This is a genomic window from Moritella sp. 28 (assembly GCF_018219435.1).
Lineage (GTDB): Bacteria > Pseudomonadota > Gammaproteobacteria > Enterobacterales > Moritellaceae > Moritella.
The window spans coordinates 115,344-1,038,089 of sequence record NZ_CP056121.1 but is presented as its reverse complement, the minus strand read 5'-3'; the positions used below and the strand labels follow the sequence as shown (position 1 = coordinate 1,038,089).

The 922,746-nt window shown below is 40.3% G+C and carries 800 protein-coding genes, 26 tRNA genes, 13 rRNA genes, 2 other RNA genes, 3 pseudogenes and 1 riboswitch (2 of these 845 running past the window's edge); of the genes and pseudogenes, 305 read left to right on the top strand and 539 right to left on the bottom strand.

Annotation, left to right across the window (positions count from 1 at the left end; all coding sequences use genetic code 11):
• From cyoE to HWV02_RS04725, 3 genes are all read left to right on the top strand, one after another.
• Positions 1 to 295 carry the 3' end of a heme o synthase gene (gene cyoE / locus HWV02_RS04735; RefSeq protein ID WP_211678741.1) on the top strand. Its footprint begins 602 nt before the window's first position, so the window shows 295 of its 897 coding nt (coding positions 603-897); its start codon lies off the left edge, out of view; it ends in the stop codon at positions 293 to 295.
• Positions 296 to 645: 350 nt separating this feature from the next.
• Positions 646 to 2,037, top strand: coding sequence for an L-serine ammonia-lyase (locus HWV02_RS04730; RefSeq protein WP_211678740.1), 1,392 nt, complete (start codon positions 646 to 648; stop codon positions 2,035 to 2,037).
• 340 nt (positions 2,038 to 2,377) lie between these two features.
• On the top strand, positions 2,378 to 3,982 hold the full coding sequence (locus HWV02_RS04725; protein WP_211689832.1) for a wax ester/triacylglycerol synthase family O-acyltransferase: 1,605 nt from the start codon (positions 2,378 to 2,380) through the stop codon (positions 3,980 to 3,982).
• A gap of 49 nt (positions 3,983 to 4,031) precedes the next feature.
• Here HWV02_RS04725 and cysB read toward each other — a convergent pair whose 3' ends face one another.
• Positions 4,032 to 5,006 carry an HTH-type transcriptional regulator CysB gene (gene cysB / locus HWV02_RS04720; RefSeq protein ID WP_211674297.1) on the bottom strand — a complete coding sequence of 325 codons (975 nt, stop codon included), beginning with the start codon at positions 5,004 to 5,006 and terminating at the stop codon, positions 4,032 to 4,034.
• Positions 5,007 to 5,110: 104 nt separating this feature from the next.
• Here cysB and HWV02_RS04715 point away from each other — a divergent pair, with 104 nt between their 5' ends.
• On the top strand, positions 5,111 to 5,848 hold the full coding sequence (locus HWV02_RS04715) for a sensor histidine kinase KdpD (protein WP_211689831.1): 738 nt from the start codon (positions 5,111 to 5,113) through the stop codon (positions 5,846 to 5,848).
• Between the two features lie 56 nt (positions 5,849 to 5,904).
• The gene (locus HWV02_RS04710) at positions 5,905 to 6,678 is read left to right on the top strand and encodes a DNA repair protein (protein ID WP_211678737.1); all 774 of its coding nucleotides are present in this window, start codon (positions 5,905 to 5,907) and stop codon (positions 6,676 to 6,678) included.
• A gap of 86 nt (positions 6,679 to 6,764) precedes the next feature.
• Here the strand turns inward: HWV02_RS04710 and HWV02_RS04705 are convergent, their stop codons facing one another.
• The 23 genes from HWV02_RS04705 to HWV02_RS04595 all read right to left on the bottom strand — a co-directional run bounded on the left by HWV02_RS04705 (position 6,765) and on the right by HWV02_RS04595 (position 31,112).
• Complete coding sequence (locus HWV02_RS04705) at positions 6,765 to 8,048, bottom strand: CinA family nicotinamide mononucleotide deamidase-related protein (protein WP_211678736.1); 1,284 nt, start codon at positions 8,046 to 8,048, stop codon at positions 6,765 to 6,767.
• The gene (locus HWV02_RS04700; protein WP_255550597.1) at positions 8,048 to 9,238 is read right to left on the bottom strand and encodes a Bcr/CflA family multidrug efflux MFS transporter; all 1,191 of its coding nucleotides are present in this window, start codon (positions 9,236 to 9,238) and stop codon (positions 8,048 to 8,050) included. The genes HWV02_RS04705 and HWV02_RS04700 overlap by 1 nt, the downstream gene beginning before the upstream one ends.
• A gap of 112 nt (positions 9,239 to 9,350) precedes the next feature.
• Entirely contained in the window at positions 9,351 to 11,462 is a 2,112-nt protein-coding gene (locus HWV02_RS04695; RefSeq protein ID WP_211689830.1) for a 6-hydroxymethylpterin diphosphokinase MptE-like protein, read from the bottom strand.
• A gap of 9 nt (positions 11,463 to 11,471) precedes the next feature.
• A complete protein-coding gene (locus HWV02_RS04690) occupies positions 11,472 to 11,789 on the bottom strand; it encodes a hypothetical protein (RefSeq protein ID WP_211689829.1) in 318 nt (105 codons plus the stop codon).
• Between the two features lie 2 nt (positions 11,790 to 11,791).
• Positions 11,792 to 12,214, bottom strand: coding sequence for a flagellar export chaperone FliS (gene fliS / locus HWV02_RS04685; protein WP_211678718.1), 423 nt, complete (start codon positions 12,212 to 12,214; stop codon positions 11,792 to 11,794).
• Between the two features lie 48 nt (positions 12,215 to 12,262).
• On the bottom strand, positions 12,263 to 13,657 hold the full coding sequence (gene fliD, locus HWV02_RS04680; RefSeq protein ID WP_211678716.1) for a flagellar filament capping protein FliD: 1,395 nt from the start codon (positions 13,655 to 13,657) through the stop codon (positions 12,263 to 12,265).
• A 90-nt stretch (positions 13,658 to 13,747) separates the two neighbouring features.
• Positions 13,748 to 14,161 (bottom strand): flagellar protein FlaG, encoded by a 414-nt coding sequence (locus tag HWV02_RS04675; protein WP_211678714.1) that lies wholly within the window; start codon positions 14,159 to 14,161, stop codon positions 13,748 to 13,750.
• Positions 14,162 to 14,220: 59 nt separating this feature from the next.
• Entirely contained in the window at positions 14,221 to 15,042 is an 822-nt protein-coding gene (locus tag HWV02_RS04670) for a flagellin (RefSeq protein WP_211678712.1), read from the bottom strand.
• A gap of 371 nt (positions 15,043 to 15,413) precedes the next feature.
• Positions 15,414 to 16,241 carry a flagellin gene (locus HWV02_RS04665; protein ID WP_211678710.1) on the bottom strand — a complete coding sequence of 276 codons (828 nt, stop codon included), beginning with the start codon at positions 16,239 to 16,241 and terminating at the stop codon, positions 15,414 to 15,416.
• 467 nt (positions 16,242 to 16,708) lie between these two features.
• Positions 16,709 to 17,533 carry a flagellin gene (locus HWV02_RS04660; RefSeq protein WP_211678709.1) on the bottom strand — a complete coding sequence of 275 codons (825 nt, stop codon included), beginning with the start codon at positions 17,531 to 17,533 and terminating at the stop codon, positions 16,709 to 16,711.
• A gap of 115 nt (positions 17,534 to 17,648) precedes the next feature.
• Positions 17,649 to 18,887: a flagellar hook-associated protein FlgL gene (gene flgL / locus HWV02_RS04655; protein WP_211689828.1), complete on the bottom strand. Its 1,239-nt coding sequence runs from the start codon at positions 18,885 to 18,887 to the stop codon at positions 17,649 to 17,651.
• A gap of 5 nt (positions 18,888 to 18,892) precedes the next feature.
• Positions 18,893 to 20,872, bottom strand: coding sequence for a flagellar basal body rod C-terminal domain-containing protein (locus HWV02_RS04650; protein WP_211689827.1), 1,980 nt, complete (start codon positions 20,870 to 20,872; stop codon positions 18,893 to 18,895).
• A gap of 99 nt (positions 20,873 to 20,971) precedes the next feature.
• Positions 20,972 to 21,955 (bottom strand): flagellar assembly peptidoglycan hydrolase FlgJ, encoded by a 984-nt coding sequence (flgJ, locus tag HWV02_RS04645; protein WP_211689826.1) that lies wholly within the window; start codon positions 21,953 to 21,955, stop codon positions 20,972 to 20,974.
• Positions 21,956 to 22,251: 296 nt separating this feature from the next.
• Positions 22,252 to 23,385, bottom strand: a complete 1,134-nt coding sequence (locus HWV02_RS04640; protein ID WP_211689825.1) for a flagellar basal body P-ring protein FlgI — start codon at positions 23,383 to 23,385, stop codon at positions 22,252 to 22,254.
• A gap of 141 nt (positions 23,386 to 23,526) precedes the next feature.
• Positions 23,527 to 24,282 (bottom strand): flagellar basal body L-ring protein FlgH, encoded by a 756-nt coding sequence (locus HWV02_RS04635; protein WP_211678699.1) that lies wholly within the window; start codon positions 24,280 to 24,282, stop codon positions 23,527 to 23,529.
• Positions 24,283 to 24,329: 47 nt separating this feature from the next.
• On the bottom strand, positions 24,330 to 25,118 hold the full coding sequence (gene flgG, locus HWV02_RS04630) for a flagellar basal-body rod protein FlgG (RefSeq protein ID WP_211678698.1): 789 nt from the start codon (positions 25,116 to 25,118) through the stop codon (positions 24,330 to 24,332).
• Positions 25,119 to 25,168: 50 nt separating this feature from the next.
• Complete coding sequence (gene flgF / locus HWV02_RS04625; RefSeq protein ID WP_211678696.1) at positions 25,169 to 25,912, bottom strand: flagellar basal-body rod protein FlgF; 744 nt, start codon at positions 25,910 to 25,912, stop codon at positions 25,169 to 25,171.
• A 186-nt stretch (positions 25,913 to 26,098) separates the two neighbouring features.
• Complete coding sequence (gene flgE / locus HWV02_RS04620; RefSeq protein ID WP_211689824.1) at positions 26,099 to 27,406, bottom strand: flagellar hook protein FlgE; 1,308 nt, start codon at positions 27,404 to 27,406, stop codon at positions 26,099 to 26,101.
• 21 nt (positions 27,407 to 27,427) lie between these two features.
• Entirely contained in the window at positions 27,428 to 28,138 is a 711-nt protein-coding gene (locus HWV02_RS04615; protein WP_211678692.1) for a flagellar hook assembly protein FlgD, read from the bottom strand.
• 16 nt (positions 28,139 to 28,154) lie between these two features.
• Positions 28,155 to 28,574, bottom strand: a complete 420-nt coding sequence (gene flgC, locus HWV02_RS04610) for a flagellar basal body rod protein FlgC (protein ID WP_045111470.1) — start codon at positions 28,572 to 28,574, stop codon at positions 28,155 to 28,157.
• Between the two features lie 2 nt (positions 28,575 to 28,576).
• Complete coding sequence (gene flgB / locus HWV02_RS04605) at positions 28,577 to 28,972, bottom strand: flagellar basal body rod protein FlgB (RefSeq protein WP_211678688.1); 396 nt, start codon at positions 28,970 to 28,972, stop codon at positions 28,577 to 28,579.
• Positions 28,973 to 29,297: 325 nt separating this feature from the next.
• The gene (locus tag HWV02_RS04600) at positions 29,298 to 30,122 is read right to left on the bottom strand and encodes a protein-glutamate O-methyltransferase CheR (RefSeq protein ID WP_211678686.1); all 825 of its coding nucleotides are present in this window, start codon (positions 30,120 to 30,122) and stop codon (positions 29,298 to 29,300) included.
• A 54-nt stretch (positions 30,123 to 30,176) separates the two neighbouring features.
• The gene (locus HWV02_RS04595; RefSeq protein WP_211689823.1) at positions 30,177 to 31,112 is read right to left on the bottom strand and encodes a chemotaxis protein CheV; all 936 of its coding nucleotides are present in this window, start codon (positions 31,110 to 31,112) and stop codon (positions 30,177 to 30,179) included.
• A gap of 165 nt (positions 31,113 to 31,277) precedes the next feature.
• Between HWV02_RS04595 and flgA the strand changes: the two genes are divergently transcribed.
• The 3 genes from flgA (at position 31,278) to HWV02_RS04580 (ending at position 32,814) form a co-directional block, all read left to right on the top strand.
• Positions 31,278 to 31,979 carry a flagellar basal body P-ring formation chaperone FlgA gene (flgA, locus tag HWV02_RS04590; RefSeq protein ID WP_211678683.1) on the top strand — a complete coding sequence of 234 codons (702 nt, stop codon included), beginning with the start codon at positions 31,278 to 31,280 and terminating at the stop codon, positions 31,977 to 31,979.
• A gap of 73 nt (positions 31,980 to 32,052) precedes the next feature.
• Positions 32,053 to 32,367: a flagellar biosynthesis anti-sigma factor FlgM gene (gene flgM / locus HWV02_RS04585; RefSeq protein ID WP_211689822.1), complete on the top strand. Its 315-nt coding sequence runs from the start codon at positions 32,053 to 32,055 to the stop codon at positions 32,365 to 32,367.
• Between the two features lie 18 nt (positions 32,368 to 32,385).
• Positions 32,386 to 32,814, top strand: a complete 429-nt coding sequence (locus tag HWV02_RS04580; RefSeq protein ID WP_211689821.1) for a flagella synthesis protein FlgN — start codon at positions 32,386 to 32,388, stop codon at positions 32,812 to 32,814.
• A 26-nt stretch (positions 32,815 to 32,840) separates the two neighbouring features.
• On the opposite strand, the gene HWV02_RS04575 is transcribed toward HWV02_RS04580, so the two are convergent.
• Positions 32,841 to 34,208, bottom strand: a complete 1,368-nt coding sequence (locus tag HWV02_RS04575) for an L-serine ammonia-lyase (protein WP_211689820.1) — start codon at positions 34,206 to 34,208, stop codon at positions 32,841 to 32,843.
• Between the two features lie 369 nt (positions 34,209 to 34,577).
• Between HWV02_RS04575 and HWV02_RS04570 the strand changes: the two genes are divergently transcribed.
• Both HWV02_RS04570 and pyk read left to right on the top strand, forming a co-directional pair.
• Positions 34,578 to 35,426, top strand: a complete 849-nt coding sequence (locus HWV02_RS04570; RefSeq protein WP_019440856.1) for a MurR/RpiR family transcriptional regulator — start codon at positions 34,578 to 34,580, stop codon at positions 35,424 to 35,426.
• Between the two features lie 179 nt (positions 35,427 to 35,605).
• Entirely contained in the window at positions 35,606 to 37,042 is a 1,437-nt protein-coding gene (pyk, locus tag HWV02_RS04565; protein ID WP_211689819.1) for a pyruvate kinase, read from the top strand.
• Between the two features lie 156 nt (positions 37,043 to 37,198).
• Here pyk and HWV02_RS04560 read toward each other — a convergent pair whose 3' ends face one another.
• From HWV02_RS04560 to HWV02_RS04550, 3 genes are all read right to left on the bottom strand, one after another.
• Positions 37,199 to 39,487, bottom strand: coding sequence for an acyl-CoA dehydrogenase (locus HWV02_RS04560; protein ID WP_211678675.1), 2,289 nt, complete (start codon positions 39,485 to 39,487; stop codon positions 37,199 to 37,201).
• Positions 39,488 to 39,572: 85 nt separating this feature from the next.
• Positions 39,573 to 40,220: a TetR/AcrR family transcriptional regulator gene (locus HWV02_RS04555; RefSeq protein ID WP_211678673.1), complete on the bottom strand. Its 648-nt coding sequence runs from the start codon at positions 40,218 to 40,220 to the stop codon at positions 39,573 to 39,575.
• A 305-nt stretch (positions 40,221 to 40,525) separates the two neighbouring features.
• The gene (locus HWV02_RS04550) at positions 40,526 to 42,034 is read right to left on the bottom strand and encodes a fumarate hydratase (protein WP_211674268.1); all 1,509 of its coding nucleotides are present in this window, start codon (positions 42,032 to 42,034) and stop codon (positions 40,526 to 40,528) included.
• A 296-nt stretch (positions 42,035 to 42,330) separates the two neighbouring features.
• On the opposite strand from HWV02_RS04550, the gene pabB reads away from it, so the two are divergent.
• Positions 42,331 to 43,725 (top strand): aminodeoxychorismate synthase component I, encoded by a 1,395-nt coding sequence (gene pabB / locus HWV02_RS04545; RefSeq protein ID WP_211689818.1) that lies wholly within the window; start codon positions 42,331 to 42,333, stop codon positions 43,723 to 43,725.
• A 319-nt stretch (positions 43,726 to 44,044) separates the two neighbouring features.
• Positions 44,045 to 44,119 (top strand) — tRNA-Gly (locus tag HWV02_RS04540).
• A gap of 431 nt (positions 44,120 to 44,550) precedes the next feature.
• Here the strand turns inward: HWV02_RS04540 and HWV02_RS04535 are convergent.
• Positions 44,551 to 47,439 (bottom strand): RHS repeat domain-containing protein, encoded by a 2,889-nt coding sequence (locus HWV02_RS04535; RefSeq protein ID WP_211689817.1) that lies wholly within the window; start codon positions 47,437 to 47,439, stop codon positions 44,551 to 44,553.
• 684 nt (positions 47,440 to 48,123) lie between these two features.
• Between HWV02_RS04535 and HWV02_RS04530 the strand changes: the two genes are divergently transcribed.
• Positions 48,124 to 48,693, top strand: a complete 570-nt coding sequence (locus tag HWV02_RS04530) for a CoA pyrophosphatase (RefSeq protein WP_211689816.1) — start codon at positions 48,124 to 48,126, stop codon at positions 48,691 to 48,693.
• Positions 48,694 to 48,733: 40 nt separating this feature from the next.
• Here HWV02_RS04530 and hemF read toward each other — a convergent pair whose 3' ends face one another.
• The 3 genes from hemF to HWV02_RS04515 form a co-directional block, all read right to left on the bottom strand.
• Positions 48,734 to 49,636: an oxygen-dependent coproporphyrinogen oxidase gene (hemF, locus tag HWV02_RS04525; RefSeq protein ID WP_211678648.1), complete on the bottom strand. Its 903-nt coding sequence runs from the start codon at positions 49,634 to 49,636 to the stop codon at positions 48,734 to 48,736.
• A 152-nt stretch (positions 49,637 to 49,788) separates the two neighbouring features.
• Positions 49,789 to 50,553, bottom strand: coding sequence for a ParA family protein (locus HWV02_RS04520; protein WP_211678646.1), 765 nt, complete (start codon positions 50,551 to 50,553; stop codon positions 49,789 to 49,791).
• Positions 50,554 to 50,587: 34 nt separating this feature from the next.
• On the bottom strand, positions 50,588 to 51,367 hold the full coding sequence (locus HWV02_RS04515) for a DeoR/GlpR family transcriptional regulator (protein WP_211674263.1): 780 nt from the start codon (positions 51,365 to 51,367) through the stop codon (positions 50,588 to 50,590).
• A gap of 234 nt (positions 51,368 to 51,601) precedes the next feature.
• Here HWV02_RS04515 and HWV02_RS04510 point away from each other — a divergent pair, with 234 nt between their 5' ends.
• The 4 genes from HWV02_RS04510 to HWV02_RS04495 all read left to right on the top strand — a co-directional run bounded on the left by HWV02_RS04510 (position 51,602) and on the right by HWV02_RS04495 (position 55,464).
• Positions 51,602 to 51,877 (top strand): hypothetical protein, encoded by a 276-nt coding sequence (locus HWV02_RS04510; protein ID WP_211674262.1) that lies wholly within the window; start codon positions 51,602 to 51,604, stop codon positions 51,875 to 51,877.
• A 126-nt stretch (positions 51,878 to 52,003) separates the two neighbouring features.
• On the top strand, positions 52,004 to 52,981 hold the full coding sequence (locus HWV02_RS04505) for a DUF2333 family protein (protein WP_211678644.1): 978 nt from the start codon (positions 52,004 to 52,006) through the stop codon (positions 52,979 to 52,981).
• A gap of 131 nt (positions 52,982 to 53,112) precedes the next feature.
• Positions 53,113 to 53,937, top strand: coding sequence for an SDR family oxidoreductase (locus HWV02_RS04500; protein WP_211689815.1), 825 nt, complete (start codon positions 53,113 to 53,115; stop codon positions 53,935 to 53,937).
• A 36-nt stretch (positions 53,938 to 53,973) separates the two neighbouring features.
• Positions 53,974 to 55,464: a carboxypeptidase M32 gene (locus HWV02_RS04495; RefSeq protein ID WP_211689814.1), complete on the top strand. Its 1,491-nt coding sequence runs from the start codon at positions 53,974 to 53,976 to the stop codon at positions 55,462 to 55,464.
• 179 nt (positions 55,465 to 55,643) lie between these two features.
• Here HWV02_RS04495 and HWV02_RS04490 read toward each other — a convergent pair whose 3' ends face one another.
• Both HWV02_RS04490 and HWV02_RS04485 read right to left on the bottom strand, forming a co-directional pair.
• Positions 55,644 to 55,841 (bottom strand): hypothetical protein, encoded by a 198-nt coding sequence (locus HWV02_RS04490; protein WP_211689813.1) that lies wholly within the window; start codon positions 55,839 to 55,841, stop codon positions 55,644 to 55,646.
• A gap of 30 nt (positions 55,842 to 55,871) precedes the next feature.
• Positions 55,872 to 56,645 carry an MBL fold metallo-hydrolase gene (locus HWV02_RS04485; RefSeq protein WP_211689812.1) on the bottom strand — a complete coding sequence of 258 codons (774 nt, stop codon included), beginning with the start codon at positions 56,643 to 56,645 and terminating at the stop codon, positions 55,872 to 55,874.
• 147 nt (positions 56,646 to 56,792) lie between these two features.
• Here HWV02_RS04485 and HWV02_RS04480 point away from each other — a divergent pair, with 147 nt between their 5' ends.
• Entirely contained in the window at positions 56,793 to 57,755 is a 963-nt protein-coding gene (locus tag HWV02_RS04480; protein WP_211689811.1) for a GlxA family transcriptional regulator, read from the top strand.
• On the opposite strand, the gene HWV02_RS04475 is transcribed toward HWV02_RS04480, so the two are convergent.
• Both HWV02_RS04475 and HWV02_RS22975 read right to left on the bottom strand, forming a co-directional pair.
• Positions 57,711 to 58,610, bottom strand: coding sequence for an AraC family transcriptional regulator (locus HWV02_RS04475; protein WP_211689810.1), 900 nt, complete (start codon positions 58,608 to 58,610; stop codon positions 57,711 to 57,713). The two genes, HWV02_RS04480 and HWV02_RS04475, sit on opposite strands and share 45 nt — an antisense overlap.
• A 505-nt stretch (positions 58,611 to 59,115) precedes the next feature.
• Entirely contained in the window at positions 59,116 to 59,310 is a 195-nt protein-coding gene (locus tag HWV02_RS22975; protein ID WP_370629440.1) for a hypothetical protein, read from the bottom strand.
• A gap of 181 nt (positions 59,311 to 59,491) precedes the next feature.
• Between HWV02_RS22975 and norR the strand changes: the two genes are divergently transcribed.
• Positions 59,492 to 61,033 carry a nitric oxide reductase transcriptional regulator NorR gene (gene norR / locus HWV02_RS04465; RefSeq protein WP_211689809.1) on the top strand — a complete coding sequence of 514 codons (1,542 nt, stop codon included), beginning with the start codon at positions 59,492 to 59,494 and terminating at the stop codon, positions 61,031 to 61,033.
• Positions 61,034 to 61,135: 102 nt separating this feature from the next.
• Here the strand turns inward: norR and HWV02_RS04460 are convergent, their stop codons facing one another.
• Together HWV02_RS04460 and HWV02_RS04455 are read right to left on the bottom strand one after the other, a co-directional pair.
• Positions 61,136 to 64,264, bottom strand: coding sequence for an Ig-like domain-containing protein (locus HWV02_RS04460; protein WP_211689808.1), 3,129 nt, complete (start codon positions 64,262 to 64,264; stop codon positions 61,136 to 61,138).
• Positions 64,265 to 64,273: 9 nt separating this feature from the next.
• Entirely contained in the window at positions 64,274 to 65,578 is a 1,305-nt protein-coding gene (locus tag HWV02_RS04455) for an OmpP1/FadL family transporter (protein ID WP_255550596.1), read from the bottom strand.
• Positions 65,579 to 66,407: 829 nt separating this feature from the next.
• Here HWV02_RS04455 and HWV02_RS22970 point away from each other — a divergent pair.
• A complete protein-coding gene (locus HWV02_RS22970; RefSeq protein ID WP_211678633.1) occupies positions 66,408 to 66,758 on the top strand; it encodes a helix-turn-helix domain-containing protein in 351 nt (116 codons plus the stop codon).
• Positions 66,730 to 67,500, top strand: a complete 771-nt coding sequence (locus HWV02_RS04445) for an EAL domain-containing protein (protein WP_211689806.1) — start codon at positions 66,730 to 66,732, stop codon at positions 67,498 to 67,500. Before HWV02_RS22970 ends, HWV02_RS04445 begins: the two co-directional genes overlap by 29 nt.
• Before the next feature lie 255 nt (positions 67,501 to 67,755).
• Here the strand turns inward: HWV02_RS04445 and HWV02_RS04440 are convergent, their stop codons facing one another.
• From HWV02_RS04440 to HWV02_RS04425, 4 genes are all read right to left on the bottom strand, one after another.
• Positions 67,756 to 68,541 (bottom strand): EAL domain-containing protein, encoded by a 786-nt coding sequence (locus tag HWV02_RS04440; RefSeq protein WP_211678629.1) that lies wholly within the window; start codon positions 68,539 to 68,541, stop codon positions 67,756 to 67,758.
• Positions 68,542 to 68,971: 430 nt separating this feature from the next.
• The gene (locus HWV02_RS04435; RefSeq protein ID WP_211689805.1) at positions 68,972 to 69,328 is read right to left on the bottom strand and encodes a winged helix-turn-helix domain-containing protein; all 357 of its coding nucleotides are present in this window, start codon (positions 69,326 to 69,328) and stop codon (positions 68,972 to 68,974) included.
• A gap of 267 nt (positions 69,329 to 69,595) precedes the next feature.
• A complete protein-coding gene (locus HWV02_RS04430) occupies positions 69,596 to 70,471 on the bottom strand; it encodes an XRE family transcriptional regulator (RefSeq protein ID WP_211689804.1) in 876 nt (291 codons plus the stop codon).
• Positions 70,472 to 70,653: 182 nt separating this feature from the next.
• A complete protein-coding gene (locus HWV02_RS04425; protein ID WP_255550595.1) occupies positions 70,654 to 71,682 on the bottom strand; it encodes a hypothetical protein in 1,029 nt (342 codons plus the stop codon).
• A 324-nt stretch (positions 71,683 to 72,006) separates the two neighbouring features.
• On the opposite strand from HWV02_RS04425, the gene HWV02_RS04420 reads away from it, so the two are divergent.
• On the top strand, positions 72,007 to 72,771 hold the full coding sequence (locus HWV02_RS04420; RefSeq protein WP_211678625.1) for an OmpA family protein: 765 nt from the start codon (positions 72,007 to 72,009) through the stop codon (positions 72,769 to 72,771).
• A gap of 245 nt (positions 72,772 to 73,016) precedes the next feature.
• On the top strand, positions 73,017 to 73,448 hold the full coding sequence (locus tag HWV02_RS04415) for a universal stress protein (RefSeq protein WP_211678624.1): 432 nt from the start codon (positions 73,017 to 73,019) through the stop codon (positions 73,446 to 73,448).
• 358 nt (positions 73,449 to 73,806) lie between these two features.
• Here the strand turns inward: HWV02_RS04415 and HWV02_RS04410 are convergent, their stop codons facing one another.
• Complete coding sequence (locus HWV02_RS04410) at positions 73,807 to 74,811, bottom strand: hydrolase (protein ID WP_211689802.1); 1,005 nt, start codon at positions 74,809 to 74,811, stop codon at positions 73,807 to 73,809.
• A gap of 195 nt (positions 74,812 to 75,006) precedes the next feature.
• Between HWV02_RS04410 and HWV02_RS04405 the strand changes: the two genes are divergently transcribed.
• The 5 genes from HWV02_RS04405 to HWV02_RS04385 all read left to right on the top strand — a co-directional run bounded on the left by HWV02_RS04405 (position 75,007) and on the right by HWV02_RS04385 (position 78,369).
• Complete coding sequence (locus HWV02_RS04405) at positions 75,007 to 75,501, top strand: DUF2947 domain-containing protein (RefSeq protein ID WP_211674244.1); 495 nt, start codon at positions 75,007 to 75,009, stop codon at positions 75,499 to 75,501.
• A gap of 9 nt (positions 75,502 to 75,510) precedes the next feature.
• Positions 75,511 to 75,978 (top strand): YchJ family protein, encoded by a 468-nt coding sequence (locus HWV02_RS04400; protein WP_211678622.1) that lies wholly within the window; start codon positions 75,511 to 75,513, stop codon positions 75,976 to 75,978.
• A 101-nt stretch (positions 75,979 to 76,079) separates the two neighbouring features.
• On the top strand, positions 76,080 to 76,913 hold the full coding sequence (gene purU / locus HWV02_RS04395; RefSeq protein ID WP_211678621.1) for a formyltetrahydrofolate deformylase: 834 nt from the start codon (positions 76,080 to 76,082) through the stop codon (positions 76,911 to 76,913).
• A gap of 136 nt (positions 76,914 to 77,049) precedes the next feature.
• Positions 77,050 to 77,490: a hypothetical protein gene (locus tag HWV02_RS04390; RefSeq protein ID WP_211678620.1), complete on the top strand. Its 441-nt coding sequence runs from the start codon at positions 77,050 to 77,052 to the stop codon at positions 77,488 to 77,490.
• Positions 77,491 to 77,652: 162 nt separating this feature from the next.
• Positions 77,653 to 78,369 (top strand): DUF3581 family protein, encoded by a 717-nt coding sequence (locus HWV02_RS04385; RefSeq protein WP_211678619.1) that lies wholly within the window; start codon positions 77,653 to 77,655, stop codon positions 78,367 to 78,369.
• Positions 78,370 to 78,373: 4 nt separating this feature from the next.
• On the opposite strand, the gene HWV02_RS04380 is transcribed toward HWV02_RS04385, so the two are convergent.
• On the bottom strand, positions 78,374 to 78,847 hold the full coding sequence (locus HWV02_RS04380; RefSeq protein WP_211674239.1) for an Lrp/AsnC family transcriptional regulator: 474 nt from the start codon (positions 78,845 to 78,847) through the stop codon (positions 78,374 to 78,376).
• Positions 78,848 to 79,425: 578 nt separating this feature from the next.
• On the opposite strand from HWV02_RS04380, the gene HWV02_RS04375 reads away from it, so the two are divergent.
• Positions 79,426 to 80,526 carry a ketoacyl-ACP synthase III gene (locus HWV02_RS04375; RefSeq protein ID WP_211678618.1) on the top strand — a complete coding sequence of 367 codons (1,101 nt, stop codon included), beginning with the start codon at positions 79,426 to 79,428 and terminating at the stop codon, positions 80,524 to 80,526.
• Between the two features lie 139 nt (positions 80,527 to 80,665).
• Here the strand turns inward: HWV02_RS04375 and HWV02_RS04370 are convergent, their stop codons facing one another.
• The 4 genes from HWV02_RS04370 to HWV02_RS04355 form a co-directional block, all read right to left on the bottom strand.
• Positions 80,666 to 80,932, bottom strand: coding sequence for a hypothetical protein (locus HWV02_RS04370; RefSeq protein ID WP_211689801.1), 267 nt, complete (start codon positions 80,930 to 80,932; stop codon positions 80,666 to 80,668).
• Between the two features lie 54 nt (positions 80,933 to 80,986).
• A complete protein-coding gene (gene cls, locus HWV02_RS04365; protein WP_211689800.1) occupies positions 80,987 to 82,459 on the bottom strand; it encodes a cardiolipin synthase in 1,473 nt (490 codons plus the stop codon).
• A complete protein-coding gene (arcB, locus tag HWV02_RS04360) occupies positions 82,452 to 84,800 on the bottom strand; it encodes an aerobic respiration two-component sensor histidine kinase ArcB (protein WP_211689799.1) in 2,349 nt (782 codons plus the stop codon). The genes cls and arcB overlap by 8 nt, the downstream gene beginning before the upstream one ends.
• Positions 84,801 to 84,869: 69 nt before the next feature.
• Positions 84,870 to 86,732: a sensor domain-containing diguanylate cyclase gene (locus tag HWV02_RS04355; protein ID WP_211689798.1), complete on the bottom strand. Its 1,863-nt coding sequence runs from the start codon at positions 86,730 to 86,732 to the stop codon at positions 84,870 to 84,872.
• 522 nt (positions 86,733 to 87,254) lie between these two features.
• Between HWV02_RS04355 and gltB the strand changes: the two genes are divergently transcribed.
• The 7 genes from gltB to HWV02_RS04320 all read left to right on the top strand — a co-directional run bounded on the left by gltB (position 87,255) and on the right by HWV02_RS04320 (position 98,760).
• Positions 87,255 to 91,718: a glutamate synthase large subunit gene (gltB, locus tag HWV02_RS04350; protein ID WP_211689797.1), complete on the top strand. Its 4,464-nt coding sequence runs from the start codon at positions 87,255 to 87,257 to the stop codon at positions 91,716 to 91,718.
• 8 nt (positions 91,719 to 91,726) lie between these two features.
• A complete protein-coding gene (locus tag HWV02_RS04345; RefSeq protein WP_211678612.1) occupies positions 91,727 to 93,139 on the top strand; it encodes an FAD-dependent oxidoreductase in 1,413 nt (470 codons plus the stop codon).
• A 220-nt stretch (positions 93,140 to 93,359) separates the two neighbouring features.
• Positions 93,360 to 94,556 carry a YdiY family protein gene (locus tag HWV02_RS04340; protein WP_255550594.1) on the top strand — a complete coding sequence of 399 codons (1,197 nt, stop codon included), beginning with the start codon at positions 93,360 to 93,362 and terminating at the stop codon, positions 94,554 to 94,556.
• A gap of 74 nt (positions 94,557 to 94,630) precedes the next feature.
• Complete coding sequence (gene mtnN / locus HWV02_RS04335; protein WP_211678610.1) at positions 94,631 to 95,326, top strand: 5'-methylthioadenosine/S-adenosylhomocysteine nucleosidase; 696 nt, start codon at positions 94,631 to 94,633, stop codon at positions 95,324 to 95,326.
• Positions 95,327 to 95,339: 13 nt separating this feature from the next.
• Positions 95,340 to 96,266: a cobalamin biosynthesis protein gene (locus HWV02_RS04330; protein ID WP_255547062.1), complete on the top strand. Its 927-nt coding sequence runs from the start codon at positions 95,340 to 95,342 to the stop codon at positions 96,264 to 96,266.
• Between the two features lie 42 nt (positions 96,267 to 96,308).
• Positions 96,309 to 97,160 (top strand): cobalamin-binding protein, encoded by an 852-nt coding sequence (locus tag HWV02_RS04325; RefSeq protein ID WP_211689795.1) that lies wholly within the window; start codon positions 96,309 to 96,311, stop codon positions 97,158 to 97,160.
• A gap of 163 nt (positions 97,161 to 97,323) precedes the next feature.
• A complete protein-coding gene (locus HWV02_RS04320; protein WP_211678607.1) occupies positions 97,324 to 98,760 on the top strand; it encodes a polysaccharide export protein in 1,437 nt (478 codons plus the stop codon).
• On the opposite strand, the gene HWV02_RS04315 is transcribed toward HWV02_RS04320, so the two are convergent.
• The 7 genes from HWV02_RS04315 to HWV02_RS04285 all read right to left on the bottom strand — a co-directional run bounded on the left by HWV02_RS04315 (position 98,700) and on the right by HWV02_RS04285 (position 109,217).
• Complete coding sequence (locus HWV02_RS04315) at positions 98,700 to 99,668, bottom strand: hypothetical protein (RefSeq protein ID WP_211689794.1); 969 nt, start codon at positions 99,666 to 99,668, stop codon at positions 98,700 to 98,702. The genes HWV02_RS04320 and HWV02_RS04315 overlap by 61 nt on opposite strands.
• Before the next feature lie 418 nt (positions 99,669 to 100,086).
• Entirely contained in the window at positions 100,087 to 101,532 is a 1,446-nt protein-coding gene (locus HWV02_RS04310; protein ID WP_211689793.1) for a methyl-accepting chemotaxis protein, read from the bottom strand.
• A 114-nt stretch (positions 101,533 to 101,646) separates the two neighbouring features.
• Positions 101,647 to 103,245 (bottom strand): ABC transporter ATP-binding protein, encoded by a 1,599-nt coding sequence (locus HWV02_RS04305; protein ID WP_211689792.1) that lies wholly within the window; start codon positions 103,243 to 103,245, stop codon positions 101,647 to 101,649.
• Positions 103,245 to 104,267: an ABC transporter permease gene (locus HWV02_RS04300; RefSeq protein ID WP_304610891.1), complete on the bottom strand. Its 1,023-nt coding sequence runs from the start codon at positions 104,265 to 104,267 to the stop codon at positions 103,245 to 103,247. The genes HWV02_RS04305 and HWV02_RS04300 overlap by 1 nt, the downstream gene beginning before the upstream one ends.
• 26 nt (positions 104,268 to 104,293) lie before the next feature.
• On the bottom strand, positions 104,294 to 105,385 hold the full coding sequence (locus HWV02_RS04295; RefSeq protein ID WP_211678602.1) for a microcin C ABC transporter permease YejB: 1,092 nt from the start codon (positions 105,383 to 105,385) through the stop codon (positions 104,294 to 104,296).
• A 4-nt stretch (positions 105,386 to 105,389) separates the two neighbouring features.
• A complete protein-coding gene (locus HWV02_RS04290) occupies positions 105,390 to 107,204 on the bottom strand; it encodes an extracellular solute-binding protein (RefSeq protein WP_211689790.1) in 1,815 nt (604 codons plus the stop codon).
• 168 nt (positions 107,205 to 107,372) lie between these two features.
• Positions 107,373 to 109,217, bottom strand: a complete 1,845-nt coding sequence (locus HWV02_RS04285; protein ID WP_255550593.1) for a bifunctional diguanylate cyclase/phosphodiesterase — start codon at positions 109,215 to 109,217, stop codon at positions 107,373 to 107,375.
• Positions 109,218 to 109,468: 251 nt separating this feature from the next.
• On the opposite strand from HWV02_RS04285, the gene hpf (HWV02_RS04280) reads away from it, so the two are divergent.
• Positions 109,469 to 109,855 (top strand): ribosome hibernation-promoting factor, HPF/YfiA family, encoded by a 387-nt coding sequence (gene hpf / locus HWV02_RS04280; RefSeq protein WP_211678599.1) that lies wholly within the window; start codon positions 109,469 to 109,471, stop codon positions 109,853 to 109,855.
• A gap of 212 nt (positions 109,856 to 110,067) precedes the next feature.
• Positions 110,068 to 111,234, top strand: a complete 1,167-nt coding sequence (locus HWV02_RS04275; RefSeq protein WP_211689788.1) for a chorismate mutase — start codon at positions 110,068 to 110,070, stop codon at positions 111,232 to 111,234.
• A gap of 108 nt (positions 111,235 to 111,342) precedes the next feature.
• Here HWV02_RS04275 and tyrA read toward each other — a convergent pair whose 3' ends face one another.
• Both tyrA and HWV02_RS04265 read right to left on the bottom strand, forming a co-directional pair.
• Complete coding sequence (gene tyrA, locus HWV02_RS04270) at positions 111,343 to 112,476, bottom strand: bifunctional chorismate mutase/prephenate dehydrogenase (RefSeq protein ID WP_211689787.1); 1,134 nt, start codon at positions 112,474 to 112,476, stop codon at positions 111,343 to 111,345.
• A 61-nt stretch (positions 112,477 to 112,537) separates the two neighbouring features.
• Positions 112,538 to 113,605 carry a 3-deoxy-7-phosphoheptulonate synthase gene (locus HWV02_RS04265; protein WP_211674220.1) on the bottom strand — a complete coding sequence of 356 codons (1,068 nt, stop codon included), beginning with the start codon at positions 113,603 to 113,605 and terminating at the stop codon, positions 112,538 to 112,540.
• 286 nt (positions 113,606 to 113,891) lie between these two features.
• On the opposite strand from HWV02_RS04265, the gene tal reads away from it, so the two are divergent.
• Entirely contained in the window at positions 113,892 to 114,839 is a 948-nt protein-coding gene (gene tal / locus HWV02_RS04260; RefSeq protein ID WP_211678596.1) for a transaldolase, read from the top strand.
• A gap of 99 nt (positions 114,840 to 114,938) precedes the next feature.
• On the opposite strand, the gene HWV02_RS04255 is transcribed toward tal, so the two are convergent.
• On the bottom strand, positions 114,939 to 115,619 hold the full coding sequence (locus tag HWV02_RS04255) for a TIGR01621 family pseudouridine synthase (RefSeq protein ID WP_067039690.1): 681 nt from the start codon (positions 115,617 to 115,619) through the stop codon (positions 114,939 to 114,941).
• A gap of 267 nt (positions 115,620 to 115,886) precedes the next feature.
• Between HWV02_RS04255 and HWV02_RS04250 the strand changes: the two genes are divergently transcribed.
• The 3 genes from HWV02_RS04250 to HWV02_RS04240 are packed head-to-tail and all read left to right on the top strand — an operon-like array spanning position 115,887 to position 117,151.
• A complete protein-coding gene (locus HWV02_RS04250; protein WP_249185537.1) occupies positions 115,887 to 116,123 on the top strand; it encodes a SelT/SelW/SelH family protein in 237 nt (78 codons plus the stop codon).
• Between the two features lie 3 nt (positions 116,124 to 116,126).
• Positions 116,127 to 116,831, top strand: coding sequence for a M15 family metallopeptidase (locus tag HWV02_RS04245; RefSeq protein ID WP_211678594.1), 705 nt, complete (start codon positions 116,127 to 116,129; stop codon positions 116,829 to 116,831).
• 59 nt (positions 116,832 to 116,890) lie between these two features.
• Complete coding sequence (locus HWV02_RS04240; RefSeq protein WP_211678593.1) at positions 116,891 to 117,151, top strand: DUF2897 family protein; 261 nt, start codon at positions 116,891 to 116,893, stop codon at positions 117,149 to 117,151.
• Positions 117,152 to 117,269: 118 nt separating this feature from the next.
• On the opposite strand, the gene bamC is transcribed toward HWV02_RS04240, so the two are convergent.
• On the bottom strand, positions 117,270 to 118,394 hold the full coding sequence (gene bamC, locus HWV02_RS04235) for an outer membrane protein assembly factor BamC (RefSeq protein ID WP_211689786.1): 1,125 nt from the start codon (positions 118,392 to 118,394) through the stop codon (positions 117,270 to 117,272).
• Between the two features lie 27 nt (positions 118,395 to 118,421).
• Entirely contained in the window at positions 118,422 to 119,300 is an 879-nt protein-coding gene (gene dapA, locus HWV02_RS04230; RefSeq protein WP_211689785.1) for a 4-hydroxy-tetrahydrodipicolinate synthase, read from the bottom strand.
• A gap of 189 nt (positions 119,301 to 119,489) precedes the next feature.
• On the opposite strand from dapA (HWV02_RS04230), the gene HWV02_RS04225 reads away from it, so the two are divergent.
• Positions 119,490 to 120,029, top strand: a complete 540-nt coding sequence (locus HWV02_RS04225) for a glycine cleavage system protein R (protein WP_211689784.1) — start codon at positions 119,490 to 119,492, stop codon at positions 120,027 to 120,029.
• A 69-nt stretch (positions 120,030 to 120,098) separates the two neighbouring features.
• On the opposite strand, the gene HWV02_RS04220 is transcribed toward HWV02_RS04225, so the two are convergent.
• From HWV02_RS04220 to HWV02_RS04205, 4 genes are all read right to left on the bottom strand, one after another.
• Complete coding sequence (locus tag HWV02_RS04220) at positions 120,099 to 120,665, bottom strand: PepSY domain-containing protein (protein WP_255550592.1); 567 nt, start codon at positions 120,663 to 120,665, stop codon at positions 120,099 to 120,101.
• A 372-nt stretch (positions 120,666 to 121,037) separates the two neighbouring features.
• Positions 121,038 to 123,575: a M9 family metallopeptidase gene (locus tag HWV02_RS04215; protein WP_211689783.1), complete on the bottom strand. Its 2,538-nt coding sequence runs from the start codon at positions 123,573 to 123,575 to the stop codon at positions 121,038 to 121,040.
• 400 nt (positions 123,576 to 123,975) lie between these two features.
• On the bottom strand, positions 123,976 to 125,073 hold the full coding sequence (locus HWV02_RS04210; RefSeq protein ID WP_211689782.1) for an RNA-guided endonuclease TnpB family protein: 1,098 nt from the start codon (positions 125,071 to 125,073) through the stop codon (positions 123,976 to 123,978).
• A 152-nt stretch (positions 125,074 to 125,225) separates the two neighbouring features.
• Positions 125,226 to 125,708 (bottom strand): DUF6314 family protein, encoded by a 483-nt coding sequence (locus HWV02_RS04205; protein ID WP_211689781.1) that lies wholly within the window; start codon positions 125,706 to 125,708, stop codon positions 125,226 to 125,228.
• Positions 125,709 to 125,842: 134 nt separating this feature from the next.
• Between HWV02_RS04205 and bcp the strand changes: the two genes are divergently transcribed.
• From bcp to HWV02_RS04190, 3 genes are all read left to right on the top strand, one after another.
• Entirely contained in the window at positions 125,843 to 126,352 is a 510-nt protein-coding gene (gene bcp, locus HWV02_RS04200) for a thioredoxin-dependent thiol peroxidase (RefSeq protein ID WP_211689780.1), read from the top strand.
• A 714-nt stretch (positions 126,353 to 127,066) separates the two neighbouring features.
• Positions 127,067 to 129,016, top strand: coding sequence for a discoidin domain-containing protein (locus HWV02_RS04195; RefSeq protein ID WP_211689779.1), 1,950 nt, complete (start codon positions 127,067 to 127,069; stop codon positions 129,014 to 129,016).
• 290 nt (positions 129,017 to 129,306) lie between these two features.
• Positions 129,307 to 129,705: a hypothetical protein gene (locus HWV02_RS04190; protein WP_211678586.1), complete on the top strand. Its 399-nt coding sequence runs from the start codon at positions 129,307 to 129,309 to the stop codon at positions 129,703 to 129,705.
• Between the two features lie 10 nt (positions 129,706 to 129,715).
• On the opposite strand, the gene HWV02_RS04185 is transcribed toward HWV02_RS04190, so the two are convergent.
• From HWV02_RS04185 to HWV02_RS04170, 4 genes are all read right to left on the bottom strand, one after another.
• On the bottom strand, positions 129,716 to 129,988 hold the full coding sequence (locus HWV02_RS04185; RefSeq protein WP_211678585.1) for a hypothetical protein: 273 nt from the start codon (positions 129,986 to 129,988) through the stop codon (positions 129,716 to 129,718).
• A gap of 227 nt (positions 129,989 to 130,215) precedes the next feature.
• Positions 130,216 to 131,277, bottom strand: coding sequence for an AI-2E family transporter (locus HWV02_RS04180; RefSeq protein WP_211678584.1), 1,062 nt, complete (start codon positions 131,275 to 131,277; stop codon positions 130,216 to 130,218).
• A 14-nt stretch (positions 131,278 to 131,291) separates the two neighbouring features.
• Entirely contained in the window at positions 131,292 to 131,549 is a 258-nt protein-coding gene (locus tag HWV02_RS04175) for a sulfurtransferase TusA family protein (RefSeq protein ID WP_211678583.1), read from the bottom strand.
• Positions 131,550 to 131,742: 193 nt separating this feature from the next.
• Positions 131,743 to 132,717 carry a porin gene (locus tag HWV02_RS04170; protein ID WP_211678582.1) on the bottom strand — a complete coding sequence of 325 codons (975 nt, stop codon included), beginning with the start codon at positions 132,715 to 132,717 and terminating at the stop codon, positions 131,743 to 131,745.
• Between the two features lie 211 nt (positions 132,718 to 132,928).
• Between HWV02_RS04170 and HWV02_RS04165 the strand changes: the two genes are divergently transcribed.
• From HWV02_RS04165 to HWV02_RS04160, 3 genes are all read left to right on the top strand, one after another.
• Entirely contained in the window at positions 132,929 to 133,315 is a 387-nt protein-coding gene (locus HWV02_RS04165; protein WP_211678581.1) for a DUF423 domain-containing protein, read from the top strand.
• Between the two features lie 156 nt (positions 133,316 to 133,471).
• A complete protein-coding gene (locus HWV02_RS22735; RefSeq protein WP_221343602.1) occupies positions 133,472 to 133,627 on the top strand; it encodes a DUF5993 family protein in 156 nt (51 codons plus the stop codon).
• An 8-nt stretch (positions 133,628 to 133,635) separates the two neighbouring features.
• The gene (locus tag HWV02_RS04160) at positions 133,636 to 134,184 is read left to right on the top strand and encodes a disulfide bond formation protein B (protein WP_211674198.1); all 549 of its coding nucleotides are present in this window, start codon (positions 133,636 to 133,638) and stop codon (positions 134,182 to 134,184) included.
• Between the two features lie 39 nt (positions 134,185 to 134,223).
• On the opposite strand, the gene erpA is transcribed toward HWV02_RS04160, so the two are convergent.
• Positions 134,224 to 134,556, bottom strand: coding sequence for an iron-sulfur cluster insertion protein ErpA (gene erpA / locus HWV02_RS04155; protein ID WP_211680003.1), 333 nt, complete (start codon positions 134,554 to 134,556; stop codon positions 134,224 to 134,226).
• A 205-nt stretch (positions 134,557 to 134,761) separates the two neighbouring features.
• Positions 134,762 to 135,457: a DUF6776 family protein gene (locus HWV02_RS04150; protein WP_211689778.1), complete on the bottom strand. Its 696-nt coding sequence runs from the start codon at positions 135,455 to 135,457 to the stop codon at positions 134,762 to 134,764.
• 213 nt (positions 135,458 to 135,670) lie between these two features.
• On the opposite strand from HWV02_RS04150, the gene hemL reads away from it, so the two are divergent.
• Together hemL and HWV02_RS04140 are read left to right on the top strand one after the other, a co-directional pair.
• On the top strand, positions 135,671 to 136,954 hold the full coding sequence (gene hemL, locus HWV02_RS04145; protein WP_211678579.1) for a glutamate-1-semialdehyde 2,1-aminomutase: 1,284 nt from the start codon (positions 135,671 to 135,673) through the stop codon (positions 136,952 to 136,954).
• 383 nt (positions 136,955 to 137,337) lie between these two features.
• On the top strand, positions 137,338 to 138,012 hold the full coding sequence (locus tag HWV02_RS04140; RefSeq protein WP_211678578.1) for a TIGR04219 family outer membrane beta-barrel protein: 675 nt from the start codon (positions 137,338 to 137,340) through the stop codon (positions 138,010 to 138,012).
• 98 nt (positions 138,013 to 138,110) lie between these two features.
• Here the strand turns inward: HWV02_RS04140 and HWV02_RS04135 are convergent, their stop codons facing one another.
• Positions 138,111 to 139,019 (bottom strand): LysR family transcriptional regulator, encoded by a 909-nt coding sequence (locus HWV02_RS04135; RefSeq protein ID WP_211689777.1) that lies wholly within the window; start codon positions 139,017 to 139,019, stop codon positions 138,111 to 138,113.
• 136 nt (positions 139,020 to 139,155) lie between these two features.
• On the opposite strand from HWV02_RS04135, the gene HWV02_RS04130 reads away from it, so the two are divergent.
• Entirely contained in the window at positions 139,156 to 139,581 is a 426-nt protein-coding gene (locus HWV02_RS04130) for a PACE efflux transporter (protein WP_211678576.1), read from the top strand.
• Between the two features lie 72 nt (positions 139,582 to 139,653).
• Here the strand turns inward: HWV02_RS04130 and mrcB are convergent, their stop codons facing one another.
• From mrcB to HWV02_RS04115, 3 genes are all read right to left on the bottom strand, one after another.
• Positions 139,654 to 141,885, bottom strand: a complete 2,232-nt coding sequence (gene mrcB / locus HWV02_RS04125) for a penicillin-binding protein 1B (protein ID WP_211689776.1) — start codon at positions 141,883 to 141,885, stop codon at positions 139,654 to 139,656.
• A gap of 133 nt (positions 141,886 to 142,018) precedes the next feature.
• On the bottom strand, positions 142,019 to 142,657 hold the full coding sequence (locus tag HWV02_RS04120) for a LysE family translocator (protein ID WP_211678574.1): 639 nt from the start codon (positions 142,655 to 142,657) through the stop codon (positions 142,019 to 142,021).
• Positions 142,658 to 142,667: 10 nt separating this feature from the next.
• Positions 142,668 to 143,168, bottom strand: a complete 501-nt coding sequence (locus HWV02_RS04115) for a GNAT family N-acetyltransferase (RefSeq protein WP_211689775.1) — start codon at positions 143,166 to 143,168, stop codon at positions 142,668 to 142,670.
• Between the two features lie 172 nt (positions 143,169 to 143,340).
• Between HWV02_RS04115 and arfB the strand changes: the two genes are divergently transcribed.
• Complete coding sequence (arfB, locus tag HWV02_RS04110) at positions 143,341 to 143,754, top strand: alternative ribosome rescue aminoacyl-tRNA hydrolase ArfB (protein ID WP_211689774.1); 414 nt, start codon at positions 143,341 to 143,343, stop codon at positions 143,752 to 143,754.
• On the opposite strand, the gene HWV02_RS04105 is transcribed toward arfB, so the two are convergent.
• The gene (locus HWV02_RS04105) at positions 143,744 to 145,168 is read right to left on the bottom strand and encodes a peptidoglycan DD-metalloendopeptidase family protein (RefSeq protein ID WP_211678572.1); all 1,425 of its coding nucleotides are present in this window, start codon (positions 145,166 to 145,168) and stop codon (positions 143,744 to 143,746) included. The genes arfB and HWV02_RS04105 overlap by 11 nt on opposite strands.
• A 137-nt stretch (positions 145,169 to 145,305) precedes the next feature.
• Complete coding sequence (locus HWV02_RS04100; RefSeq protein WP_211678571.1) at positions 145,306 to 145,596, bottom strand: DUF1294 domain-containing protein; 291 nt, start codon at positions 145,594 to 145,596, stop codon at positions 145,306 to 145,308.
• 569 nt (positions 145,597 to 146,165) lie between these two features.
• On the opposite strand from HWV02_RS04100, the gene HWV02_RS22765 reads away from it, so the two are divergent.
• Entirely contained in the window at positions 146,166 to 146,330 is a 165-nt protein-coding gene (locus HWV02_RS22765) for a hypothetical protein (protein ID WP_255550591.1), read from the top strand.
• A gap of 128 nt (positions 146,331 to 146,458) precedes the next feature.
• Here HWV02_RS22765 and HWV02_RS04090 read toward each other — a convergent pair whose 3' ends face one another.
• The 4 genes from HWV02_RS04090 to hrpB form a co-directional block, all read right to left on the bottom strand.
• The gene (locus HWV02_RS04090) at positions 146,459 to 147,934 is read right to left on the bottom strand and encodes an EAL domain-containing protein (RefSeq protein WP_211689773.1); all 1,476 of its coding nucleotides are present in this window, start codon (positions 147,932 to 147,934) and stop codon (positions 146,459 to 146,461) included.
• Positions 147,935 to 148,456: 522 nt separating this feature from the next.
• Positions 148,457 to 148,621 carry a hypothetical protein gene (locus tag HWV02_RS04085; RefSeq protein ID WP_211689772.1) on the bottom strand — a complete coding sequence of 55 codons (165 nt, stop codon included), beginning with the start codon at positions 148,619 to 148,621 and terminating at the stop codon, positions 148,457 to 148,459.
• Positions 148,622 to 148,897: 276 nt separating this feature from the next.
• On the bottom strand, positions 148,898 to 149,848 hold the full coding sequence (gene rlmF, locus HWV02_RS04080; protein WP_211689771.1) for a 23S rRNA (adenine(1618)-N(6))-methyltransferase RlmF: 951 nt from the start codon (positions 149,846 to 149,848) through the stop codon (positions 148,898 to 148,900).
• Between the two features lie 75 nt (positions 149,849 to 149,923).
• Complete coding sequence (gene hrpB / locus HWV02_RS04075; protein WP_211689770.1) at positions 149,924 to 152,419, bottom strand: ATP-dependent helicase HrpB; 2,496 nt, start codon at positions 152,417 to 152,419, stop codon at positions 149,924 to 149,926.
• 113 nt (positions 152,420 to 152,532) lie between these two features.
• Between hrpB and HWV02_RS04070 the strand changes: the two genes are divergently transcribed.
• From HWV02_RS04070 to panD, 9 genes are all read left to right on the top strand, one after another.
• The gene (locus HWV02_RS04070; protein ID WP_211689769.1) at positions 152,533 to 153,792 is read left to right on the top strand and encodes a sugar fermentation stimulation protein; all 1,260 of its coding nucleotides are present in this window, start codon (positions 152,533 to 152,535) and stop codon (positions 153,790 to 153,792) included.
• A gap of 112 nt (positions 153,793 to 153,904) precedes the next feature.
• Positions 153,905 to 154,612, top strand: coding sequence for a DNA/RNA nuclease SfsA (gene sfsA, locus HWV02_RS04065; protein WP_211678567.1), 708 nt, complete (start codon positions 153,905 to 153,907; stop codon positions 154,610 to 154,612).
• Positions 154,613 to 154,766: 154 nt separating this feature from the next.
• The gene (gene dksA / locus HWV02_RS04060; RefSeq protein WP_211678566.1) at positions 154,767 to 155,210 is read left to right on the top strand and encodes an RNA polymerase-binding protein DksA; all 444 of its coding nucleotides are present in this window, start codon (positions 154,767 to 154,769) and stop codon (positions 155,208 to 155,210) included.
• Positions 155,211 to 155,294: 84 nt separating this feature from the next.
• Positions 155,295 to 156,173 carry a tRNA glutamyl-Q(34) synthetase GluQRS gene (gluQRS, locus tag HWV02_RS04055; protein ID WP_211689768.1) on the top strand — a complete coding sequence of 293 codons (879 nt, stop codon included), beginning with the start codon at positions 155,295 to 155,297 and terminating at the stop codon, positions 156,171 to 156,173.
• A gap of 181 nt (positions 156,174 to 156,354) precedes the next feature.
• Positions 156,355 to 157,815 carry a polynucleotide adenylyltransferase PcnB gene (gene pcnB, locus HWV02_RS04050; RefSeq protein ID WP_211689767.1) on the top strand — a complete coding sequence of 487 codons (1,461 nt, stop codon included), beginning with the start codon at positions 156,355 to 156,357 and terminating at the stop codon, positions 157,813 to 157,815.
• A gap of 4 nt (positions 157,816 to 157,819) precedes the next feature.
• Entirely contained in the window at positions 157,820 to 158,347 is a 528-nt protein-coding gene (folK, locus tag HWV02_RS04045) for a 2-amino-4-hydroxy-6-hydroxymethyldihydropteridine diphosphokinase (RefSeq protein ID WP_370629418.1), read from the top strand.
• Positions 158,348 to 158,365: 18 nt separating this feature from the next.
• Complete coding sequence (gene panB, locus HWV02_RS04040; protein WP_211689765.1) at positions 158,366 to 159,160, top strand: 3-methyl-2-oxobutanoate hydroxymethyltransferase; 795 nt, start codon at positions 158,366 to 158,368, stop codon at positions 159,158 to 159,160.
• Between the two features lie 104 nt (positions 159,161 to 159,264).
• Positions 159,265 to 160,116 carry a pantoate--beta-alanine ligase gene (gene panC, locus HWV02_RS04035; RefSeq protein ID WP_211689764.1) on the top strand — a complete coding sequence of 284 codons (852 nt, stop codon included), beginning with the start codon at positions 159,265 to 159,267 and terminating at the stop codon, positions 160,114 to 160,116.
• 175 nt (positions 160,117 to 160,291) lie between these two features.
• Complete coding sequence (gene panD, locus HWV02_RS04030; RefSeq protein WP_045111597.1) at positions 160,292 to 160,672, top strand: aspartate 1-decarboxylase; 381 nt, start codon at positions 160,292 to 160,294, stop codon at positions 160,670 to 160,672.
• 158 nt (positions 160,673 to 160,830) lie between these two features.
• Here panD and tkt read toward each other — a convergent pair whose 3' ends face one another.
• Complete coding sequence (tkt, locus tag HWV02_RS04025) at positions 160,831 to 162,819, bottom strand: transketolase (RefSeq protein ID WP_045111598.1); 1,989 nt, start codon at positions 162,817 to 162,819, stop codon at positions 160,831 to 160,833.
• Positions 162,820 to 163,282: 463 nt separating this feature from the next.
• Between tkt and clcA the strand changes: the two genes are divergently transcribed.
• Positions 163,283 to 164,692, top strand: a complete 1,410-nt coding sequence (clcA, locus tag HWV02_RS04020; RefSeq protein WP_211689763.1) for a H(+)/Cl(-) exchange transporter ClcA — start codon at positions 163,283 to 163,285, stop codon at positions 164,690 to 164,692.
• 76 nt (positions 164,693 to 164,768) lie between these two features.
• On the opposite strand, the gene HWV02_RS04015 is transcribed toward clcA, so the two are convergent.
• Entirely contained in the window at positions 164,769 to 165,371 is a 603-nt protein-coding gene (locus HWV02_RS04015) for a YfaZ family outer membrane protein (RefSeq protein WP_249185436.1), read from the bottom strand.
• A gap of 250 nt (positions 165,372 to 165,621) precedes the next feature.
• On the opposite strand from HWV02_RS04015, the gene metK reads away from it, so the two are divergent.
• The 4 genes from metK to HWV02_RS03995 all read left to right on the top strand — a co-directional run bounded on the left by metK (position 165,622) and on the right by HWV02_RS03995 (position 168,730).
• Positions 165,622 to 166,773, top strand: a complete 1,152-nt coding sequence (gene metK, locus HWV02_RS04010) for a methionine adenosyltransferase (RefSeq protein ID WP_211678560.1) — start codon at positions 165,622 to 165,624, stop codon at positions 166,771 to 166,773.
• Between the two features lie 96 nt (positions 166,774 to 166,869).
• The gene (locus HWV02_RS04005) at positions 166,870 to 167,403 is read left to right on the top strand and encodes a SprT family zinc-dependent metalloprotease (RefSeq protein WP_211678559.1); all 534 of its coding nucleotides are present in this window, start codon (positions 166,870 to 166,872) and stop codon (positions 167,401 to 167,403) included.
• Positions 167,404 to 167,528: 125 nt separating this feature from the next.
• Positions 167,529 to 167,759 carry a hypothetical protein gene (locus tag HWV02_RS04000; protein ID WP_211689762.1) on the top strand — a complete coding sequence of 77 codons (231 nt, stop codon included), beginning with the start codon at positions 167,529 to 167,531 and terminating at the stop codon, positions 167,757 to 167,759.
• 212 nt (positions 167,760 to 167,971) lie between these two features.
• Positions 167,972 to 168,730: an endonuclease I family protein gene (locus HWV02_RS03995; RefSeq protein ID WP_211689761.1), complete on the top strand. Its 759-nt coding sequence runs from the start codon at positions 167,972 to 167,974 to the stop codon at positions 168,728 to 168,730.
• A 6-nt stretch (positions 168,731 to 168,736) separates the two neighbouring features.
• On the opposite strand, the gene HWV02_RS03990 is transcribed toward HWV02_RS03995, so the two are convergent.
• The gene (locus tag HWV02_RS03990; RefSeq protein ID WP_211689760.1) at positions 168,737 to 169,663 is read right to left on the bottom strand and encodes a LysR family transcriptional regulator; all 927 of its coding nucleotides are present in this window, start codon (positions 169,661 to 169,663) and stop codon (positions 168,737 to 168,739) included.
• Between the two features lie 108 nt (positions 169,664 to 169,771).
• Here HWV02_RS03990 and HWV02_RS03985 point away from each other — a divergent pair, with 108 nt between their 5' ends.
• The gene (locus tag HWV02_RS03985) at positions 169,772 to 170,380 is read left to right on the top strand and encodes a LysE family translocator (RefSeq protein WP_211689759.1); all 609 of its coding nucleotides are present in this window, start codon (positions 169,772 to 169,774) and stop codon (positions 170,378 to 170,380) included.
• Between the two features lie 64 nt (positions 170,381 to 170,444).
• Here HWV02_RS03985 and HWV02_RS03980 read toward each other — a convergent pair whose 3' ends face one another.
• Positions 170,445 to 170,870: a GNAT family N-acetyltransferase gene (locus HWV02_RS03980; protein WP_211689758.1), complete on the bottom strand. Its 426-nt coding sequence runs from the start codon at positions 170,868 to 170,870 to the stop codon at positions 170,445 to 170,447.
• Between the two features lie 191 nt (positions 170,871 to 171,061).
• Between HWV02_RS03980 and HWV02_RS03975 the strand changes: the two genes are divergently transcribed.
• Positions 171,062 to 171,991 carry a DMT family transporter gene (locus HWV02_RS03975; protein WP_211689757.1) on the top strand — a complete coding sequence of 310 codons (930 nt, stop codon included), beginning with the start codon at positions 171,062 to 171,064 and terminating at the stop codon, positions 171,989 to 171,991.
• A 58-nt stretch (positions 171,992 to 172,049) separates the two neighbouring features.
• Positions 172,050 to 173,339, top strand: coding sequence for an alpha/beta fold hydrolase (locus tag HWV02_RS03970; protein ID WP_211689756.1), 1,290 nt, complete (start codon positions 172,050 to 172,052; stop codon positions 173,337 to 173,339).
• Positions 173,340 to 173,388: 49 nt separating this feature from the next.
• Here the strand turns inward: HWV02_RS03970 and dsdC are convergent, their stop codons facing one another.
• Positions 173,389 to 174,321 (bottom strand): DNA-binding transcriptional regulator DsdC, encoded by a 933-nt coding sequence (gene dsdC, locus HWV02_RS03965; protein ID WP_211689755.1) that lies wholly within the window; start codon positions 174,319 to 174,321, stop codon positions 173,389 to 173,391.
• Between the two features lie 164 nt (positions 174,322 to 174,485).
• Positions 174,486 to 175,814, bottom strand: coding sequence for a D-serine ammonia-lyase (dsdA, locus tag HWV02_RS03960; RefSeq protein ID WP_211690527.1), 1,329 nt, complete (start codon positions 175,812 to 175,814; stop codon positions 174,486 to 174,488).
• A 325-nt stretch (positions 175,815 to 176,139) separates the two neighbouring features.
• Here dsdA and rsmE point away from each other — a divergent pair, with 325 nt between their 5' ends.
• From rsmE to HWV02_RS03930, 6 genes are all read left to right on the top strand, one after another.
• The gene (rsmE, locus tag HWV02_RS03955; RefSeq protein WP_211674165.1) at positions 176,140 to 176,871 is read left to right on the top strand and encodes a 16S rRNA (uracil(1498)-N(3))-methyltransferase; all 732 of its coding nucleotides are present in this window, start codon (positions 176,140 to 176,142) and stop codon (positions 176,869 to 176,871) included.
• A 10-nt stretch (positions 176,872 to 176,881) separates the two neighbouring features.
• Positions 176,882 to 177,835: a glutathione synthase gene (gene gshB / locus HWV02_RS03950; protein WP_211689754.1), complete on the top strand. Its 954-nt coding sequence runs from the start codon at positions 176,882 to 176,884 to the stop codon at positions 177,833 to 177,835.
• A 119-nt stretch (positions 177,836 to 177,954) separates the two neighbouring features.
• Positions 177,955 to 178,536 carry a YqgE/AlgH family protein gene (locus HWV02_RS03945; protein ID WP_211678548.1) on the top strand — a complete coding sequence of 194 codons (582 nt, stop codon included), beginning with the start codon at positions 177,955 to 177,957 and terminating at the stop codon, positions 178,534 to 178,536.
• A gap of 25 nt (positions 178,537 to 178,561) precedes the next feature.
• Positions 178,562 to 179,008: a Holliday junction resolvase RuvX gene (gene ruvX / locus HWV02_RS03940; RefSeq protein WP_211678547.1), complete on the top strand. Its 447-nt coding sequence runs from the start codon at positions 178,562 to 178,564 to the stop codon at positions 179,006 to 179,008.
• A 77-nt stretch (positions 179,009 to 179,085) separates the two neighbouring features.
• Positions 179,086 to 179,610, top strand: a complete 525-nt coding sequence (locus tag HWV02_RS03935) for a DUF2937 family protein (protein ID WP_211678546.1) — start codon at positions 179,086 to 179,088, stop codon at positions 179,608 to 179,610.
• Positions 179,611 to 179,643: 33 nt separating this feature from the next.
• The gene (locus HWV02_RS03930; protein ID WP_211678545.1) at positions 179,644 to 180,297 is read left to right on the top strand and encodes a short chain dehydrogenase; all 654 of its coding nucleotides are present in this window, start codon (positions 179,644 to 179,646) and stop codon (positions 180,295 to 180,297) included.
• Here the strand turns inward: HWV02_RS03930 and HWV02_RS03925 are convergent.
• On the bottom strand, positions 180,294 to 181,268 hold the full coding sequence (locus HWV02_RS03925; RefSeq protein WP_211678544.1) for a LysR family transcriptional regulator: 975 nt from the start codon (positions 181,266 to 181,268) through the stop codon (positions 180,294 to 180,296). The two genes, HWV02_RS03930 and HWV02_RS03925, sit on opposite strands and share 4 nt — an antisense overlap.
• Before the next feature lie 291 nt (positions 181,269 to 181,559).
• Between HWV02_RS03925 and HWV02_RS03920 the strand changes: the two genes are divergently transcribed.
• Positions 181,560 to 183,155 carry an isocitrate lyase gene (locus tag HWV02_RS03920; RefSeq protein ID WP_211678543.1) on the top strand — a complete coding sequence of 532 codons (1,596 nt, stop codon included), beginning with the start codon at positions 181,560 to 181,562 and terminating at the stop codon, positions 183,153 to 183,155.
• 126 nt (positions 183,156 to 183,281) lie between these two features.
• Here HWV02_RS03920 and HWV02_RS03915 read toward each other — a convergent pair whose 3' ends face one another.
• The gene (locus HWV02_RS03915) at positions 183,282 to 184,406 is read right to left on the bottom strand and encodes a hypothetical protein (RefSeq protein WP_255550590.1); all 1,125 of its coding nucleotides are present in this window, start codon (positions 184,404 to 184,406) and stop codon (positions 183,282 to 183,284) included.
• A gap of 423 nt (positions 184,407 to 184,829) precedes the next feature.
• On the opposite strand from HWV02_RS03915, the gene HWV02_RS03910 reads away from it, so the two are divergent.
• Entirely contained in the window at positions 184,830 to 185,708 is an 879-nt protein-coding gene (locus tag HWV02_RS03910) for a DMT family transporter (protein WP_211678541.1), read from the top strand.
• A 77-nt stretch (positions 185,709 to 185,785) separates the two neighbouring features.
• Here the strand turns inward: HWV02_RS03910 and HWV02_RS03905 are convergent, their stop codons facing one another.
• Together HWV02_RS03905 and HWV02_RS03900 are read right to left on the bottom strand one after the other, a co-directional pair.
• Positions 185,786 to 186,121: a hypothetical protein gene (locus HWV02_RS03905; RefSeq protein WP_211678540.1), complete on the bottom strand. Its 336-nt coding sequence runs from the start codon at positions 186,119 to 186,121 to the stop codon at positions 185,786 to 185,788.
• Positions 186,118 to 186,441: a hypothetical protein gene (locus HWV02_RS03900; protein ID WP_211689752.1), complete on the bottom strand. Its 324-nt coding sequence runs from the start codon at positions 186,439 to 186,441 to the stop codon at positions 186,118 to 186,120. Before HWV02_RS03900 ends, HWV02_RS03905 begins: the two co-directional genes overlap by 4 nt.
• A 399-nt stretch (positions 186,442 to 186,840) precedes the next feature.
• Here HWV02_RS03900 and HWV02_RS03895 point away from each other — a divergent pair, with 399 nt between their 5' ends.
• A complete protein-coding gene (locus HWV02_RS03895) occupies positions 186,841 to 187,734 on the top strand; it encodes a DMT family transporter (protein ID WP_211689751.1) in 894 nt (297 codons plus the stop codon).
• 229 nt (positions 187,735 to 187,963) lie between these two features.
• On the opposite strand, the gene metC is transcribed toward HWV02_RS03895, so the two are convergent.
• Both metC and HWV02_RS03885 read right to left on the bottom strand, forming a co-directional pair.
• On the bottom strand, positions 187,964 to 189,148 hold the full coding sequence (metC, locus tag HWV02_RS03890; RefSeq protein WP_211689750.1) for a cystathionine beta-lyase: 1,185 nt from the start codon (positions 189,146 to 189,148) through the stop codon (positions 187,964 to 187,966).
• Between the two features lie 202 nt (positions 189,149 to 189,350).
• Positions 189,351 to 190,721 carry a sodium:alanine symporter family protein gene (locus HWV02_RS03885; protein ID WP_211678536.1) on the bottom strand — a complete coding sequence of 457 codons (1,371 nt, stop codon included), beginning with the start codon at positions 190,719 to 190,721 and terminating at the stop codon, positions 189,351 to 189,353.
• A 398-nt stretch (positions 190,722 to 191,119) separates the two neighbouring features.
• Between HWV02_RS03885 and HWV02_RS03880 the strand changes: the two genes are divergently transcribed.
• The 3 genes from HWV02_RS03880 to HWV02_RS03870 all read left to right on the top strand — a co-directional run bounded on the left by HWV02_RS03880 (position 191,120) and on the right by HWV02_RS03870 (position 195,235).
• Positions 191,120 to 192,820 (top strand): methyl-accepting chemotaxis protein, encoded by a 1,701-nt coding sequence (locus tag HWV02_RS03880; RefSeq protein WP_211678535.1) that lies wholly within the window; start codon positions 191,120 to 191,122, stop codon positions 192,818 to 192,820.
• A 104-nt stretch (positions 192,821 to 192,924) separates the two neighbouring features.
• Positions 192,925 to 194,448 (top strand): nodulation protein NfeD, encoded by a 1,524-nt coding sequence (locus HWV02_RS03875; RefSeq protein ID WP_211689749.1) that lies wholly within the window; start codon positions 192,925 to 192,927, stop codon positions 194,446 to 194,448.
• Complete coding sequence (locus HWV02_RS03870; protein WP_211689748.1) at positions 194,429 to 195,235, top strand: slipin family protein; 807 nt, start codon at positions 194,429 to 194,431, stop codon at positions 195,233 to 195,235. Before HWV02_RS03875 ends, HWV02_RS03870 begins: the two co-directional genes overlap by 20 nt.
• A gap of 223 nt (positions 195,236 to 195,458) precedes the next feature.
• Here the strand turns inward: HWV02_RS03870 and HWV02_RS03865 are convergent, their stop codons facing one another.
• From HWV02_RS03865 to HWV02_RS03835, 7 genes are all read right to left on the bottom strand, one after another.
• Positions 195,459 to 197,054 carry an isocitrate lyase gene (locus HWV02_RS03865; protein WP_211678531.1) on the bottom strand — a complete coding sequence of 532 codons (1,596 nt, stop codon included), beginning with the start codon at positions 197,052 to 197,054 and terminating at the stop codon, positions 195,459 to 195,461.
• Between the two features lie 84 nt (positions 197,055 to 197,138).
• Positions 197,139 to 198,755, bottom strand: coding sequence for a malate synthase A (gene aceB, locus HWV02_RS03860; protein ID WP_211678530.1), 1,617 nt, complete (start codon positions 198,753 to 198,755; stop codon positions 197,139 to 197,141).
• 248 nt (positions 198,756 to 199,003) lie between these two features.
• Complete coding sequence (locus tag HWV02_RS03855) at positions 199,004 to 199,912, bottom strand: alpha/beta fold hydrolase (RefSeq protein WP_211689747.1); 909 nt, start codon at positions 199,910 to 199,912, stop codon at positions 199,004 to 199,006.
• Positions 199,913 to 200,110: 198 nt separating this feature from the next.
• Entirely contained in the window at positions 200,111 to 200,818 is a 708-nt protein-coding gene (gene phoU, locus HWV02_RS03850) for a phosphate signaling complex protein PhoU (protein ID WP_211678528.1), read from the bottom strand.
• A 74-nt stretch (positions 200,819 to 200,892) separates the two neighbouring features.
• Positions 200,893 to 201,711 (bottom strand): phosphate ABC transporter ATP-binding protein PstB, encoded by an 819-nt coding sequence (pstB, locus tag HWV02_RS03845; RefSeq protein ID WP_211678527.1) that lies wholly within the window; start codon positions 201,709 to 201,711, stop codon positions 200,893 to 200,895.
• 121 nt (positions 201,712 to 201,832) lie between these two features.
• Complete coding sequence (gene pstA, locus HWV02_RS03840) at positions 201,833 to 203,479, bottom strand: phosphate ABC transporter permease PstA (protein ID WP_211678526.1); 1,647 nt, start codon at positions 203,477 to 203,479, stop codon at positions 201,833 to 201,835.
• A gap of 26 nt (positions 203,480 to 203,505) precedes the next feature.
• Positions 203,506 to 205,716: an ABC transporter permease subunit gene (locus HWV02_RS03835; protein ID WP_211689746.1), complete on the bottom strand. Its 2,211-nt coding sequence runs from the start codon at positions 205,714 to 205,716 to the stop codon at positions 203,506 to 203,508.
• A gap of 241 nt (positions 205,717 to 205,957) precedes the next feature.
• On the opposite strand from HWV02_RS03835, the gene HWV02_RS03830 reads away from it, so the two are divergent.
• Entirely contained in the window at positions 205,958 to 206,461 is a 504-nt protein-coding gene (locus HWV02_RS03830; protein ID WP_211678524.1) for a glycine cleavage system protein R, read from the top strand.
• Positions 206,462 to 206,615: 154 nt separating this feature from the next.
• Here the strand turns inward: HWV02_RS03830 and HWV02_RS03825 are convergent, their stop codons facing one another.
• The 4 genes from HWV02_RS03825 to phoB form a co-directional block, all read right to left on the bottom strand.
• Complete coding sequence (locus tag HWV02_RS03825; protein ID WP_211678523.1) at positions 206,616 to 208,076, bottom strand: NarK family nitrate/nitrite MFS transporter; 1,461 nt, start codon at positions 208,074 to 208,076, stop codon at positions 206,616 to 206,618.
• Between the two features lie 323 nt (positions 208,077 to 208,399).
• Entirely contained in the window at positions 208,400 to 209,377 is a 978-nt protein-coding gene (locus tag HWV02_RS03820; RefSeq protein ID WP_211678522.1) for a PstS family phosphate ABC transporter substrate-binding protein, read from the bottom strand.
• A 315-nt stretch (positions 209,378 to 209,692) separates the two neighbouring features.
• Positions 209,693 to 210,991, bottom strand: a complete 1,299-nt coding sequence (gene phoR, locus HWV02_RS03815) for a phosphate regulon sensor histidine kinase PhoR (protein ID WP_211678521.1) — start codon at positions 210,989 to 210,991, stop codon at positions 209,693 to 209,695.
• Between the two features lie 22 nt (positions 210,992 to 211,013).
• Positions 211,014 to 211,700: a phosphate regulon transcriptional regulator PhoB gene (phoB, locus tag HWV02_RS03810; RefSeq protein WP_211678520.1), complete on the bottom strand. Its 687-nt coding sequence runs from the start codon at positions 211,698 to 211,700 to the stop codon at positions 211,014 to 211,016.
• A 399-nt stretch (positions 211,701 to 212,099) separates the two neighbouring features.
• Here phoB and rdgC point away from each other — a divergent pair, with 399 nt between their 5' ends.
• The 4 genes from rdgC to HWV02_RS03790 all read left to right on the top strand — a co-directional run bounded on the left by rdgC (position 212,100) and on the right by HWV02_RS03790 (position 216,437).
• Positions 212,100 to 213,017: a recombination-associated protein RdgC gene (gene rdgC / locus HWV02_RS03805; RefSeq protein WP_211678519.1), complete on the top strand. Its 918-nt coding sequence runs from the start codon at positions 212,100 to 212,102 to the stop codon at positions 213,015 to 213,017.
• A 345-nt stretch (positions 213,018 to 213,362) separates the two neighbouring features.
• Positions 213,363 to 214,520, top strand: coding sequence for a Na/Pi cotransporter family protein (locus HWV02_RS03800; protein WP_211678518.1), 1,158 nt, complete (start codon positions 213,363 to 213,365; stop codon positions 214,518 to 214,520).
• Positions 214,521 to 214,777: 257 nt separating this feature from the next.
• Positions 214,778 to 216,148 carry a tRNA 5-hydroxyuridine modification protein YegQ gene (yegQ, locus tag HWV02_RS03795; RefSeq protein ID WP_211689745.1) on the top strand — a complete coding sequence of 457 codons (1,371 nt, stop codon included), beginning with the start codon at positions 214,778 to 214,780 and terminating at the stop codon, positions 216,146 to 216,148.
• A 25-nt stretch (positions 216,149 to 216,173) separates the two neighbouring features.
• Positions 216,174 to 216,437, top strand: coding sequence for a YfhL family 4Fe-4S dicluster ferredoxin (locus HWV02_RS03790; protein ID WP_067041447.1), 264 nt, complete (start codon positions 216,174 to 216,176; stop codon positions 216,435 to 216,437).
• Positions 216,438 to 216,516: 79 nt separating this feature from the next.
• On the opposite strand, the gene rimJ is transcribed toward HWV02_RS03790, so the two are convergent.
• From rimJ to HWV02_RS03775, 3 genes are all read right to left on the bottom strand, one after another.
• Entirely contained in the window at positions 216,517 to 217,113 is a 597-nt protein-coding gene (rimJ, locus tag HWV02_RS03785; RefSeq protein WP_211689744.1) for a ribosomal protein S5-alanine N-acetyltransferase, read from the bottom strand.
• Positions 217,114 to 217,125: 12 nt separating this feature from the next.
• Entirely contained in the window at positions 217,126 to 217,713 is a 588-nt protein-coding gene (locus HWV02_RS03780) for an NAD(P)H-dependent oxidoreductase (RefSeq protein ID WP_211678515.1), read from the bottom strand.
• Positions 217,714 to 217,986: 273 nt separating this feature from the next.
• The gene (locus tag HWV02_RS03775) at positions 217,987 to 218,514 is read right to left on the bottom strand and encodes an SCP2 domain-containing protein (protein ID WP_211678514.1); all 528 of its coding nucleotides are present in this window, start codon (positions 218,512 to 218,514) and stop codon (positions 217,987 to 217,989) included.
• A gap of 173 nt (positions 218,515 to 218,687) precedes the next feature.
• On the opposite strand from HWV02_RS03775, the gene HWV02_RS03770 reads away from it, so the two are divergent.
• Together HWV02_RS03770 and HWV02_RS03765 are read left to right on the top strand one after the other, a co-directional pair.
• Positions 218,688 to 219,683 carry a peptidase U32 family protein gene (locus tag HWV02_RS03770; RefSeq protein WP_211674129.1) on the top strand — a complete coding sequence of 332 codons (996 nt, stop codon included), beginning with the start codon at positions 218,688 to 218,690 and terminating at the stop codon, positions 219,681 to 219,683.
• Positions 219,684 to 219,703: 20 nt separating this feature from the next.
• Positions 219,704 to 220,585, top strand: coding sequence for a U32 family peptidase (locus tag HWV02_RS03765; protein ID WP_211689743.1), 882 nt, complete (start codon positions 219,704 to 219,706; stop codon positions 220,583 to 220,585).
• Positions 220,586 to 220,649: 64 nt separating this feature from the next.
• Here HWV02_RS03765 and nlpI read toward each other — a convergent pair whose 3' ends face one another.
• The 15 genes from nlpI to rlmE all read right to left on the bottom strand — a co-directional run bounded on the left by nlpI (position 220,650) and on the right by rlmE (position 237,035).
• The gene (gene nlpI, locus HWV02_RS03760; protein ID WP_211678512.1) at positions 220,650 to 221,540 is read right to left on the bottom strand and encodes a lipoprotein NlpI; all 891 of its coding nucleotides are present in this window, start codon (positions 221,538 to 221,540) and stop codon (positions 220,650 to 220,652) included.
• Positions 221,541 to 221,622: 82 nt separating this feature from the next.
• Positions 221,623 to 223,740 carry a polyribonucleotide nucleotidyltransferase gene (gene pnp, locus HWV02_RS03755; RefSeq protein WP_211678511.1) on the bottom strand — a complete coding sequence of 706 codons (2,118 nt, stop codon included), beginning with the start codon at positions 223,738 to 223,740 and terminating at the stop codon, positions 221,623 to 221,625.
• A 211-nt stretch (positions 223,741 to 223,951) separates the two neighbouring features.
• Positions 223,952 to 224,221 carry a 30S ribosomal protein S15 gene (gene rpsO / locus HWV02_RS03750; RefSeq protein ID WP_045111670.1) on the bottom strand — a complete coding sequence of 90 codons (270 nt, stop codon included), beginning with the start codon at positions 224,219 to 224,221 and terminating at the stop codon, positions 223,952 to 223,954.
• 217 nt (positions 224,222 to 224,438) lie between these two features.
• Complete coding sequence (truB, locus tag HWV02_RS03745; protein WP_211678510.1) at positions 224,439 to 225,404, bottom strand: tRNA pseudouridine(55) synthase TruB; 966 nt, start codon at positions 225,402 to 225,404, stop codon at positions 224,439 to 224,441.
• 2 nt (positions 225,405 to 225,406) lie between these two features.
• Positions 225,407 to 225,832, bottom strand: a complete 426-nt coding sequence (rbfA, locus tag HWV02_RS03740) for a 30S ribosome-binding factor RbfA (RefSeq protein ID WP_075477186.1) — start codon at positions 225,830 to 225,832, stop codon at positions 225,407 to 225,409.
• 76 nt (positions 225,833 to 225,908) lie between these two features.
• Positions 225,909 to 228,602 carry a translation initiation factor IF-2 gene (infB, locus tag HWV02_RS03735; protein WP_211689742.1) on the bottom strand — a complete coding sequence of 898 codons (2,694 nt, stop codon included), beginning with the start codon at positions 228,600 to 228,602 and terminating at the stop codon, positions 225,909 to 225,911.
• 26 nt (positions 228,603 to 228,628) lie between these two features.
• Positions 228,629 to 230,128: a transcription termination factor NusA gene (gene nusA, locus HWV02_RS03730; protein WP_211678508.1), complete on the bottom strand. Its 1,500-nt coding sequence runs from the start codon at positions 230,126 to 230,128 to the stop codon at positions 228,629 to 228,631.
• Between the two features lie 14 nt (positions 230,129 to 230,142).
• Entirely contained in the window at positions 230,143 to 230,601 is a 459-nt protein-coding gene (gene rimP, locus HWV02_RS03725) for a ribosome maturation factor RimP (protein ID WP_211674122.1), read from the bottom strand.
• A 239-nt stretch (positions 230,602 to 230,840) separates the two neighbouring features.
• Positions 230,841 to 230,917 (bottom strand) — tRNA-Met (locus HWV02_RS03720).
• 217 nt (positions 230,918 to 231,134) lie between these two features.
• A tRNA-Leu gene (locus HWV02_RS03715) sits at positions 231,135 to 231,221 on the bottom strand.
• Positions 231,222 to 231,228: 7 nt separating this feature from the next.
• Complete coding sequence (gene secG, locus HWV02_RS03710) at positions 231,229 to 231,549, bottom strand: preprotein translocase subunit SecG (protein ID WP_211678507.1); 321 nt, start codon at positions 231,547 to 231,549, stop codon at positions 231,229 to 231,231.
• Positions 231,550 to 231,798: 249 nt separating this feature from the next.
• A complete protein-coding gene (glmM, locus tag HWV02_RS03705) occupies positions 231,799 to 233,133 on the bottom strand; it encodes a phosphoglucosamine mutase (RefSeq protein ID WP_211678506.1) in 1,335 nt (444 codons plus the stop codon).
• A gap of 102 nt (positions 233,134 to 233,235) precedes the next feature.
• Positions 233,236 to 234,087: a dihydropteroate synthase gene (folP, locus tag HWV02_RS03700; protein WP_211678505.1), complete on the bottom strand. Its 852-nt coding sequence runs from the start codon at positions 234,085 to 234,087 to the stop codon at positions 233,236 to 233,238.
• A 94-nt stretch (positions 234,088 to 234,181) separates the two neighbouring features.
• Entirely contained in the window at positions 234,182 to 236,095 is a 1,914-nt protein-coding gene (gene ftsH, locus HWV02_RS03695) for an ATP-dependent zinc metalloprotease FtsH (protein WP_211678504.1), read from the bottom strand.
• A gap of 295 nt (positions 236,096 to 236,390) precedes the next feature.
• The gene (gene rlmE, locus HWV02_RS03690; RefSeq protein ID WP_211678503.1) at positions 236,391 to 237,035 is read right to left on the bottom strand and encodes a 23S rRNA (uridine(2552)-2'-O)-methyltransferase RlmE; all 645 of its coding nucleotides are present in this window, start codon (positions 237,033 to 237,035) and stop codon (positions 236,391 to 236,393) included.
• Between the two features lie 114 nt (positions 237,036 to 237,149).
• Here rlmE and yhbY point away from each other — a divergent pair, with 114 nt between their 5' ends.
• Positions 237,150 to 237,446, top strand: a complete 297-nt coding sequence (yhbY, locus tag HWV02_RS03685) for a ribosome assembly RNA-binding protein YhbY (protein WP_211674116.1) — start codon at positions 237,150 to 237,152, stop codon at positions 237,444 to 237,446.
• A 115-nt stretch (positions 237,447 to 237,561) separates the two neighbouring features.
• On the opposite strand, the gene greA is transcribed toward yhbY, so the two are convergent.
• Complete coding sequence (gene greA, locus HWV02_RS03680; protein ID WP_211674115.1) at positions 237,562 to 238,041, bottom strand: transcription elongation factor GreA; 480 nt, start codon at positions 238,039 to 238,041, stop codon at positions 237,562 to 237,564.
• An 873-nt stretch (positions 238,042 to 238,914) separates the two neighbouring features.
• Here greA and HWV02_RS03675 point away from each other — a divergent pair.
• Positions 238,915 to 239,538, top strand: a complete 624-nt coding sequence (locus tag HWV02_RS03675) for a trimeric intracellular cation channel family protein (protein ID WP_211678502.1) — start codon at positions 238,915 to 238,917, stop codon at positions 239,536 to 239,538.
• Between the two features lie 78 nt (positions 239,539 to 239,616).
• Here HWV02_RS03675 and tyrS read toward each other — a convergent pair whose 3' ends face one another.
• Complete coding sequence (tyrS, locus tag HWV02_RS03670; protein ID WP_211674114.1) at positions 239,617 to 240,813, bottom strand: tyrosine--tRNA ligase; 1,197 nt, start codon at positions 240,811 to 240,813, stop codon at positions 239,617 to 239,619.
• Between the two features lie 181 nt (positions 240,814 to 240,994).
• Between tyrS and HWV02_RS03665 the strand changes: the two genes are divergently transcribed.
• Together HWV02_RS03665 and HWV02_RS03660 are read left to right on the top strand one after the other, a co-directional pair.
• Positions 240,995 to 242,293 (top strand): peptidoglycan DD-metalloendopeptidase family protein, encoded by a 1,299-nt coding sequence (locus tag HWV02_RS03665; RefSeq protein WP_211678501.1) that lies wholly within the window; start codon positions 240,995 to 240,997, stop codon positions 242,291 to 242,293.
• Positions 242,294 to 242,322: 29 nt separating this feature from the next.
• Positions 242,323 to 243,468, top strand: a complete 1,146-nt coding sequence (locus HWV02_RS03660) for an anhydro-N-acetylmuramic acid kinase (RefSeq protein WP_211689741.1) — start codon at positions 242,323 to 242,325, stop codon at positions 243,466 to 243,468.
• A gap of 95 nt (positions 243,469 to 243,563) precedes the next feature.
• Here HWV02_RS03660 and grpE read toward each other — a convergent pair whose 3' ends face one another.
• Positions 243,564 to 244,220: a nucleotide exchange factor GrpE gene (gene grpE / locus HWV02_RS03655; RefSeq protein WP_211678499.1), complete on the bottom strand. Its 657-nt coding sequence runs from the start codon at positions 244,218 to 244,220 to the stop codon at positions 243,564 to 243,566.
• A 260-nt stretch (positions 244,221 to 244,480) separates the two neighbouring features.
• On the opposite strand from grpE, the gene nadK reads away from it, so the two are divergent.
• From nadK to bamE, 3 genes are all read left to right on the top strand, one after another.
• Positions 244,481 to 245,362, top strand: a complete 882-nt coding sequence (nadK, locus tag HWV02_RS03650; protein WP_211678498.1) for an NAD(+) kinase — start codon at positions 244,481 to 244,483, stop codon at positions 245,360 to 245,362.
• Between the two features lie 175 nt (positions 245,363 to 245,537).
• A complete protein-coding gene (gene recN, locus HWV02_RS03645; RefSeq protein WP_211689740.1) occupies positions 245,538 to 247,199 on the top strand; it encodes a DNA repair protein RecN in 1,662 nt (553 codons plus the stop codon).
• 153 nt (positions 247,200 to 247,352) lie between these two features.
• Positions 247,353 to 247,709: an outer membrane protein assembly factor BamE gene (gene bamE, locus HWV02_RS03640; protein ID WP_211678496.1), complete on the top strand. Its 357-nt coding sequence runs from the start codon at positions 247,353 to 247,355 to the stop codon at positions 247,707 to 247,709.
• Between the two features lie 67 nt (positions 247,710 to 247,776).
• Here bamE and HWV02_RS03635 read toward each other — a convergent pair whose 3' ends face one another.
• Positions 247,777 to 248,106 carry an RnfH family protein gene (locus tag HWV02_RS03635; protein WP_211678495.1) on the bottom strand — a complete coding sequence of 110 codons (330 nt, stop codon included), beginning with the start codon at positions 248,104 to 248,106 and terminating at the stop codon, positions 247,777 to 247,779.
• On the bottom strand, positions 248,087 to 248,530 hold the full coding sequence (locus tag HWV02_RS03630; protein ID WP_211674106.1) for an SRPBCC family protein: 444 nt from the start codon (positions 248,528 to 248,530) through the stop codon (positions 248,087 to 248,089). The genes HWV02_RS03635 and HWV02_RS03630 overlap by 20 nt, the downstream gene beginning before the upstream one ends.
• Positions 248,531 to 248,751: 221 nt before the next feature.
• Between HWV02_RS03630 and smpB the strand changes: the two genes are divergently transcribed.
• The 5 genes from smpB to HWV02_RS03605 all read left to right on the top strand — a co-directional run bounded on the left by smpB (position 248,752) and on the right by HWV02_RS03605 (position 250,844).
• Complete coding sequence (gene smpB, locus HWV02_RS03625) at positions 248,752 to 249,231, top strand: SsrA-binding protein SmpB (RefSeq protein WP_211674105.1); 480 nt, start codon at positions 248,752 to 248,754, stop codon at positions 249,229 to 249,231.
• Positions 249,232 to 249,272: 41 nt separating this feature from the next.
• Positions 249,273 to 249,631: a transfer-messenger RNA gene (ssrA, locus tag HWV02_RS03620) on the top strand.
• A 137-nt stretch (positions 249,632 to 249,768) separates the two neighbouring features.
• Positions 249,769 to 249,957, top strand: coding sequence for a hypothetical protein (locus tag HWV02_RS03615; RefSeq protein WP_211689739.1), 189 nt, complete (start codon positions 249,769 to 249,771; stop codon positions 249,955 to 249,957).
• A 62-nt stretch (positions 249,958 to 250,019) separates the two neighbouring features.
• Positions 250,020 to 250,370 (top strand): hypothetical protein, encoded by a 351-nt coding sequence (locus HWV02_RS03610; protein ID WP_211689738.1) that lies wholly within the window; start codon positions 250,020 to 250,022, stop codon positions 250,368 to 250,370.
• A 12-nt stretch (positions 250,371 to 250,382) separates the two neighbouring features.
• Complete coding sequence (locus tag HWV02_RS03605) at positions 250,383 to 250,844, top strand: type II secretion system protein (RefSeq protein ID WP_211689737.1); 462 nt, start codon at positions 250,383 to 250,385, stop codon at positions 250,842 to 250,844.
• Positions 250,845 to 250,961: 117 nt separating this feature from the next.
• On the opposite strand, the gene HWV02_RS03600 is transcribed toward HWV02_RS03605, so the two are convergent.
• The 9 genes from HWV02_RS03600 to HWV02_RS03560 form a co-directional block, all read right to left on the bottom strand.
• The gene (locus HWV02_RS03600) at positions 250,962 to 252,044 is read right to left on the bottom strand and encodes a fatty acid desaturase (RefSeq protein ID WP_211678491.1); all 1,083 of its coding nucleotides are present in this window, start codon (positions 252,042 to 252,044) and stop codon (positions 250,962 to 250,964) included.
• Positions 252,045 to 252,066: 22 nt separating this feature from the next.
• The gene (locus HWV02_RS03595) at positions 252,067 to 252,564 is read right to left on the bottom strand and encodes a PaaI family thioesterase (protein WP_211678490.1); all 498 of its coding nucleotides are present in this window, start codon (positions 252,562 to 252,564) and stop codon (positions 252,067 to 252,069) included.
• 2 nt (positions 252,565 to 252,566) lie between these two features.
• A complete protein-coding gene (locus HWV02_RS03590) occupies positions 252,567 to 253,529 on the bottom strand; it encodes a YheT family hydrolase (RefSeq protein ID WP_211689736.1) in 963 nt (320 codons plus the stop codon).
• Positions 253,519 to 254,379, bottom strand: a complete 861-nt coding sequence (locus HWV02_RS03585; RefSeq protein WP_211689735.1) for a fatty acid desaturase — start codon at positions 254,377 to 254,379, stop codon at positions 253,519 to 253,521. Before HWV02_RS03585 ends, HWV02_RS03590 begins: the two co-directional genes overlap by 11 nt.
• 12 nt (positions 254,380 to 254,391) lie before the next feature.
• Positions 254,392 to 256,035 (bottom strand): lipoxygenase family protein, encoded by a 1,644-nt coding sequence (locus HWV02_RS03580; protein ID WP_211689734.1) that lies wholly within the window; start codon positions 256,033 to 256,035, stop codon positions 254,392 to 254,394.
• Position 256,036: 1 nt separating this feature from the next.
• Complete coding sequence (locus HWV02_RS03575) at positions 256,037 to 257,488, bottom strand: cytochrome P450 (RefSeq protein WP_211689733.1); 1,452 nt, start codon at positions 257,486 to 257,488, stop codon at positions 256,037 to 256,039.
• 403 nt (positions 257,489 to 257,891) lie between these two features.
• Positions 257,892 to 258,188, bottom strand: coding sequence for a hypothetical protein (locus tag HWV02_RS03570; protein ID WP_211689732.1), 297 nt, complete (start codon positions 258,186 to 258,188; stop codon positions 257,892 to 257,894).
• Between the two features lie 167 nt (positions 258,189 to 258,355).
• Positions 258,356 to 261,115, bottom strand: coding sequence for an immune inhibitor A domain-containing protein (locus tag HWV02_RS03565; protein WP_211689731.1), 2,760 nt, complete (start codon positions 261,113 to 261,115; stop codon positions 258,356 to 258,358).
• A 112-nt stretch (positions 261,116 to 261,227) separates the two neighbouring features.
• Positions 261,228 to 261,566, bottom strand: a complete 339-nt coding sequence (locus HWV02_RS03560) for a hypothetical protein (protein WP_211678486.1) — start codon at positions 261,564 to 261,566, stop codon at positions 261,228 to 261,230.
• Positions 261,567 to 262,676: 1,110 nt separating this feature from the next.
• Here HWV02_RS03560 and HWV02_RS03555 point away from each other — a divergent pair.
• Positions 262,677 to 263,786, top strand: coding sequence for an FAD-dependent monooxygenase (locus HWV02_RS03555; RefSeq protein WP_211689730.1), 1,110 nt, complete (start codon positions 262,677 to 262,679; stop codon positions 263,784 to 263,786).
• Between the two features lie 59 nt (positions 263,787 to 263,845).
• Here HWV02_RS03555 and HWV02_RS03550 read toward each other — a convergent pair whose 3' ends face one another.
• The 8 genes from HWV02_RS03550 to HWV02_RS03515 form a co-directional block, all read right to left on the bottom strand.
• Complete coding sequence (locus HWV02_RS03550; protein WP_211689729.1) at positions 263,846 to 264,850, bottom strand: substrate-binding domain-containing protein; 1,005 nt, start codon at positions 264,848 to 264,850, stop codon at positions 263,846 to 263,848.
• 51 nt (positions 264,851 to 264,901) lie between these two features.
• On the bottom strand, positions 264,902 to 265,822 hold the full coding sequence (rbsK, locus tag HWV02_RS03545) for a ribokinase (RefSeq protein ID WP_211689728.1): 921 nt from the start codon (positions 265,820 to 265,822) through the stop codon (positions 264,902 to 264,904).
• 177 nt (positions 265,823 to 265,999) lie between these two features.
• Positions 266,000 to 266,881, bottom strand: coding sequence for a ribose ABC transporter substrate-binding protein RbsB (gene rbsB, locus HWV02_RS03540; RefSeq protein ID WP_211689727.1), 882 nt, complete (start codon positions 266,879 to 266,881; stop codon positions 266,000 to 266,002).
• 126 nt (positions 266,882 to 267,007) lie between these two features.
• Entirely contained in the window at positions 267,008 to 267,967 is a 960-nt protein-coding gene (gene rbsC / locus HWV02_RS03535) for a ribose ABC transporter permease (RefSeq protein WP_211678481.1), read from the bottom strand.
• A gap of 53 nt (positions 267,968 to 268,020) precedes the next feature.
• The gene (rbsA, locus tag HWV02_RS03530; RefSeq protein ID WP_211678480.1) at positions 268,021 to 269,526 is read right to left on the bottom strand and encodes a ribose ABC transporter ATP-binding protein RbsA; all 1,506 of its coding nucleotides are present in this window, start codon (positions 269,524 to 269,526) and stop codon (positions 268,021 to 268,023) included.
• Positions 269,527 to 269,593: 67 nt separating this feature from the next.
• Entirely contained in the window at positions 269,594 to 270,013 is a 420-nt protein-coding gene (rbsD, locus tag HWV02_RS03525; RefSeq protein ID WP_211678479.1) for a D-ribose pyranase, read from the bottom strand.
• Positions 270,014 to 270,340: 327 nt separating this feature from the next.
• Entirely contained in the window at positions 270,341 to 271,207 is an 867-nt protein-coding gene (locus HWV02_RS03520; protein ID WP_211689726.1) for an outer membrane protein OmpK, read from the bottom strand.
• Positions 271,208 to 271,539: 332 nt separating this feature from the next.
• Entirely contained in the window at positions 271,540 to 272,364 is an 825-nt protein-coding gene (locus tag HWV02_RS03515) for an outer membrane protein OmpK (RefSeq protein WP_211690526.1), read from the bottom strand.
• A gap of 756 nt (positions 272,365 to 273,120) precedes the next feature.
• On the opposite strand from HWV02_RS03515, the gene HWV02_RS03510 reads away from it, so the two are divergent.
• Positions 273,121 to 276,345: an ExeM/NucH family extracellular endonuclease gene (locus tag HWV02_RS03510; RefSeq protein WP_211689725.1), complete on the top strand. Its 3,225-nt coding sequence runs from the start codon at positions 273,121 to 273,123 to the stop codon at positions 276,343 to 276,345.
• A gap of 153 nt (positions 276,346 to 276,498) precedes the next feature.
• Positions 276,499 to 277,392, top strand: a complete 894-nt coding sequence (locus tag HWV02_RS03505; RefSeq protein WP_211689724.1) for an endonuclease I family protein — start codon at positions 276,499 to 276,501, stop codon at positions 277,390 to 277,392.
• A 166-nt stretch (positions 277,393 to 277,558) separates the two neighbouring features.
• Here HWV02_RS03505 and ushA read toward each other — a convergent pair whose 3' ends face one another.
• The 7 genes from ushA to HWV02_RS03470 form a co-directional block, all read right to left on the bottom strand.
• The gene (ushA, locus tag HWV02_RS03500; protein ID WP_211689723.1) at positions 277,559 to 279,208 is read right to left on the bottom strand and encodes a bifunctional UDP-sugar hydrolase/5'-nucleotidase UshA; all 1,650 of its coding nucleotides are present in this window, start codon (positions 279,206 to 279,208) and stop codon (positions 277,559 to 277,561) included.
• A gap of 98 nt (positions 279,209 to 279,306) precedes the next feature.
• Positions 279,307 to 280,323, bottom strand: coding sequence for a porin (locus tag HWV02_RS03495; protein ID WP_211689722.1), 1,017 nt, complete (start codon positions 280,321 to 280,323; stop codon positions 279,307 to 279,309).
• A gap of 376 nt (positions 280,324 to 280,699) precedes the next feature.
• Positions 280,700 to 281,722 carry a murein tripeptide/oligopeptide ABC transporter ATP binding protein OppF gene (gene oppF / locus HWV02_RS03490; RefSeq protein WP_211689721.1) on the bottom strand — a complete coding sequence of 341 codons (1,023 nt, stop codon included), beginning with the start codon at positions 281,720 to 281,722 and terminating at the stop codon, positions 280,700 to 280,702.
• Positions 281,716 to 282,681: an ABC transporter ATP-binding protein gene (locus HWV02_RS03485; protein WP_211678469.1), complete on the bottom strand. Its 966-nt coding sequence runs from the start codon at positions 282,679 to 282,681 to the stop codon at positions 281,716 to 281,718. The genes oppF and HWV02_RS03485 overlap by 7 nt, the downstream gene beginning before the upstream one ends.
• Before the next feature lie 122 nt (positions 282,682 to 282,803).
• A complete protein-coding gene (gene oppC, locus HWV02_RS03480) occupies positions 282,804 to 283,706 on the bottom strand; it encodes an oligopeptide ABC transporter permease OppC (protein ID WP_211674085.1) in 903 nt (300 codons plus the stop codon).
• A gap of 10 nt (positions 283,707 to 283,716) precedes the next feature.
• Positions 283,717 to 284,637 (bottom strand): oligopeptide ABC transporter permease OppB, encoded by a 921-nt coding sequence (gene oppB / locus HWV02_RS03475; protein WP_211679994.1) that lies wholly within the window; start codon positions 284,635 to 284,637, stop codon positions 283,717 to 283,719.
• An 80-nt stretch (positions 284,638 to 284,717) separates the two neighbouring features.
• Positions 284,718 to 286,349, bottom strand: a complete 1,632-nt coding sequence (locus tag HWV02_RS03470; protein ID WP_211678468.1) for an ABC transporter substrate-binding protein — start codon at positions 286,347 to 286,349, stop codon at positions 284,718 to 284,720.
• A 459-nt stretch (positions 286,350 to 286,808) separates the two neighbouring features.
• Here HWV02_RS03470 and HWV02_RS03465 point away from each other — a divergent pair, with 459 nt between their 5' ends.
• Both HWV02_RS03465 and HWV02_RS03460 read left to right on the top strand, forming a co-directional pair.
• On the top strand, positions 286,809 to 287,870 hold the full coding sequence (locus tag HWV02_RS03465; protein ID WP_211689720.1) for a triacylglycerol lipase: 1,062 nt from the start codon (positions 286,809 to 286,811) through the stop codon (positions 287,868 to 287,870).
• A 118-nt stretch (positions 287,871 to 287,988) separates the two neighbouring features.
• The gene (locus HWV02_RS03460) at positions 287,989 to 288,930 is read left to right on the top strand and encodes a lipase secretion chaperone (RefSeq protein WP_211678466.1); all 942 of its coding nucleotides are present in this window, start codon (positions 287,989 to 287,991) and stop codon (positions 288,928 to 288,930) included.
• Between the two features lie 17 nt (positions 288,931 to 288,947).
• Here HWV02_RS03460 and HWV02_RS03455 read toward each other — a convergent pair whose 3' ends face one another.
• Positions 288,948 to 289,865 (bottom strand): flagellar motor protein MotB, encoded by a 918-nt coding sequence (locus HWV02_RS03455; protein WP_211674083.1) that lies wholly within the window; start codon positions 289,863 to 289,865, stop codon positions 288,948 to 288,950.
• Between the two features lie 41 nt (positions 289,866 to 289,906).
• Positions 289,907 to 290,671: a flagellar motor protein PomA gene (gene pomA / locus HWV02_RS03450; protein ID WP_211678464.1), complete on the bottom strand. Its 765-nt coding sequence runs from the start codon at positions 290,669 to 290,671 to the stop codon at positions 289,907 to 289,909.
• Between the two features lie 184 nt (positions 290,672 to 290,855).
• Here pomA and xseB point away from each other — a divergent pair, with 184 nt between their 5' ends.
• From xseB to dxs, 3 genes are read left to right on the top strand one after another with little or no spacing between them, the layout of a single operon-like run.
• Positions 290,856 to 291,101 (top strand): exodeoxyribonuclease VII small subunit, encoded by a 246-nt coding sequence (gene xseB, locus HWV02_RS03445; protein WP_067041278.1) that lies wholly within the window; start codon positions 290,856 to 290,858, stop codon positions 291,099 to 291,101.
• Positions 291,102 to 291,104: 3 nt separating this feature from the next.
• Positions 291,105 to 291,995 (top strand): (2E,6E)-farnesyl diphosphate synthase, encoded by an 891-nt coding sequence (gene ispA, locus HWV02_RS03440; RefSeq protein ID WP_211678462.1) that lies wholly within the window; start codon positions 291,105 to 291,107, stop codon positions 291,993 to 291,995.
• 33 nt (positions 291,996 to 292,028) lie between these two features.
• Positions 292,029 to 293,894 carry a 1-deoxy-D-xylulose-5-phosphate synthase gene (dxs, locus tag HWV02_RS03435; RefSeq protein ID WP_211689719.1) on the top strand — a complete coding sequence of 622 codons (1,866 nt, stop codon included), beginning with the start codon at positions 292,029 to 292,031 and terminating at the stop codon, positions 293,892 to 293,894.
• A gap of 77 nt (positions 293,895 to 293,971) precedes the next feature.
• On the opposite strand, the gene HWV02_RS03430 is transcribed toward dxs, so the two are convergent.
• The 11 genes from HWV02_RS03430 to glyA form a co-directional block, all read right to left on the bottom strand.
• Positions 293,972 to 294,475 (bottom strand): phosphatidylglycerophosphatase A, encoded by a 504-nt coding sequence (locus HWV02_RS03430; protein WP_211674079.1) that lies wholly within the window; start codon positions 294,473 to 294,475, stop codon positions 293,972 to 293,974.
• Positions 294,472 to 295,539 carry a thiamine-phosphate kinase gene (thiL, locus tag HWV02_RS03425; RefSeq protein ID WP_211689718.1) on the bottom strand — a complete coding sequence of 356 codons (1,068 nt, stop codon included), beginning with the start codon at positions 295,537 to 295,539 and terminating at the stop codon, positions 294,472 to 294,474. The genes HWV02_RS03430 and thiL overlap by 4 nt, the downstream gene beginning before the upstream one ends.
• A 180-nt stretch (positions 295,540 to 295,719) precedes the next feature.
• Positions 295,720 to 296,142, bottom strand: a complete 423-nt coding sequence (gene nusB, locus HWV02_RS03420; protein WP_211674077.1) for a transcription antitermination factor NusB — start codon at positions 296,140 to 296,142, stop codon at positions 295,720 to 295,722.
• Complete coding sequence (ribE, locus tag HWV02_RS03415) at positions 296,139 to 296,624, bottom strand: 6,7-dimethyl-8-ribityllumazine synthase (protein ID WP_211674076.1); 486 nt, start codon at positions 296,622 to 296,624, stop codon at positions 296,139 to 296,141. Before ribE ends, nusB begins: the two co-directional genes overlap by 4 nt.
• 132 nt (positions 296,625 to 296,756) lie before the next feature.
• Positions 296,757 to 297,866, bottom strand: a complete 1,110-nt coding sequence (ribBA, locus tag HWV02_RS03410) for a bifunctional 3,4-dihydroxy-2-butanone-4-phosphate synthase/GTP cyclohydrolase II (RefSeq protein WP_211678459.1) — start codon at positions 297,864 to 297,866, stop codon at positions 296,757 to 296,759.
• A 48-nt stretch (positions 297,867 to 297,914) separates the two neighbouring features.
• The gene (locus HWV02_RS03405; RefSeq protein WP_006031694.1) at positions 297,915 to 298,580 is read right to left on the bottom strand and encodes a riboflavin synthase; all 666 of its coding nucleotides are present in this window, start codon (positions 298,578 to 298,580) and stop codon (positions 297,915 to 297,917) included.
• Positions 298,580 to 299,929 carry a bifunctional diaminohydroxyphosphoribosylaminopyrimidine deaminase/5-amino-6-(5-phosphoribosylamino)uracil reductase RibD gene (gene ribD, locus HWV02_RS03400; protein ID WP_255550589.1) on the bottom strand — a complete coding sequence of 450 codons (1,350 nt, stop codon included), beginning with the start codon at positions 299,927 to 299,929 and terminating at the stop codon, positions 298,580 to 298,582. The genes HWV02_RS03405 and ribD overlap by 1 nt, the downstream gene beginning before the upstream one ends.
• Positions 299,901 to 300,350, bottom strand: a complete 450-nt coding sequence (nrdR, locus tag HWV02_RS03395) for a transcriptional regulator NrdR (protein ID WP_067041250.1) — start codon at positions 300,348 to 300,350, stop codon at positions 299,901 to 299,903. The genes ribD and nrdR overlap by 29 nt, the downstream gene beginning before the upstream one ends.
• Before the next feature lie 174 nt (positions 300,351 to 300,524).
• The gene (locus HWV02_RS03390; RefSeq protein WP_255550588.1) at positions 300,525 to 301,895 is read right to left on the bottom strand and encodes a DUF4124 domain-containing protein; all 1,371 of its coding nucleotides are present in this window, start codon (positions 301,893 to 301,895) and stop codon (positions 300,525 to 300,527) included.
• 272 nt (positions 301,896 to 302,167) lie between these two features.
• Entirely contained in the window at positions 302,168 to 302,461 is a 294-nt protein-coding gene (locus HWV02_RS03385) for a hypothetical protein (protein ID WP_255547042.1), read from the bottom strand.
• A 278-nt stretch (positions 302,462 to 302,739) separates the two neighbouring features.
• Entirely contained in the window at positions 302,740 to 303,993 is a 1,254-nt protein-coding gene (glyA, locus tag HWV02_RS03380) for a serine hydroxymethyltransferase (RefSeq protein ID WP_211678457.1), read from the bottom strand.
• 225 nt (positions 303,994 to 304,218) lie between these two features.
• Here glyA and torD point away from each other — a divergent pair, with 225 nt between their 5' ends.
• Positions 304,219 to 304,872, top strand: coding sequence for a molecular chaperone TorD (gene torD / locus HWV02_RS03375; protein WP_211678456.1), 654 nt, complete (start codon positions 304,219 to 304,221; stop codon positions 304,870 to 304,872).
• Positions 304,873 to 304,944: 72 nt separating this feature from the next.
• Here the strand turns inward: torD and galU (HWV02_RS03370) are convergent, their stop codons facing one another.
• From galU (HWV02_RS03370) to HWV02_RS03360, 3 genes are all read right to left on the bottom strand, one after another.
• The gene (galU, locus tag HWV02_RS03370; protein ID WP_211678455.1) at positions 304,945 to 305,841 is read right to left on the bottom strand and encodes a UTP--glucose-1-phosphate uridylyltransferase GalU; all 897 of its coding nucleotides are present in this window, start codon (positions 305,839 to 305,841) and stop codon (positions 304,945 to 304,947) included.
• Between the two features lie 54 nt (positions 305,842 to 305,895).
• Entirely contained in the window at positions 305,896 to 306,903 is a 1,008-nt protein-coding gene (locus tag HWV02_RS03365) for an NAD-dependent epimerase (protein ID WP_211689716.1), read from the bottom strand.
• 67 nt (positions 306,904 to 306,970) lie between these two features.
• The gene (locus tag HWV02_RS03360) at positions 306,971 to 308,137 is read right to left on the bottom strand and encodes a nucleotide sugar dehydrogenase (RefSeq protein ID WP_211689715.1); all 1,167 of its coding nucleotides are present in this window, start codon (positions 308,135 to 308,137) and stop codon (positions 306,971 to 306,973) included.
• 232 nt (positions 308,138 to 308,369) lie between these two features.
• Between HWV02_RS03360 and HWV02_RS03355 the strand changes: the two genes are divergently transcribed.
• On the top strand, positions 308,370 to 309,437 hold the full coding sequence (locus HWV02_RS03355; RefSeq protein WP_211689714.1) for a polysialyltransferase family glycosyltransferase: 1,068 nt from the start codon (positions 308,370 to 308,372) through the stop codon (positions 309,435 to 309,437).
• An 82-nt stretch (positions 309,438 to 309,519) separates the two neighbouring features.
• Here the strand turns inward: HWV02_RS03355 and pseI are convergent, their stop codons facing one another.
• The 12 genes from pseI to HWV02_RS03295 form a co-directional block, all read right to left on the bottom strand.
• Positions 309,520 to 310,569 carry a pseudaminic acid synthase gene (gene pseI, locus HWV02_RS03350; RefSeq protein WP_211689713.1) on the bottom strand — a complete coding sequence of 350 codons (1,050 nt, stop codon included), beginning with the start codon at positions 310,567 to 310,569 and terminating at the stop codon, positions 309,520 to 309,522.
• A gap of 22 nt (positions 310,570 to 310,591) precedes the next feature.
• Positions 310,592 to 312,109 carry a UDP-2,4-diacetamido-2,4,6-trideoxy-beta-L-altropyranose hydrolase gene (pseG, locus tag HWV02_RS03345; RefSeq protein ID WP_211689712.1) on the bottom strand — a complete coding sequence of 506 codons (1,518 nt, stop codon included), beginning with the start codon at positions 312,107 to 312,109 and terminating at the stop codon, positions 310,592 to 310,594.
• A gap of 61 nt (positions 312,110 to 312,170) precedes the next feature.
• Positions 312,171 to 313,457 (bottom strand): aminotransferase class III-fold pyridoxal phosphate-dependent enzyme, encoded by a 1,287-nt coding sequence (locus tag HWV02_RS03340; RefSeq protein WP_211689711.1) that lies wholly within the window; start codon positions 313,455 to 313,457, stop codon positions 312,171 to 312,173.
• Between the two features lie 28 nt (positions 313,458 to 313,485).
• The gene (locus HWV02_RS03335) at positions 313,486 to 314,220 is read right to left on the bottom strand and encodes a cytidylyltransferase domain-containing protein (RefSeq protein WP_211678448.1); all 735 of its coding nucleotides are present in this window, start codon (positions 314,218 to 314,220) and stop codon (positions 313,486 to 313,488) included.
• A gap of 4 nt (positions 314,221 to 314,224) precedes the next feature.
• Positions 314,225 to 315,109, bottom strand: a complete 885-nt coding sequence (locus HWV02_RS03330; RefSeq protein WP_211678447.1) for an aldo/keto reductase — start codon at positions 315,107 to 315,109, stop codon at positions 314,225 to 314,227.
• Positions 315,110 to 315,231: 122 nt separating this feature from the next.
• Positions 315,232 to 316,392 (bottom strand): UDP-4-amino-4,6-dideoxy-N-acetyl-beta-L-altrosamine transaminase, encoded by a 1,161-nt coding sequence (gene pseC / locus HWV02_RS03325; RefSeq protein WP_211689710.1) that lies wholly within the window; start codon positions 316,390 to 316,392, stop codon positions 315,232 to 315,234.
• 7 nt (positions 316,393 to 316,399) lie between these two features.
• Positions 316,400 to 317,413, bottom strand: a complete 1,014-nt coding sequence (pseB, locus tag HWV02_RS03320; protein WP_211678445.1) for a UDP-N-acetylglucosamine 4,6-dehydratase (inverting) — start codon at positions 317,411 to 317,413, stop codon at positions 316,400 to 316,402.
• A gap of 162 nt (positions 317,414 to 317,575) precedes the next feature.
• Positions 317,576 to 318,604: a FemAB family protein gene (locus tag HWV02_RS03315; protein ID WP_211689709.1), complete on the bottom strand. Its 1,029-nt coding sequence runs from the start codon at positions 318,602 to 318,604 to the stop codon at positions 317,576 to 317,578.
• Between the two features lie 190 nt (positions 318,605 to 318,794).
• Positions 318,795 to 319,496 (bottom strand): pseudaminic acid cytidylyltransferase, encoded by a 702-nt coding sequence (gene pseF, locus HWV02_RS03310; RefSeq protein ID WP_211678443.1) that lies wholly within the window; start codon positions 319,494 to 319,496, stop codon positions 318,795 to 318,797.
• A 155-nt stretch (positions 319,497 to 319,651) separates the two neighbouring features.
• Entirely contained in the window at positions 319,652 to 320,581 is a 930-nt protein-coding gene (locus tag HWV02_RS03305; RefSeq protein WP_211678442.1) for a GNAT family N-acetyltransferase, read from the bottom strand.
• Positions 320,582 to 320,616: 35 nt separating this feature from the next.
• Positions 320,617 to 321,903, bottom strand: coding sequence for a DUF4910 domain-containing protein (locus HWV02_RS03300; protein ID WP_211678441.1), 1,287 nt, complete (start codon positions 321,901 to 321,903; stop codon positions 320,617 to 320,619).
• Entirely contained in the window at positions 321,896 to 322,681 is a 786-nt protein-coding gene (locus HWV02_RS03295; RefSeq protein WP_211689708.1) for an AAC(3) family N-acetyltransferase, read from the bottom strand. The genes HWV02_RS03300 and HWV02_RS03295 overlap by 8 nt, the downstream gene beginning before the upstream one ends.
• Before the next feature lie 249 nt (positions 322,682 to 322,930).
• Between HWV02_RS03295 and HWV02_RS03290 the strand changes: the two genes are divergently transcribed.
• Positions 322,931 to 324,184 carry an O-antigen ligase gene (locus tag HWV02_RS03290; RefSeq protein ID WP_211689707.1) on the top strand — a complete coding sequence of 418 codons (1,254 nt, stop codon included), beginning with the start codon at positions 322,931 to 322,933 and terminating at the stop codon, positions 324,182 to 324,184.
• A 211-nt stretch (positions 324,185 to 324,395) separates the two neighbouring features.
• On the opposite strand, the gene HWV02_RS03285 is transcribed toward HWV02_RS03290, so the two are convergent.
• From HWV02_RS03285 to hpt, 37 genes and pseudogenes are all read right to left on the bottom strand, one after another.
• Positions 324,396 to 326,336, bottom strand: coding sequence for an acyltransferase family protein (locus tag HWV02_RS03285; RefSeq protein WP_211678438.1), 1,941 nt, complete (start codon positions 326,334 to 326,336; stop codon positions 324,396 to 324,398).
• 115 nt (positions 326,337 to 326,451) lie between these two features.
• Positions 326,452 to 327,876, bottom strand: a complete 1,425-nt coding sequence (locus HWV02_RS03280; protein ID WP_211689706.1) for an MBL fold metallo-hydrolase RNA specificity domain-containing protein — start codon at positions 327,874 to 327,876, stop codon at positions 326,452 to 326,454.
• A gap of 67 nt (positions 327,877 to 327,943) precedes the next feature.
• Positions 327,944 to 328,381 carry a hypothetical protein gene (locus HWV02_RS03275; RefSeq protein ID WP_211689705.1) on the bottom strand — a complete coding sequence of 146 codons (438 nt, stop codon included), beginning with the start codon at positions 328,379 to 328,381 and terminating at the stop codon, positions 327,944 to 327,946.
• 34 nt (positions 328,382 to 328,415) lie between these two features.
• Entirely contained in the window at positions 328,416 to 329,378 is a 963-nt protein-coding gene (locus HWV02_RS03270; RefSeq protein ID WP_211689704.1) for a DHH family phosphoesterase, read from the bottom strand.
• 112 nt (positions 329,379 to 329,490) lie between these two features.
• Positions 329,491 to 330,915, bottom strand: a complete 1,425-nt coding sequence (cysN, locus tag HWV02_RS03265; protein ID WP_211689703.1) for a sulfate adenylyltransferase subunit CysN — start codon at positions 330,913 to 330,915, stop codon at positions 329,491 to 329,493.
• 12 nt (positions 330,916 to 330,927) lie between these two features.
• The gene (cysC, locus tag HWV02_RS03260; RefSeq protein ID WP_211689702.1) at positions 330,928 to 331,557 is read right to left on the bottom strand and encodes an adenylyl-sulfate kinase; all 630 of its coding nucleotides are present in this window, start codon (positions 331,555 to 331,557) and stop codon (positions 330,928 to 330,930) included.
• A gap of 48 nt (positions 331,558 to 331,605) precedes the next feature.
• Positions 331,606 to 332,520, bottom strand: coding sequence for a sulfate adenylyltransferase subunit CysD (gene cysD / locus HWV02_RS03255; protein ID WP_211678430.1), 915 nt, complete (start codon positions 332,518 to 332,520; stop codon positions 331,606 to 331,608).
• 83 nt (positions 332,521 to 332,603) lie between these two features.
• Complete coding sequence (locus HWV02_RS03250; RefSeq protein ID WP_211689701.1) at positions 332,604 to 334,319, bottom strand: SLC13 family permease; 1,716 nt, start codon at positions 334,317 to 334,319, stop codon at positions 332,604 to 332,606.
• A 227-nt stretch (positions 334,320 to 334,546) separates the two neighbouring features.
• Positions 334,547 to 334,713 (bottom strand): annotated as a pseudogene (locus tag HWV02_RS03245) (MBL fold metallo-hydrolase); the annotation flags it as partial.
• Between the two features lie 144 nt (positions 334,714 to 334,857).
• Positions 334,858 to 335,871, bottom strand: a complete 1,014-nt coding sequence (gene galE, locus HWV02_RS03240; RefSeq protein ID WP_211689699.1) for a UDP-glucose 4-epimerase GalE — start codon at positions 335,869 to 335,871, stop codon at positions 334,858 to 334,860.
• 56 nt (positions 335,872 to 335,927) lie between these two features.
• Complete coding sequence (gene wecA, locus HWV02_RS03235; RefSeq protein ID WP_211689698.1) at positions 335,928 to 336,995, bottom strand: UDP-N-acetylglucosamine--undecaprenyl-phosphate N-acetylglucosaminephosphotransferase; 1,068 nt, start codon at positions 336,993 to 336,995, stop codon at positions 335,928 to 335,930.
• A gap of 177 nt (positions 336,996 to 337,172) precedes the next feature.
• Positions 337,173 to 338,045, bottom strand: a complete 873-nt coding sequence (gene galU / locus HWV02_RS03230; protein ID WP_211689697.1) for a UTP--glucose-1-phosphate uridylyltransferase GalU — start codon at positions 338,043 to 338,045, stop codon at positions 337,173 to 337,175.
• Positions 338,046 to 338,082: 37 nt separating this feature from the next.
• Positions 338,083 to 339,017, bottom strand: a pseudogene (locus HWV02_RS03225) (IS1595 family transposase).
• 91 nt (positions 339,018 to 339,108) lie between these two features.
• Positions 339,109 to 340,182 (bottom strand): acyltransferase, encoded by a 1,074-nt coding sequence (locus HWV02_RS03220; RefSeq protein ID WP_211689696.1) that lies wholly within the window; start codon positions 340,180 to 340,182, stop codon positions 339,109 to 339,111.
• A 257-nt stretch (positions 340,183 to 340,439) separates the two neighbouring features.
• Positions 340,440 to 340,740 (bottom strand): annotated as a pseudogene (locus tag HWV02_RS22760) (transposase); the annotation flags it as partial.
• Positions 340,741 to 340,752: 12 nt separating this feature from the next.
• A protein-coding gene (locus HWV02_RS03205) for an IS3 family transposase (protein ID WP_211689694.1) occupies positions 340,753 to 341,888 on the bottom strand; the annotation gives its coding sequence in 2 pieces (ribosomal slippage) (positions 340,753 to 341,672 and positions 341,672 to 341,888; 1,137 coding nt in all).
• A gap of 92 nt (positions 341,889 to 341,980) precedes the next feature.
• Positions 341,981 to 342,982 carry a hypothetical protein gene (locus HWV02_RS03200; RefSeq protein WP_211689693.1) on the bottom strand — a complete coding sequence of 334 codons (1,002 nt, stop codon included), beginning with the start codon at positions 342,980 to 342,982 and terminating at the stop codon, positions 341,981 to 341,983.
• Positions 342,983 to 343,089: 107 nt separating this feature from the next.
• Positions 343,090 to 343,266: a hypothetical protein gene (locus tag HWV02_RS03195; RefSeq protein ID WP_211689692.1), complete on the bottom strand. Its 177-nt coding sequence runs from the start codon at positions 343,264 to 343,266 to the stop codon at positions 343,090 to 343,092.
• Positions 343,267 to 344,793, bottom strand: coding sequence for a hypothetical protein (locus HWV02_RS03190; RefSeq protein ID WP_211689691.1), 1,527 nt, complete (start codon positions 344,791 to 344,793; stop codon positions 343,267 to 343,269). It abuts the gene before it with no gap.
• On the bottom strand, positions 344,783 to 346,000 hold the full coding sequence (locus HWV02_RS03185) for a glycosyltransferase family 4 protein (protein WP_211689690.1): 1,218 nt from the start codon (positions 345,998 to 346,000) through the stop codon (positions 344,783 to 344,785). The genes HWV02_RS03190 and HWV02_RS03185 overlap by 11 nt, the downstream gene beginning before the upstream one ends.
• Positions 345,997 to 346,914, bottom strand: coding sequence for a hypothetical protein (locus HWV02_RS03180; RefSeq protein ID WP_211689689.1), 918 nt, complete (start codon positions 346,912 to 346,914; stop codon positions 345,997 to 345,999). Before HWV02_RS03180 ends, HWV02_RS03185 begins: the two co-directional genes overlap by 4 nt.
• 16 nt (positions 346,915 to 346,930) lie before the next feature.
• Complete coding sequence (locus HWV02_RS03175) at positions 346,931 to 348,055, bottom strand: EpsG family protein (RefSeq protein ID WP_211689688.1); 1,125 nt, start codon at positions 348,053 to 348,055, stop codon at positions 346,931 to 346,933.
• A gap of 35 nt (positions 348,056 to 348,090) precedes the next feature.
• Positions 348,091 to 348,999 carry a glycosyltransferase family 2 protein gene (locus HWV02_RS03170; protein WP_211689687.1) on the bottom strand — a complete coding sequence of 303 codons (909 nt, stop codon included), beginning with the start codon at positions 348,997 to 348,999 and terminating at the stop codon, positions 348,091 to 348,093.
• 3 nt (positions 349,000 to 349,002) lie between these two features.
• A complete protein-coding gene (locus HWV02_RS03165) occupies positions 349,003 to 349,824 on the bottom strand; it encodes a glycosyltransferase family A protein (protein ID WP_211689686.1) in 822 nt (273 codons plus the stop codon).
• On the bottom strand, positions 349,809 to 350,363 hold the full coding sequence (locus tag HWV02_RS03160) for a DapH/DapD/GlmU-related protein (RefSeq protein WP_211689685.1): 555 nt from the start codon (positions 350,361 to 350,363) through the stop codon (positions 349,809 to 349,811). The genes HWV02_RS03165 and HWV02_RS03160 overlap by 16 nt, the downstream gene beginning before the upstream one ends.
• 214 nt (positions 350,364 to 350,577) lie before the next feature.
• Positions 350,578 to 351,870, bottom strand: coding sequence for a nucleotide sugar dehydrogenase (locus HWV02_RS03155; RefSeq protein ID WP_211689684.1), 1,293 nt, complete (start codon positions 351,868 to 351,870; stop codon positions 350,578 to 350,580).
• A gap of 519 nt (positions 351,871 to 352,389) precedes the next feature.
• Positions 352,390 to 353,229, bottom strand: a complete 840-nt coding sequence (locus HWV02_RS03150) for an NAD(P)-dependent oxidoreductase (RefSeq protein ID WP_211689683.1) — start codon at positions 353,227 to 353,229, stop codon at positions 352,390 to 352,392.
• The gene (gene rfbC / locus HWV02_RS03145; RefSeq protein WP_211689682.1) at positions 353,229 to 353,786 is read right to left on the bottom strand and encodes a dTDP-4-dehydrorhamnose 3,5-epimerase; all 558 of its coding nucleotides are present in this window, start codon (positions 353,784 to 353,786) and stop codon (positions 353,229 to 353,231) included. Before rfbC (HWV02_RS03145) ends, HWV02_RS03150 begins: the two co-directional genes overlap by 1 nt.
• Positions 353,786 to 354,685, bottom strand: coding sequence for a glucose-1-phosphate thymidylyltransferase RfbA (rfbA, locus tag HWV02_RS03140; RefSeq protein ID WP_211689681.1), 900 nt, complete (start codon positions 354,683 to 354,685; stop codon positions 353,786 to 353,788). The genes rfbC (HWV02_RS03145) and rfbA (HWV02_RS03140) overlap by 1 nt, the downstream gene beginning before the upstream one ends.
• Entirely contained in the window at positions 354,685 to 355,761 is a 1,077-nt protein-coding gene (gene rfbB / locus HWV02_RS03135) for a dTDP-glucose 4,6-dehydratase (RefSeq protein WP_211689680.1), read from the bottom strand. The genes rfbA (HWV02_RS03140) and rfbB (HWV02_RS03135) overlap by 1 nt, the downstream gene beginning before the upstream one ends.
• A gap of 215 nt (positions 355,762 to 355,976) precedes the next feature.
• Positions 355,977 to 358,166, bottom strand: a complete 2,190-nt coding sequence (locus tag HWV02_RS03130; RefSeq protein WP_211689679.1) for a polysaccharide biosynthesis tyrosine autokinase — start codon at positions 358,164 to 358,166, stop codon at positions 355,977 to 355,979.
• A 148-nt stretch (positions 358,167 to 358,314) separates the two neighbouring features.
• Positions 358,315 to 358,746, bottom strand: coding sequence for a protein tyrosine phosphatase (locus HWV02_RS03125; protein WP_211689678.1), 432 nt, complete (start codon positions 358,744 to 358,746; stop codon positions 358,315 to 358,317).
• Positions 358,746 to 359,909: a polysaccharide export protein gene (locus HWV02_RS03120; protein ID WP_211689677.1), complete on the bottom strand. Its 1,164-nt coding sequence runs from the start codon at positions 359,907 to 359,909 to the stop codon at positions 358,746 to 358,748. The genes HWV02_RS03125 and HWV02_RS03120 overlap by 1 nt, the downstream gene beginning before the upstream one ends.
• Positions 359,910 to 360,628: 719 nt before the next feature.
• Entirely contained in the window at positions 360,629 to 361,330 is a 702-nt protein-coding gene (locus HWV02_RS03115; protein ID WP_211678413.1) for a tRNA (guanosine(46)-N(7))-methyltransferase TrmB, read from the bottom strand.
• Positions 361,331 to 361,410: 80 nt separating this feature from the next.
• Positions 361,411 to 362,181: an ABC transporter permease gene (locus HWV02_RS03110; protein ID WP_211689676.1), complete on the bottom strand. Its 771-nt coding sequence runs from the start codon at positions 362,179 to 362,181 to the stop codon at positions 361,411 to 361,413.
• Positions 362,182 to 362,212: 31 nt separating this feature from the next.
• On the bottom strand, positions 362,213 to 363,160 hold the full coding sequence (locus tag HWV02_RS03105) for an ABC transporter ATP-binding protein (RefSeq protein WP_211689675.1): 948 nt from the start codon (positions 363,158 to 363,160) through the stop codon (positions 362,213 to 362,215).
• A 202-nt stretch (positions 363,161 to 363,362) separates the two neighbouring features.
• Positions 363,363 to 363,896: a hypoxanthine phosphoribosyltransferase gene (gene hpt / locus HWV02_RS03100; protein ID WP_211674028.1), complete on the bottom strand. Its 534-nt coding sequence runs from the start codon at positions 363,894 to 363,896 to the stop codon at positions 363,363 to 363,365.
• 316 nt (positions 363,897 to 364,212) lie between these two features.
• Here hpt and HWV02_RS03095 point away from each other — a divergent pair, with 316 nt between their 5' ends.
• A complete protein-coding gene (locus HWV02_RS03095; RefSeq protein ID WP_211678410.1) occupies positions 364,213 to 364,842 on the top strand; it encodes a TetR/AcrR family transcriptional regulator in 630 nt (209 codons plus the stop codon).
• Positions 364,843 to 364,899: 57 nt separating this feature from the next.
• Here the strand turns inward: HWV02_RS03095 and HWV02_RS03090 are convergent, their stop codons facing one another.
• Genes HWV02_RS03090 through HWV02_RS03080 form a run of 3 tightly spaced genes read right to left on the bottom strand, consistent with a single transcriptional unit; the run spans position 364,900 to position 367,755 of the window.
• Positions 364,900 to 365,523, bottom strand: coding sequence for a flavin prenyltransferase UbiX (locus HWV02_RS03090; protein WP_211674026.1), 624 nt, complete (start codon positions 365,521 to 365,523; stop codon positions 364,900 to 364,902).
• Positions 365,524 to 365,579: 56 nt separating this feature from the next.
• The gene (gene mpl, locus HWV02_RS03085) at positions 365,580 to 367,046 is read right to left on the bottom strand and encodes a UDP-N-acetylmuramate:L-alanyl-gamma-D-glutamyl-meso-diaminopimelate ligase (protein WP_211689674.1); all 1,467 of its coding nucleotides are present in this window, start codon (positions 367,044 to 367,046) and stop codon (positions 365,580 to 365,582) included.
• A gap of 4 nt (positions 367,047 to 367,050) precedes the next feature.
• On the bottom strand, positions 367,051 to 367,755 hold the full coding sequence (locus HWV02_RS03080) for an AhpA/YtjB family protein (protein WP_211689673.1): 705 nt from the start codon (positions 367,753 to 367,755) through the stop codon (positions 367,051 to 367,053).
• Positions 367,756 to 367,857: 102 nt separating this feature from the next.
• Here HWV02_RS03080 and serB point away from each other — a divergent pair, with 102 nt between their 5' ends.
• Positions 367,858 to 369,009 carry a phosphoserine phosphatase SerB gene (gene serB / locus HWV02_RS03075; protein ID WP_211689672.1) on the top strand — a complete coding sequence of 384 codons (1,152 nt, stop codon included), beginning with the start codon at positions 367,858 to 367,860 and terminating at the stop codon, positions 369,007 to 369,009.
• A gap of 89 nt (positions 369,010 to 369,098) precedes the next feature.
• Here serB and HWV02_RS03070 read toward each other — a convergent pair whose 3' ends face one another.
• The 5 genes from HWV02_RS03070 to HWV02_RS03050 form a co-directional block, all read right to left on the bottom strand.
• Positions 369,099 to 371,459 (bottom strand): PilZ domain-containing protein, encoded by a 2,361-nt coding sequence (locus HWV02_RS03070; RefSeq protein ID WP_211689671.1) that lies wholly within the window; start codon positions 371,457 to 371,459, stop codon positions 369,099 to 369,101.
• A gap of 228 nt (positions 371,460 to 371,687) precedes the next feature.
• A complete protein-coding gene (locus HWV02_RS03065; RefSeq protein WP_211689670.1) occupies positions 371,688 to 373,319 on the bottom strand; it encodes a GGDEF domain-containing protein in 1,632 nt (543 codons plus the stop codon).
• A 267-nt stretch (positions 373,320 to 373,586) separates the two neighbouring features.
• Complete coding sequence (gene ettA, locus HWV02_RS03060) at positions 373,587 to 375,257, bottom strand: energy-dependent translational throttle protein EttA (protein ID WP_211675647.1); 1,671 nt, start codon at positions 375,255 to 375,257, stop codon at positions 373,587 to 373,589.
• A gap of 172 nt (positions 375,258 to 375,429) precedes the next feature.
• Positions 375,430 to 375,978: a sugar transferase gene (locus tag HWV02_RS03055; protein WP_211678404.1), complete on the bottom strand. Its 549-nt coding sequence runs from the start codon at positions 375,976 to 375,978 to the stop codon at positions 375,430 to 375,432.
• A 138-nt stretch (positions 375,979 to 376,116) separates the two neighbouring features.
• Positions 376,117 to 377,070: an SDR family oxidoreductase gene (locus HWV02_RS03050; RefSeq protein ID WP_211689669.1), complete on the bottom strand. Its 954-nt coding sequence runs from the start codon at positions 377,068 to 377,070 to the stop codon at positions 376,117 to 376,119.
• A 178-nt stretch (positions 377,071 to 377,248) separates the two neighbouring features.
• Between HWV02_RS03050 and HWV02_RS03045 the strand changes: the two genes are divergently transcribed.
• Positions 377,249 to 379,132: a nucleoside-diphosphate sugar epimerase/dehydratase gene (locus tag HWV02_RS03045; protein ID WP_211689668.1), complete on the top strand. Its 1,884-nt coding sequence runs from the start codon at positions 377,249 to 377,251 to the stop codon at positions 379,130 to 379,132.
• Entirely contained in the window at positions 379,129 to 379,890 is a 762-nt protein-coding gene (locus tag HWV02_RS03040; RefSeq protein WP_211689667.1) for a glycosyltransferase family 2 protein, read from the top strand. The genes HWV02_RS03045 and HWV02_RS03040 overlap by 4 nt, the downstream gene beginning before the upstream one ends.
• A gap of 306 nt (positions 379,891 to 380,196) precedes the next feature.
• On the opposite strand, the gene HWV02_RS03035 is transcribed toward HWV02_RS03040, so the two are convergent.
• The 19 genes from HWV02_RS03035 to HWV02_RS02945 form a co-directional block, all read right to left on the bottom strand.
• Entirely contained in the window at positions 380,197 to 381,144 is a 948-nt protein-coding gene (locus HWV02_RS03035) for a glycosyltransferase family 2 protein (protein ID WP_211689666.1), read from the bottom strand.
• 522 nt (positions 381,145 to 381,666) lie between these two features.
• Positions 381,667 to 382,722 carry an acyltransferase gene (locus HWV02_RS03030; RefSeq protein ID WP_211689665.1) on the bottom strand — a complete coding sequence of 352 codons (1,056 nt, stop codon included), beginning with the start codon at positions 382,720 to 382,722 and terminating at the stop codon, positions 381,667 to 381,669.
• Positions 382,723 to 382,819: 97 nt separating this feature from the next.
• On the bottom strand, positions 382,820 to 383,632 hold the full coding sequence (locus tag HWV02_RS03025; RefSeq protein ID WP_211689664.1) for an NAD(P)-dependent oxidoreductase: 813 nt from the start codon (positions 383,630 to 383,632) through the stop codon (positions 382,820 to 382,822).
• Position 383,633: 1 nt separating this feature from the next.
• Positions 383,634 to 385,508 (bottom strand): rhamnan synthesis F family protein, encoded by a 1,875-nt coding sequence (locus HWV02_RS03020; protein ID WP_211689663.1) that lies wholly within the window; start codon positions 385,506 to 385,508, stop codon positions 383,634 to 383,636.
• Complete coding sequence (locus HWV02_RS03015; protein ID WP_211689662.1) at positions 385,505 to 387,367, bottom strand: rhamnan synthesis F family protein; 1,863 nt, start codon at positions 387,365 to 387,367, stop codon at positions 385,505 to 385,507. Before HWV02_RS03015 ends, HWV02_RS03020 begins: the two co-directional genes overlap by 4 nt.
• A 67-nt stretch (positions 387,368 to 387,434) precedes the next feature.
• The gene (locus HWV02_RS03010) at positions 387,435 to 388,505 is read right to left on the bottom strand and encodes a sulfotransferase domain-containing protein (RefSeq protein WP_211689661.1); all 1,071 of its coding nucleotides are present in this window, start codon (positions 388,503 to 388,505) and stop codon (positions 387,435 to 387,437) included.
• Entirely contained in the window at positions 388,505 to 389,881 is a 1,377-nt protein-coding gene (locus HWV02_RS03005; protein WP_211689660.1) for an ABC transporter ATP-binding protein, read from the bottom strand. Before HWV02_RS03005 ends, HWV02_RS03010 begins: the two co-directional genes overlap by 1 nt.
• Positions 389,871 to 390,695, bottom strand: coding sequence for an ABC transporter permease (locus HWV02_RS03000; protein ID WP_211689659.1), 825 nt, complete (start codon positions 390,693 to 390,695; stop codon positions 389,871 to 389,873). The genes HWV02_RS03005 and HWV02_RS03000 overlap by 11 nt, the downstream gene beginning before the upstream one ends.
• The gene (gene rfbC / locus HWV02_RS02995) at positions 390,695 to 391,240 is read right to left on the bottom strand and encodes a dTDP-4-dehydrorhamnose 3,5-epimerase (protein WP_211689658.1); all 546 of its coding nucleotides are present in this window, start codon (positions 391,238 to 391,240) and stop codon (positions 390,695 to 390,697) included. Before rfbC (HWV02_RS02995) ends, HWV02_RS03000 begins: the two co-directional genes overlap by 1 nt.
• Position 391,241: 1 nt before the next feature.
• Positions 391,242 to 392,120 carry a dTDP-4-dehydrorhamnose reductase gene (gene rfbD, locus HWV02_RS02990; protein WP_211689657.1) on the bottom strand — a complete coding sequence of 293 codons (879 nt, stop codon included), beginning with the start codon at positions 392,118 to 392,120 and terminating at the stop codon, positions 391,242 to 391,244.
• 16 nt (positions 392,121 to 392,136) lie between these two features.
• Entirely contained in the window at positions 392,137 to 393,000 is an 864-nt protein-coding gene (rfbA, locus tag HWV02_RS02985; RefSeq protein ID WP_211689656.1) for a glucose-1-phosphate thymidylyltransferase RfbA, read from the bottom strand.
• Complete coding sequence (rfbB, locus tag HWV02_RS02980; protein ID WP_211689655.1) at positions 393,001 to 394,080, bottom strand: dTDP-glucose 4,6-dehydratase; 1,080 nt, start codon at positions 394,078 to 394,080, stop codon at positions 393,001 to 393,003.
• Between the two features lie 460 nt (positions 394,081 to 394,540).
• Positions 394,541 to 395,254: a purine-nucleoside phosphorylase gene (gene deoD, locus HWV02_RS02975; RefSeq protein WP_211674017.1), complete on the bottom strand. Its 714-nt coding sequence runs from the start codon at positions 395,252 to 395,254 to the stop codon at positions 394,541 to 394,543.
• A 100-nt stretch (positions 395,255 to 395,354) separates the two neighbouring features.
• A complete protein-coding gene (locus HWV02_RS02970) occupies positions 395,355 to 396,569 on the bottom strand; it encodes a phosphopentomutase (RefSeq protein ID WP_211690523.1) in 1,215 nt (404 codons plus the stop codon).
• A 75-nt stretch (positions 396,570 to 396,644) separates the two neighbouring features.
• Entirely contained in the window at positions 396,645 to 397,976 is a 1,332-nt protein-coding gene (deoA, locus tag HWV02_RS02965; protein WP_211678388.1) for a thymidine phosphorylase, read from the bottom strand.
• A 191-nt stretch (positions 397,977 to 398,167) separates the two neighbouring features.
• Complete coding sequence (gene deoC / locus HWV02_RS02960; protein ID WP_211678387.1) at positions 398,168 to 398,956, bottom strand: deoxyribose-phosphate aldolase; 789 nt, start codon at positions 398,954 to 398,956, stop codon at positions 398,168 to 398,170.
• Between the two features lie 662 nt (positions 398,957 to 399,618).
• Positions 399,619 to 400,842 carry a NupC/NupG family nucleoside CNT transporter gene (locus HWV02_RS02955; protein WP_211689654.1) on the bottom strand — a complete coding sequence of 408 codons (1,224 nt, stop codon included), beginning with the start codon at positions 400,840 to 400,842 and terminating at the stop codon, positions 399,619 to 399,621.
• Between the two features lie 657 nt (positions 400,843 to 401,499).
• Positions 401,500 to 402,723: a NupC/NupG family nucleoside CNT transporter gene (locus HWV02_RS02950; RefSeq protein WP_211689653.1), complete on the bottom strand. Its 1,224-nt coding sequence runs from the start codon at positions 402,721 to 402,723 to the stop codon at positions 401,500 to 401,502.
• A gap of 219 nt (positions 402,724 to 402,942) precedes the next feature.
• Positions 402,943 to 403,710: a TatD family hydrolase gene (locus HWV02_RS02945; RefSeq protein WP_211689652.1), complete on the bottom strand. Its 768-nt coding sequence runs from the start codon at positions 403,708 to 403,710 to the stop codon at positions 402,943 to 402,945.
• 121 nt (positions 403,711 to 403,831) lie between these two features.
• Between HWV02_RS02945 and HWV02_RS02940 the strand changes: the two genes are divergently transcribed.
• A complete protein-coding gene (locus tag HWV02_RS02940) occupies positions 403,832 to 404,863 on the top strand; it encodes a GGDEF domain-containing protein (RefSeq protein WP_211689651.1) in 1,032 nt (343 codons plus the stop codon).
• A gap of 80 nt (positions 404,864 to 404,943) precedes the next feature.
• Here the strand turns inward: HWV02_RS02940 and HWV02_RS02935 are convergent, their stop codons facing one another.
• The 4 genes from HWV02_RS02935 to dauA form a co-directional block, all read right to left on the bottom strand.
• Positions 404,944 to 407,010, bottom strand: a complete 2,067-nt coding sequence (locus HWV02_RS02935; protein ID WP_211679979.1) for a S9 family peptidase — start codon at positions 407,008 to 407,010, stop codon at positions 404,944 to 404,946.
• A gap of 170 nt (positions 407,011 to 407,180) precedes the next feature.
• Positions 407,181 to 409,037, bottom strand: coding sequence for a DEAD/DEAH box helicase (locus HWV02_RS02930; protein ID WP_211678383.1), 1,857 nt, complete (start codon positions 409,035 to 409,037; stop codon positions 407,181 to 407,183).
• A gap of 343 nt (positions 409,038 to 409,380) precedes the next feature.
• Positions 409,381 to 410,967, bottom strand: a complete 1,587-nt coding sequence (prfC, locus tag HWV02_RS02925) for a peptide chain release factor 3 (RefSeq protein ID WP_211678382.1) — start codon at positions 410,965 to 410,967, stop codon at positions 409,381 to 409,383.
• Positions 410,968 to 411,047: 80 nt separating this feature from the next.
• The gene (dauA, locus tag HWV02_RS02920) at positions 411,048 to 412,772 is read right to left on the bottom strand and encodes a C4-dicarboxylic acid transporter DauA (protein WP_211689650.1); all 1,725 of its coding nucleotides are present in this window, start codon (positions 412,770 to 412,772) and stop codon (positions 411,048 to 411,050) included.
• Positions 412,773 to 413,090: 318 nt separating this feature from the next.
• Between dauA and HWV02_RS02915 the strand changes: the two genes are divergently transcribed.
• Positions 413,091 to 414,008, top strand: a complete 918-nt coding sequence (locus HWV02_RS02915; protein ID WP_211679976.1) for a manganese-dependent inorganic pyrophosphatase — start codon at positions 413,091 to 413,093, stop codon at positions 414,006 to 414,008.
• A gap of 94 nt (positions 414,009 to 414,102) precedes the next feature.
• On the opposite strand, the gene HWV02_RS02910 is transcribed toward HWV02_RS02915, so the two are convergent.
• The 9 genes from HWV02_RS02910 to HWV02_RS02870 all read right to left on the bottom strand — a co-directional run bounded on the left by HWV02_RS02910 (position 414,103) and on the right by HWV02_RS02870 (position 422,370).
• The gene (locus HWV02_RS02910; RefSeq protein WP_211689649.1) at positions 414,103 to 415,890 is read right to left on the bottom strand and encodes a long-chain fatty acid--CoA ligase; all 1,788 of its coding nucleotides are present in this window, start codon (positions 415,888 to 415,890) and stop codon (positions 414,103 to 414,105) included.
• A gap of 155 nt (positions 415,891 to 416,045) precedes the next feature.
• Positions 416,046 to 416,486, bottom strand: coding sequence for a ribosomal protein S18-alanine N-acetyltransferase (gene rimI / locus HWV02_RS02905; RefSeq protein WP_211689648.1), 441 nt, complete (start codon positions 416,484 to 416,486; stop codon positions 416,046 to 416,048).
• A gap of 11 nt (positions 416,487 to 416,497) precedes the next feature.
• Positions 416,498 to 416,899, bottom strand: coding sequence for a DNA polymerase III subunit psi (locus HWV02_RS02900; RefSeq protein ID WP_211678378.1), 402 nt, complete (start codon positions 416,897 to 416,899; stop codon positions 416,498 to 416,500).
• 34 nt (positions 416,900 to 416,933) lie between these two features.
• Positions 416,934 to 417,009, bottom strand: a tRNA-Trp gene (locus HWV02_RS02895).
• A gap of 77 nt (positions 417,010 to 417,086) precedes the next feature.
• A tRNA-Trp gene (locus HWV02_RS02890) sits at positions 417,087 to 417,162 on the bottom strand.
• 71 nt (positions 417,163 to 417,233) lie between these two features.
• Positions 417,234 to 417,349: ribosomal RNA gene (rrf, locus tag HWV02_RS02885) — 5S ribosomal RNA — on the bottom strand.
• 140 nt (positions 417,350 to 417,489) lie between these two features.
• A 23S ribosomal RNA gene (locus HWV02_RS02880) occupies positions 417,490 to 420,380 on the bottom strand.
• Positions 420,381 to 420,630: 250 nt separating this feature from the next.
• A tRNA-Glu gene (locus tag HWV02_RS02875) sits at positions 420,631 to 420,706 on the bottom strand.
• Positions 420,707 to 420,825: 119 nt separating this feature from the next.
• Positions 420,826 to 422,370: ribosomal RNA gene (locus tag HWV02_RS02870) — 16S ribosomal RNA — on the bottom strand.
• Together the 16S, 23S and 5S rRNA genes with 3 tRNA genes alongside form the textbook arrangement of a ribosomal RNA operon.
• Before the next feature lie 559 nt (positions 422,371 to 422,929).
• Here HWV02_RS02870 and rapA point away from each other — a divergent pair.
• From rapA to HWV02_RS02855, 3 genes are all read left to right on the top strand, one after another.
• Positions 422,930 to 425,842 (top strand): RNA polymerase-associated protein RapA, encoded by a 2,913-nt coding sequence (rapA, locus tag HWV02_RS02865; protein WP_211689647.1) that lies wholly within the window; start codon positions 422,930 to 422,932, stop codon positions 425,840 to 425,842.
• Positions 425,843 to 425,972: 130 nt separating this feature from the next.
• The gene (locus HWV02_RS02860) at positions 425,973 to 426,662 is read left to right on the top strand and encodes a pseudouridine synthase (RefSeq protein WP_211689646.1); all 690 of its coding nucleotides are present in this window, start codon (positions 425,973 to 425,975) and stop codon (positions 426,660 to 426,662) included.
• A gap of 27 nt (positions 426,663 to 426,689) precedes the next feature.
• The gene (locus tag HWV02_RS02855) at positions 426,690 to 427,505 is read left to right on the top strand and encodes a DUF3530 family protein (protein WP_211678375.1); all 816 of its coding nucleotides are present in this window, start codon (positions 426,690 to 426,692) and stop codon (positions 427,503 to 427,505) included.
• Here HWV02_RS02855 and djlA read toward each other — a convergent pair.
• Complete coding sequence (gene djlA, locus HWV02_RS02850) at positions 427,502 to 428,293, bottom strand: co-chaperone DjlA (protein ID WP_211674002.1); 792 nt, start codon at positions 428,291 to 428,293, stop codon at positions 427,502 to 427,504. The two genes, HWV02_RS02855 and djlA, sit on opposite strands and share 4 nt — an antisense overlap.
• 190 nt (positions 428,294 to 428,483) lie before the next feature.
• On the opposite strand from djlA, the gene lptD reads away from it, so the two are divergent.
• From lptD to putP, 7 genes are all read left to right on the top strand, one after another.
• Positions 428,484 to 430,916, top strand: coding sequence for an LPS assembly protein LptD (lptD, locus tag HWV02_RS02845; RefSeq protein WP_255550587.1), 2,433 nt, complete (start codon positions 428,484 to 428,486; stop codon positions 430,914 to 430,916).
• 252 nt (positions 430,917 to 431,168) lie between these two features.
• Complete coding sequence (gene surA / locus HWV02_RS02840) at positions 431,169 to 432,467, top strand: peptidylprolyl isomerase SurA (protein ID WP_211689644.1); 1,299 nt, start codon at positions 431,169 to 431,171, stop codon at positions 432,465 to 432,467.
• A 12-nt stretch (positions 432,468 to 432,479) separates the two neighbouring features.
• On the top strand, positions 432,480 to 433,463 hold the full coding sequence (pdxA, locus tag HWV02_RS02835; protein WP_211678372.1) for a 4-hydroxythreonine-4-phosphate dehydrogenase PdxA: 984 nt from the start codon (positions 432,480 to 432,482) through the stop codon (positions 433,461 to 433,463).
• On the top strand, positions 433,460 to 434,278 hold the full coding sequence (gene rsmA, locus HWV02_RS02830; RefSeq protein ID WP_211678371.1) for a 16S rRNA (adenine(1518)-N(6)/adenine(1519)-N(6))-dimethyltransferase RsmA: 819 nt from the start codon (positions 433,460 to 433,462) through the stop codon (positions 434,276 to 434,278). Before pdxA ends, rsmA begins: the two co-directional genes overlap by 4 nt.
• A 14-nt stretch (positions 434,279 to 434,292) precedes the next feature.
• Positions 434,293 to 434,670: an ApaG domain gene (locus HWV02_RS02825; RefSeq protein WP_211678370.1), complete on the top strand. Its 378-nt coding sequence runs from the start codon at positions 434,293 to 434,295 to the stop codon at positions 434,668 to 434,670.
• Between the two features lie 59 nt (positions 434,671 to 434,729).
• Positions 434,730 to 435,554 (top strand): symmetrical bis(5'-nucleosyl)-tetraphosphatase, encoded by an 825-nt coding sequence (locus HWV02_RS02820; RefSeq protein WP_211689643.1) that lies wholly within the window; start codon positions 434,730 to 434,732, stop codon positions 435,552 to 435,554.
• A 209-nt stretch (positions 435,555 to 435,763) separates the two neighbouring features.
• On the top strand, positions 435,764 to 437,254 hold the full coding sequence (gene putP, locus HWV02_RS02815; protein ID WP_211678368.1) for a sodium/proline symporter PutP: 1,491 nt from the start codon (positions 435,764 to 435,766) through the stop codon (positions 437,252 to 437,254).
• A 125-nt stretch (positions 437,255 to 437,379) separates the two neighbouring features.
• Here the strand turns inward: putP and folA are convergent, their stop codons facing one another.
• The 4 genes from folA to HWV02_RS02795 form a co-directional block, all read right to left on the bottom strand.
• A complete protein-coding gene (gene folA / locus HWV02_RS02810; protein ID WP_211678367.1) occupies positions 437,380 to 437,868 on the bottom strand; it encodes a type 3 dihydrofolate reductase in 489 nt (162 codons plus the stop codon).
• A 63-nt stretch (positions 437,869 to 437,931) separates the two neighbouring features.
• Positions 437,932 to 438,720, bottom strand: a complete 789-nt coding sequence (locus HWV02_RS02805; RefSeq protein ID WP_211689642.1) for a heme ABC transporter ATP-binding protein — start codon at positions 438,718 to 438,720, stop codon at positions 437,932 to 437,934.
• Between the two features lie 4 nt (positions 438,721 to 438,724).
• Positions 438,725 to 439,777 carry an iron ABC transporter permease gene (locus HWV02_RS02800; RefSeq protein WP_211673992.1) on the bottom strand — a complete coding sequence of 351 codons (1,053 nt, stop codon included), beginning with the start codon at positions 439,775 to 439,777 and terminating at the stop codon, positions 438,725 to 438,727.
• A gap of 12 nt (positions 439,778 to 439,789) precedes the next feature.
• Complete coding sequence (locus HWV02_RS02795; protein WP_211689641.1) at positions 439,790 to 440,641, bottom strand: hemin ABC transporter substrate-binding protein; 852 nt, start codon at positions 440,639 to 440,641, stop codon at positions 439,790 to 439,792.
• Positions 440,642 to 440,857: 216 nt separating this feature from the next.
• Between HWV02_RS02795 and hutX the strand changes: the two genes are divergently transcribed.
• Positions 440,858 to 441,394 (top strand): heme utilization cystosolic carrier protein HutX, encoded by a 537-nt coding sequence (gene hutX / locus HWV02_RS02790; RefSeq protein ID WP_211678363.1) that lies wholly within the window; start codon positions 440,858 to 440,860, stop codon positions 441,392 to 441,394.
• 27 nt (positions 441,395 to 441,421) lie between these two features.
• Entirely contained in the window at positions 441,422 to 441,958 is a 537-nt protein-coding gene (gene hutZ, locus HWV02_RS02785; RefSeq protein ID WP_255547030.1) for a heme utilization protein HutZ, read from the top strand.
• A gap of 111 nt (positions 441,959 to 442,069) precedes the next feature.
• Here the strand turns inward: hutZ and tilS are convergent, their stop codons facing one another.
• The 18 genes from tilS to rpsB all read right to left on the bottom strand — a co-directional run bounded on the left by tilS (position 442,070) and on the right by rpsB (position 463,070).
• On the bottom strand, positions 442,070 to 443,395 hold the full coding sequence (gene tilS, locus HWV02_RS02780) for a tRNA lysidine(34) synthetase TilS (protein WP_255550586.1): 1,326 nt from the start codon (positions 443,393 to 443,395) through the stop codon (positions 442,070 to 442,072).
• A 203-nt stretch (positions 443,396 to 443,598) separates the two neighbouring features.
• On the bottom strand, positions 443,599 to 444,549 hold the full coding sequence (accA, locus tag HWV02_RS02775; protein WP_211678362.1) for an acetyl-CoA carboxylase carboxyl transferase subunit alpha: 951 nt from the start codon (positions 444,547 to 444,549) through the stop codon (positions 443,599 to 443,601).
• A 66-nt stretch (positions 444,550 to 444,615) separates the two neighbouring features.
• Entirely contained in the window at positions 444,616 to 448,095 is a 3,480-nt protein-coding gene (gene dnaE, locus HWV02_RS02770) for a DNA polymerase III subunit alpha (protein ID WP_211678361.1), read from the bottom strand.
• A 76-nt stretch (positions 448,096 to 448,171) separates the two neighbouring features.
• Positions 448,172 to 448,771, bottom strand: coding sequence for a ribonuclease HII (gene rnhB, locus HWV02_RS02765; RefSeq protein ID WP_211689640.1), 600 nt, complete (start codon positions 448,769 to 448,771; stop codon positions 448,172 to 448,174).
• 1 nt (position 448,772) lies between these two features.
• Positions 448,773 to 449,996, bottom strand: coding sequence for a lipid-A-disaccharide synthase (lpxB, locus tag HWV02_RS02760; RefSeq protein ID WP_255547027.1), 1,224 nt, complete (start codon positions 449,994 to 449,996; stop codon positions 448,773 to 448,775).
• A gap of 25 nt (positions 449,997 to 450,021) precedes the next feature.
• Positions 450,022 to 450,792 carry an acyl-ACP--UDP-N-acetylglucosamine O-acyltransferase gene (gene lpxA / locus HWV02_RS02755; protein ID WP_211678359.1) on the bottom strand — a complete coding sequence of 257 codons (771 nt, stop codon included), beginning with the start codon at positions 450,790 to 450,792 and terminating at the stop codon, positions 450,022 to 450,024.
• Complete coding sequence (gene fabZ, locus HWV02_RS02750) at positions 450,792 to 451,208, bottom strand: 3-hydroxyacyl-ACP dehydratase FabZ (protein ID WP_370629427.1); 417 nt, start codon at positions 451,206 to 451,208, stop codon at positions 450,792 to 450,794. The genes lpxA and fabZ overlap by 1 nt, the downstream gene beginning before the upstream one ends.
• A 78-nt stretch (positions 451,209 to 451,286) precedes the next feature.
• On the bottom strand, positions 451,287 to 452,297 hold the full coding sequence (lpxD, locus tag HWV02_RS02745) for a UDP-3-O-(3-hydroxymyristoyl)glucosamine N-acyltransferase (RefSeq protein WP_211689639.1): 1,011 nt from the start codon (positions 452,295 to 452,297) through the stop codon (positions 451,287 to 451,289).
• Positions 452,298 to 452,415: 118 nt separating this feature from the next.
• Positions 452,416 to 452,913 (bottom strand): OmpH family outer membrane protein, encoded by a 498-nt coding sequence (locus tag HWV02_RS02740; RefSeq protein WP_211689638.1) that lies wholly within the window; start codon positions 452,911 to 452,913, stop codon positions 452,416 to 452,418.
• Positions 452,914 to 452,989: 76 nt separating this feature from the next.
• Positions 452,990 to 455,440 carry an outer membrane protein assembly factor BamA gene (gene bamA, locus HWV02_RS02735; RefSeq protein ID WP_211689637.1) on the bottom strand — a complete coding sequence of 817 codons (2,451 nt, stop codon included), beginning with the start codon at positions 455,438 to 455,440 and terminating at the stop codon, positions 452,990 to 452,992.
• Between the two features lie 35 nt (positions 455,441 to 455,475).
• A complete protein-coding gene (rseP, locus tag HWV02_RS02730; protein WP_211678354.1) occupies positions 455,476 to 456,831 on the bottom strand; it encodes a sigma E protease regulator RseP in 1,356 nt (451 codons plus the stop codon).
• Positions 456,828 to 458,024 (bottom strand): 1-deoxy-D-xylulose-5-phosphate reductoisomerase, encoded by a 1,197-nt coding sequence (gene ispC / locus HWV02_RS02725; RefSeq protein ID WP_211678353.1) that lies wholly within the window; start codon positions 458,022 to 458,024, stop codon positions 456,828 to 456,830. The genes rseP and ispC overlap by 4 nt, the downstream gene beginning before the upstream one ends.
• 12 nt (positions 458,025 to 458,036) lie before the next feature.
• A complete protein-coding gene (locus tag HWV02_RS02720) occupies positions 458,037 to 458,933 on the bottom strand; it encodes a phosphatidate cytidylyltransferase (protein ID WP_211689635.1) in 897 nt (298 codons plus the stop codon).
• A gap of 58 nt (positions 458,934 to 458,991) precedes the next feature.
• Positions 458,992 to 459,762: a polyprenyl diphosphate synthase gene (gene uppS / locus HWV02_RS02715; RefSeq protein ID WP_211689633.1), complete on the bottom strand. Its 771-nt coding sequence runs from the start codon at positions 459,760 to 459,762 to the stop codon at positions 458,992 to 458,994.
• Between the two features lie 65 nt (positions 459,763 to 459,827).
• The gene (frr, locus tag HWV02_RS02710; protein ID WP_211678350.1) at positions 459,828 to 460,385 is read right to left on the bottom strand and encodes a ribosome recycling factor; all 558 of its coding nucleotides are present in this window, start codon (positions 460,383 to 460,385) and stop codon (positions 459,828 to 459,830) included.
• A 153-nt stretch (positions 460,386 to 460,538) separates the two neighbouring features.
• The gene (gene pyrH / locus HWV02_RS02705; RefSeq protein ID WP_211678349.1) at positions 460,539 to 461,276 is read right to left on the bottom strand and encodes a UMP kinase; all 738 of its coding nucleotides are present in this window, start codon (positions 461,274 to 461,276) and stop codon (positions 460,539 to 460,541) included.
• A 77-nt stretch (positions 461,277 to 461,353) separates the two neighbouring features.
• A complete protein-coding gene (gene tsf, locus HWV02_RS02700) occupies positions 461,354 to 462,232 on the bottom strand; it encodes a translation elongation factor Ts (RefSeq protein WP_211678348.1) in 879 nt (292 codons plus the stop codon).
• Positions 462,233 to 462,341: 109 nt separating this feature from the next.
• Positions 462,342 to 463,070 carry a 30S ribosomal protein S2 gene (gene rpsB, locus HWV02_RS02695; RefSeq protein ID WP_211678347.1) on the bottom strand — a complete coding sequence of 243 codons (729 nt, stop codon included), beginning with the start codon at positions 463,068 to 463,070 and terminating at the stop codon, positions 462,342 to 462,344.
• A gap of 484 nt (positions 463,071 to 463,554) precedes the next feature.
• Here rpsB and map point away from each other — a divergent pair, with 484 nt between their 5' ends.
• The 3 genes from map to dapD all read left to right on the top strand — a co-directional run bounded on the left by map (position 463,555) and on the right by dapD (position 468,294).
• On the top strand, positions 463,555 to 464,394 hold the full coding sequence (gene map, locus HWV02_RS02690) for a type I methionyl aminopeptidase (RefSeq protein ID WP_211678346.1): 840 nt from the start codon (positions 463,555 to 463,557) through the stop codon (positions 464,392 to 464,394).
• Positions 464,395 to 464,483: 89 nt separating this feature from the next.
• Positions 464,484 to 467,099 (top strand): bifunctional uridylyltransferase/uridylyl-removing protein GlnD, encoded by a 2,616-nt coding sequence (gene glnD, locus HWV02_RS02685; RefSeq protein WP_211678345.1) that lies wholly within the window; start codon positions 464,484 to 464,486, stop codon positions 467,097 to 467,099.
• Between the two features lie 163 nt (positions 467,100 to 467,262).
• Positions 467,263 to 468,294: a 2,3,4,5-tetrahydropyridine-2,6-dicarboxylate N-succinyltransferase gene (dapD, locus tag HWV02_RS02680; RefSeq protein ID WP_211673971.1), complete on the top strand. Its 1,032-nt coding sequence runs from the start codon at positions 467,263 to 467,265 to the stop codon at positions 468,292 to 468,294.
• A gap of 60 nt (positions 468,295 to 468,354) precedes the next feature.
• Here the strand turns inward: dapD and ptsG are convergent, their stop codons facing one another.
• From ptsG to HWV02_RS02665, 3 genes are all read right to left on the bottom strand, one after another.
• The gene (ptsG, locus tag HWV02_RS02675) at positions 468,355 to 469,782 is read right to left on the bottom strand and encodes a PTS glucose transporter subunit IIBC (protein ID WP_211673970.1); all 1,428 of its coding nucleotides are present in this window, start codon (positions 469,780 to 469,782) and stop codon (positions 468,355 to 468,357) included.
• Between the two features lie 439 nt (positions 469,783 to 470,221).
• Positions 470,222 to 470,977, bottom strand: coding sequence for a tRNA pseudouridine(65) synthase TruC (gene truC, locus HWV02_RS02670; protein ID WP_211689631.1), 756 nt, complete (start codon positions 470,975 to 470,977; stop codon positions 470,222 to 470,224).
• Positions 470,978 to 471,004: 27 nt separating this feature from the next.
• Entirely contained in the window at positions 471,005 to 471,331 is a 327-nt protein-coding gene (locus HWV02_RS02665; protein WP_211689629.1) for a YqcC family protein, read from the bottom strand.
• Between the two features lie 148 nt (positions 471,332 to 471,479).
• Here HWV02_RS02665 and HWV02_RS02660 point away from each other — a divergent pair, with 148 nt between their 5' ends.
• The 5 genes from HWV02_RS02660 (at position 471,480) to HWV02_RS02640 (ending at position 474,435) form a co-directional block, all read left to right on the top strand.
• Positions 471,480 to 472,535 carry a DUF3549 family protein gene (locus HWV02_RS02660; RefSeq protein WP_211678341.1) on the top strand — a complete coding sequence of 352 codons (1,056 nt, stop codon included), beginning with the start codon at positions 471,480 to 471,482 and terminating at the stop codon, positions 472,533 to 472,535.
• 51 nt (positions 472,536 to 472,586) lie between these two features.
• On the top strand, positions 472,587 to 472,883 hold the full coding sequence (locus HWV02_RS02655) for a DUF3301 domain-containing protein (protein ID WP_211678340.1): 297 nt from the start codon (positions 472,587 to 472,589) through the stop codon (positions 472,881 to 472,883).
• A gap of 64 nt (positions 472,884 to 472,947) precedes the next feature.
• The gene (locus tag HWV02_RS02650; RefSeq protein ID WP_211675630.1) at positions 472,948 to 473,175 is read left to right on the top strand and encodes a DUF2789 domain-containing protein; all 228 of its coding nucleotides are present in this window, start codon (positions 472,948 to 472,950) and stop codon (positions 473,173 to 473,175) included.
• A gap of 73 nt (positions 473,176 to 473,248) precedes the next feature.
• Positions 473,249 to 473,578, top strand: coding sequence for a DNA-binding protein (locus HWV02_RS02645; protein WP_211689627.1), 330 nt, complete (start codon positions 473,249 to 473,251; stop codon positions 473,576 to 473,578).
• A gap of 89 nt (positions 473,579 to 473,667) precedes the next feature.
• Entirely contained in the window at positions 473,668 to 474,435 is a 768-nt protein-coding gene (locus tag HWV02_RS02640; protein ID WP_211673964.1) for a Zn-ribbon-containing protein, read from the top strand.
• 77 nt (positions 474,436 to 474,512) lie between these two features.
• On the opposite strand, the gene syd is transcribed toward HWV02_RS02640, so the two are convergent.
• A complete protein-coding gene (gene syd, locus HWV02_RS02635; protein ID WP_211678338.1) occupies positions 474,513 to 475,082 on the bottom strand; it encodes a SecY-interacting protein in 570 nt (189 codons plus the stop codon).
• Positions 475,083 to 475,245: 163 nt separating this feature from the next.
• On the opposite strand from syd, the gene queF reads away from it, so the two are divergent.
• The 7 genes from queF (at position 475,246) to HWV02_RS02600 (ending at position 484,364) form a co-directional block, all read left to right on the top strand.
• Complete coding sequence (gene queF / locus HWV02_RS02630; RefSeq protein WP_255547025.1) at positions 475,246 to 476,100, top strand: NADPH-dependent 7-cyano-7-deazaguanine reductase QueF; 855 nt, start codon at positions 475,246 to 475,248, stop codon at positions 476,098 to 476,100.
• Positions 476,101 to 476,263: 163 nt separating this feature from the next.
• Positions 476,264 to 478,546, top strand: a complete 2,283-nt coding sequence (locus HWV02_RS02625; RefSeq protein ID WP_255550585.1) for a lipopolysaccharide assembly protein LapB — start codon at positions 476,264 to 476,266, stop codon at positions 478,544 to 478,546.
• A gap of 90 nt (positions 478,547 to 478,636) precedes the next feature.
• Positions 478,637 to 480,157: a diguanylate cyclase gene (locus HWV02_RS02620; RefSeq protein WP_211689625.1), complete on the top strand. Its 1,521-nt coding sequence runs from the start codon at positions 478,637 to 478,639 to the stop codon at positions 480,155 to 480,157.
• Positions 480,158 to 480,255: 98 nt separating this feature from the next.
• Positions 480,256 to 481,617, top strand: coding sequence for a nucleotide 5'-monophosphate nucleosidase PpnN (ppnN, locus tag HWV02_RS02615; RefSeq protein ID WP_211678336.1), 1,362 nt, complete (start codon positions 480,256 to 480,258; stop codon positions 481,615 to 481,617).
• Positions 481,618 to 481,635: 18 nt separating this feature from the next.
• Positions 481,636 to 482,415 carry a flap endonuclease Xni gene (xni, locus tag HWV02_RS02610; protein ID WP_211678335.1) on the top strand — a complete coding sequence of 260 codons (780 nt, stop codon included), beginning with the start codon at positions 481,636 to 481,638 and terminating at the stop codon, positions 482,413 to 482,415.
• A gap of 230 nt (positions 482,416 to 482,645) precedes the next feature.
• Positions 482,646 to 483,653 (top strand): isocitrate dehydrogenase, encoded by a 1,008-nt coding sequence (locus HWV02_RS02605; protein ID WP_211678334.1) that lies wholly within the window; start codon positions 482,646 to 482,648, stop codon positions 483,651 to 483,653.
• Positions 483,654 to 483,860: 207 nt separating this feature from the next.
• Positions 483,861 to 484,364, top strand: a complete 504-nt coding sequence (locus tag HWV02_RS02600) for a hypothetical protein (RefSeq protein ID WP_211678333.1) — start codon at positions 483,861 to 483,863, stop codon at positions 484,362 to 484,364.
• Positions 484,365 to 484,462: 98 nt separating this feature from the next.
• On the opposite strand, the gene rlmM is transcribed toward HWV02_RS02600, so the two are convergent.
• The 8 genes from rlmM to hemA form a co-directional block, all read right to left on the bottom strand.
• The gene (rlmM, locus tag HWV02_RS02595) at positions 484,463 to 485,599 is read right to left on the bottom strand and encodes a 23S rRNA (cytidine(2498)-2'-O)-methyltransferase RlmM (protein ID WP_211678332.1); all 1,137 of its coding nucleotides are present in this window, start codon (positions 485,597 to 485,599) and stop codon (positions 484,463 to 484,465) included.
• Between the two features lie 199 nt (positions 485,600 to 485,798).
• A complete protein-coding gene (locus HWV02_RS02590; RefSeq protein ID WP_211678331.1) occupies positions 485,799 to 486,707 on the bottom strand; it encodes a transcriptional regulator GcvA in 909 nt (302 codons plus the stop codon).
• 317 nt (positions 486,708 to 487,024) lie between these two features.
• Entirely contained in the window at positions 487,025 to 487,879 is an 855-nt protein-coding gene (gene kdsA, locus HWV02_RS02585; protein ID WP_211673954.1) for a 3-deoxy-8-phosphooctulonate synthase, read from the bottom strand.
• Positions 487,880 to 487,918: 39 nt separating this feature from the next.
• Complete coding sequence (locus tag HWV02_RS02580) at positions 487,919 to 488,827, bottom strand: SirB1 family protein (RefSeq protein WP_255547023.1); 909 nt, start codon at positions 488,825 to 488,827, stop codon at positions 487,919 to 487,921.
• On the bottom strand, positions 488,827 to 489,201 hold the full coding sequence (locus tag HWV02_RS02575) for a SirB2 family protein (RefSeq protein WP_211678330.1): 375 nt from the start codon (positions 489,199 to 489,201) through the stop codon (positions 488,827 to 488,829). The genes HWV02_RS02580 and HWV02_RS02575 overlap by 1 nt, the downstream gene beginning before the upstream one ends.
• A 2-nt stretch (positions 489,202 to 489,203) precedes the next feature.
• Complete coding sequence (gene prmC / locus HWV02_RS02570) at positions 489,204 to 490,043, bottom strand: peptide chain release factor N(5)-glutamine methyltransferase (protein ID WP_211678329.1); 840 nt, start codon at positions 490,041 to 490,043, stop codon at positions 489,204 to 489,206.
• Between the two features lie 14 nt (positions 490,044 to 490,057).
• On the bottom strand, positions 490,058 to 491,146 hold the full coding sequence (gene prfA / locus HWV02_RS02565; RefSeq protein ID WP_211678328.1) for a peptide chain release factor 1: 1,089 nt from the start codon (positions 491,144 to 491,146) through the stop codon (positions 490,058 to 490,060).
• A 250-nt stretch (positions 491,147 to 491,396) separates the two neighbouring features.
• Complete coding sequence (gene hemA / locus HWV02_RS02560; RefSeq protein ID WP_211689623.1) at positions 491,397 to 492,647, bottom strand: glutamyl-tRNA reductase; 1,251 nt, start codon at positions 492,645 to 492,647, stop codon at positions 491,397 to 491,399.
• A gap of 233 nt (positions 492,648 to 492,880) precedes the next feature.
• Between hemA and lolB the strand changes: the two genes are divergently transcribed.
• From lolB to HWV02_RS02485, 15 genes are all read left to right on the top strand, one after another.
• Complete coding sequence (lolB, locus tag HWV02_RS02555) at positions 492,881 to 493,408, top strand: lipoprotein insertase outer membrane protein LolB (RefSeq protein ID WP_255547022.1); 528 nt, start codon at positions 492,881 to 492,883, stop codon at positions 493,406 to 493,408.
• Positions 493,392 to 494,249, top strand: coding sequence for a 4-(cytidine 5'-diphospho)-2-C-methyl-D-erythritol kinase (gene ispE, locus HWV02_RS02550; RefSeq protein WP_211689620.1), 858 nt, complete (start codon positions 493,392 to 493,394; stop codon positions 494,247 to 494,249). Before lolB ends, ispE begins: the two co-directional genes overlap by 17 nt.
• 178 nt (positions 494,250 to 494,427) lie before the next feature.
• Positions 494,428 to 495,372, top strand: coding sequence for a ribose-phosphate pyrophosphokinase (locus HWV02_RS02545; RefSeq protein WP_211689618.1), 945 nt, complete (start codon positions 494,428 to 494,430; stop codon positions 495,370 to 495,372).
• Positions 495,373 to 495,620: 248 nt separating this feature from the next.
• On the top strand, positions 495,621 to 496,211 hold the full coding sequence (gene pth / locus HWV02_RS02540; protein WP_067045405.1) for an aminoacyl-tRNA hydrolase: 591 nt from the start codon (positions 495,621 to 495,623) through the stop codon (positions 496,209 to 496,211).
• Between the two features lie 89 nt (positions 496,212 to 496,300).
• Positions 496,301 to 497,392 carry a redox-regulated ATPase YchF gene (ychF, locus tag HWV02_RS02535; protein WP_211678323.1) on the top strand — a complete coding sequence of 364 codons (1,092 nt, stop codon included), beginning with the start codon at positions 496,301 to 496,303 and terminating at the stop codon, positions 497,390 to 497,392.
• Positions 497,393 to 497,775: 383 nt separating this feature from the next.
• A tRNA-Met gene (locus HWV02_RS02530) sits at positions 497,776 to 497,852 on the top strand.
• Between the two features lie 16 nt (positions 497,853 to 497,868).
• Positions 497,869 to 497,943 (top strand) — tRNA-Gln (locus tag HWV02_RS02525).
• Positions 497,944 to 498,045: 102 nt separating this feature from the next.
• Positions 498,046 to 498,130, top strand: a tRNA-Leu gene (locus HWV02_RS02520).
• A gap of 34 nt (positions 498,131 to 498,164) precedes the next feature.
• Positions 498,165 to 498,239: transfer RNA gene (locus tag HWV02_RS02515), tRNA-Gln, on the top strand.
• Between the two features lie 96 nt (positions 498,240 to 498,335).
• Positions 498,336 to 498,420: transfer RNA gene (locus HWV02_RS02510), tRNA-Leu, on the top strand.
• 34 nt (positions 498,421 to 498,454) lie between these two features.
• Positions 498,455 to 498,529 (top strand) — tRNA-Gln (locus HWV02_RS02505).
• 47 nt (positions 498,530 to 498,576) lie between these two features.
• Positions 498,577 to 498,653 (top strand) — tRNA-Met (locus tag HWV02_RS02500).
• Positions 498,654 to 498,676: 23 nt separating this feature from the next.
• A tRNA-Leu gene (locus HWV02_RS02495) sits at positions 498,677 to 498,761 on the top strand.
• Positions 498,762 to 498,802: 41 nt separating this feature from the next.
• A tRNA-Gln gene (locus HWV02_RS02490) sits at positions 498,803 to 498,877 on the top strand.
• Positions 498,878 to 499,295: 418 nt separating this feature from the next.
• Complete coding sequence (locus tag HWV02_RS02485; RefSeq protein WP_211678322.1) at positions 499,296 to 500,906, top strand: methyl-accepting chemotaxis protein; 1,611 nt, start codon at positions 499,296 to 499,298, stop codon at positions 500,904 to 500,906.
• A 10-nt stretch (positions 500,907 to 500,916) separates the two neighbouring features.
• On the opposite strand, the gene HWV02_RS02480 is transcribed toward HWV02_RS02485, so the two are convergent.
• Positions 500,917 to 502,089 carry an FAD-dependent oxidoreductase gene (locus HWV02_RS02480; protein WP_211678321.1) on the bottom strand — a complete coding sequence of 391 codons (1,173 nt, stop codon included), beginning with the start codon at positions 502,087 to 502,089 and terminating at the stop codon, positions 500,917 to 500,919.
• Positions 502,090 to 502,313: 224 nt separating this feature from the next.
• Here HWV02_RS02480 and miaB point away from each other — a divergent pair, with 224 nt between their 5' ends.
• From miaB to lnt, 5 genes are read left to right on the top strand one after another with little or no spacing between them, the layout of a single operon-like run.
• Positions 502,314 to 503,741, top strand: coding sequence for a tRNA (N6-isopentenyl adenosine(37)-C2)-methylthiotransferase MiaB (gene miaB, locus HWV02_RS02475; RefSeq protein ID WP_211689616.1), 1,428 nt, complete (start codon positions 502,314 to 502,316; stop codon positions 503,739 to 503,741).
• Positions 503,742 to 503,772: 31 nt separating this feature from the next.
• On the top strand, positions 503,773 to 504,804 hold the full coding sequence (locus HWV02_RS02470) for a PhoH family protein (RefSeq protein WP_255550584.1): 1,032 nt from the start codon (positions 503,773 to 503,775) through the stop codon (positions 504,802 to 504,804).
• A complete protein-coding gene (gene ybeY, locus HWV02_RS02465; protein WP_211673940.1) occupies positions 504,801 to 505,262 on the top strand; it encodes an rRNA maturation RNase YbeY in 462 nt (153 codons plus the stop codon). Before HWV02_RS02470 ends, ybeY begins: the two co-directional genes overlap by 4 nt.
• Before the next feature lie 42 nt (positions 505,263 to 505,304).
• A complete protein-coding gene (corC, locus tag HWV02_RS02460) occupies positions 505,305 to 506,189 on the top strand; it encodes a CNNM family magnesium/cobalt transport protein CorC (protein WP_211673939.1) in 885 nt (294 codons plus the stop codon).
• Between the two features lie 57 nt (positions 506,190 to 506,246).
• Positions 506,247 to 507,791 carry an apolipoprotein N-acyltransferase gene (gene lnt / locus HWV02_RS02455; protein ID WP_370629426.1) on the top strand — a complete coding sequence of 515 codons (1,545 nt, stop codon included), beginning with the start codon at positions 506,247 to 506,249 and terminating at the stop codon, positions 507,789 to 507,791.
• A 98-nt stretch (positions 507,792 to 507,889) separates the two neighbouring features.
• On the opposite strand, the gene HWV02_RS02450 is transcribed toward lnt, so the two are convergent.
• Entirely contained in the window at positions 507,890 to 508,264 is a 375-nt protein-coding gene (locus HWV02_RS02450; RefSeq protein WP_255547021.1) for a SirB2 family protein, read from the bottom strand.
• Positions 508,265 to 508,443: 179 nt separating this feature from the next.
• On the opposite strand from HWV02_RS02450, the gene HWV02_RS02445 reads away from it, so the two are divergent.
• Positions 508,444 to 509,073, top strand: coding sequence for an MBL fold metallo-hydrolase (locus HWV02_RS02445; protein ID WP_211678318.1), 630 nt, complete (start codon positions 508,444 to 508,446; stop codon positions 509,071 to 509,073).
• A gap of 319 nt (positions 509,074 to 509,392) precedes the next feature.
• Here the strand turns inward: HWV02_RS02445 and HWV02_RS02440 are convergent.
• The 4 genes from HWV02_RS02440 to HWV02_RS02425 all read right to left on the bottom strand — a co-directional run bounded on the left by HWV02_RS02440 (position 509,393) and on the right by HWV02_RS02425 (position 514,536).
• Positions 509,393 to 509,469, bottom strand: a tRNA-Asp gene (locus HWV02_RS02440).
• A gap of 84 nt (positions 509,470 to 509,553) precedes the next feature.
• A 5S ribosomal RNA gene (gene rrf / locus HWV02_RS02435) occupies positions 509,554 to 509,669 on the bottom strand.
• A 140-nt stretch (positions 509,670 to 509,809) separates the two neighbouring features.
• Positions 509,810 to 512,700, bottom strand: a 23S ribosomal RNA gene (locus HWV02_RS02430).
• 291 nt (positions 512,701 to 512,991) lie between these two features.
• Positions 512,992 to 514,536 (bottom strand): 16S ribosomal RNA (locus HWV02_RS02425).
• Positions 514,537 to 515,069: 533 nt separating this feature from the next.
• Between HWV02_RS02425 and HWV02_RS02420 the strand changes: the two genes are divergently transcribed.
• Entirely contained in the window at positions 515,070 to 517,004 is a 1,935-nt protein-coding gene (locus HWV02_RS02420; protein ID WP_255550663.1) for a methyl-accepting chemotaxis protein, read from the top strand.
• A gap of 8 nt (positions 517,005 to 517,012) precedes the next feature.
• Here the strand turns inward: HWV02_RS02420 and HWV02_RS02415 are convergent, their stop codons facing one another.
• Entirely contained in the window at positions 517,013 to 517,561 is a 549-nt protein-coding gene (locus HWV02_RS02415) for a DUF924 family protein (RefSeq protein ID WP_255550583.1), read from the bottom strand.
• A gap of 466 nt (positions 517,562 to 518,027) precedes the next feature.
• Here HWV02_RS02415 and nhaD point away from each other — a divergent pair, with 466 nt between their 5' ends.
• The gene (nhaD, locus tag HWV02_RS02410; RefSeq protein WP_211689612.1) at positions 518,028 to 519,275 is read left to right on the top strand and encodes a sodium:proton antiporter NhaD; all 1,248 of its coding nucleotides are present in this window, start codon (positions 518,028 to 518,030) and stop codon (positions 519,273 to 519,275) included.
• Between the two features lie 52 nt (positions 519,276 to 519,327).
• Here nhaD and HWV02_RS02405 read toward each other — a convergent pair whose 3' ends face one another.
• Together HWV02_RS02405 and HWV02_RS02400 are read right to left on the bottom strand one after the other, a co-directional pair.
• The gene (locus HWV02_RS02405; RefSeq protein ID WP_211689610.1) at positions 519,328 to 520,551 is read right to left on the bottom strand and encodes an HlyD family secretion protein; all 1,224 of its coding nucleotides are present in this window, start codon (positions 520,549 to 520,551) and stop codon (positions 519,328 to 519,330) included.
• Positions 520,545 to 520,838 (bottom strand): MFS transporter, encoded by a 294-nt coding sequence (locus HWV02_RS02400; RefSeq protein ID WP_211675619.1) that lies wholly within the window; start codon positions 520,836 to 520,838, stop codon positions 520,545 to 520,547. The genes HWV02_RS02405 and HWV02_RS02400 overlap by 7 nt, the downstream gene beginning before the upstream one ends.
• 244 nt (positions 520,839 to 521,082) lie before the next feature.
• Between HWV02_RS02400 and HWV02_RS02395 the strand changes: the two genes are divergently transcribed.
• A complete protein-coding gene (locus HWV02_RS02395) occupies positions 521,083 to 522,285 on the top strand; it encodes a histidine kinase (RefSeq protein WP_211689608.1) in 1,203 nt (400 codons plus the stop codon).
• On the top strand, positions 522,278 to 522,871 hold the full coding sequence (locus HWV02_RS02390) for a response regulator transcription factor (protein WP_211689606.1): 594 nt from the start codon (positions 522,278 to 522,280) through the stop codon (positions 522,869 to 522,871). The genes HWV02_RS02395 and HWV02_RS02390 overlap by 8 nt, the downstream gene beginning before the upstream one ends.
• A gap of 745 nt (positions 522,872 to 523,616) precedes the next feature.
• Here the strand turns inward: HWV02_RS02390 and HWV02_RS02385 are convergent.
• From HWV02_RS02385 to rluD, 5 genes are all read right to left on the bottom strand, one after another.
• Complete coding sequence (locus tag HWV02_RS02385; protein WP_211676417.1) at positions 523,617 to 524,714, bottom strand: RNA-guided endonuclease TnpB family protein; 1,098 nt, start codon at positions 524,712 to 524,714, stop codon at positions 523,617 to 523,619.
• 301 nt (positions 524,715 to 525,015) lie between these two features.
• Positions 525,016 to 526,455, bottom strand: coding sequence for a sodium:alanine symporter family protein (locus HWV02_RS02380; RefSeq protein ID WP_255550582.1), 1,440 nt, complete (start codon positions 526,453 to 526,455; stop codon positions 525,016 to 525,018).
• A gap of 124 nt (positions 526,456 to 526,579) precedes the next feature.
• Positions 526,580 to 526,675: riboswitch (glycine riboswitch) on the bottom strand.
• Between the two features lie 269 nt (positions 526,676 to 526,944).
• Entirely contained in the window at positions 526,945 to 529,518 is a 2,574-nt protein-coding gene (gene clpB / locus HWV02_RS02375) for an ATP-dependent chaperone ClpB (protein ID WP_211678312.1), read from the bottom strand.
• A gap of 98 nt (positions 529,519 to 529,616) precedes the next feature.
• Positions 529,617 to 530,372 (bottom strand): peptidoglycan editing factor PgeF, encoded by a 756-nt coding sequence (gene pgeF, locus HWV02_RS02370; RefSeq protein WP_211679954.1) that lies wholly within the window; start codon positions 530,370 to 530,372, stop codon positions 529,617 to 529,619.
• Positions 530,373 to 530,378: 6 nt separating this feature from the next.
• Positions 530,379 to 531,359: a 23S rRNA pseudouridine(1911/1915/1917) synthase RluD gene (rluD, locus tag HWV02_RS02365; RefSeq protein WP_211678311.1), complete on the bottom strand. Its 981-nt coding sequence runs from the start codon at positions 531,357 to 531,359 to the stop codon at positions 530,379 to 530,381.
• A 137-nt stretch (positions 531,360 to 531,496) separates the two neighbouring features.
• Between rluD and bamD the strand changes: the two genes are divergently transcribed.
• Entirely contained in the window at positions 531,497 to 532,234 is a 738-nt protein-coding gene (bamD, locus tag HWV02_RS02360; protein WP_045111887.1) for an outer membrane protein assembly factor BamD, read from the top strand.
• Between the two features lie 132 nt (positions 532,235 to 532,366).
• Here the strand turns inward: bamD and hemE are convergent, their stop codons facing one another.
• Positions 532,367 to 533,431 carry a uroporphyrinogen decarboxylase gene (gene hemE / locus HWV02_RS02355; protein WP_211673930.1) on the bottom strand — a complete coding sequence of 355 codons (1,065 nt, stop codon included), beginning with the start codon at positions 533,429 to 533,431 and terminating at the stop codon, positions 532,367 to 532,369.
• A gap of 504 nt (positions 533,432 to 533,935) precedes the next feature.
• Here hemE and rsd point away from each other — a divergent pair.
• Positions 533,936 to 534,424: a sigma D regulator gene (gene rsd / locus HWV02_RS02350; protein WP_211678310.1), complete on the top strand. Its 489-nt coding sequence runs from the start codon at positions 533,936 to 533,938 to the stop codon at positions 534,422 to 534,424.
• A gap of 120 nt (positions 534,425 to 534,544) precedes the next feature.
• On the opposite strand, the gene fkpA is transcribed toward rsd, so the two are convergent.
• Positions 534,545 to 535,300: an FKBP-type peptidyl-prolyl cis-trans isomerase gene (fkpA, locus tag HWV02_RS02345; RefSeq protein WP_211689604.1), complete on the bottom strand. Its 756-nt coding sequence runs from the start codon at positions 535,298 to 535,300 to the stop codon at positions 534,545 to 534,547.
• A gap of 253 nt (positions 535,301 to 535,553) precedes the next feature.
• On the opposite strand from fkpA, the gene HWV02_RS02340 reads away from it, so the two are divergent.
• The gene (locus HWV02_RS02340) at positions 535,554 to 535,775 is read left to right on the top strand and encodes a SlyX family protein (RefSeq protein ID WP_045111891.1); all 222 of its coding nucleotides are present in this window, start codon (positions 535,554 to 535,556) and stop codon (positions 535,773 to 535,775) included.
• 164 nt (positions 535,776 to 535,939) lie between these two features.
• Here HWV02_RS02340 and slyD read toward each other — a convergent pair whose 3' ends face one another.
• Both slyD and HWV02_RS02330 read right to left on the bottom strand, forming a co-directional pair.
• Positions 535,940 to 536,512 carry a peptidylprolyl isomerase gene (slyD, locus tag HWV02_RS02335; protein WP_211673927.1) on the bottom strand — a complete coding sequence of 191 codons (573 nt, stop codon included), beginning with the start codon at positions 536,510 to 536,512 and terminating at the stop codon, positions 535,940 to 535,942.
• A 51-nt stretch (positions 536,513 to 536,563) separates the two neighbouring features.
• Positions 536,564 to 536,767, bottom strand: coding sequence for a YheV family putative zinc ribbon protein (locus HWV02_RS02330; RefSeq protein ID WP_045111893.1), 204 nt, complete (start codon positions 536,765 to 536,767; stop codon positions 536,564 to 536,566).
• 189 nt (positions 536,768 to 536,956) lie between these two features.
• Between HWV02_RS02330 and HWV02_RS02325 the strand changes: the two genes are divergently transcribed.
• Positions 536,957 to 538,870, top strand: a complete 1,914-nt coding sequence (locus HWV02_RS02325) for an ABC transporter ATP-binding protein (protein ID WP_211678308.1) — start codon at positions 536,957 to 536,959, stop codon at positions 538,868 to 538,870.
• Between the two features lie 46 nt (positions 538,871 to 538,916).
• Here HWV02_RS02325 and HWV02_RS02320 read toward each other — a convergent pair whose 3' ends face one another.
• From HWV02_RS02320 to HWV02_RS02285, 8 genes are all read right to left on the bottom strand, one after another.
• Complete coding sequence (locus tag HWV02_RS02320; protein WP_211689603.1) at positions 538,917 to 539,957, bottom strand: oxidoreductase; 1,041 nt, start codon at positions 539,955 to 539,957, stop codon at positions 538,917 to 538,919.
• A 187-nt stretch (positions 539,958 to 540,144) separates the two neighbouring features.
• Entirely contained in the window at positions 540,145 to 540,504 is a 360-nt protein-coding gene (locus HWV02_RS02315; RefSeq protein ID WP_211678306.1) for a nuclear transport factor 2 family protein, read from the bottom strand.
• 147 nt (positions 540,505 to 540,651) lie between these two features.
• Complete coding sequence (locus HWV02_RS02310; protein WP_211689601.1) at positions 540,652 to 542,001, bottom strand: hypothetical protein; 1,350 nt, start codon at positions 541,999 to 542,001, stop codon at positions 540,652 to 540,654.
• Positions 541,988 to 542,692 carry an energy transducer TonB gene (locus HWV02_RS02305; protein ID WP_211678304.1) on the bottom strand — a complete coding sequence of 235 codons (705 nt, stop codon included), beginning with the start codon at positions 542,690 to 542,692 and terminating at the stop codon, positions 541,988 to 541,990. The genes HWV02_RS02310 and HWV02_RS02305 overlap by 14 nt, the downstream gene beginning before the upstream one ends.
• Positions 542,664 to 543,065, bottom strand: a complete 402-nt coding sequence (locus HWV02_RS02300) for a biopolymer transporter ExbD (RefSeq protein WP_211678303.1) — start codon at positions 543,063 to 543,065, stop codon at positions 542,664 to 542,666. Before HWV02_RS02300 ends, HWV02_RS02305 begins: the two co-directional genes overlap by 29 nt.
• Positions 543,066 to 543,572, bottom strand: a complete 507-nt coding sequence (locus tag HWV02_RS02295; protein ID WP_211678302.1) for a MotA/TolQ/ExbB proton channel family protein — start codon at positions 543,570 to 543,572, stop codon at positions 543,066 to 543,068.
• 2 nt (positions 543,573 to 543,574) lie between these two features.
• Positions 543,575 to 545,011 carry a MotA/TolQ/ExbB proton channel family protein gene (locus tag HWV02_RS02290; protein ID WP_211689599.1) on the bottom strand — a complete coding sequence of 479 codons (1,437 nt, stop codon included), beginning with the start codon at positions 545,009 to 545,011 and terminating at the stop codon, positions 543,575 to 543,577.
• On the bottom strand, positions 545,011 to 545,826 hold the full coding sequence (locus tag HWV02_RS02285; protein ID WP_211678300.1) for a DUF3450 domain-containing protein: 816 nt from the start codon (positions 545,824 to 545,826) through the stop codon (positions 545,011 to 545,013). Before HWV02_RS02285 ends, HWV02_RS02290 begins: the two co-directional genes overlap by 1 nt.
• 162 nt (positions 545,827 to 545,988) lie before the next feature.
• On the opposite strand from HWV02_RS02285, the gene HWV02_RS02280 reads away from it, so the two are divergent.
• On the top strand, positions 545,989 to 546,216 hold the full coding sequence (locus tag HWV02_RS02280) for a YheU family protein (RefSeq protein WP_211673917.1): 228 nt from the start codon (positions 545,989 to 545,991) through the stop codon (positions 546,214 to 546,216).
• Between the two features lie 86 nt (positions 546,217 to 546,302).
• Complete coding sequence (locus tag HWV02_RS02275) at positions 546,303 to 547,172, top strand: phosphoribulokinase (protein WP_211673916.1); 870 nt, start codon at positions 546,303 to 546,305, stop codon at positions 547,170 to 547,172.
• 102 nt (positions 547,173 to 547,274) lie between these two features.
• Here HWV02_RS02275 and HWV02_RS02270 read toward each other — a convergent pair whose 3' ends face one another.
• Both HWV02_RS02270 and HWV02_RS02265 read right to left on the bottom strand, forming a co-directional pair.
• Positions 547,275 to 548,174 (bottom strand): lysine exporter LysO family protein, encoded by a 900-nt coding sequence (locus HWV02_RS02270; protein ID WP_211678299.1) that lies wholly within the window; start codon positions 548,172 to 548,174, stop codon positions 547,275 to 547,277.
• Between the two features lie 23 nt (positions 548,175 to 548,197).
• On the bottom strand, positions 548,198 to 549,133 hold the full coding sequence (locus HWV02_RS02265; RefSeq protein WP_211673914.1) for a bifunctional precorrin-2 dehydrogenase/sirohydrochlorin ferrochelatase: 936 nt from the start codon (positions 549,131 to 549,133) through the stop codon (positions 548,198 to 548,200).
• Between the two features lie 196 nt (positions 549,134 to 549,329).
• On the opposite strand from HWV02_RS02265, the gene HWV02_RS02260 reads away from it, so the two are divergent.
• Positions 549,330 to 549,917: a super-infection exclusion protein B gene (locus HWV02_RS02260; protein ID WP_211673913.1), complete on the top strand. Its 588-nt coding sequence runs from the start codon at positions 549,330 to 549,332 to the stop codon at positions 549,915 to 549,917.
• 246 nt (positions 549,918 to 550,163) lie between these two features.
• Positions 550,164 to 550,772, top strand: coding sequence for a GTP cyclohydrolase II (gene ribA / locus HWV02_RS02255; protein ID WP_211678298.1), 609 nt, complete (start codon positions 550,164 to 550,166; stop codon positions 550,770 to 550,772).
• A 133-nt stretch (positions 550,773 to 550,905) separates the two neighbouring features.
• On the opposite strand, the gene HWV02_RS02250 is transcribed toward ribA, so the two are convergent.
• The 6 genes from HWV02_RS02250 to HWV02_RS02225 form a co-directional block, all read right to left on the bottom strand.
• On the bottom strand, positions 550,906 to 551,370 hold the full coding sequence (locus HWV02_RS02250) for a methylglyoxal synthase (RefSeq protein ID WP_211673911.1): 465 nt from the start codon (positions 551,368 to 551,370) through the stop codon (positions 550,906 to 550,908).
• 171 nt (positions 551,371 to 551,541) lie between these two features.
• Positions 551,542 to 552,279 (bottom strand): aldehyde dehydrogenase family protein, encoded by a 738-nt coding sequence (locus HWV02_RS02245; RefSeq protein WP_211673910.1) that lies wholly within the window; start codon positions 552,277 to 552,279, stop codon positions 551,542 to 551,544.
• 31 nt (positions 552,280 to 552,310) lie between these two features.
• Positions 552,311 to 555,427 (bottom strand): bifunctional proline dehydrogenase/L-glutamate gamma-semialdehyde dehydrogenase PutA, encoded by a 3,117-nt coding sequence (gene putA, locus HWV02_RS02240; RefSeq protein ID WP_211678297.1) that lies wholly within the window; start codon positions 555,425 to 555,427, stop codon positions 552,311 to 552,313.
• Between the two features lie 185 nt (positions 555,428 to 555,612).
• A complete protein-coding gene (locus HWV02_RS02235; protein WP_211673908.1) occupies positions 555,613 to 556,065 on the bottom strand; it encodes a YbaN family protein in 453 nt (150 codons plus the stop codon).
• Positions 556,066 to 556,205: 140 nt separating this feature from the next.
• On the bottom strand, positions 556,206 to 556,820 hold the full coding sequence (locus tag HWV02_RS02230; RefSeq protein ID WP_211678296.1) for a trimeric intracellular cation channel family protein: 615 nt from the start codon (positions 556,818 to 556,820) through the stop codon (positions 556,206 to 556,208).
• Positions 556,821 to 557,100: 280 nt separating this feature from the next.
• Positions 557,101 to 557,679 (bottom strand): cache domain-containing protein, encoded by a 579-nt coding sequence (locus HWV02_RS02225; protein ID WP_211673906.1) that lies wholly within the window; start codon positions 557,677 to 557,679, stop codon positions 557,101 to 557,103.
• Between the two features lie 309 nt (positions 557,680 to 557,988).
• Between HWV02_RS02225 and HWV02_RS02220 the strand changes: the two genes are divergently transcribed.
• Genes HWV02_RS02220 through HWV02_RS02195 form a run of 6 tightly spaced genes read left to right on the top strand, consistent with a single transcriptional unit; the run spans position 557,989 to position 563,308 of the window.
• Complete coding sequence (locus tag HWV02_RS02220; protein WP_211673905.1) at positions 557,989 to 559,038, top strand: ABC transporter substrate-binding protein; 1,050 nt, start codon at positions 557,989 to 557,991, stop codon at positions 559,036 to 559,038.
• A gap of 29 nt (positions 559,039 to 559,067) precedes the next feature.
• On the top strand, positions 559,068 to 559,937 hold the full coding sequence (locus HWV02_RS02215; RefSeq protein ID WP_211689597.1) for an alkaline phosphatase family protein: 870 nt from the start codon (positions 559,068 to 559,070) through the stop codon (positions 559,935 to 559,937).
• A 4-nt stretch (positions 559,938 to 559,941) separates the two neighbouring features.
• On the top strand, positions 559,942 to 560,835 hold the full coding sequence (locus HWV02_RS02210; RefSeq protein ID WP_211673903.1) for an ABC transporter permease subunit: 894 nt from the start codon (positions 559,942 to 559,944) through the stop codon (positions 560,833 to 560,835).
• Positions 560,822 to 561,613: an ABC transporter permease gene (locus HWV02_RS02205; protein WP_211689595.1), complete on the top strand. Its 792-nt coding sequence runs from the start codon at positions 560,822 to 560,824 to the stop codon at positions 561,611 to 561,613. The genes HWV02_RS02210 and HWV02_RS02205 overlap by 14 nt, the downstream gene beginning before the upstream one ends.
• A complete protein-coding gene (locus tag HWV02_RS02200) occupies positions 561,610 to 562,626 on the top strand; it encodes an ABC transporter ATP-binding protein (RefSeq protein ID WP_211678294.1) in 1,017 nt (338 codons plus the stop codon). The genes HWV02_RS02205 and HWV02_RS02200 overlap by 4 nt, the downstream gene beginning before the upstream one ends.
• A gap of 13 nt (positions 562,627 to 562,639) precedes the next feature.
• On the top strand, positions 562,640 to 563,308 hold the full coding sequence (locus tag HWV02_RS02195) for an HAD family phosphatase (protein ID WP_211678293.1): 669 nt from the start codon (positions 562,640 to 562,642) through the stop codon (positions 563,306 to 563,308).
• A 133-nt stretch (positions 563,309 to 563,441) separates the two neighbouring features.
• Here the strand turns inward: HWV02_RS02195 and HWV02_RS02190 are convergent, their stop codons facing one another.
• Together HWV02_RS02190 and HWV02_RS02185 are read right to left on the bottom strand one after the other, a co-directional pair.
• Positions 563,442 to 564,548 (bottom strand): acyl-CoA desaturase, encoded by a 1,107-nt coding sequence (locus HWV02_RS02190; RefSeq protein ID WP_211689593.1) that lies wholly within the window; start codon positions 564,546 to 564,548, stop codon positions 563,442 to 563,444.
• 10 nt (positions 564,549 to 564,558) lie between these two features.
• The gene (locus HWV02_RS02185) at positions 564,559 to 565,683 is read right to left on the bottom strand and encodes a flavin reductase family protein (RefSeq protein WP_211678291.1); all 1,125 of its coding nucleotides are present in this window, start codon (positions 565,681 to 565,683) and stop codon (positions 564,559 to 564,561) included.
• 409 nt (positions 565,684 to 566,092) lie between these two features.
• Here HWV02_RS02185 and HWV02_RS02180 point away from each other — a divergent pair, with 409 nt between their 5' ends.
• From HWV02_RS02180 to HWV02_RS02145, 8 genes are all read left to right on the top strand, one after another.
• On the top strand, positions 566,093 to 566,446 hold the full coding sequence (locus tag HWV02_RS02180; protein WP_211689591.1) for a multidrug efflux SMR transporter: 354 nt from the start codon (positions 566,093 to 566,095) through the stop codon (positions 566,444 to 566,446).
• Positions 566,447 to 566,568: 122 nt separating this feature from the next.
• A complete protein-coding gene (locus HWV02_RS02175) occupies positions 566,569 to 567,471 on the top strand; it encodes a LysR substrate-binding domain-containing protein (protein WP_211678289.1) in 903 nt (300 codons plus the stop codon).
• 117 nt (positions 567,472 to 567,588) lie between these two features.
• Positions 567,589 to 568,473: a carbohydrate ABC transporter permease gene (locus HWV02_RS02170; RefSeq protein WP_211678288.1), complete on the top strand. Its 885-nt coding sequence runs from the start codon at positions 567,589 to 567,591 to the stop codon at positions 568,471 to 568,473.
• An 11-nt stretch (positions 568,474 to 568,484) separates the two neighbouring features.
• A complete protein-coding gene (locus HWV02_RS02165) occupies positions 568,485 to 569,423 on the top strand; it encodes a carbohydrate ABC transporter permease (RefSeq protein ID WP_211678287.1) in 939 nt (312 codons plus the stop codon).
• A gap of 6 nt (positions 569,424 to 569,429) precedes the next feature.
• Positions 569,430 to 570,710, top strand: a complete 1,281-nt coding sequence (locus HWV02_RS02160) for an extracellular solute-binding protein (protein WP_211678286.1) — start codon at positions 569,430 to 569,432, stop codon at positions 570,708 to 570,710.
• 69 nt (positions 570,711 to 570,779) lie between these two features.
• Positions 570,780 to 572,258 (top strand): CehA/McbA family metallohydrolase, encoded by a 1,479-nt coding sequence (locus HWV02_RS02155; RefSeq protein ID WP_211689590.1) that lies wholly within the window; start codon positions 570,780 to 570,782, stop codon positions 572,256 to 572,258.
• Positions 572,248 to 572,985 carry an HAD family hydrolase gene (locus tag HWV02_RS02150; RefSeq protein WP_211689588.1) on the top strand — a complete coding sequence of 246 codons (738 nt, stop codon included), beginning with the start codon at positions 572,248 to 572,250 and terminating at the stop codon, positions 572,983 to 572,985. The genes HWV02_RS02155 and HWV02_RS02150 overlap by 11 nt, the downstream gene beginning before the upstream one ends.
• 64 nt (positions 572,986 to 573,049) lie before the next feature.
• On the top strand, positions 573,050 to 574,189 hold the full coding sequence (locus tag HWV02_RS02145) for an ABC transporter ATP-binding protein (protein ID WP_211689587.1): 1,140 nt from the start codon (positions 573,050 to 573,052) through the stop codon (positions 574,187 to 574,189).
• Between the two features lie 126 nt (positions 574,190 to 574,315).
• Here the strand turns inward: HWV02_RS02145 and HWV02_RS02140 are convergent, their stop codons facing one another.
• Positions 574,316 to 575,128, bottom strand: a complete 813-nt coding sequence (locus tag HWV02_RS02140; protein WP_211689585.1) for a TauD/TfdA family dioxygenase — start codon at positions 575,126 to 575,128, stop codon at positions 574,316 to 574,318.
• A 2-nt stretch (positions 575,129 to 575,130) separates the two neighbouring features.
• Positions 575,131 to 576,300: a hypothetical protein gene (locus HWV02_RS02135; protein ID WP_211678281.1), complete on the bottom strand. Its 1,170-nt coding sequence runs from the start codon at positions 576,298 to 576,300 to the stop codon at positions 575,131 to 575,133.
• A gap of 258 nt (positions 576,301 to 576,558) precedes the next feature.
• On the opposite strand from HWV02_RS02135, the gene HWV02_RS02130 reads away from it, so the two are divergent.
• A complete protein-coding gene (locus HWV02_RS02130; protein ID WP_211678280.1) occupies positions 576,559 to 576,945 on the top strand; it encodes a diacylglycerol kinase in 387 nt (128 codons plus the stop codon).
• Between the two features lie 105 nt (positions 576,946 to 577,050).
• On the opposite strand, the gene HWV02_RS02125 is transcribed toward HWV02_RS02130, so the two are convergent.
• The 6 genes from HWV02_RS02125 to HWV02_RS02100 all read right to left on the bottom strand — a co-directional run bounded on the left by HWV02_RS02125 (position 577,051) and on the right by HWV02_RS02100 (position 586,177).
• A complete protein-coding gene (locus HWV02_RS02125) occupies positions 577,051 to 578,658 on the bottom strand; it encodes a trypsin-like serine protease (protein ID WP_211689584.1) in 1,608 nt (535 codons plus the stop codon).
• A gap of 169 nt (positions 578,659 to 578,827) precedes the next feature.
• Positions 578,828 to 581,146, bottom strand: a complete 2,319-nt coding sequence (locus tag HWV02_RS02120; RefSeq protein WP_211689582.1) for a bifunctional diguanylate cyclase/phosphodiesterase — start codon at positions 581,144 to 581,146, stop codon at positions 578,828 to 578,830.
• Positions 581,146 to 582,021 (bottom strand): transporter substrate-binding domain-containing protein, encoded by an 876-nt coding sequence (locus tag HWV02_RS02115; RefSeq protein ID WP_255547013.1) that lies wholly within the window; start codon positions 582,019 to 582,021, stop codon positions 581,146 to 581,148. Before HWV02_RS02115 ends, HWV02_RS02120 begins: the two co-directional genes overlap by 1 nt.
• Before the next feature lie 122 nt (positions 582,022 to 582,143).
• Entirely contained in the window at positions 582,144 to 583,553 is a 1,410-nt protein-coding gene (locus HWV02_RS02110; RefSeq protein ID WP_211689581.1) for an aminotransferase class V-fold PLP-dependent enzyme, read from the bottom strand.
• A gap of 245 nt (positions 583,554 to 583,798) precedes the next feature.
• Entirely contained in the window at positions 583,799 to 585,586 is a 1,788-nt protein-coding gene (locus tag HWV02_RS02105) for a hypothetical protein (protein WP_211689579.1), read from the bottom strand.
• 243 nt (positions 585,587 to 585,829) lie between these two features.
• Positions 585,830 to 586,177 (bottom strand): helix-turn-helix domain-containing protein, encoded by a 348-nt coding sequence (locus HWV02_RS02100; RefSeq protein ID WP_211678274.1) that lies wholly within the window; start codon positions 586,175 to 586,177, stop codon positions 585,830 to 585,832.
• A gap of 102 nt (positions 586,178 to 586,279) precedes the next feature.
• Here HWV02_RS02100 and HWV02_RS02095 point away from each other — a divergent pair, with 102 nt between their 5' ends.
• From HWV02_RS02095 to HWV02_RS02075, 5 genes are all read left to right on the top strand, one after another.
• Positions 586,280 to 587,047, top strand: coding sequence for an SDR family NAD(P)-dependent oxidoreductase (locus HWV02_RS02095; protein WP_211689577.1), 768 nt, complete (start codon positions 586,280 to 586,282; stop codon positions 587,045 to 587,047).
• Between the two features lie 138 nt (positions 587,048 to 587,185).
• Entirely contained in the window at positions 587,186 to 587,602 is a 417-nt protein-coding gene (locus tag HWV02_RS02090; protein WP_211673879.1) for a MarR family winged helix-turn-helix transcriptional regulator, read from the top strand.
• Between the two features lie 636 nt (positions 587,603 to 588,238).
• Complete coding sequence (locus HWV02_RS02085) at positions 588,239 to 589,729, top strand: SulP family inorganic anion transporter (RefSeq protein ID WP_211678272.1); 1,491 nt, start codon at positions 588,239 to 588,241, stop codon at positions 589,727 to 589,729.
• A gap of 10 nt (positions 589,730 to 589,739) precedes the next feature.
• Positions 589,740 to 590,591 carry a universal stress protein gene (locus HWV02_RS02080; RefSeq protein ID WP_211689575.1) on the top strand — a complete coding sequence of 284 codons (852 nt, stop codon included), beginning with the start codon at positions 589,740 to 589,742 and terminating at the stop codon, positions 590,589 to 590,591.
• A 171-nt stretch (positions 590,592 to 590,762) separates the two neighbouring features.
• Positions 590,763 to 591,389: a class I SAM-dependent methyltransferase gene (locus HWV02_RS02075; protein ID WP_211689573.1), complete on the top strand. Its 627-nt coding sequence runs from the start codon at positions 590,763 to 590,765 to the stop codon at positions 591,387 to 591,389.
• 119 nt (positions 591,390 to 591,508) lie between these two features.
• Here HWV02_RS02075 and ykgO read toward each other — a convergent pair whose 3' ends face one another.
• The 3 genes from ykgO to HWV02_RS02060 all read right to left on the bottom strand — a co-directional run bounded on the left by ykgO (position 591,509) and on the right by HWV02_RS02060 (position 592,751).
• Complete coding sequence (gene ykgO / locus HWV02_RS02070; protein ID WP_006030112.1) at positions 591,509 to 591,652, bottom strand: type B 50S ribosomal protein L36; 144 nt, start codon at positions 591,650 to 591,652, stop codon at positions 591,509 to 591,511.
• 1 nt (position 591,653) lies between these two features.
• Positions 591,654 to 591,914, bottom strand: coding sequence for a type B 50S ribosomal protein L31 (locus HWV02_RS02065; protein ID WP_211678269.1), 261 nt, complete (start codon positions 591,912 to 591,914; stop codon positions 591,654 to 591,656).
• Positions 591,915 to 592,124: 210 nt separating this feature from the next.
• Entirely contained in the window at positions 592,125 to 592,751 is a 627-nt protein-coding gene (locus HWV02_RS02060) for a hypothetical protein (RefSeq protein ID WP_211689571.1), read from the bottom strand.
• A gap of 553 nt (positions 592,752 to 593,304) precedes the next feature.
• On the opposite strand from HWV02_RS02060, the gene HWV02_RS02055 reads away from it, so the two are divergent.
• Positions 593,305 to 595,776: a plasma-membrane proton-efflux P-type ATPase gene (locus HWV02_RS02055; protein WP_211678267.1), complete on the top strand. Its 2,472-nt coding sequence runs from the start codon at positions 593,305 to 593,307 to the stop codon at positions 595,774 to 595,776.
• Between the two features lie 194 nt (positions 595,777 to 595,970).
• Here the strand turns inward: HWV02_RS02055 and HWV02_RS02050 are convergent, their stop codons facing one another.
• The 4 genes from HWV02_RS02050 to HWV02_RS02035 form a co-directional block, all read right to left on the bottom strand.
• The gene (locus HWV02_RS02050; RefSeq protein ID WP_211689570.1) at positions 595,971 to 596,522 is read right to left on the bottom strand and encodes a cytochrome b; all 552 of its coding nucleotides are present in this window, start codon (positions 596,520 to 596,522) and stop codon (positions 595,971 to 595,973) included.
• 363 nt (positions 596,523 to 596,885) lie between these two features.
• Complete coding sequence (locus HWV02_RS02045; RefSeq protein ID WP_211689568.1) at positions 596,886 to 598,250, bottom strand: endonuclease/exonuclease/phosphatase family protein; 1,365 nt, start codon at positions 598,248 to 598,250, stop codon at positions 596,886 to 596,888.
• Positions 598,251 to 598,689: 439 nt separating this feature from the next.
• Positions 598,690 to 600,321, bottom strand: a complete 1,632-nt coding sequence (locus HWV02_RS02040; RefSeq protein WP_211689567.1) for an endonuclease — start codon at positions 600,319 to 600,321, stop codon at positions 598,690 to 598,692.
• 545 nt (positions 600,322 to 600,866) lie between these two features.
• Positions 600,867 to 600,951: transfer RNA gene (locus HWV02_RS02035), tRNA-Leu, on the bottom strand.
• Positions 600,952 to 601,220: 269 nt separating this feature from the next.
• Between HWV02_RS02035 and HWV02_RS02030 the strand changes: the two genes are divergently transcribed.
• Positions 601,221 to 601,778, top strand: a complete 558-nt coding sequence (locus tag HWV02_RS02030) for an RDD family protein (RefSeq protein ID WP_211678259.1) — start codon at positions 601,221 to 601,223, stop codon at positions 601,776 to 601,778.
• 119 nt (positions 601,779 to 601,897) lie between these two features.
• Here HWV02_RS02030 and lptG read toward each other — a convergent pair whose 3' ends face one another.
• The gene (gene lptG / locus HWV02_RS02025; protein ID WP_211678258.1) at positions 601,898 to 602,965 is read right to left on the bottom strand and encodes an LPS export ABC transporter permease LptG; all 1,068 of its coding nucleotides are present in this window, start codon (positions 602,963 to 602,965) and stop codon (positions 601,898 to 601,900) included.
• Positions 602,962 to 604,077 (bottom strand): LPS export ABC transporter permease LptF, encoded by a 1,116-nt coding sequence (gene lptF / locus HWV02_RS02020; RefSeq protein WP_211678257.1) that lies wholly within the window; start codon positions 604,075 to 604,077, stop codon positions 602,962 to 602,964. Before lptF ends, lptG begins: the two co-directional genes overlap by 4 nt.
• Before the next feature lie 194 nt (positions 604,078 to 604,271).
• Here lptF and pepA point away from each other — a divergent pair, with 194 nt between their 5' ends.
• The 5 genes from pepA (at position 604,272) to HWV02_RS01995 (ending at position 612,197) form a co-directional block, all read left to right on the top strand.
• Positions 604,272 to 605,795 (top strand): leucyl aminopeptidase, encoded by a 1,524-nt coding sequence (gene pepA, locus HWV02_RS02015; protein WP_211673851.1) that lies wholly within the window; start codon positions 604,272 to 604,274, stop codon positions 605,793 to 605,795.
• A 219-nt stretch (positions 605,796 to 606,014) separates the two neighbouring features.
• Complete coding sequence (locus HWV02_RS02010; RefSeq protein WP_211678256.1) at positions 606,015 to 606,335, top strand: EthD family reductase; 321 nt, start codon at positions 606,015 to 606,017, stop codon at positions 606,333 to 606,335.
• A gap of 169 nt (positions 606,336 to 606,504) precedes the next feature.
• Positions 606,505 to 606,948, top strand: a complete 444-nt coding sequence (locus HWV02_RS02005) for a DNA polymerase III subunit chi (RefSeq protein WP_045111972.1) — start codon at positions 606,505 to 606,507, stop codon at positions 606,946 to 606,948.
• Between the two features lie 33 nt (positions 606,949 to 606,981).
• The gene (locus HWV02_RS02000; protein ID WP_211678255.1) at positions 606,982 to 609,843 is read left to right on the top strand and encodes a valine--tRNA ligase; all 2,862 of its coding nucleotides are present in this window, start codon (positions 606,982 to 606,984) and stop codon (positions 609,841 to 609,843) included.
• 236 nt (positions 609,844 to 610,079) lie between these two features.
• Positions 610,080 to 612,197, top strand: a complete 2,118-nt coding sequence (locus HWV02_RS01995; protein WP_211678254.1) for a bifunctional diguanylate cyclase/phosphodiesterase — start codon at positions 610,080 to 610,082, stop codon at positions 612,195 to 612,197.
• Between the two features lie 8 nt (positions 612,198 to 612,205).
• Here HWV02_RS01995 and rraB read toward each other — a convergent pair whose 3' ends face one another.
• Complete coding sequence (rraB, locus tag HWV02_RS01990) at positions 612,206 to 612,568, bottom strand: ribonuclease E inhibitor RraB (RefSeq protein ID WP_045111975.1); 363 nt, start codon at positions 612,566 to 612,568, stop codon at positions 612,206 to 612,208.
• Positions 612,569 to 612,917: 349 nt separating this feature from the next.
• On the opposite strand from rraB, the gene mrdA reads away from it, so the two are divergent.
• Entirely contained in the window at positions 612,918 to 614,846 is a 1,929-nt protein-coding gene (gene mrdA / locus HWV02_RS01985; RefSeq protein WP_255550581.1) for a penicillin-binding protein 2, read from the top strand.
• Positions 614,847 to 614,928: 82 nt separating this feature from the next.
• Here the strand turns inward: mrdA and HWV02_RS01980 are convergent, their stop codons facing one another.
• From HWV02_RS01980 to dusA, 6 genes are all read right to left on the bottom strand, one after another.
• Positions 614,929 to 615,342 (bottom strand): phosphate ABC transporter substrate-binding protein, encoded by a 414-nt coding sequence (locus HWV02_RS01980; RefSeq protein ID WP_211678253.1) that lies wholly within the window; start codon positions 615,340 to 615,342, stop codon positions 614,929 to 614,931.
• Between the two features lie 11 nt (positions 615,343 to 615,353).
• On the bottom strand, positions 615,354 to 616,586 hold the full coding sequence (locus HWV02_RS01975; protein ID WP_211689563.1) for a hypothetical protein: 1,233 nt from the start codon (positions 616,584 to 616,586) through the stop codon (positions 615,354 to 615,356).
• 281 nt (positions 616,587 to 616,867) lie between these two features.
• Positions 616,868 to 617,281: a substrate-binding domain-containing protein gene (locus HWV02_RS01970; protein ID WP_211678251.1), complete on the bottom strand. Its 414-nt coding sequence runs from the start codon at positions 617,279 to 617,281 to the stop codon at positions 616,868 to 616,870.
• A gap of 11 nt (positions 617,282 to 617,292) precedes the next feature.
• Positions 617,293 to 618,477 (bottom strand): porin, encoded by a 1,185-nt coding sequence (locus HWV02_RS01965; RefSeq protein WP_211678250.1) that lies wholly within the window; start codon positions 618,475 to 618,477, stop codon positions 617,293 to 617,295.
• A gap of 476 nt (positions 618,478 to 618,953) precedes the next feature.
• Positions 618,954 to 620,573, bottom strand: a complete 1,620-nt coding sequence (locus HWV02_RS01960) for a methyl-accepting chemotaxis protein (RefSeq protein ID WP_211689562.1) — start codon at positions 620,571 to 620,573, stop codon at positions 618,954 to 618,956.
• Positions 620,574 to 620,886: 313 nt separating this feature from the next.
• Positions 620,887 to 621,879 carry a tRNA dihydrouridine(20/20a) synthase DusA gene (gene dusA / locus HWV02_RS01955; protein WP_211689561.1) on the bottom strand — a complete coding sequence of 331 codons (993 nt, stop codon included), beginning with the start codon at positions 621,877 to 621,879 and terminating at the stop codon, positions 620,887 to 620,889.
• Between the two features lie 394 nt (positions 621,880 to 622,273).
• On the opposite strand from dusA, the gene zur reads away from it, so the two are divergent.
• Both zur and HWV02_RS01945 read left to right on the top strand, forming a co-directional pair.
• Entirely contained in the window at positions 622,274 to 622,714 is a 441-nt protein-coding gene (zur, locus tag HWV02_RS01950; RefSeq protein ID WP_249185416.1) for a zinc uptake transcriptional repressor Zur, read from the top strand.
• 24 nt (positions 622,715 to 622,738) lie between these two features.
• Positions 622,739 to 623,203: a chemotaxis protein CheX gene (locus HWV02_RS01945; protein ID WP_067046139.1), complete on the top strand. Its 465-nt coding sequence runs from the start codon at positions 622,739 to 622,741 to the stop codon at positions 623,201 to 623,203.
• 106 nt (positions 623,204 to 623,309) lie between these two features.
• On the opposite strand, the gene HWV02_RS01940 is transcribed toward HWV02_RS01945, so the two are convergent.
• The 8 genes from HWV02_RS01940 to HWV02_RS01905 all read right to left on the bottom strand — a co-directional run bounded on the left by HWV02_RS01940 (position 623,310) and on the right by HWV02_RS01905 (position 630,677).
• The gene (locus HWV02_RS01940; RefSeq protein WP_211678247.1) at positions 623,310 to 623,912 is read right to left on the bottom strand and encodes a peroxiredoxin C; all 603 of its coding nucleotides are present in this window, start codon (positions 623,910 to 623,912) and stop codon (positions 623,310 to 623,312) included.
• Positions 623,913 to 624,142: 230 nt separating this feature from the next.
• Positions 624,143 to 624,511, bottom strand: coding sequence for a DUF4440 domain-containing protein (locus HWV02_RS01935; protein WP_211678246.1), 369 nt, complete (start codon positions 624,509 to 624,511; stop codon positions 624,143 to 624,145).
• A 32-nt stretch (positions 624,512 to 624,543) separates the two neighbouring features.
• Positions 624,544 to 625,431 carry a radical SAM protein gene (locus tag HWV02_RS01930; protein ID WP_211689560.1) on the bottom strand — a complete coding sequence of 296 codons (888 nt, stop codon included), beginning with the start codon at positions 625,429 to 625,431 and terminating at the stop codon, positions 624,544 to 624,546.
• 97 nt (positions 625,432 to 625,528) lie between these two features.
• Entirely contained in the window at positions 625,529 to 626,179 is a 651-nt protein-coding gene (locus HWV02_RS01925) for a TetR/AcrR family transcriptional regulator (protein ID WP_211678244.1), read from the bottom strand.
• Between the two features lie 345 nt (positions 626,180 to 626,524).
• Complete coding sequence (alr, locus tag HWV02_RS01920) at positions 626,525 to 627,598, bottom strand: alanine racemase (protein ID WP_211678243.1); 1,074 nt, start codon at positions 627,596 to 627,598, stop codon at positions 626,525 to 626,527.
• Between the two features lie 9 nt (positions 627,599 to 627,607).
• A complete protein-coding gene (dnaB, locus tag HWV02_RS01915; protein WP_211673833.1) occupies positions 627,608 to 629,035 on the bottom strand; it encodes a replicative DNA helicase in 1,428 nt (475 codons plus the stop codon).
• Positions 629,036 to 629,216: 181 nt separating this feature from the next.
• Positions 629,217 to 629,531, bottom strand: coding sequence for a cytochrome c (locus tag HWV02_RS01910; RefSeq protein ID WP_211690515.1), 315 nt, complete (start codon positions 629,529 to 629,531; stop codon positions 629,217 to 629,219).
• Positions 629,532 to 629,648: 117 nt separating this feature from the next.
• Positions 629,649 to 630,677, bottom strand: coding sequence for an AraC family transcriptional regulator (locus HWV02_RS01905; protein ID WP_211689559.1), 1,029 nt, complete (start codon positions 630,675 to 630,677; stop codon positions 629,649 to 629,651).
• Between the two features lie 173 nt (positions 630,678 to 630,850).
• On the opposite strand from HWV02_RS01905, the gene HWV02_RS01900 reads away from it, so the two are divergent.
• The 3 genes from HWV02_RS01900 to HWV02_RS01890 are packed head-to-tail and all read left to right on the top strand — an operon-like array spanning position 630,851 to position 635,849.
• Positions 630,851 to 632,524 carry an FAD-binding oxidoreductase gene (locus tag HWV02_RS01900; RefSeq protein ID WP_211689557.1) on the top strand — a complete coding sequence of 558 codons (1,674 nt, stop codon included), beginning with the start codon at positions 630,851 to 630,853 and terminating at the stop codon, positions 632,522 to 632,524.
• Between the two features lie 8 nt (positions 632,525 to 632,532).
• Entirely contained in the window at positions 632,533 to 634,221 is a 1,689-nt protein-coding gene (locus tag HWV02_RS01895) for a glycerol-3-phosphate dehydrogenase/oxidase (protein WP_211689556.1), read from the top strand.
• Between the two features lie 20 nt (positions 634,222 to 634,241).
• Positions 634,242 to 635,849, top strand: a complete 1,608-nt coding sequence (locus HWV02_RS01890; RefSeq protein ID WP_211689554.1) for an FGGY-family carbohydrate kinase — start codon at positions 634,242 to 634,244, stop codon at positions 635,847 to 635,849.
• An 83-nt stretch (positions 635,850 to 635,932) separates the two neighbouring features.
• Here HWV02_RS01890 and rplI read toward each other — a convergent pair whose 3' ends face one another.
• The 4 genes from rplI to HWV02_RS01870 all read right to left on the bottom strand — a co-directional run bounded on the left by rplI (position 635,933) and on the right by HWV02_RS01870 (position 637,796).
• A complete protein-coding gene (gene rplI / locus HWV02_RS01885; RefSeq protein WP_211673828.1) occupies positions 635,933 to 636,385 on the bottom strand; it encodes a 50S ribosomal protein L9 in 453 nt (150 codons plus the stop codon).
• A 48-nt stretch (positions 636,386 to 636,433) separates the two neighbouring features.
• Positions 636,434 to 636,661: a 30S ribosomal protein S18 gene (gene rpsR, locus HWV02_RS01880; protein WP_006030173.1), complete on the bottom strand. Its 228-nt coding sequence runs from the start codon at positions 636,659 to 636,661 to the stop codon at positions 636,434 to 636,436.
• Positions 636,662 to 636,743: 82 nt separating this feature from the next.
• Positions 636,744 to 637,112: a 30S ribosomal protein S6 gene (gene rpsF / locus HWV02_RS01875; RefSeq protein ID WP_211678238.1), complete on the bottom strand. Its 369-nt coding sequence runs from the start codon at positions 637,110 to 637,112 to the stop codon at positions 636,744 to 636,746.
• A 207-nt stretch (positions 637,113 to 637,319) separates the two neighbouring features.
• Entirely contained in the window at positions 637,320 to 637,796 is a 477-nt protein-coding gene (locus HWV02_RS01870) for a GNAT family N-acetyltransferase (protein ID WP_211678237.1), read from the bottom strand.
• Positions 637,797 to 637,969: 173 nt separating this feature from the next.
• Here HWV02_RS01870 and HWV02_RS01865 point away from each other — a divergent pair, with 173 nt between their 5' ends.
• A complete protein-coding gene (locus HWV02_RS01865; RefSeq protein WP_211678236.1) occupies positions 637,970 to 638,536 on the top strand; it encodes an RDD family protein in 567 nt (188 codons plus the stop codon).
• 201 nt (positions 638,537 to 638,737) lie between these two features.
• Here HWV02_RS01865 and rlmB read toward each other — a convergent pair whose 3' ends face one another.
• From rlmB to artP, 8 genes are all read right to left on the bottom strand, one after another.
• Positions 638,738 to 639,490: a 23S rRNA (guanosine(2251)-2'-O)-methyltransferase RlmB gene (gene rlmB, locus HWV02_RS01860; RefSeq protein WP_045111999.1), complete on the bottom strand. Its 753-nt coding sequence runs from the start codon at positions 639,488 to 639,490 to the stop codon at positions 638,738 to 638,740.
• Positions 639,491 to 639,525: 35 nt separating this feature from the next.
• Positions 639,526 to 642,045, bottom strand: coding sequence for a ribonuclease R (gene rnr, locus HWV02_RS01855; RefSeq protein ID WP_211678235.1), 2,520 nt, complete (start codon positions 642,043 to 642,045; stop codon positions 639,526 to 639,528).
• A gap of 184 nt (positions 642,046 to 642,229) precedes the next feature.
• Positions 642,230 to 643,036, bottom strand: a complete 807-nt coding sequence (locus HWV02_RS01850) for a tetratricopeptide repeat protein (RefSeq protein WP_211689553.1) — start codon at positions 643,034 to 643,036, stop codon at positions 642,230 to 642,232.
• 155 nt (positions 643,037 to 643,191) lie between these two features.
• Positions 643,192 to 644,130 carry a malate dehydrogenase gene (mdh, locus tag HWV02_RS01845; protein ID WP_211678233.1) on the bottom strand — a complete coding sequence of 313 codons (939 nt, stop codon included), beginning with the start codon at positions 644,128 to 644,130 and terminating at the stop codon, positions 643,192 to 643,194.
• Positions 644,131 to 644,381: 251 nt separating this feature from the next.
• Positions 644,382 to 645,047, bottom strand: a complete 666-nt coding sequence (gene artM / locus HWV02_RS01840; protein WP_211678232.1) for an arginine ABC transporter permease ArtM — start codon at positions 645,045 to 645,047, stop codon at positions 644,382 to 644,384.
• Positions 645,044 to 645,718, bottom strand: a complete 675-nt coding sequence (artQ, locus tag HWV02_RS01835; protein WP_211673822.1) for an arginine ABC transporter permease ArtQ — start codon at positions 645,716 to 645,718, stop codon at positions 645,044 to 645,046. The genes artM and artQ overlap by 4 nt, the downstream gene beginning before the upstream one ends.
• 135 nt (positions 645,719 to 645,853) lie before the next feature.
• Positions 645,854 to 646,597, bottom strand: a complete 744-nt coding sequence (locus HWV02_RS01830) for a transporter substrate-binding domain-containing protein (RefSeq protein WP_211689552.1) — start codon at positions 646,595 to 646,597, stop codon at positions 645,854 to 645,856.
• Positions 646,598 to 646,614: 17 nt separating this feature from the next.
• Positions 646,615 to 647,355 (bottom strand): arginine ABC transporter ATP-binding protein ArtP, encoded by a 741-nt coding sequence (gene artP / locus HWV02_RS01825; protein WP_211689550.1) that lies wholly within the window; start codon positions 647,353 to 647,355, stop codon positions 646,615 to 646,617.
• A gap of 323 nt (positions 647,356 to 647,678) precedes the next feature.
• Here artP and argR point away from each other — a divergent pair, with 323 nt between their 5' ends.
• Positions 647,679 to 648,140, top strand: a complete 462-nt coding sequence (gene argR, locus HWV02_RS01820) for a transcriptional regulator ArgR (protein WP_211678229.1) — start codon at positions 647,679 to 647,681, stop codon at positions 648,138 to 648,140.
• 62 nt (positions 648,141 to 648,202) lie between these two features.
• Here the strand turns inward: argR and HWV02_RS01815 are convergent, their stop codons facing one another.
• From HWV02_RS01815 to nudF, 7 genes are all read right to left on the bottom strand, one after another.
• Entirely contained in the window at positions 648,203 to 649,273 is a 1,071-nt protein-coding gene (locus HWV02_RS01815) for an ABC transporter ATP-binding protein (protein ID WP_211689548.1), read from the bottom strand.
• Complete coding sequence (locus tag HWV02_RS01810) at positions 649,273 to 650,904, bottom strand: iron ABC transporter permease (RefSeq protein ID WP_211689546.1); 1,632 nt, start codon at positions 650,902 to 650,904, stop codon at positions 649,273 to 649,275. Before HWV02_RS01810 ends, HWV02_RS01815 begins: the two co-directional genes overlap by 1 nt.
• A gap of 148 nt (positions 650,905 to 651,052) precedes the next feature.
• A complete protein-coding gene (locus HWV02_RS01805; protein WP_211678226.1) occupies positions 651,053 to 652,072 on the bottom strand; it encodes a Fe(3+) ABC transporter substrate-binding protein in 1,020 nt (339 codons plus the stop codon).
• Positions 652,073 to 652,246: 174 nt separating this feature from the next.
• The gene (gene parE / locus HWV02_RS01800; RefSeq protein ID WP_211689545.1) at positions 652,247 to 654,136 is read right to left on the bottom strand and encodes a DNA topoisomerase IV subunit B; all 1,890 of its coding nucleotides are present in this window, start codon (positions 654,134 to 654,136) and stop codon (positions 652,247 to 652,249) included.
• Between the two features lie 21 nt (positions 654,137 to 654,157).
• On the bottom strand, positions 654,158 to 654,745 hold the full coding sequence (gene yqiA, locus HWV02_RS01795) for an esterase YqiA (protein ID WP_211678224.1): 588 nt from the start codon (positions 654,743 to 654,745) through the stop codon (positions 654,158 to 654,160).
• A 26-nt stretch (positions 654,746 to 654,771) separates the two neighbouring features.
• On the bottom strand, positions 654,772 to 655,596 hold the full coding sequence (gene cpdA / locus HWV02_RS01790; protein WP_211689544.1) for a 3',5'-cyclic-AMP phosphodiesterase: 825 nt from the start codon (positions 655,594 to 655,596) through the stop codon (positions 654,772 to 654,774).
• 245 nt (positions 655,597 to 655,841) lie between these two features.
• Complete coding sequence (gene nudF / locus HWV02_RS01785) at positions 655,842 to 656,477, bottom strand: ADP-ribose diphosphatase (RefSeq protein WP_211678222.1); 636 nt, start codon at positions 656,475 to 656,477, stop codon at positions 655,842 to 655,844.
• A 281-nt stretch (positions 656,478 to 656,758) separates the two neighbouring features.
• Between nudF and HWV02_RS01780 the strand changes: the two genes are divergently transcribed.
• Entirely contained in the window at positions 656,759 to 658,096 is a 1,338-nt protein-coding gene (locus HWV02_RS01780) for a TolC family outer membrane protein (protein WP_211678221.1), read from the top strand.
• A gap of 155 nt (positions 658,097 to 658,251) precedes the next feature.
• A complete protein-coding gene (gene lpxL / locus HWV02_RS01775; protein WP_211678220.1) occupies positions 658,252 to 659,208 on the top strand; it encodes an LpxL/LpxP family Kdo(2)-lipid IV(A) lauroyl/palmitoleoyl acyltransferase in 957 nt (318 codons plus the stop codon).
• A gap of 81 nt (positions 659,209 to 659,289) precedes the next feature.
• Here lpxL and glnE read toward each other — a convergent pair whose 3' ends face one another.
• Positions 659,290 to 662,154, bottom strand: a complete 2,865-nt coding sequence (glnE, locus tag HWV02_RS01770; RefSeq protein ID WP_211678219.1) for a bifunctional [glutamate--ammonia ligase]-adenylyl-L-tyrosine phosphorylase/[glutamate--ammonia-ligase] adenylyltransferase — start codon at positions 662,152 to 662,154, stop codon at positions 659,290 to 659,292.
• A 178-nt stretch (positions 662,155 to 662,332) separates the two neighbouring features.
• Here glnE and HWV02_RS01765 point away from each other — a divergent pair, with 178 nt between their 5' ends.
• From HWV02_RS01765 to HWV02_RS01745, 5 genes are all read left to right on the top strand, one after another.
• On the top strand, positions 662,333 to 663,229 hold the full coding sequence (locus HWV02_RS01765) for a DUF350 domain-containing protein (protein WP_211678218.1): 897 nt from the start codon (positions 662,333 to 662,335) through the stop codon (positions 663,227 to 663,229).
• 153 nt (positions 663,230 to 663,382) lie between these two features.
• On the top strand, positions 663,383 to 663,796 hold the full coding sequence (locus HWV02_RS01760; protein ID WP_211678217.1) for a YjfI family protein: 414 nt from the start codon (positions 663,383 to 663,385) through the stop codon (positions 663,794 to 663,796).
• A 23-nt stretch (positions 663,797 to 663,819) separates the two neighbouring features.
• On the top strand, positions 663,820 to 664,512 hold the full coding sequence (locus HWV02_RS01755; RefSeq protein ID WP_211678216.1) for a PspA/IM30 family protein: 693 nt from the start codon (positions 663,820 to 663,822) through the stop codon (positions 664,510 to 664,512).
• A 124-nt stretch (positions 664,513 to 664,636) separates the two neighbouring features.
• Entirely contained in the window at positions 664,637 to 665,281 is a 645-nt protein-coding gene (locus tag HWV02_RS01750; protein ID WP_255550580.1) for a hypothetical protein, read from the top strand.
• A 23-nt stretch (positions 665,282 to 665,304) separates the two neighbouring features.
• Positions 665,305 to 665,625 carry a hypothetical protein gene (locus HWV02_RS01745; protein ID WP_045112025.1) on the top strand — a complete coding sequence of 107 codons (321 nt, stop codon included), beginning with the start codon at positions 665,305 to 665,307 and terminating at the stop codon, positions 665,623 to 665,625.
• Between the two features lie 67 nt (positions 665,626 to 665,692).
• On the opposite strand, the gene HWV02_RS01740 is transcribed toward HWV02_RS01745, so the two are convergent.
• Positions 665,693 to 667,186, bottom strand: a complete 1,494-nt coding sequence (locus HWV02_RS01740; protein ID WP_211678214.1) for an inorganic triphosphatase — start codon at positions 667,184 to 667,186, stop codon at positions 665,693 to 665,695.
• 276 nt (positions 667,187 to 667,462) lie between these two features.
• Between HWV02_RS01740 and HWV02_RS01735 the strand changes: the two genes are divergently transcribed.
• From HWV02_RS01735 to HWV02_RS01725, 3 genes are all read left to right on the top strand, one after another.
• Positions 667,463 to 668,143: a TIGR00153 family protein gene (locus HWV02_RS01735; RefSeq protein WP_211678213.1), complete on the top strand. Its 681-nt coding sequence runs from the start codon at positions 667,463 to 667,465 to the stop codon at positions 668,141 to 668,143.
• Between the two features lie 23 nt (positions 668,144 to 668,166).
• Complete coding sequence (locus HWV02_RS01730; protein WP_211678212.1) at positions 668,167 to 669,441, top strand: inorganic phosphate transporter; 1,275 nt, start codon at positions 668,167 to 668,169, stop codon at positions 669,439 to 669,441.
• Between the two features lie 159 nt (positions 669,442 to 669,600).
• The gene (locus HWV02_RS01725) at positions 669,601 to 670,248 is read left to right on the top strand and encodes a TIGR04211 family SH3 domain-containing protein (RefSeq protein WP_211689542.1); all 648 of its coding nucleotides are present in this window, start codon (positions 669,601 to 669,603) and stop codon (positions 670,246 to 670,248) included.
• Between the two features lie 155 nt (positions 670,249 to 670,403).
• Here the strand turns inward: HWV02_RS01725 and yaaA are convergent, their stop codons facing one another.
• The 3 genes from yaaA to HWV02_RS01710 form a co-directional block, all read right to left on the bottom strand.
• A complete protein-coding gene (gene yaaA / locus HWV02_RS01720; protein WP_211678210.1) occupies positions 670,404 to 671,183 on the bottom strand; it encodes a peroxide stress protein YaaA in 780 nt (259 codons plus the stop codon).
• Positions 671,184 to 671,246: 63 nt separating this feature from the next.
• The gene (locus HWV02_RS01715) at positions 671,247 to 672,362 is read right to left on the bottom strand and encodes a PilT/PilU family type 4a pilus ATPase (RefSeq protein WP_304610881.1); all 1,116 of its coding nucleotides are present in this window, start codon (positions 672,360 to 672,362) and stop codon (positions 671,247 to 671,249) included.
• Between the two features lie 11 nt (positions 672,363 to 672,373).
• Positions 672,374 to 673,408, bottom strand: coding sequence for a type IV pilus twitching motility protein PilT (locus tag HWV02_RS01710; RefSeq protein WP_211678209.1), 1,035 nt, complete (start codon positions 673,406 to 673,408; stop codon positions 672,374 to 672,376).
• Between the two features lie 30 nt (positions 673,409 to 673,438).
• On the opposite strand from HWV02_RS01710, the gene HWV02_RS01705 reads away from it, so the two are divergent.
• The 6 genes from HWV02_RS01705 to hemW all read left to right on the top strand — a co-directional run bounded on the left by HWV02_RS01705 (position 673,439) and on the right by hemW (position 678,099).
• The gene (locus tag HWV02_RS01705; protein ID WP_211689541.1) at positions 673,439 to 674,134 is read left to right on the top strand and encodes a YggS family pyridoxal phosphate-dependent enzyme; all 696 of its coding nucleotides are present in this window, start codon (positions 673,439 to 673,441) and stop codon (positions 674,132 to 674,134) included.
• A 56-nt stretch (positions 674,135 to 674,190) separates the two neighbouring features.
• Positions 674,191 to 675,018, top strand: a complete 828-nt coding sequence (gene proC, locus HWV02_RS01700; protein ID WP_211689540.1) for a pyrroline-5-carboxylate reductase — start codon at positions 674,191 to 674,193, stop codon at positions 675,016 to 675,018.
• Between the two features lie 52 nt (positions 675,019 to 675,070).
• Entirely contained in the window at positions 675,071 to 675,616 is a 546-nt protein-coding gene (locus HWV02_RS01695) for a YggT family protein (RefSeq protein WP_211689539.1), read from the top strand.
• A 117-nt stretch (positions 675,617 to 675,733) separates the two neighbouring features.
• Positions 675,734 to 676,162, top strand: coding sequence for a DUF4426 domain-containing protein (locus HWV02_RS01690; protein WP_211678205.1), 429 nt, complete (start codon positions 675,734 to 675,736; stop codon positions 676,160 to 676,162).
• A gap of 135 nt (positions 676,163 to 676,297) precedes the next feature.
• Positions 676,298 to 676,912: an XTP/dITP diphosphatase gene (locus tag HWV02_RS01685; RefSeq protein ID WP_211689538.1), complete on the top strand. Its 615-nt coding sequence runs from the start codon at positions 676,298 to 676,300 to the stop codon at positions 676,910 to 676,912.
• A 50-nt stretch (positions 676,913 to 676,962) separates the two neighbouring features.
• A complete protein-coding gene (gene hemW / locus HWV02_RS01680; protein ID WP_211675605.1) occupies positions 676,963 to 678,099 on the top strand; it encodes a radical SAM family heme chaperone HemW in 1,137 nt (378 codons plus the stop codon).
• Positions 678,100 to 678,284: 185 nt separating this feature from the next.
• On the opposite strand, the gene glsB is transcribed toward hemW, so the two are convergent.
• The 3 genes from glsB to trmB all read right to left on the bottom strand — a co-directional run bounded on the left by glsB (position 678,285) and on the right by trmB (position 680,441).
• Positions 678,285 to 679,202, bottom strand: a complete 918-nt coding sequence (glsB, locus tag HWV02_RS01675; protein ID WP_211673795.1) for a glutaminase B — start codon at positions 679,200 to 679,202, stop codon at positions 678,285 to 678,287.
• Between the two features lie 162 nt (positions 679,203 to 679,364).
• Positions 679,365 to 679,703, bottom strand: coding sequence for a YggL family protein (locus tag HWV02_RS01670; RefSeq protein WP_211673794.1), 339 nt, complete (start codon positions 679,701 to 679,703; stop codon positions 679,365 to 679,367).
• Positions 679,704 to 679,715: 12 nt separating this feature from the next.
• On the bottom strand, positions 679,716 to 680,441 hold the full coding sequence (gene trmB / locus HWV02_RS01665; RefSeq protein WP_211689536.1) for a tRNA (guanosine(46)-N7)-methyltransferase TrmB: 726 nt from the start codon (positions 680,439 to 680,441) through the stop codon (positions 679,716 to 679,718).
• 151 nt (positions 680,442 to 680,592) lie between these two features.
• Between trmB and mutY the strand changes: the two genes are divergently transcribed.
• The 11 genes from mutY (at position 680,593) to HWV02_RS01610 (ending at position 684,092) form a co-directional block, all read left to right on the top strand.
• Positions 680,593 to 681,666: an A/G-specific adenine glycosylase gene (gene mutY / locus HWV02_RS01660; protein ID WP_211689534.1), complete on the top strand. Its 1,074-nt coding sequence runs from the start codon at positions 680,593 to 680,595 to the stop codon at positions 681,664 to 681,666.
• A 1-nt stretch (position 681,667) separates the two neighbouring features.
• On the top strand, positions 681,668 to 681,937 hold the full coding sequence (locus tag HWV02_RS01655; protein ID WP_067045706.1) for an oxidative damage protection protein: 270 nt from the start codon (positions 681,668 to 681,670) through the stop codon (positions 681,935 to 681,937).
• Between the two features lie 64 nt (positions 681,938 to 682,001).
• Positions 682,002 to 683,159 (top strand): murein transglycosylase domain-containing protein, encoded by a 1,158-nt coding sequence (locus HWV02_RS01650; protein ID WP_211689532.1) that lies wholly within the window; start codon positions 682,002 to 682,004, stop codon positions 683,157 to 683,159.
• Positions 683,160 to 683,284: 125 nt separating this feature from the next.
• Positions 683,285 to 683,360, top strand: a tRNA-Phe gene (locus tag HWV02_RS01645).
• Positions 683,361 to 683,438: 78 nt separating this feature from the next.
• Positions 683,439 to 683,514: transfer RNA gene (locus HWV02_RS01640), tRNA-Thr, on the top strand.
• A gap of 3 nt (positions 683,515 to 683,517) precedes the next feature.
• A tRNA-Phe gene (locus HWV02_RS01635) sits at positions 683,518 to 683,593 on the top strand.
• A gap of 57 nt (positions 683,594 to 683,650) precedes the next feature.
• Positions 683,651 to 683,726, top strand: a tRNA-Thr gene (locus HWV02_RS01630).
• A gap of 3 nt (positions 683,727 to 683,729) precedes the next feature.
• Positions 683,730 to 683,805: transfer RNA gene (locus tag HWV02_RS01625), tRNA-Phe, on the top strand.
• 50 nt (positions 683,806 to 683,855) lie between these two features.
• Positions 683,856 to 683,931: transfer RNA gene (locus HWV02_RS01620), tRNA-Thr, on the top strand.
• Positions 683,932 to 683,934: 3 nt separating this feature from the next.
• Positions 683,935 to 684,010 (top strand) — tRNA-Phe (locus HWV02_RS01615).
• 6 nt (positions 684,011 to 684,016) lie between these two features.
• Positions 684,017 to 684,092 (top strand) — tRNA-Asn (locus HWV02_RS01610).
• 221 nt (positions 684,093 to 684,313) lie between these two features.
• On the opposite strand, the gene HWV02_RS01605 is transcribed toward HWV02_RS01610, so the two are convergent.
• Entirely contained in the window at positions 684,314 to 684,958 is a 645-nt protein-coding gene (locus HWV02_RS01605) for an OmpA family protein (protein ID WP_211678201.1), read from the bottom strand.
• Positions 684,959 to 685,225: 267 nt separating this feature from the next.
• Between HWV02_RS01605 and HWV02_RS01600 the strand changes: the two genes are divergently transcribed.
• The gene (locus HWV02_RS01600; protein WP_211689531.1) at positions 685,226 to 686,017 is read left to right on the top strand and encodes a RelA/SpoT domain-containing protein; all 792 of its coding nucleotides are present in this window, start codon (positions 685,226 to 685,228) and stop codon (positions 686,015 to 686,017) included.
• 99 nt (positions 686,018 to 686,116) lie between these two features.
• Here the strand turns inward: HWV02_RS01600 and HWV02_RS01595 are convergent, their stop codons facing one another.
• The 4 genes from HWV02_RS01595 to HWV02_RS01580 all read right to left on the bottom strand — a co-directional run bounded on the left by HWV02_RS01595 (position 686,117) and on the right by HWV02_RS01580 (position 692,006).
• On the bottom strand, positions 686,117 to 686,455 hold the full coding sequence (locus tag HWV02_RS01595; protein WP_211678200.1) for a hypothetical protein: 339 nt from the start codon (positions 686,453 to 686,455) through the stop codon (positions 686,117 to 686,119).
• Positions 686,456 to 686,562: 107 nt separating this feature from the next.
• Positions 686,563 to 687,426, bottom strand: a complete 864-nt coding sequence (gene rpoH, locus HWV02_RS01590; protein WP_211678199.1) for an RNA polymerase sigma factor RpoH — start codon at positions 687,424 to 687,426, stop codon at positions 686,563 to 686,565.
• Between the two features lie 452 nt (positions 687,427 to 687,878).
• The gene (locus HWV02_RS01585; RefSeq protein WP_211678198.1) at positions 687,879 to 689,780 is read right to left on the bottom strand and encodes a DmsC/YnfH family molybdoenzyme membrane anchor subunit; all 1,902 of its coding nucleotides are present in this window, start codon (positions 689,778 to 689,780) and stop codon (positions 687,879 to 687,881) included.
• A gap of 36 nt (positions 689,781 to 689,816) precedes the next feature.
• Positions 689,817 to 692,006 carry a molybdopterin oxidoreductase family protein gene (locus HWV02_RS01580; RefSeq protein ID WP_211689530.1) on the bottom strand — a complete coding sequence of 730 codons (2,190 nt, stop codon included), beginning with the start codon at positions 692,004 to 692,006 and terminating at the stop codon, positions 689,817 to 689,819.
• A 397-nt stretch (positions 692,007 to 692,403) separates the two neighbouring features.
• Between HWV02_RS01580 and cobA the strand changes: the two genes are divergently transcribed.
• The 6 genes from cobA (at position 692,404) to HWV02_RS01550 (ending at position 699,550) form a co-directional block, all read left to right on the top strand.
• Positions 692,404 to 693,222 carry a uroporphyrinogen-III C-methyltransferase gene (gene cobA / locus HWV02_RS01575; RefSeq protein WP_211678196.1) on the top strand — a complete coding sequence of 273 codons (819 nt, stop codon included), beginning with the start codon at positions 692,404 to 692,406 and terminating at the stop codon, positions 693,220 to 693,222.
• Between the two features lie 11 nt (positions 693,223 to 693,233).
• Positions 693,234 to 695,768, top strand: a complete 2,535-nt coding sequence (gene nirB, locus HWV02_RS01570; RefSeq protein WP_211678195.1) for a nitrite reductase large subunit NirB — start codon at positions 693,234 to 693,236, stop codon at positions 695,766 to 695,768.
• A 107-nt stretch (positions 695,769 to 695,875) separates the two neighbouring features.
• A complete protein-coding gene (nirD, locus tag HWV02_RS01565) occupies positions 695,876 to 696,202 on the top strand; it encodes a nitrite reductase small subunit NirD (protein WP_211678194.1) in 327 nt (108 codons plus the stop codon).
• Between the two features lie 25 nt (positions 696,203 to 696,227).
• A complete protein-coding gene (locus HWV02_RS01560) occupies positions 696,228 to 697,967 on the top strand; it encodes a bifunctional protein-serine/threonine kinase/phosphatase (RefSeq protein WP_211678193.1) in 1,740 nt (579 codons plus the stop codon).
• 271 nt (positions 697,968 to 698,238) lie between these two features.
• Positions 698,239 to 698,847 (top strand): MarC family protein, encoded by a 609-nt coding sequence (locus HWV02_RS01555; protein WP_211689529.1) that lies wholly within the window; start codon positions 698,239 to 698,241, stop codon positions 698,845 to 698,847.
• A 67-nt stretch (positions 698,848 to 698,914) separates the two neighbouring features.
• The gene (locus HWV02_RS01550; protein WP_211678191.1) at positions 698,915 to 699,550 is read left to right on the top strand and encodes a bifunctional 4-hydroxy-2-oxoglutarate aldolase/2-dehydro-3-deoxy-phosphogluconate aldolase; all 636 of its coding nucleotides are present in this window, start codon (positions 698,915 to 698,917) and stop codon (positions 699,548 to 699,550) included.
• An 88-nt stretch (positions 699,551 to 699,638) separates the two neighbouring features.
• On the opposite strand, the gene trpS is transcribed toward HWV02_RS01550, so the two are convergent.
• The 12 genes from trpS to pilM (HWV02_RS01490) all read right to left on the bottom strand — a co-directional run bounded on the left by trpS (position 699,639) and on the right by pilM (HWV02_RS01490) (position 711,391).
• Positions 699,639 to 700,640, bottom strand: coding sequence for a tryptophan--tRNA ligase (gene trpS / locus HWV02_RS01545; protein WP_211678190.1), 1,002 nt, complete (start codon positions 700,638 to 700,640; stop codon positions 699,639 to 699,641).
• A gap of 92 nt (positions 700,641 to 700,732) precedes the next feature.
• The gene (locus tag HWV02_RS01540; protein ID WP_211678189.1) at positions 700,733 to 701,404 is read right to left on the bottom strand and encodes a phosphoglycolate phosphatase; all 672 of its coding nucleotides are present in this window, start codon (positions 701,402 to 701,404) and stop codon (positions 700,733 to 700,735) included.
• Positions 701,397 to 702,071, bottom strand: coding sequence for a ribulose-phosphate 3-epimerase (gene rpe / locus HWV02_RS01535; protein WP_211673776.1), 675 nt, complete (start codon positions 702,069 to 702,071; stop codon positions 701,397 to 701,399). The genes HWV02_RS01540 and rpe overlap by 8 nt, the downstream gene beginning before the upstream one ends.
• 148 nt (positions 702,072 to 702,219) lie before the next feature.
• The gene (locus HWV02_RS01530) at positions 702,220 to 703,032 is read right to left on the bottom strand and encodes a Dam family site-specific DNA-(adenine-N6)-methyltransferase (RefSeq protein WP_211678188.1); all 813 of its coding nucleotides are present in this window, start codon (positions 703,030 to 703,032) and stop codon (positions 702,220 to 702,222) included.
• A 69-nt stretch (positions 703,033 to 703,101) separates the two neighbouring features.
• A complete protein-coding gene (locus tag HWV02_RS01525) occupies positions 703,102 to 704,589 on the bottom strand; it encodes an AAA family ATPase (RefSeq protein WP_211689528.1) in 1,488 nt (495 codons plus the stop codon).
• Positions 704,567 to 705,676 (bottom strand): 3-dehydroquinate synthase, encoded by a 1,110-nt coding sequence (gene aroB, locus HWV02_RS01520; RefSeq protein WP_211678186.1) that lies wholly within the window; start codon positions 705,674 to 705,676, stop codon positions 704,567 to 704,569. The genes HWV02_RS01525 and aroB overlap by 23 nt, the downstream gene beginning before the upstream one ends.
• Before the next feature lie 10 nt (positions 705,677 to 705,686).
• Complete coding sequence (gene aroK, locus HWV02_RS01515; protein ID WP_211673772.1) at positions 705,687 to 706,202, bottom strand: shikimate kinase AroK; 516 nt, start codon at positions 706,200 to 706,202, stop codon at positions 705,687 to 705,689.
• Between the two features lie 212 nt (positions 706,203 to 706,414).
• Positions 706,415 to 708,679 (bottom strand): type IV pilus secretin PilQ, encoded by a 2,265-nt coding sequence (locus HWV02_RS01510; protein WP_211689526.1) that lies wholly within the window; start codon positions 708,677 to 708,679, stop codon positions 706,415 to 706,417.
• Between the two features lie 21 nt (positions 708,680 to 708,700).
• The gene (locus HWV02_RS01505) at positions 708,701 to 709,228 is read right to left on the bottom strand and encodes a pilus assembly protein PilP (RefSeq protein WP_211689524.1); all 528 of its coding nucleotides are present in this window, start codon (positions 709,226 to 709,228) and stop codon (positions 708,701 to 708,703) included.
• Complete coding sequence (locus HWV02_RS01500) at positions 709,225 to 709,803, bottom strand: type 4a pilus biogenesis protein PilO (protein ID WP_211678183.1); 579 nt, start codon at positions 709,801 to 709,803, stop codon at positions 709,225 to 709,227. The genes HWV02_RS01505 and HWV02_RS01500 overlap by 4 nt, the downstream gene beginning before the upstream one ends.
• Positions 709,800 to 710,360, bottom strand: coding sequence for a PilN domain-containing protein (locus HWV02_RS01495; RefSeq protein WP_211678182.1), 561 nt, complete (start codon positions 710,358 to 710,360; stop codon positions 709,800 to 709,802). The genes HWV02_RS01500 and HWV02_RS01495 overlap by 4 nt, the downstream gene beginning before the upstream one ends.
• Positions 710,360 to 711,391 (bottom strand): type IV pilus assembly protein PilM, encoded by a 1,032-nt coding sequence (gene pilM, locus HWV02_RS01490; protein ID WP_255550662.1) that lies wholly within the window; start codon positions 711,389 to 711,391, stop codon positions 710,360 to 710,362. The genes HWV02_RS01495 and pilM (HWV02_RS01490) overlap by 1 nt, the downstream gene beginning before the upstream one ends.
• A 190-nt stretch (positions 711,392 to 711,581) precedes the next feature.
• On the opposite strand from pilM (HWV02_RS01490), the gene HWV02_RS01485 reads away from it, so the two are divergent.
• Positions 711,582 to 714,155, top strand: coding sequence for a penicillin-binding protein 1A (locus HWV02_RS01485; RefSeq protein ID WP_211678180.1), 2,574 nt, complete (start codon positions 711,582 to 711,584; stop codon positions 714,153 to 714,155).
• A 108-nt stretch (positions 714,156 to 714,263) separates the two neighbouring features.
• On the opposite strand, the gene oxyR is transcribed toward HWV02_RS01485, so the two are convergent.
• Positions 714,264 to 715,160 (bottom strand): DNA-binding transcriptional regulator OxyR, encoded by an 897-nt coding sequence (gene oxyR / locus HWV02_RS01480; RefSeq protein ID WP_211673765.1) that lies wholly within the window; start codon positions 715,158 to 715,160, stop codon positions 714,264 to 714,266.
• Positions 715,161 to 715,458: 298 nt separating this feature from the next.
• On the opposite strand from oxyR, the gene HWV02_RS01475 reads away from it, so the two are divergent.
• Both HWV02_RS01475 and HWV02_RS01470 read left to right on the top strand, forming a co-directional pair.
• A complete protein-coding gene (locus HWV02_RS01475; protein WP_211689521.1) occupies positions 715,459 to 717,060 on the top strand; it encodes a DUF1566 domain-containing protein in 1,602 nt (533 codons plus the stop codon).
• An 11-nt stretch (positions 717,061 to 717,071) separates the two neighbouring features.
• On the top strand, positions 717,072 to 717,647 hold the full coding sequence (locus tag HWV02_RS01470) for a DUF1566 domain-containing protein (protein ID WP_211678178.1): 576 nt from the start codon (positions 717,072 to 717,074) through the stop codon (positions 717,645 to 717,647).
• A 78-nt stretch (positions 717,648 to 717,725) separates the two neighbouring features.
• On the opposite strand, the gene dapA (HWV02_RS01465) is transcribed toward HWV02_RS01470, so the two are convergent.
• Complete coding sequence (gene dapA / locus HWV02_RS01465; protein ID WP_211678177.1) at positions 717,726 to 718,643, bottom strand: 4-hydroxy-tetrahydrodipicolinate synthase; 918 nt, start codon at positions 718,641 to 718,643, stop codon at positions 717,726 to 717,728.
• A 397-nt stretch (positions 718,644 to 719,040) separates the two neighbouring features.
• On the opposite strand from dapA (HWV02_RS01465), the gene rsmC reads away from it, so the two are divergent.
• Positions 719,041 to 720,075 carry a 16S rRNA (guanine(1207)-N(2))-methyltransferase RsmC gene (rsmC, locus tag HWV02_RS01460; protein ID WP_211678176.1) on the top strand — a complete coding sequence of 345 codons (1,035 nt, stop codon included), beginning with the start codon at positions 719,041 to 719,043 and terminating at the stop codon, positions 720,073 to 720,075.
• A gap of 159 nt (positions 720,076 to 720,234) precedes the next feature.
• Here the strand turns inward: rsmC and HWV02_RS01455 are convergent, their stop codons facing one another.
• On the bottom strand, positions 720,235 to 720,954 hold the full coding sequence (locus HWV02_RS01455; protein WP_211678175.1) for a 1-acylglycerol-3-phosphate O-acyltransferase: 720 nt from the start codon (positions 720,952 to 720,954) through the stop codon (positions 720,235 to 720,237).
• A gap of 59 nt (positions 720,955 to 721,013) precedes the next feature.
• On the bottom strand, positions 721,014 to 723,278 hold the full coding sequence (gene parC / locus HWV02_RS01450) for a DNA topoisomerase IV subunit A (RefSeq protein ID WP_211678174.1): 2,265 nt from the start codon (positions 723,276 to 723,278) through the stop codon (positions 721,014 to 721,016).
• Between the two features lie 249 nt (positions 723,279 to 723,527).
• On the opposite strand from parC, the gene HWV02_RS01445 reads away from it, so the two are divergent.
• Entirely contained in the window at positions 723,528 to 724,127 is a 600-nt protein-coding gene (locus tag HWV02_RS01445; protein WP_211689519.1) for a LysM-like peptidoglycan-binding domain-containing protein, read from the top strand.
• A gap of 110 nt (positions 724,128 to 724,237) precedes the next feature.
• On the opposite strand, the gene ftsX is transcribed toward HWV02_RS01445, so the two are convergent.
• The 3 genes from ftsX to ftsY form a co-directional block, all read right to left on the bottom strand.
• Positions 724,238 to 725,197: a permease-like cell division protein FtsX gene (gene ftsX, locus HWV02_RS01440; protein WP_211678172.1), complete on the bottom strand. Its 960-nt coding sequence runs from the start codon at positions 725,195 to 725,197 to the stop codon at positions 724,238 to 724,240.
• A 1-nt stretch (position 725,198) separates the two neighbouring features.
• Positions 725,199 to 725,870: a cell division ATP-binding protein FtsE gene (ftsE, locus tag HWV02_RS01435; RefSeq protein WP_045112086.1), complete on the bottom strand. Its 672-nt coding sequence runs from the start codon at positions 725,868 to 725,870 to the stop codon at positions 725,199 to 725,201.
• A 148-nt stretch (positions 725,871 to 726,018) separates the two neighbouring features.
• On the bottom strand, positions 726,019 to 727,479 hold the full coding sequence (gene ftsY / locus HWV02_RS01430) for a signal recognition particle-docking protein FtsY (RefSeq protein WP_255550579.1): 1,461 nt from the start codon (positions 727,477 to 727,479) through the stop codon (positions 726,019 to 726,021).
• A 173-nt stretch (positions 727,480 to 727,652) separates the two neighbouring features.
• Here ftsY and rsmD point away from each other — a divergent pair, with 173 nt between their 5' ends.
• A complete protein-coding gene (gene rsmD, locus HWV02_RS01425) occupies positions 727,653 to 728,246 on the top strand; it encodes a 16S rRNA (guanine(966)-N(2))-methyltransferase RsmD (RefSeq protein ID WP_211678170.1) in 594 nt (197 codons plus the stop codon).
• Between the two features lie 34 nt (positions 728,247 to 728,280).
• On the opposite strand, the gene HWV02_RS01420 is transcribed toward rsmD, so the two are convergent.
• A complete protein-coding gene (locus HWV02_RS01420; protein ID WP_211689518.1) occupies positions 728,281 to 729,195 on the bottom strand; it encodes a helix-turn-helix transcriptional regulator in 915 nt (304 codons plus the stop codon).
• Between the two features lie 167 nt (positions 729,196 to 729,362).
• On the opposite strand from HWV02_RS01420, the gene HWV02_RS01415 reads away from it, so the two are divergent.
• Positions 729,363 to 730,271 carry a DMT family transporter gene (locus tag HWV02_RS01415; protein WP_211678168.1) on the top strand — a complete coding sequence of 303 codons (909 nt, stop codon included), beginning with the start codon at positions 729,363 to 729,365 and terminating at the stop codon, positions 730,269 to 730,271.
• 91 nt (positions 730,272 to 730,362) lie between these two features.
• On the opposite strand, the gene metH is transcribed toward HWV02_RS01415, so the two are convergent.
• Positions 730,363 to 734,082, bottom strand: a complete 3,720-nt coding sequence (metH, locus tag HWV02_RS01410) for a methionine synthase (RefSeq protein ID WP_211689516.1) — start codon at positions 734,080 to 734,082, stop codon at positions 730,363 to 730,365.
• An 82-nt stretch (positions 734,083 to 734,164) separates the two neighbouring features.
• Entirely contained in the window at positions 734,165 to 735,076 is a 912-nt protein-coding gene (metA, locus tag HWV02_RS01405) for a homoserine O-succinyltransferase (protein WP_211678166.1), read from the bottom strand.
• A 252-nt stretch (positions 735,077 to 735,328) separates the two neighbouring features.
• Between metA and HWV02_RS01400 the strand changes: the two genes are divergently transcribed.
• A complete protein-coding gene (locus HWV02_RS01400) occupies positions 735,329 to 735,946 on the top strand; it encodes a trimeric intracellular cation channel family protein (protein WP_211689514.1) in 618 nt (205 codons plus the stop codon).
• Here the strand turns inward: HWV02_RS01400 and HWV02_RS01395 are convergent.
• The 9 genes from HWV02_RS01395 to ampD all read right to left on the bottom strand — a co-directional run bounded on the left by HWV02_RS01395 (position 735,943) and on the right by ampD (position 750,545).
• Positions 735,943 to 736,314, bottom strand: a complete 372-nt coding sequence (locus tag HWV02_RS01395) for a YacL family protein (protein WP_211673749.1) — start codon at positions 736,312 to 736,314, stop codon at positions 735,943 to 735,945. The two genes, HWV02_RS01400 and HWV02_RS01395, sit on opposite strands and share 4 nt — an antisense overlap.
• 168 nt (positions 736,315 to 736,482) lie before the next feature.
• Positions 736,483 to 739,062: a bifunctional aconitate hydratase 2/2-methylisocitrate dehydratase gene (gene acnB, locus HWV02_RS01390; RefSeq protein WP_211678164.1), complete on the bottom strand. Its 2,580-nt coding sequence runs from the start codon at positions 739,060 to 739,062 to the stop codon at positions 736,483 to 736,485.
• A gap of 277 nt (positions 739,063 to 739,339) precedes the next feature.
• A complete protein-coding gene (locus HWV02_RS01385) occupies positions 739,340 to 741,646 on the bottom strand; it encodes a patatin-like phospholipase family protein (protein WP_211689513.1) in 2,307 nt (768 codons plus the stop codon).
• Between the two features lie 167 nt (positions 741,647 to 741,813).
• Complete coding sequence (lpdA, locus tag HWV02_RS01380) at positions 741,814 to 743,244, bottom strand: dihydrolipoyl dehydrogenase (RefSeq protein WP_211678162.1); 1,431 nt, start codon at positions 743,242 to 743,244, stop codon at positions 741,814 to 741,816.
• A 244-nt stretch (positions 743,245 to 743,488) separates the two neighbouring features.
• Positions 743,489 to 745,066, bottom strand: coding sequence for a pyruvate dehydrogenase complex dihydrolipoyllysine-residue acetyltransferase (aceF, locus tag HWV02_RS01375; protein ID WP_211678161.1), 1,578 nt, complete (start codon positions 745,064 to 745,066; stop codon positions 743,489 to 743,491).
• 10 nt (positions 745,067 to 745,076) lie between these two features.
• Positions 745,077 to 747,737, bottom strand: a complete 2,661-nt coding sequence (gene aceE, locus HWV02_RS01370) for a pyruvate dehydrogenase (acetyl-transferring), homodimeric type (protein ID WP_211678160.1) — start codon at positions 747,735 to 747,737, stop codon at positions 745,077 to 745,079.
• An 85-nt stretch (positions 747,738 to 747,822) separates the two neighbouring features.
• Positions 747,823 to 748,584 (bottom strand): pyruvate dehydrogenase complex transcriptional repressor PdhR, encoded by a 762-nt coding sequence (pdhR, locus tag HWV02_RS01365; protein ID WP_211689512.1) that lies wholly within the window; start codon positions 748,582 to 748,584, stop codon positions 747,823 to 747,825.
• Positions 748,585 to 749,122: 538 nt separating this feature from the next.
• Positions 749,123 to 749,971, bottom strand: coding sequence for a beta-lactamase regulator AmpE (gene ampE, locus HWV02_RS01360; protein WP_211689511.1), 849 nt, complete (start codon positions 749,969 to 749,971; stop codon positions 749,123 to 749,125).
• A gap of 1 nt (position 749,972) precedes the next feature.
• Positions 749,973 to 750,545: a 1,6-anhydro-N-acetylmuramyl-L-alanine amidase AmpD gene (gene ampD / locus HWV02_RS01355; RefSeq protein ID WP_211689510.1), complete on the bottom strand. Its 573-nt coding sequence runs from the start codon at positions 750,543 to 750,545 to the stop codon at positions 749,973 to 749,975.
• 144 nt (positions 750,546 to 750,689) lie between these two features.
• On the opposite strand from ampD, the gene HWV02_RS01350 reads away from it, so the two are divergent.
• The 8 genes from HWV02_RS01350 (at position 750,690) to yacG (ending at position 757,779) form a co-directional block, all read left to right on the top strand.
• The gene (locus HWV02_RS01350; RefSeq protein WP_211678156.1) at positions 750,690 to 751,196 is read left to right on the top strand and encodes a TIGR02281 family clan AA aspartic protease; all 507 of its coding nucleotides are present in this window, start codon (positions 750,690 to 750,692) and stop codon (positions 751,194 to 751,196) included.
• A 24-nt stretch (positions 751,197 to 751,220) separates the two neighbouring features.
• A complete protein-coding gene (nadC, locus tag HWV02_RS01345) occupies positions 751,221 to 752,063 on the top strand; it encodes a carboxylating nicotinate-nucleotide diphosphorylase (RefSeq protein WP_211673739.1) in 843 nt (280 codons plus the stop codon).
• Positions 752,064 to 752,453: 390 nt separating this feature from the next.
• Positions 752,454 to 752,888, top strand: a complete 435-nt coding sequence (locus HWV02_RS22955) for a prepilin-type N-terminal cleavage/methylation domain-containing protein (protein ID WP_211678155.1) — start codon at positions 752,454 to 752,456, stop codon at positions 752,886 to 752,888.
• A gap of 9 nt (positions 752,889 to 752,897) precedes the next feature.
• On the top strand, positions 752,898 to 754,601 hold the full coding sequence (gene pilB / locus HWV02_RS01335) for a type IV-A pilus assembly ATPase PilB (RefSeq protein WP_211689509.1): 1,704 nt from the start codon (positions 752,898 to 752,900) through the stop codon (positions 754,599 to 754,601).
• A gap of 85 nt (positions 754,602 to 754,686) precedes the next feature.
• On the top strand, positions 754,687 to 755,937 hold the full coding sequence (locus HWV02_RS01330) for a type II secretion system F family protein (protein WP_211689508.1): 1,251 nt from the start codon (positions 754,687 to 754,689) through the stop codon (positions 755,935 to 755,937).
• A 119-nt stretch (positions 755,938 to 756,056) separates the two neighbouring features.
• On the top strand, positions 756,057 to 756,944 hold the full coding sequence (locus HWV02_RS01325) for an A24 family peptidase (RefSeq protein WP_211678152.1): 888 nt from the start codon (positions 756,057 to 756,059) through the stop codon (positions 756,942 to 756,944).
• 11 nt (positions 756,945 to 756,955) lie between these two features.
• Positions 756,956 to 757,561: a dephospho-CoA kinase gene (coaE, locus tag HWV02_RS01320; protein WP_211689507.1), complete on the top strand. Its 606-nt coding sequence runs from the start codon at positions 756,956 to 756,958 to the stop codon at positions 757,559 to 757,561.
• A 26-nt stretch (positions 757,562 to 757,587) separates the two neighbouring features.
• Positions 757,588 to 757,779: a DNA gyrase inhibitor YacG gene (gene yacG / locus HWV02_RS01315; protein WP_211675603.1), complete on the top strand. Its 192-nt coding sequence runs from the start codon at positions 757,588 to 757,590 to the stop codon at positions 757,777 to 757,779.
• A gap of 22 nt (positions 757,780 to 757,801) precedes the next feature.
• On the opposite strand, the gene mutT is transcribed toward yacG, so the two are convergent.
• The 20 genes from mutT to rsmI all read right to left on the bottom strand — a co-directional run bounded on the left by mutT (position 757,802) and on the right by rsmI (position 781,036).
• Positions 757,802 to 758,194, bottom strand: a complete 393-nt coding sequence (mutT, locus tag HWV02_RS01310; RefSeq protein WP_211679944.1) for an 8-oxo-dGTP diphosphatase MutT — start codon at positions 758,192 to 758,194, stop codon at positions 757,802 to 757,804.
• A gap of 119 nt (positions 758,195 to 758,313) precedes the next feature.
• Positions 758,314 to 761,031: a preprotein translocase subunit SecA gene (gene secA / locus HWV02_RS01305; RefSeq protein ID WP_211678150.1), complete on the bottom strand. Its 2,718-nt coding sequence runs from the start codon at positions 761,029 to 761,031 to the stop codon at positions 758,314 to 758,316.
• 46 nt (positions 761,032 to 761,077) lie between these two features.
• Entirely contained in the window at positions 761,078 to 761,992 is a 915-nt protein-coding gene (locus HWV02_RS01300) for a M23 family metallopeptidase (protein ID WP_211678149.1), read from the bottom strand.
• Positions 761,993 to 762,118: 126 nt separating this feature from the next.
• Positions 762,119 to 763,042 (bottom strand): UDP-3-O-acyl-N-acetylglucosamine deacetylase, encoded by a 924-nt coding sequence (lpxC, locus tag HWV02_RS01295; protein ID WP_211678148.1) that lies wholly within the window; start codon positions 763,040 to 763,042, stop codon positions 762,119 to 762,121.
• Positions 763,043 to 763,210: 168 nt separating this feature from the next.
• Entirely contained in the window at positions 763,211 to 764,392 is a 1,182-nt protein-coding gene (gene ftsZ, locus HWV02_RS01290; RefSeq protein WP_211689506.1) for a cell division protein FtsZ, read from the bottom strand.
• Between the two features lie 29 nt (positions 764,393 to 764,421).
• The gene (ftsA, locus tag HWV02_RS01285) at positions 764,422 to 765,669 is read right to left on the bottom strand and encodes a cell division protein FtsA (protein WP_211678146.1); all 1,248 of its coding nucleotides are present in this window, start codon (positions 765,667 to 765,669) and stop codon (positions 764,422 to 764,424) included.
• Between the two features lie 5 nt (positions 765,670 to 765,674).
• Positions 765,675 to 766,493 carry a cell division protein FtsQ/DivIB gene (locus HWV02_RS01280; RefSeq protein WP_211678145.1) on the bottom strand — a complete coding sequence of 273 codons (819 nt, stop codon included), beginning with the start codon at positions 766,491 to 766,493 and terminating at the stop codon, positions 765,675 to 765,677.
• 15 nt (positions 766,494 to 766,508) lie between these two features.
• Complete coding sequence (locus tag HWV02_RS01275; protein WP_211678144.1) at positions 766,509 to 767,447, bottom strand: D-alanine--D-alanine ligase; 939 nt, start codon at positions 767,445 to 767,447, stop codon at positions 766,509 to 766,511.
• Complete coding sequence (gene murC, locus HWV02_RS01270) at positions 767,435 to 768,895, bottom strand: UDP-N-acetylmuramate--L-alanine ligase (protein ID WP_211679941.1); 1,461 nt, start codon at positions 768,893 to 768,895, stop codon at positions 767,435 to 767,437. Before murC ends, HWV02_RS01275 begins: the two co-directional genes overlap by 13 nt.
• 9 nt (positions 768,896 to 768,904) lie before the next feature.
• Positions 768,905 to 769,963: an undecaprenyldiphospho-muramoylpentapeptide beta-N-acetylglucosaminyltransferase gene (gene murG / locus HWV02_RS01265; RefSeq protein WP_211678143.1), complete on the bottom strand. Its 1,059-nt coding sequence runs from the start codon at positions 769,961 to 769,963 to the stop codon at positions 768,905 to 768,907.
• A gap of 68 nt (positions 769,964 to 770,031) precedes the next feature.
• Positions 770,032 to 771,213: a cell division protein FtsW gene (gene ftsW, locus HWV02_RS01260; RefSeq protein ID WP_211678142.1), complete on the bottom strand. Its 1,182-nt coding sequence runs from the start codon at positions 771,211 to 771,213 to the stop codon at positions 770,032 to 770,034.
• Positions 771,213 to 772,553 (bottom strand): UDP-N-acetylmuramoyl-L-alanine--D-glutamate ligase, encoded by a 1,341-nt coding sequence (murD, locus tag HWV02_RS01255; RefSeq protein ID WP_211689505.1) that lies wholly within the window; start codon positions 772,551 to 772,553, stop codon positions 771,213 to 771,215. The genes ftsW and murD overlap by 1 nt, the downstream gene beginning before the upstream one ends.
• A complete protein-coding gene (gene mraY, locus HWV02_RS01250; protein WP_211678140.1) occupies positions 772,553 to 773,635 on the bottom strand; it encodes a phospho-N-acetylmuramoyl-pentapeptide-transferase in 1,083 nt (360 codons plus the stop codon). The genes murD and mraY overlap by 1 nt, the downstream gene beginning before the upstream one ends.
• Positions 773,629 to 775,065, bottom strand: coding sequence for a UDP-N-acetylmuramoyl-tripeptide--D-alanyl-D-alanine ligase (gene murF / locus HWV02_RS01245; protein ID WP_211678139.1), 1,437 nt, complete (start codon positions 775,063 to 775,065; stop codon positions 773,629 to 773,631). Before murF ends, mraY begins: the two co-directional genes overlap by 7 nt.
• Positions 775,065 to 776,540, bottom strand: coding sequence for a UDP-N-acetylmuramoyl-L-alanyl-D-glutamate--2,6-diaminopimelate ligase (murE, locus tag HWV02_RS01240; protein ID WP_255550577.1), 1,476 nt, complete (start codon positions 776,538 to 776,540; stop codon positions 775,065 to 775,067). The genes murF and murE overlap by 1 nt, the downstream gene beginning before the upstream one ends.
• A gap of 87 nt (positions 776,541 to 776,627) precedes the next feature.
• The gene (locus tag HWV02_RS01235; protein ID WP_211678137.1) at positions 776,628 to 778,355 is read right to left on the bottom strand and encodes a penicillin-binding protein 2; all 1,728 of its coding nucleotides are present in this window, start codon (positions 778,353 to 778,355) and stop codon (positions 776,628 to 776,630) included.
• Positions 778,352 to 778,630 (bottom strand): cell division protein FtsL, encoded by a 279-nt coding sequence (gene ftsL, locus HWV02_RS01230; protein ID WP_255546999.1) that lies wholly within the window; start codon positions 778,628 to 778,630, stop codon positions 778,352 to 778,354. Before ftsL ends, HWV02_RS01235 begins: the two co-directional genes overlap by 4 nt.
• 37 nt (positions 778,631 to 778,667) lie before the next feature.
• Positions 778,668 to 779,609 (bottom strand): 16S rRNA (cytosine(1402)-N(4))-methyltransferase RsmH, encoded by a 942-nt coding sequence (gene rsmH / locus HWV02_RS01225; protein ID WP_211678135.1) that lies wholly within the window; start codon positions 779,607 to 779,609, stop codon positions 778,668 to 778,670.
• Between the two features lie 168 nt (positions 779,610 to 779,777).
• Positions 779,778 to 780,153, bottom strand: an RNA gene (rnpB, locus tag HWV02_RS01220) — RNase P RNA component class A.
• Between the two features lie 43 nt (positions 780,154 to 780,196).
• Entirely contained in the window at positions 780,197 to 781,036 is an 840-nt protein-coding gene (rsmI, locus tag HWV02_RS01215; RefSeq protein ID WP_211678134.1) for a 16S rRNA (cytidine(1402)-2'-O)-methyltransferase, read from the bottom strand.
• 84 nt (positions 781,037 to 781,120) lie between these two features.
• On the opposite strand from rsmI, the gene HWV02_RS01210 reads away from it, so the two are divergent.
• The 4 genes from HWV02_RS01210 to HWV02_RS01195 are packed head-to-tail and all read left to right on the top strand — an operon-like array spanning position 781,121 to position 784,524.
• Complete coding sequence (locus tag HWV02_RS01210; RefSeq protein WP_211689503.1) at positions 781,121 to 782,995, top strand: penicillin-binding protein activator; 1,875 nt, start codon at positions 781,121 to 781,123, stop codon at positions 782,993 to 782,995.
• Complete coding sequence (locus HWV02_RS01205; RefSeq protein WP_211678132.1) at positions 782,958 to 783,365, top strand: YraN family protein; 408 nt, start codon at positions 782,958 to 782,960, stop codon at positions 783,363 to 783,365. The genes HWV02_RS01210 and HWV02_RS01205 overlap by 38 nt, the downstream gene beginning before the upstream one ends.
• An 11-nt stretch (positions 783,366 to 783,376) precedes the next feature.
• Positions 783,377 to 783,973 (top strand): SIS domain-containing protein, encoded by a 597-nt coding sequence (locus HWV02_RS01200; protein ID WP_211673714.1) that lies wholly within the window; start codon positions 783,377 to 783,379, stop codon positions 783,971 to 783,973.
• Positions 783,970 to 784,524, top strand: coding sequence for a BON domain-containing protein (locus HWV02_RS01195; protein ID WP_255546998.1), 555 nt, complete (start codon positions 783,970 to 783,972; stop codon positions 784,522 to 784,524). The genes HWV02_RS01200 and HWV02_RS01195 overlap by 4 nt, the downstream gene beginning before the upstream one ends.
• A gap of 101 nt (positions 784,525 to 784,625) precedes the next feature.
• Here HWV02_RS01195 and sspB read toward each other — a convergent pair whose 3' ends face one another.
• The 9 genes from sspB to zapE all read right to left on the bottom strand — a co-directional run bounded on the left by sspB (position 784,626) and on the right by zapE (position 792,239).
• On the bottom strand, positions 784,626 to 785,117 hold the full coding sequence (gene sspB, locus HWV02_RS01190) for a ClpXP protease specificity-enhancing factor (protein ID WP_211678131.1): 492 nt from the start codon (positions 785,115 to 785,117) through the stop codon (positions 784,626 to 784,628).
• A 3-nt stretch (positions 785,118 to 785,120) separates the two neighbouring features.
• Positions 785,121 to 785,756 carry a stringent starvation protein SspA gene (gene sspA / locus HWV02_RS01185; protein ID WP_006032937.1) on the bottom strand — a complete coding sequence of 212 codons (636 nt, stop codon included), beginning with the start codon at positions 785,754 to 785,756 and terminating at the stop codon, positions 785,121 to 785,123.
• 113 nt (positions 785,757 to 785,869) lie between these two features.
• A complete protein-coding gene (locus HWV02_RS01180) occupies positions 785,870 to 786,670 on the bottom strand; it encodes a cytochrome c1 (RefSeq protein WP_211678130.1) in 801 nt (266 codons plus the stop codon).
• Entirely contained in the window at positions 786,670 to 787,884 is a 1,215-nt protein-coding gene (locus tag HWV02_RS01175; protein ID WP_211673711.1) for a cytochrome bc complex cytochrome b subunit, read from the bottom strand. The genes HWV02_RS01180 and HWV02_RS01175 overlap by 1 nt, the downstream gene beginning before the upstream one ends.
• Complete coding sequence (gene petA, locus HWV02_RS01170; protein ID WP_211673710.1) at positions 787,884 to 788,474, bottom strand: ubiquinol-cytochrome c reductase iron-sulfur subunit; 591 nt, start codon at positions 788,472 to 788,474, stop codon at positions 787,884 to 787,886. The genes HWV02_RS01175 and petA overlap by 1 nt, the downstream gene beginning before the upstream one ends.
• A gap of 381 nt (positions 788,475 to 788,855) precedes the next feature.
• Positions 788,856 to 789,248 carry a 30S ribosomal protein S9 gene (gene rpsI, locus HWV02_RS01165; protein ID WP_211678129.1) on the bottom strand — a complete coding sequence of 131 codons (393 nt, stop codon included), beginning with the start codon at positions 789,246 to 789,248 and terminating at the stop codon, positions 788,856 to 788,858.
• Positions 789,249 to 789,266: 18 nt separating this feature from the next.
• Positions 789,267 to 789,695 carry a 50S ribosomal protein L13 gene (gene rplM, locus HWV02_RS01160; protein WP_067045873.1) on the bottom strand — a complete coding sequence of 143 codons (429 nt, stop codon included), beginning with the start codon at positions 789,693 to 789,695 and terminating at the stop codon, positions 789,267 to 789,269.
• A 247-nt stretch (positions 789,696 to 789,942) separates the two neighbouring features.
• On the bottom strand, positions 789,943 to 790,875 hold the full coding sequence (gene coaA / locus HWV02_RS01155) for a type I pantothenate kinase (protein ID WP_211678128.1): 933 nt from the start codon (positions 790,873 to 790,875) through the stop codon (positions 789,943 to 789,945).
• A 251-nt stretch (positions 790,876 to 791,126) separates the two neighbouring features.
• Entirely contained in the window at positions 791,127 to 792,239 is a 1,113-nt protein-coding gene (gene zapE, locus HWV02_RS01150) for a cell division protein ZapE (protein ID WP_211678127.1), read from the bottom strand.
• 179 nt (positions 792,240 to 792,418) lie between these two features.
• Between zapE and HWV02_RS01145 the strand changes: the two genes are divergently transcribed.
• From HWV02_RS01145 to degS, 3 genes are all read left to right on the top strand, one after another.
• On the top strand, positions 792,419 to 792,790 hold the full coding sequence (locus HWV02_RS01145; protein ID WP_211678126.1) for a YhcB family protein: 372 nt from the start codon (positions 792,419 to 792,421) through the stop codon (positions 792,788 to 792,790).
• 67 nt (positions 792,791 to 792,857) lie between these two features.
• Entirely contained in the window at positions 792,858 to 794,219 is a 1,362-nt protein-coding gene (locus HWV02_RS01140) for a Do family serine endopeptidase (protein WP_211689502.1), read from the top strand.
• A 97-nt stretch (positions 794,220 to 794,316) separates the two neighbouring features.
• Complete coding sequence (gene degS / locus HWV02_RS01135) at positions 794,317 to 795,402, top strand: outer membrane-stress sensor serine endopeptidase DegS (RefSeq protein WP_255546997.1); 1,086 nt, start codon at positions 794,317 to 794,319, stop codon at positions 795,400 to 795,402.
• A gap of 70 nt (positions 795,403 to 795,472) precedes the next feature.
• Here the strand turns inward: degS and murA are convergent, their stop codons facing one another.
• Together murA and HWV02_RS01125 are read right to left on the bottom strand one after the other, a co-directional pair.
• Positions 795,473 to 796,735: a UDP-N-acetylglucosamine 1-carboxyvinyltransferase gene (murA, locus tag HWV02_RS01130; protein WP_211678124.1), complete on the bottom strand. Its 1,263-nt coding sequence runs from the start codon at positions 796,733 to 796,735 to the stop codon at positions 795,473 to 795,475.
• A gap of 11 nt (positions 796,736 to 796,746) precedes the next feature.
• A complete protein-coding gene (locus HWV02_RS01125; RefSeq protein ID WP_211673702.1) occupies positions 796,747 to 797,004 on the bottom strand; it encodes a BolA family protein in 258 nt (85 codons plus the stop codon).
• Between the two features lie 325 nt (positions 797,005 to 797,329).
• Here HWV02_RS01125 and HWV02_RS01120 point away from each other — a divergent pair, with 325 nt between their 5' ends.
• From HWV02_RS01120 to mgtE, 10 genes are all read left to right on the top strand, one after another.
• Positions 797,330 to 798,298, top strand: a complete 969-nt coding sequence (locus HWV02_RS01120; protein ID WP_211678123.1) for a calcium/sodium antiporter — start codon at positions 797,330 to 797,332, stop codon at positions 798,296 to 798,298.
• A gap of 47 nt (positions 798,299 to 798,345) precedes the next feature.
• Positions 798,346 to 799,317 carry a KpsF/GutQ family sugar-phosphate isomerase gene (locus tag HWV02_RS01115; RefSeq protein ID WP_211678122.1) on the top strand — a complete coding sequence of 324 codons (972 nt, stop codon included), beginning with the start codon at positions 798,346 to 798,348 and terminating at the stop codon, positions 799,315 to 799,317.
• Between the two features lies 1 nt (position 799,318).
• On the top strand, positions 799,319 to 799,867 hold the full coding sequence (gene kdsC / locus HWV02_RS01110; protein WP_211678121.1) for a 3-deoxy-manno-octulosonate-8-phosphatase KdsC: 549 nt from the start codon (positions 799,319 to 799,321) through the stop codon (positions 799,865 to 799,867).
• Entirely contained in the window at positions 799,864 to 800,424 is a 561-nt protein-coding gene (gene lptC / locus HWV02_RS01105; protein ID WP_211678120.1) for an LPS export ABC transporter periplasmic protein LptC, read from the top strand. The genes kdsC and lptC overlap by 4 nt, the downstream gene beginning before the upstream one ends.
• A gap of 22 nt (positions 800,425 to 800,446) precedes the next feature.
• On the top strand, positions 800,447 to 800,908 hold the full coding sequence (gene lptA / locus HWV02_RS01100) for a lipopolysaccharide transport periplasmic protein LptA (protein ID WP_255546996.1): 462 nt from the start codon (positions 800,447 to 800,449) through the stop codon (positions 800,906 to 800,908).
• 15 nt (positions 800,909 to 800,923) lie between these two features.
• On the top strand, positions 800,924 to 801,649 hold the full coding sequence (gene lptB / locus HWV02_RS01095; protein ID WP_045112149.1) for an LPS export ABC transporter ATP-binding protein: 726 nt from the start codon (positions 800,924 to 800,926) through the stop codon (positions 801,647 to 801,649).
• A 49-nt stretch (positions 801,650 to 801,698) separates the two neighbouring features.
• Positions 801,699 to 803,216: an RNA polymerase factor sigma-54 gene (locus HWV02_RS01090; RefSeq protein ID WP_211689501.1), complete on the top strand. Its 1,518-nt coding sequence runs from the start codon at positions 801,699 to 801,701 to the stop codon at positions 803,214 to 803,216.
• Positions 803,217 to 803,247: 31 nt separating this feature from the next.
• Positions 803,248 to 803,535: a ribosome hibernation promoting factor gene (gene hpf, locus HWV02_RS01085; RefSeq protein ID WP_067045899.1), complete on the top strand. Its 288-nt coding sequence runs from the start codon at positions 803,248 to 803,250 to the stop codon at positions 803,533 to 803,535.
• A 142-nt stretch (positions 803,536 to 803,677) separates the two neighbouring features.
• Positions 803,678 to 804,541 carry an RNase adapter RapZ gene (gene rapZ / locus HWV02_RS01080; protein ID WP_211678117.1) on the top strand — a complete coding sequence of 288 codons (864 nt, stop codon included), beginning with the start codon at positions 803,678 to 803,680 and terminating at the stop codon, positions 804,539 to 804,541.
• A 149-nt stretch (positions 804,542 to 804,690) separates the two neighbouring features.
• On the top strand, positions 804,691 to 806,049 hold the full coding sequence (mgtE, locus tag HWV02_RS01075; RefSeq protein ID WP_211678116.1) for a magnesium transporter: 1,359 nt from the start codon (positions 804,691 to 804,693) through the stop codon (positions 806,047 to 806,049).
• 103 nt (positions 806,050 to 806,152) lie between these two features.
• Here mgtE and pmbA read toward each other — a convergent pair whose 3' ends face one another.
• Positions 806,153 to 807,493: a metalloprotease PmbA gene (gene pmbA / locus HWV02_RS01070; protein WP_211673693.1), complete on the bottom strand. Its 1,341-nt coding sequence runs from the start codon at positions 807,491 to 807,493 to the stop codon at positions 806,153 to 806,155.
• A 125-nt stretch (positions 807,494 to 807,618) separates the two neighbouring features.
• On the opposite strand from pmbA, the gene yjgA reads away from it, so the two are divergent.
• Positions 807,619 to 808,170, top strand: a complete 552-nt coding sequence (gene yjgA / locus HWV02_RS01065) for a ribosome biogenesis factor YjgA (protein WP_211689499.1) — start codon at positions 807,619 to 807,621, stop codon at positions 808,168 to 808,170.
• A gap of 120 nt (positions 808,171 to 808,290) precedes the next feature.
• Here yjgA and tldD read toward each other — a convergent pair whose 3' ends face one another.
• The 27 genes from tldD to HWV02_RS00930 all read right to left on the bottom strand — a co-directional run bounded on the left by tldD (position 808,291) and on the right by HWV02_RS00930 (position 841,797).
• Entirely contained in the window at positions 808,291 to 809,739 is a 1,449-nt protein-coding gene (gene tldD, locus HWV02_RS01060; RefSeq protein WP_211678114.1) for a metalloprotease TldD, read from the bottom strand.
• A gap of 8 nt (positions 809,740 to 809,747) precedes the next feature.
• Entirely contained in the window at positions 809,748 to 810,620 is an 873-nt protein-coding gene (locus HWV02_RS01055) for a carbon-nitrogen hydrolase family protein (protein ID WP_211689497.1), read from the bottom strand.
• Positions 810,620 to 814,522, bottom strand: coding sequence for a YhdP family protein (locus HWV02_RS01050; RefSeq protein ID WP_211689495.1), 3,903 nt, complete (start codon positions 814,520 to 814,522; stop codon positions 810,620 to 810,622). The genes HWV02_RS01055 and HWV02_RS01050 overlap by 1 nt, the downstream gene beginning before the upstream one ends.
• Position 814,523: 1 nt before the next feature.
• On the bottom strand, positions 814,524 to 815,999 hold the full coding sequence (gene rng / locus HWV02_RS01045) for a ribonuclease G (protein ID WP_211673689.1): 1,476 nt from the start codon (positions 815,997 to 815,999) through the stop codon (positions 814,524 to 814,526).
• Between the two features lie 5 nt (positions 816,000 to 816,004).
• Positions 816,005 to 816,634: a nucleoside triphosphate pyrophosphatase gene (locus HWV02_RS01040; protein WP_211689493.1), complete on the bottom strand. Its 630-nt coding sequence runs from the start codon at positions 816,632 to 816,634 to the stop codon at positions 816,005 to 816,007.
• Positions 816,635 to 816,672: 38 nt separating this feature from the next.
• Positions 816,673 to 817,155, bottom strand: a complete 483-nt coding sequence (gene mreD / locus HWV02_RS01035) for a rod shape-determining protein MreD (RefSeq protein ID WP_211673687.1) — start codon at positions 817,153 to 817,155, stop codon at positions 816,673 to 816,675.
• The gene (gene mreC, locus HWV02_RS01030) at positions 817,152 to 818,048 is read right to left on the bottom strand and encodes a rod shape-determining protein MreC (protein WP_211689491.1); all 897 of its coding nucleotides are present in this window, start codon (positions 818,046 to 818,048) and stop codon (positions 817,152 to 817,154) included. The genes mreD and mreC overlap by 4 nt, the downstream gene beginning before the upstream one ends.
• A gap of 60 nt (positions 818,049 to 818,108) precedes the next feature.
• The gene (locus tag HWV02_RS01025) at positions 818,109 to 819,149 is read right to left on the bottom strand and encodes a rod shape-determining protein (RefSeq protein WP_211673685.1); all 1,041 of its coding nucleotides are present in this window, start codon (positions 819,147 to 819,149) and stop codon (positions 818,109 to 818,111) included.
• Between the two features lie 101 nt (positions 819,150 to 819,250).
• Entirely contained in the window at positions 819,251 to 822,496 is a 3,246-nt protein-coding gene (locus tag HWV02_RS01020; protein WP_211689490.1) for a DUF6701 domain-containing protein, read from the bottom strand.
• The gene (locus tag HWV02_RS01015; protein ID WP_255550576.1) at positions 822,493 to 822,906 is read right to left on the bottom strand and encodes a PilX N-terminal domain-containing pilus assembly protein; all 414 of its coding nucleotides are present in this window, start codon (positions 822,904 to 822,906) and stop codon (positions 822,493 to 822,495) included. Before HWV02_RS01015 ends, HWV02_RS01020 begins: the two co-directional genes overlap by 4 nt.
• Before the next feature lie 33 nt (positions 822,907 to 822,939).
• Positions 822,940 to 823,761, bottom strand: a complete 822-nt coding sequence (locus HWV02_RS01010) for a prepilin-type N-terminal cleavage/methylation domain-containing protein (protein WP_211689488.1) — start codon at positions 823,759 to 823,761, stop codon at positions 822,940 to 822,942.
• On the bottom strand, positions 823,761 to 824,327 hold the full coding sequence (locus HWV02_RS01005) for a prepilin-type N-terminal cleavage/methylation domain-containing protein (protein WP_211689486.1): 567 nt from the start codon (positions 824,325 to 824,327) through the stop codon (positions 823,761 to 823,763). Before HWV02_RS01005 ends, HWV02_RS01010 begins: the two co-directional genes overlap by 1 nt.
• Entirely contained in the window at positions 824,317 to 824,826 is a 510-nt protein-coding gene (locus tag HWV02_RS01000; protein ID WP_211689485.1) for a prepilin-type N-terminal cleavage/methylation domain-containing protein, read from the bottom strand. Before HWV02_RS01000 ends, HWV02_RS01005 begins: the two co-directional genes overlap by 11 nt.
• 181 nt (positions 824,827 to 825,007) lie before the next feature.
• Positions 825,008 to 825,481: a type II secretion system protein gene (locus HWV02_RS22950; protein WP_211689483.1), complete on the bottom strand. Its 474-nt coding sequence runs from the start codon at positions 825,479 to 825,481 to the stop codon at positions 825,008 to 825,010.
• 250 nt (positions 825,482 to 825,731) lie between these two features.
• Complete coding sequence (locus HWV02_RS00990; protein WP_211678104.1) at positions 825,732 to 826,946, bottom strand: type II secretion system F family protein; 1,215 nt, start codon at positions 826,944 to 826,946, stop codon at positions 825,732 to 825,734.
• Positions 826,947 to 827,012: 66 nt separating this feature from the next.
• Positions 827,013 to 828,923 (bottom strand): GspE/PulE family protein, encoded by a 1,911-nt coding sequence (locus HWV02_RS00985; protein ID WP_211689481.1) that lies wholly within the window; start codon positions 828,921 to 828,923, stop codon positions 827,013 to 827,015.
• Complete coding sequence (locus HWV02_RS00980) at positions 828,923 to 830,068, bottom strand: lipopolysaccharide assembly protein LapB (protein WP_211689479.1); 1,146 nt, start codon at positions 830,066 to 830,068, stop codon at positions 828,923 to 828,925. The genes HWV02_RS00985 and HWV02_RS00980 overlap by 1 nt, the downstream gene beginning before the upstream one ends.
• Positions 830,065 to 830,961 carry an ExeA family protein gene (locus tag HWV02_RS00975; RefSeq protein WP_211689478.1) on the bottom strand — a complete coding sequence of 299 codons (897 nt, stop codon included), beginning with the start codon at positions 830,959 to 830,961 and terminating at the stop codon, positions 830,065 to 830,067. Before HWV02_RS00975 ends, HWV02_RS00980 begins: the two co-directional genes overlap by 4 nt.
• The gene (mshL, locus tag HWV02_RS00970) at positions 830,961 to 832,592 is read right to left on the bottom strand and encodes a pilus (MSHA type) biogenesis protein MshL (protein WP_211689476.1); all 1,632 of its coding nucleotides are present in this window, start codon (positions 832,590 to 832,592) and stop codon (positions 830,961 to 830,963) included. The genes HWV02_RS00975 and mshL overlap by 1 nt, the downstream gene beginning before the upstream one ends.
• Positions 832,593 to 832,607: 15 nt before the next feature.
• Entirely contained in the window at positions 832,608 to 832,952 is a 345-nt protein-coding gene (locus tag HWV02_RS00965; RefSeq protein WP_211673675.1) for an MSHA biogenesis protein MshK, read from the bottom strand.
• Positions 832,945 to 833,748: a glucose-6-phosphate isomerase gene (locus HWV02_RS00960; protein ID WP_211689473.1), complete on the bottom strand. Its 804-nt coding sequence runs from the start codon at positions 833,746 to 833,748 to the stop codon at positions 832,945 to 832,947. Before HWV02_RS00960 ends, HWV02_RS00965 begins: the two co-directional genes overlap by 8 nt.
• A complete protein-coding gene (locus HWV02_RS00955) occupies positions 833,745 to 834,344 on the bottom strand; it encodes a PilN domain-containing protein (protein ID WP_211678098.1) in 600 nt (199 codons plus the stop codon). The genes HWV02_RS00960 and HWV02_RS00955 overlap by 4 nt, the downstream gene beginning before the upstream one ends.
• Positions 834,344 to 835,237: a type IV pilus biogenesis protein PilM gene (gene pilM / locus HWV02_RS00950; RefSeq protein WP_211673672.1), complete on the bottom strand. Its 894-nt coding sequence runs from the start codon at positions 835,235 to 835,237 to the stop codon at positions 834,344 to 834,346. The genes HWV02_RS00955 and pilM (HWV02_RS00950) overlap by 1 nt, the downstream gene beginning before the upstream one ends.
• 151 nt (positions 835,238 to 835,388) lie before the next feature.
• A complete protein-coding gene (locus tag HWV02_RS00945; protein WP_211678097.1) occupies positions 835,389 to 837,302 on the bottom strand; it encodes an EAL domain-containing protein in 1,914 nt (637 codons plus the stop codon).
• Positions 837,303 to 837,581: 279 nt separating this feature from the next.
• Positions 837,582 to 839,396: a hypothetical protein gene (locus tag HWV02_RS00940; RefSeq protein ID WP_211689471.1), complete on the bottom strand. Its 1,815-nt coding sequence runs from the start codon at positions 839,394 to 839,396 to the stop codon at positions 837,582 to 837,584.
• Positions 839,397 to 839,801: 405 nt separating this feature from the next.
• Positions 839,802 to 840,422, bottom strand: a complete 621-nt coding sequence (gene ssb / locus HWV02_RS00935) for a single-stranded DNA-binding protein (protein WP_211678095.1) — start codon at positions 840,420 to 840,422, stop codon at positions 839,802 to 839,804.
• Position 840,423: 1 nt separating this feature from the next.
• The gene (locus tag HWV02_RS00930; RefSeq protein ID WP_211678094.1) at positions 840,424 to 841,797 is read right to left on the bottom strand and encodes an MFS transporter; all 1,374 of its coding nucleotides are present in this window, start codon (positions 841,795 to 841,797) and stop codon (positions 840,424 to 840,426) included.
• A gap of 512 nt (positions 841,798 to 842,309) precedes the next feature.
• Between HWV02_RS00930 and HWV02_RS00925 the strand changes: the two genes are divergently transcribed.
• The 6 genes from HWV02_RS00925 to HWV02_RS00900 all read left to right on the top strand — a co-directional run bounded on the left by HWV02_RS00925 (position 842,310) and on the right by HWV02_RS00900 (position 851,784).
• Positions 842,310 to 842,948 carry a LuxR C-terminal-related transcriptional regulator gene (locus tag HWV02_RS00925; RefSeq protein ID WP_211673668.1) on the top strand — a complete coding sequence of 213 codons (639 nt, stop codon included), beginning with the start codon at positions 842,310 to 842,312 and terminating at the stop codon, positions 842,946 to 842,948.
• A 229-nt stretch (positions 842,949 to 843,177) separates the two neighbouring features.
• Positions 843,178 to 845,361 carry a polysaccharide biosynthesis tyrosine autokinase gene (locus HWV02_RS00920; RefSeq protein ID WP_211678093.1) on the top strand — a complete coding sequence of 728 codons (2,184 nt, stop codon included), beginning with the start codon at positions 843,178 to 843,180 and terminating at the stop codon, positions 845,359 to 845,361.
• An 85-nt stretch (positions 845,362 to 845,446) separates the two neighbouring features.
• Positions 845,447 to 846,574 carry an outer membrane beta-barrel protein gene (locus HWV02_RS00915; protein WP_255550575.1) on the top strand — a complete coding sequence of 376 codons (1,128 nt, stop codon included), beginning with the start codon at positions 845,447 to 845,449 and terminating at the stop codon, positions 846,572 to 846,574.
• Between the two features lie 18 nt (positions 846,575 to 846,592).
• Positions 846,593 to 847,132 (top strand): polysaccharide biosynthesis/export family protein, encoded by a 540-nt coding sequence (locus tag HWV02_RS00910; RefSeq protein WP_211678091.1) that lies wholly within the window; start codon positions 846,593 to 846,595, stop codon positions 847,130 to 847,132.
• A gap of 64 nt (positions 847,133 to 847,196) precedes the next feature.
• Entirely contained in the window at positions 847,197 to 850,046 is a 2,850-nt protein-coding gene (gene uvrA, locus HWV02_RS00905) for an excinuclease ABC subunit UvrA (RefSeq protein ID WP_211689470.1), read from the top strand.
• A gap of 28 nt (positions 850,047 to 850,074) precedes the next feature.
• Complete coding sequence (locus tag HWV02_RS00900; protein ID WP_211678089.1) at positions 850,075 to 851,784, top strand: PglL family O-oligosaccharyltransferase; 1,710 nt, start codon at positions 850,075 to 850,077, stop codon at positions 851,782 to 851,784.
• Between the two features lie 133 nt (positions 851,785 to 851,917).
• Here HWV02_RS00900 and HWV02_RS00895 read toward each other — a convergent pair whose 3' ends face one another.
• The 5 genes from HWV02_RS00895 to bioH form a co-directional block, all read right to left on the bottom strand.
• Positions 851,918 to 853,036 carry an alanine--glyoxylate aminotransferase family protein gene (locus HWV02_RS00895; protein WP_211678088.1) on the bottom strand — a complete coding sequence of 373 codons (1,119 nt, stop codon included), beginning with the start codon at positions 853,034 to 853,036 and terminating at the stop codon, positions 851,918 to 851,920.
• 195 nt (positions 853,037 to 853,231) lie between these two features.
• Positions 853,232 to 853,825 (bottom strand): YhgN family NAAT transporter, encoded by a 594-nt coding sequence (locus HWV02_RS00890; RefSeq protein ID WP_211675592.1) that lies wholly within the window; start codon positions 853,823 to 853,825, stop codon positions 853,232 to 853,234.
• A gap of 292 nt (positions 853,826 to 854,117) precedes the next feature.
• Positions 854,118 to 854,702: a DUF4202 domain-containing protein gene (locus HWV02_RS00885; protein ID WP_211678087.1), complete on the bottom strand. Its 585-nt coding sequence runs from the start codon at positions 854,700 to 854,702 to the stop codon at positions 854,118 to 854,120.
• An 85-nt stretch (positions 854,703 to 854,787) separates the two neighbouring features.
• Positions 854,788 to 855,510 (bottom strand): hypothetical protein, encoded by a 723-nt coding sequence (locus HWV02_RS00880; protein ID WP_211678086.1) that lies wholly within the window; start codon positions 855,508 to 855,510, stop codon positions 854,788 to 854,790.
• A 146-nt stretch (positions 855,511 to 855,656) separates the two neighbouring features.
• The gene (gene bioH / locus HWV02_RS00875) at positions 855,657 to 856,493 is read right to left on the bottom strand and encodes a pimeloyl-ACP methyl ester esterase BioH (protein ID WP_211689468.1); all 837 of its coding nucleotides are present in this window, start codon (positions 856,491 to 856,493) and stop codon (positions 855,657 to 855,659) included.
• Between the two features lie 65 nt (positions 856,494 to 856,558).
• Between bioH and HWV02_RS00870 the strand changes: the two genes are divergently transcribed.
• Together HWV02_RS00870 and nfuA are read left to right on the top strand one after the other, a co-directional pair.
• Positions 856,559 to 857,275, top strand: a complete 717-nt coding sequence (locus tag HWV02_RS00870; RefSeq protein WP_211689466.1) for a ComF family protein — start codon at positions 856,559 to 856,561, stop codon at positions 857,273 to 857,275.
• Positions 857,276 to 857,346: 71 nt separating this feature from the next.
• Positions 857,347 to 857,925, top strand: coding sequence for a Fe-S biogenesis protein NfuA (gene nfuA / locus HWV02_RS00865; RefSeq protein WP_211673657.1), 579 nt, complete (start codon positions 857,347 to 857,349; stop codon positions 857,923 to 857,925).
• An 88-nt stretch (positions 857,926 to 858,013) separates the two neighbouring features.
• Here nfuA and gpsA read toward each other — a convergent pair whose 3' ends face one another.
• The 3 genes from gpsA to HWV02_RS00850 all read right to left on the bottom strand — a co-directional run bounded on the left by gpsA (position 858,014) and on the right by HWV02_RS00850 (position 860,000).
• Entirely contained in the window at positions 858,014 to 859,021 is a 1,008-nt protein-coding gene (gene gpsA / locus HWV02_RS00860; protein WP_211678083.1) for an NAD(P)H-dependent glycerol-3-phosphate dehydrogenase, read from the bottom strand.
• Between the two features lie 3 nt (positions 859,022 to 859,024).
• Positions 859,025 to 859,504, bottom strand: a complete 480-nt coding sequence (secB, locus tag HWV02_RS00855) for a protein-export chaperone SecB (RefSeq protein ID WP_211678082.1) — start codon at positions 859,502 to 859,504, stop codon at positions 859,025 to 859,027.
• A gap of 67 nt (positions 859,505 to 859,571) precedes the next feature.
• Positions 859,572 to 860,000 carry a rhodanese-like domain-containing protein gene (locus HWV02_RS00850; protein ID WP_211678081.1) on the bottom strand — a complete coding sequence of 143 codons (429 nt, stop codon included), beginning with the start codon at positions 859,998 to 860,000 and terminating at the stop codon, positions 859,572 to 859,574.
• A 312-nt stretch (positions 860,001 to 860,312) separates the two neighbouring features.
• Here HWV02_RS00850 and gpmM point away from each other — a divergent pair, with 312 nt between their 5' ends.
• Both gpmM and HWV02_RS00840 read left to right on the top strand, forming a co-directional pair.
• Positions 860,313 to 861,845 carry a 2,3-bisphosphoglycerate-independent phosphoglycerate mutase gene (gpmM, locus tag HWV02_RS00845; RefSeq protein ID WP_211678080.1) on the top strand — a complete coding sequence of 511 codons (1,533 nt, stop codon included), beginning with the start codon at positions 860,313 to 860,315 and terminating at the stop codon, positions 861,843 to 861,845.
• A gap of 29 nt (positions 861,846 to 861,874) precedes the next feature.
• A complete protein-coding gene (locus HWV02_RS00840; RefSeq protein WP_211678079.1) occupies positions 861,875 to 863,032 on the top strand; it encodes a murein hydrolase activator EnvC in 1,158 nt (385 codons plus the stop codon).
• A gap of 4 nt (positions 863,033 to 863,036) precedes the next feature.
• Here the strand turns inward: HWV02_RS00840 and HWV02_RS00835 are convergent, their stop codons facing one another.
• Positions 863,037 to 863,291 carry a YkgJ family cysteine cluster protein gene (locus tag HWV02_RS00835; protein ID WP_045112200.1) on the bottom strand — a complete coding sequence of 85 codons (255 nt, stop codon included), beginning with the start codon at positions 863,289 to 863,291 and terminating at the stop codon, positions 863,037 to 863,039.
• 66 nt (positions 863,292 to 863,357) lie between these two features.
• Between HWV02_RS00835 and HWV02_RS00830 the strand changes: the two genes are divergently transcribed.
• Entirely contained in the window at positions 863,358 to 863,774 is a 417-nt protein-coding gene (locus HWV02_RS00830) for an acetyl-CoA sensor PanZ family protein (protein ID WP_211689464.1), read from the top strand.
• Between the two features lie 80 nt (positions 863,775 to 863,854).
• On the opposite strand, the gene rrf (HWV02_RS00825) is transcribed toward HWV02_RS00830, so the two are convergent.
• The 38 genes from rrf (HWV02_RS00825) to argC all read right to left on the bottom strand — a co-directional run bounded on the left by rrf (HWV02_RS00825) (position 863,855) and on the right by argC (position 889,807).
• Positions 863,855 to 863,970: ribosomal RNA gene (rrf, locus tag HWV02_RS00825) — 5S ribosomal RNA — on the bottom strand.
• 95 nt (positions 863,971 to 864,065) lie between these two features.
• Positions 864,066 to 864,181, bottom strand: a 5S ribosomal RNA gene (gene rrf, locus HWV02_RS00820).
• Positions 864,182 to 864,307: 126 nt separating this feature from the next.
• Positions 864,308 to 867,199 (bottom strand): 23S ribosomal RNA (locus tag HWV02_RS00815).
• A 248-nt stretch (positions 867,200 to 867,447) separates the two neighbouring features.
• Positions 867,448 to 867,523, bottom strand: a tRNA-Glu gene (locus HWV02_RS00810).
• Positions 867,524 to 867,642: 119 nt separating this feature from the next.
• A 16S ribosomal RNA gene (locus tag HWV02_RS00805) occupies positions 867,643 to 869,187 on the bottom strand.
• Positions 869,188 to 869,816: 629 nt separating this feature from the next.
• Positions 869,817 to 870,200: a 50S ribosomal protein L17 gene (gene rplQ / locus HWV02_RS00800; protein ID WP_019442281.1), complete on the bottom strand. Its 384-nt coding sequence runs from the start codon at positions 870,198 to 870,200 to the stop codon at positions 869,817 to 869,819.
• Positions 870,201 to 870,240: 40 nt separating this feature from the next.
• Positions 870,241 to 871,227, bottom strand: a complete 987-nt coding sequence (rpoA, locus tag HWV02_RS00795; protein WP_045112202.1) for a DNA-directed RNA polymerase subunit alpha — start codon at positions 871,225 to 871,227, stop codon at positions 870,241 to 870,243.
• Between the two features lie 26 nt (positions 871,228 to 871,253).
• Positions 871,254 to 871,874 (bottom strand): 30S ribosomal protein S4, encoded by a 621-nt coding sequence (gene rpsD, locus HWV02_RS00790; protein WP_045112203.1) that lies wholly within the window; start codon positions 871,872 to 871,874, stop codon positions 871,254 to 871,256.
• Between the two features lie 27 nt (positions 871,875 to 871,901).
• Positions 871,902 to 872,291, bottom strand: coding sequence for a 30S ribosomal protein S11 (gene rpsK, locus HWV02_RS00785; protein WP_017223604.1), 390 nt, complete (start codon positions 872,289 to 872,291; stop codon positions 871,902 to 871,904).
• Between the two features lie 13 nt (positions 872,292 to 872,304).
• Complete coding sequence (gene rpsM / locus HWV02_RS00780; protein ID WP_045112204.1) at positions 872,305 to 872,661, bottom strand: 30S ribosomal protein S13; 357 nt, start codon at positions 872,659 to 872,661, stop codon at positions 872,305 to 872,307.
• A gap of 134 nt (positions 872,662 to 872,795) precedes the next feature.
• Positions 872,796 to 872,909, bottom strand: a complete 114-nt coding sequence (rpmJ, locus tag HWV02_RS00775; protein ID WP_011770886.1) for a 50S ribosomal protein L36 — start codon at positions 872,907 to 872,909, stop codon at positions 872,796 to 872,798.
• 40 nt (positions 872,910 to 872,949) lie between these two features.
• Entirely contained in the window at positions 872,950 to 874,275 is a 1,326-nt protein-coding gene (secY, locus tag HWV02_RS00770; RefSeq protein WP_211673648.1) for a preprotein translocase subunit SecY, read from the bottom strand.
• 5 nt (positions 874,276 to 874,280) lie between these two features.
• Entirely contained in the window at positions 874,281 to 874,715 is a 435-nt protein-coding gene (rplO, locus tag HWV02_RS00765) for a 50S ribosomal protein L15 (RefSeq protein WP_045112207.1), read from the bottom strand.
• Positions 874,715 to 874,894, bottom strand: coding sequence for a 50S ribosomal protein L30 (gene rpmD / locus HWV02_RS00760; RefSeq protein WP_045112208.1), 180 nt, complete (start codon positions 874,892 to 874,894; stop codon positions 874,715 to 874,717). Before rpmD ends, rplO begins: the two co-directional genes overlap by 1 nt.
• Positions 874,895 to 874,900: 6 nt before the next feature.
• Complete coding sequence (gene rpsE, locus HWV02_RS00755) at positions 874,901 to 875,401, bottom strand: 30S ribosomal protein S5 (RefSeq protein WP_067046255.1); 501 nt, start codon at positions 875,399 to 875,401, stop codon at positions 874,901 to 874,903.
• Between the two features lie 14 nt (positions 875,402 to 875,415).
• Positions 875,416 to 875,766: a 50S ribosomal protein L18 gene (gene rplR / locus HWV02_RS00750; protein ID WP_019442274.1), complete on the bottom strand. Its 351-nt coding sequence runs from the start codon at positions 875,764 to 875,766 to the stop codon at positions 875,416 to 875,418.
• 9 nt (positions 875,767 to 875,775) lie between these two features.
• Positions 875,776 to 876,309 carry a 50S ribosomal protein L6 gene (gene rplF, locus HWV02_RS00745; protein ID WP_211678077.1) on the bottom strand — a complete coding sequence of 178 codons (534 nt, stop codon included), beginning with the start codon at positions 876,307 to 876,309 and terminating at the stop codon, positions 875,776 to 875,778.
• Positions 876,310 to 876,319: 10 nt separating this feature from the next.
• A complete protein-coding gene (gene rpsH / locus HWV02_RS00740) occupies positions 876,320 to 876,712 on the bottom strand; it encodes a 30S ribosomal protein S8 (RefSeq protein WP_045112211.1) in 393 nt (130 codons plus the stop codon).
• 26 nt (positions 876,713 to 876,738) lie between these two features.
• Complete coding sequence (rpsN, locus tag HWV02_RS00735) at positions 876,739 to 877,044, bottom strand: 30S ribosomal protein S14 (RefSeq protein WP_045112212.1); 306 nt, start codon at positions 877,042 to 877,044, stop codon at positions 876,739 to 876,741.
• Between the two features lie 9 nt (positions 877,045 to 877,053).
• Positions 877,054 to 877,593: a 50S ribosomal protein L5 gene (gene rplE, locus HWV02_RS00730; protein ID WP_211673646.1), complete on the bottom strand. Its 540-nt coding sequence runs from the start codon at positions 877,591 to 877,593 to the stop codon at positions 877,054 to 877,056.
• 12 nt (positions 877,594 to 877,605) lie between these two features.
• Entirely contained in the window at positions 877,606 to 877,917 is a 312-nt protein-coding gene (rplX, locus tag HWV02_RS00725) for a 50S ribosomal protein L24 (RefSeq protein WP_101060770.1), read from the bottom strand.
• 10 nt (positions 877,918 to 877,927) lie between these two features.
• Complete coding sequence (gene rplN, locus HWV02_RS00720; protein ID WP_211673645.1) at positions 877,928 to 878,296, bottom strand: 50S ribosomal protein L14; 369 nt, start codon at positions 878,294 to 878,296, stop codon at positions 877,928 to 877,930.
• 177 nt (positions 878,297 to 878,473) lie between these two features.
• Entirely contained in the window at positions 878,474 to 878,719 is a 246-nt protein-coding gene (gene rpsQ / locus HWV02_RS00715) for a 30S ribosomal protein S17 (protein WP_017223593.1), read from the bottom strand.
• Between the two features lies 1 nt (position 878,720).
• Positions 878,721 to 878,912: a 50S ribosomal protein L29 gene (gene rpmC, locus HWV02_RS00710; protein WP_006034643.1), complete on the bottom strand. Its 192-nt coding sequence runs from the start codon at positions 878,910 to 878,912 to the stop codon at positions 878,721 to 878,723.
• On the bottom strand, positions 878,912 to 879,322 hold the full coding sequence (gene rplP, locus HWV02_RS00705) for a 50S ribosomal protein L16 (protein ID WP_019442267.1): 411 nt from the start codon (positions 879,320 to 879,322) through the stop codon (positions 878,912 to 878,914). The genes rpmC and rplP overlap by 1 nt, the downstream gene beginning before the upstream one ends.
• Before the next feature lie 11 nt (positions 879,323 to 879,333).
• Complete coding sequence (rpsC, locus tag HWV02_RS00700) at positions 879,334 to 880,038, bottom strand: 30S ribosomal protein S3 (protein ID WP_019442266.1); 705 nt, start codon at positions 880,036 to 880,038, stop codon at positions 879,334 to 879,336.
• 17 nt (positions 880,039 to 880,055) lie between these two features.
• Positions 880,056 to 880,388 carry a 50S ribosomal protein L22 gene (rplV, locus tag HWV02_RS00695; RefSeq protein WP_045112216.1) on the bottom strand — a complete coding sequence of 111 codons (333 nt, stop codon included), beginning with the start codon at positions 880,386 to 880,388 and terminating at the stop codon, positions 880,056 to 880,058.
• 10 nt (positions 880,389 to 880,398) lie between these two features.
• Positions 880,399 to 880,677: a 30S ribosomal protein S19 gene (gene rpsS / locus HWV02_RS00690; RefSeq protein WP_019442264.1), complete on the bottom strand. Its 279-nt coding sequence runs from the start codon at positions 880,675 to 880,677 to the stop codon at positions 880,399 to 880,401.
• A gap of 18 nt (positions 880,678 to 880,695) precedes the next feature.
• Positions 880,696 to 881,523: a 50S ribosomal protein L2 gene (gene rplB, locus HWV02_RS00685; protein WP_211673644.1), complete on the bottom strand. Its 828-nt coding sequence runs from the start codon at positions 881,521 to 881,523 to the stop codon at positions 880,696 to 880,698.
• 18 nt (positions 881,524 to 881,541) lie between these two features.
• The gene (gene rplW, locus HWV02_RS00680) at positions 881,542 to 881,841 is read right to left on the bottom strand and encodes a 50S ribosomal protein L23 (protein ID WP_019442262.1); all 300 of its coding nucleotides are present in this window, start codon (positions 881,839 to 881,841) and stop codon (positions 881,542 to 881,544) included.
• Positions 881,838 to 882,443, bottom strand: a complete 606-nt coding sequence (gene rplD, locus HWV02_RS00675; protein ID WP_211678076.1) for a 50S ribosomal protein L4 — start codon at positions 882,441 to 882,443, stop codon at positions 881,838 to 881,840. Before rplD ends, rplW begins: the two co-directional genes overlap by 4 nt.
• Positions 882,444 to 882,458: 15 nt before the next feature.
• The gene (rplC, locus tag HWV02_RS00670; protein WP_211679930.1) at positions 882,459 to 883,097 is read right to left on the bottom strand and encodes a 50S ribosomal protein L3; all 639 of its coding nucleotides are present in this window, start codon (positions 883,095 to 883,097) and stop codon (positions 882,459 to 882,461) included.
• 35 nt (positions 883,098 to 883,132) lie between these two features.
• Positions 883,133 to 883,444 (bottom strand): 30S ribosomal protein S10, encoded by a 312-nt coding sequence (rpsJ, locus tag HWV02_RS00665; RefSeq protein ID WP_017223583.1) that lies wholly within the window; start codon positions 883,442 to 883,444, stop codon positions 883,133 to 883,135.
• Positions 883,445 to 883,875: 431 nt separating this feature from the next.
• Positions 883,876 to 885,765: an argininosuccinate lyase gene (argH, locus tag HWV02_RS00660; protein ID WP_211689462.1), complete on the bottom strand. Its 1,890-nt coding sequence runs from the start codon at positions 885,763 to 885,765 to the stop codon at positions 883,876 to 883,878.
• Positions 885,766 to 885,848: 83 nt separating this feature from the next.
• The gene (locus HWV02_RS00655; RefSeq protein WP_211678074.1) at positions 885,849 to 887,057 is read right to left on the bottom strand and encodes an argininosuccinate synthase; all 1,209 of its coding nucleotides are present in this window, start codon (positions 887,055 to 887,057) and stop codon (positions 885,849 to 885,851) included.
• Positions 887,058 to 887,076: 19 nt separating this feature from the next.
• Positions 887,077 to 887,982 (bottom strand): ornithine carbamoyltransferase, encoded by a 906-nt coding sequence (locus HWV02_RS00650; protein WP_211678073.1) that lies wholly within the window; start codon positions 887,980 to 887,982, stop codon positions 887,077 to 887,079.
• Positions 887,983 to 888,008: 26 nt separating this feature from the next.
• Positions 888,009 to 888,785 (bottom strand): acetylglutamate kinase, encoded by a 777-nt coding sequence (gene argB / locus HWV02_RS00645; protein ID WP_211689460.1) that lies wholly within the window; start codon positions 888,783 to 888,785, stop codon positions 888,009 to 888,011.
• Positions 888,786 to 888,796: 11 nt separating this feature from the next.
• The gene (gene argC / locus HWV02_RS00640; RefSeq protein WP_211689458.1) at positions 888,797 to 889,807 is read right to left on the bottom strand and encodes an N-acetyl-gamma-glutamyl-phosphate reductase; all 1,011 of its coding nucleotides are present in this window, start codon (positions 889,805 to 889,807) and stop codon (positions 888,797 to 888,799) included.
• Between the two features lie 242 nt (positions 889,808 to 890,049).
• Between argC and argE the strand changes: the two genes are divergently transcribed.
• Positions 890,050 to 891,198 carry an acetylornithine deacetylase gene (gene argE, locus HWV02_RS00635; protein ID WP_211678070.1) on the top strand — a complete coding sequence of 383 codons (1,149 nt, stop codon included), beginning with the start codon at positions 890,050 to 890,052 and terminating at the stop codon, positions 891,196 to 891,198.
• 158 nt (positions 891,199 to 891,356) lie between these two features.
• The gene (ppc, locus tag HWV02_RS00630; protein WP_211689457.1) at positions 891,357 to 893,987 is read left to right on the top strand and encodes a phosphoenolpyruvate carboxylase; all 2,631 of its coding nucleotides are present in this window, start codon (positions 891,357 to 891,359) and stop codon (positions 893,985 to 893,987) included.
• Between the two features lie 98 nt (positions 893,988 to 894,085).
• Here the strand turns inward: ppc and metF are convergent, their stop codons facing one another.
• Positions 894,086 to 894,973: a methylenetetrahydrofolate reductase gene (metF, locus tag HWV02_RS00625; RefSeq protein ID WP_211678068.1), complete on the bottom strand. Its 888-nt coding sequence runs from the start codon at positions 894,971 to 894,973 to the stop codon at positions 894,086 to 894,088.
• 143 nt (positions 894,974 to 895,116) lie between these two features.
• The gene (locus HWV02_RS00620) at positions 895,117 to 897,540 is read right to left on the bottom strand and encodes a bifunctional aspartate kinase/homoserine dehydrogenase II (protein WP_211678067.1); all 2,424 of its coding nucleotides are present in this window, start codon (positions 897,538 to 897,540) and stop codon (positions 895,117 to 895,119) included.
• 176 nt (positions 897,541 to 897,716) lie between these two features.
• Between HWV02_RS00620 and metJ the strand changes: the two genes are divergently transcribed.
• On the top strand, positions 897,717 to 898,043 hold the full coding sequence (metJ, locus tag HWV02_RS00615) for a met regulon transcriptional regulator MetJ (protein WP_211678066.1): 327 nt from the start codon (positions 897,717 to 897,719) through the stop codon (positions 898,041 to 898,043).
• 153 nt (positions 898,044 to 898,196) lie between these two features.
• Here the strand turns inward: metJ and HWV02_RS00610 are convergent, their stop codons facing one another.
• From HWV02_RS00610 to rpmE, 5 genes are all read right to left on the bottom strand, one after another.
• A complete protein-coding gene (locus tag HWV02_RS00610; protein WP_211678065.1) occupies positions 898,197 to 898,766 on the bottom strand; it encodes an RNA-binding S4 domain-containing protein in 570 nt (189 codons plus the stop codon).
• 207 nt (positions 898,767 to 898,973) lie between these two features.
• Positions 898,974 to 899,462 carry a hypothetical protein gene (locus tag HWV02_RS00605; protein WP_211689455.1) on the bottom strand — a complete coding sequence of 163 codons (489 nt, stop codon included), beginning with the start codon at positions 899,460 to 899,462 and terminating at the stop codon, positions 898,974 to 898,976.
• Positions 899,463 to 899,469: 7 nt separating this feature from the next.
• On the bottom strand, positions 899,470 to 902,700 hold the full coding sequence (locus tag HWV02_RS00600; RefSeq protein ID WP_211689453.1) for an Ig-like domain-containing protein: 3,231 nt from the start codon (positions 902,698 to 902,700) through the stop codon (positions 899,470 to 899,472).
• Positions 902,701 to 902,991: 291 nt separating this feature from the next.
• Positions 902,992 to 904,233, bottom strand: coding sequence for a malic enzyme-like NAD(P)-binding protein (locus HWV02_RS00595; RefSeq protein ID WP_211678064.1), 1,242 nt, complete (start codon positions 904,231 to 904,233; stop codon positions 902,992 to 902,994).
• Positions 904,234 to 904,639: 406 nt separating this feature from the next.
• A complete protein-coding gene (rpmE, locus tag HWV02_RS00590; protein WP_211673631.1) occupies positions 904,640 to 904,852 on the bottom strand; it encodes a 50S ribosomal protein L31 in 213 nt (70 codons plus the stop codon).
• Positions 904,853 to 905,083: 231 nt separating this feature from the next.
• On the opposite strand from rpmE, the gene priA reads away from it, so the two are divergent.
• From priA to HWV02_RS00550, 8 genes are all read left to right on the top strand, one after another.
• Positions 905,084 to 907,285 carry a primosomal protein N' gene (gene priA, locus HWV02_RS00585; RefSeq protein WP_211689451.1) on the top strand — a complete coding sequence of 734 codons (2,202 nt, stop codon included), beginning with the start codon at positions 905,084 to 905,086 and terminating at the stop codon, positions 907,283 to 907,285.
• A 98-nt stretch (positions 907,286 to 907,383) separates the two neighbouring features.
• Positions 907,384 to 909,138, top strand: a complete 1,755-nt coding sequence (gene argS / locus HWV02_RS00580) for an arginine--tRNA ligase (RefSeq protein ID WP_211678062.1) — start codon at positions 907,384 to 907,386, stop codon at positions 909,136 to 909,138.
• Positions 909,139 to 909,141: 3 nt separating this feature from the next.
• Positions 909,142 to 909,684, top strand: a complete 543-nt coding sequence (locus HWV02_RS00575; RefSeq protein ID WP_211678061.1) for an SPOR domain-containing protein — start codon at positions 909,142 to 909,144, stop codon at positions 909,682 to 909,684.
• A gap of 144 nt (positions 909,685 to 909,828) precedes the next feature.
• Positions 909,829 to 910,353, top strand: coding sequence for an ATP-dependent protease subunit HslV (hslV, locus tag HWV02_RS00570; RefSeq protein ID WP_211678060.1), 525 nt, complete (start codon positions 909,829 to 909,831; stop codon positions 910,351 to 910,353).
• 27 nt (positions 910,354 to 910,380) lie between these two features.
• On the top strand, positions 910,381 to 911,712 hold the full coding sequence (hslU, locus tag HWV02_RS00565) for an ATP-dependent protease ATPase subunit HslU (RefSeq protein ID WP_211678059.1): 1,332 nt from the start codon (positions 910,381 to 910,383) through the stop codon (positions 911,710 to 911,712).
• A gap of 428 nt (positions 911,713 to 912,140) precedes the next feature.
• Positions 912,141 to 913,166: an alpha/beta fold hydrolase gene (locus HWV02_RS00560; RefSeq protein ID WP_211678058.1), complete on the top strand. Its 1,026-nt coding sequence runs from the start codon at positions 912,141 to 912,143 to the stop codon at positions 913,164 to 913,166.
• A 64-nt stretch (positions 913,167 to 913,230) separates the two neighbouring features.
• A complete protein-coding gene (locus HWV02_RS00555) occupies positions 913,231 to 914,022 on the top strand; it encodes a Cof-type HAD-IIB family hydrolase (protein WP_211678057.1) in 792 nt (263 codons plus the stop codon).
• Positions 914,023 to 914,269: 247 nt separating this feature from the next.
• The gene (locus HWV02_RS00550; protein WP_211678056.1) at positions 914,270 to 915,313 is read left to right on the top strand and encodes a zinc-binding dehydrogenase; all 1,044 of its coding nucleotides are present in this window, start codon (positions 914,270 to 914,272) and stop codon (positions 915,311 to 915,313) included.
• Positions 915,314 to 915,399: 86 nt separating this feature from the next.
• Here the strand turns inward: HWV02_RS00550 and HWV02_RS00545 are convergent, their stop codons facing one another.
• Positions 915,400 to 916,590 carry an NAD(P)/FAD-dependent oxidoreductase gene (locus tag HWV02_RS00545; protein ID WP_211678045.1) on the bottom strand — a complete coding sequence of 397 codons (1,191 nt, stop codon included), beginning with the start codon at positions 916,588 to 916,590 and terminating at the stop codon, positions 915,400 to 915,402.
• A gap of 102 nt (positions 916,591 to 916,692) precedes the next feature.
• Positions 916,693 to 917,088 (bottom strand): phnA protein, encoded by a 396-nt coding sequence (locus HWV02_RS00540; RefSeq protein WP_211678044.1) that lies wholly within the window; start codon positions 917,086 to 917,088, stop codon positions 916,693 to 916,695.
• Between the two features lie 177 nt (positions 917,089 to 917,265).
• Between HWV02_RS00540 and HWV02_RS00535 the strand changes: the two genes are divergently transcribed.
• A complete protein-coding gene (locus HWV02_RS00535; protein ID WP_211678043.1) occupies positions 917,266 to 918,387 on the top strand; it encodes a phosphoserine transaminase in 1,122 nt (373 codons plus the stop codon).
• Between the two features lie 129 nt (positions 918,388 to 918,516).
• Here HWV02_RS00535 and rrf (HWV02_RS00530) read toward each other — a convergent pair.
• From rrf (HWV02_RS00530) to HWV02_RS00520, 3 genes are all read right to left on the bottom strand, one after another.
• Positions 918,517 to 918,632, bottom strand: a 5S ribosomal RNA gene (gene rrf, locus HWV02_RS00530).
• 141 nt (positions 918,633 to 918,773) lie between these two features.
• A 23S ribosomal RNA gene (locus HWV02_RS00525) occupies positions 918,774 to 921,664 on the bottom strand.
• Positions 921,665 to 921,955: 291 nt separating this feature from the next.
• Positions 921,956 to 922,746, bottom strand: a 16S ribosomal RNA gene (locus HWV02_RS00520) (it continues 754 nt past the right edge of the window).

Genomic DNA, 922,746 nt, shown 5'->3' with positions numbered 1-922,746 from the left:
GGCCAAGATACCTATGTTGCCCGTTACTCACGGCGCTGAGTACACTAAGACTCTGATATTGCTTTATACACTGCTATTACTCCCTGTAACCTGGCTACCTTGGCTCACCCAGTTAAGTGGTCTACTCTATTTAACTGGTTCTACTATCCTAGGGATAAGTTTTATTTATTACGCTTATCGCTTAAAATTCAGCCCTACGCGTAAAACTGCATTCCAAACATTTAAATTCTCAATCATACATTTAATGATGTTATTTATATTATTATTAGTTGATCACTGGATTATTAATTATTAACAGAAAAACACCCCAGCCACACTAAGCCATTAATTATTAAAGGTAATAATGACCACATAAATTAAGGTCATTATTACCTTGGCACTCGAAATATCTTCACTAAATAAATAAAGCAAAACTTTACACTGCAATTATGAAACATAATGAATTGTTATATGGGATCAATCTCTAAATAACAGTACGGACTGCTATATTGACAGTTGTGTTTTCCAATTAAAGCGCTATGATAACGACCTAAAAATTTGAGAGATTAAAAAAAAGTTTAGTCTCTATTATTCTGCCTAACAAGAGTCTGTTAGCGCGCTATTTATTTAAGCTTATATAACTTAAGCATCTGCTGAGGAATTACTATGATCAGTGTATTCGATATCTACAAAATTGGTATTGGTCCATCTAGTTCTCATACTGTTGGTCCAATGAAAGCTGCCAAACAATTTATCGACGACCTACGAGCGACAGGGAAGATCCGCGAAGTCACTCAAATCACAGTGGATGTGCATGGTTCATTATCGTTGACTGGTAAAGGTCACCACACTGATATTGCTATTATCATGGGTTTAGCAGGTAACTTACCTGAAACTGTTGATATTGATGCGATCCCAGAGTTTATACACCGTGTTGAACAAACACGTCGTTTACCAATCGGTCTACACTGCCATACTGTTGATTTTCCCGCTTCAGCTATGAACTTTATTGATGAACCGCTTGCACTACATGAAAACGGTTTGAGTATTCATGCTTACATCGATGGAGAAGTTTCGTTCACAAAAACGTATTACTCTACTGGTGGCGGTTTCATCGTTGACGAAGAAAACTTCGGTTTAACACAAGGTGAAACGGCAGACGTTAAATACCCATTTACCAACGCCGCTGAATTAGTCGCACACTGTAACGAAAATGCATTATCTATCAGTGCATTAATGTTAGAAAATGAGCGTTCTTTCCGCAGTGAAAATGAAACATATCAATCGTTTTCTAACATTTGGACTGCAATGTCTGAATCTATTGAACGCGGTTGTAAAACAGAAGGTTTACTTGCTGGTCCATTACGTGTGCCACGTCGTGCTGCCGCGCTTAAACGCCAACTAGAAGCCAGTGATGGTTTTAACACTGATCCAATGACTATCATTGATTGGGTTAACATGTTTGCACTGTCTGTTAGTGAAGAGAATGCAGCCGGAGGTCGAGTAGTAACAGCTCCAACCAATGGCGCAGCGGGTATCATCCCAGCTGTATTAGCTTATTACAATAAGTTTATTCGTCCGCTAACGCGCGAAGAACAGACTAAGTTTTACCTTGCTTCAGGTGCTATCGGTATCCTATACAAAACGAATGCATCAATCTCTGGCGCAGAGGTTGGTTGCCAAGGTGAAGTGGGCGTATCCTGCTCAATGGCAGCAGCTGGTCTTGCTGAATTAATGGGTGCAAGTCCTTCACAAGTCTGCCAAGCGGCTGAAATCGGCATGGAGCATAACTTAGGTCTAACTTGTGATCCTGTTGGTGGCCAAGTACAAGTACCTTGTATCGAGCGTAACGCAATTGCAGCTGTAAAAGCGATTAACGCTTCACGTATGGCAATGCGTCGTACCAGTGAGCCTTGCGTATCGTTAGACAAAGTTATCGAAACTATGTACGAAACAGGTAAAGACATGAATGCTAAATACCGTGAAACTTCACAAGGTGGTTTAGCAATTAAAGTATTAAATGTAGGCGACATCAAAAAAGCCCACACTTGTACTTAATCTGACACTAACCTAAATAAGCATAGATTATTTAGGTGTAGATAAAGTAAAAGCCAGAATGTGCTCGTCACTATTCTGGCTTTTTTATACGACAAAGAAAGTAACCACAGACCACCTCATAACAGGCATTATGCTTCCCTCACCCCTTTGATTACGCATTTCTTTTAATACTCAGCAGCCTATGGCATAAACACTCATACTTTTAGGTGTAAATAGCAGTGATTAGCATCTAGACTAATGACTTTACTCTTTAATTATTTTCTACTCATTAGGTCACTTATTCTATTAAAATCGCACGACGTAGCTAGCTGTCCGCTCTGCAAAAATGAGGGAAATATTAATGAAAGCGCTCACTCTACCCGATATGGGTTTCCTATATTGCGAAACGGTATCGCGGCCAAACCATGTAGCTGCAATGCAAGTTTTTGATATTCCGAATGACTATCAAGGCGATTACGGTACAGACCTATATCAACAACTGATGCTATTCACGCAAATAGAAAAACCTTTTAATTACAAACTATATACAGCTTACTCGGGCATGATGTACTGGCAAGAGGATGATAATATAGACCTTAATTATCACGTTCGCCGCGTTCGCTTACCTCAACCGGGGACACGAGAGCAACTCATTGAATACATAGAACACGCCCACTCAAATCTGCTCGATCGTAACCGTCCATTATGGGAAGTACATTTAATTTCAGGTCTCGCTAACAATCAATTTGCGGTTTACCTAAAAATGCATCACGCTTTCACTGATGGTGCTAAAGGTAACCAAATAATGCTTAGCTATTTATCACAACAAGCCGAAGGCCCATTACAAGCATTTTGGAGCCTAAAAGGCTTTGAAGGCAAGCAACCTAATCCTGAAATCAAAGCGGGTTTAGTGCATAAATTGAGACAAAACAGCGTTTTATTAACAAAACAAGTACGTGCAATACCCTCGATTATTGGACTTGGATCTCGGTTGTTATTACAAGCTGTCAACGTTTATAAAACCAGTATACCAACGCCATTTACAGCTCCCAAAACGCCATTTTCAGTCAGTCCTAAACGTGCTCGCCGCGCCGCAACCAGCGTACTCCCACTTTCACGAGTGAAGAACATAAGCAAAATAGCCGGAACGACGATCAATGATGTCGTGGTGTGTATTTGTGATATTGCATTACATCGTTATTTATCCGACCTTAATTATAAGCTTAAGCAGCCGCTAACAGCACAAATCCCGGTGAACCTTAGGGCACCGAACGACACCATATCAAACAACCGCATTGCAATTACTATGGTGGAATTAGGTCACAGCAATACAGTACCACTCGCTCGATTAATGGCAATTAAAGAGTCTTGTAATAAATTAAAGGAAGAAGCAAGATCATTATCAGATGAAGCGCTAACGAGTTACACACTGGCAAGTCAGGGGTTAGCGGTAATCAGTGAGCTACTGAAACTCGATGATGTGTTACCACCAGTCGGTAATGTGCTAATCTCAAATGTGCCAGGTCCGCGTAAGCCCATGTATATGATGGGTGCAAAAATGCAAGAGTGCTTCCCGTTATCAGCATTACCACCTGGCATGTCACTGAATATAACACTGTACAGTTACATGAATAACCTCAATGTGGGTTTAATCGCATGTCGAACAAATCTGCCTGATCTGACGAAATTATCCGGCTATATCGAAGATGCATTTACAGAGTTAGAACAAGTCGTGATGAGTAGTGCTATCGATATTGTTAGCGAGCAAATCACACGGCTTACCCATGATGATAGTCTGTCACAAAGTATGCATGCGTTAATTAGTGTGATTAACGATAATGCTTGCTCTTCCGTCGTACGGGGTTCTGCGAAGAAAGAAGTGGGAAAAATAAAAAGTAATCATAAAAGTACAGCCAAAAAGAAGCCAAAAAAGGTAACTAAACAGGCTGAAAATACCCTCGGCTAAGTACACAGTGTTAGCCGAGTGAATACTATTTCGTTATCTAGTTATCTAGTTACCTCGTTGATAGCTGGATATCTTTAAACATCTCATCAATCTCTTCTGCTGTTTTTAGCATAATCGCTTTATCAACAATATCTCGCGTTAAATGCGGTGCAAATCGTTCCATAAAATCATACATGTAAGTACGTAAGAACGTCCCTTTACGGAAACCAATTTTAGTCGTACTCGAGGTAAATAAATGACTTGCATCGATGCGAACTAAATCATCATCAATTTCGTCATCAAATGCCATTGTCGCCAAAACACCGACACCAATGCCCAATTTCACGTATGTTTTAATCACGTCAGCATCGGTTGCGGTAAAGACAATTTTAGGCTCTAAGCCCGCTTCATCAAACGCACAATCTAATTCTGAACGACCAGTAAAACCAAATACATAAGTCACCAATGAATATTTTGCGATATCTTCAACCGTGATCTTACCAACTTTCGTTAATGGGTGACCCGGTTTAACAATAATTGAACGGTTCCAGTGATAGCAAGGCAGCATTACCAGGTCGCTGTATAAATGCAATGCTTCAGTGGCGATAGCAAAGTCAGCAGTACCTTTAGAAACTGAATCACTGATTTGTGCAGGCGTACCTTGATGCATATTTAGTGATACATCAGGGTAACGTTCAATAAAGCCTTTAATTACTTTTGGTAATGCATAACGCGCTTGGGTATGCGTAGTCGAGATATTTAACGTACCTTTAGAGGGGTGCGTATGTTGACTAGCAACAGCTTTAATACTCTCAACTTTGCCTAGGATATCAGCAGCAATACGAATAATATCTTTACCAGCAGGTGTCACTTTAGTGAGGTGCTTGCCGCTACGCTCGAAGATCTGTACACCGAGTTCATCTTCTAACATACGAACTTGTTTACTAATGCCTGGTTGCGAAGTATAAAGACTTTCTGCTGTCGCAGACACATTCAAATTGTGATTTAGGACTTCAACTATGTATCTAAATTGCTGTAACTTCATTCGTGATGTGCTCTATATACCAAATAATTAATTGTATTCTAACAAAACAATAGCAGAATACTGTTATTTCTTCTTAATAATATATCCTAGGGGTCATTACTTTTATGCCGAACAACAATATGATGACCCCTTTAAACGATAACATTAAACCAAGTAAAGACACAGTTGATTATGCGTTGATCCTAACATCTGCGGTACATGATATGAAAAATTCATTGTGCCTCTTATTACAATCAATTGAATCGATGTCTGCAGATATAACCCCCTCGCAAGATGACCGTAAACATGGCGCTAAACTCGCTGATTTACACTATGAAGTATTACGTCTTAATAGCGGCTTAATCCAAGTACTTTCTTTATACCGTGATGAACATGATCAGCTACCATTAAACATTGCCGAATGCTTTATTTCAGATTATTTCAATGAATTTCGCATTCAAAATCAGATGTATAGTGACAGTCATAATATTGAAATTAATATTAACATCGATATCGATCTCGCTTGGTATTGTGATCACAATTTAATTAGTTACTTATTATCAGATGTATTCATCAATGCATTACGCTACAGTAAAGGACAAATCCTCGTAACGGCGAATGTCGTCAATAAAAAGCTTGTGATCGAAATTGCCGATAACGGCGATGGCTACCCTGACAGCATGCTCCAAGCACAGCACTGTGCAATGGGCGAGTTAAGTTGTAAGCAAGGGCGTACTGGATTAGGCTTGTATTTTGCTCGATTAATTGCTGGCGCGCATATAATTAAAGGGGAAATAGGACATATCGCGCTAACAAATGGTGGTAGTCTTGGTGGGGGTATCTTCACGTTAACACTACCTTAACTAAAGTATTTATAGTAACATCTTATATACCGCAGCAAAATTAGGTCTATTATACAATGAAGTTCACTCTTATGATTATCGCGATTGCTGTCCTACTATTTTTGGTGATCGGTTATAACATCATCTTACAGTACAAGCGTAAAGCTGAAACCGAAAAACGCCAGATAATCATAAAACACAGACAAATCATTGAAGAAGCTGAAGAACTGCTGCTAAACTCAACATCACTACCTTACAGTAAAGTACTTACGTTAGTGCTACATAGCCGTATGCATGACTCACTTACAGCGACATTACAAATGGACCCTTCCCTACCACAAGTCCGTCAACGCTTAGTGAATGTTAAAGCGCAAATGGCCCAATTAAAAGATGCACCAGCACAGACTGAAAACAAAATGTTTCGCTCTCCGAATTCAGATAGAGAAGCGATTATATTATTACAACAAATTAAAAAAATTCGCGCAGTATTACGTGTCGAGCATGCAAAAAGCAAACTTAATACCCAAACATTTGTGATTGAAGATCGTAAACTTGAACTGATGCAACTGAACGTCAACATTGATAATTTATTGAAGCGGGCTTATGAAGCACGGGCAACGAGCCAATTTGGTTCTTGTAAGCAATTACTCCGTAAGGGTATAGATACCTTAAATAATATTAATGATAAAAATGAATCCCTTATCAATAAACACCAAACGCTCACCTCTTTACTTAATGAGGTGAACGAACAACTTACTCAAGCTTCATCAGATGATTTAAAAGATCGCCAAGACAAAGAAAACGAAAAGAATGAATTAGACCTGCTGTTTCAACCAAAACAGAAATGGTAACAAGTACAGAAGAAAGAGTAGAATAAAAACGCGTTGTGATTGCTTAATCTATGCTACTATCACAACGCTATTACAGTATTAAAAGACTAGTTCTTCACCTTATCCTGTTCAGCTCGACGCTCTATTGAGCCAAATTCTGCCGCTAAACTTAATCCCAACAACTCTCTTCTCAACATATCTAAAGCTACGTATAACGCCACCGTTCTGATCCCCTGTCGACTCCATCGCGGGATAAATAACAATTGACTGTAAGTGTGTGTCTTACTCGCCAGAGCAAACGCAACCGTGCCGACTGGTTTTTCTTCGCTACCGCCACCTGGACCAGCAATACCGGACACTGCAATACCAAAGTCAACCCCCGCATTCAGCATCGCGCCTTCAGCCATCTCGGCAGCAACCTCTATTGAAACAGCTCCGTGGTTAGCTATCGTCGTTTTATCAACATTGACTAAGCGACTCTTAGATTCGTTACTATAAGTCACATGACTCGAATCGAGGTAACCAGAGCTACCCGCGACAGCAATTAATTCACTCGCGATAAGTCCACCAGTACAAGATTCCGCAAGCGATAATGTTTGCCCTTTTTCGAGTATTATATTTTGCAAGTATTGTGCAAACGAATAATCCCCTTCGAACAGCACAAACTCACCAAGCTCTGCAAGTACTCGCTCTCTAGCCTTCGCTAAATCAGCTTGGACTATCGATAATAATTTCACTTCAACAGTCGGAAAATCAACGCGAAAGCCCAACGTAATTGACTGGGGAAGTGACAATGCGGCTAAGCGCTCATTCAACACTGATTCCGAGATACCAAATGTTTTAATCTTGATTAAAGTAGGTATTTTTACTGGCGTAAAACGTTGTTGGATATCGGGTAGTATTTGCTCGGTAACCATGTGTTTGAATTCACTTGGCACCCCAGGGGTAAAGTAAAAACGAGCACGATTAAATTGAAAACTAAAACCACATGCAGTGCCAACAGGATTATCAACCACTTCGCTACCTTGTGGCAACCAAGCTTGTTTTTCATCACTCACAGACAAAGTACGATTAGATTTGGCATATTTAGCCACTAAATGAGCGAACCACTCTTGAGAAAATGTTAATGGTACGCCCATCGCTTTCGCCGCGGCTTCAGCACTTAAATCATCTGATGTTGGACCTAAGCCACCATTCATGATCACCACATCAGCACGAAGGCTTGTTTCCGTAATAATATCAATGAGCGATTCAAGATCATCCGCAACCGTATGACGGCGCGTAAACTCACGACCTTGATGAAAAAAAGATTGTGATATCCATGCCGCATTGGTATCGACAATTTGACCTGATAATACTTCGTCGCCAGTACTAATAAATTCAATCCGCATTAACTGTCCTTATTATTTGCTCTACCCGTCAGTATAAAATAACTGAGGAAAGATAATATACCACAACCACTAATCACCATGATCATAGGCAATGGTGTTCCATCATGTAAGATGCTGATAATTAAACCTGCTATAGCACCAAACCCAAATCGGATCGTCGCAGACAACGCTGAAGCGGTCCCCGATATATGAGGGAATTCGGCTAATACTCCCGTCATCACATTCGAACCGATTAAACTAATCAATGATATATAAGCCACGGTCGAAATTACCAGACCAACTAAGCCAAATGTAAGGTTTACATTTATCACCCAAAATAATACCGAGATCACCGCACTAATAATAATACCCGCGCGTAATATTTGTTGATAACCATAACGCATCACAATCTTGGCATTCATCCATGTCACGACCATCATACCGAGAATATTACAGGCAAAAAGGTAACCATAACTTTGTGCATCAATATCAAAATAATCGATATAAACAAATGGTGACGCAGTTAAAAAGGCAAACATACCAGACACATTAAACGCGCCACACAGCATTAAACCAAGCACTTTACGGTTACATAAAATCAGCCAATAATTACGAAATACCTGCGGTAAATTAAACGCGACCCGACGTTCTTTCGGTAATGTTTCTTTAATACCGATAGCACTCACCACAATACATAAGACAGTAATAATCCCGAGCAGCACAAATATGCTGTGCCAGCTAAACCACGCTAATAGCTGAGCACCAATTAACGGAGCAACTAACGGCGCTAATGTCATTGATAATACAACATAAGACATCATTTTCGAAAACAATGAACCAGAGAATAGATCACGCAGCAGTGAGCTAACCACCACTGATGCAGCACCGCCACCTATTGCTTGCAATAACCGTAACCACTTAAATTGTTCGATTGAATCACCGTAAACAATGCCAATACTGGCAATTAAATAAGTGATTAGTCCACAGATAAGCACAGGTTTACGCCCATAACTATCAGCCAGTGGGCCATAAAAAAGCTGACCAATTGCAAAACCTAGTAGATAGGTACTAAGGGTTGTTTGAATAATCTCAATAGAGACATTAAAATCGCTCGCAATACTTGGCATCGCGGGCAGGTACATATCAACAGCAAGGGGCGTTAATGCGGATAATAGTGCAAGGAAAGGGATTAAAAAATACGTTTTCATCATAAGCCAAACTGTTTGAATGGCTTATGATTATACCTAAGTAATAGTAATATGCAGTTTTATCCCTCGACTTTATATCACTTATCGAAATAAAACCAACGTAAACTAACGTCTGCTATTTCCAAATATCTGAAATATCCGTTTTATCGACTTCGAATAGTTCTCGCTTATATTTCACCTTCGCTTCTTCAAGGTAGTTAATATAAATATCGATGCCCTGCTGATAATAAACTAAGCCTTGATCAGCGTCAGCAGGTAGCAACAACATTTTAATGAGTGCTGCATGACAATGCTGTAGCGTACCGTTTAATAACTCAACCAAGAACGCATGTTTCGTCTTAAGTTGACCATTTAATAACATAAACTGTTGCTGTAGTTGCTCTAATGCATCATAACGGCTAGTAACTGGTGATTTAATTATCGCGATCATGTCATCAACAAAATGAGCAAATATATCCTGCTCTAATATCGCGCTGTACTGCTTAGCTAACACTTTCGTATCTGCAGAATAATGAGTCAGCATACGGTCAACAAATTCAGTTTTATCAAACACTTCATCTGTCAATACAACATCGCCTTGAAAAGTTGGAATGGCATTTTCAATCTTGATACCAGTGCCAAGGTTGTAGCATTGAACATCAGGATAAAAGTCTAATAATTCGCCCATACCTTTGGCAGACATTTGGAAAATCATTGTCGTTTCAACTTCTTCAACATGATTACCGGGTGAGACAAAACCAGATAGTTTTTTCTTATCGAATAATAACTTATCTTCTCCAGACTCATGGTAATAAATACTTTTTTTACTGTGATGCGCATCACCAGAAAAGCCAAGATCAATGCCAAACAAATAAATGTTTTTAAAACCCATTCGCGTGAAATAAGATAAGGCTAAATTAGACACCGTAGGATTAGCGAAGACCAATTGCGTTAAATTATCACTGTCACAGCCTAACTCTGAATTCAGAATTATTTCAGTTGAGGGCTCTTGTAATTTTAACCCCATCAAGCTGCGATCAAATAAATTGAGCACATCAGGTGTCACAGTGTTTAGCGTTAAGAGTGGAATTGATCTTAAATAGGCATCATCAGCAACCGATTTTAAAACCGTATAGGTAGCCTTAGTACGCTCCATCTCTAAATGGAAGTCTGGGGTAATACCATATTGCTGCAAAGCACGAATGGTCGTCCCCCCGCTAACAAGTAATACCTTGTCTCGATTTTCTCGAATATAATCGATGTGCTCATCAAGTGAGGGACCGTTCCCTAATATAAACACAGATCGTGTTGCACATTCCGGTAATGGCTCTACTTTCGCTAACAAAGGTACATGACTATTTAAAGTATGATACTGATGTGCCAGCGCCATTAAGCTATCATCAAAAAAGCCTAAACCGAACGCGACATGGAAATTTTTCTGATTGAACTTTTCTAACGCGCTATTTGTTTGCTCTGTTTGGTAATGCTGATAACAAAAACTAAATGTCGAATCATAACGACCTTTAGTCATTAACTGATACGAAATGTCATTAAAAAAGACATCTTCATCTGCCCCGAGGCATAAATGTAAACTGCTGCCACTATCATCCAAACGTTGTAGAATATCAGCCCAATCTAGCGTAAATAAACTCGCATAGAAAAAATCATTCTCTGGTTCATAAATATATAACCGTTTCACACTGTGCTTGCTGAGCATTTCAGGTAAGAAATAGCCCAAACCTAAGCCGAAACACACCATCATATTAACCGCTTCAGGCAACACAAATTCTTCTTTATGTTTGCTATTAATCCCCTTTAATGCCCTAATAAATTGATTAAGATATTTCACATGGATGAAATCACCAGCACTCTCGATTTCTTCCGAAAAATCAATACGAGCCAATTGAGGATTAACACGAAACTGCTCAAAATCAATCAAACTATCATGAAAATAATCTTCACCTAATACCACGTTATTATCCACATCAACCAAATGTAATGCGTCATCAACCCTCGTTAATTCAAATTTAGTTGGTTGATAATTGACAAAAGATTGGTAAATATCGGGAATGTACTGCTCAAACGCACGCATATTCGTCTGGTATAAAGCGATAGGGTCTGCGCTAGGTTGTTCTTTAGCATTAATCGCATCGATGGCATGAGCCAAGCTCACCTGCTTTTTACGCTGTTGCTGTTGTACTTCTAGCGCAGCAATGTGTGCGGCAATATCGTGATTTAAATGGTCCATAATAACAACCTAAAATTGTTTAATAGTAAGATAGCGATTAATTGATTTAGCACTACGCTTAGTGATAGCTTGCTGTGATTCAAGGGCTAATTTCGATTTTTTTAATGATGCGATTTGCGTTTGGTCATCCGCCATTAACTGAGTAAGAAAAGCATGGGTATTAAGAGATTGAGCAGGGTTTGAACGCATTACTAACTGCTCAATTAAAACCTGACGTTGGATTAATAGTTGATCACATTCAGCCAACAGCTCTTCTATAATTGCTTGCTTTGCTTGCGCGGAGATAGCCGATATTTTCGCCATTAATTCAACGTCAGTCGCATTCATTATTAAGCACCGCTAGCTTGCTTGCGCATCGATTCCGCTTTTTCTTTTTCCGCTTGAGGAATGTTTAACCATGCATCTTTAATCGGTGTGACTAATTCTGTGATTTCATCTAGCGGTTCGACTGAACGCTCTAATGACGCATCATTTAAACGCACTTGTATATAACGATAAAGCGCATCAAAATTTTCACCAATCTCGGGATGAATCTTATGGTTAATACCATCGATCAGACCAGATGTAATATTAATTGATTTATTAATAGATTTGGCTTTACCTTCAATATCTTTACGTAAAATACAGCCTTTTGTTACCGCTACAGAATCTAATAACCCCTGTAACAGCATAAAAATCACTTGGTGGTTATCAGCAGTAGAAATACCACTTTCTCGGCTGACTTGCTGATAACGTCTTATATTAGCTCTCATGTTTTTTACCTAACTATTGATTTATTTAAATACCAAAAAATAATATGATTAACCTAATACACTACGAATATAATCACCGGTCGCATTATAACGTGACACCGTATTATCTAAAGCGGTATATTTCTTCCGTAATGTATCTTCAAATGATGTAATGTGGCGGTCCAATTTATCGCGATCATCATCAATACCACGTAAATTATCATTCAGCATATTTTCCTGCTGATAAATCATCCCCCGATTTCCCAAATTGTTTTCCAACACGCTATTCACTTGTGCCGCAATACCATTATTCCCTGCAAAAAGTTTGCCAAGATCATCTAATGAGTTATTTACTGCATCATTTAAGCGTTGGGTACCAGACTTAGACCCATGCATACCAAACGGATTAACAGCTAACAACCCACCTTCTTCTAACGAAATACCTGCGCCGTATAAGGTGTTTAGTTTCTTATTGGCATCATTAACCACGCCGCCAGTAATACTCTGCAGTTGCTGTTTGATACTTCGTGCGCTTGAGTCATACTTCAAGACACCCGTCTCAGGGTGGGTCAATACATTGATACTCTCCATCAAGGTATTATAACCATCTACAAAGCCGTAAATGAGTTCTTGCACCGCAGCGTGGTCTGTCGACGTTGAAAAATTGGCAGGCTCGTTCAGTTTAGTCAAACTATTGGCAGTAATAGTGACGCCTGATACCGCATGATTAAAGACATTAGTATCTTTGGTTATAGTATTTCCATCCACCGTAATAATCGCATCGGTAGCAGGGTGGCCACCCATACTGGATGAAATAATACTCAAGCTCGAATCTGAGGTGAAAACGGCTAAATCATTTGCTTTACCGCTTTTTTCTGAGGTATAGACAATTTTAGCCCCCAGATCAGAGCTAATTACATTGGCACTAATACCGTAATTGTCAGGCGCATCGTTAATCTTCTTTTGAATGTTTTGTAAGGTATCTGTGATATTAACATTCACTTGGAAAGTATCTTTACCTGCGTCAAAGTACAGCATGCCCTGCCCAGGTTTGGTTTCTCGATCAGGTAAAAAATCAGACTCTAATCGCGCACCCTGTGCAAGTTGTTTCACTTCAACATCAAATGCACCTTTTGGTACCACACCTTTCGTTTTAATAGTAATAGGCAACGCAGCGCTATCAACACCGTTACCGGCAGTGGTTTGCTCAACATTTCGGCCTTGATAATTAATATTAGTTTTACTTTGATAAAAAGAGTCCAGATTACCCAATTGGCCAGTAATGGTCTTAAAGTCGGCCAAGCCCGCTTTCAAAGTGCCAATACCAGATAACTCCGTTGTAAGGTCGGTTTCTTTCTTGTTTAAGCGTGTTTCTTTTGGCGTTTTTTCAGCAGTTACAAATGTTGAAATGATCGTTTCCAGATCTAAACCTGAACCTGAACCTGCCATCGTAATACCGGCCATGTGTATCCTTAATTTTCATCAATAGTAATGCGATAGGCAAATAATTGCCTATCGCATTAAACATCCGACTATTTTATCTCGCTGTATTAATCAAACCATCTCATCAAATAAGAGACCTGAACTAGCTGATATATTGTCTTGAAATTGTTCAATGTTAGCGACCATCTTTAAAACAGCTTCTGATGGTAGTTCTTTCAGTGTTTCACCACTTTCAGGATCAACAATTTTAACTACCATACGGCCAGTATCACCATGAACACTAAAGTTTAGCTTCTTACTATTAACATCAAAATGAGCTTGTAGCGTATCCTTTGCTTCAAGCAATTTTTGTTCCAAATTTATATCATTCGCTATTTTGGGTTCAGATAATGAATTTTCGATCGGTAAAACTTGTTCGATTGGTGAAATTAAAACGGCAGGATTCGTTATGACAGGTTCTTTTGTCACAACAGGGTCAGGATTAAAACGAATGCTCTTATGATCCATATTATTATCAATGGACATGGTAACCCCCAAAGACCAAAATGCCCTGCAAGGTGCAGGGCAAATATAAACCTAAACGATTAAAGCAGTGATAGCGCTACTTGTGAGGCTTGATTGGCTTGGCTTAACATCGAACTTGCCGCCTGTTGCTGTACTTGAGTTTGTGCAAGTTTAGCTGATTCAGCAGCAAAATCAGTATCAACAATACGTGATTTAGACGCTGATACATTTTCAGAAATATTGCTGATGTTACGAATCGTTGATGAAAAACGGTTTTGTTTCGCACCTAGGTCAGCACGTGTACCCGTTACAGTTTCAAGCGCTGCATCGAGAGCCGTAATTGCTGATTGTGCGCCTGCAGCAGATGAAACATTCGTTGTAGTACTACCCACAGCCAACGCTGTCGCATCCATACTTGTTGTCATTTTTAGTGTAATGGTTTGGTTCGCATCAGCACCAACTTGAATCTCACGATTGAATTTACCATCAAGTAACTTTTCACCACCAAACGTTGTATCCGTTGATACACGCGTGATTTCAGTTTGTAATTCATTGAATTCTGATTGCAATGCATTACGATCAGCTTGAGAGTTTGAACCATTCGAAGATTGAATTGAAATTACACGCATACGTTGTAACATGTTCGTTGTTTCATCTAGCGCACCTTCCGCGGTTTGCGCCATTGAAATACCGTCATTTGCATTTCGAGATGCTTGGTTTAAACCATTGACTTGTGACTCTAAACGAGAACCGATTTGTAAACCAGCAGCATCATCAGCAGCGCTATTGATACGCTTACCAGATGATAAACGTTGGAAAGAAGTTTGTAATTCGTTGGTAGCACTACCTAAATGACGTTGTGAATTTAAAGATGCTACATTGGTATTTACATAAACAGCCATATTCGTCTCCTAAAAGAAATCCTGTAAAGGACTGCTGTGTATATAAAATACAGCCCTTATTAATAATCAGTTATTTGTATCGTCATGAAAGTTATCGACAATAAAAATACATCCTTTAGAGTTATTTTTAATTTTTATTTAATTTATTTCCAATTCAGTTCTAAACTTGAACAGATATCCACATTTAACCGTTTAATTTCAACCGATTACAGCAACCACTCAAAAATGTTTAATAATTGTTAATCAACTCAATCTAATGTTACAAAAAAGGGGGCGGGGTAAATTAAAAATTGAAAAGGAAATTTCCAAGAATAGAAATGTATTATTTTGGCCCTTTCGAGCCAAATAATAGGCTATTAGCCTTGCAACGATTAACCTTGCAATAATGACATGGCTACTTGCGATTGCTGATTCGCTTGGCTAAGCATGGTACTTGCAGCTTGTTGCGATACTTGATTTTGAGCCAGTTTTGCTGATTCAGCGGCAAAATCGGCATCCATAATACGTGACTTAGACGCAGACACATTTTCCGAAATATTAGTTAAATTACGGATCGTTGATGAGAAACGGTTTTGCTTGGCACCCAGATCACCACGGATGTCCGTCACCGTTGCAATTGCGGTATCTAGATTATCAATAGCCGTTTGCGCATTTAAAGGGTTTAAAATATCAGATGTCGCAGTACCAATACCTAAGCCGAGCGCATTCATGTTCGTCGATATTTTTACAGTAATGACTTGATTCGCATCGGGACCAATTTGGAAATCTTGATTAAACGTCGAATTTAATAAATTCATACCACCAAACGTTGTATCCGCAGCCACGCGATTAATTTCTTCTTGCAACTGACCATATTCATTATCCAGTGCAACACGGTCTGCGGCACTATTTGAGCCATTCGCAGACTGAATTGATAATACTCGCATACGTTGTAGCATATTGGTGGTTTCGTCTAGTGCACCTTCCGCTGTTTGCGCAAGAGATATGCCATCATTGGCATTACGTGCAGCTTGATTTAAGCCATTAACTTGAGACTCTAAGCGAGAACCAATCTGTAGTCCTGCCGCATCATCTGCAGCGGAGTTAATACGCTTACCAGAAGATAGGCGCTCAAATGATGTTTGTAACGCATTTGTAGAGTTCGTCAAATTACGTTGTGAATTTAAAGATGCTACATTTGTATTTACATATAAGGCCACGGTATCTTCCTTTTTGCTTGTTTCAAATTAAATAAATGTTATGTATCTTAGATAAAGCAATCAACATGCCAAATACATTTAAAATGAAAACAAAGTTATAACACACTGTTTTTAACTACAATTAAACTGTACCCTCATTTTTTATCGTGTGTATATTAATAATTAATAAACCCTAAGAACCATCAAGACAAAATTTTGCCGTCATATTGCCAGTTGCGAATGTTCAACAACAAATAAATGTCAGTTATATTTTTGATGACAAAAATGACACTACCAGTACAAGTAAACAATGATTTTAAAGATAAGATTTAATATCGGAATGATTAAAATTCGATGTAATAAAAGAGAGTAGAGAGTAGGAAGATAAAATACTTTTACCTATGCGCTTAAATAGGACTATAACGATAAGGATATAGGTAAAAGCAATATATTAGGCGGCCCCAAAGGGGCCAGAGGGAGCCCCCCTCTTAGCCTAATAACGACATAGCAACTTGAGATTGCTGATTAGCTTGACTTAGCATTGTGCTTGCAGCTTGCTGAGAAACTTGATTTTGCGCTAGTTTCGCAGATTCAGCAGCAAAGTCTGCATCCATAATACGAGATTTAGATGACGATACATTCTCAGAGATATTTGATAAGTTACGAATTGTTGATGAGAAACGGTTTTGTTTCGCACCCAGATCACCTCGTATATCTGTTACCGACGCAATCGCCGTGTCCAAACTTTCGATAGCCTTTTGAGCATCCACCACAGTAAGTACATTAGACGCAGCAGTACCAACACCTAAACCGAGTGAGTTCATGTTTGTAGTAATTTTAACATTGATGACTTGGTTAGCATCAGCACCAACTTGAAAGTCATTATTAAATGATGAATCAAGTAACGTCTCGCCACCAAACGTTGTATCTTTTGCTACACGATCAATTTCATTTTGTAGCTGACCAAATTCTTTATTAAGTGCAGTACGGTCTGCATCACTGTTTGAGCCATTGGCAGATTGGATTGAAAGCACACGCATACGTTGTAACATATTCGTTGTTTCATCTAACGCACCTTCAGCAGTTTGTGCCATTGAAATACCGTCATTGGCATTTCGAGCGCCTTGGTTTAAACCGTTTACTTGCGCTTCCAAACGAGAACCAATTTGTAATCCCGCAGCATCATCAGCAGCCGAATTAACTCGTTTACCAGATGATAAACGTTCAAACGATGTTTGTAGTGCATTCGTCGAATTAGTTAAATTACGTTGTGAGTTTAAAGACGCAACGTTAGTGTTTACATATATAGCCATTCGTTTTCCCTCTGTGTTTAACGTGATTAAGCAGCGACATAATTCTATGTAAGTCGTGCTTAAGTTCCAGTCTATAAATTATTTATGTATTTAAAATAGCAAGTTGTGTGCCAACCTATGACACGGAGTTAAATAAACTTAAGTTATTGATTTTATTAAATGACTTATAACTCATCTCAAGAATGTTTTGCTCTTTCGTTAAGTCAGTCATTGCCGCGGCAAGATCTGCCTCGGTAAGAATTGCCATCGCTTCCTGATTAATAACCTTAAACGATTCATTTGACTCTGTTACACGTGTAATCGTGTTATTACGACCACCAAGCGTTGACATAGTAGACATCACTGAATTTTTAGCATTTTCAATACCAATTTGTGCATCCGCCATCCGCTCTCGAAATTCGGTATTTGATAATGAAGTATCCGTTAGTGCCGTTTTTAATGACTCGAGTGTGTTCAAAATATTGACATTATTCGGTGGCTCTAAAGATATATCGACACTACCCGGTGAAGCCCCTTGCGCCGTAATGTTGACACCATTAAAACGAATTCCCTTTTCTGAAGTGAAATTACCACTTTGAAGCACACTATTAGTACTATCTAAGATCTCAAAAGTATCACTTTTACCGGGAAGTAACGGCGCTATAACATTAAGCTTAAAGGTATTGTTTGCTGGGTTACTATGATCATAATTCTTGCCGTGGAAATTATCATATTCCCCTTGGTCTACGACTTCAGTCGTCACGGTCATGATATTACCGGTAAGATTACTGCTATTCGCGGTTAACCGAGCTGGGGCAGATTCAAACACTCGCTTGCCATTATCGCTCCCCTTAATATAGACATTGGTCGCGATTTGAATATCATTATCTTGTTCATTACCACGATAAGTATATTCTCCCGTTTGATCATCTTTGACATACGCTTGTAGATGCGACGCAGTACCAGAAAAAATAAAATCGCCACTGGCATTTTTACTATTTACTAAACTGAATACTTCTTTTTGTACTTGGTCTATTTCTAACGAAATGGCATATCTATCTTGCGAATCAACGGAACCATTAAGCGCACGAACCGAAAGCACCCGTCCACGTTCCATCGCAATATGTAAGTTATTGAGTGTTGACTCTTCTAAGCCTAATGTACTTTTCAGCATCAACCCATTGGTTTGGTATTGGGTATTTTTTTTGATTTCATCATTCAGGTAACTCGATTTCGCTATTTCAGCTGGTGCATCACCCGAAGTACGAAACTTTTCTTGAGAGGTGACTTGCGAATGTGCCGTATTCAAGCGCTTTTGTGTTTGCGACATGTCTTGCATCGAGCGAGAAAATATTTGGTTATTGGTTAATCGCATCTTAGTTACCTCGCTGCATTCAGAATGGTATCGAATATTTTTTGGGAAATACTCACCACTTGTGCGGATGCATTGTAAGCCTGTTCATATCGCACCATATTTGCAGCCTCTTCATCAAGATTAACTCCAGACACACTTTCAATCCAATTACGGCTTTGCACTAATTTCGCTTCATTTGCAGCTGAATCAACGCGTGCGGCACGGGTTTTATTACCAACCGTTGAGATCATGGTTGAAATACCCTCCGCAAACGTCATCTGGTTTTCACCATTGTTTTTATGATTTTTACGTAATTTGGCGTCATTTTCTAAGCCCGCTAGTTTTAAACCATTACTGTTATCTGCAATGGCGTCACGGTTGTAAGCTAATGTGAAAATTTCGCCAGGATTTGGTTTACCATCCATTTTAATTTCATAACCCACGCCCGGATTTAAAGGTGGAATAGCATTAGCAAATAAATCCTGTCCATTCAATGCGCCAGAACTGGTGGCCATATAACTGCCATTACCATCATAAATATCAAAATCACCGCTGTTATTCACCGAGATCTGTTGTGGTGCCGTGATATTTAAATCGTTATTTGTAAAAGAGAGAGTTGAATCCGATATCTCCGTAACGGAAATTCGGCTCATTGTCGTATTAGTCGGCCCTGTCTTTGCTCGCAAGATCGAGGCTAACGCAATATCTTCAGGCTGAGAACGTGTTACGTCATAATCGTTAAGATTAAATAACGTTGGGCTCATTAAAAATTTATCACCGTTTTGAAAGCCACCCGCAGCTGCAGAAAAATCAATTTCAAAACCATGATCAGTGACTTCGACAGGTCCTGGGTAAGCACCATTAATCGCCAGCGGATTCGCACTGCGCTCACCATTTTTAATTTCATAAACATCGAAACTCATCGAGCTGGTCATCGATACTTGATATTGACTGGTTGTTAACGAACTCCCCTCGCCAGCGATTAGTTGAGTTGTGATCACATGCGCAGGATTAGAGTTACCTGAATAATGTTTTGCTTGTGTTGACGGTACTGTGTATATCTCTTTACCCATTTTGCCATTCAAGTCTAAGCCCATTCTGTTTTGAGTGTTCACAGCATCAGCAATACCAAGGCTTAATTGGCCTATCTCTCGTAACGATGAATTAATGGTTTTATCGCGGAATTCTATCAATGCGCCAATACGTCCACCAAGCTCAATATCTTGTAGCGGCATGGTATTTTTATCAATTTTTAAGACCAGCTCCATATTGCTGGGATCGGGATCACCACCAACCGCTTGGAACTGACTTACACTGTTTTGCATCACTAACGGTTGCCCGTTCAGCAAATTAATTGAAACGCTTTTGTTGTCATTCACAATCGTTGATATGTCGAGTTCTTTTGCCAGCGCTTCGATCGTAACATCACGCTGATCAAGTAACGTGCCAGAAGCACCTCGTGAGGTATTTTCCGCAATCATCACCTGCTTATTAAACCCTTCGACTTCTTTAATCAAAGAGTTAAGTAACGCTGGTTTCTCTATAAGTTCACTGTTTACTGTTCTTGCTTGATTATTTAACTGCTCACCAACATTACGGAAACCGGCAGCCAACGTTTGCGCATCGGCAATCACTAATTGACGATTTGAAATCGACGTTGGATCATCATTGGCAGTATGAAAAGATTCAAATAATTGCGAAACACCTGAGCTCATATTATTAGATTCATCAGAAAGGACTTGGTCTGTACGCGTGATTTCAGCAAGCAATTTTTCTTTATTACTAAAAGCACTGCTATCAATTAATAATTCAGCTTGCGCAAATTTATTAACTTCACGACCAGTAACAGAACGAGCAAGGCCCATGTTATCTGTTTGTGAGTTATGCAGGGTGCGCTGACGGCTATATCCATCCGTATTAACATTCGAAATGTTATTACCTGTGGTATTAAGCATTTGCTGGTGACCTAAAACACCAGACGTGCCTATTTGTAATAAATTTGCCATCAGATTACTGCTCCAACCATCAGATCATCACTCCAAAATAGATTATCTGTATTTCTTTATATTCAGTTATAACTTATTCAGTTACTCAACTAAGCAAGGCTATTTAAATGCATCATGTTTCATGACGTTTTGTATTTTCGCTGCATAGTTAGGATCTGTTGCATAACCCGCATTCTGTAAACCATTCAAGAACTGTGCCGAGTCTGCAGAATTACGTAATGCCTCACTGTAACGATCGCCTGATTGCAAGAAATCAGCAAAATCATTAAAGCTCGACTGAAAGTTTTGGTAACTTCTAAATTGATGTTTTTCACGTTTAGCCACACCGTCGGTAAACTCTAGGGTATCCACACTTGCTGTCGGACCTTCCCAACGTTTATCTGCTTTAATATTGAATAAGTTGTATGAGCTATCACCTTTATTATCAGTCGATACCTTCTTGCCCCAGCCCGTTTCTAACGCTGCTTGAGCAAGTAATACATCCGGAGAGACATTTAAGCGCTTAGCCACCGAGTCCGCAAAAGGCGCTAATGCAACAACGAACTCTTCAGGGCTGTTGAATTGTACCTGGCTAGGCTTTTCAGCCGTGGGTAATGTAGTATTCGCTTGCTTCCCATCAGCAATAGGACTCCGCTCTTTGTCAATAGTCGGGACTGTAGCAGCGTCTTTATCTTCTATTAACCCTTTATCTACAGCCTTAGTGGCTTGTAAGTTTTGCAATGGGTTACTATCCCCTTGCAGTGACGAGGCTGGCATATAATTGCCGCCATTATTCGACAACTGCTTAACGATAACATCCGCTAAACCCATACTGCCTGATTGGCTCATATCCGCTGCCATTTGCTTATCTTGCATATCACGATAAAACTGGGTGTAGTTGTTATTCATTGGACTTTCGGTTTCAAATGCAGTATTCGCGTCACGCATGCTTTTCATCAGCATATTGGTAAACAAAGACTCAAACTGCTTTGCGACTTCTTTCAATGCAGCTTCATCATTATTCAGCGCGCTTTTACGCAAAGAATCCAGATTATGTGTATCTAAGACGTTACTGCTTACATTTGTTTTAAATGAATTATCCATACCCAGCCCGTTACTATTTTCGATAGTTATTATTTTCGATAGTTATTATTTGTCAGTTATTCGAATTACTGACTTAATGATTGAAAGCTACTGCCATTTATCCGGCACTGTTCAAAGCAATATAATCAATGACTTAAAATTAAAAAATGTATTAACTTCAACCTTTATACATAACACTGCAATTCTTAAACCAACTCTGATAATAGAATGAAATAGATACAAAAAAGCGCTATAGCCAATCACTGGTTATAGCGCTCATAAAATAAATCATAGCGTGCTTAATTAGCTTCACGCCATTAAATGATAATTAGCTGCCCATCTAATGCACCCGCATCTTTAAGCGCTTCTAAAATTGACATTAAATCACCCGGCGCGATACCAACCTGATTGACCGCGCGGATCAAATCATCAAGTGTCGCACCTGCATCAAGTTTAAACATACGTGCATCTTCTTGAGTCACATTAATGGTCGACTTATTAGTAACCACAGTTTCACCATTGGCGAAAGCGTTGGGTTGTGAGACGTCTTGGGTTTCATCAATGGTTACCGTTAATCCACCATGAGTAATTGCAGCTGGTTTTAGCCTGACGTTTTGACCAATAACAATAGTACCGGTACGTGAGTTAACAATAATTTTAGCTGATTCATCCGCCATTTTTAATTCAAGATTTTCTAATGTCGCTAAATAAGCAACACGTTGGGAAATATCACGAGGAGCAAGTACCCGCACTGACGTCGCGTCCATTGGATAAGCTGTATTAGGACCGACAAGATTATTAATTGAGTCAGCAAGACGTTTCGCGTTAGAAAAATCGCCACGGTGTAAATTAAATGTGAGAAAATCACCATCGCCAAATGGATTCGCGACTTCCTTTTCAACAATAGCGCCACTGCTGATACGACCGACGGTAGGCGTATTAATTATCACCTTTGAACCATCTTTCCCCTCGACGCCAAGGCCACCTACAACAAGACTACCTTGTGCTAACGCATACACTTGTCCATCAGCACCTTTCAGGAAGGTCTGCAATAATAAACCACCGCGTAAACTTTTCGCTTCACCGATTGCAGCAACCGTGACATCAATCGTTTGACCAGGTTTCGTGAATGCGGGTAATACCGCACTCACCGCAACGGCCGCGACATTTTTAATTTTAACTTTCGCGCCTTCAGGCATGGTGATACCAAAATTATTCAACATAGTTTTAAAACTTTGCGCTGAAAACGCATTACTTTTTTCACCTGTACCTGGTAAACCGACCACTAAACCATAACCGATTAATTGGTTATCACGAACCCCTTGCACAGAACTTATATCTTTAATTCGCGCTGCATGTGCAGTATTGATCGTAACAACAAAAAAGCTTAACAAGACAATGCTCATGCCGAATAAGAAATGTAGTCGTTTAATCCGAGTTGATAGTTTCATCTAAATAACCTGTGCTATAAGAATTGTCATTATTTTGGTTTATACAGCTTACTGCCAAAATTATGACAACCGCGAAATAATGGGCGTTATAGAGCTAAAAGCAATTGTCATACCAAGATGTTATTTACAGATTGGCTCAGATTAAAAAGGCCATTTATTACCATTCAGGAATTTAGTTGCCCAGCCTTGTACTTGCGCTTCCCCCAAATCATCAATTGCGCCATATTGAATACGCGCATTCGCGATCAAAGAAGAATTCACTTTATTATCAGCGTCGACATCTTGTGGGCGTAATAAGCCAGTAAGACGAATATACTCACTCCCATTATTCAGCATGAGCCACTTCTCACCACGAATAACTAAGTTATTATTAGGTAACACACGCACGACGGTAACAGAGATATTACCTTCTAAACTGTTGCTCTGATCGGCAGAACCATTTCCAGAAAAAGAACTCGTTTGATTTAAACTACCTTCAATCGTATAACCGCTAATAGTCACCTCGTCACCGCCAAGCTTGATAGGGTCTAATTCAAACGAGTTATCTTTACCTAGGTTTGAGCTAGCTTTCTTTTTAGCACTAGTTGACTCTGTCAATGTAACAGTAATGATGTCACCGACACGACGTGCTTTAATATCCGAGAAAATATTATTATTGTATTGTGGATTAAATAACGATCCCGTTACTTTCGCTTGTACAGGGTTATCATCGGGTACAATCGGTGCATAATCAGGTGAGTCTTGCTGTGGCGTGTCGTTCACATCAGCTGGTTCTTCCACATCTTCGGTTTTGGTCGAGTCTGTATTTTTAGCGACCATGTTATCTTTTACTTTAACCAAAGACGAGCAACCAGCTAGCTGGATAAAAACAAACAAAGCAAGGATAAGATTACGCATTATATTTCTCGATGTTATTAATGAATGTTTAACGACTAACCGTTAAATTATAACTGTTGATTGGTATAACTTAACATTTCATCAACCGCTGAGATTACTTTTGAATTCATCTCATATACACGTTGGCTTTCAATCAGATTTACTAATTCTTCCGTCACGTTTACATTCGATGTTTCAATCGCACCTTGCACTAATTTACCCAGACCTTCATTACTTGGAAGACCTTGTACTGGATCACCACTCGCACCTGTTTGAATATACATGTTTTGTCCAATTGGCTGTAAACCACCTGGGTTAACAAAGTCTGAAATATTAATCTGGCCAACGGTTTGATTGTTTGTCTGACCCGGTAAACTTACCGAGACTTCGCCATCTTCCGAAACGGTAACAGTTTGTGCATCTGCAGGTATTTGGATCTGCGGCTGCAATGGATAACCCGTGCCAGGTGTCACGATAATCCCTTCATCATTTAAAGTGAATTGACCGTTACGAGTATATGACGTAGTACCATCAGGCATTTCCACCTCGAAAAAACCACGACCACTGACCATTAAATCCAGCGAGTTATCAGTCGTTAACATATTACCTTGAGAATGATCTTTTTGGGTCGCAACAACCCGAGCACCCGAACCAACCATTAAGCCAGACGGTAGTTTGGTATTTTGCGATGATTGACCACCCGGTTGATTTACCGCTTGGTACAATAAATCTTCAAAGATAGCGCGTTCTTTCTTAAAACCAACCGTGCTGGCATTGGCTAAGTTATTTGAAATGGTTGAGATATTCGTTTGCTGTGCTTCTAAACCGGTTTTACTTATCCATAATGCAGGATTCATAACACTTTCCTCATCTAATTTATACTTTATGTAAACTCATCAACGAACAATTAATTCACTCGTAATAGTGAGTCTGATGCTTTGTCATTTTCTTCTGCTGTTTTCATCATTTTTATCTGCATTTCAAATTGACGTTGCAAATTAATCATTCCTGTGAGTTCACTAACAGCACTAACATTACTGGTTTCTAACGCGCCACCTGCTACTTGGACATTTACATCAACGGCGGCGGGAGTACCATCCGCTTGTCGAAACATACCATCATAGCCTTTCACTAAATTTCGAACATCGGGATTAACCAGTTTCAATTGGTCTACTTCTTCCAAGGCATTTGCCGGTGCCCCCTGAGGACGAATCTCGATACGACCATCAGCATGGATTTTTATTTGTTCCACAGGTGTTGGAATAATAATAGGACCACCTTCACCAAGTACTGGGCGCCCTGATGATGTCAATAATTCACCAGTAGGACTCATGTGTAAGCTACCACTGCGGGTATAACTTTCCTTGTTCTTATCATCCAGCACACTTAACCAACCATCACCTTGGATCGCAACATCGAGTGCATTACCCGTTTGTTGTAGTCCTCCAGCAGTAAAATCCTGCCCCGGACTTTCGGTAATAGCAAATACACGGGTTGGTAGGCCTTCACCAAACGCTTGCATTGAACGCGCTTGTTCAAAATCAGCCTTAAAACCATGTGTATTCACATTGGCGATATTATTGGCACGAACAGCCAATGCATTCATATTTTCTTTGGCACCCGACATAGAGATATAAAGCATATTGTCCATTCGTCAATCCTCTGTCACTTTTCGTTGAAATCGTTAATTACCCGTCTAATATCAGTAATAAAGCAATTAAAGTGCCAAAATTAAAAAGCCACCCTAAATAGGATGGCTTTTTATCAATAATCTATCTTTTCGATAAATTATATGTCGAATAATTCCGCTTGCTATATGGCTTACTCGCCCGTTACATTAACGGATCTGTAATACTGTATCTTGTAATTTCGAGTTAACCTCTAACGTTCTTGAATTGGCTTGGTAGTTACGTTGTGCCGTAATTAAGTTAACAAGTTCACTGGTCAAGTTTACATTAGACTGTTCTAGTGCCGATGAATTAATTTTACCAAAGGTACCTGAGTTGGCTTCGCCAGCAATCGCATTGCCCGAAAGTTGTGATGCACGCCAGCCCGTATCCCCCGTCTGACTCAAGCCTTGTTCATTGGCAAACTTAGCCATCGCAATCATACCCAACTTGTCATTACGACCATTACTGTAGCTCGCCGCAACCATACCATCCGGGCCAATATCAATCCCCGTTAATCGACCCACAGTCGCCCCGTCTTGCTCAAGCTTAGAAACTTCAAATGCAGACGCAAACTGAGTCGGGTTATTGATATTAAGTTTAATCGTCTGAGTGGTATCCGCACCATTAGTTAAAATAGCGCCTAGTGGCAAGGTCTCTGCGATCGCAGGGAGTTGCTGTTGCAATAGTCCTGATGAATCAAACGTCATTCGCATCGCGGTCGGTTTTATTGGTGTTCCCGGAGCCGATGCAACAGCCTGACCACCAACAATATTAAGAGGTTGATCATCCACATAGTTAAACTCTAACCAAGAGTTTGCTGGTGCCCCCGCAGAGCCATCTTTTACGTAATAAGTTGATAAGGTATGTGATTCACCTAACGAATCATAAATAGAAACAGACGTCGCAGAGGTATAAGTGCCACTGTCTGCGGGATCAAATTTCAATGGGTCTAATCCTGGTGATGTCGCCGGCAAATTCATCGTCATATCAACATTGCGCGTTGACTCAGGCACACCTGCTGTATCCGGGATTTGTAGCGGTTTGGTTGACGCCATACTCACCGCTTTTGGTGATCCATCGTCATTGACGTCATAAACTTGCAGATAATTACCCGCTGAATTAGTCACAAAACTATTTGCATCAAGCTTAAAGGCACCTGCACGCGTATAATTACGGTCCATAGACTCAAGTCCATCAGACATAACGAAGAAACCATTACCGTTAATCGCCAAATCAAGTGAGTTATCGGTAAAGTTCAAACTACCTTGTTGGAACTGCTGTGCAACATGAGCCGTTGCCACACCGTTACCAACAGACGTTTTTGCATTTGAGAAAATCGATGTTGCATAAACATCACCAAACTCGGCGCGAGACTCTTTAAAACCCGTGGTGTTAACGTTAGCAATATTATTTGCCGTTGTATTAAGGTCTTTCTGAGCAGCGTTAATCCCACTCAAGGCGATGTTAAATGACATAAGATTTCCTTATTCAATAAATTAGTAAGTTTTAGCTGCAACTTCTGTTGCTTCGCTCAGAGGAAGACTACCCATACCTTTCAAGTTCAGCATAATACCGTTACCTGTATTACCAATATTAACACTTTCGACATGCTGGAAACTTGAGATTTTAAGGTCTTGTGCATTGCCGTCTATCGATGCAGATGCTTTTAAGCGGTAACTTCCTTCCGCCACTTTCTTGCCGTTCATGTCTGTACCATCCCAATTAAAGGCAATAGCACCACTTTTTTGTTCACCCATATCGAGCACTTTAACAACTTCACCAACTTGATTGGCAATTTGTAAACGCAAATTTGGTGCGCTCTGTGGTAATTCAATACGACCAGATACATCCTCACCTCCAGACAAAAATGCTGACGATGCAGGGGCCAATACTTTAGTACCGACCAGACTCGATGCCTGCAGCGCTTGGTTTGAGCTCATGATCGTATTTAGCTGCTCAAACTTGCTATCCATATTAGAAATACCATCAGCAGTAGTAAATGACGCCATTTGCGCCACCATGTCTGAGTTTTCTACCGGTTTGAACGGATCTTGATAAGCCAATTCTTGTGTAAGTAACGAGAAAAAGTCTTCTTGACCTAGCTCTTTGCGGGTAGTTTCTGCCGCTTGCTCTGCCGCATCTTTTTTTTCTGCTTTAAACTGACTGCTGAAGTCAGCTATATTATTACTGTTATTAATTGTCGTCACAGCCAAATACCCTCTATTAACCTTGACCTAACGTTAATGTCTTATTCAACATTTGTTTAGCAGAATCAGCTATTTGCACGTTAGTTTGGTATGAACGAGATGCGCTAATCATGTTTGCCATCTCTTCCATTACGTTTACATTCGGACGATATACATAGCCATTTTCGTCAGCTAATGGATGATTTGGATTAAATTCATTAACTAATGGCGCATCACTTTCTACAATCCCTGCAACATTCACGCCAACTGCTTCATTTTGCGCAGCATTAGCTTGATCAAATTGTGCTTGGAAAATAGGATAACGCGCTTTATAGGTCTCACCGGCGCTACTACTCACACTATTCGCGTTAGCAAGGTTACTCGCGGTTGTATTTAAACGAACCGATTGTGCACTCATTGCCGAACCGGCAACGTCAAAGACTCGAAATAAACTCATAATTATTGTCCTTTAATTGCCTTGCGCATAGTTTGAATTTTACTGCTTAAAAATGACAGTGATGCCTGATATTCCATGCTGTTTTGCATAAAGCTAGCACGCTCAGTTTGTACATCAACTGTATTACCGTCACCAGTATCGGGTTGATTCGGAATTCTATATTGAAGATCAGACGCCATATCCCTGCCGCCTGATATATGACGTTCACTGGTTTTTGATAAGTTAAAACTGCTGCCCTGGGTCGCACTAGCAAGTGCATCCTTAAAGCTTAAGTCTTTCGCTTTAAACCCTGGCGTGTCTGCATTAGCAATATTACTGGCTAATACCTCTGCACGACGCTCTCTTACGCCAACAGAATATTGGTGTATACCCAATGCATTATCAAAATTAATAGCCATGAACGCCTCCTATAACATTTATATCGTAATCAATCGCAGGATAATTACGATGATACAAATGATGAAAGCAACATATGTGCCAAAATAGGTAATTAGAGATTCGCTTTATTTAACCCATAAATCAAAAAATAAATAACAACCTTAAAATCAGTACCTTAAGCTTGTATCAAGGTGGTTTTTATGAACGTTATAATTTAAAGGCATGAGGGAAATACAGGAGGCTATCTAAAGATAAACTGTTAAATCAATTTTTTGACGGTTTATGGCGATCAATTATAGCCAATAAACGAACATCCATGTTCAAGCCGTAACCGTTACAAATAAACTATTTTAACCTATAGACTATCCCTGGGTTACAACGGACCATTTCAAACTTATCCGTTAACCCAGTCAAGGATTCTGATGCGCCTAAGAAGAGGTACCCACCCGGCTTTAATGATCCTGCAAATTGATTAAGGATCTGACTTTTAATCTTTGGGGAAAAGTAAATCAGTACATTACGACAAAAAATAATATCGAACTTACCGAGCAAAGCATAGCTTTCCAATAAATTGATTTCACGAAATGTCGTTAACTGCTGCACGTCACGATTCACCTGCATTTTATCATCAGGTAGTGTCGTGAAAAACTGACGCTTACGTTCAGGAGACAGGCCCCTGCCAAGAGCCAAGCGATCATAAACACCATCTTTACAATGCTTAATCATAGTTGGGGATATATCCGTACCGACAATTTGTACATTAGGCTTCACTAAACGCTTAATCTTTTCTTGCGTTTCAATCGCAGACATTGCTATTGAAAACGGTTCTTGTCCAGATGAAGAGGCGGCAGACCAGATCTTAATTGGCTGACCTTTATTCATAAATTCAGGCAAGATCTGAGCCTGTAAATACTCAAACGGGTAAACATCACGAAACCACAACGTTTCATTAGTGGTCATCGCATCAATAACATCATTACGTAAATCACGCGCTAACATAGTCATCGATTTTTGTACTAGTTCAGTTAAACTCGTCATTTTATGCTTTGCCAATAGTGGCAATAAGCGACTTTTAACTAAATATTGTTTATTTTGCCCTAATACAATACCACACTGAATTTCAAGAAATTCACTAAAACGGGTATAAACTTCATTTGACAATGTTTGCACTATTTTTTACTCAACTTTCTATATGAAAATACATTTATTCAATACAACTATTCCCTAGCTAGGGTCTGCTGCTTTTAATGCTTTTAAAACCGCACCCGCAAGTTCATCGGGATTAAATTTTGCGATAAAATCGTTTGCGCCAACTTTAGTTACCATCGCCTGATTAAACACACCACTTAACGACGTATGTAAAATAATATATAAACCATTCAATGATTGATCATTTCTCACTTCTGCAGTGAGTGTATAACCATCCATTTCTGGCATCTCAATATCTGAGATCATCAACGCGATTTGGTCGGTAATTGGGCCATTGGCAGCCATTTCACGAAGTTTATTTAACCCGTCTCGACCATCTTTAGCTAATACAATCTTAAAGCCAAGGTCAGAGACTGCCTTCTTAATCTGATTACGTGCAACACTTGAATCATCTACAACAAGAATCACTTTCTCTATTTCTTTCGTATCAATTTGTGTTGCCGTTTCAAGTATTCCTTCACTAACTTCCATTTTCACTGGCGCCACTTCATGCAGGATTTTCTCCACATCTAAGACTTCAACAAGTTCTTTATCAACTTCTGTCACAGCCGTTAAATAGCTAAATCGACCTGTACCTTTTGGCGGGGGTAAAATAGCTTCCCAGTTAATGTTGATAATACGTTCAACACTCGAGACTAAAAAGCCCTGTACTGAACGATTATATTCAGAAATAATGATGAATGCCTTACTTAGATCCTCAATTGGACGACCACCAGTGGCTAAGCTTAAATCAATCACAGAGATCGTTTTTCCACGTATATGAGCAACGCCACGCACTACACTATGAAGCTTAGGCAGAGTCGTTAATGGCGGACATTGTAATACTTCTTTTACTTTAAATACATTGATACCAAAACGCTGACGCCCGTTTAAACGGAACATAAGTAATTCTAGACGGTTTTGTCCGACCAACTGTGTCCGTTGATTGACCGTATCGAGTAATCCTGCCATTATTCATCCTTAGGTAAATGTTGCTTATTTTCAACATGGCTTAAATATTGCTTACCACTGTATTATTCATTTATATTTGTTGTTTACAGTATAAAACAGTCAAAAGTTTGGCTCTTAAATCACTTTATACGTAACCGTTAATCTTATATCGGCTTAGAAACCTAAATGCTTAAATATATTTTTTCATTGTTGTTTTTCTATTGTTTTAGTTTGGTGAGTTATTTACCACTTGCGAACGCAACAACAGATCAACATCATGTTATTGAAGAGTTTGCAGAATCTTTTATCAAAGCGCAACTACCTAGCTCTCAGAATGAAAGAGTAAGTATAGAAGTAACAAAAATTGACCGCAGAATAACAGTAACTCAGTGTGAAGGTAATATGTCTGCAGAGTTAGTTGGTAATAAAAGCTTACAACGCTCCGCGACAGTAAGAATACGTTGCAAGCGTGCTGATGGCTGGCAACTCTACGTACCAATAAAGATTATTCGACTAGTACCCGTGGTGGTTAGCAATCGACCTTTATCAAAAGGTAGCCGATTAACGAAAAACAATACTAAAATAGAATATATGAACCGTTTATTATTACGCTCAGGTTATATTTCGGATTTGACTTTTGTTAATAGAGCACGCTTAAAGAGACCACTCTCGGCTGAACAAATGATCTCAACACGAGATATATGTCTTGTGTGTAAAGGTGAAAGCGTTACAATTACCAGTTCAGTGGGCAATCTAACCGTAAAAACTGATGGTGTAGCATTGGCTAACGGTATTTTGGGTGAAAAAATCAAGGTGCGTAATAGTAAATCGAAACGAACTGTTTCGGGTATTGTCCAAGCAGCAGGTATTATCCAAATAAACTATTAAATTTTGCTAAAGTTTTATTGTCATAAGTCGATAATCTTTTAGTACACCTGTTTACAATTCAATAGGTAGAAAAATGGCCATAAATTTAACCAATTTAAATAACCGTAGTCACCAGCTAGATCAAGCAAGAAGTGCGCAGCAAAAAACCAGTGTTCAAAATGGTAATCCGGCTCAAACTTCACCGCAACGTATAGCACAAGGCGACTCTGTTAACATTACATCACAAGCCAAAAGTTTGACCGCTATGGAACATGATTTAGCTCAAGGTACACCTGTTAACACATCGAAAGTCGAAAGTTTGAAAAAGGCCATTGCTGATGGTAGCTATCAAGTTGATGCGAATAAATTAGCAAAGAATATGTCTAACTTCGAATCTTTACTTGCATAACCGAGTACCGTAACAGAGATGACAATAAAAGCATTGCCCGAATTACTCGTTTTACAGGTATCTTATGTAGAACAATTACTGGCTCTACTGACAGCTGAAAAATCAGCGTTAGAGTCACGCGACGTCACGGCACTAGAAAAGCTCAGTCAAGATAAGCAACAAAAAATAACCCAAATTGCCGAACTCGATGTCAAAATCAACCAGCACCCTGATGTTGCAGAATTACTCTCTACCTACTTATCTCAAAAACAACAAATTGAAACAGAACTCACTCAATGCCAAGAATTGAATGACGTTAACGGTAAGTTGATTGAACTCAATCTGCGTAATTGCAAACGATTAACTGATACCATCATCCGTAGTCGCTCACGTAATAATATTACCTATGATAAGTTAGGCCGTACTCGCGGATCATCTTCGAGCCTAGGTTTAACATTCAAATCCTGAACCAGCGCCTTACTCTTATATTTGAGTTAACAAACCGTCACATTAATTGCTAAACCGCCTTTCGATGTCTCTTTATATTTATTCTTCATATCATCCCCTGTGGCTTTCATTGTTTTAATCACCTGATCAAGCGATACCTTATGGTCTCCAGCTCCCATACGCGCCATACGTGATGCATTAATCGCTTTCACCGCACCAATGGCATTACGTTCAATACAAGGAATCTGAACCAAACCAGCAATCGGATCACAAGTCAGCCCCAAGTTATGCTCCATGCCGATTTCGGCGGCGTGCTCGATTTGCTCTAGTGTCCCGCCTCTTATTGCCGTCAAGCCTGCAGCGGCCATAGAGCAAGCAACACCGACCTCGCCCTGGCACCCCACTTCAGCGCCAGAAATAGAGGCATTTTTCTTATATAAAGTCCCAATTGCGGCACAGGTTAATAGGTAAATTTTTATTTTATCTTCTGTTAACGGGCTAACGAACTGATCATAAAAATACATCACGGCAGGAATAATACCGGCAGCACCATTGGTCGGCGCCGTAACAACACGTCCACCAGCCGCATTTTCTTCATTCACGGCCATCGCATACATATTAACAAAGTCCATGCCGTGAAACGTATCATCTTTGGCATCTGGCGCCTGTAATCGCTGGTATAACCCAGGTGCACGGCGGCGAACCTTTAAACCTCCGGGTAAAATGCCTTCTTTACGACAACCTCGATGGATACAATCAACCATGATGCTATGCAACTGTAATAGCTTTTTGTTGATGACATCATCGGGATTTAATTGGCGCTCATTTTCATACATCAGCTTGGCAATAGATAACCCGTGTAATCGACAAATAGAGAGGAGTTCATCAGCACTATCAAATTTATATTTTGGCGGTATCTTGGCATTCTCTTCCAATGGCTGTTCGATGTGATCATGGTCGAGAATAAAACCACCGCCAATTGAATAATACGTCTTACTCAATACAATATTATCTTGGCTTAAGGCTGTTATCGTCATCCCATTACTGTGATAAGACAAGGTTTTACGCTGGTGCAGTATGATGTTTTCAGCACGCGTAAAAGGCACAAATCCAATCTCGTTCAAGTCAATGCCTTGTTGTGCCTCTATTTTCGTTAATATTGCGGGCACCAGCTCAGAGTCGATCTTGTCTGGTTCATAACCTGCTAACCCCAAAATAACCGCGACATCACTGCCATGACCAACACCCGTCTGTCCTAACGAACCAAAGAGTGCAGCGTTAATACCTAAAATAGGTTCACTATTATCGAGTGCTTTAAGCTGTTGTAAGAAATCAAATGCTGCGCGCATAGGACCTACAGTGTGTGAGCTCGATGGCCCAATACCAATACTAAACATATCAAAGGTACTGATCATAAAATACTCCCTGATTAATGAATATTTCTTACTGTAGGTATAGCACATGATTGTTTGTGCAATTTTATTACTATTTTGAAAACATATTACGACTATAACTAGTTATAAACCTACATAGATTTTGCTTGTAAATTCGTCATTATCACGATGTTTATGCTGTTTAAGCTACTTTAACCATAATAAAGTCACAAAAATCTGTGGAACGATGCTAAACATAAGTAAAAAATGTAATAATAGTTCGACTTACTTCATATTTTTTACATAATTCACGTAATAAATATCCATCAAGGCTTATAATGCTGCTATAGATTCGCATTTACCTTCATTACTTTATCATGCGCCCATTGCGGAGCTTGCCAGGGAAATATCATGAGTATGCTCGAAAAAATAATCCAAAATTTAGAAATATTCAGTAAATCTGAAAAAAAGGTTGCTGATGTTATTCTAGAATCTCCGCAATCAGCTATTCACTCAAGTATTGCGACACTTGCCAAAGTTGCAGATGTAAGTGAACCGACAGTTAACCGTTTTTGCCGTCGTCTAGATACCAAAGGTTACCCTGATTTTAAATTACATTTAGCACAAAGTTTGGCTAACGGTACCCCGTACGTAAACAGAAACGTAGAAGCAAACGATGGTCCTGAGGTTTACACGCAAAAGATCTTTGAAACGACTATCGCTCACTTAGACTCAGCAAAAAATAGCTTAGATCCAGAAGTGATTAATAAAGCGGTTGATCTACTTATTCAATCGAAACAAATTTCATTCTTTGGCTTAGGTGCTTCTGCATCGGTTGCCCGTGACGCTGAAAATAAATTCTTCCGTTTCAACGTACCCGTCATTTGTTTTGATGACATTATGATGCAACGCATGAGTGTAATTAACAGTACTGAAGACTCTGTAGTGGTATTGTTCTCACATACAGGCCGTACTAAAAGTATGGTTGATGTGGCGAAACTCGCACGTGAAAATGATGCAATCGTGATTGGTATCACAGCACAGGACTCACCACTAGCAGAATACTCGAATCTGGTTATTTCACTTGATGTAATGGAAGATACTGACGTATATATGCCTATGGCATCACGTGTCGCGCAATTGGTACTGGTTGATGTACTGGCGACTGGTTTCACATTACGCCGCGGTGATAAATTCCGTGAGAACTTGAAGAAAGTAAAATCCGCAATCAAGGATTCACGCTTTAACAAAATAGATTAATCTCAAAATGGCCGCTGATATGTGGCCATTTTTATTTCCCCTATCACTTTTTTACTTATTTTTGTCACCAAACGGTAATCAAGCCTTTGCATACTAATACGATTTAAGATCACCTTTTGTCTGACAGTATTTAAATAACATACTTTAAAATATCATCTCATTATTCATATGGAGTCATTATGTTACGTCGTACTAAAATTGTAACCACCTTAGGTCCAGCAACAGATCGCGATAATAATCTAGAAAAAATTATTCTTGCTGGTGCCAATATGGTACGTATGAACTTTTCTCACGGTAACGCCGAAGACCACATCAAGCGTGCCGAAGACGTTCGTGAAATTGCTAAAAAACACAATAAACACGTGGCTATTTTAGGTGACTTACAAGGACCTAAGATCCGCGTATCTAAATTTACAGATGGTAAAATTCACTTAAACCTAGGTGATAAATTCTGCTTAGATGCAACATTTGATAAAACTGCGGGTAATAACGAATGCGTTAGTATCGATTATCCAGAGCTAGCAAATGATGTTTTCGCGGGTGATGTACTGCTACTTGACGATGGCCGTGTACAATTAAAAGTAACCGAAATTAAAGGTCAGCAGATCCACACAGAAGTGACGGTAGCGGGCCCATTATCAAATAACAAAGGTATCAACAAGCAAGGTGGTGGTTTATCGGCTGAGGCGCTTACTGACAAAGATAAAGCAGATATCCTTACCGCAGCTAAAATTGACGTCGACTTTATTGCGGTTTCTTTCCCGCGTAACGGCAATGATATCAATTATGCGCGTGAACTTGTTCGTGCTGCAGGCTCTAATGCGAAAATCTGCGCCAAAGTTGAGCGTGCAGAGACTGTAGCAACAAAAGAAAGCATGATAGATATCATTCTAGCATCTGACGCAATTATGGTTGCACGTGGCGATCTAGGCGTTGAGATTGGTGATGCGGCACTTGTGGGTGTACAAAAATCACTGATCCACTTATCACGTAAATATAACCGTGTTGTGATCACCGCAACACAAATGATGGAATCAATGATCAATAGCCCAATGCCAACGCGTGCAGAAGTGATGGACGTGGCAAATGCGGTTCTTGATGGTACGGATGCGGTCATGCTATCTGCAGAAACAGCGGCCGGTGACTTCCCTGTAGAAACAGTGAAAGCAATGGCTGAAGTATGTTTAGGTGCAGAAACACACCCAAGTATGAATGTCTCAAACCACCGTATCGAGTATACATTCGATTCAGTTGAAGAAACCATTGCGATGTCGACGATGTATGCGGCGAATCACTTAAAAGGTGTAAAGGCTATTGTTGCATTGAGTGAGTCAGGTACTACGCCATTATTGATGTCACGTATTAGCTCTGGCTTACCGATCTTCTGCTTATCTCCACATCAAAAAACATTGAATGCGACAGCCCTTTACCGTGGTGTAACCCCACTACTATTTAACACGGAAGGCTTATCTCAGGAACGTATCATAGAAGGTACTTACGCGGTACTTAAAGAAACAGGTCAGGTGCAACCTGGTGATATTATCTTGTTCACATTAGGCGATAAAATGGATACAGTAGGTTCAACCAACACCAGTAAAATCCTAAAAATAAAATAACTGTATTCCTGTACTCAATGAGCCCAGCACTAATAAAAGGTTAAGCGTCGTTTTATAATAATGCTTAACCTTGTAGAAAAGAATACAGACATAAAAAAACCGAGACTACTATAAGATAGCAGTCTCGGTTTTTTTCATGAGTGGCTCAGTTAAAACTTAAGCTACTTTATCGTCTTTTATTACTTTTGAAATTCCCGCAAACTCTTCTGGAGTGAATGAGTCAACGTTAATCGCAGCAAAACGTAGTTTATCAGCAGCAAGTAATTCGTCTGCTTCAACTTGTGTAATGATACCTTTTTCAACAGCAAGTGGCGCTGCAACGTTTACAGCTAACTTACGTGGTATTGTACCTTTAGATGCAGCAATTGCGATTTTCTTCTCAATTGGCTGAACTTTGTACATCGCTTGGAACGCAGCTTCCATATCGAACATTGCCGTGTTTGCATCTTTCTCGTCACCAACATAACAAAGGTGTGTTAGACGGTCACGCGCTTCGCTTGGTTTAAGCAGTACTTCACAAATTTCTTTTGCAATATCATCTGCAGGCATTTTGTAGCTGATGCCGAATGGGAATACCACAACTTTAAGTGTGTTTGCAATCGCTTTGTTACCGAAGTTTTGGAAGAAACCAGAAAATGCTTTACCAATTTCAAACAAGTTACGTTCGATAGCCCAAGACAGCATAGGTAAATCTTCAGCTTGACGACCTTGCTCTTCAAAATGTTTCAACGTTGCAGATGCAAGGTACAAGTTACTTAGTACATCACCTAAACGTGCTGAAATCATTTCACGACGTTTCAAGTCACCACCAAGCACAAGCATAGATACATCAGCACACAATGCTAATGCTTTACTCATACGCGTAAGTTGCTTGTAGTATTTCTTCGTTGGACCCGATACAGGCGCAGAGTTTAACATGCCGCCAGTCAGACCTTGGCCTAATGCACCAAAGAAATTTTTCGTACCAAAGGCAATATGCTTAAACAATAATTCGTCAAATTGCGCTAATGCTTCTTTTTCATTTGGATTGGCAGCCGCTTGTAATTCACCGAGTACATATGGGTGACAACGTGTTGCACCTTGACCAAAGATCATTAGGTTACGCGTAAGGATATTTGCACCCTCAACCGTAATAGCTACCGGAATACCCCAATAAGCGCTGGCTAAATAGTTCTTAGGACCACACTGAATACCGCTACCTGCTTGTATATCAAGTGCATCATCAATAACAGTACGCGCCATTTCAGTCATGTGGTATTTAGAGATTGCCGTAACAATCGCAGGACTTTGACCAAGATCTAGTGCACCAGTTGTAAATTTACGCGCTGCTTCAAGTTGGTAAGTTAGGCCACCAATACGAGCCAGAGACTCTTGCACACCTTCAAATTTACCAATTGATAAACCAAACTGTTTACGTACATATGAATAAGCACCCGTCATACGCGCAGTTAAATGGCCACAAGCACTGCCTAGAGCGGGTAAAGAAATACCACGACCAGCAGATAGACATTCAACCAACATACGCCAGCCTTTACCAACCATTGGTGCGCCACCGATAACCCAATCCATAGGAATGAATACATCGTCACCATAAGTGGTACCATTCATGAACGCCAGACCCATTGGGTAGTGACGGTCGCCAATTTCAACACCTTCGTGTGACGTTGGGATTAATGCACATGTAATACCGATATCAACGTTGTCACCCAGTAGACCATCAGGATCTTGCAGTTTAAATGCCAGGCCAAGTACAGTTGCAACAGGTGCTAACGTAATATAACGCTTACTCCACGATACGCGGATACCAAGCGTTTCTTTACCTTCAAATTCTTCTTTAACTACGCGCCCCATATCTGGAATACCACCAGCATCAGAGCCCGCTTCAGGACCAGTCAGTGCGAAACATGGTACTTCAGTACCATTTGCTAGACCTGGTAACCAACGATCTTTTTCTGCTTGTGTACCGTAATGTGCAAGTAATTCGCCCGGACCTAATGAGTTAGGAACCATTACTGTTACAGCCGTAGATAAACTACGTGTAGCAATCGTTGTTACAATCGTTGAGTTAGCGTAAGAAGAGAATGCTTTACCGCCGTATTCTTTTGGAATGATAAGCGCAAAGAAGCCGTTTGATTTAATGAAATCCCAAACTGGTTTTGGTAAATCACGATCTTCATGAACGATTTTATAATCATCCAGCATCGACATTAATGTTTTAAGTTCGTTATCAATGAAGCTTTGCTCATCTTTAGTTAACTTAGGCGTTGGGTAGCTAAGCATTTTATTCCAATCAGGATTACCTGCGAATAAATCACCATCCCACCACACACTACCAGATTCCATTGCTTCCTGCTCTGTTTGTGAAAGCGGTGGCAAGATGTTCTTAAACACTTTAAATAATGGTGCTGTGATATTATTCTTTCTAAACTCACTCATTGCGCTCATAACGATTTCCTTTTGTTTCACTATTTTGATGCTGTATTTACAACTTTGGATCTGAATTCACAACATCCAAATAGCTAAATTGCATCTACATGCTTGTAGTTTCTGTTGAGGTGTTCATTCCAGATGCCAAATAAGGGATCACTTTACGAATTAGTCCCTCGACATCAATATCTTGGTTAAAATCTGCTTTCGCAATATCCATCAATGCGCCGCTTGAGCCCATCGTAAATACTGCTGTACCCAGGGTAAAATGTAATCGCCAAAAGAGCTCTTGCGATGACAACGCTGGGTTCGCTTTCAATAAAGCCTTAGTTATGTTGGCTAAGACTTCACCGTAATGCGTTGTGGTGTACCAACGTAAATGCCCTTGCTCATCAGTATAACTTCGACCAAGCAACTGCATAAAAATCACGGTACCATTTTTACTTTGTTGCTCTAACGCTAATAGCGGATCAACAAAACAGTTAAACACATCTAACAACGATGGTTTTTCAGCTTGTGCACATAAGGCGGTTAACTTCTCATTCAGTAGGGGCATGAAGAGTTCGAGATGTCGGGCGATAACCGCCTGAATCAATTCTTTCTTAGAACCAAAATGATAATTAACCGATGCCAAATTCACACTTGCTCGTGTAGTTATCAAGCGTAAAGAAGTATCTGAAAACCCATGTTCAGCGAACAAACTTTCGGCTGCATCGAGAATGCGAGTTTTTGTATCCAACTTACTAACCATAATTAACCCTTTTTAAACGAACGTTTTAAAATTACGTTCTGACGGACTAAATGTCAATACAATGTAAACAAATGTTTGAAACAAATGTATTGAACTTGTCCTAGTTCGCATTTTTATACGTATACAAAATTAAAAATACTCACTAATAGGTAGCTACAGTAAGGGTTTTAAAGATAAACACGAGCGCCGATATTTATCTTCTATTCCCTAAAAATAGCACAGTTAAAATGAATAAAGCGCCAACCTAAGTTGCCGCTTTATGCATATTCAAACAATTTTTAAAACACTAATGCGTTATTTTCGTGTTATTCATTAAGTTTTATTTTCCAAATAGCTGGACCTTCGACATGTGCAGATACACCATTGGTATCCACTGCAACTGTCATCGGCATATCAACAACATCAAATTCGTAAATCGCTTCCATACCTAAGTCTTCAAACGCGACAACACGTGACTTCTTAATCGCTTTTGATACCAGGTATGCAGCGCCACCAACAGCCATCAAATAAACGGCTTTATGCTTCTTGATACTTTCAACAGTTGCAGGACCACGTTCTGATTTACCGATCATGCCTAATAAACCCGTCTGTTCTAACATAGTATCGGTAAACTTATCCATACGTGTTGCAGTTGTTGGACCAGCAGGACCGACGACTTCATCACCCACAGCGTCAACCGGACCAACGTAATAGATAAAGCGGTTAGTAAAGTCTACCCCTTCTGGCAAGCCCTCACCTTTATCTAACATATCTTTAATACGTTTATGCGCCGCATCACGACCTGTTAAAATCTTACCTGATAATAGAACCGTTTCGCCGGTTTTCCATTCGAGTACTGACTCAGGTTTAATATCATTAACATTAACACGACGAACGCTATCACTTACTTCCCAAGTCACTTCAGGCCAATCTTCTAATTTCGGTACATGCAATTCTGCAGGTCCTGAACCATCAAGGATAAAGTGAGTATGGCGTGTCGCTGCACAGTTCGGGATCATAACGACAGGCTTTGATGCTGCATGAGTTGGGCAAGATTTAATCTTAATATCCAATACCGTCGCCATTCCGCCTAAACCTTGCGCGCCGATACCTAGCTTATTTACACGGTCAAAAATGTCTAAACGCATTTTTTCATCCGTTGTTTCCGCACCTCGCGCCATCAACTCGTGGATATCAACCGGTTCCATTAATGATTCTTTAGCCATAACTGCTGCTTTTTCAGCAGTACCACCAATGCCTATACCTAACATACCCGGTGGACACCAACCAGCGCCCATCGTAGGTACAGTTTTTTCAACCCAAGCTGCAACGTCATCAGACGGGTTTAACATCACCATCTTACTTTTATTTTCAGAACCGCCGCCTTTCGCTGCGATCATTACTTCAACTTTCGCGCCAGGTACCATTTCGACATGCACTACGCCTGGTGTATTATCTTTGGTATTTTTACGTGCGCCAGCAGGATCTGCGACAATTGAAGCGCGGAGTGGATTACCTTCAAATCCATAACCACGACGAATCCCTTCATCAACCATTTCTTGCACTGTTTGATCAGTTTCCCACTGCACATTCATGCCGATTTTAACGAAACAAGTCACAATGCCAGTGTCTTGACAAATTGGACGCTTACCTTCCGCAGACATACGTGAATTAATGAGGATTTGTGCAATCGCATCTTTAGCAGCTTGGCTTTCTTCTGCATTGTAGGCTTTTTCCATTGCTTGGATAAAATCAAGCGGATGGTAATATGAAATGTATTGTAGCGAATCTGCAATACTGTCGATAAAGTCCGCTTTACGGATAACTGTACTCATGGTCAACTCCCTTTTGCTTACTCACAGTGCTAACTAATTATTATATTTATCATGTTCAAAGCCATGGATCGGCCTCAAAATAGCTAGCAATAAGATATCTAGTTCTAATTTTGCCTCTATCATACCTTTGCTGATCACTTCTCTCCACTAAAAACTATGCTTAATCTATACGAAATAACAACAGCGACACAACTTTATAGCAACACCGAATTCAGTTTATATCACCTTAGAGCCAAGATTAATCAGACGATTTATGATAATCTGCGCGCATCAAAATTGAGGGATATGCTGTACCGATGAAAACACTTGTAATAAAACCAATCGCCTTTCCTAGCAATGGCATTCACTCACTTTTTTCCCCGCTAAGTACCGCCCCTTGGTCAATTTTACTCGAGTCAGGTTCTGTAGATCACATTGATAGTCGTTTCCACATTATTGTGGCGGATCCGATTGCCACCCTCGTCACAGAAGGTACCCAAACAACCATTAATCAGGCCAGTGGTAAAACCGTCACCACCGAAGATTCATTTTCAGTATTACAAACCCTAAACCAGCAACTTATTGGCGACATAGCCCCGCATAAACTGGATGTTGATTTACCTTTCATTGCCGGTGCGCTGGGTTATTTTGGTTATGACTTAGGCAGAAATATTGAGAAAATTGACAACCTTGCTAATGACGATCTGAACTTCCCAGATATGGCGGTTGGTTTATATGATTGGGCGATTGTCGTTGATATAAAGCAACAACAGGCATGGCAAATACAATTTAGTGACAATGCTGAGCAGGCTTGGCAAGATCGTTATGATTGGTTAGTGCAACAAGGTGTAGCTAAACAATTATCAGCCAAAACAACTGCAACAACGTTTAAATTAAAAAACAGCTGGTCCTCTAATATGTCAGAGCAGGCTTACCATCAAAAATTTGATCAAATCCAGCAATATCTACGATCGGGTGATTGTTATCAAATTAATTTAGCCCAACGCTTTAACAATCAATATCAAGGCGATGAATGGCAAGCATACTGCACCTTAAGTCAACATAATAAAGCCCCCTTCTCAGCATTTATGCGCCTCGAAGATAAAGCGATATTGTCTATTTCACCAGAGCGTTTTATTCAAGTCAAAGAAACGCAGATTGAGACAAAACCAATTAAAGGCACCCGTCCACGCAGTCAAGACCCGAGCATTGATCATGCAAATGCACTGGCATTGCAAAGTGCAGAGAAGGACCGTGCTGAAAATTTAATGATTGTCGACTTATTACGTAATGATATTGGTAAAATTGCGGTACCAGGTTCGGTTCGAGTTCCTAAATTATTTGATGTCGAGAGTTTTCCCGCGGTCCATCATTTAGTAAGCACGGTCATAGGTCAGATGCCCGCAGACAAACAACCAAGTGAATTATTACGTGCATGCTTCCCTGGTGGTTCAATCACTGGCGCGCCAAAAATAAGAGCAATGCAAATTATTGAAGAGTTAGAGCCCCATCGCCGTTCATTGTATTGCGGTAGCATCGGTTATTTATCGGCACATGGGCATATGGATACCAGTATTACTATCCGCACTCTATTGTGTGATAGCGGTGAGATATATTGTTGGGCTGGCGGTGGTATTGTCGCAGACTCGGTAGGCGAAGAGGAATATCAAGAAACATTCGATAAATTAGCAAAAATATTACCTATACTTTAGCTGATTAATGGTAACGCATTGAGAAACAATTAAATCATTGTTTTTCAATGTTTAATAAAAACGTATAGCAGTAACACTCCAGCACTGGGTTATAAAGTATTTAATTCACGTCTTGTGATTACCTAGGAAACTGACGGAGTAATTAGCAAAGGAGTTAGCCCTACAGCGTGATAAGAGAATTTTTGTCGCAATTGATATAATTGAGCGAAATACTGTATAAAAAAAAGAATGTATTGGGCATTTGTTGTTCTCCAGTTACTAAGAAAACGATGGGGGACTAGACAATGCCATGATATTTATGAGAATATAATTAAAATTAGCGTGCATCGTATAATGGCAATTACCTCAGCCTTCCAAGCTGATGATGCGGGTTCGATTCCCGCTGCACGCTCCAATTCTAAAGCGCTCGTCATTCTTAAATCTCCAATTTCTTATTTAGACCTTAAATAACATACATAACGATGATCGTGCCTAGTAATAATTATCAGCGACTCTCACCATCAATAATAAGATATGAGGGGGAAGAGTTCTTAGAACATAGAAAATACCTTAATTGTGTCATGATTGAAAGTGACACAAGTTTACTAAAATTAACTATTCCACGCAAAGACGCGTAGAGCCGATAAACGTTCACTCAGTAAAAAGCCCCCAAACGTTCCGCTCAAAAGCGGGCAATAGAGCAACTGAGGGCTATAAATCCTGTGTTAGTTAACCCCGATAAATTCAAGCCAAGTTCATCAACTCAGTGACAGATAAATTGATTTGTCGCCGTTTGTTACATATATTTATTAAATACCAAAAGCGACAATTATGCCTCAGTAGATGCTATTTTCTTGCAGGGAATCGCTCCCGAGCCTTTGATGAACGGATATCTTGTTGCTGCGAACCAGGCAATCTACGATAGTGATGTTCTGAGGACATTGTTACGCCACCACCATGATAACCAGCAACATTCGGATTAGCGAATCCCACCTTACTCAGTGCATTACTCAGACTTTGCGCAAATGGTTCCGCCGTCACCGTGGATGGAGAGTTGCTATCGTAATCAGGCTTGGCTGCAGCAGCCAAATCCTTGGACTTGAACGATTTTGGATCCCGAGTATCAGCACTGTAGCAGGAGACGGCACGGATATCGCTGAATTTTTTATCGAGCCCACCATTACTCAGTTGTTCAGCTAGGCCAGATGCATCCATCATCCCAATCTTACAATCTTCATCAGCCGCGAGCATATTCAGACCCGGTCCACCATGTCCTATAATGTACAACTTATGCTTCTTGTTCTTCAGTTTAGTCAATTCCTTTCCTCCCTCATTACTGAGGATCTCCATGCGCTTGAATATATCGGCCTGACGCAGAAAATTTTTACCATCTAAAATTGCTTTATCGTAGTCCGCCGCCCCCATTGCTTTGCGAATTTGATCCACACTCATCTTACTAGCGGCCTGCATGTCCTGAACTTCTTGAGGAAACTGATTACCTTTCTTAGTAAAATAACTTATTTTCTGCTGCCGAGATGCCTCAATTTCTGACTTATCTTTGTTATTGGCGGCTATCAGCGGGTACAACTTCTTGCCCTTTTTATCTCGGGACAAATTTCTCCCCATAGCTTGAGATATAATATCTTCCGAGGCGAAAGATGCATACATAACCCCGTTCACAGATGCTCTCCCATCCACATCCCTCAATGTAACCGGATTATTCCTTACCATGCGGTACAGGTTTAAGCCATCTATCGTCCAAGCCGGGTCAGGGTTTAACCAACGGCCCATCCATGACGCATAATAACGGTAACCGTAGTAATACAGTCCCGTTGCGTCGCGCTCTTGACCCGAATAACGAACCGTTTTGTATTTGGCTTCAGCGTCACTTTTCGCTGACCACACCGCTGTGCCACCAAACGGGTAGTATTCTTCTTGGCTAATAATCTCCGCATCCTGATTCAACTCAAGATTACTGCTGCCCAAATGATTATCTAAACTATAACGTAACTGGTTATTCGGAATATCTTTTTCATTAGCTGGCTTACCTGCCTCCCAATGTTGCAGTCTTACCTGCGCACGCCCTGCCTGCCCCAGTGTCAAAACATGCAAGTCTTCCGTCACCGTATCGACTGACTTCGCTGTATTGTATTTACGGCGGAGCTCTAATCCTGGCAAGTAAATAACTTGCTCTTGCTTTTTGTCATCCAGTTTCAAGGTCTTGCGAATACGCTGCCCCTGCACCGTGTATTGATAGTGCTCCTGCTGCTGACCTGTAATGACCACTTGCTTTAACTGGTCTCGTCGACCCCAGACTAAATTTTTACTGCCCTCAAGCTGCTTGAGGTTACCATGAACATCAAAGTAACCGTCAACATCACCCCGGGTGATGGTTGGTTGAATATTCTGCTTTATTACTCGGTTACTACGCTCAGAGACAACCATTTTTGTGGTATAACCTTTGGCACTGCTCGGAATATGCTGAACTTGTTCTAGATTACCGCCGCGGTCATAGCCATAGGTACGGCTGTAGTTACGCAGTTGGTGACTGTCGCTAGGAAGTGGGATATTCGGTGTCGGTAGTGAAGAGCTTTGCGCGTTATCTGTGGCATTTTCTCGGCCTGAAGCCTTAGTAAGTTGGTACAGGGCATCGTATTCATAAGCATTGGTTGCAGACACTTTTTGGTTCTTATAGAACCGAGTCGCACTCGCTTGGTCTGCTATCGCTAAGATATTACCGACAGGGTCATAACTGTAACGTAAATCCTGTAGTGGTGAAGCATCATTCTCACGCGTCGTTTTCACCTCATTCAGACGTGATGTTTTTTCATCATAGCTATATTCAGTTACAACACCATTACCGGCGACTTCTCTCACCTTCTGACCACGTGCGTTGTATTCGAAGCCAGAGACAATACACTGTTCGTTTTTCCCATTCTGCTTTAAATAGCTGGCTGTAAGACTACCTGTAATATCATACTCACTACGCTGTACGTTGCCCTTAGCGTCCTGTTGCGTCAGCAACATTCCCAAAGCATTATAGGTCCATGCTGTAGTGTATCCATCATCACTAGCGAGTAAAATTTGCCATGCAGCGTCATTGTCACCTTGCCAGTCACTGTCAGCCGTTTCTGATGGTAATAACTGTCTGGTTTCTGATAATGGCTGACCCGTTAGACTGGTACTGTTAATTTCCTGTAGTCCGGCGTTGTCGTAATGGCGCACCAATTGTCCGATAAGGTTCTTGCCAGCTGTATCATCATCAATACTGTCGTTATAGACAAAACGTTCCGTTATTTTCGCAGTCTCACCATTCACTTGTTCAGTGATGGCTGTAGGACGGTGTAAGACCTCATCATATTCAAAGCGGCGCAGGGTTTTTCCATCCCATTCCAGATGTGGAGCACCTGTAATATCAGTAAGCGTGATACGAGAGCCAGCATCGATACTGTCAACCCCCAGTGGCTGACCTGCTAGCCCTGTTTTGTACGTAAGGTTAGCCTGAACAGGCGCCGTGTCACCTTGCTCCTGCAGGAGATTAAAGAAGCGCGGGTCAATACTGGTGTGCAGGTGACCGGCAGCATTATAAGTGTGTCTGGTAATGCGGGTATCTAACTCATCGCCTATCTTGGCGCGATTAAATTGAATTTCTCGCACGGTTAAGCCGCAGTTATCCAGTACGCTAATGGTCGGTGTGCCCTTGCAGAGCTGACCGATGTCGTCTTCATTCATCATCTATTAATACCTTTTTATTATGGATTGGATGGTGTTTTTATTTTTTCAATTCTATCCTCGGACGCGTGAGAACAACTCATGAGGTAAGGAGAAGTCCGCCAAATATAAAATAGTGACACATTAAACCAAGCAACAAAACACTTCTCTCATTTTTGGAGGTATTTTAAGGTAAATTCAGCAACATACGCCCTGTGTAACATAAAGATGATAATGCGTAGTGCCATTGTAGGTCCTGGGTTTGGGGAACTACAAACTCGATTGAAAGCTGTTGTAATTTTTATGCGGAATTACATAATCAGTAACAAAAAAAGTGCTTATTGCTACGCAATAATGACTTACATCACCGCCCTAAAGGACAGTTTTTTCGTCAAAGGTGATAAAAATGCAATAAGAAAATCCAGCCAAAAGCAGAGATGAAATAGTTCAGATATTGGAAGCTGCAATTAACTCATAACAGGAAACCTCAACTTAGTATCTTTAATTGTACTTAGCTTTTATTGAATTTATCAACCCTCGCGCCCCACCTACTGCGCTAATTATTAATGATTGAGCAATATAGCCTATACTTTAAATGAGGTATCCAGTATTTTAGTTAATGAACATAATAAATCAGTGAATAAACTAAAGTACATTATTTCAAGATTATAGTACTTCATTTCAACTTAATGAGTTGCAAGGACGCGTATGGATATTAATTCTTTAACTTCACGTTTTGTACTGTCGCCTAGCAGTAAATCGGTGAGTAAATTATCCAAAATATTTACGCCTGCGGCCGTGCTATTTCCTATTGTCGAACGAGAGCAAGAACTAAATCTAATTCTAACTCGTCGTGCGTCACATCTGCGCCACCACAGTGGTCAAATAGCGCTGCCAGGCGGTAAAACAGAAAAAACTGATAGTTCATCCATCGCCACCGCATTACGTGAAACCCATGAAGAAATTGGTATTCCAGCCAATAAAATTACTATTTTGGGAACACTGCCTAGTCGACCAACGATTAGTCTCTATTATGTCACCCCAGTCGTTGCCTTGATCGACAGTGATTACCAATCCAAGATTGATCCCAATGAAGTCGATGAAATTTTTGAAGTGCCGTTATCTTTCCTGCTCGATGATGAAAATCATATTATCGAAAAGAGTTTATTTAAAGGTAAGTACCGTGAAGTGACTTTTATGCCTTGGGGTAAATATCCGATATGGGGAACAACAGCGGCAATAATTAAAGATTTTTCGAAACACATTCGTTCGAATTGAACGTTAAAACCACGCCGTGAAGCGTGATCCTAAATAAAAACTATAGCCAAGTCCGAGGTTCTGAAACAACATCAACTAACGCTTGTTGCGCTTCATTCTGCGGTTCTAGATCATCATAGTGCCAACTGGCAAGCGGAGGCATAGACATCAAAATAGACTTCGTTCTCCCCTTGCTTTGCAGACCAAAAATAGTGCCACGGTCAACAATCAAATTAAATTCCGCATAACGGGTGCGACGGAATAATTGGAACTCGCGTTCTTGTTCTGTATACGGCTGATTTTTGCGTTTAGCAATAATTGGCGCATAAGCTTGTGTATAACCCTTAGCAACAGATTCAATAAAGCTTAAACTTTTCTCAATGTCCCACTGATTCAGATCATCATAAATAATACCACCAATACCACGATATTCTTCACGGTGTGGCATATAGAAATATTCATCTGCATCTTGTTTAAACTGTGGGTACAGCTCATCACCAAATGGAGCGACAGCATCACGCGCCACGGTATGAAAATGACGAGCATCATCTGCGTACAAATGAATTGGCGTTAGATCAAAACCACCTCCCAACCACCAATGCTGTTGACCGTCATTATCAGTCACCATAAACATGCGTACATTGGCGTGACTTGTCGGTGCATGCGGGTTACGTGGATGAACCACTACCGACACGCCCATCGCTTGATATGACATACCTGTAAATTGCGGACGTTTAGCCGATGCAGCCGCCGGTAATTTATCACCGCTTACCATCGAAAAGTTTACACCCGCGCTTTCATATACTTCACCGTCGCGTAATACACAACTAGTGCCCTGACCAAGATGACTAGTCCAATGATCAGCGATAAACTCGCCGTTGGTTTCTTCAGCCTGAAAAGCCGTGATAATTGATTGTTGGATATTACGAAAAAATGATTCTAGGTCATTAATACTAACTGACATAACTACCTTGCTTATCACTTAAACAGCAAACATTGAGGCCGAATGCTATCTAAAAATATGATTAATAAAAATACACTCACACAGATGAGTATGAAAAGAAATCCAATTGCTTTAGCTTAAGGTTCATCCCTCAGCCAAAGCAATTGGAAATATTATGCAGAGATCTCAGCGTAGAGATCGCAAAATTGCAGTGTCACTTTATGCTTAGGCGCACAATTGATCAAGGGCTGAGAAATATTATGTGATTCTTTTACTTTCACGGAGCTGTGGATCAGGGTATTTAAAATCGGTAAATTTTCCGATCTTAATTCTGCAACCAGTTTTTTTGGTAAACTAGCTTGCCCTTGGTACTGGTTAACCACAATCCCTTCTACCCGTAATTTATCATTATGATCTTGTCGTGTTTCTTCAATATTGGCTAATAAACTATATAAACCACGACGTGAGAAATCATCACAATCGAAGGGAATTAAACAAGTATCCGCGGCAATCAAGGCCGACAAACTATAAAAGTTAAATGCTGGCGGTGTATCGATATAAATTTCATCGTAATCACGCCTTAATTTCACCATAGCATCACGCAATTTATAGATTTTATGTCGTTGTTCTAATTTAACAATCAATTCACCAAGCAATTCTGACGCTGGCATAATGGCAAGATTAGAAAATGCCGTCTGCGCGATAAAGTCATGATAAGGTCGCCCTTTCATAATAATATTTAATGTCTGCTCAAAAAACTCAGCAGCACTAAAATCAACCTTATAATCATTTCCTAATAAATAGGCACTGGTATTACATTGACTATCTAAATCGATAATAAGCGTACGCTTGCCTTCTGATGCAGCGATAGCAGCCAAATTACTACAGATCGTAGATTTACCTACGCCACCTTTTTGATTAAAAACAACACGGATCACGAGACACTCCCTTCTCTAATTATTATTTAATAGTTTAACTCTCTAACGTTGACTTACAGACTATCGACTCGACCTGGTGTAACAGCAATAACTTCGCAAGTTCTTCTGGCGGTTCTATATCAGTAAATAGTTTATTAACTTGATTCACATTACCAATGTTAACCATAGCATTACGACCGAATTTTGTGTGGTCAACAGGTAAAAATACCTCTTGTGAACATTCGATGATAGCTTGTGTCACGCGCACTTCTTGATAATCGAAGTCGAGTAATGAACCATCCATATCTAAACCACTTATAGTTACAATACCGAAATCCATTCTAAATTGCTTAATAAAGTCGACAGTTGCTTCACCAACAACACCTGCGTCTTTGTTACGCACTTCACCACCAGCCACAATCACTCTAAAATCAGGTTTCTGCATCAAAATCGTCGCAACATTCAGGTTGTTGGTCACAATTCGTAAATTAGTATGGGTAAGTAATGCGTGCGCTAAGGCTTCCGATGTGGTGCCGATATCAATAAATAACGATGAACCATCAGGAATTCGCTCCGCCATCGCTTGTGCTATTTTCATTTTACCTTTAGCTGTTTTTTGTTTACGGTTAACGTATGAATCATTAACCACACTGCTTTCTAATAATGAAGCACCACCATGATGACGGCGAACCAAGTTTCTTTCAGCTAATTCATTTAAATCTCGGCGGATTGTTTGCGGGCTGACTGAAAAATGTTCAACTAAGACTTCAGTACTAACAAACCCTTCTTCTTTAACCAGCGAAATTATTTTTTGATGACGTGTATTTTGTCTCACATCTTTCTCCCTGCTACCCCTAATGTAATTATCGAAAGGGAGTTAAAATTTACACTTAGTTTATATCATATTTACACCCGTAAACCTGAAAAATAGCGTCAATAAACAAAGTTTAACCTCATTTTGAGATATACTAATGGCTGAACATCAATAATTTCAAGTTGCCATCAACAAGTTCAACATTGCAAGCAACGTCTATATTCAAGTAACTAAAATACAATGAGACTATAATAAATGGCTTCAGATCCCGATAAATTACTTAACAAGCATCCCGGATTAACCCATTCAGAACTCCAAAAAGTCACTTCTCATGTACAAAGAGAAAAAGACGAATGGTACCTCAATACAGTCATGATAGAAGGCCACAGCGTACCTTTCAAATTTAAACGCAAAAAGCCTTATAGATCATTAACCGGTGTATACGTCAATCTGACTTACTACCCTGAGGTCGAAGACGTCGCAGGATTCAAAATAGAAATTATGCATGTGGTCAGAATTAAAAAAACATAAGGTGTTTTTATGTAAGTATTGGTATGTATTTTTTTATATTGTGATTAGGCTTGTTGCAAGCATTTCAGCGAGTTACACTAGAGTAAATATTACTAAACTTAATGTATGATTCGAGGGAACGACCAGATGAGTAAATCTAAAATCATTGCAGGTATTGCAGCTGTCGGTATTATCTTTTATGCAACGGCCATTTATTGGAGCATTGAACCAGATAATTTCAGTCCAACACAAATCACGGAAGAGTTAACTAAAAACAATACTGATATTGCGGTAGGTTCTTACACCACCGCCACGCTGATTAAAACACTTCAAACATTAGATGACAAAAATGGCGGTTACCTCAGTAATTCAATATTACCACCTGCAGTTTTGATGGATAACATGCCATCATGGGAATATGGATTATTAGAGCAATCGCGTGATCTGATGTTAGTATTACGTCGTGACTTAAGCCGCTCACAAACGCAGTCAACTGAAAATAAAGACCTACAAAAAGCACACGGTTCGTTAAACGTTGGACATAAACGTTTATTCCCAACGAATGCCAATTCTGAATACAAAAAGACAATCGTTGAACTTCAAAAATACCTAGATAAATTAAATGATTCGCAATCACAAAATGCACAATTTTATGCGCGTGCAGATAACCTTGCTGAATGGTTTAAACAAGTAGAAAAGCGTCTTGGTTCATTATCACAACGTTTAAGTGCGTCAGTTGGTCAATACCGTATCAATACTGATTTATCGGGTGATCTTGGCGCTGAGCAATCCACACTCACAGAGTCAGGTTCTACCGTTAAAACACCATGGTTAGAAATCGATAATGTATTCTGGGAAGCACGTGGCTCTTCTTGGGCACTATATCACTATTTAAAAGCAGCACGTATTGACTTTAAAGGTGTACTCGAAAAGAAAAATGCCTTAGCAAGTGTTGATCAAATCATCCTTGAACTAGAAGCATCACTTCAGCCTGTAAACAGCCCTATGATTCTAAACGGCGCTGGTTTTGGGATGTTTGCTAACCACTCTCTGGTAATGGCAAACTACCTTTCTCGTGCTAATGCAGCCGTAATTGACCTACGCAGATTACTAGAACAAGGTTAATAACGAACTTTGAGTATCATTAAGCCTGTAACAGTGTTACGGGCTTTTTTGTGTCTGAGATTCATGACAAACTACAGATTCATAAACCATTTATTATGCGTTAAGCACAACGCAACGTGGAGATATCAGCAATGCAAACAGTATTAATTACCGGCGCTTCAACAGGGATCGGTTATGACGCTGCTGTCACCCTGAAAGCGGCAGGTTATCGTGTTTTTGCAACGGCGAGAAAGACGCAAGACGTGACGAGGTTAATTGCTCAAGGTTTTGAAAGTGTGCAACTGGACTTAAGTTCTACAGCCTCTATTACTGCTGCGGTCGCACATATAATCCAACTCACCGATGGCAAGATTGATGTGCTGTTTAATAACGGCGCTTATGGTCAACCTGGCGCTGTCGAAGATTTACCAACAGATGCGTTGCGTGTTCAATTTGAAACCAATGTCTTTGGCTGGCACGAGCTAACCACACAAATTATCCCATTAATGCGCGCCAATGGCCGCGGCCGCATTATTCAAAATAGCTCAGTTCTAGGTTTAGTGACGATGAAATATCGCGGGGCATACAACGCAAGTAAATTTGCGCTAGAAGGACTAACAGACACGTTAAGACTGGAGTTATTAGATTCCCCAATCAAGGTATCACTTATTGAACCCGGCCCTATTGTAAGCCAATTTAGAGCCAATGCATTGTCAGCCTTTCAAGCCAATATTGATATCGAAAATAGTATCCACAGTGCTGATTACCAACAACAAATTAGTCGGTTGGGTAAAAAAGACGTCAGCAACCAGTTTACTCTAGGCCCAGAAGCCGTCACCAAAGCACTTATTCATGCTATCGAAAGCAAAAATCCGAAAGTCCGTTATTACGTAACCTTTCCAACCTATTTATTTGCCTTGTTAAAACGTATTTTACCCTTTAGAGTATTAGATAAAATATTAGCTAAATCAGGCTAACATTCCCCTATTAATAGACTCAACCTTGGAGTTAACATGACAACTAGTTCAGCATATGAAGAGTTATCTAAGCACTTTAAAAAGATACATAACCTAAGCCACTTATCTTCTATTTGTGGTTGGGATCAAGCTGCTATGATGCCAGCAGGCGGTAATGAAGCACGCTCTGAAGCAATGGCCGAACTAGCCGTCATGATCCACCAGCAAAGTACCGCACCACAACTTGCCGGCTTAATTAACCAAGCACAAGCTGAAAACCTGTCAAGTGAGCAACAAGCCAGCTTGGCAGAGATCGACCGTAGCTGGCAGCAAGCTAACGTTGTACCGGAAGAACTTGTCTCGGCAAAATCGTTAGCAGGCTCTAAATGTGAACACGCTTGGCGTACCCAGCGTAAAGAAAATGATTGGGCAGGTTTTGCTAAAAATTTAAAAACAGTCGTTGAGCTGTCACGTGAAGAAGCCAGTATTCGCGGTCAAGCAAACAACTGTAGTAACTACGATGCCTTGATGGATTTGTACGAACCGGGCATGACTAGCGCCCAACTGGATCCTATTTTTAATGACGTTAAATCATGGTTACCAGAATTAACGCTCGCTGCCCAGGAAAAACAACGCAGTGACAATGTCATTATGCCAACAGGACATTTCCCGATTGCATCTCAGCAACAGCTGGGATTAAAAACCATGCAGATCCTCGGCTTTGATTTTAACCATGGTCGTCTTGATGTATCAACTCATCCATTCTGCGGTGGTGTATCTTCAGATGTACGCATAACAACGCGATACGAAGAAGATGACTTTACCCAGAGTTTGATGGGCGTTGTCCATGAAACGGGCCACGCACGTTATGAGCAAGGTCTACCAAAAGCATTGAACCATCTACCAGTAGGCCAAGCGCGTTCGATGGGTATTCATGAAAGCCAAAGCCTGTTATTTGAAATGCAATTAGGTCGTAGTAAAGAGTTTTTAACCTTACTGACACCAGAAATACAGAAGGCTTTTTCAGGTACAGATAAGGCTATTTATAACCCGCTTAATCTAAGTCAGTGCTACACACGAGTGAAGCCAGATTTTATCCGTGTTGATGCAGATGAAGTCACTTATCCTGCACATGTGATGTTACGTTATGAAATCGAACAAGCACTGATGAATGGTGATATTGAAGTGGATGATATTCCAGAATTATGGGCCCTTAAAATGCAGCAATATCTTGGTGTTGATACCAAGGGTAATTACCGTAATGGCTGTATGCAAGATGTGCATTGGACAGATGGCAGCTTTGGTTACTTCCCATCTTATACCCTTGGCGCTATGTATGCTGCACAGTTTATGGCGACCATCAAACAACAGATGGATGTACCAGCAATCATTACCAGCGGGGATTTATCACCTATCTTTAACTGGCTGAAAACCAATATTTGGAGTAAAGGTAGTTTATTCACTACAGATGAATTGGTTAAAGCGGCAACTGGCGAAACGTTGAATGCAGGGTATTTTCAAGAACACTTGAGAAGCCGTTACCTTTAGGAATTTACATAAATTAAGGCGGGGTCTATTTTTGAACATAAATGCGTTAGAGCTTCAGCCCTAACGCATGGTAATAAGTGTAAATGATCACCTATTTGATTAGCTCCGCAGTATCTAAAGTTTAGAAAAATTTAGTTGATTTTCCATCCTCTATCGTTAAAACATGAGTGACGCTAGCTTTAAAAGTATTCCCCGTAGCTCGGTTTGTGCCAACATAATACCCTGTCATAACCACTTTGTTGTCTGCGCCAGGCAGCTCCTTCTATACGATAATTATGGATATAGCGTGGTAAAGCAGAAAAGATATTTTCTTCAATTTCATCCTCACCCTCGGCGAAATGCTTGTAGGCAGTCTTAATAATTTCAATGTTTGTCATAGCTGAACGCTCCTATGCCTTTTTCAGAATTTAAAGCTCAATCAATTCACCATCGCCTGGTACTAAAACGTGCTTAACAAGATGATTTTCAACAATAAAACTGTTCAACTCTGAACGAGTTAAGGCTGCGTGATTTACTGTTTCCATATGAGTGGCGATAATCTTCGCATTAGGCAGCGCTTTGTGCATGGTCAGCACATCTTGCTTACCCATGATCAGAGGGCCTAAACCAGGTGCTTGCGCATCACCAGTATTCAAAATCACTATCTCAGGGGCGTGATCAGCAATCACCTTTTCAACATGTTCATTCCACAAAGTATCACCCGCCAAATATATAGTCAGCTCTTGTCTGTGTTGAAACACCACACCACTAACCTCACCCAGAACATGACCAATGACTTCCATCGTTTGATCAGAGCCATGCTGACCTGAAGTTTTGATTAGTTCGATGCCATCACCAAAAGTAAACTCTCCAAGCACCTCAACATTATAGAAGCCGCTGCTTTGAATCATTTCTTGCTCTGCCTTGTCTTGAGCGAGAATCAGAGTCTGCTTTGGAATACTTTTGATTGCATACTCATCCCAATGATCTGGATGAGCATGTGTCACAATCACAGCATCAATATCTTCTATAATTTCTTCTATGCTCATAGGAAGCTCTACAGTTGGCCAAAAAAGGTGACTATTTAGCGTGCCTTCAAGCCCAGGGTAGGTTCCTTTTGGAGCAAACAGTGGGTCAATCAAAAAGCGCTTCCCTGCAAACTCTATAATTGCGGTAGCGTTACGGATTTGGTGGAATTTCATAATTTTTCTCTTCTGTTGTCTGTTTTGTTAGGCCTATTATCAGGATTTTCATAATTTCCTACCACTGTCCTAAATGACAATTAAAATATGAACTGGGCCAAAAAATAGAGTAAGCTTAAATTAGTCTAAATAAATGGGAAATCACACATGACATTGAACCGTTCACTGCCCAAATTGTCTATTCTGGTATTCGACAAATTCAGTCCTTTCCACCTATCTGTTCCGATAATGGTATTTAATGGTGAGGTTCATGAGAAGCAAAGGTTTGAGACAATAATCGTTGCAGGGGAGTCTGGGCGCATTACTTCTGAAATAGGAATGGAGATTACGCCTAGCGCTGGATTAGATGCTTTAAAAGATTCAGACCTTATTATCGTCCCCTATTGGAGAAATCGTCACGAAAAACCTAATCAAGAGCTATTAGATACCCTACTCAAAGCCTACGATAATGGTGCAACTATTGTAGGCCTATGTTTGGGTGGATATGTACTCGGCTATGCAGGATTACTCGAACATCGTAGTGCGGCAATGCACTGGGAGTTTGAAGAGCACTTTTCTAATAGTTTTCCAACAATGAAGATGGACAACAACGCACTCTACGTTGAGGACGACCGAATTATTACTTCTGCGGGGATTGCTGCGAATATTGATTGTTGTTTGTATGTCCTACGCAAATTCTATGGTAGCAAGCTTACCAACCAAATTGCGAGACGTATGGTCGTGCCTCCTCATCGAGAGGGTGGACAAGCTCAATATATTGAACGCCCCGTACCTAGAGATACCTCTGATTCTCGAATCAATGCACTGCTGGATAAGATCAGACAAGACCTTACAATCACTTATTCTATCGATGAACTGGCCGAATCAGTATTGATGACAAGGCGAACTTTTACCCGAAAGTTCAACAACTCAACTGGGATGTCCGTAGGAAAATGGTTAACAACTGAAAGACTCCACCAAGCACAAGAGCTACTTGAAACATCCGGTCTCTCGATTGAGATGGTATCCGAGAAGGCTGGTTTTAGCTCTGTATTTGTATTTCGAGATCAGTTTAAGAAAGCCTTTTCAGTCACCCCAAAAGAGTGGCGAAAAACTTTTTTTTTCAACTAACAGTTTCAATGCTTTTCGGTAGCTATTTGGGGTCACGTGCTTATAGGCTTTAAACTGGCGATTAAAGTTGGCTTGATTAAAATAACCTACTTTTTCCATGATTATATTTATTGGTAATTGAGTGTTAACGAGCAGTTCACAGGCAACGTTTAACCTAATTTTCATCAAGTGTTGTGAAAAACTTTCTTTATAATGTTTGAAGAAAAATCGTCTAATCGTACTCTCGCTAACATATAAATGGCGCGCTAAGTCCGCTTGATAAATAGGACGCTGAAAATTTTTAAGAAGAAACGTTTCTGCCTTTCTAAGCTTATTTTCAACGTGATTATCCGGATCACCTTGAGCTGTCTTTCTCAATAACAATGGCGTTTGCTGTTCATCATCAATTAAAAGCGAAAAAACACGCATTAAAGTTGCTAATTGCTCAACGGGATTGAGCAATAACACGTCATCTAGCAACAAGAAAACTTGTTCTGCAGTCGTCTGTGAAAACTGTATGCCTTTTTGCGCTTCGCTTAAAACAGAACGTAATGGTTTGAGTTCGCTGCAGCAATAAATTAACTGTTCGATCCATTCTTTTTTAAACCATAACACGTGCGTTTCACAACGCTGCGATATCGGCAGTTTATCAGAGCAAAATGCATGTGGGATACTTGGCGCTAATAATACCATGTGATTATGATCGATATCGCTGCAATAGTTTCCAATAAGACTTAGCCCATTAAAATTGCGGTGTATGGCAATTTCATATTCTTCATGTTGGTGCCAATCAAATTTTTTTACCTCTTCCAATACTTTCTTATACCGCCAAGACACTCCAATACGTTGCGGCACCTTCTCAATATATTCTTTCATATGCTTGTCCTATAGAACAATAATACTGATTAGTACTAATAAGTAATAATAACGTAACTAATGAGCGAATAGTATTGCTATGTGGATGGGTAACACTCATGTGCTGTCGCCAACAGAGTAAACTTGAAAGTAAGTGAACGACTCAACTGGAGATAATAATATGAATGCTTTAATAAACAGAATTAATCAACTAATTATCGAAAACCGTAGTGAATGGATTGGACTAATCACCTATGGATACGGTATTGACAGTAATGATGCTCTCAAGTATTACGGATACACATCAATAGAAGATTATAGCCAAGACTTGATAAAATACTTTTCTAATAAACAGCACTGATTTAATCGAACAAGCAACAGGGTGATTGCTCCCGCCTGTTGCTTTCAATTTTAAATTATTTAACAATCGTCTTATACTATTTTAACCACCTAGTGTTGCAGTCATTCCCGAGGTAGTCAATTCTACTTGCCAACGCGCATCCTCCGCAGTGGTATTTCCACTTAATTAAATCGGATATAGCGGCGTTGTAACTTTGACTAACATCGCAGGAAAAATTACATTCGTCGCGGTATTCGTTAGCGTTTTTGCTAACGCATTAGCACTGAGTATTTCTGTTTTAAATTCAGTACCGTGAAAATCACGCACTTCCCAATCACGCTGTCCAACCCAAGAAATATTATTTTTTACATGAATAGCCATATTGTATTCCAATTAAAGAGTTAACGAATTTATATTACCTCTAAATTGCAGGTACCAAAACAAATCTAACACGTTGATTTCAAAGGGGATATCAAGATATCGCTGTCATGATGACTATCTTTACATATTGTCATTATGACTATAGACTGTCGATAAGACAGTATTCAATATGGCTGACATTATGCAAACTAGCACTAAAGACCTTATCCATATCGCCTTAGATTTAACAACCAATATCTCTAGTCAGGATCGTTTCGAACGCCTACTTACAACAATGCGTAGACTATTCAAGTGTGATGCATCTGCGCTATTAGAGTTTAAGGGACTGCATTTCAAACCCTTAGCAATTAATGGCCTTAATGCTGACGTATTGGGCAGACAATTCAATATCAGTGAACACCCTAGATTAGAAGCCATTGCCAGAGCTGGTGATGTGGTCAGGTTTCCTGCAGACAGTTCTCTACCCGATCCTTATGACGCCCTGATTACCTCACATGAAGGTAATTTGCATGTACATGCCTGTGTCGGATTACCCTTGATGGCAAATCAACGCCTGATTGGTGCCCTTACCCTCGATAGCTTTAATCCCCATCAGTTTGATAACTTCAGCAATAATGAACTACGTACGGTGAGTGCGCTTGCAGCCGCGACACTTAATATTGCATTATTGATGGATAAACTGGAAAAAGCGGCAGGCGATATGACAGAATCAGATCCCGCCAAACATCAACCCCAAAGTAACACTGAAATTATTGGTCAATCCGCGCAGATCCAAGCCTTAAAAAAAGAAATAAGCGTGGTTGCGAGCACCGATATGACCGCCTTGATCTTGGGAGAAACAGGAGTTGGTAAAGAATTAGTTGCCACCGCAATCCACCAGCAATCTTCTCGAGCCGACAAACCTCTGATATACCTTAACTGCGCAGCTTTACCAGAATCTATTGCAGAAAGTGAACTATTTGGACATGTAAAAGGCGCATTTACCGGTGCGATAAGTAACCGCAGTGGTAAGTTTGAATTAGCAGATAAAGGCACCCTATTTCTTGATGAAATTGGTGAGTTAACCCTGACTTTACAAGCAAAGCTATTACGGGTATTGCAGTATGGTGACTTACAACGTATTGGTGATGACCGAAACTTAAAAGTCGATACGCGTATCATAGCGGCAACCAACAAAGATTTAAAAGAAGAAGTACTTGCAGGTCGTTTTAGAGCAGATCTTTATCATCGCCTTAGCGTATTTCCCATTACAGTATCACCGCTGCGCGAACGTGGCGAAGACATTATATTATTGGCTGGTTTTTTCATTGAACGCTGTCGCAGCAAACTGCAATTAAGCCACCTTAGCTTAAGCTCCACCTGCCAAGCTATACTGATGAATTATCCATGGCCAGGTAATATCAGAGAACTTGAACACAGTGTTAATCGTGCAGCGATCCTCGCCAAAGCAGAAGCTACAGATGAATACGTAATACTGCAGCCCTCGCATTTTAAGCTTGAGCATGCACTCGTTGAAGTAACTGATATGATTGAGCAGCCGACAATGTCCGCCGCCAACATACCCGTCGATAATTTACGTGACGCGACCGAGCAATTTCAACGACAGTTAATCAATAACGCCCTTAAACAAAATAACAATAACTGGGCTGCAACTGCACGCCAGCTTTCTGTCGATGTTGGTAACCTGCACCGATTAGCTAAGCGGATTGAATTGAAACAATAACAATTTAAAGAGTAAAATTGCAAAAGTAAAAAGGCCGCACATTTATATTAATAAAGATGTGCGGCCTTTGTTTTATTCACTTTACCTAACTGATATAGATAACTATTTCATCGGTTGTGATATTTGCTGTAATGACATATCACCCGGTGCAATAGCCAGCGTCATCCTCGCAATTCCACTTTCTGAATTAAACCCACTAAGGTTTAGAACAACATCCAATTTTATCTGTTCTAAATTGCTTAACTCAATATTCATACGGCCATCATCTAAAAATGTTAGCGGCCCTTGTAGATGAACATTTTCCAAAGGATAACTGTGCAGGTTATGTGTAACTAAACCACCTAATACACTCATAAATGGATTATCCATATAGATATCTAAATCAATTTTGAAATTAAGTCTGTTCTCTTCTTCATTCCAAATAATATAACCCGTTGGAACTTCTGTTTTACCATTCACAACCGAATACTTAGGACGCATAATCATAGTGCCAGTTGGTACTTCAGATTCAATAAGACCAATGTTAAAGAAACCAAGCATGGCTGCAACGTTTACATTTGAAGATATCAATTGCTCAGCATGGACTTTCACTGGAATTCGGTTATTTTCAACATCGTATTCACCTACTTCCGTCGGCATAAAACCACTAATATGAGTTTTAGCATAATCATCACTGCAAGTTTGATCTAACTCACAACCTACAGTAGCTCTAATTAATGCACCACCAGTCTCTAATAGAGATAATTTAGCAAAATTACCACTGACAACTTCTTCCTTTATCTCATCCCAACGGTAATCACGGTTGGTATCGGTTGTTGGCATCATTAATGGGTTAAACACTAAGTTATCAGCAGGCGCAGCGCGAAATGGCATTAACATATCTGGACCGCCAAGATCTTCATGGCTATCAGGCTTTAACAAGGTTGTTTGTAAAGGATAACCTTGCGCACTACACAATACCTCACCCGTTGAACAATCAACGCTACCTTTGGTTTCACCTTCCGCAGAAATTAAAGAATAACGATATACGTTGGAACCTTGATCCTGCCAGTTATCGCTTGGCGAGAAAGTTAATATTTTATTCTCATAATTAAGCACTCCAGGTACAGTTTCGATACAGTTACCAGACCCATTAGGTTCAACAATTTCGACACGGAACGAACCGGTATTACATGCTTCACCTAGACGTATACTAGCTTCATCCATCTGCTGACTGAACGCTACAAAAATACCGCGGTCTTCTTGTAGGCTAAATATATTTAACTTTTGATCTGTCGTTAAACCACCAGCACAACGACCCGCAATATCAAGGCCTAAATCAGTATCTTCAAAGGCGCATGAATAACCCGGCACCATACCTTCGACCATGGGTGCTGTATAGCGAGCCGTAACCTCGTCATGTTCTTCAAATTCTGTCCCCTGCTCTTTATTTGGAGTAGAAAAACTTTGCATTACATAGGTACTATTACCCGCCAGATCTTTAATTACACCATTGACGGTATAATCCGTTAAAGGGATTAAATTCTCTGTAGGGTCAATAATAATGGAAGCCCCATCCTGTGAAATAAATGTTTCCACAGTACTACCATTTTCATCTTTAAGAATAAGATTCTGTAATGATGCTAAATCTAGCGGTTCGTTATAGGTAATTGTTACATTGTCACCTAAACTAAAATGAGCTGTGTTCACATTAGGGTAAGTGGAATGAAATACCGGAGAGAGAGCATCAAAAGCGGCGGGCGGGGTCTCAACTTCAGTATACGACTCCATATGGAATGAGACTTGCGCATGTGCATTATCAACACCTAAAATTTTCAAATCAATTTCACTGATAGCATCAATGATCATCGTTGGACCTTCCGTTCTGACGGCCCCCATCAATTCAAGATGCATAATATTCTGGCTTAATCCGCCATTAGCTTTACCATTAAGCTTGCCATTTTCAAGATAACCATCGGTGGTCATCGCGACATCCATAAATAGATGTAATTGTTTTGGCGCATACTTATTATCTGAACTGGTATTATTAATTAAATAACCCGTCGCATCAGAAATATTAGTCATGCGAATATTACCGGTATCGAAACCCGTTGGAAATTCCCCCCCCACTTTAACCGTCAGGTTAGAACTATTTAAAATAGAACCTTTACGGATTACAAGGGGTGCAGACTCATCGAAATTACCCAAATTAGCGAGTTCAGTAATTAGATCAGAATCAACATAAGTGGTGTCATTAGTACCAATCAATACTGATTTAATGGTTACCGCATTAATGAGTTCACCAGAATAAGGTGACTCCTGATAACCATTATTCAAGGTCACATTCATTGGTTTAAATGCATGGTCGCCCGAATCTAATACCGTAAATGTTTTTTCTAGACCCGCAAAGCTATTCCCTACCTTATCTTTAACATCACTACTGACGATTAATTCATACGTCGCATCAGCATCAAGATCAACCGTAGGATCGAATGTGATATAACGGCCTTTGGCAATTAAATCACCGGAAACTTGCTCTGTCGAACCGATTTTTTGGAATTTAAATGAGTCACCAGTGATCAAGGTTTTAATATCAATTTCGTTGGTCATGCGGAGACGTAATGATGTAAACGTCGTAAAGGGCAAGTCATCCGTTGGATAAAAACCGTTAGTATCCAATGCAAAATTAGCTGAATCTTTACCTAATCGAGTCGTGAACGTCAATGGATCTTGCACCGTTCTTTCTACGGTTAATTCTTTATTACCCTCAGCTTCATTAATCAAGCCTATTTCATAAATAACGGTATACTGTTCGCCCGTTTTAAGTGCGCGTTTTGGCTTAAATGCCAAACCATTCGCTTTTGGGTTTTCAGGATCTGTCGCAAAACTACCTTCAGTCACTTCGACCGAGGCCACTTCAACCACATTACCATTACTGTCTATTAAGCTAAAATCTTGTGTCGAAAAGCTATCTAATGGATGAGAAAATGATAACAGTACAGAGGTATTAACCGCGACATCACCTTGACCATTCGATGGGTATGAATAGAATTCATGTGCATCAAATAAACTTTTAGCACGACGTTTTGCTAATTCATCCCGGCTTTCTTCTGCCGTTAAAATTGGTTCTTTCACTTTTTCATTATCTTGTGGTTCAAGTCCACAACCAGCAAGCATGACGGCCGAGGCAACGAGGCCCCCCTTCACAAAAGAGCTAAAAAAAGAATTTAAACGAAAGTTAACTGTTTTCATAAAGCCCCCTTAAAATTTAGTCGCGAATGAAAGTGAAATAGTTGACACTGTGCCTTCTAACTCAACTGAAGAAGTGTTTGCATTATCATGATGTGAGATAGTGTGGTCTGTTGGATCAAGTACTTGTAGTTGATACGCAAAATCAATCTGCCAAGGATAAGCCGTTAAACTAGTACCTTTATGGAAATAAGAAAAACCAGCACCAACCACTAATTTGTCGGCGCTTAAATAATTCACATCCAACGTTGCTTCATCTGTATCTAGCGGGGATTTTTCATAACTGGCACCCGCCATTAATTTAAATGTATCGTTAAAATTTAGCTCGATACCTGCGCGTGGAATAATGATATCTTCAAAGCCAACACTCGCTTGATCCTTTACTGTGTCTTCTAACATCAAGTCATTCAAACCTGACCAATTTTGCTGCTCAGCACTGAACGCTAAACTGACTATTCCTGCTTTAATACGTACACCTGCAGAAATAATGTCTGGCTGGTATGCATCATATGTTAATAGATTGATGGGTAAATCGGATACCGTTTGGGTTATTGTTGCGGCCGCTTTAATATTTGCTTGACCGTAACTTTCACCACGAAAAGCGGCTGCAAACGCAATACCATTACCCGCACAACTCTTATCACTGCCACATGCCATGCGTCCTAAATCCAAGGTAATTCCTGCAATAGGGGTAATAGCAGGCTCAGCTGCAACCGCGACACGTTCATTACCTGACGCGGTACCATCCAACTCACTTTCTAGACTCATATCAGCATCAGCATGCAATGATACTTGCGCACCACCACCAATGGTTAAGCCAGGCATAATTTGAATTGAACCCGATGCAGCAACAAATAATGGCTTCTCACCATAATTGACTAACTGACCAGTCTCTGATGTTGCCGAACTAAACGCCATCATTTCAGTACCATAATTTTCGATACCAGCAATCAGACCAAAATAAATGGGGTAAGAAAAATTAAAAAGATTGGTTATATTAACATTCATACCCGAGAGTATCGGCTGCGTTGCTTCATCAAATATTTGATCGCCAGCAGTAATGTCCGGAGTGGCTGATAATAAACCAACATACATCTCGCCTTGATCCGTCACAGCGAGTGCTGATGGATTGTAATATGCCGCTGATGACTGTGAATTAAATAAAGAAAAAGACTGTGCAGAAGCAATATCAACAGGTGATAAGCCAAACGTTGTACCTAAGTTACCTAAACTCGCTTGAGCGGTACCTGCTGTCAGTGCTAATGCCACGGATACAGAAAGTAGAGAGATATTGTTAGAAATTGTCTTCTTAGTCATTGTTGCTAACTCCATTTAGCGAAACTAAAATAAGTATCCTCTAGTGGCTCCAGCCACAACAACGGAATACAGTCAAATGGTTGAACATGCCCGAATGGACACGTTGTCATTTTTCTAACTGCAAATGTACATTGATTAGCCTATAAAATGTCAGTGCCTAACTCGTGTTATTCAGTTATTCAGCGTGTAATCAGGAATAAGTACTAATTCAGCTCCCATGCTCACTGTTTTATACACTGGTACTCATATACACCCTCCTGCATATGAATCTAAATTTCTTAATAAAATAATCATTACATTTTTTAAATTGGTATTTAATTAATAAAATATAACTCTAGTATTTAGCGGGTATCAGCAATGTTTAAAAAAAATTGCAATAAATGCAGTAACTGTAATGTCTGCACCTTCATACCCTTAGGGTGTGCACGTTAATGCTTAGTGCACTACGGATAATCGATTCCTTACAATAATAAGCTCTCACTACTAACTCCTATCTATACAACTTAATTAATTATTAATTAATTAAACAAAACCACTTAATAAATAACCACAGGCGGACATGTAAACAACCATATGTAAACACGCAAGTAAGTAAATGGATATACGTAAACATGTAAACAATCATACGTAAATACGTGAAAAAAACGTGTGTAAGTATGTGAATACGTGAATGCTTAAACATTTATATGTACGCATGTTCACTATTACTTATCAATAAACATCGTTATTTAATAAAAATATAATTATTTAGTAATGATTATTCTTTTAATTTCTATAAAATGATCCTAAATAACATGACAGGGTGTCTTGCACACCTATAAGGATAATTATGAACTATTGTGAAACGGTGACTACAAGGTGTATGCAGATTGGTAATGTCGAACTAAACCTACGTTCAGGTTTGTATTGTGACGTCGACAATAAGTTAGATATATCAACATATAAAAAACTAGGTAAAAGAGAATTATTATTACTCGACTTTTTACTTAAAAGCCCTGCCAATATAATAGAAAAAGAGTTAATCGTAAAAGCAGTCTGGTCTAACCGAATAGTGACCGATAGTTCATTAAATGTAACGGTTCATAATTTAAGACAATTTATAAAGTCTGTATCAAGCAATATTATAATAAAAAACTTTTCAGGAGTCGGTTATGTCTTATATAAAAATACAGAATCATAACTCTGTTACCATAAAAAACATTAATAACAATTCCTCTGCAGATTTTACTTTACTTGCTCAATCAATTATCAACCCAAAAAACAAGCAGGTATTTGCACTAGAAGTAACAACCAGTTTCAATCACAACTCTAAAAAAAATATCAACACAGAAGAATTTTTTAAAACTATATCAGATGACTTTGTAAAAGAGTTAATTCTAATACAAATTGAAGAATTAAATATGTGTGAATACAAATTAAATTCGGAACGAATTATAGCATCAATAAATTGTCCATTCAGTTTATTATCTGACAGTGTATTTGTTAAAGAAGTAGTTTCTTTAAGTAAAGTTCGATTTGCATTTGAAATCTGTAACTTTAAAAGTAACACAATAACCGACAGTGCAAAGAGATCGATTCGTATACTAAAATCACAAGGTCATGAGCTATGGTTGGATAACTTTATGTCTGAAGAAATACCTATTGATGCATTGCATGTATTACGTTGGGATAGAGTTAAAATTGATAGAACATTTATTTATAAACATATGAATAATCATTCAATCGTTTCAGCTTTATATCATTTTGTATCTAAAAATTCATTTAAGAATTTGATCTTTGAAGGAATCGAATCTGATTACCAGCACGATCAAATTGCAAAGCTGGATTGTCTTTGCCAAGGGTTTCTCTATTGTAAACCTTTCAGCTTAGAAAACATCCAGGGCCAACAATTTGAAGCACACCTCGCTTACCAATATGGGTAGGAGCAAATTCTAACGTGATGAAAACCTATATAGCAATATGACTATAAAACCCAGCCAAAATCACTATCATCAATTTACTTAACTATCACTCTAATCTGCACTTCATACTCATTGTTTTACATATTAGAACTCATCGGATTAACCAGTATATGAGTACAACTTCCTCATCATTATTTGCGACCAATGGAGTTAATCTTTTGAATAAAATACTGAACGTAATCTAATCGAAAGACATTATTCCATTCGTTAATTATATCAATGAAATACAGCTCCCTTTACCAAAACACAGGGGGAAACACATTCTGGCTTATGAAAGAAAAATCCTTGAAAATAATCAACACCCAATGATAACAATACTTTGTGATCATCTTGTAATTCAACCCCCTCAACTAACACTTTTGAGCCATATCCTTTAAATGCATCAATAAGAGCTTTAAAGTTTATATAAGAGCCACTTGCCTTATGAGATAGAAAGAAATCTCGACTAATTTTTACGATTTCAGGGTGACACATCTTATAACGTTCAAAATCAGACGCTTCATCACCGTAGTCATCAAGTGCTAGAATGTAACCATATTCCGATATCAACTTTGCACCACGAGCCAACTTACCTTCACAAACAGCACTGCTCTCTGTCACTTCAGCGACAACATTAGTTAAAGGAATATCAAACTCTTTAAGCATCTTATTTACATTCACAATAATTCGAGGGAAGTCAGATAAGCGTTCAAAAAAATCTGGCGTCAAATTGAGAAATATTTTATGATATTTTTTAAAAAATTTAGATGAGCGATAACTACATAAATGTAAACGATTAATTAAAAATAATAAATCTTGTGATTCATCATTATTTTTCAAAATCGAAAAAAATACATCAGGTCGAACTACTAGCCCACTATCTCTTAAACATATTCGAGCTAAAGCTTCATACCCAATAATATTCCCATCAACATCTACAATCGCTTGAAAAGCACTTCTAATAATATAATGATGAAATATCAGGCAGTATGCTTCCTTTACATCACAAAAATAAATTTTCATCACAACCTCTTCGAGATATATAGTCGGCGCTATCAATACGATTAATTACCATCATAAAACATAACATCAATATTAAATAAAGTTAATTATAACCTTATTTAATATCCATAATCATAATAAATCTACATTTAACAAACTTATAATTATTTAATAATAAAACAATAAATGGCCATATTATTTCACGTAAAATAAATCTGTAATTTATAAATTACAATACGTATAAGCACATAAGAGATAACTCTATAATTACTAATTTACTTAATTAGACTTCAGACTTTGAATTTAAAATTAATAATATTTAAATTATTAATTTATTAAATTAGAATATTAAGTAATGTACGTCACAGATTAATAACCTCCATGAAATGATAGTTATCAATCTAGTTTCACTGAATATTGAAGGTATATTGAAGGTATATTGAAGATATATTTAGCTAAGAGTATTACTGTATAAACCATAGCCATAACCACTTACATTGACTAAACTGTAGTGATTATTTTCATCATATTTATCAAGTAGTTTCCTTAAGTTGAATATTGCAACATTTAAAGAACTTTCTGTTACAACACGATCTTTCCAGACTGAATCAATCAAGGTCATTTTACTCACAACATCGTTCTCATTATGAAGTAGAATATTTAAGGCATTTAGTTCTCTTTTACCCACACGTTCAATTTTAAAATTTGGTTTTTGGTGCTTTATCAACCCACTGTTGAGGTTGATGTTAATATAACCAATATTAACTTCATTCTTTGCAATATTAACTTCATTCTTTGATATATACATTATTCGAACAACCTCCACTTTTAATTTAACTACTTTAGGGTTAGCGACAAGCTAGTAAAGACATTACCTTATAAATTAGATAAGTAAAATTTAAATTACCATTTCGGGCGTCTGTTTCCGCCATTTTTCATTTTATATTGAAATCCTATTCCATTCGAATAGTCTATATGAAGAGACATTTCTTCATATAATAAATCCATTATAAACATACACCTAAGTGTTTACGTTACTATTTCCATGACTATACAAAACAGTTATATCATATAACTAATTAATAGTATCAAGCTCATGAACAATTACGGATACAGATAGATATATTTGATTGACCGTTCGGCTCGGTAAGCGATTTAAATTATCCAGCATTACCTTTAATTCGGTAGGAGTCATACCTATCCACTGTGGAAGATCACAGCAGCCTGTGACCAACCAACTCATATCAGCATCTAAAATGGAACATAATGCAGGAAATTGCATAATTGTTGGTAAGGACTTTCCTTTTCCCCAGTTGTAGACTGTTTTTTCAGAAACGCCACAAAATAATGAGATGCCTTTATTTGATAACCCTAATTCCAATTTTCGTATATTAAAGCGACCACTAAAAGTTAGATTTTCTTGCACCTCATGTTTAACTTCTTCCACATGATGAAATGGACTATTTGTCGTTACTCTATTCATAAAACACTTAAATTTATGTACTTTATGCGTTGGCTCTTTATCCACAAAGCAATTAAAATTGTGCTTTTTATGGGCGCTATTATTGATACTAAAATGTAATGTCATCGCCATTTCAAACACACTACGGAGAACGTCGCCACGTTTTTCAATAGCTAAATTGACATTACGAATAGAAACAAGAAAATCAAAAAAACCAATAGGAAACTCATCAACCCATTGGTATTTATCCATACGTCCTGTAACCAACCAAGAGATCTGTGAGTGAAGGATAAAACAAAGGGATGGAATATATCTTAACTCTGGTATGCTCTTGCTTTTACACCAGTTATAAACTGTGCGTTCCGTCACATTACAGCATTTCGCAATGTCATAATGACTACAGCCCACATCCCGGCATCTTAATGCAATCCTTGCTCCTATTGTTAAATGCTCAGCCAGAGTATGAAGTACTTTATTATTTTTTTTCATGAGGAGATAAATGACCAAAATATATGGATTAAACTAACTTCACATGATAATAGTGTAATTAAACTAAAAGTATTGTAAGCAAATTTAAGCCCGTATAATAAAGTGTAAGCAAGTGTAAGGTAACGCAAGCACCTCTATCGAGGTAAATCAATTACCAATACTTTTATTAAAAAATACTGTTATTAAAAAAAAGAAAAGGGTGTTGGTAATATCGCTCTAGCTCCTACCTTCTTTACCGCATCAACCCGCTGAATAAAATCATCGATATTGGTCATCCGCACACCTTTAACCGGTTTATTCTGATTATCAAAACTGTTGTTATCAAAGAAGTCTTCCCAGTGCCCTAGCACAATTGTATTTGGCTGTGTCTGTTGCAAAATAGCCTCGGGATAATCATCCACTTGATGAAATGCAGCAACACATAAAATGGCCATATCGACCGCTTTAGTATCATTCATCACAGGCATTAACCCGTCCGGAGAGTTGCTTGCCGCATCTTGATAATGGATACGATAGGCTGGCTGCTGTTGACTATCTAAAAAGTCGATGACATAGGCATAGGTTTGCCCCTCCTTCCAACCATAAGCAGTACTGGGTAATTCCGTTAATGCGTCTTCATAGGTACCAGACATCACTTTAATACCCATGAAATGTGGTGCATGATCTGATTTTATAGGCATAAAACGAATGGTGTTATTACGGTTATATATCCACCTACCCGGTTGTTCACCTTCTGCAGCATAATCCGTAATATCAAATAAACGCTCATCAGCGATAACGGCAGTAACAATATTCGTCATCGTCGTTGAACCAACAGCGGTTGTCGTCGGCATATGCTGTTGCATAATATAAGGCACATCCATCAAATGATCATAGTGCGCGTGACCGACTAAAATAAATTCGGCTTGCTTTGCCTCTACAGGTAATAATTCATCAATGAGAGCATAGTCTGATTCAATCGGTAATGGCAAAGACACATTAATTAAGCCCGGATTGGTAAACGAAGGTGCAGTCATAATGCTATCGTAGCCATATTGAAATAAGTACCCCCCGACACCGAGATATTGGATATCGAGCTTTTTATCGCCACTGACTAACGGTTGCTCATTTATATTTCGAAACGATAAATTATCATGTAGCAATAAATCATCCACAGACGTAGCACAACCAGATAGCAACCCCGCCATAACGCTGCTGAAAAAAACTTTCAATGTATAACCCTCCATAGCACCATCCAATAATGACCTGACCCCTTAAATATAACTTCATTAAAATAACAAATAACGCGATATCGAAAACAGTTAATGCGCGTTTAATCTCACACAGATATCAAAATAGTACTTTGTATTGACGTTAATCTAATTCTTTTCGCACATGTATAGTTAAAGTAACTTGGGTATAACCCTTTCGAACATTGTCATTTTTCGTCATTATTGATACCTAACTTGTCATTTTGTTGGCAGTAAAAAGCCTTTATTGGTTGCTTTAATAGAGTCATAGCTTGTTAAGCAGTCTTAATCAAAAGGAAACTGACCATGAAAAAATCGACCTTCGCAAAAACATTACTTATTACGTCAATGGCATTCACGAGCATCTCAGCAAATGCTGCAGAACAAGAACCTCTAACAGCATGGGAAAAAGCAGGTGTATTTTCATCCACCATAATCGTCGGCACCATTGCAGGTGGTCCAATTGGCTTAGTACTCGGTGTTGCAGCCGGAGATTGGATTAATAATACCTGGGACAAATCAATTGAATCTGATCAGCTTATTTCAGAAAACCAACAGATAACAGAGAATCTATTGGCAAGTGAATTGCAGAATAATCAGCTGCAGCAAGATGTATTAATTTTGGACCAACAGATCCAGAAAATAGCAGAAACAGACGAGTTAAACCAACAATTGGTATTGGATGCATTACAGTTAGACCTACTCTTTGCGGTCAATCAAAGCGTGATTGATATAACGAATCAAGCACGGTTAACACAAATAGCAGATTACTTAATAGAAAACCCAACAATAAGCATCGTTCTATCTGGTCACGCGGACCCAAGCGGACAAGAAGAACTGAACATTAATTTAGCACAGCAAAGAGCAGTAGCAGTTCATGATCAGCTTATCTCGTTAGGGGTAAACGAGAGCAATATCCAAGTACACTCTTTTGGTGCAGAATTAGCCAGTTCTGATCTAGGAGATCTTATTCAATATCCACGAGATCGCAAAGTGAGTATCGAATTTATCGATAACCTAAAAAACAATTTACATGATAGTGCTGCAGATGAAATGGCCATGCAATTCTAACAGTCCAATAATAGTCAGCTCCTTACAATGAGGGCTAGTAATGATTAGCTAGCCCATTACTCTTTTCAAACTTAAATGCACTTGTTTTATACTGAAATATTCTTGTCCTATACTGAAATGGTCATCGCAAAATATTTAAGTGATATTTTATGATCTAAGTAACAGTTTACTAGCCCCAAGTGAGTATATTTAATAGTGTATTTCACGACTATTTCGTTAGTCCCATCTTAACTAGGAGCCTCATCATGACCATTAACAATATTCTTTGCCCAACCGACTTTTCAGATATAGCGAATAAAGCAATAAGCTATGCGGCAGAAATGGCATTAAAATATGATGCTACCTTGCATTTAGTCAGTGTGATTAATGAGATCCATGGCTTTGATAGCTTTCAGGTTCTTGCCATCACCCCAAATGATATTCACGAACACATGCTAAAGATAACGCAAGAAAAACTCGATGAATTAACCATTGATATTAAGCCAAGCATACCGCTACATACTGCTGTATTAGAGGGACACCCAGCAACGGAGATTACGCAAGCTGCTGTTGATTTTGATTGTGATATGATCGTTATAGCAAGTCATGGTCGTACTGGATTAGAGCATATCCTAATTGGCAGTGTCGCAGAATCTGTGACTCGCCATTCTCACTGCCCTGTCTTAATCGTGAAATAAAATAAACATGAACCCCATTAACTCAGATAATTTAATGGGGATTTTGATTAACTTAAATAACAACCTTACCTGCGATGATAGCTAAACGCGCTGCAGAAATAAGCGGCGCAGTGCCCGTTGCTACTTTTGTCGATAGTCGTTTGTAAATTGATGGGTAATTATTTGAAGTCAGGAACAAAGTTTGCCAATGTGTTGTAAGAAAATGCAGGAATAATCAATCGTCGCTGCCGTTTCCATTTATCACAGTAACTAGAAAATACACCATGAACCCCCAAATCTTCAAGCAGCCACGCTAAGCGCTCTAATAGTGTTACAAAAAGTCGCAACCATTAAAAATAGGTGAATTAAATAGGGTTAACTATTTGGAATTGCTATTTTTATCTTTAGTAAATTCACTAAACCAATTGGGTATTCGTTCTTCCAGCCAATATTTTGGATTTAAAATTGAGCCATATACAAAACCGACGTGCCCGCCATAGCGACTTAATTCGAATAATATATTTGCCGACATATCTTTTAGCTCTGGGATCACTTTTTTAGTTAAAAATGGATCATCTTCGGCATGAATAAATAATGTAGGCGTTTGGATCTTGTGTAAAAACTGCAAACTGCTGCATTGTCGATAATAATCCAGAGCATCTTTAAAACCATGTAGCGGCGCTGTCACACGATCATCAAATTCAACAAACGTATTTAATTTTTTGACTTGCTTGGTCGTCAAATTCAACGCTGTGCACATATCCAAATGTTCGAATTTACGTACTACACTGGCCTGCAGACGTTTAATCAATCGTCGTTGGTACGCTTTAGAAAAACCTTTTTTAATCCGCTCTGCACTTTCAGCTAACAATAATGGTGCAGATACAACAGATGCTGCTAATAATTGAGATTGCTTACCTGTTTGCGCCAAATAATGCGTTAACACACTACCTCCGAGCGAATACCCGACAGCAAATAACGGAGCATGAGGGTAGCGCTTAGCAATCAAACCAATGACATAACTTGCATCGCTTGTATCACCAGAATGATAAGCCCGTAATAAACGATTTGATTCTTCACTACAACCACGAAAGTGCATGACTAAACCAATCCAGCCAGCCGCACTGACCGCATGCATGATCCCTTTGACATAAGGCGACTCCACAGAGCCTTCAAGACCATGAAAAATAATAACAATCGGTTTATTACTTTCTACTGTTGGTAGAGCAGTCCAAGCAAGATCAAGAAAATCACCATCTTCAAGTTCTAATCTTTCACTAATTGTCGGAAACGTCAGATTTCGGCGGCTAATCGTCGGCAGCATTGTTTGTAAATGCGCATTACGAATCCACCACTGCGGCTGAAATTGGCTCGGTTGAAACATCTTTAAGTACCTTAAGTTAACCAATTGGTTGTTTAAACAACGCCTTGCATTTTATTGGATATTTTATAATAACACCACTAGGATATTTTATAATAACACTACACTCGTTTAATTGGGGTCCGCTTAGTAATTGATACCACCAAGGTTAATAATGTTGTAAACTGGAAATAATTTTACTTATAACCAGTGTCATTAATGAATTATATAGAACTTGAATCTTATTCTCGAAAATGGATATTTAATCATTCGTCGTTACCAGTTAATGCGGATGATTTAGCTAATATCAAGCCCTTTAGCAAAGCAAGGGCCGGTCAATTATGGAGCCAACTTATTAGCTCGCAATGTAACTTTACCGATCAGTTCAGTAAAGGCGACTGGCCACACGACCAAAATACTTGGTTGCAAGAAGTCGACTGGCAGCAAGCTTGGGACAATGATGATAGTAATGAATTACCTGAAGAAGTGCTCGCGCATTTAACTTGGGATGATAACAGTAAAGTTTATTTTTGTTATGAACGCTTTAATATGATTGAAACAAATTGGGGCACATTTAAACGTAACTGGAAAAACTTTTTGTTCTATGATGACGGTGCATTATTAATCTCGGCGAAACGTAAAGAAGCCCTTTCATTTAAAGAGAGCGGTACCGTATTAATTGGTACTCGGTCTCCTATCCAGCAAGCGAAATAAAGCGCCATTATGCATACTTCTTGTAGCTGTGGTTTAGCAATGCCCTTTAAAGATTGCTGCGGTAAATACATTTATGGTACCGCGATACCAGCAACCGCAGAGCAACTGATGCGTTCACGCTACAGTGCTTATGTAAACAATATCCCCGTTTTTTTAATGGCAACGCATCACCCTGACTTTATTGGCGATTTAAATGAAGACTTGATTGCAGAAACAGCCGAACATACCCAGTGGCTACGGTTAGAAATAATGATGAGCCAAGGTGATGAAGAAAGCGAAACAGGCATTGTCGAGTTCAAGGCGTGGTTTCAAGAAGGTGAAGAAGAAGCGTGTTTGCATGAACGCTCCAACTTCGTATTTCAAGACCAGCAGTGGTTTTATACCAATGGCGAATTAAACCCAGCGCCCCTAAAACAAGGCCGCAATGATCCTTGCTTATGTGGCAGTGGTAAAAAATATAAGAAGTGCTGTGGCTAGCCGTCATTGCTAAATACAATCAATATGGCTAACAGGCATACTAGAAATGAGTATTTCATTTAGTCATATAATATTAAACATCAAATAAAGTAGTAGATATTATGGAAAAGAAAATATTACTGGCCGATTGTCCCGATCAAAAAGGACTTATCTCGAAGATCACCAACATATGTTATAAACATCAGCTCAATATTGTCAATAACACCGAGTTTGTCGATAACACCCACAATCGATTTTTTATGCGTACCGAACTCGAAGGGATATTCAACGATGAAACCTTACTTGTCGACCTAGATAGCGCACTACCAACGGGGTCACGCCGTAAGCTCGTTTCTGCGGGTCGTAAACGTATCGTTATTTTAGTCACCAAAGAAGCGCATTGCCTTGGCGACATTTTAATGAAGAATTATTACGGCGGTTTGGATGTTGAGATCGCTGCTGTTGTAGGTAATTACGATAACCTTGCTGAATTAACAGAAAAATTTGATGTGCCTTATCACACAGTTTCTCATCTCGATATCACCCGAGAGGAACATGAACAACGTATCATTGACACAGTATCAAAATACCAGCCTGATTATGTGATTTTAGCTAAATACATGCGTATTCTAACGCCTAATTTTGTGGCTGCATTTGAAAACAAAATCATCAATATCCATCATTCATTTTTACCGGCTTTTATTGGCGCACAGCCATACAAACAAGCGTTCGAACGTGGTGTGAAAATTATTGGTGCAACAGCCCACTATGTAACAAACAACTTAGATGAAGGACCGATTATTTTACAAGACGTCATTCATGTAGATCATAAATACAGCGCCGAAGATATGGCGCGATCAGGCAAAGATGTAGAAAAATCAGTACTCAGTAAAGCATTACGTCTAGTGCTTGAAGAGCGCGTATTTATTTATGAAAACCGAACGGTGGTATTCTAGCTCACTTTCGATTCCATAAACTAGGGATGGATCCATAAATTATTTTGGGTCCATCCCGGCCTCCTTTCAGATATCCCTTTACAGCAATCACTAAATTGTTAATATTAATAGCTTATTCATCATTTAATGGCTCATTATGTTAACAATTATCTTTACGGCCTTACTCAGTAGCATCTTAACTGCACTTGCTTTTTTATATGTATTCAATAACGTAATTAAGCCCTATTTAGCCACACAAATCACCTTAATAAAAACAGAAGCAGAAGCTACGATCAGTCAAGCATCACCCCAAATAAGTAAAGACATTGCGGACGCTATCGAAGCCAAAATTGCAGAAATACAACCTGAATTAGAAGCGCATATAAAACAAGAATTAGATCAAATTATTGATGAGTTCTTACCCCAACTCAGTAAAGAAGTTGAAGATGGTGTCGATAATTCCTTTAAAAAGTTTATTCCGACCATGATGGGCTCAGCTGCAGCAATGCCGGCAGAAACGATTCTCAAAACGAGCTCGACATTACTCAGTACCGGTATTGGCATCTTACGAAGTGTCACTCCAGATATTAAAAAGTAGTCATTTTCAGTCATCATTGAATGATGCGGTCATTCATTGAGTCAAGAGTCTCATCACGTGATCCAGTTTGCATTTAAAAACGTCATATTTGCAACTGGATCGACCTGCCTATAAACAAAAGTAATGTAAACTGGATTTTTCATTACCGTAGTTTAATTAAATATGTTTCTAAACGAATTCTATTCTCAAAAAGACAGCTATTTTCGCTTTACTCAACAACAAGCTAGTCGATTTGCTAAAACTGTAGCTAACGATTATAACAAGATCCATGATGTGGATAATAAGCGCTTTTGTGTACCAGGTGATTTACTTTTTGCTGTTTCTTTGGCTAAGTTCGGCTTATCAGAAACGATGAAGATTAATTTTACCGGGATGGTAAAAAATGACGTAGATCTGCAATTTTCACCACTATTAAACAATAAAACAGCGATAGTGAATGCTGATGAACAGGCATTTATGGAGTTAGAGCTCGGCGGAAACACATCTTATGATGAAGAAATTATCAGTAAGATCATTAAAGAGTATGTGCAATTTTCAGGAAAGAATTTTCCTGACATAATGGTGCCGCTCATGCGCAGCGAAAATCTCATGTTTAACCCTGCTCGTGCATTAATTATGTATAAATGCATGCAAATAAACCTAACACGTGTCGACGTTAAAAGTATTGCGCTGAAGTTTGATGAAGCGATCATCAGCGTACAGGGTAAGCGTGCAACCGTCACCTTTAAATTTGATTTCTACGAAGGTGACGAAAAAGTAGGTACTGGCCAAAAAGAAATGCTATTAAGCGGCTTGATCCAATATGAAGAATCTGTAATGGATGGTGTCATTGCCGATTATCAAGCTGCAAAAACCAAGTACCTTTCTGCAGCAAGCTAGTCACCTATTTAATGTGGTCGAGCGGTAATACCGTTCGACTTAAAACATTACGTAACATAAAGCTCGATCTCACGCCCGTTACTCCTTTAATCCCCGTTAGTTTTCCTAACAGTAGCTCTTGGTAATGTTCCATATCTGGCACAATAACCTTTAATTGAAAATCAGCATCACTACCGGTAATAATACAGCACTCCATCACATCAGGAATAGCGGCGATCTCAGTTTCAAAATTCTCAAAGCGTTCAGGTGTATGTCGATCCATACTAATATGGATATAAGCCGTCAACTTTAAACCAAGTTTAGCTTGGTTAAGCAAGGTGACATGTTTATCAATTAAGCCTAACTCTTCTAAATGCTTCACACGTCGGGAACAAGGCGACGCTGACAAGCCAATTTTATCCGCTAATTCTAAATTACTGATCCGGCCATTTTCTTGTATTAAATTAAGAATTAACTTATCTGTTCTGTCTAATTTCATTTTCATCACCCTATTTCATCTTTTTACTTGTTTTGTATTACCTCTAAATTAAAAATAGAGACTACAAATAGCGCACGATAATACACCTAGGGTTAATTATTGCCAATTATCATTATTACTACAAATGTAATTGCTAAAAAACTCACTATTAGTGCAAACATCGCAACCACATTCCCCATCAACCTCGCTATACTAAACCCAGTTAAAGATAACGCCACAGCTGATTAGCAGACACCTTAACCCAGGTCGATGCGGTGATAGAAGTACCCTTCTTGCGACCAATCAGGCACAACTCCTTATCCAGGATAATCTTCACCACAAGTGACCGGCAATATTAACGCAAAAATAGGCATCCTAAACGGTGCCTTTTTTGTATCTAATTTTGACCTCTATTAGACCTTCAATGACAATTTAGCTACCACTTTCAAAGACTAGCCTCTATAATTGACAAAGTAATTTCAATTTCAATAACAGTCATTTCGCTATACCGCGTATAATAAAGCACTTTATCATTTCGTATTACGTACATTTCGCGACTCAGTCTGTATTAGCCAGTCACAAAACACAGGTAAATTTCAATGCATTATGCAAACATCACCGGTTGGGGTAAATGCCTACCTCCCGCAACGCTAACAAATCATGATCTCAGTACTTTCCTCGAGACTAATGACGAATGGATCCAATCACGCACAGGCATGCAAGAACGCCGTATCTCACATGTAAGTACATCAGAATTGGCCTATGTGGCTGCGTGCCAAGCTATTGCAGCTGCGGGTATTGATGCATCAGAGCTTGACGGTATTTTCTTTGCGACTTGTACTGCCGACTGCACACTGCCAAGTGCTGCATCAAAAGTACAAGCCAAGTTAGGCGCGACCAACGCAGCTGTATTTGATATGAATGCTGCGTGTACAGGTTTTGTTTATGGCTTAAGTACGGCAAATGCATTTATCCAAAGTGGTCAAATGAACAAAGTTTTAGTGATTGGTGCTGAACGTATCAGTTATTTCCTTGACTGGACAGAACGCAGCACCGCAGTACTGTTCGGTGACGGTGCTGGTGCCGTAATTCTAGAATCAAGTACTGAGAAGCAGGGTATTTTAAGTAATAAAATTGGCTGTGATGGCGATGCAGGCCATATTCTATCGGTTCCTAACTTTGGTACTGACAGAGCCCGTTTCAAGAATGTTGATGGTCTATTTGACTTCAATTTCGAGGGTAAAGAAATCTTTAAACGCGCCGTAACACGCATGGGTGAAGCATCTGCAATTGCGCTTGAAAAAGCACAAATGACACCAGAGGACGTTGATTTTATTATTCCTCACCAAGCTAACTTACGTATCATTGATTTCTTAGCGAAACGCATGGGCGCAAGTAAAGAAAAAGTCATGGTTAACGTGCACAAGTACGGTAACACGTCGTCTGCGACTGTACCGATTGCGCTTTGTGAAGCATTAGAAGAAGGCCGTATTAAGGCAGGTGATAATGTGCTACTTGCTGCATTTGGTGGTGGTCTAACTTGGGGTGCTACGATGATAAAATGGGGTGAACGAGTCACGCCTGTCGCAACATCAGAAGCGGCTCTACCTGAGTACAATGGTACCGCTTTGGATCTAATCCAAGATGCAATTAAAGGCTGCCAGGATGCTAAATTAGCCCGTGAATCACAAACCGATTGATATATAGCTAGCGCGTTGATGAATTAACTTATTAACTTGTTAAAAGAACAAAAAGCCAAGTGGATGAAAATCATACGCTTGGCTTTTTATATTGATGATATATAGTCAAACGACTTACATTCATATCTCTAGATTCGAGCTACTTACACTCACCTTCTGAATAACCACTAATGCTAGTATCTGCACATGCACCACACGCGTTACCGAATGTTTTCAATTCACCCGACGCAGTTGTACCACATACTGCGCGGTAATCCATCGTACACATTTGTGGACGTTCATCAGGGCAGCTATGACTGTAACTTGGTAATATAGGTAATGGTTTTGCTGTTTCAGCCGTGATCTCAGTGTTACTACACGCTGCGAGGCCAAATACCGTTAACGACAATAAAATAATTTTTTTCATTTTTATACCTGCTAATCGTTTATTATTGCTGCTTATTTATATCTACATTTATATCTACAATAGTGGATTAAATAAATAAAATAGGCTTTCCAAAAACCGTTGTACTCGACTTCGTTGTCGCCACTCGGTTAAACAAATTTTATGTGAGTGTGCTATATAAGATAGCTGTAATTGATAAAGTTCGGCAATAAAAGGGGATTGATCTATAAGTAATGTGACCTCAAAATTGAGCCAAAAACTACGCTTATCCAAGTTAACCGTCCCCACCAAACATAATTCATTATCCACAAGAATACTTTTGGTATGCAGCAGCCCATCCTGATATTGGTATATTTCAACACCGCAAGCTAACAATTCATCAAAAAAACCTTTACATGCATAATCCACCATACGAGAGTCATTTTTTTCTGGCAGAATAATTTGTACCTTAACACCACGCGCACTGGCAGTTTTAAGTGCCGCCTGTAACGCTTCATCAGGCACAAAGTAAGGCGTTGTTAGAATTAATGATTTTTGTGCTGAATAAATTGCTGAAACCAACACTTGATGAATATTATCATAATCAAAATAAGGACCTGATGGAATCACTTGTACTTGGCTGTTCTCTTCAAAGACCGAGCTTTCCTTGTACTTAGAAATAGTGGTATTAACTAAACTTTCTCCAGTTTCCATTTCCCAGTCCCATTCAAGTAATGAACCAGTAATAGGAATAATCGGCCCTTGCATACGGATCATAATATCAACCCACTCACCCACGCCGGCATTTTGTTTAAATACTTGAGGATCGATCAAGTTCATGCTCCCGGTGTAACCAACATTACTATCAATAGCAATGAGCTTGCGGTGCATACGTAAATCTTGACGATGGAAGAATATCCGCATTGGCCCTACAGGTAACACCTCGACAAGGTGGATACCTGCTTGCTTAAAGCATTTAGGCCAATGGCTTTTGAAGAACGCAGAGCTACCAACAGAGTCGAGCATGACCCGACAATCAACACCGCGTTTTGCGGCATTAATCAATGCTAACGCCACCAGATCAGCTTTACCACCAAGCGCCCATATATAAAACTCTATATACACGACGTTAATGGCACTATTAATGTCAGCCGTTATCTGCTCAAGAATACAGTGAGGACTGGTTAATAACGTCAATTTATTGCCTCTTACGCTAGGCATTTGAAAACGACTATAAATCAGTTCACGCAACGGAGTAACCAAGGCGCTGGTATGACTGCCTTTTTTAACTCGATAGGGTGCTGCGCACTGGTTAATTCGTTGCGTAAAAGGCCCTAACATCGCCTCCGCTCTTTGTACTCTTTTTTTGCCTAAATACAACTCACCAAAAATAACATACACAATAACGCCAGCAAACGGTAACGTGTAAATAACAGCTAACCACGCCAACGAAATACTCGCAGATCGCCGTTTAGTAATAACCCGAAATGACACTAATATAATGATTACTGCATGCAAAAAAACGAGCAACAAAGTAATAAAATTAGTGAACGAATCCCAGCTATACATTTTTATTTTCAATCCAGTTTTTCAAACGTTTCACATCATGCAGGTATTCGGTATTAATTTGTTCAACCCAATCATCGATATTCTCCCACCATGTAGGCTGCTCTGGTGATTGTGCTAATTGTGATACCTGCTGTATACGTACTAATCCAATCGAACCTGCCGCGCCTTTGATCTTATGTGCTTCATCAACAATCGCATCTTGGTCTCTGGCGGTTAAATTCGAGTTCAATATTGCTAAATAATGAGGCATTGTTTGTTCAAATAAACAAACACTTTGTAATAAAAGCTCCTTACCTAATGTATCAAGATATTGTTGTAATAAATCAACATCAAGATACTCTTCGAGCATTTCTCGCTCATCAGCGAGGGCGGCAGGTGCATAGTTAACCTTCGGCTTTTTACCTTGTTCGACACTGTGCAGTAAACGCGTGATCACGCCAGTCACTGCGTTAATAGACAGCGGTTTACTTATTGCGTCGTCCATACCTTTTTCAATGTATTCTTGACGATTGTTGATCACATTTGCAGTGAGCGCGATAACTGGAGGTAACTCCAACGCGGTATTTTCCCGTAATATTTTAATAATTTCAAATCCAGAAATATCAGGTAAATTAATATCAAGAAAAATTAAATCGTAGGTATTTTTTTCCGCCATTTGGATCGCACTACGACCATCGACAGCAACTTCAACAGTATGACCTAATTTATTTAATATCGCCGTACATACAGTAACATTCAGCTCGATATCTTCGACAAGTAATATCAACAGTTTAGTTTGCTCACTTTCAACAACCGAACTACTTTGTAAACTGTCCACCCCATCCACATCAAATTCAATCGTAAAACAAGCACCTTGACCTAGCTCACTGCTCACCCAAATATCGCCGCCCATCGCCGTCATGAGGCTTTTTGCGACAGACAATCCAATACCCGTTCCGGTTGCCCGTTTACTTCCCTGTTCCTGATAATACATCGCAAATATTTTATCTTGGCCTTCTGCCGAAATACCAATACCGGTATCCTCAACCTCAAAGGTCAAACCAATTTTATTATCTGCTTCCTCACTGGTAAACACCCGAATGCTCACTTCACCCGAATCGGTAAACTTCACCGCATTAGACACCAAGTTCCACAATACTTGACGCAATCGAGTGCCGTCAGCATTAATAAAGTCTGGGATATCACCAAATACATCAAACTCTAAAACCAAGCCTTTTTGCTCGGCTTGAAGCAGGGCTAGCGTTTTTATATCATTCAGAAAACTTCTAAATTCAATCGGTTGATTTACGATTTCAAACTTACGACGATCAAATTTGTCCAAATCAATAATATCATTAAAGATATTACCCATAGTTTGGGCACTAACATAGATCGTATTTAAATGCTGACGTTGCTCATCGTTAAGTGAACCATCAAGTAAAATCCGGCTTAAACCAACAACACCATTTAAAGGGGTACGTAATTCATGGCTAATGGTCGAAATAAATGTGGTTTTGTCGCGGCTGGCTTTCTCTAGCGCATCTTGGTATTTCTTACGTTCGGTAATATCGCGGCCATAACCAAGTACGCCGATATATTCATTTCGTTGCCCAAAAAAGGGCACTTTCCGCAATTCAAAGCAGGCCTTGTGACCATCAGGATATGTTAACCATTGTTCATAGGTTTCTGGTAATTGAGTGCTCAATACGGCTTTATCTGTTGCCGCGAACTTAGCCGCAATCTCAGTATCAAAAGCATCAAACGGCGTCAAACCAATAAGCTCTTTTTCAACTTTACCCGTTAACGCTTCCATCGATAAATTACAGCCAGAAAACTGCCCACGCTCATTACTGTAATAAACGAGATCGGGAGAACTATCAATGAATGACCGCACTAATGCCGAGCGTTCTTCGACAACTAATTGTGCTTGTTCACGCTGAAATACTTCATTCTCTAAGTCTTTGAAGGCTTGGTTTCTATCTGCTTCTGCTTTTTTACGTTCTTCAAACTCATCATTAAGTTCAATTAGATTAACTTGTAATTCTTGCTGAAGCTGCAAGTCTCGAGCGCGCACTTCTTGCAGTTTGTACACCATTTTACTCAGGCGTTTGCGCGAGTCCTCAAGTTGTTGCACGACAATCGAAAGGAAGAATACCACCCAAGGCGTCACGACACTCGCAAATAAAATTGCGGCATATAAATCGTCAAGTTTAACTTCTCCACGTAGGATATAATTAATACTTGCTTGTATCGTAATAGAAAAGAAAATAACCGTGGCGGCAGAAAAAATACTAAACCGAATAACACCTAACTTAGTAAGCATATCAACATAATATTGAGCCCAAGCTCTGATTTTCATCATGGTTTATCCATATAAAATTATCTAGAATATCCATAATATACGACAGGTTATACGCAAACCATAGAAAAATTAAGGTTTTAATAAATCAAAATCTAATTCCTGTATGTCATTATCATGGCTTAACTCTTGATACACCGAATACTGATTTCGTCCATTTTCCTTCGCGATATATAATGCCTTATCCGCATTTTCAAGTAATTGTACTTCCGAACTTTCAGATACTGGGCACATAGTTGCAATACCGATACTCAGTGTGACATGTTTTGCCGCTTTAGAATAAGCATGCTCAATACCTAAACCTTCAACAGCAGTAATGATCTTACTGGCAAGGCGAGTTGCCCCCTCTTCATCGGTATTAGGCAAAATAACAGCAAACTCTTCACCACCATAACGCGCGACTAAATCAGCCCCACGGTGTACTTGGTCATTCATCGCTTGAGCTAATTCAGTCAATACAATATCGCCCATTGGATGACCGTAATTATCATTATATAACTTGAAACAATCGACATCGCAGAACAATAAAGACATCTGTTTCACTTCTCGATGATGAGTTGACCAATAATGCTGTAGTTTATTATCAAAGGTGCGTCGATTCGCCACTTTTGTCAGAGCATCCGTTGAACTCAGTTCATCGAATTTCTCAATGGCTTGCTCAAGATCATGCTCAATACGCTTACGTTCAGTTAAATCTCGATAGATAATTAAAATACCACTTTCACCGTTAGTATTATTTACATAGCGCTGCTTACATATTTCATACCAACGCGGGTTTTGCTCTGATAGATGCAACAACTCTTCATAGCGAACAGATTTACCATCCAGTAATAATTGGTTTTCTTGCTCAAACAGCCACGATCTTTTATCAATACTAATCAAGTTTTCTCTATCCATGCCAATCAAATCCGCATGTTTAACACCAACGACTTCACAATACCCTTCGTTCGCACCCACAAATTTTCCATTGCAATTCATAAACGCAACGGGATCGGGTGTCGCATTAATGACTGAGTTTAATAAGCTATTATTACGGCTAAGCTCAGCTTCTATACGTAAGTGTTCACTATTCTCATTAAGTAATCGCTCATTCAGTTCCATCACTTCCGTTCGGTCATTAGATACAGTTAAGATAGCGACCACTTTTTTGTGTTCATCATACAAAGGGGATTTAATGGTTTGTAATAACATATTATTATCATCGACTGTGCTCCATTCTTCATATTTTTCAACTTTACCCGTGAGGACCGTTTTCTCATAAGAATGAATTTGAGCCAGCTTGGAGGCGCTATAAAAATCGTGTTCAAAATGGCCATTCACTTGATCTATTGATTGGTCGAATTGAGCTGCCCATGATGGTGAACAATTAAGAATTAATCCATCTAAGGTTTTAATATGAATAAAAGCCGAATTGGAGAGAAATAAGCTATTAATGATTTGACCATCCATATCCCAAGGCGAAATAGCAGAAGAGTTTGTACCAATATGATCGATCTGGCACAACCAAGCCCGGCGACGTTGATATTTGATTTGTACCGCGCTAAAGCGTAACGTCTTTTTTAGCTGCTTAATATGGAAAACATCATTAGTGACCGTAGTCTCATCAACTCGGTGGGATAAACGCTCGAAGCAACATTGTGCAATAATATTACTGGTATTATTCTCTTGATCGAAGATAGTCGCGATTGCAGAATTAGAATAAAGTATCGTGCCTTTTTTAATATCAAGAACAAGAGTGGGCGTTGCAGAAAAGGTCAATAATGATTGGCAAGTCGTGAGTTTTCGCAATAGCGTTAAAATAACAAGGATGCTTATCAATAAGGCAGTGACAACCAACCAAAACGTCATACCGACCAACGTACTTGTTGAAAGTCCAGTAATATCCTGCCACCAACTGAATATTTCAGTTATAAAAAATCGATAATTTAAATCCATATTTTACCTAAGATCCATCTCACACAGGTAAACCATACAACACCAAAATTAGATCTCTGTAAAGAAGTTATAATTAAAACTACAGCGACCGCCCACTTTTGTTTTTAATACTTTAGTACCAAGCAGCATAAACCAAATAAATCAGTACATTACGATTAAACAGTAAGATAAATACTCAGTGACAAGATTAAAAACTATGAAAACAGAGGTAAAAAATTACACAATGTCATATTGCCAAAATAAAAACCCATTTATTAAGTAATCATCAGTATTTTGGCTAGTTTATTATCCAATATCAAAACAAATGGACCATTTACATGAAAAGGTGATAAGTAGCTCAGAATACATTTTTAGATTGACCTAAGTATTAATTCTGGTAAATTTGGCAGGTTAGCCAATTTTCGGCTTTTGGAAACTTTAACGATTTATCTATTTTTTTATGTATTTTGTACCCGTGAGTAGAAGCTCTATTGGGTGTACATAGTTTAGAATTTAGTAAATTGAATGCAAGGGAGAAGTGCAATGTCAGTCTATGACCCGTCGCTGGAAAAAGACAACTGTGGTTTTGGTTTAATTGCCCATCAAGAAGGTGAAGCTAGTCACAAGTTAGTTCGCGTCGCGATTTCATCATTAGACCGTATGCAACATAGGGGCGGTATTGCGGCAGATGGAAAAACAGGAGATGGCTGTGGTTTGCTAATGCAAAAGCCTGACGGGTTTTTCCGTGCTATTGCGGCAGAAAATGATTGGAATCTCGGAAGTAACTACGCCGTTGGTATGATGTTCTTAAATCAAGACACGGATAAATCAGCAGCAGCAAAACAAATCATTAAAGAAGAACTCGAGCGCGAAACGCTGAATGTTGTTGGCTGGCGTGAAGTCCCTCTTGATACGAGCGTACTCGGTGAAATTGCAATGTCATCATTGCCACAAATTCAACAAATCTTTATCAATGCTCCCGCTGGTTGGGCACCTAAAGATATCGAGCGTCGTTTATATTTAACTAAACGTCGTATCGAAAAACGCATTACAGATGATAGCGATTTCTATATTGCCAGCTTGTCAAACCTAGTCACGATCTACAAAGGTTTGTGTATGGCGGGTGATCTGCCGAAGTTCTTCTTAGACCTTGCCGATCTTCGTATGCAATCTGCAATTTGTTTATTCCACCAACGATTCTCAACAAATACATCGCCAAAATGGCCGTTAGCACAACCATTCCGCTTTATGGCGCACAATGGTGAAATTAACACGATCGAAGGTAACCGAGAATGGGCTCGCGCACGGAGTTATAAATTTAGCTCGCCATTACTCCCTGATATGCACGACGCTGCACCGTTTGTTAATACCAAAGGTTCAGATTCATCATCAATGGATAACATGCTCGAACTCTTCTTAGCCGGTGGTATGGATATTTTCCGCGCTTTCCGTCTATTAGTGCCGCCAGCATGGCAGAATCATCCCAATATGGATGATGATCTACGAGCATTCTATGATTTTAACTCAATGCATATGGAACCTTGGGATGGCCCAGCGGGTATCGTACTAAGTGATGGTCGTTATGCAGCTTGTGGGCTAGACCGTAATGGTTTACGTCCAGCACGTTATGTACGCACAACAGATGGCTTCATAACCGTGGCCTCTGAAGTCGGTATATGGGATTACACTGCTGATGAAGTTATCGAAAAAGGCCGTGTAGGCCCAGGCGAATTATTAGTTATCGATACTGAAACAGGGAAATTATGGACCTCTTGGGACATTGACCAAGAATTAAAAGGCCGTAATCCTTACCGTGAATGGTTAACTAATAATTCAACGAGACTGACACCATTTGAAGTATTACCAAAAGAAGCAATTGGTATGCGAACTTTTAATGATGAACAATTAGCAACATATCAAAAACAATTTGATTATAGTAGAGAAGAGCTCGATCAGATTATTCGTGTTCTAGGTGAAAATGCGCAAGAAGCGACAGGCTCTATGGGTGATGACACTCCGATGGCTGTACTTTCAACTAAAACACGTTCGCTGTATGACTACTTCCGCCAAAAGTTCGCGCAAGTAACCAACCCGCCAATCGATCCATTACGTGAAAACCATGTCATGTCATTGGCAACTTGCATCGGTCGTGAGCACAATGTATTTAATGAAACAGATGGTCATGCGCACCGCGTACTATTTAATTCACCAATACTACTATTCTCAGATTTCAAGCAAGTCACAGAATTAAGTAACGAGTTCTATAAAACAGCAAAAATTAACCTCTGCTTTAACGGTCAAAATGAGACCTTAGGACGCGCGGTTGCACGTATTACTGCAGAAGCAGTTGAACTTGCTACTTCAGGCGCAGTGCTATTAGTACTAACAGACCGTACGTTAGCGAAAAATCAGCTACCTATTCCAGCAGCAATGGCTGTTGGTGCAGTACAAACAGCCTTGGTTGACGCTAACTTACGCTGTGATACCAATATTGTTGTAGAAACAGCAAGTGCCCGTGATCCGCATCATTTCGCCGTATTACTTGGTTTTGGTGCAACGGCTGTTTACCCATATCTTGCTTATGAATCACTGCGTAAACTAGTTGAAATAGAGACCATCCCACAAGATATTGCAAAGACATTATTAAACTACCGTAATGGTATTAATAAAGGCCTGTACAAGATCATGTCGAAAATGGGTATTTCTACCATTGCCAGTTACCGTTGCTCACAACTGTTTGAAGCCGTAGGTTTAGCCGATGAAGTTATCGAGTTATGCTTTAAAGGCACAAGCAGCCGTATCAAAGGCGCTGACTTTAGCGATTTCCATATCGACCAACAGAAACTCAGTAAATTAGCATGGACAAAACGTAAACCGACCTCACAAGGCGGTCTACTGAAATATGTTCACGGTGGTGAATACCATGCTTATAATCCCGATGTTGTCAGTACATTACAAACAGCAGTACAAAGCGGTAAATATGAAGACTACAAGCAGTATTCAACAGAAGTAAATGAGCGCCCTATTGCAACCTTGCGTGATATGTTACAGCTGAAAAAATCAGAAAACCCAATTGCGATTGATGATGTTGAACATGAAGATAATCTGTATAAACGTTTTGATACCGCAGCAATGTCAATCGGTGCATTAAGCCCTGAAGCACATGAAGCACTTGCTATTGCGATGAACACCTTAGGTGGTAACTCTAACTCGGGTGAAGGCGGTGAAGACCCACGTCGTTTTGGTACTTTAAAAGTATCTAAAATTAAACAAATCGCGTCTGGCCGCTTTGGTGTAACACCGCATTACTTAATGAATGCAGAAATCATTCAAATTAAAGTAGCACAAGGTGCAAAACCAGGTGAAGGAGGCCAATTACCGGGACATAAAGTAACAACTGAAATTGCTAAACTACGTAATTCAGTACCCGGAGTCACCCTTATTTCACCACCACCGCATCATGATATTTATTCAATTGAAGATTTATCACAGCTGATTTTTGATATTAAACAGATCAACCCATCTGCATTAGTATCCGTTAAATTAGTATCTGAACCAGGTGTTGGTACGATTGCGACAGGTGTTGCAAAAGCGTATGCCGATTTAATTACCATTTCAGGTTATGACGGCGGTACAGCTGCAAGTCCGATTACCTCTGTTAAATATGCAGGTAGCCCTTGGGAGCTTGGCTTGGCAGAAACACAACAAGCATTAGTTGAAAATGGCTTACGTCATCGTATCCGCTTACAAGTCGATGGTGGCCTAAAAACCGGTCTCGATGTTGTTAAAGGTGCGATTCTTGGTGCCGAAAGCTTTGGCTTTGGTACAGGACCAATGGTGGCCTTAGGTTGTAAATTCCTGCGAATTTGTCACCTAAACAACTGCGCGACAGGTGTTGCAACACAAGACGACAAATTACGTCAAGATCACTTCCATGGTCTACCGGAAATGGTCATGAACTACTTCAAGTTTATTGCTCAAGAAACCCGTGAAATAATGGCATCACTTGGCGTAACTCAGTTAACCGATTTAATTGGTCGTACTGATTTATTAGTGCAGCTAGACGGGCTCACTGATAAGCAACGTAAAATTGATTTATCTGGTATTACCTATAAACCAAAGCCAAAAGAAGGCTTAGGTATATATTGCCAAGCAACCAACGAACCGTATGATAAAGCAGAGCTTAACGAAGCTTTAATTGCGCATTACTTAGAATCAATCACTGAAAAATCAGGGTTATCAAGTAGCTTCCCAATTAAAAATACCGATCGTTCAGTTGGTGCCCGTCTGTCTGGTGAAATTGCAAAACAACATGGTAACCAAGGTATGGCATCGGATCCTATCACAGTAAACTTTACAGGTACTGCCGGTCAAAGTTTTGGTGTATGGAATGCTGGCGGATTAAACCTTAATCTGACTGGCGATGCCAACGATTACGTAGGCAAAGGCATGACAGGTGGGCGTATTGTTATTCGCCCAGAACCTGGTTCAGCGTTTAAAACACACGAAGCGGTTATCGCAGGTAATACTTGTCTATATGGCGCATCAGGTGGCGAATTATACGCAGCAGGCTTAGCTGGCGAACGTTTCGCGGTACGTAACTCTGGTGCAAATGCTGTAATCGAAGGTATTGGTGACAACGGTTGTGAATACATGACGGGTGGTATTGTGACAGTCCTAGGTGATACGGGTGTTAACTTTGGTGCTGGTATGACAGGTGGTTTTGCTTATATTTATGACCTAAGTGGTCAATTAGCAAGTAAACTTAACAATGAACTAGTGGAGCAACATGCAGTAACGGATTACCCAATGCACGTTGAACACCTTCGCGGTATTATCATTGAACACCTTGCTCAAACATGTAGTCAACATGCGCAAGACCTGCTTAATGAATTCGATACGGTGATAAGAAAATTCTTTATTATCAAGCCTAAATCAGCTGATATGAACGCATTACTTGGCCATAAATCACGCTCTGCAGCAGAGCTACGTGTCCAGGCTCAATAGGAGGGATCATGAGTAATAATGTATTTCAATTTGTCGATGTACAACGCATTGATCCAGATAAAAAAGCGTTAAAGATCCGTAAAGTGGACTTTATCGAAATTTATAAACCGTTTACAGCGAACCAAGCAAAAATGCAAGCGGGTCGTTGTTTAGAATGTGGTAACCCATACTGTGAGTGGAAATGCCCTGTACATAACTACATTCCAAACTGGCTAAAATTGGTTGAAGAAGGTCGTATTATTGAAGCTGCAGAGCTTTGTCATGAAACCAACAGCTTACCTGAAGTTTGTGGTCGAGTTTGCCCACAAGATCGTTTATGCGAAGGTTCTTGTACACTAAATACAGATTTCGGTGCGGTTACTATTGGTAATGTTGAAAAATACATTACCGACGAAGCCTTTAAGATGGGCTGGCGCCCAGACATGTCTAAGGTTGTTCGCAATGATAAAAAAGTGGCTATTATCGGTGCGGGTCCAGCTGGTCTTGCCACTGCAGATATCTTAGTGCGTAATGGTGTAACACCCGTCGTTTATGACCGTAACCCAGAAATCGGTGGTCTATTAACGTTTGGTATTCCAGCATTTAAGCTTGATAAAAGTGTAATGACTCATCGCCGTGAAGTATTCACAGAAATGGGTATCGAATTTTGCCTTAACACTGAAATTGGTAAAGATATTCAATTCAGTCAATTAGTGGCAGAGTATGATGCTGTATTTGTTGGTGTTGGTACGTATAAATACATCAATGGTGGTTTTGACAACGGGGCTGCACAAGGTGTTTATGACGCCCTACCTTACCTGATTGCAAATACGAATAATGAACTCGGCTTTGAAAAAAGTGCTGATGAATTTATCAATTTAAAAGGTAAAACGGTCGTTGTCCTTGGTGGTGGTGATACGGCGATGGACTGTGTTCGAACTGCGGTTCGTCAAGGTGCTAAAAACGTTTATTGTGCTTATCGCCGAGACGAAATAAGCATGCCAGGTTCTAAGCGCGAAGTTAAAAATGCCAAAGAAGAAGGCGTTAAATTCTTATGGAATTTACAACCACTTGATATTGAAGTTGTTGGCGATAAAACCACAGGCGTTAAAATGGTGAAAACCCGTTTAGGTAAGCCAGATGAAAAAGGTCGTCGTCGTGCCGAACAAGTGATTGGTTCTGAGCACGTGCTAAAAGCCGATGCGGTTATTCAAGCATTTGGTTTCCAACCAAATCCGGCACAATGGTTATTGGATGAAGGTGTAACAACAAATAGCTGGAATGGCATTATTGCACCAGAACAAAGCGACTTCCCATTCCAAACCGCAAATCCGAAAATCTTTGCTGGCGGAGATGCTGTTCGAGGGTCAGATTTAGTCGTAACAGCGATTGATGAAGGTCGCCGTGCTGCCGAGGCAATACTCGACTACTTAGACGTTTAAAGATTAAAGAGTTAAACGCTTGAAATTACATATCTAATTAAAAACGCTAGCATTATTAATGTTGGCGTTTTTTTATTCTTTATTTTAAGCTATAAAAATCGACAATATATTTAATTATAGACTGATTTTTTATATTATATCCGTCACCTTAAAGACATCAATGGCTTAATATTAGGTAATAATGAATTCGCTTAACGCCCTCAGAACAACGAAATTAAAGTTGATTAGACTCAGAATCGCTTTCACTTTTTTAAGTATGCTAGTTAGCGTACCGAGCTTTGCTGCGCAAGAGATAATTTTAGGCGATTATATTAAAACAGAATCCCCCCTCCCTGTTACCGAGCCGACGAGCATTGAGACCAATATCTCCGTGAATACAGACGCGGTTACCACCACTGAAAATAGTCAAGAAATCATCCTCGCGGATAGCTTAGGTACAGATGAAGACTGGGTCTGGTTAAAATCGGGAGAATTCTTAATTGGGAAAATTGAAGATCTCTATAATGACAAACTTGCTTTTGATAGCGATGACCTCGGCGATTTAAAAATTAAATGGAAAGACATTAGCCGTATTAATAGCCGCCAATTATTTACCATTTTAACCGTTAACGGGAGGGTTATCACAGGTACGATTGCACTTGAAAATGGTGTAATGACGATCAGTAACAATCGTCAACATAAAATTAATCAAAAAGACCTTATGACCCTGATCGCAGGCCCCGAAACCGGTACCAATATCTGGAAAGGTAAGGTAGCCTTAGGGGCAAACCTAAGCTCTGGTAATACCAATAAACTAGAATATAATACCAATGTTGAGTTTTCTCGTCACACCACAACATCACGAATTAAAACCTCATATACCGCGATCATTGGCGAGACCAATAATGTGCAAACCGATGAGAGCCATCGTTTCCTAATGACCTACGATGTTTATAGTGATAAAGATCTTTTTTTCCGACCAATTGATTTAAACTTATATCGCGATCCGCTACAAAATGTAAACAGCCAGATCGATCTCGGTATGGGTATCGGTTATCAATTTATTGACGACGGCGAGCAAGAGTTGGAAATGAACTTAGGTCCTTCTTATTTATATACGAAATATGAACATACTGATGCAGAACTCAATAAAAGTGATGCCAGCCTCGCTCTATCCTTCGGTCTCGATTATGAACGTGAAATACATGACAAGATTGATTTGGAATTAAGTTATAAATTGATGGCAACAGAATCTGACCTTGGTGGACTCCGACAAAATACGAAATTAAACTTTGATATTGAGCTCACTGATGTACTTGATTTCGAAATTACATTTCTCTGGGTCCGAATCAATAATCCCCCACCCGATATTGATGGCTCTCCATTAGAAAAAAATGACTTTCGACTTACGTTTGGCTTAGGTGTTTCTTTTAATTAATACCTTGGTGACCAATTCATACCGCAACAAAACTGTGCTAGCATTACATTTTTCGAGATAGATTAGAGACAACGATGAAAATTGGTATTATTGGTGCAATGGAGCAGGAAGTTGAGATCCTGCGCGAACAACTAGAAAACGTAACAACATTTACTCAAGCTGGCTGTGAATACTATAGCGGATCACTTGCAGGTCATGATGTAATTTTAAGTAAATCAGGTATTGGTAAAGTTGCTGCAGCTGTAGCGACAACATTACTGCTTGAACATTACAAACCTGATTACATTATCAATACCGGTTCCGCAGGCGGTTACGATAAAACGCTTAAAATTGGTGATGTAGTGATCTCAAGTGAAGTGCGTCACCACGACGTTGACTTAACTGTGTTTGGTTACGAAATAGGTCAATGTGCACAAAAACCTGCTGCTTATATCCCTGAGCCACGTCTTGTTGAAGCCGCTAAAAAAGCGATCTCAGCAGACAGCGACATTAAAACTATCGAAGGTTTAATTTGCACTGGTGATAGCTTCATGGCTGATCCGAAAAAAGTAGAAGAAGCACGTACTAACTTCCCTACAATGGCAGCAGTAGAAATGGAAGCAGCAGCAATTGCGCAAACATGTCACCAGTTTGACGTACCTTTTGTTGTGATCCGTTCATTATCAGATATTGCAGGTAAAGAATCTCCAACATCATTTGAAGAATACCTGGTTGTTGCCGCGAAGAACTCATCAGCAATGGTAGTAAACATGTTACACGAGTTAAAATAACATGAACTTGGTCATGGATTGGACCAGTTTGCAGTCAGTGTTTATATTGCTGACTGCAGTCGTCATCGCACGCTTACCACTCTGCCCACCTCACTTTCACCCTACGCAACTTTTAAACCTATTCTTTAACGCCATTGCGGATAAAGTAAATAATGCACAACGCAGCCACCAGCAACAATATATTGCAGGTAACCTTGCGCTCATCACCATGCTTGGATTTATCTTAATTATCGCAGCCGTCATTCAATTTATTGTGATTGAACCCATCTTATTTGAGTTCGTACTATTACTGTGTTTATTGCAATGGGAAAAAATAAATTTACCTGAAATTGATTTAGGTAACCTCGAAAAACAAACTATCATAAGCCAAATACAGCCTCGGACATTACGCGATTTAGACCCGTTATCCTTGCTCGGTTTGCATAAAGCCAGTATTGAAAACCTGTGTCTACGTAATAGCTATCAGTGGTTTGCCGTTATATTTTGGTATATCAGCGTTGGTATCTGGGCCGCGATTATTTATCGTGTAATTCAACTAATGGCACATAACTGGAATAGTAAACTAGCCGTTAATCGTCATTTTGGCCGCCCTGCAGCATTCTTACTACACTTACTTTCAGCGCCTAATCATATCATTCTCGGATGCACATTACGCAGCTTACAACGTGCGACAAGTCCGTTAGCAAATTTAAACAAACAGGCAAAGAAATGGCATCACTTTAGCAGCGGCTTTTTATTATCAAGTTTTGCCTATAGTCTCGCAATTCAATTAGGTGGCCCACGAAAATACCAAGGTACAATGTACCGGTTTAGTCAGCTTGGTCATACCGAACCCGCACAGCGCGATGATATCAACCGAGCACAACAAAAACTGACGTGGGCATTACTCGTCTGGTTAATTTTTATCAGCGCGATCTATCTGCTTATTTCAATTAGATAGTCTTACGATAGTCAATTTTACTTTCCAACATCATGAGAACTTATGTCTTTTTACGCACGGCTCATTACGCTAGTTATCATCCCACTTGTCGTATTATCATTACCGGTTCAAGCATTACCTTTACCAGAACAAGAAAAGTACCCACAGCGTATCGTATCGCTCTCACCACATACTACAGAGCTGGTTTTTGCCGCCGGTGCTGGTGATAGGCTGATCGGTGTCAGTGCTTACTCTGATTATCCTGAAGAGGCCAAAGCATTGCCCATTGTCGCTAGCTCGCAACAAATAAATATCGAAACGATACTCGCGCTTGAGCCCGATATGATTATTTACTGGCAACAAGGCAATTCAGCGGCCGATATCAACCAACTCAAAAAATTTGGGATCCCCGTCTATGCATCAAAAACGGGGGGATTAGCCGATGTTGCCACACAAATACAAAATCTTGGTGAAGTCTTTGGTACACAAGCGATTGCTAACCCAGTCAGCAATAGATACCTTAAAGCCTTAGATCAACTACGTGAAGATTATAAGAATAATCCCAAACAAGATCTGTTTTATCAAGTGTGGGCAACGCCATTAATGACAGTAGCCAGTGATCCTTGGTTACAAGAACAATTCGCCCTGTGTGGGTTTAATAATGTATTCAGTGACAGTCCTGTTCCCTATCCAGTGATCAACATTGAGCAAGTACTCGTGAAACAACCCGCGGTGATCATCGCAGGTACAGTCAACGACAGTGAATTACAACAGTGGCAAACTTGGAAAAGCATCCCTGCGGTTAAAGATGGTAATATATTTAGAATTAATCCAGATGTATCTCACCGTTTTTCTCCCCGCGTACTGACAGGAATAAAAACACTCTGTGATATAGCGCTTCAAGCGAAAAAATAATCCAAAATAAGCATGAATATTGCCATAATTCAAACAGCTAACTAAAATAGTAACAATACCAACTTTGGTATTGTTACTATTTTAATTCTTATCGATGGCAATCACTTATGGCACTGTTTACAACATTATTAATTGCACCATATCAACTAATAGCAAGCAACAGATGAGTGCGTGGGCATGGTTATATCGATTTTATGATATTTTCTGGCGTAAACGAATTTACTTGCTGATCCCAATATTAACTATGCCCCTGATTGGCTATCAAGTTGGCCGTAGTATTCCAGATAGCTATCACTCTCATACCACCATTTTACTGCAAGAACGCAACCTGCTAAATCCGTTCTTAGCCGAATTATCACTGCCCCTTAATATTCAGTCTCGATTTAAAACCATTAATATTCTCGCTAAACGTAAGTCAGTATTATTAGAGGTAGCAAGCCAAGTTGGGTTAATTAAATCAAGTGATTCAACAGAACAGCAGCAAGCAATCGTTGAGAAAATAAAAGCGTCATTAACGCTATTTCTCACGGGGACAGACTTAGTCACTATTGAAATGGTATGGCCGGATCCACAACAATTAAGCGTGATACTCGACGTGGTCAGTAATCAATTTATTTTACGATTAACTAAGCCCAACCAAGATGTCGCATTAAACAGTAAAATTTTTCTTGCTGAGCAACTAAAGCAACAACATAAAGTATTATTACGAGCTGAAAAATCCCTTTTTGACTATAAATTTAAACATGCCGACATCATTCCTGAGTTATATGCTGCCAGAGAGTCGGAACAGATTCACATCACAAGTACGATGAAAGATAAAGAGCAAGCATTAGCCTTGCTACAATCTAAGTTAACGCTATTAACAAAGAAACTAATCCTAACCAATCCCGCAGCTCAGTTTATTGATAATAAAATGAGACAGCTCGAAACATTAAAAATCCAACAATTAGCACATTACACAAAACAACACTCGCAAGTTAAGTCAACAAACCGACAGATATCTCGTCTACAAGAGCAAAGACAAGAACTCCAATCTAAAATACAAAACCAGCAAGCGCTAGATTTACTGTTAAACCGTATTACGCGACTTACACATCAAGCATTAACAACCCAGGTAACACCGTTATTACTGAATGAACTAGATGATTATGAGTACTATAGAAACACCATCATGAAAATAAAGTTAGAATTGAAAACATTAGAAAAGCAGCATGCATATTTCCAAAAAAATCAAAATAAGTATTCAATTGTTGAACAAGAGTTACTACAATTACAACGTAATTTCACGACAACAAACACGTTTTATCAGAATCTACTCACGCGCTATGAAATGGTATCAATTAGTTATGATCTCAGCGAATTTGAGTCGACAAATACAGTTAAAATAATTACACCGCCTTTCATTCCCGAACAAACGATAAATTTATCCCTGCCAATTTATATTTTGTTGGGATTATTACTCGGAATAATACAGGGGATAGCGATTAGCTTAACCCTGTCGATAACGCAAGATACCTTATGGCATGAAAGTCGAATAGCTCACGTAACGGGTTTAAAAACCATTACACGTCTCCCTTTAATTTCATCATCAGGTCGATAAGTGATCTGTAAAATCGTTTTACCTTTTCCTAACGGATCTTCAGATATAACAATGTGTGGTATCGCCATATACTTAGGGCTATATCCTTCAAATGGTAATTTATCTTTCACCAAAAGAACAAAATTACCAAAACCTATACTTTCATAATCAGGATAATAAGACTGATAAAATTCAAGTACAGAAGCAGCACTTGCATCCACACTATAACTGGCTAATGGTAAACTTTCTATACGATTAAGATGCAAACCTTCTGGGACAAAATTTTGTAATGCTGCGCCGTCATAAACAGGTAAGAAATGGGGTGGTAATCGGAAGTTTTTATCTTTATTTTCCATTTTATCCTGTCTGTCTTTATCAACAGCATCCGTTTTTTTAGTCTGATGGTTCTCTAAAGACGCCTCATCCGAGCCCTGAAGAATGCCTTCGTTATACAGATCTAATAATGCCTGTTGAAATACCCGCTTAATGACGTCAAATATAATCACATCGGGCTGTTTAGCGGCAATAGCATCCATCTCAGTGGCGATAGTTTTAACCCGAGGTGAATTAACAAACTGCCTATAATGACGGAGATCATTACATTGACGACAAAAATTAGTCAGTAAATCCGCGGTGGTAATTGTAATCACATCTCCCTGTATATATTCAGGAAAGATAAATAAAGATTCGAGGTTCAAACCATTACTTGAAAAGAGTTCCAAATAATAGGCTTCAGTGCTATTCGCAATATCGCTGTTATTAAGGCATAACTGATTATTAACGATGGGCTGTGATAATATTTCATCCAGATAAATTGGTTTATTTTGTAAATAAGGTGACGTAAGTTTTACTAAAATAGCACAATTATTCGCTATCGCTAATGCCGGTAATAATGCTGTCATCATCACGATTATTTTAAGCAACTGCATTTGATATCCTTATCTTGCAATTATTTCAAACATGATCAAATTAGAGAAAACATCCATTTCAACTCTAAACTTATCGCTTTGTTAGTCGGTTTAATTTAACAGTAATTCACACTAATCTTAACGATCAAGGTCACTATATTAACAATCATTAAAAATAAACGCCTTAAAATGCATTATCAATAGTTGCATATTAAAATTAATACGCTATATTAAAATTAGAAAATCGAAACAGCCGACCACTTTATTGGTCAAGCAGGTGTGATACATCGTATTTGGCTTTTCAATGCCGGCGTGCTTGGTTATCTCACTCTAACTTAGGGTTAGCGCTTTAGAAAAACAGCATTCAGAATTACAAAAAAGCTCACTACTAGCAGTGAGCTTTTTTGTGTTTGTAGACTAATATCAATAACGAATATCGCTAATGACTGTTTACCATAGCAACAAGCCGTATAGACATACCGCTTAATTCATCACTGACTTGCAGCAGCTCAGCAATACTCTTATTCATCGCTTTTACGCTCAACTCATTCGTCTTAGTGACCAATGTTACTTTTTCACTTGCAGACAATACACCCGTAATATTTTCATTAGTATTCACAGCATTGCTTGTCACACATGTAATTTGACCACTCATATTAGTTACCGCATCAATAATTTCAGCGAATGTTTCAGCATTCGTTTCAACGGCTTCATAACCATTGTTTACATCGGATGAACTTTTTTCAATTAGCAGCTTAATTTCATTGGCTGATTCCGTACTGCGTTTTGATAGATTACGCACTTCATCTGCCACAACCGCAAATCCACGGCCAAGTTCGCCCGCTCTCGCGGCTTCAATCGCGGCATTGAGTGCAAGTAAATTAGTTTGATTTGCGATGTCGGTGATCACCATTATTGCCTTTTCAATCGCGTCATTACTCTCTTTAATATCAGACATAGAAGTAATCGTAGCAGTCATCGCCACCGAACTATTGTCAGCTTGATCTTCAACACGTTGCGAATCATTACTTACCGTTTGAATAATGTCACTGGCATCACCAACGAGTAATGCTGTATGCTGCAGTAATTCATTAATATGCCCAGTTGCTGATACTTGCTCTCCAACACCATCATCAATGTCTTTTGCGTATTTCGACATTTCTGTTAAATGGCTGGTTAAGTCATTTGATGTCTGTACCAATTGAATAACAGTCTCACTCACTTGATTAAATAATTGCTGTAATTCTTCACGACTTTGCTCCGCAGCATGAGAGGCTGATTCGGCCGCTTCAAGCGCCGTATTATTACTAGTAATGGCCTTGTCACGTAACTTACTGTTGTAGTGGTTAGCGAACCAAATAGCCAAAGGTGGTAAAAGCAAAGCAGAATAATGCTCAACCTTGGCATCTTTGGCCGATAAAACCAATTGTGGTAGTTCATAACCCGTATAATCCATCACCACCATCACCACATAAACGGAGAGCATGATCAGCGACCAGAAAAAACCTGATTTCGCATTAATTAATAAATAAGCAAAAATCGTCATAGCAGCAACCCACATAATTGAATGAGAAGCAGCCCCGCCAGTTTGAAACATCAGATTGGATAAATGAATCATGCCACCAAACAGCATGACGTTACCCGCAACAATAGGATTAACAGCCAGTTTAACTAAGCTAATACTACCTAAGAAGCCGATCAGCATAATAACCGACGTCGTCACGAGCGCTGCCACCTCTAAATTGTTCCATTTGATCGCGCTATAGCCACCAACAATCATCCCGACTAAAGCAAAGGTGATCACGCCCATGCTTTTAATTTTATCATCGTCAGTCTGTTGTTCACGCAGCAGAAACTGGTAAAAGTGGCTTAAAAATGATGACATCTATAATCCTTTATTTAAATAACATAGAGTATGGGCATGGAGCATTTAAGAAACTAACATGCTTCATACTCTAACGCCATTCTACTATTACTAAAGTGTTACATTTGAAGGCGTTTAGTTAAAATACATCGCTGCCGACAATAATGCTTGCGTATAAGCATGTTGCGGTTGATTGAAGACCGATTCTGTTTCACCTTCTTCAACAACCTTACCCGCTTTCAACACTAATATACGATGACTCACAGCCCGTACAACACTTAAATCATGGGTGATAAATATATAACTTAATTGATGCTGCTGCTGTAATTGACACAATAAATCTAAGATCTGTTTTTGTACCGTCCGATCTAATGCAGATGTAGGCTCATCTAAAATTAATATTTTTGGCTTTAGTACTAAGGCACGTGCGATAGCAATACGTTGACGTTGTCCTCCCGAAAATTGATGCGGATAACGCGCTAAGGCATCCGCAGGTAGCGCAACATCAACTAAGGCTTGCTTAACCGCTATTTCTATTTCAGCATCGCTGTGCTTACCCTGCACCTCTAAACCCTCACTGATAATCTGACGTACCGACATACGCGGGCTTAAGCTACCAAACGGATCTTGAAAGACGATTTGTAACGACTGACGATAAACGCGCATAGCGGTCAAATTTAGTCTTTGCAGATTAGTACCATTAAAATAAATATCTCCTTCACTCTCAATCAACCTCAATAAACCGAGTACCAAGGTGCTTTTACCAGAACCACTTTCCCCAACAATACCAAGCGTTTCACCTTCATTTAATTGCAACGAGACACCGTCAACGGCTTTAACATGATCGTAAGTACGCTGCCAAAGCCCTTTTTTTAGTGGAAACCAAACTTTGAAATCTTTGATCTGTAATAACGGTTTTGTAGATATCAACGTAGGCATGTCACGTTGTGGTTCAGCATCCAACAAGGTTTTGGTATAAGTATGCCGAGGGTCTGAAAAAATACGTTCAACAGCACCCGTCTCCACAATTCTCCCCTGTTTCATCACTGCCACGTCATCGGCCAAATGTTTAACGATATTCAGATCATGGGTGATCATTAATATTGCCATTCCCAATTTAGCTTGTAATGATTTTAGCAATTCCAAAATTTGTAATTGCACAGTAACATCGAGCGCGGTTGTCGGCTCATCTGCAATCAATAAATCTGGTTCATTCGCTAACGCCATGGCAATCATCACACGTTGACGCTGACCGCCCGATAATTCATGCGGATAAGCGTCTAATCGTTTTTTGGGTTCAGGTATCGCGACTAAATCGAGTAATTCAAGACAACGTAACTGGGCTGATTTTTTATTGAGTCCCTGATGTAAGAAGAGTATTTCTGATATCTGTTTTTCAATGGTATGCAAAGGATTAAGCGAGGTCATTGGTTCTTGGAAGATCATACTGGCCATATTACCACGTAGCGATTGCATCACAGCCCGGTCTTTGCCTATGACTTCTTTACCCATCAACTTAATACTGCCCGCGGGATAGCTCGCCGCAGGAAACGGTAATAACTGCAGAATAGATAATGCAGTCACTGATTTACCTGAACCACTTTCACCCACCAGCGCAAATGTTTTACCTTTCTCAATATTAAACGAGACGTGCTCAACGACTTGTTGTTGACCAAAACTAATCGATAAATCATTGACTTCAAGTACCAGCGGTTTCGCTTCAGCGTTATTCATCACGCTCCCTTACGAGGATCAAACGCATCACGCGCCGCCTCTCCAATAAAGACTAATAACACCAAAATTACCGACATAGACACAAACGCAGTAATCCCCAACCAAGGCGCTTGTAAATTATTTTTACCTTGCTTAATTAACTCACCTAACGAAGGTGACCCTACTTCTAAACCAAAACCAAGAAAATCTAACGAGGTTAATGTGGTCAATGCACCTGTGAAGATAAACGGCATAAAAGTCATCGTAGCCACCATGGCATTAGGCAGAATATGTTTAAACATAATCGCACGGTGAGATTGCCCCAGCGCTTTCGCTGCAATGACATATTCGAGATGACGACCACGTAAAAATTCGGCTCGAACCACATCTACCAATGCCATCCAGCTAAATAGCAGCATAATACCCAACAACCACCAAAAATTAGGTTGCACTAAACTGGCTAAAATAATTAACAAGAACAGCATAGGCAAGCCTGACCAGATCTCGATAAAACGCTGGCCATAAAGATCTATACGACCACCAAAGTAGCCTTGTGTCGCGCCCACGGCTACACCTATGATAGTGCTAAATATGGTCAGAGTAATCGCAAACAACACTGATATACGAAAGCCATAAATAAGGCGCGCTAATACATCACGACTTTGATCATCGGTGCCTAATAAATTTTGACTGTCCGGCGCAGATGGTGCGGGTACCGTTAAATTGTAATTAAACGTATCATAGCTAAACCGGATCAAAGGCCACCACATTTCTCCTTGTTCTAAAATAATCTCTTGAATATATTCATCACGATAATCTGCGGGAATATCGAGTTCACCACCAAATTCCAACTCGCTATAATTATATAAAATAGGTAAGTAATAACTTTCTTTATAGCGTACTAATAACGGCTTATCATTCGCAATAATATCGGCACATAAGCTCAATAAGAATAACCCACTGAACAACCATAGCGACCAATAACCACGTTTATTATGTTTAAAGGTTTGCCAACGATTTAGATTCATCGGATTTTGTTTAATGCGATGCCACGTTGCGATCCAGCCCATTATGATTGCGCCTCAAAATTAATTCGTGGGTCAATCAGCATATAAGTAACATCACTGATTAACTTAATAATCAGTCCCATTAGCGTAAAAATATACAAGGTACCAAACACCACCGGATAATCACGATTAATCACCGACTCAAAACCCAATAACCCAAGTCCATCTAACGAGAAAATAATTTCAATCATCAAGGATCCTGTAAAAAAAATACTGATCAGCGCTGCCGGTAATCCAGCTATAACTAATAACATCGCATTGCGAAATACATGTCCGTATAAGACCTTATTTTCGGTCAATCCTTTGGCTCTCGCCGTGACCACATATTGCTTATTAATTTCATCTAAAAATGTATTCTTGGTCAGCAAGGTTAAGGTCGCAAAACTGCTGATCACTGAGGCCACAATAGGTAAGGTTAAATGCCAGAAATAATCTTTAATTTGCTCGAAGGTCGTTAATTCATCGAAGTTAGCAGAAGTGAGCCCACGTAAAGGGAACCAATCAAAATAGCTGCCCCCCGCAAATACCACAATCAGTAATAGCGCAAACAAAAAGTTAGGTATCGCGAAACCAATCACCACTGCACTCGAACTCCACACATCAAATAATGAGCCGTGTGAGATGGCTTTCTTTATCCCCAAAGGTATCGAAATAAGATACACCAAGATCGTGGTCCACAAGCCTAATGAAATAGACACAGGTAACTTATCCAATACGAGATCAATAACAGAGCTATCGCGAAAAAAACTATCGCCAAAATCAAATCGTAAATAACTTTTAAGCATCAACCAATAGCGTTCATACAAAGGCTTATCAAATCCATATAACCGTTCTAACTCTTTTATATATTCAGGATCAATACCTTGTGCGCCACGATACTGATTACCACTATCATGATTTAAATTAACTTTCACTTCACCCTGACTATTACCGTCAACACGACTGGTTGCTGACGATTCTATTCCTTGTAATTTAGCTAACGACTGCTCAACAGGTCCACCCGGCGCCGCTTGGATGATAATAAAATTAAGAGTGATAATACCCAACAGTGTCGGGATCATTAACAAACAACGACGCAGTATATAGATCCACATTTACCTAGTTCCCTTTACTGCTAGCGCTGTCTTTTTGCCACCAGCTATCAATGGCTAAACCATACTTAGGTAACTGTGTCGGACGCTGTATTTGCTGCCAATATGCTACGCGGTAACTGCTAATGTGCCATTGTGGGATCACCAAATTTTTCCACAATAAAACCCGATCAAGCGCTTTCGTCGCAGTAATCAAACTGTCACGGTCAGCGGCATTAATTACCTTAGCCACCAACGCATCAACAACCGGATCTTGTAAGCCAATACGATTGAGCGTACCAGGTACATTGGCAAACTCGCTGCCCCACATACTTAACTGTTCATTACCTGGAGAGAGGCTTTGTGCTTGTATCAAGGTATAGATATCAAAATCAAAATTATTCAATCGATTCACATACTGCGACACATCAACAATACGGATCTCAGAGGCGACACCGATACGTTGTAAATTTTTACGAAATGGCTGAATAATACGTTCAAATGATGGGCTATAAACCAAAAACTCCAAACTTAATTGTTTACCGCTAGCATCCACCATTTTACCTGATTTCAACGTCCAGCCTGCTTGCTTTAACAAGCGAATAGCTTGACGTTGTTGCCTGCGTACACGACCATCGCCTTTGGTTTTATCCAGTGTATACATTTGGGTGAATAACTCTGTAGGTAATTGTGCTTTAAAAGGCGTCAGCAGGGCCAACTCGTCCCCTTCAGGGATACCCCTTGCTGCGAGTTCTGAATTACTAAAAAAACTATCCGAGCGCTTATACGCACCATAAAATAACGTTCTATTTGTCCATTCAAAATCAAACATTAAGCCTAATGCTTTACGTACATTGGGATCTTTAAATTTGTCTTTACGTAAATTAAACCAAAATGCCTGCATACCTTGTGGATTATGATGTTTGATCTCTTCCTTGATAATGTTACCAGAAGTAAATTGCTTACCTTGATAACCCGTAGCCCACTGTTTAGAGATATTCTCAGCTCTAAAATCAACGTCACCGGCTTTAAATGCTTCAAAAGCAATACTGCCATCTTTGTAATAATCAAAAATAATATGTTTAAAGTTATAACGGCCGCGATTTACGGGTAAGTCTTTCGCCCAATAATTATCATTACGTAGATATTCAATACTACGACCCGCATCAAATGCCTTCATCGTATAAGGCCCAGAACCGAGTGGTACATTAAATGTCGCTTTCGCAAAATCTTTACCTTGCCAGTCTTTCTCAGAAAACACAGGTAGTTTTGCCAATATTAAGGCTAACTCTTTATTCTTGCTGTCTTTTAAATTAAATTTAATAACGGATTTACTTTCGATTTCAACACTGGTGACGTCTTTGTATTGCGCGCGTAATTGCGGGACACCTTTCTCTATCAATATATCAAAGGTAAATTTCACATCCGCTGCGGTTAACTCAGACCCATCAGAAAATCGAGCCTTGGGGTTTAAATGAAAACGAACCCAACTACGATCTTCTGGCACTTCGATGTATTCAGCCACCAGACCATATAAAGTAAATGCTTCATCGCTGCTTTGCAGCATCAAGGTATCAAATAAATATCCGGTACCACTCCCCGAGACGCCTTTAACAATATAACCATTAAAGTTATCAAAACTGCCCATAGCAGCACGTCGTAACGTACCTTCGCGTGGCGCCGTTAAGTTAACATAATCGAAATGGGTAAAGTCTTTACCGTAAGCAGGCTCGCCATGCATTGCAATTGCAGAGCGTAGAGACGCGATCGTAACAGCGGTAGCGGCTTGAGTCGATAATGAAAAGATAAGAAATAATAATGCAGCACTAAACGATTTATTCATGGCTAGATCCCTTTGCCCGATAAAAGTAGTCATTCAATTTACTTACTAAAATAATAGCATTTAACTGTAACTAACAAGTATATAGATGCGAAAGAGACAAAAATGTTCACCTTATATCCATATTTATTACATTAGGGTTATAACCTACACGTTGTAAATGACACCAAGCTATCCTTGCAGGCGTCGAACATAAAGTGCAAGGTTTTCGCCAGTGAGTGGCTTACTCGCATAAAAACCTTGATAAAAACTGCATTGCTGGCGTTGTAAAAATTCAAGCTGCTGGCGGCTTTCAACCCCTTCAGCAGTCACATTAAAGCCCATGTGTTTTGCCATCGCCAATACGGCTTCCACAATCGCCATATCGGACACGTTATAAGGTATGCCTTGGATAAATGAGCGATCAATTTTCAGCTCATTCGCTGGCAAACGTTTTAAGTAACTTAACGACGAATAACCCACACCAAAATCATCCACAGCAAAGCTCACGCCAATATTTTTCAAATCGGTCATTTTACGGATAGCGTCTTCTGCATGTTCAATAACCACAGACTCGGTGATCTCTAAGTTGAGTTGCATCGGATCCATACCAGTCTCATCCAATACCGTCAATACTGAATCAACAAAGTTATTATCATGAAATTGTCGGGTGCTCACGTTCACAGATAATTGCGGTACATTAACGCCTTGTAATTGCCATTCAACAAATTGACCACACGCAGCCTGTAGTACCCATATACCGATATCAATAATAAGATCGGTTTCCTCGGCAATCGGAATAAATTCGGCAGGAGATATTTGCTGTTTACCGCCTAAATGCCAACGCACTAACGCTTCAACACCAATAATCTCGCCACTTTGCACCATATGTTGTGGTTGATAATGCAAAAACAATTCATTCTTATCAATCGCACTTTTCAGGCAATTGTAAATATGCAAACGCTTATCTGCTTTACGCTGCATTTTCACATCAAAGAAAGTGACATTTTTGCGGCCATTTGATTTAGCCTGATACATTGCCGTATCCGCTTGCTTTAACAAATCAGCTGTTTCTTGGTCTTTACTTGGAAATAGCGTTACACCAATACTGGCTCCGATATACAAAGCTTGCCCCTTATATAAATAAGGTTGGGAAATGCGCTCGATTAATTGCTCAGCGAATAGATTGGCGTGTTGTTCGGCATGCATTGGATTTTCAGACAAATCAGGTAACAAGATGACAAACTCATCCCCTCCTAAGCGAGAAATTAAATCTTGATCTCGTTGTATTTCTCTTAATCGCTGAGCTACTTCGACTAATATTTCATCTCCAACGGCATGACCTAGCGAATCATTAATGGCTTTAAAATAATCCAAATCAATAAATAATAATGCACCAATGACCTGATTATTGATTGCAGCTTCATAATGCATATCAATTTTTTGATTAAGTAAGCGACGATTAGCTAATCCTGTTAGCGCATCAAAAAAGGCTAAACTGTGGAATTGTAGTTGCGATTGACTCGCCGTTTCGACCGATAATGCACACTGTAATTCGTTATCCATTAACCGTAAATTACGTTGTACTAAAGTAGCAATCGATTGACAAAAAGAGGTGATTAACGTTGACGTACCATCGCGTACTTGCAAGCCTTTAAAATTAATTACACCAATTAATTCATCGCCTTTAAACAAGGGGGAAACCAAATCAACCAAACTAAATTCATCACCATTATCAATCACCTGGGTAACTATTAAGCCGTTATTAAGTTGTGAAGCCTCAGCGATAGTGAATCCTGTATCAAGGTCGAGTATTGATATATGGCGTGGTAATAATAGCATCACGCCAGCAAAAACGTCCGTAAATAAATGGATGTTTACATCGACAATGTTTAATGTTTTTTGAGTTTCCTTAACAAGGTTATCGACAAATAAAATAAACTCATCGTGACCACACCAATCTATGACACTTAACTGTAATAACACGTGGTCAAGATGTGTAGCATCTGCAACAAGCTCATCACGTAAAGTCGTCATATTACATTTATTAATCATAATATTGATATCAGTAATTATTTAATTTTATTGTCAATAGGACTAGGCATAATGCCTAAGCATGAAGTAGAAAACAACGAATTTAACATAAATGCTTATAAATGCTTAATACGTCACACTTTTAAGGGCTTTCAAAAACTAAATTATTAAATGTGATCCAGATCACTTTATTTAAACCTGAAAGTCGTATTCTGAAGTTGAACCAATTAAGGGTATTACACAAGGAGATGTCTATGACATTTGAAATAACCAGTAAAGAAATTAAAGTTACGGCTCCTATGCACGAAAAACTTGCGATGAAATATGCGAAGTTAGAACGCTTCAATATTCCAATGATTAATCCGCACGTAACGATTACGAAAGACAAGAATAACGTTAAAAAAATTGAGGCTAGCATTCATCTTCCTCAAGGCCAATTACTCGCAGTTTCTGAAGGAGAAGATCTTTACGCTGCTATTACGATTTTAGGCCAAAAGCTAGAGCGTCAATTAAATAAATACAGCGAGAAACACTCCGCGCATAAAAGCGGTAAAGAGCAGTGTCGCGCAGGTGTAATTAGCGGTGAAGAACTCCCTGTTGAAAAAATTTCTGACGATGAGTTAGAGCTCGCAGAATATTAGCACAAAGACCAAAATTTCCTGATTCTCTCTTTATTAGAGGAACAACAAATAAGCGCAGCATAGGACTGCGCTTTTTTATTTCTGTAGTTTGCTCCAGACTCCTTGACTTTGCCCCGCTAGATAAATAAATTAAACAATCAATTATAAATAAATGTGCACTATTAGGCATCTATCCAAATAACCTTATAGAGTACGCACAAGGATCCTATTTCATGGCAGACCTCAACGATATTAGAACTCGCATTACCACGCTTGATAATAATTTATTAAAACTATTATCCGAACGCAGAGAATTAGCCATTGAAGTGGCAAAAAGCAAGCAATCGACGAGTAAACCAGTACGCGATCAAGATCGTGAACAACAACTACTAGTGCGTTTAATTAATCAAGGTCGTGCACTTGGTCTAGATAGCAATTACATCATGAACATTTACCATACAGTTCTTGAAGATTCAGTACTATTACAACAAGCCTTTTTACAAGAAATTAAAAATCCAAATGCCGCTGTATCGGTAGCACGCGTTGCTTTCTTGGGTGATAAAGGTTCTTACTCGAATCTTGCTTGTAAAAAATACTTTGCACGTCAAGACGACCGTTTAGTTGAATTAGGCTTCCCGACATTCCAACAAATCATCACAGCTGTAGAAAAAGGTCAAGCTGACTACGGCATGCTACCTATTGAAAATACCTCTTCAGGCAGCATTAATGATGTTTACGATCTATTACAACACACAACATTATCGATTATTGGTGAACTAACACAGCCAATTGAACACAGTTTAATCACTACTTGTGATACTGACTTGTCAAAAATTGAAACCATCTATGCCCATCCACAACCGTTTGCGCAGTGTTCATTGTTTTTAAGTGCACACCCACATATTAAAATTGAATTTGTGGACAGCTCATCAGCTGCAATGGCAAAAGTAAAAGAGCTTAACAGCGAAAATGTCGCTGCAATTGGCAGTATTACCGGTGGTGAATTGTACGGTTTACAACCTATTCGCACCGGTTTAGCAAATCAAACTGAAAACTACAGCCGCTTTATTGTTGTGGCACGCAAGCCCGTTGATGTTGCGGTACAAATACCAGCAAAAACCACCTTCACAATGTCTACAGGCCAACAAGCGGGTTGCTTAGTAGAAGCCTTGTTAGTATTACGCGAGCAAAACGTCAATATGACGAAATTAGAATCACGCCCTATCCAAGGTAACCCTTGGGAGGAAATGTTCTATATTGATGTCGCAGCTAATTTACAATCCGAAAAAATGCAAAATGTAATTAAACAACTTACCCGTATTACCAACCAGCTAAAAGTATTAGGCTGTTATCCGAGTGAAGATGTTACCGCTACAGATGTACCTGAAGAACTACTATAGTTTTATAAGTTCATGATTGTAATTTAAATGGCACATAAAAAAAGAGCATCATCGAGATGCTCTTTTTATTTGCCTTCAAAAAGATTAATTAAACTATTACGTCATTATCTACCCAAAGAACTGACGGTTATCGTTTGCTTGTAACAATAGGTTGCGGCTTTCTTGCAAGAATTGCGTTGAATAATCACCAAACCAATCTGATACCATTTCGAACGAACGGATGAAGCCCTCTTTATCATTACGCTCTAACATCTCGGCAGCTTGCATGAAACGCTCTGCATAACGGCGGATCATCGCCACATTATTCTCTGACGCTAAAATAATGTCTGCATATAACGTTGGGTCCTGTGCAAACAGACGCCCTACCATAGCTAATTCTAAACGATAAATTGGCGAACTCAGGTCCAGTAATTGCTGTAAATCTGGATTTTCTTCTGCCAAATGTGCGCCATATACAAACGTTGTAAAATGACGTAAGGCTTGGATCAAAGTCATCGCTTCATCATGTTGCTTCGAATCAACATCATAAATACGCGCGCCCCAGATCTGCATTTGCTCTAACAGCCACTGGTATTGATCTTTACCACGGCCATCACAACACACAATAACTTGCTTCGCCAAATTACCAACATCAGGGCCAAACATCGGATGTAAACCGACAACAGGGCCTTCATGCACATTCAGCATCGATTGCAACGGCTTATTCTTGATACTGGTGAGATCAGCCAATACACAACCTTTGGGTAAACGGCCTAACTTCGCAATAATAGTTTCTGTTAGATTAATGGGTACCGAGACAACCACAAGCCCTGCATTGGCAAATAAAGTGTCAGCATTATCCCAATCACCTTGCTCAAGAATATCAACCTGATAACCAGACAGACGGAACATACGCACAAACAGCATACCCAACTTACCCGCACCACCGATAACCACAATACGTCCCAAATCGGGTTTTACGGTTTTGAAACCTGAGTCTTTTTCAGATGCATACGACTCACGCATAACACGGCGTAATACATCTTCAATCAGATCTCCAGGCACACCTTTTTCTTCCGCTTCTTCACGTCGTTTTTCCAACATAGCGGTTTCACGTTCAGGTACATAAATAGGTAAGCCATGCTCACTTTTTATTTCACCGACTTCAGCCACTAACGCTAATCGTTGCGCTAATAAGTCAACCAACTGCTGGTCAACATCATCTATTTTATCTCTTAACTTACCTAACGGATCTAGTTCCACTGACCATGCACCTCATGACGTCCTTGTCGTACTATTTACTTAGATATGTACGACCTACAGACTATGTTCTTTTAGCTAAACAGCCACTTAATTCAATTGCTGTTTCACGTAATAATGTATCTGTCGTATCCCAGTCGATACATGCATCCGTCACCGAGACACCGTATACCATATCCTCAATCGGTTGTTCTGACGATTGATTACCACCCTTTAAGTGACTTTCAATCATGACACCGATAATCGACTTATTGCCTTCTTGGATCTGGTGAATCACATTTTTAGCCACTAATGGCTGTAATTCGTGGTTTTTATTTGAGTTAGCGTGACTGCAATCAACCATCAAGCTTGGGCGTAAACCCGCTTTGACCATGTCTTGCTCTGCTAATGCAACAGCAACTGAATCATAATTTGGTTGCTTACCACCACGTAAGATCACGTGACCATCAGGATTCCCCTGAGTTTGGAGTAATGCAACTTGACCGTCTTGATTAATACCCATAAAACGATGTGAATGTGACGCAGACTTCATTGCATTAATTGCGGTTGATAAGCTGCCATCAGTACCATTTTTAAAACCAACAGGCATTGAAAGGCCTGAAGCCATTTCACGGTGAGTTTGTGACTCAGTAGTACGTGCACCAATCGCAGACCAAGAAAATAGCTCAGCAAGGTATTGTGGACTAATCGGATCAAGTGCTTCTGTTGCTGTTGGGATCTCCATTTCAGCAAGCGTAATTAATAATTTACGCGCATTGATTAAACCCGTTTCAACATCAAATGAACCATCCATGTGTGGGTCATTAATTGCGCCTTTCCAGCCAACTGTTGTACGTGGTTTTTCAAAGTACACCCGCATCACGATATACAGCTGATCGCCTAATTCGTCATGCAGAGCTTTTAATTTGTGAGCATATTCTAACGCAGCTTTATCATCATGAATTGAGCAAGGACCACACACCACGAGTAAACGTTTATCTTTACCAGCGATAATATTAACAATCGTTTCACGAGCCGTTTGTATATAGCCAAGGGCATGATTCGAAATAGGTAATTTAACTTTTAACTCGGAAGGCGTCATCAATACTTGTTCAGAACAAATATGCACATTATTTAAAGTATCTTTTTCCATTACGTTGCTCATATATCCTATTTATTATATACAAATAACATACCGTAGCAGAATGTGATTGCAAGTAATATTTTTGTATACAAAACGTGATGAAAGCCTACATACTTTCGAATGAAGGTTGTGCTAAGATACAACTCAGAAATTACCGCTATTTCATTAAAGCTAAGATTCCCAAGCAGTCAGGTTTGCAGCAGTCTAGTTTTATAGTATTGACATTATAATCAATATTAATGATAGTGACGTAAGCCCTTACACCGATCAATAATATAATTGTGGAAATAAAATAATGAGTAACCAGTTAGAACAGCTAAGTAAATTAACCACTATTGTTGCAGATACAGGCGATGTGGACGCAATTAAATTATACAAGCCTCAAGATGCGACGACAAATCCATCACTTATCTTAAAAGCAGCTGCATTACCGGCTTATCAACCATTAGTAGCACAAGCAATTGCTTACGCTAAAGAAAATGCAACGCCAGAAACACAAGTAGCGCTTGCATGTGACAAACTTGCTGTATTAATTGGTAAAGAGATCTTAACGACAATTCCAGGTCGTATCTCGACAGAAGTTGACGCGCGTCTTTCTTATGACACTGAAGCAAGTGTGAAACAAGCGTTATTACTGATCGAATTATATAAAGCAGTAGGTATTGAAAAAGAAAACATCCTGATCAAATTAGCGTCGACTTGGGAAGGTATCCGCGCAGCAGAACAACTTGAAGCAATGGGCATCAACTGTAACTTAACGTTACTATTCTCTTTCGCACAAGCGCAAGCATGTGCTGAAGCAGGCGTATTCCTAATCTCTCCTTTCGTTGGCCGTATCATGGATTGGCACAAAGCGAAAACGGGCGAAACATATGAAGGCGCTAACGATCCAGGTGTTATCTCGGTAAGCACTATTTACAACTACTACAAAGCATCGGGTTATAACACGGTTGTTATGGGCGCAAGCTTCCGTAACACAGGTGAGATCCTAGCCCTTGCTGGTTGTGATCGTCTAACAATTGCACCACAGCTATTAGAAGAACTACAAAACTCTTCAGAGCCTGTAACACAAGCTCTATTCTCAGAAGTTGAACAAGTCGCACCAAAAGCGAAACTAACTGAAGCAGCATTCCGTTGGGATCACAGCCAAGATCCAATGGCAGTTGAAAAACTAGCTGAAGGTATTCGTAACTTCGCTATTGATCAAAACAAACTAGAAGCGATGATTGCTGACTTATTCTAATTTGAATACGCTTTTTAATTGCTAACAAAAACGGCCAACGCATTACTCGATAAAGAGTACTACGTTGGCCGTTTTTTATTTAGTCAGTCTAAAAAGTGATTATACTTTTGGCCAAGCTAATGTCTCAGGCTGTGCATAAGCAACTAATGCTTCTTTACATGCAGCAGTCTCAAACTCTTTACCACTGAATTCGTCAGCAACAAAACTAAAGTCTTCACCATCAAGGGTAAACTGTAAGCAATAAGCGTGTAAGTAAGCACGATCGTATTTCCAAGCATCAGCACTTTGATACAGCGGGTCACCGCAAATAGGGCTGCCTAGGCTGTTTAATGCAACGCGTAACTGGTGCGTCTTACCTGTGTGTGGTTTTAATACCACTAAACGCTTGCCATCACCGATGCTTTGCGTGAAGAACTGCGTAACAGCAGGGCTAGTTAGCGTTTTAGTTAAACGCCACATGCTGCGACGTGAACGTTCCATATCGCCTTTCACTAAACCTTGTTTTTTCTTTGGCTTGCTATCGATAACACCCAAGTAATATTTTTGGATTTCGTGCAATTCAAATAACTTCGCTAATTTAGCAGCCGCTTCTGATGATTTAGCCAGTAACAACAACCCTGATGTCACTTTGTCTAGACGGTGTACTGGAAAAACTAATCTGCCAATATCCTTTCTGACGATAGAACAAATACCATCAACGCCGTCTTCATCATGAAAACCAATGCCCGCTGCTTTGTTGATAACCAAGAAATCGTTATTCTGAAATAAAATGCTATACATTAAAAAAACCGATGCTGAAAATGAGGCCGAAGTGTACCCTAAATAAGCAATATACCCAAGCTACTTAAAGATGCACAACCAGCAAACCGGATGAAGAGTATATTCAAAGCATCAAATAACTTGGGTATAAAAATCATATCCACCAGCAACTATTGACGTTAAGATAAGTAATAGCGCTAGGATAAGTAGCATTAATAAAAGAGGAACTTACTTGTGTCAGAGATCAAAGCTGAAATTGATATTTACTATTGCCGACAGTGTAACTGGATGTTGCGCTCTACCTGGCTTACACAAGAACTCCTGCATACTTTTGGTGAAGAAATAAGTAAAATAAGCTTACACCCGGACACAGGCGGTCGCTTTGAGATCCATTGCAACCAGCAACTGATTTGGGAACGTAAACAAGACGGCGGTTTCCCCGAAGCCAAAGTATTAAAACAACGAGTTCGTGATATTATCGCCCCAGAACGCGACCTCGGCCACAATGACCGAACGGTAATATAGTCAATGACAACATCAATAGTTTCCCCCCCATTGACTGAACTTGAATTAACAGGGCAAGTAGAAAGTCATGTGATTGAACTACCGTCACAACCTAATCTTATTCACCAGCAAGTATTAGCTGCATTTCAACAGTTACAAGCGCGGGCAAAACACGCTGGATTCAATCTCGATGTAGTATCGAGTTTTCGCTCTTTTGAACAACAACTGCATATTTGGAATAATAAATTTAGTGGCCTAAGACCCATTCTGGATAATGACAGTCAGCCATTAGATCCAACTATACTTAGTGAAGAAGAAAAAGTATTCGCTATATTACGTTGGTCGATGCTACCCGGCGCAAGTCGCCATCATTGGGGTACTGAAATAGATGTGTGTGACTACAGCGCGTTACCTCAGGGTTATCAATTACAACTGGTCCCACAAGAATATGACGAAGGGGGCTATTTAGCGTCGCTTTCTGCTTGGCTAGATGACAATATTGCCGACTGTGGTTTCTATCGCCCCTATCGACAAGACCTCGGCGGCGTATCACGCGAGCCTTGGCATTTAAGTTACTTACCCATAGCAGTAGAAGCACAAAAAGAATACACATTAGCGCTAGTCATCGACACTATCCGCAATGCGGACATTCATGGTAAAACAGCTATTTTAACGAATATAGAACGTATTTATACCCAGTACATAAGTAACGTTTCAGCACCTAATTAATATCGAGCAACAGTGCTCAATTACGATTAGATAACGCTCGCATAACAACAGGAGGATTTATGGTTTGGCTCATTATTCTAGTGGCCTTAGGTTTTATTATAGGGTCGATCATGGCGTTAAAATATACCGCAAACATGAAAATGAAGATACCAGAAGAAATTGAACACCAATTTAACAAAAGCTTACACCTTGATGCTGGTGAAAATGCCAAAGCATTGGCGGATGATGAAGACGAGCAGCAAGAATATAACAATGAATACCGTAACGAATACGATAAAAAACCAATGCCAGATAACGACAAGAAAGACACAGACAAATAACATTCAATAACTGCTATGTCACGATTACCTATAACAACATCGTAATAAAAAGGGCCTATGTACTGATACATAGGCCCTTTTTTATTCAATGACTAACACGCAAGGTGTGTAAGTGCGATTATTCAGCCGCTTTCTCGGCACGTAATACATCTGCCGCGTCTTTCAAACTAATAAATAATTGGCTCATCACTTCAGCTGACAAAGGTTGCTTATCGTCACCAAAGAAAGCAATTGAAGTATGCCCATTAATTTCACCGACTTGAATGCGGTAATCATCTTCCGCTAATGTCACGCGTGTGATCTTATTGTCAATCCAATAATCATCAGTTTGTTCGTCAAAGCTTATTAACATCGTGGCTGCCAGTTTATCTTCATCTTCAACCGTCATCCCTACTTTGTTTAATACCATTGGTAATAATTTCCAAGCATCATCAAACGGAATATTCAATGTAATAACAGGGTGTTTCTGATCAACAAAATCAATTTTAAGTTTCGATGCTTTTTGTTGTTCAGTTTCTTTGTTTTTACCCTCAATACGATCAATTTCGTAATAGATATTAAGTAGGTTTAACATTTGAACAGCAAAACGACGGCTATCGCCTTTACTTAATACATTATCAACCTTAGTTCCATCTAAACGTTCTTCATGGTCAATCAAGTCCACTTGCAGACCCACAGTACGTTTATTTACTCCCGTTAATAGCGTGAACTTATAACGTTGCTTTAATTCGTATTCAGATACTTCTCTAAATTCATCAAAGGTATCGTAGTTAATTAACCAATCCGTTTCTAGTGTATGATTCACGTCATCGAGTTTAGCAATAGCGACTTTTTTATCGGCTAAGAAATTCGCTAACAATGTCCAGACCTGCGCAGAAATATCATCTTGTGAACTACGGCTATTAAACCAAACCGTGACATTTTCACTGCCTTCTTGAACACGTACTAATGGTGACAACGCCAATATTTGTACCGGAGAACGCACATCAACAGCCTTACCCATAGGGTAATCTTCAGTCCCTTCGGCTAATTCAGGCACATCAAAACGCTGTGTATACAAAGGCGCATCAAGTCCGTCTGCAATCACCAATTCTGGTTTGACTGTTTGATTTAAATATTCAAATTCTTGATTTGCTTGACGTCTTGTATCTGTTCCTGAACAAGCACTGACTAAAATAGCACACGCGATAACGCTATAACGCTTCGCGGTAGTCAAGCGGTGACCTGTTAATGACATAGTCATAGTATTAATATTCCCTAATTCAAAAATTTATGCGTCCACTGCAAGCGCGAGTGCCGCACTCACTTGAGCATGATATTGCTGATCTAATTCAATTAATGGTAACCGTAAATTAGCCGTTGTCGTCAAAGATAACTGTTTACACGCCCATTTTACCGGGATTGGGTTAGCTTCGACAAATAAATCTTGGTGTAAACGCATTAATTTATTATTAATTTCAGTCGCTTCTTCGCGCAGTCCCGCTAATGCAAACCCGCACATACGGCTCATGGCATCCGCGGCCACATTACTGGTAACAGAAATAACCCCGTTACCACCTTGCAACATAAACTCACAGCCCGTTGCATCATCCCCACTATATAGTAAAAAATCATCCGGTAGGAAAGGCTTAAGCTGAGTCAAACGCATTAAATCACCGGTAGCATCTTTGATACCTATAATAGCATTAAGTTCCGCTAATCTAATCACGATCTCATCACCAATGTCACAACCTGTACGACTCGGTACATTATACAAAATCTGAGGTAAATCACAGGCTTCAGTTATCGCTTTGTAATGCTGGTATAAGCCTTCTTGAGTTGGCTTATTATAATAAGGCGTGACACAAAGTCCCGCAGTTACGCCTAGTTTGTGTAACTCTTGACTTAATGTAATGGCGTTTCGGGTACTGTTTGACCCTGAACCAGCAATAATAGCGATACGACCTTGCGCCATGTCCAGTACTTCTTTTACCACGGAAAGGTGCTCATCTTGGGTGAATGTGCACGACTCGCCAGTGGTACCTAACACTGCAAGCGCTGAAGTATTGCTCTGGATATGATATTCAACTAAACCTTGTAAAGAGCAAAGATCGACGTCTCCGTTGTCGAGCATAGGAGTAATAAGTGCGACGATATTACCTGTTAACATATTGGCCTTGTGATAACTAACTATAAAACACGTGGCATAGTAATAGTACCAGTCGGTTGCCGCAAGCATATTTTGGCTATATGCATGACAACATCAATATGCTGGTTGATAAGCTTACGGATTGTTGCATCTTGAAGTTGCTTGGGTATATCATGCACTACTTGTTTACTTTAATTTATCAGGAAGAAAATGACGCAAAATTTAGTTATCACCGCCCTTGGCAGCAACAGTCCCGGTATCGTACATAAACTGATTGGACACGTAAGTAATTGCGGCTGTAATATCGTTGATAGCAAATTGGCTATTTTTGGTAATGAATTTACCTTAATGATGCTTCTGTCTGGCGAATGGAATGCCATGATCCAACTTGAATCAAGCTTGCCATTAAAGAGCCAAGAACTCGATTTAATCACCATGATGAAACGCACCGAGCATCACGAACCGATTAGTTACGCTTATACCATTGAAGTAGAAGTGACAATCCCTGATTCAACAGGTCTTATCGAACAGTTCACCTTATTCTTTACCAAGAATAATCTTAATTTAGCGGGATTACGCTCAGAAGTATTAAGCAGTGATAAAAGTTCGGACGTGTTAAAAGCTAATTTCACTTTAAATACTACGCATGGCTGCGATCTTGTGCAATTAGAAGCCGAACTTGCAAGTCTTTGCCAGTATTTAGATGCCGATTATCAATTCATTGTTGAAAGTAAAACAACAACATCTTAAACAAAAAACGCGGTTAATCGCCAATATACTAACCGCGCCTAATCTTATTATCTCAGACAGTACAACATATTAATTCATCGATGATGACAAGTTTAGACTCACGTCCCTTACTTCCAACTTCTTACGATTTTTACGTCTCAATATATACGGCATTAAGAACATATATATCCCGGTTATCCACAGCATCAGTAAAATCACTGCAGCAGGTAAAAATAGCCATAATTTAGCATGTTCATGAAAAAATGAGCCATCGTGTAACGATTCAATTAAATCTGAACGTCGATATTCCACTTGCAATATCTTACCGCTGATATTATCAATTTGGATTTCAACTTTGTTTTTAGCCTTTACTTTCACAATCCCTTTAGAAGGTCTAACATCCATACGACTTACGTTTTTCCAGCTCTGAATCTCAGCTTCAGGTACCGTGCTAGCGATATCTAATATTTGTTGAAAAGATAATTGTGGCACTTTGCCCTCCCCTTTCATGCTCGCGGGTTGAACCCAAGTGAATTCTTTTTTTACTTGCAGTAATAATCCACTAATCAGCACAACCAATATAGGCAGCGCGATAATTGCCGCTCCCCAATAGTGCGTTTTACGGTTGACCCGTTTCCAATTTACTTTTTTCATCATACTTCCTTGTCATCGAATTTAGGCCCAAAATGCCAAACAACAAGAAGTGTAGTGATAATCATTGCTATTTACAACTATAAGATAGGTATTATGAAAGACTAGTAGACACCACCACTTAAATAGATAAATCTACACAATTCGAACCCTCCAAAATAAACAACTACCAAGTCCAGTTTAAATTTGAACATCAACTAATACATACTCTCAATACGAAATTTAGGCCTGATTATTTTATCCGCTAAAAAACTATTTCTTAAACCAGCCTAACCTTTAACTCCCAATTTATTATTCGTACGGCTAAAAAGATTCAAAATATGTTTATGATTCCTCTTCATTAAGCGAGGAATCATAAACATAAAAATTCAGACTATGCTAATAGGTTGAAACCTTTACTCTCACATTTCTGTATGCTTCCGCGGCATCTAAAGTGAGATATGCCCAGCCTTTACTGGCATGCACTGTAATTTCTTCACGATTACCACTATTGGTTGAGAATTGTTGATAGCTATCTTTTGATGCCCAAGTAACGCCACTATAATAAAGATTTACATCACCTTCACCACCTTCAGTACTAAAAAACAACGTCGAATCATCTTCGACATAGTAAGCAAAGTACTCAGTATCTTCAGAGGTAACACAAACTGCTTGACCTGCCGTTAACGTGCCGTCAGCATCTTCGCTAGCGCTACAGGTGTTATTCGGTAACTGAGGTGCGATATTACTAACCAATAGTTTTATGTGGGAAAAATCGACTTCTCCTTTGACCGTCAAGTATACCCAACCCGCAGACACATCCGCTCTGATCAGCTCATAATTCCCTTGCTGTACTGACGATAAAGTATAATTGGTATCAGTTGCCCATGAGCTGTCATTAAAATAAAGATCAGCATTACCACTGCCACCCTGCGTAGACAAATACAGGGTGCCAGCTTCTTCTACATAAAAGTAATAATAAGCTAAATCAGTACCAGACAGACCACAGATAGGTGTATTAAGACTTAAAGCACCATTCGCTTGTTCAGGAGTAATACACGCGCCTATGCTATTACCACCATTATTGTTATTACCACCGCTATTACTATTGCCAACTTCCGTCAACCAATAACTAAAATCTGAATTATAAATGTCACCAATAGATAACATATAACTGGCGTAGTTACTGAAGTTACCTTGCCGTAATTCATTCAAAATATTGTTAACTTCCGCAGCATGTTTTTCAAACATATAACGAACGGCTAGATAACCACCACGGTAAACTCTTTCCTGACCACTGTTGTAATCATTCATAAATAATTCATTTAATTGATAATTATTGTTCTTACCAACTTCAATTGCATCACTATTATCATCACCGTGTGATATGTACTCCGCAAGGCCTTCAATCCACCAGATAGTCGATTCTTTTGTTGAGTCGTTAAAATCACCTTTAATATTGTAGCGCCCATCAAGATAATGAACATACTCATGCTTAAGGTTCCAAACTTCAAAGCGCTCAGTGATCCAATCCGCTTCATAGGCAATAAAACGTGCTTGATTATTAGCAGCAGAAGGGTCACCCTCCAGATACATGCCACCGTTATCAGTACTAATACCAAAAATAGTACCCGCGTACTGTTTATAATTAGCAGAATCATTAAAGATCACGACTTCCAGAGTCGAATTATGATCATCCGTCACTGGTTGATAACCCGTATTAAGTTTTGCGTGGAAGTAAATCTCTTCCTTCGCCATTTGTTCACACGATTGCTCCAACTCACTCTGAATCATAGACTGAGCACGGATCTGAATTGTCGGACTACATGTATAACTTATAGGAAGGACTTCTTGCTCTAATTGTTTTTCATAACCACAGATATTGTATTCTTCACAATTACTGTAATAGTCCACCATTTCTGCAGCTGCTAACCAGATACCGGTTCCCCGACCACTCATACTATAATCACGAAGTAATTCAAGTAAGTAAGGTTTTACCTTATTTTGTACTGAAGGCGCATAGTTAAGCATACGCCCCAGCTCTTTCGCTGCATTGTTGATTAAATACTCATTATCTGTACCGATAAGATAATCCTGCTTATCAATAAACACTTTGAGGGCATCAACAATACTATTATCTTTTGCAAGATGTTCAGAAAAATCATCTGCCCATTGGCCTCGCCATAGGATAGTAAATACCGAGTTAACCGACGCACTCATATTGCGTGAATCATTCCAGCTATTATCAAAACGTGCCAGCATATCTTTCACAATATAAATAAAATCGGCATTGTGACCAGAACTATCCACCAACGTTAATACTTCAGAAAGCACTCTGCCGTGTTCATCTGTTACATCAATAAAATGTTCATTTTTGAAAAATTCATCTAATGCGTTCAAAGACGACTGCTTCATCTCATCGGAGTAATCACCGACAGCATCTCGTTGATAATATTGAACGTAGTAACCTGCCCTTAAGAACATCACTAAATTAAGAATGTTATTATCGTTATTGCCCTTGTAACAGCTACTCGCTGAACGGAAAGAATTCATAATTGTGAGCATATTATTTTCATTAAAAATATTGGCTGCATCGGAGTCAGTTACAGAAAATTGTTTATTAATACAGTCGCTGGAAATCCCAGTCACGTAATCGCTCAAACTCCTGCCTGTTCGGCTGCTAAATTCAGTTACGGAACAACTTTCATTAATATTTGGTATTGCTGCATCCGACAACATAGTAAACCGCTTTAGGCGAGGATAGGTTGTCAGCTCAGGTAATGTCATTGGGGGACGTTCGGTTACATTCTGCATCTGTGACAACGGTGGATGCTGAGTATTGACTATAGATAATTGGCTTTTTGATGCTATACCGCCTGCCTGAGCAAATCCGATAGCCATCAAACCTACAACAATTAACAAGAAATATTTTTTCATTACAAACTCCATTTACAATGCTGTTAATTAAAAATAAAAAACCTTATAAATACAAAACCTTATTATTAATACATTGTTATTTAGTGATGCGGTAGCGGTAAAATGCATCTCATAAAGAGCTCATACCACTTTGGAGGTGTAATTGTAATTGGATTGGATTGGATTTTTTAGTTCATGAAACCTAACAAGTAGTTACATTACAAATAGAGTATGTTTTAAACACATAGTTATAGATCTAAACATTGAAGCTCCCCTACCTCGCTTCGCGCCCGACAAGTCGGGGAAGGAAGGGGATTCTTGTCGTCAACGGCTTAAGCATTGCAATATTAAATTGCGTTAGTCTTCCAAAACCTCTTACAAAGCGTTTAACGTGTCGGTACTACCTACCGCCACAAATGACTTAAGCGGCTAGCCTTAACCCTTCTCTGTGGATATTGATAGCCGCATTTTCGTCCCTGTCGTGTACTGCTCCGCACTTGCAAGTCCAATTTCTAATCTTTAAAGACCACTTGCCAGAATACAGCAACCCGCACTCATTGCACATTTTACTTGACGGAAACCACTGGCTAATAGCTGATACTTTACGCCCGTACCAATCCGCTTTATATTCTAATTGTCTTACTATTTCACCGAAATTAGCATCGTGGATATGTTTAGATAGCTTACGGTTCTTAACCATATTTTTGACCTTCAACGACTCGATGCCTATCACTTGGTTTTCGTTTATAAGTGTCGACGTCATTTTATGGGTAAAGTCTTTACGGCAATTGGCTATCTTTTCGTGAATCTTAGCAAGGGCCAATTTTTGTTTATTGAAGTTATTAGAGCCTTTCTTCTTTTTGGCTAATTTGCGTGATGCCTTGGCGAGTTTCTTCGCGTATTTATTGGTTAATCGTGGGTTATTGAACTTTGTTCCATCCGAACAAATCGCTAAGTCTTTAATACCGACATCAACACCGACGGTCTTGTTCACGACTGGTAGCTGCTTAACATCTTCTTTTACAAGCATTGATACAAAATATTTACCTGATTTTGTCTTCGATACCGTTAATGAACTGGGTGTGCCAGTAAATGTACGTGACCATTTAATCTTTAATGCTTGCTTCATCTTGGCGAGTGTTAACGATTGCTTGTCCGCGCTCCATTTGAAGCCGTTACTCATATAGCTAGCAGATTGATTACCGTGTTTATGTTTAAACTTAGGGTAACCAAAACCTGATTTAAAAAATGACTTAAAGCCTTTATCGAGATGCTTTAGTGATTGTTGCAATGGCACGCTAGAAACAGCTTTCAACCATGAAAAGTTGGGATTCTTTTTAAGCTGAGTGAGGTTTTTACTCCAATCGTTATAATTGGTTTTATTACCCAATTCGTATTGCGCTTTAGAGAAGCCAAGCGCTGAATTGTAAGCGAAACGAACACAACCAAATGTATGAGCAAGTATTGTTACCTGCTCATTGTTTGGGTAGAACCTGTATTTATACGCAATAAGTTTCAATTTTCAGCACCTTACATAACTGTATTTATATACAGCACTAAGTTCTAAACGTAGACTCTATGTGAAAATATGTCAATATTAATAACAAAACAAAGTGCTTATTGCTACGCAATAATGACTTACATCACCGCCCTAAAGGACAGTGTTTTTCGTCAAAGGTGATAAATATAATCTAAAACTTCACACTTCTTAGGCCCCTGAATACGCCACTGCATCACAAGACTGTCTGGGGATAATGCAAACGAGGCATCGTAATTATCTGCCGCGCATTGATGTGACTGACGCGTGACTAATTCACCTTGCCCATTTTCAATAATATCAAACAAAAATACCGGTTTATCCCAGCCAAATCGTAAATGGGTTAACCGAATATAGTCGCCCTCGAATTGCCACAAATATTGATTGTGCATGGGTACTTTACGATCGGCTGATACGTAATAATCGCCACGCTCGATAGTTTCAACAATGGCACCCGATTCAGGCTTGCTCGGTTCTGTTTCACCACTACTGCGGCGTTTAATTAAGCCCTGCCCTTCACCTTGCCAACCCGTAACGGATTCATTGTCAGCGTTAACTTTAAAACTAAACCGGTTCAAACGATTAAGCAGAGTCCACAATTGCGTCAATGTTTGCACTGTTACCTCATTAAATAATATTTATCACTGTTTTATTAATACGCTAATGTCGATTGCCAATAGCCCCTTGTCGAGATGCAAAAACTACCGCACAATAGCCACATACGATTTATTCATAGTTAGGACTCATATTCATGCAAACTTTAAAGTCTGGTGATAAAGCACCATCGTTTACTCTGCTCAACCAACATAATGAAAGCATTTCTCTTGATTCATTCGCAGGCAAAAAAGTCCTAGCTTATTTCTATCCAAAAGCAATGACACCGGGTTGCACAACACAAGCGCAAAAGATACGTGATCATATCACAGCATTAACGGCGTTAAATGTAGAAGTCGTTGGCATTAGTCCAGATGAAGTGGTTCGCCTAACTAAATTCAGTGTTCGTGATGAATTAAACTTTAGTCTACTTTCAGATCCAGACCATGCAGTCGCAGACGAGTTCGGCATCTGGGGCCTGAAAAAGTTCATGGGTAAAGAATTTGATGGTATTCACCGTCTGTCTTTCTTAATCGATGAACAAGGTGTTATTGAACATGTATTCACTTCAGCATCGCTAAAAGCTGTGCCATTAGAAGGTGACTACAGCAAATTTAAGACTAAAGACCATCACCAAGTAGTATTGGATTATTTAGCCGCTAAATAATCGGTTAATGACATGCCTACCATTTGTAGAACTATAAAAGACCTCCTGTAAGGAGGTCTTTTATTTACAGTTTCAATACAAATAAACCAAATACTATATTAAGACTTAGGATTTAGCGCTTCTATAACACCGCTAGAATCACCGCCGAAATTCTGAACCCCCAAGTAACCACTGAGCCATCTTCTTTTATTGCCGCAAAAGCCCAATCATTAGAGAAAATAGATTTCACATTAGTTAACTCTACATTAGACAATCATTGAGGAAGTGATGAGTAATACCATAATCGCGCCCTTTATTCAGTTCGATTACAGTAAACTAACAATGAAATAAGCTTACGCTTGCCTTTCAATATTCTGAAAATGTGAAATACCTTGCCATTATAAAAATTGAAATGTGATTTATATAGATTTAGATAAATAGCTAAAAATATCAACACTGCTACGTAAACCCTTGTAGTGTAAAACTTTATATTTCACTTAGTTATAATTTAACACGAATTAAATTTCTAATTTTTATGTCTACGGCTTATATAAGTGAAGAGGTATTTCACGCTGTTAGGTACTACTGAAGTGACACAAATCACAAACCAACGGAAAGGAATCTCTATTTTAGTGAATTAGAAGTAATACACAAACACATCCAATAATAGGTACTACCATATGAATACATGACGATATAAACGTCACTAATTTGTATCATAAAAAAGGGAATTTAATGATGAGAAAATTTGAAGTCGGAACTCTGTTACTGACCTTACCACTCTTCTGTTTTGATGCCTTAGCTAACTCAGCCAATAAGCTTGATGTTGCAGGAGAAATAAACACCCAAGTTATTGACTCAGTAAGCTTTAAGACATTATCTAATCGTGAAATTTTTACTGCCCGAAACGGATATAAATTTTCAGACATTACAGTCGAGATTATTACCGACACTACAATTCATCCGACTCCATTTTTGCGTATTAACAACTCAACGCCGCGTAGTTTAACGCAATTAGCTATGCTTATTAATGATACGCCTAGATCCATTTCACAAACTATTTTACCGTTTCATTCGATCGATGTTGCACTCGACGAACTAAGCCAAACTGATGTAGTGGTTTTTCTAGACCCTGTGACTTTGTATCAACCAAATGTGTCTAGATATACGGATGATGCTACCGATGAAGATATTTACAGCTATACCTTGATGCAAACGGGTTTAAGAACAATTTACAGTAAAAAACAAACTAAACACGATTATTTTGGTTACTTCAAATACATCCGTGGTGAGGCACCTGAATCCGCTTATGATAAATGGCGTAGAGTCGTGACAACCGAGGAACAATTAGAATATAGGGTTAACCAATCAGGGTCCGCTGGGGTTGCGAGTAATACCTGGCTATCAATCAACTGGCCTTTACCTAGGTTTAATGCCGATAGAAGTCAAATTGGCGTATACCGTATTCTTTCTCACGAGCGCGCACACTCCAATGGTTTTAGTCATAGCAGTGGTATGGCTTATGGCTGGGATGACTATGTACAGAACTATGTGATTGACTTAAGAGCCAATAACGAAATAGTTAATGATGTTATGCCACTCGAAGATGCCAAAGTGTATTGGTATTATAATGAGGGGAAATTTAAAGCTTACTCACATGACATTATCTACACCCTTGAAAATATTGATCTAATTTATACAAATAGCATAGTAAGAAGTGCCACAATAAATAATGACGAAATTAATATAGATTTGCTGCCACACATCGATTTTAATAAAAAAGTACTGCTCAGTGCGGATATACAGGATGAGGACCAGTTGATTAGCTATATTTTACCTACTGGTTTAACTAACTTAGCATTGCACAAGCCAGTAACCGCTTCATCTCAAGCTGAAACTAACAGACCCGCCAGCTATTTAACCGACGGTAAGATGTCAGAACATACGGCAACAAGTAAGGGGCGAGATCAATGGCTAGAAGTCGATTTAGAAACCGCCACCAATATCGGGTCTGTTGTTCTATATAATAGATCATATAAAAGTAGCAGGGCGAAGGGCGTTACTTTATCATTACTCGATGAAAATAAAATAGAAGTGTGGAAATCATTACCGTTAGTAAACCAATCCCAATGGGTGTTTAATTCCACGATTAGTGGTTTCAATGGCAATGATGCTAGATATATAAAAATAAATAATACTAACAAGCATTTAACTTTTATGGAGTTAGCGGTTTATAAAGAAGACACCCTGCCAGGCACACTTCCTGAACAGCCTCCTTTACCAGCGGCACCTATCAATGTAGCATTGAATACAACCGTTACAGCTTCATCTATTTATAGTAAAGGCAGGCCAACCAGTAACTTAGTCGATGGTAAAACGAATACGATGGCAGTCACTCAAAATCAAGGTCTGCAATGGCTCGAAATTGATTTAGAAACAGAACAAAACCTAGGCGCGATCGTGTTAGAAAATCGACATAATGGGTATCAATACAGAACTATCGGCGCTTCACTGTCTGTATTAGATCAAGATAGAAATGAAATATGGTCAACCATATTAGATGATAGTCCAAGGTGGTTTTTTGATTCAGATACAGGCTTTAGTGCAGTTAACGCGAGATATATACGTCTAGAGCAGACAGATCAATATATTAATGTTGGTGAAATTAGAGCCTATTTGCAATAACAATATTATAAGTATCCACCTGCTAGCGATAACTTACAGTGATGAGACCGTAAACTTAGCCTTAGATTAAAAGGTTAAGTTTACTCATCAACCAGCCCACTTAGAAAAATAATCTTTATTCCTTGCCCTAAATTAAAATACCCATAGAATCAGCTGTATATTTTTAATTAACAATTAACAATTAACAATTAACAATTAACAATACATAACAGGAATGCACACGTTTTCAAGTCTATCTTGATAAATAGGGCTTCCTATAATACAAATACTATATTTCAGGAGAAGTCTGCGTGTTTAAATTTCTACTTCCAGTTTTAATATTGATATCTTGGTTCGCTCAAGCTGAAGACAACGAGGCTCTAACAGTTGACCGTGCAGTATCACAAAATATCCAACTCGCTTTCCCAAACGATTATAATGTTGACCCCAAAATAGGTGACTTCGAAATCGTTAACTATATACTCATGAGTAATGACGCTGGCGAACGCTGGGCTGTAATTACACTCACTAATTTATCATCCGGTAATCGAGAGTTTAATAATGAGCACTTAATCGCTTTATTTGCTGACGGTAGCCGCATGAGCCCACTTCAATATAAATTAAACTTTAGAGGTCGAGAAACTCAGTCAATTACAGTCTCATTTGGAGAACATAAATTTCCAATATTGAGTATTTCCTCAAGAAATTAAATATAAAAACCTAATCAACTAATCCATTACGCTTCAAGCCACGCCTGACATTTTTGCACAATTTACCAACGCGGTTTAATTCATCAAATGTCGGGGCTGTGCCCTGCTTAACTTGGTCTTCCCAATAGCAAAGTTCACTATCGACTAATTCTAATAATTTTTTCGGACAGCCTTCGCAAGAGTCACCACAAATACTGGCCTCTGGTGCATAGAAAGGAAAAACGCCACGCACTTCTTCAATAAGATTTATCATTGCTAGAGAGAGATTAGGTTTTTGACTCATAATTTTTACTCATAAAGAGACCGACTCAGAACAATAAGGGAAGTTTTAACTGAGAATATCGTGATTTTGGAGGCGTGATTATAGCGCCTCACCTCACAAGACAATTTGATATTAGTCACTTCTAGGAGGGAAACTCAATAACCACTATTAACCGCATATCAACCGAAACGTCAAGAAAAGAGTAAACCAGTCAATAGCCCTTTAAACGCTATTGACTGGTTATAATATTAAACTTCTGCAGCGATTCGTTTAGGCCACGCGTTAAATACAGCTTTCACTAAGGTCGCTAATGGGATAGCAAAAAACACGCCCCAGAACCCCCACAAACCACCAAATAATAATACCGACATAATAATCGCGATAGGGTGTAGGTTCACCGCTTCAGAGAACAATATTGGCACTAACAAATTGCCATCAAGAGCCTGAACAACCCCATAAGCAATCATCATATAAGTGAATTCGGGCGTTAATCCCCACTGGAATAAACCCACGACTATCACTGGAACGGTCACCACGGCAGCACCAATGTAAGGAATTAATACCGAGAAACCAACCAATACAGCGAGCAGCGCCGCATATTGTAAATCGGTAAAGAAGAACACCAACCAAGTGCTAAAACCAACAATGATAATTTCAAATACTTTACCACGAATATAATTGGCAATTTGACCATTCATTTCGGTCCAAACTTCCATCGCCAGCCGACGATTCTGCGGCAATATTTTCACTAAACTGTTCACCAAAACACGCTTATCTTTAAGCATAAAGAACACTAATAGCGGTACTAAAATTGAGTAAATCAAGATCGCGGCAAGATCAAATAACGACGCAAAAGAAGCGCTAACAATCGCTTCACCAGACCCGACGATATGTTCCTGCAAAGTCAGTAACGCCGCTTTGATTAATTCTTCGTTAAATACATCAGGATTTTCTTTCGGCAACATCAGTAAAAATTCCTGACCTTCCTTAAGCATCGTTGGCATCGCTTTAACCAGATTCACACCTTGATGCCATACAGTTGGTACCAAGCCCAATGTGAGCATCACCATCATGGTGACAAATAACATTAGAATGATCACCGTGGCCCAGGTTCTGGATAACCCTAAACGCATTAACTGCATTAATGGCCAATCCAGTAAATAAGCTAACACAACAGCGACTAAGAAAGGTGTAATTAACCCGCCAATAAAATAAATAACCGAAAAGCCAAATACTAACAGGAGAAATAAAGTAACGGCATGCGGGTCAGAAAAACGTTCCTGATACCAACGAGATACGACAGAGATCATAAATTATTATTGCCTTAAAATTGAGTATTGTGCTGTGTTAGGGATAAATGCGGCGTTAGCTTCGTCACCTTAATACGTAACATTAATGGCGAGTTTTCTAACTCAGCGACGTCTTGACCAATACTGATTAAAAATTTAGGTATATCTTGACGAGAACCAGGATCGGTCAGTAATACGATGATTTCGGTGCCAAGCTCAGCTTGCTTTAACCATAGCTTCACTTTAATAAGTGGTAAAGGGCAAGCGTGGCGACTTAAGTCCAATTGCTGCATTATCTTTACCTACCTTACCTAAAAGGCCAAACTAGAAATTTGCAGCCATTATCAACTGTTTTCAAGCTATACACAACCAGCTTACGCTTTGAATATGAACTAGATAGAAAACTGAATACAAAAAAGCGGTTAACCCGAAGGTTAGCCGCTTTTGCGCATTCAACAATCTAATTTAGCGAGGCTAATTTAACAATTAGAAGCTGTAACGTGCAGCTAGGTGGAAATCGTCATCCATACCTTTAATGCCATTAATTCGGTATTCTGCAACAGTACGGAAGCTTTTGTTGAAGTCATAACGGACACCGAATACGAGGTCATCAACAGAGTCTGCTTTAGCCGATGATTTTGTGTCTTCAGTTTCTTGTGCATTATACAAAATTTGCGCACGTAATTGTTTATTTATCTTGTATTCAGCCGTTAGTTCGTAACCAGTATGGTCTTCACCTTCAGCTAAGAATTCAGAACCTTGAGAGTACGTAGCAGCTAATTTAACAGGACCCGTATTATAGCTAGCACCCACTAAGAAGATTGATGCGTCATAATCATCAGTTGGTGAACTCGCGTTATAACCAGCTGCCAATGTCAGACCAAAATCAAGTTTATATGCCGCAGCTAAACCGTATGCAGCATCACTTTTAGCATCATCTTGGTTATCATCAAGGCGGTATGACGCATCTAATTGTAGTTCGCCAAATTTGTTGCTGTATTTTAATAGGCTGTTGTCACGGTTTGTACCATCGTGGTCTTTACCTACGCCCAGATTGCCACCATATGCATTGCTATAAGCCGTATCAGTAATGTCTGATACTAATGTAACCGCACCATATTGACGACCGAAGCTGAATGCACCGACGTCACTCTTAAGACCAATATACGCTAAGCGGGTTTTCGTTTTTTCTTGTTTCTCGCCATCCGCGAGATCCCACTGTAGTTCATAACGACCAAATGCCGATAGTGAGTCAGAAATGTCTGATTTTAATTTAGCGCCAATACGGATGTAAGAATCATTACCATAATTAGCATTTTTGTCTTCACCGCTAAAGTCATGACCTGCATAAGCACGACCGTAGACGTTAACTGATTGACCGTTATCCTTATAAACTTCAGCTGCGCCAACAGTTGATGCGAATAAGCTTGGTAATACAAGTGCAAATAATGCTTTTTTCATTTTGAATTCCATCCCATTAAAAAATATAAAAATTTTGTTGAGTAGTTACTTTAAATTTAAGTTAATTCTAAGGATGAAATATGACAAAGATATGTGATAAACATGAATGAAAAATGTAAGATAAATGACAGCTTTATTACGCATTACAACAACGTAAGTATTACGTATTACAACAAATTAAGTTTTTCTACTTATCAAAGGTAACCACACCATGCAGAACAACAGGCTCAAGTATTTCCTTATCATCAGCTCACTATTAATGTTTACCAATATTCTTGTGGGTACATTAGGTGCGCATCTATGGCACTCTCAACTGGTATTGAATAACGGTGTTGCCAATTTTGCGACGGCGAGAGACTATTTATTTATTCATACTTTAAGCCTGTTATTTTTGGCTTTATTGGATAATAAGTTTGTCGCGGGACGATTTAATTGGATCGCAGGACTACAACTTATAAGTATTATTACGTTCAGTGGCAGTTTAATCTTGTATGCATTAACGGGTGAGAAATGGCTAAGTAGTATCACGCCTTTCGGTGGCAGCGGCCTGATGTTGTCTTGGTTATTATTGGTTTGGCGCGCATTCAAGATTAAATAATTAATACTGTCGCTTCGTGAGCACGTAGATTCTTCACAAATATGATAGTTGATGCACACAACCCAACCGCCTAGCACACTTTAATGTTGAAAACTTTGACCTGAGCGAGTATATTCAACAAAAGTTATTCAAAAACACATTTTAAGGTAATTAATTATGATGGCATTAATCTTTGCCCTATACCTAGTGAGCATGCTGTTCGCATTAAAAGGGAAACGGGTATGGTCATTCTATGGATTTATATTTTCATTGCTCGTGAGCGCATTTTGGTTTTCACATCATGCAACTGACACGCTACAAATTTTACTTTAGGATCAATAATGACTAATAATCTATCTCGCCAGTTAAATGCCCTTGGTGCTATTGCATTGTCATTAGTACTTGGATTTGCATTTTATTCACAAATTGCAGAAAACATACTAGCTTGCCCTCTTTGTTTATTGCAACGTGTTGGCTTTATCGCTGTGTTATTCGGCTTATTATGTAATATAATTTTTGGCCCTCGAATGATACATTATAGCGCTATGCTTGCAGGTGCACTTTTAGGTGCAGCAGTCGCATTACGTCAAGTATCCCTACACGTAATTCCTGGTACACCACACTATGGTGCACCTTTCTTAGGCATACATTTTTATACTTGGGCATTTATTACTTTTGCTGTAATCATAGCTGGAACCGCTATAATGATGGCTTTCTCTGCTCAATATGAAAAAGTTAAATACGTACCTTTTTCAATGCAGACTGGTATAGCTAAAATAGCTATTATCGCAGTAATCCTCATAACAGCATCAAATATGCTAAATGCATTCGCCGAATGTGGTCCATACGAATGCCCAGGTGACCCTGTAAGTTACTGGCTATTCAGATAATAAAAAAGGGACTTAGGTCCCTTTTTTATTATCTAAATTTTAGATTGAGAAACTAGAACCACAACCACACGTTGTTGTTGCGTTCGGGTTGTTTACGAGGAAACGTGAACCTTCTAAGCCATCAATATAATCAACCGTACCGTCAACCAAATATTGTAGACTCATTGAGTCTACAACCATAGTCACACTGTTCTTTTCGATAACCGTATCACCAGGGTTGATCTTTTCATCAAAGGTAAAACCGTAAGAGAAACCAGAACATCCACCACCTGTAACGTATACGCGTAATTTAAGTGCTAAGTTTTCTTCTTCAGTGATCAATTCTTTTACTCTCGCTGCCGCTGCATCACTAAAGTGAATTGGCAAGGCCATATCGTCTGCACTTGCTTCCACTTCGACAGGTGTAACAGCTTGTTCAACAATATTATTATCAGCCTGAGTTGCACCAACGTCTGTAAATAGTTCCATATCTGCTCTCACTTAAACTCGATTTATACGTTCAATTATCTAATACCTGACTAATTCCGTCAACTATCGTTTCTTAATGCATTATACCTAGCGCTGTAATGCTAGGTGATTACCCAGAGATAGAGTCACTGGTTTGTAATACCGCACTCCAGTCAAAACTTTGTTTTAAGTTAACGCCAGAATTCCAACGATTACCCTTTACCTTACCCACAAATGCAACGCGCTCGGGTACAAACCCCAACGGAAACCTAATGGATCCTTCCACCACTTGGAAATAACGAAATGAGAAACTTAATTTTTGTTGTTTTTTATCCACTAATTCATTCCAACGGTACTCCACTGGTTCCCCATCTAGGCTACCGTAAAAAATTAAATCGGCAGAGGCTTTAATGTGGCGCTTTTTCTTTTGTACCTGCATTAATACAAGCTGCATAAAGTAATAATCTTCGCTGACTTCCGGAATAAATGTCAGGCTTTCTAATTTCACGCCATTAATGACGTCTTCCGGCGCCATGATTCGTCGATAAAAAACTAACTCACGCTTTAACTCAGCATTTTCATTAAATAGAATACGTTGCTGCTCGGTTAGTTGGTCCACTAATATTTGCGAGGTCTGTAGTTCAACTTCAACTTGTGCTTTGATCTTACTCGTTTCCGCTAAGTCACTACTGAGTCGTAAAATTTCATCATCTTTCATGATTATGTTTGCTGCTGACTCCATGCCTTTTAAATAAGAAAAGCCATAACCTAATAATATAGCAAGCGCTAATAATACGATGTAACGTGGTTTAATAATCTTAAACATGTCAGCCTTTTTCGTGATGAAGCATAAAAATAAAGCGCCATTTTAACGATTATACTGACGAAAACAAAGGCAACTTAAGTGCAAGTCGCTAAAAATGTAAAAAAGCTACGCTTAAACCCCTGAACAGGTATAATAACTCCCTAAAATATTTCTACTATTTTTCTTACTATTTCTTACTATATTGTCTCTGACTGTAGATAAAAAGGATTTCAGATGTCTAAATCAAGCCAACTTTTCACGCAAGCTCAAGCTATTATTCCTGGTGGCGTTAACTCACCAGTGCGCGCATTCAATGGCGTTGGTGGTAGCCCACTCTTTATTCAACGTGCCGAAGGCGCGCGTATCTATGATGTAGACGGCAATGCCTATATTGATTATGTAGGTTCGTGGGGGCCGATGATTTTGGGTCATAACCATCCAGCAATCAAATCTGCTGTATTAGCGGCGGTTGAAAACGGATTAAGTTTTGGTGCACCAACCGAAATCGAAGTGATCATGGCACAGAAAGTACAAGCGATGGTGCCTTCTATGGCACAAATACGCATGGTTAGTTCAGGTACAGAAGCAACAATGAGTGCAATTCGCCTAGCGCGTGGTTACACAAATCGTGACAAAATCTTAAAATTTGAAGGTTGCTACCACGGCCATGCTGACTCACTACTGGTTAAAGCAGGTTCTGGCGCATTAACCTTAGGTCAACCAAGCTCACCAGGTATTCCAGCTGATTTTGCTAAGCATACACTGACAGCAACGTTCAATGATTTAGCATCGGTTGAATCACTATTCTCTGAATACCCAGAAGACATCTCTTGTATCATTGTAGAACCTGTTGCGGGTAACATGAACTGCATTCCACCACAAGCAGGTTTCCTACAAGGACTGCGTAGCATTTGTGATAAATACAATGCAGTGCTTATCTTTGATGAAGTAATGACAGGTTTCCGTGTTGCAACGGGCTGTGCACAAGCACACTACCAAGTAGAACCAGACCTAACGACATTAGGTAAAGTAATCGGCGGCGGCATGCCAGTTGGCGCGTTTGGCGGTAAACTTGAGATCATGCAACATATTGCCCCAACTGGTCCGGTATACCAAGCGGGTACATTGTCGGGTAACCCAATTGCAATGGCGGCAGGTCTTGCTGCATTAACCGAAATTGATAAGCCAGAAGTAGCTGCGCAATTAAGTGCTAGCACCAAACAATTAGCTGAAGGCCTAAAAGCGGCAGCTGCACGTCAAAACATCGCATTGGCTGTAAACTACGTTGGCGGTATGTTTGGTTTCTTCTTTACTGACCAAGCTGAAATCACTGGTTTTGAAGCTGTATGCAAGTGTGATGCTGAACGCTTCAAGAAATTTTTCCACTTAATGTTAGCAGAAGGTGTTTACCTTGCACCATCTTCATTTGAAGCCGGTTTCTTATCAACTGCGCATACCAGTGCCGATATTGAAGCAACAATTGAAGCGGCTGAACGTTGTTTTGCTAAACTAGCGTAACAATTCCGAACCTAAAAGCATGATAAAAGTACCATTTTTATCATTTTGTTAAGCCCTATTTTTAGGGCTTTTTTGTGTCTTTTTTTTACCAAGTAAAAGTACCAGCCAAAAACAAGTTAAGCTACTTTGGTTTAAATAACATAAATAGGTCATTAAACATGATAATTTAACTGTAAAATGTATAATAGCCTCCAAAAACAACTGCATGCAAACGGCTTTGTAAAGATTAATATTAGCGCTAAACTTTTTCCCCCACAGGCCGAAAGTATTAACTGCCAGTTAATAGTGTTAGGAAATAACTAGGTTTTGGCTAATACTTATTGACTAGGGACGCTTGCTGTTACTGTTGCGCGACAAATTACATAGATGAACATGGACTCATTATGAAAAAACAACTACTTGCACTAACTCTTCTTACCGGTTTTTCGAACGGCGCAGCTGCTGATATGCTTGGCACCTATTTTGGTGCTGACGTATGGCAATCAGGCGTTGACGGAACGATTACATATAAAAATAACTCTGCAGTTACTAGTTATGAAGATACTTACAACTACCGTATGTATGTGAAATTTGAACATCCAATTCCACTCATTCCAAATGCTGCAGTTAGTTTCTCAAATGTAGATGTTGAAGGTTCTTCAGCGGGTGAAAACATTAACCTTAAAACGATTGATTTCACTCTGTACTATGAATTCTTAGACAATGACATTGTGTCGCTAGATGCAGGTCTAACATGGCGTCAACTGGACGGTTCTTTCGAAAGTGGTTCGACGAAGGCGTCATTCTCAGGTCCATTACCTATGGGTTATGCTTACGCTGAAGTTGGCTTACCTATGTTCCCACTGAAAGCCTTTGCAATGGTGAATGCGATTGGTATTACAGGTGATGTTTACGGTGATGCTGAAGTAGGTTTATCTTTCATGCTAAACCCAGGTTATGTACTTGATTGGTCTATCCGTGCTGGTTACCGTATCCAACAACTTGATTTTAATGTTGATGACGTGAAAGCTGATGCAACCGTTGACGGTGTATTTGTTGGTTTTGAAGGTCACTTCTAAGTCGATTTAATACGACTGACAAACCCAGATAGATAACAAGGCGAAGTCTTTCTCTCTTACTCATCATAGTAATAGAAAGAGACCTCGCTTTTTATTATCTATGACGCCCTTAATTCCCAATGTTCATCAACAAAACAATAGCGCTGTAATAAATCAGTTACACTTGCTAATACAGGGCCAGAAGAACGACTTCGAGAGACTAAACATCCAATAGGTGTTAGCCAACCGCTGTACTCATGCGCAACAGGTAAAGAGACTATTTTCCCTTGTTGAATATTTTTCTTTACGAGTAACTCAGGTACATTTGCCCATCCAATACCATTATGCACTAGCTCTACAAGGGTTTGATGCGTATTTGCATACCAAATCATAGCGCTGATACCGTAACTAAACCAAAGCTCTTTTTGTTTAGCACTTCGATGTACGCATTGGCGATACCTTTTTAAATCAGAATCTTGCACTATAGGTAGCCTTGTCAATTCGTGATTTGGTGATGCGATCGTCAGAAATCGAGCTTGACCAAGCAGAAAGAAATCCATATCGACCTTCAATTCACTATCGGCATAGACAATACCCACTTGTGCTTTACCTTTTTGAACCAATTCTTCGACATCAAAGGTAGACGTCGTTATTATATCGAAATTAGTGATGGGAAATTGATCTGCAAGAGGGGTCAGTATTTGTAACAACTCACTATTCATTAAACTTTCATCTACCGCAATCACCAGCTCATGCTCATATTCTTTCGTTAAAGACTCAACTTTTTGGTCAAAATATTTCTGTTGGTGCAGTATTGATTTCGCAATCGGCAGTAGTGCCTTTCCGTTTTCAGTTAACACAGGTATATTCTTTTCACGATTGAACAATTCTTGATTAATTGTTATTTCTAAATTAGCAATCGCTTGGCTTACGCCTGACTGAGCACGTTTCAGTTTACGTGCCGCAGCCGAAAAAGACCCCTGTTCACATACTGTGACAAAAACGTTTAGTTGTTCAAAGCTGTACATAGTTACTCAATAACTGAAAATATTTGATTTAAGCTATCACTATTCGTGATGGCTGTTAACTTTTTTTATCTCTCTATCCTGTCATAATCGCCACTTCTATATATGTTAATAAGTATTTTAATAAGAGAGGTAGTTCATGGGAACGATAGAAAGAATCAGTCAAGCGGTGTTATTTGAAGTACTGGCTGTCACATTATCGATCATAGGTTTAGTCTTGTTCACAGATCATGATATTGGCTCATTATCAGAGACAATGATAGTTATCGCCAGCATCGCCATGGTCTGGAACTATTTATTCAATCGGTCTTTTGATCATTTTGTAAAGGGAAGCAAAGCTAAACGCTCATTCTCGTTGCGTATTGTTCACGTCATTTTATTTGAAGCAGGTTTATTATTTTTCACTATACCCGTTATGGCTTATATTTTAGACGTCAGCTTGTGGCAAGCCTTCGTCATGGATTTAGGCGTGACTATTTTTATTACTATCTATGCGTTTATGTTTAACTTGATTTACGATCACGCTAGAGTTTTTGTATTACAAAATAGAGTGGTAAATGCTTAAGCTTGGTTGCTGAATATGCAATTGGGCAGCCTAACATTGCCTCTAAATCATTGAGACTAGAGGCTACGAACGCTAATTCACCACTAAGCTATCTGCACTACGTAGTTTCATATAATCACCAAATACAGTTAATGCTCCACTCGAGCCAGTCAAGGTTGAGGTTTTATTATCATCACGTCCCACCCAAACAGTGACCACGTCACGATTATCTAAACCGACAAACCAACTGTCACGTAACTTATCCGTCGAACCGGTTTTACCTGCAAAGTTAATACCTGGAAATTGCCAGCGTAACCGTCGAGCAGTGCCTTTTTTCGCCACCAGCGTCATATTATAAATAGTCAGGTCTGTATCTTTACTAGCAAAACGGCGCTGACCTTTCAGGCTTTGCTGATAGACTAAATCACCGTCTTCATCGACCACCGCGACCAGACTTGTTAATTTATGATATTCCCCCGCTGTAGCAATCGTTTGATACATTTGTGATACTTGGAATGGTGACATATTTAATGCCCCCAATAGCATCGATGGATAGTGATTATCCACTTTCTCAACGCCTAGACGTTTTAAACTTTTAATTACATTATCCACACCCAGAGCCATGCCTAAATTAACAGTAGGTACGTTAAGCGATTGCATTAAGGCTTGGTATAACGGGACTTCTCCACGGTATTTACGATCATAATTTTTTGGCTGCCAGTTATTACCGTACTGGTTATTTAATCGCAGCGGTTTATCTTCTAGCGGTGAATTAAGATCATAACCCTTTTCAAATGCAGTTAAATAAATCGCGGGTTTCACCACAGAACCAATCGAACGAGAAGCATCCAGCGCACGGTTAAAACCGGCATATTGCGTGTTGCGGCCACCAACAATTGCGGTAACCCGACCATATTGACGGTCGGTCACCACCATGGCGGTTTCTAATCCGGAAATATTCCGTGCCTTTTCCAATCGAGGCAGACTTTCTGTGATAGCGGTTTCTGCCGCCCGTTGTGCAAGCGGGTCCAAACTGGTAAATATTTTTAACCCCGATTGATCATAAAGCGCATCACCAAACGTGGTTTTTAATTCACGGCGTAATAACGATAAAAACGCAGGTGCTTTCGTGGTACTCATGTGCCCACGCGGAATAATACCCAGCGGTCTCTTAATCGCGGCACGATATTCAGCGGTACTGATCTTGCCATTTTTGGATAATAAACGAATGATCATATCACGACGTTCAAGTGCACGTTCGGGGTAGCGCCACGGATCATAAAACGACGGTCCTTTAACAACGGCAACCAAAAACGCCATTTGGTCTATGCTCAATTCCGGTACTGGTCTGCCAAAATAAAAGTAGCTAGCTAAACCAAAACCATATACACCATCACTGTAGTTTTGACCTAAATAAACCTCGTTAAGGTAGCCGCTTAATACCACATCCTTACTTAAACGATAGTTAATCAATATTGCCATGTACGCTTCGTTAAATTTACGCCAATAACTGCGCTGACGGGTTAAGAAAAAGTTTTTAACTAACTGCTGAGTTAGCGTACTCCCTCCCTGTACAGTTCGTCCTGCATTCATATTGGCAAACACAGCACGGATAATAGCAACAGGCGATACGCCGCTATGATGGTAAAAGTTTCGATCTTCCACCAATAATAAGGTATCAATTAATAATTGTGGGTAATCTTGTAATTCAACCAAGATACGATCTTCTTGGTTCGGAGCTTGCAGTGTATCAAGCAGCATAGGATCAAGATTAACTGAATTAAGATATTTACCGGTTTTCTGATCACGAATACTGACTAAGCGGTTATCAGCAAAGGTAAGAAACAACGCTTTATTAGGTTCAGTTCCATCAAGATAAGTAAAACTTCGACGCAGTAATTCGACTTTAGTCGCCGATATTGAGAATTGCCCGGCAGTACGTGGTTTTGTTACTTTTAAATAATTGAGTAAAACCAGTTCTTCGACCAATTTATCATGTGGTAAAAACATCCCTGGTTTTAGTTCTAAACTGCGTGCGTATATTTGCGCAGGGGTCTTCCAGATAGGGCCAGAAAATCGCGTTTGGATCTTACTGTCTAAATACATACCATAAAGAATAAAAAGAGCCGAAAAAGCCAAACTAAATTTAAACAGGAAAATGGCAATACTGCGAGTCCAAGTGCGACTTGTTACCTTTTTCGTTTTTCGCTTAGTGATTTTTTTTGCGGTAGATTTATTCGCTGATTTTCTTGCCGCTGCTTTTGCTGGTGTTTTTCGTTTGTTGACAGTTTTTTTTGTGTCATCACTTACGGGACGTTTAGCCAATGGAAAGGGTCCTAGAAATTGCATTAAATACAGTCTAATACGATTAGATAAAATAGCGTAAAAAAGAATCGTTAGTTTACCCTGTTCGCTCCCCCGAACTCAACTCTTACAGAAGGGTATTTTAACTACCTGATTATGTAGCAGCGAGTTTGATCCCAAGCCCCACAAAAACAGCGCCAACCGTCCGATTAAGCCACAGCGTAAAACTTTGGTTACCTTTTACTTTTTTGGTTAAACGATGGGCAACAAAGATATAACCGAGTTCCACCACAAATGCACCAATCACCACAATCAAACCCAATAACAATAATTGCGTTGAGATCGAACCATGCCCTTCACGCACAAACTGTGGTAAAAAAGCCATAAAAAAGATCGCAGCCTTGGGGTTGAGGACATCGATTAATACCCCTTGTTTGAATATTTTCCAATGCGACATTAGCGATGATGAGTCACCATCAGTATGGCCAGTGGCCGTTAATTCAATACCACCAGATGCAGTGAATGCCTGCCAAGCCAAATAAATAAGATAACCCACTCCAATGATTTTAATGAGCATAAAAGCATAAGCGGAAGAAACGATAATCGCAGATAAACCTAATGCTGCGGCAGCTACATGCACCAAAGCACCAGAACAAGCCCCAGCAGCGGCAACAACGCCCGTTTTACGACCATGGCTAACCGTCTTAGTCAGTACAAATATCAGGTCCGGTCCCGGTGTCATATTTAGTGCTAATGATGCGGTGAGAAACATTGCCCAATAACCAATATCCATCTGATCTTCCTTAATCCAAATTAACTGCCTTTACCATATATAATTCATTTTCAGCAAGGCCGTCAATCATCCCTTGTGGCTTTGATATTAATTGCTTAAAACCATTGTTTTTATAAAATACTATCGCGCTTTTATTGGCTACCATGACGGTTAATTCTAGTTGTTTTAATTTAGACAGACGTGCCCACGCTTCGACATGTGCCAATAATTTTCCGCCGAGCCCCAAACAGATGCTCGCTTGCTGAATACCAATAACCAAAGATGCGGTCTGACTATCACCACTAATATAGCCTGTTATGCCTATCGCAAAACCGATCAGTTTATGATTATCTCGTTCTATTACATAAAGCACTTGGGTTGCTGAATTGATAAATAACGCCAGGTGCTCGCTGAGTTCAGTTGCACTATTTTTCTCACCCATGGCCATAAACGGCGTTTCGTTATTCAGTTGCGAAAATAACGCTGATAACGCGTGAGCATCCGTCACTTTGACTGGTCGAATGATTTCCATAAATATTCTCTAACCGAGGTGCAAATAATAGCGTGTGGTAATTGAAAATTAACAATAGCCACAAACTCGCGTATCATAGGTGTATCTAAAACCAGACGCTAGCAGTTACTCATCAATAACACAGCATCTGTCTGCCCAATATTGTACTGTAATATAACACCAAGGTTTATCAATGGTTTTCATCTCTAGCAATGTATCAATTCCCGATTCAGAAATTGATATTCAAGCCATCCGCGCACAAGGCGCCGGTGGTCAAAACGTCAATAAAGTATCAACAGCGATCCATTTACGTTTTGATATTAAGGCGTCTTCACTACCCGTATTTTATAAAGAGAGGTTATTAGCGTTAAGCGATCATCGCATTACCAAAGATGGTGTGATCATCATTAAATCTCAAGAATCGCGTAGTCAGGATTATAACAAACAGGTAGCATTTGAACGTTTAGTTGAATTGATTAAGCAAGCGACCGTGATCCAAAAGGCACGTCGTGCTACCAAGCCGAGTCGCAATGCCAAAAAGAAACGTATGGACACTAAAACTCAGCGTGGTAAAACCAAAAATATGCGCGGTAAAGTTAGCTTTTAGCTTGCTCCCAAGCTGCATGATAGCCATTTAACGCCAGTTTAAATGCCGCTTGTTGACGTTTATCAATTGCCGACGCAATAGGAATGTCCGCAGTCATCGCATTAACAGCACGGCCACGCATGTGTAGCTCGTAATGTAAATGAGGTCCAGTAACACGGCCACTATTACCCGATAACGCAATTTTTTGTCCACGTTTTATTCGTTGACCTTTTCTCACCAGTGCCTTACTTAAGTGTAAAAAACGAGTACGGAATGTTTGACCATTTGATATTTCAATATACAGTCCTGCATACTTATGATTAACCACTCGCGACACAATACCATCACCCGTTGCATACACAGAGGTACCAATTGGCGTCGCAAAATCGGTACCGTTATGCGGACGTAATAAACCTGTCACGGGGTGTACACGCCTTGGATTGAAGCTTGATGATATACGATACTTACTGCTAACAGGGCGACGCACAAAAGCGCGTTCAATACTCAGACCTGCTTCGTCATAATAACTACCTTCATACAAATAGGCACTAATGTCACGATTACGATTATTAATACTTACCGCATCAATACGATTTTCACCTGTGAGTTGATCTCCAATATATTGACGAGACACTAAGACTTTAAAGGTATCTCCGCTGCGTAAATCTCGACTAAAATTAATTTTATCTTTTAATAACGTCGCAATGAATTGTGCTTCAAATAACGATAGTCCAGCTTGCTTTGCTGAACCAGAAAAGCTATTTTCAACGGTACCTATGTAACTATGGTCTCGCCATTCACCGTCAACATTTATCTCTTCAAACTCGAAACCGCTCTCACCTAAACGCTTATAAACGACTTGATGACCAAGACTTACTTGTAATTCCAAGCGCGTTAATTCGCCCTCAAACTCGGTGAATGCTAAGGTTTGTCCGGGTTTAATACTATCTAACGCCAGAACATTTAAGTCCACTTCCAATATTTGATATAAACTCGTTTGACTTAAATCTAACTGCTCAAAAATAGCCCCTAAAGTGTCACCCTTTTGGATCACGTAGTTAATGGTTTTTGGGTACGACTTTGCAAGATCCTCAGCGATTTCTGCAACGGCCGATTCAGTAATAGTCGCGTTAGCAGCGCTTGCTTCGTAAAGTGGTGAACGAGGATCATCAGTAAGTAACGAGTCCGCAGGCATCGCAGTCGCAGCGGGATCAAGTAATACTGCTTGTGGCGATGATTCAGATGGTAACTCAGCTATTTTGTCTTTCGATACATCCGAAATATCAGCGGTAACAGAATTAGCACTGACGCTGATATCATTACTGTCATCGACTTTATCTGTCACTGGTAATAACGCGACAATGAAAAGTAATACACTTGTTAATAACACCCACGTTAGCACTAACTGTAATTTATTTTTTTTAATTGACGACATTTAATGAATACCCAGTCTTCGTTCAAAATAGTAGTAATTAGCATAATAAGGCCGAAATGGTATAACACAACAAAACAAAGGCATAGTATAGATAACGTAAATATGTGTAAATCAGGCAAAAGTTTTAGTATCTAAAACTAACCAACAATCACATAACTCGGATCAATTTGAAAAATTACGAATACAATTAATACATTACCAGCAACCGTTAACCAAAAAATACGTTTGAAACTGATTTTACTTTTTTTATGAGAAAACAATTTTTGGCCGACGAGCGCACCAGGCCAACCTCCGAACAGCGCCAACAAGTGCAATGTACGCTCTGGTGTACGCCATCCCTGCCGTTTAGCCGCCCATTTATCTTTGCCATATACCAATAGGGTAATGATGCTCAATATTAAATAGCTGTAACCTAACCATACCAACATGCCACTATCCCTTTAAATTTAAACTAATTCTGTTGTCGACACTATTTCAGATATAAAAACGGTAAACGCGATGCTTACCGTATTAATCTACTTAAATATAATCCGTTCTACAAGTTCCGATGCATATTGATCATCCCCTATCTCACGACGAACTCTCACGAGCGACAGAAAGGATTGGGGGTCAAAGCTAAGATGACTTAATTATAAGTACATGAAAATATTTGATGTTCAACATTCGTCAAGTTTATGTCTACCTGGTAGTTTTCTTGTTCATCAAAACTAATATAGTTTTGGCATATTATTTCCATCCCCCCCCAATAAGTAAATCTTACTTCAACGTTCTTTATTCCAGTAAGTGAACTATTGCTCGTAAACGTATTAGGACCGTAAGTCTTAGAAGCATGGGGATTGAGGTAATCACAGCCATCACTGCTACCGTTTAAATCTTTATACAACGTTGAATTATTTACACTAACATCAGCGATTTCTGATATAAGAATCTTGCAAAAGAAGTGCTAGAACGTCTTTAACTTATAAAAGTGTATTTATTAATATGAGCAAATTACGAGGTGCTTCATCACTTAGCCGTAGAAGACAAAAAGAAAGAACAACAAGAAATAGAACAGCCAAAAAATAAAATCACAACCGTAGCAACGAAGCGAAATGTGACAACCGGAGCTAAACCGGTATCGATTAGGTTAAGTGAAAATAACCAAGCAGATCTAAATCTATAACTTCAAAGCTTAGAACTCGAGATGGATAAAAAGGTAACCGCAGCCAAACTTGTTCGCGGGATGATTCACATGCGCGATGACATAGGTAAAGAGGCCTTAACAAGTGGACAGTTGGGATGTAGGTCCCACTAAACTCTAGCCCCCCCCTCAACATTAAGTTTGTCATAAGGTACAGGCTTAGAAAAATAATAACCTTGTAATAAGTCGACCCCTTTCTCTGATAAGAAATCGACCTGAGTCTGAGTCTCGACTCCTTCGGCGATTATTGTTAATTCTAGGGATTTTGCCATATCAATGATGGCATTGAGGACGTTAATTTTTAAATCCTCTCGCCCAATTATATCAATGAACATTTTATCTATTTTAATGCTATCAATATTAAAATGAAGAAAGTAGTTGAATCCACCATAACCTGTGCCAGTATCGTCTAGCTTAATTTGATAGCCATCTGATTGCAGCCTTCCTAGGTTACGCTTAGCTGCTTCTTCATCGTTAAATTTTTGTCGCTCTGTTATCTCGAACGCCGCAATAAACCCTTGATATCCCGCAAAGGTTAGTAGTAATTTATCAACAAAATCATCATTTTCAATTTGTGATGCGGTGAGATTAAAAGCACAAAAAAAATTAAGAGGTAACTGAGCGCTTCCGCTGTGGTGGTTAAAATCGTCTTTGGCTTTGTTAATCATTCCTAATGTCATATCATCTATCACTCCCAATTTCTCAGCTGTATGAATAAACGTATTAGGCGCGAGTATTGCCCCTGAGTTATCTTGCCAACGCATTAAAGCTTCAACGCCCTTCACCTTTCCTTCAGGGGTAACAATTGGTTGATAAAAGGGGATGAATTGCTGTTTTTTCGCAGCTTGAATCAATAGTGCTTCAACACTCAGGCTTCTGTTGCGATATAATTTATATGTGAATAAAAGCAAACTAAACATCACGCAGTACATTAAAAAATAAAACCAGAAATATTTGTCATTAACCTGCTTTTTTAGTGTATTAGACACGTGGAGGTAGCCTCTAGCTTGCCCATAATCATGCACAATAATAAACCATGTTGAATCCAGTGGAACGGGAGCCGCCTCACCTACAAGCTTAATCTGATATGATATGCATGACTCACAATAAAAGTGGAGATAATCTACCAACCTGATCTTATTGATAAAAACAACGAAATTATTGCTAACCCCATCGATCATAACTGCAATTTCTTCTTGGCCTGTAGATTCTGAAAAATAACGAAATAAAGGATATGTCGTTGGTTGTAGTTCAATTGGATGAGACAATATACCGTTGCTTGTACACAAGGTTTGCTTATTAAGCACCAACCCTACGAATCGAAGTTCAGGCTCCTCATGCTCAATTTTGTGTAAAATATGACGAACATTATCAGAGCAGGTGTTAGGTAATACCAAAGCCGAAAGGTAGGATTTTTCATGAATATAGTTGTGTTCCACTCTAGCTATGTATTGTTTAGAATCTAGTTTCATCCAAAACTGAACGACAGAAAGGGAAAGCCAAGATGCTGACAGTAGTGTTAAAGCAAAGCCAGCACTGGCAATAAATATAAATCTGATAATGTTGGGTAAGTAGTGAGTGGTCATTTCCTCTACCTTTTAGAATGGATGACAAAAGTGTAACGCTTTGTTGGGGAAGGATGGTTTAATCAATCATTTATATACTACTTTTTATATTAAACAATACTTCTGAATATAGACCAAAACAAGAACTTGAAGCGAGTAACCTAAAAGCAGCACTACACAACCATCCTGCAAATCAAATTAACACCCAAGAAGCGCCTGATAAAAAAGCAAATGAACAACAAAAACAAAACCAACAACACAACGATTGGCAAGCAGAAATAGCTGAAAACTTAATATCAAACGGTGGAGAGGAATATTATTAATCGTGCCAATCAACGCCCCCATAATACATATTTACCTGAATTAAAAAAATATTGGAACGCGACCACTTAACATTAACGGCTAAAGCATGGAGCAACATATGACAACACCAAATATAGAATTACACGAATTTGATTATGAAATCGCGTACCACGAAATGCGCAATATGGCAGCTTTAGTTCTAATGTGATAGCGGGGAAATAAATGATGGCTTAATTACGCTTAATCCAGAGTGCGACAAAGCAGATTTATTGTTGCATCAAGAAAATGGAGGTATTTTATCGCCTGGTGTAATGTCACACAACTCGTTAACGTTTTAACCTGTGTTACGTTTTGTTTCGAGAGTTCATAAAGAAAATTAATCTGTTGCTGTTGTGAAGTATTCATACTGAATCTCCCCAGTTTGCTACAGAACCTAAAAATAAGATGGAAAATAAAATGCCTTTAAATGATATTAGAAAAAGGGAGTTAGCTCAAAAAACACAGAGTGATGACTCTCATGATATGAGTATGGAATGATTAGCAAATACAGTTGCATGCTCTAAGCACGCAACGGTAAATATCATCGGATATATTTTGAGATTCTTAGACATCCCGTATGTTAAACAGCCGTTTACTCATAGATCTAGCAATATTTTTAAACGGTACCTTCTGCCATTACTGTTACCATTGATCCCCAGCCCACTGTTGTTGTTCATCAGTATCCATAAAGCTCCACGCTAATATACGACTGACTTTTTGACCTTGCGACATAGGGATCACGCGGATTTGTTTTGCACCTAACGTGTGTAAATGTTGTTCAAGCTCTTCGATATGCTCACCCTTTGAGATAAGACTTGTGAACCAACATACTTGTTCAGCGAAATCTTTACTTTCTTTCGCCATGTCTTTAACAAAGCGTAATTCGCCACCTTCACACCAAAGCTCAGTGTTCTGACCACCGAAATTCAACTTCGTGGTATTGGCTGGCGCAGCCTTACCTTTGTGCAGGTTGTTAATCTTACGCTCAGTACCTGCTGCCGCATCTTCCATTGATGCATGGAACGGCGGATTACAAACTGTCACCGCATATTTGTCGTTATATTTGATGACGCCTTTAAAGGTACTACCTGGCGTTTTTTTCAATACAATCTTAATCGCTTTATTTAAGCTTGGGTTTGCTTGCACGATCACATTCGCTGTTTTTGCTGCTACCGTATCAATATCAGTACCCACAAAACCCCAGCCATAGCTGCGATGACCAAGAATAGGATAAATACAGTTAGCGCCAGTACCAATGTCTAACGCTTTAACACGCTTACCTGTTGGTACGTCACCATTATTCATTTCTGCCAGTAGATCGGCAATATAGTGAATGTAATCCGCACGTCCAGGGATTGGCGGACATAAATAACCTGTTGGAATCTGCCAATTTGGTACTTGGTAAAAATGGGCCAATAATGCACTGTTCAAGCAAACGACGGCTTTATCATCACTAAAATCGACCGTTTCTTCTCCACGAGGATTTAGCGTTATGTACGCTTTTAACGCTGGGTATGTTTTAACTAAGGCTGTTAAATCATAACGTCCCTGATGTGGATTACGGGGATGCAATGTAGCGATTTTTTTAGTCATGATAAATCTTCTTTTATTTGTCTGAAACGAACTCTGCGAGATAATAGCAGATTACGAATAACTATTGCTGCTTTCCTACATATGTTTTTTAACACGTCGTGTCGGCATCGCTTCCAAAGGATTATCTGGCCAATAATGTTTCGGATACCGGCCTTTCATTTCTTTTTTAACCTCGGCATAACTGCCACTCCAAAAGCCCAATAAATCTTGAGTAATTTGTAACGGACGCATCGCTGGTGACAGTAATTCAATGACAATAGGCACCCGACCATTGGCAACGGCAGGTTTATTGGCTTGACCAAACATCTCTTGAATACGCACAGGTAAACTCGGTGCACTGTTATCGTTATAACGCAATTTTATTTTCGATCCAGTCGGCACGGTAAAATGAGTGGGTAACTCTTTATCCAAACGCTGCTGTAGCGACCACTCCAAACGTGATAACAACGCCTCTGTTAACGGTATTTTTTTCATCTGCGCAGGCCCAGTTACGCCTGTTAAGTACGGCAGTAACCAGTTTTCTAGATCGTCAATTAAGGCTTCATCACTGTAATCAACAAAACCCACTTCCGCTAACCATAAATGCGCACAACGTAATCGGGTGAGCAATGCTTTACTTTGATCATTCCAAGGTAATACCGATAACCCGGTTTTGCGGATACCGGTCAGTACTGCCGTTTGTTTTTGTGCTGGCGTTATATCAGTTAATACTTGGCGAGATAATACCAACTTACCTAAACATTGACGCTGCTCGGCAATCAATTTTTGGGCTTTTAAATCCCATTGTACAAATGCTTGTGGCTTAAATAATTGCGGTAACCAAGTTTGTAACTCCGCTAAATCAACTTCACAAGCGTTATACACCATGGCATCGGCGCCTTGTTCGGTTAATGACAGGTCAGCGACAACGCATAATTCGGCACTGGCTAAACTGGCATCCGTCATCAATTTAACCCCGAGTCCGTTGCTTAACATATAACGCACGTCTTGCCCTCGTCCTGTATTATCACGACGCTGTGCGATACGGTCTGGATACGCTAACGCTAATAATAACCCGGCATAAGCATTCGTGTTTCGACACTGACTGCTGCTTCCCACAAAGCTAAAACGTTGTGCCCATTGCAGTGCTTGACGTTGTGCTTGTTTAAATTGCCCCGATGCCATTTGTTGCAATGCAAAATCCAAATCAAGTGGTAAGCGTTCACTGCCTTCAAGTAATGCGATTAATCTACAGGCTAACCAACTAATACCCGGCAGTTCACTTTCCCACACTTTTGCCGTCAACAGCATATGTGCTAACCGTGGTGACATACCAAATTCAGCCAATGCTTGGCCATGTTGACTGCAACTCCCCGCATCTAGAGCGCCAAGTTCGGTTAATAACGATTCAGCATATTGCACATTTGCCAATGAAGGCTGATCGAGTAATGACAGTTCCGTAAAGCTATTGACCCCCCATACCTTAAGTTCTAAGCAGGTTGAAGTTAAATCAGCGGCAATAATTTCTGGTTCGATTTGAGCATCTAAGCGGCTGTGATCTTCTTCACGCCATAAACGATAACAATGCCCTGCTTGTAAACGCCCCGCACGCCCTGCTCGCTGAGTTGCTGATGCTTGGCTTATGCGTCTGGTCTGCAATCTGCTGACCCCCGAGCGTGGGGAGAAGCTAACTCGGCGCTCAAGGCCAGAATCAATCACCACCGAAATACCTTCAATGGTTAATGAGGTTTCGGCTATATTGGTTGCCAATACAATCTTGCGTTGCCCTGCGGCGATAGGATTAATTGCTGCCTGTTGCTGCTGTTGCGTTAATTGACCATATAAGGGCAGTACTTGTAGATTCGCATTAACTAATTCTTGTAACTGTTGCTGGCAACGTTTAATTTCACTCACCCCAGGCAAAAATACCAGAATATTACCGCCCTGCTGCTGTAGCGCTAATTTAACCGTTGCGGTTATCGCGCCCGGCAACGCTTGTTTAATCGTACTACGCTGTAAGTTCATCGGGTGATAACTATAAGAAACAGGGAAACAACGCCCTTCTGCCGTCAATAGTTTCGCCTCTGGCAACATTTTCTGTAGCCCTTCGCTGTCGAGCGTTGCCGACATCACTAATAGATTTAAATCATCGCGTAAGCCTTGTTGCACTTCGAGCGCAAATGCTAAACCGATATCAGCATTGAGTGAGCGTTCGTGAAATTCATCAAATATAATGAGATCATAATCGCGGAGTTCCGGGTCTTGCTGGATCATCCTAGTTAAGATCCCTTCAGTTACCACTTCCAACCGTGTTGATTTCGACACTTTAGTATCACCACGCATACGATAACCAACATCTTCTCCGACTTTTTGTTGTAACTTAGAGGCCATAAATATAGCAATATTACGCGCAGCAAGACGCCTTGGTTCTAACATTAAAATTCGACCACTGAAGATATTCTCTTGCAGTAATTTAAGTGGTAATAAGGTTGATTTACCAGCACCTGGTGGTGCTTGCAAGATAACTTGATTAGATGATTTTAAGGCCGTAAATAAATCGGGTAATACGGTAGTGATCGGTAACGCTGCCACAAAGGCCTCTCAGAATAAAATAAATTAATCAGTAATCGTTCGATTTTACCCTAAAAACACCATTCATTAAATTTAAGTCTATTATTTATAAGCAATAGCAAAAGGAATTTACTATGCGCCTATCTACGTCACTTTTTTTATCCTTATTATTCACTCTCAGTTATAACCATACCGCAATGGCTCACATTGGCTTTTGGTCGGAAACATATACCATTACCCATCAACTCACCAATGGCGAAAGTATTGCCAGTGCCAAACAAATTATGCAAGAAAAAGCCCGTATCAAAGCTAGCTTTAATGTACGTAATTATCAATTCATGAATAAGCCCGTCAATCTGACTAACTACAAACAATACGTACCTATTATTCAAGCCACTTATATGAAAATCACGCCACAAAACAAACCGCAGATAGTCAAAGATAAAGATGTATATAAAGGTCAGATATTTGTAGTGCAGCAAATACGGGCAACATTCGATGAGCATTACATTGGCCAAAGCATCGCCACATTACGTAACAGTCCCAAGGTAGAAAAAAATCTGATCACCCTAGATAACGAATTCGATAATAATTTAAAAAATTTAGGTGAGATCAAATTAGCCATTGCTGAACAACAAATATCAACGCAGCAAAGCGCACGATTAATACGCCAACAAGACCATCAAATCATGCAGCTTACATCGGTACTTGATGATGTAAAACGCCTGTTTTCAGCTCACGGTCATAGCCCGCAATTCAATCTAACCCAGTTATTAAAAGTACGGGACAGTATTGACGCAGAAGTCATTGACCCGATTCTCAATACCAAAGTACGAACACGCATCATCAATGTTGAAGAACTGGATAATGGCGATGTTAAAGTCCAAGTGCAAGTTGGCTGGACTCTCCCTATACACCATATGCGTATATTACATAAATATGTGCGTTCTGCCGATGCAACAGCCCCCGGTGGCAGCTCTACGTATTTAAAACTGTCCCGGTTTTATAACGAAAAAGAGCGTGCACCGTCGATACTGTCAGCTAACATCTATAATTACCTTGCCAGTCAAAAAATCTATTTTGATATTTCAATTGGTAGTCAGCATCAAATGTTAGGAGTGCTGTATCCTAATGGGGGGGATCTGATGAACAACTGTAATAACCCACTCGCTCGCGATGCTGACAGCCCAGATAAAACCTCGATATGTATTGTCGAGCAAGTATTTAACGACCAACAGATTTTATCACAGCCCAATATCGCTAACCCGCTTACATTCACCCTCAATGCCAATGAGATTAATGGCCAACTGACCGTCAATGTAAAACAAATATGGCAAAAACCTGCGAGTGAAGAAGACAAACAGTGGCGACGAGATCTATCTAAGTTCAACTAATTATCTTTCGACTGCGATAGGCAACCATGATGTTGTAGCCCTCTGGTTACCTATGGCTTTCTTTTCCAAAAATTATTATGCTCTAGGCTGTTTTCCAACTAATGAGCTGATTATGCATTATCCGACGCCCTTACAGTCCGCCACGTTAATTAAACGCTACAAGCGATTTTTAGCCGATGTCATTCTTGAAAATGGTGAAGAAGTTACTATTCACTGTGCTAATACCGGAGCAATGACAGGCTGTGGTGACCCAGGCGATACCATCTGGTACTCAACCTCAGATAATCCAAAACGTAAATATTCACGCTCTTGGGAGCTTACCGAAAAGGCCAATGGCGATTTGATTTGTATCAATACAGCCAGAGCCAACCAATTAGCCAAAGAAGCAATTCAATCGGCTGCTATATCACAGCTAACGGGCTACGAAAATCTGACCACCGAAGTAAAATACGGTAATGAAAATAGCCGGATTGATATTTTACTCGATGATACTAAACGCGGTAAATGCTATATCGAAGTGAAGAGTGCCAGCTTATTAGAGAATGGCTGTGGTTATTTTCCCGATACTGTCAGTGTCCGAGGACAAAAACACTTAAGAGAGCTGATGACTGTAAAGAAAAACGGACACCGAGCGGTATTATTATTTGTAATTCAGCACACCGGAATTAAGGCGCTAAAACCTGCTAAACACTTAGATAAAGACTATAGTAATCTTGTTAAGCAGGCAATTTACCAAGGAGTTGAAGTATTTGCATACGCGAGTACAATAGAAAAACACGAAATTACGTTGATAGAACAAATTTCATTCAACTGTGACTAATGTCACAGCAAAACTAACCCGAAAGAGGGTGTTGGTGAACAATTTACCAGTTTAGTTTGCGCAGTTTGTGTGTTTCTGGTATTTATACCGCCCATAAATATTGCTTAGCAGTGCTCTGTAATATTATGGCGTAATGCGGACTAGGAGAGATAGCATGCCTGAAGCGAAAAAATTACTCGGTGTTTTAGCCATCGCAGGTGTTGAAGCTTACCAAGAACAGCCTGGTGAAGAATACATGGGCGAGAAGCAACGCGAACACTTTAAAAACATTTTAAGTGCTTGGCGAAATGAACTACGTGAAGAAGTTGATCGCACAGTGGTTCATATGAAGGATGAAGCGTCAAACTTCCCAGATCCTGTAGATCGAGCAGCCCAGGAAGAAGAATTTAGCTTAGAACTTCGAGCACGTGATCGTGAACGTAAACTGATCAAAAAAATCGAAAAAACACTTCAATTAATTGAAAATGATGAATTCGGTTTTTGCGACACTTGTGGTATCGAAATTGGTATCCGTCGTTTAGAAGCACGACCAACTGCAGACCAATGTATTGACTGCAAAACGCTTGCTGAAATTAAAGAAAAGCAAATGGTTGGCTAATCAGTTTTCAACTGACATTATTTTATTGAGGGCTTATTAGCCCTCTTTCTATTTGTAGCCTTTTTTATTTAAAGAACCCTATTTATGTCTAATAGCTATGTAGGACGCTTTGCGCCCTCACCTTCAGGACCATTACATTTTGGTTCCCTGATCGCTGCTGTTGGCAGCTATTTACAAGCAAAATCTAACCAAGGTACTTGGTTAGTACGCATTGAAGATCTCGATCCCCCTAGAGAAATTACAGGGGCAGCAGCGAATATCTTAACAACACTCGATGCCTTTGGTTTACATTGGGATGGTGATGTTATCTATCAAAGCCAGCGCACTTCTGCTTATCAAGAAGCCATTGCCCAGCTTAACCAGCAAGGTTTAACTTACTACTGTCATTGCACCCGCAAACAGATCCAAGCACAAGGGGCCTTTTATCAAGGACACTGTAAGCACAAACAGCTTACTGCAGATAATGCCGCCTTGCGGGTAACGACAACAGTGCCAGTTAATCATTTTATGGATGAGTTACATGGTAAAATAGATATCGAGAAAGCACTCGCTGCAGAAGACTTTATTATTCATCGTAAAGATGGCTTTTTTGCTTATAATCTTGCCGTGGTCGTGGATGATATTTACCAAGGTATAACCCAAGTGGTGCGCGGCGCTGATTTAATTGAACCAACAGGGCGACAATTATACCTGTTTGAACAATTTTCCCAGCCAGCACCATCATATTTACATTTGCCTTTAGTCAGTAATGCCGATGGCTCTAAATTGAGTAAACAGAATCATGCGCCCGGCTTAGATATCAGTCAGGCTAAAGCCCTCTTAATTGATGCATTCCGATTCTTAGCGCTACCCGTGTGTAACGAGCTTCAAGATCTATCTGTACCCCACCTATTACAATGGGGTGCAGAACATTGGTCCGTCAAAAACCTACCCAGACAGAAATCAATCGTATTAAGCCAATAAGGCAAGATTAATACTAAATTTCGTCAACAATCTTTGTCATTTTATCAATGCAGCGCTATTATATGGCGGCATAAATAATTCAACCTATTTTACTATTAATTCGAGGTGTACCATTTTCACTCAAATCACTAAATTCTGTAAAAATATACTAAGCAGAAAACAGATAGATCAAACATCAGATGTGAAAGAAGCGGCCTCTGAAACAGCGTCAAAGACACGCAAAGATCGTGATGCACAGAGTAAAAAAACACCTGAAGATACTCATTCTAATACGGCTGTTGTGCCAGTAGTACAACAAGATGTACAGCATTTGGGATTAAATGAACTGAAACTGGAGAAGGGTCAACACCCTATAAACCATAACTTAATTAGTGAAAACGCCCTAAAAGTACTCTATCGTTTACACAAGTCGGGCTATCAAGCTTACCTTGTCGGTGGTGGTGTGCGTGATATTTTTATTGGTCAAGAGCCAAAAGATTTTGATATCGCGACCAATGCCGAGCCAGAACAAATCAAAAAATTATTCCATAACTGCCGTTTAGTTGGCCGTCGCTTTCGTCTTGCCCACATCTTATTTGGCCGTGACATGATCGAAGTTGCAACCTTCCGTGGTCATCACGTAGAAGAAAAAGAAAAAGAACAAAATCAACAAACATCAAAGCAGTCTGATGGTGGCATGTTGTTACGTGATAACGTCTACGGCACCATCAGTGAAGATGCTGAACGTCGTGACTTTACCGTTAATGCACTTTACTACAACATTGCCGACCGTGCTGTTTATGACTTTGCTGGCGGCCTTGCCGATTTACAAAGTAAACAACTACGTTTAATTGGTGATCCAGAGACTCGTTACCGTGAAGATCCAGTACGTATGTTACGTGCAGTGCGTTTTTCCGCAAAACTAGATATGCAGATCAGCCCAGATGCAGCGGAACCAATTAAACGCATGGCGAACTTACTACAAAGTATTCCCGCAGCCCGTTTATTTGAAGAAACATTAAAACTATTCTTAAATGGTCAGGGTTTAACAACTTATAAATTAATGAAAGAGCATGGCTTATTCCAACCATTGTTCCCGCTGGTTAGCAAATATCAAAACGAAGACGGTTCAAGTAACTGTGATAAATTCATCCAAATTGCGTTAGAGAATACAGACCGTCGCATTAATGCTGGTAAGCGTGTAACGCCCGCTTATTTATATGCCGCAATGTTATGGTATCCACTGGAAGCGATGGCTGAAGAACGCGTTATTGACAGTGGTCTTAACTACAGCGATGCTTTGTTATTAGCAATGAATGACGCGCTGGATTCCCAAATTAAGAGTATTGCAATTCCACGTCGCTTTACTTCAACAATCCGTGATATTTGGCATTTACAAGGCCGTTTACCACGCCGCCAAGGCAAACGTGCAGAAAAAGCCTTCGAACACTTAAAATTCCGTGCAGGTTTTGATTTCTTAGAAATGCGCGCAGAAATCCAAGGTGGCGACTTAGTCGAAGTAACTCAATGGTGGCGCGATTACCAAACTGCGAATGCCACTGGCCGTCAGAACTTAATTAAAGAATTAAATGCACCAGTTGGTAAAAAAACACGTCCTCGTCGCGCTAAAAAGAAAAAACCTGTGAGCGACAGTGATGCTTAATAGTATGTCAACTCTAAAAAAACATGATATTAACAAGCAAGACTATACCCGCTGTTATATCGCGATCGGCAGTAATCTTTCCGATCCAGTAGCGCAAGCCAAAGAAGCGATAACAACGCTAGAAGCACTAACGGAAAGTCGTTTTATTTCGGTATCATCCCTGTATGCAAGTAAGCCAATGGGACCACAAGAACAACCTGATTATATTAATGCGGTTGCCTGTGTCGACACCCGTTTAGCGCCAATTGAATTACTTGATGCGCTACAGCAGATTGAAAATGAGCAAGGCCGTGTACGTAAAGAACATTGGGGAGCAAGAACCCTCGATTTAGATATCTTACTATACGGTGATTACATCATGAGTACACCCCGTTTAACCGTGCCGCATTACGGCATGAAAGAGCGTGAATTTGTACTCTACCCATTAGCAGAAATAGCACCACAATTACAATTACCTTGTGGTCAGGTATTGTCAGACTTACTTAAGGCCTGTCCGCGTAATGACTTAGCTATTTATCAAAACATAGAGTAATGTGAAGAAGGATTTATAATGAGTAAAGTTACCGTATCTAAACTGCTTAAAATGAAACAAGCAGGACAAAAGTTTGCCAGTATCACCGCTTATGATGCGAGTTTTTCTGCATTATTTGACGAAGCCGGAGTGCCAGTATTATTAGTTGGCGATTCGATGGGCATGGTACTGCAAGGCCACAATGATACGCTACCTGTTACTGTTACAGATATTGCTTATCATACCCGCTGTGTACGTGCAGGCGCGACCAACTCACTGGTTATCGCAGATATGCCATTTATGAGTTATGCCACCAAAGAACAGACCTTGACCAATGCGACAGCCCTCATGCAAGCGGGTGCAAACATGGTTAAAGTTGAAGGTGGTGAATGGTTAGTTGAGAGTGTTGCGGCACTGACAGAACGTGGAATCCCTGTGTGCGGTCATCTTGGCTTAACACCACAATCAGTCCACGTTTTTGGCGGTTTTAAAGTACAAGGCCGAGCACAAGATAAAGCGGATGAAATGGTCGAACATGCACTTTCATTACAAGCTGCAGGCATCCAACTATTAGTTGTAGAGTGTATCCCTGCACCGTTAGCAAAACGTATTTCTGAAGCCTTAACTATCCCTGTCATTGGTATTGGCGCGGGTCGCGATACAGATGGTCAAATCTTAGTAATGCATGATGCATTCGGTATTTCGAAAGGCTTTGTACCTAAATTTTCAAAGAACTTTTTAGCTGAAACAGGCGATATGCGTAACGCGATCATCGCTTATATCGACGAAGTTGCCGCACAGACTTTTCCTGCCGATGAGCACATGTTCTCATAATTCACATGAACTCTTAAATTGATAAAGGGGCTATAAGCAAATAGTTAAGATTTGCACGCCCCCTTTTTCAACATTCCCTACCAATTTTATTAGGTAATTAATATATGGATATTATTGCAAATATTGATGTTCTTAAAGAGCAGGTTATCGCTTGGCGTCGTCTTGGTCTATCCACCGCATTTGTGCCGACTATGGGTAACTTACATGATGGTCATTTAGCCCTTGTTAAAGAAGCGCAAAAATACGCAGACCGTGTTGTAGTCAGTATATTTGTTAATCCAATGCAGTTTAACCAAGCTGCCGATTTAGCCGCTTATCCTCGTACATTAGACCAAGATTGCCGCGCATTACAAAGTGTTGATACCGATTTAGTATTTACGCCGACACCTGAACTCATATACCCACACGGCTTAGCATCACAAACGTTCATTCAAGTACCAGGTATTTCTGAAGTACTTGAAGGCGCGCATCGTCCGGGTCATTTCAACGGTGTATCGACGATAGTGGCTAAACTATTTAATTTAGTACAACCTGATGTGGCTTTATTTGGTGAAAAAGATTTCCAACAATTAGCGTTAATTCGTCATATGGTCGACGATCTTGCAATGCCGATTCAAATTGTTGGCGTACCGACTGTACGTGAAGAGTCAGGCTTGGCGATGAGCTCTCGTAATGGTCTGTTAACTGCTGAAGAACGTATTGTTGCACCACTCTTAGCCGATGTAATGCAGACAATTGCAGATCAAGTTTCTGTTGATGAACAAGCAAACAAAGCATTAGTCACGCAAGCCACCGCACAGCTTAATGCAGCTGGTTTTAAGACCGACGCGATTGATATAGTTGATGCCGATACTTTAGCTAGTCTCACTACAAACAGTCAGCAAGCCGTTGTTTTAATGGCTGCATTCTTAGGAAAGGCACGTTTAATCGATAATAAAGTGATTAAATTACGCTAACGATTAGCGCAATTTTACCTAACAACTAGTACAATTGCGCTAATTAAACAAATACGCTACTATGGACGCCGGTACATATTTTGTACGGTATATATGTATACCTAAGTGACTCCAAGATGAACAATCGACACCTTGGGTATATTCATAAACTATTAATGGAATGGGTTTTAGAACAATGCAAACCACAATGCTAAAAGGTAAATTACACCAAGCGCGTGTAACACATGCAGAATTAAACTACGAAGGTTCATGCGCAATCGATCAAGATATGCTTGATGCGTCAGGGATCCTAGAGTATGAAGCAATCGATATCTATAACATTGATAATGGTGAGCGCTTTTCGACTTACGCTATCGCTGGTGAACGCGGTTCGAAAATCATTTCAGTGAACGGCGCAGCAGCACGTAAAGCAGCTGTCGGTGATCGCATCATTATCTGTGCATACGTACGTATGGACAATGAAGAAGCGAAACAACACAAACCTTCGCTTGTTTATCTTGATCAAGTTAATGACATCGTTCGTACAAGTAGCGATATTCCAGTACAGGTTGCCTAGTTCGCAAACCGATACGGAATAGTGAAAAACCAGCGTCATGCTGGTTTTTTTGTGTCTATAATTTAGTCCCAATCACAACAAATAAAAAAGAGCACCTAAGCGCTCTTTTTTCGTTACTCTAATTAAAAGTAGTGTGCCAGCTGCACACGGTATTTAAATTAAAGTGCTTCTGCAGCTGCAACTACGTTTGCAACAGTAAAACCGAACATTTCAAACAGTTGCTCAGCAGGTGCTGATTCACCGAATGTAGTCATACCGATAATAGTACCGTTAAAACCAGTGTATTTGTGCCAGAAGTCAGCGATACCCGCTTCAACAGCAACACGTTTAACAACGTCAGACGGTAGAACAGATTCACGGTATGCAGCATCTTGCTTATCAAATACGTCTGTAGCAGGCATAGATACAACACGTACCTTACGACCTTTTGCAGTAAGTTCTGCAGCCGCTTTAGTACAAAGTTCAACTTCAGAACCTGTAGAGATAAGAATAAGTTCTGGTTTACCATCACAATCTACTAGCGTGTAACCACCTTTAGCAACGTTAGCTAACTGTGCATCAGTACGCGGCATAGGTGTTAGACCTTGGCGACTGAAGATTAATGCTGTAGGACCATCTTTACGTTCAATTGCGTGTTTCCAAGCAACTGCTGATTCAACAGAATCACATGGACGCCATGCGCTCATATTAGGCGTCATACGTAAGCTTGCAACTTGTTCTACTGGTTGGTGAGTTGGACCATCTTCACCTAAGCCAATTGAATCATGTGTGTAAACTTGGATGTTTTGCACTTTCATCAATGCAGCCATACGCATTGCATTACGCGCATATTCCATGAACATTAAGAATGTAGCACCGTAAGCCGTGAAGCCACCGTGTAAAGACATACCATTAATGATTGCCGTCATACCGAACTCACGTACACCGTAATGCAGGTAGTTACCTGACGCATCATCTGCAGTGATTGCTTTAGTACCTGACCACATCGTTAAGTTAGATGGCGCTAAATCAGCAGAACCACCAAGTAACTCAGGTAACATTGCGCCGAATTCTTCAATACAGTTTTGTGATGCTTTACGTGTTGCTACTTTTGCAGAATCAGCTTGTAGCTGTTTGATGTAGTCAGACGTTTTAGCTTCCCAATCAGCTGGTAACTCGCCAGAAGTACGACGTGCGTATTCTGCAGCTAGTTCAGGGTATGCAGCTTCATATGCAGCAAATTTTTCATTCCATTCAGCTTCAGCTTGTGCGCCAGCTTCATTAGCATCCCATTCAGAATAGATATCTGCAGGAATTTCGAATGCAGGGTGTTTCCAACCTAATTTTTCACGTGTAGCAATAATTTCTGCGTCACCTAGAGGAGCACCATGACAGTCATGCGTACCTTCTTTGTTTGGTGAACCGAAACCGATCACTGTTTTACAACAGATAAGGCTTGGACGTGATGTTTCAGCTTTAGATGCTTCGATTGCCGCTTGGATTTCATCACTGTTATGACCATCAACAGAAATAACATGCCAGCCATAAGCTTCAAAACGTTTCACTGTATCGTCAGTGAACCAGCCATCAACTTCACCGTCAATTGAAATACCATTGTCATCCCAGAACGCAACTAGTTTACCTAGCCCTAATGTGCCAGCAAGTGAACATGCTTCATGTGAGATACCTTCCATTAGACAGCCATCGCCTAAGAAAGAATAAGTGAAGTGATCAACAATTTCATGTTCTGGTTTGTTGAACTGCGCTGCTAATGTTTTTTCAGCAATTGCCATACCAACAGCGTTAGTAATACCTTGGCCTAGTGGACCAGTTGTCGTCTCAATGCCAGGCGCGTAACCGTATTCTGGGTGACCAGGTGTTTTTGAATGTAATTGACGGAAGTTTTTCAATTCTTCAATTGGTAATGCATAGCCTGTTAGGTGTAGCAGTGAGTAAATAAGCATTGAGCCATGACCGTTTGAAAGAATAAATCGATCACGGTCAACCCAGTTTGGATTTGCTGGGTTGTGGTTAAGGTTCTTACGCCATAATACTTCGGCAATATCTGCCATGCCCATTGGTGCGCCTGGATGGCCTGAATTTGCTTGTTGAACTGCGTCCATACTTAGGGCACGAATCGCGTTCGCTAGCTCTTGACGAGATGGCATAGTTTGCTCCTGCTGAGATTAATTTAAAATACTTTTAAGCTGTTATATTGTCATAAAATTATCTTATGTATAACAAGTTTTTTTAGTTTATTTAGATTTATCGAATTTTAGGTTCAGGTCGGGGTATTAACGTTCTAGACAAACCCCAGTCACCTTCGAATGAAAGCATGTTAACACTCAAATGAATTTTACACTGTAGTTTTATTCACAAGAATGTGAGCCTTGTACATAAATAATAATTTTTAATCGGAATTATTTTTATGATACCTAACTAAAAAGAAATACTATCGGAGCTGTTTATTCGTTATACTGTTTCTGCATTCATTCTCCACAACGAACTTAGCATAAAACGATCAGACAATGATCATAAATAACGCAACTTATGCCGTTATGTATTGCTAATGGTTATTACTCGACACGAGCTTATTTGCACTCTTTTCACAGTATCAGACGGCACATGAGAATGGCAAAATCACCTAATTTAAAATTTTTTAAAACTGCACTGCGTAAACACCGTACAAGCCCAAAATTACTTTCTGCCAAACACGACTACATTGTGCTACCTATTATATCTGCACTTGTAGGCGGGATGACAGGCTTAATCATTGCATTATTTGAAGCAGCAGTACTATGGACTGACGCCCAGCGATTACAAATATTTAATCCTTTAGCATTGCCACCAAGCCTCAATATATTGTTAATCATGATACTCAGTGGCGCCATGGTTGGTTTTTCATTTTGGCTCACATTACGCTTCGCCCCCGAAGCATCAGGCAGTGGTATTACCCATATCGAAGGTGCGCTTGATGGTATGTATGGCATTCGCTGGCGTCGCTTATTGCCGGTTAAATTTATCGCAGGTACATTAGCTATTGGCTCAGGTATGATTTTTGGTCGTGCAGGTCCATCGATTCAAATCGGTGGCACGATTGGGCGTATGTTTGCAGATACAGCAAAGCGTTATACCAACGCTACTCATATCCTTGTTGCTGCAGGTGCCGCGGCTGGACTAGCAGCCGCATTTAATGCACCACTTGCCGGAATTTTATTTGTTATCGAAGAAATGCGTCCACACTTTCGCTACAATATGACATCGATAAAATGTGTGACTCTCGCAGCAGCTGTTGCCACTATTGTCATGCGTGCTTTTCATGGTCAAGAAGCCGTTATGCCTGTCATGCATTTTGATGTGCCACCGCTTACATCACTTTGGCTATTTCTTTTATTAGGATCCATTTTTGGTGTTATTGGCGTGTACTTCAACCGTTGGATTATAAACAGTACAAAATTATTAAAACGTAAACAGAATAATAAAATGCACCGTATTATTCTTACCGGTGTATTCTTTGGTAGCCTGTTCGCCCTATTACAATCATTCGAACCTGACATGGCTGGTAACGGCAGAGATTTAATGGTTAGGATGATTCAAGAACCAAGTACTTGGGCTATTTTAGTCGGCTTATTTGTTATCCGCCTATTCGGTACTATCGCTTGTTTTGCTTCGGGCGCACCTGGTGGTGTATTTACCCCGATGTTAACGCTAGGCACTTTATTTGGTCTTGCTTATGGCGTTATTGCAGCCGAGCTATTTCCCAGCTTCGTAGCAGAACCAACGGTATACGCAATAGCTGGGATGGGCGCATTATTTGCCGCGACAGTGAGAGCGCCAGTGACAGGTATTGTATTAGTGGTTGAAATGACGGATAGCTATGAATTGATTCTGCCTTTACTCATCACTTGTCTTGGCGCTACGCTTGTCGCACAAGCTCTTGGTGGTAAGCCTCTTTATGCCGAATTATTAAAACTATCGTTACCTAAAGAACCCACTGTAGAAGATAACGAGATAACAACAACACGCCCTACTACAACTTAATGCCATATTTTAGCTAGAAACAAAAAAGCACCCTACTAGGTGCTTTTTTCGTGATATTTACAAAGCCTCTAACGGCTTAGAATATCCATTTCAAACCAAATAGAAAGTCACTTGTTAGACGTTCTTCCGGCATATTTTTATACTCAACCGTTGTATGATTATACTCAGCAAAGAGACTTGCTGTTGGCATTAACTCGTAGTTAGCACGAAAGACCCACTGCGTGTAATTTTCAGTGTCACCAAATGCAAGGATTTCAGGGCTGAAATGGAATTTAGCTTCTACACTAAACTCTTGAGTTAAACGTAAGCCACCTAAACCGCCAAATGCTAATGCATAACCATCACCATTATCGTTATCCATTCTTACGGCTTTCGCGCCAAGTTCAAAGAATGTTGAACCAACATCTTGAAATGCATAAAGGCCCGTATCTGCGGTATAACCATTGTCGATAGTCTGTAGGAAGTCACCTTTTAGCTTTAGCGCTTCTTTCATTTCAAGATCATAGCCCAAAATAATATTATCGTTATTGAAGGCAAGTGAGATGTTTGATGCTGAACTGCTAAAGCTAGCCAGTAACCCGGCAGTGATAACTAATGATTTTTTCAATGACACTTTATTATTCCCAATGGCAAGAGTGGTAGTTACATTTAATGATAGTGATCGAATAATTTCTCTCATTGAAAAAATCCCGTCACTTCATACTTTTAATACTTTCGTCCTATGCTACTTCATATTGACTATTTATTACATATATATACAAAAATTCTCTTTAAATAGTACTTTTAAACATATTTGCAAAATTAATATGATCCAAGGACTATCTTAATACAGGCAAACTAGTTTAGAATAGCCGTCTAGATGTTAAAACTTCTACACATATGAACGTACATTACGTCGGTTGTGTTTAAATTAAGAGAGAATTAAAACTATGGCTAAACACTTGTTTACCTCTGAGTCAGTATCAGAAGGTCACCCTGATAAAATTGCAGACCAAATCTCCGATGCTGTACTTGATGCAATCATCGCTCAAGACCCAAAAGCACGCGTAGCCTGCGAGACTTATGTTAAAACAGGTATGGTTATGGTTGGTGGTGAAGTAACGACTGACGCTTGGGTTGATATCGAAGAAATCACCCGTAAAACAGTACGTGAAATCGGTTACATCAACTCAGAAATGGGTTTTGACGCCGACTCTTGTGCCGTATTAAACACAATTGGTAAACAATCTCCAGACATCAACCAAGGTGTTGACCGTGATGATCCACTAGAGCAAGGCGCTGGTGACCAAGGTTTAATGTTTGGTTATGCAAACAATGAAACTGAAGAATTAATGCCAGCTCCGATTACGTATTCACACAAGCTGGTTAAACGCCAAGCTGAAGTACGTAAAAGTGGTACGCTTCCTTGGTTACGCCCAGATGCAAAAAGCCAAATCACATTTGCTTATGATGATGGCAAAATTGTTGGTATCGATGCAGTTGTGCTTTCAACTCAACACTCTGAAGATATCAAACAAGCAGATTTAGTAGAAGCTGTGATGGAAACAATCATCAAGCCAGTACTACCCGAGCAATGGTTAACTAAAGAAACTAAATTCTTCATTAACCCAACTGGTCGTTTCGTTATCGGTGGTCCAGTAGGTGACTGTGGTTTAACAGGCCGTAAAATCATCGTTGATACATACGGCGGTATGGCGCGTCACGGTGGTGGTGCATTCTCTGGTAAAGATCCATCAAAAGTTGACCGTAGTGCAGCATACGCAGCACGTTATGTAGCTAAAAATATCGTAGCAGCAGGTCTTGCTGACCGTTGTGAAATACAAGTTTCTTACGCGATCGGTGTTGCAGAACCAACGTCAATCTCTGTTGAAACATTCGGTACAGGTAAAGTAAGCGAAGAACTACTTGTTAAACTTGTTCGTGAACATTTCGAATTACGTCCACACGGTTTAATCGAAATGTTAGATCTTAAGCGCCCTATTTATCAAAATACAGCTGCTTATGGTCACTTCGGTCGTAGAGAATTCTCTTGGGAAGCAACAGACAAAGCTGAAATCCTACGTGATGCAGCAGGTCTTTAGTCAACATTAGTTTTTAGCTAACGGTTGATTATAAAGAGGCGCTTTTGGTAACATAACCAGAGCGCCTTTTTTATAAATGATTTTGTAGATAATACTATGCTTAATGATTTACTCCTGCAACAAAATGTCAGCTCACATACCGTAGAACAATTAGTTTTAGATAAAATAGAAACCTGCTATCAACAAGCTGAGTTAAAGTTAAATAAAACATTCCCCCGACCAAGCATTAATTTCAAACAACGTGGTAAAGCAGCAGGTAGCGCTCGATTACAAATTAATGAATTACGTTTTAACTCTATCTTGTTACAAGAAAACCAACAGCATTTCATCGCACACACAGTGCCACATGAAGTTGCACACCTATTGGTTTATCAAATTTATGGGCGCACTAAACCCCACGGTAAAGAATGGCAACAAATCATGAATCAAATATTTGATCTCGCAGCCAAAACTACGCACCAATATGATGTTTCAACTGTGAAAGGCAAAACTTTTACCTATGCTTGTCACTGTACAGAACACTTATTAACAATTCGTCGCCATAATAAGATAGTCCGTGATAGCGTCAAATATATTTGTCGTTCTTGCAAACAAAGTTTAATCATAAAACATTTAATAACAATGGATTAACTTAAAACTGTAGATGTGACAACTTGTTTGATAATTATCTAAAAAATTAACGTATATAGGTGTATTTATCTAAATTCATCAGATAAAATAACTCAATACATACCATTGTGATAGGGAACTAGGTTATGACTCAAACGTTAGATACTGCAAGATCTACCGATTATGAAATGGAAAAACTGATAGCTGCAGTTTTAAAGCGTAACAAAAATCAAGCGGAACAAATCGCCCGAACTCTTGATCTGAGTGCTTTATCTATCTCTCAACGTATTTTCATGGCAAAGTCCGGTGTGTTAAAAGAAAAAATGCTTACGGATTCAGATATCGCAGTACGTTACGCCGCTTCTCGCGCAGAATAACCACTTAGATGCCTAGAGAGCAGTTGCTATCTTCTGCTCTTTTTTATATCTAAACCCCCTCTCTAGTTCAACAGTCAAACTTCTTTATATTACACTCACCTCTAACAATATTATTCATAGTCAACACTCCGTTAATTAAGATTATTTTACTATTCTATCGTCTATTCTAAGTTGTGCTACAATGCTGAATTATTACATTGGAGCAGTCTGTAATGTTAAAACAATTCGGTACTATAGTTATATCAACCACCTTATTATTCCCTTCTTTTTCTAATGCTTCGAACGATGGAAATCAAACAAATCAATCCTTTAGTAAAGCCAAAAAAATGCTTGAACGGCAGGTATATACCGATGTACCTAGACTGACGATCTATTGCCAGGCTGATTTCAATAGCAAAAAGAAGATCACCGACCATAATGGTTTTACATCACAAAAACATGTGAAACGCCAGGCAAAAATTGAATGGGAACACGTCGTCCCAGCGGAGAACTTTGGCCGTAATTTCAGTGAATGGCTAGAAGGTAATAGTGCGTGTGTGAATAGTAAAGGTAAGAGCTTTAAGGGTCGTCGCTGCGCCGAAAAAGTAAATATAGCTTACCGTTATATGCAGGCGGATATGTACAACTTGTATCCCGCGATTGGCGCTGTTAATGCACTACGCAGTAATTACAATTTTGCTTCACAAGTAACAACGGAAAAGAATCAATTCGGCAGCTGCCCAATCAAAATAAAAAATAAAACGGTACAGCCGCCTGATTATGCCAAAGGCCAGATTGCCCGCGCTTACTTATATATGGAAGCCGCTTATCCAGTCTACAACATAGGTAGACAAAAACGTGAACTGCAAGCATGGGATAAGCAATACCCTGTTACAGCCACTGAATGTCAACGTACGCAACTTATTGAGAGCTTGCAAGGTAATGAAAATCGCGTTGTTAAATCAGCCTGTTTAGAACGTGGTATTTGGTAACCTGATTTATTGATTTGGCACACAGGCAGCAAGATTCAGTTGTAACCAATCAATGAAGTTTCGCTGTAAAACATCAGACTGGCCATCTTTCCCTAACAGAGTATTGCCTTGTTCTAATAAAGTGTCACCTTGGCTTAATAACATATAGTAATGACCTGAACGTTTAAAGCCAAACGGCGCGACTAAATTACCACGTTGCAAATCATCCATGACTAAGGGGTATGAGCCTATTGCCGCCCCTAAGTTATCAACCACCGCTTGTAAACAGAAATAGAAATGTGCGAATGTTTGTTCGCTTTTCACCTTCAGACTTTGTACTTTAAGAGATGATACAGCGCTACCTTGTAACCAATTATCCCAAGCCTGCGGCCGAGTCTGGCTATGTAATAATTTAATCTTACCAGCGTCATTCTGTACCTGTTGCCAATATTCAGGAGAAAAGACAGGGCCAACCCACTCTTCAACTAAGGGGGTCTGTTGGTAGTCATGCAATAGTGGAAAGTCATCTCGTCGTATCGCCAACGACAAACCATTACTGCCGAGTATCACAGGACCACCAGCTGTTGATAATCGTACATCGGCATCGACATTCTCTTGATAAAAATCACTCAAACGAGGCATTAACCAACGCATTGTTAATGTTGGCTCACACGATACCTCTAAGTGTGTATGCGTAACTTGAGTAACATGCTGAACACCCGCTTCCAAGGCATTAAATGCTTGCTCTGTATATCCAGATAATAGTTTACCAGCAGGCGTTAATTTCACATTTCGCCCTTCACGATAAAACAGATTTATCGCTAAGTGCGTTTCTAATGTTTTAATCTGCTTACTCACCGCACCATGGGTAATACACAGCTTGTTAGCAGCTTTACTATAACTTTCGAGCGCTGCTGCCACATGAAAAACATGGAATGCTTTTAAATGCCTCATTGGTGATTTTTTCTCACATATAAATTGAAATCTATTCGATTATAGCGAAGCTGTAATTCAGCTACAATGAACACCTATCAATAATTATGAATCATAAATGGAATCGTTATGGAAATATTTAGCCTGGCTATATTAGGCATATTAATCGTTATCAGTCCGGGGGCTGACTTTGTTTTAGTGTTAAAAACCAGTATTAATGATGGGCGTAAAGCCGGTATTTTTACCGCGCTAGGTCTTAGCCTCGCAATCTGCGTGCACATCAGTTATTCAATGTTTGGTATTAGCTATTTAATCTCACAGAATGAATTTCTATATAACATGATCCGCTACGCAGGTGCAGGTTATTTAATCTACCTTGGTATCAAAGGTATTTACTCGGCAAACAGTCCATTAAATACCACTTCGGCAGAACAACGTAAAAATAAAAATTGGCAATATCTAGCTCAAGGCTTTCTGTGTAATGTCTTAAACCCTAAAACAATGTTGTTTTTCTTAAGTGTGTTTAGCCAAGTCATCTCACCAGACTCAAATGACAATACCTACGCCTTCATCTACGGTTTTTATATGATTGCCCTACATGGAATATGGTTTGCCATCGTCGCGATATTATTTACTTCAGCGGCATTACAGACACGATTATTACGTGTTAGAAAACGATTGAATCAAGTATGTGGGATTGGGCTTGTGAGTTTTGGCGCATTACTCGCACTGAAGTAATCGCAAATAAATAATATTAGCCTCGACTACAGGACTGAGGCTATTTTATTCAGAGCTAACAATTTTATTCATACAAATACGGCGTATGCAGTTCCATGTAAACCTCTGGCGCAGCTAGCGCTGTAAAACCAAATTTTTGATATAAACCATGGGCGTCACTGGTGGCTAACACCATGCGTCTGAGTCCCTGTAAATCAGGGTGTTCTAATATAGTCGCCATGAGTAATTTACTTAATCCTTTACCTTGATGCGACTCGAGTACAAACACGTCAGATAAATAGGCAAAGGTTGCTTTATCTGTGATCATCCGCGCAAACCCCACTTGTTCACCACTTTGGGTAAACACACCAAAGCATAATGAGTTTTCTAGCGAACGCTGCAACGTGGCCATCGGAATTCCTTTCGCCCAATATGACTCTGAAATAAATCCGTGTATGACATCTACATCCATATCTGCAAAATTAGCACTTATTTTATAATCTTCATCCATGGTTCTTACTCCCCTTCACTGTATCAATAAATAACTGCTCGCATACTTAAATCATATTTCATCAGTGTTATCCACTTGATAATAATGAATTTAACATCATTAACTCTCTATTTTTTAATATAAGATGAAGGCTAGGTCAAGAAGTATCAATTAAGTGGTATTAAGCTGTCATCGTTTATTGGAGAAGGGATATGTTCCAAAGTTTTGAGAAATATAATTTGAGTCATCACGCTTTATTTAAATATAAAGAAATAATAATATTTTGTATTATCTCATCTGTGTCATCTATTTTAATGGCCGAAGCAGTTAAAACTGTCAACCCTGTAACCTCGACATTTATTACCTTTAGCCTCACAGCATTAATATTCATCCTGTTAAATATCAATAGTTTCCGACAAATTATAATGGCAAGCTTTCAACAACGACTAACCCTGTTACAGATAAACCTCACTACATTGGCAAATACCTTACTCGCATTTGTTGGGATGACTTATGTTTCTCCTTTAGTTTATGGCATTATCTTTTTTGGCTGTCTGCCATTTTTTAATAACGCATTACAGTGGCGATTATTTGCAAATAATAAATCCAGTTATACCTTTAATTTAGTATCCTGCTTAAGTGCCATTTTTATCGCTGGCTACATATCAGATCAAACAATGATAGCGAACACTCAAGGTATTAGTTATGCGTTAATATCATGCTTTTCTGCAGCACTATACATGCTCCGTTCAGAATACTTTCATCGAAAAACAGGATTAACACCCTCGCAAATTTTATCGGTGCGATTTTACCTCGTGATCTTAATTTGTGGGGGCTATGCTTTACTGCAACCCAATACATTAATACTTAACAGCAACGAATGGTTAATGCTATCCGGAGCAGCTATCACAGGTAGTGTTATTCCATTATTTCTAATGCAAGTCGCTATAAAAAAATTAGGAGCGGCTGTCACAGCGCAATTCATGCCATCTATTCCTGTACTTTGTATGACATTTTTAACGGCATTAGGCATCGCACAATTTTCAGGATTAGAAATCCTTGCGATTGTTTCGTTTTCAATGCTACTCATCGCCCAAATACGCTACAAAGTACATAAACGACATGTCGCTGCTAATGCATAACGCTAATTTAAGGTTACAATACCCTATATCATTACCTTATTGCGAACAAAGGACTGCCATGAAAATTGATCTCACATTAAGCGGCTTAGTTGCACAAAAGCATACATTCACCTTGCCACTTGATTACAACAAGCCTGACGGTGACACAATTGACGTATTTGTACGTGAACTTGTTGCTCCAGATAAACAAGATCAAGACCTGCCCTATTTGGTCTATTTTCAAGGTGGTCCAGGGTTTGGTGCGGTACGTCCGATGGCAAATGGCGGCTGGATCAAGCGCGCATTACAAGAATACCGCGTATTATTACTCGATCAGCGTGGCACAGGGCTATCTTCACCAATCAGTTCGGTAAGTCTTAATCACTTAACTGCCAGTGAACAAGCGGACTACCTAAGTCATTTACGTGCAGATAATATTGTCCGTGATGCCGAAGCAATCCGAGCACAATTATCACCGTTTAATACTTGGAGCATCATCGGCCAAAGTTTTGGTGGCTTCTGTGTATTACGTTATTTAACCGCTGCGCCAGAAGGATTAACACAAGCTTTCATCACTGGTGGATTACCATCACTGACACGCCCTGCCGATGAGGTGTATCAAGCCACCTATAAACGCGTACAGGCGAAAAATAACGACTTCTTTACACGCTTTAGCGATGCGCAAGACCTTGTAGCTGCATTAGCAACACACATTACCGAGCACGATACTTACCTTGCGACAGGTGAAAAGCTAACAGTTGAAATGCTACAACTACTTGGCGTTAACCTAGGTATGGAAGAAGGCCCTGAAGCGGTTTATTACCTACTTGAACAAGCGCTTATCACTACGCAAAAAGGCACCCAAGTTAATCCTTTATTTTTAGCACAGTTCTGTCAGTTCCTTGATTACAATACCAACCCAATTTTTGCCTTACTGCATGAGTCTATCTATTGCCAGCAACAAGCATCAAACTGGGCTGCCCATCGCGTTCGTGCAGACTATGCTGAATTTAATTATCAAGCAGGCCAGCCCTTCTTATTCACTGGTGAAATGATTTATCCGTGGATGTTCGAGCAATTTAATAACTTGAAACCATTGCAAGAAGCGGCGCAACAGTTAGCTGAAAAAGAGGATTGGTCAGATCTTTACGATCTAGAGGTACTTAAAAACAACCAAGTACCGGTTGCGGCTGCAATTTATAGCGAAGATATGTATGTCGACATGCAATACAGTCTGGAAACGGTCGCCCGCGTGAACCACCTTAAATACTGGTTAACCTCAGAGTTCGAGCACAATGGTATTCGTATGGATGGTGACAAGGTGTTGAGTAAACTTATCGACTTAAATAAGGGTGTTACTCTCCGCTAATAACAGCATTGATACCACTTCTGTCTATTGGTCATATTACAAAAATCGGTTACTGCTCAGCCTGCTGCAGTAACCAGTCTAATAACACCTTCACTCTCGGGTTAGGTGTAATATTTGCGCTATATACGGCATGATATTGATATGTTGCAGGACTAATTAGTGCCGGAAAGGGTGCAATTAATTCACCACTACGTAAATGTTTATCTACCAGTCGTTTACGCCCGATTGCCAGCCCAGCATGATTAATAGCAGCAACCATCGCCAGATCTGAACGGTCAAAACTCAAACCGCGATTATAATTCACTTCAGGTATCTGATGACGTTCAGTCCATTCTAACCATTCCGCATTGTAAGCAGCTTGTGGCCATGCCTTGCAATCATGTAATAAGCTGCAGTTGCGAATATTTTCTGGCTTATCAATAAGGTCGTGTAACTCGGCATAAGCAGGAGAACAGACGGGCGTAACCTCCTCTGACATCAATTCGATATTCGATAATCCAGGAAAGGGACCTGATGTATAATAAAGAGCCACATCGATAAATTGAGTATGAAAATTAATATCATCATTACCGGTAAGAATATCCAACTGAATAGCCGGATATTGGCGATGAAAATCATGTATCCGAGGCACTAGCCAACACAGTGAAATAGAAGGGCGGGCGTAAATTGTCAAACGACCTGATAACTCATTGCTGCGAATATCATTTAACTCTTCATCCAGTGAGTTAAACAGTCGCTCGCAACTACGGCATAACCTCGCGCCCTCCCCCGTCAATTTCAACTGTTTATGCAAACGATGAAACAGCTTAAAGCCGAGTTCTTGTTCCAGCTTGGCAATACGATGACTGACCGCGCTGGGAGTAAGAAAAAGCACCTCAGCCGCTTGCGTGAATGAACCGTACTGCGCAGCTTTGACAAAGGTATCTAGATTAGCTAATTGGCTACCGCTAAATTGTTTATGACTGCCGAATGTTAATTCCATAACTTAATACCCAAACTCCTTCAAAATGCTATATCAGAGACTCGCTGGGATATCAAAACAAGGCACAATATGCAGATAATGGTATTCCATTTTAAAATATCATTTTCAAATATTGTAACGCAGTACAGTTATTCGAGCGAGCCTCCCGTAGCGCAAGCGAAGAATCAATGTTTAGATTGCTGTAAGTAGGCTGTCATTTCCTGCTCTGGCACCATTCCGCCGCCAGTTGCCCACACCAAATGCGTTGCATTCGCCAAACTATCACTAAGTTGCATCCGCTCAAGATAATCAGAGTTGGTGACCACATGCATAATACCCGGCATACCAGCCAACGCAGAAGGTTCAAGCTTAAGCTGCTCAGTATCATGGAGCATCCCTAGTAACTGATACATGTCAGCATCTGTTAACGTAATATAGCCATCTAACATCCGCTCCATTGCTTTACCAATAAAACCCGAAGCACGTCCAACAGCAAGGCCGTCAGCTGCCGTGATATTATCAATACCGAGATCTTGAACCGAGATCTGGTCATGCAGTCCAGTATAAACACCAAGTAGCATACACGGCGAATGCGTCGGTTCGGCAAATATACAATGTACACTGTCGCCAAAAGCCAGCTTAAGACCAAAAGCAACGCCGCCTGGGCCACCACCCACACCACAAGGCAGATAAACAAAGAGCGGATGCTCGGCATCAACAATGATATTTTGCTCAATAAACTGCTGCTTTAACCGCTCTCCGGCAACCGCATAACCCAAGAACAACGACGTAGAGTTTTCATCATCAACAAAATGACAGAACGGATCTTGTAACGCTTCTTCACGTCCGCGTTCGACCGCTATACTGTAGTCAGATTCATATTCAATCACATTGACGCCATGACTTCGCAGGCGGTCCTTTTTCCACTGCCGCGCATCCGCAGACATGTGCACACTGACCTGAAACCCGAGACTGGCACCTATAATGCCAATAGATAAACCTAAGTTTCCGGTTGAGCCAACAGCAATTTTATACTGGCTGAAAAATACCTTAAATTGTGCTGAATTAATTTTACTATAGTCATCTTCTAAACGAAGTAGACCAGCTGAAATTGCCAGTTTTTCGGCATGTTGCAGAATCTCATAAATGCCACCCCTCGCTTTAATTGACCCCGATATCGGTAATTGAGAGTCTAACTTGATCATCATCCGACCTGGTAATGATGTCTGATAGTAATTGCCCAGCGCCGCTTGCATCGCCGGAATCGTCCGCACCGGTGATTCAATAATACCGTTACTCTGTTGTGTTTCAGGAAATGCCTGACAAAAGAAAGGCGCAAAACGCAGTAGACGTTCACTCGCGTCCTGTACATCCACAGCAGTTAAGCCAACATATGGTAAGGCTTCTTCATAACTCGTCACTTTGGGATTAAACCAACTCAGAGGTTTAAGATTTATCAGCGATTCCAACAATGGAAATTCATTTATTAATTGTATGTTCCGAGTCTTATTCATCATATGCCTTAACTAAACAGTAAAATAAATAGTAAAACACTATCCGTAACAGTGCCAATATAGGACCTTAAAGCTGTCACTTGCACGCTTCAATAACTTATTCGTTTCAAGATAATGAGTATGCATCGACCGTGCTTAAACGAACAAAGGATCAATTTTTAACCTTAGGATGAATCTGACGATGCCAGTAATGAGACCAAGATCACCTTGGCTTATTACCGCACCAAACAACTTTTTTATTTCTTAGCAGATAAATTTCATCAGCAAATTAAAAAAGTGGGTATAATCATTTTATTAACTACATATTTAAATAAAGGTACACAGCATGCGTCATCCTCGCATCTTCGAATCCGGCGAACTAATCGTGGGTTCTAGCTTTGAATTATCACCAGACGGCGCAGGCCACGTTGGTCGTGTGTTACGTATGACTACAGGTGACACGCTAACTTTATTTAACGGTAAAGGTGGCCAATACCAAGCCACAATTGAACAAACCACGAAAAAATCAGTGACAGTTCAGATTGACGAATTCCAAGATATTAACAGTGAATCACCACTTAAGATCCACCTTGGTCAAGCGATCTCACGCGGTGATAAAATGGATTTCACGATCCAAAAATCTGTCGAGTTGGGTGTAACAACTATCACGCCACTCTTTAGTGAACGTTGTGGTGTTAAACTCTCTGGTGAACGTTTAGAGAAAAAAATACAGCAATGGCAAAAAATTGTCATTTCTGCGTGCGAACAAAGTGGCCGTAATTACGTACCGCAAGTACTAGCACCAAAACAGTTAAAAGACTGGGCGGCAGAAGAAACAACAGAACTCAAATTGAACCTGCACCCACGCGCAAAATACAGCATTAATACCTTACCCGAGCCTAAAAATGGCGTGCGTTTGTTAATTGGTCCTGAAGGCGGTTTATCTGCGGATGAAATTAGCATGACAGAACAATTTAACTTTGAAGAAACGTTATTAGGTCCTCGAGTATTACGAACAGAAACAGCAGCATTAACGGCGATCACCGCATTACAATGCCGCTTTGGCGATTTAGGATAGGATAAAGAATATGACAATTAAACTTGGCATCGTGATGGATCCAATTGCAGACATCAACATTAAAAAAGATTCTAGCTTTGCAATGTTAATGGAAGCGCAAAACCGTGGTTACGAACTTTTCTACATGGAAATGCAAGATCTGTTTATGCTTGAAGGCCGTGCATATGCTGCGTCCCGTTCATTGAAAGTACAACAAGATCCAGCTAATTGGTACGAGTTAGGTGAAGAAACAAATCACCTATTATCCGATCTTGATGTGGTATTAATGCGTAAAGATCCTCCGTTCGATACTGAATTCGTTTACGCAACTTACATGCTTGAGCGTGCTGAAGACGAAGGCACATTAATCGTTAACAAACCGCAAAGTCTACGTGATGCCAATGAAAAACTATACACAGCATGGTTTAGCGAATTCACGCCAACAACATTAGTAACACGTCGTAAAGACAAATTACGTGCATTCCATAAAGAACACAAAGATGTGATCTTAAAACCGCTTGATGGTATGGGTGGCGCATCAATCTTCCGTCTTAACGAACAAGATAAAAACGTCAGCGTGATCATCGAAACACTGACTGAACATGAAACACGTTACTGCATGGCACAAAAATTTATTCCTGATATTAAAGATGGCGACAAACGTATCTTAGTTATTGATGGCGAACCGGTACCATATTGCCTAGCCCGTATCCCAGCAAGTGGTGAAACGCGCGGTAATATCGCAGCTGGCGGTCGTGGTGTTGCACGCCCATTATCAGAAAGTGATTGGAAGATTGCCAAAACATTAGGGCCTAAATTAAAAGAAAAAGGCTTAATTTTTGTTGGTCTAGACGTGATTGGTGACAAGCTTACTGAAATCAATGTAACAAGCCCAACTTGTATCCGCGAAATCGAAGCAGCCTATGACGTAAGCATCACAGGTATGTTGATGGATGCGATTGAAGCACGTTTAAAGAAAAATTAATTTACCTGCCCACGCGTAAATGAAGAATAAAATAAATCATAGCTTATAATCAATTTAACCAATTAAGCTATGATTTTCTGCCATAATAACATTCACAGCTAACAATAAAAGATAGGCCTATGGACTCTTTGCAAGATCACTTCCTTATCGCGATGCCGAGCATGAAAGATGGTATTTTCGAACGCTCTGTTATCTATATTTGTGAACATAACAACGAAGGTGCGATGGGGATCATCATCAACCTTCCCGTCAATATTTCTGTCGACGAGTTATTATCACAAACAGTCGAAGCTGATCTAGACGATGAGACAGCCTCCCCTGCCGAGCCTAAAACAGTCATCGATGATCTGGTATTTAAAGGGGGTCCTGTATCTGAAGACCGTGGTTTTGTATTGCATACAGCCTATCCTGGTTTTAGCTCGAGCTTACAAATCAATGATGAATTAATGATCACCTCATCATTAGATGTATTAGCAACACTTGGCACTAAAAAACAACCCGAAAATTATATTGTTGCGTTAGGCTATTCAGGCTGGACGAAAGGGCAGTTAGAACAAGAAATTGCCGACAACAGTTGGTTAACTATTAACGCTGACGAAAATATTTTATTTAAAGTGCCTGTGCATAAACGTTGGGAACAGGCCGTGCAAAAAATAGGTATCGACGTCAGCCAATTATCGAGTCAGGTAGGTCATTCTTAATATTAAGAGCCCTACGGAGGAAAATATGAGTAATGCAGAAAACGGAAAAAGAACCCTGCTTGGTTTTGATTTCGGAACAAAAAGTATTGGTATCGCTGTTGGTCAAGAAATCACCGGAACAGCGCGGCCACTTGTGGCTTTTAAAGCCAATGATGGCATCCCAGACTGGGATTTAATTGAACAACAGATTAAAGAGTGGCAGCCCGATCTTGTGATCGTAGGTAAACCTCTCAACATGGATGGTACCGAGCAAGACATCACCAAACGTGCGATTAAATTTGCCAATCGTTTAACAGGCCGTTTTAATGTTAAAACAGAAATGCATGACGAACGTCTAACGACAAAAGATGCCAAAGCACGTTTGTTTGAAGAAGGTGGTTTTAAAGCCCTGCAAAAAGGCGCCATTGACAGTGCGTCAGCGATGGTGATCTTAGAAGGGTGGATGGAATCGCAATATGGCGCAGAGTTATAACGGTAAATAGCTATAATTTGTAAGCACGACTCTGTAGAGATTAACAGAGTCTAATCATCGCAAAGGACGCGCGCAATATGACGTTTATTCATGGTTTACTACAACGCTTATTATTTACCATTGGCGTCATGTTATTTATGCAGTTTCCGCAATTTATTGATCAATACAGCCAGCAACTTTCCGGTTATTACCTTGCCCAACAAAACCAGCTACAACAATTTCAATTAATTGCCGATACCAACTTTAATGGTCAGCTCGATACACTCATTGCCGATTTTAAATCCAGCCCTTCAGCGGCTGTTCAGCAAGTTGGTAAGCAAGTGCTCACATTACAGCAATCATTACCTGAATTAGCGACCGACTTGGTGACCCTTACAGAAGGTAGTTATATAAATAAGCTCACTTATTTTGTTACTCGCATCGACAGTAAATTAGCTGAAAATACCTTATCGCTTTTCACACCAGGCATACCATTAAGCCAAGCGGCAATAGTAACAGGGTTAGTTGGCGGGATAACGCTAAACGTATTTTGGCTATTCAGTTTAAAACTATTAACGCTAATGTTTACCCGCTTTTATATTCTCGGTAATAAACCTACTTAGCAGTGTTGTAGAACTATAGATTAAGGAATTATCATGAAAAATGTCATTATCGTCGGCGCGACAGGGGCAACAGGCAGCCAATTAATGCAGCAGTTACTCAATGATATGGCGGTTGAGAATATCTATGTCGTACATTATCGACCGACACCGTTCGAGCATCAAAATAAAGTGACGGAAATCATTATCGATTTAGCTAATTTTAATGATTTGTCTATTAATGTGGACATTGACAGTGCTTATTGTTGCCTCGGTACAACACGTAAAAAAGCGGGTTCATTAGCCGCATTTAGGCAAGTAGATAAAGACTATATTGTTAACTTTGGCACTTGGGTAGCAAATAATACTAAAGCACAATTACATGTCATTAGCGCTATCGGTGCCAATGCTAAGTCTGCAAGTAGTTATTTACAAACTAAAGGTGAGGCAGAGCTGTTATTACGTCAGTTACCACTCTCAGCCCTATATCTTTATCAACCGACCCTATTACACGGTAAACGTGATGAGTTTAGATTAATGGAAGCTATTGCTTATTACCCACTGGCCGTATTATCCCTCTTTCCCATGACCCTGTTAAAGCAACAAAAGCCGATAAGCATCTCCCAACTTGCTAATGCGATGTACCAATTAAGCCAGCAAGTAACAAGTGGCCATCACGTAATCAGTAGCTTAGAGATCCAGCAATATTAATCGCGCCTATTCGTTATCAGCGCCGACTCATTATCAGCACGCAGTTCCGTTGCCGCTTCAAGCACCAGCTGGCGGAACCAAATGTGGCTAGCGTCATGATGCAGTAACGGACTCCAGATCATTTTCAATTCAATATTAGGGATCGGGAATGGTGGTTCAAGTAAAGTATAATTACTGTTACTTTTATGAATGAGCGCAGCCTGAGTCGGTAATGTCGCGATGAGCTCATCTTGCAACGCCAGTTGCATCGCAACATTATAATTACGCGTGAATACTGTAATATCACGTTTCTTACCTAAACGATTAAGTGCTTCATCTACCCAACCTAACTTTTGTACATCATGTGGATTCATCCCGACACCGACGCCAAAACCAGTCTTAGATACCCATACATGTTTTGATGCTAAATAGTGATTCAAATTAAATTTATTTACGATCGGATTATCCGCATTCATCATGCAAGTAAATGAATCATGCCATAAGGTTTTTTGATAAAACGATTGCGGTAATTCATCAAACCGGTTAATCGCCATATCAATCTTGCCTTCCTCGACATCATGGAAGGTCACGTCAGAGGGGGTCATAATATCCACGGTCATATTGGGAGCCACTTTACTTAGCTTACTCAGTAAACGTGGGATCAAGGTTGATTCGGCATAATCACTGGCCATAATACGAAAAACCCGATGACTATTTTGATCAAACTCTTTTTCTTCTTGTAAGGCTTCTTCTAGTTCCAGCAATAATTTTCTGATCACAGGGGCTAATTTACGTGCTTTTTCAGTCGGAGTCATACCGCCAGAGGTACGCACTAAAACAGGATCGTCAAGCAGAGTACGTAATCGACGCAAGCCATTACTCATTGCTGGCTGGGTAATATTAAGCATACTTGCAGCACGAGTTACGTTTTTTTCACGCAACAAAACATCGAAGTAAATCAATAAATTAAGATCGATACCTGATATATTCATAAAATAAATACCCACAACAATAAAAGTAATAAAACAATGCTAACTCAATGGCATAGCAACTTACATTAAAGAAAATTCAATCATATTGAACAACTATAACCAGAATACACCATAAATAAGATAAATTAACAGTCATATATATTCACAGTGTGAATGCTGACTATAGAAAATATAAACTAACTAAATATTAATTGAGCGTTTAATATTAACTCATCAAAACGCAAACGAATAAAAGGCTTTAATCGCTGCGTTTCAATTTAATAATCACTTGATCACTGTAAAGGATTTGCTATGTCAACATACAACAATGATATCGATTCAGTTTCTACGTTAAAAGCTGAACAAGGTTCTAAATGGGCTGCTATTAACCCTGAATATACAGCGCGTATGCGTGCTCAAAACCGTTTCAAAACGGGCCTTGAAATTGCACAATACACAGCTGATATTATGCGCGCTGATATGGAAAACTACGATAATGATTCTTCATTGTACACGCAATCTTTAGGTTGCTGGCATGGTTTTATCGGTCAACAAAAAATGATCTCTATCAAGAAGCATTTTGAAAACAATACTGACCGTCGTTACCTTTACCTATCTGGTTGGATGGTTGCAGCACTGCGCTCTGAGTTTGGTCCACTGCCTGACCAATCAATGCATGAAAAAACATCTGTTGCAGCATTAATTGAAGAACTATACACCTTCCTTCGCCAAGCTGACGCACGCGAATTAGGTGGTTTATTCCGCGAACTAGACGCAGCAAGAGATGCAGGTGACTCAGCTAAAGTTGCTGAAACACAAGACAAGATTGACAATCACGTGACTCACGTTGTGCCAATCATTGCTGATATCGATGCTGGTTTTGGTAACGCAGAAGCAACTTACCTACTTGCTAAAAAAATGATTGAAGCCGGTGCATGTTGTATCCAAATCGAAAACCAAGTATCTGATGAAAAACAATGTGGTCACCAAGACGGTAAAGTAACCGTGCCACACGAAGATTTCCTTGCGAAAATCAATGCCGTTCGTTACGCATTCCTAGAGCTAGGTATCGATAATGGTGTGATTGTTGCGCGTACTGACTCACTCGGTGCAGGTCTAACAAAACAAATCGCTGTAACGAATGAACCAGGTGACCTTGGTGATCAATATAATTCGTTCCTTGATTGTGATGAGATCTCAGAAGCAGAGCTAGGCAATGGCGATGTTATTCTTAAGAAAGACGGTAAATTATTACGTCCTAAACGTCTACCAAGTAACTTATTCCAATTTAAACAAGGTACAGGTGAAGCACGTTGCGTACTTGACTGCATCACGTCTCTACAAGGCGGTGCTGACTTATTATGGATTGAAACTGAGAAACCACACGTTGGTCAAATCGGCGCAATGGTTGATGAGATCCGTAAAGTGGTACCAAATGCAAAACTTGTTTACAACAATTCGCCATCATTCAACTGGACACTAAACTTCCGCCAGCAAATATTTGATATCTTGCTTGAAGAAGGTAAAGACGTTTCAGCTTATGATCGCGCAGATCTAATGAACGAGAAATACGATAGCACGGAATTAGCAATTCAGGCTGATGAGAAGATCCGTACATTCCAAGCTGATTCAGCACGTGAAGCCGGTATCTTCCACCACCTAATCACGCTACCAACTTACCATACAGCGGCGCTATCAACTGATAACTTAGCAAAAGAATACTTCGGTGATGAGGGCATGCTGGGCTACGTTAAAGGTGTTCAACGTAAAGAGATCCGTCAATCGATTGCTTGTGTTAAGCACCAAAACATGGCTGGTTCTGATATGGGCGATGACCATAAAGAATACTTTGCCGGTGATGCAGCACTGAAAGCAGGCGGTAAAGATAACACGATGAACCAGTTCTAATTTAGAACTTCATTAGAAATCTTCTTATCAGTTAAATAAGAATATGAGTTAATATGAAAAAACCAGCTTCGGCTGGTTTTTGCGTTTTAGCGATAAGCTAATAATCTTGGGTTGAGGCGACCAAGTTTATTTATCTTTCAGCAGTAATATACGCGCTTCAAAATAATCAGGGAAGGTACGATAAGTATTAATATAGTCATCCCAGTTTTTGAAGTAGCCACCGAGATAATCCAGCTGATATTGGTTGTTTTCAAAAGCTCCGCCCGTATCCGCTAATACCGTTAATCGACTTTCTCCATTGTGAGTGAGCATGATCAGTTTACCTAATCCTAGGTGTGCTAGATCACCAGCAACAGTCACCAAAGGGTACACCGGGATCTTATAACTGGCATCTTTACCATAACCCATCACCGAATCGGTTTTCTTAAAATACCAATAACGTCTTTGCTGTTCTTTTTTCAAGTTACGTTGATAACCGATGCCATTATTACGATGGACATTAAAAAACTGATTGGTAACGCCATTATCATGGTCGGCGGCAATATCGACTTTTACTGTACCCTGCATTAATGAATCTTCTAGGTCATAACGCGACAACCACACCATAGGCTCTGCTAAATTATCTTTATCTAAAATACCCGTTAACACATCTTGTTTAGTCAGTTTATGGCGAGTTAAATTCTGGTCAGCATTGCCCTGCTCTAGTGTTAACCCTTTTTCATCATTTGGTAGCGCATATAACGCATAAGGGGTTTCAGCTGTTTTTTTGGCACTGCCTTTCGCGAGTTTAATATAATATTTGGTCAGTAAAATTTGATCATCAGGGATATTTTTCAACAGCGGTTTATTTTTGGCAAAGCCCTGCGCTTGTTTTTTATCTGGCATCCAACGGATCACATCAAAGTGCTGAGCTATAAATTCAGCATCCATCAGACGGCTCGGGGATCCAGATAGTTCATCCTCTTGCTGCACTTGGCAAATAAAATTAAGGGTGCGCTTTACTCTTTCTAAATCGCCACCAAATTGCGCAGTCATGCCTGCGGTAATAATACCAGGGTCGTAATCTTCACCTAGGGCAAGATAATCAGCCGTGCCTTTAGCCACACTGCAGAGCTCGGCGGTCGATGGCGTCACCATTTTACCAATCGCAGGCTCGACTTCTAACTGATAAATAGGATTTGTAGCCACATTAGCAACCGTGTTAAAGGCCACCAGTAGGGTAAAAGGTAATAAAGTACTCAATTTCATCATTTTAACGATCTCGATATTCGAAGATAAACAGCTAATATTAATCATAACAACGACAAATATACCAGTACTCTCGAGTTATATACCCAAGTTAGTTCAAGATGCTATATCAGAGACATTGCAACGCTGTGCTGTTATTCCTGCTCGCCTCCCGTAGGGCAAGCCGAAAGAATGAATCTTCGGCGTTATGAAGTCTTGATTTAGAATAACTAAATCCTCAACGTCATGCCTTAAATATCCTCTCCTTTCGGTTTACTGATTGTGCATCTTGAAGTAGCTTGGGTATGAGTGCTCATTTATTACTCTGACGTAAAGCAAACAGGCAAGTTTTAAACACAAGTCTGTCATGTCAATACAGCAAAATATAAACTCTAGTTACTATGTTCGGCAATAATTCTACTTACATCTATTAATTAAGGTAAAGGAATGCATTTTTTAATCATTACAAATTTAGTATGGGCTTTTTCGTTTAGCCTTATCGGGGTTTATCTAGCGGGTCAGGTTGATGCTTGGTTCTCGGTATTATTCCGTATTGGTTTAGCCATGTTGGTATTCATCCCATTCTTAAAGCTAGGTAATTTATCACGTAGTACGATTGTAAAAGTCATGGCTATTGGTGCTTGCCAACTGGGTATTATGTACGGATTTTATTATCAATCATTCCTACTCTTATCAGTGCCTGAGGTATTACTGTTTACCGTATTTACCCCGATTTACGTGACCTTAATTGATGACCTATTACATTCTCGTTTCAACCCTTGGTATTTAGGTACTGCGATCATTGCAGTATTGGGGGCGGTGGTAATTAAATACGCCGGTATTAACGAAGGTTTCGTGGTTGGCTTCCTTGTTGTACAAGGCGCGAATATTGCCATGGCGATTGGTCAAGTGGCTTATAAAAAGCTATCTGAAAATGAATTAAAAGATGTTAAACATAGCGAAGTGTTCGGCCTATTCTATATTGGTGCCTTTCTTGTTGCCTGCATCGCATTTATGTTACTGGGTAGCACAGAAAAAATGCCAACAACGACAACGCAATGGGGTGTATTAACTTACCTCGGTATTATCGCGTCGGGCTTAGGTTACTTCATGTGGAATAAAGGCGCATGTTTGGTGAATGCAGGGACATTAGCCGCCATGAATAACGTGCTCGTACCGCTAGGCTTGTTGGTTAACCTGGTGATTTGGAACCGTGATGCGGACTTAGTCAAATTGGCGTTAGGCGGCGGGATTATTTTGCTATCACTGATATTTAATGAAACAGTAGTTAAACAAAAAATAAAACAAAAAGCGTTAGCGCAATAAGCTAACATTTTTAATTAAATATTCTAGGTGATTTCTGTATACAGATGATATCACCTAGAATATTAATGCAAGGGGATTTAATCTGTATTTTCAGCAATAAGCTTATCACCATTGACCAAATACAATATGTCTCCGTCCCACGCAGAATATAGAGCCTTATCACTGACATCAAAAAACGCCGTCCCGGTATAAACAAAGCTACCCTCATACCAGATATCACCACTCTCATAGAACACAGTTCCAAAATACCCACCATTTAATAACTTAACCGCAGTGTAAACTCCACCGTCAGGTCCACCAACCCATATTGCAGAGTCAGATACATTACCGGGGCGAACTTCAGGCTCATAACTGGTAACCGGCTCACAGGCTAGAAGAAATATAGAAAAAAAAGTAATAATTAACCATTTCATCGAAAGAACTCCCCAACATTTTCAATCACTAATTTATTACTCTCTGGATAAAAATCAAGATCTCGATAATCATCACGAAACTCACCAATATAGGAATTTGGTCGAGGGTCGATCATCCAAGGCGTATCTTTACCCGCTGCTTCGACAAGCCTTTTAGCGAAATGAATACAACTATTTGAAGTTAAATCATACTCTTTACGCCCTGGACTATTGTTCATCGCTTTTTGAACTATCACTCTTTGGTTTAATTTTTCAAACACAGATACAGCTTCTATAAAGACACCTTTAATTCTGGAGCCTTTACCTGCAACTTTACTCACTTTACTTAATACAGGAATAAGAGATTTAAGTTCAACGCCATCTGCACCTAGCTTAACATCTGGGACAGGAACCCTACGGACTACACCTTTTTTCTCCGGATAATCATATCGTCCATACTCATAGTATTTGGTTAAACCAGAAACTCCATTGACGATTAATATACCTGCGTGCCCAAGACCTGAAAATTTTTGACTAGATTTTGGAATAGTAAAATTATCACTTGATAATTTATCTTAACGTATATGCAGGTAGTGCTAAACATTAAAAAAGTACTAAAGTTATTATTACTTAATAGATATGTTCATGATTTTAAAATACACCGTTACTATCTGTAATATAGCGCGTAGGTCAGCTATTTTTTCTGCTACAATCGCCTTTTTATACGCAAGCAGATCGCCATGTATTTTTTACTCCCTCTATTCACAGTTATTATTTGGTCAGGTAATTCCATTGTCAATGTTTTGTCGGCCAACGTTATCTCGCCCGAAACCATCTCCTTCTATCGTTGGTTTATAGCCTTAATTACACTTACACCTTTTTTAATCAAACCGGTATGGAAAAAACGCCAAGCGATTAAACCCTATTTAACTAAATTAGCATTATTGGCATTATTGGGCATGGCGATTAACCAATCTCTCGCCTACTTTGCTGCGGCGACAACGACAGCAACACATATGACGCTGATTTTTGCCTTGGTACCGTTATTAAGCTTAATGTTTAGTGTGCCACTACTCGGGATTTCATTGACTAAAAAAGCATTGCTCGGCGCGGCTATTTCGATGACGGGTTTAGTGTATATGTTAAGCCATGGTCAAATTAGTAGCTTACTGTCTGAAGGGATTAATATCGGCGATACTTACATGCTAATTGCAGCCTGTAGCTACGCTCTATACGGGGTTCTACTCAAACGCTGGCGTTTACCGTTTAACAACTGGATTGCGCTGTATGTACAAATGGTATTTGCGGTCATTATCTTACTGCCTATACTCGCATATAACGGCCAAGTGGGCCTGAGCAGTGAATCGTTACCACTGGTATTATATGCCGCGATCCCAACATCGATATTAGCCACTTGGTTATGGATGCAGAGTATTCATTATCTTGGTGCCGATAAAAGCGCTATGTTCATGAATTTATTGCCGGTATTTACTGCAATTATGGCGACCCTCATTCTCAATGAACAACTATCAAGTGAGCAGTTCATCGGTGGTACTTTGGTATTAGCAGGGGTCAGTATGACGCAGTTTAAATCAAGAAATACTGTAAAAAAGGGCGTAACGGTTCAGTCTTAATGCTGAATTGAACGGACTGACATTTTAAATCGCATGGAAGCGAACTGTATTATCGATAATAGTATTCTCAAGTTGAAGCTCCCTCGCTTCGCGCCCGACAAGTCGGGGGAAGAAAGGGGATTCTTGTTGTCGACGGCTTAAGCATTGCAAGAATAATAGCCTTAAGCCTCTTTAAGAGTCTTTAAGCGCCTTGATTTAAATATCATTGATTATTGAAACGTAACGCGATTTAAAGTCGAGTAAAACCAGCCTCTAAATCAGCAATCAAATCTTCAACATCTTCCAAACCGATATGTAAACGTACCAATGTACCCGTGAAATCTACATCGCCAGCAGGACGGATGCGGTTAAGTTCAGACGCTTGGTTCGCTAAGATTAATGACTCATAACCGCCCCACGAATACGCCATACTGAAATGCACAAAGTTATCTAAATAATTCGCCAGCTGCTCTTTGCTCAGTTGCTCTTTAAGAATGAATGAGAATAAGCCATTACAACCCTTAAAATCACGTTTGTAGAACTCGTGCCCTTTACAGCTTGGTAATGCAGGATGATTAACACGTTCGACTTCTGGACGGGTACTTAACCAATTCGCTACTTTGATACTTGCCGCTTCATGCTGCTTTAAACGAATACCCATAGTACGTAAACCACGGCTCGCCATGTACGCTGTATCAGCATCAACCATTTGACCCATTAAGTATGACTGTTCACGTAATTGTGCCCAGCAACGTTCATTGGCAACAGCTGTACCTAGCATGTAATCAGAATGACCAATGATGTATTTTGTACCAGCTTGAATTGAAATATCAATATCGTGTTCAAAGGCTTTAAATAACACACCCGCAGCCCAGGTATTATCTATCATGATAATCACCTCTGGATTTTCCGCACGAACCGCTTTTACGATCGCAGGAATGTCTTGTACTTCCATGGTAATTGAACTTGGTGACTCTAGAAATACCACACTGGTATTCGCCTGCATTAATTCTGCAATACCTTCGCCTAACATAGGATCATAATATGTTGTCGCTACGTTCATTTTAGCTAACATGACATTACAAAAATCTTGCGTGGGTTCATAGGCAGCACTGGTCATTAAAATATGATCACCTGCGTTCACAAATGACAGAATAGAATTAGTGACAGCGGCTGCGCCACAAGGGTAAAGCGCACAACCTTCGCCACCTTCAAGTTCGGTCATCGCTTGTTGTAATGAGAAGTGAGTTTGAGTACCACGGCGGCCGTAAAACAATTCACCCTCAGCACGTTTTGCTGTTGCTGCTTTTTTAGCTTTAACTGAATCAAATACAATTGATGATGCGCGCTGAACAACGGGGTTCACTGCACCGTGTGAAAATTTTTTATCGCGTCCTGCCGAGACAAGCTGTGTCGCTAATTTATTTGAACTCATATTAATGTCTTTCCCTGCTCATTCTTATTTTTATAAAACGACTATCTATAAAAACACATTAGCGAAAGATAGAGTGACAGGCAATGAATAATATTCGTTGCGGCAGGATAAAAACAAAACCCCGGCCCAATATCCCAAAGGAAATCAAACCAGGGTTTAATCGTACATGTTAGTGATAGCTCTCTGAAGAGACTGTTACTACTTACGATTCTTTAGCAGCTTCGCCTTGCTTGGCAAAATACTCTTTCGTTAGCTTAAATACCACAGGGCTAAGTAGCGCGAGTGCGATCAAGTTAGGCAATGCCATCATTGCATTCAATGTATCAGCAAGTAGCCAAACAAAGCTCAGTGAACTTGTTGCACCAATTGGCACTGCAATGATCCACAAGATTCGGAATGGTACAATTGCTTTCACACCAAATAGATATTGCACACATTTCTCGCTGTAGAAACTCCAGCCAAGGATAGTCGTGAAAGCAAATACTGATAGCGCAATCGCTACAATGTAGTTACCCACACCAGGTAATGCACTTGCAAACGCAGCAGATGTTAATGCTGCGCCCGTATCGCCCGATGTCCAAGCGCCAGTAACTACTATCGCAAGACCCGTAATAGTACAAACGATAAGAGTATCAATAAAGGTACCTAACATAGCGATAAGACCCTGCTTAACCGGATCATTGGTTTGTGCAGCAGCATGCGCAATTGGTGCACTACCTAAACCCGCTTCGTTAGAGAACACGCCACGAGCGACACCAAAACGAATTGCAGCCCAGACAGCAGCACCAGCAAAACCACCTTGTGCAGCGACTGGTGTAAATGCACTTTCAATGATTAAGGCAAATGCAGCAGGAATTTCACTCACGTTCATGATCAGTACTACACAACCAGCACCAATATAGAAAATAGCCATTAACGGTACTAATTTACCCGCCACATCAGCGATACGCTTAACACCGCCCATCAGTACTAAACCAACCAGTACCATCATCACTAAACCAGAGGCCATTGGTGGGATACCAAAACTACTTGATAAAGCATCAGCAACTGAATTTGATTGCACTGTGTTACCAATACCAAAACCAGCAATTGAACCAAAGATAGCAAACGCAGTACCGAGCCAAGCCCATTTACTGCTTAAACCATTTTTGATGTAATACATTGGTCCACCAACGTGGTTACCATTATCATCAGTTTCACGATATTTAACTGCACATACTGCTTCTGCATACTTGGTTGCCATACCCACTAACGCAGTACACCACATCCAAAATAACGCACCCGGTCCACCTAAAAAGATAGCCGTTGCCACACCCGCAATATTACCTGTGCCAATCGTGGCAGAAAGTGATGTCATTAACGCATTAAATGGCGTGATTTCACCTTTTCCTTTGTCACCTGACGTAGTCGAACGTCCAGCCCAAAGTAACTTAAAACCAGTCCCTAACTTTAAAATAGGCATTAATTTCAACCCTAAAGATAGGAATAATCCTATCCCAAGGATCATGACGAGCATAGGTACACCCCATACCACACTATTTACCGCAGAAATAAACTCTGTTAAAGCTTCCATCAACATCCCTTCCTTAAGACTAACGATAATGTAAAACACACATTATCAGGTTATATACCCAACAAACAAATAACCATAATACCCACAACTGGTTAACATGCAACCAAATGTAGTACAGTAAAATAACAATGTATTATATTTAAAATGAAATAAGTACAACTGGAAGGCCATGAATTAATTCGCAATATTCATAAAAATCAGTCTTAACACCCTACAGAACAGGCTTCAACAAAAACAACACCCTGTGACATATAGGCCATCAACAATCTAGATAAAACAGTTAAAAAACAAAAAACAAACACTTAGTTAACAATTTGAACATGTAAATATATAAAAATAGATAAAAAGCTGACTTAATGAGATAGACAGTCATCTTTAATGGATTATAAGGTTAGGTCATGGATAATTTGAAAATGCAGAATAAATTACTACTTATTGCGATAGTTCCTATGGTTATTTCCTTGCTCGCTACATTAGCAATAATTTCTAATTTACAGACTAGCGCAGTAACAAGCATGATCCATGATCATGAATTGCTGCTACGAACAGAACGTCAAAAACAGATCAGTGATGCAGTAAAAATAACGCAAAAAATAGTGCTACGAGAAATAACTAACGCCACAGCGCAGAATAAAACCCAACAACAAATATTAGCTAACGTACGAGATATCCTTAAACACGCGCGTTATGGTGACAACAACCTTAGCTACTTTTTCATTTACGACAGTAAAGGGATCAATATCGCTGATGCAAGTAACGAAAAAAATCAAGGACAAAACCGATATTCACTGAAAGATAAAAACGGCGTTTTACTTATTCAAGAATTAATCAAAACCAGTCGGTCAGGTGGTGGGTTTGTTGAGTATGTATATCCTAAGCCAGGCACTGATACATTACAGCCTAAGTTAAGTTATGCTGCACCTATTACAGGCACAGATTGGTTTATTGGTACTGGTGTATATGTAGATGATATTGCCAATGATTTAACTATTTTTAGCCATTCTGCATGGCAACAATTTTATACACAAATAAAATTAGCAATTACGAGCGCTATCATACTCGTCATACTAACCAGTTTATTCATGCTGTGGATTGCGAAACGTCTGGCAAAACCAATTAATGACATGCTCAATACGCTCAATGATATTGCAGATGGTGAAGGTGATTTAACCCGTCGATTAGATATCAAAGGAAGTGACGAAATAGCCTTACTTGGTGGTGCATTTAATCGTTTCACCGCTAAATTACAAAATATCATCAGCGCCATGGCAGATGTCACCCATCAAGTATCAGACTCTGCCAATAACCTCAGCCAACAAACTCAAAAGACCACGGAACAACTGACGATCCATAATAATGAAACAGATCAGGTGGTCACGGCGGTTACCGAAATGAATGCAACAGCAAATGATGTGGCAGAAAACGTGATTCAAGTCGCCGATGCAACACAAATGGCGACGCAAGATTCTTTATTAGCACAAGAAAATGTCAGAACGTCTAGCACGGCCATCACAACTTTGGTTGATAACGTTGAGCAAGCTAGCGGGTACATGAGTTCCCTACATGAACAATCGCAAAAAATTGATCACGTATTACAAGTTATCGGTGCGATTGCCGATCAAACCAATTTACTCGCTCTCAATGCTGCGATTGAAGCAGCCAGAGCCGGGGAACAAGGGCGAGGTTTTGCCGTTGTCGCAGATGAAGTCCGCAGCTTAGCAAGTCGGACTCAAGAAAGTACATTAGAAATCAAGGTAATGCTCGATGGTTTACACCAATTTGTTGCCCAAGCCGTGAGCGCCATGAAAACCAGTCAAGAGACCAGTGTCCACGCGATTCAATCATCAACCCAAATCAGCGGTAGTTTATCCGCTGTCACCGATGCTGTTGATGCCATTAATCAAATGACAAACCATATTGCTACAGCCGCCACAGAACAAAGTTCGGTAACCGATGAAATTAATCGTAACATGGTTAATATCCGTGATGTGGTCGCGCAACTGCTGGCATCAAGCCATGAAACAACACAAGTATCTACCGGCTTATCTTCCGCAGGAGAACAATTAGAAACATTACTCAGCCAATTCAAACTCACATAAAATGCATACAGCAAGAATATGTGTATTGCTATTAATTAAGGTAAAGACGCAGGTATGGTATTCATGAGCTAAAATAGAGTTAATATGATTGTGGGATATTATCTATGTATTACTGGCTCATAAGCATATTACTGCTCTACAGTAGTATGCTAAATGCTAACTTAGCTGAACCTTCAGGTGCTACCACCAATGAAAATAGCATTCCTGTGCCGGTATTAACAATCAAAGGCGCAATTGGTCCCGCAGTTAGCCATTACCTTACCAGCGAAATTAGCCGTGCAAATAACCATAAAAATGCTGAAACGAGTGATAATGGTCATTCGACACCACCGTTAATCATCATTACCATCGATACCCCAGGGGGCTTAGTCTCGAGCTTGCGGGATATTAACCAGGCGATATTAAACTCAAATGTTCCCATCGCCTGTTTAGTGCATCCACCAGGGGCTAGAGCCGCCAGTGCTGGGACTTATATTCTCTATGCCTGCCATATAGCAGCAATGGCAACCACTACGACATTAGGAGCTGCAACTCCAGTCAGCATAGGTAACCCTTTACCTACAGGAGATAAGAAACCGGCAAACCCTTACCAACCAGCAACCGAGCCAACGCCTAATACAAAACCTGACTCCAAATCAGATTCACCGAACTCCGATACCAAAGAACAACAGCCCTCCCCCACGCTATCTGATTCACCACAAGTGACAGAAAAAAGTGCCATGGAAAAGAAAGTGCTCAATGATGCGGTTGCCTATATTCGTTCATTAGCACAACTGCGTGAGCGTAATGTCGAATGGGCTGAATTAGCCGTGACAGAAGCGGCAACCTTAACGGCGGTCGAAGCTCTGGATAAAAACGTGATTAATTTGTTAGCGCAATCACCACAGCATCTCTTGCAAAAACTTGACGGCCAATACGTCACCATCAAACAACAGCAAAGACTGCTAACATTAACTAACAGTCCACTGGAACTACGCCAACCCAATTGGCGCAGTAACTTTATTGGTACGATCACCGACCCTAATATCGCTTATATTCTGATGCTAATTGGGGTGTATGGCATCTTACTCGAATTTTATAGTCCCGGCGTTGGGATCGCAGGCGTGACCGGTTCAATTTCCTTGTTTATAGCACTGTACGCCTTCCAGCTGCTACCTATTGATTATGTCGGATTAGGTCTCTTATTACTGGGGATTACCTTACTCGTTGCAGAATCTATGTCACCCAGTTTTGGTATTTTGGGGCTCGGCGGTATTATTGCTTTTACACTCGGGTCGATATTTTTGTTTGATAGCGACCTACCGCAATTTCAAGTGTCGCTACAACTTATAGCTGCCGTCACCGTGCTTTCATTACTGTTTTTTATCTTCATATTTAGCTATCTTTGGGATATGCGGAAAAACAAAGTGGTCAGTGGTAAAGAAGCATTAATTGGCTCGGAAGTGACCATAGAAATGGGGTTTATTGGCCAGGGACATATAAATGTAAACGGTGAACGTTGGTCGGCTTATTGCCCACATCAATTAAGCGCTGGACAAATAGTACAAATAGATGGCATTGATGGTTTAACGCTAATCCTATTGCCAATCTCTGAATCGGAGGTTAACGATGCAAGCAATCCTCAATAGCGGTATGTTATTTACTGGCGCAATTATATTTTTATTGCTCCTGTTAATCATCAGCATGTTTCGGATCTTACGTGAATACGAACGTGGGGTTATCTTTTTCCTTGGCCGTTTTGAAAAAGTAAAAGGGCCAGGCTTGATCATTGTCATCCCAATAGTGCAACAAATGGTACGGGTCGATTTACGTACCGTGGTCATGGATGTGCCGAGTCAGGATGTTATCAGTAGAGATAATGTATCGGTACGGGTTAATGCCGTCATTTACTTTCGGGTAATTGATTCACAAAAAGCAATTATCAATGTCGAAAATTTTCTGCAAGCCACTTCGCAATTGGCACAAACCACATTACGTTCGGTATTGGGTCAACATGAACTCGATGAAATGCTAGCCAACAGAGAAATGCTCAATGTCGATATTCAAGCGATCTTAGATTCACGTACCGATGGTTGGGGGATCAAGGTATCTAATGTGGAAATAAAGCACATTGATTTAAACGAAAGCATGATCAGAGCAATCGCACGTCAAGCAGAAGCAGAAAGAACACGACGGGCAAAAGTTATTCATGCTTCGGGGGAAATGGAAGCCTCTGACAAATTAGTCCAAGCTGCAGCTAAACTAGCCCAAGAACCAAATGCGATCCTACTGCGTTACCTTCAAACGCTAACCGAAATCGCCAGTGAGAAAAACTCCACTATCTTATTTCCGATGCCGACAGAATTACTTGCTAATTTAATGCCCAGTAAAACAGATAAAGCTGATAGTAAAACAGAGAGTAATAATAACGAGTAAATAGAAGGCGCCCTTGTTACGACTCATTACAACATGGATCCGACGTGGTGGTTCCTGCTACATTTATTTGGTGATTGTCACTTTCATTGTTGATGTCTTTAGTCACCTCAACTCAAAGATTGTTAGCTTATCGCTAAAACGCAAAAACCAGCCGAAGCTGGTTTTTTCATATTAACTCATATTCTTATTTAACTGATAAGAAGATTTCTAATGAAGTTCTAAATTAGAACTGGTTCATCGTGTTATCTTTACCGCCTGCTTTCAGTGCTGCATCACCGGCAAAGTATTCTTTATGGTCATCGCCCATATCAGAACCAGCCATGTTTTGGTGCTTAACACAAGCAATCGATTGACGGATCTCTTTACGTTGAACACCTTTAACGTAGCCCAGCATGCCCTCATCACCGAAGTATTCTTTTGCTAAGTTATCAGTTGATAGCGCCGCTGTATGGTAAGTTGGTAGCGTGATTAGGTGGTGGAAGATACCGGCTTCACGTGCTGAATCAGCTTGGAATGTACGGATCTTCTCATCAGCCTGAATTGCTAATTCCGTGCTATCGTATTTCTCGTTCATTAGATCTGCGCGATCATAAGCTGAAACGTCTTTACCTTCTTCAAGCAAGATATCAAATATTTGCTGGCGGAAGTTTAGTGTCCAGTTGAATGATGGCGAATTGTTGTAAACAAGTTTTGCATTTGGTACCACTTTACGGATCTCATCAACCATTGCGCCGATTTGACCAACGTGTGGTTTCTCAGTTTCAATCCATAATAAGTCAGCACCGCCTTGTAGAGACGTGATGCAGTCAAGTACGCAACGTGCTTCACCTGTACCTTGTTTAAATTGGAATAAGTTACTTGGTAGACGTTTAGGACGTAATAATTTACCGTCTTTCTTAAGAATAACATCGCCATTGCCTAGCTCTGCTTCTGAGATCTCATCACAATCAAGGAACGAATTATATTGATCACCAAGGTCACCTGGTTCATTCGTTACAGCGATTTGTTTTGTTAGACCTGCACCGAGTGAGTCAGTACGCGCAACAATCACACCATTATCGATACCTAGCTCTAGGAATGCGTAACGAACGGCATTGATTTTCGCAAGGAAATCTTCGTGTGGCACGGTTACTTTACCGTCTTGGTGACCACATTGTTTTTCATCAGATACTTGGTTTTCGATTTGGATACAACATGCACCGGCTTCAATCATTTTTTTAGCAAGTAGGTAAGTTGCTTCTGCGTTACCAAAACCAGCATCGATATCAGCAATGATTGGCACAACGTGAGTCACGTGATTGTCAATCTTGTCTTGTGTTTCAGCAACTTTAGCTGAGTCACCTGCATCTCTTGCTGCGTCTAGTTCGCGGAATAAACCACCTAATTCGCGTGCGTCAGCTTGGCGAAGGAAGGTGTATAGTTCTTCAATTAATGCTGCAACAGATGTTTTTTCATGCATTGATTGGTCAGGCAGTGGACCAAACTCAGAGCGCAGTGCTGCAACCATCCAACCAGATAAATAAAGGTAACGACGATCAGTATTGTTTTCAAAATGCTTCTTGATAGAGATCATTTTTTGTTGACCGATAAAACCATGCCAGCAACCTAAAGATTGCGTGTACAATGAAGAATCATTATCGTAGTTTTCCATATCAGCGCGCATAATATCAGCTGTGTATTGCGCAACTTCTAAGCCAGTTTTAAAACGATTCTGAGCACGCATACGCGCTGTATATTCAGGGCTAATTGCAGCCCATTTAGAGCCTTGTTCAGCTATTAATGTTGAAACTGCATCGATATCATTTTTGTATATAGACATTTTTATTCCTTTAATAATTATTTTAATACTTGATACAACAAGAACATGGCGAGATAACCTAACCTCGCCCTATTCCAAAAATTTCTAATCTAAGAAATCATAACCAGGCAGCGTTAAAAACTCAGCAAGGTGATCGCTGACTGTTAATTCTTCAAACAATTTAGACGCTTCACCAAAACGACCTTGCTCGTAAGCTTCAACGCCAATTTCTTCATCACGAATGACCACAAGTTCTTCTTGTAATAATTGGCAGAATAATTCTTTTGTTACAACTTTACCGTTGCTTAGTGTTTTACCGTGTTGGATCCACTGCCAAATTGACGCTCGTGAGATTTCAGCGGTTGCCGCATCTTCCATTAGACCGTAGATAGGCACACAACCATTACCCGAAATCCATGCTTCCATGTAACGAACACCAATACGGATATTTAAACGCATACCCGTTTCAGTTCGCTCACCAGCACAAGGTTCAAGTAGCTCAGCAGCCGTTACCGGTGCATCGTCTTCACGTAAAACGTTAATTTGGTTAGCATTACCTGCACCGATATATTCGTTCATCACACCCATTGCAGTATCTGCTAAACCAGGGTGAGCAACCCAAGTACCGTCATGACCATTTTTTGCTTCTAGGGTCTTATCTGCGGTTACTTTAGCTAATACTTTATCGTTTTCTTCGGCTGTTTTGGCTGGAATAAATGCAGCCATACCGCCCATTGCAAGAGCGCCACGTTTATGACATGTTTTGATTAATAAACGTGAATAAGCACTAAGGAAAGATTTGTCCATCGTTACAGAATGACGATCTGGTAATACACGATCTGCATGTTTACGCAGTGTTTTAATATAGCTAAAGATATAATCCCAACGACCACAGTTAAGCGCAACAATGTGCTCTTTCATGCTATATAGAATTTCTTCCATTTCAAATACTGCCGGGATAGTTTCTATTAGCAGTGTCGCCTTAATTGTACCGCGAGCTAAATTTACTTTGTCTTCTGCATAACTAAATACTTCACTCCACCATTTTGATTCATGGTGACTTTGTAGTTTAGGTACGTAGAAATATGGGCCAGCGCCTTTTGCTAATAACGTTTCATAGTTATTAGAAAAATACAGGGCAAAATCAACCAAACAACCCGGTACAGTTTTACCATTAAAAGTAATATGTTTTTCTGGTAAATGTAGGCCTCGTACACGGCAAATGAGTGTCGCAGGATCATCATCTAAAGAGTAGTGTTTACCGTTCGCAGGGTTAGTATATTCAATCGTACCATTTACTGCATCACGTAAGTTAACTTGACCGTCTAGTACACCGCCCCATGTTGGCGCGAATGAATCTTCAAAATCAGCCATGAACACTTTAACACGTGCGTTTAGTGCATTAATCACCATCTTACGGTCAACTGGACCAGTAATTTCGACACGACGGTCTTGAAGTTTTGCAGGGATACCTTGAATCTTCCAATCGCTTTCGCGAATATGAGCAGTTTCAGGTAAAAAATCAGGGAGTTCACCAGCATCCATACGTGCTTGTTTTTTTACACGCTGGTTAAGTAACTCATCAACTTGAGGAGCGAACTTTTCGACTAACTCAGTCAACAAAGCAACTGCTTCAGGATTTAGGATCTGTTGTTGTTCTTGATTGATTTCCCCATGGAAAACCAGAGAACCTGTTTCATTAGACTGGGTATTGGCAGTCATAGTTTCACTCCGTTGAAATATATGTATTGGCCACAATTCATCATCTGTAAGTCACGGAAGAATAATCTCCCATTGTTTTAAACGTCTGTACGAATTGCTCTCTCAACCTACACATTGCAACAACTTCGCAATAAATGCAACATATTTCACATTAATGACACAGTGTCAAATTGCTATGTTTCGCTTTCCTAAAAATCAAATAAATTTGAAGTGAAACGAACTTTCAAATGAAGCTTGAGACCGGTTTATTATACCGCTATTTTTGATGTAACCCAATTCGTTACATCATCAAATACCTCACTGGAGTTAGATTCATTTAACATCTCATGGCGACCACCTGAATAAAGTTTACACTGCACTTCACTACAGCCATTGTTAGTAATATGTTGCTCTAATGCTAATACTCCCTTACCCTGTAAACCAACTGGATCCTTATCACCACTAAAAATATATATTGGCAATTTATTTGGGATTTTTGCTATTTCTGACTTTTGGCTAATGCTAATTAATCCTGACATGAAATCCAGCCAGAATTGTGGAGTACACGGAAAACCACAATAGCTATCATTAATATATTTATCCACTTGCACAGGATCACGGCTTAGCCAATCTGATGTTGTTCGCACAGGCTTAAGCTTACTATTGAAAGAACCAAATGATAGAAAATCTAAGAAACTACTTGGTGATCTAGCACCAATACGCATTTTTTCAATTTTACTCGCTATGCTTACCAGCTTATACATGGTTGGGCTTTGGTAATTAGAGCCACTTAGTATTAAACCCTTCAGCTTATTACCGTGTAAAATAGCATATTGCTGAGCTATGAAAGAGCCCATACTGTGACCAAATAATACTAAGGGGACAGCATGACGCTTAGCAACATCATCAATGATAAGATCTAAATCATTGATCACTTTATGCCAACCCCCCTCATCTGCATAATGGCCTAATACTGGAGCATCGTCACCATGACCACGATGATTCGCACCATAAACCGCAATACCAGCAGCGTTACAAGCTAGCGCAAACGCTTCATACCTTTCTATATGCTCGGCCATGCCGTGGCTTAACACCATAACGTAACGGATCTCTTGCTCAGGTAACCAAGCAAACAATTTTATTTCTCGGCCATCGGCAGCCATCAGCACAGAACGCATTACTATAATCCTTTAGTGAAAAACAAGCTCAAGTTAATGGCTGATATAGTCGCATGCTGGTTAGAGTTGTAAAGTAAAATGAAGTTAAACATGAGGTAATAGCGGAGCTTATACTCAATCAAAAAAACAAAAAAACCTTGTTTATCAATCAATAAACAAGGCTAATAATGACTAACTTAGGCATGCAATTTAAGTTTATTATTTTTCCAGTAAGTCTTTTACTTCATCATGATTAATATGACGAATATCTTTACCTTTAACAAAGTAAATGATGTATTCAGAGATGTTCTGACAACGGTCTCCAACACGCTCGAGTGCACGCGCGCACCACAGTACATTCAACACTTGTGGGATTGAACGTGGGTCTTCCATCATGTACGTCATTAGCTCACGGATGATACTTTCATATTCTCGGTCAACTTTAACATCTTCTTGATACACCTTAAACGCAGCATCAACATCCATACGCGCAAATGCATCAAGTACATCATGCAGCATTTTGACTGTATGGCGCCCCATATTTTCCATGCTAACGAGCGGTGGCGATTTTTTATTACGGTTTTCAATCACAGTACGTGCAATACGGTCTGCAACATCACCAATACGTTCTAAATCAGTAATGGTTTTAATAATAGCCATCACCAAACGTAAATCACTTGCCGCAGGTTGACGCTTAGCAATAATACGGGTGCAAGCTTCATCAATAGCAACTTCCATTGAATTAACGCTTTTATCGGTATCAATGATCTTGTTCGCCATATCTAAATCTTGTGACGATAATACTTCGATTGCTGAATTTAGTTGCTCTTCAACCAAACCACCCATCACCATCACTTGATTACGAATGCTTTCTAATTCTGCATTAAATTGACCGGAAATATGACGGCCTAATGTTAAATTATCCATGTATTGTCCTTTGCGTGTCATGACGCTAATTCTTTATTAAATCCAAACTCTTTATCAACTAAAAAAGAGCTAAATTAACCGTATTTACCCGTAATATAATCTTCTGTTTGCTTCTTCGCTGGTGTGGTAAATAAGGTATTAGTATCTGAATATTCGACCAACTTACCCATGTACATGAAAGCAGTATGATCAGATACACGTGCCGCTTGTTGCATGTTATGCGTAACGATAACGACAGTGAATTTTTTCTTCAGTTCAGTGATGAGCTCTTCAATCACTAATGTCGAGATAGGATCCAGTGCTGACGTTGGTTCATCCAGTAATAAAATTTCTGGTTCAATCGCAATGGCACGGGCAATAACTAAACGTTGTTGCTGACCACCGGATAAGCCAAACGCATTATCGTGTAGACGGTCTTTTACTTCATCCCAGATCGCTGCACCACGTAATGAAGATTCAGCCGCTTCGTCTAAACGACGTTTGTCGTTGATGCCTTGTAAACGTAAACCATAAACTACATTTTCATAGATCGATTTAGGAAATGGATTTGGACGCTGGAACACCATACCGACATTACGACGTAGTGTTGCTACATCTACATCACGATCATAAATATTTTTGTCATGTAAATTGATATCACCTTTAATGTGGCAGATATCAACTAAATCATTCATGCGGTTAATACAACGTAATAGTGTTGATTTACCACAACCCGACGGGCCAATGAAAGCGGTGACTTGTTTTTTCGGTATTTTCATACTTACATCAAACAGTGCCTGTTTGTCGCCATAAAATAAGTCTAAATTTTTAATTTCTAATGCTGTATCTGCTGGTGATAAATTATTAACATCTAGGTTTACAACATCAGTAACATTTGAACTCATATCAATCATTTTTTTTCCTATTGAAGCAGCCACTTGAGCAGCCGCTTTCCATATCTGTGTCTATAACCTGACAGGTCTTGTCTTTAACCTAGCAGGTCTAAATCTATAAGCTAACGTAACAGCTAGAGGTCTATAGTTCTAGATTTTTGAATTTTTCACGTAAATGGTTACGCACGCCAATTGCCGTTAAATTTAACCCGATAATAACGGTTACTAACAAGAACGACGTTGCATAAACTAATGGTCTTGCCGCTTCTACGTTTGGACTTTGGAAACCAACATCATAAATATGGAAGCCTAAGTGCATGAACTTACGTTCAACGTGAATATACGGGAAGTTCATATCAACCGGTAATGTCGGAGCAAGTTTAACTACACCCACCAGCATCAATGGTGCTACTTCACCCGCAGCACGGGCAACAGCCAGAATAAGACCCGTCATAATTGCTGGGCTTGCCATTGGCACGATAATACGCCATAGCGTTTCAAACTTCGTTGCACCCAGTGCTAGCGACCCCTGACGTAATGATGTTGGAATACGCGATAAGCCTTCTTCCGTTGATACAATCACAACAGGTAACGTTAAAATAGCCAGTGTTAATGCCGACCATAATACACCTGGTGAACCAAATACCGGAGACGGTGATGATTCAGGGTAGAACAATTCATCAATTGAACCACCTAACATGTAAACAAAGAAACCCAGACCAAATACACCGTATACGATTGACGGTACACCAGCGAGGTTAATCACCGCAATACGAATCATTTTCGTCAAGCCATTTTTCGGGGCATATTCATGTAGGTAAATCGCTGCAACCACACCTAATGGCGTCACAATAACAGCCATCAGCATCACCATAAAGATAGTACCAAAGATAGCAGGGAATACGCCACCTTCCGTATTTGCTTCACGTGGGTCACTTGTTACGAAGCTACCCATGTTACCAAACCAATGCATGATTTTACTCACAATACCCATGTCGTTCGGGTATGTCACTTCAAGTACATTAGATAATGGAATGCGAACTTCTTCACCACGCATGTCTTTGACAATAACAGCATCACGGTTAGCTTGGTCACGATAACTAAATAATTGCGCTTCATAAATTTGATATTCAGCACGCAATCCCTCAGAGATCTTGCTATATTTCGTTTCAATCTCGCTAGTCAGCTCGTCTTTTAATTCATAACTGCGTAATTTTAAGCGAATACGCTCTAATTCATAGTTAACCGAACTAATTTCACCCTTCTGTAGACTTTGCGCTTTATCGTTTAGTTCAACAGCACGCTTAATCAGAACTTCTAATTGCGCCGCAGAGGTTAAGGATTTCTTCACCCCATTTTCTTCGATAGCAACTGGGTAACCATAAAAGTTACCATTCGTAAAACGTTCAATCACAGCCAGGGCAGCGGGTGTTGATTGTTCCGTAATTGCCGGACCAAGTAACCAGCTGAAATCAAGATCTACATATTCACGGTTACCGGTTTTCACCAAGATACGCTCTACCGTCTCTAACGTTGGGTCAATTTTGACACCAGCTTCAAGCAAGCGTTGAATTGGCACAAATTCACGATCATAGATCTCACCAATAACAACGCGGTTAGAACCATCTTCAAGCTGTACATTAAATTCATGTATCGCACTTGGCCAGAAGTAAGTCAAACCACGCCATGCGATCAACATCAACAAACCAAGAACTGCAATCAAACTTATACTTACAGCACCACCTGTCATCCATATCCAAGGCGATCCTGAGCGAAACCAATTTTTCATTTTAATATCCTATTACAAGCCTTAGATTAAATCGCGCTGTATTTTTCACGTAAACGCTGTCTCACGTATTCCGCAATAGTGTTGAATACAAACGTCAGAATAAAGAGTACGAATGCCGCTAAGAACAGTACGCGGTAATGCGAGCTACCCACTTCTGATTCCGGCATTTCGACTGCAATGTTGGCAGCCAATGTTCTCATACCAGAGAAGATATTAAAGTCCATTACAGGCGTATTACCGGTTGCCATTAATACAATCATTGTTTCGCCAACCGCACGGCCTAAGCCCATCATGACTGCCGAGAAAATACCTGGACTTGCAGTGAGTAACACAACTTTAACCAGTGTCTGCCAACTTGTCGCACCCAATGCCAATGAGCCTTGCGTTAAATGCTTTGGCACACTGAAAATAGCATCTTCAGCAATAGAGAAGATAGTTGGAATAACTGCAAAGCCCATCGCAATACCAACAATCAAAGAGTTACGTTGGTCGAAACCAAAGATATCATTGATATAAGCACGTGCGTCACCATCAAAGATCAAGTCTTCTACAAGCGGACTAACCGATACTGAGAAGTAACCAACAAGTAATAACACAGGCAACAGGATGATAACGTGTGCACCTTGTGGGACACGATTAACAAATGATTGTGGTAAGAAATGCCAAATAGCCGCCACCATCACAGCCGAAAATGGCAAGAGCACCGCGATCATCATCACACCGGGCAAATTCATTTCAACAAACGGTGCTAACCATAAACCAGCAAGGAAACCAAGGATTACCGTTGGTAGTGCTTCCATGATTTCAACCGTTGGTTTAATTACTTTACGTAAACCAGAGTTCATGAAGTAAGCAGTATAAATAGCACCTGCTACCGCGATTGGCACCGCAAATAACATCGCATAAAATGCGGCTTTAATGGTACCAAATGTGATTGGCACTAAGCTTAGTTTCGGTTCAAAGTCATCAGATGCCGAGGTCGACTGCCAAATATAGTCTGGTTCCGAATAGCCTTCATACCAAACTTCTTGCCACAATGCACTCCATGTCACTTCAGGATGCTCATTGGTTAGCTTATAAAAGCCGATACCCTGTTCTGATTCAACTAAGAAAGCGTTTGCACGAGGAGAAATTGCAATATGCTGAAGTGAACCCATACCAAGATCTTGGTGTAATAGTTTAGTTTCACCTGTGGCGTGAAAAATGGTAAGGCTATTATCCACCCCAACCGTCATGAAACCTTTACGAGAATATTCAGTGGTAATATCAATGACACTTGATTGCGCATCAAACTGACGAATTTTAGTGAACTTACGCTCGCCATCTTTAGCCACTTCAAACCATTGACTCACCACACCGTTATCATTCGCGACCAGTAATGAACTTGCGCCAGTTAATAATGCAACGTGGGTCACGTTTTGTTGTTTTTCATTAATATCTAACACTTCAACAATCGAAATATCATCGGTATCACGAATATCATAGATAGACAGTTTGTTACCACTACGCATGAAGATAAAGCGGAAATTTGGTGTTAACAATACTTGTTCAACATCCATCGGCATTGAAGGCAGCTCAATTGTCTCGCTGCTCCATTCCAATTCTTCCGTCATGAAGTTTTCTTCTGCAGTATAACGTAGCAATATACCGCGGTTATCCGCCGTCACCGCAACGATAGCCGCATCTTCACCTTCAACTTCAATTGCAATATGTTTTAATGCTTGCCCTTGGCTGTCAACTTCAATTTGTTGCTCACCAAATGGGAAATTAACTTGTGGTGTGATAAGACGCTTATCACCAGGATAGGTGACATCGAAATCAGCTTCCGCAACTAACGCCTTACCATCATTAAAACCAAATACAACGATAGGTGATGTTGGCCCTGTTTGACCAAATGACGTCGCCGGCTGTGGTAATGCATATTGCATCAACTCAACGTTGGGATCTAAAGTGTTAAAGAAGTTAATGCCTAAATCACTATAACGGTAGGCAATTTCATTTTGCTCTTCCATCGCTAATGCATAAGTATTACCAGCAAAAGATTGACTGTATTGTGCTTTAGATTCTATTTTCGCCGATTCAAAAACCGGATAAACCACATACAGTAGGTAGCAAAATATTAGCAGCAGTGTCATCAGTACAACACCTCCGCCCATTTTAATACCATATTCTGCGAGTTTATCTTTAATTAGACGTTTACGGGAGCCCGCAATCGTTAAAGAAAACTGTTCAGCCATCTCTTCCTCGTATTTAGCTGTAATTAATCACAACGCGATTATATGTAATATTTATGACAGTTATATGACATCACTCAACAACGTTAAATATATTCCACTTTAGCTGGTCTAAGCACTGATATTTATATACCAGTGCTATATTTATGCACGTTATTTGCATATAGTATGGCGCATCATATTAAGTGATGAAAGTAGCTAAAACAAAACGTTTTACACCGGATTTTTTATATAGGGCTTAGAAATGCTTAAACAACTTATCGTAACGCTTATTGGTGATGATAAATCAGGTCTCATAAACAACTTATCACGTGTCGTCGCCGAACATAAGGGAAACTGGTTAGCAAGTAACATGAGTGAGCTAGCAGGACAATTTGCAGGTATCTTACAAATTTCAGTAGAAGATGAATATTACCGCGATCTATGTGAAGCATTGAGCCTGATCCCAGGCCTAACCATAAGTTTCGCCGAAGGTAAAAATCAAAGTATTTGGCAGAAATCACCCTGCCTTATCATCCAAGATAACGACCGTCCGGGAATTATCAACGAAGTATCTAAGATATTAACGCAGCACGGTATTGAATTAAAAGCGATAACAACACACAGCAAAGATCTGTGGCAGTCTGATAACAATCGTTTTTATGCCAAACTTAAGCTAGCGCTGCCTGATACCCTAGACCATGATATGCTCAGTGGTGACTTAGCAAAAATATCGCCAACCTTGATTGCTGAAATGACCGAAGCTTAGGTATATAGGCGGGTTAATAGATAAGTAGACAAACAGGTAAACAAATCATTATATAAAAATGGCGCCATTACCAACTATGATAATGACGCCGCACTCAATACTGTCACACTTTATTCATAAAAATATCCAATGATATTCTTATCATTAAGACTATTTATGACACATTAATTAACGTCACTTTACCGTCTTCATCTACCTCTGCAATATGCCCTTTTGGCTCTTCCATTAATAACAAAGCAATAAAGCCGACTATCGCCGTGATTGAAATCGCATAAAAGAATACTTGTGTCGATACGATTGAATACAGTGTTAAATAAAATACAGCCCCTACATTCCCATAAGCACCAGTCATTCCCGCAATTTGCCCCGTTAAACGACGCTTAATTAATGGTACCGCAGCAAATACAGCACCCTCGCCAGCTTGCACGAAGAATGAACATGCCATTGCGGTTGCGATAGCAAGCGGTAATGACCACGCAGCCGTAATTTGTGACATCGCATAATAACCAACGGCTAAACCAGCAGTTAAGATCAATAATGTCTTCTTACGACCAAAGCGGTCACTGATCCAACCGCCACCGGGACGTGACATTAGATTCATAAAGGCGTAAGACGCTGCAACCATACCTGCTTCCGTCATTCCTAGTCCGAATGTTTCTGCAAAAAATAGCGGCAACATGGAAACAACCGCTAACTCAGAACCAAACGTAGAAAAGTACAAAACGTTAAGTACAGCGACTTGCTTAAACTTATAACGTTCAATTTCAGGCACTTCTTTAACAAAAACATCGCTATTTACTTGGTATGTTTTCCAGCAATCAAGTACATAAAGAACACCTAAACCAACATAAATAGAGTGGGTGATAGTTTCTGTGAACATACCGATTTGTAACAACTTCCACGCTAATAAGCCAAGCGTCAGGTACATAGGTAGTTTCATGATCAGCAGTAAATAAAAATCACCTTTGCTGGTCACTTCCATTGCTCCGCCTTTTTTAGGGCGGAAATAAGTTGCACCTTTAGGTGTATCAGTAACATTAAAGTAATACACAATACTGAATAACAAACTCATTAAACCTGTGATGGCAATCGCATAGCGCCAGCCATCTTCACCACCAAACAATAATGCAATTGTCGGTAGTGTGAATGCAGCAGCAGCCGAACCAAAGTTACCCCAACCACCATAAATACCTTCCGCGGTACCTAACTCATTGGCAGGAAACCATTCACTAACAATACGGATACCAACTACAAAACCAGCACCAATCAGCCCCATCATAAAACGCGCTATTGCTAACTGTTCAAAGGTCGTCGCCATTGCAAACATAAAGCAGGGAATAGAACAGACAGCTAATAATGTAGAGTAAACAATCCGAGGTCCGTATTTATCGGTTAGCATACCTATAATCACTCGAGCAGGAATGGTTAAGGCTACATTTAAGATCAGCAGAGTTTTAACTTCTTCAGTGGTTAAACCTAAACTGTCTTTAATCGCTAACATTAGTGGTGCTGCATTAAACCAAACCACAAAAGTAATAAAAAATGCCATCCACGATAAGTGTAAAGTTTTCATTTTCCCTGAAAAAGACAATATATTAAATTTTTCTTGTCCCATAAAAATTCCCTCTAAGATATAAAAACAAAGTTTAAAAAATTTTATCTTATCTAGAACAAAGCAATACTAAGGCCAACTTAATAAAAGCCAACTTAAACACTACTTATCAATGACTTACAACCAACAAACATCAAAACCATAGACCTGGGGTTGAATATTTGCACCAACATGGTGACTAAATGTGAGCAATGTATCATTTTGAGAGCAATTTCCCCAAGCTTGCACATACAGTAAACAAGGCTACGACCTCATTTTATTTTATGCCAGAAAGCAAAAAGCCCGCTAAATAGCGAGCTTTAATCATTTAACCTAAGTAAGTCGTATTACAGTGTAATACCTGCTTTCTTAAGGTCTTTTGATGTAACTGAGTTAGGTAATGGGATATAGCCATCTTTAGCTACGATCTTCTGACCTTGTTTCGATAATATCAGTTTTAAGAACTCCGTTTGCATTGGAGATAATGCTTTGTTCGGGATCTTATTGATGTAAACGTATAGGTAACGAGACAATGGGTATTTACCTGATGCAGCGTTATCTAACGATGCTTCGATGTAGTTAGTACCTTTTTTCGCTAGTGGTACTGCACGAACACCTGATGTTTTATAACCGATACCTGAGTAACCGATTGCATTAAGTGATGATGATACAGACTGTACAACAGATGCTGAACCAGGTTGCTCATTCACGTTATTTTTGAAGTCACCTTTACACAATGCTTTCTTCTTAAAGTAACCGTAAGTACCCGATACTGAGTTACGACCAAATAATTGGATATCACGCTCAGCCCAAGAACCTTCTAGTCCTAATTCACCCCAACGTTCAACACGCTTCGCTTCACCACATTTTAGTGTGCTTGAGAAAATCGCATCTACATCGGCAATGTTTAAACCTTTAATTGGGTTATCTTTGTGTACGAATACCGCAAGTGCATCGATAGCAACTCGAATTGCTGTAGGCTTGTAACCGTAACGTTTTTCAAACGCTTCGACTTCTTTAGACTTCATTTTACGGCTCATTGGACCGAACTGTGAAGTACCTTCTGTTAGTGCAGGTGGCGCAGTAGAAGAGCCAGCCGCTTGGATTTGTACGTTAACACTTGGGTAAATATGTTTGAATTCTTCAGCCCACAACGTCATCATGTTTGCTAATGTATCAGAACCAACTGTAGATAGGTTACCTGAGATACCACTTACTTTTTGATACTCTGGTAATTTAGGGTCTAGTCCTGCTGCAAATACGCTTTGTGAAGCGATTGCTGTCATTGATATCCCTAATGCTACAACAATTTGTTTAATATTCATTTTACTTCTCCAAGTATAATTTTTTATTTTGTGTCTATGACTACAGGGTATATAAGCTTTGTATTTAGTGTCCACGACTACAAGTAATATAAGCTTGTATCTTGTATCTTGTACCTCGTTTCTGTGAATACAAGTATTCAATAAACTGATGACAATAATATGAATGAAACATGACGGTTTGATGACAGCGCACGATTTATTACAAATAAACCTCTGCTAATTACCCATACAGTATAAATTTATCGCTAAAAAAAAGCCCATCGCATAGTGGATGGGCTTAGTTATTGAATAATACTAGTCACAATCGCGGTAACGTTAGTGGCGTTTTACATACGTCACTAACGGTAAGGTGAAGCTAAAGCAACTGCCTTTGCTCACTTTGCTATTAATTTCTAACACACTGTCATGATTGCTTAAAACATGCTTCACAATTGATAAACCAATACCAGAGCCACCAGAATCACGTGAACGCGCATCATCAACACGATAAAAACGCTCAGTTAAATGATGTACATGCTCGGCAGAAATACCATCGCCATTATCGGTCACACTTAATGAACCACCAGCGGCTGTATGCTTCCATTCAACCACCACTTTGCCGTCCGTAGGCGTATAGCGTACCGCATTGTAGATCAAATTAGATACCGCACTGCGCAATTGTGATTCATCACCCAATGCAAACAGGCCGTTTTCAATGTGGAACTCTACATTTAAGGCTTTATCCGCACCTAAAATCAATACCTCTTGTTCTAACATCGACAGCATAAACGGAATATCAACTTGCTTTTCAAAGTCGACAGCCTGTGCAGCTTCAATACGAGACAAGGCTAATAACTGGTTCACCAACGAATCCATACGCGCCGTTTGTTCAGACATGACTTTATGCGCACGAGCAAACATTTTATCCGATTCATCAGGCTCAAGCATTTCCAGATAACCCTTTAATACGGTTAACGGTGTACGTAACTCATGAGAAACATTGCCCATAAAATTACGTCTGACTTGTTCTAGTTGACGCAGTTCAGTGACATCACGAGCCACCAGCATCGATTGATCATCGGTATACGTCATTACGCGAATTTCTAACGTCTTGGCATTATGCACTGGCGAAGTGATCTCTAACGGTTCTCGGTAATCTTTCGAATTTAAATATTGAATGAAATCCGGAGTACGGATCAAATTACCAATATGTTGATGCGCATCATCTGGCCATTTCAAGCCAATCATTTGTTGCGCTAATTTATTACACCACATAATGGAATAATCAGTATCTAACGCAACAACGGCATCCGGTAAGGCTTCAGCACCTTCACGAAAACGCCGAATAACCATGCGCAATTCCTTACGCTTACGTTTATGTCGACGCTGCAAACGATAGATGCCATTAAAAATGGATTCCCAGCTACCTTTACCTTCAGGCGGCGTCGCCGTGCGCGCAACCCATAACCACTGATGTAATATGTATTGGCTACGATATAACCAAACAACATGTACGGCAGTGGCGATGAGTAAACTCAATGTAATATTATCAATAACTAAACCAACAAGAAAAAACGGGATATACCAATAAAGCAGTCGCCATAAGCCACCGACAAAAACGTTCGTCTTATTCATATTGAAACTTCAACTCTCATGATTAACGTATCGAGAAGCGATAACCTGCACCACGCACTGTTTGTACATATTTATCATGTTCACTCGGTGTTAATGCTTTTCGCAGACGACGGATATGTACATCAACCGTGCGGTCTTCAACGTATACATTCATGCCCCAAACATTATCTAATAACTGCTCTCGGCTATACACACGTTCTGGGTGTGTCATAAAAAAGTGCAATAATTTAAATTCAGTCGGACCGATTTCAATCACAGAATCACCAGCAGAAACGCGATGAGCAACAGGATCAAGCTGTAACCCACTAATATCAATAACTGCATCTTGAGTCATTGGCGCAACACGACGCATTACCGCATTTAGCCGTGCAATCAATTCTTTTGGTGAGAATGGTTTCGTGATGTAATCATCAGCCCCCACTTCTAAACCTTTAACCTTATCTTCCTCTTCACCACGTGCCGTTAACATCACGACCGGAATAGTGGATAAATGCGGTTGAGACTTTAAGTGCTTAATATATTTAATGCCGCTACCACCAGGTAACATCCAATCTAATAAGATTAAATTAGGATAAGGTTCGACAAGCCGATCTACCGCCTCGTTATAATCCCCAGCTTCAACAACATCAAATCCTTTTTGTTCTAATGCAAAACACAGCATTTCACGGATCGCAAGTTCATCTTCAACTACTAAAATTCGCTTAGACACTTTAAATATCCTTTACTATTCTTCCCTTAATAACCGTCACCGGTCAGTAAAAGATTTATATTTTAATGATGAAAGAACCACTTATCTTTCGACTTTAACTGAAAGTTATTATCAGCTCAATATGTTTCAGTATTATTACATTGATGAATTCTTTATTAAAAAGTCGAATTTCACACCTAACAAATGTAATGAATATCACATAAATATAGCATTTAATTAAAACACTGATTTTAATAATTAAAAGTGACGATTCAATTGAATACTTTATACACCAGATGGCAATGAAAGTGTGGAATTAAGATCTTGATTGATGCATGTTTAGCCACTAGGCAAACTTGTATTTCCAACATCCTTGAGTATACTGGTTATCCAAACAGTTGATACCAAGGTCCTGCTATAATGTGGTTTAAAAACTTACTAATTTATCGTTTCACTCGTCCATTTGAACTAGATATTGAACAACTTGAAACCAAGTTAGCTGATTTCCCTTTTACCCCTTGTGGTAGCCAAGATTTATCTAAGTTCGGTTGGATAAAACCACTGGGTAAGTCAGGTCAGGCTTTAACGCATGGTATTTCAGATAACATTCTGATTTGTGCGAAGAAAGAAGACAGAGTATTACCAGCGTCTGTTGTTAAAGACATGCTACAAGAAAAAGTCGACACGATTGAAGCAGAACAAGGCCGAGGCCTAAAGAAAAAAGAAAAAGATGCATTAAAAGAAGATATCGTCCATCAACTACTCCCACGTGCATTCCCACGTAGCAGCCAAACATTTGCTTGGATTTGTCCGTCACAAAAATTATTAGTCGTTGATGCATCAAGCGCTAAAAAAGCCGAAGACCTCATCGCTTTATTACGTAAGTGTGTCGGTAGCCTACCTGTTGTGCCAGTTGCTTTAACGACGCCAGCAGATGTAACGATGACAGAATGGTTAAATAACGGCAGTGCTGCACCGGGTTTTGAACTGGGTGATGAAGCTGAATTACGTTCTGCACTTGAACATGGCGGTATCATCCGTTGTAAAGAACAAGACTTAACCAGTGACGAGATCCAACACCACCTTAACGCAGATAAGTTAGTGACTAAATTAGCCTTAGATTGGAGTGAATCACTGTCTTTCTTACTTGGCGAAGACATGTCAGTAAAACGTCTTAAATTCAGTGACCTCATCAGAGAACAAAACGATGATGTGGCAACCGATGATTACGCAGCAAAATTTGATGCCGACTTTGCCTTGATGACCGGTGAGTTAATGCGCTTCATTCCAGACCTAATCACTGCCCTTGGTGGTGAGGAAGCAACTACAGCTAAGTAAAGCCTCATTAACGCAGCATGTACCTCTTTATATGCTGCGTATTTCCAATTATCGCCTTTAATACCTCCAATTTCACATGACAGTTTTGTCACAAACCCACATTTTTGTACATAAAAACAGCGAAAAAACGCCTTATTTACCGAACACTCGTCTCTCCAGAAATACACAACCAAAATAAATACTACAAACTTAATGATTTAAAACAATAACTTGACCTTGCGAGCTAGGGTTTTGTGACATTTTAAACTCACTGTAATATTACTGTCATACAAGTTTGTTTTAATCCTTCTCGTCAACTAACTGAAACAAATCTGTCATTCGATACAGATAAAACGGTACCTAGAGATGAAAAACAACAACGAAGCAATTGAATTGAACCCAAGCACAATGCAAAAAGTATTAAGCTGGGTAAGTGTAGCCGCATTGGTATACTTCGTATTGGTAGCAGTATCTACAGTAAGTGGAGGCTTTAAAATGTTCTCTGGCGGTAGCGCTGGTGCAGAACAAATATTCGCTTTCGCAACTAACCCATTCGTCGCTTTATTATTAGGTATCCTAGTAACAGCGTTAGTACAATCTTCAAGTACAGTAACATCAGTAATCGTTGGCCTAGTAGCCGGTGGCTTACCAATCTCAATCGCAATCCCGATGGTGATGGGTGCGAACATGGGTACGACAATCACGAACACTTTCGTGAGCATGGGTCATATCCGCGACAAACAAGAGTTCCAGCGTGCATTTAGTGCTGCAACCGTACATGACTTCTTTAACCTACTTGCAGTAGCTATCTTCCTACCGCTGGAAATTGCATTTGGTATCCTTGAGAAAATGGCTACCTTCCTAGCAGATTTCTTTGTTGGCGGCAGCAGCTTAAGCATTAAAGAATTCAACTTCATTAAACCGTTAACAAAACCTGCGGTAAACCAAATTAAAGAACTTGCTGGTTCATTACCTGTAGAAAGCAACACTGCAGGTCTAGTCATGGTATTCATCGGTATCTTCATGATTGGTTTCTCGGTAACCTTCCTAGGTAAAGTATTAAAATCAGTAATGGTTGGTCGTGCTAAAGCAGTACTACACGGTGCAATCGGTCGTGGTCCAGTAAGCGGTATCTTATCTGGTACAGCGGTTACAGTAATGGTGCAGTCTTCATCTACAACGACAAGCCTAATGATTCCACTAGCGGGTAGCGGTGTATTTACTACACGTCAAATCTTCCCATTCACACTAGGTGCAAACATAGGTACAACAATCACTGCATTACTTGCAGCAACATCAATCAGTGGTGATGCAGCGCAAGTAGCAATGACGATTGCATTGGTACATGTTATGTTCAACGTATTCGCTGTCGCACTTATCTACGGTATCCCGGCACTACGTGAGATTCCAATTAAATGTGCAGAAGCATTAGCACGTCAAGGTACTGAAAATAAATTCATCGCTTTTGGTTATGTCATTGGTGCTTTCTTCGCACTACCTGGCCTGATGATTATTTTTAACTAATATGACAAACAACTGATGGCTGTAAACAATTAGCCATCAATATAAAAAGCTCAGACTTGTTCTGAGCTTTTTTGTTTCCGATTTTGACATTACAACTTTACCAACCTTCCCTTGCAAATATCCTCGACGCCTCTCAATACGATCAAATAAAACATGATCCAGATCAACACTGAAACATTGTTCAACGCGTACAATCGCGAACCTTGATGCCCTTAGGGTATTCCCTGACTTGAACTCAGACAACAATTGAGGTTGAAATGTTTACTCCAGAATTACTTTCCCCAGCAGGTTCACTAAAGAACATGCGTTATGCTTTCGCTTACGGTGCAGATGCTGTTTACGCTGGCCAACCACGCTATAGCCTACGTGTTCGTAACAATGAATTTAGCTTAGAAAACCTAGAAATTGGTATCAATGAAGCTCACGCACTTGGTAAACAATTCTATGTGGTTTGTAATATCCAACCTCATAACTCAAAGTTAAAAACCTTCATCCGTGATTTAACACCGATCATCGCCATGAAACCAGACGCGATCATCATGTCTGATCCAGGTCTGATAATGATGGTACGTGAAGCTTTCCCTGATATGGTTATTCACCTATCAGTACAAGCAAATGCTGTAAACTGGGCTACCGTTAAGTTCTGGTATACCCAAGGTATTAAGCGTGTCATTTTATCTCGTGAACTATCACTAGATGAAATTGAAGATATTCGTTTCCACTGCCCTGATATGGAGATCGAAGTATTTGTACACGGCGCACTGTGTATGGCTTATTCAGGCCGTTGTTTATTGTCTGGTTACATTAACAAGCGCGATCCCAATCAAGGTTCATGCACAAATTCATGTCGTTGGAAATACGATGCACATGATGCTACCGAAAATGAAACCGGTGATATTGTAGCAACAGAACCAGAGATCTATATACCAGAAACTGATTCACCAGAGCCAACTTTAGGCGAAGGTAAACCGACTGACCAAATTTTCTTATTACAAGAACAAGGTCGCCCAAATGAGTATATGCCTGCATTTGAAGATGAGCATGGTACTTACATCATGAATTCAAAGGATCTACGTGCTATCCAACACGTTGAGCGTCTCACTAAAATGGGCGTACATTCATTAAAAATTGAAGGTCGTACTAAGTCATTCTATTACTGTGCACGTACAGCACAAGTATATAAACAAGCGATTAACGATGCTGTTGCAGGCCGAGACTTTGATCCGTCTTTACTGCGTTCACTAGAGCACCTTGCGCACCGCGGTTACACTGAAGGTTTTTTAAGTCGTCATACTCACGATGCATACCAAAACTACGATTACGGTTATTCAATCAGTGAAACACAACAGTTTGTGGGTGAATTCAATGGTCGTAACGATAAAGGCCTTGCTGAAGTGATTGTGAAAAACAAATTCTTAGTGGGTGATTCTCTTGAACTAATGACGCCACAAGGTAACCTGACCTTCAAACTAGAAGAATTAGAAAACCGTAAAGGCGAAGCAATGGAATACGCGCCAGGTTCTGGTCACATTGTTTATTTACCTGTTCCAGAAGAAGTCACACTGGATCACGCACTATTAATGCGTAATTTTAATAACAGTGAAGATACACGTAACCCGCATAAATAATCCATCAGGATAGAAGCAAAACCTTATGGCATTATTAATTAATGATAAGTGTATTAACTGTGATATGTGCGATCCGGAATGTCCGAATGGCGCAATTACATTTGGCGCGAAGATTTATGAAATCGACCCACTATTATGCACAGAATGCGTAGGTCATTATGATAAACCGACCTGTAAAACAGTTTGCCCGATTAACTGCATTATTACTGACCCGGATTACGTAGAAAAAGAGGAAGTATTATGGGAAAAATTTGTCATGATCCAAGAAGCGACAAAAGCAGCACGTTAACCATCGTATGCGATACCCAATAAGATAAATACGAAAACGGCGAGTGAATAACTCGCCGTTTTTATTTGTCAGTATCGACTTATAACTTATTACCACTTTGTTCTGTTCTTTCTCGCGCTAACCAGTCTTCTTTAAGCAGCGCGGTTAATATATGGTCTTGCCAACTTCCAGCAATTTTAAGATATTTTCGAGCATACCCTTCACGTTCAAAACCAAGCCGCTGTAATAACGCGCCACTGCGCTCATTTTCTGGTATGTAATTAGCCATCACGCGATTAAGTCCCACATTTTCAAACATGAACTCCAGACAACGCTGTAAAAATTCAACCATCAAACCCTGCCCTTCATAACACTTTGCGATTGAGTAACCGAGGTAACAGGATTTAAACACGCCTTGAATAATATTACTAAAGTTAGCAACCGCAACGATTTCGGATTTATCAGGCGTCATAGCAATAAAGTTTACTGCGCTCGCATCATCAAACTCTGCATGTATTTGCTTGATACGAAGCTGCCACCAACGTAACGTATAATAAGCGTCACTACGAATCGGTTCCCAAGGTGTTAAATGCATCTGATTACGAACATAATATTGACGCAGCATTTCGCTGTCGTTCGCCACCGCAACGCGGATGTCTAAACGCTTAGTTACAAATTTGGGAAATTTTGATGACATCCAACACCTCAGCTAACACTTAGCAAGATGCAACCTTGTTGAAGAAGATAATAAACCACCATTATCAACCAGCTGTTTCATCAAGCCTAAATTAGCCAGTATACGTTCTACTAAAGGAGTTTCAAATGGATAATAAGCTTCTTTACAATTATTAACCGACTCAATCGTCGCCACAATAAAATGTTCCAAAATCAAACAAGTACGATTTTTACGGAAATTGGCCATCCACAGCTCAGTGGACGAATACGCGCCACGGCAATTACTACCAACACGCAATACCGTTCCCGGTAATAAAGGTAAATTATCGTGTTCACAAAAAGCATAAAAATTATCTAGGCTTTCTTCTTCCCACTCTGGACTGACGATGATAATGGCGTCTGCAGCCCGCATTAATTGTGCAGAGACCTGCCACTCTTCTTGCCAATCCGCAATTTCATTTTTTATCGCCTTATCCCAAATAGGCAAGGTTACTTTTACAAAATCTAATAAACTCACTTTACTGAATAATTGCGACTGCTCGGCTAATTGCAATACTGATTGTGCAACCTTAATGGTTGTCGACCTGTTTCGGGTGCTGCCACTTATAACAACTAGTCTCACTTTATGCTCCTTGCATCAAAGATATTCACTACTAAATCACTTCCATATCCATATGGAATTAATATTAATCTATTGATGATATGGGGGAAGAGTAAGCGGGGTCTATAGTGATAGCTCAAAGCAATACTATAACCATACTAAGGCATGACCACAGAAGATCATAAATGACGAATATAAAGCGAATACCCACTTCGCTGCTATTATACTTATAAATATATGATGGGTATTCTCGATGCAGTGTTAGTTAAAATCGGCAAGCCGGATTTCCAAGGTTCAAGTGGTCACGTTGGCTTTTACTGTACTGCTGAATTCAGGCTCAACCAAACCTTGCTGAATAAAATCAGCTAAATAAGTCAACAATGTTGTTACTGGTTTTGGTAACTCATCAAGATCAAAACTATCGAGCATATTTTTGACTTCGAGACCCAACTCTGTATCACCTTCAATTTTTAGACGGCGTTGGAAAAACAGTGTGTCAGGATCTTCTTTACGTGCGGTAATTAATACTAACTCATTTAAATTACCTTTAAAGCTAACGTCAACTGATTCTGCTTTTGGCGCAATAATAAGTTTATTATCTTTACAACTGATAAACCAATTAATGCCTAAATCAGTGATCTCAACCTGCAGCCATTTTTGTTCAAGAAACTCAAATTCATCATCCTCTAGCCCTTCAGAAAATACCCGATTAAACACTTGTGAGAGTACTTTCTCTTGCAGTGAAAAAGGTAATATTTTAGCTGGTATCGCTAATAGCCCAGGTACAGTATGTACCAATTTACGATGTAGAGTATGTAGCATCAGAATATGCTCCTTGAATAAAAATAGTATTTTAGCGTGCCATCAGCGACCATATCCTAAGCAAAGTCAATTTAAAGTAGATTAATTCAGATAATCCTGCCCTAAATCAAATCCAATAAAACATCGATGCCTTACAATTTTTCTCAAGATTCATCGTTCAAGATACTATAACAATGGAATTACTCTGCCCTGCTGGTAATTTACCGGCATTAAAAACAGCGGTTGATAATGGCGCTGATGCTGTTTATATCGGCTTTAAAGACGATACCAATGCCCGTCATTTCGCTGGTTTGAACTTTACTGATAAAAAACTAGATAAAGCGGTCGATTATATTCGCAGTCATGATCGGCATTTACACGTGGCCATCAATACCTTTGCTCACCCAGGAAAATTAGAACGTTGGGAACGCGCCGTTGATCGTTGCGCTGACATGGGGGTAGATGCCGCTATTATCTCTGATGTAGCTGTACTTGACTACGCAACCAAAAAATACCCAGATTTAGAGTTACACCTATCCGTGCAAGCATCAGCAACAAATGTGGAAGCCATTAATTTTTATACCAATAATTTTAATGTCAGTCGGGTAGTATTACCCCGCGTATTATCTATTCATCAAGTAAAACAATTGGCCCGTAATACCGATGTTGAACTCGAAGTATTTGCCTTTGGTAGTTTATGCATCATGGCCGAAGGTCGTTGCTACCTATCATCTTATTTAACTGGCGAATCACCAAATACAGTCGGTGCTTGTTCGCCAGCAAAATATGTACGCTGGCAAGAAACCGAAAAAGGCCTAGAGTCACGCTTAAATGGCGTACTTATTGACCGCTACCAACCCGATGAAAAAACCGGCTACCCGACACTTTGTAAGGGCCGTTTTAATGTCGACGGCAAAGTGTTTCATGCACTAGAAGAGCCAACCAGCTTGAATACCCTTGCGTTAATACCAGAACTTGCACAAGCAAATATTTCAGCTGTGAAAATTGAAGGACGCCAACGCAGCCCCGCTTATACAGAGCAAGTAACCCGCGTATGGCGTGCCGCTATCGATCGTTACAAACAAAATCCAGATAAGTATCAGGTTGAAGCCGCTTGGAATAAACAGCTCGATCAGCTCTCTGAAGGTACCAGCACCACCCTTGGCGCTTATCACAGAGACTGGCAATAATAGGCATTAGTGAGAATTATATGAAATACGCATTAGGACCAATTTTATATTATTGGCCAAAACAACAAGTCGAAGATTTTTATGCTGCCGCGGTGAATTCACAGGCAGATATTATTTATCTTGGTGAAACAGTTTGCAGCAAACGCCGCGAATTAAAACCAAAAGACTGGTTAGGATTAGCCAAAGAAATTGCCGATTCAGGTAAGCAAGTGGTGATCTCAACCATGGCGCTATTAGAAGCACCATCAGAAGTTAATATTCTCCGTAAATACTGTGAAAATGGTAATTTTATTGTTGAAGCTAATGACTTTGGCGCAATCAACTTATTAGCCGAAGCAAAAACGCCCTTTGTTTGTGGCCATGCGCTTAATGTCTATAATGCTCAAGTGCTACAGTTATTAGTCAATAAAGGCATGCAGCGTTGGGTTATGCCTGTTGAGTTGTCGCGAGACTGGCTAGTGCAACTGCAAGAGGACAGCAAACTGCTGAATATCCGTGATCAATTTGAAATCGAAGTATTCGCCCATGGTCATTTACCACTGGCCTACTCTGCACGCTGTTTTACCGCTCGCTCAGAAAACAGAGCAAAAGATGATTGCGAACTTTGCTGTATCCACCACGCGAATGGCAAACCCGTCTATAGCCAAGACAATAAAGAACTGTTTACCATTAATGGCATTCAAACCATGTCAGGTTACAAATATAATCTGTTAAATGATGTGGCAAGCATGCACGATTTGGTGGATGTAGTGCGTGTGAGTCCGCTAGGAGATTCTGCATTCCAAACACTAGCTCAGTTTAAACAAGCTGCGGAACAAGATATTAAATTCGACTTGCAACTAGATCGCGAATGTAATGGTTATTGGCACCAAATAGCAGGATTGGAGACCGTGAGTTCATAACCACATCCTAGACCCAGCCCCCCTTTTGACTTCAAAGGGGTAGCTGGGAGGACATTAGATCTTCTTAGCGGTTACTTGCTAATCTTGCCAGTTCTAAACGTGCATAACCATGCTCGATAAATTCATACACATTATTACTTAATGCTAATTTGAAATAGCTTTCTGCTGCACTCTTGTCATTCATTAACAACTTGTATTTACCCAAATAAAAGTACGCTTCCGTTAAACGATGTGCCAATGTTTGGTTATAAGTTCGTTCGTGCTTATCCAGTCCATCAAGTAATTTATCCAACAATTGAGTTTCATTTATCGCTTGCGTATAGAGCGCGACGATATTCCATGACCAGCTATCATCAATGTGTTGGTCATAACGTGATTTAACTGATTTTAACGCTTGTTCTGCATTAATGTGATATTCAGGGTAATACAACCACAACGTTCTAAATGGGTCGTTAGGTGCTTCATCGTAAGCACTGATAAGGTCATCTACAGCTAATGTATAACGTTCGCCATAATACAACGCGATGCCACGATTAAGTAATACGTAATTATTTTCAGGCTCTAATTCCGCGATTGAATCATAGGCATCAAACGCTTCATCAAATTGCTCGGTCTGCGTCATATACAAACCAATAAAATTATAAGCAGGCACAAAGTTTGGCTGTAATGTTAATGCACGCTGAAAGTCAGCATGAGCCAGTGAACGTAACCCCATGCTATCAGCAAGTAAACCACGCTCATAAAAATAACGAGCTTGACGAGCCCGATCATCTTTAGCATCAAGAATAAGTTGGCTATAACGCATTAGCATAATTTCGGTTTGATAATTAACTTGTAGTGGTTCAGCGAGAATTAATTCAGAAGGCGTGCGGTCATCAGCCGAAAAAGACCCCGATAATGAACTACAACCAGAAAGTAAGGCTGCAGTAATAAATAAACTAAGACATCGTTTCATAATTAAACCACTTATTTTTGCAGATATAAAAAAGGAGCGTATCAACGCTCCTTAAAATAATCAATCTAAATATAACAACAAGTTATTCGCTAACTGGTTGCTCAGCAGGCGCTGCAGGAGCGTCCATTGCTTCTTTAATACTTAAACGGATACGACCTTGACGGTCTACTTCTAGAACTTTAACTTTAACTACTTGTTCTACAGACAGGTGATCTGCAACTTTGTTCACACGTTCTTGCGTAATTTGCGAGATATGAACTAAGCCATCTTTACCAGGTAAGATGTTAACAAATGCGCCGAAGTCAGCTAGACGTACAACTTTACCTTCGTAGATTTGACCAACTTCAACTTCAGCTGTTAGTTGGTGAATACGTTCGATTGCTGCTTGTGCTTGTTCGCCACTTGTCGCTGCAATTTTCACTGTACCATCATCTTCGATTTCAATCGTAGTACCAGTTTCTTCAGTAAGAGCACGGATTGTTGCGCCACCTTTACCGATGATGTCTTTGATCTTGTCCGTGTTGATTTTGATTGTATGAATACGCGGAGCGAATTCAGATACGTCATCACGGTTAGTTGCGATAGCTTGATCCATAACACTTAAGATGTGTAGACGTGCAGCTTTTGCTTGTACAAGCGCTTTCTGCATGATCTCTTTAGTGATACCTTCAATTTTGATATCCATCTGTAGTGCAGTGATACCACCATTTGAACCAGCAACTTTAAAGTCCATGTCACCTAAGTGATCTTCATCACCAAGAATGTCTGAAAGAACTACGCTACGGTCACCATCAAGCACTAGGCCCATTGCGATACCCGCAACAGAAGCCTTGATTGGCACACCTGCGTCCATAAGTGCTAACGAAGTACCACATACAGAAGCCATTGAGCTTGAACCGTTAGATTCAGTAATTTCAGATACAACACGTACAGTGTACGGGAATTCATCTGCAGTAGGCATAACCGCTAAAACACCACGTTTCGCTAGACGACCGTGACCGATTTCACGACGTTTAGGCGAACCTACCATACCAGTTTCACCAACACAGTAAGGAGGGAAGTTGTAGTGCATTAGGAAACGGTCAACTGTTTCGCCAGTTAGACTGTCAATACGTTGTGCATCACGTTCTGTGCCTAATGTTGCAGTTACTAACGATTGAGTTTCACCACGTGTGAATAGTGAGCTACCGTGTGTACGTGGTAGAACGCCAGTCATTACGCTTAGCGCACGGATCATTTCTGGATCACGACCATCAATACGAGGTTCGCCATCAAGAATACGGTTACGTACGATGTTCTTTTCTAAAGAACTCAGTAAATCACCTGCTTCACGCGTGTTTAGCTCTTCGTTTTCTTCTTGAAGTTTAGCGATTACTGCTGACTTGATGCCACCAACTTTAGCGTAACGTTCAGTTTTTTCTTGGATTTGGTATGCTTCAGCAAGGTCGCCTGATGCTAGTTCTGCGATTTTCGCTTTAAGCTCAGTGTTTACTACTGGTGCAGTCCATTCCCATTTTGGTGTATTAACTTCTGCTGCAAATTCTTTAATTGCTTCAACAACAACTTGCATTTGCTCGTGGCCGTACATTACCGCGCCAAGCATTTGTTCTTCGCTAAGAATTTCAGCTTCAGACTCAACCATAAGTACTGCATTTTCAGTACCTGCAACAACAAGGTCTAGTTGGCTTTCTGCTAACTCAGATGTTGATGGGTTAAGAATGTATTCGTCATTTTGGAAACCGATACGTGCAGCACCAATTGGGCCATTGAATGGCATACCAGAGATACTTAATGCAGCTGAAACACCGATTAATGCAACCAAATCAGGTTGAATTTCAGGGTTAACAGATACAACAGTAGCAACTACTTGTACTTCATTTTTGAAGCCAGCAGGAAATAGTGGACGGATTGGACGGTCGATAAGGCGACAGGTTAAAGTCTCGCCTTCACTTGGACGGCCTTCACGTTTGAAGAAGCCACCAGGGATCTTACCTGCAGCGTAAGTACGTTCTTGGTAGTTCACTGTTAGCGGGAAGAAATCACGACCAGCTTCAGCTTGTTTTTTACCAACAACACTTACTAAAACAGAAGTATCACCGATGCTTGCCATTACAGCTGCTGTTGCTTGACGTGCAATAACACCTGTCTCTAATGTAACTGTATGTTCACCATACTTAAACGATTTTACGATAGGATTCACTCTTTGTCCTTAATCTTTAATGTCTCTTTAATTTCGTCGCTAAGTATACTGCATAAAAAAATTAAAGGGCAATGTAAGTATTGGAAATAGTGAAATAAGTTGAAAAATAATTCTAAGTAGGAATAATTTGAAGGGAAATTTAAAAACAAAAAGGAGCCAATTGGCTCCTTTTTTATAATTTGTTGCCCGTAGACGTCAAATTAATTGTCGATTAACGACGTAGACCTAGACGTGCGATAAGATCTGCATAACGTGCATTCTCAGTACGTTTTAGGTAGTCAAGAAGTTTACGACGGCTAGCAACCATACGTAATAGACCACGACGGCTGTGGTGATCGTGGATGTGCTTCTTGAAGTGACCTTGAAGGTGGTTGATTTGTGCAGTTAGTAGTGCAACTTGAACTTCAGTTGAACCAGTGTCGCCTTCTTGGCGTGCGAAATCTGCAACGATAGCTGCTTTAGCTTCAGCGTTTAGTGACATAGTGGAGTCTCCAATATAGATAAATAGCTTATAGCCGACCACTCGTTCAGCTATAAGAAGAACCGCGGAGTATACAGAGGTCAGTGTATTCCTGCAATCATTTTCACTGATCAATTTACAAACGAATATGACGCATAAAAAGTCGTATAAAAAAGGCACTATTACTCACGTAACAATGCCTTTTATCTCACCCATGACTCATATCTGAATAATGGATTTATTTTGGTTCGCGAGCCTGTGTTTCGTAATTAACGATACGTTTAGGAGCGACCCTACCTTGGTCATCGATACTACCAACGCCAATGAAAGTACGCTCACCACCAACCGTCATACGCACTAAGCCTGATTCAGGAGTATTAGGTACAACAACGGGTTGCCCGTGTAATACAAAATCACCTGTCTCTGTGCTCATGTTCGCTTCCGGTAAATGACTTACCGCTGAATCAAGTGGTAGTAATAATGGATCAAGCACATCTTTCGGCTCAACACCGTCTGCATTAGCTTGCTCTACCATCTCTTCCAGCTTTTCAAACGTAATCATTCGGTCTGCTGGATAAGCGCTAACACCGATACGACGTAGCATACTCACGTGTGCACCGCAGCCCAATAGCTCACCCAAATCATCAACGATAGTACGGATATAAGTCCCCTTACTCACGTGGATTTCTAGATTAACTTCATCATTTTCATAACTTAATAATTTAAGTTCAAAAACGGTAATAGGACGTGCAGGACGATCGATAAAGATGCCTTGACGCGCATACCAGTACAAGGGTTTACCTTCGTGCTTTAATGCCGAAAACATTGAAGGCACTTGCTCTGTGTTACCACGGAAAGTATCAAGTGCAATCAATAATTCAGCATCGCTTACGCTAACAGCTCGTGTTTGCACGACTTCACCATCAGAGTCTGATGTGTCCGTACGTTCACCCAGCTTTGCAGTTACTAAGTAACGCTTATCTGAATCAAGTAAGAATTGTGAAAACTTCGTTGCTTCACCAAAGCATAACGGTAACATACCAGTAGCCAATGGATCTAAGGCACCAGTGTGACCCGCTTTAGCAGCAAAGAAAATCTTCTTTACACGCTGTAATGCATCGTTTGAGCTTATGCCTGTCGGTTTATCCAACAAGAATACACCGTGTACATCACGGCCGTTCCATCGACGACGACGTCCAGACATGACTAAGACTCTCCTTCAGGAGCGTCTTTTTCATCTGCCGTAGTGCCATAATCATCTTGCAGTTTTTTATCTTTAGCACGTACTTCAGTTACAAGACTTGAAAGACGCATACCTTCAACGAGTGTATTGTCATAAATAAAACGTAGTTCAGGTACAATTCGTAACTTCATTGCACTGCCAACTAACGAGCGGATATAACCACTTGCCGTTTCTAATGCTGCAACGCCTTCTTTGATACGTTCTTCATCATTATCAATGTTAAAGAAAGTAACATACACTTTTGCGTAAGAAAGGTCACGTGACAGATCAATACTTGATACAGTTACCATACCAACACGTGGGTCTTTAACTTCACGTTGTAAAATACGCGCAATTTCTTGTTGTAGTTGCTGTGCAACTCGACGAGAACGACTGAATTCTTTTGCCATTTTTAAATTCCTCTAAAGGAAAATGGGGACCTAAGGCCCCCATAAAGTTATTTTAATCGAACCGAGCTATTAACCGTTACAGAGAACGTTTAATTTCAACAGTTTCGAATACTTCAATTTGGTCACCAACGCGAACATCGTTGTAGTTCTTAACGCCGATACCACATTCCATACCCATACGAACTTCTTGTACGTCATCTTTAAAGCGACGTAGTGATTCAAGTTCACCTTCGTAGATAACAATGTTATCACGTAGTACACGGATTGGAGCGCTACGTTTGATGATGCCTTCAGTAACCATACAACCAGCAATTGCGCCGATTTTAGGTGATTTGAATACATCACGAACTTCAGCAAGACCAATGATTTCTTGACGGAATTCAGGCGCAAGCAGACCGCTCATCGCTTGTTTAACTTCATCAATCAAGTCATAGATAACGCTGTAGTAACGTAAATCAACACTTTCGTTGCTTACAACTTCACGCGCTTTTGCGTCAGCACGTACGTTGAAACCAAGTACGATAGCGTTCGATGCAGCAGCAAGTGTTACGTCAGTTTCAGTAATACCACCAACGCCACGTCCGATAATTGCAACTTTAACTTCATCAGTTGAAAGTTTAACCAACGAATCACAAAGTGCTTCAAGTGAACCTTGAACATCTGCTTTAAGGACGATATTCAATTCAGAAACTTCACCTGCTTCCATGTTAGCAAACATGTTATCAAGTTTAGATTTCTGTTGACGAGCCAGCTTAACGTCACGGAATTTACCTTGACGGTAAAGAGCAACTTCACGTGCTTTCTTATCATCACGTACTACAGTCGCTTCATCACCCGCTTTAGGTACACCTGAAAGACCTAAGATCTCAACTGGAATAGAAGGACCCGCACATTCGATTGGCTGACCATTTTCATCACGCATTGCACGAACACGGCCATATTCAAGACCACAAAGTACGATATCGCCACGCTTCAATTGACCTTGTTGTACAAGTACTGTAGCAACAGGACCACGACCTTTATCAAGACGTGATTCGATTACAACACCTGCAGCAGGACCTGTAGCAACGGCTTCAAGTTCTAAGATGTCAGATTGTAGTAAGATACCTTCAAGTAGCTCATCAATACCCATGCCAGCTTTAGCTGATACGTGTACAAACATGTTTTCGCCACCCCAGTCTTCTGGAATTACGTCATGTTGTGCAAGTTCGTTTTTAACACGATCCGGATCAGCACCTTCTTTATCCATTTTGTTCACTGCAATGATCAGTGGAACACCCGCTGCTTTCGCATGGTGGATAGCTTCAACAGTCTGTGGCATAACACCATCATCTGCCGCAACAACAAGCACAACGATATCTGTCGCTTGAGCACCACGAGCACGCATAGACGTAAACGCCGCGTGTCCAGGAGTATCAAGGAAAGAGATCATACCGTTTTCAGTTTCAACGTGGTAAGCACCGATATGCTGAGTAATACCACCGGCTTCACCGTCTGCAACTTTAGCGCGACGGATATAATCTAGAAGTGATGTTTTACCGTGGTCTACGTGACCCATGATAGTAACAACTGGTGCACGAGTAACTTTAGTACCTTCACCTTGTGCTTCAGCTAATACAGCTTCTTCAAGTGCATTTTCTTTAACCAAGATAACTTTATGGCCCATTTCTTCTGCGATTAGTTGTGCAGTTTCTTGGTCAAGTACTTGGTTAATAGTAACCATAGAACCTTGCTTCATCATATACTTGATGATTTCAGTCGCTTTGATCGCCATTTTCTGTGCTAGTTCGCTAACACTGACCGTTTCACCGATGCGAACATCACGTTCAACTTTAGCAACAGGCTTATTAAAACCTTGTTGCATAGCTTCTGGTGCGTTAACCGATTTACCTTGATGACGGCTATAACGGTTATCAGGTTTACGACCTTTCGCTTTACGTGCTTTACCTTTACCTTTAGGCGCTGGTTTTGCAACTTCTGCTGGTGCCGCAGGTTTTTTCTTACGAACACCCTTTTCTGAACGTGCATCTGCATCATCTTCTGCAGCTTGTGCATGAGTTGATGTTGTTACATGGTAATCTGCAGATTTCTCTTTCTTTTCACGTTCAGCATCTTCTGAAGCCCAACGTGCTGAATTCTCTTCTGCTAGTTTACGTGCTTCTTCAGTTTTTTGTTGAGCTTCCAGCTCAGCTTTACGAGTGGCTTCCTGCTCTTGCTTCTGCTTCAACGCTTCCGCTTCGCGCTTCGCCATATCATCTGCCTCTTTTGATTTAGTATTTTTCTGTTGTGTTTCACGTTTTGCTGCTTCTGCAGCAGCACGTTTTACTTTTGCTTCTGCGTCAGCTTTTACTTTTGCTTCAGCATCAGCGATTGCTTTTGCCTCTGCTTGTGCTTTCGCTTCTGCCTGAGCTTTCAGTTCAGCCGCTTCTTGCGCCGCTTTTTCTTCTGCTAATTTCGCTTCATCTTCAGCTGTAGTACGTTTAACGTAAGTACGTTTTTTACGTACTTCTACTGCAACTGATTTTTGCTTACCGCCACCGCTTGCGACGCTAAGCGTGCTTTTGGTTTTGCGCTGTAATGTTAAGCGACTAGGTTCAGCCGTATCACTACCATGTTGCTCACTTAAGTGCACCAGTAGTGTCTGCTTTTCACCTTCCGTTACCGTACTGTCGTTCGCTTTTGCTATGCCAGCATCAGAGAATTGTTGTACTAGGCGATCAACAGTAGTACCGATATCTTCGGCCAATTTTGTAATTGATACATCTGCCATGTAGTTCGATCCCTCTCTTCGCGTTATTATTCGCTATCACTGAACCAACAAATATTACGTGCAGCCATAATTAATTCACCCGCACGTTCATCCGTTAACTCTTCAACTTCACTTAAATCATCGATGCCTTGTTCTGCTAGTTCTTCCAGAGTTGTTACTCCGATACTTGCAAATACGTAAGCAAGGTGCTTTTCTAAGCCTTCAAGCGCTAATAAGTCTGCACTTGGTTCAGCACCTTCTAGTGATTCTTCTGCAGCGAGTGCAGATATCGTTAGTGCATTTTTAGCACGAGAACGTAATTCATCAACTAGATCTTCATCAAAACCCTCGATTTGTAAGAATTCGTTTACAGGAACGTAAGCGATTTCTTCTAATGACGAGAAGCCTTCTCCGATCAGTAGTTCAGCCATATCTTCATCGATATCTAATTTATCAGTGAAGATTGTCATCAGACGATCGTTTTCTTTTTGATGTTTTTCATTCGCGTCAGCAACTGTCATTACATTTAGTTCCCAACCAGTCAGTTGTGATGCTAAACGTACGTTTTGACCGTTACGGCCAATTGCTTGCGCTAGGTTATCTTGTTCAACAGCAATATCCATTGAATGCTGATCTTCATCAACAATAATAGAAGCAACTTCAGCAGGAGCCATTGCGTTGATAACAAACTGAGCAGGGTTATCATCCCAAAGGATAATATCAACACGCTCGCCGTTTAATTCACTTGATACAGCTTGTACACGTGCGCCACGCATACCAACACAAGCACCAACAGGATCGATACGTTTGTCGTTCGATTTAACCGCAATTTTAGCACGAGAGCCTGGATCACGAGCAGCTGCTTTTAGTTCAAGCATCTCTTCGTTGAATTCTGGCACTTCTACGCGGAATAATTCGATTAGCATTTCGTTACAAGCACGGCTAATAAATAACTGTGTGCCACGCGCTTCAGGTTTTACTTCTTTCAGTAAACCTTTAATACGGTCGCCAGTACGGAATGATTCACGTGGTAACATCTCATCACGGAACATTACTGCTTCAGCATTGTTACCCAGATCTAATACGACTGTTTCACGGTTAGCACGTTTTACTAAACCAGTGATTAGCTCACCTTCATGTTTAGCGTATTGCTGAACGATTAAATCACGTTCTGCTTCACGTACTTTTTGAATGATCACTTGTTTAGCTGTTTGCGTTGTTACACGGTCAAACACAACTGAATCAATTATATCTTCAATGTAACCACCAACCTCGATAGTTTCATCGTCATATTTAGCTGCATCCAGAGTAATTTCTGCGAAAGGATTCTCTAGAGGTTCACCTTTATCATCAATTACAAGCCAGCGACGAAACGTCTCGAAATTACCAGTTTTACGATCAATTTCAACACGAACTTCGATTTCGCCTTCATATCTTTTTTTAGTTGCTGTTGCTAGTGCAATTTCCAGTGCTTCGAAAATTTTCTCACGAGGTAGTGCTTTCTCGTTAGAAACTGCATCAACAACTAACAGAATTTCTTTATTCATTCCCGAACGCCTCGTTAGTCAAATTTTGGAACAATATTTGCTTTTTGAATATTTGCGTGCGCAAAGACTTCGTCTTTGCCATCAATTGTCACAGTGATCATCTCACCATCAACACTTTTGATTACGCCTTTAAATTTACGACGACCATTCACAGCCATACGTAATAATGCTTTAATTTCAGAACCACAGTACTCTTGGTAGTGTGACACTTTAAATAATGGACGTTCCATACCAGGTGAAGATACTTCTAAGAAGTACTCTGTACTGATTGGATCTTCAACATCCATGATAGCGCTAACTTGGTGACTTACTTTCGAGCAATCGTCAACAAAAATACCGTTTTCATGATCGATATAAACAAGTAATGTTGAGTGTTTACCCGCTCGTGTAAACTCAATACCAATAAGTTCAAAACCTAACATTTCAACTGTTGGTTCTAACAATTCAGTTAGTGTTTGTTCTAAACTCGCCAAAACAACCCCCTAAAAACAAAAAAAGGGCATATGCCCGTAATTTAAAAAATAAAAAGCCCCGACTATAAGGCGGGGCTTCTTACTACTAGACCTTGTATGCCACTTTCGCAGCGCTTATTAAATAAATAATAAGCAAGAAGCCAATAGTATTACGTAAATTACATTTACCAGAGATAAAATTAAATTTAAGTAATGCTATTTGCACACTGTTGACTAGCCTTATCAACAGGTATAAGAAATGGTTGCGGGAGCCGGATTTGAACCAACGACCTTCGGGTTATGAGCCCGACGAGCTACCAAACTGCTCCATCCCGCGACAACAATCTTACTGCGCTGATTATAGGCTATTGCTACTATAATAAGCAAGGCCAAATTCACTTAAATAGTGAAACTGCTTAACGGCAGTAATCAATAGACCTAAATTATTTTTAAATAAAGCGTATATACGAATTAAAATAACCGCTTAGCTCTATCTTTTATTAAAATCCAGGCAAAAAAAAACCTTAGTATCAGCTACTAAGGTTTTTCTTATTTGGTGCCGTGGGCGGGACTTGAACCCGCACGTCCTTTCGGACACCAGCCCCTCAAGCTGGCGTGTCTACCAATTTCACCACCACGGCTTATTCTTTATTGAGGTATGTCGCTATTGCTTACTGGCGCTACTGGCACATCACTTGTGATTGCAGGTTTCTCTGCATCTAAAATCACATCAGTCTTAGATTGTGTAGATAAGTTACCTAACGTTAGGCTTAACGCAAAAAACACAATTGCAAGCACTGCTGTTGCGCGAGTTAAAAAGTTACCTGAACCGCTAGCACCAAATACTGTATTTGAGCCACCTGAACCAAAGCTAGCACCCATATCAGCGCCTTTGCCCTGCTGCATTAGAACGAATCCAATGATTGCAAGTGCAACAATTAAGTAAATAACAATAATAACTTCGTACATTTTAATACCTAAATCTCAAAAGGTTTAATATAGCTTTATCGAACATCCTTACCCGAGGTAAGGGACACTTAAATCATACACAGTCACTTTGTAACTAAATAACATTAAGTGGTAAAGCGGAGGAGATATTATCTAACCTCCACCTTAGTTGCAAGCTGATTATTAAAAAAACAATGAATAAAAGGCTTTAGCACAAAACAACACCAGTTGCCGTATACAAATAAGCCTCAAACTACCCTTCACGCGAGTTTAAAACGTGGCTTTTACGGCATCTGCAATTTTATTGGCAAGCGCTAATACATGCGTTTCATCTTCACCTTCGACCATCACACGGATAAGTGGCTCAGTACCTGATTTACGTAACAATACACGACCACGATCAGCAAGTTCTTGTTCAACATCTGCTACCGACTGTTGTACTGACTCCGCTAATAGTGGATCTGAATCACCACTAAAACGAACATTCACTAATACTTGTGGGAATTTACTCATACCAGAGCGTAATTCTTTCAGCGTTAATCCACTATTAACCAGTGCAGCTAATACTAATAGGCTTGATACAATGCCGTCGCCTGTTGTGGTGTGATCCAGAGAAATAATATGGCCTGAATTTTCACCACCTATACGCCAACCTTTTTCAAGCATCATTTCAACCACATAGCGATCGCCAACCGCACTACGTGCAAATGGAACACCCAGAGACTTAAGCGCTAGCTCTAAGCCCATATTCGCCATTAATGTACCAACGACACCACCTTTTAATACGCCATTACGCAGTGCATCACGTGCAATAATGTAAAGAACTTCATCACCATCAATCACATAGCCAGTATGATCAACCATCATCAGACGATCGCCATCACCATCATAAGCGACACCTAAATCAGCTTTTTCAGCAAGTACACGTGCAGCCAATGCTTCAGGCGCCGTTGCCCCACAACCATCATTAATGTTCAAACCATTTGGCTCGACACCGATTGTAATGATCTCTGCGCCTAACTCTCTAAATACGTTTGGTGCGATATGGTAAGTTGCACCATGGGCACAATCCAACACAATTTTCAGCCCCTTTAAACTTGCGCGAGGCGGGAATGTACCTTTACAATATTCAATATAACGACCCGCTGCGTCATCAATACGTACTGCTTTACCTAATTCAGCTGATTCAACGCAGGTTAATTCTTTGTCTAATTGCGCTTCAATCGCTAGTTCAACGTCATCCGGTAGCTTAGTACCGTTTGCAGAGAAGAACTTAATACCGTTATCGTGGTATGGATTGTGTGATGCACTGATCACAATACCCGCTTCAGCACGGAATGTACGCGTTAAATAAGCAACCGCCGGCGTCGGCATTGGTCCCATAAACGCGACGTCAAGCCCTGCAGCAGATAAACCCGCTTCTAAAGCACATTCCAACATATAACCAGAAATACGGGTATCTTTACCGATGAGGACTTTTCTTGTCCCTTGCTTTGCAAGTACCTTACCTGCAGCCCAGCCCAATTTAAGTGCAAACTCAGGTGTGATTGGTGCTACACCTACAAGACCTCGAATACCATCGGTACCAAAATACTTTCTTGACATATTTAATCCCTAATATTTTTATTTTTGGTCCAGCGATACACTTAACCATATTCTATTTTTAAAATGAAAAACTATATACTGTATATAGCGTTCGTTATTTTATTAGCGCACACGATGTTTTTTGAGCTGAGCGACAATCGCTAAAGTATCAGCAGTCTCTCGTACATCATGCACACGAAATATATGGGCACCATCTGTAGCGGCACTATTTGCACACGCAAGACTGCCAGCTAAACGCTGAGACTCATCACATTGCAATAAATTACCTATCATCGACTTTCGTGAAACACCAATCAAAATGGGTAAATCAAATTGATGAAATAGCGGTGTATCAGCGAGTAATTGATAATTCTGTTCTAGCGTTTTACCAAAACCAAAGCCCGGGTCGAGAATAATATTTTCACGCTTAATGCCTGCATTAATACAGTCACCGATTCGCTGTTGTAAAAACGCGATCACTTCTGCCGTTACATCTTGATAAGATGGTGCATCTTGCATTGTACTTGGCTGGCCTTGCATGTGCATAATACACACAGGCACAGCAAGTTCTGCCGCAGCTTGTAGTGCACCTTCTTGCTGCAGTGCTCTCACATCATTAATAATGTGCGCACCCGCAGCAATGGCTTCACGCATCACTTGTGCCTTACTGGTATCGATAGAAATAACCACATCTAGATTTGTTGATATGCGTCTAATAATAGGAATAACACGGGCAAGCTCTTCTTCTAAGCTAACAGCACTGGCGCCAGGACGCGTAGATTCACCGCCAATATCAATGATCTTAGCGCCATCAGCGACCATTTGTTGTGCTTGTTTAAAGGCTGCATCTAAAGTGTGATACTGACCGCCATCAGAAAATGAGTCAGGTGTGACATTTAAAATGCCCATGACTACTGGTTTACTTAGATCGAGTATTTTAACACGACTGCTATTGGTCTCTAAGTTTAACTGCATTATCATCCTATCCCTAAAAAAAAACCCCGAGTTACGCTCGAGGTTTATTCTATCATGAATTAATAGCTATAAAGTAATACTGAGTAAGCGAGGCTTATTCTGTATCTTTTTTATTGCTATCTTCTTCATTATCTATTTTAGTTTCTTTTTTAGCATCTTTAGTACTGTCGCTATCAATAGTACCGTAGCTTTCGCCCCAGTCCGCTGGAGCGCGAACTTCAACACGTGCCATTAGATCATCAATTTGCTTGGCATCAATGGTTTCATACTTCATCAATGCATCTTTCATTGAATGAAGAATATCCATATTGTCCGTTAACAGCTGATGCGAACGTTTATAGTTACTTTCAACCAAATAACGAATTTCATCATCAATCAGTTTTGCGGTCTCATCAGACATACTTGCAGCCTGTGTACCACCACCACCAAGGAAGATTTCACCTTGCTCATCAGCAAACTTCATCGGACCTAATTTTTCAGATAGACCCCATTGCGTTACCATTTTACGAGAAATATCTGTAGCACGTTCAATATCATTGGATGCGCCCGTTGATACACTGTCTTTACCAAAGATGATTTCTTCAGCAATACGACCACCGTAAAGGCTTGAGATCATGCTTTCTAAATGACGTTTTGAATGACTAACACGATCTTGCTCAGGTAAGTACATAGTGACACCTAGTGCGCGACCACGTGGAATGATACTTACTTTATAAACTGGATCATGATCCGGTACTAAGCGACCAACGATTGCGTGACCAGCTTCATGGTACGCTGTCATCGTTTTCTCTTCTTCGCTCATTAACATGCTCTTACGTTCAGCACCCATTAAGATCTTATCTTTAGCTTTTTCAAACTCAGCCATTGATACTGTACGTTTATTACTACGAGCTGCAAATAGTGCTGCTTCGTTAACAAGGTTAGCAAGTTCAGCACCTGAGAAACCTGGGGTACCACGTGCAATAAGTACAGTTTCAACATCATCACTAATTGGCACTTTACGCATATGCACTTTTAAGATCTGTTCACGACCACGGATATCAGGAAGACCAACCGTTACCTGACGATCAAAACGGCCTGGACGTAATAGCGCAGGATCAAGTACGTCTGGACGGTTCGTCGCAGCAATAACAATGATACCTTCATTACCTTCAAAGCCATCCATTTCAACTAGCATTTGGTTAAGCGTTTGCTCACGTTCATCGTGACCGCCACCCATGCCAGAACCACGTTTGCGGCCTACAGCATCGATTTCATCGATAAAGATGATACAAGGTGATGATTTTTTCGCTTGTTCAAACATGTCACGCACACGAGATGCACCCACACCCACAAACATTTCAACGAAATCAGAACCTGAAATAGTGAAAAATGGTACTTTTGCTTCACCAGCAATAGCCTTAGCAAGTAATGTTTTACCTGTACCTGGTGAACCAACCAATAAGATACCGGTTGGGATTTTACCACCCAATTTCTGGAAGCGACTTGGGTCTTTTAAGTAATCAACCAATTCAGCAACTTCTTCTTTTGCTTCATCACAGCCTGCAACATCAGCAAACGTCGTTTTAATTTGGTCTTCACTCATTAAGCGTGCTTTACTTTTGCCAAATGACATAGCACCTTTACCGCCGCCACCTTGCATTTGACGCATGAAGAATACCCAAACACCGATCAGTAATAGCATTGGGAACCAAGAGATGAAGATAGAAGTCAATAAACTTGCTTCCTCTTCAGGCTCACCAAATACTTTAACGTTATTGTTTAGCAGATCATTTAATAGCTGTGGATCTTCCGCTGGTAAGAAAGTAACGAATTTCTGTCCACCTTGGCTAACACCACGGATAGTACGTCCGTTGATCTTAACTTCGTTAACTTGTTTATTTCTAACTTGTTGTACAAATGAACTGTAATCTAACTGATTACTTGAACTCTCATTTGGTCCGAAACTCTGAAATACTGACATTAATACGACTGCAATAACCAGCCATAAAATCAGATTTTTTGCCATATCACTCAAAATCTAGCCTCTCCGGGTCTTAAGTTCCCTGAAAAAAAACAGTTGATACACTCAATATATTCTAAATATAGACAGTTTAACAACAACTTACATTTTAAATTTTAATCCTGTGGTCCTTACAATTAAAATGCAAGGCTGCAGAACCCTTTAGATATTCTCTACTGTCTACTCAAATATATCAAGACTTGGCTATTTATTAACATAATTAAATGTTAATTGATGACAAATCTTGATTTAATTCTTCAATAGCAGCAGTGATATTACTTTTGTCACAGGTCACAATAATTTAGCCTTTATAACCTGTCGCAACAATGAAAACTTCGCGTGAACGAGCACGTGATGAATCCGGTTTTCTGGTTTTAACTACAGTAAACATACTACGTACATCTTTCATGAATTGCTCAAAGCCTTCACCTTGAAATACTTTAACCGCAAAACTGCCATTTGGTTTAAGCACTTCACGACACATTTCGAGAGCAAGTTCAACCAAGTACATTGCAGCGGGCTGATCGACACCGATATTGCCACTCATATTTGGTGCCATATCAGAAATAACTACATCAATCTGACCATCACCGACTTTAGCTAGTAATGCTGATAATACTTTTTCATCTCGGAAATCACCTTGCAAGAAATCGACGCCTGCAATTGGATCCATAGCTAAAATATCACAAGCAATAACACGACCTCTATCACCTAATTGTTTAACCGCATATTGTGACCAACCACCTGGAGCTGCACCAAGGTCAACAATATTCATACCCGGTTTTAATAATTTATCTTTTGCTTGAATTTCTTCAAGCTTAAAAGTTGCACGTGAACGCAACCCTTGCTTCTTCGCATCTTTCACATATTTATCGTTGTGATGCTCTTGCAGCCAATTCTTTGAACTGCCCTTTTGGGTACTTTTTTTCTTCGGTGTCGGGGTCATCTGAAAGCCTGTTAATAATATTTTTTTAAACCATTACCATAATGGCATGGTATTAAGATGAAGATGAAGCTAAAATTACTCTTTTTCAACCCTAAGTAATAAGAAATTTAAAATATGGCATTAAGCAACAAACAAAAGCAACACCTAAAAGGTTTAGCACATTCATTAAAACCTGTCATCTTACTAGGCCAACACGGCTTAACAGAAGGTGTAATGGCTGAAATTGAAGTAGCGCTAGCACATCATGAATTAATCAAAATTAAAGTTGCGTCAGAAGACCGTGACCAAAAAGCATTAGTAATGGATACCATTGTAAAAGAAGCTAACGCAGAAAAAGTACAAAGTATTGGCCATACACTGGTTATTTATCGTACAAGTGATGAAAAGAAAATCATACTGCCAAAAAAATAATAGCTTTATGAGTATCCAGCTGGGCAAGGAATCCCAGCTCGACTATACCCAGTGTTAAAACTGGGTCACAGTACACCGTAATTCGTATCTGTATTTTCATGAAGTGTGTCGATAGTTAGATATATTCTACCGATACAATTTCAAATTCAATCGCGCCGCCCGGCGTCGTCACAACCGCAACATCATCGACACTTTTGCCTACTAAACCACGCGCAATTGGTGAATTAATTGAAATACGATTTTGTTTAATATTCGCTTCATCATCACCCACTAGGTTGTAAGTTATTTCCTCTTCCGTTTCAGTGTTATAAATTGTCACTGTACAACCAAAGATAACACGACCATTGTTTGCCATTTTTGTTACATCAATAATTTGGCAATTTGATAACTTGCCTTCAATATCTTGAATACGGCCTTCACAAAACCCTTGCTCTTCACGTGCCGCATGGTATTCCGCATTTTCTTTTAAATCGCCGTGTTCACGCGCTTCAGCAATTGAATTCACAATTTCAGGACGGCGAACAGTTTTAAGACGTTCGAGCTCTTCACGTAAATTATCTGCACCACGTGCAGTCATTGGGATAATATTACTCATAATACTTTTATAACCTTTTAATCAATTCATTATCATGACATTACTGAGTTTTACAGCGCCGACAATGTTTACAATCACAATGCCCCTATTGTAATACGAATATGACGATACTTCACCTTATTCAAACCATTAAACACATTAAATCTGGTTATTGAGACCTTTGATTGCTCATTAATAACCAGCTTTAAAATTCGACTTAACACGCTATTTTACGCACATTTCACCCAACACAAGTGAAGTCATGATCGTAACAACTAAAACTAAACTTTTGCATACAAATTAAAATACTCAACAACAAAAATATCATGAATCACAACAGTCAGCACGGATAAAAAGATTAAGACTCACACTAATCAGCACTTCAACATCATCGAGAGCCCAAAGTATTAAAAGTTACACTTTTCTCATAAATAGCTAGCCAAACGAATAAAATATGTGCATAATGTACTCAATCCATTAACACCAAGGACATTATCATGAAAGAATTTATAGCCGTTTTTACTGTTTTAACCACTTTAGCCATCACAAGTGGTGCTTTACCATCAATCGCTAGCCTATAGTTTAAAATACCAAAAACAGCATGGAAAAGTTTATTGTTTTATAACGCTTGATTATAAATAGACGAAAACTTCTCTATGCTGTTTTTTTTATGCCTACATATAACCCTCTTTTACTCACTTCCCTCTAAATTTCATCTGAAAGATAATATTCAGAATCGCATCATTAATAATTCAAATTTTATTTATATTAGCAACTTTATTTGTTAGAACTTCGATATAGCTAAAAGAAATCGTTTTCTCTATCCGTATACTCTGCTCTTCTTAATTATGGACAAATATATAGAAAGGATTAATAAGTTTACTGATGATGAACATGGATATGATTTATTTACTCGATTTAGCGGGTACCGCCGTTTTTGCAATATCAGGCGTACAAGTTGCAGGGCAGATGCGCATGGACCCATTTGGCGCTACAGTATTGGCTGCCGTAACCGCGATTGGAGGTGGTACAATACGTGATGCTATTTTAGATGTAGGCCCTGCATTCTGGGTGCACGACCCCGTTTACCTCACCGTTATTATTCTGACGTCTATGTTAACCATTTTGTTTGCTAACCGTAATCATCGCATGCCGCCAATATTATTACCCCTTGCGGATGCAGTAGGCTTAGCCTTATTTACCGTACTGGGTACGCAGAAAGCTTTGGCTTATGGCGCACCGGGGATGACCGCGGTAGTTATGGGTGTGATCACCGGTGTTGCAGGAGGTATTATTAGAGACTTGTTAGCCAGTCGCGTACCGATGGTATTACAAAAAGATATTTATGCGACTGCATCTGTCTTGGGAGGCCTAGTTTATACTGGCGCACTACTCATTGGCATAACTGAAGATTTAGCGATGTTACTCGCCATGACAGGGGTATTTACACTCCGAATGGCCGCAGTGCATTGGCATTTAAGATTACCTATCTTTGTTTTAAAACACCACCGCTCGTAAATTACATTCGCTAACAGCCTAAAACTAAAAAGCCCGTTATGACAATTATCATAACGGGCTTAAATTATTTATCAGCAGTTAGCCAAGTGTAATACGTGCAAACTTACGTTTACCAACTTGGTATACGGCTGTACCCGCAGTCGGCACAAGACGTGTATCTTCTACTTTTTCGCCATCAATCTTAACAGCACCCTGCTTGATCATACGCATCGCTTCCGATGTCCCTGATACTAAACCAGCACCTTTTAATAAGTTAGCAATTGCGATTGCATCACTTACTGCAAAATCAAACTCTGGCATTTCATCTGGGATCGCATTTTTTGAAAAACGCTGCGTGAAATCATTATGTGCGCTTTCTGCTGCCGCTTCATCGTGAAAACGGGCAATGATTTCTTTTGCTAATGAAATTTTAACATCACGTGGGTTAACAGCATCTGCCGCGATATCAGCTTTGAACTTTTCAATTTCAGCTAATGGACGGAATGATAATAATTCGAAGTAGTTCCACATCAACTCATCAGTGATAGACATGATCTTACCGAACATCTCATTCGGTGCATCTGTTACACCAATATAGTTGTTCGCTGATTTAGACATTTTTTTCACGCCATCAAGACCAACAAGCAGTGGCATCATGATGACCGTTTGTGGCTTCTGACCTTCTGCTTTTTGTAATTCACGACCCATTAATAGGTTGAATTTTTGATCTGTACCGCCAAGCTCAACATCCGATTGCAGCGCAACTGAATCATAACCTTGTAATAATGGGTACATAAATTCGTGGATCGCGATACCTTGATTTGACGCATAGCGTTTTTTGAAGTCATCACGCTCTAGCATACGTGCAACTGTTTGTTGCGACGCCAAACGGATCATGCCCGCAGCACCTAATTCGTTTAACCACGTAGAGTTAAATTCAATGCGTGTTTTTGACTCATCTAAAATTTTGAATACTTGATCTGTATACGTTTTCGCATTAACAAGTACATCTTCACGTGTTAGTGGTGGACGTGTCGAATTTTTACCTGACGGGTCACCCACGGTTGCAGTGAAGTCACCAATCAAGAAGATAACTTCATGACCAAGGTCTTGAAATTGACGTAACTTGTTTAAGATAACAGTATGGCCTAAATGTAGATCAGCACCTGTTGGATCAGCACCTAATTTAATTCTTAGCGGACGACCTTCTTTCAGTTTTGCTACTAATTCTTCTTCAACTAGGATTTCTTCTGTACCACGTTTGATTTCACGTAACGCATCATTGATTTGCGTCATAATATTAAGCTCCACACTTATTACCTAAATATAATAACTCTATACTACTGGATAGCATCACAATTGAAAACCATTGCACTGAGGCAATACCGTTAATTTGGTGATAATTTTTTTGCACAGACCTTAGTATTTGTTAGAATATGTACCTTCTTTTAAAATTGCCACAAGGTTGTGCTTTCATATGTCATTCGGTAACCGTTTTAAGCAATTACCAAAACTGCACCGAACCTTCATTCTAATTATCTTTGGTTTGATCATTACACTGCTGTTACTCCCAGTCTCCACCAGCGCACCACTATCATCAGATGCAGACTCTTTTTATATATACCAAGTTGGTGATCGTTACAGTTTAAAATTACCTCGCATCACCTCGGCAGAAAATAAGCCGGTTAAATCACGATTAACCAGTGAGGAAATTATTGTTCGCGCGGGTGATAACCTATCGTTAATTGGTCAACGTAGCCATTTATCGACAAAAACCATCTATGAAATAGACAAATTGTCATCGGCTAAACGCTTACGCAGTATCTATCCAGGACAAAAACTAACCATCACAACGAATAATGATGGCCAATTTGTTGAGCTTATTTACCCTTACAGCGCCACCGAATCGTTACACATTAATAAAACAGCTGATGGTTACACAACTAACACCCTTAAAAACAAAATAGAAGTCAGAGAAACATTCACGCGTGCAGAGATCACCAGTAACTTCTGGAATGCAGGTGTTAAAGGTAAAATGCCAGCAAAACAAATCATGAACTTAGCCACAATATTTGGTTGGGATATCGATTTCGCCCTCGACATTCGAGCGGGCGACAGTTTTGCAGTGATTTATGAAGAACAATATATTGATGGTGATTTTGTTTCTACAGGTAATATCCTTGCCGCAGAGTTCATCAACCAAGGTGATAAATTTCAAGCGGTACGCCATAAAGATGGCAGCTACTATACCCCGTCAGGACGCTCTATGCGTAAAGCCTTCTTACGCGCTCCGGTAAACTTTAAATATATCAGCTCTAGTTTTAACCGTAATCGCCGTCATCCAGTAACAGGTAGAGTACGTGCGCATAATGGTATTGATTACGCAGCTAGAACAGGTACCCCTATTGTATCTGCAGGTGATGGTAAAGTTATCGCATCTGCTTATAATCGCTTTAACGGTAATTACGTCTTTATTAAACATAACGCTAATATTGTCACTAAATACCTGCACATGAATAAGCGTAGTGTCAAACAAGGACAGCGGGTTAAACAGAATCAAAAAATTGGTACGGTTGGTGCGACGGGTCGCGTAACGGGCCCCCATTTACATTATGAATTCTTAGTGAATGGTAAGCACAAAAATCCAAAAACAGTGTCACTACCAAAAGCAGAGTCATTACGCGGTAGTGAAAAGACCAAGTTTGTCTCCGAAGCGAAGGGCATCATAGAGCAATTGGAAAATAATGCGAAATTATACAGTCTAATCGCACAATAAAGATAAACGGCTGATTTTAGGGAGCGACAATGCCAAACAAACGTGAGTTATATATCGGACTGATGTCTGGAACCAGCATTGATGGTATTGATGCTGCCTTAGTCGCATTTGAGCATGGCAAGTGCCAACTTATTGCCCAGCACTTACAAGCTATGCCTGCGAAGCTAACGGCTCAACTGCATCAATTGTGTCGTCCTAACGGCAATGAAATAAGCACACTTGCCACCATCGAGCAACCGCTTGCTGAAACCTTTGCGCTTGCTTGTGATCAATTGCTGGCTAAAACACAGTATACCGCCAAAGACATCACAGCTATTGGTTCTCATGGTCAAACGGTACGTCACCACCCCGAGCATGGCTTCACCTTACAAATCGGAGATGCTAATATTCTTGCCGCCTTGACCAATATTGATACCGTCGCTGACTTTAGACGCAAAGATATGGCCCTTGGTGGTCAAGGTGCGCCCTTAGTCCCTGCTTTCCATCAGGCTGTATTTCAACACCAGAGTATCAATCGCGCCATTGTTAACATCGGTGGTTTAGCCAATATAACCTACTTGCCAAGCTTGCAGCAGAATAAATCCATTATTGGCTATGATACTGGTCCGGGGAATACCCTACTCGACGCCTGGTTTACTGCTAAAAATAACAGCCTAAAAAGCTACGATGAAGATGGCCAATGGGCAAAATCAGGGGTTGTTATTGAGTCTTTACTAACTTCATTATTAAAGCATGAATTTTTTGCGCTAATCCCCCCCAAAAGTACGGGTCGAGAATTATTTAATTTAGCTTGGCTACAAGGCTATTTAGACATTTTAGCGGTCCCTTATTCAAATGCTGATGTCCAACGAACATTAACTCGCTTTACTGCAGTCTCGGTTGCGAATGAAGTCAATAAATTAATGCTTAGCAATAATGATGGGGATATAAATGGTGAGGTGTATATTTGTGGTGGTGGCGCGGCCAATCCATTGTTAATGGCAGACTTAGCACAATTATTACCAGTTACACCTGTAATGACAACCACAGAAATAGGCATTGATCCTGATTGGGTTGAAGCGATTGCGTTTGCTTGGTTAGCGAAGCAACATATCCATAAACAGCCGGGTAATTTACCTGCGGTCACAGGCGCAAGCCGCTTAGCAATTTTGGGGGCTTTTTATCCCGCAGGTTAAGACCATGACATCACGATAGTAACGAACATAAAAAGATGATAAAAAAATAGAGCCAAACGGCTCTATTTTTATTCGATTCTTACTTATATCGACAATTAAGCTTGCGTATCAATTGTTGGAGTTGGTGTTGCTACCGCTTTTGAGATCATCACCATTGCAGGTCGGATTAGACGACCATTTAGTTCATAACCTTTTTGCATCACAGTAATCACTGTATTTGGTTCAACATCAGCACTTTCGATCATGCTCATTGCCTGATGTAACTCAGGGTTGAATTTTTCACCTTCAGGATTAACAGATTTAACACCAAATTTTTCTAATGCAGATTCCAGTGATTTAGCTGTTAGTTCAATACCTTCAATCAACGGTAGTAATGCTTCATTTGCTTTATCAGCATGTAACAGACCACGTTCCATGTTATCAATAACAGGCAGTAATTCATTAGCAAACTTTTCTAGCGCGAATTTCTTTGCTTTATCAACATCAATCGCAGCACGGCGACGAATGTTATCAGCATCAGCTTTCGCACGTAATGCAGTATCTTTAAATTCAGCTGCTGATGCAGTTGCTTTCGCTAGTTCAGCTTCTAATGCAGCGATGCGTGCTACAGACTCATCAACTTCCACAGTCGCTTCTTCAACAGCAACCTCTTCAACTGTAACATCTTCAACTACAGGCTGTGCTTCAGTTTCTGTTACTAATTGCTCTTCAACTTTCTTTTCAGCCTGTACTTTTTGCTTTTCGCTGCTCATTACTTTCTCCGACATTCGATTCAGCATACTCTATAATTAGTACGCTATATTACAATTAATGGTTTATACAGAAATATAATGGGGATCCTAACACGAGATTCAAGTCAAATTCATCCCTAGTTACACCCTACAGTAAAAATAGTTCTAAATAACACACTATAAATTATTAATTAAGCGACATTTAGATCGCGTTTATACTTTGAATCTTGAAGTGGCTTAAGTATATACTGACCCCATACTTACTTAGTGGAATCAAGGCAATGAAGAGAGAATTCAAAACCATCGGGTTAATCGGAAAACCCAAACACCCAGAAACAACCAAAACCCTTATTGCCCTGCACAATTTTTTAACCGAACACCAATACAAGGTTATTGTTGATAGTCGTGTATCTCAAGACCTAGGCATGGATAATATCGTATCACGGCCACTGATGGACCTAGGTGAAGAAGCGGATCTTGCCATTGTGGTTGGTGGTGACGGCAACATGCTTGGTGCTGGTCGCGTATTATCCCGTTTTGATATTGCCGTTATCGGGGTTAACCGGGGTAATTTAGGTTTCCTGACCGATCTTGATCCTGAAGCTTTTGATGACCATTTATTGGGCGTACTTAAAGGCGAGTATATCTCGGAAAAGCGTATTTTATTAAACACATCTATTTATCGCTACGGGATGTTAAAAGCCACCAACTTGGCCTTTAATGAAACAATCTTACACCCAGGTAAGATCCCCGCGATGATTGAATTTGAAGTCTACATTGATGATAGCTTTATGCTGAGCCAACGTGCCGATGGCCTATTAGTCTCAACACCTACAGGCTCAACAGCTTATTCGTTATCTGCCGGTGGTCCAATCCTATCTCCAAGTCTAGAAGCAATCACCTTAATGGCGATGTTCCCTCATACACTATCAAGCCGCCCTATTGTCATCAACGCCAATAGCACGATTAAATTAGTTGTTTCGCCAAATAATGAAGAAAATATGATGGTCAGTTGTGATGGCCACGTCCATATTGGCGTGCTTCCTGGTGATGAAATTATCATCAAACGAGATAAAAACCATCTCAATTTGATCCACCCGAAAAGCTATGATTACTTTAATGTTTTACGTGAAAAATTAGGCTGGGGAAGCAAATTATTTTAGTCTGAACGCAGCGCTATAAAGGCTTATCCCATGTTAAGCCTATCCTTTCACGTCCCTGTATCTTGATCACAAATTGAAAATAAAACCCTCAACTAAAAGCAAAGTATTTACACTTATGGGTCAGTGTATATATACTGTATATAAAACCAGCCTGATAAAATAAACAGGGTACAGTATGCTAACGCAACTCACTATTCATAATTTTGCTATCGTTAAATTTTTAGAACTTGAACTAAAGTCAGGCATGACAACCGTAACTGGTGAAACAGGTGCAGGCAAATCCATAGCCATTGATGCGCTTGGTCTTGCTTTAGGTTCTCGTGCTGATGCCAGTACAGTTAGGCCCGGCGAGAAAAAAGCTGAAATCAGCGCCATTTTTACCGTAGAAGAAAGCTCCCTCGCCTACAAATGGCTAGCAGAGCACGAATTAAATAATGAAGATGAATGTATCCTGCGCCGTGTTATCACTGCAGAAGGCCGCTCTAAAGGCTATATCAACGGTGTCCCCGTCCCATTGCAACAACTTAAAGCACTGTCTCAATTTTTGGTTCAGGTACATGGACAACATGCACATCAAACTTTATTAAAACCAGAAATCCAATTGGCGATCCTCGATGGTTATGCCAGCCATACAAAATTACAGACGAGCGTCCGTGATAGTTACCGAAATTGGCATAATTTAGCGGATGAAGAAAAGAAACTAATACAAAACCAGCAACAACGGGCAGCCAGACAACAGCTATTACAATATCAAGTATCAGAGCTTGACGAGTTTGCCTTAGCCGATGGTGAATATAGCCAGATTGAAGCTGAACATAAACTTTTAGCCAACAGCACTGAATTAGTCCAAGAGTGTATGACGAGTTTAGACACACTGTATGAGAATGAAGACAATACCATCTGCAGCATGTTGCAAATGGTAACTCAGCGTTTAGAAAACTTGCTAGACATGGATCCAAAATTAAAGTCAATCACAGATACCTTGCAAGAAGCTGTTGTATTAGCCGAAGAAGCCGGTAATGAACTTCGCAGTTACACAGATAATCTTGACCGCGACCCTGAACAATTTGAGTACCTTGATGAACGTTTAGGTAAGGCCTTAGAGCTCGCACGTAAACACCAAGTACCCGCAGATCAGCTCGCAACACATCATCAAATGCTAAAATCTGAATTAGACAATATTGCCGGTGACGATGAACGAATTGAGAGTATCAAGCTAGAGCTACAAGAATCTGAAGCTAAGTATCATCAACAATCAACAAAACTATCATCAAGTCGTCAAAAATACGCAAAGCAGTTAAACAAACTGATCACGGCAAGCATGCATGAACTGAGTATGGAAAATGGTTGTTTTGAAATAACCCTTGAAAGCAGTGAACATAAAACACCAAATCCACAAGGTTTGGATGATATTAATTTCTTAGTTTCAACGAACCCAGGGCAACCATTACAAGCACTGGGTAAAGTGGCATCAGGTGGTGAGTTATCACGTATAAGCTTAGCAATCCAAGTGATCACAGCGCAGAAAATATCAACACCAACGTTAATCTTTGATGAAGTAGATGTGGGCATCTCAGGGCAAACCGCCTCTATTGTTGGCAAACTATTACGTCAATTAGGCAATAAAACCCAAGTCATGTGCGTGACTCATTTACCGCAAGTCGCATCCAAAGGTCATCAACAAATGTTTGTGAGTAAAACCACCGATGGTAAAACTACCGAAACCTGCATGAAGCCCTTAAGCCAAGAAAAACGTATTGAAGAGTTAGCGCGTTTACTTGGAGGAGACAAGATCACCGCATCGACGTTAAGTAATGCCGAAGAAATGTTAATTTAACCCCCCACATTAAAGACAATGCGGGAACTAATTCCTGCTTTTGTCTTCTAATTGGCTTAACCCTAAGTAAACCGACTAAATACATCGATTTACTTCACTCGCCAGCCGAGTTACTATTTACCTATCTATATGGACTTAATTAGTAAAATACTTATGCGCTTAAAACACTTACTTATTGCAGGCTTGGCCATCTTCAGTTTATCGGGCTGTTCAATTCTTGAAAAACTAGTTTATAAAATTGATATTCCACAAGGTAATTATGTCGAAGATGATCAAGTAGACAAATTACGTGTTGATATGACGAAAGAACAAGTTACTTTTGTACTTGGTAGTCCAATGTTGGTTGATTCATTTGACCGTGATGTGTGGAATTACTTATATCGCTTCAAAACAGGGCGTGGCGAAGTAACAAGTAAGCAACTGGTATTAACCTTTGAAAGTGATAAACTGAAAACGGTGGTTGGTGATTATCCACTAAACCCTAACTTTTCAACGCCACTTGATAGATAAATTAAGAACAAGAAATGATTGATAATATAAATCACAACCTAAATTGAGTTGTGATTTATATTATTCTCTATCTTATTTTTTGGCCTGTTTTTTCGTGAATCCGCCCATCTTCTTTGGCTTTTTCAGCACGGCGCTTACGCATCTCTTTAGGGTCGGCAGTTAATGGCCTATATATTTCAACACGTTCACCATCTTCAACCACAGTATCCAATTTGATTAAGCGACTATAGATACCTAATTTATTTTTGTTCAGCTCAATCTCAGGATATTTGACTAATATACCCGATGCTTCAATCGCTTGTTGGGCAGTCGAACCTTGCTCCAAACTTACCGTAAAAGTAATTTGTTCTTTCGGTAATGCATAAATAACTTCTACCTTAATTTTGGTCGACACCATAAACCTCTTTTGCACGCTCTGTAAAAGATTGCACCATGTTATTAACTAAATCAGAGAAAATACGCCCAAACGCCACTTCCACTAATTTACTGCTGAATACAAAATCTAGATCTAAAGTTACTTTACATGCGGTTTCATCTAACGCTTTAAACGTCCAACCACCTGTAAGCTTTTTAAACGGCCCATCAACGAGATCCATTTTTACTTCTTGCCCAGGTATTAGCGTATTCTTAGTGGTAAATGTTTTGCTAATACCGGCTCTGGCAACGTCAACTGCTGCTGTCATTTGATTATCATGCTCATCTAAAATGCGTGTACCAGTACAACCTGGTAAAAAATCTGGGTATGCATTCACATCGTTTACTAAATTAAACATTTGGTCAGCGCTATACATTAACAGTGCGCTGCGTGTTATCCGTGGCATACGTGTTCCTATATTGAAAACAACAATCAAAAAATTAAATCGCTTACTAATGGCTCAATCTCTCTCTGCCAGTAGTAATAAGTAGCCAACTTTAGCATTTATCTGCATAAAATTCATTTGTTATTCCGTGCAAAGTAAGACTAGTACTAGGATAAAATTCGATTTTGTTATAAGATTTATAACATTAAATTCCGTCAATGATGGGTGCATAAAGATAAATTATGGCTAAGAAAAAACCAAAAAAAAGCGAAAACACCATCGCGAGAAATAAAACGGCTAGTTTCGAATATAAAATCGAAGATCGCTTGGAAGCAGGATTAGAACTCCAAGGTTGGGAAGTTAAATCATTACGCGCCGGTAAAGTAAACATTACCGAAAGTTATGTGTTTATTAAAAACGGTGAAGCATTTATGTCTGGTGCGCAGATCATGCCACTCGACGCCGCGTCGACACACGTAGTTTGCAACCCGACACGTATTCGTAAGTTATTATTAAACAAGCGTGAATTAGAAGTACTAGCAAGTAAAGTAGACCGTCAGGGTTATACTATTGTTGCAACATCAATGTACTGGAAGCAAGCTTGGGTCAAAATCAACATAGGTCTTGCTAAAGGTAAGAAAGAGCACGATAAACGTTCAGATGTGAAAGATCGTGAATGGAAAATAGACAAAGAACGAATGATGAAACACAAAGTTCGTTAATGTGTTGCAATTCTACACTATTAGCGTAGAATTTTAGTTCTGGGGTCGATTTAGGATTCGACGAGATTCACGAAACCCTAGGTGCATGTCGAGGGGCGGTTGGCCTCGTAAAAAGCCGCACTGTTATAGTTGCAAACGACTCTAACTACTCTCTAGCAGCTTAGGCTAGCTAGCCATCATTTAGAACCCTGCCCGAGGGTCTCTAATATTGTATGGTCATTAAATATCGGGATCGCGTGGACTCTTCGCTCGTAGAGAAAGCGCTAAACTCAATCGAGCACGCTTTTGTTCGGCCTGTCACTCGGCTTAATAAAAAGTTAAATTAATAGAGATGACTAAACATGTAGTACCGCGGATGTAGGTTTTTCGGACGGGGGTTCAACTCCCCCCGACTCCACCAAACGCAAGTTAGAACGGCACCCTCCTAAGTGTCGCAGCCCATTGAATGGTTTGATTCAATGGGCTTTTCTTTATCTAAAATTCAGAAAAAGCTTATAAAACACAGTTTTTTTTAGTAAGTAAATCAATGGAGTGGTTATGAATAAGATAGTTTTAATGATTTGTCTGTGCGTGTCACTTCAAGGTTGTAGCAGTTTCGGTGGTGGTTCAGCATCTGAATTTCCATCGGTATTAGGTGGAAAGGCTGAAGAAAAAGAGAAAAGTCCTCTCCTTGGTATTACACAATTCATGTCAGTAATGTCACTGCTAAAAACCCAAGTAGAATAAGTTTAGCGGATACAGTAATTCATAACACGTTGCTGTTTATAGCAATGGTGCATGAGGTAATAATGAAACATTTAAAATTAATCATCTTTCTTTGTATGTTAAATCAAGGTTGTAGCTTCCATTCTAACCTGCCAATGAACCAGCCAGTAAACCTACCAATGAACCAACCAATGAGTCAGATTCAAGCGTTAGCGCCTGCAACAGTTGAAGATGCCATAGAAGATCAACCAATTAGCGTTGACGGGTTAGGCTCACAGCAAATAGATCCAAGTGATATCGTTTATGACGACGGTAAGAAACTAGAAGAACCTAAAAAAGAAGCAGTGCCAGTGCAAAAAGATGCTAATGGCGATATTAAAAATATGTCTGATACCAGCGACTTTATGCCAAAACCAAAGTCTTATTGGATGTAATCAATAAATAAAATGAGAAACCAAGGTTTTACACTACTCGAATTAGTGATCGCTATTATTGTATTAGGCATATTAGCCGCAGCTGCTGTGCCTAAATTTATAAATATACAAGACGATGCTAAAAATGCATCACTGCATGCAGCAAGTGCGGCATTAAATAGCGCGGCTAATCTCGTTCACTACAGAGCTCAGTTAGACGGTGTCAATAAACTAGAAAAAAGTACTGTTAAGATTAATGGCGAAGTCGTTAATCTTTTTTATGCATATCCTTCTGGCACGCCTGAAGATATAAATAAAATCGTAAGCCTAGAAGGATTTAAAGTTCGTCTTGGTAGAAGCATTGGGGCAACTATCATCAGCCTTGAAGACTCAAGTGATACTGGTGATGCCTGTATTAAATATTGGCAGGCAAGTTCCAATAGTGCTTTTAAGATTGACGAAGGAACATTGATACCAACTGGCGAATGTTTATAAATAATATAGGCGCGTAAAATGAGTCTATGTCCCACAAAGCATGGACGCATACTCTTAACAACAAACAGATTTAGCACCAAGGCTTCATCAATCAAGCAACCCTTCTTACCACCCCAATTAGCTTTTAACGTTATGAGGGCTCTCTGATGTAGCATTACTTTCTAAGCTACTATGCTTGGCTGAATGATAACTAAAGCGGTGTTGGTTGTTTTTCACTTTTCCGAAAAAAGTATAGTTCCACAAATTTTTTGCATACGAAAAAAGGGTTGCCTCGCTAGCCGTATTAACCAACAAAGGGAGATTTTTCCTAAAGACTTTAGTCGCGGGGGCTAATCGATAGTGAGGGATATTAGGATAGAAGTGATGAACTTGATGTAAGTTGATGTGGTGGCAGAAAATGTTCCACCATGAGATGTTACGGTCAATAGTTGTTAAGCTACCTTTCAACGGTGTCCACTCTTTATCAGAATGCCAAACCAATTTCTCATCATTATGCTGTAAGAAAGTGATAATGATAAAATAGTATGAATAAACTTGCAGGGGAATAACATAATACAAAAGTACGTTCACTGCGCCATATTGAAATGACAGCACGGCCAAAAATAGGAACATACACATAACAGCAAAGAGTGACGTTTTCATTTTACTCTTTCGGCTTTTAAACAAAGGGTCAGTGTAAGAATAATGATTGATTCCATGTCTTGAAATCCCAACCAAATAGCACCAATAGGCAAAACCACTTAGTGCCAAGAGTGCACTGGCTTTACGGCTTACTTTACTGCCTTCTCGAACCGGGCCATATCCTTCATCTTTATCAATATGCCCACAATACCTATGGTGGTTTCTATGAGTAAATTTCCATTGTTCATACGGTAGTAACAAAAACGAGTGTACTAATAGACCAACACCATCGTTGATTAGTCTATTTTTAGAAAATGCTTTATGACCACAGTCGTGTCCCAATAAGAAAAATCCCCAAAAACACTTACCTTGAAGAAAGAAATAACTTAACCAAGCTATTTCAAAAAATGGAGAAGAAAGGGATTCAAAATAATAAATTGCGACCAAGAGCAACACTAAAGATAATGCTAAATTAACTAAAAAATAACTGATAGAAGTTAGCGTATTACATTCAAAATACTTCTTTGGCATTGCGCGCCGAATATCTTGTAGAGTTACTTGTTCTTGCTTGCTATCCATAAAATTAAATCCCGATGTACTGTTAACTTAGTATCAAACAAGTTACTGATGCTGTCGCTAATAACTTCCCTGAAGCGTCTAGTAAGCGTCCTTCACCCACTGCTGTTTTTCTACCAGTGTGAATTGCATTACCTTCACAAATAACTAAGCCTGTTTCGATCGTAATTGGTCGAATAAAGTTTACTTTTAGATCGATAGTGCTAAACCCTACTCCCTGCGGCAAAGTGGTATGAATTGCGCAGCTTATACAAGAATCTAATAGTGTAGAAAATACACCGCCATGTACTCCACCAATAGTGTTGTAGTGATATTCTTCTGCGTTAAATTCAAAGCGCATATAACCCTTATCTACGTCACAATTATCGACCCCCATCAAGCTCATAATTGGTGGCATAGGAAGATCACCATCAGCTATGCTTTTTAAATAGTCGTAACCACTCATTTTCATTGCGCTTTTAGCCCCAATCATAGGATCTGCCCAATCAAATGTTCTTGTTCTGTTTTCAATGATGTTTTTCATATTCACATTCCTTTGTTGTTTAAATATTTAATCGTCGTTTCTTCGGACCAATATCTTCCCTTAGATTTAGGAAGTACGAAGCCCACATGTCCGCCATATCGAGGCATTAAAAGCGATAAGTTCGGATTATTTTTAACTTCATTGGTTGGGTAACACTCCTTTCCTAAGAATGGGTCGTCTTGTGCCGTAACCAATAAAACTTTCTGTTGTATATTTTTTAAATACTTTTTACAGCTACAGCTTTCCCAGTAATCATTTGCATCCTTAAAACCATGCAGTGGAGCGGTATACATATCGTCATACTGCTGGAAATTTCCAACTTGCTTGAAGTTGTCTATATTTATTAGTTCTGGATACTGAGCATGTTTTCTACTTAAAATCTTCTCAAAGCTTTTTAAAAAATGGCGCATAAAAAATTTGTTCTTAAACCTTCCCAATTCCATTGCACTACTTTTTAAATCGCATGGAGTAGAAAAACAAACCGCCTTTTTTATGCTTAAAGGAACTTCGGCATGCTTCTTTCCTAAGTAAAGTAAATTAATATTCGCACCTAAACTGAAGCCTATAAGTGACATTACCTTATATAGGCTCTTACCTTCGATATGTTGAATTACATCTTCAAGATCATCAATAGATCCGCCATGATATAAAACAGGCTTGATGTTACTTTTATCACCACTACCGCGATAATTCCAAGCTATTACATCCCAACCATCTTCATAAAGTGCTTGAACCATACCAAGAATATATGGCCTTTTATTGTGTCCACCTAAACCATGGGAAACGAGTGCGACTTTATCACTTCCTTGTTTATACCAATCGTATTCGAGTACGTCACCGTCTCTTGTATGGACAATATTACAAGTATGCTCAATGCTACGTTCTGATGTTCTAAATAGGCTTGGATAAATACTACTTAGATATCCATTTCTAAATAAAAAAGACGGAGTGTAATCATGATGCATCTGAGATCCCTCTTGATTTATCTAACTCGAACGCAGGAAAAACGCGTTCTTGAATTAAGTGCTCAGGAATCTTATCTTTTATACTTTCATGATAGTTAGGTAGTAACGACCAGTGTAAGTTTGGCCTTATATGATGAGCTGTGTGATACCCAAGATTTGTAAACCAAAAGTTGTATAGTGGGCTAATAATGCTTCTCGATGCTTTATAAGGATCTGATGATCTCAAACCTGAATGATGCGGGTAAGTCAGCCAAAATGTATACAAGGACATAACTAGCGGAGGAATGATGAAAACAAATATTAATGCCAAAGGACTATATAAAAACAACACGAAGTAAATCGTATAGTTTTGTAAACGGTAGGTCATATACTTCTTATAGACTTTCTCATGCTTTTGCCCATTTTCCTTTACTCGCTTTAATGTTGTTTTAGCAAGATGAATGGTGTACTCGAAACGGTTCATTTTACTGCCGTCAGTTCTGGTCCAATTTGATTCATCAATAGAAACATCATCTTGTAATGGGTATTGATTCATATAATTCAGATGATGACCGTGATTATGGTGCAATTTCCATGCGTAATGATTTATCCACACCTGTAAACTCAAGATTCTGTTAACGTAGCCATTGAGCCACTTTGAGTTTGACATAGATATATGAGCATGATGGTGACTGTATGCAACGGAAAAAGTCAGAAATGGCATCGACAGTAAAGAAAATACCATCAACTCCCAGAGCCCAGTCAGGTTTATGAATGCATAGAGTTGAATAGCAAACATTATGCTAACCAAAACAAGGGGAAACACATCAGATTTATAGATATAAAATTTTTCTGCTTTCGAATTATTCATCAGTGTTATCCTTTAACTATTTAAACTGTTAGCCAATCTGGAAGGTAGGAATGCTACGTAAGACTTATATCTGTAGCCATTTCGTTTATTGATTACTCCCTCTGCCTGATTTAGCTCAAACTGGAATTCTTTAACGACTTCCCAAACCTTGGGGTTAGTAAAATCATACTTTCTGTACTCCCCTAACTTATTGTGGTAAACCCTTGAAGTATAATAAATGAAGTTCATTTGTTTTAAGAGTTGTCTAAGTGGAGGTAGAGCTTCAAATAGATTAGGCTGGTCTGTCATTGGCATATCCACATCAAATATATCTGAATAGGCTGAAGTCGCCATATTTACAGGGCTTCCCATAAAGTCCCATTGGGTATAATTGACACTGGAATGAAATACGGCTGACAGATAAATAATATGGGTCAAAACCCAATTCAACTCACTAATAGTATGTACATTCTCGGGAAAGCCCTTTACGTTTCCTTTATCCTTTGCGTTAAGTTCAGCAACCCACGCTTGCAGCTCGTAGTCAGCTTCAACGTCTTTGTCTGTAGTGTAATAGAGTGACAGGTAAGAACGAACATAGCGGCTTAGGATGTCATTAATAAGTCTTGCATCATCCCTGAATGGATACTCTTCCAACTCCTCCATTCCTCGGTTTTTGATATCTTGGGTCAACGTGGATTTATCAAATGACCAATGCTGATAAGCTTTAAGAGATAAGGCTTTAAGGCCGTCTATAGTAAGTGCGAAAAGGTTTTCACCGTAGCCTTTAGGTTTAAATAACTCTCTTCTACCAAACTCATTGATAGCTAATGAATATTGGAGATGTGGCTTTAACAACTGATACACGGGGTGCTTTGCAGAAAGCTGTCTATTAGTTGCAATTGGAAATGGCTCAATCACTAGATGTGAATTTACCAGGTGAGATACAAATTGATTATGTTGTGCATCAGCTACTTGACAGTACCATTTTGCGCACTGCCATTGCTCACCATCATTTTTAGTAATGATTTGGTTGGATCCCGGATCCTGCGTCAGTTGGATCAGTATAGGTGTAAGGTGCGACTTGCCCGAGACTTTATTTTTCTCTAAATAAAATAAAATGATCGGTGCATGAACCACTTTTTTGCTATTTAAATAAGATCCTCGCTGTAAATTATGTAATATTGAATAATTTGCAATATATAGGAGCCCTCTTTCAATTAGACTTCCTGTATTTAAAGACTCCCCTGTTAAGTTACTTAGCATCCCGTCCGGCAAAGATAGTACCTCGGGTAACTTTTCTTCAACTCTTGAGATAACAACAGGATTTACGCCAGACAACCTTTGCCAAGCGAAATCTTTGTCACTAATTTGAGGCGCCAATCTAGTCGGCTCAGATATAAATTTGAATACCTTTAAATAATCTTCTTGATTTCGCGCAGGCTTTATCCAATTGGCAAATTTATTAGCATAGTCATTTAGCACCAGTGTTACGAGTGGCTTTGATCTTCTATATAAGTACAGTAGGTCAAATTTTTCAGAGGAAGGTAGCTTCGCAGACTCTACCATAGGGGGCAGTGACTTATTTACTCTATATCGATACTTCCGCTGTTTCTTGGCCAATTCACCTTTTCTAATATTCGGTGAGACATCATATTGTGGTAATGAAGAAGGTAACAATTTAAACCTCACTAACTAAATGCTTAGAAATATCAATAGCCAAGCCATCGCTTGGGATAATGATTCCTGCGAAGTACTCATTGTCAATTTGGCTACTATTACTAGGCAAAATTGAGTGAAAATTAAGTTTTTGCATAAGCTCGACGATAACCACTTTGGTTATCAGTTGCGTCAATCCCATACCTACACAAATCCTATCGCCAGAACCAAAGGGGAGATAAGAGTGCTCTGTAGGCTTGGTATTGAATCTTTCAGGCATGAAATCATTTGGGTTTTTCCATAAATTTGCATCCCTGTGAGTTACCCAACTAGAAATAAAGATCTGAGTTTTTTCAGGTAATGAGCCAAATGGGAGCTTTATGGTTCTTCCTGGGAGCACTTCCCTAAAAAATGCTGGGACTATCGGATAAAGCCTTAAAGTCTCTTTTATAACCATGTCAAGATACTCAAGCTTATCTAAGTCAGAATCGGAATAACCCTGTGGGTGTTCAGTTACAAATTCATCAATGCTGCGCTGTAGTTTTTGATAGACGTCTTTATGTGCAGACAATAGCTGGATTACAAAGCTAATTGTAGCCGCGACATTACGCGTACCTGCATAAAACGATGTACTAATCTCGTCTCGTAGGAGGGTAAAATTATCACGATTTGTGATCTTCAATTCACTCAACCATTGTGGCAAATTTGTTGGCTTGTTTGACTGTTCTTTATCACTTCGTTCGTATTTGTTCAGTGCTTTTTCTACATATCGTTTCCACCCTTTGATTCGCTTTTTCAATAACAAATTTGGTAGGGACAAAGGAGTTGCTCCCCTTCTATGCATATCTTCCATTTGAGTTAGGTAACAAGCAAATAAATCCTTGGTTCCCTCTTGGTCCAAGAGAAGATGAGAGAATATATTGAAAGAAAGCTGAGTCATTTCATCAAAAAGCAAAATTTCTTTTTTTCTATCTGTAGGATTCAACAATATCGCATGACAAGATGTGAGTTGTTTTATCGTCACTACGGCATTACTAAACAAGGTGTTGATATCAGAATGTGAAAACGGGTGAGCCTTTCTTTTATCATGCCACTCAGAGCCATTTGCAAAAAATACGCTACTAAGAAAGTATTTTCCAGCAGCATGCTTAGGCGAGTTTTTATATATATCGATAGAATTTTCAACGATTAATTTTATATCTTCAGGTTGTGTAACTAGAATAGCTGGTTTATTAAACAACCAGAAACTCACGTTATCACCATATTGATGGTGGTAGTTTTGCAAAACTTTGTAAGGAGGCTTCATAATAAAGTCTTTCAAATTACCTATTGGCCAAACAGGAGTGGGTCCATGAATTTTTGGAAGAAGCCTTTCTATCCTTTTTGCTATATCTTGTTTTTTAAAAATAGATGACATGAGAAAGGAAAGTTGGCTGTTTAACACCCTGTTTTGATCACTTTGAATTCGACGCATACTGCTAAATCCGTCCTTGAAATATTGTTATTTACTTTAAGCTATTAGTATTCTTTCTGTGGTTACCAATTAAACTCTCATTTCACCGTAAGCTATTTTAGTTTTTAAGCTTTTGAAATAATGCGAGTTTTAATTTTTCGTTCATAATGGCGTCCTAATAAATATTAAATTTTAGCTGCTTGAGTCGCTATCAATCGACCGCAAAAAAGTAACAAAACAATTACAATTGCGCTACATAATTAACAATAAAGAGGTGTAAACGTGATCTGAGTAGCTATTTTGGGGTAACAATGTGATTTGTTGGGTTAATATACAGCCTTACGTACTGCACATAACCTATACCAATGAAGAAATAGAAGTAAGGTTTTCGCAACTTAAACAGTATCTTTAGATACAAGAGTTGCTAATGGTAGTCCACTCCTCCCATCTGCTTAGACTTAATTCCAGTTAACTTTCCGCCCTCAAATGTTAACTTCACTTCAAATTCACCACCCACAGACGCATTCAAAATATAACGATTATATGAAATTCGTTTGAATGACTTTTCGTTATTAATTATTTCCACTACTTCTGAATGTGTCATGCCATTGTTACTAATCAACAGCTCACTACCACTAACACGAAAAAAATCTTTTGCATAAGAGAGTGATGAAAATGAAATTGATATGATAAAAAATATCCATAGAAATTTTGACTGCACGAACTCGTCCTTAAGTTAGCTAAATTGAGTTGGTACATTAACAGGAAAAACAGAGAGGATAAATTAGCATTTCATATAGTAAATATATGTTCGTATTACATTTACTTGAGAGGTTTAAGAAACTAAAAAGCGCCCCAAGAGGGCGCTTTGATTCATTTTTATGACATTTATATTTTAACGTTAATAACCTTGCTGACAACAGCACCATCATTATCAATTACCTTCAATGTCACAACATGGTGACCGTATGAAGGAAACATTGCCGTAATAAGGCGACCACGCTTAGTCTTACCGTTCGGTAATTGCCATTCGGTATCAACAATACGACCATCACTGTCAGTGCTCGTTGACCATAATGTTACTAGACGACCTAAGTGAATATATTTCGCACCAACTTCAGGTTCAACATTTGGAGCAACAACATTAATAGTTTCCGATACAGTAGCTGTTTCGCCATCATTATCAGTTACCATCAGGGTTACCGTGTAGCTTCCGCTTTCAGTATACTTCCATACCGGAGAAATTTCATTGCTGATCTGACCGTTGCCAAAATCCCATAGATAACTATCAATTTTACCATCGCTATCAGTACTTCTATTTGTAGTTGTTACTTCAAGTCCATCAACAACAAGGTCAAATATAGCTTGAGGTGCAACATTCGGTGTCTCTGAATAAGAAACTTTGAGTACGCCGTATTCGTTGTTATCTGCCTGATTTAGTACATCGATAACGAGACCATATTCTGTCACAATACGCCCTGAATCTGGCGCTTCTGGTAAACTGTAGTCTTGACTATCAGCAAAATGACCATTGGCAGCAAGATTACTATCTTCCAATACATTGCCATCACGAGCAGTCAAACTAAATTCAGTTTGATCATGTAACGAAAAAGCGGCATCACGAACTTGAAAACGAGTTTGTGCCGGAAGACCAGTATCCGCCCATAATAGCGCGTTCTGATCAGCATCTAAAATACCAAGCCAACCTTGACCAGGATGTTTACCTACCGCGTTATCCTTAAATGAATCATCAACGTACCAAATAATCAGTCCAGGTTCGAAAGTCACTAGTTGACCCATACGTTTAATATTGTTTAAGCCTTCATCAACGTCGTTATGACTACGCCATTGCAGTAAATAATAGTGGTTAGACTCGTAGAAACCTGTGTTGCTCTTGAAGCCATCAAGAGTAAATGTCGACGTTGATTCTGCATCATCAATCAGCGTACGGTCACCATCACTAATCAGAGCAATGTTATCAAGGAATAGTCCTTTCATTGCTAGGCCACCATCCGTGATGTAATCAAAACCAAGCGTAACAGTTTGCCCAGCGTAATCCGACAGATCAAATTCAGCATCGATCCAACCATCAGATTCACCACCAATCGCTGGCGCTAAACCAGTATTAAGCGGATCATCTAGAGTAGTAATATTACCAGAGATTGGTTTACCGTTAATCAGCACACGTGCAAAGTCATAATCCTTTTCTATTTGATACCAAGCTTTAAATACCAGTTTAACGGCATCTGCCGCTGGAATATCTAAGCTTCTGCTCATCGAATTGTTCAGACTGTCACCCTGTTCGGAATGGAACTGAGCAGTCCCTTCGAACGGTTTTAATCCTTCACTTTTCTTCATCGGTAAGTCAATGCGTACCATGTTAGGGCGATCGTTATCTGTAGTTTGGAACAAGGTAAAGAATAAATCTTTCTCCTTTAGCTCTTCAATAGACAATCGTTCGTCATTGATCCAGCGGCCACCAATTGCGTTTTGCAAGAAGGTTTTGGCCCATGAACTGAATGCTGTCGGTTGAGTGCCACCAATTTTACCAGCCCAACTACCAGAAGACATGATTGACCAGTAAGAAACAGGTTCGCCAGCGCCAGTATACTGAGTATCATACTCATCAGGCAGGCCTAAATCGTGACCATATTCGTGCGCACAAACCCCTGCTGCAGCGTCTATTGGCTGCATCGTATAATCAAACGCTGCATAGTTACCATTGAATTGTTCCGGTACAGAACTCGTCGTTCCTTCAAGCACATATGGCTGACCCAGATTAAAGCGGTGTGACCAAATCGCATCAGGACCCAGTACACCACCACCCGCTTCTTCGCCAACAGAGGCATGGAATACCATGAGATGATCGATAACACCATCAGGTTCACGGAAGTTACCGTCACCGTCAAAGTCATAACGATCTTCGATATCATAATCGGCCAGATTCACACTCGGATCTTTAGCGAGCTGTGCCAGGGCCTCGCGCACTAACGCTTGTGCATTTTTGTCATTGTCGGTCGTTTCAGAGTTACCACCGTAATACGCAGCATTCTTTTCTGCTCGATACCAGCCTGTAGCTTGACCAGAAACACTATAACTATCTCCAGATTCTTGCTCATAATATTGACGCATAGAGATTAAGTTATTGCCTTTCGGGCCAGTGTAGCCTGTATCTGAGAATAACAGGGTCTGATAATGTTCTGGTGGATAGCTAGGATAAAGCATCGAAGTATGCTCTTCAGTCAGCTTGTTATCATCCCATGGAAGGTCGGGGAAATCGACTAAAAGAGCCAACACTTTATCGGTACGCTTATTCGTAACTTCCAGTGCAAAGACACTCGATTTTTTCAATCCCTGTTGTTTCTCGATAACATTAATAATGCGACTTTGGTGATGTTTGGCTTGTTTACCAAATTGAGCATCACCACTAAATCCATGTTTTATTTTATTATCTAAGTAACTTTTTACTGCATCAGACCTTTCCTGTAATGACGCTGAATCATCAAGTAATCCCCTGCGAACCAGCATTTCGGCCAACTTATCCTCATTAACGACCCCCAAGTCTACTGGTGTTTTTGCATGTACAGCATTGACACCAAGTAAGCTGATGATCGCGGTTGCAACCAGTGTATGTTTGAGTTTTTTCATTATATTTCCTTGTTATTATTTTCCATTTTAATATCACTACACTCCGCAGAACCTATTCATGAGGATTCAGCAAACATGTTGATTGAATCCTTATGAGCATTCTCAATCGGGATTATTCAGGCGGTAGAATGCAGGCATTTTCTTTATTAGAATTTTCAGGTTCCGAATTAGGCATTACTGCGTGTAAGTCGTTAGCAGTATTGATGTTAGGAGCATCACTGTCGGGATACACCAAATGCTTTCGATTACTCGGTTTATTCATGCTGCTATGCCGCTGTTTACGCTGTAAATATATTGTCAAAGCCTTTTGTTGCTGTTCGCGGTTAAGGCCTTCGCAAATGACACCTCTGGCTATCAAGGCACCGAGTAACCTTTCATTTTCATCCGCAGGAACAGAAGCAAACACCAAGTGACTAATAAGCGACATCGCCAAACAAAAGACTATTTTCATTTAACCACCCTTTATTTGTAAATTATTTGTAAAGATACTGTTAAGTTATTACCCATGTTTTTTTTTTGCAAAATAAATAAACTAAACTTGAGAGGTATTCCATAAGTAATAGATATGATTCGTGCGCACGTCACACTTTAAGTATTTTCATAGCTATGATTCATAACACTGCAATCATAAACACGCCCTAAAACGATTAATAATTAACCACTTAATATATATTCATAGGCGATATCATCTATCGGAAATATAAATTTCTCAGCTTGGGCTTCATCAGTCAGATCATGGGATATTTAAAATAAGAGGGAGGAGAAGTAATAATGGCGGATATGACTAGATTTTAACTATTCAACCAGATAACAAACGAGTTAATGATAGATTGGGTTACACTAAATTAAACTCTTATAATGATATTTATTCCTGTATTGACACATACTCTAATGCTTGTGAATATTAATATTCAAAGGTTACATTATGAAAATGTTTGCTATCTATTATATTGGTGTGTATTTTTCAAACGTCAGCAATGCTGTCGTTCGATGAAAGCATAAAAGCAGGAGCAGGAGCTTATAACAGAGTGTATGAATAAGGATGATTAAATTTAAATGGGGTGCAAGAAAGGGGGGGGGGATCAGTCATTGATAAAATTAAGTCTGAGCTTCTATATAAATACAGTTGAGTTTAAAAAAATAAAAGTCCATTCAGCTCAAAACATGGACTTATTTATGTCAATATGACCTTCATAAACGGCCTCTAAGTTCGTTGTTATTATCGAACTTATATTCGATAATAATTAACCCGCTTTAAGCTTGAACACATTACCGCAGTGATTACATTTATAAATACTGCTATATAATAATTTTTCAAACCAATTTCGATTCACTCTCTTCACTATCGCGTTTTCACAACACTTCATCTTTAATCCTCTTTCCCAAATGCACCTATACAACCTGACTATAAAACCATCTCTTTGATCCTTTAATTTTAAACATAATTAACTAGAATAAAAATTCAAATATTCAAAGACTTACTTATTATGTTACATTTAACAATAGGACAGATAGTCATATTAAATGCAATAAAGTGCACTTGAAAACAACGGAGAAGTTAATGGACAAAACAGACCTGAAAGTAGCGATTGTAGGAGCAGGATTAAATGGCCTTGCCCTTGCATTATCCCTACGAACCTTTGGCATTGAAGCAAGTATTTATGAAAAAGCAGATAAACCACGAGTCGATGGAACAGGTATTATCATGTGGCCAGAAGGCATGCAAATCTTGGCCGCACTGACCGATGCCGAAAAAGTTAAAGCTGCAGGTAACAATGTTGACCTTGTAACGACATTAACTGCGACATCAGAAATGATTAACCAATTATCGGTGCAAGCAATAGACAGTAATGTTAACGCCCCTATCGGCCTATTTCACCGTCGCGATCTCTATCAACTGCTATTAGACGCTTACGGGGAAGATAACATCCAGACAGGTCAACACTGCAGCGTTGAAAACGAAGTCATCCTCATTAATGGTAAGCCACTTATTGCCGATGTGATCGTAGGTGCAGATGGTTTATTTTCTAACGTTCGTCAGTTTGTCGCACCAGAAGTAAATATACGCCAACCGGGTGTGTACTGCTGTCGTGGGATTGTTGACTTTAACACTCCTGAGATCAGTGATGAAGAATGTTACGTCTTTGCGGGCATGCAATCTCGAATTGTGACCTATACTTATGACCGAGGTAATAATTCTAAATATTGGTTTGCAGCATGTCCAGTAGCGGAAGGTGAAACGCTTAATAAAGCGTGTATTTTAGAACAATTTGCCCACTACCCACCCTTTCTACTTAAGATGATAAAAAGCACACCTGAATCACAAATTATGCCATCGCCTTTAGCAGATATTGCCCCATTTTCACAATGGAGTCGAGACAACGCGGTGCTACTAGGAGACTCATGCTGTTCAGTATTACCAACCATGGGAATAGGCTTTAGCTTAGGTATTGAAAATGCCTATATTCTCGCGCAAAGTCTAGCGGCTAACTTTAATCATATCCCACATGCACTACAGCGTTATCAGCATCGCGCGCAACAACGCTCACACGATTTGCAAAATATTACGCATCGATTGAGCCAACTGACTTATACCGAAGCGTTTAACCCAGCTGAAGTACAATCGCTGTATCAGCAATTTATAGCAGTAAACAGTCACTCCGTATTTTAACTTTAGATGTAAAAAAGCCTATTGAAATTCCACATCAATAGGCGCTCTTCTAACCTTAACTAATTTAATGCTTTAACACTATCACGTTCGACTAAAGTCGGTTCTAATTCAATAATCTGATTACTTTCAATCTTTGACTTAATTTGTTCCAGCAACATATCGACCGCTTTTTGTCCTAAGCGATGTTTCGGCTGGTGAATCGTCGTTAGTGAGGGGGTAATGTATTTAGCGAGTTTAATATCATCGTAACCGATAATAGACAAATCTTCCGGTACTGAAATACCCTTTTTACTGGCGCTATTGATCACACTCATCGCCATCATATCGTTACAAACAAATAATGCAGAGGGTAATGGGCCGTTAGCAACCATTTCGGCAAACGCTTTTTCACCGCCTTCGCATTCAAAGTCACCCGCTGTAATCCATTTCGGATTAATGGCTAAGCCCGCTTCTTCCATGGCTTGAGTAAACCCAGCAAAACGCTGCTGTGCGGTTAATTTATCTAATACACCAGTAATACAACCGATCTCGGTATGACCTTTAGCAATAAGATGTTGTGTAGCCATATAACCACCGCGATGAGAGTTATCTTGGATCTTATCGCAAGGAAAATTGGTTGGGCCCCAATCCATCACGACTGTCGGTACTGGTTTGTGACGTTCAAATAGATTAAAACCTTGGCTTTCAACTTCACTACACATCAACATTAAACCATCGACACGCTTTTGTAATAAGATATCAAGATTAGCATGCATACGTGTAACATCACCTTCGGTATTACACAGAATTAAATTATAACCATGCTCATAGCAACGACGTTCAACACCTTTCAATACTTCACCAAAAAACGGATTGGTCGAGGTCGTTACCAGCATGCCAAATGTTTTGGTACTTTGGACTTTAAGACTACGCGCCAATGCCGACGGTGCATAACGTAACTCTTCAACAGCCGTTCGCACTCGCGCAGACACATCGTCACTGACATAGCGTGTATTATTTAATACATGACTCACTGTTGACGTTGATACACCTGCATGTCTTGCTACGTCTTTAATTGTTGCCATTAGCTAATTTTGTCCATCATCTTGTATTATGAAAGTAAAGTATTGTTCGCGTTAACCTTGTAACGCTAAAAAAGCATCAACATCCGACTTAGTTGGTATCGATGTTTGTGCACCGACACGCGTCACTGAAATTGCAGCCGCAGCATGAGCAAAACGAATCGCATCATCCAATACTAAGCCCGCTTGCAGTCCTGCTAACAAACCGCCATTAAAAGTATCACCTGCAGCCGTGGTATCTACAGCATCAACACGGAAACCTTTAACTTGTTTACCCTTGCCTTCTCGACTGATCCACACACCTTGGCTACCTAAAGTGATCATTACCTCAGCAATGCCTTTATTATGTAATACATCCGCAGCCACTTGCGCCGATACCATATCGATCACTTTAATGCCCGTTAATAATTCCGCTTCGGTTTCATTTGGGGTGATCAAATCAATAACCGATAATAACTCATCGTTTAATGGCTGTGCAGGAGCCGGGTTTAATACGACACGTGTACCCACTTTTTTTGCTATTTTAGCGGCTTGAATAATAGTTGCAATCGGCGTTTCTAATTGCATCAATAATGTATCAGCTTGCGCAATTAACTCGCGATGTGGGTTAAGTCGTTCTGGGCTTAAGCAAGCATTCGCTTCTGCCGAAATACAAATACTGTTTTCACCGGTTGCCGCTACTTGGATCATCGCGATCCCAGTCGGTGTATCTTGTTCCACCATCACAGCTTGGGTATTGATACCATCACGATCAAACTCGTTGATCATATTACGGCCAAAACTATCATCACCAACACAGGCAATAAATGCAATATCGGCACCTAAACGTGCGGCGGCAACGGCTTGATTCGCCCCTTTACCACCTGGGATCACGGCATAACTATGGCCAAGTAAAGTTTCGCCTGGACGCGGAAAAGTAGCCACTTGTAAAACATGATCAGCGTTAACGCTACCTAACACAACTAATTTATTCATAAAGAAGCCTTAATACTTTGTAACTGATGAGAATAAAACATGACTTAATTGCACTATCTTAATAAGACGCTCTTAATAAAACTAAACTATCCACAGATGCGATTAAGTCATATTTTTCAATATTGAATTGATAGGAGTAAAGGGAATAACGGTTAACGTTATTCCCTTTTGGTCATTTTATGACTTAGTGATCACTTTTAACGGTACAGCGATGCTCTTCTCTACAGACTGACCTTTAAGTATTTTATCAGCAGTTACAACACCAAGAGCACCAATTAACGCAGGTTGTTGTGCAATTGTCGCACCTAAGATACCGCGATTAACGGCAGCAATACCGTCTTTAGTGCCATCAAAACCAACGATTAATACGTCTTTACCTGATGCTTGAACGGCACGTAATGCACCTAATGCCATTTCATCATTTTGCGCGAATACAGCTTGTACGTCTGAGTTAGCAGCAAGCATGTTTTCCATTACGTTAAGGCCTTTAGTACGATCAAAGTCAGCGGGTTGGCTACCTAGCAAATTCATTTTATTTTTATCAACCGCTTGCATGAAGCCTTGACCACGTTCACGTGCCGCAGATGTACCAGCGATGCCTTCTAGTTGGATAACTTTTGCATTAGCGCCAATCGTATCATTTATATATTGACCGGCCATTTCGCCACCAGCAACGTTATCAGAAGCAATGTGGCTCACCACTTTACCACGACTCGCACCACGGTCTAATGTGATAACTGGAATATTAGAACGGTTAGCCATACGGATCGCATTCGATACTGCGTCTGAATCCGTTGGGTTAATTAAGATCGCTTTTACGCCACGTACAGTCAGGTCTTCAACGTTCGATAATTCTTTGCTTGGATCGTTCTGTGAATCCAGCACAATTAACTTATAACCTAATGTTTTTGCTTTCGCTTCCGCACCTTCTTTCATTGTTACAAAGAAAGGGTTATTTAACGTCGACACCACCATTGCAATCGTATCTTGCGCCATTACCGTTGCACTGAAAGATGCTGAAACTACAGCAGCAGAGATCAAGGTTGCTAATTTTTTCATTACATATACCTTCTTTTACGTTAATTCTGCTGCCTCAGATAGGGTATTGAGGTTCACAGGTTATGTATTACGACTCTTTTATCGTACTTTTATTGTTATTATTGTTATTCTTCTGTTTCTTATTTCTTATTTCTTTTTCGTTTCAACTAATACTGCAAGTAAGATCACTACAGCTTTAGCAATCATCTGGAAGTATGAAGATACATCCAATAGATTTAATGCATTATTTAGGAAGCCGATAATTAATGCTCCGATCAGCGTACCCATAATACGACCTTTACCACCAGCAAGACTGGTGCCGCCGACGACTACAGCTGCAATCGCATCTAATTCATAACCCATACCAGCGGTAGGTTGTGCAGATGATAAACGTGATGTCACAATCAAACCAGCTAATGCAGCCAGTGCACCACAGATGGCATAAACACCCATCTTCACTTTATCTACGTTAATACCTGATAGACGTGTCGCTGCTTCGTTGCCACCAAGAGCATAAACATAACGACCAAAACGCGTATGATTAAGTAAGTACCATGCCGAAGCAAATACCATCACCATTAACCAGATTGGTACAGGCACACCTAATAAATAACCCGTACCGATCCATGAAAAACTATCGGCAACATCAGTAAAACCGGTTGAGATTGGACGACCGTCGGTATATACCATGGTTACACCACGCAATAATGTCATGGTCACCAGCGTCGCAATAAAGGCTTGCACCTTACCGATGGCAATAATCATACCGCTCATCGCACCTAATGCTGCACCTGCAAATAATGCCACAGGAACGGCTATCATCACTGATACTTCCATTGCTATTAATGACGCTGCAAAGGCACCACACAGGGCTAATACTGAGCCAACACCTAAGTCAATACCGCCAGTTAAGATCACTAAGGTCATACCCACAGCGATGATCGCGCTCACCGATGTTTGACGTAATATGTTTAAAATATTCCCCACAGTGAAAAAGTGAGGGTTTAAGAAAGACACCACCACAATCAACAAAATTAAAGCGATTAATGATTTTTGTTCAAACAACCATTCTTTAGTGAAAAATTTTCTGGTTAAAGTTTTCGTCATAACATCACCGTTCACATTGTTACTGGAATTTGTATTAACTGCTTGGTTCTGGCTCATAGCCCTGCCTCATTCATTTTTTTTCCAACGGCACACGCCATTAGTTTTTCTTGGTTAGCATGTTCAGCCATAAACTCACCGCTGATGCGGCCTTCGTGCATCACTAAAATTCGGTCACTCATGCCCAATACTTCTGGCATTTCTGACGACACGAGAATGATACTCATGCCTTCGACTTTAAATTGATTGATTAACTCGTAGATCTCTTTTTTAGCGCCGACATCAACACCGCGGGTAGGCTCATCTAAAATAAGTACTTTAGGGCGGGTAATTAAACCTTTGGCTATCGCCACTTTCTGCTGGTTACCACCAGATAAGTTACCAATAATCTGATCGCGGCTTGGGGTTTTAACATTAAACTGACGCATGAAGTCTTCTACTGCAGTCGCTTCTTTCGCGTGATCTAATTGCAGGCCTTGTGACAGTTGGTCTAATGCGCACAAGGTCATATTTTCTTTTACCGACAAACCAAGAACTAGCCCATCACCTTTACGATCTTCAGAAATATAGGCTATACCATTAGCCAAGCCGTCGCGTGGGGTTACTGGACTAACAACCTTACCGTCTAAAATCACATCACCCGAATCACGTGGTAATGCCCCGTAAATGGCTTTCATTAATTCAGTACGGCCAGCGCCCATTAAGCCCGAGATACCTAATATTTCACCATGGTCTAATTTGAAACTAACGTCACGTACGCCTGGTGCCACAATATTTTCAACTTCCATGCATGTTGTGCCATGTATTGCGCCGATACGTGGATAGATCTCGTCTAAACGACGACCCACCATTTTCTCAATCAGACTATCTTCGTCAATATCAGTCACCGCTATTTCGTCAATAAATTTACCATCACGCAATACAGTAATATCATCACAAATCTCGAAAATCTCTTTTAAACGATGAGAAATATAAACAATGCCGCAGCCTTCATTACGCAGTTCATTAATCACGCTGAATAATGATTTAGTTTCGCTCTCCGTCAAGGCATCGGTCGGTTCATCCATCACGATAACTTGGGATTGAAATGACAGCGCTTTGGCAATTTCGACCATTTGCTGCTCACCTAAACTTAGCTCACCCAATAATTGACGCGAACTGTGTTTGACGTTTAAGCGTAGTAATAAGGCATCGGCATCGCGATACATCTCAGCCCATTTAATACCGCCAAACGCATTGGTTTTTTCGCGGCCTAAATAGATATTTTCAGCAATCGTTAACTCAGGGATCAAGTTTAATTCTTGGTGAATTATACTAATGCCCACTTCTTGAGAATGACGCGGGCCATTAAAGCTAACATCACTACCTTGGTAGTTAATACTACCTTTATCCATGTGATAGATACCGGTTAATACCTTCATCAACGTCGACTTACCGGCACCATTTTCGCCCAGTAATGCCATTACCTTACCTGGGTATACATTCAAACAAGCATTATCTAGCGCTTTCACACCAGGAAATGATTTTTCGATACCACTGAGTTTTAAAATTGCTTGCGTCATGTCAGTTCCTACTTTATTCCGCATAAATCGCTATTCTTACGTGTCGTACAATCACTGCTGAGCGAGATTAAAACACCACGCCAGATTGGAAGATCACATTAGCATAAGGTGTACATTCACCCGTGCGTACAACGGCTTTGCTATGGTGTGTTCGTTGCTTAAATGCTTCGTGGTCAATATAAGTGATTGTAATTATTTTATTGGTGAGTTGTTCCTCATTGGCAATCACATCAAGTAAGGCCGTGTGTAACTCAGGGCTAACCGTAGCAAACTCTTCTGCAAGTACGATGCCTTCAATTTGCATTTCGCCGAGTATCGCTTTAACGGTCGCGATGAATGTTGGTACACCCGGAATCAACGCAAGATCGATACGCAGTGTTGAGTCTGGAACAGGTAAACCAGCATCACAAATGGTGATCTCGTTAGTATGTCCAAGCGTCGCAACTAAATAAGATAAGTCTGCGTTGATAAGTGCATTTTTCTTCATGGTTCACGCCTTACAAGGTGAAAATAGCTAAATATAAGTCTTCGATTAAATGGATATTAACGCTATCGAAACGATTGCGCAAACGTTTCGATAGCGTTGAATATAGTTAAAAATGAGGATAATTCTAGTATTTAAGTATAAAAATGCGAGTTAGATCGAAGAACGAGTTGAATTTCTTTCATCTGAAATGGAGGTGTTATTTTTACGAAGAAAATCACTTATATCGAAAGTAATAGAGCAAATTAAATGGAGTGAAAAATAAAATAGAACCGATAAAATAAAGACACTACTTTAATAAAATAAACGCTCAAATTTTAACCATCAACATTAAAATTTATAAATAGCAGCAAAATAATGGGCAAAACCAGACGAGTCTAAAGCAGTTAGACCCCCACCATCTTCAATGGTGTAGACGTCATTGTATATTTTCACCCCATAACCTAATGCGTAGCGTTCAGAGTGCCAGTAAATACCATTAAACATCACGCCGCCATGGGTAGTCTTAGGCACGTCAAGATCCTTTACAGCATCCGCACCAAATTGATAATCAACATAACCCTGATAAGCAATAAAACTGCCATTGCCAAAAGTCACAAATGGCTTAAACCAATTCATTGAAAACTGATAACCGTTCCAATCTTTCGTATTTAGATCATACAAACCATATAGGTTTATGCCCACCGTACCAAACCAAGCTACCGAGACATCAATACCTAAGCCCCAAAATGAATTATTAACATCACCAATTATCGTTTTACCATCGTTATCAACGCCTGTAATTCCACCACCAGCCCAATTAAATAACGTGGCAACGTAAACCTCTTGCACAGGTCCAAACGATAAGTCTTCGCCCGTCATAGCATCGAGTGAAAAACGTGGCGATAATTTCATGAATATCTTACTTTTATCATTCGTTTTGTCTGAATCTCTAGAGTCTGTATTCGCTAAATTAAACACGTCTACGTAACCGTATAAATCAACAATGCCAGAACGACCGCCAAACTCCACTTCAAGGTAATCATGGTCTAAATTGTCTTCAACACTCGGCTTTTCGCTAATGGCATACATCATATTAAACTGTATCCATCTATAGTCTTTCTTATGTAGCCCATCACTATAATCTGCAGCAACAGTGGTATTCGAAAAAATCATTAACGCTGCAATCAATGATAATAATTTATAGATATTGTTCATCAGTCAAATCCATGATAATGGTATATAAACGTTGAGTATCAATAAATTCAGTGCAGCTAAATCTAAGTTTATTGAACTAAATACAATAGACACATAATTATAGACCAAGCGCTATAAACAGCCTTTATTAGCTTATTAATTAGCAATCATGAATTATATTATTACTGTAAAAGAATAAAATAAAGTTGAAAATAAATTATACAGAAGAGGTCATTACAGAGGGGTTTATAAGCAGTCAATAAATCATAGAAAATTAATGGCGTAACATGTGGAGGCACGCTAACCGTGACTCCACAAACTTATTCTAAAATTAGGTTTTTAAAATAAGGGTCTTAGAATTTGTAAGATGCAGCTAAGTAATGTGCAAAGCCTGAAGATTCTAATCCACCAAATGCTACACCATCTTCAAGTGTATAAACGTCGTTATACGCTTTTACGCCGTAACCCACAGAGTAACGCTCTGAGTGCCAGTAGATACCATTGAACATAACACCACCACTGCTAACATGGTTTGCATCTGTATCAGCACCAAATTGGTAATCAATGTAACCTTGGTAAGAGATAAAGCTACCATTATCAAAGTTAACGAACGGTTTGAACCAGTTCATCGAGAATTGGTAACCATTCCAATCTTTAGCGTTAACATCGTATAAACCATAAAGGTTCATACCTACTTTACCTAACCAAGGCACCATCACATCAGAACCTAGACCAAAGAATGCATTGTTAACATCACTACCAATCGCACCACCACCCCAGTTAAATAAAGTAGCAACATATACTTCTTGTACAGGGCCGAAAGACAAATCTTGACCAGTTATAGCATCAAGTGAAAAACGTGGAGCAAGTTTCATAAACATCTTGCTTGCGCCATCATTTTTATCTGAGCCACTAGAATTTTTATTCGTTAGATTGAATACGTCAACATAACCGTATAGATCAACAACCCCAGAACGGCCGCCAAATTCCATTTCTAGATAATCATGTTTTAGATTATCTTTAGCACTTGGTTTTTCACCAACAGCATACATTAAGTTGAATTGTGACCATTGGTAATCATTCTTGTGAATATCATCAGAATAATCAGCCGCGAACGCGTTGCAAGAGATAGCAGCAAGCGTAGTTGCAGCTAATGCTATATTTTTAACATTTTTCATCATTACTTCCATTTTATGGTGCACAACTCTGTATGAGTCAGCGCTATTTTTATGGCGCGAGTGTATCGAGATTTATAAAAAGTTCAATAAATCTATAACAAACACAGTCGTGAATGTGAAAAAATGTGATCGATAGCATAATTAACTAAATTAGCCGCAACCGATAAACGTTTAGACTACGTATAAATTGGTATTAAGTAAGTTATTGTTGATAAAAGGGTTTTTAAACATCTGTTTTATCAACAGAAATGAGCGTTATATAAGCGATTGATTTTAAATACATCTTAATTTAAATCCAAACTAACTGTCTATTTTTATCATGTACGAGAAACAACCAACTAAAGAATAAAATAAACAAGTCTAAACATACTCCAATCTAAGCATTAAAAAGTATAAGTCACACATCAGATTATCATGCATTAAAAATGTTTGATTCATGTTTCATTTTCGTTATTAAAAATGATAAAGCAATAGCTCTAAATCACAATTTAAGGATTTTACTTGTCACGAACCTATCTATTTTAAACATTGATGTATAGTTTATTTCCCTATATTAAGCACTGATAACAATAGGATTAGTTGGAATATAGGTAATAATAAAGATTTCCGTATTCGTAGCATGATGAGTTCAGCTACCCACATAATCCATTACCTAAATAACGGTTTTACTCTGCAGTTTCACCACCAGCACGATTGTGTTCAGTCCCTAACGAGGCATACATAAGCCTTAACATAATAATGTCTAACTTAGGATAAATGATGAAAAAGAAAATATTAACGTTTGCCATTGGTAGTGTTCTCTCAGGCGGTGTACAAGCCGCATTAACAGATATTTTAATTACTGAGTATGTAGAAGGTGGTGGCTACAATAAAGCGCTTGAGCTGACTAATCTCGGTGATACCGACTATGCGTTTCCTGCCAACATAGGAATTAGTAAGCAAGGGGATGGCAAGACTGATGGTTGGGGGACTTTATTTGATCTTGAAGGAACCATAATTACAGCTGGTAACACATTTGTTTTAGTTGAAAAAAACAGTCGTTCTCAAGTTATAAGGGATGCGATTACGGCCAATGGTGGTACCCCAGTCCTTGCAACGGCAAGTTTTGCTAATGGTAACGATGCCCTAGCTCTTGCTGATATTACAGATCCTAAAAATCCAGTATTAATTGATGTAGTTGGCGTTGTTGATAGCAGTCAAAACTGGGGGAAAGATCTCACACTACGCCGTCGTTTGTTAGAGGGCGATAATACGCCAGTACAAAAAGTAGCTTACGACCCTAAAGAATGGTTAGAACTAAATAAAGATGACTACACAGGTCTTGCTATCGCGGATCTCGCACCTGCTCCGGTTAAATTCACCTGTACAGAAGATAATATAAAAACGACCATTGAAGACATTCAAGGCGATAGTTGGAAATCACCACTTATTGCTAAAGGTAAATACGAATCGACAGACAGTATTTATGTTGAAGCGATAGTCACTGCAGTCACTAGCCTACCGAGAGTGGGTCTATACCTTCAACAAACAGGCTCTAACCCACTCCGCTCAGCGGGTATTTTTGTCGAAACGAATGTGGCGACAACTGATCTTATCGGCAAGACCGTTTGTTTAAGCAGTAAAGTGTATGAAGATTATGGTTTTACTAAACTGAAAACAAGTAGCTTTAAAATTATTGATACAGATACAGCGGTACCGGAAGCCGTTGAAATTAAAATCCTAGATACTGACGTTAATGATAAAGGAGATTTTGATTTCCAAAAAACACTTGAGCGTTATGAAGGCATGTTAGTTCGCTTACCAGCCGACATGGATGCAAACCTAGATGGTGAGCAAACCATGCGCATATCAAGAACGTTCTCTCGTGATTATGGAGCAAGAAGGGACAACATCTCTCTTGCTTATAAACGCCCGAACATGCAGCCTAACCAAGAACATGTCGCTGGCAGTGCTGAAGCAAAAGCTCAGATAGCAGAAAATAAAAACTACCGAATGATATTGGAAAGTAACGAAAAAGTAGAGAATGACGGAAGTATTCCTTATTACCCTACATTCCTCGATAACCCCAATGTTAATTACATTCGCGTTAATGACAGTGTCGTGGGTATTGAAGGTATATTAAGCCATAGCTATGGTAACTTTAGTCTTACCGTGACCAATGAAGTAACGGTGGATACCTTCAAGCACACGACTCCAAGAACAGACAAGCCATCATTAAACACAGACACTGTTGATCGCGAATTCCCTATTACTATTGCAACTCAAAATGTACTTAATTTATTTAACTCGCCTGTCGGTGGGGATAAAAACCCAACAGGGCAAAACCGTGGCGCCCTATCACAAGCTGAATATGATCGACAATTAGCTAAAATCACGGCAGCCATACTTGCATTAGATACCGATATCGTCGGTTTAATGGAAATTGAAAATAATGGTTTTGGTGATAATGGTGCGCTGAAAGCCTTAGTAGAAAGTATTAATAGCGATATTACCGATACTAAAAATCATTATGTTTTCGTTGGTATAGACAGCAATAACGATGGGAAGTTAAATAACGAAGATACCATTGGTACAGATGCGATTACAACAGGACTGCTGTACCGCCCAAGTAAAGTCACTTTGGATAGCTCTGGTATCATCCAAATGCCACAGCAACATGCTCCGGCAATCGTGAATGAAGAAGGCAAAGAAATTGAAAGTGGAGATAATTATCAACGTGATACTCTCGCTGCAACATTTATTGTTAATCAAACAGGTAAAAAACTAAATATTGCTGTTAATCACTTTAAATCAAAAGGCTCAACTTGTTGGGAAGATGTTGAGAGTGGCAAAAAAGTCGATAATGATCTACAAGGTTCCTGTGAAAATTTCCGTGTCGCTGCCGCTTATCAACTTGGCACTGAATTCGGTAAACTTAAAGGTGACAGTGTCATTCTAGGTGACTTAAACGCTTACGGTTCTGAAGACCCACTATTAGTATTAACTCAAAATCTTACAAAAAAAGTACTTACAACAGCACGCAATACCTATATCGGCGGCGATAAAGACACCCTAGGTACACCACAATTCAATCCAGAAGGAATACCGTTTACAGTTGATAGATCATTTAACTACGTAAATATTGTAGATAAAATGGATAAAGTGAAGGGTAAAACAGGTTGGAGCTATTCATACAATGATGAAATTGGTTCACTGGATCATATGCTCGTTAATGCGTCACTTGAAGCGCGTGTAATTGATGCGGGTGATTGGCACATCAACAGTACCGAGTCTACTTATTTCCAATATAATAAAGAGGGTAAATACGGCCCTGTAATCAGTGATGCTGCATATGATGCATATAATGGTGGAGAAGCAACACCATTCCGTTCATCAGATCACGATCCTGCGTTCATGTCACTTCGCTATAAGTATGGTGAAGCCGATGTAGGTCAAGCGGTGGTATTACCTATTATTGATAATACGATTAACCTAACATACGCGGTTCCTGAAGGTATAGAAACGAAAAAAGGTGATATTACGACAGTTACACTAACACCTAAAGCGAGTGTTAAAACTCTCGTAGGGATAGCCGTACAAGGAGATACTCTACGCTTTGTACTAGAGAGTGGCAATCAAACTACTGTGCCAATGGAGCTCAAGGGCATTCAGTCTGGCGATTACACCATAAAAATACAACTACACCGAGTTAAAGGTGTACATGAAGTTGCGCTACCAAATTCAGATGTAAGCATGGATGTCACAGTAGCACAGTCTGCTTTACCTGAAGTAGGCATTGCTCCACCTACAGCACCAACTACACCAACTACACCAACTACACCAACTATACCAACTATACCAACTACACCAACTACACCAACTATACCAACTACACCAACTACACCAACTACACCTGAAAATCAAAAATCAGGTGGTTCATTTGGTATCTTCGGTATCGTTTCATTACTCGGTTTTAGTCTCTTACGTCGTAAAGCTAAATAACGACAGCTAGCTTATGCGTTATCTATTAACGCATAAGCTAAAATGAGAGCTAATCGACATATATTATTCACATTCCGCAGTTATCATAAACAACCAACTATTAATATTTTTCAATAACTTAAATTCATTAACGACGAAGGTATAAGGCTAACGATGAATAAATCTTTACTCCTCTTTGCAGTATTCGCGACGATAAGCTCAGGTTCCGTACTTGCCAGTCCCAATATCTGTACTAATTGTCCAGTATTAAACAAAGTTAAAGACATCACAAACTATGCCCCTGGTACTTATTATGCCAACTCTCAAGCGGCATACGGTGGTGATCTCGCTACATTCAGAAAAGCCATCATTTCTGATATATCCAAAGGCCAAAAACAACTAAGTTATGGTGAAGTTTGGACTGCATTAACGCATACCGATGAAGATCCCCAAAATTCTGATAATGTTATTTTACTTTATAAAGGTAATTCAATTCCTAAAAACCACAATGGCTCAGGTGCAGCTAGCGCGAATCAGGATTATTGGAATCGGGAGCATACTTGGCCTAAAAGTCACGGTTTCCCAAAGAAATCTCAGCAAGGTTATACCGATATCCACCACCTCCGCCCTGCCGATATTTCGATGAATAGTGCTCGCGGTAACAAAGACTTTCATAACGGCGGAACGCCAGTAGCTGAAGACAATAGAAACCTAAGCACTAAGTATACTTGGGAGCCTAGAGACGAAGTGAAAGGAGACATAGCTCGGATGATGTTTTATATGGATGTCCGTTATGATAAGAATACAGGGATAAATATGCCTAACTTAATTTTAGTTGACGCAATAAACACGAATCCGACCAGCGGTAAGAATTTACCTAAACTGGGCAAGTTGTGTACCCTCATAGAGTGGCATTTTCAATATCCCGTCAATGATTTTGAGCGAGCACGTAACAATGCGATTTATGAATACCAAGGTAACCGTAATCCATTCATTGATAATCCAGAATGGGTAGATACTATCTATGAAGGGAGATGTAGTGAAAGTAAGGTATCAAATCAAACTTAAACCGAAGAAAGGTATTGTAATTTCATCAGTACGATAGAGATATTTAACACCATAATTCACGCTGACTAATAGATGCATAATTAAAAAGCCATGACGGTTTATCGCCATGGCTTTTATTTTACATCTTTGTATAAACTTTGCTATTTAGCAATGCTACATACTTATATCAATTATAAACCATGTCATTTTTTGGTTCAAAATCAGCGACATTAATCGGTGAATTTGCTTCGATATACTCTTTTAGTACTTCCGCATCCACATAACCAGTGTTTACAAACGATGCATGCTCCATGATTTTCGGATAACCGTCACCGCCGGCTGCGTTGAACGATGGGATAGTGAAGCGGTATAACTTGCTCATATCCATTGCTTTACCGCCAATCTTCACATCTGAAACTTGACCGTTTGCAACTGTCATCGAAATACCAGCGAACTGTGCAAATGCACCAGAGTCTTTCATCTTAGTGGCGACTACATTTAAGTAATCCATCACTTCAGCGCCTGACATCTCTACATAAGTAAGTATATTGCCAAATGGCTGTACGGTTAATACGTCTTTATATGTGATTACACCGGCCTCAATTGACGCACGTACACCACCTGAATTCATGATACCGAAATCTGCTTTTGCACGCTCCATATGTGCTGTTGCAATCAAACGACCAAGGTTTGTTTGGTTGTTACGCACAACGTCACGATCACCTTGTAGTAGGCCATTAGACTGACCAATTTTGATACCTAATGCTGCTTGGCCTTTTTCCTGAAACGGTTGGAGTGTTGCGAAAACAGCTGGATCTTGGGCTATCTCATCTTGGATTAATACTCGTTTTTTCTTACCATCCACTTTGATTTTTTTCTTTAAATTAACTGGAATAAGATTGTATGACTGTAATGTAAACTCACCATTTTTAAAAGTATAATCCGCACGACCTACATATTTTCCCCATTCATGTGCTTGAACGATATCAGTTCCATTTTGCACGTCAGGTGTACAATCTTGCCCTGGTTTGAATTTCGCGTATTCAGCGCCTTCCATACACAAAGGTTCTTGTGAGTGGCCACCCACGATCATATCTAAATCACCTTCGTTCAAGTAGCGAGCCAGCTGCACATCACCCGGTGCATTGGAACCATTGTCACCGTTAAGGTAATGGCCCATGTGCGTTGCTGCAATGATCACATCTGGGTTTTCAGTTTCTTTCAATTCAGCGATGATGGCTTTGGCTTCCACTTTTGGATCACGGAATTCCAATTCGCTAATAAATTCAGGATTACCAATCTTTGCTGTATCTTCGGTCGTTAGGCCAATAACGGCAATTTTGATACCCTCTTTATTAAAGATCTTGTAAGCATCAAACATGCGCTTGCCATCTTTATAGATGTTCGCAGAGATGAATGGGAAGTTTGCCCAACCTTCTTGTTTCGCGAGTACGTCAAGCGGGTTATCAAATTCATGATTACCTAATGTCATCGCATCGTAACCGATCATGTTCATACCAATGAAATCTGGTTCAGCATCTTGTAGATCTGATTCAGGTACGCCGGTATTAATATCACCACCAGATAACAAGAGTACAGAACCGCCTTCGGCTTTAACCTCTGCACGGATGTTATTGACCAGTGTGGCACGTGCAGCCATACCGCGTTCACCGTACTTATTCTGCCAGAAATTACCGTGGTTATCATTGGTGTGTAAGATGGTGATATTGTATTCTTTATCTTGCTTCCATTCATGCTTAGGCTGTTGGTCTGTTGTAGCGCAACCCGCTGCAATAGCCATTGTTAAAGCAGAGAGCGCTATATTTTTAAGTTTCATAGAGTTGTCCGATTAGTCAGGGATGTTAGAAAAATAAAGCCTCTATTGAAAATAAGAGACCTTATATTAAATAAGACTATTGAATTAGATAAATAGTCTTAGAACCAGTAGTAAGCTTTAACGTAACCTAGCGCACCACTTTCACCATTCTTAAGAACATCACCAATTGAAACTTCAGCTGCAAGTTTAACGTTTTTAGCATATTTATATTCGCCACCTACAACAACCCATTCTGATTTGTAATCTTCCTTAGATGCTTTAACATTATCTAAATCTTCGTAGTTTACACTACCTAAAAGACTTAGTTTTTCAGTCAATTTATATTTAGCACCTATGTTAGCACCTACGATGTTTTTTTCTGAGTTTTTATCTTTATTGAAATTTTTGGTTTGATCCCAAACTAAACCAGAAATGGTTAAATCGCCTAGTTTAACTTGAGAGTGTAAAGAATAAATTTCAGTTTCATCACCCGACTCTGCACCAGCAAGAATAGTAAAGTCATCGCCAAAATAACCAATATAGCCGTTGGTGACCTGACCATATAATGAATCAGTTTCGTATGAATATTTTTGAGGCTTGTTATTGTTATCAACTTTACCATCCCAGCCCTCTAACGAGTGAGAAATTCCGACTTTAATATTACCAAATTGACCTTGGTACTTGAGCGTATTATCTTGGTCACCAGCTTCAGAAATACCAGCACCTAATTCATTTGTTACATCACCAAATGCATCATAGTGATCATACGCAGTGTCAGTACGACCAAATTCAATAGATTGTTTAGAGGCAAGTTTGTAACCAACATACGCTTTATCAACGACAAGGCGAATATTATTATCCTTGGTCCAGTCTTGACGTTCTGCATCAAGTTCAAATTTTGCGTAGAAGTCGCCAGTTGTTCCTTTAGCGCCTAGGGTCATAAATGAATCATCGACGTAGGTAGAGTCAGGACCGAATGGAGTCTTATCGGTATCAGAGATTAAAGTACCACCGATTTCCATTCCCCCATAAACTTTAAGATTGTCGCCATTTTCACTTTTATAAATAGTTGCCGCGCTTGCAGCGCCTACAGATAAGATTGAGGCCAGAGTTAGAGCTAGAGTTGAATATTTCATTATTAATTTCCTAATATTTATTATTTATTATTTATTATTTATTATTTATTATTTATTTTTATTATTATTATTTTTCTATGCAAAACTATATAAATAACGCTCTTGATACAAGCTGTAACTTTTTGATTTTTGATGGTGACGTCATATTTCTATATCATATATTTAAATAAACCTATCAAATGCAATACTGTGATATCTATGGAGTTTTCCTCTGTTAGTTAAGATATAATCTGTGCTTTTATTTTTCGACAAAAACGAGACACATAGTCACGTACCGGCAGATTTTAACTCAAAAAAATACCAGTCAGTTATTCACTGGCTGGTATTAAATATTATGACTATTTTATTTTGTACTTAGACCTTTATAACAAAGAAATTAAGCAACCATTAAACAAGACACTGAGTGTTCTTCATCACCGATTAACTGAGGTTTAGCCTTGGCACAACTTGCTTTCGCCACAGGGCAACGAGTACGGAATACACAGCCTGATGGCGGGTTTAACGGTGAAGGTAAATCACCTTCCAGCATTTCAATTTTTTTATTACGTTCAAGTACCGGATCGGGGATCGGCACTGCCGACATCAACGCTTTGGTGTACGGATGCTTCGGCTCAGCAAACAAGGCTTTTGACTCACCCAGTTCTACTGCATTACCAAGATACATCACCAGTACGCGATCAGAGATATGTTTTACAATCGATAAATCATGGGCAATGAAGATCAAACTTAAGCCCAGTTCTTTCTGTAATGATTGTAATAAATTCACTACCTGCGCTTGAATTGATACATCTAACGCTGATACTGGTTCATCACAAATGATCATCTTGGGTTTTAAAATAAGTGCACGGGCAATACCAATACGCTGACACTGACCACCCGAGAACTCATGTGGATAACGATTGATTACATTTGGCAGTAAACCTACCTTGGTCATCATGTCCTTCACCTGCTCTTTCACTTCCACTTTAGATAACTGTGGGAAGAAAGTTCGTAGCGGCTCAGCAATAATATCGCCCACCGTCATACGCGGGTTTAGCGAGGCTAATGGGTCTTGGAAGATCATTTGAATTTCTTTACGCTTTTCACGCATTTCTTCGTGTGGTAACCGGGTAAGATCCTGACCTAACCAAACTACGTTACCGGCAGCCGCTGGCACGAGTCCAATTAAGGCGCGGGCAAACGTCGATTTACCACAACCTGACTCCCCGACTACACCCAGTGTTTCACCTTCGTATAACTTGATGCTGACACCATCAACGGCTTTAAGCTTGCTTGGTGGTGCCCAAGGCCATAGCGACTTCGACGGAATATCAAATTGCACCTTCAAGTCATTCACTTCTAATAGTAACTTTTTCTCTACGGCTACTAAACCTTTCTTGGCTATATCAGTCATTACCATGTCCCCTGGTCTGAGAAGCAGGCACGTAAACGGTCGCCAGCAAACGGGATTAATTGTGGTTGTTCTTGTTGACAGTTTTCTTGTGCTCGATGGCAACGATCTTGGTATGCACAACCTTTTGGTAATGATAACAAGTTAGGTGGATTGCCCGGAATAGTCGGTAAAATATCACCTTCGGTATCTAAACGCGGGATCGACTTAAGTAGTCCTTCAGTGTAAGGGTGACTTGGCGTATAGAAGATATCGTTCACCTTGCCATACTCCATGGTACGACCAGCATACATCACCAATACCTTGTCACAACTACCGGCAACTACCCCTAAATCATGAGTGATCATAATAATCGCAGTATTAAACTTATCTTTTAATTCATTCAACAGCTGCATGATCTGCGCTTGAATGGTTACATCCAATGCGGTTGTTGGTTCATCTGCAATAAGCAGTTTAGGACGACATAGCAATGCCATTGCGATCATCACACGCTGACGCATACCACCCGAGAATTCATGTGGGTACATATTAATACGAACACGAGCTTCAGGGATCTTCACCGCTTCTAACATAAATACCGATTCTTCAAAGGCTTCTTTTTTACTCATGCCTTTATGTAAAATCAGCACTTCCATCATTTGCTGACTCACCTTCATATAAGGGTTGAGTGAAGTCATCGGGTCTTGAAAGATCATCGCGATTTGTTCTGCTCGAACATGGTTTAGTTCTTTCTCTGGTAAATTTAAGATCTCTTTACCTTCAAACTTAGCACTACCAGAAATAATACCGTTTTTCGCTAACAATCCCATGATCGCAAATACGGTTTGTGATTTACCTGAACCTGACTCGCCTACAATGCCCAGTGTTTCACCAGGGTTGAGGGCAAAATTTAAATCATTAACTGCGGTTACGGTCCCATCTTGGGTCGTAAATTCAACGCGCAGATCAGTAACATCTAATAAACTCATGTGACATCCTTAATCTTGTTCTAGCTCTACATCTAACTGTGTAATAAGCAAACTATCCTCACGTTAGAATGACTTAAATTAATTCAGCGCTTGCTCGCTCTTTAAGTCATTCTATTTAGTAACTATCTGTCTTTTGGATCCAGCGCATCACGCAGACCATCACCAACATAGTTAAAGCAAAATAACGTTAACACCATAAATGCTGCTGGGAATGCTAATTGCCAAATCGCTATTTCCATTGTTTGTGCACCTTCTTGTAATAAGGCACCCCAACTGGTCATTGGTTCTTGCACACCAAGACCAAGGAAACTTAAGAATGATTCCGTTAAAATCATGCTTGGGATCAACAGCGTTGAGTACACGGCCACAATACCCAATACATTAGGCACAATATGACGGGTAATAATGCCCCATTGACTCACGCCACATACACGCGCGGCTTCGATAAACTCTTTATTGCGTAAACTTAAGGTTTGACCACGGACAATACGCGCCATGTCTAGCCAAGCAATCGCACCAATCGCTACAAAAATTAAGATAATATCGCGACCAAAAAACGTCACTAATACAATGACCAAGAACATGAATGGAATTGCATAAAGGATCTCAAGGATACGCATCATCACACGGTCGGTTGTACCGCCGATAAAGCCAGATGCAGCACCGTACAATGTGCCGATAAGCACAGCAACGAATGCCCCCATCACACCTACCATCATCGAAATACGACCACCGATAAAGGTACGTACAAGCAGGTCACGCCCTAAACTGTCGGTGCCAAACCAATGCTCTGCCGAAGGAGCCTGATGCAGTGCATACCAATCAGTATCGTCAAATGCATACTGGCTGAGCATAGGTACAAAAATAACTGACAAGGTGATCAGAAACAAAATACATAAGCTGATCATTGCCGCTTTATTACGCATAAAACGAATGCGGGCATCTTGCCACAAACTGCGGCCTTCAATTTCTAAATTTGTCGAGAAGTTTGTTAACGCTTCTACTTTGTCTGTTTTAGATAACATATCTAGTCCCTTAGTAGCGAATTTTCGGATCGATATAAGCAAGCAAAATATCAACAACGGCATTAAATAAGATGAATAAAAAACCAATCAAAATGGTAATACCCATCACTAGGGAATAATCACGGTTAAACGCGGCGTTAACAAACAACTTACCAATACCCGGTAAACCAAAAATGGTTTCAATCACTACCGAGCCAGTAATAATGCCCACGAATGCAGGACCCATGTAGGAAACAACCGGTAACATCGCCGGTTTTAAGGCATGTTTAATAACGATATGTGGATAACTTAATCCTTTCGAACGCGCAGTTCGAATAAAGTTACTATTCATCACTTCAATCATACTGCCACGAGTAATACGGGCAAAAGTGGCAACATATAACATCGACATACCCAATACAGGTAATACCATGTATTTCAGCGAGCCATCTAACCAACCACCCGCTGGAAACCAGCCAAGATCAATAGAAAAAAGATAAATAAGGCCCGGTGCGAGTACAAAGGAAGGCATAACAACCCCGATCATCGCCGTTGACATAATACTGTAATCTAACCACGTATTTTGTCGTAATGCTGCAATCGTACCGACGAAAACACCAAATATAAGTGCAAATACAAAAGCGAAGGCACCGATTTTAGCTGATACAGGTAATGCCGAAGCAACCAGTTCATTAACGGTAAAATCTTTGTATTTAAAAGAAGGACCAAGGTCACCTTGAATCACATTCGTTAAATAAGTGGTGTATTGCTCCAACACAGGTTTATCAAGGCCGTACTTAGCGTTAATATTTGCCATTACTTGTGGCGGAAGCGTTCTTTCACTTGAAAATGGGCTGCCAGGTGCGAAACGCATAAGGAAAAAAGAGACTGTGATCAATACCAGCATAGTCGGTATTGCTTCTAGAATTCGCTTTAAGATGAATTTAAGCATAATCAACTCAACTTTTGATAATATAAATATGAGAAAAGACTGCATGCGTTATTCCGCATGCAGTTTAATATGGAAAACGATTACTCTGCGATGATGTACATATCTTTAGAATAAAGTTGGTCTTGTGCGTTGTTTTCTGCGTAACCACCCACATGAGGGTTAACAAGGCGAGCTGTAACATACTGATATATAGGAGCAATTGGCATATCTTTAGTCAGTAGTGCTTCTTGAGCATAATATAACTCTTGACGTTTTGCTTCAGAAGTTGCTTGTACAGCTAATTTAGTTAGCTTATCGTATTCAGCACTCTGATAGTGAATACCGCCAGTCGTATTGCTGCCTTCCATTAATGAAGTAAATGTAGATGCTTCGTTATAGTCGCCACACCAACCAGCACGAGACGCTTCAAAGTCCCCCTGCTTCTTGGTTTCTAGGTACGTTTTCCACTCCTGATTTTCAAGCTCTACAGATACACCTAAGTTTTTCTTCCACATTGACGCGATTGCTACCGCAATTTTTTTGTGGTTTTCTGAAGTGTTATACAGCAAGCTGAATTTTAGTGGGTTTGACTTGTTGTAACCCGCTTCAGCAAGTAACGATTTGGCTTTTTCATTACGTTCTTTCTGAGATAGTTTACCGTAAGCAGGCATCTCTGGGTTGAAGTCAGCAACGATTTCAGGGGTTAAGAAATAAGCAGGTTTTTGGCCTTGACCCAGAATAGCGTTAGCGATGATGTTACGATCAATAGAGTAAGAAATCGCTTTACGTACACGAACATCGTTGAATGGTGGTTTATGTGTATTGAAATTGTAGTAATAAGTACACAAGTTACCTTTGATCGCTACCGATTCTGCATGCTCTTTCTTCAATCGACGGAAATGTTCGTTTGGTAGCTCATAAGTGAAATCGATTTCACCTGATAGGAAGCGATTCATTTCAGAAACTTGGTTTTCAATCGGTAAGTAAGTTACTTTATTTAATACTGTGTTCGCGTTATCCCAGTAATTCTCATTACGAACGAGTACTAGACGTTCGTTCACAACCCAATCTTTAACTACGAATGCGCCGTTACCGACGAAATTTTCAGGTTTAGTCCATTTATCACCGAATTTTTCAACTGTTGCTTTATGCACAGGTTTCATCGTCGTGTGAGCCATCATCTTCACGAAATAAGGGACTGGACTTGCGAGTGTTACTTCAAATGTGTAATCATCGATTGCTTTAACACCTAAAGTAGACTTGTCTTTTTTGCCTGCAATAATATCTGAAGCATTTATCATGGTTGTCATATCTAGATACCATGAGTAAGGTGACGCCGTTAAAGGATCAACTGCGCGTTGGAAGCTATATACAAAATCATCAGCCGTTACAGCATCGCCATTCGACCATTTAGCATCCTTACGTAGGTAGAAAGTAAACACTTTATTATCTTTAGTCTCCCAGCGTTCAGCCACACCCGGAACGGTAATACCATCTGCATCTTGGTTTACAAGACCTTCAAGTAAATCACGAAGTACGTGCGCTTCAGGGACACCTTCGACTTTTTGTGGATCTAAAGAGGCAACTTCCGTGCCGTTACCACGAACTAACTCTTGTTTCGCTGCTAGTTTTACGCCAGCAGGTACTTCCGCGGCCGTTGCTGTAAGCGAAGTAGCAGCAAATGCTAGACCCGCGGTTAATAAAAGTGATTGAGTGATTTTATTTTTTAACATGTACAAACTCCAGTACGACAATTACATCCATGACCTTTATAACTTGTTTAATATTTCAATTTTTGTTGAATTAAAATATCAAACATCTCTAAAGGAGTAATCTTCACAGTAGCAATAAATTCAGTTAATTGCTATTAATTCCAAACTATCATCAATCGACAACCGTTAATACCTGTAATTCGATAATTATTCAGATTAAGCATCTAAATGTGACATTAATATACTTAATTACTCCTTATTCGAACATATGCTCCACAATCCATCAGTATTAATACTTATGACTGACAAATAATCAGCTCAACCAACAGCTAAAACAGACATTTATGTGAGAGGATTCACGCTTTCGCTTTGTTTCGAAATCGAGCACCAACAAGTGTTGACACATTTTTAAATGAACTTATATGCTCACATGACCAAGCAAGACAACCTGTCTCGTTAGGTTTTTATAAGGATCAAAAAATGAAATGGAACTTCAAAAATATAGCCCTTGCTACCGCTATTTCCAGCACAATGTTAATCACAACTCAAGCCAATGCAGGTTGGTTTGATAAACCCGAACCAACTTTTGCTAAAACCCAATATCCGATTGTGATGGTAGGCGGCGCGTTTTCATTTGATAGTGCCATAGGCATTGATTATTGGTATGGCATTACCGACGCACTGCGTGAACAAGGTGCCGAGGTATATGTCACAAACCTGTCAAGTGCCGAGCTTAACGAGGTACGTGGCGAAGAATTGGTTTATGATATCGAGCAAATTTTAGCATTAACTGGCGCTGAAAAAGTCAATCTTATCGCTCACAGTCAAGGCGCCCTCGCCTCACGCTTTGCCGCCAATGACGAACGTCTTACAGATCGTATTGCGTCAGTATCCACATCCCATGCGATGAATAAAGGTACCCATTTCTCAGATGGATTCAGAGAAGCATTTGAAGAAGGCAGCATGATTGAGAAGCTAGGTGTCCCCCTGATTAACTTTGTATTTAATACCCTCGAGTTATTGTCTGCAAAAGACGATGCAGCTGACGGTGATTACGATAGCCCTGAGCGTGGCGGTCAAGACCTATTACGTCTTGCGCAGGCGACAGATCGAGAGCAAGTTGCACAGTATGCAGCAACGTTTACCGACATGGCGGTGATGCCAACCCAAGACTGCATGACAATTAATAATGGTGAACAGGGTGAGGCAGACCCAAGCTTCTACGGTCAGACAGAATCTAACGGTATTAAGTACTTCTCTTGGGGCGGTAATCAATACAGCACCAACTTACTTGATCCGCTCGACTCAATGTTAGTACCTATATTTGGTCTATTTGTACCTGAATACAAAGACGAAGGTGGCTTCCAATGGGACGGACTAGTACCAGTATGTGGTCAAGCGATTGGTCAAGTCATCAAACTCGATTATAACGCCAATCACTTTGATGCAATTAATCAATTAATGGGACTCGGTAGCTGGAAATTAAATATCCCAGCAATCTACACGAAACATGCCAATATGCTTGCGCAGCAAGGCTTGTAGTATTTGCGTATTAAGCAATTAAATCAAAATAGAAATAAAGCAATCGAATAACGCGACATGAATGTTCACAGACCAAAGCTTAAAATAGCGCGGTTTTGGTCTTTATCAGGATGATAGAATGCAAAACATCAACAAATCTGCGGCCATTATCAGTCTATTTATTATCAGTGGTACGAGTATTTATTTATATAGTGATAATACGAGTAACACAGACATCACGCCACCACATACAATAACAATGAAAGAGAACGTCGTAGTCGAAGCAAAAACAAGCTTCGCATCATCGATTATCTTACGTAATAAAATGACTCTCAATCAAAAAAACAATAACACAAGCACCACAAGTGCGGTTTCTTTCGCTCAGATTAACATGCCAAAGTCATTGAAAAATACCGATCCAAGCAGTTTACTTCACATAAATAATGATAATCAGCTTATTTTAAATCATGATATTAAAGTATTATTTGATTATTTTTTCAGTTCAGAAGGTGACTTAACCTCTCCCGAACTACTGACCAGTATGCAACAATATATCTTACAAGTTTATCCACAACCTGCTGCACAGCAAGCGTTAGCATTATTAGATAAGTACGTCGATTACAAGCAACAGATGCAAGATTTCCATGCGCAGAACTCAGCACTGCAAGATTTGCCCGAACTAGATACTTTGACCAAGAGCAATACCTTACAAACAGTTGAAGCCTTAATGCAAGATCGCCAGGATATGCGCGAAAAAATATTTTCCATTGCAGAAACAGATGCCATGTTTGGTCAGGAAATTAATTACGATCAATACATGCTAACAGTCGCAAAGCTCGATGCTGATTTGTCCCCGACTGAACGTCAGCAACAAATCGAACAAACCGCTCAACAATATTTAACGGAAGCACAACAAGAGGCACGAAAACAAACCTTTATACTGCAAAATACACCGGCTAACTTTCGTATTGACGATCGTGGCGAATGCCAAGGAAACAATCAAGACTTCACCCAACAGCAAGTGATCGCGTTATGCAACTTAGCCCGTAAAAGACTTGCACGTACGGAGTCAAACAGCTAACAAATAAAGTACGAAGACTACTTGTTAGTAATCACACTGAGTGGCTCTGAGAGTTTCGCTTTACCTTGCATAATACTAATTTCTACACGGCGGTTACGACGTAATTCACTTTCTTTATCCGTCAATGGTTGGGTATCAGCCATGCCCTGCACGATCAAGCGGTTCTCATTGAACTCTTTAACCTTTAACATTTCATGTGCCACAGAAACAGCACGCTGGCTCGACAAATCCCATTTAGAACGATAAAGCTCAGAATGTAACTTTTCTTTACCTGTATGTCCGGCAACCGTAATCATCCCTGGTATCGTTGCTAATAGCTGCGCGACCTTTTGGATCACGGGACGAAAGCGTGGTTGTAAAAAGGCTGAACCAGCTGGAAATGAACCCTTTTCATTAATACGAATGATGATTTGCTGCCCCAAATTTTCAACCTCAACACCACCACTATCGACTTCTTCTTTTAAGGCTTCTGCGAGAGCCTTGACTAGCTCACTGGTATCTTCCGTTACTTCGACATTTTCAGTTGGCGTATTATCACGGGTCGACGTTTCTGGTGATTTACCACCATTACTTTCTTCTTCGCGTTTGTTCTTACCACCCGCGTTTTGATCTTCGCCATCTTTGAAGTCTAACTCTGCTTCACTATTATCAATGGTGTGCTGCATAATGGTTTCAATCGGCGTGGGGTCCGGTCGACCAGGGCGAAATTCCTGTGCAATCACCGTTGTACCCTTGGGGATATTCTTTACATCAATTTGATTTTGTACACCAAAAGCAAACTGCATTGACCCGGCAATCTGCTTAAATTTCACTACATCCATCTCTGAAAATGACAATAGTAATACAAAGAAGCACATTAACAGGCTCATTAAATCGGCAAAGGTACCCATCCACGCAGGGAGACCAGGGGGTGGGCAATCACATTCATCAGACATACGTTATCTCTCTACTTATTTAGCTGTCATCATGGTGTAAACTAAACGTCAGTATCCGCCACTTCTCGTTTTGATGAATGGAGGTAATTCTTTAATAAGCTTTCGATAACCCGCGGATTGCGTCCTTCTTGAATACCTAAAATTGCATCCATAATCAGGGTATTATTCAGCATTTCTTCTTCTGAACGTAATTTCAATTTCCCCGCTATCGGGATGGCAACCATATTCGCAAAAACCGCGCCGTATAACGTTGTTAGTAAAGCAACAGCCATTGCAGGACCAATCGATTTAGGATCATCCATGTTTGATAACATCGCCACCAGACCGATCAGGGTACCAATCATTCCCATCGCAGGAGCAACTTCACCGATCATACTAAATACATGAATTCCGGCTTTATGACGAGCAGTGGTCAGTTTAATGTCTTTTTGCAATGTCTGACTAACAACAGTTGCATCGTGACCATCCACTAATAAGTCGATGCCTTTTTGCATAAATTCATTTTTTACTTCTGCTTCTTCAAGCGCTAAAAACCCACCTTTACGCGCTGCGTCCGCCATTTCAACCGCTTGTTCGATTAACTCTTCAGGCTTATCAATTTTAAACATGAATGCTTTTACGGCAATTTTTGCTGCGGCTAAAAACTGGCCAAAATTAAAATGCATTAATACGACAAAGAGTGAACCAACAAATACAATCAATATCGATTGCGTATCAACAAACGTACTTATATCGCCACCCAGCACCATTGCCATCACTACAAACGCAAACGAGCCGACTAATCCTATTAAAGTTGCTAAATCCACAACATTCCCCATCCCAAGCAAATTATCATCATATTTATAGCGAGTGTATTCTTGATCTATATCGGCAAGCAAATTAAATTCTTAAGTAATCTTATCCTGCTTATTACTGGCATCGCACAGTTAAGCTGTCTATACCTTATTAACTTGGGTATAATACCCGAGTATATTATCAGAGGGACACCCGATGGCGGTAAAAAAACCAGAAAATATGACGTTCGAGGCGTCTATCACAGAGCTAGAGACAATTGTGAACAGTCTAGAGCAAGGTGATTGTGAGCTTGATAATGCGTTAAAGCAATTTGAACGTGGTATTAGTTTAACACGCGCGAGCTCACAGAAACTTCAGCATGCTGAACAGCAAGTAGCCATATTACTCGCCGACGGTGACCAGCAAACGCTTTCTCCCTTCAATTCTGACAGTAGTAATTAAATAGTGCAGCTTTCAACTTCGATAACCCAATATCAGGGTCGTATCAATGACTATTTGCAACAGCAAATAAACTTGCTACCAACACATGACACCCAACTTGCAGCCGCGATGGAATATGGTCTGTTACAAGGCGGTAAACGTGTTCGCCCAGTGATCGTATATGCCGTCGGCGAAATGCTAGGCGTAAACCTTAGCGACCTTGATGGTCCAGCCGCCGCAATCGAATCAATTCATGCATACTCATTAATTCATGATGATTTACCCGCGATGGACGATGATGATTTGCGCCGTGGTCAACCGACTTGCCATATTAAATTCGACCATGCTACCGCTATCTTAGCCGGTGATGCACTGCAACCTTTTGCTTTTGAATTATTACTTGATTGCGCACTGGCACCTGCAGCCGAAAAAAATCGTTTGGCTATGTTGAAATCGCTAACCCAAGCAAGTGGCTATAGCGGTATGTGTGGTGGTCAAGCAATGGATCTCGCCGCGACTGATAAACAAATCTCACTGGCACAACTAGAAGCTATCCACAATAATAAAACGGGTGCACTCATTAATTGTGCAGCAAAACTGGGTTGCCTCGCATCACCACATTGCTCGGTTGAATTATTAGCTGCGCTGGATAAATGGTCCAATGCTATTGGTTTAGCATTCCAAGTACAAGATGACATTCTCGATATAACCAGTGATACTGAAACGCTCGGTAAACCTCAAGGTTCAGATGTTGAATTAAATAAATCAACATACCCTGCATTACTCGGTTTAGCTGGGGCACAAGAAAAAGCCCAAGCACTGTATCAACAAGCGATGTTCGCCTTAGAAACAATTCCGCATGATACGACCGTTCTCGCTTTATTTACGCAGTACATCATCGAGCGAAATAAGTAACAGATTCTAACAAAGTATAAAATTATAAACATTATGAGCTTAGATATTTCGAATTACCCTACATTAGCATTAGCAGACATCCCAGAAGAGTTACGTCAATTACCAGCGGATCGTCTGGATGACTTATGTGATGAACTGCGCAGCTATTTGCTACACACTGTCGGTATAAGTGGCGGTCACTTTGCTTCAGGCTTAGGTGTCGTAGAATTAACCGTTGCCCTGCATTATGTCTACAATACCCCATTCGACAAATTATTATGGGATGTAGGTCATCAAGCCTACCCACACAAAATTTTAACGGGTCGTCGTGACCGTATGTCAACGATCCGCCAAAAAGGGGGGCTACATCCATTCCCTTGGCGTGATGAAAGTGAATACGACCATCTCAATGTTGGTCACTCATCAACCTCAATCAGCGCGGCTCTCGGTCTTGCTGTTGCTGCAGATCAAGAAGATAAAAACCGTAAAACAGTCGCCATTATTGGTGATGGCGCCATTACCGGTGGTATGGCATTTGAAGCGTTAAACCATGCAGGCCATATCGACAAAGACGTACTGGTTATTTTAAATGATAACGATATGTCTATTTCAGAAAATGTCGGTGCGGTAAACAAACACTTAGCAAAATTATTGTCTGGTGTTGCTTACTCAAACTTCCGTGAAAACGGTAAGAGAGTACTTTCAGGTATTCCACCAATTAAAGAGCTTGCCCGTCGCGCCGAAGAACATTTAAAAGGCATGGTGGTACCGAGCACATTATTTGAAGAATTCGGATTTAACTATATTGGTCCGATTGATGGTCATGATGTGAATGGCTTGGTTGAAACACTGCGTAATATGCGTAGTCTTAAAGGCCCACAATTCTTACACGTAATCACCAAAAAAGGGAAAGGTTACGCGCCTGCCGAGCAAGATCAGCTCGGTTACCATGCCGTGCCTAAATTCAATCCAGAAGAAGATACATTGCCAGTCGCAGCCGCATCAAAGCCTACTTTCTCAAAGGTATTTGGTAATTGGTTATGTGACGTTGCAGCAACAGATAACAAGCTCGCAGCTGTAACACCGGCAATGGGTGCTGGCTCGGGTATGATCAAGTTCTCTGAGACTTATCCAAAGCAATATTTTGATGTCGCAATTGCCGAACAACACTGTGTGACTTTCGCAGCAGGTCTCGCGATTGGTGGTCATAAACCTGTGGTTGCTATCTATTCTACATTTTTACAACGTGGTTATGATCAGCTGATTCACGATGTGGCCATTCAGGATATTCCAGTATTATTTGCCATTGACCGTGCAGGTCTAGTCGGTGCCGATGGTCAAACACACCAAGGTGCGTTTGATATTAGCTTTATGCGCTGTATTCCTAAAATGGTGATCATGACGCCAAGTGACGAAAATGAATGTCGTCAAATGCTGCATACGGGCTACCAGTATAATGGTCCTGCAGCCGTACGTTACCCTCGTGGCAGCGGTACTGGCATTGACGTTGAGCAAGCATTTACTGAATTTGAAATAGGTAAAGGTATCGTTCGTCGTCAAGGCGAAAAAGTGGCAATTTTATGTTTCGGTACGTTAATGCATAATGCGATGCCAGCGGCTGAACGTTTAAATGCGACCGTTGTTGATATGCGCTTTGCCAAACCATTGGATGAAGTACTGTTAGCAGAGATGGCGAATAGCCATGATATCTTAGTCACAGTTGAAGATGGCGCGATCATGGGTGGCGCTGGCTCTGGTGTGAATGAATACCTAATGGCGAATAAGTTAATGACACCAACATTAAACTTAGGTCTGCCAGATAAGTTTATTCACCAAGGTACTCAAGATGAGATCTACGCTGAATTAGGCCTAGACGATCTTGGTATTGAAGCAAGTATTAAGGCGTTTATCGCGCTTTAATTCTAGCGAACGATGACAACTTGATAGCTAATAAAAAGGCGCTACTCGATTCACATCAAGTAGCGCCTTTTTGAATTTTATAGCGTAATGTAATAAATAAGCTGAACGCTCGCTAAGGCAAACACACCGGCCAGTACATCATCAACCATAATACCAAAACCACCATCAGTATTTCTATCTAGCCAACCAATCGGTCCTGGTTTCACAATATCAAAAAATCGAAATAGCGCAAAACCGAGAATAACCCAAACCCAGCCTTGTGGGGCCGCAATCATAGTAATGCCATAACCGGCGATTTCATCCCAAACGATGGCGCCATGATCGTGTACGCCCATCGCTTTACTGGCACTTGCACAAATATATACACCAATCACAGACGCCAACGCGACAATGCCGATATATTGCCATAAGCCCAACTCTAAGACGCTGGTCATCAGCAAATACAAAGGGATAGCAACAAGCGTTCCCATCGTACCAGGCGCTTTAGGAAATAAACCACTACCAAAACCAACAGCAGCGAGATGCACTGGGTTAGCGTAGTTTAATTTTTGTAATTCTGGCGATAAAAAATCTTTTTTCATTGGAAGTGATCCCATCCTTGCAAAGCTAACGTGGTTAATTGCTTGTCGTTAAAATAGTTAATTTGTGGTTCTCGTTGTTTCTGTTGCTCTATTTGTTTAAGTTGATCAGCCGAAACACTGGCTATTTCACCAATATGCGTAAATGGTAAATCATGCTCAGCCATCACTTTTTCTAGTTGTGCTCTATTCTCTGGCGATACTGTAAATAATAATTCATAATCATCACCACCAGCAAGTGCATACTGCGGCCATAACGCGTTACTTACATAAGTTTGCAATGCTGTTGATAAAGGTAACGCAGTTAGCTCAATATTTGCCGTCAGATTAGTACCACAAGCACGACTAGAGGCATTAAGTATATGTTTCAAGTCTGACGCCAAGCCATCAGACAGATCAATACAGCTGCTTGCAACATCAACCAGCGCTTGACCCGTACTGACTCTTGCGGTCGGACGTTGATGACGAGCAATCAAAAAACCTTTCTCGGAGTCCGTTAATACTACTTCATTGGTATTTTCAGAGATAGCGTTATCGGGGTTATTCGCATCGATAAGTAATTTTAAGCCTGCGGCTGCATCTCCAATCGAGCCACTGCAATAAATTAAATCACCAGCTTTGGCACCGTGCCTCGGTAACGCTTTACCTTGATCAACAAAACCTTGTAAAGTAAGCGTCAACGTCATATTGCCTTTCGTAGTATCACCACCAATCAAACTCACACCATAACGATGTAATTGTTGATGTAAACAATCACTGAAAACCGTTAACCACTCACAATCATAATTTGGTAAAGTGAGCGCCAATGAAGCCCACGCAGGTTGCCCCCCCATCGCGGCAATATCACTGATGTTCACTGCAACCAGTTTGTGCGCCACATCCGCAGGGTTCGCATCGCAAAGAAAATGAATACCACTGACCATGGTATCTGTGGTCACGACTAACTGTTTGCCCGCTGGCACAGACAAGATCGCACAATCATCACCGATTCCAGTGATCACATCGTCACGTGAAACCGATTTATTCGTAAAATATTGTCCAATTAAATCAAACTCGCCTGTCGCCATAGTACTGCTGTATCCATTATGATACCCAAGCGGCTTGGGTATAGGTTGCAATTAATCTTGTTATTGTACTTTTAATTAAGGCCTAATTGTATTTTTAATTAATGTCTAGAGTGTGAATTTTAGGCATAAAAAAAGCCAGCAACCTGTGCTAGCTTTTTTGCATTGAAGAAAATAATTTAATTATTTTTTCAAACGTAATTGCAATTTACTTACAATTTTATCTAATACGCCGTTAACGAATTTGTGGCTATCTTCAGCACCAAAATCTTTCGCTAATTCGATAGATTCATTGATCACAACTTTATAAGGTACATCTTGACGCTTTAGTAGCTCAAATGTAGAAAGACGTAAAATCGCTTTCTCAACCAAGTCTAAATCATCCATAGGACGAGATAGGAATGGGCTCATCAACTCATCAAGTTCAGCATGATTTAAGCTTACGCCTAATACCAATTCACGGAAGTAAACTGCATCAGTGTCACTAAAATCTTGATCTGTTACAAATTGGTGTTCAATATTTGCAACAGTTTCTTGCGTCATTTGCCATTGATAAATTGCTTGTGTGGCAAACTGACGTGCCTTACTACGTTCCGAAGGTTTCATTTTTTCTCCAATAATACATCAACTTGATGCAAAACATTCACCATTTCAAGTGCACTTAGAGCAGCCTCCGACCCTTTATTACCAGCCTTGGTACCAGCACGCTCAATTGCTTGCTCAATTGTATCTGTTGTTAACACACCAAATGCAACAGGAACATCATAGTCCATTGCAACTTGAGCAAGACCTTTATTACATTCGCCAGCTACGAATTCAAAATGTGGTGTACCACCACGAATTACCGTACCTAAAGCAATAATTGCATCAAACTGTTTTGTCGCAGCTACACGCTGAGTAACAAGCGGTAATTCTACAGCGCCAGGAACACGCACAATAGTGATGTTGTCTTCGCTAACTTGGCCAAAACGTTTTAGTGAATCGACAGCACCCGCTAACAAACTTTCATTGATGAAGCTGTTAAAACGAGAGATTACAATTGCAATTTTTGCTTCTGGAGCAGGAACATTTCCTTCGATAACTTTCATGTGTACAAATCCTATATCACGGCGCGTAATTTTACGGCCAATTTTAATTATTATGAATCGGCTGACGAAAGGGCTCGGATTGTACCAAGCTTTCGCCAGCAAGCAAACTTATTCTACGCCTATCTCTAAAACTTATTTAGAGATATATTCGACAACTTCTAGGCCAAAGCCAGATAGTGAATGGTAACGTTTGTCTGAGCTTAATAGCTTCATCTTAGACACGCCCATATCAGCTAAAATTTGAGAGCCTACACCGACACGGCGTGAAGTACCCTGCCATTTTGCTTTTGGCTGTGTTTCGCCTTTATCTTCTTGAGCAAACTGTTTCACTTTTTCAATGATATCGTTAGAGTTTTCTTCATTGCCTAAGATAACCATTACACCACCATCACGACCGATACGTGCCATCGCATCCGCTAATGACCATGAGATTTGACTCGCACGGTCGGTATGCAAAATATCTGTCATGGTATTTTGTACATGCACACGTACTAATGTTGGCTGTTGGGCAACAACATCACCTTTACGTAGTGCATAGTGAACTTGATTATCAATAGTGTCACGGTAAGTCACTAAATCAAAATCACCGTGTTCGGTTGGTAGTTTACATTCCGCGACACGTTCAATGGTGGTTTCATTACTGTTACGGTACTCAATTAAATCAGCCACAGTGCCCAATTTAAGGCCGTGTTTTTCTGCGAAGATTTCTAGATCAGGACGACGCGCCATTTCACCGTCATCTTTTAGGATCTCAACAATAACACCAGCAGGCTCACAACCAGCTAGACGTGCAAGGTCACAACCCGCTTCAGTATGACCTGCACGTGTTAGTACACCGCCGTCTTGTGCTGCAAGTGGGAAAATATGCCCTGGCATAACAATATCAGCCGGTTTCGCATCGCCAGCAACCGCAGATAATACAGTGACCGCACGGTCAGTAGCAGAGATACCAGTAGTCACGCCTTCAGCCGCTTCAATCGACACTGTGAAATTAGTTGAGAATTGTGCCGTATTATCTTGAACCATCAGAGGTAATTGCAGTTTTTCTACACGCGCTTTGGTTAACGTTAGACAAATTAAACCGCGACCGTGTGTCGCCATAAAGTTAATCGCTTCTGGCGTTACTTTGTCAGCGGCCATGATCAGATCACCTTCATTCTCGCGATCTTCATCATCCATCAAGATAACCATTTTACCTTGGCGGATGTCTTCAATAATATCTTCAATACGACTTAGTGCCATGCTCATAGCCCTTTTATAACAATTAAAAACTGATCGTGAATAGATGTTTTACTTTAAAAACCCATTACTCGCAAGAAAATCCATAGTGATGCCCTGCTCAGGAGTACTTGATTCAGCGGCTTTATCACCTAGCATGATGCGTTCTAAATAACGGGCAATAACATCTACTTCTAGGTTAACTTTACGACCGACTACATAACTTTCTATCGTTGTTTCTAATGCAGTATGCGGTACGATCGTCAATTTGAATTTAGCGCCGTCAATTTCATTAATAGTTAAACTGATACCATCAATTGTAATTGAGCCTTTTTCAGCGATATAACGGGCTAATTCGTTCGGTGCTTGTAACCAATACTCAGTCGCACGACCAAGTTTACTGATCTTAACAATCTCAGCAACACCATCGACATGACCACTGACTAAGTGACCACCAAGACGCGTGCTTAAAGTTAACGCTTTTTCTAAGTTTACCTTATCACCAATACGGTAATGCGCAAAACCAGAGCGTTTAATCGTTTCTAATGACACATCTGCGCGGTAACCATTGCCGAGTAATTCAACAACAGTAAGGCATACGCCATTCGTCGCGATACTATCACCGAGTTTTACGTCACTTAAATCAAGATCACCACTATCAACAGTGATGCTCACATCGGCCCCTTTTGGGGTTAAACCAGTGAGTGTACCCACGGTTTCAATAATTCCTGTAAACATTAGTATTCCGGTTTTGCTGTAATTCGAAGATCGTCCCCGATCTGCGTGATATCGGTAAAGCTAAATGTAGGCACTTGCGCCATTTCAGTTAGCTCGCTTAATACTGCGAGTCCTCTGGCACTATCACCCATGAGTTTAGGTGCCAGATAAATAATTATCTCATCCACCAGCTTATTTTCAAGTAATGCGCCAGCCAGTGTCGCGCCTGCTTCAACCCACAGGTCATTAATATCCTGCTGGGCTAATACGGTCATTAACTGTTTTAGATCTATGTTATGGTGACTATCTTGCTCAATTTCAATTCGCGATACCGATTCATTCACTAATAACTGCTCGACAGCTGGATTTTCAGTCGCACCATTGACTATATTTTTAACACCATTAACTAATAGTATCTGACCGGGCTGTGAAAATAGCTTCAACTCACTATTTATTTTAGCAAGGTGTGTATCTAGTCGCCGATGATTATCCAGTACCACTCGTATTGGCTGACGTAGCTGTGGTTCTAATAACTCATCATGAGACAAAGACTTGTCTACTTGAATTAGTGGCTTATCTGTTTTAATTCGTGGATAGTCGGCTTGGCTTGCACCTAACTCACTATAACGCACATTAAGTGAAGCATCGTCCATAATAACCGTGCTGGCCGTCGATAAAATTGCACTGGCTTGTGCGCGGTATACTTGCACATCAGACCGTGCAGCAGGACCGGTGATCCATTTGCTCTCACCGTTTTTCAATGCTGTACGTCCGTCTAAGCTTGCCGCCATTTTTAAACGCACAAACGGACGTTGTTCCTGCATCCGTAAGATAAAACCAGGATTCAACGCATGCGCTTGCGTTGATAATAAACCGATCCGTACTTTAATGCCCGCCGCGATAAGGATCGCAATGCCATTACCTGCTACTTTCGGATTGGGATCGACCATAGCAATAACGACTTCATTTACGTTCGCATTAACCAAGGCTGCTGCGCAAGGGGGGGTACGACCATAATGACTACATGGTTCAAGCGTCACATAACAAGTGGCCCCCTGGGCATCATCACCTGCGATATTTAAAGCATGGATTTCAGCGTGAGCCTCGCCCGCACGTAAATGAAAACCTTCACCGATGACTTTGCCAGCTTTAACAAGCACACAGCCAACATTTGGATTCGGTGCCGTGGTAAAACGGCCTTTTTGTGCAAGTGCGAGCGCACGTTGCATATGCAAATGGTCAGTATCATTGAACTGACTAATGGATACAATTTCTTCCAATAGTAGATCTAGCTCGGCACGTGATTTGTTTGGCATAATCAATGAGGACTCAGATAACGGATTATTTGTCGAGCTTGGCGATTTCTTCATTAAATTCTTTTACATCTTCAAAAGAACGATAAACAGAAGCGAACCGTACATAAGCAACTTTATCGAGCTTTTTCAATACGTCCATCACCAGTTCACCCAAAAAGCTTGATTCGATTTCACGCTCACCAGTAGCTCTTAAACTCGATTTTATTTGATTAATACCAAGTTCAATCTGCTCTGCGGCAACCGGACGTTTTTCTAGCGCACGATAAATACCATTAACGAGTTTATCTTCGTTAAAAGGTTCACGTGTATCATCCGTTTTAATGATACGTGGCATCACTAATTCTGCAGTTTCAAAGGTAGTAAAACGTTCATGACATTTCGCACACTCACGGCGGCGACGCACCTGATGGCCTTCAGCCACAAGACGAGAATCGATAACTTTAGTTTCAGTCGCAGAACAAAATGGACAGAACATAAACAATCCTATTGAATAATATTATTCTGAGTCTATCGTTAAATAGCAGGCGGGTACAGAAAAGTGAAGGTAATTTCGTGGAATTAATAAATAAGTTAACAGATTGTTGAATAATCAGTCGGTTTTCAATCACTCTTTTAATGAGATAAAAACCGACCAATATTTTAGGATTGCTTATTCTGCACTGCGATTTACGTCATTGACAAACTGACTTGATACATCAATACCTTGTCTATCGAGTTGGCTCATTCCGGCCCGTGATAAGGGTAAGCGCGCATTGTGATTATAGCTTAGTCGACTTAACATTAACGCGGAATTAACCTGTTTTTCTGAAGGTTGTTTCACGTCATTCGATTTATGATCCCGACTGCTTATTTCACTTTCGATCGCTTTAATTTGATCTGCGCTCTGCGTTAATTCTTTATTTTTCTCTGCCGCGCGGCCCTCTCCCTTCGCACGAGTAACCGACTCAGACTTAGCCAATTCAGCCACTGGGGTAATATCAGAACCAAGTTTCGCTCGGAATAACTTTTTATTAATCTCAGCTAAGAATTGATTCTGCATTTGTTCAGGTGTGACCTGCAACTTGTTATTACGACTTGATTCACTTTTGCTCACGACGAACACTGGTTCATCAATTGTTAGTTCTTTATCATTACGGTTTAACTTTTTGTTAATACCCGCTAAAAATATATTACTCGCTTTTGATTTTTTCTTGCGCTTAATCTTCGCTATCGAACGAGATTCTACAACAGGTGATAATGTATCAATTTGATCAACTAATGGTTCATCAACGGCAACCATAACTGAAGACACCACACTAGCGTCGACAGGCTCTAAGGTATATGTTGGTGCTGGAGACTTAAGTAAAGGTTTAGCATTAACAACGACGATAGGCCCAGAACTTGGAGATACTTGAACAATTTCCGGTACATGTTGACGCTTTAATTTGTGCTGAATTTCAGCTAGGAATCTACTATGCTGTTGCTTTGCTTCAGTATTTTCAACAACGGTTGAATTTTTCGCTGTTGTGGATGCAAACTGTGTCGATGCAATTGCCTGTACATCATTGGTTTTTATCACTGCAGTACCATAAACACGCTTATGGACCCCTGCCATGAAGCTATTTCTAGGTAATTTATTCTTCGGTTTTATATGATGGTCTTCAATAATATTATTGGCCACAACAAGCAATTTTTCTTTTTCAAGCGCTTCTTTTTTCGCAATAGCGAGTGCACGTTGCTGCGCTTGCTGACGTAAAAGCTGTTGTTCAATTAAGACCAACTGAGGGTCAGTGCGCGTCAGAACCTTTTCAACTTGGCGTTCGACGTTCGCATGAGCAATAATATCTTCAAGCCCATCCAATAAGTTACTATTTTGGGTGGCTGATAAATCGTTTACGATATCATTCATTTCGACTGGCTTACGACTAGCGCGACTCTGTGCCGCATTTTTTTCCACAATCTGACGTGGAAACTGACTATAATGCATTGCACCATCGGTATCGCGCCAACTATATACTTTAGCAAATGTAGAATAGCTCATTGAACCACATACTAACGCTAATATTAACCGCTTATAATTTCTTATTGAATTCAGCATCATCCTTTATACCTCACTCTATTTATCGCCAAATTTGAGAATGCTATCTCAAGTGTTTATTCAGCTATTTATGTCACTATTCATCTATAACCACCGAACCGAACCGAACCGAACCGAAAACAAATGTTGCAAATATGTTAACATTTACAAGTGTAATTTAAAACTCCCTCATTCATTTTAATCTCGTAGGCTTCACAATTAAGAGATAAGAAATACTAACTACAATTAAATATAAGTGTATTCAATATGCGGTTAGCATCAGAGTAACGATTAGTTAGCTCTGCATTTTTACCATACTTACCACAATGTTCCTGCGCCATATCAACCACCTCTATCGTCTCAAATTGACCGAGTTGATATTCATAAGAAGCACCGTTTTCAGTTTTAGTTAATACATCAACTGAGCTACAGCCAATCATCGCAACAGCAAATGCTGCAATGCTTATCCTTTTACATATTTGCTCGGGTGTTTTTTTTACTGCATTTTTTAATAGAGGTTTATTCATCATATTTCCCATCCTTGGTCTATGAAACTGGATTAACCTGTTCGCTAACTGGCGCTCTATGACAGCTGATCATATGATCCTGAATCAATAATAAAGCATGGAAATAGTATGATTTAAGGTATTAGCTGGTATTGGAGGTGATAAGGGTATAAATGTTTAGGTATAAAAAAACCGTAAATGACACTTAAACCTTGATTCAAGTTAAGTGTCATTTACGGTTAACAAATTAATCGAATGTTTATAGACCCTGAGGTCTACACACCCAATTATTTGTGTACAGACTATTTATATACAGGGAATTCAGCACATAGCGCTTGTACGTTAGCACGTACCGTTGCAGCTACATCTTCATTACCGATGTTATCTAATACGTCGCACATCCAGCCAGCCAGTTCGCCAGCTTTATCTGCAGGGATACCACGGCGAGCCAGTGCAGGCGTACCGATACGTAGACCAGATGTAACAAATGGTGAACGTGGATCGTTTGGTACCGAGTTTTTGTTTACTGTGATATGTGCATTACCCAGTGCAGCATCTGCATCTTTACCTGAGTATTCTTTGCCAATCAGATCAACTAAGAATAGGTGATTTTCAGTACCGTTAGAAACGATCTTGAAACCACGTTCTTGTAATACTGCAACCATGCTTTTCGCACAATCAAGTACATTTTGTTGGTAAACCGCAAATTCAGGTTCCATCGCTTCTTTAAATGCAACCGCTTTAGCAGCGATAACGTGCATTAAAGGACCACCTTGACCACCAGGGAAAATTGCTGAGTTTAATTTTTTCTCAATCACTTCGTCTGCTTGCGCAAGGATCAGGCCACCACGTGGTCCACCTAATGTTTTATGCGTCGTTGTTGTAACAACGTGTGCATGTTTCATTGGATTTGGATATAGATCAGCTGCAACTAAACCTGCAACGTGTGCCATATCAACGAATAGGAAAGCACCTACTTTATCAGCGATTTCACGGAATTTAGCCCAATCAACAACACCTGAGTACGCAGAGAAACCAGCAACAATCATTTTTGGTTGATGTTCAATTGCTAACGCTTCAACTTCAGCATAATCTAGCTCGCCCGTTTCAGGATTAATACCGTACTGAACTGAGTTATAGATTTTACCCGAGAAGCTTACGCTTGCACCGTGTGTTAAATGACCACCATGAGCAAGGCTCATGCCTAGTACAGTATCACCTGGTTTAACTAATGCCATGTAAACTGCAGCATTTGCTTGTGAACCAGAGTGTGGTTGTACATTCGCGTAATCAGCACCAAACAATTGCTTAGCACGTTCGATTGCTAAAGACTCAGCAATATCAACATACTCACAACCGCCATAGTAGCGTTTGCCAGGGTAGCCTTCTGCATACTTATTTGTAAGCTGAGAGCCTTGAGCTTCCATTACGCGTGGGCTTGTATAGTTCTCTGAAGCAATAAGCTCGATATGATCTTCCTGACGAGTTACTTCTTGTGTCATTGCTGCCCATAATTCTGCATCATAGTCAGCTATATTCATATCACGTGTAAACATCCGTTTTCTCCTGATTGAGATAATACAAGTTGGTTTGTAAACTAAATTTCGGCCACATTGTAACGCGACTAATACCAAGTTCCTACAATAAAGACTTGAGAAAATTTCAATTTTGCGTGAAAAGACTGCATTTTAATTTAACTTTGATCAAAACTGACTCCTCGGTTAAATTTATTCGCTATAATACTACGCAATTACAGCACTCATACCCATTTGGAGAACACAATGGATGAACTAACCCAATTATGCCAAACCCGTTCAGAGATCTACTGGTGGCTTTCAAGCACACTTGCAACTGAATTATCTGATGAGCAACTGGGTCAATACCAGTCAGCTGAAGTCCAAAGTTTCTTGCAAGGCTTAGCAGCAACACCCGCGTTAACCGTTTCAGTTGAAAAGCTAATCAGTTCATTAGCGGCAGCAAACCTACGTAACGACGCACGTTTAGAGTTATGTGCCGACTACGCACAAGTATTTTTAGGTAACAGTAAATCATCTGCGCCCCCGTATGAGTCTGTGTTCACTAGTGAAGAAGGTCACTTGATGCAAGAAGCGTATCAAAAAATGATTACGCTACTCGATAAGCACAACATCAATATCAGTGATAAATACAGCGAGCCAGCCGATCATATTGCGATTCAATTAGACTTCATGGGTAACTTGATCTTAAAAACCTTAGATTCGGAATCAGAAGCGCAGATCCGCGCTAACTTCGCAATGCAGCACGACTTTTTACAAACGCACTTACTTAACTGGTTAGGCGATTTTGAAATTAAGGTTAAAGACTGTGACAAATTTGGGTTTTATGCGGCGGTAGTAGAATTACTATTAGCATTCGCACAGCTAGATTCAGATTGGTTAGAAACTGAATTAGATTAATCTCTATTTAGATACAACAAAGGGCAGTAAACTGCCCTTTGTTTCATCACATTATAATTTCAAACTCACGTGTTATTTCAAGCCACTAATAAATGCTTGTAAATCAGCGCCTACTTCAGGGTGACGTAAGCCATACTCAATGAATGCTTTCATGTAACCTAATTTTGAACCACAATCATGTAACTTGCCGCTAATGTGGAAAGCTTCAACGGTTTGTAACTTCATTAAATCATCAATCGCATCAGTTAACTGAATTTCATCGCCTGCACCAGGTGCAGTGCGGGCAAGCAGATCCCAGATCGCCGCAGGTAATACATAACGCCCTGCAACAGCAAGATTTGACGGCGCTTTATCTTGTGCTGGTTTTTCAATCACCGCAGTCATCTTAGTTGATTCACCTGCGCTAAGCTCAACACCACCACAATCAGCAACACCGTAACCAGACACTAAGTGCATTGGTACAGGTTCTACCATGATCTGACTAAAACCGGTTTCATCAAAGCGCTGCATCATGCTAGCTAAGTTTTCAGTTTTTAGATCTGCACTCACTTCATCCATCAGAACGTCAGGTAATACTACCGCAAACGGTTCATCACCAATAATCGGTTTCGCGCACAATACTGCATGCCCTAACCCTTTCGCTACACCTTGACGGATATGCATGATCGTCACACCTTTTGGTGCAATGGCTTGTACTTCCGCTAATAATTGACGCTTAACACGGTGCTCTAACGTCGATTCTAATTCAAATGAAGTATCAAAATGGTTCTCGATGGCATTTTTAGAGGCGTGCGTAACTAGCACAATCTCGGTAATACCTGCAGCTGCGCATTCATTTACTATGTATTGAATAAGTGGCTTATCAGCTACTGGTAGCATCTCTTTTGGGATTGCTTTGGTTGCAGGTAACATGCGTGTACCTAAGCCTGCAACAGGAATGACCGCTTTCGTTATTTTGGTTTGCTTCAAAGTATTATCCTTTTTGTACTTAATCTACGGTATTTTTCATATAAATAGTGTAGTTTACACGTTATAAAAATCGCGATACCAATCGACAAAAGCTTTCACGCCTTCTTGTACTTTTACTTTCGATGTGTAGCCTGTGACCTCAAATAAATCCTGAGTATCGGCATACGTCGCATAAACATCACCCGGCTGCATTGGCATAAAGTTTTTCTTGGCTTTTATGCCTAAAGAATCTTCTAGCGCTTCAATGTAATCCATTAATTTAACCGGGCTACCATGGCCAATATTGTAAACACGATAAGGCGCACTACTGGTAGCAGGGCTACCCGTTTCAACTTTCCAGTCCGCATCCGGTGTAGGTATTACATCTTGAATTTGTAATACGCCAGCAACGATATCATCAATGTAAGTAAAATCACGTAACATATCGCCATTGTTATACACATCAATGGTTTCACCAGCAATAATTGCCTTGGTAAACTTGAATAACGCCATATCCGGGCGACCCCAAGGACCATACACAGTAAAGAAACGCAAGCCAGTTGTTGGTACGCCATATAAATGTGAATAGGTATGCGCCATTAATTCATTGGATTTTTTTGATGCCGCGTAAAGTGAAATTGGATGGTCAACACTATCACTGGTACTAAACGGGATTTTGTTATTTAAACCATAAACCGAACTTGATGATGCATAAACCAAATGCTTCACTTTATTGTTACGGCAACCTTCTAATACGGTTAAAAAGCCCGTTAAATTGCTATCTGCATACGCCATTGGATTGTCAATGGAATAGCGCACACCCGCTTGAGCGGCAAGGTGGATCACGCGATCAAATTGATGTTCAGCAAACAACGTCGCAACACCGTCACGATCGGCAAGATCGAGCTCAATAAAAGTAAATGACTCAGATTTTTTAGCGTTAACTAAACGAGCAAACTTTAAATTCACATCGTAATAATCATTTAGATTATCAACACCAATAACCTGATGGCCTTGTTGACATAATAGTTCTGCACAGCGCGAACCAATAAATCCAGCTGCGCCTGTAATTAAATATTTCATTTTTTTTTCACTTTTTAACTTTTTAACTTTTTAACTTGCAATTTTACTGATTCTAATCGAGACCAATCTAATCATTACCAAATAGGTCACGAGTATAGACTTTATCCGCAACATCAAGTAATTCGTCCGCTAAACGGTTCGATACTATGACATCAGCAAGGGCTTTAAATTCATTCAGGTCCGTCAGTACAGGTGACTTAAAGAATTCGCTTTCGGTGAATACTGGTTCATACACGACAACTTTAATACCCTTCGCTTTAATTCGCTTCATGATGCCTTGAATCGATGAAGCACGAAAATTATCCGAGCCAGATTTCATGATCAAACGGTAAACACCAACCACTTGCGGATTTCTTGCAATAATAGCATCGGCGATGTGATCTTTACGTGTCGAATTAGCATCAACAATGGCACTGATTAAACTGTTTGGTACATTTTCATAGTTAGCACGTAATTGCTTGGTATCTTTTGGTAAGCAGTAGCCACCATAGCCAAATGACGGATTATTATAATGACTACCAATACGCGGGTCTAAACCTACGCCTTGTATGATCTGACGGGTATCTAAACCGTGGGTTTCGGCATAACTATCCAGTTCATTGAAATAAGCCACTCGCATCGCAAGGTAAGTATTTGAGAATAGTTTAACCGCTTCCGCTTCGGTAGAATCCGTAAACAACACATCGATGTCAGTTTTAACCGCACCTTGCATTAACAGATCAGCAAATACTTGTGCACGCTCAGACTTTTCACCAACAATAATACGTGAAGGGTGTAAGTTATCGTACAAGGCACTGCCTTCACGTAAAAACTCAGGTGAGAACAAGATATTATCGCAGCCAAGGCGCTGTTTGATTTCTTTGGTATAACCAACCGGTACCGTGGATTTAATCACCATTACCGCATTTGGGTTAATCACCATCACATCTTTAATTACCGCCTCTACTGATTTGGTATTAAAATAGTTATTTACCACATCATAATCAGTCGGCGTTGCGATAATCACATAATCAGCACTCTCATAGGCAAGTTTCTTGTCAGTTGTTGCGGTAAGATTAAGCGCTTTATTGGCGAGAAAATCTTCAATCTCGGTATCGGAAATCGGTGATTTTTTAGCATTAATAAGATTAACTTTTTCAGCAATAATATCTAACGCTATCACGCGGTTGTGCTGTGCGAGTAACACGGCATTTGATAAACCAACGTAACCTGTACCTGCAATGGTAATGTTCATGGTGCAACCTGATTAGGGGGGAAAAATATATTCCTGTATTCTAACAGTAAAATAATAATTATAGCCAAAGAACATCAATTTGTTTGAGGTAACGATTCAATATTAATTCTAAAACTCCCTATTCCTGTGCTGATAAACAATATGTTATTATTCGATTCATTCTTTAGTTTCTATTGAATAATACTTTGATACCCACGTAATCATATTTAGCTAAATCAACCAAGGTAGTGTTATGAACTTATACGTATGTTCAACTTTACGGCATCTTCTTTTTTCATTATTAAAAGCATTCTCACAGCCTGATAAAAAAAGTCACATTTTTATGATCTCGGATCAACAAAATATTGATGCAGCCAATTTCGATCTAAGTAGCCTGCCCGCGAATATTGAAGTTCACTTTATCCAGCGCCATAGCATTAGAGCGACACTGTATAAAGGTATTTTTGGCAAGTTGCTCAAATTAATGGCAATAAGAAATTTTAAATCTTCATCTGCAATACGTGAACATGTTCACCATGCGTTGTTCAGAAAAACGCTAGGAATCGATATACCACAATCGCCTGAAAATGAGCTATTTCTTTATAATGAAAGAAATAAAATGTCACGCTTATTTCGTTTAGCATTTGCAGAGTATTCCATCATCGAAGAAGGTGTCGGCAACTACATTGGAATAAAGCTGAAAAAATCAGAAAAGATCATTGATTTTATCTTCAAGATAAAGCGCCAACACCGACACTTTGGTGATGACCCTCGCTGTAAAAATATCTACTTACTAACGCCAAGTAAAGGCCCTAAAGCACTGCTGCATAAAATTAAACCGATTAACTTTGTTAATGATAAAATCATCACCCAATATGGCTACAAGTTCTTCAAGTATGACGCGCAACACAATTACACCTTCATCATTGCAACTCAGCCTCATGTTATTGAAGAGTTTGACTTGATCGTATACCAAAAATTTATACAAACATTAAATAAAAAAGGTATTCCATATGCGATCAAAGTTCATCCACGCGAAGATATTGAGTATTATAAACAAGCATTTCCAGGCGTCACGCTAATTGAAAGCAAAATACCCTTAGAGCTAATCATTTTTGGTGCAGAAGATAAATGTCGAATACTCTCGATTTGCACATCCGCTGGTACCGGATTTGAAAAATATTGCACGAGACTAAACTTGATTAAAGATGATGAATTGGAATCATTATATGAAATTTTTGATGATTTAATGAAAGATACGAGTTTAATAGACAAACGTATTAAGCATTTATTTTCGGACGATCCAATCCTCGGAGTATAAGATTAATCGTTAATATTGGTAGCGAATAGCGTAAAATCAAGAATGACATTGAATCACCCTTTGCTAACGCTACCAATTAAATTTATTTTATAACATCAAATGTTAAAGCTGTTCCTCTCGGAATTAAACACTTCGCTTTTTTACCTAAGATTACATCATAATGCTTTGGTGCTAAGCCAAATCCAGGACGAATACTCTTTACATTTTCAGCCGTCAACGTTTCTCCTGCTGCGATATCTTTTACCACATACAACGAACGTCTAAACTTCACATTGCCTTGTTCAGCTTCAGTTCTCTCGTAATTTACCTTACCCATCGCTTGCCAAGCTACCTTCGTATCCGTGCATAATTCTGCAAGCTCTTTCGGTTCTAGAGAAAAACTATCGTCAGCACCACCGCCGCTACGATCTAGAGTAACGTGTTTTTCAATCAGACATGCGCCTAAAGCAACCGAGGCAACAGCAGTAGCATTCTCTATCGTGTGATCAGATAAACCAGAAAGCACATTAAAACGAGTCGCGATATCCGCGATTGTTCTTAAATTATATTGATCTGCTGGCGCAGGATAACCGCTCACACAATGTAGTACGACTAATTCTTCACAGCCATTCTCTCGTGCTGTCGTAATAGCCTCTTCTATCTCAACTTTATTCGCCATACCTGTTGAGATAATCATTGGCTTACCCGTTTGCGCTACGCGCTTGATCAAAGGTAAATCGATAACTTCGAACGAAGCAATTTTATAAGCTGGCGCATCGAGATCTTCAAGTAGGTCAACCGCTGTAAAATCAAAAGGGGAACTAAAAATAGTAATGTCCAGTTCCTTTGCTTTTTCAAATAAAGGTTTATGCCAAGCCCATGGCATATGTGCGCCTTTATATAACTCATATAAAGTTTGGCCATCCCACAGCCCACCCTTAATTTGAAATTCATCCGAATCACAATCCATGGTAATTGTTTCATGGGTATAGGTTTGCAGTTTTATCGCATCCGCGCCAGCTTTCTTGGCTTCTTCCATAATTCGAAATGCACGGTCGATGTCACCGTTATGATTAGCTGAAAGTTCAGCAATAATATAGGGCGGATAATCAGGTCCAATTTTACGGCCATCTATTGTGATATATGATTTCATAGTAGTCTCAAATATAATGTTTTTAAAACAATGGGGGGCGAATAAAAGTATCACGTGAAAGACGTTGATAACTCGCCGAAGTAAATAGTTTTTGAGAGGCCAAATTGGCCTCTAATACCGTTGCATGTATTGTGATATTCGGGTGTATGCAGTCAATATAAGCGAGAGCTCGTTTCGCTATACCTTTACTATAAAAAGCAGGATCAATAAAGATGGAGATGAGGTACTCTCCAGGTCTAATGCGGTCAAGTCTAACAACACCAACCCTTGCTTGCTCCAAAGGACACTCAAGAAGATAAAAGTAGTCTTGATAACACGTCAACTTTTTCTTCATCCAACTTTGATGCTCATTCCAAGTCGGAGCCGCTGAATTTAAAGCGTACTTTCTCGTTTCAGACAGGCACTGCCATTCATATACCTTTTCAATATCAGAACTGCTTGCGCGGCGTATTTCCAAGCTAGCAAGATCATTATCAAACAACATCTGAATTTGATGTAACACCCTTTGCAACCCCAACCCATCGCACAATGCCAAATTGGTACCACGAAATGAATTCCATTTAGTAAGCAAGGTTAGATAAGCGCTAAGTAACTCTGATGATAAAGCGGTGATATTAACTCTAATCGCCGCTTCACAAGCAACCAAGTTCTGACTAATCGTATTTTGATTTTCGGCTAAAGGAACAATGATACTTGGAATGCCAAGACACGCACGCTCCCAAGATGTCGTTCCAGGTGCTCCAATAGCAATACTATGTTCAAGCATCAACTCCGCCATGTTTTCGACAAAATCAATATGCTGAATCCAATCCTGATTCTCAACACAAAATGCTTTAACCTGCTCATAATTAGGCGCTTTAGGCCCAAGCAATACCGTAACACAAGGTTTTGGCAAGGGATGCAGCGCTAACGCCTCTAGTACTTTTAGCGTAGCGTTAGGTTGATCAATCCCCCCCATTGAAATTAACACCTTTGGTTCAGCAGGTAGTAAATCGTTATCTAACGCTTGTTCACGGTAACGTGAAAAAAATGGATTCAATAAAGCAAATTCACAACCAGTCAGTATTTTCGCAGATTGATTTTTTTCTTGATACTCATCGACGACACGCATTAACGTTTGATCTAAAATCAAATCCGCATCATGCGTACGAACCAGATCATCAATCACAAATACTTTACAACCCAGTCGCTGTTTCACCCACGTTTGCCATTCTTGGTTTAAAGCATAGTGATCCACAATGAGCAAATCCGCATTACAGACTTGCTTGCATAAACTTTGTGCATCATCTAACCAAGGCACTTGTAACCAAGCTTGGTAATCGCCGCTATTTCTAGGTTCAATAAGCGTTTGAGCTTGAATCAACTCATCGACATGAAAGCCTTTATTACGTACAAATTGAATCAAGTCACCCGCTTGTGGACGACAAGCAAAACTAACCTTGTGCCCTTGTAATACAAGAGCCTGTGCAAGTACTAAGCAACGCATTACGTGACCACTACCGATGTGAATTGAAGCATCGGCGCGAATAACAATTTTCATTAAATTACCTTATCTTATTGGGTCTGCAGAAGAAGTCTGAATCTCGACTTAAAGCAACCAACTAACGAACCTTAAATAATGGCACTAAAGGTTCACATTCCAAGCGTGTTAGTAAATCTTTGTTTACCAGTGCTGTTTTCAAAATTGGTAATACTTGTTTATAGCAATTCATCAATGCATCGATATCTGCACGACTATGTGAATAACTGATATTATGCGTACCTAATGTCAATATGCCACGTTTCAACATTTCTTGCATAAACAATGTTTTGATCTCATAACTGCTGTTTTCAGCTGTGTCCGAAATCAGCAAGAATGACCACGAAGGATGTCCGGCTGTCGATAAAAAATGTTCGCACTCTAATTCTTTAATTAATGCATTTAGTTCATCTAAGAGATACTCACCAGTAGCCAATAACACAGCCGGTACATTAAGCTTATCAACCTTATCCAATACCACTTTTGCAGCCGCTAAGGACGCAGTTTCGCCACCAAACGTCCCCGAGAAGAAGATATCTTCCATCAAATCCATAATTTCAGCTTTACCAACAACCGCTGATAATGGGAAACCATTCGCAAGCCCTTTACCAAAGGTTGCTAAATCAGGAGTCACACCAAAGTATTCTTGAGCACCACCTTTAGCAAACCGACAACCGGTAATGGTTTCATCAAAAATAAATACAGCCCCTGCTTCTTTCGCTACCTGCTGTACAGCCTGTAAATAATCCGCTTCCGGATACGTCACATTCATCGGTTCCATAATAATAGCCGCGATCTTTCCGTCGTGAGCCTTCACCAGCGCAGTCAGAGAGTCGATATCATTATATTTAAATACTTTGGTTAAATCCTTAGTTGACTCTGGCACACCTAAGCTTCGTGTCGTAGAACCAATATACCAATCTTGCCAGCCATGGTAACCACAGACTAGTATCAGTTCTCTGTTGGTATAAGCACGTGCTAAACGGATCGCGGCAGAGGTGGCATCACTGCCGTTTTTGCCAAATCGCACCTTTTCAGCACAAGGTATCATCTCAACCAGCTGCTCAGCGACTTCCATCTCTAACCTATGTGGCAACGAAAAACTCACCCCCGTCTTGATTTGATCACATACCGCGTTGGTAACATCTTCGTCAGCATAGCCAATCGACACACATAATAATGCGCTCATAAAATCGAGATATTCATTACCATCAACATCCCATACCCTAGAGCCTGCGCCTTTTTCTAAAAATAGAGGTGCAGCACCGACCGGGAATTGAACCGTGCTCTTAGAAAATGTTTGTGAAGCCAAAGGGATTGTTTGTAACGCTCTTTCAAGCATTTGCTCTGATATTTTATAACGTGTCATTCTATGATTCCTGTAATATGGCTCGCGACTAAGGGTTTATAAAACCTTCATTACGCTGAATATTTGTATTTATCTCTTGAAGTTCAGGTTTTTCTGCGAGTAATTTATAAATCGCATTAGCATCAAAATATTGCTCTTTAGCACCTAATATTTCATAGACTTGCGTTACAAACTCAAAATCTTGAGGTTCGTCAACTGTCCAACGATAACTTGAGTTATCAACATCAGAAATATATGCGCCCTTAATCAATCTTGGGTTATTGCGGATATAAGGGGTCACATGCTCTAAATCCACTTTAAACTTCGCATTTAGCCAAGCATCTTTTAAAGCAGAAAAACTCATTACTTCAACATCAAGTCCATCTGGAAATGTTTCGGGATCGACATTCGAGGTATAATCATTTTTATCGGCGATATGTTTCGCAATCACCGCATCTATAATTTCGGCATCCGAAAGTGGACAATCTCCCGTTAATCGCACGACAACATCTGCATTAGCCTGTAACGCTGCCTGATAAAAACGATCGAGCACATTATCCAGATCACCTGCAAAATACGCGACTCCGATTGAAGAGCATAACTGCGTAAGACCGACATCGCTCTCTTGGTTTGAGGTAGCAACAACCAATTCATCGATCAGTTTACTTCGTAATGTTCTCTCAATTTGCCGCTGCAGCATAGGCTTACCAAGAATGGGCTTCAATACTTTATTTGGCAGCCGACGAGAACTGCATCGAGCTTGTAAGATCGCGACTACTTTCATCGTATCACTTCCATAATGACGGGTTAATTAACTGTTCAGAAGATGAAGCAAGACAACTTAAATCAAGCTTATTTTTAAACTGCGGTTCACTCAACAATTTTTGTACATAGTTGGATGCATCCGTAATTTCTATTAATTGTTGTCGATTAAGACAACCAACGACACCGTAATCCATACATTCATTATTACTTAAATACAATAATGCTAACTGTAGCGGGGTCAACGACAACGCTTTGGCCAAATCAAAGTAACGCGTTAATTCGGGCTTAAATTGTTGTAGGTAAGTGGGCAGCTGATTATTTTCACTTAATAACAGTCCCTGCAAAAACAATGATCTGACATGGACTTCAACGCCTTGACGCTTAGCTTCATCCAATAACCCTGACTGTTGAAAACGTTGATCTAAACAATTAGCCGGAATTTGAATGATATCCAAGTCATGCATCGCAAGCGCTGATTCAAGTGCGTCGGGGCTATAAAAAGAAGCCCCTATATGCGCAATTTTTTGTTCACTTTTAAGTTCTGAAAGTATCTCAAAGCTTTGCTTAGATTCTTTACTGAGCACATCTTGTTGATCATGAAATAAAATAGCGTGTAATTTACTGGTCTGCAATCGACTTAATGATTCATCAACGGACTTACGAATGTCCAAGGCATGTGTTTTTGAAGAGGGTATCTTAGAAATAAGATTAAACTCATTACGTTTGTGACAAAGCTTACCAAGCACAGTCTCACTGTCGCCATATGCAGCCGCCGTATCCAACAGATGGATACCAGCATGACTGGCGACTTGTAGAATATGTTGCGCTTCTATCGTACTGACTTTACCACTTTCATTAGTGATACCATAATCCAGACCAAACTGAACCGTACCTAAGATTAAATTCATGATGTTTACTTAGTGTTATATTTAGCGGAGTGAATAAAACGATAACAATTAACAGAACAAAGAGGGGAATGGACCTCCCCTCTCAATAGAATATGCACGCTTATAGAATTAACGTGACAATGCTAAGTAATTATTTTTGTAATCGAGTCTACAACTTGCTGCTGCTGAAGCGTCGTCATATGGTGATAAAGAGGAATACTAATCGCTTGCGTATAATAATCCTCGGCTTCAGGGAACTGTCCTTTACTAAAACCTAAGTCCTGATAATAAGGCTGTAAATGCACGGGTATATAATGCAGATTAACCCCAATTCCCGCCTCTCTAAGCGCAGTAAATACCTCAAGATGCGACAACTTTATTTCATCAAGCTTTAATCGGACCACATACAGGTGCCGACCCGAATAAGATGCGTTTATCTGCTTAGGTAATATTAAAGGCAGGCCTTGCAATAACGTATCATAACCTGCGGCAAGTTGATTTCGTTTCGCAACAAAATCATCTAACCGAGTCATTTGACTTACACCTAACGCGGCTTGCATCTCTGTCATCCGGTAATTATAACCCAGCTCAATTTGCTGATAATACCAGCCACCATGTGTAGGTTCAGTCATTAACTCAGGATCACGAGTAATACCATGGCTACGTAACAAGGCCATTTTATCTGCTAGTTGCGTATTATTGGTAGTCGCAGCACCACCCTCTGCTGTCGTGACAATTTTGACAGGGTGAAAACTAAATACCGTAATATCACTGTATTCACAGTTACCAATAGGTTGATCTTGATAACGACCACCAATCGCATGCGAAGCATCTTCAATAATAGCAAACCCATATTCTTGACCCAGGCTGTGGATCGCTTGCATTTCACAAGGTTGACCGCATAGGTGCACAGGGATCACGACCTTAGGTAAAGGCAAGTTATGTGCTTTCGCATATGCGAGCTTGTCTGCTAATTTTTCAGGGCTAAGATTGTATGTCTCTGCATCAACATCAACAAAATCAATATCAGCACCACAATAAAGCGCGCAATTTGATGACGCAACAAAGGTGACTGGTGTTGTCCATACCACATCGCCCTTACCAACCCCAAGCGCTAAGCAAGCAAGATGCAATGCTGATGTTGCAGAATTAGTCGCCAGTGCATGACTTGCACCAGTGGCATTCTTAATCGCACTTTCAAATAACGGAACCTGTGGTCCTTGCGTCAAAAAATCAGACTTTAATACATTAATAACAGCATCAATATCATGCTGTGTAATCTCTTGCTTACCGTATGGAATCATAGGTTACTCACACTTCAAAATTAGCATCAACATGCTCTTTAATTAACGCTCGTAAGCTCTCAACCGTTTCCCACTCTGTATTCGTACCCGAAGTGTATTTAAATCCGAAGGGTACTTTTTTAGCCTTATGATGAGAAAGGTAATCCTGCTCAGCATAAGTAAATGATACCGAAGGTAAAATAGCGTAATAAGGACCAAGATCTATCGTATTTAAAGAATCGGTATCAGTCAGCATCTCTTCATGTAACTTCTCGCCTGGTCGAATACCAACAATGCGTTGCTTACATTCAGGTGCAATCGCTTCTGCAACATCAAGGATCTTGTATGAAGGGATTTTCGGAATGAATATTTCGCCACCAAGGTGATTACCCAGTGCAAACATAACTAAATTTACACCATCTTGTAACGAAATATTAAAACGTGTCATTTCTTCATGGGTAATCGGTAATACACCGTCTTTTTTCTTATCCATAAAGAATGGGATCACAGAACCACGCGAGCCCATCACGTTACCATAACGAACAACACTAAAACGGATGTCTTTAGAACCACGTATGTTATTTGCTGCAGCAAAAAGCTTATCTGACGTTAGTTTCGTCGCACCGTATAAATTGATCGGTGCACAAGCTTTATCTGTAGAAAGCGCAACGACATCATTGACACCACAAGCCAGCGCAGCGTGAATAACGTTTTCAGCACCATCGACATTAGTACGGATACATTCTGTCGGGTTATATTCTGCCGTATCTACTTGTTTAATGGCGGCAGCATGAATAATAACATCAACACCTTCACAAGCTTGCGTTAAGCGTGCTTTGTCTCGCACATCACCAATAAAGAAACGTAGTTGAGGATAATCAAAATCTGGATACTGCTGTTTAATGACTGATTGTTTTAGCTCATCACGAGAATAGATGATGATTTTTTTTACATCTGGATAACGAGCTAAAATAGTTTCGATAAACTTTTTACCAAATGACCCTGTGCCACCAGTAATAAGAACTGATTTATTATTAAGCATTATTTCACCATCTTTTATTTAAATTATAATCATTTAAAATGACTGCGTTAAAACGCCAAAAAACAATGGCGTTTAAACATGATATTCTGATTTGAACCGCGTTTATGGCGGTTATTATATTCTTCTCGAGCATAAAAATACAGTCGACAAGTTAAATGTTAATTAAGCCTGTTCACTAAAGATAAATGCAGGGTACATATGGGTTGCAAACCCTTCTTTAAAGTAACCGATTTGAACTTCTTTATCTGTCGGTGTATTACGATCGTGCGGATAAGGTCGTTGTCCAATGCAATACGTCGTCAACCCTTGCGATTTCATATACTCAATCGCTTTATACTGCACTGCATGGCCCAAAGGTTGATCAAACAGTTCCCGTTTATAAACACCAACACCATATAGCCCCTGCCGTTGATTAATTCGGAAATAGCCACCGCCGACAAGTATCCCCTCATCATCCCTTAGGGTAATAAGAAAACCTTTGCCAGATATTAGAGAAGCATGTAGCTCGTCCCAAGTCGACTTAGGTCGAGTTTCACGCCCAGCAACAGCAATATGTAGCAGCCTGAACTCTTCAAAAACATCAGCACAACTATCTGCGAAAATATCAATATTCCAGCTGCGTAATCCCTTGCTAACCAAAGGTCGAAAACTTTTTCTAAAGCCACCTTTTATAAGGTCTAAATCACGGTTAAGATCGACATACAAAAAATGCGTCACATCAAACAGCTTATATTTATCTTGTAATGACTTATACCAAAGTGAGCAGCCATCACTGAGCATGTTATATTTAAGTGTGCAAGTAGCTGTTTTCGCTGTTTTAATTTCAGTTAAGATTAAATGGGCTGAGTTAACTACCTTTTTTGCAACCTTTTCCGCCAAGTTAGGTAACAGCAGTGGCGGTAAGACTTCTGAACCATTACTACCGATCCGGCTTTTACCCTCGGACTGAGAAATACTCAGTGGCCATACTGCGACAGGTTTGCCACTCGCAAAAAAAACCATTGCCTGCTGTTGGAATTCAAGAACTGAAGAAAAATATAAGTGATGATAATCTACTGCAGCAAGATCATAATCAACATCATAATTTTTCACCGCAGATAATACTACATCCCAATCATCGCGAGAATCACCAATGTGTTTAACCGTTAACCCACTGTTTTTTATCAATTCTTTAATACTATCAAAATTCATATATTATCTAACCCAATCAAGCATGAATAACTAAACATTTCTCTTCTTTGACAATAGCATACACCGAAACAATAGCCAAAATGGCTAGCATTATAGCATTGTTAAAGCAGAAGTTAGCCATAATAATAAGATCTTCATGCTTTTTAAAATAATGATTAAAGTGTTAAGAATGAATCAGGCTAACCACGTTTTAGTTCACATCAACCGTTTCATTACGTCGCAATAACTCATACAAAAACGAAGCCTTATTCCAATCATCAATCGTGTCGATATCTTGTACCTGAGATGCATTCAAAATTATAGGCTTAGCATTACATGAAAAAATAGGTTTACCCGTAGAAAAGGAGTCATAGGTTCCCCAATAAAATTGTCCTGCGTCATGATACGCTGATTCAAGATCCTGAGAACGCGTATTAAAATGTTCCGGTTGAAACATTTCGACCCTGCCAGTCTGATTTAGACGAAATGCACGTTGAATAGGGTAACTAAATTCAGTGGCACTGAAGCAGTAATCCAAACGTTCAGCTGTTAACATTTTAAGACCCTTAGCTAAGCTTTTCGGCGTAACAAAAGGGGCGGTAGCATACAAGCAGCAAATTAATGCAGTATCTTCTAATGCTAATGTCGTTATAGCATGCTGTATAACTTCAATCGTTGTCGCATAATCATCCGAGATACATGCTGGGCGTAAAAAAGGGACTTCAGCACCGTACTGTAAAGCAATGTTGGCGATCTCTTGATTGTCGGTAGAAACAATAACCCGCTCAAAACACTTACTTGCCAAGGCTGCCTCTATTGAGTACGCGATTATTGGCTTACCACAAAATAACTTAATATTTTTTTGCGGGATTCTTTTACTATCGCCACGAGCTGGGATGATAGCTATATTCATACTCAAATATCCTTTTTATACGCCAACCAAGTACAGTATTAATACACGCTGCTAATATTGAAAACGCCAAAATACCGACACCAAACATTATTAGTACAAGAATTATACCTTTCAGTAAAAATAAACTAGCTCTATCATATACAGCCAGACTTATACTACACTACCGACGATATCTCTTTTGGAAGCAAGATATCAGCCTCACCATGAATACAAAGAAGATCTCGATGTAAGACCTTCGTACTTAAAGTAAGCTTACGGCCTATCTGGGACAGTACCTGAATGGTTACCTCGACCTCAGCGCCCACTTGAATCGGTTTTATAAAGTACAAAGTTTGACTTAAATAAATCGTTCCTTCTCCAAAAGGAGGGGCTGAAAACATACCAGAAAACAAACTTCCTACTAGCATGCCATGACAAATCCGACCTTTAAATCCATATGTTTGCGCTAACTTGTCATTAAAGTGTATGGCATTTTTATCTTTACTCGCATCAGAAAAAAAATTCACCATTTCATCTGTAATTAAAACTGTTTTAGTCACAGAGTTAGGGATATCTCTCGTTACATTATCTTGCTCTGATTTTATTTTAAATCGCCAATTTTTTTCCAGTATTGCTAAACAGTAAATATCATGCCAGTCATTCATCCCCTGATATGCCTGTTTTTTAATACCTTCGATATTGAAACCAGCTCTTCGGTGACGTAATACATCTGCAGAATTGAATCCCAGAATTTCACACTCTAAACGTCTTATATTAAGCACGTTGAATGCATATTCAAGTGCAGCAGTCACTATGCTGCACTCATCGTCACTCGTATTATTATCGCCCGTAAAAATGTCCCATGAAGCCGAGCCTTGTTCTCCGGTGTAATTCGAAAATACGATAAGCCCGACAGGGTTATCTTCAATCTCAGCAACGATTAAACAAAACCCCTTATCCATCAGAACAGAATCCCACCAGTGTTGATGCTCCACTGAACTGGTTTCATTATAAAGATGCTTATTATCTCTAACTTCGCAGCGATTACGCCACTTTAGCGCGACTTGTAAATCTGTCGACTGCATTGTTCTTAATCTGCAAGTCATAAATATCCTCTATATTAGTGCTTCCCTATGAACGATTAAATATCCACTATTTCCAAAACACCTTCAGTCTTAAGTTTTTCAATCGTATCTTTTAGTTCCCAAAGAGGGACTCCAATTATCTCCGCGATGTCAAGATTACTCAACATACCATCTGCATACGCTAAAAAGTTCATCATATCTTCGACTTGCGCACTAGTATCTTTAGTACTGATAGTTGGATACAAGCCTCTTTTTCCTAGCTGTGGCTCACAAAGTACTGTAGGGCGCAGCACTTCATTGTGTTCAATGCATTCAATTGATTTTTTCAATACTTCAAAGCCACCAAATAAACCTGCTGGCGTAACGAGATTTAAATCATCTAACGAGGTATGGTATTCAGGATAACAGCCATATTTTGTTCGCATAACTGAACAAACAGGAAGATCGATTCCAGGACTACAGTATTGACGTTCGTCGCTGCCCCGTTCCAAATAACTATAAGTAATATATTCAGGTTGTGATTGCTTTAATACGTGTAGCGCAACACGATCTGACAATGTATTGCCCTTTCGAGAAGGTAGATACGAATAAGCGCGGTCATCTCCGATACAGGTAATATTGAAGCCCGCTATCACCTTCTTTTTCATTTCTTTATAATGTTGGCTTAAATATGTGATAGAACCAATTGTTTCAGGAATAATCGCTATACGGTATGTATATTTACGATTTTCAAGTTGAGATAGCCATTTGGCAATAAATGTAGTTACAACTGGTCCGGAAAGCTCATTATTTGCCATTGAAGGGTGACACAGATAACTTGATAAAAATATTTCTTTATCCGATGACCCAGGAATAATTAACTCACCATAAGTAAGAGAACCATTTTTTAGTTCACTATCAATAAATACGTGATATTCACCTGGTTCAAGTAAATCTCGCTCTTGCTGCGAAATACAAAATCCCCAACGCTCCTTATAATATGATGTAATATAAGGAATCGCATTGGGCTGTTCTGGCAGTGAGTAAAGATGATCCTGTAATTCATCTAGCGTGACAACATTGTTAACCGGAGTCGAGTAGCCTAAAACATGTAAATTTGAATTTTTAAATTCGCAGATCTTTTTACCGCTAGGAGTTATTATATAAGCATCTTTAATATTCCATTCTTTTGGTACTTCCCAATCAAAACACTTGGTGCCTGTTGGAACCTCAACGGCCTTTAAATTTGGTATATGTTCAGACAACATAGCCAATGACTGGCGAAAACCATTACCAGTAATACTACGGCAGATTGGGAACATTTCACTGCACAATTCGTGCATTTCAGTACCTAAATTAGACATTACTTTCTCCATCTATACGATATAAAATATTTTCAGCTTTACCCGTTTTAATAATATCTGAAACAAATGTATACATATCTCGAGCTGAAATAGTTCTTAAACCGCACCCGTCATTAGGTCTGCAACCAGAATATAACCCCTCTTCCCACATAAGCTCACCAGCTGGGTCAACATGCGTTAATACACCTTTTTCTATATTACGTACAAATAAGCTGTATGTTTTAGATTTTGTGTTCCCGAGTATATCAGTATAAGCGCCTGTGAATTCCTTATGATATCGATAATCGACGTTGTGCATTTCTTCTACGTGATGGTAAAAGGTCATGCTGTTCTGTTCCGGTAAATCTAAAACTGCAATCCGCCCATTCATTTCTCGAAGCTTAGCAAATGGTGAATCACTACCGTATCCACTCACATTATCAGTAGTCACAAATTCTTCAGCACGTCGTCCAATAACTGCAAATGAATAAATTGGATGTGCGGTCCTTAATGCTCCGGGATATAACCTCGCAGCCTCGGTAAGAGCCCCCATATGAGAAGGGGTACTTTCTATATCAAAAGCAACGCCATCTGCAAAATCAAAGTTAAATAGTGGTATTACTAATGTACCAGATGGACCAATAGCATCTAAAAAAGACTGGAGAATATCTTGCGGGCTTAATTTCACCCCTAACTTTAAGTGACGTTTAAAAAGACGCTTAATACTACTGTGGACCAATAGAACATCTCCATCTTGAACACCTGCTAATTTCCACTCATTCGCTAATATTTTTATCACTTTATGCTCCAAGATTTTGTGAACTAAATAGCCTATAACATGAATATAATTATATCATTTTAAATAAATACTTAAACCAATTGATTATAGATCTAAAGTACATTTCGATTAATGGCTAGGTAGCTTAAGGATATCAGAATATGGTTAAAATCGGTTTACTCACAACTAGAATTATGTGGTAAAATAACGCTTTAAAAAATCGCTAACTAATACTGATTTGGTTCTCCAACAACGGCTAAGCTTAAAACCATGAATACAACCTTAAATAAATCACAATCAAAATGGATCACTACATCTACAATAGGAGTGATACTCTGTGCTTTACTTCTTTTTCTATATCCTAAGGGATATATTCTTGGTACGGTAATCTTACTCGTCATCTCTATTACAGCTGGATTTTATAAAAAGTTAACTTGGCATAAAAACTTAACGTTATTAGCAATAACGATTATCATTTTCACTATTCCGCATATTATCAGCCTAATACAAGCAAGCGGGGATATTTCCAGTGTAAAAAAAGCAGCCAGAGGCATACCATTACTGCTTGCTGGTGCGTTCTTGATCCGTTTTAAACCAAAACAGCAATTTGTTTATGCTAGCTTCTCCTTAAGCCTTATCATTGCTTTTATAATCATGGTTAACGAACAAATGACAGGATTTAACCGTGCTAACTATGCCGGATTTAATATAAATCCATTAATGATTGCTATTGTTGCCGTAATGTCTTTTACTTTACCCAATATTCATACCAACAATATCAAGCTTCGTATTTTAACTTATAGTGGATTAATCTTGGGCGCTACCACTATAATAATGTCAGAATCTAAGGGCGCGTTTCTAGCCCTTTTGACTGTTCTCTTAATTTTCTTGTGCATGCCATCTAATCTTAAACGAGTGTCGAAAAAGGCATATGCAGGTATTATCTGCCTACTAGTGCTCGGTTCCATCGCAGTAATGTCTATCGGCACCAATAATCCACTTGTCTCCCGAGTCTCTGATGCTTCACGCAATTTCATCACTCATATTGAGAATCCAAATTCAGACGAGAAAGAATCCTCAACTTCGATTCGTTTAGAACTATGGAAAGGAGCATTAGTCTTATTATCTGAAAAGCCCATTTTTGGTTACGGTACCTTTCCAGCACACAAACGAATGGGCGAGTTATATGATGAAGGCTACTTAGCTAAATATATGGGTAAGTATACACAAACACATTTCCATTCAATGTATTTTCAAGCGCTTGGCAATCGAGGTCTTTTTGGGTTATCCACAGTAATACTATTATTACTAATCCCTGGCTATATTCTGCTTAAGCATAAATTAATCAATCCGACTTATTCACTCAGTGGTTTACTTGTAATCATCAGCTATATAGTCACCGGCATTGCCGATGTGTCGCTTTCAAGTACCTCTGCTTCCAGCACTTATTTTGTATTAATTCTACTTTGTGTATCACAAGTATCTGCCTACAAAGTTGAAGCTCACCCAGCTAAAGCAAAGTGATTCTTGTCGTCAACGGTTTAAGCATTGTGATATAAATCACTTTAGACTTCTAAAACCTCTTACAAGCATTTAATGTGTCGGTACTACCTACCGGCACAAGTTATTTCAGCTGCTATCCTTAACCCTTAATTGTGAATATACCAAGTTCTAAACGTAACTCTATGTGTAAATATGTCAAAGTGATAAAGCACGATGAGCGAATGATAATATATTAAAATATTATCGTATCTGTTAATTGCGGTAATAAATACATCGCGCCGGACTCAGATAGATGATCCTCATCCAAGTAGTATGAAACAGAATCACTACCAACCATGCAAGATCCGGCATTACAGAAGCTATCCGTTGGGTCGATAATCGTTAGCAAATAATCATCACTTACAGCCAATTGTTTAAATACCTGATTGACGCGTTTCTGCAATGCATTATGATCTCGAACTGAAATGCTGTTTTGAGCCAATGATAATAACGGATTATCCTGTGAATAGGCGGTGTAATATAACTTTTCAGGTCGCTGCTTCTGCTGTGGTATTTGTAATATTACCCAAGGGCTCACACCAATACCATTATAACGTTTTATCGTCTGCTCAACGCCTGCTTTAAAAGTTTCAAAAGAACTATTTTGATCTTTACTCCCCACCTTTTGAGGGCTTAAATAAACCATTTTTCCCATACCGTTATAACCAAAATCAGTGTAATAAGTCCATCTCGCCGATAAAATCACGCGATTTATGCCATTCTCTTTCACATAACTAAATAGTTTATTATTGAGTGTAAAGCAGCTTTTTTTATCTTGATCAGAACGCTGAGGATAAACACCTAACAAAGGGGGGCAGCCAGAAAAACCAACATATTGCCCTTTTAGTTGATACAAATTTGCTAACGCATTAAAAGCTGGTAATTGTGAATACATATGTGAATCCCCCATAACAATGAAACTTGTATCAGGCGCATTGCCATCCCCTAAATTACATAACCATGTTTTACTCGTTAATGTATCTTCTTTATCAAAACAATCAGCTGGGGTTCTATAAATAGATTTCTTGACGCTATCGGGAATAGAAAAATGCATCTGATTCGATAAATATTGACTACTTATTGAAGAGAACGTAATACTAACAATACCTATGTATAATAAAGTGAACAGTACCTTTGATCGTTTATTCTTAGCAGCACGCTTCTCTATCAACCTATAAGATAACCAGCCCATTAGTATGGATGCGCAGATACCTGACATCATATGTAATAGCGAAAATTCGAAATTATAACTCAATGCAACAGATATTGGCCAATGCCACAAGTAAGTAGAATAGGAGGTGCGACCTAAAAATTGTATAACCGTATTATTACTTAATTGGTTATTATCCTTATTTGCCATAATAACAGCCATCGTGCCTAACACCGGTACCGCCGCAAGATAACCCGGCCACATGCTAGTGCTATCTAACAGAATGTAACTGCCGATGATCATGGTAATACCGATTCGGAATAGCCATGTCTGCGAGTGTGTAGATAATTTTATTGGGTATAAAAAGGCTACACCGCCTAACAACATTTCCCATGCTCGTGTCGGTAATAAATAAAAGGCCGCGTTTGGCCAATACCAAGACACATAAATACAGGCGACGAAACCAACCACGCTACATGCCAAAATAACGCGAGGAATAAGGGCGTTTTTGACAAGCCGCTTAACCATTAATAGCAGTAATGGATAAACAATATAAAATTGCCACTCAACCGATAACGACCAAGTATGTAGCAACCATTTTTGATCTGCGTCGACATCAAAATATCCGCTTTCTTGCCAATACCTTATATTAGATAAAAAATTTAAACTCTTATGTATATGTTTAGTCAGTACTTGAAAATCTGGCGGAATAACAAACGTCCAACCAAATAATAACAGCGCACAACACAATATCAACAAAGGCGGAATTATACGTTTAGCACGCGCGAGATAAAACACAGGTAACGAGAATGTATTGTTCGTTAATCCACGAAAAATAATATTCGTCATTAAAAAACCAGATATAACGAAAAAAACATCTACGCCAGCAAATCCACCGGGTAACATATTAGCGTTAAAGTGATACAAAATAACGCCGATTACAGCGATCGCTCTTAAGCCATTAATGTCTCTACGGAAAAACATATAAAAAAACTGCCTGTTCGTCTTTCATGAAAAATTCAAAATTATAACATAGATATCAACTCTGCCTAGGGCCGTCTTCATACAACGTGAATGCTTTAAATATGAAGCTGTATAACTACTTGTTCGGCCGTACCACCCGCGCACCCGGCACCAGTTGCCCAAGTTTTTCCGCGAACACCGTTTTCGCCCTTTCATCACCATGCACAATACGTATCTCTTGCGGCTTATGTTTCATGTGTTTTACAAAGTTAAGTAGGTCTTGCTGGTCTGCATGGGCAGAATAACCACTAATGGTATGGATACCGGCATTAATGTGTATGTGCTTCCCGTTAAGCTCAACATAGCCACCCCTTGGTCCATATTGTTGGATATCTCGACCTGGGGTTCCCTGGGCTTGATAACCCACAAAAATCACATCGGCTGTGGCATCAGGTAAAAATTGCGTAAGGTAATTAACGATACGGCCACCGCTGCACATACCACTGGCTGCAATGACAATAGCTGGTTTATTACTCCTAGCCAGATACTTAACGACAGTTAGGTGATCTTGATGACTGTCGATAGTATAAAGCTGCTCAAAATTAAGTGGATGGCGACCTTGTTTTAATTTTCCTAACGCCTCTTTATCCCACAAGGCTTTAAAGTCGCGGTATTTACTGGTGAAGTTTGCTGCCATTGGCGAATCGACGATTATTTCAATATGTTTCCATAAACTCGTCTCTGGGGCGCTGTGAATAAATTGTTCGATTTCGTAGAGTAATTCTTGGGTGCGGCCAATACTGAATGCGGGGATCAAGACCACACCATTATCACTCACCGCATGTTCAATGACGGCTTGTAACTTTTGGCTACGTTGATTACGGTGTTCGTGCCTTTTATCACCATAGGTACTTTCAATAATTAAGGTATCGGCGCGGTATGGCGATCGGGGGGATGATAATAATGGACTGTAGGAAGCGCCGAGATCACCGGAAAATACAACACGGTGACGGCGAATGGGTTTATCGGTGGCGAGTTCGATTTCGACATAGGCAGAACCTAGGATATGTCCAGCTGGACAAAAACGGATCTTTTGGCGTTGATAGCAGGTTTCATCTTCCCCTATATCCTCTTTGGGTATTTTAAGTACGTCAATGGCGCGCCACTTTTGATAGGGTACAGGAATAAGCTGTTTTTGTAATAATGAAAGGCAAGCTTGGATGAGTTTTTTATCGCGGGTAACGCCGACTTTAAGGGCGTCTTCGATAACAAGGGGAAGGAGTGCTGCAGTTGCTTCAGTCGCGTAAATAGGGCCTGTGAACCCTACGGCTAATAAGTAAGGAATGCGACCGACATGATCGATATGGCAGTGCGTGATGATAAGCGCTTTAACGGTGCGCACATTAAAGTCGATAGCGTGTTGGTCTTTGCTATTGTTACCTGCGGCTTCAGAACCTTGAAATAAACCACAGTCGATCAGCACTGAATTATAGTCATTCATATACAGCTGATGACAAGATCCGGTCACACCATTGACCGCACCGTGATGTAAAATACGCATTGTTCCGTCCTTGGAAGCAGATGAATAAACCATTAGTTTAAAGTGATATCCTAAAGAAAGTAATAGGTCAACATACTGATTTAAGTACTGGTTTAAGTACTGGCTTAAGTACTGGTTTAGTTGTTATTTTAGAATAAAGTGACGCTCCGTTATCACATATTAATTTGAAGTCTGGTGCTTGTTGATTCGTAGACATTAATTGAATAATACAAGAAAAAGAACCATTAATATCAAGTTGCGGCTTAAATTCAAGCTGCCAATACAAAGCCCAGCGGGATACCTGTTCTGGTTCGACGCAGTAACCTAGATTCGCCGTGACAGGAAAATCAAAATTAATGTGCTCAAGTTCAATACTTAAGTTATCAATAAAGCACTGATAAAACTCAAGGCTTAGCGATTTCCCCTGCTCATGCCGCTCTATGCTTTGTTGATTATAATACTGGTAATGCTTGCTTATCACGTCAATAAGTATTTGTGTTTGCTTTACTACAAGGTTGTTATTCATAACTGCACTTATTTTATTAAATCCAAACACTTTATCAAAAGTGCTTATACTGCTGTATCAATACGTCAACAAACTGGTTGATTTCATGCACAGGTAATCGATTAATACCTGCTGCGGCTTTACGGCCACCACCAGTTGCAAATTGCACGCATACTTCATCTGCGCCAGAGCGATTATTTAGAGGTGCGCGCACACTCACCATATAGCTGCCATCGGTATTTAAAGTTAGTACCGCATGGGCTTTATCAGGATGACAATTCGCCAATTCATTGCCAAATACGCCACTGATACGTCTTGCCCAAGCTTCGCAAGGTAACAGGTATATTTCGCAAACCTCGTTATTAATATATGGTGCTAGTTTAGCCACATTTTGATGGTCAGCTTGGTATCCACGTCGCAGAATATAAAAGGCTGAGTCGTTATCAGCTTCAACGTCAAATGGATTAGTATATTGCAATAATGCTTGATACAACTCAGCAGGATTAAAGTGTAAATCAGCTAATGATGCTCCATAACCGTTATAGTTGATTAACGTCCCTAATTCACATAAGAATTCACGTTGCGGCGTTGTCATCCCTTCCTGCAATGCTAGTTCATCAGCGGCACTAACTAAGTTATCACCATAAGCAGCGGCTATCGCCCACTCAATGTATTTGTTATCAAGTAAGCCATTAATCAATAAACTCGTGCATACTTCAGGCGCCGTATCCACTAATACCGTTAGCTTTTCAGAAACGGGGACGTCACCTGTGCGATGATGATCGCAATAGAACACATCAATGTCATTCGCTAATATTGCGTTCAGTGCCTCGGTATTTTTTTCCATCGAAATATCAAGCGCGACAACTGACTTGGCTTGCGCAATATCAACATGTTTAAGCAAGCTATTGTCACGTTTAACCCCGCTGACCAATTTCGCTTTTTTCGGCTCGTTTAAGCGTAATTGTATTAACGCAATGATGCCGTCTGCATCACCGTTAAAAACATCATAATTCATACCAGTCCTTGTTAGGTGCACATATCACCTAGCATTAGCAAACCTACAACTTAAATAAAAAGGCCAAGATTAAATAAATTTTAGCCTTTTTATTACCAGCTAACAGCGTTAATTATACTTTTGTGCAACCCCATTCAGGGAAGTGTTTACGCACATAGGCATTTAACTCTTTTTCAGCTTCAGAATAACGACGTACTGCATTATCCACGTCTGAAGAAGCGTCTTCAGAGTAGATGTGATTAACCATACCAGCACCAACAGTGACGTTAGTATGACGATCAATCACCACAAACGCGCCCGTTTGCGGCAACGCTTGATAATTATCAACAACCACTTTTTCAGCTAAGTTAATCGTCACTGATGCAATTTCATTCAGTGCAAGCGCGTCACTATTCTCTACATATTGCTGTAATGTATTAACATCCACTTTATGATCGATAGTTGATACTTTGCCCGCCGACGACTTAGTCGCAAATTTAAACGTATAGTCTTTATGAGTACGTAACGGATTTTCATCCATCCATACAATGTGCGCATCAAATTTATTGGTTGTGCTTGGTTCTAGGCCTTTATGCACTAACATATCGCCACGAGAAACATCAATCTCGTCTTCAAGTGTGATAGTGATCGCTTGACCCGGTTGGGCACTTTCAAGCTCGCCATCAAAGGTATAAATTGATTTTATTGTTGATGATTTACCTGAAGGTAATGCAGTAACTTCATCGCCGACTTGCACCAGACCAGACGCTAACGTACCACAGAAGCCACGGAAATCTAAGTTTGGACGATTAACGTATTGCACAGGGAAACGCATATGCACAAGATCTTTATCTTGGTCAATTTTCACTGTTTCCAACAACTTCATTAATGTGGCACCAGGGTACCAATCCATAGCTTCACTTGGGTTAACAACGTTATCACCATTAAGCGCTGAAATCGGCACAAAACGAATATCATCAATGTTAAAGTTAGTCGCCATTTCACGATAATCAGCTTTAATCTGCTGGTAAACCTCTTGGCTATAATCCACTAGATCCATTTTGTTGATCGCAACAATAATGTGTTTAATACCCAACAAACTACAGATATAACTGTGACGACGTGTTTGCGTTTGAATACCGCGACGTGCATCTACCATCACAATCGCTAAATCACACGTCGATGCCCCCGTCACCATGTTACGCGTATACTGTTCATGTCCTGGGGTATCGCCAATAATAAACTTACGTTTATCCGTTGAGAAATAGCGGTAAGCAACATCAATCGTGATGCCTTGTTCACGCTCAGATTGTAAACCATCAACCAACAAAGCTAAATCAAAATCGCCATCTGTCGTATTGAATTTCTTAGAATCTTTTTCAATTGCCGCCATTTGATCTTCATAGATCAGCTTGCTATCAAACAGCAAACGGCCAATTAAGGTCGACTTGCCATCATCGACACTACCACAGGTTAGAAAACGTAATAGATCTTTATTTTCATGTACTTTTAAATACGCTTCGATATCCGTTGCGATCAATTCAGAACTATGAGACATAATCCGATATCCTTAAATATATTCTTTTTTAATTAATGCGCTAACAATCTGTTCAGCACACTCTTCAATTGATTGGTTTACCGTCGCAACATGAATATCGGCATTAATTGGCGCTTGATATTCAGAATCAATGCCAGTGAAATGCTTGATCTCACCCGCACGTGCTTTTTTATACAGCCCTTTTGGATCGCGCTGCTCACAGATCGCCAACGGGGTATCAATAAAGACTTCTAAAAATTGGCCATCAGCCAATAACTCCCGAACTTGTCGTCGGTCTGCAATAAATGGCGAAATAAAAGCCGTTAATACAATCGAACCCGCATCAACAAACAGCTTAGCCACTTCACCAATACGACGGATGTTTTCAACACGATCGGTATCACTGAAGCCTAAATCTTTATTTAAGCCATGGCGAACGTTATCACCATCTAATAAATAACTGTGTTTACCTAAACTCAATAATTTGCTTTCAACTGCATTCGCGACCGTGGACTTACCCGAGCCACTCAGGCCTGTAAACCACAATACCACAGGTTTTTGATTCTTCTGTTTTATACGATCATCATGCGTCACAGTAGCATTATGCCAAACTACATCATTACTGACCGAGTCATTATCTTTGTTTACATAAGGAGAATTCATACATCAATCCCTCGCTTTATACAGGTCACGCTATTAACTTCCATAGGATTAAAAGTAACCTTCACGCTTTTTCTTTTCCATCGACCCAGAGCTATCATGATCGATAGCACGACCTTGACGCTCAGAGGTCGTGGTTAGCAACATTTCTTGGATAATCTCTGGTAATGTCGTCGCTTCAGACTCAACAGCACCAGTTAATGGGTAACAACCGAGCGTACGGAAGCGCACCATTTTGTGTTCGATGACTTCACCTTCTTTCAGCTTCATACGCTCATCATCAACCATGATCAACATACCGTCGCGTTCAACAACAGGGCGTAGTTTAGACAAATACAGTTCTGGGATCTCAATACTTTCTAAATAGATGTACTGCCAGATATCCAGTTCAGTCCAATTTGATAATGGGAACACACGAATACTCTCGCCTTTGTTCACTTTCCCGTTATAAATATTCCACAACTCAGGTCGTTGATTTTTTGGATCCCAGCGATGATGTTCGTCACGGAAAGAATACACGCGTTCTTTGGCACGTGATTTCTCTTCATCACGACGTGCGCCACCAAACGCGGCATCAAAACCATGCATATCTAACGCTTGCTTTAAGCCTTGCGTTTTCATGATATCAGTATGTTTCGCACTGCCATGTACAAATGGGTCAATGCCCATCGCAACGCCTTCCGGATTCTTATGCACGATGAGGTCCATGCCTACTTTTTTCGCCATGTAGTCACGGAATTCGATCATTTCTTTAAATTTCCATGTGGTATCAACATGCATTAAAGAAAAAGGGGGTATACCTGGCGCAAACGCTTTTTTCGCCAGATGTAACATCACCGACGAATCTTTACCGACAGAGTAAAGCATGACCGGATTATCAAATTCAGCCACTACTTCACGCATAATGTGAATAGATTCAGCTTCTAACTGTTTTAGGTGCGTCAGGCGCTCTGGAGAAATACTCATATAACTTCATCCTGTCATTACAATATTGTTGTTTAACAATTAACTTTAAAAACTATTAATTTTAAAACTATTAACTTATTAAACTATAAACCAAATACAGCGATGATAGCACTGATGGCTACCACCCCATAAACTAAACTAATCGGTAAACCAATCTTAATAAAATCTTTTAACTGATAGTGTCCTGCATTAAATACCATCAAGTTGGTTTGATAACCATAGGGGCTAATAAAACTGGCACTGGCGCCAAACGCAACAGCCATTACAAACGCCATGGGATTAGCGTCTAAGCTGTTCGCCAACCCAAACGCAATTGGGAACAATAATGCAGCAGCGGCATTATTAGTGACTAACTCTGTCAACCACCAGGTTAATAGATAAACGACAATCAATGCCCACAACGGCGATAAACCATGCTCAAAGAAGCTGTTAATGTGCCCGAGGTACAGCATTAAACCACTATTTGTTAACGCATGAGAGAGTAATAATGCCGAGGAAATAATAACCCACAAGTTAGCCGGAAGACGCCGAATAACTTCACTGCTATTTAGACACCCTGTGAGTAGTAATACTCCGAACAATAATACCAAACCTTTAAATAACGGCACTAATCCGATAGCAGATAATAAGATGGTACCAAAGAATCCCAGCACCACCAGCCATTCTTTATGACCAGACAACATAATATCTGGCTCAACACCACTTAATATAATAAAGTTCTTATTAATATTTTTGCGATGTTTAAAATCATCGCCCACCGCGAGTACCAAATTATCACCGGCTTGGATATTTGCATCACCGAGTTTGCCTGAAACAGGCTCTCCATCACGCTTAATCGCCACCACAGCGGCATCAAATAAAGCCCGGAAACCTGAATTTCTTAAGGTTTGGTTTAATAACATGCTTTCTGGTCGTACTATGACTTCGGTTAAATTATCTAACGGTAAACCATTTTCATGTGCAAACAGTGACAGACCATCAAAATGATTAAGCTGCATGACTTTTGCAACATCACCACTAAAAATAAGTCGGTCATGCACGCGAATCACTTCGGTTGGTACTACCGGACTTAATAATTGATCATCACGTAATATTTCGACTAAGAATAAGGATTCTAAATGCCGCAAACCATTTTGATCGATGGATTTACCAATTAATGACGATCCTTGCTGTACCTTAGTATCAATTAAGTATTGCTTTACATCTTCGACTTCAACCTCGTGTTCGGGTAACCAAGGACACAGTAGAAACAATGTAAAACCACAGGCGAGAACCACACACATACCCACAAGAGTAAAATCGAAAAAGGCTAATGCAGGTAAGCCAGCTTCAATAGCTAAGCTATTAACGATCAGATTCGTAGAAGTACCGACTAGCGTTAATGTGCCGCCTAAAATAGCGGCATAAGACAACGGCAGCAATAACTTGCTGGCAGCATGATGAGGGTTATTCCGGATCGGGGCTAACATAGTCGACACGACAGCCGTATTATTTAAGAATGCCGAGGATAAGACCGTAAAGCCGAATAATCTTAGCCAGGTGGCGGTATAGCTCTCTTTAATGATTAAAGTAGCAACAATACGTAATAAACGGGTTTTCTCTAACGCGAGCGAACACAGCATCAGCAATATTAAGGTTAACAGCCCTTCATTCGCAACACTGGCAACTAACTGCGCAGAGGTAACAAAAGAACCACCATACAATAACAACAGCGTAATACCAAAAACATAAGCAGGCCGGCTCTGAAATCGAATTAAACCGACAATCGTTAAAACAAAAATAGAAAAAACAAATAACATTAATGATACCTTAACGAGCACGCCAAGTACGGATCTTAGCGGTAATCACCCATACTTTTGATAATAACAATTGATAGATAAAGAAACAAACTAAGAACAGGCAGATACCAAAGGCCGCGTATGCGATCGTACAGATCGAACATAATATCTGCGGATTATTTAAACCTACACGTTGGAAGATATGGCGTAAAGCTCGTGGGTAACGCCAATTTTAAAGGTGTATTGATAACAAGGGGAGGAATGCGACCGACATGATCGATATGGCAGTGGTGATGATAAGCGTTGTAACGGTGCGCACATTAAAGTCGAACTGCACTGAATTATAATCATTCATATACAGCTGATGACAAGATCCGGTCACACCATTGACCGCACCGTGATGTAAAATACGCATTGTTCCGTCCTTGGAAAGTCATTTAAACGATAAATAGAGCTATCAATTTAGAAATAATAGAACTATTAGTTTAAAGATAGATTCCAAGGAAGGTAATAGGTCAATGCGCTTATTTAAGTACGGCTTTAGCGCTTAAATAATACTTTACAGCTTATAGCCATCGGGGTTATTTGATTGCCAGCGCCAGGTATCAGTCGTCATATCGCTAATACTACGTTGTGCTTTCCAGCCTAATTCGCGCTCGGCAAGATCGGTTGCAGCATAACATTGGGCAATATCACCTTCACGACGTGGAGATATTTGATAAGCGACTGTTTTACCCGAAGCTTGTTCAAAGGCTTTCACCATTTCTAATACGCTGTAACCCTGACCTGTGCCTAGGTTATACGTCACTAAGCCTGGGTTAGTCATTAGCTTGTCTAAAGCTTTTAAATGCCCTAATGCTAAATCAACCACGTGGATATAATCACGTACGCCAGTACCATCGACCGTTGCATAGTCATCACCAAACACGCTTAACTTCGCCAGTTTACCCACGGCAACTTGCGAGATATATGGCATTAGGTTGTTAGGGATGTCATTTGGATCTTCACCAATCAAACCACTGTCGTGTGAACCCACTGGATTAAAGTAACGTAAGCGGGCAATATTCCAACTGTTATCAGACTTATACAAGTCGGCAAGTATCTCTTCGACCATTAACTTAGAACGGCCATAAGGGTTTGTTGCAGATGTAGGGAAGCTTTCATCAATCGGCACCGATACCGGATCGCCATAAACCGTTGCCGACGAGCTAAACACAAAATTCTTCACATTATGTTCACCCATCACTTCTAAAATATTAACTGTCGCAGCAATGTTATTACGATAATACGTTAACGGGATCTGATTTGACTCCCCTACCGCTTTTAAGCCAGCAAAGTGGATAACAGCGTTAATATCATGCGTTGTAAAGATACGGTTTAGTAACTCACTATCAAGTACATCACCACAGTAGAACTTAACGGTTTTACCCGTGATCGTTTTTACACGGCTTAATGACTCTTCACTTGAATTACAGAGATTATCAATTACAACCACATCTTGATTGCTGTTCAGTAGTTCTAACACAGTGTGGCTACCGATGTAACCCGCACCGCCTGTTACTAAAATTGTCATGATATGTTCCCAAAATATATACTTGTGTGATTGCTATACATATATCTGCATAATCGTTATAAATTATCTATTGTATCTCTACCTGCACGCCAAGCACGGATCTTAGCAGTTATCACCCATACTTTGGATAATAGCAATTGATAGATAAAGAAGCACACTAAGAACAACACCAGCATGATCCATTCTGGTATATTAACAATTTCAGCATAGATACCAAATGCAGCATAAGCGATAGCAATTGCACAGATGGCACATAATATTTGCGTATTGTTTAAACCCAAGCGTTGGAAGATATGGTGTAAATGCTCGCGGTCTGGTTTAAACGGTGAGTCACCACGACGGATACGACGGATCATGATTGCAGCCATGTCCATTAACGGTACTGCAATTAACCACAATGCAGTGACAGGACGTAATGGCGTGCCACCTTGCTGTGAGGATAATAATAGGAACCAGATCACAGTGAAGCCGATTAACATGCTGCCAGCATCACCCATAAAGACTTTACGTTCACGTCCTAATAAGCCGAGGTTGAATAGCACATAAGGTAAGATGATAACAATAAGCACAAGGCATAAATAGGCGAGATTACTTTGTCCGTCAACGCTAAGAACAAAACCTAAACCACCCAAGGTTACCATAGATAACCCACCCAGCAGGCCATCAATACCATCAACCATGTTAAAGGCATTAATTGCCCCAACAACCGCAATTACAGTAACAAAATAACCCACAAACCCTAAGCTAATATCACCAAAACCAAGCATATTACCCAAGGTATGTAACTGAATATCAGCAATCGACATCATCGCTATTGATAAACCGCCTTGCACAACAAAGCGAATCTTAAAGCTCAGGTCATATTTATCATCCAATGCACCAACCAGCGTAAGGATAAAAATTGAAACCATAAATAAATAGTGATTGGGCAGTAAATCAGGGTGATTAAACAAAAAAGACATGAAGGAAATACAGATAGTAATGCCACCAACCAGAGGGATCGCACCATTATGATGTTTTCGTTCATTTGGTTTATCAACTAAACCTATTCCTTTGGCTATTTTACGCATAGTAAATAGCGTAACTAAAGAAAAAAAGAAAACAAAACCGAGTTCTATGAACATGTTTATTATGACCTTGATTAGTTTTAAATATAGAGAGTAAATTTGCTCGGTAATATACCGAAGTACAAGTAAGCATTAGAGGTGTTTAATAGGCAATAAACAGAGTGTGGTTAGCAGACAATGAATCAGAACTGGGTAATACCAGTCCAGCTCCGATTTAAACTAAACGGGAAATAATTAAGTAACGTTCTTTTCAGTTTTTGCTTTATCTAATTCCGCTTTATCGTCTTTTAAATACACGTTGTCGTAGCAATAATTGATCGCATCGATATAACCTTCTACCGAACCACAATCAAAACGCTTACCTTTAAATTTGTAGGCAATAACACAACCTTCTTGTGCTTGTTTTAACAGTGCATCAGTAATTTGGATCTCGCCACCTTTACCCGGTGCCGTATTTTCGATAAATTCAAAAATATCCGGCGTTAAAATATAACGACCGATAATAGCCAGATTACTCGGTTCTGTACCTGGGGCTGGTTTTTCTACCATGTTAGTGACACGGAATAGATCTTCTCGGATCTCATCACCAGCAATAACACCGTATTTATGGGTTTCACCTGCAGGTACTTCTTCAACTGCAACAATAGAACAACGGAACTGGTTGTATAAAGCAACCATCTGCTCTAATACGCCTTTTTCTTCGTTCACACACAAGTCATCAGCAAGTACAACTGCGAATGGTTCATCACCGACTAATTCACGGCCTGTTAATATGGCATGGCCTAAACCTTTCATTTCACGTTGGCGAATATAAGTAAATTGCGCCGCATCGATAATACTGCGAATATCATCTAACAACTCTTCTTTGTTAGTGCCTTGAATTTGATCTTCAAGTTCGTAGTTTTTATCAAAGTGATCCATTAGCGAGTGCTTACCACGACCAGTAACAATACACATAGCAGTCATACCTGCACTGATTGCTTCTTCAACGCCGTATTCAATTAATGGCTTGTTGACCACGGGCATCATTTCTTTTGGCATTGATTTAGTTGCAGGTAGAAAACGAGTTCCATAACCAGCAGCAGGGAATAGACATTTTTTAATCATTAATACTTCCAAAAATTTAAGTTATATAATTTTCTGATTACCACCGAACTTCAGCCAACTTAAGTAAACGTTGAGGCATCAGTGCTGTTCGAATACTTGATACTATTAACTGCTCAAGCATATTTTTAAATTAAACCGTCGATTAAACTTAAAACAGAATTCTGCCAGATATCGAGGTAAATGCTTTTAATTAATCGCATAATAAGTAGCGTGCATTGAGTTTTTTACATTGCTAATCATTATATTAATCCATTTAAAGTAAGGCCCCCTGAACACTATCTGGACCACCGCCAGTTACGATTGAAAGATGTAGTATCTTGGCATCTATAACTGCACGGAAGCAGGCTAGACCATCAGAAATAACAATCGACTTTGGTGTGAAATGAGACTTAGCCCAACGCGTTATTTCTACTTTATTAAATCCATTTACAGCACTAAAACGCATACCAACCAGATGATCTTCATCATTGATGGATACAGCTGCAGTTTCCCTTTGGCGCCCTAGCCTCTAACACCACGTCTTACGCCACCCCGGTAAGCATCATCTATCTGGACATAATCAACTAATGGTATTTCATCATCTCGCTCTTTCATCGCTTGCATTAGCTTTTGCTTTAACCGCCAAGTAGCGTTATACGAAAAACCAAGTAATCTTGATAGTTCAAGCGCTGAGATACCGTTCTTTTCTTGCGTTATAAAGTATATTGCAAGAAACCACGTTGTTAATGGCAACTTAGAATGAGCGAAAAGCGTTCCTGATATCAATGTCGTTTGAAAATGACATTTATTGCATTGATAAAGCGCTCTTGATTTCAGTTTACAGCACTTGTCGTGGTCACAATAAGGGCAGCGATAACCCATCGGCCAGCGCATATCAAATAAGTTGTTTTGACACTGAGTTTCAGACCCATATTTTTCAATAAATTGATTAATCGATATCCCTTTTTGAAACTGAAATTTATTGAACTGAATCTCATTACTACACTAATTTAAGTAGTTTACGAGGGCTGAGCATTAGTGGTAATCAGATATAATCTGACCAGATCACAAGAGGTCATTACATTCATCGGTAAATAACTCTGATAAGAAAATTATTCCAATATATTATTTTTATCATTGCTACTTTCAATTTAGGCTCTAACTTTAATATTAAATATGATACTAACGTAATAATAAAAATTGAAACCAATGGTGTTAGATATGGATTCATATAATTTAAATTCAACAATTTAACTGTTGATGCAACCATCATATTTTCATGTATCAAATATAATGGGTAACTAACCAAACCAAAAAAAACAAAAAACTTACTAGTAAAAATAACTTTTATTCTATGTGAATAGAAAGAATAACAAAAAAAACAGAGTATACAAATCATGAATACCAATTTAGATATATCATTGTATGCAAATGATAGATTACAAAAAATAACTATAACCATCATTAGGTGGTCAGCTTTATTTACTCTTCCATTGATTTTCTCATAAATAAAACAACCAATAAAAAACCAACCATAATTAGAGAAACCTATTACATTCACAACCTTACTTACACTGACATCTATTCCGGTTAATTTATTTATAACAACAAATATATAACTAATAGAAAAAGCGATAAAAATTGATTTCAGTATAAAACGTCGCCCAAATACAAAGTATATTACACAAGAAAAAACATAAAACATCATTTCAACATAAATAGACCAGAATGCGCCCTCCAAAGAGATTATTTTCATTCCTAATATTTTAGATACAATCTCCGGATGTATAAAAATCAAACCTGGAATTAAATCTGTAATTCCAGGTATCCCAGCAGGCCTTTCACTAAAGAAACTAGCCGTCACAAAAACAAGTAGTGACGATATAAGCATAATAGGAAATAACCTGATCCACCTCTTTCTCATAAAATCTAGAATTCCATCACTTTTATCTAAGGACATAAAAATAACAAAGCCTGAAATCATAAAAAACAATTGAACCCCAAGAAAGCCATATTGAAATATAAAGATATTTTTTGTTTCTGATACGAAACTTAAATAAGAAGGCCACCTTGCATAAGCATGAAAAAACACAACCAATAAAATTGCAAAACCTCTTATGCCATCTAGATGCTCTATTCTTTTTTTACTATTAACCACAGGGATATACCTATTAAAAGTGTTTTTGATTCACACCGAGTTCCTGAAATCTAGGTAGAAATTGAGGTGTCGGTACGGAGTTGTTGACTGAAGACGAGTACAAAAAACATCGGTCTAAAAGTATCGCAGGTAACTTGTCAGCTTGTTTCCTAATTCAGTATTTCCAGTTCTATAACTTTATTCATTATTTTTCTACTTCTTTCTTTAGGATACTCACCATCCCAACATCCTTTATCACATCTTGGCGTTTTCTAAGCACCATGATTTCGCACCTTCCATTCACCTTCACCGTAAACTTTCAAGCCTGTTGAATCAATGACTAACTCTACTGGCCCTTTACTTGGTTGCCGGAATGCAACGTTCACCGTCTGAGACCATTTACTGATGCAGTAATCCGGAGATTTCAATTCAACATCCATCAGCTCGAAGAACGAAGAACGAATTAATAAAGCCTTCTAAATCTCTAAGAAGCAAGCCAAGTATACCTTTGAGCATCAATACTGTTTCAATGGCTGAATCGCTGTAAGTATTACTCCGTCCTCGCAGCCCTGAAAGTGTGGTGTGAAGTGGTCAACTAATTTTGGCCACGGTTTTGTATTCTAACCAGTATCTGCGTTCTGATTCGTTTGGAGTTAGACCACCGTTATATTGATGCGGCCTAACCTGGCTATAATATCCTGTAATGTAATTCGTAATAGCTCGTTTTGCTTCATCAAAATTGGAATAACCTTTTGTTGGCATCCATTCTGTTTTAAAGCTTCTGAAGAAGCGTTCCATTGGACTATTATCCCAACAATTCCCACGTCGACTCATGCTTTGTTTTATCTGATAGCGCCACAACTTTTGACGAAACTGTCTGCTTGTATAATGGCAACCTTGATCTGAGTGGTACATTACACCTTTGGGCTTGCCTCGGGATTCAAATGCCATTGCTAGTGCTTTACTCGTCAAGTTGCTATCAGGTGAGTGAGATATAGCCCACCCAATTGGTTTCCTTGCAAATAAATCCATCACTATCGCAAGGTAACACCAACGATTGCCTGACCATATGTATGTCACATCTCCGCACCAAACTTGGTTTGGTGATGTAACAGCAAATTGACGGTTTAATGTATTTGGTATTGCTAAGTGTTCTTTGCTCGCTCTTTTGTAAGCATGTTTAGGTTGCTGGCAGCTCACTAAATTCAATTTTTTCATAAAGTTATCAGCTCGATATCGACTCAACGGAAAACCTCTTGTCGTGACAATATCTGCAATCGTTCTAGCGCCAGCTGAACCTTGACTTTCACTGTGTGCTTTACGTATTTCAGCAATGATTTTTACGTCTTTTACTGGCGTTCTTTTATCGCGCTGTAACCAGTATTTATAACTACTTCGGTGAATCCCAAACACGTTACAAAGAGCTGTAACAGCATGGCTCGTCTTAAGTTTCTCGACTAGCGAGAATTGTTCAGGGAGTCTGACATTAAGAGAGCGGTAGCCTTTTTTAGTATGGTATTGTGCTCTTCCATACGAGCCAATTGCTTTTTCAATTCGCGAATTTCAATTTGCTCAGGCGTCATTGGAGTTGCTTTAGGTGTGATACCTTTACGTTCTGTTTTTAGCTGACGAACCCACTTATCCATGGTGGATTTACCCACATTCATAGCCTCGGCTGCTTCAAGCTTAAATTCAGCACTGAAAGTTCTTCTTATTTTCTTGGTCATGGTGTCACCTAAAGTTTGATGAGGTGTATTATAACACCTCTAGTTAGGTGGCCAAAATCACTCTACCACTTCACAGATAGAATTAAACCACATCAGTCGTCATCTTTGAGTAGAATATAGAGCCACTGAGACAAGGAGTATTTCAGGTATACATCTTCAGGTAACTCCCTAATAGGCTTACGTAGAAAAGTAAGATTCAAGTTTGGCTTTTCTCGATCCATGACTAAAATATTATCAGGGTGAAAAAAATCGAAACTTTTAACACTTTCATTAGTCGTCACCAATTTCTTTTTGGCACCAAGAGATTCGATTGTCCTCATGGTTAGGCCTTTTTGAGAAGGATGTTGAACATCTAAAATAGCATTTGCTGAATTCATAATGTCAAGATTATCCGAGTGTTTTAATGGAGAGAACGAAACATCGTTTACATCTACACACCGAAAACGACGATCAAATATTCTCCGAACATAAAAATATATTTTATTAGGCACATATATAAAAACAAAAACATTTAATGATTCTGCCAACGCTTGGCGTTCAATTTCCTTTATGAAATTGTATCGGTCGCTATGTAAGGTCCCTATAAATACAATATCGTATTTTGTTTTTTCAGCCAAGGCGTTAGAATCATCTTTGATGAAAAAAAGAGATAAAAATTCCATCCCTTCTGTCTTCCTAGCATCCTCAATATCAAAACTATATGCGCGATCCATAAATCTAATTAGTTTACGAGCATACTTTTTATTATTAAAAGAATCCCACATGTACAAGACTAACTTTACATTAGTCGAACTCTTAAGGTATTTTAAAAACCAAATTGGTACAGATTCAGGATTTATTACAAGAAGGGTGTCAATATCTCGAAGCAAAAAGCTCTTAAATATCTTATAGTAGTAAAAAAATATCATGGGATATACTAACCACCTAAAACCCATCCTTAAAGAAAACTTCATTAGAAATGAATTAGAGGGGCGCTCATCGAAAATTACAACTTCTGCACCTTCTTCGATAATACCGTTCTCAATTATATCCTGATAATCAAAAAACCTAGGACACAAGACCCCAATTTTTTTACCTTTTAAATATTCACTCACTTAAAGAAACCTTTTGATTCTAATTCACGCCAACATTCTTCATATCTACTATGAAAAACTTCCTGTTTACTAACCTGATCAAAAACCTTACTAACCCTTATGAAAAATCAACTTTTGGTAGAAATCCGGTATTTTCCAGCTTTCAATATATCAATAAAGTTGTGACGAATATCTTCTACTCGAAAACGCTCTGAAATATTAAAGTCATTATGATGTACTGTAAGCCATTCTTTGGATACAGTAGGAACATCAGTAACACCTGCAATTAAAATTTCATCTAACATTTAATTCACTTTTGAAAAACGAAATAATTTTATAGCTAAATCGTACAATTCTCGGTTCCCCTTCGTTTTATAATTCAAAACAAAATAGAAAAAACTAACTCCAAAAACAACAATAAAGCACTTTTTAAGCAGTGAATAGACATCGCTGACGACAGGAAAGTAATTTTGAAAAATAAAACCCAATGAAGTTATAATTAATAAATTCACCAAAACTCTCCCATACATAAAAAAATATGTCCTTAACCTTTTATCAAAAGAACGTCTATATAAGACATAAGGTTCCCACCAAAAATTAGTAAGAAGATTAGAGAAAATAGTTCCTAAAATTACACTTTTAAGCCCCCAATCAAGGGAAATAAAAAAATACAAGGATATAAATAAGTTGAATAAAGATTCAAATATTGATTTATATCGTAGTTCCCAATTTACCCCAAGAGCATCGATACAAATAATACTAGGTCTTCTCATTAAAATTAGAAATAAGCTAACCGAAAGCAAGATCGGAATTTCTACAGGAAGAACATATTTCTCACCTAGCCAAACGCTCACCACATCATTCAGACAAAATAGCAGACCGGATGTAGCAAGCGTTACAAAATATGAAAAAATTCGAAAAATACGCTCAAAATAACCTAAAACTAGGTGATTTCCACCGGATGCTTGGGCAGTACCAATTGAGCCAGATAACGGATATATTAATTGAGTTAGAAAGCCATTAAGCAGCGAAAAAATTAAGCCATAACTACTATAAAGACCTAAAACTACAGAACCTGAGAAAATAGAAATTAAGATATTATCTGTGCCAGTTACAATTATGGAACCCAAACGATGATATACCCCCCCTTTTAAATTTTTAAAAATTCTAGCAAGTGTGCTTTCCTCTATTTCGCTAGGAGGAGTTGAAATAATTAAAGGGGCTTGGCGCAACATCGCAAAACGCAGTATAAGAGCAGTTCCGATGTTCACGAATAACGTTACAATCAAGAAAAAAAGATAATTTTCAAAATAAATAATTGAAGACAGCTGAAAAACAGCTTTAACAGCTAAGAAAATAATTCTAATAGATGACTCGATATAATTCATCCGAAGAGCTAAGGCAAGCACTTTATATTCAGCGTATATATATGTCGATGCACCAGCCAACACATAAACAGTAAAGTACTGATAATGCTGATAACTAAGCTCGATATCGGTTATATATTGAATAAAAATAGATGATACAGCCCCAAACACCAATATTAAAATTATCACATATCGATAAAATTTCGACAACAATAACAAAATAGCTCTTACTGTACCGAAATCTTGATCTTTAAGTGGTTTATACAGTGCAAATGTCATTGCCGAGCCAAGACCTAGTTCAGCAAAAGAAAGAATAAAAAATATACTAGCAAAAAGTGAATCTAGCCCCAGTAGTTCGACACCAAAAAATTGTATAAAATAAGCTCGGACGATAATTGAACATAAGGCTGAAAAAACGAATGCGGCACCATTAGCACCGCTATTAAGGATTGATTTACTTCTCACTTTCAATTTCTTTTAGTAACTGTTCAAATCTATTTGAATAGTCGTTAACATCGAACCACTGAACATGACCCAGCGCATTTTTTGCAAGTAGTTTTCCTTTTTCTGAATTAGACAACAATCCTTCAATCGCGGTGGCGAGACCATTAATTAAAGCCTCTCCCCCCCCCATACGTGATGCTAACAAACCACAGTCATTAGGTACTAACTCAGGAACACCTCCTGAATCAGTAGCCACTAAAGGTCTTCCTGACACCATACTCTCCAATACAACAAGGGGGCATGGGTCATCCCAAACAGAAGGCACAACTAAGACATCAGATAACTGCTGTAAATTTGGAATGTTTTTGTGATCAACATATCCTGTAAAAACAACCGAATTTTTCGATTTATTAGCTTCTACTTCTAAATTAGACATAAATTGGCTCTTACGGTTATCACTAAACCAAGCAGAACCAGCTATTAGTAAAACTATATTTGATGCCTGAATGCGATTAAAAGCTTTTACTAGTTCCAAAACTCCTTTAGTTTTGTCTAATCTACCGACGAACAAAATTATTCTTGCATTCTCATTAATTGAGTATTGAGACCTAATATTACGATTTTGCTCTGATGACAGTTGCTTCGAAAACTTACTAATATCAACACAATTGTACAAAACCTTAACGCACTGACTTTTTACTGATGGTATGCTTTCAACCCGTCCCTTTATATATTTACTAACAGTGAATATATAATCGACGGAACTAACTATTTCTTTAGAGAAGGGAGTTGCTGCATTTAACTTGTCATTGTGTAAATGCAGTACGATCTTTGCTTTAGTTTTGTTCCTAAGAGCAAGAGCATACTCTGGTTGATTTTCTACAATAACGTAATCAAAATCAGATTTAGCCAACAACTTAGACACTTCCATAACATAAAGGTTGGCAAACGATCTGCTTATTCCAAAAAATTTCAAAAATCTACCACCGACACCAGAAATCTTTTTTCTTAAGTATCCATGTTTTGCATAAATATAACGTCCATTAATATTTTCATTCGATTTGTCTTTCAATAATTCATCTTCTACAGACATGACGGTATAAGAGACATATCTATTATTAGCTTGTAAGCTACTCTCGACCAATTGCTGGATAAGGGTTTCGACAGCGCCCCCCCTAACAGCCGGTACAGGTAAAATATCCGGTGAAACAATAAGAACCTTAATCATACTTCCCTCTCAAAAAATTCAATGCCTGACATATTGTAATACGATAATATTGATTTAAGTTGAATATCATTCCTGCCACAGAGTACATTCTGTTCTGAAAGTGTTTCCCCCTGCGTTTGCTGAACTGAAAATAATGTTTTTGAATATGGACGTACTTTGACTACAGGGGTTCCAGCTCGATATCCCATAACCTTAAGCCAAAGGTCATCAGCATAAAAACAGAGGGTTTTGAATACTTCTGAGTACAAAACCTCATCATGCAAAGATCCTGGAGGATATAAAACACCACCAACTCCAACAGCCATTAAAGTATGGGAAGGTCCAGTGATGCCGGGGGATGCAAATTTCCAATTTAAATATGGCGCGACTACATTTTTATCTAATTTAATCGAATGTGCTCTATAACAAGAAATACAATTAGGATATAAATTATAGTTTTCCAAAAGACCCTCAAGCATATTTTCTGGATAAAAAACATCGTCATCTACAGTTACAACTACTGCATTAGGCCATAGTTTAAAAGTACCAAAGTACTTCTTATGAGAACGAAGGTCTTCACAATATCGAACCTCAAGTCCAAGCTCAATAAACATTTTTAAATTAGAAGGGAGGGAATCATCATTGAATTCATCTTCTGCTAACCATAATATTATACGAGTTGGTGCATAAGACTGTCTAAATAATGATTCTAAACACCAATGTAGTTGATAAACACGTTCACCAAAAGATGTTAGTGAAATAATTATTTGTTCATTGTTGCTCAAGGGTTGTTTTTTCAAATCAATTCTAGATTTATTTAAGGAAAACCAAGCAGGTATAACATATCTAGCTAAAAGTATAATTATGGCATTATAAAACCTTGCCCCTCTAATTACCCCATCAGGCAAGAGAAACGACATTAAAAATTTAATCATATTTCATTCCAACTTTTTATAACGATTTAGATTGATCTTTCCATCGACTCGTTAGCCTCACATCAATCTTATCTTGTACATTATCATAGGTGTTACCTTGAACATATTCGATAAAATAATTAGTATACGGAAAATATTTCATGCTATCTCGTTCTCTAAAATATTCAACCCCCTTTATTAATGAAATAAAGTGAATAAAAACATAGAAAACAAAAAACATATAACGAAAAATATTTTTTCGATACATGTCAAATATTAAGGATATATAAACTACATAAAAGATAATAAAATAATGATTAAATCTATAAAATATCAATAAAAAGAATTGTAGAATATAACAAATTAAGAATAAAAAACCGAGCCCTCTTAACAAAGAAATAACGGGTTCATTTGTTCTATGGTTACGTAATAAATAAAAAGGGAGTGCATAAATAATAGTTTTTGCTATATTAAAGGGACTTGCATCGATGCCTTCGAAGTAGGTAGAACCAAGATAAAAAGCATAATCTTTAAACATAGGGATAACAACAGCCAATCGCATTAGTGCATCAAACATTGGAGATAATATCGCACCAAGTAACGTAACAACAACAACCATTCTAAAGTTTATGTGTTTTAATATAAATGGTAACAAAAATAATACAAGCATGGATTGGTGAAATAAAGATCCCAACAAAACTGAAAAATAAAATTTTAAATTTTCTCTGTTTAATAAGTATCGAAAAGCAAAAATAAAAATAATTACAGCTTGTAGTTGTCTAATAGCCGGTTCAAAAAAATTTCCTAACAAGTGTGTCTGGAAAAGTATCAAGACAACAAATATTGGTTTTACTGAATAATTAAAAACAAATCGAAGAATTACAAATAAATTAAATGAAAGAATAAAAAATTTAAAAAACTCGAAATTCAAACCAAAAGTTTTTGCTATCAAAACTAAAGCTGTGTATCCGAACTCGATCCCCCTTGTATCATAAGGAGAAAATTCATATGAAGATTGATACGAAGTCCAATCAATACCATTTGTATATGAAAGAGTTAAAAAAAATGAAAGGCTAAAAAATAATATGATAAACAGGTAACGGTCAGCTTTAATAAAAAGAAGTGCTACAAGATAACCATACATTGCAATATATGGAGTCATATGAATTCACTATATATTATAAAAATAAATCATAATTAACGACGGCATAAAAATATATGATAAGAAACAGCAACAAAATCTCGTTGAGGAAAACCATATCTAAGACTTTTTATCAACCAACGAATTGACAAAAGCAAGTTATTTTTAGAATACGATCTCGCTAACGCCAAGCAATGCTTATACTTAATGTGATGTTGTTGTTTTATATTAAAAAATTCAAAATAACTTTTTTGAATTTCATAAATTGCATTCAACCCACCTAACTGTTTTTCATTAGATTTGTTCCCATCAAAAATACTACCTTCATTATGGATATTAACTTTAACTAAGGAATCACACATCGATTGAAATGAATACCCTGCTTCAATTAATTTAACACTCAAGTACCACTCTTGACCTTTAGCTATGATAGGAAACCCTCCATTCTTGACTAATATTTCTTTAGGAATAAAGAATGTAGGTGTACCAAGAATCTTTTCTGAAACCGCAGAAAAGAGCAAATGATCATATTCAACAGAAGATTTTGTAGTTCGAACTATTTTTCCATTTTTCGCAACATCTATTTGACCATTAATAAATCCATTATCATCCGGAAATTTATCCTGATAGAATTTTAATTGTGTCTCTAATTTAGAGACATAGTATTCATCATCATCATCGAGAAAAGTTATGTATCGACCCTCTGCATTTCTAATTCCTGTATTTCGAGCTTCAGACCCTCCTAAATTTTTTTCGTGGGCAACATAACGTACATTAGTATTATCCAAAAATTTAATTATAGATTGATAAGTAGACTCTTGGTCGAGAGAGCCCATTCCATTATCATCAACAACTATAATTTCGAAATTTTTATAGCTTTGATTTAAAATGCTTGTTAATGCTCTAGGTAGCATTTCTGAACGGGAAAAAGTAGGAACAATTACGCTTATTAAATCACTTGACACTTTTTATATCCTTGTTTTTAATATTCTTCTAATATATTTCAATCTATAGTATGCATGAAGAAAATAGAACATACTTTTTCCAATTATTTTTTTATCTAGAAAATATTTAAGGTTAGTTAACTGCGACTCATGCATTTTTTCAAGATTAGCAGTTAGTCCACTAACACCAAACCCTAGTTTACCTCCATCGTAAATAACTAATTTTTCCGGATGATAATAATAATTATAATATGAACAAACTTCGACAAAAAACCTTCCGTCTTCGCCATATCTCAATTTTTCATCAAAACCACCAATTTCATCAAACAAATATTTTTTGAAAATTATAGTTGAAGTTTGAGGGAACATTTTTAACAGAACTTCAGATGATTTAACTCGCGTTAATTTATCGAACTTTTTATAAAGTAAATTAACTGGATTATCATTAATTTCATTACCTAAAAGATCTATATGGGTTTCCTTTGAAATAATTGCATATTGAAATTCAAGTTTATGAGGCAACCATTCATCATCAGCATCTAACAACGCGATCCAATCAAATTCAGATATCTTTATACCAAAATTTCTAGCACTAGCAGCACCACCATTTTCTTTTTTGATAACTCTAACATTAATGTTAATTCCCTTCGATATATAGGATTCTACTTTCGCGTATGAAGCATCTGTTGAGCCATCATCCACGACGATCACTTCACCTATCAAATCAATTGCAGTTTGAGACGCTACCGATTCAAGAGACCGAATAATAGTTGAACTCGAATTAAACATTGGTATAATAATTGAAAATTTATATTTCTTTCTTAACAATTCTAAACTCGTTCCCAATTTCCTGTTTCCTCGTTATATAGTTTTATAATTTTAGCTGGAGCGCCAACAATGACACAACGATCAGGAAAATGTCCTCTCACCACTGAATTAGCTCCAACGATACATTGTCGACCAAGTTTTGTCCCGGCTTGAATTGCAACTCCATATCCTATAAAACAATTTTCCCCAATGAAAGTATCCTTAATAATGAATTTTTGATTCATTATGTGCTCATCTATATCAGTATAATTGTGATCGATGTTGGTAATGAAGACATTTCCTGAGATTGTTGTTTTACTTGCAATTTCAACGATGCCCTCTGCAGAGGTTATGTGAAAATTCTGACCGATAGCTACATCATCTTCTATAATTATTTTCCCACTATAATGCGATTCGAGCCTTAATCCAGGAAAAATTCGAACCTTACTACCTAACGTAGTATTTTTTGAATTTTCGATGTAAAGAGGAGGACCAATATAGCAGAGGTTTCCTATTCGATTAAATATAGCTCGATAAGCTAAAGCTCTAATCGCCCAAAAAATTTTCACAATTTTCACAACTTATACCCTTAAAATGATAATGACCCAGCTGTTTATAAAACTTATATAGCGAGGAAAAATAATATTATGAAACTATTAAGTTACAACTCCTTGAATATTAAGATAACTATGGCTCAATATATTACGGGGTTATTCATGGTTTTACTCTACAGACAAAAAAGGCCATAACTGCGTACGGCCTGAATACTATTTTCTCAGGATGATTAAGACATCACAAACGCCAGTCGCTATCAGTAACAGGCATGATATTTTTCAAATCAAAAATAAGAGTATTTTCAATACCAAACTTTTTGATTTCACTCGCGCCCATTTCAATAAATTCATCATGTGCAACTGCTATTATAATTGCATTATAGATTCCGAGCTCTGGCTCATCGACCAAATATTGAGAGCAAGAATCTTGATACTTTTCTTTATTAATCCATGGATCGTAAATTGAAATATTTGCACCAAACTCCGCCAATTTATTTACTACTTCTGGTACTTTTGAATTTCTTGTATCTGGGCAATTCTCTTTAAAAGTCGAACCTAACACCAATATCTCTGAATTCAAAATCAATTTACCCTTTAAACTAAAGGTCTTCAAAATTTGATTGAATATGTAATCAGCCATAGTGTCATTAAGTTTTCGGCCAGCCATGATCAATTCAGGCGTATAACCAATACTCTTTGACTTGTGAACTAAGTAATATGGGTCAACACCAATACAGTGCCCACCAACTAGTCCTGGTTTAAATGGTAAGAAATTCCACTTTGTACCAGCAGCTTTTAGAACCTCATTAGTATCAATATTCAATGCATGAAATAAAACTGACAATTCATTCATTAGAGCTATGTTTACATCTCTTTGGGTATTTTCGATAACTTTAGCAGCTTCAGCAACCTGTATTGAAGGAGCTAAGTATGTTCCAGCCTTAATAATTGCTTTATATAAATGGTCGACAACAATTCCACTTTCATTTGTTGAACCCGAAGTAACTTTCATTATAGAGGTTAAATCATTATTTTTGTCACCAGGATTTATTCTCTCTGGACTATAACCGCAAAAAAAATCTTTATTGAACTTCAAACCTGAATATTGCTCTAAAATGGGAACACAATCTTCTTCTGTTGCTCCAGGGTAAACTGTAGACTCAAAAATTACAATATTACCTTTTGAGAGGTGCATAGCTATTGATTTAGACGCACTTCTTAATGCCGTTAAATCTGGTGTATAATGTCCATCTACAGGCGTAGGTACTGTTACGATATAAAAATCACAATCAGCTAACTCTTTCAGCTCACCTGTTAAAGTTAATTGTTTAGCAGCAACTAAATCGTCTTTACTAGTTTCAAGGTTGGCATCAAAGCCAGTTTTTAACTCTTCAATTCTTGATGTCACCACATCAAACCCAATTGTTTTATACTTTTTCCCAAATTCAACGGCTAAAGGTAACCCAACATACCCAAGTCCAATTATCCCGATATTAATATTACCATTATCGATATCTATTACTTGTTTCATTTCAATGCCCATAAATTATTTAACGTTAATTTCAAAATCATTTTTCATAAACTACATTTCATTTATATAATAAATAGCGAGGTTAAGTTATGAATAAGCTAATACACTGTGGACTTAATTGTTTTCTATTCGCTTGTTTAATGCGACAAGCCCCAACTAAAAACGACGAAAACGCCTAACAGTAAAGAATTGCAATAATTACTCTTTCACGTTTCAACTAATTAAAACTGTTCTTTCAGGCTCTTCAGCTCTATTTCTGAAAAACAAAAGGGCAGGGTCACCGCATGAACGAATGTAGATCATACTTTTGTGTTCCCGCTCACCTAGAAAAAATATAAATCGAGAAGTTTTGGGTTTATGCATTACCTAATATGTGATTTTGATCTATTCGTGCGGTCGCCCTGCACAAAAGGGGGATCCAAACGCAGGTAAAGCAAGTCGACTAAAAACATAATTAAGATAATACTCACCACTTAATACTTGTAATTTATACTCTATATAATTACAAGTATTCAATATTTAATTTACTTCTTGAGTAACAGTCTTATCTAAATGAATTTTATAATTTTCAATCATATCTCTTAAATCTAATAATACAGACCGAGGCTTAAAATTAAATTTACTTTTAACTTCATCGATATTTGTTATTGGAAATTTTTCATTGTTATTAACAATATGCCAATTAACACTACATCCTGTTTCTTCAATCAAAACCTTAGCAATTTGCTCTGCTGAAACATTTTCCCCTGAGGCTAAATTAATAATTGTTGTATTTTTTTCATTTATATCAATTAGGCTTAATGTAGTATTAACAAGATCATGTACTGATATATAATCTTTTGAGTAATCTCTGTTTACATACATATCAACGACTCCATTATTAATGGCATTTCTTGTTATCGCGGGTAAAAACAATGGACTATTCAGTGCTAAACCATAAACATTACTAGGACGAATGATTAAGCAGTCACGTTGACTTTTTAAACACATCTCTTCTGATACTAATTTGGTTAAGTTAAACAGTCGTCTATTATCATTTGAACAAACCGTTAAATCATCCGATTCTTTACTACCATTTTGGTTCATATATACACGTGATGATGAGATATAAACCATTTTTTTAAATGTAGACTTTCGTAATAATTCACTTAATAATAATGTATTTGCATTTAATACGTTAAAAGGATTTTTTTGGCAATCGCCATATCCAGCACAGTAAATCACGATACCTAAATTTTTTTCAAAAATAGATTCATCACCTCTTTCGGGTAAACAGACCTCATGTCCCTTATTTTTTAATTGATGAACAAATTCTGAACCAATAAATCCCTTCCCACCAAAAACAGTATATAAACTCATTAATCCCAACCTTCTACTAATTTATCTCTAATTTCACAAAACTTAGGTTGCGATAGATCTTTACCTGATAATTCAGGATTTGTAATGGGCCATTCAATACCAATATCGCTATCATTCCAAATTAAACCTGACTCGTCATTAGGATCATAGTAATCAGTGCATTTATACTGGAAATCAGCAGTGTCAGTCAACACACAAAAACCGTGAGCAAAACCAGGAGGTACATAAAATTGTAATTTATTCTCGCCTGACAAAATAACTGACTCATATTGTCCAAATGTATTTGAGTTTGGTCTTAGGTCTACAGCTACATCAAATACCTCTCCATCGGTAACAGTAACTAACTTCCCTTGCGGCTTTGTTTTCTGAAAATGAAGCCCTCTTAAAACATCTTTAGTCGAACGAGAACGGTTATCTTGAACAAAGTCAAGCTCAATACCAGCGATTGCCTTATATCGTTCAGATTGATATGTTTCCATAAAAAAACCACGCTCATCACCAAATATTTTAGGTTCAATAATAATGCAATCTTTTAATTTTGTTCGAATAACTTTCATTATTTATTAACCTTTAATGAATTGTTCAATACCTTATTATTTAATAACGATATTAAATATTGGCCATACTCATTTTTCGCCATAGGTAAAGCAAGCTCACTAAGTTGAGTATCTGTTAACCAACCTTGAGACCATGAAATTTCTTCTAAGCATGCAACCTTAAGCCCTTGAATATTCTCAATAGTTTGAACAAATGATGACGCTTCATGCAAACTTTCATGAGTACCTGTATCTAACCACGCGAAGCCCCGCCCTAGTAACTCAACATTCAAAGACTCATTCTCAAGATACATTTGGTTAATGCTTGTGATTTCTAACTCACCTCGACTTGAAGGTTTAACTTCTTTTGCAAATTCAACAACTCGACTATCATAAAAATATAATCCCGTCACTGCCCAATTTGATTTTGCCGTTAATGGTTTTTCTTCTAACGAAACAGCTTTAAAATTAGGATCAAACTCCACAACACCAAAGCGTTCGGGGTCTTTGACATGATAGCCAAATACCGTCGCACCATGTTTTTGTTCAGATGCTTTACGCAATATTTTAGAGAACGCTTGGCCATAAAATATATTGTCGCCTAGGACTAGACAACAGCTGTCACCATCAATAAATTGTTCACCAATAATAAATGCTTGAGCTAGACCATCTGGCGATGGCTGAATTGCATATTCTAAATTAATACCCAAATCCGAGCCGTCTCCTAAAAGGCGCTTGAAACTTTCATTATCTTCGGGTGTTGTAATAATTAAAATATCTTTAATACCAGCAAGCATAAGCGTTGATAAAGGGTAATAAATCATGGGTTTATCATAAACGGGTAATAGCTGTTTTGATACACCGCGTGTAATTGGATATAATCTAGTACCAGAGCCACCGGCTAAAACAATACCTTTCATTATTTATTTCCTTTTAAATCAGTGCCTAAACGCTCTATACTATACGAACCATCTAACACGCTACGCCACCATTTTTTGTTTTTCAAATACCATTCGACAGTAGTTCTCATACCAGATTCAAATGTTTCCTCAGGTGTCCAACCAAGTTCACGCTCAATCTTTGACGCATCAATTGCGTAACGAACATCATGCCCAGGGCGGTCTGTTACGTAAGTAGTTAAATCTTGATAATTAGTTATACCATGAGGTTTATTTGGTACTAACTCTTCAAGTAAAGTGCAAATGGTTTTCACAACATCAATGTTTGCTTTCTCGTTATGACCACCAATATTGTAGGTTTCACCGACCTCACCTTCAGTCACCACTTTATATAAAGCACGGGCATGATCTTCAACAAATAACCAGTCACGGATCTGCATGCCATTACCATAAACAGGCAGAGGTTTCCCCTCTACTGCATTTAAAATAACTAATGGGATCAGTTTCTCAGGAAAATGGTAAGGGCCGTAGTTATTAGAGCAATTAGTTACCAAAGTTGGTAGGCCATAGGTTCGCTGCCAAGCGCGAACTAAATGATCACTTGATGCTTTTGATGCTGAATAAGGGCTACTGGGCTCATATGACGTTGTTTCGGTAAATAAGTCATCAGTTCCTTCTAAATCACCGTAGACTTCATCAGTAGAGATATGGTGGAAGCGAAATGCATCCTTACGAATTTTTTCAAGCTTATTCCAGTAAGAGCGTGTCGCTTCCAGTAACGTATACGTACCAACAATGTTGGTTTCAATAAATGCTGCGGGACCATCAATTGAACGGTCTACATGCGACTCTGCTGCCAAGTGCATGACGGCATCAGGCTGATATTCCGAAAATACTCTGTCAAGATCTTCACGGCTGCAAATATCGACTTGTTCAAACGCGTAGCGATCACTGTCTTTAATATCAACTAATGACTCTAAGTTGCCAGCATAGGTTAACTTATCTACATTGATGATACTGTCGTTGGTATTTTTGATAACATGACGAATAACAGCTGAACCGATAAAACCAGCACCGCCAGTAACGAGGATTTTCATACTTTTCTCTTGTATTAAATTCTAAAATTAACTCACGAAAGCGAGTATATAAATGAAGGTTAACTGATATTATTCATGTTTATATCTCAGCGATGTTTATACCACTGAGACATACTTTATCTATTTTGAGACATTCCATGTCGGGCAATCACTTGTACAGCCTAGAGATTACGGGTTTTTAGTAACAGGCCCCAATAGGTCTTGTCTTTCATAAACTAAGCCTTATCACTCTCATAGCTATAGTTATAATAACCATACCCATAAGATGCACTCGCCTTCTTCTCTACCGCATTCAAAATAAAGCCTTTCACTTCAATTCCCGCCATTTCAAAACGATGACGTGCGACTTCAATTTCTTTCACGGTATTTTGACCAAAACGACCAACCATTAAAGTTGTACCCGCTAACGCACCTACAATGCTTGGATCTGTGACTGCCAGTACCGGCGGAGTATCAATCAACACTAGGTCATATTCACTTGACGCCCATGTCACAAAATCAACAAAGCGTGGATGCATTAACAGTTCAGACGGATTTGGTGGGATTTGACCACGGGTAATAATATCGAGGTTTTCAATACTCGATGATTTAATGACATCTTTAGTGTCTAATTTACCCGACAGCATTTCTGATAAGCCGCGTTCCCATTCTAGGTTGAAGTGACGTTGTAAATAGCCCTTACGCATATCGCCATCAACTAACAATACTTTTTGACCAGTTTTCGCAATTACAGCAGCAAAGTTAGCTGATACAAATGACTTACCAATACCAGGTGCAGGGCCCGAGATCATCACTACGTTATTCTTCGCTTCCATCATGGCAAAATGCATGCTGGTACGCAGGCCACGTAATGCTTCAATGGATAAATCTGCAGGGTTTGATTCTGCTAGTAATGTTTCGTGTAACTCAAAGTTCTTTTTACGTTTATTATGTTTAAGCTTAACGTCCATTTCTGATTGCCAATCTGACATTGGGATGCTGGCATAAACCGGTAAACCTAAGGCTTCAACTTCATCCGGGTTTTCAACGCCTTTATGCAGCGCAGCACGAACAAGCACAATAGCTACAGAAAGCATGCCACCCAATAAGGTTGCTAATACCACAATCAGTGATTTTTTCGGTTTCACTGCTTTGCTATACGCTTGTGCAGTATCAAGAATACGCACATTACCAACCGTACCGGCTTTTAAAATATTCAGTTCTTGCACCTTGTTTAACAACTGAATATAAATCTGCTGGTTTACTTCAACATCACGCTTCATGCGTAATACGTCACGCTGAGTTTTTGGTAATTGTTGAACTTGCTCGTTAAGATGTTTTTGTTTAGCTAGCAAGACTTGGCGTTTATCTAATAACGATTTATACGCCGGATGGTCCTTGGTAAAACGTTGGCTAATATCACTTTCTTTAAACGTTAATTCATTTAACTGCGATTCTAACTCAACCATTACCTTTAACGTTGACTGGGCTTCTAAGCCTAAATCTATTGATTCGTTGTCTTGTCGAAAGCGGTTTAGGGTATCTTCAGCCGCGGTTAACTCTGTTTTAATTTTTGGTAGGTGACCTTGTAAAAAGGCTAAGCTTTTTTCTGCTTCAGCCGAGTTCCGTTGTACATTTTGTAAGAAGTAGTTTTGGCTTACATCATTCAGAATATCTTCGATTAAGGCTTTATCTTCGCCACTGAAAGATAATTGTAAAATACCAGTTTGTTTACCGCGTTCACTCACCGATAAATTCTGTTGTAACCATTGAATTGCATCAAGTTGCGATTGTTTAGCAACGGTGAACTCATCAGCATTGTTACCCACTAACGCTTGCACAAACAAACGATAATCATTGTTTTGCGCTAATTCACCCACAATACCAGATAACACCTTACGTCCGTCATCGTTATATAATGAATAAGCGCCTTTGCTAGCGTCATCAATGATCAAACTAAATGCAGGCGCAGCATAACGTGGAATGTCAAAACGACTGATCCGAATGTCATTCTGTTGCCCACTCATACGTGCGAAGCCTTTACCAATAACAGGCAGGTATTTAGGCGCAGCAAGCGTGGTTAAATTGAGTTTTTCAACAGTTTTGCTTAAGATCATACGTGACTTAATGATCTCAACTTCGGTCGTCGCAGAAGACTCACTCGAAAACATATCCCCCATGTCACCAACAAGGGCAGACATACCACCGCTTTTTTGTTCCACTTGGATTAATGCATCGGCTTTATATACTGGCGTTGCTAATAACGCATAGCCAACACCAAATACAGCAAAAATAAAGGTAACCGCGACAATACTCCATCGCGCGTCCAGTAATATGCCGAATAACTTGCCTAAATCGATTTCGTCGGCGTCACTACTTGATGACGACTGCGACTTGTTTGTTTGATTGAGTGTATTGCTGCTCATAATAGTAATCAAATTCCAATGTTTAAATTTAAGCGCTAAATAGCTTGCGTAATAAGTAGGTTAAGTAGTCATAGTCGTTCGACATAGGGGCTACTTAACAGCTTTAACTTAGCTTATATTAACCTAACAGTTATTAACCTAACTGCTATTAACCTAACTTTTTGGCCCATGCTTTTGCAGAAGCTTCAATTAGGTTGTAAGCATGATCAAACGCTTCTTTACTTTGGCGGTACGGGTCCGGGATATCTTGCTTTTGTAACCATTGACTGAATAACATGGTTTTACCACGCGCTTCAGGGGCAATGTTAGTCACCGCATTAATATGGCCTTGCTCCATCACTAAGATCAAATCAAATTCACGGCACAATGCCGAGGTAAGTTGGCGACCTTGATGACCCACTAAACTGATGCCGTTTTCTTCTGCTACCTGACAAGCCAGTTTATCTGCAGGCTTACCGACAAGCGCACCAACGCCTGCCGAAGCAATATGTTTATTCGGCAATAGCGACTTAAGCAAATACTCGCCCGATGGTGAGCGGCAAATATTACCCACGCACACCACTAAAATATTATTAAACATTACCAAGCTCTCACGTTATTGATGCTTTCAGTTAGCTGATTAAAGCCTGTTACTGTCGGTAATATCTGACCAATCACACGGTTCCAGCGGGTAATTGGGGCAGCTGTCACATAGACAATATCATAAGGTTTTAATTCAAATTCAGTGCCAATAACCAGCGCGGCTGCATTCGTTATGTCTAATTGATAAATATCTGCAATGATATTGCTGTCAGTATCTGTCTTAGTGTCTGATTCAGCACTACGATTCGCACGCACCACAAAGATACCGGTAGCATCTGCAGCCAATTGATTAATACCACCGACATTACTTAATGCCTCCGTCAGACTCATGCCTGCACGATCAATTTTTAATAGTTTAGGTTCGTTCACTTCACCCATGACAAACACTTTTTGTGCATCATTACGTGGTACGTGCACAATATCACCCGGCATTAATAAACGGTTCTGGGTTAAATCACCGCGTTGCATTAAGGCATGCAAAGACAGTTTTTTCTCAACACCTTGACGCGTTAACGTGACATTACGCCAATCTGCATCGGCCGCTAAACCACCAGCGTGGTTGACTGCATCTAATAATGTTAGCGGTACATTGCTAATAAATTGCTGGCCGGGTTTGTTCACTTCACCTGTTATGTAGGTTTTTTTAGAGCGGAACGCGGCTACGTTAACGTCGACTTGCGGCGTTTCAATGAACTTGGCTAATTTCTCCGTTAGCATGGCGCGAACTTCAACGACTGTTTTACCTGCAACAGCCACAAAACCAATGTAAGGGTAGAAAATAGTACCGTCGGCATGTACCCAGTTACCCGATTCACTCGCGCTACGGTAAGAGCCAGCAGGAATGGTTAATTCTGGATGGTCCCAAATCGTTACATTTAAAATATCACCCGCACCAATACGGTATTCGTAGGCGGCTAATTTGGCATCTAATTCAGGATTAATTTGCGCACTCAAACGGGGTGCTTTATACCTTGCCATTTTGTCTGCTGTTAATGGATATAGATTAACACGTTCTAAAATATCAACGGTTTCTGAACTATCATCATTGGCACTTTCAGATGCCTGCTTATCGTCTACATTTAAGTAAGTGCCAGGTACAGTACAACCGGCTAAAATGACAGGTAAAGCAACAGCTAGCAGCAATTTTTTATAATGCTTCATATGATCCAATATTTATTTTAAATAAAGCGGGATTATACCGCTATGATGGGAGAATAACTAAAACTAATAAAGTAACGCCAATTACGTCACACTTTTAGATATATTGTTCTAACTTTATGTAATCTGTATCAAGTACGCATGTTGCGCCAAGGTTACAAGTGAGTTACATTGGGGTTGTGTGATTTGTGACATCTGTAATGAAATGTTGATAAATTCTAAAAATGCTTAGTCAAACACACATTATTTATAAAAAATCACGCTACCGCCCGAAGGTTGCAGCACCTCAACGCTGATAAGTAACTAAATTAGTTGATATTTAAATAGTATAAATTTATTGGCATCTATTTATCGATACCTATTAATAATCCATATCTTCAATTTACACGCTTAAAATCGATGCGATTCTCGCATATTCCCCTATTTACAGCAAGCACTCGCCTACTCAATATGGAATAAAAAGTCACACTGTAATATTAATTTAATTCTTATATCAATTAGTTATGAACTTAATAAAAAATATTCAAAAATAATATATAAATGTGATGGGACTAGCAATATTAAACTAATAACCATCACTAAGTATTAAAGTTTAAGTCATCCTAACACTGTAATAAATATAATTAGAAATCGCGACTAAGGTTAAAAACCTTACATAGAATACAAAATACAAGCCACAAATATTGTAAGCGGTTGTAAGAACACATAATCTACCAATTAAATTACAGTTTAGCGATTAACTGCCAAGACGTTTGCCCACTCGCCCAATACTTACGCTCAAATGGTGTGGTGGCTTCTATTGCTTTGTACGTCTGCAAGTCACTTTTTACATTCGCCAGTGATAAAGCATGCTGAAACTCTTGTAAATATAATTGCCAGTTGCTACGCAGCTCTAATTCACCACCTAACGCTAAGATTGACGGGAAGACCGCCGCACCATGCCAGCGTCGTTGTAAATGTTTGGCTTTTGGCCATGGATTTGGATACAAGATATAGTGTTTATGTAACTGCCAGCCTGCATCCACGGCTAAACGCCATAGATCGTTTAAATCCACCTGAAATAAATGATATACCTGCCCATCGATTTGATGCGCATGACGATGCTGTTCGTTACGGTCTAAACGGTCTGCCGATTTGTCCATACCAAATACCAAACAGTCAGGGTGCAGCTGCGCAATCTTCGCAGTGCTTTCACCAACGCCACAGCAAGAATCAAAAATAATCGGGCGTGGGTCTGCGGCTACAATAGCTTGCATCTGTTCAAACGCTTCAACGGTATGCTGACGGTATGGCTTACGGAATTTGTGCTTAAGGTGTTTTAATACAACTTCATCTAGGTGCTCGTTTAAGCCCGTTTGGTTAGTTGTGATCTCTCGAGAGTTACCCATCGAATCGTCTTGTGTTGTTTGCTGCTGAGTATTCATTTGCTTTACCGATTTGTTAATACGAGTGATAACCCCCTCCCTTTACCAAGCCGAGGATTAGGGAGGGAGTATTTTTATTGTTAACTTCTTAAACCAACACCTTTACTGATCAAGCGATATACCAATGCATAAAGCACAGCAATAAAACCAAGGATGACAGTAAATGAATAAAATAATGGAATGTTTTCGATGCCTAAGAAACCATTACGGAATGCGCTGACCATATAAATGATGGGATTAGCGTGTGAAATAGTTTCCCATACCGGTGGTAACAGTGACGTTGAATAAAACACACCACCTAAATAGGTTAATGGCGTTAATACAAACGTAGGGATAATCGAGATATCGTCAAAACTTTTTGCAAAGATAGCATTTAACAACCCTGCTAACGAAAACAAGATAGCGGTGAGTAATAACGTGCTCACGATCACTAATATACTATGAATTTGCAGTGGTACAAAAAACAGCGACACACAAGTCACAATAAAGCCAACGAGTAAGCCACGCGTAACACCGCCACCGACATAACCGGCGATAATGATATAAGTGGGTACCGGTGATACTAATAACTCTTCAATATTGCCTTGAAACTTGGCGCTGTAAAACGACGACGCCACATTTGAGTAAGAGTTGGTGATCACCGACATCATGATCAAGCCAGGAACAATAAACGCCATGTAGCTAAACCCTTCCATCTGGCCGACACGAGAGCCAATCAGGTTGCCGAAGATGACAAAGTATAACGACATGGTAATGGCTGGCGGTACTAAGGTTTGCACCCAAATACGCGTAAAGCGGGTGATCTCTTTATTCAGAATACTGTTAAACGCGATTAAATAATTTTTTTTCATTTTAACTCACTTATTCAAGTGTCTGTGCAAACTAATGGGCTTGCACTTGTCTACCCTGCTCGACTATATCCATGAATAATGCTTCGAGACGGTTTTCTTTATTACGAATCCCCTGAACTTGAATGTTCATTGCCGCCAATTGCGCGAATAACGAATTTAAACCGCGATTTTTAGCTACATCCACTTCTAAGGTATGATCATCTAATAATCGACAGCTATAACCGTCTAATTCAGGTTTGATTAATTTGCTGTTTATATCAAATCGACTCTTTAGATCAAGTAAATAGGACTCACTATTTAATTGTGATAACAGGGCTTTCATTGAGGTATCCTCAATTAACAAACCTTTGTCAATAATGCCGATATTACGGCACAGCATTTCTGCTTCTTCTAAATAATGCGTGGTAAGAATAATCGTAATACCCTGCTCGTTCTTACGCTGCAAAAATTCCCACATGGTACGACGTAATTCAATATCAACACCGGCCGTTGGTTCATCTAAAATAAGCAGCTCTGGATCATGCACTAATGCACGCGCGATCATTAATCGACGTTTCATACCACCAGATAAATTACGCGCCGCTTCATGGCGTTTGTCCCATAATTCCAGTTGTTTTAATAATGCTTCACAACGCACTAACGCTTCTTTACGCGGTACACCATAATAACCCGCTTGATTGACGATAATATTTTCAATCTTTTCAAACGGATTAAAATTAAATTCTTGTGGTACTAAGCCAATCTTACTCTTGGCCGCTTCAAGATCTGTATCAATATCAAAACCGAAGATCTTAACTTGTCCGGCGGTTTTATTTACCAATGAGCTCATCACGCCGATAGTCGTCGACTTACCCGCACCGTTAGGCCCTAACAGTGCATAAAAATCACCTTTGGCTACGGTAAGGTTTATATTTTTGACCGCTTGAACTCCGCCAGAATACGTCTTCTGGAGCCCTTTTATTTCAAGTGCTAACGTCATGAGATGAACAAACCTAGTGAAGAATGGGAGATGAATTATACTGGAATGGTGTAGAAATGCGAGGATGGAGTAGAGACTCCAGCTTAAACTCGCCATGAAAGACTGAAGTCTACCAAAGGCAATAATAAAAACGGGTCGTTTAAAGTAAGATCAGCTATTGCGGCTGAACGGCTTTAAACGACTCGAACAGATTAAGTAAAACTTAACCTTCTAACGGTACAACTTTACCTACGTAAGGTAAGTTACGGTATTTTTGACCGTAATCGATACCATAACCAACCACGAACTCGTCAGGGATCTCAAAACCAACCCAATCAACCGGTACCGTTACTTCACGACGAGACGGTTTGTCTAATAGTGTCGTAATAGTGATTGATTTAGGATCACGCAGTTCTAACATCGTTTTGATTTTGCTCAGTGTGAAACCAGTATCAATGATGTCTTCAACGATAAGTACATCTTTACCTTTAATGTCGCTATCTAAGTCTTTTAAGATACGTACATCACGGTTACTTTCCATTGAATTACCGTAGCTTGATGCTGTCATGAAGTCTAACTCAATCGGTAAATTAATATGACGACACAGATCCGACATATAAATAACTGAACCACGTAATAAGCAAACAATGATTAGCGTTTCAGTATCTTTATAATGCGTTTCAATTTGTGCCGCTAACTCTTTTACTTTGGCTTGCACGTCAGCTTCAGTGATCATCACTTCAACAGTGTGTTTCATGGTAATTTCTCCAAACGATCCCAGCACCACCAGCAAATAACCGATAAATACCGCTCTCTAAAAATGTATGTCTAAAATATACAACCTCAAAAATAACGATTCTCAACGTTGATATCTAAAAATTGCGCACAGTTTAACAGCCTAATGGCAATAGTCGAAATAATTTCATTAAAAACCACTGAGATTGTGATGATTAAATACGAGTTATTATCACTAAGAAACGAGATTAGTTGCACGTCACGGTTGAACTCGGTGTAGGCCTAATGATAACATTAACAATAAATTAACATTTGATTATTATACTTGGATGCAACATATGGAAATGCCTGCAGTAACCAGACGGCGTACCCGTCTCTCTCCCGAAGCTCGTCGCGAACAATTAATGCAGTGTGCGATAGAAGTATTCTCTAAACGCGGTCTTGGCCGTGCTGGTCACGCAGAAATAGCAGAGTTAGCACAGGTGTCCGTCGCCACTGTATTTAACTATTTCAGCAGCAGAGAACAACTGGTAGACAGTGTATTAATACAAATTGAAGACTTCTTTAGCCACATGGTACGTAAGAACTTTATTGACCTTGCAGGGCAACCAAGTAAAAGCGCGCACCAAGCCATTCATGACTATTTAGCCGATTTTGTTGACGCCGCCATCAATAATCCACAGTTCACTTACATTTGGTTAGAATGGAGTTCCTCTATTCGAGAAGATACTTGGCCGCGTTATCTGGCGCTACTCGATAACAACATCGCCATTATCAGCAACAAGATAGAACCTGCTATCGCATCGGGTGAAATAAATACCTATTTAACCACCACTGAATTTGCCCGCAGTCTATCCAACCAAGGTTATATGATCTTACAATTAGTGAATCAACCTCAAGCCATGGATAAAAAAAGGATTATTGAGTTTTTAGAAAAGTATGTAACGTCAGCATTAGCGAAAGCTTAACGCGAGCACGAATTCCCCCTCCCCTTACGGTCAAGGGAGGGGATCGATATCTAACGCTTAACGTCCCCATCCCGCATAAATAGACTGGTCAACGTCCAAGTGGTCAAGAATACGTGCGACCATCAAATCAATAAGATCATCAAGCGTTTTTGGTTTTCGGTAAAAACCCGGTGCGGCAGGCATGATGGTGACCCCAAGGCGTGACAACTTCAGCATATTTTCTAAATGGATCGGTGATAGCGGTGTTTCACGCGGGATCAATACCAGTTGACCACGTTCTTTTAATACCACATCAGCAGCACGGTGTAATAAGTTAGTCGACATGCCTTGCGCCACGGCAGCAACGGTCCCCATACTACACGGACAAATAACCATTTGTTTTGGTGCACCTGAACCAGAGGCAACTGGCGAGAACCAATCTTTATTGCTTGGCACCAATAACTGCCCTGCTTTCGCTTGATATTTATCGGTTAAAAACAGCTGTAATGCTTTATTGTCTGCTGGCCATTTTTCATCAGTTTCGGTTGCCATGACTACTTTAGCCGCATCCGACATCAGTAAATGTACTTGTACATCTGCCGCTAATAATAATTCCAATAAACGTATAGCATATTGTGAGCCTGACGCACCACTAACCCCTAAGGTAATGCGTTTGCTAAATTCAGCCGTTTTAGTTTGCATGGTAGTCATCGCCTTTCTTCATATATTTCATCATTTTCAAGTGTTCATTTGTCTAATTATGATTTAACTTCTAATTTAGCTAACAATTTATCATGAATACCCGCAAAGCCACCATTACTCATAATTAGTACATGGCAAGGACCTGCCTGTGCTTTCGCCCGCGTTGTGATCTCAGCGATCAACCCATCAATGTACTGATGAATAGCTGCTTTATGACGATTATCTATACCTGACGCATTGATCGCCCCCGAACCATGAGTAGCACATAGCTCATCAGCAACCGGTTGTAGATTCCAATCTAAACCTTCGGGTTGATATAACAACACATCATCAGCCTGCATTAATGATTGTGCTAATGCTTGTTGATGCGTGCCCATGCGCATGGTGTTTGAACGCGGCTCTAATACGGCAATGATTCGTTCACTACCGACAGCAGCGCGTAATCCTGCTAATGTCGTGGCGATCGCCGTCGGGTGGTGCGCAAAATCATCATAAACGCGGATACCCTGCACTTCACCTTTAATTTCCATGCGGCGTTTCGGGGTTTTAAACGCCCCTAGTCCTGCAATGGCTTGGTTTAACTCAACGCCTGCATAATGCGCAGCTGCGATCGCCATCATGCCATTTTGTAAATTATGATCGCCAATCAAGTTCCACTTAACCACACCAGCTAACTCACCTTGGCAGTAAACTTCAAATTGGCTGGCATCTTCACGTAATTTCTTCGCTTGCCAATGGCTGCCTTCAGCGCCTAATGCTTTATTTTCAGACCCCTGAGTTTTATTCTCTAAACATAAAGATTGCACAGGCGTCCAGCAACCTTGTTGTATCACGTCATCCAATGCTGGTACATTCTCTGGCATTAAGATCAGGCCATTACTAGGGACGGTTCTGACTACGTGATGAAATTGACGTTGGATCGCCGCTAAGTCAGGAAAAATATCGGCATGGTCATATTCAAGGTTATTCATGATCAGCGTATTTGGTTGGTAATGTACAAACTTAGAACGTTTATCGAAAAAGGCGGTATCGTATTCATCCGCTTCAATGACAAAGAAATAGCCACCACCTAAGCGTGCTGATTCAGTGAAGTTCTGTGGTACGCCGCCAATTAAGAAACCCGGTTCGAGTCCCGCATATTCTAAGATCCATGCAACCATAGCCGCTGTAGTCGTTTTACCATGGGTCCCCGAAGCTGCAATCACATAACGGTGTTGTAATAAATGTTCAGACAGCCACTGTGGCCCTGAAGTATAAGCGAGCTTTCGGTCTAACATGTATTCGACACAAGGATTTCCACGTGACATAGCATTACCTACAATCACCATGTCTGGCGCAGGATCAAGCTGACTCGGGTCGTAACCTTCGATAAGCTCGATACCTTGATCTTCTAGTTGGGTGCTCATTGGCGGGTACACATTGGCATCTGAGCCCGTGACTTTATAACCTAGCTGTTTAGCCAGTACTGCAATACCACCCATGAACGTGCCACAAATACCCAGAATATGTATATGTTTAGACATTTGATTACCCTTTTGAACGAAACTTATGATGAACGCGGTTGATCGTCACACCGATCATGACACCAAACAGCAATAACAATAAAAACAAGATTAAAATAGACTTAGTGGCGTCAAACTGGAAAATAGTGAAGGTTTTAAGCATTTGTTGATAACTAAAATGCAACTGTAAAAAACCCACAGGTTTGTTGTCTGCCAATATCGGTTTGAGATAAACACGCACCCCCTTGGGTGCTATATATTGTTTTTTAGCCAGTAATTCGGCCATATAGTCTTCTTGAGAAGAACTTAATAACTTACCATCTTCAGCAAAAATATGCAGGCTAGTGACATACTGATTTTCGCTGACTTCATCCACCAGCTGTTGTAGCTGTTTTTTACTGTTAACGCGGGTATTAAGATCGCTAGACTCACGGGTAACAATCAAGTTAGCCGCCATTTTTGTCGGATAATCCAGTAATGAATGCACCAACATATCAACCTGGTGATAGCGAGAGGCCGTGACATTGTTATATAACGAGATCGCAATAAAAATGAAGAGTGAGCTAAGACTTAACGCAATCAATAATGAAGTTTGACGCTTTAAGAACTTATTACGGCCATTAGATTTACCATCTTGATTATACTTGCTCGTCTGGTTTGTCGCTAAATGTGGCTCATGCGGAACCAGCTCTGTATTTACAGGATTGTCATTATTCTTACCTTTAACCACAACGAGCTCCTTTCTGAATACCGTAATTACGAATCGCAATTTTAAGTCGAATACGTTATCTTTGCTAGCAGTAACCTATCGATTACAAGGATTAGTAGCAAAATGACTCAACTCGCTGAGACTTTATTTAGTAATACTCCGCCAATAGCATGGCCACAATTGTTAACCTTGCAAAGCACTGAAATAAAACATGTCACTTATTGTCAGGGTCAATTTAATATTTCGGCGCAAGAACTGCCAACAAATAGTAGTAATAACAGTAGTCACTATTATCTCACTTTAATCGCACCAAGTATAACAAGTGACGCGCTGCTAAACCTACTGTCAGCATTGAGTCAACTGCAGCTGTCAATGCAAGACTCTGGCGATATTATCCTATATCCACCAGCGAACTATGCATTAAACAATAACGCATTAAACAATAACGCATTAACCGACACGCAACGCGCAGCACCAGCCAATCAAGGTGACATTATTGTTTTAGGCTTTACCACGTTATCAGATGAACTACAGCTGCAATTTAAAGATACGTTAGCAAGCTGGCGTAATGATTACCATGTTGATTATGCATTAAGCCAGACACTACCGAGTTTAAAGCAACCTGGGGTGGTATTAATGGATATGGATTCAACGACGATTCAAATTGAATGTATCGATGAAATAGCCAAACTTGCAGGCGTCGGTGAACAAGTCGCAGCCGTAACGGCAAGCGCCATGAATGGTGAATTAGATTTTTCTGAAAGCCTACGTTCGCGCGTAGCGACGCTAACCAACTGTCCGGAAGCCGTATTAACTCAAGTTGCCGATGCCATGCCGCTAATGCCCGGTTTAGAGTTATTGATTGCCACCTTGCACCAAGCAAACTGGAAAGTAGCAATCGCGTCAGGCGGTTTTACTTACTTTGCTAAGCGTCTACAAGATGATTTAGGATTTGATGCTGTTTATGCCAATGAACTCGAAATCGTCGATGGCATCTTAACGGGTCAGATTATTGGCGATATTGTTGATGCTCAGGTGAAAGCCGATACCCTGCAAGCACTCGCACAGGAATATCAGATTGCTCCGCAGCAAACAGTCGCGATTGGTGATGGCGCTAATGATTTAATCATGTTGAAAAGTGCGGCTCTCGGTGTGGCTATTCATGCTAAACCTATTGTTCAACAGCAAGCGCAAGTGGCATTAAATCATCATGATCTGGAAGGGTTAGTCGGACTGCTACACGCAGCGAACTGTGTGGACGCGAGCTGGTCGTAACCTAATCTAAAGCAAATAGGCGTCCACGTTAGCGGTTTTTACGTGGACTCTATTAATCAATAGACGAACAACAAATAGATCAGTGCTCATTAACGCATGCGGCGTAGGCCGAGTCTATATAACAACTCATCAGACACATCAATCAGATCCACCACTCCACGTACACGCCATAATTCGTCTTCAAGCTTTTGTGCTCTGTGTATCGCATAATGGCTAACGTAGTTAAGTTCTTTTTCAATGTATTCCATATCCGGCCGCCCAGTACGAGACAGCATCACTTGGATCGCAAAGAAAGCGCCTTTTTGTAAACTATGGGTAATGAACTGACGGCGTTCATGCTCATCACTAAAATCTTTTTCAAATCGCGTTGTGACTACCGAATCACTGGTTGCGATCGTAATATAAAGCACCTGCTGCCAAGGGCGATAAGTGGGTTCTAACCCGGCTAATGCATCATCGAAAACCTGTTTAATATTATTATCTGATAACAGAGGGTACAGATTGTAGCGGGATTCAGCTTGCCCAAAATATTCAAACAGCGGTGCTAAACTATTTTCGTTCGGGCTAATGCCTATCCTGTCCATCTGGTAACTCGTGTTTACCTTATGAATATACAAGGGCATGGTCGCTAAATGCTGACAATACATATTTCGTAATACCGCGGTGACACCTGGTGATTGCGTTGGCTCTGGAGTACTTTTTAACTTGCCTTTATTGCTACTGATCAACAAACTAAAGAACTTACAGCCAATATGTGCCTCTTTATCACCGACAATCTGCAAGTGTAGAATTGTTTTCGCTTTATTACAGCCAACAACACTGTAAGGTAAATTGACAAGCGCTACTTTCTTCGACAGTTTTTGTAACATCGGCAGTTCAAGGTAAACGCGATGACCGATCTGCACATCCAACGGCGATTCTAATTCGATCTGTAATCCTTCAGTCGAAAAATCATTACTCCAACCTTTGATACTACGTTCGGTATGATTCACTACAATCGCCGTTTTGTAACTGAATCGGGCTTCTTTACGTAGTTGTACAAATTTAAACTGGGCTAATATCGCGCGTTGATCCGCAGCCGGTAAACGATATTGATGCAGCAGGTTAAAATCACTGCTGTGCTGCGCATACGCTTTATAATCATTCAGAATATTTTCATTGGTAATATCTTGCAGCAACCCAACCCAACGAATATCTTGTAATGCCGCGAGCATTGTCGACCCTATCGGCTGTTGGTGACATTCTGCTTCCAGTAAATGTTTCTTTTCATCAAATGCTGACGGGTATAATGAAAATTTAAATGCTCTGAAATTAGGTCGTTGACAAGCAAAAGACAAAAACAAGGCTTTCAAACCTGACTTAGCCAAACTAATCGCGTCGGCTGCGTAAAAGTACAGGCGCCCATTCTGCGTATAATAAAAACTGTAAATGGTCGTTTCGATACTTTCCTTGGTCTGTAATAGTCCTTGCATCCAATCTGTCTGCCAACATGCTTCAAGCTGACTTTTAGATTCTTCATTGATCCAATAATCGTATACACCACGATTATTTTCATTCAATAACAAATGACTTAATACAGGCTGTTCATCACCCGAGATATACAGAGGTAAGCCTGACATTCGTGGTAAAAAGAACTGTTCATACCCTTTTACAACAACATTCTCTTCTTGATAACGGACGTTAACTTTGTATTTACTTTTATTTTGCGCGATCAATTTACTGATAAAGGTATCTAATTCATTATTTTCGTCAATCCGCATTAAACGTAAATAATCAAACTTCTCTTCTTCATCGATGCCCATGAGTTTATAAGCAAAAAAATCACGTAATAAATGGTTAGCATATTCTTGACGTAAGCTCGAAAAGTTCACATTCACTAAACTGCCTGTCACAATGGCGTGATTTTTATTCACTTTAACTTTAATGCCACTGGTGGATAAATCAGAGGTCATGGCATCAATAACACGGTCGCCAAACCGAATTTTTATCGCTGAACTGTAGTGCATACGCTCTTCGTCACGCACAAAATAAGACGCATATTGAATCGGTTCGACCGCAAATTTAGCCGCGGGTTCAACCTTTATAACATTGCGCTCATTTACTGGTTTACTGCGTTCACGTTGATGAAAAGCCAATACTTCTTCATAAATACCCAGCGTATAATTACCTTGGTGCTGAGCTAACAATGTTTCTAAAAACTTAATTTCGACCGGATTAATGTGATGTAAAATACCATCATACTCATACGCTACCGCGCCACTATCACCACGTTGACGAAAATCGAGGATCCGTCGTGTGGGCGCAGAAAGGCGATTGACCTCCATCTTGATCAAAAAACGTTTACTGTTCGTTTCACCTTCAGTCAACTGTGCGAACAAAAGACTAAAATCAGGTTCATGATACAAGGTCGTTAATTTTTTAATTATGTCGGTGTAATGAGATAATTCCATGCTGGCGATCACTGCTTAAATTGGAAAATGAATACAACTATTACGGCTAGACACTTACGACTAAAATAAGTACAGCTAAAATAAGCGACGGTTAAATACATCAGTATGAGATGACATAGAAAACACGACCATCGTTATTTACAGGAAAAATCTGCACGTTACTACTAAGTACACGTACAAAGCGTCAAGTAATAGATAATAACGTGAAACAAGCAAAATAAGTGCCACTTAACAGACTATTTGCTTTCTTTTTTGATGATGCTCACTTTTTATTTCGTACATCTGGTTATCAGCACCTGTTAATAGCTCATCAGCACTCATATCGTGGTGATAAACGCTATAACCAATACTAATGCCGATAGATACATTACACACAGATAAGGCAAATGATTGCAATAAAGTACGTTCGATTTGTTCACTTAGCTGACCAGCATAACGGAGATTCGAATTTGGCAATAAAACGACAAACTCATCTCCACCTAACCGCGTTAATAATTCGCCTGGCCCGCCAAGTAAACGAGACATACGCTGCGCAGCGGCAATAAGTAGTTCATCTCCTGCCGCATGCCCATAGCGGTCGTTGACTAGCTTAAAACGATCCAGATCCATGAACAATAATACCGGGGTGATCTTACCTTTTTGAGCCAGCGGCAGAATATGTTCAAGGGTCTCCATCAGCTGCGCTCGGTTTGCTAACCCAGTTAAGTTATCATGCATGGCGGCATACCGAACCTGCTGCTCGGCACGCCTTCTTTCCAGTACTTCGCGTTTTAATCTTTGGTTGATGATTAACAAATAAAATAACCACAAACCATTAAATAATAACGCCGCGACAATAACCTTGACCCAAACGCCCCATACTTGCCAGTCTATTTTGGCGCGAGGCGGCGTATAAATAAATTGGCTAAAATCACTGCTTTGTGAAATAAAATCAAGATCGATCAGTTGCTGTTGAATATCGACAAGATGCTGACGATTGATATACCCCAAGGGCACAAAATCAGGCAGAATATAATCCCGCATAATGATTAGCTGATATTTAAATTGATTACGTAATTCATCCAAAGCAGCCGACGGTAACGGTTGATTCAACGCCACCAATACATCCAGCGTTTCTTCGGTATGTGTTAATGCGTATTCCCATCCTTGTAGTACCGCCGTCCGTACTGCAGCAACACGTTCGGGGTTTAAGCTTGCTTCTGTTACGCTGGTAAATAAAAAACCACTGTAAAAATCGATACCGTAATTTTTCGGTGTGAAAATAACCGGTTCCACCCCTTGACGTACAGCGTTATAGGGGCCGCTGGTTAAATTAATGCTAAGGGCGTCAAATTGATTGTTCACTAACGTCGTAATATCACGTGCGACCGAAGGGGATAAGATATTAATTGAATGAATATGCTGTTTACGTAATAAACTGAGCACTTCAATATCTTTAAATTCAGGTAATAATAGCACCCGTTTATCATTTAAATCGGCTAACTTATTCATACCTTTGTCTTTTAATACTAATAAAGCACTCGGAGAATGTTGAAATATGACGGCTATGGCAACGAGTGCCCGGCCATTGGCTTTTGCAATTAATACATCCGCATTCGTCACCCCGTATTCGGCCTCTCCTTGATCGACAGCTTTGCTGATTGATTGACGAGAACGCATCGAAATTAAGTCCGCATTAAGGCCCTGTGCACTAAAAAATCCCTTATGCTGCGCCATATAGTAACCCGCAGATTGAACTATCGACGTAGGCGGCAATAAAATACGGACATGCTCGGTTTTATATTCAGCTCGCACTGTAAAAGCGCTAATACTGAAAGATAAGGAGAGAGAGATAAAAATAGCATATCTAATTAAAGTCACAGGGAATAAAAAAATCCATTGTCTATATTGTGTTGTCATTCTGCCAAGTTGTTAAATCGAAATCAAAATTTCATCACAAACACTTAACGAACAACAACTTATTTACCATTCTAAATCAGAGCAATAACCACACCTCATCGCAATTTAAAGATAAAGGCGTTATACGTAGTGAATAAAACAAGCAAAAAAAAGCCCGTAATATCATAATTACAGGCTTTTACTCTTAATTCACATTTGTCGTTATTTAGTCAAATAATGACGGCAAAATTAACTAATGCGTTTGTATTTAATACGGTGTGGTTGTGCCGCTTCTGGCCCTAAGGTTTTCTTCAACCATGCTTCGTAATCTGTGTAGTTACCTTCGTAGAAGTTCACTTTACCTTCATCACGGTAATCTAGGATATGCGTCGCAATACGATCAAGGAACCAACGGTCATGGGAAATAACCATCGCACAACCAGGGAACTCGAGAATAGCTTCTTCAAGAGCACGTAGTGTCTCGATATCCAAGTCATTGGTTGGCTCATCCAGTAGGATCACGTTACCGCCAGACTGTAAAAGCTTAGCAAGGTGTAAACGACCACGTTCACCACCAGACAGCTGACCAACACGTTTTTGCTGATCAGTACCTTTGAAGTTAAAACGACTACAGTAAGCACGTGATGACATTTCAGTATTACCAACTTTGATAATATCTAAACCATCTGACAGTTCCTGCCATACAGTATTATCACCGTTCATGTGATCACGGAACTGATCTACACTTGCTAGTTTTACTGATTCACCCACTGAAACCGAACCAGAGTCTGGAGACTCGCTGCCATCTAGCATTTTGAATAATGTTGACTTACCAGCACCATTGGGACCGATAATACCAACAATTGCGCCTTTTGGCATAGAGAATGACAAGTTATCAATTAATACACGACCGTCATACGCTTTACCTAGATTTTCAACGTCAATGACTTTGTCACCTAAACGCTCACCCGGTGGGATGAACAGTTCATTGGTTTCGTTACGACGTTGATAATCTGATTGATTAAGCTCTTCAAAACGTGCCATACGCGCTTTACTTTTCGCTTGACGACCTTTTGGATTTGAACGAACCCATTCAAGTTCTTTTTCAATCGATTTTTTGCGTGCACTTTCTTGCGATGCTTCTTGTTCTAGACGCGCATCTTTCTGCTCTAACCAAGAAGAGTAGTTACCTTCCCATGGAATACCTTCACCACGGTCAAGCTCTAAGATCCAACCGGCTACATTATCAAGGAAATATCTATCATGCGTGATCGCAACAACAGTACCTTCATAATCATGTAGGAAACGCTCTAACCAAGCTACAGATTCAGCATCCAAGTGGTTGGTTGGTTCGTCTAGTAATAACATGTCTGGTTTTTCTAATAACAAACGACAGATAGCAACACGGCGACGTTCACCACCCGATAGGACTTTAATTTTAGTGTCCCATTCAGGTAAACGTAATGCATCTGCAGCACGCTCTAGTTGGTTTTCGATGTTGTGACCATCGTGCGCTTGAATGATAGATTCAAACTTTTCTTGTTTCTTCGCTAACTTATCAAAATCCGCATCTGGTTCGGCATAATCAGCATAAACTTGGTCAAGACCTGCCATTGCATCTTTAAGTTCTGAAATCGCTTCTTCAACGACTTCACGTACTGTTTTTTCTAGATCCAGTACAGGTTCTTGCGGTAAGTAACCAATTTTAGTACCAGCTAATGGACGCGCTTCACCTTCGAAGTCTTGATCTACGCCAGCCATAATACGTAATAAGCTTGATTTACCAGAGCCATTTAGACCCAATACGCCAATTTTAGCGCCAGGGTAAAAACTAAGCGAGATGTCTTTAAGGATTTGACGCTTCGGTGGCACAATTTTGCCAACACGGTGCATCGAATAGATAAACTGAGGACCAGCCATTATGTTCTCTTTTAACAAGGAATAAGGAATGTGGGATAAGTTTAAACCTTGGATGCAGTTGATACAAGAAAAAGAGCTATGCGAGCCTGAGCATACTTAATGACATCAATGGCCGTTACGATAAAAATCCCAAAATAACGTCTCTGGGATTTAAACAATATATAAATGAAGGCTATTTGACAGCATCACCCGAACCGCTGCCTGTCGCTGTCATGATGATATACTTGAAGTAGTCTTTGACGGTTAAGGTATCAATCATTTGTTTATCTGTTTTAGCAAGTAATTGCGGGGTAGACATATCGATATTTTGCACCTGAGCTAGGCCAGTCACCCCAGGCAGCACATCGTAAACGCCTAATGCATCACGTGCTTTAATTAACGCTTCTTGATTAAACAAATTCGGGCGTGGGCCAACTAAACTCATCTCACCTTTTACAACATTAATTAATTGAGGCAATTCATCAATTTTTGTTTTACGTAAAAAACTACCCAGCTTAGTGACGGAGCTAGCACTCACTAAATGAGTCGCTACCGACTTTGTTTCAACAGGCATAGTACGGAATTTAATTAACGTAAATGGTCTTTTATTTTTACCTACTCGAGTTTGCAGAAATACGGGAGAGCCAGTATCAAAATAACCAACAATATATACAACTAATAATACTGGCCATAAAAAAAGAAGACCAAAAAATGCAAATAAAAAATCTAATACTCTAATCACAACAATGTCCTACAAAAAATACACAAACTCCAGAATGTACTTATGATTCACATTCTAGAATGACGGTGAAGTATACAACCCAAAAACAAAGAGCTGAACACCTTATAATTATAAAAACGAGGAACTAAATATTTGAACCTACGTTTCAGATCCAACAAAACTATCGACAGTTTGCTTAATGCCTTCTTCAAAAGAAATAGGAGGCATCCAGTTTAATTCCTGTTTAGTATCACTAATATCCACTTGCAAACTTCCACAAATACGTTGCGCAATTTTCGGTTTTCCGACTAATTTTGCAACAAACTGAATCCATGACATCGGAATAGGTAACAAACGAGGTGACTTTCTCGTCGCGAATGAAATTGCATTTAATAACTGAGTCGTTGACACATCATGATCATCAGAAACCAAAAACGTACGATTCACCGCATTACGATGAATGACAGTCGTTACTATAAGATCGACCAAGTTATCAATAAAAACTAAACTACGTTTATTATTGATAGCCCCTAAAGGTAAAGGAACCCCCTTTGTAACCCAAGACATCATTGATTGAAAGTTTGCTTTAACGCCAGGGCCATAAACCAATGGGGGACGAATTATCACGACCTCTAAACCAGTCTCTTCTGCGATTATCCTTAATCCGACCTCTGCATCAAATTTGCTCTTACCATAAGGGTCTATTGGAGGCTGGTTAACTTTAACTGAAAAAGGGTCACCGACATCAGTAAATTCACCGTTAACTTTAATCGAACTCAAAAAAACGAATCGCTTTACACCCGAATCAGCAGCTTGACGCGCTAAGTGTAGAGTCCCTAAAGTATTAACTTCGTTATAAGCAACTAACGCCTCAGCATCAGACTCTTTCATTTGATGAACACGAGCTGCGCAATGAATTATGCAATCCACGCCATTTAATGCATGAGACCAATCCGTAGAAGAATCAATAAAAGGTACCATGACCTCTTTAACAACCTCCCCTCGCACTGTACCTTTTCTGACTTGAGCCAAGCAGTCCCACCCTTTAGCAGCGCCGATTTCTAGAACGCGCTGACCAACAAAACCCGTACTTCCAGTCACTAAAACTTTCATCGCACCCTCAATAGTATTTATACTAGCTTCTATAAATATGCTTATTATTCACACTTATTCCGATAAAACTAGCTATACAAACTAAAGAAAACTAGAATAGTGCCGACTATATTAAAATATCGCATTTAAAAAGCGAAGAGCAAGTTACTCTAAATCTATCAAAGAGCTGCATTTAAGCATGTTTATACCAATTCAAAAACTACTTAACACCGAACGAAAAAACAAACGAATTATCACCCTAATATACGATATGTTTGCAGTTACGTTCTCTCTCTATATAGCGGTAGTGATTCGGCTAGGTGTAACCGCTTTCGAAATTAACCTCGAGGAAATAGCTAGCTTACTCATAACACTTATCACCACTATTACTGTATTTGTAAAGTTAGGCATGTATAGAGCGGTTCTTAGGTATATGATGCTACCAGCAATCGGAAATATATTTTTTGCAGTATTCATATCCGCAATTACCCTCTCCATCAGCGGTTTTTTCTTGCACTCATTTATCCCGAGAAGCGTCCCTTTTATTTATGCTGGCCTAGCAATTATAACATTGGGTGGCCCCCGCATTCTAATTAGAACATTCTATTATCACTACTATAAACGCCAAAAACCAAATGTTTTTATTTACGGGGCTGGAGCAACAGGTCGCAATCTTGCTTATGCACTGATTCAAGGCGAAGATTTCCACCCTGTCGCTATTTTAGATGATGATAAAAATAAGATTGGCCAAGTCGTTTATGGATTAAAAGTACACCACAGTTCAGAATTTAAGCAGTTACAATCTCTCTATTCACCTGAAAAATTATTACTTGCAATAAACAACATTAATAAAGGCAAACGATTACGTTTAGTAGAACAGTTATCACATTGGCCGATAGAGGTGCTATCAGTACCCTCTATTGAAGACATAGCAGCTGGTAAAGCACATGCAACAGAAATACGAGATTTAGACGTTGCAGATTTACTGGGTCGTGCGCCCATTGCTCCTAACCATGAATTATTGTCGAAAAATATAACAAACCAACACGTGATGGTAACGGGTGCTGGCGGTTCTATTGGTTCTGAATTATGTCGTCAAGTTCTAGCTCAAAAGCCAAAAACTTTATTAATGTTCGAGCTCAATGAATACAACCTTTACAAAATTAATCAAGAGCTCGAAGGTATAAAAGAACACTTGCACATGGAAACTCAGCTTGTGCCAGCTCTTGGGTCAGTACAACGTCAAAATCGTGTTGAAAAACTAATGCAAGCCTACAGTATTAATACCGTTTATCATGCTGCAGCTTATAAACACGTACCACTAGTTGAAGACAACATTGTTGAAGGTATCCGCAATAATGTCTTTGGTACCTTAGCCGTAGCGCAAGCGGCTATAAAATGCAAAGTGGCTAACTTTACGCTAATCTCTACCGACAAAGCCGTACGCCCCACCAATATCATGGGTGCAAGTAAACGTATGGCAGAACTAGTACTACAAGCATTGGCAGAAACAGAGAGCCATACAACGCTCACCATGGTGCGCTTTGGCAATGTACTTGATTCATCAGGCTCTGTTGTGCCGCTATTCAAAAAACAAATTCGCAAAGGCGGTCCAGTTACCGTTACTCACCCGGATATTATTCGCTATTTCATGTTAATACCAGAAGCCGCACAACTGGTTATTCAAGCCGGAGCAATGGGAAAAAATGGTCAAGTATTCGTACTGGATATGGGCGAGCCCGTAAAAATTCTCGATTTAGCCAAACGCATGATTCATTTAATGGGCATGAAAGAACGCATTAACGCCGAAGGTGAAAAAGAAAGTGGCGATATAGAGATTAGATTCACAGGTTTGAGACCTGGTGAGAAACTTTATGAAGAGCTATTGATTGGTGCGCACGTTGAGGGCACAAGTCATTCGAAAATAATGACAGCACAAGAAGATAAGCTGCATTGGGAAGATATGGAAAACTTAATAAATCAACTGGATACTTGTTGTCACAACTTTGATGTGGATTGTATACGACGCATCTTGCTTGATGCGCCTACGGGCTATAAACCAACAGGAGAACAGCTGCAATGACACTGTATATCTCAGTGGTAAATCATAACCACGACAAAATGATTTGTGAAAATCCAACCTTGAGGGAACTAGCTTCCGAGCATAAAGTAATTCTAAAATCAAACACCCCCTCAACTGAAGAATTAAAAGAGTACTGTAAGAAAGCTGATATAATTTTGCTCCAAGGTTCAGATAAAAAAGGGTTTGGAGCCAATAATAATGAAGTATTCAAATATGCTGAAACTACATTAAATATGAGTAACAACGATCACTTTCTAGTCCTTAACCCTGATGTAGAGGTAACAAATGAGAATATCAACTTACTATTAAGTCAAGTTGCTAAAGATAATACTAAGATCTCAACAATTAATTTATTTAAAAATAAAGAAATGACAGAATATGATAACTCAATTCGTCAATTTCCAACCCTAATGAACCCAATAAAAACATTAGCTGGAATTAAAAGAACCGATCATTACAATAAATCAATTATTTATAAACCAACAGTGATTGATTGGGCTGCGGGATCATTCTTATTATTTAAGTTTGAAGTATATAAAGAACTGAACGGCTTCGATGAGCAATATTTTATGTATTTTGAAGATGTTGATATTTGCAGACGTTCTTTCAACAAGGGGGATTTCATTATCTACTACCCTCATTACAAAGCAATTCATACAGCACAAATGACAAACAGAAAAATTTTGTCTGTTAATTTTTTACACTACTTATTTAGTACTGTTAAGTATTTCATAAAAAATAACAAACATAATAAATAATTACTATATGTAGCTAGACTATTTCAAGAGTCTCATGATAACTAAAAATATCTATGTAGTAGTACAGTGAATTTAGCCACCTAACTTAGAGGTGTTATAATGTACCTTATCAAACTTTAAGTGATTCCCTGAACAATTATCGCTAGTCGAGACACTTAGACGAGCTATACCTACAGCGCTTTATAGCGTGTTTAGGGTACATAGAAATATTACAAAAATTGGTTATTACGTGATAAAAGAACACATCTAAAAGGCATTGAGCTCGCTGCGGGGGTCCGTAAGGCACGAACGAGAGTGGAGCCCTAATTAGTTTTGGTGTTCAATCGATACATTATGCTCACCTTTGTTTACTTTAGCTAGTTCACCCCTTATATCACACGGGTGTTTATGATATTTCGCTACGAAATGTATTAAACTCCGTTTGAAGAAACCACAATATTTATAATTGAAAGTATATTCTAGCTGCAGATTACTAGGGACATATTTGAACAACTTTAGAAGTGCTAAGTGCTGTTTCTGTAAACGATAAAACACCTCCAAATATTGACTTGGATTTTTAACGATTTTTAGTATGTTTTTTCTTTTTGATGATGCACCTACCTCATTCATATCATGCTGCCGATATTTTATTAATGATTCATTAATAAATGATACTTTCCCATAATACTTTGCAAGTAATGCTAACCACCAGTCATGCATTAAAATATCATCGATATTTATAACAGAGAGACTCTGAGTCAGAAGTTCACAAAGACTTCTATTAATACAGCAAGTTGCACCTTGAACAGCATTCTTATAAAGAATAGAGTCATCAAAGAAAACTTTGTCAGAGAGGCCTTGATACCTAAAGAAACTATCAGATATGACATTTCCCTGCTCATCAATGACTTGCGAGTCAGTGTACCAAAGCTGAGGTTCACGGGTAAGAACGACTGCCTCTTGAAACTTAGCTATTTTATTTTCGACCCAAATATCATCTTGATCACTTAAGAACAAAAAATCAGATGTATTGAATTTTATACCGTGTAAAAAATTTTTAGCCGCTCCTTTGCCTGGTCCCTTAACTATCTCATAATCACTATATTTATTCGTATCAAACGCTTTTATACACTCATTTATTGTTAAAGAATCCTTACTATCATCTGATAAGTAAATCATCTCTGGTTTTATTTTTTGGTTTAAGATGCTATCTATCTGTTCTTGTATATAACTAACGCCATTATACGTACAAATCAACACACTATAACTAAACATTGACTTCCTTTTTAGCTAGAAAATAATCGAATTACACCGAACTTCAACTAGTTCAAGTAAACATTGGGCATCGGAGCAGTCTTCACTCTGTCACTATCAGTCGTTCAAACATATTTTAAACATAGATTAAAATTAAGGCTGAACTCCCTAAGGTATAGCATCTAGACACTTTCAAGTGTGCGCAACAGGCTGAGCCATCTTACATGATAATAGCCTTCAGTGTAAGAGCACTCTTCATTAACACGGAAAGCTCATGAAGAACCCAGTTAGCTAAAGCTTGCGAGAACAAGTAAAATATAGCTTTCATTCATCGCACGCCTCACTCTTTTTCGTATATACTCGCTTAGGGGTTTTTAATTCCTCAGCAAATTTACACTCATTTGTCAGAGCTCTGCACAACCAATCTATATGCCTTTTTGATATTTCCTTTATGCTTCCCCCTCATAACAATACAAATTTAAATAAAGTTAAGGCGGGGGAAATTGGTGCTAATCAGAAATACACAATAAAAACAGTCAGAAACTAAGTTGTTAATGTTTTATTCGAAACTTTCTTATCAAAATACGTATTTGCAAAATTAATAATTGGCTTTTCAATAAATTGATAACTAATTTTAGCCAAAACCATTGCAATGATAAGCCATGAAAATAATAGCAAGGTCAAAAATATTCTATTATCTGGGATTATGTCTAATTTTTGAGATATATAAAATAGCGCAGCAAAAATAAATTGATGCCAAATATATAATGAATATGAATAATTCCCAACATTTTGAAGTTTTTTTGAAAAAATAATATTTTCTTTTTCAAGACCGATAAGACCATACATTAATAGCGCAGATGATATTCCGAAAGTGAGTCTCCAATTAATACCCCACGGTACATCCGCAAATTTCGCATGTAATACTATCGCCACAACAAAGGATAGAATGCCAGCAATGGTAAAGAAGTAAGGAAAGTGTATTCTATTTTTTAAATATAAAAAACAAAGTAAGCCACCCATTGAAAAATCGACTAAAAGTCCACTAGAAAAAAGTAAACTTACATATCCACTATAAATTTGATTATAGGTAATAAGAAAAACAATCAACTGAAATGATGCAATTAATGCACACCCTTTCCAAAAGCTTTTCAATCCAAGCATTAGAATCACACTTAGGATTACATAAAAATATAATTCATAATGTAGCGTCCAAGCAACCATAACTTTATAATTGGTTTCTTTTAAAAGAAAAAACAAATTAAAATTTGATTCTTTTGGTAACCACTCAGGCGATAAATATAAAACACCTGAAAACATAGACGCAGTAATAAATACAATCCAATACAGCGGATAAACTCTTATTAATCGTTTCAGAAAAAAAGTTTTAACACTTTTTTCATTTTTATGTGTACTATATGCAGAAAGTGATACAACAAATCCAGATATAACAAAAAATATATCGACCCCAATAGGGCCCACCCAGCCATAAAGCATATGTGGTGTACCGATAGATACAGATGGGTGTGTTGATAACAAATGGATTAAAACGACCATTAATGCAGCTAAACCACGTAATGCTTGGATATTATATAGCATCAAACTAATTCCTAAAATTTCATTGTTAATTTATAAAAAGCTCATTCTAAATAATTTAACTTTAAGATAAATATTCAAATTCCGTATCATCAATGGATTATCTTTTTACTCCCCAAACAGCCATTGAGTCATAAGGTCTTTCAGGAAAAACGTTGAATTCAGGTTCAATATCTAAATTATTCTTTTCAATAAACTCCACTACGGCCGTACGGAGGCTTTTAGGTTTACCACTACAACAGTTGTAAATACCAACAGCATTTGACTCTAGTGAAGTGGATATTTGTAACGCTAGTTCTTTTATATCAATAAAATCATAAAGCATTTCACCACTGTTTAATGGGAATTTTTTCTTCCCTTCTTCACTTGCCTTTAAAATTTTGGTGAAAATAGAACTACTATATTTATCATCACCGGTAATATAATAGAATCTTAACCACTGTAAATTTAAACCATTCTTGGTCGAATGCTCAACTAACGATTGGCGTAAAAAATTCTTAGCAATGCCGTAAGGATTAAGCGGATTACATGGGGTGTCCGCATCAATTGGACCGACATGATAGCCGACCTCATGCATTGTTCCTGCAACTGAAATATGTTTTACGCCTGAAGAATATACAGAAGTAATGAAGTTGTAGTGTTTTATTACATTTTGAATATGGCAGGGGTCTTGATGATTAAAACCAGCTTGCCACGCTAAATGTAATAGTGCATCACAATCTCTAAATTCCTTTTCTATTTCAGAATTATCCATTTTAAGCAAGTCGTAACGAATAACTTCTGCACCTTCGAGGTAAGGATGTACGTCTTCACCTGGAAAAAGTATAGATACAACCTGATGATTACGCTTTATTAACTCCCTTACAACATTTCGTCCAATGTACCCATTGGCTCCAGTCACTGCGATTTTCATTTTACTTTCCTAAAATAGATAAATATATACGAACCAAAACTTTGTATGGTCTAACTAATTTCATTGCAAAATCACGGTGATTTATGACTAAATGAGATTTTAGCAAACGAACCATTTTCCACTGTAAAGAAAGATGGTGTTCAGCTCCTAGAAGTTGACTTTGTAGCATATTAGCTTGTTCTTGGACTAGGCCATTTGGCAAATTAGACATTATACGCTGTGCCTTATACTCCAATTTTGTATAGTTATATTCAGCCATATCTGCCGACATAACATTAAAACATTTATAACCTGAATCATGAGCAACGTATATCAATAAACGTTCAATGATATGTGATAATGAGCCATCATTATGCCCAGGTTCTTTGTTGAATTCTTCCCATTTCCAGTTTTCATTAAAAAGTCGTTTTAGTGCATTTGGTCTAAACCAAAACATTGTACCGTATGCGGCAAATGGGGAGAAATCATCAAATGGAATTTTAACATCTAATCTTTTTGCAATCTGTTCAGCACCAAACTTATTTGTAAACCAAGAATGTCCAAGCGTTGGATAGCCGCCTATATGTACCATCGGCGGCGCTAAAAACCCTATTTTTTCATCACTATCAATGAAATTAATTAGTTTTGAAGTATAAGCCCTGTCATAAACTAAATTATCATACATTTGTTTTTTAAAATGCAATGATTGATTAAGATTGTTTTGTGGTGATTTCTTAGAGTGTAATCTACAAATTAAATCATAGTTACCATCCAAAATAACGTCTCTACAAGTAATTAATAAAGCACTTATATCACGTCCTCGATTATATTCAACGACTCTGACTTCAAATTTAGAAAAATGACTATCTGAATGATTCAAAAAATCTTCAATAAATATTTTATTCTCTTTTGATGCAGTTGTTATATATAGATCATATTGGTTTGGAATATTTTCAACTTGTTCAAGCATTTCCGCAATCATATCAGGGTAATAGACATGAGCTAAAACAGCTATTTTCAAATCATCTCTAGTTTTCTGCTCTGAGCTAGAATCAAATATTTTCAATAGTGATAAATTAGTTGCTAGATCTTTTGGTTTTGTAGTTCTTAATAAATTATTATATATTAATTCTGGGTCATAATCGGATATGTCTTTGACCAGATTAAGTGTTTCTCTTAAATCAATAGCATTTCTATCTATCCATAATGGATCATGGAAAAACGGGCGCCGTTTTATGATAGGACAACGATGTTTTATCGTAGCATTTATATCTATAAATGCAGGGTAATCAGAAAGATATTCATCTGAATTGCAGTAAACATCATATGTATAGCCTTTTTTAGAGAAATACTCAGTAAACTTAGACTCATGATTCAATATTGAATCCTGGTATGAGTTAATCATTGGCATTTTATTCCAATAATCTTTAAAATCTATTGAGTGAAGTAACTTACTCTTAACCGCAATGAAATGTGATTGGATATGCCGAGGAAGTACACCTGTGCCAGTAAAAGGATTAGGAACGACTTCTTTATGATCTGTGATGCCCCAAAAATCAAAATCATTTTCATCTGACCATTGAAACATTTCATCAAACGGAAAAATGGGGCCGAAAAAAGTATAATTTAAGAATATAGCTTCATCGTATTCCTTTATCTCAGCACCGACGTATTCCAGCCCATCTTTATAGCCCCACACATCAAAGCCGATATTATCTCTTAATAAGATATCATCAACAATTAAATTCAGTTTTCGCTTCGATTTATCATTGATTTCGGAGTTTGATATAAAGATAATTTTATCAACAAATTTATTTAGCTTTTCCAATTTATAGAAAATATAATCATCGATAATACCATTTTTGTCATAAAACAAATAAAAGGCTATTTTTTTCATTTTGATAATTTTTCACATATAATTCTACGAATACGACGTAGAGGTCCGGTAATTTTCCATGACCATGAATTAAGATGGTCATGATACTGAAGTTTTAACAACTGAATTTCATTATCTTTAGATTTCAGATCATCATGAATACTTTCATTTAGCTTAAATTGAGACAGTTGGTAATGAATGTCTGAATTTGACAATTCAGACATTATTTTTTGATATTTATATTCAAGCTTCCCATATGTTTTAGATATGGAATCCATTGTACTTACGTTATAACCAAGATAACCAGAGTCTAAAGCCGTATAAACTAAGAGTAGCTCTAAAACATGTGCAAGTGAGCCGTCTACATTGTCAGATTCTTCATCAAAATCAGTCCATTTCCAGTCATGCTCGAACAATTTCAATAATGAATTTGGTCTAAACCAAAACATTGCCCCGTATGACGCATGTGGTGTATTTTCATCAAATTTAATTTTAAGTCCCAAATTTAGGGCCACATTTTCAGCTTTTTCTTTATTAGAAAACCAACTATGCCCCATAGTTGAAAAGCCAAAGTGAACTAGGTCAGGCGTAAGAATACCTACTTGCTCATTATCCTGAAGAAAGTTAATTAAGTTTGTAACATAGCCTTTAGAATTTAAAATATTACCATACATGTGACGTTTAAAATAATCAGAATGATTTTTTCCGTTTGGGTGTGATGTCTTACTATGAAGTCTGCATATATAATCATAGCCCTTATCAATAACAACATCCTTACAAGTAATCAATAAAGAGGACATATCTCCACCACGGTTTTCTTCAACAACCCTGACATCAAGTAGCCCATTATGTTCATGAAATAAGTTAGTAAGTATTTCTTTGTCTTTTTCTGATGAGGTCGTAATGAAAAGATCAAAATCAGTGGGGATATGGCTTATTTGATCTTTAATTTCATTAGCCAAGTCAGTATAGAAAATATGTGCTACGACTGCAATTTTAGGATTGTTTTTTATAGTTTTTTCAGCGACATCAGGAAACACCTTATGGTGTTGAGCATTCGTTAATAAGTATCGAGGCTCAGTGCTTCTCACTATATTTTTCCAAATTAAATTTAAATCATACTCACTACTGCCCTCAATATAATCTAATGCCTCTTTCAGATCTATACAATGTGCATCTAGAAATAGTGGATCATGGAAAAATAGTCTTCTTTTTAGAACTGGACATCTATTTTTTAATGTATCTTTGACTTCAACAAATGTCGGATAATTGGAAGCATAATCGTCTGAATTACAATAAACGCTATAATTAAATCCTTTTGATTCAAAATAATCGGTGAATCTTGACTCATGCTGTAATACTGAATCTACGTAAGTATTTATCATTGGCATTTTTTTCCAATACACTTTAAATTCTTCGCGTTGAAACATGCTTTTTCTAATAGCAATAAAGTGAGATTGAATATGTCGTGGCAATGTGCCTTGCCCGGTAAATGGATTTGGAGTCATGGCTTTATGGTCACTGATTCCCCAGAAATCAACCTCGGCATTTTCAGACCATTCAAACATCTCTTCAAATGGATATATAGGACCATAAAATGTATAATTCATTAGAATCACTTCATCATAACTATTTAAACGGTCTTCACCATATACCTCCATTGCTTCCTTATAGCCCCAAACATCAAAGCCTATATTTTCACGGCAATAAACTATATCCGCAACGGTTTCCAATTTTCTTCTATTTATCTTATTCAACGAAGAATTTGAAACAACAAATATGGTTGCAACTGATTTTTTCAATTCGTTTAATTTATTAATAACGTAGTCATCAACAATACCATCATCATCGTAAAAGAGATAAAAAGCAATTCTATTCATATAACATTCTCATGTATTTTATTTTATTTTATTTATATTTTACAAATATAAACTGGAGGCGTATAAACTACTTCACATTAGTAAACTTACAAATTTCTGTCATTAGGAATTCGTTACGCACAGTAATTTTTTCTAACTCATTAGCCTTATCAGTAACGTTATTCTGTAATGTAATAACGTCTTTCTTTAACAAGATTATTTCTTTATTTTTTAATTCTGATGACTTAGCATGAGCATCTTTATTTTTTTTATTAATATAATTAACTTGATCAACTAACGTTAGCATTTCAATATTACATTCAAATTCTTCTTTTATTTTATTTAACCTTTTTGACATACTGCAAGTTAGATTCGAATTATTATTCGAAATATCCCTAAGTAAGTCATAAAAATCATTAACTAACCTATCAGAAAAATTGATAACCTTCTCATTATCTGAATGATTCAAAGATCTATTTATGAAAGTGTTACAGTATTCATTTAATTCATCATCATTGATGTCATAATTAAATTTTCCCGCCATATGCTCAATAATATCTTTTGGGTTTTCAAGTATTCGCTCATATTCAATTATATAAATATCAGAGGGCTCATCGAATACAGATACAACACTAATCAGATAAGATATCCACAATTTATAAACATACTGTTTTTTTGTTTCAATTGCAGAGACCATTGTATTTTCAAGGCGTTTAAATGAATTAGCAACGTCGTTAGGATCTCTTAATGCAATAATATACTTGCAATTTATTTTATTTTTTTTTATTACATAATCCCAAAAAACAAATAGTTTAGTTATTCGCGGTTCTTTTAGTGCAAACAATTTATTATCACTCATTTTTGACATGAGTAATGCTGTCGCATCTTTATAGAATTCTTCTAAATCATTTTCACTAAAATCTGTTAGTCTTATAGGTCTTAAACTCGACCAAGTCAAATCAAGATGCATAAGAATTTTTTCATTTAATAAAAGAATATCTGAGTCTTCCCAAAAACCAGTTGGGTTGACTTTTTTATGCTCTTCCAACAAATTACAGCCAAAACTTGCATTCACTGAAGATAGTGATTTTGTAATTGCACTCGTACCACTTCGTTGCACTCCAAGTACAATCACCATGTTTTTATTAACAAATGACATTAGTTAATACCTTTTATTTTTGCAAAACAATTAAAGTCAACTATGCATGTAGATGTTAATTCCTCTTCAGGTTGAACTTTAAAAATAGCTACATCTATTGAACGATCAATATATGTTTCATAATCATTAACTATGCCTAATACACCAGAATTAAGAAAGTACGTATCAGGATTTAAATTACAATCAAATAAAAATTCTACAGTTAATTTTGTACCACAAGTAACTTGCTTTATCGCACTGTTTTTTGGTGCCGATATACCGCCACCAAGCTCAATGCCTTTTACCGTTTTGATTAACATACCAAAACGCACACTATCTATGTCTTTATCAAAAAGAACATCGTATTTATATTTATACTTTCGACCTCGAACCAAATGATTAACCTGCTGGCCATCTAGGGTTTCTATACTAGGGTTTGAAATGTGTGCGCCGTGACTGACATGCTTTGTTATATTTTGAGATATTAGATTTGGATCATAGAATTCTTTGACGTCAAGAATATAATTTATCGATGATGCCGATTCATCTTTAGATTCGGTTTGAACAACGTCATTTGATTTAATGTTTAAATCATCATTTCTAATTTCGTCTCTAATTTTTTCTTGTAATTGATGTGGTGCATAGATTAACTTTTGGTATGCATTAACAATATGTTTTGCTTTTCCAATTGCAATGCATTCACCACTGTCCATTAAAACAGCTCTATCGCAAAGTTCGACAACAGCAGGGCCTGAGTGCGAAACAAAAATAATTGTTGCACCTTTATTTTTAATTTCTTCTATTTTAGAAAAGCATTTCCGTTGGAAGAGTTCATCTCCAACAGCAAGAGCTTCATCGATAATTAAAATTTCTGGTTCAATATTTATTGCTACAGCAAAAGCTAAACGAACCATCATACCGCTCGAGTAAGATTTTACTGGTTCATCAATGAAACTCCCAATATCCGCAAATGCAACGATATCATCATATTTTTCATCTGTTTCTTTTCTGCTTAAGCCCATAATAGATGCATTTAAATAAACATTTTCTCGACCTGTAAATTCAAAATTGAAACCAGATCCAAGTTCAAGAAGTGCAGCGATTCGACCATGAACATTAACATTGCCATGACTTGGTGTTAAGATACCAGTAATAATTTGTAAAATTGTTGATTTACCAGAACCATTCTTACCGACAATACCAATTGTCTCACCCTTTTTTACATTAAAGCTAACGTTCTTGACGGCATGAAATTCTTTATGCAACGAAATTGGCATTGCTCCAGAAATTCTTCTTAATCTATTTATTAATGGTTGTTTTAATCTATCGATTGCATTTTCATAAACAAAAAATGTTTTTGAAACATTATTAACACTTATCGCAACATCAGATAACATCTGCAAATGCCTTTTTAGTTTTTGAAAAAATATAGTAGCCAAAGATATTAAATAATATTGCTATTGGTAAGTAAAAAATAAATATACTTTCATCTGGTAATTGACCATAAAATGCAACACTTCGCAATGCTTCAATGGGTAAAGTCAAAGGGTTTATATATGCAAAATAAAGGTAATTACTTGGAAGTGAGGATAATGGATAAAACACAGGAGATAAAAACATTAATGCGGTAGAAATCAACCCTGTTACTTGGCCGACATCTTTAACAAATACTCCTATTGCCGATAATAGATAGCTAAAACCATTTAATAAAAGTATTAATGGTAATATTACCAATGGCATTAATAAAATGGTTAAAGGTGGAATTCCAAAAAAAATAATATAAACAATAACCCAAACTAAGAAACTAACGAGAAAATTAAATAGTGAACTCAACAGCGAAACTACTGGTAGAATTTCTAATGGAAACACTACCTTTTTCACATAATTCACGTTAGAAGTTATTATACTGGGGGCTCTATTAATACATTCGGAAAATAAGCTAAATACCATTAACCCACAAAACAGTAAGAGTGCAAATTGCCCAGGCTGTTGATTATCTTGTCCAGCATGCCATTTTACTTGTAAAATATCACCAAAGACAAAACTATAAACAGCAAGCATCATCAGCGGCGTTAAAAAAGACCAAAAAACCCCAAGAATGGAACCTTTATACCTTGTGATGATCTCCCGTTTTGTCAGTGACTTAGTCAATTCAATCTTTTTTCCAAAACGCTCACTTATTTTAAAACCAAAGAATTGATAGTTTAACATTAGAAGACCTCTGAATTATTCAATAATATTCCTTTCTTATCTTTTTCAGAAAGTAAAGGTTGTTGATTTTCTGCTATAGGCCAATCAATTCCAATTGCAGGATCATTCCAAAGTAGAGAGTGTTCACTAGATGGATCATAGTAATTTGTACATTTATATACAAATTCAGCTTCATCACTTAATACATAGAAACCATGAGCAAACCCTTCTGGTACCCATAGTTGACGCTTATTCTCGGCCGATAATACTTCACCAACCCATTCACCAAAAGTATCTGAATCTTTACGTAAATCTACAGCCACATCAAATACAGCACCAGAGACAACTCTAACTAACTTCCCTTGTGTGTTATTAGTTTGATAATGCAATCCACGTAATATTCCCTTTTTTGACTTAGAATGATTGTCTTGTACAAATTTTCTGTTTGCTACCATTTCAGCAAACCGTTCTTCATTCCAAGTTTCCACAAAGAAACCACGTTCATCCCCGAAAACTTTAGGTTCAATAATTTTTACATCAGGTATTTTTGTATTAATAATTTTCATTTTATTTCTCTATAATACGTTTGATTACTTCTTTCACTTGATCTTTCCAATTAAACATTTCAAAAGAAAATGTATTAATTAACTTTTGGCAATCAAGTCTAGAGTTTTGGGGACGTTTAGCTACCGTTTTATAATCTTCGGATAAAATCGGAATCACCTTAACATTTGTGTTTTTTATTTCATTTATATTATTTACTATTTCCTGTGCAAATTCATACCAACTGGCATCTGGGTAATCACTGTAATTATAAGTCCCCCAAGATCCGTTTTCATTTATCATATTTATATTATTTATAAGATGAATGATAAAAATAGATAAACTATAACAACTAGTTGGTGCTCCTAATTGATCAGAGACAACACATATTTTATCTTTACTATGGCTTAATTTATAAATTGTTTTTAAAAAATTATTATCATACTCACTAAACAACCATGAGGTTCGAATAATAATGTATTTATCACATTCTGATTCTATGTACCTTTCTGCTTGTAATTTAGTTTTACCATAAGCAGTTTTAGGATTAAGACTTTCTGTTTCTTTATAAAAACCGATCATTTCACCGGAATATACATAATCAGTAGAAATATGAATCAAAACAACATCATTGTCACTACAATATTTAGCTATATTTTTAGCCCCTATACTATTGACTAAATAAGCGGAATCATATTCAGATTCCGCTTTATCAACAGACGTATAAGCAGCTGTATTAATAATAATATCAGGTTTCAGTCCCTCCAAAATTTTATTTATGGAGAGAACACTAGTAACATTTAATTTTTCTTTATTAAGAAAATGATAATTATGTTTGCCATCAGTATGATTATATATCTCTCTTGAAAGTTGACCACCACCACCAGTAATTACAATATTCATTGTATAAATCCCAGCATTATTCAATAAGTCGTTTCAAATATTGTCCATAGTCATTTTTCATCATAGGCTTAGCTAGGTTGATTAATTGTTCATCTGTTAACCAGCCACTACGCCATGAAATCTCTTCAAGGCAAGCAACTTTAAGTCCTTGAACATGCTCAATTGTTTGTACGAATGAAGAAGCTTCATGTAAGCTTTCATGTGTACCAGTGTCTAACCAAGCAAAACCGCGTCCTAGCAACTCGACATTTAGCGATTTATCTTCAAGATACATTTGATTAATAGAAGTTATTTCAAGTTCTCCACGCTCTGATGGTTCTACTTTTTTTGCAAATTCTACAACACGATTATCATAAAAATATAAACCTGTGACAGCGTAATTAGATTTCGGTTTTAAAGGTTTTTCTTCAATAGATAACGCACGCATGTTTTCATCAAAATTAACAACACCAAAACGTTCTGGGTCTTTCACTTGATAACCGAATACTGTAGCACCAGATGCCTTACTAGCTGCACTTTTCAATGTTTTACTAAATGACTGGCCATAGAAAATATTATCGCCTAACACTAAGCAAACATTATCGTCACCAATAAATTCTTCACCAATAATAAATGCTTGAGCTAACCCATCCGGAGATGGCTGAATTGCATACTCGATATTAATCCCGAAGTCTGAACCATCACCCAATAACCGACGAAAGCCCTCATTATCTTCAGGTGTGGTGATTATTAAAATATCTTTGATTCCCGCTAACATAAGTGTTGATAACGGATAAAAGATCATCGGTTTATCATAAATTGGTAATAATTGCTTCGATACACCACGAGTCAACGGATAAAGACGAGTACCTGAACCACCAGCTAAAACAATACCTTTCATTTATTCTTCCTCACTGTTTTGTGTTGAGCCTAGACGTTCAAAACTGTATGAACCATCAAGAACACGACTCCACCATTCTTTATTATTTAAATACCATTCAACCGTTTTACGAATACCTGATTCAAATGTTTCTGTCGGTTTCCAGCCCAATTCACGTTCAATTTTCGAAGCGTCAATAGCATAACGGACATCATGTCCAGGTCGGTCAGTTACGTACGTAATTAAATCTTGATATTGAACCACACCAGCGGGTTTATTAGGCACTAATTCATCAAGTAAAGTACAAATAGTTTTAACTACTTCAATATTAGCTTTTTCATTATGACCGCCAATATTATAGGTTTCGCCTATTTCGCCTTTAGTCACAACAGCATATAGTGCACGAGCATGATCTTCGACATATAACCAATCACGAATTTGCATACCGTTACCGTAGACAGGTAATGCCTTTCCATCCAATGCATTTAATATCATTAATGGGATTAGTTTTTCAGGAAAATGGAAAGGACCATAGTTATTTGAACAATTTGTAACGACAGTCGGAAAACCATAAGTTCGTAGCCACGCACGTACTAAGTGATCGCTTGACGCTTTAGAAGCTGAATATGGGCTTGATGGTTCATAAGACGTTGTTTCAGTAAACAGATCATCGGTACCCTCAAGATCACCATACACTTCATCTGTCGAAATGTGATGAAAACGGAATGCTTCTTTACGAGAAATATCTAACTGATTCCAGTATTGACGAGCAGCTTCAAGCATCGTATAAGTACCAATAATATTGGTTTCAATAAACTCCGCAGGACCATCTATTGAGCGATCAACATGACTTTCTGCTGCTAAATGCATTACAAGGTCAGGCTGGTGCTCTGCAAATATACTGTCAAGAGTTAAACGATCGCAGATGTCAGCTTGAACAAATACATAACGCTCATTATTTTGGACGCATTTTAAAGATTCTAAATTACCTGCATAGGTCAATTTATCCAAGTTAATAACACTATCATTCGTATTCTCAATGATATGTCGAACAACAGCAGAACCTATAAATCCTGCTCCACCTGTAACCAGTATTTTCACACTTAACTCCTATTAAAACTTAGCTTTATATAAAGTCGACCTAATTTATAAGTCAAACGGCCTACCTAAAACAGAGTGAAAGAACTAAATATAATAAAGATCTTAACTCTGTAATTATTTGATATTATGATATTCAACGATGTAAAATCACAACTAACAGATTCATAACATCCCTAAAAAACAGGCATTAATAACACTATATTTATAATGATTTTAAACACGCTACCGCCCTAAGGTTGCAGTACCCCAAGACTGATAAGTCATCTAATTTTAAAATTATATAGTATAAAAACGCCGCTATAATCGCATAAAATTCTATATTCGGCAACCTATCCATTAAGCTATAGCTAAATACCGATTAAAACAAAGAAGCGGTCTATTAAGTATAATATAGCCGCCTGCAATTACAAAAATGCCCACCAATTTGCATTAGCGGGCATTGTTCAACAATAAGTATATATTAATCTTCGATTAGCACAGACTCTAATGCCATGATGATCATGTCATTGAACGTTAATTGACGTTCTTCTGCCGTTGTAACTTCACCAGTACGGATGTGATCAGATACAGTGCAGATACAGATAGCATTTGCGCCGAACTCAGCTGCTACGCCGTATAGACCAGCCGCTTCCATTTCTACACCTAATATTCCCAATTTTTCCATTGTATCAAATGACTCAGGCTTTGGTGTGTAGAATAGATCAGCAGTGAAAATGTTACCTACCTTCGCATCAATATTACATGCTTTAGCTGCACGTGTTACTTTACTTAATAATTCCCATGATGCGATGGCTGCAAAATCATAGCCATCAAAACGTGCGCGATTGACCCCAGAATCAGTCGATGCACCCATACCGATCACAACATCACGTACTTTAACATCAGTGCTAATCGCACCACAGCTACCAATACGGATCAGATTTTTAACACCGAATTCTGTAATTAACTCTTTTGCATAGATAGAGCAAGACGGAACGCCCATTCCAGAAGCCATAACAGAAATACGTTTACCTTTGTAAGTACCAGTGAACCCGAGCATGTTACGCACGTCATTCACTTGCTTAATATCTTCTAAAAATGTTTCTGCGATGTATTTAGCGCGTAGTGGATCACCTGGGAATAATACCGTTTCAGCGAAATCACCTTTTTCTGCATTAATATGTGGAGTTGCCATTATAGTTACCTTCTTTGTTTTAGTTATACTCAGCATTCTTAACTAAGTACTTTATTTATAAAAATGGGTTTGTAAAAATAGTATTTATAAACATTGTTATTTATAAAAAGCTTTTACCGTATTCAAGCTTTGGTAAACCGTGATACGCCGCAATTGACTGACCAATATCAGCAAATGTGTCACGTAAACCCAGCGGACCTTTTGGTACATTTTGACCATAAAAGATGACTGGAATATGTTCACGCGTATGATCTGTTCCCGGAGCTGTTGGATCACAACCGTGATCGGCAGTTAATACCACAATATCGTCTTCGCCGAGGATCTCAAGTAACTCAGGTAAACGCGTATCGAAATACTCTAGTCCTTTTGCATAACCAGCAACATCTCGACGATGTCCCCATGATGAGTCAAAATCGACAAAGTTAGTAAACACGATAGTTTGATCACTCGCTTGCTTTACTTGCTCTAACGTCAGATCAAATAAAGCTTCAAGACCAGTGCCTTTAACTTTTTTAGTAATGCCTTGCTGTGCGTAAATATCTGCAATTTTACCGACACTCACGACTTCACCACCCGACTCAGCCATACGGTCAAGTAAGGTTGGCGCTGGCGGTAACAGTGAATAATCACGACGATTACCAGTACGTGCGAAATCACTCTTATCAGCCCCAATAAATGGACGCGCAATAACACGGCCAATGTTGTACGGTTCTAATAACTCACGTGCTAATTCACATAATTTAAGTAAACGTTCAAGACCAAAGGTCTCCTCATGACATGCAATTTGGAATACACTGTCTGCCGAGGTATAGAAAATTGGTTTACCCGATGCCATGTGCTCAGCACCCAACAGATCTAAGATCTCTGTACCTGAAGAATGGCAGTTACCTAAATAACCCGGTAAGTCTGCTTGCTCCACTAACTGATCCAGTAATTCTTGTGGGAAGCTGTTTTCGATATCCGAGAAATAACCCCAATCAAACAACACAGGTACACCTGCGATCTCCCAGTGGCCACTTGGCGTGTCTTTACCACTTGAGATCTCTTGTGCGTAACCGTATGCACCAATAACCTCTGCGCTTTCATCTAAGCCTGCAGGAAATGAACCCACACTATCACCGCAAGCATGCGCAAGACCTAATTTGGTTAAATTAGGGATATGTAATTGGCCTTCACGACCCTCATCCGCTTTTCCTTCGGCACACCATTGAGCTATGTGACCAAACGTGTTGCTGCCTACATCACCAAATTTATCAGCATCGGCAGAAGCACCAATACCCAATGAGTCCAACATTAATATAATTGTACGTTTCATCATTATGACCTATTTTTATTATCTATTTTTATTATCTATTTTTAACTATGCTCTACATTAAACATTAACCAATTGTTAAACATCTGAAAGTCTAATTTGTTGATAAACATCAGCACTTGCAGCAGGCTGTATGTCACCGATATGAATCGATTTCAAGATTTCTGCTTGTGCAGCTTCAAACTGTGCGTCACTACGAGCATGCACCATAGCAACTGGTGTTTGTGCATCGAGTTGTTGACCCAGCGCTGCAATATCAGATAAGCCAACAGCATAATCGATTTGATCTGTCGCCACACGACGACCACCACCCATAGCAACAACCGCCATGCCGAAACCACGAGTATCCATCTCAGTTAAATAGCCACTTTGTGCTGCATATACTGGACGAAAAATTTCGGTTTTTGGTAAGTGTAGGTCATAGTTGTCAACAAAATCAGTTGGACCGCCTAAACCTGAAACCATAGTGCCAAATAATTCTGCCGCTTTGCCGTTATCTAATACTGCTTGTAATTTATTACGTGCGTCATCAACGTCGATTGCTAGACTTGCTGACAATAACATTTCCACACAAAGTGCCATTGTTACAGCGAATAAACGTGGGTTACGGTATTCGCCCGTTAAGAAACGTACTGCTTCACGTACTTCAACTGCATTACCGGCACTACTTGCTAATACTTGGTTCATATCTGTAATCAGTGCAGCAGTTTTACAGCCCGCACCGTTCGCTACAGATACAATGCTTTTTGCTAGTGCAACAGACTCCTCATGCGTAGGCATGAAAGCGCCACTACCCGATTTAACATCCATCACTAATGCATCAAGACCAGCAGCCAGTTTCTTCGATAATATAGAAGCCGTGATCAGCGAAATAGATTCGACTGTTGCAGTAATATCACGTACACCATAAAAACGTTTATCGGCAGGCGCTAAGTTTGCAGATTGACCAACAATCGCCACACCACTGTCTTTTACAACTTGGCGAAATTGCGTATTATCAACTGTTGTTTGGTAACCAGGGATCGCATCTAATTTATCTAATGTACCGCCGGTATGACCTAAACCACGGCCAGAAATCATCGGAACAAAACCACCACAAGCCGCAACCATAGGACCAAGCATCAGTGAAATAACATCACCAACGCCACCAGTTGAATGCTTATCAACGATTGGACCATTAAGTTGCATTGTATTCCAACTTAGTACGTCACCTGAATCTCGCATTGCAGATGTGATCGCGATACGCTCGTCCATATTCATGTCATTAAAATAAGTCGCCATCGCAAATGCGCCTATTTGTCCTTCCGAGATACTATTATCAGCAATACCATTAACAAAATATTCAATTTCAGCACAACTTAGTACTTCGCCATTACGTTTACGACGAATAATCTCTTGCGGTATAAACATAACTACCTATTCCTTAAATAAGAAAAAGCTACTCCTTAAAATGGGAAGAGCTTAGTTAAATACAGAAAGTTAGGATCGAATAAGCACGTGTTATATTGATTACCCATGTCAGAAATAACTCACATTTGGTCTTAATCAATGCAACACACTTTATTTGGGGATATTACTTTATCGAACCCAGAACGAGATAGTTAGTAACCGCTGCTATCAGCTGCTTTCTCTACTGATGAGAGCTCTGCTAACTCAAGCTCAGCTAATAAGTTAGCAAGCAGGCTTGAAGCACCGAAGCGGAACTTGGCTGGAGATACCCAGTCTTGACCTAGAATTGATTCTGCTAATGCAAGGTATTCACCTGCTTGCTCAGCATTTTTAACACCACCCGCGGGTTTGAAACCAACATCGGTGTTTTTCTCACTGATCACAGTAAGCATGATCTTCGCGAATTCGAGTGTTGCATTCACAGGCACTTTGCCTGTTGATGTTTTAATGAAGTCTGCACCCGCATCAATCGAGATCTCACTCGCTTGACGAATCAGAGCTTCAGTTTTAAGTTCGCCAGTCTCAACGATAACTTTAAGTTGTACGTTAGCAGGACAAGCTGCTTTACATGCTTTAACAAGCTCAAAGCCAACGTCCGCATTTCCGGCCATTAGTGCGCGGTATGGGAATACTACGTCAACTTCATCAGCGCCGTATGCTACAGCCGCTTTCGTTTCAGCAACTGCAATAGCAACATCATCGTTACCATGTGGGAAATTAGTTACCGTTGCTATTTTTACCGTTTCAGCACCTATTGCATTCAATGTTTTACGCGCGATAGGAACAAAACGAGGATAAATACAAACAGCAGCCGTATTGCCCGCCGCGCTTTTTGCTTTGTGACACAGTTCAATTACTTTTGCATCTGTATCATCATCATTAAGCGTCGTTAAGTCCATCATGTTTAATGCACGTTGCGCCGCAACTTTAAAGTTACTCATATTAAGTCTCCAAACTTATTTAAATTTTATAAAAACAGTGAAACCAGAGCAATTACACTAATTGCTGACTGCAGCTACTCAAGGATGACTTTAATAAAGAAGTGTTTACCTTAAGCTAATGGCTTAAAGTAAATAGATGACGTATAACGATTAATATTTTCTATCAATATAAGTATTAATATATGTATTAATCTAACTATCGACATAACTATCTTTAAGATAAATATCCATGAAGAATAACTATGCGGACTTGGTTCCGTGAAGACTTGATATGACTATCAATTAATATCCCTATAACCGCGCTAATACAGCTTCTCCAACCTTTAATTAAGGTAAAAAAAACAAGCTATATTGAACGAAAAACACCAAAAGTACATCATGTACGATCAGTTAAATTACATTACTAAATCTACGCTAAGTGACAAAGAAATCAAGAAATAAATGCCATCATAACCGACCTACTTCTCACTACGAGCAAATAAACGACAATAAAACAATATATTAAATGTATGGCTATGTAAGCTCGTTATTTTATCGAATAATGAATTATTACATTGCTGGTTTTTCAGGCAAAAAAATACCCTCAAACCGTTAATCAATACAGTTTGAGGGTATATATTCGTTATCCCCTGCTATAAAAACAGAGGAAGAGCGAGGTTATATTAAGTGAGGAATAGACCCGCTAATGCTGCACTCATTAAGTTAGCGAGAGAAGCTGCAAGTACCGCTTTTAGACCCATGCTTGCAATGTCTGCACGGCGTGTTGGTGCTAAGCTACCTAAACCACCAAGTAAGATGGCGATAGATGAGAAGTTAGCAAAACCACATAATGCAAATGAGATGATGATTTGTGTATGATCAGATAGCTCGTTGTTTTTAATGTAGTTAACGAAATCTAGGAAAGCAACAAATTCATTCACTACCAGTTTTTGACCGATGAAGCTACCAGCAGCAATCGCTTCGTTCCATGGCACACCAATAACGAATGCAAGTGGAGAGAAGATCCAACCCAAGATCATTTGGATTGTTAGTTCTGGCATATCGAACCAAGCACCGATACCACCTGTGATACCGTTTGCTAATGCAATTAGACCAACGAATGCAATTAACATTGCACCAACGTTAAGCGCAAGCATCATACCTGAAGATGCACCTGCAGCTGCAGCGTCTAGTACGTTAGCTGGTTTTTCATCTTCGCTATCATCGAGATCATCAAGTGTAATTTTTGGTGTTTCTGTTTCTGGTTTAATGATTTTAGCCATTAATAGACCACCCGGAGCCGCCATGAATGACGCAGCAACCAAGTACTCAATCTTAATACCAAGACCCGCATAACCCGCTAGTACTGAACCAGCGATAGAAGCAAGACCACCAACCATTACCGCAAATAGCTCTGATTTAGTCATTGATTTAATGAACGGACGCACGACAAGTGGCGCTTCAGTTTGACCAACAAAGATATTTGCAGTTGCAGAAAGTGATTCTGAACGACTGGTACCTAATAACTTCTGTAAGCCACCACCAATAAAGTTAATTACCACGCTCATTACACCTATATAGTATAAAACAGCGATTAGTGATGAGAAGAAAACGATTACTGGTAATACGTTAAACGCAAAGATGAAACCAAGTTTGAATTTCGCTAAGTCACCAAATAAGAATTGAATACCTTCATTACCATAAGCAATTACGTTTGCTACACCAGTAGAGAGACCTTGTAGTAACTCTTTGCCCGGAGGAAAATATAAAATAAAGGCACCAACGGCAACCTGGATAGCAAATGCGCCACCCACAGTGCGAAGGTTAATTGCTTTTCTGTTATCAGATAACAGAACCGCTAGACCGAGTAGGACAAATACGCCTACAATACCCATTACAAAATTCATCAGGAATAATCTCCAAATTTATTGAAATTTTTATAAACCAATAGTGAAATCGCAGTAATTAAAATTAATTACTGGCGGTAGCTATTCTGGAATAATTCAAATAAAGAAATGCTTAACCGAAGATTAAAACCTAAGGTAAATCGATGACGTATAAGTGATCCATACTTATCTTGTAATAAGCACAAATCGGACTATCGACATAACTATCTTTAAGATAAATATCCATTAAGAATAACTATGCGGACTTGGTTCCGTGAAGACTTGATATAATGATCAATAAACATCCGTATAACCGCGCTAATACAATTGCCTATCACCTAGATCTAAAGTGTAAATAGTCAGTTATATTAAACGAAGCATACCAAAAGTACTTCATGTACGTTCAGCTAAAACTACTCATTTGAGGTTACTCTCAGTACTGATAAAATCAAGCGATAGATCCCCTCAGAATCGACCTATATCTCACTATGAGAAAATACATATAGCACAATCTACATACGTGTCTAAGTGTCTCATTTATATACTGTTTGGTTATGATTTAGTGATGAACATTTGATTTATACAGACAAAAAAATGCCCCCAAACTGTGACTTAAACAATTTGGGGGCATTTCTATTTTATAGCCGTCATCAATACAGCTTATAAATTATCAGTACATTAAACTAAGAATAGACCCGCTAATGCAGCACTCATTAAGTTAGCTAAAGAAGCAGCAAGTACTGCTTTCAGGCCCATGCTTGCAATGTCTGCACGGCGTGTTGGTGCTAAGCTACCTAAACCACCAAGTAAGATGGCGATAGATGAGAAGTTAGCAAAACCACATAATGCAAATGAGATGATTATTTGTGTATGATCAGATAGCTCGTTGTTTTTAATGTAGTTAACGAAATCTAGGAAAGCAACAAATTCATTCACTACCAGTTTTTGACCGATGAAGCTACCAGCAGCAATCGCTTCGTTCCATGGCACACCAATAACGAATGCAAGTGGAGAGAAGATCCAACCCAAGATCATTTGGATTGTTAATTCTGGCATATCGAACCAAGCACCGATACCACCTGTGATACCGTTTGCTAATGCAATTAGACCAACGAATGCAATTAACATTGCACCAACGTTAAGCGCAAGCATCATACCTGAAGATGCACCTGCAGCTGCAGCGTCTAGTACGTTAGCTGGTTTTTCATCTTCGCTATCATCGAGATCATCAAGTGTAATTTTTGGTGTTTCTGTTTCTGGTTTAATGATTTTAGCCATTAATAGACCACCCGGAGCCGCCATGAATGACGCAGCAACCAAGTACTCAATCTTAATACCAAGACCCGCATAACCCGCTAGTACTGAACCAGCGATAGAAGCAAGACCACCAACCATTACCGCAAATAGCTCTGATTTAGTCATTGATTTAATGAACGGACGCACGACAAGTGGCGCTTCAGTTTGACCAACAAAGATATTTGCAGTTGCAGAAAGTGATTCTGAACGACTGGTACCTAATAACTTCTGTAAGCCACCACCAATAAAGTTAATTACCACGCTCATTACACCTATATAGTATAAAACAGCGATTAGTGATGAGAAGAAAACGATTACTGGTAATACGTTAAACGCAAAGATGAAACCAAGTTTGAATTTCGCTAAGTCACCAAATAAGAATTGAATACCTTCATTACCATAAGCAATTACGTTTGCTACACCAGTAGAGAGACCTTGTAGTAACTCTTTGCCCGGAGGAAAATATAAAATAAAGGCACCAACGGCAACCTGGATAGCAAATGCGCCACCCACAGTGCGAAGGTTAATTGCTTTTCTGTTATCAGATAACAGAACCGCTAGACCGAGTAGGACAAATACGCCTACAATACCCATTACAAAATTCATCAGGAATAATCTCCAAGTTTCGCTTCAGAAGTGTTTTTGTTTATTTACGTCATAACCAAAATAGTCAATTAAATTGTAATTAATAGTAAATTTACAATTTAATCATTGATTATAACAATTGGCGAGATTATAACTGTTATTAGCCACTTGTTAAGTGCTTGAGATCAGACCTCTCAAAATAGTTTCAAAAAAGTTGGTTTTTTTTCAAAAAGGGCGTTTTCACGACAAAAATAGCTCAACAAATGAACTAAAGCTAGCTTTAGCAATTAATTCTTCCGTCTCTCGCCGTAGTTTTGTAAGTGTTTGTAACACTTCTGTAATGTTAGCCGGCTCATTTCGCTGCCCTTGATAACCCAATATAGGCATATCTGGCGAGTCCGTTTCTAACAATAACGAGGTTAACGGCAATTCACTGACCGCTTGCCTGGTTTTTATTGCTCTTGGATATGTAATCACCCCACCAATACCTAATTTAAACCCAAGTTTTATATATTGCATCCCCAATTGACTGCTACCACTAAAGCCATGGAGTACGCCACCACGTGGTAACTTCACCAGTTGTAATAACTGAATCAATTCGTTGTGTGCTTTACGGCAATGTAAAATAACCGGCAAATCATAATGTTTAGCGAGCAATAGTTGTTGCTTACAAATCTGCAATTGTTGTTCGAACGGAAAACCGACCGCTTTATCAAGCCCAAACTCGCCGACAGCAACAATTCCCTTTTCTGCCGCTAAATGTGCACCAAGCAATTGCAAATGGCTATAATCAAAATCGGCCAGAAAATACGGGTGAATACCTAACGCTGGATAAACCCCCTCATGCTGGTTGGCTAGGGCCAATACTGCCTGCCAATTTTTAGCGCCAGTACCAGGTACTAAAAAATGTCTCACGCCCTTATCTCTCGCGCGATCTAATACCGCCATCAAGTCGGTATTAAAATCCACAAAGTCTAAATGGCAATGGCTATCGATGAGTTCTATCACTAAATACGTCGCCTTTTTGATTATTCACCCAAACAGTGAAATAAAGAGATAGTGTAACTTGTTGCATAATTTGATTTAATAGCAAGGTTATCATTAATTAAGCACCTTTATGGAACCATGCATGTCTAAAAAACTATTTGCTCTATCTGCTCAATATTTAAAAAAAGCCATGCCGCTGATGATCCAGTATCAAATCCCAACAACACCAACAAACTACGCGCTGTGGTATCACTATGTTTCAGATAATAATAGTGCATTACAAAAACATCTCGATGATAAAATTGCCCAACACGGTACTTGTACCCCTGCGGCGAGTGAAGAACTGTATCAACGCTTTATTGTTGATAAGCGTGAGCAAGAAATTACTCAATTACGTACCGAACTTGATTCGATGACCAATGAATTAAGCAGCTCACTGCACGATACACTCAATGATACCAATGAATTTGATCGGATGTTGAATAAATGTTTGAACGAATTATCAAGTGTTGAAGAAGATGGCTTTTCGATTGAGAAAACATTATCCGCGGTACGGGAACTGGTAAAAGAATCTCACGATGTACGTTCATCAACGCGTCATTTCAAAAGCCAATTACACGAAGCACAAGCTGAGATTGCACAGTTACGTGAAACATTATTAGAAACACAGCATGATGCCATGCATGATAGCTTAACTGGCCTACTCAACCGCCGGATATTTAGTAAAGAGATTGAAACCTTTTGCAGTAACCCAAGTTTAAACCGCACTTTTTCAATCTTAATGGTCGATATTGATAACTTCAAAACCTTTAATGATGATTTTGGCCACCAACTCGGAGATCAAGTATTAAAAGCCATTGCGAAACGTATCTCAGATAGCTGTCAAGAAGGTGAACAAGTATTCCGTTATGGTGGCGAAGAATTTGTGCTGATCTTCCCAAACAAAAACTTTACTATTGCTCGTCAAAATGCGGAATCAATTCGCCGTGCCATTGAACGCCTAAGCATTCGTGATAAGCGCTCTGGTAAAGTCGTTGATAACATTACCGTATCAATTGGTGTAAGTGAAAATAAACCCCGAGATACCAGCCATGATATTTTGACCCGCGCGGATCTGCAATTGTATGAAGCAAAACGTCTTGGTCGCAATCGAGTAATGCCCTTACCACGCTAGCGACATATCCTGATTTGATTATTAAGAGCAAGTATCCTAGCCAACAAGATATAGCTTAGATAACTTGCCCTTTATTTATTTTACAGCGCTGTACACTTAGCTAAATCAAGCATGAAAGCATATTCTTTAGCGGTATCATGGTAATGCTGGAAACGTCCTGATTTACCGCCGTGCCCGGTCTCCATATCCGTATGTAATAACAATACATTCGCATCTGTTTTTAATTCACGCAATTTCGCAACCCACTTTGCCGGTTCCCAATATTGCACTTGTGAATCATGTAATCCGGTCGTTACCAATAAGTTAGGATAAGCCTGTGCTGTCACTTGATCATAAGGACTGTATGACAGCATATAATGATAAAACTCAGCGTCGTTCGGATTACCCCACTCGTCATACTCACCTGTTGTCAATGGAATAGATTCATCAAGCATGGTACTCACGACATCAACAAATGGAACAGCAGCAACCACACCATGATATAACTCCGGCGCAATATTAATCACAGTCCCCATCAATAGACCACCTGCAGAGCCACCCATAGCATAAACACGTTTAGGGTCGGCATAACCTTGTTCGACTAAACCCTTGGTTACAGCTGTGAAATCCGTAAAGGTATTCATTTTATTGAGTAGCTTACCATCTTCATACCAATGACGGCCTAATTCTTCACCACCACGAATATGTGCAATGGCATAAACAAAACCACGATCAAGTAGCGTTAATAGCGAGGCACTAAAGTAAGGGTCGATACTCGAACCATAAGAACCATAAGCATATTGCAATATTGGATTAACATTACTCTTCGAAAACAGTGCTGTTTTATATACTAAGGACACCGGGATCTTAACGCCATCTTCAGCAACAATCCAAACGCGTTCACTCTGGTAATCTTGCGCACAGAAATCACCAACAACGGTTTGCTGTTTTAATATTTCGCGTTCTCCACTATCAAGATTTAACTGATACGTTGAGGTTGGTGTTGTTAAACTCGAGTAGCCATAACGCAATTTGTCGGTATCAGGATCTGGATTTGTGCCAAGCCATGCCGTATAGGTTGGATCGTCAAATTTAATGATGATATCGGTCTTTGTCTGCCAATTAATTTGTCTTAAAAACGTTAAACCTTGCTCACGCTCTTCAACAACTAGCCAATCTCGGAATAGTTCATAACTTTCTAATAGCACATCATCACGTGCAGGAATAATGGTTTGCCATTGCTGAGTATCTGCCACCGTCGTCAAGGTCGCGGACATCAAAGCGAAATTCTTACCTGTTTTATTACTGCGAATGTAAAACTGCTGGCGGTAATGATCGACACTATATTCATGACCTCGTTCACGCCCACGCAGTAACGTAAATGCCTCAGTCGGATTATCTGCTGATAACACATGAACTTCACTTGTCATGGTGCTACTTAGCGACAACATGATGTAATCATCAGAAGTCGATTTGTAGATATCCGTATAGAAAGTATCATCTGATTCTTCATATACCAGCACATCTGCACTAATGTCAGTACCGAGTTGATGACGATAAACTTGATAAGGTAATAACGTCGTCGGATGTTTTTTTACATAGAATAGCGTTTTACTGTCATTTGCCCACACCACAGATTCGATATCTTCAATTTCTTCTGGGTATGCTTCACCGGTATCAAGATTAAGGAAACGTAAACGATATTGGCGTCGACTAACCGTATCTTCAGAAAAAGCTAATACCTGATGATTTGGACTTATCGCTAGTTCACCTAGCTGATAATACTGATGATCTTTAGCACGTTCATTAGCATCAAGTAATACCAGCCATTCGGCATCGGTATTATCCTTGCGCCAGCTATACACTGGATATTCCTTACCTTTCGAAAAACAGGTTTGATACCAATAGCCTTTCTTCAAATAAGGCACTGATGCATCTTCTTGTTTTACCCGCGCAACCATCTCATCATAAAGTTCTGTTTGTAATGAAGCTAATGGCGATAAAACCGCTTTCGTATAGTCATTTTCTTGTTCTAAATAGTTTAAAACTTGTTTGTTTTTACGTTCATCGTCACGTAACCAAAAATAGTCGTCTTGACGAGTATGCTGATGAATTGTCATTGAGTGCGCTTGCTTCATCGCAACTGGCGCAGTGGTAGAGAGATCCATTTTCACAAGAAAAAATCCTATAAATTAACTGAAAGAGTGTTACTTATCTATTAATGCATAAGTACTAATTACATTAAATATTTATGTAATATGATGAGTACTAATATCCCAGATGCAAAAAAGGAGCGCAAGCGCTCCTTTTCATATATTTAACTATTAACTAGCTAAAATTAGTCACGACGTGGACGACGTGGACGACGTTCACCACCGTTAGACTCACGACGTTCGCCACCGTTAGAATCACGGCGTTGGCCACGATGACCATCACGTGCAGGACGATCGTTATCACGTGGTGGACGGCTACGTTCTTGACGACCTTCTGCTGCAACACCTTCAAGTTTGCTCATGCGTAATGCTTTGTTACAAACATAAACTTGTTGTAGTTGTTGTAACTGCTCGCTTGGCATACCTTTTGGTAATTCAATTGTTGAGTAGTCATCATGTAGACGGATACCACCGATGTTACGGCTGTTGATATTCGCTTCATTAGCAATAGCGCCAACAATATTCTTAACTTGAACACCATCTGCACGACCAACTTCAATACGGAAAACTTCCATTTCTGCAGCTGGACGACGTTCAGGACGGTCACCACGTTCAGGACGGTCACCACGATCACGGCGGTCGCCACGGTCGTTGCGATCACGGCCACGATCACCACGGTCATCATCACGGAAGCTACGTTCACGACGCGGTGCTTCTGGTGGTAATACTAATGGTTTTTCTTTCTGAGCCATGAATAATAACGCAGATGCAAGATCTAATTCGCTTAGTTCTAACTCTTCAGAAAGTTGACCAACTAAGTTTTTGTAGAAATCTAGGTTTTCTTCACTAGAAGAAAGTGTAGATAACTGATCACGGAATGATGCAATACGTTTTTTCGTCACATCATCACGTGAAGGTAGATCCATCATAGTTAATGGCTGACGTGTAGCACGTTCGATCGCTTTTAATAAACGACGTTCGCGTGGTGCAGCAAATAGGATTGCAGTACCTTTACGTCCAGCACGGCCTGTACGACCAATACGGTGAACGTATGATTCTGTATCCGTTGGGATATCGTAGTTAACTACTAGGTCAATACGAGGAACGTCAAGACCACGTGCAGCAACATCAGTCGCGATTACGATATCTAATTGGCCATTTTTCAAACGGCTTACAGTGCGCTCACGCATTGCTTGGTTTAAATCACCGTTTAGTGCCGCAGCAGAGTAACCGCGAGCTTCTAATTTCTCAGCAAGTTCAACAGTCATTGTCTTAGTACGAGCAAAGATGATCACACCATCGTAGTCTTCAGTTTCAAGAATACGTGTTAGGCCGTCAAGTTTTGCTTGTAAACCACCAATGATTAAACATTTTTGTTCAATGTTTTCAACAGTTGATGTTTTAGCTGCAATTTTAACTGATTTTGGTTCAGTCATAAAACGTTTCGTAATACGACGAATTTCTTCAGGCATAGTTGCAGAGAATAACGCCATTTGACGCTTCTCAGGTGTTTTAGACAGAATTGATTCTACATCATCAATAAAGCCCATGCGTAGCATTTCATCTGCTTCATCAAGTACTAGTGCTTTAATACCAGAAAGATCAAGCGTACCACGGTTAATGTGATCTATCACACGGCCAGGAGTACCAACAATCACTTGTGGGTTGCGTTTCAGTGCTTTTAACTGAATCGGGTAGCTTTGACCACCGTAGATAGGTAGCACATGGAATCCACGCATATGACGTGAGTATGCTTGGAATGCTTCAGCAACTTGAATCGCTAACTCACGAGTTGGTGCTAATACCAATATCTGTGGTTTAGTCAGTGACGTATCAACACGACTCAATAATGGTAATGCAAACGCAGCTGTTTTACCCGTACCAGTCTGTGCCATACCTAGCACATCACCACCATCCTGTAGTAACGGAATACATTCAGCTTGAATTGGTGAAGGTGTTTCATAACCTAGATCATTCAACGCTTTTAAAATTGGTTCAGGTAAATTTAAATCAGTAAATTGTACGGGTGATGTATCAGACATTCACGGGCCTCAGGTAGACGGGTCTTTGAATAAAGCTATATCAATTATAGCTCCACATGTTGTATTTCGTGCGCAAAATTAGTGGTCTTTTGCTCAAACTCTCTTAACGAGCGAAGCCACATAAAAAGGCTGACGTAGTGTACATCATTTTTTAAAAAAAATCCGGATATATGCGAGCTAAATCACACAAAATTAAAAAATACTCAAAAACAAAAAAAGTTTTTCTATAAATCAATCACTTAAAACTTGCGAATGAAAGGCTATTACAATCATAAATTATAACAAAAAAAAGCCTCACCTCTTTAGAGGTAAGGCTTTATGCTTATTTAACTAAGTTATATAATTAGTGTTCACGCGTCTCACGGAATACAACATCTGGATAACGTTCTTGTGCTAGACGTAAATTAACCATAGTCGGGGCAATATACGTTAAGTTATCACCACCATCTAATGCAATATTGTCCCACGCTTTCTTCTTGAATTCTTCTAGCTTGCGCGGGTCTTTACAATCAACCCAGCGTGCTGTCGCAACGCTGATGCCTTCATAGATAGCATCTACTTTATATTCGGTGCGTAAACGATGAACCACCACGTCAAACTGCAGCACACCAACCGCACCCACGATTAAATCGTTTGAGCGTTGTGGACGGAAAACCTGTACAGCACCTTCTTCAGATAGCTGGATCAGACCTTTTTGCAATTGCTTTTGCTTTAGTGGATCTTTTAAACGAATACGGCGGAACATTTCTGGCGCAAAGTTAGGAATACCGGTGAATTTGAGTAATTCACCTTGGGTAAATGTATCACCAATTTGGATCGTACCATGATTATGTAGACCAATAATATCACCAGGGTATGCTTCTTCAGTTTGAGTACGATCACCCGCCATGAAGGTTACCGCATCAGAAATGCTGACGTCTTTATTTAAACGCACATGCTTCATCTTCATGCCTTTGCTATATTTGCCAGAGCAAACACGCATGAAAGCAATTCGGTCACGGTGTTTTGGGTCCATGTTTGCTTGGATCTTAAAGACGAAACCAGAGAAGTTTTCATCATCTGGTTCAACAGTTCGTGCATCTGTTATACGCGGTTGCGGCTTTGGTGCCCACTCAGCTAAACCATCAAGTACATGATCAACACCAAAGTTACCGAGTGCAGTACCAAAATATACTGGTGTTAATTCGCCAGCCATGAATAGCTCATAATCAAATTTATTCGCAGCAGCTTCAACAAGTTCCATTTCTTCACGTAATTGCTCAGCGTAATCGCCAATTGCGTCGTCAAGTTCAGGGTTATTAATACCTTTAATCACACGACTGTCTTGGATCATATGACCCTGACCGATGTTATATATGATCACTTCGTCACGTAAAATATGATAAACACCTTTTAGTTCTTTACCCATGCCGATCGGCCAAGTAATGGGTGCACATGCAATTTTTAATACTTCTTCAACTTCATCCATCAAATCAATTGGATCGCGAATATCACGGTCAATTTTATTCATGAAGGTAATAATTGGCGTATCACGTAGGCGTGTTACTTCCATCAATTTAACAGTACGTGCTTCTACACCTTTTGCCGAATCAATGACCATTAGACATGAGTCAACCGCAGTTAAGGTACGGTAGGTATCTTCCGAGAAATCTTCATGTCCAGGGGTATCAAGTAAATTAATGAGGTGGTCATGATATGGGAACTGCATTACTGACGTTGTTACCGAGATACCACGTTCTTTTTCCATTTCCATCCAGTCAGACTTAGCATGCTGACCCGATTTCTTACCTTTCACAGTACCGGCTTTTTGTAATGCGTTTCCGAATAACAATACTTTTTCAGTGATTGTTGTTTTACCAGCATCGGGATGCGAGATAATCGCAAAAGTACGTCTTTTCGACACCTCTTGCTCAATAAGGCTATTTGACATGAATGAGTCTTCTCATTGGGTTAAATCTAATGAGCGCTATTTTCGCTGAAATTGCGATGAGACACAAGGAAGACCTGCAATTAATAGTTCGCTATATCACGTAATGCTTCATGTAATGTCGGGCTAAAAGAAGTCACACCACCAATAGGCTGCACGCCTGCTCTCGCCAAGGTTTTTAAGGGTTGGAATTGCAGATCACAAAATATAACTTGAGTATTGTAGATCTTACACTGATTAATAAATTGATCCATTGCAGCGAGTCCGCCAGCATCAAGTAACGGTACAGCCTCAAGGTAAAGTACTAGACCATCAACGTCTGTAGTTTTAACTGCCAATTCAGAAAACACGCGATCCGCTGCAGCAAAAAATAACGGCCCATTGATTTTAAATACGCGCCAACCGGCTGGAATATCAGCCGCTACGATGCGTTTATTATTGGTAATATCAGTTACTTTAACCATTTCAGCTATTTCTTTCATGAACAATACGGCCGCCAACAAAATACCCGCAGTAATAGCCAAAACCATATCGAACAAGATGGTAAACGAAAAACAAATAGCAAAAACCCAAAGATCACTTTTCGGCGCAGTCTTTAATAAATGTAACACTTTGCCCGCTTCACTCATATTCCAAGCGACAACTAATAATAACACCGCCATCGAAGGCATAGGTAAATAAGCGAATAATGGTGCAAATAACACTAAACTCGCCAACACAACTAAACCATGGATAACGGCTGATATCGGTGTTTGCGCGCCGGCTTTAACATTAGCAGCAGAACGTGCAATAGCCGCTGTTGCGGTAATACCACCAAAAAAAGGCACCACGATATTACCAATACCTTGGCCCAGTAATTCACTATTAGCACTATGACGTTTACCTGTCATGCCATCAAGTACCACAGCACACAATAATGATTCAATTGCCCCTAACATGGCAATAGCAAACGCAGCAGGTAATAAATCAGACAGTAACGTCCAACTTAATACTAACGCTTGACCATTAACTCCGGCTTGTAACCAAGGCCAGTCGAAAGTAGGTAAGTAAGGGGGGATCCCTGCACCTTGACTGCCATCAGGCAATAAGTAATGAAAACGACTACCAATAGTCGCAATTTCCATCCCCATATTATTTAATACAAGTGCGAATAAACTGCCAAAAATAACGGCAGGTAGATGTGCTGGGATAACTGTTTTAAATTTTGGCCAAATTAGCATTATAACAAGCGTAAATATGGCGACCGTAAAACTGGGTAAGTGTAACTCAGGTAATGCACTCACTGATGATGCAAGTTTATCCCAATCGTGATCAGGCAAACTCTCAATCGGTAGACCCAAAATATCGTTGAACTGTAATGTCGCAATCACGACCGCGATACCAGCAGTAAAACCTAAGGTCACCGCTTCTGGAATATATTCAATAAAGCGGCCAAGACGCAATATCGCCATGATCACCAAGATCAATCCAGACATTATCGTCGCCAATAACAAGCCTCCAAAACCATATTGCTGGACAATCGGATACAAGATAACAACAAAAGCAGCCGTTGGACCAGAAATGCTGTAACGACTTCCACCTGATATTGCAATCACAATACCACCAATAATCGCGGTATAAAGGCCATATTGAGGTGCAACACCGCAGGCAATCGCAAGTGCCATTGCTAAGGGAATGGCAATAATACCAACGGTAATACCCGCTAATAAATCTTTTCCGAATTTAGTCGAGTTATAACCATTACGGTTAATCGACTCACGTAAAGCATGTGCAATACGTAACGAAAAAAGATGAGCCCTTTGTTGCATTCTATATGCCTTAAACTGTTAGTTAGATCACGCAATTATAATCTTCTTTGCAGCAGATACAATCAAGGCTACATCATTTGGCAACAAAAAAGTTGTTTGCTTGATTCATATCAGAATTACCGACTAATTACCTTAATTTGTTGTAATGCTCACATTAAAAATCCAATGTTATACTTAAGTAATGAATAATAAACGGTCAATAGCGATCTCTAACTGAGCTAAATAATGCTGTGATTTAGCAGATTAGGTTGCACAGCTTAACCGAGATCACTATTATGTTCGTTAATCCATAAACCTATAATTAATTTGGAAGCAATGATGTTAGTACTAGGACACACAAACCCTGATTGTGACAGCTTAGCAGGCTCAATCTCTCTATCTGCATTTTTAACAAAACGCGATGGCAAAACAGTAACACCAATCATGCAAGGCGAACCAAATGCAGAAGGTCTTTTCTTGCTTGAACAAGCAGGACTAGCGTGCCCTGAAATTCGAACATCAATCGCAGATGAAGAAGTTTGGATCATTGATTACTCAGATTTTAACCAAGCTCCAAAAGATGCACGCCAAGCTAAAATTCGCGGTATCGTTGATCATCACAAGCTAGGTGACTTCGAAACAGATGAACCACTTGAAGCATGGATCTGGCCTTGCGGTTGTTCAAACACGATTGTTTACAACATGTATAAGATCCATAACATCGAAATAGACCAAAAAGTGGCAGTGATGATGTTAGGTGCAATCTTAAGTGACACTGTTCATTTCAACTCACCTACATGTACGCAAATCGATATCGATGCAGCACACGAGATTGCAAAAATTGCAGGTATTGATGATATTGATGCATTCGTTACAGCACAATTCGCAGCGAAATCCGATATTGCAGCAATTCCTTCTGAAGAACTCATTTTACGTGACCTTAAAGTTTATACCATTGGCGAAAAAGACTTCTCAATTGCACAAATAGAAATCACCAATGTTGACTCTGCACTAGCACGTAAAGAAGAACTACAAGCTGAGCTCGTTAAATATAAAGCAGAACACGGTTACCACACTGCATTAGTATTACTGACTGATATTACCAACCTAAACTCTATCGCGTTAATCGAAAGTGAAGAAGGTGAGTTAGTAGCAGAAACGCTAGGTGGTACATTCGTCGGTGAACTTATCGACCTACCAAATGTTGTAAGCCGTAAAAAACAAGTATTACCACCATTACAGACTAAATTTAAGTAAGTCTTAATCGACCACTTATTACCTCTAATAAAAAACTGTAAATGTGAATGTAAAAAGGGAGCTAATTAGCTCCCTTTTCTATACGTACAAACAATTATTTTTTATCGCTTTTATACATGTCATCAATGTCTTTCTTATATTCACTTTCAATCACTTTACGACGTAATTTCAGTGTTGGGGTTATCTCACCTTTTTTCATACAAAATTCACGACTAAGTAGTTTGAATTTTTTTACTTTTTCAAAGTTAGCTAACTCACTTTGTAAATTTTGCACTCGTTTCTCAAACATAGTCACAATATGACTATGGCGTAATAGCTCCGCTTTACTTGAGAATTGCAGGTTAATCGAGTTTGCATATTCTTCTAAGGCTTCGAATGATGGCACGATTAACGCGCTAACAAAATGGCGAGAATCTGCAACAATCGCAACCTGATCAATAAAGTGGTCTTTACTTAAGGTACCTTCAACCAACTGCGGTGCAATATATTTTCCATTCGATGTTTTCATTAACTCTTTAATACGCTCGGTCATCACGACTTCACCATTAGCTAATATTTTACCCGCATCACCGGTTTTCAACCAACCATCAATAAAGTTCTTTTCAGTTTCCTCAGGCATTTTGTAATAGCCCTTCATGACCGTATCACCACGCACTAATATTTCGTTATCATCACCGATTTTCACTTCCATATCTGGCAGTGGTAGACCAATGGAACCAAAATCATACCCGGTACCACGATGGCAGCATACTGTCGCAGTTGTCTCAGTCATACCGTAGCCAGCTTGCAGTTCAATACCGATGGATTGGAAAAATATATTTATGTCAGGATCAACTTTCGCACCGCCACAAGGTAAAAAACGTGTGTTACCACCGAAAATACCGCGCAATTTAGAAAAAATAAGCTTATCAGCGAGTTTATACTGAATCGATAATAATGATGATGGCTGCTGATTGCTTTGAATAAGCTTGAAATGTGCTAAAGCAACGTTAGTCGCCCAGCCAAACAACTCTTTTTTCACTGGGGATGCTGATTCTAATCGACTATGAATGGTACTGTATATTTTTTCATATAAACGCGGTACAGCGACAAACAGCGTAGGCTTAACTTCTGCGATAACATCAATAATCAGTTTTGGATTTTCGAGATGCACATTTTGCGCACCACAATGCATCAGGTAAAAAGACCAACTACGCTCAAGCACATGGCTTAATGGTAAGAACGCAATTGAGGTATCGATTCCCGAAACATCAATCATTTGATCATGACTACTGAAAGCGGCTGCAAAGTTAGTGTAATCTAACATCACACCTTTTGGCTGCCCTGTCGTACCTGACGTATAAATAAGGGTAACTAAGTCATCCATACTCGTATCAGTCAGTCGCTGTTCAAACTCAGCGTCAGCGGCTCCATCACCTTGCTGAATAAATTCAGAGAAGTACATAGCATTCGATGCGCCTCTTAAATCGATTGTATCCGTCAGTGCAACAACCAGCTTTAAGTCATTGCTTATTAACAGCTCAAGCGCTTTATCAAACTGTTCTTGTCCGCCAACGAATAAATAATCGATATCTGCATTATTAATAATATAGCGCGTTTGCTCTGTGGTATTGGTTGGATAAATAGGAACCGTCACACAACGCGCAGCTAGAATACCTAAATCGGCAAAGCTCCACTCAGGGCGATTGTTTGCAAAGATACCGACTTTGGTTTGAACGTCACAACCAAGAAATAGTAATGCTTTCGCAACGCGGTCTGAGTTATCCAGTAGCGCAGACCAAGTAATATCTTTCCATTCACCATTTTCTTGAAAGCGAATTGCCGTTGTTGCTTTACGTGCAGCAAATTTAGATCTAAAACTGTTTACTAAGTGTTGGCTCATTAGTTACTCTGATTATCCATAAATAGCATTAACGATCATCCATAAATAGAATTAACGCATAATATGTCACGGATAGTAATCATTAATCAGGAATAAGTATATAAGCAATTGCCTTCCTCAATGACAAAAACACGAAAGAATCACCCTGTCTTGTTTTAGACAATGTAGCACATCATAATGGCATCTTCTCTACCCGTTGCCGCAGGATAATAGCCAAAACGACGATCAACTTCATTAAAACCAATATTTAAATACAACTGATAAGCTGCATGGTTCGACTCACGAACTTCTAACCATAATTGAAACAGAGCTTGCTGTTGACATTGTTGGATAAGATGATTAATAAGTAGCTTTCCGTAACCCTTGCCTTGATGTGCAGGGGCTACCGCAATATTGAGCAAACTTCCTTCTCCAGCTACTTGACTCGCGAAGTAATAACCTAAAATTTGCTCATCTTTTATCAATAAGAAATTAAAGTATCGAGCGCCGAAATTACTGGCTAAGACTTTATCCGACCAAGGAAATGCATGGCTCGCAGTTTCAATTTGTTGGATTAAAGGTAAATGTTCAGGTGTTAGTGGAATGATTTTTGGCATTAAAAGACTCGTTATTGCATATAACTGACGATTTGTTGCCAAAGCTGCTTTTTCGCTTGAGCAGAATGCAACAGTACATCTAAATGAGGTGATGATAGTTGCTGTTTTGCAGCAAGATCTGATTGTTTACAACCGATAGTCCAAATCCATTTCGGAGTTTGGTAATAATACTTTAACTCATCTTCAGTAATGATATGGCTTTGATTGAGTTCAAGCTGTAATGTACGCAAGACTTGTTTGATAAATTGACTGTGCGGTGTAAGTTTATCATTGGCGATAATCAGAATTTGGCAATGCTTAGGTAATGGCTTTTTTTCGGCCTGGCTAGCAAGATGAGGAAATTGTTCAGGCTTATGACATTGCCATAATGTGATACCCATTTGCTGCAAGTAATAACGTGAAAAATTACTCATTGGATAACCATATCTGAAGATTTACAGAAGAAAGTGGCAGGGGTGGAGAGATTCGAACTCCCATCACGCGGATTTGGAATCCGCTGCTCTGCCGTTGGAGCTACACCCCTACAAGATGAACAGGATTATAACTTAATTTATCATTAAAGTTAAATCTGTTTCTTTGATTTGATAGTAATTATAAAATTGGCAGGGGTGGAGAGATTCGAACTCCCATCACGCGGATTTGGAATCCGCTGCTCTGCCGTTGGAGCTACACCCCTAAAACTGTCTGTTTAAGACTACGTCATAAACAATATTTACTCAGACTAGGTCTAAATAAATAGTAATTGGCGCTTGGCGATGCCCTACTCTCACATGGGGAAGCCCCACACTACCATCGGCGTTATTACGTTTCACTACTGAGTTCGGAATGGGATCAGGTGGTACCGCAACACTATGGTCACCAAGCAAATTTGGTTTGCTTTCAAGTTGTATCTTTAAAATCTGAAAAGCTATAAATAAAGAAGTCTTTAAAACCTATCTTTCGATAAATAGTAGTGTTCAATCAATTCTTAAGTCGTATTTCAATTAATCATACTTCAGTTTGTATGGTTAAGCCTCACGGGTAATTAGTACAAGTTAGCTCAATGCCTCACAGCACTTACACACCTTGCCTATCAACGTTGTAGTCTCCAACGGCCCTTCAGGGGACTTAAAGTCCCAGTGAGAACTCATCTCGAGGCCTGCTTCCCGCTTAGATGCTTTCAGCGGTTATCAGTTCCGAACTTAGCTACCGGGCAATGCTATTGGCATAACAACCCGAACACCAGTGGTTCGTCCACTCCGGTCCTCTCGTACTAGGAGCAGCTCCTCTCAATTCTCAAACGCCCACGGCAGATAGGGACCGAACTGTCTCACGACGTTCTAAACCCAGCTCGCGTACCACTTTAAATGGCGAACAGCCATACCCTTGGGACCAACTTCAGCCCCAGGATGTGATGAGCCGACATCGAGGTGCCAAACACCGCCGTCGATATGAACTCTTGGGCGGTATCAGCCTGTTATCCCCGGAGTACCTTTTATCCGTTGAGCGATGGCCCTTCCATTCAGAACCACCGGATCACTAAGACCTACTTTCGTACCTGCTCGACGTGTCTGTCTCGCAGTTAAGCTGGCTTATGCCTTTGCACTAACCACATGATGTCCAACCATGTTTAGCCAACCTTCGTGCTCCTCCGTTACTCTTTGGGAGGAGACCGCCCCAGTCAAACTACCCACCAGACACTGTCCGCAACCCCGATAAGGGGCCTACGTTAGAACATCAAACGTACAAGGGTGGTATTTCAAGGTTGACTCCACATCATCTAGCGACAATGCTTCAACGTCTCCCACCTATCCTACACATGTAGGTTCAATGTTCAGTGCCAAGCTATAGTAAAGGTTCACGGGGTCTTTCCGTCTAGCCGCGGGTACACTGCATCTTAACAGCGATTTCAATTTCACTGAGTCTCGGGTGGAGACAGCGTGGCCATCATTACGCCATTCGTGCAGGTCGGAACTTACCCGACAAGGAATTTCGCTACCTTAGGACCGTTATAGTTACGGCCGCCGTTTACCGGGGCTTCGATCATGAGCTTCGACCTAAGTCTAACCCAATCAATTAACCTTCCGGCACCGGGCAGGCGTCACACCGTATACGTCATCTTTCGATTTTGCACAGTGCTGTGTTTTTAATAAACAGTTGCAGCCACCATTTCTCTGCGACCGACAATAGCTTACGGAGCAAGTCCTTCACCATCATCGGCGTACCTTCTCCCGAAGTTACGGTACCATTTTGCCTAGTTCCTTCACCCGAGTTCTCTCAAGCGCCTTAGTATTCTCTACCTAACCACCTGTGTCGGTTTGGGGTACGATTCTCTTATATCTGAAGCTTAGAGGTTTTTCCTGGAAGCCGGGTATCAACTACTTCATCTCCGTAGAGACTCGTCATCAGCTCTCAGCCTAATGTGCGCCCGGATTTACCTAAGCACACAGCCTACAACCTTAAACATGGACAACCATCGCCATGCTAGCCTAACCTTCTCCGTCACCCCATCGCAATATAAGTGAGTACAGGAATATTAACCTGTTTCCCATCGACTACGCCTTTCGGCCTCGCCTTAGGGGTCGACTCACCCTGCCCCGATTAACGTTGGACAGGAACCCTTGGTCTTTCGGCGTGGAGGTTTTTCACCCCCATTATCGTTACTCATGTCAACATTCGCACTTCTGATACCTCCAGCAAGCTTCTCAACTCACCTTCGACGGCTTACAGAACGCTCCTCTACCATGCAAGAACAAGTCTTGCATCCGTAGCTTCGGTGGTATGTTTAGCCCCGTTAAATCTTCCGCGCAGACCGACTCGACCAGTGAGCTATTACGCTTTCTTTAAAAGATGGCTGCTTCTAAGCCAACTTCCTGGCTGTCTGAGCCTTTCCACATCGTTTCCCACTTAACATACACTTTGGGACCTTAGCTGACGGTCTGGGTTGTTTCCCTTTCCACGACGGACGTTAGCACCCGCCGTGTGTCTCCCGCGATTGAACTTATTGGTATTCGGAGTTTGCAAAGGGTTGGTAAGTCGGGATGACCCCCTAGCCTTAACAGTGCTCTACCCCCAATAGTTAGACGCGAGGCGCTACCTAAATAGCTTTCGAGGAGAACCAGCTATCTCCCGGTTTGATTGGCCTTTCACCCCCAGCCACAAGTCATCCGCTAATTTTTCAACATTAGTCGGTTCGGTCCTCCAGTTGATGTTACTCAACCTTCAACCTGCCCATGGCTAGATCACCGGGTTTCGGGTCTAATCCCAGCAACTATTCGCGCAGTTAACACTCGGTTTCCCTACGGCTCCGCTATTCGCTTAACCTTGCTACTGAAATTAAGTCGTTGACCCATTATACAAAAGGTACGCAGTCACAGAACAAGTCTGCTCCCACTGCTTGTACGTATACGGTTTCAGGTTCTATTTCACTCCCCTCACAGGGGTTCTTTTCGCCTTTCCCTCACGGTACTGGTTCACTATCGGTCAGTCAGTAGTATTTAGCCTTGGAAGATGGTCCTCCCATATTCAAACAGCATATCACGTGTGCCGTCCTACTCGATTTCACAGTAAGGTCGTTTTCATGTACGGGACTATCACCCTGTATCGTGAAACTTTCCAGAATCTTCCACTAACTTCCAAACTGCTTAAGGGCTAGACCCCGTTCGCTCGCCGCTACTAAGGGTATCTCTATTGATTTCTTTTCCTCGGGGTACTTAGATGTTTCAGTTCTCCCGGTTCGCTTCGTAACGCTATGTATTCACGTTACGATACTCTACAAAGTAGAGTGGGTTCCCCCATTCGGAAATCTGTGGATTAACGCTTTTTATCAACTCCCCACAGCTTAACGCAGATTAACACGTCCTTCATCGCCTCTGACTGCCTAGGCATCCACCGTATACGCTTAGTCACTTAACCATACAATCTAAAGTCGACCGTACAATTGAAATAACTAGGTATTATCTAGTTTTTTTCGCCTCAAGAATACTCAAGAACACTATATTGTTATTACCGAAGTAATAACGTGTTTTAAGAACTTCTTTATTTATTCAGCTTTCCAAATTTTTAAAGAGCAATTTGCTAAAAAGCAAAGATAAGCATTAAACTGCTTAGCTTTGATTTTTAATCAGAAAGAAAAAATACTCCATCTTCCTTTACAGAAGAAAGATGGTATCCCGTACGAGATTTGAACTCGTGTTACCGCCGTGAAAGGGCGGTGTCCTAGGCCTCTAGACGAACGGGACACTATTTACTTTCTACGTTTGGATTTCATCCCAAACGTTGTCTTATTTTCATAAGACTGTCTTTAACGTTTCTATTCAAGCAATTTGTGTGGGCACTTACAAAAATTAACAACTTTACGTAAGGAGGTGATCCAGCCCCAGGTTCCCCTAGGGCTACCTTGTTACGACTTCACCCCAGTCATGAACCACACCGTGGTCATCGCCCTCCCGAAGGTTAAGCTAATGACTTCTGGTGCAGCCCACTCCCATGGTGTGACGGGCGGTGTGTACAAGGCCCGGGAACGTATTCACCGTGACATTCTGATTCACGATTACTAGCGATTCCGACTTCATGGGGTCGAGTTGCAGACCCCAATCCGGACTACGACGCACTTTATGGGATTCGCTTACCATTGCTGGTTTGCAGCCCTTTGTATGCGCCATTGTAGCACGTGTGTAGCCCTACTCGTAAGGGCCATGATGACTTGACGTCGTCCCCACCTTCCTCCGGTTTATCACCGGCAGTCTCCTTAGAGTTCCCACCATTACGTGCTGGCAAATAAGGATAAGGGTTGCGCTCGTTGCGGGACTTAACCCAACATTTCACAACACGAGCTGACGACAGCCATGCAGCACCTGTCTCATAGTTCCCGAAGGCACCAATCCATCTCTGGAAAGTTCTATGGATGTCAAGAGTAGGTAAGGTTCTTCGCGTTGCATCGAATTAAACCACATGCTCCACCGCTTGTGCGGGCCCCCGTCAATTCATTTGAGTTTTAACCTTGCGGCCGTACTCCCCAGGCGGTCTACTTAATGCGTTAGCTTAAGAGCCCAGTTCTCAAGGAACCAAACTCCGAGTAGACATCGTTTACGGCGTGGACTACCGGGGTATCTAATCCCGTTTGCTACCCACGCTTTCGCATCTGAGCGTCAGTTACTTGCCAGGTGGCCGCCTTCGCCACTGGTATTCCTTCAGATCTCTACGCATTTCACCGCTACACCTGAAATTCTACCACCCTCTCAAGAACTCTAGTTTGCCAGTTCGAAATGCAGTTCCCAGGTTGAGCCCGGGGCTTTCACATCTCGCTTAACAAACCGCCTGCATGCGCTTTACGCCCAGTAATTCCGATTAACGCTTGCACCCTCCGTATTACCGCGGCTGCTGGCACGGAGTTAGCCGGTGCTTCTTCTGCGAGTAACGTCACAGCAGTAGAGTATTAATCTACTGCCTTTCCTCCTCGCTGAAAGTACTTTACAACCCTAAGGCCTTCTTCATACACGCGGTATGGCTGCATCAGGGTTTCCCCCATTGTGCAATATTCCCCACTGCTGCCTCCCGTAGGAGTCTGGACCGTGTCTCAGTTCCAGTGTGGCTGATCATCCTCTCAGACCAGCTAGGGATCGTCGCCTTGGTGAGCTCTTACCTCACCAACAAGCTAATCCCACTTGGGCTCATCTAGTCGCGAGAGCTTTCAAGAAGAGGCCCCCTTTCACCCGTAGGTCGTATGCGGTATTAGCAGTCGTTTCCAACTGTTGTCCCCCTCGACTAGGCAGATTCCCAAGCATTACTCACCCGTCCGCCGCTCGACGCCAGAATAGCAAGCTATTCTTCGTTTCCGCTCGACTTGCATGTGTTAAGCCTACCGCCAGCGTTCAATCTGAGCCATGATCAAACTCTTCAATTAAAAGTTTTTTGACTAATCAACAATGTTGATTAAGTCGGCTCAATGAATTCTGTACTTCAACAACAAACCGAGGTTTGTTGTTTATAAAACCAAATCTTTCGATTTAATTTAATGTTCACAATTACATTGATATAATTTTTGGTCATTATATCTCTGCAAGTGCTCACACAGATTGCTTGAATAAATTGTTAAAGAACATACTGAGCGGCTGTTGCCGTGTCAGTGGGATGCATTATAGATAATGGTGCTCCATTGGCAAGTGATTTTATAAATTTCGTTCCATTTTAAAGATAAACCTTAAAAACCGAACACAATTCAAACAAAACAAATTAAAAACAAGCAATAGTTCACCTAGCTATGCTCTTTTCGACAAATCATTCACGTCATTATCATGATTTAGAGGGTTACTTATTCAATTTTTATATTTTATTTACTTATATAGGTAGAATTTACTTACTGGGTCAATTTAAACTATTATTTAATTTGTCTTTAATACGTGACCTAACTCTCTGGTTTAGGTAACATGCGCCCTTTTTACGGTTTTGGAGTTTGAATATACATGCCCTTCCAACTTGGTCAGCGCTGGATCAGCGATACGGAATCAGAATTAGGATTAGGAACAATAGTTGCCATAGAAGGCAGAATGTTAACGCTATTATTTCCTGCAAGTGGTGAGAACCGTTTATATGCTCGTAACGAAGCGCCGATCACTCGAGTCATGTTTAATGTCGGTGATCAGGTACTCTCTCATGAAGACTGGAGCTTAACCGTTACTGAAGTAACAGAAAGCTCAGGTATCATTACTTATGTCGGTATTCATCAAGACTCCGGTGAAGAAGTTTCTTTACGTGAAACATTCCTGAACAATTTTATCAAATTTAATAAACCACAAGATCGCCTATTTGCAGGCCAAATTGATCGAATGGATCGATTTGTATTACGCCATCAAACATTACAGCATCAGTTTTCTCAACAACAATCTCTATTAAATGGCATTCAAGGTCCACGTGTAAGTCTGATCCCACATCAATTACATATTGCAACCGAAGTGGGTCAACGTCATGCTCCTCGAGTTTTACTTGCCGATGAAGTGGGTTTAGGTAAAACCATTGAAGCAGGTTTGATCATCCACCAACAGCTGACTGCTGGCCTTGCCAGTCGTGTGTTAATTCTGGTACCAGAAACATTACAACACCAATGGTTAGTGGAAATGATGCGTCGTTTCAATCTTCACTTTAGTATCTTTGATGAAGAGCGTTGCATCGAATCGCTCGCAGAAGCAGATAACCCATTCGAAACTGAACAGCTGATATTGTGTAGTCTGGACTTCTTACGTAAAAAGCGTCGTCGTTTTGAGCAAGCCGTGGGGGCAGATTGGGATTTACTGGTTGTTGATGAAGCCCATCACCTTAAATGGAGCGAAACAGAACCAAGTCGTGAATATCAAGTTGTCGAATCATTGGCACAAAAGTCTCCAGGCGTATTACTACTCACAGCAACCCCGGACCAACTAGGTCACGAAAGTCACTTTGCACGTTTACGTTTATTAGATCCAAACCGTTTCTATGATTATGCCGCATTCGTTGCTGAAGAAAATAGTTATTCCGTTATTGCGCAAACAGCACAAGAACTATTAGATTCACCAATCGTTTCTCCCGAAACAGCAACATCATTAACTAAACTATTAAGTGAAGTTGATATATCAGACAAGCTGACTTTAATTCAAGCATCACCAGATTCAGATGAAGCACAGCAGGCGAAACAATCAATCATCAGTCAATTATTGGATCGCCATGGCACAGGTCGTCTATTATTCCGTAATACGCGCTCTGCAATCAAAGGTTTCCCGACTCGCCACTATCAGCCAATTCCTTTAGCACTACCAGACCAATATAAAACGTCATTAAAAGTCGCACAAATGATGAACGGCTCAGCAAGTTATGCGGAAGCTGCGCGTCGTGGTCTATACCCAGAAGAAATATTTTTAGAATTCGAAGGCAAAGACGCATCTTGGTGTAGCTTTGACCCACGTGTTGAATGGTTACAAAACTTCTTACTTGCCAATAAAAATGAAAAAGTATTAGTCATTGCAGCTAATGCCGAAACAGCTATGTCAATCGAAGAATCACTGCGAGTAAGTGAAGGCATTCGTGGAACAGTATTCCATGAAGGTATGTCTATTATCGAGCGTGATAAAGCAGGCGCTTACTTCGCTCAAGAAGATGCAGGCGCACAAGTTCTACTTTGTTCTGAAATTGGTTCTGAAGGTCGTAACTTCCAATTTGCACAACACCTCGTATTATTCGATTTACCATTAAACCCAGATTTACTTGAGCAACGTATTGGTCGTTTAGATCGTATCGGTCAGAAAAATAACATCAGTATTCACGTTCCTTTCTTTAGCAATACCGCACAGGATGTATTACAAAACTGGTATCAAAATGGCCTAAATGCGTTTGAGCATACTTGTCCTATCGGTGGCGATATTTTTGCAGAAGTAAAAGATGAATTACTGACTCAGCTAGCCGCAAAAGAAATTGATGTTGCAGCAACGGATGCATTGATCACTGATACACGTAGTCAATACGATGTATTAAAAGCAAAAATGGAAAGTGGTCGAGATCGTTTACTGGAACTAAACTCTAACGGCTTGGGTAAATCAGACGATATTATCACGCAATTAAAAGCCAATGATGATAGTCCTACGCTCCCTATTTTTGCGATACGATTATTCGATGTTATTGGTATAAACCAAGAAGATCGTGGCGAGAATATGCTGATATTAAAACCGACAGATCAAATGTTAGTACCAAGCTTGCCACATCTATCTGAAGACGGCATTACAGTTACCTTCGATCGTGAAACCGCATTATCGCGTGATGATGTGCATTTTCTTACTTGGGAACACCCATTAATACGCGCATGCATTGAATTAATCATGACGTCTGACACAGGTTCAACTGCTGTTTCACTATTAAAAAATCCAGCCCTACCTGCTGGCACTATTTTATTAGAGCTACTTTATGTAGTAGAAACCTCGGCACCACCTTATTGTCAAATTAATCGTTTCTTACCCGCAACGCCAATACGTCTGCTGCTCGATAAGAATTGTAACAATTTGGCATTAAAAGTAGACTTTGATAGTTTCAATCGTCAGCTTAATGCGATTAATCGCCATATTGCGACCAAACTAGTTTCAGCATCACAAACTATTATTCACGACCTTATTGGTAAATCAACAGTGGTCGCTGAAGATCAAAAGCAAGCAATCACCAACGCAGCACTGGCAACAATGCAGCAAAACATGAGTGTCGAGCTTGAACGTCTACAAGCATTACAAAAGATTAACCCTAATGTACGTGATGAAGAACTGGCCTTTATTGAAAAACAAACCGCAGAACTCACTACACACATTAATAATGCTCAGCTTAAACTAGATGCGGTACGCTTTATTGTCGTTACACCGAACTAAATAAGGCATATTATAATGACGAGCAACAAAGGTGCTAATTTCGGTTAGCCCTTTGTTATTACTTTATATTATTAACAAACGGTAATTTAAAACTTACCTTCTAAATTATTCACGATATTGTATATACCCTATGCCCGATTTTATTTATGCTCCGCCGCAACACCCTCGATTAGATATTGTTTATCAAGACGATGCCATTATTGTATTAAATAAGCCGAGTGGATTACTAAGCGTACCAGGGCGATTACCCGAACATACCGACAGTATTGCGAGTCGGGTACAAGAATTATTTCCCGCAGCGACAATTGTGCACCGTTTAGACATGTGTACTTCCGGTGTGATTTTAATGGCATTGACTAAATCCGCGCAGAGCCACATCAGCAGACAATTTCAACAACGCTCAACTGCAAAGTATTACTATGCTCGTTTAGAAGGTATCCCAACTGCTGAGTCTGGCAGCATTGATTTACCATTACGCTGTGATTGGCCAAATAGACCAAGGCAACTTGTTGATTTCGAGGAGGGTAAACCAGCACTCACGCATTGGCAGGTGATTGCAAAACAACAAGAACATGGCGATAACAATCAACAAGCCAGCGCCACAGTATTACTCAAACCTGTGACAGGCCGCTCTCACCAACTACGTGTACATATGTTAGCATTAGGCACTCCTATCTTGGGTGATGAGCTATATGCATCGGAAAAAGGTATTGCCAGTGCAGTGCATTTACAACTGCATGCCGCGATGTTAGAAATTGAACATCCCCTAACATCAAAAAAAATTACATTTAAGGTCAAACCACCTTTTCCAATTGATTAGTATGACTATTTACTTTAGGAATGATGAATGCTTAAGGCGCTTGTATTATTACTTTTATCCACTTTGTCGCTACAAATATACGCTGAAGAGAATAATGCTGAAGAGAGTAAAGACAAAAATGAGACCAATAAGCCGACAATCGCCTTCCCAATTTCTCAGCAACGCGTGTTTGATCAAGACTTAACTAAATACAGTAATGCAAGCGAAGTGGCTTGGTTAGGTGATAAAGAAAATCGATTTTTTACTTTATGGCTTGAACAAACGACAGCAAAAGTTACAGGTACAAGTTGGATTTTTTCCGATACCTATACCTCAGCTAATAACCCCAACATTATCCAAACTCTGCGCTATCAGCTCAATGATAAAGGATTACATACCTATTCTATATCGCCATTAAGTCAAACCTTAACATCAGAGCAAGCCGAGCAACGTTTACAAGCGCAATTACGCATCTTACAAGACAAAATAGTGAGCCAAAAAAGTAAGCGATTACTAATCTTACAAGGCGCTAATTGCCAGGCAATGGTAAACGTATTGATTAAAAACAAAGATATTTACGTCGATGCGATTGTGTTACTTAGTGTACATAGCCCCACCCCAGCGTTAGCATCTCAACTAATTAGCCAAATGCACCAACTAAAAGTACCTATTTTAGATTTGTATGCGCAAACAGATAGCTTAGCGATAATTAATCAAGCAAAATTAAGACAGATAGCAGAAAAGCGTATTAACACAGATAAGTACAGACAAACTGAAGTGATAGGCTTACAGGGACAAGTTGAGACTCAAATCGCAACCAGCCAAATAATTTATGGCTGGTTGGTTAAACTCGGCTGGTATTAGCGCATTTTTCTCGATTCTTTTACTACGTCATAAGCACCTTGGATATCTTGGGCTTTCTCTTTAGCAATAATCATCATTTCTTCTGGCAAACCTTTCGATACCAATTTATCCGGATGATGTTCATTCATTAATTTACGATAAGCACGCTTAATTACTTTGTCGTCATCCTCAGCACTCACACCTAATTGCTGATAGGCGTTAGTTAATGCTTCTTCACGGCTTACTTTACTGCCATGGCGGTGCGAACGTAATTCCGCTTCCATCATGCGTAATAAATTATCCATGTCCTGAGTCGTCACACCCAAGATCGCACCGATACGATGAAGGATATCACGCTCTGCTGTGGACAATTCAAGATCGGCAAAAGCAGCCTGAATTTGTATCTCCAGGAACATTTTAATCAGATCTCGACGTAACACACTTACACGGCGAAAATCTCGAACCGTTTGCTCTAACGGGAAATCAGCTTCCTTACCCTGATTGAATGATACTTGAGCTGCACGACGAGTTTCGCCTGTCAGTTTCATTCGGTCCATTAACTGCGTAGCGACATGAATTTCAGCTTCGGTAACGTGACCGTCCGCTTTTGCCATGTGCCCCATCACCGAAAATGAGGTATGTAAGAAAATATCCTGACGCTTATGCGCAGCAGGCCGAGTATCAATACCGAGTCGAGGTCCAAACTGGCGCTTTAATATAGAGCCAACCCAGATCATAAAAATCGCACCAAAAAATCCGCCGAATTTAATACCGATCGCGGATAGTAAAATGTAAAACAACATATTCATAAAAGTAGCTACCAAGCAAAAATGACATATATTTATATAAGCGCTGTATTATGACTGTTTAAAATGTAACAAATCAATCAATCTCATCATCTTTTTGCAGGTTTACGGGATAAAACCAGCCATTAAATGGTCTATCGCTGTAATATGGATTATTATATCCAACTATTTATTAATTTTAATGAAATTATCGATGACAAAATGGATTGTTAAAATGCGCCTTTTTACCTTATTTTCAACACTCAGCGGTGTCGTATTCTCAGCTAGCGCAGCTACAATTATCACCAATGAAGATGGTATTTCAACTATCATTGATGACGTCACAGCTTCGTCCGAATTAGCTGAGCTAAGCTTGTTTAAACAATGCTACCCTTATGTGCCTGCGATAAAGCCTCCAATTACAGATACTAAAGCCGCTAACGAGATCCAGCTATTATCAGATGATGCGAAAGTAATCCAAGGTAACAAAGCTATTTTTACCGGTGATGTGAACTTTACTCAAGGTAATCGAGAATTATCCGCTGATGAAATCATTTTGTATCAGTTAACCAATATCTTAACCGCCGAAGGTAATGTTGTATTAGAAGGCAGTACGGCGACAATGAATGGTCGCTCATTGAAAGCAAACTTAGACACCAAAGATGCCGAGCTAACACAGGTAGATTATTTACTACATGGTCAAGCCGCTAATGGTAAAGCTAAAAAAGTTTATGTTACTAATAGTGGCGACAATATTTTAATGCAGCGCTCGACTTATACCCAATGTCCCTATGGAGATAATAGCTGGGTGTTACGTGCATCTTCTATTGACATCGATAATACAGATGAAGTTGCTGAAGCTTATAACGCAACGTTGTATTTTAAAGAAGTTCCCGTTTTCTATATGCCATATTTTACTTATCCAACGACAAATAAGCGTAGAACAGGTTTATTATTCCCATCATATGATGATTCATTAGGAAATGGTATTACCCTCTCTCAGCCATTCTATTGGAATATAGCGCCAAACTATGACATGACAATAACACCAACTTATATGAAGAAGCGTGGTGTCCAATTAACCACTAAATTTCGTTATTTAGTCGCTGAGCAAAGTGGTAATATTAATGTTGAATATCTTGGTGATGATAAAAAAGTCCAAGCCGCCAATGATAAAAAGACTGATGATAACAAAAAAAATACTGATCGCGTCCTCTACCATTGGGATCAGAACGGTAATTTAAATGACCATTTAAACTTCAACGCTAGCTATACACACGTCAATGATGACGACTATTTTACTGACCTTGATACGACAGTAGGTTCTCGAGACAGCAATACACTACTTAGAACTGCAGCCTTGACTTATAATACAGATATGACGTCATCACAATTTGAAGTCCGTGATTTTCAAATTTTAAGTGATGCTGTAACACCACATAAAGTATTGCCGAAGATCGCTTTTACCGGTTACCAACAATTCGATAATAATCCGATTGAGCTGTCCGTTTATAGTGAAATGACTAATTTTTCACACTCTAACAGTCAAGTATACAGCGGTATCAGAACCCACATAGAGCCAGGCATTAGTTTCCCTTATGAGCGCCCAGCAGGTTTTGCGGTTGCCGAATTTAAACTACCTATGACTTACTACTCTCAAACATTTAACGAGTCCGATAATGGCAATTTTAAGAATGGCTATAAAGGTAAATTAGACGAAGAAGTTGTTCGTGTAATACCAACAACTAGATTACACGCAGGTTTAAATTTTGAGCGTTCGACATCTTGGTTTAGTAATCAATTAACTCAGACTTTGGAGCCGCAAGTCCAATACTTATATATTCCATATAAAAACCAAGACAACATTGGTATTTACGATTCATCGACTATTCAACAAGACTTTATAGGCTTATACCGTGATCGTACTTATATTGGTTATGACCGTATTGCCGATACAAATCAATTTACAATTGGTTTAACAAGCCGTGTATTCGATAAAATAGGCAGTGAAAGGTTCCGCTTTGCGCTTGGTCAAATCGTTTACTTTGGTGATACTCAAGTTGGTATATCTCCAGAGGCGAAGACGAAGACAGATAACACTGACGTGACGACATCAAGTATCGTAATGGAAACAGATGTTAAGATTAACGATAATTTATTCTTTAATAACAGTATTGAATATGCTCACGAAGATAATCTAGTACGTCGTGCAGACGCCGCGATTGAATATCGCTTTGACCGTGGTCAACGGGTACAATTCAACTACCGTTATATTGAAGATACCGCATCTATACTGGAAAATCCAAATCGCGCAGTTAATTCGACAATCAACCAAGTTGGTTCAAAATATATCTTACCAATCAATAATCAGTGGGACATGGGTGCAAGTTATTACTACGATGTTGAAAATAAAATAACCCAAGACGCTTTTGTCGGTATTAAATATGAATCATGCTGTTGGGCAATTCGTCTTGATTATAGCTATCGCCTGAAATCACACAATATTAGTACTGGCAAAACAGAGTTTGATCAGGGTCCATCGCTGATGTTCGAGCTAAAAGGTTTGGGCGGTATGGGGGGTAATATTAATAGTATAGGAGCTGAAAGTTTATTTACATACGGTCAACCGTTCCAATTACGTAAATAGTGTGGTTTATAAAATTTTAGACATACACCTTAGGCATGATAACGGTGGTAATTAACCCGCCGTTATCAGTCAAAAAGGGATTTACAGCTTATGACGATTGCATTGAAAGCCTGACAAGGTATACTTCCGCTTACTTTTTCACCTCGGTTTTCAGCGAATTAGACAATCCTCATACTTTCCCGTGGTAAAAATTGATAGTTTTCAGCCTACTGCTGTCTCAGTTATAGTCGATATTGAATAGGAATTAATAAAGTGATTAAAAAAGTAATTAAGACTCTATTATCCGGGGTCATAGTTGTAGCGAGCTGGCAAGCTCAGGCCGAGCTAACTAAGCTCGATGAAGTGATTGCAATTGTGAATGAAGAAGTTATTTTAGCGAGTGATGTCAACGCATTAACAAGCTCGGTAACGAAACGAGCAACAAAAGCAGGCCAAACTTTACCGTCGCAAGAGGTACTGACCCAGCAAGCGTTAGATAAACTCATCATTGATAGCCTACAGTTACAAATGGCAAAGAAAATGGGCATGCGTATTAGTAATGCTCAGCTCGATGATACGTTAAACAACATTGCGAAAGATAATAACCAAACCGTTGAACAGCTGCGTGAAAGTATCCTTGCTGACGGTGGTAATTTTAACGACTATAAAGAAGAATTACGCATTCAGTTATTAACCAATGAAGTGCAGCGTATGCAAATGCGTCGTCGTATCACCATTTCGGATCAAGACGTTGATAACCTACTTGCGATCATCAACGAACAGGGACAGAAAAATATACAATATCGTGTAAGCCATATCATGCTACGTGTCCCTAACGACGCTGATAGCGCGACGATGGAAGCATTACAAACTAAAATTGCCGATATACAAACACAGCTAAATGCAGGCGAAGTATTCTCAAGTCTCGCTTTAGCCGTCTCTGCAGGTCCAAAAGCACTTGATGGTGGCGATTGGGGCTGGATGAATATCAATGAAATGCCGACTCTATTCGCAGAAGCAGTGACCAATGCCAAAAAAGGAGACATCATAGGTCCTATCCGCAGTGGCGCTGGATTACATATCATCAAAATTACCGATATGCGTGGCGTAGAAACGGTAATGACAAAAGAAGTCAATGCACGTCATATTCTGGTGAAACCATCAGTAATCTTAAGCGACGACAAAGCGAAATCATTATTAAATGATTATTTAGCCCGAATTAAATCAGGTGATGCGGACTTTACTGAACTAGCGAAAGCCTATTCAGATGACACAGGCTCTGCCCTCAAAGGCGGTGAATTGGGCTGGGCAGATCCAAATATCTATGTACCTGCATTTAAATTAGCGCTAAAAGACTTGAAGAAAGGTGAAATTAGCCCTGCATTTCGTTCTAGCCATGGCTGGCACATAGTACAACTACTTGATAGACGTACACAAGATACGACAGATAAAGCAAATCGCCAAAAAGCATGGCAATTGTTGTATAATCGTCGTGCAGCGGAAGAAAGCCAAGCTTGGTTAAATGAATTAAAACAAGAAGCTTATATTCGTATTTTAGATAATGAATCGTAAACAGGTGAAAATGTGACTCATCGAATAGCAATAACTCCAGGTGAGCCCGCTGGTATTGGTCCAGATCTTGTACTGGAATTAACGAAGCAAGACTGGCCAGTAGAGCTCGTACTTTGCGCAGATCCAGAACTCATTTTATCTCGAGCAAAAATACTGGGGAAAACGATTGAATTAATCGAATATAACCCAAGTATACCAGCACAACCACAACGTGCTGGCACCCTAACTATCGCACCAATGAAAATGGCTGCACCTGCAGAACCAGGTAAGCTTAATGAGACGAATGGCCGCTACGTATTAGATACTCTGCAATTCGCATGTGAAAAAAACATGTCTGCAGAGTTTAACGCTGTCGTAACAGGACCTGTAAATAAAGGCATTATTAATAAAGCGGGTGTGTCTTTTAGTGGTCACACTGAGTTTTTTGCGCAGCAATCAGAAACCGCGGATGTGGTAATGCTACTTGCAACAACTGGATTACGAGTGGCATTAGTCACCACACATATTCCACTCGCGTATGTCGCAAAAGCGATAACAGAAGAGCGATTAAGTAATATTATTCGCATCCTTCACGCTGAAATGAAAACTAAATTTGGTATTGAACGACCAAAAATTTATGTATGTGGACTTAATCCACATGCAGGCGAAGATGGACATCTAGGTCGCGAAGAAATTGAAATAATTTCTCCGACGTTAATGAAACTTCGCGATGAGGGTATGGATTTGACAGGCCCCCTCCCTGCAGATACCTTGTTCCAGCCTAAGTATCTTAACGATGCTGACGTTGTATTAGCAATGTATCATGACCAAGGATTACCGGTATTAAAATCGGTTGGTTTTGGCAGCTCAGTAAATATTACCCTGGGCTTACCTTTTATCCGTACATCAGTTGATCACGGTACTGCAATTGAACTTGCAGGTACTGGAACAGCCGACGCCGGCAGTATGTTTACAGCAGTAAACCAAGCAATAGAAATGGTAGAGAAACACGCATGAACGACAAGGTCCATTTAGGTCACACCGCGAAAAAACGTTTTGGTCAAAACTTCTTACATGATGCCTATGTAATTGGTCAAATTGTTGCATCGATTAATCCGCAAAAAGGTGAAAACCTAATTGAAATTGGTCCAGGTTTAGGCGCCTTAACCGAGCCTGTAGCAGCTTGTCTCGATAAGATGACAGTTGTAGAGCTGGATAGAGATCTTGCTGAACGCCTAGAGCAACACCCGGTACTATCTAAAAAGTTAGACATTAACCAAGCAGACGCAATGCGTTTTGATTTTAATCAGTTAATCAAACCGAATATGAAAATGCGTATTTTTGGTAATTTACCTTACAATATTTCAACGCCGTTGATGTTCCACTTATTTGAATTCCATGAAGATATCCAAGATATGCACTTCATGTTACAAAAAGAAGTTGTACAACGTTTAGCCGCTAACCATAACACTAAAAGTTATGGCCGCTTAACAGTCATGACGCAATACTACTGTAATGTAACACCAGTACTTGAAGTGGGTCCTGAAGCATTTAGACCTGCACCAAAAGTCGATTCAGCGGTAGTTCGTTTAGAGCCACATGCTGTATTACCGCATCCCGCGAAAAGCTTAAAAGTACTTAACCACGTAGTGACAAGTGCCTTTAACCAACGTCGTAAAACAATTCGTAATAGCTTGAAAAAAGTGATTTCGGTTGATGACATTGAAGCGCTAGGAATTAACGTTTCTCTACGCCCTGAAAACTTAACGCTTGAAAACTATGTTACGATTGCAAATTTCGTAACCGATAATCCAATGCAAGCAGCGGATTAAGACAGTTCGTATCAATGGTAAGTATCGCTGATTCATTCACTCTTACCATTGACACCGAATATATCGAAGAAGTATCTGTACCAGCACAACACAGGTACTTCTTTACTTATACCATTACTTTAACCAATCCATTAAGCCAGTCTGTTAACTTATCAAATATCCAGCTATTACTCACTGACGGCGACGGCACAGTTTCCGAATTAAACAACCCATTTCAAGATAATGATTATCTTATCTCTTCACAACAAGATTTTTGCTATAGCAATGATATAATTACCCATTCTCCATTGAGTATCGTTCAGGGAAAGATAGAATTACAACTCAGTGCCAGTGAATTAGTGGTGATCACTATCGAACCATTTCGTCTTGTCACACCAAATCTTTTACACTAATCAATTAAACGCGTTAACGCACATACTTCATCACGCTCAGCTAGAAAGGTAATTTATACATGGCAACTTATTTTGTTGGTGATATTCAAGGTTGTTTCGACGATCTGCAACATTTGTTACAGCAAGTTAATTTCGATCCACGCCAAGATAAACTTTGGTTAACAGGGGATCTTGTTGCCCGAGGACCAAAATCATTAGAAACACTGCGTTTTGTTAAACAGCTCGGTTCTGCTGCTGTCACCGTACTTGGTAATCATGATTTACATTTACTCGCTATTGACGCAGGGTTAGCTAAGCTAAACCCTAAGGATAAAACGCAGGCGATCTTTGCAGCAGAAGACAAAGATGAATTGCTATTATGGCTACGTCAGCAACCACTACTTGCATATCATGATGCCTTCAATATTATCATGGTACATGCCGGTATCAGTCCACAATGGACCCAGCAACAAGCAAAACGCTATGCAGAAGAGGTTAGTATACAATTGCGTGGCGATGATTACTTGGCATTACTCGCAAACATGTACGGTGCCCAACCTGATTATTGGCGAGAAGATCTACAAAGTTTCGATCGCTTGCGATTTATTATTAATGCCTTTACCCGAATGCGTTTTTGCGCACCGAATGGACAGCTAGAGTTTCACAACAAGCATTCACCAACGACAAATAATAATATGCAGCATATACCTTGGTATGAAGTCACGGGTTCACACCTTGAGGGCGCCCATGTTATTTTTGGTCATTGGGCTGCATTAGAAGGAAATTGCAGCCATAAAAATGCGACAACACTTGATACTGGCTGCGTATGGGGAAACAGCTTAACTATGTTACGCTGGGAAGATAAGGCAGTTTTTTCCGTTCCATGCCTAACTCATGCGACATAATTGACTAGAATAAGATTAAATAATACGCGGGTTATCACAGTGTTGCTTTAATGTTAAGTAATAACATAACTGTTCGTATATACTGCACCCTAATTTTAGCCAAACCACATCAATATTATCGCGAACAAGTATATTGACGTGGTTTGGTTGAGTTTAGCTATAAAAATAAAAAGTAAAAAATAACGACTTTACAACTAAGGCTTATATACATGATTGAAAATAATTTCATTATTACAGCTACATTCCTTGTTTACCTTGCTGTTATGCTTGGTATCGGTGTGTATGCTTATCGACAAACCAAGAGCTCAACAGACTATTTTTTAGGTGGCCGTAATTTAGGTCCTTGGCCTGCGGCTCTATCTGCAGGTGCTTCAGACATGAGCGGCTGGTTGCTACTTGGCTTACCGGGTTATGCGTATGCCGCCGGTATGGAAGCGATCTGGTTAGCAGGTGGTTTATTAATTGGTACTTGGCTTAACTGGTTGATCTGTGCGAAACGTTTACGTACCTACAGTATCGTAACTAAGTCAATCACCTTACCAGAATTCCTATCACGTCGTTTTAAAGACAACTCAAAGGCCATTCAAATTTGTTCAGCATTCTTTATCCTAATGTTCTTCTTGTTCTATACAAGCGCAGGATTAGTGGCTGGCGGTAAATTATTTGAAACAGTATTTGGTCTAGATTATCAAATCGCAGTTGTACTCGGTACGGTATGTGTAGTTTCTTATACGCTATTCGGTGGTTTCCTTGCTGTATCTTGGACTGATTTAGTACAAGGCCTGTTGATGTCAGCGGCACTATTAATCGTGCCTCTCAGCGCGATGGACGGTAGCTTTAGCGATCTAGCATCTGCCATGAACGACATTAATCCGGAACTACTGACAATATGGCAAAACAGCAAAGGTGAAGACCTGAGCGCAATTGCAATCATTTCATTAGTTGCTTGGGGCCTAGGTTATTTCGGTCAACCACATATTCTTGCGCGTTTCAAAGCAACACGTAGTAATAAAGACCTTGTTAAAGCACGTCATATTGCGGTTGTTTGGACTTTATTGTCTATGTTTGGTGCAATGTTAGTAGGTCTAGTGGGTCTGGTGTATACGAATACGAACAATATCACTATCGCTGACGCTGAAACGATCTTCATGTTATTAGTGAACAGCATCTTTCACCCTGTTGTTGCTGGTATTCTACTTGCTGCGATCTTAGCTGCAATCATGAGTACTGCTGATTCACAACTACTTGTATCATCATCAGCACTGGCTGAAGATTTCTACAAACAGTTAATTCGTCCACAAGCAACAAGTGAAGAGCTTGTTACTGTTGGTCGCTTTGGTGTGGTTGGTCTGTCTATCATTGCATTGTTGCTTGCCCTTAACCCTGACAGCTCAGTACTTGGCTTAGTATCTTACGCATGGGCTGGTTTTGGTGCTGCATTTGGTCCAGCATTAATCATCTCGCTATACTGGCGTGGTATGACGCGTAACGGTGCGCTTGCAGGTATTATTGTTGGTGCAGTTACAGTTGTTGTGTGGAAACAATTAAGTGGCGGTATTTTTGACCTCTATGAAATCGTACCAGGTATCATCCTTGCTTCTCTCGCGATTGTTATCATTTCACTGATTGGTAAACAAGAAGACGAAAGTATCCACGCTCAATTCGACGAATTCGAATCTAGCTTAGATACAATGGCGTAATAGCCACCAGCACGAACTAAGTTAATAGTAAAAATTAACGATAAAAAAATGCCGCGCTATCACTAGCGCGGCATTTTATTTTTTAGTCTAGTTCACTCTGCGTCATTCTATTCGTCAGCTAATAGCTACTTCACTCGTTCAAGTAAACTAAAGCGGTAATCGTGCGGATTTTTATCATCTGCCGCATAGTACTCGTGTTCAATTTCTTGCCAATTGTACTGCTCATAATCAGGGAACCAAGTATCCCCTTCTGTTGTTAATTCAATATGGGTCAAATACAAACGGTCAGCGGCGGCTAAGCATTGGTTGTAAATCGTCGCCCCGCCAATGATCATCAACTCTTCCACATCACCAGCTGCCACGACTGCATCATCTAGCGTAGCAACAACAGTAACGCCTTCTGGCTTATAATCTGTTTGTCGACTTAATACGATGTTTAAACGCCCCGGTAATGGGCGACCAATTGATTCAAAGGTATTACGCCCCATCACGATAGGTTTACCTAGCGTCGCACGTTTAAACAGTTGTAACTCAGCAGGTAAATGCCACGGCATCTTATTATCTAAACCAATCACGCGGTTATTCGCCAGTGCGGCGATCATTGAAACAATCACAACAACTCCTTAATCAAACAATAGGTTTGTTACGGTACACCAGCATATCCACGATCACCAGAATTACATCACAATCGGGTGCGAAAAATCAGAATTGTTAATAACGGTGCTTTCATAGCCATAAACATCACGGATATTATCAGTGGTCACCACCTGCTCAGGGCTGCCATTGGCGCAGATATTACCTTCTTTCAATAAGATAATCCGGTCAGCATACTTAGCCGCCAAATTAAGATCATGTAATACCGCAATAACCGCCACCCCTGTCTGCGCTAGATGCTTGGCGCTCTTTAATAATTGATGTTGATAATTTATATCCAACGCTGCTGTTGGCTCATCTAATAATAGTAACTGCGGTTTGTTCTTATTGCCCACCGCTAATTGCAACAGCACTCGCGCAAAATGCACGCGCTGCTTTTCACCACCCGATAATGTTGGATAAGATCGGATTCTTAAATGATCAATTTCTTGTTCAGTTAGAACAATATCGGCGAGATCTTTTACTTTAGCTTGGCTACAGTCGGCCTGTAAGCCACCCATCATCACCACATCAATCACTTGAAATGCAAAACTTAAACTGGCACTTTGCGGCAATACCGCCAACGTCTTCGCAATCTCACTCATGCTAATGCTGTTACGTACTTCACCGTTTAAGAATATTGCCCCCGAGGTAGGTTTCAGCTCTCCGGTGATGGCTTTAAACAATGAGCTTTTACCTGCACCATTAGGGCCGAGAACAGCCAAAAACTCCCCTTCCTCTAACGTCAAATTGAGATCATTAAAAATACATTTACCGGCAATATGATAGTTTAGCTGCTGGCAATGCAGTACCGGTTTTGTCGTGTTTGACATCAAACTATATTCCTAATTTAGAGCGTTGTTGGAGTAATAAGATAATAAAGAAAGGACTGCCTAATAACGCAGTTATAATACCTACAGGTACTTCACTTGGAGCCATGACGGTACGCGCTAAAATATCGGCAAGTAATAATAACAACGCACCTAACATCGCAGATAATGGTAATAAACGCTGATGGTTCGGCCCCACTAACAAGCGAACTAGATGTGGAATAATCAAACCAATAAACCCAATCATACCTGCGATTGATACCGCAACCCCGAGCCCGATGGCACAGCAAAATATTAACCGACGTTTTATACGTACAATATCGATACCAAGATGTACCGCTTCCGCATCCCCCAATAATAAAATATTCAATGCTTTCGCTGATGACATAAACACCACCAGCAAAAATACCAGGGTGATACTACTGATAGTAATACTGATCCAATTACTGCCCGCCATTGAGCCCATTTGCCACAAACTCAAATCACGCAGACTTTGATCATCGGCAATATACGTGAGCATGCCCATTCCCGCGCCAGCGATCGCACTGATTGCTACACCCGCAAGTAACATCACCACCACAGAACTGCCTTGGCTACTCGTCCCTAATTTGTAGACTAATAAACAAACCGCTAAAGCAAAGGTAAATGCAAAAAAAGACACCGTACTCAATTGTAACCAATCAGGTAAATCAACCATCAAATCAGCAAAAATAACAATACCTAAACCCGCCCCCAGTGCAGCACCACTGCTGACCCCAATAATACCAGGATCAGCTAACGGGTTACGAAACACACCTTGCATCACCGCACCAGTTAATCCCAATATACCGCCAATAGATAAACAGAGTAGCGTGCGAGGAAAGCGAATATGACTCACCACAATGGCGTTTTGAGTGCTTACTGGCGATTGCCAATTAACCCAATTAACCAATAATGCTTTAATACTGTCAGCAAACGAGATCGCCATTGGTCCCACAGAAACAGATAACACCACCATAGAAGCAAGACAAAATAAAATAAAACTCGGTAACAACAATGGCCAACGGCTATTAACAAACATATATGCCCTTACTTAATCTAAATCTGCTGATAACTGAGGGTATATCTTACGCTGTAACTGCTTTGCTTGTTCGACACTACTCAGTCCCAGACCACCGATTAGCGCACTGCCATCAATGACATAAATCGCTTTATTACGACCTGCAGGTGTTTGTGCTAATAATGGCATTGCCGCAATTAAGGTATCGATATCTTGATACTTTTTCCAATGACGGCCACTGACTAAAATACTTTCTGGGGCCATCGCTAAGAACGCTTCTGCTGATAATGCTTGGTAAGAATTAAGCTCTGCCGCAGGGTTAACCGCGCCTGCTAATGTCATCACCGAATGCGCAGTTGTATTACTACCAGCCGCAGTATAGGTACCTTTATCATTTAGCAGTAAAAACAGCATTTTTTTCGCAGTTTTAATTTTCCGTTGATTAGCTTCTAATTGATTAATATCGCGTTCAAGCTTGGTAATCAATTGTTTGGCCTGTAATTTTCTATCTAATTTATCACCAAGTAAGGTAATCGTATCAAGTAGGTTTGTCGTTGTTGTTTCTGTCGGTAACACCATCACTTCAACACCACTTTGTGATAACAAGTCAAGCGTTGATTGTGGGCCCATCTCACTACTACCAATCAGTGTATCTGGTGCTAATGATAATAATCCTTCAGCAGACAATTGACGGTGGTAACCAACGACAGGTAATTTGAATACGGCCGGGTAGCGACTAGTCAAATCGACAGCAACCAAATCATCTTGTTTATCCAAAGCAATCAATAACTCGGTAACACCCGCGCCAGCACTAATGATACGTTCCCCGGCAACACTACCGAATGACAATAATAAACAACAAACGCCAATCCAAACCTTATGCATCTTAATTCCAACCCAATGTTAATATAATATTTTTCATAGTTAAGTAAAAATAGATATTTCATCTAAAATAAAGTCATTAAATTTAACTCGTACTTGCCCAACAGTGTAAATAACAAACCCCGCCAATGCAAATGCGAATTGGTTGCATTATCATTACATCTATATTAATCTGCAACTATTACGATAACGATGAGTCGTTTAAAAAGGCTAAAGAGTATGCAAGAAAATACTACCCATAATGACATTCGTCAGTTGATGGCTGACCAACCTCGATTAAGGAGCATTGAAGTTGCGCTCGAACTTAATTGCAGTGAATTACAGGTGATCCAAGCATTGCCAGAGCAAGAAGTGAATATGCTGCCAGCAGAACAAGCACAACGCTTATTATCTAATATTGCAGACTGGGGGAAAGTAACTTGTATTATTGAAGTATCTGGTTTTGTATTTGAAGTAAAAGCGCCTTTCCCGAAAGGAAGAAATGCTTACGGCTATTACAATTTATCGCATGATAATGACGGCTTACAGGGCCACTTAAAACTTGATAATGTATCTGCGATCGCTCTACTCACACGTAAGGTACGTGGAAAATTAAGCTATTACGTGCAGTTCTTTGACCATAAGGGTAACAGTGTATTTAAAATTTATCTTGGCCGTAACAAAGACGGCGAAGTGAACCCAGAACAAATAGCACGTTTTCATGCACTATCAACGCAAACAGTAAGTGACGAAACTATCGCTATCGTTACTAATTAAATATAAATAACGGACACGAAGGTCATTATGATAAATAAAAAAGAACGCTTAGAAAATCGCTTACAACCAAAGATTGCAGAGTTTAGAGAAGAGCGTCAAACTTTAATTTTATCAACATTAAGCGCAGACGGATTTCCACATATCAGCTATGCACCATTTGTTCGTTTAGAAGATGGCTATTACATCTTAATCAGTGAAGTTGCTGAACATACGCAAAACTTATTGGTTAATAAGAATCTGTCCTTTATGCTGTTGGAAGATGAACAAAATTCGAAACAAATTTTTGCTCGTCACCGTCTTACATACAAAGCGAATGCCGAAGTCATTGCCCGTGAAAGCGAATCTTGGTCACAAGCAATCCCTGCACTAGAAACTCGTTTTGGTGAAATAATCACTAATTTAAGTGGTTTAAGTGATTTCCGTCTCTTCCGTATCGAACCACAGACAGGTCGTTACGTAAAAGGCTTTGGTCAAGCTTATACCGTTAACGGTAATGACGATATTGACTTCGTGCACCTGGAACAAGGTCATCAACAAGTCAAAGAAAAAGTTGAAGCTGGATAACCAATTCAATAAAAGATAGGAATAAAAGCAGGTGGGGTTTATTCATCTGCTTTTCTGTAACTGACTCAACTCAGCTTATTCCATACTCTCATGATATACTGTCATTACACGCTATTGTTCACGAGTGACATGCCAATATAAGCCTTCTTGCGCTTCATAACCCTTGCACACCCAAAGCCCGACCGCACAAACCAGTTCTTCGCCATAATAGATTAATGGGATACGATCGCGTAGCCAAGGTGCTACCTGATACTCTTGATATAACTTTTTAATACTACGCGAGCCAATACGCCCAACAGGATGACACTTCCCCTCACCGCGGAAACGAATGGTCACCTTTTCATGTTCGAGTGGCGCTTTCAAACAAATCGTACTGGCACCTTCATCAATTGTATTACCGGTATCAACGCCACGCTTATCTTGTATCGAGTCTTGTAGATACAAGAAGCCGATATTGTCTGGTAACACAATACGTTGAGGTTTAGTATGCCTAAGCCCTATCACTACGTCTTTTAGCTCAGCGTATTTCTGCTGATTATAAAGGACACCTTGATAACGGCGAAACTCACCTGCCTGCCAACTTAATTGTGGATTGGCATCATCAGACGCGTTCACTACCTCTAACCATAATTTATCTAAATGGTGACGGCTTGGCATAGGTAGTCGTTGAGTATCAAGCCAAAAACGAATGACATTGTTACGGCGAATTTTTGATAGTTTATCTAATTCAACAATCTTTAGCCCAGCTAAACTATGCTCACAAGTAACAAGATCCATTTGCGCAATCTCATCCGCTAACGCTTGTTGCTCTGCACAGAGTTCTGCGCTGCGGTGGACAGCATGCGCTATACCTGGCCAACGCTGTTTTAAACTGGGGATAATTTGATGGCGCAAGAAGTTACGATCATAGCTCTGGTCATTATTGCTTTCGTCTTCGACCCAATATAATTTTGCTTGGCTGGCATAATCTACCAACATTTGTTGCGAATGAGTCAGTAAAGGACGGACTATTTGGCAGTTTGCTTGTAATGAAAAAGGCATCTGCGCAGCCATTGCCGACAAGCCTTTTACACCAGCACCACGCTTAAGCTGCAACAAAAATGTTTCAAGCTGATCATCAAGATGCTGTCCAAGTAATAATAATGAACCATCATTGAGATACTTTGCTATCGCTTGATAGCGGGCGGTGCGCGCTTGTGCTTCCAAGCTTTCTCGACTGCCAAGATTAAGCACGACCTTTTCAGCGATAAAGTTAATCCCTAACGCCGCAGCAGTTTGCTGACAATGCGTTAACCAAGCATCCGCATTGTCACTTAAACCGTGATGAACATGCACGGCAAGGTAATCATGCTGAGAATATAATTGCTGATAACGGGCAAGTAAATGTAATAACACATGGGAATCAAGACCACCGCTATAAGCAAGTACAATCTGCATAGGCTTTGTCGTTAACGATTGTAACGAGTGCTGAAATGTTGAAAAGAGATCGACGTTAGTAACCACAGGTATCATCACAGTTAGAATAGACCAGAACAGTATATACCGAAAAGTGGTAGATATAAAAAAACCGCTGATAAAGCTATTAGCGGTTTAATCAATATTATTCGATTATCTTTATAACAATCTAGCGTTATAGCGGCTTACATGCCAAATGACATTAGACGCTCATAACGTTGTTCTAGCAATGTCTCATGCCCAAGCGGTCTAAGCTCAGCAAGATCCGCTTTAATACACTCTTTCAAGTTAGCTGCCATTAAAGCCATATCTCGATGTGCGCCACCGAGTGGTTCTGAGATAACGGTATTAATCAAATCTAAGCTCTTAAGTCGATCAGCAGTGATCCCCATTGCTTCAGCAGCTAAAGGTGCTTTATCAGCTGACTTCCATAAGATTGACGCACAACCTTCAGGAGAGATCACCGAATAAGTGCTGTATTGCAGCATGTTAACACGATCACCAACACCAATCGCTAATGCACCACCCGAACCACCTTCACCGATCACAGTACAAATAACCGGAACTGTAAGCTCAGCCATTTCTTTCAAATTACGTGCAATCGCTTCACTTTGACCACGTTCTTCAGCACCAACCCCAGGGTAAGCACCTGGAGTATCAATAAAGGTAATGATAGGCATCTTGAATTTTTCTGCCATTTTCATTAAACGTAACGCTTTACGGTAACCTTCTGGACGCGGCATACCAAAGTTGCGTTTTAATTTTTCCTTGGTATCACGGCCTTTTTGCTGACCAATGATCATTACAGGCATACCATCTAAACGCGCTGTACCACCAACAATCGCTTTATCATCGGCAAATGCGCGATCACCAGCAAGTTCATCAAAATCGGTAAATACATGCTCGATATAATCAAGGGTATAAGGACGCTGTGGATGACGAGCCATCTTAGCGACATCCCAAGGTTTCAGACTACTGAATATCTTTGTTGTTAGTTCTGCATTCTTCTTTTCTAAACGAGAGATCTCATCTTGTAGATCAACATCATCAGAATTGTTAGTCACAAGTTTTAATTCATCGATTTGAGCCTGCAATTCTGCAATCGGCTGTTCAAAATCTAAAAAATTTATGGCCATGAGGCGCTGCTTCCTTATCTAATATTATTACTAATGGCTAATGACGACAACCTTGTAACGTCAGCACTAATCAAATTCAAGATCAACATTTCCCGACCCTAACATCAGCTCTAATCCATATAAAAGCTCATCAGTGGGCGATACTCGCCATTCGACACCTAAAGTTAATTTAGCCCTCGCGTCGGCGCGTTGATAATATATATTTATGGGACAAGTACCCGCACGATAAGGTTCAAGTGTATCCATAAACTTACCCATAAACGTATCATTCATTTTGTCTGCATTTAACTGCAATGTGAGGCCACGCGCATAACGCTCTCGCGCAGCTTCAATATCCATAACTTCTCTGGCGGTCATCTTATACCCACCATTGAAATCGTCAAAGCTGACCTCTCCAGTAATAACTAAAATACGATCTTTAGCTATATATTCTTCATAACGTTCAAACGCTTCTGAGAAGAACATCACACTTAAGCGGCCACTTTTATCATCAATCTCTAAGATCCCCATGCGGGTACCTTTCTTCGTCACTTTAACTTGTGCAGAAATAACTAAACCAACCGCTGTCACAACTTTACCACGTTCGGTCGGTTTTACATCTTTCAAGCGATTACTTGAATAACGTTTAACTTCTTTAATATACTGATTAATTGGATGGCCAGTAAGATAAAGACCTAAGGTTTCTCGCTCACCTTCTAGCCATACTTTATCAGGCCACTCAGGAACATCAGCAAACTTACTTTCAACTTCTTCCGGTTCAGTGGTTAAAATACCAAACAAGTCACTTTGACCATGTGCTTCGGCTATCGCATGTTGCGCTGCCGCTTTCATGGCTTCAGGTAATGTCGCATGCAAGGCCGCGCGATGAGGACCTAATTTATCTAATGCGCCGGCGTAAATGAGCTTTTCCATAATACGTTTATTGATCTTTTTCAAATCAACACGATTACAGAAATCAAACAGATCAGAGAACTCACCACCACTTTCACGGGCGGCAATAATTGCATCAATAGGTCCTTCACCTACACCTTTAATTGCACCGATACCATAAATAATGGTCTGGTCTTCATCGACATTAAACTTAAATAAACCTTTGTTTACATCAGGCGGTAACAAGGTTAGTCCCATGCGTTCCACTTCATCAACCAAGGTGACCACTTTCTCGGTATTATCCATATCAGCAGACATTACAGCCGCCATGAAGTAAGAAGGGTAATGAGTCTTCATCCACAGCGTTTGATATGATACCAGTGCATAAGCCGCGGAATGCGATTTATTGAAACCATAACCCGCGAACTTTTCTACCAGATCGAAGATCTTCATCGACAGGTCACCGTCGACACCGTTATTTATCGCGCCTTCTTTAAAAGTACCACGTTGTTTTTCCATCTCTTCTGGTTTTTTCTTACCCATAGCACGACGTAACATGTCGGCGCCACCGAGGGTATAACCAGATAAGACTTGGGCAATCTGCATTACTTGTTCTTGATACAAGATAATGCCGTAGGTCGGATCAAGGATTTCTTTCAACGATTCATGTTGATATTGAGCATCTGGGTAAGATACTTCTTCTCGACCATGCTTACGGTCAATAAAGTTATCTACCATGCCTGATTGCAATGGACCGGGACGGAACAAGGCCACCAATGCGATCATATCTTCAAAGCTATCGGGTTTTAGGCGACGGATCAGATCCTTCATACCACGAGATTCTAACTGGAATACCGCGGTCGTTTCTGAGCGCTGTAATAAGTCAAAACACCTTTTATCGGTAATATCAATCGACTCAATACGGATCGCTTCTTTGCCTTGCTTCACGAGATGCGGATTCGCCATATCCAGTGCCCACTGAATAATGGTTAAGGTTCGTAGACCCAAGAAGTCGAATTTAACCAGTCCAGCTTCTTCCACATCGTTCTTGTCAAACTGGGTAACTGGGTTATTACCTTCATCGTCACAATACAAGGGCGCAAAATCAGTAATCACTGTTGGTGAAATAACAACACCACCCGCATGTTTACCGGCGTTACGTGTGACACCTTCCAGAATACGTGCCATATCAACCAATGCACGTACTTCTTCATCAGCTTGATACATTTCATCTAAACGTGGCTCAACCTCCCACGCTTTGGTTAAGGTCATCCCTGGGTCACCTGGAATTAACTTAGAAATACGATCAACAAAACCAAACGGATGACCTAGTACACGACCAACGTCACGAATAACCGCTTTTGCCGCCATCGTACCAAAGGTAATAATCTGACTTACCGCATCGCGATTATACAATTCGGCCACGTGGTCAATCACCTCGTCACGACGATCCATACAGAAATCGACGTCGAAATCGGGCATGGAAACACGTTCTGGATTTAAGAAACGTTCGAACAGTAATTCGTATTCCAGTGGATCAAGATCGGTAATTTTCAATGCATAAGCGACTAATGAACCAGCACCGGACCCTCGACCAGGTCCAACTGGAATATTGTTGTCCTTACTCCATTGGATGAACTCCATCACGATCAGAAAGTAACCCGGAAAACCCATGTCGTTAATTACTTTTAATTCAACATCGAGGCGGTCTTCATACGCTGGACGCTGACGTTCACGCTCTTCGGGATCGGGAAATAAGAAATCAAGACGTTCAACTAGGCCATCTTCAGATACTTTGACTAAGAAATCTTCTGTCGACAACTCACCCGTTGGGAAGTTAGGTAAGAAATATTCTCCTAAGCGTACAGTCGCATTACAACGTTTTGCAATTTCAACTGAGTTAGCCAGCGCTTCTGGAATATCAGCAAATAACTCACACATTTCGTCTTCACTGCGTAAGTACTGTTCTTTACTGTATAGCCTAGGGCGACGCTTGTCTTCTAACGTATAACCATCATGAATCGACACTCGTATTTCATGGGCATCAAATTCATCTTCATGTAAGAACACCACATCATTGGTGGCAACAACAGGTAACTGATACTGGGTGGCAAAATCGACAGCCATGTGCAGATAAGCTTCTTCATCCTGGCGTCCGGTACGGATCAGTTCAAGATAATAGCTATCAGGAAAATGGGTTTGATAAAATTGTAAACACTGCAGTGCAAGTACATCATTACCTTTTAATAGGGCTTTACCTATATCACCATTACGCGCGCCAGATAATAAGATGACGCCTTCGGCATGCTCAGCTAACCAAGCTTTATCAATAATAGCTCGACCATCAACATGACCACGACTATAAGCTTTAGAAATCAACACCGTGATGTTGTTATAACCTTTATTATCTTTGGCTAAGGCGGTTAGTTTAAATTGCTCATCTGGGTATTCTTCACTTTGCACCCAAAAGTCAGCACCAAGAATGGGTTTAACCCCTGCCCTTTGCATCGCACCATAGAATTTAACCAATGCACACATATTAGTTTGATCGGTTAATGCGATCGCCGGCATATTGAGTTCTTGTAAACGGGGTGCTAGACGTTTCATACGTACTAAGCTATCCACCATTGAGAATTCAGAGTGTAAATGCAGGTGAATAAAACGAGGTTCTGCCATAATTAAGACTTTCTGCTAATTGAGAGTAGATAAAATTAAAAACAATAACGGTAAAGTGGCGCGAAGCCACCAGACTTTATTTTAATAAACCTAACGCACGTTGCACAGGTTTAAAACTTTTTCGGTATTCTTCTGTTGGTCCAAGTTCCGCTAACTTTTCCATGTGTGCTTTGGTTGGATAACCCTTATGTTGCGCAAAACCATATTCAGGGTAACGTTCATGCAGTTCATCCATTTCAGCATCACGTACTACTTTTGCCAAGATCGACGCTGCACTTATTTCTGCCACGCGCAAATCGCCTTTCACAATGGCTTCTGCAGTCATCGGTAATGCAGGGCAACGATTACCATCAATAAACACATGATCTGGTTGCAGAGCAAGTCCTGCAACCGCTCGCTGCATTGCGACCATAGTTGCTTGTAAGATATTGAGTTCATCAATCTCACTTGGGCTGCAACGACCAATGCTCCACGCTAATGCTTTTGCTTTAATCTCAGGAAAGAGCAATTGGCGCTTCTTGTCACTTAATTTCTTTGAATCGGTTAGCCCCACAATAGGATTGTTAGGATCTAATATCACCGCAGCAGTAACAACATCACCGACTAATGGGCCGCGACCCACTTCGTCAACACCAGCAACAAGTTTCCCCTCAGGGTAAATTATTTCATCATACATATTATTCACCTGTCTTTTCTAGCGTTGTACTATTTTTATCATTATTTTGTTCACGATCATCAGGGGCTATAATCGACTCGTGATCATTAATCAATTCAAGCACGGCATCCGCGGCTTGTTTATCCGCATTACAACGGATCTGTTGATGTAGTTCGGTAAAGTGTGCAATCAGTTTAGCATTGTCTGTTTCTAATAGTTTAGCCATTTCGTCAGCCAATATCTCGGGTTGACAATCATCTTGTAAACGCTCGGCGACAATTTCTTTTTTTGCTAACAAGTTTGGTAATGACACAAATGGGGCTTTCATCAAACGCAGCATGATCTTATACGTCATCGGCTTAACACGATAACCAACCACCATCGCACGCTTCATCAACATAGTTTCGAGCGCTGCAGTACCTGATGCCAATAATACAGCATCCGCAACAGCCATTGCTTCACGTGCATGGCCATCGAGAACAATAACCTCAAGCTCAGGTGCAACTTCTTGCTTAATTGCTAAAAATTGTGCTTTACGCTCCTCATTCACCATTGGCACGACGAACTGTAAATCACTGAATCGCTGCTTTAATAATATCGCAGTTTCTAAAAAGCTTGCTGACAGCAACCCGACTTCGCCTGCACGACTACCTGGTAAAATAGCTACGTAACGTTGCTTAGGATCGAGTTTTAACTGGGTAATAGCAGCCTGTTTATCCGCACCTTCCAATGGAATAGAATCGGCCATAGTATGCCCAACAAAACGGCAAGGCACATCATATTCATCATAAAATGCTTTTTCAAATGGCAGAAAGGCGAGCACCATATCCACGGCTTTTTTAATTTTGAACACGCGTTTTTGACGCCATGCCCAAACTGAAGGACTGACATAATGTACGGTTTTTATACCGCTCGCTTTTAATTTTAATTCGATGGGAATATTAAAATCGGGCGCATCAACACCAATAAAGAGATCAGGCGGATTTTGTTTAAAATGGGCAAGTACTTCTCGCTTGACTTTAAACAGCCGAGGGAGACGGCCAAGTACTTCGACAAGACCAAATACAGATAATTCTTCCATTTCGAATAAGGTGTTAAAACCAAGCGCTTGCATGCGAGGTCCAGCAATACCCTCGAAAATGGCATCAGGATGACGAGATTTAATTTCTTTGATCAGGGCGGCAGCTAAAATATCGCCGGATACTTCCCCGGCGATAATACCAATACGTAATGGTTTCGTTGTCATTGTAAGCTATCTATGAAGAATACGATTAACGAATAATACCACGTTCATTGATTTTTAAAAATTCTGTAAACAAAGCAACGCTCGGTTGTTCTTTTGCACTTGCTTCTAATGCAGCTAAGGCTTCATCAAGGGTATTGCCTTGACGATATAATACACGGTAAGCACGCTTAACCGCTTTAATCGCGTCAGCATCAAAACCGCGGCGCTTTAGACCTTCAGAATTGATACCAAAAGGCTTAGCGTGATGACCCGATGCCATTACATACGGTGGAATATCTTTAATGATAACCGAACCACCGGCAATAAAGGCATGAGAACCAACTTTACCATATTGGTGGATCGCAGCATGACCACCAAAGATCACAAAATCACCAATGTGTACGTGACCAGCTAATGTCGCGTTGTTAGCAAAAATACAGTTATCACCGATGATCACATCATGCGCAACATGCGCGTTCACCATAAACAAGCTATTGCTACCAATTTTGGTTAAGCCTTGATCTTGTACAGTTCCACGGTGAATGGTAACGCCTTCACGGAACACGTTATTATCACCAATCTCAAGACGCGTGTTTTCACCTGCGTATTTAAGGTCTTGGCACTCTTCACCAATTGAACCAAATTGGAAAAAGCGATTGCCTTTACCAATTTTACAAGGGCCATTGATAACAACATGAGAAGCGATCACACAATCATCACCAATCTCAACGTTTTCGCCAATGGTAGTCCAAGGACCAATTTTTACATTGTTACCAATTTTTGCGCTCTCATGCACAATAGCTGTTTCATGGATCACTATTTTGCCTCTCGTCTTGCACACATGATTTCAGCTTCACATACAACGTCACCATCGACTTTTGCGATTGCAACAAAGCGGCCAATTCCACGGCGTTCTTTAATTAATTCAATATGCAGATGTAATACATCACCCGGTACTACAGGTTGACGAAAACGCGCTTTATCAATACCGGCAAAATAATACAGCTCATTATCGCTAGGGCCACCAGATGACTTATAACCTAGAAGACCAGATGCTTGCGCTAATGCTTCTAAAATTAATACACCAGGGAAAATAGGCTGTTTTGGGAAATGCCCCGTAAATTGAGGTTCATTTACCGATACATTTTTAACTGCATGTAAGGATTTACCCGCTTCAAAATCGAGTACTCTATCAACAAGTAAAAATGGGTACCTATGTGGCAATAATTCCATAATTTCTTGTATTTCAATTCTATTTAGTTGTTCACTCAAAATTTTATTCCTGTCACAACGAAAGCTTATTCCGTTTTTCTAACTTGATTTTTCTAATTTAGATAAGCGTTTGTGCATATCATCAATTTTCATTACACGGGCAGTTTGACGACGCCATTCACGGTTGGCTTGTGCTGGAATGCCTGATGAATAAAGACCCGCTTTATCAATCGGACGCATTACCATCGACATACCTGTAATATTAACATTATCGGTTATTTCCATATGACCATTGATAACACTACCACCACCAATCATGCATTGTTTACCTAGTTTTAAGCTTCCTGCTAACAGAGTACCACCCGAAATAGCCGTATTTTCACCTATTTCAACATTATGACCGACTTGACATTGATTATCTAAAATAACACCATCAGCAATAATGGTATTATCTAACGCGCCACGATCAACCGTTGTACACGCACCGATCTCAACACGGTCACCAATAATAACACGACCCAATTGTGGGATCTTAATCCACTTACCAGCATCATTGGCATAACCGAAACCATCGGCACCAATCACAGCACCACTTTGGAACAAGCAATCACTGCCAATTTCGATGTCATGATAAATAGTAACATTTGCCCACAATTTAGTGCTCTGACCAATTCGGGTATTTTTACCAATAAAACAGCCCGCACCAATTATCACGTTATCCGCGAGTGATACGCCTGTTTCAATAACCGCGTTAGCACCAATAGCGACATGGTCACCTAATACGACATCATCAGCAATCACCGCACTCGGGGCAATATCTGTTGCTGGAGCAGGTGTGGTATCAAGTAACTGCGCAGCTAATGCAAAACCAACATACGGATTTTTCATAACTAATGCATTGGTATTACACGCGGCAAGATCATCCGGTTTAAGAATCACAGCGGACGCCTCAACAGTAGCTAATTGAGCGCTGTATTTGCTATCACTTAAAAACGTGATACTACCTGACTGTGCATTTATCATCGAATTAATTGCATTAATCTCGATGCTGCCATCGCCGTGTAGTTCAGCTTGAATTGCAGTTGCAATTTGTTGTAACGTCATTGCCATGTGAAACCTTATCTATAAAAAATCTTATGCTATTTTACTACATTTTTTGGGCCGTTAAATATAGTGACTTACTTAATGTTGTAAAATATAGTTACTTACTTAATGTTGTAAAATATAGTTACTTACTTAATTCTTGAATTATTTTGTCAGAGATATCTAATTTTGGATCGGCAAATAGCACAGCTTGATTGGTAACTACAAGATCATAGCCATCACGCTTAGATACAGTCTCAATTGCATTTTGTAATAACGCTAACAATTTGTTATTTTCTTCTTGGCCGCGACGCTGTTGGTCTTCTTTAAACGCTCTACCTTTTAATTTCAGTTGCGCATCTAATTCTTCTAACTTACGGACCAGTTTCGTTTGCTCATCTTGTGTCATTAATGCCGCATCACGTTGACGCTTTTCATTTAATCCAACTAATTCTTTCTGCAATTTATTCAGCTCAACGGCACGTGTTTGAAACTCTTCATTCAAACGCTTACCAATCGCTTCACGTTGCGGTAATTGTTGTAAGACCTTACCCGCATCAACAACAGCATAACCCGCTGCACTTGCAGTAAATGATGCACCAAGAGCCAGTGCTAATGCCGTTGCTTTAATTAATTTTTTCATTTTAGTTCCTAGTGAAGTTTCAACTTAAAGCGTACTTTCAGTGCTGAAGGTACGCATTTAATTAATATGAGTTAACTTAGAAAGTTGTACCTATATTAAAGGTAAATACTTGAGTTTTATCACCGTCATATTTTTTCAGCGGTTTTGCTAATGAGAATACTAACGGGCCCATTGGAGACAGCCACTGCAAGCTAACACCCGCAGAAGCTCGTATACGCGTAGGGTCTGAATAGTCACCATAGTATTTACAACTGCCAAGACAAGTCTGTGATTCATATACTGATGAATCAAATTCAGTATCCCATACCGAACCAGCATCAACAAATGCCGTTGTACGTACTAAGTTGGCATATTCTTCACTTAAGAATGGCGTAGGGAAAATCAGTTCCAAACTCCCGGTTGCTAATGCATTACCACCAATAGAAGAATCTGTTGCTACATAGCCATTATCGCCGCTACCTGGTTTAGGTGTGGTCTGTATACCTTTTGGACTGATGGTATTACTGTTGAAGCCACGCACAGAGTAGAAGCCACCTGCATAATAATTTTGATAAAATGGTAACACATGATCATCGCTTTCTGATGTCTGACCATAACCATTACCGTAAGCAACACGGCCACGCATTAATACTGACCAGCGGTGGTTTGTTGATAGCGGTACATAATATTTGTTATCAAAACTCATTTTAAAATACTGTACATCCGAACCTGGTACTGTCATTGTAAAGTTGGCTTTTTGCTCTGACCCCGATGTTGCAAACACACCGCGGTTTAAGGTGCGACGACGCCAAGACGCTGACACATCAAAACCTTGGAATACCACGAAGCCGCCATCTTCATCGACATCTTTTTCATAGATGTCCCAAAATTTCTTAGTTTGCGCATAGGTCGTGGTTTTCGAAATTTTATTCCACTCATAACCTAAGCTAAAGCTTAAGGTATTATTTTCATTAACTGGGAAACCTAAGCTGCCAGAGATACCATAGGTACGGTTGTTATAATCAACAATATTCGCTTCCTTTGCTTCAAAATCAGTAGCATAAATTTTACCACCAAAACTCACGCCATCGACAGTGAAGTAAGGGTCAGTATAGTTTAAGCTCACCTGTTTCGAGTAATCATTAGTACTAAAATTAATACCGGCCTTGTTACCTGTACCAAAGAAATTGTCCTGCTGAATCCCCATATTTAAACTTACGCCAGATTCAGAACCATAGCCAATACCCGCATTAAACGAACCCGCAGCCTGTTCTTTCACTTGCACATTAACATCAACCACATCCATTTCACCTGGTACACGTACCGTATTGGTGTTTACGGTTTCGAAGAAACCAAGCTGATTTAGACGGGTTTTAGAACGGTCAATTAAACGATTCGATAACCAAGTACCTTCCATCTGACGCATTTCACGACGTAGTACTTCATCTTTAGTGACATCGTTACCCGAAAAGTTAATACGGCGCACATAGATACGAGGGCCCGGTTCGACGGCAATCGTTAGATTAACCGTATGGTCTTCATCATTGATTTCTGGATAAGTTGATACTTTTGGATAGGCATAACCAAAACGGCTTAAATAACGACTTAGACTTTCTTCCGTTGCAGTGACACTCGCACCACTGTATAAGTCGCCAGAGTTAAGCGCTAATAAACCGCGTAACTCTTCTTCTTTGTCTAATAAGTTACCTGTTAGGCTAATATTACCAAGTTTATATTGCTCACCTTCATCAAGTTTAAGGGTAATATAAATACCTTGCTTATCTGGCGTCATTGATACTTGCGTTGATTCCGTCTTAAAACGAATATAACCATTATCCACATAGTGACTACGCAGTTTCTCTAAATCACCCGCCAGCAGTTGTTTTTGATACTGCTGGTCAGCCATAACGTTCCACCACGGCGTATAATCGCTCAGCTCAAACAGATTTTTTAGATCTGCCGTTGAGTAGACTTTATTACCTAAGATATTAAGCTGCTTAATTTCTGCTGATTTGCCTTCAACAAAACTGAATTTAATATCAATACGGTTACGTGGTAACGGGGTAAGAATGGTATTAATTTTCGCACTGTAACGACCAGCACCATAATAGAACTCTTGTAGTCCCTGCTCTACTGAACGAATAATAGTACGATCGATAGGCTCACCGACACGAATACCAGATGAACTAAGACTTTCTTTTAACTGCTCTTCTGGAATCGCTTCATTACCAACAAACTCAATACTACTGATCGTGGGCAATTCAGTGACTTTAAAGACAAGCGTCGAACCGTCGCGGTACAGTTCGATATCATCAAAATTACCTGATGCATATAATTTTTTCACCGCGAGAGCCGTATCACTACGACTAATGCTATCCCCTTCACGTAGTGGAATATTCAACAATGCAGCACCTAATGTCACGCGCTGTAAGCCTTCGACTTGAATATCTTTAACAATGAAGCTACCAGAAGCGGCTATCGCTGTCGTACTTGTAAATAAGCAAGCACTTGAAAATAGTACGCCAGCTAAATATTTATTAATTATCATTCTGATTAAATAATCCCTAAATGCAATTCAATGACTTATAAACGAGCAAAATCATTAAATAAGGCAAGTCCCGTTAATAGCATAATTATGACTGAACCAACTTTGAAACCGACTTCTTGGATCTTTTCAGATACAGGTCGACCTGTGATAAGTTCAAATGTGTAAAATACCAAATGACCACCATCTAGTACAGGAAGTGGCATTAAATTCATTAAACCAAGATTAACACTAATCAAGGCGAGGAAACCCAAGAAGTAAACTAAACCATAGTCAGCACTGGCTCCAGCACTTTTAGCAATGGAAATTGGTCCACTTAAATTGTTTAGTGAAATATCACCAGTCACTAAACGGCCAATCATCTTAAACGTTAGCGCAGTCAATTGCCAAGTACGCTCAACAGACTGCTGTACTGAATCTAGAATACCATATTGAATATCAACAAGATAATCTTCAGGATAACTCGCGACAACTGGAGCAACGCCTAGATAGCCTTTTAATACTCCATCCGCATCAGCTTTACCTTTTGGTATCACGTTTAATTCTAGCTGCTGACCATTTCGAAGTATGGTTACAGCTAACATTTTATCAGGGCTGCTTTGAATCTTTTCGACCAACATTAACCAGTTATCAATAGGTTGTTGTGCGACTGCAATAATTTTATCACCAGCAAGTAGACCACCTCTCTCACCAGCACTACCTTTCATGACTTGAGCTAATTCTTGACTCACAACTGGTTGATAAGGAGTCAAACCAACGCTTTTTATCGGTGATTCGCGCTCAGGATCAAATGTCCAATCCCGTAAATCTATTTGACGAGACACGGTGTAGTTAGTGTCCTCAAGATATAACTGAACAGCCATCGATGGCTCACCCATGTGCTCAATTATTTTAAGGCTAACATCATTCCAATCTTTTACTTCTTGGCCATCAATCGCGGTTATAATAGCCTTGTCAGTAACACCCGCTTGTGCCATCACCGAATGAGGAGCAACCTCACCAATCACAGGTTTCACACTCGGCACACCGATCATGAACATAAACCAAAATGCAACAATGGCTAATGCAAAGTTTGCTAAAGGCCCAGCGGCAACAATTGCTATTCTGGCTAGTACAGGTTTACGATTAAATGATTGAGATTTTAATGCTTCAGGTACGTCATCAACACGCTCGTCGAGCATTTTAACGAAACCACCGAGCGGGATCATGGCAATCACATATTCAGTGCCGTCTTTACCCGTACGCATCCACAAGGTTTTACCAAAACCAATCGAAAAGCGTAATACTTTAACGCCGCATCGACGTGCCACCCAGAAGTGACCAAACTCATGTATTGCAACCAAAATACCTAGGGCAATAATAAATGCACCTAAATTCCATAAAGACGATATCATTTTGTTACTCTGTTAATTGTTTGCAGTGCTGCAGCTCGAGCCATCTCATCAATATCAATCAAGGCATCAATATTGTTGGGTGCAGAGATAGTCATCGCGTCTAATACTGTTTCGTTTACACGCGCAATATCAGTGAAACCAATCTGGCCAGTTAAGAAAGCGTCTACCGCGATTTCATTCGCAGCATTTAGCGTCGTTGTCGCAGCTTGACCTTGATAGCAAGCATCAATAGCTAATTTCAAGCAAGGGTAACGCGCATAATCAGGTTTTAAAAACGTTAATTCACCCATGTCGAAAAAGTCTAATGGTTTAACACCAGAAGGAACACGCTGTGGATAAGCCATTGCATGGGCAATTGGCGTACACATATCCGGTTTACCCATCTGTGCCACGACCGAACCATCGGTATATTGTACCATCGAGTGGATCACCGACTGCGGATGAATCACCACTTGAATTTGTGCTTCATCGGCATTAAATAGCCATTTAGCTTCAATATATTCCAAGCCTTTATTCATCATAGTGGCTGAATCAACTGAAATTTTCTGTCCCATTGACCAATTAGGGTGTGCACAGGCTTGTGCTGGCGTTACTGCTGACAAATCAGCAATATCAGTATAACGGAATGGACCACCTGAACCAGTTAATAAGATCTTACTGATACCCTCAGCAACCAGGTCACAAAAACCCAGATTAGTTTGTACAGCAGTTGGCATAGCTTGAAAAATAGCATTATGCTCACTATCTATTGGCAATAATTCAGCACCGCTGGCTTTTACTTCTTGCATAAATAAAGCGCCAGACATCACTAACGCTTCTTTATTTGCTAGCAGTATCCGTTTACCCGCGCGAACTGCAGCCAAGGTTGGCATAAGGCCAGCTGCACCGACAATAGCAGCCATCACCATGTCTGCATCATCAAGCGCGGCAACTTGGCATAATGCATCCATTCCAGAAAGCACTTCCGTAGAGCAATTAAGTGATTTAAGTTGTTGCGCTAACTGACCTGCTGCTACGTCATTAAGCATAACGGCGTAGCAAGGTTTAAACTCTAAGCATTGCACCAGCATCTCAGTAACATTACTATTAGCAGTTAGAGCCTGTACCCGAAAGCGCTCAGGATTTTGACGAATAACTGCAAGGGTACTTTTACCGATCGAGCCCGTTGCACCCAGTATCGTTAATCCAATCACAATAACGCTCCCTTAAAACCAAACTAAATAAATAACAGCAAATACCGGTAATGCCGCAGTTAAACTATCAATCCGATCAAGGATACCACCGTGACCAGGTAATAATGTACCACTGTCTTTTACACCCGCTTCACGTTTGAACATACTCTCGTTAAGGTCACCTAATGTTGATGAAATTGACGTTACAAAGCACGTGAACAGAACTACGACAAGCTTAGAGCCATCAAGTTCCCCTGAAGGGGATACTGTCATCACAACGGCAGCAATTAACGCAATAATCATTGATACTGCAACGCCACCCAGAAAACCTTCACGCGTTTTACCAGGGCTAACTTTTGGTGCTAGTTTATTCTTACCGAATTTTTTACCGGTAAAGTAAGCACCCGAATCCGCGCCCCACACTAAGAACATCACTAGCATCACTAACCATGAACCTGACATCTGGTCATGCGCATAATCATAAGAGCGTAGTGCTAACATAGCCCAGAAAAAAGGCACTAGCGTAACGATACCAAACACAACTTTGACAAGTGTATTTTTAGTCCATACTTTAGCGCTATTTGGATACGTCAAAACTAATCCAGCACAAATTAACCACCACACAGCACCGACAGTTAAAATACCTTTGACTAATGGTACTAAAACAATTTCACCATTAGTAACTTGCCAAATATTACGAACATCAGGTGGAATAACTAATAATGATGCACCAAGAATAAGGGAATATCCGACAATCAAGGCATTGGGTAATTTACTATTATTCTTATCAACCAATACAGCCCATTCTTTTGTTGCTAAGATAAAAACACCCGCAATTGCAAGCGCATACCATTGCAGGGGTAACAAAAAAATAGCGGCAAGCGCTAATGGCGCTAAAATTAACGCGGTCGTAATTCGTTGCTTAAGCAAAGTTGTTCTCCTATTGAAAAGTACTCAGCATGAGATCTAAGTACTTACTTATATGTGTTTATTGCTGCTTTGTTAAAATAGCTCTGACTTGTTCGCCAGTACCGCCAAAACGACGCTCTCGGTTTACAAAGCTAAAGATGGCATCTTCAAAGGCGTCATGATCAAAATCAGGCCATAATATATCAGTGAAATACAATTCCGCGTAAGCTAATTGCCACAACAGAAAATTACTGATTCGGTGATCACCGCCAGTACGGATCATCAGATCCACGGCAGGTTGGTCAGCCATTTCGACATGTTGACCTAGCATTTTATCATCAATTTGATCGAGACTAATTGCACCACTTTTAACAGCGGTAGCGATTTTCTTAGCTGCATGAGCAATATCTGATTGGCCACCGTAATTGGCTGCAATATTAAGGGTTAACTTGGTGTTATTCATGGTTAACGCTTGAGCTTCAGCGATCTTGGTTTGAATGGCAGGACTAAAAGCAGATATATCGCCGATGATGTTTAGACGGATTTTATTCTTATGTAGTTTTTTAACTTCTCGGCTTAACACTGTCATGAATAATTTCATCAACATGTTAACTTCAGCTTCAGGTCGACGCCAATTTTCACTGCTAAAAGCAAATAACGTAAGTGATTCAACTCCAATAGCTAATGCACTAGTCACAACTTGGCGGACAGACTTTACACCTTCATGGTGCCCCTTAATGCGTATTTTGCCACGCTGCTCAGCCCAACGCCCATTGCCATCCATGATGATCGCAACGTGCTTAGGTTTCGAGTCATTAACTAACGCTTCGAGTTCGCTGGTGTTTACCATTATTTCTATCCATCAAAAATTAAAACGCCGCGTCAAAACACGGCGTTTTAAGCATGCAAAATAAATTACACTTCCATTAAGTCTTTTTCTTTATCTGCTAATACAGAATCAACTTGCTTGATATATGTATCAGTCAGTTTTTGAATCTCATCTTGTGCACGACGATCGTCATCTTCACCGATTTCTTTTTCTTTTAATAGTGCTTTAATATCACCATTCGCATCACGACGGATATTACGGATCGCAACACGGCCTTGTTCAGCATCTGCACGCACAACTTTGATTAGACTCTTACGACGCTCTTCAGTTAGTGCTGGTAATGGAATACGGATATTCGTACCTGCAGACTGTGGGTTAAGGCCTAAATCAGACATCATGATAGCTTTTTCTACCGCTTGCACCATAGTTGCATCAAATACAGTAATGCTTAGTGTACGTGAATCTTCAGTACCAACATTACCAATTTGGTTTAGTGGAGTGTTAGCGCCATAGTAAGAAACCGTAATACCGTTTAGGATACTTGGGTGTGCACGGCCAGTTCGAACTTTAGATAGTTGACCTTTCAATGCTTCGATACTTTTGCTCATACGAGTCTGAGCGTCATCTTTAATTTCGTTGATCACAACGTCTTCCTTAAATTTGTCGAGCAGTGCTTAACACTGTCTTATCTATGAGAATTTACTTACTTAGTGTAAATCAATTCAATTTAGAGGTCTTGTCATAATCCCTCTAAACTTTAAACTATTGTATTTATTTACTGAATTTGAGATCCAGTTTTATTTCTTTGCTGCATTTGAAATCAATGTGCCTTCAGCTTCACCCATAATAACACGACGTAGAGCACCTGGCTTAGTCATGTTAAATACACGCATAGGTAAATTATGGTCTCTAGCCAAAGTAAACGCCGATAAATCCATGATCTTAAGCTCTTTTTCTACAACTTCACGATATTCAAGATTAGAGTAAAATTCAGCATCAGGGTTTTTCACTGGATCTTCAGAGTATACACCGTCAACTTTTGTTGCTTTCAATACAATGTCAGCTTCAATTTCAATACCACGTAAACACGCAGCAGAATCAGTTGTACAGAATGGGTTACCTGTACCCGCCGAAAAAATAACGACTCGACCAGTTTTTAATAAGCTAATTGCTTCAGCCCAGTTATAGCTGTCACATACGCCACGTAATTCAATTGCAGACATTAAACGAGCATTCACATAAGCACGGTGAAGTGCATCACGCATTGCTAAGCCATTCATCACAGTCGCTAACATGCCCATGTGATCGCCCACTACACGGTTCATACCCGCTTCAGCCAGACCTGCTCCACGGAATAGGTTTCCGCCACCAATAACCAAACCAACTTGAACACCTAACTCAACAATTTCTTTGATTTCTTGTGCCATGCGATCTAGAACTTTAGGGTCAATACCAAAATTCTCCTCTCCCATCAGCGCTTCACCGCTAAGCTTTAATAAAATACGACGATATGCAGGTTTCGGGTTGGTAGTCATAATGATCTCTTTATCCTAATTGTGGAAAAACCGCAGCCTAAGCCGCGGTCTGTATTAAATCTTAAGCAATAATGAAATTATGCTTTTTTCGCTGCTGCTACTGTAGCTGCAACTTCAGCGGCGAAATCATCTTCCGCTTTCTCGATACCTTCACCCACTTCGATGCGGATAAATGTTTCAACGTCTGCGCCTTCTTCTTTAAGAAGTTGACCAACAGTTTTTGAAGGGTCCATGATGAAAGCTTGACCAGTAAGGCTAACTTCACCAGTAAATTTCTTCATACGACCAGCAACCATTTTCTCAGCGATTTCTTGTGGTTTGCCACTGTTCACTGCGATATCGATTTGAATTGCTTTTTCTTTTTCAACAACTTCAGCTGGTACATTTTCAGGTTTAACAAACTCTGGCTTAGCTGCTGCTACGTGCATAGCAATTTTCTTAGCTAATTCAGCGTCACCGCCTTTAAGTGATGTAACAACACCGATAGTACCACTGTGTACATATTCAGCTAGGTTTTCACCTTTAACAACTAAAACACGACGTACGTTGATGTTTTCACCGATTTTAGCAATCAGGTTAGCACGTGCTTCTTCAACTGTTAATTCAGCATCGAATTTAGCAGCTAGAAGTGCTTCAGCCGTGTTGAATTCACCAGCAAGTGCAACGTTTGCAACTTGATCAGCAAATGCTAGGAAGCTTGCATCTTTAGCAACGAAGTCTGTTTCAGAGTTAATTTCAACAAGAATCGCAACACCGTTGCCAATTTTAGTTTTGATAACACCTTCAGCAGCAATACGACCTGCTTTTTTAGCCGCTTTTACAGCGCCTGATTTACGCATGTTTTCGATTGCTAGTTCCATGTCGCCTTCAGCAGCAACAAGCGCTTTTTTACAATCCATCATGCCTGCAGCTGTACGTTCGCGCAGTTCTTTAACCATTGCAGCAGTAATTGCCATGGGTAATTTCCTCAATTTCTTATACGAAAAAAAACAGGAGCCATACGGCTCCTGTTAACTAAATAGTGCACTTAGTTAATAAGAGCATCGATCAAATCGAAAAGCTTTATTATTTAGCTTCTTCGATGAAATCGCTTTCAGCTTGTGCAGCGATGTCTTGATTACGGCCTTCGTTTACACTTGCAGCTACTGCGCCAGCGTAAAGTTTGATAGCACGGATCGCATCATCGTTACCAGGTACAACATAATCGATGTTGTCTGGGTTTGAGTTAGTATCAACGATAGCTACTACTGGGATACCTAGGTTGTTAGCTTCTTTAATAGCGATGTGCTCATGGTCAGCATCGATAATGAAAAGAACATCTGGTAAACCGCCCATAGTTTTAATACCACCAAGGCTTTTCTCTAGTTTGATCATTTCACGTGTGTTCATTAGAGCTTCTTTCTTAGTAAGTTGCTCGAATGTACCGTCTTGTGATTGTGCTTCTAGAGTAGTAAGACGTTTGATTGATTGACGAACTGTTTTCCAGTTAGTCAACATACCGCCTAACCAGCGATGATCAACGTAGAACTGGTCACATGAAAGTGCAGCTTCTTTGATTGTTTCACCAGCAGCTTTTTTAGTACCAACAAAAAGAACTTTACCTTTTTTGTCTGCAACGTTCTTGATAAAACCAAGTGCGTCGTTGAACATAGGAACAGTTTGCTCTAGGTTGATGATATGTACTTTACTACGAGCACCGAAGATGAATTGCTTCATCTTAGGGTTCCAGTAACGAGTTTGGTGACCGAAATGAACACCGGCTTGTAGCATATCGCGCATTGATACTGTAGACATTTTAAATTCCTTAAATTTGTATGGGGTTAGGCCTCCACACATCCCATTTTTTCGACCTTTATTTCTAACTAAAAGCGAGCAAAAGCAAGCAATCAACAAACAAAATAAAAGCACCCCGACAAATGTGACGATGTGTGTGTGATTTATATAAAATTTATGTGTATGAGATCTAGCAAATAACCAGTTACAGACATTTACTAAATTCATTGCGCGCTTTATATCATATTTAGATAAATAGCACAAATTTTGTGGCGTCTTTTTTGCGGTTGTTCCAGTAAATAAATACACCGAATAACCTTTAATCTAGCGGCTTAGTCGGATATTTATCGGCATTAAATTAATTATTTATTTATCGCTGAATACCTATAAATAGCAGGCGCTTAAATAGAGTCCTCAATCCACAAAAAAAATTTAGGCTTCTTACTCTCATTAGCGTTACAATAATAGCTATAAAACAAAAAACCTACATATTAAAGAGTGAAAAATGAGCGTAATCATTAAAACTGAAGATCAAATCGAAAAAATGCGCGTTGCGGGTCGATTAGCAGCACAAGTACTAGAAATGATAGAACCGTTTGTAGTTGCCGGGGTGACTACTCAGGAGTTAAATGATCGTTGCCATGAATTCACTTTAGCAAACAACGCATTATCTGCACCACTGTTCTACCCAAGTTACGATGAAAATGATGACACAGCATTTCCAAAGTCGATCTGCACATCAATTAACAGCGTTGTTTGTCACGGTGTGCCAGATGACCGCCCGTTAGAAGATGGCGACATCGTTAACCTTGATATTACCGTCATTAAAGATGGCTTACACGGCGATACATCCAAAATGTTTCTCGTTGGTGACGTTTCACCACGTGATAAGCAGTTATGTCGTATTGCGCAAGAAGCATTATACGAAGGTTTACGTCAAGTTAAACCAGGTACGCGTTTAAGTCGTATTGGTGAGATCATTGAGAAAAAAATCAAGACTCATAATAAAGCGAACCCAACACGTAAATACTCAATCGTAGAAGAATACTGTGGTCACGGTATTGGTGAAAAATTCCATGAAGAGCCACAGGTATTACATTACAAATCACGCTTCAACGAAAGCAACCAAAACCTAGTGCTTAAAGAAGGCATGTGTTTCACGATTGAACCTATGATCAACGCGGGTAAAAAGCACAATGAAGTCGCCGATGACCATTGGACAGTGTTAACCAAAGACAACAAAAACTCAGCGCAATGGGAACATACGATTGTTGTAACCAAAGACGGTTGTGAAATTATGACATTACGTGATGAAGAAACTATTCCGCGTATCTTAAAAAACTAAAAAATAGATAACGCTAATGTTATATTAGCTAACATGGGATCAGCGCCCTGCTGCTCCCATCTCTCTATCGAACTCCAGGAAGGCGTCGTATGGATCCAACTCAATATGCACCCGCATTACTCTTAGATGAAGAGTTAACACTTCGTCATTGTAAATCACACATGCAAGAGTTTCAGGCTTGGCTTGAACAACGATTTTTTGATGGTGATGATATTATTGCGTTAGTATCTTGCCGCGCAGAATACATGGATCAGTTACTCAATCGCCTTTGGCAAAAATTTGGTTTGGCAAAACAGTCTGAATTCGCTTTGGTTGCCGTTGGAGGGTATGGACGTGGTGAATTACACCCTAAATCAGACATTGATTTACTTATTACAACAACCTTGCCATTAACCACAGAACAAGAGCAGGCGATATCACTCTTCATCACTATGTTATGGGATTTACGCTTAGAGGTTGGCCACAGTGTTCGCACCATTAATGAATGTTTAGAACAAGGTTTAGCTGATATCACTATTGCGACTAATTTATTAGAGTCGCGCTTGATCACCGGTTCTGAAGACACTTACGCACAGTTACAAGACATTATTGACCCTGAAACTTTTTGGCCAAGCCAAGATTTTTTCCAAGCCAAGCATGAAGAACAACTCGCTCGTCACCACCAATTTAAAGGTTCATCTTATAACTTAGAACCGGATCTAAAGAGCAGTCCTGGAGGCTTGCGCGATTTACAGACTATTCTGTGGATCACTCGTCGTCATTTTGGCTCAAATAGTTTCTTCGAATTAACTAATCACGGGTTTTTAACCAAAGGTGAATACCACGAGCTTGAAGATTGCCAAAATTTCTTATGGCGAGTGCGCTTTGCGCTGCACCTAGGTTTAAAACGCTGTGATAACCGCCTATTATTCGACAGACAAACCACGGTCGCCGAAGCACTCGGTTACCGTGGTGAAGGTAATCAAGCTGTCGAAACCATGATGAAACAGTTTTATCAGACTATCCGCCGGGTCACCGAGCTAAATGAAATGCTGTTGCAGCTATTTAATCAAGCGATTCTCGGGCATGTGGGGATGGATGTGCGTAATATTACCGCAGACTTTCAACTCCGTGGTAGTTTAATTGATACCACCAGCACCGACCTATTTACGCGTCGTCCGAGTGCTATTATCGAATTGTTTTATCATATTGCGGATAACGAACACATCACTGGTATTTATGCGAGCACCATACGTGAATTACGTGACGCCAGACGTAAGCTCACGACTTGGTTAGAAGATATTCCCGAGTGTCGTGAACAGTTAATGCAGTTATTTAAACATCCCAACGCGTGCGGCTTAGCAATCACATTAATGCACAAACATGGGGTTATTGCAGCCTATATTCCGCAATGGAGTCGCATCCTCGGCCAAATGCAGTTTGATTTATTTCATAACTATACTGTGGATGAACATACCCACCGTTTAGTGAAGATCATTAACTCTTACAAATGGGACAAGACCAAAGAAACCCATCCATTGTGCTGTGAGATATTCCCACGTTTAGAAAAACCGGAATTATTGATCATTGCGGCCATTTTCCACGACATAGGGAAAGGCCAAAAGGGCAATCATTCTGAAATCGGTGCTATAGACGTCCGCGCATTCTGTAAGAAACACGGGATAAATAAGGCCGACCGAAAAATGGTGTCTCGATTAGTCAAATACCATCTATTAATGTCCGTAACCGCACAACGCCGTGATATTCACGATCCAGAAATCATTACCGAGTTCGCTCGAACCATTGGTGATCAAGAACATTTAAATTACCTTTACTGCCTTACTGTCGCTGATATTTGCGCGACGAATGACAGCTTATGGAATAATTGGAAAGGTTCACTGCTACGTGAATTGTATTTCTTAACTCAACAAGCATTACGCCGAGGTTTAGAAAATCCACTCGATGCAAAATTCAGAATTAGAAATAATAAAGATACTGCGTTGGCCTTCTTGGAAAATAGCCGTTTTAGCACTGAACAGATCCAAGCATTGTGGACCACATTTCGTTCCGAGTATTTTTTACGTAATGATCCCAGCCAGATCTGTTGGCATACAACAGGTATTCTCAATCACGAAGATCCCACTCAACCACTGGTACTGATCAGTCAAAATAGTACCCGCGGCGGTAATGAAGTGTTTATTTATGCCAAAGACAATAAGCATTTGTTCGCTTCAGCTGTATCTACATTAGGGAATAAAAACTTAAACATTCATGATGCGAAAATCACCTCAAGCCGTAATGGTTATGTACTCGATAGTTTCGTGATCTTGGATCAAACCGGTGATACCCTCGCCACGGATCGTGTTTATGCATTACAAGCAGCATTAGAGACGGTATTAAAGACAGGTAAAGCGCCTGTATTAAGAAAACAGCGTATTCCACGACAAATTAAACAGTTTTCAGTAAAAACCAAAGTAACGTTCTTAGCAACCAAGAAAAAGCGTACCTTTGTCGAAATCATCACCTTAGATACCCCAGGGCTACTAGCCCGCATCAGTGCTATTTTGAGCTCAGAAAATATTATTCTACATAACGCCAAAATTTCAACTATTGGTGAGCGCGCAGAAGATTTCTTCATTATTTCGGGTAATAACAATCAGCCGCTATCACCAGAACAGCAAGCGGAATTACGCCATAATTTGATTACCGCATTGGCTGATAGCTAATTGCTCTGAAAATAACAATGGTAATTTTCTTTGAAACAATAAAGATAAATGTGATAGAACTAACGGTAATATTGTAATAAATAAAAAATAAATAGAAAAAATACTCAGATCCGGCGTGATGTATGAATATCACGCCCTTATTCTAAACGGAGATTTCTCAGCTATGGCCACTTTTTCACTCGCTTTCGGTAGTACTACTAAAAATACTGCAGGTAAAATTATCGAAGCTTTTTTCCCTAATCCTCTGCTAAACCCAAGTGACAAACTGGTTGCCGACATTAGTGAAATAGTTAATTACTCAGGTCAAAATCAAGTCATTGAAGTAACGCCAGCACACGCAACACAACTTGCAACTGCATTCGCCGCAAATGATGATGCCGCTAATGCTAAATTTGCAACAGCCGCAGCGAACAGCAAACAACCACTTGTACTTGTTATACTTGCTACGGATGAAAAACCCACATCTGTTGCAGAAGGTTATCTGAAGCTACAACTGATTTCACATCGCCTAGTTAAACCACATGGAACGGTACTTGACGGTATCTTTGGTCTATTGCATAACATCGCATGGACTAACCAAGGCCCTATCGATTTACCTGAGCTTGCAGAGCGTCAAATTGAAGCACGTCTTGCAGGTGAAGTATTGACCGTGAGCTGTGTTGATAAATTCCCTAAAATGACAGATTATGTGGTACCTACAGGTGTACGTATTGCGCATACTGCGCGTGTGCGTTTAGGTGCTCACGTTGGTGAAGGCACAACTATCATGCATGAAGGCTTTGTTAACTTTAACGCTGGCACAGAGGGTGTAAGCATGATTGAAGGTCGTATATCTGGGGGTGTTATAGTTGGTAACGGTTCTGACATCGGTGGCGGCGCATCTATCATGGGGACATTAAGTGGCGGTGGCCAATTAGTTATCTCGATGGGCGAAAATTGCTTACTTGGCGCAAACGCTGGTTTAGGTATACCACTCGGTAACCGCTGTACCATTGAAGCAGGCTTATACATTACAGCTGGTTCTAAAGTTCAAATGCTAGATGCAAGTAACCAAGCTGTAGAAGTAGTTAAAGCACGTGATTTAGCCGGTAAAGATGACTTGTTATTCCGTCGTAATTCAATCTCAGGCACGATTGAATGTTTAACCAATAAATCAGCGGTTGAACTAAACGCAGAGCTACATTCAAACAACTAGTTTTTAGATTCACAAAAAAGCCACTGCAAGTGCAGTGGCTTAACTCAATCTAGTGAGTCATTATAGCGTGTTGATATAGTCTTCCATATCAGTACGTAGATTATCAGACTTAGTACCGAAGATAGCTTGAATGCCACTACCTGCGACAACTACCGCTTTAGCACCAAGTTGTTTTAGCTTGTCTTGATTAACATTATCAACCGAATTAACGCTTACTCGTAGTCGAGTAATACAGGCATCTAAGTTAGTGATGTTATCTTTACCACCGAATGCCGCAACTAATTCAGCCGCCATTTCATCTGTAGATACCGCAACTGCAGCAACCTCATCGTCATCCTCGCGACCTGGTGTTTTCAAGTCCAGCATACGGATCACTGTACGGAATACGATATAATAGATAATCGCATAAATAACGCCTAGACCGACTAACAGCAGCATATTTTCAGCGTGAGGAGCTTGTACTACAAAATCAATAAAACCGTTCGAGAAGGTATGACCGTGAACAATACCCAAAGAGTTCGTTAATACATACGCAAGGCCTGCAAGTAAAGCATGGATTGCATAAAGTACAGGAGCAATAAATAAGAATGCAAATTCAATTGGTTCAGTAATACCCGTTAAGAATGACGTCAACGCAGCAGATGCCATAATACCCATGACTTTAGCGCGATTTTCAGGTTTCGCAGAATGCGCAATCGCAATTGCCGCAGCTGGCAAACCAAACATTTTAAATAAATAACCACCAGCAAGTTGACCAAAACCATTACCCGCAGCACGTGTTGCATCATCAGCAGTTAGGAAACACGTCATAATACCATGCACAACTTCACCAGCATTATTGGTACAAGTACCCGCTTCATAGAAAAATGGTACATTCCAAATATGGTGTAAACCAAATGGGATCAGCGCACGTTCAACAACACCGTAGATACCAAACGCCAATGTAGGATTTTGATGGGCTGCCCAGTCTGAGAAAGTGCTGATCACCGCACCAATTGGTGGCCAAACAACAGAAAGTAACGCTCCAAGCGCAATGGCACAGAAACCCGTGATGATTGGCACAGCACGCTTACCGGCAAAGAAGCCCAAGTATTCAGGCAATTGGATCCGATAGAAACGGTTAAATGCCCAACCAGCTAAGCCACCAACAAAGATACCACCAAGTACACCAGTGTTAATACTTTCAACGCCCATCACTGTCGACATTACGTTTAACGTGGCGGTCATGATACCGTAGCCAACAATAGCAGAAAGGCCTGCAACACCATCATTTTTGGTAAAACCTAAGGCAACACCAACGGCAAATAGCAACGCCATCTGACCAAATACCGAGCCACCAGCTTGCTCCATTAATTGTGAAACAACTTCAGGTAAAAAACTAAAGTTGGCCGCACCAACACCTAATAAAATACCTGCAACCGGTAACACCGATACAGGTAACATTAATGACTTACCTACTTTCTGTAGATTTGCAAACGCGTTACTCATCTCTCACTCCTAATAGTGAACAAACTAAATATTACTGCAACAGCGAGCTGAGACAGTTGAAATTTGTTGAGGATGCATGGCTAGCTTCCTTTGTTGCGTTAACTATAGCCTGCCAAAAACAATAGTCATAACAATTACCGGATCGACAGTTTAGATTTGAATAGCCACTCACAATGGTACAAAACGGTACAATTGGGCGTACTTTTTAATGACGGCGTCAGTACATAAACAACCAAGATGATTGCATAGACGGCTTTTGCTTTAGGAAATGCGTTACAAAGCTGTAATTTAGCCTGGAACACAGTAAAAGAATGGGTGTTGGCGTATTCGTGAAGATTAATGAAATAAAAAATAACCGATGATGATATCAGTTTTACAGATAAACTTACGTAACAAAGTGTAGCCTAAGTTTATCTGTACGTTAACAATCGAAAAAACGCTATTGTTCTGCTGTTTTCGGTAAATAATTACTTTCTTGTGCGGGCCAACCAAATTGCTCGAATAAGCCTAATACTTCTTCACCAACGGCGGCTTCGATATGTACAGGCTGCTCTGTAATTGGGTGAATAAAAGATAATGATTTTGCAATAAGTAACAGACGTGACAACTCAAAGTGTTCACGATAAAACACATTGTGACGACCATCACCGTGGGTAGTATCGCCCACTATTGGGTGGAATAAATGCTTCATATGACGACGCAATTGGTGTTTACGACCTGTTTGAGGTTCAAGTTCCATTAAGCAATAACGACTCGTCGGGTGGTTTTTACTTATCGCATACGGAATTTCCACCTGATGCAAAGGTTTATAATGCGTTACAGCCTCTTGTGCTTCTTTATCTTGCGTTGCTTGCTTATCCGCAATCTTATCGAGTTCTACTTTCAGGGCGTAATCTAATGTCCCCGCTTCATTTATCCAACCACGTACCACAGCAAGGTAACGTTTAGTTAACTCATGAGCCTGAAATATCTCGCTCATCTGTCTTGCTACTTCGCTTGATAATGCAAATAACAATACGCCTGATGTGGGTCTATCTAAACGATGTACAGTATAAACATGCTGACCAATCTGATCACGTACCATTTGCATAGCAAACTGAGTTTCATGACTGTCTAACCAACTGCGATGAACTAACAAACCTGCTGGTTTATCAATCGCGACCAAGTATTCATCTTGATATAAAATATCTAACATTATGCTTTATTACCTAACTAGCTTTATTTAGCTATTTTTATTTAACAACTGATCAAACGATAAGATCAGGGCCAACAACTCTCGCGTATCCGCAGGTACTGCTTTAAAGGCTTCTTCCGCCATCGGGTGGATTGCCATTTTATTTGGTAATGGCATTTGCATCACCACCAGTTGTTCCATTTTCACTAAAAAAATAAACTGCAACCAATCTGTAAAAGGCATGGTATCAACACAAAATGGCGTCGTACTCGCGAAGGCTTCCGCACTTGGTGTAACATCATTCCATAAAGCCTTGCTTTTCAATTCAGCTTCAATCGCCACTAATAACTGCTGAGCCTGCAGATAGATCGTCATAATATTATCTCACGAAACAAATTTAGCGGCATTATACGCCAGCCACGACCAGATACAAAAGCGCATCGTAATCCAATTCGCATCTTGATAAGGTTTGCGTATAATACTCCGATACTTAAGCTCCACTTTTAACTTGGACATATTGAACATGGCAAATATGCATACCCTCAACACGCTATCCGAATTTCTGTTACAAGCAAAGACTCAGTTCCGCGTGTATGACATGGGTCGTAAGATCAGCAAAATTTCTACCGACGACTTTATGCAATTTGAATCCGCACAGCAAGCTTACCCGGCACCACTACAACGCCATGCTCAATTTGCTATTACCTTCTGGAACAAAAATGAGAATAATCAGCACTATATCTGGTTTCTTAAGTTCCCACTTGATGAGCAAGGTCTACTTATCCAAGGTACACGTAACTCCTTCCTCAACATGGTTGTTGACTCGCTTGGTCTGATGTTAGAAAAAAAACCCAGTGAAGAAGAACAAGAACACCTAGCCACCAACCCATACGTATTCAAACCAAGCACAGATAAAGTGGCTATGTTAAACGCGGTCATCAACCGTGATTTTATTCGCCCAGAAAGTAAATACTACCCAGCTGCGCACAACTATTTTGCCAATAAACTTGGTTTTGACCAATGGCAAGATGTCGGTGTACAAGGTATTTGTGATATCGCCACACGTTTAAACCGCGATAATAATGCTGAGCACCTTGCTGCTGCATTACCAAAACTGCCAACTGAACCTTTATATTCACTTTGTCTGGCGCTTGAGCATGAAGCTTTGCCAACAGTATTAAGTGAAGCCTTAGCTAAATTAATAAACCAAGAAGTAGCACAAGAGAAACCAGACGATGTACGCTTATCAATGCTGATACGTGCATTATCAAGCGCTCCAGCACAAGGCCTACGTACCGCACTCTACCCTGCGCTATTTAAACATAACGATATTAGCCAAACGATTGTCGCGTTAGCGGGTCGTTGCTGGCACGATTTTAATGACGACGCACAGCTATTGGCGTTCTTTGAAGCCGCGGTAAAACAGCAACAAGGCGAAGAACTGTTTATCTACCTATTCTCTGATTTAGTTGCAATACCAAGTCTACGTAATAAAGTATTAGCCATGCTGCGTAATCCTGAGCGCAGTAATACGCTTGGTAGTGCTATCGGATTGCTGTTTCGTCAAAAACGCAGCTAATAATTAGCGTAATACCAAATAAGACAGTCGTCATTACGGAGTAGATTGAATATGGGAAGTTTGTTAGCCATTGTTGTTGGGTTTATCGGGGTAGTGATCTTTATACACCTGCGTAAACAAGCAGAGTTAGCCAATGCATTGATTAAACAGTATTGTGAGCAGCAACAATTACAGTGGCTAGCAACAGCACAAGCGGGGATTTCCTGGTTTCCACATAAAGGAAGCTTATTCCGTTATAAGTTTAATTTTGACTTTAGCAGCAACGGCGAAAACGCGTATCAAGGAACATTGATCATGGCTGGGCCAAGGGTTTTACACTTTGTCGTCCCCCCTTATGCAATAGATTAACCGTGATAAACTAACGCTGTTGCTCATCTCTGGCTATACTGAAAAAAAACACAGGAGCCAGATGATGTTTTTAGCCACGCAAACCTTAGAAATGCTATTTGCGCAACTCGGATTAGAAAATGATGAGTTGAGCATGAAACGCTTTATTCATCAGCATAAATTACAATCCGGTGTATTATTATTTGAAGCGCCATTTTGGAACGATTCGCAAGCGATGTTTCTCAAAGAAGCCATTTACGAAGATGCCGACTGGGCTGAAGTGATTGATCATCTTGATGCTATGCTGCGTTGATAATCAAACCTAGAGGTCTCATTTGCCATTGTTACGCTAATCACACAATCAGAGATACGGAAGAAGGAATACCATGAGCCTACAACACATTGTCGATGCCGCAAACCAGCTTGCTCTCGAAGGAAAGAAGCCCTCAATGGCACTGATTAAATCACGACTCACACAACCAGCAAACATGCGCGATATTATTGAGACTCTAAAAACATGGCGCTTTGATCCGAATGCAGTCGTCCCACCAAAAAGTACGCCTGCATCTACGAGTATAGATGTAGCAGATCCAACCGCTGCGCTGATTGCAACCGCGATCGCATCGGTACGCGAAGAGATTACACCACTACGCCAGGAAGTGAGCGAACTAAAAGCTGAAATAGCCGCACTGAAAAAAGCGCTATTAACGCAATAACGCCATTACACCATTACACCTGCCACACGCTACTGACTATTGTTATTTATAAATAACACAATACCAGTAGCCGTCATTGAGAGAATACCTTGTTTACTGCAGAACTCACTTTTGAATGTTACCAAGACACCACTATTGATGCTGTCGATAGTGCGATTACCCAACTTATTGACGCCTTACGCTACAACGGCCAAATACTTGGTCGAGAATTTCCAACCAGTATGGATGACGGCCTCTTTACCACCCGTGTCGTCTGTCCTGAAGAAGAAAGCCTACACCCAAGACATCATTCCAGCATTGTTGAAAGACGCTTACAAGCCTTAAGTGAGGCGGGTTTACTCGCGCCTAAGATCCGTCTGACAGGCATGGATTTACATTCAGATAATACTGATCCTTGTCAGCAACCTGAATGGCAAGTGTTATATACCCATTATCTCAGTACTTGCTCACCTTTACGTTGCGGAGAACATCTCGCCCCTATCCCACTATATAAGTTACCAACACCAGCGATAGGTGATCACCAAGCGTTGTTACGTTGGCAAGTCGATTGGAGTTCAACAGATGAACTGCAAATGCACGGCACCACATTAAAACAAGCCTGTAGTGAAACCTTGACGGATATGAAGAGCCCGTTAAATAATGCTGGATGGCAACTCGCTAAAGATATTGAGCAACAAACGAATATCCCAACCTATTATTATCTTTATCATTTAGCGGATGCAGCAGAACAAGAAGATCAAGCACAAACGCGTCCTTGCCCAAGCTGTGGCGGTGAATGGCAATTGGAAGTTCCATTACACGGTATCTTTGATTTTAAATGTGAGCCTTGCCGTTTATTATCCAATTTACCTTGGTAGCAGCTAACAAAACATAAGATTGCCAAGAAACAGCGCGAGTTAATACTTGCGCTGTTTAATAAAAATGAAACAGCGGTTTACTGTTCGAGTAAGACAGGTGTTAATTGACCAATAAACGTCGCTAGGTCTGGCGCTAATACTTCAGAAATGCCTTTCCCCAGCACTTCACGCACGACTTCACCACTGACGTTATCTAGTGCAATGATCTGCATGTCATCCGCGCAACTAGCAATAAACAGCGTCGGCGGCTGTTTTAGGGTTTTCTTCATCATTAAATGCGCGATCGTATTTTCTTGTAAACGCTCAAAGTCATCGGTACTCCATACTTGTACCAATTCAATGATCTCATCATTAAAACGTGCAGGCATATGGTCACTGAAATAAGCGCCAAAAAAATCGGCGATCTGCGAGTCAAGCTCGATACTTAACGCCGACTCAATATTACTAAATGATGTTATCTCATCACGTTTTACTGGCAACCAAGCTTTATTACCCGCAAGCAATTGAGGATTATTTGAATCCGCAATAAAGCACGGAGAATCCCACTCTGGATCAAACGCCTGTTGTGGTAAATAATCTTGTGTTTGCCAAAGTTGTTCACAGCGCGCATAAAAAGCAATCAATGCATCGGTTACAGCTGCAGTCATTATATTCCCCATAAAAATGATTAAATCTGCTATAGCATATCACTACGCAGTAAAATTTATTACAATCTCGCCACTGATAAGTAAATTAACTATACCCAAACTACCTGAATATGCACCTTGAGGGAGCTTGGCTATATTACGCGCTAACCGATGAGAATAAACCATGACAATTATAAACCGTTACCAAGATTCAACTGCACTGGATAAATTAAACCTAGGGCAAAAAACGGAATACATATCTCAATACCAACCTAGCTTGTTGCAACCAGTGCCAAGACAATTAAATCGCGATGATCTTGCATTATCCGATCAATTGCCTTTCACGGGTTGCGACTTATGGAATTTATATGAGCTGTCTTGGTTAAATAGCAAAGGTAAGCCAATCGTAGCGGTTGCAGAAGTTAAAGTTTGTGCTACATCAGTAAACTTAATCGAATCAAAATCATTCAAACTCTACTTAAACAGCTTTAACCAAACCCGTTTTAGCTCTACAGCAGAAGTAACCGAAACACTACAACGCGACTTAGGAGCCTGTGCACAAGGCCCTATTGAAGTGGTTATGTTTGATGATTTAGATAAAGCGCCAAGTCAAATCACACAAATAACAGGTACATGTATTGATCATCTGGACATTGATGTTGATGATTATGAATTTAATGCCGACTTACTCAACGCCGCAGCAGACAACAATGGTGTTGTTAACGAAGTTGTTTACAGCCATTTATTAAAATCAAATTGCCTCGTGACCAATCAACCCGATTGGGGCAGTGTTTATATTGCTTATCAAGGAAATAAAATCGACCAGGAAGCTTTATTACGCTATTTAATCTCATTCCGTCAGCATAATGAGTTTCATGAGCAATGCGTAGAACGTATTTTTACGGACATTATGCACTTTTGCAAACCAGAGCAATTAACTGTATATGCACGCTATACCCGCAGAGGTGGGCTGGACATAAACCCATTTAGAACCAATTGTAATGCTAAAATAGATAATATTCGCTTAATCCGCCAATAACATGCCCGAGACTGGGTATTTTTTAAATATCCAGTCATTAACAAAGCGAGTAAAATAGTTTAGTATTTGAAGGCTGTAATCAATATTATAAAATCTTCTATCACTATAAGATTACAGCACCAACCTCACTCAGGTGGAGGCCTGAATTAGCAAAGGAAAGCTAATGTTAATAAGGACATGTGATCATAAGAATGTGATAGCTGCCTTTCTATTCGATATCAAACACATGATTTTACGTTTTGTTTATGCTCTTGTATTTTTTCTCTTTAGCACTACTGCAGCTGCCAGTTTATTTGATCAGCTGATCTTACCGAATGAACTCAAGCGCAGTCAGTCTGTGCAATACAGCCAACCTTATCAATGTATTCAAATTATTGATGAATTTTTGCAAACACAAAAACAAGACATCATTACTGAAGTCTCTCGTATGAGTAAAATCAGAGAAAAATCGGTAACGCCTTCAGATCTTGCGCTCATCAAACAACAAAAAGCGCTCTGCTATTTCTATGCAAATAATATCGATCAAGCCGTTGTTACGCTCGATAAAATGCTCGCTGAAAAATCGAATTCCGTACCACTGCATTTAAAACAACAAAGTTTATTAATCAAAAGCCACATTCTAGCACAATCTAATACGCTCGCTAATTTCCAACTTGCACAAGAAACTATTAACAAAGTCATCGATAGCATGAATGACAATACTTATAATCCGACTGCTAATGGCTCTTTTGCACTCAAGATTATTTCCGGTGAGATTGCGTTAAAACTCAATAATTACGAAGAATCAATGCAACTATTTCGCGAAGCTGAACAATATGGCGTCCAAACCCCACTCACGAACAATGCGGCTTGGGCAGCTTACGCAATTGGGTATAATTACCAACAGCAAAATAAATTAACCTTAGCGATTAATTTTTATAACAAAGCCCAACAAAAACTACTTGATAACCAAGATACCCTCAATGGCCTGCTAACTAAAAAAATGAGCCAAGCCTATATCGCCCAAGACAACTTTAAATTAGCGATCAGCTTTGCCAATCAATCTGCCCAGTACTATCAAAATCTGGGCAACAAATTACAACTCTCCGATTCTTTATTAGCACTTGCCAGTATGCATCGTAAAATTAAAGAATATAACTTATCGCTCGTTTATTATTTTAACGCTCTCGATTTACTGAAGGTGTATGATAAGAAAGACAAATTAAACGCAGTCTATTTCGAAGTGGGTAAAACTTACTTACAAATGGGCAACTATAGTTTAGCCGAGCAATATTTATCGAATGCAGAGCAGTTGTTTCACAGTAATGGTCAAACAGCTTTATTACTTGAATCACTCGTACATCTCGCTAATTTAGCGATTCAACAACAACATTACGACACCGCATTAATACGTTTAAATAAAGCATTATCGATCGCCGGTAAACTAAACAATAGTAAACAATTTGAAACCGTCTATCTGTATCTTGCGACAGCCTATGAAGAAACAGATCAATACGAGAAGGCACTCGATAGCTATAAGCAATTTATACGTTATAACAAGCTCTCTCATTTTGAAGCAAAAAAAGCATTTCCCGTATCGAATCAGCACAAAGAAAATAATGAAATAAAATCGCAAAAGATAAACCAATTACAAGCACAAGTACTCAAGCTAAGACAATCAAAACATAACTTGGTTATTAATGTTTTCTTACTTGCTTCAATTATGCTAATTATTCTTTATTTGTACTACATCAATACGCAAAAAATGAAATTACAAAAACAAGATGTTGAGCAGTTAGAGAATAACTACAATATTCATTCAAATACAGGCTTGAATAACATCCACAGTCTGAATCAATATATTCCGACACCACTGCAAGAAGCACGATTTTATTCTGATTGGGAATATTCAGATAAGCAAAACAGTGTGCATAGCTGCGCAATCATTAGTCTCGATTTTTTACTGCCTTTACGTCAAAAATTCAGCCTTTCACTCGTAAATAAAATAGAAACGGAATTAGGCACATATTTAAAACATCAACTACATGATTCAGAACGCTTATTTCAGTTGAACGACACGCAATTATTGTTAGTTAAGAAAGTAAACAAAAATTACGATCCTGCCATTATTGCCGACCGAATCTTAGACTGGTTCGAGCAATTTGATTGCCAGCTTAATTTTGACAAAGATATTTCGATTGGAATGGTTTCTCACCCCTTCTTATTTAAATACCCAACGGCAATAGACAGTAAAAAACTGTTAAATATTGCTACCTTAGCTTTATCAGGAGCAATCCAGTTAAGTCGCAAACATAAGCGAAATAGTTGGGTTAAATTAAGTGCCCTGACCTATACACAGCCGGCATTCTTCCATGGGGATATCTGGAATCGCTCAAAACAAGCCATTGAAAAAGGCTTAGTAAAAGTCACCTCATCAACAGACAAAAATGATATTAATTGGCTGTAAGCTTACATTTTAACACCAAACTATTTTATAGATGTATATATAGTGGTAAGCTAATCTTCATCTTTGATTTAACTTATGTGAAAAGTATTCATGCAGACATCACAAGATTCGCACTCAGCAACACAGCAAAGTGATGCCAGCGGGTACGCAAAAATTAACACTGCCATGTTATTAGCATTTATTAATCGTTTACTGGGTGCCACGCGAGGTATCGATACCGAGCTAAACATTGAAGTAAGTAAGCTAAAATCAATTCTTGAACGCAGTGCGTCTGACAATGATCTTATCACTCAAATCAAACAGGTTGAGCGTCAAGTGATGCTACAACCGCATATCTTATCCGATACCTTAAAAATTGGTGATAGCGCTACAATTCAAGCCACTAAATCATTGATTAATTTGTTACAGGACGATCCAAAACTCACCGCCGAGTTGCAATTACTATTAGCAGAACCCAAAGTTACCGCTGTGGCGGCATTGCAAACGAAAGTGCAATCACTTTTCTGCATTTACCACAGTGCAATCAAAAACTTACAAATGCATCGTAGTAATAATGGCGGTGTAACGGCAACCGCGCACAAAAAAATATGTGACGATTTGCAACGCTTAATCAATGAACTTGATTTTGCCGGTGGGTTTGGCTCAAATCTTCAAAAAATCCGTCAACGTTTATTGCAAGGTGTCGAGAGCCATGAACTCGTTGATATCTGTTTGCAGATCATCAATAATATTATCGAAGGCGCACGTGAAGAACGCTTAGCATCGAAGACGTTTTTACATGCGATTGTCGAAGAACTCAATAATATCGCTTATAAGTTTGATAACTCATTCATTGATAGTAGTAAAATAAGTAAAAAACAGATGAGTTTGTTGGAAAACCTCAAAGAGCGAATTGATATTTTAGACTTAGATATCAGTACCTGTGAAAACTTAGAAGAAACGAAGTTACACGTGCAACAAGGGCTTGAGATCATCTCAAGTAGTATTCAACAACAAGAACAATTACTACAAGAAAAAGTCCGATTAGAACAACAAATAAAAGCAGTTCAGGATCAACTCGAGCAACTCAAAAAAGAAACATTACTGCATACACAACGCCTAGAAGCACAACAGCATAAGCTATACCTTGACTCTTTAACGCAAGTATACAATCGCACTGCATTAGACGAACGCTTTAAACTTGAGTTTAAACGTTGGCTGCGTTATCAAACCAACACCACAATCGCGATTATCGACATCGATCACTTTAAAAATATCAATGATACCTTTGGTCATATTGCGGGAGACAAAGCCCTTAAAATAGTCGCTAGAGCCTTACAAAAATCGATTAAGAGTAAAGATTTTATCGCCCGTTTTGGTGGTGAAGAATTTGTCGTATTACTTGCCGACTTAGAACCACATGAAATACAAGCAATTTTAGATAACCTGCGCAAGACAATTAAAAATATACCATTTAGATTTAAAGGCGAACAAATCTCAATAACAATCTCAATTGGTGCAACTCAATTTGCACCAGAAGACAATGAAACCGTTGAGCCTTTCGAGCGAGCGGATAAAGCCTTGTATCAAGCAAAAAGCTCAGGACGAGATAAAGTTATCATTAGCAACTAAACTTAATGAGACCTGCGGTAATAAGTACGTCCATATTCATTTTTTATCAATCGGTTATACGTGCTTAATGCCAGCTTATCTGACATGGAGTTTAGCTTATGATCACGCACATTAAACCCGTTGGCAGTATGGACTTGCTTTCACAGCTTGAAGTCGACCGACTACAACAAACAGCCACCAGTGATTTATATTTATTATTCCGAAATTGTTCACTAGCCGTATTAAACTCAGGCTCTCGTACTGATTCCAGTAGTGAAATTTTGAAAGCATTCCGCAGCTTTGATATCAGTGTTGGACAACGTGAACGCGGCGTAAAGCTCGAACTGCATAACGCCCCAGAACAAGCGTTTGTCGATGGTGAGATTATTCGAGGTATTCAAGAACACCTATTTTCAGTATTACGCGATATTCTTTATGTTAATAGTTATATAGAGCAAGAACCCGTCCCCAAAAAAGAATTATCTTCATTTTTAACTAACCAAGTATTCTCCATTTTACGTAATGCGCGCGTGATAAAATCAGATTCAGATCCTAACATGGTCGTTTGCTGGGGAGGGCACTCCATCCGCTCACCGGAATACGAATATGCTAAAGCCGTTGGTCATGAATTAGGCTTACGCGAGATAAACATTTGCACGGGTTGCGGACCTGGCGCAATGGAAGGTCCAATGAAAGGGGCAACAGTTGGCCATGCGAAGCAGCGCGTAAAACAACGCCGCTATCTTGGTTTAACCGAACCCAGTATTATCGCCGCCGAACCACCTAACCCCATCGTTAATGAACTCGTCATTTTACCGGACATTGAAAAACGTTTAGAAGCCTTTGTACGCCTGTCTCACGGTATTATTATTTTCCCCGGCGGTGCAGGTACCGCCGAAGAACTGTTATATTTACTGGGTATCATGATGCACCCAGAAAATAAACGACAGCCGTTGCCGATTGTACTTACCGGGCCTAAGGAAAGCGAAGACTACTTTACCACCATTGATGAATTTGTCGGTTTAACCCTTGGCTTTGAAGCGCAAAAATACTATCAGATTATTATTGATGATGCCGCAAGTGCAGCACAAATAATGAAACAAGCCTTGCATAAAACCTATGAATATCGCCGTGCCATTGGTGATGCTTATTCATATAACTGGAGCTTAAAAATAGAATTAGATTTTCAAATGCCATTTATCCCAAGCCACCAGCATATGGCGGCATTAAATCTCAACCTTGATCAAGCCCCTGAAGTATTAGCAATGAACCTGCGAAAAGCCTTTTCCGGTATCGTCGCGGGTAATGTTAAAGACTCAGGGATCAAATCAATTGAAAAAAATGGTCCATTTAAATTGCAAGGCGACCCCAAATTAATGCAATTAATGGACAATTTATTAAAAAACTTCATAAAACAGAATAGAATGAAGCTTCCAGGTAGTAAGTATGAACCTTGCTATGAAATAATAAAGACCAATTAACTTTGATGAAATACGGATATGGCCCAAAATCACTTATTAATTATCGATGCGTTAAACCTGATCCGTCGAGTTCATGCAGTACAACTAAATCAAAGTAATGATCCGGTTGCGCAAATAAGCGCAACGCGCGAAACCATTAAGCAAGCAGTTCGAAAGTTATTAGCGATCACGGCTCCGACGCATGTCGTCGCGGTCTTTGATGCTGAGCAAACAGGCTGGCGCCATGAGGTCTACCCCGATTACAAAGCGAATCGTAAACCAATGCCTGAAAGCTTGCAGCAAGCACTCAATTTAATCCAAGATGACCTATGGGATTTGAACGTAGACTCTTTATTAACAGAACAAGATGAAGCGGATGACCTGATTGCAACACTCGCTATCAAAATGTCAGCGCAACAGCAACAAGTCACCATTATTTCGACCGATAAGGGTTACTGCCAACTGTTAAACCCTTACATTCAAATTCGTGATTACTTTAACAAACGCTGGTTAGACCAAAACTTTATTGACGATAAATTTGGTGTGCAGCCACAGCAGCTTGTCGACTACTGGGCCTTAACAGGGATCAGTGGTAGTCATCTCGCTGGCGTTGCAGGAATTGGACCTAAAACAGCCACCCAGTTATTAACACAGCATGTTACTTTAGACGCGATTTATGCCAGTGAAGAGCTAAAACCCAAACTTCGCGAAAAACTTGATACACATAAAGAAATGGCTTATATCACCCAGCAGCTAGCGCAGCTCAAAATTGATATTCCATTAGGGTTTAATTTAAAAGATTTACGGTATCAGCCTTAATCATAAAAATGACGCTTAGAGTAACAAGTCGAGTATTCGCACTAAGCGTTAATAGTACAAAAAAAGTGAAACTCTAGATCTACGTCTAACAAATGGCATTCCTACAAAGTTAAACGCTTTATTTACTAAAATAACAGCAGTAACTACATTAACAATCAAGTAATACTTTGTTACCATACGGCAACAAAACATTTTCATTTGAAAGTACGCTAATTAAATAAGGAATATGTATGACACAAAGAAGAATTACAGTGATCCCGGGTGATGGCATTGGTCCGGATATTATTGAGTCTGCAATTCAAATTTTAGATAAGGCTGGCTGTAATTTCGCATATGACTTTGCTGATGCTGGTCTTGCTGCACTACAAACTTCAAGTGAACTGCTGCCAAAAGCAACATTAGATTTAATTGAACAGAACAAGATAGCATTAAAAGGTCCGTTAACAACACCTGTTGGCGCAGGCTTTACGTCAATCAATGTATCATTGCGTAAGCATTTTAATTTATACGCTAACTTGCGCCCAGTAGTCTCTTTTAAAGGTACACGTAGTCGCTACGAAAATATCGATATTATTACTGTGCGTGAAAATACGGAAGGTATGTACTCTGGCGCTGGCCAAATGATTGCCGATGATGGTAGCGAAGCTGAAGCGAAAAGTATCATCACACGTGCCGGTGCAGAACGTATTTGTGTGGCCGCATATGAACTAGCAAAATCAGAAAACCGTAAAAAAGTAACGGCTATCCATAAAGCCAATATTTTGAAAACAACATCAGGTCTATTTCTAGAAGTAGCACGTGAAGTAGCCAAACGTTACCCTGAAATCGAATCAGAAGAAATGATCGTTGATGCAGCATGCATGAACCTAGTTATGTACCCTGAACGTTTCGATGTGATCGTGACTACGAACTTATTTGGTGATATTTTATCTGACTTATGTGCAGGTCTCGTTGGTGGTCTTGGTATGGCTCCGGGCGCAAATATCGGTGAAGATATCGCTATTTTCGAAGCTGTTCACGGTAGTGCACCTGACATTGCAGGTAAAAACCTAGCAAACCCGACATCCGTAATACTTGCCTCTATCCAGATGCTAGAACATCTAGAAATGAAAACAGAAGCAGATAATATTCGTAACGCAGTACGCGATGTCATTGAGTCTGGTGATAGAACAACGCGTGATCTGGGTGGTACGCATGGTACGACAGACTTTACCCAAGCAATTTTAGAGCGTTTATAAGCACCATTATTAAATACAATTAGTTAGCTATACTCAAACTAATTAATTGATTCAGTTGCTTAGCATCACAGATGTTAAGTAACTGATAACCTCTTACACCTCCGCATATAGCGCTCTATACACGCTTCAGAGAGTAATTAAACCCACAACTAGTAATTTGTCGATACCAAGCTATAGTTAAGGTCTCATCAGCAGCTTTGGTGATATATGGCATATAATAACCTTTTGATCATATTCTCAATAAGTTTATTCAGCGAGATCGCTCTTGCGACAGAAGATCAGTTAAGATCCTATATACCAGAGCGGCATTTTTCTAACCGCTATAGTCAAACCGAATTAATGGCAACAGCAGCCCTGAGCCCAAAATTTGAGATTAAACAGTCGCTGTTTGTTATCAAACAAAGCAAAAATAAGCGTAAACATACCGCGCGACTACAACTGCTTAATATGTGGATAGATCCCGATATTACTCGCCTCTTTATCCCCAGGCTCAAAGATATTGGCAAGCTAAGCTTACACTTGCATTACAGCTTAAAACGCAGTCCTTATCTATTGTTTGATTACGAGCGCGTCACTATCAAAACAAAAGTTAAATCAAGCGGCATTCTACAGCACGAGGCCTATTATAATATGAATATCGAGGGGGCGATCATTGGGATTAAAGTACGTGGCAAGGATCCACTATTATATTTTAGTTATCGTTTTAAATAACAAAGCCATTAAATAAACCACAGATATGGTATTTAATGGCTTGGAATATAAGAGGACACACTGGATGTATCCCCTCCTTCTTATTTTATTACTCTATACTATTTGTCTTCAGGAATGAAATGTGCCCAAGCAACATGCACAGTCACTTCATCACGATCATGATAAAGGTGCTTAGCTTGAATAACAAAACGATCGTCAAGTTGCTTATCTAAAATAGCTAAACAATCTTCCAATGTATGGTAACGGCGTTTTAATGGCAGTTTAAGGTTAAAGATTGCTTCTTTACACCATGCATTTAATAACCATTTACACATTAGACGAGCAACACGCTCTGGTTTCTCAATCATGTCACATACCAGCATATCAACTGGTGGGTTCTCAGGAACCTTGATCTTATTACCGTTTAATTTACGGTTGGTCCACGCAATCGTCGTTTTAGCAGGCTCATATTTAAAGCCGTCTTCTTCGAAGTGCTTAACTTGACCGGTTTCCATAAGGCTATCCGCCATTGCACCGTTATCAATAGCAACAACAAACATGCTTCGTTGTACTAACTGATACGTCCAACCACCAGGACAAGCACCTAAGTCAACCGCACGCATAGCTCCACCGATACGTTTATCCCACTGATCGGCTGGGATGAATGCATGGAATGCTTCTTCTAGTTTCAATGTCGAGCGACTTGGTGCTTTCGAAGGAAACTTAAGACGCATAATACCCATAGGTAATGGCGAGTTATTAAAGCTATATGAGTAACCAATATAAACACTGGTATTCGTAATGAAAAACACGTGCAGTACTGGACGGTTTTTATTTTCTTTTGGTAATAAGTGATTGCCTTTACGTAACGATTGGCGAAGTGGCACCGTATACTTACGGCAAAATTTAGAGAGCTCTTTACCTTCGTTAGTATCAGGCATTTCAACACGTAGCTCACCCATGGCTTCGATACCGTCACAGGCAGCAACCACAGGGTTTACACGGTCGTAAAGCGGCATATCATCAACACGTGCGTGTAATGCGATCATTTGACGTGCAAAGATCAATGATGAAAGTGGTAATTTTTTCGCTATTGAATCCACATCTTCAGCAGAGTGACATTCAAACACAACATAACCCGAATTCAGCGTTACTTTAGCAAAACCATACGCCTCCATGGCAGTCGCTCGTGCTTGAATTTCAGCGGCACATTCTTTTTCATAACCAGGGCGGCAATATAATAAAATACCATTCATTTTCTAATAACCTCATTTTCGTCATCAACATGGCTGACGATATACACTCAGTATAGATACAATACCAAGATTCAAAATTCATAAAGTATACACAAACCAGTACAGAATACGGGGTATCTTGAACTGGTTTGCATACAAAAGCCGCACAGTCTAAACCCTTGACGATATAACACCAAGGATTTAGTGACTTCGTGATGAATTAATTCTCCACAAACTCTTGCTGTTCTTCCTCTACTAAAGACAGCATCCAATCACGGAATGCCACAATTTTACCAAGTTCATCTTGCTCTTCACGGCAAACAACGTAATACGCGCTTTTACTCACTAAGACATCAGTAAAAGGACGCACAAGACGACCGGCATCAATTTCTGGCTGTGCTAACACACTGTGTCCCAACGCGACGCCTTGACCATGTATTGCCGCTTGTAATACCATCGAAGTATGACTAAAAATAGGCCCTTGATTAACATTAACACCGATAATATTGCCTTGCTTAAACCAAGCTGTCCAATCACGACGAGACGTATCATGCAATAACGTGTGCAGTTTTAAATCATCCGGCGTTCTGAGTGGTTTAACGCCATTCAGTAATAGTGGAGAACACACAGGTACTAAATACTCGGTATGTAATTTCTGCGCATGTAAATCTTTCCACTTTCCTCGACCATAATAAATCGCGACATCCACATCATCAGTCAGTGATCCATCATCCATATCAACCGCTTTAATGCGGACATCAATATCTGGATAGAGTTCTGAAAACAAAGATAAACGCGGTACTAACCACTGAATCGCAAAACTAGGCTGTAAACTAACCGTCAATGAGCCTTTTGCACCTCTAGCTAATAAACGTTCTGTCGCATCAATGAGTGAAGTGAAAGTATCTTTAATATCCAAAAAATAACTTTGCCCTTCTTCCGTTAAAAATAACGCACGGTTTTGGCGACGAAACAATTTAATGCCTAAATACTCCTCTAGCGCTTTAATTTGATGGCTTACAGCCGCTTGCGTCACATAAAGCTCTTCAGATGCACGGGTAAAACTAGAATGTCGAGCTGCGGCTTCGAAAACACGTAGCGAATTTAATGGCGGAAGTCTGCGTGACATAGTGTCGTCCAGTTAGATAAGAAAAACTAATGCGAAACATTATAATTTGTCAATTGTAAGAATACTAGAAAATAACTATAGTGCGCGTATGTATATAGGACATAATACTTATTTTTACTAATTTTCGTTAATTAGTATTATTTATATAAGTTAGTCTTTGTTATGTAATGTTGTGTTTGTTTGCTTAAACTTTTTGGTTTAGGCCTTTAAGTAGAGATTACTTATTTCAAACCTTTGATAATATGCTTAATACACTTGTATTATCAGTCAAAGGTTTTTAGCGCTGTATGATTACAGCGCTTTTTTTATGCCTGAAATTAATCGATATCAATCGCAGTAAAACTCTTTATTAGATCATCAATCGCTTTTGCTTGTGTTAAAAACGCTTCTAACGTAGCAAAAGGCAACGCTGAAGGACCATCACAACGCGCTTGTGCTGGATTCTCATGCGCTTCAATGAAGAGACCCGCAATCCCCGTCGCTAAGCCTGCATAGCTTAATTCAGGTACTTGCTTACGACGACCACCCGACGCAGCACTACCCGCATCACGCTGTTGTGTTGCATGGGTACTGTCTAGAATGATTGGTGTACCCTGAGTAAGCTCTTTCATTACACCAAATGCTAGCGGATCAACGACCAGGTTATCGTAACCATGGCAATGACCACGTTCACATAAAATAACTTGATCATTACCACATTCAGCAAACTTATCAACGATATTGCCCACTTGATGCGGAGACATAAATTGTGGTTTTTTAATATTAATAACAGCGCCCGTAGCCGCCATTGTTTGCACTAAGTCCGTTTGACGTGCAAGAAAAGCAGGGAGTTGGATCACATCAACAACATCAGCCACTGGTTGACACTGTGCTTCAGTATGCACGTCGGTAATGATCGGCACATTAAACTCAGCTTTCACACGTTGAAAGATGTTTAAACCTTTTTCCATGCCTACACCACGGAAAGAATGGATACTAGAGCGGTTGGCTTTATCAAATGACGCTTTAAATACAAAAGGAATACCCAGTTTATCCGTCACTGTTTTATATGCTTCTACAGCGCGTAGAGTCGACAGTTCGTCTTCTAATACATTGATGCCACCAAATAACACAAATGGTAGATCGTTGGCACAAACAATATCATTACCAATTTTTACTATTTTTGCATTCATAATTATTACCTTAAAGGGTCCATTTTATATCAGTTAATTTTAATGAATCGTATCATCAGTCGCAGCAAGTTCATCTATTTGTGCTTTTAAAACTCTTGTGATCGGATCGTCTGGACATTGTTCAATAAAATAAGCAAAATCTTCACTGGCTAATTTTTTACAATCAAGTTGTTGTAACAAAAATCCGCGGTCTCTAATTTCATAAGGTTCATCAGGATCGATCTCTAAAATGAGGTCAATACAGCGTAATGCATACGAGAAATGTTCATCACGAATTAACGCCGCTTTTAATACCTGTAATAAACGCAAGTAATGCATTTCGTTCGTAGCTTCGAATAAATCATCATCAGATAACAGAGCATGATTACCTTCGATACCACGTAACAATACCTGGAGTTTATGACGACTCAATGCCTGTCCATCAGCTGGATTAACATAAATCCCGTCTTGTTTACTACCGAAACGTAGCACAAATTGGCCAGGGAATAAGATCCCAACCACATCCACTTCAAAATGTTCGGCAAAGTACATAAATACAGTGCCTAGTGACAGCGGCACACCATTACGACTGCTAATGACTTTATGTAATAATACACTGTCGAGTTCTAGCCACTTACGCCAATCGCCGGCAAAACCAAGTTGCTGATAAAACAAATACAATAACTGGTCACGTTTCTCAACATCACAGGTAAAGCCTTGCATATCAACTTCGATAAGTTCAATGAGCTCATCCAATTCAATAATCGCCTCTTCGAGTAACGGTTTCTCCGTTATTTCCTCAATGGCTGATAATGTTGCGAGCATGACGTTATCAATCATCAGCACTTCTTCTGCAAGCTCATCATCGTATTCTTCTAGTTGTTCACTATCAATAGCGTGGTTATCTACTGCTATATCTTCTGCCAGTTCTGTTTCTGTCAGCGCTGCATTTGCATCTAATTCCATCATTACCTCAGCAAATATGCTTCGCCATTAACGGCTAACGAGTACACATAAAATAACCAGCCGATACTACCGGCAAACGCAAAACAGCGGAAAAATAGATTCTTACCTTGCTGTAATGACATAAACATCATGAAGGTGATGGCCAGTGTCGACATTAATTTTTCTGTCATGACCGTTTCAACAAACGGGGCACGACCTGAAACCATACACACTAACGCAATCATCATCACAGTGATCATATCTATCACCTTACGTGATTTGATAAAACCTGTATGCTCAAGATACGGTGATTGCTTTACTGTGAAGGCAAAATTTACAAAATACATCAGCACACTTAATAACAGCGTCACGATGTGCAGCGGAATAACAATATCCATGATTAAACTTCTTTTCGTTGTCCGACAGTAATACGATCGTTATTACCATAATCTTTATGCGTAACAACCTGATGATAATTGGATGCGGTAAATAGTGCGCGTACCGCTGCACCTTGTTCAAAGCCATGTTCAACTAACAACCAGCCATCCGCGGTTAAAAACTGATAACCTTCACGAATAATGTGCTTTAAGTCAGCCAATCCATCATCAGCAGCAACTAACGCAGTTAACGGCTCAAAACGCACATCACCCATAGCCAGATGTGGATCATGTTCTTCGATATAAGGTGGATTACTGACTATTACATCAAAACGTTGATTGGCTTGTAAAGGTTCAAACCAACTACCTTGCAATACCGCAATATCAAAACCACAGCGTTTGGCATTACGACGTGCTAATGCTGCCGCGCCTTGCTGATATTCAATTGCGGTCACTGTCGCTTGTGGTGATTCTGATGCTAAGGCCAGTGCGATAGCGCCCGTACCTGTCCCTAAATCTAATACTTGGCAAGCTTGATTCGGCATGCAAACAAGTGCTTGTTCGACTAAGATTTCGGTATCAGGTCTTGGAATTAACGTATCAGGAGACACTTCTAATTCTAAGGACCAAAACTCACGATAACCAAGAATATGAGCGACAGGTTCACCCGCCTGACGACGCGTGATAAGAGCAGTAAAACGACGAATAATATCATCATCCATTACCTTATCATCCCAAGTGAAAAGATAACTGCGATCTTTATCGAGTAGGAAGCAAAGGATAACGTCGGCATCAAGCTTCGGGCTTTCGCTGTCAGTGAGCTGTTTGACAGCCCACTGCAATAATTGTGCAATTGTTTTCACAGTACTCGACACACCTAATCTGCTTCAGCAAGCGCCGCTAACAGATCCGCTTGATGTTCTTGAATGATTGGTTGGATCAATACGTCTAGCTCACCTTCCATCACTTCATTTAGACGGTAAAGTGTTAGATTGATACGGTGATCACTAACGCGACCTTGTGGGTAGTTATAAGTACGAATACGTTCAGAACGATCACCACTTGCCACTAGGCTACGACGGGTACTTTCTTCTTCAAGACGCACAACTTCATCAGCAGCCGCTTGAATTCGCGCTTGTAGAATAGACATCGCACGTGCACGGTTTTTATGCTGTGAACGTTCGTCTTGGCACTCAACCACAGTCCCCGTAGGAATGTGAGTAATACGGATCGCTGAATCGGTTTTATTTACGTGCTGACCACCAGCACCAGATGCACGGAACGTATCAACTTTAAGATCTGCTGTGTTAATACTAATTGCTTCTGACTCTGGGATCTCAGGCATAACAACCACTGTACAAGCTGAGGTATGGATACGACCTTGTGATTCAGTTTCTGGTACACGCTGTACACGGTGACCACCAGACTCAAACTTCATGGTGCCGAATACTGCGTCGCCTTCCATCTTAACGATAACTTCTTTGTAACCGCCTTGATCACTGTTGCTTAAGTTCATGATTGATAAACGCCAGCCTTTTTTCTCAGCATACTTACAGTACATACGGTAAAGGTCGCCCGCAAAGATTGCGGCTTCGTCACCACCTGCACCAGCACGGATCTCTAAGAAACAGTTATTGCTGTCATTTGGGTCACGTGGTAACAACAAGACTTCTAACTCATCACTGACACGCGCAACCGTTGCTTTACTTTCTTTGTATTCTTCAACAGCCATTTCACGCATGTCAGGATCATCGTCCTTTAACATCTCTTCTGCTGATTCAAAATCTTCTTTTGCGTCTTGGTATTCTTTAAAACAAGCAACTAACTCTTCTAATTGCGCGTATTCTTTTGTTAGTGCACGGTAACGGTCTTGATCACTGATGATCTCTGGCTCACCTAATAGTGCTTGAACTTCTTCATGGCGTTCGATTAGGGCTTCTAATTTTGTAATGATCGATGCTTTCATCTTTACTCTCGTATTACCGTTAAATAGATCACCGAAGTCTTATAGGCTGCTTCAGTAATTGAATATGGATTATTTCTTTGTTGTGATCGGCAAGGATACCTATATGTAAGGAAATAGTCGATTGCTTTCCGATAATTTACTATTGATATACCGAATATATGCCAAAACAGTTTGAAATAGAGTAACCAGTTGCTAATGAATTTCAATTATCAGCAATGGCAATATCTATTTTATTTTAGGGACGTGGTAACTAATCAAGACCAATGACACGACGCACTAATAATAGCTCGTCATCTTGATTACGCTTGCCTGCACTCACGAGTGCTTGCGTCGGCGCATGGATAAGTTTGTTGGTTAACTTATTAGCTAACTCTGTTAATACACGTTCGTTGTCAGTACCATTTTGCAGCGCGGCTATCGCTCTTTCAAGTAGCAGTTCTTTTTCAGCCATTGCCGCATTTCGGTATTCTTTAATAGAATCAACACTTGATAAGGAAGCAGCCCATTCAGCAAACAGCTGTGTTTCTTCAGTAATGATCTGCTCTGCTTGCTCTGCAGCATCTTGACGCGCTTCTTTATTCTGCTCAATGATGCCCTGCAGGTCATCGACAGTGTATAAATATGCATTACCTAACTCGCCGACTTCTTCTTCAATATCCCGAGGCACAGCAATATCAACCAAGAAAATAGGCTTTTGCTTGCGTAGTTTTAATGCACTTTCAATCATCCCTTTACCGATAATAGGTAATGGGCTTGCCGTCGAACTGATAACAATATCCGCATTATGTAAATGCTGAGGGATCTCTTCTAGGGTCATGGTGCTGGCACCAAACTTGTCACCCAGCACTTCCGCACGGGATAAAGTACGGTTAGCCACCATCATCTCACAGACATTTTGATCCGAAAGGTGCGTCGCAACCAGATCTATGGTTTCACCCGCCCCAATCAGTAACACACGCGTTTTAGATAAATCATCAAAGATATGTTTACTTAAACTCACAGCCGCAAAAGCCACGGAGACAGCATTAGCACCGATTTCAGTTTCGGTACGCACGCGCTTAGCGGCTGTAAACGTTTTTTGAAATAGTTTATCTAGAGTTTGAGCAACAGAATTTAACTGTTTCGCTTTCGCAAAGGCTTGTTTTATCTGCCCTAAAATTTGCGGTTCACCTAATACCAGTGAATCTAAGCCGCCAGCCACTCGCATGAGATGGCGTACCGCATCGGTATCGTAATGGCGATAAGTACATGTTGCTAATTCATCAATTTTCACCTGATGAAAATCAACTAACCACTGCGTAACGCGTTCGGGCTCTCCTTGCTCAATTTTGCAATATATCTCGGTACGATTACAAGTTGAAACAATCACTACTTCCGACGCGATACCCTCAGCCGTAATGCTGGCGAACGCCTCTTCAATATTGTCAGGTGAAAAAGCAACCTTTTCACGTAATGATACAGGTGCCGTATTATGATTTATACCTAGTGCTAACAGAGTCATGTATTACTTACTGTGGATAGTTGTAAAACAAATAGGAGCTTATTCTACGCAAAAAGTATGTATTTTTAAAGTGACAAAACCAAGCATATCTGTTTTTATAACCCCATGCTTGCTCTTTATCATCATTACTTTATTTTTTTGAGTATCTTATGACATTTCAGCGTTCTATTTACATTTTTATTATTAGTATATTACTCAGTGCCTGTAGTAGTACAACACGGATACAACCCCCGGTGGGTAACCCACAACAATTATGGCAGCAACACCAAGTTCAATTACAAAGTATTCGGACTTGGCAACTGCAAGGACAAATTGCTTTTATTAGTCCTGATTCACGTAATTCAGCTACCTTAAACTGGCAACAATATGACCATGATTTCAAGATTAATCTAACGGGGCCATTTGGTATTCATGTACTTACGATTAAGCGCAGTGATAATATCTCCACGCTGATTTTAAATGATGACAGTCAATACCAAGGCCGCAACACTCAAACACTGGTCAACCGACTCAGTCCAATCCCAATTCCCGTGAATGAATTACGTGCTTGGATCATTGGAGACCCATTAACTGACGATGTTCAACTCGATAATTATGGTCGTGTAACCCAAGCTAACCATCCACTCGGTTGGCACATCAGTTATACTCACTATCAATTAATCGATAATATTTGGTTACCTAAAAATATCGTTATCAAAAAAGATGACATACGTATAAAAATTACGACTCGAAACTGGAATTTAAATGCAACAAAATACTAGCCATTGGTCAGCACCCGCAAAACTGAATCTATTCCTATATATTAATGGCCGTCGCCCCGATGGTTATCATGAATTACAAACTTTATTTCAATTTGTTGATATCGGGGATGAGCTAACTATTACCCCAAACCTCACTGATAGCATCACGATTACGCCTGAGATCCCAAGTATTCCTGTTACCGACAATATCATCTATCAAGCCGCTATGGCGCTTAAAGCGCACTCAGTGCTGCCATTGGGTGCTGATATTCAACTAACCAAAAACCTACCAATGGGCGGGGGCCTTGGTGGCGGTTCTTCAGATGCTGCAACCACCTTAGTTGCATTAAATCAACTTTGGCTGTTACACCTCGATGAGGATCAATTAGCCGAAATTGGCGTTAAGCTCGGTGCGGATGTACCAGTGTTTGTCCGTGGTCATGCCGCATTTGCTGAAGGAATAGGTGAGCAACTTACCTCTATTGAGGTGGATGAGAACTATTATCTTATTGTCGTACCTGACACTCAGGTCAATACGGCAAAATTATTTGCTGATCCAGAATTAATACGTGATACGCCAAAACGCCCGCTGCATCAGTTATTACAAGACGAATGGCGAAATGACTTTGAACCAACTGTGAAAAAACGTCATCCTGAGGTTGCAAAAGCATTGGAGTGGTTGCTAAAATATGCGCCATCTCGACTGACAGGCTCCGGTTGTTGTGTTTTTTCTGAGTTTAAAACTAAGTCTGATGCATTAACAGTATTAGCGAAAGCGCCTAAAAGCATGCAAATTTATATCGCGAAGAGCTTAAATAAATCACCGCTATTACGTGATTTAGAAAACGCGACTATTGCATGATTGAAAAATACGGCGCAATAATAATGAACACAAGAAAATAAATACGATACCAGAATCTTAGCTATTAAGTTGTTACCAAGTTTTAAGAGATTAACGCTGGGGATCTCTACTAGGCAGTTCGCTGACTAGGAGTATAATTATATCCCAGCCAAATACATCGATTACCTGAGGTTACACCGTGCCCGACATGAAGCTCTTTGCTGGTAACGCTACACCAGAACTTGCACAGAAAGTTGCAGACCGCCTTTTCATTCAACTTGGCAAAGCCAAAGTTGGTCGCTTTAGCGATGGTGAAATTAGTGTTGAAATTGAAGAAAATGTACGTGGTGGAGATATCTTCATCCTACAATCTACTTGTGCACCAACGAACGACAACCTAATGGAATTGATCGTTATGGTTGATGCGATGCGTCGTGCATCAGCGGGTCGTATTACTGCTGTTATTCCTTATTTTGGTTATGCTCGTCAAGATCGTCGTGTACGTTCTTCTCGCGTGCCAATTACAGCAAAAGTTGTAGCCGATTTCCTTTCAAGTGTTGGTGTTGATCGTGTATTAACGGTTGATCTACACGCAGAACAGATCCAAGGCTTCTTCGATGTGCCTGTTGATAATGTATTTGGTACGCCAGTATTATTAGAAGACATGCAAGAAAAGAATCTTGAAAATCCAGTTATCGTATCTCCAGATATCGGTGGTGTGGTACGAGCACGTGCTAACGCTAAATTACTTGATGAAGCTGACCTTGCGATTATCGACAAACGTCGTCCAAAAGCAAACGTAGCACAAGTAATGCACATTATTGGTGATGTGAAAGACCGTGATTGTATCTTGGTTGATGACATGATCGACACTGGCGGTACATTATGTGCAGCAGCAACAGCCCTAAAGAAAAATGGCGCGAAACGTGTATTTGCTTACGCTACTCACCCAGTATTCTCAGGTAACGCTGTAGATAATCTACGTGATTCTTGCATTGATGAAATAGTGGTAACAGACTCAATTCCACTTTCTCCAGAAGTAGCTGCATTACCAAACGTACGCGTATTGAGCCTTAGCCCTATGCTAGCTGAATCAATCCGTCGCGTTAGCAACGAAGAATCTATTTCGGCAATGTTTAAATAATTAAATTAACCCATAATTTAATTTAGGCAATGCAATAAAAACCGAGTTTGGTATTACCAGGCTCGGTTTTTTGTCTATCTAACGCAGCGAATACTTTAAGTCATAAGCGCACTATCATTCAACTTGATGGACACGTCAGTTGAGCTTTGCACTGACACAAGGTAAAATAGCGCGTTTTTTATCCAATGAGTAAGGGTCGACTGACTCTAATACGCATTAAGCCACATTACAGTAATAATAGGTATACCATGAGCAACGACATTCGTTTAATTGTCGGCCTGGCTAATCCAGGACAAGAATACAGCCGCACCCGTCATAATGCCGGAGCTTGGTTTATTAACGAATTAGCAAAATGGCACAACACGCAATTACGTGAAGAAGCTAAATATTTTGGTTATACAGCAAGAATAGCGATTGCCGGCCAAGATGTGCGACTATTAATCCCGACCACATTCATGAATCTAAGTGGTAAGTCCGTTTCAGCATTAGCTAAATTTTATCGTATTGATGTAACACAAATCTTAGTTGTTCATGATGAACTCGATTTACCACCTGGTGTGGCTAAATTTAAGCAAGGCGGTAGCCATGGTGGCCATAATGGTCTGAAAGACATTATTAGCAAGATGGCGAACAGCAAAGAATTCTACCGTTTACGTATTGGCATTGGTCACCCAGGCCATAAAGACAAAGTAACCGGTTACGTACTTGGCAAAGCACAAGCCAAAGAACAAGAACAAATGGATGCAGCGATTGATGAAGCAGTACGCTGTATCGATATTTTAGCTAAAGACGGCATGACCAAAGCGATGAGTCGTTTACATACGTTTAAAGCGCAATGATTAATAAAAAAAGAAATAATTCAACACACACAGGTAAATAATTTAACTGTGTGAACCAATTTTAGTACATAGCAAAGAAGGTAAAAATCATGGGTTTTAAATGCGGTATCGTAGGCTTACCAAACGTAGGTAAATCAACACTATTTAATGCATTAACACAAGCTGGTATCGAAGCTGCCAATTTCCCATTCTGCACAATCGAGCCGAATACGGGTGTTGTGCCTGTACCAGATAAGCGTTTAGATGCACTATCTGCAATCGTAAACCCAGAGCGTATATTACCAACTACAATGGAATTTGTTGATATCGCAGGCTTAGTAGCTGGCGCATCAAAAGGTGAAGGTCTAGGTAACAAATTCCTAGCAAATATCCGTGAAACAGATGCAATTGGTCACGTTGTACGTTGTTTTGAAAATGAAAACATCATTCACGTGAACAACAAAATTTCACCATTAGATGACATCGAAATCATTAACACTGAACTTGCACTAGCCGATCTAGACAGCTGTGAACGCGCACTGCTACGTTTAGCGAAAAAAGCCAAAGGCGGCGATAAAGACGCTAAATTTGAAGTGCCAGTTGTTGAAAAGATCATCGCTCACCTTGCTGAAGGTGAAATGATCCGCTCTTTAGAACTAACTAAAGAAGAAGTTGCAGCGATTGACTACATGAATTTCTTAACGCTAAAACCAACTATGTATATTGCTAACGTTGATGAAGATGGCTTTGAAGATAACGCGCATTTAGATGCAGTACGAGCACTGGCAGCAGCAGAAAATGCTGTAGTAGTCGCTATCTGTGCATCAATGGAAGCTGACATTGCGGAACTTGAAGACGAAGAGCGTGCAGAATTCATGGAAGACATGGGTATTGAAGAACCAGGTCTTAACCGTGTAATTCGTGCAGGTTACGAACTACTAACGCTACAGACTTATTTCACTGCGGGTGTTAAAGAAGTACGTGCATGGACTATCCCTGTGAACGCTACAGCGCCACAAGCAGCCGGTAAAATCCATACAGACTTCGAAAAAGGTTTCATCCGTGCAGAAGTAATACCTTATGCTGCTTTCATCGAAAACAAAGGTGAAGCTGGCGCTAAGACCGCAGGTCAATGGCGTCTAGAAGGTAAAGACTACATCGTTAAAGATGGTGATGTTGTACATTTCCGTTTCAACGTATAACTTTACCTAAGCTAAAAACCTTTAGTTATATCTAAAAATATACTTAAAGTAGCACAACCAAACGCTGGCAATTGCCAGCGTTTTTTTATTTCTATTCATCTCAGTAGCTTTATTTTCATCACACAGCCACACATTGATTGAAATAACTAAATACAGAAACATCGTTCAATAATTAAAGATTCACTTTACTAGCTTAAAACCATCAACAATTGCAGTTTTGCTACAAATAGCATAGAGTGACAACAGGATTCGTACAGAATTTCAACAGGCGTAGTTAAAAACGTTTTTTAACTAAAAAATAGTTGACGAACTTGGCTGTAATTAGCATAATGCGCCCCGTTCCAACGAAACAGTTAACTGCTAGTCGGAATGAGATTTAAGATGGCCATGTAGCTCAGCTGGTTAGAGCACAGCACTCATAATGCTGGGGTCACAGGTTCAAGTCCCGTCATGGCCACCATCTTAATTCGAATTGTAGGGATATCGCCAAGCGGTAAGGCACCGGGTTTTGATCTCGGGATTCTGAGGTTCAAATCCTCATATCCCTGCCATTATATAAACGATTGGCTATTTAGCGGATTGTTAAATTTATAAACACTGTTTCTCATTAATTTGATTAACACTACCAAGTTTATAAATATAAAGAATATTGTGCGGAAGTGGCGGAATTGGTAGACGCGCTAGATTTAGGTTCTAGTATCGCAAGGTGTGAGAGTTCAAGTCTCTCCTTCCGCACCATGCTTTAACATGACATTGTCATGAAACAGATTGTAGGGATATCGCCAAGCGGTAAGGCACCGGGTTTTGATCTCGGGATTCTGAGGTTCAAATCCTCATATCCCTGCCATATACCAACACAGACTTAGGTCAGTGTTAACTTTATAAGGTTTATTGAACTCTAACCATTCAATACTACCAACCTTGTAAAGATAAAGAATATTGTGCGGAAGTGGCGGAATTGGTAGACGCGCTAGATTTAGGTTCTAGTATCGCAAGGTGTGAGAGTTCAAGTCTCTCCTTCCGCACCATGCTTTAACATGACATTGTCATGAAACAGATTGTAGGGATATCGCCAAGCGGTAAGGCACCGGGTTTTGATCTCGGGATTCTGAGGTTCAAATCCTCATATCCCTGCCACTTTATTTTGCACGTATTTATACGGACAAAATGAAAAAAGTAAGAATGGCCATGTAGCTCAGCTGGTTAGAGCACAGCACTCATAATGCTGGGGTCACAGGTTCAAGTCCCGTCATGGCCACCATTCTTATTTTAAAATAAAACATTGCGGAAGTGGCGGAATTGGTAGACGCGCTAGATTTAGGTTCTAGTATCGCAAGGTGTGAGAGTTCAAGTCTCTCCTTCCGCACCATGTTTTATAAAACAATACAGCCCAGCTGTAGAAAGAATTGTAGGGATATCGCCAAGCGGTAAGGCACCGGGTTTTGATCTCGGGATTCTGAGGTTCAAATCCTCATATCCCTGCCACTTCTTTCCAACTATCACTCCCCCACTAATACCTCTTCTAATTTCTAATTTCTAATTTCTAATTTCTAATTTCTAATTTCTAATTTCTAATTTCTAATTTCTAATTTCTAATTTCTAATTTCTAATTTCTAATTTCTAATTTCTAATTTCTAATTTCAGCATTTTAAATACGCATGTAATTCACTATGCAAACTTTAATACCTTAATTTCCTCTCTCGCTTATTCATCCCCTTATATTCTACTTAATTTACTTATTTTTAACATTTAAGTCTAATAAAATACCTCTTTTGGTCGATATCACATATGTACCAGTATTATTTTGTTACGATTAACCCTACTTATTACAGTTGAATTAAAATACCAATGGCTATCATTAAGTGTTTGATCTCCCTTGGTTGGTTTCTGATGGGAAAAAACAATGTTACAAAACTTATCTATAACTAGAAAAATAAACCTCGCGTTAAGTACCCTTTTTATCCTGATACTCGCGATCTCGGCATTATCACAGAGCAAGCAAGAGACAGCACTGGTTTTATCTATTTTAGAGCAACAGGCGCATGAACAAGCTGATACTTATTTTGACAGTTTAAATACCATGATGCTCACTGGCAGTATTGGGCAACGTGAAACCTTACGTCACAAAATGCTAGAGAACGATAACATTACCGATATTCGCGTAGTCAGAGCCGATAAGGTTAATCAACTTTATGGTCTAGGACTAGGGAGCGAACAAATCAAAGACGATTTTGACCGCCGTGCACTTGCAGGCGAAGAGATCACCCAAGTCATTAGCACTCTCCAAGGTGAAACCTTATTGATAACAAAGCCCCTTATCGCATCAAAAGATTACCGCGGTACTGATTGTACAGCTTGTCATAATGCGCAAGAAGGTGATGTACTAGGTGCGGTTAGATTAGAATACTCCTTAAATAACTTTTACCAGCAAGTGCAACAAAATATTTTACGGTCAAGCGCTATCTTAGCCGTGGTATTATTTGCGGGATTGTTACTGACGTTGTTTATTATTCGTAACATCATCCTAAAACCAATCAGTGACCTGACTGACAGTATGGAATTAGCTAGTGACACCCAAGATGTGACAACATTAATTGAAGTAAAAAATCATGACGAAATAGGCCGTATGGTCACCGCCTTTAACTACATGATGAGTAATTTTCATTACAGCCTTACTCATGTACTTAATACAGCAGAGAAATTAGAAGACATTTCGACAAAACTAAGTACAGCATCAACACAAACCTACAATTCCGCCAACCAACAAAAACAAGAAGCCGCGACAATCAGCACCAGTATCATCAATATGCAAACACAAGTTGAAGATATTAAAGCGAAAGCAAATATGACCACCCTAGCATCAACACAAGCAGCATTACAAACCGATAAGGGCAATGCATTAGCGAGTGCAACAATTGATGAAATCAGTACACTGACAACACAACTCGACCACGTTGTCGATAAGATGCATCAGCTCGGCGAGCAGACCCACAATGTGACTAAAATATTAGGTGTGATCAACTCCATTTCAGAGCAAACGAATTTATTGGCGCTCAACGCAGCCATCGAAGCCGCTCGAGCAGGTGAAAGTGGCCGAGGATTTGCTGTAGTTGCAGAAGAGGTACGCGCATTGGCCATTAAAACCAATAATTCAACCAAAGAAATACAAACTATTGTTAGCTCATTGATTGAAACATCAAACAGTTCATTTTCAGCGATGGATACCGCCAAAGTAACCGCGGCAGAAGGCGCGATAAAAGTATCGCAGTTAGCGAACATGTTAAATGAAATTGCACGAGAAATGCAGGAGATTAATCAGTTGAATAATTCGGTTGCCGAATCATCGATAACACAGCAAGAGTTAACCACAAATATTCAACACAACATTGAAACTATCGCAGTCCACTCCGATGAAACAACGCTAGTAGCAACACATGCAAGCAGTATCAGCCAAGAACTATTAAACTACTCGACCGAACTACTCACGAAAGTGAAAGAATTTAAGTTAAGCTAAGGCGATGTAATTAACTTAACCCTATCGCATAACGTAGCGCCTGACGCTTTAAGGGTCCGGCGCGCTGTGCAACAGCAAGTCCAACGTTACGCAGTATCTTCGCTGGTGCAGAATTATTACTAAATACAGAATAAAACAGATCCATACTCGTCTGCATTAACAAATTATCAGGCTTTCTGCTACGTTGATATTGTGCGAGTAAGGCTTCACAGTCCCAAGCTTCACCTTCTATCACTGCGCTTCTAATTAACTCACATAACACATTCACATCTTTAAAACCGATATTAACGCCCTGTCCTGCCAATGGATTAATCGTATGTGCCGCATCACCCAGTAACACCACTCGACCTTTATAATATTGCTGGGCATGACGTCGTGTCAGGGGGAATGAACCATGGTTAGTGATCTCAAATCCACCAATCAGATCGGGAAAATGTTGTTGTACTTCCACTTTAAGTTCAGCATTAGACAGTTTACTTAAATAGTTGATGTGCGCGGTTTGATGATACCAAACCAACGATGCTTTATGCCCGGGTAACGGTAATAATGCCATTGGTCCCGTTGGTGAAAACTCCTGCCAAGTAACGTCTTGCTGCGATTGTTCAGTATCAATATTAATTAACATGCAGTTTTGGCGATAATCCCAACTGCTAATACCTATATTACTTTGCTGACGAATAATTGAGTTAGCACCATCGGCGGCAAGCACCAACTTAGCACGTAGTTTAGCGCCAGAGGTTAACGTAATTTCAGCATATTCACTGTTTTGCTCAAGTGTGGCAACTTTCTCAGGACACATCAACTGTACATTACTGTGACGTTTCATTGCTTCGAGTAAGCCTAATTGGATCACCCGGTTTTCAATGATGTAACCTAACTTGTCGTAACCAATATCGTTAGCATGGAATTTGATTTCGCAGCCACCTTGATCCCACGTTTCTAAACGACGATAAGGGCAAAGACGCATTTCTCTGATATTGGACCAAGCACCTGTCGCAACAAGCAGTTGCTGAGAGGCCAGACTGATCGCCGATACACGCAGATCCATCGGTTGCTCAAATGAAAAAGCGGGCGGCGCTTGCGCTTCAATTACCGCAATTTTAAGTCCCGAAGGTGCGAGTAGATTAGCGGTACTTGCACCAACCATTCCACCACCAACAATAATTACATCAAATTCCTGCATCGTGCTTCCTGAACCGTTTAAGGCTAAATTCTTATCTGAATCAGAATTCTACCAAGCTTTACGTCGAAATGATTGCTTTGTACTACGAAAATTACAGTAAATTTATGCATAGAAGCGATGATAACGTCTAGTCAACAGACTATTAAGGCAGTAGAATACGCGATCTTCTGTGTGTTCTCACACAACCCGAATATAGCAACAAATAATAAAGAGCAACGTGGATAATGAGTAAAAAACTGCACATTAAAACCTGGGGCTGCCAGATGAACGAATACGATTCATCAAAAATGGCAGATTTGTTAAATGCCGAGAATGGTTTTGAACTGACTGATAACCCAGAGGAAGCGGATGTTCTTCTATTAAATACCTGTTCTATCAGAGAAAAAGCGCAAGAAAAAGTATTTCACCAACTGGGTCGCTGGAAAAAGCTAAAGAAACGCAATCCGAAATTAGTGATTGGTGTTGGTGGCTGCGTAGCATCACAAGAAGGTGCAGAGATTCAAAAACGTGCACCCATTGTAAATCTGGTATTTGGTCCGCAGACTTTACACCGCTTACCAGAAATGATCACACATGCACAAGCCGGTAAAAAAGGCCTTGTTGATGTCAGCTTCCCTGAAATCGAAAAGTTTGATCGTTTACCAGAGCCGCGTGCCGAAGGAGTATCAGCATTCGTGTCTATCATGGAAGGCTGTTCAAAATACTGTACATTCTGCGTTGTACCATATACCCGTGGTGAAGAAGTAAGCCGTCCTCTTGATGATATCTTGTATGAGATTGCGCAACTAGCAGAGCAAGGAGTACGTGAAGTAAACCTACTTGGTCAGAATGCTAATGCTTACCGTGGTGATATGCATGAAGGTGACATGTGCTCATTCGCAGACTTATTACGTTATGTCGCTGCTATTGATGGTATCGATCGTATCCGTTATACCACCAGTCACCCTATTGAGTTCACAAGCGATATTATTGAAGTATATAAAGATACACCTGAAGTTGTGTCCCACTTACACCTTCCGGTACAGTCAGGTTCAGATCGTATCTTAACCTTGATGAAACGTGCGCACACAGCGTTAGAATATAAATCATTGATCCGAAAATTACGTAAAGCTCGTCCTGGTTTAGTGATGAGTTCAGACTTCATTATCGGTTTTCCAGGTGAAAGCCAACAAGATTTCGCAGATACAATGAAACTAATTGAAGACATTGAATACGATATTAGCTTCAGCTTCATCTACAGTGCGCGTCCTGGAACACCTGCTGCAGATTTACCAGATGACGTCTCGCTAGAAGAGAAAAAACAACGTTTAAGTATTTTACAAACACGTATTAGCCAAATGTCACAAAAAATTGGCCGTAATATGGTAAATACAACGCAGCGTATTCTAGTTGAAGGTCCATCGAAGAAAAATATTATGGAACTGACTGGCCGTACCGAAAACAACCGTGTTGTTAACTTCGAAGGCTCGCCAGATCTAATCGGTACGTTTGTAGATGTAGACATTGTGGATGTATTCCCTAACTCTATCCGCGGTGTATTCATCCGTGGCGAAAATGAGATGGGTCTACGTTGTGCCGTCAAACCAAGCGAAATTTTGGCGCGAGCTACCAATCAACCTAATGAGCTAGGTGTTGCTAAGTTCAACCCATAAGAGATAGACTAAGAGCCATTAATGACCTTTAATGGCTCTGCCTAATGAGATGATTTTGAATAAAAATACGACAACGCTCGATATATTTTTAGAACCCGCAGACGGTGCGCGAGTCGCTCATTTATGTGGCCCATTTGATGACAATCTAAAACAACTTGAACGTCGTTTAGAAGTTGAAATTACTTATCAAAACAATCAATTCCATATTACCGGCAATCCGGTTAATGCGCACAGCTGTATGGATATTCTTCGTAACCTTTATGTTGAGACGCAACCTGTTAAAGGCCAAGTAATCGACATTGAGCCAGAGACAATTCATCTTGCGATACAAGCATCTCGATTGCTCGAACCAGAGCCTAAGCAAACCGTAGCTAGTTTTAACACTGTGATTAAAACTAAACGAGGCCTAATTAAGCCGCGTGGTGACAATCAAGCCAATTACATTGCCAATATTTTAACCCACGATATAACCTTTGGTATTGGTCCTGCCGGTACAGGAAAAACCTATTTAGCCGTTGCGGCAGCTGTCGATGCCTTAGAGCGACAAGAAGTCCGTCGTATTTTATTAACACGCCCTGCAGTTGAAGCCGGTGAAAAGTTAGGTTTTCTACCCGGTGACTTAAGCCAAAAAGTTGATCCTTATTTACGCCCACTCTATGATGCGTTATTTGAGATGCTTGGCTTTGAAAAAGTGGAACGTTTAATTGAGCGCAATGTCATAGAAGTTGCACCACTTGCATACATGCGTGGCCGTACATTAAATGATGCGTTTATTATTTTAGATGAAAGTCAGAACACTACTATTGAACAAATGAAAATGTTTTTAACCCGTATTGGTTTTAATTCCAAAGCGGTGATTACTGGTGATATTACACAAGTTGATTTACCGAAACACATCACATCAGGCTTACGCCATGCTATGGATGTACTTGAGCCAGTAAAAGAAATCAGTTTTAATGTTTTTATATCCAATGATGTCGTTCGTCATCCTGTTGTTGCAAAAATTGTCGATGCTTATGAACACTTTGAAAATAGCATTGCCCGTAAGGATAAAGACCAATGAATACTACGCTAGATTTACAAATTGCGACTGAAGATGAAAAGCAATTACCAACCGAGGCACAATTAACAACTTGGCTCAATGCGGTCATTAAACGTTTTCAAGAGAGTGCTGAAGTAACGATTCGCATTGTTGATAACGAAGAAAGCCAACAATTGAATAACGATTACCGTGGCAAAGACAAACCAACCAATGTACTTTCGTTTCCATTCGAAGTACCTGAAGGCATTGAATTAGACCTGCTTGGTGATTTAATTATCTGCAAACAAGTTGTTGAACACGAAGCACAAGAGCAACAAAAACCCCTGACCGCACATTGGGCGCACATGGTTATTCATGGTACTTTACATTTACTCGGCTATGATCATATTATCGATGAAGAAGCAGAAGAGATGGAAGGTCTAGAAACCGAAATCATGCTAGAGCTAGAATTTGAAGACCCCTATATTACTGAAAAGTAATATTAATACCATTAACGTTACATAACTTAGGTACAACAAACTATGAACGGCGACAAACCTCACTCGACAAACGGTTCATCAAAAAAAGGTTTTTTTGACAAATTTTCTCAATTATTCCAAGGTGAGCCGAGAAACAGAGAAGAGCTTGTAGAAGTTATTCAAGATGCAGAAAATCGCGAACTGATCGATCAAGACACAAAGGATATGATTGAAGGTGTGCTCGAAGTTTCAGGACTAAAAGTACGCGACATCATGATCCCACGCTCACAGATAATTACTATCGATAAGAGCCAAAAAGTAGAAGAGTTTTTACCTATCATGATTGACTCTGCGCACTCGCGCTTCCCTGTCGTCAATGAAGATAAAGATCATATCGAAGGGATCTTGTTAGCCAAAGATCTGCTTAAATTTGTGTTTAGTGGCGCGCCAGATAGCTTTGAGCTGTCTTCTATTTTACGCCCAGCAGTTGTTGTACCAGAAAGTAAACGTGTTGATAAACTCCTTAAAGAGTTTCGTTCTGAACGCTATCATATGGCCGTAGTGGTTGATGAATTTGGTGGTGTATCAGGTCTTGTTACCATTGAGGATATTCTTGAAGAGATCGTTGGTGAAATTGAAGACGAATTCGATGAAGATGAATCAGCACAAGAAGACATCCGCCGTATTAATAAAAGCGTATTCTCAGTGCAAGCATTAACACCAGTTGATGACTTTAATGACTACTTCGCATCAGACTTTAGCGATGATGAAGTTGATACAATTGGCGGTATGATTGCCCATGCATTTGGTCATTTACCAGAGCAAGGTGAGATCATCACAGTTGACGACTTCCAATTTAAAGTCATTTCAGCTGACCGCCGTCGTATCATCCAATTACAAGTGAAAGTACCTGAAGCACAACAGAATCGCTTAGCTGAATCAGCTTAACCGTCTCAGTGGCAGGTTACTCCACTTGTCGCTGTAAATTGCTCAAAGGAATAACCTATCAAATCACTGATTCATAAAATAGGTGCGCCACTCGCTGGCGCACTTAGCGTCTTTGCTTTTGCACCGTTTGATTACAGCATTAGCTTATACGTTTCATTATTTTTCCTACTCTTTATCATTGACAATAAATCAGCAAAACACGCCGCTGGATATGGCTTTCTGTGGGGGCTTGGATTCTTTGTCGCTGGTCTCCACTGGATTTCAGTGAGTATCTTAGATTTTGGTGGTTTACCTGTACCTGTCGCATGGTTATTGGTTCTGCTATTGTGTGCTTACCTTGCCATTTACCCCGCGCTTTGTGCTTATCTCGTTAATCGATTTAGCACACATTCAGCCTCGGTACGCTACTTTATTGCCTTTCCTGCAATCTGGCTAATCACAGATTGGTTACGCGGTTGGGTGATGACTGGTTTCCCTTGGTTAGAAATTGGTTATAGTCAGATGAATACCCCGTTGGTTAACTACGCGCCAATTCTCGGTGTGGAAGGGATTACGGTCGCTGTTTGCTTCATCACCGCCAGTTTGTATTATGTTTATCGTGAACGTAAATTCATCATGCCTGCCGCCGTTATATCCCTTATCGTATTGTCGGCAATGGCCTTACAAGGCCGACAATGGACAACACCTGAAGCTGTAAAATCAATCGCACTAGTGCAAGGTAATACCGATCAAGATGAGAAGTGGCTACCAGAAAAGCGTGCTGATATTCTCAATGAATACTTAAAACTAAGTTTAGAGAATACCGATGCAGATATTATTATTTGGCCAGAATCTGCCATCCCAGCATTGGAATTCCAGGTGAAAAGCTATTTGGATTATGTATCAGAATTAATGCGCGAAACGAATACTACCCTTATCACTGGTATCATTAACTACCAACGTGTTGATAATATTGATGAGTATTACAATGCTGTGATAGTACTCGGTCAACCTGAACAGCATGACGGTCATTCCCCTGTTAATGACCGTTATTACAAAAACAAATTATTACCCATTGGTGAATTCGTACCGTTTGAAGATCTGTTAAGACCGATTGCGCCCTTATTTAATTTACCTATGTCATCATTTCAACGTGGTGGTGAAGAACAGTTAAATCTATCAGCAAGTAACGTGCATATTGCCACTGCAATTTGCTATGAAATAGCCTTTAACCAGACCCTAGTACACACTGTAACGCCTGATACAGGCTTTATTTTAACTGTGAGTAACGATGCCTGGTTTGGTACCTCGATAGGTCCAGCTCAGCATTTAGAGATCGCGAGAATGCGTGCATTTGAATTCCAGCGTCCGGTTATCCGCAGTACTAATACAGGTATCACGGCTATTTACGATGCACAAGGTCAAGAAGTGGGCCGTATAGCTCAATTCGAAAAAGCCGTATTACGTGCACAAGTAACGCCTTATCAAGGGATGACCCCTTTTAACCGTTATGGTAATACACCCTTATTGATACTGGCCTTTATGTTATTCGCAGGTGTAATAAGTCATCATTTATTGACGAAGAAAAGCAAAACGAAAAATCAGCTCAACGTCTCCTTATAAATAAATCGCGTAAATGACTAAGTAAAAATGGCACTCTAGAGTGCCATTTTGTCATTCAATATCTCCGTATGAGTCGTCGATCACGATAACACTAGTATTTATATAAACAACGCAACTTTAGTTTTCGCAATATAAAAAATAGTCACAAAAAATACCATAGTAACTGCAATACAGACCTGACGTACTTTTAAGTTCATCTGAGGCTTAAACGCTAACATCGCAAATCCAACGTAAACAAATAACAGCACAAACTTTTCAGTTACCCAAGCGTCAACAAATGGGTATTGATTGATAGTCACACATAACGCGAAACCAGATAAAATAAGCACAAGGTTAAGTACTTTATGGATCTTAAATAAAATTACATTGTTAATATATTCAGAACCTTTGATCGCCCAAAATGTCCGTAATGCAAAACTTAGCAGGCTAATCAACAGTAAAGCCAAATGCACTTTCAGTAATAATGGATACATAATAATTCCGTTAATAGAATAGAAATAAGAATGGCTATGATAACCATCAATATAAAATCTGTTTTGACACAGATCATCAAGTAACAATAGCGTAACAATTTAGACCGTATACTCTTGTCCTACAAATCGGTAAACTAGCGCAACTATATATACGACTATCTAGCCAAGAGAGATAAGCAATGCAAGTTAAAGTCATTCCAGTAACACCTTTTGAACAAAACTGCAGTCTGTTAATCTGCCCTGAAACCAATAAAGCCGCTATTGTTGATCCCGGTGGTGACATTGAAAAGATTATTAGCCAAGTAAAGCAACATGGTGTAGAGGTAGAGAAGATCTTTCTAACACATGCTCATATTGATCACGTTGGCGGCACTGAAGCACTTGCTGCAGCATTAAAGGTATCTATTGAAGGTCCACATATTGCGGATAAATTTTGGTTAGACAAACTACCAATGCAAGGTCAGATGTTTGGCTTTCCAGAAGTTCCACCGTTTGAACCACAACGTTGGTTAGAGCACGGTGATATTATTGCATTTGGTAATCAAGAATTAACTGCTCTGCATACCCCAGGTCATACACCCGGGCACGTGGTATTTAATCACGTAACAACAAAACAAGTAATTGTTGGTGATGTATTATTCAATGGCTCTATCGGTCGAACTGATTTCCCACAAGGTTGCTTTAATACCTTGATGACCGCGATCAAAGGCCAATTATGGACATTGCCAGAAGAAACCGTATTCTTCCCAGGTCATGGACCAACATCAACAATCGGTCACGAAAAAAGAACCAATCCGCACGTAAGATAACGTGTATTAAGGAATGGTTTTAGCCCAAGTATTATAGAAAAATACTTGGGCTTTTTTGTACTCTGAATTTCAGGCACAAAAAAAGCCTCTATTTCTAACAAAAAGTTTTCGATTCAGGCTTTCGTTGTTGTTGGCAAAGAGAAAGCGGACGGTTTTCTACAAACACAACCCGCGAAGCCTTCGGCAGCGGGACAGGCCGCCTTTTTTAGGTAAACAGTCTAACCAACTGAACGACCACTCCGAACAATCTGAATTTTTGTATCCTGAATTTCAGGCACAAAAAAAGCCTGAATCTTTCGATTCAGGCTTTCGTTGTTGTTGGCGGAGTGGACGGGACTCGAACCCGCGACCCCCGGCGTGACAGGCCGGTATTCTAACCAACTGAACTACCACTCCGCACAATCTGTGCTAATGTTTCCATCAGTCTATTCTTTATACAAGGTATAAAACCTTGATTGTAGTCTTTCGACTCAATTTGGCGCTTGGCGATGCCCTACTCTCACATGGGGAAGCCCCACACTACCATCGGCGTTATTACGTTTCACTACTGAGTTCGGAATGGGATCAGGTGGTACCGCAACACTATGGTCACCAAGCAAATTTGGTTTGCTTTCAAGTTGTATCTTTAAAATCTGAAAAGCTATAAATAAAGAAGTCTTTAAAACCTATCTTTCGATAAATAGTAGTGTTCAATCAATTCTTAAGTCGTATTTCAATTAATCATACTTTAATTTGTATGGTTAAGCCTCACGGGTAATTAGTACAAGTTAGCTCAATGCCTCACAGCACTTACACACCTTGCCTATCAACGTTGTAGTCTCCAACGGCCCTTCAGGGGACTTAAAGTCCCAGTGAGAACTCATCTCGAGGCCTGCTTCCCGCTTAGATGCTTTCAGCGGTTATCAGTTCCGAACTTAGCTACCGGGCAATGCTATTGGCATAACAACCCGAACACCAGTGGTTCGTCCACTCCGGTCCTCTCGTACTAGGAGCAGCTCCTCTCAATTCTCAAACGCCCACGGCAGATAGGGACCGAACTGTCTCACGACGTTCTAAACCCAGCTCGCGTACCACTTTAAATGGCGAACAGCCATACCCTTGGGACCAACTTCAGCCCCAGGATGTGATGAGCCGACATCGAGGTGCCAAACACCGCCGTCGATATGAACTCTTGGGCGGTATCAGCCTGTTATCCCCGGAGTACCTTTTATCCGTTGAGCGATGGCCCTTCCATTCAGAACCACCGGATCACTAAGACCTACTTTCGTACCTGCTCGACGTGTCTGTCTCGCAGTTAAGCTGGCTTATGCCTTTGCACTAACCACATGATGTCCAACCATGTTTAGCCAACCTTCGTGCTCCTCCGTTACTCTTTGGGAGGAGACCGCCCCAGTCAAACTACCCACCAGACACTGTCCGCAACCCCGATAAGGGGCCTACGTTAGAACATCAAACGTACAAGGGTGGTATTTCAAGGTTGACTCCACATCATCTAGCGACAATGCTTCAACGTCTCCCACCTATCCTACACATGTAGGTTCAATGTTCAGTGCCAAGCTATAGTAAAGGTTCACGGGGTCTTTCCGTCTAGCCGCGGGTACACTGCATCTTAACAGCGATTTCAATTTCACTGAGTCTCGGGTGGAGACAGCGTGGCCATCATTACGCCATTCGTGCAGGTCGGAACTTACCCGACAAGGAATTTCGCTACCTTAGGACCGTTATAGTTACGGCCGCCGTTTACCGGGGCTTCGATCATGAGCTTCGACCTAAGTCTAACCCAATCAATTAACCTTCCGGCACCGGGCAGGCGTCACACCGTATACGTCATCTTTCGATTTTGCACAGTGCTGTGTTTTTAATAAACAGTTGCAGCCACCATTTCTCTGCGACCGACAATAGCTTACGGAGCAAGTCCTTCACCATCATCGGCGTACCTTCTCCCGAAGTTACGGTACCATTTTGCCTAGTTCCTTCACCCGAGTTCTCTCAAGCGCCTTAGTATTCTCTACCTAACCACCTGTGTCGGTTTGGGGTACGATTCTCTTATATCTGAAGCTTAGAGGTTTTTCCTGGAAGCCGGGTATCAACTACTTCATCTCCGTAGAGACTCGTCATCAGCTCTCAGCCTAATGTGCGCCCGGATTTACCTAAGCACACAGCCTACAACCTTAAACATGGACAACCATCGCCATGCTAGCCTAACCTTCTCCGTCACCCCATCGCAATATAAGTGAGTACAGGAATATTAACCTGTTTCCCATCGACTACGCCTTTCGGCCTCGCCTTAGGGGTCGACTCACCCTGCCCCGATTAACGTTGGACAGGAACCCTTGGTCTTTCGGCGTGGAGGTTTTTCACCCCCATTATCGTTACTCATGTCAACATTCGCACTTCTGATACCTCCAGCAAGCTTCTCAACTCACCTTCGACGGCTTACAGAACGCTCCTCTACCATGCAAGAACAAGTCTTGCATCCGTAGCTTCGGTGGTATGTTTAGCCCCGTTAAATCTTCCGCGCAGACCGACTCGACCAGTGAGCTATTACGCTTTCTTTAAAAGATGGCTGCTTCTAAGCCAACTTCCTGGCTGTCTGAGCCTTTCCACATCGTTTCCCACTTAACATACACTTTGGGACCTTAGCTGACGGTCTGGGTTGTTTCCCTTTCCACGACGGACGTTAGCACCCGCCGTGTGTCTCCCGCGATTGAACTTATTGGTATTCGGAGTTTGCAAAGGGTTGGTAAGTCGGGATGACCCCCTAGCCTTAACAGTGCTCTACCCCCAATAGTTAGACGCGAGGCGCTACCTAAATAGCTTTCGAGGAGAACCAGCTATCTCCCGGTTTGATTGGCCTTTCACCCCCAGCCACAAGTCATCCGCTAATTTTTCAACATTAGTCGGTTCGGTCCTCCAGTTGATGTTACTCAACCTTCAACCTGCCCATGGCTAGATCACCGGGTTTCGGGTCTAATCCCAGCAACTATTCGCGCAGTTAACACTCGGTTTCCCTACGGCTCCGCTATTCGCTTAACCTTGCTACTGAAATTAAGTCGTTGACCCATTATACAAAAGGTACGCAGTCACAGAACAAGTCTGCTCCCACTGCTTGTACGTATACGGTTTCAGGTTCTATTTCACTCCCCTCACAGGGGTTCTTTTCGCCTTTCCCTCACGGTACTGGTTCACTATCGGTCAGTCAGTAGTATTTAGCCTTGGAAGATGGTCCTCCCATATTCAAACAGCATATCACGTGTGCCGTCCTACTCGATTTCACAGTAAGGTCGTTTTCATGTACGGGACTATCACCCTGTATCGTGAAACTTTCCAGAATCTTCCACTAACTTCCAAACTGCTTAAGGGCTAGACCCCGTTCGCTCGCCGCTACTAAGGGTATCTCTATTGATTTCTTTTCCTCGGGGTACTTAGATGTTTCAGTTCTCCCGGTTCGCTTCGTAACGCTATGTATTCACGTTACGATACTCTACAAAGTAGAGTGGGTTCCCCCATTCGGAAATCTGTGGATTAACGCTTTTTATCAACTCCCCACAGCTTAACGCAGATTAACACGTCCTTCATCGCCTCTGACTGCCTAGGCATCCACCGTATACGCTTAGTCACTTAACCATACAATCTAAAGTCGACCGTACAATTGAAATAACTAGGTATTATCTAGTTTTTTTCGCCTCAAGAATACTCAAGAACACTATATTGTTATTACCGAAGTAATAACGTGTTTTAAGAACTTCTTTATTTATTCAGCTTTCCAAATTTTTAAAGAGCAATTTGCTAAAAAGCAAAGATAAACAAGCGATTGCTTATCTTTGCTTACTAGCGTCTTACTATTAGTAAGACATACTATTCAACTTTCTATTCAAGCAATTTGTGTGGGCACTTACAAAAATTAACAACTTTACGTAAGGAGGTGATCCAGCCCCAGGTTCCCCTAGGGCTACCTTGTTACGACTTCACCCCAGTCATGAACCACACCGTGGTCATCGCCCTCCCGAAGGTTAAGCTAATGACTTCTGGTGCAGCCCACTCCCATGGTGTGACGGGCGGTGTGTACAAGGCCCGGGAACGTATTCACCGTGACATTCTGATTCACGATTACTAGCGATTCCGACTTCATGGGGTCGAGTTGCAGACCCCAATCCGGACTACGACGCACTTTATGGGATTCGCTTACCATTGCTGGTTTGCAGCCCTTTGTATGCGCCATTGTAGCACGTGTGTAGCCCTACTCGTAAGGGCCATGATGACTTGACGTCGTCCCCACCTTCCTCCGGTTTATCACCGGCAGTCTCCTTAGAGTTCCCACCATTACGTGCTGGCAAATAAGGATAAGGGTTGCGCTCGTTGCGGGACTTAACCCAACATTTCACAACACGAGCTGACGACAGCCATGCAGCACCTGTCTCATAGTTCCCGAAGGCACCAATTCATCTCTGAAAAGTTCTATGGATGTCAAGAGTAGGTAAGGTTCTTCGCGTTGCATCGAATTAAACCACATGCTCCACCGCTTGTGCGGGCCCCCGTCAATTCATTTGAGTTTTAACCTTGCGGCCGTACTCCCCAGGCGGTCTACTTAATGCGTTAGCTTAAGAGCCCAGTTCTCAAGGAACCAAACTCCGAGTAGACATCGTTTACGGCGTGGACTACCGGGGTATCTAATCCCGTTTGCTACCCACGCTTTCGCATCTGAGCGTCAGTTACTTGCCAGGTGGCCGCCTTCGCCACTGGTATTCCTTCAGATCTCTACGCATTTCACCGCTACACCTGAAATTCTACCACCCTCTCAAGAACTCTAGTTTGCCAGTTCGAAATGCAGTTCCCAGGTTGAGCCCGGGGCTTTCACATCTCGCTTAACAAACCGCCTGCATGCGCTTTACGCCCAGTAATTCCGATTAACGCTTGCACCCTCCGTATTACCGCGGCTGCTGGCACGGAGTTAGCCGGTGCTTCTTCTGCGAGTAACGTCACAGCAGTAGAGTATTAATCTACTGCCTTTCCTCCTCGCTGAAAGTACTTTACAACCCTAAGGCCTTCTTCATACACGCGGTATGGCTGCATCAGGGTTTCCCCCATTGTGCAATATTCCCCACTGCTGCCTCCCGTAGGAGTCTGGACCGTGTCTCAGTTCCAGTGTGGCTGATCATCCTCTCAGACCAGCTAGGGATCGTCGCCTTGGTGAGCTCTTACCTCACCAACAAGCTAATCCCACTTGGGCTCATCTAGTCGCGAGAGCTTTCAAGAAGAGGCCCCCTTTCACCCGTAGGTCGTATGCGGTATTAGCAGTCGTTTCCAACTGTTGTCCCCCTCGACTAGGCAGATTCCCAAGCATTACTCACCCGTCCGCCGCTCGACGCCAGAATAGCAAGCTATTCTTCGTTTCCGCTCGACTTGCATGTGTTAAGCCTACCGCCAGCGTTCAATCTGAGCCATGATCAAACTCTTCAATTAAAAGTTTTTTGACTAATCAACGATGTTGATTAAGTCGGCTCAATGAATTCTGTACTTCAACAACAAACCGAGGTTTGTTGTTTATAAAACCAAATCTTTCGATTTAATTTAATGTTCACAATTACATTGATATAATTTTTGGTCATTATATCTCTGCAAGTGCTCACACAGATTGCTTGAATAAATTGTTAAAGAACATACTGAGCGGCTGTTGCCGTGTCAGTGGGGTGGATTATAGACAACAGGGTTCCATTGGCAAGTGATTTACTAAGTTTTATGAAACTTTCACTTGATTAGACTAAAAAACACTCAAAACGTAACATTTAAAGACTTTTCAGTCGTGAACAATGACAAAAATAGTCTTATTATAGAAAATCGTCGCTGCTAACAGCGAGCTCAGCATAATATAATGGTAGAAATAGTCACTAATCTATGTAATTACTCTAAACATAGATAAACAAAACAATATTCATATAACTGTCATCTTTCGCTTTTAGACTGCAATGTATCAACATAGATAGCTTATCAGGATGATGACCTTGCATATCACGACTCTTTCTCGAATCAGTTCCCTTACTTTAATCTGTCTTTCACTCTTAATGACCTATACTCTTTACGGTAGCCACCAGCAGCTTAATCGTCTTGATCACCAAAATTCGATGTTTGCGCAAATGAAAGAACAAGTCACTATTAAACTAAACCACTCAATCTCAGATTACTTACAACAAGGTAATACTGCCGATTTACAACAGGCCGAACAAATTATCAGTCAGTTAATCACTTCAATTAAGCAATTGGCCAGTGCCATTGATACCTCTGCATTAAGCAAAGAACTCCATCAATTTGCAGGCCTTGTTGAAGGTCCTTTACGTTCATCGGGTAAATTTGCCTCTGATCATTTTCAGCTACTGAATTTTAACGAAAAAGAACTCGCGGACAATTTATCGCTATTAAAGCGCCAATTATTAGAAAATAAGATACCGTTACGTCAACAAGACCTCATCCTCATCAGTGATATTCAGGCTAGCCTCGCGCATTTAACCAACCAACGCCAGCGCTACTTTAATCAGTTACAAACATCACAATGGCAAGAGTTGTTGATCGTAGTAAAAGAAACCGCTCTACTGATTAGTGAACTGTCCCAACTACGCCATTATGACTCCAGCACTGAACTAACGATTGAAGATGATAACTTCTTAAATGAGGAGGAAGATGAAGAAACTATATCAATTGTTGATGTTACCAATGAACTAAATAGCCTTATTAGCCGTTATCCAAAAGAACTATTGAATACTAAAACAGTCCTTTCTGAACAAACAGATAACCAACAACTCGTTTTAACGGCAATCAGTAATATTCAAGCCGCTATCTTAGCGCTAGAGAAACCAGTTAATGACTATGCCAGCACACAAAGACAGAACACCTATTTATACCTTGCTATGATCGCACTCAGTTTGATCTTATTTGGTATTAGTCTGTTTTACTCTCAGAAATATTGGGTCGTAAAACCGTTAATTAAACTAGATAAAGCCCTCGCCTCTCTAGTTGAAAGCAATACCCGTGAACGCCTGGCCTTTGCCGATAATAAAAGTGAAATAGGTTTAATCGCCTTACACTTTAATCAGCTACTTGATAACGTTAAACAAGAGCAAGTAGCTAAACTCAATCAAGTAGAGCAAGTGACTCATGCGTTAAATTCGCTGCAAGATGATTTCCAATCCATTAGCCAATACTCACAAGCAAGCAGTGGTACCATTGGTGATATAAGCAGTGGCGTCTCAGCAGTGAATGAATTAGCACAGAAAATCGATACCGAAACCCAGTCAGTGCATGACTTAACCCAGCAGACGAATCAAAAAATGCATAAAGCAGCGAGTCAGATTATCGATTTCAGCTTGGCGACTCAGCAGACACAGCAAGCCGGAACTGACAGCTTAAAAGCCATTAAAGCCTTAAATACCAACATGGAAAATGTCGAAACTATTGTAGCTTCCATTCATAATATCGCCGGTCAAACCAATTTATTAGCGCTCAACGCGGCAATTGAAGCTGCACGGGCTGGAGAGAAAGGACGTGGTTTTGCAGTCGTCGCCGACGAGGTACGTAATTTGTCAAAAAAAACCCAACAAGCACTGGAACAAATCAGCAGTTTTCTCACTCAATTAAATAATTCGAGCACATCACTCGAACATGAAATTGTTCATATCGCACAGCGCTGCCAACAACAGTTGGATAATGCGCAGGACATGCACAAACAAATTAATAGCGTCATTCAGCAATCTGAACAGTCACAACAAAACGCGGCAAATAGTCGTCATAATACTCATCAACAAGTCAGCTATATTAGCGTCGTAAATGATCAAATGCAGGCGCTGAAAAATCACAGTGAAGACACCCGCAATAAAACCCTGTCAGCACAGCAACAGGTATCGACACAAGTTCAGCAGATATTAAGTATCTTTACCTAAACTAGACATTAAAAACTTGAACCAGGGGTATCGAGAAACGCCAGTTCTTCGGTTGTCGATTCTCGGCCTAAAATATTATTACGATGAGGATAGCGGCCAAACTGTTCAATAATCGCTTGGTGTTGCAATTCAAATTCAAGGTTAGTTTGAATATCATTACCTTGATATAAAAATACCGCTTGTTGATGGATCACTGATGATTCGCTATGCATAAAAGGCAAATAAAGAAAGCTGCATTGCAGCTGCGAGAGTTCTTTATCTGCACCATTCGCGATCGCTTCTTGGGCAAGCGCTAACGCCATATTGTCATAGATAAATGCACGCGACGTATCACGGTACATATTGCGCGAAAATTGATCCAAAATGATAATTTCTGCTAACCGTCCTTCAGCACTTCGGCGCCAATGAAATAATTCACCTGCAATAGCGCGTTTATGCAATTCACTAAATCGAGTTATAATCATCCGATCAAACTCAATGTCCTTAACCCACCATTTGGCTGGATTAACCTCTTCAAACCAAAACTTAATCACTTCTTTATACATAGTTAAACCCATCTCCAATGATCCCACCAATTGAGTATAGGTTAACGCGAATCACTGAGCCCACTTGATAACGACACCGAGGTCTCAGTTCTCACATTTACGTGCAGTTTTATTCTATATTTCTAGCGCATGATACAATTTAGGCCTAAAGGCTCTATATCATGCACAGAACAAGTAGAACGAATAATCACAATATTCAGAACATAATCATAATATTCAGAACATAATCATAAGTGGCAATAGCGACATATTTACAGATGGTCGTTTATAAGCCTAATTCGTTATACCAAAGTGATTTATCACTACGATCTACGTGTAACTTCAGCATACTAATTAACCTACAGAAAATAAACATCCTATTTATATCTCATAACTTAACATTTTAAGGATTAACTTGATGTAGGTTAATTTTTTAGGATTGAGTTAATATAGGGTCTCACTCTCGTTTCTATAACACCAATACTTTTTGGAATCCCTTATGCTGTACACATTGTTAATATCACTTGCCATACTTGCATTATTGAGTATCGTATTTGAAGAAATCACTCATATCAATAAAGCAAAAACAACCTTGTTCTTAGGCTGTATCTCTTGGATTATACTTTTCATGGCCGCGGGAGATCCAAACCATGAAAAAATAATTGAAGCGCGATTAAATGAAAACCTATTAGAGATAGCCACACTTTGGTTATTTCTAATGTCGACAATGACTTTTGTGGCTTATTTAAATGCGAAAGGCATGATTCAAATAATTGTTCAAAAATTATTTCCACAACGTGTATCTGTGCGAATGTTAATGCTGCAAGTTGCGTTATTTTCATTATTTTTATCTGCTATATGCGATAACGTGACGGCAACACTTGTCTCTTTAGGCTTGCTCACCACCTTCAAATTAAACAGCCAAATGAAACAGCGTATGGCGGTATTAATCATCTTTGCGGTGAATTCAGGGGGCGTATCTCTCATCACTGGTGATGTAACAACTTTGATGATATTTCTTGGTGGCCATGTATCAATGTCTGAACTATTGATGCTTTTTATTCCTGCAGCAATAAGTGTCATGTTACTTACAGTATTATTGTCCCTAAACGTGAAAGGTGAGGTATCTACAACTCCAATACAGCGTGATATTCAGAGAATCGATATTATAATTGCACTCATCTTCTTTTCAACAATTGTAATGACGATGCTACTTAATATTTTATTTGGCGTTCCCCCTGTACTTACTTTCTTGACAGGCCTTTCCATTATGTTTCTTGTTGGGCATATGGCCCGCAGTAATAAAGAAGAACTTAGAATGCTCGAGTATATTCGTCAAGTCGAATTTGACACGTTACTCTTTTTCCTTGGAATATTATTATTAGTTGGAATGCTAAAAGAAATTGGCACGCTAGATCTACTAACGCAAGCCTATATCCAGTTTAGCCCTAGTCTTTCTAATTTTGTAACAGGTATAGGTTCTGCACTACTAGATAATGTACCTTTAACCGCTGCATTATTAAAAGCAAACCCTTCATTAACAACACCAGATTGGCTTGGATTAACTTACTCCGTTGGTGTGGGCGGATCACTACTCGTGATAGGCTCTGCTTCTGGTATTATTGCGATGAGTAAAGTGAAAGAACTCACTTTTGTTAGTTACTTAAAATATGTACCAGCACTCTTTTTGTCTTATACCTGTGGGTATGCATTAACACTACTTTTTGCTCATTACCTTTATAGTTAAGTTAAGCTAAGTTATGTTTATAAAAAGGCGTCAATGACGCCTTTTATTATATTTACATGGTGTAGAAATAGTATATTTGTGATTTCATCCGAATAATAATACCGCGAATAACATCTAAGAAACCAAGAAAACCAATGGGTTTCACACCACTGATCCAGGCTAAACCAACAGCGCCAACGGGAATGTCATAATCCTCGGTCTCAATCAGTTTTAGACGCACAAAATGATGTTTATTCATTAAATTCTGTCCCGTGGTAACTCGAACCGAGGTTTCTCTTGCCAGCAATGAACCTTGCGCTTCGCCTGTCGCTTCTATAATCCCTTCTACTTCCGCAGCAAAAATATGACCTGGGTAAACCGCAGACGCAAACTCTGCACCTTGGCCAACTTTGATATTGCGAATGGCTTGGTGGTTAACACGCATTAGTACGTATTTTTCTTTGGTATACATTTGAATACGCGGCATCGCACCTATGTATTGACCTTCACGAATAATAAAATTTGTTAAATAACCATCGGCTGGCGCATACACACGGGTATTTTCTAAATTCCACAGTGCTTGTGCGTACACTGCGGTTTGATTGGCTAAATCAGCTTTACGACTATTCACAGCATGTTTGGATTTGATAGTATTAAGCTGGGCTTGTTGTGCACTTAGTAGTAATTTTTCAGCTTGAGATTGCAACACTGTCAATTTAGCTTCCGCAACTTGTACCGCAGTTTTCTGCTCATCTAACTTACTTTCAGTGATGGTAAATGCAGCCACTTTGTTTTGATCAATATAGCGCTGCAATGTCGTCTTCTTCCAATTCATATCGACGTCTATTTCAGCTTGTTGATCGAGGTTGATCTTTATCTCTTTATTCGAGATCGCGTATTTAGATTCATTAATACGCACATCATCTAATGACGATGTTAACGCAACTTCAGCACTCTTCACTTGCGCAGCAGACTTATTCAGTGCGATCTGATAAACCTGATCTTCAAGTTCATAAATAAGCTGACCTTTGGTGACTGTTTGATTCGGTTTAACATAGATCGTTTTAATGTTGCCGGTCACCTGCGTTGAACCAGGGCGTAACTGAATATGTGGCGACTGCACTAATGAACCACCCGACAAATCCATTGGTGTATAAGTAATTAAACCAACCCAGACGAATAACAACCACGCGGATCCACCTATATAGGCAAAGCTCTTAGAATATTTATTCCATGGCATACCAATTAACCGTAATAGATAAATAAGGAATGCCCAGACAGCTAACCCTTCTAGCATGCGTTATTCCCCTCTGACTTCCAAATATCTCGTACTTTTGCAATGGCTTGTTCTGCATCGACAAACGCAATAATCACCGCAAGTACCCACACCCAATGCCAAATAAACCCGACCCAAGTTAATGTCGTGATCAAGGTTAATTGTTGATGGCTATTTTTATGCGCCTGATGAATAGGCACCTCATGAAACTTCCAAAAACCAATTCCTGCTGCAGCCACCGTTCCGATAAGCACAACAGCAGCAACAATATGTAACCCCGTATCAAAGCCAGTGCCCACAAAAGGCATAGATATTAAACTCACAGGTTAATTCCTTAATTAGCTAGTTTAGTACCTACAAATTAGGCCTAAAGTAAATAGCAATAATGAGATCGATTATATTCGGGAAAGGAAGTGAAAAGGTACTCGTAGAATTGCTAGGTTTACACATATCAACTATTTTTTTATAGCCAAATCGCACGTAGAAAGCCCATAATATATTACTGAAATGACACAAATGACATCTAGCTTAAACGTAATGAGGACGCTGCATATGCGGGAGCTGCCCAACATAAATGAGACTGACTTAAGTATCGAACAATTTACCTTTGAGGTTTCCAATTGGTTACTGGAAAACGATACCATCGACTTACTGACTGCGATTGAGTCTTCGCTAACTGCTTTTTTGCCTTACATCCAAGTTCAACGCATGTCGTTGGTTCGTTTAACGCCAGATAATCGCTTTGAAGGCGCACTTGCTGTTGCGGCTCCTGGTTACAACCCGGTTTCTTTACCGGCACAGGGACTCTACTCACCTTATCTGGAGCAGATAAGTAAAGGCGAACTCATTATTGCAGAAGGTAATCTGCTCGATATTATCAATCATGATGAATTGCTGCTCAAAAAGATGGAAGGCATTATTTCTCATATTGTAGTGCCCTTTCGTGTGCGTGGTCGTATTTGGGGTGGTATTACTGCTAGCCGCTATATCGAGCCGGTGCATTGGCATGAAGACGCCATCACAGGGATCCGAAGTTTTGGCCAGATCCTCGCATGCACTTACGAGCGTTACGCCTATTGGGAAAAGCTGCAGCATAAAAATGAGAAGCTCGAGCTATTATCTCACCATCTAATGGATAGCCAAGAAACCGAGCGTCGACTGTTATCTCGTGAATTACATGATAATTTCTCGCAACGCATGGCACTATTAACCATTAAAGCATCATCGCTTTCGCAGACCTTGACTGTCGACAGTGATAAACAATCCGCAAATGCACTACACCACGAGATCCAAAATTTGGCTAAAGATATGCAAGCCTTATCACGATCGTTACACCCTGCGATCTTAGAAGATCTCGGTTTAATCACCGCATTAAAAGCGGAATGTCGGCGCATATCCACAATCAAAAATATTGATATGCAAACTTTATTCGACCCTATTCCGACGCTTAATAAAGAACTATCTCTCAACCTTTACCGCATATTACAAGAAACATTAAACAACGTTACCAAGCATGCGCAAGCGTCTGCTGTATTTGTATTGATGCAGTACAATGAAGGTAATCTTCACTTTCAAATTATCGACGACGGAATTGGTTGCAACCTGGATTTAAACCAAGCAAGAGGCAGTATCGGATTAATCAGCATTCAAGAACGCGCGCAATTATTTAACGGTACAGCGGCGTTCACCTCTCCAGAAGATGGCGGCTTTATCGTTGATATTATGATCCCGACCTTAAAGGAATATTATGAGTAATATAGTTTTAGCCGATGATCATCTGATTGTAGCGCAAGGCATCGCCAGTATTTTACAACCTGAGCATCAGATTTTAGCCATTGCCAAAGATGGCTTAGAATTGATCGAACTGGTCAAACAGCATCAGCCGGATTTAGTAATTACCGATATTAGTATGCCAGACATGACCGGGATTGCAGCTATTGCAGCGTTAAAGCGGATTAATAAAACCGTGAAAATAATTTGTCTCACGATGCATGACGAACAAGAATATGCCGAAAGTGCAATGTCTGCAGGCGCAAAAGGTTATGTACTCAAGCATGAAGCGAGCGAGAGCTTAATCGAAGCAGTTAACCAAGTATTGGCGGGAAATGAATATATCTCGACCTCTATTTCAGTAAATACCGATAGACCAAAATTATCATCTCGTCAAATCAGCGTATTACGTCTATTAGCTCAGGGGAAATCTGCACGCCAAGTCGCAGATGAACTGTTTATTTCACCGCGCACTGTCGAATTTCATAAGTATTCGATCATGAAATTAATCAATGCAAAAACCAGTGCCGAGTTAATCCAATATGCACTTAATCATGGGTTAATGGATTAAATCAACACCACGAAGAGCACATAGCTAAAAATAACAAACAAAAAACCAGCACTTATCTGTTGGTTTTTTTATGTCTGTAAATCATCATTTCAATTACTTAGCCCAGCCGTGTAATTAAATTACAATAACGTACTTTAATTACGTAATTTAACTACAAAAATAAGCGATGTAAGTAAATAAAAATCAACACGACTTAAATCAACAACTTAAATGCAAATTAAAAACATACATTGTTGCAACATTACCATCACTTACCTTTATTCACTAGCCACAACGCTAATAATAAGCCGGTTCTTTAATGGAATGTGACAATCCTCTCGATATAGTTCTTCATTGTTATGCTGACCACATGCGTATAGCACAGCCTTTTTTATTAGCGCCATAGTTTGTTAACTTTAGTACAACAAGACAAGATCACAAAAAAGATCGCTCGGAAGCAGATGGGAAAAGTAGATATTGCCACTGGGAGCAATTTATTCTTTAGCTGCATAAGCATATGAGGAAAGAGCCTATTTGCGTTTTGGACTTATTATCTCGAGAAGAATTTAAAAAGCATGTAAATATTGTAGATTATCAAAGAGGTGGAGGATGGGGTCGTATTCTTTACTGTGTTGAAGCTCACCCAGCTAAAGCAAGGTGATTCTTGTCGTCAACGGTTTAAGCATTGTGATATTAAATCACTTTAGACTTCTAAAACCTCTTACAAGCATTTAATGTGTCGGTACTACCTACCGCCACAAATTATTTAAGCTGTTATCCTCAACCCTTCATTGTGAATATTGATAGCAGCGTTATGATCTCTGTCATGAGTTGCACCACACGAACAAGACCAGTTTCTTATCGCTAATGACCACTCACCTGAATACAGCGAGCCACATTCATTACACATCTTTGACGATGGGAACCACTGGCTAATAGCTGATACTTTACGCCCGTACCAATCCGCTTTATATTCTAATTGCCTTACTATTTCACCGAAATTAGCATCGTGGATATGTTTAGATAGCTTACGGTTCTTAACCATATTTTTGACTTTCAATGACTCGATCCCTATCACTTGGTTTTCGTTTATAAGTGTCGTCGTCATTTTATGGGTAAAGTCTTTACGGCAATTTGCTATCTTTTCGTGAATCTTAGCAAGGGTCAATTTTTGTTTATTGAAGTTGTTAGAGCCTTTTTTCATTTTGGCTAATCTGCGTGATGCCTTGGCGAGTTTTTTCGCGTATTTATTGGTTAATCGTGGATTATTGAACTTTGTTCCGTCCGAACAAATCGCTAAGTCTTTAATACCGACATCAACACCGACGGTCTTATTCACGACTGGTAGCTGCTTAACATCTTCTTTTACAAGCATTGATACAAAATATTTACCTGATGTTGTCTTTGATACCGTTAATGAGCTGGGTGTACCAGTAAACGGCCGTGACCATTTAATCTTTAATGCTTGCTTCATTTTGGCGAGTATTAGTAATTGCTTGTCCGCGCTCCATTTGAAGCCGTTACTCATATAGCTAGCAGATTGATTACCGTGTTTATGTTTAAACTTAGGATAACCAAAACCTGATTTAAAAAATGACTTAAAGCCTTTATCGAGATGCTTTAGTGATTGTTGCAATGGCACGCTAGAAACAGCTTTCAACCATGAAAAGTTGGGATTCTTTTTAAGCTGAGTGAGGTTTTTACTCCAATCGTTATAATTGGTTTTATTACCCAATTCGTATTGCGCTTTAGAGAAGCCAAGCGCTGAATTGTAAGCGAAACGAACACAACCAAATGTATGAGCAAGTATTGTTACCTGCTCATTGTTTGGGTAGAACCTGTATTTATACGCAATAAGTTTCAATTTTCAGCACCTTACATGACTGTATATATATACAGCACTAAGTTCTAAACTTAGACTCTATGTGCAAATATGTCAATATTAGTAACAAAAAAAAGTGCTTATTGCTACGCAATAATGACTTACATCACCGCCCTAAAGGACAGTGTTTTTCGTCAAAGGTGATAAAATGATTTTTTAATACTTATCGTATGATACTGTCGATAGATATGGTTAGGCAGAATCTGCGTGTTTTTATTATGAAGGCATTAATTAAATGAGAGAAACGATAAACAATGTCTATTTATCGCCTCTCAACATCTATTTATGCGGTTTGTTGATTCGCACTTAATTGATCAAAGAATAATCGAGTTTCGGCAATCACCACATGACGTAAACCAATCAAACCAATTAAGTTCGGGATCGCCATTAAGCCATTCACAATATCGGCCAAGATCCAAATCAGATCCAACTGTAAGAATGCGCCACCAGCGACCAACAAAATATAGAAATACTTGTAAGGTTTAATACCTTTCTGACCAAACAGATATTGCACACAACGTTCGCCATAGTAGTTCCAACCGAGAATAGTGGTAAAGGCGAAAAATACGAGCCCTAAAGTAATAACGTATTGACCAATTAACGGTGATAAACCTTGTTCAAATGCGAGCGTTGTCATCGCAGCGCCGGATGTTTCACCACTCCATACCCCAGTTAACACCAATGTGAGACCTGTCATGGTACAAATAATGATGGTATCGAAGAAGGTACCTGTCATTGAAATCAGCCCCTGCTTCACACAGGAATCTGTTTTTGCTGCCGCAGCTGCAATCGGTGCACTGCCTAAACCGGACTCATTAGAAAACACACCACGCGCCACACCACTTTGAATAGCCAACATCACAGTCGCGCCTAAGAAACCACCAGTTGCCGCTGTTGGCGTAAAGGCACTGCTGATAACTAAGCCAATTGCATCAGGCACCGCTTCGATATTAAATAATAGAACCAACAACGATGCGAATACATAACATACCGCCATAAATGGCACAGTACGTTGAGCAATAGCTGAAATAGAGCGAATACCGCCTAAAGTCACCATAGCGACTAATACCGTCAGTATCCCCGCCGATAACCACACCGGAATATTAAACGAGATTTGAACAGCATCAGTAATAGCATTCACTTGTGGGAAAGTACCAATACCAAAACACGCCACACCAATACCAAACAAGGCAAAGGCTTTCGCTAGCCAACGACTACCCAAGCCATGTTCAAGATAATACATAGGACCGCCCGCCATTTGTCCATTGTCATCAACAACACGGTATTTCACCGCCAATAAACATTCCGCATACTTGGTTGCCATACCAAAAAAAGCCGCCATCCACATCCAAAATAATGCTCCGGGGCCACCCATTTTAATCGCAGTGGCTACACCGACAATATTACCGGTACCGATAGTGGCAGAAAGTGCGGTACATAATGCTGCAAAGCTACTGATATCCCCCTGCTTTTTGTTATGTAGATCGCTGTCGTCTTTATCACCTGAAAACAGGTACTTTAGCGCTAAGGGTAATTTGGTGATTTGTAAAAAACCTAAACGCAAAGTGAGATACATTCCGGTGCCGACCAAAAGTAATAATAATGGCGGACCCCAAATAAATTGATCAATGCTTTGCAGAGTATTTTGTAGGGTTTCTAATAAAGAAGCTGGTATTGGTTGTAGTAAAGAAAATTGTAGTACTGCTAATTCTAAATAGTGCATTAAAAATCATTCCTCGAGAATGTGAATCTGAGGAGGATGTAATTATTCAAGATGGGTAAACGAAGCAAAAAAACCACGGCAAAAGCCACAGCAAAAGCAGACGTGAAAGTACGCAAAAAAAATAATCCTATCCTCTGTCCTTTGTACCTGAGAGTTTCAACGACATTGTCGCTTTGCTCCTTCGGCGTCCAATTGAATGGATCTCTCCAGAGGCTCGTCCAGTAACAGTCCATGCTTTTTCTTGCGAAATAAAGCGCCTGAAAGATTTACTTCTTCGGCGGGCACATTGGCCACTCTCCTGCTACCTTCATCCGAACTTAGTGTGGATATACTGCAGTATCAAACACTGCAGGCTGATAAATATTAACACGGATAACTTCAACAAAAACAAATATAGTAGTTTGAATGATTAACAATTAATCTTTAGGCAGAAAAAAGCCCTGTTAATCAGGGCTACTTTAATTATGCATTATTTATGGTCATTCACGATTATTGACTAACGCTTAACTCATCATCAACTACACTTATCTTAATCGATTTACCAGGTACTACCTCTCCCGCTAAAATAGCATTGGCTAAGCGATTTTCAACCTGCTTTTGCAATACGCGCTTTAGCGGCCGAGCACCAAATAAGGGATCGAACCCGGCGTCAGCTAATTTTGCTAATGCACCAGGAGTAATCGACAAACTATAACCCAGCTGTTTTAATCGCGCCTCTAATGACTTCAACTGAATCGCAGCGATCTTCTCAATGTGATTACGCCCTAACGGGTGAAACACCACAGTATCATCAATACGGTTGATAAACTCAGGACGGAAGCTCTGCCCAAGTAACTCTAATAGGCGTAATTTCACCGTATCATAATCATGTTTACCGTATTCTTCTTGAATAATATCCGAGCCTAAATTAGACGTCATAATAATAACCGTATTACGGAAATCAACAGTACGTCCCTGCCCATCCGTTAAACGACCATCATCCAATACTTGTAATAGAATATTAAAAATATCCGGATGGGCTTTTTCAATTTCATCCAGCAAGATCACTGAATAAGGTTTCCGACGTACCGCTTCCGTCAGGTAACCCCCTTCTTCATAACCGACATAACCCGGAGGCGCACCGATTAATCGCGCAACTGAATGTTTTTCCATAAACTCAGACATGTCAATACGGATCATGGCTTGGTCTGAATCAAAGATAAAATCGGCTAAGGCTTTGCATACTTCGGTTTTACCGACACCCGTAGGCCCCATGAATAAAAAAGATCCCATCGGACGGTTTGGATCAGCCAACCCAGCACGGCTACGTCGTATCGCATTGGATACCACGCTAATCGCTTCGGTCTGACCAATCACCCGCTGATGTAAGTTATCTTCCATCGCAAGCAGTTTTTCTTTTTCGCCTTCCAGCATCCGGTTAACCGGGATCCCTGTCCAACGCGATAGAATGTCAGCAATTTCGGCTTCACCAACCTTATGCTTTAGCAAGGTCATATCTTGCATTTCGGCTTGGGCAGCTAAATCCAATTGCTTTTCTAACATAGGAATAGTGCCGTATTGCAGCTCTGACATTTTATTTAAATCGCTAGCGCGTCTGGCCATATCCAATTCAACACGGGCTTTATCTAACGCTGATTTTATGTGTTTAGTACCAGAAAGCGCTGCTTTTTCAGTCCGCCAGATCTCATCGAGATCGTTAAATTTATCCTGCTTCTCAGTCAATTCTTCCGCAATCGTCGATAAACGTTTAATACTGGCTGAATCATCTTCTTTTTCCAGCGCCTGCTGCTCAATTTTAAGTTGGATAATACGACGTTCTAACTTATCCAAGGATTCTGGTTTTGAATCCATCTGTAAACGAATAGACGATGCCGCTTCATCAATCAAATCAATTGCTTTATCAGGTAATTGACGATCGGAAATATAACGATGAGATAAGGTCGCCGCCGCCACAATCGCCGGATCAGTAATATCAACATTGTGATGTAGTTCATAACGTGATTTTAAACCACGTAAGATGGCAATGGTGTCTTCAACACTTGGCTCTTCAATCAGTACTTTTTGAAAGCGACGTTCAAGCGCCGCATCCTTTTCAATGTATTGACGATATTCATCCAAAGTGGTCGCACCCATACAATGTAATTCACCACGGGCTAATGCTGGTTTAAGCATATTACCAGCATCCATCGCGCCATCACCTTTACCAGCGCCAATCATGGTATGTAGTTCATCAATAAACAGAATAGTTTGGCCTTCGGTTTGCGCCAGCTCTTTGATCACTGACTTTAACCGCTCTTCAAATTCACCACGATATTTGGCACCCGCAATCAACGCGCCCATATCCAGAGATAGCACACGTTTATTCTTTAGCCCTTCCGGCACTTCACCATTTACAATTCGCTGTGCTAAACCTTCCGCAATCGCGGTTTTACCCACCCCAGGTTCACCAATTAATACTGGATTATTTTTAGTGCGGCGTTGTAATACTTGGATAGCACGACGGATCTCGTCATCACGGCCAATCACAGGATCCAGCTTACCGACTTCGGCACGTTCAGTTAGATCTAAGGTATATTTTGTTAAAGCTTCACGTTGTTCTTCTGCGCCTTGGTTATCCACTTTGTCACCACCACGGATCACATCAATTGCATCTTCAATACTTTTACGTGTACCACCCGATTTTCGTAATAATTGCCCTAACCGCCCTTTATCTTCAACTGCCGCAAGCACAAACATCTCGGAAGAAATAAATTTATCTTTACGTTTTTGGGCATATTTATCGCACAAGTTTAATAACATGTTTAATGCAGACGATAGTTGAATATCACCTTGGGTACCTTGCACCTGTGGTAAGCGATCAAGTTCGTCATTCAGCTGCCAGCGCAGTGAATTGGCATCAATGCCTGCGGCTGTCAATAATGGGCGAATGGAGCTATGGTCTTGGTTTAATAACGCGATCATCAAGTGTATAGGGTCGATAAATTGATTATCTTTACCCAGAGCAAGTGACTGCGCATCAGAAATAGCCATTTGGAATTTAGTGGTAAGTTGATCTAAGCGCATAACAATCTCCTATCAGTCGTGGCTATAATTATAGTCGTTTAATTGGCTGGGAATATTTAGCAAGGCACTAAAACCCATAATTATTATTTGGGGATTATTTATTGAGATTCAAGGTAAATCAAACTTGCCTGGCGACCCGTTTGGTTATCTCGTCGATATGAATAGAATAAATCAATTTCGCGGTAAGTACAGTGGTCACCACCGTAAATGTCAACCGCATTAACCGTTAACGCTTGTAGACGTTGACGCGCTAATAAATATAAATCCGCTAACCATTTATCACCATCGGCAATAAACGCGCGGCTTGCTTTTGGATCATGTGCAATAAAGGCATCACGTACTTCACTGCCTACTTGAAAATATGCTTGGCTGATTGCTGGACCTAACCACACTAATAGTTCATTTGGTGTAGCAGTAAGCTTCGCAATAGTATTTTCAATAATACCATCGAGTAAACCACGCCAACCAGCATGAATAGCAGCAACTTGCGTACCCGCTTTATCGCAAATTAATAGCGGTAAACAGTCTGCCGTCATCACTAAACAAACTTGCCCCGTCATCTGTGTTACAGACGCATCAGCAGCAGGAAGTTGATTCGTATTGTGGGATTGCCCCACTAAACTAACAACCTCGGTACTGTGGGTTTGATTCAACCAATATGGCTGCTGCGGTAAACGAGCAGCGGTCATTAACAACTGCCGATTTTGCCACACCAACTGACTGTCATCTTGCACATGCAAACCTAAATTTAGTCCTGCATAGGGCACATGACTAACCCCACCCTCACGAGTAGTGCTTAGCGCCTTTATATTATCCGGCGCGGGCCAGTTTGGTTGAATAAAACGAGGCATAATCAATGATTAACTGATGAAATCATCAATCATGTTTAACGCAGTATCTTCACGTAGGATATGAATTAATGTATTCATATCAGACGGACGTTCTGCGCGCCACATCATCATTTCCCCTGTTACTGGGTGCTCTAATTTCAACATGCGAGCGTGTAGCGCTTGGCGGCCGAAACCACGTAGTGCTAAGACTAATGTATCAGTTGCATTACCCGGTGGCTTTGGACGACCAGCATACACAGTATCACCAACGATAGGATGCATAATATGAGTCATGTGCACACGGATTTGGTGAGTACGACCTGATTCAAGACGCAGTCTTAATAACGTATGTGCACGGTATTTTTCAGCAACACGGTAATGTGTTTTTGCTGGCTTACCCAGTGGACGAACAGCCATTTGCGTACGTTTAGTTGCGTGACGACCGATTGGCTCATCAACAAAGCCACCCGCAGTCATAGTACCTGATACAACAGCTTCATATTCACGCGTAATACGACGAGCCTGTAGTGCAGTTACTAAATGCGTTTGTGCTGGAATTGTTTTCGCAATAACCATCAAACCCGTTGTGTCTTTATCTAGACGGTGAACAATACCAGCACGTGGCACGTCAATAATGTCTGGATAATGGAATAGTAGTGCATTAAGCACTGTACCATCAGGGTTACCTGCACCTGGATGCACAACAAAACCAGCTGGTTTGTTGATAACAAGAATGTCATCGTCTTCATACACGATATTAAGTGGCAGATCTTGTGGCTCGTAACGAACTTCTTCGTCAACTTCAGCGTTTAAGATAATTTTATCGCCGAATTGCATTTTTTCACGTGCTTTAACGACAACTTTGCCATTTAAGTTAACAAATCCTGCAAGAATCCATTCTTTCAGACGTGAACGAGAATAATCTTGGAACATCTCGGCTAAAACTTGGTCTAAACGTTGACCGACTTGGTGTTCTGCAACGACTGCAGAAAGTTCTATATGTTGGCTCATAGGTAGCAGGGACCCTCTTCGGTCCTAATTTTCAGTATAATTACAGGATTCAGGCTATTTTAGCCTTTTATTTTGCTGTAGCATATTGGCTACGTAACTATTTTTCGCATTAAGCAATTTGGAATTTATCCAACCTAATGAAAAAATCAATAAAATTAGCAATAAGTCTATCGCTCGCACTGGTTGTGGCAACAGGTTGTTCTTCAAAATCAGAACCGACTGTACCGGATAAACCAGCCATCGAGCTATACAGCATCGCTCAACAATCGTTACAAGCGGGTAATTTTGTTTCCGCTATTGAAACGCTTGAAGCGCTTGATACACGTTATCCATTTGGCCCGCACACTGTACAAGTGCAGTTAGACTTGATCTATGCTTACTACAAGAATAGTGACACAGCACAGGCATTGGCCAATATAGATCGTTTTATTCGCTTAAATCCAAGCCATAAAGACATAGACTATGTCTACTATATGCGTGGACTTACCAATATGGGCGCGGATTATAACCTATTTCATGACCTATTTAATATAGATCGTTCAGATCGAGACCCAAGTTATGCAAATGCAGCCTTCAATGACTTCACGCGCCTGATCAAACGCTACCCAGAAAGTGAGTATGTGGCTGATGCGCAAAAGCGTGCGATTGCAATTAAAAGTCGCCTCGCACGTTATGAATTGTCGGCAGCTGAATATTACATGAAACGTAAAGCCTACATAGCGGCGATCCAGCGTGCACAGTATATTATCGATAATTTTGCAGATACAGAGTCACGAACTGGCGCATTAAAAGTAATGATTAAAGCGTACGACATTTTAGAACAGCCAACGCTTAAAGCTAACGCCGAAAAGATCTTAGCAGTTAACGCGGATTAATGATCTACGCACCTCGCTAACGATTATTAAGGCTAAAAATAAAATATAAAAAAACGGCGTCTATGTAAATAGACGCCGTTTTTGTTTTCGATTACCGTATGCAAGTAATCGCCAGTTCACACAAATTGTAGCTTACTTGTGGTATTGCTTACTCAATTCGCCAACCGCTTCGATGAATACACCTGCTTTTTCAGGTTCAACATCTAAATGGATACCGTGACCTAAGTTCATCACGTGACCATTGCCTGTACCAAAACCAGATAAGATCGTGCTTACTTCTTCACGAATACGTTCTGGTGATGCATAAAGCATTGAAGGGTCCATATTACCTTGCAGTGCAACCTTATCACCAACACGGGCTTTAGCTTCTGCAATATCAATTGTCCAATCCAGACCAATCGCATCACAACCTGTTGCTACGATCTGCTCGATCCATTGACCACCGTTCTTAGTGAACAGCGTAACAGGCACTTTACGGCCATCGTTAAAACGCGTTAAGCCATCAACAATTTTGTGCATGTACTGCAGTGAGAAATCTTTGTAATCTCGTGGCGATAATACGCCGCCCCAAGTATCAAATACCATCACAGACTGTGCGCCCGCCGCAATTTGTGCGTTAAGGTAAGTGATCACTGAATCCGCTAACTTATCTAATAATAAGTGTAGCGTTTGTGGTTCAGCAAATGCCATTTTCTTAATTTTAGTGAACGTTTTAGTACCGCTACCTTCAACCATATAAGTAGCTAACGTCCACGGGCTACCAGAAAAGCCAATTAACGGTACTGAACCATTAAGGTTTTTACGAATAGTACGCACCGCGTTCATTACATATTGTAATTCGCCTTCGGGATCTGGAATACCGATCTTATCAACATCAGCTTTACACGTAATAGGTCGCTCAAATTTAGGACCTTCACCTTCTGAGAAATACAGACCTAAACCCATCGCATCAGGAATGGTTAAGATATCTGAAAACAGAATAGCCGCATCAAGTGGAAAACGGCGTAATGGTTGTAACGTTACTTCACAAGCAAGTTCTGCATTCTTACACAGCGACATAAAGTCACCAGCTTCAGCACGCGTTGCTTTGTATTCTGGTAAATAACGGCCTGCTTGGCGCATCATCCATACTGGTGTTTGGTCTACCGATTCTTTGGCTAACGCACGTAAATAACGATCATTCTTTAACTCGCTCATATCCTTTCCTGAATTGCGGCTCTAATATGGCGTGATTGTAACATTATTCAACAATTGACAAAATATATGACGCCATTTTCACCGTTAATTTAACAACAAGTTGATCATAACAGGGGATTAACGCCAAAATATAAAAAAATAGGCCAAGATTACTGACTGAGCGAAGAAAAAAACAACAGCTTTAAATCGCCTATAACGGCTTACTCATCTATGTTTCAATTAGCGCAATTAATTTACGCAATTAGTACTAATAGAATCAGAGACCTTAATCACAATTAATTAACAAGCTCTCGATACAAAACCAAAAAGCAGTCATAACAAAGGCTTATATGCTATGATTAGACATACAACAGTTTAAAATCAGTAATCGTCCTTTAGTAGATAAATCTATTACTGTGGTGCTAATTAATCAGGTTTGACCAGATAAAATAGTGTTGACGTTTTACGGTAAAAAATTTAGTAATAGGAAACCTTATTTTTTTAAGGGTACATGGAGTAAGTCATATGTTAACCAAATTAGAACAAGCGCAACAAGCTTGGGGCGGCACGCACAACGCCATCGATCATTGGCTAGAAGAGCGACAAGAACTGATTGTCGATTATTGCAAACTCGAAGGCTTACCCCCATTTGAAAAAACCGCCACATTACCCAGCAAAGATGAACTGCAAGCCTTTTGCCAAATATTAATTGATTATTTATCTACGGGTCATTTTGAAGTTTATGACCAAATCGTATCTCAATGTGCAGAATACAGCGTAAAAAGCCTTGCCCTCGCACAAAAAATACAACCTAAGATAGTGTTAACCACAGAAGCATTACTTGAATTCAATGATAAATACGCCGAAGCAAATCAAGATGACGACACTCTCCTCCTATCTTTAGATGAAGATATGTCAAAAATCGGAGAGCTATTAGAACAACGCTTTGAGTTAGAAGATAAATTGCTGTTTACCCTAGCGACTTATCACCGCGAAGTTGTCGACGCAGAATAAGTTCTGTTCATTTGATTTAACTCCAGCCAATAAAAAACCCATTCACATCGTCAGATATGAATGGGTTTTTATTTAACAGCAGCAACCTAAAAATAGAAAACTGCATTGTTAATATTAGTTTTATTGCTTATCTTGACCAGCAATTTCTAATAATTCAACTTCAAATACTAATGTTGAATTTGGTGGAATGTCAGCACCCGCACCTTGTGCGCCATAACCTAATTCAGATGGGATGTATAATTTATACTTACTACCCACGTTCATTAGCGCTACACCTTCAGTCCAACCAGGGATCACACGATTAAGTGCAAATGTTGCTGGTTCGCCACGTTCAACAGAGCTATCAAAAACGTTACCATTTAATAATGAGCCAGTGTAATGCACTGTTACCGTATCATTTGGTGTTGCTTTCTTGCCTGTACCCGCTGCTAGCACTTCATATTGAAGACCAGATTCAGTCGTGGTGATACCTTCTTTTTTGCCATTTTCAGCAAAGAAGTTTTTTGCATCCACTTCTGCTTTTTCGCTTTCTATACGTGCAGCTTCAGTTGATAGCGTATTCATTTTCTCGTCATACGCTTTTAATACAGTCTGTAATTCTTCATCAGATAACTGCGTGGATTCGTTTAACGCATCAGTAATACCTTGAACGATGATTTCCTTATCTAATGGTGCACCTAGCTCTTCTTGACGCTTAAGGGGTGCTACCAAGTTACGTGCAACGATTGAACCGATTGCATAAGCCGCTTGTTGATCTTCAGTGTATGCTTTAATGTCTGTTACTTTTTCTGCTGGAGCTTCTTGTGCTTCTTGACCACATGCCGCTAACAGAGATACTGCTGAAGCGAGTACCGTTACTTTAAAAAATTTTTTCATCGAAATACCTAATTAAAATAATGCAGTGTAATTCCACAACTACGTTCTAAGTTACTTATACCTAATAACTACTTAGTATTATCATAACTATTTGATGCTTCCATACAAGATATTAACAACTATAAATGTAAAAAATGATAAATCATCCAACTTTACTTAATTTTACATCCTATCTAGCCTAGTATTTCAGCTCAAATAAATCGACATTACATGTTAAACTTAGTTCATAAAATTACAGCCATAGCGGAAAAACATGGAAATTCAGCAATTAGAAGAACGTGTTTGTGACTTAGAGATGAAACTAAGTTTTCAAGACGACACTATCGAACAATTAAATAATGCCATTATTGATCAGCAAAAAATACTTGAAGATCAAAAAGTACAGCTGACTTTTTTAATTAGTCGTATAAAAACAATGCAAGTGGGCAGTGGATTAGCAAGCGAAGCAGATGAGACACCACCACCGCATTATTGATACGTGAATGGCTGTGGTTGCTGAGAGCAAAAATAGCAGATTATTTATTATAAATAATAAAATGCCAGTCACAGTAACTGGCATTTTGCTTTTAATTAAACCGAAATTTAATTGTTATTATGGGTCATCGATAATCAATAACCGACCCCCAAGACCACTAACGACTAGTGACCGCCGCAGCAACCGTCTTTTTTCTCTTCTTTTGGTTCTTCAGAACCACAACAGCCGCCTTCATGATCATGGTCGTGTCCGTGGTCATGACCACAGCCGCCAGCGCCATGAATATGACCATGCTCTAGTTCTTCTTCAGTTGCTTCACGAATACCGATAACTTCACCGTTAAATTGCAGTGTACGACCCGCAAATGGGTGGTTAGCATCAACAACGATAATGTCGTCTTCAACAGCCGTTACGATAACAGTACGGTGACCAGCATCAGTGTCAGCACTGAATGCCATACCCGGTTCAACGCCTTCAACACCCTCGAATAACTCAGCAGGTACTTCTTGAACAAGTTCTGGATCATAGATGCCGTAGCCTTGTTCTGGCTGGATAGTTACGTCAAATTCGTTACCTACTGCTAGGCCTTCTAATTCAGCTTCAAGACCAGGAACAAGGTAACCAGAACCCATTAAGAATTCCAGTGGTTGTGAATCACGCGTATCATCGATAAGCTCGCCTTTATCGTCTGTTACTGCGAAGTGTAGTACTACTACTGAGTTTGCTTCAATAAACATATCTATTCTCTTCATTCCTGATTAACTATATATGGTTGTCTTTAAACAAGGCTATTGCTTAAAAACACCAATCATTTGTTCAAAATCGCGGGTGGCGGTACTCACCTCTCCATCGGCTTGCGCTTGGGTATAGCCACAACTGACACATTCAATTGTTTCTACCCCATTAACTTGAAATAGCTGGATCACATCTATTTCATTGCACGTCGGGCATTTAGCGCCGGCGACAAAGCGTTTTTTCTTCCGTTCAACCACTGCAACCTCCCAGTCATTTACGATGTAAGTTAACTTAAATCATCAGCGTATCCTTGCTGATAATTGGTCTATTACCACCGTTTAACTATAAGTGTACTTTATTCTTAGTACAAATTTCAAAGTTTAACATTTTAAACTGCGCATAAATCCGCTAAAATTGCCGCAATTATAGTTACTAATAGCCCTCATATGATCATAGCTAGCGATATTGAACTTCTGCGTGGCGGCAAGCCGCTTATTACGAATACCAGTGCCAAAATCAATCCAGGTCAAAAGGTTGGTTTAGTCGGTAAGAATGGTTGTGGTAAATCCAGCCTATTCGCCCTTATTCGCCATGAAATTAGTTTGGATAACGGTAGCCTAACCTATCCAAGCAGCTGGCAAGTCTCGAGTGTGAAACAGGAAACGCCCGCGCTTGATCGTAGTGCCCATGATTATGTGCTGGATGGCGACACTGAATTCCGTCAATTAGAAGCTGGTCTTGCACAAGCTGAAGCAGCGGATAACGGTAATAAAATTGCAGAGTTCCACGGCAAGCTAGATGCGATTGGTGCTTACAGCATTAACGCCCGTTGCTCTGAACTGTTATCGGGTTTAGGGTTTACAGAAGACAAACAACAACTACCAGTACAGAGTTTCTCGGGTGGTTGGCGTATGCGTTTAAACTTAGCACAGGCACTGCTATGTCGTTCTGACTTATTGCTACTTGATGAGCCAACCAACCACTTGGATTTAGATGCGGTTATTTGGTTAGAAAAATGGTTAAAACAGTACGATGGTACATTAATGCTGATCTCACATGATCGTGATTTCCTCGATGCCATTATTACTAAGATCATTCACGTTGAAGACCAAAAACTAAACGAATACACAGGTGATTACACCTCGTTCGAAAAACAACGTGCCGAGAAACTATCACAACAGCAATCTATGTTTGAAAAGCAACAGCGTGAAGTTGCTCACATGCAAAGCTATATCGATCGTTTCCGCTACAAAGCATCAAAAGCTAAACAAGCACAGAGTCGTATTAAAGCGATGGAGCGTATGGAGCTTATTTCTGCGGCCAATGCCGATTCACAGTTTAGCTTTAGTTTCTTAAAGCCCGAGGCCCTGCCACTACCGTTGTTAACAATGGAAGACGTATGTGCAGGTTATGGCGAAACCTTAATTCTAGATAACATTAAATTGAATCTCGTCCCGGGCAGTCGTATTGGTCTACTCGGTCGTAACGGCGCGGGTAAATCAACACTGATTAAATTATTGTCTGCTGAAATGGAGCCGATTAGAGGCACACTCGAAGTTAACCCTAATTCAAAAGTAGGTTACTTTGCCCAGCACCAATTAGAATTTTTACGCTTAGACGATACGCCACTGCAACACATGGTTCGTCTAGCACCAGACAAAACAGAATTAGAGCTACGTAAATACTTAGGTGGTTTTGGTTTCATCGGTGAAAAAGCGTTAGATATTGTGCGCCCATTCTCGGGTGGTGAAAAAGCACGGTTAGTATTAGCGCTGATCGTATGGCAAAAACCAAATCTATTGCTGCTTGATGAACCAACCAACCACTTGGATTTAGAAATGCGTCACGCGCTGTCAGTCGCCCTGCAAGGCTTCGAAGGCGCAATGGTTGTAGTATCGCATGATCGTCACTTATTACGCTCTACGACCGATGAACTGTATTTGGTACACGATAAGCAGGTATTACCCTTTGATGGTGATCTCGATGATTACCATCGCTGGTTAAGCGAACAACAAAAAGTTGAGAAACAAGCTACACAAGTAGTGAATACAGGCGTCAACAGTGCACAAGCAAAGAAAGATCAAAAGCGTAAAGCCGCTGAACTGCGTAAGTTGACACAGCCAGTACGCAAGCAAATCGAAAAACTAGACAAACAGCTAGAAACCTTAGGCGACAAGTTGACTGCCGTTGAAGCACAACTCAGTGAAACCAGTATTTATGAAGATCAAAACAAAGCCAAGCTAAAAACCGCATTAGGCGAGCAAGCGAAATTTGTTGTGGCGATTGAAGACGCTGAGACCACTTGGATGGACTTGAACGAACAGCTTGAAGAGATGATTGAAGAAAGCGAACACGCTTAACCTATGTAGTAAGTAGAGGCAGATGTTATACCTGCCTCTACTGTCATTACAACGTCACTGATAAAGTCTTACCTAAGCGGCTACTTTCCATAGCTAGTTCAATTAATTTAATATTCAACAACGCTTCTTCTGCTGTTACCGGTGGTTTGGTCTTTAATCGAATCGCATTAGCCATTGTAAGAAAATACTGCTGATAACAACCACGCTCCGTTGTTATTATCTCAGCATCATCAGCGCTATATAGACAACCGTATTGTTCAGCGGTTTCATCAGCCCAGCATGCATCGACAGGTAATACACCCGCAACTAAACGCGCTTCTTGTGGATCTAATCCATATTTTTCATAACTACCTTTCGACCCCTTAACGCTGAAACGTTTATTTGGACCAGCACTGAATAGATCTGCATGCAGGGTTGTCACTTGATTAGGGTAATGCAGTACAAGATTAAAATAATCTACGTTCGTTGAACCCTCTCGCATTATTAAACATTGAGCGGTGATCGCATCTGGCACACCAAACAATGCCAACGCTTGATCAAGCAGATGTGGGCCTAAATCAAATAAAATACCGCCACCATTAGCTGCTTGTTCGCGCCAGCGTTGACGTACTGCAGGCCGGAAACGGTCAAAATGAGATTCAAAACTCTTCAGTTCCCCAATACGATCGTCTTCAATTAATTTTTTAACGGTAAGGAAATCACCATCCCAACGACGATTATGATAAACACTCAGAACAAGCCCTTTCTCGACGGATAATTTGATTAATGCTTCACCATCAGCAATATTGGTGACAAAGGGTTTTTCGAGAACAACATGTTTGTTATTTTCTAAGGCCTGTTTTGCTAAACAAAAATGCACATCATTCGGCGCAGTAATAATAACAAGTTCGGCATCAGAGTTCGTAAGAAGATCATCGGCTGTCGTATAATGAGCTACGGTAGGAAAATCAGTAACAACCGCATCACGCTGGCTACTGCTAATCGCAACTAACTCAAAGTCAGGCAAGCTAGTAATAAAGGGGATATGGAAAGTTTTTGCAGAAAACCCATAGCCGATAACGGCTGTTTTAATCGGTGCTAAAGCCATAGTTATTAACTCTTTATTTATGAAGTAACGGTACGTGTACATCGAATCAAATCGTAATTTAATGTATGTCTATTTGCACGATAAAGTTACACGTGATACCTAAATAAAAAAGTTATAGCAAGAATGTACAGCGGAACTAATCCTATGATAACAAGCCCCGCTTTAAATTATAATGTCTCTCAATGGTTCAAAATAGGCGTTTCCATTGTTCGGTATCGACGAACCACCTTTCTTCATAAATTTTGTCGCCTTCAAATCTGAATAAGACGGATAATGCAGAGAATTCTATCTTATTTGATTTCCACTCAACGATTGAGACAACTTCATTTTTTCCTTCAATCTGACGAAGTTCTGTGATCTCGAAACCAGGTGGAAGTAAGCCTCCCAGCTGGTCTAGCACAGTACGAAACGTCGTCAGCCCTCTCACAATATTCTCCTGTCCCGGCATTATGAATGTAATATCATCCGTGTAATCAGCGACTAAGGTATCAAAATCACCTGCGTCAACGGCATCCCAACCACGCTGTACTATATTAGATAGTTTCATTACGGTTGCCTTCTATATATTTTAATCATTTAACTATAGAAGGTATTTAATCATACTGCTCTAGGCTTTATCAGATAAACAATCTACAAAGGTCGACATACCCAGCATATGCAACTACTTCATCATCACTAAATATGAAATTATGATTTACAACTGTGCTAACCAGCCTTTACTGTAACCTTGATATTGCTTGGTCTGTAATAGCTGTAAATTATCTTTCGCTTGTGCTTTTTTACCTTGTTCAATCTGACTGACGGCTAATAAAAAACGCCATTTGTCAGCCATGAGTAAGGTCTTTTTATCATCGCCCTTAACACCATGAACCAGCAAAGCTGCATACGCTAATTCCGCTTCTGACCAACGTGCTTCTAAATACAATAACTGCGCTTGCTGTTGGTCATGTTTGGCTAACTTAATACCTGCGTCAGCAGCCTGTGCTAAAACAATAAGTGCCATGCTGCGTTCACGCGCCATTAACCACGCATTACTCAAGCCTTTAAAATAAGCGCTATCTTGCTGCAATAATTTATTTTCAGATCCTTCTAAATACACAGCTGCGGCCAATCGAGGCTGTTGTTGCTGTAGATATAGCGAAGCTAATATGCGATAACCTTGAGCGGTGAGAAAACCTCTATTACGGGTGATCGCCAATGTCGATAACGCGGATTTATTCTGCTCTAAAGTCAGGTAGCTATACGCTAATCGTTCCCAATAATCTTTTGCATTAGGGAAGTCCACGACCGCAATTTTAAGGTACTTATTAAGCTGTTTGTCCTGATCTAAACGCTGTAACAAAGCTAATAACAATTGCAGGTAAGATTCATTTTTGGGTACTAATTGATAAGCACGTTTTGATGGCGTAAGGGCGGCTGTTAGCTTGTCTTGTAAATAATAGGCTTGCGCTAATAATGCGGCATTACTGGCTTGTTTGGTTGTAGTAATTTTATATTTGGCGCGTTGTTTGTCATCAAGTTTGTCCACCAGCATAAACCAAGCATTAAGGTGCTTTGCGACCACGCTCCACGACTTAGTTGCTCGTCCTTTCGTCGTAACAGCGTCTGCTGCTAATGATGCGGCTAACTGCGCAGCCAGTTGTTGGAATGTCAGTTGTTGCTCAAGTTCGAGCGATAAACCTAATAACTGATTCACCACCTGGTAGCCTTGCTGATAATCTTCCTGCATGAACAGAACTTGCAGCTGTAAATTACTGGCCAGTAATTGACGTTCTATCGAGTGTTCACGCTGCTGCTGGTAAAAATCAGTGATATCTTTAATCAAAATATTGTTAGATTGAACCTTGGCTTTACTTTGCTTATCGTCTTGTGCAGACATTTTAGTAAAGGCTGTTGTTAAGCTAATATAACGACTATATACCGACGCGGGGACTTGCTTCGCGTTTGCGTTAGTCATTGAAAGCAATAACAATAAAAACATCAAGCATAACGAAGTACCAGATAGCAAGGCTGAACAATGCTGTTTCACTCTAATTAAGTTCAAAACCCATTCTCCATTTTTTCCACACCTTAGTACCGATAGGGGCTTTTTCAAACTCCCAACGACGCACCGATTTACGCGATGTTTTAGCAAAGTAACCACGTGGTTTTTCTTCGATAACCTTAATCTCTTCTGCACGACCATCATCATTAATCAAGATATGTAACACCACATACCCTTCAATCCTGAGGCGTTTGGCTTTATACGGATATTGCGGTTCAGTTTTACGTAATATTTTTGCAAAACCAATTTCAGGTTTACCAGTAGTCGCTTGTACTGCAGTCGCCACTACAATGGGCGTGACCTCGGCTTGGGGTTGAATATAACTCGTGACATCAACAAATTGTGGTGAGACATCAAAAGTCGGCACCGCTAACGCTGGTAAGGTTATATTACTGTTTAAATTAATGTTCTGCACATCGAAACTCGGCTGTATCGATTGTGGCAGTGCGACCATATCTTGCTGTGGTTTCGGCTCTGGGATCACCTCTAACTCAGGAGTAATATCCTGCTCTTCCACATTCGAATCAGTGAACTGACGAAAGTTAATCGTGATCGGATCGTTCACTGGCGCTTTATTCCCGCCAATAGTGAGAGAATAAATTAATGCCGCTAAACTAATATTAACCAGTACTGCCAGTACAAGCGCGATTAAACGAAAGCGTTTACTGCCCCGCTGTTGCAACTGCAACATTGTCCACCCCAGCTAATCTAATTTGATCTAATACTTCAATTAAACGACCGGTATCAACCGTGCGATCGGCATTCAACATCACTGAAGTATGATCACCACTACTCAAGGTCTTTACTCGGCTACGCAATTTGCGGATATCAACGGGTTCGCCTTCAATCCAAACGCCATTTTCAGCATCGATAGACACAACTAAACTCACAGACCCTTGCAGATCATTCGTCGCGCCATCGGGACGTTGAATATCAATCGCATTCATTTTATTAAACGATGCAGTCACTAAAAAAAAGATAAGTAAAATAAACACCATATCAATCATAGGTGTTAAATCGACAGTGAGCGTGTCACTATTATTTCGGCTAAATCGCGTTCTCATTTATATCCCTTTAACAACTAATTTTTGGGCCAGATCTAAGGTCAATAAATTCGCCCGTTTGTTCAAACTGTGACAAAAAAACAAACCAGATAACCCCGTGACCAGCCCCGCTAACGTAGTTAATAATGCTTGGGCAATCCCACTGTTAAATAACTCCGATACACCGAGACTGTCAGACAACACGGCAAAATTATCAATCATGCCATCGACTGTGCCCAGTAACCCTAATAAGGGTAAAACCCCGGTTAAGGTTTTAATAAAAATAAGCTTACGAGTGAGCCGACTTTGTAATTCAGAAATAAAACCATCGCGCACCGCGACTGCCAGTAAATGAGATTGGCCTTGCCATTGCACCCATTCACCTTGGTAGTGTTGAGACAATGCAGGATATTGCAATCCATACTGTAAATAGCAGCGGGCAATCGTCCACCACATCACCACAGACAACAACATAATAACCCAAAAGATCACCGATGCATTGCTAAGAAAATCCATAAACCCAGACATACTTACACGTTACCTATCGCTTGCTGCTGATGAGTCATTACTCGAGGCTCTGCTTCATTGGCATATAAGCTGAGACGCTGTTGACGTTGCGCTAATAAACCTGCACTTTGATGTTCTATCACATGTAAGATACTGTCACTTTTACTCATTAATAAACTGTGTAATAACATCAGTGGTACAGCGGCAATCAAACCAAACTTAGTGGTTAACAAAGCTTGAGAAATACCACTTGATAGCACTTGTGGATCGCTGTTGCCATAAGCGGTAATGGCTTGAAATGTTTCAATCATCCCCGCCACAGTACCTAATAACCCGAGCAGTGGTGCGATAGTCGCCAGTACAGCGATCGATCCTAATCCTTTACGACATTCAGGTAATTCAGCCAAAATCGCTTCATCAAGAAAACGCGCTAATTCATCAGTATTACTGTGTTCGTGACGCTCGGCAACACCGATGATACGGCCGAGTGAGTTATTCGTCAGTTTATCTAATTGTTGTTTTTGTAATTCTATTTTCTTCGCTTCGCGCGTCAGAACCAACAGTCGGAATAAACCGATTATCATACCGATAATACCCACAGCGACAATAATGCCACCGACAACACCCGCGTCAGAGAATATCTGCCACCACGCGCTAGTCTGTGCTGCACGTGCTAATAATGCACCATCGGATGGATCAATCAGCGTACTAACAAAACCTTCAGACGGTTGTGAAAATGCAGCAATACGTGCCGCCATATCCGTTGTGGTTGGCGTTAATAATTGATAACTTTCACTGCCAGCTTGGTATAACAATGGACCCTGTGCTGTAAACGCGGTGAAACCTGCGATTTGCGTAACAGCTAAGGTTTTTTTACTACCATCGGCCATAGTCACTAACATATCCGCAGTCGTCACTTTACTGCTCGCGACCATTTGTTCGGTAAACAATAACCATAAGTGTTTAATAGCAACCAGATCCGGTTCGTAGTTTGCTTCACTGTACGGAGACAGTTGTGTTGCACGTCCTGGCAGTGTTGCACTTAATGGACTTTTATTTAATTGACCACGTAGGTCCTGACTGGCACGGCGGAATTCACTGAACACTTTATCCAGATCAGACTTTTCACTATTGGCCAATTTTTGTTTGGCTAAAATCAGTTTGTTATTGCCAGCAATCGTATTTTGTAACTGAGTCATTTTTTGTTGTAACGCTTGGTTACGCTTAGCTTGTTTCGCTAAATTGGCTTTTTGCGTCGCTAAATTACTTTTAAAACGCGTTAACGCTTCATTATCTATTTTGGTTTCTGCCACATTACTTTGCTGAACTTGCTTTAGCAGGTCATCCAGTGGTGTGGCGTTGACGTTGAACATCAACAAACTAGTGGCAATAATAACGGCGTTACAACGTGTAGACAGAGTACTAAGCACAACCCTAAGTAGAGAGATAGTTATAGTCATTATAGCGCCTCCTGCTGTTGCGTCACTGGAACCGTGTGCGCCTTTAATAAAGATGTTTCTAATAAAGGCAGTGCTAATAACGTCGGTACGGTTTTGTTATCAGCGACGTCATAAGCTTGCTTAACTCTGGCTAACCAGCTGGCTGGTAATGTTAACCAAGTACGGCTGCTGTTATCCCAATAGCCTGCATTGTTATGATCTGGCGTCAGGTAATATAAAGCCACCCGACCAACGCGGATAAGCTGTACGGTTTTGTCCGCATCGCTTAATGGCAATTGTGCTTGCCATGTTTCGATGGTGTCGCCATATTCAGTTTCGATTTGGTAAGCTTCGAGTATTCGGCGATATTTATCCGCAACACTGATATTAGGGTTATTTAATAAACGATTGAGTTCAGCTAAACGTAATTGACGTTCTTGCCATAAGAAAGGGATATCTTGTTCGACAAACAGGGCCAGTACTTGCACCATTTCTTGCATTAACGGGGTCAGTTCCATCCGCGTTTCACGGACATTCGCCATGTTCTTTTCTAAACCGATTAATAATTGCTGCTGTTGCGAGACCTGCTTGTCTAACTGTGCTGTATAAGCGGTCAATACTGCATTTTCACGTAACAAAGCGCGGTATTCACTGACTGTTTCACTGGTTTTGTCATCGAGATCAGCAATATTCTCCTGAGTACGTTGTGCTTGCGCCTGTGATTGCTGCTTGCTATCAATAATATTATCAAGCTCGCTCGTTGCGGGTGCGGCCTGAGCAGGCATCATTAATGTACCTGCAAGTAACCCAATTGACCAAATTGCTGAATAGTTCATGTTATTCCACTACGACTAAATATGAAGTAAGAGTTAGAGAATTATAAATAGAAAAATCTAAATGAGAATCATTGTATTTAAGATGACTGTATTTAGCAAACAATTAGAATAAATATGTTAATATTAGGCGAATTATTGGTAGATACAACGTAGAGCTCAATTATGATTATTCCATATCAACAAATAGATAAGAATACGCTAAATACATTAATCGAACATTTCGTACTACGAGAAGGTACTGATTATGGCCCTCTCGAGATGTCAATGTCAGAAAAAGTATGTCAAGTAACCAAACAACTTGAAAGCGGTGATGTGGTCATCGTTTACTCTGAATTACATGATAGCGTGAACATCCTAGCCAAGAGCGAAGTTCTTAAAAATCCACAATAATCGTGCAAATTTTATACTTGATCTGAAAGCATTAACCTCGTATAACATAGCTCTATTTCCTTAAATTCAACTAGTTGGTCGATCAAATGTCAGCAAAACATCCTATCATTGCTGTGACAGGTTCATCAGGCGCTGGTACATCTACCACTAGCTTGGCCTTTGCACACATGTTCCAGCAAGAAAACATCAAAGCGTCTTTTATCGAAGGCGACAGTTTTCATCGTTATACCCGTCCCGAAATGGATGTGGCAATCCGCAAAGCCCGTGAACAAGGTCGGCATATCAGCTATTTTGGCCCTGAGGCCAATGATTTTGAGTTACTGGAAAGCTTTTTTCAAGACTATGGGCGTGAGGGCAGCGGTAAATACCGTCGTTACCTGCACTCGTTTGACGAAGCCGTGCCGTATAACTTAATGCCGGGTACATTTACCCCTTGGCAAGATATCGAAACGGGGACTGATCTTTTATTCTATGAAGGTCTACACGGCGGGGTAGCAACCAAAAACAATGACGTAGCTAAACATGTTGACCTGTTGATCGGCATGGTGCCAATCGTCAACTTGGAGTGGATCCAAAAATTAGTCCGAGACACTGAAGATCGTGGTCACTCTCGTGAAGCGGTAACAGATTCTATCGTGCGCTCAATGGACGATTACATTAACTTTATTACTCCACAGTTTTCACGCACCCACATTAACTTTCAGCGTGTGCCGTTAGTCGATACCTCAAACCCATTTAGTGCGACAACGATCCCAACCTTGGATGAAAGTTTGGTGGTGATCCGTTTCCAAAGCGTAAAGAATGTCGATTTCCCTTATTTGCTAACCATGATCGATGGCTCGTTTATTTCTGGTATCAATACCTTGGTTGTACCTGGCGGAAAAATGGCACTGGCGATGGAGCTTATCTGTGCGCCATTAATTCGTCAGCTATTAGTTGAAGGTAAAATTAGCTAATTCAAAAATTAATTTGTTCAGTGATTAAATACAAAAAGGGAGACGCTGACTAACAGCATCTCCCTTTTGTTTATCTGGGCTTATTAGCCTAAATGTCCGTGATTAAAGCGCCAAAAACACGCTAATAAATAGCGGTGATGACAGGCTTAAAATAAAACCACTAACAATGGCAAGCGGTACATAACCATTTCCACCTGATTTTTGGATCATTGGCAAGGTAAAGTCCATTGCCGTCGCCCCCGCATAACCAATTGCAGTGGATGGGTATAAACGAATCAATGATGGAATGATTAAAATAGCCACCAGCTCACGGCCTAAATCAATAATAAACGCCGCACCACCAAATACTGGCGATAAGCCATCTGTAATCAAAATACCCGATAACGAATACCAACCGAAACCCGATGCCAAGGCCAAACCATTCGTTAACGGTATCTCGAGTAACAAGGCTGCAGCCAACCCACCAACCCAAGAACTCAGTATCATCACTACCGCAATTTTGATACCCCAAGTATTAAGTAAAATTTCGCGTAATTGCATTCCACTATTACGTAATTGACAACCGATAAACAGTAACAGCAATACCAATGCGCCTTCACTGATTGCATCAATCTCAATCAGTTCTGAAGAAACAAATAAACCCAATATAAAACCAGCAGCAATAACACAAATTAACTGTAGTGATTCTAAAATAAGATGCCATTTACTTAATGACTCCCCTTCTCCCGCTATCGTTTTCGTTAAACGTTTATCCAGTCCCCACAATGCCATTAAGTTCGCGATTGACACACAACTGAGCACCGTAAAACTGTATAATCCGATATTCTGGATATTTTGCGAAAAATTATCCAGATGCGATAAGCTAATTCCCATCAAAAACAAGATCACGTAGATCATTTTATTGGTGCAAACATTAATCCAATGAATATGTTTAGCTTGTTTTAATTCGACAAGATAGCCCAGTACCAAGGGTATGATAACAATGAGAAAACCTGAATACATCTTAAAATCAGTCCTACAAATAATTAAGCGATAACACTAACCGCGTTGAGCTCTGTGGTTAATAAATCAAACTGTGTATTATTATTAATTAACAAACAAACACGCTCACCTTGCTGCTTACGCACTTGCGCTTGCACAACAAAATCATCACTCAGTACAGGATAGCGTTCGGCATCTCGACGGCATAGTTCAACAAAGTCAGCAATATGGTCATCACTGTCCTCGTCGTATAAAATAACATCCGCTTGCTGCATTAAACGCAAGGCTCTTAAACGTAATAAGTCCGTTTCGTCAGGCAGTTGGATTAAATAAATATCACCGTCAACGTCGGTATTTGGCGTGTTTAATTGTAAATCAAACTCTTGTTGTAGTTGCACGGTATCAGTGGCTAGTGTCACGGCTTTAGAGCTGAAAAAACGTTCCCAAAAACGACGTCTTTCTGTCACGCTACTAAACTGTTGCTTGACCCGCTCACGTTGCTCTCCGGCAAATGTACCCAGTTGACCCAGAGTTTCAGGTAATAAGGCTTCAAGTTTCTCACGTAAATAGCGGATCAGTACAGGCGAAGTCCCACCACTTGAGATGGCAATTTGTAATGGCGAGCGGTCGATAATCGAAGGGGTAATGAATTCACACAGTTCAGGTTGATCAGCCACATTGACTAATAAGTTACGTTCACAACAATCTTGCCATACTTGTTTATTAAGCAAAGTATCATCCGTTGTTACCCATACCATCACATAATCAAGGAGATAGTTGCAGTTATAGCCGTCAATAATCACTGTTATTTTGGCATTATCACGATAGCGTTGCAGCGTATCGTTTAAACGTGGGGATAACACAGTTACCTTGGCACCGGCACTCAACAACAAGTCAACTTTTCGACTTGCGACTTCTCCGCCGCCAACAACCAGCACGTTTTTATTATTTACATCCATAAAAATTGGCAAATACTGCATGTGACATCCATTTAAAAGTGCATAAACAGCCGTTAGTATACGGTGCAACCTGCTGATAGTCATCAACATCACGACCATTGAAAATAATTAATTTAGTGGCACAGAAAATGCTTGTATTTGAATCTAAGAAGAATTACATAAATAATGTCATACGTCAGACAATTTTTTGACAGCAGTTATTAGTAGAGGCTTGATCATGCATGAACTGAAGCAGTATATTCAAAATTACAAACAGATAAACATTACCACCACTTGGTTACTGCTTGCTGCAGCATTAGTATTATTACTGCCAACCACTGCACTATCGGTGTCTGGGTTAGAACAATGGGTGACGGAATACCGTGGTTACATCTCTATTATTGTCATTTCAGGCATTGCTTATTTTATCGCGCTGTTACTTGTTCAAGCTGGCCAATCAGTGCTTGAGAAACAAAGTGAAACAGATATGATGAAGAAAATAACCAAAATGGTTAAAATAATGAATACCTCCGAGCAAGCAGTGATCCGCGAATTCATTTTTCAAAAGAAAGATATTATTTCACTACCTTTAGAAGTCGCTTCTGTTGCCAATTTAATCGAACACTGCATTTTAGTACCCGCCCTAAACAGTCAAGAAATCATCGGTACGGGCAGCAAAATCAAACTGTGTATCAATATTAAGGCCCGTGCTTTACTCGATCACAAAGCATTAGGTTTTCCAGCAGGAAAAATGACCGAACAACAAGCACAAGCCCTTAAAGCAGCACGACCTGCATTTGCAAAAGAGTTTTACGTACGCCACTAATATTAATCCTGATGCAAACCCAACCAGTCTCTAATCATGATCTTACACAGCAAAGTACATAACTTAGTGTACTTTGCATTGATAAAGTACATAACTTTGTATACTTTGTATTGATACCGAATAATAATTATCCCGTCTTTTTACAATTCTCTATTCAGATTACCACCATAAACGAGTAAACTAGCCCAAAGTAATTCTATTTGACGTTCATCGCTAATCATAGCGCTGGATAGTAAGAGGTAATCCGTGTCAATTAAATTTATCGCATCTTCAAAACTACCTACACCTTTTGGTACTTTCACAATGCACGGCTTCGAAGACTCAGAGACAGGCAAAGAACATGTGGCGCTAACTTATGGTGAGTTAGCTAAAGATGGAGTCATACTAGGACGTATCCATTCAGAATGTTTAACGGGTGACGCCTTGTTTAGTTTGCGCTGTGATTGTGGCTTCCAGCTTGAAACCGCAATGAAAAATATCACCGAAGCAGGTTCTGGTTTTATTCTGTATTTACGTCAAGAAGGTCGTGGTATTGGTCTATTAAACAAGATCCGTGCCTATAATTTACAAGACTCTGGTGCCAATACAGTTGAAGCAAATGAAAAGTTAGGCTTTGCTGCCGATTTACGTAATTATGCCATGTGTAAACCTATGTTAGATCACCTTGGTGTTAATAAAGTAAAGTTAATGACCAACAACCCGAAAAAATTAGCGGCGATGGAAGAATACGGCGTGAATATAGTGGCTCGTCAGCCATTACAAGTGGGTAAGAATATGCACAATGAACATTATTTGAAAACCAAAGCCGACAAGCTTGGCCATATGATGACTGAAGAGCATTTCAAAGAAGATTAAGACAAGCCAAATCTATAAATAATAACAGCAGCCACTCGCTGCTGTTATTACTTTTCACACAGCTTCTAGCTCCAGAAATAAACTCACTCCGAAATAACAACTCGAAGCCAAAGCACTAAACTAAAGTCTTAAATTAAAGCTCGCCAGTACGCTCCGCTAAATAACCTTCGTAATCAGGCACAGCATGTTCGTATTTACTACTAGTATGAATCGAGTCAATAATGAAATCAGCCGTTGCAGGATTGGTCGCAACTGGAATATTCCATACTGCGGCTAAACGTAATAATGCTTTTACATCCGGATCATGCGGTACAGCGTTCATTGGATCCCAGAAAAAGATCATCATATCAATCTCCCCTTCGGCAATCAGTGCACCAAGCTGTTGATCACCGCCCATAGGACCGCTCAACAGTGCTTTAACGGGTAGCTCAACATGTTTAGTTAATAAGGTGGCAGTCGTGCCAGTACCGAATAAATGGTGCTTTTGGAGAATATCAGCACGTGCTTTTGACCAAGCAATCAAATCTGATTTCATGTGATCATGGGCTACAAGCGCGATACGTTTGTTAGCTGCCATACAACGGGTAATTTTTTGCATCAGTGACCTACTTTTAATTTACAAATGATAACTTAAGATACAAGTTTACAAATGATAACTCAGAACAATAAGACTGATGATACTACTAAATAAACGGACTTACACTGATAGGAGTCCCATATCAGGCACTCAAATGCGTACCTGATATGATTATTCATATTATGCTAACGATTAATGGTCGCCGCCACCGAGTTCTAGCAAGATTGCATTACCACCCACAGCAGTAATATTAATGGTACGTGTACGCTCGGTAATAAAGCGTAAGATAAAGTGATCATCTGTGACGTAAGCCAATGCACTGCCACTCACTTCAGCCACTAACTGCGCCAATAAACCATCTCGAGCAGACAAAGTACGGTTAATCGTTTGCGCGGTTTTTTCATCCCCTGTAAACGCAACACCAGCTACTTTTGAAGATTCAATCAGTGCTGTTAACTGAGTTTCCTCAGCGCCCTGTACGACAAGTTCTGGAATACCCGCAGCGTGCAGTGTATTAAGTAACACAAATTGCAATGCTTGCTGCGCTTGCGGTAATGCCAATACCAAAGTATTACCCGCTAATAACGCCGCACTCACATGACCCACAATGGCATTAATGCTGCAACTTTGCTCGGAGTCTGTTGCTGCGACAATAAATAAACCACGCCCGGCACTGTAAAGTTCGTTCACTTCACCTGTTGGCCCAGGCATTAATTTTTCATCGCCCAATAACGTAATTGCTTGGTGTTTTTGATATTTAGCCATTTCACCCGCAAGTTTACCTAATGCGGCTTCTTGGCTAATGATCTCAACCCATTTTGCAATCAACTCAGCACGGGCAATGACACCCAGCTCATTCCAGCTCTGCCACGCACAAAGGCCGGTTTCAATCAGATGCTGCGTCTGAACTAATTTTTTTTCTACAACCATGGTTTAACTCCTTAATTTACAATGACGCAGCTTAAGCGCTAACAACTTGCTTAGTGAAACGATATAGATAATGTGGACCACCCGCTTTTGGACCCGTACCAGATAAACCTTGACCACCGAATGGCTGTACACCAACAACAGCACCAACTTGGTCACGGTTAATGTAACAGTTACCCACTCTTATTTGGCGTTCGATATCAGTATAAGTACGTTCATTACGACTGTGGATCCCCATCGTTAAACCAAAGCCTGTTGCATTAATCTCAGCAATCACATTGTTTAAATCAGCGGCTTTATAACGCACGATATGTAAAATAGGACCGAACTGTTCGTTCTCTAGTTGATTAATGCTGTTAATTTCAAATGCGATTGGCGCAATAAAGTCACCAAAGTTACATTCGTCAGTCAGACTTACTTCACCGACTAGTTTGCTTGTCGCACGCATTTTATCAATGTGCGCTTGCAGTTTGTTCTTAGCAAGTAAATCAATCACCGGACCCACATCGGTATGATGATGTTGCGGTAGACCAATATGTAGCTCTTGCATTGCACCTTGGATCAAGCTAGTAATGCGGTCAGCAATATCTTCTTGCACAAACAATACACGTAGTGCTGAACAACGTTGACCCGCAGAAGCAAACGCAGAGCGCATCACATCACGAACCACTTGTTCTGGTAGTGCTGTACTGTCGACGATCATGGTATTTTGACCACCCGTTTCAGCAATCAGCGTCGCTACGTTAGTATCACGCTTAGCTAATGCACGGTTAATGACTTGCGCCGTTTCTGTTGAACCTGTGAATACTACACCAGCGATACGCTCGTCAGATGTCAGCAGAGAACCAACCGCAGCACCACCACCAGGCAATAAGTGCACAGCTTCTTTAGGCAGACCTGCTTCTAACATTAATTCCATGGTACGCGCCGCAATCAAACTGGTTTGTTCTGCTGGTTTAGCGATAACAGTATTACCCGCCACCAATGCAGCCGCAACTTGACCAAGGAAAATAGCGAGTGGGAAGTTCCAAGGACTGATACAAACAAACACACCTTGTCCCTGACGTGTTACTTGTTGAGCAATACCATCAAAACGTACTTGGTTTTTTGCTACCGAGAAGTTTTCAATGGCTTGCATTGCGTAGTAACGACAGAAATCAACCGCTTCACGCACTTCATCTAAGCTGTCGTGAATCGTTTTACCGGCTTCTTTATGACATAACGCCACTAATTCAGCTAAGTTCGCTTCCAGTAAATCAGCTATTTTATTTAAACATGCTGCACGTTCAGCCACCGGAACGGCTGACCATGTTGGGAAATAATCCGCAGCGGTATCTAACGCTGTTGTGACTTCTGCTGGTGTTGACCACAATACTTGGCCAACGTGGATACGGCGGTCGTAAGGGGCGCTTACAGGTTTCGCATTGTCTAATTCCGTCGTGATCACTTGACCATTAACCACAGGGGCAGCTTGCCATGTTTTTTGCATTTGCAAGCTAAGCTCAGTATTAAACGGCGTAACTTCACTAATAATATCAACATTAATGTTGCATGAATTTTTACGTCCAGCAAAGATCTTACTCGGTAACGGGATCAAGCTGTTATGTAGTGTCGGACGGCTGTCGAGGGTATCAACCGGATGCTCAGTTAACTCTGCAATAGGGCAATCAGCATCAACCAAACGGTGTACAAACGAGCTGTTTGCACCATTTTCTAATAAACGGCGAACCAAGTATGGCAACAAATCTTTATGGCTACCCACTGGTGCGTAGATACGTACATCAACACCATAGATTTCTAATGCGTGGTTATATAGCGCATCCCCCATGCCGTGTAAACGTTGGAATTCATATTCTTGATGCTCAGCCATCGTCGCAATTGCTGACACAGTGTGCGCATTGTGGCTCGCAAATTGTGGATAGATACAACCACGAATCTGCTCACTTAACAAGAAACGTGCACACGCTAAATAGGCAACGTCTGTTGCTTCTTTCCGAGTATAAACAGGGTAAGCATCATAACCATTTTGTTGTGATAATTTAAGTTCAGTATCCCAATAAGCACCTTTCACTAAACGTAGTGGGATCACATCGCCCTGCTCTTTTGCTAATGCGGCGAGCCAAATTAATGTCGGTAGTGCACGCTTAGAGTAAGCTTGCACTACGATACCGAATTTACCCCAACCTTGCAGTCTTGGGTGACGGTACAGTTTTTCAAATAATGCGAGTGATAATTCTAAACGGTCCGCTTCTTCCGCATCGATAGTAATACCCACATCCAAATCACGCGCACGCAGCAGTAATTCTAATACTGTATCGTGCATTTCAGTCATCACACGTGCTTCGTTAGCTACTTCATAACGCGGGTGCAATGCAGATAGTTTAATTGATACTGTTGGTGCAGCCGTTTTGTCATTGCCATATTTATTGCTACCAACCGATTCTACGGCTTTAATGTAATCATTAAAATATTTCTTAGCATCTGCGGTTGTTAATGCCGACTCACCTAACATATCAAATGAATAAGTGAAGCCTTTATCACGCGATGGACGGCCATTTTTTTGTGCTTCAGCAATGTTACGACCCAATACAAATTGGTGTCCCATGATCTTCATGGCTTGATTCATCGCTTGGCGAATAATAGGTTCGGATACTTTATTCACTAATCGGCTAATGGTACTGCTCGCCGACTTAGTGTCTTTGCGATCCATGCTGACCACTTTACCTGTCAGTAATAGTCCCCAAGTGGATGCATTCACAAATGTAGAATCCGAATTTTTTAGATGTGATTTCCAATCTGCGACGCTTAATTTGTCACGGATTAATGCATCTGCCGTTGCCGCATCCGGAATACGCATCAATGCTTCTGCAAGACACATCAACAAGATACCTTCTTTGGTATCTAGGCTGTACTCCAGTAACAAGGCATCAATCATTTGGATGGCTTGTTTATCAGCGCGCACGCGTTCAATTAACACAGTTGCATTGGTGGTGATCTGAGATTTTTCTTCTGCAGATGGGCGTGCCATTGGTAACAATTCTGCTAACCATTTTGACTCATCAACCATATACAAAGGAGATATTAACTGCCAAAGTTCATCCAATGGACGGTCGATAAACGACGGAGAAAGTGCATCTAACGCTTTAAACATACCAGGGTCCTCTTAACTTACAAAATTTAATGCTGCAAGAGTGTTACATTAAAGATACAAAAATAGTATGAGTTAGTTATCAGATCTAGAAATAAAATGCGTTTTATATAAAATAATGAGTATTTCACTTCAGTTTATGCGGAAATTTCAGCCCAAATGCCATATAAAAATCATAACACTGGTGATTACGGCAGTCGTTGCAAGGATAGAAGGTGGCGACTAACAAGACAAGCCGTGACTAATAAGAATATTTTCACCGCCCAGATAGGGGCAAAATATATCGCTAATAGCATCGCAATCCACATACTGAAAAGTGAACTCAATAGCTGTTTTTTACTGATGCCTTTACGCAATAAATAATTGGTTAAGTACGGCCCTAGATAGCGATGGTTAAACAACCACAACTGTAACTTTCGTGAAGAACGACTAAAACACGCCGCCGCTAACAATAAAAATGGCACTGTCGGTAATAAAGGTAGAAATATACCCAGCACACCAAGCGTAACAGCAAGGCAGCCAGCACACAGCAATAATGCCCGCCATGGCTGCGAGACTAAAAAGTTTTCAGCAACTATTGGTTCACTAACCATATCGCCCGACTCAATTGCAGTTGGCTTTGTCGAAGGTTTATTCATCATCGTTTCTTGTCACCATTTTTAATCCGCATTATCACCACTATATGTTATATCCAAGTTACTTCAAAATACTAGTTTGGGTATACACCCATTCATTACAATCATTTACTATTACGACAATACCTCATCATTAATCAATACGGTTATTTTAATAATAGAAATGCAGGAAAACGGATCTGTTTTACCACGATATACAAACGCATAGAGACGATTAATACCATACACGTCAACGCAGCCAATGTTATATTGACTTGCAAGTGAACCAATAATATATACAGGCAACAGCCTAAAATAACCGGGCTTGCGTACAGTTCGGTATTATTAAACAAGGTTTGGCGGTGAGCCAGAATATCCCGTAATACACCACCAAAGATCGCAGTGACGATGCCCATTGATACCGAAACATAAGCCGCGTAACCAGCACTGTATAATTGTTGGGTGACTAATATCGAGAATAGCGATACACCGATAGTATCAAACATAATAATGAGTTTGTTGAGGCTATTCTTACGGATATGGGTAATGCTGAAAAAACCGATAATAGCACTCGACAACGCGGTCCAAAAATAACTGGGATCGCGGATCCAAAATATCATATCAACTGACAAAATAAGATCACGTAATGTGCCGCCGCCTAATGCCGTGATCCAACCTAGCATCATGATGCTAACAATATCTTTACCACGATTAGACTCGACCAATACCCCACTGAGCGCAAACGCAATAATACATATCATTTCTAGGCTATAGACCAACATTTGCAACTCCTTGTCGCACTAAACTTGCTACTTGAATATATATACCCAAACTACCTCAGTATGCGTCTTGAGGTGGCTTGGATATATACCAAGCTAGCAGTCTACCCAGTGACTTCATTCGTTGGCAACCATAACGGCAACTATTTTTGTCAAATTGCGCGATTTGTTCATCCTGGCAATCATCGATTCTAATGGCCAAAACAACAAAACCCCAGCAGGCTGGGGTTTTGTAATAACAAGATATATGAAGTAGCTTGGACCTAAAACAAAAATGCCGAGACTAGTATGAGGTCAGCATCTTGAGAATCGACTCATCAACATCATTAATATACATACCCTCACCATAGATCCAACCCCAAGGAGCAAAATACTCAGAGTAGGAAATTTTTTCCTGCTCTTCATGTGAAACTTTAGAATAAGCATAATAATGAGAATAACCCCCATTCGCTCTCGTTATCGCTTCGGTATGTAAAAGCTGATAGAGCTTTACACCTTTAATATCCTTGATCTCTTTGACATTCTGGTTACGCAACACAGAACGGTTAATGGATTCAAGTAAGAGATAATCATCCCTAAACACAAAAATGTAATTATCATTGTCTTTATTGATTTGATGTATTTTCTTAATAGCCTGCGATTGAGCGTCTAATAATTCTAATTTACCATCAAGATATAGCTGATAATAATCGTTAATAATTGAACTAATGGAATTAATGCGGGGTACTAATGCACATCGACGCTGATCGATGACATTATTTCGAATATATAAAAAATAATTGATATTGAATGCAATGAATAGCACAGATAGACTGCCTGCTATTAATAATAATTTTTTTTCTAGTGATATTTTTTTTAACATTAATAAACTTAATGAACATCCACATCCTTATTAGTTCAACCTTTTGCTACGACTGATTTTCTCAATCATACAGCACAACAATATAAATCTAAACAATAATCAAACGAAAGGTTATACCTGCCGCTAAACTGTTGAATAGCAGAGTATTATTCTAAGTAAAGCCATTAATATTTAAAATACCAGCCTATTAAAGTAACTATTTATTGTCGCCGCAGTGTCATAAAACTGTCATAAAAAACAACAATAGCTGTCACAAAATAGACATAATATAACGGCGAACTCACTCACCTGTCTAGGAAGATAGAGATAATGAAAACGTTGCTAACCAGTACTACATTAATCGCAAGTTTGATGACAACGGCCGTTAATGCCAGTGACAATCTTGATTCAATTATTGTCGCTGCAAAAAAAGAAGGCGCTGTATACAGTGTCGGCATGCCAGATAGCTGGGCGAACTGGAAAGATACTTGGGTTGATCTAAAGAATATCTATGGCTTAAAACACCAAGATACTGATATGAGTTCAGCACAAGAAGTTGCAAAATTTGCAGCCGAAAAACACAATGCAACCGCAGATATCGGTGATGTCGGCTTTGCTTTTGCGCGTATAGCAGTGAAACAAGGCGTAACACAAACGTATAAACCAAGCACATGGGATAGCATACCCAACTGGGCTAAAGATAAAGATGGTCACTGGGCACTTGCTTATACTGGCACCATCTCATTTATCTCGAATAATAACTTAGTAAAAAACCCGCCTAAATCATGGGACGATATCTTAAAAGGTGATTACAGAGTCACAGTCGGTGACGTAGGCGTTGCATCACAAGCAAATAATGCAGTCCTGGCTGCTGCATTTGCCCTAGGTGGTAGTGAAAAAAATCTGAAACCTGCGATTAAATTTTTCGCCGAATTAGCAAAGCAAGGTCGCTTATCATTTAATAACCCTGTAGTCGCTAATCTTGAAAAAGGCGAAGTTGAAGTCGGTATCCTTTGGGACTTTAATGCGCTGAGCTATCGCGATAAAATTGATCGTAGCCGTTTCACGGTATCGATTCCACAAGATGGTTCCGTTATCTCTGGTTACACGACCATCATTAATAAATATGCCAAAAATCCAAATGCAGCAAAACTTGCGCGTGAATACATCTTCAGTGATCGAGGCCAAATCAATTTAGCTGAAGGCTACGCACGTCCAATTCGTAACAATGTGAGTTTACCAGCGTCAATCCAAGCGAAACTATTACCCGATGAGCAATACACCAATGTTCACCCAGTAACAGACTTTAAGGCTTGGGGAAAAAGCGCGCGTAAATTACCACGTCAGTGGCAAGAAAACGTACTGCTCCATGTTAAATAGCAAAAACCATATAAAACAACGAGAATTCAATGAACAATAAAGTCATACTTGTTGTTCTCGATGGTCTTAATCATCAAGTAGCCCATGAGTGCATGGGTTACTTGAATGCATTAATCGAACAAGATCGAGCGACACTTTATCCGATTATCAGCGAGCTACCATCAATGTCGCGCCCGCTGTATGAATGTTTATTAACAGGCGTTACACCAGCACAAAGTGGCATAGTAAATAATGATATTGTTCGTCTATCCCGCCATAGCAGTGTATTTAGTTTAGCTAAACAAGCCTCTCTCACCACTGCAGCTGCCGCTTACCATTGGATGAGCGAGCTATATAACATCGCACCTTACAATGCCGTGCGCGATCGCTTTACCCAAGACCCAAGTTTGAATATTCAACATGGTTGCTTCTATCATCTGGATCATTACCCTGATGAAATGTTGTTTTTGGACGCAGAAAATCTACGCCAACAGCACCAGCCTGATTTCTTGCTAATCCACCCGATGAACATCGATGATGCGGGGCATAAATTTGGACTGGACTCGAGCCAATACCGTAATTCAGCGCGTCGCGCAGATATAATTTTGTCTAACTATGTGGATGTTTGGTTACAAGCGGGCTACCAGATCATGATCACCAGTGATCATGGCATGAACAATGATAAATCACATGGCGGCATCTTACCTGAAGAACGCGCAGTGCCTTTGTTTGTGATCGGTGAACATTTTAGCCACCAGCCTACGACAATGAAACAAACAGATATTTGCGGCAATGTTTGCCAATTATTGGGATTAACCGACCATGACAAATCCTACAATCAGGATCTATTAATAAAAAAACCTGAGCGAGTAATCAAACAATCGAGCTCGATTAATCAAACAGTCCAAGAGTGTAAATAAGTCTATGAACACTGCTTCTGTCCCAGTTACACAAGTAACAACCACAAAGCCAAACCATAAGCGTTTGGCATTAACGAAGTTCAAGCCTGCATTAATCTTACTGCCGTTTGCACTGTTATTTTTTATGTTCCAAATAGCCCCAATGTTATGGGTACTGGTCAACAGTTTCATTTATGAAGAAACGTTCAGCTTCGAGAATTACCTGGAAATCTTTGATTCTGCGTTTATCTTACAAGGGTTTACTAATAGTCTCTGGTTATCCATTACGTCTAGCTTAGTCGCGATTATCATTGCTGCGTGCTTCGTATCATCACTGCGCCGCTTTGATTCTTGGTTACGTGATTGGATCATTTCGTTTACCAATATGACAGCTAACTTTAGCGGTGTGCCTCTGGCCTTCGCTTTTATTATCATTCTCGGTTTTAACGGGGCGCTGACATTATTACTGAAAAAATACGGTATTATTGACGACTTTAATTTATATGGTCAATGGGGACTGCTGGCCCTTTATATCTATTTTCAAGTACCGCTCGCCGTGCTGCTACTCTACCCTGCATTTGATGCATTGAGCGACGATTGGCAAGCGGCATCCGCATTACTGGGCGCTAAAACATGGCAATTCTGGCGTTACATCGCCCTACCAGTACTTTCACCAGCATTATTGGGGACCTTTATTATTTTGATTGCCAATGCAATGGGAGCATATGCCAGTGTTTATGCGCTAACGTCTGGTAACTACAATGTCATCACCGTACGTATTGCCAGTTTAGTGTCGGGCGATATTTTTCTAGAACCGAATCTAGCTGCCGCCATTTCGGTCTTACTCATCTTATTGCTGGCGTTTATTACCATCATTAACCAAATGCTTATTGGCCGGAGTTATCATGCAAAACGCTAATTCTTCGTCGTTTCATAAATTGATTGTCTATGGCACAGTGACGTTATTATTCATCCCTATCCTTGCGACGTTTATTTATTCTATTTCCTCTAGTTGGGGGGCTACGATTTTACCCGATGGTTTGACTTTCGATTGGTATAGTCAGTTATGGCAAGATCCGCGCTTTATTGCCGCATTTGGTCGCTCACTGTTTATCTGTATTAGCGCCTTAATATTAAGCAGTGTATTGATCATTCCAGCCATCTTTGTGGTGTTTTACTATTTCCCTAAGTTAAACGGGCTGATGAATGTACTGATCTTATTACCCTTTGCTGTACCGCCAGTGGTATCGTCGGTAGGTTTACTGCAAATATATGCTGATAGTTCAATACAAATTGTCGGTACGCCGTGGATCTTGATTGGTACTTATTTCACTATTGCGCTGCCATTTATGTATCGCGCTATCGCTAACAGCTTTGAAGCGATTAATTTGGCAGACCTAATGGATGCCGCACACTTACTTGGTGCGAGTACAACACAAGCATTCTTTATGGTTGTTTTACCTAATTTGAAGAAAGGGCTATTTGCCTCACTGTTTTTATCTTTCTCGTTCTTATTAGGTGAATTCGTATTTTCGAATATTCTGGTGGGGACACGTTATGAAACCCTGCAAATATATTTATATAACATGCGTCAAACCAGTGGTCACTTCACCTCCGCGTTAGTGATGACTTACTTTGCCTTTATTTTTCTTTTCACTTGGTTGGCTAGCCGTATTAACCGAGGAGCTCCATCATGAGTTTTGTTACTGTAAAAAACCTACAAAAAAGCTTTGGTAGTAATACCGTATTTTCAGATATTAACTTCAATATCAAGCAAGGTGAATTTGTTACCTTACTCGGCCCCAGTGGTTGTGGTAAATCAACCTTGTTACGCAGTCTTGCAGGTCTAAATAACGTCGACGCTGGTGAAATATGGGTTGGTGAGCAGAATATTACCCATTTAGCCCCACAAAAAAGAGACATCGGCATGGTGTTTCAATCTTATGCTTTATTCCCGAATATGACGGTAGCAAATAACATCGCCTTCGGTTTAAAAATGAAGAAACTGAGCAAAGATGAAATAAACAAGCAAGTGGCACGAGTGATTGAACTAGTCGAGCTAAAAGGCAAAGAACACCAGCATCCACATCAACTATCAGGTGGTCAAAAGCAGCGTGTCGCGCTGGCAAGAGCATTAGTAGTACAACCAAAAATATTGCTACTTGATGAGCCACTTTCGGCGTTGGATGCCCGTATCCGTAAACATTTACGTCAACAAATTTGTGACATTCAAAAAGAGCTTAACCTCACAACCGTCTTTGTTACCCACGATCAAGAAGAAGCTATGACCATGTCTGATCGTATCTTTTTGATGAATGAAGGGGCGATAGTACAACAAGGCAGTGCCGAGCAAATATACACCCAACCACACAATGAATTTGTAGCCGGGTTCATGGGGAATTATAATTTATTGTCTGCGCAACAGGCGCAAGATGTACTTAATATGAAAATTAATGGCAAACTGGCGATTCGCCCAGAATCAATTTATGTCCGCGAAGCGGGTCGTGATTATGGTGAACATATTTCTGAACCGACTCAGGGCATCATTAAAAACCACCAATTATTGGGCAATGTAATCCGCTATCAAGTGGCTGTGAAAGGCTGTGATATTACCGTCGATTTACTCAATCGTTCATCAGAGCGACTATTCGAGACGGGCTCACAACTCGAGTTACTGTTTAATTTAAATGAATTACAACAAGTAGGTTAAGGGAGTGAATACCATGAGCCAACCATTATATATTTTTGACCTGGATGAAACCCTCATTGGTGCTGATAGCGCGATATTATGGCATCAATTTTTGGTGACCAAAGGGATAATTACCGACCCTGGTTTTTTAGAAGAAGACCAACGTTTAATGGCGTTGTATTCAGCTGGCGAACTTGATATGCCTGAATACCTTAATTTTTCGATAGCGCCCCTTGCACAGCTTCCTAAAGAAGAAGTCGATAGATTAGTTGATGAATGTGTAGAGAAGCACATTATGCCAACGGTATTTCCGCAAGCACTACAATTGTTAACACAGCTTAAGCAGGACAATATTACCACGGTATTGATCTCGGCGACGGTCAGCTTCATTGTTAAAAAAGTAGCCAAACGACTCGGTATCCCCCATGCGATGGGCATAGATCTGTTAGTTGAAAATGGCTGTTATTCGGCGAATATTATGGGTGTACCCAGTTACCGAGAAGGTAAAGTCACACGCTTAGAATCCTGGTTGGCAGAGCAAAGCGAGAGCTTTACTGATACTTATTTTTATACTGATTCAATTAACGATCTGCCTTTATGTTTATTCAGTCAATACCCGCATGTTGTTAACCCATGCCCACAATTAGCTCGTTATGCTGAAACACAACACTGGCCGAAATTAACTTGGTCACCGTTAACTTAGAATCATTAACTGAGACATAAAAACGAGCTTAGTCACAGCACAAGCCTTCATAAATAGCGAACAAAAAAGCCTGACGATTCACACAGTCAGGCTTTTTCGTATTTATTACCATTTAACTAGGCATTAATAAGCGTTAAAAACGAGGGTAAAGAGCCGCGTTCTTACCCGTGACTTTACCTACTGGGAATGAGAAGTAAATAACGCGTCGTACTACCGATGCGTACTGACTAAAGAAACTCCCCGTATTATAAGCAACCCCATATTTAGCCGCAATTACTTGCACTTCTTTCGACATAGCCACATAACGATGTGCTGGCACTTCAGGAAATAAATGGTGTTCTACCTGACAGCTCAAGTGGCCCGTTAAAATATGGAACCATCTAGGCCCTGTTAAGTTTGCCGAGCCTAAAATCTGACGATAATACCAATGGCCACGAGATTCATCCTCACATTCTTTTTCCGTGAAAGTATATACTTCGGTAGGAAAGTGTCCGCAGAAAATAATCGTTGAAGTCCAAAAGTTACGCAGTAAATTAGCACATAGGTTACCTAATAGTACCATCACAAAAAACGGTCCGGCTAAGATTGGAAAGATAACGTAATCTTTTAAAATTTGGCGTGTTGATTTGCTGTAAAATATTTTCTTTAATTGCTCGATATCAACATGTGACGCACGACCTTCTTTTCTTTTACCAAAGAATACTCGCTCGCCCGCCATTTCATGGAATGCGATACCCCATTGAAATAACGTACTTAACACAAGGTACGTACCAAATTGCCATAAGTTACGTAAACGCCAAGAAAAATCATCACTTAAACGTAATAACCCGTAACCGAAATCACGGTCTTTACCGATAATATTGGTATAAGTATGGTGTTCATAATTATGAACACGCTTCCACGATTCTGAACTACACGCATTATCCCATTCAAATGTTTGTGAGTTAAGCGTCGGATCATTCATCCAATCATATTGACCATGCAATACGTTATGACCAATTTCCATATTATCTAAAATCTTCGACGCGCTTAATAACAGCACACCGACACCCCAGAAGTATAAAGACATAAAGCCCAGTACGAGACAGATACGCCCAGAGATTTCTAGCGTACGTTGTAGGCGTACAATCTTTTTAATATAACGTTCATCGGCACTACCCACTTGCTTCATGGCACTTGCTTTCACACCATCAAGATCTATCGCCAGTTGCTCTAACTGCTCTTCATTTAACTTTGCCATTACGCTCTCCCTATAAATTAATAACGACGTCAGTCACTGGCACACTGATACAAGCTTGAATATCTTCTTCGCCAGTATCTGAATATGTTTTAGTCTGGCTGTTATAAACCACACCACTTACTTTCTTACACTTACACTCTTGGCAAATACCAATACGACAACCATATTTCGCGGGGACATAATTATCCTCGGCAATGGTTAATAGTGTTTGCTGATTGTCTTCATTCACAACTATGTCTTTACTGGTAGTCGCAAATGAAATCTTACGCGCGACATTTAAATCGACATGACTGAAACTGGCGAGACCAAATTGCTCAAGGTACAATGCATTCTGAGGAAGTCCCATCTCGAGTAATAATGCTTGCGTGCTATCCATCATGCTATTGGGACCACAGATATATACATCACAGCGCGCTAAGTCTGTTGTAACCGCCTTGATATGCGTTTGAGAACAATGGCCATCACGTTCACTCTGTAATAACGTCAGCGTAAAGTTAGCGTGTTCAACCTCTAGCAATACAAGGCTTTCTCTCAGCGCATGCTGATTAGCTCGAGCATAATAAAGCAGGGTAAAATTGATCGTCGGGTTATTCACGACATGTGATAACAGCAAGCTGTGAAAAGGGGTAATACCGCTGCCACCAGCAATGAATATTACCTCTTTCCTTGTTTGAACATTTCGGTTTTGTGGTACCGCTGTATTTAATACAAAGGCACCTTTGGCAGGAGAAATACCGAATAGATCTCCTTTTTCGACAGCACTTTCCAACCAAGGCGTGATCCGCCCTTCAAATTGCTTCTTAATTGTTAAAGTGATGGTTTTATCTTGCTGTAACTGCGATACAGGCGAAGAAATGGTAAAAGGGCGTTTAACATAACTGCCATTTTTCTTTACTTGCAACTCAACATATTGACCAGCCTTAAATGAAAAAGGTTGTTCGTTCACCTTGCCTGATATCGCTAATGTTAATGAATACATGTCATTATTTTCAGTCTTGATTCCCACGACGCTTGCCGCGTGCATATCACCCATAACTACCGCAATTGGCTTGGTTGAAAATGGGGCGAAGTAAGCCTTGAATGTATCGTTATTAAATAACGTTAGCGACAATTTATTGGTTAGTTCATTAAGCATATAGCACTCTCCCTAAAAGTTAAACAGAGCTTACAGGTGTACACTAGAATGATCTATCAGTATTTGAAAAACATTCTAACTTTAAACGATATTAATTTAACCAAGTAAAAACAACGACTTATTACGTGACAGGTAGTTACAAAACAGAAAAAGATATGAACAAGTGTTAACTAAGTTCATTTACAATTACATTTGCATTACAGTTTTATATGATAATCATGAAAAAAAACCTGTGGTTAAAATAAACAAAATGATCAAAAGTATATAAAAAACGAATTAACCAGTGAAAACTACCCCCTTAATTTAAGTGATATTCAACATCATTAAATCTAATTCTTACACGCTAAATTTTGTCATCTTCTTCAGGTATTGTCCGCAGCCACTAACCCTGAAGACGATGGTAAATACTATGCTAAAAATGCTCGCAACTATGCCCCCGAATTTACTGCTACTACTTGCGATTATTTTTGAAGTGATTGCCACATCCCTGCTACCAAAAACCCAACAGTTTAGTCAGCCATTCATGAGTGTGATCGTGCTTATCTGCTATGCATTGGCATTTTTCTTACTGTCTATTACCATCAAATCAGTGCCGATTGGTGTGGCTTACGCGATTTGGTGTGGCGCAGGAATTGTGCTTGTGACCATAATTAGTTGGTTATGGTATGGCCAACAACTCGATTGGATAGCCATTATAGGGATAAGCTTAATCTTACTTGGAAGTGTCATAATTAACATGTTTTCTACTACAATAAGCCACTGATTAAGGTGATTACATTAAATAAAGTCAGAGTTAATAGTAATATTAATTTCACATTACAGGCTTTTTTAATATTACTGTCATACAAATCCATTACTTTAACCATTTATTTGTTAAGGCAATGTATGCTTCCTCCACAACGTGCACTTTTGGCTTTCGAAGCCGTATCTCGGTTAGGCTCGATTGGTGCTGCATCACGTGAACTCCACGTAACGCAAGCGGCGGTCAGCCAACAGCTAAAAAGCCTTGAACAATTTCTCAATTGCACTTTATTTATTCGTAATCAACGTGGCGTAACCTTAACCCAAGCTGCGCAGCAGTATCTGCCAGTTGTAGCCGGATCATTGCAACATCTAAAGCTGCAAACACAAATATTATTCGGAGCACAACAATCCGATGTACTACGTATTAAGGCCAACACCTCTATTGGTCATAATTGGTTAATCCCCAAACTGGCTGATTTCAGTAACAAGTTTTCTTTCATTAAATTAGATTTGACCTTAGTCGATTGGCCATCACGCCAACCTTGCAGTGAAGCGGATGTTGAGATCACCAATGGTTTTATTGACAGCGAGGACACCCAAGTCGAACGCCTATGCCAAGAGCAATGGTTGATGGTATGCAGTCCCGCATTCCAACAGCAGCATCTTGATGCACTAGCCAACAAAGATATTTCGCAACTGCCCGCTATTCAAGTTAAGGGTTATGAAGAAAGTTGGATGCAATGGCTGTGTCATCATGATATCGCGCCCGAGCCACCAAATATTCAACTCGAAATAAGTAATTCACTTCATGGTTTAGAAGCCGCGAAGCAAGGTATTGGCTTAATGCTGGTGCGCTCGCTAGTGGCAAAAAAAGCGCTCACGTCAGGTGAGCTCGTCTTAGCACTGAATGGCAGTATGCCGTCCGATTCAGGGCACTACGTCATCACTGCCAATAAACGCAGCGCCAAAGTTAATTTCTTTTGCGATTGGCTACACCAACAAGATATCGATAGCGCGATGCAGGCTATTTTTTCTAATGCATAATCGATTTAAGCATCACATTTTCTTATGCTTGACGATGGAAAATATGATGATGACACAACCAAATTTGTCACAGTGCCAACCTATGATGTTCACATACAGTTAAGGAAAAGCTTTATTATGAAGATTAAATCGAACGCACTATCGGAAAAACTAAAGGTACTGTTATTTATCGCACCTTTATTGATCCCGCTATTCGCCTTTTGGATTGTGCCATTTGGCTGGAGCATCTATATCAGCTTTACTGACTGGGATTATATCTCGCCAGAATATAGCTATGTAGGTTTAGAAAACTATCAATACATGTTTGAAGATAGTTACTTTATGGATGCATTAAATAATACCTTTGTGTTTGCGCTGGGAGTGGTGATTCCAACGGTAGTGTTAGGGTTGGCGTTTGCTTTATTACTGCATAAAAATTTCCGTGGTAGCCAACTTTACCGTGCGGTTATCTTCTCACCTTGGATCACACCAACCGTCGCTGTATCAATCGTCTGGTCATGGGTATTCGAAACTAAATCAGGGCTAGCAAACTTACTGCTGGGTAAATTAGGGTTTGAGCCTATCCCTTGGTTAGAAAGCGGTGATACAGCCATGATAGTGGTGATTATCGTTACCGTGTGGCAAGCCGTTGGTTGGACTATGTTATTTTTCATCAGTGCGTTAAACAAGATCCCTGAATCACTCTATGAAGCCTCATTAATTGATGGTTGTAGCCCATGGACACGTTTTATAAAGATCACCCTACCGTTAATTTCGCCAACCACTTTCTTTCTAATCATTGTCAACATGATCAACGCGGTACAAGCATTTGATCAATTCCAGATCCTAACGCAAGGCGGTCCAAGTGGCAGCACCCGTACCTTGTTATATCTATTCTATCAACAAGCATTTGAACAATACGATATGGGCCCTGCGGCGGCAACCTCATTAATCATTTTACTGATCACGGGTGTCTTAACACTGGTTAACACCGAGATGGGTAAACGTTGGATATATTACTAAGGAAAAGACGGATGACAACTCGATCCATCGATTTACCTCTGGCTAACGACCAAACAGGTAAACATAAAAAGACCATAGCAGTACAAGTATCAACGGCAAACATACCGGCTAAAGCAGTATTAAAACCCACGGGTTTGGCACTGCTAAAACATGGCTTCTTAACCATTTCTGGTTTAATCATGGTTTTCCCATTTGTTTGGATGTTATCAGGTTCGATGAAGTCTAATGATGAAATATTCAGTAACCCACTTAATATTTTACCAGAGCAATTTCGTTGGGAAACATTTGTTGAAACATTTAACAGTGCTCCCTTTGGCTTGTACATCATGAACAGTTTTACGGTGGCGTTATTCACCACACTGATCGTGATGATTAACTCGGCAATGTTTGCATATGCCATTACCCAGTTCAAATTTAAATCACAAACCGCACTCTATTTTGTGGTCATGGCTTGTTATATGTTGCCGGGGGCTGTGACGTATATCCCGTCGTATATCACCTTGGCGAATATGGGGTTACTCGATAGTCATACCGGGTTGATTATCTCTAATGCCGCGAGTGTGTTCGGTGTATTTTATCTACGCCAAGTATTTTTAAAAGTGCATCCATCACTGATTGAAGCGGCGCGGATCGATGGAGCTGGAGAAGTTAAAATTCTCTGGGCGATCGTGCTACCACAGTGCAAAGCAGCCTTAGCTACCTTGTTCTTGATTACCTTTATTACTAACTACAACAGCTATATGTGGCCAAGTCTATTAATCACGTCGCAAGACCTTAACTTGATTGCGACGGGTATTAGACAATTTTTTATTGCCGAAGGTAACTACGGCTTAAATTGGTCACAGATCATGGCAGCAAGTACCATCGCTGTACTACCGCTGTTGATTTTATTCATTATTTGTCAAAAAACAATTTTGTCCGGCATTGCCGATAACGGTGTAAAAGAGTAAATAAATATGAAACTGAAAACATTAGCAATTGTATGTTCTAGCTACGCAATGGGAGCAGTCGCTTTCGCCAGCAGCGCAATGGCGAAAACCGAAGTGGACTTTTGGTATTCTGGTGGCACAAAACCACAACAATTAATGACTACGCTGATCGCTGAATTTAATAGCAGTCAGGATGAATATGTGATTAAAAGTGCCTTGCAAGGCAACTACGACGAAACCTACCAGAAGCTACAAGCAGGTATGGCGTCAAAAACAGCACCTGAATTTGTATTACTTTATTCTAGTCAAGCACAAATGATGGCAAAACGTAATTTGGTTCGTGATATCCGTCCTTATATGGACAGCACATTCAATTTTAATGATTTTCTTGGCGCCTTCCGTCAACAAGTGACAGCACCAGATGGCCTAGTTTATGGCTTACCCGCTTACGGCACGACCCAGATATTCTACTACAACAAACGAGTACTGGCTGAGCACGGCTTTACTGAAAAAGACCTGAGTACTTGGCAAGGTGTCGCAAAAGTGTCTGCAGCAGTAAGTAAAAAAGACGCCAAAGGCAACACCACTTTTTATGGCTGGGAGCCAATGTGGGGTGAAGATAACTTAATCGATGCGGCGTACTCTAACGGCGGCAAAGTGATCAGTGATGACGGGAAAACTATTTTAATTAACTCTCCAGAATGGATAACAGTATGGGATAGTTTCCGTCAATGGATCCATGAAGATGAAACGATGCGTATTCATCACGGTGGTCAAGGTTGGGAATACTGGTACAAAACCATTGATGACGTGATGAAAGATCGTGCATTAGGCTATACCGGCTCATCAGGCGATCAAGGAGATCTTGATTTCACTAAACTTGGCGCTACCACGCAACCAGGTTGGGGTAATAACCCTGCGGCACCACAAGCTGGCGCAGTGAGTTTTGTCATGCCAAAAGGCACAAATGATAAAGCATCAAAAGGCGCATTTGAGTTCATGAAATATTATACCAATGCTGAAAATACGGCACGTTGGTCAATGCTAACAGGTTATATTCCAGCTCGAGAAAGTGTCAAACAAGTCCCTGCATATCAAGATTATACGGCGAAAAATCCACAAGCATTAATTCCGTTAAAACAAGCTAGTTTTGCCAGTCAAAACTTTTTTGACCCAACGAAAGGCAAGATAACTGATGCGCTATCGATTGCTGCAGATCAGATTTTAATCGAAAACATACCAGCCGAAAAAGCATTAAAACAAGCAGCTAAACGTGCACAACGTGCATTAGATCGTGCTAATCGTTAAGCATGAGAAAACGGGTGATGAGTGCGCAGCATTCATCACCAGTACAACTAATAGCAACAAGGATTTACCATGTTGAATTTTACTGGTGAGTTGGTCTTTGGCCATCGCGTTTTGAATTTTAATGTTAACGCCAATATTAACACCCTCACCCTTACTGCAACGACAGTAAAGAAAGGCTTTTTATATGCCTATCTGTATGACAGTAAGCAACAGTTACGTGCAAATTTGTTATTTGAGAAAGCCAACAAAACTTTAATTTTGACATCGAAATCGGCTTCACTTGGTGGTATTTCAGGTCATTTACCTCCTGGCGATTGGCAACTACATTTGTATAATCTTGAAGGTGAAACCAGAACGCCAAAAGCCATGCGCTATGCGATTGATGTTGAATTAAGTGAGCATATTAACCCCGAATATAGCAGTCATGAGAAATTGTTAGCAACGCAAACGCATGCTTGTTTGATTGCCGATAAAAACGCTCCGCTTGATCACAGCATTCATTTTGATTACAACCACAGTAAAAATAATAACGCCGCTTGGTATCGTGGTGATTTACATGCCCATACGCAATTATCAGATGGGAATAATACCCTCGCCGCAGCAACGCAAATAGCCCAGCAACAAGCGCTCGATTTCTTTTTTCTCACCGAGCACAATATTTGTCACCCTGCGCTGCCCATGTGTGAACATACATTAATATTACCTGCGATTGAGGTCACCACAGACCAAGGTCATTTTAATGTGCTCGGCCCGCGCCGCACCCTTAATATGTTTAATGCCACTTATTCCAGCGCGGCCTTGATTGAACAGGGGCTTAGCCTGGTTGCACAAGATGAAGGTAATATCAGTATTAATCACCCAGCGATGAAACCTTGGCACTGGCATTACGAAAATATCGCACTAAAAAAAGTAAATACCTTTGAGGTCTGCTGTGACCCTACATGGTCAACATCACCCAAAGCCACTGAAGATGCACTAATCCTATTAACGTACATATGGAACAGCGGCCATCGTATCGCTGCCGTTGGTGGCAGTGACTCACACTTAGAACCCCATGAACGCAACGCCAATGCGACAGAACCATCTGTCTATGGTGATCCAAGTACATTTGTCTATGCCGATACCTTATCGGGTAACGGTATTTTACAAGGCCTACGCCAAGGTAATGTTTATCTAGAGCGCCAATGTGGGTTGGTTTTTCAACTTAATTCTGGTGCAGTCTTACCAGGTCAAGATGTCGGCACAAATATAGTCGATTATCGCCTGGCTGTGACAGATACCAGCACGAGCTATTATGCAGAATGTATCGCTGACGGCAATGTGATAAAACGCATTAAACTCACGACCAAAAATATCCATTTTCAAGTGGATATGAGCACATATGCCTGGCTACGTATTGATATTCGCCGAGGTCAATTAGATAACCTTACAGCGTCTGAGTTTGAGGGCGTCATAAACCCGATTTATAACGGTACACAAGCCATCTTTAGCCAGCCTTTAGTTGGTACTTGGGGCGAACTAATGGAGTTAATAAATAATGGAAATTAAAGGTTTACTGTTCGATAAAGACGGAACGTTACTGGAGTTTCATCAAATGTGGTTACACGTCGCGCAAGGCGCAGCGGGAGACACATTAGCGGTCTACGCAGCTGAGAATAATCATGACGTTGATAACGTCGCATTATTAGCGGCAATAGGGGTACACGGTGCTGATGTTGATAATCATGGTTTACTTGCATCAAATCCCGTCGAAGATACGGCTGACGCTTGGTATCAATTATTACAGCTAAGCAGTGATAAGGCTCAGTTCAGCTACACGGTAAAACAGCTGTTCAATAAACAAGTTGAAGATAACCCAGCGCTGATCCAAGCATTACCCGGTATTAAAGCAAAGCTGCTTAACCTAAAACAACAAGGCTTTAAACTCGGCATCGCCACTGCAGATACAAAAGACGCCACTATCTACAGTTTAATACAGGCTAAGTTACACGACCTATTCGACTTTGTTGGTTATTCCGATGGTGATATTGCCCCCAAGCCAGCACCCGCGTTATTGAATGCTTTTTGTGGACACTGCGATTTAGTACCACAACAAGTGATCATGTTTGGCGATACCGTTTCTGATATGAAATTTGGCCGTAATGCAGGCGCGAGCACCATTGGTGTTTTAACTGGCACTGCAACCGAAGATGAACTACGGCCTTACGCTGATAAAGTTCTGTATTCAGTTGCCGACTTTAATACCGACTTATTAATGACGATTGCTCACAGTTAATCTCGACGAATAACTAATAACTAATAACTAATAACTAATAACTAATAATTAATACGGAAATCACATGGCTGAAGTAATACTACGTCAAGTAGAGAAAATTTATCCAAATGGGTTTAAAGCCGTTCATGGTATCGACCTCACTATTAATGAAGGTGAGTTTATGGTGTTTGTTGGCCCTTCTGGTTGTGCTAAATCCACCACATTGCGCATGATTGCAGGGTTAGAAAACATCAGCAATGGCGAGATCATGATTGGTAACAAGTGTGTAAATCATTTACCGCCCAAAGACCGTGGCATTTCAATGGTATTTCAAAATTACGCGTTATACCCGCATATGTCTGTTTATGAGAATATGGCCTTTGGTTTAAAACAACAAAAAATCAATAAACGCGAAATAGAACGCCGCATTAGTGATGCAGCAGAAACATTAGAAATTACCCACCTACTCGACAATAAACCCGGTGAAATGTCGGGAGGGCAACGTCAACGAGTAGCGCTAGGTCGAGCAATGGTACGTAAACCGGATGTATTTTTATTTGACGAACCGCTGTCAAATTTGGATGCTAAATTACGCGTTTCCACCCGCATTAGTATCGCCCAGTTACACCAGGATTTGAAAGCCGAAGGTCAAAATGCAACGATGATTTACGTGACCCATGATCAAGTCGAAGCCATGACGCTCGGTGATCGTATTTGCGTGCTGGACCAAGGTCAAATCATGCAAGTTGATACGCCTATGAACTTGTATCATTATCCAGCCAATAAGTTTGTTGCTGGCTTTATTGGTTCTCCCGCGATGAACTTGATCCACGCGACACTTTCTCAAGAAAATAACCTTACGTATGTGCAATTAGATAACGGTTCACAATTCGTATTACCAGTGGATAAAGCCGAAAAAGTAGCACATAAAATAGGTCAAAAAGTGTGGTTGGGACTGCGGCCTGAACACATATCAGTGATAACACCTTCAAAAGAAAATATATCAGAGCCACAACAAAATGTTGAACTGACTTACATTAAAGTCGTGGAATCGATGGGCAATGAAGTTTATCTTTACTGTGTATTAGGACAAGAGCAGATTATTTCTCGCTGTCATTTCGACCCAAAGAACAATATTCAACATAGTGAAAGTCACTATATGCATTTCGATATGACGCACTGCCATTTATTCGATGTCGATAGTGAATTAGCATTGCTTAATTAGAGTTGAGTTAACTGTACTTTTGTTAATATGCAATAAAATATAGGTTATAAAAAAAGAGAAATACAAATAATGTATTTCTCTTTTTATCTTTTAAATTTCTGTTTATTCAACATCATAATAAGACAGCTACAAGACTGTCACACGATGTAATTTACGCGGGCTATCGGCATAATCAATGACCGCATAATGCTGAGTACTACGGTTGTCCCAAATCGCCAATGAATTTGACTGCCACTTAAAACGAACCTGATATTCGGGCTGTCTTGCCATCGTAAATAATTTAGCTAATAACATATTACTGTCATCACGGTTCATTCCAATTATATAGCGGGTGAACTGCTCGTTAATAAATAATATTTCTTCATTAGTATCAGGATTACGCGTTATCACAGGGTGTGATACAGGCGGATTTTGTGCCGATACTGCAATCACCTCTTTTTGCCAGTCCTCGGTGATCTCACTTGCTTCTATACCATCAAAGGCAAATAACGCATGCATAGCAGATAGCTCTCGCAGCAATACTTTATCTTGTTCAGGTAAATCCCGAAATACAGCGCTCATCGAACACCACAAGGTATCACCACCATAGGCTGGCACATGCTGAGCGTGAAGGATAGAAGCTTTAGAAGGTTGCTGTCGCCAAGTTAAATCCGTATGCCAAAAACTTTCTAATGGTGGTTTACCACTCACGGTTTCAATAACACTGACTTGTGGCGCTTGCTCTACATGAGGAAAAAAAGGATGTATAGGCTCTAACTCCCCAAAGCGCGCAGCAATGATTAAATGTTGTTGCGGTGAAAACACTTGATCACGGAAAAAAATTACTTGGTGAGTAAACCAAGCTTGATAAACTGTTTCAAAGACCGTGTCATTACAATTGACAAGATCAACATGGTGGATCAAAGCACCAATGTTGGGAGTAAGTAACTCAATCCTCACTATTATTCTTCACCAGTCTTGATAATAGCTATATTAGTCGCAACTTGGCTATGCTTTTCAACGTCTATAGTGGCGTCAGCTGCAACAATATCTAAGTCCGAAATCGTCTCATTTATTGCTAAGTTATCGCTCTCTGTCAGCGCCGCGTTCACCTTTTCTGTTAAGGCAATAATTAACTGTGCTTGCTCATCATTAAGAGATTGTTGCTGCTCCAACTTATTATGTAGTGCATCATTAAAATATGTAATTTGTTCAACATAGGTGAGGCTCGAAATATCTTCTGAAAATAAATTAAATGCCGCAGTTGATAGTGCATCGCGATAACGTAACGCGATCTTTTCACTTTCAGAATGATTGATACTATTGATCCACTTCACTTCAGTTGTTACGCTATTGGCGCGACGTAAATCGTTCTCAACTTTAGCCACGATATTTTCGATGATATTTTTGTTTCGCGTAGAAAACATAATTGCATCATTTAACTGTTGCACGCTCTGTTGTATTTTCGCATACGTTTGCGGGATCAGGTTTTGATCCATTTTTTTCATTTTCTTTACCAATGGCGTGTAATAATTACTTTTAACAATTCGGATTTCGAGCTGTAATAAACGTGCTTGCACTGTCGAACTGCGTTTTTCATAACCGTCAGTTGAGCCATCATCTTCAATATCAGCAATTAAATCGGCCGTACTTTCGTTAATGTCATTTAACGAATTTTGCCATTGACCATGAACTTGTGGTGACAAATATTCAATGTCAGCTAACTGCTGTGCTAAAAATACCGATACCAGCTGTTTAATACGTACGGCTTTATCTAGTGCTTCTTGCGCTTCTTCAATTTTATCGATTACTTTACTTTCCGAAGGACCACCAAAAAAACCTTGATCATTGGGATCAAATCTAGCGACCAGCGTACGCATTGCTCGAACATCGGAATTTACATCTCTCCAGCTGTCGGGAGCAAAATAAACATAGTTCTGCTCTTTTGCCGCTTGATATTGCTGCTCAATATGTTCAGCGAGCCCTTTGACTTTTATTATCGCTAGCGCAGACTCATCCATGACTTCGACATCATTGGTATTATGAACATTTTGTTGCGTTGATTCCGTCGACGCACAACCTGATAATTCAGCAGCCGATATAATGATCGCCGCAAACAGGGTTTTATTCATTTAGTTCATCCAATACTTTATGTTGTCAAAACCTCAATACTACCGAACACGCAGCAAGGTAACAATACAAAAACATTAAATGTGTGCCAGTGATACAATTTAACCACTATTCCCTTATTATTCCCTTACATATCTCTTATAGCCTCTTATAGCCTCTTACAGCCTCTTACATATCTCTACAGCCTTTTACAACATGTCTCCCTACCATTGTGTTCTAATTTAGATAATTATTTCAATTAGATGAAAATGGATGAATAAATGAATAAGACTGATGTGATAAGCAAGGCTGGAAAGCCCGGATATACAGGATTAACGCGAATTATCAAAGCCACCGGATATTCATGGCAAGGCTTACGAGCTGCATTCAAATACGAGTCGGCAATTAGACAAGAATTGCTCTTACTGATCATTTTCACGCCTATTGCCCTGTTATTAGACGTAAGCCATGTTGATAAAATACTGCTCGTTGCATCATTAGTACTCGTGCTTATTGTTGAGTTATTAAATTCGGCCATTGAAGCGGTTGTTGATCGCATCGGCACAGAACATCACGAATTAAGTGGTCGCGCTAAAGACATAGGCTCAGCAGCCGTGTTTGTTAGCTTGTGCTTAGCAATATTCATTTGGTTTATGATAGTGATGTAATAACAATGAAGAGATACATTAATGAGATATAGGTAGATATGCCAAGAGTTGTTTGTTGTAATTGATGGCCCAATTGGGGCCATCAATTACGGCTAACTGAATAGTTTATACTAGCCGCCTTCTAACTAACGCTAACATACCTAAAGCAAGTAAAGTAATCCAATTAATAGCGCCGCCACTACCAGCAGAACTTCTATTAGTCGCATTACCATCAGGTCTAGTAGACTCTCCTGTAGACTCGCTAAATGCCGAGTGAGTTAAATTACTGATAGTAATTCGGTCATCGCCATACGAATTATATGAAGATTTTCTATACTCAAACACAACTGTATTATTATCTCTAGGTAAACCTATAGTAAACTCATCAGCCTTAACACCACTCTCTCTGTCATGTAACTGGCCATTAACATATACGTTAAAATAATTATTGGATTGTAGAGTTACGATATTGGCATTGAAAGATAACTCCCCAGCAGCTAATCCCGTAATCGCTAATTGCGCGAACTCATTGTAACCCAACACTGGAGATTCAATTGAGCTACCATTGTTAAACCATGAGTTTTTAGAAGAATATATACCACTGTTCGCAACAGAAACCATATTACTAACATCAGTAGGCGCAGTTTCAATACCGAGATATGATACCTTTAGATCGAGGTTAGGTGCTTGCAAAAGATCTGTAAGCATACTGACCGATACCTCTCCAAAACTTTCTCTGGCATTGTAATTAATCGTAACCGCACAGCTATCATTAGCAGCTATCACGTTACAAGTATTCGTTGTTATTGAAGCATCATAGGGCAGCACCTGAATTCCTGACGTTCTAATCATTTGTGCTGTATTATTTTGGATAGTGAAAGTATGCGAATTAGCACCTAAATGCTTAGCCCCCACAAACTCTGACTGACGGTAACTGAATCCTTGCATTTTTCCTGCAATCCAATCTGAGAAATGGCTTACATTAGCATAAACACCATAATTTCCGGCTTCTGCACACCCATAACCCCAACTCACAATACCAAGTTGTTCATAACCATTAGCACTGGCAACAACGATTGGCCCACCACTGTCACCCTGACAAGAATCATAACCACCATTAACATACCCGGCACAAAATGCATTATCTTTTGATCCGACATCATCTGGACATAGCGCTTGTTCGACTAGCGGTACATCAACTTGGTATAGCTCATTATCAAATTTTATGTTATCTGGCCTTGGGTCTTGATCTCCCCACCCCATCACAGTTAACATTTTACCTACTGCTAGGTTGTTACGTAAACTCCTATCAGCCAAATTAACGGCTGTATAGTTTACCTCGCGCTCAAGTTCTAAAATAGCAATGTCATTACCATCCGATGCATCAGGGTAGTTTTCGTGAACATAAACTTCTTTAACACTATATCTATGTGCAGCAACATCACTCTGAGTTAGATCTGAAATACCAATAACGGCATCAAGATCTTGCCCTTCTTTGCTGTCGACACAATGCGCAGCAGTTAATATATAGCGCCCACCTAAAAAGCTAGCCCCACAAAACTGGCCGCTATATACATCCCTATTTTTAGAGACTAAAGCCACCATAAATGGCCAGCTTCCACTGCCACTTTTTTCTCCATTAATAATTTTTGGATCCATGTTTTCTGCAGCATGAACCTGACTTAGCGATAGGGGCGCTAAAATTAACAATAAAAGTATTTTATTTAAATGCATTACCTAGTCCTTGGCTTATCCATTAACCATTGATTATATTAATAATTTCCGATAATACATTAGATTAGTGAAAATACTCTAACGAAACAGCAATATTTCAACCTAGACAGTAAACAAACATGTATATATATGATTATCATCTCGTTTTATGATAGAAGCTGACCTTTGATTATCTACACCAATCCTCTTTATATTGATGTAATAACGCTTCAAACTCTTTAGCGGGCACTGGTTTACTGTAAAAATAACCTTGGCCATATTCACAATGCATTGACCTCAAATAATCCGCATGCCATTGGTCTTCAATTCCCTCTGCAACCACCTTTAAGTTAAGTGCTTTCGCCATCGCAATGATCGCATTGACCAGCTCACGATCAGAGTCACTTTCATGCATATTTTGCAAAAAAGCGCGGTCTATTTTTAATTTATCAAAGGGGAATTTTTGTAAATAACTCAGTGCCGAATAACCCGTACCAAAATCATCAATCGAGAGCTGCATGCCCATTGCTTGCAGTTTATTAAGTAAGGAGACTACTTCGTCGTTGTGATTGAACAGCAAGCTTTCGGTGATCTCAATATCCAATTTATGCGCAGGTAAACCAGATTGCATTAATCCAGCGTTGATTTGCTCGAACAGCTTATCGCAATGTCTAAATTGCACACTCGAAAAGTTAATGGCGATATGTAACGGCCTGATCTTTTGCCATTCAGCAGCCTGCATACAAGCTTTATTTATCGCAAATTCACCGAGTAAGTGTATTAAGCCATTTTTCTCGGCTAAAGGAATAAATTCATCCGGTGATATAAAACCAAACTCGGTATCATGCCAACGCATCAAGGCTTCAGCACCAATAATTTGGTTGGATGCTAACTCAATAATCGGCTGATAGTAAATTTCGAGCTCATCGCGCGCAAGCGCTTGACGTAATCGGCCATCGAGATCTAACGTACGCTGTAAATCAGCACTCATTGCCGCATTATAAAAACTGAAGGCATTACGCCCATCTTGTTTGGCTCGATACATGGCAGTATCGGCACTGGCAAGTAACTGTTGCACATTATTACCGTCTTGAGGGTATACCGACATACCGATGCTGGTAGAGATAAACAACTCTTGGTTTTTCCAAATAAAAGGATCATCAAATAACGACAATACCCTAGCCGCTAAGTATGTTGCCGAATCCAAATTGTTCAGTTCGGGAATAACTAATAAGAATTCATCGCCACCTAAACGGGCGAGAACGTCGGTATCACGTATAGAATCCAGTAATCTTGCGGTACTCTGCATCAAGACCTGATCGCCAGCAGAATGCCCCAAGGTATCATTGATCTGTTTAAAATTATCAAGATCAATAAACATGACTAATACGTTAGTATTCGATCTTTTTGCTCTTACTAATTCTTGCTCCAAGCGGTCATTACCACAATTTCTATTGGGTAACCCAGTCAACGCATCATGCGAGGCTTGATAAGCCAACTCTTGCTCTGAAGCCTTTCTTTTTTCAACCTCTTCAATTAACAATTGGTTTTGAGTCGATAAGATCCGTCGTTGTTTATGACTTTCTTCAAATTTGGTTCTTAAAATAACATTTGCGTTATTAATCATGAATGTATAGAAAAGCCCAAATACAACGGGCACGGCAAGAAAAGACAGACCAGCGATAAACCAACCCGAAGTGAAAATATCTTTTTCATTGACAGGTTCAAACCAACTTCTTAATTTAAAGGGTGTATTCTCAATCTCCATTTCAAAAAAAATGTTATTGGCGAGTTCATTTTTCTCATCCGATTGTGGTTCCGTTGTTAATGAATCCCAGATAAAAATATCACCATCAGCCGTAATTAAATCCATGCGGCTTCGACTATCGACATGTTCCTGTGCCGTCAACTGTGAAACGATCACTTCCCTGTTCAAATCAGCAACCAAAAAAGCGACCGGTTTACCTGCGAAACCAACACGCTTAACTAGTTGAATATAAGGATATTTATCATCTTCTTTAACCACGCGAATAGTCAAACTCTGTTCGCGAATATGTGGCATATTCACCCTATCGAACCTAGTACCTTGGTTTTTTGCGGTATCCGCAATAACAGTGCCATCATAACCAACAAGCACCAAACGCTGATAAACCGATTGCTGATTTATTTCAGTATTATAGATGAGGCGGTTCAGTTCCCTATTAAGGTTGAATAAACTCGCTCCTAAGCCATATTGCATCGACATACCTGATGCCAAATTCGCAAAGTAGGTCAACATTGATTTATCACTAGAAAGATTCGTTAACTCATCATTCGTCACATTGAAAAAATATTCCAACATACTGGTGTAACTTTGCACCTTCAGATTAAGTTCTCGTTGCTGTGATTCTTTCAATCGTGTCTGTCCAACATTGGTAACTGCCAAAATCGACACTAAATACGCCGCGAGTAATACCGCCGCAATAATAATTAAGCGGCTACTGGATAATTTACGCTTCAACTTTTTCATCACACTAACTTATGATTATTATTAAAATAATCGCCATAAAAATAAGACACGGATGGGTAGTGTTTCTCAACTAATTGCAGATAAGTCCCGTCTTTTTTTATATCATCTAAATATTGATTAAATGCTTTACGCAACGCTGGCGAATTCTTTCTAAAGACTGCCCCCATTCTTTGTTCTTGTGACACAGGCCCTATCACTTTTATTTCACCGGGCCACTTTTCGAGTGCAATTAAGGTATCAGCAACATCAAGTAAGGTACTTTCAGCATCTTTATTCAGGATCGCCGGCACCATTTCATTCAAACGGCGTTCGGTAGCGGGCAATATAATATTGGCACCCGTGCTATAAAGATTATATAAATTAGGGTCTAAGCAAGAATGTTCCATCGCTAACACATCTCTGCCATTGATCAGCTGCTTCACTTTTTTAATGTCTTTATCAATCGAGTTGGTTGGGTTAATAGGTTGCAGGTCTGAATCCGCACGAGCCACCAGCCATACTGCAGAGGGGAAATAATCATTTGAGAAATCGGCGAGTTCAGTACGCCAATCTAAAATAGTGACGCCATTGGCAATGATATCGCCTTCGACTGCGCACTCGTCACCAAATATTGTTTGATTGTTTTTAAATTGCGCATGCTGACCAGTTAATTTACCTATCGCGTTATTCCACTTCGCTGGCACATATTGGTACTCAACACCCAATGATTCTGCAAAACCTTTCACCAGTTCCACATCCAACCCGCTTAACAATTCAAAATCGTCTTTCTTGATATAAGACACAAAATTTGCGTAAGGTACGCCAATATGACGTAATACACCTTGTTTTTTTATATCTTGTAAATCAATAGCCAAGACACCTTGGCTAAAAATCATGGCTGACCCTATAAACAAAATATTCTTTATCGTATTCTTAAATTTTGTAACTCTCATCGACATACTCTATCTTATCGGCTCTAATTTAAAGAGAGCGCCCAGTTCGACTGAGCGCCTAAGTATTAAGCCATGCGTTTGTATAGTTTCTTAATCACGTTAACTAAACCTCTCACATCTTTTTCATCGTGGAAAAGATGCGTAGAAATTCTTAATGCATACGTGTTAGCGCTATCTTCTTTATACAATTTAAAGTTGGTTGTACGAATGATGTAGCCATAGTGATTACGTAACCGATCTCTAAATTCAGTCAGTCGCTCACCTTCTTCTAGCTCAAATGGATTGAATGTTGTTAAACCACTCGCTAGCGCTTCAACGTTTGGAGAGAATATATAGGCATTAGGCAACGCCTCGGCCAATAATGATTTGCACAATGCGCTTAAATCTAACACACGTTTTTCAATACGTGCTCGACCAATGTCATCCCACATTTTACAGCTATCAACCAAGGCTTGTTTCGCAGGGTAATTATCATTACCTATGTACTGCATTTGATAACAAAGGTAATCAGCATGTGATAATGATGAATTAATAATCCAAAGCGGATTAACACGGTCACTCCAGTATTCATTTAAACGCCGTGCATTATCACGCACATATAAAATGCCTGTCGCACCTGGTCCACATTGCCATTTATGACCAGACCCCACATAGAAATCACAATCCATATCGTGAAAATCCAAATCAAGCATACCGATCGAATGCGCGCCATCAACGAGTGTTGGAACGGCATATTGCGTTGCTAATTCACAAATACGTTTTGCTGGCAGCTTTGTACCTGTTTTGTAGGTAATATGAGAGAACACAATCAGACGAACATTCGGGTTTTTATTCAATGCAGTTCGGAATGCTTCAACATAATCCTCTTCTGTCACCGTTTCAAAGCCAGTGTAAACAGGAAGCTGAACTTCCACTATTTTCACTCCGAAACGCTGTTTAGCAATCTTCATTGCTGTTGTCGCTGCCATATGCTCATGGTGCGTAGTCAGAATAACATCACCTTCTTCAAAGTGAAGACCGTTGATAATAGAACATATACCATCAGTGGTATTACGGCTCAACACAATCTCATGGGCTTCAGCGCCAAATCCCGGCGCTACATCAGCGACCATCTCTGACATATATGGCCAAGAGCCAAAACGTGCATCCATATCCCATGGGTATTTCGCCACGGCTTTATTATTGTCATTAAATCCTGCCAGTACATGCCTTGGCATTGAGCCTGTTGTACCCACATTCATGTAGGTTGTTCTTTTATCTAACACAAACTGTTTCTGAACGTTCTTCCAAAACTTTCTGTTATGTCTATTATGTGTATTATGTGTATGGGGCAACCAATCAGGATCTAGTTCTGATGCACTCGCTGTATCTGCAAGTACTGAGCCACCAAGCCCTACAACCGCCACACTAGCCACTGTACTTTTAAGAAATTTACGACGATTAAGGCTTTTAGGCCCTTGTTCTATATTGTTCATCTACTTAATTCCTTGTTAAACATTAATACAGACATAGTTAATAATGTTTATTATAAGTATTATTAACAAAATTTCGTGCTATGTTATTCGAAAATATAGATATGTTAAATCATCGAGATCAAATTATTGTTGTTTATTCACAAGCGGTTAAGATTCAGGCAGTTCATTTATTTCAGGTGAAAGTTGGCGATTGGAAATGACAAAGCCCCAACACAGGTGAGGCTTTTTCATTATTTTAAATGGTATTAAACCCTAGCCCCTACCGGTGGCTGTATTGCGAGTAATCCTTTCGTTCTACGTATTGCTTTTCGACCTCGAGATTGTTTATTTAGATGCGACTTATTAACGGCAACCGATTGGCTTAAAACCTGAGAACTACGCATTATGCCCTCCTCGGCTTTCTCCATGCCGTGATCACTATTCATCTCAACCGAACGCATGTAAGCACCATCAAGCTCAACGCCTCGAGATAAATCATCATGATAAGTTCCATTAGAAAAGTTCACATCGACCGGAATTCGCCAAAGCTCTTCTGCCATTTTTCTATAATCTTCTTCTAAAGAATTTAATGACATAAGCGCATGCTCGCTACAGCGTATAATTGCGACTGTATTTAAATTTCTATCTAGTTTTTCATTTTTGCGCATCTGGTATTTTTTTGTTGTCAGGTGATGAGCAAAACCATCCCATAAGATCACTTTAAGAGCAACAGGGTTAACGGTTGCGCCCAATTCTGTTGAAGCCCCTATTCCCGCGGTCGCACCTGAAGCAATTTTAAATTTGATATCTCCAGACGTTCGAACCGATGCTTCAATTTCAGCTGTTATACCGATCCCTGCCGACACAGTTCCTGAAACCTTCACAGATGCTGCATTGATTCCTCGCGCTTTAAAGGTAACGTTACTCGAGCCTGTAGCTTTTAGTCCCGCAAAGGCACTTGCCCCCAACTTACCGACAATTATTTCATCTTTTCCATAAATGTTATTTGAGTTCAGCGTAGCTGAAGCAGAGGCCTTTACCTCTGCACCAACAAACAGTTCAGCTTCATTGGTCATTGCCATAATCTGACCCACTGTAAGCTCATGCTTAACGGTAATCTTTGCCCCAACCATTGCTGCAAGTTCTGCATTTACACCTAAATCAATACCAGGTATTAATTGCATGGCATCAGAAAAACCGCTCTTATTCGTGGTCTTTTTTACTTCGTCAATTTTAGCACTAGCACTTGCGTAACTCACGTCGTTTATCTTAGCGCTAGCACTGACTTTGGCCTTAAAATCACTACCAATTAATGCGTTTGTAGTTATTTTATTACGCATTATATTAGCAAAGTCCCACTCTTTAATTACTTCAACTTTCAAACCAGCAAAAAGCTCAAGATTTGCATCAGCAGATAAGCTATTACTCTTTGCTTCTGCAGTCGCTTTAGGTGAGGCTGTAGCCTGAAATACACTCTGACGACATTTATAGTCATTCAGAATTGTCCATACCTGCTCGCTGAACTGACTTCGCTCATTATAGGCTTTTGCTAAAGAGGATATCTGAGCGTCAAGAATCTGAACCTGTAGACGACCTAACTCACCTTGGACAATAATATTCGGTTTCATCATTTCAGCTAAACGTTGCTTCTGAAAAATAAAATTAAAAAACGTCCGATTAACACATTTATCTCGAATCGCTTCATGCGGAGTTCGACTCGGTCTAACCACTTTAACCTGTTTAGGGAAATGACGTACAACAGAAGAAACAAGACATTGCCAAGTCGGGTCTTCAGTAATCGCTGATACACCATATTCATATGCACTACTGCTCCCCTTGTGGTGTCGGTATTTCATTTCTTCAAGTAATGAGTAAACACCATCAATCCCTCTTTGTAGAGCAGGAAGCGCCCTAATTGCATTTTTTTTTCCGTACGAATTTTGTAATCTGTCTAACCATTTATTAAATTCGTTCGAGCATACACCGACCTTACCTAAGTGGTTGTAGATAATACTCAGATCTAATTCTAGGTGGGGCTGACTTTGAAGTGGCATATTAGCGATTCCTATTATATTGCCCATGGGGTATCGAGCTAGGAATAAAAACGTAACATATTATTTATTCTATTTCTGATATTAGGCCCCTTTCCTTACAACGTCTTACACCCTCTTACAACAAACGTAGTTTTATTGAACTTTACAATGACAAATCACAGATAGGTATTTTATAAAAGCATCGAATACTTAGAGTCCGTTGAGGTTTGGTGGGGGTGGCTAAGCCAAATTCATCAAGCGTCATCAAGCGTCATATTGGTCGTCAATTTCATCCTGCAAAGCGTCGAGCTGTGCCAAAATCCCAAGGAATTTCTTACCAAACTCAGTCACATGATACTCTACTCGAGGAGGTAATTCGTTGTAGACAACTTTATCTAAAATACCAAATTCAACATTTCGTTTTAAACATTGATTCAATACTTTGGTGCTTAAGCCCTCTACGTTACGTACCATTTCACCTGGTCGATTAATGTCATGAGCCAGTAACTGATAGACAGTCAATGACCATTTGCAGCCATAAATACTTTCGACCATTCTTGCGCTATTTTCCGGCGCAGTTTTTCTTACAAATATTTTTCCGTTATTATTCATAAAGATGTACCAATAAGTACCTAGGTAACCAATTTGTACTTACTATTTAATAAGTGAATTAACACCTAAGATTACCACATACAAGATCTTAGGAGAAAGAAAATGACATTTACTCAATCAGGTATCGCACTTATCATTGGTGGCACAAGTGGCATGGGATTTGAAACCGCAAAACAACTTGCAGCTCAAAATGTTCCTGTCGCCATTGTTGGTAACAATATCGACAAACTAGACGCAGCTGTTTCAGAGCTTAGCCAAATAGGTGACGTGACAGGCATTCAATTAAACCTCTATGACAACGACAGTGTCGCGCAATTTATTGACAATATCACCGAGCAGGATAAGAACATCGGTTACCTTGTTAATGCCGCGGGTTACTTTAATCCAAAACCGTTTATCGAGCATACCGAGCAAGACTATGACCTTTACCATGAATTAAACAAAGCGACATTTAAGATCACGCAGGCTGTGGCTAAAAAAATGATCATCAGTGGTGGTGGTAACGTGGTTAATATCGGTTCGATGTGGGGTAAGCAAGCCATTAAAGCCACACCTTCTTCTGCCTACTCGATGGCAAAAGCAGGACTACACGCTTTAACTCAACATATGGCAATGGAACTGGCCGAACATAATATTCGCGTCAATGCAGTATCGCCTGCAGTAGTAAAAACACCAATATATGAGACATTTATCAGTCCTGAAGATATGGATGCGACATTAGCAAGTTTTAACGCATTCCACCCAATCGGTCGTGTAGGTACACCAGAAGATATTGCCAACAGTATTTGTTTCTTACTGTCTGATCAATCAAGCTGGGTAACAGGTGCAATCTGGGATGTCGATGGAGGTGTTATTGCAGGTCGTAATTAAGGTTTAACTTATATTCGCGCCATGCCTGATACAACAAAGCCCCAGCATATACTGAGGCTTTGTCATTTAAATAACATATTTACTTTAAAGCTATACACGGTATATAATAAGCCTACCTTATTATATACTGCTTGAATCATGATACATTCTAAATTTGGATTTCTTAGCTATGAAATCAGTCACATCATTAGACAACGTTTTAACAAACAAGCCGAAAGTATGGGCATTACACATTCTCAGTGGCGAGCATTGGTTCACCTTTCTGAAAATGAAAATTGTCGACAAATTGATTTAGCAGATATTTTAAACGTGAAACCAATTACCCTAGCAAGACAAATTGATTTGCTAGAAGAGTTGAGTTTAGTCAAGCGAGTAAATGATAAGGAAGATAGACGAGTATTTCGTTTAAAATTAACGACAAAAGCTAAGCCTATTATTAAAGAACTGTGGAATATTGCAGACGCCATTGAAAATGAAATTTGCAATATGCTTTCTGATGAAGAGAAAGAGATACTTTCTAAACTACTCATCACGATAAAGAAACAGATCAACTAATACGCTTATTAATTTAAACCAAAGGTACAGTGATGACTCCGCCATAACCATACGCCCCCCATTGTTTAATCAATTTATATAACTTTATCTACATAAAGTTAGGCCCTTGCACGCCATCTATATGACTTTCTCTACATAAAGTTAGGTTTTTGCACGCCGAAAAATCATTATAAATTGCATTTTATCAGACACATAGAGCATATCGATACACGATAATTTGCTCATTGTAATGACCCCTACATTCCTGAAATACTTTGAACTGATCAATCGATCCTCGCATTAAGCGTGGTAAAAGACATCGTTTATTCGGCTTTCTCGTACTTGCTATCTATGCAGTTATACGGACGTATACGGCAGAGAGAATTTTGAATTTCTGATCTTAAAGCTAGATTAGCTAAGACGATACAGTTCATTTAAAGCAGGAATTTCCAGCATGGCACTATTGCCAGCGCTATTTATCGTTTAAAAGCACAATAAATTGAGTCTATCTTGCAGGCAAGGATGTCGTCCTTTCCGCAGCCATTAGCTGTGAATGAAATAGCATAATAACACTCGATTTAATGGCTAATTAAAACAGAATACCCGTGCATAATCACATTATTTTCGTGATTAATATATGTATAAAAAAGGATAAGTATGATTTTTTCATCAACAAAACAAGACTGGTTTGGAAATGTTCGAGGAGATATTTTAGCCGGTATTGTTGTCGCCCTGGCACTTATACCAGAGGCTATCGCGTTTTCTATTATTGCAGGTGTAGACCCTAAAGTCGGTCTGTACGCCTCATTCTGTATTGCGACAATTGTTGCTTTTACAGGTGGTCGACCGGGCATGATTTCGGCAGCAACAGGGGCTATGGCTTTACTCATGGTCACATTAGTGAAAGAACATGGGCTAGAATATTTACTTGCAGTAACCTTATTAACTGGCCTAATTCAAGTGTTCGCTGGTTATATCAAATTGGGCAGCTTAATGCGATTTGTCTCCCGTTCTGTGGTGACTGGTTTTGTAAATGCCCTTGCTATTTTAATTTTTATAGCCCAATTACCCGAGTTAACGAATGTCACTTGGCATGTCTACGCAATGACAGTCGGCGGACTAGGCGTTATCTATTTATTCCCTTACATTCCAGTGATAGGGAAAAAAATTCCTTCTCCTTTAGTCTGTATCGTAGTACTTACCGTTTTATCGCAGGTTATGGGGTTAGATATTAGAACAGTTGGCGATATGGGTGAACTTCCAGATGCTTTGCCTATTTTCTTATGGCCAGATGTACCGTTAACGTTAGAAACGCTGTGGATAATTTTACCTTACGCAATAGGTTTGTCAGTTGTTGGACTTTTAGAGTCGATGATGACAGCAACGATCGTCGATGACTTAACTGATACGAAAAGTGATCGAAATCGAGAATGTAAAGCACAAGGTCTTGCAAATATAGGCGCTGGTTTAATGGGTGGTATGGCTGGTTGCGCCATGATCGGTCAATCAATCATTAATATTAAATCGGGTGGACAAGGTCGCCTATCAAGTTTAGCTGCCGGGGTATTCCTGCTTATTATGGTGGTTTTCTTGGGAGACTGGCTTAAACAAATCCCGATGGCAGCCTTGGTTGCAGTCATGATCATGGTAGCGATTGGTACGTTTTCTTGGAGCTCAATTAAAGATATAAAATCACATCCGCTATCAACCAACATTGTCATGATTGCTACCGTGATCACTGTTGTTGGAACACATAATTTAGCTATTGGCGTATTTGTCGGTGTATTACTTTCAGCGCTATTTTTTGCTAATAAAATCAGTCGCTTTATGGTTGTGAAAAATACAAAGGTAGGAAAAAAAGCACCTACTTATCAGGTAACAGGTCAGATATTTTTTGCTTCTGCGAATAAATTTATTGATGCATTCGACTTTAAAGACGTCACCAGTAAAGTCACCATCGACCTATCGCACGCTCACTTTTGGGATATTAGCGCGGTTGGGGCATTGGATAAAGTTGTAATTAAGTTTAGACGAGAGGGAGCAGACGTTAATATTATCGGTATGAGCGAAGCAACAGCGACCGTGATAGATAAATTTGCAATTCATAATGATCCCGCAGCCGTTGAAAAAATGATGGCAGGTCACTAAGGAGAAGGTAATGAACAAAATAATAGCATGTATTGATGGTTCTGCTTTAGCAAAAGCAGTATGTGAGACTGCAATTTGGGCATCAAATCGCTTGAGTAACGGTATTCTCTTTCTTCATACAATCGAAAAGCAACAACAACATGGTGCAGATGACTTAACGGGTTCTATTGGTTTAGGTGCTCGCTCAGCATTGCTTAATAAAATGGCAGAACTTGATGAGCAGCGTGGCAAAATTGAAATTCAGCTGGGAAATGACATGTTAGATGCAGCTGTAAATAGAGCTAACTCAGCAGGTCTTACAAACATCGAGCATAAACAACAACATGGCGATTTTGTTGATGCATTAGTTGCCTTAGAGGCAGATGCGCGCTTAATGGTTGTCGGACGATCTGGGGATGGACATCAAGGCGATTTTAAAGCGCTTGGTTATCATATTGAAACTCTTATTCGTCAGGTCCACACTTCGATCATTATTGCACCAAAAGATTTTACCGAACCGACTAACTTCATGTTGGCTTATGATGGGCGTGAAACAGCAGATAAAGTAGTACAACGCATCATTCAAGGCGGGTTACTCAAAGGGCTTACATGTCATTTAGTCACCATTAAAAACAGTGAAGACGCGCACAAGGAAAAATTTGAGCAAGCCCAAGAACTGCTTAAGCAAGAAGGTTTTAAAGTCATTAGTTCTTATATTGAAGGCGATATTTCCTCTTCACTAATGAACTACAAAAAAGAGCATGATATTCAGCTTGTGGCGATGGGTGCATTTTCTCATTCTAAGGTGAGGAGCTTTTTCCTTGGTAGTAATACCATGCGTATGATTGAAAATTGTCGAGTGCCACTTATTGTACTGAGATAATCAATAATAATCTGCGTTAAATTAGCAGATTATTACTCTTATTATATACGCTTATCAGCTAAATCCTTAGTTGATAAGCTTTTCTAGCCGCAGACATAGGGAACATCTGCATAGCCCATAACAAATGGGTTAAAGACTTCTTTACTAAATCATTATAATTTAAGGGCAACTATGAGAAATCGTGAAATGTTCCATTGGACACAAGAGGCGTATCTATACATCGACTTAATGTGTAAGCGTGAGTTCGTGCGAGGATTTAGAGCTATTGACGCCGAGCAGTCCTTAGAAGAACTTAAAATTTTAGATGCAGGTTGCGGAACGGGGGCGCTTACCAGAGAGTTACGGGAGCATTTCGAACCGAGATCTATTTTTGGCTGCGACATTGAGAAGCAAAGCATTGACGAATGTAAAAATCAAAATCCGCACATTCATTATTTTGTCCACGACTTGCTTAAACCAATGCAAACAGGCATTAAATTCGATCTCGTGATATTTTCGACCGCTATAGCACAATTTTCAGAAGCCGAACAATTAAAGGTAATCAATAACGTAAAAGATCAATTAAACGAGGGTGGGTTTATTTGGATAACAGACATAAATGACGACGCCACAGCTAACCTTTTTAATCATTTAAGCGCCAATTATCAGGTTGTTTATAAAAACAAATACAGTAAACATCTATTTAATAAGTTCTTTATTTTTCCGCTAGCAAAACATTTACCGATCTCTTTATTACGTATAATTGACAACCTCAGCATAGGCTCCAATATACTCACTCAAATAATTATAAAAACTTGAACTAGATATGGAAAGTAGGAGTTTTAAGACTTAGCGCCAGATACAACAAATCCCCAACATGTGTTGAGGCTTTGTCATTTAGCTATGGTCAGATTACTTAACGACAGTGGTATTAAAGCTTAAGCGCGTTTTTTCGTTCCGCCCTGAACAGCTTTAAATCTGGGGTTGGCTTTGCAAATAACATAAACACGACCACGACGTTTCACAATCTGGCAATCCGGGTGCCTCTGCTTAGCACTTTTAAGTGAGCTTAAAACCTTCATATTAAACCTCCTTTTGGCTCTTTAATCCACCAAATCGGCGGTTAAACTGTGCCACACGACCATCACTATGGATCGTTTTTTGTTTGCCCGTATAAAAAGGATGCGATTCGCTTGACACATCCAGCGGCACATAAGGATATGTTGTGCCGTCAATTTCTACCGTTCTATTCGTTTTCAACGTTGAACCGACTATAAAATATTTATCTGCTGCTATATCGTGAAAAGCGACTTTTTGATAATCCGGGTGTATACCTTGTTTCATTATTACCTCAAACGTTATGTTATAACATAACACTCAGTCTACTCGATTATTAATGAGAATCAATAACAATTAGAATTAATCTGAATTTACTGCTATTAAATTAGTATTGGAGATATTTTTTAGGGATTTGAATAAAGGGAGAGTATCGTAAGATTTTGATTGTACCAACAATAACAAACCCAAACTAACGTTGAGGCTTTGTTATTTTAATTAAAATCTAACTTTAATATTCGCACCAGCGTAAGTACTATCAAACTTATCATTAAACCCTGCAGTATAAAAAGCACCAACGCCAATATTTTTGGTCACATAATATGATAGCTTCGTTGTCACGAGTGTTGTTATTAATGAGTGCGAAGAAGAATCAGATATAATAACTTGTGTCACGCCTTCAAATTTATCGGTAAAGCCATACCTGAGCCCAAGATGAGCACCTATGTCATAATTATCATAGCTATAATCAGTATCTGTGTCAGCACCTTCTAGCGCTAACCAGTCAAACTCAACTTCACCACCAAGTACAACGTCGATTTTTTCAGCCAGTGCAACCCGATACAATAACCCCATGTTTAAGCTTATAATTTTTGCTAAATCATTTATTTCTTCACCTGAAAATGAATACTTCATTATCACTTTTTCATTAAGCATTAATTCACTACCGATAGAAATAACTTTCATATTATCCTTATTACCATCGGATTTATAAGTTTTATGGCCGACTTCGACTTCTGCAAAGTTATAGTTAACAGGTGTATTGTAAGCCCTATAATCAAGATTCAAATCTGCATTAGCAACATTTGAAACCAATAATGCACTTAAGAATGATATCTTTTTCATAGAGTCCTGCTTGATGTTATGTATATTTATAAGTTAGAGACGTTAGCGAATAAAATTGAAGAAGCCAAACTACCACCAAATGGCATAAAAGACAATAAATTACATTTAAATCAACACCATATAGGAACGAAAAATAACTACCTACGACAAAATAGCGCTGAGATCTTTAGCATTAATAAACCCATCGAATTACCCATAGCAACCCCAAAGGACAGAACTTGGGCCGTAAAATCCTAGAATCCAGCGAACCAAAAACCATGCTAATACAGCCAGTTACAACCACCAGAAAAATTAACAATCCTCAAAGTGAAGGAGCTGGTTGATTAAAATACTAATTAATACAAAAAACAATAAGTTTATTGATAACGTCTCGTAACAAGAGTAAGGTGGTTTCACTTGAAACACCCGCGCAAGCCAAAGTGAAAGGCAGTGACAATATTTTATATTATATAAAAAGAAGTAAAACGAGCAATTATAAAATGGATAACAATCAATACGGAAGATAAAAACAGTCAATTGCATGTAATTAAAACTTTATGACACAGGCAAACCTATGAGTGACAAAGAAAGTGAAATTATAGACTTAAAAGTCAAATTAAAAGAGCATGGTACATCTAAAGATGGGTTAACAAATAAAGAGGCCACAGAGCGACTCGCAAAATTCGGGCGAAATGCGATCGAAGAAAAAGAAGAAAGTCGTTGGAAAGTTTTACTTGCCGGATTTTGGGGGCCAATCCCTTGGATGGTTGAAGCTGCTGCAATTCTATCCGCGATCATTCAGCATTGGTCTGATTTCGCTATTATTTCATTCATGCTACTTCTGAATGTATTTATTGAATTCATGCAACACGGTAAAGCACAAAGTGCGCTTGCAGCATTAAAAAATTCAATGGCTTTAGAATCGCGTGTAATGCGTGACGGGAAATGGATAGATATCGAAGCCGCAGAACTTGTTCCCGGTGATATTGTTCAAATCGAAAACGGTGATATTATCCCTGCCGATTTGATCACATTGGAAGGCCAATACGTTAGTGTCGACCAAGCAGCATTAACAGGCGAATCACTTCCTGTAATGCGCCATCCAGGCGAAGAGATTTACTCCGGTACTATTGTAAAACAAGGTAGTATGGTATGTATCGTTGATAAAACTGGCGGTAATACATTTTTTGGTAGAACCGCTACACTCGTTAGCTCTGCAGGTAACGAATCACACTTCCAAAACTCTGTAATGGCTATTGGTAGGTTCCTCATTTATGGTTCTTTAATTCTTGCTGCTACAATCATCTTCAAAGAATTAGTGATAAATAATAAATCACCGCTTGATGTAATAGAGATGGTATTAATTCTGATCGTGGCTTCAATTCCGGTTGCTATGCCAGCTGTATTATCAGTAACAATGGCTCTCGGTGCATTTATGCTATCGAAGAAAAAAGCGATTGTAACTAAGCTATCTGCAATTGAAGAAATGGCTTCTGTGGATATTCTTTGTTCAGATAAAACAGGTACATTAACGCTGAATGAATTAACGTTAACATCGCCTGTATTATTTAATGCTAAAAACGAATCAGAACTTACTTTAATTGCTTCTCAAGCGTGTAACTTTAACAGTTCAGACGCAATTGAAAACGTCATCATGGATGCGGTAGGTAAAGAAGAAATAGCTAAAATTAAACAGCTTGATTTTACGCCTTTTGATCCAACAAGAAAGCGTACTGAAGCACTTATCGATTCTGGCGAGGGTCAATACAGAGTACTAAAAGGGGCACCACAAATAATCATCGATTTATGTGATATGTCCGATGAAGAACGAACTAAAGCATTAGGTAATGTAGATGAATTAGCAAGTCGTGGATTACGCGGCCTAGGTGTGGCTCGTAGTTATCCTGAAAACCCAGAGAAATTTGTATTAGTCGGTATACTTTCGTTATACGATCCACCGCGTCATGATACAAAGCACACAGTTGATGAAGCCCGTGCTCGTGGTATCGATGTTCGAATGGTCACTGGTGATGACTTGGCTATTGGTAAAGAAATTTCAAGACAACTTGATCTTAGTACTAATATGCTCGCTGCTTCAGACCTTTTCCATGGTGAACTATCAGAAAACGAAATTAATGAAAAAATTGAAAACGCAGGTGGTTTCGCACGTGTTTTCCCTGAGCATAAATACGAAATTGTAAAACGTCTACAAGACATGGGTCACGTTGTCGCAATGACAGGTGATGGGGTCAACGATGCGCCAGCATTAAAACAAGCAGATATCGGTATCGCTGTTGACGGTGCAACTGATGCCGCACGTGGTGCAGCGGATTTAATCTTAACGTTACCAGGTTTGTCCGTAATTATTGATGCTGTAGAAGAATCTAGAAAAATCTTCCAAAAAATTATCTCTTACGTGAAATACCGCGTAGCGATGACAATTAACATCATGTTGTTCGTGACACTGTCTGTATTGTTCTTGGATTTCTCACCACTGAGCGCTGTAATGATTGTATTACTTGCTTTGTTTGATGATCTTCCTATCATGACAATTGCCTATGATAACGCAGGTGTCGAGCGCTTCCCCGTCAAATGGAATCTCAAGCGTGTTCTCACATTATCGTCAATTCTTGGTGTTGTGTCTGTTGCTCAAAACTTTGGACTAATGGCTATTGCACAACAATTATATTCAACTTCAGCGCCGATTCAAACAATGTTGTTCTTACAACTCGTTATCGCTGGTCACCTACTACTATTCGTTGTTCGTAGTAAAAACCATTTCTGGGCTAAACCACGTCCATCAAAACCGCTACTAATTGCAACTTTTGGCACACAGATCCTTGCAGTTATCATCGCTAAAGTGGGCTTCCTAATGGCACCAATAAGCTGGGAAGCAATTGGTATTGTTGTTGTCTACGGTATTGTATGGATGTTTATTCTTGATCTATTCAAAGCAGTATTTGAAAAATCAGCTGACAAAAAAGAAAAACATGCTGCTTATACTGAAAACCTAAAGGCACCACGTAAAGAAGTATTAATTAACTAAATGAAACACAGTTAATTCACTCTACATCGAGTTAATATATTTATATTAACTCGATGCTCTACTTTTAGTTGCAGCTATTTAAACTGACATCATCACTACAACACCCTACACTTCCCACAATAACCAATAACGAAATAATCACGTTATAGCCTTCACTATTAATACGTCTATCAAATTACATATACCAACTCAAGCTACTTCTTAAACCAGAACATGCGTTTCAGCGTGCTGTCTTTATCAATATAATGATGTTTCAAGGCCCCGACGACATGCATAACAATAGCAAAAATAATTATCGGCATTAAGGTGCTATGTATATAACTACCTATACTCACAACGCTTTCATTTAACACCATCGGCTTTTCAGTTACCGGATCAATACTGCCTGCTATCAACTCTAATCCAAAAACAGATAAACCATGACCACCGCCTACTGACATCATCAAACCTGATATAGGAAAGAGCAGTGTTGAGATAATCAAAACCCAATGAATCACCTTTGCTGCAATATGTTCAATCGCCTTGCCTCCAGCAACCTCTGATGGCCAACCCACCCTAATACGCCAAACGATACGGATAAAGGCAATAAATAAAACTAAAAAACCCAACGACTTATGAATATTATACAAAGAGTAGGCTTTATTTTCGGTCATATAGATACCAACTATGATCAATCCGATCATGGCGACAGCAACAATTATATGCAATAAACGTGTTACGGTTGATAGTTCTTGATCTGGTTTCATCAGCTTAATTCTCTCTCTTAAATTTACACCCAAGTTTACAAATTAATCTGGTTAAACTAGGGTTTAAAAGGCAAAGCAAGGACATAACAAGCTAAAACTAATCTTAGTCGATATATTTGCGATAGGATAGGTAAGCTAGGTTATAACAATAGTATTCACGATTCGAAGGTTAAGTGTATAGAGAGAAATAGTTAAGTTTATTGGCGCGATTTTAGGACTAAGTTTAGGGATATTAATTAAGAAAATGCAGGTAACTTATTTTGGGAATAAATAGGATTGTGCTAGATGCAACAAAGCCTGATAATTTCTATAAAAATAGCAACACACCTTAAATGTATTGCTATTTTTCGCTGACTGCTACAATTATTGCAGTTTAGCTTTAATCCAAATCATACGGTGATCTGAAGAAACGGATTTACTGTCACCATATTGACCAAGACGAGCATCATTGAATAACTTACGTCCCTCCTCGTAAGATGCAGACCAATAAACACCAGCGTCAATAACATTCAAGTTTGCAGAAGGTATAGCGTAATCAACTGCAAGTCCGAATGTTGAAGATATACGGTTCGGTTTTGGATGACTAAGCCTTTTATCTGTTGCATGCTCTGATGCACCATAGCTAGTTGGATACAATTCACCATTCATCACACTCTGGTTTACTAAAGGATCATCATGAAGTGTTTGCATCACATCACTCTCTCCGTCTCCAGCTACTGGGTCAAGATTTTGATCACCCATAATAACGAATTTAGCATCGTCGGCTAACCCTCCATTCTGACCAGCATCGTCGTAGAAGAAGTCTTTACCTTGAATATATTGATTCCAAAACTTAACTTCAGCAGCATTTTGAGATTTATTTTTACCTGGATCGAATACTGGAGGCGTGGGGTGAGACATTAGAAGGTGTATAACTTCATCACCGTTAGCTGTTGGAATAATAATTGGAGCATCTACATGGTTCTTAGAAGAAAGGCGAACCTCCTCCCACTCTTCAGAATAATACCATTTATCGCCGCAGTTCATGCCATTAGGGATAGCCTGTGAACCGTCACAAATAGTGATCGTTGGAATTTTTTCACCTGCAAGATCTTTCCATTTGAACGTCTGGAAAGTACGTGTATTCTCAGAATCAATCTTATACTGAGACATCAGCGCGAACGCATATTGACCATGATACATACCAAACCCCCAAGCATCACCGGGGCCTCCAATGTGACCATCATTGTTTAGGTCGAGACCGCTAGATAGGCCAGTGTTTGTTGAATATGACTCAAAATATGGGAATGTAATTGGATCAAGATTAGCTTCCCCACCAGCACCATCGATACTTTGGGCTATAGATAAGTAATTATCTTGAAAGCCAATGAGTGCTGATTTATCTTCACCAATACCATCATTATTGTACTCAGCCATCATAAGCACACTAGGACGATTCTTCTGGATAACAGCAGCAACATTACGAATTTGGATAACGTTTTCTGCAGTTGCTTTATCAGCATCCGCAATTGAGCCGTCCAAGTAAGCAGTAACTAGTTCTTTTTGTTTTGCGGGTGTAACTTGCATCTCAGCGACAAGAGCTTCGAATGAATCACGATCAAATGAAAGATTATATGCTGCGATTTTCACTTCTATTGGTTGTACGGGAGTATCTATATATTTTGTATTAACACAACCCGAAAGAATAACGGAACTAACAACTAAAGCTAATGTAGAAAGAGTTTTCATCTGAATTACGTACCATTTAGAATAATTTAACCAATAATACATAAGCCAATACAAAAAATGCAATCTAAATCTAATCTATTGAATTAATTGCACAATTAAATAAAACCAATTCCAAAAGACAAGAATAGGACTGTAAAGTACCGGATATAGACAGGGGCTAATTTTCTAGGGGTTATAACGTAATTTTATTAGGGAGTATTTCAGGGATACTAATTAAGGGAAGAGATTCTAGTTTTTGATTGTGCTAGATACAACAAAGCCCCAACTTTCGTTGAGGCTCTATTACTTAAATATGGTGCCCGAGGGCGGACTTGAACCGTCACTCCTTCCGGAAGAGGATTTTGAAAGTTAACACTAGAAGAAAAGCCATTATCCTATGCTATTTGTGCCATTGAAAATAGAACTCACACACGCTGACAGATAGCGAACATAAATATTACTACAGCCCCCAAATAAGGTTTACAAACTCAGGGTGATCTACAAACGGATTTCTATTTTCTTGAAAATCAAATACTGCTTTATTTCGTGTGATTTCTTTTTGACTCACAGGATCGTTTTGATGCCAGCGTTTCAGCATATTCAATAACCAAGGTTCAAATACGCTCGTATTTGTACCGTTTAACACCGCGTTCGCACTGCTACTATTACCTTCCCAGTTCGCAATTTCATTTTCATAACGCGTGGCCATATAGAAATATGCACGAGCAAAGTCCCCTTTAAATTCATCAATAGGTTCAAATACAGTACCTGAATAGCCTAAATCAGTACGAGTAGAGCCCACTTTAGACCCATTACTTGATGTATACGTCGCATTACCTACTTCACCAAATGGCCAGTTACTTCGCTTTGAATTAACAAAACCATCCGTTGCAAAAAGATGGTGTCCATCTGAGTTCATCGGTTCAACTTTACCGCCAAACCAGCTTTTAGGAAATGAATGCTCACGATTATAGCAACCGCCTTCTTGCTTATATTGACCACATTGATCAGTCACTTTAGTAAAATTAATATTATCATTAGCACCTGGATTTTCGGAGTACATATCTAAAATTGAACCATCTTTTTCATAAATGGTATCTATATCAGCAACTTTGAGCAAGTCCCAAATACGGCTATAGCCCTGTCCATTATGGTGACGAATTATATTATAGAGTGCTGTTTTAAGTGGATAACCTGTAAGTCCTTCCGCTTGTTTATAATAAGATCCAAGCACTGGCGGCTCAGGCGGTAATGTTGGACTCGTATCACCAATTTTGAAACTCACTGATTTTATTTTTTGGAACTGACCACCAGAAAAAAGCGCTTCATTATTCGCAATGACACTGAAAGAACCATTACCTGAGGTACAACAGATCCCATCGCCATATGAATCACTGATCTCAAATATGTAATCGCCATCAACTAAGCACATAGCTTTAGTATTGGTCGTATCATTAGTGTAACCAGAACCAGAAAAAACGACATCACTCGCGCTACTCTTTAACACCCAGCTAGTTTCAGAAGCATAACTGTCTGTAACCAAAGTGAGTGTAGCCATCGTATTACTACACTTCTCGGTTGGCGTTGTTGGTATCGTCGCCGTATTTGTCGGTTGAAAATTATCTAAATAAACCACTTCCGAACCATCAAAGCCTGATTGATCATAAAATCGAACACCGACAACAATATTTTTACTTGTAGTTGCAGTATAACTATAACTGATATTTTGCCATTGATTGGTTTTAGTCGGGACGCTGTAATCACGATAACCATCTACATATAAACGTGCTTTTATCTTACCTTCAGTGTGATAGATAGAAGCAGTAAAGTCATAAGTATGACCCTTTAACACACTTACGGATTGTAAAAAATCAGTATTACTTTGAGTCCCAGTGTTGACGATTATCTTTGCCGACGTTGTCCCCGTGGTAATCTGTTCTGATGAAGCTGATACACTTAAACCACTGTCGATAGTAGACCAACCTGTAGGAGTATTTTCGTTCCAGAGCTCAAAGTCACCATTATCTACTTGAGCATATACACTTTGTGAAGCAAGTAACATTGCCACAATATTAAAGTACATATATTTCATAATCTTACCTTGTTTTGATTTAGGTAAGTAATATATACATACCGCCTAAAAATAAAAACGACATGTATCGCAGATTCGTTAACTTCAGGATTTATCATTGATCTTGGCACTCAATCAACCACATTGATTACGTCTAACATGTTTATGGTTTTTCTTGTAGAACCCAGTTAGAAATAACGCAGCAACATTCAGCATCAATAAATTCACCTAATTACGCATATCAATCCCAAAGAGTCGATAATGGACAGGGTCAGGACCGGAATTACACCCAACCTACTCCCATGCTAATACTGTCACTGATGACCACCAGCAAAACTAACAATCCTCAAAGTACAGGGCAGCCTTGGATCTAGTGAGATTGCCTTACGCACAGATTCTGCATGCGAAAGTACCGGATATGGACAGGAGTAAGTTTTCTAGGGTAATAACGTGAGTTTATTAGAGAGTATTTTTAGGGATATAACGTAAGGAAAGATGGCTTAAGCTTTTGATTGTGCCAGAAACAACAAAGCCCCAGCGTTAGCTGAGGCTCTATTACTTAAATATGGTGCCCGAGGGCGGACTTGAACCGCCACTCCTTTCGGAAGAGGATTTTGAATCCACCGCGTCTACCGATTTCACCACTCGGGCATAGGTCAACATTATACATAGCAAACGATGCCAAGCAAGTCGTTTCTCATGTTCGTAAAACAACTGTTCAAAATTAGAGCAAAGTGCTGTGTTAAGTCATGATTTTATACGCCAACGAACACTTAACATCTTAAATATCAGCACAGTTAGCTTTGCACTATGGCTATTGATATCCACCAGCACTAACTATTTAGCACGACTAAGACTCACTTTTTTTGCTACACTGTTTCCACTTTCGAGATAACCCTGAAGACATGGCTGGATTCATAATGGCGAAGAAAAACAAACTCAGAAAACCAAAACACACACCTAAAATTGAAACAGGTGAAACGGCATCCATTGCCACTTTTGGCCCGCGTATTGGTGCGCTTGTGTATGACGCACTTATTGTTATTGGTATCGCTGCGATTGCCAGTGCAATAGGACTTGGTATTGCAGAAGCATTAATTGCATCTGGCATCGTAGATATCGCTGGCCGTTATGTAGATAGCGCGGCATATGTAGGCAGCCAAATTTGGTTTGCGATATTAGTATGGGGTTCAGTAGCAGGATTCTATTTGTGGTTTTGGACACACGGCGGTCAAACAGTTGGTATGCGCGCGTGGCGTTTACGCGTACAAAATACCGATGGCAGCGCAATTAGCTTAACCCAAGCGCTTATTCGTCTAGCAACTGCAGCATGTGGTTTAGGTAACTTACAAGTACCGTTTGATATGAAAAACAGAGCGTTTCAAGATCACTGGTCGAATTGTAATGTATTACGTTTAAGTAAAGAGCAAAACGGTTCATTACTGCGTTATGCCGACAAGCTAGAAAAGAAAAAATAGTTGATTTAGCAATACTTAGCGCCTAACGCTAAGCCGAAACAAAAATGGCAACCAATTGGTTGCCATTTTTACATTCATCTCTAAATATATTCTATCTACAGTAGGGTGAAATCGTCACGTTAACCATGTTTCCTTAACTGCACAACCGCAATCAAGGTAAAGATGGCACTGGGGACCACCGCCCCAAGAAACGGAGGAAACGAATACACCAAACTAATCGGGCCAAAAGTTTCACTGGCGAGGTAGAAAGTAAAACCAGCAACCACCCCCATCAAAATACGCGCGCCCATGGTTACCGTTCGCAATGGTCCAAATACAAACGACAAAGCCAGTAAGACCATGACTCCAATCGATATCGGTTGGAATATTTTCCGCCAGAAGGCTAGCTCATAACTTCCTGCGTCCTGCTTATTACTGTCTAAATAAGTAATATAAGAGTACAAGCCTGATATTGATAAATCCTCAGGATCAATCGTTACCACATCTAACTTTTCTGGTGTCAGCGTAGAATCCCAACGCAATGCAGGCAGTGTTGTCACAGTAATACTATCACTCTCGAAATGCGTAATACTAATATCTGTTAGTGCCCAGTGTTTGTCTGTATAAATAGCTTTACGAGCCAGGGTCGTTTTAACTAAACGCTGACTTTCTGAGAATTCATAAATCGTTACATTATGTAATTCACTGCCATTATTCACTTCACCAATATTAATAAAGTTATCTTTGTCTTTCGCCCAAACCCCTTTTTGAGCCCGAATAATGGATTGCCCAGACATAGCCTCACCACGCAACTGAGCAGCTTTTAGTTCGGTATAAGGCGCAACATATTCGCCCATCAACATCACCACAACCATCATTGGTATAGCAGTTTTCATTGCTGAAAGTACAATTTTAAAACGTGACTGACCAGCAGCTTGAATCACCACCAATTCAGACGAACTTGCGAGTGCTCCTAGACCAATCAACGCACCTAATAATGCAGCCATCGGAAAAAAAATTGTAATTTCGCGTGGCATTTTCAGCATCACATACATTAACGCTTCAAATAAACCGTATGTTCCCTCACCGACTGCTCGTAATTGTTCGACGTATTTAATCACCGCAGATAAGCCAACGAGGGTAAACAAACAGATCATAGTGGCAAATAAAATAGCCTTACCAATATAGATATCTAAAATTTTAATCACTGCTTATTTCCTCGGGAAAAACGCATTTTCACTTTATACACTAAATGATGATACCAAGAATAATTGGCTAAATTAAACGAAATAGCCAAAGCGAGCACCCCTGAATGAACAAGCCAGAAGCCGATTGATAACGGTAATTTGTCATCCAATATCGAAGAACGCGCTGCACTCAATAACATGAAATAAGTTAAAAACATTAATAACGCAGGGAATAGTTTCGCGTAACGTCCCTGCCTAGGGTTAACCATAGCTAAAGGTACAACCAATAACGTCAGCAGTGGAATTGATACTACTTGGGCAATACGCCATTGCAGTTCCACCTTGTGTTCGAATTCAGTTGAATTCCATAATTCAGACGTTGGTAACGCTTTCGTTCTACGACCACGCTCACGAACATCTTGTTCTTGAATAAATACGCGGTAAGTACTGAAATCAACAATACGGAAATCACGTTGTGATAATTCACCTTCATAACGTAGACCTTGGCTTAGCTTCAACCATTGTGAGCCATTTTCGTCAGACTCCACGTTACCTTTATCAGCTAATACAATGGAAGGACGCTCGCCTTCCTCCGAGGGTGATTTTGCAATAAATATTTTACGCATCGCTTTTTTGCTATCATAAGATTCAACATAGACCACAGCGCGACCACCATCAAGCGATTCAAAACGCCCCTGCTTCAATGTCGCTAAGCCGACATCAGCATCTATATTCTCGCGTAATTTCACGCGACCTTCTTCCGCTGTAGGCGCATAAACAAACGCATTAAAAGCCACCAGACCAATCGTTACTGATGATAATAATAACGACGACATTAGTATCCGACTCGGGGTATACCCACAGGCAGTTAAGATCACCATTTCACTTTCAGCGTACAACCGCCCATGCGCAAACAAAATACCAATGAATAAACTCACAGGTAAAATTAATGTGCCTAACGCTGGCATGGTATACAACAACATCTCTATCACTAAATTAGCAGGTAAAGCACCTGTCATTACCTTTGAGAGCAGTGCAACAAACTGCTGGCTCACAAAGATAAGTGATAAGATGAATAAAACAGCAATTTGTGATTTCACTGTCTCAGCAAATAAATATCGGAAAATTATCACTTAAAACCTATATTAGACTAATGTTTTGTATGAAATGCAGCTCATAATTAGGTAAACTCAGCTACAAATGCAGTTTAAATAGTTAACTGCACACCCATTTTATCTGAAAATGTTAGTTTTTAATTAACTAAATACGTATAACCCCCTATTATGTTATAAATATTTGATTTTGTCTTTAGGAAACCGGAGAGTCCATGGAGTTCAATGTAAAAAGTGGTAGCCCTGAGAAACAACGCAGCGCTTGTGTTGTTGTCGGAGTATTTGAACCACGTCGTTTATCACCTGCAGCAGAACAACTAGATAAGATTAGTGACGGCTATTTAAGTTCCCTACTACGTCGCGGTGATATCGAAGGTAAACCTGGTCAAGTATTGTTGCTTCATCATGTACCCAATGTACTGAGCGAACGTGTATTATTAGTTGGCTGTGGTAAAGAACGCGAGCTAGATGAGCGCCAGTACAAGCAAATTATCACCAAAACAATGAATACCTTGAACGAAACTGGTTCTATGGAAGCCGTTTGTTTCTTACCTGAGCTAAACGTTAAAGGCCGCGATACTTACTGGAAGATCCGCTTTGCCGTTGAAACAGCACGCGATAGTCGCTACCGTTTCGATCAGCTAAAAAGCAATAAAGAAGAAACCCGTCGTCCATTACGCAAAATGGTATTCAACGTTACTTCGCGTCGAGATTTACCAACAAGTGAAAAAGCCATTGCTCACGGTCTAGCTGTAGCAAGTGGTATGCGTCTATGTAAAGACGTAGCAAACATGCCGCCAAACATCTGTAATCCCGTTTACCTTGCTAATCAAGCACGCCAACTTGCTGATGACAGTGACAAGATCACAACACAGATTTTAGGTGAGCCTGAAATGAAAGAGTTAAAAATGGACTCTTACCTTGCAGTATCACAAGGTTCAGCTAATGAAGCTAAGATGTCGATTATTAATTATAAAGGTAATCCAGATCCTGACGCAAAACCGATTGTGCTGATTGGTAAAGGTCTGACATTCGATTCAGGTGGTATTTCATTAAAACCAGGCTTAGGCATGGACGAAATGAAATATGATATGGGTGGTGCTGCAGGCGTACTTGGTGCGATGAAGTCACTTGCTAAGCTAAATTTACCACTTAACGTTATAGGTATTCTAGCGGGTTGTGAAAACATGCCGGGTAGCAATGCTTACCGTCCAGGTGACATCCTTACAACCATGTCAGGACAAACCGTTGAAGTACTTAATACCGATGCTGAAGGTCGTTTAGTATTATGTGACGTATTAACCTATGTTGAACGTTTTGATCCAGAACTTGTTATTGACGTCGCGACCTTAACGGGTGCGTGTGTTGTTGCACTTGGTCATCACATCACAGGTTTACTGTCTACGCATAACCCACTGGCACATGAATTATTAAATGCGTCTGATCAAGCCGCAGATAAAGCATGGCGTTTACCAATTACTGACGACTTCCAAGAACAAATTGAAAGTCCATTTGCTGATTTAGCGAACATTGGAGGCCCTGGTGGCGGTACGATCACTGCAGCCTGTTTCTTATCACGCTTTACTAAAAAGTATCACTGGGCGCATCTAGACATCGCTGGTACTGCTTGGGTAAGTGGTAAAAATAAAGGCTCAACGGGTCGTCCTGTACCAATGTTGACCCAGTTCTTGCTTAACCGTACAGAACGAAATGAAGTGCAACAAGCTGACGAAGCTTAATTAATTTCATATCATCAATATCCAAAGGGTCGCTGTAGCGGCCTTTTTTATTCGACTACTTATCTAAAACCCCACCTTATTAATCAACTTTAGTATGAAAAAATACTGAATTAAGGGTTTCTAAAATGGCTGTCACATAAAATTAGCGTATGGTAATAATCACACAAAAAGTATAACGATTTATACTAATACCATTAATAAGGATATTAAGGTTACATCATGATAAACATCGCTAGTATTTATGAAAAAATGGACAAGTACCACTTCGATTTTGAGTATTACCTTAATATCCATATACCAATGTCGATTGAGATATTATCAAATGCAGAAGGGTTTAAAGGCGTAAAAGTGGAACGCGGTATCGATATATCTAACACTATCGACTCAACTTATGTCGCAATGTGCCATTACTATTTCGATACCTTAGAAAATTTCATGGCTGCCTTTATTCCTCACGCCGAAAAATTACAAGATAATGTAAGACACTATACTAACATCGAACCAACAATTCAGATCAACGAGGTTGAGTTCGCCCTCTAACATCTCCCTCAACACAAGGAACAGACTTGGTTTAGTATTAATTCCCGCAAATAACACAAAACACAGTATTCCCGCCGACAACTCTATTTTTCATCACTACCCTTTGTGATACTATGTGCTGTTATACTTATAATTGGTAAATGACTCAGTCATTGGCGCAAAACTACAGATGAAAAAAGTCACTTTTTATATTATGCAAGAATCTAAAAATGGCGTTGCGGCGAGTATGCCCCAGCACCATGAACTTGCCTGTAAACTAGCTGGTGAGTTTTATCAGCAAGGACAACGCGTCTATATTCACACCAACGATGAATCGGCAGCCAATCAGGTTGACGAATACCTTTGGCAATTAGATGCGAGCAGTTTTGTACCACATAATTTACAAGGTGAAGGTCCACGTAATGGCGCGCCCGTTGAAATCGGTTTTCAACCGCCCCGTCATCGCTATCAGGTACTAATCAACCTGCACGACCAGACACCGCAATTTGCAGTCAACTTTAATCAGATTATCGATTTTGTACCGCATCAAGACGGGCTAAAACAACAAGCTCGAGAGCGTTACAAACATTATCGTCAAACAGGGTTACAACTGTTAACTGTGAACGCCGAATAATCAATCAACCATTGAGAATTAGAAAGCAGACCTATGGAAAAAATATACAATCCCCAAGCCATTGAGCAATCGCTTTACCAAAACTGGGAAGAGCAAGGTTACTTCAAGCCAAACGGCGATCTAACAAAAGATGCATACAGCATCATGATCCCACCGCCAAATGTTACTGGTAGCCTGCACATGGGTCATGCCTTCCAACAAACAATTATGGATGCGCTGACTCGTTATAAGCGCATGCAAGGTAACAATACGTTATGGCAAGTGGGTACCGATCACGCCGGTATCGCAACACAAATGGTTGTTGAACGTAAGATTGCAGCTGAAGAAGGTAAAACACGCCACGATTATGGCCGTGATGCATTCATCGACAAGATCTGGGATTGGAAAAACGAATCAGGCGGTAATATCACTCGTCAAATGCGTCGTTTAGGCACATCTGTAGATTGGGATCGCGAACGTTTTACGATGGATGACGGTCTGTCTGAAGCAGTAAAAGAAGTATTCGTACGTTTATTTAAAGAAGATCTAATTTACCGTGGCAAGCGCCTAGTAAACTGGGATCCAAAATTCCACACTGCCATTTCTGATCTAGAAGTAGAGAGCAAAGAAAAACAAGGCAGCATGTGGTACTTCCGCTATCCATTAGCAGACGGCGAAACAACTGCTGACGGTAAAGATTACATCGTTGTCGCAACCACACGTCCAGAAACAATGCTAGGTGACTCTGCGGTCGCAGTACACCCGAAAGACGAACGCTATGCAGCGCTTGTAGGCAAAGAAATTATTCTTCCTATCGTTGGCCGCCGCATCAAAATTGTTGCTGATGATTATGCTGACATGGAAAAAGGCACGGGTTGTGTAAAAATTACACCTGCTCATGACTTTAACGATTACGAAGTTGGTAAACGTAACAACTTAGTCATGTTCAACATCCTAACTGAAAATGCTGATATTCGTGAAGAAGCGGAAATCATCAACTCAGACGGCACAGAAAATACTGAACTAACCTTCACTATCCCTGCTGAATACCAAGGCATGGAGCGTTTTGCTGCTCGTAAAGCAATAGTTGCTAAGTTTGAAGAACTTGCCCTACTAGAAAAAATTGAACCACATACACTACAAGTACCTTACGGCGATCGTAGTGGCGTTGTGATTGAGCCACTACTAACAGACCAATGGTATGTAAGTGTTGGCCCAATGGCGAAAGTAGCAACTGACGCAGTAAAAGAGGGCGAAATTCAATTCGTACCAAAACAATACGAAAACATGTACTTCTCGTGGATGAACGACGTACAAGATTGGTGTATTTCACGTCAGCTTTGGTGGGGTCATCGTATTCCAGCTTGGTATGATAACGAAGGTAATGTATTCGTTGGTCGTGATGAAGCTGAAGTACGTGCAGAAAACAACTTAGGTCCAGAGATTGCATTACGTCAAGACGACGATGTACTCGATACTTGGTTCTCATCTGCGCTTTGGACATTCTCAACGCAAGGCTGGCCACAGCAAACGCAAGATCTTAAAGTGTTCCACCCAAGTGATGTACTGGTAACAGGTTTCGACATCATCTTCTTCTGGGTTGCACGTATGATCATGATGACCATGCACTTCATCAAAGATGAAAACGGCAAGCCACAAGTACCATTCAAAACGGTTTATGTAACTGGTTTAGTACGTGATGAAGCTGGCGATAAAATGTCAAAATCAAAAGGTAACGTACTTGATCCACTAGACATGATCGACGGTATCGACCTTGAGTCGCTAGTACAAAAACGTACTGGTAACATGATGCAGCCACAACTTGCTAAGAAAATTGAAAAAGCAACGCGTAAAGAATTTGAAGGCGGCATTGAAGCTCACGGTACTGACGCACTACGTTTCACATTAGCAGCAATGGCATCGACTGGTCGTGACATTAACTGGGATATGAAGCGCCTTGACGGTTACCGTAACTTCTGTAACAAACTATGGAACGCAAGCCGTTACGTATTAATGAACACAGAAGAACATGATTGCGGCCAAAATGGCGGCGACATGGAATTCAGCCTAGCGGATCGTTGGATCCAAGGTCAATTCCAAGAAACCATCAAGACATACCGTGAAGCAGTTGATACTTACCGTCTCGATCTTGCTGCAAACATTGCTTACGAATTCACTTGGAACCAATTCTGTGATTGGTACTTAGAATTAACTAAGCCTGTATTCGCACACGGTACAGAAGCACAACTGCGTGCTACGCGTCATACGCTAGTAACAATCCTAGAAGAGTTACAACGTTTAATGCACCCTATCATGCCATTCATCACTGAAGAGATTTGGCAGCGTGTTGCACCACTTGCTGGTAAGCACACCGAAGGCGCAACAATCATGCTACAGGCATTCCCTGAATATGATGCGGCTAAAGTTGATGCACAATCAATGCAAGATCTTGAGTGGGTGAAACAATTCATTATCGCTATCCGTAACATCCGCGGCGAAATGGACATTAGCCCAAGCAAGCCAATCTCGATTTTGCTTAAAAATGTAGGCACTGAAGAACAACGTCGCCTAGACGAAAACCAACAGTTCCTTAGCTCACTAGCAAAACTAGAAGCAATCACATTACTTAACGAAAATGAAGAAGCACCAATCTCAGCAACATCACTATTAGGCAACATGGAAATCTTAATTCCAATGGCAGGCCTAATCGATAAAGATGCTGAAATTGCGCGTATCAACAAGCAAATGGAAAAAGTACAAAAAGACTTAGACCGTGTTGCAGGCAAACTAAACAACGAAAAATTCGTTGGTAAAGCGCCAGAAGCTGTTATCGCGAAAGAACGTGAGAAACAAGCGGAGTTTGAAAATACGATTGCTAAATTTAAAGCACAAAAAGCACGAATTGAATCGATCTAGTCGTTAAAATCGTACTTACCTATAAAGGGAGGGTTGAGTAATCAACCCTCCCTTTATTGTTTTTAAATACAACTAAATACTAAATCAACGTCACAATTATTTCTTCATATCTTGTAAAAACATTTCCATATCAGCACTTACGATGTAACATCTTTATTCGTAACAGTGTGTTGTTGTTATGGAAAACAACACCGCTTAACTATACATGTCGACACCAAGGAATGGAGTGATAGGTTATGGGCAGCAAGGAACCGCTAAATCACATATTAATTGCCGCTATTCAGCATTTACCCATAGGTATATTCTGGAAAGACATACATGGCCAATATCTCGGTTGCAATAAGCACTGCCTAGAATTATTCGATCTGCCTTCTGAACAGTTTATTATTGGGAAAACCGATGTTCAGCTAAAACCGGCATTCCAAGAAAAAAAACTTCCCAACGACGAGCTCTATCAAACCGACCAACAGGCGTTAAAATACGGCCGTAGTGTCATTGCAAAAAAAATGACCATGGAAACCATATACGGCGATGGTCAATATGAAATAACCAAGATCCCCCTTAAAAACAAAGCAGGTAAAATCACTGGTTTACTTGGCATTGCCGTGGATATCTCCAGTAAATGTCGCTCCGAGCAGAAGCTACAAGAAAAAACTGCATTACTGAATTCTATTTTTGATGCCCTTCCTGATTTCGTCATATACAAAGACATGCAAGGGCGAGTAATCGAATGCAACCGTACCGCGCTTAAATTCGCCAACAAGAAAAAATCCGATGTGATTGGTAAAACCATTGCACAATTATTGCCTGAAACAACAGCTAAATTAAGTCTCGATTATGATATCCAGCTCAAATCAAATTATAAAAGTGCCAACTACAAGATGGAGTTCACGCTCGAAGGCCGAGACATATACGTGGATGTACATAAGCACCCAGTCATTAAGAATAATGAATTAGTCGGGACGGTCAGCATATCTCGCGACCTTAAAGAACGCCGTATTACCTTACAAAAAATTGATAGATTAACAAAACACGACCAACTAACAAACCTATTAAACCGCGCCACATTCCTGAAAAAAATAGATAAAATAAAACCAGATTCTAAGTGGGGTATGCTACTCATCGATATCAAAAAGATGGGGTATATAAACAGCCATCACGGCACCGACATTGGGGATCAAGTAATTTTTTATGTCGGCGAGACAATTAAAAAAATAGCACCTGAACATGCTTACTTAGCGCGAATTCAAGGTGATCGATTTTCGATTCTCAGTGATCAAGCCAGTTCCCCCCAACAACTTGATAATTTATGCAATACATTAACGAATAAGCTTAACAAAAAAATTGCTATTCAAGGACATGTGATAGATCTGGCTATTTGTATTGGCGCAGCCAATTACCCCGATAGTATTAAAAATACCAAACACCTGCTGACTTGCAGTGAGCAAGCCTTACAGCGCTCACGTAAACATCTTGGGCAAAGTTACAGTTTATTTGATCCCGCCTTAGAAGCCCATGCCGAAGCAGAGAGGCGACTGACAGAAGACTTAAAATACGCCATACAGAAGAAGAACATCGACTTATATTACCAACCCATTATTGATAGTAAAACAAAAGTAGTATTGGGTGTTGAAGCGCTTGCGCGTTGGCATCACCCTGAACAAGGGCTTATTATGCCGATTAAATTCATTGCGCTAGCCGAAAAAAATAACTTAATTGGACAGCTTGGTGAAGTCGTATTAGAAAAAGCCTGTCAGCAATTAGCCCAATGGCGCGCCCACGATATCGATATCTTTATGGCCGTCAATTTGTCACCGATTCAATTTAATGATCCACAGCTCATCAATAAAATTAAACACTGTATCGACTATTACCAGATACCAGCACACCGACTCGAAATAGAAGTCACTGAAAGCGCCTTAATGGAATCAAACAAGACCGCAGACCAAATGCTAGAAGAATTAATAAAACTTGGCGTGCGTCTTTCTATTGATGATTTTGGCACAGGTTATTGTTCATTGTCTTATCTAAAAAATATGCCTGCACATAAAATAAAAATAGATAAATCCTTCGTCGATGAATTAGAAATCGATAAAACGACAACAGCAATAACACGCTCTGTGATCAGCTTAGCAAGAGAATTAAACATTACCGTAACAGCAGAAGGGATCGAAGAGCAATCACAAATGGAATGGCTACAAGCACAACAATGTGATCAACTTCAGGGGTATTTATTTAGTCGCCCGTTACCGAGCGACAAATTTTGTCTATGGTACAAAAAACATCATGCCACACACAATAATATGACTTATCTACAACACACAGAAACAACGCTGTCTATGCCAGTACTATAATGTAAGTGCTATGAGGCGTCTTCTTCGAAGTAAGTACCCCAACCATCATAAGTAACGTCTTGTTCGATAGACATTTTAAGTAACGCTTCGATATCACGCGTGATCGTATCGATATCAAGTTCAGTTTCAACAATACAATCGAATGCGAATACTGTTTGTCCGTCTTCAAGTTCAACTTCTTCTGGGTCTGATACATCGTAGCCCAGTTTAAATGCTGCAATAGCGGCTTTTTCTAACTGTGCAAAATCATCCCCAGCAAAGTGATGCTCAATTGAATACACAGCATCAGGATCACTGCCATCTTCTAATAAGTTATCAATGATCTCTTCAGCTTCGACTTTCAGCTCGGCAAATTCTTTTTCAAAATCCACTAGGTTAATCTCTTTAGTTATGATGTATGAAAGAATACTCTGGTTTTAATATTCATGCCATTAAATTATACCCAAAAAAAAATGCCAAACATAGGACTAGATAACACGGCAGCATTAAAATCAAGGTCATAATGCCGTAGGATAAATACTGGTAATAGTACCGCGATAGCGTAGCTTGAGAGAATTGTTACAACTCTTTCATATCTGTCTCGGCACTTAATTAAAACAATATTGTCTACATCTCAGATTGATATTGTGTCACATTACCCAAATACAGACATAAATGATTTGGTGTATTGTATAATGCATTAGAGCTAGAGATAGAGAAAGAAAAAGAGAAAGAGTTATTGTGATAAAAAAACGCATTGAAATCCCAAACCATCAAGCAGAATTAGCACTTTTTTCACGTAGGACAGCAGCTTCTTTTTTTATGATACTGCTAATGACTGCTGCTCTCTTAGTGAATTTATATCATTTACAAGTCTCTGGTTATCAAAGGTATACTGGTCGCGCGAATAACAACCGAATTAAGATTGTGCCAATAGCGCCCAACAGAGGGCTCATTTACGATCGTAACGGTGTGCTGTTAGCGAAGAATGTGCCTATTTATTCTCTTGAAATCATACCTGAAAAAATAAAGGATATAGAATCGACCTTAATTAAATTAAAAAATCTGCTTGGGTTAAGTGATAACGATATCATCGAATTTAAACAATCGATGAAGCAAACAAGGCACTTTAAATCCGTTACGTTTACAGCTCAGTTAACAGAAAAACAAGTGGCAATGTTTACCGTTCATCAACATCAATTTCCTGGCGTGTTCGTTGATGCTTTTCTTGAACGCTATTATCCGTATAAAGAAAATTTAACGCATATTTTGGGCTACGTAGCAAAAATTAATGATCGGGATATAAATCGATTAAAGCAACAACATAAATATAAGCAATATAAAGCGACGAGAACAATCGGTAAATTGGGTATTGAACGGTCTTATGAAGAGATTCTTCATGGCCAATCAGGCTTTGCTAAAGTCGAAGTTAATAGTCAAGGCAGAGTAATACGGACATTAGAAACAGTACCGCCAATTCCGGGTAAAGATATAAAACTGAATATAGACATTAACCTGCAGCTATATGCAAATAAATTACTTACCGAGAAAAAAATTGACCCTGCAACAGGAAAATCAATTCTGAAGCATAAACGTGGTGCCTTGGTGGTATTAGATCCGAGAGATGATTCGATTCTCGCGATGGTATCAAGTCCAAGCTATGATCCAAATTGGTTTGTTCATGGTATTTCATCTGCAAGGTATAAAGCCCTTTTATCTGATCCCGATAAACCTTTATTCAATCGCGTTACGTTAGGCGCTTACTCACCCGGTTCAACTGCTAAACCTATGATTGCAGCAGCAGCCTTAACCGAAGGGGTCATTACACCAGGCACAACAAGAAATGACTCTGGTTGGTGGCGGATCCCCAATACTAAGAGTCGAAAATGGCGTGATGATGTGCGCGGGGGTTTTGGTGAGGTTAATATTTACAAAGCGATAGAGAAATCGGTGAACACCTACTTTTACCCAATCGCCTTTGATATGGGCATTGACCGATTATCGGTCTGGATGAATAAATTTGGCTATGGTCTACCCTCAGGGATTGATATTAAAGAAGATAGCCGCGCTAATATGCCGACCAGAGAATGGAAACGCGTTCATTACCATCAATCTTGGTATCAAGGTGATACTATCCCGATTGGCATTGGGCAAGGCTATTGGACGGCAACACCATTACAAATTGCAAAAGCGACATCCGTTATAGCCAATAAAGGCTTGGTACATAGACCCCATATCGTCAGAAGTATTGTTGAAAACGATGTTGAAACCGATGTTGCATTCAACGATTTTTCTAAAATGGGCAGTGTAAAACAAGAAACATGGAATATTGTGCAGGAAGGGATGCGACGTGTACTTGTGACAGGTACTGGTCGGCAAGCGTTTAGTCATATTTCATATGACGCAGCGGGGAAATCAGGCACAAGTCAGGTATTTGGTCTTGATCATGGAGAGAATTATAATGCCGAGGAATTAACTGAGCGTTTGAGAGACCATGCATTATTTACTGCATTTGCGCCACTAAAATCACCTAAAGTATTAGTTACCGCGGTTTTAGAAAATGGCGGCTGGGGCAGACGCGCGGCGCCAATGGTCAGAAAAATAATGGATTATGTGTTAATTAAACCGACACTGGATCCGCAATCGACACTTGGGCATAAGGCAAGTTAAATGAAAAAACCTCCGTATTAAGCGGAGGTTTTATCGTAAAAATATGCCAAACCGATAATTTAGCAATAACAGTACACTGATATTACGGTGTAAAGACCACTTTTACTGAGTCATCGACTTCTGACGAATCGATATAAGCAATTGCATTAGCATGTGATGCAACTTGGCTTTTGATCAGTGCTGATGAACCAATTGTCTTCGGCGGTTTACCTTTACCAGTAAATATTAAGCGTGACCAATAAGCTTGTAACTGTGAATCACTCTTACCAGTAACACTGTCGTGAAATTCACCGCGGATAAAACTACCTGCCGCTTGCTCAATCACTTCAGCTTTTGCGCCGTTTGGTAATTTTTTAGACTTACCCAAATATAATTTAGATACTTGTGATTTCGATAACGAGTCAGGGCCTGTTGGGTTAGCAATAACCACAACACCCGCTTGTGCTACACCAGATATCAATGCTGCTGTTAAGGCAACTTTAGCTAATAATTTCATCAGAGCTCTCCTTAAAATACTGCATCAAATGAAACTGTATAAACGATAGTGTCATCGAACTCATTAAGTGGTGACTGACCAGCTTTAAGGTTTGTGATTTGATGATGGCTATTTGCTTCTAAACCACCACTGCTATCACCAAAATCGCCAGCATAAGTAACATCAAGTTTTAATGCTAGGTTCGAGCTAATATCATAACGTGTACCTATGCTATAAGTCGTACGTTCCCAATTTAGTGATGCACTACCAACCGGGTCTAATGCTCTATCTGAATCATCGGTCGTTTTCAAATAAGAATAATTAACATAAGGGGTAAACGCATCAATACGATATCCTAACGTGATATAAGCAGATTCAGTATCAGAATAACCGCCTTCAACTTTAGACATTGTATATTCAGAAATAGCTAAAAATGAGCCATTATCGTAGCTAATACCAACACCAGTAAATTGAGCTTTGTCATCTTCAAAGCTTTGTAATGAAGATAAATCTCCTCCCTTAATCTTGCCAGATTTCAATTTACTTTGGAAATAAGTACCACGGAATACCCACTCTTCATAAGAAAGCGTCGCAGAAAAACCGAGCGTATTATCAAATTTAACATCCACACCTAATGGGTTATGCTCAGCATCATCGGTATCATGACCATAACTCGTCTGTAATGATAAACTTGCATCACCTAGGTCAGTATCATAAATAATATCGATACCATCATATGAACTTACTGGTACAATAGAGTAAACATCTGCCGGTGGATTAGCCCAAGGTTGTGCATAGCCCACTTCTAGATAATCAGAATACATGTACAGAGGTACGCGTAAGCGACCGATACGCGTAGTGAAACCATTATCAAATTCATGGCTTAAAAAAGCCCACTCCATCTCAGGTGTCCAGTCATCCACACCACGAGAAACAAGTTGACCCACAATTTGAGTTTGCTCTGTTAGCGCAAAAGTACCTTGTAAACCAAGCTTGCTGCCTAATGAGAAATTAGGATCCGAAGTGTAACCTTCTACACCAGGACGGTTTCCGTAACCCGCATCATTATTCGCAACACCCATTTGGCCAGTGAAGAAACCATTAATAGACATGCGGTCAGATAACGAATCATAAGAACCCGCCTCTTGTAAGATCGCAAGTTCTTGTTCGAGCTGGGCAAGACGCTGTGCATCCGTTGTTGCCGCTATCGCAAATTGCGAAGCACAGGCAACGGCCAGCGGTAGCATTATAAATACTTTTTTCATCAAAACACTCCGTGTATTAAACATTTCATCCATATGGAATTTATCAGCTAGTCACCGTAAAACATATAAACTTACTATTAATCAATTCATTAGTATGACGGGATTGTTAATGGTTATCGAGTTTACTTGCGTGACATAGATCACACTGAGACAAGTTGTGATGAAATCATCAGTATTTAGGTTGAACTTATTGCAATTGACTTCTAAGGACAGCCAGAATCAGATAAAAAAATACCGTGCATAAAGCACGGTATTTAAAAATAAAACATGAAATAAAGACGTTAAAGTTTGAATAGCACTTTAACAGAACTATCAACGTCAGCTTCATCAATATAACCAATCGCCGCAGAATTCGCTGCAACCTGATTTTTGATTAATGATGCCGAACCTAATGCTTTAGGCGGCTTACCTTTACCAGTAAACACAAGACGTGACCAATACGCTTGTAATTGAGATTCACTCTTGCCTGTTACCGCAGCATGAAATGCTTGACGCTCAGCACTGCCATTAGCACGCTCGAACACTTTAACTTTCTCACCATTCGGTAACCTTTTAGACTTACCTAAATACAGCTTAGAAATCTGTGATTTAGATAATGTATCAGGACCTGACGGATTAACAATAACAACCAATCCCGCTTGTGCAACACCAGAAAATAACGCTGTCGTAAGTACGATTTTAGCTAATAATTTCACTTTTACTTTCCTTAAAATACAGCGTCAAAAGAAACGGTATAAACGATAGTGTCATCGAATTCTTTCGTATTCGCATACGTTTTAGAATCAATGTTTGATGTTAACGCACCGCTCGTACCACCAAAATCACCCGCATAGGTTACATCTAGTTTTAATGCTAAATTAGCGCTAATATCATAACGCGTTCCGGCACTATAAGTCGTACGCTGCCAATTAAGTAACGCCATATCAGGAGGACTTCCTACACGCTTCTCATCATCCGTTGTTTTCAAATAAGAATAACTCACATACGGAGTGAAAGCCTCGAGGCGGTAACCTAGAGTAATATAAGCAGACTCAGTGTCCGCATACGTACCTTCTACTTTTGATATAGTATATTCTGAAATAGCAACTAACGAACCGTTGTCATAGCTAATACCGGCACCAACAAACTGAGCTTTATTCTTTTCGAATGCACCAAGTAAAGGCAATCCTGTATCTTTCGAATTTAAATCGGTTTGGAAATAAGTCCCGCGGAATACCCACTCCTCGTAACTCAAGGTTGCAGATAAACCAGCAATATCGCTGAAATCTACATCTTTTCCTACTGAATTATCTTCGCCCGATGAGCTGTCATTACCGTAACTTACTTGCAGCGCCAGTGTCGTATCACCCACATCGCGTTGATACGTAACATCAACACCATTAAATGAGCTAATAGGTGCAATGGTATAAACATCAGCAGGAGGTGTAGCCCAAGGTTGTGCATAGCCCACTTCTAAAAAGTCAGAATACATATATAGCGGTAAACGTAAACGACCCACACGCGCCAAGAAGCCGTTATCAAAATCGTGACTTAAAAAAGCCCATTCCATTTCAGGCGTCCAATCATCAGAGCCACGACCAACAATTTGAGCCACGACTTGGGTTTGATCTGAAATCGAAAATGTACCTTGCAGACCCAATTTACTACCGTCAGCAAAGTTTGGGTTAGTAGTGGCACTTTCAAAACCAGCATCATTATTAGCGGCAACCATTTTACCGGTAAAGAAGCCATTAATAGACATACGTTCGGCTAATGAATCATACTCATTTTGTTCTTGTAACATCGCAAGCTTTTGTTCAACTTGCGCTAGGCGCTCTGCATCCGTCGCTGCATGAGCAAATTGCGTTGCACAAACGACAGCCAGTGGTAACAACGTAAATACTTTTTTCATCCATCTATCCTAGGTATATAACGAATATAAATGACTTACCCACCCCATAATAAAAATGTATAAAGATGAATATAGCCATTTCAAACAATAACTTACACCAAGGTAACAGAGAACACAGGAGCGGTGACACCCGCTTACAAAAATGCTGGATAATCACTCTAAACATATGCTATACGCATATAAAACAAACAGGAAGTTAACGGGATAGCACTAGATGAGTCGAGTAATTGAACGCGACCTAGCTACTCTGCGGAGGCATAGACATAGGCATAGGCATAGGCATAGGTATTAGGTATAGAATTGCGCAACTGAAATACAAGCAGCTAAAGATAGTTCTCGGTGGTGTTCTGTAATAGGGTTGATCTAATTGTTGATACTGTTTTTGATAAAACGTTTGAGCCGTTGATAGCAATTTGCTTGCTCATAAAATTTCTCTCCTTAGAAATTTCGTGTAACAAGCAAATTGTAGTTACTCACTACACACTAAATTGATTTGTAGCTTGCCTTAAATGTTGTGTTGCAACCTCGATAGCACGTGTTATGTCGTCAAGCACCACGGTATCTTGAGATACTTGCGTTGCTATCGCATGGGTTTCATCAATATAACCATTTATCAATTTGCTGGTTTGCGCTTGCTCTTCTGTCGCCGACGCAATTTGCTCGTTGACGACGTTAATCGCGTCAACTTTACCCGAGATACTGCTAAGCGAGTCACTCGCACTCGATGATTGCTCTACGCCCATCTCCGCTTTACTCATCCCACGTTGCATCGCTTCCACAGCACCTCGTGAAGCACGTTGCAACTCTTCCAGTACTTGTTGGATCTCTTGGGTTGAGTCTTGTGTACGAGAGGCTAAAGTTCGAACTTCATCAGCAACGACAGCAAAACCACGTCCTTGTTCGCCCGCACGCGCCGCTTCAATGGCTGCATTTAATGCTAACAGATTGGTCTGATCGGCGATACCACGGATAGTATCGAGAATAACACCTACATTGCTCGTATGAGAGTCTAATTCATCAATCACTTTTGATGCTGTTTTTACCTCATTAGCTAGGTCATGTATGGCTTCAATAGTCTTCTCGACAACCACTGTTCCAGTCTCCGCTTCCTTGTTTGCACTATTTGCTTCCAAAGAAGCATTAGATGCATAATCAGCAATATGCCTGACAGTATCAAACATTTCGTTCATCGAGCGAGAGACCTGATCAATCGACTTACTTTGCTCTTGAATTCGAGATTTAGACGTGCAGCTTGATGTCGCTAATTGCGTCGACACTTGTGATAACGAATCAATAGATTGGATAGTTTCGGAGATACTGCCATGCAGCTTATTCAGGAACTGATTAAACCAATGCACTAGGTCACCAATTTCATCTTTATTGGTGTAATCAATACGTATTGTCAGATCACCATCACCTTGTGCGATCTCTTTTAAAGAATCAGATACTTTACGAATGCTACCCGTAATAGACACAGTCAACCAATAACACACTGCAAGCACTAAAATAATAACGCCAACACCCAATAAAATACCTTTATTACGGCTTCTATCTGAGCTTTCTAATGAGGTATCAATTAACGCGGTAAAGTCAGATTGGCTGTCTTGTTTAAATTGATCCAGCTCCGCCAATAATTTTTCTAATTTAAGACTATTACTCTCTGCTAATACAGATAAACTATCAATAGAAATCGTGCCACTAATCAATCCATTAGCCAAATATTTAGCTGATTTGTAATATTCAGCAGCTTCATTTTTAATTAATAATAATTCACGATTTTTGTCGGGATGGATCGAATTAATTAGATCTAGTTGTGCAATCAGATCAACATAAACATCGTCTGCACTCAGCAGCATATCTTCATCGCCAATCGTGACCGATGTTTCAATTGCTTGCGTTAATTCAGCAATTTTACTGTTACTAATCGTGGCGGCTTCAAGTACTGGATAATAAATAGCAGACAGTTGTGATAAACGTTCTTTGTTTTCTTTTACAACGAGGATATTCGCGAAAAGATAAGTTAAAAAACTAACGACAACAACCGCCGAAAGAATGCCGATTTTATGCTTGATTTTTAGTTGGGTTGATAGTCCCATTTAATACCTCTGTAGCGTTTACAAGTTAGTTTGATAGTATTATTACAATCCCGTCCCTCTGATCTAACTTATAGATCGGACAACGTCCTTAAAATCCTAATAGCTTATCGGCCTCATAATCAAAATCATGACCATTTTTTGGATCTTTATCTTATTAAACCATTCGCATTAGTGTTTTCATACTACCTGAATAAACTAGCCCAAACGAGAGGCATTAGTTAATAAATAACCAGCACTTACAAATCATACAAAAAAGCCTATTATATAAATGATAATAGGCTTTTTAACTCTTTAATCTTTTTAAATCAATAGATTATACTTTTGGAACTAACTTGAGCGCAGCTTCAACAACATCAACACCAGCGCCTTTTTTATGTCCTTGTTCACTCAAGTAACGTTTCCACGCTCTCGCACCAGGCTGACCAAGGAATAACCCCAGTATATGACGATAAATATGCGTTAGGCTCCCGCCATTACGAATATGATTATCAATATACGGTAGCATCATTTCAGCATAATCATGACGACTATAAGTCGACTTCTCAGCACCGTAAACAAGTTCATCGACTTGGCTCAATAAATAAGGATTATGGTACGCTTCACGCCCCATCATCACACCATCAATATGCGTAAGGTGCGATTCTGTCTCTGCTAACGTTTTAACGCCACCGTTAATCGCAATAAACAATCCCGGAAAATCCTGCTTAATATCGTAAACACGTTGATAATTAAGTTCTGGGATCTCACGGTTTTCTTTCGGGCTTAAGCCACTTAACCAAGCTTTACGGGCATGCAACGTAAAATCCTTACAACCCGTTGCCGCGACTGTATCAATAAATGTTTGTAAAAATTCATACGAATCTTGCTCGTCAATACCAATACGAGTTTTAACGGTAATTGGAATATCTACCACGTCTTGCATTGCTTTAACACAATCCGCCACCAGCATAGGTTCCGCCATTAGACAGGCACCAAATTTACCACTTTGAACGCGATCAGACGGACAACCCACGTTCAGATTAATTTCGTCATAACCACGTTCTTGTGCCAGTTTCGCGCTTTGCGCCAAATCTAACGGATTACTGCCACCTAACTGCAAAGACACAGGGTGCTCTTCTTGGTTATAGGCCAGATAATCACCTCGACCGTGAATGATTGCACCGGTTGTCACCATTTCAGTATACAGTAAGGTGTTTTTGGTCAGTAGGCGATGAAAGTAACGACAATGACGGTCTGTCCAATCCAACATAGGGGCAATCGAAAAACGTCCAGGGGCATGAACACTTGTGGTAACTGGCTTTGTCATTGCTTTATCTCTTATCTCGGTGCGCATCGCGCTAAATTACGTTAAATTGCTTTTAAATTCGTGCAGCAGCGTGGCAACTACGACGAAAAACAAGGGGGCGATCATACACCTTGCGCGCTTCACTTTCAAAAATAAAGATCTTGTTCAACGATGGCACCACACCACAAACTCGCTTTAGCTTAAAGCAGCGCGAGTGCTCTGATAAAAACAGTACCTTTCACGACTCAATTATAAACTTAGCCACCACTAATTTATGAATACGTTAACCAACCCAACGAAATACACTGAAAACCACTATAAAGATCGCTTGCTTTGCTATTTTTAGTATATTGCAATTAGAAAAGCCCTCCTAGTGTGTTAGCATTATCCTTTCTCAGCTACTTGAATGATCCCTATGACAGATTCAGCGAACAATTTACTCTACAGAGCACAACAACTCTGTATTACCCGTGCCGTTCGCTTCACCCCAATTAGGCAGCAAATTTTTCTGTTAATGGCACAGCACAACGCCATGATTAGTGCTTATGATCTGCTTGCTCAATTGCAGCTGTTAGAACCAAACGCAAAACCACCGACCGTCTATCGCGCACTCGATTTTCTACTCGAAGAAGGTTTTATTCATAAGATAGAATCGAGTAATGCATTTATTCTGTGCCCACATTTTGGTGAAAAACACCCTTCTCAACTACTTTTATGTAAGAGTTGTGGTGGTGTTATTGAATTACACAATGCAGAAATAGAAGAGTTACTACAATCACTTGCCGATGAGCATGGTTTTGCAATTACGACTAAGACAGTCGAAGCACACGGTATCTGTGCTGATTGCCGTGAATAATTAAATTTTCAGGAACAACAAACTATGCGTGTAGAGTTTATCAATCCATTTATCTCATCTTTATTAAATGTATTAAATACCATGGCACAAGTGGAATTAACACCCGGTAAGCCAAGACTCAAAAAAGATGACAAAGCCAAAGGTGATATTACTGGCATCATGGGAATGATGTCAACGCAAGCAAAAGGCTCATTTTCACTTACCTTTGATGAGTCATTAGCCTTAGCGATTATGAATAATATGCTGGGTGAGAAACCCGCTAAAATTGACGCTGAAGTCATTGATATGGTAGGTGAGATCACCAACATGGTAACAGGTGGTGCAAAGCGTATTTTAGCTGATAAAGGCTTTGATTTTGATATGTCGACACCGATTGTGGTGTCAGGTAAAGGACATACAGTTACTCACAAAGCAGAAGGGCCTAAATTGTTGCTGCCACTAACCAGTGCATTCGGTAGTGCGTCTATTGAGATATGCTTTGATAGCTAATTCAACTTAAACGTTATTAAAAAAATCATTCAATACTAAAAAGCCAATCTCACTGAGATTGGCTTTTTTATTAGACTTAATTTTTACTTAATACGTTAAGTGAAAATTATAGGCCTTTAGCATTTTTGCTTAGGTATTTAGCAACGCCTTCAGGTGATGCTTCCATAGCTTCTTTACCAGCTTCCCATTGTGCAGGACAAACTTCACCGTTTTTCTCGTGGAAGTTTAGTGCATCAACCATACGTAGCATTTCATCGATGTTACGGCCTAATGGAAGATCGTTAACAACTTGGTGACGAACAACGCCGTTTGTGTCGATTAGGAAAGAACCACGGAAAGCCACACCAGCTTCTGGATGTTCAACACCATATGCTTGACAAATATCGTGTTTAACGTCTGCTACTAGTGGGTATTTAACTGGACCGATACCGCCATCTTCAACAGAAGTGTTACGCCATGCGTTGTGGCTGAATTGTGAATCGATTGAAACACCGATAACTTCAACACCACGTTTTTGGAAATCTTCTAGACGGTGATCAAAAGCGATTAGCTCTGATGGGCAAACAAATGTGAAATCAAGTGGATAGAAAAATACAACCGCTGATTTACCTTTAGTGAATTCAGCAAAGTTAAAGCTATCAACGATTTCGCCGTTACCTAGTACTGCTGCAGCTGTAAAGTCTGGTGCTTGACGTCCTACTAAAACCATTTTAATCTCCTAAATTAATTAAATATTTGCTTATTTTACGGCATAATTTTTACATTAAATATAATCTTAAACCAATTGCTTTAGACAATCATTTTGATAGGTAAAAACTATCAAACACTTGGTGATTATAAGATAAACATTATTGAAATATAACCATAGCACCGCACTTTCTAGTTGTCATCTTGTGTAGCCGATTTTTGTTAAGGCTGTGATAATAACAGCGCTTAGTGTTAAAATGGTTTACACGGGGTTCCTTGATGGAATATTATTTTCCATCCTGTAAGATTTTTTTTCCAAATAGAAGTACGGAGAGAGTAAGTTTTCTTATCATTACCATAGTCCATCCAGCCTTTGTAGCATAGCTGAACAACATCTGTGGATATTTCCCTGAATTCAAAAGACTGACTTCCAGTAGTGACTCTTAACCCAGTTTCCCTTGTAATCACATCAAGTACTTCTAATTTATTAAACTTAACGCCTCTTCCCGATAGTACAATAAATTCATCATCAATAAACGGGGTTAATTTCTCAACTTCATTATTCATTACGTGTTTATGCAAACTTTTTTCACTAATGATAATCTGGTCCTTTAAAGACATCGTTTTTCCTTTTACGGTGAGAAAGATAGAAATTATAACCCACGCTGCCATTCTTTACGTAAATGGCTCTGCTCAGGGGTTTCAATAGCACCACATATCTGTGCTAGTAATCTGCTTTTATCTTGCCCCAGAACCCCTTTTAAAGACAAGTAGTTAGAGGCGTGGTCAGACCTGAATACGGTATTCTTAAGTTCCAAGTTTTCTAACAACATTTGCATTTCCAAAAACAAGCCCTGCTGATCAGGTAATTGGAAACCATTAACAAAGTTTTGGGAAAATTTAGCTTGCCCTAATGGAAAAGACACCACTAACGTCGATAAATAGTCTGGCTGTGCAGCATTCATTAAGCGCGCAGAGTTTAATGCATGCTGCTCGGTAAACTCAGTACCACCCAGACCATTAAGTATCATCACTGAAGTTTTAATACCCGCACCTTTCAGCTTGTAGAGAGCATCAAGTTGCGAATCATAAGTCTCCCCTTTCTCTACTAATGCGAGAACCTCATCATCACCACTTTCACAACCAACATAAACAATGCCCAAGCCTAAATTACATAACTCATAAAGCTCTGCTAATGATTTGCTTTTAATATTACGTGGTAAGCAATATGCACTGACTCTTTGCACATCTGGCATGTGTTTACGAATAAGTAACAAGATCTCTTTTAATCGTTTAAACGGTAATGTCATGGCATCACCATCAGCCAGGAAAACACGCTGATGTTTTTGCCCGCTAGCAACGACACTCAAAATTTCGGCTTCGATATCAGCTATCTTTTTAGCCCTAAATTTTTTCTGAGGTTGCGTATACATATCGCAAAAAGTGCAGTTATTCCAAGAGCAACCATTTGCGACTTGTAAGATCAATGATCGCCATTCACTCGGCGGACGAAACACAGGTTCAACATAAGAGATAGGCATGTAGAAATTCCATTATTTAATAATCAGCATCCGCTGCTAATTTAGGAAGGTTTCTAGCAGTAACTAAATTATTCAGTACCGCTAGTTTATTCGGTTATTATGCAGGGCTTGAACTTGGATTTTCTTTAAGGTCATAACCAGCAAGGTGGGCATAATGAGTCAAGTATACCGTCGCTAACACTTTTGCTTCGCGCACATATTGATTTGCCAATTCAGGTTCTTGCACTGCCAAGCGTAAAATAGAACCTACAGTACGTGGTAGGATAACCGAGATCATTTTAACTTGCTCGCTACTGATATCATCAGAAACAATACTCGCCATTTGATTTTGAATGACAGTAGAGTGAAAATCGAGTGCTGACTGATCAATACTTTTCAGCTCTGGCAGTGAATCAACGCCCGACCAAACGGCCATGTAACCCGGTTCGTTACGGTAAAACTCAGCGTATGTCTCAATGACTAGCTCAATACGTTCTTCAAGCGGCAAATCATTTGGCACCGCAGAGAAGCGTAATTGCAGCGCTTGTAAATGACGCTCAGCTAGCGCTCGGATAATCGATGCTTTGTTCGGAAAATAACGATATAACGATGTTCTTGTTAAACCCGATGCCTTAGCAATATCTGAAGGCGTCGCATTAGCAATACCAATCTCATCAAATAAAGCTGCTGCTGAATCAATAATTTGCTTTACTCTTTCAAGGCTTCTTTCTTGTCTAGGTAGATTTCTTTGTATCGTATTATCTGTCATATGCCGCCCCTTACTGCTATACAAACTAAATGATAAAGGTGAAATTAAATAAGTTTAGTCGTAGCCACTAGTCACATAAATCAATTTTATATTTATTAGTGAATTCGGAAATAAAACAATAAGTTACTTTAAATATTAAAATCCCTGTCAAACCCACATAGAGCTCGAACTCTAGTTAATCATAACGTAATTAATGAGTAAATTGCAGGTGAAATACTCATATTTCAGTTTACTTAAATGTATTTTAATTCATGACGCTATGTTATCTATAACATAATACCTTGATATAGTTTAACTTTCGTTGGTCGCAGCAATAAAAATGAGGGCATCACAGTCAACTAATTTTTATAAATATTTAAGTGTAACCCGTTGCGTAAGCTTAGTAACAAGTTCATATGCAATGGTTCCTATGTGTTCGGCCACTAATTCTGCTGGTAAACCTGCGCCCCACATAATCACTTTATCACCTACTTTATCTTGGCATTCGGCGCCTAAATTTACCGTTAACATATCCATCGAAACACGGCCAACAATCGGCACGATACGGCCATTAATTAATACCGGAGTTCCTTCTGGCGCCATGCGTGGGTAGCCATCACCGTAACCCACAGCAACAACGCCTAAGCGTGTATCTTCTGACGCACTCCAGATACCACCATAGCCCGTTGTTTCACCTTTTTTAATATTGTGTACTGCAATTAAATCTGTGGTTAAGGTCATCACCGGCTTTAAATCATGCTCTACCGCTGTCGCGCCGATCATAGGTGATACACCATACAGCATGATACCTGGACGGATCCATTCTCGGCGTGCAGCAGGCCAAGCTAACAGACCTGCAGAGTTAGCAATTGAGTGCTCACCTTCTTCACCAACAACTAACTCATCAAATAAATCAATTTGGCGTTGGGTGATAGTTGGGTCGGCTTCGTCAGCACAACTAAAATGCGTCATCAACCGTGCTGGTTGCACTACATTAGGGTTATTCTTCAAGCGCTCAATCGCACGTTTACAGTTGTCAGGACGTATACCCAAACGATGCATACCGGTATCCATTTTCAACCAAACATGGATAGGCGCATCTAAATCTGCTTGTTCTAATTCATCAAGTTGTTGTTCGATATGTACCGATGTTTGGATATTATTCGCCACCAAGATCGGTAGTTCATCAGTCGAGAAGAAACCTTCCAGTAATAAGATCGGTTTTACAATACCACCACTGCGCAGGGTTAAAGCTTCTTCAACACGAGCCACCGCAAATGCATCGACATCAGTAAGCGCAGATGCGACTGCAAGTAGACCATGGCCATAAGCATTCGCCTTCACAACAGCCATTATTTTACTATTCGGGGCAATATATTTTATTTGTTGAACGTTATGCTGCAATGACTGCAAGCATATTTCAGCCGTTGCTGAACGCATAGTTATTCCTTAATAATCATCATCATAAGCAGGGCCGGTAAAGTTATCAAAGCGTGAGAATTCACCGTTAAAGGTCAGTCTGACTTTACCAATCGGGCCATTACGTTGTTTGCCGATAATGATTTCGGCAGTGCCTTTATCAGGTGAATCGTCGTTATAAACCTCATCACGATAAATAAACATAATTAAATCGGCATCCTGCTCAATAGAGCCTGATTCACGAAGATCCGAGTTAACCGGACGCTTATCAGCACGTTGCTCCAACGAGCGGTTCAACTGAGATAAGGCAATCACAGGACATTTAAGTTCCTTAGCAAGGGACTTCAATGAACGCGATATTTCAGCGATCTCCAAGGTTCTGTTTTCGCTTAATGCAGGTACGCGCATTAATTGTAGGTAGTCAATCATGATCATACTGATGCCACCATGATCACGAGCAATACGGCGAGAGCGCGAACGAACCTCGGTAGGGGTCAAACCAGAACTATCATCGATATACATCTTACCCTGCTCTAGCATACTCTTCATGGTCGCAGATAAACGCGCCCAATCATCATCATCTAATTGACCAGTACGTACTTTGGTTTGGTTAATTTTACCCAGTGACGCGAGCATACGCATCATAATCTGTTCTGCAGGCATCTCCAGTGAAAAAATAACCGCAGGTTTATCTTCATTTAGTGCCGCGTGTTCACATAAATTCATCGCAAAAGTCGTTTTGCCCATGGATGGACGCGCTGCGACAATAATTAAATCAGATGGTTGGAATCCTGTCGTCATGCCATCAAGGTCGTTATACCCAGATGCAACACCTGTCACACCGTCATGCGGGGTTTGATAAAGTTCTTCGATTTTATCAACGGTTTCTTGCAGAACGCTTTCTAAGTTCTTCGGGCCTTGGCCTTCGCTCTGTCTTGATTCTGCAATTTGGAATACTTTGCTTTCAGCTAAATCAAGTAGGTCGGTACTTTTACGCCCTTGCGGCTCATAACCTGATTCACTGATATCGCTGGCAACCGCAATAAGTTCACGTATCACTGCGCGCTCACGCACAATGTTAGCATAAGCAGTAATGTTCGACGCACTTGGGGTATTTTTAACAATATCACCCAGATACGCAAAGCCACCTGCATCATCAAGCAGTTCTTCGTTATCTAGCCATTCAGAAACGGTAATAATATCCAGTGGGATATGCTGATCCACCAGCTTTGCCATTCCTTCGAATATAAGTTGATGTGGGCGACTGTAAAAATCTTTTGCTACAATAAATTCGGTTACACGATCCCAAGCTTCATTATCAATGAATAAGCCACCTAAAACCGATTGCTCAGCCTCAAACGAATGCGGCGGCACTTTTAGCGCATCAACAGCACTGTCTTTTTTATTTTTGTCTTTTGAAAACTGATTTTGAAACTGGTTTTGACGTTTTTCGGCCATGCTAGCACTCACGAAATTTAGTGTGATTAACCATTATCCTAAAAATATCCCTGTAGGGGAAATGAAATAACCAGAGAAGTGGTAAAAATTTATATGAAGGAATCGTTTGTTGGTTTTTTGGTTAATAAAAAAGCCTCACAATGAGGCTTATGTACTTAGCAGCGTAGGGATTAACTCAATACTATTTAAGGCTTGAGAAGTACGCTGCTACGTTATTAATATCAGCATCAGATAATGCAGCAGCTTGACCGGCCATCACAGGTGCCATACCGCCAGTACGCTGACCCCCTTTATATGCTTTCAATGCATTAACTAAATACATTTCTTTCTGACCAGCTAGATTTGGGTACATAGGAATAGCAGAAATACCTGACGCACCATGACAAGCTGCACACACTACTGCTTTGGCTTTACCAGCAGCAACATCACCCGCAGCCATAGACAAAGAAGGAACTAAACATGCTAACGCAACAATCATTGTTGTAATTTTTTTCATCATATACTCACTAATTGCATCCTGCTGTGAAGCAGCATAAGGTTAATTTTATTCTTTTTGCAAAATATTAGACCTCATACTCGAAAAATGAAAGCATTGCGTAGAAAAATGGCTTATTTAACCTAATTTCTGTGAACTACATTCTCTATAAACACTCGGAGTTTGCCCTGTCCAACGCTTAAAACTACGAAAAAAAGATCGTGTTTCACTAAATCCTAGTTGCATAGCAATATCATCCACCGCCAGCTGTGTTTCAATTAAATACTGCTGAGCCAGTGATAAACGCGCCTCATCCAATAATTTCTGATAATTGGTTTGCTCTTGCTGCAATTTCCGCTGCAGCGTTCTTTCACTCATGTTTAACTGCCCAGCGACCATATCTTTGCGAGTAATGCCCTTCGATAATAAAATACGAATAATATCTTTAACTTGGACACTAAAACTATGCGTGTCGCCAAGGGCCGAAACTTGTACCGAGGCATGCATCTCAAGTGTTTTCAATAGGTTACAATCTGGTTGCCGTAACGGGATATCAAGGTATTCACGCGGTAAAATAAGACTATTACTTGATTGTGAAAATAGTACCGGACAAGAAAATACCTGCTGATAGTGATGCATAAGTTCTGGCGCTGGCGCTACGCGTTGCAGATGTACTTCCAAAGGTCCTAAATCTTTCCCTGACAACCAACGGACATAAGCAAGCCAAGAAGCAAATACATTATCGACCATTTGCTCTCGCACATCTTCAAAGGTATAGGCACAATGCCAATTGATACATAGCTGCTTAGATTGATAGTTTATTGATGTCACGCCCATGTCGCCCACCAACTTTTCATAAGGCTGAATACGCTCAAGCGCTTGTTCAAGCGTCGCACACGTCATCGTGATATAACCCAGAACACTGTACGAGCTTGGCTCAACAAAGGCACCACTTTTCAATCCGAATAAGGGGTCATCAGTGGCAATAATAAGGTTGGCCAAAAATGCCTGTAATTGCTCACCAGTGATACGCTCACTTTCTTGGGCAAGCGTGGCTACTGTAATATTACTGCGTGACAATAACGCTGGTACATCGATATCCAACGTTTCCACATAACGTAAATACTGTTTTATTACTGGCACTGATACTGAACCTAGCCCTACCATAACTGAATCATCCTTATTCAATACGTATTTATGAGTATAACGAGCTTTACCCTGAGGTATTGTGAGTTAGTCCTAATTTGATACTTATCTTGGCTTAATACGACAATGCTATCAACCGCCCTTTACATCTAAACTAGATAACATACCGTAATATTACAGAGGAAGATGAGATTATGAAACGTTGGAATGGTTGGGGCGATGAAGCCAATAAATTAGATTTACCGAGTACTGCTGATGATTTTTTACTTTCAAAAGTCGGGGCAACAACACCACTCGTCGATGCGCAAATTGAAGATGTAATAAAACAAGTACCAGCCTCCCGGTTGCCCCATCACCCGTTATTTAATCTCGATCCTGAAGTACGTATTCGTCACGCTCGAGGGCAGAGTTTACCGGACTGGTTAGCCATGCGCAGTGGTGATTTTGAATATTTCCCGGATGGCGTCGCCTTTCCAGAAAATAGTGATGATTTAGTCGAGCTTCTCCACGTTTGTCAACAACACAATATTCTCGTCATCCCCTATGGTGGTGGCACCAGTGTCGCTGGTCACATCAATCCATTTGCATCAGAACACGCTATTTTAACCGTCGATATGGGGCGTATGAACCGACTCATCGCACTCGATACCGAAAGCCAGCTCGCCACATTTGGTGCAGGTACACCGGGACCACAAGTCGAAGCACAGCTACGTGCGCAAGGTTATACCTTAGGGCACTTCCCACAATCTTTCGAACTTTCGACCATTGGCGGCTGGGTAGTCACGCGATCGAGTGGTCAACAGTCTTTACGTTATGGCCGCATTGAGGAGCTGTTTGCCGGTGGTGAAGTCATCACACCAGTTGGTCGATTAAATATTCCAACTTTCCCCGCTTCGGCAGCAGGCCCTGATATTAAAGCGTTGTTGATGGGGTCAGAAGGCCGTATTGGTATCTTATCCGAAGTCAAAGTCCGGGTGCGTAAACTCGCAGCACAAGAGAACTTTTATGTGACCTTCTTCCCAAGCTGGCAGCAAGCCAAAGAAGCAGCCAAAACACTTGTCCAGTCCGATATACAACTGTCTATGCTGCGTTTAAGCAATGCTATCGAGACCGAAACCCAACTTGCCTTAGCCGGACATGAAAAACAAATCGCCTTACTCGAAAAAGCCCTCGTTGTATTTGGGGCAAAAGAAGGTAAATGCATGATGACATTTGGCTTAACAGGGACCAAGTTCCAATGTCGCAACGCATTAAAACAACTAAAAAAGATCACCAAAGCGTACCAAGGCTTATACACAGGGTCGTTCATGGGTAATAAATGGGCTGAAAAACGATTTACCATGCCCTACTTCCGCGAAGCGTTATGGCAAAAAGGCTATGTCGTAGATACCCTAGAAACAGCAACGGACTGGCATAACGTCGATAATCTATTAACCAAAATAGAAACCAATCTACGCACAGTATTAAATCAAGATCCAACCGCTGGCTCACCGCAAATGCACGTGTTTACTCATTTATCTCACTTTTACCAACAAGGCTCTAGTATTTACACCACCTATATTTTCAAAGCAGGTGACAACTACCAGCAAACCCTAGCCCAATGGGCAAAGTTAAAACACACAACCTCAGAGATTATCGTTAACAACCAAGGCACCATTAGCCATCAGCATGGCGTCGGTAAAGATCACCAACCTTACTTAACTACAGAGAAAGGAGAATTGACGATCAAAGCCATTCAGTCTTTGTGCGACACATTTGATCCACAGCAGATAATGAATCCACATTGCCTCATTGCATCAGAACCAGCATCAACACAGAATCTACAATCAAGCGGTGATAGCACGCAACATCAAGAACAGGTCAGCTAGGAGGTAATATGAGCCATATATTAACCAGCTTGAGTCGTAAGCAGCGTCTCTCTCAGATCCAACAAAGTGCTGATAATACCGTTTGGGATATGATCGTTGTTGGTGGGGGCATCACGGGGGCTGGCATATTGTTAAGCGCCAGCCAGGCAGGCCTGAAAGTATTATTAGTTGAGCAACAAGATTTTGCTTGGGGGGCATCCAGCAAGTCTTCGAAAATGGTACACGGCGGTCTGCGTTATCTTGGTAGTGGTCAATATAATATGACCAAAGATGCCGTGACTGAACGTGAAAAATTGCTTAACGAGTTACCCGGTTTAGTGAACCCATTGCAATTTTTGATGGGTCATTATAAATCTCAATTTCCTGGCCCCTTTGTGTTTAATAGCTTGCTGACCATCTATGATTGGATTGGTGGGAAACGTAATCACAGTTATATTAATCACGGTATTGGTGATTTTCATGTGCCGGGGATTGAGCAGAAAAAATTACAGGGTGCGACACAGTTTGCCGATGCGGTCACTGACGATGCTCGTTTGGTCATGCGGGTATTACAAGAAGCGCAAGAACTTGGTGGCCGTGCCATCAATTATCTCAGCGCAGAGCATCTCATTAAAACCGCCGATAAAGTCACCGGCATTAAAGTGTCTGATCAGGTATCTGGACAAGTATTTAGCTTAAAAGCCAACGTTGTGGTCAATGCGACGGGCCCTTGGACAGACAAATTACGCCAGCAACTGCAAGCCAAAAAAGCCATTAGGCCATTGCGAGGTAGTCATTTAATTATCCCAAGCTGGCGATTACCACTCGCCTATTCGGTTAGCTACTTCCACCCCGAAGACAAGCGTCCTATCTTTGCTTTCCCTTGGGAGAATAGCACTGTGATTGGGACCACGGATCTTGATCATGACACCGATTTAGATCAACAACCTTGCATTAGCCAAAGTGAGGTTGATTATTTGCTTACCGGGATCAACAAGCAGTTTCCGCAAGCTAATATTAGCGAAGACGATGTGATATCTACCTACGCCGGGATCCGCCCAGTAGTCAGTAATAGTACAAATAGCAGTGCCGATACCAGAGGTAAGGTAAAAGATACCAAACCGTCAGATGAAAAACGTGAACATACGATCTGGAATGAACAAGGCTTGATCAGTGTCGCAGGTGGTAAGCTCACCACCTTCAGGTTGATCGCTCTCGATGTATTAAAGGTCGCACAGCATTACTTGCCAGATATAAATATCATCGAGTTACAAGCAGCTAAACTATTTAAACCTATCACAGCTAAGCCAGTCGATAGTATCTTGAACCCGCAGCAAATACAGCGTTTAAAAAGTCACTATGGTAAGCATTATAGCCATCTGATCAATAACGCCAGTCACGGTGAGCTCAAGTTGGTTGGTAGCACAAATACATTTTTTGCTGAACTAAAGTGGATATTACAGCACGAAATGGTGATTCATCTCGATGACCTATTGCTACGTCGTTGTCGCATCGGGTTATTACTGCCAAAAGGTGGAGAGCAGTTATTCGTGCAATTACAACCTCTTTGCAAAGCAGCGTTGCACTGGAATGAAGCACAATGGCAACACGAAGTCGGTCGCTATCAAGCCATCATTCAACGTTACTATAGTTTGCCAAAACATAGCCATTGTTTACCAAAACATAATGATAGCTCACCTCACGTAGCGGCAAGCTAGCTCAGTCGGAGATAATTTACATGGATAGTCTTACTCCAACATCATCACCATTAGCATCGGAGCAGCAACGCTATTTGTTGAGTATTGATAATGGAACCCAAAGTGTTCGCGCACTACTTTTTGATAACCAAGGCAATTTGATCGCCAAAGGACAACAAGTGATCACTCCTTATTTTTCAGCGCAACCTGGTTGGGCAGAACAGGATCCTGATTACTACTGGCTAGCCGTCAAGCAGGCCTGTGACTTACTTTGGCAAGATCTTAAAAAATACCCGGCGATCGATAAACAGCATATTGTTGGTATGTCGATCACGACCCAACGTGGTACCGTGATCAATCTTGATGCTGAAGGCAAAGCATTACGGCCGGCGATCATCTGGTTAGATCAACGTCATGCGCAACAAGAAAGCATTCAATGGCCTTGGAACTGGTTATTTAAAATTGCCTGTGTCGAAGATATTATCCAGCGTTTTCAAGAAAAGTCACAAGCGATTTGGATCCGTCAAAATCAACCCGAGATATGGCGTGATACATCCAAATACCTACTGTTATCAGGATTTTTAAATTATAAGTTCACCGATAACCTGGTTGATTCTATTGGTAGCCAAGTTGGTTATATCCCGTTTGATTATAAAAAGCTGGCTTGGTTAAAAAAATCGGATTGGCGTTGGGATATGTTAGCGATAGACCCGAAAATGTTACCTAAGCTGGTCGAACCTGGAGAGCTTGTCGGTCATGTTACCGACGATGCCGCGGCCTATACGGGTATTCCAGCTGGATTACCCGTGATAGCCTCGGCATCAGACAAAGCTTGCGAAATTATCGGCTCTGGTGGTAACCGCCCTAACATCGCGTGTTTAAGTTATGGCACTACCGCAACGATTAACATCACCACAGACAAATATGTGGAAGCCACGCCACATTTACCGCCATTTCCTTCCGCGATACCGCGTCACTATTCTTCGGAGGTCATGATTTATCGTGGTTTTTGGCTAATCAGTTGGTTTAAAAAAGAGTTTGGTTTACGGGAACAGCATCTCGCTGATGCTGAAGGTATCGCACCAGAAGTATTATTCGATCGCTTAGTCGCAGAAATTCCAGCCGGTTCTATGGGACTGATGTTACAACCCTATTGGACACCTGGCGCACGCGATCCCGGACCTGAAGCCAAAGGCGGTATTATTGGTTTTGGTGATGTACATACCCGTACCCATATCTATCGTGCGATATTAGAAGGACTTGCCTATTCATTACGAGAAGGTAAAGAACGTATCAGCAAACGTAACAAGGTCAAAATAACCACATTACGGGTATCAGGAGGCGGTTCTCAAAGTGATGTGGCGATGCAGTTAACGGCCAATATTTTTAATATGCCAGCAGAGCGCCCACATACATTCGAAACATCGGGATTAGGGGCTGCGATTGTTACTGCAGTTGGGCTCGGTGTTTATGCCGACTTTGATCAGGCAATTTCAGGAATGACACGAGTAAATAAAGTCTTTCAGCCGCAGCCAGAGATCGTGGCGACTTATGATGCACTTTATAACCAAGTCTATTTGAAAATGTATACACAATTACAGCCGTTATACCAATCGATTCGTACCATCACTGGCTACCCGAAATTGTGATGCCCTCAGATTACAGGCATAAAAAAAAGCCATGGTATACACCATGGCTTTATACTGAGATTAATCTAAAGTTAAACTTTAAATTAAGCTTCAGCTACAACTTCTAAGTTCACTGTAGCGAATACTTCGCTGTGTACTTGAATGCTGATTTCGAACGCACCAAGAGTACGTAAAGCGCCTTCAGGAAGACGAACTTCACTTTTAGCAACTTCAACACCAGCAGCAACGATCGCATCAGCGATGTCACGAGTACCGATAGAACCGAAAATCTTACCTTCGTCACCAGCTTTAGTTGCAATTACAACAGCTTCTAGAGCGTTGATTGTTGCAGCTTTAGCTTCAGCAGTTGCTTTAACAGCAGCTACGTTAGCTTCTAGTTCAGCACGACGTGCTTCGAAAGATTCAACGTTTGCTTTAGTTGCTAGAACCGCTTTACCTTTCGGTAAAAGGAAGTTACGAGCATAACCAGCTTTAACGTTAACAGTCTCGCCTAATTTACCTAATTTAGCGATCTTGTCTAATAAAATTACTTTCATTACCTTTCCTCAAAAATATAGAGTTAGTCTTGACGACCAAACAATAGCTTACTTATGTAAGTCAGTGTATGGAAGTAGAGACAAGTAACGTGCGCGTTTAATCGCACGACCAAGTTGACGTTGGTACTTAGCACGTGTGCCAGTAATACGACTTGGTACAATTTTACCGCTTTCAGTTACGTAGTTTTTTAACGTAGCGATATCTTTATAATCAATCTCCGTAACACCTTCAGAAGTGAAACGACAGAATTTACGACGACGGAAAAAACGTGCCATAATTAAAATCTCCTAAAATCTTCTCAAATAATTGGATAACTAAATGCTATCCAACAAACAAATACCTATAGCTAAAACGCTATTATTTAGCAGCTGGTGCTTCAGTAGCAGCAGGCGCTTCACGGCGTTCTTCTTTAGCTTTAGCCATTGGAGAAGCTTCAGTAACTACACCTTTAGTACGTAGGATCATGTTGCGGATCACTGCGTCGTTAAAGCGGAAGTTATTTTCTAGCTCATCAATAACATCTTGGCCAGCTTCAATGTTCATAAGAACATAGTGAGCTTTATGAAGTTTGTTGATTGGGTATGCTAATTGGCGACGACCCCAGTCTTCTAGACGGTGGATAGTACCATTTGCTTCAGTGATTACAGCGCTGTAACGCTCGATCATGCCTGAAACTTGTTCACTTTGATCTGGGTGAACCATAAATACGATTTCGTAATGACGCATCGTAAGCTCCTCACGGGTTTAATCAGCCTCGGCTCTGGCTTAGTCGGTCCATCGAGGCAAGGAACGTATAAAAAATTGACTAATTTTGAGACCGCGAATTATATAGCGTCACTCCCCATAATACAACTCGACAATGAAGATAATCGAAAATAGTTACATTAATACTTAAAGTAACTTGGGTATCGTGCATGCTATTAGTCTTGTTTGTTATGATCTTTTAAAATGCTCAGAATTCGCTTGCCAGCGCATACCAACATGGGGAATTCCATCTTCCAAATATTCTGCCGTCACAGTAGCAAACTCATAACCTTGATAATAATGCTGTAAATGAGCCTGTGCAGAAAGGTATACATCTTGATCAGGCCATGTTGATTTGGCCACACTCATTCCGCGTTCAAGCAACTGATGACCAAGACCCTGTCCACGGGCTGACGCAGCAGTCACAACACGACCAATCGCCACATCAGGGTAACTAACTCCCGCCGCTAAAATACGCAGATAAGCAAGTAACTCACCTTTCATACTATAATGCAGAATATGACGCGTATCAGGATGCATATCTAAACCATCAATATCTTGATAAGCGCAATCTTGCTCGACAACAAAGATAGCTGCGCGTAATTGCAATACATCATAGAGTTGCAAACTGGACAACTCACTAAACCGATAACACATCCAAGTCATAATCAATCCCATATACTAAAATTAAAATCACCTAACATAATAACAATATTATTTACGCTGTGAATTAAAATTTGAATTTGTAAATAAGTGCGAGTAAATCTTGATTATTACGCTAAGGATTGATTATCATCTATGTCTGAATTCCAGTTAACTAACTAATTTATAGAAGTCATATGCAACCTGAACCTTCGTCATCACGTCAATATGTTGAACTTGCTACGTTAGCTCAACGCTTTCAAGCAGCAATATTAGATAAAGTCATTTTTCCGACTGTAATGTTAGTCCCGTTTATTCTCGGTTTTGATTTACTTAATTTAAGTGCCGGTATCGATGAAAACTTTACGATTTCCTTTGCCACTCAAGTCAAAGTATCTTTACTTGAGATTGTGTTATTCATGGCGTTAAACAGTTACCTACTTAAAGAATATGGTCAAACCCTAGGTAAACGCATTGTTGGTATTGCGGTAGTGGGTGAAAATGGCCAACGCCTCAGCTTACAAGACATCATCCTCAAGCGTTACCTGCCATTTTGGATTGTCGCTTACCTACCATTTTTTGGCTTTGTAATTACGATCAGTAATTTCTTGGCTATTTTTAGAGGTGATCAACGCCGCTGCCTACATGATGAGTTAGCAAAAACATTAGTAGTGAAGATGCCAAGAGGCCGTAAAATTGCGAGTAGCGAAGCGCATATCGATAGTGACGGTAAAAGTGAAGCCTCAGACGTAATGGATGCTTAATCGTGAGCGAATTAAGCTAAGTAGTGCCATCACGCTGTAAACTATAGTCAGTAAAAACTTTAGTTCATAAACAAGAGTTAATAAAAAAGCGTCCATTGATTGGACGCTTTTTTTATATCAACTCATTGTTGTAAAACCGATTGGTTAAACCGATTTACTAAGCCTATTTACTAGACCTATTTACCAAACAAGCGCGTAGGATTATTTAGCCTGACGTTGACGTACAACTTCAAACAAACAGATACCAGTAGCTACTGATACGTTCAAGCTTGAAACACTACCCGCCATTGGGATGCTAATTAGTTCATCACAATGCTCACGCGTTAGACGACGCAGACCTTTCTCTTCCGCACCCATCGCAATAGCTAATGGACCCGTTAGTTTAGGCTGGTATAAATCTTGTGTTGCTTCGCCCGCAGTACCCACAATCCAGATACGGCGTTCTTGTAACTCACGCATAGTACGTGCAAGATTTGTCACCGCAATCAGTGGCACTGTTTCTGCTGCGCCACAGGCTACTTTACGAACCACTGATGTCAGTTGTACTGACTTATCTTTAGGCACGATAACAGCATGGACACCTGCCGCATCAGCACTACGTAAACAAGCACCTAGATTATGCGGGTCAGTAACGCCATCAAGAATCAATAATAATGGCTGTTCTTCTTTTTCTTCAATACGATTAAGTAACGTATCGAGATCAGATTCATTTAGTTTTTTACCTTCTTTAACGCGCGCTAATACACCGTTATGACGGCCGCCGTCACACTTCTTATCAAGTGTGTTACGGTTAACCAATTGCACTGCAATACCAATATCATTTAATTCTGCTATTAATGGTGTTAGACGATCATCTTCACGTCCTTTTAATGCATATACTTCAATGAAGCGCTCTGGTTCATGCTCCAATAATGATTTAACTGCATGAATACCGAAAATTAGTTCACTGCTCATTGTATCTCTCTACCTTGTTACTATTATTACCATTGCTATTTATTGGCTTTTTTCTTTGAACGTTCAGCTCTGCCCGGGCGTGATTTAGCCTTGGCTTTTACTTTCTTCTTTGCTGGTTTAGTCTTGCCTTTCGGTTTAACTGCATCAACTGGTGATGTGCCTTTTTCAACAGCATCGCCTGTTTGAGGCTGTAGCTTGGCAGCAACGCGTGCTTTATCAGCCGCACTTACCACTACATCACTATTAGTTTTTAACTTTAATTTAGTCTTTTTGTTCGGCTTCGCTTTTGCGCCTTCAGGTTTACGTTTACCAGAAAATTCTGCTGGTTTACGTTTACTGCGACGGCTGTGTGTTACTGCACCCGCTAGCTCAAGATCAATCTTCTTATCGTTCATGTTGATCGCTAAGACTTTCACCTCAACTTGATCACCAATACGATATTCAACACCGCTTGATTCTCCACGTAGCGTTTGACGACTACCATCGAAATTATAGTAATCACCACGTAAACTAGACACGTGCACTAAGCCATCGATGTTAAGGTTTTTGATTCGAACAAAGAAACCAAAACCTGTTACAGCTGCAATCACACCTTCGAATGTATCACCAAGATGATCTTGCATGTATTCACACTTCAAGAAATCTGATACATCACGCGTTGCATCATCGGCACGACGCTCTGTTAATGAGCAATGCTCTCCGAGTGTCTCAACATCCGACACTTGGTAGCAATAACCACCAGTGCTAGTCCAGCGCTTCGTTAAGGGTTTACCTTCTTTAACTGCCGCTTGGTTAGCAATTTCAAACTTGATCGCACGGTGTAATACTAAATCAGGATAACGACGAATTGGTGACGTAAAGTGACCATACGCAGTTAATGCTAAACCAAAGTGACCATTATTTTCTGCTTGATATACTGCCTGTTTCATTGAGCGTAGCAGCATTGTTTGGATAAGTTCTTTATCAGGACGATCTTGAATTCGACTAATCAAATCAGCGTAATCTAGCGGTGTTGGTTTCAAACCACCCTTTAACTCTAGACCCGTCTCACTTAAGAAGCTTCTGAAGTTAACCAGTTTTTCTTCACCCGGAGTATCGTGCACACGTAATAATGCCGCAGCTTTATGCTTGCTAACAAAACGTGCCGATGCAACGTTCGCTAAAATCATGCATTCTTCAATTAACTTATGCGCATCGTTACGTACAACCGGTACGATCTTGTCAATTTTACGATGTTCATTAAATACGAAACGTGTTTCTAACGTTTCAAATTCAATGGCTCCACGTTCAGAACGTGCTTTTTTCAACACGTTATACATGTTATGTAATTCGTGAAGGTGTGGCACTACCGCTTGGTATTCATCACGCAGTTCTGTATCACCATCAAGAATATTAGCTACTTTGGTATAGGTTAAGCGAGCATGTGAATTCATCACAGCTTCATAAAATTTATAACCCGACAAACGACCGGCATCAGAAATGGTCATTTCACAAACCATACATAAACGATCAACATGTGGATTCAGCGAGCATAAACCATTCGATAATACTTCTGGCAGCATAGGGACAACTTGCTCAGGGAAGTAAACCGAGTTACCACGGCCTTGTGCTTCTAAGTCTAAATCTGAATTAGTTTGCACATATGAACTTACGTCAGCAATTGCTACCCATAAACGCCAGCCACCGCTTTTTTTACGTTCACAGAATACAGCATCATCGAAATCTCGCGCATCTTCGCCATCAATAGTTAACAACGGTAGATCACGTAAATCAACACGATTTAGTTTTGCATCTTCAGGGACTTCTGGTGACAGTTTTGCCATATCATCAAGAATATGTTCTGGCCATACATGCGGAATATCATGCGTACGGATCGCCACTTGAATCTCCATACCTGGTGCCATATTTTCACCCAGTATTTCGATCACTTTACCTAACGCAGGTAAGTTATAAGTTGGACGTTTTACAATTTCTGTCACAACCATTTGACCAGCACGAGCACCAAGACGTTCTTCATCACTAATACGTACTTCTTGTTTAATACGACTGTCATCTGGACGTACAAAGGCAATACCTTTTTCCAGATAAACACGACCAACAAGTTGCAGTGGTTCAGCATCTAATAAACGTACGAAACGTGCTTCTTTACGGCCTTTAAACTCTTCTTTTACAGGTTGTGCAAGAATACGATCGCCATGGAATAACGTCGACATTTGACGGATAGAGATAAATAAATCTTTACCACCATCATCAGGACGGAAAAAGCCAAAACCATCGCGGTGGCCCAATACCTGACCTTCCAGCAAATCTAAGCGTTCAGGTAATGCATAAGTTCTGTTTCGACAAAAAACCAGCTGTCCATCGCGCTCCATCGCACGTAAGCGACGACGTAAAGCTTCTTCGTGCTCTTCACCTTGTAATTTTAATCCAGCAAATACTTGCTCACGATTAATCGGCTTATCTAAGCTACGAAGATAATCAAGAATGAATTCTCGACTAGGAATAGGATTATTATATTTTTCCTGCTCACGCGAGTGGAAAGGGTCTTTACTCATAGAAAGTCCAAATTGGAAGGAATAAACGGTCAGATTATATACCCAAACTACCCTAGGATACAGTTTTGTACCATAAGTAAGTCGGTATACAAGAAGGATAGTGCCAAATGAGCACAGGATCGAATCGGATCTAACTCTAATTGACTATTCAGTTAGCTTTAATGAGGTACTTAACTCGTCATACTTACTGATATTTAGCGGCATGTTTTGCTGCTGTAACCACACGTTCAGGCATTAAGTTTTCTAATTGCGCTAATAATAGGGTTAATTTTTTGTGCATCTTAACATCAGCCGTCACAGTATTATACAAATAACTGTATGCCATTTGATAATCATAAGGACTGCCGTAGCCTTGAATTAATAGCTCCGCCCATTGTATTTTCGCCGGTAAAAAACCTAATTTAGCTGATTGTTCAAATAGCGGTACAGCACGCTCGATATCTTGCTGCACAAATTTCCCTTGAACATAGTAACGCCCCAGTTGTTCCAATGCTCGAGGTTGGCCCTGTCTTGCTGCTGCACGCATATAATAAATACCAAGTTCGGCATTTTTATCAACACACACTCCCCAGGCTAACATATCACCCCATAGAAATTGATAAGTCGGTAGCCTCACTAATTCAGCACGCGCTTTAATATCATCAACAAGTTGGCACTCATCTGCACGTACCCGCTTAAGGTGGGTATTTTCCGCAATTAATTGATTAAGTTCATCATCACTATATAGCTCAATCGCGCTGGGGAATTCAGTGAATGTGGGGGCTGCTTTAGCTGCTTTAGCTGCTTTTTCCGCCTCGACTGCACGTTCGCCACGGTCTGTAATACGTTGCTCTTTTTCACCGACAGGTTTGCTGAATGCGACGGTCTTGGCACTCGTTTCTGCAAATACTGGCATTGCAGCAGCCAAAAACACACTCGTCGCCATGACTAATAATACCGTTTTCACATAATGACAAATTGTCGTTAACCTAGCTGTCGGTGTTATAAGCATATCAATCAACCTAAAAGATAATTTTCAGCGAAAAAACTACTGTGGTAATAGTTATATCGACCGACGTGTCGTTTTCTTAAATAAAAAAGCCCAAGTTAAAAATAACTTGGGCTTCAATTCTCATCATCTTTGACCTAACAGGCTAGATGTAATGATTAACCAGCAACGAATTCTTCACCTAATGTGATGTTCGCTTTTAGTTCTTCTAGCATTGCATCGCGTGCGTTCGTTTCAAATTCGCTTAAGTCACCGTATGCTAATACTTCTTCAACGCCGTTCTTGCCTAGTAGTACAGGTTGTGCGAAGAATGTTGCGTGCTCAGAACCACCGTCAACATAAGTACATTCAACGATACCTTTTTCGCCTTGTAATGCGCGAACAAGAGAAAGACCGAAACGTGCAGCTGCTTGACCCATAGAAAGTGTCGCAGAACCGCCACCCGCTTTAGCTTCAACAACTTCAGTACCAGCGTTTTGAATACGTGGTGTTAGCGTCGCAATTTCTTCAGCTGTAAATTCAACGCCTTTAACTTGAGAAAGTAGCGGAAGAATAGTAACACCTGAGTGACCACCGATAACCGGTACTTCAACGTCAGCAAGTGAAATGCCTTTAAGCTCACTTACGAAAGTTTCAGAACGGATAACATCCAGCGTCGTAATACCGAATAGTTTACGCTTGTCGTAAACACCCGCTTGCTTAAGTACTTCAGCAGCGATTGGCACAGTTGTGTTAACTGGGTTAGTAATAATACCGATACATGCGTTTGGACATACTTCAGCACATTTAGCGGCTAAATTTTTGATAATGCCAGCATTGATATTGAATAGATCTGAACGGTCCATGCCTGGCTTACGAGCAACACCCGCAGAGATAAGTACCACGTCAGCACCAACAAGTGCATCTGTAGGATCTGTACCAGCAAAACCAGCAATAGTAACGTCTGTAGGGATATGGCTTAAATCAACAGCAACACCTGGAGTTACTGGTGCGATATCATAGAGTGATAGATCTGAACCAGCAGGTAGTTGAGTTTTCAAAAGTAGGGCTAAAGCTTGACCGATACCACCAGCAGCACCTAATACAGCGACTTTCATAGACGTCTCCATTATCTTAATTGTTTATGTAGAATACAATATTCACAAATTCCTTTAATCACAGCTACCTTACTGCAACATTGACTAAAAAACAATTAACAACACGAATATGCACGGTAAATAAATGAATTACGTATGGGTTTTAAGAGTTTCGCTTTCTATCATTAGCGATTCACTTTCAGGTGAAATAATACAATTTACTCACTGATATCGCTATCAATAACGATATCAGTGAGTAAGAAATTCAGAAATTAAGATTGGAACGCGAGGGCTTTTTTCTCTAACTGTTTAAAGATCAATACCAAGATACCATTCATGCCTAAGTAGATAATACCCGCAGCAGAAAAGGCCATTAATGCATCATAGGTTTGACCATTGATTTGATTGGCATAACCCATCACATCCATAATCGTAATCGAACTTGCTAATGATGTACCTTTGAGTACCAAAATCACTTCATTAGAATAAGACGGTAATACCCGGCGTATCGCATGTGGCACGATAACCGCCAGTGTCTGCCTGCGGTTCATGCCGAGGGCTTTACATGCATCCCATTCACCACGTGGTACAGATTCAATAGCACCTTTAAAGAGTAACGATGAATAGGCAGCCGTATTAAACGATAACGCAATAATGGCGCAGATTTTAGCCTGACGCAGGTAATCCCATAAGAAGCTGTCTTTGATCCACTCAAACTGTGATGGACCACTGTATACCAAAAATATTTGAATCAATAACGGGGTACCGGTAAAGACCAAAATAATAGACCGTGATAATAAGTTTAATCCTGGGATCTTATTGATCATCGCCAGCGTTAACAACGCCGCTATCATAGACCCAAACAATAAGCTGTAAAAGGTAATTTCAAGGGTAGTACTCAAACCGTCAAATAATAACCAGAAGTGATCTAACGTCATTTTGCTACTCCAGCATCAAAACGGTTAATGTAACTATCAAGGTGCTTTAACAACCATTGACTAATCAAAGTGATAATCAGATAAATCGCAGCTGCGGCCACCAAAAAGGTAAAAGGCTTATAAGTACTACCTGATAATAAATCAGCTTGTTTCATTAAGTCCGTCACACCAATCAAAGAGACTAACGCGGTATCTTTTAGCAGTACCATCCACTGATTGCCTAAACCCGGCAATGCTAAACGCCATGCTTGCGGTAAGGTAATACGCAGAAAACAACGCACAGGTCCCATACCAAGCGCTTGTGCAGCTTGTTGTTGACCTTTCGGTACCGATTGAATAGCCGCACGTAATGTTTGCGATGCATAAGACGCAAAAATTAGCGACAGTGCCACCACACCACTCCAGAACGGACTGATGTCATAAAACTCATCGGTTAATAGAAATAGGATATGCGTGCCACCGAAGAAAATGAAAAATACGATCAATATCTCAGGTAAACCACGTAATACAGTAACAAATAAGCTAATCGGCTTGGCAATAAGTGGGTTCTTTTGCATTTCTGCAACACAGAATAAAATAGCGAGAACCAAGCCAACCAACAATGATGTTAGCGCGAGGCCAAGGGTGATTTTTGTTGCATCCAATAATAATTGAAGCTGCAAAAGATCCATAAAAACTCCGGACGTAAAAACAAAAAATGCCCCTAAAAGGCACTTTAAAATAAATTATCTCGTTATCACAATAACGGGGCTATTATGCCCTAATATTACAATGTAACTCAGGTCGAGATTAAACACTGTTATCTATTATTTAGCAAAGTATTTTGCGTAAATCTTATCGTAGATGCCGTTCGCTTTAATCGTTTGTAAACCTTTGTTCAATTTAGCTAATAATTCAGTATTACCTTTACGTACTGCGATAGCAAAACCAGCACCAAAGTATTTCGCATCAGTCACGGCTTTACCGACTGTTTCGTAGTTACCACCGCTGTGCTTCGTTAACCAATCGTGCGCCACTGCAGAGTCTGCAAATACACCATTGACACGACCATTTTTAAGGTCTAAAAATGCTTTTTGGTATGATGGGAAGTTAAGTAGCAATACCTTTTCATCTGCGTAAGTATCTATCATGTAAGCTTGGTGTGATGTACCATTTTGTACACCCACTGCTTTACCTGCTAAATCAGAAACAATATTATATTTGCCTTTTTCAGCCACTAGTACCGCTGAATTTTCATAATATACATCAGAAAAATCAACTTGCTTTTGACGTGCAGGCGTTACGTCCATTGCTGCAATTGCCGCATCATAACGACGGAACTTTAGGCTTGGGATCAAACTATCAAATGACTGGTTAGCAAAACTACACTCCGCTTTTAATTCAGTACAAACTGCGCGGGCGATATCAATATCAAAACCTTGGAATTCGTTGTTTTCATCCATCATTTCAAACGGAGGATACGTCGCTTCAGTAACAAATTTTATTTGTTCTGCCGCTGTGACTTGTGCCGCAGTAGAAGTTAGAATTAATGCTGTGAGTAATTTTTTCATTTGGTACGACCTTATTCCTAATGTTTTAAATAATTTGTAAACTGTGGCGTTTGTGGTTGCTGAAAGTGCTCAGCCCCCCCAAATTCAACAATTTCACCGCTTTCAAGATAACAAACCTGACTAGCGACTTTACGCGCGAAGTCCACTTCGTGCGTAACAACAACCTGCGTAATACCTGTGATGGCTAATGATGTAATGATTTCAGCCACTTGATTAGTTACCTCTGGATCTAACGCCGCAGTCGGTTCATCAAATAACAATACTTCTGGTTTCATCATTAAAGCACGTGCAATCGCGACACGTTGCTGTTGACCACCTGATAAGGCCAATGGAAATACATCGGCTTTATCAGTTAGCTGTAATTGCTCAAGGATCTTCATGGCCTCTTTACGAGCGTGTTGTTTTGTTTGCTTTAAAATCTTAACGGGTGCTTCAATTAAGTTATCCATCACAGACATATGCGGCCATAGGTTGTATTGTTGAAATACCATGCCTACTTTCTGTCTCAACATCTGGCTACGTTTAGCTAATTGCTTATCATTAAGTTTACCTGAAAAATCAAATATTTCACCAGCAATACTGATAGTGCCATTATCTGGCGTATCAAGTAAGTTAAGCACGCGCAATAGAGAACTCTTGCCAGCACCACTTGGACCAAGTAGCACTAAGGTCTCGCCTTTCGCACATTTAAGGTCGATGTTTTGTAATACATCAAGTTGACCCCAAGATTTACAGATGTTTTTTAGTTCGATGCTCATAATGATAACTGAATATAATTGCACTAGATGCGAATATAGTAACCGAATAAACTTCAATATCAACATAAATATTCACTTTAATTTGGTTTTTATGCACCAGGGCCACATTAACCAAATAAACTAGATAAAATATACCCTGCTGGTATCATATGCATAATTATTCAGTTCATCGCTAACCTAATCCATTTACTCATTGCATTAATAACTTAGTAGCAAACTTTATAAATGAACGATAAAATTAATGACGGTATCATTATATAACCACATTGATTTTAAGATTAGCAACTTGAATTATAGATGAATCAACTGACATGGTAACAAGTATGAGTGAAAAACAAGATCAGTTAGTAAAAGCATTTAAAGGATTATTAAAAGAGGAGCACCTGGGTTCACAAGGTGACATCGTTGATGCGCTTAAAGAACAAGGTTTTGACAGCGTGAACCAATCGAAAGTATCAAGAATGCTCAGTAAGTTTGGCGCAGTACGCACACGCAATGCCAAGGATGAAATGGTTTATTGCCTACCTGCGGAGTTAGGTGTCCCAACGATTAGCAGCCAGTTAAAAAGCTTAGTATTAGATATTTCCCATAATGAATGTCTTATTGTGATCCAAACAAGCCCAGGCTCGGCACAATTAATCGCTCGTTTATTAGATTCATTAGGGCGTACAGAAGGAATTTTGGGGACGATAGCAGGCGATGACACTATTTTCATTACCCCAACTAGCACCACTATTATTGCAGAAGTAGATAGTGCAGTAAAAGAGTTGTTTGAGTATCTGTAATAAGCGTATTAATGTTTGGCGCAGCGACGATTCGCACGCCAAACATTATTTTAGTTAATCACTTAATCTAGCTCAAATAATACTAAATCATGGCTTTCTACAGCCACATTAACCATATCACCAACAGTCATGGGCTGCTGCATGGATACAGATAATTCCAACTCGTTCTCAGTCAACATGCTTGTGGCTATACCAATCGTACAATGAGTCGTTATACCTAAAAATTGTTGTTGGGTGATCGTCGCAATTCCCTGCTCTGCGATAACTAATTTTAATTGTTGTGGTCTTAATGCTAACAGTTTTTGTTCACCAACCGCCGCTGTTAATTTTTGCTCACTGCTAATAACACCTAATACTGTATTTACACTGTACTCATCTACGACCACTGCATCTAAATAGTTAACCTTACCTAAGAAGTCCGCGACAAAGCGTGTCGCAGGTTGGTTATATAGCTCACTTGGTGTCCCTAGCTGCTCAATCTTGCCTTGATTAAAAACCGCTAAACGATCAGCAAAAGCAAACGCTTCTTCTTTACTGTGAGTAACAAAAATAGCGCTCATGTTGTAGGATTTAAGCAAACCTCGCATCTCTTCAATTAAATGATGACGAACCTGGCTATCAATATTAGAAAAGGGTTCGTCCAATAATAACAACTCTGGCGAACTTGCTAACGCCCGGGCAATTGCAACGCGTTGTTGCTGACCACCCGATAGCTGGTGCGGATAACGATCGGAGAATTCACTTAAGTTAACGAGATTAAGCATATAATCCAGTTTCTCTTGTTGTTTAGTTTTACTCTGTTTATGCAAACTAAACAGCACATTGTCAGTCACTGTCAAATGTGGAAATAAAGCGTAATCCTGAAAGATCATACCGACATTACGCTTTTCTGGTGCCAGGTTTAATCGGCCATTATCAACGACATTACCGTTAATTTCGATGCGACCTTGCGTGGGTGGTAATAAGCCCGCGATCAATTTTAACGTCGTCGTTTTACCACAACCACTTGGGCCTAATAAACACAGAATTTCGTTTTTACCTAAACTCAGATCAAGCCCCATTAAAATATCGACGCCAGCATAACTACAATGCAGATCAGAAATACGTAAAGCAGGTGAAGAAGATAGTGTCATCAGTGCTGTTGCTCCAAAGAACGGTTCAAGAAAATAAGCGGAATTAATCCAACTAACACAATCACAATGGCCGCTAATGCAGCCTGCTCTAACATTTCATCAGAAGCAAACTGAAATACGTAAGTCGCTAGCGTTTCATAGTTAAATGGACGTAATAACAAAGCCGTTGGCAACTCTTTCATTGATTCAATGAAGACTAACAAAAATGCTGCCAATACACCTTTCCGGATCAAGGGAATATGAATTTTACGGATCATACTATGTGGGCGGTGTCCCAGCGTGCGCGTGACCATATCTAGTGACGGCGATATTTTATCAATACTGCTTTCAATAGAACCCACCGCGATCGCTGAAAAACGAATAAGATAAGCAAAGATAAGCGCAAAACTAGTGCCAGTAAAGACCAGACCCGGTGTCCAGTCCCACAACAATTCAGTCATATCATTTAATAAAAAGTCGGCGGACGTTAACGGAATAATAATACCAATAGCTAATACAGTACCGGGTAATGCATAACCCATGGTGCTGATGCGTGCAGGAATAGTCGCATATTTAGAACCGACTAAACGACGGTATAAACCCAATAATATTGCACAAAGAACCGCTAAACCAGCTACGATAACCGCAAGAATTAAGCTGTTTGCACTGTATTGAAAGAACTCCTCAGTCCAAGATTCAGCAAAGTAATGCCATGCATAATTAACTAATACCGCAAACGGTAATAAGAAACCAGCAAACACCAACAACCAGCACCAAACCATCGCCAACAACTTGGCACAGCCCGTTAACTGATAACGCACCTCTTGCTCATGCAGCATGCTTTTTTGAAATACTTGTTGTTTACGACGTGCAAAACGCTCTAAACCGACAAACAATAAGATCACCGATAACGTCATCACCGATAATTGTGCGGCAGCCGTTAAACTACCGTGACCAATCCAAGTATCATAAACCGCAGTGGTTAACGTATTTACCGCGAAATAATTCACCGTAGCAAAATCAGCAACAGTCTCCATCGCGATCAGCGATAAACCAACAGCAATTGCAGGACGCGCAAGGGGTAATGACACACGAATACAGCTCGATAGTGCTGAACTGCCGAGTACACGGCTTGCTTGGATAAGGCTAGTTGACTGCTCCAAAAATGAAGTTCGCGCTAATAAATAGAGATAAGGGTATAGTACCAGCGCTAATACAGTGGCAGCTCCGGGTATCGTTCGGATATCAAAGAACCAATAATCACTGGCACTCTGCCAGTCAAACACAGCGCGTAAGGCAATTTGTACCGGACCTGCATAATCAAACATATCAGTATAAATATAGGCCACAATATAAGCAGGCATAGCCATTGGTAACATCAATGCCCATTGTAAAACTTTACGTCCAGGAAAATTACACATGGCGATCAGCCAAGCAGCTGGTAAGGCAATAATACTACTGATTAAACAAACGAGAAAAACAAGGATGAAGGTATTTTGAACGTAGTCGAGAAGAACTGTATCTACAAGGTGTTGAAAAACATCTGCACTGGGGCCAATTGCCTGATAAAACAACGCGGCAATAGGTAGCGCTAACATAATCGCAATAAACCAACTACTAGAATGCCAAGAAAAGGCTAACTTATGATTCATGAACGGAAAAATAACTCCTGTTTAGATACGCGAAAAGGCTGGTCAGTTACTAAGTAACTATACCAACCTTTAAATCAGTCCGTTAACAGCCTATTCAGGCCGTAACATTAACTGTTAACCCCATGTAATATAGGGTCTATACGCTATTTTACAAGTCGAATTTAACTTCATCAAGTAGTCTTAGTGCAGCTTTACGATGTTTTGCAATCTCTGCTACAGGCATGTAGTCAGCATTGAACTCACCCCAAGATGAAACTAGTTCAGATGCTTTGGTGCCCGCTTTAACTGGATACTCCATGTTCACTTCAGCATACATTTGTTGTGCTTTTGCACCAGATAGGTATTCCATCAGTTTAACCGCGTTACCTTTATTCGGTGCGTATTTAGCTAATACCATACCTGAAACGTTTACGTGCGCGCCGTGGTTTTTTTGGTTAGGGAAGTTAATGTTAACAGATTCAGCCCAAGCAACTTGTTTTGGATCTTTCAACATTTTGCCTAAGTAGTAGCTATTACCAAGAGCAACGGTACAAACGCCTTCTTTAATCGCTTTAACTTGTGCACGGTCGTTACCTTGTGGTTTACGTGCAAGGTTAGCTTTAACACCTTCTAACCATACTTTTGCTTCAGCTTCACCGTGATGTGAGATCATCGATGAGATAAGTGCTACGTTGTATGGGTGTTTACCTGAACGAGTACAGATTTGACCTTTATATTTAGGGTCTGCAAGTTCTTCATAAGTGATGTTAGCAACGTCACCATAGGCTTCACGTGAAGTGTAAATATTACGTACACGTGTCGTTAGTGCAAACCATTCGCCATCTGGATCACGGTATTGCGCAGGAATGTTATCTTTTAATACGTCGCTTGATACTGACTGAGTAACACCGCTCTCAACAGCTTCAACTAAACGGCTGATATCAGTTGTTAGTAATAAGTCGGCTTTTGATAAACGACCTTCACGTTTCATTCTATCTGCAAGTCCTTTCTTCGCAAATACAATGTTCACCTTCACACCAGTATCTTTAGTGTATTGTTCAAGGATCGGATTAAGCAAATTAGCTTGGCGATTTGAATAAATATTAACTTCTTCACCAGCAAAAGCAGTAGCGCTCATTAGTGACGTTGTTAATGCCAAAGCAGATAAACCAAATATTCCCTTTTTCATCCTTTACCTCTAAATACGAATTGTTTACATTATGAATGGAGTCTATAAGAATATAAAAAGATTCACAAGTGTAAATGATAATAACTCTCAAAAAGAGGTAGGGGATACATGGCTGCGAGGACTGCAACCATGTTGTGGTTCGTAATAAGGATTCACTTATATGTTAATCACGGCCTAGCTATCGCTGAGCATGTCACCTTTATCTTCTAACCAAGTACGGCGATCCGCAGAACGTTTTTTGGCAAGCAGCATATCCATCATCGCCAGTGTTTCATCTGCGTTATCAATCGTTAAACGGACCAAACGACGAGTATTAGGGTCCATAGTGGTTTCCCGCAATTGTAGCGGATTCATTTCACCCAGTCCTTTAAAGCGTTGTACGTTGATTTTACCGCGTTTCTTCTCGGCTTCAATACGGTCGATGATGCCATTTTTCTCGGATTCATCTAATGCATAAAAGACTTCTTTACCAATATCGATACGATATAACGGCGGCATTGCGACAAACGCATGTCCGGCTTCAACCATAGCTCTAAAGTGTTTATAGAACAAAGCGCATAGTAAAGTCGCAATGTGTAGACCATCGGAATCGGCATCGGCTAAGATGCAGATTTTTCCATAGCGTAAACCAGAAATATCATCCGAGTCGGGGTCAATACCCAGCGCCACCGAAATATCATGCACCTCTTGTGAAGCCAATACTTGCGCAGAATCGACTTCCCACGTATTTAAGATTTTACCACGCAATGGCATTACCGCTTGGAATTCACGATCTCGGGCTTGTTTCGCAGAACCACCAGCAGAGTCACCTTCTACTAAGAATAGTTCAGAGCGCATAGGGTCTTGACCCGAACAATCGGTTAATTTACCCGGTAATGCAGGTCCACTGGTCACGCGCTTACGCGCCACTTTCTTACTGGCTTTTAAACGCTTCTGGGCATTATTAATACATAAATCAGCCAATAATTCAGCCAGGTCGGTATTTGAGTTTAACCATAATGAAAACGAATCTTTAACCACACCAGAAACAAATGCAGCACACTGACGTGATGACAAACGTTCTTTGGTTTGTCCGGCAAATTGTGGGTCTTGCATTTTAACCGACAAGATATAAGAACAACGATCCCAAATATCATCAGGCGTTAACTTCACCCCACGTGGCAATAAGTTACGGAATTCACAGAACTCACGCATGGCATCGAGTAAACCTTGGCGTAAGCCATTCACGTGGGTACCGCCAAGCGCAGTTGGAATCAAGTTAACATAACTTTCGGTAACCGATTCACCACCTTCAGGTAGCCAAATAACCGCCCAATCAGCCGCTTCATTATTGGCAGAAAAACTGCCGACAAACGGCACTTCGGGTAATGTTGCCCATCCCTGTAACGATTCCATTAAATAGTCTTGCAGGCCTTTTTCGAAGCACCATACATGTTTTTCTTTATTTACTTTATCGTCAAATTTAATGTTTAAACCGGGACACAATACCGCTTTCGCACGTAAGTTATGCATCAAACGCTTAGACGAAAAATTACCCGAATCAAAATAACTCGCATCTGGCCAGAAATGTACTTTAGTACCGGTATTACGGATACCAATGGTGCCAATCACTTCGAGTTCAGACACTTTATCGCCATGCTCAAACGCGATTTGATAAATTTGGCCACCACGTCTAATGGTAATTTCTACACGTTTAGACAACGCATTTACAACCGAAATACCAACGCCGTGTAGACCACCAGAAAATTGATAGCTATCGTTCGAAAATTTACCACCGGCATGTAACTTAGATAAAATCAGTTCAACACCACTTACACCTTCCACTGGGTGAATATCCACTGGCATACCACGACCGTCATCACTCACTTCTAGCGACTGGTCGGCATGTAAAGTAACCGTAATGTTCTGAGCATGACCCGCTAACGCTTCATCGACACTATTATCGATAACTTCTTGGCCAAGGTGATTAGGACGTACAGTATCAGTATACATTCCGGGTCTGCGACGTACTGGTTCGAGACCATTTAGGACTTCAATCGAGCCCGCATTATATTCTTGTGTCATGAGTTTCTTTTGTGCTGTTCGTTACATCGGTTTGAATGCAAGAAAGGTTAAAATATCGCTAAGATAGCGTTCAAATCCAATAAAAGCATGATCGCCACCCTGCTCTACCGTCAATCTCGCCATTTCGTATTTTGTTGTTGCTTGGTTATAGTCTAACACTTCATCATCGGTCTGTAATAGTGCCCAGATAGTTTCTGGGTGAACTAATGCCAGACAATCCAATGCCCGTAGCTCATCAATGTGTTGCTCAGCTAAATTAAATTTAACTTGGGTATAAGGGTTCGTATTTTCCCCTAAATAGTCCACCAGCAATTCATAAGGCTTTACAGCGGGATTAATAATCACCGCTGGGCAATTAAATTGTTGATTCACTTTAGTCGCATAATACCCGCCGAGTGAACTGCCGACTACCCCAAGCTGATGCATTGGGTAACGTGCAATAAGTTGTTCTATCTGTAGCCAAGCATCTTGAGGATAAGGTGAAAGATTCGGTATTTCAATTGTAATATCAGGGTGGTGCAATGCAAGATAGTCTGCCATTTGCTGTGCTTTAACCGATTTTGGTGAACTATTAAAACCGTGCAAATAGAGTAGTAGCGTGGAAGCCATTTGTTCATTTACCTCTAGCAGTATTGTTAGTAACCTTTAGACTCTAGATCGGGATTAAAATCATGATTAGACAAACGCCAAACCTGACTGTTAATAGTACCATCACTGTGTAGTTGTAAATAACGCCAGCCAGGCGCTCGCGCATCAAGAGTAAACTCATCACAATGTGGTTTAAATTGGAAACAAGTCGACGGAGACGCCATAAAGTGAATACCATCATAAGTCTGGTCTAACTGCTGGTGCACATGACCAAATAACACATGCCGTGCTTTAGGGTGTTTTGCTAACACCGCTAAAAACGCCTCTGGATTACGCAAAATATGCTGATCTAACCATTTACAACCCACAGGATAAGTATTGTGATGTAATACCACCAATGCATATTTATCAGGATGTAAGCTCAGTCGCTCGTCAAGTAATTCAAGTTGTTCAGGCGATAAATAACCCGACGGAGAACCCGTTAATTGCGAATCTAATAAAATAATCTGCCAATCACCAACAACTTTATATTTATCCGACAGGACACCTTCAGATTTTAATGCACCGGCCATGAGTGGAATATTGTCATGATTACCAGGTAACCAATAACAAGGTTTATCTAAACGTTTAATATGCTGAGCAAAGTATTGATAAGAAGCTATACTGTTATCTTGGGAAATATCGCCCGTGGCAAGCACAGCATCAAACGGTTGTTGATTCTGCAAAATAGCATCGATAACATGGCTAAAGCTCTGCTGTGTTTTAACGCCAAGAAGATCCTTCTCAGCCGTTGCAAACAAATGAGTATCCGTCACTTGTAATAAATTAATGACGTTATGCTTTGCTGTTAATTTAGAAATGTCCGCGCCCACAATAATCTTTAACCCTTATCCTTTATCTGTTATTTGTTGCCTAGTAATGTCGAATAATAACTACACTGACTTGTAACCACATATCAGCGAGTCAGATTGAAAGATCCTTAAGACTATTAAAGAATACCTAATAGGACTTAATAAATCTGCTGTCCAGCACACACTTCCACGATTTCGGATTAGAAACCAGTAACATCATGAGAGATTCAAACAACTTAGCCTAAAGGGTATAAAGCATTGTAGCCCTAGAGCCAAGACTTTTGCAATGTTTCAAAATTCAATTGTAACCACTGGATACCAATAATAGTCGTCGCGTTATTTATTCGCCCTGTTTGCACCATATTATAAGCAGTTTCTCGGCTCACCACGTGCACTCGAATATCTTCACCTTCGCACGCTAAACCATGAACGCCTTCAGCAGTACTGCTATCGACCTCGCCCACATATAGATCTATCGCCTCACTGGTGCCACCAGGACTGGCGAAGAACTGCATAATAAAATCACAACGGCCAACGGTTAAACCCGCTTCTTCTTCGGCTTCGCGTTTAACCACCTCTGCAGAGTCTTCACCTTGCTTATCTATCATACCAGCCACTAACTCCAGTAACCAAGGTTGCGTACTGGATTCAATCGCAGGGATGCGAATCTGTTCTATTAATACCACTTCATCGCTCACCGCATCATAAGGTATGACTGCAGCAGCGTTACCACGTTCAAAAACTTCTCGCGTAATTTCACCACTCCAATCACCCGAAAACAACCTATGTTTAAAGGTATAGGTGTTTATTTTAAAAAAACCGTTAAAAACCTGCTGCTTGTTTATAATCTCAATATCCGTAACATCATACTCGGATTTTATTTCTAACTTTCGACTTTTCATTTACATATCCTAAAATATACTGATAATGACAAGTTACGGTGAATACCATGTTGGCAACTAGGGTTTAGGCACTATACCTAGTAAATATACTAATAATACCATATCGGCATTGATTCAACGTTTAAAACTCGAGCTTCGAGATAACACCTAGTATAAAATTAAAAACATCCGATTAATCTAGCTATCTCTATTTGGATAATTATTAGTTTGACTAAGCAGTTATCATTATTTATTGTTATGCGAGTTCATAACGGCAACTATTTACACTAAGGTAACCACCAATGAAGTTTAATAAGATTCTTCTAGCCTGCGGTCTGGCATTTTTTGCAAACTCAGCAAGTGCAGATAATTTACAACAAATATTTGAACAAGCCCTGACCAAAGATCCACTATATTTAGAAGCGCAAGCAAATCGCGATGCAGCACTAGAAAGAATTACTGAACAAGAAGCAGCAAACTTACCACAAATTGGTTTAAATGCTGACCTTGGTTACACAATGACAAGCGATTATCGAACTAATACAACCTCTAATGGTAACGCGTTAACGAGTACGGTTGGTCTTCGTTTGACCCAGTCATTATATGAAGAAAGTAATTTCATTAATGTTAGTCAAGCCGCTAAACAAGCAGAGCAAAGTGAACTTGCCGTTCAAGCTGAGCTGCAAAGTCTTATCTTGCGCGTATCGAATGCTTACTTTAATGTATTAAGAGCCAACGATACCTTAGAATTTTCTAACCGTAATAAAGACGCGGTAGAACGTCAACTAGAACAAACGACCCAACGTTACAATGTGGGTCTAACCGACAAAACTGACGTATTAGAAGCACAATCAAGCTTCGATTTATCAGTAGCAGAAGTAATTAACGCTGAAAATACTCTCGCCAACAGCTACGAGTCATTAACCGAAATAACCGGTTTAACGCATACTAATATTTCACCACTGAATACTGCGCGTTTTAGCCCAACAGCACCAAATGGCCAGCGTGATAATTGGTTAGATACTGCCAACAACCAAAATTTATCAATCCAGATCCAACGTATTGCTAAGCAAATTGCAGAAGGTAATGTCGATCTAGCTAACTCTGCAGATAACATGTCATTGAACTTAGTCGCAAATGCCGGTTCTAAATATACGGATTATGGCAATGATAATAACAGTGGAACAGACGCTGAAAATATCGTTTCATCAGGTAATGTGGGCATCGAATTTAGCATGCCGCTATACACAGGTGGCGCTGTCACTTCAACAGAAAAACAAGCCGTTTATAAAGTAACAGCCAGCCAAGAACAATTAACCAAAGCAAGCCGTGAAGTACAAACCAAAATTAGAACTTATTATAACAACGTGACGGCCGCGTTAAGTTCTATCAAGGCCTATGAGCAAACGGTTAAATCATCTGAAAGTGCATTAGAAGCAACTCAAGCAGGCTTTGGGGTAGGTACACGTACGATTATTGACGTGTTAAATGCAACTAAAGGTTTATATCAATCGAAGCAATCATTATCCGGTTCACGTTATAACTACATCATTAGTATGTTACAGTTAAAACAAGCCGCTGGAACCTTGAACGCTGAAGATGTGAATTTAGTTAATGCTGGGTTAAAAGCAAAATACTAAGTTAGAATGTAATACAGAATAATAAGGCGACCCACCAGAGTCGTCTTTTTTATATCTAAAATCGCATATACCAGCTCAACATGCATCTATTCACATTTAATTATCAATCACTTATAAATGCAAATAGAGTTAACTCGTATTAATGAGAATTTTTCATGACAGATAAAATTAAAACCGATAAGCCGATAGTCACCAAAGAAAACACGAAATTCAAACTCAGTTTTTTACATCCCAAACACTGGCCATTATTGTTCGCAGCTACTTTTTTATGGCTTATTTCTTTATTACCGAATAAGGCGCAAAGTATATTTGGTCGTGCTTTAGGCCATTTGGTTGCTAAAATATTACCCCGTCGTTTAAAAATAGCACAACAAAATCTTGCCTTAAGTTTCCCAGAAAAATCTGACAGCGAAATTAAAGTCCTAGCAAAAGAGAATTTTAAATATACTGGTTTAGCGGTTGTTGATACTGCCAATGCTTGGTTCTGGCCAGATTGGCGTATTAAGCAGAATATGGTTGTCGAAGGTCAGGAGCACATAGATCAAGCAAAGGCTGACGGTAACGGTATGCTAATACTCGGAGGTCACTTTTTATCACTGGAAATGTCGGCACGTATTTTTGGTTTATTACGACCAACCTATGCAATCTATCGCCCGAATAAAAACCCATTGATGGAATACTTACAATGCCGTGGTCGCACACTCTCAAATAAAGGTTTGCTTGACCGCCGAGATATCAAAGGCATGTTACGTGTACTCGATGAAGGTGAGCCATTATGGTATGCGCCGGATCATGATTATGGTCCTCGTCGAAGCGTATTTGTACCATTTTTTGCGGTTGAAAAAGCCTGCACCATTACTGGCACCACGCTTTTCGCCTCAGGTAATAATACGAAAACCTACCCTGCGTCTTCTAGTCGCTTTCCAGATGGTCGTTATAAGTTAACCATTCGCGCATCATTAGAGAACTTCCCAACGGGCGACGAAGTTAAAGATGCCACGATCTGCAATAAAGAATGTGAAAAATCTATTTTAGAGCAAGTACCACAATACATGTGGCTGCATCGTCGCTTTAAAACGCGTCCGGAAGGTGAGCCGAGCTTGTATAAATAATTGGTTACATAACAAAATAAACAAATAAAATCCTATTGATAAAACACTGTAATATAAGTATCAATAGGATTTTTTATTTAACTACAGTGCAAACAACTGTTGCCAGTAATCAGTAACAACTTTACGTTGTACAACAAATTCACTATTCGCAACAACACCTTTCTTGCCTAATAAATTAAGTCGATGGATTTCATCACGCATTTGGCAATAGCTTGCGGTTAAGCTAGTTCCCAACTCCTCAGTAATGAGTCCTTCAGATACGCAACGACTAATAATACGGACATTATCAGGCCAGAGTTGGATTTTCGGCATCTGCGCAGCATAATTCAATACAATATACTGCATCATGAATTCGATATCGGTAATGCCGCCCTCTGACTGCTTTATATCAAACTGATCAGCATTGGTTTTTAACAAATGCTCACGCATTTTCAAACGCATTTCGACCACTTGTTTTTTCAGTTCTGTGGTATCACGAGGTTTGGCTATAATACTACGTTTAACCTCAGTGAAACGACTTTGAATCAACTTATCGCCATAGACGATACGGGTACGCACTAACGATTGATGCTCCCAGGTCCACGCTTCTTTACATTGATAATCCAAGAATCGAGATACCGGACAAGCAAGTACTCCAGAGCTACCCGATGGGCGTAAACGCATATCTACGTCATACAAAATGCCAGTGTTAGTACGCGTACTAAAGATATGAATAATACGTTGTGCTAATCGTAAATAAAATTGACGGCTATCGATCTCTTTTGCACCGTTGGTCACGCCTGCGGCTTCACAATTATGAATAAACACCAGATCTAAGTCCGAACCATAACCTAACTCGATACCACCAAGCTTGCCATAGGCGACAACAGCAAACCCTTTTTCACCGCTTTCAACCACATTGTGGGGAACGCCATGTTTCTCTTCTAATTGTTGCCAAGCTAGATTGACCACATTATCAATCACGGCCTCCGCCAACCATGTTAGATGGTCACTCACCTTCATTAAAGCTAACTCACCACCAATATCCGCAGCCGCAATACGTAACAATTGAGTCTGTTTATATTGGCGTAGCGCTTCTAATTGCTGTTCGTGATCTTCTTCAGGAATACGCAGCATAAATTGGCGCAACTCACTACGATATTCATGCAATGGCGTTGGGTGATACAGGTGCGATGGCACCAACAGCTCATCTAATAGTATCGGGTGACTCGACAGCTGTTTTGCCACCATCGAACTTGCCCCACACAAGCGTAATAACTGTGTTAATGCTAAGTCATTCTCGGCTAACAATTCTAAATAAGCAGTACGGTTTAAAATTTTGCATAACAAGGCAATAATACGCGGTAATAACGCAACAGGATCATCCGATTTTAAGATCGAAAATAACAGTTTAGGTAATAATTTTTCAATCGTTTGTCGACCCCTAGGACCTACTGTTTTGCGTTCGTAATCAGTTTTAAAATGATTTAAATCTCGAACAAAATTCTGCGCATCTTGTTCTAACAAACCATATTCTGCAAGCAACGTTATTGCTTCGTCTGTTGAGAGCTCTAAATGCCATAAATCTAACGCAGGTTGTGATTCTTCATTATCATCGTCGTCGCCACCAATCACCTGACTGAACTCACGATGAATATTCGCCATTACTTGATTGATATAAATATAAAAGCTATTCCAGTCAGCATAACCTAACACGCTGATTAAACGGCTACGATCCAATTCTGATTGCGGTAACGTTTGGGTTTGCGCATCATTAATTTGTTGCAGAATATTTTCTACTTGGCGTAAACAACAATAACTTTCGGTGAGCACGGTATAGCTTTCTGCTGATATTTCACCCAGCGACTGCAAGACTTTAAGCGTCGCTAACAACGACTTAATTTGTAATATCGGCTCTCGCCCTCCTCGAATAAGTTGGAAAGTTTGTGCCACGAACTCCACTTCACGAATCCCACCACTACCCAGCTTAATATTGTCTTTCAAACCTTTACGACGCACTTCGGCTTTAATCATAGCCTTCATATTACGCAGGGCATCAATCGCACTAAAATCGACATAACGACGATAGATAAACGGGCGTAGCATTTTTTCCAATTCGACTCTGGTTTCTGCATTACCACCCAAAGCACGGGCTTTCACCATGGCATAGCGTTCCCAATCTCGGCCTTGGTTTTGGTAATATTCTTCAAATGCGTTAAAGCTCATGACTAAAGGGCCTGAATCACCAAACGGACGCAAACGCATATCCACGCGGTAAGCAAAACCATCGGCGGTGACTTGATGTAATGCCGCAATTAACCGTTGACCTAAACGTTGGAAGAATTTCTGATTCACAACAGTACGTCCCGCACCAACAGTTTCACCCGTTTCTGGATACGTAAAAATAAGATCAATATCAGATGAGAAATTGAGTTCACCGCCGCCTAATTTCCCCATAGCTAATATGACCAACTGCTGCTTAATGCCCTCGTGATTAACGGGTGTACCTTGCTCTTTACATTGCAGTTGATATAACCACTCTAGAGCACCTTCAATTAAACAGTCAGCAAGGTGAGAAGTATGGGTTAAACTTTCACTCAGCGTTGCAACTTGTAATAACTCTCGCCACGCGATAATACACATATGAAAACGGCGAAATTGACGAATAGTACGCAGTAATGCAGGTTCAGAATCACAGGCCGCAAGCTGAGTGGCTAATTGCGCTTCCACCAGCGCTGTGCGTGATGATTGAGTGAGTAAGCCTGATTGCCAAATATCACGTAATAGATCGGTATTATTAATACAACTTTCAGCAATAAAATCACTTAACGAAAAAACCCGCTGGCTTTGAGCTATCTGCTCTGCGGACAACAGGGTTAAATCACTCTTGTTACGCTCGCACCAACGTTGCCAATAAACCCGACCAGTATCCGCTAATACATCAACAATTTGACCTTCAGTACTCATAAACGACATCCATATAATTAGGCTTGTGATCCAATTAATTCAACAATTTATATTAAGAATAGAGATATAGACACACCATGTCTTACATGCTATTACTTACCGATATAAATTAACCTAGTAAATTTATCATTAGTAGGGGAATTATGGCAGCTAAAATCGTAAAAGAAGGTAACCTTTAATGTCTGTTTTTGAAACGCTCTTATCGTCGGATCTGTTACTATTTTTAATTGTTGACCTCATAATCGCTCTCGCCCTACTCTCTGCAATGCGGTTTTTCACCGGTGCCCTAGATAACATAGATACCACCGATGAATTAGCCAAGCGGGACAATTTTGCTTTTGGTATTAGTTTAGCTGGAGCCATCCTTGGCTTAGGTATCGTACTTTCTGGAGCCATCACAGGCGAAAAAGCCGCTACCCTACCAATCGAAATATTAGGCATGAGCCTGTACGGCTTAGCAGGACTGGTATTAATTAAACTTGGCCGTTGGATCCATGATCGAGTATCGCTCAATCAACTCGATAAAAATACTGAAATAGCGCAGCGTAATGTTGCGGTAGCGATTGTAGATGCCTGCGCCTCAATTGCCACCGCAATCATTATTCGTTCAACATTAATCTGGGCTGAAGGGTTAGAAGTCATCACCTTTATCGCTATATTTAGCGGTTTCTTGATCTCCCAAACACTAATGTTACTCATGACCCGCTACCGTGAGCACCGTTATTCACGTGGTAATCTTGGTACCACCATGCAACAAGCCTTTACCGACAATAATATTGCCGTTGCCGTGCGCCACGGGGGTTACCTGATTGGTGTCGCGATAGCAGTGACGATAGCCAGTAACTATATTTATTACGATACCGCCAATCTCATGACCACCTTAGGTTCTTGGATGCTGTTTAGCTTGGTCATGCTAACGGCTTTTACTATTCTCGCTATCATAGCTAAAAAATTAATTCTTAATGGCGTGGATATTAATAAAGAAGTTGACCTACAAAATAACATAGGTGTCGCGACAATGGACATGGCAATCAACCTCTCTATTGCCTTGATCCTCACAGCGTTATTAATTTAATCTCGACAATGAACTTTACGGTCACTTATCGGACAAAATAAGATACCGCGAATATATAAAATACAATAAATAAGTTTCACGCCACTTGACATATTATGTCTAGGGGCTTAAAGTTAATCTCACTTAGACATAATATGTCAAAAAAGGAACAAGATGAACATACATAATATTGCAAATTATCTTAATGATCTTGGCGACAAGTCTGACACAGGCTATAAATTTGACTGTACACCAATTCCCGGTGATGTTGATGTACTACGTGTCGACGTTGAAGGTCGTGAAGAAATTCCAATTTTTGTTTCTGTCACTGATGAGCAAGTTCTTTGTATTGCTTATCTATGGGGCGAAAACGAAGTTAAAACAGAAAAACGTGTCGAAATGCTAGAAGCGATGTTAGAACTTAACATCCCAATGCCGTTGTCATCATTCGCTAAAATTGATGATATGTATGTGGTATACGGCGCATTATCAGTACAATCAACTATTGCTGATGTAGAGCATGAACTCGTAGTATTAAGTGATAACAGTCTCGAAGTAATTACTGAATTATCAGATTATTTAGTTTAACCCCTACTTCTGAGGAGAAGTTTATGAGCATTTTTAAGAAGATTATGACCGCGATCCGTGGTGGCGCCCGTGAAGTAGGTGAAGGCATCGTTGATGCCAACTCAATGCGTATCTTTGAACAAGAAATTCGTGACGCCCAAACCCATTTAACCAATGCTAAACGTAATTTAACGGATGTAATGGCAAAACAAATGCAATCAGGCCGTGAGCTAGAGCGTGTAAAAGCCAACTTAACTGAACACGAAGGTTATGCTGTACAAGCATTAAATGCCGGTAACGAAGCCCTAGCATTAGAAGTAGCTGAAAAGATTGCCCAGCTAGAGCAACAAGTTATCGAACAACAGCAAAATTTAGATAGCTTCACGAGCAGCGCTGCAAAGCTAAAAGATTTAGTCAAGAAAAGTGAGCGTCAATTGGCAGAGCATCAGCGCCAATTAACAATGGTGAAGACTACAGATAGCGTGCAAAAAGCAACATCAGCTATCACTGACAACTTTAGTGCAAGTAATTCAAAACTACTCAGTGCGAAAGATTCGTTAGAACGCATTAAGCAAAAACAGCAAGACTTTGATGATCGTATGCTTGCAGCTGATGAGCTACAAGCTGAAGGCAGCGACCAATCATTAAAAGCAAAACTTGCGGAAGCGGGTATTGGCCAGCAGCAAAGTAACGCTAATTCGGTACTAGATCGCTTAAAAGCCAAGCAAAATAGCTAAGTTTAACGACTAATCGATTAGTGAAATAAGCCCCAATAGGAGCAGTCATCGTGATAACACGTGCTGTTCCTATTTGTCATTCTGCTATATCTTAATATGCCAATAGCTTAATACTTTAGGATCCATGATGAGTTTCTTCAAAAATTTATTTAAAAAATCTGCACCAGAAAGCCCAGCCCGCGAACTCAACCACGTCAGTAAGTTAATTATTGGTGATATCATCGAGTTTAGTGACAGCTTTACTTTACCGACTGAAGTACGCCGACAAAAATTTGAAGTTATTGCAATTGAGACACTTGAATTTGAGCACCAACATTACCCGCGCTTTAAGCTACAAGGCGAGCAACAAACCTATGTTTGGTTATCATTACCTGGCTACGACCAGAACAATTTCCAGTTAAGCTTAGAGCTTACTCGCGAAGAAGTCTCACAATTATTTGATTTAGAATTATTTAGTGACGTATTCGAAGAAGGCTTTACCGAGTTAAGTACTGAACAACCGGTATCGTTAGGAGACTGGCACGCTGACCGTTATTACCAGCAAGATATCGCCACCGTTGGTTATCACCATAGAACAGACTTCAGAACAGCAGCACCTTCACAATATGCCGATGAAAACCCAGGTCAGCAATTTGAGTTTTATCATTTACATGATGCCAAAGAAAGTAAGTTAATCGATATAATGGTACTTAATAACGGCGACACTGACGTGTACTTGACCGTACAGCTTGGTAATGACAGTATTACAGGATACTGGCCAATAGCATAAACACAGTACAAGGCAGATTGAAGATGGTTAAATCACGTGAATTACCGGAAAGATGGCAATCATCACAAAAAGCGATGAAAGCAGTGCAAGTCGCATTCGATATGGATGAAAAAATCCAATACAAGATCCGGAAAGCAGCATTAGATAATAATTTAAGCCCGTCAGAACAGATCCGGGATATTCTCGGTTTAACTATTAATAAACGACCAAAAAGGCCTCGTTTAACCGTATCTTTAAATAACCAAGACTATATCGAGCTGGCTGAAAAATATGGTTTACAACCAGAGCAACAGTTAGAAATTAAGAAATTAGTCATTGAAGATCTTGTCAGGTTTTCAAATTAATAGCACGATTATATAGCGAACAAATGAGTAACAATCAGTGACATTGGCAGCCACTGATTGTATATTTTTATCCTTCCAACCAATACGGCCGCATCGTTAATGCTTGATGGCGAGTTTGCTCTAATGCATCCAATAACGAACATTGTTTACGCACTAACACCTTTTCGATTTGTTTAGCAATTGCTTCCGGCTGTTGTTTTGCAACCCCCATGAGTATCTGCAATACCGCTAAATCATCAATACCCTGTAATATATCCTGCCAAGGTAAGCGGAATTTATCACGCTTCTCTGTTGAATAATGGTGGCTAAAACAATGCCCGATTAATAAATTTTGCTTCAATTTCGCATGTAATAGTAAGTACGCATCGGCATCGAGTTGTGGCGCAGACAATGACGAGTCCAGTACGCTCTGCCAACTGGCTTCTAAATGCGTATTAGCAAACGCAAGAACATTGGCACTATCAAGCTTTACGCTGCTTAAACCTTGGTTCAGTAACTGGCTAACGGATAACATAATGCTGGCGTATCTTGATGTATTAAATAGCGTTTCAATGTCCGTAAAATCAATATAACTCTGTTGTAATGCCTGTAATTCCTTGGTAATACGTTTATATTCAGGGAACTTACGAATAAACTGTCTATTATTGGTCATCGCTTGCTTTAACTGTGACGCACTACCTACCGCCGATAACTGCTGCTGTAACCAAACCAATTCTGTTTGCTTTAGCGCGATTTCAGGCAGTATATGTGCATAACTGAGTAGCGTTTGTTGGATCAACGCTACCGCAGACACAACTTCAACCAAGGCATTAATATTTTGGGTTTCTAAATACTGTTGCTCATGATGTTGCCAATGTGCATAACTTTGAGTCAATGTCGTTAAAAATATATCCCCTAAGTTTTCAGTTTCTAATACTGGCATTTTTAGCGCCAACGGTTTAATTTTAGGCGTATATAAACCTGCAAGTTGATAACCTCGTTTAGCTTTACTGACATTACCCAAACGTACATTACCCAGTTGCGTGATCTGCTGCGCTAACGAAAATAGATCAGCAATATCGCCGCATACTAATTCCAATTCAATTTCACAAATCGGATAGCTTTGTTCGCCACTGCGCGCCATGCCCTGATCGAAAACCACTTCGATTTCCGCTTCATTCGGCAGCTTGACATGCCACATAGTACGTTCAAAATCAGTGGTGAATAAATCCACTAGATCCATTTGTAACTGATCAACGTCGGTATTTTCGGGCCAAATTTCAGTCGGGAAATCACCTAAAGTCGGAAAATCGCCTTGTAATGGTAAATTATATTCTGGACGCTGATGTAATCCACCACGGACAATACCTGCGGTCTTAATGGTTTGCTCAGCAAAATTTAAACTTTTACGTGTGCGCAAACCAAAATCAAACTGACGAAATTGGGATGTCGTTGTATCAAAATAAGTATTAGATAAAGGCTTAACAGCCTGCTCGATTATCACATAGTCCGCTAATAACACGACTAATTGGGATTTAACCTGTGGTTTAGCAACAAATTTTATTTCAACTTCCGTACTCATCCGGCCTCGCTAGACTCATAAACGATAAAAATAATGTCAGATACAACAGAATATCTAACACTTTAAAGTATAAAATTTACCAATTATTTTAAAACCTGTCTAAGGTTAAATCTTTAATTTGCGAATAAGATTTCCTATAAAAACAAAAATATATTGATTTTGGTCTCATTCAATCACTAATAAGGCAATTTTTATATTGCAAACTCGTGAGAGTGGTTTAACATTCCCGACATCTTCAAAAGTGTCAACTTATTGTCACATACATGGATTATGGCTATGCCAGTAAATACAATTTTAGGACTTTTTGCTAAGTCTCCGATTACCCCGTTACAAGAACACATCACGAAAGTGCATGAGACTTGTGAATTACTTGTGCCATTTTTTGCTGCGACTACGCAACAAGATTGGAATAAAGCGGAAACTATCCGCCAACAGATCTCACAATGTGAACGAGATGCTGATGTATTAAAACGTGAAATCCGCTTAAAGCTACCACGCGGTATCTTTATGCCTGTCGATCGTACCGATATGTTAGACCTACTGACTCAGCAAGATAAGATCGCTAATCGTGCGAAAGATATTGCTGGTCGTGTCATCGGTCGGAATCTACAACTGCCAGTAGAAATCGCTGATGATTTCACGCGGTACCTAAAACGTTGTATTGATGCAACCGCGCAGGCTAAAAAAGCCATTAATGAACTCGATGAGTTACTAGAAACAGGCTTTAAAGGTCGTGAAGTTGATCTTGTTGAAAATATGATCAACGAACTCGATTGTATCGAAGATGATACTGATTCAATGCAAATCGTACTTCGTCAAAAACTGCGTAAAATTGAAAGTGACTACAATCCAATTGATGTTATGTTCCTTTACAAAATCTTAGAATGGGTTGGCGGATTAGCGGACCAAGCTGAAACTGTTGGCGCACGTCTCGAACTAATGCTAGCGCGTAATTAAGATCACTAATAGGTATATAAATAATGGAAATCATTCAAGCATACGGTCCTTATCTACTGTTTATGGCGGCTGCTTTTGGCCTTTATATGGCATGGGGCATTGGTGCCAATGACGTAGCAAATGCGATGGGGACCTCTGTCGGTACCAAATCACTAACCGTAAAACAAGCGATCTTTATCGCTATCATTTTTGAATTTGCTGGGGCTTATTTAGCCGGTGGAGAAGTAACCGATACCGTTCGTAAAGGTATTGTTGACCTTGCTGTATTTAAAGAGCAAGGCCGCCCAGATGCATTAGCATTTGGTATGATCGCCGCACTACTCGCAGCAGGCACCTGGTTAATGATCGCATCAATTTTTGGCTGGCCGGTATCAACAACTCACTCAATCGTGGGTGCTATTGTTGGTTTTGCACTAGTCAGCGTGGGGCCTGAAGCCGTACAGTGGGGTAAGGCAGGTGGTATCGTAGGCAGCTGGGTTGTCACACCAATACTCTCTGGGCTCATCGCTTACGTCACTTTTATGAGTATTCAGAAACTCATATTTGATACCAAAGATCCACTTGCTAATGCTAAACGTTACGTGCCTTTCTATATGGCTTTAACAACATTTGTTATTGCAATGGTTACAATTAAAAAAGGTCTAAAACATGTAGGCTTACATTTAACTACAACTGAAGCTTTAGTTGCTTCGACAGTAGTCAGTCTACTGGTTGCTATTGCTGGCGCCATTTACATCAGCAAACAAAATTACAGCCCAAGCAATGACAAAGACATGCATTTCTCAAATGTAGAAAAAGTGTTTGGTATCTTAATGATCATTACTGCTTGTGCAATGGCATTTGCCCACGGCTCTAACGATGTAGCCAATGCGATTGGTCCATTAGCTGCGGTTGTATCAATTGTACAAAACGGCGGCCAAATTGCTGAAAAAGCAGCGCTAGCGTGGTGGATTTTACCACTCGGTGGTTTTGGCATCGTAGTTGGTCTAGCAACAATGGGTCATAAGGTGATGTCTACTATCGGTACTGGTATTACAGAATTAACACCAAGCCGTGGTTTTGCAGCGCAGCTAGCGACAGCGACAACGGTAGTTATTGCCTCAGGTTCAGGTTTACCTATCTCGACAACACAAACACTCGTAGGGGCTGTGCTAGGCGTAGGTATGGCTCGTGGTATTGCGGCACTGAATCTCAATGTAGTCAGAACGATCGTAGTATCTTGGGTTGTCACACTGCCAGCGGGTGCCATACTCGCAATTATCTTCTACAAGATTTTAGAGGCGATCTTTGTCCTGTAATTGATTATAGAATTATGAAAAAGCCATCAATTTTTTGATGGCTTTTTTTTTAATCCACTAAATTTCTATTTTATGGTGGGAAAACATCATCTGAGGCTTGTCGAAATTCGATTTTATATTTATTATGCCTATCAGAATATTTCGTCTACAGGACAACTTGTGAAGATTAAACAACTCATTTTAGCATCATTGTTAACACTCGTTAGCTTATCGAGTATGGCAAAAGAAACACGTTATATTAGCGATGACGTGTCTATATTTATGCATTCAGGTCCGGGCACTCAGTATCGTATTATTGGTACGATAAAAGCCGGTGAAGCTGTAACCTACTTACAAACCGATGCAAATGCTAATTTTGCACAGATCACCACCAGCAAAAACAAAACAGCTTGGATTGACGGTAAATCACTTTCTCGCCAGGTAAGTTTAAAAGTACGTACACCAAAGCTACAAGCTGAACTGGAAAAAACCAAAGACGCGTTGGCAAAGATAAACAATAAAAACTCGGCGGCAATGGCAGAGTTAACAAATGCGAACCGTGATGAGCTCGTCAGTAAAGAAGCTGATATTGCAACACAAACTAACAATATTGCGTCATTAACCGCTGAAAATACCGCGTTAACGGCAGAAGCGGTACGTTTACGTGAAGAGAATGAACAATTATCAGCACGCCTAGATACCAAAGAAGAAGATGCGCAACATCGTTTCATCATTTTAGGTGCATTAATTCTTGCTGCGGGCTTAATTGCTGGGTTAATCATCCCATCAATCAGCTTCCGTCGAAAGAAAAATAACGGCTGGGACTAATTCGGTAAGTTGCCTGACGCGGTACTCAGTCTGATGCACGAACTACACCGCTAATTGCCAGATACAAAAAAGGATATTCATATGAATATCCTTTTTTATTAACGCTAATTTATAACCATGACCGAAATTAAATATGGTTATATTATGCTATCTCGTTATTTAAAGATTTCATCACGCTTAAACACCAATTCAATATCCGTTGATTCGGCATCACAATAGTAATAACCATCAGTATCAAACGCCGTTAACTGTGATACATCAGTTAATTGATTCTCAATAATGTACCGCGCCATTAAGCCACGTGCTTTTTTAGCATAAAAACTAATGATCTTGAATTTACCCGCTTTGCAGTCTTTAAATACTGGTGTAATCACCTGTCCTTTTAAGCGCTTCTTTTGCACCGCTTTAAAGTACTCATTTGACGCTAAGTTAATTAACACTTTATCGCCTTGTGCAGCGAGCGTTTCATTGACTTTATCTGTGATGATATCGCCCCAGAACTGATACAAGTTAGTACCACGTCCATTGGCAAGCTTAGTGCCCATTTCTAAGCGGTATGCTTTAATCAGATCAAGCGGTCGTAACAAACCATATAAACCAGATAAAATACGGAAATGTTGCTGCGCAAACGCCATATCAACATCACTAAAAGTTTCTGCGTCTAAACCCGTATAAACATCACCTTTAAAGGCAAATACAGCTTGTTTAGCGTTGTCGGGTGTAAACTCTGCTGACCATTCAGTAAAGCGGGCAACATTTAGTCCAGCCAACTTATCACTAATTTTCATTAATGAAGACAAATCCATTGGCGTTAATTGACGACAAACATCAATCAATTCTGCCGAATGTACAGTTAAGTCAGCTTGGCTATACTGCTCAGTTATAGACGGCGTCTCAAAATCGAGTGTTTTAGCCGGTGATACCACGATTAACATAACTCTTCCTTACTTTTCTTAAACTGATGTTTATTATATTGCGATGAATTTTATAGCCCGTCATTACAAAGCTTCAATCGTCACCCCGTCAAGCATACTATCACTGCCTGCTTGGCCTTGATTTAACTTAATCATTAAGCGTAAATCATTTGGCGAGTCAGCATGATGTAAAGCCTCGGTATAACTAATCATATTGGTATTATAAAGTGCTAGTAACGCTTGATCGAAGGTTTGCATTCCCAGCTCGCCCGATTTTGTCATCACTTCTTTAATTTTATGCAGTTCATTTTTGCGGATCAATTCACTGACCAAAGGTGTATTCAATAAAATTTCAAATGCACCACGCCGGCTTGAACCACCTTGTACTGGGATTAATTGCTGCGCCACAATGGCTTTTAAATTTAGTGACAAATCATATAACAACTGAGCATGCTTTTCTTTTGGTACTAAGTGCAAAATACGATCGATAGCCTGATTGGCATTAGTTGCATGCAGCGTTGCCATACATAAATGCCCCGTTTCCGCAAACGCCAAGGCAAACTCCATCGTTTCTTGCGAGCGGATTTCACCAATCAAGATCACATCTGGCGCTTGACGTAATGAGCTCTTCAGCGCATCTTCAAAAGACTCGGTATCAATTCCTACTTCACGCTGAGTAACAATACAACTACCATGTTCATGGACAAACTCAATCGGATCTTCAATCGTTAAGATATGACCTGATGAGTTTTGGTTACGATAACCCACCATGGCTGCTTGCGTGGTTGATTTACCAGAACCCGTCGCCCCAACAACCAACACTAAACCACGCTTCTCTAGCGCTGTGTGTTTTAATATTGGTGGCAAGTGTAACTCATCCATTGCAGGTATATCGGTTTCAATACGACGGATCACCATGCCCGCTTTTTCTAATTGCCAAAATGCGCTGACACGGAAACGACCAATATCCGGCATGAAAATACCGAAATTAGATTCTTTGGTACGGCAAAAAGAAGCATATTCATCCTCAGACATGGCTTCTTTCACCAATGCTAATGATTGCTCAGCCGTTAATTTATGTTCCGAGAGCGCACGTAATGAGCCATGTACTTTCACTGTGGGTGCAATACCCGCCGAAATATACATGTCAGAACCAGTAAGCTTTTTCATCGCACTAAAGAGTTGTGGTAGCATCCCCATGTTATTAATCCTTAAAAACTTTGTTGATCAACAGCTCGAATGCGCGCTTCTTCGCTCGTGACAATACCCATATTAACCAATTCACGTAACGACTGATCTAATGTTTGCATGCCATGCATCATACCCGTTTGGATCACGGAATACATCTGCGCAACTTTATCCTCACGGATCAAATTACGAATAGCTGGTGTACCAAGCATGATTTCATGTGCCGCAACTCGACCGCCACCGGTACGTTTTAATAATGTCTGGGAAATTACCGCACGTAATGATTCCGACAGCATCGAACGAACCATATCCTTCTCTTGCCCTGGGAATACATCAACAATACGGTCAATGGTTTTTGCTGCCGAGGTAGTATGCAAAGTACCAAAGACCAAATGCCCCGTTTCAGCGGCGGTTAATGCCAAACGGATGGTTTCTAAATCACGCATTTCACCGACCAAAATAATATCGGGATCTTCACGTAATGCAGACCGTAATGCGGCATTAAAGCTCTTGGTATCCCGAAATACTTCACGCTGATTAATTAAGCTTTTTTTATTTTGATGTACAAATTCAATCGGATCTTCGATTGTCAGAATATGTTTATGCTGATGCTCGTTAATATGATCAACCATCGCAGCCAGTGTCGTTGACTTACCAGATCCCGTTGGTCCGGTCACTAATACTAAACCACGTGGCAGTTCCACCAAATCATGGAAAATATCTGGCACACTTAATTCTGCCATGCTTTTAATTTCACTTGGAATAGTACGAAACGTTGCGGCTGGACCACGATGTTGATTAAATGCATTCACACGAAAACGAGCAACGTTATTAATTTCAAAAGAAAAATCGACTTCCAAATGTTCTTCATAGTCTTTACGCTGTTTATCATCCATAATGTCATAAATTAGCGCATGTACTTGTTTTGCGTCAAAAGCAGGTAAATTGATTTTACGTACATCACCGTCCACACGAATCATCGGAGGAACACCCGAAGAAAGGTGTAGATCTGATGCGTTATGCTTTACACTAAATGTAAGTAACTCTGTAACATCCATATTCTTTTTAACCTCATTGCAAGTAACATTATGAATAGTATATCAACACGATTACAACAGGTTCTAACTCAAATTGAAAATGCGGCAAGCACATCTTGCAAAAAAAGGTGTGAAATTAGCCTGCTTGCAGTAAGTAAAACCAAACCCGTCGAACAAGTGATGGCAGTTTACGCACTCGGACAACGTAAATTTGGTGAAAACTACCTGCAAGAGGCCATAGAAAAAATTACTCATCTACAGCAAGACAGTAATTATGACGATATCGAATGGCATTTTATTGGTCCAATTCAATCGAATAAGACGCGTCCAATTGCTGAGCATTTTGATTGGGTTCAAAGTATCGACCGTTTAAAAGTGGCGCAACGACTCAATGATCAACGTCCAGCAGAGATGGAAAAATTAAACGTTTGTATTCAAATTAATATCAGTGCCGAAGACAGCAAGTCTGGTGCTGATTTGCAACAAGCACGACAGTTAGCGGAACAAGTCGCTAATTTACCAAACTTGGTATTACGCGGGATCATGGCGATTCCAGAAAAAACCGATGATCTCGATAAGCTTAAATCACAATTTAACCAGCTTGAATCGTTGTATTTATCACTTCAGCACCAATATAACCAAATAGACACTTTATCAATGGGTATGACCAACGATATGGAACTTGCGATTGCGCAAGGTAGTAACATGGTACGTGTTGGCACAGCCATTTTTGGCGCACGCGGCTGATCACTCCGTTTTATGGAATTAAACAGTAACGAGCAAGTATAAGGAATTAAACTGTAATGATCATGAATAAAAAAATCGCCTTTATTGGTGCAGGGAATATGGCAAGCAGCCTTATCGGCGGTATGATCACAGATGGTTATCCTGCAGAGTTAATTTATGCAGCAAGTCCGACACGCACTCGATTAGATGTATTAGCAGAAAAATTTTCGATTAATACCACGCAAGACAATCACGCTGCAGTGGCCGCGGCAGATATCATTATCCTGGCGGTAAAACCGCAATTAATGGCGGATGTTTGCTCTCACCTTGCAGAACAAAGTGCCAATTACCGAGGTAAATTATTTGTCTCTGTGGCAGCCGGCGTAACGGTCGAGCGTTTACAAAGTTTATTAGCTGACAATCAACCGATTGTACGGTCGATGCCAAATACACCAGCCTTAGTACAAAAAGGCATGACGGGTTTGTTCCCATCACCAGAAGTATCTGATAACGATATCAAAACCATAGACCAGGTCATGATGGCTGTAGGTAAAACCTGCTGGGTAGATAATGAAGCTGATTTAAATACCATTATTGCCGCAACAGGCAGTTCTCCAGCTTATTTTTTCCTATTCATGGAAGCAATGCAAGAAAGCATTATCGGCATGGGATTCAGCCAGCAACAAGCAAGAGAATTAGTCCAGCAAGCGGCGGCAGGTTCGGCCGAATTAGTCATTCAAAATCCACACATTGATTTAGCCACATTACGCAAAAATGTCACCTCTAAAGGTGGTACGACAGCTGAAGCAATTCGTACTTTTGAAGAACAAAACCTACGCGGAACTGTCAATAAAGCAATGCAAGCAGCTGTTTCTCGCGCTGAAGAAATGCAAAAACTATTTTAACGATTAACCAACGAACAATTAACTCACAACCAATTAACTTGAAGGGTAATTTATGAACGCGGCTAACTTTTTGGTCAGTATCTTATTTGAAACATACATTCTTATCATACTACTACGTGTATGGTTACAAATGGCCCGAGCTGATTTTTACAATCCAATGAGCCAATTTATTGTTAAAGCCACACAACCTGTTGTCGGACCATTACGTCGCGTAATCCCAAGCTTAGGAGGCTTAGATCTCGCTTCAGTAATATTTGCTTATGCAGTAGCCTGTGCGATGATTTACACCTTATTCGGTCTACAAACGGGTGCTGTAGCGCCTATCCAAGATGTATTAATCTTAGCTGCTATCAAACTTGTTAAGCAATGCTTCAGCTTAGTATTCTACGTATTAATCTTACGTGCTATTTTAAGCTGGGTTAGCCAAGGCAACAGTCCTGTTGAAAACGTGCTGTCACAGCTAAGTGAGCCAATTTTAGCGCCAATTCGTCGTTTTATACCAGCAATTGGTGGTCTTGACTTATCAATGCTAGTTGCTATTTTAGGTCTACAATTTTTACAAATTTTAATTGGTGATCTCACCGGTCTACCGTTCTAAATAAAACCAATATCAATGCAGGGAAAAGCCTTGCATTGATATTTATCCATTCAAGTTAGCTATACTATTTATATCCTATACATATCCTATTTGCTCAAATTTAATTTCGGAGCCAACATGCCAGCATTATTTAAATCTTTATTACTCTCTATAACCTTACTCGTCTCTGCGGCAGCCAATGCAGAACAAATGCAAAAACTTGGCAATTGGGATGTGCATTACATTGCTTTCCCAAGCACATTTTTAACCTCTGACATCGCATTGGATTATGATATAGACCGTAGTAACTACTTAGGTATTATCAATATTTCAGTGCTTGATAGCGATACCCTAAAAGCGCAGGCGGTGACAATGACAGTGACGGCACGTAATTTACTCGGTAATATCCGCGAATTAGAGGTGCGTGAAATACGTGAACAAGACGCGATTTACTACATTGCGGAAGTACCACATCGTAACGAAGAAACTTACCGTATCAAGGTGACATTAACCAGCGGAAACCAAACACAAGAACTAAAATTCCAGCAAAAATTTTATGTGGATTAGGCTTTATCAGTGTTCGGTGATCCTGTATAACCTGATTTCAATGTGATATGCCCATTTTAAATTCACTTACTCTTTTTTAATAAATAACTCTCTTTTTAATAAATCATTCTCTTTTAACAGATAATAAGGCGCACCATGTCTAAAGTTGTTCTCGCTACTGGTAATCTAGGTAAAGTTCGTGAAATGTCAGCACTGCTTGCTGAATTTGGTCTGGAAGTACTGCCACAAAGTAATTTCAATATTATCGACGCTGATGAGACCGGCACCACCTTTATTGAAAATGCCATCATCAAAGCGAAACACGCGGCTGCATTAACTGGCCTACCAGCTATCGCAGATGATTCAGGTCTAGCTGTTGATGCGTTGCAAGGCGTACCGGGGATTTACTCTGCACGTTATGCCGGTGTTGATGCCAGTGATCGCGATAACTTGCTTAAACTATTAGATGCTCTTAAAGGTGTTCCAACGGCGCAACGTACTGCACGCTTCCATTGTGTATTGGTCTACATGACCCATGCTGAAGATCCGACGCCGTTAGTCTGTCACGGCAGCTGGGATGGCGTTATTACTGAACAACCAAGTGGTGAAGATGGTTTTGGTTACGATCCTATTTTCTTTGTTGAATCGGAAGGCTGCACATCAGCAGAACTGACTAAACAACGTAAAAGTGAACTGAGCCATCGCGGCCAAGCGTTAACCAAGTTGTTAGCGGCAATGCATGAACAACAAACCCGATTAGCTGTAAAATAATGACCGATACCATGATGACGACTACAACCAATACAGTAACAACACTGCCAATGCGACTACCGCCGTTGAGTTTATATGTGCATATTCCTTGGTGTGTTCAAAAGTGTCCGTATTGTGATTTCAACTCACATACCCAGAAGGGAAAGATCCCGGAAGACGAATATATTCAAGACTTGCTAGCGGATCTGCGCTGTGAGTTACCCCGCGTATTCCAGCGTTCTTTGCACTCGATTTTTATTGGCGGCGGTACACCGAGCTTGATCAGTTCAGAAGGGATTGCCAAAATACTTAACGGTATTGAAGCTATGATCCCGTTTAGCGAAAATATTGAGATCACCATGGAAGCGAATCCAGGTACGGTTGAAGCTGATCGTTTTCACGGTTATGTAGCCGCGGGGATAAATCGAATTTCAATAGGTGTGCAAAGTTTGCAAGCCGAAAAACTCAATCTATTGGGTCGGATTCACGATCCAGATGAAGCGATCCGCGCTGCCAACATTGCTACCGAATCAGCGCTAAACTCATTCAATTTGGACCTGATGCATGGCCTACCACATCAAGATCTGAATGATGCCTTATATGACTTAAATAAAGCGGTCGAATTAGCGCCTTATCATCTGTCTTGGTATCAATTAACCATTGAGCAAAACACCCAGTTTTACTCTAAACCACCAACCTTGCCCGACGAAGATATCCTCTGGGATATTTTTGAACAAGGTCATGCGTTGCTAAGTGAAGCCGGTTATGAGCAATATGAAATATCAGGCTATGCGAAAGCTGGAAAGCAGTGCCAGCACAATTTAAACTATTGGCGTTTTGGTGATTATATCGGCATTGGCTGTGGTGCTCACGGTAAGCTTACGGAACCAGAAACAGGTCAGATAGTCCGCCGCAGTAAAGTAAAGCATCCACGCGGTTATATGGACGCTGACAAAGCCTTTTTAGACAATGAACATGTTGTAGCTCAAGACGAACTGCCCTTTGAGTTCTTCATGAATCGCTTTCGCTTAATCGAAGCAACACCCAAGCAGGACTTTTGTGACTTTACTGGATTACCACTATCCACGATTAGTGAGCAGATTAATGCCGCGGTGAAGAAAGGTTTACTGACTGAAACCGAAACCCATTGGCAAGTGACCAAACTTGGCCATCGTTATCTAAACAGCTTATTCGATCTGTTTATTTAATTGGCTATTAGCCTTTGCGGTAATCCTCGCAGCAGTAGAAATCACATGTAGTACCTAGAAAATAAAAAGGGGTGCAATAATTAATTATTGCGCCCCTTTTACTATTTTTAATCACTTAGATTTAACTACTTTTTTTCAATCACCGAATTCAATAAATAACAGCCACCCACGAGCAACCGTGATCGTTAGAAAATAGAATGACCAAAACGCTCACTAAACAATTCTAACAATGCTGTACCCGCTAATGAATTACCCGATTCATTCAGTTCTGGCGACCACACACAAACCGATAATTTCCCAGGAATAACAGCAGCAATACCACCGCCAACCCCACTTTTTGCAGGCATACCAACCCGGAAAGCAAAGTCACCAGATTCATCATATAAACCACATGTCGCCAGTAACGCATTTAAGCGGCGAGTACAACGCTCACTAACCAAGCTCTTGTTGCGATGACAAGGTATACCTTTTTTCGCTAAAAATGAAAATGCCGTGGCCAATTCCACGCAATTCATATTAATCGCACAATAGCTAAAATAGCTCTGTAATACCGTTTCGACATGATTACTAAAGTTGCCGTGTGATTTCATCAAATAAGCAATAGCGGCATTACGTGCCATGTGTTCAAATTCAGAATCTGCTACGTCATAATCAATATAGATATCAGTCGAGTTGGCCAGTTTCCGGAGTAATTCCAACATCCGTTGTTTCGGTGCAGAAAGGCGACTTTGCAACATATCAGCCACCACCAATGCGCCAGCATTAATAAACGGATTACGCGGTTTTCCTTTTTCAAACTCTAATTGAATAAGTGAATTATATGCTTGCCCAGAAGGTTCACGCCCAACCCTTGTCCATAACTCATCTTCAGAAAAACGCGTTAATGCCGCAGTCAATGCAAATACTTTCGAAATACTTTGAATTGAAAAACGTATATCTGCATCACCCGCTGTAAATACATCACCGTTAGCCATACACACAGCAATTCCCAATTGATTGGGATTCACATTGGCCAATGCAGGTATATAATCGGCAACATGGCCTTCGCCAATTAACGGGCGTATTTCGTCGAGCAGTTCTTCTAAAGATGCGTTAGAGAGCATAGATAACCTATTTTAAATGCAGTGTTCGATGTGCTGTAGATAAGCGGGAACAAAATGAAAGAAAAGGGAAATTGTCTGTGCGTAGAAATAAGACAACAAATAACCGACCGTTTAAGGAGATATATCTGAAAAACAGTCGGTTTTAGTGGCTAGTAAATGGGCTTATTCGCCTTCTTCACCATACCACAAATCAAATAATGGGCTAACAATTAGGTTTTTAACACCTTTTGCTTCTAACCAAGTTTTCACTTCTTCACGTTGCTCTTCAGTACATTTACCGTGGGTCTCAGTACAAATCATACCATCCCATTGTAAATTTCCGTCTGCAGCAAACGCCAGTTTGTTTGGATCGATAACTTCAGCAATGAAACCATCTAAGATAGCGTCAACCTGCTCTTCAGTTGTACCCTCTGGGAAATCCCAAGAAAGATCAAAACCTAGCTCTTGGAATTCATCTACACGTAGTTTCTTACGTAGACGACGATTACGATTTTTAGCCATTATTACCTCGAATTACTTAGTACGTTTATAAATAATATCCCAAACGCCGTGCCCTAAACGGTGACCACGTTGTTCGAATTTAGTTAATGGACGCCAATCTGGACGTGGCACAAAATGCCCTTCTGTTGCGGTATTTTCATAACCGGGTGCAGCAGCCATTATTTCAATCATATGCTCGGCATAGTTTTCCCAGTCCGTCGCCATATGGAAGATACCACCTAAGCTAAGTTTTTGGCGAATACTTTCTGCAAATTCTGCTTGTACAATTCGACGTTTGTGATGGCGCTTCTTATGCCAAGGATCAGGGAAGAATAGCTGCATGCCACCTAGACCATTGTCAGGGATACAATCCGCTAGAACTTCAACAGCATCATGGCAGAATACACGTAGATTCGTTACTCCACGTTCACCGGCAGCCATCAAACATGCACCTACACCTGGAGAATGAACTTCGATACCAATAAAGTTTTTCTCTGGTGAATTAGCTGCCATCTCAACTAAAGATGCGCCCATACCAAAACCGATTTCTAGTGTTACTGGGTGGTCGTTACCGAAAACCTCATTGAAATCGAGCATGCCCATGTCATGATCTAGACCCATAGTCGGCCAAAAATCTTTCATAGCGGCTTCCTGGCCTTTAGTTAAACGTCCTTCACGTAAAACAAAACTTCTCACTTTACGGATACGTTTACCGTCTTCTGTTAATTCAGGTTCTGCTATTCTTTTATGTTCAGTCATTTTTTATCCAGTCGCCGTTATGACAGTTTCATCGCCATAAACATTATAAATTTATCTATTAATTCGGGCATTATCCAAAGATAGCTGAATTTGGCAAGTTTTGTGTGGCATAATTTCACCCTAAACTCCCCACATTTGCTAAAAATACCCGATGAAATCGCCATTAGAGAATAATAAAGACACATTTGCTCCACGGGCACTTGCTTGGTTTAAAGACTTTGGTCGTAAAGATCTGCCTTGGCAGCAATACCACGAACCTTACCCTACTTGGTTAAGTGAAGTGATGTTACAACAAACCCAAGTCAGCACTGTGATCCCTTATTTCACCACTTTTATGGAAAAGTTTCCCACAGTTACCGATTTGGCTAATGCGCACATAGATGAGGTATTACATTTATGGACAGGGCTCGGTTATTACGCTCGAGGCCGTAATTTACATAAAGCGGCACAATTGATCCGCGATGAATATCAAGGCCAGTTCCCAACCGAATTTGAACAAGTATTAGCATTACCCGGTGTCGGGCGTTCAACCGCGGGCGCAATTTTGTCATTATCGTTAGATCAACCACACCCTATATTAGACGGCAACGTAAAACGCGTTTTAACACGTTGGGGTGCCATTGAAGGTTGGTATGGCAAGAAGGCTGTTGAAAATACGCTGTGGGCACTATCAGAAGAACTGACACCGCAACAACAAACCGCTAATTATAATCAGGTGATGATGGATCTGGGCGCGACAGTGTGCACCCGTAGTCGACCTGATTGTGATATTTGCCCAGTGAATGAAGATTGTAAAGCACATGCTATGGGTACACCAACAGCATTCCCAACCCCTAAACCTAAAAAAACAACCCCAGCCAGAACCGTGCAAATGTTATTACTAAAACAAGGTTCTACACTGTGTTTACAGCAGCGCCCACCGGCAGGTATTTGGGGGGGATTATGGTGTTTCCCTGAACGCGATGACAATTTATCGCTGGAAGAACAGCTAGCACAATTTGGTATTAGTGAGTTTACTAGCCAAGAGTTGCCTGGATTTAGACACACTTTCAGTCACTTCCATCTTGATATCAGCCCATTGTTAGTAAAAATAAATGCCACAACAAGTACGCAAATAATGGAACCTCAAGGGACTCTTTGGTATAACATAGAGCAACCGGCAACTGTGGGATTAGCAGCTGCAACTAAAAAATTATTAACATCTCAAGCATTGAGAGAGGCATAACATGGCTAGAATGGTTTTCTGCACACGCTTACAAAAAGAAGCGGAAGGTTTACGTTTTCAAATTTACCCAGGTGAAGTAGGCAAGCGTATTTTTGATCATATTTGCCAAGAAGCATGGTCAGAATGGCAGCAAAAACAAACCATGCTGTTGAATGAAAAAAAATTAAACATGATGGATGAAAATGATCGCGCATTTCTAGAACAAGAGATGATCAAATACCTGTTTGAAGGTGAAGACGTAATCATTGACGGTTTTACCCCAAAAGCCTAATCCAATTGCCTAGCGTGATACTCTAGCGCTAGGCAAGTTTTAATCCAGAGAACAGTTTATCCACATGGCTATATTCCGTATTCTATTAATCGCTATCAGTTGCAGTGTATTAACCGCCTGCTCGATGAGTGACTATCAACATTCCGTCGAACTCGCCAGTCTTAATAACGCATCACAAGCGTTAGAGCGCCTATCTTATCAACAAGCTGATTACCGCGCTAAAACAGAAAGAGCCGACGAAAAAGACAATACCGCACTTAGAACCTTAAAAGACAATTATCGTCAGCAAGTTATCGAACTTTGGGGTGATACTAAGCACTCGTTTTCGACGAATTATCGCTATATCAAATATACCAACAATTACCACAGCCGCTCAATTATCGATTTTCAACAAGGTAGCGTCCGTGTCGAGACACTCGCGCAACCAAATAGTCAGCAATACCTTAAACAGGCAATTGAATACACGCTACTTGCCCCTGAACGCCCTAAATACACAGATTTCTACTCCAGCTACAGCTCTGAAATTAAAGGAAAGCCCTTTCTTTACCTACAAGTTAAAGACAATGAGGGGAAATCAATAAAATGGCATTGGCGCGCCTCTCATTATGCTAACTATCTTATTAAGCATAATCGTAAGCAAATAACGATGAATGGTCGCTCGGTAGACGCCGTAACGTTTACGTTAACCGCTAACCATACCAGAGTGCGCATGCAGCGCTACCAAGCCCAGATTAAGCAATCAGCGCAACACTATGGCATTGATAGCAACATAGTCACCGCCATGATCCAAGTCGATAGCTTGTTTAACCCCTACGCATTAAATCGCAATGGCCGTATTGGCCTAATGCAGATATCAAGTTCAATTGGCAGGGATGTATTTCATCAACAAAAGAAATATCCTTTTAAGCCACAACCAAACTGGTTATTTAATAACAATAACAATCTAGATATCGGCATTAGTTATTTAAATCTATTAGATAAACAGTATCTTAAAAATATTAGCAACCCAAAATCTCGCTACTATGCCACGCTAGCAAGTTATATTGCTGGACCTCAAAATATGCTGCAAACCTTCTCGAAGAACAAAAACGAAGCACTAAGTATAATAAATGGCTTATCTTCTTATGAGGTTTACCAAAGTTTCACTAATGCGCAGTCTCGCGCTGAAATAAAAAACTATGTGTACGAGGTAAACCGTCATTTTCGTCAACTTAGCCGTTAAACGTCAACAAAACACACGTATTGATGATTAATCAGACAGCACATAGGGTTAACGCATATTATTTTCACTAAACAGGGTGAAACAGTTGACGGATCGGCCTAAATTCTATTTAATAGCGCTCCATTGCCCGAATAGCTCAGTCGGTAGAGCAGAGGATTGAAAATCCTCGTGTCCCTGGTTCAATTCCGGGTTCGGGCACCAAAATTTGGAAAGAATAAAAAAGTGTAATATTGACTTGTTTTTTAAAATGAAGATGATATTATGCGACACGCATTTAGTGCCGACTTAGCTCAGTAGGTAGAGCAACTGACTTGTAATCAGTAGGTCGCCAGTTCGACTCCGGCAGTCGGCACCATTTGCCCGAATAGCTCAGTCGGTAGAGCAGAGGATTGAAAATCCTCGTGTCCCTGGTTCAATTCCGGGTTCGGGCACCATATTTAAAAGGTAGAGATATTTCATTAATAGGTATCTTTATTTAAAACGCATTTAGTGCCGACTTAGCTCAGTAGGTAGAGCAACTGACTTGTAATCAGTAGGTCGCCAGTTCGACTCCGGCAGTCGGCACCATTTGCCCGAATAGCTCAGTCGGTAGAGCAGAGGATTGAAAATCCTCGTGTCCCTGGTTCAATTCCGGGTTCGGGCACCATATTAATAAATAAAGATATATACCACTATCTTTATGAAAAAGCATTTAGTGCCGACTTAGCTCAGTAGGTAGAGCAACTGACTTGTAATCAGTAGGTCGCCAGTTCGACTCCGGCAGTCGGCACCATTTGCCCGAATAGCTCAGTCGGTAGAGCAGAGGATTGAAAATCCTCGTGTCCCTGGTTCAATTCCGGGTTCGGGCACCAAATAATTCCCCTTTAGTTCAGTTGGTAGAACGGTGGACTGTTAATCCATATGTCGCTAGTTCAAGTCTAGCAAGGGGAGCCAATTAAAAAGACCCAGTTATTTATATAACTGGGTCTTTTTTTATCCAAAATTTAGTCCTGCCTCGTATTTTAATTTAATAATCCTGATATGAATACTACTCCTGCATTAGCTAAGCGCTTTAATCTATCAATACAAAAAACCGAACACTTGGTTCGGCTTATGATACAACCAACAACAATCAATATGACGTCAGCTCGTAACTCTGTATGTTTTGAAACTAATTAACTCGCAGTAATAGTAATTTCTACACGACGGTTCGCAGCACGACCATCTTTTGTTTTATTTGACACAATAGGACGACGTTCACCATAACCACGCGTAGATAAACGACCTGATTTAATACCACGTTTATTAAGGTATTCACTCACTGATTCAGCACGCTCCTCAGAGAGTGTTAAATTCGACTCAGCACTGCCTATACTATCCGTATGACCAACAATACGTAGTGATGACTTAGGATACTCATTCAGAATTTTAGCAACGCTGTTTAAGCTTGAGTGAATATCGTCACTTAAGTTATAACCCGCGGTTTTAAAACCAATACCCTTAGCCATAATCAACTGCAGTTCGTTTTCACCAACACGCTTAACTTGCACACCAGACCCCGTCAGCTCTTGGCGTAATGCTTCTTCTTGACGATCAAAATAGTAACCAATACCGCCACCGATTGCAGCACCACCAACGGCCCCATATATCGCTGCATTTTTCTTGCCCGTTGCAGCACCGATTAATGCACCTGCAATTGCACCACCAATGGCAGACTTCGTTGCGGTATTCGTTTCGTCTTCACCTGTTGTCGCATTTTGACGAGCGCAGCCAGAAAGAGCAGCAACAATCATTACTGCAGTTATTGTTTTTTTCATCATTGAATAAGCCTTAATTATAGAAACGATATTTGGGTATGAGTGTTCGCGAACACGCTAACTTAAATAAAATACAAGCGCTCCGTCATATTTACTAGTTAATAAACGGATTCCATGTGAATAAGTGATATCACTCTCACTATTCGCCAAGCTTCGTCACTTCTTACACAGCTTTACACTGCCTCACCTTGAATTGTGACTGGGCGCACTCATCTATTACTAAGTATCAGCATACAATGATGCAAATGCTTTTTCTCAAAAAGGATACCTATGTATAGCTTTCTCAGAACATCATTAATTTTAGTATTAATGCTAGCAGGTAAAGCGCCGCTTGAAGCCGCGACCATGCTTAGCCTTAGTCAAACCTCTAATAACGGCAGTGCAACTAACCGAGTTCGCACACAAATAAGCAAAGACTTAGCCGGACTTTATCAATTGTCTGATATTAGCAGCAGCAATATCATGCAACCTTACAGCGATTTTGACTCACTTTATTCATTAGCTGAATCAGCACAAGATGAATTAGCGACCCTAACTCAACAAATCGCATTAATGTCACAGACAAGTGCTGTGATTCCTGCAATCAAAAGTATTGAAAGAGCAAAAGCTAAAATTGCCAACAAACATGATGGCGCAGTAGAGAAAATTACCGATTTAGCCCGTAGCTCGCTTGTAGCCAAAAACAGCCATGGATTACTCAGTGCTTATGAATTACTTGAACAAGAAACCGATATCATCCAAGTGAAAAACCGTTTTAACAGTCCAAAACAAAATGGTTACCGTGATATAAATTTATTAGTACGATTACCAAAAACACAGATGATAGTAGAAGTGCAGTTACATGTAGATCGTATTGAAGCAATTAAGAATGGTCCTGAACATGACAATTACGCCAAGATCCAAGAAATCAACCATAATGCCAAACAGCAGCAACGTGAAATATCTGAAATTGAGTTATTTAAAGTTGCGCAGTTAAAAGAAGAATCGAGCAATTTATACCAAGTGGCTTGGCAACAACAGTTAATGGTTGAACTAAAGACTAGCTTTAAACAGATGGCATAATGCTTATTAACATATCAGAGTTAGCATGTCTTAGTTACAAATGGCCCAATCATAACACTCATGATTGGGCCAACTCTCTTCTAAACTTAACGCGAGGGTTTATGCATAACCCCACTTCCAGTTAAATCGAATTTGATCTTGCAACCCAAAACGTGTCATTAACCAAGGTACCATAGGCATCACTTTAAAATGCGCACTTTTCTTCAGGACACTTTTACCTGTGCGGAAGAAGGTAACCTCTTCACCGCTATTTAAGAGTCGCACAACAATCCTTTTTTGCTTGCCTTCTTCCGGTATTACAACTTGTGCTAGGTTATATTCATGTGTCATTCCAGACCCGTTATAAACCAAAATAATTTGATCTTCAGTTAACTTATTACGCTCTAAGTAACTTTTAAGCTCACTACCCTGAAAACCAAATAAGGGATCTCTATTCATGTTTCTTTCCATCTATAATCAAATACAATTAAACGTTTATTTATTTTCTTGCCAAAAAAAATGAGGTCTCCATTGGAGACCTCATTTTTAACAATTCTGTGTGCTCGTTATTCTGCAATAAACTCTCGCAGTTTTTTCATTGCATTTTTTTCTAACTGACGTACACGTTCTGCAGAAACACCATAACGATTAGCTAAGTGTTGCAGTGTTGCTTTGTCTTCCGCTAACCAACGAGATTTAACGATATCTTGACTACGGTCATCTAATTCAGAAATTGCGTTAGTTAAACGCTGAGATGCACTTTCATCCCAGTTTTCACGTTCAACTTGTTGTGCAACATCCGAAGCGTTATCTTCTAAATACTGAGCTGGCGAAAAACTCATTGAACCTGAATCTTTATCGCTATCATCATCAGCATACAGATCAAATGCTTGATCTGAGTAAGACATTCTTGATTCCATTTCAACTACATCTTTAGTCGAAACGCCAAGGGTCTCAGCAACGGTTTGCACTTCAGCATTGGTAAACCAGCCTAAGCGTTTTTTTGATTTACGTAGATTAAAGAATAGTTTACGTTGCGCTTTAGTCGTCGCAACTTTCACTACTCGCCAATTACGCAGTACAAATTCATGAATTTCCGCTTTCACCCAATGTACAGCAAAAGACACCAGTCTTACGCCAACAGCAGGATTAAATCGTTTTACAGCCTTCATTAAGCCGATATTACCTTCCTGGATAAGATCCGCTTGAGAAAGGCCATAACCTGCGTAACCACGAGCAACGTGAACAACAAAGCGCAAATGCGACATGATTAACTGACGTGCAGCATCGACATCACCTTCATTCTGCAAGCGTTCGCCTAGTTCCTTTTCTTGTTCAGCAGTCAACATTGGAATACTATTCACACCTTGGATATAGGCTTCAATGCTCCCCTGAGGAACTAATGCCATACTTTGCATATCTTTGCTCATCAACAACTCTCCCGTTATTACACATTAATCCGCGAGATCTTATCACGACTAATGCTTATCGACAAATTCGATAATCCGCGTAACCCCACAAATAAAATATATAATATTGACTATTTAATATTTAAAATTCAGCTTGCTGATAAATAACTAAAAAAACAGTTACCTTATCGATGGCTGTATTATTTATGTACAATCTAGTTTAACCCTAGATTATCAAAGCTCTAGTTTAATTACAGAAAATTACAATAGCATGACAAATTAAAATAAATCAATCGGCTAATGCTAATACTTTAGTATGACTTTAACTTATCGATAAGATTCAATACTTCGCTAAACGTCTCTAAATTAGTATTCTTTTCAAAATAAAAAGAGCAGCAAGCGCTGCCCTCATCACACCTTCCTACAATTTATTCCAAGTCAGATACCATGTACTACAAGCCAAATACAGTCTATTAGTGTAAGTCAGGTATAACACCAACTTGTGGCATATCTGCTAAACCAACATCACGCGCATGCTGCTCAAAGCCTTTATTTTTCCAGAAAAATGCACCTGGCATTGTGGTCGGAATAACAAGTACATAAAACAGCGCTCGGCTTACAGTTGACGCTAATGCAATTGATGCAATTGGCAATAACCATAACAGGCTTAACAAACCTGATGGCGCGAATAGTGCCAGTAAAGTTACTACAAAGATATTAATGGCAACAGTAAGATTACGTAATTTATACGTTTTACCAAATGTTGTGCATTGTACATAATGCGAAGCTGCACCTTCCCCCTGCTCTACATTGAGATGTTTCGCATGTGAATAAAGGCCAAACGCTTCAATCACTAAACCCGTGATTGCAATAGGTGCTAACTCAGTCAGTAATGGATAAAGCTCAGCGCCACCGATCACAGCGACGAATGCCGTTAATAGCGTGCCAAGTGCGATTGCAGAACCAACAAACGAACAAGCAGTTTGCCAATGATCCCAGAACGGACGCGCCTTAATACGATAACTGCGGTACATGTAGTACAAGCCTCCCGTGGTACCCACTAACGCCAGTGCACCAAAGAGTGACGCTACATAAGTAAAGAAGTGCATATCAAAGAACCATGCTACACCTTGGAAGAAAGTAAATGCCCCCATGAACCCAAAGAATAAGGCCACGCCTAAGCCCTCTCGACTGACAGGAGAGTGTGCTAAGTTGTTAAAGCCACGATAAAAGCGCTTAGGTTTACCAAGATGAAGTGTCGACATTAATAAGCCGATAGCTTGCATCGCCATTAATATAACCAGCAATGATAAACCCGCGCCTGATTCTGAAAATCCAGTTAAGCTTTCAATACCCAGTAATGGGCCAAGGAAAATAAGCGCAAATGCGCCCATCGCAGCTTGTGAAAAAAGTGTGAATATCACCAATGGGTTTTCACGTGAACTCAAGCGTCCCAGATTCCACGATTGCTCTTTACCGTCTTTTTCATCCACAACAGAGCGGAATGACCCATCATCTTGTTTATGGTATTTAAGTGGCATGTTATCAGTACGCGTCATTTCACGCTGAGTACTGGTGGTCTGCTGGAAACGAATATTCGGATTGGTAATACTGGGATCAGGAAAGCCCGGAATAGATGTTTTCGCCTGAATACGGTTCTCAGGTGTATTTTCCACCACACCAAAGTTAAGTGCATTACCGAGACATGCAGAGACACACGCCGGTTTTAACCCGACTTCCAAACGGTCTACACACATATTACATTTTGTTACCTGACCTTTAATTGGATCAAGTTGTGGGGCATTATATGGACAAACCCAAGTACAATAACCACAGCCAAAACAAGTATCAGGGTCTTGTAACACAGCTCCGTATTCAACGTGTTTGGTATAAGCTTTGGTCGGACAACCTTTTAGACAAACCGGATCATCACAATGGTTACACGCCATTGAAATATTAATACGTTTGTAATCCGGATAGCTACCACTCTCGACATAACCAACACTACGGAAGGCAATATGTGCAGGGTTGTCATTTTTTTCACTACACGCGGCCTCACAAGCATGACAACCAATACAGTTATCCGCAGTAAAGTGGAAAGCATGCTGTTTATTACGATTAGGGTTATCACCTACCGCTTTATTTTCATTAATATTCATTGAACGACCAACGGGTAGCTTCCCTTCGGTACGTTCGATTAAGTCAATTTTTTTACCGTATGTATTAACATCAAATATTTCTACATCTGATAATTTTGCGTAATGTTGCTCACCAACACGTTGTTCAAAGATAGGCGTACCATCTTTAACAACCGGTTTTTCTGCCGCACCTATTTGATCAAGGCGGTCTCTAAACTGTTCTAATTTATCTAACATAATTTATCCCTCTTATGTTATCGCGTTGCGCTTAACTTAGTACGTACGTCGTTCGCGGTTCATTTTAGCCGCCAGTTTCTGGTCTACATGTTCAATACGAATTGAACTCTGCTTAAATGCAGGCTGACGAGAATGCGGATCAAGTAGACCTAACGACAAGCGATTAACACAATCATGGAAATGGAATGGAATAAATACCGCGTTTGGTGCGACGCGCTGCGTTAATTGCACCATGACCACCGCATCACCACGACGCGAAGCCAAACGTACATAACTTTGATGTTTGATACCAAGCTTAGCTGCAGCGTCTGGATTCATTTCCATATACGGCGTTGGGCTATATTTGTTGAGATTACCCATTTTACCGGTACGCGTACGGGTATGAAAATGTTCAACCACACGGCCACTGTTTAACCAGAATGGGTATTCATCGCAGGGGTGTTCATTATTATCAATCCAAGGCAGTGGAATAAGATTCGCTTTACCCGTAGGGGTTGGGAACACGCCATCACTATATAAACGCGGATTACCAGTATTGCTTTCATCTCCTTCACGGAAGGGCCATTGAATACCACGTGCTTTTTCAATCTTTTCGTAAGTCATACCGGAAATATCAAGATTACGCCCAGCGCCTTTGGACAACGCTTTCATTTCTTCAAATGCTTCTTCAGTCGTCACAGGAAAAGTGATTTTTTGACCATTTTCAAAACGTTTAGATAATTCAGAGAAGATCCAAAAGTCAGATTTAGAGTTACCTTTTGGTGCTTGCACATTACTCACGCGGTTAACGCGGCGCTCGGTATTGGTGAATACCCCCTCTTTTTCTGCCCATACCGCTGCAGGTAAAAACATGTGTGCATATTGGGTGGTTTCTACGTCTTGATACGCATCCTGCACCACTAAGAAATCTAACTTCTCTAATGTTTTACGAATACGCGAGGTATTAGGCATCGACGTCATTGGGTTGGTAGCCACCAGCCATAGGCCTTTAATTTGACCCGTTTCAATAGCAGGGAAAATATCGGTTTGTGCTAAACCACGTTTTTTCGGGAAGAATTCAGGGTCGATGCCCCAAAAATCAGCAATATCGTTACGGTCCTTTTCCTTCTCTAGTAAACGATAACCTGGTAGGCCCGAACAAGAAGACCACTCACGAGTGCCCATTGCATTACATTGGCCTGTAATAGACAAACTAGTACCACCGGGCACTCCAATGTTACCAGTAATAAGAGATAATGAATTACAACCCGTGATAGCATCACTACCGTGAGTACTTTGATTAAGCCCCATCGTCCAGATACTCATTGCACGACCCGCTTTGGCAAATAAACGGGCTACATGACGAATAGTATCTTCATCAATACCACATATTTTAGCTGCTGACGTTGGGTCAAAATCTTCGACGCATGCTCTTAACTCTTCAATGCCATTCGTGTATTTTTCAATATAGTCTTTATCTTCTAGACCTTCTTTTAAGATCACGTGCATTAATGAATTTTGTAATACGATATCGGTACCAGGACTAATGGGTAAATGAATATCAGCAAACTGTGCAAGCATAGTGACACGTGGATCAACCACGATAAGCGGGAAGTTACGTTGTTCTTTGGCTTCTTTTAAACGCCAATAAATAACCGGGTGCTGCTCTGGTAGGTTAGAACCCCAGGCAATAAGGCAATCGGTGTGTGAGAAATCATCGTAACAACCGGGAGGCCCATCCGAACCAAATGAACGTTTATAACCCGATACGGCGGAGGCCATACATAAAGTTGTATTACCATCGTAATTGTTCGTGCCTATACAGCCTCGCGCTAATTTACCTAAAGTATAAAACTCTTCGGTTAACAACTGCCCAGTAGAAACAATCGCAAATGAGTCTTTACCGTATTGCGCTTGAATCGCTTTAATTTTATCGCCCATGGTATCGAGCGCACTGTCCCAACTCGTTTCTTTATACTGCTCATGAATGTGATCACGCACAAGCGGATTATTACCTCGGCCCGCCGCGTCAAATAATTCATGCTCAAAGATACCTTTAATACACAATTTACCTCTGTTGACATCAGCATCAGCAACGCCTCGACTCGCAACTGCATTCCCTTGCTCATTCATACCGATCTCGATAGAACAACCTGTAGAACAATACCCACACGTTGTATATTTCCATTCTTTTACCTGCTTATCCGCAATACGAATAGGCTTTTGATCCTTGCGTCCGAAAATCATAAGACGTCTCCATTGAATTGCTCAACACATTGTTTATTGTTTTTATAACTTTGTTATAAGTACAGGTGAGCAATAACTAAGCCACCTTACTTTAATTCACCATAAAAAGGATGATGTTCTTCTTTAACTGCATAAACACAGAGTTCTTCCTGTCATTTACCCACACGTTCCACCATTTTAACGACATCTGTTCTCAACAACTCCAACTTAACTGCACCATGGCTGTGCGTGAATGAAAAAACTGGTGCAACATCACAGTACTTAATCATCTAAAAACCCTTATATAAAACAAGGCATATAAACAAAACCTTAAATATCAACAACTAACGACCAGCCTACAGAGTTGGCATTGTCTTTGCGTTAGTAAGTACAGAGCAGTACTACAGGGATGTGAGTCATGACAGTTGAATTAATTACCAAAGCGCAATCAAAAAATAACAACACGCTAGGTCAAGTGGCATTAGTAGGAGCAGGTCCGGGGGATCCAGAGTTACTCACACTAAAAGCATTAAAAGCAATTGAGAATGCCGACCTGATCTTGTTTGATAACTTGGTTAGCCACGAAATTAGAGCGTTATTTCCAACCCATACCAAAGCTATTTATGTGGGTAAGAAAAAAGCAGACCATTGTATTCCACAAGATCAGTTGAATTTATTCATGGTCGATAAAGCTAAACAAGGTCTGAATATTTGTCGTCTAAAAGGCGGTGACCCGTTTGTATTTGGCCGCGGTAGTGAAGAACAACTTGTGCTCCATGCCCACGATATAAAAACAACCGTCGTGCCCGGCGTAACAGCGGCATCAGGTTGTACCGCCTACGCAGGGATCCCGTTAACCCACAGAGGTTTATCAACAGGCTGTACCTTTATCACTGGACACCTAAAAGATGGCCAGCTAGACCTAAATTGGTCGCAGCTTGCACACCTTGAACACACCTTAGTGTTCTATATGGGACTCGGTAAATTAGCTGAAATCTCAGCGCAACTTATCAGTCATGGTTTAGCCAGTGATACACCTGCAGCCTTGATAGAAAACGGCTCGACACCACAACAAAGAGAATTTGTTGGCACAGTAGCTACATTGCCAACACTCGCGATTGAACACCAATTACAAAGCCCTAGCCTGATCGTGATCGGTAAAGTTGTCTCTCTTGCAGAGCAACTGAGCTGGAGAGATCTAGAGCAAGCGGCAACAAATCAAGAATTAAGCGCATAACGGAGCATGTCATGAAAAGAATTATAGTTGTCGGTAACGGCATGGTAGGTCACCATTTCATTGACCAATTTATTCAGCAAGAAAAGATGGGTGAAGTGCAAATTACCACATTTAGTGAAGAATCTCGCCTTGCTTATGATCGTGTTCAATTAAGTGCTTATTTCAGCGGTAAAACAGCTGATGACTTAATGATGACATCGCCAGAATACTATGACGACAATGGCGTTCAGTACTTTGTAAACGATAAAGTTGTTGGTATTGATAAAGCCGCTAAAACAGTAACAACAGCACAAGGTCGTGTCGAAAATTACGACAAATTAGTACTCGCGACAGGTTCATATCCGTTCGTGCCGCCAATTCCAGGTAAAGACCAAGACCATTGTCTTGTTTACCGTACAATTAACGATCTTGAAGACATCACTGCATCGGCAAAAGAAAGTAAAGTGGGTGTGGTTATCGGTGGTGGTCTACTGGGTCTTGAAGCTGCAAATGCAATCAAACAATTAGGTTTAGAAACCCATGTTGTTGAATTCGCACCTCGCCTAATGGCAGTGCAAGTTGACGATGGTGGCGGCAAAATTCTTCGTGACAAAATTGAAGCGTTAGGCGTAAACGTACACACAGAAAAAAATACCAAAGAAATTGTTAAAGGTGAAACGTGTCGCTACCGCATGAACTTTGCTGACGGTTCTCACGTTGAAACCGATATGATCATCTTCTCTGCTGGTATACGCCCGCAAGATGAACTAGCGCGTTCTTTCGACCTACAATTAGGCGAACGTGGTGGTATTCAAATTAATGATCAATGTTTAACCTCTGACGAAAGTATTTTCGCGATTGGCGAATGTGCGTTATGGCAAGGGCGTATCTTTGGTCTTGTGGCTCCGGGTTACCAAATGGCGAAAGTCGCTGTAGACCAAATTGTTGGTGCAGGTAATCTTGCGTTCACTGGTGCAGATATGAGTACCAAGTTGAAACTGCTTGGTGTTGACGTCGCCAGTATCGGTGATGCGCATGGCAATGCCGAAGGCGCACAAAATTATGTATTCACCAATGAAGCAGACCAAGTTTACAAAAAGCTGGTGATCAGCGAATGTGGTAAGAAACTGCTTGGCGCGGTCATGGTTGGTGAAGCGGAAGATTACGGTACTTGGTTACAAATTTATTTAAACGACATGGATATTCCAGGAGCACCTGAGAATATGTTAGTCCCACCAGCAGAAGGTGGTGCAGTCACGATGGGGATTGATGCTCTCCCTGATTCAGCCGTTATCTGTTCATGTCTTGATGTCACTAAAGGTCAAATATGTGCTGCAGTACAGGATGGCGCAACCAACCTCGGTGATATCAAATCTATCACTAAAGCCTGTACTGGTTGTGGTGGTTGTAACGCATTAGCAACTCAGGTTCTTAACGCTGAACTGGAAAACATGGGGGTGGAAGTTAATACCGACCTTTGTGAGCATTTCCCGTACTCACGTGCCGAACTGGCTGACATAGTGCGCGTTAAACGTATCAAAACGTTCGAAGCATTAATCACCGAGTTTGGTTCTGGCCATGGTTGTGAAGTTTGTCGTCCAACAGTAGCTAATATTCTAGCTTCATTCTGGAATGACTATATCTTAGAAGACGATCATCTTGGTCTACAGGATGTAAACGACGTTTACTTAGGTAACATGCAAAAAGACGGTACTTACTCTATCGTACCGCGTATTGCCGGTGGTGAAATCACCCCTGATAAATTAATTGTATTAGGTCAAATTGCCAAAGAATATAACCTCTATACAAAAATTACCGGTGGTCAGCGTATTGATTTATTCGGTGCACAACTTCACGAATTACCTGAAATTTGGAAATGGTTAGTCGATGAAGGTTTTGAAACTGGTCATGCCTACGGTAAATCCGTACGTACGGTTAAATCATGTGTTGGTAGTACTTGGTGTCGTTACGGCGTAAAGGACAGTGTTGGTTTAGCGATCGACATCGAAAACCGTTATAAAGGTTTACGCTCTCCCCACAAACTTAAATTTGCGGTATCAGGTTGTACACGTGAGTGTGCCGAAGCACAAAGTAAAGATATTGGTATCATCGCGACAGAAGGCGGTTGGGGTCTATATGTCTGTGGTAACGGTGGTATGCGCCCTCGTCATGCAGACTTATTTGCAACTGACCTCGATACTGAAACACTGTACAAATATGTTGACCGCGTATTGATGTTCTATATACGCACAGCAGACCGCCTACAACGTACATCAGTTTGGTTAGAAAATCTTGAAGGTGGATTAGATTACCTTAAAGAAGTGGTTATTAACGACAAACTTGGTCTTGCCGCAGAGCTCGAAAGTGAAATGGAAGCGAATATTGGTAACTACCAATGTGAGTGGAAAACAACGATTGAAAGCCCTGAAAAACTTATCCGCTTTAAACACTTCATTAACTCTGAAGAAAAAGACAATGCGGTTCAGTTTGTTGAAGTTCGTGACCAGATCCGCCCTGCGACACCTGCAGAACGTGAAGGTCTCATCGAAATTGTTGAAGTGAGCTAACGATTACCTGACGACTCACACGACTATTTATCAATTCAACAATATCAATATATAACCAACAATTAGCGGGTGGCGACACCTGCTAAAACAAGATGTAAGGATTTATTATGACTAATTGGACTCCTATTATTGCAAAAGACAAGCTAACACCCGATACAGGTGTGTGTGCATTAGTTAACGATAAGCAAGTTGCAATTTTCTTTGACCGTAAAACAGATCAACTATTTGCGATTGATAACTACTGCCCAGCCAGTAAAGCCAACGTATTATCACGCGGTCTAATTACTTCTGTGAAAGATGTATTAACCGTTTCATCACCACTTTATAAAGAACATTTCAGCCTAATCACAGGTGTATGTCTTGAAAATGAGACTTTATCGGTACCCGTATATGAGATACGAGTCACTGATGGTATTGTAGAAGTGTCAGCATAAAAGATAATATTTACAGGGAGTTATTATGTCGCCATGGCACTTACAAGGCGGTGCGACCTTTACCATTGGTCAGCGCTCAGTTGAAGGGATAAAAGCACATAATGAAGATGCCATTGGTATTCGCATTCCAGATGACTTACTGCTCACAACCAAAGGTGCTGTCGCCATTATCGCTGATGGTGTTAGCGCGTCAGAAGCAGGTAAAGAAGCCAGTGAAACCTGCGTACATAATTTCTTATCTGATTATTACTCTACACCTGAAACCTGGTCCGTTGGTAAATCAACAGGTCAGGTATTAACAGCCCTCAATCGTTGGCTATACAGCCAAGGTCGACAATTTGCCGATGCTCAAAAAGGCTACCTCACCACCTTAAGCGCCATTGTCTTTAAATCACATGCTGCGCATTTACTGCATGTTGGTGATTCACGAATATACCGTTTACGTAACAATAGCCTTGAGCAATTAACCCGAGACCACACCACTGTTGTTAATAGTAAACAGTCTTATCTCGCCCGTGCAATGGGCTTAGATGTCACCCTCGATGTGGATTATAAAGAAGTAGAATTGCAAGTCGGTGATGTGTTTTTATTATCAACCGATGGTTTGCATGATTTTGTTAGCGATAAATTATTACGGAATATGGTGCAACAAGCGCATACATCTGCAGAGAGTGATTTCGAAGCATGCTGCGATCAACTAATTCAACATGCAATGACCAATAACAGTAATGATAATATCAGCTGCCAATTGTTGCGTATCGACAGTTTACCTAAGCTCAGTGCCGAAGATGTGCATGTGCACCTTGCCTCCATGCCTTTCCCTCCCGCATTACGCACTGGGTTATCAATTGATGGACTAAAAGTCATTAAAGAGTTGCATGCCAGTAGTAGCAGTCATTTATATTTAGTCGAAGATAAGGAGACCAAACAGCAATACTGCATGAAAGCACCCTCGGTCAATTATATCGATGATCATGCTTATATCGAGCGTTTTACCATGGAGACCTGGATTGGCTCACGACTGCATAACCCGCATATTTTAAAAATTGTCGAAACCAACAGGAAAAAAAGCCACCTCTATTATTTAATGGAAGTCATTGAAGGTATTACCCTAGAGCAATGGATAAGTCAAAATCCGAATCCGCCGATCCAAGATGTACTTAATATTGTTGAACAGGTCATTAAAGGTTTACGTGCTTTTCATCGTAAAGAAACACTGCATCAAGATTTAAAGCCGGGTAATATTATGATCGATAATAATAGCCAAGTGAAGATCATTGATTTTGGTTCTTGTTTCGTCAAAGGCATCGCAGAAATCGCCACCCCATTGCAGCGAGATAAGATCCTTGGCACAGCAGCCTACTCCGCCCCAGAAACCGTAATCAATGGTGACAGTACTGCGCAATCCGATATCTTCGCCATTTCAGTTATAATTTTTGAAATGCTCACAGGTAAACAACCTTTTAATGGCAAACTCGAAACCTGCCGAACCCAAAAGGCCTATCTTAATACCAAGTATATTCCGGCCTATGAACACAACCCATTAGTCCCATTCTGGTTAGATGGCACAATAAAAAAAGGCCTGCGCTTCAATCCAAATAAGCGTCATGCAGATGTATCCGAACTCTTATATGAGTTACAACATCCTAATCCCAAATATAAGAATAATCGTAAGCAAACATTGGTTGAAAAGAATCCGGAACGTTTTTGGCAAGTTATCTCACTATTATTACTCTTTGCTTTGTGCATTTCATTATTTAGCTAAGCCATACGAGGTTAAATCTAACCTTATATGTAAACATACGTAAAACACCTCAATATCATTGGGTATTAAATAAATGCGTATACTATACAAGGTATAATACTGATCTATAAAGTTGAACCTATTTAACCGCAGATCATTAAAAACCAACTGTATGACAGGAGCCCATTACCGATGAATAATGTGTTTACACTCATTATAAAAATAACGACGCCAACATTACTCCACACACTTTTCTGCCATCAGCACACACCTCAGTTAATAGGTAACCACTATGATTGATTATATATCGGTATTTATATTTTTCTTTGCTGTGATTGATCCAGTGGGAACTGTGCCTGTATTTATTGCAGCAACCAGTCAGTTTGATGAAAAATCGAAACGCAAAATTGCACTACAAGCAGCCTGTGCCGCTGCAGTAATTTTGCTCTTTTTTATTGTCGCAGGAGAATTAATTTTAACGGCGATAGATATTCCGTTACCAGCATTTGAAATTGCTGGCGGAATCATCTTATTTTTATTTGCCCTGTCCATGATATTTGGAGATAGCAAACCTGATACTGAAATGCAGATGGTCAAAGATAGTAGTGAGACAGCCATCTTTCCACTCGCCGTACCTTCCCTAGCAAGCCCTGGAGCGATGTTAGCAGCTGTATTACTCACTGAGAATTCGAGCTTTAGCATTTTCCAACAAGTGCAAACCGCGGGCGTGATGCTGTCGGTATTATTTATCGCTTTTCTCTTCATGCTCGCAGCAAGTTGGATCCATCGCTACATTGGCAATAGTGGCGCCAGTATTATCAGTAAGGTGATGGGCATGATCTTGGCAGCCGTCGCGACCAACAGTGTGTTATCAGGTATTAAGGTTTATTTCTTACTTTAATGTCATGACATCTGGGCTATTATTCCCCAATAGCGACAGACAAATTTCAAATAGCAGGAGCATAACCATGTCTAAAGATCTAATTGCTAAATTAAAGCAATTCAAAATCATCCCAGTGATTCAAATTGATGACGCTTCACAAGCCGTGCCATTGGCTAAAGCCTTAGTAGAGAATGGTTTACCGGTTGCAGAAGTCACATTCAGAACAGAAGCGGCAACTGAAGCTATCCGCCTAATGCGTGAAGCCTACCCTGACATGTGTATTGGCGCAGGCACAGTATTAAACGCCGAACAAGTAGATAAGGCAAAGGCAGTAGGTGCTGAATTTGTCGTAGCACCAGGGCTAAACCCAACCACAGTAAAATACTGCCAAGAAATTGGTATGCCGATCGTTCCTGGCGTTAATAGTCCCAGTCAAATTGAGCAAGGTTTAGCGCTTAACTTAACGTTTATGAAATTCTTCCCTGCTGAAGCGTCAGGCGGTATTGCAATGGTAAAATCGTTACTCGCGCCTTATGTCGACGTTTCTCTAATGCCAACTGGCGGCATCAGTAAAAACAATGTGTCTGATTACCTCGGTTTAGAGCGTGTCGTCTGCTGTGGTGGTACTTGGATGGTCGCGCCGAAACTGATTACGGCAGGACACTGGGAAGAGATTGGCCGTCTCGTACGTGAAGCTGTTGCACATGTAGCGGAACACTAAATCACAAAAGGCCCTATACCAATATGATATAGGGCTTTAACAATTAAGTTATTCAGTAATACTTTTATTTAGTAATGGGCCTAACAGTTTATTTATTAGCAATAAAACCAACAGCCTCGTATGCTTTAGCTAACGTAGGAGCAGCACGCTCAGACGCTTTTTCAGCACCAACACGCATAATACGCTGTAATTCAGTCTCATCAGCACGTAACTCATGGTAGCGCGCTTGAATCGGCTCTATCATAGCGACTACTGCATCCGCCGTATCACCTTTCAAATGGCCATACATTTTATCTTCGTATTCAGGCACAAGATCAGCAACTGAGCGTTTCGTTGCAATAGAAAGTAGCGTCAATAAATTAGATACACCCGGTTTTTCTTTATTATCAAAGTAAATACGCGCTTGTTCATCACTGTCTGTGACTGCACTTTTAAGCTTCTTAGCAATCTTTTTCGGATCATCTAATAACTTGATAAATGCTTTTGGATTAGCATCTGATTTTGACATTTTTTTCAGCGGATCTTGCAAGCTCATAATACGTGCGCCCAAAGTTGGGATCATCGGTTCTGGCACTTTAAATACATCACCGTAGATATTATTAAAACGAGTCGCGATAGTACGCGCTAACTCTAGGTGCTGCTTTTGATCATCACCAACAGGCACTTCATCAGCTTGGTAAAGCAGGATATCTGCAGCCATCAATACAGGGTAAGTATATAAACCTGAATTACTGCTGCTAGAGTTATTCGATTTATCTTTAAACTGCGTCATGCGGTTTAATTCACCCATCTGCGTATAGCAGTTAAGTAACCAACTCAATTGTGCATGTTCTGGTACTTGAGATTGTAAGAAGATAGTCGATTTTTCAGGGTCTAGACCACATGCAACATACATTGCGAGGCCTTCAAGCACCTGAGATTTAAACTCTTTAGGGTCTTGACGTACCGTGATGGTATGTAAGTCCGCAAGCATGAAATGACAGTCGCTGTGTTCCTGCATGTCCAGCCATTGATTGATTGCACCAATATAGTTACCAATAGTCATACTGCCAGAAGGCTGAATACCACTTAATACCACAGGTTTTGTCATAGATATATTCCCAATCTCTTAATTTATTCAATTGTGGGCAAGCTTACTTACCCAATCATGTTTATCACGCTATTTATCGCTAAAGTAGGCGATTACTTTAATTTCACTGCCGTTAATAGCTCACTGATATCATCTGCCACAAAGTCAGGATTACTGTCACTAATTGGAATGCCGTAGTTATAACCATACGTTAAACCAAAGCTAGTGAAGTTTGCCGCTTGTGCTGCAATAATATCGTTCTTAGAATCTCCCACCATTAGCGCATCTTCAGCTTTAAACTGATAGTGCTCTAAACAATGTAATAACGGTAATGGATTAGGTTTTTTCTCAGCCAGCGAATCGCCACCAAGTACCAGTTCAAAGAACTCACTGATACCCGCTAATTCAAGTACTGGCGTGGTTTGAACCATAGGTTTGTTGGTCACTATAGCAAGTTTAAACCCTGCCTCTCTCAATGCTGTTAGCGTTTCTTTTACATTTGGGTATAACACGCTGTGTGTATATACATTTGCAGAATAGTGCTTTAAAAATGACGCCAGCGCATCATTAAATAATGCCGGATCAATATCATCAGATATATTAACACTGCCTGATAACGCACGTTGCACGAGTACTTGGGCACCATTGCCAACCCAACCGCGTACTTCATCTTCCGAGAAATGAGCACGTTCAAAATCACTCAGCATACAATTAACGGCAGCTGCAAGGTCAGGTACACTATCAACAAGGGTACCGTCTAAATCAAAACAAATAAGCTTAAACATTGGCTTTTTCTAACTCCGAACGCATTTCATCAATGACTTTTTTATAGTCTTCTTGGCCGTAAATAGCAGAGCCTGCAACAAACATATCAGCACCTGCTTCTGCAATTTCACGGATATTATCAACTTTAACACCACCATCAATTTCAAGAATGATGTCATGACCACTGGCATCAATCAATTTACGTACATCACGTAATTTTTGTAAGGTGGAAGGAATAAAACTTTGACCGCCAAAACCAGGGTTTACCGACATCAATAAAATCATGTCCAACTTGTCCATCACATAATCTAAGTAATGCAGAGGTGTCGCAGGATTTAATACTAACCCAGCTTTTAAACCATGCTCTTTAATTAGTTGCAAAGAACGGTCTACATGATCAGACGCTTCAGCATGAAAAGTGATCATTGATGCACCCGCTTTGGCAAATTCATTAATCATATGATCAACCGGTCGTACCATTAAATGCACATCAATCGGCGCGGTCACACCATGATCACGCAATGCTTTACAGATCATTGGACCAATAGTTAAATTAGGGACGTAGTGGTTATCCATAACATCAAAATGAATGACGTCAGCACCAGCAGCTAGTACAGCATCGACTTCTTGGCCAAGGCTAGCAAAATTAGCAGACAGAATTGAAGGGGCAATCAGAAAGTTTTTCATTTAGCGTGCTCTCAGTTGTTATTATTCCATTACTCTGTGCAAATCTTACCCTAAGTTAGCCCCTAGGGTAAAATAATAAAACCAGAATAACACTGACAACTCAGCATTGGCCGATAAATTAAAGCGAATAGTGTTAATACATTAGGATTTAGCTGTATAACGCCAACAGTTCGTCGACTTTATTACGCTTACCAGCATTACGGCTGATGGTACGTTTAACCTGAACAACCTCAAATATAGAACCATGATAAAGTTCACGCGTTAAAGGAATGTCATGATTCGAAATCAATATCGGGATCTGTCGCTCTTGTGCTGTTTCACGAGAAACTTTAGCCAGTAGCGCCTGATCATCCAGACTAAATCCATTGGTCGCATACGAAGTAAAACTTGCAGTTGTACTTAATGGCGCATACGGCGGATCACAATAAACGACATCATCACTGCGTAAACGTTTATAAACTTCAGAATAAGATTCACAAATAAACGTGGCTTTTTTCGATTTTTCAGCAAAAAAACGTAATTCTTTTAACGGGAAGTACGGCTTCTTATAAGAACCAAATGGCACATTAAAACCACCTGATTTGTTATAACGGCATAAACCATTAAAGCCATGACGATTCATGTAAAGAAACATTAACGAACGCTGATAAGGGTCACGAGTTTTGTTAAACTTTTCACGTACTTTGTAATAACGCTCTTTATCATTAAATTCAGGCGTAAAGAAACGCTGAGCATCGGCAATAAATTGCTCTGGTTTTTGTTGCAGAATCTTATACATATTAATCAAATCAGGATTAATATCATTCAACAGGTATTCGTCATAATCAGTATTTAAAAATACTGAACAAGCGCCAACAAACGGTTCAACTAAACGCTTACCAGTCGGTAGTTTTTCACGTAGATGATCAACCAGAGAATACTTACCTCCGGCCCATTTTAAGAAGGCTCGCGTTTTCTGCATTTGTGACTTATATCGCTAAATAAAAGGGGGCCGATTGTACATGGATTACAGCTAAATTGCGCTGTTTATTTATAAATCTCTTTGGATCTGAGCGAATCGTTTCAGCCACGGTTTATCTTTTTGTACTGACGCCGGCAATTTTAGTTTCGCGGCATTCGCCTGCTCAACACTGGTAAAGCTACCATAAAGAACCACATACCAAGGCTTGTTGTTACGTAGTGTTTGATATGTCCAGACATTTTCAGGTAATTCGTTCTCGTTTAAATACTGCTTTAGCTGTGATTGACGACTTAACCCTGCAATTTGAAATGTATAATTTTTCGCCGGTTGAGCCATCAACCAAGCTTGACTGGTTAATGTTTTAGCTGTATTCACAGCGTCTTTTAGTACTACTTTGTCAGCGACTTCCACAACCATTTTACTATCAATTACTTTTGCAGTATCTGATGTTTTTTGCTCGGCAATCATCTTATTCACAGCAGCATCATCAATCACAATTCGCTGTTTACCCACTTGCGGTCTTGGTACGGACACAACAGGATCTGTTAACGTGATAGTTTGACCTATTTCGGTTGGTAACTCATCATCCCAATCACTGGCCAACATTTGAGGTTCGCTCGCATCGACGATAGCCCCTGCACCTGTATTTACATCCGTTGTCACTGCATCATCTTGTGTCATCACAGGAGAAAGCAATAGAGGCTCTTTCAGTACGGTATCAGCAGCTTGTTCCTGCTCAGTTTGATAAGTGTCATATAAAAATGAGCCTGCACTACCTAACAGCAACACGCCAGTAATCATCGCCGCTAAATAAAATGACTTATTTGATGTTATCACAGATTTATCCGTCGTACTCGGCGTTGGTGATTCAGCGCGATAAACCTGCCCCTGCATGATCGCTTGCGCACATTTTGCTAATTCAGCTGGATTACCATGACACGCTTCAATTTGACGATTAATTGCATCCTGATTAACAAACGTGGGTTTATAATCAGCTTGACTAAATTGCTGCTCAACAAATTGCACAGCGGCTTGCGAATCTAATACGGTCATTTCCAACTCCAATACATTGGTTGCTGATTTTGCCAATGGCAGTATGGTTATATCAACCCACTTACTTTCTGCAAATGAAATGATATTTACTTTAATATTAATTTTATGATTAAGACTTAATTCTACTAATTGCGCAAACTCAGCAATACTTGCTGGCGATAATGACATGGCATTATCAATACATAGCGTGAATTCATGTTCAAGCTGCTGAGCAAGTAACGATAAGCTCTCGGCTAACATTATATGCGCATTGAAACGACCATCATAGCTGATCTGCTGTAATATTTGCGTTCTAACTGCCGTATCATCATGGCACTGCTGCGCATCAATTGTAATGGTTTTTTGATTAAGATCTGATTCTACATAATTACGTAATACCGTTGATTTACCTGAACCGGATTCACCGCTTACGAATAATAAATGTGAAGAGAATTGTGTGAGATGACGCAGCCGTTCACACAGCTGCGTTTGAGAATAAATTTCAGTTTGAACTGAATAGTGCACTAGAATCCGCCTGATTATGGAAATTAACCACATCGCGTAACGTACTTTCAGTTACTGTCGATAATACTTCGGCACTGCCAATTGATGTTGGTAAAATAAAACGAAGCTGGCCATTAAGTACTTTCTTGTCACGTTTCATGTGCTTCATAAATGCATCAAAGCTCATTTCTGCTGGCGCCAGTAAAGGCAACTCAGCAGCCGCGATTAATGCAGCAATACGTGTTACTTGAGATGCTGTTAATAGCCCCATTAATGCCGATGTTTGTGCTGCCATTATCATTCCAGCAGCAACCGCTTCACCGTGTAACCAAACGCCATAACCCATTTCAGCTTCAATAGCATGACCATATGTATGACCAAGATTGAGCAACGCGCGTAAGCCCTGCTCTTTTTCATCAATAGCAACAATTTCAGCTTTAATTTCACAACAACGATAAATTGCGTATTCCAACGCTGCCGTATCGAGCGCCATTAGCGCTGCAATGTTTTCTTCTAGCCAAACAAAAAAGTCCGCATCATAAATGATCCCATACTTAATCACTTCAGCTATACCAGCCGCCAGTTCGCGTCGAGGCAAGGTCGCTAAACAATCCGTATCGATAAAAACAGCATTGGGCTGATAAAAAGCACCAATCATATTTTTACCCAACGGATGATTAACTGCCGTTTTACCGCCAACCGAGGAATCAACTTGACTCAACACAGTCGTCGGGATTTGAATAAAGGGGATACCGCGTTGGTAACAGGCGGCCGCAAAGCCAACCATGTCACCAATAACACCACCACCGAGAGCGATCAACGTGGTATCACGTCCACAGTTCTCACGCAGTAGCGCGGTAAAGATCTCATTTAAAGTATCTAGGGTTTTAAATTGTTCACCATCAGAAAGAATAATACTGTCAAATTTATAGTCGTGTAACAATGCTTGTACGCGTTGTAAATACAACGGTGCAACCGTATCGTTTGAGATCACGACAACTTTATTGGTTGTTATTGCAGCCGTAAATTGCGCTACTTGCGTTAATACGCCTTCACCAATATAAATAGGGTAGCTCCGCTCACCCAGTTCAACAGTTAAACTTTCCATGTTACTCCAATTAAAAATCCAATAACTTTATAATTTGATTCGCCACAACTTTCGCACTTTGTTCGTCTGTTTTAACTGTAAAATCAGCAATCTCTTCGTACAAAGGATTACGAGCATCAGCTAATGTTTCCAGAACTTCACGTGGTTCTTCAGTTTGTAGTAAAGGGCGACGCTTATCGCGTGATGTTCTTACTAACTGCTTATCAATAGTTGTTTCTAAATAAACAACTACACCACGAGCAGAAAGGTAATTACGACTCTCATTACTTAAAATAGAGCCACCACCCGTTGCTAACACAATACCTTGCTCTTGTGTTAGATCGTCAATCACTTCCGCCTCACGAACACGGAAACCAGCTTCACCTTCAACATCGAACACCCATGAGATATCAGCACCTGTACGGCGTTCAATTTCATGATCCGAATCGATAAAGTCTAAATGCAACTGGCTCGCTAGTTGGCGACCAATTGTACTTTTACCTGCGCCCATTGGGCCTATTAGGAATATATTACGTTTTTCAGCCATTTTAACTCTTCAATAAATCTAAAGTAATAACACCCTTTTTCTTAGGGGCACCAGACCTACCTATAAAATGTCCTCTGATTGCAGCAACCAGTGATGAGACATTTGGCAACAGCCAAAATCAGCAACACCCGGTAAAAAAACCAGGTGATGACATTTCAGGCAGAAAAAGACCGCTATTTATATAGTTTTTACGGCCTTTTGTCAAAGGTAGGTTACAACGTATCCACTACCACTTTTGGTGTAACGAAGATTAACAGCTCTCGTTTTTGGTTAACATTCTTAGTACTACGGAACAATACACCTAACCAAGGGATATCACCGAGAACCGGAACTTTCGTTACAATCTTTTTAATTTCATGCTTAAATATACCGCCTAACACGATAGTTTCGCCATTCTCAACCAACACTTGCGTGCTAATAACTTGGGTATCAATGGAGACAGCTTCACCACCAACGGTTTTCACATCATCACCACGAGTATCCTGATTAATTTTCAAATCTAAGATTATTTTATTATCCGGAGTAATGTGTGGTGTAACTTGTAAACCCAATACCGCTTTTTTAAAGGCGATAGTGGTTGCACCACTTGAACTTGATTCAACATACGGGATTTCCGTACCTTGTTCAATATACGCAGACTTTTGGTCAGTAGTGGTAATTCTTGGACTCGCAATCACTTCAGCTTTTTGTTCTGCTTCTAATGCTGAAAGTTCTAAATCGAGTATCTGACCATTCGCTAATTCAGCAATCTGAAAAGCGATAGAACCAGCAGGTGATGCCACGGGTAAATTAACATTGAGTCTGTCACCAATAGCAGGTACATGACCACCAGCAATAGCATCGTTACCTTCAATCGAACCCGATGATAAACCAAAGCCTCTGCCAATGTCAGTACTACCGCCTAGACCCCAACGGATCCCAAGTTCATCATCCAGATTATCAACTACAGACACCATTCTCGCTTCAATAACCACCTGGCGAACCGGAATGTCCAATACGTCAACAATCCGCCTCACATTAGCGATTGCTGTCGCTGTATCTTTAATTAATAGCGTATTCGTACGTGCATCAAAACTAACCGAACCCCGCGATGATAACAGACTAGAATCTTTTTGTGCTAAAAGCTTTGTGATATCAGCGGCTTTTGCAAAGCTAATCTGAATAAATTCTGATTGTAACTCAGCTAAATCTTCCACTTCTTTTTTACTGACAAGATCACGGCGCTCTAATGCCGATAATTCATCCGAAGGGGCAACCATCAGTACATTACCTTCAAGCTGCTTACTTAAACCTTTCACTTTCATGACAATATCAAGAGCCTGCTCCCATGGTACACTATCTAAACGCAGGGTGATATTACCATTCACAGAATCAGTGGTAACTAAGTTAAACTCATTAAAATCAGCGATTAACTGTAATACTGTACGCACAGGAATATCTTGGAAGTTAAGTGAAATCGCTTGTCCTTGATATTTACTGGTTTTTTCATCTGGATCTTGCTTAGTAATTTCAATCACAAAAATATTATCAGCTTGATCATAACGGTAAGTAAAATCATCACTCACGTCTAATTCAAACGCAGTCACACCTTCATCATGAAAAGTTTCAATCGTGGTTACAGGTGTACCAAAATCAGCCACATCTAAAATATAGAGCAATTTTTTCAAAATAGCCGTACTGTGAAACTTTGCGATTAATTTATTGCCTTTACGTTGAATATCAACGGCCATAGAGCTGTTTTTCATGGTTAAAATTAACTTACCACTGCCATCATTACCAGTTCGAAAATCAATCCCGCGCACTTGGTTTACAAAACCGCTAACATCTTCTTCAACCGGTATAATCTCTTCAATTTTAGGCGACTGCACTGTCACTTGACGACCATCTTTAGTGACTAACAATGAAGGATTTACTGTCGCAGAAGGTACATCAAGGCTAACAATATTACTATCAATAACAGAGGCAGCTGGCAGCACTGCACTATTGCCGGTAGTGGCAACTGTCGGCTCAACAGCAAGCACCAAAGTATCCATATCCGCGCTATTATCTGCGATTTCAGGTACAGTCACATCACTAGTAAGTAAACCAAACGTTGCGATTAAGCTGTTATTAGTTTGAATGATTTGATACGGTACGAGTTCATCTAAGGCAATGGTAATTTTAAGGCCTAAATCAACACGTTCTGCTGCTACATTTAATACATTACCTTGTTCGATAACCACGGGGTTAAGTAGTAAGGTTGAGCTAGCATCCGGTACTAAAATAATTAATTGATGCGGTGAATATTGCAATTTATCTGCATATTCAACAACATTTTCACTAAACTCCAGTTCGAGCTCTAACTGCCCCTCTGCCAAAGCGTTTAAATGAATTTGTTTTAGTTGCGGTTCAGCAAAGCTGAAAGCAGAACATAAAATGGTCGTCCATAACACCAAAATTTTTGCTATTTTGGCACATCTTACATGTGATTTAGTCATTTTATCATCCCTGAAAATGGCTTAACTGTGGTCTTGGTTACTGAGTGGAATTTGGGTCGTACGTACTTGCCAGCATCCCTTTCCTGTTAATATCAACTCAGAAAGTTCAATATAGTTTTTAGTAATATCGAGTATTTCACCGTGATTAAGTCCAATATAATCACCTGGTGAGACTCTAAATATTTCCCCCGAACTTGCTCTAATCAATCCCCAAAGGTGTTTATCACTTCCAAGGGTGCCATGCATGTCCAAATTATCTAATGAGTAAGTTTCTAACGGTCCTTTAATCCGCGCAAAATTAGGCTGCGGACAATCTTGTGGAAACGGTGTTTCTGCTTTTACCGATTCCGGACGAGGATTTGAAAAGGGATTACGCGCCCCTGTTTCAGAATAATGTAAAGCTACAAAGCTTTCCATATCCGGTACACTTTCAATTTGAACCATTTTACGCGCTTTAACTTCATTAATATAATCAACAAGTTCCTGGTTATCCATGGTACAACCACCTACCGCCAGAGATAGAAAAATTAGGCTACTAATACGCTTCATTTATCCCCCTTATAACGATAAGTACGGGCAATCATATTCACTTTGAGTAATTCCCCTTGCAACTTAGTAATAGTGAAATCTTCTAGCGTTACAATCCGTGGCAACGCTGCAATATCACTGGTAAACTGACCAAGTTGATGAAAAGTCCCTATCACTTCAAGATTAACGGGTACTTCATAAGAAAAGTCTCGTTTTACTTCCTGCAACCATTTGAATTTACGTAATTGCAAACCATTATGCTGACCAATATAGCTCAAATCATCAAGCAATCCAGCTGTCTCACTTTTGGATGGTAACTGCCTAAGCATACTGTTAAATAAATTTTCCATTTCCGACATCTGATCGGTATATAAACTTAAGTTACCAGCAAGACTTGCTTTTGCTTCAAACTGTAACCTTAAACTCGCCTCTTTCTTTTCAAGATTATCGAGTGTTTGTAGTGAAGTCGAAATAAAAACCCAATAAAATAACGCAGCAATTAACACTGAAAATATAATATTAATGGCTATTTTAGCGGGCTTAGGCCAATTACCAAGATCTTCAAGATCAAGTTCATTAAGTTCCTGTAAATTCATTCTAGCTCTCCCTCATCCGTCATCATTGGCGTTACCGAAAATCGCATTTCAAAACGATTTCCTTCTGCTTCTGACAAAGCAATAATGGAGTCTAAATTACCATCACTGAGCCAAGTTGATTCCTCAATATTTCGCAATAATACCGCAAGACGCGTATTCGAATCACTGGTACCATTTATTTTAATGATGTCATTTTTAAACGTGAGAGTGGCGAGATTAACACCGGCTGGAACCAATTGCGGCAAGGTGTTCATTAACTGTGTTGGAGTATTGCGACTACGCTGTAAACTTTGAATTAAATCAATACGTTCTTGTAGTTTATCTTTACGCCCTCGTAACTCTTTAATTTTACCTAGTTTGACATCAATAACTTGCATCTCTTGCATCAACAAGGCATTACGTTGCTTTTGATTACTGATGTAACCACCAACCACCATATTTAATATCATCATAACCAACAAGGTAACACCTAGGCTCATGCCACTTAAGGTAAAGAAACGCTGCTGTCGGGACTTTTTCTCGGTTTCTCGCCAAGGTAGAAGATTAATATTTGACATTATAAAGCCCTCATCGCTAAACCAAGTGCCACCATATAACGAGGACCATTAGCGATTAAACGCGCTTTATCTTCGACATCTTCAGAATAATCAAATTGTGCAAAAGGATTCGCGACCCGAGTAGTAATCCCCAATTCGTTTTCAACTTGTTGAGCCAACTCCATGATTAATGCAGAGCCACCACTCAATGTGATCATATCAATCTTTTGTAACGATCCTGAGTTAGTAAACAATTGTACATTACGACGGATTTGTTGGATGCATGCTGTTACATAAGGGGCGAGAACATCAATGTCGTAATCCAACGGCAAGTTTTGAGCGAGTTTCATTTTCTCTGCTTCGTCACGCTTTAAACTATAATGCTCGCTGATTGTTCGCGTGTAATTTTCGCCACCAAAATTTTGCACACGAGAATAAATCGACTCACCCTGATGCAACATTGAAAAAATAGTCATATTGGTGCCAATATCTATTGCAGCAACCACCTTGCTATCATCTTGTAATTCAGCCAAACGTAAATAAAGATCATGAGATCGTGCTAACGCATGTGCAGCTACATCGACAATTTGAGGGATAAAGTCATTTTCTTCTAAACAGCCCGCTAATGAAGTAACGCTTTCGGTACGAGTAGCACTCAACAACACATTATGCTTGCTGGGATTATTGTCATTAACGCCTAATATTTCAAAATCTAGGCTGATTTCGTCAAGCGGAAATGGAATTAAACTCTCCGCTTCCAGTTCGATATGCATTTCAAGCTCTGGGCCAGAAAGGTCTGTATCAACATATATAATTTTTGTAATAACATTCGTACCAGATACGGCAGTAGCAGCTTGTTTATAACGGAAAGGAAAATCTTGACGCACTTGTTGCAACACATTAATTAATGCTTCTATATCTTGCAATTGGTGATCAACGACACATCCTTTTGGCGTTGCAACCTCTGATACCATATCTACCACATAATGCTCTGATCGCTTAGACAGCGCTAGGGCTTTTACGGACGATGATCCAAAATCAACTCCGATCATTGCCACTGTCTGATTCCTTTTAAACAGCTTTAGCATGATGACCTTCAACTCTATGTAATAACAATGAATTTTACTTGTTAATTATTTGTTACAAACAAAGCATACAGTCTTAAATGTATTAGGTCTATCATAAAGAACTCGTACTATTTCACAAAACAGAGATATAATGGTTAATCCTTGGTAAATCATTGTGGAAATTATTGTGAAATGGGCTAAACGATTATCCGTATTTATATTGGTTAGTGGGTTATTAGGAATAGCGAGTATTTTTGCGCTTTATTTCTATATTAAGCCAGAACTACCTGATGTTAGTAGCTTAAAAACGGTACAGCTGCAAACACCAATGAAGGTCTATAGCCAAGATGGTAAACTGATCTCGCAATTTGGTGAAAAACGGCGTATCCCTATAGAGATTGACGATGTCCCGCCCTTAATGATCAAGGCATTTCTTGCTACAGAAGATAACCGCTTTTATACCCACCCAGGCATAGATCCAATTGGAATCATACGCGCAGCCAGCATTATGATTATGACAGGTGAACGTAAACAGGGTGCGAGTACCATCACCCAGCAGGTTGCTAGAAATTTCTTTTTAACCCGAGAAAAAACCTTTATTCGTAAGATTAAAGAGATCTTTTTAGCGTGGCATATCGAACAAAATCTCACTAAAAATGAAATCTTAACGCTATATCTTAATAAGATCCCTCTCGGTTACCGCTCGTTTGGTATTGGTTCCGCAGCACAAGTTTATTACGGTAAAACGTTAGATGAGTTAACCCTAGCCCAAATGGCGGTCATTGCCGGATTACCAAAAGCTCCTTCTGCATTAAATCCAATCCGTTCACCAAAGCGCGCCAAAGCACGTCGTCACACAGTATTATTACGCATGCTAGACGAGAACTATATTACTCAAGCGCAATTTGAAGAAGCGAACAATACCCCTATCACAGGTAAATATCACGGTGCAGAAATTGACTTATCTGCGCCTTATTTAGCTGAAATGGTACGTAGTGAAATGATTTCACGCTATGGTGAAGATAAAGCCTACACCCAAGGCTTTAACGTTTATACAACAGTACTCAGCGATCGCCAAACTGCAGCAACCACTGCATTGATAAATAACCTACTCAATTATGACTTGCGCCACGGTTATCGTGGGCCCCTTGGTCAAGCTTGGACTAATGATGAAGTACTAAGCAACGAAGATATCTTGTTATTGCTTAAAGATAAGCCAAGTTATAAGCCACTACAGCCAGCCGTTATCATGACTGTAAAAGAGCAACAAGTTGAAGCTTTACTTGCCAATGGTGATCAAGTTACCGTGAGTTGGAATGGACTGAAATGGGCTCGTCCATTCATTTCTGATAAAAAACAAGGTCCGGCACCGCAAACAGCAGATTCGATCGTCAACGCTGGTGATATAGTACTATTACGTCCAATGTCAGTGAACAACAAGCAAAATCAGTGGATGCTGGGTCAGATCCCTGATGCAAGTTCTGCATTCATCGCCATTGATAATAAAGATGGAGCCATTGAAGCCTTAGTGGGCGGCTTTAATTATCAACAGAGCAAGTTTAACCGCGTGACGCAAGCTGAACGTCAAATTGGCTCAAACATCAAGCCATTTGTTTATTCGGCTGGTTTAGCACAAGGTGCAACGCTCGCAACTCTTATCAATGATGCGCCTATTAACCAATGGGATCCACGAGCAGGTACAGCCTGGCGACCAAAAAACTCACCACCAACATATAATGGGCCAACGCGTTTACGTTTAGGTTTAGCACAATCAAAAAATGTAATGTCAGTACGTTTATTCCGTCAAGTCGGTCTGAGCAACGCCATTAATTACATGGCAAAATTCGGTTTTGATAAAAGCAAACTACCACGTGATGAGTCATTAGCATTGGGCTCTGCATCTTTAACTCCGCTTGAAGTTGCAGTTGCGTTCGCAACATTTGCGAACGGTGGCTTTAAAGTTGAACCTTACTTTATTGACCGTATTGAAAGTGCCAATGGTGAACTCCTTTATCAAGCAGCACCAAAGCAAGCCTGCCTAACGTGCGAAAAACAAATTGCGTTAAACACTGATGATCCTGAATATTGGTCAAAAATTGAAGGTGATGCACACGCCCTCTGTGATATAGCGCCTTACGGTACATTACAAGTTGCTCCGCGTATTATTACTGAACAGAATGCATTCTTAATGCGTCAAGTGATGGCGAGTGTGATTTGGGGCGGCGGTAGTTGGCGTCATAAAACTGGCTGGAATGGGACAGGTTGGCGTGCAGCTAGTGCACTAAAACGCCATGATCTTGGTGGTAAAACAGGTACAACAAATGAAGCAAAAGATGCTTGGTTTTCTGGCTTTAATCCAGACCTATCAGCAACAAGCTGGATTGGTTTTGATGATCATCGCCGTGAATTAGGTCGTGTAAGCCGCAATATTAATTTGGATAAACATCAGATTATCGGTGGTGAAGCGGGTGCAAAAACAGCCCAACCGGCTTGGATTGCGTTCATGAAATCTGCGCTAAAAGGGATCCCAGAGCGCCCGAATGTACTACCTGAAAACATTGTGCAAGTCCGTATTGATCGTAAATCAGGCTTGTTAACGTATAAGTCTGATTATACTTCCCGTTTTGAATACTTTATCCAGGGTACGGAACCAACGGAATATGTTAACAATCAAGATGTTGACTCTTCATTTGAACGCATCAATGAAAACAGTGATGAGGCGGAAGAATCACTGGATGACTTATTTTAATGCCAATTGCATTAAACAAATAAACTAAAAATGGCGCTGCTTTATTTTAAAGTAGCGCCATTTTATATCTACACTCTAGCCACCGCTCACTAATCAGCAGGGTTTATATCAAGCGATGGTTGCAGTCACTTGTTTATTAATCACTTGCGCAATATCGTTAAAACAAGGACGTCTTACCGAACCCTTACGGTATAATAAAACAATACGTCGAATAGGCTCAGGTTCAGTCAATTTTATATATTCAACACCTTCGGTAAAGCGGTTGCGAGGTATCGCAAGATGCGGTAATAAAGTAATCCCAGCTTCTGCTGCAATCATGTGACGCAACGTTTCCAAACTTGTCGCTTTAAAACTCGGATCTTCTGTTGCACCTGCGGTAAAGCAATAGTCCATAGCTTGATCACGTAAACAATGACCATCTTCCAACATTAAAATATGCTCACCACGTAACTCCGATAAATCAACACGGTCACGCCCCTTAAAGCGATGTGAACTTGGGACAATAAGCTCTAATGGTTCTTTATATAACTCAATATGACCGTACTTTTCCATACCCGGTAAATAAGCCAATAGCAAACAATCCAACTCACCTTCATCAAGTTGTTTTAATAATTCATTCGTTTGATTTTCATGTAAAAACATATCCAAATCTGGAAATTTTTTCTTCATAGACGGTACGATTAGCGGTAATAAATACGGTGCAACGGTTGGAATCAAGCCTATATGAATGGCCCCTGCGGTCGGGCTGGCATAGCTCTTCGCTATTTCTTTAATGGCTTTCGATTCTAATAATACCGTACGAGCTTGATCCGCAATTTGATCTCCAGCAGGCGTAAACAATACCTTTCTTGATGTACGCTCAATTAAAATAACATCCAGCTCATCTTCTAACTTTCGGATCTGGCCACTGAGTGTAGGTTGACTAACAAAGCATTTTTCAGCGGCTTTTCTAAAGTGCTTTAACTCTTGTAGCGCGACAAGGTATTCTAAATCTCTTAAGTTCATATCGACCCAACTTAAACGGTAATAACAATGAAATAACTAAAAACGATTTGTACATACTATCAATAAAACATTAATTACCACACCCCTTATCACCAAAAACACACAACAAATTGATCATAAATAAAAATATTATAACCATTTGTGACAATTGACACTTCTCAGGCGTTAAAATTATCGGTATTATCATAACCTTACTCCAAATTAACATTTCAGCAACATCCCTCCGAGTGTTGATTTAGAGAATAAAGCACACTTATTCAGTAACGGATTACTGTCGTAGCAATAATAAGGATTTTATATGCGCTTAAAAAAGTTAAGTTTCTTAACTATTTTACTGCTATCTATCGGCTTAACTGGCTGTGGTAGTGATAACTTAGACGCAGCCACAAGTGGCTCTGGTAATACTAATAATGGTACAGACTCTGGTGATAATGGAGACTCCAGTGGCGATACTGATAACGGTAGTAACGAAGATACCGTTTACACTGCCAGTGGTAATTTATTACCTAAGGTTATCCAACGTGGACAAACATTTACTTTCAACTATTACTTAGATAAAACACCTGACGCTGCCGTTATTTACGATATTGACATTGTTGGTACAGCCGTCCAAGGCACAAGCGAAGATTACACCATCAGTAATGCATCAACCCTCACCTTTGCTAAAGGCTCGACGACAACAAGCCTCACTATCACCACCTATCAAAAAAGTGATGTATATGATGCGCGAACCCTGTCATTAACGTTTACTGGTAATGTCGGTGAACCAGCAACAATTAATCTGCTAATCTCGGGTAATGTTTATCTTAATGATACTGGCATTACAGCTTATTCTGATGGTAGTACTTTCGATATACAAACTCAAACTAATGATAAATATAAGCAACAGGATGCTGCATATGGTCTTGATATCATCATTAACTCTGCAGCAACAGAACCGGACACTGGAGATAATAAGGATAATACAAAACAACTTTATAAAAACTTATTTGACGTAAATCCAAGTGATTCTGAATATAAAGGCAAGGCAGGATTTCGCTTCGTGAAAATAGCGAATAATGGAATGCCAGTTGTTGCCAACAGTAATAATTACGAGTGTGTGACTGATGAAGTAACAGGATTAACTTGGCAGGTAAAAGGCCCACGTAATATCATTACTCATGAGGCAAAAGCAGACCCATCCGATCCAGACGTTTTTACAATGGCCAACGGACAAAATTATAAAGCAGCTAATTTTCACTATCCTTGGATGCCATCGGCATTGGGTACAGCAGGAAGTGGATGGGCCTCAGGTCTAAATGACGCGACATTAGATGAAGGCGCCGAAGAAGGAGCGCATAATGCAAATCAGGCATGTGGCTACTTAGGCGGCGAGCGCAATGATGGTCAGCCTCTATACTGTTCAACCGGCAGTTATGCGGACGAAGTTAATCGACTTGGCGCTTGTGGTAAAACAAACTGGGTTGTACCTAGCGTTGAACAATTACGCAGTATCCTCAATTATAATGACGTCGTTGATTACTCTACCGTTACAGGTACCCAAAATCATGCATTTGATGACTCTTTCTTTGATTGTAAAAGTACGGATAATTGCGTTATCGACAAAAGCTATATTACTGAATGTGCTTTTATTCTGGATAGTGATGGTAATCCAGCTCCAGATGCTGATGGTAACCCAAAGATTAGCTGCATACAGCTAGAGACTCCGGAGTCAGACCCTGTTTATTGGACTGCAAATCAAGTAAAAGATTCGGAACAGCTCGCGTGGTGCGTAAACCTACAGACAGGTAGCGTGAATAAGTGCCATAAAAAAGAACATCATAGAGTATTAGTTGTCAGTAGCAATGTACCTACTGAGTTCTTCACCCCTGTAGCCACAACAGATGATTCAACTGAGTAGGAGCAAATAATATGAAAACCTCAAAATTGTTACTTATTAGTACCACTTTATTTACTGCGAGTACTTTTGCTGCCTCAGATCCCGTTAACTTAAACTGTGACCCTCGATTAGATCAGGAATATTCAACATTCGAATTTATTGATAACCTCAATGGTACAGTGACAGATTTACGGACCAGCCTTATTTGGGCAAAATGTACCCTTGGTCAAACTTATATTTTAAGTACAAACTCTTGTTCGAGTGTTGGTGCTGAAAATTATCTAGACTGGGGAGATGCGCTATCCGCTGCTGCATCTTATGAAGTGAATAATATTTCAGGCTGGCGCATGCCAAATATTAAAGAGTTAGGTTCCTTGGTTGATCGCAGTTGCGCTGCACCAACAATTAACTTAACGCTGTTTCCGAATACGGTATCAAGTATTTATTACTCCAGTACACCCTTTAAAGGCAGTGGTGTTCATGCAAATTATGACCATCTTGTATCGCGAGTCATTAATTTTTCTGATGGCACAGAAATGCCTCTAACGACACCAGAAAGTTCGAACACTAGCTACGTAGTACGGGCTGTAAAGGGCGGTTATAACTAAACTTTGAATGATTCAAGATCAACAACGGCGAGCTTAGCTCGCCGTTTTCATTTCATACTAGCGATTATGTATGCAAGGTTAAATAAGCGCTAATTCAACCATGGCTGCACGAATTTCATCTTTAGTACCTTGGGTCAGTTCAATCACAGGTAAACGGCACTCAGGTTCACACAAGCCTAATAACGACACTGCATACTTGACACCTGCCGGGCTAGTTTCTTTAAACATTAAGTTATGTAGCGTAATCAAACGATCTTGCAGTTCTCTCGCTTCTACATATTTACCCGCAAACGTTAATTCCTGCACTTCTGCATACAGTTTTGGCGCCACATTAGCTGACACAGAAATTAAGCCATTACCACCAGACACATTATAAGCAACCGTTGTGCAATCATCTCCAGATAGGAAAGAGAAATCACCTTTAATTAATTGACGCTCTAACCAAGGACGCGACAGATCACCTGTTGCATCTTTAATACCGACAACATTTTCGAGCTCCGCCATACGCGCTAACGTTTCAGGTTGGATATCAACAATTGCACGGCCTGGAATATTATAAACAATGATAGGTAAGTCATTATTATCGTTAATTGCTTTAAAATGTTGATATAAACCTTCCTGGCAAGGTCGGTTATAATAACCAGCAACATGTAACGTCGCGATAGCACCCGCCGCTTGCGCATGATTAGAAAGTAGGATTGCATCAGTTGGGTTATTTGAACCTGCACCAGCGATAACCGGTAAACGACCAGCAGCTTGATTCACCACAATATCAAGGATCTGGCAATGCTCTTCTAATGAAAGTGTTGGGCATTCCCCCGTTGTACCCACAGCAACAATACCATGCGTACCTTGCTCTACATGCCAGTCAACAAGGTTACGTAATGCTGGTTCATCAATTTCATTATTTTTAAACGGGGTAACCAAAGCAACAATTGAGCCTTTAAGTAATTCTTTCATTGCTGATTTATCGGTGACCGTTGAGTTAACACTCATAGAAGCTCCATTTCGATTATAAAAAAACCTCGATTACATAAATTGCGGTCGAGGTTTCTATAGGGATTTATATGTTCTCGAGTCACATGCTACATTAGCTTTAATTTGCCTTGTTTATCTTGTTTTCGTTTAGAATTAAGCATGTATTGAACTCGTATAGTTTGAAAAATTATTTATAAAACTGATTGTGTATCATTCAATAATTCTTCATTCACCGCAAAATGTCAAGCGGGTTAAGCATAAGAAAAAACAAAGAAGACCATCCCACAAGGTAAAGCGATACTTAAGTAACGCCAAGGTGCATAATCAGCAAACCGAAAGGAGAGGATATTGAAGTAATTTGGGTATATACTCTCCGGCCAGATCTTCGACCAAATTAAGTAAAGAGTCCAGACCCATGATCAGCAATAGCTATACCCCAGCAAGTCAATTACTCGAACGTAATACTGCACATTTTGAAGATAAAGACCTGTTGATTGCGGGTTACATCGAAGACACATTTCCTGCTGAGTTAGCAAAAATAGCTAAAAAAGTAACGCTATTCAGCTACGATTACTCTGCTAAGCTACATTATGATAATGTCAGCAATATTGATAATCATTGCTCTACAGAATATCAAGCAGTTAAGAAACACCAAGTAGCATTGATTTATATGTCAAAATCAAAAGCAGAAGTAGAGTACCTATTAGCCAACATTACAGAGCATCTTGAAGATGACGCGATGATCTTCATGGTTGGTGAAAATAATGCAGGTATTCGCAGTGCCAATAAATTCTTTGCCCCTTATGGCGATATTTGTAACAAACTAGATGCAGCACGTCGTAGCTCACTGTTTGTAACTCAATTGAATAAACCTGTGGCTAAATTTGTGCAAAGTGATTGGATCACGACATTCCCAATGACAGTGAAAGGAATCGAGCTAACCGTATGTACATTACCGGGGGTATTTAGCCACGGTAAACTAGATACAGGCAGTAATATTCTACTTAATAACCTACATAAAAAACCATCAGGTCGTGTGCTTGATCTTGGTTGTGGTGCAGGTATTATCGGTAGTTATATCGCGAAACGTTTCCCTGAAAGCAAGGTTGAAATGACAGATATTAGCGCGCTTGCAGTTAAATCAAGTCAATTAACATTAGCGGCAAATGAATTAGCGGGTAAAGCTTACCTTTCTGATGTGTATTCTGATATTAGTGGTAAGTTTGATTATATTATTTCTAACCCACCGTTCCATGCAGGTTTAAAAACACATTATGCAAGTACTGAAACATTCTTAAAAGAAGCGCATAATTACATTAATCCACGCGGTCATTTAGTCTTAGTTGCAAATAGCTTCCTTAAATACCCAGAAATCATCGAAGCTGCCTTTGGGCATTGCTTACTACAAATAAAATCATCTAAATTCGCAGTCTATTATGCTAATAAATAAGTCCGCGAATAAATAGTTACGCTAATAACGCATTGCGTTAATAAATAGTATAAACAAAAACGCCCATCACAATTCGATTGTGATGGGCGTTTTACTATTAAAAAAACGTTATTTATCTTGAATTCAGATACAGCGTTTAAGCTAAACTTACCAATCTAATTAAGCATCTCTTGCTTCTACAGATAACTCGTCAATACGCTTTTTCATAATCGCGTGTACGTCCGTTGATAATTTTCTTACCGAACGACGTTCTAATCCCACCGTTGGAATCGGTGCCATGATCTCAATAATCACTTCGCCATTATCCCAGCGGTTTAAATTTATTTTGTTATGCGTATTTGAGCAACACACTGGCACAATCGGTACTTCCGCTTGCATTGCAGTGTGGAATGCGCCGGTTTTAAACGGTAATAAACCACGGCCACGGCTACGCGTACCTTCGGCAAACATCCAAATACTCAAGTGACCTTTACGAATACGATCCGCAACCTCAGAAATAGTACCGACCGCTTTACTTTTGTTATTACGGTCAATCAAAATATTACCCGATAACCAATATACAAAACCAAAAATAGGTACCCAAACTAAGCTTTTCTTACCGACTGATACTGTCCCTGGTTGTACTGCAGCAGTCATGGTCATCAAATCAAAATTATTTTGATGATTACCAACAAATACATACGGTCCACCATCATTCAAATCCGCAGGTTTCCGCACAATTAGTTTAACGCCCATAAGTCGTGCCAAACGAGAGAAGTTTCGCGCCACACATGCCACGTGTTTTGGATTTCTAGGTTGTAAGCTAAAGCGCAATACGCTCATGATCAATAAATAGATCATAAATAGCATGACCAAGACTAAACGACTAATTAATAACATTTGTAACCCTCTTATAACATGGCACTGAGTATACCTAGCGGATACTCAGTGTACAAGCGTTAGCTGAATCGTTCATCCACGATTTCTAACGTATCAACACGCTGTAATCCGCGTGGCAACTTAAACCCACGACGTCCACGTTCACCTTTATAGTGTTCTAAATCAGCGGGTTTCAACGTTAATTTACGCTTACCAGCATAAAGCGTTACCGATTGCCCATCAGGAACTATCGTCAACATTTGTACAAATTCTTCACGACTTTTTACGCGTGCTGACGGAATATTCATTAACTTATTCCCTTTACCTTTCGATAATAACGGTAATGATGATAGAGGGAAAATCAGCATCCGCCCTTCGTTAGAGATAATTAAACAGTGATCAGTCGTTATATCTGTCACCGCTTGTGGTTCAATCACCAAACCGCCAACTGGCAAGGTTAATAATGCTTTACCGTTTTTATTACGACTAACCATGTCACTAAACTTACCAATGAAACCATAACCCGCATCAGAACTCAGTAAGAACTGTTGGTTATCTTCAGCCATGATAGCGTGGGTAAAGGTTTTCCCCGCAGCTAACGTAAAGCGGGTCGTTAATGGTTCACCCTGACTACGCGCAGATGGTAATGTGTGCGCATCAAGTGCAAACGAACGACCACTTGAATCTATAAATACCGCAGGACAGTTACTGCGTCCTTCTGCGGCATCTTTATAACCGTCACTGGCTTTATAACTGAGTCCTTTAGCATCCACATCATGACCCTTGGCACAACGTGCCCAACCTTGTTGTGATAACACCACCGTCACGGCTTCATTTGGCATTAATTCTTTTTCGGTTAACGCTTTCGCTTCTTTACGCTCGATGATCGGTGAACGGCGCTCATCACCGAATTTCTCTGCATCTGCGATTAACTCTTTTTTCACTAATGTCGCTAAACGGCGATCTGAACTTAATAGTTGCTCAAGTTTATGGCGTTCGGTGTTTAATTCACCTTGCTCACCACGAATACGCATTTCTTCTAACTTGGCTAAGTGACGAAGTTTAAGTTCCAGTACTGCTTCTGCTTGTTTAACCGATAAATCAAAACGTGAAATTAACTCAGTTTTTGGATCATCATAGTTGCGAATGATTTCAATCACTTCATCAATGTTTAAGAATGCGATTAATAAACCGTCGAGCATATGTAAACGTGCAAGTACTTTATCCAAACGGAATTGCAGACGACGACGTACCGTAGTACGACGGAACTCCAACCATTCTAATAATATTTTCTTTAAACCTTTAACTTGCGGTTTGTCATTCAAGCCAATCATGTTCAAGTTAACACGGTAGTTTTTTTCAAGATCAGTACTGGCAAATAGATGCGCCATTAGCTGCTCGATATCGATGCGGTTAGAACGTGGTATGATTACTAATCGCGTTGGGTTTTCATGGTCAGACTCATCACGTAAATCAGCCACCATCGGTAATTTTTTCGCCTGCATTTGTGCAGCAATTTGTTCTAAAATTTTACCGCCAGACACTTGATGAGGCAGCGCGCTAATCACGATATCGCCACTTTCAATACCGAATACCGCACGCATTTTAATGCTACCCTTACCAGTTTCGTAGATCTTAGCGATATCTTTTTCTGGGGTGATAATTTCTGCTTCAGTCGGGTAATCGGGACCTTTCACATACGCCATCAATTCTGACAGCTCAGCTTTTGGCTTATCAATCAAATGCAGGCATGCATTCGTCACTTCACGCACGTTATGTGGTGGAATATCAGTTGCCATACCAACCGCAATCCCGGTTACTCCATTAAGTAAGATATGCGGTAAACGTGCCGGTAATAATTGAGGCTCTTTCATAGTGCCATCAAAGTTAGGTAACCAGTCAACGGTACCTAACCCTACTTCACCGAGTAATACTTCCGCAAACTTAGATAATTTAGCTTCGGTATAACGCATTGCCGCAAATGATTTAGGATCATCTGGCGCCCCCCAGTTACCCTGACCATCGACTAATGGATAACGATAAGAGAAAGGTTGCGCCATAAGTACCATGGCTTCATAACAAGCACTATCGCCATGCGGATGGTACTTACCGAGTACGTCACCAACAGTACGTGCTGATTTTTTATATTTAGCCCCTGCGTGTAAACCCAGTTCTGACATTGCGTAAGTGATACGACGTTGTACTGGCTTTAACCCGTCACCAATATGAGGCAAGGCACGATCCATAATCACATACATGGAATAATTCAAATATGCTTGCTCAGTAAATTCCCTTAGCGGTTGCTCTTCGACACCCTCTAAGCTCATATCAATAACGTCAGTCATCAAGATTCCTGTTATTTAGAATAAAGTAAAAATTTCACATTCAAAGGCGAAAACAACATATGCTATTTTTCAGCATTTATACTATGATAAAACGCGCAATAAAATTATCTTAGATAATAACAAAAAATTGTATTGTTTAGTGCCGTTATAGATAGTTATTTCAACTATAACGCGCCAATATTATTATTATCTAAAGTGACTTAATTAGCTCAAAATCCGATTAAAAACACAAATGACAGGAAATTAATCATGGGGAGCAGTGCATTATATTCTCTTATCGAAAAAACTAAATTATTATTTCCATCATTGACAAAACGCGTTAATGCGTTAAGTAGTACATATCAGACGCTGCCCAGTGTTCACCGAAAATTACTGCCCTTATTATCACTGGCAGTAATCGCGTTACTCATTATTCCAATATCAGATGACGCGACGAATAGTGAAGATACGATCAACGAACGCAAGTCAATCGAACTGACGATCACAACGACACAAAATGTAGCAAATAAAGCGGGCTTAGGACAGAGTCAACCCCGTAATACGCCGCCACCAGTACAAATTAAAGTGCTCGATCCTGAAAATATCGATGGAGAATGGCGCGCGCATGTCATTCGAAAAGGAGATTCTGTTTACCGGATTTTTCGTCAGTATGATATTCCCTCCGCTGTACTCCATGATTTAATCGCATTGCGTACACCCGCGCGATACATTACGCAAGTGAAACCGGGACAGATCATGTCATTTTATATCTCGACGACAGGTAAGCTAATACAGCTTCGCATTAGTGATGTAGATAGTGAGCCAGCGCTATTTTCGTTACGTGAAGATGGCAGTTATATTTATCAGTAAGATCCTATATAGATAATAAAAGAACAGGGTAACTCAAGCACACACTTGATTACGCCTGACTCTTTTACATTTTCCTCTGAGTCCTGTCGCACTCTACGCTGAATTCAGTCTTAGCTCGGTTCAATTTTAGCAATATAATAATTAACAGAAATAGCAGCAGAGATAAGTCCCATGCCAATAGCGGTCATGAACAACAACATTATCTCGCTAAAAACTAATCCTTCAATCGTAAATTCAGTGTTATATAACTGAGCAAGATTAAGGACAGTATCTTCCATCCAATACACCATGAATATAGTCACTAACCAAGCTAAAATCCCTCCGATAGCACCATACCAAAATCCGGTATATAAAAATGGCCGTTGCACAAATGCATTAGTGGCACCCACCAATTTTAATACTTCAATTTCGGCTCGATTAGATAAGATGTTTAACCGTATGGTATTACCGGTTATTAATAACACTGAACTTAATAATAGTACTGATACCACGAATACCGCATCACTGAAGATAGAGATAATACCTTCTAGGCGTGCTAACCACATAATATCCAACTTGCCTTGTTGAACTTCCGGTTCGCGCTCTAACTTCGCTAATAGCTCTTGGGCGGCAATTGAGGTGCGGTAATAAGGTTTAGGCGTCACCACGACCACTGCCGGTAATGGGTTATGATCTAACAGTGTCAATGCCGAAACTAATCCAGAAGAGCGCTTAAATTCGTCCATGCCTTGTTCTTTGGAAATGTACTCAAAAGTATCGACTTCTTTGTAAGTTTTTAATCGGTGCAATAAATTTTTATAACGCGATTCAGGTAGGTCTTTCTTCAAGAATAGATTAATATCGGTCGGGCTAGTCCAGCCTTCACTGACTGTTTGACTATTTTTTAATACGACATACAGGGTACTCGGCAAGGCTAAACTGACGCCAAGAACTAGCATAGTCATTAAGGATGCAATGGGCGTACGCCATACGTCGGTCAAACTCGATATCGCTTGGTGGATATGCTGCTGACAACGAATTTGGATACGCTTAATAAATGATACATCAGGTCGATTGGGTTGCTTATTCATGTTAAATCCCTTGTAACTCGTCATTACACATCTCACCACGCCTAATACGTAAGGTGCGATAGCGCATTTTAGCAATCAAACCCAAGTCATGAGTGGCAATCAATACCGAAGTGCCAGTGCGATTGAATTCTTCAAACAGTTTGATAATTTCCATCGATAGTTGTGGATCCAAATTACCAGTAGGTTCATCGGCCAACAACAATTTAGGACGAGAAATAATAGCACGAGCAATGCCCACACGTTGTTGCTCACCACCAGAAAGCATGGGCGGGTAACACTTGGCTTTATTGTATAAACCCACTTTATCTAATGCCGCCAACACTCTGTTGTTAACTTGTTTGGCAGTATAACCTTTGATAATCAGAGGTAATGCAACATTGTCAAATACGGTTCGATCAACTAATAAGCGATGATCTTGAAAAATAATACCTATATCTCGACGTAAAAAGGGGATCTCAGATTTGCTAATTTTAGTGACGTTACGACCATTTAAGGTGATCTCACCAGCGGTTGGTCGTTCTAGCATGCTGATTAGTTTTAATAAGGTACTTTTACCGGCACCCGATGGGCCCGTTAAAAAAGCCATTTCACCTTTTTCAAGATGAAAATTTACCTTTTGTAGTGCACTAAGGCTGCCAGGGTAAACTTTAGATACATTATCAAACCGAATCATGATGACCGTGTCCTTGGTATGTTTTTATGAACATTAGAATAGTAAAACCAAATACTCATCGTATGATCGATGAGTATTTGGTCAATATATGATTAACAGCACCTGCTATAAGCAGTGATAGCAACGTGTTCTCGCTGTATTAACCTTATTATTTTTGTTCTTCAGTACTAAAGAGCGCATCAATAAACTCTTCAGAATTAAAGGTACGTAAATCATCAATACCTTCACCAATACCGATAAAGCGAATTGGGATCTGGAATTTATCTGCTACCGCAAAAATAACACCACCTTTCGCTGTTCCATCTAACTTAGTTAGAGTAATGCCGGTAAGACCTACGGCTTCTTTAAATAGTTCCGCTTGGCTTAAGGCATTTTGACCGGTACCTGCATCAATCGTTAACATGATCTCGTGCGGCGCAGTCGCGTCGTGTTTTTTCATCACACGCACAACTTTCTTCAGCTCTTCCATTAGATGCGCTTTGTTTTGCAAACGACCCGCAGTATCTGCGATCAGTACGTCTACATCTTTTGCAGTTGCCGATTGCATGGCATCAAATAGCACCGAAGCACTATCCGCACCTGTGTGTTGTGCAACCACAGGGATGCCGTTACGATCACCCCATACTTGTAATTGCTCAACCGCTGCGGCACGGAATGTATCACCTGCAGCCAGCATCACAGATTTACCTTCGCCTTGAAATTTCTTCGCCATTTTACCGATAGTCGTGGTTTTACCCACACCATTCACACCAACCATTAAGATCACGTGTGGTTTGTTGTTACTGTCAATTTCTAACGGCTGCTCAACTTTTTTCAACATTTCCGCCATATCTTTTTTCAAGATATCGTACAAAGCTTCAGCATCTTTTAATTCTTTACGCGAGGCTTGCTGCGTTAAGTTATCAATGATGCGAGTCGTTGTCGCGACACCAAGATCAGCAATTAATAGTTGCTCTTCGAGTTCTTCGAATAACTCATCATCGATATGCTTACCGCGGAAGAAGCTTTTAAAACCACTACCGATATTACCTTTGGTACGTGATAAACCACGTTTTAAGCGGGTAAAGAATTTATCTTTTGGTTCTTCATCAGCAACATCATCTGCGCGATCATCAATAACAGCGGTAACTTCAGTTACAGGCGTACTTTCAGTGTCGACAACAGGAGCGGTCTCGATAGCCGTTGCCGTTGTTTGAACCTCATCTGTAATCTCAATCGTCGCTGGCGTAGCGACAATATCTGTTACTTGTTCGTCTATCGTTTGTTGCGGTTGCGCCTCGGCTTGTTCAGTGTCCTGTTTTAATTGTTTCTTTTTGCCAAACTGGTACCACTTTGGAGCGTCAACATCCGCACTGTCAGTCTCTGTCGTTTCAGCGCTAGTCGCGTCAATAACACGTTCTTCAGCGTTATCAATAGTCGTAGTTTCTACCACCTCAACGTCTGTTTCAGTTATCTTAGTATTGTTAACTTGAGCGCTGTCAGTTTGAATACTGTCAATTACGTTATCCTGTTGAATATCGTCATTATTTACTAACACTTCATTTTCATGTGTGTCTTCTGCTTCTTTTTTACCGAAGCCAAACCAATTTTTCATGCCTTTCTTTGCCATTTTCGGAAAACCTTACTTTCAGCAGCATTGACCTGCTACAATGACTCAATATCGATATAATTAAACTTCACCTACAAGTGACAGTGTGATCCGGTATCATCCCGAGCACTGAAACTTGCATTTCTAAGTTGCTTGAGTATATTACCATTATTCTGTCCAGACAAAGAATTACTATGGCAAAATCTAACAGCAAACAACAAAATCAACGTCCTTCTGGACAAATTCGGATCATCAGTGGCCAATGGCGCGGCCGAAAACTCCCCGTTAAAGATGTTATTGGTCTAAGGCCCACCACTGACCGAGTGAAAGAAACCGTGTTTAACTGGTTATCACCTTATGTCCGTGACAGCCATTGCTTGGATCTTTTTGCTGGAAGTGGCGGATTAATCTTTGAAGCTTTATCCCGCTATGCTGAAACGGGTCTACTGTTCGAAAAGGACGCTGACGCAGCGGCACAACTACAACAAAACATTAATTTATTAAAAGCAGAGAATGCCCAGTTAGTACGTGGTGATACGCTGCAGTTACTAACCAAGGTACCAGTACAGCGCTATGATCTGGTGTTTATTGACCCACCTTTTCGTCAGGCTTTGTTAGAAGAGTGTTGCGCTAAGCTGGAAGAAAACAATTGGTTAAGCGCCGATGCAGTAATTTATATCGAGCGCGAAAAAGAACTTAATCAAGTTAAGCTACCAGCTAATTGGACAATATTAAAAGAAAAACAAGCGGGACAAGTTTGCTTTGAGTTGTATCAGCGTCAGCAATAGCGACCAGTAAGCGTGAATAAATATTAACTCGCGGTTAACCTACCGTTAACAGTCGATACTGGCGTGGTGATATACCCACCAGCTTTTTAAAATAGCGCCCCATGTGGCTTTGGTTAGCAAAGCCACACTGTAACGCAATGTCAGCCATACTCGCCTGCCCAGTACGCATACTTAACTTCGCTTGCTCTATCCGAATAGCTAACAAGTATGCTTGTGGTGTTTGCGCCATACTTTGTTTAAACATCCGGCAAAAATGATATTCACTTAATTGAGCTAACTCTGCCAGTTCCGCAAGGTAAACCTGACGGTAAAAATTCGCCTGCATATAATCACATACCAACGCCGTAACTTTGGGTGATAACCCGCCTTTCACCGGTGCTGTAAGTTTAGTGATGCCCATATTTTGCAACATCGACACTAAAATAGTGTTAGTCACTTGTTCCATGGCGAGATGATCATCGCCACTGCGCCAATCACTCGTCGCCATACAATGACGAAACAAAGCTTCGGTTGCCACATCATTGGTAAAGGTTAATTCCGGCAGTTGTAACATGCGCGGATCAATATCAAACACTTTCAAGGCTAATTGCTTAAGGTAATCATCACTGAAATATAAGTGCATGAATTGCTGCGTTTGCCCCAGTTGCCAATGGCTTTCAGAGTCTTTCGGCATTAAACAAAATTTACCAGGCGCACCAAACCCCGAGTCAACATCGGTACGATGGGTTTCATAACCACCAGACATGTACAAACTCAAAGTGTGCTGCTTATCATTCACATAATATAAGCGTTCATGTTCATTTTGATAATGCGCCCACGACAGTGCATCCGTTAATGACGTTTGTCGTAAACAGATCTTACTGGGCGATTGTTCAAAGCTAGTTGCACTAGTCTCAAGTTGAGGTAAGGCAATATCCAGCTGGTCCATTACAGGCTTTATTAAAGGCATAACAAAATACTACCATTAATGTCAGATTGCTCAACTGATACCGTGATCATGCTAATAATTAAACCGCAATATTATGTTAGTTTTACCGACATCGTGATATTTCCAACATCAAAATACTTTCATAATGCAGACTAATTAATTGTGGGCGTAATAAAGAAGGAGCCGCTATGTCAGCACTACTCTATGTTTCAATGATATTTATTTGGGGGTTTTCGTGGATATCAATCAAGTGGCAACACGGTGATGTGCCAATGGAAGTCTCAATCTTTTACCGCTTTGCAATTGCCGCAGCGGTCATGTTTGTTGTCGGTAAACTTTGGGGAAAACTACAACCAGTAAAACGTAAAGACCATGCTTTTTTGGCATTCCAAGGCGTGTGTTTATTCTGTTGTAATTTCCTCGCCTTTTACAGTGCGACTTTGTATATTCCCAGTGGTTTAGTGGCGGTATTTATGGCAAGCGCGCCAGTATTCAATGCCTTTCACAGTAAGCTGTTTTACAAAACCCAAACCAATGCTAATTTCTGGTTAGGTGCCATATTGGGGCTTGCTGGTATTAGCTTGTTGTTTGCAGGTGATTTACTGCAAACAGATTGGTCGCAAGGTACGTTGTACGGGCTGTTATTTGCCCTACTGGGCACTTGGTGTTTCTCGATGGGTAATATGCTTAGCATACGTAATACCAAGAATAATGTGCAGCCCTTCACTGCCACCAGCTATGCCATGGTTTATGGTTGTATTGCCTTGTTATTGATTATTTTAGTCCGTGGCATTTCGTTTGAATTTACCATGAGCACGCAATATATTGGCAGTTTATTATATCTGGCCATTCCAGCATCGGTTCTTGGTTTTACTTTTTATCTTATCCTAGTCGATCGTTTAGGTGCCAGTAACGCCGCTTATATTTTAGTTATCACTCCGGTTGTAGCCTTAAGTGTTTCTGCGGTATTTGAAGATTATCACTGGACGCTATATTCAACGCTGGGACTGGGACTGGTGATATTAGGCAATGTATTAACCCAACGTAAAAAATCGTTGCTAGTACGTACTAAAGTACAATCATTACAGCCGCATTAATCATTACAGCTAAATGTATTAACAATACTTTATAAAAATGCCCGTATCGTTAATTAACGATACGGGCATTTTTTGTAATCAGTATGTAACGTTAATCGGGCGAATACCCTAAGTTAGGCCCTAACCAACGTTCGGCTTCTTCGAGCGTCATGTTTTTACGTTCTGCGTAGTCTTTCACTTGGTCTTCTTGAATCGATGCAACCGCGAAGTAACGTGATTCAGGATGGGAGAATATCCAGCCTGATACCGCCGCACCCGGCCACATTGCATAAGAAGAAGTTAGCTTCATACCTATGCTCTCTGGGTCAAGTAATTCCCAAATAGTGCCTTTCTCCGTATGTTCAGGACAGGCTGCATAACCCGGTGCCGGACGAATACCTTGGTATTTTTCACGGATCAGGTCATCGTTGTTCCACTCTTCCGTTGGTGTGAAACCCCACTCTTCTTTACGTACTAATTCATGCAGGCGTTCAGCCATTGCTTCAGCTAGACGGTCACACACAGATTGAACGAGAATAGCGTTGTAATCATCTTCAATACCTTTGAAGTAATTCGCAACGTCATCTTCACCGATACCGCCCGTTACTGCAAATGCACCCACATAATCGAATTTACCAGAATCTTTAGGTGCTACGAAGTCCGCTAAACAATTATTATATTGACCAGGTTTCTTTTTAGTTTGCTGACGTAGATGCTCAAGTTTGGTTAATACCTGTGATCGCGTTTCATCGGTATACACTTCAATGGTATCGTCATTTACGGTATTCGCAGGGAATAGACCAATCACACCGTTAACAGCAATTTTATAATCGTCAGGCACGCCTTCAAGCCCTGCACCACCTTCTTCTAAACGGTCAAGCATGTCGTTAGCATCATTGAATAAACGCGTCGCTTCTTCACCCACAACTTCATCCGTAAGAATACGTGGATATTTACCCGCCAGAGTCCAAGTCATGAAGAACGGTGTCCAATCAATGTATTTCCGCAATTCCGCAATCGAGTAACTAATATATTTCTGCACACCTAATGTTTTTGGTTCTGGCGGCGTATAGTTAACCCAATCAATTGGTGCTTTATTTGCACGTGCAACATCAAGTGTAACTGGTGCACTGCGTGGTCGTTTACGGGCATGTTGTTCACGGGCAGTGTCGTACTCTTTCGCCATCCTAGCGACGAGTTCAGGTTTTTTGGTTTCTGACAATAACGCCGAAACCACACCAACTGCGCGTGATGCATTAGAAACATAGATAACTGGTTCGTCATAATTTTGCTCAATCTTAACCGCGGTATGGGCTTTCGATGTTGTCGCGCCACCAATCAGAATTGGTAGTTTTAACCCTTTACGTTTACATTCTTTAGCAACGTGTACCATTTCATCTAGTGACGGCGTAATCAGTCCTGATAAACCAATGATGTCGCAGTTTTCATCCACTGCTTTTTTCAAAATATCATCACAAGATACCATGACGCCCATATCGACAATTTCATAGTTATTACACTGCAGTACAACCCCTACAATATTTTTACCGATATCATGCACATCACCTTTTACCGTGGCCAATAATACTTTACCGTTTGAAGAACCTTTCTGTTTTGATGCTTCAATGAAAGGGTTTAAGTAAGCCACTGCACGTTTCATTACCCGCGCAGATTTGACCACCTGAGGTAAGAACATTTTACCAGCACCAAATAAGTCGCCAACTGCATTCATGCCATCCATTAACGGACCTTCGATTACTTCGATCGGCAGTGTCGCTTGCTGACGTGCTTCTTCAGTATCTTCATCAATAAATTCAGTGATACCTTTAATCAATGCATGCTCTAAACGTTTCTTAACATCAAAGCTACGCCACTCCTGTGTTTCAGCTTCCACTTCAACACCGGAATCACGGTACTTATCTGCAATATCGAGTAGCGCTTCCGTTGCATTATCATTGCGGTTAAGGATCACATCTTCGACCGCATCGAGCAGTTCTTTTGGCAGGTCATCATAAATAGCTAATTGCCCCGCATTCACAATCCCCATATCCATACCTTCACGAATACAGTAATACAAGAACACCGCATGGATAGCTTCACGTAACGGGTTGTTACCACGGAACGAGAAAGATACGTTAGAAACACCACCAGAAATCATGGCATGGGGTAACTCACGTTTAATGTCTTTAACGGCTTCGATGAAGTCAACCGCATAGTTATTATGTTCTTCAATACCCGTTGCAACAGCAAAAATATTTGGATCAAAGATAATATCTTCTGGTGGATAATCTAACTCATGAACCAAGATGTTGTAAGAGCGCTTACAAATCTCAAACTTACGCTCTTGGGTATCCGCCTGACCATCTTCATCAAAGGCCATCACGATCATTGCTGCGCCATAACGACGAATCAATGTCGCTTGGCGACGGAAATTTTCTTCGCCCTCTTTCAGTGAAATCGAGTTAACAATAGCTTTACCCTGAACGCACTTCAGACCAGCTTCGAGAATCTCCCACTTAGATGAATCAACCATGATTGGTACTTTCGAAATTTCAGGTTCTGAAGCAACAAGATTTAAAAAACGCTCCATACAGTGCAACGAATCCAGCATACCTTCATCCATATTGATGTCGATAATCTGTGCACCTGCTTCTACTTGCTGCTGGGCAACATGTAGTGCTTCGTCATAATTTTCTTCTTTAATCAGCCGCTTAAAACGTGCCGACCCTGTTACGTTGGTACGTTCACCGACGTTAATAAACAGGCTGTCTTTGGTAATAATTAATGGCTCTAGACCACTAAGACGACAAGCGACTTCGATTTCAGGTAATTGACGCGGCTTAACACCTTCAACAGCATCAGCCATAGCTTTAATGTGTTCTGGTGTGGTACCACAACAACCGCCAACCATATTTAAGAAACCGGCTTCAGCCCATTCCTTAATGTGTACAGCCATGTCTTCAGGGCTCAAATCATATTCACCGAACGCATTTGGTAAACCCGCATTCGGATGGGCTGTTACATAGCTTTCTGAAATGCGTGAGAGTTCATCAACGTATTGACGTAGCTCATCAGGCCCTAATGCACAGTTAAGACCAAAAGTGATCGGCTCTGCATGGCGTAATGAATTATAAAATGCTTCTGTCGTTTGACCCGTCAGTGTACGACCCGAGGCATCTGTAATAGTGCCAGAGATCATAATCGGCAATTCGTAACCGAGTTCTTCGTATACTGTTTTCACCGCAAATACAGCTGCTTTGGCATTCAAGGTATCAAAAATAGTTTCGATAAGAATCATATCTGAACCGCCTTCGATTAAGGCTTTGGTTGATTCGATATAGGCTTCAACCATGAGGTCAAATGAAGTATTACGGAAAGCGGGATCATTTACATCAGGAGAAATAGAACAAGTACGGTTTGTTGGCCCTAATACACCAGCAACAAAACGTGGACGGTCAGGGTTTTCTGCAGTTTTATCATCGGCAACTTGACGTGCGATACGTGCTGCTTCGCGGTTAATCTCTGCCGATAATGATTCCATATCATAATCAGCCATCGCGATAGTAGTGGCATTAAACGTATTGGTTTCAAGAATATCGGCACCCGCATCGAGGTACTCTTTATGAATGTCAGCAATGAGCTGTGGCTTACTTAATACCAATAAATCATTGTTACCTTTGACGTCGCAATGCCAGTCAGCAAAGCGTTCACCACGATAATCTATTTCTTCTAATTTATAGTCTTGGATCATCGTCCCCATGCCGCCATCGATGAGCATGATACGTTTTTTTAATTGCTGTTCCAGTTGCTGTTTATTTTTTATAGTAGCCACAAGATCCCTCGTTTAATTTACTGCAGACCCAGTCCTGAGTCTTATTATTTGATACATCTCTAACGTCTATAGATCATTGCATTTATAGATCATTTAAGTCATATGGCGTTTGTTGATAAACATAATAGTTTAACCAGTTGCTATAGAGCAGATTACCATGACTACGCCAAGTAACACGAGGAGCATTTTCAGCATCATTACCTTCATAGTAATTCGCCGGTATTCCGGCTTCAACGCCTTCGGCAATATCACGCATATATTCTTGGTGTAAAGTATCTGCACTGTATTCTGGATGACCCGTTACAAATACCTGACGGAAATCTTTGGATGCAGCTAAATACACACCCGTTTCATCATTCGCCGCTAAGATATTTAGATCTGTACCTGCAAACATCTCTTCAGAAAAGTTGGCATAACGCGACATCGGCACGGAAAATTCATCATCAAACCCGCGCACTAATGGATTATGACGGTGGAACGTTTGCTGTGGATAGACACCAGAAAATTTATTCTCATGGACTTTTTTATCAATGCCATGCAAGACTTTTAATGCCGCTTGTGCAGCCCAGCATAAGAACAGGGTGGATACCACGTGAGTTTTCGACCAGTTAATGATCTCTTCGATTTGTGGCCAATACACGACTTCATCATGACCAACTAAGCCTAATGGCGCACCTGTGATGATCAAACCATCGTAATTATTATGACGAATACGTTCAAAATCGTGATAGAACTCATCAATATGTTCCTGGGGGGTATTCTTAGAGGCACGATAATCAATCCGCAATAACTCTACATTTACTTGCAGTGGCGTATTTGATAATAACCGTAGAATTTGATTTTCAGTCTCAATTTTCTTCGGCATAAGGTTAAGAACAACAACCTGCAGCGGTCTAATTTCTTGCTTGGTTGCTCGTGACTCTAGCATCACAAAAATATTTTCATTACCTAATATTTCCGCAGCCGGAAGCCCGTCTTTAATTCTAATCGGCATTATTCCCATCCTTAAGTAATACATTAGCCATCCAGAAGTCTAACCTATTTGTGTAACCTTTGTAAGTGTTACAACAAATTTAATCCCGCATTACAGAGTTTACAATCTAAGTCGAAGTAAAATCCTGACCTCAAATTCAGTTTAGGTTGACCATAAAAATGTTTATGTATAGGATCGCCAACTTGTAAGGAGCTAAGCATATTTTAAATGGATACCTCCCCCAAATTTCGTTAACTTAAAGGGTTCGCAATAATGCTAACTTATATCTATTTAATCGCGATAACTGCCGAAGCGATGTCGGGTGCATTGATGGCGGGTCGCCGTAATATGGACATCTTCGGCGTGGCTGTGATCGCGTTTGTTACTGCGCTTGGTGGTGGTACAGTCCGTGATCTGTTATTGGGTAATTTTCCAATATCTTGGACCCAACACCCCCACTATGTCTATATCACCATATGCGCAGGTTTGTTTACTATTCTGATAGCTAAGCACATGAATCATTTACGCCGTTTATTCTTAGTACTTGATGCGGTAGGCTTGATAGCATTTACCATTATTGGTTGTAATGTAGCGATGAAACTCGGTTATCACCCAACCGTGATTATTATGGCGGGTATGATAACGGGTATTTGTGGCGGGGTAATACGCGATCTACTCTGTAATCGTACCCCGGTGGTATTCTGTAAAGAGATCTACGCGGGTATCTCATTATTAGTCGCGGTACTTTATCTGGGCTTAGAAACGTTTGGTATTGACCACAATATCAATCTTATTGTGGCCTTCTGCCTCGGTGTATCACTGCGCCTATGTGCTATTTATCAGAAATGGTCATTACCAACATTTAGCTACACATCGGAAGAGTGGGATTAACGCTGACTAAAGAATTCTAACCAGGCTTGGAGTATGATCTCAAAATCCTCCAAGCCACAAACTGCTACAGTTTCCGCATCATAAAAATTCATATCGTCATCTAGCTCTTCGCCAGTATCAATTAACTCCGAATTCATACAAGCACAGACATCTTCTTGCGTCATGGTTAATGTCATCTCATCACCAACTAAACGGTACTCTTGTTTTTTACGTGCTTTTAATAAATCAACTTCCGCTTGAATCAACGCAATAGTGGCCTTATCCGTACCTAAAGTGCCTTGGATCCAACTACCTAATGCCGTCTGTTCCATTGATATGATGACGCGGTATGTATCTGTAAGGGTATCTTTTCGAAATTCAAAATCCACGGTTATGCCTGCTTCTTATTAGTTAATAAATATAATAGCTGTTCAGCGCTGGAGTGTAACAAAAAACAACCGAAACAAAAACGGCTCCCTATCGAGGGAGCCGTTTCATTATTATTTTATCTATTTCTGTTTAATTAACAGTTCAGCATCCAGGATGGTACGCGTTAATTATACTGCTTCTTGAACAATCACTTCGTTCGCTTTCTCAATGTAAGAAGCAATTTGATCGAAGTTTAAGTAACGGTATGTATCCGCTGCTGTTGCATCAATTTCAGAAGCCAGTTCCATGTACTCAGCAACTGTTGGGATCTTACCTTTAATCGCCGCTACTGCAGCAACTTCAGCAGAACTGAGGTAAACGTTAGCGCCATTACCTAAACGGTTCGGGAAGTTACGTGTTGAAGTAGAAACAACCGTCGTATTATCGCCTACACGTGCTTGGTTACCCATACACAGTGAACAACCAGGCATTTCTGTACGAGCGCCCGCTTTACCGAAGATTGAGTAGTAACCTTCATCACTTAATTGTGCGGCATCCATACGCGTTGGTGGTGTTACCCACATACGTGTTGGTAAAGTACCACTGAATTTCTCAAGTAGTTTACCAGCTGCACGGAAGTGACCGATGTTAGTCATACATGAACCAACAAATACTTCGTCAATTTCAACACCAGCAACATCTGTTAATAATTTAACGTCATCAGGGTCGTTTGGACAAGCTAGGATAGGCTCTTTAACGTCAGCTAGATCGATTTCGATGATCTCAGCGTATTCTGCATCCGCGTCAGCTTCAAGTAATTGTGGATCTGCGATCCATGCTTTCATTTCAGCTACACGGCGAGCAATCGTCTTCGGATCGCCGTAACCTTCAGCAATCATCCAGTTTAACATCACGATGTTAGACTCTAGATATTCAATGATTGGCGCTTCATTAAGCTTGATTGAACAACCTGCAGCAGAACGCTCTGCTGATGCATCTGATAATTCGAATGCTTGCTCAACTTTCAGCTCTGGTAGACCTTCAATTTCAAGTACACGACCAGAGAACGCATTGATTTTACCCGCTTTCTCAACAGTCAGTAGCCCTTGTTGAATCGCATAGTAAGGGATAGCATTAACTAGGTCACGTAGTGTGATACCAGGTTGTAGTTCACCTTTAAAGCGTACTAAAATAGATTCAGGCATATCCAATGGCATAACACCAGTTGCTGCTGCAAATGCAACAAGACCAGAACCAGCAGGGAAAGAAATACCTAATGGGAAACGTGTATGTGAATCACCACCAGTACCAACTGTATCTGGTAATAACATACGGTTTAACCATGAGTGAATAACACCATCACCTGGACGTAAAGAAACACCCGCACGATTACGAATAAAATCAGGTAGTGTATGATGCGTTTGCACATCTACAGGTTTCGGATAAGCAGCTGTATGACAGAAAGACTGCATCACTAAATCAGCAGAGAAACCAAGACAGGCTAAATCTTTTAGCTCATCACGTGTCATCGGACCCGTAGTATCTTGAGAACCAACAGTTGTCATTTTTGGTTCGCAATATTGGTTAGGACGTACGCCTGCAACCCCACATGCTTTACCAACCATTTTCTGTGCTAAAGTATAGCCCTTGCTTGAAGCGGCAACATCTTCAGGTAAACGGAATACCGTTGAATCTTCTAGACCTAGTGCAGTACGTGCACGTGCAGTCAAACCACGACCAATAATAAGTGGGATACGGCCACCAGCACGTACTTCGTCAAGAATCACATCTGTTTTGATTTTAAATTCAGTGATAGTCGCGCCAGTTTCGTTCGCTTTAACAACACCTTCGTATGGGAAGATATCGATAACGTCACCAGTATTTAAGCTAGTTACATCAAACTCTAATGGCAACGCTCCAGAATCTTCCATGGTGTTGAAGAAAATAGGCGCAATTTTAGAACCAATACAAATACCACCACCACGTTTGTTCGGTACGAATGGGATATCATCCCCCATGCACCATAACACAGAGTTAGTTGCTGATTTGCGTGAAGAACCAGTACCAACAACGTCACCAACGTAAGCAACTTGATGACCTTTTTCTTTTAGTTCTTCAATTGCTTGTAATGGATTTGCAGCAACACCTTCACGCTCATTCTTAAGCATAGCAAGTGCGTGTAGTGGGATATCTGGGCGAGACCATGCATCTGGTGCAGGTGATAAGTCATCTGTATTCGTTTCGCCAGGTACTTTAAATACAGTAACTGTTAATTTTTCAGCTACTTCAGGTTTGCTTAAGAACCATTCTGCATCAGCCCAAGACTGTAATACTTGTTGTGCGAATTTATTACCCGCTTTTGCTTTTTCTTCAACAGTATAGAAAGCATCGAACATTAATAGCGTGTGTGATAAAGCTTCAGCAGCAATCGGAGCCAGCGCATCAACATCGAGTAATTCAACCAATGTTTCGATGTTGTAACCACCTTGCATCGTGCCAAGTAGTTCAGTAGCACGTTCTGCAGATAAGATCGGTGATGTCGCTTCGCCTTTAACAATCGCAGTTAAAAATCCTGCTTTTACATAAGCAGCTTCATCCACACCTGGTGGTACGCGATTGGTTAAAAGATCTAAAATAACTTCTTCTTCGCCAGCAATTGGGCTTTTCACCAATTCAACTAGAGCAGCAACTTGTTCAGCATCAAGAGGTTTAGGTACAACCCCATCAGCGGCACGTTCTTCGACATGTTTACGATAAGCTTCTAACACGACTCATTCCTCTTAGTTTATGCCACCTATGGTGGACATCCTTGTTATATGTAACCTTAACCTATTCATTTGCTATGTGAATTCAACGGTTATTGATGTGAATTCAACAATAATAAAGTTAAGGCCTCTTGCAGAGTGTTCACAAATATAACATTTTTAACCTAAAATTAAAATTAAAGCAGCAAGTGCAGAAGGATTTTTACATCAATACTCAACATTCATCAAACTTATGGTGTAAAAAGAAGAGTTAATTCATATGAATAGTGCTAGCGCGTATTTAGAAATTATTACCAATAAAGAGATAACCAGAAGCGTGTCCACCTTCAGCATAACCATAAGACAACATCACAGGACCTATACCCGTGTCTAAGGCTATAAATACACTACCCGCAGAAATGGTTGAATCAAAGCTGATGTCATCTTTATCATTCCAAACATTCCCTCGTTCGATGGACGCGCCCAGATAAAGCGGGAATGAGAATGCGCCAAAATTGTTATCCAATAAACGATGTCGATAAATTAGAGCAACTAAACCTTTATAACTACCCGTGATCTCGTTAATGCCATAACCCGAGAGGTTTTGGAAACCACCGAGCCCCACTTCAAATGTTGGTGAAATAGGAGGGCCATCATAGCTTGCCATCGACGCTTTAAATTCAAAGGTCGAACGATTAAATGACATTGCATTACGCCAATCTAAGCTGAAGAACACATTGCTTTCGCTACTATCAAAGTAGTCACTTGTATCTATGTATATATCAGAGTCGAGCTTAAAACCTTTAGTTGGAAAAGAGATATTATCGAATGAGTCTAAGCGCGTCTGTAAATACCATCCCTGACTATCAAAATTAGTATTGATACTGGAACCCTCGATGTCTGCATTACCAGTTTGATAATAACTACCAACCGCAATTTGCGCCCAATCAAAAGGAATAATACCGATCTCTGCATAAACATTGATTTGTTCTGTGGTCACAACAAAATATTCAAAACTAGAATTAACAGGCTTGAGCTCAGGAGCATTTATTGAGCTTAGGTATAACTTACTTTCATAGTCTTCTAGTCTTATCCCCGCTTTAAAAAAGAAATTTTGGTTATAATCAATCGGTGAATAAAATTCGGTACTGATATTAGAATCCGTGCCATACACTAACTCAGAGCGCCATTCCGCACCCAATCGGTTTAAATCCGTTAGTATGTATTGTAAGCCAATTTGCTGACGATCATCACTGGTAGTTGACTCTTGAATATTAAACTTAAAATCAACATACCCTGGCCCCCAACTTTTCTCTACTACGTTGATATGTAGGTCATGGAGCCCCTCTTTTTCAGTAATGCTGTAATCGACTTTTTGGAATAAATTTAATGCATAAAGCACATCAATTTGCGTCTCTAATTCAGCAACAGTGATCTTATCACCACGTTTTAAGTTTAATTTATTTTCAATCACCTTGGGACTTAAAAGGGTATCAGTGGTGATGTCGATATCATTGATTTGAATAATATCAATTTGTGCCAACTGCTGTTTTTTAACAGCCTTTTGTTGTTGATATAATGCGTAATCGTCATCAGATAACGACAAACCCATTAATTTAGCACTCGCACTCTGCGCAGACTTTTCACCACGATCCACCGCATCTAACATCAAATCAAAATCTGCAGTGCCAATACCGTCAATTTCAGGACTGAGTAAAACATCTTGTTCGGATAGTTTCAATATCTGCTCATTGGCACTAGTACGTGTCATCGAACTCGATAGCTGATCAAAAATAAGGAAAGCACTGGTGATCTCCTCTTCGCGATAAAGCTGAGAGCCAATATCAACCGCAATAATAATATCCGCACCCATATCTTGTAATACCGATATAGGTAAATTATTCACCATACCGCCATCGACAAGATACTGACCTTCAATAAACACAGGGGTTAACGCACCGGGAATAGACATACTCGCCTGCATCACTTTGGACAAATCACCACGCTCTAATACCACTTCGCTCATGGTTTCAATATTAGTGGCGACCGCACGATAAGGTATTGGTAATAAATCAAAATGACGCACATAAGGCAAACTATTCGTTGATAAACGCAATAATTTTGCCATACCTTGACCTTGGACAAAACCAGATGGGTATTCCACACTAGCGCCATCAAAACCAATATTGGTTTGCAATTGAAAGGAGTCTTGGCGTTGCTTTTCTCTTACCGAGAGAGCATCACGTGGTACGTCATCATTGTAACCTTGGTTCCAATCATACTCTGCTAGCATAGCTTCAATTTGCGCAGATGAGCGCCCCATGGCATACATGCCACCAATAAACGAGCCCATACTGGTACCCGCTATATAATCAATAGGGATATTATTTTTTTCTAAATATTTAATCACCCCTAAATGCGCAGCACCTTTAGCACCGCCACCACTCAATGCCAGACCAATTTTAGGCCGTTGCTGTTCATTGTTATGACCACTATCTAAAGCTGTTTCTGCGGCAATTGCAGTATTTAAATGCAGGCTGATGAAAACGAGTAATAACCCATTCAGCATGTTAAATGAAGAACAAAAAATCCGTTTAATCAGTACCATATCTTGATGACAATCCTAAAATTAATCCATCGTATCCAATCGGAACAACTGGTTATATTACATATAACTTAACTATATTAGCAGCACCTGTTTTAAAAAACCTAATTTCAGGTATAAAAAAAGCGACCCTAAGGTCGCTCTCTAATATTAACGATTAAATCGCTAAATTATTTTTTCTTCACAGCTTTTGCATTAGGAAGATCTGTAATAGAACCTTCATAAATTTCTGCAGCCATACCAACTGATTCGTGTAACGTTGGGTGAGCGTGAATTGTTAATGCGATATCTTCTGCATCACAACCCATTTCAATTGCTAGACAAACTTCACCTAGTAATTCACCAGCGTTAGTACCAACCATAGCACCACCGATAATACGGTTAGTGTCTTTGTTGAATAATAACTTAGTCATACCGTTAGATGCGTCAGAAGCGATCGCACGACCTGATGCAGCCCAAGGGAATACAGCAGCTTCGTAGTTTACGCCTTGCTCTTTCGCTTCTTTTTCAGTTAGACCAGCCCACGCCATTTCTGGCTCAGTGTAAGCAATTGAAGGAATAACTTTAGGATCGAAGAAGTGTTTCTTGCCAGCAATGTTTTCTGCAGCAACGTGACCTTCATGCACACCTTTATGCGCCAACATAGGTTGACCAACGATATCGCCGATTGCATAGATGTGTGGAACGTTCGTGCTCATCGTTTTATTTGTTTCAATAAAACCACGTTCAGTTACAGTAATACCTGCTTTTTCAGCATTTAAGCCTAGACCGTTTGGTACACGACCAACAGCAACAAGAACAGCGTCATAACGTACTGGTTCAGCAGGCGCGTTCTTGCCTTCAAACGTAACATATAAGCCGTCTTCTTTTGCGTCAACAGCTGTTACTTTTGTGCTTAGCATTACGTTAAATTTGTTTTTAACTGCTTTAGCATAAATTTTAACGATGTCTTTATCCGCTGCAGGTACTAATTGATCTGCAAACTCAACAACGTCAATATCAGAACCTAGTGCAGAGTACACTGTACCCATTTCTAGACCGATGATACCACCACCAAGTACAAGTAATTTACCAGGAACTTCTTTCAGCTCTAGTGCATCAGTTGAATCCCAAACGCGTGGATCTTCATGCGGGATGAATGGTAGTTTAACTGGACGTGAACCCGCTGCAATGATTGCATTATCAAATGTAACAGTTGTAACGTTACCGTCACGGTCTGTTGCTTCAATAGTGTTAGCGCCAGTAAATTGTGCTAAACCTTCAACCACTTTAACTTTACGCATCTTAGCCATACCGCCAAGACCACCAGTTAATTGACCAACAACTTTTTCTTTCCATGAACGGATTTTAGTGATGTCAGTTTGTGGTTCGCCGAACACGATACCGTGGTCTGCTAATGATTTTGCTTCTTCAATTACTTTAGCTACGTGTAGTAAAGCTTTTGAAGGGATACAACCAACGTTAAGACAAACACCACCTAGGGTGTTGTAACGTTCGATGATTACAGTTTCTAAACCTAAATCTGCAGCACGGAATGCAGCAGAGTAGCCCGCAGGACCAGCGCCAAGTACTACTACTTGAGCTTTAACTTCATTACTCATTATGACCTCGTTGTCATTTAATTATCTGGAATGGCGGTTACCTCACTCAGAGGCACAATTTAAAGCTTCTGAGTAATGATGTTCGAATCCAGATAATTTTACATATATGTTAAATAAATGAGAAGTAAAAAGAGTTAAAATATTGCAAAAATGCGATAACTCTTCTCTATTAACTAGTAAAACTTCTCTTTAATTAAATACTAAAACTATTACGCAATTAAAATTAACGATTCGTTAATTAAAATTAAAGTACTAGTTGACGAAGATCTGATAGATATCCGTTTAATGCTGTAACAAAACGAGCACCGTCAGCACCATCGATCACGCGGTGATCATATGAAAGTGCCATTGGTAACATAAGACGAGGAGCAAAGTCTTTGCCATCCCACTTAGGTTTAATTTCAGAGCGTGATACGCCTAAAATTGCAACTTCTGGCGCATTAACGATTGGTGTAAATTGAGTACCACCGATACCGCCAAGACTAGAAATTGTGAAACAACCGCCTTGCATGTCAGAAGAAGTCAGTTTACCAGAACGTGCTTTCTTAGAGATAACAGCAAGATCTTGGCAAAGCTCGTAAATACCTTTCTGGTCAACGTTACGGATAACCGGAACAACTAGACCGTTTGGTGTATCAACAGCAACACCAACGTTGATGTATTTCTTCTGAATGATGCTTTCGCCATCTTCGCCGATTGAAGTGTTGAACTTCGGATAATCAGCTAACGCTTTAGCTACTGCTTTCACGATGAAGATAAGTGGAGAAATCTTGAAGCCTTTATCTTGCTTAACAAGTTTGTTGTTTTCAACTTTACGGAATGCTTCTAGTTCAGTGATGTCTGCTTCGTCGAACTGTGTAACGTGTGGGATTTTAACCCAGTTACGGTGCAGGTTCGGACCAGAAATCTTCTGGATACGAGTCATCTTAACTACTTCGATTTCACCAAATTTAGCGAAATCAACTTTCGGCCATGCTAGTACGTCCATACCAGAACCATTGCCGCCAGTAGCGCCAGATTCTAAACGTTTAACAGCGTTTTTAACGTAAGTTTGTACGTCTTCTTTCGCGATGCGACCTTTACGACCAGTTGCGCCAACTTTATCTAAGTTAACACCAAATTCGCGTGCTAGACGACGAACTACTGGTGATGCATGGTGGTAAGCATCGTTTTCAACGAAACCAGTTGCTTCAGGTGCTTTTGCAGCAGCTGGAGCAGCTGCTTTCGGAGCTTCAACTTTTGCAGCAGGTGCAGCCGCTTCAGCTACAACAGGAGCAGCAACAGGTGCAGCACCAGCAACTTCAAACGTCATGATGAAAGAACCAGTTGTTACTTTATCGCCTACAACTGCTTTAATTTCTTTCACAACACCAGCGAATGGTGCAGGTACTTCCATTGAAGCTTTATCGCCTTCAACAGACATTAATGTGTCTTCTTCAGCAACAGTATCGCCAACGTTAACTGAAATTTCAGTTACTTCCACTTCATCGTCGCCGATGTCAGGAATGTTAATTTCTAGTACTTGTGGCGCAGCGGCTGCAACAGGAGCAGCTTCAACAGCTACTTCTGCAGCTGGTGCCGCAGCACCCGCTTCTGCAGCAAAGACAAATACTAATGAGCCAGTTTTAACCGTATCACCAACATTTATGCGAATTTCTTGTACTACACCTGCTTGTGGTGCAGGTACTTCCATAGACGCTTTGTCACCCTCAACAGTAAGCAAAGTATCTTCTTCTGCAACTGTATCTCCGATTTGAACGGAAATCTCAGTTACTTCTACTTCATCATCACCAATGTCTGGAACGAAAATTTCAATACTCATTTTTTATACCTTATGCGTATAGAGGGTTTAATTTATCAGCGTCGATGTTATATTTTGCAATTGCATCAACAACAACTTGATTTTCAAGCTCGCCTTTCTTAACTAATTCAGATAATGCAGCAACAACTACGTATTGCGCGTTAACTTCGAAATGACGACGTAAGTTTGCACGGCTGTCTGAACGACCAAAACCGTCAGTACCAAGTACTTTGTATGACGTTGGAACATAAGCACGTACTTGATCAGAATAACTCTTCATGTAGTCAGTCGCAGCAATCGCTGGAGCATCACCCATTAAGTTAGTGATATAAGGTACTTTTTTCTCAGCTTCCGGATGTAACATGTTGAAACGTTCAACATCTTGACCATCACGAGCAAGTTCATTAAATGAAGTTACAGCGAAAACATCAGAACCAATACCATAATCTTCACTTAAGATACGAGCCGCTTCGCGAACTTGTATCATGATAGTACCTGAACTTAACAATTGTACTTTTGCTTTATCGCCAGTATAAGTTTCTAGCTTATACATACCTTTACGGATACCGTCTTCGGCACCTTCAGGCATAGCATGATGCGCATAGTTTTCGTTCATTAGCGTTACATAGTAGAAGATGTTTTCTTGATCTTTACCATACATACGACGGATACCGTCTTGTAAGATAATAGCAACTTCGTAAGCGAATGTTGGGTCATATGCCACACAGTTAGGTACTAGACCTGCTTGAATTAAGCTGTGACCATCTTCATGTTGAAGACCTTCACCATTCAATGTTGTACGACCAGCTGTAGCACCTAATAGGAAGCCGCGAGCTTGTTGATCACCTGCCATCCATGCTGAGTCACCGATACGTTGGAAACCAAACATTGAATAATAGATGTAGAATGGGATCATCGGTAAATCATTTGTACTGTATGATGTTGCAGCAGCAACCCAAGAAGACATTGCACCAAGTTCGTTGATACCTTCTTGTAGTACTTGACCACTCGTTGATTCTTTATAATAAGAAACAAGCTCTCTGTCTTGAGGTGTATATATCTGACCTTTCGGATTATAGATACCCACTTGACGGAATAGACCTTCCATACCAAATGTACGCGCTTCATCAGCAATAATCGGTACTACATTTTTGCCAATACCTTTATGCTTAAGTAACACGTTCAATGCACGAACATACGCCATAGTTGTAGAGATTTCACGTTTTTGAGCACCAAGTAGTGCAGTAAAATCATCAACTTCAGGAATAGCTAGTTCACCAGAGAATGTTGGTTTACGCTGTGGTAAATAACCATTAAGTTCTTTACGACGCGCATGCAGATATTCATGCTCAGGCGTACCTTCTTCTATCGTCACATATGGAAGATTTAACAGGTCTTCATCTGCAACTGGTACATCGAAACGATCACGGAACTGCTTAAGCACATCCGATTTCATTTTTTTCACGCCGTGCGCGATATTTTTACCTTCTGCAGCTTCACCCATACCATAACCTTTTACAGTTTTAGCTAGGATCACAGTAGGCTTACCAACTGTTGCTTGTGCTTGTGCATATGCAGCGTAAAGTTTGCTGGTAGAATGACCACCACGCTTAAGTGCGTAGATCTCATCATCAGTCATATCTTTAACTAATTCAGCAGTTTCAGGGTAACGACCAAAGAATTGCTCACGTACATAAGCGCCGCCTTTAGCTTTCAGCGTTTGGTAATCACCATCCACAGTTTCATTCATTAGCTGTAGAAGTTTACCAGACGTGTCTTTAGCAAGAAGTTCATCCCACTCTTCACCCCAGACAACTTTAATCACATTCCAGCCTGCGCCTTTAAATACGCCTTCAAGCTCTTGAATGATCTTACCGTTACCCATAACAGGACCGTCTAGTCGCTGTAGGTTACAGTTAATAACGAATACTAAGTTGTCTAAACCTTCACGAGCAGCAAATGATAATGCGCCACGTGACTCAGGTTCATCCATCTCGCCATCACCTAGGAAAGCGTATACAGTTTGATCTTCAGTTTGTTTTAGACCACGGCCATCTAGGTATTTCAAGAAACGTGCTTGATAGATAGCAGAAAATGGACCAAGACCCATAGATACTGTAGGGAACTGCCAGTATTCAGGCATCAACTTAGGATGTGGGTATGACGGGATACCTTTACCATCGACTTCTTGACGGAAATTATCTAGCTGTTCTTCAGTTAGACGACCTTCAACAAATGAACGCGCGTAAATACCAGGAGAAATATGACCTTGGTAATAAATTAAATCACCACCATCTTTTTCAGTAGGTGCACGGAAAAAGTGATTGAAACATACATCATAAAGTGCAGCAGATGATTGGAATGATGCCATATGGCCACCCAAATCTAATTCTTTTTTCGACGCACGCAGTACGATCATTAACGCATTCCAGCGGATAATCGAACGGATACGGCGTTCTAGTTTTTCGTCACCTGGATATGCAGGCTGGTCTTCAGTACGGATGCTATTGATATAATCGGTAGTGATACCACCTTGACCTATTTCAATACCGTCTTGATGTGCTTTTGCAATTACTTTTTCTAACAAATACTGTGCGCGCTCAAGACCTTCTTCACGGATAACTGATTCAATTGACTCAAACCATTCATTCGTTTCGATAGGATCTATATCATGCTTTAAGATGTCGGACATTTGAGATTCCTTACTATTAGATCTCTACAACATTAAAGAAATATTCTTAAACATATTTTATGTTTAAGCATATTCATTATTAATACTATTTAGCCTGTTTTATGCGGCGTGTCGCTCGGCTGATACGACTATCCTCACGCCCAATATCAAGCAATGCTTGCTCGATATAAGCCAGATGGGCATGACATGCTTCTCTGGCTGTTTCTGGTTGTCGGTTAAGAATTGCAGCGAGCATATCACCACGGTGTTGGCTAATTTGTTCAACCACACCTTGACGCTTTTCCAACAACCTAAAATTTTGGCAGATGTTATCTTCTAACAATGGATTCAATCCACGCAGAAGATGTAACAACACTATATTGTGTGATGCAGCGGTGACCGCAATATTAAACGCACTGACTGCTTGCGCCTGTAGCTGCGGGTCATGTGCTAATTCAGACGCTGTCACTGCATCAAGCGCAACGCGTAATTGTTGAAAGTCGGTTTCAGTACCACGCAACGCCGCGTAATACGCTGAAATACCTTCCAACGCATGACGAAATTCTAATAGGTCTAATTGCGCTTCAGGGTGTGTCGTCAATAATTGAAACAGTGGTTCCATCAGCGTTTGGTCCATGGCCTTTTTCACCCATGTACCACGTCCTTGACGACGTTCCAATAAACCTTTGCTTTCCAACCGTAAGATTGCATCGCGTACAGTAGGGCGAGACACCCCTAGCTGCAGGGCTAAATCACGCTCTGAAGGTAAGCGCTGGCCGGATTCTAAACTACCTTCCAAAATCATTTGCTCAAGTTGCTCTGCAATCGCATCGGACAACTTCGGCGGCTGAATTTTTCGATAGACCATGTGAACCTCAAAATGACCAGTGGTAAATTGGTCAGACCAATTTAATATTAAGTCATGACAATTTACCAAAACCACGTTCGATTGTCATTAAAAATAGACGTTTTTGTTCGTATTTATCGTGTTTAAATCAAAAAAGGCAATATAAATACATCTAAGCTACCGGATAAACAAAGCATAAAGACATGGAAATAAGCACTGAAGGCAGTTTAAATAACTGTCAACTCAAGATTAACAGTTAATGACATACCCCCAAAGTAATACCACAGATCTATTGGTCTTACCACATAATACAATTCTTTAGCTCTTTAATAGCAGGTCGACAGAAAGCCCCTGGGTAAAATAAAAAATAAAGATATAACAAGGATTAAGCGAGATAAGAGCATCTTGGTAAACAGTTAAATACTGAAACACCGCCGATACGTATGCCATGAAAAGTAATTTGAAGGAAGGAAAAAATGGCATCGTTGTAATCAAGGTTACGAACGTATCAGTCAACGCTAAGACTCGTTAATAACCTTGCTTAAATACCATGTTTCAGCTAATTAAGCGTACCGTTAATGGTAAGGAGAGAAATGATGGTCACAAAAAAGATAATGTTACGTTTGGCCAGTTGCACTAAATAACAGGTATAGTCATAACACTTGTCTGTTGTCATGTTCGCTTTACTTGCTAGGCAAACGACTTTCCCTAGCAAGTCAAACTCCGGTGTTGATAAATCACGCCAACTACGTAAACTCTGAGGTAAAGCAGCCTGCTCTTCTGCGACCACTGCATAGCCAAACATGGTTAAGCGTGCTGGTAACCAATCAACGACACGCATAACACGGTGAATACCAGTGCGGTTTAATTCCTTACTATGATGCTGAATAATATATTTATGATAACTACGAGCCACTACATACATAGTTAAACCTACGGGGCCAGCCACCACAAAATAAAAGATCACCGCAAAATAAAAACGATAATTAATCCAGACTAGTTGTTGGGCAACCGCTTCAGTCAGTAGTTTTGCACAAAAACGTTCGCAATTTACATCCAAACACCCGGCATACATACCTTTCGCTTCTAAATCATTACGACTTAATGCTTTTAAGTACTGACGATAATCACGGCGATAGTCACTGCCACCAAAGCTCATTAATAACAGCATCAGCCAAGCGAGTACCGTAAAAGCACCATAATATAAACCTGAAATAGCATCTAACAAGCTATACATAACCGCTGTCGGCAACGCAATAATAACCAAAGTGCCAAACAGACCCTGGTTAATAAATGAGGGTAATAAAGGGTAAAGGTAACGCTGCAAGACATTATCCAATTGTAACTTAGCACTCAAATGCACCACCCGTTCAATGAGTAATGCGAGCAGCAAAGAGATTAAAGCCATATTAATTATCCTTCGAATTTAAACATGCAAAATAATGCTGCCAGTCAAAATGTGGTCCAGGATCATCTTTACGCACAGGGGCAATATCGCTATGACCAGTAATGCGGTCCAAGGTAATTAAAGGGTAACGTTGCTGGATGTCAGCTGTGACAGTCGCCAAACACTGATACTGCACAGATGTATAAGGATGATTAACATCCCCTTCCAGCTCAATACCAATAGAGAAATCGTTACACCGCGATTTGTCTGCAAATTCAGAAAGCCCTGCATGCCAAGCGCGTTTATCCAAAGGCACAAACTGAATCAATTGGCCGTCTCGCTTAATATATAAATGTGCCGATACCCGCACTGACTCTAATTGTTGAAAATAAGGGTGTAAGCTACAATCGAGTTTACCAAGAAAAAAATCTTCGACATACTCTGCACCGTATTGTTCCGGTGGTAAACTGATACAATGAATAACCAGTAAATCAATATCAGTCTTCGGCGGACGATCATCAAAATGCGGCGATGACAAGAAATGTGCACTTGCCAATAATCCTAAGCTTGATTGTCTGTTTGTCACGCTGTTCATACCTTCTTACTATAATCGAGTGACTGCTATTCAAGACGACTCTTCACAATTGCTCCACTTTACAATGATATCGTTAGCAATAACATAGCAGAGTCCGTAAAATACAAAACGAATAAATTAACGCACTCATAACGGAGAGAGACAATGGATGGAAATCAAAAAATCGCCAAAACCATGACTTACATCGCCTGGATCAGTGGGTTAATTATTATGACTCTATTCTTTAATAATTATTTGGCCAAGCAAGAAAATCCCAATACCCGACCAGAAAGCTACCAACAAAATGGCAATGCAGTCGTTATGCTGCAACAAAATCGTGCTGGCCACTATGTTACTAATGGTTATATAAATGGTTATCAGGTAAAATTTTTACTCGATACAGGGGCAACAGAAGTTTCGATACCAGCTAACATAGCGAAACAGATCGGACTTACCGCTGGCTATAGCCAATCAGTGAACACCGCCAATGGCGTGATTGAAGTATTTTCGACACGTCTCGACAGCTTATCTGTGGGTGAACTGACGCTCTACGACCTCAGTGCGAATATCAATCCCTACATGGAAGGTGATACTATTCTGCTTGGTATGAATGCATTAAAACAAGTTAAATTAGTCCAGCAAGGCAAAACCCTCACTTTAAGTGAATATTAGTTTTTAATCGACCTAGGAATTATTATGTTACAACAAGAAATACGCCGCGCAGTAAGCACTGCATTAGCAGAAGACCTTGGTGGTCAAAGTGTGGCTGAAGGTGATATCACGGCAAACTTAATCGCAGCAGAAACACAAGCTAAAGCCAAAGTGATCAGCCGTGAACAAGCGGTATTTTGTGGTAAAGCCTGGGTTGATGAAGTTTTCCACCAGCTAGGTGACACTGTCACAGTGACTTGGTTTGTTGCTGATGGTGACCTAGTCGCTGCCGATCAAACACTATTTACGCTAGAAGGCCCTGCCCGTACATTATTAACGGGTGAGCGTAATGCACTCAACTTTGTACAAACATTATCTGGCGTTGCCACATTAACTAAAGAATACGTTGATCAACTTGCAGGTACTAAATGTCAGTTATTAGACACGCGTAAAACAATCCCAGGTCTACGCTTCGCCCAAAAATACGCAGTGACTTGTGGTGGCGGTAAAAACCACCGTATCGGCCTATTCGATGCTTACCTGATTAAAGAAAACCACATCATGGCCTGTGGCGGTATTGAAAACGCGATTGCCAAAGCAAAAGAGTTACAACCAGGTAAACCAGTTGAAGTTGAAACCGAAAGTCTTGCTGAACTGCAACAAGCATTGGATGCAGGTGCGGACATCGTTATGATCGATAACTTTGACATTCCAATGATGCGTGCAGCGGTTGAATTAAACCAAGGTAAAGCAAAATTAGAAGTATCAGGTAATGTGACAATTAAGACCCTTGCGAGTTTTGCTGCAACTGGCGTTGATTTTATCTCGGTAGGCGCACTAACAAAACATGTGCAAGCAACCGACCTGTCGATGCGTTTTATTAAATAGTCATTATTGAATAATAATCACTAATAATAAAATTAATGACAAAGTCCTAATTAAGCATTTAAGCACTATCTCATTAGGGTAGTGCTTTTTTATTTTCTGGTAGAGCCAAGCAGAATAAAATTAACCACTGCATAATAACCTTCATTTTAGTTATTCATCTATAAATAGCTTTTAAATTACTTAATTCCAACTACAAACCCCTTAGTACAAGATAATTATATATCAATAAATCAATTACTTATTTCGGCTCATTATCTTATAACTTGATCTGGATCGTTAAATACTTGTATACAAAATGTTAAATCAAGGTTTAAATAAATTAACTCATCGGGTATCTCATACCATTTGATGACTAAAGGACTATTAGCTAATTTTATAAGGATATAAAAAATGAGAGTACAACAGAAAGCACAACAACAAGGTTTTACGTTAATTGAATTGATGATCGTTATTGCAATTGTAGCTATTTTGGCTGGTATCGGTATGCCGTCATACCAGAAATATATCAAGAGTGCAGAGTTTGTAGAAGTAGTTAATGCTGCAGCTATAGGTAAAGGAAAAGTAGAGGAATGCTTCCAAAAAGGCCGTGCAGCAACAGTTTGCGTACAAATGAGTAACGCAACAACATCAGGAGCATTCAATACAGATAATATCACATCAATAATAGCTACATCGACTGGTACAAATAACGTAACAATCACAGCCTTAACAAACTCAAATTATGACAGTGTTGATTATATCATTAGCGCAACAAATACTAACGGACTAGTGAAATGGGAACTACCAGTTTCAAGTTCAACATGTATTGCTGCAGCCTATTGCTAATAATAGCTAATGCTACACAAACATAACGCTGGCGGCCTGGCTCACAGCCTGGTCGCACATTCATACCTTGTAACAGAAGAAATTCCCCAACTTCTGCAAAGCGCCAAACAGGAAGGTAAAGCCTTCACAAGCTATCTCGTCGACAATAACATCATAGACAGCCAAGTATTAGCGCAATTACTAGAGCGTGAATATGGCGTTCCACTACTCGATTTAGATACCTTTAAACTGGAAGAAATTCCCGATAACCTGCTTAATGGAAAATTAATCGAAAAACACCATGCTCTGCCTATCTACGTGCAGGGACAAACATTATATCTGGCGATGTCAGACCCGACCAATGTCACCGCATTAGAAGAGTTTTCCTTTAGCTTCAGTTTGCATACCGAAGTACTTTTGGTTGATGAAGTACAATTACAAAAAGCGTTAGAGATAGTACTCGAAAGTGATATTGATGCCCTTGGTGATCTGAATGATGCCAGCATTGATGAGTTAGAAGTTGATAACAACGAGTCACGCCTGGAGCAAGAAAATAACAGCGGTGCTGACGACGCCCCGATTGTTAAATTCGTCAATAAGATCTTACTGGATGCGATTAAAAAAGGCGCATCCGATATTCACTTCGAGCCCTATGAATTCAAATACCGGGTACGTTTTCGTATCGACGGTATCTTACATGAGATGGTATCGCCACCCGTAAACTTAGCGATGCGTTTTTCTGCGCGCTTAAAAGTCATGGCGCAATTAGATATTGCCGAGCGTAGAGTGCCACAAGATGGCCGAATCAAATTAAAATTATCCAAAAACAAGTCCATTGATCTACGTGTTAGCACCCTGCCCACCATGTGGGGTGAAAAAGTGGTGATGCGGATCTTAGATTCTAACCAAGCCAGTCTCAACATTGATATTCTCGGTTATGACGATACACAAAAAGCGCTGTACCTTAAAGCGTTAGAAAAACCGCAGGGCATGATCTTGATCACAGGCCCAACAGGCAGTGGTAAAACGGTGTCTTTATACAGTGGCCTCAATATCCTCAACACCGTGGAACGCAACATATCCACAGCCGAAGATCCTATCGAGATCAACCTCACAGGTATCAATCAAGTCCAAATCAACCAGAAAGCAGGACTGAACTTCCCCAGTGCATTGCGATCATTCTTACGCCAAGACCCGGATGTTGTCATGGTTGGTGAGATCCGCGATATAGAAACAGCCGAGATTTCGATCAAAGCAGCGCAAACCGGTCACTTAGTATTATCGACTCTGCATACCAACTCTGCAGCAGAAACCCTCACTCGTTTATCCAACATGGGTGTCCCTGCTTATAATATAGGTTCATCAGTCAGCTTGATCATCGCCCAACGGCTCGGCCGTCGCCTGTGCAGTGAGTGTAAGCAGCCCGAAGACATACCCGCTATCGAATTAGCCAAGCTCGGTTTTAGCCAACAGCAAATCAATGATGGGATCACTTCATTTAAAGCCATAGGTTGTAACCAATGTACTAAAGGTTATAAAGGACGCGTAGGGATCTACGAAGTCATGCCGATGTCAGATAAGATCGCACGCATGATCTTAACCGGCAGCAACTCGCTTGAACTCAGCGAACAAGCGCAGCAAGAAGGCATGAATACATTACGCCAATCAGCCTTGAAAAAAGTGATCGACGGCGTGACCAGTTTACTTGAGGTTGAGCGTATCACTAATCATTAGTGCTCAATGACTCACGATCAGTAATAAAAAATAGTCCTCTGTATAAAAAGGATCGTATCTCACACCATCAGCTAAGGATAGCATCATGGTCGCAGTAACTAAAAAAGCCAATCGCAGCACATCGACAGTCAAAAAACGCTATCCCTATAACTGGCAAGGCGTTAACCGCAAAGGCAAAAAAGTCAGCGGTGAAATGCAAGCTGAAAGTATCAGTAACTTAAAAGTTGAGTTACGTCGTCAAGGCATTAATGTATTAAAAGCCAGTCGTAAATCAACAGGTTTATTTTCCAAAGCAACGGCCAAAATAAAACCACTGGATATTGCACTTATTTCACGACAAATATCAACCATGCTTAATGCGGGCGTACCGCTGGTGCAGAGCTTAGAGATTATAGCCCGCAGTAATGATAACCCTTCCATGCGCGCGCTAATTGGTGAAGTTGCAGCGGAAGTAGCGACGGGCACTCCGCTTTCTGATGCATTACGTAAACACCCTCTTTATTTTGATGACTTATATTGTGATCTTATTAGTGCCGGTGAACAATCCGGTTCATTAGACAGTATTTATGATCGTATCGCGACTTATAAAGAAAAATCTGAAGCTCTCAAATCTAAGATAAAAAAAGCTATGTTCTACCCGATTATGGTACTCGCAGTTGCAGCTGTCGTGACACTTATTTTATTACTCTATGTGATACCCCAATTCAAAGAAATTTTTGCCAGTTTTGGTGCTGAACTTCCCCCTTTCACCCTGTTTGTCTTATCTATTTCTGACTTTGTCAGTCAATTTTGGTATTTGGTGATCGGTATATTATTCGGATTACCTTTTGCTTACCTTAAAGCTAATAAGCGTTCGATAAAAGTTAAACACATCACTGAGCGCACGATTCTCAAGATACCAGCGATTGGGCCGATCATGCACAAAGGGGCGATGGCGCGTTTTGCCAGAACTCTATCAACAACATTTGCCGCTGGTATTCCGCTTGTTGATTCATTAACGTCAGCAGCCGGCGCATCAGGTAATATTGTCTATAAAAATGCAGTCATGGATATGCGTAACGAAGTTATCGCCGGATTACAAATGCATATCGCCATGCGCTCAACCAATTTATTTCCTGATATGGTCACGCAAATGGTGATGATCGGTGAAGAGTCAGGCTCACTTGATGATATGTTGGCGAAAGTCGCCCATATTTATGAACAACAAGTCGATGATGCGGTCGATGGCTTAACCAGTTTAATCGAACCCATGATCATGGTTGTATTAGGCGTCGTCATTGGCGGCCTCGTGATTGCCATGTACTTACCTATCTTTGAAATGGGCAGTATTATGTAGTGAATATCGACCAGTGTTATTTTGATAGCAAGCTTTAACAGCTTTTCTGTCATGGGTTTGTTATCATCTTATTTCAATTAATATTTATCTATCAATTTGATTCGGTACAGGTAATTTACATGCAAGACTTAGCGCTTCTCTTTCAACTCTATCCTTGGCTATTATGGTTATTCGCTACCTTACTTGGCCTACTCGTTGGTAGTTTCTTAAATGTGGTCATTTACCGTTTACCTATCATGATGGAGCGTGAATGGAAGCAAGAGTGCACAGTTTACTTTGATGAAGAATGCAAGACCGCAAAGTCAGAACCAGAAGCAACTAAATTCAATTTATTATTACCCCGCTCCGCTTGTCCTAAATGCGATCATCAAATAACCGCATTAGAAAACATTCCCGTGATCAGCTGGTTAGTATTACGCGGAAAGTGCAGTAGTTGTGCAAACCCAATTTCAGCACGTTACCCTAGTATTGAGCTACTAACCGGTTTGTTATCGTTCGTCGTGGCCTTGTACATTCCTTACGGTATCCAATTAGCGGGGGCATTATTACTGACTTGGTGTTTAGTTGCGCTGACTTTTATCGATATCGATAAAATGTTACTACCCGACCAAATGACATTACCCTTGTTATGGTTAGGCTTACTGCTCAACGTCAACTACGCTTGGGTCTCCCCTTCAGATGCAATTATCGGTGCTATCGTTGGTTATCTATCTCTCTGGACTGTGTATTGGGGTTTTAAGTTACTGACCGGTAAAGAAGGTATGGGTTATGGTGACTTCAAACTATTAGCCGCGTTTGGCGCATGGTTCGGCTGGCAGTCGATTTTAGCGATTGTTTTACTCTCGTCATTTGCTGGCGCTATCATAGGTATTAGTCAAATCCTATTGAAAAAGCATACCCAAGGTAACCCCATTCCATTTGGTCCTTATCTGGCGATTGCAGGTTGGCTGTATCTTATTTGGGGTGATCAACTCGTTGATTTCTATCTATCCAATTTTATTTATTAAGGTAGAAATTTATGTATGTAGTTGGATTAACAGGTGGTATCGCATCAGGTAAAACAACCGTTGCCGATCTAATCGCGAGCGAAGGGATTAATTTAGTCGATGCCGATATTGTTGCCAGAGAAGTGGTGGCGATTGGCAGTAATGGATTAAAACAGATTAGCGCTCATTTTGGTGAACGGATATTACTGGATGATGGCAGTTTAAATCGCCCCTTGTTACGTGAAAAAATATTTTCTGATAACGCCAATAAGCAATGGTTAAATAACTTATTACATCCCATGATCCGCGCTGAATTATTAGCGCAATTAGCCGCCAGTAAGTCCGCTTATACTTTGTTAGTTGTGCCATTATTAGTTGAAAACAACCTCACCACGTTATGCAATCACGTTCTGGTTGTTGATGTGGAAGAACAAGTCCAAATCGACCGTACGATGGCGAGGGATAAGGTATCACTACAACAAGCGAATGCGATATTAAAATCACAGGCTACTCGTGAGCAGCGCCTCGCAGCAGCAGATTCGGTGGTGGTGAATAACGAACGCCAACAGCTTGAGCAGGATGTTGCCGTCTTACATCAAAAATTTCTTGAGTTAGCGGCAGCAGCCATGGCAGACTAAAGCCTTAAGCTCTGTATATTTAGGAAATCACTATGCAAGTAAATTGCCCAACCTGTCAAAAACCTGTTGAATGGGTTGCCACTAGCGAATTTCGCCCGTTTTGTTGTGAACGCTGCAAACTGATTGATCTTGGCGAATGGGCAAACGAAGAACGCGCCATTCCAGGTGAAGATGTATCACCACAAGAATTACAGCCTAAAGGTTACGAATTCGATTAAGTAGTGACCTTAGCGTAATGGCTCAGGCAAACTGAGTCATTAACATTTCAACAATCACTTGATTCGCAGCGGGAAAATTATAATCCGCCAACTCGCTGATATTTATCCAAGCCGTTTGCTGCCCTTCCAGTCCTTTACCTACCCCTTCAAACTTATCGACAAGATAGAAATCTAATTGCACGATTTTATCGCCATAATCAAATTCTAACTGGTGAAATGCCTGTGCATTCATGACGTCAAGATCCACTTCTTCTTTTAGCTCTCTGGTTAACGCCTCAAGCACAGATTCATCAGACTCCACCTTACCACCCGGAAATTCCCATTTATCACCTTGGTGCTGCGCTGAGCTACGCTTACTGATAAATACTTGTTGGCCACGAACAATTATACCAGCAGCTACATGGACGACTTTCATCATTATTTCTCTTATTTAATAATTGGAATAAAGTATAGATAACAAAAAGCGCTAAAACATTGCTGCTTTAACGCTTTCAATTTTAAGTAATAACCGTCACTAATAAATAGTGTTCGCTACTAGCTTAATTTACCATGACACTGTTTGAACTTAGCGCCTGAGCCACAAGGACAAGGATCATTACGGCCTACTTTTTGGCCTTGACGCACAAATGTTTCAGCATCTGGCGTTGCCGATGCATCTGCAAGCTGGTTTTCAGCCGCTGCATGGCTCATGCTTTGTGGTAATGACTCACTACGACGACGCTGTGCTTCAACCGCTTCTACGTCTTCTGGTGCTTGCACCTGCACTTTAGATATAACGCCAACCACATCTGATTTTAGATTTTCTAACATTTCAGTGAACAGCTCAAACGACTCACGCTTGTATTCTTGTTTCGGGTTTTTCTGTGCATAACCACGTAAATGAATACCTTGACGTAAATGGTCCATCGCAGCTAAATGCTCTTTCCATAAACCATCCAGGGTTTGTAGCATAACTGCTTTTTCAAACTGACGGATCACTTGTGCACCAACCGCGTCTTCTTTCGCTGTGTAAGCTTCTTTGGCTGCAGTCATGATACGCTCACGAATCTTCTCTTCGTATAACTTAGTATCATCATCTAACCATTGCTGGATTGGCAGTTCAAGCATGAAATCAGCACGCAAACGCTGCTCTAAACCTGAGATATCCCACATTTCATGTAATGATTGTGGTGGAATATAAGCATCCATTACCGCGTTGATTACGTCTTCACGGATCACAACCATAGTTTCGCTGATATCTTCCGCTTCCATTAATTCATTACGTTGCTCATAAACCACTTTACGCTGGTCATTAGCGACGTCATCGAATTCAAGTAACGATTTACGAATATCAAAGTTACGGCCTTCAACTTTACGTTGTGCGTTTTCGATTGCGCGTGTTACCCACTTATGCTCAATCGCTTCGCCTTCTTCCATACCCAGTTTTTTCATCATGCCAGTAATACGGTCTGATGTGAAAATACGCATTAACGGATCGGTCATTGACAGATAGAAACGTGTAGAACCCGCATCACCTTGACGACCAGAACGACCACGTAATTGGTTATCAATACGACGAGATTCATGACGTTCTGTACCTATAATGTGTAAGCCACCCGCAGCAAGTACAGCGTCATGACGAGCTTGCCATTCCGCTTTAATATGTGCGATTTGCGCTTCAGTTGGATTCTTCAGCTTATCAACTTCAGTCTGCCAGTTACCACCTAACACGATATCGGTACCACGACCAGCCATGTTAGTTGCAATCGTAACAGCCCCAGAACGACCCGCATCAGCAACAATCTCAGCTTCACGTTCATGGAATTTCGCATTCAATACGTTATGTTTGATTTTGTCTTTTTTAAGTAGTTTCGAGAGTAACTCAGAGCTTTCAATTGATACAGTACCAACCAGCACTGGCTGCTGTCTTTCTACACAATCTTTAATATCTTCAATGATCGCAACATGCTTCTCATCAGCAGTCAGATAAACCAGATCACCAAAGTCTTTACGCGCCATTGGTTTATTGGTCGGCAAGACAACCGTTTCAAGGCTATAGATAGATTGGAATTCAAATGCTTCAGTATCAGCCGTACCAGTCATACCCGATAGCTTTTCATACATACGGAAATAATTCTGGAACGTGATCGATGCTAAAGTTTGGTTTTCATTTTGAATTTTAACACCTTCGCGAGCTTCTACCGCTTGATGTAAACCTTCTGACCAGCGACGTCCAGGCATAGTACGGCCCGTATGTTCGTCAACAATAACAATCTCGCCTTCATCACTAACGATATAATCCACGTCTTTTTCAAATAACGTATGTGCACGTAATGCCGCATTGATGTGATGTAATAATGAAATATTTGCCGCAGAGAACAAATTGTCATCTTCGCTTAATAAGCCACGCTCTTTGAGCATTTCTTCAACTTTAATTTGACCGTTTTCAGTCAGTAATACTTGTTTGTTTTTTTCATCGACCGTGAAGTGACCATCACCAGTGTATTCTTCGGTATCTTCCTGTTCTTGCTGTTCTAGCAGTGGAATGATGGTGTTGATCTTAGTATATAGCTCTGAACTATCATCAGCAGGACCAGAGATGATAAGCGGGGTACGCGCTTCATCAATTAAGATTGAATCCACTTCATCGATGACAGCGTAATATAACGGACGCATAACACGCTGTTGCGGCTCAAAGGCCATGTTGTCACGCAGATAATCAAAACCAAATTCATTATTAGTGCCGTAAGTAACATCTGCAGCATACGCGTCACGTTTTGCCATGTTATCCATGCCTGAAACGTTAAGGCCAACGGTTAAACCTAAAAATTCAAACAGTTCACGATTCCATTCCGCATCACGTGCAGCAAGGTAATCATTCACCGTAATAATATGTACACCTTTACCTGTTAATGCATTTAGATAGGCTGGTAATGTTGCTGTTAGAGTTTTACCTTCACCCGTACGCATTTCAGCAATCTGATTATTATTTAAAACCATACCACCAAGTAACTGCACATCGAAATGGCGCATGCCAAATACACGTTTAGAACCTTCACGAACAACCGCGAATGCTTCAGCTAAAATGCTATCAAGTGATTCACCGGCAGCAACACGCTGTTGAAAATCAACTGTTTTTGCTTTTAATTCTGCATCTGATAATACTTCAAAATCAGCTTCTAATTGATTGACCTGTTTTACAACTTTATGCAATTTTTTTAAAATGCGGTCATTGCGGCTACCGACTATTTTTGTAATTATATTAGTTAACATTTTATGACCAAAAGTTATTGTGAATCTATTTGAAATTTAAAGCATTTTAGCGATAAACATAGCGTTTAGGATCGACTTGTCGTCCCGATTTTAGCACTTCGTAGTGCACATGAGGTCCAGTAGAGCGCCCTGAACTTCCCATAATAGCAATAGTTTGCCCCTTGCCAACAACATCGCCTTCTTTTGCGATGAGCTCTTTAGCATGGGCATAACGTGACGACAGACCATTTCCGTGGTTAATTTCGATTAATAGCCCATAACCAGAACGTCTTCCAGACCAAGTTACCACTCCAGCACCCGTTGCAATAATATTCATGCCATTATTACCTGCAAAATCAATCCCCTTATGCATAGTCGCTCGCCCTGTAAAAGGGTCTTTACGCACGCCGTAATGGGACGATAACCAAGAACCACGTTGAATAACTGGACGTCCAGATAAAACAGCCTCATCAGTTATATTGTGATTCAATAGCATAGTTTCAAGTAGCGATAGTTGTTGGGTGCGATTATTTACTTCAAGTGACAATAAATCCATCTCTTCGAGCAAGGCTTGTAAATCAACAGCATAACTAGAATCTGTAACAATCGGACCGCCAATTGCAGGTTTTAGGTTAAAATCAAATTCACCACGCGTTAGACTGGCATTTTTAGCCAATTCATCGCCTAATAAACTCAAACGGTTAACCTCCGCTTGCATCATGCCAACTTTACTCGCAAATACGGCGATTTTCAAATCAGTTTCTTGACGTAGCGTAAGAACTTCATCTGCTTGTTGCTGATATTTCTGTTGCGTTTTCGCAATCTTAAGTTGTATAGCTTGGGAAGAGAAATTTGAATAGAGAAACCAAGAAGACGTGATCGAGATAGCAATAACAGCTATGAATGCAAATATTAAAACGTAGATATTAAATAATTTAGAATGGTTATGTTTACCATTCGAGTAAGTCACTGTAACGCTCATAATCTTTTATTAACTGATGAATTGGTGACACTAAATATAAACAATTTAATGCCACAATTCTATCTGTATTTATCTCAGAGTAAACTAACTCACTCAGTTCCGAGATACCAAACCGATTTGATTAGATTATAACGCCAGTTCTAAATTTGGTTCTAACCAACGAATTGGCGCATCTTGGGCTTCATCTACAGTGGTGAATTCCCATGCTTCTTGATTAGCAAGTAATGCTCTTAGCAATAAATTATTCATGCCGTGGCCAGTTTTAAATGCTCTAAACTCACCTAGGATTGAATGACCTGATAAGTACAGGTCTCCAACAGCATCAAGTACTTTATGTTTCACAAATTCATCTTCATAACGTAAACCGTCATCATTTAAAATACGGAACTCATCGATCACAATAGCGTTCTCTAGGCTACCACCTAGTGCAAGGTCTTGCGATTGAAGATATTCAATGTCTTTCATAAAGCCAAAAGTACGTGCTCGGCTGATTTCTTGATGGAACCAATCACCCGAAAAGTCTGCTCGAATATGTTGATTTTGACCTTCAAACACAGGATGATCAAATTCAATACGTAAATCCATAATAAAACCATGGTTCGACGGTAAAAATTCAGCCCATTTGTCGCCATCTTCAACACGTATAGGTTGTTTTATTTTAATAAACTTCTTAGCGCAGTTTAGCTCTTCGATTCCCGCGCTTTGCAGTAAGAAAATAAAAGGACTTGCACTGCCATCCATAATTGGAATTTCAGCCGCATCTACTTCAATAATAATATTATCAATGCCGAGACCTGCTAAGGCCGCATTTAGATGTTCTACGGTCGAAATCCGGTGACCATCTTCGTTGATTAGACAAGTGCATAACATCGTGTCTTTCACCATGTCAGCAGATGCTTTGAAATCAACAACTGGATCAAGATCAATACGACGATAAATAATACCGGTATTCGCTGCCGCTGGACGAAGATTAAGGGTAACCTTGTTGCCAGAATGCAGACCGATACCGGTGCCACGTACTGCTTGTTTTAATGTTCTTTGCTTAATCATTAATGTTACCCTATTTAAATCCCACACTCCAACGCGAGGCCGAGTAATTTACCACAGCCCTACAGGAAATGCAAAATAACCAGTCCAAACACGTCTTGTATAACTCACTCTTTACGCTAAAAACAACCCGTAAGACTGAATCATATCTAGCTATAATACAATAAAGTATTAGTCAGCTTGGCGACGTAAGAACGCTGGAATATCTAAATAATCCGGTTCACTTTTCGTTGCCGTTGTTGTATTACTTTCACCAACAGCAACTTTCTGCACATCTACTTGCTTATCGGCAGGCATCACAGTCGCTTTAACGGTTTCTTCAACGCGTATCGATTCAGCTTTCGCTTCTTCTACTTTTTTAGCTGGTGTTGGTACTAAAGTAATATCGGGTTTGTTTTCAGCACCGATACCCGTAACAACAACAGTTACACGTAATTCATCCGTCATTTCAGGGTCGATTACCGCACCCACAACAACGGTTGCATTATCAGAAGCAAAGGCTTTAACTGAATTACCTACTGTTTCGAATTCTTCGATATTGATATCGAGGCCAGCAGTAATATTAACCAGAATACCCCGAGCACCCGCTAAATCAACATCATCAAGTAATGGGCTTGAGATAGCAGCTTCTGCGGCTTCTGCGGCTCGATCTTCACCAGAAGCAACACCGGTACCCATCATTGCAGTACCCATTTCACTCATGACTGTGCGAACATCGGCGAAATCCACGTTGATTAGACCTGGACGCGTAATGAGTTCCGCAATACCTTGTACAGCACCAAGTAATACGTTATTAGCAGCTTTGAATGCATCTAATAAACTGACACCACGACCCAATACTTTCAATAATTTGTCGTTAGGTATTGTAATCAAAGAATCAACTTGTTCACTTAAGGCATCGATACCAGCTTGTGCATAACTCAAGCGACGCTTACCTTCAAACGAGAAAGGTTTAGTGACTACAGCTACCGTTAAAATCCCTAATTCTTTAGCAATTTCAGCAACAACCGGAGCAGCACCAGTACCTGTACCACCGCCCATACCCGCAGCAATAAAGATCATATCAGAGCCTTGCAGCTGCTCACGAATACCATCGCGATCTTCCATTGCAGCTTCACGACCTACTGTTGGGTTTGCGCCCGCGCCCAAACCTTTAGTGATAGTGTTACCGATTTGAATAACAGATCCAGCGGCTGAATTACGTAATGCTTGTGCATCTGTATTTACGACAATAAATTCAACACCTTCAATTGTTTCACTGACCATGTGATCAACAGCGTTACCGCCGCCACCACCAACACCAATGACTTTAATGACAGCTTCATCGTGACTATCATCTAGTAGTTCAAACATGGTAATATCTCCAAAAATCTTATAGGGTTTTAAAACCCGCCTTTGAACCAGCTCATTATTCTTTTAAGTAACTGATTACAATTATTCCGTTCTACGACTACGTCTGTTGTTGGTTCGAACTGATGTTCTTTACCAAACTGAAGTAAGCCAACCGCTGTTGAATACACTGGTGTATTTACATATTCAGTTAATCCATTTATATTTAATGGAATACCTATTCTAACTTGTGAGTTGAATACGCTTTCTGCACATTCAACTAAACCTTCAATTTGTGCCGCACCACCAGTAAGTACAATGCCAGCCGCCAATTTATCCAGTTTTAATGACTCTAAAATAGTTTTTAATTCAGCTTCAACCATTCCGAATAGTTCAGAATATCGAGGTTCGATCACTTCTGCAAGTGTTTGTCGCTGTAAAGTGCGCGATGGTCGTCCACCGACACTTGCAACTTCGATAGTATCATCACGTTGTAATAACTTAGCATGCGCACAACCAAAGTTAACTTTAATCTCTTCTGCGTCTGCAGGAGGGGTACCAAATGCATACGCAATATCACTAGTAACTGCATTACCTGCATACGAAAATACCGATGTATGACGTAATGAACCATCATAAAATACGGCGATATCAATAGTGCCACCGCCAATATCGACAACACATACACCGAGTTCTTTTTCATCGTCGGTAACAACTGCATAACTTGATGCGAGAGCAGAAAAAATTAACTTATCCACTTGTAGTTCACAACGCTCAGCACATTTTACAATATTTTTTGCCATATCATTGTGACAAGTGATCAAATGTACCTTCGCTTTCATCCGAACACCGGATAAACCAACTGGATTTTTAATCCGTTCTTGATAATCAATAGCATATTCTTGTGGAATTACGTGTAAAATTCGATGTTCGTCACGAATTCTCACAGATCTTGCAGTGTAGATCACATTATCTACATCATCTTGTGTGACCTCATCTTCCGAGATTGCCACCATGCCAATTTCATCTTGGCTGCTAATGTGTTTACCTGAAATACTCAGGTAGACAGAAGATATTTTCATATCCGCCATCATTTCGGCTTCTTGTTTGGCACGTTGAACAGCTTTAACAACAGATTCCAGGTCGTTTACCCCCCCTTTATCCATGCCTCTCGATGCACTTTGTCCTAAACCGATAATGTTCAGTTCACCGTCAGGTAATAATTCACCTACAACAACGGCAATTTTTGATGTGCCGACATCTAAACCTACTATTAATTTTCGTTCCATCGATTTAGTCATTGTCATTACTCTTTATTGTCATTTTTCCAGCCAACTGAGAAACCTGTATCGTAACGTAAATCTATATAGGCTATTTTTTCTTTATCTAATACTGCAACATAATCGATATAGCGCTGAATTCGAGATATTGCATTTTCTCGTCCTAAACGAAGCATAATACCATTACTTAATTCGACCGTGATTGCATTACGTAAATTAAGCGAAACTTTAACTATTTTATAATTATTTAGCTGCAGCAATCCGTTGAACTCATTGAATTTGGCGAGTGTTTGTTCGATTTTATCATTCGGACTATAAAGTTTCACTAATGATTTCGGCGCACTATTGATATCTGCATCAAACACTATCCCGTCTTCGTTCAATAATTGCGTATCATTCCACACTGCAACAACGGGTTGTTCTTGAATATATACACGCAATAAATCAGGCCAACTTTTACGTACCGACGCGTGATAAACCCAAGGTAACGATTCAATTTTATTTTGAATATCATCAACATTTACCGAAAAGTAATTTTCTATTGCCGGTTTTTGCAACAAGACGGTTCGGATATCATCGTCACTAACATACTCTCGATCCCCCTGAATAATCAGGGCTGACATTGGCATTTTGCTGGCATCGGTCAAGTATGCTTCCATACTGCTAAACATCCAGCTAAAAAATACTAACACCAAAAAAAAGAAAAAGAGACCTAAACTACGCCTTAAACGTAATGGCGCTAATTCTTCAGCGCAAACTTCATCCGCTTGAATCTCAAGTTCTGTGAGCGCGTAGATATTATCATCTAAGGCTTCATTTCTCGGTGTTGGAATAACAGCTGTCATATCAAAATTCGTTTATTAATGCGCGAGCGCTAATACTTTAGAAACCAAACTCTCGAAGTTATACCCAGCAGCATTGGCCGCCATTGGCACCAAACTCTTTTCTGTCATGCCCGGTACCGTATTTACTTCCAACAATTGAAACTGACCCCGTGCATCTAACATTGCATCAACACGACCCCAGCCCTCTGCAGCTACAGCACGAAATGCTTTTAATGCATAAGCTTGCAGTTGTTGACGTTGTTCATCGGTAATAGGGGCTGGACACAAGTACTCCGTGGTATTTGATTGGTACTTAGCTTGATAATCATAAAACGTATTTGGCGTTTTAAGCTGAATCACCGGCAACACTTCATCACCTAAGATCGCAACCGTGAATTCAGGTCCTTCAATCCATTGCTCAATTAAGATCTCATTATCATACTCAAACGCAGCCGTGACAGCTGTTTCTAATTCCGCTACGTTATGCACTTTCGCCATACCGATACTGGAGCCTTCTTTCGCCGGTTTAATAATTACCGGAGAACCAAGATCCGCAATAATATCGCTTGCTATCGCATTATCAAAATGATTTGGTGTAACAATGCGATAAAGCGCAGTCGGTAAACCTTGAGACTGCCAGATTTGTTTAGTACGGATCTTATCCATCGCTAATGCGGCGCCTAAAACCCGGCTACCGGTATAAGGAATGGCAAGCTGCTCTAATGCACCTTGCATCACACCGTCTTCGCCACCACGGCCATGTAGTGCAATAAACGCATGGGTGAAACCATCCCCCCTCAGTTGACTAACATCGTATTCGGCGGTATCTAAAGCATGCGCATCAACACCTGCACGTTGTAAGCCTGATGTGACTGCGATGCCCGATTTTAGTGAGACTTCACGTTCGGCAGAATACCCACCAAATAATACCGCTACTTTTTTAATGCTTGTTACGCTCATGATTACTTCTTCCATTGTTTCATCGTACTAACATTCATTTCCATTGCCGCCAGTTCCTTAGCAAGCGTACCCACATTACCAGCACCTTGGGTTAATACCAAGTCACCGTTTTGTAAATGCTCAGCTAAAATGGCTGGGATTTCATCTGGACTAGAAACAAAAATTGGTTCAATATTACCACGTTGTCTAATACTACGACATAATGAGCGACTATCAGCACCAGGGATTGCTTCTTCACCTGCCGGATATACTTCTAATAAAAATAACAGATCAACCTTTGATAACACGTTTGCAAAATCTTCATACAAATCACGGGTACGTGTATAACGATGTGGTTGGAATACCGAAACCAAACGTTTTTCAGGCCAGCCTGCACGTGCGGCAGTAATAGTAACATCAACCTCGGTCGGGTGATGACCATAGTCATCAACCAGCATCACATTACCTGCGCCTGAATCAAATTCACCAAGATGATCAAAACGTCGACCAGTACCCGCAAAGTTAGCGAGCGCGGTAATAATCGCGCTATCATCAATACCATCTTCAGTCGCGACAGCTACTGCAGCAGTCGCATTTAAAGCATTATGTTGACCCGGAGAATTCAAGCTTACACGTAAATCTTCGCGATCTTTACGACAAATCGTAAAGTGACTTTTATGACCTTTTTGCACATAATCGATAATACGTACGTCGGCATTTTCGGAGAAACCATAAGTCACGACCTGACGACCAATGTCTGGGATCAACTTTTCAATAACTGCATCATCAGCGCACATCACGGCTAAACCGTAAAATGGCAAGTTATGCAGAAAATCCATAAAGGTTTTTTCTAATTTAGCAAAATCACCACCATACGTATCCATATGGTCAGCTTCGATGTTCGTCACGACAGCAACCATCGGCTGCAGCAGTAAGAATGATGCATCGCTCTCATCCGCTTCAGCAATCAGATAACGACTTTTACCTAAACCTGCATTGGTGCCAGTGCTCTTCACTAATCCGCCATTAACGAATGTAGGGTCTAAGCCTGCTTGATGGTAGATACCTGTCACTAGTGCTGTAGTCGACGTTTTACCATGTGTGCCTGCAATCGCAATCCCATGACGAAAGCGCATTAATTCTGCTAGCATTTCAGCACGTTTAATCACCGGAATACGGTTTTCATGTGCAGCCATAATTTCAGGATTTGTGAAATCGATAGCCGTTGATACCACCACTACGCTAGCATTCAGTACATTTTCCGCTTTATGCTCAAAATTAATTTTTGCACCTAATTTGACTAAACGTTCAGTCACTGGATTAGGCGCGAGATCAGAACCCGTGATCTGATAACCTTCATTCGCTAATACTTCTGCGATCCCACCCATTCCAGCACCACCGATGCCAACAAAATGAATAGTTTTCACACGACGCATCTCTGGCACTACCGTTCTTAGTTGTGCGATCTTTTGTTCAGACATTATCTATCTCTCTTAACTTAATGCTGAACAGGCATTTGCGACCTGCTCAGTTGCATCTAGAATAGCAGCACTTTTGGCTGCATTTGACATAGCGACAAGTTGTGCTTCATCGTCAATCCATTGCTGTAATAATTTGGCTAAATCCACGGCATTTAATTGGCCTTGTGGGAGTAATACCGCGCCACCTGCTTGTACCAATGATTGGGCATTTTTAGTCTGATGATCATCCACTGCATGTGGTAATGGAATAAAAATAGCGGGTAGTCCTGCAACAGCCACCTCTGACACCGTCAACGCACCTGCACGACACACTACCACATCAGCTTGATGATAAGCTTGCGCCATGTCATCAATAAAATCAGATACTTTAATCTCAGCTGTAACACCAGCAGACTGATAAGCAACATTCACCGCAGTACTATTATTTTTACCCACTTGATGGCGGATACTAATTTTATCTTGGGGTAATAGCGCCAGTGCTGCTGGTAACGTTTCATTTAATACTTTTGCGCCTAAGCTACCACCAACAACCAATACCGTCAGCTTACCTGTGCACACGTGTGGTCGTGCATGTAAAGCCAGTACATCTTCACGTACTGGATTGCCAACCAACAGACCCTGAGAAAATGCACCAGGAAAGGCCATGAGTACACGTTTAGCAATTTTAGCTAATAGACGGTTAGTGAGACCTGCCGCCGCATTTTGCTCATGCAATACCACGGGAATACCTTGTAACCAAGCCGCTACGCCACCCGGTCCACTAGCAAACCCCCCCATCCCTAAGACAACATCAGGTTTGAATTTTTTCATCACTTTACGTGCCTGTAACACGGATTTTAAAATTCGAAAGGGTGCAAGACATAAACGCTTAACTCCGTTACCACGCACCCCTGAAATATCAATGAATGAAATATCAAATCCATGTTGTGGGACTAAATCGGCCTCCATACGATCCGCAGTACCAATCCAATGAATCGCCCAGCCCTGCTGTTCTAAATATTTTGCTACCGCAATACCAGGAAATACGTGACCACCAGTGCCACCAGCCATCACTAATAAACGTTTTGTCATAATATTATCTTTCAGTGTAATAAGATTTAATCAGTTATTAAGGCGTAACTTGCTCATACATATGATAACTAACTGGGAGTTGTACTATTTGACATCGACACTTTTTGTGCACGATATTCATAATCGATTCGTAATAGCACCGCCACAGCACAACTCATAATTAGTAAGCTCGACCCACCATAACTCACGAGGGGTAATGTTAACCCTTTCGTTGGTAATAATCCGGAGGCTGCACCAACGTTAACCAAGGTTTGAAAACAAAACCAAACACCAATGCTAATTGCTAAAAAACCAGCAAAAAATTGATCCGTTTCCAGACTACGACGACCAATTTGCAGCGCTTTAAATACCAATAACATCTGTAGCATCAAGACGATAAAAACGCCAACGAAACCTAATTCTTCAGCTAGAATTGCAAATACAAAATCGGTATGAGCTTCTGGTAGATACTCTAATTTTTGAATCGAGTTACCAAGCCCTTCACCGCTAAAACTACCACGGCCAAATGCCATTAAGGATTGGGTTAATTGATAACCACTACCAAATGGATCATCCCAAGGGTCAAGAAAAGAGGTTATCCGTCGCATTCGATACGGCGATAATATCACTGCTAATACACCCAGTAAAATAGCCACAACACATAGTGCCATGAAGTGCACCAACTTTGCACCACCGATAAATAACAGTGCTACACTGGTGGTTAAAATAACCATCACAGAGCCGAAATCAGGTTGAAAAAGAAGCAATGTAGAGATAACAGCGATCACCAGTAAGCCATTAACAAAACCTTTATAGCTTTCTTGTAATAAGCTTTTTTGACGGACTAAATAACCTGAAAAATAAATAAAGAGGGAAAATTTAGCAAACTCGGCGGGCTGCATATTCAAGGGGCCAAGCGAGAGCCAACGAGTACTGCCATTAACCGTACGACCAATGACTAATACCACGATCAATAAAGCAATAGCGACAAATAAAAACCGCACACTATTTCGCTCATAAAAGACAATCGGTACATTCAACACACAGATTGCAGCACACAAGGACACGCTCAGAAAGACTAAATGCTTTTTCACAAACATGAAGGGATCATCACCCAACGCAATTCCTTCAGGTAAGGATGCCGATGCAACCATCACCAAACCAACCATCATTAAAATAATCGCTAATAATAATAGCTGGCGATCATAAACCGCCGCGCGCTGCTCTTCAGCACCTAATAAATAGGCTTTCGTCCGTGTCAGAAATTCCATTATAATGCCTTCACTAGCGCTCTAAAGTGGTCACCCCGAGCCATAAAATTAGCGTACATATCGATACTTGCACATGCAGGTGACAACAAAACCCAGTCACCCGGTTGTACAAGCTCACTAATTTCAGCAATCGCAACGGCCAAGTCAGGGACCTGTTTCGTATTTTCCGTTAACGCCGAAAAGCGTTCACCGTCTTTACCAAAGCAATACGTCAACGCAATGTCATCACGTAATGCGGGGACTAAAGGACTAAAATCAGCGCCTTTGCCATCTCCGCCAACAATCAGGTATAAGTGTCCTTTAACACTGCTTTTCAACCCGGCCAGCGCCGCTAGTGTAGCTCCGACATTGGTGGCCTTAGTATCATTAATCCACCTTACCCCATTAAGTTCACGAATAAACTCACAGCGATGTGCTAGCCCCGTAAATTGACGCAAGCCCGGTAACGTTTTAGTTCTATCCACACCTGCCGCATCAAGCAGGGCAATGGCAGATAATGCGTTCATTAAATTATGCACACCGGTGATCTGTAACTCATCGGCGCTGATAATAGCCTCACCTTGATAAGCAAGCCAAGTACTACCGCGTTGTTGGATCAAGCCATAATCAGCATCATCTTCACCAAAGCTACACTTAACCACATTGAGCGTATTATCTTGTGCAGGACAAGCCGTTAATACATCATCACGATTTGTCACCACGGTTTGCGCATGCTGATAAATTGATAATTTGGCTTGGCGATAGGCTTCGAAATCAGGGTAACGATCAAGATGGTCGTCTGTTACGTTCAGTACGGTCGCAGCAATAGCCTTTAGACTATGGGTAGTTTCTAATTGAAAGCTTGAAAGCTCTAACACATATAACTGATAAGGATCGGCTACATCCAGTAGGTCTAATGCTGGAATGCCAATGTTGCCACCGATTGCGGCTTTTACGCCTGCCGCATTCGCCATTTCACCAACCAGTGTGGTCACGGTTGATTTACCGTTTGAGCCAGTGATGGCAATAATGGGCGCTTTTGCAGCCCTGACAAACAACTCAATATCACCAATCACTTCAACACCATGTTGTTGCGCAGCGGCGATCGCAGGCGTTGCAATGGCAATACCAGGACTGACAACTAATTGTTTAGCTTGTAATAAGATCTCTGGATGTAAGCCACCCTTATATAAGGTTACCTGAGCTGGCAACTCATCTTGTCCCGGCGGTGCATCACGACTATCCACAACAACAGGAACTATGCCTTGCTTTAGAAAATAACGGACACAAGACAGACCGGTTTGGCCTAAACCAACAATAACGATAGGCGATGCCATATTTTGCTCAGATAATGGTGTCATTAGCGTACCTTCAACGTGGCTAAGCCAATAAGTACTAAAATAATAGTAATGATCCAAAAGCGTACAATCACACGCGGTTCAGGCCAACCTTTTAGTTCATAATGGTGATGAATTGGTGCCATTCTAAAGATGCGTTGACCACGTAACTTATAAGAGCCTACTTGTAAGATAACCGATACTGTTTCCATAACAAAAACACCACCCATGATCACTAACATAAACTCTTGGCGAACTAATACCGCGAGCGTACCTAAACCCGCACCTAATGCCAATGAACCAACATCGCCCATAAATACTTGCGCTGGATACGTGTTAAACCATAAGAAGCCAAGTCCGGCACCAACCATCGCCGCACACACAATCACTAATTCACTGGCTTGTGGGATGTAAGGGATAAACAGATACTCAGCAAATTTAACGTTACCTGTTAAGTAAGATACAAGCATAAATGCACCTGCGACTAATACCGTTGGTAAGATAGCTAAACCATCTAAACCATCGGTTAAGTTAACCGCATTACTACTCCCCACAATCACAAAATAAGTTAATACAATGAATAACAATCCAAGTTCTGGCATATATTCTTTAAAGAAAGGCACAACTAATGTCGTTTCTGCCGCCGAACCTGCCGTTGCATAGAGGTAAACAGCGATACCAATTGCGACCGCTGACTGCCAGAAATACTTCCAACGCGCAATCAAGCCATCGGTATCTTTACGGATCACCTTGCGATAGTCATCCACAAAACCAATCGCACCAAACGCAACAAACACAAACATCATGATCCAAACATAGGCATTATCTAATCTTGCCCATAATAGCGTTGATACTAAAATTGCAACTAGGATCATTACGCCACCCATTGTTGGCGTACCACGTTTACTGAAATGTGATTCAGGGCCATCATCACGTACCACTTGACCAATCTGCATATCTTGCAAATAGCGGATAAGTTTAGGTCCCATCCATAATGTCAGTAATAACGAGGTAATTATCGTGATAATTGCACGAAATGTGAGATATGAAAAAACTCTGAATAGCGAGAAATGCTCACTTAAAGATTCGAACAACCAAACTAACATTTTATTTCCTTTACTGTATTTTTAACTAACATTGTATTTTCGATTAACATAGCACTGTTCTCAGATAGCTTTGTGGTTAACAAACTGATTGCCAGCTCCATTTTAGCACTACGGGAACCTTTAAATAATAAAGTAAACATCTGCTCTTTAGGAGCAGTAGTGATTAAGTCAACTAACGCATCAACCAGTGCTGGCTGTGCTAAAAAGGCGCGACCAATAACACCAGCAGTTAATGCAGCTTCACGGCTAACGGCACCACAAGTATAAACATGGTCAACCTGTTGCTGCTGAGCATAATGCCCAACTTGTTGATGCATATCAGCAGTACTAACGCCCAGTTCTCCCATATCGCCCATTACTAATACATTTGTTGATTTGAAATGGGTTAATACATCAATGGCCGCCTTTACTGAGGCAATATTGGCATTATAGCTATCATCAATAATACGAATACGTGAGGTTAATTGTGATATTTTCAATCGGCCCTGTACACTAACCATAGATTCAAGGCCTAACTTAATGGTTTTAATATCAATACCAAAACAACTTGCCATTGCAGCCGCGGCTAATGCATTAGCGACATTATGACGACCTGCAACACCTAAGTTAATTGTACAGTCACTATCTGGCGTACATAATCTAAACGTCGAGTTACCCGAACCATCAAATTCAATATTAGCTGCAAAATAATCAGCACTCTCATCAACAACCGAAAAGTTAACATGTCGCTCTGAATCAACTTTACGTAACCAGTATTGATAAAACTTATCATCGCGGTTTAGTACCGCCATACCTTGTTGCTTAACCCCTGATAATATCTCACTTTTAGCCAATGCGATGCCCTGTAGATCACCAAAGCCTTCTAAGTGTGCCGCATCAACATTATTGATTAACACCACATCTGGCAATACCAACCCCGTGGTATAAGCAATTTCTTTTTTGTGATTAGCACCAAGCTCCATCACCGCAAATTGGTCTTCTTGCTGTAAGCGCAGTAATGTCAATGGAACACCAATATCGTTATTAAAATTGCCTGCAGTTGCTAATGTTGGTGCTACTTGTTTTAAAATCGCCGCCAGCATTTCTTTCGTCGTGGTTTTTCCATTACTGCCAGTAAGCGCTGCAACTTTAGGATTAACATGTTCACGCACCATTTTACCTAACAGACCTAAAGCAACACGGCTATCTTTTACCAGAATTTGCGGGATATCCACCGCTTGCTTTTTTGTTACAATAGCAGCAATAGCACCTTGCTCTGCCGCTTTGGCAACAAAACTATTGGCATCAAAATTATCACCACTTAACGCGACGAACAAATCACCAACTTTAATCGTGCGTGTATCTGTTGAAACATGAGTAATGACGACATCATCACCTTGGTACTTGGCATTGAGTTGTGTCGCAATTGCACTTAACGCTAAACTAATCATTATTTGTTACTCAACATCTCTGTAATCGTCTCTCGATCACTATAATGGTGTTTATCTACACCGATAATTTGATAATCTTCATGGCCCTTACCTGCCACCAAAATAATATCGTCAGCACGACTTTGTTCCATCGCCCAATGAATAGCACTACGGCGATCATGAATAACTTGCATTGCATCAGGGTTAGCAAGACCGATTTTCATATCATCTACAATCGAAGACGCAGACTCAGTACGTGGATTATCATCTGTAATGACAGCCATATCTGCAAATTGTTCAGCTACTTGTGCCATTATTGGTCTTTTACCTGTATCTCGGTCACCACCACAGCCATAAATGCACCAGAGCTTGCCTTCACAATGCACACGTAATGCTTGCAAGGCTTTTTCTAATGCGTCAGGTGTGTGAGCATAATCAACCACGAAAGCAGCTTGCCCTGCTTGTTTGAATAATTCCATACGGCCACATACGGCGGTTAATTTTGGTGCTACCTGTAATAAATCATCCAAATCATAACCGAGTGCTAACAAACTCGCGCAAGCGGCCACCACATTAGAGGCATTAAACTCGCCAATTAAACCACATCGCAGTGTACCTTCACCCCAGCTGGTTTTTAACTCGCAGCTAAAACCACCGGTATCAAAATTTAAATCATGACAACATAAAAAAGCACCAGAATAGGCTGATAAATCTTGCAGGACTGAAAATCGGATAGCATCAGGCCATTGCTGTGCCCATGCTTTACCGTAAGTATCATCAACGTTAAGGATCCTATGTTTCACAGCACCTTGAAATAAGATTTTTTTGGCATCGGCATAAGTATCCATATCTCCATGATAATCAAGATGATCACGGGTTAGATTGGTAAATAATGCCACATCAAAATCGAGAGAATTCACACGACCTTGAATCAAACCGTGTGAGGATACTTCCATAGCACACAATTCTGCACCTTGTTGTACTTGGTTCGCTATTTCAGCTTGTACATCTAAGCCGCTACCTGTGGTATTTTCGGTTTGCACTAATTGATCGAATAAGCCATTACCGATCGTCCCCATCACACCAGCTTTACCGTTTAATAAAGTAACCCAGTTGGCAATAATCTGCGTGATAGTGCTTTTACCATTAGTGCCTGTAACACCGACAAGTTTTAATTGCTGCGAAGGAAATTGATAAAAACTATCGGCTAATGCGGATAAGGCCTGATTTAGACCAAAAAAAGCAACAATAGGGATACCATCAACATATTCAATATGACCATGTTCAGCCTGAATATCAGCGTCTTTCAATACCAATATCGCACCACATTGTAATGCATTGCCAATAAATCGGCGACCATCAAGGGCATGACCATTTACCGCGACAAAACAGTCACCCGCTTGTACTTTCCGACTATCAATGATCAACGCGTTAACCGCTAATTCAAGATCAATATTCCACATTTGTAGAGATAAGACTCGACATGACGAATTCATTTCCAAACCCTTAATATTTAAAGCCCGTAGCATTCAACAATCCTTAGTATCAAACAATCCTTAAACGCCTGAGCGCCGTTTAATTTCTTAAGAGTCTTTTGCTGTTATCGTTAATGATTGTTTTTTATCTGGTGTTATATTCAACATTTGCAATGTTCTTTCCATTACTTCCGCAAATACTGGCGCCGCGATCACGCCGCCGTAATAACGATCACCACTTGGAGAGTCAATCACCACCACTAATGCAAGGCGTGGATTAGACACAGGTGCGACACCGGCAAATAAAGCAACATAATCATCGCCATAACCACCCGCAATAGCCTTACGGGAAGTACCAGTTTTACCTGCAACACGATAACCATCAATGCTAGCTCTCTGACCCGTACCGCCTTTTGTTACTACGCTTTCCATCATGAGTAATAGCTCTTTCGCGTTATGTTCAGATAACACCCGTTCAGACAACGGCATGGTTTCTTGTTTTCTGATCGTCAGTGGACGATATAAACCACCTGAACCAATCGTTGCATAAGCATGAGCAAGCTGTAATGTCGTCGACTGCATGCCATAACCAAAAGATAGCGTTGCATTCTCAAACTCTGACCAGCGTGAACGTCGTGGCATATAGCCTCTACTTTCACCATTTAAGATCAAACTACTTTCATTACCAAAGCCAAATTGATAGTAAGTATCGAGTAAACGTTGATGGCCTAATTTCAACGCTATTTTACTTACGCCCATGTTCGATGAATAACGTAGAATATCACCCAGTGTAATGTCACCACGGTTGCGGGTATCTTGTACTAAACGGCCACCTAGACGCATACGTCCGGGGTTGGTATCAATAATTGAATCGGCGGCAATAATGCCATTATCTAAACCACTTGCAATAACTAACGGTTTAATGGTGGAGCCCGGTTCGTAACTATCCGTGATAGCCCGATTCTTTAACTTATAACTGTCATATTTGTTACGATTGTTGGGATTAAACGATGGACTATTTACCATTGCTAATATTTCCCCGGTTTTAACATCAATCATTACCAATGAGCCCGACACGGCACCATTGTATTTAACCGCTTTTTTCAAGCGCTGATAAGCTAATGATTGGATGCGTTGATCGATACTGAGTTGAATATTATTAGCTTGTTCACTTTGCTGAATAACAGAGATGTCTTCAATGACATTTCCTAACCGGTCTTTACGGACAATTCGTTTACCTGGGGTGCCAGTAAGGAAATCATCATAAGCCTTTTCAACGCCTTCAATACCAATGTCATCAATGTTAGTCATGCCAACCAGTTGTGCGCTGACTTCACCTGTGGGATAAAAACGGCGCGACTCTGGTACTTGGCTCACGCCGACTAATTTTAATTCATCAACATACTTAGCAACCGCAGGACTAATTTGGCGCTTGATATACATAAAACGACCATTAGATGCCATTATTTTTGCTTGCAGCTCAGCAAGATTTAGATCTAAGATCTCGGCAAAAGCTTGCCATGCGCGTTTGTTATCAAAACTATTTTTATTCTTAATTGTGCGAGGATCAACATGAATGGCCATAACCGGAACACTAACCGCCAATTCAACACCATTACGATCGGTGATAATACCGCGTTGAACTTGCTGTGACGTGACCCGTAGAGAACGCATATCTGCTTGTTTACGCAGATGTTCAGGATTGATCACTTGGATGTAAGCAGTACGGGCGAGTAAGCTTAAAAAGATAATAACGACCGTGGCCGCAACTAAATGATAACGCCAAAGGATAAAATTGGCTGGTTCTTCGTGGGCAATATTTCTACGATTTGTCACTGCTGTTTCACCAATTTCTCTTCTGCAGTACTTGGTCGATACATACCGAGTTTATGTTTTGCGGTGTATTCAATTTTACTGTGTTCTTCTAGCGTACTTTGTTCTAACAATAAGTTGCGCCATTCAATATCTGTAAAGTCACGCTGAGTCAGTAACTGCTCTTTATTATTAGTGAGTAAACGGGTTTCATGCGTTAGCATAATCACGGCAAAAGCGGAAATTAAGATGGCAAACAATAGACTAACGACTCGCTTATGCTGGCCGATGTCAGTCATAATAACCTTGCCTAAATCCCACTTAATGCCGAACATATTACAATTTTTCCGCCACGCGTAATACAGAACTACGCGCTCGAGGATTGAATTCTAATTCTTGCTCCGAAGGTTTTAGCATTTTACCGACCGCCTTCATGGTACGCGTTTTATCAATTTCTTCTTGCATGATAGGTAAGCCGTATGGCACTTCTTTACCACGCGCTTGTTTACGAATGAATTGCTTCACAATACGATCTTCTAACGAGTGGAAGCTGATCACAGATAAACGACCACCAGACTTAAGACATTTTAATGCGCCAGCTAATGCACGTTCGATCTCTTCTAATTCACTATTAATATAAATACGGATCGCTTGGAATGAACGTGTAGCCGGATGTTTGGTTTCTTTTTTCGATTTTGGCACAACACGACAAATTAAACTTGCTAACTGTTCTGTCGTTTCAAATGGTGTACCGTCACGATCAAATACCACTGCACGCGCAATCTTACGGGCAAATTTTTCTTCACCAAATACTTTCAATACCCACACAATATCATCGTAATCAGCTGTTGCTAGCCATTTCGCCGCACTAAGACCGGATGTTGGGTCCATACGCATGTCCAACGGTCCATCACGTAAAAAACTAAAACCACGTGATGCATCGTCTAACTGTGGCGAAGAAACACCAAGATCGAGTAACACGCCGTCAACTTTCTCTGTTAATCCTTTATTTTCCATATATTCAGCAATACCAGAAAATGGTCCGTGAACAATATCAAAACGAGGGTCTTCTAATTTTAAAGCTTCACCAACTGCAATCGCTTCAGGATCGCGATCGATTGCGATCAAGCGGCCGTTTTCACCTAATTGCGACAAAATAAAGCGAGAGTGACCACCGCGACCAAAAGTACCGTCAATGTAAATTCCGTCCGGTTTTAAGTCGAGTCCGGCTACGGTTTCGTTAAGTAAAACGGATACGTGTGCAAATTCTTGTGTCATGTCGATGAAAGCTCTTAAAAATACTTAAAATTATAGCAGGTGCTAAAATGGTTATTGTAACGTAAAAGGTCCAGTTTAGGGAGGGGTAAAACGGATTGCAAGTGATGTAGATAATCTGAGGGAAAAAATAAACAAGAACTTATCTATATAAAGACGATATAGATAAGTTCTTGGAGTTGGTCGATAAGCCGGGTTTTGTCGTGGACAATCATTCCTCTAGGTCTGCAATCGCTCACAGACTCAAGCAACCTACCCGCTTTCAGCGTGGGCCACGCCTATAGAAAGCCTATTTGGTCTTGCTCCGGGTGGAGTTTACCCTGCAACGAACTATTACTAGTCGTCCGGTGCGCTCTTACCGCACCCTTTCAGCCTTACCTGTGCTTCCGAAAAAGCCATCGGCGGTCTTCTCTCTGCTGCACTTGTCGTAGGCTTGCGCCTCCCAGGCGTTACCTGGCACCCTGCCCTGTGGAGCCCGGACTTTCCTCCCCTCTATAACCTCGATATAAATACCGAGTCATAAAGCAGCGATTGTCTGACCAACTCCAAGGCGGAGGATAGTACATAATCTAAGACAAAAAATCCAGCGATTAATTAAAGTTTTCTAAACCCCATTTATACAAGGCGTTCTTTTTGCAACCGTGAATTTCTGCCGTTAATGCAGCTGCTTTTTTCAACGGTAATTCCTCATTCAACAATTTTAATGTATTCAATATCTTAGCGGGAATTTCAAGACCTGTAGGTTTATAGCCCGCAACTAAGAGTACAATTTCACCACGGCTACGGTTACTGTCTTCCGCTACCCATGCTGCTAACTCACCCACTGGCATAGTAGTAATACTTTCAAACGCTTTGGTTATTTCTCGTGCAACACACACTTCACGCTCAGGACCCATGATCGCCGTTAAGGCATCTAAGGTATATTGCAGGCGACGTGGTGATTCATAAAAAATCATCGTACGGGTTTCTTCTTTCAGCTCGGTAATTTTATCATTACGGGCTTTTTCTTTCGAGGGTAAAAAACCTTCAAACGAGAAACGATCTGATGGGAGACCAGAACCACTCATTGCAGTTACTGCAGCGCAAGGACCGGGTAGTGGGACCACTTTAACACCATGTGCACGACAGGTATTTACCAAATGGTAGCCAGGGTCACTGATCAACGGCGTACCAGCATCTGAAACCAGCGCGATGCTGATACCAGATTGTAGTTTTGATACTAAGTATTCTGCTTTTTGCTGTTCATTGTGATCATGCAAAGCAAATGTTTTAGTCTTGATTTGGTAATGGCTTAGCAGTTTCCCAGTATGGCGGGTATCTTCTGCAGCAATTAAATCAACACTTCTTAGTATCTCTAAACCACGCTCTGTGATATCAGAAAGGTTGCCAATCGGGGTTGGAACGATAAATAAAGTTGCTTGTTCAGACATTTCATTCTCATGGGTAGTTTTTTGTTAAGCGATGATGCTTTAGTATAGGGGTATTATAAATCTCTTTTGCAGGATAATACACCAATGGAATTTAAGTACAGTTATTCCCGCTTGATTATGTTTTTTAGTTTGAGTTTACTGCTCAGTGCGTGTTCAAGTACCACAACATCTGAAAAAGCGACATCGAAGCCTCAGCTAATTGGTGCGCCAGACGTACTCACGCAAATAGATCAACCGGCGCAATACTACATTGATAAGATAGCATTAGCGAATAAACCACAAACTATCTCTTGGCAGTTATTATCCGCACGTGCTTTGATTACAGAAGGTCATCCGCAACCTGCGCTTGATATATTATTATCGGTAGAAAGAAATCCATTATCAACACAGCAATTATTTGAAGTCGCGTTAATCAAATCAGAAGCCTATCTATTAGAAAAGCGCTATCAGGATGCAGCCACAGCGTTAAACTTTAGCTCGACACTAAGCACACTGAAATCCGCACATTGGCAACGTTACTATTTATTAAACGCTACTATTTCCGAACTTCTGAATAATAATGCGAAAGCCGTTGAATACCGCGTCGCGTTAAATGACTTCCTCGATGTAGAGCTGCATAGCACCAATAATACGCGTATATGGGAATTAGTCACGGTAATACCAGCGTCAGAGTTACGCCAGCTAGCACAGCAGTTTGATACTGAAAACCCAACGCTTTCAGGTTGGTATCATTTAGGTATGGTCGCACAACAATATCATACCGACCCACAATTGCTCATTCAGAATTTACAAATATGGAAAACAGAATACCCACAACACCCTGCATTGAGTACTTTCCCTGTCCAACTGGTAAAAGCAATGGCAATAACGCCTTATTCGCCAAATCAAATCGCGGTACTTGCCCCTTTAACGGGTAAACGCGCAGTCGCAGGTGAAGCAATCAGAGACGGAATGCTAAGTGCTTACTATCAAGATGAAGAAGCAGATAGAATTAACTTACGTTTCTATGATACGGCAGCAACAAGCGCAGATGAACTGTACTTACAGGCTATTGATGATGGGGCTGACTTTGTTGTAGGTCCATTATTAAAATCAAATTTGACTAAAGTATTACCTCTGGTAAAAGAGGTACCATTAATTTCATTAAATAAACTGACTGAAGCACCCACAACAGAAAGTATCTATTATTTCTCATTAAGTTCTGACGATGAAGCTATTGCTGCCGCGAAAAAAATGCAAAAAGATGGTATCAAACAACCCTTAGTACTCGCACCAAATAACCGAACCGGTAATCGCTTATCAGCCGAGTTCACCAAGCAATGGCAATTACTCACGCAGGGTACGAACGATACTTATAAGTATAAAAGCCGCAGTGACATGCAAAATACGGTAACCACGCTATTTTCAGTGACGTCGAGTAATCAGCGTATTAACTTAATGAAAAGTCTAGTCGGTGCTGATATTAAAGCTAAAACCCGTAGTCGTCGTGATATTGATGCCATTTATATTATTGCCACGCCTTCTGAAGCGATGTTAGCAATTCCTTACATCATTACAACCCAGAACCCTTATGCGCCACAGGTTGCCCTGTATGCGAGTTCACGTACCCATGGTGATAATCTTTCTAAGAGCCAAAGTCGTGACCTTAATGGTTTAATATTTAGTGATATGCCTTGGTTGTTGAACCCAGATCGCGAACTTAAACAGCAAACTTTGGCACTGTGGCCAAATATGTCAAAAATCCAGCAAAATCTTTTTTCGATGGGCTACGATTCATTTAAATTAATTCCAAACCTGCTACAGCTACGTAATTTTCCGAACTTACGCCTAGCTGGCCAGACTGGCATTCTTTATATTAATGAAAACGGCATTATCGAACGCGAATTTAGTTGGGCTAAATATCGCTCAGGCAAGATAAGACTTGAGGACACTAACGCTGAAACCAAAACAACCCCGTAAACGCGGTGAATATTTTGAAGGTATAGCAGCCGATTTTTTACAGCGCCAAGGATTAATTATCTTGGCGCGAAATTTCGCTTGCCGTCAAGGTGAAATAGATTTAGTTTGCCAGCACGGCGCAAGCTGTGACATAAAATCAACAACAACACTACCCTCCTTAGTATTTGTCGAGGTAAAATATCGGAAATACACCCATTACGGCGGTGCTATTTCAGCAATTCCGGTCGCGAAACAACGAAAATTGCGTTATACGGCGCAATATTATATGGTGCGCCACGGAATAAATGAAAACTACACCCCTTGCCGTTTCGATGTGATAGCCATTGAAGGTTCCAGTGATAATATTCAATGGATAACCAATGCTTTTTAGAGTAGATACCCATGTTAGAGCTAATTAAAGAAAATTTTACTGAAAGTATTCAAACTAAGATCGCCGCAGCCGAGGCGTTACCCGAATACATTCAAAACTCAGCCATGATGATGGCACAATGCTTATTAAACGGTAACAAGATCTTAATCTGTGGTAATGGTGCATCAGCTAGCTTGGCACAAAATTTTTCTGCATCATTATTAAATCGTTACGAAACCGAACGCCCAAGCTTACCAGCATTGGCATTAACCCCAGATTGTACGCTAATGACAGCCATTGGCACCGACACCAGCTTTGATATGGTTTATTCTAAACAAGTGCGAGCCTTGGGAAATGACGGTGATATTCTGGTTGTCATCTCTGCAGGCGGTCACAGTCGTAATGTCATTAAAGCGATTGAAGCAGCGCTAACACGCAATATGACTATTGTCGCTTTAACCGGTAAAGACGGTGGGGAAATATCTGGGTTATTAGGTCCACACGATGCCGAAGTCCGCGTACCATCGCGCCGGGAAGCAAGAATACAAGAAGTACATGCTCTGATCATAAATTGTCTTTGTGACATTATCGATCAAACCTTATTCCCACAACAAGAGTTCGAAGAATGAGTATAGCAGTGGCAAGAAAACTTAAATATTGGCTGACTATCAGTATCACAATACTGAGCTTTGCAGTTATACAAGGCTGCAGTAACACCGGTAGTTTTAGCCAGTTAATTGATGATGAAACAATTACCTTGGATATCACAGCAGGGCTTAATGATACCAACATACAACTACTGTTAAATAACAACCTGCATATTTTAACCAACAACAGTAAAGTATTACTATCAGGTCAAGTTAGAACCGAAGCTGAGCGTAATACAATCGTCGATATTGCCGCAAACACAGCGTCTGTGCAGCAAGTATATAACCAGATCCGTTTAGGTACACCAATCTCATTTGAACAAGCCAGTAAGGATGCTTGGCTTACCACAAAAGTGAAAACCAGTATTCTTAATTTAAAAGATGTTGAACCGCTGGGAATTAAAGTGATCACTGAAAATGCCGAAGTATTCTTAATTGGACGAGTAACTAAAGAAGAAGGCGATAAAGTTGCCGAAGCGGCGCGTTATGTCGTAGGTGTAGATAAAGTAATTAAAGTATTTGATTATCGCTAATCAGCGAACAGTTTTGTAAATCTAGCATAAAAAAATGCAGTACTGAATGATGTCCGTCGACAAATTCAAGTACTGCATCTATTAGTTAATTAAGTGTTATGTTACTTAATGACCCGTAAAGAGGGTCTACCTTTAGCAGGTTTTGGACGCTCAGGTGTTTCGCTCTCATCATCAGAGCTAACCGCAGGCGCACTCACTAGAGCCGGCGTACTTCTCTCTTCACTTGGCTCAACAGCCGCTTCCGCGCTCTCTTGCTCGGCTTGGTCGATATATGCTTGTTCCGGTTCAAACATACTACCAGCACCATTTTCACGTGCATAGATAGCAGTAATAGCCGCAATTGGCACATAAACATCAAATGGCACTCCACCGAAACGAGCATTAAAGCTCAACGCGGTGTTGTTTAGCTCAAAAGCAACCACAGCTGTTGGGGCAATATTCAACACAATTTGGCCATCTTGAACAAACTGCTGCGGTACATAAACACCAGCAATATGCGCATCAACAACAATATGTGGTGTTAAGTCATTATCAAGTAACCACTCATAGTGACTACGTAATAGATAGGGACGAATTGGGGTCATTTTATCCATAACTTACATTAACATTCTCATTTCACGTTCTTGTTCAGTTAAAGATGCTTGGAATGATTCACGGTCGAATACACGAAGCATATAGTTCTTTAACTCACTTGCAGCTTGACCTGGAAGATCGATACCTAGCTCAGGCAAGCGCCATAGTAACGGAGCCATATAGCAATCAACTAAGCTGAACTCTTCACTCATGAAATATGGGTATTCAGCGAAAATTGGGCTGATACTCATTAATGCTTCTTGTAGTTGCTTACGCGCTACAGCAGCTTCTTCAACAGAGCCTTTCATGATCTTCGTCACTAATGAATACCAATCGTTCTCGATACGGTGCATCATTAAACGACTGCTACCACGAGACACAGGATAAACCGGCATCAAAGGTGGATGCGGAAAACGCTCATCCAGATATTCCATGATGATACGTGAGTTATATAATGTCAGTTCACGGTCGATTAATGTTGGTACTGTCTGATATGGATTCAAATCAATTAGATCTTCAGGTAGGTTATTACGATCAACCTGATGAATATCAACACTTACGCCTTTTTCAGCTAAGACGATTCGGACTTGATGACTATATAGATCAGTCGGCTCCGAATATAACACCATAACTGAACGTTTATTAGCAGCTAATGCCATGCCACCTCCAATAAATTGTAAACACAAACGCCAATGATAGCCTAAACTAGCATTGGCGGTACGTAATTCTTTTACCAGCAACTTTTACAAGTAATGCGGCAACATCTCAGTGGTTAGTGGATATCACGCCAGTATTCACGGTTCAGGAACCAAGTAAATACAAGTAGAATCAGTAAGAATCCAATAACCCAGAAGCCCATCTCTTGACGTTCAAGCTGATTAGGCTCTGCCGAGTAAACTAAGAAGTTTACCAAATCGAGCATTGCTTCATCAAACTCTTCTGCTGATAACTCACCGTTTCCATCGGGACTTAGGTAGCTAGTCAGAATTTCACCTGTTGCAACACCATTAGCGTCAACAACTTCGGTTTCTTTAACAATTCTAGCACCTTCCGGCAGATCTAGCTCTTCTTCGTTATGTTTTATTTCTAAAAGACGCGCTGTACCTTGCAGTTCTTCAAGTACATGCGGCATACCCACACTTGGGAATACTACATTATTCACACCAAATGGGCGAGTTTCGTCAATATAGAAAGAACGCAGGTAAGTATAAACCCAATCTGCACCACGTAAACGCGCTTCGAGTGTTAGGTCTGGTGGTGTAGCACCAAACCATTTCGCACCACTTTCAGCAGGCATAGCAGTTTTCATTAATGAGCCTACTTTAACGCCTGTAAATACCAAATTTTCAGTCATTACATCACGACCGATACCCAGATCATCAGCAACACGTGAATAACGTTGATATTGAGTCGAGTGGCAAGTAGAGCAATAATTCATGAAGATTTTAGCACCATTTTGCAGTGATGCTTTGTCTCTTAAATCATAATTTGCTTCATCTAAATGCGCAGCATTACCAGATGCAAATGCAGCCATAGGCAATAGGGTAAGTAACGCGATAAATAATTTTTTCATTACATTGTCACCCTTTTTGGTAATGGTTTAGTGGTTTCATTCTTACTGTAGAACCACAGCAGAGCAAAATAGCCAAAGTAGCCTAATGTGGTAACTTGCGACAATAATGTACGGCCAGGTGTTGGTGATAATGTACCTAGTACGCCAAGAATGATGAAACAAATAACAAACTGAGCTAAATTTAATTTATGCCAAACACTACGATAACGGATTGATTTCACTTTTCCGCGATCGATCCAAGGCACTAGGAAAAGCATCACAATAGCTAGGCCCATCATGATCACGCCACCAAGTTTGTCCGGAACCGCACGTAAAATAGCGTAAAATGGGGTGAAATACCACACTGGCGCAATATGATCCGGTGTTTTCAATGGATTTGCCGCTTCGAAGTTTGGCGCTTCTAAGAAGTAACCACCACCCTCAGGCATAAAGAAGATAACAATACTACATAAGATAAGCATCACCACTACCGCAACAGCATCGTGCACAGAGTAGTAAGGGTGGAATGGAATACCGTCTTTCGGCCAACCATTTTCATCTTTGTTTTCTTTGATTTCAATACCGTCTGGGTTATTAGAACCAACGTGATGCAGTGCAACGATGTGTAAGAACACCAATACCACAAGTACTAATGGCACAGCAATAACGTGTAGCGCAAAGAAACGGTTTAATGTCGCACCCGAGATTACATAATCACCACGGATCCAAAGTGTTAAATCATCACCAATTACTGGAATCGCACCAAACAAAGAGATAATAACCTGTGCACCCCAGAATGACATTTGACCCCATGGAAGTAGATACCCCATGAAAGCTTCAGCCATCAGTGCTAAAAAGATTAAGCAGCCAAAGACCCACAATAATTCACGTGGTTTTTGGTATGAACCGTACATCAAACCACGGAACATGTGCAGATACACCACCACAAAGAATGCTGAAGCACCCGTAGAATGCATATAACGTAACAACCAGCCAAATTCAACATCACGCATGATGTATTCAATTGAAGCAAAAGCACCATCACCAGATGGGTTATAATTCATCGTTAACCAGATACCCGTCAGGATCTGATTAACAAACACAACCGTAGCTAAAATGCCAAAGTAATACCAGAAGTTAAAGTTTTTCGGCGCTGGATATTGACCAGCGTGTTTATTCCATGTATCCGTCATTGGGATACGGTCATCAATCCAATTGACTAATTTACCAAGCATTAGGTAGCTCCCTTATCTACACCGATTAGAATCGTCGTGTTATCAATATAATAATGCGGTGGTATGACTAGATTCAACGGTGCAGGTACACCTTGGAATACACGACCAGCCATATCAAATTTAGAACCATGACATGGACAGAAGAAACCAGAAGAAACACCTTCGACTTGTTCGCCAAAGCTATCAGGCAGATAAGTTGGAGAGCACCCTAAGTGAGTACAAATACCAACGGCTACAAATAAGTCTGATTTAATCGAGCGATATTTGTTTTGTGCGTAATTTGGTTGTTGTTCTTGTTCTGATGCCGGATCGCGTAACGAACCATCATGCTGTTCAAGTTCGTTTAACACGCTTTCTGTACGAGATACAACCCATACAGGTTTGCCTCGCCATTCAACGCGAATTAACTGACCAGGTTCAATTTTACTAATATCAACTTCAACCGGAGCGCCAGCTGCTTTAGCTTTAGCACTCGGATTCCAAGATTTGATAAAAGGTACGGCTGCGCCGACAGCTCCAACACCACCAACTACACATGTAGCAGCGGTCAAAAAGCGACGACGACCAGAATCAACAGGCGCATTGCTCATCCAATTATTCTCCCATTCGGACTCAGCGCAAATTATTGTTATTATCTTGCAGTGAATACCATTTCAAAAAAGATAACTTTTTATTAGCTAAAAAAGTTACATAAATGCCGTTGAATTTTAATTAATTGGTTACATTTTTACAAGGATAATGAGACATTAATCATGAATTTTCAGTGATTAAGTCAATATCTGTCGCTTATGACTCAGTAAACAGAGCAAGTAGCTCTCTTTCTGTGTTAAGTACTGTCGCGCAAGTAAGAAACAACATTACATTTAACAAAGATATAACCTAGTTAAATAAAAAAAGACAAAAAAAAGACAAAAAAAAGCCTGGCATATGCCAGGCTTTCGTCGCAATAAAGCGAACCACCAAAAAACGAATTAACGTTTTGAGAACTGTGGACGTTTACGTGCTTTTCTAAGACCAACTTTCTTACGTTCAACTTGACGAGCATCACGAGTAACAAAACCAGCTGCACGTAGAGTAGGACGAAGAGTTTCGTCATATTCCATAAGTGCGCGAGTGATACCGTGACGGATTGCGCCAGCTTGACCAGTAGTACCACCACCAGAAACAGTGATGTTTAGGTCGAATTTGTCTTGTAGTTCAACTAATTCTAGTGCTTGACGAACAACCATACGAGCTGTTTCACGACCAAAATAAACCTCTAAAGAACGTTTATTGATAGTTAGTTGACCAGTACCAGCTTTCATGAATACACGAGCTGTTGAACTTTTACGACGACCAGTGCCGTAGTATTGATTTTCTGCCATTTGCTTAAATTCCGTAAATTAGATGTCTAGAACTTGTGGTTGTTGAGCAGCATGATTGTGCTCAGGACCTGCGTATACTTTCATCTTACGGAACATTGCACGGCCTAGAGGACCTTTTGGCAACATACCTTTAACCGCAGACTGGATAACACGCTCTGGAGCTTTTTCAATAAGCTTTTCAAAGCTAATTGATTTTATGCCGCCAATGTAACCAGTGTGCGAGTAGTAAATTTTACCTTTCGCTTTGTTACCAGTTACAACGATTTTTTCACAGTTTACAACGATGATGTAATCGCCAGTATCAGCATGAGGAGTGTACTCAGGCTTGTGCTTACCACGTAAGCGAGTAGCGATTTCAGTCGCAAGACGACCTAAAGTTTTACCTTCAGCGTCAACAACGAACCATTCACGTTTGATCGTGCTTGGTGTAGCAACAAAAGTTTTCATTTTATATTGAACCCAATAAAATTTGTTTAAACTATCACATATAGTTATCTATATATGAACTATATACCTTGCTCATCCCTTCGAATAAGTACATGGCGTCATTAGGACAAGGAACCACCACAGCACCTTGTTCGTGGGCAGCGCGTATTATAAAGAGAAATGAGCGAAATTTCACCTATATTTTAAAAAAAATAGGATTAATCTCAAAAAACATCGAATAAGACCAAGAAAATGACTGAAATTAAGATTATTTCCGCAATTTAACTTGATGCACTTGATGATTTTGGCCTTTAGTTAGAATGAGGTTAGCACGTTCTCGCGTTGGTAAGATATTTTCTACTAAGTTTTTGCCATTAATTGTACGCCAAATGTTCAATGCCACATCTTTTGCTTCACCCTCACCCAGTTTGGCGTAATGATGGAAATATGAACTTGAATCAGTAAAAGCACTTTCTCGTAGCTGCAAGAAACGTTGCACATACCAGTTCTCGAGGTTTGCAGTCTCTGCATCCACATAAATAGAAAAATCGACAAAATCAGAAACAAATACTCGATGCGGATCATTAGGGTATTCTAATCCCGACTGTAAGACATTTAAACCTTCCAGAATAACGATATCAGGCTGTTCAACAACCATTTCTTGGTCTGTTTCTATATCATAAGAAAAATGTGAATAAACGGGTGCCGTAACACGGCCATGACCCGACTTAATATCAGCAACAAATTTCACTAGGGCATTAATGTCATAACTTTCAGGAAAGCCTTTACGCTTCATCAAACCATGCTCTTTTAAATGCGCATTTGGATAAAGAAAGCCATCAGTGGTGATTAACGCGACCTTCGGATGTTCGCTCCAGCATTGTAATAATGCTTGCAAAATTCTGGCTGTGGTACTTTTACCGACAGCAACACTCCCCGCGAGACTAATAATATAGGGTACTTTAGCCACTTTACGACCCAAGAATTGATCGCGAACAAGGCGGCGTTGAATTCGATTCGTGACATATAAGTTAAGCAAACGTGACAACGGCAGGTAAATATCACACACTTCTTCAATAGAAACACGTTCGTTAATACCTTGTAACTGCTTTAACTCTAGAGCTGATAAGGTCAAAGGTACTGACTCTCTAAGTTCAGCCCAATATTCCCTGTCAAACACTTGGTATGGTGAGTAATTCATTAAACTAAAAGCCTACTTAATGCCATGATAATCACTTGCTTCATCTATCTAGAAGCAAGCCTTTGCAATGGATCTAATGACGTAATAACACTATTAACGTCACTTTCTCAGTCCATGTCCGCCGAAACAATAGCCTATATACTCACCGTAACTCAATCAATAAATACGTTTATTACAGTATTTATTTTACTAACGCGCACAAAAACTACCTACTTAGTGCTGAAAGTAGGCGTGTTTTCGTCGTTGTTAGCCTAAGGTAAATGTTCACGCGCCAAATATTCATGAGATTGCATTTCTTGTAAGCGTGATAAACAACGGCGAAATTCAAAATCGAGTAAACCAGTACTATACAAGGCTGACATTTCAAACTCGGCCGAAATAATTAGGGTAACGTTACGCTCATAAAACTCATCTACCATCGCAATAAAGCGACGAGCAATATCATCCCTTAGTCGCCCCATTTGTTTCACATTGGCTAATAATACGGTGTGATAAATACGGGAGATCTCCATGTAATCAACCTGACTACGCGGCCCTCCACATAACTCCGCAAAATCAATCATCAACACACTATCCGCTTCTGCTAACGTGGGTATTTGACGGTTTTCAATTTCTATCGACTGATTATACTGGCGGGGATCACAAGATAATTGTTGAAAGTATTGGTCTAAATTTTTCTGAGCCACGCCATCTAATGGAAAATGATAAATTTCAGCTTGCTCTAAGGTACGTAACCGATAATCAACACCACTATCCACATTAATAATGTCACAATTTTGATTAATCAAATGAATCGCAGGTAAAAACCGCGCACGCTGCAAGCCGTTACGGTAAAGCTCGTCAGGAATAATGTTTGATGTGGCAACCAAGATAACTTGATGAGAAAATAATTCTTCAAATAATGTGCCTAAAATCATCGCATCAGTAATATCCGAGACAAAAAATTCATCAAAACAAATGACACGAGTTTCGTTAGCTAGCTTCTTTGCGATCACTTTCAATGGATCTTTTTGTTGCGCTAATCCTTTCAGCTCTTGATGGATTCGATGCATAAAACGATGAAAGTGAATACGAGTTTTATTTTCGAACGGGAGACAATCGTAGAAAGTATCAACTAAATAGGTCTTACCTCTTCCTACCCCTCCCCAAAAATAAATACCTTTAACTGGATTCATTAGCGTCGGTGCAGGCTTTGATCTTAACCCTTTCAACTTGGCTAAGAAACTGCGTTTGACGGATTTGTCTGGCACCGCTAACAATTCATCAAACAGCCGCTGTAATGCGATTACAGCATTCTCTTGTGCCGCATCAAACATAAAGTCAGGGCGCTTTAAATCAAGCTGATATTTTTCTATTGGGGTCATTATAATTGCTAATCCTTTACTGTTTTTAACGCCTTGCTCACCACGCATTAATATTAATCAATGCTACCATGTTGTATTCTTTTGAAATACACTATTTTAAAACTAAGGAGCTTATATTAGAGTATCAGAATGAGTGTCCCGTATTAGTAGAATACAAATTACCATTTAACGAGGTGTATATGCCCTATCTTGAAATATTAATTAGTTTGGTTATCGGTATTATTATCGGTTTTTCTATTGCAAAGATGACCAACACAAAAGATCAAACAGGTAAGTTTAAGGGTAAGCTACTGGCCAAAGAAGCTGAAATTGAACAATACAAACATGATGTGAATGAACACTTCACCAGCACCGAAGCATTATTAATGAAATTGTCTGATACCTATGTAGAAATGCAACAGCATTTAGCCAGCAACGCCAAACACTTATTAGATAATGTTGCCGTTAAAGATATTCCTTTTCAAACCAAAGAAGTCGTAGACCCTGCAGAACCGATAGAAGGGCAACCAAAGGATTATTCAAGTACGAGTTCAGGGTTACTGAACAAATAACTTGAACTTTTAGCTTTTAACTACACCTAACTGTTTATGCTTCTAATTTTTAAAGGCTTAAACTGTTATGAAACCTAAATTACACTTCAAAACACTCACTGCTTTAGCATTAAGTACAGCAATGGGGTTAGCAAGTTTACCTGCAACAGCAGCTTTCCCTCCCGCTGTTGCAGGACAAGCCTTACCCAGTCTTGCGCCGATATTAGAACAAGTCACCCCTGCCGTCGTAAATATCTCCGTATCTGGAACTAAGGTATCTCAACAGCGTATCCCAGAAGCATTTCGCTATTTTTTGGGCCCTGATGGCCCAGGCTCTCAACAACAAACTCAACCTTTTCAAGGTCTAGGTTCTGGTGTAATCATCGATGCCAAACAAGGTTACATCCTCACCAACAATCATGTGATTGCTGATGCCGATGAGATCCAAGTTATGCTGAAAGATGGCCATGAATATGATGCCAAACTCATCGGTGCGGATAAAAGCAGTGACATTGCCCTATTGCAAATTAAAGCAAAAAACTTAACCGAGATTAAATTCGCCGATTCGGATAAATTACGCGTCGGTGATTTCACAATAGCCATTGGTAACCCCTTTGGTTTAGGCCAAACAGTGACATCTGGTATTGTCAGTGCTTTAGGTCGAACTGGGCTCCAATTAGAAAATCTAGAAAACTTCATCCAAACCGATGCTGCAATTAACAGCGGTAACTCCGGCGGAGCATTAATTAATTTACGCGGTGAGTTAATCGGTATTAACACTGCGATATTAGGGCCAAATGGCGGTAACGTCGGTATCGGTTTTGCGATACCCGCCAACATGGCTAACAATCTGGTACAGCAAATTATTGAACATGGCGAAGTTCGCCGTGGCGTATTAGGTGTTACAGGCCAAGAATTAACTGCAGATCTGGCTAAGGCGTTTGATATTGATGTGCAATATGGCGCATTCATTAACCAAGTCACTCCCAACTCTGCAGCTGAAGAGGCTGGCTTAATGGCCGGTGACATAATTGTCAGTGTTAATAACAACAAGATCCGTAGTTTCAGTGAGTTAAGAGCTAGGATTGGAACATTAGGTGCTGATAAAAAAATCACTTTAGGCGTAATCAGAGATGATAAAGAAAAACGTCTCATCGCAACATTAAAGCCCGCTGACAATAATATCGCAAATGCCAGTAACCTACATCCAGGGCTTGAAGGCGCTGCACTAGTTAGTACTGACAACAATCAAGGTGTGCGAATTGAGAAAGTAGAACCCCGCTCAATAGCCGCGATATCGGGCTTGGAGGAAGGTGACATTATTATTGGTGTTAACAAGCATAAAGTGAAAAATTTAGTCCAGTTACGTAAGTTACTCAGTGAAGATAAAGCCACACTGGCACTTAATATCAACCGTGGTAACCAGCATTTGTTCTTAGTGTTGCGTTAGCACTTACAGCACTTTATAAGTAATTTTCTACATTCTCCTAGAAAGAGATGCTATTCTCTACGTTGCTATTTTTGATGGGTAACGTAGGGATATCTCAGTGCAAGGTTTGTTGTCATATATTTCAAAAAGTATCTTACTCGGTATCGTTGTCGCAACGATATTGCTTTTAGCATTACCACAATTAAAAAATAAACAAGGTTTAGCACTCACTCAACCATTTTCACTCGGCCTTAATGAGCAAATGAGTTTTTCTGCCGCCGTTAAACGCGCTGCGCCTTCAGTTGTCAATATTTATACACGCACCTACCAAAAATCAACCATTAATAGTAAGCCGACATTACGTCCGCAAAGTCTTGGCTCTGGCGTGATCATGAATAAGAAGGGTTATTTACTCACAAACTATCACGTTATTGCCAATGCAGATCAAATAATTGTTGCGCTCCAAGACGGACGGTTTTTTACCGCCGAGTTAATTGGTTTTGATAAATATACCGACCTTGCAGTGTTAAACATCGATGCCAAAAATTTACCCAGTATCCCACAAAGTAAACATGAACAGACCAATATTGGTGATGTGGTACTCGCCATTGGTAACCCATACAACTTAGGGCAAACTATCACCCAAGGTATTATTAGTGCCCGTGGTCGTATTGGAATGAGCACCACTGGCCATCAGAATTTCTTACAAACGGACGCCGCAATTAACGAAGGTAACTCGGGTGGTGCGCTTGTAAATAGTCTAGGTGAATTAGTGGGCATTAATACGGCATCATTCCAATTGGCCGAAAATGTTGAAACCATGGGTATCAGCTTTGCGATCCCCTACCCGCTCGCGGTTAAAATTATGGATGCATTGATTGCCAATGGTCGCGTGATCCGTGGTTATATAGGTATTGAAGGTACGTCAATAAATGCTGTTATGGCTAAATTACTCGGCTTGGAAGCCAACCAAGGTATTGTCATACAAAATACCGCACCAAACTCGCCAGCAGAGAAAGCCGGGTTAATCGCGGGTGATGTGGTAATCAAATTCAATGGTACTGAAATTGATAATGTAATCTGGTTAATGGATGTGGTAGCGGAGCAACGTCCTGGCTCAAAAATTAACTTAACGGTAATACGAGACGGTAAGCAGTTTGATATCTCAGTCAAGCTAGGTGAACTACAAGCACTACAGCCATAACACAACACGTAGATACAAAAAGGGCGCATATCAATGCGCCCTTTTTATTTATTATACTGTCAGAGGAATATTAACCTTTAATACGCGTAATATTACCGCCTAAGCCTTGTAGCTTATCTTCAATAAACTCATAACCACGGTCAATGTGATAAATACGCTCAACCGTTGTTTCACCTTTCGCGAGGAAACCAGCGATAACAAGACTTGCAGACGCGCGTAAGTCTGTTGCCATCACTTGTGCGCCAGTTAAACTCTCTGTATCACGGCAGATAGCCGTATTACCTTCCAGTTCAATGTCTGCGCCCATACGCGCTAATTCAGGCACGTGCATGAAACGGTTTTCAAAAATCGTTTCAATGATAGTTGAAGTACCTTTCGCCACTGTATTTAATACCGTGAACTGTGCTTGCATATCTGTTGGAAAACCAGGGTAAGGCACAGTCTTGATATTTACCGTTTTTAATTCACGACCTTGCATATCAAGCGTGATCCAATCATCACCAGTCTCAACCGTAGCACCCGCTTCTTCAAGCTTTAGCAATACAGCATCGAGTAATGAAGGGTCTGTTTTATGGCATTTAATTTTACCACCAGTGACAGCCGCAGCAACAAGGAAAGTACCCGTTTCGATACGATCAGGTTGCACTGTATATGTACCACCATGAAGCGCTTCAACACCTTCAATGGTTAATACGTCAGAACCAATACCACTAATCTTAGCACCAAGTGAATTCAAGAAGTTAGCTAGATCAACCACTTCAGGTTCTCTTGCTGCATTCTCAATAGAGGTGATCCCGTCAGCAAGTACTGCTGCCATTAATAGATTTTCAGTACCTGTTACACTGACCATATCCATTAAGATACGCGCACCTTTTAAACGACCATCAACGCGGGCTTTAATGTAGCCTTCTTCAACGCGAATGTCCGCTTGCATCATCTCTAAACCATGAATATGTAGATTCACAGGACGAGCGCCGATTGCACAACCACCAGGTAAAGACACATCCGCAGTCGAAAATTTAGCCGTCAAAGGACCTAATGCTAAGATCGATGCTCGCATCGTTTTAACTAATTCATAAGGGGCTTTTTGACAATTAACAGAGCCAGCAGTAATAACAACATCACCTTCTGCGTTGCGTTCAGCCTGTGCACCAAGCTCACGTAACAATTGCAGCGTGGTCTTAATATCTCTTAATTCAGGAACATTCTTAAGAGTGATCGTTTCATCACTTAGCAATGTGGCAAATAAAATCGGCAGTGCAGCATTTTTAGCACCCGAAATAGTCACATCGCCATTTAACTGACAAGGACCTTTAATTAAAAACTTATCCATTCTAATCCAGCCTAAGAAGGTAATATGAATTTACGTTCGCGAATCCATTCTTCAGGTGTGTATGCCTTGATGGATAACGCATGAATACTATTTGATGCAATCTGCTCTTTTAATGGTGCATAAATAGCTTGTTGTTTTTTTACACGGTTCATACCGACAAACATCTCGGCGACAGCGATAACTTCATAATGGCTGCCTTCACCTTTAACGTGTAATTCCTGGAACGTATATTCATTCTCCAGCAATGTTTGTAATTCTTTAATATCCATAATACTTAAATCCCATGATGTCGCCATTCTAAGCGTAGTTAAAACCGTACATGCCGCTAGCGTTATTGTAATAGACCCTTAACTGCACGTTTAGTTTTAAGTGAATGGCAATCTAGCTGAAAGAATTGCGCTTAAAACTAAAGTATTAAAATAGCCCAGTATTCTAAAAGTAATCGGTATAATACACAATCATAAAAGCATAACTATGTGATGATTTTTCCCCTTCAATCTTGAATACTAAACAAGATTTAACAATTTACCTTTTCTTTCAGTGCAAAAAGACCGAAAATAGTGTTCTTACTTATTCAATTTTTAAACTGTGCCGATGTTAACTACAAATATTATTATTTTAATTCTTGGATTTATTGGCCTGGTAATCAGTGCCGATAAATTCGTCTATGGTGCCGCAGGACTAGCGAGAAACTTAGGTATTTCACCACTGGTTATTGGCCTGACAATTGTCGCGATGGGTTCGTCCGCGCCAGAAATGATGGTCGCTGTATCGGCATCACTTAATGGTTCACCCAACACAGCTATTGGTAATGCGATTGGTTCTAACATTACCAACATCACCTTAGTATTAGGTATCACCGCGTTAATAAAACCACTGCTCGTAGGCTCAGCAACGATCCGTCGTGAGATCCCGATGGTATTAATTACCACACTACTGGCGGGTGTTGTGCTATGGGATTTAAAACTGGAAATGTACGAAGGCGTGATTTTATTATTACTCTTCTTCATTACTATCATCACCTTAACTATCCTAGCATTAAAACGTCCAAGTAATGATCCACTTATCCAAGAACATAGTGATGACGTACCTGAAGGTGTACCAACCTGGAAAGCGGTTGCTTGGTTAGTCTTCGGCATGATTGCATTACCTGTCAGTTCACATTTTCTTGTAGATTCTGCCGTTGTTATTGCACAGTATTTTGGCATGAGTGATTTAGTGATCGGCCTAACTATTATTGCTATTGGAACTAGCTTACCTGAACTCGCCGCATCCGTAACTGGTGTACTTAAAGGTGAAGATGATCTTGCTATTGGTAATATCATTGGTTCTAATATATTCAATATCTTAGCTGTATTATCACTACCAGGTATTTTAGCTCCAGGCATGATTGACCCGGCGATTATTAGTCGTGATTTCTATTATATGCTTGGCGCAACTATGTTAATGCTGGTGATGGCAATGGGCTTTAGAGGCCGTCCAGGACGTATTACTCGTGTTGAAGGTGCCATTTTACTCGCTGGTTTTGTAGCGTATCAATTCATTGTATTTAGTAGCATTTAACATTGTTTAGTCTAAGTATTAAACAATATTTTCATTAGGGAGTAACCATGTCGAGTCAGTTTAACTATTGCCAAAGCGCGCTTAATGTCATTAACACGGAAGCGGCAGCGATTTCTCAATTAAGCCAATATATTGATGCCACGTTTACCGAGACTTGTGAATTATTAATCGAATGTAAAGGTAAAGTCATTGTGACAGGCATGGGTAAATCTGGTCATATCGCCAATAAAATTGCCGCGACATTAGCCAGTACCGGAACCCCTGCTTTCTTTGTGCATCCAGCCGAAGCAAGCCATGGTGATCTTGGTATGATTGAACGTGGTGATGTGGTTATTGCGTTATCTAATTCAGGTGAATCAGATGAAATTTTAGCGTTATACCCAGTACTTAAACGTTTAAGTATTCCCATTATTGCGATGACAAGTAATGATAATTCAACCATGGCGCGCGAAGCAAAAATTAGTTTATGTATTAAAGTTGATAAAGAAGCTTGCCCGTTGGGATTAGCACCTACATCGAGTACTACTGCAAGCCTAGTGATGGGTGATGCTATCGCTGTAGCCTTACTTGAAGCAAAAGGGTTTACCGCTGATGATTTTGCACTCTCTCATCCCGGCGGTAGCTTAGGCAGAAAATTATTATTACGTATTTCAGACATTATGCATAAAGGTAACGACGTACCAAGCGTACAACAAACCGAGACAATCTCTGATGCGCTATTAGAAGTCTCTAGCAAAGGGCTTGGTATGACGGCGGTTAATAACGGGTCTAAGCTGGTTGGTATTTTCACGGATGGTGATTTACGCCGTATCCTTGATGCACGTATAGATATTCACCAAACCCCAATCAGTGAAGTAATGACACAAAGATGTGTTACTATTAATAGACATATCTTAGCTGCAGAAGCCCTTGCAGTCATGGAAAACAAAAAAGTTAACGGCTTAATTGTCGTCAATGAACAACAAGAGCCCGTCGGCGCCTTCAACATGCATGACTTACTACGCGCAGGTGTACTATAAAATGATCAATACATTATACGGTCCAATCCCACAAGACATCTTAACCAAAGCAAAAACATTAAAACTACTCATTTGTGATATAGATGGTGTTTTTTCTGACGGCCGCGTGTACATGGGAAACGACGGTGAAGAACTAAAAGCCTTTCACACTCGCGATGGTTTTGGCGTAAAATCACTCCTTAATGCCGATATCGAAGTTGCTGTGATCACTGGCCGTCAATCGACAATTGTAGCTAACCGTATGCAAGGTTTAGGTGTTAAGCATATCTATCAAGGCCAAGACAACAAAGTGATCGCATTTAATATGCTGCTCGAAGAACTAAAAATATCGCCAGAGCATGTGGCTTATATTGGTGATGACGTCATTGATTTACCAGTAATGAATCTTTGTGGACTCAGTGTTGCCGTTGCCGATGCCCACCCGCTTGTTAAAAAAAGTGCTGACTTTAGCACCTCTATTCGTGGTGGCTTTGGTGCAGTAAGAGAATTAGCAGATCTAATCCTATTGGCCAAAGGGATCTTAGACCAAGCACAGGGCACCTCTGTATGAGCCGCCAAAACATAGGAATTGTGATTCTCTTTCTTTGTGCACTTGGTATTTGGCGTTTTTTTTCGCCTGATGACGAGTCTGCAACGGCACAGTCAACCAAATATCAGCCTGATTTCACCGCTCAAATACTACGTAGCGTTGAATTTAGTATTGATGGAAAAATTATACGTCGCATTTTTGCAGATAGCATGGAGCATTATGGTGAGTTAGGCATGACAATGTTTACTAACCCCGTTATTATTATTTATGATGAAAATGCACAAGCGACATGGAAAATCAAAGCAAAAGAAGGTAACTTCAGTAGCGACGACGTGGCAACACTACGAAACGATGTTGTCATCAAGAATATGAAAAAAAATGATTATATTGATGCCATTACTACCAGTTATTTACAATTAGAGCTTGCCGAAAATTTGGTGCATAGCGATCAGTTAATTACCATTTCAGGGGACTTATTTCATCAAACAGGTGTCGGACTTGAAGGTGATTTAAAGCAAGAATACATGACTATCCTTAAGCAAGTTGAAGCGATTTATACTAATGATGAAAAAATATAAAGTTTTACTATTAACATTATTCATGAGTAATTCAGCCCTCGCATTAGAGTCTGATTTTACAGAGAATGTAGTCGTTAATGCCAAACGTCAAGAAGTGTTTATTAAAGAGAACCGAGTCATATTTTATGATAGTGTCGTGGTGACTCAAGGGACGACATTAATTCATGCCGATAAACTCACGGTCTTAAGCTCTGGCGAAAAAGGCACAGAAGTAATGATTGCCATAGGGTCGCCAGCCACTTTTTATCAAGAGCTTGATGACGGTAAGAAAATTAATGGCGAAGCAGATGAGATCCGCTACGAGCTAGGTAAAAAACGCTTAATCTTGTCAAAAAATGCACATTTACGCCAAGCTGATAGCGAAGTTAAAAGTGACAAGATTATCTACCAAATTGACAAACAAGAAATGATAGCCGAAAGCGGCAAGCATGAATCTGATCGAGTGATCACTATTTTCACTCCTGAAGACAACAAAACTAATTAGAGTAGATGAATTCATATGGCACGTTTAAAAGTATCACACTTAGCAAAAAGTTATAACAAACGAAAAGTTGTGTCAGATGTGAGTCTCGAAGTTGAATCAGGCCAAATTGTTGGTTTACTCGGGCCTAATGGCGCAGGTAAAACCACCACCTTTTATATGGTAGTTGGCTTGGTTAAGCGAGATCATGGACAAATCTTCATTGATGACCAAGAATTAACGCATGAGCCAATGCATATTCGTGCACAACAAGGTATTGGTTACTTACCCCAAGAAGCGTCTATTTTTCGTCGTTTATCGGTAACGAAAAATATCATGGCAATCTTAGAGTTACGAACTGAACTCACGCGTTTCGAACGTGAAGAAAAGTTAGAAGAATTATTAGAAGAGTTCCATATCACCCATATTCGCGATAGTTTAGGCATGAGCTTATCGGGTGGTGAACGCCGCCGTGTTGAGATTGCCCGCGCGCTTGCGGCAGATCCAAAGTTTATTTTATTAGATGAACCTTTTGCTGGCGTTGATCCAATCTCGGTAGGTGATATTAAAAAAATTATTCAACATCTGCGCGATCGTGGTTTAGGGGTATTAATTACCGACCATAACGTACGTGAGACACTCGATGTATGTGAACACTCTTATATTGTGAGCCATGGACATTTGATCGCATCTGGTACTTCTGAAGAGATTTTATCCAACGAAAAAGTGAAAGAAGTATACCTTGGTGATCAATTCCGACTATAGTTTGATATTGATACGTTACCGCATTTAAGGAAGAGAGAGTAGTCGTTAGATGAAGCCATCATTACAACTTCGTATGAGTCAATCTCTGGCAATGACGCCACAGTTGCAACAAGCGATTCGATTATTACAATTATCGACCTTGGAGTTACAACAAGAGATTCAAGAAGCATTAGACAGTAATCCGCTACTGGAACAAGAAGATCCCAACACAGCTCAAGCAAACGATACAGAAAGTAGTGATGAGCATAATCCAAATAATAACGACACAGTTACCGATGCCAGCCAAATAGAAGTTAGTGATGCGCTCGCCAGTGAAGCCATGCCAGATGAATTGCCTAATGACAGTAATTGGGATGATGTCTATACCCCTCAAATACAGACTCACAGCAGTGCGGGTAGCAGTATTGATGGTTTAGACCAAGTCTATCAAGGTGAGACCAGCGAAGGCTTATACGAGCATCTCATGTGGCAAATGGAATTAACCCCATTTTCTGACACTGATCGTGCTATTGCCGTTGCGATTATTGATGGCATTGATGATCATGGCTACCTTAATCAGACTTGTGAAGACATCCTGTCTAGCGTCAATAACGGTCACCAAGAACTTAGCGACAGTAGTAAAGAAAATAGTGAAGAGCAAGTTGAATTAGACGAAATAGAAGCAGTATTAAAGCGTATTCAACATTTCGATCCCATCGGCGTTGCAGCGCGTTCATTACAAGAATGTTTATTGATCCAACTCCAGCATTTACCTAAAAACACACCTTGGTTAACAGAATGTCAGCAAATAATTCAGTCTCACATGGATTTATTAGGCAATCGCGACTACCGTCAATTAAGCCGTAAGACAAAATTAAAAGAACCACAGCTTAAAGAGATCATGCAATTAATTCAGAGTCTAGAACCCAGACCTGGCAATGTTATCGATCAGACTGAAGGGCTTTATGTAATTCCCGATGTTTTAGTAAAGAAAAAAAATAATCAGTGGGTAGTCGAGTTAAATCCTGACATTGTGCCAAGATTAAAAGTGAACAATGAATATTCAAACTTGTCGACAAGCAATCGTAGTAGCAGCGATGGGCAGTTTATTCGAACGCATGTACAAGAAGCTAAATGGTTTATTAAAAGCTTAGATAGCCGTAATGAAACCTTACTAAAAGTAACTAAAAGTATTGTTCAACGACAAATTGATTTTTTTGAGTATGGCGATGAAGCCATGAAACCTATGGTTTTAAATGATATTGCCGAAGAAGTGGAAATGCACGAGTCAACCATTTCACGAGTAACAACGCAGAAGTTTATGCATACACCACGTGGTATTTTTGAACTTAAGTTTTTCTTTTCAAGCCATGTAAGTACTGACAATGGCGGAGAATGTTCATCAACCGCTATTCGAGCATTAATAAAAAAATTGGTCGCGGCAGAAAATGTCATTAAACCATTAAGTGACAGCAAGATTGCTGATTTACTTGCTGATCAAGGTATCAAAGTGGCTAGACGTACGATTGCAAAATATCGGGAGGCACTAAGTATACCACCGTCTAATCAGCGTAAAAGCCTATTATAAGGCTAATCCAACCTTCATAGGGGAGACATATATGCAAATTAATTTAACCGGTAGACATGTAAACATTACAGACTCACTGAAAGATTATGTTGATAGCAAGTTTTCCAAATTAGAACGGCATTTTGATCATATAAACAATATCCATGTGATTTTAAATGTCGAAAAATTACTTCAAATTGCAGAAGCAAAAATACATTTAAATGGGGGGGAGATCTTTGCCGTGCATGAACACAATGACATGTATGCCGCAATTGATGGCTTACTGGATAAGCTCGATCGCCAAGTGATTAAGCATAAAGAGAAGTTGATTCGTCATTAATTTTAATCTCGCCACAGATAACCTAAAGGAAAACCACTTTTTCCTTTAGGTATTAATGCTTCTGACATAATTAAAACATATCATATCCAAATCAATTGCGGGATAATGAACCCATTATTTTATATCGCTGTGAGGATAAAAGATGAAATTAATAATAGTCAGCGGCCAGTCAGGATCTGGTAAATCAATTGCATTACGCGTGCTTGAAGATCTAGGCTACTATTGCGTAGATAACCTACCAGTAAAATTACTACCACAACTGCTAAAAACCTTAAATGACCAAACCGAAAAAGTGGCAGTGAGTATTGATGTCCGTAACTTACCGACAGAAAAAAAAGAATTAAACGACATAATTACAGAGTTAAGAACGAGCACCGATCTGACTAGTTTATTTCTTGATACTAACCAGTCAGTCCTTATCAAACGTTATAGTGAAACCAGACGCCTTCATCCGTTAACAAAAGATGAGCTATCTCTATCACAAGCGATTGAAATAGAAAAAAAACGATTAAGCCCTTTAGCGTTACTTGCTGATTTAAAAATCGATACTACTGAACTCAATATTCATGAACTCAGTGAACAGATTAAAGAACGTATTTTAGGAAAGAAAAACAACCAACTTGTCTTAGTATTTCAATCATTTGGTTTTAAACATGGCCTACCTATGGATGCCGATTATGTATTTGATGTCCGTTTTCTACCAAACCCCCATTGGATCCCAGAATTAAAACCTTACACAGGTCTTGATGAACCCGTCATTAAATACCTGAGCCAACAGCCTGATGTAATGAGCTTTTCACAACAGATTGAAAACTTACTCACGACTTGGTTGCCAATGTTAGAAAAAAATAACCGCAGTTATGTCACCGTTGCTATCGGTTGTACAGGCGGCCAACATCGCTCGGTATTCATTGCTGAACAATTAGCAAAGAGCTTTAAACTACAAAATCGTGTAGTGCAAACTCGCCATCAAACCTTAGAAAAAAATAAACATAAAACTATCTAGGTACTCATTTGCAATGGCGTTAACGATCTAAACAGTTAATTATTTTACTTTATTGTTAATGCTGATTATAAATACAGATTAAGCTAGAATTACGCAGCACCAGCAAGCAAGGTCTTGCAGAAGAAGAATAATAAGAATGGGGACGACATATGCCAGAAAAGATGGAGCATGACAGCACACACCTACGTTTAAGCGAAGTGAACGAAGCACTTGATAGTGGTATGTTCATTCACGTTAAACGAATGCTCTACCAAACGCCCCCTTGTGATATTGCGTTATTACTGGAATCATCGCCACCAGCAGGCCGTAAAGTACTGTGGCGTTTAACCGACTCTGAAATGCAAGGTGAAATCCTTGACGAACTTAATGAAGATGCCAAAACCAGTATTCTCAAACTGATGGATACGGAGTCCCTTGTCGCTGCGACAGAGGGGCTCGATACTGATGATTTAGCCAATATTCTCCGTAGCCTACCAGACAGTATCTATCAAGAAGTTATCACCCAAATGGATACCCAAGATCGTCAACGTTTAGAAACAGCGATGGCGTATCCAGAAGACACTGCTGGCAGTATCATGGACACAGATACCATTACTTTAAGACCAGATGTGACTGTCGATGTGATCTTACGTTATATCCGTTTACGCGGTGAATTACCCGATGCCACAGATACTTTATACGTGGTTGATAAAGATGATCGCTTAATTGGCGATGTGCCCTTAGCCATGTTATTAACAACAGATCCAAACAGTGTGATTAGCACTATTATGGATCGCGAAGCAGAAACCTTACCTGCACATATGGATACCTCAGAGGTTGCCAAGCTGTTTGAACGTCATGACTGGATCTCTGCGCCAGTACTTGATGACTCAGGTAAACTACTCGGACGTATTACCATCGATGACGTGGTTGATATTATTCGTGAAAATGCCGAGCATGACATGATGGGTATGGCCGGTATGGATGACGATGAAGATACCTTCGCGCCAGTAATACAAAGTACCAAACGTCGAACACTCTGGCTTGGGGTTAATTTAATTGCCGCACTGACTGCTGCATCCGTCTCTAACATGTTTGAAGCGACCTTAGAACAACTCGCTACACTTGCTATTTTAATGACCATTGTGCCAAGCATGGGCGGTATTGCCGGTAATCAAACCCTCGCATTGGTTATTCGTGGTATGGCGGTTGGTCATATTAATGACGACAATAGCCGTTGGTTAATTGGTAAAGAAGCCATGGTTGGCGCACTGAACGGGGCTATCTGGGCAATATCTATTGCAATCATAGTATCATTATGGAAAGGCGATCCATCTCTGGGGCTGATCATTGGTGGCGCGATGTTTATCAACATGGCGATGGGGGGGCTTGCAGGCGTGGTCATTCCACTGGCAATGAAGAAATATAATATCGATCCTGCCTTAGCTGGCGGCATGGCACTCACCACCGTTACCGATGTCGTCGGTCTATTTGCCTTCTTAGGCATGGCAACACTAGTCTACGGTTAACCTTTATAACGAAAGCAGAGTTCAGAAAGTAAAGTTAATAGCCTATAACGTAAAAAGCCTGTGTCATCATGACACAGGCTTTCTCACTTAAACCTAGGGGATATTAGTTACCTGCAATCTGCATTGATTCTAATAGTGTAGAGCCCATTAGAATACTGCTACGAACATCGATATCGTTACCGACTGCAACAATATTTTTGAACATATCCGTTAAATTACCTGCGATCGTGATCTCGTGTACTGGATACTGCAGCTCACCATTCTCAACCCAGAAACCTGAGGCGCCACGGCTATAATCACCCGTTACAATATTCACACCTTGCCCCATCAGTTCAGTCACCAACAAACCAGTGCCCATTTGACGACACAGTTGACCTAATGTTTCGCCTTTACCTGTGACATTCCAGTTATGGATACCACCAGCATGGCCAGTTGTTTGCATACCCAATTTACGACCGCTGTAGCTGGTTAATAGGTAGCTCTTTAAAATACCTTGTTCTACAACATTTAAATCTTTAGTGCGCACACCTTCAGCATCATACATAGATGATGCTAAACCACCTTTAATATGCGGACGTTCTTGGATGTTTAACCAGTCAGGGAAAATTTGTTCGCCTAACTTATCTAATAAGAATGATGACTTACGATATAAGCTACCACCACTAATACCCATTACCAGCTGACCCATTAAGCTACTTGCAACATCATGATGAAAAATAACTGGTACATTACAGGTATCGATTTTACGCGCGCCTAAACGGTCCACAGTACGATTAACCGCTTCGATAGCAACTTGCTCTGGTGTCCACAATTTACTTGCGTCACGCGCCATTGAATAGCCGTAATCACGTTCCATTGCGCCGTCTTGCTCTGCAATCAATACCGAACTCATGCTATGACGGGTACTTGCATAGCCATTCACGAGACCATGACTGTTCCCATAAACTTTAATGCTGCTATGGCTGGTAAACGCACCTTCACTGTTCACAATACGAGAATCTTGCGCCAAGGCTAAGCGCTCGGTGAGACAAGCTTGTTCAATAGCATACTCAGGTTCAATTTCAATTGGGTGACATAAATCTAGGTCTTCTGGTTCAAACGCCATCAGGTCACGATCAGCAAGACCAGCAAATTCATCTTCTGCAGTATGTAACGCGATATCTAACGCCGCAGCAACGGTGCTTTGAATTGCCGCTTCACTTAAATCAGAGGTTGATGCATTCCCTTTACGTTGACCGCGGTATACACAGATACCTAATGCGCCGTCATGGTTGAATTCAACATTTTCAACTTCGCCCATGCGTGTACTCACAGACAAACCAGTTTGTCGTGAAATAGCTACTTCAGCATCTGTCGCGCCTGCCTTTTTCGCGATATCGAGTGCTTGAGTAACGGCTAATTCCAATTTATTTTGTTCTAATGTAATTTGCTGTTTTAAGTTCATGGGCTCGTTTCAATAAGTTATACTGGATTAAGCATACCATGTTGCGATAAAAATTCCTGCTGCAACTGCGCAATTAGCAATAAACTGATACAATTAACATATCAATCGTTTTGAAAAAGAATATTATGAGCGTAAAAGAACGGAATATTACCAGCGAAAAGTCTTACCGACGTGCTGAAGACGACGAGCTATATCAAAGTCGTGCAGAAAACAAAATTGAAATTGCCGAGACGCTTAAACTCGCTGGCGCGATCTCTTTACTAAGTAAAGCAGAGATTGCTAAGATGGGTTTCTCTGAACACTTACTTGCTGCAATTGTGACAGCGAGAAAAATCGCAGTACGTACAGATGCTTACAGCAGACATCTATCGTACATGTGCAAAATTATGCGTAGCGATGGCCTCGAGCCGATCCAAATGGCATACGATAAGATCACCAATAAACACAACCAAGCAACCGTTGAATTAACAAAACTAGAGATAGTACGTGATGAGTTAATTGCCGGTGGTGATGCTGCGATCACGGTGTTAATGGAAAAATATCCAAACGCTGATCGTCAAAAATTACGTCAACTGGTTCGCCAAGTGAATAAAGAACTTAAAGCGGAAAAGCCGCTGAAAGCAGCTAAACCAAGCAAAGAAATCTTTAAACACCTACGCGAGATAGCGGGTCTATAATATTAATTAGCTATTTCGGTAGTATTAATGTTTAACCGATACAAACAATAAAGCCCTAACAAGTCATTTATACACTTGCTAGGGCTTTATTTTGATCAACTGTATACCACAAATAGCAAATTAGCTACCAGTGCCACCCACCGTCATACTATCTAGTTTCAGTGTAGGCTGACCGACCCCCACAGGGACACTCTGGCCTTCTTTACCACAAATACCCACACCCTTATCTAATGCTAGGTCGTTACCGACCATTGAGATGTGCTGCATTGCTTCATGACCATTACCGATCAAGGTTGCACCTTTAATTGGCGTAGTTATTTTCCCATTCTCAATTAAGTACGCTTCAGATGCGGAGAATACAAATTTACCCGAGGTAATATCAACTTGACCACCACCAAAGTTAGGCGCATAAATGCCCTTCTCAACCGTACTAATGATCTCTTCTGGTGTACTCTCACCAGGTAACATATACGTATTCGTCATACGCGGCATAGGTAAATGTGCGAATGATTCACGACGGCCGTTACCCGTAGACTCCACCCCCATCAAACGGGCGTTAAGCTTATCTTGCATGTAACCTTTCAAAATACCATTTTCAATCAACATAGTATTTTTTGTCACAGTACCTTCATCATCGATGTTCAATGAACCACGGCGATTAGCTAGCGTGCCATTATCAACAATTGTGCACAGTGAAGATGCTACTTTCTCGCCAATTTTACCCGCATAAGCAGACGTACCTTTACGGTTAAAATCACCTTCTAGACCATGACCTACAGCTTCGTGTAGTAATACACCCGGCCAACCCGCACCAAGAACAACAGGCATTGCACCAGCAGGGGCATCAATCGCATCAATATTAACTAATGCTTGGCGCACTGCATCTTTGGCATAGCTGAATGCACGTTGTACACCATCCACATCATCTAAGAAATAATCAAAACCATAACGGCCACCGCCACCCGCGCCACCACGTTCACGTTTGCCATTTTTCTCAATCAACACAGAACAGTTCATGCGTACTAATGGTCGAATATCTGCTGCAAGAGTGCCATCAGTTGCAGCGACCAGGATCTCTTCGTATACTGCCGACAAGCTCACACTTACTTGTGTAACATGTGGATCTAGTGAGCGTGCGTACACATCCACTTCATGTAACAAGGCAATTTTACGTTGCTTATCCATACTCGCTAATGGATCTAATGGCTGATATATTTCACTGCCTTGAGGTTTACTCCATGCTTTAACTTTACCTTCACCGCCGCTAGCAGCAATACCTCGTGCCGCTTTCGCAGACTGGGTTAATGCTTGTAGATTGATGTCATCGGAATAAGCAAAACCGGTTTTTTCACCGGATACTGCACGTACACCAACACCCCTCTCGATATTAAACGACCCTTCTTTGACGATACCGTCTTCCAAACCCCAAGATTCATGTTTGCAAGCTTGGAAATAAAGATCACCATAATCAAGCTGGTTGCCCATCAATAATGACAGTGTACTCTGCAGCTTATCGATATTTAAATCGGCTGGCAGTAAAATTGAATTTTCGACTTGTTCAAATATCATCGGAGTTGTTACTCTTTATTTTTCAAGCTCGCCGTAAAGCGCGCATGTTGTAAAATAGGTATATCAGTACGTACTTGTACTAACTTTTGTTTGTCTAATGTTGCACAGCTAATGCCACACGCAAAGGTTTGTTGTGCCAGTAGTTCACCCCAAGGGTCTAAGATAACAGAATGTCCCCAAGTATGGCGATTTTGGCCATGGTCACCTACCTGATTCGCCGCCAACACATAACATTGATTTTCTATCGCTCGGGCTTGTAACAGAGGTAACCAGTGCGCTTTACCTGTCGCATAAGTGAATGCGGCTGGCAATAATAACACATCGACCTTGGCAGCACTGAGTACCCGAAATAGCTCAGGGAAGCGTAAGTCATAACAGATAGCCATACCAAACTTAATATCACCAACGTTAAAGGTGGCGATGCTGTCGCCAGGTATGAAACTATCCGACTCTTTATACGCTTGAACGTTTATGACGGCCTTTTCTTGATTATCACTCGCGGCGGTTAATACAGCAGGTACATGGGCATCAAACAAGTGAATCTTGTTGTAATGTTGCACCAATTCCCCATTCGGGTCAAATGCTAAACTGGTGGTATAAATACGCTCGTTACTATGACTAAGAATAGGGAAAGAACCCGCCACCAGCCAACATTGATATTGCTTAGCCCAGTCTGCAAGTTGCTGTTGTACAGGTCCTTGGCCTAAGGGCTCTGCATGAGCGAAATAATCATCACGATTAGAAAATAATGCAAAATTCTCTGGCAATAATATTAAGGTCGGTTCAACACCAATATTAATCAGCCTAAGTTGCGAGGCTACATACGCTAAGTTTGCTGCTATATCGGCACCAGAGGTCATTTGAATCGCCACTAATTGCATCACTTATTCCTTGTGGTTTCTGACTCTGCAGCGTTGATTAATTTATCGGGTACTGCAATCTGTTTTTTATTCCGTTTTACTTCCGTAAATACCGGATTGTCAAAATCGCCGCTGACATTGAATTTAAGCTCAGTGATCACGTCAAGCACAGGCTCTAAAATCTTCGATAGGGCAAACACAGCCAATGCTGTTGTTGGCGTTACCGCAAACGCAGTCAATACCGGTAAACTCGACGTCACATCTGGAAAGAAGCTTAAATTATAATTAATGGTGCGAGTTACTAAATCAAGGTAGCCGCTACCGGTAATCTTACCGCTGCTTGAATTCAGCAAAAAATCGTGATTATTAATCGCACCATCAGCAATCTGCAATGACGCTTCCATAGATGAATACGGAAGGCCATCATTATATACATCACTAAAATCTAAACTGAGTCGTTTCACTAATGACTGCAAACTTAATACACTTAAAAAACGTGTACCTTTATCACTGACATTAGAGATCCGCCCTGCTTCCGTTTTTATCGTGGCGTTACCACTTAACGAGTCGCCATCAATATTAAAAGGGTGATCTTGCCAAGCAAGACTAAAATCCACATCGGCAGGCGTTTTCGCTAACGGGCTAATTAATCCTAAGCCAGTCATAAACTCTTCAACACTCTTTGTTTTTAAGTCACCCTGTAATTCGGTCGACTGATTACCTTGTTTATCAGTGAACCAACGGCCAGTCATAGCGACCGTTGAATGTTCCATATCAATATCAAGTGCTTTAAGTGTTAAGCCCGACGTACTTTTAATCACTTCTGCAGACGTACTCCCTAAATTAATTTTACCCAGAATACAGGCACCACAATTGAAGTTGAAACCGGGGACATCTTGCCAGACAAGTGTTGTTGATTTGGCATCTTGTGCTACACCGGCATCATTAGTTACATCTGACGGTAGTACCAGATCAGGCAAATAAAGATAATCAAAGTCGATATTTATATTACCGATATCCGGAATAACAACCGAACCATTAAACTCACTCGCTTTAAGCTCAATACCCCAGTTACGATAACCTTTTGTCGCAGTTATCGTTAAATCGTTCAAGGGCTGTTGATAGTAAGTCGTATTTGCTACCGCGACCTTAATTGAGGATAAGGGCTCTACCGCACTACTCACATCAAATTCACTGTCAGGTAAACCGCCATACCATAATAGCCACTCGGCGATATCAAGCTCATCAACATTAACAACAATAGCATTGGCCGAATCACTTATCAGTAGTTCATCAGCATTACCAATCTGCACTAATGACTGAATAAGTTCTAGCTGTTCCTTCGCGTAATTAACCTGTCCAGAAAAATACACCACATCACTGGCGGTTAATTGAATATTCGCTTGTTTATCATTACCAACCACAGAAATATCAGTTGGCCAATCCTGAGTTGCTCTTTTTGCTAATGGCATAGGTAAATCAAGCGTTAGGTTTTTTAAGTCACTCTGCACATCAAATTCATAGTCAAACCCTTGTTCAGGAAATACCATGTTTAATGAGCCTTTCCAGTCAACATCACCAGAGACATATTGCTGATATTGTGGCATTAACTGAGCCATAATATTACGACTTTGCCACTGACCAGCAAGTTCAACATTTACCTGATAATGAGCATTGTTCTGCCCACTACTAAAACGAACCCCCAGTGGCTCACCGTACAACTTAGCGGTAAGAGGTGTCGATAACAAACCATTATCATCAAATGTGAAACTACCGCTAGCATCAGTCAAGGTTAAATCAAGCGCAGGTAAATAAATCCGGTCATTAACTAAATCTACCCCACCCTTTACCACCACTTGCTCATCATCAGTAAATGGAATGACAATGTCGATTTTGCCATTAATATCACCAGAAACTTGAAGATTGTTTAACGCATCAGTTACTTCCGGTAACGGGCTAGAATCAATAAGAGATTTGGCTTGTGCGCCCGTCGTCTTAAATTGCGCTTGAATACCAAGTGCTTTCACATCCCCTAAACGAGGCAGTTGCAAGTCCACACGAGAGATAGCGACTTGATCCAAATTACCTTTTCGGGACGACATAAATAAATCATCTTGTTGAAATAATAACTCAAGCTCTAAGTCGGTTACGCTTGGCCATTGCGGATCAAAAGCAAACACAGCATCAGCGACATTCAGCTTAGCTTGGAATATCCCATCGCCATTGCGATAAGGATAATTAGCAAATTCACCAAACCACAATAATTGGCCATTATCGGCATAACCTTGTTTTAATGCACCACGAAGATAATCAATCAATGCTTCACCCATATATTCGTTTGGGTAGTAATAAAATGCTTTACTGGCATCACGTAATTTAAGATCGCCAGCAAGGCTTAAAAAAGCATTGGCGTTAGTGGGGATATCTAATAAGAATTGACTGTCGAGGACAAGCTCTGGCGTATCAAGGGTAACTTTATCGGCGATGATCTCAATACCACTGTCATTCTTGTTATCAACAACCTCTGTATTACGGTAACGACGCCAGGTAAAGTCTGTCGAAAATTGATTCACCCGAATATTATGCTCTAGGTACTGATTAAGATCTAATACCGCATCATTCATATCAATGCTGACCTTGCCAGTCTCTAGACTACCCGTTAGTGCAACATCAAGATTCTCAATACTAGGAAACCCCTGCCAACTTTGTAGCTGTAGACCATCAACCTTCAATTGATAACTTAGTTGAGTCCAGTCTTGCAGTGGAATTTTAACCTTAATATCATGGACTAAACCATGTGGATATAGGGTTTTAAGATCTTTAAACAAGGCTTCATCAACATGACGAGACAATGCTACAATCGGCGCTAACTTAGACAGTTCAAATTGATTTACAGCGGCAAATATCTCGCCCTGTTGTAGCCTCACTTGTATATCAAGTTGCGGCCACACAATACCATTAGTGACCAACGCCAGGTCATGACTATCTAATTGCCAACCAGAATCGGTTAATTGCCATTGTAAATAACCTCCCCAGATATTCAAACTTTGTTGTCTCGTTTCATTTTGCCAAGTAAAGGTTGAAGGCTGTAATTGTAATAACGCCGATGTCGGTTTGTTATTAACAATATCAATCCAACTTTCAAAGCTTAATACGCCTTGTTTTAAACCCTCGCGTTTAAACAATACTTTTTCAAACCAATGTGACAAACTCATGTTCTCTGCCTGAACATACACTTGACCACTGACATTGGTTAAATCATTTTTGGCACTCGTCACATCGACCATAATGCGTAAATTATTATCGGCAACATCATCATTAATGTATGCCCAACCTTCACCACGGTGACGACGACCTTGATTTAACCAAGCAAATTCACGGATATGAATGACTTTTTCTTCACCAGCAGGCGTTAATATTCGTAAGTTACTGTTGGTTAATTCGAAGTTTTTGAGTTGACGAAAAAAAACATCTAGTAAACGGGTTAATTCGGGGGTGGCAAGCTTAGTTTCTTGTTCCGCGGAGCGTTCGAAGGGAGAGACCGGAAGCTTGATCTGGACGCCATCTAAAATTAAATTATTGAGTAGTAATTTCCGCTCTAATAAGCTGTTCCAAAAATCAATGCTGATCTTGATACGCTCAACGTCAAAGTCATACGGCAATGACTCATCAAACTTGACGTCTAAGGTATTAATAATTAATACCGGGCCGAATTTATACCAGCCCGCATCAATACTTTCGACTTCAATACTTACCGATTGATCTGCCACCAACCAATCAATCACCTGATCATGATATTGATTCAGGTAGGGGAAACTCGCCCGTAACAGGCTAATTGAGACAGCAGAAAAAACAGCTAAGCAGGCGAAAGTATAGAGGCATGCTTTACCACACCTTCTTAGCCAATTGCGTTTCGCAGTCACGCTACATCATTACCACATCAAATTGTTCTTGCAAATATAGTGGTTCAGGTTTGATCTTGACCTGTTTACCCATAAACAATTCCAATTCAGCAATACTGTGTGACTCTTCTTTTTCAATGTACTCAGCAACAGCGACAGAGGCATAAACGCTAAACTGATCCGCATCATAAGCACGATTAACACGGGTTACTTCACGGAAGATCTCATAACATACCGTTTCAACTGTTTTCACCGAACCACGGCCATCACACGTTGGACAATCCGAACATAACACGTGTTCTAATGATTCGCGGGTACGTTTACGGGTCATTTCGACTAACCCTAACGCCGAGAAATCATGAGTATTAGTTTTGGCGCGATCATGACTTAATGCGGCCTCTAAACATTCCATCACCCGACGGCGATGCTCAGAACTTTGCATATCAATAAAATCGATAATGATAATGCCACCCAGATTACGTAATCTCAGTTGTCGGGCAATCGCTTGGGTTGATTCCACATTGGTATTAAAAATAGTATCTTCAAGATTACGATGACCGACAAAAGCACCGGTATTAATATCAATCGTCGTCATCGCTTCCGTCTGATCAATAATTAAATAACCACCTGACTTTAACGTTACTTTTCGCTCTAAAGCACGTTGCGATTCATTTTCAACATCATACATTTCAAAAATAGGACGCTCACCCGTATAGAGCTCTAACGCGCTGACTAACTCAGGCACATAGGATTCCGTGAATTCACATAACTCAGTATAAGCAAGACGAGAATCGACACGAATCTTATCCAATGGCGAACCAACAAAATCACGAATAATACGAAATGCTAATGACGGATCTTGATATAACATACTCGCAGTTGGATTACTTCTCTGACGCTGTAGCACTTTGGTCCATAAACGTTTTAAGTAAGCAATGTCTTGTTCGATTTCTTTATCACGTACGCCATCTGCTGCCGTACGAATGATATAACCACCCAATTCATCAACCTGGGCTTCAGTAACACGTTTTAAACGACCGCGCTCTTCTTCACAATCAATACGTTGTGATACCCCCACATGAGAACTGCCCGGCATAAAAACTAAATAGCGAGAGGGTAACGTAATATCGGTGGTGAGACGTGCACCTTTAGTGCCCATCGGATCTTTCACCACTTGTACTGTGATATCCTGGCCTTGACGCACAAGCTGAGAAATATCTGCGACTTTAAAATGCTTTTTTTCACCCGCAGCAACACACTCTGTATGCGGGACAATATCTGACGCATGTAAAAATGCAGCTTTATCAAGACCAATATCAACAAATGCTGCTTGCATGCCCGGTAATACCCGACTCACTTTACCTTTATAGATATTACCCACGATGCCACGTTTAGCTTCACGTTCTACATGTATTTCTTGTAATATGCCATTTTCAATCAAGGCAACACGCGTTTCGCTCGGGGTAACATTTACTAATAACTCTGTCGTTAGACCCATATTATTTAGCCCTTCATTACTTTATTCTGCTCTGCCTTAAAGGCTTGAATTAACTGCTCTGTTTGCATTAATGGTAAGCCGACAACAGCGCTATAGCTGCCGCTCATATGGCTAACAAATTTACCTGCAATACCTTGGATCGCATAACTCCCCGCTTTATCGCTGGGTTCACCGGTGCACCAGTAATCATGCATTTCAGTGGCTGATATTTCTCGAAACTGTACCTGGGTAGTCACAACTTCAACCCAGCAACGGTTGGTATCGGCAAGTGCAACGGCGGTCATCACTTCATGTTCATGACCTGATAATAAACTCAACATACGTTTCGAATCTGCTTCATCAACCGGTTTTTCTAACACTTGTCCAGCATATACCACGATGGTATCGGCACCTAACACTACATATTCAGCTGCTGCGCTAGTGTTTGCCTGCGCGGCGTTAGCATTTTCTAGGACCACAGTACCAGCTTGCGCTTTATCGCGTGCTAATCGAGCAACATAATCAGCAGCAAGTTCGCCCGATTGTTGCTGCTCTTCAACCTCAACGGCTAACACCGAAAATTCGACACCAATTTGCGTCAGTAATTCGCGGCGACGCGGCGACTGTGATGCTAAGTACATGTTTATCTTTTTCATCTTATTATCTTCTGCACGATTAAGCTATCTTATGCCCACTAACTAATAGCAAACTGACGGCGAATTTTACGTAAAATCAAGAATATCCATGGCCATATTAACATTGTGGTTAGGATTGACCATAAGTACATCGGTGTTATTGTTATATCAAAAAGTAATTTTTCAGCCCAAAATACCACCAGCTTATTTAAGCCTGCTAAAAAGCCTACAACTAATGCTTGTTGCCACAATGATAAATTACGGATCAAACGATGATTCATCACAATAATATAGATGACAATCGACAGCGCTAAAGAATGAATGCCGAGCGGCGCACCTAATAACAGATCGAGCACCAATCCCGTGATCCAAGCATAACCAATATTGACGCGATACGGCAGAGCCATACACCAATAACCCAATACCAAAAACAGCCAATCAGGACGGAAGTTATTTAAAGGCTCAGGTACAGGTAATACCGTGAGTAATAACGCGATGATTAAGGTCAAAATTATTTTAAAACGACCGTTAGCATATGTCATAATGTCCCTTCCTTATCAGCGTTTGTCGGCGATTCAACATTATTATTTTCAGTGCTATTGTCAGCTGTATTTTCTTCATCATCCCAAATAAGTAATACATAGCGGATCCGCTCTAATGCCACAATCGGTTTTGCTTCAACTTGCGCATAAGGTTGGCCCATTTGATAAGTAAAATCGGTAATTGTAGCAACGGGATAACCTTCAGGGAATACGCCACCAAGGCCAGAGGTGACTAGCACATCACCAACTTGAATATCGGTACTATGCGGAACATAAGGTAACGTAAGACTGTTTAATTCACCACTGCCATTGGCAATCGCACGAATGTCATTACGCTGTACTCGAACCGGAATGCCATGAGTAATATCAGTAATCAACAATACACGGCTGTATGTCGCAGATACATCGACAATTTGGCCAACAACACCTTGTTCATTTAATATCGGTTGACCAATATAAATACCGTCTATCGCTCCCTTGTTAATCACCACTTGCAAGGAAAAAGGATCGGAATTAACGGTGATAATTTCAGCCACTAATTTACGCTGATCGGCATGAACAGGGGAGTTAAGTAAAGCACGCAGGCGTTTATTTTCTTCTTTCAAATGTTTAAATTCAAGCAACTGAACTTGTTGAATAAATAGTTTTTCTCGCTGCTCTTGAACTTGTTTCTTTAAATCTCGGCGAGTAACAACGGTATTGGATACACCTTTCAGCATTTCACTGGGTATATCGGCCGCATAGATGAGTGGTGATACCGCGGTATTTAAATAGACACGAACATTTGAAAATGAATCAAATTTAGAATCAAAAATAATTAATGAGAAAGAAGCGATAACCGCAAAGAATAAACGCAGTTGTAACGATGTTGAGGTAGCAAAAATAGGTTTCATTAAGTGGAGTTCTCAAAGGGTGGCGCGCCCGCCACCCTATAGGATTATTGAATCAGGAGCTTAATCGTAATTGAAAAGATCACCACCGTGCATATCAATCATTTCTAATGCTGTACCGCCGCCACGAGCCACACAGGTTAGTGGATCTTCAGCGATAACAACAGGAATACCAGTTTCTTCAAGTAATAAACGGTCAAGGCCACGGATTAACGCGCCGCCACCCGTTAGCACCATGCCACGTTCGGCAATATCCGACGCTAACTCTGGTGGAGACTGTTCTAACGCTGTCATTACAGCACTCACAACACCCGATAATGGTTCTTGTAATGCTTCTAGAATTTCAGTGCTGTTTAGGATGAAACTACGTGGCACACCTTCTGCAAGGTTACGACCACGCACTTCAATTTCAACAACTTCGTCGAGTGGGTATGCAGAACCAATTTCTTTCTTAATACGTTCAGCAGTAGCTTCACCAATTAAGCTACCATAGTTGCGACGCACATAACTGATGATTGCTTCATCCAGTTTGTCACCACCAATACGTACTGATGAAGAATAAACAACACCATTTAGTGAAATGATTGCTACTTCGGTAGTACCGCCACCTATATCAACAACCATAGAACCAGTTGCTTCAGAAACAGGTAAACCAGCACCAATCGCCGCCGCCATTGGCTCGTCGATTAAAAATACTTCACGTGCACCGGCACCTTGTGCAGATTCACGGATAGCACGACGTTCTACTTGCGTTGAACCACAAGGTACACACACAAGAACACGCGGGCTAGGACGGAAAAAGTTATTATCATGCACTTGTTTAATAAAGTGTTGTAGCATTTTTTCTGTCACGAAAAAGTCTGCTATTACTCCGTCTTTCATTGGACGAATAGCGGCAATATTACCAGGTGTACGACCTAGCATCTGCTTTGCAGCTGTACCAACTGCGGCAACACTCTTATTTGCACCGCGCTCTTGGCGGATCGCAACAACTGAAGGCTCGTCAAGGACAATACCTTGACCTTTAACATAAATAAGGGTGTTTGCTGTTCCCAAGTCGATTGATAAATCGCTAGAGAATACGCCTCTTAACTTCTTAAACATGGCTATGGGCATTCCTAAAAGTAAAATGTTGCAGGATCGGTTAACTTTACCAATGCGCAATGAATGAGGCAAGTTTATCAGACTTTATGACCGACAAACTATTAATTTAACCTTCTTCGGTAAATAACTCGATCATTACCATAGAAAAAGCCAAATACGATGTTCGCAGAGGGTGATTGATCAAAACCAACATGACCATCTTCCCAGTTATATTTAAACCAATCATCAACGGTATAATCAAGTTTAACCTCACCATTTAGATTCGGCGCTGCAATGATTAGCCCTTGCGTGATACCGTTGATAAAATTTCCTTTTCCTGAAAGCGCTGGTAAATGTTCAGCTGCAGGTGGCACTCCGCCTAAAGAAATATTCGTTAGCGTCGCATCTACGAAATCGAAGTCCGTTATAGAATCATCATTATTCTTAATGAAGTTTGCGCCATCAAAATATTCAAGTTGCATGGTTGTGGCAAAATCATTCGACATTGGTCCGTATCCATCAGCAACCGTCCAACGGCCATAGCGTAGTTCAGTCGCTTGTGAAGATAACTGGCGTGCCGTTGCTTGCGCCGCTGGAATATCTAAATCATTAAGAACAACACCATCTTTATCAGTAATGCTGATACCAAAAAGAGTATTCATCATAGGTCCATCAGGTCCAGCTGAATCTCGAGAAAAATAACCATAATCCGGCATATCACCAGGTATATAAGCACCATTGACCCAAGCCCCGCCATAATCCTTTAGACGATGAGATAAATCTAAGCCATCCGAGTTTGCAATAAAACTAACCGTCGCTTTATCATCGCCATTGTAGTTCTTTGTCACGAGACCTGCGCTATTTTGCGCTTCAAGACGATAGTCAAATAAGAGTTCAGGTTGATCCATGTAAGTAAATACGGCCCCCCTATCTGGCGATATGCGTAAAGTCCATGCCATGTTCCAATTAGTACCAATACCAGGTTCATATTGGTTTGAACCTTTACTCCACTGGACACAAAAACCACTGTTTGGTGGTTTTCGACACTCATAAACCTTGCTGTCTTTAGGCTGAAAAACTGTCGTTCCTGCAGCATAACTCGTTAAATTTTGAGGGAATACATAATCATAATCTGTTGGGCTATAGCGGTGAGAGCCAATATAATTATACACTGCCGATGACACTAATTCGAAATGCGATGGAATAAAACGGCCTATCTCAGTACCATTAGAATTTACCGAAAGATTATCATCAACAGAAAATCTCATGCCATAGTAATCAGTGTCTTTCACATTTATTTGAATTGCACCGACTTCACTATAAGTCGAGTCAGCAAAGCGATAGACACCTTTCTCAAAGATTGGCAAGCCAGGCATTCCAACCCACGTTGCCGAGGTCGAAGTTAATAGCGTCTTATTTTTTGCATAACTAAATTCCCCTTCAAACAAGTCTGCTGTAGGCATAGAACGGGTTAACTTTATACGTAAATTATCATTTGAATTAGGGACATAATTAGACGCAATGTTACCGTCTGCATTCAGCGATTCGATCTTAAATGTAAAAATGTTACCTGCTTTATGTACATGCCTTAATACATTGTTATCCTGCTCCGTCAGTTCTGTTCTTATATCACCATTATGACGCGTGGCTTTGATTTTAAATTTATAGGGTCTCACTGCAAACTGATTGCTTTTCCCTTTGATTGTTAAGCCATTCAAATCATTACTATTATCATTAATCGTATAGCTGGCGATTAAATTTATTTTACCGGCATCTTGATACTGTGCTGTATTGATCCGAGTGATATTGCTACTAAATGCTAAATCAACCGCACTGTAATGGTTTTCTTCATTTCCGTTATTTTTACCAAGATTCACCGAATTAGTGACGAAATTTAAAGGTGAGCAAGTATTTGGCTCTTGGCATTGAACGCCCAGCTTAACCGGGATTGTTTCATTATTTTTAAAAATGTTCTTACATTGGCCATTTTTATTATAAAAAGCATCCAGTTTAATGGGGGTTGAAAAGTTAACACCCGCAACTTGATTGGCAATATCGTCACTGCCATCAGCATTATCATAGCTAAAGAAAAAACCGGTATCAGCAAAATTAATATCGCAGTTACTCGTACCATTACACTTATATTTCTTATTAGTATTTGTTAACGATAGGGTTAAATCATCTTCTTTTAAGTAACCTAAATTAATATTGGTTGTACCCGTAAAAGTACCACTTGGCTTAGAGATTCTGTCAGTACTGCTTTTCGCATCTGCGACTAAGGTAAGACTGGTCGAACGCGTCGATTCAACACAGGCAATACCTGATTGGAAATTATTGGTACAGGCTTGAACGCTGACAATTGCAGGTTCACAAGTTAATGCGCGATCACTGAAAGTTAACCGATAATGTTTAATAGGATCAGGTGGAGGAGAATATGGCTCAAGCTTAATAACAATATCATCCCAGGACATATCGTCAGAATCACCATAAGATGTTGTTTCTATTTGTAACTCATATTCAGTATTTGCTGTTAGTACTTTATTTAAACGCCAAGTGAAGTCACCATTAGAGCGCGAGGTATATAAATAAGTAGAATCGATATACTGATTATTTTTAAGTAAAGTTAGCTGAATCGAATTGTAGCGTGTATACACATCACGATAATTATACATCGTAATGTCCTTTAAGGTTGAACCTTTACTTGGTGTGAATTTATATACCACACGTTCACCTTCATTCTTGTTTGGATACCAACGACCAGCATAACCAACGTGGCTCCCATTATTATCACCAATATGGCGTCGTTGAATAAAAGAAAAGCTATCCGTATTACCAAAAGATGTTTTTAAAGTTATATCCTTAAAACTAAAATCATCAAAGTCGCTACAATATTGATTCCAACCTATGAGGTCGTCACGCCAATTATAACATTGCCCAACAATAGCGAGTTCATAATCACCTTTAGGCAAATATACAGATAGTGCTAATGATGAACTATAGCTGTCCAGTTCTGATCGAGTATTGACTACAGGTGTATTACTTCCGGCCTTCCAGATTACAAAGTATAATTGTCCTCCGATACCTGAAGCACTAGGAATATTAATTCCGGTAAGGGTTATAGCTTCAGTTAAGTTGAAATGTACAGGGTTATTAGGTTTAGGATTCCTCAAATTCCCATTCTGAGTACGGTCCGCGGTTACAAGATATTCAGGCCCCATCGCCTTATAGGTGTAATCACCAATATTCATTCTGCCTTTTAATACTATGTCGGCAAAAGCTGATTGGGGGAATAACAAACTAATAATAAAAGCAATAACGAATCGCAGCTTAGAACCAGGTCTTTCTTGTAAATACAAACTCAATTTCATAACTTCACTTCCGCTTCAATTTTATGCTCAGCAATAATTTTTCCACCATCACAATTGCCAGTGGAAGTGAGATAAAACAAACTGCTGTTATTAACAGGAATACTTTGGCAAGTGATCGTAACACTGCAGTTTTCCAATCCGACTTCATTACTGATATCAAACTGTAAATCAGTGGGGGCATTAGGAAAATTGGCACACGCTTGTTTACGTTTCAAGACCTGATAGATGCCATAATCCATTCCACTTTCAGCCCCATAATACGCTTTAGCGCTATACACTTCATTCGCCACACTATCAGCGGTTGAGCTCAGGACTCGACTTAAGGTTGCAGCTAATAAAGACATAACCACAATAATAAATAAGGCAATAACGAGCATACTACCTTGTTGTTGCTTGATACTTATCTGCATAGTGTTAACGTCACTGTTTTGTAGGGTATATCATTATGGAACATTGCTTATCACCAATTGATGATCGAATCGAAGTACACTGTCGTCGCGCAATTTAAAACCAAAATTAAGATTTAAAATTGCATGACTAAATTGACTGGCCGATGTCAAGTTCATCGCACTATCAACACTCAGATCATCAGCCATCAAGACTCGATTGTCTAAGGTATAATTTTGTGCTGATAATGGCGCTTGATTTCGGAACAAACGCATTGAATCACCAATGGCGAGTAAGCAATATTGCACTTTGTTCTCGGCAATGAAATACCGTGAGACTAATGAATCTCTGCTTAAGTTACTGCCAAACGTTAAATCAGCTTGGGTTGGGTTAGCACCAGGCACAGGGACATAATTTGTTATTTCCGCAACCGTACTCGAGGGCAATGAATAAAAATCATCAGCATTGGTGGTCAATACACTGACATATTGACCGCTAAAATCATTTTCATTGCTGCCTGTATTTTCCCTAGTTCGACGATCCATGATTAATGACATCTTAGACAGTCCGCTAACGTTACCAATATACAGCCCTGCGGCGGTAAAAGGCACAAAGTCGATGCAGGAATAATTACCTGTAGTATTAATTCTTAAACTAAACGCAACAGCAGAGTTAAGCTCTTTATCCAGTCGGTTAAAGATAAATCGCGCATCGTTTAAACGTTCATTCTGATTAATCGATGTTTGATATAATACGACATTAGAACTGATAAAGCGGCTACTGAACATACCGATAATACCTAATAAAAGGATCACCATGGTTAATTCTATTAAGGTGAATCCTGCATGACTGCCTTGTGGCGATTTAAGCCTAATCATCAGTAATTCCCCTTAAATGACGTTAACTCGATAGCCTCATCATTAGGCATAAATATGGTCACTCGGATTCTTTTCGCTACGTTAATCGCACCCGAAATAGAGTTAGAATCAAATTTATCTGCCGCAAACGACACGCAAATTTGCAAACCGTAACCAGGGTACTCATTCGTAAAGGAAGCCAATGCTGCACTTGGATCACTATTATTACAGTAGATATTATAATCATCAACGTCATTAAAATTATTCGGTGTCGAGCGAACTTCACTGCCTTCAGTGCCTAAGTCTGAACTACAAGACACTTCCTCACCACAACGAATATAGCGACCAGAGCTCGTACTCCTTTCATCATAATAACGGATCAATACTTGATCCATGATGCGCTTGCCTAACGCCGTTGCTTTAATTTGATACATAGGCGTGACGGTATTGTTGGCTTGCGGCAAGAAGATACCCGTGACAATCACTAACGAGATGGCTAACACCACCATACCAACCACAATTTCAATCAAGGTGAAACCACGTTGATGCCGCGTCTTAGCTGGTCTTGCCGTTGAATTAGTTTTCATGAATAAAACCTTGTGCTTCGATACGCAGTGATAACGTTTGCTCGCCAATAATCGAGATATTACAACCGCGATTACGGGTACTACAACCATTGGCAATACCGAATTCATCAAACTCAATAATGCCAGTATCTGCGGTATGAGTAACGCTGAAACCGACTTTAGTACTATTCGCCTCAGCCGTACTCATGCCCAAATGTGGCGCTGTAAATGAGGTTGGTAATCCAGAACCACAATTTGTTGGAATACCAAAGCGACTGGCAGTAATAACAACGCGGTTACAAGCGTAAGGATTGGTTGCACGGGAAGTTCGACAGTCACTACCACAGCTCATCGCTTGTTGTTGCACGGTTTTGAGTAATTGCTGTAACTGGTCACGATACGTTTGTGTTTCAAAACCATCGTTACCGTTAAATTTAGGGATCGCGGTTGCCGCTAAAATACCTGTTAGCAAAATAATAATCACGAGTTCAATGAGGGTAAAGCCCGACTTCTTATACATATGCTATAGCACCTCATGGCTTAATGACTGTGGATGCTAAGTATTAGATCCCTTCCCATACTGAGTATTGATAGTATTATAAAATCAAGAGGTTTGCATTAATAACAGGTATTAATCAAGAAGTTGTTGGAAATAAAAAAGGCTTACTGAAGTAAGCCTTTTCTCTACTTTAAGAAGCAGTTTATAATTGGATCGTCGTATTACAAAGTTCACTAACAACTTTATAACGTGCTGTTGATGTTGCTTGTACATAACTAACGCAAGTATCTGTTGCTGTTGATGCAGTACCATTCCAAAAAGTAATAGTAGCACCTTGAGCATCTGCCGTCGTAGGTATTTTTGATGAGAAACCACTCACTTCAATAGCAGCATTAATACCAGCTAAAGTCGCTTCAGGATAACCGTAAACAGTTTCAATAGTCGCACCTGCATCCTCTACAGATGAGTCAGCTGTTTTTTCAACACCATCAATAGCCGCTTTAGAATAAACGATGTTAGCAGCGCTGTGTAGTGCAGACTCTACGCCTTTCATTGCAGATACTTTTGCATCATCTTGCAGGTTAAGAAATTTAGGCACAGCTGTCGCCGCTAAGATACCTAGTACAATAATTACGATTACTAATTCGATTAATGTAAAACCATTTTGTTTTTTCATATTTGAACTCCTGTTCACTTTGTTGATAAATTACATAGACATAAACATGACAACACGTCCATATAATTTACATTAATGTACGAAGCTGTATATTTTTTGATACTATGCCAAAAAAATAATATTTTCACTAGTTTTATTTAAGTTAATGTGGCGAAATCATAATAGTTCGACTAAGCATGATAATATTGAATATCACCATAGGGCATAAAATATGCCCATAGAAACACCACTGAGAATAAGAGCCTGCAAGTTAACCTTGTACAACACCCATCATGTCCCACATAGGGACAAAAATACCCAGTGCTAAAATCAATACCATGATGGCAACAATACCAATTAATATTGGTTCAATCTTAGCGGTTAGCGATTGCAGTTCATAATCCACTTCACGTTCGTAAAACTGCGCGGCTTCTAATAGCAAGTCATCCACTTGGCCCGTTTCATCACCAACCGAGATCATTTGTAAGATCAACGGGGTAAACATGCCGCTTTCAATCGCCGTGATCGTTAAACTCTTACCTTCTTCAATACCTGAGCGCATAGACAAGATACGTACTTCCATCCATGCGTTATCAACCGTTGATGCCACCAGTGAAAGACTATTGTTCAGTGGCACACCACCTTTAAGCATTAACGAAAAACTGCGCGCAAAACGCGATAGCAGGGTTTTTTCGATAACAGGCCCCACAATCGGGATGCGAATATAGAACAAGCCCCACTTCAATTTACCTTTGTCGGTTTTAATATAATATTTGAAGGCAAAAATACTGCCGATCACACCCACGATTAATAAGTACCAATAATTCACAAAGAAAGCAGAGGATGCCAGTAAGGCACGTGTCGCCCACGGCAATTCGACGCCAAATTTACTAAACATATTGGCAAACGTGGGGATCACAAAAATATTTAAGACCACTAGCGCTGATACAATCGAAATTAATACAAACATCGGATAACGGATCGCACTACTAATACGACGTCGTGTATCCATTTCTAATTCAAGATAATTAGAAATTTGTAAAAATGAATCATCCAAGCGACCGGTATTTTCACCCACACGGACAATCGACACAAAAATAGACGCAAATACGTGTGGATGCGCATTCATCGCAGCCGACAATGTTGTCCCGTTATTTAAACGCGTCACGACATCATTAAGTACGTCTTTCAATTTAACGTGAGAACTCGATTCAGATAACCCTTTAATCGCACGGATCATAGGAATACCAGCGCGGGTTAAGGAATACATCTGACGCGCGAAAATAACCAGCTCTTCCAGCGGGACTTTCCGTGTAAATAGTTGGCTAAAATCAATATCTCGGCTGCCTGTCGATACATTAATTGACGTAGGCGTGATCCCTTTACGCATTAATGATTCAACAAGCACATCTTGATTTTGCGCTTCTTGATCTCCCGAAACGGCATTGCCTTGGATATCCCGGCCTTTATAACTAAAATTTGGCATTCGCTAACCTTAATAGTCCTATTTACTGACCACTACGGTCCTATTCACTGTCCACTACGGCTCTATTCACTGTCCACTACTGTCCAATGCCCTAACCACTTCGGCCAAGCGTAAAATCTTTTCAATATCACCGCGATCAACTTTATCTAACTCTCTAATATTTCCTGCAATATTGGCACCTAAGGTCTCAGACGTTAATACCTCACTGGTAATCATATGTTCAGTATTATATTCATCCTGACTGGCGTTATCGTCGCTGCTTCTGTCATCGAGCGTAAGTTCATCTGCCAGTTTTAATACTTCCTCGATAGAGGTTAAACCTTGTTTCGCAAAATCCAGCGCCGACAGTACTAATGGTCGATAATATTTGGTTTTGCGTGCTTCGATAGCAAACTCATCAGGTGCGTCACGTCGCAGTGCATCGCACATTGCATCATTGAGTTCTAATAATTCAAATACACCGATCCGGCCACGATAACCCGTATAGTTACAGCTTTGACAGCCCACACTGCGATAAAAATGGGCGTTACCTAGTGGTTCTTTGGCGATTTTTTCTAAACAATATTGCTCACTACTGGCCAGTTCATGCGTGCTTTTACATTGGCCACATAATTTACGTACTAGCCTTTGTGCAACCACTGCGCGTAATGCAGCGCCAATTAAATAGCCTGGCGCGCCCATATCCATTAACCGTAATGCACAGGTAATCGCATCATTAGTATGTAATGTTGATAACACCATATGACCCGTTAATGCACCACGTAAACCAATTTCAGCCGTCTCTTTGTCACGCATTTCACCTACTAATAAAATATCAGGATCTTGACGTAAGCAAGTACGCAGAATATGGGCAAAATCCAAACCAATCTTAGGATTAACCTGTACTTGGCTGATCCGTGGTAAGCGGTATTCAACAGGATCTTCCACCGTAATAATCTTTTTACCAGGTTCGTTCAATTCACTTAAAGCTGCATATAACGTGGTTGTTTTACCGCTACCCGTAGGTCCTGTCACCAGTACCATGCCATGAGGTCGACGAATCAAACTACGTAAACGTTTAATTAACTCTGTTGGCATCCCGGTATTTTCTAACTGGAAAACCCCTGCGTCTTGATTAAGTAAACGCATGACTACTGATTCACCATACTGCACTGGCATGGTTGACACCCGCACATCAATCGATTGATTACGAACGTTTAAATTAAAACGTCCATCTTGCGGTAAACGTTTTTCAGAAATATCCAAACTCGCCATTAATTTGAGGCGTAATACCAATGCCGGTACGATCGCGACTTCATTAAGGATATTCTCTTGTAGCACACCATCAACACGTAAACGAATACGTAACGCTTTTTCATCCGGTTCAATGTGGATATCTGATGCCCCAATTTGCACCGCATCTTCAAATACTGAATTAAGAAACTTAACCACAGTAGCTTCGTTAGATGCATCATCTACATCACGAAATATATCGAACTCTTGCGTTGGTCTATGTTCATCTTCAAGTTGACCAGCAAACGCTTCAATATCTTTGGTTCGGCGATATAAACGGTCATAAGCAGGTAATAATTGGCTTTCTCTGACGATGGCAAAGTCTAACTGGTAAAGAGAAAGTAGATTTGATATCGCTTCAACGGCATAAAGGTCAGCGGGATCACTCAATGCGACCGTTAAATTATTATCTTCAGATTTAACGACTAAAGCACGATGACGACGCGCATGTACTTCCGGTAATTTCAATACCGTCTGCTGTGGAATATTTAATGCCGAAATATCTAAAAACGGAATATTTAACTGTTGGGATAAAAAGCTAAGCAGTTGCTCTTCAGTAATAAAACCTAAGGTGATCAGTGTCGAACCTAATTTTCCGCCACTACTACGTTGCTCTTTGAGTGCTAAACCAAGTTGCGCCTCGCTGATAATCTTCTCACCAACAAGTAAATCACCCAATCGTTGTTTTAATTTCAATTGTGTCATTACTGTTTCTCCAACTGGGCAATACGCGCATTAATATAATTACGTGAAGAAGCAGATAGCTGCCCCATGTTTTGTGCGGTGTGATAAGCCGTTAATGCTAATCGGAGTTGCTGCGCTTTGTCGGCAGAAATACCGAGTCCTAACCACCATTTAGCTCGGTTCGGTTCATAGTCGGTCAATTTCTTATACGCAATTAATGCTGTATCTAAATCATCTAAACTTTGTGCTAAACCGGCAAGCATGGCGTAATAATCGACATGACCGTCAACCTCGGGCATGTGAGGCTTAAGATAATAATAAGCTTGTTGTTTATTTTTATTCTTTAAATAAATACGCGCTAACATTAAGCGAAAGTTCGTGTATTCAGGTGATACACTTAAACCTTCTTGTAACAAAGTGACAGCCAATTGCGTACGTTCCTCACCGTATAAGATCGCGGCTAATTTTTCTCGAGACAAATCATGCTGCTTATCTAACATCAACACTTTGCTAAATAGCTGCTTGGCCCGTGCTTTATCACCAGCAAGTAATGCCGCTTCAGCTTGTTTTGCGTATAGCTGTGCTTGCTGCTCTGGTGTGCGAGTAATCGCTTTAATTGAAATTGTACTCTCTTGCTCAGCCTTATCGTTAGATGAGGTCACAACACTTTTCATTTCAGAAATTAAAGGCTTTGCCTTTACGGGGGTTAGCGCTTTAGGCTCAATGTAAACAGGCTTAGCAAGCGGTGTAACAGGCAATGCCATTGGTTTCGCCGCACTCACTGTTACTGTCTTTACAACTGGGCTAGCGACGACCGATTTTTCAAGTAACTTACTCGCGACCACCTCTTTATTTACGTCGTAATGCTCAGCATTTACACGCACAACGGTCTTCACTGGTTCAGCTTGTATATGTACTTTTTCTGATATCACAGGTAATGCAGTCGCGTTTGCAACTGGAGCGACTAAAACTGTCATATTTTGTTTTTGGACAAATAGATAAGCAGCAAGTAACCCCATTATTACAATCGCGATAAGTAAGCAAATTATAACGTTATTATTACGTGCTGGCGCTGCAACAACGACAGCACCACGTTGGTCAGGTTGTATTTGTTGTTGCTGGGCACCTTTATCTAGCCCTTGTAGCATTTGATTAATAACACTCACAACATTGATTCTCCAAACCACCAAATAACTAATATCATCTCAATAACAAGAACACTGGCTAAGATCGGCAAACGTAAATTACGTTGCTGAATTGCACTTTCGGTGTCTTTAATGGCAAGTTTAACCAATTTCGCACTGACCTTACGAACGTTCAAGCCATAACTTAACATTAAACACTTATGCGCTAACACATTGATTAATCTTGGTATACCACCACTTGCTTGGTGTAACATGCGTAATGCGCGAGGTTCGAATAAAGGCGCACCACGATAGCCAGACACAGTAAGACGATGTTCAACATAACTCGCCGTTTCATTAATAAGTAACGGGCGAAGTTGGTACGAAAAGGTAATACGTTGGCGTAATTGACGTAAGTTATCTTGTTTTAATCGTGTATCTAACTCAGGTTGGCCAAACAACACAACTTGCATTAACTTCTTACTTTCAGTTTCTAAGTTACTGATTAAACGCAATGCTTCTAAGGTTTCATGAGGCAGCATTTGCGCTTCATCAATCAATAAGACGACTTGTTTTACTTCTGCCGAGAGTGCAATTAATTGATGGTTAAGCGCTTCTGTTAATTTGTGTTGATCCAAACTGGCATCAATACCGAGCTCACTCGCTACCGCGGTACGCATTTCATTGGGTGTTAAGTACGGATTAGGTAAATAGGCGATCACATACTCGTCGCCTAGCTCATTGAGTAATTTACGACAGATAAGCGTCTTACCCGTACCCACTTCACCAGTCACTTTGATAAAACCTTCACCACTTGAAAGTGCGGTAATCAGAACCTGTAATGCTTCAAAGTGCGGTACCAAAGGATGGTAAAACTGCGTATTTGGCGTCAGACCAAAAGGCACTTCCGTCAAACCAAAATGCGCGTTATACATTAACCTTTCTCATTTTTTTGTTCTGCTGGGTACCACTGTTCAAGTAATTCAGCTGAGCGTTCTAGCTCTAATCGCCATGTATTTTGGTCAACCACGACAGGCTTAATTAAAATAATTAATTCTGTTTTTTGTACTGATTGCGAACGGCGAGTAAACAATTCGCCTAACCAAGGAATATCACCGAAAAATGGTACTTTCGCTACTAAATCTTTATTAGCGGTTTTCATCAAACCACCGATAACAATAATTTCACCACTTTTCGCTTTTACAACGGTATCCGTTTCACGCACCTCACTTTTTGCCAATGGAAGTACAATTGGTTGACCATCACCTGGCGAGATAGTTTTTATCGAATCGGTTACTTCAATAATCGACGGGTGAACGTGTAATAACACACCGCCATCACTATCAATTTGCGGCGTTACATCTAGGGCGATGCCAGAGAAAAAGGGGGTTATCTCAACATTTCTATCTATCCGATCATTGTCTGCTGATGTTGATGCCGTTGTGCTATAACCCGTCACAAAATATTCATCACTACCAACTTTAATCACAGCTTTCTGATTATTAAGCGCTGTAACACGTGGGCTAGATAAAACGTTCACGTCACCTTGCGTCTTTAACAAACTAATTGCAGCACTGAAATCATTACCCGCCAACGTTAATACGCCAGCACCAGAAGCAATATCGGTAATATCTGAAGCATTAAAATCAAACGATGATTTAGTTTTAACACCCGCATTATTTACATTCCAATCAATGCCTTGTTCATAACCGTCATTTAATGTCACTTCCATCACCTTCACCTCAAGTAATACTTGACGCTGTAAATGTTCCTCGGCTTTATTTAAAAAATCTTTTATCTTACGAATATCTTTCGGGTAGCCATGTACGGTAACCAAGCCCGCTTGCGGACTAATCACAACTTGGGTGTTCCGTTCATTTGCCGTTAGACCCAGTAATGTATTTTCTAATTCGGTCCAGTAATCAGTGTCCGTTTGCGTCGATATATCTGTACCTTTACTCGTTGTTGACGACGATGAATTATCTGATGAATTATCATCGTTACCGTCTGACGAGCTACTGCCCGACGAGCCGCCATCGGTTAGATAACCAGAACTGATAGAACTGTTTGATGAACCATTACGTTTCATCAATAAGTAGTTCATTGGAATAATTTCAGTACGTATACCAGCACCGTTTACGCGATAGGTATTTCCTTGCCGTTGGATATCATAACCATACATATCCGAGACCTCATCCATCGTCTCAGCAATTGTCACATCATTTAGTACCACAGTGACACGGCCCGATACGTCTGGACTAACGATAAGATTATATTTAGTGTCCTTTAGCAGGGACCCAAAGAACTGACGTGCCGACACGGATTTAGCCGCAATGTCCATACGCGGTTCGATAACAGGTGTATTCAAACTGTCATTACCGTCGAATTCAGGTAACAGTTCAGCATTGACATCATCAGGCACAGTCCAAGCGTCTGATTGAGCGTCTGCACGATCAAGCTCTGCTTGGATTGATTCTTTAATGACTACAGGCTCAAGTGAACTACGAGTTGTTTGACAACCCGTTAAAAACACACCTAAAATAATAGCAAGATACAACTTGTTCATAATTAAATTTGAGCCCTAATGTTTAATTTCACTGCCAAATAATGACAATCTAAATTCTTTATCGTTACGTACAAAATACACAAAATCAGTGGTAACACGGCGTACTTTGAAGCCTGAAACCCAACTTCCCGCTTGTACTTCTTTGTCATTCATGATCGCAATATATGTCTGATCACGCATAAAAATGGCCTGTAAGGTTGGAATCGGTACTTTAGCCTTAGCTTGACGACGAATGACAGGCTCAACCGCCCCCCAAGGACCCGTTGGATCATCAAGTATATTACCGTTAATCACACCTTGTTCCGCTTGCGCGATACCAACACTCAATAGCATGAATATTGGCAGTAATAATTTAACCACGAATAAATTCCTTATTAACACTCAAGGTATAAATCTCCATCACTACCTGCGCGGTTGGGTAGTCTTGCATTTGATAATCAAAGACCTCCCAATAGAATTTCTTTGGTAGCTGTTCAATCTGAGTTAAATAGGCTTGAATATTAAAAAATGACCCCGTCATCGTTATACGTAAACCATGTCGATAAAGTAATACCTCCGACTCATCCGTGACGGTTATCGATGTTTCTGAATTAGCCAACGCCGCATCAATATTTTTAGATACTTCATCACTCTTAATGATGCCATCCACATTCAGATCTTGGTCACTCGAACTCGAAAATGTAGGTTTGGCCTTCTCTTCGACCTTTTCAAGCGCGCTATTATTACCGGTTAGCGTCGTCACAGGCAATGACTCAATCGATATCAACTTTACGTGCTTGGCGCGGCTTAATACATCACCCAATACCAAAGCCATTTGATTTGAATTAATTAAGTCGGCCGTTAAATCGGTTAATTTACCATTTGCCTTGTTAAATTCAGATTCAGCACGCGTAATACGTAACTGAACGACTTTATTTGGATCACTCGCTAATGCTTGCAATAATTCTGCTTTATCAAATTCATATTGTTGTTGCTGCTGCTGCAAAGAAGCCAGTTTTGACTGTGATTTTTGATTTTGTAAATAAACCGGTTCTAACCAAAAACTATAAATAAGATAAAAAATCGCGATCAACAGCGATCCAACCAGCAATAAACGCTCACGCATTGATAATAAAGTAAACTTAGCTTTCATTGTCAGCCAATGTTGCTGCATCATTCACTAACCTCCACAACGAGTTGGTTAGTTAAAGTGAATGCGATCACATCATCACTATTTCGATTAATATTTAATAAGTTAAATTCTCGACCTTGTAATGATTTACCCTGTGAGAATTTACGGATCCAACGGGGTATCGCTTCATGCGTTCTTGCTATCCCCGTCAGCGTCATACGATCACCGGATAATCGTATTTGATTTAAACGAATATCTCTGTCGCGTTGTAGTGCTAAATCAGACATTAAAATAGCAAAACCACTAGATTGTACTAATGCTAAATTGGAGAGCTGCTCCAATAATTTATCACGGTATTGTAAACGTGTTTTTAACAGCGTTAATTGTTGGATTAACGCCGGATTTTGAACATGCAGTGATACTTGATTAGATAAATCAGCCACTTCAGCTTCTTGTTCAATCAATTGGTTTTTTGCCCATTTAACTTGCTGCTCTAATACAGCTTTGTCATTCTCAGCCATATAAGCAAGTGCTAACATCACCACTAGCGCACTAATGATAGCGACCACCGCTTGCGTTAATGTTAAATATTCTTTTTTTGGCTTAAATGCCTGAGTATATAAATTTACGCGATTTTTCATCACAATATTTCCAAAGCGCCGCCAATGGCGGGTAAGAAACCAGTATCAATATTTTCACTAATATAGGCATGCTTTAATGAAATAACAGGGATAGTAAAATTAAGCTGTAAACGTGCAATTAGCGGCTCTAAACTAGTACTCGGTAATGCTAAATTAATGTCTTTCACTTCCGGTAATTTCAATTGGCTTACCGCAAAGTCAGCTGAGCGTTGAATCTCTAAGCTAAAGTTATCTAACAACGAAGTATCAAGCTGATCCTCTTTTAGATCGCGTAATCGAGAAAAACCACGTAAACGGCGCGAGAAATAAACCTGGTTATCGTGGATAATCGTCAAATTTACTTCTTGATAATCCTGTTGAGCAATTAACATTTGTGTACTTTTTCGATTCACATCAGCACTGGTATTAAATAGGTTCGCTGTCGCTAATTCCTCAATACCAATCGTAAGCAGCTCAAGTTTTGCTTGCTGTATTGCGGTAACAATCAATTCCACGAGACTTTTCGCACAATAGACGAGGTTAATCTTATTCTGATTGGGCACCGAAAAATAATCGAATACCACGGTACCAATAGACTCACTGATAAATTCTTTCGCAATGAAAGGCAGTGTACTGGCAATTTCATCATCAGGGACACTTGGCTTATCAATTTGTAATAACTGATACAGTTGATTTGATAACACAACATGGCAAGTAGATGCCTGCAGGTTGTGTTTCGAAATCATGTTATTCAGTGTTTTAACAAGTTCAGAAACATCACTAAATGCGCTTGAATCAAGTACTGATATCGCGTCATTACCTGTCGATAATGCACAGATATCGACACGCTGTTTAGCAATGAAAATACCCAGTTTTGTTGATATATTCTGTTTTTTTAACCAGGGTATACGCATAAAACTCTGTCGCACCTAAATAAATGAATAATGGCTTATAAATCAAACAATGACGATCATACTTTAATCGCCATTAAGTAGTAAGCAAAGTGTGATACTAGCACTATAATACCACACTTAAATAGCAAAAGAATCACACTGAAGTCCCTCGTCACTCATTCAATACACTGAGTTTATTACAAAAATAACCTTGGGCACCATAAATGCCGAGTTTATTTAATGCATCCCACTCACCTTTCGATTCCACACCAACCGCAATAACAATAGTAGCCAAATTAACAGTACCACCTAGGATACTGCGGATCGCCAGTTGATTAATTTGACGTTTATGTAAATCACGAACTAAACTGTGGTGAATTTTGATAACGTCGACATCTAACTTCTTAATATAAGATGAATCAACCACATCTTGACCAACCATATCCACAGCGATACAACAGCCCAGTGCTTTTAGATTTTTAACGGGATCTAATAACATCTCTAAATTACGATTAATTTGATATTCATGTATTTCAAAATTCAGCATCGCGCGTAATCTCACCGGTAAGCGGATAATATCGAGGTAAACGGCGCGCATAAAACGTTTATCCAAATAACTCTGAATATCTAAGTTTATCCCACAAGAAATAGGCTCACCTTGCTCTAGATTCGAGATCGCCCGCTCTACGGTTAGCCGATCAATGCGTTTAAGTACGCCACATTTTTCTGCCATTGGTAAAAAGACCCCCGCATGAACCCATTCATCATTCTCGTCTTTTAACCTTGGGTAAATTTCATAACCTAATACCTGCTTATCTTCCATGCTTAAAATGAGTTGTTGCTCATAATAGAATGCATTATTTTTGAAGGTTCGCTCAAAGAGCCCACGCCATCTGACAGTGCCTTTCGCATAAACCGGTGTTTTCTCTTCTTGTTCATACAAGAACCAACCAGAGCAACCTTGTAATACCGCAATCTTTAATGCCTGATCAACGCTTTCTAATACTTCTTCTGCGCGTTCAGCATAATTATAAATAGCGACACCAGTATAAAATAATTCATCACAATCCACAGGCGTGAATAAATTGACTCGTGTGAGTAATTTGTACAACTGCTTCATCACAATTTCAGATTCAGGGCCTGTGATCCGAGGCAATAAAATAATAAATTGATCGCCACGATAACGAGCAAGTACAGAGCCAGTAAAACGCTCCACAAACTGACTTAACAGTTCACTGACCGATTTAACCATTTCATCAACACTGGCCACACCATGGTTATAATTTAATTGCGATAATTCATAGAGTTCTATTTTTATAATCGTGCCAGCGTTAACACCGGGATCGGATAACATGGCTTCTAACTGATTTAAAAAGAAATCACGGTTACCAATGCCAGTTGAGGCATCAACAAACGCGTTAGTACGCATATAAGAATCAAAACGACTGCGCTCTTGCTTGGTATCTTCCAAGTCTGCAATTAACTTATCAAACGCTCGGCTGGTTGCTTTTGGCCATTCAGATTCGGATCCAACGGCCACTTTAATATGATCACCGTTGAGAATTTTATAACTGCGTGTAGAAAGTAATTCAGCACCATACATGCCTTTTTTAAGCAGTCTAATGGCAATGACTAAACCAAATAAAACAATGAGTAAACCCGTGCTCACTCCGGTAAATAATTCAGGGGGGTATTCCATCGCATAGTAAGGTGAAAGCATAATAACTTTAGCTTTAAAGTCACTATTCGCTTTTAATTCGAATTGATACTCTTTGAGAAAAGGAATAAAACCATCAGTATCTGGCGCTCGCCCATCAAAGTAGTAACTGACAATGCCATCTTTTTCGACAGTCAGTTGCAATACAGAATGCGCACGTAATAGCTCAGGTAGCCAGAATGCAAAACGAGGTTCACTGTCTTCCATCGCCAGTTGCTCGTCCATCACATCGATCAATCGTGAGATATTTTGCTTTTGGGTTTCAATCGCAAGACCACGTAAACTAACGCCACCACCCAACAATACCACACCAATAGATGACAGTACGCACACAATAATAAAACCAATCAGTTTGTTGGTAAATTTCATATATTCCTATACATCCCTATATCAGAATCCCATGATGAAACACAAATTATGTAACGACAATATAGCCGATATAGTTAATTATTCTACTGTATTCTGCTTTTAATAACATATAAAAAACTAATACGATGTGGCATTAACACAATAAAAAATACCAAAGCGTACACATAACCCTCGATAGCACAATTCCTGAAAAACAAAAAAAGCCCCGAAAAATTCGAGGCTTATATATTTTATTCAACTGAGCTAATCACAAGTTATGAATTATACTTCTAGAGATACCTAATAATTATTCTTTAAGAAGTCATAGGTCGGCGCAGGTACAATTTTTTTAATTGTCTCAAAGTCACGTTCTTTTAAGCACGCTCGCACTTTTGAGGCACTGATAACTTGCTTATCAGCCGAAATTCTTTCAATGATATCAACATCAATATTGTAATCAGGTAGTAGTTCTTGCATCTTTTCGTTGTACTGCCTAGTCACTTTACACGTCGGTTCATTACCTAAAAAGATCGTTTTAATATTTAGTTTTTTTGCGATGTACTCGCAGAAAAACCAAGCTTCCATAGATGCGTCTGCGATGACTTCTCTTTGTTCATCTTTATCAAAATAATCAGGATAAGTCAGCTCTGTACAAATAAATTTCCCACCAGGAAGCACCGTAACATTATTTAAATGTTTTGTGCTTTCAGTAACCAGATGTAGTCTGTCTTTAAATTTGAAAAATGATTGATCTTCTTCAATAACAAAAATGAACAGTTTATCGACCTGCTCTGATGCATACGTTAATAAATGCATATGTCCATTAGTAATAGGATTACAGTTTACTGCAACACTTCCGACTTTCAGTTCATTTGAAACAGTATGCTTACCAAGCATATCAAGATATTCTTTCATCTCCCCCGACTCACAGGTTTGGGCTGTTTGCTTGTATAAATAGTACTTAAAATTATCGAGCACCTTTGAAATTTTTGGACATAAAATCAAGTTAGGATCCAGTCCAACTTCTTTTTCTATAGCGCTTGGTAAGATGAATTCGTTTGTTATAATTTTAGCTAATATTTTGTTTCCTTTGGGAGAAAAATGACATGAACGCTTAGTTAAATCAGTAAAGAAATCCTTACCACGTTTAATATCATTTAAATCAATTTTTTTAATACTTTCATCTTTAAAGGTTCCAAACTCATCAAAGTCAAAAAGTACTACAACATCACCTTTACTGATATTTATTTGAGTTAAGTGATTTATAGCGAGCAGTAAATTCATACCAGAAATACCATGATTTTCCAGCTTAATATCATCGTGATAAAGTGAAACTTCTTTCTGAATTTGACTTACTAACGTGTCCTCATCACTTACGCCTGTAGAAAACGTTGTGGATGACCCACAAAATAGAATTCTTTTTTTCGATTCTTTCGGCTGATACTTTGTTGTTCTTAAACCATTTGAAACCGAAACAATGCCATTATTAAAGTCTGAATGCAGAATTTTTGTTGCTTTAATAATAGGCGCACTAAATCCATACAACTCTTTAATTTTATCTTTATGCTCAACGCTATATAACCCTTTTATATAACTAGGAGGATTATTCTCTTTGACCCATTCTGATCTACTACGAATGTATAAATCTTGATTTGATAATAGATCTTTTTCTTCTGCTGATTTGTTTTTTAAGGCCGTACCTCTATTCTCAGTTAATATAAAAACAGGTGTCGCACCTTTGCTTTTTATATAATTATTAATATATACGAACTTATCTATATCATTAATACTATCGTTAAATTTATCCATCATAGAAATAAAATCAGAACGACAATTTATTGTTTCTTTGTAATTAGAAACCAACAATTCTCTTTTTTCATTCTCATTAGACATAATGTATAGGTTTAAAAGAAGGAAGTAATACTCTTCCTTTTTCTTTTTCATTAAAAGCTCTTCAAAATAGTTTATAGCTTTATCATAACGACCTAACTTAACATAATTATTCACAACTCTATTACAAACTGACTCGCGATCAAATTTGAATATTATATTATGTGAAACGATATACCATAATAATCTAATTTTAATGCCAATATTAGTATGCTTTAATAACATAATCTTAACCTTAACTATTTTTAATCCGAGTTTTATGTAGAGTGATTAGCACCTATCCATGAGCCATGAGCCATGAGCTATGAAGAAAGTGAGGATTAAATTGCAATATGAAATTTATCGGAAAAACACTATAAATATACTTATGAAAACCATCTATGAATTTGTGCGCAATTGGACCATGTAATTATCCTTAATTCAATGATACAGCGCCTGAATTTGACAAACACTTACATGAGATTACTACTTTAACGAAATAAAACTTAATATTTTCAATATATCCTTAACTGATTAATACCCATCTGTGGCACTAATTATAAAAATAAAAAACCCAGCAGTTATACTGGGTTTGAGACTCTTTCATCTATTTTAAGTGTTTATTATTACACTTTCAAATAAATACGGGATCTAGAACGGAATATCATCATCAAAGTCTGCAGAGGGTTCGTTAAAACCTTGCTGCGGCGCTTGCTGTTGAGGCGCTGGAGCAGGAGCTTGCTGTTTAGGAGCATAGCTTTGCTGTTGCGGTGCCTGTTGTTGCTGTGGCTGTTGGTTATAACCGCCTTGTTGTTGTGGTGCAGCTGCAGGCTGTTGTGGCTGACCCCAACCAGCATTTTGGTTCTGCTGTTGCTGTGGCTGTTGGTTATAACCGCCCTGCTGCTGTTGTTGACCGCCTTGACGCGAACCAATCATTTGCATTACACCGTTAAAACCTTGTACTACAACTTCTGTTGTAAAACGATCTTGGCCATTTTGATCTTGCCATTTACGTGTTTGTAATGCGCCTTCAATATATACCTGAGAACCTTTACGTAAGTATTCACCCGCAATTTCAGCAAGTTTACCGAATACAGCAACACGGTGCCATTCGGTTTTTTCACGCTGTTCACCAGTTTGCTTATCACGCCATGATTCACTTGTCGCAATCGTTAGATTGGCAACCGCGCCACCATTTGGAAATGAGCGGATTTCAGGATCATTACCTAAATTACCAAGAATAATTACTTTATTTACGCCACGACTGGCCATGCTAGCTCCTGTGCTGTTCACGAACCAGGTTCAAAGCCTGGTCTATTTCAAAATCTTTGGTCGCTTTTAAATAAGCAACCTGCTCTTCTAATACTACTACAGCTTCATTAATACCGGAAAGCGATATTAGCTTTTCGGCGATTAATTCAGCTTCTCTTTGGTTGGCAATGGTCACAGAAATGGTGAGAGCTTTCACCTGACCAACATTTTCTAAGCCTAAAGAGATAGCAAACCACACTATCATTACCGCGGCAATGACAAAGAATAGACCTTGTGACCCCAATTGAGAATACAAACTACCAGCCATAATACCGCCACAAAATGCACCCGCAAATTGTGATGTCGAGTAGACGCCCATTGCCGAGCCTTTTGCGCCAGCCGGTGCCGACATCGAGATCATGGCAGGCAAAGAGGCTTCCAAAAAGTTAAATGCGGTAAAATACAACACGATAGCGAGTGCAAAGAGCCATAAATTGCCATTTGCAAATCCCATCACACAAAGCGCAAAGCCCATCAATGCAATCGCGAATAAGAAAAATTGCTTATTCATTTTCTTCTTCGCAGCAATTATGAGCATTGGCACCATTAATACAAATGATAGCAGTAATGCAGGGAAATATATCCACCAGTGGTGCTCACCAACGAGCCCAGCCGATTCTAATTCAAATGGCAGTGATACAAACACAGCGGTCAAGGTTAAATGCAGCAAAAAGATACCGGCATCTAAACGTAATAGCTGCGGATCACGTAACATTGCTCTTAATTTATGACGATTAGTACTCGCATCGCCTTTGGGTGCTTTGGCTGTTGCATTCGGCACAATAAAATGCACAACAAGCATACCGATAATGGCAAGTACTGCGGTCACAAAGAAAATGCCTTTAAGACCAATCCACTGCGCTAATACAGGCCCAGCCACCAGCGAAAAGGCAAACGAAAGTCCGATACACATGCCAATAACAGCCATCACCTTCGGTCGCTGTTGTTCACGGGTAATATCTGCAGCTAACGCAAGAATCGCACTGGCAACAGCCCCTGTGCCTTGTAATACACGTCCAAAAGCAACGCCATAAACCGAATCTGCGAGACCTGCTACAATACTACCTAAACAAAATAAGCCTAGACCCGCAATAATAACTGGTTTACGGCCAATCCGATCGGATAACTGTCCCATCGGTATTTGTAATATGGCTTGGGTTAATCCATAAGCACCGATCACGATACCCACCCACAATGGCGAATAGCCAATCAAATCACGTCCATAAATGGCAAAAACGGGCATGATCATAAATAAGCCCAGCATTCTTAAACCAAATACCAATGCTAATGACACTGCTGTTTTTTGCTCTAATTTAGATAAAGCTACATTATCCATAATTAATCCATCAACCTCTCAATATTTACGGCGCCATATTAACACATCATCTAAGCTGAAAATAAAAATCATTTAAAACAGCCAGAATAAACGTCATCATGCTTTAGCATTAACAAAAAACGAAAATAACCGTAAAATACCGAATTAACTAAGTAGGTTGAAACAAAACACCAAAATTAATACTTAATACAATGATAATTAAAACAAACCCCAACATTAAACCATTGATATAGCTAAATAATAAAGTATTAGTCGAGATAAAACTAAATGCGAACTTGACTCATTTATAGCACACCGATATGTTAAGTATGAATTAACAACTGGTTAACATGTCATTTTCCAGAGAGATTAGCTCGCGACTTCCACTGTCAGTTAGTACTTTAGTATCAGCCGTATCGAACTTAGGTATTACAATTAACACTTTAATTAAGTCATTAGCTAAGTTTAACCGTTTTATAATGCTATTTAGCATGGATATGGATATCACAACACAAACTAAAGGATTTAGTCATATGTCGGATTACCCAAATGTAGTATTGCTGTCTCAACCGAGTCTACAAGTTGCCACTTTGGTTTCTTGTTTAAGAGCTAAACTCGATATACCTGTACAACAGTTACGTGAAGTAGCCGAAGTTGAACGCATCTCAATCGATGACAATTTATTATTACTCGTTGATACAGACAACCTCAGTGCAATCTCACAAGAGCAGCTAAAAAACAAATTAAAGCAATACCATGGTATGTTTCGCTTAGCCCTGATTAATTTGAGTGATGACACCACTATGGAGAACATTTCCACTTGGCCATCTATATTCGGCGTATTTAATAAGCGTGATGAACTCGATATCGTTTGCAAAGGCATACAAAAGATCACCGAAGGTGAATTCTGGATGCCACGACGTACACTCAGTTCATTGATCTCCATTTACCGCTCTACTAAAGCCGTTGATCTAGACCGAAAACCAGAACTCACAACACGTGAACAAGAGATCTTGCGTCAGCTAATGACGGGCTCATCAAATTTAGAGATTGCCGATGCGCTTTATGTCAGTGAGCACACGATCAAGTCACATTTATATAATGTATTCAAAAAGATAAAAGTAAAAAATCGCCTACAAGCGGTATCATGGGCAAAAGAAAATCTTATCTAATTAAAGCTGAGTTATTAAAACAATTAAACTCGAAACCTTAGACCAATGTAACTTAAAAGTCATATCTAATATGACTTTTTTTATACTTAAAATTAGATAAATTTATAACAACCTCAACCTGCTATGTTACATTTATGTTATAACTATGGTACTTCTAATACTAATTAATGAAAACGTATGGATACGTATGGATACGTAACCCTATCGCTCACCATTCAAAGGATCTGAAGTGGAGCAAAAATACGACACTCATAATAGGCTCCCACAGGGAGGCCAAGACGAAATTGATCTTACGCATCTCTTTAATATAATTAGGCGCTCGTTTTTACGAATCTGTGTTATCACCACCATTGTTAGCATTATTGCTGCCATTTTTATTTCTGACCTGCCACCTATTTATAAAGCCAGCACAGCTTTACAATTACAAATACAGCAAGCGAAGCCAATTGCCATCCAAGGTCTATTACAAAGCGATATAAACAACAAAGATGACTTCCAAACTCAAATTGAAATCTTACGTTCAGACGTGATCACCGAAAAAGTCATCACCAAACTCAATTTATCTCAACACCCTTATTACACACAAGATAAACCGAATAGTAAATTAAGCTTGATACTCGATAACATCATTCATTTTATATCACCAACAAAAAAACAAGCTAAGGTAATAAACCCACACGCTTTTATTGGCCAGATAAAATCAGCAGTGAATATATCACTCATTAAAAACACCCAATTACTCACCATCAGTTATGAGCATACCGTGCCAGAATTGGCCGCTTTAATCTCGAATACCTATGCCGATGTGTACATCCAACACAACCGTGATTTTCGGGTCCAACAAACAGTTACCGCATCACTTTGGCTTAAAGAAGGGGTGCAAGCGCTCAAAGATAACTTGAATACTGCAGAAAGTAATCTCACTCATTTCCTTCAACAAGAAAACTTAATTAATGACAGTGGCATTGATAATTTCACTGCAATAGAATTACAGAACCTCACCACTAAATTAAACTCGATTAGAAGTGAATTAATTGGTGCGCAAACCTTATATCGACAAATAAGCCAAGCGCAAAATTTAGACTTGCTCACCTCAACCTCAATCAAGGCATTATCCAATCACGCAGTGATAGTTGAATTAAGAAATGATTACACCCGAGCAAGGCACAGTATCGCCGAATTATCCAAACGCTATGGTCCACAACACGACAAAATGATCCAGGCAAATGCACAGCTCAGCGCCGCAGAAAAGAATGCCCAAAACGCCTTAAAACAACTGGCTCTCGGGTTTAAAAAAAATCTCAGCTTACTTGAACAAAATGAATCCGCCGTGATCGCAATATTAGAAAGTAAAAAAGCAGAACACCGCACCCTGATAAAACAAAAAGCACGTTATAAAGAACTCAACCGAGAGTTAACCTCGAGCAACGAACTGTATAATATGTTTTTAATGCGTTTGAAAGAAACAAACCTCACCAACAATCTTAACCTATCAACAGCTACGATCATCAATATCGCTAAAACGCCTTTATCCCCTTTTAAACCCAAACGCGCATTGATCTTAGTGCTCGTGATCTTATTAACATTAATGCTGTTAGTCGCGCATGCTCTACTACATGCGCTATTTTTTGTGAATCAAGACAATGTCACTAATCTACCAACGCCATTACTTGGCTCACTCCCCAACTTTAAAGCGATTGATAAAAAATTCCATCAACAATCGCCACAGCAATTATTTCTTAGCAATAAAATAATTTTTGAAGCCGCGCAAAATTTACGTACATCATTGCAATTGTCCGCCAAAACCAAGCAACCACAAGTCATCATGATCAGCTCCAACACTGTTGGCGAAGGGAAAAGTACATCCGCTATTTATCTCGCAATGGCGTTAGCACAATCCCACAGAACCCTTATTTTAGAGGCTGATTTACGTAGACCGTCAATAAGAAGAAAAATGGGGATCCCCAATAGCCAACGTGGATTAACTGATATTCTCAGTAAAAGTGGCAGTTTAAATAGCTATATATGGCGTGATCAACAAACCAATTTAGCCGTATTATCGGCAGGAGAGTTAACCGAAAGCCCATCCAATTTACTGAGCTCTACACGTTTTTCCAGTTGCCTGACCATTTTAAGATCGCAATATGATTATATTATTATTGATTCGCCACCAAGTCAGTTAGTCAGTGACGCATTAATTATTGGGCAACAATCTGATTTTAATATACTCGTGACCCGTGTAAACAACTCCAAGATTGGTGAGCTTAACAGCACCATCGAATTACTGGCAAAGCATGGCGTCAGTACCGATGGCATCATATTAAACCAAGAGTCATTAAAAAATGATAAACGCTATCAGTACCAATACCAGTATCACAATAAAAGTCAAAAGGAAATTGCACAGGCCTCATAGCCGTGCTTCATAACCAATGAAAATCTTAAAACACTTACTGCTAATAGTATCCTCTATATTAACTTTATTTCTATTCAGTTCTCGGGTGGCCGCGTCAGAGCTAAGTCTAGAGACAAGTTCAGAGCTTGGGTTTAACGTCATCCCCAGTCTTTCAATCAATTATAAACACGACGATAATATTACCAACACCAAAAATAATCAGCAGGCCTCTAACTTAATAGAGATAATGCCAGCATTACGTATTGAAGGACAAAAGTATAACAATAAATTCATTTTAGACTACACGGGACAGCAAGCTTTATATAGTGAAAACGCTGAGAACAATTATACTGACCACCAGCTTAAAGCCGAACTTAATAGAGCCTCGAATAGCCGTCATCAACTTGCTATTTCATACCAATTTAACCTTGCCCATGATGCCGTCAATACAGGAATATCAGAAGGTAATAAGCAAGTAACAGCGCCCTCCAGATTTTACAACCAGCAAGTTGCATTAAGTTATGTTTATGGCAGGCAATCTTCACAAGCCAGACTCAAACCTCGGTTTAGTTTTAATAATAAACGTTACGACAAGGATAACTCAAGTTACACACCCATGGCTGATTTCAACGAATATGACTACGGCCTCGCTTTTGACTATCACATCGGGGCTAGCTTAAATTTATTGCTTGATATCAGTAATCGCGTAAGCAATTACCAAGGCACCGCGAATCAAAAAGATAGTAATAATAGTCTGTTGTATACCGGTATACACTGGAACATAAGTGGTAAAACACAAGGTATTGTAAAAATAGGTTATGAGAAAATTAATTTCTCCGACAGTCATCGAGAATCTCAAGCTAACCCAAGCTGGGATATTGGTATTAATTGGCATCCAAAAACATATTCCATCTTCAACATCAATGCCACTCAAAAGATCACCAATGCTGTCACAGGGACAGACAGTATAGAAGCAAATCGAAAGTCAATAAGCTGGAAACACACCTGGCGTTATAATTTATCGAGTTCATTAGCTTATCAGCATCTCAATGAAACATACCAACACAGTGCTCGTGAAGATAAGAGCAATGCCATCAACCTCATGCTGTCTTATCAATTAAGGTATTGGCTTGCATTCGGTCTTAGCTATGAACATCAAAGTAAATCATCTTCAGAAGTTCACTTAGGCTATGACAAAAGTATTTATGGATTAACCAGTTCCCTCGTATTTTAAATGAAAGGAGTATTTAAAATGAAAGGCTACATACATTTACACCGCGCTATTGTCATCTTTATAGTATTGTTAGTGAATTCCGCTAAAGCCCACGAACAACACCACACTTATAAACTTGGTGCTGGCGATAAACTGTCTATTAAGATCTACGGCGAACCCGATCTAAGCATGTCCATATTAGTTGATACATCAGGTAGCATTGATTACCCCTACCTCGGTGAAATCAAAGTGGTCGGCTTAACCCTAGCCGAGATCAAACAAAAAATTTATCTTGGCTTAAAAGGGCCCTATTTAATCTCACCGAAGGTCATGGTCAGTATCGCGACTTTCCGCCAATTTTACATTAAAGGCGAAGTAAAGCGTCCCGGTGGATACCCGTTTAGACCCGGGTTAACTGTTGATAAGGCAATCGCACTAGCAGGTGGCTTCACTGAGCGGGCTGCAAAACAATCCATTATGCTGTCGAATAACAACGATCTAAACCTGACACTTAAGGTTGCACCTGGCGACCACGTGGCGCCTGACGACATTCTTAATATTGAAGAGAGTTTCTTCTAAAGTAATGCCTAACAAGCCCTAATATGCGATACTAATTGATTATTTTATGTAGTGTGAGTTATGTATGGATCAAATCATTGTTCGGGGCGCACGCACCCATAACCTTAAAGATATCAATGTTGAACTACCTCGCGATAAGCTGATTGTAATCACAGGGTTGTCGGGTTCAGGTAAGTCGTCATTAGCATTTGATACGCTTTATGCAGAAGGTCAACGCCGTTATGTAGAATCACTTTCTGCCTACGCCAGACAGTTTTTATCCTTGATGGAAAAGCCCGATGTCGATCATATTGAAGGTTTGTCACCGGCGATCTCTATCGAGCAAAAGTCCACGTCACATAATCCACGCTCAACAGTCGGTACTATCACCGAGATCTATGATTACCTGCGTTTGCTATTTGCTCGTGTCGGAGAGCCTCGCTGCCCAACCCATAATGCACCTTTAGCGGCACAAACCATTACCCAAATGGTAGATCATGTTTTGGAATTAGAGACCGGGCGTAAACTTATGCTGCTCGCGCCGATCGTGAAAGAACGTAAAGGTGAGCATGTTAAAACGCTGGCGGGCTTAGCCAGTCAAGGTTATATACGAGCACGCATCGATGGTGAAGTCTGCGATCTATCCGATCCGCCAGCTTTAGATCTACATAAAAAGCACACCATTGAAGTTGTCATCGATCGTTTTAAAGTTCGTGATGATCTACAATTACGTCTATCCGAGTCTTTTGAAACCGCACTAAACTTATCAGGCGGCACCGCTTACATTGTCGATATGGATGAAAGCGATGCAGAACCGATCGTCTTTTCAGCTAACTTTGCTTGCCCACATTGTGGTTACAGCATGGCAGAGCTTGAACCAAGGATCTTCTCATTCAACAATCCAGCAGGTGCTTGTCATACCTGTGATGGGCTTGGTGTTCAACAATACTTTGATCACGATCGTGTTATCATTAATGCTGATCTGAGCCTCTCAGGTGGCGCGATCCGTGGTTGGGATAAACGTAATTTTTATTACTTCCAAATGCTCAGCTCACTGGCGAAATACTACAAGTTTGATTTGACTAAACCATTTAATTCATTAGCCAGTGAAGTACAAGGTTATATTCTGCAAGGCAGTGGCGAGCAAGAAATTGAATTTAACTATGTGAATGATCGCGGTGATATCGTCGTTCGCTGCCACGCTTTCGAAGGCATCATTCCGAATATGCAGCGCCGTTACAAAGAAACCGAATCGAATGCGGTACGTGAAGAACTTGGTAAATACTTAACCACTAAGTCTTGCGAGACCTGTTCAGGTTCTCGTCTACGTCAAGAAGCTCGCCACGTTTACATTCAAGAAACCACCTTACCAGAAGTGTCGCATATGGCCATAGGTGAAGCATTCGAATTCTTTTCCAAAATGGCGCTACCAGGTCAAAAAGGCCAGATAGCCGAAAAGATCCTTAAAGAGATTGGTGATCGTCTTGGCTTCTTAGTCAATGTAGGTCTGAATTATTTAAGCCTAGAGCGCAGCGCCGAAACGCTATCTGGCGGTGAAGCACAGCGTATTCGTCTTGCTAGCCAAATTGGTGCTGGTCTGGTTGGCGTGATGTACGTGCTCGATGAACCTTCGATCGGTTTGCACCAACGAGATAATGAACGCTTATTACAAACCCTGATCCATCTACGTGATCTTGGCAATACAGTGATAGTGGTTGAACACGATGAAGATGCGATCCGTGCGGCCGATTATGTCCTAGATATTGGTCCAGGTGCTGGTGTGCATGGTGGCGAGATCGTGGCACGAGGTAACGTGGATGATATCTTGAAAAGTGAAAACTCACTGACCGCCGATTATCTCAGTGGTCGTAAAGCAATTGAGATCCCAGCGCAACGTACACCATTAACCGACAAATGGGTTCATTTAAAAGGAGCAAGTGGCAACAACCTTAAAAATGTTGATTTGTCCGTGCCAGTTGGCGTAATGACCTGTGTAACAGGTGTGTCAGGTTCAGGTAAATCAACCCTCATTAATGATACCTTCTTTAAGATCGCGCATATTGAATTGAACGGCGCAACGGTGACAGTCCCTTCACCTTACACCTCCATTGAAGGTTTAGATCAGCTTGATAAAGTTGTCGACATTGATCAAAGTCCAATCGGCCGAACCCCGCGTTCTAACCCTGCAACTTATACTGGTATTTTCACCGCTATCCGCGAGATCTTTGCCGGAACACAAGAAGCACGTTCGCGTGGTTATAAACCAGGTCGATTTAGTTTTAACGTGAAAGGCGGTCGCTGTGAAGCTTGCCAAGGTGATGGTCTAATTAAAGTAGAAATGCACTTCTTACCTGATGTTTATGTCCCTTGTGACAACTGCAAAAGCCAACGTTATAACCGTGAAACATTAGAAGTCCGCTACAAAGGCAAAAATATTCACGAAGTATTAAATATGACCGTCGAAGAAGCGAATACCTTCTTTGCACCAATCCCACCTATCGCACGTAAGTTACAAACCTTAATGGATGTAGGTCTGTCTTACATACGCCTCGGTCAGTCTGCGACGACGTTATCTGGTGGTGAAGCACAACGCGTGAAACTAGCGAAAGAGTTATCAAAACGCGATACAGGCCAAACTTTGTATATCTTAGACGAACCAACGACAGGTTTGCATTTTCATGATATTAAATTACTCATGAAAGTATTACATCGCTTACGCGATCACGGTAATACTATCGTCATTATTGAGCATAACCTTGATGTCGTGAAGACAGCAGATTGGGTGATCGATCTCGGTCCAGAAGGTGGCAGCGGCGGTGGTGAGATTCTTGTCGCCGGAACACCGGAAACCGTATCTGAACATCCAGACAGTCATACTGCACGTTTTCTAAAACCCATGTTAGAACGCGCAAAACAACTGAGTACTTTCAACTAACAGAATAATATCAACAAAGAGTCATAGTATGAATCTAACAACATTGAAAAAAGGATTTTTCATTACGTTCGCCGTGTATATGTTGATCGGGATGCATTATTTTCAACATAACGGCGGCGGTTCAGGACTGCACTTGCCTTTTAATGCGATTGGTTGGATGTTTATTTCAACCTTAATCGGCATTGGTTTGTGGCAAGCGACATTACAAGCGAAACTGGTTTACTCCCAAATGAGCTTACTGTTTATCGCTGCCACGCTAGTCATGCTACTACCGGTATTATATGCCGACCCTATCGTTGCTGGTCTCAGTTATACCCGCTTATTTGGTTTAGTCGGTGGTTTACTGTTTTTTGTTGCTCTGCAGCAATTACAGCTTACTCAGCAACAACGCCTGACGCTATTATATTTAATTTTAGGCGCCGTATTTATCGAGGCACTGTTTAGTCTCGTCCAATACTATTTGCTACCGGTTAATAATACCCTTGGTTATCATAAAAGCGCCAATCGTCCCTATGGTATTTTTCAACAACCCAATGTCTCTGCTTCATTTTTAACAACAGGTATTGCCCTCGCTTTATACCTGCTGACACAAACTAAATTGGATGAAAAAAAGAAACGTCTATTTTGCTATATCACCACTTTCATGGCCATTATTCCCGTTGTATTGCTGCAATCTCGAACTGGTTACCTATCATTATTAATTGCACCGGCGCTCATGTTACCTTGGGTGTGGCAACAATTACGGGAGTCTGAACAATCAGAAAGTCTGTTAATTTGGTTAGTTTGTAGTGTTATCGCTGTTGCCATTGGTGCTTACTCGTTAGAAACCGCAAACAAAGTAGCGCGTTCTGCAGCCGCGCTAACAGATCCAGGCGCACGCGTGCCTATCTATCTACATGGGTTAGCTATGTGGTTAGAGAAACCTTTCCTCGGTTGGGGTTACGGTAGCTTTGAAGTCGCGTATCTCAATTCGTACAGCCAAGCACTGAGCCAAGGGCTGGCATTACCTGGATCACCAGAAAATCTTGACCACCCACATAATGAATTATTATATTGGGGTATCGAAGGTGGCCTTGTTGCATTAGCTGGGATCGCGTTATTAATGATTGGTTTCTTACGTATTATCGTCAAGCAGCCATTATGGCAAGCGATGGCGTTATTAGGACTGGTATTTCCATTGGTTTTACATAGCCAGACAGAATATCCGTTTTATCATGCCGTCGTGCATTGGGTGGTATTCTTAACCTTGGTTTGGTATATCTGCAGTCGTTATAGCAATACCAAAACAATCAAATTTAGTTACACCTTTTTATTGCGTACCTTAGCATTATTTATCCCCTTAGTTACGGGGTTATTTATGCTAACGACATTGCATACGAATAAATTGTTAACCCAATATGAGCGCAGTGATCGCAGTAATATAACGCCACTGACAAAAGTCGTCAATCCAGTCGCTTGGATCACACGATTAGAGTTCAACACTATGATGTATCGCTTGCAAATCGCGATATACAATAACGATATAGCAGAGCTGAATCACTATATGGATTGGGCTGCTGAGATCTCACAGAAAACACCAAGAGCAAATATTTATATTAATTGGGTTCGCGCATTAGCAAAATTAGGCAAAAAAGAAGAATCAGCGATACTGTTAAAACAAACTGTACTTCTCTACCCAACGAATAAATTAGTGCAGAAATTTGCAGCGAGTCAGGCTAACACCACTTATTTTCAATAGCTGAAAGTGAAGGTCATTAAGGCAATACTAAAAAAGCCACGTTCCATTATTCATGAAGCGTGGCTTTTCATATTAAATCAGTTTCACTAGCCCTTAGCTGCTACAGCATTAGCTAGCCGTATTTAACGTATTTTTAGTTCAAGGTTTCTTCTAAGGCACGTAAACACAATGCAACATTTTCACCGCGCGCCGCATAACCCATTAAACCAATACGCCATGCTTTACCTGCGAATGCACCCAGACCGGCACCGATTTCAAGGTTATAGGTTTGTAATAATTGGTTACGCACAGCAGCATCATCAACACCGTCAGGAATAACGACCGTATTTAGCTGTGGTAAACGGCACGCTTCATCAACAATAAACTCGATGCCCATTTTTTCTAAACCAGCACGTAATGCTAAATGTTGCTGTGCATGACGTTCCCATGCACTCTCTAAGCCTTCAGTTTGTAATTGCACTAATGATTCATGTAATGCATATAGGGTATTTACCGGCGCAGTATGGTGATAAGTACGTTTACCTTCACCTGACCAATAGCTCATCACAAGCGTTTGATCTAAGAACCAACTTTGGACAGGTACAGACCGGTTTTGAATTCTTTCAACGGCTGCAGGACTGAAGCTCACCGGAGAGATACCCGGGACACAAGACAAGCACTTTTGAGTACCAGAATAAATGGCATCAATGCCCCAATCATCCACATACAAAGGCACGCCACCGAGTGACGTCACCGCATCAACAATCGATAAGCAATCATATTGCCTTGCTAGTGCACAAAGAGTCTTGGCATCAGAAAGTACACCTGTTGATGTTTCAGCATGTACAAATGCGACAATTTTCGCATCAGGATGGGCTTTTAACGCCGCTTCAAGTTTTTCTGGATCAACGGGTTTGCCCCATTCATCTTCTACTTTAACCAGTACGCCACCAGAGCGTGTTACGTTTTCAGCCATACGATTACCAAACACACCGTTGATACATACAATGACTTTATCACCAGGCTCAATCAAATTCACAAAGCAAGTTTCCATGCCTGCAGAACCAGGAGCTGAAACCGCCATAGTACAAGGATTCTTGGTTTGAAATGCATACTGCAGCAATTCTTTTACTTCATCCATCATTTTTACAAATGTCGGGTCAAGATGACCAACGGTCGGACGACTTAATGCTTGTAATACGTTCGGATAAACATCTGAAGGACCAGGTCCCATCAAAGTACGTTGTGGTGGATAAAAAGAGGTAATGCTCATTCAATTTCCTTGTCATATTGTGAGAACCAGTAATCAGAAGCAGTGTACCTAAATGACCCTGCCTTTGTCCTACGTTCTAAACTATCTGTTAAGCTTACTTAGATATTAAGATAGATTAATTTACCATTGCGACGGCGTATTGCAAACAACAATGCAAACTTTTGTTTACAATAACCTCACAAGAATAGTGTTCAATTAGCTTACTGTGGCAAGATAATCAGCAATACCATCCAGTAACATCTGTACCGATATCATCACCAATAACATTCCCATCAATCGCTCTACAGCGGCTAAGCCTTTCTCGCCGAGAATACGATTAAACCCTTCATAGAACATTAAAATAAAGGCACTTAGCCCCCATGCAATGAGTAACGCTGCAGACCATTCAAACATTTTGTCAGGGTCTTGATGGGCTAATAATAATAACGCTGCAAGGATTGAGGGCCCCGCTAATAACGGGATCGCCATTGGTACAATAAACGGTTCTTCACCTGCGGCTAGGCCCGTTAACCCACCTTCAGTCGGGAAGATCATCTTAATTGCGATCAAGAACAGAATAATACCACCGGCGATACTCACCGCTTCTTGTTTTAGACTTAAAAAACCAAGGATCCTTTCACCTAAGAATAAGAATAACAGCATCACAAACAGTGCAATTAATAATTCTCGTACCATGACAGCACGTCGACGTTTTTTATCTATGTGTTTTAAAATAGACAAAAATATCGGTAAATTACCTAACGGGTCCATGATCAAAAATAGCATCACCGCGGCCGAGATTATTTCCATTTGCATTAACTTTAACTCCCTAAATCATCCAATTAACCGAATGTAATTGCTAAGCTCAATATACCAGAGAGATTATAGATATAAAGCATTTAATTAGCAGATAATAACAAATAAGAACACGATTAAAACAGTGATAAAAGCTAACACTAAACAGGTATGTTTACGGGATTTAGCATGTTCAATTGGCAGCATTAAAGAAGAAGAGTAAACGAACTAGGCAGTAAGAATCATTATCCACTGCAACTCAAGTAAGCTGCAGTGAATTAGCAGTATTAAATCTAGCAGAAAAATATTAACCGAGCGCTTTAGCCAACAAAGCCTGTTGATCAGGTGTAAACGGTAATTTCAGTGCCGCGTCATGGCCTTTTTCAGACATTTTAGCCCAAGTCTTTTGCACAATAACAATCAGTTTTTCGGGTGTATGCTTTTCTGAAAACGCGGTAAAGTAATATTTTAAAAAGACTAAACAAATAACATCTTCTAGCGCTTGTACTTGTGAGTCACGTTTTAATTTTTCTTTACGCAACATACGACCAATTGCTTGTACTTCATCTTGAGCACAACCTACCTTTTCTGCAATTGCCATTGCTTCTTCGGCGTGTAAACGGCCTAATGATTGACGCCATTTATTGTAGCCTTCGCGCCCAAGTGGATGCTCACTACGAGGAATACTCCAACGTTTAATATGTTGTGCACGCGCGGCTATTTGTAATGCAGTCGATGCTTCAGGTATAAATTCAGCCAGGCACTCGCTCATGCGCACACCGTATAACCATTCTTTTGGTTGTGCTATTCCATCTACAATTTCACTGACTGGATCACACTGATTTATTTCATCAATTAATTGTATTGCTTGCTGTATCCGTTGCTCTGACATGACATCCTCGTTATTAGTATGGTTATAAAGTCCATACTAGCAAAGCACACAGAAAGTTACTGATAAACTCACAATAAATATAAGATTATTCTTGCTGATCGATCTGTGATGGTGCTTTAGGCTCTATATTTTCACCATAAAAATACCCCACAACAGCGCCAGCTAATTTGGATTTTGCCGATACAGACTCTGTTGTTACGTCCATATCATCATCAAAAGAAGAAGCGAAAAGATCATCCAGTGCGACAACGTGAGAATGCACATTTTCACCTTTTAATACGCCAGTTTCACCTGGTAGTTGTGCCGCTAGCACTTTAACTTCATCAAGTTCCTTTAACCGTAATAGATCAGCCAGCGCCGTTTTTATAATGTGGTTTATTTCGGCAAGTTGTTGACGATCGCCAACCTTGAGGGTCGGTTTAGCTAAGATAGCCTGTCGTAGTAACAAAACTTCAGCAATAATCGTTTCAGGCGGATTCGTCATATCAATCGATAATACGATACTTGAAAAATCATCAACTCGCGTTTCACCTTCTTGAGAAACATGACCGAGTACGATCACCTCATCATCATCTAGCGTCAACGCAGATGGATCTCCGGCTTGTTTTTTCTTGCTATCAGGATCATTTTTCTTCGGGTTATAATTAATAAGGTCTTTGTCTGTGGTGCTGTCATTTGTTGAAGCTGACGCACCATCGGGGGTGATCGCAGGCGTGATCTCGCGCTTTTCTGCATCCCGTTCCACTGCCGCTGTGGTTGGGTTTAACGCATTGGGAATACCCGTAGGAGGAGGAATAACTAATACCATATGCTAGCGCCCCCCTTAGTAATATCCATACGGCGCAGGTAACGAATCGTAGCGTGTGACTGTATGAACATATCTTTCCCTCATTATCATAAATAACGGCTCAACAGTACATCCAAAATAATAACATGAGTGGCTGCTATTTGAGTTTATAACGAATGATTGATAAATGCCTGCAGTTTATTCACAAAAAGAGTGGGTTCTGAAATAAAAGGCGCATGTGAAGACGCTTTAAATATAAGACTCGGTGATTGCGGTAAATAACGGTCCATCCACACCACTGTCGCTTGTGGTACCAGCGAATCTAAGCGCCCATAACAACGATAAAATGGCATTGTTAATGAAGCTAACTGCACGCGTAAGTCCACTGTCTCTAATAATCGTAAACCGTTACTTAATGCTTGTTCATGCGGCTGCGGACGTGCAGCTAATAAAGACTTTAACTGTTTAATGTCTTGTTTCGCCGTTTCACTGCCCATCGCTTGAATGGCTAAAAAACGATTAATAGTTTGTGATAGATTCTGTTTTAGCTGTTGTTGGAATTGCACTAATACATTTTCAGCAATACCAGCCCAAGCAGCTAATTCACTCACTTGTGATGTTGCCATAAATTTTGGTGAACTGGCAACTGTCACCAATGCAGAAACTCGTTGGGGATGCGCTAGCGCAAAATGAGTAGCACACAACCCACCCAACGACCAACCCAACAAAACGGCATTGTCAGGTACAACTTTAACTAATGCATCAGTAATATCAGCCAGCGACTGACTCGCAAGATAACTATCATGACTAAAGCCAAAACCAGGTAGATCAACTAAATGTAATCGATAGTGCGCAGATAGTAACGGAACAATAGATTGCCAACACGCACTATTTAATCCCCAACCATGTAATAACACTAAGTCTGGGCCGTCACCGACAATATCGACATGTAACTCTGTGTTGCCGCTTACACTTTTAATTTTTGTGGCTAAGACTTCTGACATATTTCTCTACACTTGACGAATTATTTAGCCATGAGGATATACTAATCAAACGAGTAGATATAGCCATGATCCGCAAACTAAGCATGATACTATTACAGCCTCGTTGTTACTTATGTGATATGCCCATCGATAATCTACAACCTTTTCTGTGTTTATTATGCCAACAGGAATTACCCTATTTACCGGTATCAAGCTGCTATCGTTGCGCGCTTCCACTCACTATAAATCAACAAGGTCAATGTCATGAGTGCATAAACCAAGAGCCACCTTGGCAAAGATTAATTGCCTCGATGAACTACAGTTTGGAATGCCAGTACTTAATTAAACAATATAAATTTTCGCAACAGCCACAACTACACTTACTGTTTTCCCAGCTAATAAGTCGTAGCGTCAGTAACAACGTCATCCAGCATAATTACAGTTTACCAGAGGCATTACTATCTATCCCTTTACATAAAAAGCGCCTCGCAAAACGAGGTTATAACCAAGCCTATCTACTCGCCCAAGATCTTGCAAAACAACTGCAAATACCGCTAATCGCAGAGAAAAAATTTATTCGCACTAAAAATACCAAAGCACAAGCTAAGCAAACAGCGGCTGAGCGTAGCAACAATATGCACAATGCATTTCAAGTCACACAAGCTATTACAGTTAAACATGTTGCAATTATTGATGATGTAGTAACAACAGGTGAAACAATGAAAACAGCTTGCAAGGCTTTATTTACAGCAGGGGTAGAACGTATCGATATATGGTGTATTGCCAGAACATTAGCGGATTAGTGGTTTCTAATCAGGAATAGCGTTACAATTAAAGACATAGTGAATTAGTCGGGTATGACAAAGAGGACATCATGATAACAATTACTGAAGCGGCACAAACTCATTTTGTAAAATTACTTAGCAACCAAAAAGACGGCACTAACATTCGTGTATTCGTCGTTAATCCAGGCACAGCAAATGCAGAGTGTGGCGTATCATATTGTCCACCTGAAGCAATTGAAAGTACTGATATTGTATTACCATTCAGTGGTTTTGATGCATTAATTGATGACATGAGCAAACCATTCTTAACCGATGCTTATATCGATTTTGTTACGGACAAAATGGGTTCTCAATTAACACTTAAAGCGCCTAACGCAAAAATAAGAGCTGTTGCAGATGATGCACCACTAACAGAACGCGTTGACTATGTGATCCAAACTGAAGTTAACCCACAATTAGCAGGACATGGCGGTAACGTTGTATTAACTGAAATCACGGATGATGGCATTGCTATCTTACAGTTCGGTGGTGGTTGTAATGGTTGTAGCCAAGTAGACTTTACGTTGAAAGAAGGGATAGAAAAACAGTTACTAGAATTGTTCCCTGAAGAACTAACAGCTGTTAAAGATGCAACAGAACACCAAGCTGGTGAGCATTCTTACTACTAAGCTTTAATCAATTAAGCACAGCTAACATTAAACGATAGAATAAATAAAAAGTGACGGTCTTGACCGTCACTTTTTTAATTAAAACTGATTATTCGCCTTTTTTATCACGTGCTAATAATGCTAAAGCCGCTTCTTTTGGAAGCTTATTCTCATATAACACTTGATATATTTGCTCCGTAATTGGCATTTCCACGCCAAGACGCGCAGATAACAAATAAACTTCTTTGGTATTACGATAGCCTTCAACAACTTGACCAATCTCAACTTGTGCTTCATCAACGCCTTTACCTGCACCCAGTGCAAGACCAAAACGACGATTTCGACTTTGATTATCAGTACAGGTTAGTACCAAATCACCCAAGCAAGACATACCCATGAAGGTATTTTTTTCTGCACCTAATGCTTCACCAAGACGACATAACTCAGTCAAACCGCGAGTAATTAATGCAGTACGAGCATTCGCACCAAAACCAAGTCCATCAGATAAACCAGCGCCAATAGCAATCACGTTTTTAACCGCGCCGCCAAGTTGCACGCCAATAAAATCATTATTGGTATAAGTACGTAAACTACGGCCACAATGCAATAAGTGTGAGATATCATCAGCAAATTTAGGATCCGTTGACGAGATACTGATTGCAGTTGGTAAACCAGCAGCTAGCTCTTTCGCAAATGTAGGTCCAGAAAGTACAGCTAATGGATAACTACTGCCAAGAATATCTGTTGCAACATCTTGCAATAGACGTCCGGTTTCAGCTTCTAGTCCTTTTGTAGCCCAAGATATACGCGAGTCTTCACGTAAAAATGGTTTAATCTGCTTTAATACATCACCAAAAACATGGCTCGGTACCACAATCAGAATATCGCGACTTGCGGCCACAGCTTGTTCAAGGTCCGCATCCAATACCAAAGCATCAGGAAAAGCGATACCCGGTAAGTAAGTTTCATTACAGCGCGCTTTAGCAAGTTCGGCAACATGCAGTGGATTATGACCCCACAACACGGTTTTGTTACCATTACGTGCTAAGGACATCGCTAATGAAGTGCCGTAAGAACCAGCACCCAGAACGGTAATCAAAGCGGTATCAGTCGCCATCACTTAAGAGTCCAGTTTTTGCTCTGCAAGAGCAGGTTCTTCAGCTGCTTGTTGCGCTTGTTGAACATAAGATGCAAATAATGCATCAAAGTTAACTGGCGCAAGATTAAGCTGCGGGAAAGAACCACGGCTCACTAAGCTAGCAATTGTTTCACGTGCATATGGGAATAAGATATTTGGACAGAAAGCACCTAGACAATGTGCTAATTGACCTTCGCTTAATTCACCAACAGTAAAGATACCTGCTTGTTGAACTTCACATAAGAAAGCCACTGTGTCGCCATCTTTAGCTGTCACAGTAAGTGATAATACAACTTCAAATACACCTTCACCAAGCTTAGAGCTACGAGTATCTAGATCTAATTTAACTTCAGGTTTCCATTCTTGTTGAAAAATCGCAGGAGAGTTAGGGCATTCAAAAGATACGTCTTTGATGTAAACACGTTGGATATTAAATTCTTGTTGGCTTGCTGATTCTGACATAAGTAAATTCCAATATTTATAGATTCAAACTGAGTAATTAATTTTTTAGTGAGCTGATTAGTAACTGTTATTTCTTAACAGTCGGTAAGTTTGCGTCTTGCCAACTTGCCATACCACCAGATAAATTATAAACAGTCGTAAAGTCCATTTTCGCTAGGCGATTTGCAGCGCGACCTGAACTCATTCCTGTATCACACATAACGATGATTGGGGTGTTTTTGTATTTTTCAATCATTGATAGCTTATTTGCTTCAATATCAGCAACTGGAACGTTAATTGCGTTTAAAATATGTGACTTACGATAGTTTTCTGCAGCACGTACATCAACAACAATAGCATTTTCTTTATTCATTAAAGCGGTCGCTTCATGATTGTTTACCGACTTAACTTTAGACATGGCACTTGAGCCAAATGAATAAATAAGGAAACCAGCGATAGCGACCCAAGCGAGAGATAAGGCTGGATTATTCGAAGCAAATTCAATATATTCTTGCATGTGATTATGACTCTAAAATTTAATAATAAAGGATTATTCTCAACGGAGTATACATGTGACAAGGAATAAAAGCAGCTCAATAATAAATTCCTCACCACCGTTATGAAAAACTCAAAGATAAAGTTAATCACCAAATTTGCATAGTTAAGCTAATAACTCGAAATATGAAACAGATGGATATGTAGTTATATTACCGACATTTATAATTAAATATCTTCAATATTCTACCTGGATCATAAATAAGAGCCAATTTAGCTCCGAAAAGTGTAGTAATATTCCTATATTTAAACTTAATAACCGAGAGGTAAACTCATGTCTAAGGCTAAAAAAACAATTGCGCTTATCATCATGGATGGCTGGGGCCACCGCCTTGATCAAAAAGATAACGCAATTGCCAATGCAAAAACACCTATTTTAGATAAACTTTGGCAAGATTACCCAAGCATGCTGATTTCAAGTTCAGGCTTAGATGTGGGGCTACCTGATGGGCAAATGGGTAATTCAGAAGTTGGCCATGTCAATATTGGTGCTGGTCGTATCGTTTATCAAAATTTAACTAAAATCGATAAAGCAATCGGTGATGGCGAATTCTACCAAAATCCAGCACTTGTAAAAGCAGTTGATGCGGCGGTTGCGAATGATAAAGCCGTGCATATCCTAGGCCTAGCGTCTCCAGGTGGCGTACATAGTCACGACGATCAGATCTTGGCCATGATCGAACTTGCAGCAAAGCAAGGGGCAACAAAGGTTTATCTACACGCATTCTTAGACGGCCGTGATACACCACCACGTAGCGCACAAGGTACGCTAGAAAAATGTGATGCTAAATTTGCTGAAGTTGGCGTAGGTAGAACAGCCACATTAATCGGCCGCTATTTTGCGATGGACCGAGATAATCGTTGGGATCGTGTTGAAGAAGCCTATGAGCTATTTACGCAAGGTAAAAGCCAATATAAAGCAGATACGGCACTCTCTGGCCTTGAAGCCGCTTATGCACGTGATGAAAATGATGAGTTCGTGAAAGCGACAGTCATTGGCGAAGCTGCACCAATTTCCGATGGTGATGCAGTCATCTTTATGAATTTCCGTGCTGATCGTGCGCGCGAAATTACCCGTGCATTTGTCGATACAGACTTCACAGGCTTCAAACGCAGCGTAACACCGAAACTTGCTGACTTTGTTATGCTAACTGAATATGCAGCGACCATTGATACGAGCATCGCTTTCCCTTCTGATAAATTAGTTAATACCTTAGGTTCAATGCTTGAACAGCAAAATAAAACGCAATTACGTATTTCTGAAACAGAAAAATATGCCCACGTAACCTTCTTTTTTAATGGCGGCGTTGAAGACTCTTTTACAGGTGAAGATCGTGAATTAATCCCATCACCACCAGTAGCAACTTACGACTTACAACCTGAAATGAATTCAGAAATGCTCACTGACAAGCTAGTTGCGGCAATTGAGAGTGAAAAGTACGATGTGATCATTTGTAACTACCCGAACGGAGATATGGTTGGCCATACAGGTGTATTTGATGCGGCAGTAAAAGCGTGTGAAGCCGTTGACCAATCAATTGGTCGTGTAGTAGAGGCACTAGAAAAAGTCGGTGGTGAATGCTTAATAACAGCCGATCACGGTAATGCTGAAATGATGATCAACCCAGAAACGGGTGGCGTTCATACTGCACACACTAACTTACCTGTACCACTGATTTATTTTGGTCGTGATGCAGAGCCAGCAGAGACAGGTCGCCTATGTGATTTAGCCCCGACCATGTTGACTTTACTTGGTCAAGAAATACCAGCGGAAATGACTGGTAAGAACCTAATGAATCTGAAATAATCGTTTCCCTACGGGGAAAGGATTACGTTATGACATTTTTAAAAAACAGTATGGTCTATCGCGTTATAGGCCTGCTGATATTACTATCATCAAACGCTTATGCAGCCAATAATCAATCTGATCTTAATCAACTTCGTAGCCAGATCAAAGCCCAAGACGCATCAATTAAAAAACAAAACCGTTATTTAAACGATTTATCTACACAAACACAAAGTACCGACCGTGCCATTAGTAAAGTCGCCGCACAACTCAGTAATACCGAATCTTTAATCCGCGATATCGAAAAAGATCTCAGCGACCTAATCGCACAAGAAAAAGTACTATTAAAAAGTAAAAAGAAACAACAAAATATCCTTTCCGCACAAATTGAAACGGCCTATTTAAGTGGTAATAATGATTATTTGAAACTACTCCTTAACCAACAGAACAGTAAAGAGATAGAACGGTCATTAGTTTATTATCAACACCTTCACGCCGCTCGCGCTGCATCTATTGCTGAATTTAATGATACCTTAGCTAAAATTGAAAAAAATGAAGTAGAACAAGAAGAAATAAAACAGCAATTACTTGTAATCCAAACCTCACAGCAACAAAAATCCAAGCAATTAGCACAACAAAAATCAGAACAGAAGAAAAGTAATAGAAATATAGCTGACAGTATTAACAAGCAGAAAAAAACACGAACAGAGCTAGGGATAGCAGCACAAAAGTTAGAACAACAAATAGCGTTATTACGAAAACAGCAACAAATTGCGTTATTAAAAAAACAGCAAAGTGCGCAAATATCATTATCAGGATTGAAACGATATAAAGGCAAATTAGACTGGCCGATAAAAGGTAAAGTACTGCACAACTTTAACAGTAAGCGATTTAATAATGTCAGTTGGCGTGGATTGGTCATCAGCGCAAATGAAGGGAGTAAAGTAAAAGCAGTTAGCGCAGGTAAGGTCGTCTTTGCAGATTGGCTACGTGGATTCGGTATGGTAACGATTATTGATCACGGCCAGGGGTATATGAGCCTGTATGGTCATAACCAAACATTACTCAAAGTAACCGGAGAGAAGGTACGCACGGGCGATGTCATCTCATTGGCTGGCCGTAGTGGTGGTCAGTTAGAGTCTGGGGTTTACTTCGAGATCCGCCACAAGGGTAAAGCCGTTAATCCACGCTCATGGCTAAAACGTTAACATTTTAGCTTGCTGTTTGTATTTCCAAATCAGTAATTAAGAACAAAGCCTCATCGCGGTTTTCACCACATACATCATTACAGGCCTTAAATGTATCGCATAACGCAGGGCGTTTAGGGTCTGTAAAGATTAGACATAAATGATCAACCGACAGATTAACACATCGTACACCAGCAGGCTTACCATCAGGCATACCTGGAATATAGCTAGTGATACTTGGCGCTTCACAGCACGCCCCACAATTCATTCTGCATTGCATAAAACAAACCTTAAATAACGAATGATAATAGCGTAATATCAGCATGTATCTAAAAAAGGGAACAGCATGAGATTATCAGCATTTACAGTAACAGACTCAACTCCACAGTTACTTATTGATATAACAAAATTGTATCGACCATTTCAGCATGACGAAGCTGAGATTCAAAAAACTTTCGATCAACTGCTTCAAGATGACAGCCAAACTCTGTTTGTTGCTAAATTTAATGATCGCCACATTGGTGGTTTAATCATGCAACATGATACTACCACGTTATTCTTAAGCTGCATGGCAGTAAGAGATATAACTCAACAACGTGGTGTGGGTAAATACCTAGTACAACAAGCAATCAAGCATGCAAAATCTCTGCAATTAGAAACCGTAACTGTAATTAAAACAACACAGGTTACAGCTGAATTATCTGCTTTTTTAATTCATCAAGGTTTCACAGAGCAAGACACTGCACTTAGCTTTAGCTGTTAATAATTTACAGGTATAAAAAAAGCCGATATCAATGATATCGGCTTTTTTCGTTCAAGACTGTGTCTTAAATCTAATTTAGCGTTTGGCGATGCCCTACTCTCACATGGGGAAGCCCCACACTACCATCGGCGTTATTACGTTTCACTACTGAGTTCGGAATGGGATCAGGTGGTACCGCAACACTATGGTCACCAAACAAATTTTTCGAGTCTTACGAATCATCTGCTCTTGTTTAAGACTACGTCTTAAACAATATTTATTCAGACCTAGTCTGAATAAATAGTAATTGGCGCTTGGCGATGCCCTACTCTCACATGGGGAAGCCCCACACTACCATCGGCGTTATTACGTTTCACTACTGAGTTCGGAATGGGATCAGGTGGTACCGCAACACTATGGTCACCAAGCAAATCTGGTTTGCTTTCATGTTGTATCTTTAAAATCTGAAAAGCTATAAATAAAGAAGTCTTTAAAACATAAAGTGTTCTGTCTATTCTTAAGTCGATATTTCAATTAATCATACTTTAATTTGTATGGTTAAGCCTCACGGGTAATTAGTACAAGTTAGCTCAATGCCTCACAGCACTTACACACCTTGCCTATCAACGTTGTAGTCTCCAACGGCCCTTCAGGGGACTTAAAGTCCCAGTGAGAACTCATCTCGAGGCCTGCTTCCCGCTTAGATGCTTTCAGCGGTTATCAGTTCCGAACTTAGCTACCGGGCAATGCTATTGGCATAACAACCCGAACACCAGTGGTTCGTCCACTCCGGTCCTCTCGTACTAGGAGCAGCTCCTCTCAATTCTCAAACGCCCACGGCAGATAGGGACCGAACTGTCTCACGACGTTCTAAACCCAGCTCGCGTACCACTTTAAATGGCGAACAGCCATACCCTTGGGACCAACTTCAGCCCCAGGATGTGATGAGCCGACATCGAGGTGCCAAACACCGCCGTCGATATGAACTCTTGGGCGGTATCAGCCTGTTATCCCCGGAGTACCTTTTATCCGTTGAGCGATGGCCCTTCCATTCAGAACCACCGGATCACTAAGACCTACTTTCGTACCTGCTCGACGTGTCTGTCTCGCAGTTAAGCTGGCTTATGCCTTTGCACTAACCACATGATGTCCAACCATGTTTAGCCAACCTTCGTGCTCCTCCGTTACTCTTTGGGAGGAGACCGCCCCAGTCAAACTACCCACCAGACACTGTCCGCAACCCCGATAAGGGGCCTACGTTAGAACATCAAACGTACAAGGGTGGTATTTCAAGGTTGACTCCACATCATCTAGCGACAATGCTTCAACGTCTCCCACCTATCCTACACATGTAGGTTCAATGTTCAGTGCCAAGCTATAGTAAAGGTTCACGGGGTCTTTCCGTCTAGCCGCGGGTACACTGCATCTTAACAGCGATTTCAATTTCACTGAGTCTCGGGTGGAGACAGCGTGGCCATCATTACGCCATTCGTGCAGGTCGGAACTTACCCGACAAGGAATTTCGCTACCTTAGGACCGTTATAGTTACGGCCGCCGTTTACCGGGGCTTCGATCATGAGCTTCGACCTAAGTCTAACCCAATCAATTAACCTTCCGGCACCGGGCAGGCGTCACACCGTATACGTCATCTTTCGATTTTGCACAGTGCTGTGTTTTTAATAAACAGTTGCAGCCACCATTTCTCTGCGACCGACAATAGCTTACGGAGCAAGTCCTTCACCATCATCGGCGTACCTTCTCCCGAAGTTACGGTACCATTTTGCCTAGTTCCTTCACCCGAGTTCTCTCAAGCGCCTTAGTATTCTCTACCTAACCACCTGTGTCGGTTTGGGGTACGATTCTCTTATATCTGAAGCTTAGAGGTTTTTCCTGGAAGCCGGGTATCAACTACTTCATCTCCGTAGAGACTCGTCATCAGCTCTCAGCCTTAATGTACGCCCGGATTTACCTAAGCACACAGCCTACAACCTTAAACATGGACAACCATCGCCATGCTAGCCTAACCTTCTCCGTCACCCCATCGCAATATAAGTGAGTACAGGAATATTAACCTGTTTCCCATCGACTACGCCTTTCGGCCTCGCCTTAGGGGTCGACTCACCCTGCCCCGATTAACGTTGGACAGGAACCCTTGGTCTTTCGGCGTGGAGGTTTTTCACCCCCATTATCGTTACTCATGTCAACATTCGCACTTCTGATACCTCCAGCAAGCTTCTCAACTCACCTTCGACGGCTTACAGAACGCTCCTCTACCATGCAAGAACAAGTCTTGCATCCGTAGCTTCGGTGGTATGTTTAGCCCCGTTAAATCTTCCGCGCAGACCGACTCGACCAGTGAGCTATTACGCTTTCTTTAAAAGATGGCTGCTTCTAAGCCAACTTCCTGGCTGTCTGAGCCTTTCCACATCGTTTCCCACTTAACATACACTTTGGGACCTTAGCTGACGGTCTGGGTTGTTTCCCTTTCCACGACGGACGTTAGCACCCGCCGTGTGTCTCCCGCGATTGAACTTATTGGTATTCGGAGTTTGCAAAGGGTTGGTAAGTCGGGATGACCCCCTAGCCTTAACAGTGCTCTACCCCCAATAGTTAGACGCGAGGCGCTACCTAAATAGCTTTCGAGGAGAACCAGCTATCTCCCGGTTTGATTGGCCTTTCACCCCCAGCCACAAGTCATCCGCTAATTTTTCAACATTAGTCGGTTCGGTCCTCCAGTTGATGTTACTCAACCTTCAACCTGCCCATGGCTAGATCACCGGGTTTCGGGTCTAATCCCAGCAACTATTCGCGCAGTTAACACTCGGTTTCCCTACGGCTCCGCTATTCGCTTAACCTTGCTACTGAAATTAAGTCGTTGACCCATTATACAAAAGGTACGCAGTCACAGAACAAGTCTGCTCCCACTGCTTGTACGTATACGGTTTCAGGTTCTATTTCACTCCCCTCACAGGGGTTCTTTTCGCCTTTCCCTCACGGTACTGGTTCACTATCGGTCAGTCAGTAGTATTTAGCCTTGGAAGATGGTCCTCCCATATTCAAACAGCATATCACGTGTGCCGTCCTACTCGATTTCACAGTAAGGTCGTTTTCATGTACGGGACTATCACCCTGTATCGTGAAACTTTCCAGAATCTTCCACTAACTTCCAAACTGCTTAAGGGCTAGACCCCGTTCGCTCGCCGCTACTAAGGGTATCTCTATTGATTTCTTTTCCTCGGGGTACTTAGATGTTTCAGTTCTCCCGGTTCGCTTCGTAACGCTATGTATTCACGTTACGATACTCTACAAAGTAGAGTGGGTTCCCCCATTCGGAAATCTGTGGATTAACGCTTTTTATCAACTCCCCACAGCTTAACGCAGATTAACACGTCCTTCATCGCCTCTGACTGCCTAGGCATCCACCGTATACGCTTAGTCACTTAACCATACAATCTAAAGTCGACCGTACAATTGAAATAACTAGGTATTATCTAGTTTTTTTCGCCTCAAGAATACTCAAGAACACTATATTGTTATTACCGAAGTAATAACGTGTTTTAAGAACTTCTTTATTTATTCAGCTTTCCAAATTTTTAAAGAGCAATTTGCTAAAAAGCAAAGATAAGCATTCGCTGCTTAGCTTTGATTTTTAATCAGAAAGAAAAAATACTCCATCTTCCTTACAGAAGAAAGATGGTATCCCGTACGAGATTTGAACTCGTGTTACCGCCGTGAAAGGGCGGTGTCCTAGGCCTCTAGACGAACGGGACACTATTTACTTTCTACGTTTGGATTTCATCCCAAACGTTGTCTTATTTTCATAAGACTGTCTTTAACGTTTCTATTCAAGCAATTTGTGTGGGCACTTACAAAAATTAACAACTTTACGTAAGGAGGTGATCCAGCCCCAGGTTCCCCTAGGGCTACCTTGTTACGACTTCACCCCAGTCATGAACCACACCGTGGTCATCGCCCTCCCGAAGGTTAAGCTAATGACTTCTGGTGCAGCCCACTCCCATGGTGTGACGGGCGGTGTGTACAAGGCCCGGGAACGTATTCACCGTGACATTCTGATTCACGATTACTAGCGATTCCGACTTCATGGGGTCGAGTTGCAGACCCCAATCCGGACTACGACGCACTTTATGGGATTCGCTTACCATTGCTGGTTTGCAGCCCTTTGTATGCGCCATTGTAGCACGTGTGTAGCCCTACTCGTAAGGGCCATGATGACTTGACGTCGTCCCCACCTTCCTCCGGTTTATCACCGGCAGTCTCCTTAGAGTTCCCACCATTACGTGCTGGCAAATAAGGATAAGGGTTGCGCTCGTTGCGGGACTTAACCCAACATTTCACAACACGAGCTGACGACAGCCATGCAGCACCTGTCTCATAGTTCCCGAAGGCACCAATTCATCTCTGAAAAGTTCTATGGATGTCAAGAGTAGGTAAGGTTCTTCGCGTTGCATCGAATTAAACCACATGCTCCACCGCTTGTGCGGGCCCCCGTCAATTCATTTGAGTTTTAACCTTGCGGCCGTACTCCCCAGGCGGTCTACTTAATGCGTTAGCTTAAGAGCCCAGTTCTCAAGGAACCAAACTCCGAGTAGACATCGTTTACGGCGTGGACTACCGGGGTATCTAATCCCGTTTGCTACCCACGCTTTCGCATCTGAGCGTCAGTTACTTGCCAGGTGGCCGCCTTCGCCACTGGTATTCCTTCAGATCTCTACGCATTTCACCGCTACACCTGAAATTCTACCACCCTCTCAAGAACTCTAGTTTGCCAGTTCGAAATGCAGTTCCCAGGTTGAGCCCGGGGCTTTCACATCTCGCTTAACAAACCGCCTGCATGCGCTTTACGCCCAGTAATTCCGATTAACGCTTGCACCCTCCGTATTACCGCGGCTGCTGGCACGGAGTTAGCCGGTGCTTCTTCTGCGAGTAACGTCACAGCAGTAGAGTATTAATCTACTGCCTTTCCTCCTCGCTGAAAGTACTTTACAACCCTAAGGCCTTCTTCATACACGCGGTATGGCTGCATCAGGGTTTCCCCCATTGTGCAATATTCCCCACTGCTGCCTCCCGTAGGAGTCTGGACCGTGTCTCAGTTCCAGTGTGGCTGATCATCCTCTCAGACCAGCTAGGGATCGTCGCCTTGGTGAGCTCTTACCTCACCAACAAGCTAATCCCACTTGGGCTCATCTAGTCGCGAGAGCTTTCAAGAAGAGGCCCCCTTTCACCCGTAGGTCGTATGCGGTATTAGCAGTCGTTTCCAACTGTTGTCCCCCTCGACTAGGCAGATTCCCAAGCATTACTCACCCGTCCGCCGCTCGACGCCAGAATAGCAAGCTATTCTTCGTTTCCGCTCGACTTGCATGTGTTAAGCCTACCGCCAGCGTTCAATCTGAGCCATGATCAAACTCTTCAATTAAAAGTTTTTTGACTAATCAACGATGTTGATTAAGTCGGCTCAATGAATTCTGTACTTCAACAACAAACCGAGGTTTGTTGTTTATAAAACCAAATCTTTCGATTTAATTTAATGTTCACAATTACATTGATATAATTTTTGGTCATTATATCTCTGCAAGTGCTCACACAGATTGCTTGAATAAATTGTTAAAGAGCATACTGAGCGGCTGTTGCCGTGTCAGTGAGGTCGCATTATAGAGATATGGATCACATTGGCAAGCGTTAATTACAATAAATATTAAAAAAACATAATGAGATTAAAAAGCGAACAATCTAGGCATATACCAGACAAAAACAAATGAAACTCGTTAATAAGCAGTTTAAATTCTGTCTATTACTACAACAAACTATTCAGTAGACATAAATAAGAGACATTTTTAAATTATCGGTATTAACGAATAAGAAGAAAGGTATTTTCAACATCAGAAAAAAATCTAGGAGGAATTAGGAATTAGGAATTAGGAATTAGGAATTAGGAATTAGGAATTAGGAATTAGGAATTAGGAATTAGGAATTAGGAATTAGGAATTATTCAAAGGATAATTAAGAGCAATAAAAAAGCCAGAGCGTGAGCTCTGGCTTCTAATACTATTCTTCGTCAGCAGCTTCAACAGCTGGACGATCTACTAGTTCGATGTAAGCCATAGGAGCTTTATCGCCAGTACGTAGACCACATTTTAAGATTCGAGTGTAACCGCCTGAACGGTTTTCGAAACGTGGGCCTAATTCTTTAAATAGTTTACCTACAACTTCATCGCTGCGGGTACGAGCAAATGCTAGACGACGGTTAGCTACGCTATCCGTTTTAGCAAGTGTAATTAGAGGCTCAACTACACGACGTAATTCTTTAGCTTTAGGCAGAGTCGTTTTAATGATCTCGTGGCTAACTAAAGAACATGCCATATTACGGAACATAGCCTGACGGTGGCTACTGTTACGATTTAGTTGACGACCACTCTTACGATGGCGCATGAACTTATCCTTCTTACAAAAATCTTTTGACTAGTGTTTACTATTCGTCCGCAATACTTGCAGGCGGCCAGTTTTCTAGGCGCATACCTAGAGAAAGACCACGTGAAGCTAGAACATCTTTAATTTCAGTTAAAGATTTCTTACCAAGGTTAGGCGTTTTAAGTAACTCAACCTCAGTACGCTGAACAAGATCACCAATATAGTGAATTGCTTCTGCTTTTAGGCAGTTAGCTGAACGAACAGTAAGTTCTAAATCATCAACAGGACGTAGCAGTATCGGATCGAACTCTGGTTTCTCTTCTTTCTGCTCTGGTTCCGTTACATCACGAAGATCAACGAAAGCATCAAGCTGTTCAGCCAGAATTGTAGCAGAACGACGAATAGCTTCTTCAGGATCTAATGTTCCATCAGTTTCCATATCGATTACTAACTTATCAAGGTTAGTACGTTGCTCAACACGAGCAGATTCAACATTGTAAGCAATACGGCTTACAGGGCTGAATGCAGCATCAACAAGCAAACGACCGATAGGGCGCTCTTCATCATCAGCGTGTACACGTGCAGAAGCAGGTACGTAACCACGACCTTTTGCAACACGAATACGCATACTGATATCTGCTTGACCGGTTAAATTACAAATCACGTGTTCTGGATTAATAATCTCAACATCACCATCATGAGTGATGTCACCTGCCAATACAGGACCTGTACCTGACTTAGTTAAAGTTAGTAACGCTTCGTCTTTGCCTTCAAGTTTGATTGCAAGACCTTTCAAGTTAAGAAGAATTTCAAGAACATCTTCTTGAACGCCTTCTTTACTGCTGTACTCGTGGAGTACGCCGTCGATCTCAACTTCTGTTACAGCACAACCTGGCATAGAAGAAAGTAGAATACGACGTAAAGCATTACCTAGAGTGTGACCAAAGCCACGCTCTAACGGTTCAAGTGTTACCTTGGCACGTGTTGAGCTAATTTGCTCAATATCAACAAGTCTTGGTCTTAGAAATTCTGTTACAGAACCCTGCATGTATGTCCTCTCTTATGAAGTTAACCTTACTTAGAGTAAAGTTCAACAATAAGCTGTTCGTTGATGTCTGCAGACAGATCAGAACGCTCAGGAACACGTTTGAAAACGCCTTCAAGTGTCTTACTGTCAACTTCAACCCAAGATGCTTTCTCGCGCTGCTCTGAAATTTCAAGAGCTGAAGCGATACGAGCTTGCTTCTTAGCCTTCTCGCGAATGCTAACTGTATCGTTAACTTTCACTTTGTAAGAAGGGATATTTACAACTTTACCGTTTACAACGATTGCTTTGTGGCTTACTAACTGGCGCGATTCCGCACGAGTTGAACCAAAGCCCATACGATAAACAACGTTATCTAGACGGCCTTCTAATAAAGCAAGTAGGTTTTCACCAGTGTTGCCTTTTAGACGAGCAGCTTCTTTATATAAGTTACGGAATTGCTTTTCAAGTACACCGTACATACGACGAACTTTTTGCTTTTCACGTAGTTGTAAACCGTAGTCAGATAGACGAGGTTTACGAGCACCATGTACACCAGGTGCGTTATCAATTTTACACTTAGATTCAATCGCGCGTACGCCACTTTTCAAGAAAAGATCTGTACCTTCACGACGACTAAGCTTGAGCTTTGGGCCCAAATATCTAGCCATGTTCTTTCTCCAATATTCCTAAAAACGTTATACGCGACGCTTTTTAGGTGGACGACAACCATTGTGAGGGATTGGTGTAACATCAGTGATGTTAGTAATTTTATAACCAATCGCATTCAATGCACGAATAGAAGATTCACGACCAGGACCAGGGCCCTTAACCATAACTTCTAAATTTTTAAGACCGTACTCTTTAGCCATTTCACCAGCACGCTCAGCAGCAACCTGCGCAGCGAATGGAGTTGACTTACGAGAACCACGGAAGCCTGAGCCGCCTGCAGTTGCCCAAGATAAAGCATTACCTTGGCGATCTGTGATTGTCACAATAGTGTTATTGAAAGAAGCATGAACGTGTGCAATACCGTCAGCAACTTGCTTTTTAACGCGCTTACGAGCGCGAGTTGGAGTTTTAGCCATTACTCGTCAGCTCCTATTTCTTGATAGCTTTACGCGGACCTTTACGGGTGCGCGCATTTGTTTTAGTGCGTTGACCACGTAGAGGTAAGCTGCGACGGTGACGAATACCACGGTAACAACCGAGGTCCATCAGACGCTTGATATTCATACTTACTTCACGACGTAGGTCACCTTCTACAGTGTATTTACCTACTTCTTCGCGAAGAAGTTCTAGTTGAGCTTCTTCTAGCTCTCTGATCTTAGCTGTTTCAGCGATACCAGTTGCAGCACAGATTGCTTTCGCACGTGTTGCACCAATACCGAAAACACCAGTCAGGGCAATGACTGTATGCTTTTGATCAGGAATGTTAATGCCGGCTATACGGGCCACTATACCACTCCAATTAAGGGTTTAAAAAAATTTTGCACTCTTCGAAAAGCCCGTAAGGATACTCAGAAGAGAGATGTATTGCAATAGAAACTTGGGAATAGATTAATAAATCTAGCCCAAGTTTCTATTATTGTCTAACCTTGGCGTTGTTTATGCTTTGGTTCAACACAGATTACGCGTACTACGCCGTGACGTTTAATCACTTTGCAATTACGACAAATCTTTTTAACAGATGCACGAACTTTCATTTCTTACTCCGTAACTGTTATAGGACATGCTCAAACTAATTTAGCGACCGTAGCCTTTTAAATTAGCTTTTTTAAGAACATCACCATATTGATGAGACATCATATGGGTTTGAACTTGAGCCATAAAGTCCATGATTACCACAACCATAATAAGTAATGACGTACCACCGAAGTAGAACTGCACACCCATAGCTTGTGTCATGAACAATGGTACTAAACAAATAAATGTAATATACAAAGAACCCGCTAGAGTTAATCGTGACATTACTTTGTCTATATACCTTGAAGTTTGTTCGCCTGGTCTAATACCTGGGATGAACGCCCCGCTCTTCTTCAAGTTATCTGCCGTTTCACGTGGGTTAAATACCAACGCTGTATAGAAGAAACAGAAGAAGATAATTGCTGCTGCATAAAGCATTACATACAAAGGTTGTCCTGGCTGTAGAGCCAAGGAAATGTCAGTAAGGAAAGATAAACTTTCATTCTGACCGAACCATTGTGCAAGCGTTCCAGGAAACAAAATTATACTCGAAGCAAAAATAGCTGGAATAACACCGGCCATATTAAGCTTTAACGGTAAATGCGTGCTTTGAGCTGCAAAAACACGTCGTCCTTGTTGGCGTTTTGCGTAGTTTACCACAATTCTACGCTGACCGCGCTCTACAAATACAACAAAGTATGTAACAGCAAAAACAACACCAGCTAACACTAACAATAACAGGCCGTGAAGGTTACCATCGATAACCTGCTCAACCGTTTGTCCGATAGCTGGCGGCATACCAGCAACAATACCTGCAAAAATTAATATTGAGATACCATTACCAATACCGCGTTCGGTAATTTGTTCACCTAACCACATTAAGAACATAGTACCAGTTACTAAACTAACTACAGCAGTAAAGTAAAAACTTAACCCTGGATTATGGACAAGTCCATCAACCATGTTAGGTAAGCCTTTTGCAATACCAATAGCCTGGAAAGTACCTAAGAACAATGTTCCGTAACGGGTATACTGGCTAATTTTACGTCGTCCTGCATCACCGTCTTTTTTCAATTCGGCAAGTGTAGGATTAACAACAGTTAATAACTGTATGATAATAGAGGCCGAAATATACGGCATAATACCCAACGCAAAAATAGACGCACGCTCAAGCGCACCACCAGAGAACATGTTAAACATTTCTAAGATGGTACCCTTTTGCGAGTCAAAAAGCGTAGCAAGTACAGAGGCATCAATACCAGGGATCGGAACAAAAGATCCTGCGCGAAATACAATAATTGCACCTAACACGAACCATAAACGACTTTTCAATTCTGATAAGCCACCTTGAGATTTATTCGTTTCCAATCCTGGTTTTTTAGCCATTTGTACTATCCTTCGATTTGACCGCCTGCAGCAACAATCGCTTCAACAGCACCTTTCGTAGCTTTAATGCCACGAATAGTAACTGGTCGAGTGATTTCACCAGATAAAACAACTTTAACAAACTGGATGTTTTTAGTAACAAGACCAGCTGCTTTAAGTGTGTTTAAATCAACAACATCACCTTCAACTTTAGCGATTTCATTTAAACGTACTTCAGCTGTTACTAGCTGCTTACGTGAAGTGAAACCGAATTTAGGTAGACGTTGTTTCAAAGGCATTTGACCGCCTTCAAAACCAGGTCGAATACCGCCGCCTGAGCGCGATTTTTGACCTTTGTGACCACGACCACAAGTTTTGCCTAGACCAGAACCGATACCGCGGCCTACACGTTTAGCGCTTGGCTTAGAACCAGCTGCTGGAGATAGAGTATTTAAAAACATTACGCTTCCTCCACTTTAATCATGTAAGCTACTTTATTAATCATACCACGTACACATGCTGTATCTTCCAATTCAACAGTGTGGTTGATTTTACGAAGGCCTAAACCAACAAGTGTCGCACGGTGTTTAGGTAAACGACCGATTGCACTTTTAGTTTGAGTTACTTTAATTTTAGCCATGGTTTATTACCCCAGAATTTCTTTAACAGGTAGACCACGTTTAGCAGCGATTTGTTCTGGTGATGACATACCAGTAAGCGCGCCAATTGTAGCTCGTACAACGTTAATTGGGTTAGTAGAACCGTAACATTTAGAAAGTACGTCATGGATGCCTACAACTTCTAGTACTGCACGCATTGCACCGCCGGCAATGATACCTGTACCAGCTGATGCTGGACGCATGAATACTTTAGAACCAGAATGACGACCCTTAATTGGATGTTGAAGAGTCACACCATTTAGTTCAATGCTTACGATATTGCGTTTCGCTTTTTCCATTGCTTTTTGAATAGCAGCTGGTACTTCACGTGCTTTACCATAACCAAAACCAACGCGACCGTTACCGTCACCCACTACTGTAAGAGCAGTGAAACTGAAGATACGACCACCTTTAACAACTTTTGAAACACGGTTAACTGCAATTAATTTCTCTTGCAGATCACCTGTTTGGTTTTCAACTTTAGACATTTCCTACTCCTGCCTTAGAACTGAAGGCCAGCTTCACGAGCGGCATCAGCTAGTGCTGCAACACGACCGTGATATTGGAAACCTGAACGATCGAAAGCAATTTTAGTAACGCCTTTTTCGATAGCTCGCTCAGCAACCAATTTACCGATTACTTTAGCTGCTTCAACGTTACCACCATAGCTGATCATTTCACGAACTGCTTTTTCTGTTGTTGTAGCAGAAACCAATACTTCCGCATTCGGTGTAATAACCTGTGCATAAGTATGGCTTGGAGTGCGGTTAATCACTAAACGTGTAGCACCCAATTCTTGCATTTTCTTACGTGCGCGAGTTGCGCGACGAAGACGTGCAGATTTCTTATCCATAGTATTACCCTACTTTTTCTTGGCTTCTTTACGACGCACAACTTCATCAGAATAACGAACACCTTTACCTTTATAAGGTTCAGGCGGACGGAATGCACGAATGTTAGCTGCAACTTGACCAACAGATTGTTTGTCAGCGCCAGTAATAACAATTTCAGTTTGGCTTGGGCAAACTGCAGTAACACCTTCAGGAAGGTTATATACTACAGGATGTGAGAAACCTAACGTTAGGTTCACATCAGAACCTTTAACGTTTGCACGGTAACCAACACCATTTAGTTGAAGAGTTTTAGTAAAACCTTCAGCTACACCTTTAACCATGTTGTTAACGTTAGCACGAGCTGTACCAGCTTGAGCCCAAGCATCTTTTACGCCTTCAACAGGACCAAAAGAAACTTTTTCATCAGCGATTGTAAGAACAACAGATGAATTAACAACAGCAGTTAAAGTGCCTTTAGCGCCTTTAACAGTGATTTCCTGACCATTTAGAGAGATCTCTACGCCTGCAGGGATGGCAACGGGTGCTTTAGCAACACGAGACATATATAACCCCTTAAGAAACGTAGCAGATGATCTCGCCACCGATGCCAGCTTTACGAGCTGCACGGTCAGACATCATGCCTTTAGAAGTAGAAACGATAGCAACACCTAAGCCACCCATCACTTTAGGAAGATCATTACTTCCTTTGTAGATGCGTAAACCTGGGCGACTAACGCGCTCAATTTTTTCGATTACGTTTTTGCCTTCGAAATACTTCAAAGACACTTCAAGTTCAGCTTTCACTTCACCTGAAACAGCGTAACCATTAATGTAACCTTCTTCTTTAAGCACAGCTGCTAATGCAACTTTTTGCTTAGAACAAGGCATTTTAACTGCAACCTTAGAGGCTGACTGACCGTTACGGATGCGTGTTAGCATATCCGCAATAGGATCTTGCATGCTCATTTTCGTATACTCCCGAAATTAGTGACTTACCAACTAGCCTTTTTAAGACCTGGAACTTCACCACGCATCATGTGCTCACGTAGTTTGATACGGCTTAAGCCGAACTTACGTAGGTAGCCATGAGGGCGGCCAGTGATGTTACAGCGATTACGCTGACGACTTTCACTAGAATCACGAGGTAACGATTGCAATTTAAGAACTGCATTCCAACGATCTTCGTCTGAAGTATTTACACCAGAGATGATTGCTTTTAATTCAGCACGTTTCTCAGCGTATTTTTTTACTAGCTTCGCGCGTTTTACGTCGCGCGCTTTCATTGATTGCTTAGCCATGACCCTACCTTACTTACGGAATGGGAAATTAAAGGCAGTCAGCAGAGCGTGACCTTCTTCATCAGAATTCGCAGTAGTAGTGATAGTAATATCCATACCACGAATTTTATCGATTTTATCGTAATCGATTTCTGGGAAGATGATTTGCTCGCGAACACCCATACTATAGTTACCACGACCATCGAACGATTTAGGGTTCAGGCCACGGAAATCACGAATACGTGGAATTGAGATACCGATTAGGCGCTCAAGGAATTCCCACATACGCTCGCCACGTAGGGTAACTTTACAACCAATAGGATATCCTTCACGGATTTTAAAGCCAGCAACGGATTTACGAGCTTTAGTAATCAATGGTTTTTGACCAGAAATTGCAGCCATATCAGCAGCAGCATTTTCTAATACTTTTTTATCATTGATTGCTTCGCCCACACCCATATTAAGGGTGATCTTTTCAATCCGAGGGACTTGCATGATAGATTTATAGCCGAACTTAGTTTTAAGTTCAGGCGCTATCGTCTCTTTGTAGTATTCATGCAGTTTCGCCACAGTTAACTCCAATTAAACAAGTTCATTATTAGATTTGAAGAAACGTACTTTTTTGCCGTCTTCAAATCGGAAACCGACACGGTCAGCCTTGCTAGTTGCAGGGTTGAATAGTGCCACGTTTGATGCGTCTAAAGCTGCTTCTTTCTCAACAATACCGCCAGCTACGCCCAATTGTGGGTTTGGCTTTTGGTGTTTCTTGATAAGATTAACGCCTTCAACGAATATTTTACCGTCTGCTCTTACTTCAGTAACTTTGCCTTGTTTACCAGCATCTTTACCTGCAACAACGATAACTTCATCATTTTTTAAAATTTTAGCTGCCATTTTTCGTTCCTTATAGTACTTCTGGTGCCAGAGATACGATTTTCATGAACTGATCAGTTCGTAGTTCACGAGTAACTGGGCCAAAGATACGAGTACCGATCGGCGCGCCGTTAGCATTAAGCATAACTGCTGCGTTACGGTCGAAACGGATAGCTGCACCGTCTGTACGACGGATTGCTGACCTAGTACGCACAACCACTGCGTTCAGAACATCACCTTTTTTTACTTTTCCGCGAGGAATTGCTTCCTTCACAGAAACTTTGATGATATCACCAACACGCGCATAGCGGCGGTGCGAACCACCTAGGACCTTGATACACTGAACGCGACGTGCGCCTGAGTTATCGGCTACGTCCAACGTAGACTGCATTTGGATCATTATTAGTGCTCCGCAATAATTTCATCTAACCCAACATGGATTAAATGAGTCCCCTCTCTTTCAAGAGGTGGCGCATTATAACACCACGGCTTTGAAAAAAGCAACGGGAATCGACTAAAAAACAAACGACCCCTATATAGGGGCCGTTATCATAAGAAGATCAGTATAAACTTAAAATTAAGCTTTTACTAATACTTCTACTAATGCCCAAGTTTTAAGCTTAGACACTGGACGAGTTTCACGAATAGTTACAACATCATTTAGTTGACATTCGTTATTCTCATCATGTGCGTGTAGTTTAGTAGTACGCTTGATGAACTTACCGTATAACGGATGTTTCACTTTACGTTCTACTGCAACAACGATAGTTTTATCGCCTTTGTTGCTAACAACACGACCCTGTACAGTACGAATAGTGCTCATATTATACACCCGCCTTTTCGTTCAGGATGGTCTTAACACGCGCGATATCGCGACGTACATTTTTGATTAAATGCGTTTGTGCTAGTTGGCCAGTACTTAACTGCATACGTAAGTTAAATTGCTCACGTAGTAGGTTAAGTAACTCAGCGTTTAGCTCTTCAACATTTTTTTGTTTAAGTTCGCTAGCGTTCATTACATTACCGTCTTAGTTACGAAAGTTGTAGAAATTGGAAGTTTCGCATCAGCTAGGCTGAATGCTTCACGAGCCAATTCTTCAGGAACTCCAGCCATTTCATAAAGGATTTTGCCAGGTTGTACTTGGCAAACCCAATACTCAACGCTACCTTTACCTTTACCTTGACGTACTTCAAGCGGCTTTTGTGTAATAGGCTTGTCTGGGAACACACGGATCCAGATTTGACCTTGACGCTTAACGTGACGAGTCATAGCACGACGTGCTGCTTCGATTTGACGAGCAGTAATTCGACCACGACCAGTAGCTTTAAGACCGAATTCGCCGAAAGTTACGTTTCCGCCTTTTGCAAGACCGCGGTTACGGCCTTTGTGCATTTTGCGGAACTTCATGCGTTTTGGTTGCAACATATCAGAGTCTCCTATTTAGCAGCTTTAGGGCCACGACTGCGACGTTTAGGCTTAGAAGGTGCTTCAACTTCTTGAGTAAGCGGTAGCTTACCTAGAACTTCACCTTTAAAGATCCAAACTTTCACACCAATGATGCCGTAAGTTGTAAGAGCTTCTGCAGTTGAGTAATCGATATCTGCACGAAGTGTATGTAGAGGCACACGGCCTTCACGATACCATTCAGCACGAGCGATTTCTGCGCCGCCTAAACGACCGCTTACTTGAACTTTAATACCCTTAGCACCTAAACGCATTGCATTTTGTACTGCACGCTTCATAGCGCGACGGAACATAACACGACGTTCAAGTTGAGAAGCGATACCTTCAGCTACTAATTTAGCATCAAGTTCAGGCTTACGGATTTCTGCGATATTGATTTGTGCAGAAGTACCAGTCATCTTAGCGATAGCATTACGTAGTTTTTCTACGTCTTCGCCTTTCTTACCGATAACAACACCAGGACGAGCAGTGTGAATAGTCACACGGATGCTTTTCGCTGGACGTTCGATAACGATACGTGAAACAGATGCATTTTTCAGTTTTTTAGTTAAAAACTGACGTACTTCGAAATCACCGTACAAGTTGTCGGCGAAGTCTTTAGTATTCGCAAACCAAGTAGAATTAAACTGCTTGGTGATACCTAGGCGAATACCATTTGGATGAACTTTCTGACCCATTGTTTTCTCCTAGTCTCTTAGCGTGTTGCTACAACAATTGTGATGTGGCTAGTACGCTTCAAGATGCGATCTGCACGACCTTTAGCACGTGGCATGATGCGCTTCATAGTAGGGCCAGCGTCAACAAACGCTGTAGCTACTACTAACTCATCAATATCCGCACCTTCGTTGTGTTCAGCGTTTGCGATAGCTGACTCAAGAACTTTTTTAACTTGTACAGCAGCTTTTTTAGTGCTGAAAGTTAAAACTTCAAGAGCCTTGTCCACTGGTAAACCACGGATAAGGTCAATGACCAAACGTGCTTTCTGTGGAGAGCCTGAGGCGAAACGGTGTTTAGCTAATGCTTCCATCTAATTTCTCCTAACGCTTTTTAGCTTTCTTATCTGCAGCATGGCCGCGATAAGTACGAGTCGGTGCGAATTCGCCTAACTTATGACCAATCATTTCGTCAGTAACGAAAACTGGTACATGTTGACGACCATTATGGACAGCGATGGTCAGACCAATCATATTTGGAATGATCATAGAACGACGGGACCAAGTCTTAACTGGTTTTTTTTCCCCGCTTTCCACCGCTTTCTCTACCTTCTTCAGCAAGTGTAGGTCTATGAAAGGACCCTTCTTGAGAGAACGTGGCATGGTGATACCTCTATAAAATTACTTGTTGCGACGACGTACGATAAGTTTATCAGTACGCTTGTTCTTACGAGTTTTGTAACCCTTAGTTGGCACACCCCAAGGTGATACCGGATGACGGCCACCTGAAGTACGACCTTCACCACCACCGTGCGGGTGATCAACTGGGTTCATTACAACACCACGTACTGTTGGGCGAACACCGCGCCAGCGGCTAGCACCAGCTTTACCAAGTTGGCGAAGCATGTGTTCAGAGTTACCAACTTCACCAATCGTTGCACGACAATCTACTAATACTTTACGCATTTCGCCAGAGCGAAGACGTAGAGTAACGTATGAGTTGTCACGTGCAATGATTTGTACGTATGTACCAGCAGAACGTGCAATTTGAGCACCTTTACCTGGCTTCATTTCCACAGCGTGTACAGTTGTACCTACTGGGATGTTACGCATTGGTAATGTGTTACCAGCTTTAATAGCTGCATCAACACCAGAAACAATAATATCACCAGCTTGCATACCTTTAGCAGCTAGAACGTAACGACGTTCACCATCTGCGTAAAGAGCAAGTGCAATGTTTGCTGAACGGTTTGGATCATATTCCAGACGTTCAACAGTTGCAGGGATACCATCTTTATCATTACGTTTTAAGTCAATGATACGGTAATGTTGCTTATGACCGCCGCCGTGATGACGAACAGTAATACGACCGTTATTATTACGGCCACCAGATTTAGATTTTTTCTCTAAAAGTGGAGCATGTGGTTTGCCTTTATGCAAATCCGGGTTCACTACCTTAACAAGGTGGCGACGACCTGGAGAAGTAGGCTTACACTTAACAATAGCCATTATTCAGAATCCCCTTGATTATTCAGCACTGCCGAAATCGATGTCAGCGCCGTCAGCTAGAGTAACATAAGCTTTTTTGATGTCTGAACGACGGCCAAAACGAGCGCCAGTGCGCTTAGTTTTACCTTTCAGTACCAATGTGCTTACATTTTTAACTTCAACTTCAAAAAGTTTTGCAATAGCTGCTTTAATTTCAGCTTTAGTTGCATCTAGTGCAACCTTGAAAACGATTGTGTTGTTGTTTTCAGCAGACATAGTGCTCTTTTCAGAGATATGTGGCGCTAGGATAACTTTCAATAAACGTTCTTCACTGATCATTTTAAGTTCTCCTCAATCTGCTTAACTGCTGCAGCAGTCATAACAACTTTGTTGAACGCGATTAAGCTAACTGGATCAATACCAGCAACATCACGAACATCAACTTTGTAAAGGTTACGAGCAGCTAAGAATAAGTTCTCATCAACTTCAGTACCTACGATTAGAACGTCGTTCAGATCGAAGTCTTTAAGTTTAGCAACTAATTCTTTAGTCTTAGGTGTTTCAACAGCGAACTGCTCAACAACAATAAGACGCTCTTGACGTACCAATTCAGAAAGGATGCTTTTGATCGCTCCACGGTACATCTTAGTGTTAACTTTTTGGCTGTGGTCCTGTGGACGCGCAGCAAAAGTTACACCACCTTTACGCCAGATCGGGCTGCTTGCAGTACCTGCACGAGCACGACCAGTACCTTTTTGACGCCATGGTTTCTTACCACCACCTGCAACGTCAGAACGGTTTTTCTGTGCACGAGTACCTTGACGCGCGCCAGCAGCATACGCTGTAACTACCTGGTGAACCAGAGCTTCATTAAACTCACGTCCGAAGGTAGTTTCTGAAACTTCAAGAGCACCTTGTGCGTCTTTCAATACCAATTCCATTACTAATTCCTCGGATTAAGCTTTAACAGCTGGTTTGATAATTACGTTGCCGTTGATCGCACCTGGAATAGCACCTTTAACAAGTACTAGGTTACGTTCACTATCAACACGTACCACATCTAGAGACTGAATCGTTACACGTTCAGCACCCATGTGACCTGCCATTTTCTTGCCTTTAAATACGCGACCTGGAGTTTGACATTGGCCAATTGAACCCGGTGCACGGTGAGCAAGAGAGTTACCATGTGTAGCATCTTGCATAGCAAAGTTCCAACGTTTAATAACGCCTGCGAAACCTTTACCTTTAGATGTACCTGTAACGTCTACTTTAGTAGTTTCAGCAAAGATGTTTACGTTTAGCTCAGCGCCAACTTCAACAGCTTCACCTTCGCCTGTTTCCAGACGGAATTCCCAAAGGCCACGACCAGCTTCAACTTTAGCTTTAGCGAAATGACCCGCTTCTGGCTTGTTTACTCTGCTAGCTTTTTTCGTGCCAGTGGTCACTTGAAGTGCGCGGTAACCGTCAGTTTCAAGTGTTTTAACTTGAGTAACGCGGTTAGGCTCACATTCAATAACGGATACTGGGATAGAAACGCCATCTTCAGTGAAGATACGTGTCATACCAACTTTACGTCCGATTAGACCAATCATTATAATAACCTCAATATAAATCGTTGTTTTAGAACTTACTAGCCAAGGCTGATTTGAACATCAACACCAGCAGCTAGATCTAAACGCATAAGAGCGTCAACGGTTTTTTCTGTTGGCTCAACGATGTCAACCAGGCGCTTGTGAGTACGAATTTCGTACTGGTCACGCGCATCTTTGTTAACGTGCGGAGAAGTAAGCACTGTGAAACGCTCTTTGCGCGTTGGTAGTGGAATAGGTCCACGTACTTGTGCGCCAGTGCGTTTTGCAGTTTCAACGATTTCCGCTGTAGACTGATCGATAAGACGATGATCGAACGCTTTTAAGCGGATACGGATTCTTTGGTTCTGCATTAGACCAGAGCTCCAATAAAGTTAAACACACACAAAAATTCGACATCCCACATCTAACCAAATAGACTGCGAGAGCGATATCTTTAACTCGGTGACTCCCCTATCGGGAATCTTGATGACTGACCACTAATACTTTAACTCAAGGCTAAAATAATAACTTAGTGATTCAGTTTCTTGCTTAAGCAAGTGGGACGTATTATACATGACCTCTTGCCTTTAGCAAGAAAAAGTTCAATATAAAGCATTATATCAACTTTATTGAGTCATAAAGTATTGAATCATCATAATGACGTTCAGTACAGTTAACCGTTACCGTAATTTGTCGACACAGTATATAGAGAGTAAAGATTAAGTTCAAGCTTCTTTGTCGACATTGTTTAAACCAAAAAAAAGCACCCATATCAGGGTGCTTTAAGCCGTCGAGAATATAATTAAGACGCGAGTTTTTCCGCTTTTAAGTTTACTGTTTGGCTAACCACATTTAGCTTAAACTCCAACGCAACCTCATCACACGCATGCTGACGTGGGCAAATCTCACAATCTTTCAATACTTTTTCAGGCAGCATTGATTTACTGGTTGAGCTAAAGCCCAGCTTCATGAAGAATTCAGGTACACGTGTTAATACAAACACTTTTTGGATCGCCATCTGTTCGGCTTTACGTAACATATATTCGACAACCGCTTTGCCCTGCCCTCCACCTTGATAGCCAGGTTCAATACCCAATGAACGGATCTCAGCAAGCCCTGTATCGTAAACATAGATAGACGCACAGCCTGTCACTTGATTATGTTTCTCTGTCACCGCAAAGGTACCGACAGCTTTAACTAAATCAGAACGGTTACGTGGTAAATTCTCACCAATATTAGCCCAGTAATTTACCATGCGTTCAATATCATCTAGATCTGTTAAACGAGCAGCTCGAATACTAATACCTGATGTATCTCGCTCTTCTAAACGTTTTTCCGCATTCGTTAATGCAAACTCGACCTGCACTGGTGATACTCCCCCCTGTGCTTTACGTTTTGCTAATGTTTCATCAAGTGACAAGTGATGATAAACATCTTTTTCAATGAGTTCATTGAACGCTTTAAATTCAGCTAAAGTTAGCTCCTCTAGTGGTACACCCTTTGCAATTGCAGCGACAACTGCTTCACCGACAATATGGTGTGAATCACGAAAGGGAACACCTTTAGCAACAAGGTAATCAGCTAATTCAGTCGCGTTCGAGTAACCGCCTAACGCAGCCTCTTTGGTTCTTGCTTCATTGATCTTCATTCCTACCAATGACATAGCAGCCATTTCAAGGCAATCACTCCAGGTATCAAGCGCATCAAATAAGCCTTCTTTATCTTCTTGCATATCTTTATTGTATGCAAGCGGCAGGGCTTTCAACGTCATTAGCATGGCGCTTAGTGAACCAAATACACGACCAGTTTTCCCACGGATAAGTTCTAATGCATCCGGATTTTTCTTTTGTGGCATTAATGATGAACCAGAGGTCACCGCATCAGCCAACTCAATGAAGTTAGATTCACCCGAGTTATAGAAAATTAGATCTTCAGCCAGACGCGATAAATGAATCATTGACATACTTGCCGTGCTCATTAATTCCATCACGTGGTCACGATCAGAGACAGAGTCTAAGCTGTTTAATGTGGCACTAGCAAAACCCAATGAATGTGCTAAATTCGTTCTATCCATCGGATAAGCAGTACCCGCAAGAGCACCAGAACCCAATGGGCAGGTATCAAGACGTTTTAGGCAATCCGTTAAACGACTGAAATCACGTTCAAGCATTTCAACATATGCTAAGCACCAGTGCGAAAATGTCACTGGCTGTGCACGTTGCAAATGGGTGTAACCTGGCAATACAGTATGTTGGTGTTCACGCGCAAGTGATACAAGTTGTTGCTGGGTTTTATCCAATTGCATTAACAACTGCGCACCTTGCTGCTTACACCAAAGTTTTAAATCCGTTGCAACTTGATCATTACGACTACGTCCGGTATGTAGTTTTTTACCTAAGTCCCCTACTTTCGCAATTAACTGCGTTTCCACCCAACTGTGAATATCTTCCGCATTACTTTGTAAGATTTGCTCAGGATTTTCTAGCACTGCTAACTTAAGATCATTTAATGCGCCTTCAATAGCTACTTGCTCTTCTTGCGTTAAGATGCCCACGCCAACTAACGCTTTTGACCATGCCACTGAACCAGTGATGTCTTGTTCAGCTAAACGATAGTCAAACCGCAGTGAATCGTTAAATGTTTTAAATCTTGCATCAGCTGCTTGACTGAATCTACCGCCCCATAGTGCCATGGTTACATCCTTATTCTTTCTTATATTTTTATATTGGAAGTATGTATATTCGAAGTAGAGGGCGCTCACCCCCTCAAATAGTTTTACTTAGCTGCTAAAGCTTTAATGCGGCTAGACAACGAATATAAACGAATGAAACCTTCCGCATGGCTTTGGTCATAAACATTATCATCACCAAATGTTGCAAATTCTTCACTATAAAGGCTATTCGGAGAATGCTTCTGTACAGCTTGTACTGAGCCTTTATACATTTTCACAATGACTTCACCATTCATTTCTTCTGCTAATGTACCAGCAGCAGCAAGTAATGATGCACATAAAGGTGTGAACCAACGACCGTCATAAACCAGATGTGAGAATTCAGCGGCAACAGTATGTTTCCATTTACGTGTTGTTTTATCTAACACGAGTTCTTCAATACCACGTAACGCTTCAACCATAACAGTACCACCCGGTGTTTCATAACAACCACGTGACTTCATGCCGACTAAACGGTTTTCAACAATATCAACACGACCAACACCGTGAGCGGCCGCTTTTTCATTGAGATACATCAGTGTTTGGTACGGTGACATTGCTTCACCATTAACCGCCGTGATCTCACCTTTAACAACAGATAACGTTAAGAATTCAGGTTCATTTGGCGCATCAATTGGGTCAACCGTCATGGTCCAGACTTGTTTCGTTGGTTGATTCCATGGGTCTTCTAACTCGCCACCTTCATGAGAAATATGCCAAGCATTGGCATCACGGCTGTAAATTTTAGTCGCAGATGCAGCAGTAGGAATGTCACGTTCAGCTAAGTATTCAAGTAGAGATTCACGGCTGGTTAAGTCCCAGATACGCCAAGGTGCAATCACCGTTAGTTCTGGTGCAAGTGCAGCAAAACAAGATTCAAAACGGATCTGATCATTACCTTTACCTGTACAGCCATGACAAAGTGCATCTGCGCCAACTTTGCGGGCAATTTCAACTTGTGCTTTAGCAATGATTGGACGAGCCATTGACGTACCTAAAAGATAAGTACCTTCGTAAACGGCACCAGTTTTAAGCGTTGGGTAAATATAATCAGCGACTAATTCATCCTTTAGATCTACGACATAACACTCAGATGCCCCCGAAGCCAATGCTTTAGCTTCAATACCCTCAAGTTCTTCAGCGCCCTGACCAACATCTGCAACAAACGCGATAATCTCACAATTATCATAATTTTCTTGTAACCAAGGTAAAATCACTGAAGTGTCTAAACCACCAGAATACGCTACTACTACTTTCTTAACTGTTTGTGTCATTTTTATTTTCCTTAATATGTTACTTCAGCAATGTCAGTAAAACTGCATTTTGGGCATGCATTCTATTTTCGGCTTGATCAAAGATCAGCGATTGTTCGCCATCCATCACTTCCGATGTTATCTCTAACTCGCGATGAGCCGGCTGACAATGCAATACATGTTTAATTCCTGTGCGTATCAGTAATTCTTTGTTTATCTGATACGGCATGTACTTTTCTTTTACTTGTTCCAGTGGTGTATCATCCCCCATTGAAACCCAAGTATCACCATAAATGACATCATAATCAACTATGTCATCAAGGTTATCTGTTACATTTATTTTACCACCGCCAATTTCAGCTAACTCCATGGCCTGCTTAACAATTTGCGCATCAGGACTACTGCCTCGTGGGCATACGGCTGTTACTTCAGCACCTAAGATAGCACCGGTTAGCATTAATGAATGCGTTACGTTATTACCTTCACCGATATAAGCTAGTTTTACTTTAGAAACATCTTCATAGTGTTCCGATATTGTTAAAAAATCAGCTAATGCCTGACAAGGGTGGTATAAGTCGCAAAGTGAATTAACAACAGGCACACTGCCATGTTCCACTAAGCCTTCTAATGTTTTGTGGCTCATGACACGAGCTACAATTGCATCAGCCCAACGAGAGATATTCGCCGCAAAGTCTTTTACTGTCTCACGTTCACCAATTGCACCATTTTGTGCATCAAGATAAACCGCGTGACCACCTAATTTATGAATGCCGATATCAAAGGTTACGCGTGTTCGTAGTGACTGCTTTTCATAAATGGTGACGATACTTTTACCCGCTAATGCTTGTGAGTACTCTGCCGGATTGGCTTTCACTGCTTTAGCCAGTGCTAATAAGTCAAGGATCTGTTGTTTACTTAAATCTTTAACTGATAATAAATTTTCCATGATCGAACTCCGTTAACTGATCAGTATTAGGTAGAAACTTTCGTTCCCTCTGCTTCACCATTTAATAATGCCACTAACCGATCGGGCACTTTCCAACTCGCTAATTTAATGTCGCGATTTAAAGATGCGGCCGCTTTTAATGCCGCTTTCACTTTTACTTCCATGCCGCCATGAATCACACCAGCCGTAATCAGTTTATCTGCATCGCTACTGTTCATCTCGGGAATTAACTGCATATCCGCATCTAAAATACCAGGCACATCAGATAACATAACTAAGTCAGCATCAAGCGTTTCACAAATGGCTGTTGCCGCTTGGTCTGCATTCACATTTAATAACTGTCCCTGAGCATCGATACCAATAGAGCTAATAATCGGTAAGAAACCACCACTGAGTAACGCCGTTAATAATGTTGGATCACCCGCTTCACATTCTCCGACGGCACCAAGCCCTGCTTTTGATTGTGTTACTGTTGAGATACCGCCATCAGCAAGACTTAAACCAACGACTTTCGCACCCGATTTCAAACCCTGTGCCATTAATACTTTATTTGCCGTACCAGCTAACGCACCGGTGATATAACCAATATCTGCAAATGGTGTAACACGTAAACCGTTCTTTTTCTCGCTAACGATATTCATCTTTGCTAATAGTTCATCAACAAAGCAGCCACCACCATGCACCAAAATAAGGGGACGTGACGATGTTGACTTATATTCACTTAATGCTGTGAACAGCTGTTCAAGCGCCGTTTCGTTTTCAAGTAATGCACCGCCAAGTTTTAATACTAATGGAGTTCTCACTGTTATATTCCTTATACTAATGACGTTGTCATCGCGAAACCAAAACGGATATTGATACACTGTATTGCTTGTGCCGCGGCACCTTTTAATAAGTTATCAATCGCAGAAACCACAATAAGGTCTTCTCCCTGTTGCTGCCACGCTAAATCACAGTAAGCGGTGTTCTCTACGGCTTTAATACTTGGCCAGCCACTTGGTAATACCCGCACCATAGGTTGATCTTGATATGCTTCTTGGTAAGCTGCGGTGACTTGTTCTGGTGTAACACCAACTGCAAGTTTGACGTTAATCGTTGCTAAGATCCCACGCTTAAAACAGCCTAAGTGGGGAGTGAAGATAACGTCATGTCCTAAATGAGTACTGATTTCAGGTTGATGACGATGATTGAATACACCGTAAGGTGCGTGGCTAACTTCGCAAAATGCTGAACCCAATGCCGCTTTCCGACCTGCGCCACTAACACCACTAACAGCATTAATAATTGGTTTTTGACCCGCAGCAATCAGCCCATGTTTAGCTAGCGGTTTTAATGCTGATAACGATGCGGTTGGATAACACCCCGGCACCGCAATTAAGTTTGCTTCTGCAATATCAGCACTCGCCCATTCAGCTAAACCATAAACAGCACTCTTTAATTCTTTATCGAAATTATGTTTAAAACCGTAATGATTTTCATAAAAAGCAGGGTCGTTCACTCTAAATGCACCGGATAAATCAAATACCACCGCATCCTGCGCTAAAAACTCAGCTGCGATATCATGGCTTACTTCATGTGCCGTTGCTAACACGACAATATCAACGTCATCGCAAATATTTTTTATGTTGCTAACCGCTAAAGGCTCAATAGTTTGGTCAACAACACCTAATAAATGACCGTATAATGAAGAAAATGATTTTCCTGCATCCAAACTGTGTTCTGAAACATACAATCTTGCTAATTCAAGTTCTGGATGTTTAGTAATGTAATAGGCTAGCTCAGCACCGGTATACCCGGTTGCACCGACTAAAATTGTTTTTAACATGTTTGACTTCCGTGTTTGCTAAATTGTAAAACGACAGGCAATTTGGCCCTTTCCAATTGCGCTTACTTGCGTAAATGAAGCAGCGCTAATGCATTTTAAATACTGTCTCGTCGAAACGATGAAAAACGATTCATTATCTAACCCATACGTTGTAGAGTAAGGATGATTAAAGAATAAAACAGATTACATTTTTATGCAACTTTATTGCATAAAAAAACAACCAGTCATTACAGGAACGTAAAATGCAACTACCTAAATTTACCGAACTTTATAAATCACTGATCCTAACACCGTCGATCAGTTCATTAGAAAAAGAGTTAGATATCAGTAATAAGCCTATTATTGACTTACTCGCAGGTTGGTTCACCGAACTTGGTTTTAGCATCAATATAACTAGCGTACCTGACACGAATGGTAAATTTAATCTAGTCGCGACTTATGGCCAAGGTGATGGCGGATTATTATTGGCAGGCCACACAGATACCGTGCCGTTTGATGACGGTTTATGGACTAAAGATCCATTTCAGTTAACTGAAAAAGACGATAAATGGTATGGCTTGGGTACGATTGATATGAAGGGCTTTTTCGCCTTTGTATTAGAAGCATGTAAAAACATTGATTTAACTAAATTAGATAAACCATTACGCATTCTTGCCACTGCCGATGAAGAGACCACCATGGCAGGAGCAAGAGCGATTGCGGCCGCACAAAGTTTCCGACCTGATTATGCCGTCATTGGTGAGCCAACTGGTATGGTGCCGGTATTTATGCACAAAGGTCATATGTCAGAAGCAATACGTATTACTGGACGCAGCGGTCACTCTTCTGATCCTGCTAATGGAATCAATGCCATTGAGATCATGCATCAAGTAACAGGACAGTTATTGCAGCTGCAACGTAAATTAAAAGAACAATACGCCTGCGATCATTTTGTTATTCCACAACCCACGCTTAATTTTGGTCATGTGCACGGTGGTGACAGCCCCAACCGCATCTGTGGCAGTTGTGAATTACACATCGACATGCGCCCTATTCCAGGCGTAAGCCCCGATGAACTGTTTATGCTACTTAACCAAGCATTACTACCAATCCAAAAGCAATGGCCTGGCGCTGTTGATGTTTATCATCTACATGAACCGATCCCAGCTTATGCATGCGATACTGATTCAACGTTGATTAAATTAGCTGAAAAACTCACAGGTGAAGCCGTTATACCTGTGAATTATTGTACCGAAGCACCGTTTATTCAACAACTTGGATGTGACACTATCGTCATGGGTCCAGGGAGTATTAATCAAGCCCATCAACCTGATGAATATTTAGATTTATCCGCAATTAAACCAACACAGGCGATTATCCAAAAACTGATTGAAGAAACATGTAAAAACTAACTAAAGAATTATCGTTTTGTAGTAAATTTACACCTGATATCACAATTAATCGTATTAATTACACGATTTAATTGACGAATGTCACTAAATATAGTTATTTTACATACATAACGATAATAGTTGTTGCCGTATTACATCACTGAATTGAAGGATTATGTATGTCAGATAAATATGCAGCGTTACGAAGTAATGTCGGCTTATTGGGCCAAGTACTAGGGAATACAATCAAGGATCATCTTGGAGAAGAGTTCTTAGATAAGATTGAAACCATTCGTCAACTAGCAAAATCATCCCGTGCAGGTAATGATAAAGACCGTGCACAATTACTCACCGTACTGCGTAGCCTCTCTGATGATGAGCTATTACCAGTAGCGCGTGCGTTTAGTCAGTTCTTAAACCTGGCTAATATCGCTGAGCAGTTCCACACCACTTCACGTAATTGTGCAGATAACACTTGCGTGCCAGACTCTATCGATGAACTCTTTGCTAAACTAAATAACTCTGAAATCAGTGAAGAAGATGTACTTTCTGCGGTTAAAAACCTTAAGATCGATTTAGTACTGACTGCACATCCAACTGAAATCACCCGTCGAACCCTGATCCATAAGCATGGCGCGATAAATAAATGCCTTAGCCAGTTAGAGCTTACTGAATTAAGTAGCAAAGAGCGTGATGTCTTCATGACGCGTATCGAACAATTGGTATCACAAGCCTGGCACACCAACGAGATCAGAACAGTACGCCCTACCCCTGTCGATGAAGCTAAATGGGGCTTTGCAGTAGTAGAAAATTCATTATGGGATGCAGTACCAAACTTCTTACGCAGTCTTGATAAACGTTTACAAGACCGCTTAGATTACCAATTACCTATTGACGCTTCACCCGTTAAATTTACCTCTTGGATGGGTGGTGATCGCGACGGTAACCCGTTTGTTACTTCAACGGTCACCGAAGAAGTATTATTAACCAGTCGTTGGATGGCTATTCACTTGTTCCTTAAAGATGTAAAACATCTCACCAGTGAATTATCAATGAATGACTGTGATGACACATTACGTGCATTAGTCGGTGAAAGTCATGAACCATACCGTGTATTACTGAAAAAATTACGTAGTGAGTTAACAGAAACATTAGCGAGCTTAACTGCGCAGTTAAAAGGCGAATACACAGAAAGCCGTGACATCATCACGACAACAGCACAGTTACGTGAGCCATTGTTAGCTTGCTATAACTCACTTAATGCCTGTGGTATGCGTGTTATTGCCCAAGGTGCATTACTCGATACTATTCGCCGCGTTGAATGTTTCGGTGTGAGTTTAGTGAAACTTGATATCCGCCAAGACAGTGATCGTCATACCGATGTGATCGCCGAAGTAACGCGTTACTTGGGTCTTGGAGACTATGCACAATGGAGCGAGCAAGATAAACAAGCGTTCTTATTGCAAGAGCTTAATAACAAGCGCCCACTTATCCCACAATGCTGGCAACCGTCTGCAGATGTGAAAGAAGTGCTTGATACTTGTCGCACTGTGGCAAAGCAAGATCCAGAATCACTGGGGATTTACATCATTTCAATGGCACGTAAAGCCTCAGATGTATTCGCTGTACAACTACTATTAAAAGAAACTGGTTGTCCATTCCGTCTACCTGTTGCGCCGTTATTTGAAACTTTAGACGATTTGAATAATGCGGGTACAGTGACGGCAAGTTTATTAGCGATTGATTGGTATAAAAACTACATTAATGGCCATCAATATATCATGATCGGTTATTCTGACTCTGCGAAAGATGCAGGTGTAATCGCCGCCTCATGGGCGCAGTATCGTTCGCAGGAAGCCTTGGTTAATATCTGTGAGCAAGAAGAAATTAAGCTGACTTTATTTCATGGACGTGGTGGTAGCATCGGTCGTGGTGGTGCACCTGCACATGCAGCTTTATTATCACAACCTCCAGGTTCATTAAAAGGTGGTTTACGCGTAACAGAGCAAGGTGAAATGATCCGCTTTAAGTTTGGCCTTGCCAATGTTGCAGAACAAAGCTTAAACCTCTACACCAGTGCAATTTTAGAAGCTAATTTACTACCGCCGCCAGCACCAGAACAAGCTTGGCGTGATGCAATGGATCAAATGTCTTCGGATTCATGTGAAGAATATCGCTCATATATCCAAGGCCATGAAAAATTCGTGCCTTACTTCCGATCTGCGACACCTGAGTTAGAATTAGGTAAACTGCCACTCGGTAGCCGCCCAGCAAAACGTAAACCAAACGGTGGAGTAGAAAGCTTACGCGCCATCCCTTGGATCTTTGCATGGACACAAAACCGCTTGATGTTACCCGCTTGGTTAGGTTGTACAGCAGCATTCAAAAACATGCTCGATTCAGGTCAGCGTGAGACACTGCAAGAAATGCAGCAACAATGGCCGTTCTTTAATACCCGTATTGAAATGTTCGAAATGGTATTTTTGAAAGCTGATGCTTGGTTAGCGGAATATTATGACCAATGTCTAGTGACTGAAGATTTATGGCATTTAGGCAAAGAACTACGTGCAAGCTTGGCGTTAGCAACTGAGTTGATCTTAGGTTTAACACCTGACACGCAATTACTTGATGCTCAGCCCTGGAGTAAAAAGTCAATTGAGTTACGTAACCCGTATACCGACCCTCTGAACATCCTACAAGCAGAGCTATTAAGCCGCGCGCGTAGTAGTGAAGAAGTGAACCCAGATATTGAACAAGCCTTAATGGTAAGTATCGCTGGTGTTGCTGCAGGTATGCGTAATACCGGTTAACTTTCAATTTAGTTATCAGCTAATGAATAGATAATAAAATGCCGACATCATGTCGGCATTTTTGATTCTGATATAAGTAAAGATAACCAGTACGATGATTATTTTGGACGTACACCCAATGTATGACAAATAGCATACGTTAGATCAGCGCGGTTTAACGTATAGAAATGAAAGTCCTTCACCCCTTCGCGCGACAATACTTTCACTTGGTCAATGGCTATACTTGCGCCAACCAGATTACGTGTCGCCTGATCATTATCTAAACCTTCAAACTGGTTGTGCATCCAATTAGGCACTTTTACATTGGTCAGTTTTGAAAACTTACATAAGGTTTTATAATTTGATACTGGTAAAATACCCGGCACGATCTCTTTATCAATACCGACTGCCGCACAACGGTCTCGGAAGCGTAAAAAACTCTCGGTATCAAAAAAGAACTGTGAAATAGCACGATCAGCACCGGCATCAATCTTATCTTTTAGCGCGAGCAGATCTGCTTGCGCATTTTTTGCTTCGGGGTGAACTTCTGGATAGGCGGCAACTGAGATATCAAAATCATTTACCTCTTTTAATAAAGCAACTAAGTCAGCTGCATACATATCAGGCTGATTCAAGCCCGGTGGTAAATCACCACGTAAAGCCACGATATTACGAATACCGTTGTCCCAGTAATCTGTTGCAATCTGCTTTAGCTCTTTGCGATTAGCGTCAATACAAGTGAGGTGTGGTGCAGCAATCAAGCCTGTTTCATGCTTAATTTGTTTAATAATGTTATGAGTACGATCACGAGTACCGGAATTAGCACCGTATGTCACAGACACAAATTTAGGGTCTAACGCTTTTAAACGATTAATTGACTCCCATAAAGTAGACGTCATCGCTGGAGAGTTGGGCGGGAAAAATTCAAATGAAACGTTAATATCACGTCCCAATTCAGAAACACTTTGATTCAATACTTCAATATTTTGTGCGTTGTGAAAACTCATACTTTATTCCCTTAAGATGTTTAGACGTCCATACCTCTTTACGTCTCAATCATCACAAGTTTGGTGGATAAAGTCAACGCACATAATTCATCTTAAACATGAATTATATGCGCATTGGTTTTCGACAGAGGAGAATGTAAAAATTAACGCGCGAACAACTTACATAATTGGAAAAGATCAGATTGAATAGCACCCGCAGTCACATCTCTGCCAGCACCAGGGCCTTGGATCACTAATGGGTTATGGCGATACCAGTGACTATTAATTGAAAAAATATTATCACACGGCAATAAGTTGGCAAATGGATGGGTTGGTTCTAAGAACTCTAACCCAACCTGCGCCCCTTCTTTACAACTAAAACTAGCGACATAGCGTAATACTAAGCCCTGCTTTTTGGCTTTATTAAACATATGTAATATTTTGTCATCGAGTGCTTCGCAATGTTCTAAAAACTCGTCCACTTTAAATGCCATTAGATCTTCTGATACCAATGACTCGAGTTTAATATCGCCAAGATCCATCTCATAGCCCGCTTCACGGCTTAGAATAAGCAGTTTGCGCTGTACGTCCTTACCCGATAAATCTTCACGAGGGTCAGGTTCCGTTAGCCCTTGATGCCAAGCTTGTTCCACTAATTCCGAGAACGCAATTTTACCATCATATTGTTGAAACAACCAAGATAAGGTACCAGAGAAAATACCGCTAACAGCTGTCACTTGATCACCACTGTGTTGCAGCATATCCATAGATGATTGGATCGGTAACCCTGCGCCAACCGTGGCGTTGTATAACCAATAGCTTTCATTATCACTAAAGCTCTGCTTAACCCGATTATAAAATTCACTGCTCGCCGCGCCAGCGAATTTATTTGCTGAAATCAGATGGAAACCGTGTTGGGCAAATTCAGGATAATAATAGCTGATAGCTTCACTGGCGGTAATATCGATAATCACCAGTTCATCAAACGGGTGCAATGCGAGATTAGATAATAACTGTTCCCATACAAACGATTCGGGTTGGAAGTCATCAAGTACCGTCGCAGCATCCAGACCATTGAAGTCTAATACCCCGCCCTGAGAGCCATATACACCGCATAAACACAGTTCGACATTTTGTTGTTCGGGTACTTTATGCATTTGCTCCGCAAACAGAGATAGCCAACCAGCACCGATATTTCCTTTACCAAACAGCACCACACCAATGCGTCTTGGCTGCTTAAATAACGCCGTATGTAACTCTTTCAATAACGGCTCTAACACCACTTTCTGCAGAACGGCACAGATACTTAAATGGTTTTCACCTGTCTGTACAAATGTCAGATTATGCTCTGAAATTAATTGATAAAACTGATGTGATTGCAACGCATTATCGGTTACACCAGAACCCACTAGCGCCACCATACAAAAACCACTCACATGCTCAATGGCTTTTACATTAGATTGCTGCTGTTTATATGTTGCTAATGCAGTAAGTGCAAACTCAACAATTTCAGCGGTATAACCAAATCTAACCATATAATCCGTCGGACGGCGTTTGATACAGATAGGAGAGAGTTGCTGCTGTGCTAACAATGCAATTAACTGATTATATTGTTGCTGGTAATCTGCATCATGATTAAACTCAACATCCACTAAATGTAGATCATCAATCGAGGTGACAATTTTAGCCCCTTTACCTTTTGGTAAACGACGGTGGATCTGAGTTGACCCCTCATCAGGGGTATAACTGCAACGTAACTGCACATGCTGTTTACTCTCGACAACAGGTTGTAATGTACGCGCATGTAATACGGGAGAGCCTAAACGCGCGAGCTCAGCCGCTTCATAAAGTGATAATTTAGTTTGCAGTTCAGCATCTTTTACACGACGTGGGTCGGCACTAAATACCCCCGCAACATCGCTCCAAATAGTGGTTTGATCAGCATCTACTAATGCAGCTAACAAGGTCGCAGAATAATCAGAGCCATTTCGCCCCAATGTCACAGTACGCTGTTGTGTATCTGCAGCAATAAAACCGGTCACGACAACGCGATTAGTCAGGGTCGCTAAACACGAGTCTAATTTTTGGCGAGACACCATTTCATCAACCACAGGTTGCGCGGCTAATTCAGTTGTTAAAAACAAGCGAGAATCTAAATCATTAGCTGGTAGTTCGCTTTGACTCAGTAAAGCTGCTAATAATCGTGCGGACCACACCTCACCATGCGCTAAAATTTGGTTTTTAGCATACACATCAAGGGTAGTTTCTAATAAATGGCCTATAGTATGAATATCATCTTGCAATGCAGAAGTGAGTTGTGTGCATAAGGCACCTTCTAATAGTTCTGTAACTAACTTAGTTTGATACTCGCATGTCGCAATAAGACGTTCCGATGCAGCTTGATCACCGTCTTCGGCTAATTGTAATAATTCTAATAATTGATTGGTGGTCTTGCCCGCTGCAGAAACGACAATAAGATCGCGTGCTTTGGTGTGTTGGCTAATTATCGTCAATACTCGACGATAACAGGTAGCATCAGCTAAACTACTGCCACCAAATTTATGAATACTGCGCTTAATTGCGTCCATGCGTTCTCCCGAACTTAATATCGAATTAATATATTTCCAGTAACTCAAAACATACACTATTAGGCTACAACAGGTCAATAGACGTCTAGAGCTCTTTACATACTGATTGCCAATAATCAAATTCAAAGGTAGACTTATTACTTATTCATAAATAATAATTTACGCAAAGGTCAAAAATGACGAAGTGGAACGGCGAGTATATTAGCCCCTATGCAGAGCATGGGAAAAAGAGTGAACAGGTTAAAAAAATTACTGTTTCAATTCCTTTGAAAGTATTAAAAGTACTGACAGATGAAAGAACTCGCCGTCAGATTAATAATCAACGACATGCAACCAACAGTGAGTTGTTGTGTGAGGCATTTTTACATGCTTACACAGGTCAACCATTACCTGCCGATGAAGATTTAACAAAAGACAAACCAGACAGTATCCCTGAAGAAGCTCGGGCACAAATGTTAGCGCTGGGTATCAATATCGATGATTATTTAGAACAAGATGATTAGTCACTAACTAACGAATGCTAAATAAAGAACGTCTGAAAATAAAACAGGCCCACCTTTTATAAAACAGGCCCCAATTATAGGAGCCTGTTTTGATTTAACCTATATACAATGCGCTATCTAGCTCGCATTGTTGCTAATACCTTAAAGTGAAATCTAAAAACTAAAAGGAGCCGCGCGGCCTTTTTTCTTTTTCTCAACCGGTTTCGGTTCAGCTACTTTCACTTGTTTAGCTTCAGATTTTTTCTTTTTCTTCTTTTCAGGCTGCTCCCAGATACCTTCAGGGATGCTGTCGACAACAGGCTTAGCAACTGGTGTTGGTGCAATAAATTCGGGTTCAACAGCAACATCTTGCTCAACAGTATTGTTTCCTGTGAAATAGTCTTCAGTAACATCGTTTTCTGTAATATATGTTGCTACAGAATCAGACTCTAAAGCCGCAGGGTCCACAAATTCTTCTTCATCAGTAATATCGTACTCTGCAAGTTCTTCCGCAGACATGACTTGATAAGCTTCACCATTAAAACCAATGATATCGCCAAACATGATCTTTTTACGTTTGCGTGTTTCAACTTCACCATTCACATACACATAGCCGTCTGCAATATAGTTCTTCGCTTCACTGCCCGAGGTCACTAAATTTTCGATTTTTAAGATCTTATATAATTCAATCGGTTCTTCAGCGACAACAACAGGGATAACTTCAATTTCATATTCTTCAGACATGGGAACCTTAAATGTGGGCAAATAGCGAGTCTTTATACAAGTATAAGATTAGAAATGCAAACGCCAAATAAGTTAAATTAGTCATCCAAACGACAATAAAAATATCGGACATGCATATAGCAAAAGAATACCACCTAAATATAAGAGGTGGTATTCTGGATTGTAGTGATATGTCGTACAACAATTCAATGTTGATACATTAAGTTATTATAGTGGTGAATAACTATGAGTGTTCACTTCGATTTCGGCATCTTTTACAATACTCATGTCTTTAATCTGCTTTAATTTTTCGAGCAAATCGATTTTTTCATTAAAAGTGATAATGAAGAAACGCTCACCCACAGTAAGGATGTCTGCGTTATCAAATGATAACGCAGTATCAGGGTCTATCATTTCAACCAAAATAGATCCTGTTAACATCCCTGATTCTCCATTGTCCAATGCTTGCATTTCCTGCCCTGCGTATAAAGTCGCTATATCACTATTCTCTTCAGAGAATGTGTATGACGTAGGACTTACCGGAGAAAATTTGAAGCCACTACTTTCAATGACGATATTATCATTTATGTTTGACGGAGACGGTACCGTAGAAAGCGTTAATTCGTTTTTATTATAGGTAATTATATTCGCATTAGATAATGAGCTACATAAAAGTAATGTAAATATAAACATGTGTGCTAATTTTATTCTCATCATATATCCCTTAGTGGCCATAAATACGAATAGCAACATTATTAAGTGCGCCATTTTCTATATTATTACTTAGTGTGATTTTCTGTATGCACTTAGTTTCATCTGGCTTTCCATGTTCAGTACAGTTATTAAGGGCTTCTTCGTCATGAAACATGCGGTCCCCCAGTCCACCCATCTGAGGCAGAACTTTGTAGTAGGTGAAATCACCTCTATTCGTATCTGTCACTTTGATGGTCCAATTACCTTCCGAGCTTTCACCGAAAAATGCATGACTGAGTAATACCGTATTATCGAATTTTGCATTAGTCTCAGTGACTAGGCTTCTTGGTGTAAATATCATGGAATGTGTTCCGGATGGAGATATAACCTCAATGGCTATATCGCTATTACGCGCATGATTTATCCCTACTTTTAATTGCACTGCTTCAATCGTCATCTGTTGTACTATATATACTTTCTTTTTAACACCACTATTACCTTCTGGTATGGTAGAGCTTGACAGGTCGTTTGGATTAACAAAAGCAGTCTCTTTTAATTCAGGTAATAAGGTATAATTATTTGCTGCCATTTGAACTGCCGCAGTAGCATCAAGTAAGCCAAATCCGTACCAGTTATGAAAGTGATAGCCAGCCTTATTTGTTACCCAACCAGGCTCTGCTACGAACTTAGTATCTTCGCCTTCATTCGTAATTGTTATAGGTGTAAAGTCCTTATCAATTTTCTTTGCAGTCTTAGCCATAATATAGCGTACATCTCGCCAAGTCAGCTCAGTATTAACGCCAAATATTAATGCCGCTACGCCTGACGCAACGGGTGCGGCTCCAGATGTACCACCGAATGATCCTGTGTAATTGCAGTTTTCCTTAATAGATGGATAACCGTTTTCACAACCAGTTGTGTCTGTCGTAACCTCACCGACTGATGCCGATGCAAATACCGCAGCGCCTACAGATGAATAAGGATATAAAGGATGTAATGGATCATTCTGTATCCCTGAAATTAGAGTGTTATAAAAACTCGAGTTATTGACACTTACACCCGCATTATTCGCTGTTAATTCAGGTTTAGATTTATCTGCTGCATATTCACTATAATTTATGAATTTAAAATCACGGGTATAAACACTTTTAAATGAATTTCCTGCAGCTTTTATAAGTAAAACACCACATCCATCATTATTTTTTTTAGTGGCGCTTTTAAGGAGAGCCTCTCTCGCACGAAAAGGTATTGTGTTGGAAGACCTTAATTCCCCCCAATAATGACCATAGCTTTGGTTTATCACTAATGCATCTAGAGACCGTGAGCCTCCATGACTCTCAATCCAACTTTTTTGAGTTTGTACCTTAGTCCAGTTCAGACCAAATAGCTTTGCTGAAGGAGCGACACCTCGTCCACCGATACCATTAAATCCCGTTTCAGCAATAAGACCCGCAGCGGATGTACCATGATCACCACGCCCTTTTTTATCTGGTTCAGAGGTGGGGTCATTATTTTTAGTTAAAAAATTCCATGATTTACCAGTCAGTATATTGTCTTTAAGATCTTCATGACCAATATCTAACCCTGAATCTACAACAGCGACGTTGACACCGTCTCCGGTGACACCTTGTTGATGTAAAAGACCAATATTAATATCTCGATGAGGGGTACCAGACGATAATGCATCTTCTCCTGTATTATTTAAATGCCATTGTTGGGCATATAAAGGATCAGATTGCGATTGCTCATCAGCGATTTGCGTCATGAAGGTTATATTGGTTTTTGTAGAGCTCATACCGTCAGAAACAACGATTGGAAGAGTGATTGCTTTAGAGTAATTCAGAGTGTTTTTATATGTAAATTGACCACTTGGATCTATTGAAAATTCAATATAACTAGGCTTATCGAAAGTGTTTTCAATAGAGAAATTTAATTTATCGCCCTCTTTATCTGTTGCCTTTATTTGATTATTAATTGTTTGACCGGAAGATGAAAATTCCGTATTCCCTTCTATTACAGGTGCTGTATTGTGTCTTTGATTAACCACAAATGTAAACGTTGCTGTATCGCGATTAACATCATCGGTAACCGATACCGTTACCTCATCACGGCCATGAAAATAACCTGCTGGCGCATACGTTAATCTTCCTGATGGTGTTAAACTCGCCGTGCCGTGTATGCTCGGATTTGTTATCGACCATTTAAGGTTTTTTATACCTGCCAGATTCAGATTGGCAGTATAGCTTTCTCCCTGATTCAACGTTATTGTTTTATCTGAGATTGAAATAAACGTCTTTTCTTTTTGTATCACCTCAAAAGTAATAATCGCAGTAACGGGGTTTACATCATCGGTAACCGATACCGTTATCGTATCAGTCCCAAAAAAGTCAGATTTCGGCGCATACGCTAATCTTCCTGATGGTGTTAACGTCGCCAAGCCATGTATGCTCTGATTTGTTATCGACCATTTAAAATCTTTTGTCTCTGTCGTATTGAGGTCTCCACTATAACGCTCCCCCTGATTCAACGTTATTGTTTTATCTGAAATTGAAATAAACGTCTTTTCTTTTTGTATCACCTCAAAAGTAATAATCGCAGTAACGGGGTTTACATCATCGGTAACCGATACCGATACCGTTATCGTATCAGTCCCAAAAAAGTCAGATTTCGGCGCATACGCTAATCTTCCTGATGGTGTTAGCGTCGCCAAGCCATGTATGCTCTGATTTGTTATCGACCATTTAAAATCTTTTGTCTCTGTCGTATTGAGGTCTCCACTATAACGCTCCCCCTGATTCAACGTTATTGTTTTATCTGAAATTGAAATAAACGTCTTTTCTTTTTGTATCACCTCAAAAGTAATAATCGCAGTAACGGGGTTTACATCATCGGTAACCGATACCGATACCGTTATCGTATCAGTCCCAAAAAAGTCAGATTTCGGCGCATACGCTAATCTTCCTGATGGTGTTAGCGTCGCCAAGCCATGTATGCTCTGATTTGTTATCGACCATTTAAAATCTTTTGTCTCTGTCGTATTGAGGTCTCCACTATAACGCTCCCCCTGATTCAACGTTATTGTTTTATCTGAAATTGAAATAGTCCCATTGTTTGAACTTGAGTGAGTACCATTGTCTACAGTGGTAGTTCCATTGTTTGAACTTGAGTGAGTACCACTGTCTACAGTGGTTGACTCATCTGAACCGCATGCGGTTAATAACATTGGAAAACAAAAAACTAAACTTTTGATTAATTTATTCAAAAAACTCTCCATAATTCAATATATAACAAGACATTTAGAATTTTACACTTTTATTATCTACAAGAGAAACACCGACTTACATTCGCTTATAACTTTAAAATAAAAAATAATAACGTATAAAAATAATATTGACGTGGCTATGACATAGGTTTGAAGAGAATTGTTATTAGGAGGATATTCTATAAATACAGATGTAATTGATATGTGCAACTAACACAACAAGCTTGACTAACCTGTTACGCTTAAGAATAACAGCACGGAATATCCGTGCTGAATAAAGCTATTACATAGTTACAGCATGTAATTCTCTGGTAAATCGATACGCGATACACCCGTTTCAACTGCCGCTAATGCAACAGCACGTGCAACACGTGGTAATAAACGAGGATCCATTGGCTTTGGAATAATGTACTCTTTACCAAACTCTAACGATGTCGCACCAGACGCAGCTAATACTGACTGTGGCACTTCTTCTTTCGCAATTTCACGAATTGCATGTACAGCCGCGACTTTCATTGCTTCATTAATCACACTCGCTCGCGCATCTAATGCTCCACGGAAGATAAACGGGAAGCACAGTACGTTATTCACCTGATTTGGATAATCAGAACGACCCGTTGCCATGATCAAATCTTGACGTGCCGCGTGAGCCAATTCAGGTTTAATTTCTGGATCAGGATTCGAACATGCAAAAATAATTGGATTATCGGCCATTAATTTGACATCGTCAGCAGACAATACATTTGGACCTGAAACACCAACAAATACGTCAGCACCGTTAATTGCATCTTGCAATGTACGCTTATCAGTATTATTAGCAAAACGTTGCTTATACTCGTTAATGTCATCACGACGTGTGTGGATCACGCCTTTACGATCTAACATGTAGATTTTTTCACGTTGTGCGCCACATGAAATTAATAATTCCATACATGCAATTGCAGCAGCACCAGCGCCCATACAAACAATCGCCGCTTCAGTGATGTCTTTACCTTGAATATCTAGCGCATTAATCATACCTGCAGCGGTTACGATTGCAGTACCGTGCTGATCGTCATGAAATACAGGGATCTGACAACGTGCAATTAACGCTTTTTCAATTTCAAAGCATTCTGGCGCTTTAATATCTTCGAGATTAATACCACCGAATGTATCGGCAATATTGGCAACTGTATCAATAAATTCTTCTGTCGTACGGTGTTTCACTTCAATATCAATCGAATCGATATCAGCAAAGCGCTTGAATAGTAGTGCTTTACCTTCCATTACCGGTTTTGAAGCCAGTGGGCCTAAATTACCGAGACCTAAAATCGCAGTACCGTTAGTGATCACCGCCACTAAGTTGCCTTTGGCCGTATATTTATAAGCATCATCAGGGTTAGCAGCAATTTCACGCACTGGCTCTGCGACACCTGGGCTATATGCTAAAGAAAGATCATCAGCAGTTTCTGCTGACGTAGTAAGTTGAATAGCAATTTTGCCTGGTTTAGGGTTCGCATGGTAATCCAATGCTTGCTGTCTAAGGTCTGACATACACAATATCCTGAATGAAATGAATGCACATAACTCACCGCCTTAATTCAAGAATAACAAGGTGTGAGAAACAACGTTGGGGGAATTAAAATAATAATCGAATGTAACGCCAAATATTTAACTTTAATTTAACACAGGTCTCTTTTATTTTACACTGAGCTAAACTAGCTAATAATATTGTTACCATTATTCTACAGTAATTTAAGTTGTTTATTCTACCTTTGTACTGGTATGAGGTGTTTATTTTTATATGATTTACTAATTTTAGAAGAACATTTTTATCCAAATGAAAGCATTTAGGTTAAATATTAGTTTTATAAATGTTTCAAACTGTTTTTAAGACATAAAAAAAGGCACCCTAAGGTACCTTTTTGATTCACTACAAAAAATTGTATAAATACAATTCTTATTTTGCAGAAAGAGCGCCAAAACGCTTGTTGAACTTATCAACACGACCACCAGTATCAACATTACGTTGCTTACCAGTGTAGAATGGGTGACAGTTTGAACATACGTCTAGCGTGATGTTTTTACCGCGAGTTGAACCAACAGCGAAAATGTTACCGCATGAACATTTTGCTTCCATAGAAGCATATTCTGGGTGGATACCTTGTTTCATAGAAACCTCAATTTAGTTATGTCGCCATCTGAAACACTGCCAGACACCACATAAAGTTATAGAATTTTTAGGCTGCGAATAATATAGGATCTTGCCCCTAAATATCAATAGCTGATGCATAAATAAACCACAATTAGAAGATTAAACAGAAAATATCAAGACATTACCTAGTTAACAGCCGTAAACTGTTTGCTGAAGTACAGATACAGTCCGTAAAAGAGAGTTAAGTTCATGCCAGTTGTTGCCGTCGCCGTTCCCATACATTTAAGCAGAACTTTTGATTATACCTATTCTGAGAATGAACATATTCAGCCTGGCATGCGTGTCTGCGTTCCCTTTATGAATAAGCAATTAGTTGGTATTGCACTGGTAACCAAAAACGACAGTGAATTTCCGCTCGAAAGGCTAAAGCCAATCATTAATGTACTCGATGACAACGCCATTTTATCCGCTGACATGCTAGCATTTTTTACTTGGTGCGCTGATTATTACCATTACCCGATTGGTGAAGTGATCGCACAAGCCCTACCGGTATTATTACGTAAATTAGAGTCTGCAAAATTAAACAGCTACACATTCTGGCAATTAACCGATAACGCGCATGAATTAACAGCTCAAGAATTAAATCGCTTAACACCGGCTCAATTACAAACCATCAAGTTACTGGCTGAAACAAGGCTAACCCAATCACACTTAAAGTTAGCCAATATCAAATCAACGACCATCAAAGCATTGCAAGACAAAGGGCTAATTAGCCAAGAATACATAGAGGTCCAAGATAACGATGCTCAACACTGGCGCCAGAATCTCGTTATTAGTGATAATCGCCCCTCCCTCAATACCGAGCAAGCGATCACCATTGCGGCGATTGATATTAATCACTTTGCCACTTATCTGCTTGATGGTGTTACTGGTAGTGGTAAAACCGAAGTCTATCTTAATGTCATAGAGAAAGTATTAAAGACCGGTAAACAAGCGCTGGTATTAGTCCCTGAAATCGGTCTCACGCCACAAACTATTTCACGCTTCAAACGTCGTTTCAACGTACCAATTGTCGCGTTGCACTCTGGTTTAAATGACGCAGAACGTCGTGAGGCTTGGCTTGAAGCACAAGCAGGTGTCGCAGGTATCGTAATTGGGACACGATCTGCAATATTTACTCCCATGCATGATTTAGGGGTGATCATTATTGATGAAGAACATGATGGGTCCCTAAAACAGCAAGAAACATTTCGTTACCATGCGCGAGATCTAGCCATCGTCAGAGCACAGCGTAATAACATTGCCGTGGTATTAGGTTCAGCAACCCCTGCGTTAGAAACGCTGCACAATGCCATGACAGGTAAATATCGTCATTTGCAACTAACCCAACGCGCTGGTAATGCCAAGATGCCGAACCATCACCTCATCGACATCAAAAATCAGTCCTTAGATTCAGGCCTCTCTGCTGAGTTCATCGCATTAATGGCGACCCATTTAGTCGCAGGTAATCAAGTCCTGCTATTTCTGAACCGCCGTGGTTATGCACCAGCAGTCATGTGCCATACCTGTGGTTCGATGGCAGAATGCCAGCGTTGTAATACCTATTACACCTATCATCAATCACGTAATATATTGCACTGTCATCATTGCGATGAACAATTTCCAAAACCACGTCGTTGCCCAAGTTGTGATTCCAATGAGATAATCACCGCTGGTTTTGGTACTGAGCAGTTAGAAACCATGCTCAATAATCACTTCCCACAATACCCGATTATTCGTATTGATCGGGATAGTACCAGCCGTAAGGGCAGCTTAGAAAAATCATTAGAAGCCGTACGCAAGCGAGAGTTTCGAATTTTAATTGGTACCCAAATGCTCGCCAAAGGTCATCATTTTCCAGATGTCACCTTGGTAGGGCTCATTGACGTGGATAGCGCCCTGTTTAGCAGTGATTTTCGCGCCCCTGAAAAACTCGCGCAACTGTTTGTGCAAGTCTCTGGTCGTGCCGGACGTGCAGCCAAACAAGGGGAAGTGGCTATTCAGACCCATCATCCCGAACACGAACTTATTCAAGACCTGATCAATAACGGCTACAGCCATTTTGCCCAAACAGCATTACACGCCCGTTCTATGGCCAATTTACCGCCTTATAGCTTTCAAGCTTTGTTCCGTGCTGAAGCCCATCAGTTCAGTGATGCGAACGCCTTTTTAGTCGAAATAAAACAACTTATTCAAGAGCATAACCACAATCCACAACTGCTTTGTTTAGGTCCAATGCCAGCCCCAATGGAGAAACGTGCGGGTAAGTACCGTTTACAATTATTACTGCAAAGTCCACAGCGTCAGCACATCACTCACCTATTACGTCAAATAATGCCCAAAATAGAAGCATTAAAGTCTGCACGTAAAGCCCGTTGGTCATTAGACGTAGATCCAACTGAAATGTTGTAATGATATCGGCATTTATCCATTGATTAGCTAGTCAAATGCCCCTAATCACGCTAAAATGTTCGGTCTATTTCACTCATCATTGCTAGTTAAGAGAATCCATGAAAGAGCATATTATACAGCTGCTAGAGCAGACAGTTACGATCTTAAAAGAACAACAAATCATTCCTGTAGATGCACAACCTCGCATTGCAGTAGATCGTACCCGCGACAAAGCTCATGGTGATTTAGCAACAAATTTAGCAATGATGATGGCAAAACCTGCGAAGAAGAATCCGCGTGAGTTAGCACAATTAATCATTGATAACCTACCAGAATCAGACTTAGTAAGCCGAACTGAAATCGCAGGACCAGGTTTCATCAACATCTTCTTAAACCAAAACTGGTTAGCACAACAGATTGATATCGCGCTTGAAGACGATAACCTTTCAGTTCAAAAAACAACAACGCCAGATAACGTCGTTGTTGATTTATCATCACCAAACTTAGCCAAAGAAATGCACGTAGGTCACTTACGTTCATCAATCATTGGTGATTCTGTAGCACGTACATTAGAACTACTTGGTCATAACGTCATCCGTCAAAACCACGTAGGCGATTGGGGTACTCAGTTCGGTATGCTACTCGCATACATGGAAGAAAAACGCGCTGAAAATGCAGAAATCAGCATGCAACTTTCTGACCTAGAAGTATTCTATCGCGCAGCAAAAGGTCGTTTCGACGAATCTGAAGATTTTGCAACTCGCGCTCGTGAAATGGTAGTAATGCTACAATCCGGCGATGAAGATTGTAATAAACTATGGCAAGAGTTCAACAACGTGTCACTTGCACACTGTCATGACATCTACAAACGCCTAAACGTAAAACTAACACGTGAAGACGTGCGTGGTGAAAGCTTCTATAACAACGACCTACACAACGTTGTTAACGAACTTGAAGCGCAAGGTCTACTCACAGAATCAAACGGCGCTAAATGCGTATTCTTAGATGAGTTTAAGAATAAAGACGGCGATCCACTACCAGTTATCATCCAGAAAAACGGTGGCGGTTTCCTCTACGCAACAACAGACCTTGCCGCAATGCGTTTCCGTCAGCAGAAACTCAATGCTAACCGTATTATGTATTTTGTTGACCAACGTCAAGCGCTGCATTTTCAGCAAGTATTCTCAGTAGTACAAAAAGCTGGTTTCGTTAAACCAGAAACATCGTTAGAACACCTTGGTTTTGGTACCATGAACGGTGCAGATGGTCGCCCATTCAAAACCCGTTCAGGTGGCACAGTAAAACTGGTAGATCTGTTAACAGAAGCTGAAGAGCGTGCTTATACACTGGTAAAATCGAAAAACCCAGATCTTGATGAAGATGAACTTAAACACATCGCTCGTGTTGTTGGTATCTCATCGGTTAAATACGCCGATTTATCAAAGAACCGTAGCAGTGACTACATCTTCAACTTTGACTCAATGTTAAGCTTTGAAGGTAATACAGCACCTTACCTACTTTACGCTTATACGCGTGTTGGCAGTATCTTTAATAAAGTCGATGCTGAAACAGCAGCGAAATTAGCAACAGCGAAAGTACAACTAAACGAAGATAAAGAACAAGAGCTAGCAGGTAAACTTATTCAGTTTAACGAGATTGTTCATCAAGTAGCAAAACGTGCGACACCAAACACCTTGTGTACTTACCTGTTTGAATTGGCCGGTGTATTCTCAAGTTTCTATGAAGCTTGCCCAATCTTAAGCACTGAAGATGAAAACGTTAAACTAAGCCGCTTAAAACTGGCGCAGTTAACTGCTAAAACACTTAAACAAGGCTTAGATTTACTGGGCATTGAAACTTTGGAACGCATGTAAATTATGGCTCGTAAGGATTACGCGGGGCACGCCCCAAAGCCAAGAAAGAAGCGTGGTGCTAAAAAAGCACCACCAACTAAAAAGAAACGTCCGGTATTGGCTATCTTGCTATTTTTATTGCTTGCGATTGGCCTTGGTTATTTTTTAGCACAAGTAAGTGGCACAGCAGAAAAATCAGCACCAGACCCCGTGAAAAAAACACAACCTAAAAAGCTAACGGTAAAACCATTACCCGAAAAGCCAAAGGAAGTGTGGCAATATCCGCAAGACTTGCAAGAAAAAGAAGTCATTGTTGAAATACCGCCACAACAAGACACGGGTATTCGTTACCAAATGCAATGTGGTTCATTCCGTCAGCAATCACAAGCTGAAGCAATGAAAGCAACGATAGCCTTTCAAGGTTATACCGCCAGTGTTCGTCACACCGGTAATTGGTATCGTGTTGTTTTAGGTCCTTACGAACGTAAACGAACTGCAGAAAAAGAACGCCACCAAATTAAACGCGCAGGAGTCACAACTTGCGAAATTTGGCAGTGGAAGCCTTGAAAAACTAAATAGGGATACCCACCTTAGTTTGTATATCGTAATGAAATCGCTTCATATCATATGAGGCGTTTTTTTTACCTATCACAATGAAGCGTGGCTAATCCCAACTCAGCTGCGCTCAAATTAATTAGAGTGGAGTTTATCGTGACTACTATTGTATCTGTACGCCGTGAAGGCAAAGTCGTAATGGCCGGAGACGGACAAGTTTCTCTTGGCAACACGGTAATGAAAGGTAACGCAAGAAAAGTACGTCGCTTGTACAATGGCCAAGTTGTCGCTGGTTTTGCCGGTGGTACAGCTGACGCATTTACCCTTATCGAACGCTTTGAAGCAAAATTACAAGCTCACCAAGGTCACCTAGAGCGTGCCGCTGTAGAGCTTGCTAAAGACTGGCGCACCGACAAAATGTTACGTAATCTAGAAGCCCTACTGGCTGTAGCGGATAAAAACAGTTCATTCATCATTACCGGTAATGGCGATGTAGTTCAACCAGAAAATGATCTTATTGCTATCGGTTCAGGTGGCAACTTCGCACAAGCATCAGCAATGGCATTATTAGAAAATACTGAATTGGACGCTGAAGAGATCGCTAAAAAATCCCTGACTATTGCAGGTAATATCTGTGTATTCACCAACGGTTTCCAAACAGTTGAAACTATCGATTACTAAATTTTACCGAATTAAAGGAAGCTTATTATGTCGTCAATGACTCCAAGAGAAATCGTTTCTGAATTAGACTGCCATATTATCGGTCAGCAAAATGCAAAACGCGCGGTTGCAATTGCACTGCGTAATCGCTGGCGCCGCATGCAGCTAGATCAAGAACTTCGCCAAGAAGTATCACCAAAAAATATTTTGATGATCGGTCCAACGGGTGTCGGTAAAACAGAAATCGCACGTCGTTTAGCAAAACTAGCAAACGCACCATTTATTAAAGTTGAAGCAACTAAATTTACTGAAATCGGTTATGTAGGTAAAGAAGTTGATCAAATAATTAAAGACTTAACAGATGTAGCGGTAAAATTAACCCGTGAACAAGAAATGAAGAAGTACAACGTTCTCGCAGAAGAAAATGCTGAAGACCGTGTACTTGATGCATTGCTACCAAACCCACGTAATAACTGGGGTGAAGAAGAAAAAGCCAGCAATGATAATACCCGTCAAATCTTCCGTAAAAAACTACGTGAAGGTAAATTAGACGACAAAGAAATTGATATCGAACTTGCCGCACCACAAGTGGGTGTTGAGATCATGGCGCCTCCAGGCATGGAAGAAATGACTAACCAATTACAAGGTATGTTCCAAAATTTATCAGGCGGTTCAACGACTAAAACACGTAAGATGAAAGTAAAAGAAGCGTTCAAACAACTTGTTGAAGACGAAGCAGCAAAACTCGTCAACCCTGAAGAATTAAAAGAAAAAGCAATTTTTGCTGTAGAGAATAACGGTATCGTATTCCTTGATGAAATCGATAAAATCTGTAAACGCAGCGATTCAAATGACGGGGGTGTCTCACGCGAAGGTGTACAACGTGATTTATTACCGCTTATCGAAGGTTCAACAGTCACAACCAAACACGGCATGGTGAAAACAGATCACATCTTATTCATCGCATCAGGTGCTTTCCAAGTAGCCAAACCGTCAGATCTGATCCCTGAGTTACAAGGGCGCCTACCAATCCGTGTTGAGTTAGATGCGCTTAAAGCAGAAGATTTTGTCCGTATTCTGACTGAGCCAAACGCATCATTAACAGAACAATACACTGCAATGCTAAAAACGGAAGGTGTGGACGTTAATTTCACGCCAGAAGGTATTGATGGTATCGCTAACGCAGCATGGAACGTCAACGAAAAAACCGAAAACATCGGTGCTCGTCGTTTACACACAGTAATGGAACGTTTAATGGAAGAAATTTCATTCGACGCATCAGATAAAAATGGCGAAAAACTGGTAGTCGATGGTGATTACGTAGGTAAATACCTAAACGAACTCGTAGAAGATGAAGATTTAAGTCGTTATATTCTTTAATTTACGCCTAGCAATAGGCTATAGTTGAGCAGACTAAAGCAAAAAGGCGCTTATCATAAGCGCCTTTTTACCTTAAAAATTCACAAAAACTAACGTCTATGTAGCAATGCACTTTGACTAGCCTCTATCGGTTTAAGCTTTCCTGTAAGCTGACACCAATGACAACGAATCCGTCGAAGTGAATTAAGTTTCTTCTTAAGCCTAGAACGTTTCATTAGCAGTCCTCTGAATTGTCGAAATATGATGTCAAAATTCACCGATTCTCAATTAAATAAGATTAGTTTAGCTTTCACTAATTACCAACCTAGTTTGGCCTTAATTAACGATAAACATATTCAGCGCAATTTAAGTCACTATTTTGTTAATTAAATTATGGTAGTCTAGTAACAGACGTTCACAGATAAAACTAATAAGAAGCTCCTGTAACCATGTCCAGTAAATACCCATGTGTCGAATTTGATAATCCGTATAATTTAACCACTGAATCACAACTTGAAGATAAATATCATAATGAAATTTCACAGTTTTGGGATGAGACTATCACAGAGCATTCACTGCAAGGCGTTGATAACATAACGCTACGTTATGCATCAGCTGTAATCAATGAAACCGGTCCTGCAATTGTGCTCTTAGGCGGACGTTCTGAATCTTATCAAAAGTTTCGCGAGCTCATTTATGACTTTTGCAAACAAGGCTACTCGGTATATTGCGTAGACCATCGTGGTCAAGGCATGTCAGATCGATTACTGAAAAATCTGCATAAAGGCCATGTTGAACATTTTCGTGATTACGTCACCGATTTAAAATTATTTATCGATAAAGTCATTAGCCCTACCCTACACAGTAAAAAATATTTATTATGCCATTCCATGGGTGGCGCAATTGGTAGTTTATACTTACAAAGCTATCACCATGACTTTAATGCGGCAGTGCTAGCATCACCGATGTTTGGGATCAATTTTGGTCAAATACCCCGTCCAATAGCCAATGTTTATAGCCGAGCGATGCATATCGTGAATAAAATTATTCATACCGAATCTTTTTATGCGCCAGGTAAAGGCGACTTTGCCCATTCACCTTTTGAAAATAATCAACTGACGCACAGTCCATTACGATTTGATATTTTCCGTCGTAGTTATGGATTTTACCCACAAACGCAATTAGGTGGACCAACGATTAACTGGCTACAGCAAAGTATCAAAGCCTGTCGTCGCGCGATCCAATACGCGGGGAACATTAAAACACCAACATTGGTCTTACAAGCTGGCGGCGATGAAGTGGTACTTGCTGAAGCACAACAGCAATTCTGTCGCGCATTAAGCCATGAAAACAATCAACACCAACCTGCGGAACCAGTTTTGATCCCTGGTGCTGCACACGAGTTATTCTTAGAAACGGATATTTTTAGGATCCCGGCGCTCACAGTCGCGTTAAATTATTTTGCCAAACATTAAATCAATTACTAGGGACAGTAATCACGATAGAACTCTTTTAAATAAAGTCAATATTGAGGTTAAGATGTATAAAGTTATCGTTTCTGATTTAGATGGTACGCTACTGACACCTGCACATATAGTTTCAGAGCAAACCAAAATCACCATTCACAAACTACTGAAGCAAGGGAAAAAATTTATCATTGCCACAGGCCGTCACAATATCGACGTCGAAGCGATCAGAAAAACCATTGATGCAGAAGCATATCTCATCACCTCCAATGGAGCGAGAGTGCATAACAGTAAAGGTGAACTGATTTACAGTAAAAATGTGCCAGCAGATATAGCACAAAAAATTGTCGAAATTGAGTTGCCTGAAACTATTCAAGCTAATATTTACCGTGATAACGAATGGTTTGTGAATAAGCCTAACCCAGAGATCCTCAGCTTTAGTCAAGATTCTACATTTTGCTACCAGGTAGTCGATCTCTCGACATTAGAAAAAACAGGTATCGCCAAATTCTTTTTCTGCGGACCCCATGACGATCTTGTGCAACTAGCAGCGCAAATTAACGCGCAATACAGTGCACAACTCAACGTTTCGTTCTCGCTACCTGAATGCCTAGAAGTAATGGACATCAAGGTCAATAAGGCCGAAGCACTGACTGAAGTGCTTAAAATAAAAGGCTTCACCATGGCAGAAACAATTGCGTTTGGCGATGGCATGAATGATGTGGAGATGTTACAAGCCGTCGATAAAGGGTTAATCATGGGGAATGCTTCAGTCATGCTTAAAGCTGCACTACCCGACTTTGAAATGATAGGTCATTCAGCAGAAGACGGCGTAGCCCATTATATTGAAAAAAATATATTATAGTTGATAACAGCCAACTGCATAATAAATTAGAATTAGTTGCCCTGAAAGGAACTCTCGGTAACTGATTAGCAACGAATAATTTAAGGCCTCGATATAAAATAAACCTCGACACGATATAACAAACTTATATTTACAAATTAATTAGAATAGATGACTAAATTTTATAAGAACTTGAAAGTTAACTTATAATTTCTAAATGCTATGATATACATTACCTATTATATTCTTTTACTTATATAGGTTTAATGTGTCAGATTTTACTTACCCCACTACCAATAAAGGTTTTGCATTAAAATTAATTGATGATCGCCAAGCATCATCATCTCAACGGATCGAGTTAAAAGAAAAGCCACTTCCGAAACTAAAATCAGGACAGGTACTAATCAAAATGTTAGCCGCGCCAGTCAATCCATCCGATCTTGTATACTTATTAGGTCGATATGGCATCGCGCCCGTTGATTCTGCATTTGTGGGGTTTGAAGGTTGTGGCGTTGTCGTAAAAGCCAATGCTGGATTATACGGTAAATGGCTTGAAGGTAAGCGGGTATCACTGTCTGCAGTGCCAGGTCTAGATGGTGTATGGGCTGAATATGCCATTACGAGTGCCAATTACTGCCTACCAATAAGAAAAGACATTAGTGATGAGCAAGCATCTACAATTATCGTCAATCCATTAACATCTATTTGTATGATCGATCGCGCTATCGAACTCGGAGCTAAAGCAGTAATCATTAATGCTGCAGCCAGCCAAGTCGGCAAAGGAGCTATTCGTTATGCAAAAATGAAGAACCTAAAAACTATAGCAACAGTCCGTAGTGCCTCCAATGTCGATGTATTAGAAAAACTAGGAGCAGATTGCGTATTGCTAACAACTGCCGACGATTACAAGCAACAGTTAACCGAAGCTTGCCAACGCGTAAAACCGACTGTGCTATTAGACGCAGTTGCCGCACTGGATACGCCGCAAATACTTCACGCAATGCCGAAACGCTCAACAGCCATAGTTTACGGTCGGTTAACCGAAAATCATGATCCAATTGGCGGTCAATTTGGTGTATCCGATGTTATTTTTAAAAATATAAAAATAGAGGGTTTCTGGCTGGCTAATTATTTTGCGAAATCAAAACCATGGCATATTTATGCGCTAAGTAAAAAAGTTCAAAAACTATTCGCAGAAGGGACTTTTCAGACCGATATCTATGGCACCTTTAACTTTGATACGTTCTCAAGCGCACTTGATCATTATGCGAATAATAAAAGTGACGGTAAAGTGATCCTAAAGTTCGCTTAGTATTACTCACTATAATGAATCAAATCAAAAGAACTGACATTTGATAATGTGATGAGCGCTATCACATTATCAAATTTTTTAAGCAATTACACAAACTGACCACAGCTCCAGCCTGAAGACCAAGCCCACTGAAAGTTATATCCGCCTAACCAACCACTTACGTCCATTACTTCACCAATAAAGTATAAACCAGCCATTTTTTTTGCTTCCATAGTTTTCGAAGAAAGTTCATTAGTATCAACACCACCTAAGGTCACTTCTGCAGTACGATAACCCTCAGTCCCATTCGGCTTTACTTGCCAGTTATGCAAGAGTGTTGAAATATCATCAAGCTCTTTATGCTGTAACTGCTTAAGTGTGCATTCAGGCAATAACCCATCAGCATAGAATATCTCAACAAGACGTTTCGGTAAGACACGCGCTAATGCTGTTTTTAACGCTTGGTTAGGGCTCGACTCCGTCATTTTCGCTAAGGTGTCGGTTATTTCAGTATCTGGTAATAAGTTAATGCTAATGGCTTCGCCTGGATTCCAGTAAGATGATGCTTGCAAAACTGACGGTCCAGACAGCCCACGATGAGTAAACAACAAAGCTTCTTTAAAGTTAACACCTGATTCTGTTGTAATACGCGCTGGTAAACTAACACCAGAAAGATCGGCATATTTATCTTTATCATGTTGTTGTAGCGTAAATGGAACAAGACCCGCTTTAGTTGCATTTACTTTTAAACCAAACTGCTCTGCAATTTTATAACCATAAGGTGTAGCCCCAAGTTTAGGCATAGATAACCCTCCGGTCGCCACAACCAAGGACTCACAATTTAGAGGTCCTTGACTGGTTTGCAGATGAAAACGACCGTCATCTGTTTTATCAATCGATAGTATTTCAGTGCGTAATTGGATCTTCACGCCAGCCCAATCACATTCGGTATGCAACATATCAACAATATCTTTTGCTGAGTCGTCACAGAATAACTGTCCATGTTCACGTTCATGATAAGCAACACCATGGCGCTCGACCATATCAATAAAGTTCCACGCAGTATAACGACTTAATGCAGACTTGACGAAATGCGGATTAGCACAAATAAATGCATCGGTAGAAAGAGCATTGTTGGTAAAGTTACAACGACCACCGCCACTAATTAAGACTTTACGACCCGCTTTCTTGGCATTATCGAGAACCAATACAGAGCGACCTCGGTAACCAGCACTTGCCGCACACATCAATCCTGCAGCACCTGCACCAATTACTATCACATCACAACTTTGGCTCATCGAAGACCTCTATAATTTAACTAGAATACAAAAATGGAGCCGCAGAATAGCATTAATTATCCAGATACCCAAACGACTTCAGTCAGTAGATAGATAGATTAATTATTGCTGGTTAATGCGCTCTTCGACCTCAGGCTCTAAGTATGCCATTTCATCAAGATCTGCCGCCCATTCATGCTTTTCAGCTAACAAACGTAACATACGGATCGCAGTCACTTGTACGATAGCAACTTCAGACCACATTGATTTATTTAGACAACGCCAATGGTCAGCATCAATACGTTTAGGGTTGTTAAGCTGTTCACTACAAGTATCACAAATTAAAATACAATCATCATACTCGGGGGTTGTCGGTATCGGCGCAACTTCAAAAATATTTAGTTTCACACCTGATGCATCACATGTTTCACAATGCGAACGCGCACGTCGTGCTAAGTTTTTACCGAATGCATTTAATGCATCTTTTCTATGTTGATGTTTGTCTAAGCCTTTAGCCATAATCTTCAATTCCTATATATTTAAACTGTGTTGAAAATACGTTTATTTGTCATGAATAGCAAACGTTAGCAGCAATAAAACACGCTATAAAATATCGCGAGTTTAAATACTTCATAGATGACAACTGGATTGCTATAATCGATTCATATGGATAGCATTTTAGTAAAGGAATAACGAATGATCCCAACTAACAAACCCCTGAACCCAAACTTTTCTTCAGGCCCTTGCAGTAAGCGTCCTGGCTATGAATTAACACAACTGGATATAAGTACTCTCGGTCGTTCACACCGTTCTAATATCGGTAAAGCAGCGCTACAAAAAGCCATTGAGAAAACCAAAGAGCTCTTAAAAATTCCGGGGGACTATCACATCGCTATAGTTCCAGCTTCTGATACTGGTGCAATGGAGATGATGCTGTGGTCATTACTCGGGGCAAGAACGGTTGATGTTTGCTACTGGGAATCGTTTGGTAAAGGCTGGTTCAATGATATTAAAAATGAACTTCAACTTAGCAATGTGAATGCAATCACCGCTGATTATGGCCAACTCCCTGATTTAGACACGACGAATCCAGAGCATGACATTGTGTTTACTTGGAATGGCACTACATCTGGCGTTAAAGTGCCAAATGCAGACTGGATCAGTGACCAACGTACAGGTTTAACAATTTGTGACGCCACCTCAGCTGTATTTGCCATGCCGATAGCATGGGATAAACTCGATGTAACCACATTCAGTTGGCAGAAGGTATTAGGTGGTGAAGGTGCTCACGGCATGATCGTACTTAGCCCTGCAGCAGTTAAACGTTTAGAATCTTATACCCCACCTTGGCCATTACCTAAGATCTTTCGTTTAACTAAAAATGGCAAATTGATTGAAGCGATTTTTACTGGAGCCACTATTAACACTCCGTCAATGCTATGCGTAGCGGATTATTTAGATGCATTGAACTGGATAGACAAGATCGGTGGCGTTGACGCTGCAATTAACCGTTCTGAAAATAATTTAGCGATTATAAGTAACTTTGTTGCCCAACATAAATGGATAGATTTTCTTTCAGTGCGAGCTGAATATAGATCAAATACCAGCGTATGCTTACGTTTAGCACTAAGCGATATTCAATTAAAAGCGTTCAGTAAACTATTAGCTCAGCAACAAGTTGCTTATGATATTAACTCATATAAAGATGCCCCGTCAGGACTGCGTATTTGGTGTGGAGCTACAGTAGAATCACATGATCTCGAGTTACTATTACCTTGGCTCATTTGGGCTTATGAAAGTGTTCGAGATGAACAATAATAACGTTTCGATTTACGTATAGTAATATACACAAAACCGGCCGTAGGCTGGTTTTTATCAGTCGCTAACTTAAATCTCAGGCACAAAAAAGCCGATATCATTACTGATATCGGCTCTCTCTAATTTGGCGCTTGGCGATGCCCTACTCTCACATGGGGAAGCCCCACACTACCATCGGCGTTATTACGTTTCACTACTGAGTTCGGAATGGGATCAGGTGGTACCGCAACACTATGGTCACCAAGCAAATTTGGTTTGCTTTCAAGTTGTATCTTTAAAATCTGAAAAGCTATAAATAAAGAAGTCTTTAAAACCTATCTTTCGATAAATAGTAGTGTTCAATCAATTCTTAAGTCGATATTTCAATTAATCATACTTTAATTTGTATGGTTAAGCCTCACGGGTAATTAGTACAAGTTAGCTCAATGCCTCACAGCACTTACACACCTTGCCTATCAACGTTGTAGTCTCCAACGGCCCTTCAGGGGACTTAAAGTCCCAGTGAGAACTCATCTCGAGGCCTGCTTCCCGCTTAGATGCTTTCAGCGGTTATCAGTTCCGAACTTAGCTACCGGGCAATGCTATTGGCATAACAACCCGAACACCAGTGGTTCGTCCACTCCGGTCCTCTCGTACTAGGAGCAGCTCCTCTCAATTCTCAAACGCCCACGGCAGATAGGGACCGAACTGTCTCACGACGTTCTAAACCCAGCTCGCGTACCACTTTAAATGGCGAACAGCCATACCCTTGGGACCAACTTCAGCCCCAGGATGTGATGAGCCGACATCGAGGTGCCAAACACCGCCGTCGATATGAACTCTTGGGCGGTATCAGCCTGTTATCCCCGGAGTACCTTTTATCCGTTGAGCGATGGCCCTTCCATTCAGAACCACCGGATCACTAAGACCTACTTTCGTACCTGCTCGACGTGTCTGTCTCGCAGTTAAGCTGGCTTATGCCTTTGCACTAACCACATGATGTCCAACCATGTTTAGCCAACCTTCGTGCTCCTCCGTTACTCTTTGGGAGGAGACCGCCCCAGTCAAACTACCCACCAGACACTGTCCGCAACCCCGATAAGGGGCCTACGTTAGAACATCAAACGTACAAGGGTGGTATTTCAAGGTTGACTCCACATCATCTAGCGACAATGCTTCAACGTCTCCCACCTATCCTACACATGTAGGTTCAATGTTCAGTGCCAAGCTATAGTAAAGGTTCACGGGGTCTTTCCGTCTAGCCGCGGGTACACTGCATCTTAACAGCGATTTCAATTTCACTGAGTCTCGGGTGGAGACAGCGTGGCCATCATTACGCCATTCGTGCAGGTCGGAACTTACCCGACAAGGAATTTCGCTACCTTAGGACCGTTATAGTTACGGCCGCCGTTTACCGGGGCTTCGATCATGAGCTTCGACCTAAGTCTAACCCAATCAATTAACCTTCCGGCACCGGGCAGGCGTCACACCGTATACGTCATCTTTCGATTTTGCACAGTGCTGTGTTTTTAATAAACAGTTGCAGCCACCATTTCTCTGCGACCGACAATAGCTTACGGAGCAAGTCCTTCACCATCATCGGCGTACCTTCTCCCGAAGTTACGGTACCATTTTGCCTAGTTCCTTCACCCGAGTTCTCTCAAGCGCCTTAGTATTCTCTACCTAACCACCTGTGTCGGTTTGGGGTACGATTCTCTTATATCTGAAGCTTAGAGGTTTTTCCTGGAAGCCGGGTATCAACTACTTCATCTCCGTAGAGACTCGTCATCAGCTCTCAGCCTAATGTGCGCCCGGATTTACCTAAGCACACAGCCTACAACCTTAAACATGGACAACCATCGCCATGCTAGCCTAACCTTCTCCGTCACCCCATCGCAATATAAGTGAGTACAGGAATATTAACCTGTTTCCCATCGACTACGCCTTTCGGCCTCGCCTTAGGGGTCGACTCACCCTGCCCCGATTAACGTTGGACAGGAACCCTTGGTCTTTCGGCGTGGAGGTTTTTCACCCCCATTATCGTTACTCATGTCAACATTCGCACTTCTGATACCTCCAGCAAGCTTCTCAACTCACCTTCGACGGCTTACAGAACGCTCCTCTACCATGCAAGAACAAGTCTTGCATCCGTAGCTTCGGTGGTATGTTTAGCCCCGTTAAATCTTCCGCGCAGACCGACTCGACCAGTGAGCTATTACGCTTTCTTTAAAAGATGGCTGCTTCTAAGCCAACTTCCTGGCTGTCTGAGCCTTTCCACATCGTTTCCCACTTAACATACACTTTGGGACCTTAGCTGACGGTCTGGGTTGTTTCCCTTTCCACGACGGACGTTAGCACCCGCCGTGTGTCTCCCGCGATTGAACTTATTGGTATTCGGAGTTTGCAAAGGGTTGGTAAGTCGGGATGACCCCCTAGCCTTAACAGTGCTCTACCCCCAATAGTTAGACGCGAGGCGCTACCTAAATAGCTTTCGAGGAGAACCAGCTATCTCCCGGTTTGATTGGCCTTTCACCCCCAGCCACAAGTCATCCGCTAATTTTTCAACATTAGTCGGTTCGGTCCTCCAGTTGATGTTACTCAACCTTCAACCTGCCCATGGCTAGATCACCGGGTTTCGGGTCTAATCCCAGCAACTATTCGCGCAGTTAACACTCGGTTTCCCTACGGCTCCGCTATTCGCTTAACCTTGCTACTGAAATTAAGTCGTTGACCCATTATACAAAAGGTACGCAGTCACAGAACAAGTCTGCTCCCACTGCTTGTACGTATACGGTTTCAGGTTCTATTTCACTCCCCTCACAGGGGTTCTTTTCGCCTTTCCCTCACGGTACTGGTTCACTATCGGTCAGTCAGTAGTATTTAGCCTTGGAAGATGGTCCTCCCATATTCAAACAGCATATCACGTGTGCCGTCCTACTCGATTTCACAGTAAGGTCGTTTTCATGTACGGGACTATCACCCTGTATCGTGAAACTTTCCAGAATCTTCCACTAACTTCCAAACTGCTTAAGGGCTAGACCCCGTTCGCTCGCCGCTACTAAGGGTATCTCTATTGATTTCTTTTCCTCGGGGTACTTAGATGTTTCAGTTCTCCCGGTTCGCTTCGTAACGCTATGTATTCACGTTACGATACTCTACAAAGTAGAGTGGGTTCCCCCATTCGGAAATCTGTGGATTAACGCTTTTTATCAACTCCCCACAGCTTAACGCAGATTAACACGTCCTTCATCGCCTCTGACTGCCTAGGCATCCACCGTATACGCTTAGTCACTTAACCATACAATCTAAAGTCGACCGTACAATTGAAATAACTAGGTATTATCTAGTTTTTTTCGCCTCAAGAATACTCAAGAACACTATATTGTTATTGCCGAAGCAATAACGTGTTTTAAGAACTTCTTTATTTATTCAGCTTTCCAAATTTTTAAAGAGCAATTTGCTAAAAAGCAAAGATAAACAAGCGATTGCTTATCTTTGCTTACTAGCGTCTTACTATTAGTAAGACATACTATTCAACTTTCTATTCAAGCAATTTGTGTGGGCACTTACAAAAACTAACAACTTTACGTAAGGAGGTGATCCAGCCCCAGGTTCCCCTAGGGCTACCTTGTTACGACTTCACCCCAGTCATGAACCACACCGTGGTCATCGCCCTCCCGAAGGTTAAGCTAATGACTTCTGGTGCAGCCCACTCCCATGGTGTGACGGGCGGTGTGTACAAGGCCCGGGAACGTATTCACCGTGACATTCTGATTCACGATTACTAGCGATTCCGACTTCATGGGGTCGAGTTGCAGACCCCAATCCGGACTACGACGCACTTTATGGGATTCGCTTACCATTGCTGGTTTGCAGCCCTTTGTATGCGCCATTGTAGCACGTGTGTAGCCCTACTCGTAAGGGCCATGATGACTTGACGTCGTCCCCACCTTCCTCCGGTTTATCACCGGCAGTCTCCTTAGAGTTCCCACCATTACGTGCTGGCAAATAAGGATAAGGGTTGCGCTCGTTGCGGGACTTAACCCAACATTTCACAACACGAGCTGACGACAGCCATGCAGCACCTGTCTCATAGTTCCCGAAGGCACCAATTCATCTCTGAAAAGTTCTATGGATGTCAAGAGTAGGTAAGGTTCTTCGCGTTGCATCGAATTAAACCACATGCTCCACCGCTTGTGCGGGCCCCCGTCAATTCATTTGAGTTTTAACCTTGCGGCCGTACTCCCCAGGCGGTCTACTTAATGCGTTAGCTTAAGAGCCCAGTTCTCAAGGAACCAAACTCCGAGTAGACATCGTTTACGGCGTGGACTACCGGGGTATCTAATCCCGTTTGCTACCCACGCTTTCGCATCTGAGCGT

Coding starts and splice junctions, on each gene's coding strand:
- rdgC (WP_211678519.1), top strand. CDS start 212,100: ATGTGGTTTAAAAACTTACTAATTTATCGTTTCACTCGTCCATTTGAA.
- HWV02_RS01040 (WP_211689493.1), bottom strand. CDS start 816,634: ATGAAAAAGATAAACATGTACTTAGCATCACAGTCGCCGCGTCGCCGC.
- coaE (WP_211689507.1), top strand. CDS start 756,956: ATGTATGTAGTTGGATTAACAGGTGGTATCGCATCAGGTAAAACAACC.
- rpoH (WP_211678199.1), bottom strand. CDS start 687,426: ATGAGCAAAGATATGCAAAGTATGGCATTAGTTCCTCAGGGGAGCATT.
- map (WP_211678346.1), top strand. CDS start 463,555: ATGAGCGTAATCATTAAAACTGAAGATCAAATCGAAAAAATGCGCGTT.
- galU (WP_211689697.1), bottom strand. CDS start 338,045: ATGATTAAAAAATGTCTATTCCCTGCTGCTGGTTATGGAACTCGTTTT.
- cysC (WP_211689702.1), bottom strand. CDS start 331,557: ATGAATTCTCCTTATGTAAACAAAGATAATGACTCGGTCAGTAATGAT.
- pilM (WP_211673672.1), bottom strand. CDS start 835,237: ATGCGTATACCCTGGTTAAAAAAACAGAATATATCAACAAAACTGGGT.
- HWV02_RS02470 (WP_255550584.1), top strand. CDS start 503,773: ATGGCTCTGCCTAATGAGATGATTTTGAATAAAAATACGACAACGCTC.
- HWV02_RS03875 (WP_211689749.1), top strand. CDS start 192,925: ATGTATTACTGGCTCATAAGCATATTACTGCTCTACAGTAGTATGCTA.
- HWV02_RS01755 (WP_211678216.1), top strand. CDS start 663,820: ATGAGCATTTTTAAGAAGATTATGACCGCGATCCGTGGTGGCGCCCGT.
- HWV02_RS01015 (WP_255550576.1), bottom strand. CDS start 822,906: ATGCAGATAAGTATCAAGCAACAACAAGGTAGTATGCTCGTTATTGCC.
- nlpI (WP_211678512.1), bottom strand. CDS start 221,540: ATGAAACGATGTCTTAGTTTATTTATTACTGCAGCCTTACTTTCTGGT.
- rplD (WP_211678076.1), bottom strand. CDS start 882,443: ATGGAATTGGTATTGAAAGACGCACAAGGTGCTCTTGAAGTTTCAGAA.
- pstB (WP_211678527.1), bottom strand. CDS start 201,711: ATGATTGATATGAGTTCAAATGTTACTGATGTTGTAAACCTAGATGTT.
- rfbD (WP_211689657.1), bottom strand. CDS start 392,120: ATGAATATTGTAATTACTGGTGGTGGTGGTCAACTTTCAAGAGAGATA.
- HWV02_RS02315 (WP_211678306.1), bottom strand. CDS start 540,504: ATGAAACTATCTAATATAGTACAGCGTGGTTGGGATGCCGTTGACGCA.
- HWV02_RS04475 (WP_211689810.1), bottom strand. CDS start 58,610: ATGAAAGAATATATTGAGAAGGTGCCGCAACGTATTGGAGTGTCTTGG.
- clpB (WP_211678312.1), bottom strand. CDS start 529,518: ATGCGCTTAGATCAACTTACCACTAAATTCCAAATGGCTATTTCTGAT.
- HWV02_RS02075 (WP_211689573.1), top strand. CDS start 590,763: ATGAGAAATCGTGAAATGTTCCATTGGACACAAGAGGCGTATCTATAC.
- metC (WP_211689750.1), bottom strand. CDS start 189,148: ATGAGTTCAAATAAATTAGCGACACAGCTTGTCTCGGCAGGACGCGAT.
- flgL (WP_211689828.1), bottom strand. CDS start 18,887: ATGCGATTAACCAATAACCAAATATTTTCTCGCTCGATGCAAGACATG.
- HWV02_RS04400 (WP_211678622.1), top strand. CDS start 75,511: ATGCATACTTCTTGTAGCTGTGGTTTAGCAATGCCCTTTAAAGATTGC.
- rfbB (WP_211689680.1), bottom strand. CDS start 355,761: ATGAAAATCCTCGTTACTGGCGGTGCTGGTTTTATCGGTTCAGCTGTT.
- rpsO (WP_045111670.1), bottom strand. CDS start 224,221: ATGTCACTAAACGCTGAAGCTAAAGCAGCTATCGTTGCAGATTTCGCA.
- pstA (WP_211678526.1), bottom strand. CDS start 203,479: ATGAAAAATTGGTTTCGCTCAGGATCGCCTTGGATATGGATGACAGGT.
- HWV02_RS04370 (WP_211689801.1), bottom strand. CDS start 80,932: ATGAAAAAAATTATTTTATTGTCGTTAACGGTATTTGGCCTCGCAGCG.
- HWV02_RS03280 (WP_211689706.1), bottom strand. CDS start 327,876: ATGCGTATTTTACATCACGGTGCGGTCAATGGTGTGACCGGATCTTGT.
- HWV02_RS01780 (WP_211678221.1), top strand. CDS start 656,759: ATGAAGTTTAATAAGATTCTTCTAGCCTGCGGTCTGGCATTTTTTGCA.
- HWV02_RS01705 (WP_211689541.1), top strand. CDS start 673,439: ATGAATAGTATATCAACACGATTACAACAGGTTCTAACTCAAATTGAA.
- HWV02_RS03595 (WP_211678490.1), bottom strand. CDS start 252,564: ATGAAAAACATCATTGAAAACAGAACAAGAACATTTGATTGGGCAGAT.
- HWV02_RS04435 (WP_211689805.1), bottom strand. CDS start 69,328: ATGTATATATCAAAGAATGAAGTTAATATTGCAAAGAATGAAGTTAAT.
- HWV02_RS04345 (WP_211678612.1), top strand. CDS start 91,727: ATGAGTAATAATGTATTTCAATTTGTCGATGTACAACGCATTGATCCA.
- pseB (WP_211678445.1), bottom strand. CDS start 317,413: ATGCTTAATAATAAATCAGTTCTTATTACTGGTGGCACAGGGTCATTT.
- HWV02_RS02445 (WP_211678318.1), top strand. CDS start 508,444: ATGCAAGTTAAAGTCATTCCAGTAACACCTTTTGAACAAAACTGCAGT.
- HWV02_RS03675 (WP_211678502.1), top strand. CDS start 238,915: ATGGATATGATTTATTTACTCGATTTAGCGGGTACCGCCGTTTTTGCA.
- HWV02_RS01300 (WP_211678149.1), bottom strand. CDS start 761,992: ATGAGCGTTACAGTGACTTACTCGAATGGTAAACATAACCATTCTAAA.
- HWV02_RS01935 (WP_211678246.1), bottom strand. CDS start 624,511: ATGTCTTTAAAGGACCAGATTATCATTAGTGAAAAAAGTTTGCATAAA.
- HWV02_RS01745 (WP_045112025.1), top strand. CDS start 665,305: ATGGTTAAATCACGTGAATTACCGGAAAGATGGCAATCATCACAAAAA.
- HWV02_RS03105 (WP_211689675.1), bottom strand. CDS start 363,160: ATGACGTTAGCACTTGAAATAAAAGGGCTCCAGAAGACGTATTCTGGC.
- HWV02_RS03905 (WP_211678540.1), bottom strand. CDS start 186,121: ATGAAATGGTTAATTATTACTTTTTTTTCTATATTTCTTCTAGCCTGT.
- HWV02_RS03895 (WP_211689751.1), top strand. CDS start 186,841: ATGTATTTTTTACTCCCTCTATTCACAGTTATTATTTGGTCAGGTAAT.
- HWV02_RS03635 (WP_211678495.1), bottom strand. CDS start 248,106: ATGGTGTCGACCAAAATTAAGGTAGAAGTTATTTATGCATTACCGAAA.
- HWV02_RS04405 (WP_211674244.1), top strand. CDS start 75,007: ATGAATTATATAGAACTTGAATCTTATTCTCGAAAATGGATATTTAAT.
- HWV02_RS01730 (WP_211678212.1), top strand. CDS start 668,167: ATGGAAATCATTCAAGCATACGGTCCTTATCTACTGTTTATGGCGGCT.
- pth (WP_067045405.1), top strand. CDS start 495,621: ATGAGCAACGACATTCGTTTAATTGTCGGCCTGGCTAATCCAGGACAA.
- HWV02_RS03385 (WP_255547042.1), bottom strand. CDS start 302,461: ATGATGAATAAACCTCTATTAAAAAATGCAGTAAAAAAAACACCCGAG.
- HWV02_RS04015 (WP_249185436.1), bottom strand. CDS start 165,371: ATGAGAGAAATTATTCGATCACTATCATTAAATGTAACTACCACTCTT.
- HWV02_RS04455 (WP_255550596.1), bottom strand. CDS start 65,578: ATGACTAAGAAGACAATTTCTAACAATATCTCTCTACTTTCTGTATCC.
- aceE (WP_211678160.1), bottom strand. CDS start 747,737: ATGTCCGACATCTTAAAGCATGATATAGATCCTATCGAAACGAATGAA.
- HWV02_RS02485 (WP_211678322.1), top strand. CDS start 499,296: ATGTTACAAAACTTATCTATAACTAGAAAAATAAACCTCGCGTTAAGT.
- HWV02_RS02085 (WP_211678272.1), top strand. CDS start 588,239: ATGATTTTTTCATCAACAAAACAAGACTGGTTTGGAAATGTTCGAGGA.
- uvrA (WP_211689470.1), top strand. CDS start 847,197: ATGGATCAAATCATTGTTCGGGGCGCACGCACCCATAACCTTAAAGAT.
- HWV02_RS02200 (WP_211678294.1), top strand. CDS start 561,610: ATGAGTTTTGTTACTGTAAAAAACCTACAAAAAAGCTTTGGTAGTAAT.
- gpsA (WP_211678083.1), bottom strand. CDS start 859,021: ATGGCGACTGATACCGCTTTGATTACCGTTCTGGGTGCTGGTTCTTAC.
- rpsI (WP_211678129.1), bottom strand. CDS start 789,248: ATGGCAGAAAATCAATACTACGGCACTGGTCGTCGTAAAAGTTCAACA.
- HWV02_RS01895 (WP_211689556.1), top strand. CDS start 632,533: ATGAGCCATATATTAACCAGCTTGAGTCGTAAGCAGCGTCTCTCTCAG.
- rfbC (WP_211689658.1), bottom strand. CDS start 391,240: ATGAAAATTATTAATACAAAAATACCTGATGTAAAAATTATTGAACCT.
- HWV02_RS01175 (WP_211673711.1), bottom strand. CDS start 787,884: ATGCTTGGTAAATTAGTCAATTGGATTGATGACCGTATCCCAATGACG.
- rbsA (WP_211678480.1), bottom strand. CDS start 269,526: ATGACGCAAGCAATTTTAAAACTCAGTGGTATCGAAAAATCATTTCCT.
- HWV02_RS01420 (WP_211689518.1), bottom strand. CDS start 729,195: ATGCCTTTAATAAAGCCTGTAATGGACCAGCTGGATATTGCCTTACCT.
- HWV02_RS04130 (WP_211678576.1), top strand. CDS start 139,156: ATGGGAACGATAGAAAGAATCAGTCAAGCGGTGTTATTTGAAGTACTG.
- HWV02_RS04375 (WP_211678618.1), top strand. CDS start 79,426: ATGCATTATGCAAACATCACCGGTTGGGGTAAATGCCTACCTCCCGCA.
- HWV02_RS22970 (WP_211678633.1), top strand. CDS start 66,408: ATGAACTATTGTGAAACGGTGACTACAAGGTGTATGCAGATTGGTAAT.
- HWV02_RS01965 (WP_211678250.1), bottom strand. CDS start 618,477: ATGAAAAAAGTATTTACGTTGTTACCACTGGCTGTCGTTTGTGCAACG.
- HWV02_RS01090 (WP_211689501.1), top strand. CDS start 801,699: ATGAAGCCATCATTACAACTTCGTATGAGTCAATCTCTGGCAATGACG.
- HWV02_RS02915 (WP_211679976.1), top strand. CDS start 413,091: ATGTTAGTACTAGGACACACAAACCCTGATTGTGACAGCTTAGCAGGC.
- HWV02_RS01900 (WP_211689557.1), top strand. CDS start 630,851: ATGAAACGTTGGAATGGTTGGGGCGATGAAGCCAATAAATTAGATTTA.
- panB (WP_211689765.1), top strand. CDS start 158,366: ATGAGTAAAGTTACCGTATCTAAACTGCTTAAAATGAAACAAGCAGGA.
- HWV02_RS02125 (WP_211689584.1), bottom strand. CDS start 578,658: ATGCATTTAAATAAAATACTTTTATTGTTAATTTTAGCGCCCCTATCG.
- rfbA (WP_211689681.1), bottom strand. CDS start 354,685: ATGAAAGGTATTGTTTTAGCCGGTGGCTCTGGTACTAGATTATATCCA.
- HWV02_RS04595 (WP_211689823.1), bottom strand. CDS start 31,112: ATGGCAGGATTACTCGATACGGTCAATCAACGGACACAGTTGGTCGGA.
- HWV02_RS01715 (WP_304610881.1), bottom strand. CDS start 672,362: ATGGGGATGCTACCACAACTCTTTAGTGCGATGAAAAAGCTTACTGGT.
- HWV02_RS03990 (WP_211689760.1), bottom strand. CDS start 169,663: ATGAGGCATTTAAAAGCATTCCATGTTTTTCATGTGGCAGCAGCGCTC.
- HWV02_RS03560 (WP_211678486.1), bottom strand. CDS start 261,566: ATGAAAATAGTCTTTTGTTTGGCGATGTCGCTTATTAGTCACTTGGTG.
- cls (WP_211689800.1), bottom strand. CDS start 82,459: ATGTATAGCTGGGATTCGTTCACTAATTTTATTACTTTGTTGCTCGTT.
- HWV02_RS04690 (WP_211689829.1), bottom strand. CDS start 11,789: ATGAATGCGACTGACGTTGAATTAATGGCGAAAATATCGGCTATCTCC.
- rsmE (WP_211674165.1), top strand. CDS start 176,140: ATGCGTCATCCTCGCATCTTCGAATCCGGCGAACTAATCGTGGGTTCT.
- rpmJ (WP_011770886.1), bottom strand. CDS start 872,909: ATGAAAGTTCGTGCATCTGTTAAAAAGATTTGTCGTAATTGCAAAGTG.
- HWV02_RS02165 (WP_211678287.1), top strand. CDS start 568,485: ATGACAACTCGATCCATCGATTTACCTCTGGCTAACGACCAAACAGGT.
- HWV02_RS01690 (WP_211678205.1), top strand. CDS start 675,734: ATGCCAGCATTATTTAAATCTTTATTACTCTCTATAACCTTACTCGTC.
- HWV02_RS03770 (WP_211674129.1), top strand. CDS start 218,688: ATGGAATTACTCTGCCCTGCTGGTAATTTACCGGCATTAAAAACAGCG.
- HWV02_RS02855 (WP_211678375.1), top strand. CDS start 426,690: ATGCTTAAGGCGCTTGTATTATTACTTTTATCCACTTTGTCGCTACAA.
- HWV02_RS04660 (WP_211678709.1), bottom strand. CDS start 17,533: ATGGCTATATATGTAAACACTAACGTTGCGTCTTTAAACTCACAACGT.
- ychF (WP_211678323.1), top strand. CDS start 496,301: ATGGGTTTTAAATGCGGTATCGTAGGCTTACCAAACGTAGGTAAATCA.
- HWV02_RS02220 (WP_211673905.1), top strand. CDS start 557,989: ATGAAAACGTTGCTAACCAGTACTACATTAATCGCAAGTTTGATGACA.
- HWV02_RS22975 (WP_370629440.1), bottom strand. CDS start 59,310: ATGGCTATTCATGTAAAAAATAATATTTCTTGGGTTGGACAGCGTGAT.
- HWV02_RS03155 (WP_211689684.1), bottom strand. CDS start 351,870: ATGAAACAAGTAATAGATATCGATAATGGTAATATTAATATCGGGATA.
- HWV02_RS01735 (WP_211678213.1), top strand. CDS start 667,463: ATGCCAGTAAATACAATTTTAGGACTTTTTGCTAAGTCTCCGATTACC.
- HWV02_RS02105 (WP_211689579.1), bottom strand. CDS start 585,586: ATGCCACTTCAAAGTCAGCCCCACCTAGAATTAGATCTGAGTATTATC.
- HWV02_RS02285 (WP_211678300.1), bottom strand. CDS start 545,826: ATGAACTATTCAGCAATTTGGTCAATTGGGTTACTTGCAGGTACATTA.
- ppc (WP_211689457.1), top strand. CDS start 891,357: ATGTCAGATAAATATGCAGCGTTACGAAGTAATGTCGGCTTATTGGGC.
- uppS (WP_211689633.1), bottom strand. CDS start 459,762: ATGGTAAACACCAGCGAACTCGAAGCGTTAGTTAATGACTCGAAACCT.
- HWV02_RS03455 (WP_211674083.1), bottom strand. CDS start 289,865: ATGTCTGATGAATGTGATTGCCCACCCCCTGGTCTCCCTGCGTGGATG.
- infB (WP_211689742.1), bottom strand. CDS start 228,602: ATGGCAGATGTATCAATTACAAAATTGGCCGAAGATATCGGTACTACT.
- HWV02_RS02270 (WP_211678299.1), bottom strand. CDS start 548,174: ATGTATTCAGGTTTTCTCATTGTTATCATACCCTTGGTACTGGGCTAT.
- HWV02_RS01115 (WP_211678122.1), top strand. CDS start 798,346: ATGTCGAGTCAGTTTAACTATTGCCAAAGCGCGCTTAATGTCATTAAC.
- gshB (WP_211689754.1), top strand. CDS start 176,882: ATGACAATTAAACTTGGCATCGTGATGGATCCAATTGCAGACATCAAC.
- rplQ (WP_019442281.1), bottom strand. CDS start 870,200: ATGCGCCATCGTAAGAGTGGTCGTCAACTAAATCGTAACAGTAGCCAC.
- bcp (WP_211689780.1), top strand. CDS start 125,843: ATGCAAACTTTAAAGTCTGGTGATAAAGCACCATCGTTTACTCTGCTC.
- deoA (WP_211678388.1), bottom strand. CDS start 397,976: ATGTTTATACCGCAAGAGATTATTCGTCGTAAACGTAATGGCGAAGTA.
- oppF (WP_211689721.1), bottom strand. CDS start 281,722: ATGGTAATGACTGATATAGCCAAGAAAGGTTTAGTAGCCGTAGAGAAA.
- flgE (WP_211689824.1), bottom strand. CDS start 27,406: ATGTCATTTAACATCGCCTTGAGTGGGATTAACGCTGCTCAGAAAGAC.
- HWV02_RS01925 (WP_211678244.1), bottom strand. CDS start 626,179: ATGACAGATAATACGATACAAAGAAATCTACCTAGACAAGAAAGAAGC.
- rpsJ (WP_017223583.1), bottom strand. CDS start 883,444: ATGCAGAACCAAAGAATCCGTATCCGCTTAAAAGCGTTCGATCATCGT.
- HWV02_RS02170 (WP_211678288.1), top strand. CDS start 567,589: ATGAAGATTAAATCGAACGCACTATCGGAAAAACTAAAGGTACTGTTA.
- rpoA (WP_045112202.1), bottom strand. CDS start 871,227: ATGCAGGGTTCTGTAACAGAATTTCTAAGACCAAGACTTGTTGATATT.
- yegQ (WP_211689745.1), top strand. CDS start 214,778: ATGTTTACTCCAGAATTACTTTCCCCAGCAGGTTCACTAAAGAACATG.
- HWV02_RS03585 (WP_211689735.1), bottom strand. CDS start 254,379: ATGAATAATTCGAAAGCAGAAAAATTTTATATCTATAAATCTGATGTG.
- HWV02_RS03315 (WP_211689709.1), bottom strand. CDS start 318,604: ATGAATTTTGATAGTATTAAAGAATTGATAAAAAACAGTGGGTTAACG.
- hpf (WP_067045899.1), top strand. CDS start 803,248: ATGCAAATTAATTTAACCGGTAGACATGTAAACATTACAGACTCACTG.
- HWV02_RS00655 (WP_211678074.1), bottom strand. CDS start 887,057: ATGACACAAACAGTTAAGAAAGTAGTAGTAGCGTATTCTGGTGGTTTA.
- HWV02_RS02280 (WP_211673917.1), top strand. CDS start 545,989: ATGATTATTCCATATCAACAAATAGATAAGAATACGCTAAATACATTA.
- glnE (WP_211678219.1), bottom strand. CDS start 662,154: ATGAGTACTGAAGGTCAAATTGTTGATGTATTAGCGGATACTGGTCGG.
- nudF (WP_211678222.1), bottom strand. CDS start 656,477: ATGAAAAGTCGAAAGTTAGAAATAAAATCCGAGTATGATGTTACGGAT.
- ribD (WP_255550589.1), bottom strand. CDS start 299,929: ATGAAGAAATCGCCAAGCTCGACAAATAATCCGTTATCTGAGTCCTCA.
- HWV02_RS00960 (WP_211689473.1), bottom strand. CDS start 833,748: ATGATGCAGCAACATTGGCTGACAATGAAAGCTAAGTTTACTTTATTA.
- HWV02_RS03660 (WP_211689741.1), top strand. CDS start 242,323: ATGCCAAACAAACGTGAGTTATATATCGGACTGATGTCTGGAACCAGC.
- HWV02_RS01500 (WP_211678183.1), bottom strand. CDS start 709,803: ATGAATTTACAGGAACTTAATGAACTTGATCTTGAAGATCTTGGTAAT.
- HWV02_RS04105 (WP_211678572.1), bottom strand. CDS start 145,168: ATGTCGTCAATTAAAAAAAATAAATTACAGTTAGTGCTAACGTGGGTG.
- rsd (WP_211678310.1), top strand. CDS start 533,936: ATGTTAACCAAATTAGAACAAGCGCAACAAGCTTGGGGCGGCACGCAC.
- secA (WP_211678150.1), bottom strand. CDS start 761,031: ATGTTAACTAATATAATTACAAAAATAGTCGGTAGCCGCAATGACCGC.
- HWV02_RS04320 (WP_211678607.1), top strand. CDS start 97,324: ATGAGTGCGTGGGCATGGTTATATCGATTTTATGATATTTTCTGGCGT.
- mutT (WP_211679944.1), bottom strand. CDS start 758,194: ATGAAAGTCGTCCATGTAGCTGCTGGTATAATTGTTCGTGGCCAACAA.
- corC (WP_211673939.1), top strand. CDS start 505,305: ATGAACGGCGACAAACCTCACTCGACAAACGGTTCATCAAAAAAAGGT.
- trmB (WP_211689536.1), bottom strand. CDS start 680,441: ATGACTGAACATAAAAGAATAGCAGAACCTGAATTAACAGAAGACGGT.
- murE (WP_255550577.1), bottom strand. CDS start 776,540: ATGAATTCGTCATGTCGAGTCTTATCTCTACAAATGTGGAATATTGAT.
- HWV02_RS03820 (WP_211678522.1), bottom strand. CDS start 209,377: ATGAATATTAAACAAATTGTTGTAGCATTAGGGATATCAATGACAGCA.
- rsmC (WP_211678176.1), top strand. CDS start 719,041: ATGATCAGCAATAGCTATACCCCAGCAAGTCAATTACTCGAACGTAAT.
- purU (WP_211678621.1), top strand. CDS start 76,080: ATGGAAAAGAAAATATTACTGGCCGATTGTCCCGATCAAAAAGGACTT.
- HWV02_RS04255 (WP_067039690.1), bottom strand. CDS start 115,619: ATGTATAGCATTTTATTTCAGAATAACGATTTCTTGGTTATCAACAAA.
- dsdA (WP_211690527.1), bottom strand. CDS start 175,814: ATGAATAAGACTCGGAACATACAATTAATAAATGAATTTCCATTGTTG.
- HWV02_RS03485 (WP_211678469.1), bottom strand. CDS start 282,681: ATGAGTTTATTAGATGTTACTGATCTGCGCGTTGAATTTACGACCCAA.
- HWV02_RS04265 (WP_211674220.1), bottom strand. CDS start 113,605: ATGGAAAAAGATACTTTAAATAATGTGCATATTTGTTCTGAACAAGTA.
- HWV02_RS00650 (WP_211678073.1), bottom strand. CDS start 887,982: ATGGAAAATTTATTATCAGTTAAAGATTTAAGTAAACAACAGATCCTT.
- HWV02_RS02665 (WP_211689629.1), bottom strand. CDS start 471,331: ATGACGATCTATCTGCAGGCTCAGCAGTTATTAGTGGCGATTGAAGCT.
- HWV02_RS03150 (WP_211689683.1), bottom strand. CDS start 353,229: ATGAGTTTATATACTGTTTTTGGTGGGAAGGGATTTATTGGTTCAGAA.
- HWV02_RS04505 (WP_211678644.1), top strand. CDS start 52,004: ATGAGTAAATCTAAAATCATTGCAGGTATTGCAGCTGTCGGTATTATC.
- dxs (WP_211689719.1), top strand. CDS start 292,029: ATGAGCTTAGATATTTCGAATTACCCTACATTAGCATTAGCAGACATC.
- smpB (WP_211674105.1), top strand. CDS start 248,752: ATGGCTAAGAAAAAACCAAAAAAAAGCGAAAACACCATCGCGAGAAAT.
- truC (WP_211689631.1), bottom strand. CDS start 470,977: ATGTTAGATATTTTATATCAAGATGAATACTTGGTCGCGATTGATAAA.
- gltB (WP_211689797.1), top strand. CDS start 87,255: ATGTCAGTCTATGACCCGTCGCTGGAAAAAGACAACTGTGGTTTTGGT.
- mreC (WP_211689491.1), bottom strand. CDS start 818,048: ATGAAACCTATTTTTGCTACCTCAACATCGTTACAACTGCGTTTATTC.
- HWV02_RS03985 (WP_211689759.1), top strand. CDS start 169,772: ATGGAAATATTTAGCCTGGCTATATTAGGCATATTAATCGTTATCAGT.
- rbsK (WP_211689728.1), bottom strand. CDS start 265,822: ATGAATAAATTAGTTGTGTTAGGTAGCGTTAACGCTGATCATGTTTTA.
- artM (WP_211678232.1), bottom strand. CDS start 645,047: ATGACGTTAGATCACTTCTGGTTATTATTTGACGGTTTGAGTACTACC.
- dauA (WP_211689650.1), bottom strand. CDS start 412,772: ATGCAACAAAGGGCTCATCTTTTTTCGTTACGTATTGCACATGCTTTA.
- HWV02_RS02935 (WP_211679979.1), bottom strand. CDS start 407,010: ATGGATCTCTCTACCACTGCGCCAGTTGCGATGAAGCAAGCGCACTCA.
- HWV02_RS03790 (WP_067041447.1), top strand. CDS start 216,174: ATGGCATTATTAATTAATGATAAGTGTATTAACTGTGATATGTGCGAT.
- HWV02_RS02175 (WP_211678289.1), top strand. CDS start 566,569: ATGCTTCCTCCACAACGTGCACTTTTGGCTTTCGAAGCCGTATCTCGG.
- HWV02_RS02000 (WP_211678255.1), top strand. CDS start 606,982: ATGGAAAAAATATACAATCCCCAAGCCATTGAGCAATCGCTTTACCAA.
- HWV02_RS22735 (WP_221343602.1), top strand. CDS start 133,472: ATGATGGCATTAATCTTTGCCCTATACCTAGTGAGCATGCTGTTCGCA.
- rbsD (WP_211678479.1), bottom strand. CDS start 270,013: ATGAAGAAAAATGCACTTATCAACGCAGACTTATCTTATTTAGTTGCG.
- HWV02_RS03505 (WP_211689724.1), top strand. CDS start 276,499: ATGAATAAATCTTTACTCCTCTTTGCAGTATTCGCGACGATAAGCTCA.
- rpsS (WP_019442264.1), bottom strand. CDS start 880,677: ATGCCACGTTCTCTCAAGAAGGGTCCTTTCATAGACCTACACTTGCTG.
- pepA (WP_211673851.1), top strand. CDS start 604,272: ATGGAGTTCAATGTAAAAAGTGGTAGCCCTGAGAAACAACGCAGCGCT.
- murA (WP_211678124.1), bottom strand. CDS start 796,735: ATGGATAAGTTTTTAATTAAAGGTCCTTGTCAGTTAAATGGCGATGTG.
- HWV02_RS03300 (WP_211678441.1), bottom strand. CDS start 321,903: ATGTCTAATTTAGGTACTGAAATGCACGAATTGTGCAGTGAAATGTTC.
- HWV02_RS01905 (WP_211689559.1), bottom strand. CDS start 630,677: ATGGTAGGGCTAGGTTCAGTATCAGTGCCAGTAATAAAACAGTATTTA.
- miaB (WP_211689616.1), top strand. CDS start 502,314: ATGAGTAAAAAACTGCACATTAAAACCTGGGGCTGCCAGATGAACGAA.
- HWV02_RS03270 (WP_211689704.1), bottom strand. CDS start 329,378: ATGAATTATGATGTTTTTAACGGTGATGCAGACGGCATCATTGCGTTA.
- rpsH (WP_045112211.1), bottom strand. CDS start 876,712: ATGAGCATGCAAGATCCTATTGCGGATATGCTAACACGCATCCGTAAC.
- HWV02_RS03555 (WP_211689730.1), top strand. CDS start 262,677: ATGGACAAAACAGACCTGAAAGTAGCGATTGTAGGAGCAGGATTAAAT.
- HWV02_RS03355 (WP_211689714.1), top strand. CDS start 308,370: ATGAACTTATACGTATGTTCAACTTTACGGCATCTTCTTTTTTCATTA.
- rpsE (WP_067046255.1), bottom strand. CDS start 875,401: ATGTCTAAAGTTGAAAACCAAACAGGTGATCTGCAAGAGAAATTAATT.
- HWV02_RS02910 (WP_211689649.1), bottom strand. CDS start 415,890: ATGAGCCAACACTTAGTAAACAGTTTTAGATCTAAATTTGCTGCACGT.
- HWV02_RS03590 (WP_211689736.1), bottom strand. CDS start 253,529: ATGCATCATGATTACACTCCGTCTTTTTTATTTAGAAATGGATATCTA.
- HWV02_RS04460 (WP_211689808.1), bottom strand. CDS start 64,264: ATGAAAACAGTTAACTTTCGTTTAAATTCTTTTTTTAGCTCTTTTGTG.
- HWV02_RS01140 (WP_211689502.1), top strand. CDS start 792,858: ATGAAACCTAAATTACACTTCAAAACACTCACTGCTTTAGCATTAAGT.
- rnr (WP_211678235.1), bottom strand. CDS start 642,045: ATGAGTAAAGACCCTTTCCACTCGCGTGAGCAGGAAAAATATAATAAT.
- HWV02_RS01530 (WP_211678188.1), bottom strand. CDS start 703,032: ATGCAGAAAACGCGAGCCTTCTTAAAATGGGCCGGAGGTAAGTATTCT.
- HWV02_RS04185 (WP_211678585.1), bottom strand. CDS start 129,988: ATGAGTCAAAAACCTAATCTCTCTCTAGCAATGATAAATCTTATTGAA.
- HWV02_RS02930 (WP_211678383.1), bottom strand. CDS start 409,037: ATGTCTGATACATCACCCGTACAATTTACTGATTTAAATTTACCTGAA.
- putP (WP_211678368.1), top strand. CDS start 435,764: ATGATTGAAAATAATTTCATTATTACAGCTACATTCCTTGTTTACCTT.
- ampE (WP_211689511.1), bottom strand. CDS start 749,971: ATGGCTTTAATCTCTTTGCTGCTCGCATTACTCATTGAACGGGTGGTG.
- HWV02_RS01695 (WP_211689539.1), top strand. CDS start 675,071: ATGAACGCGGCTAACTTTTTGGTCAGTATCTTATTTGAAACATACATT.
- HWV02_RS01740 (WP_211678214.1), bottom strand. CDS start 667,186: ATGAGTACGGAAGTTGAAATAAAATTTGTTGCTAAACCACAGGTTAAA.
- HWV02_RS02825 (WP_211678370.1), top strand. CDS start 434,293: ATGGTAAGTATCGCTGATTCATTCACTCTTACCATTGACACCGAATAT.
- arfB (WP_211689774.1), top strand. CDS start 143,341: ATGGTTTTCATCTCTAGCAATGTATCAATTCCCGATTCAGAAATTGAT.
- lptC (WP_211678120.1), top strand. CDS start 799,864: ATGAGCCGCCAAAACATAGGAATTGTGATTCTCTTTCTTTGTGCACTT.
- HWV02_RS04070 (WP_211689769.1), top strand. CDS start 152,533: ATGCGCCTATCTACGTCACTTTTTTTATCCTTATTATTCACTCTCAGT.
- HWV02_RS01275 (WP_211678144.1), bottom strand. CDS start 767,447: ATGGAAGAAGTAATCATGAGCGTAACAAGCATTAAAAAAGTAGCGGTA.
- HWV02_RS03870 (WP_211689748.1), top strand. CDS start 194,429: ATGCAAGCAATCCTCAATAGCGGTATGTTATTTACTGGCGCAATTATA.
- rplX (WP_101060770.1), bottom strand. CDS start 877,917: ATGGCAGCTAAAATTTTAAAAAATGATGAAGTTATCGTTGTTGCAGGT.
- rpmE (WP_211673631.1), bottom strand. CDS start 904,852: ATGAAACAAGGTATCCACCCAGAATATGCTTCTATGGAAGCAAAATGT.
- HWV02_RS04220 (WP_255550592.1), bottom strand. CDS start 120,665: ATGATGAAAAAAGTAAATTGGAAACGGGTCAACCGTAAAACGCACTAT.
- ssb (WP_211678095.1), bottom strand. CDS start 840,422: ATGGCCAGTCGTGGCGTAAATAAAGTAATTATTCTTGGTAATTTAGGT.
- HWV02_RS03460 (WP_211678466.1), top strand. CDS start 287,989: ATGCAAAACATCAACAAATCTGCGGCCATTATCAGTCTATTTATTATC.
- pilB (WP_211689509.1), top strand. CDS start 752,898: ATGCTACACAAACATAACGCTGGCGGCCTGGCTCACAGCCTGGTCGCA.
- HWV02_RS01505 (WP_211689524.1), bottom strand. CDS start 709,228: ATGAAGCGTATTAGTAGCCTAATTTTTCTATCTCTGGCGGTAGGTGGT.
- HWV02_RS04700 (WP_255550597.1), bottom strand. CDS start 9,238: ATGATGAAAACGTATTTTTTAATCCCTTTCCTTGCACTATTATCCGCA.
- glmM (WP_211678506.1), bottom strand. CDS start 233,133: ATGTCAAGAAAGTATTTTGGTACCGATGGTATTCGAGGTCTTGTAGGT.
- HWV02_RS03360 (WP_211689715.1), bottom strand. CDS start 308,137: ATGAACATTACCATTGCAGGTACAGGTTACGTTGGTTTATCAAATGCC.
- HWV02_RS04580 (WP_211689821.1), top strand. CDS start 32,386: ATGACAATAAAAGCATTGCCCGAATTACTCGTTTTACAGGTATCTTAT.
- truB (WP_211678510.1), bottom strand. CDS start 225,404: ATGTCTGGACGTCGTCGTCGATGGAACGGCCGTGATGTACACGGTGTA.
- HWV02_RS02095 (WP_211689577.1), top strand. CDS start 586,280: ATGACATTTACTCAATCAGGTATCGCACTTATCATTGGTGGCACAAGT.
- HWV02_RS01550 (WP_211678191.1), top strand. CDS start 698,915: ATGTCTAAAGATCTAATTGCTAAATTAAAGCAATTCAAAATCATCCCA.
- HWV02_RS02050 (WP_211689570.1), bottom strand. CDS start 596,522: ATGAAACCAGATCAAGAACTATCAACCGTAACACGTTTATTGCATATA.
- mraY (WP_211678140.1), bottom strand. CDS start 773,635: ATGTTAGTTTGGTTGTTCGAATCTTTAAGTGAGCATTTCTCGCTATTC.
- HWV02_RS02060 (WP_211689571.1), bottom strand. CDS start 592,751: ATGAAAAAGATATCATTCTTAAGTGCATTATTGGTTTCAAATGTTGCT.
- rimJ (WP_211689744.1), bottom strand. CDS start 217,113: ATGTCATCAAAATTTCCCAAATTTGTAACTAAGCGTTTAGACATCCGC.
- HWV02_RS04295 (WP_211678602.1), bottom strand. CDS start 105,385: ATGTGGATCTATATACTGCGTCGTTGTTTGTTAATGATCCCGACACTG.
- HWV02_RS04085 (WP_211689772.1), bottom strand. CDS start 148,621: ATGAATACTTCACAACAGCAACAGATTAATTTTCTTTATGAACTCTCG.
- norR (WP_211689809.1), top strand. CDS start 59,492: ATGCAAACTAGCACTAAAGACCTTATCCATATCGCCTTAGATTTAACA.
- HWV02_RS02145 (WP_211689587.1), top strand. CDS start 573,050: ATGGCTGAAGTAATACTACGTCAAGTAGAGAAAATTTATCCAAATGGG.
- HWV02_RS04715 (WP_211689831.1), top strand. CDS start 5,111: ATGCCGAACAACAATATGATGACCCCTTTAAACGATAACATTAAACCA.
- rapA (WP_211689647.1), top strand. CDS start 422,930: ATGCCCTTCCAACTTGGTCAGCGCTGGATCAGCGATACGGAATCAGAA.
- nirB (WP_211678195.1), top strand. CDS start 693,234: ATGAAAAGAATTATAGTTGTCGGTAACGGCATGGTAGGTCACCATTTC.
- rpmD (WP_045112208.1), bottom strand. CDS start 874,894: ATGGCTAAAATTAAAGTAACTCAAACTAAAAGTGCAATCGGTCGTTTA.
- ftsX (WP_211678172.1), bottom strand. CDS start 725,197: ATGAATAAGCAACCCAATCGACCTGATGTATCATTTATTAAGCGTATC.
- HWV02_RS00925 (WP_211673668.1), top strand. CDS start 842,310: ATGTCGGATTACCCAAATGTAGTATTGCTGTCTCAACCGAGTCTACAA.
- HWV02_RS00885 (WP_211678087.1), bottom strand. CDS start 854,702: ATGTCAGAGCAACGGATACAGCAAGCAATACAATTAATTGATGAAATA.
- HWV02_RS03130 (WP_211689679.1), bottom strand. CDS start 358,166: ATGAGCAGCAATACACTCAATCAAACAAACAAGTCGCAGTCGTCATCA.
- HWV02_RS03880 (WP_211678535.1), top strand. CDS start 191,120: ATGGATAATTTGAAAATGCAGAATAAATTACTACTTATTGCGATAGTT.
- ribBA (WP_211678459.1), bottom strand. CDS start 297,866: ATGGCACTAAGTCGTATTGAAGATATTATTGAAGACATCCGCCAAGGT.
- HWV02_RS03925 (WP_211678544.1), bottom strand. CDS start 181,268: ATGAATATATCAGGTATCGATCTTAATTTATTGATTTACTTCGATGTT.
- HWV02_RS04535 (WP_211689817.1), bottom strand. CDS start 47,439: ATGATGAATGAAGACGACATCGGTCAGCTCTGCAAGGGCACACCGACC.
- HWV02_RS01940 (WP_211678247.1), bottom strand. CDS start 623,912: ATGGTTTTAGTAGGACGTCAAGCACCAGACTTTACAGCTGCAGCAGTA.
- HWV02_RS03095 (WP_211678410.1), top strand. CDS start 364,213: ATGGAAATGCCTGCAGTAACCAGACGGCGTACCCGTCTCTCTCCCGAA.
- lptB (WP_045112149.1), top strand. CDS start 800,924: ATGGCACGTTTAAAAGTATCACACTTAGCAAAAAGTTATAACAAACGA.
- HWV02_RS03520 (WP_211689726.1), bottom strand. CDS start 271,207: ATGAACAATATCTATAAATTATTATCATTGATTGCAGCGTTAATGATT.
- HWV02_RS04640 (WP_211689825.1), bottom strand. CDS start 23,385: ATGAAACTATCAACTCGGATTAAACGACTACATTTCTTATTCGGCATG.
- HWV02_RS00940 (WP_211689471.1), bottom strand. CDS start 839,396: ATGTTATTAAAGCATACTAATATTGGCATTAAAATTAGATTATTATGG.
- coaA (WP_211678128.1), bottom strand. CDS start 790,875: ATGAATTACTCACCATACCAAGTGTTTGACAGGGAATATTGGGCTGAA.
- HWV02_RS04090 (WP_211689773.1), bottom strand. CDS start 147,934: ATGACCACTCACTACTTACCCAACATTATCAGATTTATATTTATTGCC.
- ykgO (WP_006030112.1), bottom strand. CDS start 591,652: ATGAAGGTTTTAAGCTCACTTAAAAGTGCTAAGCAGAGGCACCCGGAT.
- greA (WP_211674115.1), bottom strand. CDS start 238,041: ATGAGTAATATTATCCCAATGACTGCACGTGGTGCAGATAATTTACGT.
- mpl (WP_211689674.1), bottom strand. CDS start 367,046: ATGTCTAAACATATACATATTCTGGGTATTTGTGGCACGTTCATGGGT.
- HWV02_RS03340 (WP_211689711.1), bottom strand. CDS start 313,457: ATGACACGTTATAAAATATCAGAGCAAATGCTTGAAAGAGCGTTACAA.
- HWV02_RS00850 (WP_211678081.1), bottom strand. CDS start 860,000: ATGCAAGAATATATTGAATTTGCTTCGAATAATCCAGCCTTATCTCTC.
- ettA (WP_211675647.1), bottom strand. CDS start 375,257: ATGGCTGGTCCTCAGTTTATCTATTCGATGCACCGTGTTGGCAAAATT.
- HWV02_RS04250 (WP_249185537.1), top strand. CDS start 115,887: ATGTTGCGCTCTACCTGGCTTACACAAGAACTCCTGCATACTTTTGGT.
- HWV02_RS02740 (WP_211689638.1), bottom strand. CDS start 452,913: ATGAAAAAATTAATTAAAGCAACGGCATTAGCACTGGCTCTTGGTGCA.
- HWV02_RS02415 (WP_255550583.1), bottom strand. CDS start 517,561: ATGGGTTTAACTATGTATAAAGAAGTGATTAAGTTTTGGTTTGAAGAG.
- argC (WP_211689458.1), bottom strand. CDS start 889,807: ATGTTAAAAACAATTTTAGTCGGTGCAACCGGGTATACCGGTGCTGAG.
- HWV02_RS04215 (WP_211689783.1), bottom strand. CDS start 123,575: ATGAAAAAATATTTCTTGTTAATTGTTGTAGGTTTGATGGCTATCGGA.
- zapE (WP_211678127.1), bottom strand. CDS start 792,239: ATGACCCCAATAGAAAAATATCAGCTTGATTTAAAGCGCCCTGACTTT.
- lptA (WP_255546996.1), top strand. CDS start 800,447: ATGAGTAATTCAGCCCTCGCATTAGAGTCTGATTTTACAGAGAATGTA.
- nrdR (WP_067041250.1), bottom strand. CDS start 300,350: ATGTTCTGTCCATTTTGTTCTGCGACTGAAACTAAAGTTATCGATTCT.
- HWV02_RS00535 (WP_211678043.1), top strand. CDS start 917,266: ATGATCCCAACTAACAAACCCCTGAACCCAAACTTTTCTTCAGGCCCT.
- HWV02_RS02225 (WP_211673906.1), bottom strand. CDS start 557,679: ATGTTAAAAAAAATATCACTAGAAAAAAAATTATTATTAATAGCAGGC.
- HWV02_RS01020 (WP_211689490.1), bottom strand. CDS start 822,496: ATGAAATTGAGTTTGTATTTACAAGAAAGACCTGGTTCTAAGCTGCGA.
- pyrH (WP_211678349.1), bottom strand. CDS start 461,276: ATGACTACCAACCCGAAACCTGCATATCGTCGTATTTTATTAAAGCTT.
- HWV02_RS02325 (WP_211678308.1), top strand. CDS start 536,957: ATGATCATAGCTAGCGATATTGAACTTCTGCGTGGCGGCAAGCCGCTT.
- HWV02_RS03975 (WP_211689757.1), top strand. CDS start 171,062: ATGTTCCAAAGTTTTGAGAAATATAATTTGAGTCATCACGCTTTATTT.
- HWV02_RS01595 (WP_211678200.1), bottom strand. CDS start 686,455: ATGAATAGAGATCCCTTATTTGGTTTTCAGGGTAGTGAGCTTAAAAGT.
- HWV02_RS04100 (WP_211678571.1), bottom strand. CDS start 145,596: ATGTTGGTATGGTTAGGTTACAGCTATTTAATATTGAGCATCATTACC.
- nusB (WP_211674077.1), bottom strand. CDS start 296,142: ATGAAACCTTCGGAACGTAGTAAGGCACGTCAGTTTGCCACACAAGCA.
- HWV02_RS01865 (WP_211678236.1), top strand. CDS start 637,970: ATGCAACCTGAACCTTCGTCATCACGTCAATATGTTGAACTTGCTACG.
- rpsC (WP_019442266.1), bottom strand. CDS start 880,038: ATGGGTCAGAAAGTTCATCCAAATGGTATTCGCCTAGGTATCACCAAG.
- HWV02_RS01815 (WP_211689548.1), bottom strand. CDS start 649,273: ATGACACTATCTTCTTCACCTGCTTTACGTATTTCTGATCTGCATTGT.
- secB (WP_211678082.1), bottom strand. CDS start 859,504: ATGTCAGAATCAGCAAGCCAACAAGAATTTAATATCCAACGTGTTTAC.
- HWV02_RS03365 (WP_211689716.1), bottom strand. CDS start 306,903: ATGAAATATTTAATTACAGGCGCAGCTGGATTTATTGGTTCGCGCTGT.
- rbsB (WP_211689727.1), bottom strand. CDS start 266,881: ATGAAAAAATTAGCAACCTTGATCTCTGCTGCTGTAGTTTCAGCATCT.
- HWV02_RS03935 (WP_211678546.1), top strand. CDS start 179,086: ATGACGTTTATTCATGGTTTACTACAACGCTTATTATTTACCATTGGC.
- oppC (WP_211674085.1), bottom strand. CDS start 283,706: ATGTTATCTAAAACAGACAAAGTAGAAGCGTTAACAAACTTCTCGACA.
- mutY (WP_211689534.1), top strand. CDS start 680,593: ATGAAATCGCCATTAGAGAATAATAAAGACACATTTGCTCCACGGGCA.
- murF (WP_211678139.1), bottom strand. CDS start 775,065: ATGATTAGTTTAGCGTTAAGTGCAATTGCGACACAACTCAATGCCAAG.
- HWV02_RS04175 (WP_211678583.1), bottom strand. CDS start 131,549: ATGCAGCAATTGGACTTAAGTCGCCACGCTTGCCCTTTACCACTTATT.
- rfbC (WP_211689682.1), bottom strand. CDS start 353,786: ATGAAAGTTATTCGAACAAAATTAAAAGATTGCATTATTATTGAACCT.
- dapD (WP_211673971.1), top strand. CDS start 467,263: ATGGCCACTTTTTCACTCGCTTTCGGTAGTACTACTAAAAATACTGCA.
- HWV02_RS01670 (WP_211673794.1), bottom strand. CDS start 679,703: ATGGCTAAAAATCGTAATCGTCGTCTACGTAAGAAACTACGTGTAGAT.
- rapZ (WP_211678117.1), top strand. CDS start 803,678: ATGAAATTAATAATAGTCAGCGGCCAGTCAGGATCTGGTAAATCAATT.
- HWV02_RS01415 (WP_211678168.1), top strand. CDS start 729,363: ATGTCAGCACTACTCTATGTTTCAATGATATTTATTTGGGGGTTTTCG.
- arcB (WP_211689799.1), bottom strand. CDS start 84,800: ATGATGAAAATCAGAGCTTGGGCTCAATATTATGTTGATATGCTTACT.
- rbfA (WP_075477186.1), bottom strand. CDS start 225,832: ATGGCAAAAGAATTCAGTCGTTCTCGTCGAGTTGCACAGCAACTACAA.
- HWV02_RS04430 (WP_211689804.1), bottom strand. CDS start 70,471: ATGAAAAAAAATAATAAAGTACTTCATACTCTGGCTGAGCATTTAACA.
- HWV02_RS04530 (WP_211689816.1), top strand. CDS start 48,124: ATGGATATTAATTCTTTAACTTCACGTTTTGTACTGTCGCCTAGCAGT.
- HWV02_RS02100 (WP_211678274.1), bottom strand. CDS start 586,177: ATGAATAATAACGGAAAAATATTTGTAAGAAAAACTGCGCCGGAAAAT.
- HWV02_RS00955 (WP_211678098.1), bottom strand. CDS start 834,344: ATGAAAAATCGCGTAAATTTATATACTCAGGCATTTAAGCCAAAAAAA.
- lpxL (WP_211678220.1), top strand. CDS start 658,252: ATGACAGATAAAATTAAAACCGATAAGCCGATAGTCACCAAAGAAAAC.
- HWV02_RS03910 (WP_211678541.1), top strand. CDS start 184,830: ATGCATTTTTTAATCATTACAAATTTAGTATGGGCTTTTTCGTTTAGC.
- rpsR (WP_006030173.1), bottom strand. CDS start 636,661: ATGGCACGTTTTTTCCGTCGTCGTAAATTCTGTCGTTTCACTTCTGAA.
- pmbA (WP_211673693.1), bottom strand. CDS start 807,493: ATGAACTTAAAACAGCAAATTACATTAGAACAAAATAAATTGGAATTA.
- bioH (WP_211689468.1), bottom strand. CDS start 856,493: ATGTCAGAAGTCTTAGCCACAAAAATTAAAAGTGTAAGCGGCAACACA.
- HWV02_RS02405 (WP_211689610.1), bottom strand. CDS start 520,551: ATGCTAGAAGGGTTAGCTGTCTGGGCATTCCTTATTTATCTATTACGG.
- priA (WP_211689451.1), top strand. CDS start 905,084: ATGCCAGTTGTTGCCGTCGCCGTTCCCATACATTTAAGCAGAACTTTT.
- dapA (WP_211678177.1), bottom strand. CDS start 718,643: ATGAGTGTTAACTCAACGGTCACCGATAAATCAGCAATGAAAGAATTA.
- HWV02_RS02290 (WP_211689599.1), bottom strand. CDS start 545,011: ATGACTATAACTATCTCTCTACTTAGGGTTGTGCTTAGTACTCTGTCT.
- rbsC (WP_211678481.1), bottom strand. CDS start 267,967: ATGACGAAAACTTTAACCAGAAAATTTTTCACTAAAGAATGGTTGTTT.
- fliD (WP_211678716.1), bottom strand. CDS start 13,657: ATGGCCGGTATTACGATGGCAGGTTCAGGTTCAGGTTTAGATCTGGAA.
- HWV02_RS02950 (WP_211689653.1), bottom strand. CDS start 402,723: ATGAATTTTGTAATGGGTATTGTAGGCGTATTTGTCCTACTCGGTCTA.
- HWV02_RS03945 (WP_211678548.1), top strand. CDS start 177,955: ATGGACTCTTTGCAAGATCACTTCCTTATCGCGATGCCGAGCATGAAA.
- HWV02_RS02130 (WP_211678280.1), top strand. CDS start 576,559: ATGAATAAGACTGATGTGATAAGCAAGGCTGGAAAGCCCGGATATACA.
- HWV02_RS00900 (WP_211678089.1), top strand. CDS start 850,075: ATGAATCTAACAACATTGAAAAAAGGATTTTTCATTACGTTCGCCGTG.
- HWV02_RS04485 (WP_211689812.1), bottom strand. CDS start 56,645: ATGAAATTCCACCAAATCCGTAACGCTACCGCAATTATAGAGTTTGCA.
- aroK (WP_211673772.1), bottom strand. CDS start 706,202: ATGGCTGAAAAACGTAATATATTCCTAATAGGCCCAATGGGCGCAGGT.
- yjgA (WP_211689499.1), top strand. CDS start 807,619: ATGAGCGTAAAAGAACGGAATATTACCAGCGAAAAGTCTTACCGACGT.
- metA (WP_211678166.1), bottom strand. CDS start 735,076: ATGCCGATTAGAATTAAAGACGGGCTTCCGGCTGCGGAAATATTAGGT.
- HWV02_RS00890 (WP_211675592.1), bottom strand. CDS start 853,825: ATGGAAATAATCTCGGCCGCGGTGATGCTATTTTTGATCATGGACCCG.
- mshL (WP_211689476.1), bottom strand. CDS start 832,592: ATGAACAAGTTGTATCTTGCTATTATTTTAGGTGTGTTTTTAACGGGT.
- HWV02_RS02210 (WP_211673903.1), top strand. CDS start 559,942: ATGAACACTGCTTCTGTCCCAGTTACACAAGTAACAACCACAAAGCCA.
- HWV02_RS04650 (WP_211689827.1), bottom strand. CDS start 20,872: ATGGCAAATTTATTACAAATAGGCACGTCTGGTGTTTTAGGTCACCAG.
- HWV02_RS03015 (WP_211689662.1), bottom strand. CDS start 387,367: ATGAATAGAATTGCTTTTTATCTCTTTTACGATGATGATGGTATTGTT.
- HWV02_RS04245 (WP_211678594.1), top strand. CDS start 116,127: ATGACAACATCAATAGTTTCCCCCCCATTGACTGAACTTGAATTAACA.
- rsmD (WP_211678170.1), top strand. CDS start 727,653: ATGGCAAAATCTAACAGCAAACAACAAAATCAACGTCCTTCTGGACAA.
- pseF (WP_211678443.1), bottom strand. CDS start 319,496: ATGAATATAGCTATCATCCCAGCTCGTGGCGATAGTAAAAGAATCCCG.
- rpsK (WP_017223604.1), bottom strand. CDS start 872,291: ATGGCTAAAACTCCAACTCGCGCTCGTAAGCGCGTTAAAAAGCAAGTT.
- HWV02_RS03800 (WP_211678518.1), top strand. CDS start 213,363: ATGAAAAACAACAACGAAGCAATTGAATTGAACCCAAGCACAATGCAA.
- sspA (WP_006032937.1), bottom strand. CDS start 785,756: ATGGCATTAGCTGCTAATAAACGTTCAGTTATGGTGTTATATTCGGAG.
- HWV02_RS04355 (WP_211689798.1), bottom strand. CDS start 86,732: ATGGATTTAAATTATCGATTTTTTATAACTGAAATATTCAGTTGGTGG.
- HWV02_RS02295 (WP_211678302.1), bottom strand. CDS start 543,572: ATGTCTGGGTTTATGGATTTTCTTAGCAATGCATCGGTGATCTTTTGG.
- djlA (WP_211674002.1), bottom strand. CDS start 428,293: ATGAATATGTTGTTTTACATTTTACTATCCGCGATCGGTATTAAATTC.
- rlmF (WP_211689771.1), bottom strand. CDS start 149,848: ATGACTAAAAAAATCGCTACATTGCATCCCCGTAATCCACATCAGGGA.
- rpsN (WP_045112212.1), bottom strand. CDS start 877,044: ATGGCTAAGCAATCAATGAAAGCGCGCGACGTAAAACGCGCGAAGCTA.
- phoR (WP_211678521.1), bottom strand. CDS start 210,991: ATGAATAAGACGAACGTTTTTGTCGGTGGCTTATGGCGACTGCTTTAT.
- kdsC (WP_211678121.1), top strand. CDS start 799,319: ATGATCAATACATTATACGGTCCAATCCCACAAGACATCTTAACCAAA.
- HWV02_RS00975 (WP_211689478.1), bottom strand. CDS start 830,961: ATGTATAACGCGCATTTTGGTTTGACGGAAGTGCCTTTTGGTCTGACG.
- HWV02_RS03175 (WP_211689688.1), bottom strand. CDS start 348,055: ATGACTCCATATATTGCAATGTATGGTTATCTTGTAGCACTTCTTTTT.
- gpmM (WP_211678080.1), top strand. CDS start 860,313: ATGTCTAAGGCTAAAAAAACAATTGCGCTTATCATCATGGATGGCTGG.
- HWV02_RS02655 (WP_211678340.1), top strand. CDS start 472,587: ATGGGAAGTTTGTTAGCCATTGTTGTTGGGTTTATCGGGGTAGTGATC.
- aceB (WP_211678530.1), bottom strand. CDS start 198,755: ATGACTGCCAATACCCAGTCTAATGAAACAGGTTCTCTGGTTTTCCAT.
- HWV02_RS03615 (WP_211689739.1), top strand. CDS start 249,769: ATGAATAAGATAGTTTTAATGATTTGTCTGTGCGTGTCACTTCAAGGT.
- HWV02_RS03250 (WP_211689701.1), bottom strand. CDS start 334,319: ATGTTATTTGTTTTTTCTATTTTTGTTTTAACGATTGTCGGTTTAATT.
- rsmH (WP_211678135.1), bottom strand. CDS start 779,609: ATGACACAAGAATTTGCACACGTATCCGTTTTACTTAACGAAACCGTA.
- HWV02_RS03330 (WP_211678447.1), bottom strand. CDS start 315,109: ATGAATTTAATCTTAGGTACGGTTCAGTTTGGTCTGGATTATGGTATC.
- HWV02_RS01010 (WP_211689488.1), bottom strand. CDS start 823,761: ATGATTAGGCTTAAATCGCCACAAGGCAGTCATGCAGGATTCACCTTA.
- HWV02_RS02055 (WP_211678267.1), top strand. CDS start 593,305: ATGAGTGACAAAGAAAGTGAAATTATAGACTTAAAAGTCAAATTAAAA.
- HWV02_RS01540 (WP_211678189.1), bottom strand. CDS start 701,404: ATGTTTAAGCTTATTTGTTTTGATTTAGACGGTACCCTTGTTGATAGT.
- HWV02_RS03515 (WP_211690526.1), bottom strand. CDS start 272,364: ATGAAAAATGTTAAAAATATAGCATTAGCTGCAACTACGCTTGCTGCT.
- HWV02_RS01555 (WP_211689529.1), top strand. CDS start 698,239: ATGATTGATTATATATCGGTATTTATATTTTTCTTTGCTGTGATTGAT.
- kdsA (WP_211673954.1), bottom strand. CDS start 487,879: ATGAATGCAAAAATAGTAAAAATTGGTAATGATATTGTTTGTGCCAAC.
- HWV02_RS01995 (WP_211678254.1), top strand. CDS start 610,080: ATGGGCAGCAAGGAACCGCTAAATCACATATTAATTGCCGCTATTCAG.
- HWV02_RS04380 (WP_211674239.1), bottom strand. CDS start 78,847: ATGAAATTAGACAGAACAGATAAGTTAATTCTTAATTTAATACAAGAA.
- HWV02_RS04120 (WP_211678574.1), bottom strand. CDS start 142,657: ATGGATATTGGTTATTGGGCAATGTTTCTCACCGCATCATTAGCACTA.
- mdh (WP_211678233.1), bottom strand. CDS start 644,130: ATGAAAGTCGCTGTATTAGGTGCTGCTGGTGGTATCGGTCAAGCTTTA.
- HWV02_RS04675 (WP_211678714.1), bottom strand. CDS start 14,161: ATGTCCATTGATAATAATATGGATCATAAGAGCATTCGTTTTAATCCT.
- trpS (WP_211678190.1), bottom strand. CDS start 700,640: ATGACAAAACCTGTGGTATTAAGTGGTATTCAGCCTTCTGGCAGTATG.
- HWV02_RS04490 (WP_211689813.1), bottom strand. CDS start 55,841: ATGACAAACATTGAAATTATTAAGACTGCCTACAAGCATTTCGCCGAG.
- HWV02_RS03775 (WP_211678514.1), bottom strand. CDS start 218,514: ATGCTACATACTCTACATCGTAAATTGGTACATACTGTACCTGGGCTA.
- rplO (WP_045112207.1), bottom strand. CDS start 874,715: ATGTTTTTAAATACTCTATCTCCAGCAGCTGGTTCTAAGCCAAGCGCT.
- putA (WP_211678297.1), bottom strand. CDS start 555,427: ATGTTTAAAGCGTTAGATGCACTTTCTCCGTCGTTTATCGACCGTCCA.
- HWV02_RS03550 (WP_211689729.1), bottom strand. CDS start 264,850: ATGGCAACAATTAAAGACGTAGCAAGACATGCAGGTGTATCAACGTCA.
- HWV02_RS00540 (WP_211678044.1), bottom strand. CDS start 917,088: ATGGCTAAAGGCTTAGACAAACATCAACATAGAAAAGATGCATTAAAT.
- HWV02_RS01025 (WP_211673685.1), bottom strand. CDS start 819,149: ATGTTTAAGAAGTTAAGAGGCGTATTCTCTAGCGATTTATCAATCGAC.
- HWV02_RS02320 (WP_211689603.1), bottom strand. CDS start 539,957: ATGGCTTTAGCACCGATTAAAACAGCCGTTATCGGCTATGGGTTTTCT.
- HWV02_RS03045 (WP_211689668.1), top strand. CDS start 377,249: ATGTTTATACCAATTCAAAAACTACTTAACACCGAACGAAAAAACAAA.
- folK (WP_370629418.1), top strand. CDS start 157,820: ATGTCAACTCTAAAAAAACATGATATTAACAAGCAAGACTATACCCGC.
- argR (WP_211678229.1), top strand. CDS start 647,679: ATGAGTGAAAAACAAGATCAGTTAGTAAAAGCATTTAAAGGATTATTA.
- HWV02_RS04440 (WP_211678629.1), bottom strand. CDS start 68,541: ATGAAAATTTATTTTTGTGATGTAAAGGAAGCATACTGCCTGATATTT.
- fabZ (WP_370629427.1), bottom strand. CDS start 451,208: ATGGAATTATTGCCACATAGGTACCCATTTTTACTTGTTGATAGAGTA.
- aceF (WP_211678161.1), bottom strand. CDS start 745,066: ATGAGTATTGAAATTTTCGTTCCAGACATTGGTGATGATGAAGTAGAA.
- HWV02_RS00840 (WP_211678079.1), top strand. CDS start 861,875: ATGACATTTTTAAAAAACAGTATGGTCTATCGCGTTATAGGCCTGCTG.
- hemE (WP_211673930.1), bottom strand. CDS start 533,431: ATGAGCGAGTTAAAGAATGATCGTTATTTACGTGCGTTAGCCAAAGAA.
- HWV02_RS01180 (WP_211678130.1), bottom strand. CDS start 786,670: ATGAAAAAATTATTTATCGCGTTACTTACCCTATTGCCTATGGCTGCA.
- HWV02_RS02300 (WP_211678303.1), bottom strand. CDS start 543,065: ATGAGAACGCGATTTAGCCGAAATAATAGTGACACGCTCACTGTCGAT.
- HWV02_RS01830 (WP_211689552.1), bottom strand. CDS start 646,597: ATGAAAAAATTACTCACAGCATTAATTCTAACTTCTACTGCGGCACAA.
- rseP (WP_211678354.1), bottom strand. CDS start 456,831: ATGATATCGTCTTTATGGAATTTAGGTGCATTTATTATTGCCCTAGGT.
- yhbY (WP_211674116.1), top strand. CDS start 237,150: ATGGCATTAAGCAACAAACAAAAGCAACACCTAAAAGGTTTAGCACAT.
- nfuA (WP_211673657.1), top strand. CDS start 857,347: ATGATAACAATTACTGAAGCGGCACAAACTCATTTTGTAAAATTACTT.
- HWV02_RS03090 (WP_211674026.1), bottom strand. CDS start 365,523: ATGCAAACTAAAACGGCTGAATTTAGCAAACGCATTACCTTAGGGGTT.
- tal (WP_211678596.1), top strand. CDS start 113,892: ATGAGTAACCAGTTAGAACAGCTAAGTAAATTAACCACTATTGTTGCA.
- flgA (WP_211678683.1), top strand. CDS start 31,278: ATGCTTAAATATATTTTTTCATTGTTGTTTTTCTATTGTTTTAGTTTG.
- HWV02_RS00610 (WP_211678065.1), bottom strand. CDS start 898,766: ATGTCTGAAGAATATGAAATTGAAGTTATCCCTGTTGTTGTCGCTGAA.
- prfA (WP_211678328.1), bottom strand. CDS start 491,146: ATGAAAGCATCGATCATTACAAAATTAGAAGCCCTAATCGAACGCCAT.
- tkt (WP_045111598.1), bottom strand. CDS start 162,819: ATGCCATCTCGTCAAGAGCTAGCGAACGCGATTCGTGCCCTAAGTATG.
- HWV02_RS03335 (WP_211678448.1), bottom strand. CDS start 314,220: ATGAAAGTAGTCGCGATCTTACAAGCTCGATGCAGTTCTCGTCGGCTG.
- HWV02_RS03025 (WP_211689664.1), bottom strand. CDS start 383,632: ATGAAAATCGCAGTGACTGGAGCCAATGGGTACATTGGACGAAATGTT.
- rplN (WP_211673645.1), bottom strand. CDS start 878,296: ATGATCCAAATGCAGTCTACGTTGGACGTAGCCGATAACTCAGGCGCA.
- recN (WP_211689740.1), top strand. CDS start 245,538: ATGCTAACGCAACTCACTATTCATAATTTTGCTATCGTTAAATTTTTA.
- HWV02_RS04305 (WP_211689792.1), bottom strand. CDS start 103,245: ATGAATAACGCTGAAGCGAAACCGCTGGTACTTGAAGTCAATGATTTA.
- HWV02_RS01850 (WP_211689553.1), bottom strand. CDS start 643,036: ATGCTTATAACACCGACAGCTAGGTTAACGACAATTTGTCATTATGTG.
- HWV02_RS03920 (WP_211678543.1), top strand. CDS start 181,560: ATGTCAACATACAACAATGATATCGATTCAGTTTCTACGTTAAAAGCT.
- HWV02_RS00835 (WP_045112200.1), bottom strand. CDS start 863,291: ATGCAATGCAGAATGAATTGTGGGGCGTGCTGTGAAGCGCCAAGTATC.
- HWV02_RS02160 (WP_211678286.1), top strand. CDS start 569,430: ATGAAACTGAAAACATTAGCAATTGTATGTTCTAGCTACGCAATGGGA.
- HWV02_RS00555 (WP_211678057.1), top strand. CDS start 913,231: ATGTATAAAGTTATCGTTTCTGATTTAGATGGTACGCTACTGACACCT.
- mtnN (WP_211678610.1), top strand. CDS start 94,631: ATGAAAATTGGTATTATTGGTGCAATGGAGCAGGAAGTTGAGATCCTG.
- HWV02_RS04710 (WP_211678737.1), top strand. CDS start 5,905: ATGAAGTTCACTCTTATGATTATCGCGATTGCTGTCCTACTATTTTTG.
- HWV02_RS01605 (WP_211678201.1), bottom strand. CDS start 684,958: ATGATGAAAAAAACAATAACTGCAGTAATGATTGTTGCTGCTCTTTCT.
- HWV02_RS01710 (WP_211678209.1), bottom strand. CDS start 673,408: ATGGATGTTACAGAGTTACTTACATTTAGTGTAAAGCATAACGCATCA.
- HWV02_RS01055 (WP_211689497.1), bottom strand. CDS start 810,620: ATGCAATTAGTGGCGATTCAAATGACCTCTGGTGCCGATATAGCAGCA.
- HWV02_RS02820 (WP_211689643.1), top strand. CDS start 434,730: ATGGCAACTTATTTTGTTGGTGATATTCAAGGTTGTTTCGACGATCTG.
- secG (WP_211678507.1), bottom strand. CDS start 231,549: ATGTACGAAGTTATTATTGTTATTTACTTAATTGTTGCACTTGCAATC.
- HWV02_RS03765 (WP_211689743.1), top strand. CDS start 219,704: ATGAAATACGCATTAGGACCAATTTTATATTATTGGCCAAAACAACAA.
- HWV02_RS01385 (WP_211689513.1), bottom strand. CDS start 741,646: ATGGTACTGATTAAACGGATTTTTTGTTCTTCATTTAACATGCTGAAT.
- HWV02_RS02065 (WP_211678269.1), bottom strand. CDS start 591,914: ATGAAACAAGGTATACACCCGGATTATCAAAAAGTCGCTTTTCACGAT.
- pseG (WP_211689712.1), bottom strand. CDS start 312,109: ATGAAAATTGTTATTCGCGCCGATGCTTCAATTCACATCGGTAGTGGT.
- hutX (WP_211678363.1), top strand. CDS start 440,858: ATGCAAGAAAATACTACCCATAATGACATTCGTCAGTTGATGGCTGAC.
- HWV02_RS04670 (WP_211678712.1), bottom strand. CDS start 15,042: ATGGCTGTTTATGTAAATACCAATGTAGCATCTTTAAATTCACAACGT.
- HWV02_RS02795 (WP_211689641.1), bottom strand. CDS start 440,641: ATGCATAAGGTTTGGATTGGCGTTTGTTGTTTATTATTGTCATTCGGT.
- artQ (WP_211673822.1), bottom strand. CDS start 645,718: ATGGATCTTTTGCAGCTTCAATTATTATTGGATGCAACAAAAATCACC.
- HWV02_RS01120 (WP_211678123.1), top strand. CDS start 797,330: ATGTTAACTACAAATATTATTATTTTAATTCTTGGATTTATTGGCCTG.
- HWV02_RS03565 (WP_211689731.1), bottom strand. CDS start 261,115: ATGAAAAAACTCAAACATACACTGGTTGCAACCGCGATCATCAGCTTA.
- HWV02_RS04180 (WP_211678584.1), bottom strand. CDS start 131,277: ATGATCTCTGTCGTATCTCGTTGGTATCAGGAACGTTTTTCTGACCCG.
- pdhR (WP_211689512.1), bottom strand. CDS start 748,584: ATGGTCTATCGAAAAATTCAGCCGCCGAAGTTGTCCGATGCGATTGCA.
- HWV02_RS02245 (WP_211673910.1), bottom strand. CDS start 552,279: ATGGTTGTAGAAAAAAAATTAGTTCAGACGCAGCATCTGATTGAAACC.
- HWV02_RS03290 (WP_211689707.1), top strand. CDS start 322,931: ATGAATACAACCTTAAATAAATCACAATCAAAATGGATCACTACATCT.
- HWV02_RS01650 (WP_211689532.1), top strand. CDS start 682,002: ATGGCTATATTCCGTATTCTATTAATCGCTATCAGTTGCAGTGTATTA.
- rlmE (WP_211678503.1), bottom strand. CDS start 237,035: ATGACCCCGACACCGAAGAAAAAAAGTACCCAAAAGGGCAGTTCAAAG.
- accA (WP_211678362.1), bottom strand. CDS start 444,549: ATGGCCATAAATTTTTTAGATTTTGAACAGCCGATTGCAGAATTGCAG.
- bamC (WP_211689786.1), bottom strand. CDS start 118,394: ATGACTATGTCATTAACAGGTCACCGCTTGACTACCGCGAAGCGTTAT.
- argE (WP_211678070.1), top strand. CDS start 890,050: ATGCAACTACCTAAATTTACCGAACTTTATAAATCACTGATCCTAACA.
- rfbA (WP_211689656.1), bottom strand. CDS start 393,000: ATGAAAGGTATTGTTTTAGCTGGTGGTTCAGGTACTCGTCTTTATCCG.
- HWV02_RS00870 (WP_211689466.1), top strand. CDS start 856,559: ATGATCCGCAAACTAAGCATGATACTATTACAGCCTCGTTGTTACTTA.
- HWV02_RS04495 (WP_211689814.1), top strand. CDS start 53,974: ATGACAACTAGTTCAGCATATGAAGAGTTATCTAAGCACTTTAAAAAG.
- secY (WP_211673648.1), bottom strand. CDS start 874,275: ATGGCTAAAAAACCAGGATTGGAAACGAATAAATCTCAAGGTGGCTTA.
- alr (WP_211678243.1), bottom strand. CDS start 627,598: ATGCGTTCAGCAACGGCTGAAATATGCTTGCAGTCATTGCAGCATAAC.
- ftsY (WP_255550579.1), bottom strand. CDS start 727,479: ATGGCAAAGAAAGGCATGAAAAATTGGTTTGGCTTCGGTAAAAAAGAA.
- yaaA (WP_211678210.1), bottom strand. CDS start 671,183: ATGTTAATCGTGGTATCACCGGCTAAAACACTCGATTTTGAGACGCCG.
- HWV02_RS04140 (WP_211678578.1), top strand. CDS start 137,338: ATGAAAAAACAACTACTTGCACTAACTCTTCTTACCGGTTTTTCGAAC.
- HWV02_RS03830 (WP_211678524.1), top strand. CDS start 205,958: ATGCTTAAACAACTTATCGTAACGCTTATTGGTGATGATAAATCAGGT.
- pilM (WP_255550662.1), bottom strand. CDS start 711,391: ATGATCGGAGTTGATTTTGGATCATCGTCCGTAAAAGCCCTAGCGCTG.
- HWV02_RS02450 (WP_255547021.1), bottom strand. CDS start 508,264: ATGTATCCATTATTACTGAAAGTGCATTTGGCTTTACTGTTGATTAGC.
- HWV02_RS02645 (WP_211689627.1), top strand. CDS start 473,249: ATGAGCCTACAACACATTGTCGATGCCGCAAACCAGCTTGCTCTCGAA.
- HWV02_RS02180 (WP_211689591.1), top strand. CDS start 566,093: ATGCTAAAAATGCTCGCAACTATGCCCCCGAATTTACTGCTACTACTT.
- HWV02_RS01870 (WP_211678237.1), bottom strand. CDS start 637,796: ATGACTTGGATGTGTTATCGGTTTAGTGAGTTGTCCAGTTTGCAACTC.
- hemA (WP_211689623.1), bottom strand. CDS start 492,647: ATGACTCTGTTAGCACTAGGTATAAATCATAATACGGCACCTGTATCA.
- rpsB (WP_211678347.1), bottom strand. CDS start 463,070: ATGTCTACAGTATCAATGCGCGATATGCTACAAGCCGGTGTTCATTTC.
- HWV02_RS00575 (WP_211678061.1), top strand. CDS start 909,142: ATGGCTCGTAAGGATTACGCGGGGCACGCCCCAAAGCCAAGAAAGAAG.
- HWV02_RS01400 (WP_211689514.1), top strand. CDS start 735,329: ATGCTAACTTATATCTATTTAATCGCGATAACTGCCGAAGCGATGTCG.
- fliS (WP_211678718.1), bottom strand. CDS start 12,214: ATGAGAGCTAATATAAGACGTTATCAGCAAGTCAGCCGAGAAAGTGGT.
- HWV02_RS01810 (WP_211689546.1), bottom strand. CDS start 650,904: ATGAATCATAAGTTAGCCTTTTCTTGGCATTCTAGTAGTTGGTTTATT.
- HWV02_RS02260 (WP_211673913.1), top strand. CDS start 549,330: ATGCATGAACTGAAGCAGTATATTCAAAATTACAAACAGATAAACATT.
- queF (WP_255547025.1), top strand. CDS start 475,246: ATGACAATTATAAACCGTTACCAAGATTCAACTGCACTGGATAAATTA.
- oppB (WP_211679994.1), bottom strand. CDS start 284,637: ATGCTTAAATTCATCTTAAAGCGAATTCTAGAAGCAATACCGACTATG.
- HWV02_RS01330 (WP_211689508.1), top strand. CDS start 754,687: ATGGTCGCAGTAACTAAAAAAGCCAATCGCAGCACATCGACAGTCAAA.
- HWV02_RS00990 (WP_211678104.1), bottom strand. CDS start 826,946: ATGCCAAATTTTAGTTATAAAGGCCGGGATATCCAAGGCAATGCCGTT.
- HWV02_RS02420 (WP_255550663.1), top strand. CDS start 515,070: ATGACCTTGCATATCACGACTCTTTCTCGAATCAGTTCCCTTACTTTA.
- HWV02_RS04315 (WP_211689794.1), bottom strand. CDS start 99,668: ATGCAGTTGCTTAAAATAATCGTGATGATGACAGCATTATTACCGGCA.
- torD (WP_211678456.1), top strand. CDS start 304,219: ATGGATGAACTAACCCAATTATGCCAAACCCGTTCAGAGATCTACTGG.
- HWV02_RS03030 (WP_211689665.1), bottom strand. CDS start 382,722: ATGCTATATAATATCCAAGCATTACGTGGTTTAGCTGCATTAATGGTC.
- glnD (WP_211678345.1), top strand. CDS start 464,484: ATGGATCCAACTCAATATGCACCCGCATTACTCTTAGATGAAGAGTTA.
- HWV02_RS03195 (WP_211689692.1), bottom strand. CDS start 343,266: ATGTTAGATGAAATTTTAATTGCAGGTGTTACTGATGTTCCTACTGTA.
- HWV02_RS03035 (WP_211689666.1), bottom strand. CDS start 381,144: ATGTTTAGTTATAGTGTGTTGATTTGTACGTATAATGGCGTTAGTTAT.
- ribE (WP_211674076.1), bottom strand. CDS start 296,624: ATGAAAGTTATCGAAGGAAATGTTCCTGCTCCAGAAGCAAAAATTGCA.
- HWV02_RS04635 (WP_211678699.1), bottom strand. CDS start 24,282: ATGCGTAATCTTATCCTTGCTTTGTTTGTTTTTATCCAGCTAGCTGGT.
- HWV02_RS03010 (WP_211689661.1), bottom strand. CDS start 388,505: ATGTCATTTGTTAATAAAAACATGGTGATTGTACTTGGAGTGCAACGA.
- HWV02_RS04730 (WP_211678740.1), top strand. CDS start 646: ATGATCAGTGTATTCGATATCTACAAAATTGGTATTGGTCCATCTAGT.
- xseB (WP_067041278.1), top strand. CDS start 290,856: ATGGCGGTAAAAAAACCAGAAAATATGACGTTCGAGGCGTCTATCACA.
- HWV02_RS02265 (WP_211673914.1), bottom strand. CDS start 549,133: ATGCAGTATTTGCCAATTTTTATGGATGTAAATAATAAAAACGTGCTG.
- HWV02_RS03995 (WP_211689761.1), top strand. CDS start 167,972: ATGTTAAAACAATTCGGTACTATAGTTATATCAACCACCTTATTATTC.
- HWV02_RS01685 (WP_211689538.1), top strand. CDS start 676,298: ATGTCTAAAGTTGTTCTCGCTACTGGTAATCTAGGTAAAGTTCGTGAA.
- rng (WP_211673689.1), bottom strand. CDS start 815,999: ATGGGTCTAACGACAGAGTTATTAGTAAATGTTACCCCGAGCGAAACG.
- HWV02_RS01655 (WP_067045706.1), top strand. CDS start 681,668: ATGGCTAGAATGGTTTTCTGCACACGCTTACAAAAAGAAGCGGAAGGT.
- HWV02_RS02235 (WP_211673908.1), bottom strand. CDS start 556,065: ATGATGAATAAACCTTCGACAAAGCCAACTGCAATTGAGTCGGGCGAT.
- HWV02_RS02340 (WP_045111891.1), top strand. CDS start 535,554: ATGGAAATTCAGCAATTAGAAGAACGTGTTTGTGACTTAGAGATGAAA.
- HWV02_RS03980 (WP_211689758.1), bottom strand. CDS start 170,870: ATGGATGAAGATTATAAAATAAGTGCTAATTTTGCAGATATGGATGTA.
- HWV02_RS02900 (WP_211678378.1), bottom strand. CDS start 416,899: ATGAGTAATTTTTCACGTTATTACTTGCAGCAAATGGGTATCACATTA.
- HWV02_RS01600 (WP_211689531.1), top strand. CDS start 685,226: ATGTATAGCTTTCTCAGAACATCATTAATTTTAGTATTAATGCTAGCA.
- HWV02_RS03180 (WP_211689689.1), bottom strand. CDS start 346,914: ATGATTAAATTTTTAATGTCGTTTCTCTTGCCTGATGGGGTAATTAGA.
- HWV02_RS03930 (WP_211678545.1), top strand. CDS start 179,644: ATGAAAAATGTCATTATCGTCGGCGCGACAGGGGCAACAGGCAGCCAA.
- HWV02_RS04510 (WP_211674262.1), top strand. CDS start 51,602: ATGGCTTCAGATCCCGATAAATTACTTAACAAGCATCCCGGATTAACC.
- dapA (WP_211689785.1), bottom strand. CDS start 119,300: ATGTTAACAGGTAATATCGTCGCACTTATTACTCCTATGCTCGACAAC.
- folP (WP_211678505.1), bottom strand. CDS start 234,087: ATGCAGTTAAACTTAGAGACCAATAGCAGTCGTGTTAAAATACTCGAT.
- HWV02_RS01930 (WP_211689560.1), bottom strand. CDS start 625,431: ATGCCTATCTCTTATGTTGAACCTGTGTTTCGTCCGCCGAGTGAATGG.
- HWV02_RS04500 (WP_211689815.1), top strand. CDS start 53,113: ATGCAAACAGTATTAATTACCGGCGCTTCAACAGGGATCGGTTATGAC.
- gluQRS (WP_211689768.1), top strand. CDS start 155,295: ATGTCTAATAGCTATGTAGGACGCTTTGCGCCCTCACCTTCAGGACCA.
- HWV02_RS04290 (WP_211689790.1), bottom strand. CDS start 107,204: ATGAATAAATCGTTTAGTGCTGCATTATTATTTCTTATCTTTTCATTA.
- HWV02_RS02575 (WP_211678330.1), bottom strand. CDS start 489,201: ATGGATATTGTTATTCCGCTGCACATCGTGACGCTGTTATTAAGTGTG.
- dusA (WP_211689561.1), bottom strand. CDS start 621,879: ATGACAAAGCCAGTTACCACAAGTGTTCATGCCCCTGGACGTTTTTCG.
- deoD (WP_211674017.1), bottom strand. CDS start 395,254: ATGGCAACTCCACATATTAATGCAGAAAAAGGTGATTTCGCTGAAACG.
- HWV02_RS02120 (WP_211689582.1), bottom strand. CDS start 581,146: ATGAAAAAGTTGAAGCGTAAATTATCCAGTAGCCGCTTAATTATTATT.
- HWV02_RS02135 (WP_211678281.1), bottom strand. CDS start 576,300: ATGAATAAAACCCTGTTTGCGGCGATCATTATATCGGCTGCTGAATTA.
- nirD (WP_211678194.1), top strand. CDS start 695,876: ATGACTAATTGGACTCCTATTATTGCAAAAGACAAGCTAACACCCGAT.
- HWV02_RS04570 (WP_019440856.1), top strand. CDS start 34,578: ATGAGTATGCTCGAAAAAATAATCCAAAATTTAGAAATATTCAGTAAA.
- HWV02_RS02205 (WP_211689595.1), top strand. CDS start 560,822: ATGCAAAACGCTAATTCTTCGTCGTTTCATAAATTGATTGTCTATGGC.
- ftsE (WP_045112086.1), bottom strand. CDS start 725,870: ATGATTCGGTTTGATAATGTATCTAAAGTTTACCCTGGCAGCCTTAGT.
- rplB (WP_211673644.1), bottom strand. CDS start 881,523: ATGGCTATTGTTAAGTGTAAGCCTACTTCTCCAGGTCGTCGCCACCTT.
- thiL (WP_211689718.1), bottom strand. CDS start 295,539: ATGGCGACAGGCGAGTTTGATTTAATTGGACAATATTTTACGAATAAA.
- HWV02_RS02215 (WP_211689597.1), top strand. CDS start 559,068: ATGAACAATAAAGTCATACTTGTTGTTCTCGATGGTCTTAATCATCAA.
- HWV02_RS00945 (WP_211678097.1), bottom strand. CDS start 837,302: ATGAAATTTACCAACAAACTGATTGGTTTTATTATTGTGTGCGTACTG.
- HWV02_RS04325 (WP_211689795.1), top strand. CDS start 96,309: ATGTCTTTTTACGCACGGCTCATTACGCTAGTTATCATCCCACTTGTC.
- HWV02_RS00560 (WP_211678058.1), top strand. CDS start 912,141: ATGTCCAGTAAATACCCATGTGTCGAATTTGATAATCCGTATAATTTA.
- HWV02_RS04415 (WP_211678624.1), top strand. CDS start 73,017: ATGACCATTAACAATATTCTTTGCCCAACCGACTTTTCAGATATAGCG.
- HWV02_RS04170 (WP_211678582.1), bottom strand. CDS start 132,717: ATGAAAAAAGCATTATTTGCACTTGTATTACCAAGCTTATTCGCATCA.
- tsf (WP_211678348.1), bottom strand. CDS start 462,232: ATGGCAATTACTGCTGCAATGGTTAAAGAACTGCGCGAACGTACAGCT.
- HWV02_RS00830 (WP_211689464.1), top strand. CDS start 863,358: ATGAGATTATCAGCATTTACAGTAACAGACTCAACTCCACAGTTACTT.
- panD (WP_045111597.1), top strand. CDS start 160,292: ATGCAAACCACAATGCTAAAAGGTAAATTACACCAAGCGCGTGTAACA.
- rimI (WP_211689648.1), bottom strand. CDS start 416,486: ATGCCAAAAATCATTCCACTAACACCTGAACATTTACCTTTAATCCAA.
- HWV02_RS03185 (WP_211689690.1), bottom strand. CDS start 346,000: ATGATTAAGGTTCTTATTGTTTCACCGGATATTTTACCTGTACCGGCT.
- HWV02_RS02580 (WP_255547023.1), bottom strand. CDS start 488,827: ATGATGGAATTAGATGCAAATGCAGCGCTGACAGAAACAGAACTGGCA.
- bamE (WP_211678496.1), top strand. CDS start 247,353: ATGCGCTTAAAACACTTACTTATTGCAGGCTTGGCCATCTTCAGTTTA.
- lptD (WP_255550587.1), top strand. CDS start 428,484: ATGACAAAATGGATTGTTAAAATGCGCCTTTTTACCTTATTTTCAACA.
- HWV02_RS04445 (WP_211689806.1), top strand. CDS start 66,730: ATGTCTTATATAAAAATACAGAATCATAACTCTGTTACCATAAAAAAC.
- HWV02_RS03465 (WP_211689720.1), top strand. CDS start 286,809: ATGAAATGGAACTTCAAAAATATAGCCCTTGCTACCGCTATTTCCAGC.
- nadC (WP_211673739.1), top strand. CDS start 751,221: ATGTTACAACAAGAAATACGCCGCGCAGTAAGCACTGCATTAGCAGAA.
- HWV02_RS04000 (WP_211689762.1), top strand. CDS start 167,529: ATGACTCAAACGTTAGATACTGCAAGATCTACCGATTATGAAATGGAA.
- HWV02_RS04150 (WP_211689778.1), bottom strand. CDS start 135,457: ATGTTTAAGATTATTAAACCACGTTACATCGTATTATTAGCGCTTGCT.
- sfsA (WP_211678567.1), top strand. CDS start 153,905: ATGCATTATCCGACGCCCTTACAGTCCGCCACGTTAATTAAACGCTAC.
- bamD (WP_045111887.1), top strand. CDS start 531,497: ATGAAAAAATCAATAAAATTAGCAATAAGTCTATCGCTCGCACTGGTT.
- HWV02_RS01580 (WP_211689530.1), bottom strand. CDS start 692,006: ATGATTTTCGGACGCAAGGATCAAAAGCCTATTCGTATTGCGGATAAG.
- nadK (WP_211678498.1), top strand. CDS start 244,481: ATGAAGAGAGAATTCAAAACCATCGGGTTAATCGGAAAACCCAAACAC.
- HWV02_RS03430 (WP_211674079.1), bottom strand. CDS start 294,475: ATGAAAAAAGATTTTTTATCGCCAGAATTACAAAAATTAAACTACGCT.
- hpt (WP_211674028.1), bottom strand. CDS start 363,896: ATGAAACACACTGTTGAAGTGATGATCACTGAAGCTGACGTGCAAGCC.
- HWV02_RS01325 (WP_211678152.1), top strand. CDS start 756,057: ATGCAAGACTTAGCGCTTCTCTTTCAACTCTATCCTTGGCTATTATGG.
- rpe (WP_211673776.1), bottom strand. CDS start 702,071: ATGAAAAACTTTCTGATTGCCCCTTCAATTCTGTCTGCTAATTTTGCT.
- HWV02_RS01910 (WP_211690515.1), bottom strand. CDS start 629,531: ATGAAAAAAATTACAACAATGATTGTTGCGTTAGCATGTTTAGTTCCT.
- HWV02_RS03970 (WP_211689756.1), top strand. CDS start 172,050: ATGAAAATTGATCTCACATTAAGCGGCTTAGTTGCACAAAAGCATACA.
- HWV02_RS03390 (WP_255550588.1), bottom strand. CDS start 301,895: ATGAGCTATTCTACATTTGCTAAAGTATATAGTTGGCGCGATACCGAT.
- rpsD (WP_045112203.1), bottom strand. CDS start 871,874: ATGGCTAGATATTTGGGCCCAAAGCTCAAGCTTAGTCGTCGTGAAGGT.
- HWV02_RS03605 (WP_211689737.1), top strand. CDS start 250,383: ATGAGAAACCAAGGTTTTACACTACTCGAATTAGTGATCGCTATTATT.
- HWV02_RS02090 (WP_211673879.1), top strand. CDS start 587,186: ATGATACATTCTAAATTTGGATTTCTTAGCTATGAAATCAGTCACATC.
- HWV02_RS04420 (WP_211678625.1), top strand. CDS start 72,007: ATGAAAAAATCGACCTTCGCAAAAACATTACTTATTACGTCAATGGCA.
- flgB (WP_211678688.1), bottom strand. CDS start 28,972: ATGGCTATTAATTTTGATAATGCATTGGGTATACACCAATATTCTGTT.
- HWV02_RS03405 (WP_006031694.1), bottom strand. CDS start 298,580: ATGTTTACAGGAATTATTGAAACCGTGGGTACACTCACTGGTTTAACC.
- HWV02_RS01280 (WP_211678145.1), bottom strand. CDS start 766,493: ATGACAGCTGTTATTCCAACACCGAGAAATGAAGCCTTAGATGATAAT.
- hutZ (WP_255547030.1), top strand. CDS start 441,422: ATGATAAATAAAAAAGAACGCTTAGAAAATCGCTTACAACCAAAGATT.
- tilS (WP_255550586.1), bottom strand. CDS start 443,395: ATGCAGATTGTACTTGCTTATAGCGGTGGTCTTGATTCCCATGTGTTA.
- ampD (WP_211689510.1), bottom strand. CDS start 750,545: ATGAACAGCGTGACAAACAGACAATCAAGCTTAGGATTATTGGCAAGT.
- rplR (WP_019442274.1), bottom strand. CDS start 875,766: ATGGATAAGAAATCTGCACGTCTTCGTCGCGCAACTCGCGCACGTAAG.
- HWV02_RS02390 (WP_211689606.1), top strand. CDS start 522,278: ATGAGTAATATAGTTTTAGCCGATGATCATCTGATTGTAGCGCAAGGC.
- rplV (WP_045112216.1), bottom strand. CDS start 880,388: ATGGAAGCATTAGCTAAACACCGTTTCGCCTCAGGCTCTCCACAGAAA.
- HWV02_RS04695 (WP_211689830.1), bottom strand. CDS start 11,462: ATGGACCATTTAAATCACGATATTGCCGCACACATTGCTGCGCTAGAA.
- HWV02_RS02940 (WP_211689651.1), top strand. CDS start 403,832: ATGTCTAAAAAACTATTTGCTCTATCTGCTCAATATTTAAAAAAAGCC.
- tldD (WP_211678114.1), bottom strand. CDS start 809,739: ATGATATTTGAACAAGTCGAAAATTCAATTTTACTGCCAGCCGATTTA.
- HWV02_RS03495 (WP_211689722.1), bottom strand. CDS start 280,323: ATGAAATATTCAACTCTAGCTCTAACTCTGGCCTCAATCTTATCTGTA.
- pseI (WP_211689713.1), bottom strand. CDS start 310,569: ATGAAATCATATATCACAATAGATGGCCGTAAAATTGGACCTGATTAT.
- HWV02_RS00605 (WP_211689455.1), bottom strand. CDS start 899,462: ATGATGAGAATAAAATTAGCACACATGTTTATATTTACATTACTTTTA.
- yqiA (WP_211678224.1), bottom strand. CDS start 654,745: ATGGCTTCCACGCTACTACTCTATTTGCACGGTTTTAATAGTTCACCA.
- HWV02_RS01760 (WP_211678217.1), top strand. CDS start 663,383: ATGAACATACATAATATTGCAAATTATCTTAATGATCTTGGCGACAAG.
- flgF (WP_211678696.1), bottom strand. CDS start 25,912: ATGGACAATATGCTTTATATCTCTATGTCGGGTGCCAAAGAAAATATG.
- petA (WP_211673710.1), bottom strand. CDS start 788,474: ATGAGCAATGCGCCTGTTGATTCTGGTCGTCGTCGCTTTTTGACCGCT.
- cysB (WP_211674297.1), bottom strand. CDS start 5,006: ATGAAGTTACAGCAATTTAGATACATAGTTGAAGTCCTAAATCACAAT.
- HWV02_RS02800 (WP_211673992.1), bottom strand. CDS start 439,777: ATGTTTGTTAATAGCCGTTGGCCATTGTTGTTACCGAGTTTTATTTTA.
- rplW (WP_019442262.1), bottom strand. CDS start 881,841: ATGATCAGTGAAGAACGTTTATTGAAAGTTATCCTAGCGCCACATATC.
- HWV02_RS04195 (WP_211689779.1), top strand. CDS start 127,067: ATGATGAGAAAATTTGAAGTCGGAACTCTGTTACTGACCTTACCACTC.
- fkpA (WP_211689604.1), bottom strand. CDS start 535,300: ATGAAAAAATTTTTTAAAGTAACGGTACTCGCTTCAGCAGTATCTCTG.
- rsmI (WP_211678134.1), bottom strand. CDS start 781,036: ATGTCTGAACAAGCAACTTTATTTATCGTTCCAACCCCGATTGGCAAC.
- lpdA (WP_211678162.1), bottom strand. CDS start 743,244: ATGAGTAATGAAGTTAAAGCTCAAGTAGTAGTACTTGGCGCTGGTCCT.
- lpxB (WP_255547027.1), bottom strand. CDS start 449,996: ATGACAACGAAACCATTACGTATTGGTATTATCGCCGGGGAAGTATCC.
- HWV02_RS04225 (WP_211689784.1), top strand. CDS start 119,490: ATGACGCAAAATTTAGTTATCACCGCCCTTGGCAGCAACAGTCCCGGT.
- HWV02_RS01750 (WP_255550580.1), top strand. CDS start 664,637: ATGATGAGTTTCTTCAAAAATTTATTTAAAAAATCTGCACCAGAAAGC.
- HWV02_RS03050 (WP_211689669.1), bottom strand. CDS start 377,070: ATGAAAGTTTTAGTGACTGGAAGTACGGGTTTTGTTGGTCAGCGCGTT.
- HWV02_RS02620 (WP_211689625.1), top strand. CDS start 478,637: ATGCAGACATCACAAGATTCGCACTCAGCAACACAGCAAAGTGATGCC.
- clcA (WP_211689763.1), top strand. CDS start 163,283: ATGGCAAAATCACCTAATTTAAAATTTTTTAAAACTGCACTGCGTAAA.
- HWV02_RS02110 (WP_211689581.1), bottom strand. CDS start 583,553: ATGAACAATATAGAACAAGGGCCTAAAAGCCTTAATCGTCGTAAATTT.
- HWV02_RS01470 (WP_211678178.1), top strand. CDS start 717,072: ATGAAAACCTCAAAATTGTTACTTATTAGTACCACTTTATTTACTGCG.
- glsB (WP_211673795.1), bottom strand. CDS start 679,202: ATGCTCTCTAACGCATCTTTAGAAGAACTGCTCGACGAAATACGCCCG.
- artP (WP_211689550.1), bottom strand. CDS start 647,355: ATGAGCATCGAACTAAAAAACATCTGTAAATCTTGGGGTCAACTTGAT.
- ftsL (WP_255546999.1), bottom strand. CDS start 778,630: ATGACTGACATCGGCCAGCATAAGCGAGTCGTTAGTCTATTGTTTGCC.
- HWV02_RS03610 (WP_211689738.1), top strand. CDS start 250,020: ATGAAACATTTAAAATTAATCATCTTTCTTTGTATGTTAAATCAAGGT.
- HWV02_RS03000 (WP_211689659.1), bottom strand. CDS start 390,695: ATGTTAAACTATCAATTCTTTGGTTTTAAAATAAGTGAGCGTTTTGGA.
- cobA (WP_211678196.1), top strand. CDS start 692,404: ATGACAGTTGAATTAATTACCAAAGCGCAATCAAAAAATAACAACACG.
- HWV02_RS02155 (WP_211689590.1), top strand. CDS start 570,780: ATGTTGAATTTTACTGGTGAGTTGGTCTTTGGCCATCGCGTTTTGAAT.
- rplM (WP_067045873.1), bottom strand. CDS start 789,695: ATGAAAACTTTTGTTGCTACACCAAGCACGATCAAACGTGAATGGTTC.
- rlmB (WP_045111999.1), bottom strand. CDS start 639,490: ATGAGCAGTGAACTAATTTTCGGTATTCATGCAGTTAAATCATTATTG.
- flgC (WP_045111470.1), bottom strand. CDS start 28,574: ATGAGTTTATTTCGAGTCTTTGACGTTGCCGGTTCGGCAATGAGTGCA.
- proC (WP_211689540.1), top strand. CDS start 674,191: ATGATCATGAATAAAAAAATCGCCTTTATTGGTGCAGGGAATATGGCA.
- pabB (WP_211689818.1), top strand. CDS start 42,331: ATGAAAACACTTGTAATAAAACCAATCGCCTTTCCTAGCAATGGCATT.
- HWV02_RS01350 (WP_211678156.1), top strand. CDS start 750,690: ATGGATGGAAATCAAAAAATCGCCAAAACCATGACTTACATCGCCTGG.
- rpsQ (WP_017223593.1), bottom strand. CDS start 878,719: ATGAGCACTATTCGTACTGTACAGGGTCGTGTTGTTAGCAACAAAGGC.
- metK (WP_211678560.1), top strand. CDS start 165,622: ATGGCTAAACACTTGTTTACCTCTGAGTCAGTATCAGAAGGTCACCCT.
- nusA (WP_211678508.1), bottom strand. CDS start 230,128: ATGAATAAAGAAATTCTGTTAGTTGTTGATGCAGTTTCTAACGAGAAA.
- HWV02_RS01495 (WP_211678182.1), bottom strand. CDS start 710,360: ATGTCAAATATTAATCTTCTACCTTGGCGAGAAACCGAGAAAAAGTCC.
- HWV02_RS02970 (WP_211690523.1), bottom strand. CDS start 396,569: ATGAAACGTACAATTATATTAATGTTGGACTCATTGGGTATTGGTGCT.
- hemF (WP_211678648.1), bottom strand. CDS start 49,636: ATGTCAGTTAGTATTAATGACCTAGAATCATTTTTTCGTAATATCCAA.
- HWV02_RS03005 (WP_211689660.1), bottom strand. CDS start 389,881: ATGTTATCTGATGTTGCGATAAGTGTTAATAATGTTTCAAAAACATTT.
- lpxC (WP_211678148.1), bottom strand. CDS start 763,042: ATGATTAAGCAAAGAACATTAAAACAAGCAGTACGTGGCACCGGTATC.
- rpmC (WP_006034643.1), bottom strand. CDS start 878,912: ATGAACGCTAGCGAACTTAAACAAAAAAATGTTGAAGAGCTAAACGCT.
- mreD (WP_211673687.1), bottom strand. CDS start 817,155: ATGACATATGCTAACGGTCGTTTTAAAATAATTTTGACCTTAATCATC.
- ppnN (WP_211678336.1), top strand. CDS start 480,256: ATGATCACGCACATTAAACCCGTTGGCAGTATGGACTTGCTTTCACAG.
- HWV02_RS00545 (WP_211678045.1), bottom strand. CDS start 916,590: ATGAGCCAAAGTTGTGATGTGATAGTAATTGGTGCAGGTGCTGCAGGA.
- HWV02_RS02030 (WP_211678259.1), top strand. CDS start 601,221: ATGGCGAAGAAAAACAAACTCAGAAAACCAAAACACACACCTAAAATT.
- mgtE (WP_211678116.1), top strand. CDS start 804,691: ATGCCAGAAAAGATGGAGCATGACAGCACACACCTACGTTTAAGCGAA.
- ftsZ (WP_211689506.1), bottom strand. CDS start 764,392: ATGTTTGAACTACTAGATGATAGTCACGATGAAGCTGTCATTAAAGTC.
- glyA (WP_211678457.1), bottom strand. CDS start 303,993: ATGTTTACACGTGATATGAATATAGCTGACTATGATGCAGAATTATGG.
- HWV02_RS02805 (WP_211689642.1), bottom strand. CDS start 438,720: ATGTCAAACACGACAAAACCGGTACTGCATTGCCAGCAGCTAAACTAT.
- HWV02_RS04560 (WP_211678675.1), bottom strand. CDS start 39,487: ATGAGCGCAATGAGTGAGTTTAGAAAGAATAATATCACAGCACCATTA.
- bamA (WP_211689637.1), bottom strand. CDS start 455,440: ATGATAATTAATAAATATTTAGCTGGCGTACTATTTTCAAGTGCTTGC.
- HWV02_RS00910 (WP_211678091.1), top strand. CDS start 846,593: ATGAAAGGCTACATACATTTACACCGCGCTATTGTCATCTTTATAGTA.
- HWV02_RS03020 (WP_211689663.1), bottom strand. CDS start 385,508: ATGAAAAAAATAGCCTTTTATTTGTTTTATGACAAAAATGGTATTATC.
- HWV02_RS02860 (WP_211689646.1), top strand. CDS start 425,973: ATGCCCGATTTTATTTATGCTCCGCCGCAACACCCTCGATTAGATATT.
- HWV02_RS02150 (WP_211689588.1), top strand. CDS start 572,248: ATGGAAATTAAAGGTTTACTGTTCGATAAAGACGGAACGTTACTGGAG.
- HWV02_RS01765 (WP_211678218.1), top strand. CDS start 662,333: ATGTCTGTTTTTGAAACGCTCTTATCGTCGGATCTGTTACTATTTTTA.
- murG (WP_211678143.1), bottom strand. CDS start 769,963: ATGACAAAACGTTTATTAGTGATGGCTGGTGGCACTGGTGGTCACGTA.
- prfC (WP_211678382.1), bottom strand. CDS start 410,967: ATGTCAAATAGCCTTATTGAGCAAGAGGTGTCGAAAAGACGTACTTTT.
- HWV02_RS02005 (WP_045111972.1), top strand. CDS start 606,505: ATGAAAAAAGTCACTTTTTATATTATGCAAGAATCTAAAAATGGCGTT.
- HWV02_RS04725 (WP_211689832.1), top strand. CDS start 2,378: ATGAAAGCGCTCACTCTACCCGATATGGGTTTCCTATATTGCGAAACG.
- HWV02_RS02080 (WP_211689575.1), top strand. CDS start 589,740: ATGAACAAAATAATAGCATGTATTGATGGTTCTGCTTTAGCAAAAGCA.
- HWV02_RS04480 (WP_211689811.1), top strand. CDS start 56,793: ATGACATTGAACCGTTCACTGCCCAAATTGTCTATTCTGGTATTCGAC.
- HWV02_RS03855 (WP_211689747.1), bottom strand. CDS start 199,912: ATGCGTTCTGTGCTGATGGCTGCCGATGGCCGAGAAATAAAATTGTTT.
- HWV02_RS02190 (WP_211689593.1), bottom strand. CDS start 564,548: ATGGCAAAGTTAAATGAAGAGCAGTTAGAGCAACTGGCGATAGATCTT.
- HWV02_RS02115 (WP_255547013.1), bottom strand. CDS start 582,021: ATGATTTTTAGCCAAGGTGTCTTGGCTATTGATTTACAAGATATAAAA.
- ruvX (WP_211678547.1), top strand. CDS start 178,562: ATGAGTAATGCAGAAAACGGAAAAAGAACCCTGCTTGGTTTTGATTTC.
- HWV02_RS03510 (WP_211689725.1), top strand. CDS start 273,121: ATGATGAAAAAGAAAATATTAACGTTTGCCATTGGTAGTGTTCTCTCA.
- grpE (WP_211678499.1), bottom strand. CDS start 244,220: ATGAGCAGCGAAAAGCAAAAAGTACAGGCTGAAAAGAAAGTTGAAGAG.
- HWV02_RS02400 (WP_211675619.1), bottom strand. CDS start 520,838: ATGCCTTTTGTGGGCACTGGCTTTGATACGGGGTTACATATTGTTGCT.
- rplF (WP_211678077.1), bottom strand. CDS start 876,309: ATGTCTCGTGTTGCTAAAGCACCCGTTGCCATCCCTGCAGGCGTAGAG.
- HWV02_RS01975 (WP_211689563.1), bottom strand. CDS start 616,586: ATGAAAAAAGTATTTATAATGCTACCGCTGGCCGTTGCCTGTGCTTCG.
- rnhB (WP_211689640.1), bottom strand. CDS start 448,771: ATGTATGATGAAATAATTTACCCTGAGGGGAAACTTGTTGCTGGTGTT.
- HWV02_RS02605 (WP_211678334.1), top strand. CDS start 482,646: ATGACACAAAGAAGAATTACAGTGATCCCGGGTGATGGCATTGGTCCG.
- wecA (WP_211689698.1), bottom strand. CDS start 336,995: ATGTTCATAGAACTCGGTTTTGTTTTCTTTTTTTCTTTAGTTACGCTA.
- ispE (WP_211689620.1), top strand. CDS start 493,392: ATGCAACAAAATACTAGCCATTGGTCAGCACCCGCAAAACTGAATCTA.
- ushA (WP_211689723.1), bottom strand. CDS start 279,208: ATGAAACTTAAAAATATAGCGCTCTCTGCTTTAACAATGGCTATTGCA.
- HWV02_RS04160 (WP_211674198.1), top strand. CDS start 133,636: ATGACTAATAATCTATCTCGCCAGTTAAATGCCCTTGGTGCTATTGCA.
- HWV02_RS02305 (WP_211678304.1), bottom strand. CDS start 542,692: ATGTTGCAGTTGCAACAGCGGGGCAGTAAACGCTTTCGTTTAATCGCG.
- rpsF (WP_211678238.1), bottom strand. CDS start 637,112: ATGCGTCATTACGAAATCGTATTTATGGTTCACCCAGATCAAAGTGAA.
- HWV02_RS00880 (WP_211678086.1), bottom strand. CDS start 855,510: ATGGTATTAGTTATTCCTCCTCCTACGGGTATTCCCAATGCGTTAAAC.
- HWV02_RS03665 (WP_211678501.1), top strand. CDS start 240,995: ATGTCATTCGGTAACCGTTTTAAGCAATTACCAAAACTGCACCGAACC.
- serB (WP_211689672.1), top strand. CDS start 367,858: ATGACTCAACTCGCTGAGACTTTATTTAGTAATACTCCGCCAATAGCA.
- xni (WP_211678335.1), top strand. CDS start 481,636: ATGGCCCAAAATCACTTATTAATTATCGATGCGTTAAACCTGATCCGT.
- flgM (WP_211689822.1), top strand. CDS start 32,053: ATGGCCATAAATTTAACCAATTTAAATAACCGTAGTCACCAGCTAGAT.
- HWV02_RS04240 (WP_211678593.1), top strand. CDS start 116,891: ATGGTTTGGCTCATTATTCTAGTGGCCTTAGGTTTTATTATAGGGTCG.
- hemW (WP_211675605.1), top strand. CDS start 676,963: ATGCGACTACCGCCGTTGAGTTTATATGTGCATATTCCTTGGTGTGTT.
- HWV02_RS04385 (WP_211678619.1), top strand. CDS start 77,653: ATGTTTCTAAACGAATTCTATTCTCAAAAAGACAGCTATTTTCGCTTT.
- HWV02_RS01560 (WP_211678193.1), top strand. CDS start 696,228: ATGTCGCCATGGCACTTACAAGGCGGTGCGACCTTTACCATTGGTCAG.
- HWV02_RS04135 (WP_211689777.1), bottom strand. CDS start 139,019: ATGTACAGCTTTGAACAACTAAACGTTTTTGTCACAGTATGTGAACAG.
- HWV02_RS04705 (WP_211678736.1), bottom strand. CDS start 8,048: ATGCGGATTGAATTTATTAGTACTGGCGACGAAGTATTATCAGGTCAA.
- HWV02_RS03275 (WP_211689705.1), bottom strand. CDS start 328,381: ATGAATAACAACCTTGTAGTAAAGCAAACACAAATACTTATTGACGTG.
- HWV02_RS02250 (WP_211673911.1), bottom strand. CDS start 551,370: ATGCAAAAAATTACCCGTTGTATGGCAGCTAACAAACGTATCGCGCTT.
- HWV02_RS04115 (WP_211689775.1), bottom strand. CDS start 143,168: ATGGAAATCATTCGACCAGTCAAAGTGACGGATGCTCACGCGTTATCA.
- hslU (WP_211678059.1), top strand. CDS start 910,381: ATGTCGTCAATGACTCCAAGAGAAATCGTTTCTGAATTAGACTGCCAT.
- HWV02_RS02185 (WP_211678291.1), bottom strand. CDS start 565,683: ATGCTTAATGAACTAACCAATAAATTGTCGCTAACGTTATTTAATAAC.
- dnaB (WP_211673833.1), bottom strand. CDS start 629,035: ATGGCCGAAAAACGTCAAAACCAGTTTCAAAATCAGTTTTCAAAAGAC.
- HWV02_RS02045 (WP_211689568.1), bottom strand. CDS start 598,250: ATGAAAACTCTTTCTACATTAGCTTTAGTTGTTAGTTCCGTTATTCTT.
- HWV02_RS04275 (WP_211689788.1), top strand. CDS start 110,068: ATGGCAGACCTCAACGATATTAGAACTCGCATTACCACGCTTGATAAT.
- zur (WP_249185416.1), top strand. CDS start 622,274: ATGACAGATTCAGCGAACAATTTACTCTACAGAGCACAACAACTCTGT.
- hemL (WP_211678579.1), top strand. CDS start 135,671: ATGTCTAAATCAAGCCAACTTTTCACGCAAGCTCAAGCTATTATTCCT.
- metF (WP_211678068.1), bottom strand. CDS start 894,973: ATGAGTTTTCACAACGCACAAAATATTGAAGTATTGAATCAAAGTGTT.
- parE (WP_211689545.1), bottom strand. CDS start 654,136: ATGACACAAGAATATAATGCGGGCTCGATTGAAGTCCTAAATGGTCTC.
- HWV02_RS02195 (WP_211678293.1), top strand. CDS start 562,640: ATGAGCCAACCATTATATATTTTTGACCTGGATGAAACCCTCATTGGT.
- HWV02_RS01210 (WP_211689503.1), top strand. CDS start 781,121: ATGGAATTTAAGTACAGTTATTCCCGCTTGATTATGTTTTTTAGTTTG.
- slyD (WP_211673927.1), bottom strand. CDS start 536,512: ATGTTTATTGAAGCAAACTCAGTAGTAGTACTACACTTCGCAGTAACA.
- HWV02_RS03885 (WP_211678536.1), bottom strand. CDS start 190,721: ATGGAAGCTTTAACAGAGTTTATTTCTGCGGTAAATAGTGTGGTATGG.
- cysN (WP_211689703.1), bottom strand. CDS start 330,915: ATGTCTCATAGTTCTGAATTGATCGCAACGGATATCGAAGCGTATTTA.
- oxyR (WP_211673765.1), bottom strand. CDS start 715,160: ATGAACTTAAGAGATTTAGAATACCTTGTCGCGCTACAAGAGTTAAAG.
- HWV02_RS01445 (WP_211689519.1), top strand. CDS start 723,528: ATGGGGAGCAGTGCATTATATTCTCTTATCGAAAAAACTAAATTATTA.
- HWV02_RS03115 (WP_211678413.1), bottom strand. CDS start 361,330: ATGAATACTCAGCAGCAAACAACACAAGACGATTCGATGGGTAACTCT.
- HWV02_RS01980 (WP_211678253.1), bottom strand. CDS start 615,342: ATGAAATTATTAGCTAAAGTTGCCTTAACAGCAGCATTGATATCTGGT.
- HWV02_RS01125 (WP_211673702.1), bottom strand. CDS start 797,004: ATGGATATTAAAGAATTACAAACATTGCTGGAGAATGAATATACGTTC.
- HWV02_RS01960 (WP_211689562.1), bottom strand. CDS start 620,573: ATGGGACTATCAACCCAACTAAAAATCAAGCATAAAATCGGCATTCTT.
- hpf (WP_211678599.1), top strand. CDS start 109,469: ATGACATTTGAAATAACCAGTAAAGAAATTAAAGTTACGGCTCCTATG.
- pyk (WP_211689819.1), top strand. CDS start 35,606: ATGTTACGTCGTACTAAAATTGTAACCACCTTAGGTCCAGCAACAGAT.
- HWV02_RS01585 (WP_211678198.1), bottom strand. CDS start 689,780: ATGTTAGATAAATTAGAACAGTTTAGAGACCGCCTTGATCAAATAGGT.
- HWV02_RS02230 (WP_211678296.1), bottom strand. CDS start 556,820: ATGTTGGTCTATAGCCTAGAAATGATATGTATTATTGCGTTTGCGCTC.
- tyrS (WP_211674114.1), bottom strand. CDS start 240,813: ATGACGCAAATCAATGATGCGTTACGTGAAATCAAACGTGGTACAGAA.
- HWV02_RS22950 (WP_211689483.1), bottom strand. CDS start 825,481: ATGAAAAAACAAAATGGTTTTACATTAATCGAATTAGTAATCGTAATT.
- HWV02_RS03835 (WP_211689746.1), bottom strand. CDS start 205,716: ATGGCTGAACAGTTTTCTTTAACGATTGCGGGCTCCCGTAAACGTCTA.
- panC (WP_211689764.1), top strand. CDS start 159,265: ATGGATATTATTGCAAATATTGATGTTCTTAAAGAGCAGGTTATCGCT.
- HWV02_RS00595 (WP_211678064.1), bottom strand. CDS start 904,233: ATGTCAGACCTTAGACAGCAAGCATTGGATTACCATGCGAACCCTAAA.
- HWV02_RS02380 (WP_255550582.1), bottom strand. CDS start 526,455: ATGCACTATTTAGAATTAGCAGTACTACAATTTTCTTTACTACAACCA.
- HWV02_RS02590 (WP_211678331.1), bottom strand. CDS start 486,707: ATGTCACGCAGACTTCCGCCATTAAATTCGCTACGTGTTTTCGAAGCC.
- pseC (WP_211689710.1), bottom strand. CDS start 316,392: ATGATTCCATACGGTAAGCAAGAGATTACACAGCATGATATTGATGCT.
- HWV02_RS01475 (WP_211689521.1), top strand. CDS start 715,459: ATGCGCTTAAAAAAGTTAAGTTTCTTAACTATTTTACTGCTATCTATC.
- rplP (WP_019442267.1), bottom strand. CDS start 879,322: ATGTTGCAACCAAAACGCATGAAGTTCCGCAAAATGCACAAAGGCCGT.
- HWV02_RS03040 (WP_211689667.1), top strand. CDS start 379,129: ATGACACTGTATATCTCAGTGGTAAATCATAACCACGACAAAATGATT.
- ftsH (WP_211678504.1), bottom strand. CDS start 236,095: ATGGCAAAAAATCTGATTTTATGGCTGGTTATTGCAGTCGTATTAATG.
- flgG (WP_211678698.1), bottom strand. CDS start 25,118: ATGAATCCTGCATTATGGATAAGTAAAACCGGTTTAGAAGCACAGCAA.
- cysD (WP_211678430.1), bottom strand. CDS start 332,520: ATGAGTATTTCTCCAGAGCGCCTGACGCACCTAAAACAGTTAGAAGCT.
- HWV02_RS01200 (WP_211673714.1), top strand. CDS start 783,377: ATGTTAGAGCTAATTAAAGAAAATTTTACTGAAAGTATTCAAACTAAG.
- HWV02_RS02625 (WP_255550585.1), top strand. CDS start 476,264: ATGTTAATAAGGACATGTGATCATAAGAATGTGATAGCTGCCTTTCTA.
- dnaE (WP_211678361.1), bottom strand. CDS start 448,095: ATGGCAGAACCTCGTTTTATTCACCTGCATTTACACTCTGAATTCTCA.
- HWV02_RS03120 (WP_211689677.1), bottom strand. CDS start 359,909: ATGAAGCATTATAAAAAATTGCTGCTAGCTGTTGCTTTACCTGTCATT.
- rlmM (WP_211678332.1), bottom strand. CDS start 485,599: ATGAATGGTATTTTATTATATTGCCGCCCTGGTTATGAAAAAGAATGT.
- HWV02_RS04575 (WP_211689820.1), bottom strand. CDS start 34,208: ATGATCAGTACCTTTGATATGTTTAGTATTGGTATTGGGCCATCGAGC.
- lpxD (WP_211689639.1), bottom strand. CDS start 452,297: ATGGCAATGACGTTACAACAAATTGCAACTGCAATTCAAGCTGAACTA.
- HWV02_RS02480 (WP_211678321.1), bottom strand. CDS start 502,089: ATGCAGGAATTTGATGTAATTATTGTTGGTGGTGGAATGGTTGGTGCA.
- ftsA (WP_211678146.1), bottom strand. CDS start 765,669: ATGACTAAATCGATGGAACGAAAATTAATAGTAGGTTTAGATGTCGGC.
- dksA (WP_211678566.1), top strand. CDS start 154,767: ATGCCTGAAGCGAAAAAATTACTCGGTGTTTTAGCCATCGCAGGTGTT.
- flgJ (WP_211689826.1), bottom strand. CDS start 21,955: ATGGATAATTCATTTAAAACAAATGTAAGCAGTAACGTCTTAGATACA.
- HWV02_RS04165 (WP_211678581.1), top strand. CDS start 132,929: ATGCAGAACAACAGGCTCAAGTATTTCCTTATCATCAGCTCACTATTA.
- HWV02_RS04285 (WP_255550593.1), bottom strand. CDS start 109,217: ATGACGACTTTACGTGATGAGCTTGTTGCAGATGCTACACATCTTGAC.
- HWV02_RS01000 (WP_211689485.1), bottom strand. CDS start 824,826: ATGTATAAGAAGTCGGGCTTTACCCTCATTGAACTCGTGATTATTATT.
- rluD (WP_211678311.1), bottom strand. CDS start 531,359: ATGAGCCAACATATAGAACTTTCTGCAGTCGTTGCAGAACACCAAGTC.
- HWV02_RS02600 (WP_211678333.1), top strand. CDS start 483,861: ATGGCATATAATAACCTTTTGATCATATTCTCAATAAGTTTATTCAGC.
- deoC (WP_211678387.1), bottom strand. CDS start 398,956: ATGAGTAACTTTAAAGTTGCGGCGCAACGTGCATTAAACATGATGGAC.
- HWV02_RS01455 (WP_211678175.1), bottom strand. CDS start 720,954: ATGTTATTAATTAGTCGTTTAGTCTTGGTCATGCTATTTATGATCTAT.
- HWV02_RS04310 (WP_211689793.1), bottom strand. CDS start 101,532: ATGTCATCATTTTTAAGCCACTTTTACCAGTTTCTGCTGCGTGAACAA.
- HWV02_RS22955 (WP_211678155.1), top strand. CDS start 752,454: ATGAGAGTACAACAGAAAGCACAACAACAAGGTTTTACGTTAATTGAA.
- ftsW (WP_211678142.1), bottom strand. CDS start 771,213: ATGGAATTTCTGACACGGACGAAAGCCTATTTATTAGGTGCTGAAGAG.
- HWV02_RS04390 (WP_211678620.1), top strand. CDS start 77,050: ATGTTAACAATTATCTTTACGGCCTTACTCAGTAGCATCTTAACTGCA.
- HWV02_RS04005 (WP_211678559.1), top strand. CDS start 166,870: ATGCTTAATGATTTACTCCTGCAACAAAATGTCAGCTCACATACCGTA.
- HWV02_RS03825 (WP_211678523.1), bottom strand. CDS start 208,076: ATGGGACAAGAAAAATTTAATATATTGTCTTTTTCAGGGAAAATGAAA.
- HWV02_RS00620 (WP_211678067.1), bottom strand. CDS start 897,540: ATGGACGCAATTAAGCGCAGTATTCATAAATTTGGTGGCAGTAGTTTA.
- parC (WP_211678174.1), bottom strand. CDS start 723,278: ATGACTGACGTTATTGATATGAGCTTAGAGGGTGTCGAAGAGCAACCG.
- HWV02_RS02275 (WP_211673916.1), top strand. CDS start 546,303: ATGTCAGCAAAACATCCTATCATTGCTGTGACAGGTTCATCAGGCGCT.
- HWV02_RS01005 (WP_211689486.1), bottom strand. CDS start 824,327: ATGAAAACTAATTCAACGGCAAGACCAGCTAAGACGCGGCATCAACGT.
- HWV02_RS03865 (WP_211678531.1), bottom strand. CDS start 197,054: ATGTCTATATACAAAAATGATATCGATGCAGTTTCAACATTAATAGCT.
- HWV02_RS00895 (WP_211678088.1), bottom strand. CDS start 853,036: ATGAGCATTACCTCTTTTTATCCACCACAACGTACTTTGATGGGACCT.
- erpA (WP_211680003.1), bottom strand. CDS start 134,556: ATGGCCTTGCCAATTCACTTTAGTGATGCAGCGGCAGCGAGAGTAAAA.
- HWV02_RS03470 (WP_211678468.1), bottom strand. CDS start 286,349: ATGTTAAAAAATAAAATCACTCAATCACTTTTATTAACCGCGGGTCTA.
- aroB (WP_211678186.1), bottom strand. CDS start 705,676: ATGGAAAGTTTAACTGTTGAACTGGGTGAGCGGAGCTACCCTATTTAT.
- rsmA (WP_211678371.1), top strand. CDS start 433,460: ATGAACGACAAGGTCCATTTAGGTCACACCGCGAAAAAACGTTTTGGT.
- murD (WP_211689505.1), bottom strand. CDS start 772,553: ATGACACCATTATCTGAGCAAAATATGGCATCGCCTATCGTTATTGTT.
- syd (WP_211678338.1), bottom strand. CDS start 475,082: ATGACTGCAGCTGTAACCGATGCATTGATTGCTTTTTATGCGCGCTGT.
- phoU (WP_211678528.1), bottom strand. CDS start 200,818: ATGGATAATTTAACATTAGGCCGTCATATTTCCGGTCAATTTAATGCA.
- rplI (WP_211673828.1), bottom strand. CDS start 636,385: ATGAAAGTAATTTTATTAGACAAGATCGCTAAATTAGGTAAATTAGGC.
- HWV02_RS04555 (WP_211678673.1), bottom strand. CDS start 40,220: ATGGTTAGTAAGTTGGATACAAAAACTCGCATTCTCGATGCAGCCGAA.
- HWV02_RS03125 (WP_211689678.1), bottom strand. CDS start 358,746: ATGTTTAATAATATTTTAGTGGTGTGCGTGGGTAATATTTGCCGCTCA.
- HWV02_RS01195 (WP_255546998.1), top strand. CDS start 783,970: ATGAGTATAGCAGTGGCAAGAAAACTTAAATATTGGCTGACTATCAGT.
- ybeY (WP_211673940.1), top strand. CDS start 504,801: ATGAATACTACGCTAGATTTACAAATTGCGACTGAAGATGAAAAGCAA.
- HWV02_RS03305 (WP_211678442.1), bottom strand. CDS start 320,581: ATGACTTGCAGATTAAGAACAATGCAGTCGACAGATTTACAAGTCGCG.
- sspB (WP_211678131.1), bottom strand. CDS start 785,117: ATGGATAAAATGACCCCAATTCGTCCCTATCTATTACGTAGTCACTAT.
- HWV02_RS03600 (WP_211678491.1), bottom strand. CDS start 252,044: ATGGATAGCAAGCAAGAACAAGTAACTCTACAAGATATTCGGCGCGCA.
- metJ (WP_211678066.1), top strand. CDS start 897,717: ATGACGAAGTGGAACGGCGAGTATATTAGCCCCTATGCAGAGCATGGG.
- HWV02_RS03110 (WP_211689676.1), bottom strand. CDS start 362,181: ATGAAAAAAAATTATTTAATCGCGTTTAACAGTATTCTGAATAAAGAG.
- nhaD (WP_211689612.1), top strand. CDS start 518,028: ATGCTGTACACATTGTTAATATCACTTGCCATACTTGCATTATTGAGT.
- HWV02_RS03575 (WP_211689733.1), bottom strand. CDS start 257,488: ATGCGTCGAATTCAAAGTGATCAAAACAGGGTGTTAAACAGCCAACTT.
- HWV02_RS03915 (WP_255550590.1), bottom strand. CDS start 184,406: ATGATGAAATTGAGTACTTTATTACCTTTTACCCTACTGGTGGCCTTT.
- HWV02_RS04330 (WP_255547062.1), top strand. CDS start 95,340: ATGGATTGGACCAGTTTGCAGTCAGTGTTTATATTGCTGACTGCAGTC.
- HWV02_RS00985 (WP_211689481.1), bottom strand. CDS start 828,923: ATGACACAATTGAAATTAAAACAACGATTGGGTGATTTACTTGTTGGT.
- HWV02_RS02650 (WP_211675630.1), top strand. CDS start 472,948: ATGTTTTTAGCCACGCAAACCTTAGAAATGCTATTTGCGCAACTCGGA.
- HWV02_RS03070 (WP_211689671.1), bottom strand. CDS start 371,459: ATGGAATTATCTCATTACACCGACATAATTAAAAAATTAACGACCTTG.
- galE (WP_211689699.1), bottom strand. CDS start 335,871: ATGACAATTTTAGTAACAGGCGGTGCGGGTTACATCGGTAGCCACACT.
- HWV02_RS03630 (WP_211674106.1), bottom strand. CDS start 248,530: ATGCCACGGATAACACGCAGCGCACTGTTAATGTATAGCGCTGACCAA.
- HWV02_RS04410 (WP_211689802.1), bottom strand. CDS start 74,811: ATGTTTCAACCGAGCCAATTTCAGCCGCAGTGGTGGATTCGTAATGCG.
- HWV02_RS01945 (WP_067046139.1), top strand. CDS start 622,739: ATGCGTGTAGAGTTTATCAATCCATTTATCTCATCTTTATTAAATGTA.
- HWV02_RS02040 (WP_211689567.1), bottom strand. CDS start 600,321: ATGAAATATATGTACTTTAATATTGTGGCAATGTTACTTGCTTCACAA.
- HWV02_RS02395 (WP_211689608.1), top strand. CDS start 521,083: ATGCGGGAGCTGCCCAACATAAATGAGACTGACTTAAGTATCGAACAA.
- HWV02_RS01510 (WP_211689526.1), bottom strand. CDS start 708,679: ATGACTAAATCACATGTAAGATGTGCCAAAATAGCAAAAATTTTGGTG.
- dsdC (WP_211689755.1), bottom strand. CDS start 174,321: ATGGAATTAACATTCGGCAGTCATAAACAATTTAGCGGTAGCCAATTA.
- HWV02_RS02955 (WP_211689654.1), bottom strand. CDS start 400,842: ATGAATTTTGTAATGGGTATTGTAGGCGTATTTGTCCTACTCGGTCTA.
- HWV02_RS03285 (WP_211678438.1), bottom strand. CDS start 326,336: ATGTTTTTCCGTAGAGACATTAATGGCTTAAGAGCGATCGCTGTAATC.
- HWV02_RS04550 (WP_211674268.1), bottom strand. CDS start 42,034: ATGAGTACAGTTATCCGTAAAGCGGACTTTATCGACAGTATTGCAGAT.
- argH (WP_211689462.1), bottom strand. CDS start 885,765: ATGGCACTATGGGGCGGTAGATTCAGTCAAGCAGCTGATGCAAGATTT.
- HWV02_RS01145 (WP_211678126.1), top strand. CDS start 792,419: ATGCCCTATCTTGAAATATTAATTAGTTTGGTTATCGGTATTATTATC.
- HWV02_RS01890 (WP_211689554.1), top strand. CDS start 634,242: ATGGATAGTCTTACTCCAACATCATCACCATTAGCATCGGAGCAGCAA.
- HWV02_RS01805 (WP_211678226.1), bottom strand. CDS start 652,072: ATGAAAAAGGGAATATTTGGTTTATCTGCTTTGGCATTAACAACGTCA.
- HWV02_RS02660 (WP_211678341.1), top strand. CDS start 471,480: ATGGCAAATATGCATACCCTCAACACGCTATCCGAATTTCTGTTACAA.
- argS (WP_211678062.1), top strand. CDS start 907,384: ATGAAAGAGCATATTATACAGCTGCTAGAGCAGACAGTTACGATCTTA.
- HWV02_RS02010 (WP_211678256.1), top strand. CDS start 606,015: ATGATAAACATCGCTAGTATTTATGAAAAAATGGACAAGTACCACTTC.
- HWV02_RS00930 (WP_211678094.1), bottom strand. CDS start 841,797: ATGGATAATGTAGCTTTATCTAAATTAGAGCAAAAAACAGCAGTGTCA.
- ptsG (WP_211673970.1), bottom strand. CDS start 469,782: ATGAGTAACGCGTTTGCAAATCTACAGAAAGTAGGTAAGTCATTAATG.